The 913,640-nt window shown below is 63.5% G+C and carries 874 protein-coding genes, 5 tRNA genes, 1 other RNA gene, 18 pseudogenes and 3 riboswitches (2 of these 901 only partly in view); of the genes and pseudogenes, 346 read left to right on the top strand and 552 right to left on the bottom strand.

Annotated elements, in window-relative coordinates; all coding sequences use genetic code 11:
• On the bottom strand, nt 1-198 hold the beginning of the coding sequence (locus tag XI02_RS10200; RefSeq protein ID WP_018269934.1) for a hypothetical protein. Its footprint begins 1,464 nt before the window's first position; the window shows 198 of its 1,662 coding nt (coding positions 1-198); its start codon is at nt 196-198; its stop codon lies beyond the left edge, outside the window.
• A gap of 2,392 nt (nt 199-2,590) precedes the next feature.
• On the opposite strand from XI02_RS10200, the gene XI02_RS10195 reads away from it, so the two are divergent.
• The 3 genes from XI02_RS10195 (at nt 2,591) to XI02_RS10185 (ending at nt 5,480) form a co-directional block, all read left to right on the top strand.
• On the top strand, nt 2,591-3,679 hold the full coding sequence (locus tag XI02_RS10195; protein ID WP_026192311.1) for an IS5 family transposase: 1,089 nt from the start codon (nt 2,591-2,593) through the stop codon (nt 3,677-3,679).
• Nucleotides 3,679-4,023 (top strand): hypothetical protein, encoded by a 345-nt coding sequence (locus XI02_RS10190; RefSeq protein WP_016848197.1) that lies wholly within the window; start codon nt 3,679-3,681, stop codon nt 4,021-4,023. The genes XI02_RS10195 and XI02_RS10190 overlap by 1 nt, the downstream gene beginning before the upstream one ends.
• 314 nt (nt 4,024-4,337) lie before the next feature.
• Nucleotides 4,338-5,480 (top strand): cytochrome-c peroxidase, encoded by a 1,143-nt coding sequence (locus XI02_RS10185; protein ID WP_016848196.1) that lies wholly within the window; start codon nt 4,338-4,340, stop codon nt 5,478-5,480.
• 432 nt (nt 5,481-5,912) lie between these two features.
• Here the strand turns inward: XI02_RS10185 and XI02_RS10180 are convergent, their stop codons facing one another.
• The gene (locus XI02_RS10180) at nt 5,913-8,240 is read right to left on the bottom strand and encodes a S9 family peptidase (protein WP_129964837.1); all 2,328 of its coding nucleotides are present in this window, start codon (nt 8,238-8,240) and stop codon (nt 5,913-5,915) included.
• A 1,813-nt stretch (nt 8,241-10,053) separates the two neighbouring features.
• Here XI02_RS10180 and XI02_RS45205 point away from each other — a divergent pair.
• From XI02_RS45205 to XI02_RS10155, 5 genes are all read left to right on the top strand, one after another.
• Nucleotides 10,054-10,536, top strand: coding sequence for a hypothetical protein (locus XI02_RS45205; protein ID WP_225161258.1), 483 nt, complete (start codon nt 10,054-10,056; stop codon nt 10,534-10,536).
• Nucleotides 10,537-10,564: 28 nt separating this feature from the next.
• Nucleotides 10,565-11,761, top strand: a complete 1,197-nt coding sequence (modC, locus tag XI02_RS10170; protein ID WP_077230995.1) for a molybdenum ABC transporter ATP-binding protein — start codon at nt 10,565-10,567, stop codon at nt 11,759-11,761.
• A complete protein-coding gene (locus XI02_RS10165; RefSeq protein WP_016848191.1) occupies nt 11,745-12,422 on the top strand; it encodes a DUF2478 domain-containing protein in 678 nt (225 codons plus the stop codon). Before modC ends, XI02_RS10165 begins: the two co-directional genes overlap by 17 nt.
• 370 nt (nt 12,423-12,792) lie before the next feature.
• The gene (locus tag XI02_RS10160) at nt 12,793-13,347 is read left to right on the top strand and encodes a peroxiredoxin (RefSeq protein ID WP_026192308.1); all 555 of its coding nucleotides are present in this window, start codon (nt 12,793-12,795) and stop codon (nt 13,345-13,347) included.
• Between the two features lie 6 nt (nt 13,348-13,353).
• Nucleotides 13,354-13,902 (top strand): carboxymuconolactone decarboxylase family protein, encoded by a 549-nt coding sequence (locus XI02_RS10155; protein ID WP_016848189.1) that lies wholly within the window; start codon nt 13,354-13,356, stop codon nt 13,900-13,902.
• 233 nt (nt 13,903-14,135) lie between these two features.
• Here the strand turns inward: XI02_RS10155 and XI02_RS10150 are convergent, their stop codons facing one another.
• The 7 genes from XI02_RS10150 to nifH all read right to left on the bottom strand — a co-directional run bounded on the left by XI02_RS10150 (nt 14,136) and on the right by nifH (nt 21,719).
• Nucleotides 14,136-14,432, bottom strand: coding sequence for a ferredoxin family protein (locus tag XI02_RS10150; RefSeq protein WP_016848188.1), 297 nt, complete (start codon nt 14,430-14,432; stop codon nt 14,136-14,138).
• A gap of 39 nt (nt 14,433-14,471) precedes the next feature.
• A complete protein-coding gene (locus tag XI02_RS10145) occupies nt 14,472-15,779 on the bottom strand; it encodes an FAD-dependent oxidoreductase (RefSeq protein WP_016848187.1) in 1,308 nt (435 codons plus the stop codon).
• Between the two features lie 13 nt (nt 15,780-15,792).
• Nucleotides 15,793-16,899: an electron transfer flavoprotein subunit alpha/FixB family protein gene (locus XI02_RS10140; protein ID WP_016848186.1), complete on the bottom strand. Its 1,107-nt coding sequence runs from the start codon at nt 16,897-16,899 to the stop codon at nt 15,793-15,795.
• Between the two features lie 986 nt (nt 16,900-17,885).
• The gene (gene nifW, locus XI02_RS10135; RefSeq protein ID WP_016848185.1) at nt 17,886-18,227 is read right to left on the bottom strand and encodes a nitrogenase stabilizing/protective protein NifW; all 342 of its coding nucleotides are present in this window, start codon (nt 18,225-18,227) and stop codon (nt 17,886-17,888) included.
• Between the two features lie 191 nt (nt 18,228-18,418).
• Nucleotides 18,419-19,606, bottom strand: a complete 1,188-nt coding sequence (gene nifV, locus XI02_RS10130) for a homocitrate synthase (protein ID WP_016848184.1) — start codon at nt 19,604-19,606, stop codon at nt 18,419-18,421.
• Nucleotides 19,607-19,984: 378 nt separating this feature from the next.
• A complete protein-coding gene (locus XI02_RS10125; RefSeq protein ID WP_210291207.1) occupies nt 19,985-20,698 on the bottom strand; it encodes a nitrogen fixation protein NifQ in 714 nt (237 codons plus the stop codon).
• A 136-nt stretch (nt 20,699-20,834) separates the two neighbouring features.
• Nucleotides 20,835-21,719, bottom strand: a complete 885-nt coding sequence (gene nifH, locus XI02_RS10120; protein ID WP_026192307.1) for a nitrogenase iron protein — start codon at nt 21,717-21,719, stop codon at nt 20,835-20,837.
• A gap of 788 nt (nt 21,720-22,507) precedes the next feature.
• On the opposite strand from nifH, the gene XI02_RS10115 reads away from it, so the two are divergent.
• Both XI02_RS10115 and XI02_RS10110 read left to right on the top strand, forming a co-directional pair.
• On the top strand, nt 22,508-22,921 hold the full coding sequence (locus XI02_RS10115) for an ArsC/Spx/MgsR family protein (RefSeq protein ID WP_016848181.1): 414 nt from the start codon (nt 22,508-22,510) through the stop codon (nt 22,919-22,921).
• A 453-nt stretch (nt 22,922-23,374) separates the two neighbouring features.
• The gene (locus XI02_RS10110; protein ID WP_016848180.1) at nt 23,375-24,118 is read left to right on the top strand and encodes an OmpW family protein; all 744 of its coding nucleotides are present in this window, start codon (nt 23,375-23,377) and stop codon (nt 24,116-24,118) included.
• 549 nt (nt 24,119-24,667) lie between these two features.
• Here XI02_RS10110 and XI02_RS10105 read toward each other — a convergent pair.
• From XI02_RS10105 to XI02_RS10035, 15 genes are all read right to left on the bottom strand, one after another.
• Nucleotides 24,668-25,015, bottom strand: coding sequence for a ferredoxin (locus XI02_RS10105; RefSeq protein WP_035632565.1), 348 nt, complete (start codon nt 25,013-25,015; stop codon nt 24,668-24,670).
• Between the two features lie 961 nt (nt 25,016-25,976).
• Nucleotides 25,977-26,435, bottom strand: a complete 459-nt coding sequence (locus XI02_RS10100; protein ID WP_016848177.1) for a Rieske 2Fe-2S domain-containing protein — start codon at nt 26,433-26,435, stop codon at nt 25,977-25,979.
• Between the two features lie 475 nt (nt 26,436-26,910).
• The gene (locus XI02_RS10095) at nt 26,911-28,065 is read right to left on the bottom strand and encodes a DegT/DnrJ/EryC1/StrS aminotransferase family protein (RefSeq protein WP_016848175.1); all 1,155 of its coding nucleotides are present in this window, start codon (nt 28,063-28,065) and stop codon (nt 26,911-26,913) included.
• A 44-nt stretch (nt 28,066-28,109) separates the two neighbouring features.
• Nucleotides 28,110-28,379: a hypothetical protein gene (locus XI02_RS10090; RefSeq protein WP_016848174.1), complete on the bottom strand. Its 270-nt coding sequence runs from the start codon at nt 28,377-28,379 to the stop codon at nt 28,110-28,112.
• 35 nt (nt 28,380-28,414) lie between these two features.
• On the bottom strand, nt 28,415-28,774 hold the full coding sequence (locus XI02_RS10085; protein ID WP_016848173.1) for a DUF3024 domain-containing protein: 360 nt from the start codon (nt 28,772-28,774) through the stop codon (nt 28,415-28,417).
• Between the two features lie 15 nt (nt 28,775-28,789).
• The gene (locus tag XI02_RS10080) at nt 28,790-29,029 is read right to left on the bottom strand and encodes a nitrogen fixation protein NifZ (protein ID WP_016848172.1); all 240 of its coding nucleotides are present in this window, start codon (nt 29,027-29,029) and stop codon (nt 28,790-28,792) included.
• Nucleotides 29,026-29,346: a nitrogen fixation protein NifZ gene (locus XI02_RS10075; RefSeq protein WP_016848171.1), complete on the bottom strand. Its 321-nt coding sequence runs from the start codon at nt 29,344-29,346 to the stop codon at nt 29,026-29,028. Before XI02_RS10075 ends, XI02_RS10080 begins: the two co-directional genes overlap by 4 nt.
• Nucleotides 29,343-29,696 (bottom strand): hypothetical protein, encoded by a 354-nt coding sequence (locus XI02_RS10070; protein WP_028343130.1) that lies wholly within the window; start codon nt 29,694-29,696, stop codon nt 29,343-29,345. The genes XI02_RS10075 and XI02_RS10070 overlap by 4 nt, the downstream gene beginning before the upstream one ends.
• A 166-nt stretch (nt 29,697-29,862) precedes the next feature.
• A complete protein-coding gene (locus XI02_RS10065; protein WP_075968411.1) occupies nt 29,863-30,087 on the bottom strand; it encodes a 4Fe-4S binding protein in 225 nt (74 codons plus the stop codon).
• Nucleotides 30,088-30,095: 8 nt separating this feature from the next.
• Nucleotides 30,096-31,652 (bottom strand): nitrogenase cofactor biosynthesis protein NifB, encoded by a 1,557-nt coding sequence (gene nifB / locus XI02_RS10060; protein ID WP_016848169.1) that lies wholly within the window; start codon nt 31,650-31,652, stop codon nt 30,096-30,098.
• Nucleotides 31,653-31,992: 340 nt separating this feature from the next.
• Entirely contained in the window at nt 31,993-32,856 is an 864-nt protein-coding gene (locus XI02_RS10055) for an SIR2 family protein (RefSeq protein WP_016848168.1), read from the bottom strand.
• Complete coding sequence (gene nifT / locus XI02_RS10050; RefSeq protein ID WP_016848167.1) at nt 32,853-33,077, bottom strand: putative nitrogen fixation protein NifT; 225 nt, start codon at nt 33,075-33,077, stop codon at nt 32,853-32,855. Before nifT ends, XI02_RS10055 begins: the two co-directional genes overlap by 4 nt.
• Nucleotides 33,074-34,207: an aminotransferase class V-fold PLP-dependent enzyme gene (locus XI02_RS10045; RefSeq protein ID WP_240537188.1), complete on the bottom strand. Its 1,134-nt coding sequence runs from the start codon at nt 34,205-34,207 to the stop codon at nt 33,074-33,076. Before XI02_RS10045 ends, nifT begins: the two co-directional genes overlap by 4 nt.
• A gap of 78 nt (nt 34,208-34,285) precedes the next feature.
• Nucleotides 34,286-34,564: a hypothetical protein gene (locus XI02_RS10040; RefSeq protein WP_016848165.1), complete on the bottom strand. Its 279-nt coding sequence runs from the start codon at nt 34,562-34,564 to the stop codon at nt 34,286-34,288.
• 19 nt (nt 34,565-34,583) lie between these two features.
• Nucleotides 34,584-34,904 carry an iron-sulfur cluster assembly accessory protein gene (locus tag XI02_RS10035; RefSeq protein WP_028343127.1) on the bottom strand — a complete coding sequence of 107 codons (321 nt, stop codon included), beginning with the start codon at nt 34,902-34,904 and terminating at the stop codon, nt 34,584-34,586.
• A 276-nt stretch (nt 34,905-35,180) separates the two neighbouring features.
• On the opposite strand from XI02_RS10035, the gene XI02_RS10030 reads away from it, so the two are divergent.
• Nucleotides 35,181-35,771 carry a hypothetical protein gene (locus tag XI02_RS10030; RefSeq protein ID WP_016848163.1) on the top strand — a complete coding sequence of 197 codons (591 nt, stop codon included), beginning with the start codon at nt 35,181-35,183 and terminating at the stop codon, nt 35,769-35,771.
• 9 nt (nt 35,772-35,780) lie between these two features.
• Here XI02_RS10030 and XI02_RS10025 read toward each other — a convergent pair whose 3' ends face one another.
• The 39 genes and pseudogenes from XI02_RS10025 to XI02_RS45195 form a co-directional block, all read right to left on the bottom strand.
• The gene (locus XI02_RS10025; RefSeq protein WP_018269915.1) at nt 35,781-36,116 is read right to left on the bottom strand and encodes a Rieske 2Fe-2S domain-containing protein; all 336 of its coding nucleotides are present in this window, start codon (nt 36,114-36,116) and stop codon (nt 35,781-35,783) included.
• Nucleotides 36,117-36,825: 709 nt separating this feature from the next.
• Complete coding sequence (locus XI02_RS10020) at nt 36,826-37,677, bottom strand: hypothetical protein (RefSeq protein WP_016848161.1); 852 nt, start codon at nt 37,675-37,677, stop codon at nt 36,826-36,828.
• A 595-nt stretch (nt 37,678-38,272) separates the two neighbouring features.
• The gene (gene fdxB / locus XI02_RS10015) at nt 38,273-38,578 is read right to left on the bottom strand and encodes a ferredoxin III, nif-specific (RefSeq protein WP_016848160.1); all 306 of its coding nucleotides are present in this window, start codon (nt 38,576-38,578) and stop codon (nt 38,273-38,275) included.
• Nucleotides 38,579-38,591: 13 nt separating this feature from the next.
• Nucleotides 38,592-38,792 (bottom strand): CCE_0567 family metalloprotein, encoded by a 201-nt coding sequence (locus tag XI02_RS10010; RefSeq protein WP_016848159.1) that lies wholly within the window; start codon nt 38,790-38,792, stop codon nt 38,592-38,594.
• Nucleotides 38,793-38,800: 8 nt separating this feature from the next.
• A complete protein-coding gene (locus tag XI02_RS10005) occupies nt 38,801-39,271 on the bottom strand; it encodes a NifX-associated nitrogen fixation protein (protein WP_016848158.1) in 471 nt (156 codons plus the stop codon).
• Between the two features lie 6 nt (nt 39,272-39,277).
• Nucleotides 39,278-39,673: a nitrogen fixation protein NifX gene (gene nifX, locus XI02_RS10000; RefSeq protein ID WP_016848157.1), complete on the bottom strand. Its 396-nt coding sequence runs from the start codon at nt 39,671-39,673 to the stop codon at nt 39,278-39,280.
• Nucleotides 39,670-41,070, bottom strand: coding sequence for a nitrogenase iron-molybdenum cofactor biosynthesis protein NifN (gene nifN / locus XI02_RS09995; RefSeq protein ID WP_026192299.1), 1,401 nt, complete (start codon nt 41,068-41,070; stop codon nt 39,670-39,672). The genes nifX and nifN overlap by 4 nt, the downstream gene beginning before the upstream one ends.
• 9 nt (nt 41,071-41,079) lie before the next feature.
• Nucleotides 41,080-42,726: a nitrogenase iron-molybdenum cofactor biosynthesis protein NifE gene (gene nifE, locus XI02_RS09990; protein WP_016848155.1), complete on the bottom strand. Its 1,647-nt coding sequence runs from the start codon at nt 42,724-42,726 to the stop codon at nt 41,080-41,082.
• Between the two features lie 96 nt (nt 42,727-42,822).
• A complete protein-coding gene (gene nifK / locus XI02_RS09985; RefSeq protein WP_018269909.1) occupies nt 42,823-44,379 on the bottom strand; it encodes a nitrogenase molybdenum-iron protein subunit beta in 1,557 nt (518 codons plus the stop codon).
• Between the two features lie 87 nt (nt 44,380-44,466).
• Nucleotides 44,467-45,969: a nitrogenase molybdenum-iron protein alpha chain gene (gene nifD, locus XI02_RS09980; RefSeq protein ID WP_026192298.1), complete on the bottom strand. Its 1,503-nt coding sequence runs from the start codon at nt 45,967-45,969 to the stop codon at nt 44,467-44,469.
• Between the two features lie 476 nt (nt 45,970-46,445).
• The gene (locus XI02_RS09975; RefSeq protein ID WP_016848150.1) at nt 46,446-47,693 is read right to left on the bottom strand and encodes a cysteine desulfurase; all 1,248 of its coding nucleotides are present in this window, start codon (nt 47,691-47,693) and stop codon (nt 46,446-46,448) included.
• On the bottom strand, nt 47,690-49,009 hold the full coding sequence (gene sufD / locus XI02_RS09970; protein WP_016848149.1) for a Fe-S cluster assembly protein SufD: 1,320 nt from the start codon (nt 49,007-49,009) through the stop codon (nt 47,690-47,692). The genes XI02_RS09975 and sufD overlap by 4 nt, the downstream gene beginning before the upstream one ends.
• 19 nt (nt 49,010-49,028) lie before the next feature.
• A complete protein-coding gene (gene sufC / locus XI02_RS09965) occupies nt 49,029-49,781 on the bottom strand; it encodes a Fe-S cluster assembly ATPase SufC (RefSeq protein ID WP_028343124.1) in 753 nt (250 codons plus the stop codon).
• Between the two features lie 69 nt (nt 49,782-49,850).
• Entirely contained in the window at nt 49,851-51,347 is a 1,497-nt protein-coding gene (sufB, locus tag XI02_RS09960) for a Fe-S cluster assembly protein SufB (protein WP_194483392.1), read from the bottom strand.
• A gap of 187 nt (nt 51,348-51,534) precedes the next feature.
• Nucleotides 51,535-51,729 (bottom strand): 4Fe-4S binding protein, encoded by a 195-nt coding sequence (locus tag XI02_RS09955; RefSeq protein ID WP_075968854.1) that lies wholly within the window; start codon nt 51,727-51,729, stop codon nt 51,535-51,537.
• A 558-nt stretch (nt 51,730-52,287) separates the two neighbouring features.
• Nucleotides 52,288-53,400 carry an alanine dehydrogenase gene (gene ald / locus XI02_RS09950; protein ID WP_016846854.1) on the bottom strand — a complete coding sequence of 371 codons (1,113 nt, stop codon included), beginning with the start codon at nt 53,398-53,400 and terminating at the stop codon, nt 52,288-52,290.
• A gap of 205 nt (nt 53,401-53,605) precedes the next feature.
• Nucleotides 53,606-54,652, bottom strand: a complete 1,047-nt coding sequence (gene hypE, locus XI02_RS09945; RefSeq protein ID WP_016846853.1) for a hydrogenase expression/formation protein HypE — start codon at nt 54,650-54,652, stop codon at nt 53,606-53,608.
• The gene (hypD, locus tag XI02_RS09940) at nt 54,649-55,791 is read right to left on the bottom strand and encodes a hydrogenase formation protein HypD (RefSeq protein ID WP_016846852.1); all 1,143 of its coding nucleotides are present in this window, start codon (nt 55,789-55,791) and stop codon (nt 54,649-54,651) included. Before hypD ends, hypE begins: the two co-directional genes overlap by 4 nt.
• The gene (locus XI02_RS09935; protein ID WP_075968855.1) at nt 55,788-56,024 is read right to left on the bottom strand and encodes a HypC/HybG/HupF family hydrogenase formation chaperone; all 237 of its coding nucleotides are present in this window, start codon (nt 56,022-56,024) and stop codon (nt 55,788-55,790) included. Before XI02_RS09935 ends, hypD begins: the two co-directional genes overlap by 4 nt.
• Before the next feature lies 1 nt (nt 56,025).
• A complete protein-coding gene (gene hypF, locus XI02_RS09930) occupies nt 56,026-58,284 on the bottom strand; it encodes a carbamoyltransferase HypF (protein ID WP_016846850.1) in 2,259 nt (752 codons plus the stop codon).
• Entirely contained in the window at nt 58,281-59,240 is a 960-nt protein-coding gene (gene hypB / locus XI02_RS09925) for a hydrogenase nickel incorporation protein HypB (RefSeq protein WP_038376412.1), read from the bottom strand. The genes hypF and hypB overlap by 4 nt, the downstream gene beginning before the upstream one ends.
• Nucleotides 59,240-59,581: a hydrogenase maturation nickel metallochaperone HypA gene (gene hypA, locus XI02_RS09920; protein ID WP_016846846.1), complete on the bottom strand. Its 342-nt coding sequence runs from the start codon at nt 59,579-59,581 to the stop codon at nt 59,240-59,242. The genes hypB and hypA overlap by 1 nt, the downstream gene beginning before the upstream one ends.
• Complete coding sequence (locus XI02_RS09915; protein WP_016846845.1) at nt 59,574-60,665, bottom strand: nickel-dependent hydrogenase large subunit; 1,092 nt, start codon at nt 60,663-60,665, stop codon at nt 59,574-59,576. The genes hypA and XI02_RS09915 overlap by 8 nt, the downstream gene beginning before the upstream one ends.
• Nucleotides 60,662-61,000, bottom strand: coding sequence for a [NiFe]-hydrogenase assembly chaperone HybE (gene hybE, locus XI02_RS09910; RefSeq protein WP_016846844.1), 339 nt, complete (start codon nt 60,998-61,000; stop codon nt 60,662-60,664). The genes XI02_RS09915 and hybE overlap by 4 nt, the downstream gene beginning before the upstream one ends.
• Nucleotides 61,001-61,385: 385 nt before the next feature.
• Nucleotides 61,386-62,249: a hydrogenase expression/formation protein gene (locus tag XI02_RS09905; RefSeq protein ID WP_016846843.1), complete on the bottom strand. Its 864-nt coding sequence runs from the start codon at nt 62,247-62,249 to the stop codon at nt 61,386-61,388.
• Nucleotides 62,246-62,692: a hypothetical protein gene (locus XI02_RS09900; RefSeq protein WP_016846842.1), complete on the bottom strand. Its 447-nt coding sequence runs from the start codon at nt 62,690-62,692 to the stop codon at nt 62,246-62,248. The genes XI02_RS09905 and XI02_RS09900 overlap by 4 nt, the downstream gene beginning before the upstream one ends.
• Before the next feature lie 199 nt (nt 62,693-62,891).
• Entirely contained in the window at nt 62,892-63,182 is a 291-nt protein-coding gene (locus XI02_RS09895; protein WP_026192295.1) for a HypC/HybG/HupF family hydrogenase formation chaperone, read from the bottom strand.
• 16 nt (nt 63,183-63,198) lie between these two features.
• Nucleotides 63,199-63,780: a HyaD/HybD family hydrogenase maturation endopeptidase gene (locus XI02_RS09890; protein ID WP_016846840.1), complete on the bottom strand. Its 582-nt coding sequence runs from the start codon at nt 63,778-63,780 to the stop codon at nt 63,199-63,201.
• Nucleotides 63,781-63,791: 11 nt separating this feature from the next.
• Complete coding sequence (gene cybH / locus XI02_RS09885; RefSeq protein ID WP_016846839.1) at nt 63,792-64,511, bottom strand: Ni/Fe-hydrogenase, b-type cytochrome subunit; 720 nt, start codon at nt 64,509-64,511, stop codon at nt 63,792-63,794.
• A gap of 4 nt (nt 64,512-64,515) precedes the next feature.
• On the bottom strand, nt 64,516-66,306 hold the full coding sequence (locus XI02_RS09880; protein WP_028344288.1) for a nickel-dependent hydrogenase large subunit: 1,791 nt from the start codon (nt 66,304-66,306) through the stop codon (nt 64,516-64,518).
• Nucleotides 66,307-66,317: 11 nt separating this feature from the next.
• Complete coding sequence (locus XI02_RS09875; protein WP_028344289.1) at nt 66,318-67,418, bottom strand: hydrogenase small subunit; 1,101 nt, start codon at nt 67,416-67,418, stop codon at nt 66,318-66,320.
• A gap of 846 nt (nt 67,419-68,264) precedes the next feature.
• Nucleotides 68,265-69,527, bottom strand: coding sequence for a serine hydrolase (locus tag XI02_RS09870; protein WP_016846836.1), 1,263 nt, complete (start codon nt 69,525-69,527; stop codon nt 68,265-68,267).
• Between the two features lie 114 nt (nt 69,528-69,641).
• Nucleotides 69,642-70,328 (bottom strand): molybdenum ABC transporter permease, encoded by a 687-nt coding sequence (locus XI02_RS09865; RefSeq protein WP_016846835.1) that lies wholly within the window; start codon nt 70,326-70,328, stop codon nt 69,642-69,644.
• Nucleotides 70,329-70,974: 646 nt separating this feature from the next.
• Nucleotides 70,975-71,622 (bottom strand): annotated as a pseudogene (locus XI02_RS09860) (flavin reductase family protein); the annotation flags it as partial.
• Between the two features lie 3 nt (nt 71,623-71,625).
• A protein-coding gene (locus XI02_RS09855; RefSeq protein ID WP_370143840.1) for an IS630 family transposase occupies nt 71,626-72,565 on the bottom strand; the annotation gives its coding sequence in 2 pieces (ribosomal slippage) (nt 71,626-72,228 and nt 72,230-72,565; 939 coding nt in all).
• 79 nt (nt 72,566-72,644) lie between these two features.
• Nucleotides 72,645-73,001, bottom strand: a pseudogene (locus XI02_RS09850) (FAD-binding oxidoreductase); the annotation flags it as partial.
• Between the two features lie 11 nt (nt 73,002-73,012).
• Complete coding sequence (locus XI02_RS09845; protein ID WP_016839803.1) at nt 73,013-73,765, bottom strand: GntR family transcriptional regulator; 753 nt, start codon at nt 73,763-73,765, stop codon at nt 73,013-73,015.
• A gap of 3 nt (nt 73,766-73,768) precedes the next feature.
• Complete coding sequence (locus tag XI02_RS09840) at nt 73,769-74,818, bottom strand: aromatic ring-hydroxylating dioxygenase subunit alpha (protein ID WP_016839802.1); 1,050 nt, start codon at nt 74,816-74,818, stop codon at nt 73,769-73,771.
• 238 nt (nt 74,819-75,056) lie between these two features.
• Nucleotides 75,057-75,328 (bottom strand): annotated as a pseudogene (locus XI02_RS45195) (helix-turn-helix transcriptional regulator).
• Nucleotides 75,329-76,283: 955 nt separating this feature from the next.
• Between XI02_RS45195 and XI02_RS09835 the strand changes: the two are divergent.
• A complete protein-coding gene (locus tag XI02_RS09835) occupies nt 76,284-77,600 on the top strand; it encodes a dicarboxylate/amino acid:cation symporter (RefSeq protein WP_016839801.1) in 1,317 nt (438 codons plus the stop codon).
• Nucleotides 77,601-77,795: 195 nt separating this feature from the next.
• On the opposite strand, the gene XI02_RS09830 is transcribed toward XI02_RS09835, so the two are convergent.
• Nucleotides 77,796-78,041, bottom strand: a complete 246-nt coding sequence (locus XI02_RS09830; RefSeq protein ID WP_125459344.1) for a hypothetical protein — start codon at nt 78,039-78,041, stop codon at nt 77,796-77,798.
• A 346-nt stretch (nt 78,042-78,387) separates the two neighbouring features.
• Between XI02_RS09830 and XI02_RS09825 the strand changes: the two genes are divergently transcribed.
• Genes XI02_RS09825 through XI02_RS09815 form a run of 3 tightly spaced genes read left to right on the top strand, consistent with a single transcriptional unit; the run spans nt 78,388 to nt 82,215 of the window.
• Nucleotides 78,388-81,060 (top strand): PAS domain S-box protein, encoded by a 2,673-nt coding sequence (locus XI02_RS09825; protein WP_016839799.1) that lies wholly within the window; start codon nt 78,388-78,390, stop codon nt 81,058-81,060.
• On the top strand, nt 81,057-81,734 hold the full coding sequence (locus tag XI02_RS09820) for a response regulator transcription factor (RefSeq protein ID WP_018269894.1): 678 nt from the start codon (nt 81,057-81,059) through the stop codon (nt 81,732-81,734). Before XI02_RS09825 ends, XI02_RS09820 begins: the two co-directional genes overlap by 4 nt.
• 46 nt (nt 81,735-81,780) lie before the next feature.
• Complete coding sequence (locus XI02_RS09815; protein WP_050999497.1) at nt 81,781-82,215, top strand: response regulator transcription factor; 435 nt, start codon at nt 81,781-81,783, stop codon at nt 82,213-82,215.
• A 150-nt stretch (nt 82,216-82,365) separates the two neighbouring features.
• Here XI02_RS09815 and glmS read toward each other — a convergent pair whose 3' ends face one another.
• Nucleotides 82,366-84,192: a glutamine--fructose-6-phosphate transaminase (isomerizing) gene (gene glmS / locus XI02_RS09810; protein ID WP_028344267.1), complete on the bottom strand. Its 1,827-nt coding sequence runs from the start codon at nt 84,190-84,192 to the stop codon at nt 82,366-82,368.
• Between the two features lie 1,424 nt (nt 84,193-85,616).
• Here glmS and gmd point away from each other — a divergent pair.
• Together gmd and XI02_RS09800 are read left to right on the top strand one after the other, a co-directional pair.
• Nucleotides 85,617-86,702, top strand: a complete 1,086-nt coding sequence (gmd, locus tag XI02_RS09805) for a GDP-mannose 4,6-dehydratase (RefSeq protein ID WP_038380137.1) — start codon at nt 85,617-85,619, stop codon at nt 86,700-86,702.
• Nucleotides 86,683-87,726, top strand: coding sequence for a GDP-L-fucose synthase (locus XI02_RS09800; RefSeq protein WP_129964833.1), 1,044 nt, complete (start codon nt 86,683-86,685; stop codon nt 87,724-87,726). Before gmd ends, XI02_RS09800 begins: the two co-directional genes overlap by 20 nt.
• Before the next feature lie 250 nt (nt 87,727-87,976).
• On the opposite strand, the gene XI02_RS09795 is transcribed toward XI02_RS09800, so the two are convergent.
• The 3 genes from XI02_RS09795 to XI02_RS09785 form a co-directional block, all read right to left on the bottom strand.
• Nucleotides 87,977-89,116 (bottom strand): MFS transporter, encoded by a 1,140-nt coding sequence (locus tag XI02_RS09795; RefSeq protein WP_028343461.1) that lies wholly within the window; start codon nt 89,114-89,116, stop codon nt 87,977-87,979.
• A gap of 735 nt (nt 89,117-89,851) precedes the next feature.
• Nucleotides 89,852-90,742, bottom strand: a complete 891-nt coding sequence (locus XI02_RS09790) for a sulfite exporter TauE/SafE family protein (protein WP_016848000.1) — start codon at nt 90,740-90,742, stop codon at nt 89,852-89,854.
• Between the two features lie 787 nt (nt 90,743-91,529).
• Nucleotides 91,530-94,631 carry a multidrug efflux RND transporter permease subunit gene (locus XI02_RS09785; RefSeq protein WP_028343460.1) on the bottom strand — a complete coding sequence of 1,034 codons (3,102 nt, stop codon included), beginning with the start codon at nt 94,629-94,631 and terminating at the stop codon, nt 91,530-91,532.
• Nucleotides 94,632-95,388: 757 nt separating this feature from the next.
• On the opposite strand from XI02_RS09785, the gene XI02_RS09780 reads away from it, so the two are divergent.
• The 3 genes from XI02_RS09780 to XI02_RS09770 all read left to right on the top strand — a co-directional run bounded on the left by XI02_RS09780 (nt 95,389) and on the right by XI02_RS09770 (nt 98,498).
• Complete coding sequence (locus tag XI02_RS09780; RefSeq protein WP_016848002.1) at nt 95,389-95,610, top strand: hypothetical protein; 222 nt, start codon at nt 95,389-95,391, stop codon at nt 95,608-95,610.
• A gap of 924 nt (nt 95,611-96,534) precedes the next feature.
• Nucleotides 96,535-97,089 carry a hypothetical protein gene (locus XI02_RS09775; RefSeq protein ID WP_016848004.1) on the top strand — a complete coding sequence of 185 codons (555 nt, stop codon included), beginning with the start codon at nt 96,535-96,537 and terminating at the stop codon, nt 97,087-97,089.
• Between the two features lie 1,031 nt (nt 97,090-98,120).
• Nucleotides 98,121-98,498 (top strand): NUDIX hydrolase, encoded by a 378-nt coding sequence (locus tag XI02_RS09770; RefSeq protein WP_016848005.1) that lies wholly within the window; start codon nt 98,121-98,123, stop codon nt 98,496-98,498.
• 216 nt (nt 98,499-98,714) lie between these two features.
• Here XI02_RS09770 and istB read toward each other — a convergent pair whose 3' ends face one another.
• On the bottom strand, nt 98,715-99,524 hold the full coding sequence (gene istB, locus XI02_RS09765) for an IS21-like element ISBj11 family helper ATPase IstB (protein WP_016842034.1): 810 nt from the start codon (nt 99,522-99,524) through the stop codon (nt 98,715-98,717).
• The gene (gene istA / locus XI02_RS09760; RefSeq protein WP_080586188.1) at nt 99,521-101,071 is read right to left on the bottom strand and encodes an IS21-like element ISBj11 family transposase; all 1,551 of its coding nucleotides are present in this window, start codon (nt 101,069-101,071) and stop codon (nt 99,521-99,523) included. The genes istB and istA overlap by 4 nt, the downstream gene beginning before the upstream one ends.
• A gap of 726 nt (nt 101,072-101,797) precedes the next feature.
• Between istA and XI02_RS09755 the strand changes: the two genes are divergently transcribed.
• Nucleotides 101,798-102,076, top strand: a complete 279-nt coding sequence (locus tag XI02_RS09755) for a hypothetical protein (RefSeq protein WP_028343457.1) — start codon at nt 101,798-101,800, stop codon at nt 102,074-102,076.
• A gap of 26 nt (nt 102,077-102,102) precedes the next feature.
• Here XI02_RS09755 and XI02_RS09750 read toward each other — a convergent pair whose 3' ends face one another.
• Nucleotides 102,103-102,291: a DUF3606 domain-containing protein gene (locus XI02_RS09750; protein WP_016848274.1), complete on the bottom strand. Its 189-nt coding sequence runs from the start codon at nt 102,289-102,291 to the stop codon at nt 102,103-102,105.
• Nucleotides 102,292-102,396: 105 nt separating this feature from the next.
• Here XI02_RS09750 and ligD (XI02_RS09745) point away from each other — a divergent pair.
• Nucleotides 102,397-103,318: pseudogene (gene ligD, locus XI02_RS09745) on the top strand (non-homologous end-joining DNA ligase).
• Entirely contained in the window at nt 103,318-103,485 is a 168-nt protein-coding gene (locus tag XI02_RS09740; protein WP_016848276.1) for a hypothetical protein, read from the top strand. The pseudogene ligD (XI02_RS09745) and the gene XI02_RS09740 overlap by 1 nt, the downstream one beginning before the upstream one ends.
• Before the next feature lie 59 nt (nt 103,486-103,544).
• Here XI02_RS09740 and XI02_RS09735 read toward each other — a convergent pair whose 3' ends face one another.
• On the bottom strand, nt 103,545-104,162 hold the full coding sequence (locus XI02_RS09735; RefSeq protein WP_016848277.1) for a cell envelope integrity/translocation protein TolA: 618 nt from the start codon (nt 104,160-104,162) through the stop codon (nt 103,545-103,547).
• Between the two features lie 140 nt (nt 104,163-104,302).
• Between XI02_RS09735 and ligD (XI02_RS09730) the strand changes: the two genes are divergently transcribed.
• The gene (gene ligD / locus XI02_RS09730; protein ID WP_028343454.1) at nt 104,303-105,250 is read left to right on the top strand and encodes a non-homologous end-joining DNA ligase; all 948 of its coding nucleotides are present in this window, start codon (nt 104,303-104,305) and stop codon (nt 105,248-105,250) included.
• Between the two features lie 27 nt (nt 105,251-105,277).
• Here the strand turns inward: ligD (XI02_RS09730) and XI02_RS09725 are convergent, their stop codons facing one another.
• From XI02_RS09725 to XI02_RS09715, 4 genes and pseudogenes are all read right to left on the bottom strand, one after another.
• The gene (locus tag XI02_RS09725) at nt 105,278-106,102 is read right to left on the bottom strand and encodes a ribonuclease HII (protein WP_028343453.1); all 825 of its coding nucleotides are present in this window, start codon (nt 106,100-106,102) and stop codon (nt 105,278-105,280) included.
• A gap of 334 nt (nt 106,103-106,436) precedes the next feature.
• Nucleotides 106,437-106,854: pseudogene (locus XI02_RS45190) on the bottom strand (hypothetical protein).
• Nucleotides 106,855-106,867: 13 nt separating this feature from the next.
• Nucleotides 106,868-107,068, bottom strand: a complete 201-nt coding sequence (locus tag XI02_RS09720) for a hypothetical protein (protein ID WP_016839814.1) — start codon at nt 107,066-107,068, stop codon at nt 106,868-106,870.
• Between the two features lie 429 nt (nt 107,069-107,497).
• A complete protein-coding gene (locus tag XI02_RS09715; RefSeq protein ID WP_038380139.1) occupies nt 107,498-108,430 on the bottom strand; it encodes a Ku protein in 933 nt (310 codons plus the stop codon).
• Between the two features lie 144 nt (nt 108,431-108,574).
• Here XI02_RS09715 and XI02_RS09710 point away from each other — a divergent pair, with 144 nt between their 5' ends.
• Genes XI02_RS09710 through XI02_RS09700 form a run of 3 tightly spaced genes read left to right on the top strand, consistent with a single transcriptional unit; the run spans nt 108,575 to nt 110,192 of the window.
• Nucleotides 108,575-108,970, top strand: coding sequence for a hypothetical protein (locus XI02_RS09710; protein WP_016839811.1), 396 nt, complete (start codon nt 108,575-108,577; stop codon nt 108,968-108,970).
• A 46-nt stretch (nt 108,971-109,016) separates the two neighbouring features.
• On the top strand, nt 109,017-109,466 hold the full coding sequence (locus XI02_RS09705; protein WP_016839810.1) for a hypothetical protein: 450 nt from the start codon (nt 109,017-109,019) through the stop codon (nt 109,464-109,466).
• Between the two features lie 3 nt (nt 109,467-109,469).
• Nucleotides 109,470-110,192 (top strand): SOS response-associated peptidase, encoded by a 723-nt coding sequence (locus tag XI02_RS09700; protein WP_028343450.1) that lies wholly within the window; start codon nt 109,470-109,472, stop codon nt 110,190-110,192.
• A 510-nt stretch (nt 110,193-110,702) separates the two neighbouring features.
• Here the strand turns inward: XI02_RS09700 and XI02_RS09695 are convergent.
• Nucleotides 110,703-111,380, bottom strand: coding sequence for a DUF2971 domain-containing protein (locus tag XI02_RS09695; protein WP_244435986.1), 678 nt, complete (start codon nt 111,378-111,380; stop codon nt 110,703-110,705).
• 207 nt (nt 111,381-111,587) lie between these two features.
• Between XI02_RS09695 and XI02_RS09690 the strand changes: the two genes are divergently transcribed.
• Complete coding sequence (locus XI02_RS09690; RefSeq protein ID WP_028343449.1) at nt 111,588-112,934, top strand: IS5 family transposase; 1,347 nt, start codon at nt 111,588-111,590, stop codon at nt 112,932-112,934.
• Between the two features lie 7 nt (nt 112,935-112,941).
• On the opposite strand, the gene XI02_RS09685 is transcribed toward XI02_RS09690, so the two are convergent.
• Nucleotides 112,942-113,142 carry a hypothetical protein gene (locus tag XI02_RS09685; protein WP_179077353.1) on the bottom strand — a complete coding sequence of 67 codons (201 nt, stop codon included), beginning with the start codon at nt 113,140-113,142 and terminating at the stop codon, nt 112,942-112,944.
• A gap of 225 nt (nt 113,143-113,367) precedes the next feature.
• On the opposite strand from XI02_RS09685, the gene XI02_RS09680 reads away from it, so the two are divergent.
• From XI02_RS09680 to XI02_RS09665, 4 genes are all read left to right on the top strand, one after another.
• On the top strand, nt 113,368-114,189 hold the full coding sequence (locus XI02_RS09680; protein ID WP_125459157.1) for a hypothetical protein: 822 nt from the start codon (nt 113,368-113,370) through the stop codon (nt 114,187-114,189).
• A gap of 90 nt (nt 114,190-114,279) precedes the next feature.
• Nucleotides 114,280-114,531, top strand: coding sequence for a type II toxin-antitoxin system Phd/YefM family antitoxin (locus tag XI02_RS09675; protein ID WP_016844889.1), 252 nt, complete (start codon nt 114,280-114,282; stop codon nt 114,529-114,531).
• Entirely contained in the window at nt 114,528-114,944 is a 417-nt protein-coding gene (locus XI02_RS09670) for a hypothetical protein (RefSeq protein ID WP_016844888.1), read from the top strand. Before XI02_RS09675 ends, XI02_RS09670 begins: the two co-directional genes overlap by 4 nt.
• On the top strand, nt 114,945-118,355 hold the full coding sequence (locus XI02_RS09665) for a hypothetical protein (protein WP_028343447.1): 3,411 nt from the start codon (nt 114,945-114,947) through the stop codon (nt 118,353-118,355).
• An 82-nt stretch (nt 118,356-118,437) separates the two neighbouring features.
• Here XI02_RS09665 and XI02_RS46280 read toward each other — a convergent pair whose 3' ends face one another.
• From XI02_RS46280 to XI02_RS09655, 3 genes are read right to left on the bottom strand one after another with little or no spacing between them, the layout of a single operon-like run.
• Nucleotides 118,438-118,731, bottom strand: a complete 294-nt coding sequence (locus XI02_RS46280) for a thermonuclease family protein (RefSeq protein ID WP_311990334.1) — start codon at nt 118,729-118,731, stop codon at nt 118,438-118,440.
• Nucleotides 118,614-118,961 (bottom strand): hypothetical protein, encoded by a 348-nt coding sequence (locus XI02_RS09660; protein ID WP_311990552.1) that lies wholly within the window; start codon nt 118,959-118,961, stop codon nt 118,614-118,616. The genes XI02_RS46280 and XI02_RS09660 overlap by 118 nt, the downstream gene beginning before the upstream one ends.
• Nucleotides 118,962-118,977: 16 nt before the next feature.
• Nucleotides 118,978-119,451, bottom strand: a complete 474-nt coding sequence (locus XI02_RS09655) for a hypothetical protein (RefSeq protein WP_016844887.1) — start codon at nt 119,449-119,451, stop codon at nt 118,978-118,980.
• Between the two features lie 178 nt (nt 119,452-119,629).
• Here XI02_RS09655 and XI02_RS09650 point away from each other — a divergent pair, with 178 nt between their 5' ends.
• The 4 genes and pseudogenes from XI02_RS09650 to XI02_RS09635 all read left to right on the top strand — a co-directional run bounded on the left by XI02_RS09650 (nt 119,630) and on the right by XI02_RS09635 (nt 122,461).
• Complete coding sequence (locus XI02_RS09650; RefSeq protein ID WP_016844886.1) at nt 119,630-121,180, top strand: hypothetical protein; 1,551 nt, start codon at nt 119,630-119,632, stop codon at nt 121,178-121,180.
• Nucleotides 121,181-121,209: 29 nt separating this feature from the next.
• Nucleotides 121,210-121,872 (top strand): annotated as a pseudogene (locus XI02_RS09645) (SOS response-associated peptidase).
• 141 nt (nt 121,873-122,013) lie between these two features.
• Nucleotides 122,014-122,211 (top strand): annotated as a pseudogene (locus XI02_RS09640) (UvrD-helicase domain-containing protein); the annotation flags it as partial.
• A gap of 31 nt (nt 122,212-122,242) precedes the next feature.
• Nucleotides 122,243-122,461, top strand: a complete 219-nt coding sequence (locus XI02_RS09635) for a hypothetical protein (RefSeq protein ID WP_125459156.1) — start codon at nt 122,243-122,245, stop codon at nt 122,459-122,461.
• 66 nt (nt 122,462-122,527) lie between these two features.
• On the opposite strand, the gene XI02_RS09630 is transcribed toward XI02_RS09635, so the two are convergent.
• The 3 genes from XI02_RS09630 to XI02_RS09620 form a co-directional block, all read right to left on the bottom strand.
• The gene (locus tag XI02_RS09630) at nt 122,528-125,281 is read right to left on the bottom strand and encodes an NB-ARC domain-containing protein (protein ID WP_028343446.1); all 2,754 of its coding nucleotides are present in this window, start codon (nt 125,279-125,281) and stop codon (nt 122,528-122,530) included.
• A gap of 83 nt (nt 125,282-125,364) precedes the next feature.
• Nucleotides 125,365-126,198 carry a helix-turn-helix transcriptional regulator gene (locus XI02_RS09625; RefSeq protein ID WP_016844883.1) on the bottom strand — a complete coding sequence of 278 codons (834 nt, stop codon included), beginning with the start codon at nt 126,196-126,198 and terminating at the stop codon, nt 125,365-125,367.
• A 335-nt stretch (nt 126,199-126,533) separates the two neighbouring features.
• Nucleotides 126,534-127,658: a DUF3800 domain-containing protein gene (locus XI02_RS09620; RefSeq protein WP_028343445.1), complete on the bottom strand. Its 1,125-nt coding sequence runs from the start codon at nt 127,656-127,658 to the stop codon at nt 126,534-126,536.
• A 130-nt stretch (nt 127,659-127,788) separates the two neighbouring features.
• On the opposite strand from XI02_RS09620, the gene XI02_RS09615 reads away from it, so the two are divergent.
• From XI02_RS09615 to XI02_RS09585, 7 genes are all read left to right on the top strand, one after another.
• Nucleotides 127,789-128,556 (top strand): hypothetical protein, encoded by a 768-nt coding sequence (locus XI02_RS09615; protein WP_016844881.1) that lies wholly within the window; start codon nt 127,789-127,791, stop codon nt 128,554-128,556.
• Between the two features lie 238 nt (nt 128,557-128,794).
• The gene (locus tag XI02_RS09610; RefSeq protein ID WP_016844880.1) at nt 128,795-129,004 is read left to right on the top strand and encodes a hypothetical protein; all 210 of its coding nucleotides are present in this window, start codon (nt 128,795-128,797) and stop codon (nt 129,002-129,004) included.
• 9 nt (nt 129,005-129,013) lie between these two features.
• Entirely contained in the window at nt 129,014-129,262 is a 249-nt protein-coding gene (locus tag XI02_RS09605) for a hypothetical protein (RefSeq protein WP_016844879.1), read from the top strand.
• A 138-nt stretch (nt 129,263-129,400) separates the two neighbouring features.
• A complete protein-coding gene (locus XI02_RS09600) occupies nt 129,401-130,183 on the top strand; it encodes a phage Gp37/Gp68 family protein (protein WP_028343443.1) in 783 nt (260 codons plus the stop codon).
• A gap of 9 nt (nt 130,184-130,192) precedes the next feature.
• Complete coding sequence (locus tag XI02_RS09595; protein ID WP_028343442.1) at nt 130,193-131,449, top strand: three-Cys-motif partner protein TcmP; 1,257 nt, start codon at nt 130,193-130,195, stop codon at nt 131,447-131,449.
• Nucleotides 131,450-131,695: 246 nt separating this feature from the next.
• Entirely contained in the window at nt 131,696-131,941 is a 246-nt protein-coding gene (locus XI02_RS09590; RefSeq protein ID WP_125459155.1) for a hypothetical protein, read from the top strand.
• A 477-nt stretch (nt 131,942-132,418) separates the two neighbouring features.
• Nucleotides 132,419-133,174 carry a hypothetical protein gene (locus XI02_RS09585; protein WP_016844874.1) on the top strand — a complete coding sequence of 252 codons (756 nt, stop codon included), beginning with the start codon at nt 132,419-132,421 and terminating at the stop codon, nt 133,172-133,174.
• A gap of 256 nt (nt 133,175-133,430) precedes the next feature.
• On the opposite strand, the gene XI02_RS09575 is transcribed toward XI02_RS09585, so the two are convergent.
• Nucleotides 133,431-135,608 carry a P-loop NTPase fold protein gene (locus XI02_RS09575; protein WP_028343441.1) on the bottom strand — a complete coding sequence of 726 codons (2,178 nt, stop codon included), beginning with the start codon at nt 135,606-135,608 and terminating at the stop codon, nt 133,431-133,433.
• 209 nt (nt 135,609-135,817) lie between these two features.
• Nucleotides 135,818-135,892, bottom strand: a tRNA-Glu gene (locus XI02_RS09570).
• 586 nt (nt 135,893-136,478) lie between these two features.
• Here XI02_RS09570 and XI02_RS09565 point away from each other — a divergent pair.
• From XI02_RS09565 to XI02_RS09555, 3 genes are read left to right on the top strand one after another with little or no spacing between them, the layout of a single operon-like run.
• Nucleotides 136,479-136,931 carry a (2Fe-2S)-binding protein gene (locus tag XI02_RS09565; RefSeq protein ID WP_016844872.1) on the top strand — a complete coding sequence of 151 codons (453 nt, stop codon included), beginning with the start codon at nt 136,479-136,481 and terminating at the stop codon, nt 136,929-136,931.
• 1 nt (nt 136,932) lies between these two features.
• Nucleotides 136,933-139,260, top strand: coding sequence for a molybdopterin cofactor-binding domain-containing protein (locus XI02_RS09560; protein ID WP_172648476.1), 2,328 nt, complete (start codon nt 136,933-136,935; stop codon nt 139,258-139,260).
• Nucleotides 139,261-139,314: 54 nt separating this feature from the next.
• Nucleotides 139,315-139,587 (top strand): hypothetical protein, encoded by a 273-nt coding sequence (locus tag XI02_RS09555; RefSeq protein ID WP_016844870.1) that lies wholly within the window; start codon nt 139,315-139,317, stop codon nt 139,585-139,587.
• Nucleotides 139,588-139,718: 131 nt separating this feature from the next.
• On the opposite strand, the gene XI02_RS09550 is transcribed toward XI02_RS09555, so the two are convergent.
• The 3 genes from XI02_RS09550 to XI02_RS09540 all read right to left on the bottom strand — a co-directional run bounded on the left by XI02_RS09550 (nt 139,719) and on the right by XI02_RS09540 (nt 142,626).
• Nucleotides 139,719-141,449 carry a methanol/ethanol family PQQ-dependent dehydrogenase gene (locus XI02_RS09550; RefSeq protein WP_016844869.1) on the bottom strand — a complete coding sequence of 577 codons (1,731 nt, stop codon included), beginning with the start codon at nt 141,447-141,449 and terminating at the stop codon, nt 139,719-139,721.
• Between the two features lie 67 nt (nt 141,450-141,516).
• Nucleotides 141,517-142,164, bottom strand: coding sequence for a ubiquinol-cytochrome c reductase iron-sulfur subunit (locus XI02_RS09545; RefSeq protein ID WP_137482194.1), 648 nt, complete (start codon nt 142,162-142,164; stop codon nt 141,517-141,519).
• A 126-nt stretch (nt 142,165-142,290) separates the two neighbouring features.
• Entirely contained in the window at nt 142,291-142,626 is a 336-nt protein-coding gene (locus XI02_RS09540; protein ID WP_172648477.1) for a hypothetical protein, read from the bottom strand.
• A 21-nt stretch (nt 142,627-142,647) separates the two neighbouring features.
• Between XI02_RS09540 and XI02_RS09535 the strand changes: the two genes are divergently transcribed.
• Together XI02_RS09535 and rpoH (XI02_RS09530) are read left to right on the top strand one after the other, a co-directional pair.
• Nucleotides 142,648-143,667 carry an RluA family pseudouridine synthase gene (locus XI02_RS09535; protein ID WP_244980757.1) on the top strand — a complete coding sequence of 340 codons (1,020 nt, stop codon included), beginning with the start codon at nt 142,648-142,650 and terminating at the stop codon, nt 143,665-143,667.
• Between the two features lie 216 nt (nt 143,668-143,883).
• Nucleotides 143,884-144,780: an RNA polymerase sigma factor RpoH gene (rpoH, locus tag XI02_RS09530; protein WP_024581019.1), complete on the top strand. Its 897-nt coding sequence runs from the start codon at nt 143,884-143,886 to the stop codon at nt 144,778-144,780.
• 377 nt (nt 144,781-145,157) lie between these two features.
• Here the strand turns inward: rpoH (XI02_RS09530) and XI02_RS09525 are convergent, their stop codons facing one another.
• Nucleotides 145,158-146,834, bottom strand: coding sequence for an arylsulfatase (locus tag XI02_RS09525; RefSeq protein WP_370143918.1), 1,677 nt, complete (start codon nt 146,832-146,834; stop codon nt 145,158-145,160).
• Nucleotides 146,835-147,610: 776 nt separating this feature from the next.
• Between XI02_RS09525 and XI02_RS09520 the strand changes: the two genes are divergently transcribed.
• Nucleotides 147,611-148,018 (top strand): hypothetical protein, encoded by a 408-nt coding sequence (locus XI02_RS09520; RefSeq protein ID WP_026192274.1) that lies wholly within the window; start codon nt 147,611-147,613, stop codon nt 148,016-148,018.
• 366 nt (nt 148,019-148,384) lie between these two features.
• Here XI02_RS09520 and XI02_RS09515 read toward each other — a convergent pair whose 3' ends face one another.
• The 7 genes from XI02_RS09515 to XI02_RS09485 all read right to left on the bottom strand — a co-directional run bounded on the left by XI02_RS09515 (nt 148,385) and on the right by XI02_RS09485 (nt 156,050).
• Nucleotides 148,385-149,386: a transporter gene (locus XI02_RS09515; protein ID WP_172648478.1), complete on the bottom strand. Its 1,002-nt coding sequence runs from the start codon at nt 149,384-149,386 to the stop codon at nt 148,385-148,387.
• A 31-nt stretch (nt 149,387-149,417) separates the two neighbouring features.
• Nucleotides 149,418-150,752 carry an arylsulfatase gene (locus tag XI02_RS09510; RefSeq protein WP_197971332.1) on the bottom strand — a complete coding sequence of 445 codons (1,335 nt, stop codon included), beginning with the start codon at nt 150,750-150,752 and terminating at the stop codon, nt 149,418-149,420.
• 360 nt (nt 150,753-151,112) lie between these two features.
• A complete protein-coding gene (locus XI02_RS45185; protein ID WP_244980758.1) occupies nt 151,113-151,877 on the bottom strand; it encodes a L,D-transpeptidase in 765 nt (254 codons plus the stop codon).
• Nucleotides 151,878-152,355: 478 nt separating this feature from the next.
• Complete coding sequence (locus tag XI02_RS09500; protein WP_172648481.1) at nt 152,356-152,976, bottom strand: peptidoglycan recognition family protein; 621 nt, start codon at nt 152,974-152,976, stop codon at nt 152,356-152,358.
• A 40-nt stretch (nt 152,977-153,016) separates the two neighbouring features.
• Nucleotides 153,017-154,228 carry a GGDEF domain-containing protein gene (locus XI02_RS09495; RefSeq protein ID WP_172648482.1) on the bottom strand — a complete coding sequence of 404 codons (1,212 nt, stop codon included), beginning with the start codon at nt 154,226-154,228 and terminating at the stop codon, nt 153,017-153,019.
• Nucleotides 154,229-154,916: 688 nt separating this feature from the next.
• On the bottom strand, nt 154,917-155,528 hold the full coding sequence (locus XI02_RS09490; protein WP_172648483.1) for a LysE family translocator: 612 nt from the start codon (nt 155,526-155,528) through the stop codon (nt 154,917-154,919).
• A gap of 117 nt (nt 155,529-155,645) precedes the next feature.
• Nucleotides 155,646-156,050, bottom strand: a complete 405-nt coding sequence (locus XI02_RS09485) for a response regulator (protein WP_018269841.1) — start codon at nt 156,048-156,050, stop codon at nt 155,646-155,648.
• Between the two features lie 160 nt (nt 156,051-156,210).
• On the opposite strand from XI02_RS09485, the gene XI02_RS09480 reads away from it, so the two are divergent.
• The gene (locus XI02_RS09480; RefSeq protein ID WP_172648484.1) at nt 156,211-157,080 is read left to right on the top strand and encodes an SDR family oxidoreductase; all 870 of its coding nucleotides are present in this window, start codon (nt 156,211-156,213) and stop codon (nt 157,078-157,080) included.
• A 63-nt stretch (nt 157,081-157,143) separates the two neighbouring features.
• Here the strand turns inward: XI02_RS09480 and XI02_RS09475 are convergent, their stop codons facing one another.
• The 4 genes from XI02_RS09475 to XI02_RS09460 all read right to left on the bottom strand — a co-directional run bounded on the left by XI02_RS09475 (nt 157,144) and on the right by XI02_RS09460 (nt 160,765).
• Nucleotides 157,144-158,085 (bottom strand): IS110 family transposase, encoded by a 942-nt coding sequence (locus tag XI02_RS09475; RefSeq protein WP_018271587.1) that lies wholly within the window; start codon nt 158,083-158,085, stop codon nt 157,144-157,146.
• A 337-nt stretch (nt 158,086-158,422) separates the two neighbouring features.
• On the bottom strand, nt 158,423-159,271 hold the full coding sequence (locus tag XI02_RS09470; protein WP_069278912.1) for an FRG domain-containing protein: 849 nt from the start codon (nt 159,269-159,271) through the stop codon (nt 158,423-158,425).
• 116 nt (nt 159,272-159,387) lie between these two features.
• A complete protein-coding gene (locus tag XI02_RS09465) occupies nt 159,388-160,194 on the bottom strand; it encodes a lytic transglycosylase domain-containing protein (RefSeq protein WP_172648485.1) in 807 nt (268 codons plus the stop codon).
• 160 nt (nt 160,195-160,354) lie between these two features.
• Nucleotides 160,355-160,765, bottom strand: coding sequence for an ester cyclase (locus XI02_RS09460; RefSeq protein ID WP_172648486.1), 411 nt, complete (start codon nt 160,763-160,765; stop codon nt 160,355-160,357).
• 329 nt (nt 160,766-161,094) lie between these two features.
• Between XI02_RS09460 and XI02_RS45180 the strand changes: the two genes are divergently transcribed.
• The 3 genes from XI02_RS45180 to XI02_RS09450 all read left to right on the top strand — a co-directional run bounded on the left by XI02_RS45180 (nt 161,095) and on the right by XI02_RS09450 (nt 163,243).
• Nucleotides 161,095-162,009, top strand: a complete 915-nt coding sequence (locus tag XI02_RS45180; RefSeq protein WP_245163872.1) for a hypothetical protein — start codon at nt 161,095-161,097, stop codon at nt 162,007-162,009.
• Nucleotides 161,982-162,836, top strand: coding sequence for a CHAT domain-containing protein (locus XI02_RS09455; protein ID WP_246783625.1), 855 nt, complete (start codon nt 161,982-161,984; stop codon nt 162,834-162,836). The genes XI02_RS45180 and XI02_RS09455 overlap by 28 nt, the downstream gene beginning before the upstream one ends.
• 170 nt (nt 162,837-163,006) lie before the next feature.
• Nucleotides 163,007-163,243: a hypothetical protein gene (locus XI02_RS09450; RefSeq protein WP_026192271.1), complete on the top strand. Its 237-nt coding sequence runs from the start codon at nt 163,007-163,009 to the stop codon at nt 163,241-163,243.
• Between the two features lie 311 nt (nt 163,244-163,554).
• Here the strand turns inward: XI02_RS09450 and rpoD are convergent, their stop codons facing one another.
• Nucleotides 163,555-165,687 (bottom strand): RNA polymerase sigma factor RpoD, encoded by a 2,133-nt coding sequence (rpoD, locus tag XI02_RS09445; RefSeq protein WP_018269832.1) that lies wholly within the window; start codon nt 165,685-165,687, stop codon nt 163,555-163,557.
• Nucleotides 165,688-165,940: 253 nt separating this feature from the next.
• On the bottom strand, nt 165,941-167,974 hold the full coding sequence (gene dnaG, locus XI02_RS09440; RefSeq protein WP_081334877.1) for a DNA primase: 2,034 nt from the start codon (nt 167,972-167,974) through the stop codon (nt 165,941-165,943).
• Between the two features lie 210 nt (nt 167,975-168,184).
• Here dnaG and XI02_RS09435 point away from each other — a divergent pair, with 210 nt between their 5' ends.
• Complete coding sequence (locus XI02_RS09435) at nt 168,185-168,739, top strand: chlorite dismutase family protein (RefSeq protein ID WP_172648488.1); 555 nt, start codon at nt 168,185-168,187, stop codon at nt 168,737-168,739.
• A 5-nt stretch (nt 168,740-168,744) separates the two neighbouring features.
• Here XI02_RS09435 and XI02_RS09430 read toward each other — a convergent pair whose 3' ends face one another.
• The 3 genes from XI02_RS09430 to XI02_RS09420 form a co-directional block, all read right to left on the bottom strand.
• Entirely contained in the window at nt 168,745-169,143 is a 399-nt protein-coding gene (locus XI02_RS09430) for a gamma-glutamylcyclotransferase (protein WP_172648489.1), read from the bottom strand.
• A gap of 183 nt (nt 169,144-169,326) precedes the next feature.
• On the bottom strand, nt 169,327-170,139 hold the full coding sequence (locus XI02_RS09425; RefSeq protein WP_172648490.1) for a transglutaminase family protein: 813 nt from the start codon (nt 170,137-170,139) through the stop codon (nt 169,327-169,329).
• A gap of 2 nt (nt 170,140-170,141) precedes the next feature.
• Nucleotides 170,142-171,041 carry a transglutaminase family protein gene (locus tag XI02_RS09420; RefSeq protein WP_016839682.1) on the bottom strand — a complete coding sequence of 300 codons (900 nt, stop codon included), beginning with the start codon at nt 171,039-171,041 and terminating at the stop codon, nt 170,142-170,144.
• A gap of 104 nt (nt 171,042-171,145) precedes the next feature.
• Between XI02_RS09420 and XI02_RS09415 the strand changes: the two genes are divergently transcribed.
• Together XI02_RS09415 and XI02_RS09410 are read left to right on the top strand one after the other, a co-directional pair.
• Nucleotides 171,146-171,943: an N-formylglutamate amidohydrolase gene (locus XI02_RS09415; RefSeq protein WP_172648491.1), complete on the top strand. Its 798-nt coding sequence runs from the start codon at nt 171,146-171,148 to the stop codon at nt 171,941-171,943.
• A gap of 128 nt (nt 171,944-172,071) precedes the next feature.
• Nucleotides 172,072-173,811, top strand: coding sequence for an adenylate/guanylate cyclase domain-containing protein (locus XI02_RS09410; RefSeq protein WP_244980760.1), 1,740 nt, complete (start codon nt 172,072-172,074; stop codon nt 173,809-173,811).
• Between the two features lie 189 nt (nt 173,812-174,000).
• Here XI02_RS09410 and XI02_RS09405 read toward each other — a convergent pair whose 3' ends face one another.
• The 6 genes from XI02_RS09405 to XI02_RS09380 form a co-directional block, all read right to left on the bottom strand.
• Nucleotides 174,001-174,183 (bottom strand): hypothetical protein, encoded by a 183-nt coding sequence (locus tag XI02_RS09405; RefSeq protein ID WP_016839685.1) that lies wholly within the window; start codon nt 174,181-174,183, stop codon nt 174,001-174,003.
• Between the two features lie 7 nt (nt 174,184-174,190).
• Entirely contained in the window at nt 174,191-175,279 is a 1,089-nt protein-coding gene (locus tag XI02_RS09400) for a PepSY domain-containing protein (protein WP_244980761.1), read from the bottom strand.
• An 84-nt stretch (nt 175,280-175,363) separates the two neighbouring features.
• Nucleotides 175,364-177,628: a TonB-dependent siderophore receptor gene (locus XI02_RS09395; RefSeq protein ID WP_172649237.1), complete on the bottom strand. Its 2,265-nt coding sequence runs from the start codon at nt 177,626-177,628 to the stop codon at nt 175,364-175,366.
• Nucleotides 177,629-177,964: 336 nt separating this feature from the next.
• Nucleotides 177,965-179,170, bottom strand: coding sequence for an NAD(P)/FAD-dependent oxidoreductase (locus XI02_RS09390; protein ID WP_172648492.1), 1,206 nt, complete (start codon nt 179,168-179,170; stop codon nt 177,965-177,967).
• A 103-nt stretch (nt 179,171-179,273) separates the two neighbouring features.
• Nucleotides 179,274-179,606, bottom strand: a complete 333-nt coding sequence (locus XI02_RS09385) for a hypothetical protein (protein ID WP_172648493.1) — start codon at nt 179,604-179,606, stop codon at nt 179,274-179,276.
• 200 nt (nt 179,607-179,806) lie between these two features.
• The gene (locus XI02_RS09380) at nt 179,807-180,757 is read right to left on the bottom strand and encodes an AraC family transcriptional regulator (RefSeq protein ID WP_069278902.1); all 951 of its coding nucleotides are present in this window, start codon (nt 180,755-180,757) and stop codon (nt 179,807-179,809) included.
• A gap of 368 nt (nt 180,758-181,125) precedes the next feature.
• Between XI02_RS09380 and XI02_RS09375 the strand changes: the two genes are divergently transcribed.
• Nucleotides 181,126-182,058 (top strand): helix-turn-helix domain-containing protein, encoded by a 933-nt coding sequence (locus tag XI02_RS09375; protein ID WP_069278901.1) that lies wholly within the window; start codon nt 181,126-181,128, stop codon nt 182,056-182,058.
• A 12-nt stretch (nt 182,059-182,070) separates the two neighbouring features.
• On the opposite strand, the gene XI02_RS09370 is transcribed toward XI02_RS09375, so the two are convergent.
• Complete coding sequence (locus XI02_RS09370) at nt 182,071-182,250, bottom strand: hypothetical protein (RefSeq protein ID WP_016839693.1); 180 nt, start codon at nt 182,248-182,250, stop codon at nt 182,071-182,073.
• Between the two features lie 9 nt (nt 182,251-182,259).
• Nucleotides 182,260-182,493, bottom strand: coding sequence for a hypothetical protein (locus XI02_RS09365; protein ID WP_028333132.1), 234 nt, complete (start codon nt 182,491-182,493; stop codon nt 182,260-182,262).
• 194 nt (nt 182,494-182,687) lie between these two features.
• On the opposite strand from XI02_RS09365, the gene XI02_RS09360 reads away from it, so the two are divergent.
• Genes XI02_RS09360 through XI02_RS09350 form a run of 3 tightly spaced genes read left to right on the top strand, consistent with a single transcriptional unit; the run spans nt 182,688 to nt 186,954 of the window.
• Nucleotides 182,688-183,362, top strand: a complete 675-nt coding sequence (locus tag XI02_RS09360) for a TetR/AcrR family transcriptional regulator (protein ID WP_016839695.1) — start codon at nt 182,688-182,690, stop codon at nt 183,360-183,362.
• Nucleotides 183,359-186,040 (top strand): molybdopterin-dependent oxidoreductase, encoded by a 2,682-nt coding sequence (locus XI02_RS09355; RefSeq protein WP_172648494.1) that lies wholly within the window; start codon nt 183,359-183,361, stop codon nt 186,038-186,040. Before XI02_RS09360 ends, XI02_RS09355 begins: the two co-directional genes overlap by 4 nt.
• Nucleotides 186,037-186,954, top strand: coding sequence for a xanthine dehydrogenase family protein subunit M (locus XI02_RS09350; RefSeq protein WP_172648495.1), 918 nt, complete (start codon nt 186,037-186,039; stop codon nt 186,952-186,954). The genes XI02_RS09355 and XI02_RS09350 overlap by 4 nt, the downstream gene beginning before the upstream one ends.
• A 64-nt stretch (nt 186,955-187,018) precedes the next feature.
• Here XI02_RS09350 and XI02_RS09345 read toward each other — a convergent pair whose 3' ends face one another.
• The 5 genes and pseudogenes from XI02_RS09345 to XI02_RS09330 form a co-directional block, all read right to left on the bottom strand.
• A complete protein-coding gene (locus XI02_RS09345; RefSeq protein ID WP_244981179.1) occupies nt 187,019-188,254 on the bottom strand; it encodes a CadC-family transcriptional regulator in 1,236 nt (411 codons plus the stop codon).
• 141 nt (nt 188,255-188,395) lie between these two features.
• A pseudogene (locus tag XI02_RS45175) lies at nt 188,396-188,746 on the bottom strand (adenylate/guanylate cyclase domain-containing protein); the annotation flags it as partial.
• Between the two features lie 213 nt (nt 188,747-188,959).
• Nucleotides 188,960-189,577: a LysE family translocator gene (locus XI02_RS09340; RefSeq protein ID WP_018269825.1), complete on the bottom strand. Its 618-nt coding sequence runs from the start codon at nt 189,575-189,577 to the stop codon at nt 188,960-188,962.
• A gap of 220 nt (nt 189,578-189,797) precedes the next feature.
• Entirely contained in the window at nt 189,798-190,340 is a 543-nt protein-coding gene (locus XI02_RS09335) for a hypothetical protein (protein ID WP_172648496.1), read from the bottom strand.
• A 7-nt stretch (nt 190,341-190,347) separates the two neighbouring features.
• Nucleotides 190,348-191,787, bottom strand: a complete 1,440-nt coding sequence (locus tag XI02_RS09330; protein ID WP_259245505.1) for an LVIVD repeat-containing protein — start codon at nt 191,785-191,787, stop codon at nt 190,348-190,350.
• 120 nt (nt 191,788-191,907) lie between these two features.
• On the opposite strand from XI02_RS09330, the gene XI02_RS09325 reads away from it, so the two are divergent.
• The 4 genes from XI02_RS09325 to XI02_RS09310 are packed head-to-tail and all read left to right on the top strand — an operon-like array spanning nt 191,908 to nt 193,687.
• Nucleotides 191,908-192,222, top strand: a complete 315-nt coding sequence (locus tag XI02_RS09325; RefSeq protein WP_172648497.1) for a helix-turn-helix transcriptional regulator — start codon at nt 191,908-191,910, stop codon at nt 192,220-192,222.
• A complete protein-coding gene (locus XI02_RS09320; protein ID WP_172648498.1) occupies nt 192,215-192,679 on the top strand; it encodes an SRPBCC family protein in 465 nt (154 codons plus the stop codon). Before XI02_RS09325 ends, XI02_RS09320 begins: the two co-directional genes overlap by 8 nt.
• Complete coding sequence (locus tag XI02_RS09315) at nt 192,672-193,139, top strand: SRPBCC family protein (RefSeq protein WP_016843328.1); 468 nt, start codon at nt 192,672-192,674, stop codon at nt 193,137-193,139. The genes XI02_RS09320 and XI02_RS09315 overlap by 8 nt, the downstream gene beginning before the upstream one ends.
• 32 nt (nt 193,140-193,171) lie before the next feature.
• A complete protein-coding gene (locus XI02_RS09310) occupies nt 193,172-193,687 on the top strand; it encodes an SRPBCC family protein (RefSeq protein WP_172648499.1) in 516 nt (171 codons plus the stop codon).
• Nucleotides 193,688-193,850: 163 nt separating this feature from the next.
• Here the strand turns inward: XI02_RS09310 and XI02_RS09305 are convergent, their stop codons facing one another.
• The 5 genes from XI02_RS09305 to XI02_RS09285 form a co-directional block, all read right to left on the bottom strand.
• The gene (locus XI02_RS09305) at nt 193,851-195,461 is read right to left on the bottom strand and encodes an acyl-CoA synthetase (protein ID WP_016840700.1); all 1,611 of its coding nucleotides are present in this window, start codon (nt 195,459-195,461) and stop codon (nt 193,851-193,853) included.
• Nucleotides 195,462-195,612: 151 nt separating this feature from the next.
• Nucleotides 195,613-197,133, bottom strand: coding sequence for an FAD-dependent oxidoreductase (locus XI02_RS09300; RefSeq protein WP_172648500.1), 1,521 nt, complete (start codon nt 197,131-197,133; stop codon nt 195,613-195,615).
• A 27-nt stretch (nt 197,134-197,160) separates the two neighbouring features.
• A complete protein-coding gene (folE, locus tag XI02_RS09295; RefSeq protein WP_172648501.1) occupies nt 197,161-197,772 on the bottom strand; it encodes a GTP cyclohydrolase I FolE in 612 nt (203 codons plus the stop codon).
• A 119-nt stretch (nt 197,773-197,891) separates the two neighbouring features.
• Complete coding sequence (locus XI02_RS09290) at nt 197,892-198,347, bottom strand: GatB/YqeY domain-containing protein (RefSeq protein WP_018269821.1); 456 nt, start codon at nt 198,345-198,347, stop codon at nt 197,892-197,894.
• Between the two features lie 58 nt (nt 198,348-198,405).
• Nucleotides 198,406-199,107, bottom strand: a complete 702-nt coding sequence (locus XI02_RS09285) for an alpha/beta fold hydrolase (RefSeq protein ID WP_016840695.1) — start codon at nt 199,105-199,107, stop codon at nt 198,406-198,408.
• Nucleotides 199,108-199,267: 160 nt separating this feature from the next.
• On the opposite strand from XI02_RS09285, the gene carA reads away from it, so the two are divergent.
• From carA to XI02_RS09265, 4 genes are all read left to right on the top strand, one after another.
• The gene (carA, locus tag XI02_RS09280; RefSeq protein WP_018269820.1) at nt 199,268-200,461 is read left to right on the top strand and encodes a glutamine-hydrolyzing carbamoyl-phosphate synthase small subunit; all 1,194 of its coding nucleotides are present in this window, start codon (nt 199,268-199,270) and stop codon (nt 200,459-200,461) included.
• 146 nt (nt 200,462-200,607) lie between these two features.
• Complete coding sequence (locus tag XI02_RS09275) at nt 200,608-201,105, top strand: PaaI family thioesterase (protein ID WP_069278890.1); 498 nt, start codon at nt 200,608-200,610, stop codon at nt 201,103-201,105.
• 150 nt (nt 201,106-201,255) lie between these two features.
• Nucleotides 201,256-202,356 (top strand): mandelate racemase/muconate lactonizing enzyme family protein, encoded by a 1,101-nt coding sequence (locus tag XI02_RS09270; RefSeq protein WP_172648502.1) that lies wholly within the window; start codon nt 201,256-201,258, stop codon nt 202,354-202,356.
• A 71-nt stretch (nt 202,357-202,427) separates the two neighbouring features.
• Nucleotides 202,428-202,952 (top strand): hypothetical protein, encoded by a 525-nt coding sequence (locus XI02_RS09265; RefSeq protein ID WP_194483391.1) that lies wholly within the window; start codon nt 202,428-202,430, stop codon nt 202,950-202,952.
• Between the two features lie 10 nt (nt 202,953-202,962).
• On the opposite strand, the gene XI02_RS09260 is transcribed toward XI02_RS09265, so the two are convergent.
• The 5 genes from XI02_RS09260 to XI02_RS09240 form a co-directional block, all read right to left on the bottom strand.
• On the bottom strand, nt 202,963-203,355 hold the full coding sequence (locus XI02_RS09260) for a DUF6789 family protein (RefSeq protein ID WP_240537192.1): 393 nt from the start codon (nt 203,353-203,355) through the stop codon (nt 202,963-202,965).
• Between the two features lie 105 nt (nt 203,356-203,460).
• Nucleotides 203,461-203,850: a DUF302 domain-containing protein gene (locus XI02_RS09255; protein WP_172648504.1), complete on the bottom strand. Its 390-nt coding sequence runs from the start codon at nt 203,848-203,850 to the stop codon at nt 203,461-203,463.
• A gap of 55 nt (nt 203,851-203,905) precedes the next feature.
• Nucleotides 203,906-204,109: a DUF2892 domain-containing protein gene (locus XI02_RS09250; RefSeq protein ID WP_016840688.1), complete on the bottom strand. Its 204-nt coding sequence runs from the start codon at nt 204,107-204,109 to the stop codon at nt 203,906-203,908.
• A 25-nt stretch (nt 204,110-204,134) separates the two neighbouring features.
• Nucleotides 204,135-204,578 carry a co-chaperone YbbN gene (locus tag XI02_RS09245; RefSeq protein ID WP_026192266.1) on the bottom strand — a complete coding sequence of 148 codons (444 nt, stop codon included), beginning with the start codon at nt 204,576-204,578 and terminating at the stop codon, nt 204,135-204,137.
• Entirely contained in the window at nt 204,575-204,769 is a 195-nt protein-coding gene (locus XI02_RS09240) for a hypothetical protein (RefSeq protein ID WP_016840686.1), read from the bottom strand. Before XI02_RS09240 ends, XI02_RS09245 begins: the two co-directional genes overlap by 4 nt.
• A gap of 88 nt (nt 204,770-204,857) precedes the next feature.
• Here XI02_RS09240 and XI02_RS09235 point away from each other — a divergent pair, with 88 nt between their 5' ends.
• From XI02_RS09235 to XI02_RS09225, 3 genes are all read left to right on the top strand, one after another.
• Complete coding sequence (locus tag XI02_RS09235; RefSeq protein ID WP_016840685.1) at nt 204,858-205,178, top strand: helix-turn-helix transcriptional regulator; 321 nt, start codon at nt 204,858-204,860, stop codon at nt 205,176-205,178.
• A gap of 121 nt (nt 205,179-205,299) precedes the next feature.
• Complete coding sequence (locus XI02_RS09230; protein ID WP_069278887.1) at nt 205,300-206,289, top strand: efflux RND transporter periplasmic adaptor subunit; 990 nt, start codon at nt 205,300-205,302, stop codon at nt 206,287-206,289.
• Entirely contained in the window at nt 206,286-209,501 is a 3,216-nt protein-coding gene (locus tag XI02_RS09225; RefSeq protein ID WP_172648505.1) for an efflux RND transporter permease subunit, read from the top strand. Before XI02_RS09230 ends, XI02_RS09225 begins: the two co-directional genes overlap by 4 nt.
• A 73-nt stretch (nt 209,502-209,574) precedes the next feature.
• Here the strand turns inward: XI02_RS09225 and XI02_RS09220 are convergent, their stop codons facing one another.
• Nucleotides 209,575-210,102 carry a Dps family protein gene (locus XI02_RS09220; RefSeq protein ID WP_069278918.1) on the bottom strand — a complete coding sequence of 176 codons (528 nt, stop codon included), beginning with the start codon at nt 210,100-210,102 and terminating at the stop codon, nt 209,575-209,577.
• Between the two features lie 123 nt (nt 210,103-210,225).
• Here XI02_RS09220 and XI02_RS09215 point away from each other — a divergent pair, with 123 nt between their 5' ends.
• From XI02_RS09215 to XI02_RS09190, 6 genes are all read left to right on the top strand, one after another.
• Nucleotides 210,226-210,915, top strand: coding sequence for a class I SAM-dependent methyltransferase (locus XI02_RS09215; RefSeq protein WP_172648506.1), 690 nt, complete (start codon nt 210,226-210,228; stop codon nt 210,913-210,915).
• 77 nt (nt 210,916-210,992) lie between these two features.
• Nucleotides 210,993-211,068: transfer RNA gene (locus XI02_RS09210), tRNA-OTHER, on the top strand.
• Between the two features lie 323 nt (nt 211,069-211,391).
• Nucleotides 211,392-214,856, top strand: coding sequence for a carbamoyl-phosphate synthase large subunit (gene carB, locus XI02_RS09205; RefSeq protein ID WP_172648507.1), 3,465 nt, complete (start codon nt 211,392-211,394; stop codon nt 214,854-214,856).
• 197 nt (nt 214,857-215,053) lie between these two features.
• Nucleotides 215,054-215,527, top strand: a complete 474-nt coding sequence (gene greA / locus XI02_RS09200; RefSeq protein WP_018269816.1) for a transcription elongation factor GreA — start codon at nt 215,054-215,056, stop codon at nt 215,525-215,527.
• Between the two features lie 178 nt (nt 215,528-215,705).
• A complete protein-coding gene (locus tag XI02_RS09195; RefSeq protein WP_172648508.1) occupies nt 215,706-215,879 on the top strand; it encodes a hypothetical protein in 174 nt (57 codons plus the stop codon).
• Between the two features lie 2 nt (nt 215,880-215,881).
• Nucleotides 215,882-216,280: a DoxX family protein gene (locus tag XI02_RS09190; RefSeq protein ID WP_172648509.1), complete on the top strand. Its 399-nt coding sequence runs from the start codon at nt 215,882-215,884 to the stop codon at nt 216,278-216,280.
• A gap of 135 nt (nt 216,281-216,415) precedes the next feature.
• Here the strand turns inward: XI02_RS09190 and XI02_RS09185 are convergent, their stop codons facing one another.
• Nucleotides 216,416-216,895, bottom strand: a complete 480-nt coding sequence (locus XI02_RS09185; protein WP_029081984.1) for an Lrp/AsnC family transcriptional regulator — start codon at nt 216,893-216,895, stop codon at nt 216,416-216,418.
• 283 nt (nt 216,896-217,178) lie between these two features.
• Here XI02_RS09185 and trxB point away from each other — a divergent pair, with 283 nt between their 5' ends.
• The 3 genes from trxB (at nt 217,179) to dapA (ending at nt 220,511) form a co-directional block, all read left to right on the top strand.
• Nucleotides 217,179-218,144: a thioredoxin-disulfide reductase gene (gene trxB / locus XI02_RS09180; RefSeq protein WP_172648510.1), complete on the top strand. Its 966-nt coding sequence runs from the start codon at nt 217,179-217,181 to the stop codon at nt 218,142-218,144.
• 2 nt (nt 218,145-218,146) lie between these two features.
• The gene (locus XI02_RS09175) at nt 218,147-219,067 is read left to right on the top strand and encodes a LysR family transcriptional regulator (protein ID WP_026192264.1); all 921 of its coding nucleotides are present in this window, start codon (nt 218,147-218,149) and stop codon (nt 219,065-219,067) included.
• A 529-nt stretch (nt 219,068-219,596) separates the two neighbouring features.
• Nucleotides 219,597-220,511: a 4-hydroxy-tetrahydrodipicolinate synthase gene (dapA, locus tag XI02_RS09170; protein WP_069278882.1), complete on the top strand. Its 915-nt coding sequence runs from the start codon at nt 219,597-219,599 to the stop codon at nt 220,509-220,511.
• A gap of 223 nt (nt 220,512-220,734) precedes the next feature.
• Here the strand turns inward: dapA and XI02_RS09165 are convergent, their stop codons facing one another.
• Nucleotides 220,735-223,128, bottom strand: coding sequence for a heavy metal translocating P-type ATPase (locus XI02_RS09165; protein WP_172648511.1), 2,394 nt, complete (start codon nt 223,126-223,128; stop codon nt 220,735-220,737).
• 65 nt (nt 223,129-223,193) lie between these two features.
• Between XI02_RS09165 and XI02_RS09160 the strand changes: the two genes are divergently transcribed.
• Both XI02_RS09160 and XI02_RS09155 read left to right on the top strand, forming a co-directional pair.
• Nucleotides 223,194-223,469 (top strand): metal-sensitive transcriptional regulator, encoded by a 276-nt coding sequence (locus XI02_RS09160; protein ID WP_069278880.1) that lies wholly within the window; start codon nt 223,194-223,196, stop codon nt 223,467-223,469.
• A 335-nt stretch (nt 223,470-223,804) separates the two neighbouring features.
• A complete protein-coding gene (locus XI02_RS09155; protein WP_018271587.1) occupies nt 223,805-224,746 on the top strand; it encodes an IS110 family transposase in 942 nt (313 codons plus the stop codon).
• A 44-nt stretch (nt 224,747-224,790) separates the two neighbouring features.
• Here the strand turns inward: XI02_RS09155 and ychF are convergent, their stop codons facing one another.
• The 4 genes from ychF to XI02_RS09135 form a co-directional block, all read right to left on the bottom strand.
• A complete protein-coding gene (gene ychF, locus XI02_RS09150; RefSeq protein WP_018269814.1) occupies nt 224,791-225,888 on the bottom strand; it encodes a redox-regulated ATPase YchF in 1,098 nt (365 codons plus the stop codon).
• Nucleotides 225,889-226,010: 122 nt separating this feature from the next.
• A complete protein-coding gene (gene pth, locus XI02_RS09145) occupies nt 226,011-226,625 on the bottom strand; it encodes an aminoacyl-tRNA hydrolase (protein WP_172648512.1) in 615 nt (204 codons plus the stop codon).
• A gap of 55 nt (nt 226,626-226,680) precedes the next feature.
• A complete protein-coding gene (locus XI02_RS09140; RefSeq protein ID WP_172648513.1) occupies nt 226,681-227,403 on the bottom strand; it encodes a 50S ribosomal protein L25/general stress protein Ctc in 723 nt (240 codons plus the stop codon).
• 262 nt (nt 227,404-227,665) lie between these two features.
• Nucleotides 227,666-227,926: an accessory factor UbiK family protein gene (locus XI02_RS09135; protein WP_016844503.1), complete on the bottom strand. Its 261-nt coding sequence runs from the start codon at nt 227,924-227,926 to the stop codon at nt 227,666-227,668.
• A gap of 178 nt (nt 227,927-228,104) precedes the next feature.
• On the opposite strand from XI02_RS09135, the gene XI02_RS09130 reads away from it, so the two are divergent.
• The 7 genes from XI02_RS09130 (at nt 228,105) to XI02_RS09100 (ending at nt 234,533) form a co-directional block, all read left to right on the top strand.
• A complete protein-coding gene (locus XI02_RS09130; RefSeq protein WP_018269811.1) occupies nt 228,105-228,839 on the top strand; it encodes a dienelactone hydrolase family protein in 735 nt (244 codons plus the stop codon).
• Nucleotides 228,840-228,854: 15 nt separating this feature from the next.
• Nucleotides 228,855-229,697 (top strand): prolipoprotein diacylglyceryl transferase, encoded by an 843-nt coding sequence (lgt, locus tag XI02_RS09125; RefSeq protein WP_172648514.1) that lies wholly within the window; start codon nt 228,855-228,857, stop codon nt 229,695-229,697.
• 99 nt (nt 229,698-229,796) lie between these two features.
• On the top strand, nt 229,797-230,855 hold the full coding sequence (locus XI02_RS09120; RefSeq protein WP_172649241.1) for a class I SAM-dependent methyltransferase: 1,059 nt from the start codon (nt 229,797-229,799) through the stop codon (nt 230,853-230,855).
• Nucleotides 230,852-231,619, top strand: a complete 768-nt coding sequence (gene pgeF / locus XI02_RS09115) for a peptidoglycan editing factor PgeF (protein ID WP_172648515.1) — start codon at nt 230,852-230,854, stop codon at nt 231,617-231,619. Before XI02_RS09120 ends, pgeF begins: the two co-directional genes overlap by 4 nt.
• A 136-nt stretch (nt 231,620-231,755) precedes the next feature.
• Nucleotides 231,756-232,688, top strand: coding sequence for a MerR family transcriptional regulator (locus tag XI02_RS09110; RefSeq protein ID WP_016844497.1), 933 nt, complete (start codon nt 231,756-231,758; stop codon nt 232,686-232,688).
• Nucleotides 232,689-232,790: 102 nt separating this feature from the next.
• Complete coding sequence (locus XI02_RS09105; RefSeq protein WP_016844496.1) at nt 232,791-233,399, top strand: hypothetical protein; 609 nt, start codon at nt 232,791-232,793, stop codon at nt 233,397-233,399.
• Nucleotides 233,400-233,579: 180 nt separating this feature from the next.
• Nucleotides 233,580-234,533, top strand: a complete 954-nt coding sequence (locus XI02_RS09100; RefSeq protein ID WP_026192263.1) for a ribose-phosphate pyrophosphokinase — start codon at nt 233,580-233,582, stop codon at nt 234,531-234,533.
• A gap of 258 nt (nt 234,534-234,791) precedes the next feature.
• On the opposite strand, the gene XI02_RS09095 is transcribed toward XI02_RS09100, so the two are convergent.
• Both XI02_RS09095 and XI02_RS09090 read right to left on the bottom strand, forming a co-directional pair.
• Complete coding sequence (locus XI02_RS09095; protein WP_069278876.1) at nt 234,792-235,598, bottom strand: SDR family NAD(P)-dependent oxidoreductase; 807 nt, start codon at nt 235,596-235,598, stop codon at nt 234,792-234,794.
• Between the two features lie 103 nt (nt 235,599-235,701).
• Entirely contained in the window at nt 235,702-236,283 is a 582-nt protein-coding gene (locus XI02_RS09090; RefSeq protein ID WP_016844493.1) for a 6,7-dimethyl-8-ribityllumazine synthase, read from the bottom strand.
• A 78-nt stretch (nt 236,284-236,361) separates the two neighbouring features.
• Nucleotides 236,362-236,516, bottom strand: a riboswitch (FMN riboswitch).
• A 441-nt stretch (nt 236,517-236,957) separates the two neighbouring features.
• On the opposite strand from XI02_RS09090, the gene XI02_RS09085 reads away from it, so the two are divergent.
• Nucleotides 236,958-237,458: a YbjN domain-containing protein gene (locus XI02_RS09085; protein WP_016844492.1), complete on the top strand. Its 501-nt coding sequence runs from the start codon at nt 236,958-236,960 to the stop codon at nt 237,456-237,458.
• Between the two features lie 158 nt (nt 237,459-237,616).
• Nucleotides 237,617-238,447: a pyrroline-5-carboxylate reductase gene (gene proC / locus XI02_RS09080; protein ID WP_069278874.1), complete on the top strand. Its 831-nt coding sequence runs from the start codon at nt 237,617-237,619 to the stop codon at nt 238,445-238,447.
• Between the two features lie 95 nt (nt 238,448-238,542).
• Here the strand turns inward: proC and XI02_RS09075 are convergent, their stop codons facing one another.
• The 4 genes from XI02_RS09075 to XI02_RS09060 form a co-directional block, all read right to left on the bottom strand.
• A complete protein-coding gene (locus XI02_RS09075; RefSeq protein WP_172648517.1) occupies nt 238,543-238,953 on the bottom strand; it encodes a thioesterase family protein in 411 nt (136 codons plus the stop codon).
• Between the two features lie 175 nt (nt 238,954-239,128).
• Nucleotides 239,129-239,332 (bottom strand): tautomerase family protein, encoded by a 204-nt coding sequence (locus tag XI02_RS09070; protein ID WP_018269806.1) that lies wholly within the window; start codon nt 239,330-239,332, stop codon nt 239,129-239,131.
• A gap of 119 nt (nt 239,333-239,451) precedes the next feature.
• Nucleotides 239,452-240,849, bottom strand: a complete 1,398-nt coding sequence (hisS, locus tag XI02_RS09065) for a histidine--tRNA ligase (protein ID WP_370169432.1) — start codon at nt 240,847-240,849, stop codon at nt 239,452-239,454.
• A gap of 239 nt (nt 240,850-241,088) precedes the next feature.
• Nucleotides 241,089-242,168: a branched-chain amino acid aminotransferase gene (locus XI02_RS09060; RefSeq protein ID WP_018269805.1), complete on the bottom strand. Its 1,080-nt coding sequence runs from the start codon at nt 242,166-242,168 to the stop codon at nt 241,089-241,091.
• A 330-nt stretch (nt 242,169-242,498) separates the two neighbouring features.
• On the opposite strand from XI02_RS09060, the gene XI02_RS09055 reads away from it, so the two are divergent.
• The 3 genes from XI02_RS09055 (at nt 242,499) to XI02_RS09045 (ending at nt 245,267) form a co-directional block, all read left to right on the top strand.
• Complete coding sequence (locus XI02_RS09055; RefSeq protein ID WP_370143844.1) at nt 242,499-243,047, top strand: MarR family winged helix-turn-helix transcriptional regulator; 549 nt, start codon at nt 242,499-242,501, stop codon at nt 243,045-243,047.
• A 19-nt stretch (nt 243,048-243,066) separates the two neighbouring features.
• The gene (locus XI02_RS09050) at nt 243,067-243,771 is read left to right on the top strand and encodes a response regulator (protein WP_038377300.1); all 705 of its coding nucleotides are present in this window, start codon (nt 243,067-243,069) and stop codon (nt 243,769-243,771) included.
• A gap of 110 nt (nt 243,772-243,881) precedes the next feature.
• A complete protein-coding gene (locus tag XI02_RS09045; RefSeq protein WP_016844484.1) occupies nt 243,882-245,267 on the top strand; it encodes an ATP-binding protein in 1,386 nt (461 codons plus the stop codon).
• Nucleotide 245,268: 1 nt separating this feature from the next.
• On the opposite strand, the gene XI02_RS45170 is transcribed toward XI02_RS09045, so the two are convergent.
• The 4 genes from XI02_RS45170 to XI02_RS09030 form a co-directional block, all read right to left on the bottom strand.
• Nucleotides 245,269-245,445 (bottom strand): hypothetical protein, encoded by a 177-nt coding sequence (locus XI02_RS45170; protein WP_244980764.1) that lies wholly within the window; start codon nt 245,443-245,445, stop codon nt 245,269-245,271.
• A complete protein-coding gene (locus tag XI02_RS09040; protein ID WP_244980765.1) occupies nt 245,430-246,665 on the bottom strand; it encodes a TonB-dependent receptor plug domain-containing protein in 1,236 nt (411 codons plus the stop codon). The genes XI02_RS45170 and XI02_RS09040 overlap by 16 nt, the downstream gene beginning before the upstream one ends.
• Nucleotides 246,666-247,409: 744 nt before the next feature.
• Nucleotides 247,410-247,940 carry a DUF3617 family protein gene (locus XI02_RS09035; protein ID WP_018269802.1) on the bottom strand — a complete coding sequence of 177 codons (531 nt, stop codon included), beginning with the start codon at nt 247,938-247,940 and terminating at the stop codon, nt 247,410-247,412.
• Between the two features lie 43 nt (nt 247,941-247,983).
• Nucleotides 247,984-248,283 (bottom strand): hypothetical protein, encoded by a 300-nt coding sequence (locus tag XI02_RS09030; protein WP_172648519.1) that lies wholly within the window; start codon nt 248,281-248,283, stop codon nt 247,984-247,986.
• Nucleotides 248,284-248,449: 166 nt separating this feature from the next.
• Here XI02_RS09030 and XI02_RS09025 point away from each other — a divergent pair, with 166 nt between their 5' ends.
• From XI02_RS09025 to XI02_RS09010, 4 genes are all read left to right on the top strand, one after another.
• A complete protein-coding gene (locus tag XI02_RS09025; RefSeq protein WP_172648520.1) occupies nt 248,450-248,926 on the top strand; it encodes a hypothetical protein in 477 nt (158 codons plus the stop codon).
• 113 nt (nt 248,927-249,039) lie between these two features.
• Nucleotides 249,040-249,726: a ribonuclease T2 gene (locus XI02_RS09020; RefSeq protein ID WP_050994216.1), complete on the top strand. Its 687-nt coding sequence runs from the start codon at nt 249,040-249,042 to the stop codon at nt 249,724-249,726.
• A gap of 234 nt (nt 249,727-249,960) precedes the next feature.
• Nucleotides 249,961-250,821 (top strand): 23S rRNA (adenine(2030)-N(6))-methyltransferase RlmJ, encoded by an 861-nt coding sequence (locus XI02_RS09015; protein WP_172648521.1) that lies wholly within the window; start codon nt 249,961-249,963, stop codon nt 250,819-250,821.
• A gap of 261 nt (nt 250,822-251,082) precedes the next feature.
• Nucleotides 251,083-251,295, top strand: a complete 213-nt coding sequence (locus XI02_RS09010; RefSeq protein WP_016844477.1) for a cold-shock protein — start codon at nt 251,083-251,085, stop codon at nt 251,293-251,295.
• 271 nt (nt 251,296-251,566) lie between these two features.
• Here XI02_RS09010 and XI02_RS09005 read toward each other — a convergent pair whose 3' ends face one another.
• Nucleotides 251,567-252,190 (bottom strand): outer membrane protein, encoded by a 624-nt coding sequence (locus XI02_RS09005; RefSeq protein ID WP_016844476.1) that lies wholly within the window; start codon nt 252,188-252,190, stop codon nt 251,567-251,569.
• A gap of 266 nt (nt 252,191-252,456) precedes the next feature.
• On the opposite strand from XI02_RS09005, the gene uvrC reads away from it, so the two are divergent.
• The 7 genes from uvrC (at nt 252,457) to XI02_RS08970 (ending at nt 259,580) form a co-directional block, all read left to right on the top strand.
• Nucleotides 252,457-254,556 (top strand): excinuclease ABC subunit UvrC, encoded by a 2,100-nt coding sequence (gene uvrC / locus XI02_RS09000; protein ID WP_172648522.1) that lies wholly within the window; start codon nt 252,457-252,459, stop codon nt 254,554-254,556.
• 193 nt (nt 254,557-254,749) lie between these two features.
• The gene (gene pgsA / locus XI02_RS08995) at nt 254,750-255,364 is read left to right on the top strand and encodes a CDP-diacylglycerol--glycerol-3-phosphate 3-phosphatidyltransferase (protein WP_016844474.1); all 615 of its coding nucleotides are present in this window, start codon (nt 254,750-254,752) and stop codon (nt 255,362-255,364) included.
• A complete protein-coding gene (moaD, locus tag XI02_RS08990; RefSeq protein WP_069278866.1) occupies nt 255,361-255,612 on the top strand; it encodes a molybdopterin converting factor subunit 1 in 252 nt (83 codons plus the stop codon). Before pgsA ends, moaD begins: the two co-directional genes overlap by 4 nt.
• Before the next feature lie 68 nt (nt 255,613-255,680).
• The gene (locus XI02_RS08985) at nt 255,681-256,148 is read left to right on the top strand and encodes a molybdenum cofactor biosynthesis protein MoaE (RefSeq protein ID WP_016844472.1); all 468 of its coding nucleotides are present in this window, start codon (nt 255,681-255,683) and stop codon (nt 256,146-256,148) included.
• Nucleotides 256,148-257,131, top strand: a complete 984-nt coding sequence (prmB, locus tag XI02_RS08980; protein WP_172648523.1) for a 50S ribosomal protein L3 N(5)-glutamine methyltransferase — start codon at nt 256,148-256,150, stop codon at nt 257,129-257,131. The genes XI02_RS08985 and prmB overlap by 1 nt, the downstream gene beginning before the upstream one ends.
• 163 nt (nt 257,132-257,294) lie before the next feature.
• Nucleotides 257,295-258,710 carry an EAL domain-containing protein gene (locus XI02_RS08975; protein WP_172648524.1) on the top strand — a complete coding sequence of 472 codons (1,416 nt, stop codon included), beginning with the start codon at nt 257,295-257,297 and terminating at the stop codon, nt 258,708-258,710.
• A 15-nt stretch (nt 258,711-258,725) separates the two neighbouring features.
• Nucleotides 258,726-259,580 (top strand): TIGR01459 family HAD-type hydrolase, encoded by an 855-nt coding sequence (locus tag XI02_RS08970; RefSeq protein WP_172648525.1) that lies wholly within the window; start codon nt 258,726-258,728, stop codon nt 259,578-259,580.
• A 331-nt stretch (nt 259,581-259,911) separates the two neighbouring features.
• Here the strand turns inward: XI02_RS08970 and XI02_RS08965 are convergent, their stop codons facing one another.
• Complete coding sequence (locus XI02_RS08965; RefSeq protein ID WP_016844467.1) at nt 259,912-260,307, bottom strand: response regulator; 396 nt, start codon at nt 260,305-260,307, stop codon at nt 259,912-259,914.
• A gap of 212 nt (nt 260,308-260,519) precedes the next feature.
• Between XI02_RS08965 and XI02_RS08960 the strand changes: the two genes are divergently transcribed.
• The 8 genes from XI02_RS08960 to arfB all read left to right on the top strand — a co-directional run bounded on the left by XI02_RS08960 (nt 260,520) and on the right by arfB (nt 270,517).
• A complete protein-coding gene (locus XI02_RS08960) occupies nt 260,520-261,491 on the top strand; it encodes a bifunctional riboflavin kinase/FAD synthetase (protein WP_172648526.1) in 972 nt (323 codons plus the stop codon).
• Nucleotides 261,488-262,039: a sugar O-acetyltransferase gene (locus XI02_RS08955; protein WP_172648527.1), complete on the top strand. Its 552-nt coding sequence runs from the start codon at nt 261,488-261,490 to the stop codon at nt 262,037-262,039. The genes XI02_RS08960 and XI02_RS08955 overlap by 4 nt, the downstream gene beginning before the upstream one ends.
• 209 nt (nt 262,040-262,248) lie before the next feature.
• Nucleotides 262,249-265,263 carry an isoleucine--tRNA ligase gene (ileS, locus tag XI02_RS08950; protein WP_172648528.1) on the top strand — a complete coding sequence of 1,005 codons (3,015 nt, stop codon included), beginning with the start codon at nt 262,249-262,251 and terminating at the stop codon, nt 265,261-265,263.
• Nucleotides 265,264-265,410: 147 nt separating this feature from the next.
• Nucleotides 265,411-265,908, top strand: a complete 498-nt coding sequence (gene lspA / locus XI02_RS08945) for a signal peptidase II (protein ID WP_026192258.1) — start codon at nt 265,411-265,413, stop codon at nt 265,906-265,908.
• Nucleotides 265,909-266,009: 101 nt separating this feature from the next.
• Nucleotides 266,010-266,741 (top strand): hypothetical protein, encoded by a 732-nt coding sequence (locus XI02_RS08940; protein WP_172648529.1) that lies wholly within the window; start codon nt 266,010-266,012, stop codon nt 266,739-266,741.
• Nucleotides 266,742-266,892: 151 nt separating this feature from the next.
• Nucleotides 266,893-268,284: a pitrilysin family protein gene (locus tag XI02_RS08935; RefSeq protein WP_172648530.1), complete on the top strand. Its 1,392-nt coding sequence runs from the start codon at nt 266,893-266,895 to the stop codon at nt 268,282-268,284.
• Nucleotides 268,281-269,645, top strand: coding sequence for a pitrilysin family protein (locus tag XI02_RS08930; RefSeq protein ID WP_172648531.1), 1,365 nt, complete (start codon nt 268,281-268,283; stop codon nt 269,643-269,645). The genes XI02_RS08935 and XI02_RS08930 overlap by 4 nt, the downstream gene beginning before the upstream one ends.
• Before the next feature lie 452 nt (nt 269,646-270,097).
• Nucleotides 270,098-270,517: an alternative ribosome rescue aminoacyl-tRNA hydrolase ArfB gene (gene arfB, locus XI02_RS08925; RefSeq protein ID WP_172648532.1), complete on the top strand. Its 420-nt coding sequence runs from the start codon at nt 270,098-270,100 to the stop codon at nt 270,515-270,517.
• A gap of 180 nt (nt 270,518-270,697) precedes the next feature.
• Here arfB and XI02_RS08920 read toward each other — a convergent pair whose 3' ends face one another.
• Nucleotides 270,698-271,003, bottom strand: coding sequence for a hypothetical protein (locus XI02_RS08920; protein ID WP_038388017.1), 306 nt, complete (start codon nt 271,001-271,003; stop codon nt 270,698-270,700).
• 389 nt (nt 271,004-271,392) lie between these two features.
• On the opposite strand from XI02_RS08920, the gene XI02_RS08915 reads away from it, so the two are divergent.
• The 4 genes from XI02_RS08915 to XI02_RS08900 all read left to right on the top strand — a co-directional run bounded on the left by XI02_RS08915 (nt 271,393) and on the right by XI02_RS08900 (nt 274,356).
• Nucleotides 271,393-271,713 (top strand): cytochrome c family protein, encoded by a 321-nt coding sequence (locus XI02_RS08915; protein ID WP_244981161.1) that lies wholly within the window; start codon nt 271,393-271,395, stop codon nt 271,711-271,713.
• Nucleotides 271,714-272,109 (top strand): VOC family protein, encoded by a 396-nt coding sequence (locus tag XI02_RS08910; protein ID WP_069278856.1) that lies wholly within the window; start codon nt 271,714-271,716, stop codon nt 272,107-272,109. It begins immediately after the preceding gene.
• A 111-nt stretch (nt 272,110-272,220) separates the two neighbouring features.
• Nucleotides 272,221-272,769: a gluconate 2-dehydrogenase subunit 3 family protein gene (locus XI02_RS08905; protein ID WP_172648533.1), complete on the top strand. Its 549-nt coding sequence runs from the start codon at nt 272,221-272,223 to the stop codon at nt 272,767-272,769.
• Between the two features lie 18 nt (nt 272,770-272,787).
• On the top strand, nt 272,788-274,356 hold the full coding sequence (locus XI02_RS08900) for a GMC family oxidoreductase (RefSeq protein ID WP_172648534.1): 1,569 nt from the start codon (nt 272,788-272,790) through the stop codon (nt 274,354-274,356).
• A 102-nt stretch (nt 274,357-274,458) separates the two neighbouring features.
• Here the strand turns inward: XI02_RS08900 and XI02_RS08895 are convergent, their stop codons facing one another.
• Nucleotides 274,459-274,779, bottom strand: a complete 321-nt coding sequence (locus tag XI02_RS08895; RefSeq protein ID WP_069278853.1) for a ribbon-helix-helix domain-containing protein — start codon at nt 274,777-274,779, stop codon at nt 274,459-274,461.
• Nucleotides 274,780-275,011: 232 nt separating this feature from the next.
• Between XI02_RS08895 and mutL the strand changes: the two genes are divergently transcribed.
• Nucleotides 275,012-276,823, top strand: coding sequence for a DNA mismatch repair endonuclease MutL (mutL, locus tag XI02_RS08890; RefSeq protein ID WP_194483390.1), 1,812 nt, complete (start codon nt 275,012-275,014; stop codon nt 276,821-276,823).
• 151 nt (nt 276,824-276,974) lie between these two features.
• Here mutL and XI02_RS08885 read toward each other — a convergent pair.
• A pseudogene (locus tag XI02_RS08885) lies at nt 276,975-277,690 on the bottom strand (IS5 family transposase).
• Nucleotides 277,691-278,003: 313 nt separating this feature from the next.
• Between XI02_RS08885 and XI02_RS08880 the strand changes: the two are divergent.
• Nucleotides 278,004-279,293 carry an IS4 family transposase gene (locus XI02_RS08880; protein ID WP_018269112.1) on the top strand — a complete coding sequence of 430 codons (1,290 nt, stop codon included), beginning with the start codon at nt 278,004-278,006 and terminating at the stop codon, nt 279,291-279,293.
• Between the two features lie 21 nt (nt 279,294-279,314).
• Here XI02_RS08880 and rsmD read toward each other — a convergent pair whose 3' ends face one another.
• Both rsmD and XI02_RS08870 read right to left on the bottom strand, forming a co-directional pair.
• Entirely contained in the window at nt 279,315-279,878 is a 564-nt protein-coding gene (rsmD, locus tag XI02_RS08875; protein ID WP_172648536.1) for a 16S rRNA (guanine(966)-N(2))-methyltransferase RsmD, read from the bottom strand.
• Nucleotides 279,879-279,884: 6 nt separating this feature from the next.
• Entirely contained in the window at nt 279,885-281,915 is a 2,031-nt protein-coding gene (locus tag XI02_RS08870; protein WP_172648537.1) for a pseudouridine synthase, read from the bottom strand.
• A gap of 128 nt (nt 281,916-282,043) precedes the next feature.
• Here XI02_RS08870 and XI02_RS08865 point away from each other — a divergent pair, with 128 nt between their 5' ends.
• Nucleotides 282,044-282,502 (top strand): nucleoside deaminase, encoded by a 459-nt coding sequence (locus XI02_RS08865; protein WP_038376809.1) that lies wholly within the window; start codon nt 282,044-282,046, stop codon nt 282,500-282,502.
• A gap of 178 nt (nt 282,503-282,680) precedes the next feature.
• On the opposite strand, the gene XI02_RS08860 is transcribed toward XI02_RS08865, so the two are convergent.
• A complete protein-coding gene (locus XI02_RS08860; RefSeq protein WP_172648538.1) occupies nt 282,681-283,586 on the bottom strand; it encodes an alpha/beta fold hydrolase in 906 nt (301 codons plus the stop codon).
• A gap of 122 nt (nt 283,587-283,708) precedes the next feature.
• Between XI02_RS08860 and XI02_RS08855 the strand changes: the two genes are divergently transcribed.
• Nucleotides 283,709-284,941, top strand: a complete 1,233-nt coding sequence (locus XI02_RS08855) for an acyl-CoA dehydrogenase family protein (protein ID WP_172648539.1) — start codon at nt 283,709-283,711, stop codon at nt 284,939-284,941.
• Between the two features lie 138 nt (nt 284,942-285,079).
• Here XI02_RS08855 and XI02_RS08850 read toward each other — a convergent pair whose 3' ends face one another.
• Nucleotides 285,080-286,405, bottom strand: coding sequence for an adenylate/guanylate cyclase domain-containing protein (locus XI02_RS08850; protein ID WP_172648540.1), 1,326 nt, complete (start codon nt 286,403-286,405; stop codon nt 285,080-285,082).
• A 46-nt stretch (nt 286,406-286,451) separates the two neighbouring features.
• Entirely contained in the window at nt 286,452-287,729 is a 1,278-nt protein-coding gene (gene purD, locus XI02_RS08845; protein WP_172648541.1) for a phosphoribosylamine--glycine ligase, read from the bottom strand.
• A 165-nt stretch (nt 287,730-287,894) separates the two neighbouring features.
• Here purD and xseA point away from each other — a divergent pair, with 165 nt between their 5' ends.
• On the top strand, nt 287,895-289,517 hold the full coding sequence (gene xseA, locus XI02_RS08840) for an exodeoxyribonuclease VII large subunit (protein WP_172648542.1): 1,623 nt from the start codon (nt 287,895-287,897) through the stop codon (nt 289,515-289,517).
• 57 nt (nt 289,518-289,574) lie between these two features.
• Here the strand turns inward: xseA and XI02_RS08835 are convergent, their stop codons facing one another.
• Nucleotides 289,575-290,405 (bottom strand): dienelactone hydrolase family protein, encoded by an 831-nt coding sequence (locus XI02_RS08835; protein WP_172648543.1) that lies wholly within the window; start codon nt 290,403-290,405, stop codon nt 289,575-289,577.
• A 186-nt stretch (nt 290,406-290,591) separates the two neighbouring features.
• On the opposite strand from XI02_RS08835, the gene XI02_RS08830 reads away from it, so the two are divergent.
• Nucleotides 290,592-290,819, top strand: coding sequence for a DUF2093 domain-containing protein (locus XI02_RS08830; RefSeq protein ID WP_016848019.1), 228 nt, complete (start codon nt 290,592-290,594; stop codon nt 290,817-290,819).
• A gap of 14 nt (nt 290,820-290,833) precedes the next feature.
• On the opposite strand, the gene lpxK is transcribed toward XI02_RS08830, so the two are convergent.
• From lpxK to XI02_RS08800, 6 genes are all read right to left on the bottom strand, one after another.
• A complete protein-coding gene (gene lpxK / locus XI02_RS08825; RefSeq protein ID WP_172648544.1) occupies nt 290,834-291,856 on the bottom strand; it encodes a tetraacyldisaccharide 4'-kinase in 1,023 nt (340 codons plus the stop codon).
• Nucleotides 291,849-293,183 carry a 3-deoxy-D-manno-octulosonic acid transferase gene (locus XI02_RS08820; RefSeq protein WP_172648545.1) on the bottom strand — a complete coding sequence of 445 codons (1,335 nt, stop codon included), beginning with the start codon at nt 293,181-293,183 and terminating at the stop codon, nt 291,849-291,851. Before XI02_RS08820 ends, lpxK begins: the two co-directional genes overlap by 8 nt.
• A complete protein-coding gene (locus XI02_RS08815) occupies nt 293,146-293,859 on the bottom strand; it encodes a lysophospholipid acyltransferase family protein (RefSeq protein WP_016848022.1) in 714 nt (237 codons plus the stop codon). Before XI02_RS08815 ends, XI02_RS08820 begins: the two co-directional genes overlap by 38 nt.
• Nucleotides 293,856-294,104, bottom strand: coding sequence for a DUF4170 domain-containing protein (locus XI02_RS08810; RefSeq protein WP_016848023.1), 249 nt, complete (start codon nt 294,102-294,104; stop codon nt 293,856-293,858). Before XI02_RS08810 ends, XI02_RS08815 begins: the two co-directional genes overlap by 4 nt.
• Nucleotides 294,105-294,249: 145 nt before the next feature.
• Entirely contained in the window at nt 294,250-295,059 is an 810-nt protein-coding gene (locus tag XI02_RS08805) for a 3'(2'),5'-bisphosphate nucleotidase CysQ (RefSeq protein WP_172648546.1), read from the bottom strand.
• Entirely contained in the window at nt 295,046-296,434 is a 1,389-nt protein-coding gene (locus XI02_RS08800) for a TldD/PmbA family protein (RefSeq protein WP_069278240.1), read from the bottom strand. The genes XI02_RS08805 and XI02_RS08800 overlap by 14 nt, the downstream gene beginning before the upstream one ends.
• Nucleotides 296,435-296,708: 274 nt before the next feature.
• Between XI02_RS08800 and XI02_RS08795 the strand changes: the two genes are divergently transcribed.
• Entirely contained in the window at nt 296,709-297,233 is a 525-nt protein-coding gene (locus tag XI02_RS08795) for a DUF6101 family protein (protein WP_026192252.1), read from the top strand.
• A gap of 329 nt (nt 297,234-297,562) precedes the next feature.
• Here the strand turns inward: XI02_RS08795 and ubiA are convergent, their stop codons facing one another.
• Both ubiA and XI02_RS08785 read right to left on the bottom strand, forming a co-directional pair.
• The gene (gene ubiA / locus XI02_RS08790; RefSeq protein ID WP_172648547.1) at nt 297,563-298,495 is read right to left on the bottom strand and encodes a 4-hydroxybenzoate octaprenyltransferase; all 933 of its coding nucleotides are present in this window, start codon (nt 298,493-298,495) and stop codon (nt 297,563-297,565) included.
• Between the two features lie 10 nt (nt 298,496-298,505).
• A complete protein-coding gene (locus XI02_RS08785; protein WP_069278242.1) occupies nt 298,506-299,237 on the bottom strand; it encodes a hypothetical protein in 732 nt (243 codons plus the stop codon).
• A 456-nt stretch (nt 299,238-299,693) separates the two neighbouring features.
• Here XI02_RS08785 and XI02_RS08780 point away from each other — a divergent pair, with 456 nt between their 5' ends.
• The 6 genes from XI02_RS08780 to XI02_RS08755 all read left to right on the top strand — a co-directional run bounded on the left by XI02_RS08780 (nt 299,694) and on the right by XI02_RS08755 (nt 305,889).
• Nucleotides 299,694-300,494 (top strand): 16S rRNA (uracil(1498)-N(3))-methyltransferase, encoded by an 801-nt coding sequence (locus tag XI02_RS08780; RefSeq protein ID WP_172648548.1) that lies wholly within the window; start codon nt 299,694-299,696, stop codon nt 300,492-300,494.
• 197 nt (nt 300,495-300,691) lie between these two features.
• Nucleotides 300,692-301,861 (top strand): ATP phosphoribosyltransferase regulatory subunit, encoded by a 1,170-nt coding sequence (locus tag XI02_RS08775; protein ID WP_172648549.1) that lies wholly within the window; start codon nt 300,692-300,694, stop codon nt 301,859-301,861.
• A complete protein-coding gene (gene hisG, locus XI02_RS08770) occupies nt 301,858-302,835 on the top strand; it encodes an ATP phosphoribosyltransferase (protein ID WP_172648550.1) in 978 nt (325 codons plus the stop codon). The genes XI02_RS08775 and hisG overlap by 4 nt, the downstream gene beginning before the upstream one ends.
• A 141-nt stretch (nt 302,836-302,976) precedes the next feature.
• Nucleotides 302,977-304,023, top strand: a complete 1,047-nt coding sequence (locus XI02_RS08765; protein WP_069278244.1) for a glycosyltransferase family 2 protein — start codon at nt 302,977-302,979, stop codon at nt 304,021-304,023.
• A complete protein-coding gene (locus tag XI02_RS08760) occupies nt 304,020-304,862 on the top strand; it encodes a ChbG/HpnK family deacetylase (protein ID WP_172648551.1) in 843 nt (280 codons plus the stop codon). Before XI02_RS08765 ends, XI02_RS08760 begins: the two co-directional genes overlap by 4 nt.
• Nucleotides 304,863-305,043: 181 nt before the next feature.
• Nucleotides 305,044-305,889 carry a DUF2076 domain-containing protein gene (locus XI02_RS08755; protein ID WP_172648552.1) on the top strand — a complete coding sequence of 282 codons (846 nt, stop codon included), beginning with the start codon at nt 305,044-305,046 and terminating at the stop codon, nt 305,887-305,889.
• A 213-nt stretch (nt 305,890-306,102) separates the two neighbouring features.
• On the opposite strand, the gene XI02_RS08750 is transcribed toward XI02_RS08755, so the two are convergent.
• Complete coding sequence (locus XI02_RS08750) at nt 306,103-306,909, bottom strand: L,D-transpeptidase (protein WP_038388045.1); 807 nt, start codon at nt 306,907-306,909, stop codon at nt 306,103-306,105.
• A 309-nt stretch (nt 306,910-307,218) separates the two neighbouring features.
• On the opposite strand from XI02_RS08750, the gene XI02_RS08745 reads away from it, so the two are divergent.
• Nucleotides 307,219-307,995: a protein phosphatase CheZ gene (locus XI02_RS08745; RefSeq protein ID WP_172648553.1), complete on the top strand. Its 777-nt coding sequence runs from the start codon at nt 307,219-307,221 to the stop codon at nt 307,993-307,995.
• Between the two features lie 230 nt (nt 307,996-308,225).
• Nucleotides 308,226-308,504: a hypothetical protein gene (locus XI02_RS45165; RefSeq protein ID WP_370143919.1), complete on the top strand. Its 279-nt coding sequence runs from the start codon at nt 308,226-308,228 to the stop codon at nt 308,502-308,504.
• Nucleotides 308,505-308,760: 256 nt separating this feature from the next.
• Here the strand turns inward: XI02_RS45165 and XI02_RS08740 are convergent, their stop codons facing one another.
• The gene (locus XI02_RS08740; RefSeq protein WP_026192247.1) at nt 308,761-309,279 is read right to left on the bottom strand and encodes a hypothetical protein; all 519 of its coding nucleotides are present in this window, start codon (nt 309,277-309,279) and stop codon (nt 308,761-308,763) included.
• A gap of 317 nt (nt 309,280-309,596) precedes the next feature.
• On the opposite strand from XI02_RS08740, the gene XI02_RS08735 reads away from it, so the two are divergent.
• The 3 genes from XI02_RS08735 (at nt 309,597) to XI02_RS08725 (ending at nt 312,105) form a co-directional block, all read left to right on the top strand.
• Complete coding sequence (locus XI02_RS08735) at nt 309,597-309,893, top strand: co-chaperone GroES (RefSeq protein ID WP_172648554.1); 297 nt, start codon at nt 309,597-309,599, stop codon at nt 309,891-309,893.
• A 181-nt stretch (nt 309,894-310,074) separates the two neighbouring features.
• A complete protein-coding gene (gene groL, locus XI02_RS08730) occupies nt 310,075-311,721 on the top strand; it encodes a chaperonin GroEL (RefSeq protein WP_172648555.1) in 1,647 nt (548 codons plus the stop codon).
• A gap of 93 nt (nt 311,722-311,814) precedes the next feature.
• A complete protein-coding gene (locus XI02_RS08725) occupies nt 311,815-312,105 on the top strand; it encodes a hypothetical protein (RefSeq protein ID WP_016844940.1) in 291 nt (96 codons plus the stop codon).
• A 31-nt stretch (nt 312,106-312,136) separates the two neighbouring features.
• Here XI02_RS08725 and XI02_RS08720 read toward each other — a convergent pair whose 3' ends face one another.
• Complete coding sequence (locus XI02_RS08720; RefSeq protein WP_172648556.1) at nt 312,137-312,505, bottom strand: antibiotic biosynthesis monooxygenase; 369 nt, start codon at nt 312,503-312,505, stop codon at nt 312,137-312,139.
• 96 nt (nt 312,506-312,601) lie between these two features.
• On the opposite strand from XI02_RS08720, the gene XI02_RS08715 reads away from it, so the two are divergent.
• Together XI02_RS08715 and XI02_RS08710 are read left to right on the top strand one after the other, a co-directional pair.
• On the top strand, nt 312,602-313,078 hold the full coding sequence (locus tag XI02_RS08715) for a MarR family winged helix-turn-helix transcriptional regulator (RefSeq protein ID WP_172648557.1): 477 nt from the start codon (nt 312,602-312,604) through the stop codon (nt 313,076-313,078).
• Nucleotides 313,079-313,186: 108 nt separating this feature from the next.
• Complete coding sequence (locus XI02_RS08710) at nt 313,187-314,386, top strand: hypothetical protein (protein WP_172648558.1); 1,200 nt, start codon at nt 313,187-313,189, stop codon at nt 314,384-314,386.
• An 18-nt stretch (nt 314,387-314,404) separates the two neighbouring features.
• Here the strand turns inward: XI02_RS08710 and XI02_RS08705 are convergent, their stop codons facing one another.
• Nucleotides 314,405-314,602, bottom strand: a complete 198-nt coding sequence (locus XI02_RS08705; protein ID WP_172648559.1) for a hypothetical protein — start codon at nt 314,600-314,602, stop codon at nt 314,405-314,407.
• A gap of 248 nt (nt 314,603-314,850) precedes the next feature.
• Between XI02_RS08705 and XI02_RS08700 the strand changes: the two genes are divergently transcribed.
• Nucleotides 314,851-315,378: an ester cyclase gene (locus XI02_RS08700; protein WP_172648560.1), complete on the top strand. Its 528-nt coding sequence runs from the start codon at nt 314,851-314,853 to the stop codon at nt 315,376-315,378.
• 214 nt (nt 315,379-315,592) lie between these two features.
• On the opposite strand, the gene XI02_RS08695 is transcribed toward XI02_RS08700, so the two are convergent.
• Nucleotides 315,593-316,060: a PaaI family thioesterase gene (locus XI02_RS08695; protein WP_172648561.1), complete on the bottom strand. Its 468-nt coding sequence runs from the start codon at nt 316,058-316,060 to the stop codon at nt 315,593-315,595.
• Nucleotides 316,017-316,655, bottom strand: a complete 639-nt coding sequence (locus XI02_RS08690; RefSeq protein WP_245163874.1) for a bifunctional transcriptional activator/DNA repair enzyme AdaA — start codon at nt 316,653-316,655, stop codon at nt 316,017-316,019. Before XI02_RS08690 ends, XI02_RS08695 begins: the two co-directional genes overlap by 44 nt.
• Nucleotides 316,656-316,861: 206 nt before the next feature.
• Between XI02_RS08690 and XI02_RS08685 the strand changes: the two genes are divergently transcribed.
• On the top strand, nt 316,862-317,539 hold the full coding sequence (locus XI02_RS08685; protein ID WP_172648562.1) for a hypothetical protein: 678 nt from the start codon (nt 316,862-316,864) through the stop codon (nt 317,537-317,539).
• Nucleotides 317,540-317,603: 64 nt separating this feature from the next.
• On the opposite strand, the gene XI02_RS08680 is transcribed toward XI02_RS08685, so the two are convergent.
• Together XI02_RS08680 and XI02_RS08675 are read right to left on the bottom strand one after the other, a co-directional pair.
• Nucleotides 317,604-318,020: an META domain-containing protein gene (locus XI02_RS08680; protein WP_172648563.1), complete on the bottom strand. Its 417-nt coding sequence runs from the start codon at nt 318,018-318,020 to the stop codon at nt 317,604-317,606.
• A gap of 156 nt (nt 318,021-318,176) precedes the next feature.
• Nucleotides 318,177-319,847: an L-lactate permease gene (locus tag XI02_RS08675; protein WP_172648564.1), complete on the bottom strand. Its 1,671-nt coding sequence runs from the start codon at nt 319,845-319,847 to the stop codon at nt 318,177-318,179.
• A 311-nt stretch (nt 319,848-320,158) separates the two neighbouring features.
• Here XI02_RS08675 and XI02_RS08670 point away from each other — a divergent pair, with 311 nt between their 5' ends.
• Entirely contained in the window at nt 320,159-321,904 is a 1,746-nt protein-coding gene (locus XI02_RS08670; protein WP_172648565.1) for an ABC transporter ATP-binding protein/permease, read from the top strand.
• A 197-nt stretch (nt 321,905-322,101) separates the two neighbouring features.
• On the opposite strand, the gene XI02_RS08665 is transcribed toward XI02_RS08670, so the two are convergent.
• From XI02_RS08665 to XI02_RS08645, 5 genes are all read right to left on the bottom strand, one after another.
• On the bottom strand, nt 322,102-323,097 hold the full coding sequence (locus XI02_RS08665; protein ID WP_026192245.1) for a TorF family putative porin: 996 nt from the start codon (nt 323,095-323,097) through the stop codon (nt 322,102-322,104).
• Nucleotides 323,098-323,490: 393 nt separating this feature from the next.
• Entirely contained in the window at nt 323,491-323,898 is a 408-nt protein-coding gene (locus tag XI02_RS08660) for a histone (RefSeq protein WP_172648566.1), read from the bottom strand.
• 214 nt (nt 323,899-324,112) lie between these two features.
• Entirely contained in the window at nt 324,113-325,429 is a 1,317-nt protein-coding gene (gene glcF, locus XI02_RS08655) for a glycolate oxidase subunit GlcF (RefSeq protein WP_172648567.1), read from the bottom strand.
• Nucleotides 325,426-326,661: an FAD-binding protein gene (locus XI02_RS08650; RefSeq protein ID WP_018269767.1), complete on the bottom strand. Its 1,236-nt coding sequence runs from the start codon at nt 326,659-326,661 to the stop codon at nt 325,426-325,428. Before XI02_RS08650 ends, glcF begins: the two co-directional genes overlap by 4 nt.
• Nucleotides 326,662-326,693: 32 nt before the next feature.
• The gene (locus XI02_RS08645; RefSeq protein WP_370143845.1) at nt 326,694-327,410 is read right to left on the bottom strand and encodes an ArsR/SmtB family transcription factor; all 717 of its coding nucleotides are present in this window, start codon (nt 327,408-327,410) and stop codon (nt 326,694-326,696) included.
• Between the two features lie 164 nt (nt 327,411-327,574).
• On the opposite strand from XI02_RS08645, the gene XI02_RS08640 reads away from it, so the two are divergent.
• The gene (locus XI02_RS08640) at nt 327,575-328,060 is read left to right on the top strand and encodes a putative quinol monooxygenase (RefSeq protein ID WP_240537198.1); all 486 of its coding nucleotides are present in this window, start codon (nt 327,575-327,577) and stop codon (nt 328,058-328,060) included.
• A gap of 52 nt (nt 328,061-328,112) precedes the next feature.
• Here the strand turns inward: XI02_RS08640 and XI02_RS08635 are convergent, their stop codons facing one another.
• Nucleotides 328,113-329,255: an acyltransferase gene (locus XI02_RS08635; RefSeq protein WP_172648569.1), complete on the bottom strand. Its 1,143-nt coding sequence runs from the start codon at nt 329,253-329,255 to the stop codon at nt 328,113-328,115.
• A gap of 145 nt (nt 329,256-329,400) precedes the next feature.
• The gene (locus XI02_RS08630) at nt 329,401-330,573 is read right to left on the bottom strand and encodes an acyltransferase (RefSeq protein WP_244980768.1); all 1,173 of its coding nucleotides are present in this window, start codon (nt 330,571-330,573) and stop codon (nt 329,401-329,403) included.
• Between the two features lie 319 nt (nt 330,574-330,892).
• On the opposite strand from XI02_RS08630, the gene XI02_RS08625 reads away from it, so the two are divergent.
• Complete coding sequence (locus XI02_RS08625) at nt 330,893-331,306, top strand: hypothetical protein (RefSeq protein ID WP_172648571.1); 414 nt, start codon at nt 330,893-330,895, stop codon at nt 331,304-331,306.
• On the opposite strand, the gene XI02_RS08620 is transcribed toward XI02_RS08625, so the two are convergent.
• Nucleotides 331,303-332,796: an FAD-linked oxidase C-terminal domain-containing protein gene (locus tag XI02_RS08620; protein ID WP_069278258.1), complete on the bottom strand. Its 1,494-nt coding sequence runs from the start codon at nt 332,794-332,796 to the stop codon at nt 331,303-331,305. The two genes, XI02_RS08625 and XI02_RS08620, sit on opposite strands and share 4 nt — an antisense overlap.
• Nucleotides 332,797-333,031: 235 nt before the next feature.
• On the opposite strand from XI02_RS08620, the gene cycA reads away from it, so the two are divergent.
• A complete protein-coding gene (gene cycA, locus XI02_RS08615) occupies nt 333,032-333,424 on the top strand; it encodes a cytochrome c-550 CycA (protein WP_172648572.1) in 393 nt (130 codons plus the stop codon).
• 188 nt (nt 333,425-333,612) lie between these two features.
• On the opposite strand, the gene poxB is transcribed toward cycA, so the two are convergent.
• Together poxB and XI02_RS08605 are read right to left on the bottom strand one after the other, a co-directional pair.
• The gene (poxB, locus tag XI02_RS08610) at nt 333,613-335,349 is read right to left on the bottom strand and encodes a ubiquinone-dependent pyruvate dehydrogenase (RefSeq protein ID WP_172648573.1); all 1,737 of its coding nucleotides are present in this window, start codon (nt 335,347-335,349) and stop codon (nt 333,613-333,615) included.
• Nucleotides 335,350-335,459: 110 nt separating this feature from the next.
• The gene (locus XI02_RS08605) at nt 335,460-336,422 is read right to left on the bottom strand and encodes an alpha/beta fold hydrolase (RefSeq protein ID WP_194483389.1); all 963 of its coding nucleotides are present in this window, start codon (nt 336,420-336,422) and stop codon (nt 335,460-335,462) included.
• A gap of 362 nt (nt 336,423-336,784) precedes the next feature.
• On the opposite strand from XI02_RS08605, the gene XI02_RS08600 reads away from it, so the two are divergent.
• Nucleotides 336,785-336,961, top strand: coding sequence for a hypothetical protein (locus XI02_RS08600; RefSeq protein WP_018269760.1), 177 nt, complete (start codon nt 336,785-336,787; stop codon nt 336,959-336,961).
• Between the two features lie 98 nt (nt 336,962-337,059).
• Here the strand turns inward: XI02_RS08600 and XI02_RS08595 are convergent, their stop codons facing one another.
• On the bottom strand, nt 337,060-337,728 hold the full coding sequence (locus XI02_RS08595) for a tetratricopeptide repeat protein (RefSeq protein ID WP_016846147.1): 669 nt from the start codon (nt 337,726-337,728) through the stop codon (nt 337,060-337,062).
• A gap of 123 nt (nt 337,729-337,851) precedes the next feature.
• Nucleotides 337,852-337,977, bottom strand: coding sequence for a type B 50S ribosomal protein L36 (gene ykgO, locus XI02_RS08590; RefSeq protein WP_002718645.1), 126 nt, complete (start codon nt 337,975-337,977; stop codon nt 337,852-337,854).
• A gap of 456 nt (nt 337,978-338,433) precedes the next feature.
• Here ykgO and XI02_RS08585 point away from each other — a divergent pair, with 456 nt between their 5' ends.
• From XI02_RS08585 to XI02_RS08570, 4 genes are read left to right on the top strand one after another with little or no spacing between them, the layout of a single operon-like run.
• A complete protein-coding gene (locus tag XI02_RS08585) occupies nt 338,434-339,318 on the top strand; it encodes a 4-hydroxyphenyl-beta-ketoacyl-CoA hydrolase (RefSeq protein WP_018269758.1) in 885 nt (294 codons plus the stop codon).
• A gap of 36 nt (nt 339,319-339,354) precedes the next feature.
• Entirely contained in the window at nt 339,355-340,188 is an 834-nt protein-coding gene (locus XI02_RS08580) for a dienelactone hydrolase family protein (protein ID WP_172648575.1), read from the top strand.
• A complete protein-coding gene (locus XI02_RS08575; protein ID WP_172648576.1) occupies nt 340,185-340,928 on the top strand; it encodes a haloacid dehalogenase type II in 744 nt (247 codons plus the stop codon). The genes XI02_RS08580 and XI02_RS08575 overlap by 4 nt, the downstream gene beginning before the upstream one ends.
• 5 nt (nt 340,929-340,933) lie before the next feature.
• Nucleotides 340,934-341,407, top strand: coding sequence for a YbaK/EbsC family protein (locus XI02_RS08570; protein ID WP_016846151.1), 474 nt, complete (start codon nt 340,934-340,936; stop codon nt 341,405-341,407).
• Here the strand turns inward: XI02_RS08570 and XI02_RS08565 are convergent.
• The 4 genes from XI02_RS08565 to XI02_RS08550 all read right to left on the bottom strand — a co-directional run bounded on the left by XI02_RS08565 (nt 341,404) and on the right by XI02_RS08550 (nt 346,893).
• The gene (locus tag XI02_RS08565) at nt 341,404-341,784 is read right to left on the bottom strand and encodes a hypothetical protein (protein WP_172648577.1); all 381 of its coding nucleotides are present in this window, start codon (nt 341,782-341,784) and stop codon (nt 341,404-341,406) included. The genes XI02_RS08570 and XI02_RS08565 overlap by 4 nt on opposite strands.
• A gap of 144 nt (nt 341,785-341,928) precedes the next feature.
• A complete protein-coding gene (locus XI02_RS08560; protein ID WP_172648578.1) occupies nt 341,929-342,918 on the bottom strand; it encodes a tripartite tricarboxylate transporter substrate binding protein in 990 nt (329 codons plus the stop codon).
• 452 nt (nt 342,919-343,370) lie between these two features.
• Nucleotides 343,371-345,806, bottom strand: coding sequence for a hypothetical protein (locus XI02_RS08555; RefSeq protein WP_172648579.1), 2,436 nt, complete (start codon nt 345,804-345,806; stop codon nt 343,371-343,373).
• A 172-nt stretch (nt 345,807-345,978) separates the two neighbouring features.
• Entirely contained in the window at nt 345,979-346,893 is a 915-nt protein-coding gene (locus XI02_RS08550; RefSeq protein WP_016846155.1) for a LysR family transcriptional regulator, read from the bottom strand.
• A gap of 115 nt (nt 346,894-347,008) precedes the next feature.
• Here XI02_RS08550 and XI02_RS08545 point away from each other — a divergent pair, with 115 nt between their 5' ends.
• From XI02_RS08545 to XI02_RS08520, 6 genes are all read left to right on the top strand, one after another.
• Nucleotides 347,009-347,761, top strand: a complete 753-nt coding sequence (locus XI02_RS08545) for an SDR family NAD(P)-dependent oxidoreductase (RefSeq protein ID WP_172648580.1) — start codon at nt 347,009-347,011, stop codon at nt 347,759-347,761.
• Nucleotides 347,762-347,835: 74 nt separating this feature from the next.
• On the top strand, nt 347,836-348,534 hold the full coding sequence (locus XI02_RS08540; RefSeq protein WP_026192241.1) for a pirin family protein: 699 nt from the start codon (nt 347,836-347,838) through the stop codon (nt 348,532-348,534).
• A 143-nt stretch (nt 348,535-348,677) separates the two neighbouring features.
• Nucleotides 348,678-349,277, top strand: coding sequence for an NAD(P)H:quinone oxidoreductase (gene wrbA / locus XI02_RS08535; RefSeq protein ID WP_016846158.1), 600 nt, complete (start codon nt 348,678-348,680; stop codon nt 349,275-349,277).
• Between the two features lie 181 nt (nt 349,278-349,458).
• Nucleotides 349,459-350,406, top strand: coding sequence for a DUF5996 family protein (locus tag XI02_RS08530; protein ID WP_172648581.1), 948 nt, complete (start codon nt 349,459-349,461; stop codon nt 350,404-350,406).
• A 268-nt stretch (nt 350,407-350,674) separates the two neighbouring features.
• Nucleotides 350,675-351,781: a glycoside hydrolase family 5 protein gene (locus tag XI02_RS08525; protein ID WP_172648582.1), complete on the top strand. Its 1,107-nt coding sequence runs from the start codon at nt 350,675-350,677 to the stop codon at nt 351,779-351,781.
• Nucleotides 351,782-351,875: 94 nt separating this feature from the next.
• Nucleotides 351,876-353,393 carry a hypothetical protein gene (locus XI02_RS08520; RefSeq protein WP_244980769.1) on the top strand — a complete coding sequence of 506 codons (1,518 nt, stop codon included), beginning with the start codon at nt 351,876-351,878 and terminating at the stop codon, nt 353,391-353,393.
• A 48-nt stretch (nt 353,394-353,441) separates the two neighbouring features.
• On the opposite strand, the gene XI02_RS08515 is transcribed toward XI02_RS08520, so the two are convergent.
• Entirely contained in the window at nt 353,442-354,041 is a 600-nt protein-coding gene (locus XI02_RS08515; protein ID WP_016846162.1) for a DUF1080 domain-containing protein, read from the bottom strand.
• Between the two features lie 218 nt (nt 354,042-354,259).
• Here XI02_RS08515 and XI02_RS08510 point away from each other — a divergent pair, with 218 nt between their 5' ends.
• From XI02_RS08510 to XI02_RS08500, 3 genes are all read left to right on the top strand, one after another.
• Nucleotides 354,260-354,730: a cupin domain-containing protein gene (locus XI02_RS08510; protein ID WP_244980770.1), complete on the top strand. Its 471-nt coding sequence runs from the start codon at nt 354,260-354,262 to the stop codon at nt 354,728-354,730.
• Nucleotides 354,731-354,800: 70 nt separating this feature from the next.
• A complete protein-coding gene (locus XI02_RS08505) occupies nt 354,801-355,040 on the top strand; it encodes a DUF2171 domain-containing protein (RefSeq protein WP_069278269.1) in 240 nt (79 codons plus the stop codon).
• 56 nt (nt 355,041-355,096) lie between these two features.
• On the top strand, nt 355,097-355,438 hold the full coding sequence (locus XI02_RS08500; protein ID WP_016846165.1) for a hypothetical protein: 342 nt from the start codon (nt 355,097-355,099) through the stop codon (nt 355,436-355,438).
• Here the strand turns inward: XI02_RS08500 and XI02_RS08495 are convergent.
• Nucleotides 355,412-359,527 carry a GAF domain-containing protein gene (locus tag XI02_RS08495; protein WP_172648583.1) on the bottom strand — a complete coding sequence of 1,372 codons (4,116 nt, stop codon included), beginning with the start codon at nt 359,525-359,527 and terminating at the stop codon, nt 355,412-355,414. The two genes, XI02_RS08500 and XI02_RS08495, sit on opposite strands and share 27 nt — an antisense overlap.
• A gap of 402 nt (nt 359,528-359,929) precedes the next feature.
• On the opposite strand from XI02_RS08495, the gene XI02_RS08490 reads away from it, so the two are divergent.
• From XI02_RS08490 to XI02_RS08465, 6 genes are all read left to right on the top strand, one after another.
• Complete coding sequence (locus XI02_RS08490) at nt 359,930-360,982, top strand: Ldh family oxidoreductase (protein ID WP_172648584.1); 1,053 nt, start codon at nt 359,930-359,932, stop codon at nt 360,980-360,982.
• Between the two features lie 24 nt (nt 360,983-361,006).
• Entirely contained in the window at nt 361,007-362,371 is a 1,365-nt protein-coding gene (locus tag XI02_RS08485) for an LLM class flavin-dependent oxidoreductase (protein ID WP_026192240.1), read from the top strand.
• A 12-nt stretch (nt 362,372-362,383) separates the two neighbouring features.
• Nucleotides 362,384-363,169 carry a fumarylacetoacetate hydrolase family protein gene (locus XI02_RS08480; protein ID WP_018269753.1) on the top strand — a complete coding sequence of 262 codons (786 nt, stop codon included), beginning with the start codon at nt 362,384-362,386 and terminating at the stop codon, nt 363,167-363,169.
• A gap of 123 nt (nt 363,170-363,292) precedes the next feature.
• Nucleotides 363,293-364,056, top strand: a protein-coding gene (locus XI02_RS08475; protein WP_085967191.1) for an IS5 family transposase whose coding sequence is annotated in 2 segments (ribosomal slippage) — nt 363,293-363,628 and nt 363,631-364,056 — 762 coding nt in all. Because the reading frame shifts where the segments join, the coding sequence is not laid out codon by codon here.
• A 208-nt stretch (nt 364,057-364,264) separates the two neighbouring features.
• Complete coding sequence (locus XI02_RS08470) at nt 364,265-365,590, top strand: IS4 family transposase (RefSeq protein WP_244980771.1); 1,326 nt, start codon at nt 364,265-364,267, stop codon at nt 365,588-365,590.
• 382 nt (nt 365,591-365,972) lie between these two features.
• A complete protein-coding gene (locus XI02_RS08465; RefSeq protein ID WP_244980772.1) occupies nt 365,973-367,028 on the top strand; it encodes a serine hydrolase in 1,056 nt (351 codons plus the stop codon).
• A gap of 54 nt (nt 367,029-367,082) precedes the next feature.
• On the opposite strand, the gene XI02_RS08460 is transcribed toward XI02_RS08465, so the two are convergent.
• Entirely contained in the window at nt 367,083-368,003 is a 921-nt protein-coding gene (locus tag XI02_RS08460; protein WP_172648586.1) for a LysR family transcriptional regulator, read from the bottom strand.
• A gap of 185 nt (nt 368,004-368,188) precedes the next feature.
• On the opposite strand from XI02_RS08460, the gene XI02_RS08455 reads away from it, so the two are divergent.
• Both XI02_RS08455 and XI02_RS08450 read left to right on the top strand, forming a co-directional pair.
• Nucleotides 368,189-368,536, top strand: coding sequence for a hypothetical protein (locus XI02_RS08455; protein WP_244980773.1), 348 nt, complete (start codon nt 368,189-368,191; stop codon nt 368,534-368,536).
• Nucleotides 368,537-368,596: 60 nt separating this feature from the next.
• A complete protein-coding gene (locus tag XI02_RS08450) occupies nt 368,597-369,091 on the top strand; it encodes a hypothetical protein (RefSeq protein ID WP_172648587.1) in 495 nt (164 codons plus the stop codon).
• A gap of 76 nt (nt 369,092-369,167) precedes the next feature.
• On the opposite strand, the gene XI02_RS08445 is transcribed toward XI02_RS08450, so the two are convergent.
• Nucleotides 369,168-369,623, bottom strand: a complete 456-nt coding sequence (locus tag XI02_RS08445; protein WP_172648588.1) for an Lrp/AsnC family transcriptional regulator — start codon at nt 369,621-369,623, stop codon at nt 369,168-369,170.
• Nucleotides 369,624-369,780: 157 nt separating this feature from the next.
• Between XI02_RS08445 and XI02_RS08440 the strand changes: the two genes are divergently transcribed.
• On the top strand, nt 369,781-373,425 hold the full coding sequence (locus XI02_RS08440; RefSeq protein ID WP_172648589.1) for an indolepyruvate ferredoxin oxidoreductase family protein: 3,645 nt from the start codon (nt 369,781-369,783) through the stop codon (nt 373,423-373,425).
• Here XI02_RS08440 and mctP read toward each other — a convergent pair.
• The 4 genes from mctP to XI02_RS08420 form a co-directional block, all read right to left on the bottom strand.
• On the bottom strand, nt 373,396-374,886 hold the full coding sequence (mctP, locus tag XI02_RS08435; RefSeq protein WP_018269751.1) for a monocarboxylate uptake permease MctP: 1,491 nt from the start codon (nt 374,884-374,886) through the stop codon (nt 373,396-373,398). The genes XI02_RS08440 and mctP overlap by 30 nt on opposite strands.
• 10 nt (nt 374,887-374,896) lie before the next feature.
• Nucleotides 374,897-375,082, bottom strand: a complete 186-nt coding sequence (locus tag XI02_RS08430) for a DUF3311 domain-containing protein (protein ID WP_172648590.1) — start codon at nt 375,080-375,082, stop codon at nt 374,897-374,899.
• 141 nt (nt 375,083-375,223) lie between these two features.
• Nucleotides 375,224-376,195 carry a tripartite tricarboxylate transporter substrate binding protein gene (locus XI02_RS08425; RefSeq protein ID WP_172648591.1) on the bottom strand — a complete coding sequence of 324 codons (972 nt, stop codon included), beginning with the start codon at nt 376,193-376,195 and terminating at the stop codon, nt 375,224-375,226.
• A 228-nt stretch (nt 376,196-376,423) separates the two neighbouring features.
• On the bottom strand, nt 376,424-377,335 hold the full coding sequence (locus tag XI02_RS08420) for a LysR family transcriptional regulator (protein ID WP_172648592.1): 912 nt from the start codon (nt 377,333-377,335) through the stop codon (nt 376,424-376,426).
• Between the two features lie 143 nt (nt 377,336-377,478).
• Between XI02_RS08420 and XI02_RS08415 the strand changes: the two genes are divergently transcribed.
• The 3 genes from XI02_RS08415 (at nt 377,479) to XI02_RS08405 (ending at nt 381,060) form a co-directional block, all read left to right on the top strand.
• Nucleotides 377,479-378,627: an HlyD family secretion protein gene (locus XI02_RS08415; protein ID WP_172648593.1), complete on the top strand. Its 1,149-nt coding sequence runs from the start codon at nt 377,479-377,481 to the stop codon at nt 378,625-378,627.
• A gap of 330 nt (nt 378,628-378,957) precedes the next feature.
• The gene (locus tag XI02_RS08410; protein WP_069278277.1) at nt 378,958-380,574 is read left to right on the top strand and encodes an MDR family MFS transporter; all 1,617 of its coding nucleotides are present in this window, start codon (nt 378,958-378,960) and stop codon (nt 380,572-380,574) included.
• 27 nt (nt 380,575-380,601) lie between these two features.
• Nucleotides 380,602-381,060 (top strand): carboxymuconolactone decarboxylase family protein, encoded by a 459-nt coding sequence (locus XI02_RS08405; RefSeq protein ID WP_028332972.1) that lies wholly within the window; start codon nt 380,602-380,604, stop codon nt 381,058-381,060.
• 154 nt (nt 381,061-381,214) lie between these two features.
• Here XI02_RS08405 and XI02_RS08400 read toward each other — a convergent pair whose 3' ends face one another.
• The 7 genes from XI02_RS08400 to XI02_RS08370 form a co-directional block, all read right to left on the bottom strand.
• Nucleotides 381,215-382,075, bottom strand: coding sequence for a D-amino-acid transaminase (locus tag XI02_RS08400; protein ID WP_172648594.1), 861 nt, complete (start codon nt 382,073-382,075; stop codon nt 381,215-381,217).
• A gap of 170 nt (nt 382,076-382,245) precedes the next feature.
• Nucleotides 382,246-382,977 (bottom strand): amino acid ABC transporter ATP-binding protein, encoded by a 732-nt coding sequence (locus XI02_RS08395; protein WP_016845632.1) that lies wholly within the window; start codon nt 382,975-382,977, stop codon nt 382,246-382,248.
• A 69-nt stretch (nt 382,978-383,046) separates the two neighbouring features.
• On the bottom strand, nt 383,047-383,739 hold the full coding sequence (locus tag XI02_RS08390) for an amino acid ABC transporter permease (RefSeq protein WP_026192237.1): 693 nt from the start codon (nt 383,737-383,739) through the stop codon (nt 383,047-383,049).
• Nucleotides 383,740-383,741: 2 nt separating this feature from the next.
• On the bottom strand, nt 383,742-384,473 hold the full coding sequence (locus XI02_RS08385) for an amino acid ABC transporter permease (RefSeq protein WP_016845630.1): 732 nt from the start codon (nt 384,471-384,473) through the stop codon (nt 383,742-383,744).
• A 154-nt stretch (nt 384,474-384,627) separates the two neighbouring features.
• Nucleotides 384,628-385,545, bottom strand: coding sequence for an amino acid ABC transporter substrate-binding protein (locus XI02_RS08380; protein WP_172648595.1), 918 nt, complete (start codon nt 385,543-385,545; stop codon nt 384,628-384,630).
• A gap of 30 nt (nt 385,546-385,575) precedes the next feature.
• On the bottom strand, nt 385,576-386,439 hold the full coding sequence (locus XI02_RS08375; RefSeq protein WP_197971333.1) for an alpha/beta fold hydrolase: 864 nt from the start codon (nt 386,437-386,439) through the stop codon (nt 385,576-385,578).
• Nucleotides 386,436-386,852, bottom strand: coding sequence for a hypothetical protein (locus tag XI02_RS08370; protein ID WP_069278280.1), 417 nt, complete (start codon nt 386,850-386,852; stop codon nt 386,436-386,438). Before XI02_RS08370 ends, XI02_RS08375 begins: the two co-directional genes overlap by 4 nt.
• A 377-nt stretch (nt 386,853-387,229) precedes the next feature.
• Here XI02_RS08370 and XI02_RS08365 point away from each other — a divergent pair, with 377 nt between their 5' ends.
• The 3 genes from XI02_RS08365 (at nt 387,230) to XI02_RS08355 (ending at nt 390,344) form a co-directional block, all read left to right on the top strand.
• Nucleotides 387,230-388,195 carry a tripartite tricarboxylate transporter substrate binding protein gene (locus tag XI02_RS08365; RefSeq protein ID WP_172649248.1) on the top strand — a complete coding sequence of 322 codons (966 nt, stop codon included), beginning with the start codon at nt 387,230-387,232 and terminating at the stop codon, nt 388,193-388,195.
• A gap of 157 nt (nt 388,196-388,352) precedes the next feature.
• Nucleotides 388,353-388,838 (top strand): tripartite tricarboxylate transporter TctB family protein, encoded by a 486-nt coding sequence (locus XI02_RS08360; RefSeq protein ID WP_016845625.1) that lies wholly within the window; start codon nt 388,353-388,355, stop codon nt 388,836-388,838.
• 6 nt (nt 388,839-388,844) lie between these two features.
• On the top strand, nt 388,845-390,344 hold the full coding sequence (locus XI02_RS08355) for a tripartite tricarboxylate transporter permease (RefSeq protein WP_194483388.1): 1,500 nt from the start codon (nt 388,845-388,847) through the stop codon (nt 390,342-390,344).
• A 368-nt stretch (nt 390,345-390,712) separates the two neighbouring features.
• On the opposite strand, the gene XI02_RS08350 is transcribed toward XI02_RS08355, so the two are convergent.
• The 3 genes from XI02_RS08350 to XI02_RS08340 form a co-directional block, all read right to left on the bottom strand.
• The gene (locus XI02_RS08350; RefSeq protein WP_051447909.1) at nt 390,713-391,558 is read right to left on the bottom strand and encodes an IclR family transcriptional regulator; all 846 of its coding nucleotides are present in this window, start codon (nt 391,556-391,558) and stop codon (nt 390,713-390,715) included.
• 248 nt (nt 391,559-391,806) lie between these two features.
• Nucleotides 391,807-393,096: an MFS transporter gene (locus XI02_RS08345; RefSeq protein WP_172648596.1), complete on the bottom strand. Its 1,290-nt coding sequence runs from the start codon at nt 393,094-393,096 to the stop codon at nt 391,807-391,809.
• A 260-nt stretch (nt 393,097-393,356) separates the two neighbouring features.
• Nucleotides 393,357-394,736, bottom strand: a complete 1,380-nt coding sequence (locus XI02_RS08340; RefSeq protein ID WP_172648597.1) for a M20 family metallopeptidase — start codon at nt 394,734-394,736, stop codon at nt 393,357-393,359.
• Between the two features lie 238 nt (nt 394,737-394,974).
• Between XI02_RS08340 and XI02_RS08335 the strand changes: the two genes are divergently transcribed.
• A complete protein-coding gene (locus tag XI02_RS08335; RefSeq protein WP_172648598.1) occupies nt 394,975-396,339 on the top strand; it encodes an LLM class flavin-dependent oxidoreductase in 1,365 nt (454 codons plus the stop codon).
• Between the two features lie 197 nt (nt 396,340-396,536).
• On the opposite strand, the gene XI02_RS08330 is transcribed toward XI02_RS08335, so the two are convergent.
• The 3 genes from XI02_RS08330 to XI02_RS08320 form a co-directional block, all read right to left on the bottom strand.
• Nucleotides 396,537-398,201, bottom strand: coding sequence for a thiamine pyrophosphate-binding protein (locus tag XI02_RS08330; protein ID WP_172648599.1), 1,665 nt, complete (start codon nt 398,199-398,201; stop codon nt 396,537-396,539).
• 130 nt (nt 398,202-398,331) lie between these two features.
• Nucleotides 398,332-398,847, bottom strand: a complete 516-nt coding sequence (locus tag XI02_RS08325) for a GFA family protein (protein WP_069278284.1) — start codon at nt 398,845-398,847, stop codon at nt 398,332-398,334.
• A 62-nt stretch (nt 398,848-398,909) separates the two neighbouring features.
• Entirely contained in the window at nt 398,910-400,037 is a 1,128-nt protein-coding gene (locus XI02_RS08320) for an alkene reductase (protein WP_172648600.1), read from the bottom strand.
• 160 nt (nt 400,038-400,197) lie between these two features.
• Between XI02_RS08320 and XI02_RS08315 the strand changes: the two genes are divergently transcribed.
• Nucleotides 400,198-400,581: a winged helix-turn-helix domain-containing protein gene (locus XI02_RS08315; RefSeq protein ID WP_016846469.1), complete on the top strand. Its 384-nt coding sequence runs from the start codon at nt 400,198-400,200 to the stop codon at nt 400,579-400,581.
• A 475-nt stretch (nt 400,582-401,056) separates the two neighbouring features.
• Here the strand turns inward: XI02_RS08315 and XI02_RS08310 are convergent, their stop codons facing one another.
• Nucleotides 401,057-402,553 (bottom strand): aldehyde dehydrogenase family protein, encoded by a 1,497-nt coding sequence (locus tag XI02_RS08310; protein WP_172648601.1) that lies wholly within the window; start codon nt 402,551-402,553, stop codon nt 401,057-401,059.
• Nucleotides 402,554-402,745: 192 nt separating this feature from the next.
• Between XI02_RS08310 and XI02_RS08305 the strand changes: the two genes are divergently transcribed.
• Complete coding sequence (locus XI02_RS08305) at nt 402,746-403,597, top strand: SDR family oxidoreductase (RefSeq protein WP_172648602.1); 852 nt, start codon at nt 402,746-402,748, stop codon at nt 403,595-403,597.
• 271 nt (nt 403,598-403,868) lie between these two features.
• Here XI02_RS08305 and XI02_RS08300 read toward each other — a convergent pair whose 3' ends face one another.
• The 7 genes from XI02_RS08300 to XI02_RS08265 form a co-directional block, all read right to left on the bottom strand.
• Nucleotides 403,869-404,249, bottom strand: a complete 381-nt coding sequence (locus tag XI02_RS08300; protein ID WP_018269736.1) for a hypothetical protein — start codon at nt 404,247-404,249, stop codon at nt 403,869-403,871.
• Nucleotides 404,250-404,882: 633 nt separating this feature from the next.
• The gene (locus XI02_RS08290; RefSeq protein ID WP_038376311.1) at nt 404,883-405,089 is read right to left on the bottom strand and encodes a hypothetical protein; all 207 of its coding nucleotides are present in this window, start codon (nt 405,087-405,089) and stop codon (nt 404,883-404,885) included.
• Between the two features lie 82 nt (nt 405,090-405,171).
• Nucleotides 405,172-406,167: a hypothetical protein gene (locus XI02_RS08285; RefSeq protein WP_172648603.1), complete on the bottom strand. Its 996-nt coding sequence runs from the start codon at nt 406,165-406,167 to the stop codon at nt 405,172-405,174.
• A complete protein-coding gene (locus tag XI02_RS08280) occupies nt 406,164-407,285 on the bottom strand; it encodes a GNAT family N-acetyltransferase (protein ID WP_172648604.1) in 1,122 nt (373 codons plus the stop codon). The genes XI02_RS08285 and XI02_RS08280 overlap by 4 nt, the downstream gene beginning before the upstream one ends.
• Complete coding sequence (locus tag XI02_RS08275; protein WP_172648605.1) at nt 407,282-408,481, bottom strand: hypothetical protein; 1,200 nt, start codon at nt 408,479-408,481, stop codon at nt 407,282-407,284. Before XI02_RS08275 ends, XI02_RS08280 begins: the two co-directional genes overlap by 4 nt.
• Nucleotides 408,478-409,353, bottom strand: a complete 876-nt coding sequence (locus XI02_RS08270) for a ThiF family adenylyltransferase (RefSeq protein ID WP_016846459.1) — start codon at nt 409,351-409,353, stop codon at nt 408,478-408,480. Before XI02_RS08270 ends, XI02_RS08275 begins: the two co-directional genes overlap by 4 nt.
• Nucleotides 409,350-410,417 (bottom strand): hypothetical protein, encoded by a 1,068-nt coding sequence (locus XI02_RS08265; RefSeq protein WP_197971334.1) that lies wholly within the window; start codon nt 410,415-410,417, stop codon nt 409,350-409,352. Before XI02_RS08265 ends, XI02_RS08270 begins: the two co-directional genes overlap by 4 nt.
• A 574-nt stretch (nt 410,418-410,991) precedes the next feature.
• Here XI02_RS08265 and amrS point away from each other — a divergent pair.
• Complete coding sequence (gene amrS / locus XI02_RS08260; RefSeq protein WP_172648606.1) at nt 410,992-411,876, top strand: AmmeMemoRadiSam system radical SAM enzyme; 885 nt, start codon at nt 410,992-410,994, stop codon at nt 411,874-411,876.
• 650 nt (nt 411,877-412,526) lie between these two features.
• On the opposite strand, the gene XI02_RS08255 is transcribed toward amrS, so the two are convergent.
• The gene (locus XI02_RS08255) at nt 412,527-412,718 is read right to left on the bottom strand and encodes a hypothetical protein (RefSeq protein WP_075968915.1); all 192 of its coding nucleotides are present in this window, start codon (nt 412,716-412,718) and stop codon (nt 412,527-412,529) included.
• A 357-nt stretch (nt 412,719-413,075) separates the two neighbouring features.
• Here XI02_RS08255 and XI02_RS08250 point away from each other — a divergent pair, with 357 nt between their 5' ends.
• Nucleotides 413,076-413,474 (top strand): response regulator transcription factor, encoded by a 399-nt coding sequence (locus XI02_RS08250; RefSeq protein ID WP_172648607.1) that lies wholly within the window; start codon nt 413,076-413,078, stop codon nt 413,472-413,474.
• A gap of 267 nt (nt 413,475-413,741) precedes the next feature.
• Here XI02_RS08250 and XI02_RS08245 read toward each other — a convergent pair whose 3' ends face one another.
• Nucleotides 413,742-414,692: an oxygenase MpaB family protein gene (locus XI02_RS08245; protein ID WP_194483387.1), complete on the bottom strand. Its 951-nt coding sequence runs from the start codon at nt 414,690-414,692 to the stop codon at nt 413,742-413,744.
• Between the two features lie 335 nt (nt 414,693-415,027).
• On the opposite strand from XI02_RS08245, the gene XI02_RS08240 reads away from it, so the two are divergent.
• On the top strand, nt 415,028-416,626 hold the full coding sequence (locus tag XI02_RS08240; RefSeq protein WP_172648609.1) for an FAD-binding oxidoreductase: 1,599 nt from the start codon (nt 415,028-415,030) through the stop codon (nt 416,624-416,626).
• A 242-nt stretch (nt 416,627-416,868) separates the two neighbouring features.
• On the opposite strand, the gene XI02_RS08235 is transcribed toward XI02_RS08240, so the two are convergent.
• A complete protein-coding gene (locus XI02_RS08235) occupies nt 416,869-417,087 on the bottom strand; it encodes a hypothetical protein (RefSeq protein WP_172648610.1) in 219 nt (72 codons plus the stop codon).
• Between the two features lie 1,292 nt (nt 417,088-418,379).
• On the opposite strand from XI02_RS08235, the gene murJ reads away from it, so the two are divergent.
• Entirely contained in the window at nt 418,380-420,032 is a 1,653-nt protein-coding gene (gene murJ, locus XI02_RS08230; protein WP_244980774.1) for a murein biosynthesis integral membrane protein MurJ, read from the top strand.
• A 991-nt stretch (nt 420,033-421,023) separates the two neighbouring features.
• On the opposite strand, the gene XI02_RS08225 is transcribed toward murJ, so the two are convergent.
• Nucleotides 421,024-421,476, bottom strand: coding sequence for a host attachment family protein (locus XI02_RS08225; RefSeq protein WP_038379070.1), 453 nt, complete (start codon nt 421,474-421,476; stop codon nt 421,024-421,026).
• Between the two features lie 126 nt (nt 421,477-421,602).
• Here XI02_RS08225 and XI02_RS08220 point away from each other — a divergent pair, with 126 nt between their 5' ends.
• The 4 genes from XI02_RS08220 (at nt 421,603) to XI02_RS08205 (ending at nt 423,999) form a co-directional block, all read left to right on the top strand.
• A complete protein-coding gene (locus tag XI02_RS08220) occupies nt 421,603-422,289 on the top strand; it encodes a CBS domain-containing protein (RefSeq protein ID WP_172648611.1) in 687 nt (228 codons plus the stop codon).
• Between the two features lie 648 nt (nt 422,290-422,937).
• The gene (locus XI02_RS08215) at nt 422,938-423,267 is read left to right on the top strand and encodes a hypothetical protein (protein ID WP_157790899.1); all 330 of its coding nucleotides are present in this window, start codon (nt 422,938-422,940) and stop codon (nt 423,265-423,267) included.
• Between the two features lie 199 nt (nt 423,268-423,466).
• Nucleotides 423,467-423,622 (top strand): hypothetical protein, encoded by a 156-nt coding sequence (locus XI02_RS08210; RefSeq protein WP_016844689.1) that lies wholly within the window; start codon nt 423,467-423,469, stop codon nt 423,620-423,622.
• A gap of 59 nt (nt 423,623-423,681) precedes the next feature.
• Entirely contained in the window at nt 423,682-423,999 is a 318-nt protein-coding gene (locus tag XI02_RS08205; protein WP_194483386.1) for a hypothetical protein, read from the top strand.
• Nucleotides 424,000-424,250: 251 nt separating this feature from the next.
• Here the strand turns inward: XI02_RS08205 and XI02_RS08200 are convergent, their stop codons facing one another.
• The 5 genes and pseudogenes from XI02_RS08200 to XI02_RS08180 all read right to left on the bottom strand — a co-directional run bounded on the left by XI02_RS08200 (nt 424,251) and on the right by XI02_RS08180 (nt 431,025).
• Complete coding sequence (locus tag XI02_RS08200) at nt 424,251-425,372, bottom strand: ABC transporter permease (protein WP_016844691.1); 1,122 nt, start codon at nt 425,370-425,372, stop codon at nt 424,251-424,253.
• Nucleotides 425,373-428,112, bottom strand: a pseudogene (gene rbbA, locus XI02_RS08195) (ribosome-associated ATPase/putative transporter RbbA).
• Entirely contained in the window at nt 428,109-429,197 is a 1,089-nt protein-coding gene (locus tag XI02_RS08190; RefSeq protein WP_172648612.1) for an HlyD family secretion protein, read from the bottom strand. Before XI02_RS08190 ends, rbbA begins: the two are co-directional and overlap by 4 nt.
• 252 nt (nt 429,198-429,449) lie before the next feature.
• Nucleotides 429,450-429,602, bottom strand: coding sequence for a hypothetical protein (locus XI02_RS08185; RefSeq protein ID WP_172645844.1), 153 nt, complete (start codon nt 429,600-429,602; stop codon nt 429,450-429,452).
• A gap of 673 nt (nt 429,603-430,275) precedes the next feature.
• Complete coding sequence (locus tag XI02_RS08180; protein WP_172648613.1) at nt 430,276-431,025, bottom strand: CBS domain-containing protein; 750 nt, start codon at nt 431,023-431,025, stop codon at nt 430,276-430,278.
• 122 nt (nt 431,026-431,147) lie between these two features.
• On the opposite strand from XI02_RS08180, the gene XI02_RS45155 reads away from it, so the two are divergent.
• Nucleotides 431,148-431,546: a hypothetical protein gene (locus XI02_RS45155; RefSeq protein WP_244980775.1), complete on the top strand. Its 399-nt coding sequence runs from the start codon at nt 431,148-431,150 to the stop codon at nt 431,544-431,546.
• Between the two features lie 492 nt (nt 431,547-432,038).
• On the opposite strand, the gene XI02_RS46275 is transcribed toward XI02_RS45155, so the two are convergent.
• Nucleotides 432,039-432,473: a universal stress protein gene (locus tag XI02_RS46275; RefSeq protein ID WP_370143846.1), complete on the bottom strand. Its 435-nt coding sequence runs from the start codon at nt 432,471-432,473 to the stop codon at nt 432,039-432,041.
• 783 nt (nt 432,474-433,256) lie between these two features.
• Here XI02_RS46275 and XI02_RS08165 point away from each other — a divergent pair.
• The gene (locus XI02_RS08165; RefSeq protein WP_172648614.1) at nt 433,257-433,976 is read left to right on the top strand and encodes a CBS domain-containing protein; all 720 of its coding nucleotides are present in this window, start codon (nt 433,257-433,259) and stop codon (nt 433,974-433,976) included.
• 62 nt (nt 433,977-434,038) lie between these two features.
• Here XI02_RS08165 and XI02_RS08160 read toward each other — a convergent pair whose 3' ends face one another.
• Nucleotides 434,039-434,266 carry an MBL fold metallo-hydrolase RNA specificity domain-containing protein gene (locus tag XI02_RS08160; RefSeq protein ID WP_016841891.1) on the bottom strand — a complete coding sequence of 76 codons (228 nt, stop codon included), beginning with the start codon at nt 434,264-434,266 and terminating at the stop codon, nt 434,039-434,041.
• A gap of 389 nt (nt 434,267-434,655) precedes the next feature.
• Between XI02_RS08160 and XI02_RS08155 the strand changes: the two genes are divergently transcribed.
• The 3 genes from XI02_RS08155 to XI02_RS08145 all read left to right on the top strand — a co-directional run bounded on the left by XI02_RS08155 (nt 434,656) and on the right by XI02_RS08145 (nt 436,355).
• Nucleotides 434,656-435,492, top strand: coding sequence for a universal stress protein (locus tag XI02_RS08155; protein ID WP_172648615.1), 837 nt, complete (start codon nt 434,656-434,658; stop codon nt 435,490-435,492).
• Between the two features lie 313 nt (nt 435,493-435,805).
• Nucleotides 435,806-436,009: a hypothetical protein gene (locus tag XI02_RS08150; protein ID WP_125459145.1), complete on the top strand. Its 204-nt coding sequence runs from the start codon at nt 435,806-435,808 to the stop codon at nt 436,007-436,009.
• A gap of 97 nt (nt 436,010-436,106) precedes the next feature.
• Nucleotides 436,107-436,355 (top strand): ChaB family protein, encoded by a 249-nt coding sequence (locus XI02_RS08145; RefSeq protein WP_370144325.1) that lies wholly within the window; start codon nt 436,107-436,109, stop codon nt 436,353-436,355.
• Between the two features lie 183 nt (nt 436,356-436,538).
• Here XI02_RS08145 and XI02_RS46270 read toward each other — a convergent pair whose 3' ends face one another.
• From XI02_RS46270 to XI02_RS08110, 7 genes and pseudogenes are all read right to left on the bottom strand, one after another.
• Complete coding sequence (locus XI02_RS46270; protein WP_370143847.1) at nt 436,539-436,676, bottom strand: BON domain-containing protein; 138 nt, start codon at nt 436,674-436,676, stop codon at nt 436,539-436,541.
• Between the two features lie 21 nt (nt 436,677-436,697).
• The gene (locus XI02_RS08135; protein ID WP_026193113.1) at nt 436,698-437,345 is read right to left on the bottom strand and encodes a BON domain-containing protein; all 648 of its coding nucleotides are present in this window, start codon (nt 437,343-437,345) and stop codon (nt 436,698-436,700) included.
• A 237-nt stretch (nt 437,346-437,582) separates the two neighbouring features.
• Nucleotides 437,583-437,798, bottom strand: a pseudogene (locus XI02_RS08130) (host attachment protein); the annotation flags it as partial.
• A 171-nt stretch (nt 437,799-437,969) separates the two neighbouring features.
• Nucleotides 437,970-438,617, bottom strand: coding sequence for a S1C family serine protease (locus XI02_RS08125; protein WP_244980776.1), 648 nt, complete (start codon nt 438,615-438,617; stop codon nt 437,970-437,972).
• Nucleotides 438,618-438,761: 144 nt separating this feature from the next.
• Nucleotides 438,762-439,262 (bottom strand): hypothetical protein, encoded by a 501-nt coding sequence (locus tag XI02_RS08120; RefSeq protein ID WP_172648616.1) that lies wholly within the window; start codon nt 439,260-439,262, stop codon nt 438,762-438,764.
• A 177-nt stretch (nt 439,263-439,439) separates the two neighbouring features.
• Nucleotides 439,440-439,886, bottom strand: coding sequence for a cytochrome c (locus tag XI02_RS08115; protein ID WP_245163878.1), 447 nt, complete (start codon nt 439,884-439,886; stop codon nt 439,440-439,442).
• A gap of 273 nt (nt 439,887-440,159) precedes the next feature.
• A complete protein-coding gene (locus XI02_RS08110) occupies nt 440,160-440,324 on the bottom strand; it encodes a hypothetical protein (protein ID WP_018272953.1) in 165 nt (54 codons plus the stop codon).
• A 133-nt stretch (nt 440,325-440,457) separates the two neighbouring features.
• Between XI02_RS08110 and XI02_RS08105 the strand changes: the two genes are divergently transcribed.
• The 5 genes from XI02_RS08105 to groL (XI02_RS08090) all read left to right on the top strand — a co-directional run bounded on the left by XI02_RS08105 (nt 440,458) and on the right by groL (XI02_RS08090) (nt 443,686).
• Nucleotides 440,458-440,691, top strand: a complete 234-nt coding sequence (locus XI02_RS08105) for a hypothetical protein (RefSeq protein ID WP_172648618.1) — start codon at nt 440,458-440,460, stop codon at nt 440,689-440,691.
• A gap of 10 nt (nt 440,692-440,701) precedes the next feature.
• Nucleotides 440,702-440,893, top strand: coding sequence for a hypothetical protein (locus XI02_RS45145; protein WP_075968396.1), 192 nt, complete (start codon nt 440,702-440,704; stop codon nt 440,891-440,893).
• A 41-nt stretch (nt 440,894-440,934) separates the two neighbouring features.
• The gene (locus XI02_RS08100; RefSeq protein ID WP_016841881.1) at nt 440,935-441,288 is read left to right on the top strand and encodes a hypothetical protein; all 354 of its coding nucleotides are present in this window, start codon (nt 440,935-440,937) and stop codon (nt 441,286-441,288) included.
• Nucleotides 441,289-441,448: 160 nt separating this feature from the next.
• Complete coding sequence (locus XI02_RS08095) at nt 441,449-441,976, top strand: Hsp20/alpha crystallin family protein (protein ID WP_172648619.1); 528 nt, start codon at nt 441,449-441,451, stop codon at nt 441,974-441,976.
• An 87-nt stretch (nt 441,977-442,063) separates the two neighbouring features.
• Nucleotides 442,064-443,686 (top strand): chaperonin GroEL, encoded by a 1,623-nt coding sequence (gene groL / locus XI02_RS08090; protein WP_172648620.1) that lies wholly within the window; start codon nt 442,064-442,066, stop codon nt 443,684-443,686.
• 248 nt (nt 443,687-443,934) lie between these two features.
• Here groL (XI02_RS08090) and XI02_RS08085 read toward each other — a convergent pair whose 3' ends face one another.
• Nucleotides 443,935-444,696: a universal stress protein gene (locus XI02_RS08085; protein WP_244980777.1), complete on the bottom strand. Its 762-nt coding sequence runs from the start codon at nt 444,694-444,696 to the stop codon at nt 443,935-443,937.
• A 220-nt stretch (nt 444,697-444,916) separates the two neighbouring features.
• A complete protein-coding gene (locus XI02_RS08080) occupies nt 444,917-446,956 on the bottom strand; it encodes a protein-L-isoaspartate(D-aspartate) O-methyltransferase (RefSeq protein WP_172648622.1) in 2,040 nt (679 codons plus the stop codon).
• A 429-nt stretch (nt 446,957-447,385) separates the two neighbouring features.
• Here XI02_RS08080 and XI02_RS08075 point away from each other — a divergent pair, with 429 nt between their 5' ends.
• Nucleotides 447,386-447,544, top strand: coding sequence for a CBS domain-containing protein (locus tag XI02_RS08075; RefSeq protein WP_172649250.1), 159 nt, complete (start codon nt 447,386-447,388; stop codon nt 447,542-447,544).
• 161 nt (nt 447,545-447,705) lie between these two features.
• Here XI02_RS08075 and XI02_RS08070 read toward each other — a convergent pair whose 3' ends face one another.
• Nucleotides 447,706-448,299 carry a nitroreductase family protein gene (locus XI02_RS08070; protein WP_172648623.1) on the bottom strand — a complete coding sequence of 198 codons (594 nt, stop codon included), beginning with the start codon at nt 448,297-448,299 and terminating at the stop codon, nt 447,706-447,708.
• 174 nt (nt 448,300-448,473) lie between these two features.
• On the opposite strand from XI02_RS08070, the gene XI02_RS08065 reads away from it, so the two are divergent.
• The 4 genes from XI02_RS08065 to XI02_RS08050 all read left to right on the top strand — a co-directional run bounded on the left by XI02_RS08065 (nt 448,474) and on the right by XI02_RS08050 (nt 452,783).
• Complete coding sequence (locus XI02_RS08065) at nt 448,474-449,205, top strand: CBS domain-containing protein (RefSeq protein WP_069275613.1); 732 nt, start codon at nt 448,474-448,476, stop codon at nt 449,203-449,205.
• Nucleotides 449,206-449,446: 241 nt separating this feature from the next.
• Nucleotides 449,447-450,853 carry a GH1 family beta-glucosidase gene (locus XI02_RS08060; protein WP_069275331.1) on the top strand — a complete coding sequence of 469 codons (1,407 nt, stop codon included), beginning with the start codon at nt 449,447-449,449 and terminating at the stop codon, nt 450,851-450,853.
• A complete protein-coding gene (gene glk, locus XI02_RS08055) occupies nt 450,850-451,848 on the top strand; it encodes a glucokinase (protein ID WP_172648624.1) in 999 nt (332 codons plus the stop codon). Before XI02_RS08060 ends, glk begins: the two co-directional genes overlap by 4 nt.
• The gene (locus XI02_RS08050) at nt 451,845-452,783 is read left to right on the top strand and encodes a 1-phosphofructokinase family hexose kinase (RefSeq protein WP_172648625.1); all 939 of its coding nucleotides are present in this window, start codon (nt 451,845-451,847) and stop codon (nt 452,781-452,783) included. Before glk ends, XI02_RS08050 begins: the two co-directional genes overlap by 4 nt.
• Here XI02_RS08050 and XI02_RS08045 read toward each other — a convergent pair.
• On the bottom strand, nt 452,767-453,825 hold the full coding sequence (locus XI02_RS08045) for an SbmA/BacA-like family transporter (protein ID WP_069275329.1): 1,059 nt from the start codon (nt 453,823-453,825) through the stop codon (nt 452,767-452,769). The two genes, XI02_RS08050 and XI02_RS08045, sit on opposite strands and share 17 nt — an antisense overlap.
• Nucleotides 453,826-454,024: 199 nt before the next feature.
• On the opposite strand from XI02_RS08045, the gene ppsA reads away from it, so the two are divergent.
• Nucleotides 454,025-456,445: a phosphoenolpyruvate synthase gene (gene ppsA, locus XI02_RS08040; protein ID WP_172648626.1), complete on the top strand. Its 2,421-nt coding sequence runs from the start codon at nt 454,025-454,027 to the stop codon at nt 456,443-456,445.
• A gap of 75 nt (nt 456,446-456,520) precedes the next feature.
• Here ppsA and XI02_RS08035 read toward each other — a convergent pair whose 3' ends face one another.
• A complete protein-coding gene (locus XI02_RS08035; RefSeq protein ID WP_244980778.1) occupies nt 456,521-456,763 on the bottom strand; it encodes a hypothetical protein in 243 nt (80 codons plus the stop codon).
• A gap of 132 nt (nt 456,764-456,895) precedes the next feature.
• Between XI02_RS08035 and XI02_RS08030 the strand changes: the two genes are divergently transcribed.
• A complete protein-coding gene (locus XI02_RS08030; protein WP_244980779.1) occupies nt 456,896-457,324 on the top strand; it encodes a universal stress protein in 429 nt (142 codons plus the stop codon).
• Between the two features lie 83 nt (nt 457,325-457,407).
• Here the strand turns inward: XI02_RS08030 and XI02_RS08025 are convergent, their stop codons facing one another.
• Nucleotides 457,408-460,050 carry a cation-transporting P-type ATPase gene (locus XI02_RS08025; RefSeq protein WP_172649251.1) on the bottom strand — a complete coding sequence of 881 codons (2,643 nt, stop codon included), beginning with the start codon at nt 460,048-460,050 and terminating at the stop codon, nt 457,408-457,410.
• Nucleotides 460,051-460,197: 147 nt separating this feature from the next.
• Here XI02_RS08025 and XI02_RS08020 point away from each other — a divergent pair, with 147 nt between their 5' ends.
• A complete protein-coding gene (locus XI02_RS08020) occupies nt 460,198-460,809 on the top strand; it encodes a hypothetical protein (protein ID WP_244980780.1) in 612 nt (203 codons plus the stop codon).
• Here the strand turns inward: XI02_RS08020 and XI02_RS08015 are convergent.
• A complete protein-coding gene (locus XI02_RS08015; protein WP_172648629.1) occupies nt 460,806-463,097 on the bottom strand; it encodes a heavy metal translocating P-type ATPase in 2,292 nt (763 codons plus the stop codon). The two genes, XI02_RS08020 and XI02_RS08015, sit on opposite strands and share 4 nt — an antisense overlap.
• A 166-nt stretch (nt 463,098-463,263) precedes the next feature.
• Here XI02_RS08015 and XI02_RS08010 point away from each other — a divergent pair, with 166 nt between their 5' ends.
• Nucleotides 463,264-463,512: a hypothetical protein gene (locus XI02_RS08010; RefSeq protein WP_172648630.1), complete on the top strand. Its 249-nt coding sequence runs from the start codon at nt 463,264-463,266 to the stop codon at nt 463,510-463,512.
• A 51-nt stretch (nt 463,513-463,563) separates the two neighbouring features.
• Here the strand turns inward: XI02_RS08010 and XI02_RS46265 are convergent, their stop codons facing one another.
• From XI02_RS46265 to XI02_RS07985, 8 genes and pseudogenes are all read right to left on the bottom strand, one after another.
• Nucleotides 463,564-463,842 (bottom strand): hypothetical protein, encoded by a 279-nt coding sequence (locus tag XI02_RS46265; protein WP_311986132.1) that lies wholly within the window; start codon nt 463,840-463,842, stop codon nt 463,564-463,566.
• Nucleotides 463,829-464,287, bottom strand: coding sequence for an HlyD family secretion protein (locus XI02_RS46260; RefSeq protein ID WP_338150474.1), 459 nt, complete (start codon nt 464,285-464,287; stop codon nt 463,829-463,831). Before XI02_RS46260 ends, XI02_RS46265 begins: the two co-directional genes overlap by 14 nt.
• A gap of 334 nt (nt 464,288-464,621) precedes the next feature.
• Nucleotides 464,622-465,395, bottom strand: a complete 774-nt coding sequence (locus XI02_RS45140; protein ID WP_244980781.1) for an FtsX-like permease family protein — start codon at nt 465,393-465,395, stop codon at nt 464,622-464,624.
• A gap of 70 nt (nt 465,396-465,465) precedes the next feature.
• A complete protein-coding gene (locus XI02_RS45135) occupies nt 465,466-465,795 on the bottom strand; it encodes a hypothetical protein (RefSeq protein WP_245163879.1) in 330 nt (109 codons plus the stop codon).
• Between the two features lie 34 nt (nt 465,796-465,829).
• The gene (locus XI02_RS45130) at nt 465,830-466,261 is read right to left on the bottom strand and encodes a hypothetical protein (RefSeq protein WP_244980783.1); all 432 of its coding nucleotides are present in this window, start codon (nt 466,259-466,261) and stop codon (nt 465,830-465,832) included.
• Nucleotides 466,258-466,976, bottom strand: a pseudogene (locus tag XI02_RS07995) (ABC transporter ATP-binding protein). Before XI02_RS07995 ends, XI02_RS45130 begins: the two are co-directional and overlap by 4 nt.
• Before the next feature lie 53 nt (nt 466,977-467,029).
• A complete protein-coding gene (locus XI02_RS07990) occupies nt 467,030-467,866 on the bottom strand; it encodes a universal stress protein (protein WP_172648631.1) in 837 nt (278 codons plus the stop codon).
• Between the two features lie 37 nt (nt 467,867-467,903).
• Entirely contained in the window at nt 467,904-468,725 is an 822-nt protein-coding gene (locus XI02_RS07985; RefSeq protein ID WP_172648632.1) for a universal stress protein, read from the bottom strand.
• Between the two features lie 590 nt (nt 468,726-469,315).
• Between XI02_RS07985 and XI02_RS45125 the strand changes: the two genes are divergently transcribed.
• The gene (locus XI02_RS45125) at nt 469,316-469,915 is read left to right on the top strand and encodes an APC family permease (protein ID WP_244980784.1); all 600 of its coding nucleotides are present in this window, start codon (nt 469,316-469,318) and stop codon (nt 469,913-469,915) included.
• A gap of 44 nt (nt 469,916-469,959) precedes the next feature.
• Here the strand turns inward: XI02_RS45125 and XI02_RS07975 are convergent, their stop codons facing one another.
• Nucleotides 469,960-470,235, bottom strand: a complete 276-nt coding sequence (locus tag XI02_RS07975) for a YiaA/YiaB family inner membrane protein (protein WP_016846457.1) — start codon at nt 470,233-470,235, stop codon at nt 469,960-469,962.
• An 85-nt stretch (nt 470,236-470,320) separates the two neighbouring features.
• On the bottom strand, nt 470,321-471,016 hold the full coding sequence (locus XI02_RS07970; RefSeq protein ID WP_069275974.1) for a PspA/IM30 family protein: 696 nt from the start codon (nt 471,014-471,016) through the stop codon (nt 470,321-470,323).
• Nucleotides 471,017-471,128: 112 nt separating this feature from the next.
• Between XI02_RS07970 and XI02_RS07965 the strand changes: the two genes are divergently transcribed.
• Nucleotides 471,129-471,737: a TetR/AcrR family transcriptional regulator gene (locus XI02_RS07965; RefSeq protein WP_016846455.1), complete on the top strand. Its 609-nt coding sequence runs from the start codon at nt 471,129-471,131 to the stop codon at nt 471,735-471,737.
• A 22-nt stretch (nt 471,738-471,759) separates the two neighbouring features.
• Here XI02_RS07965 and XI02_RS07960 read toward each other — a convergent pair whose 3' ends face one another.
• Nucleotides 471,760-472,131: a cupin domain-containing protein gene (locus XI02_RS07960; protein ID WP_069275972.1), complete on the bottom strand. Its 372-nt coding sequence runs from the start codon at nt 472,129-472,131 to the stop codon at nt 471,760-471,762.
• A 293-nt stretch (nt 472,132-472,424) separates the two neighbouring features.
• Between XI02_RS07960 and XI02_RS07955 the strand changes: the two genes are divergently transcribed.
• From XI02_RS07955 to XI02_RS07945, 3 genes are all read left to right on the top strand, one after another.
• On the top strand, nt 472,425-472,709 hold the full coding sequence (locus XI02_RS07955) for a hypothetical protein (RefSeq protein WP_069275971.1): 285 nt from the start codon (nt 472,425-472,427) through the stop codon (nt 472,707-472,709).
• 153 nt (nt 472,710-472,862) lie between these two features.
• Nucleotides 472,863-473,285, top strand: a complete 423-nt coding sequence (locus XI02_RS07950) for a sulfite exporter TauE/SafE family protein (protein WP_172648633.1) — start codon at nt 472,863-472,865, stop codon at nt 473,283-473,285.
• A gap of 183 nt (nt 473,286-473,468) precedes the next feature.
• The gene (locus tag XI02_RS07945) at nt 473,469-475,469 is read left to right on the top strand and encodes a hypothetical protein (protein ID WP_245163880.1); all 2,001 of its coding nucleotides are present in this window, start codon (nt 473,469-473,471) and stop codon (nt 475,467-475,469) included.
• An 89-nt stretch (nt 475,470-475,558) separates the two neighbouring features.
• Here XI02_RS07945 and XI02_RS07940 read toward each other — a convergent pair whose 3' ends face one another.
• The gene (locus XI02_RS07940; RefSeq protein ID WP_172648634.1) at nt 475,559-476,536 is read right to left on the bottom strand and encodes a zinc-dependent alcohol dehydrogenase family protein; all 978 of its coding nucleotides are present in this window, start codon (nt 476,534-476,536) and stop codon (nt 475,559-475,561) included.
• Nucleotides 476,537-476,660: 124 nt separating this feature from the next.
• Between XI02_RS07940 and XI02_RS07935 the strand changes: the two genes are divergently transcribed.
• On the top strand, nt 476,661-477,236 hold the full coding sequence (locus XI02_RS07935) for a TetR/AcrR family transcriptional regulator (RefSeq protein ID WP_069275967.1): 576 nt from the start codon (nt 476,661-476,663) through the stop codon (nt 477,234-477,236).
• Between the two features lie 133 nt (nt 477,237-477,369).
• The gene (locus XI02_RS07930) at nt 477,370-477,726 is read left to right on the top strand and encodes a hypothetical protein (protein ID WP_172648635.1); all 357 of its coding nucleotides are present in this window, start codon (nt 477,370-477,372) and stop codon (nt 477,724-477,726) included.
• Nucleotides 477,727-478,177: 451 nt separating this feature from the next.
• Here the strand turns inward: XI02_RS07930 and XI02_RS07925 are convergent, their stop codons facing one another.
• The 5 genes from XI02_RS07925 to XI02_RS07905 all read right to left on the bottom strand — a co-directional run bounded on the left by XI02_RS07925 (nt 478,178) and on the right by XI02_RS07905 (nt 483,762).
• Nucleotides 478,178-480,253 (bottom strand): pyridoxamine 5'-phosphate oxidase family protein, encoded by a 2,076-nt coding sequence (locus XI02_RS07925; RefSeq protein ID WP_172648636.1) that lies wholly within the window; start codon nt 480,251-480,253, stop codon nt 478,178-478,180.
• A 60-nt stretch (nt 480,254-480,313) separates the two neighbouring features.
• Nucleotides 480,314-480,928 (bottom strand): glutathione S-transferase family protein, encoded by a 615-nt coding sequence (locus tag XI02_RS07920; RefSeq protein WP_172648637.1) that lies wholly within the window; start codon nt 480,926-480,928, stop codon nt 480,314-480,316.
• A gap of 226 nt (nt 480,929-481,154) precedes the next feature.
• Complete coding sequence (locus XI02_RS07915; RefSeq protein ID WP_172648638.1) at nt 481,155-481,568, bottom strand: Rieske (2Fe-2S) protein; 414 nt, start codon at nt 481,566-481,568, stop codon at nt 481,155-481,157.
• A 2-nt stretch (nt 481,569-481,570) separates the two neighbouring features.
• Nucleotides 481,571-482,683: an amidohydrolase family protein gene (locus XI02_RS07910; RefSeq protein WP_016845317.1), complete on the bottom strand. Its 1,113-nt coding sequence runs from the start codon at nt 482,681-482,683 to the stop codon at nt 481,571-481,573.
• A 14-nt stretch (nt 482,684-482,697) separates the two neighbouring features.
• On the bottom strand, nt 482,698-483,762 hold the full coding sequence (locus tag XI02_RS07905; protein ID WP_172649252.1) for an amidohydrolase family protein: 1,065 nt from the start codon (nt 483,760-483,762) through the stop codon (nt 482,698-482,700).
• A 247-nt stretch (nt 483,763-484,009) separates the two neighbouring features.
• On the opposite strand from XI02_RS07905, the gene XI02_RS07900 reads away from it, so the two are divergent.
• On the top strand, nt 484,010-484,501 hold the full coding sequence (locus XI02_RS07900) for a hypothetical protein (RefSeq protein WP_370143849.1): 492 nt from the start codon (nt 484,010-484,012) through the stop codon (nt 484,499-484,501).
• 6 nt (nt 484,502-484,507) lie between these two features.
• On the opposite strand, the gene XI02_RS07895 is transcribed toward XI02_RS07900, so the two are convergent.
• Nucleotides 484,508-485,221, bottom strand: coding sequence for a DJ-1/PfpI family protein (locus XI02_RS07895; protein ID WP_172648639.1), 714 nt, complete (start codon nt 485,219-485,221; stop codon nt 484,508-484,510).
• Between the two features lie 64 nt (nt 485,222-485,285).
• Between XI02_RS07895 and XI02_RS07890 the strand changes: the two genes are divergently transcribed.
• Complete coding sequence (locus XI02_RS07890) at nt 485,286-486,278, top strand: GlxA family transcriptional regulator (protein ID WP_172648640.1); 993 nt, start codon at nt 485,286-485,288, stop codon at nt 486,276-486,278.
• 54 nt (nt 486,279-486,332) lie between these two features.
• Here the strand turns inward: XI02_RS07890 and XI02_RS07885 are convergent, their stop codons facing one another.
• Both XI02_RS07885 and XI02_RS07880 read right to left on the bottom strand, forming a co-directional pair.
• On the bottom strand, nt 486,333-486,881 hold the full coding sequence (locus tag XI02_RS07885) for a carboxymuconolactone decarboxylase family protein (protein WP_172648641.1): 549 nt from the start codon (nt 486,879-486,881) through the stop codon (nt 486,333-486,335).
• Between the two features lie 187 nt (nt 486,882-487,068).
• A complete protein-coding gene (locus XI02_RS07880; RefSeq protein ID WP_194483385.1) occupies nt 487,069-487,986 on the bottom strand; it encodes a LysR family transcriptional regulator in 918 nt (305 codons plus the stop codon).
• A 116-nt stretch (nt 487,987-488,102) separates the two neighbouring features.
• Between XI02_RS07880 and XI02_RS07875 the strand changes: the two genes are divergently transcribed.
• From XI02_RS07875 to rnk, 3 genes are all read left to right on the top strand, one after another.
• Nucleotides 488,103-488,669 carry a chromate transporter gene (locus XI02_RS07875; RefSeq protein ID WP_016847017.1) on the top strand — a complete coding sequence of 189 codons (567 nt, stop codon included), beginning with the start codon at nt 488,103-488,105 and terminating at the stop codon, nt 488,667-488,669.
• The gene (locus XI02_RS07870) at nt 488,666-489,196 is read left to right on the top strand and encodes a chromate transporter (RefSeq protein ID WP_038384313.1); all 531 of its coding nucleotides are present in this window, start codon (nt 488,666-488,668) and stop codon (nt 489,194-489,196) included. The genes XI02_RS07875 and XI02_RS07870 overlap by 4 nt, the downstream gene beginning before the upstream one ends.
• 303 nt (nt 489,197-489,499) lie before the next feature.
• A complete protein-coding gene (rnk, locus tag XI02_RS07865) occupies nt 489,500-489,919 on the top strand; it encodes a nucleoside diphosphate kinase regulator (RefSeq protein WP_244980786.1) in 420 nt (139 codons plus the stop codon).
• 276 nt (nt 489,920-490,195) lie between these two features.
• Here the strand turns inward: rnk and XI02_RS07860 are convergent, their stop codons facing one another.
• Both XI02_RS07860 and XI02_RS07855 read right to left on the bottom strand, forming a co-directional pair.
• Nucleotides 490,196-490,390 carry a hypothetical protein gene (locus XI02_RS07860; protein WP_172648642.1) on the bottom strand — a complete coding sequence of 65 codons (195 nt, stop codon included), beginning with the start codon at nt 490,388-490,390 and terminating at the stop codon, nt 490,196-490,198.
• A gap of 141 nt (nt 490,391-490,531) precedes the next feature.
• On the bottom strand, nt 490,532-491,596 hold the full coding sequence (locus tag XI02_RS07855; RefSeq protein ID WP_016847022.1) for a ketopantoate reductase family protein: 1,065 nt from the start codon (nt 491,594-491,596) through the stop codon (nt 490,532-490,534).
• 246 nt (nt 491,597-491,842) lie between these two features.
• On the opposite strand from XI02_RS07855, the gene XI02_RS07850 reads away from it, so the two are divergent.
• The 6 genes from XI02_RS07850 (at nt 491,843) to XI02_RS07825 (ending at nt 498,554) form a co-directional block, all read left to right on the top strand.
• Nucleotides 491,843-493,069 carry a TetR/AcrR family transcriptional regulator gene (locus XI02_RS07850; RefSeq protein ID WP_172648643.1) on the top strand — a complete coding sequence of 409 codons (1,227 nt, stop codon included), beginning with the start codon at nt 491,843-491,845 and terminating at the stop codon, nt 493,067-493,069.
• Between the two features lie 406 nt (nt 493,070-493,475).
• Complete coding sequence (locus tag XI02_RS07845; RefSeq protein WP_050385200.1) at nt 493,476-494,714, top strand: branched-chain amino acid ABC transporter substrate-binding protein; 1,239 nt, start codon at nt 493,476-493,478, stop codon at nt 494,712-494,714.
• A gap of 162 nt (nt 494,715-494,876) precedes the next feature.
• Entirely contained in the window at nt 494,877-495,824 is a 948-nt protein-coding gene (locus XI02_RS07840; protein WP_016847025.1) for a branched-chain amino acid ABC transporter permease, read from the top strand.
• The gene (locus XI02_RS07835; RefSeq protein ID WP_172648644.1) at nt 495,821-497,113 is read left to right on the top strand and encodes a branched-chain amino acid ABC transporter permease; all 1,293 of its coding nucleotides are present in this window, start codon (nt 495,821-495,823) and stop codon (nt 497,111-497,113) included. The genes XI02_RS07840 and XI02_RS07835 overlap by 4 nt, the downstream gene beginning before the upstream one ends.
• On the top strand, nt 497,110-497,859 hold the full coding sequence (locus XI02_RS07830) for an ABC transporter ATP-binding protein (protein WP_016847027.1): 750 nt from the start codon (nt 497,110-497,112) through the stop codon (nt 497,857-497,859). Before XI02_RS07835 ends, XI02_RS07830 begins: the two co-directional genes overlap by 4 nt.
• Complete coding sequence (locus tag XI02_RS07825; protein WP_016847028.1) at nt 497,859-498,554, top strand: ABC transporter ATP-binding protein; 696 nt, start codon at nt 497,859-497,861, stop codon at nt 498,552-498,554. Before XI02_RS07830 ends, XI02_RS07825 begins: the two co-directional genes overlap by 1 nt.
• A gap of 292 nt (nt 498,555-498,846) precedes the next feature.
• Here the strand turns inward: XI02_RS07825 and XI02_RS07820 are convergent, their stop codons facing one another.
• Nucleotides 498,847-499,893: an AraC family transcriptional regulator gene (locus XI02_RS07820; protein WP_244980787.1), complete on the bottom strand. Its 1,047-nt coding sequence runs from the start codon at nt 499,891-499,893 to the stop codon at nt 498,847-498,849.
• A 304-nt stretch (nt 499,894-500,197) separates the two neighbouring features.
• Between XI02_RS07820 and XI02_RS07815 the strand changes: the two genes are divergently transcribed.
• On the top strand, nt 500,198-500,488 hold the full coding sequence (locus XI02_RS07815) for a hypothetical protein (RefSeq protein WP_194483384.1): 291 nt from the start codon (nt 500,198-500,200) through the stop codon (nt 500,486-500,488).
• Between the two features lie 18 nt (nt 500,489-500,506).
• On the opposite strand, the gene uca is transcribed toward XI02_RS07815, so the two are convergent.
• The 7 genes from uca to XI02_RS07780 form a co-directional block, all read right to left on the bottom strand.
• Nucleotides 500,507-504,049, bottom strand: a complete 3,543-nt coding sequence (gene uca / locus XI02_RS07810; RefSeq protein WP_172648645.1) for an urea carboxylase — start codon at nt 504,047-504,049, stop codon at nt 500,507-500,509.
• A gap of 3 nt (nt 504,050-504,052) precedes the next feature.
• On the bottom strand, nt 504,053-504,691 hold the full coding sequence (locus XI02_RS07805; RefSeq protein WP_172648646.1) for an urea amidolyase associated protein UAAP2: 639 nt from the start codon (nt 504,689-504,691) through the stop codon (nt 504,053-504,055).
• On the bottom strand, nt 504,688-505,533 hold the full coding sequence (locus tag XI02_RS07800) for an urea amidolyase associated protein UAAP1 (RefSeq protein WP_172648647.1): 846 nt from the start codon (nt 505,531-505,533) through the stop codon (nt 504,688-504,690). Before XI02_RS07800 ends, XI02_RS07805 begins: the two co-directional genes overlap by 4 nt.
• Entirely contained in the window at nt 505,530-506,363 is an 834-nt protein-coding gene (locus XI02_RS07795) for an ABC transporter ATP-binding protein (RefSeq protein ID WP_172648648.1), read from the bottom strand. The genes XI02_RS07800 and XI02_RS07795 overlap by 4 nt, the downstream gene beginning before the upstream one ends.
• Nucleotides 506,360-507,178: an ABC transporter permease gene (locus XI02_RS07790; protein ID WP_137476924.1), complete on the bottom strand. Its 819-nt coding sequence runs from the start codon at nt 507,176-507,178 to the stop codon at nt 506,360-506,362. The genes XI02_RS07795 and XI02_RS07790 overlap by 4 nt, the downstream gene beginning before the upstream one ends.
• A 32-nt stretch (nt 507,179-507,210) precedes the next feature.
• A complete protein-coding gene (locus XI02_RS07785; protein WP_172648649.1) occupies nt 507,211-508,284 on the bottom strand; it encodes a putative urea ABC transporter substrate-binding protein in 1,074 nt (357 codons plus the stop codon).
• Nucleotides 508,285-508,362: 78 nt separating this feature from the next.
• A riboswitch (guanidine-I (ykkC/yxkD leader) is annotated at nt 508,363-508,473 on the bottom strand.
• A 334-nt stretch (nt 508,474-508,807) separates the two neighbouring features.
• Nucleotides 508,808-510,592 carry a peptidoglycan-binding protein gene (locus tag XI02_RS07780; protein ID WP_244980788.1) on the bottom strand — a complete coding sequence of 595 codons (1,785 nt, stop codon included), beginning with the start codon at nt 510,590-510,592 and terminating at the stop codon, nt 508,808-508,810.
• 515 nt (nt 510,593-511,107) lie between these two features.
• On the opposite strand from XI02_RS07780, the gene XI02_RS07775 reads away from it, so the two are divergent.
• Complete coding sequence (locus XI02_RS07775; protein ID WP_026192223.1) at nt 511,108-511,551, top strand: hypothetical protein; 444 nt, start codon at nt 511,108-511,110, stop codon at nt 511,549-511,551.
• 47 nt (nt 511,552-511,598) lie between these two features.
• Here the strand turns inward: XI02_RS07775 and XI02_RS07770 are convergent, their stop codons facing one another.
• The 5 genes from XI02_RS07770 to XI02_RS07750 all read right to left on the bottom strand — a co-directional run bounded on the left by XI02_RS07770 (nt 511,599) and on the right by XI02_RS07750 (nt 520,332).
• Nucleotides 511,599-512,357, bottom strand: a complete 759-nt coding sequence (locus tag XI02_RS07770) for a hypothetical protein (RefSeq protein ID WP_172648650.1) — start codon at nt 512,355-512,357, stop codon at nt 511,599-511,601.
• 13 nt (nt 512,358-512,370) lie between these two features.
• Nucleotides 512,371-512,904, bottom strand: a complete 534-nt coding sequence (locus XI02_RS07765; protein WP_172648651.1) for an invasion associated locus B family protein — start codon at nt 512,902-512,904, stop codon at nt 512,371-512,373.
• A 38-nt stretch (nt 512,905-512,942) separates the two neighbouring features.
• Nucleotides 512,943-517,280, bottom strand: coding sequence for an S-layer family protein (locus XI02_RS07760; protein WP_172648652.1), 4,338 nt, complete (start codon nt 517,278-517,280; stop codon nt 512,943-512,945).
• Nucleotides 517,281-517,617: 337 nt separating this feature from the next.
• Nucleotides 517,618-518,505: an AraC family transcriptional regulator gene (locus XI02_RS07755; protein ID WP_244980789.1), complete on the bottom strand. Its 888-nt coding sequence runs from the start codon at nt 518,503-518,505 to the stop codon at nt 517,618-517,620.
• A gap of 912 nt (nt 518,506-519,417) precedes the next feature.
• Complete coding sequence (locus tag XI02_RS07750; protein WP_172648654.1) at nt 519,418-520,332, bottom strand: LysR substrate-binding domain-containing protein; 915 nt, start codon at nt 520,330-520,332, stop codon at nt 519,418-519,420.
• Between the two features lie 68 nt (nt 520,333-520,400).
• On the opposite strand from XI02_RS07750, the gene XI02_RS07745 reads away from it, so the two are divergent.
• Entirely contained in the window at nt 520,401-521,018 is a 618-nt protein-coding gene (locus tag XI02_RS07745; RefSeq protein ID WP_172648655.1) for a GNAT family N-acetyltransferase, read from the top strand.
• A 239-nt stretch (nt 521,019-521,257) separates the two neighbouring features.
• Here the strand turns inward: XI02_RS07745 and XI02_RS07740 are convergent.
• Together XI02_RS07740 and cpdR are read right to left on the bottom strand one after the other, a co-directional pair.
• Nucleotides 521,258-521,332 (bottom strand) — tRNA-Val (locus tag XI02_RS07740).
• Between the two features lie 78 nt (nt 521,333-521,410).
• Nucleotides 521,411-521,770 (bottom strand): cell cycle two-component system response regulator CpdR, encoded by a 360-nt coding sequence (gene cpdR, locus XI02_RS07735; RefSeq protein WP_016843340.1) that lies wholly within the window; start codon nt 521,768-521,770, stop codon nt 521,411-521,413.
• A 305-nt stretch (nt 521,771-522,075) separates the two neighbouring features.
• Here cpdR and XI02_RS07730 point away from each other — a divergent pair, with 305 nt between their 5' ends.
• From XI02_RS07730 to XI02_RS07720, 3 genes are all read left to right on the top strand, one after another.
• Nucleotides 522,076-522,963, top strand: coding sequence for an N-formylglutamate amidohydrolase (locus tag XI02_RS07730; protein ID WP_172648656.1), 888 nt, complete (start codon nt 522,076-522,078; stop codon nt 522,961-522,963).
• A 569-nt stretch (nt 522,964-523,532) separates the two neighbouring features.
• Complete coding sequence (hisN, locus tag XI02_RS07725) at nt 523,533-524,312, top strand: histidinol-phosphatase (protein WP_069275942.1); 780 nt, start codon at nt 523,533-523,535, stop codon at nt 524,310-524,312.
• A gap of 73 nt (nt 524,313-524,385) precedes the next feature.
• The gene (locus XI02_RS07720; protein ID WP_172648657.1) at nt 524,386-525,363 is read left to right on the top strand and encodes a tripartite tricarboxylate transporter substrate binding protein; all 978 of its coding nucleotides are present in this window, start codon (nt 524,386-524,388) and stop codon (nt 525,361-525,363) included.
• 8 nt (nt 525,364-525,371) lie between these two features.
• Here XI02_RS07720 and XI02_RS07715 read toward each other — a convergent pair whose 3' ends face one another.
• Nucleotides 525,372-526,265, bottom strand: coding sequence for a LysR family transcriptional regulator (locus XI02_RS07715; protein WP_018269712.1), 894 nt, complete (start codon nt 526,263-526,265; stop codon nt 525,372-525,374).
• A gap of 92 nt (nt 526,266-526,357) precedes the next feature.
• Here XI02_RS07715 and XI02_RS07710 point away from each other — a divergent pair, with 92 nt between their 5' ends.
• Nucleotides 526,358-527,110 carry a sulfite exporter TauE/SafE family protein gene (locus tag XI02_RS07710; protein WP_172648658.1) on the top strand — a complete coding sequence of 251 codons (753 nt, stop codon included), beginning with the start codon at nt 526,358-526,360 and terminating at the stop codon, nt 527,108-527,110.
• A 30-nt stretch (nt 527,111-527,140) separates the two neighbouring features.
• Here XI02_RS07710 and XI02_RS07705 read toward each other — a convergent pair whose 3' ends face one another.
• Complete coding sequence (locus XI02_RS07705; RefSeq protein ID WP_016844030.1) at nt 527,141-527,776, bottom strand: LysE family translocator; 636 nt, start codon at nt 527,774-527,776, stop codon at nt 527,141-527,143.
• Nucleotides 527,777-528,014: 238 nt separating this feature from the next.
• On the opposite strand from XI02_RS07705, the gene XI02_RS07700 reads away from it, so the two are divergent.
• The gene (locus XI02_RS07700; protein ID WP_018269711.1) at nt 528,015-529,814 is read left to right on the top strand and encodes an adenylate/guanylate cyclase domain-containing protein; all 1,800 of its coding nucleotides are present in this window, start codon (nt 528,015-528,017) and stop codon (nt 529,812-529,814) included.
• A 60-nt stretch (nt 529,815-529,874) separates the two neighbouring features.
• Nucleotides 529,875-530,534: a hypothetical protein gene (locus tag XI02_RS07695; RefSeq protein WP_016844029.1), complete on the top strand. Its 660-nt coding sequence runs from the start codon at nt 529,875-529,877 to the stop codon at nt 530,532-530,534.
• A gap of 63 nt (nt 530,535-530,597) precedes the next feature.
• On the opposite strand, the gene XI02_RS07690 is transcribed toward XI02_RS07695, so the two are convergent.
• A complete protein-coding gene (locus XI02_RS07690) occupies nt 530,598-531,545 on the bottom strand; it encodes an alpha/beta fold hydrolase (protein WP_016844028.1) in 948 nt (315 codons plus the stop codon).
• 221 nt (nt 531,546-531,766) lie between these two features.
• On the opposite strand from XI02_RS07690, the gene XI02_RS07685 reads away from it, so the two are divergent.
• Complete coding sequence (locus tag XI02_RS07685) at nt 531,767-532,243, top strand: Hsp20 family protein (RefSeq protein WP_172648659.1); 477 nt, start codon at nt 531,767-531,769, stop codon at nt 532,241-532,243.
• 131 nt (nt 532,244-532,374) lie between these two features.
• Here XI02_RS07685 and XI02_RS07680 read toward each other — a convergent pair whose 3' ends face one another.
• Nucleotides 532,375-533,181, bottom strand: a complete 807-nt coding sequence (locus XI02_RS07680; protein ID WP_069275939.1) for a hypothetical protein — start codon at nt 533,179-533,181, stop codon at nt 532,375-532,377.
• A 470-nt stretch (nt 533,182-533,651) separates the two neighbouring features.
• Here XI02_RS07680 and gltB point away from each other — a divergent pair, with 470 nt between their 5' ends.
• Together gltB and XI02_RS07670 are read left to right on the top strand one after the other, a co-directional pair.
• A complete protein-coding gene (gene gltB, locus XI02_RS07675) occupies nt 533,652-538,403 on the top strand; it encodes a glutamate synthase large subunit (protein ID WP_172648660.1) in 4,752 nt (1,583 codons plus the stop codon).
• Nucleotides 538,404-538,562: 159 nt separating this feature from the next.
• Nucleotides 538,563-540,020 carry a glutamate synthase subunit beta gene (locus XI02_RS07670; protein WP_069275937.1) on the top strand — a complete coding sequence of 486 codons (1,458 nt, stop codon included), beginning with the start codon at nt 538,563-538,565 and terminating at the stop codon, nt 540,018-540,020.
• A gap of 179 nt (nt 540,021-540,199) precedes the next feature.
• Here the strand turns inward: XI02_RS07670 and XI02_RS07665 are convergent, their stop codons facing one another.
• Entirely contained in the window at nt 540,200-541,885 is a 1,686-nt protein-coding gene (locus XI02_RS07665; RefSeq protein ID WP_244980791.1) for an outer membrane beta-barrel protein, read from the bottom strand.
• 260 nt (nt 541,886-542,145) lie between these two features.
• On the opposite strand from XI02_RS07665, the gene XI02_RS07660 reads away from it, so the two are divergent.
• On the top strand, nt 542,146-543,153 hold the full coding sequence (locus tag XI02_RS07660) for an SIS domain-containing protein (RefSeq protein WP_016841098.1): 1,008 nt from the start codon (nt 542,146-542,148) through the stop codon (nt 543,151-543,153).
• A gap of 77 nt (nt 543,154-543,230) precedes the next feature.
• Here the strand turns inward: XI02_RS07660 and XI02_RS07655 are convergent, their stop codons facing one another.
• A complete protein-coding gene (locus XI02_RS07655) occupies nt 543,231-543,770 on the bottom strand; it encodes a carboxymuconolactone decarboxylase family protein (protein WP_172648661.1) in 540 nt (179 codons plus the stop codon).
• Nucleotides 543,771-543,857: 87 nt separating this feature from the next.
• Here XI02_RS07655 and XI02_RS07650 point away from each other — a divergent pair, with 87 nt between their 5' ends.
• Nucleotides 543,858-544,193 (top strand): helix-turn-helix domain-containing protein, encoded by a 336-nt coding sequence (locus XI02_RS07650; protein ID WP_172648662.1) that lies wholly within the window; start codon nt 543,858-543,860, stop codon nt 544,191-544,193.
• Between the two features lie 185 nt (nt 544,194-544,378).
• Here XI02_RS07650 and XI02_RS07645 read toward each other — a convergent pair whose 3' ends face one another.
• From XI02_RS07645 to hemH, 3 genes are all read right to left on the bottom strand, one after another.
• Entirely contained in the window at nt 544,379-544,825 is a 447-nt protein-coding gene (locus tag XI02_RS07645; protein ID WP_172648663.1) for an NfeD family protein, read from the bottom strand.
• Between the two features lie 41 nt (nt 544,826-544,866).
• A complete protein-coding gene (locus tag XI02_RS07640; protein ID WP_018269705.1) occupies nt 544,867-545,871 on the bottom strand; it encodes an SPFH domain-containing protein in 1,005 nt (334 codons plus the stop codon).
• A 168-nt stretch (nt 545,872-546,039) separates the two neighbouring features.
• Entirely contained in the window at nt 546,040-547,077 is a 1,038-nt protein-coding gene (hemH, locus tag XI02_RS07635) for a ferrochelatase (protein WP_026192217.1), read from the bottom strand.
• Nucleotides 547,078-547,191: 114 nt separating this feature from the next.
• On the opposite strand from hemH, the gene XI02_RS07630 reads away from it, so the two are divergent.
• Nucleotides 547,192-547,590, top strand: a complete 399-nt coding sequence (locus tag XI02_RS07630) for an MAPEG family protein (RefSeq protein WP_016842609.1) — start codon at nt 547,192-547,194, stop codon at nt 547,588-547,590.
• Between the two features lie 168 nt (nt 547,591-547,758).
• Here the strand turns inward: XI02_RS07630 and XI02_RS07625 are convergent, their stop codons facing one another.
• Genes XI02_RS07625 through XI02_RS07615 form a run of 3 tightly spaced genes read right to left on the bottom strand, consistent with a single transcriptional unit; the run spans nt 547,759 to nt 551,617 of the window.
• Nucleotides 547,759-548,886 carry a nickel/cobalt transporter gene (locus XI02_RS07625; protein WP_172648664.1) on the bottom strand — a complete coding sequence of 376 codons (1,128 nt, stop codon included), beginning with the start codon at nt 548,884-548,886 and terminating at the stop codon, nt 547,759-547,761.
• Nucleotides 548,877-549,515: a DUF1007 family protein gene (locus XI02_RS07620; RefSeq protein ID WP_172649258.1), complete on the bottom strand. Its 639-nt coding sequence runs from the start codon at nt 549,513-549,515 to the stop codon at nt 548,877-548,879. Before XI02_RS07620 ends, XI02_RS07625 begins: the two co-directional genes overlap by 10 nt.
• Nucleotides 549,516-549,529: 14 nt before the next feature.
• Nucleotides 549,530-551,617, bottom strand: coding sequence for a M3 family metallopeptidase (locus XI02_RS07615; RefSeq protein WP_172648665.1), 2,088 nt, complete (start codon nt 551,615-551,617; stop codon nt 549,530-549,532).
• A gap of 130 nt (nt 551,618-551,747) precedes the next feature.
• On the opposite strand from XI02_RS07615, the gene XI02_RS07610 reads away from it, so the two are divergent.
• The 6 genes from XI02_RS07610 (at nt 551,748) to XI02_RS07585 (ending at nt 556,711) form a co-directional block, all read left to right on the top strand.
• Nucleotides 551,748-552,008, top strand: a complete 261-nt coding sequence (locus XI02_RS07610) for a hypothetical protein (protein WP_172648666.1) — start codon at nt 551,748-551,750, stop codon at nt 552,006-552,008.
• Between the two features lie 671 nt (nt 552,009-552,679).
• Nucleotides 552,680-553,822, top strand: a complete 1,143-nt coding sequence (locus XI02_RS07605) for a type III PLP-dependent enzyme (protein ID WP_172648667.1) — start codon at nt 552,680-552,682, stop codon at nt 553,820-553,822.
• Between the two features lie 128 nt (nt 553,823-553,950).
• Nucleotides 553,951-554,568, top strand: coding sequence for a GNAT family N-acetyltransferase (locus XI02_RS07600; RefSeq protein ID WP_194483383.1), 618 nt, complete (start codon nt 553,951-553,953; stop codon nt 554,566-554,568).
• An 11-nt stretch (nt 554,569-554,579) separates the two neighbouring features.
• Nucleotides 554,580-554,747, top strand: a complete 168-nt coding sequence (locus XI02_RS07595) for a hypothetical protein (RefSeq protein WP_172648668.1) — start codon at nt 554,580-554,582, stop codon at nt 554,745-554,747.
• Between the two features lie 91 nt (nt 554,748-554,838).
• Nucleotides 554,839-555,228, top strand: a complete 390-nt coding sequence (locus XI02_RS07590; RefSeq protein WP_069275929.1) for a RidA family protein — start codon at nt 554,839-554,841, stop codon at nt 555,226-555,228.
• A 40-nt stretch (nt 555,229-555,268) separates the two neighbouring features.
• Nucleotides 555,269-556,711 (top strand): homospermidine synthase, encoded by a 1,443-nt coding sequence (locus XI02_RS07585; protein ID WP_172649259.1) that lies wholly within the window; start codon nt 555,269-555,271, stop codon nt 556,709-556,711.
• A gap of 129 nt (nt 556,712-556,840) precedes the next feature.
• Here XI02_RS07585 and XI02_RS07580 read toward each other — a convergent pair whose 3' ends face one another.
• The 10 genes from XI02_RS07580 to XI02_RS07535 form a co-directional block, all read right to left on the bottom strand.
• A complete protein-coding gene (locus XI02_RS07580) occupies nt 556,841-557,581 on the bottom strand; it encodes an acetoacetate decarboxylase (RefSeq protein WP_016842596.1) in 741 nt (246 codons plus the stop codon).
• A 120-nt stretch (nt 557,582-557,701) separates the two neighbouring features.
• The gene (locus tag XI02_RS07575; protein WP_018269701.1) at nt 557,702-558,034 is read right to left on the bottom strand and encodes a hypothetical protein; all 333 of its coding nucleotides are present in this window, start codon (nt 558,032-558,034) and stop codon (nt 557,702-557,704) included.
• A gap of 81 nt (nt 558,035-558,115) precedes the next feature.
• Nucleotides 558,116-558,832 carry an MgtC/SapB family protein gene (locus XI02_RS07570; RefSeq protein ID WP_069275927.1) on the bottom strand — a complete coding sequence of 239 codons (717 nt, stop codon included), beginning with the start codon at nt 558,830-558,832 and terminating at the stop codon, nt 558,116-558,118.
• Between the two features lie 98 nt (nt 558,833-558,930).
• The gene (locus tag XI02_RS07565; RefSeq protein WP_069275926.1) at nt 558,931-559,950 is read right to left on the bottom strand and encodes a WD40 repeat domain-containing protein; all 1,020 of its coding nucleotides are present in this window, start codon (nt 559,948-559,950) and stop codon (nt 558,931-558,933) included.
• Entirely contained in the window at nt 559,950-561,005 is a 1,056-nt protein-coding gene (locus XI02_RS07560; RefSeq protein ID WP_069275925.1) for a GTP-binding protein, read from the bottom strand. The genes XI02_RS07565 and XI02_RS07560 overlap by 1 nt, the downstream gene beginning before the upstream one ends.
• A 56-nt stretch (nt 561,006-561,061) precedes the next feature.
• The gene (locus XI02_RS07555) at nt 561,062-561,934 is read right to left on the bottom strand and encodes a metal ABC transporter substrate-binding protein (RefSeq protein WP_016842590.1); all 873 of its coding nucleotides are present in this window, start codon (nt 561,932-561,934) and stop codon (nt 561,062-561,064) included.
• Between the two features lie 5 nt (nt 561,935-561,939).
• The gene (locus tag XI02_RS07550) at nt 561,940-562,809 is read right to left on the bottom strand and encodes a metal ABC transporter permease (protein ID WP_016842589.1); all 870 of its coding nucleotides are present in this window, start codon (nt 562,807-562,809) and stop codon (nt 561,940-561,942) included.
• Between the two features lie 5 nt (nt 562,810-562,814).
• Nucleotides 562,815-563,570, bottom strand: coding sequence for a metal ABC transporter ATP-binding protein (locus tag XI02_RS07545; protein ID WP_018269698.1), 756 nt, complete (start codon nt 563,568-563,570; stop codon nt 562,815-562,817).
• Nucleotides 563,571-563,575: 5 nt separating this feature from the next.
• Nucleotides 563,576-563,767 carry a hypothetical protein gene (locus tag XI02_RS07540; protein ID WP_172648669.1) on the bottom strand — a complete coding sequence of 64 codons (192 nt, stop codon included), beginning with the start codon at nt 563,765-563,767 and terminating at the stop codon, nt 563,576-563,578.
• Nucleotides 563,768-564,861: 1,094 nt separating this feature from the next.
• A complete protein-coding gene (locus XI02_RS07535; RefSeq protein ID WP_194483382.1) occupies nt 564,862-565,779 on the bottom strand; it encodes a LysR family transcriptional regulator in 918 nt (305 codons plus the stop codon).
• A 444-nt stretch (nt 565,780-566,223) separates the two neighbouring features.
• On the opposite strand from XI02_RS07535, the gene XI02_RS07530 reads away from it, so the two are divergent.
• Both XI02_RS07530 and XI02_RS07525 read left to right on the top strand, forming a co-directional pair.
• On the top strand, nt 566,224-567,537 hold the full coding sequence (locus XI02_RS07530; protein WP_018269696.1) for an MFS transporter: 1,314 nt from the start codon (nt 566,224-566,226) through the stop codon (nt 567,535-567,537).
• 18 nt (nt 567,538-567,555) lie between these two features.
• A complete protein-coding gene (locus XI02_RS07525) occupies nt 567,556-568,629 on the top strand; it encodes a tartrate dehydrogenase (protein WP_172648671.1) in 1,074 nt (357 codons plus the stop codon).
• Nucleotides 568,630-568,802: 173 nt separating this feature from the next.
• On the opposite strand, the gene XI02_RS07520 is transcribed toward XI02_RS07525, so the two are convergent.
• The 9 genes from XI02_RS07520 to XI02_RS07480 all read right to left on the bottom strand — a co-directional run bounded on the left by XI02_RS07520 (nt 568,803) and on the right by XI02_RS07480 (nt 575,476).
• Nucleotides 568,803-569,969 (bottom strand): integrase core domain-containing protein, encoded by a 1,167-nt coding sequence (locus XI02_RS07520; protein ID WP_244620959.1) that lies wholly within the window; start codon nt 569,967-569,969, stop codon nt 568,803-568,805.
• A gap of 182 nt (nt 569,970-570,151) precedes the next feature.
• Entirely contained in the window at nt 570,152-570,922 is a 771-nt protein-coding gene (locus XI02_RS07515; RefSeq protein ID WP_172648672.1) for a serine acetyltransferase, read from the bottom strand.
• Nucleotides 570,923-571,075: 153 nt separating this feature from the next.
• On the bottom strand, nt 571,076-571,567 hold the full coding sequence (locus XI02_RS07510; RefSeq protein WP_026192213.1) for a DUF2852 domain-containing protein: 492 nt from the start codon (nt 571,565-571,567) through the stop codon (nt 571,076-571,078).
• A 130-nt stretch (nt 571,568-571,697) separates the two neighbouring features.
• Nucleotides 571,698-572,411 (bottom strand): TetR/AcrR family transcriptional regulator, encoded by a 714-nt coding sequence (locus tag XI02_RS07505; protein WP_018269694.1) that lies wholly within the window; start codon nt 572,409-572,411, stop codon nt 571,698-571,700.
• A gap of 276 nt (nt 572,412-572,687) precedes the next feature.
• On the bottom strand, nt 572,688-573,053 hold the full coding sequence (locus XI02_RS07500; protein WP_172648673.1) for a YciI family protein: 366 nt from the start codon (nt 573,051-573,053) through the stop codon (nt 572,688-572,690).
• Between the two features lie 103 nt (nt 573,054-573,156).
• Nucleotides 573,157-573,582 carry a YciI family protein gene (locus tag XI02_RS07495; RefSeq protein ID WP_016842527.1) on the bottom strand — a complete coding sequence of 142 codons (426 nt, stop codon included), beginning with the start codon at nt 573,580-573,582 and terminating at the stop codon, nt 573,157-573,159.
• A gap of 155 nt (nt 573,583-573,737) precedes the next feature.
• Complete coding sequence (locus XI02_RS07490; RefSeq protein ID WP_016842528.1) at nt 573,738-574,154, bottom strand: YciI family protein; 417 nt, start codon at nt 574,152-574,154, stop codon at nt 573,738-573,740.
• Nucleotides 574,155-574,288: 134 nt separating this feature from the next.
• Nucleotides 574,289-574,660 (bottom strand): nuclear transport factor 2 family protein, encoded by a 372-nt coding sequence (locus XI02_RS07485; RefSeq protein WP_172648674.1) that lies wholly within the window; start codon nt 574,658-574,660, stop codon nt 574,289-574,291.
• 144 nt (nt 574,661-574,804) lie between these two features.
• Nucleotides 574,805-575,476 (bottom strand): glutathione S-transferase family protein, encoded by a 672-nt coding sequence (locus tag XI02_RS07480; RefSeq protein WP_172648675.1) that lies wholly within the window; start codon nt 575,474-575,476, stop codon nt 574,805-574,807.
• A gap of 174 nt (nt 575,477-575,650) precedes the next feature.
• On the opposite strand from XI02_RS07480, the gene XI02_RS07475 reads away from it, so the two are divergent.
• Nucleotides 575,651-576,439, top strand: a complete 789-nt coding sequence (locus tag XI02_RS07475; protein WP_172648676.1) for an SDR family NAD(P)-dependent oxidoreductase — start codon at nt 575,651-575,653, stop codon at nt 576,437-576,439.
• Between the two features lie 204 nt (nt 576,440-576,643).
• On the opposite strand, the gene XI02_RS07470 is transcribed toward XI02_RS07475, so the two are convergent.
• Together XI02_RS07470 and cobS are read right to left on the bottom strand one after the other, a co-directional pair.
• Complete coding sequence (locus tag XI02_RS07470) at nt 576,644-577,210, bottom strand: histidine phosphatase family protein (RefSeq protein WP_069275918.1); 567 nt, start codon at nt 577,208-577,210, stop codon at nt 576,644-576,646.
• Between the two features lie 57 nt (nt 577,211-577,267).
• A complete protein-coding gene (cobS, locus tag XI02_RS07465; RefSeq protein WP_172648677.1) occupies nt 577,268-578,020 on the bottom strand; it encodes an adenosylcobinamide-GDP ribazoletransferase in 753 nt (250 codons plus the stop codon).
• 178 nt (nt 578,021-578,198) lie between these two features.
• On the opposite strand from cobS, the gene cobT reads away from it, so the two are divergent.
• The 3 genes from cobT to XI02_RS07450 all read left to right on the top strand — a co-directional run bounded on the left by cobT (nt 578,199) and on the right by XI02_RS07450 (nt 580,216).
• Nucleotides 578,199-579,212, top strand: coding sequence for a nicotinate-nucleotide--dimethylbenzimidazole phosphoribosyltransferase (gene cobT / locus XI02_RS07460; protein WP_172648678.1), 1,014 nt, complete (start codon nt 578,199-578,201; stop codon nt 579,210-579,212).
• A gap of 176 nt (nt 579,213-579,388) precedes the next feature.
• Nucleotides 579,389-579,679, top strand: coding sequence for a hypothetical protein (locus XI02_RS07455; protein WP_172648679.1), 291 nt, complete (start codon nt 579,389-579,391; stop codon nt 579,677-579,679).
• Between the two features lie 114 nt (nt 579,680-579,793).
• The gene (locus XI02_RS07450) at nt 579,794-580,216 is read left to right on the top strand and encodes a hypothetical protein (protein WP_069275915.1); all 423 of its coding nucleotides are present in this window, start codon (nt 579,794-579,796) and stop codon (nt 580,214-580,216) included.
• A gap of 198 nt (nt 580,217-580,414) precedes the next feature.
• Here XI02_RS07450 and XI02_RS07445 read toward each other — a convergent pair whose 3' ends face one another.
• The 7 genes from XI02_RS07445 to XI02_RS07415 form a co-directional block, all read right to left on the bottom strand.
• Nucleotides 580,415-580,825 carry a VOC family protein gene (locus XI02_RS07445; RefSeq protein WP_016842537.1) on the bottom strand — a complete coding sequence of 137 codons (411 nt, stop codon included), beginning with the start codon at nt 580,823-580,825 and terminating at the stop codon, nt 580,415-580,417.
• Nucleotides 580,826-580,943: 118 nt separating this feature from the next.
• Complete coding sequence (locus XI02_RS07440) at nt 580,944-581,480, bottom strand: SRPBCC family protein (protein ID WP_026192212.1); 537 nt, start codon at nt 581,478-581,480, stop codon at nt 580,944-580,946.
• A 33-nt stretch (nt 581,481-581,513) separates the two neighbouring features.
• Complete coding sequence (locus XI02_RS07435) at nt 581,514-581,924, bottom strand: DoxX family protein (RefSeq protein ID WP_051002956.1); 411 nt, start codon at nt 581,922-581,924, stop codon at nt 581,514-581,516.
• Nucleotides 581,925-582,124: 200 nt separating this feature from the next.
• Nucleotides 582,125-583,642 (bottom strand): arylsulfatase, encoded by a 1,518-nt coding sequence (locus tag XI02_RS07430; RefSeq protein WP_172648680.1) that lies wholly within the window; start codon nt 583,640-583,642, stop codon nt 582,125-582,127.
• Nucleotides 583,643-583,839: 197 nt separating this feature from the next.
• Complete coding sequence (locus XI02_RS07425; RefSeq protein WP_069275913.1) at nt 583,840-585,120, bottom strand: RNA polymerase sigma factor; 1,281 nt, start codon at nt 585,118-585,120, stop codon at nt 583,840-583,842.
• Complete coding sequence (locus XI02_RS07420; RefSeq protein WP_028332829.1) at nt 585,117-585,485, bottom strand: YciI family protein; 369 nt, start codon at nt 585,483-585,485, stop codon at nt 585,117-585,119. Before XI02_RS07420 ends, XI02_RS07425 begins: the two co-directional genes overlap by 4 nt.
• Before the next feature lie 157 nt (nt 585,486-585,642).
• Nucleotides 585,643-585,960 (bottom strand): hypothetical protein, encoded by a 318-nt coding sequence (locus XI02_RS07415; protein WP_172648681.1) that lies wholly within the window; start codon nt 585,958-585,960, stop codon nt 585,643-585,645.
• Between the two features lie 87 nt (nt 585,961-586,047).
• On the opposite strand from XI02_RS07415, the gene XI02_RS07410 reads away from it, so the two are divergent.
• Both XI02_RS07410 and XI02_RS07405 read left to right on the top strand, forming a co-directional pair.
• A complete protein-coding gene (locus XI02_RS07410; protein ID WP_172648682.1) occupies nt 586,048-587,013 on the top strand; it encodes a glyoxylate/hydroxypyruvate reductase A in 966 nt (321 codons plus the stop codon).
• 114 nt (nt 587,014-587,127) lie between these two features.
• The gene (locus tag XI02_RS07405; RefSeq protein ID WP_172648683.1) at nt 587,128-587,271 is read left to right on the top strand and encodes a hypothetical protein; all 144 of its coding nucleotides are present in this window, start codon (nt 587,128-587,130) and stop codon (nt 587,269-587,271) included.
• A 5-nt stretch (nt 587,272-587,276) separates the two neighbouring features.
• Here XI02_RS07405 and XI02_RS07400 read toward each other — a convergent pair whose 3' ends face one another.
• Nucleotides 587,277-587,927 (bottom strand): dihydrofolate reductase family protein, encoded by a 651-nt coding sequence (locus XI02_RS07400; RefSeq protein ID WP_038380198.1) that lies wholly within the window; start codon nt 587,925-587,927, stop codon nt 587,277-587,279.
• Between the two features lie 90 nt (nt 587,928-588,017).
• Entirely contained in the window at nt 588,018-588,677 is a 660-nt protein-coding gene (locus tag XI02_RS07395) for a TetR/AcrR family transcriptional regulator (RefSeq protein WP_016842545.1), read from the bottom strand.
• Nucleotides 588,678-588,771: 94 nt separating this feature from the next.
• Between XI02_RS07395 and XI02_RS07390 the strand changes: the two genes are divergently transcribed.
• A complete protein-coding gene (locus XI02_RS07390) occupies nt 588,772-589,416 on the top strand; it encodes a glutathione binding-like protein (protein ID WP_018269688.1) in 645 nt (214 codons plus the stop codon).
• A gap of 46 nt (nt 589,417-589,462) precedes the next feature.
• On the opposite strand, the gene XI02_RS07385 is transcribed toward XI02_RS07390, so the two are convergent.
• The 7 genes from XI02_RS07385 to XI02_RS07355 form a co-directional block, all read right to left on the bottom strand.
• Nucleotides 589,463-589,930, bottom strand: a complete 468-nt coding sequence (locus XI02_RS07385) for a nuclear transport factor 2 family protein (protein ID WP_018269687.1) — start codon at nt 589,928-589,930, stop codon at nt 589,463-589,465.
• A 169-nt stretch (nt 589,931-590,099) separates the two neighbouring features.
• Complete coding sequence (gene ybgC, locus XI02_RS07380; protein WP_021076499.1) at nt 590,100-590,549, bottom strand: tol-pal system-associated acyl-CoA thioesterase; 450 nt, start codon at nt 590,547-590,549, stop codon at nt 590,100-590,102.
• 168 nt (nt 590,550-590,717) lie between these two features.
• Nucleotides 590,718-591,635, bottom strand: a complete 918-nt coding sequence (locus tag XI02_RS07375; RefSeq protein ID WP_026192209.1) for a metallophosphoesterase — start codon at nt 591,633-591,635, stop codon at nt 590,718-590,720.
• Nucleotides 591,636-591,873: 238 nt separating this feature from the next.
• A complete protein-coding gene (gene ruvB / locus XI02_RS07370) occupies nt 591,874-592,923 on the bottom strand; it encodes a Holliday junction branch migration DNA helicase RuvB (protein ID WP_016842550.1) in 1,050 nt (349 codons plus the stop codon).
• Between the two features lie 196 nt (nt 592,924-593,119).
• A complete protein-coding gene (gene ruvA / locus XI02_RS07365) occupies nt 593,120-593,737 on the bottom strand; it encodes a Holliday junction branch migration protein RuvA (protein WP_172648684.1) in 618 nt (205 codons plus the stop codon).
• Nucleotides 593,734-594,261 (bottom strand): crossover junction endodeoxyribonuclease RuvC, encoded by a 528-nt coding sequence (ruvC, locus tag XI02_RS07360; RefSeq protein WP_172648685.1) that lies wholly within the window; start codon nt 594,259-594,261, stop codon nt 593,734-593,736. Before ruvC ends, ruvA begins: the two co-directional genes overlap by 4 nt.
• A gap of 214 nt (nt 594,262-594,475) precedes the next feature.
• Nucleotides 594,476-595,222 carry a YebC/PmpR family DNA-binding transcriptional regulator gene (locus XI02_RS07355; protein ID WP_016842553.1) on the bottom strand — a complete coding sequence of 249 codons (747 nt, stop codon included), beginning with the start codon at nt 595,220-595,222 and terminating at the stop codon, nt 594,476-594,478.
• 212 nt (nt 595,223-595,434) lie between these two features.
• On the opposite strand from XI02_RS07355, the gene XI02_RS07350 reads away from it, so the two are divergent.
• Nucleotides 595,435-597,201 carry a methyl-accepting chemotaxis protein gene (locus tag XI02_RS07350; protein WP_172648686.1) on the top strand — a complete coding sequence of 589 codons (1,767 nt, stop codon included), beginning with the start codon at nt 595,435-595,437 and terminating at the stop codon, nt 597,199-597,201.
• 219 nt (nt 597,202-597,420) lie between these two features.
• A complete protein-coding gene (locus XI02_RS07345; protein ID WP_172648687.1) occupies nt 597,421-598,845 on the top strand; it encodes a methyl-accepting chemotaxis protein in 1,425 nt (474 codons plus the stop codon).
• Between the two features lie 201 nt (nt 598,846-599,046).
• Here XI02_RS07345 and XI02_RS07340 read toward each other — a convergent pair whose 3' ends face one another.
• The 6 genes from XI02_RS07340 to XI02_RS07315 form a co-directional block, all read right to left on the bottom strand.
• On the bottom strand, nt 599,047-600,432 hold the full coding sequence (locus XI02_RS07340; protein WP_194483259.1) for an ISNCY family transposase: 1,386 nt from the start codon (nt 600,430-600,432) through the stop codon (nt 599,047-599,049).
• Nucleotides 600,433-600,643: 211 nt separating this feature from the next.
• Nucleotides 600,644-601,468, bottom strand: a complete 825-nt coding sequence (locus tag XI02_RS07335; protein WP_018269683.1) for a TIGR00282 family metallophosphoesterase — start codon at nt 601,466-601,468, stop codon at nt 600,644-600,646.
• A 2-nt stretch (nt 601,469-601,470) separates the two neighbouring features.
• Entirely contained in the window at nt 601,471-602,049 is a 579-nt protein-coding gene (locus tag XI02_RS07330; RefSeq protein ID WP_172648688.1) for a 5-formyltetrahydrofolate cyclo-ligase, read from the bottom strand.
• 186 nt (nt 602,050-602,235) lie between these two features.
• A non-coding RNA gene (gene ssrS, locus XI02_RS07325) (6S RNA) lies at nt 602,236-602,396 on the bottom strand.
• Between the two features lie 201 nt (nt 602,397-602,597).
• Nucleotides 602,598-602,981, bottom strand: coding sequence for a cell division protein ZapA (locus tag XI02_RS07320; protein WP_018269682.1), 384 nt, complete (start codon nt 602,979-602,981; stop codon nt 602,598-602,600).
• A complete protein-coding gene (locus tag XI02_RS07315) occupies nt 602,978-603,298 on the bottom strand; it encodes a DUF4164 domain-containing protein (RefSeq protein WP_018269681.1) in 321 nt (106 codons plus the stop codon). The genes XI02_RS07320 and XI02_RS07315 overlap by 4 nt, the downstream gene beginning before the upstream one ends.
• A 330-nt stretch (nt 603,299-603,628) precedes the next feature.
• Here XI02_RS07315 and tkt point away from each other — a divergent pair, with 330 nt between their 5' ends.
• The 8 genes from tkt (at nt 603,629) to XI02_RS07275 (ending at nt 613,399) form a co-directional block, all read left to right on the top strand.
• Nucleotides 603,629-605,611, top strand: a complete 1,983-nt coding sequence (gene tkt / locus XI02_RS07310; protein ID WP_172648689.1) for a transketolase — start codon at nt 603,629-603,631, stop codon at nt 605,609-605,611.
• 161 nt (nt 605,612-605,772) lie between these two features.
• Complete coding sequence (gap, locus tag XI02_RS07305; protein WP_069275905.1) at nt 605,773-606,780, top strand: type I glyceraldehyde-3-phosphate dehydrogenase; 1,008 nt, start codon at nt 605,773-605,775, stop codon at nt 606,778-606,780.
• 143 nt (nt 606,781-606,923) lie between these two features.
• Nucleotides 606,924-608,120, top strand: coding sequence for a phosphoglycerate kinase (pgk, locus tag XI02_RS07300; RefSeq protein WP_172648690.1), 1,197 nt, complete (start codon nt 606,924-606,926; stop codon nt 608,118-608,120).
• A gap of 129 nt (nt 608,121-608,249) precedes the next feature.
• Nucleotides 608,250-609,317 (top strand): class II fructose-bisphosphate aldolase, encoded by a 1,068-nt coding sequence (fba, locus tag XI02_RS07295; RefSeq protein ID WP_026192208.1) that lies wholly within the window; start codon nt 608,250-608,252, stop codon nt 609,315-609,317.
• Nucleotides 609,318-609,566: 249 nt separating this feature from the next.
• Nucleotides 609,567-610,592, top strand: a complete 1,026-nt coding sequence (locus XI02_RS07290; RefSeq protein ID WP_016842566.1) for a class I fructose-bisphosphate aldolase — start codon at nt 609,567-609,569, stop codon at nt 610,590-610,592.
• Nucleotides 610,593-611,282, top strand: a complete 690-nt coding sequence (locus XI02_RS07285; protein WP_172648691.1) for a thiamine phosphate synthase — start codon at nt 610,593-610,595, stop codon at nt 611,280-611,282.
• Nucleotides 611,283-611,289: 7 nt separating this feature from the next.
• Complete coding sequence (locus XI02_RS07280; protein WP_172648692.1) at nt 611,290-612,375, top strand: tetratricopeptide repeat protein; 1,086 nt, start codon at nt 611,290-611,292, stop codon at nt 612,373-612,375.
• Between the two features lie 229 nt (nt 612,376-612,604).
• Nucleotides 612,605-613,399 carry an inositol monophosphatase family protein gene (locus tag XI02_RS07275; RefSeq protein WP_137476848.1) on the top strand — a complete coding sequence of 265 codons (795 nt, stop codon included), beginning with the start codon at nt 612,605-612,607 and terminating at the stop codon, nt 613,397-613,399.
• A 14-nt stretch (nt 613,400-613,413) separates the two neighbouring features.
• Here XI02_RS07275 and XI02_RS07270 read toward each other — a convergent pair whose 3' ends face one another.
• From XI02_RS07270 to XI02_RS07260, 3 genes are all read right to left on the bottom strand, one after another.
• Nucleotides 613,414-614,544: an AAA family ATPase gene (locus tag XI02_RS07270; protein ID WP_172648693.1), complete on the bottom strand. Its 1,131-nt coding sequence runs from the start codon at nt 614,542-614,544 to the stop codon at nt 613,414-613,416.
• Between the two features lie 116 nt (nt 614,545-614,660).
• On the bottom strand, nt 614,661-617,816 hold the full coding sequence (locus XI02_RS07265; protein ID WP_069275899.1) for a multidrug efflux RND transporter permease subunit: 3,156 nt from the start codon (nt 617,814-617,816) through the stop codon (nt 614,661-614,663).
• Between the two features lie 6 nt (nt 617,817-617,822).
• Entirely contained in the window at nt 617,823-619,028 is a 1,206-nt protein-coding gene (locus XI02_RS07260; protein ID WP_026192207.1) for an efflux RND transporter periplasmic adaptor subunit, read from the bottom strand.
• A gap of 540 nt (nt 619,029-619,568) precedes the next feature.
• Between XI02_RS07260 and XI02_RS07255 the strand changes: the two genes are divergently transcribed.
• From XI02_RS07255 to XI02_RS07245, 3 genes are all read left to right on the top strand, one after another.
• On the top strand, nt 619,569-620,555 hold the full coding sequence (locus tag XI02_RS07255; protein WP_026192206.1) for a hypothetical protein: 987 nt from the start codon (nt 619,569-619,571) through the stop codon (nt 620,553-620,555).
• 27 nt (nt 620,556-620,582) lie between these two features.
• The gene (locus tag XI02_RS07250) at nt 620,583-621,611 is read left to right on the top strand and encodes a peptidoglycan -binding protein (protein ID WP_172648694.1); all 1,029 of its coding nucleotides are present in this window, start codon (nt 620,583-620,585) and stop codon (nt 621,609-621,611) included.
• A gap of 384 nt (nt 621,612-621,995) precedes the next feature.
• Nucleotides 621,996-622,382 carry a hypothetical protein gene (locus tag XI02_RS07245; RefSeq protein WP_141713256.1) on the top strand — a complete coding sequence of 129 codons (387 nt, stop codon included), beginning with the start codon at nt 621,996-621,998 and terminating at the stop codon, nt 622,380-622,382.
• A 114-nt stretch (nt 622,383-622,496) separates the two neighbouring features.
• Here XI02_RS07245 and XI02_RS07240 read toward each other — a convergent pair whose 3' ends face one another.
• Nucleotides 622,497-622,817: a PilZ domain-containing protein gene (locus XI02_RS07240; protein WP_069275896.1), complete on the bottom strand. Its 321-nt coding sequence runs from the start codon at nt 622,815-622,817 to the stop codon at nt 622,497-622,499.
• A gap of 322 nt (nt 622,818-623,139) precedes the next feature.
• Between XI02_RS07240 and XI02_RS07235 the strand changes: the two genes are divergently transcribed.
• The 3 genes from XI02_RS07235 to XI02_RS07225 all read left to right on the top strand — a co-directional run bounded on the left by XI02_RS07235 (nt 623,140) and on the right by XI02_RS07225 (nt 626,877).
• On the top strand, nt 623,140-624,654 hold the full coding sequence (locus tag XI02_RS07235) for an AMP-binding protein (RefSeq protein WP_172648695.1): 1,515 nt from the start codon (nt 623,140-623,142) through the stop codon (nt 624,652-624,654).
• Between the two features lie 144 nt (nt 624,655-624,798).
• On the top strand, nt 624,799-625,770 hold the full coding sequence (locus XI02_RS07230; protein ID WP_172648696.1) for a S1C family serine protease: 972 nt from the start codon (nt 624,799-624,801) through the stop codon (nt 625,768-625,770).
• Nucleotides 625,771-625,794: 24 nt separating this feature from the next.
• Nucleotides 625,795-626,877, top strand: a complete 1,083-nt coding sequence (locus tag XI02_RS07225; RefSeq protein WP_172648697.1) for a phospholipase — start codon at nt 625,795-625,797, stop codon at nt 626,875-626,877.
• A 98-nt stretch (nt 626,878-626,975) separates the two neighbouring features.
• Here XI02_RS07225 and XI02_RS07220 read toward each other — a convergent pair.
• Both XI02_RS07220 and XI02_RS07215 read right to left on the bottom strand, forming a co-directional pair.
• Nucleotides 626,976-627,206: pseudogene (locus XI02_RS07220) on the bottom strand (SDR family NAD(P)-dependent oxidoreductase); the annotation flags it as partial.
• 56 nt (nt 627,207-627,262) lie between these two features.
• Nucleotides 627,263-628,003 carry an SDR family oxidoreductase gene (locus XI02_RS07215; protein WP_016841538.1) on the bottom strand — a complete coding sequence of 247 codons (741 nt, stop codon included), beginning with the start codon at nt 628,001-628,003 and terminating at the stop codon, nt 627,263-627,265.
• Nucleotides 628,004-628,124: 121 nt separating this feature from the next.
• On the opposite strand from XI02_RS07215, the gene XI02_RS07210 reads away from it, so the two are divergent.
• Both XI02_RS07210 and XI02_RS07205 read left to right on the top strand, forming a co-directional pair.
• Complete coding sequence (locus tag XI02_RS07210) at nt 628,125-629,012, top strand: LysR family transcriptional regulator (protein WP_069275890.1); 888 nt, start codon at nt 628,125-628,127, stop codon at nt 629,010-629,012.
• Between the two features lie 63 nt (nt 629,013-629,075).
• Nucleotides 629,076-629,282: a hypothetical protein gene (locus XI02_RS07205; RefSeq protein WP_016841536.1), complete on the top strand. Its 207-nt coding sequence runs from the start codon at nt 629,076-629,078 to the stop codon at nt 629,280-629,282.
• Nucleotides 629,283-629,359: 77 nt separating this feature from the next.
• On the opposite strand, the gene XI02_RS07200 is transcribed toward XI02_RS07205, so the two are convergent.
• The 4 genes from XI02_RS07200 to XI02_RS07185 all read right to left on the bottom strand — a co-directional run bounded on the left by XI02_RS07200 (nt 629,360) and on the right by XI02_RS07185 (nt 632,154).
• Entirely contained in the window at nt 629,360-630,037 is a 678-nt protein-coding gene (locus XI02_RS07200; protein WP_069275889.1) for a DsbA family protein, read from the bottom strand.
• A 36-nt stretch (nt 630,038-630,073) separates the two neighbouring features.
• Entirely contained in the window at nt 630,074-630,811 is a 738-nt protein-coding gene (locus XI02_RS07195) for a sulfite exporter TauE/SafE family protein (protein WP_016841534.1), read from the bottom strand.
• A 237-nt stretch (nt 630,812-631,048) separates the two neighbouring features.
• Nucleotides 631,049-631,771 carry an LrgB family protein gene (locus XI02_RS07190; protein WP_069275888.1) on the bottom strand — a complete coding sequence of 241 codons (723 nt, stop codon included), beginning with the start codon at nt 631,769-631,771 and terminating at the stop codon, nt 631,049-631,051.
• Nucleotides 631,768-632,154 (bottom strand): CidA/LrgA family protein, encoded by a 387-nt coding sequence (locus tag XI02_RS07185; RefSeq protein WP_172648699.1) that lies wholly within the window; start codon nt 632,152-632,154, stop codon nt 631,768-631,770. Before XI02_RS07185 ends, XI02_RS07190 begins: the two co-directional genes overlap by 4 nt.
• Nucleotides 632,155-632,510: 356 nt before the next feature.
• Between XI02_RS07185 and XI02_RS07180 the strand changes: the two genes are divergently transcribed.
• Nucleotides 632,511-633,800, top strand: coding sequence for an IS4 family transposase (locus XI02_RS07180; RefSeq protein WP_018269112.1), 1,290 nt, complete (start codon nt 632,511-632,513; stop codon nt 633,798-633,800).
• Nucleotides 633,801-633,983: 183 nt separating this feature from the next.
• Here the strand turns inward: XI02_RS07180 and XI02_RS07175 are convergent, their stop codons facing one another.
• Entirely contained in the window at nt 633,984-634,430 is a 447-nt protein-coding gene (locus XI02_RS07175) for a PaaI family thioesterase (RefSeq protein WP_172649260.1), read from the bottom strand.
• A 5-nt stretch (nt 634,431-634,435) separates the two neighbouring features.
• On the bottom strand, nt 634,436-634,870 hold the full coding sequence (locus XI02_RS07170) for a thioesterase family protein (RefSeq protein ID WP_069275887.1): 435 nt from the start codon (nt 634,868-634,870) through the stop codon (nt 634,436-634,438).
• 204 nt (nt 634,871-635,074) lie between these two features.
• On the opposite strand from XI02_RS07170, the gene XI02_RS07165 reads away from it, so the two are divergent.
• Nucleotides 635,075-635,632, top strand: a complete 558-nt coding sequence (locus XI02_RS07165) for a TetR/AcrR family transcriptional regulator (protein WP_069275886.1) — start codon at nt 635,075-635,077, stop codon at nt 635,630-635,632.
• Nucleotides 635,633-635,710: 78 nt separating this feature from the next.
• Here the strand turns inward: XI02_RS07165 and XI02_RS07160 are convergent, their stop codons facing one another.
• Nucleotides 635,711-636,196 (bottom strand): hypothetical protein, encoded by a 486-nt coding sequence (locus tag XI02_RS07160; RefSeq protein WP_018269666.1) that lies wholly within the window; start codon nt 636,194-636,196, stop codon nt 635,711-635,713.
• Nucleotides 636,197-636,418: 222 nt separating this feature from the next.
• Here XI02_RS07160 and XI02_RS07155 point away from each other — a divergent pair, with 222 nt between their 5' ends.
• Nucleotides 636,419-636,703, top strand: a complete 285-nt coding sequence (locus tag XI02_RS07155; RefSeq protein ID WP_172648700.1) for a PsiF family protein — start codon at nt 636,419-636,421, stop codon at nt 636,701-636,703.
• 456 nt (nt 636,704-637,159) lie between these two features.
• Complete coding sequence (locus XI02_RS07150; protein WP_016844891.1) at nt 637,160-638,245, top strand: AbrB family transcriptional regulator; 1,086 nt, start codon at nt 637,160-637,162, stop codon at nt 638,243-638,245.
• Nucleotides 638,246-638,423: 178 nt separating this feature from the next.
• Here XI02_RS07150 and XI02_RS07145 read toward each other — a convergent pair whose 3' ends face one another.
• Nucleotides 638,424-638,996 (bottom strand): disulfide bond formation protein B, encoded by a 573-nt coding sequence (locus tag XI02_RS07145; protein WP_244980794.1) that lies wholly within the window; start codon nt 638,994-638,996, stop codon nt 638,424-638,426.
• A 523-nt stretch (nt 638,997-639,519) separates the two neighbouring features.
• Between XI02_RS07145 and XI02_RS07140 the strand changes: the two genes are divergently transcribed.
• Nucleotides 639,520-639,604 (top strand) — tRNA-Leu (locus XI02_RS07140).
• A 210-nt stretch (nt 639,605-639,814) separates the two neighbouring features.
• Nucleotides 639,815-641,185 carry a site-specific integrase gene (locus XI02_RS07135; RefSeq protein WP_172648702.1) on the top strand — a complete coding sequence of 457 codons (1,371 nt, stop codon included), beginning with the start codon at nt 639,815-639,817 and terminating at the stop codon, nt 641,183-641,185.
• Nucleotides 641,186-641,213: 28 nt separating this feature from the next.
• Here the strand turns inward: XI02_RS07135 and XI02_RS46255 are convergent, their stop codons facing one another.
• From XI02_RS46255 to XI02_RS07080, 11 genes are all read right to left on the bottom strand, one after another.
• Complete coding sequence (locus XI02_RS46255; RefSeq protein ID WP_370143982.1) at nt 641,214-641,480, bottom strand: helix-turn-helix domain-containing protein; 267 nt, start codon at nt 641,478-641,480, stop codon at nt 641,214-641,216.
• A gap of 494 nt (nt 641,481-641,974) precedes the next feature.
• On the bottom strand, nt 641,975-643,303 hold the full coding sequence (locus XI02_RS07125) for an amidase family protein (protein WP_172648704.1): 1,329 nt from the start codon (nt 643,301-643,303) through the stop codon (nt 641,975-641,977).
• Between the two features lie 13 nt (nt 643,304-643,316).
• Entirely contained in the window at nt 643,317-644,000 is a 684-nt protein-coding gene (locus XI02_RS07120; protein WP_172648705.1) for a DUF2848 domain-containing protein, read from the bottom strand.
• Nucleotides 643,984-644,676: an ABC transporter ATP-binding protein gene (locus XI02_RS07115; protein ID WP_172648706.1), complete on the bottom strand. Its 693-nt coding sequence runs from the start codon at nt 644,674-644,676 to the stop codon at nt 643,984-643,986. The genes XI02_RS07120 and XI02_RS07115 overlap by 17 nt, the downstream gene beginning before the upstream one ends.
• The gene (locus XI02_RS07110) at nt 644,676-645,422 is read right to left on the bottom strand and encodes an ABC transporter ATP-binding protein (RefSeq protein WP_172648707.1); all 747 of its coding nucleotides are present in this window, start codon (nt 645,420-645,422) and stop codon (nt 644,676-644,678) included. Before XI02_RS07110 ends, XI02_RS07115 begins: the two co-directional genes overlap by 1 nt.
• Entirely contained in the window at nt 645,419-646,342 is a 924-nt protein-coding gene (locus XI02_RS07105; RefSeq protein ID WP_172649261.1) for a branched-chain amino acid ABC transporter permease, read from the bottom strand. The genes XI02_RS07110 and XI02_RS07105 overlap by 4 nt, the downstream gene beginning before the upstream one ends.
• Complete coding sequence (locus tag XI02_RS07100) at nt 646,342-647,241, bottom strand: branched-chain amino acid ABC transporter permease (RefSeq protein ID WP_172648708.1); 900 nt, start codon at nt 647,239-647,241, stop codon at nt 646,342-646,344. The genes XI02_RS07105 and XI02_RS07100 overlap by 1 nt, the downstream gene beginning before the upstream one ends.
• Nucleotides 647,242-647,287: 46 nt before the next feature.
• Nucleotides 647,288-648,724 (bottom strand): ABC transporter substrate-binding protein, encoded by a 1,437-nt coding sequence (locus tag XI02_RS07095; protein ID WP_244981163.1) that lies wholly within the window; start codon nt 648,722-648,724, stop codon nt 647,288-647,290.
• A 5-nt stretch (nt 648,725-648,729) separates the two neighbouring features.
• Complete coding sequence (locus XI02_RS07090; RefSeq protein ID WP_172648709.1) at nt 648,730-649,110, bottom strand: cupin; 381 nt, start codon at nt 649,108-649,110, stop codon at nt 648,730-648,732.
• Nucleotides 649,111-649,126: 16 nt separating this feature from the next.
• On the bottom strand, nt 649,127-650,596 hold the full coding sequence (locus tag XI02_RS07085) for a 4-hydroxyphenylacetate 3-hydroxylase family protein (protein WP_172648710.1): 1,470 nt from the start codon (nt 650,594-650,596) through the stop codon (nt 649,127-649,129).
• Between the two features lie 20 nt (nt 650,597-650,616).
• Complete coding sequence (locus XI02_RS07080) at nt 650,617-651,135, bottom strand: flavin reductase family protein (protein WP_172648711.1); 519 nt, start codon at nt 651,133-651,135, stop codon at nt 650,617-650,619.
• Nucleotides 651,136-651,289: 154 nt separating this feature from the next.
• Between XI02_RS07080 and XI02_RS07075 the strand changes: the two genes are divergently transcribed.
• Complete coding sequence (locus tag XI02_RS07075) at nt 651,290-651,898, top strand: MarR family winged helix-turn-helix transcriptional regulator (protein WP_172648712.1); 609 nt, start codon at nt 651,290-651,292, stop codon at nt 651,896-651,898.
• A gap of 574 nt (nt 651,899-652,472) precedes the next feature.
• Here XI02_RS07075 and XI02_RS07070 read toward each other — a convergent pair.
• The 7 genes and pseudogenes from XI02_RS07070 to XI02_RS45965 all read right to left on the bottom strand — a co-directional run.
• Nucleotides 652,473-652,799: pseudogene (locus tag XI02_RS07070) on the bottom strand (transposase); the annotation flags it as partial.
• Nucleotides 652,741-653,070: a C13 family peptidase gene (locus XI02_RS46250; RefSeq protein WP_371814153.1), complete on the bottom strand. Its 330-nt coding sequence runs from the start codon at nt 653,068-653,070 to the stop codon at nt 652,741-652,743. The pseudogene XI02_RS07070 and the gene XI02_RS46250, both read right to left, overlap by 59 nt.
• Nucleotides 653,071-653,540: 470 nt before the next feature.
• Nucleotides 653,541-654,308 carry a DeoR/GlpR family DNA-binding transcription regulator gene (locus XI02_RS07060; RefSeq protein WP_172648713.1) on the bottom strand — a complete coding sequence of 256 codons (768 nt, stop codon included), beginning with the start codon at nt 654,306-654,308 and terminating at the stop codon, nt 653,541-653,543.
• Nucleotides 654,309-654,459: 151 nt separating this feature from the next.
• Nucleotides 654,460-655,458, bottom strand: a complete 999-nt coding sequence (gene pdxA / locus XI02_RS07055) for a 4-hydroxythreonine-4-phosphate dehydrogenase PdxA (RefSeq protein WP_172648714.1) — start codon at nt 655,456-655,458, stop codon at nt 654,460-654,462.
• Nucleotides 655,455-656,762 carry a four-carbon acid sugar kinase family protein gene (locus XI02_RS07050; protein WP_194483380.1) on the bottom strand — a complete coding sequence of 436 codons (1,308 nt, stop codon included), beginning with the start codon at nt 656,760-656,762 and terminating at the stop codon, nt 655,455-655,457. Before XI02_RS07050 ends, pdxA begins: the two co-directional genes overlap by 4 nt.
• 26 nt (nt 656,763-656,788) lie before the next feature.
• A complete protein-coding gene (locus tag XI02_RS07045) occupies nt 656,789-657,667 on the bottom strand; it encodes a 2-keto-3-deoxygluconate permease (protein WP_244980797.1) in 879 nt (292 codons plus the stop codon).
• Nucleotides 657,668-657,678: 11 nt separating this feature from the next.
• Complete coding sequence (locus XI02_RS45965; RefSeq protein ID WP_244980798.1) at nt 657,679-657,828, bottom strand: 2-keto-3-deoxygluconate permease; 150 nt, start codon at nt 657,826-657,828, stop codon at nt 657,679-657,681.
• A 413-nt stretch (nt 657,829-658,241) separates the two neighbouring features.
• Between XI02_RS45965 and XI02_RS07040 the strand changes: the two genes are divergently transcribed.
• Nucleotides 658,242-658,394: a hypothetical protein gene (locus XI02_RS07040; protein ID WP_172648715.1), complete on the top strand. Its 153-nt coding sequence runs from the start codon at nt 658,242-658,244 to the stop codon at nt 658,392-658,394.
• A gap of 145 nt (nt 658,395-658,539) precedes the next feature.
• Here the strand turns inward: XI02_RS07040 and pcaG are convergent, their stop codons facing one another.
• From pcaG to XI02_RS07015, 5 genes are read right to left on the bottom strand one after another with little or no spacing between them, the layout of a single operon-like run.
• Nucleotides 658,540-659,142 carry a protocatechuate 3,4-dioxygenase subunit alpha gene (gene pcaG, locus XI02_RS07035; protein WP_172648716.1) on the bottom strand — a complete coding sequence of 201 codons (603 nt, stop codon included), beginning with the start codon at nt 659,140-659,142 and terminating at the stop codon, nt 658,540-658,542.
• A complete protein-coding gene (gene pcaH, locus XI02_RS07030; RefSeq protein WP_172648717.1) occupies nt 659,143-659,844 on the bottom strand; it encodes a protocatechuate 3,4-dioxygenase subunit beta in 702 nt (233 codons plus the stop codon).
• A gap of 41 nt (nt 659,845-659,885) precedes the next feature.
• Nucleotides 659,886-660,425 (bottom strand): DUF4863 family protein, encoded by a 540-nt coding sequence (locus XI02_RS07025; protein WP_172648718.1) that lies wholly within the window; start codon nt 660,423-660,425, stop codon nt 659,886-659,888.
• A gap of 14 nt (nt 660,426-660,439) precedes the next feature.
• Entirely contained in the window at nt 660,440-661,147 is a 708-nt protein-coding gene (locus XI02_RS07020; RefSeq protein WP_245163882.1) for a nitroreductase, read from the bottom strand.
• Nucleotides 661,144-662,370, bottom strand: a complete 1,227-nt coding sequence (locus tag XI02_RS07015; RefSeq protein ID WP_172648719.1) for an ABC transporter substrate-binding protein — start codon at nt 662,368-662,370, stop codon at nt 661,144-661,146. Before XI02_RS07015 ends, XI02_RS07020 begins: the two co-directional genes overlap by 4 nt.
• 218 nt (nt 662,371-662,588) lie before the next feature.
• On the opposite strand from XI02_RS07015, the gene XI02_RS07010 reads away from it, so the two are divergent.
• A complete protein-coding gene (locus tag XI02_RS07010; protein ID WP_172648720.1) occupies nt 662,589-663,566 on the top strand; it encodes a LysR family transcriptional regulator in 978 nt (325 codons plus the stop codon).
• Nucleotides 663,567-663,590: 24 nt separating this feature from the next.
• Here XI02_RS07010 and XI02_RS07005 read toward each other — a convergent pair whose 3' ends face one another.
• Nucleotides 663,591-664,790, bottom strand: a complete 1,200-nt coding sequence (locus XI02_RS07005) for an ABC transporter substrate-binding protein (protein ID WP_172648721.1) — start codon at nt 664,788-664,790, stop codon at nt 663,591-663,593.
• 211 nt (nt 664,791-665,001) lie between these two features.
• Between XI02_RS07005 and XI02_RS07000 the strand changes: the two genes are divergently transcribed.
• Nucleotides 665,002-665,595, top strand: a complete 594-nt coding sequence (locus XI02_RS07000; protein ID WP_172648722.1) for a MarR family winged helix-turn-helix transcriptional regulator — start codon at nt 665,002-665,004, stop codon at nt 665,593-665,595.
• Between the two features lie 17 nt (nt 665,596-665,612).
• On the opposite strand, the gene XI02_RS06995 is transcribed toward XI02_RS07000, so the two are convergent.
• The 3 genes from XI02_RS06995 to XI02_RS06985 all read right to left on the bottom strand — a co-directional run bounded on the left by XI02_RS06995 (nt 665,613) and on the right by XI02_RS06985 (nt 668,500).
• Complete coding sequence (locus XI02_RS06995) at nt 665,613-666,851, bottom strand: NAD(P)/FAD-dependent oxidoreductase (protein ID WP_172648723.1); 1,239 nt, start codon at nt 666,849-666,851, stop codon at nt 665,613-665,615.
• Nucleotides 666,848-667,204: a non-heme iron oxygenase ferredoxin subunit gene (locus XI02_RS06990; RefSeq protein ID WP_016841853.1), complete on the bottom strand. Its 357-nt coding sequence runs from the start codon at nt 667,202-667,204 to the stop codon at nt 666,848-666,850. Before XI02_RS06990 ends, XI02_RS06995 begins: the two co-directional genes overlap by 4 nt.
• Before the next feature lie 72 nt (nt 667,205-667,276).
• Nucleotides 667,277-668,500 carry a Rieske 2Fe-2S domain-containing protein gene (locus tag XI02_RS06985; protein ID WP_172648724.1) on the bottom strand — a complete coding sequence of 408 codons (1,224 nt, stop codon included), beginning with the start codon at nt 668,498-668,500 and terminating at the stop codon, nt 667,277-667,279.
• Nucleotides 668,501-668,602: 102 nt separating this feature from the next.
• On the opposite strand from XI02_RS06985, the gene XI02_RS06980 reads away from it, so the two are divergent.
• Nucleotides 668,603-669,478 carry an SDR family NAD(P)-dependent oxidoreductase gene (locus XI02_RS06980; RefSeq protein ID WP_172648725.1) on the top strand — a complete coding sequence of 292 codons (876 nt, stop codon included), beginning with the start codon at nt 668,603-668,605 and terminating at the stop codon, nt 669,476-669,478.
• Between the two features lie 132 nt (nt 669,479-669,610).
• On the opposite strand, the gene XI02_RS06975 is transcribed toward XI02_RS06980, so the two are convergent.
• From XI02_RS06975 to dnaK, 23 genes are all read right to left on the bottom strand, one after another.
• Complete coding sequence (locus XI02_RS06975) at nt 669,611-670,318, bottom strand: L,D-transpeptidase (RefSeq protein ID WP_172648726.1); 708 nt, start codon at nt 670,316-670,318, stop codon at nt 669,611-669,613.
• A 687-nt stretch (nt 670,319-671,005) separates the two neighbouring features.
• Nucleotides 671,006-671,959 carry a hypothetical protein gene (locus tag XI02_RS06970; RefSeq protein WP_172648727.1) on the bottom strand — a complete coding sequence of 318 codons (954 nt, stop codon included), beginning with the start codon at nt 671,957-671,959 and terminating at the stop codon, nt 671,006-671,008.
• Nucleotides 671,960-672,616: 657 nt separating this feature from the next.
• Nucleotides 672,617-674,623: a ParB/RepB/Spo0J family partition protein gene (locus XI02_RS06965; protein ID WP_172648728.1), complete on the bottom strand. Its 2,007-nt coding sequence runs from the start codon at nt 674,621-674,623 to the stop codon at nt 672,617-672,619.
• Between the two features lie 1,192 nt (nt 674,624-675,815).
• Nucleotides 675,816-676,634, bottom strand: coding sequence for a family 1 encapsulin nanocompartment shell protein (locus XI02_RS06960; RefSeq protein ID WP_172648729.1), 819 nt, complete (start codon nt 676,632-676,634; stop codon nt 675,816-675,818).
• Complete coding sequence (locus XI02_RS06955; RefSeq protein ID WP_172648730.1) at nt 676,631-677,707, bottom strand: Dyp-type peroxidase; 1,077 nt, start codon at nt 677,705-677,707, stop codon at nt 676,631-676,633. The genes XI02_RS06960 and XI02_RS06955 overlap by 4 nt, the downstream gene beginning before the upstream one ends.
• A gap of 223 nt (nt 677,708-677,930) precedes the next feature.
• Nucleotides 677,931-678,185 (bottom strand): hypothetical protein, encoded by a 255-nt coding sequence (locus tag XI02_RS06950; protein WP_244980799.1) that lies wholly within the window; start codon nt 678,183-678,185, stop codon nt 677,931-677,933.
• Between the two features lie 205 nt (nt 678,186-678,390).
• Nucleotides 678,391-678,645: a DUF2171 domain-containing protein gene (locus XI02_RS06945; RefSeq protein ID WP_244980800.1), complete on the bottom strand. Its 255-nt coding sequence runs from the start codon at nt 678,643-678,645 to the stop codon at nt 678,391-678,393.
• Nucleotides 678,646-678,734: 89 nt separating this feature from the next.
• Nucleotides 678,735-678,992, bottom strand: coding sequence for a DUF2171 domain-containing protein (locus XI02_RS06940; protein WP_172648731.1), 258 nt, complete (start codon nt 678,990-678,992; stop codon nt 678,735-678,737).
• A gap of 42 nt (nt 678,993-679,034) precedes the next feature.
• Nucleotides 679,035-681,641, bottom strand: a complete 2,607-nt coding sequence (clpB, locus tag XI02_RS06935) for an ATP-dependent chaperone ClpB (protein ID WP_172648732.1) — start codon at nt 681,639-681,641, stop codon at nt 679,035-679,037.
• 215 nt (nt 681,642-681,856) lie between these two features.
• Nucleotides 681,857-682,282: a thioesterase family protein gene (locus XI02_RS06930; RefSeq protein ID WP_172648733.1), complete on the bottom strand. Its 426-nt coding sequence runs from the start codon at nt 682,280-682,282 to the stop codon at nt 681,857-681,859.
• A 3-nt stretch (nt 682,283-682,285) separates the two neighbouring features.
• Nucleotides 682,286-682,882, bottom strand: coding sequence for a superoxide dismutase (locus XI02_RS06925; protein ID WP_172648734.1), 597 nt, complete (start codon nt 682,880-682,882; stop codon nt 682,286-682,288).
• Nucleotides 682,883-683,548: 666 nt separating this feature from the next.
• Nucleotides 683,549-683,740 carry a hypothetical protein gene (locus XI02_RS06920; RefSeq protein WP_172648735.1) on the bottom strand — a complete coding sequence of 64 codons (192 nt, stop codon included), beginning with the start codon at nt 683,738-683,740 and terminating at the stop codon, nt 683,549-683,551.
• Nucleotides 683,741-683,800: 60 nt separating this feature from the next.
• Nucleotides 683,801-684,193: a hypothetical protein gene (locus tag XI02_RS06915; protein ID WP_172648736.1), complete on the bottom strand. Its 393-nt coding sequence runs from the start codon at nt 684,191-684,193 to the stop codon at nt 683,801-683,803.
• Between the two features lie 74 nt (nt 684,194-684,267).
• Nucleotides 684,268-684,465, bottom strand: a complete 198-nt coding sequence (locus XI02_RS06910; protein ID WP_057016351.1) for a hypothetical protein — start codon at nt 684,463-684,465, stop codon at nt 684,268-684,270.
• 190 nt (nt 684,466-684,655) lie between these two features.
• Nucleotides 684,656-686,683 (bottom strand): cache domain-containing protein, encoded by a 2,028-nt coding sequence (locus tag XI02_RS06905; protein WP_172648737.1) that lies wholly within the window; start codon nt 686,681-686,683, stop codon nt 684,656-684,658.
• On the bottom strand, nt 686,662-688,050 hold the full coding sequence (locus XI02_RS06900; protein WP_172648738.1) for a sigma-54 dependent transcriptional regulator: 1,389 nt from the start codon (nt 688,048-688,050) through the stop codon (nt 686,662-686,664). The genes XI02_RS06905 and XI02_RS06900 overlap by 22 nt, the downstream gene beginning before the upstream one ends.
• Nucleotides 688,051-688,356: 306 nt before the next feature.
• Nucleotides 688,357-688,641, bottom strand: a complete 285-nt coding sequence (locus tag XI02_RS06895) for a hypothetical protein (RefSeq protein ID WP_194483379.1) — start codon at nt 688,639-688,641, stop codon at nt 688,357-688,359.
• A gap of 54 nt (nt 688,642-688,695) precedes the next feature.
• Nucleotides 688,696-688,983, bottom strand: coding sequence for a chaperone modulator CbpM (locus XI02_RS06890; RefSeq protein ID WP_172648739.1), 288 nt, complete (start codon nt 688,981-688,983; stop codon nt 688,696-688,698).
• On the bottom strand, nt 688,983-689,888 hold the full coding sequence (locus XI02_RS06885) for a DnaJ C-terminal domain-containing protein (RefSeq protein ID WP_172648740.1): 906 nt from the start codon (nt 689,886-689,888) through the stop codon (nt 688,983-688,985). Before XI02_RS06885 ends, XI02_RS06890 begins: the two co-directional genes overlap by 1 nt.
• Nucleotides 689,889-689,962: 74 nt before the next feature.
• Nucleotides 689,963-690,145 carry a hypothetical protein gene (locus XI02_RS45120; protein WP_076825127.1) on the bottom strand — a complete coding sequence of 61 codons (183 nt, stop codon included), beginning with the start codon at nt 690,143-690,145 and terminating at the stop codon, nt 689,963-689,965.
• A 78-nt stretch (nt 690,146-690,223) separates the two neighbouring features.
• Nucleotides 690,224-691,378 (bottom strand): YXWGXW repeat-containing protein, encoded by a 1,155-nt coding sequence (locus tag XI02_RS44835; RefSeq protein WP_197971335.1) that lies wholly within the window; start codon nt 691,376-691,378, stop codon nt 690,224-690,226.
• 156 nt (nt 691,379-691,534) lie between these two features.
• Nucleotides 691,535-692,023, bottom strand: a complete 489-nt coding sequence (locus XI02_RS06875; RefSeq protein WP_371814035.1) for a DUF992 domain-containing protein — start codon at nt 692,021-692,023, stop codon at nt 691,535-691,537.
• 173 nt (nt 692,024-692,196) lie between these two features.
• Nucleotides 692,197-694,095, bottom strand: coding sequence for a molecular chaperone DnaK (gene dnaK / locus XI02_RS06870; RefSeq protein WP_172648742.1), 1,899 nt, complete (start codon nt 694,093-694,095; stop codon nt 692,197-692,199).
• A gap of 390 nt (nt 694,096-694,485) precedes the next feature.
• Here dnaK and fdhD point away from each other — a divergent pair, with 390 nt between their 5' ends.
• Nucleotides 694,486-695,289 carry a formate dehydrogenase accessory sulfurtransferase FdhD gene (gene fdhD, locus XI02_RS06865; RefSeq protein ID WP_172648743.1) on the top strand — a complete coding sequence of 268 codons (804 nt, stop codon included), beginning with the start codon at nt 694,486-694,488 and terminating at the stop codon, nt 695,287-695,289.
• A gap of 60 nt (nt 695,290-695,349) precedes the next feature.
• Here fdhD and XI02_RS06860 read toward each other — a convergent pair whose 3' ends face one another.
• Nucleotides 695,350-696,279 carry a DUF5996 family protein gene (locus XI02_RS06860; RefSeq protein WP_172648744.1) on the bottom strand — a complete coding sequence of 310 codons (930 nt, stop codon included), beginning with the start codon at nt 696,277-696,279 and terminating at the stop codon, nt 695,350-695,352.
• A gap of 611 nt (nt 696,280-696,890) precedes the next feature.
• Here XI02_RS06860 and XI02_RS06855 point away from each other — a divergent pair.
• A complete protein-coding gene (locus tag XI02_RS06855) occupies nt 696,891-697,157 on the top strand; it encodes an Hsp20/alpha crystallin family protein (protein WP_172648745.1) in 267 nt (88 codons plus the stop codon).
• A gap of 69 nt (nt 697,158-697,226) precedes the next feature.
• Here the strand turns inward: XI02_RS06855 and grpE are convergent, their stop codons facing one another.
• The 11 genes from grpE to XI02_RS06800 form a co-directional block, all read right to left on the bottom strand.
• Entirely contained in the window at nt 697,227-697,877 is a 651-nt protein-coding gene (gene grpE, locus XI02_RS06850) for a nucleotide exchange factor GrpE (protein WP_244980801.1), read from the bottom strand.
• An 83-nt stretch (nt 697,878-697,960) separates the two neighbouring features.
• Complete coding sequence (locus XI02_RS06845; RefSeq protein WP_244980802.1) at nt 697,961-698,539, bottom strand: HdeD family acid-resistance protein; 579 nt, start codon at nt 698,537-698,539, stop codon at nt 697,961-697,963.
• 136 nt (nt 698,540-698,675) lie between these two features.
• Complete coding sequence (locus XI02_RS06840) at nt 698,676-699,989, bottom strand: mechanosensitive ion channel family protein (RefSeq protein ID WP_172648746.1); 1,314 nt, start codon at nt 699,987-699,989, stop codon at nt 698,676-698,678.
• Nucleotides 699,990-700,080: 91 nt separating this feature from the next.
• Nucleotides 700,081-700,155, bottom strand: a complete 75-nt coding sequence (locus XI02_RS06835) for a hypothetical protein (protein WP_244981165.1) — start codon at nt 700,153-700,155, stop codon at nt 700,081-700,083.
• A gap of 38 nt (nt 700,156-700,193) precedes the next feature.
• Nucleotides 700,194-701,198, bottom strand: coding sequence for a cytochrome d ubiquinol oxidase subunit II (cydB, locus tag XI02_RS06830; RefSeq protein ID WP_172648747.1), 1,005 nt, complete (start codon nt 701,196-701,198; stop codon nt 700,194-700,196).
• A gap of 4 nt (nt 701,199-701,202) precedes the next feature.
• The gene (locus tag XI02_RS06825) at nt 701,203-702,615 is read right to left on the bottom strand and encodes a cytochrome ubiquinol oxidase subunit I (protein WP_172648748.1); all 1,413 of its coding nucleotides are present in this window, start codon (nt 702,613-702,615) and stop codon (nt 701,203-701,205) included.
• A 58-nt stretch (nt 702,616-702,673) separates the two neighbouring features.
• Nucleotides 702,674-704,941, bottom strand: a complete 2,268-nt coding sequence (locus XI02_RS06820) for an FdhF/YdeP family oxidoreductase (protein ID WP_172648749.1) — start codon at nt 704,939-704,941, stop codon at nt 702,674-702,676.
• A gap of 523 nt (nt 704,942-705,464) precedes the next feature.
• Entirely contained in the window at nt 705,465-705,671 is a 207-nt protein-coding gene (locus XI02_RS06815) for a CsbD family protein (protein ID WP_172648750.1), read from the bottom strand.
• Nucleotides 705,672-706,416: 745 nt separating this feature from the next.
• Nucleotides 706,417-707,313, bottom strand: a complete 897-nt coding sequence (locus tag XI02_RS06810; RefSeq protein WP_172648751.1) for a bestrophin family protein — start codon at nt 707,311-707,313, stop codon at nt 706,417-706,419.
• A 276-nt stretch (nt 707,314-707,589) separates the two neighbouring features.
• Nucleotides 707,590-707,862, bottom strand: a complete 273-nt coding sequence (locus tag XI02_RS06805) for a DUF1488 family protein (protein ID WP_172648752.1) — start codon at nt 707,860-707,862, stop codon at nt 707,590-707,592.
• 278 nt (nt 707,863-708,140) lie between these two features.
• Nucleotides 708,141-708,602, bottom strand: a complete 462-nt coding sequence (locus XI02_RS06800; RefSeq protein WP_194483378.1) for a GNAT family N-acetyltransferase — start codon at nt 708,600-708,602, stop codon at nt 708,141-708,143.
• Between the two features lie 732 nt (nt 708,603-709,334).
• Between XI02_RS06800 and XI02_RS06795 the strand changes: the two genes are divergently transcribed.
• The gene (locus tag XI02_RS06795; RefSeq protein WP_244980804.1) at nt 709,335-710,192 is read left to right on the top strand and encodes a LysR family transcriptional regulator; all 858 of its coding nucleotides are present in this window, start codon (nt 709,335-709,337) and stop codon (nt 710,190-710,192) included.
• A gap of 21 nt (nt 710,193-710,213) precedes the next feature.
• Here the strand turns inward: XI02_RS06795 and XI02_RS06790 are convergent, their stop codons facing one another.
• The 12 genes from XI02_RS06790 to XI02_RS06735 all read right to left on the bottom strand — a co-directional run bounded on the left by XI02_RS06790 (nt 710,214) and on the right by XI02_RS06735 (nt 722,423).
• The gene (locus XI02_RS06790; RefSeq protein ID WP_172648755.1) at nt 710,214-710,990 is read right to left on the bottom strand and encodes a triacylglycerol lipase; all 777 of its coding nucleotides are present in this window, start codon (nt 710,988-710,990) and stop codon (nt 710,214-710,216) included.
• 68 nt (nt 710,991-711,058) lie between these two features.
• Nucleotides 711,059-711,856, bottom strand: a complete 798-nt coding sequence (locus XI02_RS06785) for an SDR family oxidoreductase (protein ID WP_172648756.1) — start codon at nt 711,854-711,856, stop codon at nt 711,059-711,061.
• Complete coding sequence (locus XI02_RS06780; protein WP_209944024.1) at nt 711,847-712,164, bottom strand: hypothetical protein; 318 nt, start codon at nt 712,162-712,164, stop codon at nt 711,847-711,849. Before XI02_RS06780 ends, XI02_RS06785 begins: the two co-directional genes overlap by 10 nt.
• Nucleotides 712,164-712,760, bottom strand: a complete 597-nt coding sequence (locus tag XI02_RS06775; RefSeq protein ID WP_172648758.1) for an adenylate kinase — start codon at nt 712,758-712,760, stop codon at nt 712,164-712,166. Before XI02_RS06775 ends, XI02_RS06780 begins: the two co-directional genes overlap by 1 nt.
• A gap of 94 nt (nt 712,761-712,854) precedes the next feature.
• Nucleotides 712,855-714,189, bottom strand: a complete 1,335-nt coding sequence (locus XI02_RS06770) for an MFS transporter (protein ID WP_194483377.1) — start codon at nt 714,187-714,189, stop codon at nt 712,855-712,857.
• 98 nt (nt 714,190-714,287) lie between these two features.
• Nucleotides 714,288-715,835, bottom strand: coding sequence for a wax ester/triacylglycerol synthase family O-acyltransferase (locus XI02_RS06765; RefSeq protein ID WP_172648759.1), 1,548 nt, complete (start codon nt 715,833-715,835; stop codon nt 714,288-714,290).
• Nucleotides 715,836-715,971: 136 nt separating this feature from the next.
• Nucleotides 715,972-717,681, bottom strand: coding sequence for a long-chain fatty acid--CoA ligase (locus tag XI02_RS06760; RefSeq protein WP_172648760.1), 1,710 nt, complete (start codon nt 717,679-717,681; stop codon nt 715,972-715,974).
• A 29-nt stretch (nt 717,682-717,710) separates the two neighbouring features.
• Nucleotides 717,711-718,478, bottom strand: coding sequence for an SDR family oxidoreductase (locus tag XI02_RS06755; protein WP_172648761.1), 768 nt, complete (start codon nt 718,476-718,478; stop codon nt 717,711-717,713).
• Nucleotides 718,479-718,516: 38 nt separating this feature from the next.
• Nucleotides 718,517-718,957 carry a phasin family protein gene (gene phaP / locus XI02_RS06750; protein ID WP_244980805.1) on the bottom strand — a complete coding sequence of 147 codons (441 nt, stop codon included), beginning with the start codon at nt 718,955-718,957 and terminating at the stop codon, nt 718,517-718,519.
• 60 nt (nt 718,958-719,017) lie between these two features.
• Nucleotides 719,018-719,827 carry a triacylglycerol lipase gene (locus XI02_RS06745; protein ID WP_172648762.1) on the bottom strand — a complete coding sequence of 270 codons (810 nt, stop codon included), beginning with the start codon at nt 719,825-719,827 and terminating at the stop codon, nt 719,018-719,020.
• Between the two features lie 182 nt (nt 719,828-720,009).
• Nucleotides 720,010-721,092 (bottom strand): AraC family transcriptional regulator, encoded by a 1,083-nt coding sequence (locus XI02_RS06740; RefSeq protein WP_244980806.1) that lies wholly within the window; start codon nt 721,090-721,092, stop codon nt 720,010-720,012.
• Nucleotides 721,093-721,400: 308 nt separating this feature from the next.
• Nucleotides 721,401-722,423: an AraC family transcriptional regulator gene (locus XI02_RS06735; protein ID WP_244980807.1), complete on the bottom strand. Its 1,023-nt coding sequence runs from the start codon at nt 722,421-722,423 to the stop codon at nt 721,401-721,403.
• A 305-nt stretch (nt 722,424-722,728) separates the two neighbouring features.
• On the opposite strand from XI02_RS06735, the gene XI02_RS06730 reads away from it, so the two are divergent.
• The 3 genes from XI02_RS06730 to XI02_RS06720 all read left to right on the top strand — a co-directional run bounded on the left by XI02_RS06730 (nt 722,729) and on the right by XI02_RS06720 (nt 725,802).
• Nucleotides 722,729-723,487: an acetoacetate decarboxylase gene (locus XI02_RS06730; protein WP_172648764.1), complete on the top strand. Its 759-nt coding sequence runs from the start codon at nt 722,729-722,731 to the stop codon at nt 723,485-723,487.
• A gap of 21 nt (nt 723,488-723,508) precedes the next feature.
• A complete protein-coding gene (locus XI02_RS06725) occupies nt 723,509-724,483 on the top strand; it encodes a 3-hydroxyacyl-CoA dehydrogenase NAD-binding domain-containing protein (RefSeq protein ID WP_172648765.1) in 975 nt (324 codons plus the stop codon).
• Between the two features lie 119 nt (nt 724,484-724,602).
• Nucleotides 724,603-725,802 carry a CaiB/BaiF CoA-transferase family protein gene (locus XI02_RS06720; protein ID WP_172648766.1) on the top strand — a complete coding sequence of 400 codons (1,200 nt, stop codon included), beginning with the start codon at nt 724,603-724,605 and terminating at the stop codon, nt 725,800-725,802.
• A gap of 338 nt (nt 725,803-726,140) precedes the next feature.
• Here the strand turns inward: XI02_RS06720 and XI02_RS06715 are convergent, their stop codons facing one another.
• From XI02_RS06715 to XI02_RS06695, 5 genes are all read right to left on the bottom strand, one after another.
• Entirely contained in the window at nt 726,141-727,214 is a 1,074-nt protein-coding gene (locus tag XI02_RS06715; RefSeq protein WP_172648767.1) for an AraC family transcriptional regulator, read from the bottom strand.
• Between the two features lie 164 nt (nt 727,215-727,378).
• Nucleotides 727,379-728,779: an L-serine ammonia-lyase gene (locus XI02_RS06710; protein WP_172649270.1), complete on the bottom strand. Its 1,401-nt coding sequence runs from the start codon at nt 728,777-728,779 to the stop codon at nt 727,379-727,381.
• The gene (locus tag XI02_RS06705; protein WP_338150473.1) at nt 728,776-729,903 is read right to left on the bottom strand and encodes a M20 aminoacylase family protein; all 1,128 of its coding nucleotides are present in this window, start codon (nt 729,901-729,903) and stop codon (nt 728,776-728,778) included. Before XI02_RS06705 ends, XI02_RS06710 begins: the two co-directional genes overlap by 4 nt.
• Before the next feature lie 65 nt (nt 729,904-729,968).
• Nucleotides 729,969-731,318 (bottom strand): DUF3100 domain-containing protein, encoded by a 1,350-nt coding sequence (locus XI02_RS06700; protein ID WP_172648769.1) that lies wholly within the window; start codon nt 731,316-731,318, stop codon nt 729,969-729,971.
• Between the two features lie 244 nt (nt 731,319-731,562).
• The gene (locus XI02_RS06695; protein WP_172648770.1) at nt 731,563-732,156 is read right to left on the bottom strand and encodes a GNAT family N-acetyltransferase; all 594 of its coding nucleotides are present in this window, start codon (nt 732,154-732,156) and stop codon (nt 731,563-731,565) included.
• Nucleotides 732,157-732,347: 191 nt separating this feature from the next.
• On the opposite strand from XI02_RS06695, the gene XI02_RS06690 reads away from it, so the two are divergent.
• Nucleotides 732,348-733,964, top strand: coding sequence for an AMP-binding protein (locus tag XI02_RS06690; protein ID WP_172648771.1), 1,617 nt, complete (start codon nt 732,348-732,350; stop codon nt 733,962-733,964).
• Nucleotides 733,965-734,090: 126 nt separating this feature from the next.
• Entirely contained in the window at nt 734,091-734,330 is a 240-nt protein-coding gene (locus XI02_RS06685) for a hypothetical protein (RefSeq protein WP_172648772.1), read from the top strand.
• Between the two features lie 1,397 nt (nt 734,331-735,727).
• Here the strand turns inward: XI02_RS06685 and XI02_RS45115 are convergent.
• Complete coding sequence (locus XI02_RS45115; RefSeq protein ID WP_244981166.1) at nt 735,728-735,973, bottom strand: AraC family transcriptional regulator; 246 nt, start codon at nt 735,971-735,973, stop codon at nt 735,728-735,730.
• Nucleotides 735,974-736,597: 624 nt separating this feature from the next.
• Between XI02_RS45115 and XI02_RS06675 the strand changes: the two genes are divergently transcribed.
• Nucleotides 736,598-737,599 carry a helix-turn-helix transcriptional regulator gene (locus tag XI02_RS06675; protein WP_244980808.1) on the top strand — a complete coding sequence of 334 codons (1,002 nt, stop codon included), beginning with the start codon at nt 736,598-736,600 and terminating at the stop codon, nt 737,597-737,599.
• A gap of 70 nt (nt 737,600-737,669) precedes the next feature.
• Here the strand turns inward: XI02_RS06675 and XI02_RS06670 are convergent, their stop codons facing one another.
• From XI02_RS06670 to XI02_RS46245, 17 genes and pseudogenes are all read right to left on the bottom strand, one after another.
• The gene (locus tag XI02_RS06670) at nt 737,670-738,101 is read right to left on the bottom strand and encodes a hypothetical protein (protein ID WP_172648774.1); all 432 of its coding nucleotides are present in this window, start codon (nt 738,099-738,101) and stop codon (nt 737,670-737,672) included.
• A 61-nt stretch (nt 738,102-738,162) separates the two neighbouring features.
• Nucleotides 738,163-739,272 (bottom strand): HlyD family secretion protein, encoded by a 1,110-nt coding sequence (locus tag XI02_RS06665; RefSeq protein ID WP_172648775.1) that lies wholly within the window; start codon nt 739,270-739,272, stop codon nt 738,163-738,165.
• Nucleotides 739,273-739,447: 175 nt separating this feature from the next.
• A pseudogene (locus XI02_RS06660) lies at nt 739,448-739,758 on the bottom strand (transporter); the annotation flags it as partial.
• A gap of 245 nt (nt 739,759-740,003) precedes the next feature.
• Nucleotides 740,004-741,426: pseudogene (locus XI02_RS06655) on the bottom strand (DUF1254 domain-containing protein).
• A 366-nt stretch (nt 741,427-741,792) separates the two neighbouring features.
• Nucleotides 741,793-742,449 (bottom strand): hypothetical protein, encoded by a 657-nt coding sequence (locus tag XI02_RS06650; RefSeq protein ID WP_244980809.1) that lies wholly within the window; start codon nt 742,447-742,449, stop codon nt 741,793-741,795.
• Between the two features lie 87 nt (nt 742,450-742,536).
• Nucleotides 742,537-743,283 (bottom strand): outer membrane protein, encoded by a 747-nt coding sequence (locus XI02_RS06645; RefSeq protein ID WP_172648777.1) that lies wholly within the window; start codon nt 743,281-743,283, stop codon nt 742,537-742,539.
• Nucleotides 743,284-743,411: 128 nt separating this feature from the next.
• Nucleotides 743,412-744,272, bottom strand: a complete 861-nt coding sequence (locus tag XI02_RS06640; protein WP_172648778.1) for an AraC family transcriptional regulator — start codon at nt 744,270-744,272, stop codon at nt 743,412-743,414.
• Between the two features lie 213 nt (nt 744,273-744,485).
• Nucleotides 744,486-744,794: an HdeA/HdeB family chaperone gene (locus tag XI02_RS06635; protein WP_244980810.1), complete on the bottom strand. Its 309-nt coding sequence runs from the start codon at nt 744,792-744,794 to the stop codon at nt 744,486-744,488.
• A 230-nt stretch (nt 744,795-745,024) separates the two neighbouring features.
• Nucleotides 745,025-745,744: an outer membrane protein gene (locus XI02_RS06630; protein ID WP_244980811.1), complete on the bottom strand. Its 720-nt coding sequence runs from the start codon at nt 745,742-745,744 to the stop codon at nt 745,025-745,027.
• A 295-nt stretch (nt 745,745-746,039) separates the two neighbouring features.
• The gene (locus tag XI02_RS06625) at nt 746,040-746,975 is read right to left on the bottom strand and encodes a hypothetical protein (RefSeq protein WP_244980812.1); all 936 of its coding nucleotides are present in this window, start codon (nt 746,973-746,975) and stop codon (nt 746,040-746,042) included.
• Between the two features lie 200 nt (nt 746,976-747,175).
• Nucleotides 747,176-747,478: a hypothetical protein gene (locus XI02_RS06620; RefSeq protein WP_194483376.1), complete on the bottom strand. Its 303-nt coding sequence runs from the start codon at nt 747,476-747,478 to the stop codon at nt 747,176-747,178.
• Between the two features lie 58 nt (nt 747,479-747,536).
• The gene (locus XI02_RS46145) at nt 747,537-748,022 is read right to left on the bottom strand and encodes a helix-turn-helix domain-containing protein (protein ID WP_172648780.1); all 486 of its coding nucleotides are present in this window, start codon (nt 748,020-748,022) and stop codon (nt 747,537-747,539) included.
• Nucleotides 748,023-748,519: 497 nt separating this feature from the next.
• Nucleotides 748,520-749,089 (bottom strand): DUF992 domain-containing protein, encoded by a 570-nt coding sequence (locus XI02_RS06610; protein ID WP_172648781.1) that lies wholly within the window; start codon nt 749,087-749,089, stop codon nt 748,520-748,522.
• A gap of 261 nt (nt 749,090-749,350) precedes the next feature.
• The gene (locus XI02_RS06605; protein WP_194483375.1) at nt 749,351-749,614 is read right to left on the bottom strand and encodes a DUF2798 domain-containing protein; all 264 of its coding nucleotides are present in this window, start codon (nt 749,612-749,614) and stop codon (nt 749,351-749,353) included.
• A 92-nt stretch (nt 749,615-749,706) separates the two neighbouring features.
• Entirely contained in the window at nt 749,707-750,924 is a 1,218-nt protein-coding gene (locus tag XI02_RS06600; protein ID WP_172648782.1) for an MFS transporter, read from the bottom strand.
• Between the two features lie 110 nt (nt 750,925-751,034).
• Entirely contained in the window at nt 751,035-751,526 is a 492-nt protein-coding gene (locus XI02_RS06595) for a cupin domain-containing protein (RefSeq protein ID WP_244980813.1), read from the bottom strand.
• Between the two features lie 126 nt (nt 751,527-751,652).
• Nucleotides 751,653-751,748: a hypothetical protein gene (locus tag XI02_RS46245; protein WP_371814152.1), complete on the bottom strand. Its 96-nt coding sequence runs from the start codon at nt 751,746-751,748 to the stop codon at nt 751,653-751,655.
• Between the two features lie 308 nt (nt 751,749-752,056).
• Here XI02_RS46245 and XI02_RS06590 point away from each other — a divergent pair, with 308 nt between their 5' ends.
• The gene (locus tag XI02_RS06590; RefSeq protein ID WP_172648783.1) at nt 752,057-752,764 is read left to right on the top strand and encodes a peroxiredoxin-like family protein; all 708 of its coding nucleotides are present in this window, start codon (nt 752,057-752,059) and stop codon (nt 752,762-752,764) included.
• Nucleotides 752,765-752,797: 33 nt separating this feature from the next.
• Here the strand turns inward: XI02_RS06590 and XI02_RS06585 are convergent, their stop codons facing one another.
• A complete protein-coding gene (locus XI02_RS06585; protein WP_172648784.1) occupies nt 752,798-753,697 on the bottom strand; it encodes a LysR family transcriptional regulator in 900 nt (299 codons plus the stop codon).
• 169 nt (nt 753,698-753,866) lie between these two features.
• Between XI02_RS06585 and XI02_RS06580 the strand changes: the two genes are divergently transcribed.
• Both XI02_RS06580 and XI02_RS06575 read left to right on the top strand, forming a co-directional pair.
• A complete protein-coding gene (locus XI02_RS06580) occupies nt 753,867-754,691 on the top strand; it encodes a 3-hydroxybutyrate dehydrogenase (RefSeq protein ID WP_172648785.1) in 825 nt (274 codons plus the stop codon).
• Between the two features lie 65 nt (nt 754,692-754,756).
• A complete protein-coding gene (locus tag XI02_RS06575; protein ID WP_172649277.1) occupies nt 754,757-755,911 on the top strand; it encodes a patatin-like phospholipase family protein in 1,155 nt (384 codons plus the stop codon).
• A 151-nt stretch (nt 755,912-756,062) separates the two neighbouring features.
• Here XI02_RS06575 and XI02_RS06570 read toward each other — a convergent pair whose 3' ends face one another.
• Nucleotides 756,063-758,189: an adenylate/guanylate cyclase domain-containing protein gene (locus tag XI02_RS06570; RefSeq protein ID WP_172648786.1), complete on the bottom strand. Its 2,127-nt coding sequence runs from the start codon at nt 758,187-758,189 to the stop codon at nt 756,063-756,065.
• A 332-nt stretch (nt 758,190-758,521) separates the two neighbouring features.
• Between XI02_RS06570 and XI02_RS06565 the strand changes: the two genes are divergently transcribed.
• From XI02_RS06565 to XI02_RS06545, 5 genes are all read left to right on the top strand, one after another.
• Complete coding sequence (locus tag XI02_RS06565) at nt 758,522-758,821, top strand: DUF2282 domain-containing protein (RefSeq protein WP_172648787.1); 300 nt, start codon at nt 758,522-758,524, stop codon at nt 758,819-758,821.
• Between the two features lie 50 nt (nt 758,822-758,871).
• On the top strand, nt 758,872-759,783 hold the full coding sequence (locus tag XI02_RS06560; protein ID WP_172648788.1) for a DUF692 domain-containing protein: 912 nt from the start codon (nt 758,872-758,874) through the stop codon (nt 759,781-759,783).
• A complete protein-coding gene (locus tag XI02_RS06555) occupies nt 759,770-760,555 on the top strand; it encodes a DNA-binding domain-containing protein (protein WP_172648789.1) in 786 nt (261 codons plus the stop codon). The genes XI02_RS06560 and XI02_RS06555 overlap by 14 nt, the downstream gene beginning before the upstream one ends.
• Nucleotides 760,555-761,061 carry a DoxX family protein gene (locus tag XI02_RS06550; RefSeq protein WP_172649278.1) on the top strand — a complete coding sequence of 169 codons (507 nt, stop codon included), beginning with the start codon at nt 760,555-760,557 and terminating at the stop codon, nt 761,059-761,061. The genes XI02_RS06555 and XI02_RS06550 overlap by 1 nt, the downstream gene beginning before the upstream one ends.
• A gap of 839 nt (nt 761,062-761,900) precedes the next feature.
• Nucleotides 761,901-761,990 (top strand) — tRNA-Arg (locus XI02_RS06545).
• 92 nt (nt 761,991-762,082) lie between these two features.
• Here the strand turns inward: XI02_RS06545 and XI02_RS06540 are convergent.
• From XI02_RS06540 to groES, 12 genes and pseudogenes are all read right to left on the bottom strand, one after another.
• Nucleotides 762,083-763,330: an arsenic transporter gene (locus tag XI02_RS06540; protein WP_371814033.1), complete on the bottom strand. Its 1,248-nt coding sequence runs from the start codon at nt 763,328-763,330 to the stop codon at nt 762,083-762,085.
• A gap of 351 nt (nt 763,331-763,681) precedes the next feature.
• Nucleotides 763,682-764,152 (bottom strand): annotated as a pseudogene (greA, locus tag XI02_RS06535) (transcription elongation factor GreA); the annotation flags it as partial.
• Nucleotides 764,153-764,183: 31 nt separating this feature from the next.
• Nucleotides 764,184-764,372, bottom strand: coding sequence for a hypothetical protein (locus tag XI02_RS06530; protein ID WP_172648790.1), 189 nt, complete (start codon nt 764,370-764,372; stop codon nt 764,184-764,186).
• A gap of 33 nt (nt 764,373-764,405) precedes the next feature.
• Complete coding sequence (locus XI02_RS06525) at nt 764,406-764,924, bottom strand: hypothetical protein (RefSeq protein WP_172648791.1); 519 nt, start codon at nt 764,922-764,924, stop codon at nt 764,406-764,408.
• Nucleotides 764,925-765,013: 89 nt separating this feature from the next.
• Nucleotides 765,014-765,511, bottom strand: coding sequence for an Hsp20/alpha crystallin family protein (locus tag XI02_RS06520; RefSeq protein WP_172648792.1), 498 nt, complete (start codon nt 765,509-765,511; stop codon nt 765,014-765,016).
• 76 nt (nt 765,512-765,587) lie between these two features.
• Entirely contained in the window at nt 765,588-766,037 is a 450-nt protein-coding gene (locus XI02_RS06515; RefSeq protein ID WP_172648793.1) for an Hsp20 family protein, read from the bottom strand.
• 399 nt (nt 766,038-766,436) lie between these two features.
• A complete protein-coding gene (locus XI02_RS06510) occupies nt 766,437-767,447 on the bottom strand; it encodes a PAS domain S-box protein (protein WP_244980815.1) in 1,011 nt (336 codons plus the stop codon).
• Between the two features lie 419 nt (nt 767,448-767,866).
• A complete protein-coding gene (locus tag XI02_RS06505; protein ID WP_172648795.1) occupies nt 767,867-768,265 on the bottom strand; it encodes an Hsp20/alpha crystallin family protein in 399 nt (132 codons plus the stop codon).
• An 11-nt stretch (nt 768,266-768,276) separates the two neighbouring features.
• A complete protein-coding gene (locus XI02_RS06500) occupies nt 768,277-768,702 on the bottom strand; it encodes an Hsp20/alpha crystallin family protein (protein ID WP_172648796.1) in 426 nt (141 codons plus the stop codon).
• Nucleotides 768,703-768,794: 92 nt separating this feature from the next.
• On the bottom strand, nt 768,795-769,127 hold the full coding sequence (locus XI02_RS06495) for a hypothetical protein (RefSeq protein WP_172648797.1): 333 nt from the start codon (nt 769,125-769,127) through the stop codon (nt 768,795-768,797).
• Nucleotides 769,128-769,334: 207 nt separating this feature from the next.
• Nucleotides 769,335-770,960, bottom strand: a complete 1,626-nt coding sequence (groL, locus tag XI02_RS06490; protein ID WP_172648798.1) for a chaperonin GroEL — start codon at nt 770,958-770,960, stop codon at nt 769,335-769,337.
• A gap of 45 nt (nt 770,961-771,005) precedes the next feature.
• Nucleotides 771,006-771,320 carry a co-chaperone GroES gene (groES, locus tag XI02_RS06485; protein WP_172648799.1) on the bottom strand — a complete coding sequence of 105 codons (315 nt, stop codon included), beginning with the start codon at nt 771,318-771,320 and terminating at the stop codon, nt 771,006-771,008.
• A 497-nt stretch (nt 771,321-771,817) separates the two neighbouring features.
• Here groES and XI02_RS06480 point away from each other — a divergent pair, with 497 nt between their 5' ends.
• Nucleotides 771,818-772,018: a hypothetical protein gene (locus XI02_RS06480; RefSeq protein ID WP_172648800.1), complete on the top strand. Its 201-nt coding sequence runs from the start codon at nt 771,818-771,820 to the stop codon at nt 772,016-772,018.
• A 651-nt stretch (nt 772,019-772,669) separates the two neighbouring features.
• Here XI02_RS06480 and XI02_RS06475 read toward each other — a convergent pair.
• The 3 genes from XI02_RS06475 to XI02_RS06465 form a co-directional block, all read right to left on the bottom strand.
• Nucleotides 772,670-772,888, bottom strand: a complete 219-nt coding sequence (locus tag XI02_RS06475; RefSeq protein ID WP_172648801.1) for a hypothetical protein — start codon at nt 772,886-772,888, stop codon at nt 772,670-772,672.
• 302 nt (nt 772,889-773,190) lie between these two features.
• The gene (locus XI02_RS06470) at nt 773,191-773,376 is read right to left on the bottom strand and encodes a hypothetical protein (RefSeq protein WP_172648802.1); all 186 of its coding nucleotides are present in this window, start codon (nt 773,374-773,376) and stop codon (nt 773,191-773,193) included.
• Nucleotides 773,377-773,385: 9 nt separating this feature from the next.
• A complete protein-coding gene (locus XI02_RS06465) occupies nt 773,386-773,595 on the bottom strand; it encodes a hypothetical protein (protein WP_172648803.1) in 210 nt (69 codons plus the stop codon).
• Between the two features lie 302 nt (nt 773,596-773,897).
• Between XI02_RS06465 and XI02_RS06460 the strand changes: the two genes are divergently transcribed.
• From XI02_RS06460 to XI02_RS06445, 4 genes are all read left to right on the top strand, one after another.
• Nucleotides 773,898-774,350, top strand: a complete 453-nt coding sequence (locus XI02_RS06460; RefSeq protein WP_172649283.1) for an Hsp20 family protein — start codon at nt 773,898-773,900, stop codon at nt 774,348-774,350.
• A 153-nt stretch (nt 774,351-774,503) separates the two neighbouring features.
• Nucleotides 774,504-775,460 (top strand): RNA polymerase sigma factor RpoH, encoded by a 957-nt coding sequence (gene rpoH, locus XI02_RS06455; RefSeq protein ID WP_172648804.1) that lies wholly within the window; start codon nt 774,504-774,506, stop codon nt 775,458-775,460.
• A 72-nt stretch (nt 775,461-775,532) separates the two neighbouring features.
• A complete protein-coding gene (gene groL / locus XI02_RS06450; protein ID WP_172648805.1) occupies nt 775,533-777,170 on the top strand; it encodes a chaperonin GroEL in 1,638 nt (545 codons plus the stop codon).
• A 502-nt stretch (nt 777,171-777,672) separates the two neighbouring features.
• A complete protein-coding gene (locus XI02_RS06445) occupies nt 777,673-777,966 on the top strand; it encodes a hypothetical protein (protein ID WP_244980816.1) in 294 nt (97 codons plus the stop codon).
• 215 nt (nt 777,967-778,181) lie between these two features.
• On the opposite strand, the pseudogene XI02_RS06440 reads toward XI02_RS06445, so the two are convergent.
• The 4 genes and pseudogenes from XI02_RS06440 to XI02_RS06425 form a co-directional block, all read right to left on the bottom strand.
• A pseudogene (locus XI02_RS06440) lies at nt 778,182-778,266 on the bottom strand.
• A 624-nt stretch (nt 778,267-778,890) separates the two neighbouring features.
• Nucleotides 778,891-779,232, bottom strand: coding sequence for a hypothetical protein (locus tag XI02_RS06435; RefSeq protein WP_172648806.1), 342 nt, complete (start codon nt 779,230-779,232; stop codon nt 778,891-778,893).
• A gap of 126 nt (nt 779,233-779,358) precedes the next feature.
• Nucleotides 779,359-780,714, bottom strand: a complete 1,356-nt coding sequence (locus XI02_RS06430) for a sensor histidine kinase (RefSeq protein WP_244980817.1) — start codon at nt 780,712-780,714, stop codon at nt 779,359-779,361.
• Between the two features lie 32 nt (nt 780,715-780,746).
• On the bottom strand, nt 780,747-781,412 hold the full coding sequence (locus XI02_RS06425; RefSeq protein ID WP_172648808.1) for a response regulator transcription factor: 666 nt from the start codon (nt 781,410-781,412) through the stop codon (nt 780,747-780,749).
• Between the two features lie 123 nt (nt 781,413-781,535).
• Between XI02_RS06425 and XI02_RS45100 the strand changes: the two genes are divergently transcribed.
• The 3 genes from XI02_RS45100 (at nt 781,536) to XI02_RS06410 (ending at nt 785,280) form a co-directional block, all read left to right on the top strand.
• Nucleotides 781,536-782,564 carry a hypothetical protein gene (locus XI02_RS45100; RefSeq protein ID WP_244980818.1) on the top strand — a complete coding sequence of 343 codons (1,029 nt, stop codon included), beginning with the start codon at nt 781,536-781,538 and terminating at the stop codon, nt 782,562-782,564.
• Nucleotides 782,565-782,752: 188 nt separating this feature from the next.
• The gene (locus tag XI02_RS06415) at nt 782,753-784,021 is read left to right on the top strand and encodes an MFS transporter (protein ID WP_172648811.1); all 1,269 of its coding nucleotides are present in this window, start codon (nt 782,753-782,755) and stop codon (nt 784,019-784,021) included.
• Nucleotides 784,021-785,280 (top strand): arsenic transporter, encoded by a 1,260-nt coding sequence (locus tag XI02_RS06410; protein ID WP_172648812.1) that lies wholly within the window; start codon nt 784,021-784,023, stop codon nt 785,278-785,280. Before XI02_RS06415 ends, XI02_RS06410 begins: the two co-directional genes overlap by 1 nt.
• Before the next feature lie 312 nt (nt 785,281-785,592).
• Here XI02_RS06410 and XI02_RS06405 read toward each other — a convergent pair whose 3' ends face one another.
• The 10 genes from XI02_RS06405 to XI02_RS06360 all read right to left on the bottom strand — a co-directional run bounded on the left by XI02_RS06405 (nt 785,593) and on the right by XI02_RS06360 (nt 798,090).
• Nucleotides 785,593-786,945 (bottom strand): alpha-amylase family protein, encoded by a 1,353-nt coding sequence (locus XI02_RS06405; protein ID WP_246783612.1) that lies wholly within the window; start codon nt 786,943-786,945, stop codon nt 785,593-785,595.
• Nucleotides 786,926-788,356 (bottom strand): MFS transporter, encoded by a 1,431-nt coding sequence (locus XI02_RS06400; RefSeq protein WP_172648813.1) that lies wholly within the window; start codon nt 788,354-788,356, stop codon nt 786,926-786,928. The genes XI02_RS06405 and XI02_RS06400 overlap by 20 nt, the downstream gene beginning before the upstream one ends.
• 266 nt (nt 788,357-788,622) lie before the next feature.
• The gene (locus tag XI02_RS06395) at nt 788,623-789,906 is read right to left on the bottom strand and encodes a 3-hydroxyacyl-CoA dehydrogenase (protein WP_172648814.1); all 1,284 of its coding nucleotides are present in this window, start codon (nt 789,904-789,906) and stop codon (nt 788,623-788,625) included.
• A complete protein-coding gene (locus XI02_RS06390; protein ID WP_172648815.1) occupies nt 789,903-791,120 on the bottom strand; it encodes an acetyl-CoA C-acyltransferase in 1,218 nt (405 codons plus the stop codon). The genes XI02_RS06395 and XI02_RS06390 overlap by 4 nt, the downstream gene beginning before the upstream one ends.
• Before the next feature lie 66 nt (nt 791,121-791,186).
• The gene (locus tag XI02_RS06385; RefSeq protein ID WP_172648816.1) at nt 791,187-792,365 is read right to left on the bottom strand and encodes an acyl-CoA dehydrogenase family protein; all 1,179 of its coding nucleotides are present in this window, start codon (nt 792,363-792,365) and stop codon (nt 791,187-791,189) included.
• Between the two features lie 11 nt (nt 792,366-792,376).
• Nucleotides 792,377-793,486 carry an acyl-CoA dehydrogenase family protein gene (locus XI02_RS06380; protein WP_172648817.1) on the bottom strand — a complete coding sequence of 370 codons (1,110 nt, stop codon included), beginning with the start codon at nt 793,484-793,486 and terminating at the stop codon, nt 792,377-792,379.
• Nucleotides 793,483-794,937, bottom strand: a complete 1,455-nt coding sequence (locus tag XI02_RS06375) for a CoA-binding protein (RefSeq protein WP_172648818.1) — start codon at nt 794,935-794,937, stop codon at nt 793,483-793,485. The genes XI02_RS06380 and XI02_RS06375 overlap by 4 nt, the downstream gene beginning before the upstream one ends.
• Nucleotides 794,938-794,968: 31 nt before the next feature.
• Nucleotides 794,969-796,132 carry an acyl-CoA dehydrogenase family protein gene (locus XI02_RS06370; RefSeq protein WP_172648819.1) on the bottom strand — a complete coding sequence of 388 codons (1,164 nt, stop codon included), beginning with the start codon at nt 796,130-796,132 and terminating at the stop codon, nt 794,969-794,971.
• Nucleotides 796,129-797,190 carry an acyl-CoA dehydrogenase family protein gene (locus XI02_RS06365; RefSeq protein WP_172648820.1) on the bottom strand — a complete coding sequence of 354 codons (1,062 nt, stop codon included), beginning with the start codon at nt 797,188-797,190 and terminating at the stop codon, nt 796,129-796,131. The genes XI02_RS06370 and XI02_RS06365 overlap by 4 nt, the downstream gene beginning before the upstream one ends.
• A gap of 141 nt (nt 797,191-797,331) precedes the next feature.
• Nucleotides 797,332-798,090: an IclR family transcriptional regulator gene (locus XI02_RS06360; RefSeq protein ID WP_172648821.1), complete on the bottom strand. Its 759-nt coding sequence runs from the start codon at nt 798,088-798,090 to the stop codon at nt 797,332-797,334.
• A gap of 889 nt (nt 798,091-798,979) precedes the next feature.
• Between XI02_RS06360 and XI02_RS06355 the strand changes: the two genes are divergently transcribed.
• Both XI02_RS06355 and XI02_RS06350 read left to right on the top strand, forming a co-directional pair.
• Entirely contained in the window at nt 798,980-799,231 is a 252-nt protein-coding gene (locus XI02_RS06355) for a hypothetical protein (protein WP_137476731.1), read from the top strand.
• A gap of 291 nt (nt 799,232-799,522) precedes the next feature.
• Nucleotides 799,523-799,672 (top strand): hypothetical protein, encoded by a 150-nt coding sequence (locus tag XI02_RS06350; protein ID WP_172648822.1) that lies wholly within the window; start codon nt 799,523-799,525, stop codon nt 799,670-799,672.
• Nucleotides 799,673-799,675: 3 nt separating this feature from the next.
• Here the strand turns inward: XI02_RS06350 and XI02_RS06345 are convergent, their stop codons facing one another.
• The 3 genes from XI02_RS06345 to XI02_RS06335 all read right to left on the bottom strand — a co-directional run bounded on the left by XI02_RS06345 (nt 799,676) and on the right by XI02_RS06335 (nt 803,622).
• On the bottom strand, nt 799,676-800,248 hold the full coding sequence (locus XI02_RS06345) for a TetR family transcriptional regulator (protein WP_244981168.1): 573 nt from the start codon (nt 800,246-800,248) through the stop codon (nt 799,676-799,678).
• Between the two features lie 102 nt (nt 800,249-800,350).
• On the bottom strand, nt 800,351-802,426 hold the full coding sequence (locus tag XI02_RS06340; RefSeq protein ID WP_172648824.1) for a tetratricopeptide repeat-containing protein: 2,076 nt from the start codon (nt 802,424-802,426) through the stop codon (nt 800,351-800,353).
• A gap of 56 nt (nt 802,427-802,482) precedes the next feature.
• The gene (locus XI02_RS06335; RefSeq protein WP_069275808.1) at nt 802,483-803,622 is read right to left on the bottom strand and encodes a patatin-like phospholipase family protein; all 1,140 of its coding nucleotides are present in this window, start codon (nt 803,620-803,622) and stop codon (nt 802,483-802,485) included.
• A gap of 549 nt (nt 803,623-804,171) precedes the next feature.
• Between XI02_RS06335 and XI02_RS06330 the strand changes: the two genes are divergently transcribed.
• Complete coding sequence (locus XI02_RS06330) at nt 804,172-805,431, top strand: hypothetical protein (protein ID WP_244980820.1); 1,260 nt, start codon at nt 804,172-804,174, stop codon at nt 805,429-805,431.
• A gap of 38 nt (nt 805,432-805,469) precedes the next feature.
• Here XI02_RS06330 and XI02_RS06325 read toward each other — a convergent pair whose 3' ends face one another.
• The 3 genes from XI02_RS06325 to XI02_RS06315 all read right to left on the bottom strand — a co-directional run bounded on the left by XI02_RS06325 (nt 805,470) and on the right by XI02_RS06315 (nt 807,677).
• Nucleotides 805,470-806,201 carry a hypothetical protein gene (locus XI02_RS06325; protein WP_172648825.1) on the bottom strand — a complete coding sequence of 244 codons (732 nt, stop codon included), beginning with the start codon at nt 806,199-806,201 and terminating at the stop codon, nt 805,470-805,472.
• A 108-nt stretch (nt 806,202-806,309) separates the two neighbouring features.
• Entirely contained in the window at nt 806,310-806,552 is a 243-nt protein-coding gene (locus tag XI02_RS06320) for a hypothetical protein (protein ID WP_016844906.1), read from the bottom strand.
• A 126-nt stretch (nt 806,553-806,678) separates the two neighbouring features.
• A complete protein-coding gene (locus tag XI02_RS06315) occupies nt 806,679-807,677 on the bottom strand; it encodes an NAD(P)H-dependent flavin oxidoreductase (RefSeq protein ID WP_370143852.1) in 999 nt (332 codons plus the stop codon).
• A gap of 66 nt (nt 807,678-807,743) precedes the next feature.
• On the opposite strand from XI02_RS06315, the gene XI02_RS06310 reads away from it, so the two are divergent.
• Entirely contained in the window at nt 807,744-809,306 is a 1,563-nt protein-coding gene (locus XI02_RS06310; protein ID WP_172648827.1) for an AMP-binding protein, read from the top strand.
• A gap of 151 nt (nt 809,307-809,457) precedes the next feature.
• Here the strand turns inward: XI02_RS06310 and XI02_RS06305 are convergent, their stop codons facing one another.
• From XI02_RS06305 to XI02_RS06275, 7 genes are all read right to left on the bottom strand, one after another.
• Nucleotides 809,458-811,581, bottom strand: coding sequence for an ATP-binding protein (locus tag XI02_RS06305; protein ID WP_172648828.1), 2,124 nt, complete (start codon nt 811,579-811,581; stop codon nt 809,458-809,460).
• 389 nt (nt 811,582-811,970) lie between these two features.
• Nucleotides 811,971-812,744 carry a thioesterase family protein gene (locus XI02_RS06300; protein WP_172648829.1) on the bottom strand — a complete coding sequence of 258 codons (774 nt, stop codon included), beginning with the start codon at nt 812,742-812,744 and terminating at the stop codon, nt 811,971-811,973.
• Entirely contained in the window at nt 812,744-813,715 is a 972-nt protein-coding gene (locus tag XI02_RS06295) for a nitronate monooxygenase family protein (protein WP_016844911.1), read from the bottom strand. Before XI02_RS06295 ends, XI02_RS06300 begins: the two co-directional genes overlap by 1 nt.
• A 180-nt stretch (nt 813,716-813,895) precedes the next feature.
• Entirely contained in the window at nt 813,896-814,489 is a 594-nt protein-coding gene (locus XI02_RS06290) for a hypothetical protein (RefSeq protein WP_069275805.1), read from the bottom strand.
• Between the two features lie 215 nt (nt 814,490-814,704).
• A complete protein-coding gene (locus tag XI02_RS06285; protein ID WP_172648830.1) occupies nt 814,705-815,286 on the bottom strand; it encodes a YqaA family protein in 582 nt (193 codons plus the stop codon).
• Nucleotides 815,287-815,349: 63 nt separating this feature from the next.
• Nucleotides 815,350-815,751: a phosphoribosyl-ATP diphosphatase gene (hisE, locus tag XI02_RS06280; RefSeq protein ID WP_018269659.1), complete on the bottom strand. Its 402-nt coding sequence runs from the start codon at nt 815,749-815,751 to the stop codon at nt 815,350-815,352.
• 118 nt (nt 815,752-815,869) lie between these two features.
• Nucleotides 815,870-816,304, bottom strand: a complete 435-nt coding sequence (locus XI02_RS06275) for a hypothetical protein (RefSeq protein ID WP_026192198.1) — start codon at nt 816,302-816,304, stop codon at nt 815,870-815,872.
• A 265-nt stretch (nt 816,305-816,569) separates the two neighbouring features.
• On the opposite strand from XI02_RS06275, the gene XI02_RS06270 reads away from it, so the two are divergent.
• From XI02_RS06270 to XI02_RS06245, 6 genes are all read left to right on the top strand, one after another.
• Nucleotides 816,570-817,622, top strand: coding sequence for an ABC transporter substrate-binding protein (locus XI02_RS06270; RefSeq protein ID WP_244981169.1), 1,053 nt, complete (start codon nt 816,570-816,572; stop codon nt 817,620-817,622).
• Between the two features lie 298 nt (nt 817,623-817,920).
• Nucleotides 817,921-819,699 (top strand): glucan ABC transporter ATP-binding protein/ permease, encoded by a 1,779-nt coding sequence (locus XI02_RS06265; RefSeq protein WP_018269656.1) that lies wholly within the window; start codon nt 817,921-817,923, stop codon nt 819,697-819,699.
• 203 nt (nt 819,700-819,902) lie between these two features.
• Complete coding sequence (locus XI02_RS06260) at nt 819,903-821,387, top strand: D-alanyl-D-alanine carboxypeptidase family protein (RefSeq protein ID WP_370143853.1); 1,485 nt, start codon at nt 819,903-819,905, stop codon at nt 821,385-821,387.
• A gap of 202 nt (nt 821,388-821,589) precedes the next feature.
• Entirely contained in the window at nt 821,590-823,272 is a 1,683-nt protein-coding gene (locus tag XI02_RS06255) for a long-chain fatty acid--CoA ligase (protein ID WP_018269654.1), read from the top strand.
• Between the two features lie 22 nt (nt 823,273-823,294).
• Nucleotides 823,295-823,852, top strand: coding sequence for a DUF924 family protein (locus XI02_RS06250; protein ID WP_018269653.1), 558 nt, complete (start codon nt 823,295-823,297; stop codon nt 823,850-823,852).
• Between the two features lie 108 nt (nt 823,853-823,960).
• Nucleotides 823,961-824,446 carry a peroxiredoxin gene (locus XI02_RS06245; RefSeq protein ID WP_018269652.1) on the top strand — a complete coding sequence of 162 codons (486 nt, stop codon included), beginning with the start codon at nt 823,961-823,963 and terminating at the stop codon, nt 824,444-824,446.
• 158 nt (nt 824,447-824,604) lie between these two features.
• Here the strand turns inward: XI02_RS06245 and rnhA are convergent, their stop codons facing one another.
• The 3 genes from rnhA to ispH are packed head-to-tail and all read right to left on the bottom strand — an operon-like array spanning nt 824,605 to nt 827,014.
• Nucleotides 824,605-825,057 (bottom strand): ribonuclease HI, encoded by a 453-nt coding sequence (gene rnhA / locus XI02_RS06240; protein ID WP_026192196.1) that lies wholly within the window; start codon nt 825,055-825,057, stop codon nt 824,605-824,607.
• The gene (locus XI02_RS06235) at nt 825,054-826,034 is read right to left on the bottom strand and encodes a homoserine kinase (RefSeq protein ID WP_018269650.1); all 981 of its coding nucleotides are present in this window, start codon (nt 826,032-826,034) and stop codon (nt 825,054-825,056) included. The genes rnhA and XI02_RS06235 overlap by 4 nt, the downstream gene beginning before the upstream one ends.
• Nucleotides 826,035-826,039: 5 nt before the next feature.
• Nucleotides 826,040-827,014, bottom strand: coding sequence for a 4-hydroxy-3-methylbut-2-enyl diphosphate reductase (ispH, locus tag XI02_RS06230; protein WP_026192195.1), 975 nt, complete (start codon nt 827,012-827,014; stop codon nt 826,040-826,042).
• 239 nt (nt 827,015-827,253) lie between these two features.
• On the opposite strand from ispH, the gene XI02_RS06225 reads away from it, so the two are divergent.
• The gene (locus XI02_RS06225; protein WP_018269648.1) at nt 827,254-827,952 is read left to right on the top strand and encodes a DUF1013 domain-containing protein; all 699 of its coding nucleotides are present in this window, start codon (nt 827,254-827,256) and stop codon (nt 827,950-827,952) included.
• A gap of 109 nt (nt 827,953-828,061) precedes the next feature.
• On the opposite strand, the gene XI02_RS06220 is transcribed toward XI02_RS06225, so the two are convergent.
• The 3 genes from XI02_RS06220 to XI02_RS06210 form a co-directional block, all read right to left on the bottom strand.
• On the bottom strand, nt 828,062-828,334 hold the full coding sequence (locus XI02_RS06220; protein WP_075969207.1) for a hypothetical protein: 273 nt from the start codon (nt 828,332-828,334) through the stop codon (nt 828,062-828,064).
• Nucleotides 828,335-828,658: 324 nt separating this feature from the next.
• Nucleotides 828,659-830,569, bottom strand: a complete 1,911-nt coding sequence (locus XI02_RS06215; RefSeq protein WP_172648832.1) for a propionyl-CoA synthetase — start codon at nt 830,567-830,569, stop codon at nt 828,659-828,661.
• A gap of 355 nt (nt 830,570-830,924) precedes the next feature.
• Nucleotides 830,925-831,695, bottom strand: coding sequence for a tetratricopeptide repeat protein (locus tag XI02_RS06210; RefSeq protein WP_172648833.1), 771 nt, complete (start codon nt 831,693-831,695; stop codon nt 830,925-830,927).
• 135 nt (nt 831,696-831,830) lie between these two features.
• On the opposite strand from XI02_RS06210, the gene XI02_RS06205 reads away from it, so the two are divergent.
• Nucleotides 831,831-833,375, top strand: a complete 1,545-nt coding sequence (locus XI02_RS06205; RefSeq protein WP_172648834.1) for a sodium:proton antiporter — start codon at nt 831,831-831,833, stop codon at nt 833,373-833,375.
• Between the two features lie 53 nt (nt 833,376-833,428).
• A complete protein-coding gene (locus XI02_RS06200) occupies nt 833,429-834,199 on the top strand; it encodes a hypothetical protein (protein WP_016846863.1) in 771 nt (256 codons plus the stop codon).
• 102 nt (nt 834,200-834,301) lie between these two features.
• Here XI02_RS06200 and XI02_RS06195 read toward each other — a convergent pair whose 3' ends face one another.
• The 4 genes from XI02_RS06195 to XI02_RS06180 form a co-directional block, all read right to left on the bottom strand.
• Nucleotides 834,302-835,108, bottom strand: a complete 807-nt coding sequence (locus tag XI02_RS06195) for an SDR family NAD(P)-dependent oxidoreductase (RefSeq protein WP_018269644.1) — start codon at nt 835,106-835,108, stop codon at nt 834,302-834,304.
• 109 nt (nt 835,109-835,217) lie between these two features.
• On the bottom strand, nt 835,218-835,631 hold the full coding sequence (locus XI02_RS06190) for a DUF1850 domain-containing protein (protein ID WP_172648835.1): 414 nt from the start codon (nt 835,629-835,631) through the stop codon (nt 835,218-835,220).
• Nucleotides 835,592-837,700: a TRAP transporter permease gene (locus XI02_RS06185; protein ID WP_172648836.1), complete on the bottom strand. Its 2,109-nt coding sequence runs from the start codon at nt 837,698-837,700 to the stop codon at nt 835,592-835,594. The genes XI02_RS06190 and XI02_RS06185 overlap by 40 nt, the downstream gene beginning before the upstream one ends.
• A gap of 175 nt (nt 837,701-837,875) precedes the next feature.
• Entirely contained in the window at nt 837,876-838,823 is a 948-nt protein-coding gene (locus XI02_RS06180) for a TAXI family TRAP transporter solute-binding subunit (protein WP_069275795.1), read from the bottom strand.
• A 697-nt stretch (nt 838,824-839,520) separates the two neighbouring features.
• Between XI02_RS06180 and XI02_RS06175 the strand changes: the two genes are divergently transcribed.
• Nucleotides 839,521-840,735: an EAL domain-containing protein gene (locus XI02_RS06175; protein ID WP_018269639.1), complete on the top strand. Its 1,215-nt coding sequence runs from the start codon at nt 839,521-839,523 to the stop codon at nt 840,733-840,735.
• 14 nt (nt 840,736-840,749) lie between these two features.
• Here XI02_RS06175 and XI02_RS06170 read toward each other — a convergent pair whose 3' ends face one another.
• Entirely contained in the window at nt 840,750-841,586 is an 837-nt protein-coding gene (locus tag XI02_RS06170) for a CoA ester lyase (RefSeq protein WP_244980821.1), read from the bottom strand.
• Nucleotides 841,587-841,649: 63 nt separating this feature from the next.
• Nucleotides 841,650-842,129 carry a hypothetical protein gene (locus XI02_RS06165; RefSeq protein ID WP_026192194.1) on the bottom strand — a complete coding sequence of 160 codons (480 nt, stop codon included), beginning with the start codon at nt 842,127-842,129 and terminating at the stop codon, nt 841,650-841,652.
• 205 nt (nt 842,130-842,334) lie between these two features.
• Between XI02_RS06165 and XI02_RS06160 the strand changes: the two genes are divergently transcribed.
• Nucleotides 842,335-842,634 (top strand): hypothetical protein, encoded by a 300-nt coding sequence (locus XI02_RS06160; protein WP_016845604.1) that lies wholly within the window; start codon nt 842,335-842,337, stop codon nt 842,632-842,634.
• A 110-nt stretch (nt 842,635-842,744) separates the two neighbouring features.
• Here XI02_RS06160 and XI02_RS06155 read toward each other — a convergent pair whose 3' ends face one another.
• Nucleotides 842,745-843,947, bottom strand: coding sequence for a hypothetical protein (locus XI02_RS06155; protein ID WP_172648837.1), 1,203 nt, complete (start codon nt 843,945-843,947; stop codon nt 842,745-842,747).
• 75 nt (nt 843,948-844,022) lie between these two features.
• On the opposite strand from XI02_RS06155, the gene XI02_RS06150 reads away from it, so the two are divergent.
• Nucleotides 844,023-844,301, top strand: coding sequence for a hypothetical protein (locus XI02_RS06150; RefSeq protein ID WP_172648838.1), 279 nt, complete (start codon nt 844,023-844,025; stop codon nt 844,299-844,301).
• Between the two features lie 11 nt (nt 844,302-844,312).
• Here the strand turns inward: XI02_RS06150 and XI02_RS06145 are convergent, their stop codons facing one another.
• Nucleotides 844,313-844,942, bottom strand: a complete 630-nt coding sequence (locus XI02_RS06145) for a CoA pyrophosphatase (protein WP_016845607.1) — start codon at nt 844,940-844,942, stop codon at nt 844,313-844,315.
• Between the two features lie 92 nt (nt 844,943-845,034).
• Between XI02_RS06145 and XI02_RS06140 the strand changes: the two genes are divergently transcribed.
• The 3 genes from XI02_RS06140 to XI02_RS06130 all read left to right on the top strand — a co-directional run bounded on the left by XI02_RS06140 (nt 845,035) and on the right by XI02_RS06130 (nt 847,066).
• Entirely contained in the window at nt 845,035-845,460 is a 426-nt protein-coding gene (locus tag XI02_RS06140) for a PaaI family thioesterase (protein WP_172648839.1), read from the top strand.
• Nucleotides 845,461-845,561: 101 nt separating this feature from the next.
• Nucleotides 845,562-846,572: an aldo/keto reductase gene (locus XI02_RS06135; protein WP_069275790.1), complete on the top strand. Its 1,011-nt coding sequence runs from the start codon at nt 845,562-845,564 to the stop codon at nt 846,570-846,572.
• Nucleotides 846,573-846,865: 293 nt separating this feature from the next.
• Nucleotides 846,866-847,066, top strand: coding sequence for a hypothetical protein (locus XI02_RS06130; protein WP_016845614.1), 201 nt, complete (start codon nt 846,866-846,868; stop codon nt 847,064-847,066).
• Nucleotides 847,067-847,166: 100 nt separating this feature from the next.
• On the opposite strand, the gene katG is transcribed toward XI02_RS06130, so the two are convergent.
• Nucleotides 847,167-849,332 carry a catalase/peroxidase HPI gene (gene katG / locus XI02_RS06125; RefSeq protein WP_172648840.1) on the bottom strand — a complete coding sequence of 722 codons (2,166 nt, stop codon included), beginning with the start codon at nt 849,330-849,332 and terminating at the stop codon, nt 847,167-847,169.
• Nucleotides 849,333-849,450: 118 nt separating this feature from the next.
• On the opposite strand from katG, the gene XI02_RS06120 reads away from it, so the two are divergent.
• Complete coding sequence (locus tag XI02_RS06120) at nt 849,451-850,407, top strand: hydrogen peroxide-inducible genes activator (protein ID WP_069275786.1); 957 nt, start codon at nt 849,451-849,453, stop codon at nt 850,405-850,407.
• A gap of 164 nt (nt 850,408-850,571) precedes the next feature.
• Here XI02_RS06120 and galU read toward each other — a convergent pair whose 3' ends face one another.
• Complete coding sequence (gene galU, locus XI02_RS06115; protein WP_172648841.1) at nt 850,572-851,447, bottom strand: UTP--glucose-1-phosphate uridylyltransferase GalU; 876 nt, start codon at nt 851,445-851,447, stop codon at nt 850,572-850,574.
• 223 nt (nt 851,448-851,670) lie between these two features.
• Here galU and XI02_RS06110 point away from each other — a divergent pair, with 223 nt between their 5' ends.
• Nucleotides 851,671-853,050: a lytic murein transglycosylase gene (locus tag XI02_RS06110; RefSeq protein WP_018269634.1), complete on the top strand. Its 1,380-nt coding sequence runs from the start codon at nt 851,671-851,673 to the stop codon at nt 853,048-853,050.
• Between the two features lie 339 nt (nt 853,051-853,389).
• Complete coding sequence (locus tag XI02_RS06105) at nt 853,390-855,105, top strand: SGNH family hydrolase (protein WP_194483374.1); 1,716 nt, start codon at nt 853,390-853,392, stop codon at nt 855,103-855,105.
• Between the two features lie 164 nt (nt 855,106-855,269).
• Here XI02_RS06105 and XI02_RS06100 read toward each other — a convergent pair whose 3' ends face one another.
• The gene (locus tag XI02_RS06100) at nt 855,270-855,659 is read right to left on the bottom strand and encodes a CsbD family protein (protein WP_016845195.1); all 390 of its coding nucleotides are present in this window, start codon (nt 855,657-855,659) and stop codon (nt 855,270-855,272) included.
• A 59-nt stretch (nt 855,660-855,718) separates the two neighbouring features.
• Nucleotides 855,719-856,453, bottom strand: coding sequence for an SDR family NAD(P)-dependent oxidoreductase (locus XI02_RS06095; RefSeq protein ID WP_194483373.1), 735 nt, complete (start codon nt 856,451-856,453; stop codon nt 855,719-855,721).
• A gap of 182 nt (nt 856,454-856,635) precedes the next feature.
• On the opposite strand from XI02_RS06095, the gene XI02_RS06090 reads away from it, so the two are divergent.
• Together XI02_RS06090 and XI02_RS06085 are read left to right on the top strand one after the other, a co-directional pair.
• Nucleotides 856,636-857,415, top strand: a complete 780-nt coding sequence (locus tag XI02_RS06090) for an SDR family NAD(P)-dependent oxidoreductase (protein ID WP_069280592.1) — start codon at nt 856,636-856,638, stop codon at nt 857,413-857,415.
• Between the two features lie 101 nt (nt 857,416-857,516).
• Nucleotides 857,517-858,404 (top strand): TauD/TfdA family dioxygenase, encoded by an 888-nt coding sequence (locus XI02_RS06085; RefSeq protein ID WP_172648843.1) that lies wholly within the window; start codon nt 857,517-857,519, stop codon nt 858,402-858,404.
• A gap of 191 nt (nt 858,405-858,595) precedes the next feature.
• On the opposite strand, the gene XI02_RS06080 is transcribed toward XI02_RS06085, so the two are convergent.
• Together XI02_RS06080 and XI02_RS45960 are read right to left on the bottom strand one after the other, a co-directional pair.
• Complete coding sequence (locus XI02_RS06080) at nt 858,596-859,255, bottom strand: YqgE/AlgH family protein (RefSeq protein ID WP_137476976.1); 660 nt, start codon at nt 859,253-859,255, stop codon at nt 858,596-858,598.
• Nucleotides 859,256-859,312: 57 nt separating this feature from the next.
• Entirely contained in the window at nt 859,313-859,435 is a 123-nt protein-coding gene (locus XI02_RS45960) for a hypothetical protein (RefSeq protein WP_256438840.1), read from the bottom strand.
• Between XI02_RS45960 and XI02_RS06075 the strand changes: the two genes are divergently transcribed.
• Nucleotides 859,392-860,231, top strand: coding sequence for a protein-disulfide reductase DsbD domain-containing protein (locus XI02_RS06075; protein WP_172648844.1), 840 nt, complete (start codon nt 859,392-859,394; stop codon nt 860,229-860,231). The two genes, XI02_RS45960 and XI02_RS06075, sit on opposite strands and share 44 nt — an antisense overlap.
• A 264-nt stretch (nt 860,232-860,495) precedes the next feature.
• The gene (locus tag XI02_RS06070; protein ID WP_370143854.1) at nt 860,496-861,887 is read left to right on the top strand and encodes a lipopolysaccharide biosynthesis protein; all 1,392 of its coding nucleotides are present in this window, start codon (nt 860,496-860,498) and stop codon (nt 861,885-861,887) included.
• Nucleotides 861,888-861,971: 84 nt separating this feature from the next.
• Here XI02_RS06070 and XI02_RS06065 read toward each other — a convergent pair whose 3' ends face one another.
• From XI02_RS06065 to cysG, 14 genes are all read right to left on the bottom strand, one after another.
• Nucleotides 861,972-863,153, bottom strand: coding sequence for a CynX/NimT family MFS transporter (locus XI02_RS06065; RefSeq protein WP_172648845.1), 1,182 nt, complete (start codon nt 863,151-863,153; stop codon nt 861,972-861,974).
• A gap of 24 nt (nt 863,154-863,177) precedes the next feature.
• Nucleotides 863,178-864,569, bottom strand: coding sequence for an FAD-binding oxidoreductase (locus XI02_RS06060; protein WP_172648846.1), 1,392 nt, complete (start codon nt 864,567-864,569; stop codon nt 863,178-863,180).
• 203 nt (nt 864,570-864,772) lie between these two features.
• Nucleotides 864,773-865,561: a 3-hydroxybutyrate dehydrogenase gene (locus XI02_RS06055; RefSeq protein WP_016845204.1), complete on the bottom strand. Its 789-nt coding sequence runs from the start codon at nt 865,559-865,561 to the stop codon at nt 864,773-864,775.
• 12 nt (nt 865,562-865,573) lie between these two features.
• The gene (locus XI02_RS06050) at nt 865,574-866,758 is read right to left on the bottom strand and encodes a DUF3734 domain-containing protein (RefSeq protein ID WP_016845205.1); all 1,185 of its coding nucleotides are present in this window, start codon (nt 866,756-866,758) and stop codon (nt 865,574-865,576) included.
• 163 nt (nt 866,759-866,921) lie between these two features.
• Nucleotides 866,922-867,419, bottom strand: coding sequence for a CAP domain-containing protein (locus tag XI02_RS06045; protein ID WP_016845206.1), 498 nt, complete (start codon nt 867,417-867,419; stop codon nt 866,922-866,924).
• Between the two features lie 255 nt (nt 867,420-867,674).
• The gene (locus tag XI02_RS06040) at nt 867,675-868,724 is read right to left on the bottom strand and encodes a sulfate/molybdate ABC transporter ATP-binding protein (RefSeq protein ID WP_172648847.1); all 1,050 of its coding nucleotides are present in this window, start codon (nt 868,722-868,724) and stop codon (nt 867,675-867,677) included.
• Nucleotides 868,714-869,676, bottom strand: coding sequence for a sulfate ABC transporter permease subunit CysW (cysW, locus tag XI02_RS06035; RefSeq protein WP_244980822.1), 963 nt, complete (start codon nt 869,674-869,676; stop codon nt 868,714-868,716). The genes XI02_RS06040 and cysW overlap by 11 nt, the downstream gene beginning before the upstream one ends.
• 10 nt (nt 869,677-869,686) lie before the next feature.
• Nucleotides 869,687-870,472, bottom strand: coding sequence for a sulfate ABC transporter permease subunit CysT (gene cysT / locus XI02_RS06030; RefSeq protein ID WP_038377548.1), 786 nt, complete (start codon nt 870,470-870,472; stop codon nt 869,687-869,689).
• A 71-nt stretch (nt 870,473-870,543) separates the two neighbouring features.
• Complete coding sequence (locus tag XI02_RS06025; RefSeq protein ID WP_172648848.1) at nt 870,544-871,533, bottom strand: sulfate ABC transporter substrate-binding protein; 990 nt, start codon at nt 871,531-871,533, stop codon at nt 870,544-870,546.
• Nucleotides 871,534-871,737: 204 nt separating this feature from the next.
• The gene (locus tag XI02_RS06020; protein WP_038386135.1) at nt 871,738-872,466 is read right to left on the bottom strand and encodes a phosphoadenylyl-sulfate reductase; all 729 of its coding nucleotides are present in this window, start codon (nt 872,464-872,466) and stop codon (nt 871,738-871,740) included.
• Nucleotides 872,463-872,978, bottom strand: a complete 516-nt coding sequence (locus XI02_RS06015; protein ID WP_016845212.1) for a DUF934 domain-containing protein — start codon at nt 872,976-872,978, stop codon at nt 872,463-872,465. Before XI02_RS06015 ends, XI02_RS06020 begins: the two co-directional genes overlap by 4 nt.
• Nucleotides 872,965-874,620: a nitrite/sulfite reductase gene (locus tag XI02_RS06010; protein ID WP_172648849.1), complete on the bottom strand. Its 1,656-nt coding sequence runs from the start codon at nt 874,618-874,620 to the stop codon at nt 872,965-872,967. Before XI02_RS06010 ends, XI02_RS06015 begins: the two co-directional genes overlap by 14 nt.
• Before the next feature lie 12 nt (nt 874,621-874,632).
• Nucleotides 874,633-874,950 carry a DUF2849 domain-containing protein gene (locus tag XI02_RS06005; protein WP_172648850.1) on the bottom strand — a complete coding sequence of 106 codons (318 nt, stop codon included), beginning with the start codon at nt 874,948-874,950 and terminating at the stop codon, nt 874,633-874,635.
• Nucleotides 874,947-876,398, bottom strand: a complete 1,452-nt coding sequence (gene cysG, locus XI02_RS06000; RefSeq protein ID WP_172648851.1) for a siroheme synthase CysG — start codon at nt 876,396-876,398, stop codon at nt 874,947-874,949. Before cysG ends, XI02_RS06005 begins: the two co-directional genes overlap by 4 nt.
• Nucleotides 876,399-876,645: 247 nt before the next feature.
• Between cysG and cysD the strand changes: the two genes are divergently transcribed.
• Together cysD and cysC are read left to right on the top strand one after the other, a co-directional pair.
• The gene (gene cysD / locus XI02_RS05995) at nt 876,646-877,440 is read left to right on the top strand and encodes a sulfate adenylyltransferase subunit CysD (protein WP_016845216.1); all 795 of its coding nucleotides are present in this window, start codon (nt 876,646-876,648) and stop codon (nt 877,438-877,440) included.
• A 63-nt stretch (nt 877,441-877,503) separates the two neighbouring features.
• Nucleotides 877,504-879,423, top strand: coding sequence for an adenylyl-sulfate kinase (cysC, locus tag XI02_RS05990; protein WP_172648852.1), 1,920 nt, complete (start codon nt 877,504-877,506; stop codon nt 879,421-879,423).
• Between the two features lie 131 nt (nt 879,424-879,554).
• Here the strand turns inward: cysC and XI02_RS05985 are convergent, their stop codons facing one another.
• Entirely contained in the window at nt 879,555-880,493 is a 939-nt protein-coding gene (locus XI02_RS05985; RefSeq protein WP_240537212.1) for an AraC family transcriptional regulator, read from the bottom strand.
• A gap of 151 nt (nt 880,494-880,644) precedes the next feature.
• Here XI02_RS05985 and XI02_RS05980 point away from each other — a divergent pair, with 151 nt between their 5' ends.
• Together XI02_RS05980 and XI02_RS05975 are read left to right on the top strand one after the other, a co-directional pair.
• On the top strand, nt 880,645-881,877 hold the full coding sequence (locus XI02_RS05980; protein WP_244980823.1) for an MFS transporter: 1,233 nt from the start codon (nt 880,645-880,647) through the stop codon (nt 881,875-881,877).
• Nucleotides 881,878-882,080: 203 nt separating this feature from the next.
• Nucleotides 882,081-884,243: a malate synthase G gene (locus tag XI02_RS05975; RefSeq protein WP_172648855.1), complete on the top strand. Its 2,163-nt coding sequence runs from the start codon at nt 882,081-882,083 to the stop codon at nt 884,241-884,243.
• Between the two features lie 538 nt (nt 884,244-884,781).
• Here the strand turns inward: XI02_RS05975 and XI02_RS05970 are convergent.
• The 3 genes from XI02_RS05970 to XI02_RS05960 form a co-directional block, all read right to left on the bottom strand.
• A complete protein-coding gene (locus XI02_RS05970) occupies nt 884,782-884,937 on the bottom strand; it encodes a Thivi_2564 family membrane protein (RefSeq protein WP_016842974.1) in 156 nt (51 codons plus the stop codon).
• 112 nt (nt 884,938-885,049) lie between these two features.
• Nucleotides 885,050-885,682, bottom strand: a complete 633-nt coding sequence (locus tag XI02_RS05965) for a DUF2865 domain-containing protein (RefSeq protein WP_172648856.1) — start codon at nt 885,680-885,682, stop codon at nt 885,050-885,052.
• A gap of 116 nt (nt 885,683-885,798) precedes the next feature.
• Nucleotides 885,799-886,632 (bottom strand): L,D-transpeptidase, encoded by an 834-nt coding sequence (locus XI02_RS05960; protein ID WP_172648857.1) that lies wholly within the window; start codon nt 886,630-886,632, stop codon nt 885,799-885,801.
• 55 nt (nt 886,633-886,687) lie between these two features.
• Here XI02_RS05960 and XI02_RS05955 point away from each other — a divergent pair, with 55 nt between their 5' ends.
• The 5 genes from XI02_RS05955 (at nt 886,688) to XI02_RS05940 (ending at nt 889,040) form a co-directional block, all read left to right on the top strand.
• The gene (locus XI02_RS05955; RefSeq protein WP_172648858.1) at nt 886,688-886,879 is read left to right on the top strand and encodes a hypothetical protein; all 192 of its coding nucleotides are present in this window, start codon (nt 886,688-886,690) and stop codon (nt 886,877-886,879) included.
• The gene (locus tag XI02_RS05950; RefSeq protein ID WP_016842978.1) at nt 886,860-887,972 is read left to right on the top strand and encodes an AI-2E family transporter; all 1,113 of its coding nucleotides are present in this window, start codon (nt 886,860-886,862) and stop codon (nt 887,970-887,972) included. The genes XI02_RS05955 and XI02_RS05950 overlap by 20 nt, the downstream gene beginning before the upstream one ends.
• Nucleotides 887,973-888,085: 113 nt before the next feature.
• Nucleotides 888,086-888,457 (top strand): YqjD family protein, encoded by a 372-nt coding sequence (locus tag XI02_RS05945; protein WP_016842979.1) that lies wholly within the window; start codon nt 888,086-888,088, stop codon nt 888,455-888,457.
• Nucleotides 888,458-888,487: 30 nt separating this feature from the next.
• Nucleotides 888,488-888,622, top strand: a complete 135-nt coding sequence (locus XI02_RS45955) for a hypothetical protein (RefSeq protein ID WP_256438829.1) — start codon at nt 888,488-888,490, stop codon at nt 888,620-888,622.
• Nucleotides 888,600-889,040: a hypothetical protein gene (locus tag XI02_RS05940; RefSeq protein ID WP_069279319.1), complete on the top strand. Its 441-nt coding sequence runs from the start codon at nt 888,600-888,602 to the stop codon at nt 889,038-889,040. Before XI02_RS45955 ends, XI02_RS05940 begins: the two co-directional genes overlap by 23 nt.
• A gap of 222 nt (nt 889,041-889,262) precedes the next feature.
• Here XI02_RS05940 and XI02_RS05935 read toward each other — a convergent pair whose 3' ends face one another.
• The 6 genes from XI02_RS05935 to XI02_RS05910 all read right to left on the bottom strand — a co-directional run bounded on the left by XI02_RS05935 (nt 889,263) and on the right by XI02_RS05910 (nt 892,608).
• Nucleotides 889,263-889,658: a hypothetical protein gene (locus tag XI02_RS05935; protein WP_172648859.1), complete on the bottom strand. Its 396-nt coding sequence runs from the start codon at nt 889,656-889,658 to the stop codon at nt 889,263-889,265.
• Between the two features lie 336 nt (nt 889,659-889,994).
• Complete coding sequence (locus XI02_RS05930) at nt 889,995-890,168, bottom strand: hypothetical protein (protein ID WP_016842982.1); 174 nt, start codon at nt 890,166-890,168, stop codon at nt 889,995-889,997.
• Nucleotides 890,169-890,302: 134 nt separating this feature from the next.
• Nucleotides 890,303-890,485 (bottom strand): hypothetical protein, encoded by a 183-nt coding sequence (locus tag XI02_RS05925; RefSeq protein ID WP_016842983.1) that lies wholly within the window; start codon nt 890,483-890,485, stop codon nt 890,303-890,305.
• An 83-nt stretch (nt 890,486-890,568) separates the two neighbouring features.
• Nucleotides 890,569-891,495, bottom strand: coding sequence for a DMT family transporter (locus XI02_RS05920; protein WP_069279321.1), 927 nt, complete (start codon nt 891,493-891,495; stop codon nt 890,569-890,571).
• A 43-nt stretch (nt 891,496-891,538) separates the two neighbouring features.
• Complete coding sequence (locus XI02_RS05915) at nt 891,539-892,219, bottom strand: transglutaminase family protein (protein ID WP_018269613.1); 681 nt, start codon at nt 892,217-892,219, stop codon at nt 891,539-891,541.
• Nucleotides 892,220-892,386: 167 nt separating this feature from the next.
• Complete coding sequence (locus XI02_RS05910; RefSeq protein WP_016844392.1) at nt 892,387-892,608, bottom strand: hypothetical protein; 222 nt, start codon at nt 892,606-892,608, stop codon at nt 892,387-892,389.
• A gap of 211 nt (nt 892,609-892,819) precedes the next feature.
• On the opposite strand from XI02_RS05910, the gene XI02_RS05905 reads away from it, so the two are divergent.
• Nucleotides 892,820-893,074: a hypothetical protein gene (locus XI02_RS05905; protein WP_016844393.1), complete on the top strand. Its 255-nt coding sequence runs from the start codon at nt 892,820-892,822 to the stop codon at nt 893,072-893,074.
• A gap of 84 nt (nt 893,075-893,158) precedes the next feature.
• Here XI02_RS05905 and crcB read toward each other — a convergent pair whose 3' ends face one another.
• The 4 genes from crcB to XI02_RS05885 all read right to left on the bottom strand — a co-directional run bounded on the left by crcB (nt 893,159) and on the right by XI02_RS05885 (nt 894,242).
• Nucleotides 893,159-893,545, bottom strand: a complete 387-nt coding sequence (gene crcB / locus XI02_RS05900; RefSeq protein ID WP_244980824.1) for a fluoride efflux transporter CrcB — start codon at nt 893,543-893,545, stop codon at nt 893,159-893,161.
• Nucleotides 893,542-893,715, bottom strand: a complete 174-nt coding sequence (locus tag XI02_RS05895; RefSeq protein WP_172645845.1) for a hypothetical protein — start codon at nt 893,713-893,715, stop codon at nt 893,542-893,544. The genes crcB and XI02_RS05895 overlap by 4 nt, the downstream gene beginning before the upstream one ends.
• A 68-nt stretch (nt 893,716-893,783) precedes the next feature.
• Nucleotides 893,784-893,844, bottom strand: a riboswitch (Fluoride riboswitch).
• A 61-nt stretch (nt 893,845-893,905) separates the two neighbouring features.
• Entirely contained in the window at nt 893,906-894,028 is a 123-nt protein-coding gene (locus tag XI02_RS45950) for a hypothetical protein (protein ID WP_256438828.1), read from the bottom strand.
• A gap of 37 nt (nt 894,029-894,065) precedes the next feature.
• On the bottom strand, nt 894,066-894,242 hold the full coding sequence (locus XI02_RS05885; protein ID WP_016844397.1) for a hypothetical protein: 177 nt from the start codon (nt 894,240-894,242) through the stop codon (nt 894,066-894,068).
• Nucleotides 894,243-894,421: 179 nt separating this feature from the next.
• Here XI02_RS05885 and XI02_RS05880 point away from each other — a divergent pair, with 179 nt between their 5' ends.
• Nucleotides 894,422-894,664, top strand: a complete 243-nt coding sequence (locus XI02_RS05880; RefSeq protein ID WP_028342259.1) for a hypothetical protein — start codon at nt 894,422-894,424, stop codon at nt 894,662-894,664.
• 26 nt (nt 894,665-894,690) lie between these two features.
• On the opposite strand, the gene XI02_RS05875 is transcribed toward XI02_RS05880, so the two are convergent.
• Nucleotides 894,691-895,017: a hypothetical protein gene (locus tag XI02_RS05875; protein ID WP_016844399.1), complete on the bottom strand. Its 327-nt coding sequence runs from the start codon at nt 895,015-895,017 to the stop codon at nt 894,691-894,693.
• 324 nt (nt 895,018-895,341) lie between these two features.
• Nucleotides 895,342-896,064, bottom strand: coding sequence for a TetR/AcrR family transcriptional regulator (locus tag XI02_RS05870; protein ID WP_244980825.1), 723 nt, complete (start codon nt 896,062-896,064; stop codon nt 895,342-895,344).
• A 112-nt stretch (nt 896,065-896,176) separates the two neighbouring features.
• Here XI02_RS05870 and XI02_RS05865 point away from each other — a divergent pair, with 112 nt between their 5' ends.
• The gene (locus XI02_RS05865) at nt 896,177-897,400 is read left to right on the top strand and encodes a cytochrome P450 (protein ID WP_172648862.1); all 1,224 of its coding nucleotides are present in this window, start codon (nt 896,177-896,179) and stop codon (nt 897,398-897,400) included.
• Between the two features lie 84 nt (nt 897,401-897,484).
• Here the strand turns inward: XI02_RS05865 and XI02_RS05860 are convergent, their stop codons facing one another.
• On the bottom strand, nt 897,485-898,297 hold the full coding sequence (locus tag XI02_RS05860) for a response regulator (RefSeq protein WP_016847263.1): 813 nt from the start codon (nt 898,295-898,297) through the stop codon (nt 897,485-897,487).
• Between the two features lie 271 nt (nt 898,298-898,568).
• Here XI02_RS05860 and XI02_RS05855 point away from each other — a divergent pair, with 271 nt between their 5' ends.
• Together XI02_RS05855 and XI02_RS05850 are read left to right on the top strand one after the other, a co-directional pair.
• Entirely contained in the window at nt 898,569-898,772 is a 204-nt protein-coding gene (locus XI02_RS05855) for a NepR family anti-sigma factor (protein ID WP_018269610.1), read from the top strand.
• Nucleotides 898,772-899,320 (top strand): sigma-70 family RNA polymerase sigma factor, encoded by a 549-nt coding sequence (locus XI02_RS05850; RefSeq protein ID WP_016847265.1) that lies wholly within the window; start codon nt 898,772-898,774, stop codon nt 899,318-899,320. The genes XI02_RS05855 and XI02_RS05850 overlap by 1 nt, the downstream gene beginning before the upstream one ends.
• A gap of 88 nt (nt 899,321-899,408) precedes the next feature.
• Here the strand turns inward: XI02_RS05850 and XI02_RS05845 are convergent, their stop codons facing one another.
• Nucleotides 899,409-902,318 carry an EAL domain-containing protein gene (locus XI02_RS05845; RefSeq protein WP_069279327.1) on the bottom strand — a complete coding sequence of 970 codons (2,910 nt, stop codon included), beginning with the start codon at nt 902,316-902,318 and terminating at the stop codon, nt 899,409-899,411.
• A 217-nt stretch (nt 902,319-902,535) separates the two neighbouring features.
• On the opposite strand from XI02_RS05845, the gene XI02_RS05840 reads away from it, so the two are divergent.
• On the top strand, nt 902,536-902,901 hold the full coding sequence (locus tag XI02_RS05840; RefSeq protein WP_016847268.1) for a methylamine utilization protein: 366 nt from the start codon (nt 902,536-902,538) through the stop codon (nt 902,899-902,901).
• A gap of 20 nt (nt 902,902-902,921) precedes the next feature.
• Here the strand turns inward: XI02_RS05840 and XI02_RS05835 are convergent, their stop codons facing one another.
• The 4 genes from XI02_RS05835 to ureG all read right to left on the bottom strand — a co-directional run bounded on the left by XI02_RS05835 (nt 902,922) and on the right by ureG (nt 908,349).
• A complete protein-coding gene (locus tag XI02_RS05835; protein ID WP_172648863.1) occupies nt 902,922-903,905 on the bottom strand; it encodes a hypothetical protein in 984 nt (327 codons plus the stop codon).
• A 502-nt stretch (nt 903,906-904,407) separates the two neighbouring features.
• Entirely contained in the window at nt 904,408-905,436 is a 1,029-nt protein-coding gene (locus XI02_RS05830) for a cytochrome-c peroxidase (protein ID WP_172648864.1), read from the bottom strand.
• A 179-nt stretch (nt 905,437-905,615) separates the two neighbouring features.
• On the bottom strand, nt 905,616-907,277 hold the full coding sequence (locus XI02_RS05825; protein WP_069279330.1) for an HWE histidine kinase domain-containing protein: 1,662 nt from the start codon (nt 907,275-907,277) through the stop codon (nt 905,616-905,618).
• 433 nt (nt 907,278-907,710) lie between these two features.
• On the bottom strand, nt 907,711-908,349 hold the full coding sequence (gene ureG, locus XI02_RS05820) for an urease accessory protein UreG (protein WP_016847273.1): 639 nt from the start codon (nt 908,347-908,349) through the stop codon (nt 907,711-907,713).
• Between the two features lie 192 nt (nt 908,350-908,541).
• Here ureG and XI02_RS05815 point away from each other — a divergent pair, with 192 nt between their 5' ends.
• On the top strand, nt 908,542-909,579 hold the full coding sequence (locus XI02_RS05815) for an IS110 family transposase (protein ID WP_018269073.1): 1,038 nt from the start codon (nt 908,542-908,544) through the stop codon (nt 909,577-909,579).
• Between the two features lie 293 nt (nt 909,580-909,872).
• Here the strand turns inward: XI02_RS05815 and XI02_RS05810 are convergent, their stop codons facing one another.
• The 6 genes in view from XI02_RS05810 to XI02_RS05785 are tightly spaced (at most 49 nt apart) and all read right to left on the bottom strand, a layout consistent with a single transcriptional unit that may run on beyond the window.
• A complete protein-coding gene (locus tag XI02_RS05810) occupies nt 909,873-910,610 on the bottom strand; it encodes an urease accessory protein UreF (protein ID WP_172649290.1) in 738 nt (245 codons plus the stop codon).
• Nucleotides 910,591-911,208 (bottom strand): urease accessory protein UreE, encoded by a 618-nt coding sequence (locus XI02_RS05805; protein WP_172648866.1) that lies wholly within the window; start codon nt 911,206-911,208, stop codon nt 910,591-910,593. The genes XI02_RS05810 and XI02_RS05805 overlap by 20 nt, the downstream gene beginning before the upstream one ends.
• 7 nt (nt 911,209-911,215) lie before the next feature.
• On the bottom strand, nt 911,216-911,599 hold the full coding sequence (locus XI02_RS05800; protein ID WP_244980826.1) for a putative quinol monooxygenase: 384 nt from the start codon (nt 911,597-911,599) through the stop codon (nt 911,216-911,218).
• Nucleotides 911,539-911,838 (bottom strand): putative quinol monooxygenase, encoded by a 300-nt coding sequence (locus tag XI02_RS05795; RefSeq protein ID WP_016847277.1) that lies wholly within the window; start codon nt 911,836-911,838, stop codon nt 911,539-911,541. The genes XI02_RS05800 and XI02_RS05795 overlap by 61 nt, the downstream gene beginning before the upstream one ends.
• 49 nt (nt 911,839-911,887) lie before the next feature.
• Nucleotides 911,888-913,603 carry an urease subunit alpha gene (ureC, locus tag XI02_RS05790; RefSeq protein ID WP_172648867.1) on the bottom strand — a complete coding sequence of 572 codons (1,716 nt, stop codon included), beginning with the start codon at nt 913,601-913,603 and terminating at the stop codon, nt 911,888-911,890.
• Nucleotide 913,604: 1 nt separating this feature from the next.
• Nucleotides 913,605-913,640: the end of an HD domain-containing protein gene (locus XI02_RS05785; protein ID WP_172648868.1), read on the bottom strand. Its footprint extends 519 nt past the window's final position; 36 of the gene's 555 nt are visible here — the last part of the coding sequence; the start codon falls outside the window, past its right edge — the gene reads right to left on this strand; it ends in the stop codon at nt 913,605-913,607.

Here is a 913,640-nt window from a genome sequence, read left to right as displayed (position 1 = left end):
TCTCCCGGCACGGATGCTTTCCTCGAAATTCGGCAGGAATCTAGACTGAAACTCAAGCGCAGCCTTTTGCAGAAAGACCGGATGGTCCGCCTTGCGCAGCTGCTTGTCGCGCGCAACCACCACAGTTGAGAATTCAACGATGTCGCGAGCACAATCGATCTCGCTTAGCGCCGTCGTCAGATTGGCTTGAGTAGACATGGGATCTTCCGAGCTTTCACCGCGGCGCCTTGTCCAGCCACAAGCTCAATGCGACTAGTCACCGCTTATGGCTGAATGTTTACCGCCTACGCAGTTGAAGCATCTCTTGCGAGGGCCGGCTGTTCACTCGGCGGGCCCTCACTGCACAGCGAGGAAACGTGATTAAAGCAGTTGTCAGAGACATCCTGCTGCGCGCATCACTCCATCACCTCATGACATATCACGGCTCCGGTTGTTGCAGCGCGATTGACAACGGCCAGCACAGCAGCCCCCTCCCCGCCGATGGACCCAAGGTCCTGCCCATGGCCCGCAAGCGACAATGTCGGCAATTAGGAAGCCATCCCTGTCCGATCATGCTGAACCATTCGACGCCCGTCCTGCCTGCGTTTGTCTTTGCGAGACTACAACCTGACGCAGCGTGGGGTTCAAGCTACTAAATTGGTATCGAAGCGTGGCGTTGCCCAGCCGACTATCGCAGCGGCTAGCAATGGGGCGTCCATTCAGTTCGACACGATTTCGAGTGACATTCACCCAGTGAGGTCCTGCGCTCGCTCCCGCGCTTCGTTCTATCGGGGCGCGCCCCGGATATCGCGGTAACGCTCGTTTTATCTATGGAAGAAAACATTGCCGCCATGCCCTTTCCGGGATGTTGGTGAGCGCGCGCACCTTACCCATAGACATGCTCGTTGGGAAACGCTTGTAATGGTGCGACGGCCAACGACACTGACCAGTCAAGGAAACCGCGAGAGTGCAATGACGCTGCACACGCCGCTGGGGGGCAACATCGATCGCCCCTGGAACGCAGGAATTCCTCAACCCGGACGATCGTAGCGCCGAAAACCCGCAGCAATCCGCAGCAAATTCCGGTCACGCCCCCAGCGTAAGGTGATATCGGTTGATAACAGTCTTGAATACATCGAACCGCTCGCCACATCCGCCAAGCAATGGCGACGAATCGCACAGGTACAACTCCGTCGGCATGAATGCCGACGGAGCGACTACGCAGTGCTGACGCGTACGCGTTGTACCTTCAATGCCCAAGTGGAACTGCATCTGTGATGACTTCGATTGATGATAGATTAAGTGAAATCAGATGGGTACGAAACGAGATCTGGCGCTGTCGTAGATTGCTTAAGACGGAACTGCCTCGCGAGGAGAGTGCTGCCGTTGAGAAGCGTCTGCTTGAGCAGCTTTCCGCCTTTGAACGGCTCTTGACGACCGCATTTCCTCTGGTCTTGAGCCCTTCAGTGAACTCAACCAAAAGCAGTCCCATCAGTTCAAGTGAATCCACTGAAACGCTCGTTGAGAACGCCGCAACGGCATCAACCGATTCCTTCCGGATCTCGATCGGCAGTTAATGCGAGCATTTTGGAGAAACACCCCCGCTCCGATGCCTCACTCTCGATGCAGGATCGGAACGTTGTTGACGCCTCGTTTTTTCGGCCCAACGTTTCTCTCCGCCGCGGTTGGCATCACGCGGCGACATTCGACACGCAAGCCTTTGAAATTGTCCCTAAGACAAAACATGGCCGCGTCCATATCGCTACGCCCCGTAAAACGGTCACAGAATCGCATCACGTCTGGTCTGCAAGACGTCAAGATCTCTTCCAATCTTCGTTCTCGCGCGCTAGCGTATCCCGTGACCCACGTGGCTGCGATCGCAACAAGGGCGGTGGCATGGCGAGGCGCGCGGTAAGCCCAACCCGTTCGTCGCTTTTGGCTCAACAGAACTCTCTTAAGCTGCATAACCTTCAGTATTGTTCTTTGCCTCGCAAGTATTGTCTGTTTAGGAAAGTAGGTCGCCCGCATCGACACGAGCGGCCGGCGTCATTTGCGGGACTTCCGACTCATCGTTGCATCGGGTGTCAGGCCTTGCTGCCACGATCAAAACGCAACGCAGGCTGGCTGCATTTGCAGCGGACGGAGCCCAATTTAGGTATTGTGTTTAAGCTTGTGACATTCGCGACGTAGTCCCCAACATGACATTTCTGCAAAGGCGGCAGATCCTGCTTGGCACTGCCTACAACCTGACGCTACGGTCGATTCAAGCACTTTGATCGTCGAACAAGTGTCAATACGCAGCAAAACAGCACATCCATATCTTGGCGGGAGCTCGCAAGGAGAGTTCCTCGGCAATTGCACGCTTCACTGGACGCAGCGTATACGAAGCCTTATCCAACGACGGCCGATAACTGCTCGGCCACGCTGGAACGCAACGCATAGTTGATGGATTCGCAAGGTCACACGATTTCGTCGCGTCAAATGACGCGACGAATTGCGTCGATGCTCCGCGTTTTTGCTCAGCGTCCGATCTAGCAGGCTGTTGAAAAAGGTACTCGCCGCCAACCGGCGAGCGTGATTCATTGGCTCCGACGAGATTCGGAGACGGGGCGTGCGCGGTGGCGATAATCGAACGGGCGAGTTGTTCAGCTACGTCGACCTGGAGGCACGGGTACGGCGTGATCATCCGCTGCGAGCGATCCGGAGGATTGTGAACGAGGCGCTGTCAGAGCTGGAGCGCGAGTTTGCCGCGCTCTATTCGCCGATTGGGAGGCCGTCGATCCCGCCGGAGAAGCTGCTGCGGGCGATGCTGTTGCAGGCGTTTTATTCGATCCGCTCGGAGCGGCTTCTGATGGAGCGGCTGGAATACGACCTGCTGTTCCGCTGGTTCGTCGGCATCGGCGTCGATGACGCAGCCTGGGACCATTCGGTGTTCTCGAAGAACCGCGACCGGCTGCTGGAAGGCGACATCGCGGCGAAGTTCCTGGCGGCGGTGCTGGCGCAGCCCAGGGTGAAGAAGCTGCTGTCGAGTGATCACTTCTCGGTCGATGGCACGCTGATCGAGGCCTGGGCCTCGATGAAGAGTGTCAAGCCGAAGGACGGCTCCGGCGAGCCGCCGGCGCAAGGCGGCCGCAATGCTGATGCGGACTTCCACGGCCAGAAACGCTCGAATGACACCCATGCTTCGACCACCGATCCAGACGCCAGGCTGTATCGCAAGGGCAAAGGCAAGGAGACGAAGCTGTGCTTCATCGGGCACGGGCTGATGGAGAACCGCCACGGTCTGCTGGTCGATGCCTGCCTGACGCAGGCCGATGGGCATGCCGAGCGGGTGGCCGCGCTGCACATGATCGAGCCTCGTGCTGACCGGCCGACAGCGATCACGCTTGGCGCCGACAAAGCCTACGACGTGGAAGACTTCGTCAACGAACTGCGCTCGATGAACGTGACGCCGCATGTGACACAGAACACCAGCGGCCGCCGCTCTACGATTGACGGGCGAACAACCCGGCACGGCGGCTATGCGGTCAGCCAGCGCATCCGCAAGCGGATCGAGGAGGCATTCGGCTGGATCAAGACGATCGCGGGGCAAGAGAAGACCCGCTTCCGTGGCCGTGATCGGGTCGCATGGGCCTTTACCTTCGCTGCCACCGCCTACAATCTGGTGCGGCTGCCCAAGCTGATCGCGGAGACCGGCTGATGGCCAAGGTGCCCGGTCTCGCCAAGGCCTTTGCAGGCCGCTGGCGCATCGTCGAGATGGACGTCTGGGATAGCGACTTCCTCGATCTTGTCGAGGAGGCGCATCTCACCTTCCAGGGCAAGTCCGATGGCGAAATCGCCTTTGGGGCTCTCAAGGGGTTCCTGGACGTGCGCTACGGCACCCGCGACGGATCGGCGTGCGCGGAGTTCTCATGGGAAGGGCACGATGAGAACGATCCGTCCTGCGGTCGCGGATGGGCTATGGTCGGCACTGCAGACAGGCTCGTCGGCCACTTCTACATCCACAACGGCGACGATTCAGCCTTCGTTTGCGAACGCGGCTGAGTTCTTCAACAGCCTGCTAGTTGTAAGCCTACGCGTCTAAAATCGCGCAACCGACAGCTTTATGGCTTGCCTATCGGTTGAGATAGTAGGCCGAAATATACTTCGTCAGCATGGCCATCGTCGCGTGTGGAACGCCGGTTGATCCCAAAGGTTCGAGCCGACTGCTGGCATTCCTGCAATTGTTCAAGACCAAATCAACGGCCCCCCTTGACCTCCATTGGCACGGCGGTTGCTACTACGCAGCAACAGCGGATCAGACTTGGATGAGTACCCCAATGGATGTCGCTCGTCTTTGATCGCTGGGAGTCATTTCGATGATAGGCAGGCTAGCTGCGACCCGCACCCTGCTCGCGACTTCCACGAATTACGACAAAGGCAGGCTTGGGATGAGGAAATCAGCGGCACGAACGCTTTACATCGCAGCCAAGCTGTGCGTTCTGGCCGCTGGGATTCTGGCATCGTCAACGGCAGGCGCCGATGATGATTTGATGAGTGCGGCGAGGCAGATTTTCAAGCCGATCCCCTCTATTGTTCCTGCGGTCAAGAACAACCCTATTACCCACGAAAAGGTTGCACTCGGCAAGATCCTGTTCTTCGATCCGAGGCTATCGGCGAGCGGGGTCATCAGCTGCAATACATGTCACAATCTTGGGACCGGCGGAGCAGATGCCGGCCCGAGGTCGCTTGGTCATCGCTGGCAGCTAGGTTCACGTCGAGCGCCAACGGTCTATAACGCGGTCTTCAATGTGGCACAGTTCTGGGACGGACGCGCGGCTGACCTCAAGGCACAAGCCGTAGGCCCTGTCCAGGCCAGTGCGGAAATGAATGCAACGCCTGCTCGCCTTCTTAATACGTTGAATTCAATGACTGATTATATTGTCATGTTCAGCAAGGCGTTCCCGAACGACGCGACGCCCATTACCTTTGACAATTTCGCCAAGGCCATCGAGGCATTCGAGGCGACCTTGATCACGCCCGCCGCTCCCTTCGATCAATACCTCGAGGGCGATGCGTATGCTCTCAGTACTCAGCAGAAAGCAGGATTAAAGCTGTTCATAGAAAAGGGATGCTCGTCATGCCACAATGGTATCAACGTCGGCGGCCAGGACTACTTCCCGTTCGGCGTGACGGAACGGCCAACCGCAAGCCTGCTGCCGAGGGACGACAAGGGCCGTTTCGCCGTCACCAAGGTCCCCAGCGACGAGTATGTTTTTCGCTCCGCGCCGTTGCGCAATGTCGCATTGCGTCCTCCCTACTTCCATTCGGGCCAAGTTTGGAGCCTCAAGCAAGCTGTTGGCGTGATGAGTGAAATACAACTCGGCGCGAAGCTCAACGATAGAGAAACAGACGACATCGTCGCGTTTCTAAATTCACTTACCGGGCAGTTGCCTAAGATCGATTATCCGATATTACCCGCGCGCACCGACACAACGCCAAAGCCCTCTATGGAACAATAGGGCAAATAGGCTGTCGGCTTACAGAGCCAGGCTCGTCAAACTTGCCAAGGGAGGAAGGTGCGGGCACCCAAGCTTCCCGCAGCGACGTCAAAGAGCACCGTGTCGAGCCGGAGCTCACAATCAAACGAATTCGGCGCTGAGTTCTTCCGGCTTGCCTGAGCGCCCCCGGCTTCTCGACTCTCATTTGGAGCGAGGACCGGGCGCGACGTCGCGGGGTTCGCAGCCGACCGCCGCGCGCAGCGTTCGCGCCCTGATTTGCGGCGAATTGATGAGGCCGTTGTAGGCATCAGCAGCTGCGTGCGCCGATCAGGATGGAGGTACGCATGACAGCATGTGCGAGAGACCTCGTAGTAGATCGCAACGAGCGTTTCTCAATTTCGAGAACGCGATCGTGGCGCCCCACGCATCGAGGCCTGGATCCTCGATGGATGGTCAGCCATCATGGCCTGATTTGCTCTTCGGCAGTTCAATCGAGCCCGTGTTCCAGTTTGGCGCTGTTTGCTCGAGAATGTTACGGACCAAGAACTCCAGGAGTTTGAGCTGGGCATAACTGCCCGGCGTTCCGTGGTCTGCGCCTGGCACATACAGCATGTCGAAGTATTTTCCCGCCTTGATAAGCCGATCGGCAAGCTGGAACGTGGCGGAAGGATCGACGTTGCGGTCCATTTCGCCGACTATGAGAAGCAATCTACCTTGCAGTTTGGCGGCATTGTCGATGGCGGAGGATTGCGAATATTCGATGCCGACGGGCCACCCCATCCACTGTTCGTTCCACCAGATCTTGTCCAGCCGGTTGTCGTAGCAGCCACTGTTCGCGACCGCGACCTTATAGAAATCGGGATGGAAAAGTAACGCGCTCACCGCGTTTTGCCCACCGGCGGAAGCGCCAAAAATGCCGACGTTGGATATATCATACCAGGAATACTTCGCACTCGCCGCCTTGTGCCATAGGATCCGGTCCGCAAAGCCAGCGTCCTTCAGATTTTTCCAGGCAACGTCGTGGAACGCGCGCGAGCGATGGTTGGTACCCATTCCATCAATCTGAACAACGATAAAGCCGAGTTGTGTGAGCGGCTCGATTGAAGCTGAGAAGGACTTGGGAACGAAGGAACCGGTGGGGCCTGCATAGATGTGCTCCACCACCGGATATCTCTTGCGCTGATCGAAATTGGTCGGCAAGTGAATAACGCCCCATATGTCCGTCTTGCCGTCGCGTCCCTTGGCGTTGAAGCTGAGCGGCGGCTGCCAGCCAGCGGCTATGAGCTCGGAGATCTCCGCGCTCTCAACCTGCATCAGTTCGGCATTATCACTGGCGCGATACAGCACCATGCGAGGCGGAACGCCGATGCGTGACCACAGGTCGACATAGTAGCGACCGCTAGGCGAGAACTCGATGTGATGATTGGCTGGCTCGGGCGTCAGCGGCGTGAGTCCTTTTCCATCAAAGCCAATGCGATAGGCATGGACGAAATAGGGATCCTCATCAGGGTTCATTCCGCTGGCGCCAAACCAAATCTCACGCTTCACTGGATCGACACAATACACCGCACGGACCACCCAATCTCCTTTGGTGATCTGGTTCTTGAGCTCGCCTGTTCGGCCGTCGAACAAATAGAGGTGCTCGTAACCATCGCGCTCCGAGGCCCAGATGATCTCCTTTCCATCATCGACGTCATAGCGAAACGTTTTTCCACTATTCAGCTGCTTCATCACCAGTGCCTGGTAGTCGACGAAGGTCTTGCTTGCCTCATCAATCAACGCGCGCGCTTTGCCCGTGGCGGCGTCGACCTCCACCAGGCGATAGAGCTGATGGCCACGCTGATTGTATTCGAAGGTAAAGCCCCGTCCGTCCTTCCACCATCGGATCGCCGAAAGACCGTAAGGATTCTGAAACGCGGCATTATCGATTGTGACCGCGCGTCGGCTGCTGACATCAAACAGCACGGGTTGGAGCAATGCCAAGGCATCACCGGGTTTTGGATACACCATGGTCAGATGTCTGGGTTGACGCTGGTGCGCCGGCGACGATTCGAGGTAATGGACTTCCCGTTGTTGGGCTGGACGGATTCGGTAGACGGCCAGGTGAGTTGAGGCTGGAGACCATCTTAGTGTCGAGAGAGCATAATAGTCACTCTCAGCTCCGTCCCAGGTCGACTGGATGTCCTGCAAACCGTCTTGGCTGCGCAGGAAGAGATTGTAGTTTCGAATATAGGCCAGCCATTTGCCATCAGGTGATGCGCTTGTCTTGTTTGGATCGTTCTCTGCCGGTGGCGTGTCGTCGTAGGGGCTCTGCTGATTGGCGCCCGAGTGCATTGCATTGCCGGTGCAGGCATAGCTTGCAAGCTCGCAGCTCCAATGCGTATGCTCGAGGTCGAAGCTCATCCTGCCACCCTTGTCGGTCAGCTCGAAATGGTCGAAGGGAAGATTCTCGGGCTGATAGTTCTTGTGGCTCGCTCTGTTCAGAGCAGCCGCGAGTCCGGCTTGATCAAAAGCGGGCTCCTTTACGCCTTTTTCGGCATCAACCAGGATAAACTGGTGCTTGCCATGGGTCGTCCGCCGATAGATGAACGCCTCGCGCTCGCCGAGCCAAAACGGCACGTCGGGGACATTGACGGTAAGCCGGCCATATCGGTCTGCGGTCGTCAGTGCACGCTCGTAATCCGACCGCGCGAGGGGCGCATTCACGACATCCTCCGCCGCGTGCGCCTGCGCTGCTTTGCAAGCCAACAGCGCAAGCATTAAGGCAACCAATCTGTACATTATGATTCGCGTCCCCTCTTAGTGCGCGGACCCCGATGCGAGGTCACTTCGCGATTGATGCGCGGCTCTTCGGTGCGGCTGGCCTTCTTGCTACTTTAGGCGACATGCCCCTTCGGCTCAGCCTCGGGTGGATTCGTACCTGACGAACATTCGGCTCGGCGGCTCGCCAGCAGCCGCAAGTGCCGCCAACAATCCTCACACAGCAACATGAGCAAACGCCGCGCGCCATTTTGCAACGAGCGCTGCAGCGCCGACATTGTCGCATTACTTCCGTGCTCCTTATGCTGAGCAGAATCTATGCCAACTGATGTATATCGCTGCGGCTTCCTCTGCGCACAAGTTTGCCGATTATGCCGAAACGAGGTGGGCGTTTGAGGCCAAACAAAACACGCATGCTGCGCGTGGTCACCTGTGGCGAATGACTCCAAGGAACGCCATTTTGTGGGGAGCTATTTGTCCCGCCTCGGCAACCACTCGAATAAGTAGCCCCTGGGACTTCGGGCAACACGGACCGCACCGGGCTATAGATCGACGCGGGGTCAATGCGACGAAAACTCACGCGATGAGCCGTGGAGACATTCGCGGCAATCCATCGCAGATCATCCTCGACACCTTGGCCGCCGGTCGCCAACGAAATGAACGCGCTGAGAGCTTCTGGCATGTGGTGATATCGTAGTATATATTGCAGGCTTTCGAGGCGAATTCTGACGAACTAACGCGCGCACTTGGAACAGCCCGAAGCAAATCGGGCGCTTATCGGCGTCAAGCGTGAGGACTTTTCTGAACGCCTCTAACCGTGCCGCTGCTCGCGCGGCCAGTCCGCCAGCGAGTACCGCATGTCAAAATGAATGTGCCGTACGACCTAACAACGCGACGCTCGCCGCTTCCTCCACAAGCGCCGGTGTGGCCGTAATTCATTAGATATCCGAGCGGCTCTGCCTCGCCAGATCGCGTGCTCCCATCTCAACGGCTATCGAGACCAGGCGGTAGGTGTCGCCGATCAGATGGATCATTTCACCTCCGCTGACACTTCGTTGACTATCGCGGCGGCCCGCCGCAATTGACGGGCTTCCAACGATCAACTCAGTGGCGGCATCAGTACAGATGACCCTAATGGGTGTCGTCGGGTCCGCCTCCAGGACTGCGATGTCGCACACTCGATACGGTGACTGCGGAGCGCGAATGCGAAGTCGGGCGATAGTCATGGCTTCTTTCGTTCTCCTATGCGTCCGCAGCAGGACGCGAGAGCGGTCCAGGCAGCGGGCGCACGCGATTGTTCGCAGGCGAAACCACCTGCGTGCTGGTGATGAGATCAGGAGATTATTCGTGAGTTCGCGCGTGAGGCGTCGTCCTGAGGGTCGCAAGGGAGATCGCGCTAGGGGGTGGACGAGAGCTAGATCGTGATGCTGATAAGCTCAGGGTAAGGCGGATTTTCGAATGTCCTCCAAGAGATCTTGCTAAATGGTCCAATGCAGCCGAAGAGCGCCCCTTTTGTCGACGCAGATCCGACGGACGACAGATTGTAGCGACGCCTCCAACATCGTTCTCGATGCAAGAGCCGACGGCATCATCTTCAGGTATCTATCTCATGCGTCCTGCGTGGCCGATTGGCGACGCAAACGTCCGAAACCGGACGAGACGATGAGGCCATTCCACACGCTGGGTGGGACATATAAGAGTTTCACATGAGCCAAGCGGGCCGTGCGCCATTTTTTCGAACCGGCACGCAGATTGCTGGGTGAGCAGCAAGGAGCTACCGCGACGAAAGCAGTCGTGGCGATCCATCTTCAGGGCCCCAATAAGGTTTATCCGGTTGATCCTATTCGATCTGGCTTTGATGCTGCTTGCGCCTGACGTTGCGGAAGCCATGAATGAGGGCACCGGCGCACACTTCATATTGGTCACCAAAGCTCTGGCGACTTTCAAGCCGATTGCTGGCCCCGAGGCGGCATCAAGCTCTGGCGGTAGCCGACACCTCTACAGCCAAACGACGCAAGCCTTGCCAGTTCAGCCAGCGGACAATCGGCGTCCAGCCAAGCCGCCTGAGGATTCCGCGGTATTGGATTCCCGCCTTGCGTGTGTGATTGGTATGCGCGCCCGGCAGCGTTCGATTGCCACGATCCTCAATGGCGCGGAGACGCTCAAGATGCCGGCTGTCGTAACACCGTCGATCTGCAATGCTGCCCCCGCGCCTTTTGGCTTCCTCGGGGCGGCGACGCCGCGCTGGAGCCAAGCAGAATGGATTGTCGGCGGCATGGTGATCATCGCCTTTGCGGCCATTCTCCTCGTGATTTGATGGAAAGATACAGCATAGGCGCGGGCAGGTGAGAGAAGCAAGGCCGGGTTATATCGAAGTCGCCTTCAACGGTGCTCCCGCAGGCATCCCGCTGGATGCGCAATTCATCGTACCGGCCAAAGGTGTCACGGCGATTTTCGGTCCTCCGGGGTGCGGCAAGACCACACTCGCGCGTTGCATCGCCGGCATCCAGCCTCTACCGAGTGGATTCTGCGGCGTTGATGGTGAAATTTGGCAGAACGAGACGACGTTTCGACCGCCTCATCTGCGCCCTGTCGCATATGTATTTCAGCGACCCATTCTTTTTTCTCATTTGTCTGTCAAGCGCACCCTTCTGTACAATGCATCGAAATCGAGGGTGACACTGATCGACTTTGAAGGTGTGGTCAAGTTGCTCGACTTAGCGTCACTGCTTGACTGTTCTCCGTCACATCTTTCTGGCGCCGAGCGACAGCGAGTTGCCCTAGGCAGCGCGCTACTAGCCCAACCGCGGCTACTTTTGCTGGATGACCCGCTCATTGTGCTCGACCGTCCCGCCAAGCGCGAGATTCTGCCATTTATCGAGCGCATGCGTGAAGAGCTCAGGTTGCCGATGATCTATGTCTGCCATGACATGGCTGACATCGAGCGCTTTGCCGATCATCTCGTCATGATGAAAGATGGCATCGTGACTGCGGCCGGACCGCTTCAAGTCGTTCAGAGTCATCCAGCGCTTGCCGCGCGTGGCGAAGCGGCGGTTTGCGTTGATACCGTGGTCGGCGGCTACGACGGGCGCTATGGACTCATCATCGTCCGCCTCAGAGGCGCGCGTCTGCTAATACCTGGGCCGCCGCTCAGACCTGGCGCGCAGCTACGGCTGCGCATTGCAGCCGCCGATGTCAGCATCGTGCGCGAGGCTCCACGCGCAAGCTCCTTCCTGAATGTCTTTCCGGCACGCATCAAAGCCTCCCTTCCGTTCGACGAATCGGAGATCACGTTGGTTCTATCGCTCGAAACTGGCCGTTCGGGCGTGCCGCTTTTGTCCCGCATCACACGCCGCTCCTATGATACGCTAGGGCTCAGCAACGGAATGGACGTATTCGCCGAGGTCGCGCGAGCCTTGCCGGTCTCAACCCCCGAGCGGTTGCTCATAACGCCTGCGATACCACTCGGAGATGCTCTACAGCGGCGCGCCGACACCCGAAACGAACAGAACTCGGATCACGGCCATGATCGACAATTTTGACAACGTCGATCCGACAGCTTTGGCGGCGATTCTCTACCAGCCAAAGGACGATGCCGATAGGCTGATTGCCGATTTCGTCCAGGATCTCGCGCGGCATGACGTACGCGTCGGCGGCATCGTCCAGCGACACTTTATAAATACAAACGGCACGCACGTTATGCTCGCCGTCGACGTTGCGACAGGGCGAGAGATCTCGATTTCCCAGCTACTCGGCAGCGGGGCAGCGTCCTGTACGCTCGATACAAACGGACTAGCTGAGGCCGCAGTTGTCGTTTCCCAAGCGCTTCGCGACAAAGTCGATCTCCTCGTGATCAGCAAATTCGCCAAACAAGAAGCGGTTGGCCGCGGCCTGCGAGCTGAATTTGTTGACGCGATCACTCGGGGTGTGCCGCTCCTGACAGCTGTTCCAAGAAATTCCCTTGTCGATTGGAGCGCTTTTACGGGTGATGTTGGCATGCTGCTCCCTTGCGATCGTCAAGCCGTAGAGGAATGGTGGCGCGACGTCGCCACGCGCCCGGCGCGACGCCGCGCTTTCAATCCCAGCTGGAGCTATTTGGGGACTATGATACCGGACAGCTTGATGACGGTTGCGAGAATAATGCCAAGATCGGCTCCGGAATCGCCGGTTGCGCTCCTTCACGGCTTACAAAAACAACCCTAGCTTCGCAGCCGTTTCACACCGTGAGATATCCGGATGCTGTGCCGCCAGCGCCGAGGTCCATTCTCGGTAGGCAAGTAGCCGTTTCGACCAGCGGTTCAATCGCTGGTCGAGGAATCTGGCTGCGACTTTTTAACTGCGGTACCCCACTCGTGATATACGCACGCGCTCACCGACGGTTCCAAGCGATCGAGCATCGCGTTTCCACGCGGCGCAATGGAGGCGGATGTGAGAGCCATCGGACCTCACGATCAGATGCCTGCGCCCGGGCCGCTGGTTAGCTTCGTTGCGACAATCCGATCTTGAGAACGGATGGCATATAGCTTGCTTCACCAGTGATGGCACAAACGCAAAGCAAACTTGTGAGGTCAGCATGCTCGGAATTGGAAGTCAGTTGCCGCCGTTCGAAATCACTGGCGTGAAGCCCGGCTTTCAGGCGCATGAAGAAGAAGGACACAGCGCGTTCGAGACGCTGACCGAAACGAGCTTCCCCGAAAAATGGAAGATCATCTTTTTCTATCCCAAAGATTTCACGTTCGTCTGTCCGACCGAGATCGCCGAGTTCGGCCGGCTATCCAAGGAATTCGCCGATCGCGATGCTGTCGTAATGGGTGGTTCGACTGACAATGAGTTCTGCAAGCTTGCCTGGCGGCGCTCGCATGCAGACCTGCACAATTTACCGATTTGGCAGTTTGCCGACACAAAAGGGACCTTAGTCGATGGCCTTGGCGTGCGTTCGCCCGAGGGCGTCGCCTATCGCTACACCTTTATCGTCGATCCCGAGAACACAATCCAACACATCTATGCGACCAATCTCAATGTCGGGCGTAGCCCCAAGGACACGCTCCGCGTTCTGGACGCGCTACAAACCGACGAACTTTGTCCCTGTAACCGCGAAGTCGGCGGCGAAACACTGAAGGTTGCGTGAGGCGGCATGTCGTCGATTGAGCAGTTGAATGAGACGATTCCCAATTTCGCCAAGGACGTCAGGCTTAACCTTGCGTCATTGCTGGCCGATGATACGCTGTCGCCGCAGCGACAATACGGCCTGCTGCTGGCGAGCGCCATTGCCACTCGCAATGCAGCCCTGATTACCGCGATTGAAGCGGCAGCCACCGCCGTGATGACGCCTGCGGCGATCGCCGCAGCGAAATCTGCAGCCTCTGTGATGGCGATGAACAACGTCTACTACCGATTCGTTCATCTCGTATCCAATCCGGAATACAAGACCATGCCGCCACGGCTGCGCATGAACGTGATCGGCAATCCCGGCGTGGATAAGTCCGATTTCGAGCTGTGGTCGCTAGCAGTCTCGGCCATAAACGGCTGCGGTGCCTGTGTCGACGCTCACGAGAAGACGCTGCGGGCTGAGGGCGTCAGTTCCGGAGTGATCCAGACTGCCGTGCGCTTTGCTGCGATTGTGCAATCAGTGGCGGTTGCGATCGAGGCCGCCGGCCCGGCTCCTTCCACGGCGATGGGCTGAATATCCTTTGCGCCGTCGAATCGACTCCGTTTGTGGCACCACTCAATGGTGCCACAACCAGTCCTTCGCCGGTCCAGAGCGGGTGTAATATCCTCAAGCTGTGCCTCGCCGGGCGTCCCCCACGGCTGCGCGCCTCGTTCGAATCCACCTGCAGTGCAGATGAGCCAGAATGCCCGCAAAGGCGGTGAAATCCCCCGTCTCATGGCGATCACATCGCGGCCCTTTGTTGCACTTCACCCAAACTTGAACAGCACGCCGTAACCGCCGCGCGGATAACTCCACTTGATGTCACCGGTGGGTTCGGCGATCACACGGCAGGTGCCGCACTCAATGCAGCCGTCGACGGTTATCTCAACTTGGCCGTTGTCGTTGAGTTCGTAGCATCGCGCGGGACAGGCGCTCAAAAGCGCAAGTAGCTGTGGCGACGGCGTCGTGTGCGCGCGCACCGTGACGTGAGGGCGACCGACGTCGACAAGATAGCGGTTGTAGTACAGCTTGTCTTCGACGCGTACTGTAGGCTCGACATTCATGCTTTGATCTTCCATTGCTGGACTTCACACTGTTGCCGGTCAGCGCCAGGCCCGGGTAAAACGACACGCATCGCCGAACAGACCTGTCCATGACCGCGCCTTGACGAAGGATTTCAAGGTCGCCTTCTCCTTCTCAACCTTCGGCGTGCCATCGACACGTACAAAGTTCTGCAGCGCCTTGGAAATAAGCTGCGGATAGGTAAGGAAGAAGTTTTGCGAATGGGTGTGCATCAGCATCGGCATATCCTTGTACTTCTTTAGATCTTTGATGACAAAGGACTCGTCGAGCATCTTCTTGTAGAGCGACAGATTTGTCGCGGTCATCGGCTCGCGGCGCGATTTTACCTGGGCGATCGCTTCGGCCGCGATGCGGCCTGAAGTCATCGCAAGATTGGAACCTTCGCGATGAATGGCATTGTTGAGCTGCGCCGCGTCCCCGACCACCACCCAGCCCTCGCCGTAGAGCTGCGGGATTGCCTTGTAGCCGCCTTCAGGAATGAGATGCGCCGCGTATTCCTTGACTTCGGAACCTGCGATGAGCGGCGCCACGGACGGATGCTGCTTGAAATGATCGAGCATGCCGTAGGGCGTCTGGGCGGTGCGCTGGAAATCAGCGACGAGACAGCCGATGCCGAGCGAAATGCACTCCTTGTTGGCATAGATGAAACCCATTCCGGTCATGCCGCGAGAAATGGTACCGGCCGCCTCGATCACAACGCCTTCGTCGCCCTTGAGATTGAAACGGGCCTCGATAGTCTCGCGAGGCAAAAAGTGCATTTCCTTCACCGCGAGTGCCACATTATCGGGTTTCGGCCGCGACCGCAGGCCCGCGCGCGTCCCGAGCAGGCCATTGACACCCTCGGCCAGCACGACGACGTCGGCGTGTATTTCGCCGTCGCGGCGATCAGTACGAACCCCGACGATCCTCTCGCGGTCGTCCCGTACGAGCTCGGTGACTGTCGTCTCGCACAGCACGGTCGCGCCGGCCTCCCGCACCTTCGAGGAGAACCATTTGTCAAACTGCGCGCGTATGATCGTGTATCTGTTCGGCCGCTCCTCGTTGAAGTCATCCGAGCGGTAGTGCATGCCAACATGCGAGCGATCGTCCATCATCCAGAACCGCTGTTCGACCAGATGGCGCTCGAGCGGCGCCTCCCCGCGAAACTCGGGGATCAGCTTTTCCATCATGTCGGCATAGAGAATTGCGCCCTGCACATTCTTCGATCCCGGATATTCGCCTCGCTCGAGCTGCAGCACCTTCATGCCGCGCTTGGCCATGGTCAACGCCGCTGCGTTTCCAGCCATACCGGCTCCGACCACGATCGCATCAAACCTCTCTTCGATCATCACGGCATCTCCTCTAGACCGCGAGCCGGGCGCGCGAATCCGGCAAAAGCCTGGCGCGAAATGCGGCCGTCAGCGACGGGAGCAACTGCATGGCGTCGCTGATGATCGCGACATGGGCGAAGTCGAAGATCGGCGCGTTTTTGTCGGTATTGATGGCGACGATCAGGTCCGCCCCCTCCACGCCGACCCTGTGCTGGATCGCGCCGGAAATGCCGGCCGCAATATAGAGCTTTGGCCGAATGGTCTTGCCGGTCTGGCCGATCTGCCGGTCAGACGTCACCCATCCCTTCTGCACCAGAGGACGCGAGCAGCCATACTCGGCGCCAAGCAGAGTTGCTAGCTCGCGCACCAGCCGAAAATTCTCGAGCGATCCCAGTCCTAGGCCGCCGGCGACGACAACATCGGCATAGGCTAGATTTGACGTTTCGGAATCCCGGTCGGGAATGAACGTCAGCACCTTCGTGACGATATCGTCTTCAACAAGGCCAAGCGGATGGATGATGATACGAGCGGCATCGCGTACGACGCGCTCCGGCATCGGCATGACGCGCGGGCGGACGGTTGCCATCTGTGGACGATAGTTCAAGGTATAAATCGTGCACAGCAGCGAGCCGCCAAAGGTCGGACGCGTCGCCGCAAGCGAACCGTCGGCGTCGACGTCGAGCGCAGTACAGTCGGCTGTGAGTCCCGTCGACAAGGTGGTCGCCACCGAACCTGCAAGATCGCGACCGAGTGTCGTCGCGCCTAACAACAGGATCTCAGGCTTGTAGGTGTTGACGAGTTCGGTTAGCGCTTTAGTGTATGATTCGTTGCGGTAATCCGACAATACATTGTCGCTCACGAGATAGGCCAGATCGGCGCCATAGCAAAATGACTCCAGCGCGGCGTTGCGCGTCGGCTGCCCCTCCGGACCGATAACGACCGCGGCGAGATTCACCTTCAGCCTGTCGGCAAGCCTGCGCCCCGCTCCCATGAGCTCCCAGGAAACCGGATGCACCTGGCCACGCTCCTGCTCGACAAAAACCCAGACATGCTTGTAGGCCTTGAAGTGCTCCGGAAGTTCCTTTTTGGCCGCCGCGCGGCCGGCCGCCGGCGCGGCCGTTTTGGTGACATTGCTCATGCTTTAAATTCCCCTCAAAATGCGCGCGCCCGCGCCACAGGATTGGTTTCTACTTCGGCTGGCTGGAGATCACTTTTGATCAGCAGATGGCTTGCTGCTCGTTGTTTCCGCTTGCTCGGCGCGGCCCGACCGCGCAACGAGAGGCGTCGCACGGGGTGAACGTACCTGGCTGGCCAAGTTCCGAGATGGCCCCAAGACAGGTTCATTGCGCGCTCTATTCGACAAGCGCCAGCAAGGCGGCCTGGCCACTGCGGTCACTCTAATTGACTCTCTCCATGGCTGATTACGCCGGTCCGCTTGCTGCGCAATAGCTGCACCTTGCTTTCGGCCTAGCGCTCCGCATCGGCCGTGACGACTCGGTCGATGCCACCGCACTTTCATGCGATGAGTGCTCGGCCGCCAGCGCCGCCGACTCGCAGGGGAGGTTTGGCTCTTTTCCTGGCGCATGTTGCTATCGGCTCTGAGGTAGCTGTGGATCTGCGCGCAAGTGGGCACCCGCCTGATTTGGACGATGATATGCATACGTTTCCGAGGTGTGGCGCTGACGGGCGAGTTACCCATTGCCTCCCATCGCGGGCTCGATGGCAGTTTCAATTGCGTCAAAAGCCATTTGGGGTGCCACTGCGCGAGCGTGAACCACGAGATGATGCCGCACAACTCGGCCGGCAGTAGACGTAGCGTGAAAGGTCTTCCTTCAAATCTCATCTCGAACGGCTACCATTTGTCTGCATCGATGACCGGATCGACCCGACAACAGCAAGTGTCGTACCAGTTGCAAAACTCGGGGAAGATTAGGCGAACGCAATGACTTAGGGGACACTTGGAAGGGCTGCTAATCCCCAGGACACGACCACTCCGAACATGGGTCGGGAATACGACAGCGCCGCGCGAGCCATGGCTGCGGAGAGTCGATCCGGAAGAAGACGAAGGTTGCACGAGGGATCATCACCACGCCACACTTGGTGACAAACCTTGAAAGCGCGAGATCACTTCAGCTCGCTCAATGGGACAAAGGCCATCGGCTTGTCATGGTCTGCAACAGCATCCTTCAAAACCTTGAACACCCGCTGGTCGATTGGCGACGATGCCACGAAGTCGGCATAGGCCTGTTCCAGCATCGCTTTGCAACGAGCTCTGATGTCCGGTTCTGCGGCACCAGCGAATTGCTCCTTGGCAAGATATTGTCCCATGCGCTTTAGGATGTGAAGGCGCGCGACATTGACGATTCCGGGGTCGTATTCGACGCCTAGCAGTGAAAAAAACTCTTCCGCGGACGAGGCTTTGTTGAGCCGATCCAGGATACCGGCTGATGGGTGCGAGTTACTCATCGAAAACTCCCTTTGAATTGGCACGTGGACGATCGGCGACAGCGCGGCACCGCCTGGTGATCCTGCTGCAGCCAACCTCGCGCGACCATGCTGAGGCAGGCCGTCGTGGCCGTCGATTAACGATGCCCGATACCGTCCTCGCGGCGCTTGGTTTTCGAATAGCCTGTCCAGATCTTGCTGGGTACGCCTCTTCAGGCCGGGTGGGGCGACAAGTATCCGCACACATCGCGCCAGATCGCTGCTACTGTTTCGCGCTCGACCGGCACCTTGTGCTTTATGGCATGCTTGCGGACTTGCGTCAGGATCTGTCTGGCTTGGTCGGCGCTGGCGACGAGCTGTAATTCATTGAGCAACGCGGTGATCGCCGACAGCCCGGAATGCTTACCGATCACAAAACTGTTGCGGCGCCCAAGCAGAACCGGATCAAGCGACTGGTAGGTACGTTGATCTTTTAAAAGGCCATCCACGTGAATGCCCGATTCATGCGTAAAAATATGCTCTCCGACGATGGCTTTGTTCAGAGGAATCGCACGTGCGGCTGCCGCTGCAACCACTGCGGCGACCTTCTCGAGTTCCGGAAGTATGATGCCGGTCTCGCGCCTGTAGAGCTGCTTGAGCGCGACCGCGACTTCCTCGAGCGGTGCATTTCCAGCCCGTTCGCCGAGGCCGATAACGGTTACCGAGGCGTGGCTCGCGCCGGCCTTGATGGCGGAGAGCGTGTTGGCGGTTGCGAGGCCGAGATCGTCGTGACCATGAAACTCAAGTTCGAGATCGGTGGTCGCCCGCAAATTTCCGACCAGAGCGGAGGTTGTGTCCGGGTCGAGCACACTGAGCGTATCGGCAATACGAAAGCGACGCGCTCCCGCCGATTTTGCCGCGGCTATCAGTCTGATGAGAAAGTCGATGTCGGCGCGGGAGGAGTCCTCGCCGCCGACGGCAACCTCAAGTCCCCGCTCACGTGCATAACCTACGACTCGCTTCACTTGTTCCAGCGCCAGGTCGCGACGACCGCCAAGCTTGGCCGCGATCTGGATATCGGAACTCGGGATCGACACATTGACCATGGACACCTTCGCTTCGATCGCCGCGTCGATGTCGGCTTCGCGCATCCGGCACCAGCCTATGGTGGTCAGCGGAAGCTCTGCTTCGACGATTGCGTGGATGGCGGTGATCTCCTCGTTGCCCATCGCGGGCGTTCCCGCCTCGATCTCCGTCACGCCGGCCCGCGCCAGCGCCTGCGCGATCGCCAGCTTTTCCTCTGTGGTGAACGCAACGCCAGGCGCCTGCTCGCCGTCGCGTAATGTCGTGTCGTTGAGCACGGTCGGCTTGGCGCTCGCCTGCTCGGGCCAAGCCGGCTTGGCGGTCTTGGTAGCGGCCATCACGAAAGGGCTCCTTATTGCTTTTGACCCACAGGCGCTTCAGCAACCCCCATGCCAGCCCGCCACGCTTTTTAACCCGTTGAAAACAATATGCTTACTTCAGCGGCTAGCTTGCCTTCGCTAATTGATTGTCGCAAACGCGACAGGCTTATGAAGCGGACGGCTCATCCTGCCTCTCGCAACACCGAGCTCGAATGTTAACGCGATTGCGACACGCCGGTAGGCACGAATGTCGCGGAGTATTTGTGGCCCGCCCGCCTTAGACCCATGGTCGCGCGCGCATCGAAACGGCGTTAGGCCGCGCCCTCCAGTTCCTGCTGAACTCGCCAAAGCGCGCGCGGGTTCTAGCTGACTTGAGCGATCGAGCCTTGCAACGGCTTAAATGGGCCAGTCGACGCCGATGACCGGGCGAGCCGTCTGCAACAGAACGTCACGCCGACGTTCTGCCATCCGGCTCTCGCCGCTTTCTTCGCCGAAGCAGAGATTGAAATCGCTACATTGCGTGCAAACGGGCGTTGTACACATGACGAGGCCTTCATCCTCGCACAGCGAGCGGTAGAAGAAGCGCTTCCAGCGCATATTGTTGTTATTGCGCGCGGCGAGCGGCGCGAAGTGGCGACTTAGCAGCCGAGAGAGTTCGCCACGATTGCGTAATCCGAGATCTTCCCACAAGTGGTTTGGCTCTATGGCGCGGCGTGCGATCATCGCGGCCAGCCAACCCCCGATACGTCCTTCCGTTGAGCGTTGCTTGAGCAAGAGATCGCGCACCATTGCGATTTCGTCGTTCTCATCGCACTTGAAAGCCAGGAGCTGCTCCGACACCTTGACCCCGATCGATGGAAAATGGTGGTCCAGCAGGGCCGCCAGCTCGTGGCCGGACAGGCCGGCCTTCTCGGGAAGCGGGCCACCATCCATCGAGGCGGCCGCCAGAATTGACGCCAGGACATGGCAATCGAAATTGCTGTCGGTCGTAATGTCGGCCTCTTCGGGAGGCACACCAGTGAGCGCTCGATAGGTCGCAATTCCTCTTTGCACCTCGCTGCCCGCGTCGGCGCAAACAGCTGCAAACGGATGGAAGTTCGCTTTGGGCATGAATCTTTTACAGCGTCACGTTTGCCCCGTCCCATTCTAGCTGGCCGGGTGATCGTCAGAATGCCGGTCTCCCCGGATGGGGGGTGAGGGAGACCGGCATCCGTCGCGCGCCTTCACAAGGCCGCGACCCGCGACCTTACGAGGCCGCGAGCTCGGCGGCGGTCTTGCCGACGATGGATTCGTCGACGGGCTTCATTATGCCATGCTCCATCAGCATGTCCTCGAGCTCGTCCATGGAGATCGGGGTCGGAATGATGCCCTTGCCGCCATTGTTGTGAACCTTGGTCGCAAGATTGCGATAGTGATCGGCCTGCTTCGACTCGGGCGCATACTCCAGCACCGTCATGCGGCGCAACTCGGCATGTTGCACCACATTGTCGCGCGGCACAAAGTAGATCAGCTGGGTGCCCAACTTCTTGGCCAGCGCCTCCGCCAGTTCCAGCTCTTTGTCGGTCTGCCGCTCGTTGCAGATCAGGCCGCCCAGCCGCACGCCGCCAGAGTTGGCGTATTTCAGGATGCCTTTGGAGATATTGTTTGCGGCATACATTGCCATCATTTCTCCGGACATGACGATATAGATCTCCTGCGCCTTGTTTTCCCGGATCGGCATCGCAAAGCCACCACAAACCACGTCACCGAGCACGTCGTAGGACACATAGTCAATGTCCTCATAAGCGCCGTTTTCCTCCAGGAAATTGATCGAGGTGATGACGCCGCGGCCGGCGCAGCCGACACCCGGCTCAGGACCGCCGGACTCCACGCAGCGGATGTCCTTGTAGCCGACCTTCATCACGTCCTCGAGTTCGAGGTCCTCCACGCTGCCGGCGCTCGCTGCAAGGCTCAAAATCGTGTCCTGCGCCTTGGCATGCAGGATCAGGCGGGTCGAGTCCGCCTTAGGATCGCATCCCACGATCAGGATTTTCTGACCCATCTCGGCCAGTGCCGCCAACGTATTCTGGGAAGTGGTCGACTTGCCGATGCCGCCTTTTCCGTAGAACGCGATTTGTCTCAGTGAAGACATGTTGTTCTCCATCAACCGATTTGCCAAAAGTTGCGCGCTTCCTACACGCGAGCTTGTTTCTCTCTCAGAAACGGGGCACACGGGTTCAAGGGAAGGAGCGCATCGCTCGCCTTACGCGTCGGCGTGCACTCAGCCCTCACTCAGTGTTGCTGCCGCTTAATAGCAACCGTCGTGCCAACACTGTCCGCGCTCATTAAGCTTCTGATTGCATTCTAAAAAGCCAACGAGCCGTTGAACAACCCCGGAGTGTTTTGCACCGGACAGGATCCGCTCGGCTGTCAGAAAACGAACACCGGCCAACCAATCAGGCTGGAAAACGGCAGCTTGGCATGACCAGATCCAATGCTCTCAAATGGAACGGGACTTGCTCCTCTTCTTGCAAGCCAGTGGTCGGCAATTTGGGCAGAGCGAGATGCAGTCGAGGTTGGCATCTCTAAGGCATGTGACCGGCGATGGGGTTCGTGGTCGATGATGCGAGGTAAATTGTGCGGCTCACCGACCAATTGATCCAACTGATCAGAACGACGCGCCTGAGCCTGAAGGCACTTACAAGGGTGCCTCGGATCGAAACTAGCTGCGGTTCTGCTCCGCGCTTCGTTTGCGAGACATGAAAGGCCAATTCTCGTTGATGAGTTAATCGTCCAACGAAGACATTAAGAAGGGGCGCAAGCACGGTACGGTGCTCAAGCCGCTTATGTGTGATCATTCGCACGAGCGTCAAATGCGCTCTCCGACATAGCGGAACCCGTCGCCGATCGTTCAGCTCAGCGAACCCACATAGGCAGACCATGGCGACAATCGTCTTTTATCAAAAACCCGGCTGCGTCACCAATGCACGTCAGATGCTGGCGCTGAAGGCCGCTGGCCATGACGTGATAGCCAAGGATATATTGAAGGAGCCGTGGGCTGCGGAGGAATTGCGACACTTCTTCGGCAGGACGCCGATTGCATCCTGGTTCAACCGAGCCGCGCCTCGTATCAGGTCAGGCGAAGTTAATCCTGACGCAATCGACGCAGCGAGCGCACTGACGTTAATGCTGGCAGATCCGCTCCTGATCAGACGTCCGCTGATCGACGTCGATGGTACAAGATGCGCCGGATTCGATCATGAAGCCGTGCTGTCGTTGCTTGGCCGGGACGCGCAAGGTGACCTTGAGGGATGCTCCCACGAACAACAGGGCACGCACTGCCCGCAGATGTGAGGATACGATCGATCATACGACTGCGCCGCCAACCAATGCGAACAACGATCCTGCCTTATCGCTTGGTCAGGATGGCCGACGGCATGTTCGGCGAGACGGCCGACGTGCGTGGCTCTTCGTAACCAGCGGCGCTCAGATTGCTCGGTTTGAATAAGACATGTCGTCGCCTGCGGTGTGGGAAACCACCGCAGTTCTATCGCGCACAAGATTCCTGCAGCCCGGATTTGATCAGAGCTTTGAGCCGAGACACGGTTATTGAATAGATTCGGCTCAGACGGAATGTTAAACTGAATAAACGATACGGACAGAACCACGGAGCTTCGTGGTCGTGATCCTTATGCAACGTGGCTGCATAATTGCGCTACGTGCGCCGCCATTTTGATCAGCATCAAATCAATCGCCGTCTCCCATGTGTGACAGAGGTCTCGCGCGACTCTTCGCGCGAACTTTGGAATGGAGAATTCGATGAGGATCAAAGCAATTCTGACGACGACATCGCTGCTCGCGCTCGCGAGCTCGTTGGCCAGCATGTCGGTTCAGGCCGCCGATCTGGCGCAGGCCCCTATCTACTACAAAGCCCCCCCAATCGAACCCTTCAATCCGTGGATGATCCGCCTGCGCGTTCTCGGCGTTTTACCGGATACCGCAGGCAGCTCCGTCAATGTCGCCGGGGCGTCGCCGCTATCCTCGCCAGCCTCCGGGCTATCGATCAGCGACCAAGCGGTACCGGAGCTCGATATCACCTATTTCTTCACAAGAAACGTTGCCGCCGAACTCATTCTCGGTGTGAGCCGCCATCACATCAGCGGCACAGGTAAGCTAAATGGACTAGATATCGGCAAGGCTTGGCTGTTGCCGCCAACGCTGACTCTGCAATATCACTTCACCGATTTCGGCCCGCTCAAGCCTTACATCGGCGCGGGCATCAACTACACCGTATTCTTCAACCAATCGGCTGCCAATACGTCGCTCGCCGGCCTTGCCGTGACGGATTTGCACATCGCCAACCAGTTCGGCGCCGCGGTCCAATTCGGCTTCGATTATATGCTTGACCGCCATTGGGGCCTCAACTTCGACGTGAAGAAGTTGTGGTTGCGGCCGGATTATTCGGCGACCGTGAACAATGCGATTGCCGTCACTGGTCGCGCCAATATCGACCCATGGCTCGTCAGCGGTGGCATCACCTACAAGTTCTGAGGCTGGAAACACGCTTCAGTGAACTTCCCGGACGCGCCGGGTCGCCGGACGCGTCTCTCCGTTATAATACAGTACAAACGCCAGCGAGATGATGCGTAAAGACGCGTCGTCTCGCCGGTGACCAGGAGCCACTCCCAGCATTGCTCGCGCTGTGCGTCACGGATGTGTCGGTAAGTGGTGGAAAACAATCAAATCGAGCCACTAGTGATAGGCTCCTGCTCGTGCTTCCCGGCATTAGCAGAAGCGGCCGCCTGCCTATCGGCGCCGAGAATTCAAGGCGGTCGCCCCCTGCGAGAGAACGACCGCACTTGCAAGGACATGAGCTCAGGGCTCTTCGGCCCCGATCATGAGTAGAATCCGATCAAGGCTTAGCTTGTAGCGCATGTTCTTGAAACCAACGCCATAGCGACAAGTAAGCAGTCCCGTGTTGGGCACGTACTGGAAGCGTTAGGGCACCCGATCATTGTCGAACGTTCCAAGATGCTAGCTACTGGGCGGATAGGCCTGCGATGTTCGATACAAAGGGCGAGCGGCGCTCAAGCGACGCCTTTAGCTTCGCCTCAGCACCATCACGAGGCGATCGACACGTTTGCCCTGCTTGAGATGAGAGTCTACGATTTCATCAACGTCCTCAGGCGTGGTGGCGCGATACCAGATTCCGTCTGGATAGACGACCATCAAAGGACCGGAGTTACAAAAGCCAAGGCAGCCCGTCACCGTGAAACCGACATCAGTGAGGTCTTGCGCTTCGATCGCCTTGCCCATCCGATCCCAGAGGGCCTGCGCCCCAGAAGCGCCGCAACTGCCGTGCGGATGATTCGGCGGACGCTGCGTGTTGCAGGCAAAGACGTGATGCCTATAAAGTTGAGGAAGCTCGAATTCGGTTTCTGCGTTCATGCGCCTATCCTGAAATCAACGGCCTCCATCATCTGAAAAGAGACAAGATCCGAGCGCATCCGCCCGAACAACCTGCTCCTCAGTCGAACGCCGCATCGACCAATTGATCCTACTAATTCCCACTCCAGCTTGCGAAAGCGGGCGACATGCCGATGATGATCGCTGACGATCAGCGATACTCGACATCTAGAATATCCTCCTTGATCAGCTTCAACCTCGCGGTGTCTCCCTCCGCATTACTTACGCAACCATCCAACTTTTCCAAGCAAGTTCCGCACCAGATGCGTAGCGATCATTTCTTCAGCGATCTCATTCGATGCTCCGGCGCGATTGACGATTATCCGGCGCGACTGACAATTATGCCGAGGTTGCAACATTGTCGCCCTCCCTTGTTCCATGCGTGACATATGGCACATCGCGTTTGATACGCTCCCGCTTCAGCATTTCGCGTTGCGCACCGTTCGCACGCACAATAGCCGGACCACGCCAACGCGCCCGTTCGTGCATTCGACCTTGGCGGCCGCCACCGGCTGACTATGGTGCGGCACTCGCTAAGGGCATCGCATGAGCGAAAGCTTGGCATTGCAATTGCTACGCCCGCTTCGGCGGTCGTCCAAGAATTGTGACACAGGATCGTCATTCCTCCAGACCAAACGGTCCTGTCAGTCTGGGTCCCCCCATTTCAACCAGCCCAGACGGTGCCCTCGGCGTAACCGCCGAGGGCATTTCCTTCTCAAAGACATCGTATCCAGCGGCGGCAATGGCCTGCTGGCTCGATTTGGTGCGCTAGCGCCAAAGCACCTCCTAGGTGCCGCGAAGGTCGCGGTCGCACGAGGTTCGGCTGTTCGCCTCTCAACGCCAAAGCATTGACGCGCGTCCGCGCCCAGCACTCGCTGGTACGATGGCATTATTCGGCGACAACGCCCCGGAGACGTGTTGAGCAACAGCCAAGTGACGCCTGCTAATCGGGATGGATCGTTATATCCATGGTTTCGTCGCTGTCCTCGAACGGCTCGGAAAACCGATCATCCTCAAGTAGCTTGATGCCACACAGGCAGACGTCACCTTCGATGACGGCGAGTGCGATCGGCTCAAGTGTTTGTCCAGTGCAGGGACCATCGATGCACAGCCCGGTGTCGATCTCAAATTTCGCACCGTGCCGTGCGCATCTGAGAAAGGAGCGATCGGAGGAGAAGAACTCGCCGGAGCCGATGTTGAGCCATAAGCTGTCATGCGGACAACGATTGACGTAGCCTAGATAGTCATCGTCAAAAGTGCGAACCACAACAATTGGAAACGGCCGGCTCTCGCCGCTGTCGTCTACCTGCGACAAGCTAAAGGCCTTGGCGCCACACCGCTCGATGGCATCGACCGGACAGACGGCGAACACCTCGATCTGATCACACATCGGGCCGATCATCCCTTTGCTTATCCAGGCCTCGCAGTTTCCTGCTTGAAAGCTTCGACTGCAGCCCGGGCCAGCCGAAAAACGCCGCGGCCACGAGCGAGCGGCCGATAGGTCGAGCCGGCACGGGTATTGAGGACATCAAACCATTGGTTCGGCGTGAGCTTCGCCGGGCGCTCGCTGATTTGGATCACTCTCCCGTTTGGAGCGAAGCGGACGTGAATGATGACCTGTTGAGAAGTCATGGCAACCCCTATTTGGCCGACTTTAAAGACCCGAGCCGAAACTGACGATCTCTGTTGCGACGTGCTCCGTTTCCGGCAGCTTGCGTGGCCTCCAGCCGCGGCTTGGAGACCGCGCCTCGCTACTTTCGAGCAGGTCTTCTTCGTGCCCACGGCCCCCCTCGGTCGCCCCGCTCATCTCGCGCGACGTTGCAAGTGGGATCATCGCATTCAATCGTGGTCCTTCGATGTGGTGGATGACGCGCATCTCAGTAGATCGCTGCCCCTGCGCCCACGTTGATCGAGGCATCCTTTACGGCTTCGACAATGAACTCGATCCTGTCGTTCGTGAGATGGGTGTGAAACGGCAGCGCCAGGGCGCGATCGGCGATCTTTTCGGCAACAAGGAAATCGCCACGTCGATAGCCGAGTTCGAAGTAGTGGCGTTGCAAGTGCAGCGGATGGCTATAAGCGACGGCTTCAATTTGGGCGACTCGCAGATCATCGACGATGGCATCGCGACCGGATCGCGTGAAGCGTGTTCCAAGATGGACGAGATAGAGCAACCAATTCACCTCGGTCACATGGGGACCAACGTAAGGCGGCTTGATGCCCTCAAATGATTGCATATGCGCGTTGTAGAGCTGCTCCACCAGCCGACGACGCTCCAGGATTTCATCGAGACGCTTGAGCTGCGCCAGACCCAAGGCTGCCGTGAGATCGCTCATGCCGGCTTGGTATGGTGCTGCGGCACCGACGATCACGGAGGAGCGTTCGTCCAGGCGGTGGGCGCGATAGCGACGCAAGCCAACCGCGATGTCGATATCGTCCGTTACCACCATTGCGCCTTCGCCACAACTTAGGGCCAAGGGCTGGGCAAAGTCGAAGACCGCCAGGTCGCCAAACCGGCCGACGAGTTCGCCCTTGTAGCGCGATCCGATTGCTTCGGTGGAATCCTCTAGAAGCGCCAGATGGTGGCGCTGCGCGATCGCCCGCAATTCCGACCACGGCGCGGGATGGCCGTTGGGATTGCCGGCGACAATCGCCCGCGTGTGGGCCGTGATGCGCTCTTCGGCTTTATCTGGGACCAATGTTCCCGACCAATAGTCGATGTCGGCAAATACCGCCCGCGCGCCTGCAAGACCGATCGCATGGACGGTCTCGCGGAGTGAATAGGGCGAAGCGATGACTTCCTGCCCTGGCCCGATGCCGACCGCCTTGAGCGCAAGCACGAGCCCAATGGTGCCGCTCGAGACCGCAACGGCATATTTGCGGCCAAGATAGGCTGCAAAAGCGTGCTCGAACGCCTCAGTGACCGACCCATTGGAGATCTGCGGCGAGCACAGAATCGTTTCCACGGCGGAGAGCTCGGCGAAGGTGATATCGGGATCGGACAATGGAATGAAGGACGTATTTGCCTCCATCCTGTCCGCACCATCAAGCCGATGCGCTGCCAGTTCAATCCCGCTCACCGCGCAACATTCCTTCTTGCCAACACGATGCCGGTCGCCCGCTTCGGATCGGCCGTAATCTGCACGCAGTGATCCGACCCGTCGAGCAAATGCAGATCGAAACGAGGGAACCGCCGGAACGGCTGATCCGTCACATCCGACGCATCGCAGCGAACGCATGCAAGCTGCGGAAAGCGGCGCCGCAGCTCGACAAGGGGGCCCATGTCCGCGCCGTCGACAGCAAGCAGCCCTTCGATTTCAATCAATTCCTCCGCAGTAAGCGCCATCGTGGCTCCTCTAGGACTCCCTAAGGTGGTCGTCGTCATTGCCAGAACAGGCGCTCCGGATCCGCGTTCAACTCATCGATTGCTGAAGTCAAGTGGTGGTAAAGGCTGTAAAATTCCCAGATCCCTTGCGCGTGGTTCTTGCAAAACAGCTTCCAGATCCCACTGACGGTGTCGTAAAGAATCAGCGCGACATCAATGAGACCACCATCCTGGTCGATATTGCGCGAGCAACAGGGACTCTCGATCAGATAACCACCCCTCACTGGCGTCACGTTCGGCGAGACATACAGATAGCGCTTGCGCGAGCTCAAGCCGCGCTCGATCCGCATGCGATCGAGCTCGTTTGGGTGAGGAACCAACCCGGTTTTTACCTTCCTCATCAGCGCGGCAGTCATCGCGAAAGCCCCCCTTCAGAGCACCGTGATTTCTTCTTCAAAACAGCCAATGAGCCGTTGCACACCAAAATCGACAGTATAGATCGGCACGTCGGCTTCGGTATGGATAGCGACTCTGACGATCTCGCCGGTTGCTCCGGCGCCGAGCACGATCCCGTCGGGTTCCGTATTGGGAAAAGAGCCATCGTTGATGAGGTCGACCGCCGCTTTAACGCGTTGGCCCCGCCGATATTTCGGAAAGCGGTCCTCAGTCATGACACAGCCTCTTCCGGCAATGGCAAATCATCGATCTCCTCGCACGCGTCCACCGACTCAAGCTCCTTGCGCTTCATGCCAACGCGGTAGCCACGTTCGAGAAACTCGACGCCGTAGATGTAGAATTGCTGCAGGAACGTTCCGATCGAAACGACGTAACCCACCTCTCCCTTTTTGACCAACACCTCGCCAATCTCTTTGCCGCGAAAGGTGCCATCATTACGGATGGTGCGATTGGCCCGTACCTTTTCGCTAAAGCTGAAGACAGGCGGCCCGCTGAGCTCGACGACGTCGCTATCGCGAACGATTTTATTCATGCAGCGCTCCTCATGGACACGCAGGGCCGCCGCCATACCAGCGCAAGCGAGGCCTGCATCGATTTGTCCTCATTCTCGAAGACATCCCGCGATTCACCAGCGGCAATGCCGCACGCCATTTCAAGGCGGAGATACCGGTCAGGACCGTGCTGCGGTGCAGTTCGCACCCTCGGCAACAGTCCCTGCATATTCTCGAATCGCACGGAGGCGTTCGGGTCGTTCGCCATGGCTAACGGCCACTCATCGCGGACAACCCATGCCAGAGAGTGGCGGCACTCGACCTCCGCATGACTCATCAATCGGTAGAACAGCTGCAGCGATGCGGCGCGCAACGGCGCGATCAACTTCATTGTGCTGGCCGGCCAGCATCGGCGCCATTCCTCGCACATCAAGCGAAGATCCGGGCCAGACGGCGAGGCTGCGATGGGGCTCGCTTCGCAGGAGCAGGCGCATGGGCTCATTCCTGGGCACGGTTCGCATCATCAAGCGGCGGCAATCCGTTCACTGGGCTCACCTTTAGGCTGGCGCCTGGTATCGCGCCAAGGATGTGTCAACAACGCAGGTATTGTCGACTGGACAGGCGGCGACGCATTGCGGCTCGTCGAAATAGCCAATGCATTCGGTACATTTTGCCGGTTCAATGACGAAGCTCCCCGCCTTCTCAGAGATTGCAACGTTCGGGCACAAGGGTTCGCAGGCTGAGCAGCTCGTACACTGCGAAGCAATGATCTTGAATGGCACATCCCCCCCTACGCCGCAGAGATCACGGCTTTCTGCCGAATCGACGCGTCGCCGCGCTTCACGTGCTGGATCTCACCGCTTTTCACCCGGTCGAGATAAGATCGGAACCAGGAGATCGCCGACTTCTCAAACAACTCATGCGCGTATTGATCAACCGGCTCGATTCCGGCCTTGATCAGGTTGCTTTTCGGGCTGCCGCCGATTTTGGCCACGAACACCGCGTGGCAGTCATTGATGCCGCGAATGATAGTCGAAAGCCTATCCTTCTCCCCATCACCGCCTTGGCAGTAGACGTCTACGCGGCGGTGGCCGACGAATTTAGTGCCGGATGTGGAAAGTTCGTAGACTTGGAATTCCCTCGCATGTCCAAAGTGCTCGTTGATCAGGCCGGAGCCTTTGGTTGCGACTGCCACCAGAAGCGAGATCTCGCTCGCCGCTCCGGCCAATTCCCCGAGCTCTTCTTTGCTGGCCGCGGCCTTGGCAGCACGCTCATCCTCTACCCGGTCTTGGTAAGCCTTGCGCATCTCGAGATCGTATTTGACGTCCATCTTCATGACTCGGTCGGTCGTAAACTCTGCGCTGCGATCTTCTCCGAGTAGACCCACAGCATCGGCACGGCACTGACGGCAGTGACGCATCATGTTCATCTCCCCTTCGCAAGCATTTTGCAGCGCCTTCAATTCCTGCGCTGTCGGCCCGCGTTGACCGTTGAGGCCAAACACCGTGCCGTACTCGGGTGCGGAGATCAGCGGCATGATATTGTGGAGGAAGGCGCCGCGCGACTTCACCGCCTTGTTCACTTCGACCAAGTGACCGTCGTTGATATGCGGGATCATCACAGAGTTGACCTTACACAGGATCCCCCGTTCGCTAAGCATCTCCAAGCCTAGCAGCTGGCGATCGGCAAGTACCCTTGCCGCGTCGAGGCCGGTGTAGCGCCTGTGGTTGAAGAAGATCCAAGGATAGATCTTGGCGCCGATTTCGGGGTCGATCATGTTGATGGTGATCGTGACATGGTCAACCTTGGACTTGGCGATGACGTCAACATAATCTGGCAGGCTCAGCCCATTGGTTGATAGACACAGCTTGATGTCCGGAGCCGCTTTGGCGACGAGTTCGAACGTCTTGAACGTCTTTTCTGGATTGGCCAGCGGATCGCCGGGACCGGCGATGCCAAGCACGGTCATCTGGGGAATAGTGGCCGCGACCGCAAGCGCTTTCTTTACCGCCTGCTCCGGCGTGAGCTTCTCGCTCACCACGCCCGGACGTGATTCGTTGGCGCAGTCGTATTTGCGGTTGCAGTAGTTGCACTGGATGTTGCAGGCTGGCGCTACTGCGACGTGCATGCGCGCGTAATGATGATGCGCCTCTTCGCTGTAGCAGGGATGGCTCTTCACTTTTTCCCAGATCTCGGTCGGCAGATCGCCTTGCCCTGCCCGCGAGCCGCAACTCGCCTGCCCGGAGTTGGACGAGGTGCGGCAGCCCTTATGCTCGGCGGCCTGCACCATCTTGCTGGCACCTACCGCAGCTTTGGCACATTTTCCGCGCCCGACGACCGCGTTCATTTTCCATGTCTCCCTGCAGGCAATCTTCGGCTTCTCAGGACCAGCCCCGAGAGCCTCAGCAAGAGCAGTAGCAACTCATATGCCATGGTAGAGTCGATGCGATTGTAGCCATACGCCAAACAGTTAGCTGGAACAGCAACGCAACCGAATGCAAGAACAGCAACCATGCGCGTGTTTGAAAGCCAACAAGCACGTCGTATTCCTGCCGCCGAGCTCCACGGCGGGTGCATTCATTCAAACGCCAAGCATGCGCGATCCCGGCTCCTTCCCCGTTGACCTTGATGCGATACGGCATCTGACAATAGGCCGATGCGAGCTGGCGGTCCGGCTTCGCAACGCGCTAATGGGTGAGCAGTATCTCGACTGCGCGAGGCAATCCAATCGCAAGCGGCGTCAGGCCCTGCTCGCGCAGAAAGCGGAGCTCATTGCGTGAGAGCGCATCCAGATCAACGATCGCATAGTGGGTTTTGGCTGTACGCTTGATGATTTGCCGGGCATAGCTACGCAACAGCTGGTCGTTGAACCGACAGCCGATGAAGAGAAAGCTCTGTCCGATCCGCCTTTCCTTGATGATGTCCGGAATCGGTGTCTGGATGTCGACTTCGGTCAGCACCTCGACATAGTCCGCGTCGGAGATCAGGAAGTTCTTTGCCGGCTGCACACCGCCATGCGGCTTGTACAGCACCGTCGCCCAGCCATCCGCCACGACACCGTCGACCTCTTGGCCAATCGAGTCATAAAAGCGATACCAGCGATTCTCGCCAATGCTGGCGCGGGTGATACCCTGCACTTCGCCCCATCCATCGCGCTTATCCAACGCCCCGCGCATCGCGCCATCATACCATGTATCGACTATGACGGGCAGCGACAGAGACGCAAGATGATCGTGCAAGGCGGTCGGCTCGACCGGCCGAGCAAAGGCCTGCGCCATCAATGCCGTCACGGTGGAGCGATGTTTGTTGATTTCGATGTGCTGCGCCGCGGCCCATGCATTGCTCTTGGCCCGTCGCGGCAACGCGACCTTGCTGGCGAAGAAAGCAGATAACGCCTCAGGCGTCGTCGGCACATCGGGTCTGGACAGTTCGGCAAGGCCAGGACCGATATAGGGAACAATGCTCGCGGCCCTCAGCCCGGCAGCAACGTCCGCGAGAATGGCCTTAGCATCGGTTGCGTTGACAAAATCGATTTGCACGGGCGCATTCACGGATCGTCACCGTTTTCACCTCGTTTCTTGGCGTTGATCGTCACCGGCAAGCGCGTATCGCTAGCCATCTGCGGTAAATCGAGCACCCAGCCATTGGCTATTTTGATCCAGCCGCCCCATAGCGTCTCGTGCTCGGATTCCACGATCGACTCTTCGAGATCCTTTTTCGGCACGTAGATCGACAGGCCCGAGTCCGGAGCGCGGCGAATCATGATCTTCACGAGCTCAACTCCCTCGACTGCCGCGCATAGCTGGGCAGACTGGCCGATCCCCGCAAATTGGCGCGCAGGCGAGCCACGATGTCGGATAGTACGCACACGACCTCATCGACCTCCGCAACAGAGGTTTCACGCGACAGAGAAAAGCGCACCGCGCCGCGCATACTCCGCTCCGGCACCCGCATGGCGCGCAGAACATGCGATGGCTCCATTGAGCCGGACTTGCAGGCTGCTCCCAGCGACACTGCAATGCCCGCACGATTGAGATGATGGACGATTGCTTCGCTTTCAAGATCATCGAACGCGATATTGGCCGTGTTGGTTAGCCGATTGCTAGCATCGCCGAGCACCGCGCACTCGCCGCTGCGCAAAATCCCCTGCTCCAGGCGGTCGCGCAACGCACCAATGCGAACACGCTCCGGCTCGAGCCGCTCCACCGCCAGCTCCGCAGCTTTTCCAAGACCAACGATGCCGGGGATATTCTCAGTACCGCCGCGGCGCCGACGTTCCTGCGATCCACCCCAGATCAGCGGCCGGAATTTTGTCCCTTTGCGCAGATAGAGCGCGCCAATCCCTTTTGGGCCATGCAGCTTGTGCGCCGAAAGCGACAGCATGTCGATCGCACTGTCCTTCAGGTCGACGCGTTCCTTACCGACGGCCTGGACCGCATCGGTGTGAAACAGCGCGCCTGCCTCACGGGTCAACCCGGCCAGAAACTCCACGGGAAAAATCGTACCGGTCTCGTTATTGGCCCACATGGTCGAGACGATCGCCGTGCGGGGCCCGAGCGCGCAGCGAAACGCCTCGATGTCGAGCCGGCCGCGGGAATCTACCGGTATGATATGTGTCTTGACGCCTTTCGGCGCCAATTGCTCGACCAGCGAAAGGATGGCGGAGTGCTCAACCGAGGTGGTAACGATCTCGTCACGGCCTTCCTGGCTCGCAAGCGCCGAGAGGATGGCAGCATTATTTGCCTCGGTCCCACCTGAGGTAAAAATGATCTCATGATCGTCGGCATTCCCCAACAGATCCTGCAAGCTACGGCGCGCCTGCTTCAGCGCGGTTGCGGCCTCGCCGCCAAAGGCGTGGCTGGATGAGGCATTGCCGAATCGCTCGGTGAAGTAAGGCAACATGGCTTGCACGACGGACGGATCAGTCCGCGTCGTCGCGTTGTTATCGAGATAAATCGGCACCTGATCCCCCACTCAATCTCACGCCTTGGCTGCTGCAGCAACCGGGATGAAACGGACGAATTCGCCGAGTCTCTCGACAAGCCGCGCCTGCATGCCTTCCAACGATCCGCTCAAAAGCTCGCAAAACGCGCTGCCACCAACGCTGACCACGTTCCTGCTGCCACCGATCCGGATCACTCGACTGCCGTCACCCCGTTGCAGAATGGGTCGGATCTCCTCGAGTACGGCGCGAATGCGCGGTTTTCGGCCGTTCACGGCGGCCTGCAATTGCCTGAGTTGCTCTGATTCGGCCAGCATGCTTGATGTCTCTTTCATATCAGCTGAACGATTTTCCGCAGGAGCAGCTCGAGGTGGCGTTCGGGTTGTGAAAGGTGAAGCCTGAGCTCTCCAGCGCCATCACGAAGTCGATGGTTGTTCCGACCAGATGTTGATGGCTCTTGTCGTCGACAAACACCTTCAGGTCACCGCACTCAATCACTTTGTCGTCGGGCTTCGGTTCCTCAACCAGACCCATCGTGTATTTGAACCCGTTGCAGCCGCCTGCCTCGACCATAATGCGCAGGCCGCCAGCTGGCTGTGTCGATGATGAAATCGCACTCTTGACCGCATTCACCGCGCTATCCGTCAGGTTGATCATGGCTTATCCTTCATCTGCTTAGGACTGCGTGCTCTTGGCAAGTCATGTGCCAGCGTGCAGACATTTGATGATGCTTGCCTTTTCGGGCCACGCCTGTTGACTTTGGTACTCGTGTCGAATTTCGGACAAGGCTGCTTCAGGCTGTCGGTGCCCATTTCACGCCTTTTCCTTCCCGGCTATGCCGCAGACCGCTGCACATGGGCGGCAAGCAATTTGCATTGCATCTCGCACCGACGCCGAAGCGTTGGTGAAACGCTTAGATCGAGGAACGTTCTAATGACTGCAATCGAGAACACCGCACTCGGCAGACTTGAGAAGGAGGGTCGCCTGCTCAATGCCGTATTCAAAGGCGGGACCATTAAGCCTGGGCGGTTCGGCTTTCGCGGTGACGTCGCACTGAAATTCCAAACCCAGGTCGCGGACGAGAAGCGGCCGCCGGACTATTCGATCGAACAAGTTTTGACCATCGCCCATGATGGAGAGCGAACCATTCCGGTGCTAGCCGGCTATCTGCATTCCTTCGCCTATCTTGCCGACGTTGCAGGCGTGCTGGACGGCGCGTTAAGCCCCGACGGCAGCTACTTCATGTTCTGCAACAACATAGATCTGCTGGCGAAATACCGAGTCAGGCTTGGCGATGCCACTTTCCACGTCCTTCCGTGCGACGAGTCCACAGTTTGGAAGGAGATGATGGACCTGGTCGGAATCAACAAGGACGACATCAAGAAGCTCGATTCAGGTGGCAAGCTGGATTACCTGCTCGATGCGGCAAAGAATCTGGATCTGTCCTGTGATGAGATCTCGTACGAAGATGGGCTGAAGAGGATGGAACCCGTGAAGAATCGAAACGAAAATCGGCCGGTCTGAGCGCTGGCTTCATTCATCAAAAGGCGTATCGTCTTCGACAAGACGCACGCCGACGACACAGATATCACCATCCAGAACTGTCAAGGCGATCGGCGTGAGCGCTCTGCCCTTGCACGGACCTTCGACGCACCGGCCAGTGCCAAGTTCGAAGGTCGATCCGTGTTTACCGCACATCAGCCGGACGCCGTATGGATCGAGGAACTCGTTCCGCTCCCAGTCCAAATTAACGCCGTTGTGCGGGCATCTATTGAGATAACCGAGCACCGTCTTGCCCCAGCGCACCACAACGATAGACCACGGCCGCTGATTGCCGTCGTGATCGACGATCATAAGACGGAATCCCATGGCCCGGCGGCTTGGAATGTCGCTAAGACCGCAAATCGCGTAAATGGCGTCTGACTGCGTTCATTGCTCGTCGATTACGACGACACGCTTCATATCACCTGTATCAACAATGCGACAACCGTAGGAGCGCGCCAGATTGGCTCCGCATTGTAGCACTCGAGACGTACAAGCTCGCCTGTACAACAACTCACTCGCGTTGGTGCATGATGAGACGAATCCCGCGCAAGCATTGATCTTCTAGCCTTTCGAAGGTTCCGCTTTCGTCCACAGTCAGGCGAGTCGCATCGCACTGCGGAATGGTGCGGCTGTCTACGGCATGTGACGAAGCACACCGTCTCTTTGTATTCTCGATCTTCGCATGTGCATAGATGTGCTCGCGTTTGCGGGCCCGCGCAGCTTGACTGATGAGAATGATGCATTTCAACCAAGACCGTCGAAAATGCAGGGACTGCTGAATGCTCCGCAGACGCCGCATTGACCGCCAGCTAACAACGCCGCACGCGTCGTTGCTGCAGTCGATCTAATAGCTGGCAGCGAGGCACGCCTTAAAGTCGGCGTGCCCGCTGTTGGCGGTAACCGCGGTCACCGCCAAAATCATCCTTGGGCGCACACCGGGAGCGTGCGCCTCATCAGGCCATAGCCTTCGCTGGCGCGCGCAATCCACGAAACGCCAGCCATTTCCTGCCGGCTCCCGCGACTTACAGCTGCTCTACTCTGTGTGCAGCCCCGCAAGGGCGCGCTCCAAGTAGTAGTATTCTGTCGAATCATCTTCGTCAGAAGAGTCAAACTGGCGAGGCGCTTGGGTCGCGCTATCACCATCCCCTGCCTTGGCGAGGTACTTTGTAGGCTTGCCTACTCGCTGCCACTCATCGTTCTCATTCTTGGTCCACACTTCCGGATGCTGGTGAGGATCAAGCACCCAGTGGTTTCGCCCCACGTGAACAAAACCCATTTCCGCCAGGCGGGGTTCCATCCCGCCTAAGGCTGGTTTTGACAAGATCAGCGGCTCAGCGCCGTTGCGCGCATCAATTCTCAGTTGATGTTCCAGCAGAATATCGCCCGCATTCTCGACCAGGGGATGTGTCACCCGAAGGTCTACCACAGACGTCAGATCGTTGCGGCCAAACTGGTTCCGGAAGGCGTCTCCTTTGATCCGAACCGGACCTCCCACTCTTAAGAGGCCGACCGTTTCGTCACCCAATTTATAGCTGAAAAATTTCGCTGGCCTGGACAGATCATCGTAGGTGTGGAGATAGCTTCCAGCGACCGTTGCTGCGCGCTCAGCTTTCTTGGATACGAAATCCGAGTACTCTTCCCGGCTACTTGCGATGCTCTGGATATCAGAACCCAGAAATCTCCACAGTCCGTCATTGAAGGAAGAGCGATCGATCTCGGAAATGGGCGGATTGGATTCCAGAGAGTATCGCGCCGGCGACGCCCCACTTGAACCGACGCCTGCAACCATTTCCGTAAAATGCGAGCTGTCCCCCGCCTCTCCCGCTTCATCAGCTTGGCTGGCGCCTGTGGACGGGCTCGATGAGCCAACGATTCTGCCATACATCAGATCGCTCTCCTATCGGCAAATTTCCACGCTGTTGAGCTCGTGCCGCGCAAGCTCTGCCGACTAGAATACACAGCCTAGCTTACCGCAAGCTGACCCAGATAGCGCAAAGCCTCTGTCCGCCTCGCACGCTACGACCAGGCGCTCCGCGCGCATTCGCCGCACGCGCAACTCATCGAATTGCATTCGGTGAGTGCACATTACGTCATATGACGATGGTCCATCCCTCAAGGACTGGCCACTCATCGCCACACGCGCGATCGCCTTTCATTAGAGCACTTGCAGGCTGGGGGTTTGATCAGATACTTGAACAAATGCACACGTCTATCGAGGACCGGCCCGCCCTTACGCTCTCGTTTTCCAGTTCTGTGCGTTTTAGTCGTGTGCTGCCGATATCGACCATTTCGTGACGCGCTGTTGCGCTGTCCCCGCCGTTCGGTGCAGCGGCATCGTCGGGCCGCGGCAGGTCGTCTAGACCATCGAGACTATCAGCGCAGGCCGGCCTGATCTTCACGCCCGTGTTGCACGCGACCAGCAATGGCTCTCGCCCGCTACATGCCGCACGCCTGCCGTAGGGACAGACCCGGCCTTCGGCTTACGCAGCTTCGGTTGCGGCTGATCCGTGGGTCTGACAACTGGCCGGGCAAACTCTGGCGCAGGCTCCGCAGCCGATGCAGGCGCCCTGATCATTCAAAACCATGATCTTCTTTTCAATTTCGTCGTCATCGTCATCGTCATTGTCGAGGTCGACAAGTTCGCCACTTTCGTTGATCCCCCTCAACGTCATGACATCTCGACCGCACACCTTGAAACACCGGCCACAGCCGATGCACTTGTTGGCATCTATCGAGATCAAGTAGTCCGGCGTCCAGTCGCGGCCATCACGCGTTGCAAATGACATGAATCGGCCTCCTCTAGTTAACTTCCAGCGCCTTCAAATCATGGCTCTTGCGTTCGAGTTCGGCATAGGCATCATGCGCCTTCTGCGCCACCACCATGATCGATGTCCAGTTGATGGGAAGTTCTTCCGAGAGGTCGTGCAGATCCATTTTGGCCTGGAGCGCTTTGGCCGAAAGTTTCTTTAGCTCCGCCTTCAGTAGTTCACGATCGCTCATGAATGCCCTCAATAGTTTGCCACGTCCGGAAATTTCCGAATCAAGTCGATTCCGCCCCTGACATATTTGTCACCCTCCTGCGCGAGCTTTGCGAGGTTATCGAAGCCGAAGCGATGCATATCGCGCAGCTGCCTGTTCACGGCGATCAGCCGCCCCCCGATCAGCACCATGCGGCCAAAACCTTCATGATGCATCTTCAGCATCGGCTGGATCATCACGCCGGTAGCCCTCTCGATCGAGAGTGCGACTGCATTGAAGAACAGCTCCAGCCGCCACAGCGTGTCGGGATCAGGATCGCCGACAATCGGCAGTGCCCGTCGCTTCTCCTTGTCCAAGATATAGGGTTCAAGCAGCTCGAAATCGCTCTTGGCCTCCCAGGCTTCGTAGGTATCCTGAGCGCGCCATATCTTGACCAGTTCCTTGAGGAACGGGGAATCGAGGGCGTCGCCCTGCTGCGCCATTTCTGTGGCCTCGGTCATCTCACCTCATTCGTCGAACTCGAATGTGCGCCGTTGGTCCTTCGCCAAGGCCTTGCGTAGCCACGGCGGCGGCGTGCCGTTCAATACGCGCTCGAGCTTTTCGAGCAGCGCTAGGATGTTTTCTGGCTTGTTCACCTTGATAGGATGGATGTTGTTGGCCACGACCCGCGCAGCACCGGCACCGCCGATGGCGGCAACGTACAGGATCGCGCAATCTTTGATCGCCTCGATCTTCGGCGCCAGCTTGTCGTCGTTGCCGTCTTCCTTGAGATCTCCTTCGAACTCAACCGCTTTGAGAAACACGTGCCCGTTTGGCGCGACATCGTAGATAGCGATATTCTTTGCCCACCCAAAATGGGCATCGACGCGTCTTAGGTCTTGCGTGGCGAATGCGACCTTCATGCAGTCGACCTCTCAGCTGCGCTGCGGTGGCCCGACGTTAGCGGCAGTGCCGCCAAAGGCCTCCATCTATCGGGCGTCGGCTGATGATTCTCCTCGCGGTCCGCGATCACAAGATTGGCGATATCAAAGATCAGAGCGCGCGTACCACGATAACCGACGGATAGCTGGTGCCCTGCACCAAGCCGATCGAACATCGGAAAACCGGCTCGATAGAACGGGATTTTCAGCCGAGCCGCCGCTTGCCTGCCATGCGAATGCGTGATCAGCAGGTCGCAATGCTTTGTTCTGGCTAGCTCTTCCAGATCCTCAAGATCGCCGATCAGCACCTCCTTGGTCTTGATCCGCTCGATCACCGCCGACTGCGTGGTCGTCACCGCCGCGCTCACCTGCGCGCCCATCTCGTGCAGCATACTGGACAGGTCGAACAGCAGGTCTGGCTCGGCCGCGATTGCAAGTTTGCGACCACCAATATGGAAGTGCGCGTCCAGCATTGCGTCAGTGAGCTGGCCGCGCTGGCGCCGATATTTCGATGGCACGGGGCGGCCGCTGATCTCGCTCAGAAAAGTCACGAATTCGTCGTTCGGACCGAGACCGCATAACCGTTCGAACAGGCGAAATGGCACGCCGGTCCTGGCCTGCATGACCTCTGCTGCTCGCCGCATCTGCCCGCCTATCGCGATAGTCCACCCTGCGCGGCCCATGCTCGCGATTTCGTCCACGCCGATGCCGCCGATGGTCGTTGGGGTAAAGTCATCAGGGATATGCCCGTCGAGCGACCCCGCCAGATCAGGCAGGAAGGACGGCCGCAACCCAAAATCCTCCAGGATGGCACGAAGTTCATCAAGATCACCCGGCGTGAGGTGGCATCCTGGAAGAACATTCACCCTCGATGGATCGCGCAGGCCATTGACGTTTGGCCCTTCCACCAGCAACTCCACAATGCTCGCCACGGCCTTCTCCCAGCCGTCCTGGAACGCCCCCTTGAAATCAGGCGTCGAGACATAAACCAGCGGTAATTTCGCAAGCTGCGGATGCTTGTCCCGGATCAGCTTGAGGTAGGCATCGACATCGTCTCCATTGGTCTCGGTGACACCGGTCGAGCAGATTCCGATGATCTTTGGCTTGGTACGATTGTAGATATTGAGTATCGCCTGCTCGAGATTCTCATAGCCGCCGAGCACGGTCGCGACCTCGCTCATCGCAGTGGTCTGCAGCGGTACAGCCTCCTTGAAATGCCGCACAAAGAGGGTGAGCCCGAAGGAGGTGCAACCTTGTGAGCCGTGCAAAAGCGGCATCGCCCCGCTTAGCCCCATGAACGCAAATGCGCCGCCGATCGGCTGGCTCATCTTCAACGGGTTAACCGCGCATGCTTTTGTCGGCAACGTCGCGATGGCCATGACACCTTCCTATTCGGCGGCCTGCAGCCCGGCGGGCGGCGCGGACGCCAGGACGTCCTCGATGCGTCGCTTGCAGCAGCCACCGACGGCATTGGTGTGATTTCTGACTGCCTCGACGCTCCTCAGGCCATGCGCGTAGATCGCATCTTCGATCGTGCCGAGATCGACCGTGTTACAGGAGCAGATCTTTCTCGCTCGCCGCGCCGCTTCGGCGAGCGCCGGATCGCGCGCGATCGCCGCCACCGGCGATTGCATCTGCAACATCGCGTTGGCCAAAGCCTCCCATGGCGCCGGTCGACGTAGCTGGTCCCACATCGGGTTAGAGAGCGACTTAGCGATCTCCTCCACCAGCTTGACCATTCCGACATAACCCATATAGGCGTGGCAACGCTCCTGGTTGACATCGAGCCAAGGCATCGCCGCCTTCAATGCAACGAACTGCGATTTGCCGCCCGAGAGCATGATGTCCGCCTTGGCGTTCTTCAGCATTCTGTACATTTCGCGCGGCGTCATATCCTCGATCATGTGGGCATCTTGCCCCATGAGCAGCTTGATGCGTTCCTTGTCCTCCCTCGTCGACTTCTTCACACTGGTTCCGACCATTTCAAGGCCGGCTTCCTGTAGCGCCGCAACGACCGACCATGACTTGACGCCGCCGGTAATCAATAAAGCCTTCTTGCCTTTGAATCGTGGCTTGTACGGCTCGATCGCAGCCCACGCTCTCGCCTCCTCGCGTGCGATCACCGCTTCGGTGCGCCCGAGCAGCTCTTGCGGCGCGCCACGTTCAACCAATAAGCGGGCAATCTGGCGCAGCGAATAGCTCGAATCCTGAATACCGTAGAATGACCCTTCGAAGAACGGGATCCCGTAGCGTTCCTCCATCTTGCGTGCGACGTTGACCATGGCCTTCGAGCACACCAGCATCGCTGCCCGTGCGCGATGGGATGAAGCGACTTCGCGATATTTGCCATCGCCCGAGATGCAAGACAGAATCCGGATGCCAAGCTCTTCGAACAACGGCTTTACCTGCCAGAGCTCTCCCGAGAGATTAAATTCTCCGATCAGGTTTACATCGTACGGCGTGGCGTAGTCCGGCTCCTGCGTTCCGATTACATAGTCGAGCAAGGCCTCGCCGGCGAGCTTGTTACCGAGGTTCTTGGAACCAACGAACCCCGGGGAATTGATCGGAATCACCGGCTTGCCGAACCTTTGAGACGCCGCCTTGCAGACCGCGTTGATATCGTCGCCGATCATGGCCGGGATGCAGGTCTGATAGACGAAGATTGCGGGCGGGTCGCGCTTGTCGATGATCTCTTTGATCGCTTTGCAGAGCCGCTTCTCGCCCCCAAATACGATATCGGTTTCGCTCATATCGGTTGTGAATGCCGTGCGCCACAGACTAGAGCCGGAGGACGCCGCGCCGCGATTGTCCCAAGAATTGCCTTCGCATGCGATCGGACCATGCACGAGGTGAGCGACGTCGGTAAAGGGCTGCAGCGCAATCTTGGCGCCGTCGAAGGCACACCCGCCCGCAGCGCCGCCCGGCTGCAGTTGCTTGGTGCAACCCTTCTTGCGCTCAGCCTCCGACTTATTGCCATTCTTGGCGCAGCCCGGCTCGCTGAAGATATCCTGGACCGTGGCCGCTAGCGAACTCATCAGCTTTTTCCTCTCTGCGAAAGCAACTCTCTGCCGACCATCTTGCACGCGCGCCATCGGCGAGTGTTCCGGCGATGGCACGCGCACTCTCCGCCATCAACGAATGATGTCGAAGCTATAGTCAGTCTTGCCAAGAACATTGGTCTTCTTGTCGATTTCGTCGAAGATCTTGTCGAGGATCTTCACCAGTACATTCAGGCCGCCCTGATAGCCCCACACGGGGGAGCGGTGATGGTGATGCCGATCAAAAATTGGAAACCCGATGCGGATTAGTGGCGTTCCCGTGTCCCGTTCCAGGTACTTGCCGTGTGTATTGCCAATCAGAAAGTCAACCGGCTCCGTGAACAAGAGCGAGCGCATGTGCCAGAGGTCCCGCCCCGGATAGGCTTGGCAGGCCTGACCAAATGGCGAGCTTGCAAACAGCGCCTGCATTTTTTCCTGCCACGCCTTGTTGCCATTGGTGGACAGCACATGGGTCGGTTCGGCGCCGAGTTCGAGCAGAAAGGCAGCCAACCCATAGCAGAGATCAGGATCGCCATAGATCGCGAACTTCTTGCCATGGATATGCGCGCTGGAGTCCGCGATGGCATCAACCAAGCGGCCACGCTCTCGCGCGAGCTCCTCCGGAATCTCCTTGCCGCTGATGCGTGATAACGCCACGAGAAAATCATCTGTTGCGGACACACCGACCGGGTAATTGAAAGACACGACGTCCTGGCCATGCTCGGACACGAACGGCAGCGTTTTTTCCGTACACCATTGCTGCATGGAGATTGTCGCCTTGGCGTGAATCGCGTTCGCCGCGTCTTCCAGCGTGGTGCCGCCGTCATACATCCGGAACTCGCCGTCGGTCGGGGTATCGAAGACTTCAGAGTTATCGGCGAGAATCGTATGTTCGATGCCCATCAATGCCAAGATTCGCTTGATCTCGCGAAGATTTCCAACGGTATTGCCATCAAAGCCGCCGATGATGTTGATTGCCTCATTTGGCTTGCGCTCCAGCTTCGGCGCCGTTCCGGCCTTGCCGTCCCAAAAATGCTCGAGAATGCCCTTGAGTGCGTTGTCGTAGCCCGTGACGTGGCTGCCGACGAACGCCGGCGTATGTGCGAACGGCACGTCGAACTCTGCCGGAACCGAGCCTTTTTCCTTCGACGTCTTGATGAAGGCGTTGAGGTCATCGCCGATTACCTCAGCCATGCAGGTCGTCGAGACCGCAATCATCTTGGGTTTGTACATGTTATAGCTGTTGGCGAGGCCGTCGATCATATTGTTCAGCCCCCCGAACACAGCGGCGTCTTCCGTCATCGACGAAGACACGCAGGAGCTCGGCTCCTTAAAGTGCCGCGACAGATGGCTGCGGTAATAGGCCACGCAGCCTTGCGAGCCATGGACGAAGGGCAGCGTGCCCTCAAAACCGACTGAGACGAAAACGGCGCCAAGCGGCTGGCAGGCTTTGGCCGGATTTACCGCAAGCGCCTCCCGCGCGAAATTCTTTTCGCGATATTCGGGGGTTTTCGTCCATTCCTTGATACGTTCGACCTCGGCAGGATCGCGGGGATTTTCGAACAACTTCTTGTCGGCCAGCATTTGTTGGTATTCTGGACCGCGGAACAGTTCGAGATGATCGAGCACATGTTCTGCACTCTGCGCCATGTTAGGATCCTTCACTATCGAAATTGATATCGCCCAACTCTCCGCAGAGAGCGGGATCGGTTGCTCTATTGTGAAACCAAGTGCTTGTTACTCTGCAGCCAAGAGCTTGGCTTTCGAGGCTTCCTTCCAAGGTGCCTTCATCTTCTTCCAGATCGGCGAGTTGACAGCCATGTCCATGTCGCGCGCAAAGATCGCAAAGCCGTCATAGCCGTGATATGGGCCCGAATAGTCCCAGGAATGCATCTGCCGGAACGGCACACCCATCTTTTGGAAAACGTACTTTTCCTTGATGCCCGAGCCGACCAGATCAGGCTGGAGCTTTTCCACGAAGCGCTCGAACTCATAGCCGTTGACATCGTCGTAGATGAGCGTGCTGTCCTTTACATAATGCTGTGCGGTGCGCTGATAGTCGTCGTTATGACCGAACTCGTATCCGGTTCCCACGACTTCCATGCCGAGGTCCTCGTAGGCGCCAATCACATGACGCGGACGAAGCCCGCCGACGTACAGCATCACCGTCTTGCCCTGCAGGCGCGGGCGATATTTTGCGATCACGGCGTTCACCAGCGGCTGGTACTTTTCGATCACCCGCTCGGCACCCTCCTTGATCTTGTCGTCGAAATAGCCGGCAATCTTGCGCAGCGATTCTGCGATCTTTGAAGGTCCGAAGAAGTTGTACTCGCACCAGGGGATACCGAACTTCTCCTCCATATGACGCGAGATGTAGTTCATCGAACGGTAGCAATGCAGAATGTTGAGCTTCGCCTTCGGCGTTGCTTCGAGCTCGGCGAGTGAACCGTCGCCGGACCACTGTGCAATCACCCGCAGGCCCATTTCCTCCAGCAGAATTCGCGATGACCAGGCGTCGCCGCCGATATTGTAGTCACCAATGATCGCAACATCGTAGGGCGTCGGCTCGAACTTTGGTTTGCCGTCGGGGTCGAGCTTGTCGAAAATCCAATCGCGCACCGCGTCGTTGGCGATGTGGTGGCCAAGCGACTGCGACACGCCGCGAAAGCCCTCACAGCGGACAGGCACGATGGTCTTGCCACCATATTCCTTGGATTTCGACCTTGACACGGCCTCGATGTCGTCCCCGATCAATCCGATCGGGCATTCCGATTGGATGGTGATGCCGTGGTTGAGCGGGAAAAGCTCCTGGATTTCGTCAAGGACTTTGACCAGCTTCTTGTCGCCACCGAATACGATGTCCTTCTCCTGGAAATCGGAGGTGAATTGCAGGGTTACAAAACTATCGATGCCCGTTGTGCCAACGTAATAGTTACGACGCGAGCCCCACGAATACTGGCCGCAGCCAACCGGGCCGTGGCTGATATGGACCATGTCCTTGATCGGCCCCCAGACCACCCCCTTGGATCCTGCATAGGCGCAGCCTCTGATTGTCATCACACCAGGTATGGATTTTATGTTGGACTTGACTCCGCAATCGGACTTCCCGGACTGGTGAACGTTGAGATGCTTGGCACGCCGCTTCGCGGTCTTCTCTGGATAGACCTTCAGCACCTCGTCGATCAGCTGTTTGTTACGAGCCCTGATTTCTGCAATGCTCTGGGTCGTGGCGAGACTCATGCTGATGTCCTTCAAGGGTTAGCGGTTGGAAGTGCTTCTTGCTGACCAAGACTTTTGCAACGAGCATGCCAGTCCGTCGGGAGCGCAAAAACCAGAACAAATAGACACAGTTAGCGCGGCCCGTCCGATGAGGCTGGTTGTTGTTGCGAACGCGACATCGCGCTTTGCGCGGAGACTTCTTCGTTGACCCTGTTCGAAATGGAACAAGTGCCGGCTATGCGCCAAGTTGCGCCGCGCAGTTCTCGAAGACGCGCAGTTGCCGCCGATTGCAAGATTTTGCGATCGCGCGCGGCGGGACGGCCGCTAACATGGACGAGTGGGTGGCTCGCGGCTCCGGCTTGCCAATACCATCTATGCTGCCGGGCACGACGGATGCTTACCTTCAGCGAAGACGATGATGGTCTTGTGCATGACGTCATCGCCCGCCGAGTTCGATGCAAGCTCCCTAGCCACTTAGACGTGGCCCACTCGCCGTCTCACGAGAACAGCTGCCGCGCCTTGATGAGCGCACCGACGAGCGTATCAATCTCTTCACGTGTGTTGTAGAGGCCGAAGGACGCACGGCATGTCGCCAGAACACCGAAGCGCTTGAGCAGCGGCATCGCGCAATGGGCCCCTGCCCGCACCGCCACACCTGCGCGGTCGATGACGGTGGCAATATCATGCGCATGCGCACCCTTCATATCAAAGGAGATGATCGGCCCCTTCTCGGCTGGTGTGCCGATCAAGCGCACGGAGTTGATGTCCGCCAGCTGCTGCTGAGCGTAAGCAAGCAGTGCGCTTTCGTGCTCGCGGATCTGCTTCTTGCCTATTGAATTGATGTAGTCCACAGCCGCCCCCAGACCGACCGCCTCGACGATCGGTGGCGTACCCGCCTCGAAGCGGTGCGGCGGATCACCATAGATGACGCCGGTACGTGAGACCTCACGGATCATTTCGCCCCCGCCATTGAAGGGTGGCATCAACGCCAGATGCTCAGATTTGCCGTAGAGCACGCCGATGCCGGTCGGACCATAGAGTTTGTGGCCCGTCATCACGTAGAAATCGCAATCGATGTCGCAGACGTCGGCGTTCAGATGGACGCATCCTTGCGAACCATCGATCAGCACGGGGATACCGCGAGCATGAGCGATCCTCACCACCTCCTTTACCGGTAAGACGGTCCCCAGAGCATTCGACATTTGTGTGATCGCAACCATCTTGGTGCGCCGGGTCAGGAGCTGCTCAAAGGCATCCAGCAGGAAGTTGCCGTCATCATCCACTGGTGCCCATTTGATCACCGCGCCGTGGCGCTCTCTGAGAAAATGCCACGGCACGATGTTGGAATGATGTTCCATCATCGAGAGAACGATCTCATCCCCCGGGGTGACGCGTTCACGGCCGAAGGTCTGGGCGACCAGATTGATTGCCTCGGTGGCGCTGCGGGTGAAGATGATCTCTTCGTTTAGACGGGCGTTCACAAATTGCGCCAGCTTGGCACGCGCGCCTTCATACGCCTCGGTCGCAGCGTTAGCGAGGTAGTGCAAACCGCGATGAACGTTGGCATATTCGCTTGAGTAGACCTGCATCATGCGGTCAAGTACCGCCTTCGGCTTCTGAGCCGAGGCGGCATTGTCGAGATAGACCAGCGGCCTGCCATAAACCGTCATGCTCAGCGCAGGAAAGTCCGCACGCAGACGGTTGACCTCGTACCTGCCATTGCTCATCGCGGGATGCACGCTCATCTCCGCGCCTGCATCCAGTGTTCAGTTTGCGCGGTCACAAAATCGCGCAGGCTCTCGGGGACGATTTCCTCAATCGCCTCGCCCAGGAATGCTCCAATCAGCAACGCCTGCGCGTCCTTTTCGGATAGACCGCGAGCACGCAGATAAAATACGAGTGCACCGTCCAGCGCACCTGACGTCGATCCGTGGCCGCAAGTCACGTCGTCGGCCAAGATTTCGAGTTCGGGCTTGTTGTCGGCCCGGGCCTCGTCGGACAGAAGCAGCGCCCGCGTCGTCAGCGTGGCGTCCGTCTTCTGCGCGCCAGGACGAACGACAATCCGGCCTTGGAGCACCGAACGGCCGCATTCGTCGATCACCGCACGGAACTTCTCCCGACTGGTGCAATGTGGCACGGCGTGATCGACGACCATTGTCGTGTCGACATGCTGCTTGTGCCTGATGAGATTGACGGCGTTCGCCGAGAGCTTGGATCCCTCGCCAGTCAGCGTGACGAATCCCTGGTAGCGACTGACGGAGCCGCTACAAGTCATGCTGAAGAAATCGAGCTTCGCTTTTGCGCCGACCGCGATGATGCTTGATGAGATATGCACGGCGTCAGCGGCGTCGGCCGCCAGTCGGATATGCGACAGGTTCGCCTCGTCACCAACCAGGGCAATTGTCGCATCGTTGGTCTGATAGCCGCTCGCGCCTTCAGCCGAGACGAAACTCTCCACTAAGGCCGCATGCGCGCCTTGGCCAAGTTGCAGATAGGAACGCGTGAAGTTGGACACCAACGATCCGGTCGTGACGTGAACGATCTGAATCGGACGCTTCACCGCTTCGCCGTCAGCGATCGTAATCACGAAGCCATCGGTCGCCATTGCCGCATTGAGCGAGATCACCGCATCAGTCGTCGTCGACAGCACCAGGCCGGCCATCGCACTGTCGGTCGTATCTTCCAGGACCTCTCGGAGCGACCGCACAGCGACCCCGTCTTCCAGACTGTCCACATCAGAAAGCTCCGGTACGAATACACCATCCACCAAGACGAGTTTGACCGCCCGATCGACTGCTGTTTGCTTAACCGACGCCGCTGCGCGCACCAGCGCAGCCGCATCGGGTCGCGGAGCGAGCGGCAGGACCGCGCCCATCAGCGCGCGCAGATCGGTGTATTTCCAGGCCTCGATGCGTTGCGGGAGGCCGGCACGCTCGTAGGCTTCGAACGCCCTCGCACGGATATGAGCGACGAGCCCGGAGCCAGGCAACCGTCCATGCGCCGCGGCAAAGACATTGTCCGTTGCGCGCCCGGCGGCGGTTTTGGTCACAACCTGCTTCATCGGGAAATCTCGTGCGCGGTCACGCCGCGTCTTCGAATTGTGCGTAGCCACAAGCCTCAAGCTCCAGCGCGAGTTCTTTTCCGCCGCTCTTTCTTATCTGCCCTTTCGACATCACGTGGATAACGTCCGGCACGATGTAGTCGAGAAGCCGCCGATAGTGGCTGATTACAATCATCGCGCGCTCCGACGAACGCAGAGCGTTGATGCCACCCGCGACAATCCGCAGCGCGTCAATGTCGAGACCGGAATCTATCTCGTCCAGGATGCACAGGCTCGGTTCGAGCAGCGCCATCTGCAGAATCTCGTTGCGTTTCTTCTCGCCGCCGGAAAATCCGACATTGAGGCCGCGCTTGAGCATGCCTTGCGGTATATTGAGCGAATTAGCAACCTCGCGAACGCGTTTTATAAAATCGGGGGTGGAGAATTCCGTTTGTGCTCGCGCCTTGCGCTGGGCGTTCAGCGCCGCGCGCAGGAAGTTCATGGTGGTCGCCCCGGGAATTTCCACCGGATATTGGAAGGCAAGAAATACGCCCCTAGTCGCGCGCTCGCTTGCCTCCATCGCGAGCAGGTCCTCACCGTTGAATAGGATTTGGCCAGCGCTAACTTGATAGCCGGGCTTGCCGGAGATAACGTGACTGAGTGTGGACTTTCCGGAGCCGTTCGGCCCCATGATTGCATGCACCTCACCCGCATTGACCGCAAGATCGAGGCCGCGAAGAATTTCGCAGCCCTCGATACCAACATGCAAATCTCGGACTTCGAGTAGCGCCATTTAACCTGCCCCTGAAATGCGTCATCCAGAACGCAAGCCGCAATCGCAAGGGCTCGCGGAAACGTTTAGTTACCCGACGGATCCCTCGAGCGAGATAGAGATCAACTTCTGCGCCTCCACCGCAAATTCCATCGGCAACTTTTGCAGCACGTCTTTCGCGAAACCGTTGACGACGAGGCCAGTGGCCTGTTGCTCGCTCAAGCCTCTCTGCACGCAGTAGAACAGCACGTCCTCGGAAATCTTCGACGTCGTCGCTTCATGCTCGAACGTCGCCGAGGAATTCTTGGCCTCGACATAGGGCACGGTGTGCGCGCCGCATTCGTCGCCGATCAGAAGCGAGTCGCAGGCGGTGTAGTTGCGCGCGCCGGTTGCCTTGCGATGGGCGCTGACCAGGCCGCGATAAGTGTTCTGCGACTTCCCGGCGGCGATGCCCTTGGAGATGATCCGGCTCGACGTGTTCTTGCCGAGGTGGATCATCTTGGTGCCGCTGTCGACCTGCTGGAAACCGTTCGAGATCGCGATCGAGTAGAACTCGCCGCTCGAATTGTCGCCGCGCAGGATGCAGCTCGGATATTTCCAGGTGATCGCCGAACCGGTCTCGACCTGGGTCCAGGAGATCTTCGAATTGCGACCACGGCAGTCGCCACGCTTGGTGACGAAATTGTAGATGCCGCCCTTGCCTTCCGAATTGCCCGGGTACCAGTTCTGCACCGTCGAATACTTGATCTCGGCATCGTCGAGCGTGACGAGCTCGACCACGGCGGCGTGCAGCTGGTTCTCGTCGCGCTGCGGCGCGGTGCAGCCCTCGAGATAGGAGACGTAGGAGCCCTTGTCGGCGATGATCAGCGTGCGCTCGAACTGGCCGGTGTTGCGCTCGTTGATGCGGAAATAGGTCGACAACTCCATCGGGCAGCGCACGCCCGGCGGCACGTAGACGAACGAGCCGTCGGAGAACACAGCCGAATTCAATGTCGCGAAGTAATTGTCCGAGGTCGGCACCACGGTGCCGAGATATTTCTGCACCAGCTCGGGATGCTCGCGGATCGCCTCCGAGATCGGCATGAAGATCACGCCGGCCGCCTTCAGCTCCTTCTGGAAGGTGGTCGCAACCGAGACCGAATCGAACACGGCGTCGACCGCGATCTTGCGGTTCGGCGTCTGCTCACCACCAGGCGGCGGCTCGACGCCCTCGAGGATCGCGACCTCGCGCAGGGGGATGCCGAGCTTCTCGTAGGTCTTGAGGATTTCCGGATCGATCTCGTCGATCGAGGACAGCGTCTTCTTCGGCTTCGGCGCCGCGTAGTAGTAGATGTCCTGGTAGTCGATCTTCGGATAGTCGACGCGCGCCCAGGTCGGCTCGGTCATGGTCAGCCAGCGGCGATACGCCTCCAGGCGCCATTCCAGCATCCAGGCCGGTTCATTCTTCTTTGCGGAGATGAAGCGGACGGTGTCTTCCGACAGCCCCTTCGGGGCCTTGTCGGACTCGATCAGCGTCTCAAACCCATATCGATACTGGTCGACGTCGATGCGCCGGACGCGCTCGACCGTCTCTTGTACAGCTACCATTGTCTACTCCGCTCCCACACGGAAAACTCTAGCCGACGACGATTGCCCAGCGCGACCCTCCAAGCTGATCGTGCAAGTCATGGCCAACGCGGGATCAGCGGGTGAGAGAATCAGGTCCCCAACCCAGAGAGCCGTCGCTAGAGTCTTCATCCTGCTTTGCGCCGGAGTTCCCCTCATCGGCGACCTCTTATGCCGGCACGCAGGTGTCGGGCACTGGGCAAACGACAGCGCATTGCGGCGCGTCAAAATGACCCTCACATTGAGTGCACTTGGCTGGATTGATCACATATATATCGTTCTTCAGGCTGATCGCCGCGTTGGGACATTCGAACTCACACGCGCCACAGACGGTGCACTGGGACGCGATTATCTTGTAGGCCATTACTGCGATTCCATAAGCAAAGTGCGGACCGCTTCTTGCTTTCAAGTCTTATGCCAAAGAGCTTGGGCTTGATTTGTCTCGGCTATTTTCCAAGGCATGTCGCCGCCTCAACGATTGTCGCAAATGCTACAATCGGCCTCACGGCAGCTTGATCGCGACGCATAGTTGGAGCGCAGGGTCGATCCGGCGGCGGTCGGCCGATCAGGCCACGTTCGTCAGCCCGGCTCGCCTCTCCACAGCACAGCCAAAAAACGTCGTGCCCGATCGCGCAGATAAAGGTCGCTTCGATGATCGCGGTCCTTCTGGGCGAGCCGCGGCAGGCAATGTTAATCCCCGCGGATTACCGGAAAATCTGCTTTCCCTGTAGAGGACGGAACTACTTCGGCTGGCATCACGGGGACGACCGAAAGCCAAGCGCGATCGTCTGATGCCCCCTCGGCTTCGGTCCGTACTCCGAAGAGACGCCAGCGGGGCTCGGCAGATCGAAATTGCCGAAAAAAAGCCACCCCGAAGGGTGGCCCAAGTCAGGGAGGAAACGCCCGTGTGGGCCTCTGGGAATCAGGCCGCAGCCTGTTCGATCGGAGAGAAGGGGAGCCCGAGACTCTCGGCAACCGCCTTGTAAGTCAGCCGGCCCCGATGGACATTGAGGCCCGCGCGCAGGTGCGGATTATCGAGCACGGCGGAAAAGCCCTTGTTGGCCAGAGCCAAACCAAACGGCAGCGTGGCGTTGTTCAGTGCCTGGCTCGAGGTTAGCGGCACAGCGCCGGGCATATTCGCGACGCAGTAGTGAATGATGCCATCCACTTCGTAAGTTGGATCAGCGTGAGTGGTTGGGTGCGATGTCTCAAAGCAGCCGCCTTGATCGATAGCGACATCGACGATGACCGCCCTTTTGCGCATTGAGCTCAGCATGCTCCGGCGGACCAGCTTCGGCGCGCTCGCTCCTGGAACGAGCACCGCACCAATGACCACATCGGCCGCAAATACCTCCTCCTCCAAGGATTCGATGGTGGAAAATCTGGTACGAACGCGCCCTTCGAATAGCTCGTCCAACTCGCGGAGCCGGGGTATCGAACGGTCGATGATGGTGACCTCCGCGCCCAAACCGACCGCCATGCGTGCGGCGTGCGTGCCGACGACGCCGCCTCCGATCACCACGATCCGAGCCGGCTGAACACCGGGCACTCCACCGATCAACAGCCCTCGTCCGCCTGCACTGCGCTTCAGCGCACTACCCGCAGCTTCGATCGCAAGCCTACCCGCGACCTCGCTCATCGGCGCCAGCAGTGGAAGACCACCATGGGCATCAGTTACGGTCTCATAAGCGATCGCGGTGCACCCAGATTTCAGGAGCCCCTTGGCCTGCTCCGGGTCCGGCGCCAGATGCAGGTAAGTGAAGAGGATCTGGCTCTCCCGCAGCTGGCTCCATTCGGACGGTTGAGGCTCCTTAACCTTTACGATCATCTCGCTCGATGCAAATACCTCGCCTGCGGAATCGAGAATCGTTGCGCCGGCGGCGCGATAATCGTCATCGGTTGCACCAATGCCGGCGCCGGCATTGGCCTCGATCATCACGCGGTGGCCCGCTGCCACATATTCGCGGACGGCTCCAGGGGTAAGGCCCACGCGATATTCGTGCGCCTTGATTTCCTTGGGGACTCCGACCTTCATTTGAAAACTCCCTGCCTAGAGGGGTTTTTTAATCGCAAGAGCGCAACGATATTGCGAGGCTGGCGCCTAAATGGCGCAGGAATTCAGCGATCTTGGACTAGCTACGCAGGATTTCAAACAAGCAGATGCGAAGCGTATTGAGACGAGCATGCTCGCTGAGCTAATCATCGTTCCCTCATGCTCCCCGCAAATGCGCGTGGCGTGTTCAACAGATCCGAGGCAATTGTTCGCCTGACAACCAATCGACAATTCTTCCGCCGCCAAAACTGGTCGCCACTTGCACAAATTTGTGATCGTCAGCTACGGCCTCGCCAATATCGGCTGCATCGCATCCGAGCGGATGCCCCTTCATGGCCGCAAGCACGGCATCAGCTACACCAGGCGCGACGATCGCAACGAGCTTGCCCTCATTAGCGACATGGATCGGATCAAGCCCAAGGAGTTCGCAGGTTGCCGCAACAGCGGGCTTTACCGGAATGGCCGCTTCCTGCAGACGGAACCCGAGGCCAGATTGATGCGCAATCTCGTTGAGGGTGGCGGCAAGACCGCCGCGCGTGGGGTCACGCATCACGTGGATGCCGCGCCCGCCAGCCGCCACCATGACGGCCACCAAGTCATGCAGCGATGCGGAATCCGAGACGATCTCAACTTGAAGAGCGGCGTTCTGGCGCGTTGACATGATCGCCACCCCATGATCGCCAAGGCTGCCCGACACCAGCACACGGTCCCCGATCCTTGCTTTGTCGGCGGACAGATCGAGCCCATCGGCCAGAACCCCGATCCCGGTCGTAGAGATGAACAACCCATCCGCCTTGCCGCGCTCGACGACCTTGGTATCCCCAGTGATGATGTAAACGCCGGCACCGCGCGCCGCCGCGCCCATCGACTGCGCAATCGTCCTTAGATCCGAAAACCGAAAACCCTCCTCGATGATGAAGCTAGCTGACAGATAGAGCGGACGCGCGCCGGCCATCACGACATCATTGATCGTGCCGTGCACAGCCAATGACCCGATATTGCCGCCAGGAAAAAACAGTGGCGAGACCACATAGCCGTCGGTCGTCATCACCATCCTGCCTGCCGCAACCTCAAACGCCGACTGATCATTGCAGCGGGCGAGCCATTCATTACCGAAGGCTTGGTGAAAAAGGCCGGAGATCAATTGTGCCATGGCGCGCCCCCCAGATCCGTGGGAAAGATCAACACGTCCGTTCTCGACGTCGAGCTTGCCATGATAATCCTTGACGCTCATGACAACCGCCTCACCTGATCATCGCGAACTCGGCCGTAGGTCCAATACGCAGCACAGGCGCCTTCCGAGGAAACCATGCAGGACCCAACGGGTGTTTCCGGCGTGCAGACGGTTCCAAACAGCTTGCAGTCAACCGGCCGCTTGGCGCCGCGCAGGATCGCGCAGCACTCGCATGCCGGATTGTCGGCGACACGCAGTTCGTGCATCGCAAAGCGCGCCTCGGCATCAAATCCGGCATAAGCCCGCTTCAGCTTCAGTCCGCTGTTGGGGACGAGCCCAAGCCCTCGCCACTCGAACTGTTCACGCAGTTCGAATACCTGCGAGACCTCGTCCTTGGCGCGACGATTGCCTTGGCGCGTCACCGCACGGCTGTATTGGTTCTCCACCTCGTAGCGGCCTTCGTTCACCTGCCGCACCAGCATCAGGATTGCCTGCATCACGTCGAGCGGTTCAAATCCCGCGATGACGATCGGCTTACCGAATTGTTCCACTAGGGGCTCGTAAGGCTGCGTACCGATGATCGTACTGACATGTGCAGGACCGACGAAGCCATCGATTGCGACCCCACCGATGTTGCGCATCTTCGGGTTCTCGAGAATGCTGTGCATCGCAGAGGGCGTAAGCACGTGGTTGCAGAACACGCTGAGGCCCCTCAGCCGCTTCTTTTCGGCAATCCGGACCATCACCGCCGTCGGGGGCGTCGTGGTCTCAAATCCGATGGCAAAGAAGACCACCTCCCTGGTTGGCACCTGTTCGGCGAGCCGGATAGCGTCGAGCGTCGAATAGACCATCCGAATGTCTGCGCCGAGCGCTTTGGCGCGCATCAGGGACTGCCCCTGCGACCCGGGCGCGCGCATCAGGTCGCCATACACGCACAGAGTGACCTCCGGACGCTCGGCGAGCCGGACCGCCATGTCGATCCGGCTCGCGGGCAGAACGCAGACTGGACAACCGGGCCCGTGGATCATGCGAACATTCGCAGGCAACAAATCCTCGAGGCCGTAGCGGGAGATCGCATGAGTGTGCCCGCCGCAGAATTCCATGAACCGGTAAGCCCGTCGCGGACCGGCTTCGGCGCCAATCGCCCGCGCGAGCCCCTGTGCGATGGTCTTGTCACGAAATTCATCGGCATATTTCATGATCGGGGTTCCCGCCCTGCACTGCCTAGTTCCTGCAGGAGCTCCAACGTGCGCTTGGCTTCTGTCGGGTCGATCTTGGATAGCGCGTAGCCGACATGGACAAGAACGTTGTCGCCGACATCGAGCTCCTCGACGAGAGCGATCGATATTTCCAAGCTAACCCCATCGATGGACACGATCGCCATATCGTCGGGAAGAATTTTCGAAATCTTTGCCGGGACCGAAAGACACATATCAGGTTGCTCCTTCCAGGGCTGACGACTGTTCGGCAGTCTGCAGAGCGGCAACCCAGGCCTGACCAAGGCTCAAACCACCATCGTTGGGCGGCAGTTTCCGTGGCACCAGCGGGTTGAGGCCTGCGCTGCAGCAACCGCGCTCAATTTCATCCGCCAGCACCGCGTTCAGAAAACAGCCGCCGCTTAGAACGATGGTATTGACGCCGGTTCTCCGCGCAGCGCGCCTGACCCAGTCGATGCAGGCGACGGCAAAGGTGCCATGAAACAGCCCGGCTCCGTCCGCGGTGTCGATGTTGTCTGCAATCAACCGCGAAAACAGCGGGCGAAGCGACAGCACGTCGCGGTCGATGGTCCAGCCCGCTTCGAGAATTGCAGTCCGCCGTACCAACGCCTCGAGCTTCATCGCGGCCTCGCCCTCATAACTCTGCAAACTTGCAACCCCCAGCAGCGCCGCCGCGGCATCGAATAACCGGCCCGCGCTGGTCGTCGTGGCTCCGCCCGCTTGATCGAGCAATGCTGACACACGCCCAGCCTGCCGCTGCGCAGCAAAGCGAGGCGCGATTTCATGACCCCGGCCGAGCGCCTGCAATACTGCGCTTGCCATACGCCACGGCTCGCGGGCTGCGCGATCGCCGCCAGGCATTTGCAGGGGCGCGAGATGCCCGATGCGTCGAAACCTCGTTCCTTCGCACAATAATAGCTCGCCACCCCAGTTACCGCCGTCGGAACCGAAGCCATGGCCGTCGAGCACCAAGGCAAGCGCAGGTCCGGCGTGCCCGTGCTCAGCGATGACAGCGGCAGCGTGGGCGTGGTGATGCTGGACGGCGACAAGCGCCCGGCCGCTTGCTTGCGCAAACCGGGTCGACGCCATATCGGGATGCATATCATGGGCAATGACGACAGGCTCCACATCAAGGGTCGATGTGAGGTGGTGGATCGTCTGCTCGAACACACAGATCCCTTCGGCCGTATCAAGATCGCCAATATGCTGGGAGACGAAGGCTTCGTTGCCCCGCGTGATGGTGACGGTTGACTTCAGGGCGCCGCCGACGGCGAGCACGACCGGCACAGACCTCGCAAGCCGGATCGGTTCGGGAACATAGCCACGTGCCCGGCGAACGAACTGAGGCCGGCTGGCCACCACCGACAGCACGGTGTCATCGGCGCGCGTCAGGATATCTCGATCATGGGTCACGACAAGGTCGGCAATCCCCTTGAGCCGCCGCAGCGCCTGCGCGTTGTCGATCACGAGCGGTTCGCCGCAAGAATTGGCGCTGGTTGCGACGATGACCGGGGCTGCCCCCGCAAGCCATGTTCCTGTCGAGTGAAGCGCATGAAAGATGAGGTGATGCAGTGGCGCTACCGGCAACATGACACCTACGCGCGATAAGCCAGGAGCCGTCGCGGGCGCCAAATCATTGCGCGAAGTTAAAAGCACGATGGGACGTGCTACGGATTCGAGCAGCGCAAGCTCTGCCGCGTTCGCTTCCGCGATTTCGTTGACACGCTCTATGGAACCGACCATGACCGCGAACGGCTTCTGGGGGCGCTGCTTTCTGCTGCGCAAACGCTGCACGGCGTCCTGGTTGCGCGCATCGCAAAGCAGCTGATACCCGCCGAGCCCCTTTATTGCCACGATTTGGCCGCCGGCAATCGCCGCAGCAATGGCGTTGACCCCATGGCTAAGCCGAGGACCGCATATCGGACACGCGATCGCCTCCGCGCGAAACCTGCGGCTCGCTGGATCGGCATATTCGGCCGCGCAGGCGGCACACAGCCTGAAAGCCTTCATGACCGTGTTGCGGCGATCATACGGAAGCTGTTCGGCGATCGTGTAGCGCGGGCCGCAATGGGAGCAGCTGACGAAGGGATAAAGGTAATGGCGATTTTCTGGATCGAATAGCTCGCCCAGGCATTGCCGGCAGGTCGCGGCATCGGCAACGATCCGAGTTGACAACCTGCCGCCTTCGCTCGTGTGAATCGAAAAATCTTGTGCCGCGAGCGCCCCGGTCCGCTGAACGCAGATGTGGTCGATACGTGCAAGTGGAGGCGGCTCGAGCGGCAAAGCAGCGACAAACTCGGACGCCCGGTTACCCTCGACTTCGATTGTGACGCCCTCGGGGCCATTGACGACGAATCCCGCCAATCCGTATCGCCTGGCAAGGCCATAGACGTAGGGGCGAAAGCCGACTCCTTGCACGGCCCCGCTCACGCGCACGCGCAGCCGTGTTCGGTCGCAGATGGCGGCGGCGCTCATCGCCTGGTGTCCTCCAAGGCGCGCCTTTGATGCGCTACCTGCTCATCGATCCAACCGTAGAGTGAGCCAAAACCCTCGCCGGTCCGCGCCGAGACCGTGAGCACTTCGATCTTGGGATTGACGCGTCTTGCGTATTCGACGGTCCTGCCCAAATCGAACTCAAGCAGCGATGCCAGATCAATCTTGTTGATCAGCATGAGCGAAGAAGCGGCAAACATATCCGGATATTTGAGCGGCTTGTCTTCGCCTTCGGTGGTCGACAACACCACGATCTTGCAGGCCTCGCCTAGATCGAAGGCAGCGGGACAGACCAGATTGCCGACGTTCTCGATGAAGAGAATACCGCGCGTGAGCGGCGGCAAGCGGCGATAGGCCTCACCAATCATGGCAGCATCGAGATGACAACACTTGCCGGTATTGACTTGAATAGCTGGCACGCCGGCCGAGCGAATGCGTTCGGCATCGTTCGAGGTCTGCTGATCGCCCTCGATGACCCCGATCGTCCAGCTGCGCTTGAGCTCGGACACGGCGCGGACCAACAGCGAGGTCTTGCCTGCACCAGGACTGGACATAAGATTAAATACGAGCAGTTCGTGGGCCATGAAGAGGGCGCGGTTTTCCGCCGCGATCCTGTTATTCTTGCCAAGGATGTCGCGCCCGACCTGAATGATATGCTCGCAGCTCTTACCCGCGACCTTCAATGCAGCCGGGTCGGCGCCGCGGCTCACAAACGCCTGCCCATCATGCGCCTGATGATGGCCAAGATGATGAGGGTGATCATGGCCATGGCCGGCATGGTGTGAATGCTGCAGGCCCTGGTCGCCATGCAGATGCACCTCATGGCGATCGCAATTGTCCTGCACATCGGGACGGCCGCGAACGCGACCTTGCGCATCATGCACTTCGGCGCGTTCAGTTGAAGACGCCTGTCCGCTGCAGCCGCATACGCTACACATCAATCGATCTCCAGCTCTTTCACTCGCATCTCCTCGCCTGCTGTTACCTGCAACTGATAGCTGCCGCAGCATGGACAGCACTCATCGCGCCGTGCAATCTCGATGCTCTTCGAACAGGTCATGCACCAGGCCACGCCGGGACATTCGATGATTCTAACAGCCGCGCCCTCGGCAATGGTCCGCGTTGCAACGACAGCAAAGCAGAACCTGATCGCTTCAGGCGCAACATGGCTCAACGCCCCGATCTCCAGACAGACGCTCCGCACCTGGGAAAACGATCGGCGATGCGCCTCCTCCTCGACGATTTCGACGATGCTTTGACAAAGCGCCATTTCATGCATCGTCAACTTTGCGAAACTTGAGTGTGAATCCGACGCAGGGATCAAGCGATTCAATCACCGCACGAACCGCTTTCTGATGTCGTCTCGTCGTCAGCCCCGCGCCCTGCAGATTCCGGACAAGTGGTCCGCGCCAATGGAAATTCCATTCCGTCGGCGCAAGACATTCGAAGCGGGATATCTGGCCCTGAGGATCAAGCTCGACCGCGTGATAGAGCCGGCCCCTGGCGCATTCGATCGCGGCCGCTCCTCGTCCAGGACCTAACCTGTAGCTTTCGATGATCCCAGGCTCGGCCGATTCGATATGAGCACCGGACTTGAGCCAATCGCATAGCTGCCGGATTTCTGCAATTCTGGCCTTCAGCCGCGCGACCGCACCCGACCGACCCAGCCAGAGCCGATCACGCGTCATTTGGCGCGCCCATGGACCCGTCTCGGGCGCATGCCCACCAAGATCGGGACAATGGCAAAATGTCGGGTCATCGCCGAGCAGCCGTTCAGTGATGTTGCGGTCGTCGGCAACGGACAGGAACGAGTGCGCGATCGAGATGGACCTCAGGTCGACTTCGTCAAGCGCTGCAATGCAAAGCGCGAACGGGCTACCGGGCCTCGGCGCGCCATCTTCATCCGGCATGCCGAGTGCCGCGAGCGAAGCCACAATCTGCGCTATAGCCTCACGCCGAATAGAGCCGCGTGCTGGCCGTGCGCCGCCCACAAGCATTGACAGTCCTCGTATGAGGGACCGGATCGCCGCCGCACTGACATTCGGCGTAGGAAACCCGACCAAGAGGCCCCGCAGCAATTCTGAGATGCGCTCGGCAACGACCAAGAGCATACGACGCTGTGTCGTCGCGAGGATGATCTTTTCGTCACGTGCCGCCTCGATCGCGGACAGCAATGCGGTTTGTTGCGCAGCGGCACATACTGGGAAGAGATGCGGCAGCGCCTTGAGCAACGCCGAGGCCGGTTTGCCGGCGAACAGCCGTGCCAGTGGCGGCCGGGCTCGCGGCAGGATCTCGACCGCGGCGATGACGTCGGCAGCAAGCGATATGGTGACATCGATTTTGTTGCGAGCGACGAGGCTCATGCGCACCGCTCCGTCATCATCTCGCGCAAGAAATGCCGGCGGTCGATCGGACAGAGACGTGGCGCTTCGGTATGATTTAGCGCTCGGCGGTTGGGCGGCCACATCGTGGCAAGGACCGCTGCTTCGGCGCGGGCGCCACCCATGTCGTTGCGTGAGATCGCCGAAAGCAGGGAGCAACAGGCAATCGAGCCCAATGATGCGATTTCGCTGCCACCAAGCTCAATGTTGCGGAATCGAACTCGCAAGCGCAGGTTCGATTTCGGTCCAGCATGCCGTTGGCGGTTGCTCTTGCGCAAGAAGGCGACCAACTTCATGGCCCAAGGCGCGCCCATCATGCTAACGGGCCCTGCCCTCTGCACGTGCGAAACCCCGATCGCTTGGACCCTGAACACGGATCGTTCAAGGTCGGTCGCGTGCGCACGGCTCGACCGGCGATATCGCAGTCGGCTGCTACGAGCATCTCCTCAGGTGCCGACACATCGGGGTTCTTGCTCCTGCGAAGGTCCTGTTCGCGCTCAAGCATCATTTTCAACCGACCCGAAGCCGGACATCGACGTGCGAAAGCCGAAGACGCTTTCAGTTTTTGGAACGCAACGCACTCGCGCAGAAGTCTGTGTCGCCATCGCTCTCTTGTCAGTTGTACACGATCCAGCCAATGCCACGTTGGACGCGGGCGCCATCCGTGAGAGCCAGCCGAATGCCAGATATTCTCCAAGTTCTTCACGTGACGTAAGCCTTCATGATTTCCTGCAGGCGTTCGGCGGAATCCTCGAAATCCTCGTCGGCAGCCAACGCAACAATCGGCACGCCGCCGATCTCAAGCGTATCCAGGATGATGTTGTCGATAGAATTGAAGAACTGCACCGACCACACATTCCGTATCGCAGTCGCCTGCACTCGGCATGCGCCGTAGCCGCGAAAGATGAGCTGGACCGGACCATTGCCCACGCTCTGCTGGAGAAACGCCAGGTCGATGTCGTTCATCGGCAAAAGCGTGAGATTGATGACATGCGTGCGCATGCCAGGCCGCCAGGCGCGGGCCCGCTCGCGTGTTTCGGCGAGCACCGGCAGCACGTTCATCGCCCCATCCGGCGCGGTGCCGATCGCCAGATCGGTCGACGCCAGGTCCGTTGCGGCGCGCTGCACGATCTGCGGGATCGCCCCGACTTCAACATATTCGTGTGCCGGATCCGTCCCGATGCGCACGCGCCAGATTCCCGCAAGTACGGACTCCTGGATTCCCGCCTGAGAGCCATCTGGCAGCGCAACGACGCCGGCGACCTCGCCTTCCCCAAGCACTTCGGCAATCAGGTTGCGCTCGAGATCACTGAGATTCGAAAGCCTGTACAGTTGCGTGCGTGCGCTACTCTTCTGGCCACGAGCGGCGGCAGCTGTGTTCGATAGCAGCGTGATGGCATTCGGACAGTTTTTTGCAAGCTCGTCGGCATCGCGCCAAGCGCGCCTGGCCAGCGTCGCCACAGCCGTTGGCTCGCTATGGACGATGTCGCGACTATCCGCATTCACGGGAAACCCGCCCACCGCCGCAGCGGCGGCTTCGTATCGAATACGCGCCGCCGTTTTCATGATGCGAAGTTCCGTGGGGCTCGCCGAGAGGCAATGCTATCGGCGGTGCAGTCGCCGCCGGCGTGTGGTCCGACGATCGGTGCCGAGATGCGGTCGACCTTGACCAAACGGATCTGGCTCTTGCCGACCCGGCGCAGTGTGCCGCGCTGATGGCACTCGATCTGCGTCGGCGGGCCACGCAGGCCGAGCCGCCCACCCAGCTCGCTACCGGCGCCGCGCGCGGTTGCGCCCCCTTGCATGGGCCGCCGGTGCGCCTTGATCTGTTCAGAAAGCGCGTTTGCGACGTGGTTGGCCCACAGCGAATTTACGGGACCCGCTGCCGACAGCAGCTCCACGCCCCAACTCCCGGGATCCTGCGCGGTCAGATGTGCACCGGCGTTCGCTCTCGCTACCTCGGACAGAGCGGGCCGCGCCAAATCATGCTGCGCCGGCTGGAATTTCATCAGACGCCTTTCCGATAATCTTTGGTTCTGCTCGGCGAGCTATTAGCAAGGCACATGCCAATCCATCGTCTCGCTGCAATCGCGTGCGCGCCCGGATCAGCAGGTGTAAGCGCTTGACATCTGCTGTGCATAGGTTGCCTACGATGCAGATTCGATTTGCGAGCAAGGCGCGGTAGCGCGATGTCTGTGCGCGGCGCCGCTACCGCAGGTGGTCGGGCAATTGCGGCTCACGACCGATCAAATCCGCAAAGAAGCGATCGCAGTCCTCGCCACTGAGGCCGGCCTCGAGCCCGTCGAGTGCTTCCGAGATCCGCCTTGCTTCGTCCTCCTCCAAGAGCCGCACCGCTGTGTCGATATGGACGAGGACCTTGGCGCCGACCGACGCGCCGGAGAGCAGCATGACTGAGACACGCCGCTGTTCATCGCCATACTCGCATAGCGCCGTGATGCCGTCGGTCTCAACAATCGTCATTGGTAAGCCAAGGCACATGAATAGCCGCGGGCCGCTAGATCGGCCGCTCCCTTTCATAATTGACATGGTCGATATTGTTCCCCAACAGCCGTTCTGATACAGGCAGCGGCGAAGCCCGCAGTTTCGCCGGCGAGCCCCACTGGGCCAGCAGTTTGCAAGCCAGTTCAATCGCGGGCGCGATCTGAAAGCGCACCGGTGCAGTCAGCGGACCGCCCCAACGCTCCAGGTCCAGCGGCTGACAGCCGATCAGAGCGAGCTCTCGCGGGCAGCGGTCAAGCAGGTCGGCTGCACTCAAGACCTCTTGAAAGCCGGTCTGATGCAGACTCAGCTTCTTGGCAGCGGTAAATTTCGGCACCTCGTCATTCCGCACAAGCATCAACTTCCCGGGCGAAAGTCCATAGTCGATGGCATCGAACACGATCAGGCAATCGGCCTGCTCAAGGAAGCTGACAAGGTAGAGCCCCTGCGTGCCACCATCGAGGATGGAGACGTTGTCATCGATGGTGTAGCGACGATGAAACTCCTCTACCACTCGCACGCCGAATCCCTCGTCGGCCCATAGGATATTGCCGATGCCGAGCACCAGGATCCTTTTCTTGCTCTCCGGAGTCAGCATCCGCTTCCCAGTCAATCGCGGAACTGACGCTGACCCGAAATCATCGAGGAGATGCTCCGCCCCGACATGATGTCTTCCCGGATCACCGCGTAGATGTGAACCAGCGCAAAGGTCACGACGATCCACAGCCCGAGATGATGCCACGTATGGACGTCCTGACTGTTAGGCCAGATTGCAAATACCCAGCCGAACAGCTTGTACTGCCAGCTGTCACGGCCCGCACCCTGTCCATAAAGTGCAAAGCCTGTGACGATCATGAACGTGATCGTCTGCGTGAACATAAAGAACATCGCAAGTTGAGCCAGCCGATTGTGCCCGACGCGCCTGTCGGGCTCAACTGCGAGAAACGCGTACCAGCGCATCTCATCGTACACTTCGCGCCAAATGCAGCTGCGCCAGAGCGGCACGCGAAATATTTGCATGGCATGCGGGTTTCCCATCAGGGCCCAGTAGATGCGCAGCAGGAAGCCGACGCCAAGCACATATCCCGCAGAGAAATGCGCAAAGCGGATATAGCCGAACAAGAAATTGCCGCTAGCCTCTCCCGGCGTCGCCGGTGTCCCGGTTCCAATGAGATAGCCGGTTACGCCCAGCACCAGAATGGCCGCCGCATTGACCCAATGCCACAGTCGCACCGGCGCTTCATAGACGTAAGCGGCGCCACCGCCGCCGCCGCTAACAGTTGGCGGCGCATCGACGGCGGTAGGGTTTTGCGGAGCCTTGTCGGCCATGTCCCTACCGAACATTGACTGAAGCCATTTCTTGGCCGTCAGGACTGATCACATGGGTTGAGCAGGCCAAGCACGGATCAAAGGAATGGATCGTACGCAAGATCTCCAGGGGCCGCTGCGGGTCCGCGATCGGGGTACCGATCAGCGAAGCTTCAAAGGCGCCAATATTGCCCTTGGAATCGCGAGGAGACCCGTTCCACGTGGTCGGCACGACACATTGGTAATTGTCGATCTTGGTGTCCTTGATCTTGATCCAGTGCCCGAGCGCGCCGCGCGGCGCCTCAGTGAAACCGTAGCCCTTGGCCTCGTTAGGCCAGCTTTCCGGCTTCCACTTGCTGACGTTGGCGGTCGCGCTATTGCCGGCCTTGATGTGGACGACCAGCTTGTCCTGAAAATAACGCATCTGATGTGCCGCCCACTGGCATTCGAGTGCCCGCGTCGCAGTACGGCCAAATGTCGAAAACAGCGCGCTCAGGGGAAGATTGAGCCCCTTGAGCAGTCTGTTGGTCGGCTCCTTGAATTCGGCTTTGCCTTGCGCATAACCGATGATGTATCGCGCCAATGGTCCGACCTCGACGGCGTGGCCGCGCCAGCGCGGCGCTTTGATCCAGGAATACTTGCCGCCTTCGTCGAGCTCCTTGATATCTGTTCTGCTGCCTTTGACCTTTGCCCCCAGCTCAAAGTTCGGCTCGGTGATGCCCTCCCAGGGATGCAGTCCGCTGAACTCGCTCGGGTATTTATACCATGAATGCGCGACGAATTCCTGGATCTGCTCGGGATCGCCATGGTCGATCGGCAAAATCTCCTCAAGATTGCCGCCAAGAATGACACCGCGCGGCAGCTTGAGACTTTTCGCGGAACAGTCGTTAGCGTTTTCAGGGATGTCGCCGTAGGACATCACGCTTTTGCTGGAAAGTCCGCCGCCATGCAGCCAGTCTTTATAGAACGAGCCGATCGCCGCAATGTCGGGCAGGTAGACCTGCTCGACAAACTCGATTGAACGGTCGATGACCGAGGACACCAGGTTAAGCCGCTCCATATTGATCGCACCGGCCGCACCAGTTCCATCGATATTGATCGCGCAGGCCACGCCGCCGACCAGCCAGTTCGGATGCGGGTTCTTGCCGCCATAGACTGCTTGGATCTTGACGATCTCCTTCTGGAAGTCGAGCGCCTCCAAATAATGCGCCACGGTGATCAAGTTCACCTCAGGTGGCAGCTTGTATGCCGGATGACCCCAATAGCCGTTCTTGAACGGACCGGGCTGCCCTGATCCGAAGAATTTGGTGAGCCTGATCTGCAGGTCCTTGAAATAACCAGGGGACGAAAGCGGCCAGGGCGAGATAGACTGCGCCAGCGCCGAAGTGGACTTGGGATCGGCCTTGAGCGCAGAGATGACGTCGACCCAATCCAGCGCGTGCAGATGATAAAAATGCACGAGATGATCATGCACAAGCAGGCAAAGCTGCATGATGTTGCGGATCGAGTTCGCATTTTCCGGAATGGTGATCCCTAGCGCGTTTTCAACGGCACGCACCGAGGTGAGCGCATGGGTGCCGGTGCAGACACCGCAAATCCGCTCGGTGAACGCCCAGGCGTCGCGCGGATCCCGCCCGCGCAGAATGACTTCGATTCCACGCCACATCGTCCCGCTCGAGACCGCATTGCGGACCACGTTGTCCGCATCGAGGTTGGCTTCGACGCGCAGGTGGCCCTCGATCCTGGTCAGCGGATCGATCACAATTCGCTTGCCGGAACGATCGAGGTTGAACCCATTCGGAGTCTGGACCACCACCGTCGCCCCCTTTAAGTCGGCTTATCTTTGCGAACTGCGCGATCCGGCTTGTGGGTCAATCGCTTCACGGCCGTGATCGCCGCATGTGCGGCGACGGTCAGCCCAACCGCGCCGGCAGCGGCCATGCCGATCTGATCGGCGTTCTTCTCGATGCCGAACTGCTGGATGGTCGTGAGCCGATCGTAAAACGAACCTTTGTCCCAAAAGCCGTCTTCGGAGCAGCCGAAGCAGCCGTGGCCTGATTGAATGGGGAATGAAACGCCGCCGTTCCAGCGAAGGGCAGAACAGGCATTGTAGGTGGTCGGCCCTTTGCATCCCATCTTGTACAGGCAGTAGCCCTTGCGGGCGCACTCATCGTCCCACGCCTCGACAAATTGGCCGGCGTCGAAATGCGAACGTCGATAGCACTTGTCGTGGATGCGCTCGGAATAAAACATCTTTGGGCGTCCTTGGCGATCGAGCTCAGGAAGCCTTCCGAACGTGGTGATGAAGGTCACTAGGCCGGTCATGACCTCTGCGATGGGGGGACACCCGGGAACCTTGACGATCGGCTTGTCGGTGATCACCTTATCGATCGGTACAGCGCCGGTCGGATTGGGCTTGGCCGCTTGCACGCAGCCCCAGGATGCGCAGGTCCCCCAGGCAATGACCGCCATGGATGATTCCGCCATCCACCTGAGCCTCTCGACGAACGGCTTGCCGCCGTCAATGCAGAACATGCCCCCCTCATTCAGCGGCGGGTTGCCTTCGACGGCAAGCACATATCTGCCTTTGTACCTGAGACGGGCTTCCTCGAGGATGGCTTCAGCCTGGTGACCTGCCGCGGCCATGATCATATCGTCGTAGTCGAGCGAAATCATCGACAACAGGACGTCTTTAATTAGCGGATGGGCCGAGCGGATAAAGCTTTCCGAGCAGCAGGTACACTCGAGCCCGTGCAGCCAGATGACGGGCATACGCGGTTTGGTCTCTAGGGCATTGGCAATCCTGCTTGCGGCGAGCGGGCCGAGTCCGAAGCTCGAGGCCGTCAAACTGCAAAACTTGTGGAAACTGCGACGCGTGATACCTTGGCGTCTGATCACGCTGTAGAAGGTTTCCGTTGCCCCACTCATGAACCCCTTCCAAGTTTCTCGTCGGCCCTGACGAATTGCTCACATTCAGCAGCAAAAAATGGGCCACCGCCCGGCAAACATCTGACGGTTACCAAGCCGCCACTCCGTGATTTGCAGTGGGATCGGCGAGCTAAGCGCAAGCTGCGCAACTGAGCGCGCTCACCGTGCCAATGGTGTCCGGTTTTGACCGTCGATGTCAGAACTCCAACAATGCAGCACAATGGCTCGTCCCTCGCGGCCAATGCGTTATACTCGCTCTTTAAGCACGGTCCCGACACCGGCCGACACGGCAATTGCCGCAGTTCACGCGGCACCGCACTGCTCACCGATTTCAATGGGACTTGTTCGCCATTCTCAGATGCAATGGAGGCCGCGATCGTCGCAACTGCGCAACGACACCAAAGTGGCAGTCACCAACAACCCGAACCGGCGACCAAGAACGGCGCGATAGCGAGCCCTCCGCGCCGCAGTACACCGCCTTCACCTTTCAGGGCGGATCGATCCAATCTGCCTTGGGTCAATGACGCGCGGTACCAAGCCCGCCGGGATTGCGGGCGCAAGGCTGGGCGCGTTTGAGAGCTTTCATCCAGAAACGTTCATCGTTCATCGCGCGAGCCAAGCGTTAGCGAGGCGATGGCTTGGCGCATCACGAAACCACACCTTTCTCCGGTGAGCTTCGCAGCGATGGCAGAGGCGATCTCGCCGTTTCCATGTACTGGGTCCGATTCGCGCAACGCGGATAGCAGACGACGGTGTGGTATTTTTAGTTTGACGTCGATCCGCAGCAGCAAACATCACTTGCTGATCATCCAATCTGTTCATCGCGCTTTGCCGGCGGCAAGCGAGCTAGCGAACTATGCCGGCATAGACGATATTCTGGACTTGCTCGCGGTAGTACTTGCGGATCTCTCCGGGCGCAGCCGTTCCAACCACCACGACCAGGCGCTCCTTTGGATCACAGAAAAATTGTGTTCCGTAAGCGCCGGTCCAGGTGAACTCACCTGGATTGCCTGGAACGGCCGAGAGACCCTCGCTTATGCGTACAGCCACTCCGAGCCCGAACCCAAAGCCGGCACGGTGCGGCTCCACATTAGCGACCTTGTTTTTGATCTCTGGCCCAAGGTGGTTGGAGATCATGTGATGCACCGTCCTGGGACCGAGAATGCGCTGGCCATCGAGTTCCCCGCCGTTTAGCAGCATTTGCCCAAAGCGAACATAATCACCAACTGTCGCGAATGCACAGGCTCCCCCGCAGTCAAACTTCGTCGGACTTTCGAGGAGCTCGATGCCCTGTGGCTTTCCCGTCAGTGGGTCGTCTTTAAATGGACGCGCGAGCCGCTCGCGTTGCGATCCCGACAAATGGAAAGTGGCATCCAGCATTCCGATCGGCTTCCACAGGTTGCTGGAAAGATACTCGCCTAGTGGCTGCTCGCTAACCTGTTCCACGACAGCGCCAAGCACGTCGGTCGAGAAGCCGTATTCGAATTCCGTTCCCGGTTGGTGCGCCAACGGCAGCTTGGTAATGCCTTCGATGAAAGCCTTCTTATCGCCCTTGACCGGTGGCGCTGCGAAATCCGGATAGAGACGCGCCACTTGGTCTGAGCTGTCCGGCGGCGCGCCATAGGTGAGACCTGATGTGTGGCGATAAAGGTCGTGGACGTAGATCGGGGAACTCTGCGCTTCGAATTTTAACGAACCGTCAGGCTGCGATACTCCCACTTTCATGTTTGCAAATTCGGGATAGTAATCCGTAAGTCTGGCCCTCAGAGGCAGGCGACCTTGTTCCATGAGGGTAAGCCCAGCAACCGCCACCATCGGTTTGGTCATAGACGCGAGCGCGAACATCGCATCGAGCCTCATCGAGGTTCCTTTTTCAGGATCGAGTTGCCCGTACGCCTTGTAGTGAATGAGCTTGCCGTCTCTGGCGATTGCAACCACTGCGCCCGGCACGCGCTTGGCTGCGATCTCGCTAGCAAAGAACTCGTCCAGTTTGGCAAGGCGCTGCTTGGAAACTCCGACGTCATCGGCCCTCGCCTCGGGCAAAGGCGCGGAGTGTGCTGAATTGAAGCTGATACCAGCGGCCGCCGCGGCTGCAACGAGCTTATTCATTGTGTCCTCGTTAAGAATGGACGGATCTGACTTGCAATACTGCTGCTCGGTTATGACCGGCCAGCTTGGCCAGTACGCCGAAGATGCTTCGATCCGGCTTAGTGCGCCTGCCCCTCACGTGCCTCTCCTGGCACATCGTTTGTCGATGAGAGTCAAAGTGAACATGACCGCAAAGGCGAACATTACCATACCGCCGGCAACCCAACCTGCCTCGCGCCAGCGCGATGCTTGGACGTAGTCAATGACATAAGCTGACAACACTTTGGTGCGCCCGGGAATGTTGCCTCCGATCATCATCACGACACCGAATGTGCCGATCGTATGAGCAAAGCCAACCAAACCAGCCTTGAGGAACTCCAGCCGTGCCAGCGGCAGGCCGACGGTAATGAAGGCGAACAACGCAGAAACGCGCTGACTCGCCACAACTTCCTGCGGGTGGTTACCCATCGCAACAAAGGCGCTACGGATAGGCTGCACCACCAAAGGGAGCGCCGAGAGGACCGATCCGACCACGATTCCCGCAAAGGTAAAGGCGAGCGTGTGCTCGCCCCAGAAAGAGGCGAGAAGCCCACCTGGTCCGTTCGGGCCGAGCAGGACGAGTACGCAGAAACCGAGCGCCGTGGGTGGCAGCACAAGCGGCAGCGCGACCATTGTCGCCACCGCCTCGCTCAAAACCGTTTTTGACCGTGCCAACCACCACGCGAGCGGCGCGCCAATCACCAGCAGGATCATTGTCGTCACGCTGGCGAGCTCGACCGTGAGCGCAACGGATTGCCAGATTTCTGGCGAAAGGGCATCCATGTGCGTCAGCCCACCGGCGAGAGCACGTCGCCATACCGGCGCAGCGATCGCGTCGTTTCTGCGAGCAAATGCAGAATCGCAAGGCTCATCGGAAACTCCTGTGACAGGGCAGCTTCGACCGGCCTGACGGCGGCCGCTTCTCAGCTCGCCATCCAGCAATCCCCGTGCCGCTTGCGAAATGTGGTGGGCTCTGTGTCCAGCGTGAGAAAAACGCGCATAACTGCCAGAGATACTGCGGGGTGAACCTAACGCGCTGTCAAGTTTCCGGCATCTTTGTTCTCAAGCAGACAGCGACGGCAGAATGAGACGGCAGAGCGGCCGCCCGAGATGCGCATCCGCAATGTCTCGATGCAAATCCTGACGTGGATGCTGCTTCGACATGTTGGTTGTTTGTTGGTGTCGCTCAAGGGCCGGCGTGTATAAGCGCAGAACTCCCGTCACAGCCCCATTGCGAGAATGGACGAGACCGGCTCTCGGAGTTCATTCCGTGCTCAACTTTCGCCTTGTCGAGGAGAAAGACGGGCCGCGGACCGCCATCCGGCAATCATGCGCCACTGTTCTGTGAACGTAACAAACCATAAGCATACGTTAGTTGCCGAGTTCTGAGGCAACGATCTGCTACCTAAAACAAGGAGTCGCAGTGAACCTATAGCGCGTCCGGTCGGTGCAGTATATCGACGGTGATCATGCCGCGGGCGCGAGAAACACATGCACAGATCTTTTCGTTCGCGTGCTTTTGCTGCTCGCTGAAGAAAACGTCGCGGTGGTCAAGCTCACCGTCGATTTTGACGAGATCGATGGCGCAGACGCCGCACTCGCCGCGCCGGCAATCCGAAATCACCTCGTAACCGGCCCCATTGAGCACGTCCAGCAACGAGCGATCGCGCGGAATCTCGATCTCAATGGCCTGATCTGCAAGGCGCACCCGAAACCCCTCGGTCGGCAGTGAGCCGCTCGAACCGAAGGTCTCGTAACGTAGGTCGGATAGTGCGCGTCCTGCACCAGTCCAGGCCCGGCGCGCGGCATCGAGCATCCGGATCGGACCGCACAAGAGGGTCAAGGCGTCGCGCGGCAGCGAAGCGAACAAGTCATCCAAATTGAGCCTGCGCCCTTCGTTGCCCGCATGGACAATAAGCCGCTTGTTCAGCAGGGGAGCGAGAACATCCAAATAGATGGCTTGCTCACGAGAAGTAACGGCATAATGCAGAGTGAAGTCGGCATCGCGGCGCGCCAACGCCAAAGCTGCCCCGATCAGTGGCGTAATGCCGATGCCGCCCGCGATTAAAGCGTGATGGCATTAAGTTCGATAGCCTGAATTTTTGAGGTAGTTGGCACATTCCTCGGAGGTGAAGGCGTCGAGCGCGTGGCCGATAGCGGCGCAGACTGCGTCGACGGTTCGCGCGGCGGCGTTGCGAAGCAGGTGTTTGAGCTTGGCAAAGACCTGTTCAATCGGGTTCAGATCGGGCGAGTATTTTGGCAGGAAGAAGAGCTTGGCGCCGACCGAGCGGATGAGCTGGCGAACTACCTTGCTCCTGTGGCTGCCGAGGTTGTCCAAGATGACGATATCGCCGGGTCGAAGGACGGGCAGCAGAACCTTCTCGACATAGGTGCGAAAGCTCACGCCATCGATCGGCCCTTCGATGAACCATGGCGCATCGATCCGGTCATGGCGCAAGGCCGCCAGGAAGGTCATGGTCTTCCAGCGGCCGTGAGGAACCTTGGCGTGAAGTCTGTGTCCGCGCGGCGCCCATCCCCGCAAGGGCGCCATATCGGTCCTGGTCCAGGTCTCGTCGATGAAGACCAGCCGCTCAGCTTCGACGCGATCTTGATACTTTGTCCACTGGGCTCGTCGCCTCGCGACCTCGGGTCGATCGCGTTCGCCAGCCGCCACGCTTTTTTTTGAAGCTGAGCTTCTCGGCATGGACGAAGTCCCACACCGAGTGGTAATCGACCTTCAGGCCGCGACGGGCGAGCTCGGCAACGAGACCACGTATGGTGAAATCGCCGTCCCTGATCCGCTGCGACAGCCAGACTGCGTGGTCTCCCGAAACCGCCTTCGGCTTGTGACCGCCCATCTGGCCAGGCTCAACGCTGCCGGTCTCATCGACACGCTGCATCCAGCCGATGGCAGTGCTGATCGCCACCCCAAACTGCTTGGCGGCCCGATTGCGGGACATCCCGCCCTCAATCGCGGCTACGACACGGTTACGGAGATCCAGGGAATAAGGCTTGCCCATCCATGCCGGCCTCCTATCCAGCCAGCATGGTGAATCAGAAACACACTGATTTGGGAATCCCAAATCGATTCAACCTAAACCCATCCCGCTTTAGGCAGTAGTGCCGGCGCGCCCAGTCAATCGGCAGCAAAGAGGCCGGCAATGTAATGGTCAGTCGGGCGCCCGGCGCGAGCGACCACATGTACTGCGAGCCGCCGCGGGAGTCCTCCGCGCGCCGCACGGCGATACGATAGCCGGTTCGCTCGGGTTCGCCGACCAAGGAATAGGATCGCGTATCCGGGCGCCCATCGATAGTGACGGCGATATTGATATGGCTGCCGACCGGATAAGCCGCGCCATCAAAGTTTTCCGGTTTGATCAGGAACTCGCGGATCGAAGGTGTCAGATCGCGCGTCGCGACGAGCGTTGCGGGTGTCCAGCTTTCAATGAACCGCATGGAGATTTCCTTTAATCGCCTGCCATCCTGATGAGCGCCAGTCCTGGCAGCAGGTCAGAATGCGTCTTGTTCCTGAGCACCAGGCGCAGATTGCGCGCCGCCACTCGGGCGTGCTCGCGCATGATTGCCTCGGCCCGTGCGCCTTCGCGATTTTCGATTGCATCGATCACGACGCGATGTTGATCTTGTGCAATCAAGAGTGTGTGGCGCGCATCCGGCAGTGTCGATTGAGTCATCACAAAGCCGCTGGGCGAGGCGAATGGGAGCGCCGACGCGCGATCGACCTGCCGGATCAAGGGAGGACTGCGCGACAATTCGGTCAATAGCGCGTGAAAACGCGCATTGAGCGCGACGTAGGAGGAAAATGCCTCGACGGAGATTGGATCCTGCCGCACCAAGCCGTCGATCTCGTCAAGACATCCTTTTAGAGGCTCAAGATCGCGCGACGGAACGCCGCGCTCGGCGGCAAAGCGCGCGGCCAGCCCCTCCACCGTACCACGCAGTTCGATTGAATCCAGGACATCTCGCTCGGAGAATGCCTTCACCATGAAACCGCCAGAAGGGATCGCTTCCAGAAGTCCTTCCTCCTCCAGCCGAACCAATGCCATTCGCACCGGGGTGCGCGATGCGCCGGTCGTCTCCACAGCCTGCAACTCGGAGATCCGCTCGCCTGGCCGCAAGTCACCCGAAAGGATCAGGTCGCGCAAGCTGAGCTGGGCGCGTACTGTTTGCGAGACTGAACGATCGCTGTCGCGCTCGACCATGCTCTACTCCGCGGCCTGCTGACCTTGCGAGGGATTCTCGGCCTCGATCATGCGATCTATCAAGCGGCGAGCCCACATCGCGCCAGCATCGATGTTGAGATTATAGAAGACCCGGTCTGGATTTTCGTCGATTGCGCGCTGCTGCGCCTCGAGAATGACCTCGTCCTCGCGGAAGATGCCAGAAACGCCTTGACGGAGTTCGGTGGTCAGGCGCTGCTCGTTCAGGCGATAATTGCGCACGAAGGCCCAGAAATAATGGCAGCTCGTTTCCGTTTCGGGCGTAATGGTGTTGAGGACAATACCATTGACGCCGGCCGATCGGTTGCCTTCCGGCGCGCCTGTTCCGGCGGGCGCCACTCCGACGTCGATATTGATGGTGCACGGCGCCTCGAAACGAATGATTTGCCAGCGGTCCACCGGACCAGGTTTTTGCAATTGCTTGGCCCAGAACGGCGGGGCGCTAATCCCCTTCATCCAGCGCGTTACGGTAGCGGTCTTCTCACCATGGGTGACGTCAAACGGCGCTTCCGCGATGGCGTTATTGCCGATGCTGGCACCGTGCACAAACGTTTCATGCGTCAGGTCCATGAGGTTGTCGACAACCAGACGATAATCGCATTTCAGGTGAATGGTGTCACCGTCACCGGCCCAAGCGGAATCATCGTTCCAGTGCATATCCGGCACCAAGCGCGGGTTGGCCAGCGCCGGATCACCCATCCACAGCCAGACGAAGCGATCGCGCTCGACCACAGGATAGGCACGCACACAGGCGGAGGGGTTGATCGTCTCTTGCGAGGGCATGAAGGTGCAGCGGCCCTGCGCGTTGAATTTCAGCCCATGATAGCCGCAGACAACGCTGTCGCCCTCAAGACGCCCTTTTGAGAGCGGCACCAATCGATGCCAACAGGCGTCCTCCAGTGCCGCCACCTCCCCGTTGGCGCGCCGATACATCACAACGTGCTTGCCGCAGATCGTGCGCGGCAACAGCGCCTGCTTCACCTCTGCATCCCAAGCGGCCGCGTACCAGACATTCGTCGGAAAGCAATGGCTCATGTGCCGATTCCTCGCTTAGGGACACCGACTGTATACATAAATTTGAAAGGGGCCAAAAAAGTGACGAATATGCGGGCTTACAATGGAATTTCTGTATACAGTAATGGTCCCAAGCGGCTCGGTCGGGCTCCGCTTCGGTGAAGATTTTTTGCGACGCACCAAAACTGCTAGCGGATGAATCCAAGCTCGCCATCGTGCACACCCGCTGCATCTAGTCCCTGCACTGTCGCAGCCTCGGCTATCGGCGAGATTCCTGGCCTGCGAAGGGACGCCGGATTGGGGCTTCTTGGCCGGCAGCACAGTTCCCTTGCCGGGATCAGACGTCGACGTCTTGGTGCCGAGATCGGCCCATGCTCTCAAATCATCCAGTGCGTAGATGACGCGACCGCCGATCTTTCGATACGCTGGCCCCGTGCCATACGTGCGGTGCTTTTCGAGCGTGCGGCCGGATAGGCTAAGATAACGCGCAGCCTCCGGCGTACGCAGGAACCGGGTGGATGGATCTGACATCAAATAGGGCATTTGAGAGCTCCAGGTGAGAGGCCGGCCGCGAACGGCGGCACTATCGCGCCATCATCATGGAGAAGCGCGCTCCCTGGAGGGATACCGAATATCGATGAAGCGACTTTCGGCACCCCAAGTAGAAAGCGCTATTCGTGGTGGCAAAGCTCACTCCTATCTAGCGCTCGTCCATTATCTAGCGACCGTCCAGCCTACGACCTTGGACAATCATGGACATGGCAAGCTGATCGGGCGACCTTCACAATGCGGATGATGCGCAGAAATTCTGCCGAACCATCGGTCTTACCGGACCATACTGGAGCACATTCACCGCCATCCGATTGTCGTAACTCGATTCGAGCTCGCCCGTATATCTGCAGCAAGAATAAGTTGGTCTCGTGCTGCCTGGCAAAGAGTTCAGAGCAGAATGATCGAGTCGAGAACCCCATCGTAACGCTATCGGCTCGGCGAGCGCCGATGCCGATACGACCTCACATCGACCGGCCCTCTAGATGTCGCACGCTTCCATCGCCTGGATGCCTACGATCCAAACAATCAATTTTACCAATGTAACGTACTGTTGCATCAAGTCGCGCACTTGAAGGGTACTGATCACTCTAGGATTTCTATGCCAAGAGGTGCCTCGGGACACTTGCCAGCAAAAGGCGGCATGACGCTGAGCAACGCCTTCTCGATCGACCTCACAAATGCCGTTCGAAGATTCAAAGACCCGTCAGAAGACAGGTGCTTATCCGATGGCGACTCGATCGACTGCAGGTTGGCTCTGGTGCGGATCTTGCTTGACGAAAAACGATAACGTAACTGAACGCCTGCCTTTGGAATGACGCGCCGGCTCCCGGAATCGTCTTCAATCGGACACGGCTAAAATGACAGCCTCGAATGATGCCGTCGCCTCTGAACGACGCAGCGGCTCGCATTCGAGTGTATTCGGGAAGGAAGCGTCATGACCACCATGGCAACTGCGGCGCCCGCGCGCGCGTCGCAGACTTGGTATAAAATTCTCTACGTTCAGGTGTTGATCGCGATCGTGATTGGCGCCATCGTCGGCTGGCTATGGCCGTCGGTCGCGACCAACGACTGGGTCAAGGCGCTTGGTGATGGCTTCATCAAGCTGATCAAGATGGTGATCGCACCGATCATCTTCTGCACCGTCGCATCCGGGATCGCACATATCCAGGATGCAAAGAAAGTCGGGCGCGTCGGCGTTAAAGCGCTGGTCTATTTCGAGATCGTATCGAGCTTTGCCTTGGTGTTGGGCCTTGTCATGGGCAATCTGGTCCAAATCGGCCATGGTCTTGCGGTCAAACCGGACGCTGCGGCGGTCGCCAACTATGTCAAGCAGGCGGAAGCCTCGAAGACCGTCGATTTTTTTCTCAATATCATTCCCGATACGGTGGTCGGCGCCCTCGCCCGCGGCGATGTTCTGCAAGTGCTCCTGTTCGCGATTCTGTTTGGCTTTTCGCTGATGGCGCTGGGCGAGCGTGGAGAACGACTGCGCGGCATGATTGACGACGTCGCGCACGCAGTGTTCGGCGTGATTGCCATCATCATGAAAGCCGCCCCGATCGGCGCGTTCGGCGCGATGGCCTTCACAATCGGCAAGTTCGGGCCGGCGGCGCTCGGTAATCTGATCGGACTGATCGTACTGTTCTATGCGACGGCCGCGATATTTGTGGTCGTCGTGCTCGGCCTGATCGCGCGGATCGTCGGCTTTTCGATCTTCAAGTTCATTATCTATATTAAGGACGAGCTTCTGATCGTGCTTGGCACCTCGTCCTCGGAAAGCGCGCTGCCGCAATTGATGGAGAAGCTCGAGCGGCTGGGCTGCTCAAAGCCCGTGGTCGGCCTCGTGGTGCCAACCGGCTACTCCTTCAACCTCGACGGCACCAACATTTATATGACGCTTGCGACATTGTTCATTGCCCAGGCACTCGGGGTCGATCTGACCTTTGGCCAGCAGCTCACGATCTTGCTCGTGGCAATGCTGACCTCGAAGGGAGCAAGCGGCGTCACCGGCGCAGGCTTCATTACACTCGCCGCGACATTGTCGGTGGTCAACCCGGCATTGGTGCCGGGCATGGCGATCGTATTTTCGATCGACAAGTTCATGAGCGAGGTGCGAGCCCTTACCAACATCACTGGCAATGGCATCGCCGCTGTGTTCGTGTCCTGGTGGGAAGGCGAGCTCGACGACGCGACCCTACATGCCCGGCTCGAGCAGCCCACCGCCGGTGCCGATACACGAAGCTCAAGGATATAGGCTCCAGGTCCTGTCCGTGATTTCAAGGCACGCTCGAACTGAGCGTAGCCAACTCCGAATTTTTCGCAGTTCAAATCGGCACAGCCGAATGAACTGCGAGCCGGAGTTCTTCTCGCGGAATCTGCGGGTCGTACCACGACTCGGTGTCGTGCCCCAAAGCGATCCAGATGACGGCGTAAGGTCGGCCGGGACAGACTATACGATTCCGACCGAACCTGGCCGGGCCTGACGGGCAAAGTTACTGGATCTATCCATGAAACGGCTTGGCGCGTGGCCAGCGAACTGGCCTCGTCCACCGATGCTGCGGCAGTGATGACTCGTGAACCAGATCGGCACCTTCACCAGGTCGAGATGGATCGCATTGAGCAAACTCACGGTGCTCCACTGCTTGTCGGCGCTCTTTAGATATTCAACGACGGGCGTCTCATTGTTCAGCGTCACGTCCTGGCAGACCCGCGGCTCGCAGCTACCCCGCCGCTGGACGTGCCTTGGCCGCATACAGTTGTGCTCGGCCGCGGCCTCCACAGCCGCGCGCGCCTGCCAAAGGGCTATCGCAGTGAAAGAAAACAGACATCTGAGCCTCGATTGTACGCACGTCGGCGCGCCATTTGGAAAGGTTTAGAACAACTATACCTACGTTTGTAATGCGCGTTTCTTCGGCACGTGCTGAGTTCAGCTGTAAGCAATTTACCCGGAACCGCTCTTGAGCGTGGAGCGGAAAGAATTGCCCCATTTTTGCCTAAAATGTTATAACTCTCCCGCCGGAGAAAGGCCGGACGGTCCAAGAATGTATAACCAGATCAATAACTTCAAACGTTCTGCCACGCAGTTTACTTTCGGCAGCATAACGCTGGCGGTGGTGACGCTAGCTTCCTTGTACCTTCAAACACATTTCGCTGCGACGGCGTTCGGCTATTTGCTGGTTATATTGCTGTTTTCATTGATCGGCAGCTTTATCGCCTCATCCGCGCTTTCGGTCTTAGCTATCGCTGCTTTGGCGTATTACTTTGCACCGCCGGCGTTTAGTCTGCGGATCGATGACCCTCAAGTTCTTCTGGTGGTTGTCGCATTCTTTACCGTCTCGATTGTCGGAACACACCTGATTGGAAAAATCCGCCAGGAAAGAGAGGCTGCGCATGAGACTGCGGCCGAACTCCGGCGCAGCACGGCCGATTTGAAGGACCGTGAAAAGCGGTGGCGCGCAATCTTTGAGCACAATCCGGCCATGTACGTCATGGTCGACGAAGCCGGTACCATCCTCAACGTCAATACGTTCGGCGCGACACACCTCGGCTATGCGCGCTCCGAACTCATCGGTCAATCCGTTCTGAGGCTCTTTCTGGAGGAGGATCGCGAGTTCGCACGCACATGCATTCGCAGATGCCTTGAAGATATCGGTCAATCGCAAACCTGGGACGCCCAAAAAGTCAGAAAAGACGGCGTGGTCCTGTGGGTGCGAGAAAATGCCAAAGCCATGCTTTGGGCCGATGACAAGCCGGTTGTCCTGATATCCTGCGAAGATATCACCGAAAAACGGCAGACGGAGCTTGCCCTACAGCGCAGCGAAGCCCATTTGGCTCAAGCGCAGGAGTTGAGCCACACAGGCAGCTTCGGCTGGAACTTCGCCACTGGCGAGGTTTTTTGGTCAAAAGAGCTTTTTCGAATTTTCCAGTTGGATCCGAAGACGATACCGAGCCCGCAACTCGTCGTCGAGCGCACGCACCCGGAAGATCGAGCTTCCGTCCAACAGACGATCGATCGAGCGATGCAAGACCCGCAGGAGTTCGAGCATGAATACCGATTGCTGCTACCGGACGGCTCGGTGAAGCACATCCGCGCGCGGGCGCGAGCGACGACAACCGCCTCTGGCGAAATCGAGTTTGTCGGGGCAGCGACGGATATCACAGTTACAAAGCAAGTAGAGCAGCAGCTACGCCGCAGCGAGGCCTATCTGGCCGAAGCCCAGCATCTCAGTCATACTGGCAGTTGGTCATGGGACGTCCACGGAGTCGATTTTGTGTATCGCTCCGCCGAAGTGAATCGTCTCTTCGGCTTCGACCCGCAAGAGACCGTGTCCATAGAGACTATTCGTTCGCGGATACATCCGGACGACCTGCCGCGGCTTCAGGACGTGCAGCGACTTGCGAGAGACGGCAAGCAAAACCGCTTCGAATATGATTTTCGAATTTTGCTCCCGGATGGCTCGATGAGGCACATACATTCTGTGGCCCATGTCGTGGTTGGCAGCGACGGCAATATCGGCGAGCTCATTGGGACACATATGGATGTCACTGAGCAATACGCGGCCAGAGAACGCCTGGAAAGCACACTTGCTGCGCTGCGCGAAAGCGAGCAGCGCTTTCGCGACTACGCTGAAACAGCTTCCGACTGGCTCTGGGAGACCGGGCCAGACCATAAAGTCACTCACTTATCGGAACATACCAGCGCTGCGGGAATCCTTGCCACAGGCCTCCTGGGTCTGCCGCGTTGGGACATTGCTTGCGACTTGGAAGACGAACCTGAGAAATGGCGGCAACATCGTGCAAGGCTAGAGGCACATCTGCCATTTCGTGATTTGGTCTATCGCACTGTCAACCGGATGGGATGTCCGATCTACGTCCGGACGAGCGGTAAGCCATTTTTTGACGTAAGCGGCAATTTTCTTGGCTACCGTGGCGTCAGCACCGACATCACCGCTATTATCCGCGCAGACCAGGCTGAACAAGAGCTGCGGAAGGCACAGGCGGAGCTCGCGCATGTGACGCGCGTGACGACGTTAGGAGAGCTGACCACCTCCATCGCCCACGAAATCAACCAGCCACTCGCCGCGATTATCAGCAACGCCGACGCGTGCCTAGGTTGGATGGGCCGCAAAACTCCTGATCTTTCCGCTGCGCGCTCATCCGTTGAATGGATAATCGAAGACGCAATCCGGGCAAGCGAGGTGATCCGTCGCGTTCGCGCGCTTGCGAAGAAGGGCGAGATCGAAATGCTTCCGCTCGACATCAATGACGTCGTTAAGGATGTCATTGCGCTGGTGAATCGTGAGCTGGTTAGCCACCAAGTGACACTGAAAACCGAGCTGACGGCAGCGCTGCCGGCGGTTCTGGGCGACCGGATTCAGCTGCAGCAGGTGATGATCAATCTGGTGATGAACGGGATCGAAGCTATGGACGCAGTTACGGACAGGACGCGCGAACTGGTGATCCAGTCATCTAGGGACGATATGGAACACGTGCGGCTTGCGGTGACTGATAATGGCGTCGGCATCTCGGAGAATGACGCCGATCGGGTGTTAGACCCCTTCTTCACGACAAAATCGAGCGGCCTTGGCATGGGCCTTTCGATCTGCCGCTCGATTGTGGAAGCTCACGGAGGGCGTCTTTCAATCGTCCACAGGCAGGGACCCGGAGCGAGCTTTCGGTTTGACCTGCCGTTGCACAAGGAGGTGGTGTCGTGAACGAACGCTCAAACTCCCAGCGCGAAGGCAGCAGAGCCGAGGCATCGGCAAATGCGATTGTCTTCATTGTCGAAGATGATGTCTCGATGCGTCGGTCGCTTACAAACCTTTTTCAATCCGTCGGCCTGGACGTCGTTGCATTCGGATCGGCCCGAGAAATGCTGCAGAGCAAACTTCCGGACGTCGTTAGCTGCCTGGTTCTTGATGTCCGGCTGCCCGGCTTGAGCGGCCTTGAGTTCCAGACTGAGCTAGCCAAGTCGAACATTCATATTCCCATCATCTTCATTACAGGCCATGGCGACATTCCCATGAGCGTCAGGGCCATGAAGGGTGGAGCGGTCGATTTTCTCACAAAACCGTTTCGCGATCAGGAACTACTGGACGCTGTGATCGCGGCGACCGAACGCGATCGCAAAAGACGGGCAGCCGAGCAGACCGTCGTGAATCTCAAGTCCCTATTTGAGACCCTCAGCCCGCGCGAGCAGGCGGTTATGAAACTAGTCGCTACCGGCTTGATGAACAAGCAGATAGCTGCCGAGCTGGGGCTCGCCGAGATTACGGTCAAGATCTATCGGGGACACGTGATGAAAAAGATGCGGGCCCGGTCGCTGGCGGATTTGATCAGGATGACTGAGACGCTGGGACTCCGTGCTAACCGTCCCGAACAAACCTAAGTATGATTTTACAATTTAACCGCGCAAGCCCACTTTTCGCCCAGGGATGGCTAATGCCTCGGCAGTCGCTAGTCCCGCGCCAGGAGGGCCTGTCTTGTCCACGCCTTTGATTTCTGTCGTTGATGACGACGCATCGGTCCGTGCGGCGACAGAGAACCTTTTGAAATCGCGTGGCTACGTCGTTCAAACGTTTGTGTCCGCCGAGGAGTTCTTGAGGTCGCCGCGGTTGAACGAAACCTCTTGTGTAATCACGGATGTGCAGATGCCGGTTATGAGCGGCTTGGACTTGCTCGCGGAAATGCGGACCCGTGGCTACGGTGTGCCATTCATTTTCATTACTGCCTTCCCCAACGACCGCGTGCGCGCCTCAGCCCTGAGCGCAGGAGCGGCTGGCTTTTTGGCCAAGCCCTTCGCCGGACATACGCTGATCGAGTATCTCGATGCCGCACTGGAGGAGAACGGCGGCGGCGGAGACACATGACGCGATCAGCCTGGCGCCGGACCGGAGCCATACCCAGATCGCAGTCTCCATAATCTCCGGCAGAACGCGGCGGCGAGCCAGACTATTATCTGTCATGTTCTTGTATCCGCAGAACTTCCGCGGGAGAGCACGTCGACGTTGCTGCGACGTCTATTCGACAGTGACCGATTTTGCAAGATTACGCGGCTGATCCACGTCCGTCCCCATAACCACGGCCGTATGATAGGCTAGCAGTTGCACCGCGATGGCATAAACCATGGGCGTAAAGCTTACAGCCATGTTTGGCAACACAATGGTCATGAGCGTATCCACCGTCGCGTCCGAAGCGCCCTTCGCATCGGTGATCAAAATAATGTTGCCGCCTCGAGCGGCGACTTCTTGCATGTTCGAGACCGTTTTCTCGAAGACGTCGTCGTAAGGCGCGATCACCACCACGGGCATAGTCTCATCGATTAATGCGATTGGTCCGTGCTTGAGCTCGCCGGCGGCATAACCTTCCGAGTGGATATAGGAGATTTCCTTCAACTTGAGCGCGCCTTCTAACGCCAGGGGCGCCGATGTGCCTCGGCCGAGATAGAGCACGTCGCTCGACTTTGCGATATCACGCGCGAGCTTCTCGATCTGTGGTTCGACCAACAGCGCCGCAGCAATCAGCCGCGGCACTTCGATAAGCTCGCGTACGAGCTTCGATTCATCGATCTCGGACAGCATGCCGCGCTCCTTGCCTGCTGCGACGGCAAGCGCCGCCATCACCGCCAGCTGGCAGACGAATGCCTTGGTGGAGGCGACGCCGATTTCTGGACCAGCCAGTGTCGGCAGCACGGATTCGCTCTCGCGTGCGATCGTTGACGTCGGGACGTTGACCACGGATATCGTGTGCAGGCCCTGGCTCTTGGCATAGCGCAACGCAGCCAGCGTGTCGGCGGTTTCCCCCGACTGCGAGATAACGATCGCGAGATCACCGTGGCGCAGAGGCGCCTCCCTGTAGCGGAACTCGGACGCAACATCGATTTCGACAGGCAGGCGCGCCAGCCGCTCGAACCAGTATTTGGCGATATAACCGGCATAACTTGCCGTGCCGCACGCCGTAATTGAGATGCGCTGAATGAAATTAAAGTCGAACGGTAGTGTGAGCGGCAGGGCTATGCGCTCGGCTGCCATATCGAGATAATGCGCCAATGTCTGCCCGACTGCTGTCGGCTGCTCGTGGATTTCCTTGGCCATGAAGTGGCGATAGTTCGCCTTGTCCACCAGGAGTGACGACACGCCAGACTTTGATGTTTCCCGATGCACGACAGCCCCGTCTTCGCCATAGATCATGCAGATCGTACGGGTAAGCACGGCCCAGTCGCCGTCTTCAAGATAGGTGATGGCATCAGTCAAGGGCGCGAGTGCGATCGCGTCCGATCCCAGATAAACTTCGCCGGTACCATGTCCGATCGCAAGGGGCGACCCCTTGCGCGCCCCGATCAAAAGATCCTCATGGCCTTTGAACAGGAATGCCAGAGCGAAAGCTCCGCGCAGTCGTGGCAGCGAGGCTTGTACCGCATCCCGCGGCGAGTAACCATTCTTGAGATACGATTCGACGAGATGCGCCACCACCTCGGTGTCGGTCTCTGAGCTGAAATGAGCTCCATTCCGCTCCAGTTCGGCCCGCAGTTCGCGGAAATTCTCAATGATCCCGTTATGAACGACCGCGACATTTTCCGTTGCGTGCGGGTGAGCATTGCTCTCGGTCGGTTTTCCATGCGTCGCCCAGCGAGTGTGACCAATACCGCTATGACCCGACGGCGGATAATCGCGCAGCCGCTCCTCAAGGTTTCTCAGCTTACCTTCAGCGCGCCGGCGCTCGATACGGAGACCTTCGAGCGTCGCGACGCCCGCGGAGTCATAGCCACGATATTCCAATCGTCTGAGCGAAGCGACCAATTGCCCAGCGACCGGACCACGTCCCAAGATGCCGACTATTCCACACATATCGATCAATGCAGCCCACGTTCAAGAAGCCAAATGTCCCCTAAAGGAGCATTTTCACGAATTTCGCGCGCCCGGTTGGGAATGGGTATCAAGTTCTGAATTTGATGCAGTTGCCTGTCACCGTCGCATTCACAGGCGTGAGTTCTATGTCTTTCAACCATCATCGCCTCGCCCAGCCACGCTCCGCCTCTGGTTGTCCGCTATCAAGTACAAACTGCGATGCGGCCGCGAATGGCGTGACTGCTTCGAGGTGGGCTCTATATGCAGGCGCGCTTGCGCGGCTTGGTGCGGCATCTAACCCCGGCACAAACAGATCCGTTGCTCGATGGCGACGATAACAACCGGCGTCGCAACAACCCCAATGCGAGGATATATCGCGCAGGGCGTCAGGCTTCATAGATTGAGGACATTTGAACCAGATCGACAGACCCGTTGTCTCACAGTAAAACGTCATGTCTTATTTGGCTCATCGTCGCTAATGAGCCATTCACGGCTCTTCAGCTCAAACTCCCGATGAACGCGCGGCGACGCGGCCGATCCGGTTAGCAGCTGGTGTGGGGGCACTGAGTCCCCGCACCTCACCGAGGGTATCCACGAGAGGCTTGCACCGGCCGCGCTCCATTGGACAGAAGGATGCAGCCTCACGGCACTCTCCACATGGCCGGGTGTCGGCGTGTTTACGCAGCCGCTCTAGGACGGCTTAAGACGCTCATCATACTCGGATGTAAGCTATACGATTGGCATCGAACACTCTATTGTACGGACGTAAGCTTTCGATATCGAAACGTTCGAAGAACTATACCGACGTTTGCTACTCTTCCTCATTTTGTCTTGCGTCTACCGTCCACTTCCTACGCGAGCTGCACTATTGGCAGAAGCGCAGAGGTAGATGCCCCTAGCGCCCAGATCGCGTGCTCTATTCGGAGGTGGGGCCGCTTTGTAGAATACGATATTGGTGTGCAGCTTCACTGTGTGCCGGCTTGCACGCCGTCATTCCCCATAAATGCGTCGACAACCGCACCTCAGCACATCGCTCTATTCGGCCGTGGCCGACCCACGCAAATGGATACAGCATGTACCTGGAGACGGATAAGGAACACAGACCGTCGGCATCCATCTCATAGGAAACATCGCTGGATCAGCGCGTCTAGCTGGGTCTGCGTGTACGGCGTTTCGTCCAGCTCGTTTGCGCGGGTGTCAAGTGGGTCGCGCGTGTTAGCTGACGTTCCTTTTTGACTCTGAATGGTACGGTCGAGAATAAATCAATGTATATAGTGCGCATTTCTATGTGAGGTGTATGACTAGAGTAACGATCGCTTTCCTTTTATTGCGGGTGGTGCGCGCTTGCGCATCTAGATCGTGAAAGGGCCCCGCAAATCGCGTTTCGAAAGGGCGCCCTCGTTCCGGCGGAACTAAGAGAAACAATGGCGGCTCAGGACTCAAAGCGGCGCGTTGCGCTGATCACCGGCGTGACCGGGCAGGACGGCGCGTATCTCGCCGAATATCTGCTCGGTCTCGGCTACACCGTGCACGGGATCAAGCGGCGGTCGTCCTCGTTCAACACCGCGCGCGTCGACCATCTCTACCAGGATCCGCATGCCGGCAACGTGCCGTTCCTGATGCACTATGGCGACATGACGGATTCGACCAATCTGATCCGCCTGGTGCAGCAGATCCGGCCGACCGAGATCTACAACCTCGCCGCCCAGAGCCACGTCCAGGTCAGTTTCGAGAGCCCGGAATACACCGCCAACGCCGACGCGATCGGCGTGCTGCGGCTCTTGGAGGCGATTCGCATCCTCGGCATGGAAAAGGAAACGCGGTTCTACCAGGCTTCGACCTCGGAGCTTTACGGGCTCGTGCAGGAGGTGCCGCAAAAGGAGACCACGCCGTTCTATCCGCGCTCGCCCTATGGCGTCGCCAAGCTCTACGGCTACTGGATCACGGTGAACTACCGTGAGGCCTATGGCATGTTCGCCAGCAACGGCATCCTGTTCAACCATGAGAGCCCGATCCGCGGCGAGACCTTCGTGACGCGCAAGATCACCCGCGCCGTTGCCCGAATCGAGGTCGGCCTCGAGAACAAGCTCTATCTCGGCAATCTCGACGCCAAGCGCGACTGGGGCCACGCCCGCGACTATGTCGAGGGCATGCACAGGATCCTGCAAGTCGACGAGCCCGGCGACTTCGTGCTCGCGACCGGCGAGACGCGGTCGGTCCGCGAGTTCGTCGAGCTGGCGTTTGCCGAGGTCGGCCGCAGCATCGAATGGCGCGGCAAGGGCGTCGAGGAGGTCGGTGTCGACAAGGCGTCCGGCAACACCCTGGTGCAGATCGATCCGACCTATTTCCGCCCGACCGAGGTCGATCTTCTGATCGGCGACGCCAGCAAGGCGCGCGCCAAGCTCGGCTGGACGCCGAAGACGCCGTTCGCGCAGCTGGTGAAGGAAATGGTCGCCAGCGATCTCGTCGAGGCCAGGCAGGACGCGGCCAATGGCAAGCACGGCGTTTGAGCTGAAGGGCAAGACGGTCTTCGTTGCCGGCCATCGCGGCATGGTCGGCTCGGCGCTGATGCGCCGGCTGGCGCGCGAGGAGGCCGATCTCCTGACGGTGTCGCGCAGCGAGGTCGATTTGCGCGACCAAGCCGCGGTCAACGCCTGGTTTGCCGCCAAGCGGCCGCAGGCCGTGTTCCTCGCTGCCGCCAAGGTCGGCGGCATCGTCGCCAACAACACGCTGCGGGCTGAATTTCTCTACGACAATCTGGCGATCTCGAGCAACGTGATCCAGGCGGCGCACGCCAATGGCTGCGAGAAGCTGATGTTCTTCGGCTCGTCCTGCATCTATCCGCGCCTGGCGCCGCAGCCGCTGCGCGAGGATTCGATGCTGACCGGCCCGCTGGAGCCGACCAACGAGCCCTATGCCATCGCCAAGATCGCCGGCATCAAGATGGCCGAGGCCTATCGCAGCCAGTACGGCGCCGATTTCATCAGCGTGATGCCGACCAATCTCTACGGCCCCGGCGACAATTATCACCCCGAATACAGCCACGTCGTCGCCGCGCTGATCCGCCGCTTCCACGAGGCCAAGGTTTCGGGCGCCGGCAACGTCGCGGTGTGGGGCACCGGCACGCCGCGCCGCGAATTCCTCTATGTCGACGATCTCGCCGACGCCTGCATCCATCTGATGAAGACCTATTCATCGCCCGAACTGGTCAATATCGGCACCGGCGAGGACATCACCATCGCCGAGTTCGCACTCATGGTCGCGGCCGCCGTCGGTTTTCGCGGTGAGATCAGCTTCGACACGTCGCGCCCGGACGGCACGCCGCGCAAGCTGCTCGACATCAGTCGTCTGGCCAGGCTCGGCTGGCATGCCCAGACCGCGCTGGAAGATGGCATTCAGCTAGCGTATCGGGCATATCTCGCCGACAGCAAATGGACGGCACTGCTTGTCCCCGACAAGTGGCGTAAGCAGGCCCATCCGAGGATCCGTACACGGGTATCACCTAGCTGGCCCCGTCGCTCGCGTAACGATTAACTTTGCCGCGCGTTGCCCAACGCTCTTCGTCAGCAGCGCTCGGTTGGACGTTCGATTCATCCAAGTGACACGCACATCCCAGCTACGGTTCAGCGAGCCAACTCGCAGGAACAGAGGAATGGTTGTGATCGAGAGTGCCGTTTTACTGCTATCAGGTTGAGATCTGATCGACTCTCAGCCTTGAACGCCGGCGCCGCAGCCGATCATTGGCTCGAAACGTGCCGGTGTCCTTTTCCTCTCGATCGGCGGCCTAGCGAGGTTCGGCCATAACCATCCGCGCCGACAGCGTGACGATGCACATGAGCGCGCCTAACATGCCGAACGCAAAAGGCAAGCCGGTCATGTGTGCGACGAGCCCGATGCTGGCGGGACCCATCAGTATACCGGCGTAGCCAGCTGTCGTGATGACCGCGATTGCAACGCCCACCGGCATCACCTTCTGTTTGCCGGCGCGGCGACACAGCACAGGTACAACATTTGAAATACCCAATCCAATAAGCAGGAACCCCGCCATGGCAATCACCGCAACCGGCGCGGCGACCACAGCCAGGAAGCCTATCATGATTGGTAGAGTTCCGAGCATCAATGTGGCACGGTCGCCGATTCGCTCCACTACGGCATCTCCGCCGAGACGTCCCGCAGTCATCGCGATGGCGAAGAGCATACAGCCAAGACCTCCATGCGCCTCAGCGAGAAGATCTTGCCCAACGAGAAGCAAAGCGCTCCAATCAAGCATTGCACCTTCGACAAGAAACGTAATAGCCGCGAGCGCAGCTATTAGCACCACACTGCGATGGGGCAAGACAAACACTGGCCCCTGCTGCCTTACACTCGTCGCGGTCAACCGCGGCCAGGCCGACACAATCGCGATCATCATAAACATCGAACAGACTAACGTTGAAAAAAGCGGACCAAGCTGAAGCGAAAGGAACAAAGTCACGGCAGCAGAGCCGGTGAATTCGCCGATGCTGTAATGGGCATGGAAGCCGGACATCAATGGACGGCCGGTGGCGCGCTCCAGTTCAATCGCATAGATGTTCATGGCTACATCGATCGCCCCCAGTGAAACGCCGAACGCAAACAGCGTGGCACCGAGCGCAAGAGGTGTTCCGGCGATAGCAAGCCACGGCAGGATAAGCGCGAGGCCGAGTCCACCGACGAAGATAATGGGCTTGCTGCCGTACCGCGCATTCGACACGCTGGTCAAAAGCATAGCGAGAACGGATCCCATTCCGAGACAGAGCAGCAGAAGACCGAGCATGCGGTCATCTACCGCGAGCCGCTCCTTGGCGAGCGGCACCAAAGGCGCCCACGCCGCGAGGCCAAATCCGGCAACAAAAAACGCAAGCCGCGTCCCAAGCAGGCCGGCTGCCCAATTGGCAGATGGTATCACAGGCACTCCTGAGAGAACGGGCTGGTGAGCGCGGCGCCCCTCATCCTGTGTGCGCCGCCTGCAAGCGGTCCGATGATGGCCTCACGTTGGCATTTTTCATCCCTGCAAATGCGATGCCATCGCAAAAGCTCGAGCCACTCCCGGAGTGGCAAGCGTCAACGCGGAATGATCGTCAAGCCCGGACACCGGTTTGGCCTATCTTTCTCGGATAGCTAGCCGTACGAAGGACACTAGTCTTTGCTTGTTCCGACGGTTAGAGGCGCAACAGCTCGAGTTGCCTTTGTCGCAAAGCGCACAAAGCCGACGGCACCCGGACCTTGCGTTTACTTCGAGAAGAACACCACAGCTCGCGTGAACACGGCCGTCAGCTCCCCGGCAGCATTTGCTGTCAATCTGGAAGCTCTCACAAAACGCAAAGGCGCTGCGCTACGCCTGAGCTCAATACAACGAACATTCATGGAGGACCGGAGCTGACCGCGGGGAACTTCTACGCTATACCGGGGCATCGGATCGCGGCAGATCATCCGAACGTGACGGAAAATCAGAGCTGCGATTCCAAATTCCCGGTGTCGGAGCGCTGGGTTGTGATGGAGCAATCAACCAAATCCTCCCTGCCATTTATGTTGGCGCCAGAAGGGCAGCATCGGCATCGCGTGCAGTCATCAATTACCTTTGCTATCTGGTTAGGTCCAGGAAGCGCGCGTTCGATAGCGAGCTGGTCGCCGGCATCCCTCAAGCGCTTATATCCGCGGAGCGCCGCGACTGTCGTTCTGACCAGGTCGGACTGTGCGTGGTAACGAATGAGTATAGCAAGCAAAAATCGATCAGTATTGTCGCCGTCATCACGCTGTAAGCCCAGCCGTTCTGCACGAGATCGAGCTCGATCAACACCCGTGACAGACCGAATCCCACGATCCAAGCATCAAAGCTCATGCAAATGCGTCGAAACATCTCCGGATCAAGCCGCCGAATGACGTAGGATCCCAGCGGGATGCCGAGCAAAACACTGGGTATAAAGGCATAAAGCAGGCTGCCGCTTTCGGAAATGAAAAGGCCGAGCTTGTAGTAGACAAAGGCAGTTGCGCTCGATTCCACTACGCGAACCAGGGCAAGACCGGCGCGAAATTCGTTTTTGACGAGGCCCTGGTTGTTAAACAGCATGGCCAAAGGCGGGCCGGAGATAGTCGTCACCGAATAGAGGATGCCCAGCATCGACCCGAATGGCAGACCGATCAGCCAGCTCGCTTCGATAGGGCGGCGCCAGCCCGCGGCTTGCAACAAGATCAGGGGCAAAATGATCGTGTACGTGGCGAATTTGATCCAGCCCGGCTGCAGTGAGGCCAACGCATAGCCCCCGAGCGCAATGCCTGGCAAGAGCCCAAGCAAGATGGGAAACACTCGTCTCCAAACCGCCGGCACACCCTTCAGATTGATGAAGAGGACGTAAACGTTGACGAAGACTTCGATGATAACAATGGCCGGGTTGAGAATGCGATTGGGGTAGAAAACCAGCGCAAGGGGTACAGTGAGCGACGAAAAACCGTAGCCAATGGCTCCATTTACAAAGGCCGCAAAACAAGTTGTTGCGGCCAAAAATAGCATAGCACCATCAAACTCAGGCATTTACTTAACCTTCCTAGTCCGGAGCGCGTCCGATCACACGTCAGCGAATCAGACGTGGACATTGGTCATCAGGATTGCGGCAGATTCCGCCCTCGCTTCGCAGCTCCGGCGACCTTCACATTGGTTTTTGGCCGTGGCCAAGCGCGCTAGTTTCTCTTATTATCGACTTCGGTTGTATGAAGCTGCGTTGTACTTCCCCTACCCGACCGCGATCACTCAGCTAATACGTGTCAGTCTATTTTTCGGCTTGTCGATCGCTGGTTTTCGTATCGAAGCCATGACTGCGGCGGTCGTAGATGCGAGGGGCTCCTGACGACCAGTTCCGAACGGTCCCCAGTGGACTTGAACTGTCGGCAACTAAACCCTAAGGTCGTTGCAACCCAGAGGTCGTCGTTTTCAACTAGCAATGCGAGGCGCTCAGACGGGAGTAAAGCAATTCGCTCCAGAGACGTTGGGATAATAGCAACATCACCTTTTCAGCGTTGACAAGTTCTTCGCCGGCCGCCTGACGCTCGCCAAGCTGGGCAGCATGTGGCGACGATCTCGTTACGCGAAAAGCATGAGGCCGTCCCAGGCTCTATCGCTGACCACACCGGCATCATGAAGCGGCCGCATTTTTGGCAGTGTGCAGCCCTTCTCCTCGGGCAAACGATGGGTCAAAACAGGCGCAGCAGTTGGACATCATCCTTGTACCCTCGTGAATTTCGAGTCGATAAAATCACCGCGGTCGGCGAACAACGCCCTATCCGGAGCAGCAATCGAGCGAACGCGGATTGATTAGTCGTTACTATTTGGCCAGCTGGACATCAGCAGCGCCGGTGAGTTCAACCTCTGTGCCGTTCTTCCCGTGACCGGCGCTCGCGTCGGCTCGGTGATCGGACGCGATTGCGACATAGACCGCCGGCAGCACGAAGAGAGTGAAGAGCGTGCCGATAGACATGCCAGCGACGAGCACCAGCCCGATCGAAAAGCGACTCGCGGCGCCAGCTCCCGTTGCGGTCAACAAGGGTATGAGGCCCGTGACCATCGCCGCCGTCGTCATCAAGATTGGACGCAACCGGACGCGCGCCGCCATCTCTATAGCCGAGCGACGGTCAAGTCGCTCCTTGAGCTGCAGTTCATTGGCGAACTCAACCATCAAGATGCCATGCTTGGAAATCAACCCGACCAGCGTTAGCAGTCCGACCTGGGTGTAGATGTTGATCGTCGCCCAGCCCAAAAATAGCGGTATCAGGGCGCCGACGATTGCCATCGGCACGCTGATCATAATAACGAGGGGATCGCGCAGACTTTCGAACTGCGCCGCAAGCACCAAGAATATGACGATAAGGGCAAACGCGAAGGTAATGGCCAGTTGGTTACCCTCGTGCACATATTGCCGGGCGTCGGCAAGGAAGTCGTGGCTGAAGCCTGCGGGCAGTTTCTTTGCCTGCGCTTCCAGGAAGTCCACGGCCTGACCGATCGTAACGCCGGGCATCGGCACGGCTTGAAAGGTCGCGCAGTTGAGCTGGTTGTAGTGCGTGAGTGCGTTCGGATCAGTCGCAGTCTCCACCGAGACTACGGTAGACAGCGGAAGCATCGAACCTTTCGCGGTCTTCACATAATAGTTTCCGATCGCTTCCGGGGCCAGGCGTTGCTCGCGGGGCACCTGCGGAATCACTTGGTACGAACGGCCTTGCAGATTGAAGTGATTGACGTAGTTTCCGCCAAGTAGGGTGGCGAGCGCATTACCAATATTCTGCATGGTGATGCCAAGATCGTTGGCCTTCGATCGATCGACCTTGATTCGTACCACGGGCTGATTGAACTCGAGGTCAGAATCGCTGACCATGAACAGACCGCTTTTGCGCGCGGCATCCTTCAGGTTCGACATCTGCTCATAGACGGATTGGAAACCTAGCGTCGAATTGATCACCATCTGCACTGGTAGCCCGTCCGTGCCTCCCGGAAGCGAAGGCAGGCTAAACGCAAATGCGTTAATACCTTCGATTTTGGACAGCTCGACCTGGACAAGGGACTTTAGCGCGATCGATGACCGCTTGCGCTCATCCCAAGGCTTGAGCAACATGCCGGCCATCCCTCCCCGCGAGCCGCTAGTGCCGTTGAGCACGAAGCTCAAATCGGTCTCGGGAAACTTCTGAAACGCCTTTTCGAGCTTGGCGCCGTAATAGTTGAGGTAGTCGATGTTGGCGTATTTCGGCGCTTTGGTTAGCGCGAATACAATCCCTTGATCTTCCTCCGGCGCGAGTTCCTTGGAAGTGTGCATATAGAGAAAACCGACGAGACCCAGCATGGTCAGGGCGAACAGCCCGGTAATCGGACGATAGTCGAGCGAGCGGTCGAGCTTGCGTCCGTACCAGCGTGTCGTGGCGCCAAACACGCGGTTCACAACTCTTGCAAACCGCCCCTCCTCAGCGCTCTTCAGGCAGACCGAGCACATCATCGGCGACAGCGTCAAAGCGATCACGCCCGACACGATCACCGCCCCCGCCAGCGTAAACGCGAACTCGCGGAACAGCGCGCCGGTGACGCCCCCGAGAAAACCGATGGGCGCGTATACGGCGGCCAACGTAATCGTCATGGAGACGACGGGGCCCACGATCTCGCGCGCGCCTCTCGCAGCAGCCTGGAGGGGCGGCGCACCTTCTTCCAGATGGCGATGAACGTTCTCCACCACGACGATCGCGTCGTCGACCACGAGACCGATCGCGAGTACCATCGCAAGGAGGGTAAGGAGATTGAATGAGAATCCCAGCGCCAGCATCATGCTGCAGACACCGATGAGCGACAACGGAATGGTAACGACGGGAATGATGACCGACCGCAGCGAGGCCAGGAATAGAAAGATGACCACCACCACTATCACGACGGCCTCAATGAGCGTCTTCTCCACTTCATCGATCGACGATTGAATGAATTTGGTGGAATCGTAGGCCACTTTCATCTTCAGTGCCGGCGGCAGGTTGCGTTCCATTTCTGGAAACAGCGCCCGAACACCTCGCACTATGTTTAGCGGATTGCCCTGCGGGCTCGCCTGGACACCGATGAAGACCGCGTGCTCGCCGTTCATGGAGACGCTGACGTCTGTGGTCTGCGCGGCAAGCTCGACTGCCGCAATGTCCTCCATGCGTACAAAGCCGCCGTCATTCGCTTTGACGACCATGCGCTTGAAGTCATCGACACTCCGCAGGTCGGTGTTTGTCGTGACGTCGGAGATAGTGAAATAGCCCTTGGTCTGACCGGACGCGGCCTGGAAGTTGTTGGCAGCGATTGCAGCCGAAACATCTGCCGGCGACACGCCGTGCCCCGCCATTTTCGCAGCATCGAGCCATAGCCGCATCGCAAAACTTTGGCTGCCCAGGATGTCAGCCGCCGCAACGCCGTCGACGGTCGACAAAACCGGTTGCACGACGCGCGAGAGATAGTCCGAGATCGCGCTGGCCGTCAGTTCCTCGCTGGAGAAGGCGATGTACATGACAGCGGTAGCCTGACCGCTTGACTTAGTGACGATCGGATCGTTCGATTCTTTCGGGATTAACGATTTGACTGAATTGACCTTAGACAGCACCTCGGTGAGTGCCTCGTTGGGATCGAAATTGAGCTTGATGTAGACTTGGATCGTCGACGCACCGAGCACAGATGAGGAAGTGACATAGTCGACGCCCTCTGCGGAAGCGACCGCCTGCTCCAGAGGAGTGGTGATGAACCCCTGGATCATGTCGGCGGAGGCGCCAGGATAGGAGGTCGTGATATTGACGACCGTGTTAGACAGTTTGGGATACTGCCGGATTGGCAGAACAGCGGCCGCGCGAAGGCCGATCAGCAAGATCAGTAGACTGACGACGATAGATAAAACCGGACGCTTGATGAAAAGCTCTGTAAATGTCATCTCGACTCGCATTCAAAGAGGGTGACGCAAACTCGCTAGCGAGTCGCGCGACAGCCATCGTTATTAAAGCGGCAACTGCGGCCAGGCCCCTGCTATAAGCGAAACTGAAGTGGCCGCTCTAAAGACTCGTATGTTCCCAAGCAGAGGCTCAGCCTTCCGCTTCTTCCATTCTCGCTGCTTATGATGAACGCCGACCCCGCTTGGCTGAGTGCGATCTCGAATAGGGAGCGCCTTCGCAAGATAAGACCCAAGTCCTTTTTGCGCGTAATCAGCCTGAGGTCCGCCTCAGGATGTGGAGGTGGGCTCACGTGCTTCCATTTACTCGTGCTCAAGTCTGAATGGAGCGCAAAACCGTCTAGGTGAATCGCGTCAGTTCAAGGCTTCGACCCGTTCGATCGAATGATTCAGCTTTGAAATCGAAAGTATGGACAACCTGGCAGATGCTCAACTCTACAAAGGTAAGCGGGTGATATCGCATGGGCTACAAAGCCTATACCAAGGTTTGTTCTCGGTCCGACTCAAACTTCCACAGTATTCCCCCAGGCGGGTCGGGCGACGGTCCCGTCTTGTACGCGGCCTCGTGCCACTCAAGCTTCTTCTTGGGCTTTCTCATCATCCTTAGGTCGGCTCGGAAGCGATCGACTGCGCCACTCGTTTTGCTCGAGGCGGGATGCAAATCTCATCTCGAAGGACCTAATCCGCCCACACGATCGGGTTGTAAAAGCCGACATGCACAGAATTGACTCAGAGAGTCCGCGTGCAGGCGATATGCTCACGCATCATTGAGAGCTTTGCGCTGGACGGCAATGAATGTGGCGACATTTATGTTGGCCAGCGTACGGGTGACGAGATGTTCTACGCCGGCAAGGTCGACCACGGCTTCGACAAGGCCTCGGCCACCGATCTCCACAAACTACTGACGCCGCTGATCCGCAAGACCCAGGCCCACACCAAACGCATCGAGCATGAGGCGATCTAGGTTGCGCCGAAGCTGTTCGTCGAAATCGAGTAATCTTGTCAACTGCCGAAGGTAAGGGGCGACATTCAGCTCTTTCATGGTGTCGGGGAGGATCCATCATTACCTCACCGCGCTGCAGCTTCTGCAATGATACCCGCTGGCTCCGGGAGGTGAATCCGGCTCAGCCATACAAAGACCACACGCCTGCATGCGCTTCGCACTGTCAGGATGCCGCGTCCGGTCTGTTGCAAACCCGACGATCACGGCTTTGTCCCGCCCTCGCCGCAAGAATTCAAGCCGGATCTGTATCGGCGCTAGGGCGCCTACTCATAATTCGCCGTGTTCGCTTTACCACTAAAACCAGTCATCGCCGGGCGACCAGGGCATGTCGGTGATGGGCGATGAGGCGACATCGCGAGCTATTTTTGATTTTGACGCGACGAACTTCTACGAATTTCTTTAAACATGCGTATTCAGATTGGTACGTTGCTTGCTTTGTTCAGGACCTCATCATCCACGATTATCTTCTGAGCGGACCTGCGTCGCTGCAAATGCAAAGTCAGCCCGGAGATCGCCGTGCGGCGAAACTATGGAACCGATGTAGACCGGGGTGTCGGTCTAAATAGCAGACTGCAGCGCAAAGGTGGCGATGCTGAACTGCCAGTCGAGGGGAGCCGTTGCAAAGGCCGTCGTGACTTCTGGTAAGTCCATCGTTGTACACGATAACGCCATTGACCCCGTCATTTCACGCGCACGACCTCATTAAACTTCACGTCTGATTCTGATCTAGAATGATGAGGTAGAACATGCAAAGGCGTGGCGCGGTGGTCGACCAGCCACTGAAATGAAATCAGGTCGTTCTTTAGTGCGTCAGAAGGGACCTGATTCGTTCTCACGATGAACCGTAGTTTGCTTCCGGAGCGTAGCTGAGGAGATTGGGGCGCAATGACGTGTATTGTTGGACTGGTTAATAAAGGCACTGTTTACATCGGTGGCGATAGCGCCGGTTTGGACTCGAACTACTCTCTCGTCGTCCGCAACGACAGGAAGGTATTCCGGAGCGGTGATTTCGTCATGGGCTTTACCAGCTCATTCCGGATGGGACAGCTTTTGGCGTTTGGCTTCCATCCTAACAGGCCGCGCGTGGGTGTCGATGTGATGACTTACATGGTCACCGACTTCATCGACGCCGTGAGAGCTCGAATGAAGTATGGCGGCTTTGCTAGGACGAGGGATTCTGCTGAATACGGCGGGACGTTCCTTGTCGGCTACGCCGCCCGGCTGTTCCATATCTCGGACGATTACCAGGTTGGAGAATCGGTCCATGGGTTCGATGCGTGCGGATGCGGTAATGCGATAGCGCTCGGCTCGCTGAGATCAACACGCGACTGGAATGACCCCAAAGCACGCCTCCTTGAAGCTTTGGGCGCCGCCGAGACGTTCAGCGCGGGTGTCCGCGGGCCGTTCTATTTAGAGCATACGGATTGCACAAATAATTGAACGATCCTTATCGTCCTCAGTCTATCCGACGACGTCATACGTGCCAGCCTGAACCTGTGTGCAGTTGAATTTGCTTGAGTGAAGGTGTTCCTGGGCAGTCATTCAGTTTAATTGCGGGTGATCTCCGCATTGTTGGACCGACCTGCATCTTAGCCAGAAAGTCCCTTGAGCATCGAAGTCCATGTGTTCGACTCAAAGTCGTGTCTTTGTCTCATCGTCCATGAGGGACAGTTACCGTCATCAGACCTTGTTCGGAGCAGGGCCCATTACGGCACCGGCTGGGGCTCGAAATGAGACGTTTTCACAAATCCGATATATGCCGTGATGACCACCATGAACAGCATCGCCGCGCGGCTGTGCGGTAAGCAGATCCGCGTAACCGCGGCGACCTTCGCTGTACCGGAGCCAAACCGGAAAACATAAGTGATAAGGAGAGCAGCCCGAACCAAGGCGACCTTACCTGGGTTTGCATATGGTTCCGTGTCCGTCTTTTATCGTTAATTCGCCGTAGCAAGCAATGTGATACTTGCGTCCCACAATAGGCATCTCGTCTGCTTGAGAGAATGAAGGCACGTTAATCGAGAGCTTCTTTACGAGAACTTCCTCGTATCCACCATCTCTCTCCAAGATCACGCGCCATTTCCACTCCCCGCCCGGGCTTTCGTCTGCCATTGTGTTGTAGCGGAGTCGGATCAAATTGCTCATCGAGAGTACCTGAAGACCATGTCCGATACGAGAGATAGAGAAAATCTATCGCCATCGCCGAATGAGAGGCGAGCGGCTTGCCCAACCGAGAACGCCTCGCCGATGCCAGCTTGCTCTTCCTTGAAGCAGTTCAAAACTTAACTGCTCAAAGATCTTTCTCCAAGACATACGAACGTTTGCGCGATAGATCGCTCAGGATCATGCAAGCTCGGCCCCACATCGTGATAGTTCCTTTTGTGAAGAGAAGGAACGCGGTCCGCGTCACTGCTCTTAGCGGCCCAAGCGGCCTAAACAGATCTCGGATTGTGAAACCGATTTGAGGGGTTATGGCGAAATCCTCAAAGCTTGTCGTTGCGAAGAACGGTCGTGCGCTTCTTGTCAGACGCCGTCGCGACGGGCTCTGGATGTTTCCGGGCGGCCGCAAGCGTGCCGGTGAGAGTGACAGGGCGTGCCTTCGTCGAGAGGTTGCGGAAGAACTTCCGAAAATCAAACTCGGACCGTTGAAGCTCTGGAAGGAAGTGAAGGGCACGAACCGCCGATCTGGGCGCAAGATGAGCGATGCTGTTTTCGTGGCTAAGAAAGCGTCCGGCCAATTGAAGATTGGTGACACAAAGGAGATCGACAAGGCGGTCTGGCGCAAGCCGCGACGGATCAGGCTAACGCCGACGTCCCGCTACATTCGGGACAAGCTGTTTCCCAAGTGAACAATAGCCGGTTACTTGCACGTTGATTTCCGCTCAAGGCAACAAACTTCGCCGCATCGCATATTGGCTCTTACCATCGGACGGTATAGCGCGACGATCTGGGTCGGAAGAGCGCGGCGATCAGGATGGCGAGTCAGTGTCGCGGCGCGATGATGATCGCCGCGATGATTGTCGCGCGCAAGAGTTTTGTTTGCTTTGATTGTCGCGGAGCGTCAATCAAGCGAGCGTTTTTTGTGTCGCGTGCTCCGGTGGCCGCCCTGGACCACGCTTTCGCTCGAGGGCAGTCCGCCTGCGATAGCTCTCGACGTTCATCTCGACGATGGTGGCGTGGTGAACAAGGCGATCGATCGCCGCGAGGGTCATAGCTGGGTCCGGAAAGACCTTGTTCCATTCTCCAAAGGGCTGATTGGCGGTGATCAGCAAAGAGCGTCGCTCGTAGCGTGCGCTGATGAGCTCGAACAGCACACTGGTCTCGGCCTGGTCCTTGGTGACATAGGCAAGATCGTCAAGGATAACGAGATCGAAGCGATCGAGGCGGTTGATGGCACCCTCGAGGTTGAGTTCGCGGCGCGCCACCTGGAGCTTCTGCACGAGATCGGTGGTGCGGGTGAAGAGGACGCGCCATCCGTTCTCGATGAGAGCCAAGCCGATTGCTGCTGCCAAGTGACTCTTGCCGCCACCGGGCGGACCAAACAGCAGCAGATTGGCGCCCTTGTTCAACCAGCCGTCGCCGGCGGCGAGCGCGGTCATTTGCGCCTTGGAGATCATCGGTACGGCTTCGAAGTCGAAGCTGTCAAAGGTCTTTCCGGTGGGCAGCCGCGCCTCGACGAGATGGCGCTCGATGCGGCGACGGCTGCGTTCAGCGATCTCGTGCTCTGCAATGGTGGCGAGGAAGCGCGCCGCCGGCCAGCCTTCCTTATCGGACTGCTCGGCAAATTGCGGCCACAGCACCTTGATGGCGGGCAGCCGCAGCTCGTTGAGCAACAGATTGAGGCGCGCGGTGTCGACTACGTTGGTTGTGCTCATGCGGCACCTCCGATCTCGGCAGTACCGATGAGGCATTCATAGGTGGCGAGCGGTGCGAGGCGCACCACGACGTTCGGCATCTGGGCGGGATCCGGGGCGAAGTGAGTACGTAGCCGGTTGAGGTCGGGCAGCCGGCCGTCGTTCAGGTCGGCCGTGAGCTGATCGGCGAGTTCGGCCTCGCAACCGCGCTCATGGGCGAGTGCGAGGAGATCGACCATGATCCGGCAGGCCTTCTTGTCCGGTAAGCGTTTGCGCAAGACGTCGAAGGCTCGGCGGTAAGCTTCCCGGGGGAACAGCTGGTCGCGGTAGACCAGGTTGAGGAGCGCCATCGGCTTGCGCCGCAAGGAATGGATCACGTGCCGATAATCGACGACCTGATCGTGCTTGCCATTGGGATGCGGCCGCCCGCGCGGCAAGGTGAGGAGATGCGTGCCGCCGACAAACACGTCGAGGTGATCGTCATACAGGCGCACCCGCAGCCGATGGCCGATCAAGCGCGACGGCACCGTGTAGAACACCTTGCGCAAGGTGAAGCCGCCGGACGATGTCACGTGGACGATCACCTCTTCATAGTCCGACGTGCGGCGGTCCGGCAGATCCTGAAGTGCGGTACGTTCGCTGTCGATCCGCTTGGCGTTGCGGGCATTGCGGCGGCTGACGATCTCATCGATGAAGCCACGATAGGCAGCGAGATCGTCGAAGTCGGCGGTGCCACGCAGCAACAGCGCGTCGCCGACCGCCCGCTTGAGATGGCCATGCGAACTCTCGATCGCCCCGTTCTCGTGGGCGATGCCACGATTGTTGCGGGAGGGGCGCATGCCGTAATGGGCACAGAGGTCTTCGTATCGCCGCGTCAGATCGTCTTTGGCGTCGCGGTCGAGATTGCAAAAGGCGGCCGACAGGCTGTCGGTGCGATGCTCCCGTGGCGCTCCACCGAGTGACCACAAGGCATTCTGCAGGCCTTCGGCCAGAGCGATGAAGCTCTCACCGCCGAGCACGACATGGGCGTGCTCAAACCCGGAATAGGCCAGCCGGAAGTGATAGAGACGATGGTCGAGCGGCACGCCCGCGATCGTGACACCCAATTCGCCCATGTCGGTGAAGTCGGACAGGCCGCGCTGACCGGGTTCGTGGGTCTGCCGGAAGATGACCTCCTGCTCCTCGCCGTGGATCGCCCGCCAGGCCCGGATCCGGCGCTCCAGCGTGCGACGGATGCCGGCGCCGAGCTCAGGATGGCGTCGGAGCAACTCCTCGAAGATCGTGACCGGCCGCACACCGGGGGCGGCCTTCAGCATCGGCACGATCTCTGTCTCAAATACGCGGGCCAAGGGATCTGGCCGGCGACGGCCGCGAGGAGCCTTCTTCTGCGACGGAAGGCGTCGATCCTGCTCGATCCGGTAAGCGGTCGAGGTGCTGAACGACGCCTTGGCGGCGGCCACGGGCGGGCTATCGGTCTGACGGTACTTCATGTAGAGCCTCATTTGGTGATCGGTAATGTGTCGGCCTGGCACGCGAGTGATTCCTCTTGGCGGAAGAACCACTTGCATAACCAGCCGGCCGCGATCACCAGTCGGCGCGGTCCGCTGTGGATCGCGCCGACGCCGGGCTCGTAACTCCGGTCGGGCTACGCCCTCCCTGCGTCACGAGCCCGGCGTAGCCCTCTCATCATGGTCGACGCTCCACTTCCATCCTGTTCGCCGCGCGGCAGGACGGGATTACCTTCTATCTCTTTGTGAACTTGATCTCGATGCGCGACGAGACTCGCTCTTAGAGCTCGGTCATAGGGCCGCAGGCCCGACCAGGCGTGCGCCAGGGCGCATCGCCTTAAAGAGAAATGGCACCCGCAGGAGCGTGAGCATAGCGACGCCGAAGGCGGCACGCGGGACCGAGTGCAGCGACGAGACCGGTTAAAAGGGCACCCGGGAACGGGGCAGTGATAGCGACGCCGGCATACTTCATGACGGCGGGCCCCTTTCCCGCGTGCCCCCGGCGAGGAGCACCGAAGCTCTGGCGCGAGGGATCGAAGCCGCACGGCCGAGACGCTGCGCGGCTCGGTTCACGAGAGCCCGGTGCGGCTCCGGCCGCACGCGCAGACACTGAAAGACCTGAGTGCACGTGATGCAGGCAACCCTGCGAGAACCGCCTGGCATTTTTCACAGTGGTCTCAGAACGGGGAAAACGTTGTCCCTCTGCTGACTGGGAATCCCAGCCTTGTGCTAGCAGCCGGAACAAACGAGCGGTTACAGGATTCGTCTTATTCGGAGTCTACTTCAATGCTGATGACCATTGAGCGAAGGCCGGCGATACGGACGCTGCGGGGATGGGCTATCGACGTGCTCCAGGAAGCGGGCGCCATCCGCGAGTGCGAGGAGCACGGTTGGATGCAGGACCGCGCCGATCCGCATGCACGAGAGCGCGCCTTCGATATCGCGCGTCTTCACCCGCCAGCAGACGTCTCCCCTCAGGCAGCGGAGGCCGCGGTTCGCGACGTGCTGGACTCGATTGGTGATACCTGCCCAGAATGCCCCTCTGACGAGGAGGACTGGCGCTAAGCTTCGACGCCAGCCCGTCTCCGACCTCAGCGGCCGAGCCGTTTCTCCACGCGCTTGCGCGCGTTGCCGACCTTTTTGACAGCCTTCTTCACCGCCGGCGCCGACTTTCGTGTCTTCTTCGCCTCGTACTGCACTTCGTAGTCCTGCCCGCCGGCCACCCGAGCCCGGTCCTGCTTTCGCCCGCGCGCCGTCTTCGACTTCTTTGCTGCCGCCATGGATACCTCCTGTTCGTGGCGTCGAGGCAACGCAACAAGGATTCCGCGGTTCCGGAACGATTCGAACTGTGCCAATTTGAATCGGCTGTAGCGTGGAGTTCTTCAGTGGCGTTTCAGCGTCAAAAACCGGCGAATATTGGCGTCAAGGCGCCTTTGCCCGGCTTCATCGAGCCGGCCCTGGCCACCTCGATCGAGAAGGTGCCATCCGGAGAGCGCTGGATTCACGAAATCAAGTTCGACGGCTACCGTGTTCAGGTCCATCTGGCCAACGAGACGGCGAAGATCTTCACCCGGCGCGGCCACGATTGGACGCATCGCTTCAAGAAGGTCGCTCACGATGCCTGGCGGATCAAGGCGAGCTCGGCGGTGGTGGACGGCGAGATCGTGGTACCGGCTGCCGACGGTACGACCGATTTCTCGGTCCTGCAGAACGAGCTCAAGGGTAAATCGAAGAGCATCGTGCTCGTCGCGTTCGATCTGCTCTACCTGAACGGCCGAGATATCCGGAAGCTACCGCTCCTTCAGCGCAAAGCCGAACTCAGGAAGATCCTAAGCGGCACCGACATCCAGTTCAGCGAAAGCTTCGAGATAGACGGCCGCGAGATGTTCGCGCACGCCTGCAAGCTCGGCCTCGAAGGCGTCGTCTCGAAGGTCCGGGGCAGCGGCCTATCCAACGGGACGCACGAATGATTGGGTCAAAAAGACCTGCGAACAGCGTGAGACGTTGACCATTGCCGGCTTCGCACTCGATGGGACGAAGTGGGACGGCATCTACGTTGGCCGGCGCAAGGGTGATGATCTGGTCTACGCTGGCAAGGTCGACCACGGCTTCGACAAGGTCTCGGCCGCCGATCTGCAGAGACGGCTTAGACCCCTCATCCGAAAGACCCAGCCTTACACCAAGCGCATCGGTCACAAGGGCATCTGGGTCGAACCCAAGCTTCTGGCCGAGATCGAGTATCGCGCGAAGTCGGCCGAGGGAAAGGTTCGCCACCCATTTTTCCGGGGCCTGCGGGAGGACCTGTGATGGATGCGTTCGATCGCTTCTGGCAGTGGGCGAACAAGCCCCCCGAAAGTCCGCTGACGATTCCGGCCGAGCTGCATCAAGCGGTCATGGAGCTCGCTCCCGAGGACCGAGCGGACCGCACCACGGTGAACCGAGCCGCAGCGCGCGCAACAGCCCCCGAACGATGATCGCTTGACGGCAACCCTTTGGCTTCCCTCGGTGCCGCCGAGCAAGAACTGCCAAGAAACTAACTCCGCGCACGCTGCAGCGCAGCTTCCAATCGCTCCCTCTCCTTATTCCAACGATCGTCTTCGGTTTGCGATCTCTTCGCGAGAGCCTCAACCTCGGCCTGGATGGCGGCAGCCCGCTTCGCGTGCTCCTGCTCCGCCTTGTCCAGCGCAGCCTGCGCCTTGTCGACCGCCTGCTGACGGCGCTCACGTTCTCTCTGCCTGGCGGCCTTCTCCCTCGCCCGTTCACTCTCCCGGCGCCTCTCCTCCCGTTCGTAGGCAAGCGCAGCCTTCCGCTCGGCCGTCTTGTCGACGGGACGTGAGGAAGGCTTCTTCACAATTTGGCCCCTCGATCTGTGCGGGGCGTTCGTCGATCTTCTGTCCCCGCCGAGATCGGAGGGCAGTTCGGCTTGCTCGCTGAAGGATCGGCTGGATCCGACCGGGCGCCTGAGAACGACGCCCGGCTTCTTCATGGCCGCAGCGATGACGTCCGGATCGTCGCTTTCCTTCGCCGCGCCCTGGTGGAAGAGATTGCTGTTGGCGCCCCAGGCTTCGAGGGCCGCTTTCATGGAAGGAGCGGCGATCGCCAGATCGAAGAAGCCCAGCGAAGTCTGAAAGGTCTTCAGTTTTCTCGCCATCGGTCTGATCCGCCCTCCTCAATCGAGCGTCAACGTCGCATGCCACGGAGCCTGCGGAACACGACGCGGCCCCGAAGCGTTCCCTAATCCTTGAAGGACGTCCACGCATTTCGCAACGTGCTCTTAAGGATTGGCCTCGAATGAGCCGGACGTCGACCCTGCCCAAGCGCCTGCAGCCGATGCTCGCTACGCTCACCGACGCGCCGTTCGACGATCCCGGCTGGGTTTTCGAGGACAAGTATGACGGCTTCCGGATGATCGCGAAAATCCGGCGAGGCAAGGTTGCGCTCTACAGCCGCAATGGCAAGATCATCAGCCGCAGCTATATCGAGGTCGCCAAAGCGCTGGAGGGCGTGAAGGGCGATGCCGTGATCGACGGGGAGCTCGTCGCGATCGGAAAGGACGGCGTCTCGCATTTCCAGTTGCTTCAAAACGCGCTGCGCCATGAGGCGAAGCTCCTGTATTGCGCCTTCGACCTCATGTTCGCAGACGGTGAGGACCTGCGTGCGCTGCCGCTCCTCGAGCGCAAGAAGCGGCTCAAGGCCATCCTTCCGCGCCACAAGCTCGTCGCGTTCAGCAACCACCGCAAAGGCAAGGGAACGAAGTTCTTCGCAGATGCGGAGCGGAGACATCTCGAAGGCATCATGGCCAAGCGCGCCGATAGCCCGTACGCGTCCGGACGCCGGACCGCCGACTGGCTGAAGGTGAAGACCGCGCAGCGACAAGAGGTCGTGATCGCCGGCTTCACGGCGCCGAGGCGAACCCGGCCTTTCTTCGGCGCCCTCGTCCTCGCGGTACGCGAAGGGGATGCATGGCGGTACATAGGCCACGTTGGCACCGGCTTCAGCCACCAAGTTCTCGAAGAGCTTCACGGCAGGCTCATGAAGCTCAAAACCGCCAAGTCACCGTTCCCTGCCAAGGTGAAGGATGAGCAGGTCACGACCTGGGTGCGTCCTGCGTTGGTCGCAGAAGTGAAGTTCGCGGAGTGGACCAGCAACGGCGAGCTGCGCCAGCCGGTCTATCTCGGGCTGCGGTCGGACAAAAACGCGAAGAACGTCGTACGCGAAAAGAAGCGGTCGCGAAAATAGCGCCGCCGAGACGAAGCGTAGACCTGTTCAGCCGGCGTCGCGCTCAGATGCCGAAGGCCATGGCGGCAAGGGCGGCAACCCGAGAGCCTTACGTACCGGTCCGAACGACCGCCGGTGAGCGGCGCATGCGCCGAGTCTGGCGAGCGCTTCATAATGAGCCGGCACCGGGTAGCCCTTGTGATCCGCGAAGCCGTAGCCGGGGTGTCGCAGGTCCAGCGCCCGCATGACGGCGTCGCGCTCGACTTTCGCGAGGATGGAGGCGGCCGCGATGCTGGCGGACCTGGCGTCGCCTTTGATGATGGCCTGCTGAGGAATATCGATTTCCTTCAACCGCTTCGCATCGATCAGCAAGTGCTGCGGCGTCAAGCCTAGCCCCCGGACCGCACGCTGCATGGCCTGGATGCCCGCCCAATAGATGTTGATCGCGTCGATCTCCTCGACCTCGACGAACGCCACAGACCAACACTCCGCCTTTTCCTTGATCTCCTTCGCGAGTTCTTCGCGAGCCGCGGCGTCGAGTTTTTTCGAGTCGTCGATTCCGACTATCCGCGTGCCCGGTTTCAGGATCACGGCGCCAGCGGAGACCGGCCCGGCGAGAGGGCTCATTCCGGCCTCATCCACGCCTGCCACGGCATGATGGCCTGTTTCCCACAGAGAGGTCTCGAAGCGGAGCATCTTGCGGAGGCGCTGCCCTTCCGACCTATTTTCGAAGCGGCGTTTGTCGATTGAAGCCAGAATGGCCCGCGCTCCGGCGCGGGTGTCGGCCCGCAAGATCTGCTCGACGCTGGCCTCGAGCGGTCTTTTCTCAACGACATAGCGCTGACGCAATACATCGAGTGAGTACTGGGACATTATGGCCTTCGTGAAGATTGACTGTTGGGGAGCATGTCAGTGAACTTTATGGCGATTGTCTGAAGTAGCTCGCCTCACCGACCGCGCAACGCCCTTTCAAAAGGAACCCGGCCAGCTCTTCCGCGCGGGTTCGGCCTCCATTTCCTCGCCATATTGTCGCTCGCCGGCTCGGTAGAAGGACCCGTGCTCAGTCGCCGTCCCGAGTAGATCGGGGCCGGCATGGCCGCAAACAAGGTAACGGCGGTACGCTTGGGGCTGGGGAGGCAAATCGACAGTCCGGGACTATCAAACCGCTGCTCCCATTTGGCGGATTTTTCTTCCCTCAGTCGTTACCTCAAGAGGCGTTTGCTCTTGCCCGTTCGCGCGCCTCGCGCCGACGTTGACGTCTTTCGCGCCGTCGCTTGGCACGATCCGGCGGGCTGCCGCAGCGGAGGAACAGGCGCCGGCGAGGTCGCACTCGTCTCCAAAACTGGGGGCGCCTCGGCCCTTTCCAAGGCCGTTGGCCGCGCTTCCATCAATTCGAGCAACGCCCGTCCTTTGGACGTGATCTTCCATCCTCCGCTTATCCGTTTGACCAATCCTTGTGAGAAGATGTCGAGATCGGGCACTCTCGCCGCGAGGGCGCCTGGTCCGGTCCGCCCAGTCGCGGCCACTCGTTGCCAGGATGGCCATATCCCTCTTGAGGTCCTCCATCACGGCAAAGCCGTCCGGATAAGCTACCAAATCTTCAGGACGGTGACTTGAAAGTTCACGCCCGCCCCGCGATCAGCGCCACATCGTCGGCGCGTGCGAGAGGGCGTCGCGACCAACCTGTTTGAGACCTTCGGGAGAAATCTCGCCTCTCGTCGCAGCCTCTAGGATTTTCGACGCGACGTGGGTACGTGCCCCGATCTCGCGGTGCGAGACGCTTTCACAGACTTCATCGAGAATCGCGCGCAAAAGCGCGGTGGTTGCCGTGTCGAACATAGCAGCCCCCCAAGGGAAAATCTAATCCTAGCGCGGTTTCGCCCGCTTGGGGATTCAAGCATGTTAAACTTTGCGGACGGTGCACTGCACCCATAGCTGCGTCTCGCCCCCAATGGATCGCCTCTCTCCCAAAACCAAACTGATTAGGCTGAAAGACTACGCTGCCCAAACACTCCCCCCAGGGCAAATCACGCAACTTGATAAACTTCCGCAGTGGCGCGGCCTGCAGCGCGCAAAGTGTCCCCTCTCATTGCGAATCGCGAGGTTGACGGCTCTATGCGCCGTTGGTTCGGCCTCGCGGCTGTCACCTATCTGCCGGTCAGCGCGATAGTCTCACGCGACCTCGTCGAGATGGGATTTACGGTCTGCCAGAGCCTGCGCGGATGACGAAGGAGTGACCGTCTGGCGTGACCGGTGCTTCACGATAGGCTAGGCCGACTTTCGCTGCGGCTTCGCGGCGGGCTTTTTCGCCGCACCCTCCTTGGCCGCTTTCTTGCCGGTGATCGGCATCAGCATTTCCCTCTGCGCAGCGGCCGCCTTGCGCGGCTTCTTGGCCGGCTTCTTCGGCGCCTCAGTCGGGGCCGTCGCCTCTCGTCCGATGCTCTTGCGCAACGCGTCCATCAGGTCCACGACGTTCTCACCTCGAGGACGCGCTTTCGCGGTGATGGGCTTGCCCGCGCGCTTCTGATTGATGAGATCGATGAGGGCGGTTTCGTACTGGTCTTCGAACTTGTTCGGCTCGAAGTGGCCCGCCTTCTGATTGACGATGTGCTTGGCGAGATCAAGCATGTCCTTGGTAACTTTGACATCCTGAATGCCATCGAAATACTCGTCCGCGGAACGGACTTCGTAGGGATAGCGCAGCAGCGTGCCCATCAGCCCCTTATCGAGCGGCTCGAGCGCGATGATATGTTCGCGATTGGTCAGCACCACACGGCCGATTGCGACCTTGTTCATCTCGCGGATGGTTTCCCGAATGACGGCGAACGCATCATGCCCGACTTTACCGTCGGGACGCAGGTAGTAAGGACGAATGAGATATCGCGGATCAATCTCGCTGCGGTCGACGAACTCGTCGATCTCGATCGTTCGCGTCGATTCCAACGCGACGTTCTCAAGCTCCTCCTTGGTCACCTCGATGAAGGTGTCAGTATCGACCTTGTAGCCCTTGACGATGTCTTCGTTGTCGACCTCCTCGCCGGTGTCGGCGTCGACCTTGGCGTACTTGATCCGATGGCCGGTCTTTCGGTTCAGCTGGTTGAAGGAGACTTTTTCGGATTCCGAGGTGGCCGGATAGAGCGCGACCGGACAGGTGACGAGGGAGAGACGCAAGAAGCCTTTCCAGTTGGCGCGGGGGGCCATCGCGGGAACTCCATTACTGATGCCGGATTCAAGACGAACCAACCGGCTTGGTTCCGACATCGCTGCCCGCTCGATAGGAGGATTTTTCTCAGCAGCTGCCCTGGTCGGACTCGACATTTGTTCTTGTTATGTTCTAATTCAGGCATGACCGACCGACCCGCGAGCTGGCGCATGCCGACCCCGAAGCAGATGGAAAAGCTGGCCGCCGAAGCCGCCCGTAGGCCGAGCCCTTCCACTGCGGCTCCAGAGGCGCCGCTTCCAGCCGAATACTGGGAATCGGTCCTCAGAGACCCTCGCGCCGGCACGACCGGGGCTCAAATGCGGCAGCGGTGTCTTTCCGAAATTCAGCGCCACGTGCTCCGCGTCTCCTGCCGCCGCTGCGAACGTACCTTAGAAATCCAGACGGCCGATGCTGTCCGATTGTATGGCCGCAACGCAGTTTGGAAGGACGTGGCGCAGCGATTGCTCGACAACACCTGCCAGCAGCGTACCGGCAGGCATGAAGAAGACGGGTGCTGGCCAGCGTTCGAGACGCCGTAGTCGCTCAGCATTTGCCGATCCGATCTCTTTGCGCCTGGATGTCCGGATGGCCCCGAAGTATCACCCTACGCCCCTGTCGGGCGGCGATCGCAAGGCTCTGGCGAAAGAGCTCGGCAAGGCACGCGCGATGGCTAACATCCTGGCTACCCAATCGGCAGAGATGCGGGCCAAAGGCGAGGCGATGATCCAGCAAGCCGATAGGCTGCTTTGCGAAAGCTGGAACGAGCGCATGTGGAGTGACGGCGAACCGATCGATCCGTCGCCGACCATCGATCAGGCCGTGAACGGTGGCTTCCCCTGGCTGGAGATCAGGTGCGCGCGCTGCAAGACGCCAAGCGACGTGGACCTCGCGGCGATGAAGCACCCGCCGACCACCTTCGTGCACGATCTCGCCAGCCGGCTGCGCTGCCGCAAATGCGCCAAGGCCGGCCGGCGTCCATCCGCGACTCTGTTACAGTTGACGTGGCAGCCGCGCCACCCTCGAACCGAACCCTGACCAATGTGCAATCTCTATTCCATCACGACCAACCAAGCGGCTATCAGCGCGCTGTTTCGTGTCGTGAACCGATACGTTGGCAACCTGGCGCCGATGCCGGGAGTTTTTCCAGACTACCAGGCACCGATCGTGCGCAATGGGGCGGAGGGCCGCGAACTCGCGACGGCGCGCTGGGGGATGCCGTCGTCGTCAAAGGCACTGATGGACGCCACCAAGAAGCGAGCCGAGAAGCTGCAAGCCAAGGGCAAGACGGTGGATTTCAAGGAATTGCTCAGAATGGAGCCGGACGGCGGCACGACCAACATCCGCAACGTGAAAAGCAAGCACTGGACGCGATGGCTCGGGACCGAAAGCCGCTGCGTGGTGCCCTTTAACTCCTTCAGCGAGTTCAACAAGGCCGAGGGCGGTGATATCTGGTTCGCGCTCGACGAGACCCGCCCACTCTCCTGCTTCGCCGGCATCTGGACCAATTGGACGTCCGTCAGGAAGGTCAAGGAAGGCGAGACGACCAACGACATCTTCGCGTTCCTGACGACGGAGCCGAACGCCGAAGTAGGCGCGATCCATCCGAAGGCGATGCCCGTGATCCTGACGACGCCGGACGAGGTCGAGACCTGGATGACGGCTCCTTTAGACGAGGCCCTGAAGCTACAGCGGCCGCTTCCGGACGGAAGCCTCCGGATCGTCGCCCGCGGCGTCAAGGAAGATCCGGCCGCACCGTCATGACGACCGCAGCACAATATCCAGGACGACCAGAACCGTGCGACTGAAAGATGCCGAGATCCGCGCGCCGTCCGTGGACATGATGACCATGAGCGCCCGGATTACCCCTGTGAGGGGCGGTGCTCCTTAGATTTCGACCGTGAGCATGCAGGAAGCACCGAAGAGGTGAAGACAGTTCGCAAGAGTGGGAGAATCAAAGAGGCACCCGCAGGAGGGTCAGCATAGCGCCGACGCGCAGCGGCGGGACCCGAGACCGAGTGCAGTCGCGAGACCGGTTAAGAAGGCACCCGACCCGAAGGGCAGTGATAGCGACGCCGGCATGCGATGACGGCGGGCCCGAGGGCGAGTGCCTCCGGCGAGCGACACATTGCGCTTGCCCTTATGCAGATGTTTGCGGCAACGATCGTCACCCGAAGGGCGGAGACGCTCTTGCGGTTCCGCTCGCAGGCGTGTGCCTGTGAGTAGAGCGTGACCGGCCGCGGGCCGGTGCCGCCCTGACGACCGTCACAGCGGCTACTTCTCTGCGACGGGAAAGGCGGCGGACTCGAATGCTTCGTCCGTGTCGCGAGACCGCCTCGGTAGAAAGGCCCTCATCTCTCCCTCGTCCAATGGGTACTTTTTCAGATTGAAGGTCCCGTGGAGCTCGGACATTTCATAGAAGCGCACGGATCGGCTCCGGCCATCCAAGGCGGCGATGACGGCATATTTCACTGCCTCGGTGCAACGCATCCCGAAGATGATCTCTTCGAGCTCGAGCGGGGAATTCTGCAGACCTCGCTCTCCGATCAAACGCCATTCCTGCTCGTACCGCCAACTCGCCGCTTTTCGCAACAAAACTGCCTCGTCGACCTGAAGACCAGCATCCTTGTCGCCATCGAGCATTGCCAGGACCTTGCTGGCGTCAACAAGCCGCTTGCCGCCGTACTTGACCTTATGGAGATCATGTTGCGCATTGGGCGGTACCGAATAGCCAATGCAAACACCCCGATGCTGGTCGCCATAGTGGCTCCACATCAGCGGGCAGGTCACGCGCTGAGCCAGAGATACAATGCCCTTGTCATATTGCAGCAGCAGTTCTTTTTCGAGCTGGCGACCAAGGAGATATTGATGAGGATCCGCCATCTCGTAACTTGGATCGCCGGCGTTATAGTTGACCTCTGAAATGACCTGATCAGCCTGCAACCGGCTCAACCGGCTGATGTGATCCAGGGTTTTCGGACCTTTGTATCTAGTCGGCTGTGAACAAGCCTGTAAGCGGTTGAGCAGGAGTCTGTTTTTGGGATTTGATGGCGTTTGAGATTGCAGGGATTTGAGGCTTGATGGCCGCAAACCCTGCAAATTCGTTTTGTGGATTCCTGTCCACTGTGAACCGTGCTTCTGTGGTGCACCGGAGGGACGATGCGGCCGAAGAAGCACAAGACGACAGGATCGAACGATCTGTTCCGGGCACGGCTGGACCAGATCATCAACATGAAGCACGAGCTGGTTCTGCTTGCCGGCAAGATCGACTGGGACTGGATCGACAGCGAGATCGCCCCGCTCTACAGCGAGAATGGCAGGCCGGGGATCGAGACCCGCTTCATGATCGGGCTGCTGTTGCTCAAGCACATTTACGGGCTGTCCGATGAGGGGGTGTGCGAGCGCTGGGTGCACGATCCGTACTTCCAGTTCTTCACCGGCGAAGAATTTTTCCAGCACGTTTTCCCGCACGAGCGCTCGGACCTGAGCCATTGGCGCAAGCGGCTCGGTGACAAGCTGGAGCGGTTGTTGGCCGAGAGCCTTCGGGTGGCGCACGAGACCGGTGCGTTACGCAGCCAGGACCTCAAGCGGGTCACGGTCGACACCACAGTGCAACCGAAGGCCATCAGCTTCCCGACCGATGCCAAACTGCTGCATGCAGCGATCCGGGGGCTGAACCGCCTGGCGAGGAAACACGGGGTCAGGCTGCGGCAATCCTATTGTCGCGTGGCCAAAAGCGCGGCGATGATGGCGGGCCGTTACGCTCATGCCAAACAGTTCAACCGGCATCAGCGGCAGCTGCGTATCCTGCGCAGCCGGCTGGGGAGGATCATCCGCGACATCCGCCGCAAGATCGAAGGCCAGGCGACGCTGGAGGAGGCGTTCGCCCTCCCGCTTGGCCGGGCCACGCAGATCCGCTCGCAGCAGCAGCGCCAGCGCGGCTTCAAGCTTTATTCTTTCCATGCCCCGGAGGTGGAGTGCATCGGCAAGGGCAAGGCCGCCGCGCCTTACGAGTTCGGCGTGAAGGCCTCCATCGTTACCAACAATCGCCGCGCCCCCGGTGGCCTGTTCGTGCTGCATGCCAGGTCGCTGCCCGACAACCCTTACGACGGTCACACGTTGCGGGACGTTATGGACCGCACCGAGACACTTACCGGCTGTGCGATCGAGCGGGCCTATGTCGACAAGGGCTACCGCGGCCACGACGCGCAAAATCCCCGTCGCGTCTTCATCTCCGGCCAGAAGCGCGGTGTCTTCGGCGCCATCAAGCGTGAGCTGCGCCGCCGCTCCGCCATTGAGCCCATCATCGGACACCTCAAAGCCGAAGGACACCTCGGCCGGTGCTACCTCAAGGGCCGCGCCGGCGATGCGGCAAACGTCGTCCTCTCCGCCGTCGGACACAACCTCCGTCGCATCCTCGCCTGGTTCAGAGAACTTTTGCGCCTATTGTTGGTCTCGCTCTGGCGCACGCTCAACTCTCCAGCTCAGCTCAATCCGGCTTCTTAACGGTCGACTATCTAATGGTTTTGGCGGCGGCTTTCATCTCCGCGCCGACGCGGCGCTCGACGAACTTGCGCAACGCACGTTCAAGGTCTGGGGTGGGAAGATCCGTGTTGAGCGAGGGCCGTGTATCGAGCGGATCGTTGAACGTGCTTGGATCGGCATAGAACAGATTATCGGCAATGATGATATCCAGCGTGAGATTGTTGAACACGCGGTATTTGAACAGCCGCCTCGGAATGCTTAGTTTCCTTGCCATTGCAGTTTGAGTCCGGAGGTTTGTGTTACGAATCGATGACGGGCGATATGGCTGGTTCTACACCGGCCCTTCCGACATGGTCGCCGAAATCGATATTCAAAGTCGGGGTGGACAGCTTATTGTGGCTCTCGCGGTAACGATGACGGTTCGATTGCGCAACGAATGGACGCGGGCGTTCTCATGACGAATTCGGATGAAGCGTTACCCTCGGACCCTCGCGAGAATGCTGTTGTCTGGGCACGGATCAGAAATTGGAGGTTCGCATTCCTGGCTTGCGGTGTCGCCGGCATAGGCCTGTCCTTGGCGCTAACTGCGGCCCTGACGGTGACGCGTAGCGCATACCTGACCGATGGCATTCAGATCTGGGACGCGACGTTAGGGCCGCTAAGCGGACACGGCGGGAGCCCCGAGAAAGCCTATAAGCTCACTGTCAATCATCCCGCGCAGCTGTATCTTGGCGACGATCTACCGATATCGGTTTCGCTCTCGGACGTAGCGAGCACCTATCAGCACGATCCAAACGCTCGGGTGCACATCGCGATTGATGGGCCCTCTTTAAAGATAGTCCCGGCCGACGGCATCGATTTGACGCTCAAGGACGGTAGTTCGACGACCTTCCTGGTGACTGCCTCGGCCGTAGGGAATAAGAGCGTAAGGATCGTCGATCAGTTCTGGATCACGGATGCGCCGACCGTGCGCGAAAAGCCGTTGCCATCCTCCAAGGCCGGCGAGCTATTTCCGAGAAAACCCGATGCCGAGGACGCGCGCATCATCAACCTCGTCGTCCTGGATCGGCCTGTGTTCATGGCTTTCAGCCGGAACGTGACGAGCGACTTACAGGTCATTGCCTCCATCATCGGAATTCCCGGCCTGCTTGTGTTCCTGCTGTCGGGCTGGCGAGAGCGGAGGAAAGCAGCCGCCGAAAAGCGAAAGGACGATGCTGCGCATCGAGTGATCAAAGCTCCGGCTGACTTGCAGAAGCCGCGCAAGATCGAGCGCTAGACGGCCGGTGCGGATCGACTATTCCGGTATTTAAGCACTTGCGTAAATTACAGCAATGTTGTATATTACAGCAATGTTGGAGATCGATGTGTGACCGAATATTCGACGAGTGATCTGTCCCGAAAATCGGGAGACATCATTGCTGAGGCGCTGCGCCGGCCCGTCACCATTACCCAGCGGAATAAGCCGCGCCTGGTGCTGCTCAGCATCGAAGACTATCGCAGGCTTAAGGCCAGAGCCGACACCAGGATGGCCGGCCGGCTTGAGACGATGCCGGACGAGCTGTTTGAGGACGTTAAGAATGCGGTCGATGCCTATGAGCGGGACGGTGACGATCCGTGAGCCAGCACGAGCTTCGCACCGGATGTGTCATCCGCTTTCCTTATCTGTGGGTACGTGAGGCCGAGCGAGGGGAGACCGAAGGTCGCAAGCACCGTCCGGTCGCTGTGGGTGTGCGGATTGCACGGCCCAAGGGCGAGGATATCCTGGTGCTGTTTCCAATCACCAGCCAGCCGCCCTCTTCCGATCGTTTTGCCGCCGAAATTCCAGAAATGGAAAAGCGACGCGCAGGGCTTGATGCCACGCTGCGGCTCTGGATCATTCTTGACGAGTACAATCAGGATATCATCGGCCAGTCGTTCTACCTTGAACCGGAGCCGCTGCTTGGCCATTTCAGCAAGGCTTTTTTTCTGCCCTTGATGAGGGAATTCATTTCCCGCCGCGCCAAGACGCGGGGCGTTAACCGACAGCGTTAGATGAACGAGCCCACCAAGAGAGGCGACCTCTCACCAGAGCAGCAAAATACGGCGACGCTGATGCGGCAAATGCTCGGCAAGAGTATTGCCGATCGCTACGTCGACTTTTGCCGCGTGGCTTCGGGCGCGATCCCGCTTCGCGTATCCGTTCCGGTAGCTGGCCATGCCATACGGGAGCTCGATTCAGTCCTGCGGCAGACGCTGGCAGGGCCAATAGGTGTCGCTCTTGAGGCGACGACCGAGGATAAAGCGCGACTCAAGGCGGCCAGGAAGCAACTGCGCGCGCTCGGCTTCAAGGATGACGCCGTCAACCGCGCCGTCGAAAAATTGCGGCCGCGCCGCAGCCATAAGGAGGAGATTCAGGCGATCGTGACGCGTCTCGGGCTTGGCGCTGACGGCGATATCGCCAGGGCATGGATCTCGATTGCTCAGGCCCATGGCGAGGCCCACCGCCGCGATTTTTATCGGTCTCTAGTCGTCGATGAAGAGTTTCGGCTCGAATGGCAGCAACCGTTCGACACGGTCGTCCGCGGGCTGATGATCGCGCTTCAAGGAAAGTATGCCGCCTTCATGCAACGCGTTGACCAGCTCGTCGCGATGGCGGATCGCGCGGCGGCGGTGAAGATTTTCGTCAAAGAAATACCTGGTGCGTTACCGCTGCTGTGGCATTTCTTCAATCAACTCCAGACCGCGGACTGGCTCCCTCATTTGGCGGCCGAGAATCTCTTGGTGGGGCCGACCTTGCCCGCCGACGACGACGCGGGTGATGGGCTGCTGCTGCGCCAGTGGCCTGCGGGCCGCTATCTAGTGCGCATGGCGGGCTCGGAGGACCCGGAGGTCCGCAGCCAGGTCGTTCAGGCGCTGCGTGGTGTCGGCACTTCACAGCACGTCGATGTGCAACAGCTGGGCATTGAAGTGTTGGCGGCACTCCCTGCCGATGATGCGGCGCCATTGGTCGACCTCGCCGAGACGTGGCTGACGCGCAATGCCCGGTTCGTTATGGCGCAAGCGCCACATGACCTGTTACGACGGCTGGCGCAAGCTGGCCACGGAGCTGCGGCGCTGCGCGTGGCGCGCGTGCTGTTTCAGGTCTTCGACAACGGCGGGCGCCTTGCCACGTTGTTCAGCCAGCACATGTACGAGCACTTCCTGCCGGACACGGTGAAGGCATTGGCTCCGGCGTGCGGCGTTGAAGCCGTTGGTCTGTTGTGCAGCCTTCTAGACCGAGCGGTGCGAATTAGCGGCAAGTTCAGCGAAGACCCGCCGTCTGACTACACCTACTACCTGTCGGGACAGATCTCCGAGCACGGCGTCAAGCATGACGTCATTGACGCCCTGGTCGGCGGAATTATCCAGGCGGCGAAGCTTGCGATCAAGACCGCCCCTTCGTGCACGCAGCAGGTCATGCTCGAAATCACCAGCCATCCCGCGAAGATATTCGTGCGGCTGGCGCTTCACGTGCTGTCGTTTTATCCCGGTCACGCGCCCGAACTGGCCGAAGGGTATCTCACCAAAACCGATTTGATCGAAGCAAGCTGGTGCAGCACGGAATATGCCGCGCTGGCACAAGCGTGGTTTCCTTCGCTGCCGCCGGCGATGCAGCAGCGTGTGCTGGCATGTGTGGACAGCGTTCCGGATAAGTACATCGGAGGATGGAAGCAGCGATTTGAGGCCCACAGCAAGAGGCCGGTCACGGCCAAAGACGAGCGGTTGTTTCGGCTTTCGGCGGTGCGTGACATTCTGTGGGGCTGGCGCTCGGTGCTGCCCGAGGACCGGCAAGCGCAAGTGACGGCGGCCGTCAAGGAGCTTGGCGATCCCGACGCGTGGCGGCGGGGATTTGACGAGCCGGAGGCGCCACCGCCCGAGGCTCCCGATTTTCAGGCAGCGCCCATCGATAAGATCATCGCCTTTCTGCAGGCATGGCGTCCGTCACCAGAAGAGAAGCGTCAGACCATGACCGCGCTGGCGCAGGGACTGCGGCTGGCTGCTGGCGAAAATCCGGAGCTGTATTCGGCAAACGCGCCGCGCTTTGCCGGGCTTCCATTGCTTTATGTTCGCAGAGTATTGGAAGGGTTAGAGAACGCATCCAATAACCGGAAGTCGTTGGACTGGGACGGCGCAGTGTCGCTGGTCGCAAGCGTCATTCAATCAACGGAGCACGTGCCAAGCGGCATTGAAGGCGACGATGCGGATACCTCGTGGTGCCTGAAAGCCGGAGCCGCTCTCCTCGCATCGGGATTGCGGCAGGGCGCGCGGGGCATCCCATTCAAGCATGCGGAGCTGGTCACACGGCTGGTATCCGCGTTTTATCGCCAGGCGCCGCGGCTGTCGGAGAGCACGTCATTCGAGGAGAGCTATCGGAGTTCGCCGTTTTTCGCAGCGCAAGGCACAGCGCGCGGCATGACGGTCGAGCTTGTCGTCCTCGTGCTGTTCTGGCTCAGCAAGGACGATAGCAGCCCGATCGGACAAGCGCCGCGAGCAGCGCTCGAAAGACTTCCGGCATTGCGAACGATCCTGGAAGCCGAATTGGCCGACGACACGCCGACTGGCCGCATTCCCCGCGCTGTGGTCGGACGCTATCTCAACTGGCTGTTCTTTTTTGACGAGGCCTGGTTCCGCCGACACATCACTGAAATATTGCCTGCGAGTGATTTGTCGCTGCGTGATGCGGGCTGGATCTCGCATCTCGCCAACGATAGCGGCCCTATTAAGGATCTGGCCGCGGATATGCGCGATTGTTACGTCGCCGAAATCAACCGCCTCAGCGCCGATGACGGCCCGGACGATCGCACCCATGTCGAAGAACGTTTAGCGCATTACCTCGTCGTTCTTTACATTTGGTCAGCGCTGCCAGACGAGGTGTTCCAATTGTTCTGGGACACTGCACCGGCCAGCGCACGAAAAAGCGCGATGTGGTTTCTCGGGACGCAGCTTGGACAGCCGCCGGATCAATTTCCCGAGCCATTCCGGGCGCGCGCGTATTCTTACTGGGACCGAAGGCTCGCGGCCGCCAAGGCGTCGTCGAACCCCGACTACTTTCGCGAGGAGATCGGGACGATCGGGCAGTTCTTCCTCAATGGCAAGATCGACGGCCCTTGGCTGATGAACCAGGTGTTGGCGATGGCGGCAATCGGGTTTGCGCCCTCGGAGCCCTATAGCGTGCTGCGGCATCTAGCGAAGCTCTCCGCGGAGCATCGGATACACGCCGTCGAGGTCCTCGCGGCTCTCGCCAAAAGCCCTCGCTTTGATCGATGGGTCTATATGACCCAGCAGGCGGAGGTTCGTCTCATCCTGGCAAACGGGATCGCGAGCGGCTCCGGCAGGGGGCGTTCGCTGGCTGCGGAGACGATCAGCTATATGGCGGCGTTGGGTGATGGCGGTTATCTGGACCTGCTCCCGAAACCGGAATGAGATCGCGTCATTCGCCCTCGCGATGACGTTCGATCGGCGGCTCGCAAGGTGCGGATAATTGAGTGCCGCCTCGTAGCAGGTTTCAGGGATGCGCGTTGGCGTCATCTGAGCAGGCGGATGGCCTTCCGTTGGCGCGAGTGCAGGCGCGATAGCGCCAGGGCTCGACGTAACTGCCCTTCCAGAGTCCGCGGCCGGCGCGCTCGGCGTCACGCTGGGCCGCGTCATATCGTCCCCCGGAGTATTGCGGCCAGTCCAATGCTAGACCGTTGCGCACGAGCCATTCGCCGAGATCAATGCCGCCGATCGAACACGTGGCAACAGTGCGTCCATATTGATCCAGGTTGAGAGGAACATAGTTGACCGGACGCCGGCCGATGTAGCTGTCGAGATCATTCGCCGCCTCCGCGCCGCAACGAATTGCAAGCTGTCCTCGCCGCGGCAGAGCTGACTGCTTTCCGGCGCATCGACGCCCCACAGCCGAATGCGCGTGCCGTAAATTTCCAGTGTGTCGCCATCGACGACGCTGGCCTGACCAACGAAATTGTCGGCCACGGCGCCGCCTGACAGCAAAACAAGCAGCAAGAGCAATCCGAGGCGTTCGATCATGAGGGGACACCAGCAGTCAGCGCAGATTTCGCGGATTGAACTTGGGCCAGTTTGTGAGCGGCTTGAGCGACGGTAGATTCTCGGGCAACTCGGGAAAATGAAACTCCGTTCCGCGCAGCCAGCGTCCCTCGAAGCGTGCCCAGAACAGGATGGCATCCATCTGCCAAGTAAACTCGTGGACTCTCCAGACGCCACCATTCTCGATGACTTCACCGGTTGCGTTGAAAGGCAGGCTGTTGAGCTTGCAAAGGGCGTCGATCTCGTCCCAGTGCTCCCGGATATAGCGATCCTCCAGCGCGACATGGTACGGCCGGTCGGCCCGCCAGCGCGGCCCGCCACCGCGCGGATAAAAGCCCTGGCGCGGCATCATGAATTCCGGGATGTGCGCGAACGCCCTGCCGACGCGGCGCGCTTCATCTGACGACAGCTTGCTGACACCGAAGCTGTACCGCTGCTTGTCGTCACCGCAATAGACCCAGCCGAGGGTCACGCCATTGGTTCCCTGACCACGTAGCACTCGGAATTTTCCCGGACCACAGTCCAGGGCGGCTTGAAACGGCGGGCTGCCTCCGTTAGAACAAAATAAGAACAACAAGCTGGTCGGGTCAATCTGGACCGAGGCCAGCCGCCAGAGGCAAGGTCCGAAATTCGCAAGGCAGGGCGCCAGTATGACATCCGATATTAGTGAACACTTTCAGGGCATTTGGCGTCGCGCGCTGAACGCGCCATCGCTCGCTGCCCTGACTCCTGAATTGATCGAGAGCTGGGCTCGGGAGCGCGGACTTAATGTAACCGGCGTCGAGGAACGCGAAGTCGGAGCTTTTGCCACGATCCCGGCAATCATACTGAGCGTCGGCGACGCAAAAGCATGTTTTCCGAAGAGTCCAACGGAGGACGACCCGAGTTGGTCGTCCCGGCGCGCGCTAGCGGACGCCGAGGCCGCGCTGTGGGAGAAGATGGAGTGGTTCTCGCCGCTGTGGGTTCCCAAGCGCGACGTCGCCAAAATTCTTGCCACGGCAAGACACAGTTCGCGGCAGCAAGCTCTGCAGTGGTTTCAGTATCACACCTCCACTTTGTACACGCTTTCGTTTCAGGCAATTTGCATCGCGCAAATTTTGCCCCAAGCCCGCAGTCTCAGTGAGTTATGTCCCCTGGCGCGGGAAGCGTACCTCGCCTTTTATAATGGCTATCGTGCGTCGAGCATTGCAGCACTCATACCCGCGATCGAAGGCAGCCTGAGCCGGATCGCGTCACCTTCAGAACAGGATGTTTCGATCCCGACGAAAGTTGACCGTGTGGTCGATCGCGCCATCGCAACGGCCGCAAAGCGTCACTTTGAGAAAATGTGGGTGCCAGCTGATTATCTCAGCAAAGACTATTTGTTTGGTCAGGACGAGCGCGTCTTTGCGTTTGAGACGTTCCGCCGCTGGCTGCACAATTCCTTCTTCAGGAAGACCGACGAGTATGACGGCGGCACATGGTTGAACCGCCACATGTTCGCGCACGGCACACATTCGCTTTGGCAACAATCATCCAATTTCGAGCGCCTGGTCGTTGTCTTGGCGACCTTGGCGCTGATCGAATCCTGGCATGACGATACGCACAATGTGTCGCTGATTTTCCCCGTGATGGATGAGGACAGCAAGCTGCTTTGGCAGCAAGCCTTGGCGCGCGGGTTTGGGCAGATGGGACTAAAGCGGCGCGAGCAGCGGCGTTTCCAAAAACATGGACGTCTGGTGCCGGTGATGCCCACGGATGACGGCGGTCTTTTGCGAAGAGCGCTTCTAGCGGATGACTGCATCAACGAACTGGTTCGACCGCTGCGCGATTCCGGCTGGAGTGTTGAAATTGGAGAGCCAGACGAAAAGGCGCTGTACGTAACTGTCGTAGCTACCGCCGGCGATGAGCGCATGACGATCGCACTTCTGTCCGGATGCGCGACCGATAACGCTTTGTACCGGAAGTTGGCAGAAACCTGTGCTGCGATCTTGTATCGTGGCGCGCCCTACAATCAGCAACAATTTGCCTACGGTATCAATGTTCATGTTGGGCCAGCGGCGGCGTGGCTGCCGCCCGTACCGCGCAACGGTAAGCGCCGCTTTCGATCGCATCCAATCTGGCGACGCTTGCAGCGGCTCAAGGGGCGGGTTGCGTTTGCCGCCAAGGCCATCAAATACGACATTCGGCGCCGACGGCAGCGTCCCGCACAACAACTTTAGACTAGGGAAGAACGCGAAGGCTCACCAGTTTGTGCAACCTCTACAGCATCACCACTAATCAAGCGGCGATCGCCGCTTTGTTCAGCCGCATGAATCGTTATGTCGGCAATCTGGCGCCGATGCCTGGCGTATTTTCGGATTTATCCAGCCCCGGTAATCCGGAATGCCGGCGATGCCGGAGAGATGGTGATGATGCGCTGGGGCATGCCACCCCCACCCAGGACGGGGGCCCACCTGTCACCAACATCCGCAATACGTCGTCACCGCATTGGCGCGGCTGGTTGAAGCCGGAGAACCGCTGCGTCGTGCCCGCAAACAGCTTTGCCGAGTATGCTCGCGAGCCGAGTCCCGAGACAAAGAAGAAAGACGTCGTGTGGTTTGCGCTGAGCAACGACCGCCCGCTTTTTTGTTTCGCCGGCATCTGGACTGAATTCAAGGGCGATCGCGGCACAAAGTCCAAACCAATCCCCGGTCCTCACCTGGTGTACGGATTCCTGACCACATCGCCGAATGCGGTGGTCGAGCCGATTCATCCGAAGGCGATGCCCGTGATACTGACCACGGAGGAGGAGCGCGAGGTCTGGATGCGCTCCTCCTGGGACGAGGCAAAGGCGCTGCAGCGCCCTCTGGCTGACGACGCGCTGAAGATCGTCATGCGCGGCGCCGACAAGGAGGACAAGGCGACGGTGTAGCCTCGGCTCGACGACCGTGTGCCGTCGCGCAGGGGACGAAGGCCGAATTTGCCATTCGCTCCAAAGGGCAGTGGCAGGATGGTCGACCGTGTTGCGGTTCCAGCGGAAATCATCGAGCGTTGAATTTCAGCGGGGAAACTGATTCATGCTCGCTTCGGCTGCAGCATCCAGCGTCGAGCTGTCGAACACGGCGTCCCGGATAGCATTCACGTCGGAGCACCGCTGTTCGTGACAGCAGGAGCGGGATCCGGCAAGACGAACACCCTCGCACACCGTTTGGCGCATCTGATTGTAAGTGGAGCGGATCCGCGCCGCATCCTGCCGATGACATTCTCGCGCGGCGTCAGGCGAACTGCAGATCACGCAGTACATGAAAAACCGGGACACGAACCTAGGCTACCTATTGGTGTTTGACGGCCGCACGATTTCCAACGGAAAGCGCGTCCTGTCAAAGCACGGCGGTCGCGAGACCATCCTCGAATTCGGCGTCGATGTGAGTCCAGAAGTAAAGCCGCCTGCGAAGGCCCGAAAGTTGAAACGAAAAGCAGGCACAGCGCGCCGCGCGGGCGTGAAATCCTCCAAACGCTGATCCAGTGAGGTCGAGCCTATTGACCGGGGGCTTCGGCTGCCGGATAGACCGGCTGGCTTCGGCAAATCATGCCGGCTTTGCACATTCAGCCGCAGCAAGACGCTGCATCAAGACGGCTTTGTACCGATCATTGGTGCAGCTTGCGGCCGCTTCGCGAAGGTCGTCAATCGCCCCTGAGTCACCGAGGTCCACGCGGATATCATATCGAAGTGCTTTGAATGTGCTCAAATACTGACTGGACGAATCGAGCTTCTGGAGCCCGGCGTCCACGGCCTGCAGCGCATCCTGAGCCTTTCCGGCTCCGAGTCTTGCCTTCGCGAGCCAATAGCTGCGCCAAGGCTCCTGCTTGGCCTCCAGCGGCAGCAGCACCGCTTCGGCATCGGCCCATTTTGACAGCTTGACGAGCACTTCGCCCATTTTGCGCAGTTGGAATGGTGAAGGCTTCTCGATCGCCTCGAAGAATCCAAGCGAGTCCTCCAGCATGATCTGACGCTCTTGCTGAGGGATATCTGTATCGCCACCGATTTCGAGCAGGATTTCTCCATAAGCGGAGCGGTCATAGTCCCGCGTCACGTCGGCCACAGAGCGGCGCGGCAGCGAGTTGAATACGCTTTTGAATCGCTGCGGCTCGTTCCATGCCCAGTAGCGGCCGATGACCGCAAATGCCTGATAGGCTTGATCCGCTCCTACCATCGCTGATGTCAGTATCCGCTCCTCGATCATGTCGCCATGGTCGGCGTAAATTAGCCTTTGGCGATCGGGCGGCACTGCGCCGGACAGCGACTCAATGCTGCCGAGCACGATCGAACTCGCAACCTCCTGCGGCTTCTGTTGCGCGGTCTTCAATATCTCCGACACGAGCTGCTGCGCACGATCCGCGTGCTTTCGCTCTCTCGCATACATGCGGACCAGTTGCAGACGCGCGGCCTGAAGCGGAACCGGTCCGGCCAATACGGCCTCGAACACCTTTATCGCTTCGGTGGTCTCGCCAACGAGTTTCAGCGCCTTGCCGCGGTGATGCTGAATTTCGGCCTGCGAACGATCCGTCAATCCGGTCAATGCGGCCAGTTCGTCGAAAATCGGCAGAGCGGAAAGCAAATTGGCTTTGGCGGTATCATACGACGACGGCCGCTCGTGGCGGTAACGAGCCTCGATAGCTTCAAGCGCGACGCTAATAGCGATAGGCTCGGGCGATTGCACGCCGCCCAGGCTTTTCGCATAGGCATGGATGTCGCCCATCAAGGCAGGGTCCACCTCGGCAGGGTCCCAGCCCATTAGCAGGCAATAAAGAAAAGCAGGACGGCGATCGCCCGCGCGAACGAGGCGTTCGAGTACGGCTTTCATTCCGTAGCAGACAGCCACAAGCTCCAAGTCGAGACTGTAGACCGAGCGGATATAGGCCTCGAATGCGTCGCCGAGCTCGCGTTGGCGCGCGTCAGTGAGCAGTTCCGGCGTCGAGCCAAGGCACGAATAGACGATGTCGTGTATCCGCACGCTGGCGCCAGCGTCGGGCGTCGTCAGGCAATAGGTTTGCAGCTTGCGCAGTCCAACGGGCTGGATGGCATGCCTGGCAAATCCGCGATCGCACGTCGGCTGTCCCGCCCAGGCAAATAGCGAAAGTTCGCGATTGAGCGCCGGCATCAACCGGCGAAGGATCCGATCGGCGATGCGCTCCTGGCGGTCGTCAACAAATTCCGCCACGGCCTGGCAGTCGGCAACCAGTTCCTGCCAGCTCGCGGTTCGATCTGAGACTGCGGCATTCATCAACCGCAAGGTCAGTGGATGACCGCCGATCGTCGACCATACCGCGTCGAATACCTCTGCGGGACAGCCGCCATCAATGCCACTGCCCAGCATTTCGCGCGCGTCTTCCGGTTCGAGCGGCGGGATCAAATAGGCATCGGCATCCGCCTGCCGCGTTGTAATGAGGACCTTCGAACCAGTTCCGCACATGCCGACGACGCGCGCCCGGTCGAACACGACCCGAGCATCGTCGAGAACGAGCAGGCATCGCATCGTTCGGAGCAAGGCGACGACGTTCCGGCTGACACCCGACCGCGCCACAGGTAGGCTTGCGAGTTGCTCCAAATGCCTGAGCTGGCTTGCGTCGCACCAAATGATCAGATCGTATTGCTGCCGTTGAGCCGCCGCGACCGCGGCTGCACATTGCGATTTACCGCTGCCACCCATCCCAGCGACCTTGACGCAAGACGAGGCGGCAAGCGCATCCGCGACAGCTTTCTCCACCGCGGGACGCGCCAGATAGCCGTTACCCGGATCGGGCACGAGGTTGCTGGCTTCGTATTCGTCGCGAATCTGCCCCAACGCGGGCAAATATTCGCCGAGCCGCTCGACGACAGCGTCGTTTCCCAGCAGCCGGTCGACGATCGTCTCTGCAATGCGCCTTCCATCATGAAGGTGAATGCTTACGCCATGTTTCGCCCTGTACTTGGCGGCCTCTTCGACCATTTCGCTGTATCGCTTTGGCCCCGCAGTCTCGGTGCATAAGAGGAAAACGTCCTTCGCGTTCGGATGCTTTTTGCGCGCATGCTCGAAATCGTTCCGCGCCTTGTCCATATCGCCATCGAAGTATTTCTTGTCGATCGTATATTCGGCAGCCACATGCCCCTGATCGGATACGGTATCGACCGTGTGTCCGACCGGATTGCCGAGCGCATTGAGCCCGCGATGGCCCAAGGGAACCCCCAAATAGAAGTCGACATAAGCGTTGCCGAACCGCTCGAAGCGCGGCCCCGGCGCGATGACCTCGATGTTTTCGATCAGCCGCTTGACGAATAGATTACGAAGCGTCTCGTTCATGTCAGCAACCCGACATTCGTTCCGTTTGCGTCAGCCACGCCATGCAACGCTCGAACTCCTCAAACCCGGCCATGCTCCCCCATTCAACCGAAGCGCTTTTTCCGCTCGATATTTACCTTCTGAAAGTTCTCTATGAGGCTCATGCCCTCCGCCAGAGCGGACTCGCCGATCTTGATCGCGGCTTCCAGCTCCGAGTAAGGCACGCGCTTTGCGACCGGCTCGTTCAACTGCAAGCCCTTCAGCAATTTGGCCGCCGCAGTCGGCACGAACACCGCGCCGTGCTTCTCGTCCGGAATCATCGGCGTGTGGCAGGCGATGTTCCTCCACTTGTATACGCGCTCGACCTTCTCGACATACATCCGCACCGGCTTTTGCCAGCGTGTTTGCGCGATAAACGTCGACCGCTCCTTCAGCATCTCGATCTTGCGCACCGTATCCAGCGTAGCGATCACGGCCTCGAGCATGGGCGACTCGACAAGATGGAGCAGTTGTATAAGTACGTGATTGAGCTGGCTGTCGATCGCGCTTGCGAGCAAGACCACTTCGCCGACGGTGCCATAGGCTGCGCGGAATCCCGCGGCCTGATATTCAGCGGACGCCGCCTTGTCATTACCGTCGTCAGTGCGCGCTTTCTGGAACACCGGGGCACCGGTCAGGCGGCCGACGCGAACCAGTTCAATCGCATCATCGCGAACGGATGACGGTGCCAGCATGGGCTCCTTTCGGTCCGCCGCGATCATGAGCGCGACTCGCTCAGCCGCCAGTCGATGAATAAACCGATACTCAGACTCTCCCGACTCGATGCTTTGATAAGCGCGCAGCGCCATGCCGAGGGCGTCGGCCATCTGTTGCTGCGTAAGCCTCATCTCCTTACGGAGGTTGGCAAGGTCTTCCTTCAAGAACGTATCTTGGCTCATTCGCCTCCGGCACCTACTAAAATCCAGCGCGGACCGGAGCGAGTTTGGACCTCGCCCCGGCCTGTTGCGATATCGCGCCGGCAATATCGACTTATGCATAAATTGCGCTACTGGTCAACTGATACGCTGTTTCCGCGTACTCCAGTCCACCGCAAGAATTACGATTGGCCGCGCACGTTCACCACTACAGCGGCACAACGGGCAACCATCGCATCAAGCCAGCCGCGAGATCGCGGACGCGCTTAGATGGTAGAGTCTGGCGCCTTCGCAGCTACTTCTCGACAGGTATGTTTTTCACGTTATCCCGACTGCTCGCCGCTGCGCGTTGACGGTTATCATGCGGCGTGGGCCCCGTCGTAGAAGCGCAGGAATAGGTCCAATTTGTCGAGATCGTGCAGGCTCGAGACATGATTCAGAAAGGCTATGTTGGCCACGTGCGAAGCAGAAATCAGATCGCGCAGCAGCTCGGCATTCTGCAAGCTGGTGCCGGCTAGACCGGCGCGATCCGCCGCAATCTCCTCCGCAGCCGTTTCCGTGAAATAGGTGTGCATCTTGCCTAGCACGCCCACGACGATATCGGAGAGCTGGATGCCGGGTTCGGCCTTGGAATCCGCGAAGCGATAGTGAGTGACCGGCTTGCCACCGCTGGTGAGCGGCGTGCGTTCAAAACGGTCGCGGATCGACTCCTCCATGTCGAGGACGTGTGCGGAATTTTTGAATATGGCAATCCTGCCCATGTAGAAGGTACTGAAGTCATCGATGAGCAGATGGGGCGGATAGCCTTCGATGAAATCAAGACTCTCCAGGCTCCGGCCGGCCTTGAGCACGTTCTTTAACATGCGTGCATTGACCGGTGACAGCACGTCAACGCTATGGTTCAGCAGATCGACGAGTTCATTCAGGAACGGCTTGCGATGTTCCGGGACCAGGTCGGGATAATTATAGCGATAGAACAGATTGATCGTTGCCGCGAGATAGCTTCTCAGGACCGCGGCCAGGTCGCTCTTCAGCAGCGCATGATATTGGATCAGCACAGGATCGCGGAGTTCGGACAAAATAGAATCGATGATATCGACGATCGACCAATAGAGCGGGTCGAGGTCATGATAGTGGATCATCAAACCGTTGTCGGCAATCCAGCGCAAAACCGTCGTCAGCTTGGCAGAGCGCAACACCGCAAGAAAGTCGCCCTTCGCAACGTGCTTAAGCTTGATTTCGGGCGCCGACTTTTGAACGCGCATGGCCGCACGCAAGGGCTCGATGTCGATGGCACGAGGCGCCCCTTCGTGCACGACACCGCCCAGAACGAAGACCTTCAGTTCGGCGACGTTCAAGCCTTGGACGCCGACATGCAGCTTGATGATATTGTTGGTCTCGTCGTGATAGAACGTATAGCTCTCATCGGCCTTAGTGAGCCCGTACAGCCGCATCTGGGAATTTCTGAACTCGTCGATATCCACCGCCAAACGCCTCCGAGCTTCGGCCAGTTTCAAATATAGCGAGCGACTCGGTCCCAAGCGAGAACGACAGCATCAGCCGATGCGCGCGCAATCGCCTTGCGAAAGTCAGCGCAGGCTGCGATCTTCAGCCATGGACATGAACAAACAAGACACTTGGCCTGACGAGCTGCTCGATCATCTCCGGCGGCATCAGGCCGTTTTTCGCGCCTGGGAGCTTCAAAAGATCGGTGCGCAAGGCGGCGAGTCGGTGTCCGGCCCCGACTATGATCGCGCGCTGGGCGAGCTGCGCAAGGTCCTCAACAACTACACCCTCCACGGCTATCATTGCACCCGGCTGATCCGACCAGAAATCGCACGGATACGATCGTCAGGCATGCAGTTGCCGAACGAGGCGATGCTTCACCAACGCATCGAGAGTTTGCGCGACGGCGGCCTGCTGGATGCCGCGAACGCGGCCGAGCTGATAGCCGACAATGAGGCCGCCGAGAAGAACCGGGCCGGCCGCATCTGGTTCTGCTTCTTCCCGCCGAACCTGGACAGCGAGACCGGGCTTTCGGATCTTCTGAGTTACTGGGGTGGCGAGTCTCTTTATAATTCGCACGATACGCATGCCGTTCGTGGCCCGCTCCTTGCCGGCATCGGCACGCCTTGCCTGGTTGAGGCCGAGGTGCCGATCTCAAGTCTCCGAGGGCCGTCATTTTTGGACATGAAAGTGGCGCGGCAATTCCTGATCTGGAACGGTTTGCAGACGAGTGAACCTGTTCTGCACACCGACTGCGCCATAGAGCCGCTGCCGGCGCGAAGTATTTTGCGCATTATCGAATTCCCGGGCTCGGATTTCACCGCCCTCACCGGCTGCGACGCCTGGCAAAAGCAATTGACGGTTGGCCGCGGCTGAAATTCAACGACGCAGCCGAGATCAAGGCCCTCACCCGTCGCATCGGCGCGCTTGACGCTGCGCGCAACACCGCGGCGGTCGAACAAGAGCGCCGAAACGTCGGACAAGGCCTTCGTCCGGATAACATAATACTCGGAATTTTCCCGGATCAGGCTCCAGGGCGGGGTGAAACGGCAGCTTGACTTCATGAGAACAAAATAAGAACATAGGGCCAGCCCGGTCAATCAGGGACGGCGCCATGTCCTCGGAATCTCAGCCGAACGCACAAGGCGCGGATGATCTCGAGGCTGCCGTCGACGAGGCGATCGACACATGCGGCAGCGATCTGCGCGCGACCATTCGCGCGCTCATCGTTGCGAACAGCTATTTGGAATCCGAGAACGAGGCATTGAACAAGGCGGTCTCGCACGCCTTCATCCGCGGGCGATTTCGCACATATTCCGGCTAGGAGCATACCATGACGCAAGTGACCTACTTCGTGGCATTGCCCTTCGTCGCTGCCGACGACGGCATCGTGGCCGGCGAGCCAACCGAATGCTTCAACTCGACGGCGGTCGTCATGCGCGCGGAAGCTTTGTCGCGCAAACCGGGACATGTCGGAGCTGTCGCCTTCAGCCGTACAGGTGATCCCGCCACCGGCGACTTCGGCGATGCAAAGATCATCAGGAAGTTCGGCGACGTACCGGACGATCTCAGCGCATTGTAGGCAGCGAGAGGTTCACACGAAGCGAGCTACTGATAAGAATTGCTTTGTTTTTTCGATCCTGCTGAAGGCATTATTGAGTTGGTGAGGACTTCTCTTTAGTTTGATATACTTCTCACTCTAGTAACTTCGAGTAGTCGCATGGCCGAGACGCATATTGAATGGACCGATGCAACGTGGAATCCCGTCGCGGGCTGCTCCATCGTCACGGCCGGTTGCACGAATTGCTATGCAATGCAGATGGCCAAGCGTCTCGAAGCCATGGGCGTCGAGAAGTACGAGGGTCTAACGCGGCGCAGCGGCAAGCGGACCGTCTGGAACGGCGTGGTCAGGGAGGATCGAGCGGCGCTCGACATACCTTACGGGTGGAAGAAGCCGAAGAAGATATTCGTCAACTCAATGAGCGATCTGTTCCACGAGCAGGTCACGGATCAGTTCATTTTGGATGTTTGGAAGGTTATGCGGGCGACCCCGCAGCACAACTATCAGATTCTCACCAAGCGCCCGCGGCGCATGGCTCAACTTGTCGCCGATCGGGTGGACACGATTCTCCCGAACGTCTGGCTTGGGACCAGTATTGAGAACGCGGAAGTGCGCGATCGTGCCGACGATCTTCGCGCCGTACCGGCCGCAATCCGCTTCATTTCATTCGAACCCCTGATCGGACCGGTCGGCCCGATTGATTTAAAGGACATCGATTGGGCCATCGTCGGCGGAGAAAGCGGCAGTGCGGCAAGGCCGATCAGGGAAGAGTGGATCGACGAAATCTATGCGCAGTGCGTGCGGCAACGAACGGCCTTCTTCTTCAAGCAGTGGGGAACATGGGGCAAAGACAACAAGCGCCGCTCAAAAAAGGCGAATGGACGCGAATATCGCGGTCAATTTTGGGATCAGATGCCAGAACACGCCATGGGCGCCGGCTAGTGGGGGAGAATGGTTGAAAAGCCTTATCAGTGGCCTGACGGTGCAAAGCTTGAAGAGCATTCAAAGCGCAAACACAAAATACTTAGAGAATATTTCTCTCGCTACCTGACCGTTCGCTGCCAACTGCCTCAACAGGAGAAATTCCGGCTGGCCATCGTCGAAGGATTCGCCGGCGCCGGAAAATATAGCTGCGGCGCCCCCGGCTCGCCGTTGATCTTCCTCGAGGAGCTGAAGGCCGCGGTGGAGCGGTTCAACATCTACAGATCCGCCAACGGTCTGAAACCCCTTGAAATCGAGTGCTTGCTCATTCTCAACGACGCCAGTCTGCAAGCGATCGAGATTCTGAAGACCCATGTCGCCCCGCTTCTTGCCGAAGTGAGGCAACATCATCCCAAGCTGCACATCAGCGTCGAATACAGAAGCGACGAATTCGAGACGGCTTATCCCGGCATCAAGCAGTCGCTGCAACAGGGCCGATTTCGCAACGTCGTATTCAATCTCGACCAATGCGGACACAGTCGCGTCAATCGCTCGACGCTGATTGACATCATGCGCTCCTATCCGTCGGCCGAAATCTTTTACACTTTTGCAATCGAGTCTCTGCTCGCGTTTTTGCGGGCAAAAGAGCCGACGGCACTGGCGTCGCAACTCGCCGCCATCGACCTGAGCGAAGCCGACTTAAAGAACCTCGAAGGCGGCATGAACAAGAAGACCTGGCTTGGCGTTGCCGAGAAGTTGGTCTTCGGCGCATTCTGGAGCTGTGCCCCCTTCGTCAGCCCGTTCTCGATCAACAACCCGGATGGCTGGCGATATTGGCTGATCCATTTCGCGAACTCGTACAGGGCACGGCAATGGTACAATGACATACTCCATGCAAATAGCAGCTTTCAGGCGCATTACGGACGGTCAGGCCTGGATATGCTTTCTTACGATCCCACTCACGACAGCGGTGCTCTCTACCTTTTCGATATGTCTGGACGAGCCTCCGCCAAAGATCAGCTCACGGCAGACATTCCGCGTCTTGTATCGGAATTCGGCGACGCGATAGAGGTCGGCACGTTTTATGAGAGCATCTACAACGCCACGCCTGCCCATACCGACGACATCCATTCGGCAATCATCGATAACCCGGACCTCGAAGTCATCACCGAGGCCGGCGGCGAGCGCCGAAAGGCGAATACGATCATCGCCAGCGATGTTATTCGTATCAAAACCCAGAGAAGCTTCTTTCCTATGTTCTCAATCCCGCCGAAGCCGCGCTCGTAGCGGCATCACCGGTGCGGCGGGACGTTCGTCGATCAAGCGCCAGTTCGTGGGCTAGATCTTTCTTACGACGCGCGCGCCGATTGCGGCCAACGGACACGACGAGATTGTGCTATAATTCATACCCCCTCTTGATTCGGAGGGGCATCGTTGCTCGGAGCCGCACTCATGCCAACACTCCAAGTACATCCGATCGTGCGTTCTTTGCCCACAATGAGCGGCGCTCTCTATGGCGTCCTGAGACAAGACATGAGCGCGCGTGGCCAGCGGCTTCCAATCGTTCTTTATGAAGGGATGATTTGGGACGGGCGGGCTCGCTATGCCGCCTGTCGGACGCTCGGGGTCAAGCCTTGGCTGGTGCCGCTGCGGCGCGAAGACCCGATGCCGCACTATGTCAAGGCCAACTACCAGCGGTGCGGTGAGCCCAACTCCGCGGAGCGCAACGCGGTTGTCGAAACCTTGATGCCCGCCGGCAGTCCTGAAGGGCGGGCCTAATTCAATGCCCGACGAAAGGCCTGGCTTCAGACGGCCCGAGCTGAATTCCGGGACTTCATACGCGAACGGCCGCAGCCATGTGTGATATGCGGATCCGGAAGTTACTCACGCGCATCATTCGTTTCCGCTCGCGCTTCAGTTCGAATGCGGCGTCGACGATGCCATCCATGATTATCAGTGGCTTTGTCCCAAACATCATAATCGCGTGCATGTTCTTTTAGGTGGCTACCTGCTCGAAACCCGCGATCTGTCGTTCCTTGACTGCATCCCCGACCGCGACGCCACGGAATGGGTTGCGATCGAGAACTCGGCCCGAAAAGGAATCGATCTTTGCTGCGAGGCGCTTGGACGGACACCTGGCGAAACCGTCCGGCGAAGATACGATCCGCCCTATGCGTGGTTCATGCTTCGAAACTACGCGGCGATGTTTCCGGCAGAGGACTGGAGACGATTGGCGGCGTAGACGGCGGGCGAACCATGAAACGATGCTTCCTGCACGGCCATGGCGCTTGCGAAGGCAAGATTTCCAGCGAGCACTATATCTCGCGCACCGTTCTTGACGCGATCGGCGGCGGCGGTGCCGTTCATGTTGGAGGACTTCTGTGGCAGCCGCCGGATACGTTTCAGAGCATCGGGATCAACGCGCTTGTCGCAAAGGTCTTGTGCGAAAAGCACAACGCCGGACTGAGCCAACTGGACAAGGCGGCCGGCAGATTGTTTCGCGCGATCGACGGCGTAGATAAGCGTCCGGAAGCCACACATCCTCTGACACAGGTCGACGGCAATCTGATCGAACGATGGTTTTTGAAGCTCTACTGCGGCCTCGCGGCCGCCAAAAGCAGCGACACGGCTATTCCGGACACATTGCTGCGTCTGTTGACTGGCGAGCGGTGGCCCGAAGGATGGGGACTGTACGTCCCCTTTCCGGCCGCCCCTCTGACGCTCGCAACGGAGTTCTACTATGAGGCGCTAAACGCCCCGACAGGCGAAATCAAGGGCATCAAGCTTCGCGTCGCGGGCGTCCACTTTAACCTTTTGCTGGGACGGCCCGACAATCCGACCGCGTGGGGATTGCATCGACCGCGCGGATTGATCTTCAACAACGGCTCCTACGAAAAGCGCATCGAACTCTTATGGCCTGTCGTGAACGACCGGGCTGTCATCTATACGCGGACAGGTCAGAGCAGCGACCGCCCGCCCCAGTGGAGCGGCTGGCGTGAGACCTGCGCATAGCGATCCACTGTTAGCGCCTTATTCAACGCGGCTGGAAATGTATTTGGCGTTGCGTCTTGCAGCTATGATGGCGCGACTGATATCGCCTTCGTAACGCCAGCCACGGCACTGTTCGAGATCGAAATTCCCGAACATATAACCGATGGCCTCAAACAGGGCCGACCGTAACTCTTTGAGAGCTGGCGGCACGGGGACAGATCGCAGTGGACCGTCGCCCCCGGAATAGAGAAGCATCTGAGCTTGCGCGACGATTGGCTTAGTCGCGCGGATTCTTGTCTCGACGGCGCCAGGCTTCAAGAAACTCGTGGATCGCTGCGCCGTCATCGTCCGTTGCGTTGCGCGCATCCAGCTCCTCAACGCGGGATCTGAAAGCCGCCAGATCAAGAACTTTATCGAGGGAATCGACACCCGCCCGCGTATGACGCTTGGCTACAATGTCACCAAGACCGGACATGCCCATACCCTGGCTCCACGAATAGGTCGTGAACGCCCGCGCGAAGGTGACGATTGCAGCATCATTTTTGAATTGCTCCGCGGTCCATGCTTTGACCTCTGCGCCGTCATCCTTTGCCAGGTCGCGCCAGTCGAATAGCAACCGCGCCAATCGCCTGGCCTTCAGCAATTCGCCGGATTGGCTTGCAGCCCGTATGCGGTTGAGCGTCAAGGCTTCCAGCGCAACGGCGTCTGCCTCCGTCGTGAGACAATTTGATTCAGGTTCGGGCGCCCTGCCGTTGACCGGATAGTAATCGCGATAGGCGGAGCTGGAAAAATCGGCGAGCCAAGCCAACCCGGCTTTAGAACAAGCCTCGACAAAAATGGCGGAACGCGTTGCTAGATCGAAGCGCTCCAAGGTCAACCGACGCAGCAGCCAGTGAATGCGGAGCACATTGTCGGCGACCGAAAAGGCCTTCGCCCGGTCTCCCGGAACATCGACTTCGTCCCCAAGCTCGAACACCGCCGTTAAAAGTGGACCGACATCCTTGTCGGCGACATCGCCAGCATGGATAGTCATTTCGTCCAGCAGGAGCTGGGCCTTCGTGGTCCCATCTTTGCGCGCGACGGACAAAGCCGCTCGAAGGGTAGCTTGCACGAAAGCAGCATCGGATGCCCTGGCGATGATACTTTTTATCTCCTCCCGAGGAAGAACGTCGTCTCCCACGGAGAAGCGGAAATAAGAACCGAAATGCTCCTTCGTGCATACGCGGCGCTCGCGCACCCATTCGCTGTCCGAACCCTCACCGTAGTGAAGGTTATTCCACACGCTTTCGAGACGCGGAAAAAGCCGCATCAGCACTCGTCGCAAGCGCGGGCGGTCGATCTCCTTTACCGAGCCGAGCAGCAGGCTATCGATCTCACTTGCTCTACCCCGTCCGTCTCCCGTGCCTCGCGGCGCCAAACCGCAGAGTTCGCCTTTGTTTGCGCGAATGACACGGTAGACTTCGCCCCGAAGAAGCCGCAGCGTTTCGAGGGCGACAAAGTCCGCAAGATCGACCTCGCTGCCGACGGCAGCCCAAGTGACGGCCAGCGCATTCATCAGACGAATGAGATCGCGCGGCGTGCGGATTTCCGGCGCGATGACTTCGTAGAACACATTCATAAAGCGCTTGAGCTGCTCCTCAGGGGGAGAGCCGCATAGGGTGCCAATCTGGCGCAGCAGTTCCTGATTGAGATCGGCGGCTTGAGGCAGCGGTAGATCAAAGCCCGCCTGAATGATCTTTTCGAGATAATGCGGCCCCTCTGAAGGAAACCGCTCCGAAACGATCCCCTCGGCAAGCTCGCGATCGAAGACAAGCAGGTAGATGACGTTTGGTAAACGGCCCACTGACTTCACGAGACGAAAGATCAGAAGAGCCTCGTCCGGTGACAGGCGGTCGATGTCGTCGATTACGATGAGGAAGCGCTTCTTCTGGGCCCCCAGCGCGGCAGTCAACTCGGCATGAAGTTTTTCAACCGTGTCCTCGGTATGAATCAGATCGGCGAGCCACGCAAGGCCCGCTTCGGCGGCCTTGCCGGCTCCCTTGTATCCCGCAAGATCAGCAGCAGCACCGACAAGGGCGCCGGTTCGCAGCAACTGAGCCCCGATCTTTGGCAGAGCTTTCTTGAAGCGGTCGCCGAGCGATGGGCCGAGGCCCGCGTAAAGCTCGCGAAAGAAAGCCAGCGCCAAGGCCTCCTCGCCACGAAACCACCAGCAGGCGAAGTTCACGATGGCGATTTCGTCCGCGGCAACGGCGTCTTTCAAATGATGCAGGATAAGATTTACGGCACTGCTTTTGCCCGATCCCCAAGGACCATTAAGCGCGATCACCGTGCCTTCCGGCGCTTTGATCTTGCGAATGGATGATGCAAGCGCCTGCGCAAAAGGATCGATACCGAACCTGTCTTCGGCGGGTTGCTTGATCGGCGCATCGTTAGGCGATGGATTGAATTCGGACATGTTCACCGCGAGCAACGAATAGTCGCAGCGCCAACTCTGGCTGGCGCTGACCGCGATCCGCTTTGTGCGTCACGTTGGTACCAACTATGGCAGAGAGCTAGGCGATCGCATCACTGAATTAGTGTGGCGGAGTTCGCCAACGTTCGTCGGCGCTTATTCAACGGATATTCGACGAGTTTTCGATGAAAGCTCTAAGGCATTGAAATGATTGGCGCTCCCTAGGGGAATCGAACCCCTGTTTCAGCCTTGAGAGGGCCGCGTCCTAACCGCTAGACGAAGGGAGCGTTGAGAGGCAAGGCAATAGCCTCGAAATCCGGCCGCCGCAAGATGCCTTGTGCATTGCGGCGGGGATTTTGTCGGCCATGCTTTACGAACGCCCCGGGGGGCATCCGGCGCCATACCGCTGGATTTCCGGGTTCATCGCCGCGCGATGCCCTCAGGTGTGCAATCGCGCACCGGGGAAGACGGTGCCGGGCGCAATGCCGCGCGTGCCTTGCCCGAGCGCGTCGCACCTGCACGCTACAGTGGCACCGCCCTCGCGATTGCATGATGGCCACCCTGAGATGTCATGCCGTCGTCGTGCACGGCCCTGCTTTCGCCAAATGGCAATGCAAAACACTTGGCTGTGAAGTCACCCGGCGTCCGTCTCTGCTAACATCGCAGCCCTTCACCATGCTGCGCCCCGCACGGCGCCGGACAAGCAAGAGGAGTGCTTGGAACAAAGCGCAAGCGCTTGACGGCCTTGGCGCACGGCAGATTTGGCTCACGAATATCTTGGCACAACAAACATCAGCGCGGTCGCAGGTGATGGAAGACGTTCCACACCTCGCGCCGCACAGGTCAATAGCTTAGGCAGAGCGAGGACAGACCATGATCAAACTAAAAATCAACGGCCAGGAACAGAATTGGGACGGCGACCCGGATCTTTCGCTGCTCTGGTATCTCCGTGACGAAGCAGGCCTCACGGGCACCAAGTTCGGCTGCGGCCAGGCGCTGTGCGGTGCCTGCACCGTGATCATTGACAAGGAGGCGGTCCGCGCCTGCATCACCTCGGTGTCCGACGTCGTCGGCCGCGAGGTCACCACCATCGAGGGGCTGCATCCGACCGGCGACCATCCGGTGCAGAAGGCCTGGCGCCAAGTCAACGTGCCGCAGTGCGGCTACTGCCAGGCCGGCCAGATCATGCAGGCCGCGGCGCTGCTGGACCAGAACCCGAAGCCCAGCCACGACCAGATCCGCGAAGCCATGGCGGGCAATATCTGCCGCTGCGGCTGCTACCAGCGGATCGAGAATGCCGTCCATCTCGCATCGACGGGGGTGTGACATGAATATCCGCACCAATATCCCAACAGATTCTGGCAAGCTTCGCGGCTTCGAGAAGCACGTGAAGGTCGAGAACGTTTCGCGCCGCAGCATCCTCAAGGGGCTCGGCATCGCCGGCTCTTTCGTGCTCGCCGCGCCCGTGATGACGCGCCAGGCGTTCGCCTATGAGACCGGCGCCGGCAAGATGCCGCACGGCGTCGTGGTCGATCCGCGCGTGTTCGTCGCGATCGCCCCCGACGGCATCGTCACCATCCTGGCGCACCGCTCCGAGATGGGCACCGGCGTGCGCACCAGCCTCCCCTTGATCGTCGCCGAGGAAATGGAGGCCGACTGGTCGCGCGTCCATGTCCAGCAGGCGCATGGCGACGAGGTCAAGTTCGGCAACCAGGACACCGACGGCTCGCGCAGCACGCGGCATTACCTGATTCCGATGCGCCAGATCGGCGCCTCGGCGCGCTCGATGCTGGAAGCCGCCGCCGCCAAGAAATGGGGCGTGCCGGTCACCGAGGTGAAGGCGCAGAACCACGAGGTGGTGCACAGCGCGAGCGGTCGCAAGGCAGGCTTCGGCGAGCTCGCGGCCGACGCCGCGAAGGAGTCGGTGCCGAGCGTCGAGGGCCTCAAGCTGAAGGACCCCAAGGACTTCCGCTATCTCGGCAAGGGCCAGGTCTCGATCGTCGACCTGCACGACATCACCACCGGCAAGGCGCCTTACGGCGCCGATGTCCGCCTGCCCGGCCTGAAATACGCCGTGATCGCCCGTCCGCCGGTCACCGGCGGCAAGCTCAAATCGTTCGACGACAGCGCGGCCAAGAAGGTGCCGGGCGTCGAGAAGGTGATGGAGGTCAAGGGCTGGCCCTGGCCGTCCAAGTTCCAGCCGCTCGGCGGCGTGGCCGTGATCGCGCGCAACACCGGGGCTGCGATCAAGGGCCGCGACGCGCTGAAGATCGTCTGGGACGACGGCGCCAACGCCAAATACGACTCCGTCACCTATCGTGCCTCGCTCGAGGAAGCCGCGCGCAAGCCCGGCCTCGTGGTGCGCAAGGAAGGCGATGCCGATGCGGCGCTGAAGAGCGCCGACAAGGTGATAACCGGCGAATACTATTTGCCGCATCTCGCCCATGTCAGCATGGAGCCGCCGGTCGCGGTCGCCGACGTCAAGGGCGACAAGGCCACGATCTGGGCGCCGGTGCAGAGCCCCGGCGGCACCCGCGAGGATGTCGCCAAGACGCTCGGCATCCCCGAGGACAATGTCACCGTCAACGTGACGCTGCTCGGCGGCGGCTTCGGCCGCAAGTCGAAATGCGACTTCGCGCTCGAGGCGGCATTGCTGTCGAAGGAGCTCGGCGCGCCGGTCAAGGTGCAGTGGACGCGTGAGGACGACGTCCATCACGACTTCCTGCACACGGTCTCGGTGGAACGGATCGAGGCCGGTCTAGACAAGAGCGGCAAGGTGATCGCGTGGCGGCACCGCAGCGTGGCGCCGACCATCGCCTCGACCTTCGCCGCCGGCGCCAATCACGAGGCGCCGTTCGAGCTCGGCATGGGCCTGATCGACAACCCGTTCGAGATCGCCAACCTGCAGTGCGAGAACCCGGAAGCGGCCGCGTTCACGCGGATCGGCTGGTTCCGCTCGGTCTCCAACATCCCGCGCGCCTTCGCGGTGCAATCCATGGTCGGGGAAATCGCGCATGCGACAGGCCGCGACCAGAAGGAGATGCTGCTGGAGCTGATCGGAAGCCCGCGGATCGTCAACCTGTCCTCGGTGAAGGATCCCTGGAACTACGGCGAGCCCTATGACAGCTACCCGATCGACACCGCGCGCTTACGCAAGGTGGTCGAGCTGGTCGCCGACAAGGGCGAGTGGGGCCGCAAGGTGCCGAAGGGCCACGGCCTCGGCATCGCGGTGCACCGCTCCTTCGTCAGCTACATCGCGACCATCGTCGAGGTGGCGGTCGACGACAAGGGCAAGTTCTCGGTGCCGCGGGTCGACACCGCGATCGATTGCGGCACCTATGTCAATCCGGAACGGATCCACTCGCAGATCGAAGGCGCTGCGATCATGGGGCTGAGTCTGGCCAAATACGGCGAGATCAGCTTCAAGGACGGCAAGGTGCAGCAGGGCAATTTCGACGACTTCCCGGTGATCCGGATGGACGAGTCGCCTGTGATCACCAACGTCCACATCGTGCCGCCCGGCGCCGACACCCCGCCGAGCGGCGTCGGCGAGCCCGGTGTGCCGCCGTTCGCGCCGGCTCTGATCAACGCGATCTTTGCCGCGACCGGAAAGCGCATCCGCGCCCTGCCGATCGGCAAGCAGCTGGAGACGTGAAGCTGGAACGTCAGGCGAGATAGGTCGTTCTCATCGGTCCACTGGAGCAGATCGATGAGAACCTCACCTCAAACATTCGGGACGCTCGCGGCAGCCCTGTCCGCGGGCGTCTTTCTTTTTGCGACGCAGGCTGCGCTCGCACAGTCGGACTCGCCGCCGAAAGCGACCGCAACGCGCCCGGCCAAGGTGCTGCCCGACCAGACGTCGGTTCCGAGCAGCGGCCCGCCGTCGACCACCGGCCAGACCACCGGGGAAGCGAGCCGCGATCCCACGATCAAGCAGATGAACGACGACGAGAAGCGGAAGGTCGATACCAAGGGCAAGTAACGCAAGCGCAGACCGGGAAGCGGCGGTCTCCCCATCCGCCGCTTCCCGATCGCATCGCCCCCTGTCGCTGAGTCCAACAAAGGCTTGGGAGCATGATCCGATTCAATCAGATCACGCTCCAGATCGCGCGCTTACTTCTTGTCGAGCGCGAACACCCAGATCACGCCGCCTTGCGGGACGTTGTTCTCGAAGCCCTTGACCTTGCCGGCCAGAGCGTCCTGGATGCGCTGCGCGTCGACGCCCCAGCCCGACTGGACCGCGATGTATTGCGTTCCGTCGACCTCATAGGACATCGGCATCGCCATGATGCCGGAGTTGGTCTTCTGCTCCCACAACAGCTCGCCGGTCTTGGCGTTGAAGATGCGGAACATCCGGTCATTGGTGCCGCCGGCGAGAACCAGGTCGCCCGCGGTCGCCGTCACCGATCCGAACAGCTGCGAGGTCTTGAAGTCGTGCTGCCAGACCTTCTTGCCGGTGGCCGGATCCCACGCCTGCAACTCGCCGAAATGATCGGCGTTCGGTGCCGGCGTCAGCCCGATGTCCTCCGGCTTGGTGCCGAGCCAGAGCTGGCCGGGCACCAGCGGCTGCTTCTCGCCCGTGAAGCCGCCGCAGAAGTTCTCGTTGGCGGGAACGTAGACGAGCTTGGTGCTCTGGCTGTACGCCGCCGACGGCCAATCCTTGCCGCCCCATAGCGACGGGCAGAACTCGACCCGCTTGCCGAGCACCGGCTTGTGCTCGGGATCGACGATCGGCCGGCCGGTCTCGGCCTCGATGCCCTTCCAGACATTGGTCTTCACGAACGGCCAGCCGGACACGTAGTTGATCTTGTCGGGCTTGTTCTCGAGTATCCAGAAGATCGCGTCGCGTCCCGGGTGGATCAGGCTCTTGAACGACCGTCCGTCACGCTGCAGGTCGACCAGCATCGGCGCGTCGACCTCGTCCCAGTCCCAGGAATCGTTCTGGTGATACTGGAAGTGCTTCTTGATCTTGCCCGTCTCGGGATCGAGACCGATCACCGAGCTGGTGTAGAGGTTGTCGCCGGCGTGTGCCGAGCCCGGCCAGGGCGCAGCGTTGCCGACGCCCCAGAGGATCGTCTTGTTGTCCTTGTCGTAGGTGCCGGTCATCCAGGCCGATCCACCGCCCGACTTCCAGTCGTCGCCGCTCCAGGTCTCGTGCCCGGGCTCGCCTTCGCCGGGGATGGTGAAGGTGCGCCAGAGCTCCTTGCCGCTCTCGGCATCGTAGGCGACGACATAGCCGCGCACGCCGAACTCGCCGCCGGAGCCGCCGACGATCACCTTGCCGTCGATCACCAGCGGCATCAGCGTCAGGTATTGACCCTTCTTGTAGTCCTGGACCTTGGTGTCCCAGACCACCTTGCCGGTCTTGGCGTCGAGCGCGACGACATGGTCGTCGGTGGTGGCGAAGTAGACCTTGTCCTGCCACAGGCCGACGCCGCGGCTGGTCGGATGCAGCTGGAACAGATCGTCGGGAAGCTGCCGCTTGTAGCGCCAATACTCCTCGCCGGTCTTGGCGTTGAGCGCGATCACCTGTCCCATCGGGGTCGCGGCGAACATCACGCCGTTGTTGACGATCGGCGGCGCCTCATGGCCCTCGATGACGCCGGTCGAGAAGGTCCAGACCGGCTTGAGGTCCTTGACGTTGGAGGTGTTGATCTGGTTGAGCGGACTATACCCCTGTCCGTCATAGGTCCGGCGATACAGCATCCAGTTGCCGGGTTCGGGATTTTCGAGACGCGCCGAGGTCACCGAACTGTAGTTTTCGATCGGCCCCGCGACGGCATAGGTCGAAATGAGGCACGTGAATGCGACACAACTCGACAGTAACCACTGCTTGCTTGTCATGAGATGCTACCTCCCTGCTCTGTTTTGATTTTTTCAATTTAGGTCATGCAGAAATCCCGATGTGGCCTCATCCTCCCTGCTGAGCACCCACCTTTCCGACGAATGGCGCTGCGACCGTGATCGCGCCGTCGGCAACCGTCAGCGGCAATGCCGCGAGGCGACGTGGCGCCGGCCCGAACACGACCTGCGCATTCTGCCGCGGATCGTATTCGGAGTTGTGACAGAGGCATTTCAGAACGTTCTTGTCGCCCTGCTCCTCCTTCAACCAGGCGGTGATCGGACATCCGGCATGCGTGCAGACGACCGAGTAGCAGACGATGCCGTCAGGGGCGCGGGCGCGCGTGGCATCGTCGAGCTCGTTCGGATCGAGCTTGACGAGCACGACCTCGTTCAGCCGCGAGCCCTTGCGGACGACCGAGGTGTTCGGGTCCTGCGGCCAGGCGCGAATGGGCGGGCCGCCCAAGGTCAGATCTTCCGACTTGATGACCTGGCCCGCCTTGTCGCCCTCGGCGCGCACGAGCCGATCGGCTTTTTGCGGCCGCTCATTGGCGCCGGGCTGTTCGTCATCGTCGGCGGCCGCAGGCTCGATCGCGGCGAGGCAGGCGCAGCTCGCGAGCGCGGTCAACACCGCGCGGCGCGTCGGGTCGGCGCACGACCCTGCCGCATCGGATTCACCGGACTGTTCGATGGAAGCGTTGGAGTTGGATCGCGACATGGCGCAAGCTGAACGTGCAACTCGGCCGAAAAGATGGCGACACACCTTCTCGATGCGCGAACGCATGCGCAAAAAATACGCTGCAGCTTTCGGTTGATCGACGGCGCGGCTTCGCGATTGCTGCGATCAGGGTTCGTTGACGAAGCTCAGCCTGCCGACAGGTTTCAGCGTCTTTGCATCAAATGTGCGAATCTCTGTTGCACCGCCCACATCAAGCGTGAGGATCAATCGCTCGCCGGCGACGCCGGTGGCGACGATGCGGGCGCCCTTCGGCAGCGCAGCAGTGACGTCGGAAACGGAAACGGGGCTTCCCTCGCTGCGATAAAGGCGGTAGCCGATGGCAATCAAGACGACGGCCACGGCCAGTGCCGAGGTCAGGCCCGCGATCAGCATCATGCGCCGCACCCGCGCGATCAGCGCGGCCTGGTCGGGGGTCGGTTCGGTCGCAGCGGTGTCGGTCATCACAAGGCTCTATCTTTGCAAGTGTCTTCGCAACAAGTCTCTTCGAATGGCGGTCGGAAGCTGGAGGTCGTCGTCGCCGGCGACGAGGGCTCGGCCCGGCTCGACCGCGTGCTCGCGCAGCGCAGTCCCGAGCTGTCGCGGTCCCGGCTGAAGGCGCTGATCCTCGCCGGTTCCGTGACCGTCAAGGACGCCGTCGTCCGCGACCCCGCTTATCATGTCGCCAAGGGCGATACGATCATAATCGACGTGCCGGAGGCCGCGCCCGCCGAGCCGCAGGGCGAGGACATCGCGCTCGATATCGTGTTCGAGGACGACGACATCATCGTCATCGACAAGCCGAGGGGCCTCGTCGTGCATCCCGCCGCCGGCCACGCCAGCGGCACGCTGGTCAACGCGCTGATCGCGCATTGCGGCGCGAGCCTGTCCGGCATCGGCGGGGTCAAGCGGCCGGGCATCGTGCACCGCCTCGACAAGGACACCACGGGGCTGATGGTGGTCGCCAAGAACGACCACGCCCACCAGTCGCTGACCGCGCAGTTCGCCGACCATGGCCGCACCGGCCCGATGGAGCGCGGCTACATGGCGTTCGTCTGGGGCGTGCCGAACCGGCCCCACGGCACGATCGACGCGCCGATCGACCGCCACCCGCACGCCCGCGAGAAGATGGCGGTGCGCCAGGGCGGCCGCGAGGCGATCACCCATTTCGAGGTGCTCGCGAGCTTTGCCGGCCGCGACGGCAAGCCGGTCGCATCGCTGCTGGCGTGCCGGCTCGAGACCGGGCGAACCCATCAGATCCGGGTGCACCTCGCCCATCTCGGCCATCCCCTGCTCGGCGACAGCGTTTACGGCGCCCACTTCAAGACCAAGGCCGGGCAACTCGGCGCGGAAGGTAAGGACGCACTCACCGCCCTCGGCCGGCAGGCCCTGCACGCCTATCTGCTGGCATTGGAGCACCCCCGGACCGGAGAACTTTTGCACTGGGAGGCGCCTTTGCCGGAGGATTTGCTTCTTCTGCAACGGGCGCTGGAAGCGGCGGTATGACGCACCCCTTCCGGAAAAGCCGCGTTATGACAACAGGTTATACCTGCCACACGGGGACGTGACGTCAGCAATCCTTCCCTATCACGGACAGTTTGGTGTATGTTGCACCTGCGCTGAATATCCAGCGCGGAACATCGCAGCATGGCCGGCTTTAACCCAGCGGCCACCTGCCGGGCCCGCCGCTATCGGGGGCCTGAACCACTGGAGGGCGCTCAAATGGCCCGTACAGCTACGTTGCCGGTCCTCAATGGAGAATCCGGCCTCTCTCGATACCTCGCCGAGATCCGCAAGTTCCCGATGCTGGAACCCCAGCAGGAGTACATGCTCGCCAAGCGTTGGCGCGAGCATGACGATCGCGACGCGGCGCATAAGCTCGTCACCAGCCATCTCAGGCTCGTGGCCAAGATCGCCATGGGCTATCGCGGCTACGGCTTGCCGATCTCCGAGGTCGTCTCGGAAGGCAATGTCGGCCTGATGCAGGCGGTGAAGCGATTCGAGCCCGAGAAGGGCTTCCGTCTCGCCACTTACGCCATGTGGTGGATCAAGGCGTCAATACAAGAGTACATTTTGCGTTCCTGGTCGCTCGTGAAGATGGGCACCACCGCGAACCAGAAGAAGCTCTTCTTCAACCTGCGCAAGGCGAAGAGCAAGATCTCCGCCCTGGAAGAGGGTGATCTCCACCCCGACCAGGTGAAGCTGATTGCCAAGCGCCTCGGCGTGACCGATCAGGACGTGATCGACATGAACCGCCGCCTCGGCGGTGACGCGTCGCTCAACGCCCCGATCCGCGACGACGGCGAAGCCGGCGAATGGCAGGATTGGCTGGTCGACAACTCGCCCAACGCCGAAGCCCTGATGGCCGAGAGCGAGGAGTTCGATCATCGCCGCCAGGCCCTGAACGGTGCGATCGGCGTGCTCAACCCGCGCGAACGCCGCATCTTCGAGGCGCGGCGTCTGGCGGACGAGCCGATGACGCTGGAAGACCTCGCCGCCGAGTTCGGCGTGTCGCGCGAGCGCGTGCGGCAGATCGAGGTCCGCGCGTTCGAGAAGGTGCAGTCGGCCGTCAAGGGCACGATTGCCCGGCAGGAAGCCGCGCTCGAAGCCGCGCACTGATCGCGCTGCGACGAACCAAGAGACACGAAAGCCGGCGGCAACGCCGGCTTTTTTGTTGTTTGCAAAGTGGGGCTCGGCACGCGCCTCGATCAGTCCGCCTGCCGACAAATGTCCGCATCAGCCTCGGGAGCGGACACGCGAGGCGCACTTGGTCATGTCGGTTTCGGGGCCACAAGCTGACATCGCTAGTTCTTTGGGCACGCTTCGGGAGCGCTCCATCTCACCTATTCGAATGCAAAGATAATCCGCTTCCAATCCTTCTTCGTTGAAAGCCTCATCTTGCGCTTCTCGTGGAGTTTCTGGATGCCCGGGGACAGGCGGCCGGCGCTTTCGCGCCGGCCGCCTCTGTTGTTCTCAATCGCGGCCAGATGTTGCCATTAGTCGCTGCGGCCGGCCGTCTTCATGTCCTTCACTCGCTGCATGACCTGCTCCAGGTTGTAGCTGGCCGGGTCCTGCAGCGGCGGGAATTTGATGAAGGTCTCTAGGTGCCTCAGCCACAGCTGCTGGCCGATCGGCAGCATGTTCCAATCATAGACGTAGGCAGTAGACGGAGAAGCAATAGCCCCGGCCATGCCGAACAACGTCTTCAGCTGTGTACCAACGGAGGTTTCGAAAGGATCGCGCTTGATGTTGACGACCTGGGTCCAGGAGTAGGGCTGCACACCGGCAATGAAGCCAGCTGGTGAGTCCGACACCATCGCGAAGTACATCTTCCAGTTCTTGTAGCGGACCGCCGACGGCTCCTTGCCGGAGTAATACAAGAAGTGGTCGCGGGCCGACTTGTCGGACTTGCCGCTCAGATAATCGATCTGATTAACACCGTCGAGGGTGGTCTTGACCATATTAGGATAGCCGGCCTCGACCTGTTGCTTCAGTGCGTCGCCCTTGGGCCCGCCGGCGATCTCGACGAGGGTCGGGAGCCAGTCGAGGGCGGAAAACATTTCGTTCTTGACCGTGCCGGGCTTGATGACGCCGGGCCAGCGAATCACCATCGGAGCGCGCATGCCGCCCTCCCAGGTGCTCAGCTTGCCGCCCTTGAACGGTGTGACGCCGCCGTCCGGGAAGGTGATGGTCTCGGCGCCGTTGTCGGTGGTGAAGACGACGATCGTGTTGTCGAGTTGGCCCATGTCTTCGAGCTTCTTCAGTACCACGCCGATGTTGTCATCCATCTGCTTCATGCCGGCTTCGTTGACGCCCCAATCCTTGCCGCCAGGCTCGCCCACCATGGTCAGATACTTGTCCGGCAGCACGGTCGTGATGTGCATGCGTGCCGGGTTGTACCAGACGAAGAACGGCTTGCTGGTCTTCTTCGGGTCGTTGCGATCGAGGAAGTCGACGACCTTGGCCGAGATTTCTTCGTCCACGGTCTTGGATCGCTCGAGAGTCAGCGGACCCTCATCCTTGCAGGTCATGTTCTTTGCGGTGCCGTCCGAGGACTTGCAGGCGAGCATCGGACGCGGCGGCGTCAGGCAAACCGTGGTCCTGGGATCTACAGCGCCGGGGACCTCAGCCACGCCGGGGATCGGCGTGTTCTTGCATGGCGGCGCAAGGGTCTGCTGGGTCGCGGTTTTGTTGAGGTCGGGGAAGCTCACCCCTTGCATGGCGTCGAGGTGATAGAGATAGCCCCAGTATTCCTGGAAGCCTTGCGCAGCCGGCAGCGACTCGGTGTGGTCGCCGAGATGGTTCTTGCCGAACTCGCCGGTGGTATAGCCGAGATCGAGCAGGAACTTGGCAAGCGTCGGCGTCCCCGTCCGCAGATAGGATGGGCTACCGGGAATTTCCGGCAAGACCATGCCGACGCGAACGGGCTGCATGCCGGTTAAGAAGGCCGTACGCCCGGCCGTGCAGCTCTGCTCAGCGTAGTAGTGCGTGAACATCGCGCCTTCGTTGCCGATGCGATCGATATTCGGCGTCTCCCCGACCATCAATCCGCGGTGGTAGATGCTCGGCTGCATCCAGCCGATGTCGTCACCCATGATGAAGAGAATGTTTGGCTTTTGCTGGTTTTGCGCCAACGCCGGTGTGCTGACCGGACCGGACAAGGCCATCAGCATCGTCGTGCTGAGCAACGAGGCGCAGGCCCCCTTGAGCCAGCCAGATGTCTTGCGGGGCGGCGTTCCAGTAGGGGGCGACGGCTCGTCGGGCAATACAGAACTCAACATGGCTACGCTCTCCTGTTTATGATGCGTTAGGAAACTCCTCGACTGATGCATCGAAGGTGTGCCGGCGCCTCCTTCGGATAATGCTTGTCCGATCCCATGCGGAACGTCCCGCCGGGTATGCAGATCATTTTTTCGATATATCTGACGGACCATCGCAAATGGCGATATCGCGCGTGCGCTTGAGCTTCGCTCGAATGCCGCGGTGCCGCATGGCCGCCCTGAAGTTGATACAGGTGACACTCACTCGATTAAGGCGATCTTGATCTAGATCAAACCGGGACTGCCTTCGGGGGCAGCATTCCGGGAAGCACTGGACGTATGCCGATAGATCCGCCTGCCGACGAATGTCCGCATCAGCCTCGGACGCGAACAAGCGAGGCAAACTTGGTTCATGTCGGCCAAGGGGCCAATTTCGGACATTCCTGACAGGCCGCAGTGTCTTCGTGCAACGCCACCTGTTCCCCGGATGCGTCAGGTGACGTAGAATGTCACGGCCCTTGAAACGGGACGTGCCGAAATCACCGTCCGGGCAAAACGAGCAGCACTGGTGCTATCGGCAGGCACGCTCTCTTAGAGGCCGTTCTTTTTTCGGTTTCGCACCACCGTTCACCACGAACTTTGCGCGCTGCATTTGCGGCGGCTCGTTCGGTAACGTCGGGAGAAAAGCGATGAGGAAGGTCGATCGAAGGTCCGCACTGGGAATCGCGTTGGCAGCGGTTTCGACTGCCATGATCAAGCCCGCCGAGGCTCAAGCCACGGGCTACAAGGATAGTGCACCTTGGCCAGGCGTCGTGTTGCGCGAATATGAAGGCGAGACACCATCCCTGATCCCAGGATTCAAGACGGTCTCGATGCGCGATGTCATTATGCAGCCGGGATCGAAGACCATGGGTCCCCCGATGATGAATGCCATGATCTGCCATATCACCGAAGGGGAGCTTCGGCTTGAGCAGGACGGAAAGACCTTTACGGGCAAGAAGAATTTTGTCTGGACCTGCAACAAGGAAACAAAAGAGCAGGCGTACAACGACGGGAATGTGGTCGCGATCATGCGGATCACGGACCTGAAGGCCTGAGGCTCTTTTTCTTCGCAAGAGATCGATTGCAGGAGCGGATGGCGCACGCGACGGCGCGCCATCCGCGTGCAGGACCGCTTCGGTCAGAAGGCGTAGCGCGCGCACCACAAGGTCGATGGGTATCGCTTCGCTCCACCCATCCTAAGCGGCTGGTTTTTGGCCTGATGCTTCGGCATGTACCTCGATCCAGGACGTATGCCCATCAATCCGCCTGCCGACGAATGTCCGCATCAGCCTCGGGAGCGGAGGCGCTCTTGCCACGTAGGCTGAGGGCCAAAAAGGCGACATCGCTCTGCGCCGCCGCGACATCCGTAGGTGGCCAGAAGCAGGCGTCTCGCCGTTGCGCGACCTGAACGTGACCGGTTCTCAATATCTCCGCATGACCGGTTTGGCGGATGTCGGCTCCGGCGCGGCAGGCGAGATCGCGAAGGTCAGCCAAGTGTTCCAGCCCACCGCGCGGTTCTGGGCGGCGAATTCCCAGTAGCCTTTCAGGTTCACGTATCCCTGCAGCTTGTCGCCCATCGGAAAGATGTAGCCGGCCTGCGGACCGACCCCGGCGACGCGGGAGCGGAAGCCGCCAAGCGACGCCGGCGCGCCGACGTCGTCGGCGACCTGCTGGAAGTAGTAGCCAACCAAGCCGAGCTGGAGCTTGCTGTCGAAGAAATGGGAGGCACCCCAATCGATGTGGAAGTCCGCCCCGTTTCGATACTGCGTGTCGGGGTTCTTGAAGTTGTAGGTGAGTCCGGCGACCCAGGAGAACTCGTTGCCGGACTTCGGGTCGAAGTAGGTGTAGCCGCCGCCGAAATCGACGGCGGCGTGACCAATGCCGAGATTAGCCAGGCGGGCAGGATCGTAGTCACCGATCGGGATGTCGCCCATGCCGTAGACCATCAGGTTGTTGGTCCCGAAATTCCACTTCAGGGTAGCGCTCGGGATCACGTCACCAAAGGAGGTGAGTTCCTGCGTGCGAGCGAGCGCGATGGTGTTGCCGAGCGGTCCGGTCAGCGACAACGCTGCAGAGGCCTCGTTGCGGCCGGCAGCGCCGAGGATGCTGATGGCGGCTTGGCCGCCGAGCACCGGGGTGGCGAATGTGTAGGTCGGCCCGAAGAAAGCGAGATCGCCGCGGCCGCTGATGCCGACGTCGGTACGTCCGCCACGGGGGAATGGGGCGTTGGCTGCTGCCGCCGCTTCGCCATGGTAGTAGATCGTCGCCCATGACCACCCCGGCGTTCCGGGCACGGCAGCCAGGCTGCCGAAATTGCCGGGAAGCCAGAAGCTGACGCCACCCTCATCGGCGAGGGTCGGCGTGAGGTTCGCCGATGCGGTCAGCGCGACAATCGCCAGACAAAGGGTCGATGTTCTTCGCATCGGTTTGACTCCATGCCGAGAGAGGTCCCGATTAAGTCCTCCGAACGGGGACATGATCCAGCGGCGCGCCGGACGGGATCAGCGGCTCGCGCCGGACGCTTTGCTCAAAATCCTTCAGGATCTGTCCGAAGTGTACTGCCGTCCAGGTGTGCATGTACGGCAGATCGATCGCCTTGCGCTCCTTGGGATCGACGGTCAGGTTGACGATGTGCGGGCTGGCCAGTTTCTGCGACGGCTCCAGGCTGGTCCGTTGCAGGTACATGACCATCTTGAAATTGCGCCACTTGACGCCGTAGAGCGTGCTTCCCATCCAGTATGGAAAACCGTCACGGGCCGAGCCGTCCTGCTTTCCTTCGAGGAATGCGCGCTGGTCGACGCCATCGATGACGCGGTCCGGCGGCGGCTCGGCCCCGGCCCACCGCAACAGCGTCGTGAACATGTCGGTGATGTGGACGACGTCGTTGCTCTGCCTGCCGGCCGGTACCCGACCGGGATAGCGCACCAGACAAGGCGTTCGCAGCGATCCTTCCATGCCGGTGAAGTAGGAGCCGTCGAAGAAGCCGGAATGCCCGCGCCACGGTTCGAGCTCCTCCGGGCCGTTATCGCCGGAGAATACCACGATGGTGTTGTCGTCAATCTTCAGTTCCTTCAGCGTGTCGAGGACTTCGCCGAAGTCGGAGTCGAGCTCGAGCAGGCAATCCGCCCAGTCGCCTTGGCCCGACTTGCCCTTGAACGAGGCTCGCGGGATCGTCGGCATGTGCATCAGCGAGTGGTTGAAGTACAGGAAGAACGGCTTGCCGGCCTGGACGCTGCGGCGCATGAAGCCCTTGGCGCGGTCGAGAAACTCGGCGTCGACGTCGCGCCGAACGTCGAGCGTGAGCTGCTTGACGTCCCGTGGCGTCTGGCCGCGCTGCGCTTCCATCATGCTGCTGACGCCGTCGCGCTTGGGGTCATACCAGGGATCATCGGGCCAGTAAGATTCGTCCCACGTGCGCGGGGGCCCGTACCATTCGTCGAAGCCGTGATCGGTGGGCCAGCGGCCGGCTGCTGCGCCGACGTGCCATTTGCCGAAGCAGGCAGTTGCGTAGCCCTTCGCGGACAAAACGTCTCCGATCGTTCGTTCCCAGGCGACCAGGCCACCATCGTCACCGGGAAGGGCAACGGTGTGGTTGCCCGAGCGGACGGCATACCGACCGGTCAATAGGGCAGATCGCGATGGGGTGCACTGCGCTTCGGGGGCGAAGTTGAGCAGCTTCATGCCCTCGCCGGCGAATGCATCGATGCGACGAGTATCCGCGCCGCGCAGGATGCCGCCGCCATAGCATCCGAGCTCGCCATAGCCGAGATTGTCGACCAGAAAGTACACAATATTTGGAGGGCCACTCGGCGCAGGTCCCATTTGAGCGCGAGCAGGATCATTTGATGTCGCCGCGATTGTGGACGCTGCCGCCAATGCGGTCGTCGCAAGTAAAACGTCGCGCCGATTCAGAGCGTGATGAGCGCTCGCTTTCGATTGACTGTCCACACGCACCCCCGAGTTTCAAGCCAAGAAGTTGCCGGAACGGAATACTGCACCCATTCTTGCTGCCGAGCCAGTAGCGAAGTGAGGGTATCAGAACTGTGGGATGGGTGGAGCGCAGCGATACCCATCATCCCACCGCGCAGGGACACCTTGTATTGCTTTGACGACCCGTACTTTGAAAAAGTGACCGTATCGTCCCAGCTATCATTTTTCGGCCAACAGAGGGGCAGCTTGTGCCGGAAGCACGATCACTTTCGCTCCGACTTTCACCCGCTCATAAAGGTCCGTGACGTCGTCATTGGTCAGCCGGATACAGCCGGACGAAACCCGCTTCCCGATCGTATCGGGCTTGTTGGTGCCGTGAATTCTGTATTCGGTTTCGCCCAGATACATCGCCCGGGCGCCGAGCGGATTGCCGGGACCGCCTGCCATGAACCGCGGCAGATAAGGCTGGCGCGTAAGCATCTCTGCAGGCGGACGCCAATCCGGCCACTCCGTCTTGCGGGCAACGACCTGTTCACCGGACCATGTGAAACCTTCGCGGCCGACACCGATGCCGTAGCGCATCGCTTGCCCGCCGTTCAGAACGAGATAGAGAAATGTGTTTCTGGTATCGATGACGACGGTGCCCGGCGGCTGGTGACTGACGTAGTCAACCACCTGCCGAACAAATCTTCCGGGAGCGTCAGCTGCTTTTGGTGTTTCGATCCGCGGTGCGGGGACCGGGATTGGAACCGGAGCTGGCGCTGGAGCCTGAACCGGCGCCGCGACGTGAATGGGAGTCGACGGCGTCGGACTAGATGGCGCTGGCACCTGGTGCGCGGCTTGCTTCCGTATCGGTTGAACGCTCGCCGGCCGCCACAGCAAGCCGTACCCCAATGCGGCAGCGGCCACGACGCCAACTACAACTCTTCCGGCGACCGGCAGGGTGAGCGTTTCGATCTTTCCGCGTTTGGCCCGCTTGCCCATACCTCTCCCCTGCTCGCTATGCCCGGAAGGGGTACCCGGCAAATTTTAACAAGCCTCGAAACGATTTCGCTCAGGCTGGAAATCGCCAAGCGTCGTTAACGCGAGCGCTTGTTCTGAAAAGGCTCAGCGAAAGCGGGGAATCCGGTACGCCGCAGCGTCAAGCCGGACGATGACACCGAGACGACGTACGCAATGACGGCGCGTGGTATCGTGCGAGAACCATCCTCATCGTCGTCCCTGCGAAAGCAGGGACCCATAACCACCGAAGTTCATTGTTGCGCAATGCTGGAATGACGAGTCCCGTTCACGGCAGATTGCTCGGAGTATGGGTCCCTGCTTTCGCAGGGACGACGCCGGGAGAAGCCGCGGCCTCTCGGCTCAAGCACTGGCGTCTCTACTGGATCGCCCGGTCGAAGCCGGGCGATGACAGCTGCTTGCTGGGCCGAGCGTCCTCGTCCAAGCATGATGAGTACCCGCCCTACTCGGCCCACTGCCGCGCCATGGTCGCGAGCGCGCAGCCTTCGCAGTAGCGGGCGTCCTTGAAGTCGATCCAGTTGTGCGCGTAGACGCGCTCCGGCGGAATGCCGTAACGCGCGCGCAGCAGCTTCACCAGCACCCGCCAGGCCGCGATCTGCGCGTCGGTCGGGCCGGTCGTGACGTCCGGGTAATTGCCGGCGAACTCGACGCCGATCGACGTGTCCTTGTTCACCAGGTGATAGGTCTTGCTGTTGTCGATGTATTTGTTGTCGTTGCGATCGGCGCCATCGGTGTGGGTCGGAACGAGGTTGTCGGCGACCGCCCAATAGACCGTGCCGTCGGTTTCGACCCAGACCATGACGCCGCGCCGGGTCGGGTTCTTGTGCTGCGCCTCGGCGCCGTATCGCGCCGAGCCCTGCGGCCCCTCGGTCTGGTGCACGATGATGTTGCGCCACGGATGCGATTTGGCGACGTCGCCCCAGGGCGTCAGCCAGACCATCTTCAAGCCGGGAATCTCGGGCGTGCCTTGCGATCGCGCGATGGCCGCGAGATCGGGCGTTTCGGCTGATACGGCGGAGGACAGCACCAGCGCAAGGAGCGCGGCGAGCAGGCGAGGCGTCATTGCGGAAGTCCCGGCGTCGTTCGGTCCCTCGTTAGCACGCTCAGGCGCGCTTGCGCAGGGTCGCCTCCAGCGGATCGGCCATCTCCGGCGCCTTCGGCTCGCAGGTCGCATAGCCGTTCTTGCCGCCCTTCTTGGCGTCGTAGAGCGCGTGGTCGGCGGCGGCGACCAGGCGATCGGGATGCAGGCCGATCTCGCGGGTCCATTGCGCGACGCCGATCGAGACCACGATCGGGATGTCCTTGCCGGTGCACTGCTCGGCGTCGGCGCGGCAGACCTCGAGCACGCGGCGCGCGATCATCGCGCCCTCGCGCAGCGTCGAGGACGGCAGCACGATGCAGAACTCGTCACCGCCGGTGCGGGCCAGCATGTCGCCAGGCCGCAGCCGCGTCTGCGCCATCAGCGTGAAATGCTGCAGGCAGGCGTCGCCGGCGGCGTGGCCATGGGTGTCGTTGATGCCCTTGAAGCCGTCGAGGTCGATCACCAGCAGCGCGAACGCCTCGCCGTTGCGGTCGGAGCGCGCGCATTCCTCGGTCAGCCGCTGCAGGAGATGGCGGCGGTTGCCGACGCCGGTGAGATCGTCGAGCAGCGCGAGGTCGGCGACCTCGTTGCGCAGCCGGTCGATCGCCATCAGCAGGAAGCCGAAATTGAGCGCCATCGACAGGAACACCATCAGCAGGATCACCAGCGACTGGCCCGCAGAGAAGCGGACGAAGGAGAACTCGCCGGGCTGCAGCAGCGCGCCGACAGCACGTAGCGCGTAGATGCCGATCAGCACGGAGGCGACGATGCCGGCGAGCCGGGCACCGGGGCTGACGCGGCCGTTCTCGGACGACAGCAACAGCTTCAGCGTCAGCGCGAACGGCGTGACCTGGGCAACGGTGTAGACCAGGATGCGCATCGGCATGCTGTCATAGGCGAAGATGAAGGTGCCGAGACCGGCGAAGGCCAGCGCCGTGGTCAGCAGGGTGGTGCGCCAGGTCGCGGGCTTGTCGTAGAACCGCTCGATGCCCATCGCGGCAAGGCCGGCGGCGAACACCATCAAGGTCCCCGCCGCAAGCAGCGGCAGCAGCGAGTCCGTCAGCATCACGCGAAGCATCGCGCAGCTGGCGCCGGCGGAGGCGACCAAGGCGGATGCGGTCCAGAACCGCGCCGCGCCGAAAGCAGGATAGCTGCGCGCGACATAGGCCCAGATCAGCCCGAGCGCGAGAAAATTGATAATGAATACCGTCCAAAGCGTCGGAACGCTCAACATCGCCCCTGTTCGAGACCCGTATCGGTCTCGCCTCTCCTGGAATGACCGTCCGCCCCCCCGGGCGTTTCCTCCAATGACAACCCCCGTTGTCTTGCGGACGAGCATGCCGCTGCGCCGCTTAACGGAGCGTCACCCGCAACGTGGCAATCCGTGCTGTGGTTTTGAATTGATGAAGATCTGCGCATCCGCCGTTTGCGCATCGTTAAGCATGACGGATGCGACGACGCCGCGACGCGCGACATGCCCGCGCTTTGCGAAAAACTGGCGAAAACACGTAACAGCTGTGGATAACACGATGACGGCGCCGTGACAGCACGCGGCAGCAGCCTCCGAATCTGCTGAGTTTGATATCGAGGATGTTGCGAGGCTGGCCCTCCGCCAAGCATGCCTCGGAGTCGCGTTCAATCCATGAAACCCTGAGAGGATACTATGGCTAAGAAAGCGAAGAAGGCGAAGAAGGCGAAGGCGAAAAAGGCCACCAAGAAGAAGGCCGCCAAGAAGTAACGAATTCCAGCCCGGGTAGCGGCGCTTGCCCTGCCCGGGCACCCGGACCAGGATAACCGGTCGCAGCGACGTCAACCTCGAATTCACCGGCCCTACATCGATCGGCCCCGACGGACGGGGCGCAAGGCAGCAGGCGCAACGCCTGCTTTTTTATTGCCTGCGTCAGGGCGTAGCGGCCGCGACGTCAGCGCTCCGCGAAGGCGAGCCTGGCGCCGAGCAGGGCAAAGCCCGCGGCAAAGCTCCGCCGCAGCCAGGCCATCACCTTCGGCCGGGTGATGACGCGGTCGCGCACCGAGGCGGCGAACAGCCCGTAAACCGCGAACACCGCGAAGGTCATCGCCATGAACACACAGCTGAGCTCGGCCATCCGCGCCAGCGGGTGCGGCTCGTCGACCGCGATGAACTGCGGCAGGAAAGCCAGGAAGAAGATCGACAGCTTTGGATTGAGGATGTTGATCAGGATGGCGGTCACGATCACCCGCCGGCGCGAGCCCGGCTTGATCGCGGTGTCGACGGCGAGCGCGCCGCGCTCGCGCAACGCCTGCCAGGCCATGTAGAGCAGATAGACGACGCCACCCCATTTCAGCGCCGCGAACGCCACGGCGCTGGTGTGCAGAATGGCGGCGAGCCCGAGCATCGCCGCGATCATCTGCGGCACGATCCCGAGCGTGCAGCCGAACGCCGCCGCGACGCTCGCCCGCGCCCCCCGGGTCAGCGCCACCGCCAGCGTATAGAGCACACCGGTGCCGGGCGAGGCCACCACGATCAGCGACGTCAGCAGAAAGGACCAGGTCACTTCAAATCCGTCACTTCAAGCCCTCGGCGGGCGGGACATCATCCGCCAATATCACGGCGACGGGGACGGCGGAAGCGGCTGCTGGACGGAGGCCCCGGCGCCCGCGCCGACACCCCGTTATGACGACCTGCGCCATCCGCGATGCGAAAGCTCCGACGCCTTCATCTCGGCGACCCGGATCACGTCGAGCGGCGCCCAGGGCTTGGCCCAGAACAAGGCGCCGTCGGGCAGGCGCTGCCGCAGCGGTTTGCCCGAGGTGACGATCACGTCGAGATCGGGTCTGTACTTCTTCGCGGCATAAGCGAGCTCGACGCCGGTCATGTGTCCGGCCAATTCGACGTCGGTCATCATCAGCACGACGTTGTCGCCGTTGCCCTGCAACACCAGTTCGGCGGCTTCGGCGCTCTCGCAGGCGATGACGTCGAACTCGCTTTCCTCCAGCAGCAGCCCGATCATCTCGCGCTGCATCGGATCGTCCTCAACCACCAGGGCCTTCGCACGATAGGGCTTTGACTGTCCCATGGGTGTGGCTCCCTCGGTTTGAATGCTTCGGTTCGAGCGCGTAACATAGATTAAATGCTCAAAATCACTGGATGGTTCAGTTCCAATTTGAGAAAAGCGTGGAAATGCCGTGTTCCTCGCTTGGCAACCACCACCCCCGTTGAGATGGAGCTCACCCGACATGACCGCGATCCCTGGATCCGCCGCCGCCGTGACCGGAGCCGCCAGCGGCATCGGCCGCGCGCTCGCGCATGAACTGGCGCTGCGCGGCTGCGATCTGGCGATCGCCGACCGCGACGAGGCCGGCCTGCAGGCCGCCGCCGCGGAGATCGCGAAAGCGAGCCCGCGCAAGGTCACCGTGCACCGCCTCGACGTCAGCGAGCCGGACCAGATCACGGCGTTCGCGGAGGCCGCCGTTACAGCGCATCCCTCGCTCAACATCGTCGTCAACAATGCCGGCGTCGCGCTGCTCGGCGAGTTCGGCGAGATCGATCAGGCGCAGATGGAGTGGCTGTTCAACATCAATTTCTGGGGTGTGGTGCACGGCACCCGCGCCTTCCTGCCGCAGCTTTCGCGGCAGCGCGAGGCGCATATCGTCAACATCTCCTCGATCTTCGGCATCATCGCCCCGCCCGGCCAGAGCGCCTATTGCGCGGCCAAGTTCGCGGTGCGCGGCTTCTCGGAAAGCCTGCGCCACGAGCTTGCGGTGGCGAACAGCCCGGTGCGCCTGTCCGTCGTGCATCCCGGCGGCGTCGCCACCAGCATCGCGCGCAACTCGCGCGCCGGCACCGGCGTCACCGACAATGCCCGCCGCGCCGAATCGATCGAGCGCTTCGACGCGCTGGCCAGGACCACGCCGACCGCGGCCGCGCAGCGCATCATCGCCGGCATCGAGAAGAACCAGCCGCGCATCCTGATCGGCAAGGACGCATACTTCATGGACCTGCTGCAACGCTTCCGTCCGGCGAGATACTGGAAGACGATGCAACGGATGATGGAGAAGACGGCGGCGCGGCGGATCGCGCGCGATGCCGCGAGGGCGAGCCAGTAGCTCAATGGCGCGGCGCAACCCGCGCACCTCGACCGGCGTCGTCTCGGCGAAAGCCGGCAACTGTTATGTTGGTTTGGTCTGCAGGTACGGCTTTCGGTCTCGCATCATGGCATTGAGGACCGTGAGCAGCTTCCTGGCGACGGCGATGAGGGCGAGTTTGGCTGGTTTTCCGGCCTGTCGCAGTCGTGCATAGAAGGCCTTGAACGGATCAGCTCTGCGAACTGCGTTGAGGGCCGCCATATAAAGGGCGTCACGAACGCGCTTTCGGCCGCCCGCAATCTTGCGCTTGCCGCGGAAGGTGCCGCTGTCGACGTTGAAGGGAGCAAGGCCAGCGAGCGCTGCGAGTTGTTTCGGTCCGACCCGCCCGAGTTCCGGCATCTGCGCGATGAGCTGCATGCAGGCCACGGGACCCACGCCGGGCAGCGAACGCATTAACTTCGCATCGTCCGCGATCTGCGCTTCGGCTTTAATCAATGCGCTGATGTCGGCCTCGATCTCGGCGATCTCGCTGTCGAGGACCTCGATGAGGCGGCCGATGCGTTCGGCCATGGCGCGATCGTCGGCCTCGCTGCGCCGGTTCTTCTCCTGGGCGCGCATGAGGACCAGCTGATCCCGCCGTTTTGCAAGCCTCGCCAAGGCGCCCCGTGCAGGATCGGCGACCTGCTCGGGGGCGGGCTGCATGGCCCGCGCAAAGGCCGCCAGCATCCGCGCATCGATCGGATCGGTCTTGGCGAGTAGGCCGCTGGCCCGTGCAAAGTCGCGGGCACGGGCCGGGTTGATCCGTGCGAACTGGATCCCGGCCTGACGCAGCGCCTCGCGAAGCGCGAGGTCATAGATACCCGTCGCCTCGAAGACCACCAGCGCATCGCATTGCCAACGCGCCACCTGCTGTGTGATGGCCTGTGTCGCGTTGGCAATGCGCCTCGGCACGCCGTCAGCCTCATCAAAGATATCGAGGTGTTTCTTGGAGATGTCGATTCCGACGTAACGAAGAGCTATGATCACGGTGCCTGTCCCTGTGATGCGAGGTCTGTTGGTGCAGCCTCGTGCAACTGTTCAGGTTGATAGATGGAACGGGCGGGAGACCGAGCCGGCTCACGGCGTCAAGCGCCAAGGACCCAACGGCTTCCCGCCCACCCTCATCCTGACACACTTCCAAGACACAGGGACCCATAACCACAGGATTGGGTTGTTGAGCGCGCCGGGACCAAAGCGTCGTGCAACACGGACATTTGTGGTTATGGGTCCCGGGTCAAGCCCGGGACGACACTGAGGATGCTGCGCGGCCCGCGGGTCATACATATGCCTGCGCGTTACACCTGCGCGTCATCGCGACACGCGATTAGCCGCCCAGCTGCCTCTTCACCCCGAGCGCCAGCCGGAACAGCGGATCGCTTTTCTCCGACGGATAGAGCGCGCTCTTCGCCACCTGCGGAAAATTGTCGTTCTTCCAGAACGTCGCCGGCGCGAACGAGAATTTTGCGACCAGGCGCCGGCCGAAATCCATCTCGTAGGGAAAATAGTTCTCCTTCTGCTCGGTGCCGGACATCTCCGGATACTCGCCGAGCAGATAGCCCTCCTGGATATGCGGGCGCACCGCCGACGGCGGGCAGACGCTGGCGAGCCGCACGATCTGCAGGCCGGCCTCGGCGCTCGCGGTGATCGCCCCGCTCAGATTCGGCACGCCGAGCACATAGAGGAAGGCGGTGCCGGTCTCCGCCAGCGAGGCAAAGGAGGCGGCGATCCGGATCGAATGGGTGACGTCGAGCAGCGGCGTGGTGCAGACCTCGTAATGCTGCAGGATCGACCAGCGCAGGATGCGATGCCGCTTCAACCGCTCCAGCCCGAGCAGCTTTTCCCTGGCGTATTCGGCGATCAGGATCCGCTCGGCGCGTTGCAGCGCATCGAACCGCCCGGCCAGCGTCGCTTGATCGGGATTGCCGCGGCCGCCGCGAAACAGCGTCGGCTTCAGCGACGAGTTGCGCTTGATGTTCCTGTAGTCGGCGCCCTGGCCGCGAAACAGCAGCACATGATCGCGGTTGAGGAATTGCAGCTCGGCGATCTTGGTGGCGAGCTCGAGATAAGAGCCGACGCGATGGCCCGGTCCCTCCCGCACCGCCGCGTTCTTCGCGACCTGGCATCCGCGGCGGTCGAAGAACGACCAGATCTTTTGGCTGCCGATGGTTTCCATGGGACGCCCCGCACTCTCAACTCGTCATTCCGGGGCAGCCCGCAGGGCTGAACCCGGAATCTCGAGATTCCGGGTTCTCGCTTTGCGAGCCCCGGAATGACCCGGCGGGATGTTCCTCACCGCCCCACAAGCTGATCGGCGAAATACCCGATGGTCTTGCGATAGATCACCGCCCTGTTCCACTCGCGCATCGCCTCGAAATTCGCGGTGCCCTCGCCATAGGGCGCGCCCATCTTGAAGCCGCTGGTGTGCAGGAGGTTCGCGGTCGAGGCCAGCACATCGGCCACCGAGTGGCGCAGATCGACATGGCCGTCGCCGTCGAAATCGACGCCGTACTTGATGTAGGACGACGGCAGGAACTGGGTCTGGCCGATCTCGCCAGCATAGGCGCCGATCATGTCATTCAGACGGAGATCGCCGCGCTGCACGATCTTGAGCGCGGCGAGCAGTTCGCCCTGGAACAGGTCGGTGCGGCGACAATCATGCGCCAGCGTCGCGAGCACGCGGAACACCGGCAGCTTGCCCATGTCGCCCTTGCCGAAATCCGTCTCGAGCCCCCAGATCGCGACCAGGATCTGGCGCGGCACGCCGTATTGCTGCTCGATCTTCGAGAGCAGCACGGCGTGCCGCTGCAGCATCGCGCGGCCGCCATTGATGCGCCCGGGCCCGACCCGGGTTGCGACATACTGCTCGAAGGTCTTGTTGAAGGTGTAGCGCTGCCGCCGGTCGAAGGCGAGCACCCCGCCATCCTGCTGCACGCCGCCGAGCGCCGCCGAGATCACGTCCTGCTGGACGCCGGCCGCCGCCGCCTCCTGCGAGAACGACTGGACGAAGGCCGGAAAACTGCCGCCGCAGCGCGCGGCATATGAGGGGGTGGCAAGCAGCAAGGCGCCGAACACAACCGCCAAACGACACCTGAGCATGCAAAAATCCCCCCGCTTCGAATGGCCGATCATGCCATGGAGCAAACGAGGCAGTCAAAGTGTCGGCACCACACTCCATCCTCGGCGGGCAGTTACGCCTTCATCAGCCGCGCGGCCAAATCTCCCTGCGTTGATCAACTGACGAAGGTGTAGCTGACGATCAATCCCTGAGCTGCCGCTCCAGGTCGACAAAATCGATCTCGGCCCAGCGCTCGGAAATCCTGCCGTCCTGAATCCGCCAGAACGTCATGCCGCGGAATTCGACGTGGCGGCCGGTTGGCTGAATGCCGCGCCACGGGCTGCGGTGCCGGCCGCGCCAGACGAAGCGGCCGGCGACGATGTCGCGCTCGGCCACCAGGCATTCCGCCACCGCCGACAGGTCGGCGAAGGTCTCGTGCATCGCGGCCGAATGCGCGATCACGTCCTCCGCGCTCAGCCGCTTGCCCGCCGCATGGTCGAAGAAGTCGGGCGCCAGCTGCGCGCGGATCGCCTCGGGATCGTGGCGGTTGGTCACGGCGTCGTAATGCGCGAGCACGAGCGCCTTGTTGGCGTCGATTGTGGCGTTGGACATCGGCGATCGGTTCTCGAAGGAAAGGTTGTAGAAAGAGAAGGATGCGCCTCATACGCGAATCGGACGGGGTGGCGCAAGTGACGATGGTCAGAAAAAGCTCGGCTTTCGGCCGTCGTTCGTTTGCGCGCCGATGCGAAAGACGGCTGCCGGGAAAGTGCGCCGCCGTGCGCGGCTCCGCCGCCAGCGATTCCCCCGCCTCGGCGCGAACGGCAGGCGGCCGGCCTGCAGGCGGTAACATCATCCGATGGCTTGGCTGTCGGTGGCGCCTGCAAGCGGCGGTCGGCGGCGGCGAGCGACGCACTACAGGCCAGCATTTGCGGACGCGACGCATGAACGCCGAAGCCGCCGGCCGCGACCAAGAAGCGCGGGCTGTGCAAGCCGCTTCCGCCACGCGGCCGGCCGCGCTGTCTTGTTCATGCAAAGCCAGCTTCGAGATCAAGCTCGGCATCGCGACCGCGCTGATCGCTGATGATCCGACCCGTGCGGTGCAGGCCTTCGCCGCGCTCGACCGCGAGATGTTCGACTGGATGAAGCGCGAGGTCGGCACATCGGGCGATCGCGCCGTCGCCGAAGCGATCCGCGCCCATGCCGATCATCTCTTGTTCGCGTTCGGCCGCTTCGCCACCGGCGCCGGCTCCGCCGTGGCGCAGCCGGCCTTTGCCGCCGCCGTGCTGCGCTGGAAGACGCTCGGCGGTGCCGACGCCACGGCGCTGCGCCAGCTCGAGACGGAGGTCGCCGGCAAGGACGAGGAGACCGCGACGCTGCTGCGCACCGCGCTCCGGCTCAACGGCGAGAAACAGGAGCTGTTCTCGTCGGGCAATGTCGACGACTGGGCGAGGTCGGTGTGGGGGCGGCAGGACGCCGCCGAGAAGGCGCTGCAGAAGCGGCTCGATGCAATCGGCGCGAAGCTGCCGCAAGACCCGATCCGCCCCTCGCAGCTGCTCGCGTCGCAGGAAGCCGTCGTCAACTATTTCATCACCCGGCAATGGAAGGCGGATCGCCAGGCGAAGGACCCGCTGGCGGCAACCGTGCTCTACGCCATCGTCGAGACCGCAACGCGCGAGCCGCACGTGGTCGATCTCGGCGATCCCGGCCGGATGGTCGACACCGGCGTGCGCACCGAGATCGCGCGGCTGCGCGCGACGCGGGCCACCATGCCTATCCCGACGCGCACGCGCCCGACGTCAAGGGCCGCTTCCAGAATCTTCGGGCGCGGCTGTTCGCGCCGCTGGAGCCGCTGCTGAAGGACAAGACCACGCTCTATGTCGTGCCCGACGGCTTCCTGTTTGCCGTGCCGTTCGCGCTGCTGCCCGGCAGTGGCGGCGGCCTGCTGGAGGACAGGTTCACGATCCGGATGCTGACCAGCCCCGATGCGCTGATCGCGATCCATGCGCGCGAGACGCTCGATCAGCGGGGTTCGATGCTGCTCGCCGGCGGCATCGAATATGGCGAGCCGGGGCCGATGCCGCTGCCCGCGACCCGGACCGAGATCGAGGCGATCGCAAAGCTCGCCCGCACCCGCGGCGCGCCGGTCGAGATGCTGACCGGGCGCGGCGTCAGCGAGGGCACGCTGCGCGCGGCGATCGGCAAGGCGCGCATCGCGCATCTGGCGACGCACGGCTTCTATCGCGACGGCACGGCATCCGGCCTCGACACGCTGTGGCAGAGCGGCATCGTGCTGTCGGACGCCGGCGACAGCCGATTTCCGCTGCGCGACGAGAACGACGGCTATCTCTATGCCTTCGAATTGATGGACTGGGACCTGTCCGGGCTCGATCTTCTGGTGCTGTCGGCCTGCGAGACCGGCCGCGGCGACGAGAGCTTCGTCAGCGGCCTGCGCGGCCTGCAGACCGCGCTCGGCATCGCCGGCGCGCGGCGCGCGCTGCTGACGCTGTGGCCGGTCGCCGACGAGGGTACCGCGAACTTCACCGTGCGGTTCTACGAGCACCTGGCGGAGGGCCTGACCTATTCCGATGCGCTGCGCCGGACCAGGCGCGATGCGCGCGACGGCAAGGTCGCGGGCGCGGCCGATGCGAGCGTGTGGGCGGCGTTCGTGCTGTTCGAGGGCTGAGGCGTATATGTCGTTGATGTGACCGAACGGGCGCCGCAAGCGCATGCCGGGCCGTACTGCCCGCGACATTGCGCAAGGGCCGCACGCAACCCCATCGCGCAGGGCAGACCGGCGCACGGGCGCGGGCGATTTGCTTTGACAGCGGCGCCCCGATCGAGGACAAGCCGCGCATGCCGAAAAAACCCGGGACCAATCCCAAAGGCGAATTCGCCTTCTTCAACGTCTTCTATGAAGACGGCTCGCAGCGCTCCAACCGCCGCGTGCCGTCGGAGCTCATTGGCGGGCTCGACGGCGACGAGCCGGTGCGTGCCTTCCTGCGCGAGCAGGACCGCGAGATCGCCGAAAAGGGCGGCCGCCCGCCGCTCGAGATCAAGTCCATCGAGCGCGTCGGCGCGAAGAAGAAGTAGCGGCGAGCGAAGCTCTCGCACCTCATCAACATCGGAGCAAGCGGCCCCCTCTCCCCGCCCCTCCCCCGCAAGGGGGGAGGGAGCGCTTCCGCCGGTGCCTCCCTCACTCGCGATCAATCCGCACCCTTCGCAAGACACGAAGCATCATGCGACGTAACATGAGCACGCTCTTCAGGCTCCCTCCCCCCTTGCGGGGGAGGGTGGGGAGAGGGGTGGCCGCGGGCACTGATGCCTGAAGTATGAAGCGGACGAGCCAAACAAAAACGGCGGGCCTCAGCCCGCCATTCTTGTTTCGATGAATACCGATCGATTTAGTTGTCGAGGAACGACCGCAGCTTCCGCGACCGCGACGGGTGCTTCAGCTTGCGCAGCGCCTTGGCTTCGATCTGGCGGATGCGCTCGCGGGTGACCGAGAACTGCTGGCCGACTTCTTCCAGCGTGTGGTCGGTGTTCATGCCGATGCCGAAGCGCATGCGCAGCACGCGCTCCTCGCGCGGGGTGAGCGAGGCCAGGACGCGCGTGGTGGTCTCGCGCAGGTTGGACTGGATCGCGGCGTCGATCGGCAGGATCGCGTTCTTGTCCTCGATGAAATCGCCGAGATGCGAATCCTCTTCATCGCCCACGGGCGTTTCGAGCGACAGCGGCTCCTTGGCGATCTTGAGGACCTTGCGCACCTTCTCGAGCGGCATGCCGAGCTTCTCGGCGAGCTCTTCCGGGGTCGGCTCGCGGCCGATCTCGTTCAGCATCTGGCGCGAGGTGCGGACGATCTTGTTGATCGTCTCGATCATGTGCACGGGGATGCGGATGGTGCGGGCCTGGTCGGCGATCGAGCGGGTGATCGCCTGCCGGATCCACCAGGTGGCGTAGGTCGAGAACTTGTAGCCGCGGCGATATTCGAACTTATCGACCGCCTTCATCAGGCCGATATTGCCTTCCTGGATCAGGTCGAGGAACTGCAGGCCGCGGTTGGTGTATTTCTTGGCGATCGAGATCACGAGACGGAGGTTGGCTTCCACCATCTCCTTCTTGGCCTGACGGGCCTCGCGCTCGCCCTTCTGCACGCCGTGCACGATCTTGCGGAATTCGCCGATCTCGAGCCCGGTGAGCGCCGCCAGCGACTGGATCTCGTGGCGCAGGTCCTTGATGCGGTCCTTCTCGTGATGGACGAAGTTCTTCCAGCCCTTGGCCGACAGCTTGGAGACGCGGTTGAGCCAGCGGGGGTCGAGCTCCGACCCCTGGTAGTTGCGCAGGAAGTCCTCGCGCGCAACGCCGTGGCTGTCGCCGAGGCGCAGCAGGCGGCCCTCGAACGAGACCAGCTTCTTGTTGATGTCGTAGAGCTGCTCGACCAGCGAATCGATGCGGGCCTGGTTGAGGCGCAGCGACTTCACCTCGACGATGATCTCGTCCTTCAGCTTCTTGTACTTGCGCTCCTGCGAGGGCGACAGCGACTCGCTCTGCAGCTGGTTGGCGATGTCCTGCTCCTGCAGGCGGCGCAGCTTCTTGTACTCGGATGCGATCTTGTCGAAGGTCTCGACCACCTTCGGCTTCAGCTCGGCCTCGATGGCGGCGAGCGACATCTGGTTCTCGAACTCGTCGTCGTCCATGTCGCCTTCGGCGGCGGCCTCGGCGGGATCCTTCTCCTCGGTGGCGGCTTCGCCACCGGCGGGCGCGGCGCGGAACGGGGTCGGCGATGGCGGCGCGGCCGGCGGCGCGACATGGGCCGGCGCGCTGCCTTGCGCATCGCCGCCATTGCCTTCAGCGGCGGCGCCCTCCGCGCCGTTGTTGCCGATCAGGTTCGGATTGATGCCGCCCTTCGATTCCGGTCCGGCATAGGTGGCTTCGAGATCGATGATGTCGCGGAGGAAGATCTTTCCTTCGTTGAGCTCATCGCGCCAGATGATGATGGCCTGGAAGGTCAGCGGGCTTTCGCAGAGGCCCGCGATCATCGCCTCGCGGCCGGCCTCGATGCGCTTGGCAATCGCGATTTCGCCCTCGCGCGACAGCAGCTCAACGGTGCCCATCTCGCGCAGATACATGCGCACGGGATCGTCGGTGCGCTCGCCGGGCTCCGACTTCTTGACCTCGGTGACGGCCTTCTGCGTGACCTCGACGAGCTCGTTGTCGGTCTCGTCGTCGCCGTCGTCCTTCTCGTCCTCGCCTTCGCTATCGTCGGCCTCGGTGACGTTGATGCCCATGTCAGACAGCATCGACATGATGTCTTCGATCTGTTCGGGCGAGGTCGTGTCGGAAGGCAGCACTTCGTTGAGCTGATCGAAGGTCACGAAGCCGCGCTTCTTGGCCTGCTTGATCATCTTCTTCACCGCGGCATCCGACAGGTCGAGCAACGGCGACGGCGCGTCAGCGGCATCCTTCTCAGGAGCATCCGCTGCCTTGTCGTCCTTTTCCTTGTCCTTAACCTGCAGCGTCTTTGCCTTGGTGGCCATTCACTAAGCTCCCGAAACGCGGTCATGCAAAATGGCGCCACGCACGCGCATCCGCACGAAATCTAGATTTACTCTCTCGACGCACAAAGGGCGGCGCAATATCTCGCCACCCCTGTCATCCGTCTCGACGGTTTCCAATCTGCAATAGCCGCGAGGCTATTAAGTTTCGCTTAACCCTGTTTTTGCAGCCAAACCATGGATTTGGCGAGTCTTTTTGCGGGTGCGGCCAGCGCCATCCGCAGCATTTTTGTTATCAGACATTACGCTGGAACCGGCCCGATAATTCGCCGAACCCTTCAATCAGGGCTTCGGTCCCGTCGGCTTCTGCCATCCGGGCCTGGATATCCTGCAACCATGCCAGATTGGCCTCGCTGGAGTCTTCAGCCAAAGCCGCTTCCGCATCTTTTCTTTCCCTAAGTAAGGCGTGGGTTTTCTGATGCAAGGCAACGAGTTGACGCCAGGTTGATAAAACATCCTCGCGCGCCGCGCCGATCTGCGCGCCCCACACCGCCTGAGTTGTGATCGCCCGCTCAACCCTTTGAAGAATCTGTGATAATCCGCCCGCTTCGAGGTCGGCCCGCATCTTCTCGGCCTGCTCCTCGGCGTCAGGGGAATGGTGATGGTCGTGGGCAAAGGCGGCGATGATGGCGGCCCTGAGCTTGTGGGCCTCGGGATGGGCGAGCTCCAGCGCCGCCACCTCCTCGAGATGGTCGTGCAGCAGCCAGGGGTGGTTGATCAGGGATTGCAGGATCAGGGCCTCGCGGCGGGAGATCGCGCTGCGCTGGCCGCGCATGATCGGGCTGTTGGCCAATTGGGGGCTGGCGGCCTGGTAGGGACCCCGTGAAATCCCGGGGGTGGCGCCGGCCTTGGCACCGAACCGGCCGCCTTGCAGGCCTCCTTGTCGGCCGTTCTGCGCAGGTCCCCGGGGGGCAAACTGGCGGGGTGATTCGCCGCTGCGGCCGCCGCCGAAATTGCCCCGTCCGTAGCCGCCGCGGCCATAACCGCCGCGGCCGCCCTCGGGCGCAAAATTGCGCTGCAGCCGCTCCTGCAGGTCCTGCCGGTAATAGCGGCGCACCACCTCGTCGCGGATGCCATTGGTGAGCTCGCCGATCCGCGCCTCCAGCGCGGCCCGGCGCTCGGGCGTAGCGAAATTGCCGCCCTCGATCTCGCGCGACCAGATCATGTCGGCGAGCGGACGCGCGGCCGAGATCACGTCCTCGATCGCGCCGCGGCCGCCGGAGCGGGCGAGATCGTCGGGGTCCTGCCCTTCCGGCAGCAGCGCAATCCGCAGGCTCTTGCCGGGCTTGAGCTGCGGCAAGGCGATGTCGGCCGCGCGGTACGCCGCCTTCTGTCCGGCGCGGTCGCCGTCAAAACAAAGGATCGGCTCGTCGACCATCTTCCAGAGCAGGCCGAGCTGGTTTTCGGTCAGCGCAGTGCCGAGCGGCGCGACGGCGCCGGGAAAGCCCGACGTGACCATGGCGATGACGTCGACATAGCCCTCGACGACGATCAGCTGCGCGCCGTCATGCGCGGCCTGCCGCGCGGTGAACAGATTGTATAGATTGTCGCCCTTGTGAAACAGCGTGGTTTCCGGCGAGTTCAGGTACTTTGCCGGAACGTCCTTCTCCAGCGCACGGCCGCCGAACGCGATGACGCGGCCGCGGGCATCCGTGATCGGAAACATCACGCGGTCGCGGAAGCGATCATACGGCACCGGGATATCTTCGCCGCCGATCAGAAGCCCCGCCTCCACCATGTCGTCGGTAGAGATGCCCTGCCCGCCGAGGTGCTCCTTCAGCGCGAAGCGATCCGGCGGCGCATAGCCCATCCGGAACTGGAGCTGGGTCGCCGGCGAGATGGCGCGGTCGGCAAGATAGCCGCGCGCCTTGGCGCCGCCCCGCGAAGCCAGCGTGTCGGCAAAGAACTTGGTCGCCAGTTCCATCACGTCGTGCAGCGTGCGACGGTGCTGCTCGTGCCGCGCGGCATCGGGCGTCACGGCCGGCAGCGGAACACCCGCCATCGCGGCGAGGCGTTCCACCGCCTCGGGGAAGGTCACGCCCTCGGTCTTCATCAGGAAGTCGAAGATGTTGCCATTCAGCCCGGACGAGAAGTCGAACCAGGCCTGCTTCTGGTCATTGACGAAGAAGGACGGCGTCTTCTCCTGCTGGAACGGCGACAGCCCCTTCCACTCCCGCCCGGCCTTCTTGAGCTTGACGCGCCTGCCCACGACTTCCGAGACCGGAAGCCGGGCGCGCAGCTCATCGAGGAATTCGGGCGTGAAACGCATCAGTCAGGATTTTGGGCTCGAGCGGCGAATCGCGGACAACCGGTTAGCCATATAGCGGCACGACCCGCCATGCCGAACAATGTGGGGCTTTTCCGGGCTATTCACAGGTCTGGCCCGTCACGGCTCCATCGAGCGGGCTACCCCCAAATCCACGGTGGAGAGCCCGTGCGGCAAGCTTGCCCCCTCCCCGCTTCCGGGATTGGATAGGCCATGTTCACGACATTCAGAGGCGGGCAGAGCGGCGGCTGGCAGGTCACCTCCATCACGCGGGTGAAGGGCGAAACGCTGCCGAAGGTCGCGGCGCTGTCGATCGTTGCGAGCGAGTCGATCGCGCTGCCGCTGCTGCCGTCGCAGAACGCATGGCGGCTCGCCGGCGTCGCCAGCCATCTGCGCTACACCGAGAAGGAGGAGCGCGAGAAGCTCTTGGCCGTGCAGGCCGGGCTCGGCCGCAGCGAGGCAAGCCACGCGGCGCTGATCCCGATCAGGAAATCCGCGGCGTGGTGGGAGCTCACCCAGGAGGAGCGCCGCCAGATCTTCGAGGACAAGTCGCACCACATCGAAGGCACCCTGAAATTCCTCCCCGCGATCGCCCGCCAGCTGTTTCATTCGCGCGACCTCGGCATGCCCTTCGACTTCCTGACCTGGTTCGAGTTCGCACCCGACCACGTCACCCTGTTCGACGAACTGGTCGGCATGCTGCGCGCGACCGAGGAATGGACCTTTGTCGAGCGCGAGGTCGATATCCGCGTCGAGCGGGAAATCTGACGCAGCTACTGCTCCAGGAACTTTCCTGACGCAATCCGCGGCCGCTCGGTGACCGGCCAGTTGTAGAGATAGGTCCACGCCTCGCGCACGCTGCCGTCGGCGAGCGTGACCTCGAGCAGCTCGCGGACATATTCGGTCGGCGGCGGAAAGCCTTCGCCGCAGGCTTCGTACATGTCGAATTCACGCAGCATGGCCTCGCGCTCACGCAGGCGGAACAGTTCGCCATGCACGATGTCGGCCGGATCGTCCGACACGACGAGGCCCGGATAATGTTTCACCAGATAGAGCCGGCCGCGGCACTGCGCCGGCCCGAGGAATTCGGCGTTGCCCGCGAGCAGCTTCGCCATCGGATGGTCGAAGCCGCGCATCAGCGTGCCGTAGACGAAGAGAAGGTCGGAGGTCATGACCCTCTATGTCATTGCGAGCGAAGCGAAGCAATCCATGGCACCGCAAAGATGGATTGCTCGCTGGCGATCTCCCGTCATCCTGAGGAGCGCGGAACGCGCGTCTCGAAGGATGCACAGCCCGGCTGGTGGCGGTCGCCCCTTCGAGACGCGCTTCGCGCTCCTCAGGGTGACGGCTCTACATCAAGCCGCCGCCACCTCATCGGTCACGACGACGAACTTCGTCAGCGTCATGCGGCCGAAGCTCGTGGTGAGGGCGACGTCGGCGGCGTCGCGGCCGGTTGCCATCAGGATGCGGCCGATCCGCGGCGCGTTATGCCGGGCGTCGAAAGTGTACCACTGGCCCGACAGATAGACCTCGAACCAGCCGGAGAAATCCATCGGCGCAGGATCCGGCGGCACGCCGATGTCGCCGAGATAGCCGGTGCAGTAACGCGCCGGAATGCCCATGCAGCGGCAGAAGGTGAGCGCCAGATGCGCGAAGTCGCGGCAGACGCCGGCGCGGCTTTCATAGACGTCGTGCGCCGACTTCATGTGATGGGCGTGCTGATAGCCGAACGTCACGTGGTTGTGCACGAAATCGGTGATCGCCTGCACCCGCGCCCAGCCCTGCGGTGTGCTGCCGAACAGCGACCAGGCGACATCGGTCAGCTTGTCGGTCTCGCAATAGCGGCTCGGCATCAGGTAGAGCAGCATGTCGTCGGGCAGCTGCTCGATCGGAATCTGTTGCGCCGCCGGGTTGACCACATCAGGCAATCCGGAATCGCGCACCAGCGCGCTGCCGCGGAAGGTGACGCCACCGCTGGGGGCAACGAGCCGCCCGCAGACATTGCCGAAGCCGTCGCGATAGAGGCCGATCGGCACGTCCGGTTCGGTCGAAAGGCGCTCGGTGCCGACGATGTCGGCGTAGCGCGACGGATGGATCGACAGCATGATCACCATCGGGGTCGGCTGCGCCGCCGTGTAGGTGATCTCGAAGCCGACCTTGATCTGCATCGTCAGGCCGTCTCCTGCTCCGCATTCTCGCCGACCGAGACCACCTTGATGTCGACATCCATGCCGAGAAAGGCGTCCGCCGCGCCGAGATAGACGCCGTGCAGCGGGATCGCCTGACGCGGGTCGCGCGCCACCGCGACGCGGATCAGATCGCGCGTGCCGACGATGCCGTTGGTCGGATCGAACTCGATCCAGCCCGCGCTCGGCAGATAGACCTGCACCCAGGCATGGGTCGAGCCGCCGCCGACATAGCCGTGCGCGCTGCCGGGCGGCATGGCGAGATAGCCGGAGACGAAGCGCGCGGCGATGCCGAGCCGGCGCAGCGCCTCGATCATGAACAGCGCATAGTCGCGGCAGGTGCCGGACTGCGTGCGCAGCGTATCGAGCGGATGCTGGGTGCCCTGCTCATAGCGCTTGCGATAGCTGAACGCCTCGCGGATGCCATGCGTCATGCCGCTCAGGATCTTGAACGTCGGCGTCGGCGCCTCGACATCGAGAAAGCGCCGCGCCCAGGCCGACAGCTCGCCGTTCGGGTCGCCATATTGCGGCGTGATGAACTGCTGCAGATCGGGGAATTCCTCGTCGTCGTAGAGGAACGGATAGAAATAGGCGGGATCGTCCGGCGTCAGCGCGAACGTATCGGCCGGATTGTGCTCCACCGTCGCGGTCGAGACAAAGGACAGCGTGTCGGCGCGCTCGTCGAAGGCGGCGATCGCCATGCTGTTGCCGAACACGTCGTGAATCCAGCGCAGCGACATCGGCTGTGGATCGATCACAAGTGCGCTGTCGAGCACGCGCAGATCATGGCCGTCACGGGGGCGCAGCATGATGCGATGTTCGCCGAACGCCACCGGGCGCGCGTAGCGATAAACGGTCTTGTGATGAATGGTCAGCAGCGGCATCTTCAAACAATCATCGTGATTTCGGACCGCATAATCTATAGAGAAAGCTGCCCGATTCCAGATCAGCATGCCGCCTGAATAGGCAAAGTTGAGGAAAAAAGCCCTTGAATTACGGAGGCGGTCCATCGTTCCTGCTCGCGAGCACCGACGCTTCACCGGTTCTTGAACACAATGCCGGCGGCCGCTCACCGTTCCTGTTCACCTGCGACCACTACGGCAGGCTGATTCCCTCTCCGCTCTGCGACCTCGGCCTGCCCGAGGATGAGCTGGTGCGGCACATCGCCTGGGACATCGGCATCGCCGGCGTCGCAAACCGGCTCTCGGAGCGGCTCGACGCGCACTTGATCGCACAGCGCTATTCGCGGCTCGTGATCGACTGCAACCGTCCGCCGCATGTCGCAAGCTCGATCCCGCTGATCAGCGAGGCCACCACGGTGCCGGGCAATGAAGGCCTGTCGCGCGAGGCCGCCGAGATGCGCCGCGCGCAGATCTTCGATCCCTATCACAAACGCATCGACGAGATCATCGACGCGCGTACGCGCCAGGGCCTGCCGACGGTGCTGGTGTCGCTGCACAGCTTCACGCCGGTCTACGCCGGCATCGCACGCCCCTGGCACATCGGCACGCTCTATCATCGCGACACGGTGCTGCCGCCGCTGCTGCTGAAACGTCTGCGCGCCGAGGGCGATCTCGTGGTCGGCGACAACGAGCCCTATGCGGTCAGCGACGAGACCGACTACACGATCCCGGTGCATGGCGAGACGCGCGGCCTGATGAACTCGGGCATCGAGATCCGCCAGGACCTGATCTCCGACCAGGCCGGCGAGACCGCATGGGCCGAACGGCTGGCGCGCATCCTCGGCGAGATCGACGCCACGCTGCGCGCGGAAGCGCTGATCTAGCGACTAACGGTCAGCCAGGGCGTGGCCTCTAGCCCGAAGCCAGCTCGACGTGCTTTAATTGGCTGGGTTGAACTTCCAAGTTAGGGTAGTCCGTGGCGCCCGAGCGAGTGGAAAGGCGACTGGCAGCAGTGCTGGCGGCAGATGTCGCCGGCTACAGTCGCCTGATGGGAACCGACGAGGAAGGCACGCTCGCGCGGCTCAAGGCGGCCAGAAAGAATCTCATTGATCCAACGATCGCCGCTCATCGCGGCCGCATCGTCAAAACTACCGGCGACGGCATGCTTGTCGAATTCGGCAGCGCCGTCGATGCCGTGCGCAGCTCCGTAGAGGTTCAGAGCAGGATGGCGGAGCTCAACGCATCCGCACCGCAGCAGCAGCGGATCGAATTTCGCATCGGCATTCACGTCGGCGACATCATCATCGACAACGACGACATCTTCGGCGACGGCGTCAACATCGCCGCGCGGCTGGAGAACATCGCGGACCCGGGCGGCATATGCCTGTCTGACGACGCCTACCGGCAGATCCGGAGCAAGGTCGATGCAGCCTTCGAAGATATGGGCCAACAGAATCTGAAAAACATCACGGAACCGATCCGCGCCTGGCGAATGAAGATTGGCGCCAGACCTTCGCCTGAGCGCCATCCAACTCCCGCCGAATCGCACCACGTGCGCCCGTTTTCGGGAAAGCCTTCCATCGCGGTGCTGCCGTTTCAGAACATGAGCGGCGACAACGAGCAGGAGTATTTCGCGGACGGGATCGCGGAAGACGTCCTTACGACCCTGTCAAAGATTCAGGAATTGATGGTGATCGCTCGCAATTCGAGCTTCGCGTTCAAGGGGCAGAACAGGGACATTCGCGAAATCGGGCAGATCCTGGGCGCTCGTTATCTGCTGGAGGGGAGCGTTCGAAAGATCGGCAATCGCATCAGGTTGACGGCGCAGTTGATTGATGGTCGAGACGGCGGCCATCTCTGGGCGGATCGCTTTGACGGAGACCTGGACGACGTGTTCGATCTCCAGGACCGAATTACGCAAGAGATCGTCGAAGCGCTTGAAGTGCAGTTGACGGTCGGCGAGCGCGCAAGGGTGTGGAGAAAACGCTCGGGCAGTCCGCTGGCTTATGAGTATGTCTTAAAGGGACGCGCCCTGTACGTTAATTTCGCAAGGCAAACCCACGCACAGGCCCGGAAGCTTTTTGAACAAGCGCTGGAGATCAATGCCTCGTTTATGCCGGCGCTCTACTTGTTGGGTCTTACCCTGACAGACCAGGCGCGCTTCGGTTGGATCAAGGAGGAAAACGAAGCGTATCAAGCCGCACTGGGCTGCGCTGATCGGGCTCTCGCCGCCGACCCGAGCTTCGGGGAAGCATACCTGGTGATCGGCTATGTTCGTACCTATCAACGTCGTCATGATGAGGCTGTGGCGGCAGGAGAAACGGCGATCAGCCTCGCTCCCAGCAGCTCCGACGCCCATCACATGGCGGGCATGTACCACGGCTACGCCGGCAATTTCCGAAAAGCCGTCCTCTACGAGGAACACGCCCAGCGGCTCAGTCCGATTGAGCGCAACGAATCCATGGTGGACGAAGCGCGCGCAAGATTTCATCTCGGAGATTTCGCGGCGGCGCACGATATAGCCGCCCGCGTGCTGAGGCAGCGGCCGCTCTGGCTGACCGCGCAGTCGACACTCATAGCGGCGCTCTGGAATCTCGGCCGGCAAGATGACGCGCGCATGATCTCAACCGACTTGCTGGCGGGCCACCCCAATTTCAGCCTGGCCCGCTGGGCCAGGCTGCTGCCGTATCGCCGACAAGGCGACCTGGACGCATTGGTCAACCCGCTACGCATGGCGGGGCTCCCGGAGTGAGGACCCGTCATCTTACAATGCCGTCGCGACGCCACACGCCAGGCACCTGCGCGGCCGCGACTGCTTGTTGATTGCCGGTTCGGCTTCTTGCGCATCTCCGCGGATGAGATACCGCAGGGATCGGCATATTCCGATCGGATCGGCTTTGCTGATTGCGCGACCGGTCGAGGCGCGATCAGGCGAACCCGATCAATTCGGCTGGCGCCGCCAGATGAACACCAGATAGAGCAGCACCGGCAGGCCGAGCCCGGCCCACGAGACCGCATCCCACCAGCCGTCGCCGACCAGCGCGCTGATCAATCCGACCGTGCTCACGATCGCGATGACGAGCGGGGCGGCAAAGATCTGGGTCAATGAACGATGCGAGACCATGCTGACGTCACGACGATAATGCGGGGTTGTCGATGGAGGCGGCGTTGGCGATCGCGCGTTCCTGGCTCACGCCGGCCTTGCGGCGGCGCATCCACAGATACACGCCGGTCACCAGGATGAAGATGGTCAGGATGTCGAGCAGCGCCCAGACGATCTTGAGCGGCATGCCGCCATAGTCGCCGAAATGCAGCGGCTGCGAGACGAACAAGGTCGTCACATACCAGGGCATGTCCCTCGTGTCGGTCAGCTTGCCGGTTTCCGCGTCGATCAGCGCTGGCTTCAGCAGCCGTGAGGTCAGCGGCGTATCGCCATGCAGGAACACGGCGTAGTGGCTCTTGCTGCTGAACAGGGTTCCCGGGAAGGCGACGAAGCTCGGCGTCATGCCGGGCACCGCATGGGTGGCCACTTCGACCGCCGCATTCAGCGAGGTCAGCTTCGACGGCACCGGCCGGTCCTTGTACTGCGCGGTCATTTCGGCGAGCTGGCCGAACTGCCACATCTTGAGCACGAGATCGGCCCAGGTGTTGATGACCCCGGTGAAGCCGACCACCAGCGTCCAGGCGACCAGCAGGATGCCCGCGAGATTATGGACGTCGAGCCAGCGCACGACGCGGGTCCGCCGCGCGCGATAGGCGCCGAAGCGCAGCTTCCGCATCGACGGCGCGTAGACGACGATTCCGGAGATGATCGCGACGCAGAACAGGATCCCCATCAATCCGAGAAACAGCTTGCCGGGCAGTCCTGCGAACATGTCGGTGTGCAGCTTCAGCATGATGTAGGTGAAGCGGCCGGTCACATCGGGCGCATCGAGATAGGCGCCGCTATGGGTGTCCATCCGGATCAGCAGATTGTTGGTCGGATCGGCATCGATGGTCGGACCGACGCTGACGAACATCGCGCTCGGATCGTCGCGATCCCAGATCAGGAAGTGAGGCACCTTTCCGGGCGCCTGCGCCAGCGCGTTGCCGAGCAGACGGTCCAGATTGGCCGGCGGCGTGCCCGGCGGCACGTCGGCCGGCTTGACCTGACTGTGCAGGAGATCGTCGATCTGCTCGTGGAAGATCAGCGGCAGACCGGTGACGCAGAGCAGCAGCATGAACAACGTGCAGATGAGGCTGGTCCATTTATGGATAGCGCCCCATCGCCGCAAGGATCTGGTCGTCGCAGTCAATTTCGTTACCTAGTTCCAGGTGTATTTCATCGTGCCCAGCACCGTGCGGCCATTGCCGAGGCCGCAATAGGGAAGCCCGGTCAGGCAGGATGCAACGTAGAAGTGGTCGGTCAGGTTGGTCACGTTGACCTGTGCCTTCCATCCCTTCAGGTCCGGCCGCAGATAGGCGAAGTCGTAGCTGACCGACGCATCGAGCAAGGCATAGGAGGGAATGACAAAGGTATTGAAGTTGTCGCCGTAGGTCTCGCCGACATAGCGCACGCCGAGGCCGAGCCCAAGGCCCGCAAGCGCGCCGTCATACCAGGTATACTTGCCCCAGACCGCGCCCTGATCCTGCGCCGTGTTCATCATGTACTTGCCGGCATAGCCGGCGATGCTCGTCGTCACCCGCGGATCGAGATGGGTATATCCCGCCGTGATCTCGAACTCGCGCGTCAGATTGCCCTTCAGCTCGAGCTCGAGGCCGCGGACGCGCACGGCATCGGTCTGCACGTTGAAGAGCGGGTTCAACGGATCGGCGGTCAGCACGTCCTGCTGACGGATATCGAACGCCGCCGCCGTCACCATGAAGTTCGAGCCATTCGGCTTGAACTTGACGCCGACTTCCGCGCCCTCGCCCGTCGTCGGCCTGAACGACCGGCCGGCGCTGTCGGCGCCGAGGTTCGGCGTGAACGAGGTCGCGTAGCTGGCATAGGGCGCCAGGCCGATATCGAACAGGTAGCTCAGGCCGATCCGCCCGGTTTGCGCCGAGTCATCGCGCGAATAATGGCCGGCCGGCGGATAGAACGCCATGCTGGTGAAGCCGGAGCTGACCCAGTCCTGGCGGCCGCTCATGGTCAGCGTCCAGCGATCGAGCTTGATCTGATCCTGCAGATAGGCGCCGAGCTGCGACTGCCTGTCGTCGCGCAGAATGAACGGCGCCAGCGAGCTGGCCGACGGAACGGCGGTGCCGTAGACCGGACTATAGGCATCGATCGGCGCAATCGGCGTCGTGCGATAGTCGGTATTCGCCCACAGATCGAAGTAGTCGACACCGGCCAGCACCTTGTGGACCAGCGGCCCGGTCGCGAAATCCGCCTGCAGCTGGTTGTCGAGCGCGACATTGGCGGCATTGGCCTTGACGTAGTTGTAGGTGCGCGCGACCAGACGATCCGTCACCATGCCTTCGGTTCGCACCGAAGCGAGGTCGTTGCTGACCTGGGTGTAACGGAGGTTTTGCCGGAACTGGAAGATGTTGTCGAAGCGATGCTCGAACGCGTAGCCGACCGCGAACTGCTCGAGATGATAGCCGTCGAGCCCGGGCTCGCCGAGGTAGCGACTGTAGGGAATATGTCCGTTGGGGTTGGGCAGGAAGGACACCTGTCCCGGGACGTATTGCTGGTAACCCTTGTTGTCGACCTTCTGGTACTGCGAGAGCACGGTGAAGCTGGTGTCGTAGGTCGGGCGCCAGGTAAAGCTCGGCGCGATGAACAGCTTGTTGTCCTGAACGAAGTCAGTCTGGCTGTTGCTGTCGCGGCCAAGGCCGATGATGCGGTAAAGAAACCGGCCGTCCTTGTCGGCGGGACCACCGATATCGAAGGCGCCTTGGAAGCGATCGAACGAGCCGAACGACCCCTCGATCTCGTAATGCGGCGTCTCGGTGGGCCGCTTGCTGACCAGGTTCAACAGGCCGCCCGGATCGGATTGTCCATAGAGGCCGGATGACGGCCCCTTCAGGACCTCGATGCGCTCGAGACCATAGGTCTCGATGCGCGGCACCGCGAAGGTCGTGGTGTCGGTCGGCAGCCGCAGCCCGTCGAGATAGCGCGGCGCGGTGAAGCCCCGCAGCTTGAACTCGTCGAAGAACGCGTTGGCGCCAAAACTTTCGATCGTCACGCCGGGCGTGTAACGCAGCGCTTCGGTGATGTTCTGCGCGCCCTGCGCCTGGATCTGATCCTGGGTGACGATCGAGATCGACTGCGGCGTCGTCAGCACCGGGGTGTCGGTCTTGGTCGCGGTGACGCTCTGGCTGGCGAGATAGCCGGTGACCGGCCCGTTGCCGCGCTCGCCGCCGCCACCCGCCCCCGATGATGGAACGCTCTGCGCTTGCGCGGGCGCCCGGTTCGCGATCGTTCGCGGCGTCGTGCGCGCAGGACGCGCCGCGCGTCGCGCCGGCTGCGTTCGCCGCGCCTGCTGTTGTTTCGGCGCCTCGACCGTCACCGGCGGCAGCGCCGATTGCGCAACGCTTTCACGCGGCATCACCACACTCAGCACGAACAAACCGCTGCCGGCCATGTACCCGGCCGCCAGCGCAGTGCGACGAAACATCCGACCCCCATCAACTCACATCGCCTTCATCCTCGCCGTCACTAACACGATGAAAGACGTACGCAGCCGATCGGTGATTAGAACACGTCCAGTGTTGGGCTTATCGCTGATGGTGTTGCGAGCTCGCAACGTGAACGCAGCGAAACTGCGTCAATGCGCCTCAGATTTTTCGAGCGCTTCTAAGGACGATTCTAAACTGCGTTTCGCTCCGCGATACTTCGAGTCAGTTCCGCGCACAGCGATCGAACGACGCCGTGCGCGGAAGCGATGATCGCAGTCGCGGTGCTTTCGCCGAGCTCAGCTTCAGACTTCGGTGACGTGCTCCGGGTCGGCGGATGCGAGCGCCGCGGCACGCTCGGCGCGCGGCGGATAGATCCAGACGGTGTTGATCTCCCGCTTGGTCTTCTTGGCGACGTCGCCGACCATCTCGACCTTGCGCTCCCAGCCGCGGGTGAACAACGCACCGGCTTCGCCGAGGTCGAGGCAGGTGACATAGGCCTTCTGGTGATACGGCTTGGTCGGGACACCAAGCAACTCGGCCGCGGCGTTGTTGCCGGCAAACGCGCCCATCCGCGTCGCGTGCTGGCACGACATCAGCGCGTAATTGCCGACATCGTCGCATGCGGCGCGCGCCGCATCGCCGGTGGCGAACACGCCCGCGACCGACGGCACGCGCAGATCGCGGTCGACCAGCAGCCGGCCGAAATTGTCGCGTTCCGCCGGGATCTGCGTGGTCAGCGGCGCGGCGCGAATGCCCGCTGCCCAGACCACGGTCGCAGCCTCGATATGCTCGCCGTTAGACAGCGTGACGCCGGACTTGCTGACCTCGGCGACGCCGGCGCCGAAGCGGCCCTCGACGCCGAGCTTGCGCATCGCGTCCTCGATGATCGGGCGCGGGCCCTCGCCCATGTCGGGCGCGATCGCGGCATTGCGATCGACGATGACCACGCGCGGCGTGGCGTCCTTGCCGAGGATCTCGCGCAGCCGCGCCGGCATCTCGGTCGCGGCCTCGATGCCGGTGAAGCCGCCGCCGGCAACGACCACGGTGTCGCGGGTCACCGAAGCCGGCTGTTTGGCGAGGCCATGGAGATGGCGGTCGAGCGCGATCGCGTCCGCAAGATTGTCGACGCTGAAGCCATGCTCGGCGAGGCCGGGCACGTTCGGACGGAACAGCCGGCTGCCGGTCGCCACCACAAGGCGATCGTAAGGCAGCGTCTTGCGCGCGTCCTTGGCGGTGACGATCTGCACGGTGCGGGCCTTGGTGTCGACGGCCTCGGCGCTGCCCTGCACATAGACGACGTCGATCGCGTTGAAGACGTCGAGCAGCGGCGCGGTCAGCGTTTCCGGCTTCGGCTCGTAGAGCCGCGGTCGCACCACCAGGGTCGGCTCCGGCGCGACCAGCGCGATCTCGAGCTCCTCGGGCGAGACGCCCTTGATGTCGCGCAGGCGGGCTGCGGAGAGCGCGGCGTACATGCCGGCAAAGCCGGCGCCAATGATGACAATTCGCATGGGTATCTCCTCTGGGTTGACAGTCTCTGATGTCCGCGCGTTGCCGCCGCGTGCGGCGAAGCCTGTCGCGACCGGCGACGCGAAGAGGTGAAAAGGCGAGCGCCTATTGCCGGGCGCAGTTCGACAGGAACGGCGTGCGCGCCCCGGGCATGCACGCTGCGCGGCAGGCTCTCGCGCCCGACAGCGATCCATGCTGAAGGCCGATCGGCAGCGCGGCCCCCGGGAGCCAGTCCCGGTAGCGCACCTGGGCGGCGTCGCTGATCATCACCGACGTCATGGCGTCGGCGCCCTGAACCGCCTGCGCCGGCGCATCGGCATCCTCGCCGGTTGCCGACGTGAAGCGGACGGTAAGCGTAAGTCCATACATCAGGGCAGTCGCGAGAACCCGGCGTCGCCGCGTGACCGCAAGGGAGCTACCGAAATCCTTCCAGGCCATCGCTTGTCTCCGTTGTTGGCATGGGCGCCGCGGTGATCTAGCGAATTGGCCGTATGAGTGCCCCAGAGCGATTGCCCGACCTGAAGAGCGATTGCGGCTAGAGCATTTTCGGTTCTGATTGAATCAGAACCGACGCTCTGGATTCTTGTTTTGACGCGTTTTCTTCACGCGAACCGGTGTCCACTTCGCTCGAAAACGCTCTACCTGAGGCGGCGTCGCCAATCGCTCGGGGTTTCGCCGGTCAGCTTCCTGAACGCGGCCGCGAACGCGGTCTGCGAACTGTAGCCGAGCGCCGCCGCGATCGAGACCACGGATGCGTCGGTGTCGCGCAGCATGTTCATGGCCTGCTCGAGCCGGTGCTGGCGCAGCCAGGCGTGCGGCGAGAGCCCGGTGCTTTCCTTGAAGGCCCGGCAGAAGTGAAAGCGCGACAGGCCGGCCTCCGCCGCCAGCGCCCCGAGCGAGACGTCCGCATCGCTGTCCGAGCGCAGCCGCTCGATGACGCGGCGCAGCGCCGTCGGCGCCAGACCGCCCACGGTCGCCTGAACCGTGGCAGGCACGCCGGCATGCGCCGACAGCAGGCGCGTGGCCAAGAGATCCGTCAGTTGCTGCCGGAACAGCGCATCCAGCGCGGCGCTGCCCTCGAGCGCATCAGCGGCGCTCAGCAGCAACCGCGACGTAATCGGATCGGGGTGCCCGGTGCGCTCCAGCAGATCGCCGGGAGCCGCGGTGTCGGCTTCGCCGGCGACGCGCGCCAGCGTCGCATGCGGAAGATAGAGCTGAACGACATGCAAGGACTGGTGAATATCCCAGCGCGAGGTCGAGCCGGCCGGAATGATCGTCACGACCCCGGACCGCGCCGTTCCGATCGAAGCCACCCTGCCGGTGCGCCGCTCCAGCCGCTGCGAGCCGGCGGGATAGCTCATGACGACATGGTCGACCATCGGCCTGACCACGTCGTGCAGGGCGTCATGCTTCCAATAGGCGATCGCGCCGCTCGACGGGTCGGCCGCCAAGCGAAGCGGCTGCGTCTTGAGCACGCGGGCCATCTCCTGGCCGGCCGGGCAGCGCGGACGGGCCGGCGCCTCGGCCTGCCGCGGATCAGATGCGGCGGACGAATCCCGCAAAGGATCGTGCAGGATCGGCTTACTCATCACCTGTGCTCGCGTTTGAAGGCTCATGCGCTCCCTCCTTGCGGGCCGGTCTGTGGGACCGGTGAGGCGCGGAACTGCCCGCCGGACCTAAGCGCCGTGCAGTTCGAATGTCTTTCCTGAAACGGCCATGCTTTGCCCAATTCTGCGCCAAGCGCAGCGCTGCGACATTTCTGTGTCGGGCACGGCCGATCGAACCAAGGCAATTGAAATCGCTCTGGAATCGCTTGGCCGCGATTGGCCGGCAGGTCGTTCATGATTGCGTGAGCGAACTGGACTGCGCCGCAGCCATCCCGGATAATGAGTGACGGCTTCGCAGGATGACTGACAGGTCCCTGCCCGGTTGCACATCAATGATGGACTCAACGCGCATGACACAGGCGGGCGCCTACGGGCAGCGGCTCGGGCAATTCCTCCGCCTGAAGGACACGCCGCCGGCGCTGATCACGCGCACGCTGCGCAGCGCCGAACTCGCGGTCACCGAAACCCGGGACGACAACCCGGTGCCCGGCCTGTCCGGATCGCTCACCGCCGAGGATGCCTTTCTCGTCAGCCTGAAGCTGCACGATTATCCGGACTGCGAATTGTGGGAGGGCGGCAAGTGCCTCATGAAGCGGGATATCCCGGCGGGCGCGACGTATCTCTACGATCTCAAGCGCGATCCGCGCTACGTGATCGACAAGCCGTTCCACTCGCTGTTCTTCTATCTGCCGCGCTCGGCGCTCACCGATTTCGCCGAACAGACCGGTTCGCCGCACATCGGCGAACTGGCCTGCGAAATCGGCAACGGTCACGACGACGGCGTCATTCGCCATGTCGGGGCGCTGCTGCGCGAGGGATTGCGCCGGCCGGAGGAGACCAACCAGCTGTTCATCGATCACATGATGCTGGCGTTGACCGCGCACGTCACCCGGACCTATGGCGGACTACAACACCCGACCAGACCGACCCGTGGCGGCCTCGCCGCCTGGCAGATCAACCGCGCCTGCGAAAAGCTCGAGTGCGACCTCAGCGGGAAGATTTCGCTGAAGCAGATCGCGGCCGAGCTCGATCTATCGGTCGGCCATTTTTCGCGCGCCTTCCGCATCTCCACCGGCCTGCCGCCGCACCAATGGCTGCTTCAGCAGCGCCTGAAGGTGGCCAAGCAGCTGATGGCGGCGCGCGACCTGTCGCTGTCCGAAATCGCGATTTCGGCCGGCTTCGCCAATCAAAGCCATTTCACGCGGGTGTTTTCCGCCGTGGTCGGCGTCAGCCCGGCGGCGTGGCGGCGCGAGATGCATCGCCCTGCGAAAAGCGAGAGCTGAACAGCGCCACGTTCAACCGGCCGCCGCGGCTTGCACGGCATGCTTGGCATGCCATTTGGGGCCCGGTCCGCGCATGTAGTGCAGCTCGGGCCGGTAGGGATCGCGAATTCGCGCGATCAGATTCTGCAAGCCTGTCGTGATCGCGTTCCAGCCGTCGCGCAGAGGGAGCAATGATGCGTGCGGTGACAGCATGGCACCCTCTCAGTGCGGCTTGCCGAGAACGGATGCGAAGGACAGAATCACGATCTCCTCGCCGGACTCGTCGCTGACATGCACGACCCAGTCGCGCCAGTCTTCCAGGCTGACCGTTGCGACCAGCGATCGCATCATGCACGTCGCCGCCTCGCAGGCCTCCGAGAGGCTGGTCACCGAGGTGCCGCGGCGATCCATCAGTACCCCGTGCGTGGTCGAGCAATGGAAGAAGACCTGGGTCATGTGCGTATCCTCGCAAGCTCCGGACGAGAAGGCTCGCCTTTGGAGCTCTACGTTTCTTGGACGCGACCATCCGGAAGGCGGTTCACACCGGCGCCGGCGGCGCGGCGGCCTCGCGAAATGGTGATCAAGCTCCAGCATCGCCTCCTCACCAAATCGCGATTTGACAGTTTTTCTATATTTGTCAAAATCGTCAAATGGGACCGAAAACCCGCATTCTCGATGCCACCATGCTGGTGTTCCGCCGGCACGGCTTTCGCCGCTCCTCGATCGAGCAGGTCGCCGAGGCGGCCGGCCTGACGCGGCAGGCGCTCTATCACCATTTCGAATCCAAGGAAGCGCTGTTCCGCGCCGTGATTGAGCGCGTGCATGAATCCGCGATCGCGGCCGAGGAGACCGCCGTTGCCGCGGCCGAGACCGCGGGCGACGATCTCGGCAACATCCTCGCCGCCGGCATGACCGCGCGGATGTCGACCATGATCGGCTCGCTGGACGGCTCGCCGCATCTCGAGGAATTGTATTCCGAGCACCTCGTGCACGCGCGCGACCTCTACCAGACCTACGCCGCGCGCTATGCGGAGCGCATGGTCGCGACGATCACGCGGGTCGTGCGCAAGCAACAGCTCGCGCTGCCGCAGGACCTGTCGCCGGCTGAATTCGCGCGGCTGGTCGAGATGGCGATGTACGCAGCGAAGTCGCAATATCCGGCAATGCAGCCGGCGGATGCGTTCCTGAAGGACATGGCGATCATGGTGCGGACGCTCTGCGCCGGCGCCACACCGAAATCCAATCCGAAATCGCAGAAACCGCCCGTCAAGAAGGCGGCAATCCCCAAAAGGCCGACACGCAGGACAAGCGGAGGACATCCATGAGCACGACGACCGTCAATGGCCGCGTCGAATCCCTGCCCGACGATCCCGATGCGCTCTTGATCGACATCGTGCGCGACCGGCTCGAGCTCACCGGCACCAAGCTCGTGTGCGGCGCCGGCGTTTGCGGCGCCTGCACCGTGCTGGTCGACGGCGCGCCGGTCGCAAGCTGCCTGATGCCGGCGCACGCCGCCGCCGGCAAATCGGTGACGACGGTGGAAGCCATCGGCGCGTCCGGGCTGCATCCGGTGCAGAAGGCATTCATGGCGCATGACGCCTTGCAATGCGGCTTTTGCACGCCCGGCTTCATCGTGGAAGCGACCGCGTTCTGCGACAATTGGCGCGCGACCAGGGGAACGGCGGTGCCGTCGCGCGAGGAGATCGGCGCGGCGCTGTCCGGCCATCTCTGCCGCTGCGGCGCCTATGACGGGATTTTTCGCGCGGTGGCGGATGCCTGCGCTGGCCGCTTCGACGGGGATCATGTCACGGCGCCCCGCATCGAGGCGCGCGACAAGGTGACGGGCGCGGCGAAATACACCGTCGATATCCATCATGACGGCCAGCTCGAAGGCCTGATCCTTCGCTCGCGCGAGGCGCATGCGCGCATCACCACGCTCGATCTCGCGCCGGCGCGCGCGCTCCCCGGCGTTGCTGCGGTGTCGCTGCTCGGCGACGACCGGATCGTGCGCTATGTCGGCGAGCCGATTGCGGCGGTCGCCGCAAAGGACCGCAAGAGCGCGCTTGCCGCGCTGGCCGCGATCAAGCTGACCAGCGAGCGCCTGCCCGCCGTGGTCGGGCTCGACGCCGGACGCAAGGACGACGCGCCGGTCGTGTTCGACAAGGCGAGCCGCAAGCGGGCCGGCAACGTCTCGGAAGCGGCCGGCGGGCCGGCGCCCTGGAAGCAGAATATCCGCGGGCCGACCGCGTTGTTCTCGACCCGCGCGAAAAAGGCCCGCAACTGGGTGGATGAGGCGCGGCAGGCCAACAGCAAGCTGCTCGTCGAAGCGACCTTCCGCACCGCCACGCAGCAGCATGCCTGTCTCGAGCCGCACGCCGCGGTGGCACGCTTCGACGGCGACCGGCTGACCCTGCATGCCTCGACCCAGCAGGTGTTTCACCTCAAGGAGCAGATCGCCAAGCGCTACAAGCTCGATCACGACAAGGTCCGCGTGATCGCCGACCACGTCGGCGGCGGCTTCGGATCGAAGGCGAGCCTCGGCACCGAGACGATCGCCGCGATCGAGCTCGCGCGCGCGGCGAAGGCGCCTGTGAGAGTTGCCTACGACCGCCAGGAAGAACTCTCCGTCGCCGGCTACCGGCCGGCTGCGGAGTTGAAGGTCGCGCTGCTGCCCTCCGACCAGGGCGGCCTGAAAGCGCTCTCCGTCACCGCGCACGCCGATACCGGGGCCGCGACCAACTCGACGATCGCGGGCTTGGCGCGGCTGATCTATCCGGCCGAGGCGAAGGATCTTTCGGATTTCGACGTCATCAGCAATCTGCCGCCCGGCGCTGCCTTCCGTGGCCCCGGCGGTCCGCCGATGGCATTCGCCGTGGAGCAGGCGATCGACGAGGCCGCGCTGCGGCTCAACGTCGATCCGATCGCCTTGCGCAAGAAGTGGGATCCCGATCCCAACCGTCAGCGACTCTACGATTGGGCATCCGGGCTCGAGATCTGGAGCAATCGCAAACCGGCGCAGGACGGACGCTATCGCCGCGGCATCGGGGTCGCGACGGGCTACTGGCTCTATCTCTGGCAACCCAAGGTGAAGGTCGAGGTCGCGGTCAAGGGCGGCCGCATCGTCGCCAGCACGGCGACGCAGGACATCGGCACCGGCACCCGCAGCGTGCTTGCCGACACGATCGCGCGCGAGTTCGATCTCGAACCCGGCGAGATCGATGTGCGGATCGGCGATTCCTCGCTGCCCGAAGGCCCCGGCTCCGGCGGCAGCCGCGTCACCGCCTCGGTGATGCCGCCGACGCTGCAGGCGGTGCGGAAGCTGAAGGCCGCGATGCTCGAACAGGCCACGCGAAAGCCGGCGCCCGGCTCGAACGCGCCCTGGCGCGAGCTGATCGCTCGCTCGCCCGACATCGCGGTGGTAGAGACGCGCGGCGAGGACGGCAAGAACACCGCGCCCGGCATCCGCTCGCCGCTGCGCGAAGTCGGTTTGATGGGCATGGTGTTCGGCTGGATGATGCGCCGCTTCTCGAACATCGCGGTCGGCGCCGGCGTGCCGAGCTCGGTGCAGGTGATCGAGGTGGAGGTCGACACCTGGCTCGGCCATGTCCGCGTACTCAACGTGCATACCGGCATCGCGGTCGGCAGGATCGCCTCCCCCGCGCTGGCGCGCAGCCAGGCCTGCGGCGCGGTGATCCAGGGCCTCGGCTACGCACTCTACGAGGCGCGCGAGCTTGATCCGACCAGCGGCGACGTCCTGACCGCGGGAATGGAGGATTACCGCATCCCCGGGATCGCCGACACGCCCGAGATCGATGTCCATTTCGACGAAGCCGGCTTCGACCATGTGCTCGGCAACAGCGTCGGCATCGGCGAGGCGTCGACGGTGCCGACTTCGGCCGCCGTCGCCAACGCGATCCACAACGCGATCGGCGTCCGCTTCACCGAGATTCCGATCCGGCCCGACCGCATCGTCGCCGCGCTGAAAGGGAGGAATGCCGCATGAGTGTCGCGACTGCTGACGTCATATCCGCGCCCGAATTCCGCGCCGCCGGCACCGACCTGTCGGAGCGCCGCCGCAGCGGCCTGTCGTGCGGCGCGATCATCGATCTCGGTCCCGACACGATCGGTGTGGTGTGGAATGCGGACGGCTCGGCCCGCATCGGGGCCCTGACCACGATCGCTGCGATCGCATCCGATCCGCGGCTCGCCGAGGCTTACCCCGGCATCGCCGCCGCCGCGCAGGGCCTCGCCACGCCGCAGATCCGGCACATGGCGACGCTCGGCGGCAACCTCGCGCAGCGCTCGCGCTGCTGGTATTTCCGCAATCCGCAGATCGCCTGCCTCAAGAAGGGCGGCGCCGACTGTCCGGCGCGATCCGGCAACCATCTCTATCACGTCACGTTCGATCTCGGCCCATGCGTCGCGCCGCATCCATCGACGATGGCGATGGCGCTGCTCGCCTATGATGCGAAGGTCGCCACCGACCGGCGCAGCGGCTTGTCGATCTCCGACCTGCTCGGCGACGGCAGCAACGGCGCGGCGGACAATCTGCTTGCGTCAGGTGAACGGATCGAGCGGATCGAGCTCCCCGTTCCGCTGGCCGGTGAGCGCGCGCTGTACAAGCGCGCCATCAGCCGGACGCATGCGGAATGGCCGCTGGTCGAGATCTGCGTGCGGGCGGTGATCTCCGGCGGCGCGTTCCAGCAGGTCCACATCGCCGCCGGCGGCATCGCCCCGGTCCCGCTGCGGCTTGCCGCATCCGCGGCGGCGCTGCAGGACAAGCAGATTAGCGCGGCGACCATCGCGCAGGCCGCCGAACTGGCGACCTCGGGAGCCAGGCCGCTGCCGATGACGGGATACAAGCTCGAGCTGCTGACGGGCCTCGTGCGCGACGTCATCGAGCGGATCGTGGCGTAGGATCAAGCGCCCATTCGCGGCCTCGAGGCAACGTCGCGTCAGGAATGCATAGATCCAGGAATTCCTACGCCGGAATGCCGGCTTCGCACAGCACGGCGACCATGCGGTCGCCCCATTCGGCGGTCCTGGTCGGAAAATTCTGCCGCGCGTAGGAAGCGCGGAGATCAGGCCGCAGCTTGAGCAGGCGGCCGGCGATAGCGCGCGCCTCGTCGAGACGCCCCGAGCCGACTTCATTCATGATCAATGCGCTGAGCGTGTGCGCATCTTCGCCGATCACCAGCGCCTTGGCGGCGGCCGCACGGCCCTGCTCATACTGACCGAGCATGAAATGCGCGAAGCTGATTCCATTCCACATCGACGCCCGCCCGGGATCGATCGGGCTGAGCTGCAGCCTACGCTCGAAACTTTCGATCGCGCGTGCCGGCTGGACGCACATGAGCGAAATCCAGCCGCGATATCCCCATGCCGCAGCATCGTTCGAATTGAGCGAGATCGCCTCTTCGATCATGGTCTCAGCGCGATCGTAGTCGTGGCCGAGATAGGCAAACATGTGAGCCGCGCGCGCCAGCACGAACGGATCGTCGCTCGCCAGCGCGCAGGCGAGTTCAGCGATCCGCAGCGCCTCTGCCAACTCCTCCGCGCCGGGGGGCGTGCCGCGCGTGGTCTGCTTCAGCAGTGACGAATAGGCCAGCATGATCTGAGCGGCCGCATAATTGGGATCAAGCGCGCAGGCCTTGTTGAACCACTCGCCGAGTTCGGTGGCGCCCCACTTGGAGCGGTCTGCATATGCCGCAATGCCTCTCAGGAAGAGATCGTAGCTGTCGAGACGATCGGTCGGCTTGCTTCGGGTTCGTTCGATCTCGCTCTGCTGGATTTTTGGCGCTATCACGCTGACAACATTTGCGGTGACCTGGTCCTGCAGGTCGAACACGTCCTTCAGCTCACCGTCGAACCTGTCCGCCCAGAGATGCGTACCGCTGCCGGCCTCGATCAGTTGCGCGGTGATCCGAACGCGGCCGCTCGACTTGCGCACCGAACCTTCGAGCACGTATCGCACACCGAGTTCGCGCCCGACCTGCTTGATGTCGACGGGCTTTCCCTTGTAGGTGAAGCTTGAATTGCGCGCGATTACGAACAGCGATCTGAAGCGCGATAGCGCCGTGATGATGTCCTCGACGACGCCGTCGGCAAAGTATTCCTGCTCCGGATCGCCGCTCATATTCTGGAACGGCAGCACCGCGATGGAAGCCTTCTCGGCAAGCGCTGGTGGGGAAGCCGGAACGGTGAAGGTATGGTTCACGACCGTAGTCGCGGCCGCTGCCGCTGGCGAGGCGCCGCCGATGAGAAGCCTCCAAGCACGAACTGGCTCCGCAATATTCTTCAGGAGTTGCGGCCCCAAGTCCTCGAAGGTCGCATCGACCTTGCCGCGAACTTGCCGTTGCGCGTCATCGGAGATGCAGACCCCGCCCGGTTCGGCAATCCCCTCCAGGCGCGCTGCGATGTTGACGCCATCGCCAAAGATATCGTTGTCATCAAAAATGATGTCGCCGATGTGGACTCCGATTCGGAATTCGAGCCGCTGCTCCGTTGGTACGGCAGCATTCTGATCGGCCATTCGACGCTGAACTTCTACGGCGCTGCGCACCGCATCGACGGCGCTGGCGAATTCAACGAGTATTCCGTCGCCGCTCGTTTTGACGACGCGGCCGCGATGCGCAGCCAGCGTCGGATCGAGCAGCATCCGCCTGACCGACTTCAGCCTGGCCAGGGTGCCTTCCTCGTCGATTCCCATCAGCCGGCTGTAGCCGGCGACATCCGCCGCCAGAACCGCTGCCAGACGCCGATCCACGGTAGTCAAGGCCTGCCCCCAGACGATGGGTTAGCGTTCGTCGCGGATCAAAGCATGGCCGACGGCCTCCGGGCTAGAGCAAACGTCTGCGAAGTTTGCCGACGCCGGGAATCGTGGCCTTGTCGGCGGCGATTTTGAGCCTATCGCCCGGCGGCTTCAGCGCGCCCGGGTCAGCGCCAGCCAGATGCCGCCGCCGATCATGAAGCCGCCTGAGATGCGCGACATCAGCCGGGTCCGCTCCCTGGAGAAGAACTTGCGGGCGCGGCCGGCCGCTAAGGCGTAGGCGGCGTCGGTCAGCACGGCGGTCGCCATGAAGGTGAGGCCGAGCAGCGCCACCTGCGGAACGTGCGGCTTGTCCATATCCATGAACTGCGGGATGAAGGCGCCGAAGAACACCAGCACCTTCGGGTTCGAAAGCAGCACCAGAAAGCCCTGCAGGAAGAAGCCGCCGCGCGGCGGCGGCGGCGTGTCGTCGGTGCTGACGCCCTCGACCGGCGAGCGGATCAGCTTGAAGCCGAGCCAGACCAGATAGGCGGCGCCGGCAAAGCGCACCCAGTCGAACCAGTAGCCCATCGTCGCCATCAGCGAGGTCAGCCCGACCGCGACCGTGCCGATCACGATCGCAAGTCCGACCTGCGCGCCCAGCACGTTGGTGAGCGCCGCGCGCGTGCCGTAGCGCAGCCCGTTGGCGATCACCATCGTGACGATCGGACCGGGCAGCAGCGCCAGCGCGATGCAGGCGGCGACGAAGGCGAAATAGGCTTGCAGGGACATGGGGAGCTCGTTTGTTTCTTATCGTCATTATGCACGAGAGTGGCAGACATGGAAGCGCGTCCGCTCCCTCGCCCCGCTCTTGCGGGGAGAGGGTTGGGGTGAGGGGCTCTGTCCGCCAGGCGGTGCGAGTCGTTAGACCTGTACCCCCTCACCCGGATCGCATCTAGCGATGCGATCCGACCTCTCCCCGCAAGCGGGGCGAGGTGAAGAGAGATCACGCTCAACGGCCTTCCATTGCCGCGATCATCCATGCGCTGACTTCGCGCCCCTCCAGAAATTTCAACGTCGCGCCTTGCACGCGCCCAACATCGCCCCTGCCCTGCGCCGCGACCGCCATCAGGTCGCAGCGATGCGACACCGCGATCCCGATCGCGATGCGCCTCCCCTTGGGCATCTCGAGATCATAGGCCCTGATCCGCCCCGGCATGTCGGCGACAGCAACGATATCGCCCGTGTTCAGCGGCACGAAGCGCGGGCTGATCATGTCGACATCGGCAACGCGGTCGACCTCGTCGTCATCGGCGACGCCGCTGTCGCAGTTGCAGAAGCCGAGTTTCGGCCGGAGATAAACCTCGACGTCGCCGCCGCACTCCGCCGAGCCGCAGCGGAAGGCGCGGCCGGCAGGCCAGCCGTCGCGCGGGAACGGCCAGGCGATTTCACGCCACGCAGCCGCGCCCGGCGGCGCCATCTCGTAGCCGGCAACGACGGAGAGCCCGCCGAGCACGAGGACCATCGCCGCGATGACCGGCCATGAGCGCATCATCGCGTACTCACGGCAGACCGGCAATGGCGCGCGCCGCGCCGGTCAGTTCGAGAATATGCAGTCCGGTGTTGGCGCGATCGACCGCATAGATGTAGCCGCGCTCGTCGGTCTCGACATTGTTGGTCTGGATCGCGACCTTGCAGCGGTCCTTGCCGTCGATGGTGACACAGCGCTTGTCGGTCACAGCCGTGATGGAGGGAATGAAGTACCCCACTTCCTTCGGATGATAGGGATCGCGGATGTCGAGCGCGCGGACGCCGGCGTTGAAGAAGGCGATGAAGGCCAGCTTCTTGTAGTAGACCGGCGCCATGCTCTCGTTCGACGAATGCGAGCCGAACCGGCCGCCGCGCTCGCAGAACGCGCCGGAGGCCTCGGGCACCGTGTAGCTCGAGATCAGCATCGGCCGCGCCTCGGTGGTGACGTCGGCGAACCACACCATCTGCCGCGCCTCGCCGCATTCGTTCTGGATCGCTTCGTCGACGATCATCACGATGTCCCTGGTCTTGCCGTCCTTGTCATGGGCGAATTCCGCGATCGGCATGGCGGGCATCGGAAACACCGTGTGCGCGCCGTTCATGGCGGACAGCGGCATCCGCGCGACCTCCGGGAATTTCAGATTGTCCGTCGTCGGCTGCTTCGGTCCGTTCAACAGCTTGTCGCGATCGACGATCTGCAAGAAGCCGCCCTTGTTGGTGCCGTAGCCGAAATAGACGCGGTTGCCCTGCGGCCCGGTCGAGATCGGCCCGTGCAGTTCGGTCGGCACCGCGCCGGTCGCGCCCGGCTCCTGACCGGGCAGGCCGAAGTCCCTGATCTTCACGGGATGCGCGGGATCGGAGAGATCATAGACCTGCGTCATGCGCCGCGTGCGCCAGTCCGGCGCGCCCGACACCAGGAAGGCGATGCCGGAGCCGCATTCCCAAAAACTCTTGTGCGTGTCCTTCAGGCCGCCGATCCGGGTGACGAGCGCCGGATTGGCGGGATCGGCGACGTTCCAGACCTCATGCGCCTCGCTGCCGAAGGTGCGCAGCATGTAGACCGCGTTGCGGTCGCCCTTCGGCAGATCCTTGCCGTCGCAGATCCGCACCATCTGGGCGCCGCCGGATTCATACCTGCCTTCCTGTCCGGGAATGTGCCGCAGATATTTCGGATGCGCGGGATCGGTGACGTCGACGATCGAGGTGCCGTTCGGCTCGGCCTTGCCGGTCATCGGGTTGACGGGATCGGGAATGTCGTCGGTGCCGCCGTGATGGCCGATATAGGCGATCCATTTGTCGCCCTGATGATGGATGGTCGGCTGATAGGCGCTGCGCGCCTGCAAATCGTTGGTTCCAACCAGCCTCATGTTGGAGGCTTCGGGCGGGTCGCCGATCTTCTGCTGGGCGCTCGCACCATTCGCGAGCAGGACAAGAACCAACGTGCAGCAAACTGCCGTAACACGACCGCCCATGCGCACCACCCAATGTTCCACACCAATCTGCGTTGGCTGCCGGTAAGGCTAGCACGGCGCTGCCGGCCTCCAAACACACGCTCTTGACATGCAACCATTTGGTTGCCTATTATCCAACCCATGGATGAAGTCTTCAAAGCCCTCGCGGATGCCTCACGGCGAACGCTGCTTGACCGGCTTCACGATCAGAACGGGCAGACGCTCGGTGAGCTCTGCGACGGTCTCGAGATGACGCGTCAGGCCGTCACCAAGCACCTTGTGATTCTCGAGGAGGCCAACCTCGTCACCACGATCAAGCACGGCCGCGAGAAGCTGCACTATCTCAACCCGGTTCCGATCCATCAGATCGGCGAGCGGTGGATCAGGAAGTTCGAGCGCGGGAAACTCGCCGCGCTGAGCGAGTTGAAAAGACAATTGGAGAAGCGTGATGAGTAAACCGGACTACGTCTACGTCACCTATATCGAGACCACGGCCGACAAGCTGTGGCACGCGCTGACGTCGAGCGAATTCACCGAACGGTTCTGGTTCGGCTATCGCGCCAGCTCCGACTGGAAGGTCGGCTCGCCTTACCATCTCGCCAAGGACGGCCGCCGCGCCGTGCAGGGCGAGGTGCTGATCGCCGATCCGCCGAACCGGCTCGCCTATAGCTGGGACGTGGTGAAGGAAGGCGTAGAGCGCGAGGGGGTCTCGCGCGTGACCTTCGACATCGAACCGCACGGCGGGGTCGTCAAGCTGATCGTGACGCACGACAACCTCGGTCCGAAGACGCTGCGCGACATCTCCGGCGGCTGGCCGATGGTGATTGCAAGCCTGAAGAGCTTCCTGGAAACGGGACACGAATTGCCGGCCGACCTGCTCACGAGCTCCGCCAGGGAGGCCTACCATGCCTAAGCCCGAGTTCGCCTACGTCACCTACATCGAGACCACGCCGGAGAAGCTGTGGGACGCACTGACCAGGAGCACGTTCACGCGGCAATACTGGTTCGACACCGAGCTGCAATCGGACTGGAAGGTCGGCTCGCCGCTCGCGCTGGTGATGGGCGGCAAGACCACCGACACCGGCGAGATCCTCGAGGCCGATAGGCCGCGGCGCCTCGCCTACACCTTCAAGCACGTGCTCGACGAGGACATGCGCAAGGAGCCGGCAACCAAGGTGGTCTTCACGCTCGAAGCCCATGGCAAGATCGTGAAGCTGACCGTGACCCATGAGGGCTTCGGCGCGGGCAGCAAGCTGCTCGACGGCATTTCCAAGGGCTGGCCGGCGATCCTGTCGGGGCTCAAGAGCCTGCTCGAGACTGGCAAGGCGGTCACCATCCCGCCGGCCGCGCTCGGGATCGACGGCTTCGAATGACAATGAAAATCTATCGACGGGTACGAACGGACATGAACATCGAGAAATTCAAACCGGCGATCGTCTATGCGATCTACATCGCCGCCGCGCCCGAGAAGGTGTGGCAGGCTTTGACGACTGCCGAACTCAGCCGGCAGTACTTCTCCGGCAACGCGGTCGAGGTCGATCTGCGGATCGGCGGCGCCTACATCGTGCGGACGCCGGACGGCGCGCTGCACATCTCCGGCGAGGTGATCGAGTGCGATCCCCTGAAGCGGCTGACCGTCACCTTCAACGTCAACTGGCCGCAGCTGGTCGAAAAGCTCGGGCCGACGCTCGTCACTTACGAGATCGAGCCGGCCGGCGACGGCGTGAAGCTGACGCTGCTGCAATCGCATGACCGTCCGATCAGCGACGACATCCTGTCGGGCGGCCGCACCGGCTGGCCGGCGATCCTCTCCAGCCTGAAGAGCCTCGTGGAGACCGGCAAGGCCATGGTGATCCCGATGCAGCCGCCAGCGCGCATGATGGCCGCGCTGAAGCAATTGGGCATTGTTATGCCGTCGTGAGGATGGCGATACAGCCACCCCATACTCCGCCATCGTTCCGGCGAAAGCCGGGACCTATTACCACCGCTCCAGGCGGTTGGAGTTCGCTGGGACCACAGCGTCGCAAAACACAAGCATTTGTGGTTGTGGGTCCCGGCTTTCGTCGGGACGACGGCGGAGAAAACTACCCCAGCGCCCTCAGCTCCCGCCGCAGCACCTTGCCCGTCGCCGTCATCGGCAGGCTGTCGGCGAACTGCACGAAGCGGGGATATTCGTGGGCGGCGAGCTGGACCTTGACGAACTCCTGGATCTCGCGCGCCAGGGCATCGCCCGGTGCGTAGCCCGGCCGCAGCACGATCCAGGCCTTGATCGATTCGGTGCGGATCGGATCGGGGATGCCGACCACCGCCGACATCGCAACCGCCGGATGCTTCATCAGCGTGTGCTCGATCTCGGACGGGCCGACGCGATAGCCGGCCGTGGTGATGACGTCGTCCTCGCGGCTGACGTACCAGAAATAGCCGTCCTCATCCTGCACGCCGAGATCGCCGGTCAGCAGGAATTCGCCGGCATATTTCTTCGCGGTCGCTTCCGGATTGCGCCAGTACTCGATCATGGTGCAGGGGCACGGCTGGCGCACGCCGATGATGCCGCGCTGGCCCCGCGGCAGCTCCTCGCCCTTCTCGTTGACAATGCGGACGTCAAAGCCGGGCGTGGCGCGGCCCATCGAGCCCGGACGGATCGGAAACAGGTTGGAATTGCTGCCGATCACGAGATTGCATTCGGTCTGGCCGAACACCTCATGGGCGTCGATGCCGAAGGTGTCGCGCACCCAGTCGAGCAATTCGCCGCCGAGCGACTCGCCGCCGGTGAAGATGCTGCGCAGCCTGACGCCGGAATTTTTCACATTGGCCTGCCGCATCAGCTTCAGCGCGGTCGGCGGCAGGAACACGTTGCGGATGCCGAGCTCGGCCATCATTTGCATCGCCGCCTGCGGCTCGAACTTGCGGGCGCGGTGCCCGACCATCGGAATGCCGTGGTACCAGAACGCGAACAGGCCGTTGATCAGGCCGCCGATCCAGGCCCAGTCGGCCGGCGTCCACATCAGGTCGCCGGGCCGTGGCAGGAAGTTGTGGCACATCTCGACATTGGGCAGATGGCCGAGCACGACACGATGCGCATGCAGCGCGCCCTTCGGATTGCCCGTGGTGCCCGACGTGTAGATGATCAGCGCGGGATCGTCGGCCGAGGTGTCGACGGTCGCGAACTCAGGCGACGCCGACTTAATCGCGCTCCAGAACGGCTTCGTCCCCGCCGGCGTCTTTTCGCCGACGATATAGACGCTCTTCAACTCGGGCAGGCGATCGCGGATTTTCGCGATCTTCTCCCAGCCTGCTTCATCGGTGATCACGGCCTTGGCCGCAGAATTCGATAACCGGAATTCGAGCGCGTCCTCGCCGAACAGCGCGAACAGCGGGATCGAGATCATCGCGGCGCGAAACGCCGCGAGATGCGCGACCGGCAGTTCGAGCGATTGCGACAGGAACACCGCGACACGGTCGCCGCGCACCAGCCCGTCGGCTGTCAGCACATTGGCGAAGCGGCGCGAGGCGTCCGCCACCTCGTCAAACGAGGTGCGCGTGGTGCCGCCATCCTCGTCGACATAGACCAGCGCGAGCCGCCCGGTACCGTCGGCATGGCGGTCGCAGCACGCGGTCGCCATGTTGAAGCGCGCGGGAACGTCCCAGCGGAAGTTGCGATAGAGCTCGTCGTAGGTTTTGGCTTCCTGAAGCATGGCGGCAGATTAGAGCCTTTTCCGTTCCGATGGAATCGGCACGGGCGCCAGATTCTCGTTTTGACGGGTTTTCTTCACGCCAACCGGTATCCGCTTCGCTCGAAACGCTCTGGAGCCGTCAGACCACAAACCCTCATTGAGGAGAAAGCCGTCAGGCGGCCGCCCGCTCCATTGCGACCTCGGCCTTGAGGCTATCGAGGTCGCGATAGATCGATGCGATCGCGAGTACGCGCCCGCCGCGCTTGTAGCGCAGCACGCAATCCCTGCCGGCAATGCTGCCATCCACGGCGATCTCGTCCCACTGCTCGGCATGGCCGACATAGTTGATCGGCACGTCGTAATGCTGGCTCCAGAAGAACGGCACCGCGTCGAACACCTCGCGCTGCCCAAGCATATTCCGCGCGGCGGTCTGGCCCTGGCGCTCCGCCACCACCCAATGCTCGACCCGGACGTTCTCGCCGCTGTGCGGATCGGGCCAGCGCGCGATATCGCCGGCCGCGTAGATACCGGGAGCGCTGGTCTCGAGATAGGCGTCGACTGTCACGCCGCGATCGATCGCGAGCCCGGCCGCTTCCGCCAGCGCCAGCCGCGGCTTCACGCCGACACCGACCACGACGAGATCGGCATCGAGCACGGGCCCACTCTTCAGGTGCGCGCGCTTGCCCTCGATCGCGGTCACCGTGTCACCGAGGTGGAAGACGACGCCATGCTCTTCGTGCAGCGCGCGGACGAAATCGCCCATCTCGGGCCCGAGCACGCGTTCCATCGGCCGCTGTTCCAGCCCGACCACGTGCACCTCGATCTGGCGCACGCGCAGCGAGGCCGCCACCTCGAGCCCGATGAAGCTTGCACCGATCACCACCGCGCGGCGCGCTCCGCTGGCCGCGGCGATGATCGCCCGGCAATCGTCGACGGTGCGCAACACATGAACGTGGGGCAGGTCCGCGCCCGGGATCGGCAGCCGCACCGGCTCCGCGCCGGTCGCCAGCAGCAGCCGGTCATACGGAATCGTTTCGCCGCCGGCGAGCATGACATTGCGGCGGCCGGTATCGATCGACTTGACCTCGGTCCTGAGTCTCAGATCGATCGTCGCGTCACGATAGAAATCGTCCGGCTTCAGCGGCAGCCAGTCTTCCGGCGCACTGCCGGCGAGGAAATCCTTCGACAGGTTCGGCCGATCCACCGGCGGCGTGGCCTCGCCGCTCAGCATGACGATGCTGCCGCGATAGTCCTGCCGCCGCAGCATCTCGGCGGCGGCAAACCCGGCCCCGCCGCCGCCGACAATCACGATGCTGCCGGGCGCATCGACCGGGCCCTTGACGCGGAATTTCGGTTGCGCGCGCTTCTCGCGCACGATGATGCGATCGCCCTCGCGCTCGACCTTCCAGACCGCGAGCGCGCTGAAGGCGGGCGCGGCGGTCGCTTCACCGGTGCGAATATCGAAACAGGCGTGATGCCAGGGGCAATGAACGGTCTCGCCCTCAAGAAGGCCTTCGGCGAGCGGGCCGTGGTAATGGCTGCAATGCGCGTCGATGGCGAAGATATCCGCGCCCGAACGCACCAGCAGCACGTCCTCGTCGCCGACATGGCCGAGCAGCATCGCGCCCGAGAAGTCGGAGAGTGCCACGCCCTGTGTCAGATCCGGACCGGAAGGAGCCTGCTGATCGGCCATATCGTTCCTCCATTGCCCTGTGACGCTCTAGACCGCTATCCCGAGGAATTCCTGGCGGGTTAGCGCATTGTCGCGAAAGCAACCCAGCATCCGGCTGGTCACGAGATCGGTGTCCGGCTTGTGCACGCCACGGGTCATCATGCAGTGATGCGACGCCTTGATGATGACGCCCACGCCCTGAGGCTTCAAGACGTCGTTGATGGTGTTGGCGACCTGCGCCGTCATCTTCTCCTGAATCTGCAAACGCCTGGCATAGATATCGACCACCCGTGCGAGCTTGCTGATGCCGACCACGCGTCCGTTCGGGATGTAGCACGCCTGACCGATGATCGGCGCCATATGATGCTCGCAATGGCTCTCGAAACGGATGCCCCGCAGGGCAATCATTTCGTCGTAGCCTTCGATCTCCTCGAAGGTCTTTTCCAAGATCTCCGCGGGACGCTGGTCGTACCCCGCAAAGAATTCCTCGAACGAACGCGTCACACGCGCCGGAGTTTCAAGCAGACCATCCCGCTCGGGATCGTCGCCGGTCCAGCGGATGATGGTGCGGACCGCGGCTTCGACCTCGGCCCGGGTCGGCTTGTCGGATTCGGTTTGAGCAGCTCTTGCACGATCCAGCGTATGCACAATCGGGTTCATCGGGGCCTTTCCTTTGCGGCGTCATCGCGAGGTCATGCCCGTCAGATGCTCCGTCAGCAGAAAGGTTCCCGCAATTCGGCCCGCGGCACTTTGCGCCGCAAGCCACCCGGCACGAACGGCTAGCCCGTCAGCGCCGCCTTGACGAGGCCGCTGGCCTTGCCGAAATCCATCTGGCCGGCGTATTTCGCCTTCAGTGCGCCGATCACCTTGCCCATGTCCTTGATGCCGGCGGCACCCGTCTCGGCGATGACGGCCGAGATCGCGGCCTTCACGTCGTCGTCGGACATCTGCTTCGGCAGATAGGCGGAGATCACCGCGATCTCCTCGCGCTCCTGGGCGGCGAGCTCGGCGCGGCCGCCTTTGTCGTAGAGCTCGACCGACTCCTGGCGCTGCTTGATCATCTTCTGCAGCAGGCCGAGCAGGTCGGCATCGGAGAGCGGCGGCTTGCCCTGCCCGCGCGCGTCGATGTCGGCGTTCTTGATGGTCGAATTGACCATGCGCAGCGTGGAGAGCTTGCGCTCGTCCTTCGCCTTCATCGCTTCCTTGACCGCAGTATTGATGTCGTCGCGCAGCATTTCGTTGTCCTTGAACCAGCAATCCTCTCATCTAGGCAGTTTGCACCGGCAGAACAACCTAGTTCCTCAGCCATTCGACCAGCGCAGCGGCGCAGGCCTGCGGCTGTTCCAGCTGCGGCAGGTGACCGCAATTGGCGAGCACCACGAGCCTGGCGCCGGGAATGCCGTTGGCCATCTCGTCCGACAGCGAATTCGGAACGGTGTTGTCGGTATCCGACGTGAGCACCAAGGTCGGGCACTTGATCCAGGCCATGCTCGGCCGCGAATCCGGCCGGCTGAGCACCGCGTTCTGCTGGCGGACGAAGGCCTCGGCGCCGACGTCCTCGCTCATGTCGTCGACGATCTGGCGCAGGTTTGCATCGCCCTGCCGCGACGGGTGCACGAAGCCCGGAAACAGCTCGTCGACCACGCTGCGATATTGGCCGCTTCTGGCACGCTCGATCATGCCACGGCGGCGTGCGGTCGCTTCCGGCGTGTCGGCCCGCGCCTGGGTGCTCATCAGCGCCAGCTTCGCAACGCGCTCCGGCGCCTGCCGCATGATCTCGAAGGCGATGTAGCCGCCCATCGAGTGCCCGGCGAGCGCAAAGCGCGGCGGCGCCTCGGCCAGGATCCGGCGGGCGATCGCCCCCATATTGTCGTCCCTGACATGGTTGGCGATCGTCACCGGCCCGCATCGCCACAGCGCCGGGATGACGGGGGCGAAAATCCGCGGCGAGCAGATGAGGCCCGGGACGAGCAGGATCGGCATCGTATTATCCATGCGGGAGCTCCGGACGGGTCATTTTCGGCAAGCAAACGGCCGCTTCAGGGAACTTTAGATTAAAAGGCCGTTCGGGCCTGTCAAATCGGTCGGTATTGCCGTGTGAATCCGTACCCTTTCGCTTTGACGCCGCAGGGTGCGGCGTCTATTTAAAGGGCTCATGACAACATCCGAAAACGCCCCCGCCTGGCCGGACCATAAACCGACCGCGCTCCTTGTGCTCGCCGATGGTACCGTGCTGGAAGGCTTCGGTCTCGGCGCGGAAGGCCACGCCGTCGGCGAGGTCTGCTTCAACACCGCGATGACCGGCTATGAGGAGATCCTCACCGATCCGTCCTATGCCGGCCAGATCATCACCTTCACCTTCCCGCATATCGGCAATGTCGGTACCAACGAGGAAGACATCGAGACGGTGAACATGGCCGCGACGCCCGGCGCGCGCGGCGTGATCCTGCGCTCGGCGATCACGGATCCCTCGAATTACCGCGCCAGCCGCCACCTCGACCAGTGGTTGAAGGCGCGCGGCATCATCGGCCTTTCCGGCATCGACACCCGCGCGCTGACCGCGCTGATCCGCTCCAAGGGCATGCCCAATGCGGTGATCGCGCACGCCAGAAACGGCGAGTTCGACCTGCACGGCCTGAAGGAAGAAGCCCGCGAATGGCCCGGCCTCGAGGGCATGGACCTGGTGCCGATGGTCACCTCCGGCCAGCGCTTCACCTGGGATGAGACGCCCTGGGTGTGGGGCAAGGGTTTCGGCCAGCAGACCGCGCCGGAATTCAACGTGGTCGCGATCGACTACGGCATCAAGCGCAACATCCTGCGCCTGCTCGCCGGCGTCGGCGCCAAGGTGACCGTGGTGCCGGCGACGACCGCGGCCGAGGACATCCTGGCGATGAAGCCGGACGGCGTGTTCCTGTCGAACGGCCCCGGCGATCCCGCCGCGACCGGCAAATATGCCGTGCCCGTCATCCAGAAGGTGATCGCTTCGGGGACGCCGACCTTCGGCATCTGCCTCGGCCACCAGATGCTTGGCCTTGCCGTCGGGGCCAAGACCATGAAGATGCATCAGGGCCATCACGGCGCCAATCATCCGGTCAAGGACGAGACCACCGGCAAGGTCGAGATCACCTCGATGAATCACGGCTTTGCGGTGGATCAGGCGACGCTGCCGAAAGGCGCGACCCAGACCCATATCTCGCTGTTCGACGGCTCCAATTGCGGCATCGCGCTCGAGGGCAAGCCGGTTTTCTCGGTGCAGTACCACCCGGAAGCCTCGCCCGGCCCGCGCGACTCGCACTATCTGTTCCAGCGCTTCGCCGACCTGATGCGGAAGAAGAAGCAGGCCGCGTAGACCGCGGCGTAGCGCAGCCCGTCACGGAATACCGCATGCCCGGATCACCTGATCCGGGCATGATCTTTTGTCACGCCTTGCATCAGCGAACGCTGCCAAGCTACTCGTCATATGACGACGATCATCACGCAGCAGGATTGCCCGACATGACCGCCCCCGCCACCCCGAAGCCCGTCTACGGCGTCTCCTCGATGGCGGTGATGGCGTCGATGCCGGGGCTCGACTTCGTGCGCGGCATCTTCGCCCGAACCCTGCCGGAGCCGCCGATCATGGAGAATGTCGAGCCGTTCGACTGCACCGCCGAGACCGGCCATGTGGTGATCCACAGCGTTCCGGGCCTGCGCCACTACAATCCGATCGGCTCGGTGCATGGCGGCTACGCCGCGATCCTGTTGGATTCCGCGATGGGACTTGCGGTGCAGACCACGCTGCCGCAGGGCTTTGGCTACACCACGCTGGAGTTCAAGATCTCCTTCGTCCGCGGCATGAGCCAGGACACCGGCAAAATCCGCACCGAGGGCCACGTGCTCAACGCCGGGCGCCGGGTTGCGACCGCGGAAGCACGCATCACCGACGACAAGGGCAAGCTGCTCGCGCATGCCACCACGACCTGCCTGGTGTTCGAGCTGCCCAAGACGACCTGAAGGCAATCGCGTCTTGGCGCTAGATCCTGGCGTCAGATCTTGGCGCATTGGAGCCATGACGAAGCGCGCTGGATCGCGGCCGGCGCTCTGTGATTGAGTTTCCCTGTCCGAGATCAGGCAAACATGATCCGGCCTGGAAAGGGAACGCCGATGATTTCAGCCCATTCAGACATGACCATCCGCGACATCCGCGTGACGATGCTGCGGCTGCCTTGGGCCGACGATCCCTGGCTGAAAGGCGCGGCGCTCGGCGCGACGCGCGACATTCTGATCTGCGACGTCGAAACGTCCGGCGGCGTCACCGGCATGGGCTATCTGTTCGTGTTCAAGCCGGCGACGAAGTCGATCGCGGCCTGTCTCGACGAGTGCATCATCCCGCGCGTCATCGGCAAGGACGCCACCGCGATCGAGGCGATCTGGCGCGATCTGTGGACGGCGACCATGACCTATGGCCGCGGCGGCATCGCCGCGATGGCGATGTCGGCGCTCGACATCGCGCTGTGGGACGCGGTGGGGAAACGCGCCGGCCTGCCGCTGCACCGGCTGTGGGGGCACTATCGCTCGGAAATCCCGATCTATGGTTCCGGCTGCTTCCGCGGCGCCGGCGGTGACGGGATGATCGAGAAGGCGCTGCATTTCGTGAAGCAGGGCTACAAGGCGATCAAGATGCAGGTCGCGCATGTTCACACGCCCGCGCAGGACCTCGACAATGTGCGCCGCATGCGCGAGGCGCTCGGGCCCGACATCGACATCATGATCGACGTCAACATGGGCTGGAGCGCCGATGTCGCCATCGAGATGGGACGCAAGTTCGAGAAGTACGATATCTACTGGCTCGAGGAGCCGGTGCCGGCCGATGACTTCGCCGGCTACCAGCGCATCGCGGCGGCGCTGGACATGCGTGTCGTCGGCGGCGAGACGCATTTCACGCGCTACGATCTGCGGCCGTTCTTTCTCAATCCCTGCCTGCCGATCCTGCAACCCGACCCGATGCGCGGCGGCATGACCGACCTGCGCAAGATCGCGGCGCTTGCGGACACGTTCGGCATCACCATCGCGCCGCATCTGTTTCCCGAACTCAATGTGCACCTGCTGGCTTCGATCCCGAACGGCATCTGGTGCGAGAACATGGCGCTGATCGACGATCTCTGGGTCGACCCGCCCGAGATCGCCAACGGCATGATCACCGCGCCGGAGCGGCCCGGGCACGGGCTCAAATTCAAGGAAGACGTGTTGAAGTTCAAAATCTAGCTGGAACGGTTTGCGGACCGACGGTTTGTTTGTCCTGAGACCACGGCACCTCGCGACGCTGGAGAGCCACCATGTCGGTCGTCCGTACCGATACCGAACCCCTGACCATCGTCTTCCAGGACGACGGCCTGGTGCCGAACAACCCGATGCCGTTCCTGGTCTACAAGGCCGCGGTCGACGTCAGCAAGAATCCTGAGGCCACCATCGAGCGGCTGTTCGGCATGAACGGCTGGGGCGCGATGTGGCGCAACGGCGTCTACGACTTCGCGCATTACCACGCCACCGTGCACGAGGTGCTGGGCGTCGCGCGCGGCCGCGCGCGCGTGCAGTTCGGCGGCGACCAGGGGCGGGCGCTGGAGATCGCGGCAGGCGACGTTGCGATCCTGCCGGCCGGCACCGGGCATCAATGCCTGTCGGCGAGCGACGAGTTCTGCGTCATCGGCGCCTATCCGCCGGGCCCGCCGATGGATCTGCAGCGGCCGACACCGGAGAACCACGCCAGGGCGCTGAAGACGATCCCGCTGGTCGCTATCCCCGCCAGCGATCCGGTGATGGGCACGGATGGGCCGCTGATGCGGCTGTGGAGGCGCACCTGACCCCCACGGATCAACGCAGGTCGCTCACATGCAACGCCGAATAGGCGGCGCCGAGGAACACGCTGTACGCAAGCACCATGACGAGCGAAAATCCCGCTGGAAGGCTGCCGAGGCCGAGCTGGGACGCAAACAGGCCACGGCCGAGCACCGGAAAGTAGAGCAGCCCCATGGCGATCCAGCCCAGAATGCCGAACACGAAGCCCTTGGCGATCCCGCTGTGGCCCGGCAATAAATGGTAGCTGACCCGAAACAATATCCCGAGAATCAGCGTGCCGTTGACAAAAGACATCGCCCACGGCACCGACGGATGAACCGCTCCACCGAGCCATTCGCTCAGGCCGTGCTGCAGGTCGCGGTAGGGATGGAAGGTCGGAAGCCAGCCCATCCACCGCTTGAGATACATCACACCGGAATGCGCGGCGTTGCCGCACAGTCCGGCAGCAAGCGACCTCCATATCTTGTCACCGACGGTGAGATACATCGCTGCTTGGCGATCCGCTGCGCCGTCTCAGGCGATCTCGGCGACAACCTGCCGGAGCAGGTCGCGAACCTTGCCGGCGACGGCGCCGAGCTTCTGGTTCTCGATCGCACTCATCGAAGCAACGGGATCGACCGCCGAAATCTCCACTCTGTCGCCTTCGTGCTGCTGCACCACCACATTGCAGGGCAGCATGGTGCCGATCTTGTCCTCCAGCATGAGCGCCTCGTAGGCGAGTTTCGGGTTGCACGCCCCGAGGATCAGATACGGGCGGAATTTAGCTCCGATCTTCTTGTTGAGGATGTCCTTGACGTCGATCTGCGTGAGCACACCGAAGCCGTGGCTCTTCAGCGCCGCCGTCGTGGCACTGACGGCCGCGTCGAACGGCATGTCGACCGTTTTCGAGAAATGATATGTCATAAGTCTCTCCGGAGTGGCGCAGGCGTTCGCGCTGCGAAGCCAATAACTGCAAGGGCTAGCTGAACGCGCATCCGCCGCGCAGTCCGAGCCTCTTGAACACCATCGCCGCAGGGCAGAATCCGGTAAACGATGCCTGGACCATGTTCAGCCCGGCAAAGGCCGTCAACAGGTACCAGTAGGCGTTGATGTAGGTGCCGAGCGCGAGGCCGAGCAAGACGACGCTCCCCGCGAAGGCAACAACGGCCTTGTCGATATTCATGGCAGACTCCTCACTTTAAGTGACATCAGGAATGGGTAAGGCCAGCCTCGGTCCAGGCAACGATGCTGCGCGCATCCATCACCCCGGAATGACGGGCGATCTCGCGCCCGCGACGCATCAACAACAGCGTCGGAATTCCGGTGATGTTGAGCCGGGACGACGTGGCGGCCGCACGATCGGAGTTGAGCTTGAGCGGCCGGACCCTCGGTTCGAGCTGTTGAGCCGCACGCTCGAACATCGGCGCCATGGCGCGACACGGTCCGCACCACGGAGCCCAGACATCGACCAGCAGAGGAACGTCGCTGTTCGCCAGCTGACGCGCGAATCCTTCCTCGTCGACCTCGATCGGATGGCCGGTGAACATCTGCTGATGGCAGGAACCGCAACGCGCGCCATCCGGGGCACGCCCGGGCGGCAGGCGGTTGGTCCGCCCGCAATGTCCACATACGATCTGACACGTCTCGCTCATGTTCCGGTACGGACTTCCCTGATCTTGGCGATGTTGAGCTTGTCGGGCATGAACCGCTCATAGAACGGCTCGCTCTCGCCGCGCGCATCTTGCGGAGAAAGCATTTTTCGAATGCGACCGAGCTGCGGCAACAGTTCGTAGGCCATCAGCGTGCCGCTCAGACCGGCCCCGATCACGACAACTTCCGCCATGCGCACCTCCGTTGGTTGAACGTCCGCCGGTGGTCCCGGCCGTTGATGATGATTGACTATATATTTTTAAATTCGTATATACGCAAGTATGAATATAAATATCGACATCATGCAAAGCGCGGCCGACCGGGCGAGCGATCTCCTGAAGGCCCTCTCCAACCGCCACAGGCTGCTGATCATCTGCCAGCTGGTCGACGGCGAGCGATCGGTCGGCGAGCTCGCCGAATTTCTCGATCTGCGGGACTCCACGGTCTCTCAGCATCTTGCCCTCCTTCGCAAGGATGGCCTGGTGTCCGCTCGCCGCGACGGGCAGTCGATCTTCTATTCGATCGCCAGCGATCCCGCGCGGAAAGTCCTGGAGGCACTCTATGAAGTCTACTGCGCTCCGAAGGACGTCAAACGAAAATAAATTTTATGATCCCTGCAACGGTCATCCGTTGAGCAAGATCAACACCGCCGCGCCGGCAGCGAAAGATAAGAGACGAACCGCGCGCGACGTCACGATTTTCAAAACGAGACGGATAAGCTCGATGCGACTTTCGATCCTGCCGGCGGCCCTCGCCGCCTTCGTTCTCTCCCTTGCGCCAGCCCGCGCAGAGATGCTTACGGTTGCGCAGCATCAGGTGGCCGACGAGAAGGCCGTCTTCGCAACGGTGGAGAGCATCAGCGTGGCTCCCGCCCGCGGACGCATCAGCGGCACGGTGGCCCAACTCAATGTCCGGGAGGGCGATCGCGTCGCGGCCGGCCAGGTCATCGCGACGGTCGGCGACGAAAAGCTCGTGTTGCAGATGAAGTCGCTCGACGCACAGATCGAGGCGCTGCAGGCGCAGGCCAACCAGGCGCAGATCGATTTCACGCGTATCGAGGGACTGGTCGAGCGCGGCACGTTGCCGCGCGTCAAGCTTGACGAGGCGCGGACCGCATTGAACGTTGCCGACAATGGCCTGCGGGCAAGGACGGCGGAGCGGGCCGTGATCAGCCAGCAGCTCAGCGAAGGTCGTGTGCTGGCCCCCTCCGACGGCCGCGTGTTGAAGAAGCTCGTGACCGTGGGTTCGGTCGTGCTGCCCGGCGATGCCATCGTCACTGTTGCGCAACAGCACTTCAAGCTGCGGCTGCGCGTGCCGGAACGGCACGCCCGGTTCCTGAAGCCGGGCGACAAGATCCGTGTCGATGCCGCAGAACTCGGCGAGGAAGCCCCGAGGACCGGCGTCATCGATCTCGTCTACCCGCAGATCGAGGAAGGCCGCGTGATTGCAGACGCCACCGTCGAAGGTCTCGGCGAATATTTCGTCGGCGACCGCCTGAGGGTGTGGATCTCCGCCGGCACGCGGCCGGCCTTTGTGATCCCGGCAAGCTATGTCAGGACCAGGTTCGGGATCGACTACATTCAGCTTCGTCAGGCCGACCGGACCGTCGAAATCCCGGTGCAGCGCGGCCGTAACGTACCGACGCCCGCCCTTCCGGACGGACTCGAAATCCTGTCAGGCCTGCGCGACGGCGATCAACTGGTGCAGCCATGAAGCTCGGGCTCTCCGGCCGGCTGACCAGGGTGACCCTGACGTCGCCGCTGACCTCATTATTCCTGCTTGCATCGCTCGCCGTCGGCCTGATCGCCGTCATGGTGATCCCGCGCGAGGAGGAATCGCAGATCAGCGTGCCGATGGTCGACATCCGCGTCAACGCGGACGGCCTGCGCGGGCCCGACGCGGTTGAACTCGTCAGCAAGCCGCTGGAGGCCATCGTCAAGGCCATCGACGGTGTCGAGCATGTCTACAGCCAGACCGAGGATGACCGCGTGATGGTCACCGCGCGATTTCTGGTCGGCACCAAGTTCGAGGACGCGATTCTCCGCGTGCACGAGAAGGTGCGTGCAAATCTCGACCATATCCCCGTCGGCATTCCCGAGCCGCTGATCGTCGGCCGGGGCATCAACGACGTGGCGGTGACGGTGCTGACGCTATCGCCGAAGCCGGAGGCGGCCGAGCGTTGGAGCGACAAGGATCTGTTCGAACTTGCCGACAAGCTGCGCTCCGAGCTCATCAAGGTCGACAATGTCGGACTGACCTATGTCTCCGGCGGCTCCGCACAGCAAATCCGCGTGGAGCCCGATCCGGAGAAGCTGTCGCTGTTCGGCGTCACGCTTCAGCAACTGGTCGCCAAGGTCAAGGAAGCCAATCGCTCGTTTGTCGCAGGCCAGGTCCGCGATGCCGGCCTCGTGCGCAACGTGGCCGCCGGACAGACGCTCACGGGGATTCCCGACATCGGATTACTCCTGATCGCGACCCGGGACGGCCGGCCGATCTACGTCAAGGATGTCGCGTCCGTGGCGATCGGTCCGAACACGGTCGAGCACCGCGTCTGGAACGACGCGCGCGATGCCGCCGGGCAATGGCGGCGCGCACCCGCGGTCAGCCTCGCACTCGCCAAGCGCGCCGGCGCCAATGCCGTGGTGGTGTCGGCCGACATCGCCCGCCGGCTCGACGAGCTGAAGGCGCACCTCGTGCCCGACGACATTCAGATCACGGTGACGCGGGACTACGGCGAGACCGCCAACGAAAAGGCCAACGAGCTGCTGTTCCACCTCGCCCTCGCCACCGTCTCGATCGTCGTGCTCATCGCGATCGCGATCGGCTGGCGCGAAGCCGTCGTGACTCTCGTCGTCATACCAACGACGATCCTGCTGACGTTGTTCGCAGCCAATTTGATGGGCTACACCATCAATCGCGTCAGCCTGTTCGCGCTGATCTTCTCGATCGGCATTCTGGTCGATGATGCGATCGTGATCGTCGAGAACATCGCCCGCCACTGGGCGATGCACGATGGGCGCTCGCGATTGCAGGCCACGGTCGAGGCGGTTGCCGAGGTCGGAAATCCCACCATCATCGCGACCCTCACCGTCGTCGCCGCCCTGTTGCCGATGCTGTTCGTGTCCGGCCTGATGGGGCCCTACATGGCGCCGATTCCGGCCAACGCGTCGGCGGCCATGCTGTTCTCGTTCTTCGTCGCGGTGGTGATCGCACCCTGGTTGATGCTGAAGCTCGCGCCCAGGGACGATGCGGCGGGCGAGCATGTCCTGCATCGCGAAGGCCCGCTCGGCCGCCTGTACCGGCGCTTCGCGACGCCGGTGGTTCGGAGCAAGCGTGCGGCCTGGATCTTCCTGCTCGGCGTCGGAGTAGCGACGCTGCTGTCGATGGCGCTGTTCGCGACCAAGTCGGTGACCGTCAAGCTGCTGCCCTTCGACAACAAGTCGGAGATCGCGGTGATGGTCGATCTGCCCGAGGGCGCAAGCCTGGAGGCCACGGAGCGGACGCTGTTCGCCGCGTCCGAGATTGCAAGGCAGTTGCCGGAAACGACCTCGTTGCAATCCTACGCCGGCACCGCGGCACCGTTCAATTTCAACGGTTTGGTGCGACATTATTATCTGCGCGAAAAGCCCGAGCTGGGTGAGCTTCAGGTCAACCTGACCGCGCGCGGCGATCGCAAGCGCGCGAGCCACGATATCGCGCTCGAACTGCGGCAGCGGCTCAAGGCGCTCGATGTCCCCAACGGCACCAGCGTCAAGGTGGTCGAAGTCCCGCCGGGGCCGCCGGTGCTGGCCACGCTGCTCGCCGAGATCTACGGTCCGGATGCCGCGACGCGCCGCGCAGTCACGGCCGAGTTGAAGAAGATCTTCGCCGATGTGCCATTCATCGTCGACATCGACGATTCGATCGGCGAGAAGCGGCCCCGGTTGCGGCTGTCGATCGACCAGGATCGGCTGGAATTCTTCGCCGTGGAGCAGCGCGACGTCTACGACACGATCCAGGCGCTGTTCGGCGGCATCTCGATCGGCTATTCGCACCGCGGCGAAGGCCGCAACCCGATCGAGATCGCGGTGCGGTTGCCCAAACGCGGTCTCGCCTGGGACGAGGCCCTGGCATCGACACCGGTGCCGGCCAACACGCTGCCTGGCAGCAAGACGGTCGTCGAGCTTGGACAGGTGGTGAAGGCGACGGTCGAACAGGGGACGCCGGTGATCTTCCGCAGGGATGGCCGTTTCGCCGACATGGTGATGGCCGAACTCGCCGGCCGCTTCGAGGCGCCGCTCTACGGCATGATGGAAGTGGCAAGCCGCGTCGCCGCCCATGATTGGGGTGACCTGCCGAAGCCCGCGATCAGCCTGCACGGGCAGCCGACGGACGAATCGCGCCCCACCTTGCTGTGGGATGGCGAATGGGAAATCACCTACGTGACTTTCCGCGACATGGGCGCCGCCTTCGGTGCGGCCATTCTCGGCATCTATGTGCTGGTCGTCGCGCAGTTCGGGAGCTTCCGGCTGCCGCTCGTCATCCTGACGCCGATCCCGCTCACGCTGATCGGCATCCTGATCGGGCATTGGCTGCTGGGCGCGCCGTTCACGGCGACGTCGATGATCGGCTTCATCGCGCTGGCAGGGATCATCGTGCGCAACTCGATCCTCCTCGTCGACTTCATTCGCCATAGCGGCGGCCATGGCGCGTCGCTGCGCGAGGTGGTGCTCGAGGCCGGTGCGGTTCGCTTCAAGCCGATCCTGCTCACGGCGCTTGCCGCCATGATCGGAGCCGCAACGATCCTGCTCGACCCCATCTTCCAGGGGCTCGCGATCTCGCTGCTGTTTGGCTTGGCATCATCGACCCTGCTCACGGTGCTCGTCATCCCGGCGATCTACATCGCGTTGCGCTCTTCAGCCGGAGCGCCCGCGAAAGCCGGTTAGGAGGCGCTGACGAGGGCCGCCACCGCCGACCGCAGCCTCGCAGGACACGGCAGGCGCCGCGGCAGCGACGCCGTTAGGCCGCGTTGCTGCCTTCCTGGCGGCTGGCCTCGAACAGGAACCAGGTGCGGCGCTCGGTTTCGTCGATGAAGGTTTCGAGCAGGCCTGCGGTGCCGGAGTCCTCCTGGTCGTCAGCCAGCTTGTGCGCCTTGCGCATCGCAGCCGCCATGTGCTTGTTGTCTTCCATTAATTCGCGCAGCATTTCGCGCGGCGGCACATAATCGTCGTCATTGTCCTTGATGGTCTGATGCTTGGCGATATCGCCGATCGACTTCAGCGTCGCGCCGCCAAGCTTGCGCACCCGCTCGGCGAGCTGGTCGGTGGTCGCGAAGATCGCCTCCGACTGCTCGTCCAGCAACAAATGGTAATCATGGAAATGCCGGCCGCTGACGTGCCAATGGAAATTCTTGGTCTTCAGGTAGAGCGCGAAGGCGTCAGCCAGAAGCGTGTTGAGCGAGGCCGAGATCGTGTCCACCGCAGCCTGCGGCAGGTCGCTCGGCGTGTCGAGATCGGGCGAGACCTTGTCAGTCTTGGCTTTGCTCACGTTGGACCTTCCTGTTAGGAACCCGTATTTCGGCGCATTGAACATTGGCCGCCGGACAGCTAACGCAACATCAGCCCACCCGTTCCTGAGGCCAGGAACCCGTTCTGCCGGATACCAAACGCGATGGATGAATGGATCGATTATTACGATTCCACGCATACGATCTATGCGAGCCGACTGCACCGTGACCTGCATTTCCAGATCATCGCGAACGACATCATCGGCTACATCGCTTCGCCGGATGCCGTGGTGCTCGATTATGCCTGCGGCGAGGCGCTGTCGGCGGCGAAGGTCGCCAATGCCTGCGCCCAGCTCTATCTGGCGGAGCCGGCGCCCGGCGTACGCGGCCGACTGGTCGCGCGCTTTGCGCCCGACACCCGCATCCGTGTCCGCTCGCTCGATGACCTGAAGCACATGGACGCGGACTCGATCGACCTCGTGGTGATGAACTCGGTGGCGCAGTACATGACGCCGCAGGAGCTCGATTCCGCGTTCGACGTGATCCACCGCCTGCTGAAGCCCTCGGGCCGGTTCGTGCTCGGCGATATCCTGCGGCCCGAAGTCGGCATGGCGAGGGACGTCGTGGCGCTGCTGCGCTTTGCGGCGACCCACGGCTTCCTGCGCGATGCGCTGGTCGGGCTGGCTTCAACCGCACTGTCCGACTACCGCCAGCTGCGCACCAGGATCGGACTGCAGCGCTATCGCGAGGACGAGATGATCACGAAGCTCGGCGCCGCGGGGTTCAGCGCCCGGCGCGCGCCGCGCAACATCGGGCACAATCCGTGGCGGATGACGTTCGTGGCGCACCACTGATCCTGGGTTGCGCCAGCTATTAACGTTACCCACCAGTAAACGTGGCGGCCGCTGAAATAATCAGCAATGATCCACTCGGCCCGGTGGCGGAAGCGTCGACGCGGCAGTGGTGCAACACTGTTTATCCTGGTTCAAATCCAGGCCGGGCCTCCAGCCTTCGCTGCTGACGCAGCTTCGGCTCGGCAAGCCTTCTCGTGGCGAAGACTGCCGCGGCGTAGCTCGCAGGGCGAAGCCGGGCCGGTAGCCCCCTCCCACATCCCGAGCACCCCACCCGGCCATACGCCGAATGCGGAATTTCCCCCAGAATCACGGTTGATTGGGCGCTTTTGGGGGTTTCGCGGGTGCGGAAACTGGTCTAAAGACCACCCGCGCGCGAAGGATCGCGCTTCCGGCGCTACAAGATGTAGCGCATGGCTCGAGGGACGCGCGGGAAGCGCGCCCTTTTTTTGTGCCCAAATTCCAGTCCGCGAGAGCTGATGCCCAAAAGAACCGACATCTCCACCATCCTGATCATCGGCGCCGGTCCCATCGTGATCGGCCAGGCCTGCGAGTTCGACTATTCCGGCACGCAGGCCTGCAAGACGCTCAAGGAAGAGGGCTATCGGATCGTCCTGGTCAATTCCAACCCGGCCACGATCATGACCGACCCGGAGCTGGCGGACGCGACCTATATCGAGCCGATCACGCCCGAAATCGTCGCAAAGATCATCGAAAAGGAACGCCACGTCGTGCCCGGCGGCTTCGCGCTGCTGCCGACCATGGGCGGCCAGACCGCGCTGAACTGCGCGCTGTCGCTGCGCAAGCAGGGCACGCTGGAGAAGTTCGACGTCGAGATGATCGGCGCCACCGCCGACGCCATCGACAAGGCGGAAGACCGCCAGTTGTTCCGCGACGCCATGGAGAAGATCGGGCTGCAGACGCCGAGGTCGCGGCTTGCCAATGCGTCGGCGCTGAAGAAGTCCGACCGCGACAAGTACCTCGCCGATCAGGCCAAGTTGTCCGGCCCTGAGCTCGAAGCCTTCGAACGGCAGTGGGAAGGCGGCGAGAACGAGCGGCGCAAGCGCTACCAGCAGCAGGCCCTCGCCGAAGCGCTGATGGCGCTGTCCGACATCGGCCTGCCCGCGATCATCCGCCCCTCCTTCACGCTCGGCGGCACCGGCGGCGGCATCGCCTACAACAAGGAAGAATATCTCGACATCATCGAGCGCGGCCTCGACGCCTCGCCGACCAACGAGGTGCTGATCGAGGAATCCGTTCTCGGCTGGAAAGAGTTCGAGATGGAGGTGGTGCGCGACAAGAAGGACAACTGCATCATCATCTGCTCGATCGAGAACGTCGATCCGATGGGCGTGCACACCGGCGATTCGATCACGGTGGCGCCGGCGCTGACGCTCACCGACAAGGAATACCAGATCATGCGCGACGCATCGATTGCGGTGCTGCGCGAGATCGGGGTCGAGACCGGCGGCTCCAACGTGCAGTTCGGCATCAATCCGGACGACGGCCGCATGGTCGTGATCGAGATGAATCCCCGCGTGTCGCGCTCGTCGGCGCTGGCCTCCAAGGCCACCGGCTTCCCGATCGCCAAGGTCGCTGCCAAGCTTGCGATCGGCTACACGCTCGACGAGATCGCCAACGACATCACCGGCGGCGCGACGCCGGCCTCGTTCGAGCCGACGATCGACTACGTCGTCACCAAGATCCCGCGCTTTGCGTTCGAGAAATTCCCCGGCGCCTCCTCCACGCTGACCACCTCGATGAAGTCGGTCGGCGAGGTGATGGCGATCGGCCGCACCTTCCAGGAGAGCCTGCAGAAGGCCCTGCGGGGGCTCGAGACCGGGCTGACCGGCCTCGACGAGATCGACATCGAGGGCCTCGGCCGCAGCGACGACAAGAACGCGATCCGCGCGGCGCTCGGCACGCCGACGCCGAACCGCCTGCTGCAGGTCGCGCAGGCGATGCGGCTCGGCTGGTCGAACGAGGATATCTTCAATTCCTGCAAGATCGATCCCTGGTTCCTCGCCGAGCTGCGCGCCATCGTCGAGATGGAAGGCAAGGTCCGCAGCAGCGGCCTGCCGACCAACGCGTTCGCGATGCGGATGCTGAAGGCGATGGGCTTCTCGGACGCGCGGCTCGCCGTGCTCACAGAGACCTCCGAGGCCGACGTCACCGGCAAGCGCCACGCGCTCGGGGTGCGCCCGGTGTTCAAGCGCATCGACACCTGCGCGGCGGAGTTCGCGTCGCCGACCGCCTACATGTATTCGACCTATGAGCGGCCGTTCGCCGGCGAACTCGCCGACGAAAGCGCGCCGTCGGACCGCAAGAAGGTGATCATCCTCGGCGGCGGCCCGAACCGCATCGGCCAGGGTATCGAATTCGACTATTGCTGCTGCCACGCCTGCTTCGCGCTCGAGGACGCCGGCTACGAGACCATCATGGTCAACTGCAACCCGGAAACGGTATCGACCGACTACGACACCGCCGACCGGCTGTATTTCGAGCCGCTCACCGCCGAAGACGTGCTGGAGATCATCGCGACCGAGCGCAAGAACGGCACGCTGCACGGCGTGATCGTGCAGTTCGGCGGCCAGACCCCGCTGAAGCTTGCCCGCGCGCTCGAAGCCGCCGAAGTGCCGATCCTCGGCACCTCGCCCGACGCGATCGACCTCGCCGAGGACCGCGACCGCTTCAAGCGCGTGCTCGACAAGCTGCGTCTCAAGCAGCCGAAGAACGGCATCGCCTATTCGGTCGAGCAGGCCCGCCTGGTCGCCGCCGATCTCGACCTGCCGCTGGTGGTGCGTCCGTCCTACGTGCTCGGCGGCCGCGCGATGCAGATCATCCGCGAGGAGAACCAGCTCAACGACTACCTGCTGGGAACGCTGCCTGAGCTGGTGCCCGCCGACATCAAGGCGCGCTACCCGAACGACAAGACCGGGCAGATCAACACCGTGCTCGGCAAGAACCCGCTGCTGTTCGACCGCTATCTGTCCGACGCCACCGAAGTCGATGTCGACTGCCTCTGCGACGGCAAGGACACCTTCATCGTCGGCATCATGGAGCACATCGAGGAAGCCGGCATCCATTCCGGCGACTCCGCCTGCTCGCTGCCGCCGCATTCGCTCGACGCCAAGACCATCGAGGAGCTGGAGCGGCAGACCCGCGAACTCGCGCTCGGGCTCGACGTGGTCGGCCTGATGAACGTGCAATACGCCATCAAGGACGGCGAGATCTACGTGCTCGAGGTCAACCCGCGCGCATCCCGCACCGTGCCGTTCGTCGCCAAGGTGATCGGCACGCCGGTCGCCAAGATCGCGGCGCGGATCATGGCCGGCGAGAAGCTCGCCGACTTCAAGCTGAAGAAGAAGAAGCTCGGCCATGTCGGCGTGAAGGAATCGGTGTTCCCGTTTGCGCGCTTCCCCGGCGTCGATACCGTGCTCGGACCGGAGATGCGTTCGACCGGCGAAGTGATGGGCATCGACCGCTCCTTCGAGGTCGCGTTCGCGAAGAGCCAGCTCGGCGGCGGCACGCGCGTGCCGCGACAGGGTACGGTGTTCGTCTCGGTGCGCGGCGACGACAAGATGCGCATCGCGGATGCGGTGCGGCTGTTGCACTCGCTTGGCTTCAAGGTGATGGCAACCTCGGGCACGCAGCGGTACCTCAGCGACAACGGCGTGCCGACTGAAAAGGTGAACAAGGTGCTCGAAGGCCGTCCGCACATCGTCGACGCCATCACCAATGGCGACGTCCAGCTGGTCTTCAATACCACCGAAGGTCCGCAGGCGCTGGCCGACAGCCGCTCGCTGCGGCGGGCTGCCCTCTTGCATAAAGTGCCATATTACACCACTCTTTCGGGCGCGGTGGCGGCCGCACGGGGAATCCGGGCCTATCGGGCCGGGGACCTTGAGGTCCGCACGCTTCAGAGTTACTTTTCCGAAAGCTGACCGCTACCTGGGCTGAAGGCCCGAAGCGGTCAATTAGCCGAATGGCTGGAACTCACCGCGCGATTGGATGTTGTCACGGCCCTTAGCGGGGCCGAAAATCACTGGGCTTCCGGGCGCGTTGGCGCCCTGATTCCTGCGTTAGCTGAACTGGATATTCGTGCACGGCCGCCGGGCGCGCGCGATGAAGGACGAAGATGATGGATAAGGTTCCGATGACCGCGGGCGGATACGCCGCGCTGACGGACGAGTTGAAGCATCGCCAATCGGTGGATCGTCCGCGCATCATCGAACACATCGCGGAAGCGCGCTCGCACGGCGACCTCTCGGAGAACGCCGAGTATCACGCCGCCAAGGAAGAGCAGTCGCACAACGAGGGCCGCATCGCCGAGCTCGAGGACAAGCTCGCGCGCGCCGACATCATCGACATTTCGAAACTGTCAGGCGACACCATCAAGTTCGGCGCGACCGTGACGCTGATCGATGAGGACACCGAGAAGAAGGCGGTGTGGCAGATCGTCGGCGAAGTCGAGGCCGACGCCAAGAAAGGCCGCATCTCCATCACCTCGCCGCTTGCGCGCGCGCTGATCGGCAAGAAGAAGGGGACCACCGTCGAGGTGATGGCGCCGGGCGGAGCCAAGGCCTACGAGATCACCAAGGTCGAGTGGCGGTAGTTACCTTCACGTGACTGGTGCAAAAAAGCCGCGTCCCGCACGCGGCTTTTTTTTGATGCCCCGCGTTTCTCCCCGGTCTGACAGCAATGTGAATGGAGAGCCGCTGCACGCCATGCCAGTGAGGCCGTGACATGTTTATGCAGCATAATCATGTCGGGAGAAGGAGTTCCGGCTGACGATGGCGTCGCAACACGCATCGCTGCGCGTCACCGTGCCGCTGCCGCGTTCTCTCGCAACTGCCATCGGGCGGGGAATGATTCCGGGCGCAAGACGTTTACATCACGCGCTGGTGGCGAACACCGTGCATTTCCGCTTGGTGCAAGGTTCCAGCGCGACTATCAGGGATAAATGACAATGGACCAGACACTTTCCAAGCTTCAGCCGCTGGCGCTCAGCCTCTTTCGATTCATCACAGGGCTGCTGCTGTTTCAGTACGGCGTTGCCAAGCTTCTCAAGTTTCCGCCGAATTCGCCGTTCGCGAAGGTCGAACTGATGTCGTTGTTCGGAGCTGCCGGCAGCCTTGAGTTGATCCTGGGCGGGCTGCTTATACTCGGCCTGTTTACGCGGCCGGTTGCATTCATTCTGTCAGGTGAAATGGCTTTCGCCTATTTCATCGAGCACTTTCCGCGGAATTTCTTTCCGGTCATCAACAACGGCACTGCGGCGATTCTGTTTTGCTTCGCCTGCCTCTATCTGGTCACGTCAGGCGGCGGTCCGATCAGCCTCGACGCGTTGATCAGAAAGAAGAGTTGAGTCCACGCTCGGTGGTTGTGAGCGGAGCAATCCATTTCCTGCGCAATGGCGTTGGATTGCTTCGCCGCTTCAGCACGAAGTTGCTTTGCAATTTCGTCGCGAGCTGTTCGCAATGACAACGATCCGCGGGGTGACTCAGCCCGCCGCCTTCAATCCCAGCGGCACCGCGGCCTCGTATTTCGAATTGTGCAGCACCAGCGACGTCCTGACGTTGCGCACATGCGGCGCGGCCGTCAGGTGGGTGACGAAATCCTGGAACGTCGCCATGTCGGGCGCGACGCATTTGAGGATGAAATCGACTTCACCCGACAGCATCCAGCATTCCCGCACCAGCGGCTCGGCGCGCACGAAATTCTCGAAGGCGCGGAGGTCGGCGTCGGCCTGGCTCGACAGATGCACCGAGGCGAACACCGTGACGTCGTAGCCGAGGCGGCGCGGATCGAGCAGGCCGCGGTATCCCTGGATGTAGCCTTCCTCCTCCAGCGCCCGGACCCTGCGCAGGCAGGGCGGCGGCGAGATACCGACGCGTTTGGCCAGTTCCACATTGGTGATTCGGCCATCGGCCTGGATCTCGGCGAGGATTTTGAGGTCGATCTCGTCAAGGTTCTTCGACACGCGACTACAGTTCCCTAGGGGTTTGGATGGCTTGGCAGGTCCGCCGGCAACTCTCATAGCGCAGCAAGCCGGCACTGCGCAATTTTATTGCGCGTGCAGCGCACGATTTCGCGAATGTGACCTTCAGTTCCGGGGAAAAATCGCTGCCATGGATTGCAAATCTTGCATAGCTTGCCAGATATCCTAGACTTGGATTTGACACTTTTAGCACCGCCGTGACCTGCCTCCGGGGTGCTTCCCACACAAGTCCCCGTCAAAGTCCCCAGAAGAGAGGGATCAGCTAATGCCCGCGCCTGTCCACGCCAAGGTCGTCATCATCGGGTCCGGCCCCGCCGGCTACACCGCAGCGATCTACGCGGCACGCGCTATGCTCGAGCCGGTGCTGATCCAGGGCATCCAGCCGGGCGGGCAACTCACCATCACCACCGACGTCGAGAACTATCCCGGCTTCGCCGATGTGATCCAGGGCCCCTGGCTGATGGAGCAGATGGAGAAGCAGGCGGCCCATGTCGGCACCAAGATCGTCACCGATCTCGTCAACAAGCTGGAACTCGGCCAGCGCCCGTTTCGCCTGACCTGCGATTCCGGCGACGTCTATCTCGCCGAGACCGTGATCCTCGCCACCGGTGCCCAGGCGCGCTGGCTCGGGCTGCCCTCGGAAGCAAAGTTCCAGGGCGGCGGCGTGTCGGCCTGCGCGACCTGCGACGGCTTTTTCTACCGCGGCAAGGACGTTGTTGTGGTCGGCGGCGGCAACACCGCCGTCGAGGAAGCGCTGTACCTGACCAATCACGCCTCCCAGGTCACCATCGTGCATCGCCGCGATCATTTTCGCGCCGAGCGCATCCTGCAGGAGCGGCTGTTCAAGAATCCCAAGATCAAGGTGGTGTGGGATTCGGCGATCGACGAGATCTCCGGATCGGAGAACCCGAACAAGGTCACCCATGTGCGGCTGAGGAACGTCAAGACCGGCGCGCTCACGAACCTCAAAACCGACGGCGTCTTCATCGCGATCGGCCATGCGCCGGCGACGGAGCTCGTCAAAGGCCAGATCAAGCTGAAACCGTCGGGCTATGTCGAGGTGGCGCCGAACTCCACCGCGACCTCGATGCCCGGCCTGTTCGCCGCGGGCGACGTGGCGGATGAAACCTTCCGGCAGGCGGTCACCGCCGCCGGCCTCGGCTGCATGGCTGCGCTCGAGGCGGAACGCTTCCTGGCTCTTCGCGCGAGCGATCGCGCAGCGGCGGAATAATCATGGCACGATCTCGCGACGGATTTACGGATATGGATTGGGACAAGCTGAAGGTCTTTCACGCAGCGGCGGAGGCAGGCAGCTTCACACATGCCGGCGAACAGCTTGGCCTGTCGCAATCGGCGGTCTCCCGCCAGGTCAGCGCGCTGGAGCAGGAGCTCTCGGTGTCGCTGTTTCACCGCCACGCCCGCGGCCTGATCCTTACCGAACAGGGCGACCTCCTGTTCCGCACCGCGCATGACGTGTTCATGCAGCTGCAGGCGGCCCGCGCAAAGCTCACCGACAGCCGCGAGCGGCCGAGCGGCGACCTCAAGATCACGACGCCGCCGGCGCTCGGCATCAACTGGCTGATCCCGCGGCTCGACGAGTTCACCGCGCTCTATCCCGACATCCGGATCTCGCTGATCGTCACTGACGAGGATCTCGACCTCTCGATGCGCGAGGCCGACGTCGCGATCCGCACCCGCAAGCCGACCCAGCCGGACCTGATCCAGCGCAAGCTGTTCTCGATCGGCTTCCATGCCTATTGCTCGCCGGAATACATCAAGCGCTTCGGCACGCCGCGCACGCTCGATGATCTCGACTCGCATCGCATTATCATGCTCGGCGACTCGCAGGTGCCGGCACATCTGCAGAACCGCAGCTGGCTGATCGATGCCGGCCGCAACGGCTCCGGTCCGCGCGAGCCCTACTTCAAGGTCAACAACATCCTTGGCCTCGTGCGCGCCTGCCAGCAGGGCCTCGGCATCGCCGCGCTGCCGGACTATCTGGTCGAACAGAACAACCTCGTGCAGCTGTTCGGCGAGTCCGACTCGATCGCGCTCGACACCTACTTCGTCTATCCGGAAGAGCTGAAGACGGTGGCCCGAGTGCAAGTGTTTCGCGACTTCGTGGTCAGCAAAGCGCAGCGCTGGCCGTCCTGATTAAGCCCGCCTTATAGGACTGGTTTATAGGGCTATCGGTGCTGCCCCCGGTCTCCGCATGACTGACATGCGACCTGGATAGTTGCTGCATGGCACAGATGGGGATCATAGTGCTTGCACGCTGAGCGTTCGCGTCGCGCATATGTCCCCCTCCTCCAGTGGCGCGGAAGTTCAGTAATCCCTCTTGGAAGGTGATTGTGTCGGCCTCACGTGGCCAATACCTTAAGCCGGGCTCACTCGAGCCCGGCTTTTTTTCATCGCTGTGCCTCTTCACCTCCGTGTCGTGCGCAAAACGCGCCGCACGCGCCGATCAGCATGCGCATTGACAACAACCTCGCAGCGCAGCATCATTGTCCTATGATCACGACTTCGTGCGCCGTTCTGTCGTCGAAAAAAGCTCCCCTCCCGGGGACACGAGATCGCGCGCGATAAGATCACCTTCGCATTCAACCGATCCCGAAACCCCGCCGCCTGGACGGGGTTTTTTGTTGGTCCCGTCTCCGGCCTTGCCTTCTTGAGGAGATGGAACATGACCGATCTACACCAGCAATTGCAGGGCCTCTGGCTGCCCCTGATCACGCCATTCCGTAACGGCGAGCTCGACGTCACGTCGCTGCGGCGTCTCGTACGGCACTACGCCAATGGCCCCGTCGACGGGTTCATTCTCGGCGCAACCTCCGGCGAGGGCATGGCGCTCAGCATGGACGAGCTGGAGGGGCTGGTGAGCGTCGTGCTCGACGAGCTCAGTGCCAGCTCCCGCCATTTGCCGGTCTGTCTGGGGCTCTCCGGCGCCTCGACCGCCCGGATGAAGGAAGCGCTGGACGACACGGCCGACTGGCCGATCAACGGCTATTTGATCGCCAGCCCCTATTATATCAGGCCCTCGCAGCGCGGGCTCGTGCAGCACTTCAACGCGCTCGCCGATCACGCGTCGTGGCCGATCGTGCTTTACAACATTCCCTATCGCACGGCGGTGAGCCTGACCAACGAAACGCTGCTGGCGCTCGCGGACCATCCGAACATCGTCGGCATGAAGGATTGCTGCGCCGACCGCGCGCAGTCGATCGACTTCCTCAACCGCCGGCCGGCCGGCTTCCGCGTGCTGACCGGCGAGGATGCACAGACCTTCGATGCGCTCTCGGACGGCGCCGACGGCGCGATCCTGCTGTCCGCACATCTGGAAACAAACACCTTCGCTGCGATCCGCGCGCTGCTGCAGCAGGGCCAGCGCGACGCGGCGCTGGCCGCCTGGCAGAGCGTCGTCGGCCTGACGCGGCTATTGTTCGCCGAACCGAGCCCTGCGCCGGCCAAGCACTGGCTGTGGCGGCAGGGGTTGATCGACAGCCCCGAGGTGCGGCTGCCGATGGTCGCGGTGAGCGAAGATCTCGCAACCTGGCTCGACGCCGAGATGGAACGCCGCGCGCAGTTGCTGCTGCCGGCGTGAATGCCCCGGCCATACTCTGCTCCCTCGCCCCGGTCTTGCGGGGAGAGGGTTGGGGTGAGGGGCTGCTTCCGCGCAAACGGCGAGAGATAGACTCGTGGAGAGTCCCCCTCACCCGGATCGCATCTTGGATGGGACATAGCCGAAGCTCTGCTTCGGCGTCCTTAGCCACGGCCGCCGGAGGCGGCCTATGCCTCTCCCCGCAAGCGGGGCGAGGTAAGAAAGCTCAATCCAGCTTCACCCGCGAGAGCCTGAGCGCATTACCGATCACGCTGACCGAGGACAGCGCCATCGCGGCGGCGCCGACCATCGGCGACAGCAGGATGCCGAACAGCGGATACAGCACGCCGGCCGCGATCGGCACGCCGGCGGCATTGTAGACGAACGCGAACGCCAGGTTCTGGCGGATGTTGCGCATGGTCGCGACCGACAGCCGCCGCGCGCGCACGAGGCCCATCAGGTCGCCGGTCAGAAGCGTGATGCCGGCGCTCTCGATCGCGACGTCGGTGCCGCCGCCCATCGCGATGCCGACATCGGCAGCGGCGAGCGCCGGCGCGTCATTGACGCCGTCGCCTGCCATTGCGACGGTGCGCCCCTCGCCGCGCAGCCGCTGCACGACCTCGCTCTTGCGCTCCGGCAGAACGCCGGCCTCGACCTCGTCGATGCCGAGCGTCTTTGCCACCGCCCGCGCGGTGGTCTCATTGTCGCCGGTCAACATCACGATGCGCAGGCCCTCGGCACGCAGCGCCTGCAGCGCGCTCGTCGCGGACGGCTTGACCGGATCGGCAATCGCGATCACCCCGGCGATGCGGCCATCGACCGCGACATAGATCGCCGTCGCGCCGTCCCGCCGCGCGGCCTCGGCCGCCTCGTCGAGCGCTGCCGTCGCGATCTTCAGTTCGGCCATCAGCACCGCGTTGCCGAGCGCAACCTGCCTGCCTTCGACCGTGCCGGTCGCGCCCTTGCCGGAGGGCGAGGCAAAATTGCTGACGACGGCGGATGCAAGCTTGCGCTCCCTGGCAGCGGCGATGATCGCGTGCGCCAGCGGATGCTCGCTGCCCTGCTCGACACTGGCGGCAATGCGCAGCAGATCGCTCTCGTCGAACCCTGCGGCGGCAATGACGCGCACGACCTTCGGCTTGCCCTCGGTGAGCGTGCCGGTCTTGTCGATGACGAGCGTATCGATCGCCTCCAACCGCTCCAGCGCCTGCGCGTCGCGGATCAGGATGCCGGAATGCGCGCCACGGCCGACACCGACCATGATCGACATCGGCGTCGCCAATCCCAGCGCGCACGGGCAGGCGATGATCAGCACCGTGACGGCGGCGACCAGCGCGAAGGTCAGGCGCGGCTCGGGGCCGAACACCGTCCAGGCGATGAAGGCGAGCACGGCGGCGGCGATCACCGCCGGCACGAACCAGCCGGCGACACGATCGGCCAGCCGCTGGATCGGCGCGCGTGAGCGCTGCGCCTTCGCCACCATGTCGACGATCCGCGACAGCATGGTGTCGCGGCCGATCTTCTCGGCGCGCATCACGAGGCCGCCGCTCTGGTTGACCGTGCCGCCGATCACCCTCTCGCCTTCGGCCTTCGCGACCGGCATCGACTCGCCTGTGACCATGGACTCGTCAATGACCGCACTGCCCTCGACGACGACGCCGTCGACCGGAACCTTCTCGCCCGGCCGCACGCGCAGGCGGTCGCCGACCTTGATCGCGTCGATGTCGATGTCCTCGTCGCCATGTTCGGTGACACGCCGCGCGGTCTTGGGCGCGAGGCCGAGCAGCGCGCGAATCGCGCCCGAGGTCTGCGCGCGGGCGCGCAATTCCAGCACCTGGCCGAGCAGCACCAGCACCGTGATCACGGCCGCCGCCTCGAAATACACCGCGACCGCGCCGTGCATGTCGCGGAACGCGGGCGGGAACAGCTGCGGCGCCAGCGTCGCGACCACGCTGTAGACATAGGCGACGCCGGTGCCCATCGCGATCAGCGTGAACATGTTGAGATTGCGGGTGACCAGCGACTGCCAGCCGCGCACGAAGAACGGCGCACCGGCCCACAGCACGACCGGCGTCGCCAGCACGAGTGAGATCCAGTTCGACCAGCCCTGTGGCACCAGATGCATCAGCCCGAGATGGCTGCCCATCTCGAGCACGAACACCGGCAAGGTCAGCGCGAGGCCGATCCAGAATCGCCGCGTCATGTCGATCAGTTCAGGATCCGGTCCGTCGTCGAGCGAGACCTGCTCGGGCTCCAGCGCCATGCCGCAGATCGGGCAGCTGCCGGGGCCGACCTGACGCACCTCGGGATGCATCGGGCAGGTGTAGATGGTGCCCGCGGGCGCCGGCGGTTCGGGTTCACGCGGCTTGAGGAATTTCTCCGGCTCGGCCTCGAAGCGCTCGCGGCAGCGGCCGCTGCAGAACAGGTACTCCTCGCCCTTGTAGCTGAAGCGATGCTTGGCGGTCGTCGGGTTGACCTTCATGCCGCAGACCGGATCGATCGCGAACGCCGCCTCGGCCGGCGTCGTGTCGTGATCATGCTTGCCGCCGCAGCAGGAATGCGCGGCCGCGCCGTTGTGGTGATGATTCGCGTGCGAATGGTCGTGCTTTGCGTGTGCCACGAAACTCTTCCCGGCCGCTAACCCGGCCTCTTGATTTGTATACCCTAGGGGGGTATATGAGGCCTATGAGAGACGAGGTCAAGACATCCTGCTTAAAACGGCTCAAACGGATCGAAGGTCAGATCCGCGGGTTGGCTGCCATGGTCGAGGACGACCGCTATTGCATCGACGTGGTGACGCAGATCGCGGCCGCGCGCGCGGCACTGCGCCGCGTCGAGGAAGAGGTCCTGCGCGATCATGTGGCGCATTGCGTCGAGCATGCGATCTCGTCCGGCGACAAGGCCGACCAGCGGCGCAAGATCGTCGAGCTGATGGACGTGATCGGCCGCGCGGATCGGTGAGGTGTAGCCTTGCTATTGGGCGCTTGACATCGCCGCCTCCGACGGAGCCGAGAGCGGCGACCCATATTCGGTGTCGTCCCGGCGAAGGCCGGGACCCATCACCACAGGGAGTGGTTGTTTGTGCGAGCTGGGGCCCCGGCGTGCTTCATAACCGCAGCCGGTGGTTATGGGTCCCTGTGTCTTGGAAGTGTGTCAGGATGAGGGTGGGCGGGAAGCCGTTGGGTCCTTGGCGCTCGACGCCGTGAGCCGGCTCGGTCTCCCGCCCGTTCCATCTATCAACCTGAACAGTTGCACGAGGCTGCACCAACAGACCTCGCATCACAGGGACAGGCACCGTGATCATAGCTCTTCGTTACGTCGGAATCGACATCTCCAAGAAACACCTCGATATCTTTGATGAGGCTGACGGCGTGCCGAGGCGCATTGCCAACGCGACACAGGCCATCACACAGCAGGTGGCGCGTTGGCAATGCGATGCGCTGGTGGTCTTCGAGGCGACGGGTATCTATGACCTCGCGCTTCGCGAGGCGCTGCGTCAGGCCGGGATCCAGTTCGCACGGATCAACCCGGCCCGTGCCCGCGACTTTGCACGGGCCAGCGGCCTACTCGCCAAGACCGATCCGATCGATGCGCGGATGCTGGCGGCCTTTGCGCGGGCCATGCAGCCCGCCCCCGAGCAGGTCGCCGATCCTGCACGGGGCGCCTTGGCGAGGCTTGCAAAACGGCGGGATCAGCTGGTCCTCATGCGCGCCCAGGAGAAGAACCGGCGCAGCGAGGCCGACGATCGCGCCATGGCCGAACGCATCGGCCGCCTCATCGAGGTCCTCGACAGCGAGATCGCCGAGATCGAGGCCGACATCAGCGCATTGATTAAAGCCGAAGCGCAGATCGCGGACGATGCGAAGTTAATGCGTTCGCTGCCCGGCGTGGGTCCCGTGGCCTGCATGCAGCTCATCGCGCAGATGCCGGAACTCGGGCGGGTCGGACCGAAACAACTCGCAGCGCTCGCTGGCCTTGCTCCCTTCAACGTCGACAGCGGCACCTTCCGCGGCAAGCGCAAGATTGCGGGCGGCCGAAAGCGCGTTCGTGACGCCCTCTATATGGCGGCCCTCAACGCAGTTCGCAGAGCTGATCCGTTCAAGGCCTTCTATGCACGACTGCGACAGGCCGGAAAACCAGCCAAGCTCGCCCTCATCGCCGTCGCCAGGAAGCTGCTCACGGTCCTCAATGCCATGATGCGAGACCGAAAGCCGTACCTGCAGACCAAACCAACATAACAGTTGCCGGCCTTCGCCGGGACGACGTTGGGGAGAGATCGCGCTCAGGTATTGAATCTGAAATGCATGACGTCGCCGTCGGCGACGACATACTCCTTGCCTTCAAGCCGCAGCTTGCCGGCATCGCGCGCGCCGGCTTCGCCGTTGCCGGCGATGTAATCGGCATAGGCGATGGTCTCGGCGCGGATGAAGCCCTTCTCGAAATCGGTATGGATCACGCCGGCGGCGGCGGGCGCCTTGGTGCCGCGGTCGATGGTCCAGGCGCGCGCTTCCTTCGGGCCGACGGTGAAATAGGTGATGAGATCGAGCAGCCGGTAGCCGGCGCGGATCAGCCGATCGAGCCCGGCCTCTTCGAGACCCAGCGTCTCCAGGAAGTCGGTGCGCTCTTCACGCGACAGCGTCGCGATTTCGGATTCGATCTTGGCCGAGATCACGACCGCGACCGCGCCCTCCTCCTTGGCGCGCTCGAACACCGCCTTGGAGAAGTTGTTGCCGTCCTTGGCCGAGCCTTCCTCGACGTTGCAGACATAGAGCACGGGCTTCGAGGTCAGGAGCCCGAGCATGCGGAACGCCCGCTCCTCCTCCGGCTTGCGCTCCAGCGCGCGCGCCGGCTTGCCGTCGCGCAGCAGCACCAAGGCGCGGTTGACGAGCTCGAGCTGCTCCTTGGCTTCCTTGTCGTTGCCCTTGGCCTTCTTCGAGAGGTTGTCGACGCGCTTCTCCAGGCTGTCGAGGTCGGACAGCATCAGCTCGGTCTCGATGGTCTCGATGTCGGCGAGCGGCGCGATCTTGCCTTCGACATGGGTGATGTCGGAATCCTCGAAGCAGCGCACCACATGGGCGATGGCGTCGACCTCGCGGATGTTGGCGAGGAACTGGTTGCCGAGACCTTCGCCCTGCGACGCGCCGCGGACGAGGCCCGCGATGTCGACGAAGGTCAGCCGGGTCGGAATGATCTGCGCCGACTTCGCGACCGCCGCAAGCTTCTCCAGCCGCGGATCGGGCACCGCGACCTCGCCGACATTCGGCTCGATGGTGCAGAACGGATAGTTCGCCGCCTGGGCGGCCGCCGTCTCGGTCAGCGCATTGAACAGCGTCGACTTGCCGACGTTAGGCAGCCCGACGATCCCGCATTTGAATCCCATGTCTTCCTCAACATTCTCTGATCCGGCATGGCCGGGCTCGTCCCGGCCATCCACATCTTACCGTGCACGCGGCAAGTAAGACGTGGATGCCCGGCACAAGGCCGGGCATGACGACAAGGGAATCAAGACGGCTTCTCGCCGCCGTCCTCACCCTTGTCGAAAAACCCCTTGGCCTGCATCGTCAGATGCACCTTGTTGGCGAACGACGCGTCGTACCCGGTCGCCAGCAGGCCGGCATTGTCGGCGACGGCCTGGCACAAGGCCTCCACCCACGCCCGGTCACTCTTGGCGAAGTCCGACAGCACGTGGCTGTGCACGAGCTCCTTGACGCCGGGATGACCGATCCCGAGCCGCACCCGCCGATACTCGTTGCCAATATGCGCGGAGATCGAGCGCAGCCCGTTATGGCCGGCGATCCCGCCGCCGATCTTGACCCGCACCTTGGCGGGCGGCAGTTCGAGCTCGTCCTGGAACACGGTGATGTCGGAGGGCGCGAGCTTGAAGAAGTTCGCCGCTTCCTGCACCGCGCGCCCGGACTCGTTCATGTAGGTGGTCGGCTTCAGCAGCACGACCTTCTCACGATCGACGACGCCCTCGGAGGTCTCGCCCTGAAAGCGACGGCGCCATGGTGCGAAACCATGACGCCGTGCAATCTCATCGACCGCCAGGAAACCGATATTGTGCCGGTTGCTGGCGTATTTCGCGCCGGGATTACCGAGACCGACAAAAAGGCGCATGGCGCGGCATCCCGCGTCGGCGCGCCATCAGACGATCGCGCGCCGACCTGATCGATTACTTCTTCTTGTCGCCACCGGCGGGAGCCTTGGCACCCGCGGCCGGAGCCGCAGCACCCGCAGCCGGAGCCGCTGCAGCGGCCGGAGCTGCAGCACCCGCGGCCGGAGCAGCGCCACCGGCAGCAGCCGCAGCCGCGGCCTTCTGCTCTTCGGCGTAGCCGGACGGCGGCACGATGGTGACCAGCGTCGCGTCCTCGCGGGTCAGCGACTTCACGCCCTTGGGCAGCTTGACGTCGGAGAGATGCAGCGAGTAGCTGATCTCCAGCGCGCCGACGTCGGCCTCGATGTATTGCGGAATGTTGTCGACCGAGCACTCGAGATCGAGCGCGTGGGTGACGATGTTCACGGTGCCGCCACGCTTGACGCCCGGCGAACTTTCACCGTTCACGATGTGAAGCGGCACGCTGACGCGGATGGTCGCGCCTTCGCCGAGCCGCATGAAGTCGACATGGAGCGGGAAGTCCTTCACCGGATCGAGGTGGTAGTCGCGCGGAATCACGCGATGCTTCTTGCCCTCGATATCGATGTCGAACAGCGTGGTCAGGAACCGGCCCGCCAGGATGCGCTGGCGCAGTTCACGATCGTCGACCGAGATGGTCACCGGGGGCTGGTTGTCTCCGTAGATCACTCCGGGAACTCTCCCGGCGCGACGCTCTGCCCGGGCGGCCCCCTTGCCGCTCTTCGGACGCGCGGTCGCCTTCAATTCCTTGACGGTCGCCATAGCGTTAAGTCCTTGTATTTAAAAAGTTAAAGGCCGCAGCGCGGCCCATGCTCAGGTCCACAGCAAGCCTCCAGGGGTGCGGGGGCCGCGGACGTGGCGGGCTTTTAGCCCCAAAGGGCCGAAATGACAAGGAAATGAAGGGATTTTTCTTGATGCCCCAAGACGGGGCGTAGCCCGGATGGAGCGAAGCGCAATCCGGGGCCGGCCCCGCGGAGGCAGTGGTCCCGGATTTCGCTTTGCTCCATCCGGGCTACATGCCGTTTCAGCCGGCCGAACCGCCGAGCTTGGCCTCCAGCGCGGCGACCCTCGCCTTCAGCGCCTCGTTCTCCTCGCGCGCCAGGCGGGCCATGTCCTTGACCGCGTCGAACTCCTCGCGCTTGACCACGTCGAGGTCGCGCAGGATCCGTTCCGCCTGGTTGCGCATGACCGTGTCGACCTCGCGCTTGACGCCCTGGGCGGCGCCCGCGGCATCGTTCATCAGACGGCCGATCTCATCGAAAAACCGGTTGCTGGTCTGGGTCATCTCGCAAAACTCTCCGCGTTCACTGGCCTCGCGCCCAAGACAATGGCGATCTCAGCCATCCGGTTCAAGTCCGGCGCGAATGGCAGGCCTCCCGAGGCTTGCCTTGTCATGCTCCGGTTTCCTTGCAATCGTATGAACTCACAACAGAAATCGCACACATAACGCGAGCAGAAACGCCATGATCGAAGAGACCGTCGAGATCCCGACCAAGGACGGCAAGACCACCACCTTCATCACCCATCCCGAGCGCGGCGGCCCTTTCCCTGTCGTCATCTTCTACATGGACGCGCCGGCGATCCGCGAGGAGCTGCGCGACATGGCGCGCCGGCTCGGCACGTCGGGCTATTATGTGATGCTGCCCAATATGTATTACCGCGCCGGCGTGATGGAGCTCGGCCCGATCAATCCCGATCCGGAATCGCCCGAGCGCAAGCGCATGTTCGAGCTGATGCACTCGCTCAACATTCCGCTGGTCATGGAAGACACCAAAGGCCTGCTCGCCTATGCCGAGACGCAGAAGGCCGCGAACACCAGCATCATCGGCACTGTCGGCTATTGCATGAGCGGCCGCTATGCGGTGAACGCGGCGACGCATTTCGGCGATCGCGTCAAGGCCGCCGCCTCGGTCTACGGCACCCATCTGGCGACCGACCAGCCCGACAGTCCGCATCTTGCCGCGCAAAAGACCAAGGCCGAACTCTATTTCGCCTGCGCCGAGACCGATATCTACGCGCCACAGGAAATCATCGAGCAGGTGAAGGCCGGCATGAAGGGATCGAACAACGAGGTGGAGATCTATCCCGGCACGCATCACGGCTTTGCGTTCCCCAAGCGTCCGGTCTATGACCGCGACGCCGCCGAACGTCACTGGGAGCGGCTGCTGGCGCTTTACCGCCGCAACCTCGTGAGCTGAGTCTCAAGACGCACGATGCCGTTCCTGCTGATCGACTTTCCGGTGTTCAATCCCGTCGCGCTCTCGCTCGGCCCGATCGTGATCCGCTGGTATGCGCTGGCCTACATCGTCGGCATCGTGCTGGGCTGGATCTACGCCCGCTCACTGATCAAGAAGGAACGGCTGTGGGGCGGCCCGGCGCCGATCACGCTGCCGCAGCTCGACGATTTCATCCTCTGGGTCACCATCGGCATCATCGTCGGCGGCCGCACCGGCTATGTGCTGTTCTACAATTTGCCCTTCTTCATCGCGCATCCGGCCGAAATCCTGGAATTGTGGAAGGGCGGCATGTCGTTCCACGGCGGCTTCCTCGGTTGCGTCGCAGCGGTGATGCTGTTTGCCCGCCGCAATAACATCCCGATCCTGTCGCTCGGCGATATCACCACCGCAGTCGCGCCGATCGGGTTGTTCCTCGGCCGGCTCGCCAATTTCATCAACAGCGAATTGTGGGGCCGTCACGCCGATCCGAGCCTGCCCTGGGCCATGATCTTCCCCAATGGCGGGCCACTGCCGCGGCATCCGAGCCAGCTCTACGAGGCCGGGCTTGAAGGCATCGTGCTGTTTGCGGCGCTGGCCGTCATGATCCGGATGGGCGCGCTCAAGCGTCCCGGCCTGATCCTCGGCAGCTTCATTGCGATCTACGGCGTTGCCCGAATCATCGGCGAGCACTTCAGGGAGCCCGACCCGCAGCTCGGCTTCCTGTGGGGCGGGTTAACCATGGGCATGCTGCTGTCGGTGCCAATGATCATCGTGGGCGTTATCATCATCACGGCCGCCGTCCGCCGCAGGGCGAACGGTCCGGCGCCGAGTTCAACCTGAACAAGTTCAATCCAAAGCAAGTGCAATCCAAGGAAGGCCGTGAGCGACCCCTCCCCGCTGCTGGATGAGATCAGGAAGCTGATCAAGCTGTCCGGGCCGATGCCGGTCTGGCGCTACATGGAATTGTGTCTGATGCATCCGCGGTACGGCTACTATTTGTCGCGCGATCCGCTCGGCCGCGAGGGCGACTTCACCACGTCGCCCGAGGTCAGCCAGATGTTCGGCGAACTGCTCGGGCTGTGGAGCGCCTCGATCTGGCGCGCGATCGGCTCGCCGGAGACGCTCCGCCTGATCGAGCTCGGCCCCGGCCGCGGCACCATGATGGCCGACGCGCTGCGTGCGCTGCGCGTGCTGCCGCCGCTGTACCAGTCGCTCACCATCCACCTCGTCGAGGTCAATCCGGTGCTGCGCGAGAAGCAGTACGCGACGCTGGCGGGCGTGCGCAACATCACCTGGCACGACAACATCGACGACGTGCCGGAGGGACCGGCGGTGATCCTCGCCAACGAATATTTCGACGTGCTGCCGATCCACCAGATGGTCCGCCGCGAGACCGGCTGGCACGAGCGGACGGTCGGGATGGATGCCAATGGCAACCTGTATTTCGCGCCCGCGCCCGAGCCGACACCGCATTTCGAGGTGCTGCTGCCGCCGCTGGTGCGCGCCGCCCCGCTCGGCGCGGTGTTCGAATGGCGGCCCGACAACGAGATCATGAAGCTGGCGACGCGGCTGCGCGACCAGGACGGCGCCGCGCTGATCATCGATTACGGCCATCTGCGCAGCGACGCCGGCGACACCTTCCAGGCGATCGCGCGCCACAGCTTCGCCGACCCGCTGAAGAACCCGGGACAGGCCGACGTGACCGCGCATGTCGATTTCCAGGCCCTGGGGCGGGCCGCCGAGGATGTCGGCGCGCGCGTCCACGGACCGGCGACGCAGGGCGACTTCCTCAAGCGCCTCGGCGTCGAGGCCCGTGCGGCCGGGCTGATGGCGAAAGCAAGCCCCGAAGTCTCCGCCGACATTGCCGGCGCGCTGAAGCGGCTGACCGATTCCGGGCGCGGCGGGATGGGCTCGATGTTCAAGGTCATGGCCATCTCCGACCCGCGCCTCACCTCGATCGCCGGATTGAGCGATCAGCCTGACGAGACCGAACAATGACATTGGGATCACCGCTGCTGTCGGCCATTCCGGGCCTGCGCCATGCCTTCTTCTCGCGCGAGGGCGGCGTATCGGAGGGCATCTATGCCGCGCTGAATGGCGGCCTCGGCTCGCGCGACGATCCGGCCAAGGTCGCGGAGAACCGGCGGCGGATGGCGGAGCAACTCGGCGTGCCGCTCGATCACCTCGTCAGCGTGCATCAGGTTCACTCGCCTGACGTCGTGGCCGTGACCGGTCCATGGAATGGCGCCGCGCGCCCGAAGGCGGACGCGCTCGTCACCCGCACCGAGGGCCTTGCGATTTCGGTCACGACGGCGGACTGCGGCCCGATCCTGTTCGTCGATCCCAATGCGCGGGTGATCGGCGCGGCGCATGCCGGCTGGAAGGGCGCGCTGACCGGCGTGCTGGAATCGACCATCGACGCGATGGAGAAGCTCGGCGCCGAGCGCGGCGGCATCGTCGCCTCCATCGGCCCGCTGATCCGCAAGGAGTCCTACGAGGTCGGCAACGAATTCGTCGAACGCTTCATCGAGGCCGATGCGGAGAACGGCATGTTCTTCATGCCCGCCGAACGCGACGGACACGCGATGTTCGATCTTGCCGGCTTCATCCGCATGCGGCTGGAAAATGCCGGCGTGCTGATGATCGACGATCTCGGCATCGACACCTATTCCGACGAGCGCTGCTTCAGCTACCGCCGCTCCGTGCACCGCAAGGAAGCCGATTACGGCCGGCTCGTTCACGCCATCGCGCTGGAAAGCTGACGCCGGGCATCCAGGGCGTTTTTCCGCGAAGTGGATACCGGTTCGCGGTGAGGAGAACGCGTCAGAATAAAATCGGGCGATTTTTGTGCGACAAGCGTCTTGACTCTCCACCTGCTGGAGACCGGACAAGCGGCACATGACCCAACGCACCTACAGCATCGGCGAGGCGGCGCGGCTCAGCGGAATTTCCGTCCGCAAGCTCCGCTTCTACTCGGACCAGGGGTTGCTGCCGCCGGCCGGCCGCACCGCGAGCGGCTATCGCGTCTTCACCGACGGCGAACTGGTACGCCTCGACCTGATCCGCTGCCTGCGCGATGCGGGGCTCGGTCTCGACGCCATCCGTGAGGTCCTGACCAAGCAGCTCTCGCTGGTCGAGGCGCTGCGGCTTCGCCTCGAGACGCTCGAAGCGGAGATCGCGGCCCAGCGCCGCGTCGCCTCGGCCCTGCGGGCTGCGTTGCGTTCACCGCAACTCACCGAAGCAGACTTGAGGAGATTTTTGACCATGACGCAGCTATCCCGCACCGAGCGCCGCAACGTCGTCGAACGCTTTTTCGAGAAAGTGTCCGACGGCGTCAACATCGACCGGAAATGGATCCGGCAGATGATCGAGACCAGCGTGCCCGAATTGCCCGACGAGCCGACGCCCGAGCAGTGCGATGCCTGGATCGAGCTTTCGGAGATGCTCAGCGACCCTTCCCTCGTCGCCAACATCCGCGCCAACGCGGAGGACGTCTGGAATCACCACGTGCTGGATCTCGCCGCCTGGCAAGCGGCCAACGAAATCGTGCTGGCGAGAGCCAGGGAGATTATCGCGCGCGACCTCGGCCCGACGTCGGAGGCCGGCCAGGCGCTGGCGCGCGACTGGCTGGAAACATCGGCGCGATTGCTGAAGCGAAAACCTGATCTGGAATTCCGCAACTGGATTCGCGGCAAATATGCGCTGCACGACGCCCGGGCCGCGCGCTATTGGGAGCTCGTCGCCATCATGCGCGGGCAATCGCCGGACGCGAGCCCGAACCGCGAATGGGCCTGGATCACCGCAGCCATGCGGCACCATCTCTCTGACTGAGCAGGGAAATCCGAAACCTCGTGGCGCGCCGCCCGGATCGGTTAAGTGCTGTGGCCGCCCTGCCCTAGACGTTAAGCCGTTTTAACGATATCGCAGGACGCAATGAGGGAAGCGTCGAACCGCCAGTTTCAAACTGGGACAGCCGCGCGTGCCGCGATCGCAGGCACGTGGCTCGCGATCGCGTGCGCGCTTGGCGGCTGCGCGGCCGGCGGCAACGTGGCCGACTCCTACGCCATGGCCACGCCGGCAAGCAGCGGCGCGACCGTTGCGTTCGAATCGATCGACGGCCCGCCGCCCCAGGTGTTCGACCGCATGGTGGGCGTGCTCGACAGCGAGTCCAAGCTGCGCAGCCTGTCGATCGTGTCGCGCCAGGGCGCTGCCGCCTATCGCGTGCGCAGCTATTTGTCGGCGCAGGTGGTGCGCGGCCGCACCATGATCTCGTGGGTGTGGGACGTCTACGACAGCAACCAGCAACGCGCGCTGCGGCTCTCCGGCGAGGAGCCCGCCGGCAAGGCCGGCCGCGACGCCTGGGCCGCCGCCGACGACCTGGTGCTGCGCAAGATCGCCCAGGCAGGCTTCAGCGGCCTCTCCAGCATGCTCAATGGCGGCCCGGCGGACAGCCCGGCACCGGACCTGCGCGGTCCCACGGTGGCAAGCGCCCCGGCCCCTGCCGCGCCCGAGACCGTGGCGCTCGGCTATTCCGCCGACTAAAACCCCGTTATCTCCCGGGGAAATGCGTTTTTTGCCCAGGAAAACGGCGGCCAAAGCCGGCTAATGGGTTGCCATCGGAGGCGCCTGCCTGATATTCCCTCGCGCACCGAAAACCCGCCGGTTCTGTAAGGACTTGAGATGCTGAACGTCGTATCCAGCAAGGCGCGGGGGGAAGCATCGATGTCGGCAAAGAACGGATCAATCAAACTCGTCGCCGGCAACTCCAATCCTGCGCTGGCGCAGGACATCGCCAAGGGACTCGGCATCGAACTGACCAAGGCCGTGGTCCGGCGCTTCGCCGACATGGAGATCTTCGTCGAGATCCAGGAGAACATCCGCGGCTCGGACATGTTCATCCTGCAGTCGACGTCGTATCCGGCCAACGACAATCTGATGGAACTGCTGATCATCACCGACGCGCTGCGCCGTGCCTCGGCGCGCCGCATCACCGCGGTGGTGCCCTATTTCGGCTATGCCCGCCAGGACCGGAAATCCGGTTCGCGCACGCCGATCTCGGCCAAGCTCGTCGCCAACCTGATCTCGCGCGCCGGCGTCGACCGCGTCATGACGCTCGACCTGCACGCCGGCCAGATCCAGGGCTTCTTCGACATCCCGACCGACAATCTCTTCGCGGCGCCCCTGATGGTGCGCGACATCCGAGAGAAGTTCGACCTCGCCAAGGTGATGGTGGTGTCGCCCGACGTCGGCGGCGTGGCGCGTGCACGCGGGCTCGCCAAGCGCATCAACACCCCGCTCGCCATCGTCGACAAGCGCCGCGAGCGCCCGGGTGAGTCCGAGGTGATGAACGTGATCGGCGACGTCGCCGGCTACAATTGCATCCTGGTCGACGACATCGTCGATTCCGGCGGCACGCTGGTGAATGCGGCCGAGGCGCTCATCGCGCACGGCGCCAAGGAGGTCTCGGCCTACATCACCCACGGCGTGCTGTCCGGCGGCGCCGCCGCGCGCATCGCCTCGTCGCGGCTGAAGGAACTGGTCATCACCGACTCGATCCTGCCGACCGAGGCCGTCAACAAGGCGCCGAACATCCGCCAGATCTCGATCGCCGGCCTGATCGCCGAAGCGATCGGCCGCACCGCGGCGGAAGAGTCGGTCTCCAGCCTGTTCGATTAAATCGATATTTGCCGTCGTCCCTGCGCAAGCGGGGATCCATAACCACAGGCCGTTGTTGTTGCGAAGGCTGTGGCTCCAGCGTTGTAAATCAATTCGCATTGGTGGTTGGGTCCCGGCTCAAGGCCGGGACGACACCGAGTTTGCGGCAGCCACCCGCTGGAGCTTTTCCCGTTCCGATGGAATCGGAACGGGGCTCTAGATTTTTGTTTTGACGCGTTTTCTTCACGCGAACCGGTATCCACTTCGCTCGAAAACGCTCTAGAACCCCGGCCGCGGCACGTGGCTCATCAGGGTCCGCGCGTAGCCGCCATCGACGATGATTTCCTCGCCATTGACGTACGACGAGCGATCGCTTGCCAGGAACAGGGTCGCGTCCGCCATGTCCTGCGGTGCGCCGATCCGGCGCATCGGCACCACGGCGGTGCGCCGCTCGGTGACGCCAGGTGTGTCGTAGAAGGCCTGGCTCATCGGCGTCACGACAAGGCCGGGGCTCACCACATTGCTGCGGATGCCATGCGGCCCCCATTCCGCGGCGAGTTGCTGCGAGAGCATCACGACGCCAGCCTTGCTGACGCTGTAGGCGCCGCTCTGCCCTTGCGCATTGCTGGCGGCGATCGACGCGACGTGGATAAGGCTGCCGCGTCCGGCCTTGCGCATCTGGCGGCCGAACGCCTGTGCGCAGATGAAATAGCCGGTGAGATTGACCGCCAGCACCGCATTCCATTCCGCGAGCGCGAGCGTATCGAGCCCGCCCGGGCGCAGCACCGCCGCGGTGTTGACGAGAATGTCGCATGAACCAAGCGTGCGCGCGACGGCATCGGCGGCTGCCGCGACATTGTCCTCGCTGGTCGTATCGCAGCTCGCGACGAGATGACCGTCGCCGAACTCGCGAAGCGTTGCCTTGGTCTCCGCAAGGGAGCGCTCGTCGTGATCGAGCGCGGCGACCCTGGCGCCGGCCCGCGCGAAACTGACGGCGGTGGCGCGGCCGATGCCGCCGCCTCCACCGGTGACGACGGCCACGCGGCCCGACAGGCCGAGCCAGTCGGAGGAATGTTGTTCGGTCATGGGCGCCTCCCGCGCGTTTTAGTTTTATGCCGCAAGCATAACCGAACGCGCCGCAGGCGAGAGCGATCCCGGCACGCATGCCGGAATCGCTTTTCCGCCGATGCTAACCAGGGATTCCCGCCGCGACCTGGCCGCGCAGACGTTCGAGGCTGAGCAGCGTGTTGGCACAGGCTTCCGCGACCTCAATCCCCTTGATCACGAAGTGCTTGCGGAAGAACTCGTAATGCACCTCGGTCTCGTGGAATTGCTGCGGCGTCAGCACCGCCGAGAACACCGGCACCTCGGTGCGCAACTGCACATCCATCAGCGCCTTGATCACGGTATCGGCGACGAATTCGTGGCGGTAGATGCCGCCATCGACGACCAGCCCGGCCGCGACGATCGCGGTGTAGCGGCGCGTCTTTGCCAGCAGCTGTGCGTGCAGCGGGATCTCGAACGAGCCCGGCACCTCGAACACGTCGACATTGGTGATGTGACGCGCCTCGATCTCCTTCAGGAACGAGATGCGGCACTCTTCCACCACCTCGCGATGCCAGGACGACTGCACGAAGGCAACGCGCTGCGGCTTTGCGAAGTGCGGATGCTGCGGCGCCGGCGGATTTGCCGGCGTATCGGGAGCGTTTTCTGCCTGGGGGGTTTGGACTTGAGAAGCTTGAACGTCTTGGTCTTGCAACATCTGATTCATGGCTTTCCTCTTTCAGGACCAGAATCAGGGCACACGGACAACGACACGAGCCCACGCGAAAATCGCGTTGGCTGCCGCAACCGTTCTCTTTCATCCGGACTGTAACCGTCGGCTTCGGAATTGCACCGAATCTGCTGACCCTTCCCCCGGCTTCGCGAAAGGAAGGCGCTCGCGGGCTTGGGCTCATCACCCTTACCGCCGGTGGGGATTTTCACCCCGCCCTGAGAACTCGGCACGCCCGGGATGGACGTGCCTGAGACGAAATATGACCAAAGCGCGACAGCCGGGCAAGGCCTTTGGCATGGGGAAACGGCATGTCCCCATGAGCGCGTTGCGGCTCTGCGAGGTTGATGTGAGGGCCCGACGATTGATTCACAGGCGCGGCGAAGCGCCGGCAAATGGTTAACAAAGCGTTACGCGAACGCCTAGATTCCGATTTGTTCTCAAAATCACAGATGTGGCGGAGATCAGCTGTGGACGATGCGCGCTTTGGCTGTGGACGGACTCGGCGTGCGGTTGCGCGGATTCCGCAAATCACATCACTTCATCGGCGTCAGGTCCAGGGGCATCCGGAAGCCCGCATCAGGAACTGCACTCGGCCACGACGCAGTATGTCGCAAGTGCCGGCTTCCGTGTGCGTATCAAGCGATCATAAGAACAAGGTCCGAGACGGCATGTCCCTCCTCGAAAGCATTATCGATTCCCGGAACAACCCGCTTGCGGTGGTCGAGGATATCGCCACCGACAACAACTGGGCGTTCGAGCGTTCCGGCGAAGACGAGGTGACGATCGTCTCCAAGGGAGACTGGATCGATTATCAGCTCTCGTTCACCTGGATGGGCGAGATCGAGGCGCTGCATCTCGCCTGCGCCTTCGACATGAAGATGCCGCAGGCGCGCCGCGCCGAGGTGCAGCGGCTGGTCGCCGCGATCAACGAACAATTGTGGGTCGGCCATTTCGACCTGTGGACCCACACCGGCATGGTGATGCACCGTCAGGCGCTGGTGCTGCCGGGCGGCCTCACCGCCTCCACCGCGCAGTGCGAGGCCATGGTGGTCAACGCGATCCACGCCTGCGAGCGCTACTATCCGGCGTTCCAGTTCGTGGTGTGGGCCGGCAAGTCGACCGCCGAGGCGATGGCCGCGGCGATGTTCGACACCGAGGGCGAGGCGTAAGCGCGTCCTCATGCTCGGTGTCGTCCCGGCGAAAGCCGGGACCCATACTCCGAGACCTCGGGGCTCACGCAAACTGCTTGTGGCTCCCGCTTCGCTTCACTAGAACCACCTGTGGTTATGGGTCCCGGCCTTCGCCGGGACGACAAGCGGTGACACCCGTGAACACATCCAGCAGCGCACTGAAAAATTCGACCGGCACCATCGCGCTTGCGGGCGCGGGCAAGATGGGCGGCGCCATGCTGACCGGCTGGCTCGCGCAGGGTCTCGCGCCCGCGCGTGTCGCGGTGATCGACCCGCATCTCTCACCGGAGATTTCCGCGCTTGCCGCAAAGGGCGTGCGGCTCAATCCGCAAGCGAAGGATCTCGGCACGGTCGACACCCTTGTCGTCGCGGTGAAACCGCAATCGTTCCGCGACGCCGGCGCCGCGCTGAAATCCTTCGTCGGCCCCTCGACGCTCGTCGTCTCGATCATGGCCGGCACGACCATGTCAGCGCTGGAAGAGGTTGTCGGCGGCGCCGTGGTGCGCGCGATGCCGAACACGCCGGCGGCGATCGGCCGCGGCATCACGGTTGCGGTACCGTCGAAGCGCGTCACCGCCGCGCAGCGCGCGATGACCGATGCGCTGCTGAAAGCGACCGGGCTCGTCGAATGGGTCGACGATGAGAGCCTGATGGACGCGGTGACCGCGGTCTCGGGCTCGGGCCCGGCCTATGTGTTCCTGCTCGCCGAGGAGCTGGCGCGTGCCGGCGTTGCGGCCGGCCTGCCCGAGCAGCTCGCGACCACGCTGGCGCGCGCGACCGTCGCCGGCTCCGGCGAATTGCTGCATCGCTCGGATCTGCCATCCGCGACCCTGCGGCAGAACGTCACCTCGCCCGGCGGCACCACCGCTGCGGCGCTCGAGGTGCTGATGGCGAATGACGGCATGCAGCCGCTGATGACCCGCGCCATTGCCGCGGCAACGCGTCGCTCGAAGGAATTGGCGAAGTAACACACTGACATGCCCGTCACCCCCGCGCAAAGGCTTTGCCTTTGCGCCGGGATGACGTTCGAACAAGTGGATTGACGCGCGACAACACAGGCCGCCTACTGCGCTTGGCCCGATGTCCCGGCAAGCCGCTTGTTAAAACTCTCGACATTGATCAGACCGCGAGCGTGGCGGCCTTCGCCGAGCTTGCGCGGGCCCTCAAAAGCCTCGACCTCGAAGCGGATCACCCGGCGCTCGACCGCGACCACCTTCGCGGTGGTCCGCACGGTGGCGCCGACCAGGGCAGCGGCGAGATGACGGATATCGACCTCGGTCCCGACCGTGACCCAGCCGGGACGCAGCGCGGCGCGGATGGCGTCGCCCGACGCCATCTCCATTTCGAGGATCATCATCGGCGTCGCGTAAACCATCGGCATGCCGGGCACGAAATGCCCGACGGTGCGCTCCGGCGGCACCACGAGCATGCGCTCGGCGCTCATACCGATCCTGATGAAGTCGCGTGCGTCCATGTGGCCTCAAAACAGATGTCGTCCCGGGCAAGCGAAGCGCGACCCGGGACCCATAACCACGAATATCAATTGGTCGAAGGCTGTGGCTACGGCCTTTGCCAATCACCGGCATCGGTGGTTGTGGGTCCCTGCTCCCGTGCGCAATTGCGCACTCGGCAGGGACGACAGAGGTGAATTACTTCTTCGCCGCAGCCGCGCGCTCGACGAACGACTTGCCGCCCTTCATCTTGTGATGCAGCGGCGCTTCGTTGATCTGGATCACGACCGCGTCGGCATCGACGCCGAGATTCTTCACCAGCGCCTGGGTGATGTCGCGCATCATGCCGAGCTTCTGCTCGTCGGTGCGGCCGGCGGCCATGCTCACGGTGATCTCAGGCATTGTTGCTCTCCCTCTTGTTATCGCCATGGCCGGGCTCGTCCCGGCCATTCACGTCGCCGCGCATCAAACAAGAGGTGGATGCCCGGCACAAGGCCGGGCATGACGTCACAAGCGAATGGCTATCCCCACGCCACGTCATGCCGTGCCAGGACCTCGCGGACCCTGGCGACCAGATCGGCCTCCGCGCAGGAGAACTGCGCCGGACGCGTTTCGCGCCATTCCTGGTTGGAGGCGATCGCGGCGGCGGCCTTGGCGCCCTCGATCAGATCCTTGATCTGCACCTCGCCGCGCGCCTTCTCGTCCGAGCCCTGGATGATCACGCAGGGCGAGTTGCGGCGATCGGCATATTTGAGCTGATTGCCCATGTTCTTCGGATTGCCGAGATAGAGCTCGGCGCGGATGCCGGCCTGGCGCAGCTGCGCGACCATCTTCTGGTAGTCGGCGACGCGGTCGCGGTCGAACACGGTGACGACGACGGGGCCGAACTCCGCCTGCGTATCGAGCTGGCCGAGCATCGTCAGCGCGGCCTGCAGGCGCGATACGCCGATCGAGAAGCCGGTCGCCGGCACCGGCTCGCCGCGGAAGCGCGAGACCAAGCCGTCATAGCGGCCGCCGCCGCCGACCGAGCCGAACCGCACCGGGCGGCCCTTCTCGTCCTTGGTGTCAAGCAGCAGCTCAACCTCGTAGACGGGGCCGGTGTAATATTCGAGGCCGCGAACAACGGTGGGATCGATGCGGATGCGACCTTCGTAACCAGATGTAGTTACAAGATTTGAGATCGCTTCTAGTTCAGAGATCCCCTCGCCACCTATCGCCGTGTCCGACAGCTTCCTAAGATTGGCAATAACCTCAGCATTCGTGCCCTCCTGTGGACACGTTGAGTTGAGAACGCGCTCAGCTGCGTCCGCCGTCAAACCCGCGCCTTTAGTGAAGTCACCGCTCTCGTCTTTGCGCCCCTCTCCAAGCAGGGCGCGGACACCTTCGGGTCCCAATCGATCAAATTTGTCGATCGCCCGCAGCACAATCAGCTTCCGGCTGAAATCGTCACGCAGTCCGATGCTCTCGAGCACGCCGTCGAGCACCTTGCGGTTGTTCACCTTCATGACATAGGAGCCGCGCGGAATGCCGAGCGCTTCCATCGTGTCGGCTGCCATCATGCAGATCTCGGCGTCGGCCGCCGGCGTCGCCGATCCGACCGTGTCGGCGTCGAACTGCATGAACTGGCGGAAGCGACCGGGACCGGGCTTCTCGTTGCGGAAGACGTGGCCGAACCGATAGGACCGATAAGGCTTCGGCAACGCGTCGAAGTTTTCCGCGACATAGCGCGCCAGCGGCGCGGTCAGGTCGTAGCGCAGCGAGATCCACTGCTCGTCATCGTCCTGGAACGAGAACACGCCCTCGTTGGGCCGGTCCTGGTCGGGCAGGAACTTGCCGAGCGCGTCGGTGTATTCCATCGCCGGCGTCTCCACCGGCTCGAAGCCGTAGAGCTCGTAGACGGCGCGGATCTTCTCGACCATCGCCCGCGTGGCATTAATCGCGGCCGGGCCACGATCTTCCAGCCCGCGCGGCAGGCGCGCCTTCAGCTTCTGAGGTTTTTTGGGTTTCTCGGCCATGAGCGGCCGTTTACCAGCCGGCGCGCAAGGCGGCAACCGGTGCCGCTACGCTGTCATTCCGGGGCGCGTCGAACGACGCGAACCCGGAATCTCGAGATTCCGGGTTCGATGCTGCGCCTCGCCCCGAAATGACGTTGCGTCCGTCACTGGACGTTCCTGATCCAATTATGCGGGTCGTTGGTGCGACCGTACTGGATGTCGACCAGCTTCTTGCGCAGGCCCATGGCGACCGGGCCGGCCACGCCACCGCTGATCTGGAAATCGCCGCTCGCCGAGCACACCTTGCCGATCGGCGAGATGACGGCCGCGGTGCCGCAGGCGAACGCCTCTTTCAGCTTGCCGCTGGCGGCGTCAGCGCGCCATTGCTGGATCGTATAGGGCTCCTCGCGCACACGCGTGCCGGCATCCTTGGCAAGCGCGATGATCGAGTCGCGGGTGATGCCGGGCAGGATGGTGCCGAGCGGCGGCGTCAGCAGCGAGCCGTCGTCGAACGCGAAGAACACGTTCATGCCGCCGAGCTCCTCGATGTAGCGGCGCTCGACCGCATCGAGGAACACGACCTGGTCGCAGCCCCGTTCGATCGCCTCGGCCTGCGCGCGCAGGCTGGCGGCGTAATTGCCGCCGCACTTGACGGCGCCGGTGCCGCCGATGGCGGCGCGCGTGTAATTCTCCGACACCCAGATCGACACCGGCGCCGGGCCGCCCTTGAAATAGGAGCCGACCGGCGAGGCGATGACCGAGAAGATGTATTCGGCCGACGGCTTCACGCCGAGGAAGATCTCGCTCGCGATCATGAAGGGCCGCAGATAGAGACTGCCCTCGCCGCCCGGAATCCAGGCGCGATCGATCCGCACCAGCTGCTCGACCGCATCGATGAACAGATCCTCGGGCAACGGCGCCATCGCCATGCGCTCGGCCGAATCATGGAAGCGGCGGGCATTGGCGTCGGGGCGAAACAGGTTCACGCCGCCATCGTCGCGCTTGTAGGCCTTGAGGCCTTCGAAAATTTCCTGGGCGTAGTGCAGCACCGCACCGGCCGGATCGAGCGGAAAACTCGCGCGGGCCTCGACGCGGGCGCTGTGCCAGCCCTTGCCCTGGCTGTAGCGGACGATCGCCATGTGATCGGTAAAGACCCGGCCGAAGCCGGGGTCCACGAGCTTCGCCGCACGATCCTTATCGGACGTCGGATTCGGCGAAGGCTGGATGTCAAATTTCAAAGTCATTTTTCTTGCTTTCCGCTGTCGGAACCGGCGCGATACCCGGCGCCGGCCTGTTTCCCCCGGAGCCATCAGGCTCGGCTGGCCCGAACTTCACCACCGCCGGCCGCGCCGCCGGCTTCCATCGCCAACATGCCGTTTAGACATGCTTTTGCGGAATGCTGAAGTCCAGTATGTTTGCCGAAATGCCGCTCGACAATCGCACGGTAGTCCAATTTGCGGCCCAAACCGCCTCACAGGCTCGTTCAGGCCGCCTTAAACGCTGTCGAGGACAAAACGACCTAATGTTTCGTCATGACAGGCAGTTTTGTAACATTGAACCCAAGATACGTCAATATGGCTGACATAAATTTCTCAGGCATGGCTGCCAAGCCCGATTCGCAGGGAGACGACAACGCTCCGGCGGCGGGGGCGCGCGACCTGCGCTGGGACATCATCGAGCTGTTGTTCTTCGCCTACCGCGACTTCGTCGGCGATGCCGACCAGGAGCTGGAGGCGTTCGGCTTCGGCCGCGCCCACCACCGCGTCATCCACTTCGTCACCCGCTATCCAGGGCTGAAGGTCGCCGACCTGCTCGACGTCCTGCGCATCACCAAGCAGTCGCTCGGGCGCGTGCTCAAGCAGCTCTTGGACGAGGGCTACATCGTGCAGAAGACCGGCAACAACGACCGCCGGCAGCGCCTGCTCTACGCCACCCCGAAGGGCGAGGCGCTGGTCGCCAAGCTCGCCGGGCTGCAGACCGACCGCATCAACCGCGCGGTCGCCGGCATCGATCCGGCCGGCGTCGAGACGGTTCGCCAATTCCTCCGCGCGATGATCGACCGCGACGATCCCGACAAGGTGCTCGAAGCGATCTTCGGCGGCGGCAGAAAAACGAGGGAGTGAAGCGGTGCAGGCTGCAACCATGATGCGCGCGCCGGTCGAGCCGGCCGACGACGCGCCGCATCTTCTCCTGGTCGACGACGACCGCCGCATTCGCGACCTGCTGTCGCGCTTTCTTTCCGGCGAGGGCTATCGCGTCACGACGGCGATGAGCGCCACCGACGCGCGCGCCAAGCTGCTCGGGCTGCATTTCGACCTGCTGATCCTCGACGTGATGATGCCCGGCGAGAACGGCTTCGACCTCGCCCGCTTCATCCGCAGCTCCTCGACGGTGCCGATCATCATGCTGACCGCCCGTCACGAGGCGGAAGCCCGCATCGAGGGCCTGCAGATCGGCGCCGACGATTATGTCGCCAAGCCGTTCGAGCCGCGCGAGCTGGTGCTCCGGATCGGCAATATCCTCAAGCGCACCGCGCCGCCGCAGGTCGCAGTCGTCGAGCAGATCGCGTTCGGCCCCTACATTTTCCATATCGAGCGCAGCGAACTGCGTCAGGGCGAGGAGATCATCCATCTTACCGATCGCGAGCGCGAGATGCTGCGTATCCTCGCCAGCGCGCCCGGCGAGACCGTGCCGCGCGCCGAGCTGACCTCTGGCGGCACCGTCAACGAACGCGCGGTCGACGTGCAGATCAACCGCCTGCGCCGCAAGATCGAGCACGATCCCGCCAATCCGCTGTTCCTGCAGGCGGTGCGCGGCATCGGCTATCGCCTGGTGGCCTCGCCCTGAAGCGCGATGAGACCGGGATGAATCGTCATCGCGCTTCAGATCCTCATTTGAGCATGATCTTGCCGGAAAACCGCTGCGCGCTTTTCCGGATCATGCTGTAGAGCATCCGCATGAGCACGCTCGACTCCGGCCTGACCCTAATCAAGAACGCCTCGCAGCGCGTCTCGAAGGCGAACGGCTGGATGGGCAATGCGTTCAAGAGCTGGATGCCGACCGGCCTCTATGCCCGCGCGCTGCTGATCATGATCGTGCCGATGGTGATCCTGCAGACCGTGGTGGCGTTCGTGTTCATGGAGCGGCACTGGAACACGGTGACGCGGCGCCTGTCGGCCGCGGTGGTGTCCGATATCGCCGCGCTGATCGACGTCTACAAAAGCTACCCGCAGGACAAGGACCGCGCGCAGCTTCGCCGCATCGCCCAGAAACTGCAGCTGGTGGTCGACTTCCTGCCCGCCGGCGACATGCCGCCGCCGGGGCCGAAGCCGTTCTTCTCGCTGCTCGACCAGACGCTTTCGGTGCAGCTCGGCCGCCAGATCAGCCGTCCGTTCTGGATCGACACCGTGGGCAAATCCAATTTGGTCGAGATCCGGGTGCAGCTCGACGATTCGGTGATGCGGATCTTCGCCCAGCGCAGCGCGGCCTACGCCTCCAATTCGGAGATCTTCATCTTCTGGATGCTCGGCACCTCGACGATCCTCCTGATCGTCGCCGTGCTGTTCCTGCGCAACCAGATCAAGCCGATCCTGCGGCTCGCCGACGCCGCCGAAAGTTTCGGCAAGGGCCGCGAGGCGCCGAACTTCCGGCCGCGCGGTGCCCGCGAGGTGCGGCGCGCGGCGCAGGCCTTCATCGAGATGAAGGCGCGCGTCGAACGTTCGATCGAGCAGCGCACTGCAATGCTCGCCGGCGTGTCGCACGATCTGCGCACCATCCTGACCCGGTTCAAGCTCGAGCTTGCCCTGATCGGCGAAGGCCCCGAGATCGACGCGATGCGCAAGGACGTCGACGAGATGTCGATGATGCTGGAGGATTATCTCGCCTTCGCGCGCGGCGATTCCGGCGAGGTCGCGCAGCCGACCGACATGGCGTTGGCGCTGGAGGAATTGCGCAGCGACGCCGAACGCCACGGCCACACCGCAACCGTCGCGTTCCACGGCCTGCCCGTCGTCACGGTGAAGCCGGCCTCGTTCAAGCGCTGTCTCGCCAACCTCGTCTCCAATGCGGCGCGCCACGCCAACACGATCTCGATCACCGGCCATCGCGACCATCGCTACCTCAACGTCACGGTCGACGACGACGGACCGGGCATCCCCGCCGACATGCGCGAGGAAGTGTTCAAGCCGTTCCTGCGGCTCGACGACGCCCGCAACCAGGACGAAGGCGGCACCGGGCTCGGACTTGCGATCGCCCGCGACATCGCCCGCTCGCATGGCGGCGACATCATGCTCAGCGAAAGCCCGATGGGCGGTCTGCGCGCCGTCGTGCGGGTGCCGGTGTAACCTACCAGCGGTAGGACAAGGTGCCGATGACCTGCCGCCGTTCGCCGGCATAACAGTAGCCGGACTGGCAGGTCTGGTAGTGCGTGTCGAACAGATTGGTCGCGTTGACGCGCATGGTGGCGCCGAGGAAGCGCCGGTCCAGCTTGCCGAGATCGTAGTCGATCACCGCATCGAACAACGTCGTCGCCGCGTTCTGGAACGTCTGTCCAGGATCCGCCAGGCCGACCGCGACGCGAGATTGGTGCTGCCGTCGATGGAATCGATCTGGGTGTATTTCGCGTCGACGTCCACCTGATAGAAGCGGAAGTTCTGCCGCACCGTCCACACATCGTCGACATTATGCTCGAACGCGTAGCCGATGCGGTATTGCTTCTGATCCATCGCGCTGAACGCCGGATCATTCGAATAGATGTTGGTCAATTGTCCGTCAGGCGTGCGGAAGTCGCCGATGCTCGCGGCGGTTCGGCTCTTTTGATATTCGCTCAGGATGGTGAAGGACGTGTCAGCGTCCGGCCGCCAGGTCAAGGCAGGCGCGATATAGGCGCGATCGTCGTCGTTGCCCGGGTACCAGGTCTTTGCGTCGCGCAGCAGACCGGTCAGCCGGTAGTACAGCTGATCGCTGCCGGGCACCGGACCACCAACATCGAAACTGCCCTGGTAACGGTCGTAGGTGCCGCCCTGCAGCTGCACCTCACCGAATGCCGTCAACGGCGGCCGCTTGGTCGTGACATCCACGATGCCTCCCGGAGAGCCGAGGCCATAGAGGCCCGAGGCGGGACCACGGAGGATCGACACGCTGTCGAGACCGTAAGGTTCGATCTTGGGAATGGCGAAGTTGCCGCCGCCCTGACGCAGGCCGTCGCGATAGATCCCCGTATAGGTCGCATCGAAGCCGCGGATGTAGAAACTGTCGAACCTTGGATCATAGCCGAACGCCGTGGTCGTCACGCCGGGCGTGTAGCTGACGGCGTCCTTGAGCGTCTGAACGTTGCGATCCCGGAGCTCCTTTTGCGTAACGACCGAAAGCGACTGCGGCGTTTCGATCAGCGCTGTGCTGGTCTTGGTACCGGCAGTGCTGGCGGTCGCGACGTAACCCGTCGTCGTACCGATCGCGCCACCTGCGCCTTGCGACCGCGGAGCCTGGCTCCGGGCGGGCGCAGTCGCATTGCGGCGCCGGTTCGCCGCGGCCGCGCGCGATGCCCTGGTGTTCTGGCTCGAAACGACGGCACCGCGCTTCTTTGCGGCGCCAGGCTCATCCACCGTCACTGCGGGAAGCTCGCTGACATTGTTCTGCGGAGGACTTGCCTGCGCCTGAGCGCAGGCGACGTCCGTGCCCATTGGCACAAGCACGACCGAACCGAGCAGCGCTGCATTGATCGCAGCCGTTGATCCGAGCAAGCCGCGCTTGCTCCGCAACGAAGCCATTCCCACCGAACAAATCCCCACGCGCCCAGACTGATCTTGATCGAGCCGCGCGTTTGTCACCAAGCGGGCAGCGATTGGGGCGGACTACTATCGGCGGGATGAACGAAATTCCACACGTGCAAAATAGAATCCATTGAAACGCACACGATGCGAAACACTGGAACGATTCAAGTTGCGCAACGCTGGAACGGTTCAAAACGACATGTTGGTGCGTCAGGCTTTCGACACCACGAATGCGATGCGCGTTATCTCTCGCAGAGAGTTTCGAACACGACGCAGGCGGCGATCATTCAATGATGTTGCATCCCGTCGACGTCATCGCGCGCCAAGGAGCGCACGAACGCGGTGAACCGTCATCCCCGGGCAAAGGCTATCGCATTTCGTGGCGGTGTGCTCGTGGCCATCCTTCGAGACGCCCGCCTTCGGCGGGCTCCTCAGGATGAGGTCTTGTTCTGCGGCACAATAGTAGACCCTCATGGTGAGGAGCGCCGCTTGCGGCGCGTCTCGAACCACGAGGCCAAGCACTTGCGCGGTCGCCAAGGGGCATATGCGATGGCCCTGGGGGTGACGGGAGGGATCGGATGGATTGCACATCGCCTCAGCGCAAGATTGCTTCGCAATTTTGTCGCGAGTTACTCGAAGTGGTGGTGCAAGCGGCGCAGCCTCTCGGCATGAGAGGCGATGCGTTCGCGCGGCAGCGGCGGAATGCGCAGCGCGCTACTTCTGCTTGGGCAGGAGGCCCTTCAGCTTTTCCATGTCCTTGACGTTCATCTTCATGCCGCCGGGCATGATGATGTCACCGGCCTTCTGGTCGCTCTTGCAGGCGCCGAGCCATTTCGCCTCGATGGTCATCGTGGTGTCACGCGAGCCGGCCGCGCCGCCCTCGGCATGCGAGGTGCTCTTCACCGTGTAGGCGGAATTGAAATCACCGACGATCTCGGCATGGCTCTGCATCGTCATGCCGGCGACGCTGCAGACGCTGTCGCTGACATAGCCGGTCGCGGTCTTCTGGATATCCTGCTTGGAGCAGACTTCCTTGGCCATCGGCGAGGCCGCCGCGCTCATCTCCTTGTCGGTGGTCTCGTCGGTGCAGTGCTGCATGGTGATTTCCGGCATCGGCCCGCCGGTGCGCACCATCTTCATCTCCCACAGACCGGCCTTGCGGATCGGCAGGTCGACCGCGCTTGCGGCGCCAGCGGACAGGACAAGGCACACAGCCGAACCAAGCAAGGCAAGCTGTCGGGTCATGCGGTCGGCTCCCGGCTGAACGATCGAAAGATCTGGTGCGCGCTCAGTAGAGCGTGCGCAGCGGCCTCTGGGCTGCGCCATAGGGCACCCAGCGACAGGCGAAAGAGATGTAGCCGCCCGGATAGTTCTGCATCGCAAGGAACTTGACCACCTTGCCGTAGGAGGCGCAGTGATCGACGGCAAGCTGCCGGGCGTCGGCCTGGGTCGCCAGCGTATAGGCGATGATACCGCCGGTATCATTGCCCTTGAACGGCGGCACCGGCTGCATCCAGTCGGCCCGCGCCGGCACAACGACCAGCATCCCGCAAACGGCAACCAGGCACGCGGCCAATTTCCTTCGCATCGCAGACTCCATTTCGCTTCGAGCCAACATAGAGTGCGCCGGCGACCGTGAAAAGAACGAGCCGGGTCCCCAAAGTGGACTTCTCCGCAGGTGTTGCCGCCCTGCACTTGACCTTGCCGGGGCTTCGCGGCACCGTCCGCGGCATCGGATAATCGGGTGGATTCCCATGCGCAACCTGTTCAACTCCCGGAATAAACTCGGCCGCAAGCTCGGCCTCGGCGCCGCACTCGCGGTCGGCCTGCTGGCTTTCGGGGGTACGGCCGAGGCGGCCAATCCGCTCGAAATGAACTTCTGGCTGTCCGGCCCGCGCTATGACGGCAATGTGGCCCCGTGCGAGAAGGCACTGACGGTCATCAGCACGCAATTCCAGGAGAAGGAAGCCACCTTCTGGAATTCGCCGCTCGTGATCACCGGCTTCAACGGGATTCACGAAACCGCCTTCCGTCCCTGGCAGTCCGACAATATTCCGCGCCGCTATTGCACCGGCGAGGCGATGCTGAGCGATGGCAAGGTGCGCAAGGTGCACTATTCGATCATCGAGGACGGCGGCTTTGCCAGCATCAATCAGGGCGTCGAATGGTGCGTCGCGGGGCTCGACCGCAACTGGGCCTATAACCCGTCCTGCAAGGCCGCCCGGCCCTGATCTCCGACCAGACTGCCAAAGCAGGAGCCGCCGCCATTTGGACGGCGGCTTTTTGTTCTTGAAATGTTCTCACGACCTGCTAGGCTCTGGGCGGTCAGTGAGGGGAGCGTTTGATGCCTCGGTTGGACACAATTTCCCGATTCTTGATTTCGGTTGGCATTATTCTGTGCAGTGCGGTTGGGGCCTCGGCCCAGGATCGCCGCCAGAATGCGCCCGGTGAGTTCGATTTCTATGTGCTGTCGCTGTCGTGGTCGCCCTCGTTCTGCGAGGCGGCGAGCGAGCGCGGCAACAACGGCCGCGGCACGCAGGCGCAGTGCGGCGGACGGCCCTACTCCTTCGTGGTGCACGGCCTATGGCCGCAATATGAGCGGGGCTTCCCGGAATATTGCCAGCGGCCCTCGCCGCGACTCGCCCGCAGCATTATGAGCTCGATGCTCGACCTGATGCCGGCGCCCGGGCTGATCTACAACGAGTGGGACAAGCACGGCACCTGCTCCGGTCTCGGCGAGCGCGCCTATTTCGAAGCCATCCGCAAGGCCCGCGCCACGGTCAAGATTCCGGAGGAATTCCTGCAATTGTCGGAGCCGAAGACGGTCGCGCCCGACGAGCTGGAGACAGCGTTCATCAAGGTCAATCCGGGCCTCAGCAACTCCGCGATCTCGGTGACCTGCGACAGCAAGCGGCTCAGCGAGGTGCGGATCTGCCTCAGCAAGGATCTGCAATTCCACTCCTGTGAGGAAATCGATCGCCGCGCCTGCCGCCGCGATCAGGTGCTGATGCCGCCGGTTCGCGGCGGCTGAAACTCCCTGCGTCGTGGCCGGCAGGCCCGTGCCGCGCGTCGTCGCGCAGAACGTCCCGGCCACCTGCGCCATCGCGAAACAAGCAGATAAGGCGCAGACGCCCGGGAGCCGGCTACGCCAAGGCTTCGCCGAGCTCGGATGTTGACCCCGCCGAAGCTTCAGCGAAGGCCGGGACAAGCCCGGGTATGACGAGTACAACATGCGCACCCCTTGGGAGCGCAGCACGATCATCACATGAACTACCGTCACGCCTTTCATGCCGGCAGCTTTGCCGACGTCATCAAGCACATCGTGCTGGTGCGCATGCTCACCTATCTGCAGGACAAGCCGGCGCCATTCCGCGTCATCGACACCCACGCCGGCGCCGGCCTTTATGATTTGACGTCGAGCGAAGCGCAGCGCGGCGGCGAATGGCTCACCGGCATCGCGCGGCTGATGCAGGCGCGGCTCTCCGACAAGGCATTGCCGCTGATCGCGCCCTATCTCGACATCGTCAGAGCCTTCAATCCGAAAGGCGAGCTGAAGGCCTATCCTGGTTCGCCGCTGATCGCGCGGGCGCTGCTGCGTCCGCAAGACCGCCTCACCGCCTGCGAGATCGAACCGACGGCGCGCAAACAACTGATCGACGCCTTGCGACGCGACGCGCAAGCGCGCGTCGTCGATCTCGACGGCTGGATGGCGCTGCCAGCATTCGTGCCGCCGAACGAGCGGCGCGGCCTGGTGCTGATCGATCCACCGTTCGAAGCAAAGGACGAGTTCGAGCGGCTGGCCAGTGCTTTCACGGAAGCATTCGCGAAGTGGCCGACCGGCACGTATCTTTTGTGGTACCCCGTAAAAACCCGGAGAGCCACCGATGAGCTAGCGCGCAGCGTGGCCGCTGCAACGGCAGCGAGTCGGCCCGCCGGCAAATGCCTGCGTCTGGAATTCAGTGTGGCACCGCAAGAAGCAGGCGCAGGCCTCGTTTCCACAGGGCTTTTGCTGGTGAATCCGCCGTGGACGCTGGCGAATGAGTTGAAGATCATCCTGCCCGAACTCGAGAAGCCGCTCGGTCAAGGCGGTGCAGGGCGCTTCAGACTCGAGACGCCTAAACCTTGATCGACAGCTCCTACTGAAAAGTTCAATTTTGAGCATAGGCAATTTGCGCGGAACCGTATTATGCTCATCCTGTTACGACTGGCTTTACGTTCCGCTTCCGCGAATGGTTGCGGCGGAGTGACAAGGCCGAAATAAAATCCAGGCAGACCGGCGGCGTGACGCCGGCCTGTTCAGGTGGCCAAGCTTCCGACAAGCGAATGTCGGTCAACCGCTACGCGGCGTGCGCGTAGCGGTGGAGCAATACGGGGGAGGAGTTTCCCGATGGCCATGACTGGGACAGTCAAGTTCTTCAACGGAGAGCGTGGCTACGGCTTCATCAAGCCGGATGATGGCGGCCGCGATGTGTTCGTTCACATCACTGCTGTCGAGCGTGCAGGATTGAAGGACCTGACTGAAGGACAACGCATTACGTTCGAGGTTGAGCCCGACAAGAAGGGCAAGGGCCCGAAGGCGGTCAACCTGGTGGTCTCATGAGCGCTCGCGCTGCGCGGCTCGTGATGAACGCCGAATGAGGCGTTGCGTGTGAGTTGACCGCCGAGCGCGCGGCTGGCGTGCTCTGGATGATCACCTGAATGATGCGGACGCGACTGGCGGTGCCGCATATCCCACACGTGCGGCCCACCGATTGGATTCGCGGACGCCGTGGCGTGCATGCCGCCATGCGCGACGTTGAGATCATCAACACAAAGAAAAACCCGGCCGCGCAAGGCGCGGCCGGGAGTTGATGGTCGACGTTTTCTTGTTCTCAAAAGTGATAGTTGATGCCGGCGCGAACCAGGCTGAAGCTGTAGCCGTTCGACACGCCACCGGTGATCGTGAAGTTGCTGTTGGCAAGGTCGACGTAGAGATACTCGATCTTGGCGCTCCAGTGCGGGGCAAAGCCCATTTCGGCGCCGGCACCGACGGTGAAGCCCGCATTGGTGTGGCTCTCCGTGATGCCGAACGTCTCGCCGCGCAGTTCGCCGAAGGCGAGACCGCCGGTCGCGTAGAACAGCACATTGTTGACCGCATAGCCGGCGCGGCCGCGCACCGTACCGAACCACGGGTTGGAGAACTTCCACGGCGCGAACCGGTCGTCGGCCGTGGTGCCCTGGATATCGGCCTCGATACCGAACACCCAGGGGGAGCCGTTCTGGAAGTTGTAGCCGGCCTGCACACCGCCGACGAAACCGGACGGCTTGGTCGGGTTGTTCTCGACCGAGCCCCAGCCATAGCCGACATTGCCGCCAAGATAGGGGCCGGCCCAGCTATAGGCATTGAGCGGCTGATAGACGGTATAGGGCGATCCGTAGTTGAGGTCGGCCGAGGCCGCCGAGGTCGTCCAGCCTGCAACGATCAGTGCCAGCGCACGCGCGACAAACCGGGTCATTGGTACTCTCCACCACGCAACAGCCGCAGCCCGCCGGCCAGGGCCGGCGTGGTTACGGAATTCCACTTTTTTCGCTAAGGTTTATCGAGAGTTTTAAGTTAAAGGGCTGTTAAGCCCGGTTACCGGCCCGCTCATCAGTCTTAACAAGGTGTTACGCACCCCGTCCCGGCGTCCCCGCGGGGCCGGTAACCTCCTGCAATCGAGGTGCTTTTTGTTGGTGCCGTCAGCGCTGGCGACCGGTCGCCCAAGCACTTAGTTTACGGCCCATGGTTCACGATTCTCCCGAGCGTCCGACGCCGGCCCCCAAGGCCGACTCCAAGGCTGCCCCCAAGCCACGGCGCGGTTCAAAGTCCGACCTGCCGCAGGACGATCTGGCGCTCGATACCAGCGACGTCGATCCCGAAACCTCCGCCGCCGAGGAGGAGGACGAGGCACGCCTGCCCGAGGCTTCGGAGGACGCCGCCGAGGCGGTCGCCGAGGGCACGCTCTCGATCGGGCATGCCGCGATCGAGAACGCGGTCCGCCTCGCCCCGACCTCGCCCGGCGTCTACCGCATGCTCAACGCCGCCAACGACGTGCTCTATGTCGGCAAGGCGAAGAACGTCAAAAAGCGGCTGTCGTCCTATGCGCGGGCCAACGCGCCGCTGCCGGCGCGCATCCTGCGCATGATCGCGGCGACCACGCAGGTCGAGATCGTCTCGACCATGACCGAGACCGAGGCGCTGCTGCTCGAAGCCAATCTGATCAAGCAGCTCCGTCCGCGCTTCAATGTGCAGCTGCGCGACGACAAGTCGTTTCCCTATATTCTGATCACCGGCGACCATTGGGCGCCGCAGATCCTCAAGCATCGCGGCACGCAGTCACGGCCCGGGCGCTATTTCGGCCCGTTCGCCAACGCCGGCGCGGTCAACCGCACCATCACGGCGCTGCAGCGCGCGTTCCTGATCCGCTCCTGCACCGACGGCTTCTTCGAAAGCCGCAGCCGGCCCTGCCTGCTCTATCAGATCAAGCGCTGCGCCGGCCCCTGCACGCGCGAGATCGACTTCCCCGGCTACAGCGAACTGGTGCGCGAGGCGACCGAATTCCTCTCCGGCCGCAGCCACGCCGTGAAGGAGCTGCTCGCGGCCGAGATGGAGAAGGCCTCCGGCGAGCTCGAGTTCGAAACCGCGGCGCTGTACCGCGACCGTCTCGCGGCGCTGTCGGCGATCCAGTCGCAGCAGGGCATCAATCCGCGCACGGTCGAAGAGGCCGATGTGTTCGCGATCCACCAGGAGGGCGGCTATTCCTGCGTCGAGGTGTTCTTCTTCCGCACCGGCCAGAACTGGGGCAACCGCGCCTATTTCCCCAAGGCCGAGAAGAGCTTCACGCCCGAGGAGGTGCTGTCCTCGTTCCTCGCGCAATTCTACGACGACAAGCCGCCGCCGAAGCTGATCCTGCTGTCGCACGAGATCGAGGAAAGCGCGTTGCTCGCCGACGCGCTGTCGGTCAAGGCCGGATCCAAGGTCGAGGTCTCCGTGCCGAAGCGCGGCGAGAAGAAGGAGCTGATCGGCCACGCGCTCACCAACGCGCGCGAGGCGCTCGGCCGCAAGCTGGCCGATACCGCGACGCAAAGCCGGCTGCTGGAGGGCATGGTCTCGACGCTCGGCCTGCCGCACACACCGAAGCGGATCGAGGTCTACGACAACAGCCATATCCAGGGCACCAATGCGGTCGGCGCGATGATCGTGGCGGGACCCGACGGGTTCATGAAGAACCAGTACCGCAAGTTCAACATCAAGTCCGAAGGGCTGACGCCCGGCGACGATTACGGAATGATGCGCGAGGTGCTGGAACGCCGCTTCAAGCGATTGCTGAAACCGCCGGAGGGCGAGGCCGCTGCCAGGACGAAAGCGGATGACGATTCATTCCCGCAATGGCCCGACCTCGTCATCATCGACGGCGGCCGCGGCCAGCTCAACGCGGTCCGGGAGATTTTCCAGAATCTCGGGCTGACCGAGGTCTCGCTGATGGCGGTGGCCAAGGGTCCGGAGCGCGATGCCGGGCGCGAAACCCTGTTCATGCCCGACCGCGAGGCCATCAAGCTGGAGCCGCGGGACCCGGTGCTCTATTTCATCCAGCGGCTGCGCGACGAGGCCCACCGCTTCGTGATCGGCTCGCACCGCAAGCTGCGCAAGAAGGACATCCGCGAGGCCGGCCTGCAGGAGATCCCGGGCATCGGCCCGTCCCGCAAGCGTGCCTTGCTGCACCACTTCGGAACGCTCAAGGAGATCGAGCGGGCCTCGATCGCCGACCTCGGCAAGGTTCCCGGCGTCAGCGCCGAGAGCGCCCGCAAGATTTTCGAGTTTTTCCACGCCCAGCCGGGTTAAACCAAAGCCGAGTCATCAGGGCGTCGCCTGCGACGGGGCATCTAGGGCATGATGCGGAAAAGTGTGAGGCAGTTATCCGAAAAGATCATGCTTAAACAACGAGCTAAGGCGCTATGACGATCCAGCGCAATCTGGTCGCGCTTGACGCGTCCGCACGGTTGACCTTCTCGCTTCAGCGGTATTGGTAGAACGGATGAACATCGCCACGACCCGGGGACAGACCAAGACCATGTCCCTCCCGAATATCCTGACCTACGCCCGGATCGCCGCGATCCCGGTGGTGATCGGCTGCGTCTACTGGCAATCGATCCTGGACGGCCCGTTGTGGCTGCGCTGGGTGGCGCTGGCCGTGTTCATTGCGGCGGGAATCACCGACTATCTCGACGGCTATTATGCCCGGATGTGGGACCAGCAGTCCGCCTTCGGCCGGATGCTCGATCCGATCGCCGACAAGCTGCTGGTCGCCTCCAGCCTTCTGATGCTGGCCGCCGACAATTCGATCCATGGCTGGACGCTGTGGGCGGCGATCGTGATCCTGTGCCGCGAGATCCTGGTCTCGGGCCTGCGCGAATATCTCGCAGGGCTTCGGGTCAGCGTTCCCGTCACCAAGCTGGCGAAATGGAAGACGACGATCCAGCTGGTGGCGATCGGATTCCTGATCGCCGGCGAGGCGGGTGAGCAGGTCTTCCCGGCCACCACCCTGATCGGCATCGTGCTGCTGTGGATGTCGGCGATCTTCACGATCTACACCGGCTGGGATTATTTCCGTGCCGGCATCCATCACCTCATCAAGGAGGATGAGGGATGAAGCTGAAATATTTCGCCTGGGTGCGTGAACGCGTCGGCAAGGCTGAAGAGATCGTCGAGCCGCCGGCCGACGTGCGCACCGTCGGCGACCTGATCGGCTGGCTTGCCGCGCGCGACGATGCCTACGCCTACGCATTCGAGAAGCCGACGGTGATCCGCGCCGCGATCGACCACGCCCATGTCAAATCGGACGCAGCGATCTCCGGCGCCCGCGAGATCGCGTTCTTTCCGCCGATGACCGGCGGCTAAGATAGCGTTTTCGAGCGAAGCGGATACCCGGTTCGCGTGAAGAAAACGCGTCAAACAAAGAAGTAATCATGACCGTCGCAGCGACCATCCGTATCCAGCAAGCCGACTTCGACGTCGCGCAGGAGATCGCCGCCCTGAGCAAGGGCCGCACCGATGTCGGCGCGGTCGTCAGCTTCAGCGGCATCTGCCGGGGCAGCGAACAGGGCGAGCCGATCGCCGCGCTGACGCTCGAACATTATCCTGAAATGGCGGAAGCAGAGATTGGACGCCACGCCGAAGAGGCGCTGTCGCGCTGGCCGTTGCAGGGCCTCACCATCATCCATCGCTTCGGCCGCATCGCGCCGGGCGAGAACATCGTGCTGGTCGTGACCGCCTCGGCGCACCGGCAGGCCGCGTTCGAGGCCGCCGAGTTCCTGATGGACTATCTGAAGACCAACGCACCGTTCTGGAAGCGCGAGGAAAGCGCGCGCGGCACGAGCTGGATCGAGGCGCAGGACCACGACGACGCGGCCGCCGCGCGCTGGACCAAATCCTGATGGCCAAGCACAGCAAAGTGCCGGCTAGGCGCGGCTCCACCGTGCCGAGAGCGCCCAGGAAAGCGGCTGAGAAGGCGCCGAAAGTCGGCGCCGGCGAGCTGCACACCCTGTTCGATTTCCTGCGCTATGCCGTGAGCCGCTTCAACGCAGCCAAGCTCGTGTTCGCGCACGGCACCACCGATCCGGTGGCCGAGGCCGCGTTCCTGATCTGCGAGACGCTGCACCTGCATCCCGACCAGTTCGAGAACTTTGCGGCCGCACGCGTCACCGTGGCCGAAGGCAAGCAGATCCTCGACCTGATCGAGCGCCGGATCGCGACACGGAAGCCGGCCGCCTATCTCGTCAACAAGGTCTATATGCGGGGCCTGCCGTTCTATGTCGACGAGCGCACCATCGTTCCGCGCTCCTTCATCGGCGAATTGCTGGATTCGCATTTCGGCGGCGACGAGGACGGCAGCTCGCTGATCGGCGATCCCGAAGAGGTCGAACGCGTGCTCGATCTCTGCACCGGCTCCGGCTGCCTTGCGATTTTGGCGGCGCGGCATTTTCCCAACGCCGCGGTCGACGCCGTCGATATTTCAAAGGACGCGCTCGAGGTCGCCGCGCGCAACGTCGCCGACCACGGCCTCGACGATCGCCTGACGCTCCATCGCGGCGACCTGTTCAAGCCGCTCGGCGACAGCAGATACGATCTCATCATCTCGAACCCGCCCTATGTCGACGCCGAAGGCATGGCGGGGCTGCCGCGCGAGTGCCGCGCCGAGCCGAAGATCGCCTTCGACGGCGGCGCTGACGGGCTCGACATCGTCCGTCGCCTGCTCGATGAGGCGAAGCAACATCTGACCCCGCAGGGCGGGCTGCTCTGCGAGATCGGCCGCGGCCGCGACAATCTGGAGGCCGCCTATCCGAACCTGCCGCTGCTCTGGCTCGACACCGAGGACTCCGAGGGCGAGGTGTTCTGGATCGCTGCCGCGGACCTCTGACCGGCGTGGCGCCGCCGGCTCCGGCGATTTACGGAGCCCGATCCGGCGAAACGAAAATCGTGTGCAGTTCCAGCCGGTTCCGAAGATCGCTGGCCCGTCGAATCAACAATGGTGCTAAGGTCGCGGTCCGGGGACGTTCGGACAGAGGGCGCGGGCGCGCGACATGATTCGCATTTCGACGATCTTCATCGCCATCTGCATGGTGCTGCTCGCAGCGTCGCTCGGCTTCGTGCTGTATTCGGTGGCGGGCATCAGCGGATCGGAATCGGCGATCGTGGCGCTCACCGCCCTCACCTGCCTGATCCTCTACAACGCGGTCTCGATGCGGCTGCGCGACCGCAGCGATGTCGGCGGCCAGATCGCGGATCTGTCGCGCGGCACCGCCGACCTTGCCCGCCAGGTCGCCGAATTCGGCCGCCGGCTGGCCGCGGTCGAAGGCCGCGTCGCCTCGGCCAACTCCACCGGCGCCGACCGGATGCAGGGCATGGCCGGCGAGATCAGCGAACTCGGCGGACTGGTGCGGCAGCTTGCGGCATCCGTCGCCCATCATGAGGACCTGCTGGCGGCGGCTCCGGCGGTGCAGCCGGTCGCCTCCCCGCGCGACGACGTGCTGCAACGGGTCGCGCCGACGCCGACCGTCGTCGTGGTTGCGCCTCCGCCGACACCTGCGGCTCCGCCGGAGGTCTCGCGCAGCCAGACCCAGCTGATCGGCGCGATCAAGCAGGCCATCGACGAGAACCGCCTCGACATCTACCTGCAGCCGATGGTGACGCTGCCACAGCGCAAGGTGCGCTACTACGAGGCGGTGACGCGGCTGCGCGACGAGCGCGACCAGGTGCTGGCCGCCGAGGATTTCATCGAGGCGGCCGAGGCCGGCGGCCTGATCGGCCGCATCGATCACATGGTGATGCTTCGCTGCGTCCAGGTGCTGCGCCGCCTGATGATCCGCAGCAAGGATGTCGGCGTGTTCTGCAACGTCTCGGCGGCGACGCTCGCCAGCCCGGCGCATTTCACCCAGTGTCTCGACTTCCTCGAGGCCAACCGCGCGCTGGCGCCGTCCTTTGTGCTCGAGTTCAAGCAGGCGACCTTCCGCAATCTCGGCCCGGCCGAAAGCGAGAATCTCGCGGCGCTGGCACAGCGCGGCTACCGGTTCTCGATCGACCATGTCAGCGACCTTCGCCTCGAGCCACGCGAGCTCGCCGATCGCGGCGTCCGCTTCATCAAGGTGCCGGCGGCGCTGCTGCTCGACGCCAAGCAGATCGCGACCACCGATATCCATCCTTCCGATCTGTCCGACCTGCTCGGCCGCTACGGCATCGACCTGATCGCCGAACGGATCGAGGGCGAACGCTCGGTGGTCGACCTGCTCGACTACGATGTCCGGTTCGGCCAGGGGTTCCTGTTCGCGCCGCCGCGGCCGTTGCGGCCGGAGGGGGCATCTGCTACCGCCGAGGCTCCGCAGACCAACCCCCAGGATCTTAATGGCGCCAGCACTTCAGCCCCAGTCTCCAGCCCCGCAGCTCCGCCGCGCGCAACCGGCAGCGCCGCGCTGGCGCGCCGCGCCCTCGGTCCAAATTAGCCGGCAATTTGCATCATGACCTCACTGCGTTTCGTGGAGCAGCTGCGCGACCTCGTCGGCGGCGTCGACGTCGTGCTGTCGGACATCTGGGGCGTCGTGCACAACGGGCTCGAGTCCTTTCCCGAGGCCTGCGAGGCACTGCACACGTTCCGCCAGCAAGGCGGCACGGTCATCCTGATCACCAACGCGCCGCGGCCGGCCGATTCCGTGCAGCGACAGCTGCGCAAGCTCGGCGTCGCCGACGAGACCTATGATGCGATCGTCTCTTCGGGCGACCTGACGCGCCACTTCGTGGCCGATCATCCCGGCCAGAAGATCTTCTGGATCGGCCCGGAGCGCGACAGCTCGATCCACCGCGGCCTCGATGCCACCTTGGTGCCGCTGGAGCAGGCCGACTACATCATCTGCACCGGCCTGTTCGACGACGAGACCGAGTCGGCCGAAGATTATCGCGACACGCTGCTGAAGGCGCTCGAGCGCAAGCTTACGCTGGTCTGCGCCAATCCCGATATCGTGGTCGAGCGCGGCGACCGGCTGATCTATTGCGCCGGCGCGGTCGCCGAACTCTATCGCGAGCTCGGCGGCGAGGTGATCTTCTACGGCAAGCCGCACCGGCCGATCTATGAGCGCGCCATGGCGCTGGCGACCGAGCGCCGCGGGCGTCCGACCGAGCTCAGCCGCGTGCTCGCGATCGGCGATTCCGTGCGCACCGATCTCACCGGCGCCCACGGCTTCGGCATCGATCTCCTGTTCGTCACCCGCGGCATCCATTCCGAACAGTTCGAGGGCATCGAGCAGCTCGATGCGGCCTCGATCAAGGAATTGTTCGGCCATCCGCCACGCGCGCTGATGCGCGAGCTGAAGTGGTAGCGGCGCTTCACGGACAAAATATCGAAAACAACCCCATGCACAGTAGCCCGCGGCAGCCGACGTCTACCCGTCAACTTGACACGTCGGGCAACTCAGGGATATATTTCTAATATTCCGAAATGGCGCGAGCACCATCCAGTGTCATCACCCGCGCATGCGGGTGATCCAGTATTCCAGAGGCGGTCGTGCTTGAGCCGAGGGGCCGCGGCGTACTGGATCGCCCGGTTGAACCGGGCGATGACAGGTGAGGATGAGGACGCAGCTAGCCAGCGCGAGGACGCGCTTCTGCCCGGGCATGACGTGAATTTCAGTTGGCGCGATGGGCGGGCGGTTACGCCGTCGCCATGTCCGGGAAGACCGCCTCGATCTTGGTCTTCAGCGTGGCCGCGTTGAACGGCTTGACGATGTAGTTGTTCACGCCGGCCTTCTTGGCCGCGATCACGTTCTCGGTCTTGGATTCCGCCGTGATCATGATGAAGGGCGTGGTCGCGAGGTTGGGATCGGCGCGGACTTCCTTGAGCAGGTCGTAGCCGGTCATCGGCTCCATGTTCCAGTCGGAAATCACCAGGCCGTACTTCTTGCCGCGCATCTTGTTCAGCGCTGCGGAGCCGTCGGAGGCATCGTCGATATTCTCGAATCCAAGCTGCTTGAGAAGATTCCGGATGATGCGGATCATGGTGCTGTAATCATCAACCACCAGAACCGGCATGGACAAATCAACCGCCATCTTTCCCCCCCAAAACACAAACGCAACTTGGCTTCTGCACGAACGCAGCTTTCCGCCAACGACTAACAGCAGCCGTTAAACAGCGCGTTAACCGGCTGAATCCGGATTGTTACGGATTTGACGCGATTTTCGCTACCTTGACTTCCACACCGCCGCCGCGTCACGGTCCGGCCCGCACCAATCATGCTTAAGAATCCTTGAAGAATACACTCATGAGCACCGGCTTTACCGTTATCCGCGACAATACCCCCGCAAGCGCCATTCCGAAAGGCGCCGTGGTCGCGATGGGCAATTTCGATGGCGTCCATCTCGGTCACCGCGCCGTGATCGGAGCGGCGCTTGCGATGGGCAGAGCACACGGCGTGCCCGCGCTCGCCGTGACCTTCGAGCCGCATCCGCGCAGCTTCTTCAGCCCCAACACCCCGCAATTCCGTCTCACGGACGAGACCAACAAGCTGCGGCTGCTCGCGGCCACCGGGCTCGCCGGTGCCGTCGTGATGACCTTCGACAAGGCGCGCGCCGGCACCTCGGCACAGGATTTCATTCACCACGACCTGATCGGCCGGCTCGGCATCAGCGGGATCGCGGTCGGTTACGACTTCCATTTCGGCAAGGGCCGGGTCGGCTCGCCGAGCCTCCTGGTCAGCGAAGCGCCGCGGCTCGGCATCGAGGTCGATGTGCAGGCCCATGTCGACATCGAGGAACGCCCGGTTTCCTCCAGCGCCATCCGCATGGCGCTCGCCGAGGGTGAGATCGCGGATGCGACCACGATGCTGGGCGGACCGTGGTTCGTCACCGGCAAGGTGATCCACGGCGAGAAGCGCGGCCGCGACCTCGGCTACCCCACCGCCAATATCCGCCTCGACAAGCATTGCGGCCTGAAGCACGGCATCTACGCGGTGCGCGTCGGCAACGGCTCGCAACGGTTCGACGGTATCGCAAGCTACGGGCGCCGGCCGACCTTCGACAACGGCGCGCCGCTGCTCGAGGTGTTCCTGTTCGACTTCAAGGGCGATCTGTACGACGCGGTCCTTGATGTCGCATTCATCGGTTTCATTCGCGAAGAGCTGAAATTCGACACCATCGAGGCGTTGATACGCCAGATGGATGACGACAGCGCTAAGGCGCGCGCGCTACTGGCCGCGGCGCCCGACGCGTTCCCGCAGCTCGGAGTGATTGGTTGAACAGGACTGAAAAGCAAAAAATGCTGGCGGGCGAGCTGTATCGCCCCGATGCAGAGCTCGCCGCCGACCATACCGCGGCGGAACACTGGATGGCGCGCTACAACGCTTCGGGCGCATCGTCCGCGGCCGAGTTGCATGCGCTGCTCGGCGAGCGCTTCCGCAAGGTCGGCAGGGATGCCGTGATCCGCCCTCCGTTCTTCTGCGACTACGGCAGCAATATCAGCCTCGGCGACGGCGTGTTCCTCAACTTCAATTGCGTGATCCTCGACGTCGTCGAGGTCGTGATCGGCGATCGGACCCAGATCGGACCCGCGGTGCAGATCTATACCGCCGACCACCCGCGCGATGCCGAAACCCGCCGCGCCGGGCTGGAATTCGGCCGCCCGATCCGGATCGGCAGCGACGTCTGGATCGGCGGGGGTGCCATCATCCTGCCCGGCGTCACGATCGGCGACGGCGCCCTGGTCGGGGCCGGCAGCGTGGTCACACGGAACGTCGCCCCCGGCGCGATCGTGGCAGGAAATCCGGCCCGGGCACGGCCGGCCTGAGCCGCGCCATGCGCGGGCCGCGGGCCACCGGGGGCTTTGCGATTTCCCCGTCCGGCTGCTATGGAAACCCCATGTTTTCGCGGCGCATCATACGGATTAGCTGCCCGGCTTCCGCCTGAGCCTGAAGGCTCGGCGCAAGACCGGGACTTCGCCGTTTCACCCGCGATTGATCGCGTATCCGCGCCCGCACCTGCCAAATCAGAGCTTTCATGTCCGACAAGCCGCAAAAGACCGACGCCCAAAAGACTGACGTTAGGGACTATTCCAAGACCCTTTACCTGCCGCAGACGGAATTCCCGATGCGCGCTGGCCTGCCCCAGCGCGAGCCGGAAATCCTGAAATACTGGAACGAGATCGGCCTCTACGACAAGCTCCGCCAGGCAGCCGAGGGCCGTGCCAAATTCGTGCTGCATGACGGCCCGCCCTACGCCAACGGCAACATCCATATCGGGCACGCGCTGAACAAAATCCTCAAGGACGTCGTGACCAAGAGCCAGCAGATGCTCGGCTTCGACTCCAACTACGTGCCGGGCTGGGACTGTCACGGCCTGCCGATCGAATGGAAGATCGAGGAGGAAAACTACCGCTCCAAGGGCAAGCAGAAGCCGGACTTCCGCGACTCCGCCGCGATGGTTGCGTTCCGCAGGGAATGCCGTGCCTATGCGACGCACTGGATCAACGTGCAGCGCGAGGAGTTCAAGCGGCTCGGCATCATCGGCGACTGGGATCATCCCTACCAGACAATGAGCTATCCGGCCGAAGCCCAGATCGCCCGCGAGCTGATGAAGTTCGCGGCCAACGGCACGCTCTATCGCGGCTCGAAGCCGGTGATGTGGAGCGTGGTCGAGAAGACCGCGCTGGCCGAAGCCGAAGTCGAATACGAGGACCACACCTCCGACATGGTGTGGGTGAAATTCCCGGTCACCTCGCCGGCGCATGGCGCGCTGGCCAATGCCTCGGTCGTGATCTGGACCACCACGCCGTGGACGCTGCCCGGCAACCGCGCCATCTCGTTCTCGCCGAAGATCGCCTATGGCCTCTACAAGGTGACGGATGCGCCGGCGGACAATTGGGCGAAGACCGGCGATCTCCTGATCCTGGCCGACGCGCTTGCCGACGAGGTGTTCAAGCAGGCCCGAGTCACGTCCTATGAGAAGGTCCGCGATATTCCCGGCGACACGCTGGACGCCGTGGAATGCGCGCATCCGTTGAAGGGCTTTGGCGGCGGCTACGAATTCATCGTGCCGCTGCTCGAAGGCGAGCATGTCACCGACGACACCGGCACCGGCTTCGTGCACACCGCGCCGAGCCACGGCCGCGAGGACTTCGACGTCTGGACGGCCAACACCCGCGAGCTCGACGCACGCGGCATCCCGACGACGATCCCCTATACGGTCGACGAGAACGGCGCCTACACGGCGCAGGCGCCGGGCTTCACCGGCAAACGCGTGCTCAACGACAAGGGCGAGAAGGGCGACGCCAACGAGGCCGTGATCAAGGCGCTGATCGAGGCCGGCAAGCTGCTCGCGCGCGGCCGCCTCAAGCACCAGTATCCGCACTCCTGGCGCTCCAAGAAGCCGGTGATCTTCCGCAACACGCCGCAATGGTTCATCGCGATGGACAAGCCCATCGCCGAGAACGGCCATGCGAAGAAGGGCGACACGCTGCGCGCCCGCGCGCTGCACGCGATCTCGGTCACGCAATGGGTGCCGCCGGCCGGCGAGAACCGCATCAACGGCATGATCGCCAACCGTCCCGACTGGGTGATCTCGCGGCAGCGCGCCTGGGGCGTGCCGATCGCCGTGTTCGTGCGCGAGAACAACGACGGCTCGGCCGAGATCCTGCAGGACGAGGTCGTCAACCAGCGCATCACCGAGGCGTTCATGGAGGAAGGCGCCGACGCCTGGTACATGGACGGCGCCCGCGAGCGTTTCCTCGGGTCACGCGCGTCCGAGAACTGGAAGAAGGTCGACGACATCTGCGACGTCTGGTTCGATTCCGGCTCCACGCACGCCTTCGTGCTGGAAGACCGCCAGAACTTCCCGCAGCTCGGCAACATCGTCCGCAAGGTCGATGGCGGCAACGACACCGTGATGTATCTCGAAGGCAGCGACCAGCATCGCGGCTGGTTCCACTCGTCGCTGCTGGAAAGCGCCGGCACGCGCGGACGCGCGCCGTATGACATCGTGCTGACCCACGGCTTCACGCTCGACGAGAACGGCCGCAAGATGTCGAAGTCGCTCGGCAACACGGTCGAGCCGCAGAAGGTGATCAAGGATTCCGGCGCGGATATCCTGCGCCTTTGGGTGTGCGCCACCGACTATGCCGACGACCAGCGCATCGGCCCGGAGATCCTCAAGAACACTATCGAGACCTATCGCAAGCTGCGCAACTCGATCCGCTGGATGCTCGGCACGCTGCATCATTTCAAGCCGAGCGAGAAAGTCGCCTTTGCCGAGATGCCCGAGCTCGAGCGGCTGATGCTGCACGAGCTCGCCGGCCACGCCGAGACCATCCGCAAGGCCTATGCCGACTTCGACTACAAGACCGTGGTCGCAAGCCTCGCGGCGTTCATGAACTCCGAGCTGTCGGCGTTCTACTTCGACATCCGCAAGGACACGCTGTATTGCGATCCGCCGTCCTCGGTGGCGCGCAAGGCGGCGCTGACCACGATCGATCTGCTCTGCGACGCGATACTGAAATGGCTGGCGCCGATCCTCAGCTTCACCACCGACGAGGCCTGGCGGATGTATCGGCCGAACGCCGAGCCTTCGGTGCATCTCACGTTGTTCCCCGAAGGTCTCGAGCAGTTCCGCGACGACGCGCTTGCCGCGAAGTGGGAGACGATCCGCAACGTTCGCCGCGTCGTCACCGGTGCGCTCGAACTCGAACGCGCCGCCAAGCGCATCGGCTCCTCGCTCGAGGCATCGCCGGTGATCTACGTCGCCGACCGGCAGATGCTGGCCACATTGTTCGACATCGATCTCGCCGAGGTCTGCATCACCTCGAACTACGAGGTGCGCGAGGGCGAGGCGCCGGCGAACGCCTTTCGCCTGGATACCGTGCCTGGCGTTGCGGTCGTGGTCGAGAAGGCGGTCGGCACCAAATGCGCCCGTTCGTGGAAGATCCTGCCGACAGTGGGCGAGGACGGCGAATATCCCGACGTCTCGCCGCGCGATGCGCAAGCGCTGCGCGAATGGAAGGCGCTGGGGGGCATCTCCTAATTGTCCGTCGTCCCGGCGAAAGCCGGGACCCATAACCACTGCTGTCTCGAATGGACGAAGGTTGATGACCCCGAGTCATTCAAACAATACCCGGCACGGCGTATGGGTCCCGGCCTTCGCCGGGACGACGCCATTGGCGGCAAGCCGATGACCCCTCCCCTCCGCACCGGCGTGATCACGGCGATCATCACCCTGATCGCCGACCAGGCCTCCAAGCTCTGGCTGCTCCACGTCCTCGACATCGCGCACCACGCCCCGGTGACCGTGACGCCGTTCTTCGACCTGGTGCTCGCCTGGAATCCCGGGATCAGTTTCGGCTGGTTCCAGAGCGAGACCCCGGCGGCCCAGATCCTGCTGATGGTGATCAAGGCCGCGGCCGTGATCGCGCTGGCGATCTGGATGGCGCGGTCGCGGACCTGGCTCGCGACGGTGTCGCTCGGCCTGATCATCGGCGGTGCCATCGGGAACGGCATCGACCGCTTCGCCTACGGCGCGGTGGTCGATTTTGCCCTGCTTCATGCCGAGATCGGGGGAAAAACCTTCAATTGGTACATCTTCAACCTTGCCGATGTAGCCATCGTTGCTGGCGTGGCAGCCCTATTGTATGATTCTGTGGTGGGGACCCCCGCCGTAAAAGCGCCCTGATCCCGGCCGATACGAGCCGGTCAGCGGTCGACACCTGTGTCAAGCGGAACTGTGCCTAAGCCAGTGATCGCTTTGGCGAATTTTGAGATGGGAATGGCGCGATGCGCAACACCAAAGCCCGCGGTTACCTGATCGAGACGTCCCGGCTGCCGCTGATGCGCGGCCTGCGCCTGGCATTCGTCGCAGCCGGGATCGGCCTTGTCATGACGGCCGGCCCAGTGCGCGCCGGCGACGATGAGGATGACGGCGACGACGGCCTGACCTTCGAAGAGCGGATCGTCGACAATCTGATGACCGGGCTCGGCGCCAAGAGCGCGGCCAGCAAGGGCATCGACTACCGCGAGCGCTCGCCGCTGGTGGTGCCGCCGAAGCTGGATTTGCCCCCGCCGGCATCGACCGCCCAGGTCAACGCGCCGAACTGGCCGAAGGACCCCGATATCGCCGCGCGCAAGGCTGCGATCGCGGCGCGCAAGAAGGAAGTCAAGAAGGAGCCGTGGCAGTCGGCGGTGGCGTTGACGCCGGCCGAGATCGAGGCCGGCCGCAAGCAGCAGACGGCCACCGATGGCCGCAAGGAGCCGCTGGAGCCCGGCGTGAGCACCAATCCATCGCTGATGCCGAGCCAGCTCGGTTACACCGGCGGCCTGCTCGGCATGTTCAAGGGAAACAGCAGCGAGTCCAAGCCGTTCAAGGGCGAGCCGACGCGCGATTCCCTGACCGAGCCGCCTCCGGGCTACCAGACGCCGTCCGCTGGCTATGCCTACGGCACCGGCCCGCAGGCGCCGATGGCGAAGGAAGGCCAGTACGACGTCATGACCGGAAAACCGGTGCAGTGACGCTTGGCCTCCGCGGGCGAAGGCTGACATGAGCAAAGCTTAATGCGGGGCGGCGGGTGTCTCTCCGCTTCGTGACCATGGGCACGGCAACGACCGTGTACGATGGCTTGCTTTCGCGCCCCGGCTGTGTGTCCGGGCTTTCATAAGGACCATGATGCGCTCTCGCCGATCGATCGCCCTGTTCGCTGCCGCATTTGTTTCCACCATCCCGCTGCCGGGTGCCAGCCTCCGCGCCCAGACCACCGTCACCTCGGAACGCCCCGCCAGTTTCACGCTCGATAACGGCCTGCAGGTCGTGGTGATCCCCGACCACCGCACGCCGGTGGTCACGCAGATGATCTGGTACAAGGTCGGCTCGGCCGACGAGACGCCCGGCAAATCGGGCCTCGCGCATTTCCTCGAGCATCTGATGTTCAAGGGCACCGCCAAGCATCCGGCGGGCGAGTTCTCGCAGACCGTGCTGCGCGTCGGCGGCAATGAGAACGCATTCACCTCGGTCGACTACACCGGCTACTTCCAGCGCGTGCCGCGCGAGCAGCTGCCGACCATGATGGAGTTCGAGGCCGACCGCATGACCGGCCTGATCCTCAAGGACGAGAACGTGCTGCCCGAGCGCGATGTCGTCCTCGAGGAGTTCAACATGCGGGTTGCCAACAACCCGGATGCAAGGCTGGCCGAGCAGATCATGGCCGCGCTCTATCTCAACCATCCCTATGGCCGGCCGGTGATCGGCTGGCACCAGGAGATCGAGAAGCTCGACCGCGAGGATGCGCTCGCCTTCTACCGTCGCTTCTACGCGCCGAACAACGCGATCCTGGTCATCGCCGGCGACGTCGACGTCAAGGATGTCCGCCCGCTGGTCGAGAAGAATTTCGGCCCGATCCCGGCGCAGCATGCGATCCCCGAGAAGCGGGTCCGGCCGCAGGAGCCGACGCCTGCCGCGCCGCGCACCGTGACGCTGTCGGATCCGCGCGTCGAACAGCCGAGCCTGCGCCGCTATTACCTGGTGCCGTCGGCGACGACGGCGGCGGCGGGCGAGAGCCAGGCGCTCGATGTGCTCGCACAGTTGATGGGCGGCGGCGCCAACTCCTATCTCTATCGCTCGCTGGTGATCGACAAGGGCCTCGCGATCTCGGCCGGTGCCGGCTACCAGGGCACCTCGCTCGATCCGTCGCAATTCTCGATCTCGGTGACGCCGAAACCCGGCGTCGAGTTCGCGCAGATCGAGGACGCGATCGACAAGGTGATCGCCGACCTCGCGCAGAACCCGGCGCGCGCCGAGGATCTCGAACGGGTCAAGACCCAGCTCATCGCGGAGGCGATCTACGCCCAGGACAACCAGGCGACACTGGCACGCTGGTATGGCGGCGCGCTGACCACCGGGCTCAGCATCGAGGATATCCGCAGCTGGCCGGATCGCATTCGCGCCGTCACCGCCGAGCAGGTGCGCACTGCCGCCGCCAGCTGGCTCGACAAGAAGCGGTCGGTGACCGGCTATCTGATCAAGGATACTGCGCCGAAACGCGAGGAGAAGCGCTCGTGATCTATTCCCTCACCCGCCGTGCGGCGCTGATCGGCGGCGCCTGCGCCGCGCTGCTGACGCTGACGTCGGCGCCCTCGCAGGCCGCGGCCAAGATCCAGCGGCTGGTATCGCCCGGCGGCATCGAGGCGTGGTTCGTGCAGGACGCGACCGTGCCGCTGATCGCAATGGAATATTCCTTCGGCGGCGGCGCCAGCCAGGATCCGCCCGGCAAGCCCGGCGTCGGCAATCTGGTCGCCGACCTGCTCGACGAGGGCTCCGGCGATCTCGATTCCAAGACCTATCATGAGCGGCTCGAGCGCCGCGCCATCGAGCTCGGCTTCCAGTCGAACCGCGATCAATTCCGCGGCTCACTGCGCATGCTCAAGGACAACAAGGACGAAGCCTACGACCTGTTGCGGATGGCGCTGACCTCGCCGCACTTCGAGCCGAAGGACGTCGAACGCATACGCGCCCAGGTGATCGCCAATCTGCGCCGCGAATCGACCAATCCGTCCTCGCTCGCCGGCCGCAAATTCCTCGAGCTCGCATTCGGCGATCATCCCTATGCCAGAACGGCCACCGGCACGCTCGACAGCGTGCCGACCATCCAGATCCCGGATCTCAAAGACTACACCCGCCGCATCATCGCCAAGGATACGCTGCGCGTTGCCGTGGTCGGTGACGTCGATCCCGACACGCTCGGCAAGCTGCTGGACAAGACCTTTGGCGACCTGCCGGCGAAGGCCGAATTGACGCCCGTCCCCGACGTCGTGGCGACCAGGCCGCCGCAGCGCGCCTTCGTCCCGCTCGACGTGCCGCAGACCGTCGTCACCTTCGGCGGCCCCGGCATCGCCAGGCACGATCCCGACTTCATGGCGGCCTATGTGGTGAACCACATTCTCGGCGGCGGCGGACTGTCGTCGCGGCTCTACAAGGAAGTGCGCGAGAAGCGCGGGCTGGCCTACTCGATCTATGAAGCGCTGGTCTGGATGGATCACTCCGCGCTGTTCATCGGCAACACCGGCACCCGCGCCGACCGCGCCGGCGAGACCGTCGATGCGATCGAAGCGGAAGTCCGCCGCATCGCCGAGGAAGGTCCGACGCAGCAGGAGCTCGACGAGGCGAAGTCCTACCTGAAGGGCTCGCAGATGCTGGCGCTCGACACCTCCTCCAAGCTCGCGCAGGCGATGCTGCAATACCAGCTCGACAAGCTGCCGATCGATTACATCGAGAAGCGCAACGCCATCGTCGACGCGGTGACGCTCGACGATGCCAAGCGGGTCGCCAAGCGGCTCTGGGGCAACGGCCTGCTCACCGCAATCGTCGGCCGCGCCCCGCAAGCCGCGGCGCAGCCGGTGTCGGCGCCGCCGAAGGCCAACTGACGCGTTTCGGCGGGCGTCCGCCGCTTGACACGCACCACCGCTGCGGCCACCCCTCTCCCCACCCTCCCCCGCAAGGCAGGGCAATCGCATGTGGCGTTTGAGGTAATCGGAGTTCCCACAAACTCGTCATGCCCGGGCTTGTCCCGGCCATGACGGCGCGGAAGAATCGGTTCATTCCATATGCGATTGCCCTGCCCCGCAAGGGGGGAGGGAGCCGGAGAGGCGTGCTCACCTCACAGCGAGTCACCGCAAACACTACCGCTCATTCTCGGGCCGTCAGGGACGTATAGGCGGTAGGGCTCCCTCCCCCCTTGCGGGGGAGGGTGGGGAGAGGGGTAAGCCACGCGCGGCGCTCTCAGACGTACCCAACGCTGCATCTACGCAGCTGAAGCACGCCCGGCGCAAACCCGCTATCCTGCAGCCGGCCGATTCTTCCCTCCACGGGTGATGTCATGCTGCGGGTGTCCCGCGACCTTACGATCGACGAGAACGACATTGAGATCGTCTTTGTCCGCGCCTCCGGTCCGGGCGGGCAGAATGTCAACAAGGTCTCGACCGCAGCGCAGCTTCGCTTCGATACCAACAAGATTGCGTTGCCGGCGGACGCCGCGCAGCGGCTGGCGCGGCTCGCCGGCAGCCGCATGACCAAGGACGGCGTGATCGTGATCCACGCTTTCCGCTTTCGCACCCAGGAACGCAATCGCGCTGATGCGATCGAGCGGCTGCTCGAGATGTTGAAGGAGGCGATGGTGCGGCCGACCCCGCGGCGGCCGACCAAGCCGACGCTCGGCTCCAAGCAGCGCCGGCTCGAGGGCAAGAAGCGCCGCAGCGACATCAAGGCGGGACGCGGCGCGCGCCGTTTCGACGACTAGGGAACGTCGACGTTTAGGGAACGCCGGACGCAGCGCACGCGGCGCTGCATCCGGGATCCGGTCAGCGTAACCAGACGCGTTTTCGCGCGAAGCGGATGCCGGTTCGCGCGAAGGAACGCGTCAGAACAAGAAGCTTGAGCTTCGGTTCTGACTGATCAGAACCGCGAAGGCTCTCGTACTTCAGTACTTCTTGGTTGCAGGCGCCATCTCGGAACCGCCCGACTTCGGTGCCGTGCGTCCGCTGCCGACCGTTCCCTTGCTGCCCGACTTGGCGGTGGCACCACTCTTCTGCGTCGGCGCGCCTGGTTGCGCCGCCATTTCCTCATCGCCGCTGCCGGACATGCCGCCGCCCTGCTGCATGGTACCTCTGCCCTGTGCACCGCCGCGAAGCTGGGTATCCGGTGCAGTCGTCCCCTGTGCCAGGACCGGGCCGGCCATCGCGGCCGAGATGGCAAGGGCGAGCACGCTGGTTTTTGCAAACGTCATCCATTTCTCCTGGGATTTTAATTGACGATGGAGGAGCGGCGCAGGCATGCGCCGTTTGCAGCGCCGACCCTGAACCCCATCGCGCGAGACTGCATTTTCCGCAAACGGCGCACGCGAGATGCAAGCTGCGTCGTGTGGTGATCGTGCAGGGATTTCGCGGTCATTTTGCGAAATTGTCGTCCGCATATGCGGCAACCACCGGTTCCGCGCCAGATCATCGCCCAGCTTTGTTCTGCTGTGAAACAGCCCGCTACTACCAACGGCGGATTTCAGCCTCCTACAGTCACGGCACAGAGGCGGTGGTGTAGATGACAAAGCTGCGCGCAAGGTGGACGTTGGGGCTGGGATTTTGCAGCGCAATGCTTGCAGTGCAAATGGCCGCCGCGCAGATGCCCTTGCCCGCCGCCAAGCCGCCCGATGGGGCGACGCTGTTCAAGCAGCAATGCGCGACCTGCCACACCACCAACATGTCGGATGCCGTCCGGCAGGGACCGTCGCTCTACAGGATCGTCGGCCGCCACGCCGGCAAGGCCGACGGATTCAAATATTCCGCGGGCTTCAGCAAGGCCGATTTCGTCTGGGACGACGCCAGGCTCGATGCCTGGCTGAGCAATCCGCAGGAGGTGATCCCGGGCGCCGTGATGGCCTACCGGCAGGCCAAGCCGGAAACCCGCGCCATGATCATCGCCTATCTGAAGGAGCTGAACTGAATGGCGAAACCCGTGCATTCGATGATCCGCGTGCTCGACGAAGCAAAGGCGCTCGACTTCTACCGGCGCGCATTCGGCCTCGAGATCGCCGACAATCTGAGATTTCCCGATTTCGCGCTGATCTATCTGCGCCATCCCTCCTCGCCCTTCGAGGTCGAGCTCACGGTCAATTTCGATCGCAAGGAGCCCTACACGCTCGGCGACGGCTACGGCCATCTCGCCGTCATCGTCGATGACGTCGATGCCGAGCACGCGCGCTTCGAAAAGGAGAAACTGTCGCCCGGGCCGCTGCGCGACTTCAAGCATGACGGCAAGACGCTGGCGCGCTTCTTCTTCGTCTCCGATCCCGACGGCTACAAGATCGAGGTGATCCAGCGCGGCGGGCGCTTCGGCTAGAGCATGATCCGGAAAAGTGGAGGCCGGTTTTCCGACAGGATCATGCTCAAGCAAAAAGAGCATGCTCAGACAACAAGGCAATTGCACAAATAAAAATTGACGGAGGAACCCATGAGAGAAATCGATCGACGCAGCAAATATGACCGGCGTGTCTTTCTCAAAGGCGCGGCCGTTACCGCACCCGCAGTCGCGATTGCGACCTCGACGGGGCTCGGCATCACCGATGCATGGGCTGAAGGCGCCACGACGCTGACGCCGGCCACGATGAAGACGCTGCTGAAGATGGCGCGCGACATCTATCCGCACGATTTCCTCGGCGACAGCTACTACATCGCAGCGGTCAAGCCGTGGGATGAGAAGGCCGCGAAGGATCCCGCGGTCAAGTCGCTGATCAATGACGGCGTCACGAGGCTCGATCAGGCGGCCAACGACCGCCACAAGATGCCTTATGTCCAGGTCGCCTGGGAAAACGACCGCGTCGCGCTGCTGCAACAGATCGAGCAAAGCGCGTTCTTCCAGAAGATCCGCGGCGACCTCATCGTCTCCATCTACAACAACAAGGAGGCGTGGCCGCGGTTCGGCTATGAGGGCTCCTCCGCCGAGCATGGCGGCTACATCAAGCGCGGCTTTGCCGATATCGACTGGCTGCCGAAGGTCTGAACGGGTCGGGAGGAAACAATGGCAAAATTCGATCTGAATGACAGCGGCGTTGTGGTGATCGTCGGCTCCGGTGCCGGCGGCGGAACGCTCGGCAATGAACTGGCGCAGAAGGGCGTCAAGGTCGTGATCCTGGAAGCCGGCCCGCGCATCGAGAACCAGGACTTCATCAACGATGAATGGGACAGTTTTACCCAGCTGGCCTGGTCCGACGCGCGCTCGACCTCGGGCAGCTGGCGCGTCCATCAGGACTTTCCGGGCCTGCCGGCCTGGATCGTGAAGGCGGTCGGCGGCTCGACCACGCACTGGGCCGGCGCCTCGCTGCGCTTCGACGAGCACGAGTTCAAGATCAAATCGGCCTATGGCGGCATTCCCGGCGCCAACCTGATCGACTGGCCGATCACGCTCGCCGAGATGGAGCCGTGGTACGCCAAGGCCGAGGACAAGATGGGCGTCACCCGCACCAACGGCATCCCCGGACTGCCCGGCAACAACAATTTCAAGGTGATGGAAGCCGGCGCGAAGAAACTCGGCTACAAGGAAGTGCACACCGGGCGGATGGCGATCAACAGCGAGCCGCGCGACGGCCGCGGCTCCTGCCAGCAGATCGGCTTCTGCTTCCAGGGCTGCAAGTCGGGCGCCAAATGGTCGACGCTCTACACCGAGATCCCGAAGGGCGAAGCCACCGGTAATCTCGAAGTGCGCCCCGGCAGCATGGTGATCAAGATCGAGCACGACCAGTCCGGCAAGGTCACCGGCGTGGTCTATGCCGATGCGACCGGCGCGATGCAGCGCCAGAAGGCCCGCGTCGTCGCGGTCGCCGGCAACTCGATCGAGAGCCCGCGACTGCTGCTCAACAGCGCCTCCAGCATGTTCCCGGACGGGCTCGCCAATTCATCCGGCCAGGTCGGCCGCAACTACATGCGGCACATGACCGGCAGCGTGTATGCGAGCTTCGAGAAATCGGTGCACATGTATCGCGGCACCACGATGGCCGGCATCATCCGCGACGAGGCCAAGAACGATCCGAAGCGCGGCTTCGTCGGCGGCTACGAGATGGAGACGCTGTCGCTCGGCCTGCCGTTCATGGCCGCGTTCCTCAATCCCGGCGCCTGGGGCCGCAGCTTCACCAGCGCGATCGAGGGCTATCCGCGGATGGCCGGCATGTGGCTGGTCGGCGAAGACATGCCGCAGGAGACCAACCGCATCACGCTGGATCCGAAGATCAAGGACAAGTTCGGCATGCCGGTCGCCAGCGTGCATTTCGACGATCATCCGAACGACGTCGCGATGCGCGATCACGCCTACAAGCAGGGCTCCGCGGTCTATGAGGCGGTCGGCGCCACCGTCACCTATCCGACGCCGCCCTATCCCTCGACCCACAACATGGGCACCAACCGGATGAGCGAGAAGCCGCGCGACGGCGTGGTCAACAAGTTCGGCCAGACCCACGACATCAAGAACCTGTTCGTCTCCGACGGCAGCCAGTTCACGAGCGGTGCTGCCTGCAACCCGACGCTGACGATCGTGTCGCTGGCGATCCGCCAAGCCGACCACATCGCCGGCGCGATGCAGCGCAAGGAGATTTAGCGAGGAGATCCAGCAAGAAAATACAATTCCCCTCTCACTGAAGCGGCCTTGCCCAACTGGACAAGGCCGCTTTTCTCTTTGCGCGATGGATTGCGGCTGACGCTATTCCGCCGCGTCCATGATCGCCGCCGGCGCGCGATAGTCGGGAACGACCGCCGGCGCATTCGCCTTGGCGCGGTAGATCAGGCAGGAGCAGCGCAGCAGCGACGCGAAATTGTTCACCTCGCCGTGATGATCGAGCACCTCGTTGTGCAGGGTGGTGAGGAACTTGGCCAGCGTCATGCCTTCCTTGGCCGCGATCTCCTCCAGCGTATCCCAGAACGACATTTCCAGCCGGATCGAGGTGCAATGGCCGTCGATCCGCAACGATCGGGTCTGCGATTCATAGTCGCGTTGCGGCTGATGCGCGAAAAGATGGCACATGGCGTTCCTCCGGCGAGAACTTATAATTTTTCTAAACGATATACCTGTGCGCGCGGCCCCACAATCGGGACGTAGGGCGTAACGCGCCGGCCGCCGAAGCCAAGCGTCTTCAAGGCGATAGGCCGGACTCATCCCCAACCCGCATCCGGTCGCCATATCGGTCCCATGCATTTGCCGGCGCGGCGACTTATAGTAACGGCCAGTCTCGAATCGCTCTCCGAACGTCCAATCCATGCCCGTCCGCCAGCTTCCCGAACAGCTCGTCAACCGCATCGCCGCCGGCGAAGTGGTGGAACGCCCCGCGAGCGTGGTCAAGGAACTGGTCGAGAACGCGATCGACGCCGGCGCCAGCCGCATCGACGTTTTCACCGATGGCGGCGGGCGGCGCCGGATCGGCATCACCGACGATGGCGGCGGCATGACCCGCGCGGACCTCGCGCTTGCGGTCGACCGTCACGCCACCTCCAAGCTCGACGACGAAGACCTGCTCCGCATCCGCACGCTCGGCTTCCGCGGCGAGGCGCTGCCCTCGATCGGCGCGGTCGCAAAGCTCGGCATCACCACGCGCCATGCCAGCGAGCCGCATGCCTGGTCGCTGTCGGTCGAAGGCGGCGAGAAGTCCGAGGTCATGCCGGCCGCGCTCGGCCAGGGCACCCGCGTCGAGGTCAACGACCTCTTCTACGCCACGCCGGCGCGGCTGAAATTCCTCAAGACCGACCGTACCGAGGCGGAGGCGATCCGCGAGGTGGTGCGGCGGCTCGGCATGGCGCGCCCGGACATCGCCTTCACGCTGGCCGGCGAAGAGCGCGCGCCGGTCACCTGGGCCGCGGCGCTGCCCGGCGCCGCCGGCCGGCTGACCCGGCTCGGCGATATCCTGGGTGCGGATTTTCGCGCCAGTGCGATCGAGGTGCGTGCCGAGCGCGAGGGCGTCGTGGTCGAGGGCTTTGCCGCCGCGCCGTCGCTGACCCGCGCCAATGCGCTCGGGCAATATCTGTTCGTCAACGGCCGCCCGGTGCGCGACAAGCTGATCCTCGGCGCGGTGCGCGCGGCCTATTCGGACTACCTGCCGCGCGACCGCCATCCTGTCGTGGCGCTGTTCGTGACCTGCGACCCGCAAGAAGTCGATGCCAATGTGCATCCGGCCAAGACCGAGGTGCGTTTCCGCAATGCCGGCCTGGTGCGCGCGCTGATCGTGCACGCCTTGAAGGAAGGCCTTGCGCGCGAAGGCAGGCGCACCGCGGCCAACACCGCCGATGGCACGGCGCTCTCGGCCTTTCGGCCGGCCTTCACGCCGCCGCGACCGGGCAATTGGGACTGGCGCGGCTCGCCGTCCTATCCGACTGGTCCGATGCGCGCGTTCGACGGCGCGGCGGCGCCCGCCTTCGCGGAGCCGGGACAGGCCGCCTTCGACGTCGGCGCGCCGACCGCCGATGTGCGCTTCGAGGCCGCGCCCGACCTGCTCGACCGGCCGCTCGGCGCCGCGCGCACCCAGATCCACGAGACCTACATCGTCTCGCAGACCCGCGACGGCCTCATCGTGGTCGACCAGCACGCGGCCCATGAGCGCATCGTCTATGAGAAGCTGAAGGCCTCGCTGGCGAAGAACGGCGTGCAGCGGCAGATCCTCTTGATCCCAGAGATCGTCGAGCTCGATGAGGCGACCGTCGAGAAGCTGCTCGACCGCGCCGAGGAGCTGGCGTCGTTCGGGCTTGCGATCGAATCCTTCGGTCCCGGCGCGGTCGCGGTGCGCGAGACGCCCTCGCTGCTCGGCAAGGCCAACGCAGCCGGGCTGTTGCGCGACCTCGCCGAGCACATGGCCGAGTGGGACGAGGCGCTGCCGCTGGAGCGCCGGCTGATGCACGTCGCCGCCACCATGGCCTGCCACGGCTCGGTCCGCGCCGGCCGCCGCCTCAAGCCGGAAGAGATGAACGCGCTGCTCCGCGAGATGGAAGACACGCCGAACTCCGGCCAGTGCAATCACGGCCGCCCGACCTATGTCGAATTGAAGCTGAGCGATATCGAGAAGCTGTTCGGGCGGAGGTAGTCTCTATCGCCGTCGTCCCGGGCAAGCGAAGCGCGACCCGGGACCCATAACCACGAATGCATCCGTTGACAACGGCTGGGGCTCCAGCGCGCTTCCACAATGCACATTCGTGGTTGTGGGTCCCTGCTTTCGCACTAGGTGGTGTGGACACTTACCGCAGCCAGAGAATGATGGCTGCGAGGGTGACGACCGCCCGATAATTTCGAGCGGTCTTTTCGAAGCGGGTTGCGACACGGCGGAATTGCTTGAGCTTTGAGAAGCAGCATTCCACGAGATGGCGCTGGGCATAGAGATGCTTGTCGAGCGGATATTTGAGCGCGCGTGACGGGTTGTTGGGGATGACGGCAAGCGCGCCTTTGGCAGCGATGGCTTGGCGCAAGTGATCGGCGTCATAGGCCGTATCGCCCATGACGACCTCGGCAGGCAATCCCTCGATCAACGCGGCGGCTTGCGGTGCATCGCCCTTCTGGCCTGCGGTGAGGGTGAACCGCACGGGGCATCCCAACCCCCGAACGGCCAGATGGATCTTCGTGCTCAGACCACCGCGCGAGCGGCCGAGCGCCTGATCTTCAGACCCCCTTTTTTGGCCCCGGCAGCGTGCTGGTGGGCGCGGACGATGGTGGAATCGACGATCAGATATTCGAAGTCCGGATCATCAGACATCGCCTCAAAAATCCGCCACCAGACGCCTTTGGCACTCCATCGACTGAAGCGCCGGAACACGCTGTTCCAATCTCCGAACGCTTCCGGAAGATCACGCCAGGGAGAGCCCGTACGCACGATCCACAGCACCCCTTCCACGAACATCCGATTGTCGCGGCCGGTCGAACCCTTCTGGTCCGGCCGGCCTATGATCAACGGCGCCATCCGCTCCCACGCCGCGTCGTTCAAAACCAAACGATCCATCACGCCCAAGACTGCCTCCCCAAAAGCAGTCTTGAATCTGATTTGGTCCTAAAAGGGAATCCTTAGAGTCCACACCACCTAGAGCATGCACGTATTTGGTGCGGCGGATTGACTCGGGATGGAGACAGGGGATTCCAGAATCGGCGATCCGTGTGATTTCTATTGCGACGCTCCAGGTTGGACGGGGGTGTCGGGTGTTGTTACGAATTGACTGGACGTTAGGACGGTTCGGGGATCGTCGTCTCGATAAAGGGGGGCGGCGCTCGTCGAACGCATGGTTGCGGGCAAGACGGTCTGCCTGCGGCGGCTTTCCAGGGGTGATCGTGCGCTGGAGGTGCGGTTCAACCGCTTTCTCGGCCACGACAAGGTGACGGCGGAGCGGATCATCGAAAGCTGGGGCGACAGCACGGTTGCCGCGGTAGAGGGCCGCCATGTGCTGGCGATCCAGGACACCAGCGAGATCCACTTCAACACCACGCCGCAACGCCGGCGCGGGCTCGGCGAAATCGGCAAGGGCAATAACCACGGCGTGCTGCTGCATCCGCTGCTGGCCGTGGATGCCGACGATGGCAGCTGTCTTGGACTTTTGAGTGGGCAGGTATGGACGCGCCAGGGGCGTCGCACCACGACGCATGACGCACGTGACTTGTCTGACAAGGAATCGCAACGCTGGATATCCACCGCCATTGCGGCCAAGCCGCTGCTCACCGCTGCCGGAACGGTGACGGTCCTCGGTGATCGCGAGAGCGATATCTTTGCCCTTTATGCCAGCTCGGCCGAGCAGCACTTCCATGTCATCGCGCGCAGCATGCATGATCGCAAGCTTGCCGACCGCACCGGCCTGTATGAGGCCACCGACGCCATGCCTGTGGTGGATCGGAGGGCGATCCAACTGCCTGCGCGCGCGGCGCGACCGGCACGTCAGGCCCATCTCGAACTCCGCTTTGGCGCAATCGAGCTTGCCCGCCCGCAGAGCAAGTTCCTGCGCCATTTGCCGAAAAGCTTGCCGCTGGCGGTGGTCGACGTGTGCGAGATCAATGCCGGGCCCGGCGCAGAGCCGCTGCACTGGCGTCTGATCACCTCTCACGAGATCGCCACCGTCGACGACGCCTGGCGTATCGTCGAATGGTACAAGCAGCGCTGGATCATCGAGCAGTTCTTCCGCGTCCTGAAGACGCAAGGCCTCAAGCTCGAAGACAGCCAGATCGGAACCGCCGATCGTCTCCTCAAACTGGTCGCTATCGCCGCCAAGGCAGCCGTCATCACCATCCAGCTTCTGCAAGCGCGCGATGGCGGTCAGCAGCCCATTCGCGTTGCCTTCAACGACAACGAGATCAACGCGCTTGCCGCCCTCAACCGGCAACTCGAGGCCAGGAGCAAGCGACTGAAAAACCCACATCCGCCCGACAGCCTCACCTGGGCAGCCTGGATCATCGGCCGCCTTGGCGGTTGGGACGGCTACCCGTCGTCTAAACCTCCAGGCCCCATCACCTTCAAAAATGGCCTCGAATACTTCCTGGCCGTCGCAGCAGGATGGAGCCTCAGAGATATGTGCATGCCCTAGTGCTTTCGCAGGGACGACACATTAGATTGCGGTGACAGCTCGCAAGAACACGAACTCGGTGTCGTCATAGGCCCGCCGCTCGAGCTCCTCGAAGCCCTCGGGCGCCGCGAACGCCGCGGCCTTTGCCTCTTCCACCACGAGCAGCGCGCCCGGCACGAGCCAGCCGCCGTCGCGCAGCGAGGCGAGCGCCTTCTCAGCGAGCCCCTTGCCATAGGGCGGATCGAGAAATACCAGCGAGAACGGCTCGACCGGATGCGCCGGTCCAAGATCGGTGGCATCGCGCCGATAGACCTTGGTCGTTCCGCCGAGGCCGAGCGACTCGACATTGTTGCGCAGCAGCGCCCGCGCCTCGGCGCCATTGTCGACGAACAGCGTGAACCTGGCGCCGCGCGAGACCGCCTCGATGCCAAGTGCACCGGTGCCGGCAAACAGGTCGAGCACGCGCGCGTCCTCAATCGGATTGTCGTAGGCGTGGATCAGAATGTTGAACACGGACTCGCGCAGCCGGTCCGCGGTCGGACGAATCTCGCGGCCCGCAGGCGAAGCGAGATTGCGGCCCTTCAGCCTGCCCCCGACGACGCGCATTGACCGTTACTCGTCGCGCGGCTTGAGGTCGCGCTTGCCGTGATAGCCGCGCTTGGGACGGCGCGGCGGGCCGTAGCCGCTGGCCTCATCCTCATTGCGGGCACGCGCTTCCTCGCTGCCGGTGCGCTGCACCAGCACGCGGCGGCCCTTGCGATCGTTGATGGTTTCGCGCTTGCTGGGCTTCGGCTTCCTGGCGGGCGCATCGTCGCCGTCGGCTGCGTCACGCTGCTCCGGCCGCGTGAAGTCGGCACCCGCGATCTTGGCGATCTTCTCGCCGAGCTGCTCGCGCAGCACCCGCGTCTTGACCTCCTCGACCTTGCCCTCCTCGAGCTCGCCGAGCTGGAACGGGCCGTAGGAAATCCGGATCAGCCGGTTCACCTCGAGCCCGAGATGCGCCATCACGTTGCGCACCTCGCGGTTCTTGCCCTCGCGGATCGCGAACACCACCCACACGTTGGAGCTCTGGTCGCGTTCCAGCGTCGCATCGATCGGCCCGTATTTGACGCCGTCGACCTCGACGCCACCCTTGAGCTGGTCGAGCTGGCCCTGCGTCACCTCGCCATGCGCGCGCACGCGGTAACGGCGCAGCCATCCGGTGTCCGGATGCTCCAGTGTCCGCGCCAGGCCGCCGTCGTTGGTCAGCAGCAACAGGCCTTCGGTGTTGAAATCCAGCCGGCCGATCGAGATCAGCCGCGGCAAGCCCTCGGGCAGATTGTCGAACACGGTCGGCCGCCCCTCGGGATCGGCATGCGTCGTCATCAGCCCGCGCGGCTTGTGATACATGAACAGCCGGGTCCGCTCGCGCGGCGGCAACGGCTTGCCGTCGACCGCCACCACATCGCTGTCGGTGATATCGAGCGCCGGCGAGTTGATCACGCGTCCGTTGACCGTGACCCGGCCCTGGGTGACGATCTCCTCCGCATCGCGGCGCGAGGCAAGACCGGCGCGCGCCAATACCTTCGCAATGCGCTCGCCGGATTTCTTCGGCTTCGGCTCGGGACGTTCGCGGCGGTCGTCGGAGGCGCGTTCGCGATAGGCACCGCGACCGCCGAAGGCCGGGCGCTTCGCAAAGATTCTGCTGTCGTCCTCGTTGTCGCGGCGCGGCCGGTCGGAGAAGCGACCCTCGCTGCGCGGGTGCTCCTGCCAGTCGGTGCGGCCTTCGGGCCGCTCGCGCCGGCGATTGTCGCGGCGATCGCCGGCGTCTTCGTCGCGACTCCAGCGCGGCCGACCGAACTTCGGACGATCACCCTGCTCACGATCGTCGCGGGACCTGGAAAATCGCGGACGGTCGCCGCCACTGCGATCGTCGCGCGACTTGTAGTCCTCGCGGGGCGTGCGATCCCGTTTTTGCCAGGGCTTCTCGTCGCTGCGGTCGCGGCCCTCGAAGTCGCGGTCGCGCTTGAAGCGCGGCCGATCGCCGAAATCGCGGCGCGGCGCATCGCCGTCCTCGCGGCGGCGGAACGGGCGGCCTTCGCCCTTGTCGCGGAACGAGGACTTGTCGCGATCGCCGCGCGAAAACTTGCGGTCGTCGAATTTGCGCTCGGCGCGCTCGCCGCGCGGCGCAAAGGTCCGCTTCTCCCCGTCACGCTCGCCACGCGGCGTGTAGGGACGCTTTTCGCGATCGCCATAGGACCGCTTCTCGCCGAACTTGCGGTCGGATGACCGGCCTTCCGAACGCGCGCCACCGCGCTGCGGACGATCGCCCGCATCAAAGTCCCGGCGCTCGCCGCGCGGTTTGAACGGGCGCTTTCCGCCCCCCTCGCCGCCGCGGTCGTCGCGCTTGAAGTGCGGCCGGTCGCCGTAATCGCGGCGCGGCGCATCGCCGTCCTCGCGGCGGCGGAACGAGCGGCCCTCGCCCTTGTCGCCGAACGAGCGCTTGTCGCGATCACCCTTGCCGCGATCGGGCTTGCCGCCGAAGCTGCGCTTGCCGAACGGCTTGTCCGATCCGCGGGAGCCACTGGGCCGCCCCTTCCCGGGCGCCCCCCGGTCCCGCCGGCCGCGCGGGGAATCGTTGTTTTTGTCGCTGTCGCGGGGCATGAATGTTCTCGCCTGGAGGTTCAATTGGGGCGCAGGGCAACCGGCGATACGCGCGCCATCTGGGCGCGACTGGCGCAAAACCGGCATCCACTTCTGCTGAAGGCGACGCTACTAGCAGGTTTCTTCCGATGATACGAGGCATGTCTGCCCCTTCTTTCATGGATTTGGCGCTAAAAACCGCGGAAAATGCCGGAAAAGCCGGCGAGGTTCCGATCGGATGCGTGATCGTGCGGGGCTACGAGGTGATCGCCACCGCCGGCAACCGCACCCTGACCGACCGCGATCCGACGGCCCATGCGGAAATCCTCGCGATCCGGCAAGCCGCCGAGGCCATCGGCACCGAGCGGCTGGTCGATTGCGACCTCTACGTGACGCTGGAGCCCTGCACCATGTGCGCCGGCGCAATCTCCTTTGCCCGCGTCCGCCGGCTCTATTACGGCGCCGCCGACCCCAAGGGCGGCGCGGTCGAGTCAGGCGTGAGGTTCTTCGCGCAGCCGACCTGCCACCACGTGCCGGAAGTCTATGGCGCGGTCGGCGAGAGCGAGTCCGCGCGCCTGCTGCGCGAGTTCTTCAGGGAGCGACGGTGACGATCGCGTAGCCCGGATGAAGCCAACGGGTCGCGCGTTCCGCGCTCCTCAGGGCGACGGGGATGCAGCGTAATCTCTCCCCTCGTCGTCCCGGCGAAAGCCGGGACGACATCGAGTGTATTGCGTCATCGAGAGTCATACATTCACGGTCTCTTCGGATGACGGGTCGCGCGCCGCATCACCCCGCCAGGAAAAACTCCCGCAGCAGCTTCGCGGTCGCGTCCGGAGCTTCCTCGGGCAGGAAGTGCCCCGACGCCACCGGCGCGCCGCTGACATTGGTGGCCCAGGTCTTCCAGGTGTCGAGCGGTGTCGTTGCCGCGCTGGCAACGCCGGCATCGCCCCACAATGCGAGCATCGGGACCGTGATCTTCCTGCCGGCGTCGACATCGGCCTTGTCGATCTCGTAGTCGGCATAGGCGCCGGCGCGATAGTCCTCGCACATCGCATGGATGCGCGCGGGATCGCGGAATGGCGCAAGGTAGTGCGCGAGCGCGCGCGGATCGATCGCCTCCAGCGTCTTGCTCCTGGTCTGGCTCGCCATCTTCTCCTTGAGGAAGAATTCGCCATTGTTGGAGATCAGCGTCTCCGGCAGCGGATAGGGCTGCGCCAGGAACGCCCAGTGGTAGATCTTCAGCGCCGACAGGCGATTGAGCTTCTGCCAGTAATCATAGGTCGGCGCGATATCGAGCACCGCAAGCTTCGAGAGCCGGCCGGGATGATCGAGCGCGAGGCGGTACGACACCCGGCCGCCGCGGTCGTGACCGGCGAGCGCGAAATGCACATGCCCAAGCTGCTCCATCATTTCGACCATGGTCTTCGCCCAGGCCCGCTTGGTGTAGGGGGTATGGTCCTTGTCGCTGTCGGGCATATCGGACCAGCCATAGCCCGGCAGGTCGGCGATGATCAGCGTGAATGCATCGTCGAGCCTCGGCGCGACCGTGTGCCACATCACGTGCGTCGAGGAGAAGCCGTGCAGCAGCAGCAAGGGCGGGCCCTTGCCGCCGACGCGGGCGAAGATGCGGCCCTGCGAGGTGTTGATCCATTCGGACGCATAGCCGGGAAAAAGATCAGCGAGATCGGGCATCGGTAGCTCCTTCCCTGTCGCGGCCGCGCTGCTTCAAACTTTGTTCGGCGTTGCCGCTGGCTTTGGCGAGGTTTATGCCATCCTCAAGTCCTGCCAACAACAACATGAAACGAGGAAGTGCCATGTCGATCGACTTCGAAATCCCCGCCGAGGCCAAGGCGATCCGCGAGAAGGTTCGCAAATTCGTGCACGACGAGTGCATTCCGGCGGAAAAGGAACTCGACACCAAGCCGCTCGCCGAGGTGCTGGGACCGCTGCGGAAGAAGGCCCGCGCGCAGGGTCTGTGGTGCCCGTTCGTGCCCAAGGAGTATGGCGGTATGGGGCTCGGCCCGCTCGCCAACGCGCTGGTGCAGATGGAGCTCGGCGAAAGCATGCTCGGCGCGCTCTCGATGAACACGCAGGGACCGGACGACGCCTCGATGATGACGATCCTGGTGCACGGCACCGAGTACCAGAAGGAAAAATTCCTCAAGCCCCTGCTGAACGGCGACAAACGCATCTGCTTCTCGATGACGGAAAAGGCCGCCGGCGCCGACGCCACCGGCATGCAGACCACGGCGGTGAAGGACGGCAACGAGAACTACATCCTCAACGGCGAGAAATGGTTCTCCTCGTCGGCGAGCGTCGCCGATCTCGCGCTGGTCATGGCGAAGACCGATCCGAACGCGCCGCGCCACAAGCAGTATTCGACCTTCATCGTCGAGCTGCCCAACCCCGGCTACCGCATCAAGCGCAACGTCGCCAACATGGCGATCGAGGGACCGCATGACGACGTGATCCATGGCGGCCACTCCGAGATCGAGATCAAGGATCTGAAGGTGCCCGCCGACAATCTGCTCGGCGGCGAAGGCAACGGCTTCAACATGGGGCAGCATCGCCTCGCCTATGGCCGGCTGCGCCACGGCATGCACAACGTTGCCAAGGCGCAGCGCGCGCTCGACATGGCGGCAGCCCATGTCACCAAGCGTTCGACCTTCGGCCAGCTGCTGGCCGACCGCCAGGCGGTGCAGTTCATGCTCGCCGACTGCGCGAGCGAGCTCTATATCGGCCGGCTGATGCTGCTGCACATCGCCTACAAGGCCGAGAAGGGCCTCGACATCCGCCAGGAAAACTCGATCGCCAAGATCTTCCACGCCCATATGGTGCACAAGGTGATCGACACCGCGATCCAGCTCCACGGCGCGCTCGGCTTCAGCCAGGATACGCCGCTGGCGAAATGGTACACCCAGGTGCGCTCGCAGCGGCTGGTCGACGGCCCCGACGAGGTGCACAAGTGGAAGATCGGCAAGAACGTCATCAAGGCGTTCCGCGAGCACGGCACCACGGCGTCAGCGGCGGGCGGGGATCTGCTGTAACCGGCGGCAGCGCGCAGCGCCCACAACTCGGTCATTGCCGGGCTTGACCCGGCAATCCATCGCGCAAAGAGATTCTCTCGAAGGTGATGGATGCGCGGGTCAAGCCCGCGCATGACGAGCGGAGATCAGCGGCCGAACCTAGCCGCTCGCCGCAAACAGCTCCCAAGTCCCGGGCAGTCCCTTCAGCTCGAACGCGCCGCGCTCGGCGAATTTCAACCCGGCGCCCGCGACCAGATCGGTCACCACGCGTGACACCAGCACCTCGTTCGAGCCGCATTGCGACATCACGCGCGCCGCGGCGTGTACCGCTATGCCGCCGATATCCGCCCCCCTCACCTCGATCTCGCCGGTGTGCAGGCCTGCTCGCACCGGCAGGCCGATCTGCCGCGCGGCCGAGCCGAACGCCAGCGCACAGCGCACGGCGCGGCCGGGACCGTCGAAGGTCGCCAGAATGCCGTCGCCAGTGCTCTTCACCAGATGGCCGCGATGGCGGCCGACCATCTGCTGCGCGAGTTGATCGTGATCGTCGAGCAGACGTCGCCAACGATGGTCACCCATCGCCGCGGCACTGCGAGTGGAATCCACGATGTCAGTGAACAGCACGGTCGCAAGCACACGGTCGAGCTCGGCATCACCACCATCGCGATGGCCGGTGACGAATTCCTCGACATCGCCGAGCATCGCCTCGGTCTCGCCGACCCAATAGTAGTGATCGCAGCCCGGATATTCCACGTATTTCGCGCCGGGGATCGAGCCCGCGACGGCACGGCCGAGCGCCACGGGAACGCGGGCATCGCCGGTCCGATGCAGGACCAGCGTCGGAGTCTGGAGCATCGGCAGGATCGTCGTGACGTCGATCGCGCGATTGAGAACCAGCAGCGTCCGCAACGCTCCCGGACTGCTCGACAGCCGCTCGAATTTCGCGATCTGCGCGATCACTTCTGCATTCGCTGCCTGGCTCGGCGCGACAGTCTTGACCGTGTCGCCAGAACCCCAGTTCTGCACGATCTCGTCGCAGCGCAGCTGCCACAAATCGTCCGGCAGGCGATCCTTCGAGCGGGCAAAACTGCCAAGCAGAACGAGATGCGAAACGCGGTCCGGGTAGGTCGCTGCAAACAGCACACTCATCGGACAGCCCTCGGAGAAGCCGAACAACACTGCCTTCGTGGAGCCGATGGCGTCCATGATGGCCCGGACGTCGTCCATGCGCTGCTCGAGCGAGGGCGCGCCGGTCATCCGATCCGACAATCCCTGTCCGCGTTTGTCGAAGGTCACGACCCGGGCGAAGCGCGACAGGCGGCGCAGCACGGCGGTGTAGCCGGGCATCTCATGCATGAACTCGATATGCGAGAACAAGCCGGGGACAAGGATGATGTCGACAGGACCGTCGCCCATCACCTGATAGGCGATGCTCGCGTCGGCGCTTTGCGCGTAGTGCGTCTCGGGCAGTCTGAAATCGGTCATTCGAAGGCCCCCGGGCGCGCCATTGTCGCCGCTGCGGCCGGATCGATCAACCCTTCTCCGCCTCCACCGCCTGCCAGGCGATGTCGCGGCGGCAGAATCCGTCCGGCCATTTGATCCGTTCGACAGCCTGATAGGCGCGGTCGCGCGCCTCGGTGACCGTCTTGCCCATCGCGCAGACGTTCAGCACCCGCCCGCCATTGGCGAGGATTGCGCCATCCTTGGCCACCGTGCCGGCGTGGAAGATCTCGACGCCCTCGACCTTGGCGGCGTCATCGAGGCCATCGATCCGCGCGCCCTTGATGTAGTCGCCGGGATAGCCCTTCGCCGCCATCACCACCGTCAGCGCCGGGTCCGGATACCAGCGCAGATCGAAGTTCTTCAGTTGCCCGTCGATGGAAGCGAGCAGCGCCGGCACGATGTCCGACATCATCCGCAGCATCAGCACCTGGCACTCGGGATCGCCGAAGCGGACATTGTATTCGAACAGTTTTGGGCCCTGCGCGGTCAGCATCACGCCGGCATAGAGCACGCCCTTGAACGGCGTGCCGCGGCTCTTCATCCCGGCAACCGTCGGCAGGATGATCCGCGCCATGATCTGGTCGTGCACCTCGCCCGTCACGAACGGCGTCGGCGAATAGGCGCCCATGCCGCCGGTGTTCGGCCCCTTGTCGTGATCGAACACCCGCTTGTGGTCCTGCGCCGAGGCCAGCGGGATCGCGGTCTCGCCGTCGCACAGCGCGAAGAAGCTGATCTCGCGGCCCGAGAGGAATTCCTCGATCACGACCTCGGCGCCGGCCGAGCCGAACGCGCCCTCGAACATCATCGCGATCGCGGCCTCGGCCTCGGGCAGCGTCTGTGCCACCACGACGCCCTTGCCGGCGGCAAGCCCGTCGGCCTTGACCACGATCGGCGCGCCCTGGGCGCGGACATAGGCCACCGCGTCCTTCGCGTTGTCGAAGCGGCGATAGGCGCCGGTCGGAATGTCGAACTCGCTGCAGAGGTCCTTGGTGAAACCCTTGGAGCCCTCGAGCTGGGCGGCCTGCCGGCTCGGCCCGAACGCCTTGATGCCTTCAGCGGCGAGGTCGTCGACGATCCCGGCGGCGAGCGGCGTCTCCGGTCCGACCACCACCAGATCGACCGCATGGCCCCGGCAGAATTCGATCACCGCAGCATGGTCGGCGACATCGAGCGCGACGCATTCGGCTTCGCGCGCGATCCCGGCATTGCCCGGCGCGCACCAGAGTTTCGTCACCAGCGGGGATGCGGCGATCTTCCACGCCAGCGCATGTTCGCGGCCACCGGAACCGAGCAGGAGGATGTTCATCTGTGTCGCCGATCAGAGGGGTTGTAACGCCATTTCGTCCGGTTTAGCACGCTCCCGAACCGCAGCAACACGCGGTTCGATCAGATGTGGATATGTGATTCGACGCCTGAAACGCGGCGCCCGGACCTTGCACACGGGGTCGAAAACCCCGATTCTATAGATCAGATGACCGCTGCTCCGAATCTCGTCAACGCGCCTGAATTCACCGTCTCGGAACTCTCCTCCGCCCTGAAGCGGACGGTGGAGGACCGCTTCGGCCATGTCCGTGTCCGCGGCGAGATTTCCGGTTTTCGCGGCCCGCATTCCTCCGGCCACTGCTATTTCGCGCTGAAGGACGAGAGCGCCAAGATCGAGGCCGTGATCTGGAAGTTCGCCCATGCCCGGATGCGCTTCAAGCCGCAGGAAGGGCTCGAGGTCATCGCCACCGGCAAGCTGACCACCTACCCGAACTCCTCGAAGTACCAGATCGTCATCGATTCGCTGGAGCCGGCCGGCGTCGGCGCGCTGATGGCGCTGATGGAGGAGCGCAAGAAGAAGCTCGCCGCCGAAGGCCTGTTCGACGAGGCCCGCAAGCAGCTTTTGCCCTGGCTGCCCGAGGTGATCGGCGTCGTCACCTCGCCCACCGGCGCCGTGATCCGCGACATCCTGCAACGGCTGGAGGACCGCTTCCCCCGCCGCGTCCTGGTCTGGCCGGTCAAGGTGCAGGGCGACGGCTCGGCCGAACAGGTCGCGGCCGCGATCCGCGGCTTCAACGCGCTGCCGGAGGGCGGCCGGATTCCACGGCCTGATCTGCTCATCGTCGCGCGCGGCGGCGGCTCGCTGGAGGACCTCTGGTCGTTCAACGAGGAGATCGTGGTCCGCGCCGCGGCCGAGAGCCATATCCCGCTGATCTCGGCGGTCGGCCACGAGACCGACATCACGCTGATCGACTTCGTCGCCGACAAGCGCGCGCCGACGCCGACCGCCGCCGCCGAAATGGCGGTGCCGGTGCGCAGCGAGCTGTTCGTCGAGGTCCAGGCGCTCGCCCGCCGCACCATGGTGTGCTGGCAGCGTGCCCAGGAGGCCCGCCGCACCGAGCTGCGCGCCGCGGCGCGGGCGCTGCCGGCGGCGCACGAACTGCTGGCGATCCCGCGGCAGCGGCTCGATCATCTCGCAGCAGGCTTGCCGCGCGGGCTGAAGGCCAACACGCACGCGCATTTCCGCCGCTTTGCCGCCAGCAGTTCGCGCCTCACCATCGGCGTGCTGCGCGGCCAGATCGCGCATGCGCGGCAGCGGCTCACCGCATCCGGCGAGCGCATCACGCTGTCGGCGCGCGCGCTGCTGCATCGCCGCCGCGAGCGCTTCAGCGGGCTCGAGATCCGGCTCAAGGCCTCGAAGCTTGCCAATGCCAAGGCCCAGCGCAACGCCATCGCCCGCGATATCGAGCGCACCCACCGCCTCGCCGAGCGCGCCCGGCGCGCGCTGGTGACGACGATGCAACGGCTCGAGGCACGTGTCGCCCATAGCGGACAACTGCTGTCGGCGCTGTCCTATCGCGGCGTGCTGGCGCGCGGCTTTGCGCTGGTGCGCGATGCGCACGGCCACGCCCTGCACTCCGCGGCAGCGGTCGGCCCGAACGCCGGCCTGTCGATCGAGTTCGCCGATGGCCGCGTCGCCGCCACCGCGAATGCCGATCAGCCCCCGGCAACGGTAGCGCCCGACAGCCAGCCGAAGCCTCAGCCCCGTGAGGCGAAACCGGCGGCGCCGAAGCGCGTCACCAAGCCGGTCGATCAGGGCAGCTTGTTCTGATTTTCTCTGGAGCATGATCTCTCCGGAAAACCGCTGCGCACTTTTCCGGATCATGCTCTAGCGCGACAGCCACTCCGCGACTTGCTTCTGCGCATCCTTGCGCGCGCCGGTATCGGTGCCGATGTGACCGCGCTCGGCGATCTCGGCATCGGAGGTCGCGACCGCGTGCAGCGGCAGGTTGGGTCGGTCGAAGTCGTGGTAGGCCTCGGGATACACCACGATCCGCGCCAGCGCGCTGCGGCCGCGGGCGCCGTCGACCATCTGGTGGCAGGCCGATGACGATGTCACGTCGTCGCGCGCGCCGATCAGGACCAGCGTCGGCACCCGCGCGCTCCAGCCGAGGCCGAACGAGGCGCGGCAATCCGGATAGAACGCGACCGCCGAGCGAAAATCCGGCTCGACGCTGCGCGACCACAACTGCGGCCGCACCGCCCACAGCAGGGCGGCGGCGCCGTTGCCCCAGCCGATCAGGCTGATGCGGCGCTTCGCCACCCATTTCTGCTGCACCAGCCACTGCCGCGCCGCGTTGATGTCGGCGACCCGCGCGCGGCGGGTCTGGACCTGATGCTCCCTGATGCGGCACTGCGGACCGAGCTCGCGCGAGCCGTAGCTGTCCGGCAGCAGCACCGCATGGCCGGTCGTCAGCAATTGCTCGGCCCAGTCGCGATAGCGCGGCAGGACCGGCTCGGAACGGCCGGCGAGACCGCCGCAGCCATGCAGCGCGATCACGGTCGGGAACGGACCGTCGCCATCGGGCCGGTAGAGCTGCGCGTGCAGCGTGACGTTGCCTTCGGGGATCTCGACCTGATGCGGGGCCGGGAGTGGCGCCGCGGCCGCGGCCGGTGCGGCAAGCATGGCGAGGAGCACGAAAACTGGCTTGAGGCGCATCCAATCCGGCCGGCTCGTTATGGCGTCGCAAACACAGCGGACCACGGCCGCAAGGCTACCATGCGCCTCCGCCGCCAAATCATCACAAGTCGGTGGTTTAACGGGCGGACATGACACCCTATCTGTGATAGACGGTTTCATCGACATCCAGATGGCCTCGTTGGAGGCAAGGCGGAGAGCTCAATCGTGCTGAACAAGTTCGGTCCCTCGGGCCATGGCGAAGCGCAGGTGCAATATCTCGACGGCGATTTCCGCGTGATCTCGCCCGGCACCTTTGTGCGCTGTGCCATCACCGACGTCCGGATTCCGCTCGACGAGCTGAAGTATTGGAGCGTCGATCTGCAGGAAGCCTACGCCACCCCGACCGCCGTGCTGCAGCGCCACCATCCCGGCGTCCTCAAGCCGCAGGCCTAGGCTCAAGGCCGGGTTCATTTGGAGAGCCTCCTGTCCCGCGCCCTGAACAGCTGATCGGCCACCAGGCGCCGCAGCGCGTCGCCATCATCGAATTGCAGCGTTACCGCGAACGGCACGATCGCCTGTGCCCAGGCCGGCATCCCGTCCGGACCACGCAACCGCGCGAGATCCTTTTCCGTCGTCACCGGCGTCAGGGCGTCGCCACGCGCGTCGGCAACGAGCGCTTCGATCTCCTCCTTCGTGAAGGCATGATGATCGGCGAAAGCCTTGCTGCGCACGACGTCGACGCCGCTTGCGCGCAACGTGTTGAAGAAGCGCGCGGGATCGCCGATGCCGGCAAAGGCGAGCGCACGCGTTCCGCTCAGCGCCGCCAGCGAAGCCTGGTCCGGCTTCAGATGCGCCGACAGCACCGGCTTGCCGCGGGACGCCAGATCGGCCGCGATGCTTTGCGCCGCGCTCCCCTCGCCGACCACGATCAGCGCGTCGGTCCGTTCCAGCTGCGGCACCAGCGGCGCGCGCAACGGTCCGGCCGGAATCACGCGGCCATTGCCAATGCCGCGCGTGCCGTCGATCACGATCAGGCAGGTGTTCTTGAGCACGCTCGGATTCTGGAAGCCGTCGTCCATCAGGATCACGCTGGCGTCCTGCGCACGCGCCAGCGCCAGGCCTGCGGCGCGGTCGCGCGACACCACGACTGGCAAGCTCGCCGCCATCATCAGCGGCTCGTCGCCGACATCGGCCGCCGTGTGGCTGCCCCGATCGACCTTGACCGGGCCGCCGAGCCTGCCGCCATAGCCGCGGCTCAGCACCACCGGCCGCTCGTCGATTTCGCGCAGCAATTTTGCCAGCGCCAGCACCGTCGGCGTCTTGCCGGCGCCGCCGACATGGTAATTGCCGACGCAGATCACGGGAATGCCGGCATCGACGCCGGATTGCCGCATCCGCCGTGCGGCGACCGCGCCGTAAAGCGCGGCAAGCGGTTGGAGCAGTTGCGATGTCCAAGACGACGGCCGGTGCCAGAAGGCCGGCTCACGCATTGGCGGCTCCCATCTCGAGCCGCAACTGCAACAGATAGGGCTCGAGAGCGGTCACCGTGCGCTCCAGCGCACCACCGAGCTGTTCGACGACGCGCTCGGAGGCCGCCAGCGACGTGTCGCGGGCCGCGGAATCGGCAAGGAACTGGCCGAGCTGCTTGACTAGCGCTTCCCGATCATCGGCGCGGCGCGCGCCGCCGGCGCGATCGAGCGCCTCATAGACATCGGTGAAGTTGAACACGTGCGGGCCGTGCACGATCGCCGCGCCAAGCTTGATCGCCTCGATCGGATTCTGGCCACCATGCGCGACCAGCGAGCCGCCCATGAACACGATCGGCGCGAGGCGATAGAACAGGCCGAGCTCGCCCATCGTATCGGCGACATAGATATCCGTCGTCGCGACCGGCAGGTCCTCATGCGAGCGCAGGCCGGGGCGCAGGCCGGCCTCCGTCACCAGCCGCGCCACCGCCTCGCCGCGCGCGGCATGCCGCGGCACGATCACTGTCAGCAGGCCGGGGAAGAATCCGGCGAGCGACTTGTGCGCCTCGATCAGGATCTCCTCCTCGCCGGGATGGGTCGACGCGGCAACCACGATGGTGCGGCCGCGCGTCACCGACATCAGCCGCTCCAGCTTGGCCGGATCGGCCGGCGGCGCCGCGACGTCGAGCTTGAGGTTGCCGGTGACGACGACGTTGTGGCTGCCGAGCGCGGCAAAGCGTTCGGCGTCGGTGTTCGACTGCGCGAGGCAGATGTCGAACCGGCCGAGCAGCGCGCCGATGGTGTTGGAGAGCCGGCGCCAGCGCGGGAACGAGCGCTGCGACATCCGTCCGTTGATCAGCACCATCGGCAGCCGCCGCGCGGCGCTCGACAGGATCAGGTTCGGCCACAAATCGGATTCGATGAACAGCGCCAGCGACGGATGCCAGTGATCAAGGAAACGCGTCACATAACGCGGCGAGTCATACGGCACGTATTGATGGATCACGTCGGGCGGGAAGCGCTTGGCGACGATCGCGGCCGAGGTCACCGTGCCCGAGGTGAGCAGGATGCGCAGATTGAGCGCGCGTAGCCGCTCGATCAGCCCGGCCGCCGCCAGCACCTCGCCGACGCTGGCGCCGTGAATCCACACCAGCGGGCCCTGCGGCCTGGTATCGGCGCTCACGCCGCGCCGTTCGCCGACGCGTTCGGGATCTTCCTTGCCGAGCTTGAGCCGCCGCTTGATCAGGGCAGGCGCGAGCGGCACCATCGCGGACGACAGCTTGCGATACACACGCAACGTCATCGGTAGCGAGCTAGCCAAGCGCTGCCTCCGGCCGCCCGACCGCTGCATAGGCACGTCGGGTCGCTTCGTTGAGAAGTTCCTCCACGTGCTGCCGAAGCTTTTCCATCGTCGCGGCGTCGGCGTCGGGCGGCACATAGACCGGCTCAATACCTACCACTGCGCCGCGCCCGAATGGCAAATTGATGGTGGTCGAATCCCAGTTTTTCAACCGGATGAATCGGCTGGTGACCATCGCAAAGGGGACGATCGGCCGGCCGGTCTCCCGCGCCAGCATGATGGCCCCGAGGCCCGCCACCCGCGCCCGCTTCGGCACGTCGGCGGTGGTCGCCATGTTGCAGCCGTCTTCCAGCGCCCGAACCATCTCCAGGAAGGCGCCGACGCCGCCCTTGCGATGGAACGCGCCGGAATGATCGCCGGAACCTCTGATGGTGCCGATGCCGAGCCGCTCCACCGCGAGGGCGTTGAATTCACCGTCGCGGTGGCGGGAGATCAGCACCTTGGCGCGGTAGCTCTCCTTGGTCTTGATGAACGGCGTCATGAAGTGCTGGCCGTGCCAGAACACGAAGATCGCCGGCATCAGGGGCTCGACGATCCCGTACACGTCATGCGGCTGGTAGCTGAAGCGGTTGGTGTACCACACCAGCCGCAGATACTCGGCCGCAAGCACACCCAGCGCGCGCTGCACGAAGCCGCTGCGCAGCAGATCGCGAAAAAGTCGTTTCAATGGGAGTGCTTTGTGTCCTGCTCAGGATCGAGCAACCGGTGGAGATGAACGACGAAATAGCGCATCTGGGCGTTGTCCACGGTCTGCTGCGCCTTCGCCTTCCAGGCTGCATAGGCGGTCGCATAGTTCGGGTAGACGCCGACGATCTCGACTTCGTCCAGGTTCTTGAAGGTGTTGTGCTCGAGATCGGTCAACTCGCCGCCGATCACGAGATGAAGCAGCTGGGGCTGGGCATTGTCTGACATGATGGTAGTTTTCCTAACGAGATGCCCGGCAAACAAATGAAGTCGTGGTCGTCACAGGTCTGGTCGTCACAAGGCTGGTCGTCACAAGGCTGTCGCAGCAGCTCTGGTCGTCACAATCGGAAACGCGGCGCGGATCGGCGGGGCCTCACGGCAAAGGACGGCTGCGGAAATGCTCGACAATGCGTACATGACGTTCGCGTCCTGCTGCCACCAGCACCCCATGCGTCACCTCCCGGCGATTGTACTCAATCGCGTCCCCCGAGAGCGCAGTCATCTTACCACCCGCTTCCTGCACGATCAAATTCGCGGCGGCAAGATCCCAGTCGCGGCTTTGCCCGCCGGCAAAGGCCGCGTCAAGTCGACCTTGTGCTACACGGCACAGGCGCAGCGCCAGCGATCCGATCCGCGGATAGAGCGTGATCTCGTCCGGCGTCGGGCTGAGCCGCTGCACCAGCGGCTTCGGTCCCGCCATCCGCGGAAAATTGAAATCGGTGCCTGCGGTTGCATGCACCGCGCCGTCGTTCAGGGTGGCGCCCTGTCCGCGGGCGGCGAAGAAGAATTCCTCGCTGATCGGCGCATACACCGCCGCGAGCACCGGAGATGCATTTTCAACCAGCGCCACACTGACGCACCAGTCCTCGCGGCCGGCGAGATAGGCGCGGGTGCCGTCGATCGGATCGACGATCCAGGTGAAGCGCTTGCCGAGCCGGGAGTCGTTGTCGGCGCTCTCTTCCGACAGCCAGCCGTAGCCGGGCGTTGCCGAACGCAGCTGCTGCTCCAGCAGGTCGTTGACGGCGATGTCGGCCTCGGAGACCGGCGAGGAGGCGCCCTTGATCCAGTTCTTCAATTCGGTGCGGAACAGCGACGATGCGAGCCGGCCCGCTTCCTGCACCGATCTGGTCAGCAAGGCGGCATCGCGCGCCTTGGTCCAGTCGTCCGTATCAGCGTCCGCCAAGCGTCAGGCCCTCGATGCGCAGCGTCGGCGAGTTGACGCCGTAGCGGAATTCCAGGTCGTTGGCGGCGACCAGCGACTTGAACATCGGCAGCAGATGGCCGGCGATGGTCACTTCGCTGACCGGATAGGTGATCTCGCCGTTCTCGATCCAGAAGCCGGACGCGCCGCGGCTGTAATCGCCGGTCACGCCGTTGACGCCGGAACCGATCAGGTCGGTGACATAGAAGCCCTGCTTGATGTCGGAGATCAGCTCCCTCGGCGTCACCGCACCCGGCTCGAGATGCAGATTATACGTTCCGGGCGAGGGCGAGGACGATACGCCGCGATGCGCATGCCCGGTCGTCACGAGGCCGAGCTCGCGCGCGGTCGCCGAATCCAGCACCCAGGTGGTGAGCACGCCCGCATCGATCAGCGCGGTCTTCTTCACCCTGACGCCCTCGGCATCGAAGGTCTGCGAGCGCAGCCCACGCACGCGCAACGGATCGTCGATGATGCGGATGTCTTTGGAGAACAGCTGCTCGCCGAGCTTGTCCTTCAGGAAGCTGGTCTTGCGCGCGATCGAGGCGCCGTTGATGGCGCCGACCAGATGGCCGACGATCGAGCCGGCCACCCTGGGATCGAACACCACCGGCACCTTGCAGGTCTCGACCTTGCGCGGATTGGCCCGCGCCACCGCGCGCTCTCCGGCCTTGCGACCAACGGCAGCAGGTGAATCGAGATCGGAGGCATGCGGCGCGCTGGTGAAATCGTAGTCGCGCTCCATGCCGGTGCCCTCACCGGAAATCGCCGTCGTCGAGATGCCGTGGCTGGAGCGCAGATAAGAACCGTGGAAGCCGGTCGACGTCACCAGCACCATGCCGCCGATCCCGGTCGAGGCCGACGCGCCGCCGGACTTGGTGACACCCTTGACCGCGAGCGCCGCAGTCTCCGCTTCGATCGCGCGCTGCTCCAGTTCGGCCGTGCTCGGAACCTTGCGATCGAGCAGATCGAGATCGGGGAAATCGTGTGCGTGGAGCGCCGGATCGGCCAGACCGACATATTTGTCGTCCGGCGCCACGCGCGCCATCGCGACCGCGCGCTCGGCAAGCTTGGCGACCCCGTCGCCGCTGACGTCATTGGTCGACACCACCGCCTGGCGCTGGCCGACGAATACCCGCAGGCCGACGTCATCGCCTTCGGAGCGTTCGGTTTCCTCGACGCGGCCGTCGCGCACCTCGACGCCCTGCGAGACGCCGCGCACCGCAATGGCATCGGCCGCATCGGCGCCCGCGCGCTTGGCGGCATCGACCAGGCGCTGCGCGAGGTCGCTCAGGCCCGATTGGTCGAACAGATCGGAGGTATCGCCGTGTCGCGATGCAGATGGTGAAGAGTTCACGAACGAATTCCTGCGGATTGAGGGGGGCCCGGAACGAGGTCGACAGATCCACCAGATGTGCCGGTTTCACAGGGATTTCAAGCACTTTGCGCCGGCAGGCAACAAAGATTTGAGTGATCGGGGCAAGGCTTCGTCAATCATGCGAGCCAACCTCTTGTCAATCATGGCGCGAGGTGAGGAGGGGTTAACCAGGCTTTTTAAGGGGGAACGGACATCGCTCGGCTAGGCTCTCACCCATCGACCGGGAACATAATCCCGGCGGGGAGACAAGGCTTTGAGGCGTCAAACACCAACAAGCGGAATCAATTCCGCCGGGTCGAGCCGCGCATTGCGGCTCGACCCTCTTTCCCTTCCGCTCAGCTTCCACGCGCAGGATGCGCGCGCGGATGGCGGCATGCGGCAGGTCGAGCTTCATCGCGAACACGTCGTGCTGCGCCGTGCTGTTCTCGGCATGCGGATGGCGGTCAATGTTCGCGTCAGCGACTTTCTCGGCGTCGCGGTGCGCGGGATCGACGACGCGCAGATGCTGGTGCTGGTTCACCGCGATCCCGCGCTCAGCATTCCGCTCGGCTCCAGTTCGGATGCCGAGGAGATCAGCTCCGCCTGGCAGATGTGGAGCGACATCTTCCGTCTCCCGCAACTGACCGAGCCGGCACCGCGGACGCCCTCCCCGCGCCGCCGTCGCCGCAACGCGATCCGCGCGCGGCGGCCGAAATTCCTGGTCCGCCGCCGCGCCGGCTTCCGGCTGCACGGCACCAGCGTACATCGCGGCGAACGCGAGATCATCGCGCGGGATTGAGCTTGCCACACTCAGCATTCCCTCCATCGCCGTCGTCCTGGCGAAAGCCAGGACCCATAACCACCGCATTCGGTGATGAACGGGATCGCGGCCCCAGCGTCGCGCAACAATTGTGATTTGGGGTAATGGGTCCTGGCTTTCGCCAGGACGACGATGAGGATGGGACGCAATTCAACATGTCAAACAGCGCGGTGTCATCATCCGCGCATGCGTGATTTGCCGCACCTCTCGCCGTCATTTCGGGCTGCGCAGGATAGGTAGAGCGAAGCGAAACCCATCAACTCTTGTCCTGCGGGCGAGAATGATGCTCCGCCCATCCTGCGAAGTCATCACGCCGCGCGCAGCACCGCGTCGACGACCAGGCTCGCGAACAGGATGAAGCCGGCGTCGCGGTTGGACTTGAAGATGCGCAGGCAGAGCGCGCCATCGCTGATGTCGAGCCGCCGGACCTGCCAGGCGAGATGCAGCGCGAACGCCGCTAGCCCGATCCAGGCCGGCCAGCGCGCCCCCGCGAGCGCGAACGCCACGCCGATCAGGAGCACGGCGAGACCATAGAAGATCACGAGCGCACGATGGGTGCGTGCACCGAACAGGCGCGCGGTGGATTTGACGCCGATCAGCGCATCATCCTCGGCGTCCTGATGGGCGTAGATGGTATCGTAGGCGATCACCCAGGCGATCGATCCGGCGTAGAGCGCAATCGCGGTCAGATCGATGCGCGCGAGCGTCACCGCAAATCCCATCAGCGCGCCGTAGGAGAAAGCGAGGCCGAGCACGACCTGCGGCCACCAGGTGATCCGCTTCATGAACGGGTAGATCGCGACGATCAGAAGCGAGGCGATGCCGGTCATGACAGCGAAACGGTTGAACTGCAGCAGCACGAGCAACCCGATCAGCGCCTGCAGGAGCATGAAGACCGCCGCCTGCGTCACCGTGACCTGCCCGGCGGGGATCGGCCGCGACCGCGTGCGTTCGACCTTGGCGTCGAGATCGCGATCGGTGATGTCGTTCCAGGTGCAGCCGGCGCCGCGCATCACGAAGGCGCCGATAAAGAACAGCAGGACCACGAGCGGCAGCGAGCGCACATCATGCGCGACGCCGGCAGCAAGCGCCGCCGACCACCAGCACGGCATCAACAGCAGCCAGGAGCCGATCGGCCGGTCGTAGCGCGCAAGCCGCAGATAGGGCCGCGTCCAGACCGGCGCATGGGTATCCACCCAGTTGCCTGTGGAGTCGGCAACGCGGGTGGAGACATCGCTCATGGGTGATCCATCAACGGGTGAGGACGTTGCCGTTCAGCGTATCGAAGGTGCTGCCGCCCTTCTTGGTCGGCGTCGCTTCCGGCAGCGAGGCGGACGAGCCGAGCACGTCGCTCAACGTCGGCCCCGCAGGCCCACGCGGCTGCGCCGCCGCCTGCTCCGCGACATTGCAGACTTTCTTCAGCAGCGCTTCGGTATTCTTGTGTCCGGCCTTGAGCTGGTCGGCGATCTGCGGCGGAATTCCGCACTTCTGCGCGTTGGTGTCGACATATTTGATCATCTTGATCTCGGCCTGGCTGTAATTGCCGATCAGCTTGCAGGCCTCCTGGGGGCTGGCGTGGCGATCGCTCGCCGCCTTGATCGCCTTGCCGCGCTTCTCCGCATCCTCACGCAGCGGCGTGAAATTCTTCATGCAGGCGTCGGCGGCACCACCACCCGCACCCGGCGGGGGCGGCGACGACAGCCCGCCACCGGCAATGGGGGCCGCGCCACTGCTCGGAAATGCCGACGGCGTGGCACCGACCCTGGCCGCCGGCGCGCCGTTGACCGGCGGGAATGCGGAATCCGAGGCGGTTCCGGCCTGGCTTGGACGCATACCATTGACCGGCGGAAACGCGGGGTCGGACGCGGTGCCGGCCTTACCGGCCTGATTGGGCAACGGGGCCGGAAAGGCGCTCTGCGCGGCGGCTTGCCCCACGGACAGGGCGGTCGCGGCAACGGTCAGCACGATCAGTCGGCGGATCATCGAGGGTGTTTCTCCGGCAAAAGGTCCAGGCAACCCCAGCGCAACAAAAACGAAGCAACGAATTTTGGGGGCGTTTTACGATTCCTGCGAGGCCTTAACAACCCGTCGATTTGGGCGACAGCGCGGCGTAGGGCCACACCGGCCACATTAAATTGTTCCCCGATTCTAAGCCTTTAGGCTACGAACGGCGGTAAAACCGGACCATCAAATTTGCCTGAACGCGATTTTCGGCAAGGCCTCGGTTTGGATTAACGGCCCGATGCCGCGCACGGGCGACTAAAAAGCCAAAGGGGCTGCGTGCAAGCGGCCCCTTGGACTGAAGAAATGACTTGGTGACAGAAGCAATATATCGACGCTTCCTTATCTACCCGGCCGGCGAGTTCCTGACGAGCCCGCGGGACTACGGTGTCGCATGGCTTGGTAAACTTGCGACACCGCAATGAAGCCGCCTCGGATATGCCTGAACACGATTTCCGCAGCCCCCGCCTGTTTGTCGATGCTCCGCTTGATGCCGGCGCAACCGTTCCGCTCGCACGCGACCAGAGCAACTATCTCGGCAACGTGCTGCGGCTTAACGCCGGCGACAGCGTGCTGGTGTTCAACGGCCGCGACGGCGAATGGCGCGCCGAGATTTCCGGCCGCAAGCGGGCCGACATGCTGACGGTATCAGCGCAGACCCGCGCGCAGGACCGCCTGCCCGATGTCGCTTGCGTGTTCGCGCCGCTGAAGCATGCGCGGCTCGATTACATGGTGCAGAAAGCCGTCGAGATGGGCGCCGCACGGCTCGTGCCGGTGCTGACACGCTTCACCCAGGTGTCGCGGGTCAATAGCGAGCGGATGCGCGCCAATGTGGTCGAGGCCGCCGAGCAATGCGGCATCATCTCGCTCGCCGAGGTCGCCGATCCCCTCCCCCTCGAACGCTTCCTGGCGGGGCGCGATCCGGCGCGGCTGCTGGTGTTCTGCGACGAGGCCGCCGAGGTCGCCAATCCGATCCAGGCGCTGCAAACCGCACAGGCTGCGAACGCCGGGATCGATGTCCTGATCGGCCCGGAAGGCGGCTTCGCCGAGGAGGAGCGGACGCTGCTGCTGCGCCAGCCCGCCATCCTCCGCCTCGCGCTCGGCCCGCGCATCCTGCGCGCCGACACCGCCGCCGTCGCGGCGCTGGCGCTGGTGCAGGCCGCACTGGGGGATTGGGGAGATAGTGATGGACGCACCGGCGGAAGGGTTCCCTCCCCCCTTGCGGGGGAGGGAGCCTGAGAGGCGTGCTCGCATCACGCGCGATTTCGGCGTACCCGGCCCCTAGCCAAGCCGTCGCAAAATCGTTAACGAACCCAATCATTAAGCCACTTGGCCGATCCCTGTCGAAAGCATGGGCCGACCGTGCTAAGGGCTCCACAAACACCACCCATGGAACCCGCTCTGGAACGCGATTTCGGAGCGAATTGGACGTCGAGATGACCGAAGCTGCCGCACCACGATCCGCCGCCGGATCCGCCGTCTGGGCGGATGCGCTGCTGGCCTCGTTCGCGCAGGCCGGCTATCAGAGGTCCGAGCCCGCGATCCTGCAGCCGGCCGAGCCGTTCCTCGATCTCTCCGGCGAGGACATCCGCAAGAGCCTTTACCTGACGACCGACCCGGGCGGCGAGGAGCTCTGCCTGCGCCCGGACCTCACGATCCCGGTGGCGCGCGATTACCTCGCCTCGCCGCGCGCCGGCCAGCCGGCCGGCTTCAGCTATCTCGGTCCGGTGTTCCGCTATCGCGGCGGTGCGCCGAGCCAGTTCCTGCAGGCCGGCATCGAATCGTTCGGGCGGCAGGACCGTGCCGCGGCCGATGCCGAGATGCTGGCGCTGGCGCTGGAGGCGACCACCGCGTTCGGGTTGAAGGACGTCGAGATCCGCACCGGCGACGTCGCGCTGTTCAACGCGCTGATCGATGCGCTCGACCTCTATCCGGTGTGGCGGCGCCGGCTGATCAAGGACTTCAACCGCAAGGTCTCGCTGACCGACGACATCGAGCAGCTGACGCTCAAGACCGCGCCGGGCCGCAACGAATATGAGGGCGTGCTCGCTGCGCTGGCCGGCTCCGACCGCAAGGCGGCGCTGGCGCTGGTCACCGATCTGATGTCGATCGCCGGCACCACCAATGTCGGCGGCCGCACGGTGGCGGAGATCGCCGACCGTTTCCTTGAGCAATCGACGCTGAAGGGCGGCGCGCTGCCGCGTGACGCGGTCGCGACCATCAAGCGCTTCCTGGCGATCGCAGGCGATCCCGACGACGCGGTCGCGCAATTGCGCGCGCTGGCTGGCGACGCCAAGCTCAACCTTGCCGCGGCGATCGACCAGCTCGAGAGCCGGATCGGCTTCATGGCCGCGCGCGGCATCGACATCCGAAAGACCCGGTTCTCCACCGCGTTCGGCCGCGGCCTCGACTACTACACCGGCTTCGAGTTCGAGCTGCACGCCAAGGGCAACGGCGCCGAGCCGCTGGTCGCCGGCGGCCGCTACGACGGGCTGATGACGCAGCTCGGCTCGGCGAGCCCGATCCCCGCGGTTGGCTTCTCGGTCTGGATCGAGGCGATGACCCGGCATGGCCAGGCCACCTCCTCCTTCGGAGGCGCCCAATGAGCACGCCCTTCGTCGTCGCCGTTCCCTCCAAGGGGCGGCTGCAGGAAAACGCCGAAAGCTTCTTCGCCCGCGCCGGGCTGACCTTGTCGAAGGCCGGCGGCGCCCGCGACTATCGCGGCACCATCGCCGGCGTCGACAATGTCGAGATCGCCTATCTCTCGGCGAGCGAGATCGCGGCCAATCTGGCGCGCGGCTCGGTGCATCTCGGCGTCACCGGCGAGGACCTGGTGCGCGAGAGCATTCCCGATGCCGACAAGCGCGTGCTGATGATCGAAGGCCTCGGCTTCGGCTATGCCAATGTCGTGGTCGCGGTGCCGCAGGCCTGGATCGACGTCCGCACCATGGCCGATCTCGACGACGTCGCAAGCGGCTTCCGCGAGCAGCACAATCACCGCATGCGGGTGGCGACCAAATACATCAATCTGACGCGCGGCTTCTTTGCCAGGCACGGCGTCGGCGACTACCGCATCGTCGAAAGCGCCGGCGCCACCGAGGGCGCGCCCGCCGCCGGCACCGCCGAACTGATCGTCGACATCACGACGACCGGGGCGACGCTCACCGCCAACGGGCTCAAGGTGCTCGACGACGGCGTGATGCTGCGCAGCCAGGCCAACCTCGTTGCGTCGCGGGATGCCGACTGGTCGACCGGCGCCCGCGAGACCGCGCGCGTGATCCTCGACCACATCGCGGCGCGCGCCCGCGCCAGCAAGTATCGCGAGGTCCGCACCCGTTTCGCCGGCTGCAACGATACGCTGCTCTCGGAGGCGCATAACCGCTTCGGCGTGGTCGCCCCGTTCGGCGGCCCGACCTCGTCGGGCATGCTTACGCTGCACTGCCCACCGGGCAAGCTCTACGCGCTCGGCAGCTTCCTGCGCGAGCACGGCGCCGAAACCGTGTCGGTGGTGTCGCTGGACTATGTGTTCGATCGCGAGAACCCGCTGTTCGCCAGGCTCGAGGCGTTCCTGCGACAATGAGGCGGCCTCGCCGTTCATGTTGGCGACAGCTGCCCTGCGGTACCATATTGTGTTCAAGGGATCTCTCGTTTTGACGCGTTTTCCTTGCGCGAGGCGGAAGGCCGCTTCGCTCGAAAACGCTCTAGTTCTGGAACCTGACCGATGATGCTGGGCTCTGACGTTTCCAGCCTGACCACGACCGCCAAGACCGCCGCCGGGCAGGGTCTGTCGATCGTCGTGCCCGTCTACAACGAGGCGGCCGGGCTTGCGGCGCTGCATGAGCGGCTGGTCAGCCTCGCCAGGACGCTGCGCGCCCGCTACGGCCTCGCCTGCGAAGTGATCTATGTCGATGACGGCAGCGCGGACAACACGCTGATGATCGCGCGCGGCCTGCCCGCCGACGGGCTCGACCTGCAGGTGGTGTCGCTGTCGCGCAATTTCGGCAAGGAGGCGGCGCTGATGGCCGGCCTCGACCACGCCCGCCGCGGCGCGGTGCTGTTCATGGACGGCGACGGCCAGCATCCGCCGACGCTCGTGGAGCAACTGGTCGCACACTGGATCGATGACGGCTACGACGTGGTCTACACGGCGAAGGCGCATCGCGACAATGAATCGGCCGCGCGGCGGCTGGCCGTGCGCGGCTTCTACGCGCTGATCAACTGGGGCGCCCGGCAGCAGATCCCGGAGGATGCCGGCGACTTCCGCCTGCTGTCGCCGCGCGCGGCCGCGGCCCTGCGGCAATTGCCGGAGCGCAACCGCTTCTTCAAGGGCCTCGCCAGCTGGATCGGCTTCCGGCAGATCCGCGTCGACTACGAGCCGGCGCCGCGCGCGCACGGCGTCACCACCTTCAATGCCGGCCGGCTGATCGGCCTGTCGATCGAGGGCCTGACCTCGTTCTCGGTGGCGCCGCTGCGCTTTGCCAGCCTGCTCGGCGCGCTGCTCGCCGGCGCGGCGTTCCTGTTCGGCCTCTCGATTCTCTGGGAAGTGCTGACGACCGGCAAGCAGGTTCCCGGCTATCCGTCGCTGATGATCGGCATGATGACGATCGGCGGCGTGCAGCTGATCATGATCGGCATCGTCGGCGAATATATCGGCAAGATCCTCTCCGAGCTGAAGGCGCGGCCGATCTACTTCGTCGCCGAGCACACCGAGAAGCACGCCGACGGCGGCGCGGCGCAAAACGCCTCCGAGCGGACCGCCGCGGAATGAACACCGATACGCCGCGCCGGATCTGGCTGTGTGCTGACGACTATGGCTTGAGCGACGGCGTCAACCGCGCGATCCGCGATCTGATCGAGCGCGGCCGCCTCAATGCGACGTCCGTGATGACGGTGACGCCGGCGATCGGCCGCGATGCGGCCGGCGCGCTCACGGCGTCGGTGGCGAACAGCCCGCGCTGCGCGATCGGGCTGCATGTGACGCTGACCGCGCCGTTCCGGCCGCTGACGATGCATTTCCGCCCGCTCGACGGCGACATGTTCCTGCCCTTCCCGCGGCTGCTGCGCGCCGGGCTGATGCACCGGCTCGATGCCGAACTGGTCCATGCCGAGGTGCTGGCGCAGCTCGACGCCTTCCATGATCTGTTTGGCCGCGCACCCGACTTCGTCGACGGTCATCAGCACGCGCAGCTGTTCCCGCAGGTGCGCGACGGCTTCCTGCGCGCCGTGAAGGAGCGCGCGCCCGATGCCTGGGTGCGGCAGTGCGGACGCGAAGGCCCGCTGGCGCGCCAGCTGGCTGCGCCGAAGGCGCTGGTGCTGAACGTGCTCAGCACGCAATTCCGGATCAAGGCACAGCGAGCGGGCCTGCGGTTCAATCCGGCCTTCGCCGGCGCCTATGATTTTACACGCGGCAATGATTTCGCGGCGCTGATGCAGGGCTTCCTCGACGGCCTGCCGGAGGACGGGCTCGTGATGTGCCATCCCGGTTTCGTCGACGAAACGCTGAAGAGCCTCGATCCGCTGACGACGCAGCGCGAGACCGAGCATGCCTATCTGGCAGGCGACGATTTCCCCGCGCTGCTGGCCCTGAATAAAGTTACACTGGCCTGAACCGGTCCCCACCCCGCATCAAGTGCGGGGCAGGCTTCGCTCGAAAACGCTTTAAGGTTCACGAAAAACCGCCGGTCGTATTGTCGCATACATAAATTTAATTCTGGCCCCCACTCCTTGCGCCACAAACCCAGTCCTACATCCCGGACGCGCCGATTCGATCGACGCGATGGAGAACGCCATGACACCGCAAGAACGCCAACTGATCGACGATCTCTTCGACCGGCTCGCCAAGCTGGAGAATGCCCCGCGCGACGGCGAGGCCATGTCCGCGATCATGCAGGGCCTGCGCAGCGCGCCGAATGCGGTCTACGCGCTGGTGCAGACCGCGCTGGTGCAGGACGAGGCGCTGAAGCGCGCCCATGACCGGATCCAGGAACTCGAGGCCGCGGTCGGCCAGCAGCCGGGAGCCCAGCAGCAGGGCGGCGGTTTCCTCGATTCGATGCGCGACGCGATCTTCGGCGGACAGGGCCAGCAGCATGGCTCGGTGCCGCCAGTGCGGGCGCCCGACATGGGCGGCCGCGATCCGGGCGGCCGCCCGGTCTGGAACTCGGGCCAGGCGATGCAGCAGGCCGGCGGCGGCTATGGCCAGCCGGCGCAACCCTATGGCCAGGGCTATGGCGGCCCGCGACCGCCGGCGTTCGGCGGCGCGCCGGGTGGCGGTGGCGGCTCGTTCCTCGGGACTGCTGCTGCGGCGGCGGCCGGCGTGGTCGGCGGCGGACTGTTGCTCTCCAGCATCCGCGGCATGATGGGTGGCGGCAGCCACCAGTCGCTGGCCGATTCCGGCAGCCTCGGCGGCGGGTCGCGCTCCGATTCGCGTCCTTGGGGCGGCGACCAGTCGTCGAGCGACTTGGCGCGTGACGCCGGGATCAACGATGTCGGCTCCAACCGCGACAGCGGCTCGCGCGCCGGCGCGTTCGACCAGGCGCAGGCCGACCGGGACAGTGACGATGATCAAGACGCCGACGACTTCGACAATGACGACGACGGCTTCGATGGTGGCGGCGACGACAGCAACTACGCGTAAGCGTATGCGTTTCGCCTGAACACGAACGGCCGCTCCATCGAGCGGCCGTTTTGATTCCGTCGTCCCGGCTTTCGCCGGGACCCATCACCACAACCGTGCAAGATTTGACACGGCTGGGGCTACAGCTTCTGTCAGTAACAACCGCCTGTGGTTATGGATCCCGGCTTTCGCCGGGACGACCCCATCTTTGGGGCACCTTCTTCAAAAACACGCTCACATCACCACGACCTTGGCCCCGACATTGACGCGGCCGTAGAGGTCGATGACGTCCTCGTTGCGCATCCGGATGCAGCCGGACGAGACGTTGGTGCCGATCGTCCAGGGCTCGTTGGAGCCGTGGATGCGGTAGAGCGAGGAGCCGAGATACATCGCGCGAGCGCCGAGCGGATTTTCCGGGCCGCCTTCCATGTGCCGCGGCAGGTCGGGACGGCGCGCCAGCATTTCCGGCGGCGGCGTCCAGGCCGGCCACTCCTTCTTGGCGGAGATCGTCTTCACGCCGGCCCAGGTGAAGCCGGGCCGGCCGACGCCGATGCCGTAGCGCAGCGCACGGCCGTCGCCCTGCACCAGATAGAGAAACTTGTTCGGCGTATCGACGACGATGGTGCCGGCGCCTTCCTTGCCGCTATAGTCGACCAGCTGCTTTTCGTATCTCGGATCGAACGGACGCTGCGCCGGATCGCCCGCGGCCTCCTCCTGCTGCCGGAGCATCTGCTGCTGCGGATCCATCGGCGGCAGCTGACGGTTGCCGTAATAGCCGGGCTGCTGCTGATACATCGGCTGCGGCGAATAACCCTGCGACGACGGCGCGTCGCCGAACAGGAATTCGATGAAGCCGCCGCCCATGTTGGAGCGCTGCGGCTGCACATAGGCGGTGCGCATCGGCGGCTGCGGAGCGCCCTGATTGGCATAGATGACGGCGGGCCCGGCGGGCGCTGCCGCGTCGATCGCCATGGCGTGATGGGGAACGGCAATAAGAGAAGACGCGCCGGCGAGCAGCGCAAGCGTGGTTTTCCTGAACATCGACGTACTCTGTACTGGTTTCGTCGCGACGTGATGCGCGAGGGCGCCGACTTTGCGCCATTGCACGTGGTCAATAAGCAATGAAAACCGCATCGGTTTGGTAAATGGATCAGCCGTTCCGATTCACCACGTCGGCAATGCAGGGCGGTTTTCCCTGACAGCGTTTATTTTGCGTGAACGGCGCGGCGACATGGTTAATCGCCGGTATCGCACGCTTGCGCGCTATCCGCGCAAACAGTTCCGGCGTGAACCTGACGTTAAATCCGCTCTGTCTAGAACGGACTTCAGTGAAGGGGCGGGAATGAAATCATGTCAGTGAAGCGCAAGCGTTTTCGTGTCGAGCAGGCGATGGGCGAGGTTGTGATGCCGGAGCCGGAGGTTTCCGGCGGCGCCGATCTCGGTCCGATGCATCGCGAGATCATGGCCGAGCTTCGCTCGATCCGCGCGCAGATGGCCGCAGCACCGGCACAGCGCACCGGCGACAGCGTCGATGCCGCGGTCGCCCGCGAAGTCGCCGAGACCCATGCGCTGCTCGAGACCTACCGCGCGCAGGTCGAACAGTGCGAGAAGCTCAAGGTCGAGCTCGACCTGATCCACGACGCGATCAGCCGCACCAAGCGCGAGATCGCCGTGCTGCACGGCAAGAGCTTCAACGGCGAGGAGATGGCCAAGGTCAATGGCGAGCTCGGCGCCGTGGTCGGCGGCACCGAACAGGCCACCCAGCAGATCCTCGAGGCGGTGGAGGCGATCGACCAGGCCGCGACCGCGCTGGCGAACAACGTCACGCCCGACCAGCAGAAGCGGCTCAGCGAAGATATTCAGGAGCGCGTGGTCTCGATCTTCGAGGCCTGCAACTTCCAGGACCTCACCGGCCAGCGCATCAGCAAGGTGATGCAGACCATGAAGTTCATCGAACAGCACATCAACGAGATGATGAACATCTGGGGCGGCGTCGACGCTATCAAGTCGCACGTCCCGGCGATCGTCGACACCCGCGAGGGCGATGCCCGCCTGCTCAACGGCCCGAAGCTCGACGGCGACGCCGGCCATGCCTCGCAGGACGACATCGACGCGATGTTCAACTGAGGTTTTTGGAATTGAGACGTCGGCCTTCGGGCCGGCGTTCTTGTTTGAGCATATGCACTCCGTAGGAGTCACCAGACATGGCGCCGCCCTCGTGCGGTGCCATTGCGCCCACTTCTCGCACAGACGTACAGCCGCGCGCGGGCGTTGATCTACGTCAACGCGATCCGTCCCTTGCCGCTCATATGTTGGACCCCGCCCGAAGCGGCGCACCATCTTTTGTCTCGCCCGCGATGAGGAGGATCACCATGCATCGGACGAACATTGTTTCGATCAAGTCCGTGACGGCTGCGGGAATTGCGACCAGCCTCATGTTGGGGTTTGCAGCTGTCGCTCTCACGCCAGCGCCGGCCAAGGCCGTGGTTTACTGCACGTATGTCGGTTACCCGCAGGGTTGCGTGGCGAGGGCGGGCGTCGTGCTCAGGCCTCGTCCGGTGGCGCGGGCCGCGGTCCGTCATAACGCGGGCGGCAATTTGAATGGCGGCGTCAATCGGGTTGGCGTGCGGCGGTAAGACAGTTGTTTGCGGGTCACCATTTTTAAACGGGAGACGACCTCGCGGCCGCCGTCTTGTCGTGGGTCGATGCTTCGCATCCGCTATGGCGCGCCGGATGAATGGGCGTCGCCGCACACGCGGATCGCGAGAGGATCACTCGCGAAGAGAGACCCCTCACCCGGATTGCATCTGGCGATGCAATCCGACTCTCCCGCAGGGGGAGAGGTTGCCGACTGTGCGGCGCTATGTCGGCAGATCGCTCGAAGTCCCGCCGTTACGCCCTCGGGGCGCAGCGGACGTAGACCATGTTGCCGTAGCGGACCCCGGCGTCCTTGTCGACGAAGCGGGTGATCATGACGCGGCCGTCGAACGAGACGATCTCGCGGTCTTGCTCGCCGGGCGTCGGTCCTGGCGGGCCGATATAGTTCTTGCCGCTCGGGGAACCTTTCAGCCGCAGTTCCTGCGGGGTGGCCTGGTCGGCCAGATGCATGATGACGCCGCCGTTCTGGCCGGCGCCGATCACGTAAGGCTGCTTGCACTGGCCGCGCGCGGCGGCCTCGGTGCGGGCACGGTCGGCGGGATTCTGGAACGAGGCGAGACCCCAGCGGCCGACGATCTCATCGGCGCGAATGCTTGCGGGCATTTCGGGGGCTACGCCCGGCTCGGCCGGCGCCGGCTCAGGGTTCGACGACAACGACGGCAGGCTCATGCTGCCACACGCCCCCAAGAGTGTCGTCAGCGCCGAAACAGCCGCGAACCGTGCGACCAATCGCGCGTTGAATGACCTGATCATATGCATCCCCCGACTATGTCCCGGCTGCACCCGTCCTGCAGCCAAGCGTAAAACTTAAGGCGGAGCAATGACGTCTGACAAAATTACGTCATCGCTACGATTTGGTTTCTGGTCCACCATCCTATATTGGCCTCACCAAGGCCTTAACCCGTTTGCTTGACAGAAACTGCGCCAAGCCATATTTCCCGGCCCACAATTAGCACTCTCGCACCACGATTGCTAAGAGCGCCGGGCGTCCTGCCCAGCGCCGACCGGCCGGCATCCGACGCCGGTCCCGATGAACCGGACCTGAAACCGAGCCTCCAAGAGGGAACGTCATGGCTAAATCCACCTTCCGCCCCCTGCACGACCGCGTCGTGGTCAAGCGTATCGATGCCGAGGAGAAGTCCAAGGGCGGCATCATCATTCCGGACTCGGCCAAGGAGAAGCCGTCCCAGGGCGAGATCATCGCCGTCGGACCGGGGGGCCGCGACGAGGCCGGCAAGCTGATCCCGATCGACCTCAAGGTCGGCGACCGCGTGCTGTTCGGCAAATGGTCGGGCACCGAGGTCAAGCTCGACAACCAGGAACTCCTGATCATGAAGGAGTCCGACATCATGGGCGTGCTGGCGTAACGCCTTGGACTCCGAGGGCCGCCGCGCCCTCTGCTGTCATGCCCGGGCAGAAGCGCGTCTTCGCGCTAGATGACCCGGGCATCCATCAATCTTCTGAAGCGATGGATTGCCGGGTCAAACACGGCAATGACGAGAAAAACGAGCGACAAGCAATCCACAGACATTCCAGGAGTTCAAATCAATGGCTGCCAAGGACGTAAAATTCGCCGGAGAGGCCCGCGACCGCATGCTGCGCGGTGTCGACGTGCTCGCCAACGCCGTGAAGGTGACGCTCGGCCCGAAGGGCCGCAACGTCGTCATCGAGAAGAGCTTCGGCGCTCCCCGCATCACCAAGGACGGCGTCACCGTCGCCAAGGAGATCGAGCTCGACGACAAGTTCGAGAACATGGGCGCGCAGATGCTGCGCGAGGTCGCTTCCAAGACCAACGACACCGCCGGTGACGGCACCACCACCGCGACCGTGCTGGCGCAGGCCATCGTCCGCGAGGGCGCCAAGTCGGTCGCCGCCGGCATGAACCCGATGGACCTCAAGCGCGGCATCGACACCGCGGTCGCGGCCGTGATCAAGGACATCGAGAAGCGCGCCAAGCCGGTCGCCTCCTCGTCCGAAGTCGCCCAGGTCGGCACCATCTCGGCCAATGGCGATGCCGCGATCGGCAAGATGATCGCGCAGGCGATGCAGAAGGTCGGCAACGAGGGCGTGATCACCGTCGAGGAGAACAAGTCGCTCGAGACCGAGGTCGATATCGTCGAGGGCATGAAGTTCGACCGTGGCTACCTCAGCCCCTACTTCATCACCAACGCCGAGAAGATGACCGCCGAGCTCGAGGATGCCTACATCCTGCTGCACGAGAAGAAGCTGTCCGGCCTGCAGTCCATGCTGCCGGTGCTGGAAGCCGTGGTGCAGTCGGGCCGTCCGCTCTTGATCCTCGCCGAGGACGTCGAGGGCGAGGCGCTGGCGACCTTGGTCGTCAACCGCCTGCGCGGCGGGCTCAAGGTCGCCGCCGTCAAGGCGCCGGGCTTCGGCGATCGCCGCAAGGCGATGCTGGAGGACATCGCGATCCTGACCGGCGGTCAGCTGATCTCCGACGACCTCGGCATGAAGCTCGAGAGCGTCACGATCAACATGCTCGGCCGCGCCGGCAAGATCGTGATCGACAAGGAGAACACCACGATCGTGAAGGGCGCCGGCAAGAAGAAGGACATCGACGCCCGCGTTGGCCAGATCAAGGCGCAGATCGAGGAGACCACCTCGGACTACGACCGTGAGAAGCTGCAGGAGCGCCTTGCCAAGCTCGCCGGCGGCGTTGCCGTCATCAAGGTCGGCGGCGCGACCGAGGTCGAGGTCAAGGAGAAGAAGGACCGTGTCGAGGACGCGCTGAACGCGACCCGCGCCGCGGTGCAGGAAGGTATCGTCCCGGGCGGCGGCGTCGCACTGCTGCGCGCCAAGAAGGCGGTCGGCCGGCTCACCAACCCGAATGCCGACGTCCAGGCCGGCATCAACATCGTGCTCAAGGCGCTCGAAGCTCCGGTCCGCCAGATCTCCGAGAATGCCGGTGTCGAGGGCTCGATCGTGGTCGGCAAGATCCTCGAGAACAAGTCGGAGACCTTCGGCTTCGACGCGCAGACCGAGGACTATGTCGACATGGTCGACAAGGGCATCATCGACCCCGCCAAGGTGGTGCGCACCGCCTTGCAGGACGCCTCGTCGGTAGCCGGCCTCTTGGTGACCACCGAGGCGATGGTCGCCGAAGTGCCGAAGGATGCGGCGCCGGCGATGCCGGGCGGTGGCAGCATGGGTGGAATGGGCGGCATGGGCGGCTTCTAAGCCCCTCCGCACATTCGCGTCGAGATCGAAGGCCGCCTCCGGGCGGCCTTCCTTTTTGCAGTTTGATTACGTTCGAGATGTAGCGATCATCCCATGTCCCGCGACGCCAAATCGTTGACGTCGACGCTCGCGCTGTTCTACGCGATCGGCGCGTTGCTCGCGGTCGGCGCCTATGCCCTGGACAGTATCGACGATCTTGCGATCGTTCTGACGTTCTGGCTCAGGCAAACGCTGACGTTCGTCGTCCTCGCCGCGGGCTATGGGCTCTATTACGTCATTTCCGGTTCTGCCGGCCATCGTCCAAAAGCGCCGCTGCGATTTCTGGACATATCGTTTCTGGCCGCTGCTGCCACACTCGGGGTTGGCATGCTGGTGCACAGCTGACCGATCCTTGACGCGACGGCCTGACAGTCCGTTACGCGACGCACACGCCCGGGATAGCCACCTTCTGGAACAGGTGCGGCGAGGCCACCGCCGAGGCCGGATAGGCCGAAAGCTTGGCCCTGAACTCAGGGTTCATGAACGCGGCGCGGAAGGCCGCAGTCGAGTCCCACACTGCGTAGTTCAGATAGGCCGGGCTCTCGCCGATCGCGCGGTGCAGCTGGGTCGAGATGAAACCCGGCTGCCGCTTCATGATGGCGGCGTCGTCCTGCCAGGCCTTGAGAAACGCGTCCTCGTCGGCCGCATCGAGCGTGAAGAGGTTGACGAGCACGACGTTCGTGGCATCGACCGCGAGCTGGCGGTCGATCGGGAAAGCGGGGTCCAGGGGGCGCATCTGCGGCATGGTTGGCTCCGTTCTACATGGTGTTATGATGTCATTCCGTTATAATGGATACATATATATTGACATCATAATGTCAATACGTTCATATGGTGACACATGCCGAATGCAAAACGAACGCCGGCGGGCGAAGCGCTGAGCACCCTGATTCCCGACCTGTTCAGGCTCAACAGCCTGCTGTTCACATCAGGCGACCGGCTGGTGGCCGGGCTCGGGCTGACCAGCGCACGCTGGCAGATCCTCGGCGCCATCGTCGCCGCCGAGCGCCCGCAACCGGTCGCGTGGCTGGCGCGCGACCTCGGCGCTGCCAGACAGAACGTGCAGCGGATCGTCAACGACCTCGAGCGGGACGGACTGGTGGCCTTCGAGACCAACCCGCATCACCGCCGCGCCCAGCTCGTCGTGCTGACCGCCAAGGGGCGGCAAAGCTTCGACGCGGCGATGCGCCTGCAGCTGCCCTGGGTGAACGGCCTCGCCGACGGGCTCTCGATGAAGGACCTCGAAACCGTGGGCCGCGTCGTGACGGTGCTGCGCGGCCGGCTGGAGAGCGGCGAGGAACCTGACGAACGCACATGACCGCGATCGCGGCGCGAGGCCGCCGTTAGGCGGCCTTCTTTTTTGGCCAATGACATGGAGGTTTGCTAGTTACGACGGAACCGATTCTGCCCTTCGAGGACTTATCGTATGCGCGCGCTCCCGCTCCTGCTGCTCGGTCTTGCCGTCACATCGGCGCCTGCTCTCGCCCAGATGAAGCTGCAATCGAAAGCGGCGCCAGCCAGTGGCCCCGAGACGCGCTATTTCACCTCGATCGACGGCCTGATGGACGGCAATGCCGACGTCGTCCTGAAGGAAACCCGCCAGGGCAAGACCGTGACCGCGGCCGTGCTCGACGTCTGCTATCCCGCCGACAAGAGCTCCGACCGCAAGGACCGCTTCGTCGCCAACCTGACCGTCAGCGGCCAGACGCTTTCCGGCACCGCCCAGAGCGTCGCCGACAAGCAGCCGGTCACCGTCAAGCTGAACCGCAAGCAGACCGGCGACGGTTTTGAGTTTCGCGGCCAGATCACGATCGGCCAGACCGTGACCGAGGTCGCCTCGACGGACAATTCCGATCTCAGCGAGAAGGAATTCCAGGACAACCAGGCCACCGAGGACGGCATCACGCCGCAGCCGAAGGATTTCACCGACGTTTCGCCGGAATCGATCGGTGTGCGGGTGAAGCTCGATGCGGCGGCGGATTTCCTCAAGAGCCTGAAGGGCGAGGCCGTCGAGGTCGGCACCTCCAGCCTCGCGGTGACCTGCGATGCAATGCGCTCCGGCGAGCAGACCATCAACCTCACCGTCGATCCCGAGCACGCCGGCGCGCTGCTCGCCAAGGCAAAATCGGCGCCCGGCGTGACCGCGGCCGGCTGGACCAGCGGCGTCGTCGAGATGGACCGCACCATCCGTTTTGCTGCCGCCGACTGGCGCGACGGCGACAAGCTCAACCGTGACAAGCTGGCAACCGCGATCGCGGGCGTGCTGGCGAAGACGCTCGCCGCAAAGCCGGCCTCGGCGACGTGGAACGCGAACACCGGCAAGCTCAAGCTGGTGCTGAAGCGGCCCAGCACGGTTTACCCGGTACTCGGCCTCACCCAGAATTACGAGGTCACTGCCCTGGTCTCGCCCGACAAGCCTGGAAGCTCTGACCGGCTGATGCTGTGGGTCTCGAGCCCCACCGTCTCGACATCGGACGACAGCGCCGGCCCCAGGCTCAATCTGTCCGATGATTCCAGCAGCGACGAGGAAGGCAGCGAGACCAGGGACGACAACGGCGCGATCGACGCGCTGCTCAAGGAACTCAAAGGCCAGCGCTGGGACGCCGACAAGTCGGTGTGGCGGTAAGGCCGCCGCTCTTCTGATTCAGGCCGCCAGCGTCTTCAGCGGCACGACGTTGTCGTGCACCGTCTTCGGGGTGGCGTCCGTTCCGGACTGAAGCATCCCGTCGCTTCTGACGAACAATTCAGACCGAGGCTCGACCGCAGCGCGATCGAGCAGCGCCCGCAGTTCGGGACGAAGTCCGTCGCCGCGCAGCGCGGCGATCGCATCGAAGTTGCGCATGATGTTCTCCCGTGTGATCGCGAAGACGGTCTCGCGTTCGCGTTCCGCGAACCACCCGCTTCCCGATTCCGCGACGACAATCGAGAAGCGGTGCTAAGCGCCATATCGACACAGCGGAATCTCGCTCGCACGCCGACCGAGCGCCCGATCCGAAATCGGGTGGCACGACACACGCCTCCAAATGTTCACTGCGCGCATCGACAGAACGCCGGAAGCGATACCGGCAACGCGCAAATGGAGACGAAGAGATGTCAGAGGAAAACAAGAACGTCGTCGGCCGCTGGTTCAAGGAGTTCTGGGGCAACCCCTGGAATCCGCGCATCATCAACGAGCTCGCCACGGCAGACATTGTCGTGCACTACCCGATGCACGAGCCGAAGCGCGGCCGCGCCGCGGTCATGAAGTTCATGACTGAGTTTCGCGAAGCGTTTCCGGACCTCAATTTCTGGGGCGTTGGCGATCTCATCGCGGAGGGCGATCTCGTGGTCGGCCGCTGGGAAGGCGGCGGCACGCACACCGGACCTGCCTTCAGCGACTTCCGGCTCGGCTCGCTGCCGGCGGCCTCCGGCCGCAAGATGACGTTCGCCGGCACCACCGTGCTGCGCGTGCAGGACGGACGGATCGCCGAGGAGCTCGGACAGGAAGATGCGATCACCGCCATGCTTCAGCTCGGCCTCATCCGCCTGCCCGAACACAACAGCGCCGCGTCGCGGCCCGGCGGCGAACTGCCTGCCGGCTGGAACAACATGCCGGGGTATCCGGAGGGGCCGCGCTGAGTACGGCCGGAGTGCATGGCTCCATCGACGATCGCATGCATTATGTATGAAGACCTGAACGCGCTTGATGCGCGCGTTCAGGTAACGCAATCGATCGGTGCGGTGAACTTGAAGGTCTCCAAGCCGTAAGCTTGCTGGAGGCATTCCAATGTGACTGCGCCGGCATCGGATCTCCCGATGCAGTGCCGGCGCGGTATCGCCGCCGCAATTTGCGTCAAGAAGGGAAGATCAGGCACGTCGTCGTGCCGTGGGCGAGCAGCCGGCCGTGCTCGTCGGTGACCCTGCCTTCGGCGGTGCCGATGCGGCGGCCGCAATTGAGCACCTGGCCCTCGGCCCTGATCGGCCCGGTGTCGGGCGTGATCGGACGCACCAGCGAGATCTTGAACTCGAGCGTGGTCTGGCTGGTGCCGGCATCCAGCGTCGACTGCACCGCAAGCCCCATGCAGCTGTCGAGCAGCGTCGCGGTGAGGCCGCCATGCACGGTGCCCGCCGGATTGAGATGCGCGTCGGTCGGCACCAGCGTGACGACGACGCGGCCGCGCTCGGCCTCGGTGACGTCATAGCCGAGTGTCCGCGCGATGGTGTTGAGCGGCAATGCGCCGCTGGCGAGGCCCTGCACGAATGCGAGGCCGCTCATTTTAAGTTTCTGTTCCGCACTGACGGTGCCGTAGCTCTTGGCCATTGCCGATCTCCATCGGGGTTCGTTGCATCGTGACGGCTGGCCGCTTGCGCCGCAACGACGCGGCAGAGCGGCCGTAGAGTTTTGCGAATGCGGCATTCATGCGCCGCGCGCTGGAGAAGCCGGCGCGCTGCGCCACCAACGCAAGCAGCAGCTCGCTGCCGTCGATCAGGCGCTTGGCGCGCTGCACGCGCAGCGACAGCGCGACCTGGAGCGGCGAGGCATCGAGATGCTCGGCGAACAGACGCGACAGATGCCGCGCGCCGACGCCGAGTCGCCCCGCCAGCGCCTCGACATTGCCGCGGTCGAGCGCGCCCGCCTCGATCAGCGCCAGGGCGCGCTCGACGGTGGTCCTGGTGCCCTTCCATGCCGGGCAGAACGGCGCCGCTTCGGGACGGCAGCGCAGGCAGGGCCGGAAGCCGGCGCGCTCGGCCGACGCGGCACTGCCATAGAACCGCACGTTGCGGGCGAGCGGCGTGCGCGCCCGGCAGACCGGGCGGCAATACACGCCGGTGGTCTTGACCGCCACGAACACGATGCCGTCCCACGCCGGGTCGCGGCGCTGAAAGGCAGCATATTGTGCGGCGAAATCGAGCATGCGACCGCTATAGCCTCGCCCGCACGCCGCGACGACCCGCTTTGCGGAGACGACGTCCGGAAACGACCGCTGCAGGCGGAAGAAACCCGTGCATCTACGGGGGCTGCGACCAAAAGACTTCGTGCTGCCGCAGTTCGGTCACCGAAAATTAAGGCTCGATTTAGTTTCGAGGATCATGCTTCGCGCCATCGAACACAGGTCACGCCATGCAAGACCGCGAGCCGATCAGCGCTGCGAGCATCTGGCCGACAGATGTGCCGGAAGGGCATTCGCCGGCACAGACGGCGGACCTCTGGGATGTCACCGGCGAGAACCACGACGCCGCCCTGCTGCTGCGGGAGCCGTTTGCCGACCGCATCGGCACCGCGCTGCTGGCGGCGACGGCACTGGCCGCAAGCTTCGTGCTGGGATGGACCGGCGGAGCCAACTGGCACGACCTCGCAGCTCCCGCCCCGGTGCCGGTGGCCCAGAAGGAAACGCCGGCCCCGCACATTGCGGAGGTGGCGCCGAGCCGAAAGAACGAGGGCCCGCGCCGGGCCGCGTCCAACGCCGACCCCGTCGTCACCGGCAGCATTCCGAGGACCGCGCCGGCAAGCCCGCGTCCGCTCGCCTTGGGCGCCGCGCCGACGACCTTGAATGCACAGGCCGCCGCATTGGGACCGAAGCAGCCGCAGGCGGCGGCGCAGGAGACGCGGCCGAGCACCATCCCCGGATGGTCGGTGGTCGAAGTCCGCGACGGCACCGCCGTGCTCGAGGGGCCCGAGGGCGTCAAGATGGCCGCGCGCGGCGACGTCGTCCCCGGCCTTGGACGGGTCGATTCCATCGTGCGCTGGGGCAACCGCTGGATCGTCGCCACCGCAAGCGGACTGATCGCAACGCCCTGAGCGTCTTGTCTTGACGCGCTTCCTTGACGCGAACCGGCGTCCACTTCGCTCGAAAACGCTTTGGTCAGTTGCTGTTGATCACGAAACGCAGCGACTTGCTGCCGGTGAAGGTCACCTCGTCACCGTGCCGCCGCCAGCTCGTCATGTCGCCGAGCGCGGCCAGCAGATCCTTGTCCGCCTGCGCCCGCTCCGGCGTGCAGGTGCGATTCTCCATCGCGCCGGGAACGAAGACGATGGTGTTGCCGGCCACCGAAAACTGGCCCTTGCCGCCGTCGCACCACAGCTCGAGGATCACCTCGCCATTGTCGCCGACCTCGATCGAGGGAATCCGCTTGGAGCCCGGCATGCGCGCGGCATCGAGCGTCATCACGAAGCCGAACGGGAACTCCTCCTGGGCCCGCGCCGGACCCGCGTCGAGAGCCGCGGCAACCAGCGCCAACGCAGCGATGCCGCCGTTCAAACCTCGCCTCATCGAAATCATGCCAATCCTCGAAATGCGACGCGTAACTGCGGGCCCCTTCTATGGGAGCAGAACGCGATTGGCCAGATTGGCAACGCCGGAAAATGTGCTTGAAAAGCAAATCCCCGCGAGCTGTCCGCTCGCGGGGATTCCTGGTTCGCCAGACGCGTCGTGGCGCTATTTCAGCACCAGCATCGTGAACGGATAGACATAGGCCTGCAGGGTCACGAACAGACCGACCAGACACGCCAGCACGATCGAGTGCAGGAACACATAGCGCAGGATCGAGCCCTCGTGGCCGTACCAGTTGGTCGCGGTCGAGGCGACCACGATCGATTGCGCGTCGATCATCTTGCCCATCACGCCGCCCGAGGAGTTCGCCGCCGCCATCAGGATCGGCGACAGGCCGAGCTGCTCGGAGGTGATCTTCTGCAGATTGCCGAACAGCACGTTCGATGCGGTATCCGATCCGGTCAGCGCCACGCCCAGCCAGCCGAGCAAGGTGCCGAAGAAGGGATAGAGCACGCCGGTCGCCGCGAAGGCGAGGCCGAGCGTGGCGTCGACGCCGGACAGCCGGGTCAGCGTGCCGATCGCCAGCATCGCCGAGATCGTGATCAGCGAGATCGCGCAGAGGCGGATGGTGCGGCCATACTCGGCGATCAGCTTGAGCGGCGAGAAGCCCATCAACAGACCCGAGATGATCGCGGCGATCAGCATGCCGGTGCCGGTGAACGACAGATAGGTGAAGCCGAACACGGCGCCTTCCGGCGTCGGCTTGGCGGCAACCGGCGGCACCTTGAAGATCAGCTTGTCGAGTTCGGGGACTGGATAGTTCCAGACGAAGTTGGCGTTCGCCCAGGCCTTGAAGGCACCGTTGCCCCAGATCAGCATCAGGATGCAGACGATGATCCACGGCAGCAGCGCACTCCACATTTCGCCCTGGGTCAGCGGCGTCTTGTCGAGCGGCGGTGCGGCGGCCATCGTCGCCGCCGATTCATCGCGGCCGCGCAGCGCCGGCGACAGCCAGAGCTGCCGCGGCTGCCAGACCTTCAGGAACAGGATCAGCGCGCCCATCGAGATCAGCGAGGCGCCGATGTCGACGATCCAGGGGTTGATGTAGTTCGAGATCACGAATTGCGGGACCGCAAACGACACGCCGGTGACCAGGATCGCCGGCCACACCTCCTTCATGCCGCGCCAGCCGGCAAACGCCCACACCACCCAGAACGGCACGATCAGCGAGAACAGCGGCAGCTGCCGGCCGACCATCGCGCCGAGGATGTAGGGGTCGAGCCCGGTAACCGAGGCGAGGCCCTGGATCGGCGTGCCGAGCGCGCCGTAGGCAACGGGTGCCGTGTTGGCGATCAGCGACAGGCCGGACGCGGCGAGCGGCGAGAAGCCGAGCCCGATCAGCACCGCGCCGGTGATCGCGACCGGCGTGCCGAACCCGGACGCGCCCTCGAAGAAGGCGCCGAACGAGAACGCGATCAACAGCAGCTGCAACCGCCGGTCCTCGGTGACGCCGCCGACCGCGCGCTTGAGCAGCTCGAACTTCCCGCACCTCACCGTGACCTGGTAGAGGAAGATGACGTTGAGCACGATCCAGCCGATCGGGAAGAACCCGGTGATCACGCCGAGCAGGGTGGCGCGGATCGACATGTTGGCCGGCATGGTGAAGACGAAGATCGTGATCAGGTTGGTCACGATCACGGCGATGATGGCGGCAATGTGCGCCTTCACCTTGCCGCTGGCGATCAGGACCAGCAGCGTGACCACGGGAATGGCGGCCGCGACCGTCGACAGCGCCGCATTGCCCAGCGGGTTGTAGATTTGATTCCAGGTGTTCATCTCGGGATCCTTCCCACATTTTTATGCAGCGCGCCGGCCTGCATGCGGGGCAGGCGCGACTGGTGCGATTGCGGGAGTCCGTCGGAAAAGCTGCAGCCCCGGCTCGCGAATGAACGATCGGTAAGGATCGCTCACATCCTCGCGAAAAATCGAAGGTCCCCCGCCCCTCGCCGTTGTCGTCATGCTAGGGTTGACTCGATCGCCGGGACAAGCCAACGCTTGCATGCCAGACCTACGACTTTAGTCGAGGTGCACTGCGATTGTCCCGATTCTTCAGGCCGTTGCGGCCGCTTCCCCGGAGACGATAATCTGTGAACAACATTCGCTCGACGCTCGCGACGGTGTGGCGGATCGCCTCGCCTTATTTCAACTCCGAGGACAAATGGGCGGGCCGCGGGCTGCTTGCGGCGGTCATCGCGATCGAACTGGCGATCGTCGGCATCAACGTCCTGCTCACGCAGTGGAACAACCGCTTCTACAACGCGCTGCAGGAACGCAATTGGGACTCCTTCGTCAGCGAGATCATCTATTTCTCCGTCCTGGTCGCCTTCTTCATCCTGCTGGCGGTCTACCAGCTCTACCTCAATCAATGGCTGCAGATCCGCTGGCGGCAATGGATGACGACGCACTATCTGGGGGACTGGCTCCGCCAGGCCAATCACTACCGGATGCAGCTCCAGGGCGACGCTGCCGACAACCCCGACCAGCGCATGACCGACGACGTCAAACTGTTCGTCGATCGCACGCTCACGCTCGGCCTCGGCCTGTTGAGCTCGGTCGTCACGCTGGCGTCCTTTCTCACACTGCTGTGGGGCCTTTCCAATGAGGCGCCGCTGCATCTGTTCGGTACGGAATATTCAATTCCCGGCTACCTTGTCTGGTGCGCGCTGATCTACTCCGCGCTCGGCACCGTGCTGACCCATCTGATCGGCTGGCCGCTGGTCGGCATCGATTTCAAGCAGCAGCAATATGAAGCCGATTTCCGCTTCAACCTGGTGCGCGTGCGGGAGAACTCCGAGCAGATCGCGCTGCTGCAGGGCGAACAGGCCGAGCGCGAACGCCTGCGCGTTCGCTTCGGACGCGTGGTGGAGAACTGGATCGCCCTGATGAACCGGACCAAGAAGATCACCGCGTTCACGGCGAGCTATAATCAGGCCTCGGTGATCTTCCCCTATGTGCTGGTGGCGCCGGCCTACTTTGCGCAAAAGATCCAGCTCGGCGGCATGATGCAGACCGCATCGGCGTTTTCGAACGTCCAGGGCGCGTTCTCGTACTTCGTCACCATCTATCGTCAACTGGCCGAATGGCAGGCCGTGGTGAACCGGCTCGACGGATTCGAGGCAGGGATCGCGGCGGCGTCAAACCTCACCAAGCGCGACGACCGAATTCAGGTCACCGCGACGACGGGCGACGGCGCCGTCAGCCTGCAGGATCTGGTGCTGCGGCTGCCCGACGGAACGCCGCTGCTGAACGCGGACCGGTTCGGCTTCCGCAAGGGCGAGGGCACGCTGATGACCGGCCCCTCCGGCGCCGGCAAGTCGACGCTGTTCCGCGCAATCGCCGGCATCTGGCCGTTCGGCGATGGCGCGGTCGAGATCCCGGCCAATTCCAGCCTGATGATGCTGCCACAACGCCCCTATCTGCCGATCGGCTCGCTGCATGACGCCGTCGTCTATCCCGGCGAGGCCGCGCAATTCGATGCCGGACGGGTCCGCGACGTCCTCACCGCCGTCGGACTGCCGCAGCTTGCGGCGCGGCTCGAGGAACACGCGCACTGGAACCGGATGCTGTCGCTCGGCGAGCAGCAGCGGCTCGGCATCGCGCGGGCGCTGCTGCATGCGCCGCAATTCCTGTTCCTGGACGAGGCGACGGCCTCGCTCGATGAGCCGGCGGAAGCCGCGCTCTACAGGCTGATCGCCGAAAGGCTGCCCGGCACCACGGTGGTTTCGATCGGCCACCGCTCGACGCTCGACGCCTTCCATCAGCGCAATGTCACGCTGGTCCGCGACGGTGACCGCTTCACCCTGCGCGACGCGGTCAAGGTCGCCGCGTCGTAGGCGCGCGAATTTGGATTGAAGCGGTCCGGCCGTGCGCTCGGTTCACCTCTCCCCCGTCGGGGAGAGGTGAACTCCGGCGGCTCGAGCTAAGTTCATTCATGCCTTAGCGGCTCGACGGCGACGCGGCCACCGCAGGCCGCGCAAAACAAAAGGGGCGGCAGATTGCTCTGCCGCCCCTCGATCCCCGGAAGGAGAGATTACTTCAGGTTGGACATCGCGGTCAGGTCGACCGAGAGCTTGGCGATACCGGCCGCGCCGCACCAGTTGGAGCCCGTGCCGCCCGGATTGATCGGGGTCACGTTGGTATTGCCGCCCGCGGTAAAGTCGCTGGTGAAGGCGCTGCAATCACCCTTCGACATGTCGGTGTCGGAGTAGCGCAGATCGAGCGTGAACACCTTGTAGGTGAAGCCGATGCCGATGTTCCAGGTGTTGTAGTCGGCATACTTGATTCCGTTCGGGAAGGCCGGAACGCCGTAGAAGCTGTCCGAGGTGCCGAGCCACTGCCGACCGAACTCACCCGACACGTACATGCCGACGCCGCTGGAACCGAACACGGTGCTGGGCGCGGTGTACTTGCCGATGATCGAGGAGTAGTTGCCCCAGGCGCCGGTGTTGAGGAAATTCGGCGAGTAGTACTCGTTGATGGTGAACGCCCAGTTGTCGTTGATGGTCCAGGTCGCCTTGCCGTAGACTTCGAAGAACGAGACGTCCTTCTTCATCACGTTGAAATTGGTCAGAGTGTTCGCCTGGCATTCTGCGCTCAGCGGATTGCCCGCGAAGTCGGCCACGGCACCGCCGCCGTAATAGCAGGTTCCACCCGGATACAGGTAACCCCAGACACCGATGTCGAAGGCAAACGCGCCGAAGGTCGGGCGGATACCGCCGTAGACGTCCACTTCAGCCGCGGCGCGGTTGGCGAAGGAGATGCTTTCGGTCGACGTACCGACGTAGAGCTGCAGGTCCTTGCTGACGTTGTAGCGCGGCTCGAAATAGGCGGTGACCGACGGATTGTGGTTGGACTGGGTGACGCCGCGGAAGATGTAATCGCTCATGATGCCAGCACCAAAGGCGATGTCCCACGGGTCGAACGGAGCCGGCGGCGGCGCCTTGACGGCCTTCACCGCCATGTCAGCTGCCATTGCCGAGCTCGAAATCATTGCTAGCGCCGTTGCTAACAAAGCCAGTTTCTTCATGACGATCCCCATCTACCTGTCCAGACAGCCCGGCTCCGGTGGCCCCCAGGGCGCGCGATAACGGACTGCAACTAAATCGCGTGTGGCCAATCTGAGGCTCGTGCACGGTACCGTGAAGCCAAAAAGACATGCATGTGCCGCCTTTTTAGGCGTTCTAGCCATCTTGCCGCATGTTGACTTGCGGGTGTTGCATTTGCACCACAAAACTGCTGCTCCCGCAGCGGTTGAACGGGTCATCCGGACGGGGAAACGGCAACAATCGGCCCGGCGCGAGAGCATCGGGGCGAATCGCCGTGCCCGCAAAAACACGGATCGTCACCGTACCTACGGAAGAAGCCGCAGCGTGGCGCGCTGCGGCTTCGGTCAGTTGAACCTCGGCAATGCGGCGGCGGCTTAGTGGTGCTCGCCGCCGTCGGCCGACCCGGCAATCCAGCCCGGCGCCGGTTCGTGGCTCGGTGTGGCCCAGCTCGGAGCCGGCTGCGGCTCGGGCTCGGGCGCCGGGGATGCCGCGACCGGGGCGGCCGGCTTCGGCGCGGCAGCCTTCTTCGGAGCAGCGGCCTTCTTCGGCGCAGCCTTCTTGGCAGCTTTCTTTGCCGTTTTCTTTGCAGCTTTCTTTGCAGCTTTCTTTGCAGCTTTCTTGGCCGACTTCTTCGCCGATTTCTTTGCAGTCTTCCTGGCGGATTTCTTCGCAGCCTTCTTGGCCGACTTCTTCGCGGACCTCTTCTTCGCCGCTACCACCTTCTTGGCCTTCTTGGCCTTTTTGGCCTTCTTGCTTTTCTTCGCCTTCTTCGACTTCGCCATCGTGGTCCTCCTGTTGCCGCTATCTGAGTCCACCGGGCGTATTGAAGTGATCGCTTGCCGGACGTTGGCTGCACCTCGAGGAGAGGCACTCTCCACTTCGCTTGTCGGGCATGATGGCCGCGCGATCGCTTCGCGTCTGTGGCAAGGAAGCGCCGGTCCTTCACGTTGCGTCAGGGCAAGGCTGAGGTCCGGATCATGCTCGAGTGGCAGTCGATCAATTCAATCCTGGCCGGGGACCTCCTGTCGCCCAATCGAGAAGCTCAATCGTGTGCACCACAGGAACTGACGTACCGCCGGCAATCTGAACCATGCAGCCAATATTGCCCGCAGCGATCATGTCCGGTTTGACAAGCGCAATATTGGCGACCTTGCGATCGCGCAATCTGCTCGCAATGTCGGGCTGGAGAATGTTGTAGGTCCCCGCCGAACCGCAACACAAATGGCTCTCGGGCACATCTTTCACCACGAATCCATTCTTGGAAAGCAATTCTTTCGGAAGTTGAGTGATTTTCTGTCCATGCTGCAACGAACAAGCGGAGTGATAGGCGACGGTGATGTCGCCTTTCTGCGTTGAAGGCGCGAGCTCGAGAGCCGAGAGATACTCGGTGATATCCTTTGCCAGCGCCGAGATTCGCTTGGCCGGCTCCGCGAATGTTTTGTCCTCGCGCAGCAGGTAGCCGTAGTCCTTGACAACTGTCCCACAGCCCGAAGTCGTCACCAGGATGGCGTCGAGCCCGTTCTGGTCCGCTTCCCTTTGCCACACTGTGATGTTGGCCCGCGCGCGCGCCAGCGCGTCGCCGTCCTGTCCCATGTGATGGGTCAACGCGCCGCAGCATTGCTCGTCCTTGACCAGCACCACCTCGACGCCGTGCCGGGTCAGGACATTGATCGCGGCCTGATTGATGCGTGGCGCCAGCACCTGCTGGGCGCAGCCCTGCAGCAGCGCGACCCGGCCGCGCCGCCGGCCGATCGGCGCAAACACGGTTCCGGCAGCCGGACCCGGCTGCGGCAGGCCGCGTGGCGCGAGCGCCAGCATCGCCTTGATCCGCCGCAGCAGACCCGGGCTCGACGCACCGACCGATGGCGTCGGCAGCAATGCGGCGAACGGACGGACGAGCCCGGCCAGGATCATGCTGATCCGGAACAGGCCCGGCCGCGGCAGCACGAGGGCGAGCACCGACCGCAGCAGCCGCTCGGTCAGCGGTCTCTGGTAATCCCGCTCGATCCGGACCCGGGCCTGGTCGACGAGGTGCATGTAGTTCACGCCCGACGGACAGGTGGTCATGCAGGCGAGGCACGACAGGCAGCGGTCGATATGCTTGACCACGTCGGCCGTCGGCGGCTTGTCCTTCTCCAGCATCTCCTTGATCAGGTAGATGCGCCCGCGCGGGCTATCGAGCTCGTCGCCGAGCAGCACATAGGTCGGACAGGTCGCGGTGCAGAAGCCGCAATGCACGCAGGCGCGCAGGATCTTGTCGGCTTCCTTGATGTCGGGATCGGCGAGCTGCGCCAGGGAAAACTCGGTCTTCATGCAGCCCCGCCTCGCATCATCCGGCCGCGGTTGAGGACGGACCTCGGATCGAAGCTCGCCCGGACCCGTTCACCGAGCGCGGCAAGCCCGGCCGCCTGCGGCTGGAACACATCGACCGCCCGGCGCACATCCTCGGTGGCGCGGATCAGAGTGGCGTGTCCGCCGATCGCCTCGACCTGGCCGCGGACCAGCATGGCCTGGGCGTCGGCGCCCGGCGGCACCGCGGCCCAGATCAGCCCGCCGCCCCAGTCGTAGACCACGTCGCCGCCGGTGGCGCGCGACAACGCCTGGCCCAGCGCGCCGCCAGAGGCCGGCGGGCAAACGATGCGCCACACCGGCCAGGCCCCGAGCGCGCCGTTCGCCGCAAACGGCACCACGTCGCGCAGCGCGCTCCAGATTGCGGCCGACGCATCGTCGGCGAGGCTGTCGACCACTCCAAAAGACGAGAGCGTCTGGCTCAGCGAGGCCGCCCGATGTGCCGCCGACGCCGAAATCCCCTCGAGCCGCACCAGCGTGACCGGCTGGCCGGAGGCGAGGCCAGCGAGCGCACCGCCCGCGGACCGCAACGCCGAACCCGGCAGATGCGCCGCGCCGGAGACGTCGAAAGGCGAGCCCAGCGCCGCCGTCATCGCCTTGTTGGCGGTGATGTCGTCGAGCCCGCGCAGCACCAGCGTCCGCTCGGCTTCCGGCTTCGGCATCACCTTAAGCGTCACCTCGGTCATGACCGCGAGCGTGCCCCAGGAGCCGGTCAGCAGCTTGCAGAGGTCGTAGCCGGTGACGTTCTTCACCACCCGCCCGCCGGTCTTGAAGCTGTCGCCGAACCCCGACACCGCGTGCGCCCCGAGCAGATGATCCCTGATACCACCGGCCTTGATGCGGCGGGGACCGGCCAGTCCGGCGCCGATCATGCCGCCGATCGTGCCGGCGCCCGCGGTGCCGAGCAGCACCGAAATGTCCATCGGCTCGAAGGCGAATTGCTGGTTCTTGGCATCGATCAGGGATTGCACGTCGGCGAGCGGCGCGCCGACCTGCACGGTGATGATCAGTTCGTTCGGCTCATAGGAGGTGACCGCATTCAGCGCCGAGACGTCGAGCAGCGCATTGGTCGGCATCGGATGGCCGATGGCGCGCTTCGAGCCATGTCCAATGACCTCAAGCGGCTGCTCGCTGGCAACCGCCGCGCGCACCACTTCCTCGACGTCTTTTGCGTCTCTGACCTTGAGCGTATCCACGGACTAGCCGGTAACCAAATTCGGCTCCGAAATCAAATGCGCGCGCCGAACAAATTTCTGAATGCGAGGAGTCCGGCGTCGGTGATTTCGACGGAGCGGCCCTGCGGCCGGCGCCGGATCCAGTCCCGTTGCAACGCAAGGTCGGCAACCGCAGCCCCTGCCCGCCCGGCCAGATGCGGACGCCGCTCGCTCCAGTCGAGACAGGGCCGGCACAAGATCCGCCGCCCCCGCGCCGGCGCATGCAGGTCGATGCCGAAATCGCCGAGAAATGCTCGGCCGGAAGCAGTCAGCTCGCCGGCCTCCTGGTCCAGATTGAGGTGGCCGCGGTCCCGCATCGCATCGGTGACGGCGACGCCGAGCTCGCCGGCAAGGTGGTCGTAGCAGGTCCGGGCCCGGCGCATCTCGGGATCGATGCGCGGCGGTGGCCGGGACGGATGCGGATCGATCGCGGCAACCGTCATCATGCCCTCGAGCATCTGCGCAACCAGCGGCGTGGCCAGCCGGTAGAAGCGGCGCGGACCACGCCGCTCGACCTTGAGCAGCGCGCGCTCGACCAGCCGCGAAAGGTGCCAGCTCGCGGTCTGGGGCGTCACGCCCGCGACCAGCGCCAGCTCGCTCGCAGTCTGCGGGCGCCCGTCCATCAGCCGCGACAGGATGCTGGCGCGGCCGGGATCGGCGATCAGCCCGGCGAGTTCGGCAAGCTCTGGTGCGATGGTCTGCATGGCCGGCTCCGCATCGATCGAAGTCATCTGTTTGTCGCACGTCATGCCGCCGCAACGCTTCGATCATGATCGAAATGTTCACGACATCGACAATTCGACCATCACCGAACCGGGTTCGCCGAACGATCGACTATCTCTCGCGTTGCGGTTCGGCCGGCAGGACGGTTGGCGCGAATCATCTGGAGGCGATCATGAAACGTTCGGAAGTCTCGACCACGACGATGATGCTCACCCGGCGATCGGCCGTCGGCTGGTTCGCAGCGATCATGGCGATCGCCGGCGTATCGCCCTGGGCCGGATCGCAAGCTCGATCGGAGCACAGCAACGGAGGACTGCCAATGAAGCACTATGCGATGAGCACGAGAACCATCAGCGATGCAATCAACACCGCTGGCCTTCTGGTTGTGGCGCAATGGGAAGCCAAGGAGGGACAGGCCGACAAGGTCGCGGAAATCCTCGACGGCTTCCTGCCCGAGGCGCAGAAGGACCCCGGCACCAAGCTGTTCCTGATCGGCCGCGGCAAGGACAATCCGGCGCAATTCCTGTTCTACGAATTGTTCCAGGACGAAGCGGCGTTCAAGGCGCATGCGGAGAGCGCCTACTTCAAGACCTACATCGCGGAGCAGGCGCTGCCGCTACTGGCCAAGCGCGAACGGACGCAATACGCGCTGCTGTAGGTGACGGCGCCACGGGAGGGCTTGCGATGCAGGCCCTCCCCCCAGTGCAATATCAAACCGACGCACGGCTGCCGAGCGCCGGTCCCAACTCGATCCGCTCGGGCGATTTGCGCCGGAAGGCTGCGATCGAAATCCGGGAGAGCACCGCCGCCTCGATCTGTTCGACCTGCGTCCTGAACCGAAGCGCATGCTTCTCGACGAGATGCCAGGACACGAATGCGACGCCGAAGGCGATCGGCAGGCTGATCAGGATGTTCAGATACCAATGCTGAACCGGGGGGCCCAACGTCGCAACGCACTGCTGGACGACGACTCCGTAGAGATACATCCCGTACGAGTAGTCGCCGGATGACACGATCCAGCTTCGTCGCGGGTTCATCAGCCCCAGATAGCACGCGACATACGTGGCGGGTCCAACAATAAACGCATCGGTGTATCCAGTGGCCATCCCGGCCGCGCAAAGCGTCAGCGCGAGCAGGAACGCGGTGCGGTTGAACGGCACCTTGTCGCGCCAGAGAAAGAAGCCGACACCTGCAAGGAAGCAGAACACCAGCAACGGCGGACGAAGGTGAAGATATTGTAGGTCCGAATGGTAGATATCGTGGCAGGCGAAACCGATCTGGGCGAACACCAGAAACGCTAGGTACAGCACCCTGCTGAAGCAGATCGTGGTCACGGCGAGCAGCGCCAGGATCACGTAGCACCACAGCTCATATGGGACCGTCCAAAGCTGCGCATTCACCGCAAAAGGTACCGGATTGTGCAGAAACACGCCCGGAAGCTCATAGTGGATGTCGCCGACGATGTTGTGAAAATAGGCATAGAATTTCGGGTCCGCGAAATACTGCGCGAGGGGAAGCGCAGTGAAGATCGGGCCGATGATGATGGCCGAGAGTGTCGTCTCGACCGTAAGCGCGGGCACAATGCGAAGCACGCGCAGGCCGAGAAATGAAATCAGGCTCTTGCACCTCAGCAAACTCGCCGTCACCAGAAACCCGCTCAAGGCGAAGAAGAGCGCAAGGACCATCGCGCACCCGATGCGGATATGGCCCAAGATCTCCATCGCCCGGTCGAGCCCAAAGACGACGTTCGCACTGTGCAGGCAGATGATGGTGGCGGCCAGCGCGATCCGCAGATAGTCGAAGCCTGTGGGCCGATAGCGAGAAAGAGCCAACTGATCGGCCAGGCTGAACATAGGTTGCATTGCGATTTCGAGACAACTACGTCATCGGAAACTATCCAGCAACAAACTAACAAGATATAAACGCAAGACGTGCATGTGCGAACGGACGCAATCTAGGCGACGCGCCACCGGATTCGCTGCAAGCAATGGTTAGGGGTTACCGGCCGGAAAGGACAATCGGTCGAACTGGATTGATCGGCCCCGGCTGGACGACAGCCTCTCGTTCGGCCGGTTCGGGCGATTTGCGCCAGAAGCCGACGATCGAGATCCGCGACAACACCGCGGCCTCGAGGCTCTCGACCTGGGCTCGGAGCCGGAGCGCGCGTTTCTCGACAAGATGCCAGGACGCGACAGCGACGCCGAAGGCGAGCGGCAGGCTGATCAGGAGGTTCAGATACCAATGCTGGACCGGCGGGCCGAAGGCGGCGACGCATTGCTGGATGACGAAGCCGTAGAGATAGAGCCCGTAGGAGTAATCGCCTGACGAGACGATCCAGCTCCGCGGCGGGTTCATCAGGCCGAGATAGCACGCGACATAGGCGGCGGGCACGGGAGCCAGCGCGTCGCCGCGCCCGGTCGCCATGCCGGCGGCGCACAGCACCAGCGCCAGCAGGCACACGGTGCGGTTGAACGGCACCTTGTCGCGCCAGAGGTAGAAGCCGACGCCGGCAAGGAAGCAGAACACCAGAAGGTGCGGGCGAAGCTGGATCGGCACCTCGTCCCAGCGGTAGATGTCGTAGCCGATGAGCCCGATCTGGGCGATCACCATGACCCCCAGGAACGCCACCCGGTTGAAGCAAATCGTGAGCACGGCGAGCAACGCCAGGATGACGTAGCACCACAGCTCGTACGGCACGGTCCAGAGCTGGGCGTTCACCAGGTCCGGCAGCGGATTGTGCAGGAATACGCCCGGCAGCTCGTAATGGATGTCGCCGACGATATTGAGGAAATAGGCGTGGAATTTCGGATCGGCGACATATTGCGCCAACGGCAGCTCGGTGAAGACCGAGCCGATGATGATTGCCGACAGCGTGGTTTCGACCGCGAGCGCCGGCCCGATCCGCAGCACGCGCAGGCCGAGGAAGGAAATCAGGCTCTTGCACCGGAGCAGGCTTGCGGTCACCAGGAAGCCGCTCAGGGCAAAGAACAGCGCAAGGATCATCGCGACGCCGATGCGCAGCGTGCTCTGGATTTCCAGCGCGCGGCCGAGCCCGAGCGTCACGTTCGTGCTGTGCAGGCCAATGATCGACGCCGCCAGCGCGATCCGCATGTAATCGAAGCCCGCGGGCCGATTGCGCGAAAGCGCCAGCTGATCGGCCAGGCTGGGCATCGATGTGCTCCCGAAGACATGCATCTGCGGAAAATACCGAGCAACAGTCTAAGGCCGTGTAAATGGGTCCGCGCTGTAATTGCAGCGACGCGCGACGGCGGCCACCGCGCAAGGATCGGTTAAGGTTATCAGCTGGCTAGGGCGATCCGTCGAATTGTATCGACCGGCCCTCGCGCGTTGGTGGCCCTGGGCGCACGCTCACGCATGTTGGCCTCGGGGCCAACAGCTGACGTGGCTCCTGATGCCCTGGAAGCAGACTTGTCATCGTCATTCGGCAACCGTGGATTTGATCGCGGCTCCGCCAGGAGAAACCACCACGATGCACATCAAACCGATAGCCATCGCGCTGCTCGCGATGATCGCGCCAGGACAGGCGCGCGCCGCCATGCTCAGCGACGCCGAGGCGACGTTCCTCGACCAGCTCGCAACCGCAGCCGCGGTGCTCGAACAACGATGCACCGGCTATGAGGCCAATGGTGCCGGCGGCGTTCAAACGGGCGCCAGACTTCTCGGCAGCCCCGACGCCGCGATGGCCATGATCAATGCGTTCGACGCGGCCATCAAGGCTCACGACGGCGACGACTACGATCCGCGCAAATTCCGCCCCGAGGTGTCCGAAGCGGCCGGCAAGACCTTCAAGCGCGTCCGGGCGGCGTTGATCAGAGACCCGGAAGCGGCGTGCGCCGCCTATGGCGATAGCGGCGCGGCGTCGGGGCTGCTCAGACGGTACTAGAACCGCGGGATATCCGGGAAGGCCAGCTTGCCGGCGTGGACATGGACGCGACCGAGCTCCGCGCAGCGGTGCAGGGTCGGAAACACCTTGCCGGGGTTGAGCAGGCCCTCGGCATCGAAGGCGCATTTCAGCCGCTGCTGCTGGTTGAGGTCGATCTCGGTGAACATGTCCGGCATCAGGTCGCGCTTCTCGATGCCGACCCCATGCTCGCCGGTGAGCACGCCGCCGAGCTCGACGCAGCAGCGCAGGATGTCGGCGCCGAACGCCTCCGCCTTCTCGATCTCGCCCGGCTTGTTGGCATCGTAGAGGATCAAGGGGTGCAGATTGCCGTCGCCGGCGTGGAACACGTTGGCGACGCCGAGGCCGTATTTCTCGGAGAGCTCGCGGATCCGCGCCAGGGCCTTCGGCAAGGCGCCGCGCGGGATGGTGCCGTCCATGCAGAGATAGTCCGGCGAGATGCGCCCGACCGCGGGGAACGCCGCCTTCCGGCCGGCCCAGAACAGATTGCGCTCGGCCTCCGAGGTCGAGATCTGGCAGGAGGTCGAGCCGCAGCCTTGCGCGATCGCCTCGACCCGCTTGATCAGCTCGTCGACCTCGACCTGAGGGCCGTCGAGCTCGATGATCAAAAGCGCCTCGACGTCCAGCGGATAACCGGCATGGACGAACGCCTCCGCGGCGTGGATCGCGGGCTTGTCCATCATCTCCATGCCGCCGGGGATGATGCCGGCGCCGATGATCCGGGCGACGCATTCGCCGGCCGCCTCGACTTCGGCGAAGCCGACCATCAGCGCACGTGCCGTCTCCGGCTTCTGCAGGATGCGCACGGTGATCTCGGTGATGACGCCGAGCAGCCCCTCCGAGCCGGTGATGATTCCCATCAAGTCATAGCCGGCATTCTCGGCCGACTTGCCGCCGATGCGCAGGATCTCGCCACTCATCAGCACGATCTCGCAGCCGAGCACGTTGTTGGTGGTCATGCCGTATTTCAGGCAGTGCACGCCGCCGGAATTTTCCGCGACATTGCCGCCGATCGAGCAGGCGATCTGCGACGACGGATCGGGCGCGTAGTAGAAGCCGGCATGGGCGACCGCCTGGCTGATCGCGAGATTGGTGACGCCGGGCTCGGTGACAACGACGCGGTTGTCGAAGTCGATCTCGCGAATCCGCTTGAACTTGCCTAGTCCGAGCAGCACGCCGTCGGCAAGCGGCAGCGCGCCGCCGGACAGCGAGGTGCCGGAGCCGCGCGGCACCACCTTGATGCCCTGGCCCTGGCAATATTTGAGGACCTTCGACACCTGCTCGGTGGTATCGGGCAGCACCACGACCATCGGCGGCTGCCGATAGGCGGTCAGGCCGTCGGATTCATAGGCCAGCATCTCGGCGGCACTGTCGATCACGCCCTCGCCCGGGACGATTGCGCGCAAGGCGGCCACGATTTCGGCGCGGCGAGCGAGGATGGCCTGGTCGGCCGCCGGCATCATGATGGACATCGTTGTTCCCTCGGCTGGGCTTTTGCCCTTCGCCGATTTGTTACGACAAATCAATCACGTCTGCACCTGTTTCAGTGGACCGGCCGAAGGTCGGATTGCCCCACCCCGCAATGGCGAGTTCTCTCTCGGACAAGCGGGCGGCCTCGAAACCTGTCAAGGTTTCGTGGCTTGTCCTGTCCAAGCCGGACATGCCACAAACGATCACTACCTCCCGGGACGAAACGAAGAGAACCCCATGAACCTAAAGACCTTGAGCGCGCTGGCGGTCGTCACATCGCTGGCTTCTGCATCCTCCGCGCTGGCGCAGGATGCCGCCGCCGGCAAGACCTCGTTCAATAAATGCCTCGCCTGCCACGCAATCGGCGAAGGCGCCAAGAACAAGGTCGGCCCCGAGCTCAACGGCCTCGACGGCCGCCATTCCGGCTCCGCGCCGGACTACAATTATTCCGATGCCAACAAGAATTCCGGCATCACCTGGAACAGGGAAACCTTCCTCGAATACATCAAGGATCCGAAGGCCAAGATCCCCGGCACCAAGATGGCATTCGCCGGCATCAAGAACGAGAACGAGGCCAACAACCTCTGGGCCTACGTCTCGTCGTTCGACAAGGACGGCAAGCAGAAGTAATCGGCGGTATCGGTCGCCGTCCGCCCGGCACCAATGCCAGGGCGGACGTCAGAAGGGGATGGCTTTTCTTCGAAACGCCATCCCCTTCTGGCTCTCTGATTTGAGCATGATCTCCGCGCAAAGCGTCCCGCGTTTGTCGCGAGGGAAAATCGCCACGCACTTTTCCGCATCATGCTCGGCCGCCGCGATCAGCGCGGCAACAGATTGGTCTTGGCGAGATCGACCACCTCGTCGCCGCGGCCGCTCATCACCGCGCGCAGCACCCACAGGCTGAATCCCTTGACCTGCTCCAGCGTGATGGTTGGCGGCATCGACAGCTCCTGCGTCGCGGTCACGACGTCGAGCACCGCCGGGCCGTCATGCGCGAGCACGTCGCGGATCGCGCCCTCGAGCTCGCCGGGATCCTCCACCCTGACGCCGTGAATGCCCATGGCGCGGGCCATCGCCGCGAAATCCGGATTCTTCAGATCGACCCCGGTCTCGATGAAGCCGGCGGCCTTCATCTCCAGCGCGACGAAGCCGAGCACGCTGTTGTTGAAGATCACGACCTTCACCGGCAGCCTGGCCTGGGTCAGCGTGATCAAATCGCCCATCAGCATGGCAAAGCCGCCGTCGCCGGACATCGACACCACCTGCCGGCCGGGCTGCGCCGCCTGCGCCCCGATCGCATGCGCCATCGCATTGGCCATCGAGCCATGGACCCAGGAGCCGACCAGCCGGCGGCGGCCGTTCATTTTCAGATAACGCGCGGCCCAGATCGTCGGCGTGCCGACGTCGGCGGTGAATACCGCATCCTCGCTGGCCTGCTCGCTGAGCAGCCGCGCCAGATATTGCGGATGGATCGGCTTTTGGCCCGGCTTGCCGCGGGCGAGATCGTCGAGCCCGGCGCGGGCGTCCTTGTAATGCGCGAGGCTGGCATCGAGATGTTTGCGGTCGGTCTTCACATGGAGCTTCGGCAACAGCGCGGCGATGGTCTCGCCGACGTCGCCGACGATGCCGAGATCGAGCTTGCAGCGGCGGCCGAGATTTTCGGGGCGGATATCGACCTGCGCGATGTTGATACCGGTCGGGAAGAACTGCTTGTAGGGAAAATCGGTGCCCAGCATCAGCAGCACGTCGCAGCCGTGCATCGCGGCATAGCCGGAGGAGAAGCCGATGAAGCCGGTCATGCCGACGTCGTAGGGGTTGTCGTATTCGACATATTCCTTGCCGCCGAGCGCGTGCACGATCGGGCTCTTCAGCGTCTCGGCAAGCTTGATCAAGCCGTCATGCGCGCCGGCGCAGCCGCGGCCGCAGAACAGCGTGACGCGCCGCGCGCCATTGAGCAGCGCCGCCAGCGCATTCAACTCAGGTTCGGCCGGACGCACCACCGGCGCCGGCGGCAGCAGGCCGGCATTCGGTGCGATGTCGCGCTTCGGCGCCGTCCGCATCGCAACGTCGCCGGGCAGCACCAACACGGCAACGCCGCGCTTGCCGACCGCGGCGCGGATCGCGTTCTCCAGCATGTAGGGCAGTTGCGCCGGATCCGACACCAGTTCGCAATAATGGCTGCATTCGCGAAACAGGTCCTGCGGATGGGTTTCCTGGAAATAGCCGCCGCCGATCTCGGCCGACGGGATCTGCGCCGCCAGCGCCAGCACCGGCGTGCGGCTGCGATGCGCGTCGAACAGGCCGTTGATGAGGTGGAGATTGCCCGGGCCGCAGGAGCCCGCGCACACCGCGAGCGCGCCCGTGATCTGGGATTCGGCGGCGGCGGCGAACGCGGCCACCTCCTCGTGACGCACATGCAGCCAATCGATCGTGCCGCGCTTGCGCAGCGCCTCGGTCAGGCCGTTGAGGCTGTCGCCGACGACGCCGTAGATGCGCTTGACGCCGGCCTGGGCAAGGGTTTCAGCGATGAGGTCGGCAATGTTGTCGATCCGCATGAGACGTGTCCTTTGCTGCAATCCGAAACCGGTGAACCGCATGATGTTCGGCGCCACACGGCGGCGCAAGCCTTGCCGGATCACATTCGCGCGGCGCAAAGGCGCGGCAGCTATTGCGCCGTCACCACGTCCCGCACCATCAGGCCGGCCATCGTCTCGATCTCGGACGCCACGAGATCGGGCGCGACGTACTGCACCATGTGGCCGACGCCCGGCAGCACGATCAGTTTCGCGCTCGGCACTGACGCGGCGAGCGGCCGCGCATGGATGCCGGTCGAGACCGTCTTGTCGACGTCGCCCGAAATGATCGACAGCGGCGCCCTGATCTCGGCATAGCGCGGGGCCTGTTCGACGACGGCGGCCTTCAGCGTGACGAGGTCGCGCGCATTGGCGATGAACTCATGTGGACGCAGCAGCAGCAATGACTCGCTGTCGCGGACGAAGTCAGCCGGTATCGGCTGCGGCGCGAACACGCCGCGCGCAGCCGAACTGGCAACGAGGAGACCGAGCGGCAGCGTGATCGTGTGCGCAAGCGGCGGCCCGATCAGTGGTGTCGAGATCACGTCATTGTAGCGTCCGGCGCCGCCGCGCCACGGATAGGCGACGGGGGCGAGCAGCACGAGGCCGGCGACGCGGTCCGGATCATCCAGCGCAATGCGCAAGGCGAGCGCGCCGGCCCAGGAATGCGCCACCACGATCGCCCGCTCGACGCCGAGGCTGGTCAACGCCTCCACGATCACCCGGCCCTGGATCGCGGGCGTCGAATCCGCGACGCGCGCGCGCGGGCTCCAGCCGTGGCCCGGCCGGTCGATCAGGATCACCCGGCGCGCTTTGGCAATGCGATCGCCGAGCGGCTGCATCGCGCGCAGATTGGAGCTTGCACCATGCAGCATCACGACCGGCGGCCCGACCGCGTCGCGCGGGCCGAGTTCGACCACATGCAGCCGCGCCCCGGCCACATCGATCATTCGCCCCTGCGGCGGGAAGGCACGCTGGATCAGCAGGGCGCCGAGCTGTGTCGCCAGGGCCAGCGCCAGCCCGGCGGCCGCCAGCGCAATGATCGCAGTCAACATCGAGGGGATCCGAAAGGTCTTAGGCACCTGATTGGGCACCTGACAATTACGACGTAGCCGAAATCAGGTTTCGCGCGGATGTGCCCCTTGTCCGGGCATGCTCTTGTTCGAAAAGCCAATTGTCGATTTTCCGGCTCGCGCCCCGGCGCGGAGGAGTTGTCCACAATGCGCCCAGCCTGTGGATAGCGGGTTCATACCTGCGTCATTAGTAATTTCATAGATTGGCGGTGGCAATTTCGCCATCAGACGCGAGGCTTCATCGAAACCGGGACGCTACTGGAACGCTTCCTGGCTTGTACACAGTATCCACAGGAACCCGCGTCCGCATGACGAGTTCAACGGGAAGTAATCGGAGGAGTACCATGATTTCCGACCCTAGCGATGCGGCCATCGATCAGATCGTGGCGAGCTGCAATGGCGACCTGCGCGGCGCCTTGAAGGCACTGTTGCTGGTGAATGAACACCTGGAGGCGGAGCTTCAGCAATTCTATGCTGCCGTAGCCCAGGACACCGCGTCCCGCGGCAAGTTCTTGCACTAACCTCTCGCCCCGGGACCGTATCGCGAGCAGGCATCAGGCTCGCGAGCAACGTGCTCATTCGCGGCCACAGCCCCACGATCGCCATCAATCGCACGCAATCAGATATCGCGGCCTTCGACCTTTTCGGTCAGCTGCTTGACGATCTGCGGCACCTTCTCGAGGTAGGGATCGACAGCCAGCGCCTTGCGGAAGGCGTCGAGCGCACGCTTGTCGTCGCCCATGTCCTGCATGATCATGCCGACGCCCGCCAGCGCGCCGAAATGGCGGGGTTCGCGGGTCAGCACCTGCTGCAGGTCTCCCAGCGAACGAACGTAGTCGTTCTTCAAATAGTAGATCGTCGCACGCCGGTTCCAGGCCTCGACATAGTCGGGGCGGAGCTTGATCACCGCGTCCAGCAGCTTCAGCGCGACATCGACATTCTGGGCGTCGATCGCCGCCTTGGCGCGCACCATCAACAGCGCCGCGGTATCGCTCGGGGTTTGCAGCCACAGCGCCCAGATCCGCGCCTCGACATGGCGGGCACTGTCCTCGTCGGGCGCGGCCTTCAGCGCGCCGAACAGGAAATCCAGCCCGCGGCTGCGGTCGGCCGGCACCTTCGGCAGCTTGGTCGGCGCTTCAGGTAGTTTTTTCTGGGCCTTGGGCGGCGGGACCACCCGCGGATCGTCCTGCGCGACGGCTGCAACAGGCATGGCCAGAAGCGCGGCGATCAGGATCGCCAGCCGGCGGTTGGCGGGCCCCAGGAACTTGAATCCGAGCTTTAATCCCATGGCCGAAGTCTAGACGCACAACGCCGCACTGCAAAGCAGCGCGGCGTCAAAGACCTGTGAAGGAAGGATCGGAATCGGCCGGCGATCCGGGCGGGATCAGCCTTGTCGATCAGCGTTAGCGGATCAGCCCTGGCGCGCCTTGAAGCGGCGCTGGACCTTGTTGATCACGTAGACGCGGCCCTTGCGACGAACCAGACGGTTGTTGCGATGGCGGCCGCGCAGCGACTTGAGCGAGTTACGGACCTTCATGGGACAATCCTGTTACTTCGAAAGGCCCGTGTTGGAGGCCGTACCTGATCAATGCCAATATTTGGCAAAATGGGATTTATCCCGACAAGCGGCCTGCCGCCCGGGACGGCCGCGTTCTAAGCCATCGGACCGTTAAATGTCAACCGAGACGGGCCGATTTTCGGGCCTGGCCTGGCCTGGAACCCGCTTGGGGCATCGTGCCACGCCCTTGAGATCGCTTCGGAAACGGCGACAGCCGCAATTATCCGGGCCATCGAGGCGACCCGCCGTCTCCCTTTGACGACGGCGTCACGACCGCCGAATCGCGTTTTCGTCCTCCTCGCGCCCGCCCCGACCGGACCTCGCGCCGGATTGATCGGTGCGCGGCCATAGTTCTTCAACTCCTCGGCACTTGCGAAAATCGTTATATCATATAATTATTTTCCATCACCAATGACACGCCGCCGGGGAAGCGCAATGCCCAAGCTCAAACTGCCCGACATCGAAAAGGTCACCGCGATCGACATCCACACCCATGCCGAGGAGCCGTGCGGCATGCATGGCGACGACGGCTATGACGACTTCCAGGCGCAGATGGCCGACTATTTCAAGTCGCCGCACAAGCATCCGCCGACCGTGCCGGAGACCGCGGCCTATTACCGCGCCAAGAACATCGCCGCGGTGATCTTCCCGGTCGACGCCGAGCGCGAGACCGGCTTCCGCCGCTACAACAATTACGAAATGCTCGAGGTCGCCTCCGACCATCTCGACGTGCTGATCCCGTTCGTCTCGATCGATCCGCACAAGGGCAAGCTCGGCGTACGCGAGGCACGCAAGCTGATCGAGGAATACGGCGTCCGCGGCTTCAAATTCCATCCGACCATGCAGGGCTTCTACGCCAACGACCGCATGGCCTATCCGCTCTATGAAGCCATCAATGACGGCGGCGCGATCGCGCTGTTCCACACCGGCCAGACCGGCGTCGGCTCAGGCATGCCGGGCGGCATGGGGATGCGGCTGAAATATTCCAACCCGATGTACATGGACGACGTCGCGGCCGATTTCCCCGACCTCAAGATCATCCTCGCGCATCCGTCCTTCCCGTGGCAGGAAGAGGCGCTGTCGGTCGCGACCCACAAGCCGAACGTCTATATCGACCTCTCCGGCTGGTCGCCGAAATACTTCCCGCCGATCCTGGTGCGCTACATCAACTCGATCCTGCAGGACAAGATGCTGTTCGGCTCCGACTGGCCGGTGATCACGCCGGACCGCTGGCTCGCCGATTTCGCCAAGCTCGACATCCGCGAGGAGATCCGGCCGAAGGTCATGAAGGCCAACGCGCGGAAGATTTTGGGGATCTAAGGGAGTATTGTCGGCGGCAAGCTTCGGAGGTGGTTCATGACGAACTTCGCCGGACTTGCCGCATCCCTTCTGATCGGAAGCGCGGAGCTTGCCTGCGCAGCCGGCGCCGAGCCACCGCCCGCCTTCGTCGAATTCGAGAGCCCGCTTGCAAGTGCGCAGCCGCTGCAGGGCTATCTGCGATTGCCGGACGGACCGGGCCCTTCGCCCGCCGTGGTGCTGCTGCACGGCTGCGGCGGCTTTTTCAAGCAACTCGACGAGCGCTGGGGCAAGCGGCTGGCGGCCTGGGGCTACGTCACCCTCACGGTCGACCGGTTCGGCCCACGGGGCATCACCAGCACCTGCGCGAGCGGGCCGCCGGCTGCGACCGTCCACGACGCCTATCGTGCGCTGAGTTTCCTCGCGCGGCAATCGGCGGTTGATCCTGCCCGCGTCGCGGTGATCGGGTTCTCGCAAGGCGCGTGGCTTGCCCTGTTCTCGGTCGAGCGCGGCGCGATCGAGCGTAACGCCAAGGAGAAATTCCGTGCGGCCGTCGCGTTCTATCCGCCCTGCCTCAGCATCAAGGGCGACATGACGGTGCCGACGCTGATCATGGTCGGCGAGCTCGACGACTGGACCCCGGCCAAGGAGTGCCGGAATCTGGCCGAAGGCCGCGATGACTACGGCATCTCACGGCAGAAAGAGCTGGGGTATCCGATCGAACTCATCGTCTATCCGGGCGCCTATCATGATTTCGACGTACCGTCATTCCGCGCGCCCCAGAAGCTGCTCGGTCATCACCTCGAATTCAACGAGGTGGCCAGGGATCAATCCATCGACGCACTCAGGAAATTCCTGTATGCGACAATCGGCGGGCAAGAGAGATCACAATGACCATCAAGGCAATCGTCTTCGACGCCTACGGCACGCTCTACGACGTCCAGTCGGTGGCCGACGTCACCGAGGATGCGTTCCCCGGCTACGGCGACATCATCACGCAGGTCTGGCGCATCAAGCAGCTCGAATATAGCTGGCTGCGCTCGCTGATGCGGCGCTACCAGGATTTCGCCGTCGTAACGCGCGACTCCCTCGCCTACACGCTGCGCTGCCTCGGCCTGCAATATGACGCGGCGACCTTCGCCCGCATCATCGACAAATATCAGCATCTGGCGCTGTATCCGGATGCGGTCGCCGCGCTCGAGGCGATGAAGGACAAGAAGCTTGCGATCCTCTCCAACGGCAGCCCCGACATGCTGAACGCGCTGGTGCGCAACTCAGGACTCGACCGCGTGCTCGATGCGACCATCAGCGTCGATGCCCACAAGGTGTTCAAGCCGGCGCCCGAGGCCTACACGCTGATCGAGGAAGTGCTGAAAGTACCGCCGGCGGAGGTGCTGTTCATTTCCTCCAATCCGTGGGACGCCTGCGGTGCCAAGTCGTTCGGCCTCAACGTCGCATGGATCGAGCGGGTGACGCCGGAAGCGATGGCGCTGGCCTGCGTCGAAAGCGAGACGGTCGCCCCATTGACGATGTTCAAGGCGCTGCGTACCCAGATGGACGAGCTCGGCGTCGTGCCCGATCACCGGATCCACGGTCTCTCCGAACTTCCTGCCCTGGTGTCTGCAAGGTCCTGAACAGCATGAGCCTCGAGTCCGTCCGCGCCTTCTTCGCCGAGAAGGCGCCCGAAATCTCCGTGATCGAATCCACCACGAGCTCCGCGACCGTCGTGCTGGCGGCGGAAGCCTATGGCGTCGAGCCGGCGCGGATCGCCAAGACGTTGAGCCTGCGGGTCGGCGACCGCGTCGTGCTGATCGTTGCCGCCGGGACGTCGCGGATGGACAACAAGAAGGTCAAGGCGGCGTTCGGCGGCAAGCCGAAGATGCTCGGCCTCGACGAGGTCGCCGACATCACCGGTCACGAGGTCGGCGGCGTCTGTCCGTTCGGGCTGAAGACGCCGCTTCCGGTCTATTGCGACGTATCGCTGAAGGCATTCGATGTCGTGGTGCCGGCCGCGGGCTCGACCCACAGCGCGGTCCGCATCACGCCCGACAGGATGGCGGAGCTGACCGCGGCCGAATGGGTCGACGTCTGCGAAGTCAGACCTGAGAACTAATCCTCATCGTCGAACGGCGGCCGCGATGGCGCCGGCTGCACCGGCTGCGGTGCACGCGGCCGCTGCTGCATCTGCGGCTGCTGCGGCGCACGACCCTGCATTTGCGGCTGTTGGGCCCGGCCTTGTGTCTGTTGCTGTTGCGCGTTCGATTCGAACACGGCACGACAATTGTTGGAAAGTTGCGGCGTGTTCTGCCGCAGGCAAGCCACGATGCGCTGCACGTCGGGCACCTGGTCGCTGCAGAGCCGCCACACGTCCGGTGTGCACGCCATCTGCTGTTCCCAGGTTCCCCGATACTCCTCGGCGACCGCGGCCGTTGCCGTGGCAGCTCCGCCGATCGCTATGGCAAGGCTCAGGACGATCCGCTGCGATCGCATGTCGGGCTCCCGTTGTTCCAGATACTGGCCCGCGCGCGCAGGTTCCCGCGCCGCGATTTGCTCCAAAGCTGCCCAATGAATGCGGCCAAGGATCGTTCGCGCGGACAACTAAAAGTGAAGAGGGTCTGCCCGCTGGGGAGATCCCTATTCGACCTTGCCGATCTTTTTCACCGCCGCGATCAACCGCGCGCTGTCGTCTGCAACAAATTTTGAGAACGCCGGCGCGTCCATATAGGCGACCGGACTGCCCGCGGTTTCGAAGGTCTTGATCACCTCTGGCGCCTTCACGGCATCGGCCATCGCCGCGCGCAGCCGGTCCATGATCGGCACCGGAAGCGCTGACTGCGCGAACAATCCCGCCCAGATGTAGAACTCGACGTCCTTGTAACCGAGCTCCTTAAAGGTCGGCAGATCGGGGAAGCTCGCGATCCGCTCGGCGCCCCAATTGGCGAGCACGCGCATCTTGCCGTCCTCGACCTGCTGCTTGAGCGTGCCCGGCGCCGACGCCAATGCCTGCACCGTGCCGGAAAGCAGCGCGGTGAGCGCCGGGCCTGCACCGCGGAACGGCACGTGCAGCAGCTTTATTCCCGCGCTTGCCGCGAACATCTCCATCGCGACATGCAGCGTGCCGTACGGACCGGACGAGCCGTAAGGGATCTGTCCCGGGCGCTTCTTCGCGTCGTCGACGAATTCCTGCAGCGACTTCCACGGCGCCGAGGCCGGCACCGCCAGCAGCGTCGGGTCGGCGAGCACGCGCGCGATCGGCGCGAACTGCGACACCTCATAAGCCACCGGACGATCGAACAGCCGGTCGGCCTCCGGCAGCACCGCGAGCGAGGACAGCGTCATCAGCAGCGTGTAGCCGTCGGGCTCGGCGCGCGCGGCCTGTGCATTGCCGATCGATCCACCTGCTCCGCCGGCGCGATTGTCGACGATCACGGGTTTGCCGAGGATGCGCTCCAGCGCGAGCGCCACCGGCCGCGCCGCAAGGTCGGCCTGGCCGCCGGCCGGAAACGGCACGATCATCGTGATGTTGCGGTTGGGATAGGCGCCTTGCGCAAACGCGGAGTTGGCGAGCGCAGTCTGCGCAAGCGGCAATGCGGCGGCGGCGCGCAGGAGTTCGCGGCGGTTCATCGAAAGTTTCTCCCGAGTCATCTTTTTTGGCGATCGCAGCCGATCGCGACGCCGCGGTCAGAGCCGCGGCTTGCTCGCATCGTGCAGGAGCGGGAGGCGCATCTCAAGCGTCCCGCTGCCGCATCCGGTGCGGACTGACCGATGGGGAAGATCGAGCCGGGCGGGTCGGGCCGAGTACATGCTGAGATTCGATCGAATAACGACGGCGCTGTGCTCCCTCTCCCCGTTCTTACGGGGAGAGGGTTGGGGTGAGGGGCTGCCTCCGCGTAAATGGCGACAGTTGGACTTGTGGCGGCTCCCTCTCACCCGGAACGCATCTAACGATGCGTCGTAGCCGAAGCTCCGCTTCGGCGTTCTTGAGAACGGCCGCCAAAGGCGGCCTATACCTCTCCCCGCACGGGGGGCGAGGTAAAACTGAGTCCGCTGCGCGATGCGATGTAAGTCGCCTTGCTCTAACGCTGGCGCGCCGCCTTGCGGGTCTTTCCGACCGACCGCTTGCCGGCCGCGCCGCGCTTGGTCGCGGTCTTCCTGCTGGCGGCCGCGCGTCGGACTGGAGCTGCTGCGGCCGGCCGCTTGCGCGCCACCGCCTTCTTCGGCGCCTTCCTGGCCGTTTCCCTCGCAGCTTTCTTAGCGGTCTTCTTCGCTGCTTGCGGACGCGCGCGTCGCGCCGTCGTCACGCTGCGGCGCCGCGTGCTGCGGCCTCCGATCGGAACGAGGTGGTCGTCGGCATCCAGTGTGAGCTGCTGCAGCGGAAACGCCGGCAGGAAGCTCGGGTCGTTGTAGAGCTCGCTCAAACTGTCCTGATCGAACTTGCCGCCCTGCCCGCGGTCCTCGCCCGCACCGGCGCGCCAGGCCGCTTCCCAGACCCGGGCCAGGGTCTTGGCACCGTCCTGCATGCAGGCCGCGGTGGCGTCCTTCAGCTTCGACCACAGCGCCTCGACCTGGCCGCTGCCCATATGCGAATTGAACAGGTTGACGATGGTCATCGGCGGCAGCCGCTTCACGGTCCGCTGCATCAGCGCGACCACGGCAACCGCGGCGTCGCGGCCGGTCGGCGTGCCGCCAGGGACGATCTCGGCAACGTCGCTGGTCCGGGCGTCAGGGATCATCTTGATGAGATCCTTGCCGTGGCGGCCGATCATCGTGGTCTCGTACACGCTGTGCACCTTGGCGTGCGCCTTGTCGTTCGGATCGAGGCCATGGTGGAATTGAGAGATGTGCAGCGGCTGGCAGGCATCGCCGATGTAATGCGCGACAATGCCCGCGGCGCAGACAAATTCCAGCTTCTTGTTGGCGGCGGCGTACTCGACCATCTCGTCGAAAATCTGCCAGACCCGGAACGGCAGCGCGCCGCGCCGGTCCTCGCCGATCCCCTCGTAATAGTCGTTCCAGACCTTCGGATCGACGTTGCGCGTCGACTCCGCGCAAAGGTCGAGCAGCGTCTTGCCGTCCCTGCCCGGCTTGTCCATGTCGGCGAAATGGTTGCTTTCGTCGGTGTGCCGGGTGAAGCGCCAGACCAGGTCGGCGACATCGGCCAGCGGCGAGAACGTGCCTCGCTGATGCGGCTTGAGGTCGGCGAGCAGCTTGTCGTCGAGGCCGATATTGTCGGAATTGGCGTCCATCATGGTGGCGAGCTTGGGCAGCTTCGCATCGATCAGACCGGTCGCGTAGGCGCCGATCTTGACGTGGCCCCATTCGCCCCAATACTCGGTGTGGCCGGCGTTCCAGTCGCCGATCAACTCGACATCGAGCTCGCGGCACAGCGTCGCCATGCAGATGCCGAGCGCAACCTGCATCGGGACCTTGCCGCTCGATCCGAACAGTTCCTGGCCGCCCCATTCGAGCGCCAGGGGACTGAGGATCCGCGCGCCGCTGGCGTTCTTCCTGGCGTCCGGATCGTCAACGAACCAGACCGTGCCGGAGTCGCCCGGATAATTGTTGAGCGGCGTGTCGCCGTTGCGCGGGCCGATCACGAAATCGCTGACATATTCCATGCCGCCGACGGTCTTGTAGCGATAGAACAGGCCGAGGATCTTGCCCTTCATCAATCCGCTGGTCGCACCGAACGCGATCAGCGGCTGGTTGATGATGTCGAGACGGAAGGTGCCGACATTGAGATCGACGACGTCGCCGACCTGGCCAACGCCGTAAACCTGTGCGGTCCAGCCCTTGACGTCATCGACGCGGATCAGGCCGGCATCGAGATTGGCGACGACGCGCGGGCCGGGCCAGCCGGGATAGACCTCGCTGAAGGCGCGCTTGCCGAGTTGCAGCGCATCGCTGACGCCGAGGCGGCGGTCGGTGTTCTTGAAGCCGGCGAAGATTTCGCGGCCGGCGGCGCCGACCACGTGACGGTTGGAGAGCGCGAACACGGTCTCGCCATTGGTGACGAGACAGCCGATCGAGCCACGGTGGATCTTGCCCTGGATCATGGTCTGCGCCGGAAAGCCGCCGCCGACCAGATCGCTCTTGAACACCGGCGGATCGATGGTGCCGGGGCTGCCCTCGTTCGGATCGACCTTGACGACGCAGGTGGGCACGACGCGACCGTCGGGCAGATAGAGGAACGGAGGCACCAGCTGGTCCTGCTTCTCGGGATGGTTCTTCAGCTCGGAGCGCTTCATCCAGTCGCGGACAAAGACGAGGATGCAGGGCCACGACCAGTCCTTGACCGACGAATTGAACAGCGTGCGCGGACCGAGCGCCTGCGGCTTGGAGTGCGCCTTTCTTTCCGTCGCGTTGCGATCGTTGTCCCGGATCAGATAGCGCCCGATCGCCGTGGCGTAGACCGATTGCAGATGGGCCAGGTGCACGTGATAGGCCTCGCGGGCATCGAGCAGGTCCTTCACCGACAATGACGTGAAATCATGCTTGGTCAGATCAATCATCTGGTTCCTCCGAAAATGCGCTTTGCGGCAACACCGGTTCAGGACGCAGAAATAGACGATCGCGGCAGCCCACGATCATGGGTTAGTTCACATAAGTTATACAATTTAAAAGGGATGACACGAATGTGGCGGCGCGGGCCGGATGTGCCTCCGCCGGTCCGCGTGCGGATTTCTATTTCCGCTGCGCGCGCCCTTTGGCGAAATGCTTGGCCAGGAAATCCGCCAGCACCTCGACGCGCGCGGGACGCGGTCCGCCCGGCGGGGTGACGAGATGCACGGCGCCTTCGGGTTGCTTCCAGCCTTTCAGGATCACCTCGACCTCGCCGCGCGCGATCGCATCGCCGACGATGAAGTCGGGCAGATCGGCGATGCCGAGTCCCGCGAGCAGCGCGGGCATCACCGCCTCGCCGTTGTTGACCCGGAGCTGGCCGGCGGGACGCACGCTCGCCTGCTCGCCCGACGCATTGGTGTAGTGCCAGACGCCCTGGGTCGAGAGATAGGCGTAGCCGAAGCATTTGTGCTCGGCGAGATGCATCGGATGGGTCGGCCGGCCGTGGCGCTTCAGATAGGACGGCGCGGCCACCGTGTAGCGCGGCATGCCGCACAGCCGCCGCGCGATCAGCGAGGAATCCGGCAGCCGCGCGATGCGCAGGCCGGCATCAAAGCCCTCGCCGATCAGATCGACCGTCGCGTCGCTCAAATGCAGGTCGATCGAAACCTCCGGATAGGCCTCCATGAATTCCGGCAGCAGCGGCGCCACCGTCTTGATGCCGAAGCTCATCGGCACCGCGAGCCGCACCAGGCCACGCGGCGTGGTCGATTGCGCCAACGCCTCGTTCTCGGCGGCCTCGCCATCGGCGAGCAGCCGCGCGGCGCGCTCCGACAATTTCTGGCCGGCATCGGTCAGCGCCAGCCGCCGCGAGGTGCGGTTGAACAGCCGGGCGCCGAGTCGCTCCTCCAGCCGGCTGACCGCCTTGGACACCGTCGCCTTGGACAGCGAGAGCTCGGTCGCGGCGGCCGCAAATGACCGTAATTCCACGACTTTTGCGAAGATCGCGAGCGCCTCGAAGTCCGGCAGTTTCGACATGGGCCGCTGTCCTGATTGCTCAAAATGGAAACAATGAGTTTCAATAGTTTCTATTTCTATACCACAGCCGGAGGCATATCCAAGTGCCAACAAATTCAACCGATGGAGAAATCCAATGACCAAGAAGCTCTCAGGCAAGGTTGCCCTCGTCACCGGCGGTTCGCGCGGCATCGGCGCGGCCAGCGCCCGTGCACTCGCCGCGGAAGGTGCGAGCGTCGCGATCAGCTACGTTGCCTCTCCCGAGAAGGCCGAGGCCGTCGTCGCCGAGTTGAAGGGCAAGGGCGTCAACGCCCGCGCCTACAAGGCCGACCAGGCCTCGTCATCGGATGTCGATCAGCTGGTGAAGACCGTCGCCAAGGATTTTGGCCGGCTCGACATCCTGGTCAACAACGCCGGTGTCGCATCGGGCGGCGCGGTCGACGATCCCAAGGCCGACACCGCGACGCTCGCCCGCCAGGAGGCGATCAACATCGACGGCGTGATCACCGCAATCCGCGCCGCCTCCAGGCTGATGGGTGAAGGCGGCCGCATCGTCACCGTCGGCTCCATGCTGGCGGACCGCGCCTCGTTCCCGGGCCTTGCCGACTACGTCGCCACCAAGGCGGCCGTCGTCGGATACACTAAGGGCGCGGCGCGCGACCTCGGACCGCGCGGCATCACGGTGAACGTGGTGCAGCCCGGCTCGATCGACACCGACATGAACCCGAAGGACGGCGGCGAGTTTGCCGAGACGCAACGCCTGCAGCACGCGCTGCAGCGCTTCGGCCGCCCCGAGGAGGTCGCCGCAGGCGTCGTGTTCCTGGCAAGCCCGGAAGCCTCGTTCGTGACCGGCACCGTCCTCAACGTCGACGGCGGCTTCGGCGCCTGATCGCAAATTTTCTGGAGACGCCGGGCGCAGAGCGCCCGGCCCGCTCCTCAACATCGACATCAAGGGGAATGACCATGATCGAACTCAGACCATTCGCAAAGCTTGGCGGCGCCGACCACGGCTGGCTGAAGGCCAAGCACCACTTCTCGTTCGCGAGCTACTACGATCCCGACAATGTCAGCCACGGCGCACTGCGTGTGTGGAATGACGATGAGATCGCGCCCAATTCCGGCTTTCCGGCGCATCCGCACGCCAACATGGAGATCATCACCTATGTTCGCGAAGGCGCGATCACGCACCAGGATTCGCTCGGCAACAAGGGACGCACCGAAGCCGGCGACGTCCAGGTGATGAGCGCCGGCAGCGGCATCCGTCACTCCGAGTACAATCTGGAGCCGGCGAAGACCAAGATCTTCCAGATCTGGATCGAGCCGACGACGACGGGCGGCCACCCGACCTGGGGCTCGAAACCGTTCCCGAAGGCGGACCGCTCCGGCAAACTCGTCACCATCGCCTCGGGTATCGAGGGCGACGACGACGCGCTGCCGATCCGCGCCAATGCGCGGGTGCTCGCCACCACGCTGAAGGCCGGCGAGAGCGCGGAATATTCCGCCGACAAGGCCCGTCACCTCTATCTGGTGCCGGCGGCCGGCAGCATCGAGGTCAACGGCGTGCGCGTCAATGCGCGCGACGGCGCCGCGATCCGCGATGAAGCCAAGCTGAAGATCACCGCGCTCGAAGATGCCGAGCTCGTGCTGGTCGACGCGGCGTAACCCAACCCCCACGCGTCATGCCCGGGCTTGACCCGGGCATCCATCCCCTTCGGAAGAGTCTCTGAGAACGATGGATTGCCGGGTCAAGCCCGGCAATGACAACCCCTAACCCAACTTCTCTCCCCCACCCAAAGGAGGCCATCATGGCCAAGGTTCTCGTTCTCTATTACTCCGCCTACGGTCACATCGAAGCCATGGCGAATGCCGTCGCGGAAGGCGCGCGCGAAGCCGGCGTCACTGTCGACATCAAGCGCGTGCCCGAGCTGGTGCCGGCCGAAGTCGCCAAGGCCTCGCACTACAAGCTCGACCAGGCCGCGCCGGTCGCCAAGATCGACGATCTCGCCAACTACGATGCGATCATCGTCGGCACCGGCACCCGCTTCGGCCGCATGGCCTCGCAGATGGCCAACTTCCTCGACCAGGCCGGCGGCCTCTGGGCCAAGGGCGCGCTCAACGGCAAGGTCGGCGGCGCCTTCACCTCGAGCGCGACCCAGCATGGCGGCCAGGAGACCACCCTGTTCTCGATCATCACCAACCTCCTGCATTTCGGCATGACGGTGGTCGGTCTGAACTATGGCTTTGCCGGACAGATGAGGCTCGACGAGGTCACCGGCGGCGCGCCCTACGGCGCAACCACGATCACCGGCGGCGACGGCAGCCGCCAGCCGAGCGAGAACGAACTCGCCGGCGCCCGCTATCAGGGCCGTGCGATCGCGGAGACCGCGAAGAAGCTGCGCGGCTGAGCCGCACGGTGAAGCCGGCTGGGTTTCACACCCGGCCGGACTCTTGCGCGACAGGGCGGCACTCTCCCTGACGGATTGCCGGCCTGTCCGCTGTTTTTGGAAGCACCGGTTCCCGAAATCATCGGGACCATTTTCGTGGTATGCCGCAAGGCAGCTTGTCGGCGCAGCCCAGAGGTTTGTCATGACCAACACACAGAAGACCCGCTGGCCGGAACTGCCGACCGCGGCGTGGCGCGACAGCTGCGCCACGCTCCAGCTCTTCACCCAGATCGCCGGCAAGATCCGGCTGGCGAAGTCGCCCTGGCTCAATCACTCCTGGCACGTCACGCTCTATGTCACGGCGCGCGGGCTGACCACCTCGCCGATCCCCGACGGCGATCGCACGTTCCAGATCGACTTCGATTTCATCGATCACATGCTCCGCATCTCGACCAGCGACGGCACCGAACGGCAATTCGCGCTGGCCGGTCAATCGGTCGCGAGCTTCTACGCGGCGGTCATGACCAATCTGAAGGACCTCGGCATCGACGTCGCCATTGACGAGATCCCGAACGAAGTCGCCGATCCGATCCGGTTTTCGCAGGATACGCAGCATGCGTCGTACGACGCCGATGCCGTGCGCCGGTTTCACCAGATCCTTGTGAACTGCGACCGCGTGTTCAAGCAATTCCGGACCGGCTTTCTCGGCAAGGCGAGCCCGGTGCATTTCTTCTGGGGCAGCTTCGATCTCGCGGTGACGCGGTTTTCCGGCAGGACCGCGCCGCGGCATCCCGGCGGCGTCCCCCATTTGCCCGACGAGGTGGCGCACGAGGCCTATTCGCACGAGGTCAGCAGCGCCGGCTTCTGGCCGGGCGGCGGCGCGATCGATTATCCCGCGTTCTATTCCTACGCCTATCCGGAGCCCGCGGGCTATCGCAGCACGCCAGTGCGGCCCGACGCCGCCTTCTTCAGCGAGGCGCTCGGCGAATTCATCCTGCCTTACGATGCCGTGCGGACGGCTGCCGACCCCGACAAGGCGTTGCTCGAATTCCTGCAATCGAGCTATGAGGCGGCGGCCATCAATGCGAACTGGGACCGTGCTGCGCTGGAATGCGCACCGGGCCAGCCGGGCGTGGTCCGAGGGATCTAGTTCAGCCGCGCCGAGAGTTTCGGACAGTGACGCAGCGCCAGCACGGCGCGGTCGCGACCAAGCGCTTCGTTTGCGCTTCTCGTGGACAGTCGACGAAGGCGGATAAGTTAAATTTTCGTGTTACGTCTTTACCGCATCGTTGCTTGGCCGAGCTATCTTTCGGACGACGCCCCGCGACCCCGGCCGGCTCGAACACAACAGGCAGTATATTCGTGAGCGCCCCGCAACCCGTCACGATCCCGCGACAACCATCGCACGCCGATCGGTCATGACGCGGCCATCGATGCTTGCCCTCGCGGTCAGCGCGTCCATTCTGCTGTCGATCGCCGCGCGGGCCTGCCCCGCCTTGATCGAAGGCGTGCCGGCCGACCGGCTCAAGGCGCTGTCACGCGGCGTCAATGCCGACGGCTGGATCACCGATCCCCGGTCGGCGCCGCCCCGCGGCCTGCTGCTCGAGCTGCGCAAGGCCGGCATGACCCACATCCGGCTGCCGGTGCCCGCCGACTTCGTCATGCCGCGCTTCGCTGCGAAAGCGGAGATCGACAGCCGCCTGCGCACCGTCGATGCGGCGCTCAAGACCCTGCTCGGCTTCGGTTATGCGGTGTCGATCGACCTGCATTCCGGCGAGCGCTTCAACGCGCTGCACAAGGACGATCCCACCAGTGCGATGACCGAACTGAGGCGCGCCTGGACCGAGCTCGCAACGGTCATGCAGCGCTATCCGTCCGACCGTGTGTTTGCGGAACTGTTGAACGAGCCGGATGTCGAGGCCGCGCAATGGCAGGGCGAAGTCCGGGAGCTGGCCGGCTTCATTCGCGGCCTGCTGCCGCAAACCACGCTGGTCACCGGGCCGGTCAACTGGCAGCGCGCGGATTCGCTGCCGGGCTTCACGCCGCTCGACGATCCGAACGTCGTCTATGCCATCCATTTCTACGATCCGATGGTGTTTACCCATCAGGCCCATTGGGATCCGAATGAGCCGCTGCACGACGTCACCGGATTGCCCTTTCCGGTCCGCGCCGACGATCCCGGGGTTCAACAGCTTCGGGAGCAGCTCACCGCGCTGGACAAGCGCAAGGCACTGGCAATGGTGGACCGCGCCATTCCCGACCGCGGCATCGACAAATGGCTCGAGCCTGCCACCGCCTGGCAACGGCAATATTCGCGGCCGATCATCATCAATGAATTCGGTGTGCTCAAGGCCGGAGCGCCGCGCGACAGCCGGCTGCGCTGGCTCGCCGGCGTGACGGCCTACGCCCGGCAACAGTGCTGGGGCTGGACCCATTGGGAGCTGTCGCAGGGCTTCGGCCTCGCCGACCCGGTCACCGGCAAGGCCGACCGCGATGCGCTGCGGGCCCTGCTCGGCACCCGCTGACCCATCTGGTTAACCGGTTCTTACACAATGCGCGGCTAGATCGACGATGCTGGTGTGGCACGCCCACACGTCCGGTCACGTTAGGTCAGAGCCTGTGCGAGCAGAGATAGCCCCGCGGCCGCTGTTGGCCGGCGACCTGATTCCTGCACTCGGCATCGCCGTGGCATCGATCGCATTCGCACCGATCATGCAGGCGGCCAACGCCGGGCTCGCGATCGTCGTCGAAGGCCTGATCGGCTGCGCCATCGTGCTTGCGGTGCCGGCCTACGCGCCGTCGATCGCCATCTTCATCATCTTCTTCCAGAATCTCTTCGTCTCGATTCTGTCGTCCTACATGACGACCGAGCAGGAGATGGATTTCGTCAAGGGCTACAATTTCCTGGTCTGCGCGGTGATGTGGCTGGTCACGCTGGCGCTCTATGCGCTGCACGAGCGGAAACATTCCGCCGAGATCGACCGGATCATGAAATGGGGGTTGATCACCCTCGCAACCGTGACCGCGTATTTCCTGCTCGGCGCCACGCAGGATTCGCACGCGGCCCTGGTCTATCTGCGCAACATCGCGCTGCCGCTGTTTCTGTTTCAGCTATCGCTGCTGACGGCCGCAACCTTCGAGATCCGCATCACGCCCTTCCTGGTGACCGTTGCCGCGCTGCTGATCGTCTGCGGATATGTCGAATTGCTGTTTCGCGATTTCTGGCTCTCCATCACCAACGGCTACACGTTCTGGCATTTCGACGAGCTGAAGGCGACCCGTTCCGGATCCTGGGAGGCCGAGATGCGCGCAACCGGCAGGGTGCCGGTGGATCTGATCGACCGCTTCCGTTTCAGCTTTCTCAACAGCCCGTTGTTCGAGGACCTCGGCCTCTCGTCGTTGCTGCGTATCTTCGGGCCGAATATGAGCCCGATCAGCTTCGGTTACGGGATCGCCTTCTCCGTCCTGTTCCTGTTCGCGGTCGGATATCGCTGGCTGGCGCTGGCCGCAATCCCGCTGCTGATTTGCTGTAGCGTGAAAGGCGCGCTCATCCTGGTCATCTTCGTCGCCCTGGCCTGGACGGCAACCTGGCTGCTCGGCGCCACCATCACCCTTGCCGTGGCGCTGGTCGGGCTCGTGCTGTACGCCATTGCCGCGATCTATATCGGACTCCAGATCGGCGACTTCCACGTGATCGGCTTCATGGGCGGCTGGGATGGATTCCGGCAGAACCCGATCGGCCGCGGACTTGGCGTCGGCGGCAACCTCTCCGAAGGCTACTTCTCGATCGACTGGAACGCCGCGCAGGCGGCCGGCACGATGGACGGCGCGGTGGAGAGCGCCGTCGGGGTGTTGCTCTACCAGATGGGGATCGGCTCGCTGGTGCCGCTCGGCTACTTCCTGGCGATGGCGCTGAAGGCCTGGCGCCTCTACGCCTCGTCGGGAATTCTCATGCAAGGGCTCGCCGCCTTCGGCACGATGGTCGTGCTGGTGAACGGCATCTTCCAGGAAGAGGCGCTGTTTGCGCCGCCGGCACTTGGGCTGTTGCTGTGCCTGACCGGGCTCGTGATCGGCCATCATCTGCGCACGCAAGGCGACGATCGGAAGGTCTCTACCACCGACAGTGCTCCTCGATGAAGAGGGGCCCGATCGCATTGCGACCGAGGCCCCGCTCAACCGACGCCGTCAGAGCGGCTTGATCTGCACCTTGCGGAACTTGACCACGCCCGAACCATACTGAAGCGCGATGTAGCCGTTGGCGTGCTTGGAGTCCTGGGCGTCGACGGTCTTCTGGCCGTTCAGCGTCACGACGAAATGCGGCCCCTGCGCCGTGATCTCGTAGACGTTCCACTTGCCGGCCGCCTTCGGCATCGGATCGACCTTGCCGACGTCGACAATCGCGCCGGTGCCGTAGGTCGGGTCCGGCCGCTTGTCGAAGATGTTGACCTCGTAGCAGACCTTGGAGTCGATCACCTTGTTGCCTTCGCAGCGGATGAAGATGCCGCTGTTGGCATCCTCGTCAGTCCAGAACTCGGCCCGGATCTGGAAATCCTTGTATTGGTTTTTGCTGACGAGATAGGAGAGATCCTTGCCGTCGAGCTTGTCGGCGACCAGCGCGCCGTCCTTCATCGCCCAATTGGCCTTGCCGACCTCGTCCCAGTCACCCTTCTTGGAGCTGTCGAGCAGCGTCACCCAGCCGTCGTCCCCCGAGGCGGTGGTGGAAAATTGCAGCGCGGCCGCACCGATCACAAGTCCCGCCGCCAGTATCGACAGATGCTTCTTCAAGGTTGTCCTCCCGTCTTTTGGTTGGCGCGCAACCTATCATCGTCTGCGGCGGCGTAAATGCTTTTTCATATTGCAACTGCGTTGTGTCACGGATCGCTGTCGCAATCCCGAGATCAGACATGCACGGACGCGTCTTGCCCGGCGGAAGCGAGGGCGACTAGCTTGCGCGGCATACGGGCGCGGCAGTCGCCCGGGAAATCCGATCTGGGAGCATACCGATGACGGCGTCGAACCGATCATGGCGATACCTGATGATGCCGCTGGCCTTCGCCGGCATGCTGAGCGTCAGCTCCGCGGCCGAGCTCAATCCGGCCGCCGTCACCTACAAGCTGCCGGATCAGATTCCCTGGAGCCCGGTCGATGCGCGCGGTGCGCAGAACGCGGTCGTGGTCGGCGATCCCTCGAAGCCCGACTTCTACATGGTCTACACCAAATGGACCAAGGGCAATCACTTCAGCCGTCCGCACTTCCATCCCAACGACCGCTACATCGTGGTACTCAAGGGCACCTGGTGGGTCGGCTCGGGTCCGAAATTCGATCCCGATCACGGCACCGTGGCGATGCCGGCCGGCAGCTTCGTCACCCATTTTGGCAAAGAGGTGCACTGGGACGGCGCCAAGGACGAGGACGCCGTGCTGCTGATCATGGGCGAAGGCCCGGCCACCGCGACCGAGGTCGAGCAGAAGTAGCCGGAACCGGCTAGCAACCTTTGCATCCACGCGGCGTTTCATCCTCATCAGCATGACCAGGAGATGACGCATGGCGAACACTGCCGACATTCGGGAACATATGGATGTGATTTCGTCGGACAAGAAGACGGTCGGCAAGGTCGACCACATGGAAGGCACCGACAAGATCAAGCTGACCAAGCAAAGCTCACCTGACGGTCAGCACCATCACTTCATTCCGCTGTCCTGGGTCGACCATGTCGACCAGCACGTCCACCTCAACAAATCGGGCTCCGACGTGACGGCGCATTGGCAGCACGGCCGCCAATAGCCGCGTTGCGCGAGGTGGGAGCGATGCTATCATCCCGGCCCAAGGAAAGGCCTTCGATGCATCCCGCCGCCAAGCTGCAATTTGCCCGCATCGTCGACGAGTTCGCGCGCTGGCGCGCCATTCCTGAACCGGAACGGCCGCCCGCGCCGGCCTGGTGGTGGGGGCCGGCATTCGAGATGCGAGATGCCGCCGAACCGCTGCCGGCCGCCTGGAGCCGTCGGCTGCGGCTGCCTGACGGTGCGCGCTTTGCGGAGGCTGCCCTTGTGTTGCGCCAGACTTTGGCCGGCCAGGACATCCTGCCGTGGCCCTATGATTTCTCGCGCAAGGTCGCATCGACCGATTCCGACGTTCGCGACCTGCCCGTGCAGCCGTCAGACGACAGCGCGTTTCCGCCCTAGATCCGACCCGGCCTCGCCGGCCGCCTCGCCATCCAGCGACGGCTGCAGCGGCGGCGAGGCCTCTGCCTGCGACGGCTTCAACAATTCGGCGAGATCGCGCGGCGGCAGCGGCCGGCTGAACAGGAAGCCCTGCATCTCGTCGCAGGCATGGGCGCGCAGGAACTCCTGCTGCTCGGAGGTCTCGACACCCTCGGCGACGATGGTCATGCCGAGCGCCTTGCCCATGCTGATAATCGCCTGCGCGATCGCGACGTCCTCGGAATCATTGGGCAGGTCGCGCACGAAGGAGCGATCGATCTTGATGGTGTCGATCGGGAACTGCTTCATCAGCGACATCGACGAATAGCCGGTGCCGAAATCGTCGATCGCGAGCCGAATGCCGCGATTCTGGATCGCGTCGAGCACGCGCACCGCGCGCGTCACGTTGCGCATCACCATGCTCTCGGTGACCTCGAGCTGGAGCAGCGCCGGCGACATGCCGCTCTTCTCCAGCGCCGCGTCGATGTCGTCGAGCAGATTCGGATCGCCGAACTGCCGCGGAGAAAGGTTGACCGCCATCGTCACGGCCCTGAGGCCGCGGCGCTGCCACGCCATGTTCTGCGCGCAGGCTTCCTTCAGCACCCAGCGGCCGATCGGCACGATCAGGCCGATCTCCTCGGCGAGCGGAATGAACTGCCCCGGCGATACCTTGCCGAGCTCCGGATGGGTCCAGCGCAGCAGCGCCTCGACGCCGCTGATCGCTCCACTCGCCATGTCGACCTTGGGCTGATAGTCGAGCGAGAACTGGTTGCGCTCCAGCGCGCGGCGCAATGCGCTCTCCATCGTCAGGCGCTCGATCGACTGCGCCCTGATCTCGTTGGAGAAGAAGCGGAAGCCGTTCTTGCCGTCTTCCTTGGCGAGATACATCGCCATGTCGGCATTCTTGGTCAGCGTCTGCACGTCCGAGCCGTCGGCCGGATACATCGCGATGCCGACCGAGGCCGTGGTGTGGCACTCATGTCCGCTGATCGTCAACGGCTGGCTGAGCGAGATCAGCAGATCGCCGGCGATGCGCTCGACGTCGTCCCGTTCGGTGGTCTCCTCGAGGATGACCACGAACTCGTCGCCGCCGAGCCGCGCCACCACGTCGCTCGCGCGCAACGATCCTTGCAGCCGCCCGGCGATCGCTACCAGCAGCATGTCGCCGGCGTCGTGGCCGAGCGAGTCGTTGATCACCTTGAAACGGTCGAGATCGATGAACAGCACCGCGAGCTGCCGGCGATGGCGATCCGCCGCCGAGATCGCGTGATGCAGCATCTCGTTGAACGTCTCGCGGTTGGGCAGATTGGTCAGGCTGTCGTGTGAGGCAAGGTATTCGATGCGCTCGTCGGCCTTGTGCTTCTCATCGGCGCGATCGAAGCTCTCGAGCGCGAACGCCAGATTGTCGGCGAGGCGCTGCAGCAGCTCGGCGAACTCCGGCGTGAAGGTGTCCTTGTCGAGCGCGACGAAGATCATGACCCCGACCACCCGCCCGCTGACAACAAGCGGAAACGAGGCGCTGGACTGCGTTCCATCGAGCCGGGCGCGCTCATGGAAGGCGGCGGTCTCGGCATCGGCAAAATAGTCGTTGATGATGCACGCCTTGCCGGAGCGGAACGCCCGGCCGCAGGCGCCGCGGCCCTCGGGGTGCGCCTCGCTGGTCGAGAGCGTCACCTGGCGCGCGCCCTCGGCCGCCGGCCCCGCAATCGCGACGATCCGCAGATAGTCGCTTCCGCTCTGCGCCAGCGCGATCGTGGTCGAGGTGAACTTGCCGCCGGTCGCCGCCGCCGCGCAGACCAGTCGATACAATTCGGCGCGGGACTTCGCCCGCATGATCGCCTCATTGGTTGCGCTCAGCGCCGCGAACATCCGCGACAGCCGCTCCTTCTGCTCGTCGTCCCGCGCCTTCTCGTCGGCACGGTCGAAATTGGCCAGCGCAAACGACACGTTCTCGGCAAGCCGCTGCAACAGCGCCATCATCTCCGGGCTGAAGGTGCCGAACTCGCTTGAGAGGAACACCAGCGCGCCGATCGCCTCGCCATTCTTGAGCAGCGGCAGGGCTGCGCCTGATTTGCTGCCGCTGTCGCGCACGGCCGGATAAACGTGCGATTCGGGGCCGAAGTCGCTGAGATAGTCGTTGCTGATGCAGGGCCGACGCGTGCGGATCGCAACGCCGGTCAGCGTCTGCCCCTCCGGACGCGTCGCGTCGGCCGACAGCTGAACTTCGCGGGCCCGCACCCGGTCGGGGCCCGAGGCGGCCACATTGTCTAGGAAGACCTCGCCGGGGCGCACCAGCCTGATCGTGGCCGAGACGAACTGGCCGCCGACCGCCGCGGCATCGCAGACCAGATCGAACAGCTCGCCGCGGGATTTCGCCCGCATGATCGCCTCGTTGGTCGCGCTCAGCGCCGCGAACATCCGCCGCAGCCGCTCCTTCTGCTCCTCGGTCCGCGCCTTCTCGTCGGCACGGTCGAAGCTGCCGAGCGCATAGGAGACGTTGTCGGCGAGCCGCTGCAGCAGCTCGGCGAATTCGGCCGAGAAGGTGTTGCGCTTGGCGGAGATGAACAGCATCACGCCGACCGGCTCGTCGTCGACGATCAGCGGAAATGCCGCGCCCGATCGCGCATCCTCGCGGTCGATGACGTCGCGGAACGGATTGCTGGCGACGTCGCCCAGAAAATCGTTGTTGATGCAGGCGCGCCGCGAGCGGAACGCCCGGCCACAGACGCCGCGCCCTTCGGGGCGTGCCTCGCTGCGCGAGACGTTGAGGCGGCGCGCATTTGCTGCGGTAGGCCCCGCGACCGCCATCATCTCCAGGAAATCGTCGCCGGGCTTGGCGATCAGGATGCTGGTGGAGTTGAACCCGCCGCCATGCGCCGCCGCCGCGCAGACCAGCTCGAACATCTCGAGCCGCGACCGCGCGCGCATGATCGCCTCGTTGGTCGCGCTCAGCGCCGCGAACATCCGCGACAGCCGCTCGCGCTCGGCATCGGCCCTGGCCTTCTCGGTGGCACGGCCGAAATTGTCGAGCGCGACCGAGACATTCTCGGCGATCCCCGCGAGCAGCGCGATGATCTCCTCGTCACGCGCCCAGGAATTGCTGGTGAAGAAGATTAGGACGCCGACGCTTTTGCCGAACCGGGTCAGCGGCAGCGCGACGCAGGCCATCAGGCCGCTGCCGCCGACCGGCATATGCGACGGGCTCATCGATATCGGGATATCGTGCTCGACGCAGGGCCGCTGGGTCCGGAACGCCTCGCCGCAAATCCCTTTGCCGTAGACGTTGTCCGGATCGGTCGAGAAGCGCGTCTGCGTGATCAGGTCGAGCGCCTCGCCGGTGCCGGCGACAGGCTCGAACCAGTGCGTGTCGGGTTCGGCCAGCAGCACCACCGTGGCGAAGGACTTTCCGCTGAACACCGCGGCATCGCAGACCCGCTGATAGAGATCGTGCTCGGTCTTGGCGCGAAGGATCGCCTCGTTGGTTGCGCTGATGGCACCGAACATGCGGTTGAGCCGGCGCATCGCCCGCTCGCCGCTCTTGCGCGAGGCTTCGTGGTCGAAATTATCGAGCGCGAAGGACACGTTCGCGGCCATGCGCTCCAGCAGCGAAACGGCCTCGTCGCTGAGCGAATTGATCTCGCGCTGCGTCACCATGAAGACGCCGACGCTGCGCCGGTTGCAAACCAGCGGCACCGCGGCGGCCGCCCCGACGCCGGCCGCTGCCGCGCCGCTGCGCCAAGCTGCCGAAACAGCGTCGTTGACATAGTCGTTGCGGACGCAGGCCTTCTGGTCGCGGAACGCGCGGCCGGCCACGCCTTCTCCCTCCGGGGTGTTGGCGATCGCGGAAATGGTGATGCTGCGTAGTCGCGCGACATCGTCGCCGTAGCCAGCCGCGAACTTCAGGAGACCGGTATCCGGCTCCAGCAAAAACACGGTCGCGGCCAGGAAGCTCCCGCTCGAGAACGCGGCTTCACAGACCTTACCGTACAATTCTTCTGGTGATTTCGCGTACAGGATCGCTTCGTTGGTGGCACTCAACGCCGCGAATGTACGCCCGATGCTCGACTGCACGATCCTTGAAGGCCCCGGGGCCAACCCCTTCAATCTGGCGGGGAACATTGCCCGCGAGAGGCCTAAGTGGTGGTTAGCGTATCCGGCAAGTTGCACGACAAAGTAAACGGCTGACGAACGCCGGCGGCGGTTTTCCGGGATATTACGGACACCGATGTGCCAGCCTGAGGCGGAGGGCGGCGAGGCGCGGATGGACGTCCTGCTCGCGCCGCCGGAGCAGCTAAATTCCGCAACGCGACCGCGCCCGTTCCACTCCGTGAAATAGCGGCGGCGAGCACCCTGCTGGCGGTATGGCCGCCCGGATTTTCTGCCCTTGCTCGCCCCTCGGCGCTTTGAGAGCATGACGTCGACAACAGCAAGCACGACCCGCGCATCACGCGGGCAGATCGCGAGGAAAATCCCATGCCGATCGTCCAGGCCGACCGTCTCACGCGCATCGGCGCGGCGCTCCTCAAGGGCGCCGGCGCATCGGAGGAGGAAGCGAGCGCCGTCGCCTCCGGCTGCGTCAACGCCAACCTCGCCGGCCACGACTCCCACGGCGTGATCGCGATCCCGACCTATATCGACCGCATCAAGGCCGGCCACATCGTGCCCGGCGCGAAATGGACCATCGTGCAGGAGACGCCGACCACGACCGTAATCGACGGTCATTGGGGCTTCGGCTTCCACGTCAACGCCAAGGCGATGGAGATGACCATCAACAAGGCGAAGACCGCCAATGTCGCGGCCTGCACCGTGTTCCGGCAGAGCCATGTCGGACGGCTCGCGCATTACCCGATGATGGCGATGCGCGAAGGCATGATCGGGATTGCGGCTGCCGATTCCGGCCGTTCGCCGAAACATGTCGCACCGTTCGGCGGCCGCGAAGCGCGGCTCGGCACCAACCCGCTTTCGATCGCGGTGCCGTCCGACCTCGAGGCGCCGTTCTACCTCGATATGGCGACCTCGGCGGTCGCCGCCGGCAAGATCCAGCTCGCGGTGGCGCGCGGCGAGAGCATCCCGAAGGGATGGATCATCGATGCCGAAGGGCGCGACACCACTGACCCGAAGGACTACCGCAAGGGCGGTGCGCTGCTGCCGCTCGGCGGCAGCGAAGGCTACAAGGGCTCGGGCCTTGCCGCGATGGTCGAGGTGCTGTGCGGCCTGTTGACCGGGCTCGGCTTCGGCGTCGAGCCGACCGGCCGGCACAACGACGGCTGCTTCATGGCGGTGTTCAACGTCGCCGCATTCCGTCCGCTCAAGGACTTCAGGAAGGAAGTCGCCGACTTCGCCCGCTATTTGAAATCGACGCCGCCGTCGGAAGGGAGCCGCGGCGTGTTCTATCCGGGCGAGATCGAATATCTGCGCGAGCAGCAGCGGCGCAAGGACGGCATCGAGATCGAGGATGCGACCTGGGACAAGCTCAAGGCGCTCGCCGCCGATTACAAGCTCACCGACCAGCTCGACCTTCGCTGATAGTTCCGGACACAGGAGAACGACATGACACGGCAAATGGCGCTGGTTGGCTTTTTGCAGGCGCAGAACTGCACCAACCTGCCGGGCTCCTGGCGCCACCCGGAGTCGCGCGACGATTCGATGTCGGCGGATTACTATCAGGAGATCGCGCGCATCCTGGAGCGCGGCAAGTTCCACATGGCGTTCTTCGACGATCGTCTCGCAATGCCCGATCGCTACGGTAACGATCACGCCCACACCGTCGAATACGGCATCCGCTGCGTGAAGATGGACCCGATCGTGGTGCTGACCACGATGGGCATGGTCACCACCAAGCTCGGCCTCGCCTCGACTGCCTCCACCACCTATTTCGAGCCGTTCGACGTCGCCCGCCGCTTCGCCACGCTCGACCTGATGACGGGTGGCCGCGCCGCCTGGAACGTGGTGACCTCGGTCAATGACGGCGAAGCGCTCAACATGGGCCGCGAGCAGCATCTCGAGCACGATCACCGCTATGACCGCGCCGACGAGTTCATGGAGGTGGTGCTCGGCCACTGGGATGCCTGGGAAGACGGCTCGCTGCTGATCGACAAGAAGAGCGGCCGCTTCGCCGATCCGAGCAAGGTGAAGCGGCTCGACCACAAGGGCGCGTTCTTCACCTCGCGCGGCCCGTTCACGGTGCCGCGCTCGCCGCAGGGCCACCCCGTCGTGATCCAGGCCGGCGCCTCCGGCCGCGGCCAGCGCTTTGCCGGGCGCTGGGGCGAAGTGATCTTCACCGCGGCGCGCAACCTCGCCAATGCCAAGCAGGGCTATGACGCGATCCGGGGCGAAGCCGCCAAGGCCGGGCGCGATCCCGACCAGATGTTCCTCTGCAATCTGATCACGCCGGTCACCGGCGCGACCAAGGCCGAGGCCGAGGACCGGATGGCGGTGATCCAGAAGCTGCCGCTCGAGATCGACGCGCTGTCGCTGCTCGCCGAAGGCCTCAACTTCGATTTCGGCGCCAAACCGATCGACGAGCCGCTGACATCAGAGGAGCTGCAGGGCATGCAAGGCATGCTCGGCATCCGTGACGGCGTGCTGCGCACCTCCGGCAAGAGCAATCCCTCGACCCGCGACTTCATCACCTTCTCCGGCCGCGGCCAGGTGCAGGACGCGCTGGTCGGCGGCCCGAAGGAGATCGCCGACCGGCTGGAGGAGATGTTTGTCAATCGCGGCTGCGACGGCTTCGTCGTCGCGGCGAGCTACGTGCCGGGCTCCTATGCCGACTTCGTCGACCACGTGGTACCCGAGCTGCAGAAGCGCGGGCTGTTCCACAAGGACTACGCCGGCACGACGCTGCGCGAAAATCTCGGGCTCAAGCGCCCCGCCGCGGGCGCCTGGAAGACCGGCGCGCAGGCCGCGGAATAGAGGGACATCATCATGCGCTGGCTGAAATTCACTGCCGCGGGCGATACTTCCTGGGGCCTCGTCGAGGGCGACACCGTCACCACCGTCAATGGCGATCCGTTCGGCGAATGGAACAAGACGTCGAAGACGCATGCGTTGAAGGACGTCAAGATCGAGCTGCCGCTGATCCCGCGCACCTTCTACTGCGTCGGGCTGAATTATTTGAAGCACCTCAAGGAAGCCGCCGACAAGGCCGGCACCGTGCCGAACGTGCCTGACCGTCCCGAGATCGGCTACCGCGCGCAGAACGCGCTGATCGCCCATGACGAGAACGTCGTGATTCCGGCTGGTGCCACCGAGAAGATCCATTACGAGGGCGAGCTCGTCGTCGTGATCGGCAAGAAAGCCAGGCATCTGACCGAGGCCAACGCGATGGACTGCGTGTTCGGCTACACCATCGGCAACGACGTCTCCGAGCGCAGCTGGCAGAAGGCCGATCGCGGGCTGTGGCGCGCCAAGAACGCCGACACCTTCAAGCCGATGGGCCCTTGGATCGAGACCGATGTCGACCTCGACCGCATGGAGACCGCGATCCGCGTCAACGGCAAGGAGACCGGCCGCTTCCGCACCAACGAGATGATCTTCGGCATCGTGCCGTTCCTCGTCGAGCTCTCGAAATACTTCACGCTGTCGCCCGGCGATGTGATCTGGATGGGCACCGACGGCGCCTCGCCGGACCTGAAGGACGGCGACGTGGTCGAGATCGACATCACGGGGATCGGGATATTGCGGAACCGGTTCGTGAAGGAGAAGGTGTGAGGTTGCGCCTACGCGCGCGCTTCATTCTCAATGTCGTCCCTGCGAAAGCACTAGGTGGTGTGGACTCTAAGGATTCCCTTTTAGGACCAAATCAGATTCAAGACTGCTTTTGGGGAGGCAGTCTTGGGCGTGATGGATCGTTTGGTTTTGAACGACGCGGCGTGGGAGCGGATGGCGCCGTTGATCATAGGCCGGCCGGACCAGAAGGGTTCGACCGGCCGCGACAATCGGATGTTCGTGGAAGGGGTGCTGTGGATCGTGCGTACGGGCTCTCCCTGGCGTGATCTTCCGGAAGCGTTCGGAGATTGGAACAGCGTGTTCCGGCGCTTCAGTCGATGGAGTGCCAAAGGCGTCTGGTGGCGGATTTTTGAGGCGATGTCTGATGATCCGGACTTCGAATATCTGATCGTCGATTCCACCATCGTCCGCGCCCACCAGCACGCTGCCGGGGCCAAAAAAGGGGGTCTGAAGATCAGGCGCTCGGCCGCTCGCGCGGTGGTCTGAGCACGAAGATCCATCTGGCCGTTCGGGGGTTGGGATGCCCCGTGCGGTTCACCCTCACCGCAGGCCAGAAGGGCGATGCACCGCAAGCCGCCGCGTTGATCGAGGGATTGCCTGCCGAGGTCGTCATGGGCGATACGGCCTATGACGCCGATCACTTGCGCCAAGCCATCGCTGCCAAAGGCGCGCTTGCCGTCATCCCCAACAACCCGTCACGCGCGCTCAAATATCCGCTCGACAAGCATCTCTATGCCCAGCGCCATCTCGTGGAATGCTGCTTCTCAAAGCTCAAGCAATTCCGCCGTGTCGCAACCCGCTTCGAAAAGACCGCTCGAAATTATCGGGCGGTCGTCACCCTCGCAGCCATCATTCTCTGGCTGCGGTAAGTGTCCACACCACCTAGAGCATGCACGTATTTGGTGCGGCGGATTGGCTCGGGATGGAGACAGGGGATTCCAGAATCGGCGATCCGTGTGATTTCTATTGCGACGCTCCAGGTTGGACGGGGGTGTCGGGTGTTGTTACGAATTGACTGGACGTTAGGACGGTTCGGGGATCGTCGTCTCGATAAAGGGGGCGGCGCTCGTCGAACGCATGGTTGCGGGCAAGACGGTCTGCCTGCGGCGGCTTTCCAGGGGTGATCGTGCGCTGGAGGTGCGGTTCAACCGCTTTCTCGGCCACGACAAGGTGACGGCGGAGCGGATCATCGAAAGCTGGGGCGACAGCACGGTTGCCGCGGTAGAGGGCCGCCATGTGCTGGCGATCCAGGACACCAGCGAGATCCACTTCAACACCACGCCGCAACGCCGGCGCGGGCTCGGCGAAATCGGCAAGGGCAATAACCACGGCGTGCTGCTGCATCCGCTGCTGGCCGTGGATGCCGACGATGGCAGCTGTCTTGGACTTTTGAGTGGGCAGGTATGGACGCGCCAGGGGCGTCGCACCACGACGCATGACGCACGTGACTTGTCTGACAAGGAATCGCAACGCTGGATATCCACCGCCATTGCGGCCAAGCCGCTGCTCACCGCTGCCGGAACGGTGACGGTCCTCGGTGATCGCGAGAGCGATATCTTTGCCCTTTATGCCAGCTCGGCCGAGCAGCACTTCCATGTCATCGCGCGCAGCATGCATGATCGCAAGCTTGCCGACCGCACCGGCCTGTATGAGGCCACCGACGCCATGCCTGTGGTGGATCGGAGGGCGATCCAACTGCCTGCGCGCGCGGCGCGACCGGCACGTCAGGCCCATCTCGAACTCCGCTTTGGCGCAATCGAGCTTGCCCGCCCGCAGAGCAAGTTCCTGCGCCATTTGCCGAAAAGCTTGCCGCTGGCGGTGGTCGACGTGTGCGAGATCAATGCCGGGCCCGGCGCAGAGCCGCTGCACTGGCGTCTGATCACCTCTCACGAGATCGCCACCGTCGACGACGCCTGGCGTATCGTCGAATGGTACAAGCAGCGCTGGATCATCGAGCAGTTCTTCCGCGTCCTGAAGACGCAAGGCCTCAAGCTCGAAGACAGCCAGATCGGAACCGCCGATCGTCTCCTCAAACTGGTCACTATCGCCGCCAAGGCAGCCGTCATCACCATCCAGCTTCTGCAAGCGCGCGATGGCGGTCAGCAGCCCATTCGCGTTGCCTTCAACGACAACGAGATCAACGCGCTTGCCGCCCTCAACCGGCAACTCGAGGCCAGGAGCAAGCGACTGAAAAACCCACATCCGCCCGACAGCCTCACCTGGGCAGCCTGGATCATCGGCCGCCTTGGCGGTTGGGACGGCTACCCGTCGTCTAAACCTCCAGGCCCATCACCTTCAAAAATGGCCTCGAATACTTCCTGGCCGTCGCAGCAGGATGGAGCCTCAGAGATATGTGCATGCCCTAGTGCGAAAGCAGGGACCCATAATCACCGCCGTGCGTGATGGAATTCGCCGGGGCTGCAGCGTCGCACAACAACTGTACCCGGTGGTTATGGGTCCCGGCCCCCGTGCGCAATTGCGCACTAGGCCGGGACGACAGCGAGTGTGTTGCACGGCCTGCGAGTCACATATCCGCATTCTCGCGACATTGCCCATCGGGCCATCGTGACGTAATCACACAACCGCTTTCGTAACGTGACGGAAGCAAGAGAACCGCAATACCGTGCGGGCCGCTCCCTCCAACACAGACAAGTCAGCCATGCCACTTTCACGCCGAACGTTGCTCCAGGGCACCCTGCTATCGGCCGCAGGGATCGTCTGCGGGCCGTCGACCGCCCTTGCCGAGCCGCCCGCGGAGCTTCCGACATCGGAGCAACGCAAGCAAATGGCTGACCTGGCCGCCGGCTTCATGAAGGACTACGACGTTCCGGGTCTTTCCGTCGCGATCGCAATCAAGGGAAAGCCCGCTTATGTCGAGGCGTTCGGCGTTGCGGATCGGGAGACCGGCGAAGCACTGACCCCGCAACACCGATTCCGGATCGCGAGCATATCGAAGCCGGTGACCTCGACCGGGATCTTCACCTTGATCGAGGCCGGCAGATTGCGGCTCGGCGACTATGTGTTCGGCGCAAGCTCCATTCTGGGCAAGGACTATCCGACGACACCCACGCTGCAAAGCCTGATGCCGTCAGGCGCGTCTCGCTCCCATGTCGAGCAGATCACGATCGAGCATCTCTTGACCCACACCACCGGGACCTGGGGAAACCAGTCTCGCGATCCGATGTTCATGAACCAGAACCTGAAGCATCGCGAACTGATCAGCTGGACGCTGGAGCATATGCCGCTCACCAGTCCGCCGGGCGAAGCCTATGCCTATTCGAACTTCGGCTATTGCATCCTCGGCCGCGTGATCGAGAAGCTGAGCGGCCAGAGCTACGAGCAATACATCAAGGACGCCGTCCTGAAGCGATGCGGCATCACCGGCATGCAGATTGCCGGCAATACGCTGAGCGAGCGCGCAAGCAACGAAGTGAAGTACTACAGCCAGACCGGCGATCCGTACCGGATGAACGTTGCCCGGATGGATTCGCACGGCGGCTGGATTGCGACGCCGGGCGATTTGACGACGCTGTTCGTCCATATCGACGGCTTCAAGGACACTGAGCAGTTGCTGACCGACGACAGCCTGCGCGTCATGAGCACCCCCAGCGCCATCAACCCCCGCTACGCCAAGGGCCTGTTCGTCACCGCGAACAACAATTGGTGGCACAACGGCCTGCTGGACGGAACGACGACGATCTCGGTGCGAACCAGCGGCGATTTCTGCTGGTCGGCGTTCACCAACACCAGATCGCGGGAAGGCATGACCCGCGCCCTCGACCTGCTGGTCTGGCACATGGTCAAGACGGTGCCTGACTGGCATCCTCAGAAGCGCGCCTAGACCCTCCCGTCATTCCGAGATGACCTGAACGGGCAATGCAAATCCGGGCTCCCCTCACCGCGCCGCCACCGACCTGCTCTTCACATGATCGATGAACGCCCGCAGCTTCGGCATGATCTGGCGGTGGCCGGGATAGTAGAGAAACACGCCCGGCGTCGTCGACGCGAATGCATCCAGCACACGGACGAGCTTCTTCTCCTTCACGGCGCCTGATACCAGCGGTGCGGGCACTTGCGCGAGGCCCACACCTTCGACCGCGGCGCCGACCAGCGTCGGGAAATCATGGCCGATGAAGGATCCCGACACGGCAAGCTCGATCGAACGGCCATTGTCGTTCAGCGACCATGGCGCGAGCCCGCCGTTCGATCGCCGGAGCCGCAGGCACGCGTGTTCGCGCAAATCGTCCGGGCGTTTCGGCCGGCCGCGGCGCGCGAGGTAGTCCGGGCTGCCGACGATGGCGAACGGGAACGGTTTGGTCAGGCGAACCGCGACCATGTCCGGGTTGATGAACTGGCCCATGCGGATGCCGGCATCGAAGCCGCCGGCGGCGAGGTCGACCAGTTCCTCGCTGGCGGCGAGTTCGACCTCGATCTCGGGATAGGCCTTGCAGAACGAGGCGATCAGCGGCTCCAGCAGGATCGGCACCACCGAGCGCGGCACGGTGAGACGCAGCAGCCCCGCCGGCTTCTGCCCGAGCTCGCGCGCCGCCCCGCTCGCCGCGACCAGCTCCTCGAATGCCGGTCTTGCGCGCGCCAGGAATCGTTCGCCGGCGTCGGTCAGCCCGACGCTGCGGGTGGTGCGGATGAACAACACGGCGCCGAGGCGCGCCTCGAGCGCACGCACCGCCTGGCTGATCGCCGACGGCGTGACGCCGAGCTCGGCCGCCGCGCGGCGAAAGCTGCGGTGCTGGGCGACGGCCAGGAATGCCTCGACGCCGTCGAGCGCGCCCTGCCGGACTGTGAAGCTCTGCTTCATGGCCTGTGAACATTATCGCGAATAGTCGCTCGCGGAAAGCCGCCTTACATCGGAGCCAGAAGCAGCGCGACGCCGCGCTGACCCACGCGATCACGACATCCGTCGTGAACGGAGACATGCGACCGATGCAAGCAATCCGTCACACAATCCTGGCCCTCACCCTCACTTTGACAGGCACCACTTCCATGACCGCTCCTTCCCCTGCTCAAGCACAAGCCCAAGTCGCCTCCACCGTCACCACCGGCGTGATGGTCATCCTCACCGCGAAACCCGGCGTCACCCGCGATCAGGTGATGGCCGTGATGCCGGACGAAATCCGGCAGACCGTGCAGCTCTATCTCAACGGCAAGATCCGCGAATGGTATTCGCGGTCCGACGGGCGCGGCGTGGTCCTGCTGCTCGATGCCAAGGATGCCGCCGAGGCGCACGCGATCATGGAGGGTCTGCCGTTGTCCAAGCTCGATCTGATGGATCATGAGTACATCGGGGTCGGCCCGCTGCTGCCGCTCCGCCTGCTGGTCGCCAGGCCCTGAGCGTCAAGATCCTGAACGCAAGCCAACCGCACCGATCGACAACCACAAGGGAATGCGCCGATGCCACCGGGCTTCAATCTACCATTCGTCCTCAGCGTCGCCGGCGCGTTCCTGACAAGTGCTGTCGTGGCCGTCACCTACGTCTGGCCGGCGCTCCGCGCGATGCCACGTGACAACGCGCTCAGACTGCTCGCAGCGTTCCATGCGTTCAGGTTTCTGGGCATGAACTTCATGGTCACCGGGTTCGTGTCGCCGCAGTTGAGCGCGGATTTCGCCAGCGAGGTCGGATGGGGCGATCTCACCGCCGCCGGTCTCGCGCTCGTTGCCATGGCCGCGCTGTCCTGGCGCTGGTCGATCGCGATTCCGATCGTCTGGTTCTTCAACGTCTGGGGCACGCTGGATCTGCTCAACGCCTATTACAACGGCGTGAAGATCGGCGACCCCGGCCTGTTCGGCGCCGGCATCTACATTCCGGCGCTCTACGTGCCGCTGCTGCTGGTCAGCCATGTCATGGTGTTCATGCTGCTGACGCGAGCGAAGTCGGTGGAGGCGTAGCTGCTGCATCAAACATCGTCGTCGCGGCGAAGGCCGGGACGACAGCGCATATATGGCGCGGCCATCGCGATACATCTCAAAACGGCAACGCCACGCCGGTCTTGATCTCCTTCAGGATCACGTTGGTGCGGACGTGACGGATGCCGGGAATGCGGAACATGAACTCGTCGAGGAATTTGTTGTAGGCGTCCATGTCGCGCACCACGACGCGCAGATGATAATCGGCGTCGCCGGTGGTCGCGAAGCATTCCAGCACCTCGCGGCGCTTCATCACCCGCGCGACGAACTCGTCGACGAACTTCACGTCGTGCCGCTCCAGCGAGACGTGCAGGATCGCCGAGGTCGCAAAGCCGGCGCGCTCGCGCGCGACCAGCGCCGAATAGCCCGAGATGACGCCGGCCTCTTCCAGCGCACGGACCCGGCGCCAGCAGGCGGAGGTCGACATCCCGACGGTTTCCGCAAGCTGCTGGTTGGTGGCGCGGCCATCCTTCTGCAGTTCGGCGAGGATTTTCTGGTCCTGCTCTTCGACCATAGCGAGGCCTCCGATTTGGTAGATTCTACCAAATAACTGTCTTCGTAGCAATCTTCTGCCGATCTTGGCTCGCCAAATGAACAGATAGGCAAGACCTACCACGCCCACAGGCTTAGCCTTGTCGGATCAGACATCGCGATTCCCGGAGGGGTCAGTCATGGGCCAGATGCCGTTGCTCGACGCCTACCAGCTGTCCGAGCGCTACAGCCGCGAACATGGCCGCGTCTTCCTCACCGGCACGCAGGCGATCGTCCGCATCGCGCTCGACCAGGCGCGGCGCGACCGCGCCGCCGGGCTCAACACCGCGGGCTTCATCTCCGGCTATCGCGGCTCGCCGCTCGGCGGCGTCGATCTCGAACTGTGGAAGATCGGCGAGCAGCTCAAGGACAGCCGCATCGAATTCCTGCCCGCGGTCAACGAGGACCTCGCCGCGACCGCGGTGCTCGGCTCGCAGCAGGTCGAGACGCAGAGGGATCGCGAGGTCGATGGCGTGTTCGCCCTGTGGTACGGCAAGGGCCCCGGCGTCGATCGCTCCGGCGATGCGCTGAAGCACGGCAATGCCTATGGTTCCTCGCCGCATGGCGGCGTGCTGGTCGTCGCCGGCGACGATCATGGCTGCGTGTCGTCGTCGATGCCGCACCAGTCCGACGTCGCCTTCATGAGCTGGTTCATGCCGACCTTGCATCCGGCCGATGTCGGCGAATATCTCGCCTTCGGTGAATATGGCTACGCGCTGAGCCGCTTCTCCGGCATGTGGGTCGGCTTCAAGGCGATCTCGGAAATCGTGGAATCCGGCGCCTCGGTCGAGCTGCGGCCGCCGCGCCGTTTCGTGCAGCCGGATTTCGTGCCGCCGCCCGGCGGCTTGCATTATCGCTGGCCGGACCTGCCGGGCCCGCAGATCGAGGAACGGCTGGAGGCGAAGAAGCACGCGGTCTATGCATTCGCGAAAGCCAATCCGATCGACCGCCACATCTACGATATCAAGGATGCGAGCTACGGCATCGTCACCACGGGCAAGGCGCATCTGGATTTGATGGAGGCGCTGCGGCTGGTCGGGCTCGACGAGGCGGCCTGCCGCCGCTTCGGCATCGACATCTACAAGGTCGGCATGGTGTGGCCGCTGGCGCTGCACGATGCGATGGAGTTCGTGAAAGGCAAGCGCGAGATCCTCGTAGTCGAGGAGAAGCGCGGCATCATCGAGAGCCAGTTCAAGGAGTATTTCTACGACTATCCCGGCGCCAAGCCGGAGCGGATGGTCGGCAAGCATGACGAGAGCGGCGCGCGGCTGATCTCCTGGACCGGCGAATTGTCGCCGCGGATGCTGGCCGACGTGCTGGCGCGCCGGCTCGACCCGATGTTTCCGGAGCTGCAGCTCGCCCGTCGCGTCGCCGCGCTGGTGCCCGAGAGCGACCGCGTGATCGCGGTGCCGGGCGCGACGCGCACGCCGTATTTCTGCTCGGGCTGCCCGCACAACACCTCGACGAAAGTGCCCGAGGGCTCCAAGGCGCTGGCCGGCATCGGCTGCCATTTCATGGCGAGTTGGATGGACCGCGAGACCTCGTCGCTGATCCAGATGGGCGGCGAAGGCGTCAACTGGGCGGCGTCGTCGAAATTCACCGGCAACAGCCACGTGTTCCAGAATCTCGGCGAAGGCACCTATTATCACTCCGGCTCGATGGCGATCCGGCAGGCGATCGCCGCGAAAGCCAACATCACCTACAAGATCCTGTTCAACGACGCGGTGGCGATGACGGGCGGCCAGCCGGTCGACGGCCCGGTCAGCGTGCAGGCGATCGCGCACTCTGTCCGCGCCGAGGGCGTCGCGCGGATCGCGCTGGTGTCGGATGATCCCGCGCATTTCTCGCCGGCGGATCTGCCCGCCGGCGTCACCATCCATCCGCGCGAGGAGATGGACGCCGTGCAGCGCGAGCTGCGCGCGGTTTCCGGCGTCACCGTGCTGATCTATCAGCAGACCTGCGCCACCGAGAAGCGGCGGCGGCGCAAGCGCGGCACGATCGAGGATCCCGCGCGCTTCGCCTTCATCAACGACCTCGTCTGCGAAGGCTGCCGCGACTGCTCGGTGGAATCCAACTGCCTCAGCGTCGAGCCGAAGGAGACGCCGTTCGGCCGCAAGCGCCGGATCAATCTCTCGACCTGCAACAAGGATTTTTCCTGCCTCAACGGCTTCTGCCCGAGTTTTGTGACGATCGAAGGCGGCAAGCGGCGGGCGAAGACGGCAAGCGCGATCGATCCGCTCGCGCGAGCGGCGGCGCTGCCGGTGCCGGAGCTCGCGGGGCTCCAGCGTCCCTACGATCTCCTTGTCACCGGCGTCGGCGGCACCGGCGTCATCACCGTCGGCGCGCTGATCGCGATGGCCGCGCATCTCGAGGGCCGCGGCGTCTCGGTGCTCGACTTCACCGGCTTTGCGCAGAAGTTCGGCCCCGTGCTGAGCTATCTGCGGCTGGCGGCTGCGCCCGATGCCCTGCATCAGGTGCGGATCGACCAGGGCGCGGCCGACGCGCTGATCGGTTGCGACCTCGTGGTGAGCTCGTCGGCAAAGGCGTCCGGCACCTATCGCAAGGGGATGCGCGCTGCGGTCAATATCGCCGAGATGCCGACCGGCGACGTGGTGCGATTTCGCGATGCCGATCTCGCCTCGCCGGTTCGCTTGCGCGCCATCGAGCGGGTGATCGGGTCGGGCAACCTCACCATGATCGACGCCAACGCGCTGGCCGAGCGGCTGCTCGGCGACAGCGTCTTTGCCAACATCATGATGCTCGGCTTTGCCTGGCAGCAGGGCCTGGTGCCGGTCTCGCTGGAGGCGCTGACCCGCGCGATCGAATTGAACGGCGTCGCGATCGAGCGCAACAGGCAGGCGTTGGCGTGGGGCCGGCTCGCCTTCGCCGATCCGGAGTTTTTGCCGAAGGCCGACGGTGGTGCGGCCGATGTGCCGGAGACGATCGAGCAGATGATTGCGCGCCGCGCCGATTTCCTCACCGGCTATCAGGACGCGGCTTACGCCGCGCGCTATCGGGCGACAATCGACCGCGTGCGGCGCGCAGAATCGGCGCTGGGCAGCAGCCGCGAACAAGGTGCGCCCCCTCTCCCGCTTGCGGGGGAGGGTCGGGGTGGGGGTTTCTCCACGAGTCACATCGCCGAGAGAGCCCCCACCCGTAGCGCATCTGTCGATGCGCTACGGCCTCCCCCGCAAGCGGGAGAGGCGGACCGAGTTCGCGGCGAGGCCAAACTCCCTCTCACCGACGCCGTGGCTCGGTCGCTGTTCAAGCTGATGGCCTACAAGGACGAATATGAGGTGGCGCGGCTGCATATGCAGTCGGGCTTCCTCGACGTGCTCAGCCAGGAGTTCGATGGCGACTTCACGGTGCAATATCACCTTGCGCCGCCGTTCCTCCCGGCGCGACGCGACGCACGGGGATGGCCGAAGAAGCGTGCGTTCGGCCAATGGATCCAGACGCCGCTGCGCTTGCTCGCGCGCCTCAAGGGGCTGCGCGGTACGGCGTTCGACGTGTTCGGTTACAGCGCAGAGCGCCGCGCCGAGCGCGAGCTGATCCCCTGGTATGAGGCGCTGATCGAGACCATGCTTGGCAAGCTCGACAAGACACGGCTGCCCGATCTCGTCGCGCTGGCGAAGGCGCCGATGGAGATCCGCGGCTATGGGCCGGTAAAGGACGCCGCGATCGAAAAGACCAGGGCGGAGGTCGCGCGGCTGACCGCGCGACTTGCCTCCGCCCCGTCAGAGCAAGGCGACGGCTCAGGCCGCCGCGCGGCGCTTGGCGGGTGATATCAGGCCGACCACGACGGTCGCGAGCACCGCCACGACGATGTTGAGCAGCAGCGCGCCGAGCCCGACATAGAAGCTGTAGCTGGAATCGCCGAGCGAGATGCTGGCGAGCGGCTTCAGCCCGTTGCTCCACGCCGTATACGTGCCCCAGCCGATGCCGACCGCCCAGCCGAGCAGCAGGCCTTCAGCGCGGAACCAGACGGTGAACAGCCCGAACACCAGTGCCGGCAGCGTCTGCACGATCCAGAGGCCGCCGAGCAATTGCAGGTCGAGCGCATATTGCGTCGGCAGGAACAGGATGAAGGCGAGCGCGCCGACCTTGACCACCAGCGAGGTGATCTTCGCCACCGACGCCTCGCCCGCATGCGAGATGTCCGGATTGACATAGGACTTCCAGACATTGCGCGTGAACAGATTGGCGGCGCCGATGCTCATCACCGCCGCCGGCACCAAGGCGCCGATCGCGATCGCGGAGAACGCAAAGCCCGCGAACCACTCCGGGAACAGCGTCTTGAACAGCATCGGCACCACGTCGTTCGGCGACGTCACCTTGATGTTGGCGGCATAGGCCATGTAGCCGAGCAGCGCGATCAGGCCGAGCAAGAGCGTATAGGCCGGCAGCAGGACCGCGTTCTTGCGGATGGTATCCGCCGACTTCGAGGCGAAGATGCCGGTCAGTGTGTGCGGATACATGAAGGCCGCGAGCGCCGAGCCCAGCGCCAGCGTCGCATAGGGCAGATATTGCGAAGGCTTCAGCGTCAGGCCGGTGGCGCCACCCTTTGCCGTGAAGGCGTCATTGGCCGCCGCGAACACCGCGCCGTAGCCGCCGAGCTTTGCCGGCACCACGACCACGGCGGTCAGCACCACGATGTAGATCATGATGTCCTTGACGAAGGCGATCAGCGCCGGCGCCCGCAGGCCGGAGCTATAGGTATAGAGCGCGAGGATGACGAAGGCGGCGATGATCGGCAGCTCGCCTGACAGCCCCATCGCCTTGATCACGACCTCCATGCCGATCAGCTGCAGCGCGATGTAGGGCATGGTCGCGACCAGGCCGGTCAGCGCCACCGCGAGCTCGAGCGCGCGCGAGCCATAGGCGCCGTGGACGACATCGGCGGCGGTGACGTAGCCATTGGCATGCGCCTTCTTCCACAGCACCGGCATGACCGCGAACACGAAGGGATAGACGATGATGGTGTAGGGCAGCGCGAAGAAGCCATAGGCGCCGACCGCATAGACCAGCGCCGGCACCGCGATCACGGTGTAGGCGGTGTAGAAATCGCCGCCGACCAGGAACCAGGTGATCCAGGTGCCGAACTGGCGGCCGCCGAGGCCCCATTCATCGAGATGCTCGCTGACCGGGCCGGATTTCCAGCGCGCCGCGAAGAAGCCCATCACGGTGACGAGCGCGAAGAAGAAGATGAAGACGCAGAGCGCCACCCAGGCAATATGATCGGTCATGGCTGTCCCCTCACCGCGTCTCGTCGGCATCAGGCCGGCGGCTGCGATAGACCAGCCAGATCAGGAGCGAGGAGATCGGCACCCAGGCGAGCTGGTACCAGTAGAAGAAGGGAAAGCCGAACAGGGAGGGCTCGACGAAATTATAGAACGGCACCCACAGCAAGCCGATGAACGGCAGCAGCAACAACATCCACATGGCCTACTCTTTGACGCAAGACACAAGGCGGGAGGTTCCGCTGATCATTGGCAGCGATCCAGGAACCGGTTCGTTGCGTCTAGAATCACGGTTACGGCAATGCGACGCAAAAAGATGTGATCGTCACCTGGCGCATGCCGCCTATTCGGCCTTGATGCCGGCGTCCTTTATCACCTTGCGCCAGCGCGCCTCCTCGCCGGCAAAGTAGCGGTCGAGCTCGGCCGGCGGTGAGGCCACCATCACGAGGCCCTCATTGACGCTGAGCCTCTTGAAGGCCTCCGCCTGCACCGCCTTGGCCGCCGATCTGTTGAGGCGATCGATGATGTCCGGCGGCGTGTTGGCCGGCGCGTAGAGGCCGTACCAGGATTCGGCGACATAGCCGGATGCGCCGGCTTCCGACACCGTCGGCAATTGCGGGAACGCGGCCGAGCGCTCAGCCGATGTCACCCCGATCGCGCGCAGCTGCCCGGCCTCGACCAGCGAGGCGCAGCTTGCCACCGTGGTGAACATCACCTGGATCTGGCCGCCCATCAGGTCGGTGATGGCGGGCGCCGCGCCCTTGTAGGGAACGGTGGTGAGATTGACACCGGCCATGTGCTTGAACAGTTCGCCGGCGAGATGCGCCGAGGTGCCGGTGCCATAGGTGCCGTAGGACAGCTTTTCCGGATCGGCCTTCGCGGCCGCGATCAGATCGGCAATCGACTTGATCGGCGAAGCCGGATTGACCACGACGACGTTGAACGAGCGCGCCACCAGCGCCACGGGCGCAAAATCCTTGTGCGCGTCATAGGGCAGCTTGCTGTAAAGGCTCGGATTGACCGCGTTGGCGAAGGTCGCCATCAGCAGCGTGTAGCCGTCGGGCGGACTCGTCGCGACACTCTGTGTTCCGATGATGGTGCCCGCCCCCGGCTTGTTCTCGATGATGACGGTGACGCCGAGATCCTTCTGCATCTCCTGCGCCAGCGTCCGCGCCACGACATCGGTGCCGCCGCCCGGCGCGAACGGCACCACGATCTTGACGATGTGATCGGGATAGGAGGCGCGCGCCGGCACGTGCAGCAGGACATTTGCTGCGAGCGCGAACAGGAGTGATGCGAGAAGACGAAGCGGCATGGCAGGCCCCGGCAGCAGGCGGTGTCGTCTTCATACACGCGAACGCCATGCAAGGGATGCCGGGCCGCCATGACGCGCAGAAGATGCGCTGTGCTATTAGTCCCCGTCATCCTGAGGAGCGCGTAGCGCGTCTCGAAGGATGCACGGCCCGTTCTCTGGCCGATTCATCCTTCGAGGCTCGCTCCGCTCGCACCTCAGGATGACGGACTTGAAGTATCGCGCACCACCTCACGAATACGGATTGATCAGCTTCTGCTGCTCGGTGGCGTGACGGACCAGGAGGTCGATGAAGGTACGGACCTTCGCCGACAGATGATGGCGGTGCGGATAGACCGCGTTCATGGTGAGCTCGACCGGCCGGTATTCGGGCAGCAGGCGGACCAGTTGTCCCGACTCCAGCTCGTCGCGGACCAGGAAGCCGGCCGCGAGGAAGACGCCGACGCCGGCCAGCGCCGCGAGCTTCAGGGTCTCGCCGCTGTTGGAAATCAGATTTCCGGAGACGCGCACCGCGGCCGGCGTTCCCTTGCGGTCGGCGAAGCGCCACTCGTCGCCATAGGGATAGTTGGCGTGACGCATGCAGTTGCGCGCGGAGAGGTCGGCCAGCAGCGTTGGCTTGCCGTGCTGCTCGATATAGCCGTGCGAGCAGCACAGCACGTGGCGCCAGGTCGCGATGGTGCGCACGATCAGGCTGGAGTCCGGCGGCGGCACCATGCGCACGGCGAGATCGTAATTCTCGTCGATCAGATCGGCATTGCGCTCGCCGATCGTGAGATCGACCTTGACCTCGGGATAGCTCGCCAGAAATTCGGCGACCGCGGGCGACAGGAACTGGACGAGATGGGTGTTGGTGAAGATGCGCAGCGTGCCGCGCGGCACCGATTGCTGGGCGCCCGCGATGTCGTCGGCCTGCTCGATGTCGGCGAGGATCTGGACGCAGCGATCGTAATAGGCCTGGCCGACCTCGGTGAGGCTGACCTTGCGCGTGGTGCGGTTGAGCAGCCGGGCGCCGAGCCGGTCCTCCAGCGACTGCACGTGGTTGCTCACCATGGTGGTGGACATGTTGAGCTTGCGGCCGGCGGCGGAGAAGCCGCCGGAATCCACGACCCGGACGAAGGCGGTCAGGCTGGTCAGGCGATCCATTCGGTAAGGTCCGGATTATCAGCGCTGGCTTGATAATGCTTCCAGTTTTGTCGGGATTATCACAGCGGGGAGGACATTGCATCTAAGGGGCCATACTGGGCGCCCTTTCTGGAAGGACGCAAATGTTCGACCCGGAGGATGTCATGTCGACCACCACTTATGTCCCTGAAGAATCGGCCAAAATCGGTCTCCGCCCGTCGCGGAAAACGGTCAAGCAGGTGGCGCTCGGGCTCGCCGCAATCATCGGCGCCGCCGTGGCAGCCGACTTTGGCTACGACTACGTCACCACCGGCCGCTACCTCGAAACCACCGACGACGCCTATGTGAAGGCGGACTCCACGATCGTCGCCCCGAAGGTCTCGGGCTACATCGCCCGCGTGCTGGTCACCGACAACCAGCCGGTGAAGGCCGGCCAGCTGCTGGCCGAGATCGACGACCGCGATTACCGCACCGCGCTCGGCCAGGCCAAGGCCGATGTCGACGCCGCCACAGCCTCGGTGCGCAACCTCGATGCCCAGATCGAACTGCAGCAGCCGATCATCGACCAGAGCACGGCCGACGTCACCGCCGCCGAGGCCAACCTGAAATTCGCCCAGGAAGAGCAGACCCGCTACGACGGGCTGATGAAGTCCGGCTCCGGCACCATTCAGCGCGCGCAACAGACCGATGCGGCGCTGCGCGCCAACACCGCGCAATTGCAGCACGCGAAGTCGGCGCTGTCGGCGGCGCAACGCAAGGTCGACGTGCTGACCACGCAGCGCGCCCAGGCCGCAGCGCAGGTGGACCACGCTCGCGCAGTCGAGCAGCAGGCCGAGCTCAACCTGTCCTACGCGCGGATCACCGCGCCGGTCGACGGCACGGTCGGCGCCCGCACGCTGCGCGTCGGGCAATATGTGCAGGCCGGCACCCAGCTGATGGCGGTGGTGCCGCTGGACGCGGTCTATGTGGTCGCCAATTTCAAGGAGACGCAGCTGACCCATGTGCGCAACGGCCAGCCGGTCGAGCTCACCGTCGACAGTTTTCGCGGCACCACACTGAAGGGCCATGTCGACAGCCTGTCGCCGGCCAGCGGCCTCGAATTCGCGCTGCTGCCGCCCGACAACGCCACCGGCAATTTCACCAAGATCGTGCAGCGCGTGCCGGTGAAGATCGTGCTCGACGACCACAGCCTCACCGGCCTGCTGCGCCCGGGCATGTCGGCGATCCCGACCGTCAACACCAAGGCAACGGTGCTGGCCGAGCGCGAAGAGAAGCGGCGGCTGGCGTCGGCAACGCGGCCGCACGGCGGGTAGAGACAACGGTCAACGATAAGAGTGCGAACTTTCTTCGCCTCTCCCGCCTGCGGGGGAGGCCGACGTGCGCGTAGCGCGCGGCGAGTGGGGGCTCTCTCCACGACACGACTCGCGGAGAGAGCCCCCACCCCACCCTCCCCCGCTAGCGGGAGAGGGAGCCTGACAGGCGTGCCCACCTCACGAACTGACGGCTGGCAGACGAAGTATCTGCGTCGCGCGTCGTAACAGCGCCCGATTATCAATCACTGCCGGACAATCCTTCCGCTCTTTCCCGGATTATCGAAACCGGGCGCCTAATACATCTTGCATGGGCCAGCAAGGACGACCTCGATGACCGCACTTCAGCCCACAGCCGACGCAGCGAACGCCGCCGCGCTCCCCGCCCCCGCAGCGCCGTCGGCGCCGGCTATCCCCACGAAAACCTGGATCGCGGTGATCGGGGCGACGCTCGGCGCGTTCATGGCGGTGCTCAACATCCAGATCGTCAACGCCTCGCTCGCCGATGTGCAGGGCGCGATCGGCGCAGGGATCGACGACGGCGGCTGGATCTCGACCTCCTATCTGATCGCCGAGATCGTGGTGATCCCGCTCTCCGGCTGGCTCGCACAGGTGTTCTCGGTGCGCATCTATCTGCTCACCAACGCCGCCCTGTTCCTGGTGTTCTCGGCGGCGTGCGCGCTGGCGCAGGACCTGCCGCAGATGATTGCGCTGCGCGCCGTGCAAGGCTTCACCGGCGGCGTGCTGATCCCGATGGCGTTCACGCTGATCATCACGCTGCTGCCGAAGGCCAAGCAGCCGATCGGACTGGCGCTGTTCGCGCTGTCGGCGACGTTCGCGCCGGCGATCGGCCCGACCATCGGCGGCTATCTCACCGAGAACTGGGGCTGGCAGTACATCTTCTATGTCAACCTGGTGCCGGGCGCGGTGATGATCGCGATGCTGTACGTCTCGCTCGATCCGAGCCCGATGAAGCTGTCGCTGATCCGCCACGGCGACTGGCTCGGCATCATCACCATGGCGATCGGCCTCGCCGCGCTGCAGACCGTGCTGGAGGAAGGCAACAAGGACGACTGGTTCGGCTCGCCCTTCGTCGTCCGCCTGTCGGTGATCGCTGCCGTCGCGCTGGTCGCCTTCCTGATCGTCGAATTCACCGTCGAGAAGCCGCTGCTCAATCTGCGCCTGCTCGCCCGCCGCAATTTCGGCTTCGGCATGCTGGCCAACTTCCTGCTCGGCATCGCGCTTTACGGCTCGGTGTTCATCCTGCCGCAGTACCTGTCGCGCATCCAGGGCTACAACGCCGAGCAGATCGGCATGGTGCTGGCATGGACCGGGCTGCCGCAGCTGGTGCTGATCCCGCTGGTGCCGCGGCTGATGCAGCGCTTCGATCCGCGCATCATCATCAGCGTCGGCTTCGCGCTGTTCGCCGGCTCCAACTTCATGAACATCTTCATGACCAACGACTATGCCACCGACCAGCTGTTCTGGCCCAACATCGTCCGTGCGATCGGCCAGGCGCTGGTGATGGCGCCGCTGTCGGCGGTTGCGACCGCGGGCATCGAGCTGGAGAACGCGGGCTCGGCCTCCGCGCTGTTCAACATGATGCGCAACCTCGGCGGCGCCGTCGGCATCGCCGTGCTGCAGACGCTGCTGACCAAGCGCGAGCAATATCATTCCAACGTGCTGATGCAGTCGGTCTCGCTGCTGGAACAGGCCACGCGCAACCGGATTGAGCAGCTGACGCAGTATTTCATGAACCACGGAGTCGCCGACCAGGCCGCGGCCGCCCACCGCGCAATCGCGGCGATCGGCAAGGTCGTGCAGAAGCAGGCCTACATCCTCGCCTTCAGTGATACCTTCTATCTGCTCGGCGTCGCGCTGATCATCGCACTCGCGGCGACACTGTTCCTGAAGAAGCCGGGCCAGCTCGCTGGCGGCGGTGCGCACTAACCCAAACCACGACCACGGAGAACGACCATGAAGCCTCGCATGAATTTCTACCAGGCCGCACCCGAGACCATCAAAGCGCTGGTCGCGGTGGAGAACCAGATCGCTGCGAGCGGCCTCGAGCAATCGCTGATCGAGCTGGTCAAGACCCGCGCCTCGCAGATCAACGGCTGCGCCTACTGCATCAACATGCACACCGAGGACGCCCGCAAGCATGGCGAGACCGAGCAGCGGCTTTATCTGCTCAACGCCTGGCGCGAATCCCCGCTCTACAGCGAGCGTGAGCGCGCGGCGCTGGCCTGGACCGAAGCGTTGACGCTGGTTGCGGAGACGCACGCACCGGACGCCGACTATGAAGCCGTGCGCGCCCAGTTCTCCGACAGCGAGCTCGTCAACCTGACCACGCTGATCGGCGCGATCAACGCCTGGAACCGGATCGCGATCGGCTTCCGTGCCGTGCATCCGGTGAAGGCGAAGGCGGCGGCGTGAGGACCATACTCTCCGCCATCTATTCCGCTGTCATGCCCCGCTTCATGCGGGGCATCCAGTACGCCGCGACGCCTCGACTCAAGCACCGCAGTCTCTGGAATACTGGATCGCCCGGTCGCGCCGGGCGATGACAGCGTAAAGTGCGGCAACGGTCCTAAACCGCCGTCGCGCGGGCGAACTCGATGTAGATCTCGCGCAGGCGGTCGGTGATCGGGCCGACCTTGCCGCCTCCGACCTTCTTGCCGTCGATCGCGACCACGCCCTGCACGAACACGGAAGCGCTGGTGATGAAGGCTTCCTTGGCCGCGAGCGCTTCCTCAACCGTGAAGGTGCGCTCCTCGATGCGCAGCTGGCGCTCCTCGGCGAGCTTGACCACGGCCTTGCGGGTGCAGCCGGGCAGGATCTCGTTGCCGTTCTGCCGGGTCACGATGACATCGTCGTGGGTGACGATGAAGGACGAGGACGAGCCGCCCTCGGTGACCTTGCCGTCCTCGATCATCCAGGCTTCGCCGGCGCCGGCCGCGGCGGCCGCCTGCTTGGCCAGCACCTGCGCGAGCAGCGCCACGCTCTTGATGTCGCGCCGTTCCCAGCGGATGTCGGGCACCGTGATGACGTTGATGCCGGTCTTGGCCGAGGGCGCGTTGATGATGTCCTTTTCCGAGGTGAACATCACGAGGGTCGGCTTGACGTCGGCCTTCGGGAAGGCGAAGTCGCGGCCCTTGTCGGCGCCGCGGGTGACCTCGAGATAGACCATGCCGTTGACGAGGTCGTTGCGCGCAACCAGCTCCTTCTGGATCTCCTCGATCCGCTCCAGCGTCTCCGGCAGCGCGAGCTGGATCTCGCCGACCGAACGCTTGAGCCGCGCCAGATGCGAGGCGTTGTCGATCAGCTTGCCCTCGAGCACCGCCGCCACCTCGTAGATGCCGTCGGCGAACAGGAATCCGCGGTCGAACACCGAGACCTTGGCCTCCGAATGCGGCACGAACGAGCCGTTGACGTAAGCGATCTTTTCCACGCGAGTTCTCCTGCGGACGAAGGGGGGTTCAGGCCTTCGTATACGCAAATTGTTGACGGGGGAAAACCCTCCCGACGGCGCCCGTGAACTGCGTAAATCCACTACCGTCACCCCCGCGCAAAGGCTCCGCCTTTGTGCGGGGATGACGGGTTTGGCAGATGCGCAGCCCCTCAATGCTGCAGGATCTTCGACAAGAACTTCTGCGCGCGGTCGCTGCGGGGCGTGCCGAAGAAGTCGGCCTTCTTGGCGTCCTCGACGATCTCGCCGCGGTCCATGAAGATGACGCGATCGGCGACCTTGTTGGCAAAACCCATTTCGTGGGTCACGACCATCATGGTCATGCCCTCGCGGGCGAGGTCGACCATCACATCGAGCACCTCGCTGATCATTTCCGGGTCGAGCGCCGAGGTCGGCTCGTCGAACAGCATCGCGATCGGATCCATCGCCAGCGCCCGCGCGATCGCGACGCGCTGCTGCTGGCCGCCGGACAACTCCGCCGGAAACTTCTTGGCATGATCCTTCAGCCCGACGCGCTCCAAAAGCTTCATGCCCTTGGCGGTGGCGTCCTCAGCCTTGCGGCCGAGCACCTTCTCCTGCGCGAGGCGGAGATTGTCGATGATCCGTAAGTGCGGAAACAGCTCGAAGTGCTGGAACACCATGCCGACGCGCGAGCGCAGCTTCGGCAAATCGGTCTTGGGATCGTTGACCTTTACGCCGTCGAGCGTGATGTCGCCGCCCTGGATCGGTTCCAGCGCGTTGACGCATTTGATCAGGGTCGACTTGCCCGAGCCGGACGGGCCGCAGACCACCACCACCTCGCCCTTGGCGACGCTGGTGGTGCAGTCCTTCAGCACCTGGAAGGACGGCCCGTACCATTTATTGACGTGGTTGATCTCGATCATGATGGCTCAGCTTTTTTGTTTAGGCATGACCTTGTCGGAAAACCGGCTCCCACTTTTCCGGGTCATGCCTCAGCGAACGATGGCGATCCGCGCCTGCAGGCGGCGAACGCCGTAGGACGCGACACAGGAAATGACGAAGTAGACCAGCGCGGCGAACAGGTACATTTCGACCAGGCGGCCGTCGCGCTGCGCAACCTTGCTGGCGGCGCCGAGGAAATCCGGGATCGACAGCACATAGACCAGCGAGGTGTCCTGGAACAGCACGATGGTCTGCGTCAGCAGCACCGGCAGCATGTTGCGGAACGCCTGCGGCAGCACGACGTAGCGCATCGACTGCGCGTAGGTCAGGCCGAGCGCGCTGGCCGCGGCCGGCTGGCCCTTCGAGATCGACTGGATGCCGGCGCGCATGATCTCGGAGAAATACGCAGCCTCGAACGCGATGAAGGTGATCAGCGACGAGGCGAAGGCGCCGACCGTGATCGGCCGCGACGCGCCGGTCAGCCACTGCCCGATATACGGCACCAGGAAGTAGAACCAGAAGATCACCAGCACCAGCGGCAGCGAGCGGATGAAGTCGACATAGAAGCCCGCGATGCGCCCGAGCACCTTGTAGCTCGACAGCCGCATCAGGGCGATCAGCGTGCCGAACACCAGGCCGCCGAACGCGGCGAGCGCGGTCAAGGTCAGCGTGAAGCGCATGCCCTCCAGGAACAGGTAGGGCAGCGAGCGGCGGATGACGTCGAAATCGAAACTGCCGATCATCGTCATTTGCCCGTGATGTAGCCGGGGATCGCGACATAGCGCTCGAGGAAGCGCATCGCGGTCACCACGACGAAATTGAGGAGCAGGTAGAGCACGGTCGCCGCCGTGAACGCCTCGAACACCTGGAACGAGAACTCCTGCATCGAGCGCGCCTGGCCGGTCAGTTCGATCAGGCCGATGGTGATGGCGACCGCGCTGTTCTTGATGGTGTTGAGGAATTCGGAGGTCAGCGGCGGCAGGATGATGCGGAATGCCATCGGCAGCAGCACGTAGCGATAGGTCTGCACCGTGGTGAGGCCGAGCGCGGTCGAGGCCTGCTTCTGCCCGCGCGGCAGCGAGGTGATGCCGGCCTGCAATTGCACGGCGACGCGCGCCGACATGAAGAAGCCGACGCCGATCGCGGCGGTCCAGAACGGCGCGTTCGGCAACTGCTTCAGCCATAGCCCGGCCGACCGCGGCAACAGTTCGGGCAGCACGAAGAACCACAGGAACAGCTGCACCAAGAGCGGCATGTTGCGGAAGAACTCGACCCAGCAGAAGCCGATCCACGAGGCGGTCCGCGACGGCAGCGTGCGCAGCACGCCGATCACCGAGCCGGACACCAGCGCGATGATCCAGGCCAGCACCGACACCTTGATGGTGACCACCAGCCCCGCCAGCAACAGGTCGAGATAGGTGCCGGTCCCCATCGGGTTCGGCTCAAGGAAGATGTGCCAGTTCCAATTGTAGTTCACAGGTCCCCCACGCGGCCGCGCCGGTCACGGCATTACGCCGGCATCGCGCGCGGCGTCCATGCAAATGTCCGGCCATTCTCCTCCAAAAATGGCCGGACATGCAAACTTTCAGGACCCGCCGCCGCGAGGCGGCAGGTCATACGCAGCAACGCGATCAGTTGACCAGATACGCATCCGGATCCGGTGAATCCGACGGCTTGGCAAGCTGCTTCTTCATCTCCGGCCCGAGCGGCACGTTGAGGTTCAGGCCCTTCGGCGGGATCTTCTGGGTGAACCACTTGTCGTAGATCTTCTGGCCCTCGCCGCTGGTGTAGAGCGCGGCGGTTGCGGCGTCGACGACCTTCTTGAACGGCGCGTCGTCCTTGCGCAGCATGATGCCGTAGGGCTCGGGCTTGGAGAACGCGTCCTTGGAGATCACGTAGTCATCCGGCGACTTCGAGCCGGCGACGAGGCTCGCGAGCAGGATATCGTCCATCACGAAGGCGACCGCGCGGTCGGTCTCGACCATCAGGAAGGCCTCGGCGTGATCCTTGGCCGGGATGATGTTGACGCTCAGCCCGCGCGCGAGGTTGGCCTCGGTGAGCTGCTTGATGTTGGTAGTGCCGGCGGTCGAGACCACCGTCTTGCCCTTCAGATCGTCGATCGAATTGATCTTGCTCGCCTTCTTGGTGACGTAGCGGCTGGCGGTCAGGAAGTGGCTGTTGGTGAAGGAGACCTGCTTCTGGCGCTCGGCATTGTTGGTGGTCGAGCCGCATTCGAGGTCGACGGTGCCGTTGGCCATCAGCGGGATACGCGTCGCCGAGGTCACCGGGTTGAGCTTGACCTCGAGCTTGTCGAGCTTCAGCTCCTTCTTCACGGCATCGACGATCTTGTAGCAGATGTCCATGGCATAGCCGACCGGCTTCTGGTTGTCGTCGAGATAGGAGAACGGGATCGAGGAATCGCGGTAGCCGAGCGTGATCGCCCCGGTGTCCTTGATGTTCTTCAGCGTGCCGGTCAGCTCCTGGGCTTGCGCCTGGCTCGCGCCGAGCGCGGCGGCGAGCGCGAAGCCGATGAGATACTTGCGTGTCATACGTCTACTCCTTGCGTGGAAACGGTCGATTTACTGTGTGAGAATATCGGCGAGGACGGGTGCGATGTAGCGGCGAAACTGTTCCGGATTCTCGCTCATCGGAAAATGACCGAGCTTCTCCATGATCGTGACGCTGGCGCCCCCTATTGCCGCTGCGGTCCGCCTCGTGTCCTCGGGCGTGCAGGAGAAATCATACTCGCCCGTGAGGAGATAGAGCTTGCATACTTTAGTCTCGATTGACGCGACCCGGCCGCGCAGGTCGCCGTCGACACGGTAGAAATACAGATCGCCCTTGAACACGCCGGGGCCGCCCTGCTTGTAGGCCCACAGCGTTTCCATCCGCGCAGGCTCAGGGCTTTGCGGCGCGATCAGCCCGGACACCAGCGCGGCGCAGACTTCGCCGCCGTGAACGTCCGGCCGGTTCAGCCAGTTGGTGTCATACCACGGCGCCTGGAAATCGGCAGCCTCGAGCCCGATCAGCGCGCGGAACTCGGCGGCATATTCGATCGCAAGGTTAAGCACGATGCGGCCGCCGATCGAGCAGCCCATCACGACAGGCTTCTCCAGCCGCAGCGCACGGCAGAAAGCGCGGATGGTCTCGGTGTAGCGCGCAGTGGTGAGTTGGTATTCATCGCCGGTCCAGCTCATCGGCGGATTCGACTTGCCATGCCAGGGCATATCGAAGGCAATGATGCGGAAATTTTCGGCAAATTGCGCGTCCGCGAGCAGATGGCGCCACTGCCGCGCATCTGATCCCGCGGTGTGCAGGCACACCAGCGGAATGCCCTTGCCGTTTTCCTCGAAGTAGATGCGGTGCAGCTCGCCGCCGATCTCGACATGAACGTAGCGGCCGACCATCGGCTCGATATGGCCGTTCATGATCGCGCCGCTCATGACACGGCCGCCGCGAAATGCTGCCGCGGCAGCGCCAAGAGGTCCTTGAAGTATTGCAGATGCGCCATGAAGGGATGCAGGTCGCCTTCCAGCACCGCCTCGCCGCGCTTGGTCAGCGCCAGCAGATCGTGCCAGCCGGGCTTCGGCTCGGCCTGCCAATAGGCGGACCAGGCCTGCGGCGTCGCGCGATAGGAAAAACGCCAGGAGCGCATCAGGACCGGCGACGGCGCGAGCTCGACGATGCGCCCGGCGCGGATCGCGGCATGAAACGGCCGCGCCATCGGGCCGATCAGGCAGTCGCAATCGAGCAGCCGCCCGCGCGCAACCAGCCGAGGGGCCTCGTCGAGCAATGCGGGAAGGCCGGCAAACGCCCTCGTCACAGCGTCGTCGGTGGCGTCAGGCGATGGCGTCATCTGTCGGGCGGCGTTCCTGCAGCGGGCGGCGCCATGATGACGGCAAGCGCGCAATCCCGCAAGGCGCCGATGCCCTTGGGTTCCCTTCATTATTCGCTTGACCAAACCCGGCTTGCCGGTCAGGCGCGCACACCCCGCGCCCTCCCCGCTCGCTGCCTGAAACTGCAAACCGTCAGACCAAATGCCGATTGAATTCCGCCGCTCGGCAGGTCGCGGCAGACCAATTGTCGCAGCCGGCGCTTCGAGCGCAATTCGCGCTTCCGTTGCCCGCCCCGTTCTGTCCAATGCGCCTCGGTCCCGGAATGACAGGGACGATCATTGCCAACACCGAACAAGACGCGGCCGCGATCGAACGCGGCCACAAGGGAGAGATCGAGATGTCGCACCGCAATCGCCTGATGGTCCTGCTCGCCGCCGCCGGCATGCTGGTGTCAACAGCGGCGCAGGCGCAGGATTATCCGACCAAGCCGATCACGCTGATCGTGCCATGGCCGGCGGGCGGCTCGACCGATATCTCGATGCGCGCGATCGCCGAGAGCGCCTCGAAGGTGCTGGGCCAGCCGATCGCGGTCGACAACAAGGCGGGCGGCGGCGGCACCGTGGGTCCCGCGACGATGGCCGCCGGCGCCAAGCCCGACGGCTACACCATCGCCCAGATCCCGATCACCGTGTTCCGCCTGCCCCTGATGCAGGAGGTGTCCTGGGATCCGGCGAAGGATTTCTCCTACATCATTCACCTCACCGGCTACACCTTCGGCGTCACCACCAACGCTGAGTCGCAGTTCAAGACCTGGCAGGACGTGGTCGATTTCGCCAAGAAGAACCCGGGCAAGGTGACCTATGCGACGCCCGGCACCGGCACCTCGCTGCATATCGGCATGGAGCAGATCGCCCTGATGGCCGGGATCAAGCTGACCCAGGTGCCGTTCAAGGGCGGCGCCGAGACCAATGCCGCCGTGCTCGGCCAGCACACCATGCTGCAGGCGGATTCCACCGGCTGGCGGCCGCTGGTCGATGCCGGCAAGCTCCGCCTGTTGATGGTGTGGACCGGCGCGCGCTCGCCGAACTATCCCGACGCGCCGACGCTGAAGGAGCTCGGCTACCCCATGGTCTATGACTCGCCGTTCGGCATCGCCGGCCCCAAGGGCATGGACCCCAAGATCGTCGCCAAGCTGCACGACGCCTTCAAGAAGGCGATCGAGGACCCGGCGGTGATCGCGACCCTCGCCAAATACGACATGGTGCCGAACTACAAGAATACCGAGGACTACAAGAAGTTCGTGGGCGAGGTCACCGAATCCGAGCGTAAGGTGATCGACACGCTCGGGCTGGCGAAGAAGTGAGGAAATAAGGACTGGCCGCGAAGCCTCCGCCCGTCATTGCGAGGAGCGAAGCGACGAAGCAGTCGATCCTTCCGCACATGCGGTGAAATGGATTGCTTCGCTCGCAATGACGGGGACAGGTCGATCCCCATTTTGCGACTTGACGAGAGCATTTCCCATGACAGACCAAACCAACGTCAAATTCCGCCTCAACAACTCCGAGCTCTGGGGCGGGCTGATCGGGCTCGGGCTCGGCGCCTTCGTGATCTGGTCGGGCCTCAAGCTGAAGCTCGGCACCATCAACGATCCCGGCTCCGGCTACGTGCTGTTCTATACCGGCATCCTGATGTGCGTGTTCGCGGCCTCGATCATGATCGCGGCGGTGACCGAGGGCGGTCCGACCTTCGCCTCGCGCTGGGAGAATGCGCGCTGGGGCAAGCCGGTGCTGGTCATCGTCTGCCTCACGGCGTTCGCCTTTGCGCTGGAGCCGCTCGGCTTCCTGCTGTCGGCGATCCCGCTGATGCTGTTGCTGCTCCGCGTGATCGATCCGGTGCGCTGGTCGCTGGCGATCCCGCTGTCCATCCTTGCCCCGCTCGGGATGTGGTGGGTGCTGAAGCACCTGCTCGCGATCCAGCTGCCGAGCGGCATCTTCGAGATCGGTTGAGCGCCCATGGATACTCTCGTCAACGTCGCCCACGGCCTCGGCGTCGCGCTGCTGCCGATCAACCTGCTCTACTGCTTCATCGGCGTGTTCATCGGCACGCTGGTCGGCGTGCTGCCCGGCATCGGCCCGATCTCGGCGATGTCGCTGCTGCTGCCGGTGACGCTGTCCGGTACGCCGGAATCCGGCATCATCATGATGGCCGGCATCTATTACGGCTCGATGTATGGCGGCTCGACCACCTCGATCCTGGTCAACATCCCCGGCGAAGCGGCTTCCGTCGTCACCTGCATCGACGGCCACCAGATGGCCAAGCAGGGCCGCGCCGGCCCGGCGCTCGGCATCTCCGCGTTCGGCTCGTTCATCGCCGGCACCTTCGCGCTGATCGCCCTGATGCTGGTGGCGCCCTCGCTCGCCAGCGTCGCGATCGCGTTCGGGCCGGCCGAATATTTCAGCCTGATGGTGCTCGGCCTCGTGGTGCTGACCTTCCTCACCCAGGGCTCGATGGCCAAGGCGCTGTTGATGGCCTGCATCGGCGTCGTGCTCGGCCTGGTCGGGCTCGACAGCATCACGGCGCAGCCGCGGCTGACCTTTGGCCGCCTCGAGCTGATCGACGGCATCGGCCTGGTGCCGGTTGTGATGGGCCTGTTCGGCGTCGCCGAGGTGCTGCTCAACACCGAGCAGGCGATCAAGCGCGACATCATCAAGACCAGGATCAACCAATTGCTGCCGAGCAAGGAGGACTGGAAGGCCAGCGCCGGGCCGGTGGCGCGCGGCACGGTGCTCGGCTTCTTCCTCGGCATCCTGCCCGGCGGCGGCGCCGTGGTGGCGTCGTTCGCCTCCTACGCACTGGAGAAGCGGCTCTCGAAGCATCCGGAGCGCTTCGGCCACGGCGCGATCGAGGGCGTCGCGGGGCCGGAATCGGCCAATAATTCCGCGGCCGGCGGCGCCTTCATTCCGCTGATGACGCTCGGCATCCCGCCGAACGTCGTGATGGCGCTGCTGCTCGGCGCCTTCGTGATCCACGGCCTGCAGCCGGGACCGCTGATGATCTCGCAGAACCCGACGCTGTTCTGGGGCATCGTCGCCAGCATGTATATCGGCAACCTGATGCTGCTAGTGCTCAACCTGCCGATGATCGGCATGTGGGTGCAGCTGCTGCGGCTGCCCTACAACGTGCTGATCATCCTGTTCACGATCATCGGCGTCTACTGCTCCAGCAACAACGTGTTCGACGTCCACGTGATGATCGCGTTCGGCGTGATCGGCTATTTCATGCGCAAGCTCGGCTACGAGCCGGCGCCGCTGGTGCTGGCCTTCGTGCTCGGGCCGATGCTGGAGAACAATCTGCGCAAGTCGCTGATCCTCTCGCAGGGCGATCTCATGACCTTCGTGGAGCGGCCGATCTCGGCGATCTGCCTCGCCTTCGCGCTGGTGCTGCTGGTCGGCCCGCTGCTGCCCTCGCTGCGCAAGAAGCGCGAGCTGGTGGCGCTGGATGAGGGGGCGTAGCGCGCGACGAGAGCGAGTTGAGTCGCATCAAGTCGGTGGTGCGCCCCCTCTCCCGCTTGCGGGCAGGGGAATCGCATATGAGCTCGGTCGCTCCACAAACTCGTCATGCCCGGGCTTGTCCCGGGCATCCACGTCTTTGTTTCCAGGCGAAGAAAGACGTGGATGGCCGGGACAAGCCCGGCCATGACGGTGCGGACAAATCCATTTCCTCCCATATGCGATAGCCCTGCGCTTGCGGGGGAGGGTTGGGGTGGGGGTATCTCCACGAGTCACATCGCGGAAAGAGCCCCACCCGGATTGCATCTTCGATGCAATCCGGGTGGGGGCAAAGCGGGAGAGGTGAAGCCAGTCCGCGGAAACAACCCACCTCAACCCATCTTCGCCGCCCGTCCGTTCTTCGGCGCCTGGGCCAGCGCGCGGGCCAGCACCTGGGCTTCCTTCTTCAGCATGTCGGCGAGTTCGCCTTCGCGGCGGCGGATGCGGTCGGACGCGGCGCCGATCGAGAGCGCGGCCACCACCTCGCCGGCATCGTCGCGGACCGGCACGCCGACGCCGCCCATGCCGGGAAACGCGGCGTCGATCAGCACGGTGTGGCCGGCCTTGCGCGCCATGGCGATCCGCTCGCGCAGGAACTTTGGCGTGATGCGCGGCGATTTCGCCAGCCGCGGTACGATCACCTCGATCACAGCCTCGATCTCGGCATCCGGCAGCCAGACCAGCAGCGCCAGCGCGCCGGCGCCGACGCCGAGCGGACGGCGGCTGCCGATCTGCAGATAGTTCGGTTGCAGCGGATGGTTGCCGACCGAGCGCGCCAGATAAAGCGCCTCGACGCCGGAGCGCACCGACAGCAGCGCCGTATCGGCCGAGCGCTCCGACAGCCGGAGCAGGCTCGGCTGCGCCAGCTCGGCGATGTCGACCGACCGGCGCGCGCCGACCGCCATCACCCGCGCCTCCTGCCCGAGTTCATAGGTCTTGGCGCCGGCGACGCGGCTGACGAAGCCTTCCTCGATCAGCGAGTTGAGGATGCGCAGCGCAGTCGCCTTGTTCAGCGAGGTGGTGTCGGCGATGTCGGTGAGCCGCAGCGGCGAGCGCTGCGCCAGCACGCGCAGGATGGCGCAGACCTTCTGGATCGCGTTGAACTTGTCGGGTTGGCCCGGCTCCGGCGGTGGCCTCTTGCGGCTGGTCCGTGCGGTCGCAGTCGTTGAGGCGTTCATGCCCTGGCCTTCCTTGCCGTCAATTCCAAATCCTGAACCGGGCACGACGAAGAGACGCGCCCGGCGGACATCATCCTAGGACGGATGACGCGCGCCGGACACCGTATACTTTCGTCAGATGAAACTTTGATTTCGACTATCTACGCTGCTGTGCAACAATAAGGATATTTGAATTTCGCATCACGAAATCTGATGCCGCTTGCGCATGATCTCTCGAAAAACCGCTTCGCACTTTTTCGGATCATGCGCTACGCCAGCCGCAGCCTGCGGATCGTGAACAGTGCACAGAGACTGAGGATGCAGACCGCGGTGAGATAGTAACCCGGCGCGAGTTCGCCGATCGCCGCGAAGCCGCCCAGCCAGGTCATGATCGCCGGCCCCATGCCGCCGAACAATGTGACACCGATATTGTAGCTGAGGCCGAGCCCGGTCGCACGCGTCGCCGCCGGAAACAGTTCCGACATCAGCGCGGCGAGCGGCCCGTAATACAGCGACTTGAGGACGCCGAGCCAGAGCACGCCGATCAGGATGATCGCAGGCGTCGGCTTGCCGGTGAGCAGGAGGAAGGCCGGGAAGATCGACACCAGCAGCAGCAGCGCGAACACGATCATGTGGGTGGTGCGTCCGATCCTGTCGGAGACCATGCCTGCGATCGGCGCCAGCAACGCAACCGCGGTCTGCGCGGCGAACGAGGCGATGAAGCCGACCGATGGCGCGAGGTTGAGCGTCTTCACCACATAGGTCGGCATGTAGACGATCAGATAGTTGACCGCGGTCGACACCGCGAGCGCGCCGATCGCAAGCGTCGTGGCGAACTTCTGCCGCGCGAACACTTCCCTGACCGGCGATTCTTGCTTCGCGGCCGGCGGCGGGGTCGCATCGTCGACATGGTTGCGGATGTAGATGCCGACCGGGCCGATCAAGACGCCGAACAGAAACGGCAGCCGCCAGCCCCAGGACTGCAAATCCTCCGGGCTCATCAGCGAGGTCAGGAGCGCACCGAAGCCCGCGCCGAGCAGGCCGCTGACACCTTGGCTCGCGAACTGCCAGCTCGCCACGAAGCCGCGCCGCTCCGGCATGTGCTCGACCAGGAACGCGGTCGAGGAGCCGAACTCGCCGCCGGCGGAAAAGCCCTGCACCAGCCGCGCCAGCAGCACCGCGATCGGCGCCAGGATGCCGATGGTCTGATAGGTCGGCATCAGCGCCAGCACCAGCGTGCCGAACGTCATCAGCACGATCGACAGCATCAGCGAGGCCTTGCGGCCGTGCCGGTCGGCATAGGCACCGAGCACGACGCCGCCGATCGGGCGGATCAGAAACGACAGGCCGAAGCTGCCGAAGGTCAGGAGCAGCGAGGTGGTCGGATCATTGGCCGGGAAGAACGCCTTGGAGAGATACACCGCGAAATAGGCATAGACCGAGATGTCGTACCATTCGAGCGCATTGCCGACCGAGGTCGCGACGATCAAGCGGGTGATGTTTTTCTTGGTCGTAACGTCGGCTTCGGAGTTAATCGGCGTCGATGTCGATAGTGTCATCAAATTTCCTTGGCCGTGTCGGCACTCTTTCAACGCGTTGCACCCGGGCTTATACGTTCGAAGAACGGCGTTGCGTCTGCTCGCCTAAGCCCGGCCATTCACATCCTCCCCGTCATCCTGAGGAGCGGCGTCAGCCGCGTCTCGAAGGATCGACGGCCACCGGCGGGGCCGTGCATCCTTCGAGGCTCTCTCCGCTCGCACCTCCAGCGACAAAGGCGAAGCCTTTGCGCGGGGATGACGGGGAAAAAGCGCGCCCGTCCTTAACGCTTTGCCTCGCCGAGGTCCCAGAACAGGCCGGCCATGATGGTCAGCGCCTCCTCGGTCACCGGCAGCAGGATGTGCTCGTCGGGGGCGTGCTGCGAGCAGCCCGGATAGGAATGCGGCACCCAGATGGTCGGCAGGCCGAGGCCTTCGGAGAACACGTCGTTCGGCAGCGAGCCGCCGAAGTTCGGCAGCACTGCCGGCGCCTTGCCGGTGGTGGCGCGGATCGAATTCGCCGCCCAGTCGATCCACGGGCTGTTCATGTCGGTGCGCGAGGCGGCAAAGCGCTGCGTGCCCGAGACCTCGACCATCGGGAAACCGTTGTTGTGCAGATAATCCCGCACCGCGTCGATCACCTCGAGATGCCTGGTGCCGACGACGAAGCGGAGCTGCAGCACCGCATTGGCCTTGCCGGGAATCGCGTTGGCGGGCTTTTCGATATTGCCCGACGACATCGCCAGCACTTCGAGCGTGTTCCAGGCATAGAGCCGCTCCGCCGCGGTCAGGCCCTCCTCGCCCCAGTCTTCCGCCAGCGCCGGTTCGTCCGCGGTCGGCTTGACCTCGACGTCGGCGAGCGCGGCGCGGACGCGGTTCGAGATCGGCGGGGGTTTCAGGATCTCGAGCTTCATGCGGCCCTTGCCGTCGACCAGGCTCGCGATCGCGCTCGCCAGGATCGTGGCTGGATTGGCGAGCACGCCGCCCCAATTGCCGGAATGATTGCCGCCCTCGCGCAGATTGACGTCGAGATGGATGCGGTTGCCGCCGCGGCAGCCGAGGAAGATGGTCGGCCGCTCCGCCGACAGCCGCGGCCCGTCGGAGGCAATGAACAGGTCGGCCTTCAGCTCCTCGCGATGCGCCTCGCAGACCTCGCGCAGATCGGGTGAGCCGATCTCCTCGCCGGTCTCGATGACGAACTTGGCGTTGAAGCCGAGCTTGCCGCCGCGCGCCTGCTTCACCGCGCGCAGTGCGGCCATGTTGATCGAATGCTGGCCCTTGTTGTCGGCGGTGCCGCGGCCATAGACGCGCTCGCCCTTGACCGTGATCTGCCAGGGATTGAGCCCGTCGCGCCATTCGCCGACCATGCCGTCGACGACGTCGCCATGGCCGTAGGTCAGCACGGTCGGCCGCGAAGCATCTTCCTGGTAGTCGGCAATCAGATAGGGCCCGCGGCCGGTCGGCGACTCGATCAGGTGGGTCTTGAAATCGAGCTCGGCGAAGGCCGGTTGCAGATTCTCCACCAGATAGGCGCGCAGCGCATCGGCCTTGTCGGCATTCAGGCTCTCGGTCTGGTAGCCGACCCTGCGGTCCAGCTCCTTCAGGAACTCTCCCGATTGAAAATGCTCTCGCACCTTTGCGATTGCGTCGGCCCGTGTCGCCATGATTGTTCCTTCGTCCGGTCGCGTCTTGGCATGATCGCACCGGAACGCCGCGCTTTGCGTCCGGATCATGCTTCTGGAGGGGCGCAACCTATCGGGATCGGCTCGCGACCGGAAGGGCGTGAAATGCGAATGGGCCTTGCCAAAACGTGGGAAGTCGCAACAAGTTGATGCGGGACGCCCGGCATCGACCGGGCAGCAATCGAAGCGGCGCGCAAGGTTTCGACCAGGGTTTTCGACAATGACAAAACAAATCCGGCTCAACGCCTTTGCCATGAACTGCGTGGCGCATCAGTCGCCGGGGCTGTGGACCCATCCGCGCGACCGCACCAAGGACTACAACAAGCTGTCCTACTGGATCGATCTGGCGAAGACGCTCGAGCGCGGCCGGTTCGACGGGTTGTTCCTCGCCGACGTGCTCGGCGTCTACGACGTCTATGCCGGCAATCCGGATGCGGCGCTGCGCAACGCGGCGCAGACCCCGGCCAACGAACCGTTGATGCTGATCCCGGCGATGGCCGCGGTGACCGAAAATCTCGGCTTCGGCGTCACCAGCAATCTGTCCTTCGAGCCGCCCTACCCGTTCGCGCGACGGATGTCGACGCTCGACCATCTGACCGGCGGCCGGGTCGGCTGGAACGTGGTGACCGGCTATCTCGATAGTGCCGCGCGCGGCGCCGGCAAGGACAAGCAGACCGCGCATGACGACCGCTACGAGCTCGCCGACGAATATATGGAGCTGGTCTACAAGCTCTGGGAAGGCAGCTGGGAGGACGACGCCGCGATCCGCGACGTCGCGCGCGGCATCTTCACCGATCCGAGCAAGGTGCATCCGGTGCACCACGACGGCAACAACTACCGGCTCAACGCGATCCACCTGTCGGAGCCGTCGCCGCAGCGCACGCCGGTGCTCTACCAGGCGGGCACCTCGCCGCGCGGCCGGCAGTTCGCCGCCGAGCACGCCGAATGCGTGTTCATGTCGGGACCGTCGGCGAAGGTGATCGGCCCGCGCGTGTCGGCGATCCGCGAGCTCGCCGCCGCGAAGGGCCGCAACCCGGCCGAGATCCTGATGTTCTCGATGATGTGCGTCGTGGTGGCGCCGACCGAGGCGGAGGCGAAAGCGAAGTACGCCGAGTATCGCAGCCATATCAGCCATGAAGGCGCGCTGGCGCTGATGTCGGGCTGGACCGGCGTCGACTTCTCGACCTATTCGCTCGACCAGGAGGTGCGGCACGTGCAGAACGACGCCGGCCGCTCCGCGATGGACAACGTCACCCGCGCCGATCCCGACCGGGTCTGGACCGTGCGCGAGGTCGCCGAGCATGTCGGCATCGGCGGCGCCGGCCCCGTGGTGGTCGGCTCGCCGGAGCAGGTCGCCGACAAGATCGAGCAATGGTTCGAGGACACCGACGTCGACGGCCTCAATGTCGCGTTTGCGATCTCGCCCGGCGATTTCGAGGACATCGCCGACATGCTGGTGCCGGAGCTCGTCAAGCGCGGCCGCTACAAGCGGGAGTATGCGAAGGGCACCTTGCGCGAGAAGCTGTTCGGCGCAGGGCGCGCGAGGCTGGACACGACGCATCCGGCGAGCCGGTACCGGGTGTAGAAGACGACGACATAGCCACACCCGTCTGCCCATCCCGTCATCCTGAGGAGCGCGCTCTTGCGCGCGTCTCGAAGGATCGACGGCCAGCAGCCGGGCCGTGCACCCTTCGAGACGCGGAGCCTGTCATCGGGCCACGCTTCGCGCGGACCCGTTGGCGCTCCTCAAGGTGACGGTGACGGATTGGGCGCGTGGCTTCGTCAATTCACCGAATTGCTCACCACCACCTCGACCAGCTTCGCGCCCGGGCGGCTGAACGCCGACTTCATCGCGCCCTTGAGCTCCTGCGGGTCGGTGATCCTGATCGCCTCCAGCCCGAGCGAGCGTGCGAGGGCGGTGAAATCGACCGGCGGGTCGATGAAGTCCATGCCGACATAATGATCGTCGCCATGGAAGGCGAGCAGGCGCTGCTTGATGATGCGGTAGCCGCCATTGTTGACGATGACGAAAGTCAGCGGCAGCTTGTGATTGGCCGCGGTCCACAGCGACTGGATCGAGTACATCGACGAGCCGTCGCCGGAATAGCACACCACCGGCCGCCGCGGATTGGCGAGGCTGACGCCGACCGCGGCAGGCAGGCCCCAACCGATGCCGCCGGAGGCCAGCGCGTGGTAGCCGTAGCGGTCGCGATGCGGCCGCAAGCCGATGATCTGGCGCGACGAGGTCAGGCCCTCGTCGACCAGGATCGCATTATCGGGCATCGCCTCCACGACCTGCAACGCGAGCCAGTCCGGATCGATCGGCGAGGTCTGGCTCGCCTTCGAGATCTGCTCGACCAGCGCCTTCCGCTTCGCCGCCCAGTTTTTTGTCGACAGCGCCGCGAGCCCCTGCCTGGCGCGCGTCTCCAGCGCGCCGCCGCCGGCCTCCTTCAACGCCGGGACCAGCGCGCGCAGCGTTTCCTTGACGTCCGCCTTCAGCGCGATCTCGGCGCCGTAGTTCCTGGCGAGGTCGCTGTCGACCAGGCCGACCTGCACGATCGAGAGCCCATCCGGCAGCGGATCGACCTCGCTATAGACCGACATCCGCAGCGGATCGCCGCCGAGCGCGATCAACAGATCATGCGGCGCCAGCACATCGCGCGCGACCTTCTGCAGCCGCGCGATCGCGCCCATGAAGCTCGGGCTTTCGGACAGGAAGTGCGAACCATAGGGCGTCGGCGATTGCCAGGCCGGACAGCCCAGCGTCTCGGCGAGATCGGCCGCCTCGCGCAGCGCATCGCTTTTCACGATCTCGTCGCCGACGACGATCACCGGTCGCTCCGCTTTGAGGATGCGCGCGGCCAGCGCCTTGAGCGACTCCTCGGACGGCCGGACGCGGGTGTCGATCCGGGTGGAGCGGCCGAGCTCGATGCCGGCCTCGGAATTGAGGATGTCGCCGGGCAGCGAGATGAACACCGGCCCGGTCGGCGGCGTGGTCGCGATCTTGGCGGCGCGGCGCACGATGCGCGGGAGGTCTTCGAGCCGCGTCACCTCGACCGCCCATTTCACCAGCGGCGTCGCCATCTGCACCAGCGGGCCATAGAGCACCGGTTCGGTCAGGCCATGGCCCTGTTCCTGCTGCCCGGCGGTGAGGATCAGCGGCGTGCCGGTGAAGCTTGCGTTGTAGAGCGAACCCATCGCATTGCCGAGTCCCGGCGCGACATGGACGTTGCAGGCGACGAGCTTGCCGGAGGCGCGGCTGAAGCCGTCGGCCATCGCGACCACCAGGCTCTCCTGCATCGCCATCACATAGGTGAGATCGGGATGATCCTTCAGCGCGTGCATGATCGGCAATTCGGTGGTGCCGGGATTGCCGAACAGATGGGTGACGCCCTCATCCTTCAGCAGCGCCAGAAATGCCGAGCGGCCGGTAATGCGATTCTTCATGTTCCCTCCAGGCCTGTCGGCGCGTTGACCGACGGGGATCGAGGCAGATGACCAAACTTGCGCAGCTGGAGCAATCGAGCGAGCGGTCATGGCCGCATTCCGCAGGCGCGCGCCTGAGGCGAAACACTCGCTAGAACATCCCCTCGCGCTCGCTGCGCTTCTTCTTTTTCGAGCGCTGCCAGACCACGCCGGGATAGCCTTTCAGCGGCACCAGCGGCTCGCCGGCATAGGCCCATTCCTGCAGTTCCTCGATCGCGATGTGATAGAGCGGTTGCCGGCCGGTGCGTCCCGAGAACAGCGCGCGCGGGATGTTGACCATGTGCGGCGAGCGCGCGCGTTCGTAGATGATGGGCGTGCCGCAATTGGCGCAGAAGCTGCGCGCGGTCTTGCTTTTCGCGTCCTCGTAACGCGACAGCTCGCTGTCGCCCTGCGTGATGCGGAAGCGCTTCTTCCAGCTGCCGACATAGGTCGCATAAACCGCACCATGGGCGCGGCGGCTGGCGGCGGTGTGATCATGCCAGGCCCAGCGCGCCGGCACGTCGATCTCGAACCTCACCTTGCCGCACAGGCATTGGCCGGCCGCGGGCTTCGCCAGCGCCACGGGCTTTGGTTTTTTGGTCGGCTCGAACTCGTCGTCCGGAAACATCGCGGTCTCCCATCAAGGCATTGTAGCCCGGACGAGCGAAGCGATATCCGGGCTACGAAGAGTTACGCCTGCGCCAATTCGTCGTGCACCGGATAATCCGTGTAGCCCTTCTCCTCGCCGGCATAGAAGGTGGCGCGGTTGTACTTGGTCAAGGGATAGCCGCGCTGCAGCCGGCGCGGCAGGTCCGGGTTGGAGATGAAGTAGCGGCCGAACGCGATCGCATCGGCATGACCTTCGGCGACCGCGCTCTGTGCGGTGTCGCCGACGAAATTGCCGGCGGTGATCAGCACGCCGCTCCACATCGGACGGTACAGCACCATCGCGGACGGCACGTTCTGCCAGTCGACCTCGGCGCGGCCGGTGCCCGAAGCGCGCGGCTCGATGAAATGCAGATAGGCGAGCCCGAGCTTGTCCAGCGCCGTGATGGCGTGGCTGTAGAGCGGCATCGGGTCGGCCTCGCCGCTGCCATTGGCGATGCCGTAGGGCGAGAGCCGCACACCGACGCGGCTCGCGCCCCAGACCTCGGTCACCGCCTGCGTCACCTCCATCAGGAAGCGGACGCGGTTCTCGATCGAGCCGCCATACCGGTCGGTGCGCAGGTTGCTGCGCGACTGCAGGAACTGCTCGATCAGATAGCCATTGGCGCCGTGGATCTCGACGCCGTCGAAGCCGGCGGCGAGCGCGTTCTTCGCGCCTTGCCGGTAGGCCTCGACCATCAGGGCGACCTCACGGGTCTCGAGCGCGCGCGGCGTCTCGTAGTCGACCACCTTGCCGTCCGCCGTCATGCACTTGAACTCGGACGGGATCGCGACCGCCGACGGCGCCACCGGCAGCGCGCCACCCGGCTGGAACGAGGAATGCGAGACGCGGCCGACGTGCCAGAGCTGCAGGAAGATCAAGCCGCCCTTGGCGTGCACGGCATCCACCACCTCGCGCCAGCCCGCGATCTGGGCCTCGCTATAGATGCCGGGAACACCGGGATTGCCGAAGCCGGTCTCGACCACCGGCGAGGCCTCCGCGATCAGCAGGCCGCCCGGCGTCGCGCGCTGCGCATAATATTCCGCGTTCATCGGCCGCGGCGCGAGGCTCGGCCGCGACGCCCGCATCCGCGTCAGCGGCGCCATCACGACGCGATGTTCGAGCTGGTAAGGACCGATCTTGAGCGGAGAGAACAGCGACGGAGGATTCATGCCTGCCCCAAATATTCTTACGTGGTTTCCGTTGTAGTGTGGGCAAGATCGGCCCAGAAAACCGGTTACCACTTTTTCGGATCATGCCCGTTATCTAACGGGTTCATCTTGTTCATGAAAGCGGGTAGTGGCAATCTGTTGCCACGAGAACAGGTCTCCCATGTCGAAATCGAGCGCCTCATCGCTCCCCTCCCTCAGCGTCCGCATCGACCTCGATGCCGAGGACCGGATCGGGCCGGGCAAGATCCTGCTGCTGGAGCGGATCAAGGAATGCGGCTCGATCTCCGCCGCCGGCCGCGCCATGGACATGAGCTACAAGCGCGCCTGGGACCTGGTCGACGAGATCAACCGCATTTGCCGGCAGGCGGCGGTGGAACGGCAGACCGGCGGCAAGAACGGCGGCGGCGCGGTGCTGACCCCGTTCGGCCTCTCCTTGGTGGCACGCTACCGCAAGATCGAGCGCGACGCGGCAAGCGCCGTGCGCAAGGATCTCGAGGCGCTGCGCAGCGACATCGGCAAGCCGAAGAAGGCCGCGGGGCGGTAAACGCAGGAACCGGCGGCTGTCGCAGGGGCGCTTACGAAAATATCGAAAACAACCCCATGCAAAGGAGCCGGCGGCGGCCGGCGTTCGACAAGGCAACTTGACTGGTCGGGCAAATCAGGGATATTCTTCTAATATTCCGAAATCGTGTGGGCGTTTGGGGTGAAGGGCTTCCCTTCTGCGAGCACGCCGAGCGTTGAGACCTGTACCCCTCACCCGGATTGCATCACCGATGCAATCCGACCTCTCCCCGCAGGCGGCAGGGCTATCGCATATGGAATGAACCGATTCTTCCGCGCCGTCATGGCCGGGCTTGTCCCGGCCATCCACGTCTTTTCTTCGCGTGGAAACGAAGACGTGGATGCCCGGGACAAGCCCGGGCATGACGAGTTTATGGGAACTCCGATTACCTCAAACGGCCATATGCGATTGCCCTGCCGCAAGCGGGGAGAGGTGAAGAGAAACGGCGGGACCAGCCCTAGCCGGTCTTGATCCAGACCGCCTTGACGTTGAGATATTCCTCGACGTGCTGCTTGCCGGACTCGCGGCCGTAGCCGCTCATCTTGTAGCCGCCGAACGGCACTGCGGGATCCATCGCCTGGTAGCAATTGACCCAGACCGAGCCGGCGCGCAGCGCCTTGGCGACCTGGTGCGCCTTGCTGACATTGGTGGTCCAGACACCGGAGCCGAGGCCGAAGGTGGTGGCGTTGGCGCGCTTGATCAGCTCGTCCGGATCCTTGAACGAGATCGCCGAGATCACCGGGCCGAAAATTTCCTCCTGCGCGATGCGCATGTTGTCCTGCACGTTGGCGAACACGGTCGGCTGCACGAAGTAACCCTTCGACAGCGCGCCCTCGGTGAGACGGCCGCCGCCGGCAAGCGCCTTGGCGCCCTCCTTCTGGCCGATGTCGAGATAGCCCGACACCCGGTCCATTTGCTGCTGCGACACCAGGGGACCGATCTGGGTGTTGGGATCGAGGCCGTTGCCGACCTGCAGCTTCCTGCCGAACTCGGCGACGCGGCCGACGAATTCGTCATAGACCTTCTGCTCGACGAACAGCCGCGTGCCGGCGCTGCAGATCTGGCCCGAATTGGCGAACACCGCCATCGCAGCTCCCGGCACCGCAGCGTCGAGATCGGCGTCGGCGAACACGATGTCCGGCGACTTGCCGCCGAGCTCGAGCGAGACGCGCTTGAGGTTGCCGGCCGAGGCACGGATGATCGACTGGCCGGTGATGTGCGAGCCGGTGAAGGCGACCTTGTCGACACCCGGATGCGAGGCGAGCGCGGCGCCCGCGGTCTCGCCATGGCCCGGCACGACGTTGACGACGCCGGGCGGAATGCCGGCCTCCATGCAGAGCTCGCCGATGCGCAGCGAGGTCAGCGGCGATTCCTCGGCCGGCTTCAGCACGACGGTGCAGCCGGTCGCGATCGCCGGGCCGATCTTCCAGATCGAGGCGGTCAGCGGCCCGTTCCAGGGGATGATGGCGCCGACCACGCCGATCGGCTCCTTCAGCGTGTAGGAGAAGATCTCGCCGGGCAGCGAGTTCTCGATGGTCTCGCCGTGGATCGCGGTCGCCTGGCCGGCATAGTAGCGCAGCATGCCGAGCGCGCGCAGGCGGTTGCCGCGGGTCCGGCTGATCGGCGCGCCCATGTCGAGCGTGTCGAGCTGGGACAGTTCCTCGAAATTGGCTTCGACGAGCTCGGCGAGCTTGAGCAGCATGTTCTGCCGCTCGAACGGCTTCACCTTGCTCCAGGGCCCTTCGAACGCGCGGCGCGCCGCCGCGACCGCCCGGTTGATGTCCTCGGCATCGCCCTCGGCGACCGACGCGAGCAACTCACCGGTGGCGGGATTATGCGTCTCGAATTTCTTGCCGGAGGCGGCGTCGACCCATTTGCCGTCGATCAGCATCTTCTTGTAGGAGCCATCGGCATAAGGATGGCGCGTGATCGGAATAGCCTGCGAAACAGCCATGTTTGCACTCCCTGTAAAATGTCGGCTGAGGTCTTTTGGAAGCGTTATATCGGCAATTCTACAGCGCAGGCGCGAAACCGTAAAGCCGCGCGACCGTTGAAGAGGGTGTCGCGCATGAAAACCTCCCATGCGCCCGCGTGCATGGTACGATAGCAACTAACCCTCAGCCACATATGTGTCCGGAGACCACCGATGCCCCACCCCGTGATATCAGCCAATCATGTTGCCGTGATCACTGGCGGCGCCTCCGGAATCGGGCTTGCCGCCGCATTGCGGTTCGCGCAGGCCGGCATGAAGGTCTGCATCGCAGACCTCGGCGATGACCGGCTGAAGGATGCTGCGACAAAACTGTCATCTGCGGCGCCGGGCGGCGCGGCTGATATCATGACGGCGGCTGTCGACGTCAGCCGCGCCGACGAGGTGGCAAGCCTCGTAGCCGCGGTTACGAAAAAGTTCGGCGGCACCGACATCCTGATGAACAATGCCGGCATCCAGCCCGGCAGTGCGATGTTCGGACCCGCGGACAATTGGCAGCGCATCCTCGGCGTCAATCTGTGGGGCGTGATCAACGGCACCCAGGCGTTCGCGCCTGGCATGATCAAACGCGGCCGGCCGGGGCTGATCATCAACACCGGCTCCAAGCAGGGCATCACCACGCCGCCGGGCGATCCCGCCTACAACGTCTCCAAGGCCGGCGTGAAGGCATTCACCGAGGCGCTGCAGCACGAGCTGCGCAACACCGACGGCTGCAAGATCACGGCGCATCTCTTGATTCCGGGCTTCGTCTTCACCGGGCTGACCGCCCGCGGCCGCACCGAGAAGCCGGCCGGTGCCTGGACGGCGGAGCAGACCGTCGACTTCATGATCGAACGCCTCGATGCCGGCGATTTCTACATCCTCTGCCCCGACAACGACGTGCCGCGCGTGCTCGACGAACGCCGCATCCTGTGGGCCGCCGGCGACATCGTCGAGAACCGCCCGCCGCTGTCGCGCTGGCATCCGGATTACGGCGATGCATTCGCGGCGTTCGTGAAGGGGAAGTGATTTCGTAGGGCGGGCTAACCCACTCTGCGGACTTTCTCCATTCGTGCTGTCATCGCCCGGCTTGACCGGGCGATCCAGTATTCCAGAGACTTCAGTGCTTGAACCGAGGGGCCGCGGCGTACTGGATGCCCCGCATGAAGCGGGGCATGACAGCGGAATATATGGCGGACAGTGCGTAGGATGGGTTGGCGCAGCGAAAACCACCCACTCTGCTCACAACCGAGAGAATTGTCGGTTACGCCTTCGGCTAATCCACCCTACGCATCCCTCGCTAATTCGCGCGCATCTGCACCCTTGTCACCGGCTGCGCCACCAGCGCCTCGCCGAGCTCGCTCTGCTGGGCGCGCGGGATCGAGAAGCAGACGCTGAAGCCGTCCGACGTCTTGAGCGTCATCATGCCCTGGGCCGGATCGGTCGACTGCTCGATCACCCAGGAATCCAGCGGATAGGCGTAGCGCAAGGTCTGGTCGCCGAAGCGGGTCTGCAGCGCCTTGCTGATCAGCCCGGGCAAGGTCATGACCAGCGCGCCGACCTGGTTGATCGACAGGCGGATGGTTGCGGGCTCGCCCTTGCCGTCCACGAAGCCCAGCGAAATGGCGCAGCCGTCGGACGCGACTTCGCAGGTGGTGAGCTCCTGGGTTTCGATCTGCATGCCGGCACTCCGGATCATCGTTATATTACATTCAATATATCGCAAAGACGACCAGCGTCCAGCCCCTGATGATCGAGCGCGCGCTGGATGCAGATATTCCCGTCGTGAACGCGGTGTCGCGCGCGAGCTTGCCGACTGGATCACATTCGCCGGAGGCATGAGCGTGAAGCTCACCAGCGACCGCCGCGCGCTGGATGCCTGGTGGCGCAACGTCTCGCTGCGGACCACGGCCCGCATCGCGCCGGATCACACGACGGTCTGTGAAGTGTTCAAGTAGGCCGCTTCGTAGCAACCATCACCGTCATCCTGAGGAGCGGCGTCAGCCGCGTCTCGAAGGATCGACGGCCACCGGCTTTGTCCACGAGCATGTTGAGGCATCGGGGCCGTACATCCTTCGAGACGCGGCCAAAAGGCCGCTCCTCAGGATGACGGTATGAGAATTGTAGCGAGCGGCCTCAGCACGCCGTCGTCCTGGCGAAAGCCAGGACCCATAACCACCGAATTCGATTGCGCGTGCGATAGCGGCCCCAGCGTCGCACAACAACAAGCGGTTGGGATAATGGGTCCTGGCTTTCGCCAGGACGACGCTGAATACATTCACATTCTCTCAGGATGACGGGAGGGCGGCCCCGCTCACAGCGTCTCCTGCTTGTGGTCGCAGTTCTTGCAGGTGAACTTGACGCGGGACTGGCCCTTTTCCGCCTGCACCCGGTTCGGCGCACCGCATTTGCCGCAAACGGCCTCGATCCGGGTCATGCCTTGCTTGATGACGAGGTTCCGCTTTTCCATGGTCTCGCGGATGAGGCGTTCGGCCTCCTCGCGCAGCGATTGCTTCGACATCATCTCCACCGGTCGTTGGTTAGCGGGCGGCGTCATAGCACGACCGCGTGAAGTTTTGACAGCGGGGATTGCAGCTTAATTTTCAGACAATGAGCCGGTCAACCGGCAACCGGAAATGCCGCGGTTTCAACGGTTTTGATGGCCGGCCGATGCGGAACACGTTGACGAGGCGCAGATCGGCGCCAATGTTGCCGAGCTTTCGCAGCCGGTCGTTGAAATCAGGGTGATCGGCCAGCGCCGAAATCGGGCACGCCGCGAAACCGGCGCGATCGATCTCCAGCCATGCGCGGTAGAAATGCCGTCCGGTCGTGAGTGGATCCTCACCGATAGGGCGGCAGAACAGCACGATCGCCGATGCCGACGCGGTCTTGGCGCCATCGGCAAGCAACGACGCGGCGAGGCCGAGACGATCGAGCGGCTTGAACAGGGTGCCGAGCACGTAGCGCGCGGCGGCGGCCTCGACCGCATTCATGGCGAGCGCATCACGGTTGAGCCCATCGAGCAGATAGTGCGGATGGCCGGGCGACAGCCGCATCCATGCGAGCAGCTCAGCCCGGTAGTCGTCGCCGCGAACAAAAGAGAATTCGGCCCGGTCGGCCCAGCCGGCGATATCGGCAATCGCCCGGCGATCGGCAAGGCAGATCACATCGTCGCGCGCGGCAGCCAGCTGACCCAGCGCTGCCGCATCGTCAGCCGACGCCGCGAACTTGCCGCGCCACGACATGCGGCGTGCCACGAGGTCCGCCAGCGGATCGGGCTCGGCTCCTTGCCTGATCGCAAACGAGCAGAGCACGGAGAGTTGCGGCGACAGCGGCTGCTCGATCGTGGTCATGCCCGTGATTGCGAAGCCACGGCGGTTGAGCGCGAGGCTCATGCCCTCCAGCGCCGCGCCGTGCGACACCCGAACGTCGTGCCCCGCGGGGTCGGCGACCGGCGCGCGCACGCCGGTCGCGTCGACCAGCGCCAGCCGCCCATCGCCGAGCAGGCGCCAGCGGGTCGGCTGGATGTTGTGGACGCTCGGCGCCAGCCGCGCCTCCGCGACCAGCTCGCGCAGCAAATCCGGCGTCAGCTCGCTCATGCCGCGGCCAGCCGCTTGCTGAACAGATGCAGCCGGTGCAGCGGCGTTGCGTCGACCTTCTCGACCTGGCGCAGCGAGGGGCCGTTGATATCGGCGATCCAGGTGCCGCCCAGCGTGCGGTAGCCGGCCTCCTGCAACGCCAGCGCGGTGCGGTAGAGCATCGCGCCGTTGAGGCCGCGATTGTGCAGGTCGCGGCAGACCGACTGATAGATCAGCACGGCGCGCCTGTTCATGATGCGGTGCTGCACGAATTTGAACGGCGCTGTCAGCCCGACCCGGCCGCCGATCGCCTTGATCAGCGGATTGAGGTCGGGGATCGCGATGATCGCGCCGGCGGGCCGGCCGCGGTGATAGACCACGGTCGAAATCCGCTTGTCGATGATCCACATCATGTCGCCGGCCTGGAACAGATATTCGGCGGCGGTCGGCGGGACGAACATCGGATTGTCGGCAAAGCCGTCATTGAGGATCAGCCGCGCGTCCTCCAGCCGCACCTTGAAGGCGGAGCGCTTGATCGGCTGCCAGACGAAATCCGGGTCAGCGAGCACCGCGCGCTGCTTGTCGCCGAGCAATTGCTCCGGCTTGCCGCCGTCGAGCGCGATCTCGAACGTCGTCATCGGGAAGGTCGCGGCATAGCCGGCGCGTTCGAGATGCTGTGCGATGTGCGGCGGCGACCACATCATGTCGGTGAACGGCGCATGGTCGAACCCGTCGGTCATCACGCCGATCTGCTGCATCGCCGTCAGATTGAAATTGCCGGCGACGCGGCTCATGCCGCGCGCCGACAGCCATTGCTCGGCGGCGCGCAGCAGCGCATCGGCCACCTCGACGTCGTCGATGCAATCGAAGAAGCCGAATGCACCATGGCGGGTGCCGTGCTTGCGGTTGGACGCGTCGTGGATCGAGGCGGCGATGCGGCCGACCGGTCGCCCATCGCGATGCGCTGAAAATAGCGCATAGCGGCCGTGGCCTTCGGTGACGAACGGGTTCTTCGCCGGATCGAACATCCGGTCGAAATCGCTCCACAGCGGCGGCACGTAGAGGCTGTCGGACCCATAGGCATTGAGCGCGGCGTCGAATGCCGCCCGGCGGTCGCCCTCGCGGATCTCTGATGTCATTTGGCCTCCGGGGTCAACGCCAAGAGCCGGCGTACCAGCGCCAGCGCGGTTTCAGTGGCGGGATCGGCCGCGGTGACGGGCACCGCGAGCACGATCAGGTCGAGCGGATCATGTCCGAGCACGATGACATGGGAGGCGTTGTTGGCCGAGATCAGCGAGACCATGCGCTCGGCCGCGGGATCGGTCGGCGCCAGTCCCCATGGCGCATCGGACCGCCGCAGCACGCGCCGCGTCGACAGGAAGTCGTGCAGCAGCGGCGGATCGTAGAGCGCGAGCTCGTTCTCGCGGAAGCGCCGCGCGCTTTCGAAGATCGGATGCCGCGCCAGCTCGGCGATCAACTGCTGGCGGGTCTGCGCCGGCGATGCCGCGACCGAATTGAGTACGCCCGGCTCCTGCGATTCGAACAGCGCCCGCAGCGCGTCCGTCATCAATCCGATGGTCAGCACGCCGGCGATCGCAACCGCGACGAAACGGACCATCTGGGCGGCGTCGACGTCGGGCGCCATGAAGGCGGCGGCGAGGCCGAGCAGGCCCGACGAGATCAACCGCAGCGCCATCATCGCAAGGCCGTGCCGGCGGGTCTCGGCGCCGCCGCCGGCGATCAGCATCACGGTCACGGTGAGCAGCGCGCCCAGCGCGCCAAGCCGAACGGGGATATCGGGAAACAGCGTCCGGAAATCGGTCAGGATGAACGGGATCACGACCAGCGCGCCGACCGCCATGCGGCCGATGCTGCGGTTCTCCGCAGCCATCAGCGCGGCGCGATCCCGCGTCGCCAGCAGCAGCGCGCAAGTGGCGAAGCCCAGGAGCTGGAACAGCGCCAGCGCGATCGCGTAAGGCATCGCCAGCCGTTGCAGCCCGAACAGGCCGCCGAGGCCGAGCAGGATGGCGCCCGCGAGCGCCGCCATCTTGACCGCGCGCGGCGCGTGGCGTCGCAAAATGCCTTCGGTGACGATCAGGGCGCCGAGCGGGACCAGCGAGGCCGGGATCACCGAGAGGCGGTCGAGCAGGCGGCTTCCGGTCCACCAGGCAAGACCGCGGTCGAGAAACAGGATCGCGATCACGCCGAGCGCGAGCAGCAGGCGGCGCGTCAGCGGGCTCCTCGGATCGCGCCGGTAGAACGTCATCATCGCCACGGCAAGCCCGATGGCGCCGCACAGATTGACGATCGAATCGGCGATCACCCCGGAGGTCATTTGCCGCCCGTCAGTTCGTCGATCGCCCGCCGCACCAGCGGACGCATCAGGGCGGCGACGAGCGCATTGCGCGGCTTCTCGATCGCGGGCCGATGCGGGTTGAGAAACCAGCCGCGGCAATCGGTGCCGGAGGTGCGGCCGAGGATCAGCGCGACCGCCTCATAGGCCATCAGCATGCCGGTCGAGATCACCATCGGCGCAAACGACATCCGGCTGCGGCGGCCGGCGGCGACTTCGCCGGCGATGGCGAGGTCGACATAGTTGCGCGAGGAGGAGTGCAGCATCACGTGCTCGATCTCGGCGCGCATGGCGGCGCGGCGGTCGTCCTCGGTGATATCGGTCCAGGCCTTGCCGAGCGTGGGAAAGCCGAGGCGCTGCTCGGGCCGCGGATCGTGCGGGCGCACCACGATCACCGAGGGCAGCGGCGACATGTAGGCGTCGATCACGGTTGCATCGGCGCGCTTCGCGGTCCGGTACAGATGAACGCCGGCGGCGATATCGTCCATGCCGTTGACGATGACCGGGCACTGTGCGGCGATCCCGGCCAGCGCGCTGGTCCAGTTCTCGCCAAGCACCTCGATCTCGATGGTCGGATTGATGCGCCTTGCGGCTTCGGCGGCAACCGCCGCCTTCTCGCGCCCGACCTCGTCGGCGAAGGCGAACACCTGGCGATTGAGGTTGGAAACCTCGAAGCGGTCGATGTCGGCGATCACGAATTTGCCGACGCCGGCGCGCGCCAGCGCCATGAAGGCCGCGCCGCCCATGCCGCCGACGCCGCAGACGAACACCCGCGCCTGACGCAGCAGCTGCTGCTCGTGCTCGTCGATGAAGCCGATATTGCGGCCGGTGAAGGAGTAGTAGTCGAAATTCATCGCGCGGCCCCGCTATCCTGCTTGCGCGGACGCAGCGTGCCGAAGGCGCGGCTGTCGTCCATCCAGTAGACCACCGGCAGCACCAGCCGCTGCAGCGCCAGCATCGCGGATGCCGCGAGCAGCGACGGCAGCGAGCCCGAGGGCACCTCGCTCATGATGTAACGGCGCGCGCCGGCAAGATCGATGCGGCCGATCTGCAGCACGTCGTCGCCGCGCGTGTAGTCCAGCTCGCGCGCGCAAAACTCGTTGTAGACGGCATTGCGGTGCTTCGGTGCGATCTCGAAGGTCTTCTTCAGCGCGTCCGAGCCGCCGGTATAGGCGTTGGTGATGACCGAGCGCGCCTCGTCGAACCCGGCCTCCTCGCCGACACCGAACACCGCGCGATGCCTTGCCATGATGCCGCGCGCCAACTGGAGATGCGCAAAGCTCTGTCGTGCGCCCGGCAGCGGCGAAGGGAATACGTCCGAGAAGGTGTCGCTGACCATGCCGACCACCGCCGGCACCTGGGTGACGTTGGAGATCCATTTCGGCCGCAGCCCGTCGCGGGCGAACAGCACCAGCGCGGTCAGGCCGTAGAGCACCCAGGACAGCCCCTGCCCGCGCACGTCGGGATCGACCATGACGAGGCCGAGATGGGTGACCTCGGCCGGCTCGCCGTCGAGCGGCACGTCCATCACCGACAGCGCATTGAAGGCGATCGGCCGCCCGGTGTCTTCTTCCGAGATCAGCGTGACGACGGCGCGCGACAGCCGCTCGGGTTCGCCGGAGAAGATGCCATAGGTCAGGCTCTCCTCGGGCAAAGTCTTGGCGGCGACGATGCGCAGCTGCTCGACCAGTGCGTCGAGCTCGTCCCTCGGCAGCGACAGGCCCGGGGATTCGACGATGCGGGTGCGCTGGCCGGCCTGGGTGCGCAAGCTGAGATCGATGGTCGGCTGCGACAGCGCCTTCAGCCAGAAGCCGCCATGGCTGCGCAGGCCGTCAAAGGCGGCGCGCGCCTTGCCGAGGTGCTTGCCAAGGTTCTTGCTGCCGCGCGAAGCCGGCGTGGGATTGTCCGTGGACGCCATTCTCTGTCCCTCGGGCGCGATCTCTGCACCCGCCCCTGTTAAGGAGCCATGAGCGCAACCTGACGCTGTTGGCCGCAGGGTAAACAAGGCCTTCCGGAAACGAAACAAAATCGTTGGCGGAAAGTACGTCTCTTGCGACGCTGTCGATGTTTGCCTTCGTCAACCTGTCTCTGCTTCGAATTCGATCACGACATGTCCAACCCGATGCTGCAATCGTGCGCGTGCCGCTATGGATACCGTCACTCGGTCTCGTGACGTGCGTGCTGATGATGGGCGCCGCGCTTTTCACGCCATATGGGCGTTCGGCCGGAACTGGTCAGAGCCTCGTCCAAGGCCGAGCAGGATCGGGTGATGGGCCTCGTTCGGGCCGTGCAGCCCCTGTCGCTGCGATTCCCCGAAATCAATGTCAATAGCGCCGCCGATCTGCGCCGTTTGTTCGGCTTACCATCTCCGCCCATCAGGCATAAAATGATGCGACGTCCGCGAGCGTTCGTGCCCGGCCAGACATCGTGGCTGCTCGGATGCCCGTTGGCGAAGACCTGAGGTTTGCTCAGCGATCCACAGGACGAATTCTGTGACCGAACCCGAGCCTTTGGTAGGTGTTCCTCGCCGCTACTGGCACCGGCTCGAAGACGGGCGTATCCAATGCGATGTCTGTCCACGCTGTTGCAGACTCATGGAAGGCCAGCGTGGCCTGTGCTTCGTGCGTGGCCGGCGGGATGACCGCATCGTGCTCACGACCTACGGCCGCTCCTCCGGCTTCTATGTCGATCCAATCGAGAAGAAGCCGCTGAACCATTATCTGCCCGGAACTCCCGCATTGTCCTTCGGCACCGCCGGGTGCAACCTGACCTGCAAATTCTGCCAGAACTGGGATATCTCCAAAGCGCGAGAGCTCGACCGGCTCCAGGACGCAGCCTCGCCGGAAGATATTGTCGCGACCGCGATTGCCACCGGCTCGCGCTCTATCGCCTACACCTATAACGACCCGGTCATCTTCCTCGAATATGCCGTGGACGTTGCAAAGGTGGCGCGCCGTCGCGGGATCAAGAACGTGGCGGTCACGGCGGGCTACATTAACGCGGCGGCGCGGGAGGAACTCTACACCTTCATGGACGCCGCCAACGTTGACCTCAAGGCGTTCACCGAGACGTTCTGCAAACGGCTGTGCACCGGCCAACCTGGCGCCGTCCTGGATACGCTCGCGGATCTGAAGCACAACACGAGGGTCTGGTTCGAAATCACAACGCTGCTGATCCCGGGTCACAACGACAACTCAGAGGAGGTAAAGAAGCTGAGCGAGTGGGTGATGACAAGGCTAGGACCCGACGTGCCCTTACATCTCACCGCCTTCCACCCTGACTACAAGATGCTAGAACTGCCCCGTACGCCGGCCGTCACACTGACGAGCAGCGGCACGTCCCGATCCGGATCGGCAAACTGGAACGCTCTTGAGTGAGGATGATGGCCGGCGCCGAAGCGCCTCACTGCTGCCTGTTGCAGCAGGAGTCTGACTAGGAGGTCACGATGAAGATTGACAGCACCATATTTGGCGCGATTACGATCGACGGAAGGACGTATCAGCACGACGTCGTCGTTCGCCTTTCCGGGGAAGTTGTGAAGCGGAAAAAAAGCTATCAAAGAAGCTGTATGGTACCTCGCACGTGCTTTCAAAAGATGAGGCAAAATTTCTCTTCGAGAAAGGGTGCGACCAGGTCGTCATCGGCTCGGGTCAGATGGGCAACGTACACCTATCACCGGAAGCTGAAGCTTATTTCGAAAGAAAGGGCCGCGAGGTCGTGTTGAAGCCGACACCCGAGGCAATCCCAGGGAATCGCATATGTGCGCATGCAAGTATTTGCCAAATCGAAGGAAAGGGATTCTGAAGGCAGCTCCTGATCTGAAGGGAGCGGCCGATGCAACGATTTGACGAGTGCTTTGAGGATTTGCCGGACCCGCGGGCCGACAACGCGCTACATGACCTGACCGAGATCTTGTTCATCGTAAAGCGGACAGCGGGCGGCTTGTTGGCGAAGAGGCGCTTCAAGGGGGCGGCCTTCGGGTCGCCTACGACATTGCTATCGATGGCACTGGTGGCTGCGCGCAATGCTACCGCTGATGTCCCAGTCCAATTCCCAGCTGTGATGCTTTGACGCGCAGCGCACCGATTGTCCGCTTAGTCGCCTTCGCAACTCTTCCGATCGGCGTGCGTGCCTTTGAATGCGCCTTGAGTTCCTTGATGTCGTTCTTAGTCCACTCGCGCCGCTTCACGGCTTTCTTGGTTGCTTTCTTCACAATCATTGCTCCTTTCAAGAGGAGCGGCTTGTAACACAGCTTTTCCGTGGTGACGACTGTCGAAAAAATGAAACGATCACAGGAACTCTCGTAGCTGTGCTAACTCAACGGCATGCTCATGTGATAAGCGGCTCCCACCAAGGCCCCGAAGGCCGCCAAGAAGCCGGCATCCAAGCCACACCGCAAGTCCGCGTAGCCGGGCAGTGCGCGCAAATGGCCCAACGTGGGCCCCGGATACCCGAAGGACCAGTTCCTCGCCAACGGGCTCGTTAGGCCCCTTGTTTAGCAGCTGGGTTCGATTGCGTCGCCGCTATTTTGATCTAACGCAAACTTGCGGGGGCTTCAAAATGCCAACCTACACCAATGTTGGTATCAGCGAGTCTGGCGTCCGGGTGGATTGCCGTAGTCGACGACGACGTATCACTCCGGGAAGCAATAAGCAGCCTCCTGCGCGCACACTCTCTGCACGCCAGGACCTTTGGCTCTGCGGAGGCATTCCTTCCGGCACTGGTGACCGGGATGCCAAGCTGTGTCATTTTTGACATGCATATGCCGGGTAGGACCGGCCTTGAGCTGCTTCAGCATTTGAGAGCTAACGGTTTTCAAATTCCCGCAATCATCATTACGGCAGGCGCTAATCCGAGATTACGCGAACATTGCGAGGCGGCGGGCGCCAGCGCTTTTCTGACGAAGCCGCTTGATACCGACTTGCTGCTTTCTGCTATCGAACAGGCCACCAGCAGCGCACGAGAGTCAATCTAACCAGTTTTCGTCACGCCGCGCGGTCTCCACATCGAGCAGCGAACATGCGGCATTTACACTGGCACCGGCTCCTTGGAGCTGAGTGTGATCCTATTCTCTCCGGAGATTTTCAAGTCGAACTCTGGGTCTGAAACCGCGACACCGTCCGAGCAGGACGCAATCACTCGCACATTCCGCTCGTCATCGTGCAACGATTTGACAGTGCATTTTTGAGATGCGCCGGTTATTTGCTTTCCCTGGACGATGAAACCGCTGTCCGGGACAGCTTCACCTGTTCCAGCGGTCATCCAACTGGGGGCGTCCTATCCAGGCTCTGTTCAGGCACCGGGTTGTCCAGCCCAGCTGCGTCGTTCCCTGCAGTCGCGCTTGAGCCTCCTGGTAGGGGCCGACGTAGCGAAGCTGGGTCGGTATTTTGGGATAGATGCGTCGTATCCGCGCAACGGCACGCTCTGCGGCCTTCCTGTCGCGTTCGTCAAAGGCCAATCCGAAGCCGGTGCGCAATCGGTCCGGCAGCAGCTCGGCACTCAGGGTTTGATACCAGCGCGGCGACCGCAGCCATGGTCGTCCACCTGCGAAGATCTGTCGGGCCACCTCGCGCGCGGCCGTGCTGACGGACAATGTATCCGATTGCATCATCTCCGCGGTGTAGGCCGCGAATGAATCCCAATCCGCCGGCAAGTCGCTCGACGTCAGCCCGAACAATGCCCCAAACAGCCGGCTTTCGGCCCAATAGCGCTCGCGCTCTTCGACCGAGAACGGAGGCAGGATCAGGTCGTGGACGGCCAGAGCGGTGTCGACGAGGGTCGCGTGAACCCAGCGCAACGCTGCGGCCTCGTTGGCGCGGTAGAGCGAGCCGCTCTCGAACGGACCGATTGCATCGGGCAGGCGGCCGACGATCATGGTATGGCGGCGGTGCAGGTGCCGGGCAGCGGTAACGGCCGCATCGAGCGAGCCGAACACCATCGTAAACACCACGCCAAAGGTTCGATGGAAGCGACCGATCGGATCCGCGAAGGTCCGCGAGTGCTCGGCCACGGCGGCGGCGACCCAGGGATGCGCCAGCTGAAGCAGCAAGGCACGACCGGCGCCCAAAAAGGTGATGGCTTCCCGGTCGATCCGCCAGGTCATCGAGCTTGGACCAAAGATGCCCTCGACCGGTCCGGCGGCATGAGCCCGGACGAAATCAAGAGCGAGCTCGAGGTCGCTTTCAGAGACCAAATGCGCACCTTCCGAACCAGACGGGAGGATTCCGCTGTCTGTGCAGTCTATCGCAATTCAGCAAGCTAAAGCTCTCTCAACGTGTCGCATGATGTCCACCCGCGCGGAATACGGCGGCCTGACATTTGGTCGTACCCCATGCGGGTAGGACTGAGCCGGGTGCAGCGGCTGCTGCGGCGCCGTTTGCTGAAGGAACTGTCCCGCCGCCGCTGTCTTTCATACTCCCGCTCGAAAGCGTATTGTTTCGATCGAACGAGCTCACTCTGCAGCGCTGTCGTTCAGAGCATCTTGTTCTTCGATTCAGAAAACTCTCGAAACGAACGCGGGGAACGCTCATGACCGGCGCTAGGCTGAAACATTACGGCTGGGGACGGGAGGGCGAAGGCATGAGCGCGGAAGAGCGGGCGTTTGTCCTCGGCCGCTACCATGCCAAGTTTGGCGCCGGCGAATTCGAGACGGTCACCGTTCCCGGCCTTGAAGAGCTGTCCTTGCGGGAGCCGCGCGTGGTGCCGCCAGCTTCGCTCACGCCGTTCTGCACGACCGAACGCTACGACCGCGCCGCGCACACTTACGGCAAGTCCTATCCGGATTATGTCAGGGCCATGCTCGGCGATTACGATTGCGCGCCCGATGTCGTGGCCTATCCACGCAACGAGTCGGAGATATCGGCGGTCATGGACTGGGCGGGGTCCGTCGGCGCTTCGCTGACGCCGTTCGGGGGCGGATCGAGCGTGTGCGGCGGCGTCGAGCCGCAGGCCGATGGCATCAAGCACAAGGCGGCCGTCACGCTCGACCTGCGCAATCTCTCCAGGGTCGTCGAGGTCGATCCGGTCTCGCGCGCCGCATTGATCGACGCCGGCACCTATGGTCCATCGCTGGAAAACCAGCTCAAGCCGCACCGCCTCACGCTGCGGCATTTTCCGCAGAGTTTTGAATATTCGACCCTGGGCGGCTGGATCGCGACGCGTTCGGGCGGCCACTTCGCCAGTCTCTACACCCATATCGACGATTTCGTCGAAAGCCTGCGCGTCGTGACGCCGGTTGGCGTCGTGGAGACGCGCCGGCTTCCCGGTTCGGGTGCGGGGCCGAGCCCCGACCGCATGTTCATCGGCTCGGAAGGAATCTTGGGCGTGATCTCGCGCGCATGGATGCGATTGCAGCCGCGTCCAAAATTCCGCGCCGGCGCATCGGTTCGCTTTCCCACTTTCTTCGATGCCGCGCGCGCGGTGCGTGCGGTCGCGCAAGCCGGCCTCTATCCCTCCAATTGCCGCATCCTGGACCCGCAGGAGGCGTTCAACACCGGCGCGTCCGACGGCAGCTCCGCCATCATGGTGCTGGCATTCGAATCGGGCGATCATCCCCTCGACGCCTGGTTCAAGCGTGCGCTCGAATGCTGCGCCGACCACCGCGGGACACCGGAGCCTGCCGAGGCCGGCGACGCGCATCTCGAAGGCGCGGCAGGCATCTGGCGCAACGCGTTCATTCGCATGCCCTATGCGCGCGAATTCTTGACGCCCGTTGCTGTCATCAACGATACGTTCGAGACCGCCATCACCTGGGATCGGTTCGAAAGCTTTCACGATCAGGTCAAGGCGGCAACCGAACGCGCAATTCTGCAAGCGACCGGGGTGAAGGGTGAAGTCACCTGTCGCTTCACCCACGTCTACCCGGACGGGCCGGCGCCCTACTTCTCCTTCCACGCGCGCGGTCGTCACGGTGCGCTGCTCGCGCAGTGGAAGGCCATCAAGGACGCGGCGAGCGACGCGCTGATCGCGGCGGGCGGCACCATCACGCACCACCATGCCGTCGGCCGAGATCACCGACCCTGGTATGACCGACAGCGGCCACAGCTTTTTGCCGCCGCGTTGCGGGCCGCCAAGCGCGAACTGGATCCCCGCGGCATGCTCAACCCGGGCGTCCTGATCGATCCTTAGGCGCATGCCGTTGACGCACGCGTAGTGATCCCAAGTTCAAGGTGGAGACCTATGACGAGAGAATTGGAAGGCAATTTTGATCGCCATGTCAGGCGTGGATATTTTCGCCGAAACGTGGCCAGGGAAGTCACGCGATCAATTCCTTCAGTCAAAGTGATTTGCAGAACGCGAACGAAAAACGCTGCGCTGTTTGCCCTTGGCTTGTTGGTCGCTGGTGTTTGGTTACAAGACAGCGCCAGCTGTCAGACGTCGCTGGCCCCGCCGCTTTCGCTTGCTCCGCCGCCGCCATTGAGTGAACAGGGGGCGGCACCTCCGGCCGCCACCAACAGCGTTTGGCCGCCGATGGCGGCACCCAGCGTGTCGCCGCGGGCGGCTGCCAAAAGTTCCACGCCATCATCAAAGAGCAGTCTTGGGTCGTCACCGGCGACGGATGACGTTCCGCCGCCGGCGGAGACCGCCAAGGGTTCGGTATCACCCCGAGCCGCTAAAGATGTGCCACCACGGGCGACCGCCGCGGGCGCTCCACCATCTGCCACTGTCAAGGACACGCAGTCGGCGCCCGACAACGTTTCGCCAGCACCGGTGATCGACAGGCTGCCGCCGCCGGCCAAGCCGGCCACCGATTACGATGGCTTTAGCGTCGGCATCGTCGACGACAATGACGCGTCAAGCCGGACGACGCGACCTGTCAGGTCGCGCCCGGCGAAGCCGTCCAAGCTCGGTCAAGAAGCGGATCGTGTCTCTGGGCAGCGATCGGGTGATCCCGCGGAAGATGACAAACTGAAGGGCAAGCTTACGATTTGCCGTGGCTGCAAGTAGCAGGTCGCCGCTCCGGTTGCGTTCGTCAATTGGCTCACCGGACAGACGTCGCGTTCGGGGGCTCACGCCGCGATTTTCGCAGAGGCCGACCTGACGCTGGTCATCTGCCGCCTTGGCCGCGCCAGCAACTATTCGTTGGGCTTCGATGATTGTCGATGATGCCTGCGTGCGTGGCCCAGGCGTAGATGTGTCTGGTTTGCGCCAAGAGCTGCCCCTTACGCGCATTTTGACCCTTTGCGGACCCAAAGGGGTCCTCGCGCCGCCGTGAAACAGGCGCTCTTGCGCGCGGCCTTGAAGCGGCTAACCGGGCCTCAACACATTTCTGGGACGGCGGCGATTCTCCTCGCCAAATGGGACGCGGCCCTGCCTGAATCACCAGTTGTGCCGCTCTAATTGTTCTTGAGCTTGCCTAGCCACGTCCACGGCGGAGCGGCGGGGGGCTGCTGGCACAAAACGCCGCCGGATGCTCCTGTTGTCGAACTGGATCGTCATGCCGTTAGGTGTATGGACCGCACTGATGTTGAAGGCATCGATCCAGATGCGATTTGCCCGATAGAACCAGTCCGACTCGGCGCGGAAGGCCCCCCGCCCTCCGTCAAGAGATTGAGCTCGGGTCCATTCTGCGTGACATAAGCCAGCTTGCCGCCGCGACACATTTGAACGCACTGATAGGTTCCGGTCAGGTCAACAGATTGTGCGGATGCACTGGTAGCCGCCAGCGCGACGCCAATTCCGAGGATCAGCGATAACCGGCTTCATGAACACTTCCCATCGTTCTCAATGAGACTCCAACGAGAGCTGGCAGTCCTTTCTAACTGCGCGGTTGGGCACCCATTGATCTCCATCAACTCCATTTGCCGGCCGATGGGCGAAGGCATACCAAAGGGCCCGTAATTTGGGGGCCGGTTTCGATCCATTCCGCTGGGCGACGGCTTTGACCGAACTAAAAAGAAACAGCCAAACGCGTATGATTGGCATCGCTTCCGTCATCTGGGCGGCCTCCATCTTCCTAAGTCGCGTGATGGGGCTCGTGCGCGAACAGATCGTTGGCCGGACCTTGGGTGCCAGCCGCCAGGCCGATCTCTACTTCGCGAGCTTTACGTTACCGGACTTCCTGAACTACCTGCTTGCTGCTGGCGCGCTGTCAATCGTGTTCATTCCGATCTTTCTGTCGCACCTGCAGCGAGGTGATGAAAGACGGGCCTGGATTTCGTTCAGTGTCATCGCGAATTTTATCTTGCTGGTTGGTACGGTCGGCATCGCGGTTCTTATGGCGCTTGGGCGGCCATTGGCCGAACTGGTTGCCCCAGGCATCACCGATCCGACGGACATCGACGCACTTGTCCGTCTAACGCGCATCATCCTGCCGGCCCAATTCTTTCATGTGGTGGGTGGACTGCTATCGGCAGCGCTGCAGGCCCAAAATCTCCATGCACTTCCGGCTCTGGCGCCGCTGGTCTACTCCGCAGGTATCATCATCGGTGGACTGATCGGTGCTTACTATCCCCAGCTGGGTGCCGAAGGCTTTGCTTGGGGCGTGCTGGTCGGGTCCATCGCGGGTCCCTTCGCCTTGCCACTTTACGGTTGCATCAAGAGCAATATGCGCTGGCTGCCGTTGATTTCGTTCAACGATCCAGACCTGAGACGCTATCTCTGGCTGTCGCTCCCGATCATGATCGGCTTTTCGATTGTGATCGTGGACGAGTGGATCGTGAAGAACCAGGCTTCCTATCTCGCGCCAGGGACGCTCGCCTACCTGCAATATGGCCGGACCTTGATGAAAGTCCCGATCGGGATGTTCGGGATGGCGGTCGGCGTCGCTTCCTATCCGACCATTAGCGAACTGGTCACGGCGGGGGCCATCGTCAAGGCTTACGCTCTGTTATGCCGAGCCGTGCGGCTGACGCTACTCCTCACATTTGCGGCGCAAGTGTGCCTGACCATCGCAGGCTTCGAGGCGGTCTACCTGATCTGGGGCCTTTCCGCTCACCGTTTCAGCCTCTCCGATGCGCAGGAAACCGCCACCGTACTGACCTTCCTCTGCCTTGGCCTCAGCGGCTGGGCAGCGCAGACGCTCATCAGCCGCGGCTTCTATGCACTGGGCAGCACATGGCTGCCGACACTTATCGGCACGGTGATCGCTGCTGCCATGACGCCCGTCTACGTTGCGTTACGCCTGCGAGGTGGCGCTATGGGCCTGGCCGTCGCGAGCTCGGCAGCTATCATTATCTATGTGATGGTGCTTGGCTGGCTACAACGCCGCCGCTTCGAGCGCGAGGCAATTGCGAGAGGCACAACGCTTGAGGGATCGCAGGGAATGCTGCGGGTCGCGCTGCGCCTTGCGATGTCCGCGGTCGTAGCGACGGGCCTCGGCCTCCTCGCCCGTATTCAACTATTGCAATGGCTGCCGGATGCAAATGCAATGACGGTGATCGGTCGTGCCACGCTGCTTTGTATGCTCGGGATCGGGCTATATTGGGGGATGGCCCATTTGTTTCGCGTAGGCGAGATCGCTGAGATTCAAGCCGTCTTGTTACGCAAGATACGCCCAGCACAGGCCCCAGATACGCCGCACCAGGATTCATAAACGAAACCACCCCAGCCCCGGTACAGACTATGACCCTGACGAACGTGATGTTCGCGGCTGTTGTCTTCACTGGCATCGGCACGATCTGGCCGGATACATACGACGTCAGAGCATGACAGGAAATGTAAGGGGCCATGACGCCCTATCCTGCGTCGTTACCGATCTCGTCGCAGGTACTGACGTGAAATTTCGCTGAGCGCGGGTCATATGAGTTGAGGGGACTCTCCCGGAAATGGGAGGCCGGTTACATCCACCGCGTTCTGCCACAGGGCGACGATCCTCGCCCGACTGCGGCATAACCGAGCGAAGCGTGTGGTGTCGGCCGGGACTTTGCAAACGAGCGCAGGACCAACACAAAACACTCTCGCGCAGGGGGAAGCGTGGCTTATCTTCGTTCGACGACTGCAACCCGGAACCACACCACCTTCTATCCGGTTGCTCCATCAAATCGCGATTTAGCTTTGGCTGGCTACTAGCTAATGTGACGTCAGCAGGCGGATCGCAGCTTGCTGCAGCAAACCGCGCGTCATGCCGCCGAACATCCATTCCCCAGCCGGCTATGTCCGTAACCTCCGGTGACTACAACCCCGATATGGGCCGCATTCACGCGGGGTTCAAACTCGAGTTCATCCATTACATCCTGACGCAACTTCAATGCACTCATGACTACCTTCGATCCGCCTTCAAACACTCAAATGAAGCGCCCGAGACCAAGGATTTCGTCGCGCTGGTTCAACCGGCACCCCTCTATTCATCAAACAAGGGACGTTCGGCCTTCCCAGGTGCGCCTCGTTCAACCGGTTCATTGCCGTCAAGAGGCAGGTCGCGCTCCACATCCGTCTGATCCTGATCGATCAGGCTTGGCGCCTCGTCTACTTCGTCGCTCGGCGCGTGCCGCTCCTTCCGGGGGCCTGAGGCTCCATGGCTCCGTGTTGCTGACTTGAGCATTTTTCATCCTTACGGCGGCGGCGAACAAAAGCTGGCGCCGGAATTAAGCCGGAACTTCCAACAGATGTTTCTCGATTTCCCAGACTGGCAGCTTGGTGAGATCCTTCGGAATCTCGGCCACGACGTGACGATAGACGTCGGCGTGCAGGGCCATCCTCAGTTCGGCCAACGTTCGCGGCGGAGCAACAATGACGAACATCTTCGCGCTTCCACTGCGAAGGAGCTGCTCCGCCGCGGCCGCAACCTGCTTCGTGAAACGATGTTCTTCGATATCGTGCCAGTTCGGCGACTCGACGGCACTCCGCTGCCCTGAATGCGGTCCCTTGCTCAGCCGTCCCGGTCGGTCGGTCCCTTGCATGCGCGTTGCAGGGTTCTGATGCTCGAATACAGCCTCGGCCTTGAGGTTGAGGGATTGCGCGTCACCTTCGTTACGGAGGAAGAGGGCCTTGCGCCCGTCGCCGACAAACACGACGGCATCATGTGGAACTTTCGTCATCGAACTCCCCCATCATGCGGTAGACAATATTAGTGCAGCGACGATGCTGAAGAATTGATCCGGGTCAATCACGGAAGAGGTAGATTCTGCGAAATGCTCTCTCGAAGACTGACCGGGAGTTTGATCATGCAAGCACGCGACGTGATGGTTTCGCCGGTCATTACGGTGAGAGCAAGCGCAACCGTCCGGCATGTCGCCTCCATACTGCTCAAGCACCGTATCAGCGCCGTTCCGGTCGTGGATGACGGCGGCAAGGTGATAGGAGTGGTCACGGAAAGCGACCTGCTCCATCGGACTGAGGCGGGGACCGAGCGTCCCTATTCCTGGTGGCTGGGGCTCCTGACCGGAGACGCACAAATGGCGTCCGACTACGTGAGGTCGCACGCGGTCAAGGTAAATGACGTTATGACTCGGGAGGTCGTGACCACCGGTCCAGAGACGCCCCTGCACGAGATCGCGATGCTACTCGAAAAGCGTGGAATCAAGCGCATTCCGATCGTTGACAGAAACGACCAGCTTGTCGGCATTGTCAGCCGGGCCAACCTGCTCCAGGCCGTGGCGACTGCCCGTCCCAAGCTCGAAATCGCACTCTCAGATTCCGCGATCCGGCAGAAATTTCTTGCCGAGATTCGGCAGCAGCCGTGGGCCCACACATTCAACCTGAATGTGACCGTGCAAAACGGCGTCGTCGATCTCTGGGGTTATGCTCCGTCCGCCGACGAGCGCGCGGCGGTTCGGGTCGCCGCGGAGGCAATTCCCGGCGTTGTCCTAGTCAACGATCACCTTCTAGAAACACCGATGCTGGTGTACTGAGAAGAACCCCGCCTAACTTGACCTGAGGTAATTGATCGATAAGCGGATCTTCGAAGGATTTGAAATTGTCAATGGCACCTCGGTGCCTACCAGTGCACGGGCCTGCAAGATTCCCCCCGCACTATGACGGGTACATCACCTCCACAGGAAGACCTAAAGGCGTCGGTCGAGTTTCCAGTTTTCACCTTTCGACGCCGCGTACACTTCTGATCGATTTGATCTCACGCAAGCTCCGCTCATTCCGTCTGCCTTCGTAGCTCTCATTCCTCCGGTCGCCAAAGCTGTCGACGCCGTTCCGCACTTCAACGTAGCCTCGACTTGCAAAGTCGAGATGATCGGCGGTTCGGGCGCTGGCGAGACACTCGATTCGTGCATGAGCGACGAACTCCGGGCGCGAGGCGAATTGACCGGGCAGTGAGCAGTGTATTCGAGGGCAGAGATGACCGCGTGCATCCACGAGACGAGCATGGACGGCACGCCCAGCTATATTGAGCTGGAGATCTGCCTGAAGATGTCGGCCAGCGTCAAAGCCTATCGCGAAAATCGACGGGTACATGCGCACGTGAAGGGGCGGCGCTTGGGAACGGCAACTACGGAAGCGCCTAAGCCCGAGACTGTACGACTAGTGAAGGGCGGCGGGAATACCGCTTGGCTATTGTCGGCTGTGGGTCAAAAGCACTGTCCCGGCAGGCCCGGCCGATGTCCGGTCTACCGTTGACAGCGGACCCAGCCACACCTGTGCAGGACGGCCGCATCCGCTACGCCCGCGAGCGCTCGCCCGGTATCTGGCCTTGGACGATCACCGTGACGATCCCCGGCGCATCGTTCGGCTCGGCCGCGACGCTCGACGACGCCAAGACGCAGTTCAAGGCGGCGCGGCAGGCGTTCAAGGACAAGCATGGGCCGGAGAGGTTGGCGAAGGTCCTACGAGGAAATGAACCACGCGAACCGGGCGGAGCGGTATCGGCGGTGAGCTAGTGCGGATGCATCTACCCTACGTACTTTCCCCGAACGTAGTCGACCGGAATAGCGCGCCCGGCGAAAACCGGGCAGAAGGGAAACGCTAGAATAAAGCGCAGATGGACCGGTATGGACGCGATGCCATAAGCGGTCGTCCGGACTCCGACAACGCGCTCCTACTACGCCTCCGGACGCCTAAGGAACGAGGAGCACCCAAATGATCGTCAACATTCAGAAGCTCAATGGCCTGTGGCACCTCATCGTCGGGTCGTGCAGAATCCAAACTCCGTTCCTGGAGACTCAGCAGCGAGAGCGGGTCGTCGCGTACGCCCGGAGAGTCTACCCCGGCGCCAAGATTTTCGAACGCGACTGATTCTAGCCGCTGTTCGCCTTCGCCGGCCTCCGGACTACGGCTTTCTGACCACCAACGCGGTGGTGAAGCCAATCCCGCTGATCCGGCGATGGCTGGCTAGAAGGCTGCGTTGGCATGTGCACCTGCCCCCGACCAGTTCGTCATGGTTCGATCAAGTCGAGCGCTTCTTCGCGCTCCTCACCGATAAGAAGATCAGGCGCGGCGTCTATCGCAGCGTCGTCGCCCTCAGGGCGGACATCACTTCGTTCATCGACCGACACAACGCCGATGCCAAGCCGTTCCGATGGACCAAATCCGCCGATGACATCCTTGCTTCCATCGAGTGCTTCTGCCGGATGTCGTCCAGCTCAGCAATGCCGTCTTCGACGGAGCGGTAGAGCCGCTTCAGACGATCTTCTGCGTCGCTCAGCTCTTTCTGCAGCGCCAGCAGCCGGTGGTCGGCGTACTCGCTCTTCGCAGCTTGGCGTTCGATCAGCGACTTCAGGAGTGCTCAGCGCATCGACCGAGCTTTCGGCGTCAGCACGCAACGACCAAGACGAGATTCTTGCCGTCTGCATTTTGCGCAGACGATGCCTAACATCGTCACACGCGCCCCTAGTCACTGGCCATCTCCGGCGTTGCGCGGCCGTCAGGCAGAGCTGAGCGAGGCCCGGAAGCGGATCAGCGACAGCATCAGGAATAGCGAGGCGATCGCGGCGACCGCGACAAATTGCGGCCAGACCACGTCCAGGCCGGCACCGCGGTACAGGATAGCCTGCGCGAACAAAACGAAATGGGTCGAGGGCGAAGCCTGCATGGCGATAGCGAGCCAGTGCGGCATGCTTTCGAGCGGCGTTGCGTTGCCGGACAGGATATTCATGGGAACGGCAACCAGCATATAGAGCAGGCCGAGCTGCGGCATGGAGCGGACAACGGTGCCAAGAAACAGCCCGATGGCTGTAGCGAAGAACAGGTAAAGCGTGGTGCCGAACATGAAAAGCGGGATCGAGCCGGCGATCGGAACCTGTAGAAGCGTGCGCACCACGAGGTGGAGCGACAGACCGACCGCCACAGCGATCACGAAGCCGTTGGCCCAGATCTTGGATATCGCAATCTCGAGCGGGCTGAGCGGCATGACCATCAGATGATCCATCGTGCCGTGCTCCCGCTCCCGGACGAGGGCGGCGCCGGCGAGAATGATCGCGAGCATGGTGACGCTCGAGATAATGCCCATCACGCCGGTGAACCAGGAGGTCGCCACGTTAGGGTTGAACGCGATTCTGACGGCGAGATTTACCGGCGACAATGGCACATGCTCCGCATGCGACACGAAGCGGGCGATTTCCGTATTGATGATCTGTTCGGCGTAACCCGAACCCAGTCCGGCCTGGACCATGGCGGTCGCGTCGACGTTAATCTGCAGGCGCGGTTGCCGGCCGGCCAGCAGGTCCTGCTGGAAGTCCGGCGGAATATCCATGACGAAGGTGTATTTGCCGGCGTTCATCAATCGCTCAACGTCAGCCTCTCGAATCGCCACCGGTGGCTTGAAATAGGGCATGAGAAACGCATGGGTGATGCGCCGCGACAGCTCCGAATGGTCCTCGTCGACGACGGCGATCGAGGCGTGATAGAGCTCCTGGGAGTTGCTCTGCGCCTGGCTGATCACCGCGAGCGAGAAAGAGTAGATGACGAAGCCGAGCAGCACCCAGTCGGAGAAGAAGCTGCGCAACTCCTTGGTGCCGAGCCAGAAGATGTTCGAGAGTAAACGCATCTATCGCTCCTGCTCGCGAAGCAAGAGCATGCTGATGATCGTCAGCACAGGGATGAACAGGGTGAGCAGCAGGATACTCGATCCGAGATCGGCGAATCCCAGGCCTTTGGTGAAGGTGCCGACGCTGATCGGGCGATAGTAGCTCATCGGGAAACCGAGGCCGATGATCTGCGCCGTGCCCGACAGCGAGGAGACCGGGGTCATCATTCCTGAAAACTGCTGGGCCGGCAGGATCGTGAGGATGGCGGTGCCGAACAGCGCGGCAATCTGGGACTTGCAGAACGTCGAGATCAGCATGCCGTAGCCGGTCGTGGTGAAGACGTAGATGACGGTGCCGACCAGGAGCGCGGGAAAGCTGCCCTTCAGCGGCACGTCAAAAAGAAAGATCGCCATGACGAACATGACGAGGAAATTGACCAGCGCCACTGCCACATAGGGAAGCTGCTTGCCGACCAGGAACTCGAAGCGAGTCACCGGCGTGACATAGAGGTTTGTAATCGAGCCGAGTTCCTTCTCGCGCACGACCGCGAGCGCCATCAGGATGGCAGGAAACAGCGCCAGCATCATGGCCAGCGTCGAGGGCACCATCGCGAAGACGCTGTCGAAATCCTGATTGTACTTGAAACGAATCTCGATATCCGCAGGAAGCGGCAAGGTCGGCTGCGTCGTCTTTACGGAGGGATCGCTCAGATAGAGCTGGTGCATGCCTTCGAGGTAGCCGCGGATGGTCTGCGCGCGGAACGGCATCGCGCCATCGATCCATGCGGAGACCCAGACCGGGCGTCCTCGCTTGAGGTCCACGCCGAAGTTCGGTGGAATTTCGATGCTGGCGTTGATGTCGCCGTTCTTCAGGCGGCGATCGATGTCCGCATAGTCGGCAATTGGCGGCTTCTCCACGAAGTACGGCGAGCCGCGCAGCTCCTCCAGGTACGCGCGGCTTTCGGGAGTCTGGTCCCGGTCGAGCGCGGCGAAGGTGAGATTGTTGACGTCGGTGGAGATGCCGAAGCCGAAGACGATCATCAGCATGGCGGTACCGAACAGAGCGAACACCAGGCGGATTCGATCTCGCGACAACTCCAGACCCTCACGCAGCGTGTAGGCGAGGAGCCTCTGAATGCTGAAGACGGCACGGCCGCGCCGCGCAGCCTCCTGCTGCAAGTCCGGTCCCGCGGCCCGCGCCTGGGTGATCGTGAGCGCCGGCACCGCGCCCGGCCGTTCCTGCTCGAGGAAGCTGATGAAGGCGTCTTCGAGGTCGGTGGCGCCCTTCGCCTGGATCAGTCCGGCCGGGGTGTCGGTTGCAAGCACGCGTCCTTCGTGCATGAGGGACAGCCGGTCGCAGCGTGCCGCCTCATTCATGAAGTGCGTCGAAACGAAGATGGTGATGCCCTGATTGCGCGACAGGTCGATCAGGAGCTCCCAGAACTGGTCACGCGCGACGGGATCGACGCCGGATGTCGGCTCGTCCAGGATCAGGAGCTCGGGCCTGTGTACCACCGCGACTGCAAGGGACAGCCGCTGCCGGATGCCGAGCGGAAGCGCCGAGGCCAGATCGTCAATATAGTCGGCGAGGTCGCACTTCTCGACGAGCTCGGCGATGCGCGCGTTAACGGACGCGCGGTGCAAGTGGAACAGGCGCGCATGCAGCAGCAAGTTCTGGCCGACAGTGAGTTCGCCGTAGAGGGAGAATGATTGCGACATGTAGCCGACGCGGCGGCGGGCCTGGATGTTGCCGGCCTCCAGCGCCCTACCGAAGATCAGCGCCTCACCCTCCGAAGGCGGCAGTAGCCCGGTTAGCATCTTCATGGTAGTGGTCTTGCCGCATCCGTTCGAGCCGACAAAACCGAAGATCTCGCCGCGGCGGATGGTGAAGTTCACGCGGTTGACGGCGGTGAAATCGCCGAAGCGGCAAGTCAGGTCGCGGGCGACGATCACGGGCTCGGCATCGGAATCGAGCGGTAGATCGACGATCTCCGCAGCTCTGCGCTGACGCTGCGGGAGCAAGGCTACGAACGCGTCCTCGATCGATTGCGCCGAGGTCCTTGCCTTCAGATCGGAGGGCGTGCCCGCGGCGAGGATACGGCCGTTGTTCATGCCGATCAGCCAATCGAAGCGTTCGGCCTCCTCCATTGTAGGCCGTTGCGACGATCACGCTCATTCCCACCCTGCGCCCGCGCAGCCGGTCGATGAGATCCCAGAACTGCCGGCGCGACAGGGGATCGACGCCGGTGGTGGGCTCGTCCAGGATCAGCAGATCGGGATCGTGAATGAGAGAGCAGCAGAGTCCGAGCTTTTGCCGCATGCCGCCCGACAGGTTCCTGGCCGACCGGTCGGCGAAGGACGCAAGTCCCGTGCTCTCCAGGAGCTCCCCAACCCGCCATTCGCCCTCCTCGCGAGACTGGCCGAACAACCGGGCAAAGAATTGGATATTCTCCTTCACGCTCAGGTCGGGATAGAGATTCTTGCCAAGCCCCTGCGGCATGTAGGCGATCCGCGGACATATCGACGCGCGGGCGGCGGCATTGGAAATGTCGGCACCGAGAACGAAGACCTCGCCCTCCTGGATCTTCCGCGCGCCCGCGAGGATCGCGAGCAGCGAGGACTTGCCCACGCCGTCGGGTCCGATCAGTCCGACGAGTTGCCCCGCTGGCAAGGTGACGGATACGTCATCGAGCGCGGTTGCGGAGCCGTAGAGGTGACAAAGTCCCCGGACGATGACGACCGCCTCATCATCACTCGTCATGGAGAACCCTCAAGGTTCTTCGGCCAGGCGAGCTTCGCATCCCAGCGGACGTAGGCCATGCCGGGCAAACCGCTTCTGACTGACTCGGCATGCTTGAGCAGGCGCTCCTCGTCGATGCGGGTGCGGATGCGGAACATCAGCTTGTCACGCTCCGTCTGGGTTTCAACGGTCTTTGGCGTGAACTGCGCATGGATTGCGACAAAGGAGACTTTGGCCGGGATCGGATGATCTGGATAGGCATCAAGCACGATGCGCGCATCCGCGCCGACTTTGACCTTGCCGGCCTCCAGCGTCGGCAGATAGATGTCCATGTAGACGTAGGACAGATCGAGCATGGTGAAAACCTTGCCGCCACCGGGAAGGACCTCCCCGATATTGGCCAGCCGGTACTGGATCCGCCCGGCCTTTGGCGCAACCAGCGTGTTGTCGGCAATCTGCACCCTGTAGAAGCCCGCGTCATGCTGGGCCGCCTCCCGCGCATGCTGGGCGACCAGGACCCTGGCTTGTGCCGCGTTGAGGCCGGCGATCGCCGCGTCGAGTGACTGTTTGCGCTGGTCCGCGATCTCCTGGGTGGTCCAACCGTTCTTCAGCAGCGAATTGGTGCGCCCCATCTCCTGTTCGGCGAGCGTCTTCGTCGTCTGCTGCTGCGCGAGGTTGGCCTGCGCTTCCTCGACGGCGCGCAGCGCCTGTCTGGTCTGGGCTTCCGCCTTGGAGAGCGATTGCTCGATATCTCGGGTGTCCATCCGCGCCAGCACCTGGCCCGGCGCAACGATGTCGCCGATGTCGACCAGCAATTCGGAAACCCGGCCGGCAAATTTGGTCGCGATGTCGATCTCGTCCGCTTCGATGCGACCGTTGCCAAGGCTGATGCCGACCGGAAGAGGCGGGTGAGCCTTCTTCCAGACATAGTAGCCGGTACCGACGACGCCGCCCAGAACAACGAGAAGCGCGGCGGCGATCTGCCGGCCGCGCCGCTTGAGCGCTGCCCGCCGTGCCAGTAGCGGATGATGTGGCTCTGACGGCACGAGCGAGGCGGACTGGTTCAGTATCGACGGCTCTTCCCGAAGCTCGTTTGGGGCTTGCATGATCACAGCCTCGAATTGCGGACATTTTGCTATTCTCGCATCGCCGCATCGAGTGCGTTTGACCTGCCTCAAAGGGTTGTGCGCTTGCATCCCGCTGATCCCATTCCGCGCGAAAGTGGCTCGCGCCTAGCCAATCGGCGCGGCGCTGACGCTCCATCGCCGACGCCTTGCATGCTTGCCCGTCCCGGATGATCTTGTCGAACTCGGCACCATGCAGCGTGCCCTTGATGCGAAAGAAGATGGACAGGACAATCACTGCACGAAGAACGTTTCAATTGCCGCTTCGCTGGAGCAGATCAGCACGACATCGCCGTAAGGCATCAACAAATCACAGGCCACAACATCGCAATGCGGAGCCATGCGCCCGTCGCGATATTCTCGGCCAACGCTTGACCGAACAAGCATCTTCAGCCTCTCGACCGGCATAGTGGATCAGGAAGCCGCATCAGCACCCACCCCACTCCCTCTCCTTGAGATGGGACTGCAGCAGGATGGCGTACTCGCCGTCTTCGTACAGCAATACGAATGGAGCCGAGCCGCCCCGCACTACCTCAACATCATCGGGTCAAGGGGCACATTGGCCGGCGCACGTGCATATCGAGCGGAGATCGGCATCCACGGTGATGACCGACCGGCTTGGCGTGTTGCTACCGCCTTTTCCCACATCGGCCAAATCTACGATATCTCATTGAATCGTCCGCCGGGGCAAGACACCGCCTTGTCGGCACGGTTGCCGACCTACAATCGAAATACTTACACGCGCGCTACGAAGTAATGTCGCGGATCCAAATCTCGGTCATACAGGGACGCGGCAACTTGGTCGATTGCTCGAAATACGGCCACCTTGGCCTCGTGCTGCGTGGGGGCGGTGTCGGATTGGCCGGACTTGGTACTGGTGTGGATGGTCCATCGCCATCCCTTCGGATAGATCGACTGAATGATTGAGTATTCAATTCCTTTGTACGATCCAACGCTCATGATGTCTCACCATCGGCTGGACTCGCGGCGAATGCTACGACATCCGCGCTGACCACCGCGGTCACGATCAACGGAATAAGCAAGATTGCGCGGCGCACGATCATCCTGCAGTCTCCTTCGCTGCGTTTGCGGCGGCCGTTCGCTCATCCTCTGCGGATTGGATATAGAAGCCGGAATAGGTATCGACGTAACACAGGTGGTCATGCACCTCCCTGACACCGGTTGTGTTTTCAGCGGCAACGATAGCCGCCAGCCTCGCCCGCTCGTCCATAATAATCCCGCGGAGATGTACCACACCGTTGCGGACCGAGACCTGCAGACCCAGCGGACACCAGCTTGCGCCGTCGAGTGCCCGAACGATACGGTCGTGGATGTGTTTATCATCCGCCGTGGGATCCGGAACCTCGTGGGCAACAGACGCAACCGCCCGCAGCAGGTCAGCGCGCGTAACGATGCCGACAAGATGACCGTCGCGCATCACCGGCAACCGCTTGATGCCTCTCTTTTCCATGACTTCGACCAGATCGGGCAGAGGCGCCTCTTCCGTGACGGTGATGGGATCACGCGACATGATCTCTCCCACCTTCCGCCCGCGCTCGTGGACAAAGTCAGCAGCTGCGTGGCCCGAGCCGAGAAGGAACTGAAGCCAGCGGGCACGGCGGCGTTGCGTGCCGATCTCGCTTCGCCGTAAGAAGTCGGTCTCCGACAGGATGCCTACCAGTCTTCCAGTCGCATCGACCACCGGCAGGCCGCTAATGTGATGATCCATCATCAGCTTGACTGCGTCGAGAATGGGTGTCTCGGTTCCGACAGTGATGACGTGTCTCGCCATGATTTGATGGGCGCGCATTGCCGCTCTCCGTTCAACGCTTGGGCCAATCTCCCACAAGCGCGACTCATTCGTTTTGATCTCCCGCAAGCCTGACGGGAATCAAAGCGCCACGACCGATGATCGGAGATGTTGCTTCGTAAATGCCAAGCGCAGCCAGGTTGATCGCCGGAACCGGTGCGGCCCAAAGCTATCGAGTTGACGCATATCAACGCGCAGGTAGCGCCTATATGCGACTTGAGGCGAACCGGCACTGGTTCGAGCAGATTCAGGTCGAATCGAACGAAGCCTGGGAGCTGTTCCGCATGTTCAATTCCACCGCCTCCGTGGCCGAGAAGGTCACGGCTCTGCAGGACTGGGCCAAGGGCGTTACCGCGCGTAGCGCGAATGACGCGACGTACGCGATCGAGACCGCGCGTTCGCCGGGTACGATCGAGCTGAACCTGTTTGCACGAAAGATCATTGATGTCGACGAGAGCGGCCTAACGTGCCGGCACGCGACGCTCCAGAGCGCCCAAAGAACGGCGTCAGCGAAACGATAGGCCTGTCTTCGCCGCACAAACGGCTCATGCCGAGCGGCCGCTCGCTTTCGCTGGAGGCCGCGGTCCGGCGATCGTCACCGCCCTGCTCTGCTTCGTCGTCAGCGCCAAATTCCTCGGGAGAAGTCTGGTCACTGAACCTGCGGATCTGATCGATATCGCTTGCGTTGCGATCCGTGGCCCGGTCCTCGGGTTCTTGGGCAATTGGCTAGCATGAGTCCGGCAATCTTCATCGCACGCCTCCCTTGGCGGCAGCAGCCTTGTTGATTCCAAACAACCGCTCGTAGTCGCAATCGGAGATTCTGCAAACCGCGCCTGCGGCAAGACGATTGAGGCGCGACCGCAACCCAAGCAGAGTGAAGCCTGCGTCCATCTACGTTACCAACCATCCTTCATACGCGCGCCCGTCGGCAACCGCGCCAAACGGCAATGGCGACCGCAAGACCGAGATCCTCAGGAGCCACCGTCACCGCGACCGTGGGAGACACAGCCGATCTAATGCGACATCAGCAGGCAGATTGGGGCCTGCTGCAGCAAGCCCCGCGTCATGCCGCCGAACATCCATTCACCGAGCCGGCTATGTCCATAGCCTCCGGTGACGATGAGGTCGGCGCCTTCGCTCTTTGCCAGTCTGACAAGGTACGTACCCTGCGTCCGGCTCGGCCGTGTGGACGCGAACGTCGGTGGATCGCGGCGTCCTGCTCGTCCGACGTGCAGATTTCGGCGACTGTCACTTTCCCTCATGACGACAGCGCCGGTCCCTTCCAGCAGTTCGTCAACCGCCTCGCCGCCGGGCGCGCGATGAATGCCGACCGCCGCCAGTTGCATTCCCTTCGGGCCGTCCCACTCGCTGGCATTGATCGCCGTCACGACCGCACCCTTCAGCAAGCCATCTACGCCGAAGCAGGAATAGAGGAAGCTGGCGAGCACGTGTCCCGCCCGATCGCCCAGCGGCTCCTGCGCTGTCGTACCGATGACGCTGCAGTCCTTTTGCACACGCCCCTCGGTCTTCGATATTGGAACGGTCTAGGAGAAGGGCGGCTCCGCCGACGGGGATACAATGGCAAACGCCCCCCTTCATCCAACGCAGCCAGCAACACGATCTGGCCTCTCTCAAGGACGTGCGTGTTCGGCCTGCAAGGACCAGAGCTTTGTAACGCAGTGATCGCTCGTGACATTTGCGCCAGATCAAACCGCGCGCACTTTGCCGCTTGCGTCAGAAACTGGAGGAGAAGCAGGTTCCATGAAAGCGACTTTGGTGGGAAACATCTGCTTCGGGAACGTCGATGGCCGGACAAATCTCCTAGTCGCTTGTCGCTCTGTTGATCCAGAGCAAGGACTTCCGCCGCGATGACATTCATTTTTGGACTACCGTGCAAATCGGAGCCGCCGGAATGACGAGCGAAACAGCAAAGGCCATCTTGATGATTCTCTTGTTCGTATCGCTTTCGACTGCCATCCACCTGTCGGGGCGCAGCGCAACGAAGCGGTTGCGAGCATTCGCGCTGCAGACGCTACGCCGCAAACATCGTCGATAGGACCGTCCCTCGCGCGCCGGTGTATCGATAACAGCTAACGATATCGGTTGGCCTTGAATCTTCCTGACGACCGGATTCAGATCGCGGCGAGCAACATTGCGGCCTGTTGCGCCAAGTCAAAGCGAGGAGCATTAGGCCTGTCATTTTTGAATCGACAGACCCATTGGAGGCATTCATGCGCGCCCACCAGATCATGACCAAGAATGTCGTCACCGTTACGCCTCGGACCTCGATCGAGGAGGCCGCCAACATCATGCTTCGGAACCACATCAGCGGCCTGCCGGTCGTCGTCGACGGCAAGTTGACGGGAATCGTCTCGGAAAGCGACCTCTTGCGCCGCGGCGAGATCGGAACCGGGCGCAAGCGTTCGGCCGTTCTTCGCTTCCTGCTTGGACCCGGGCACGCAGCCGCGGACTTCGTCCACGAGCGCGGTCGAAAGATCGAGGACGTGATGACACCGGATCCGGTCACGGTCGAGGAGCAAACGCCGCTCGAGGAGCTGGTGCACTTGATGGAGAAAAGAAACATCAAGCGCCTGCCCGTGATGCGCGGCAAGGACGTTGTCGGCATCGTGACCCGGTCAAACCTGCTCCAGGCCGTGGCCAGTCTGGCACATGAGATCCCGGACCCGACCGCGGACGACGATCACATCCGCGATCGCATCCTCCAGCAGATCGACGCCGTGAGCTGGCGTCCCATCGGGTTCGAGGTGACCGTCCGCAACGGCGTTGTCCATCTGCATGGCATCGTCACCAGCGACCATGCGCGTGAGGCAACCATCGTGGCCGCGGAGAACGCTGTCGGCGTCAGGAAGGTGCACGATCACCTCTGCTTCGTGGATACGTATACCGGATTCTACGTCGAATCTCCCGAGCACATGAAGGCTGCGGGCTGAAACGACAGACAGCTCAAAATGACCGTTTGGCCCGGATTGTCCCGTTCGGCTGCGCAGCCCGTCTATAGATCAAACACGTCGCCCGGACGCGGCAGCTCGACCCGCTGTCCTTCCAGATGCGCAGCGGGCGCCAGCATTGCGGGCTCTTCGCCATGGACGAGAAACGTTGCCTCGCATCCCTCGATCGTGCGTCGCCATGCGAGCAGCTCCTGCTGGTCCACATGAGCTGAAAATCCGTTGATGGTGTAAATCGTGCTGCGAACCGCAATGTCTTCGCCGAACAGGCGCACGATGGCGAGTCCTGCCGCCGGTGCACATCCCGGATCCGGCCATGATGACGGCACCGCCGGTTATCCTGTTGATGGCAACCGAATCGGCGCTCTCGCGGACGACGCAGGTTTGCTGGATGCAATGGATCCCGCCCCTCACGAAACATCGAAGCGGCCTCGGAGCTGACACATTCGGAATGCCGCTTGAATATCTCGGTTGCCGAGATCGCCATCGGCGAGTCCGGGAAGTTCTGCATGGCCGGCGGCAACCTGCGAAAATCGCGACCCTTGTCGACTCCGCCTTTGAGTTAGCGGCGCCCGCGCCCTGACATGGATCAATACGCGACTGCCCGGCTGCTGGTTAAGAGTTCAAGATAGATAGTCGTCACACACGCTGGAAGGAGCACCTTATGTTCCGGAATATGCTGGTTCTGATCCCGTCTGAACGGCCGGTCCGACCCGTCGTGGATGGCTCCATTTCCCTTGCCGACGCTTGCAGCGCACACATTGCCGCGTTGGCAATAGGCTATGAGCCGGCCAACATCCCGATCGCGGCAGTCGTATCTCCTGCGACCCCGACCATTTTTGAGGAAGAGCGGCTTCGTGCCATGGAGCGCGCAGAGACCGCGATCAACGTGTTTGAAAACGAGGTCGGGAAGACGGGTCTCGCCTACACGTGCCGTACCATGAGCGCAATTCCCGCGGAGGCCGTCGCGTTCGCATCCGCCGCCGCACGACTCCACGATCTGACCATCGTATCCCAGCCCGATTTCGAACGGTCTACGTTCGATAACGATCTCTCGACGGAAATCCTGTTTCAGTCGGGTGGCCCCGTGCTGTTCATGCCCCACACGTTCCGGGGGCCGCTCTCGCCACGACGCATCGGTATCTGTTGGGATGGGAGCCGCCTCGCCAGCCGCGCGTTGCGGGATGCAATGCCGTTGCTCAAGAATGCAGAAGCCATCACCATTGCGACTATTGATGACTCGGAAACTATACCCGATGAGGCTAGTCCGGAGCGGCTGGTCCAGCACCTGGCACGGGCGCCCCTGTCAGCGAAAATCGTGAAGGTTTGCGCACAGCATTCAGAAATTCAACCGGCCCTTCTCTCGGTCGCGGCGGACCAGAGACTGGATCTTCTGGTGATGGGCGGCTACGGCCATTCACGCTTCCAGGAAAGGTTTCTCGGAGGGGTCACGCGCGAGATGCTGCAAAGCATGCCGCTCCCGACGCTCATGTCGCATTGATCGGCGCGGTGAATTCAAGAAGCGGCCTTGCGAGGCGACTTCACCAGGCGCGGTTTCACATCCAGGTACACGCAGACAGCGCTGGCCGGGTTCCAGCAACGTGTGAACGGCATCGAGCCATGGCGCGCCCGGTTTGATCGTCGCGAACGGCAGGCCAGGCTGAATTGGATCAACAGACCCTGCAACTTTTGTAGTCTTCGTTGCTGCAAGGCAGTTTGGCGAGCTGTCAGCTCCTCCGCAAGAGCCCTTAGGGAACGATCCCAAATTTTCAGGCGCGGGATCCCAAGGCAAGCTTTATGTGAAGGAGCTGGCCATGAATCATACTTTCCACGCGGCAGACCGCACGACCCATAGGAAGATCGTCGTGCTCGCGGCAGTTGCTGGCATCGCAGTGACGATTGGCGGGTTACATGGTCGTAGCGTCTCCGGCATCAACAGCTTGCGTCCCAAAACCACAGTCCATCTTTCTCTCGCACCCGACGATCTCAATCCCGTTGCCGTTGCCGATTTGAGGTAGCGTCGACCTTTAAACGCATAGAGCCGATCCGCTATGGGTCTTCCAAAGCTCCCAACTGCCCCTAATCGCTCGTGCATCCGGGGCATTTTTTCCGGACATGCGCGGGACGTGGGGCGAGGTGCCAGCAGAGCTGTATATGCCTTACCAGTCGAACAACGACCTTCCGCTTCCGATACGCAGTCACCTGCCGCCGCACGCCCAAGATATCTATCGTGAAGCCTTCAATCATAGCTACGCAGCTCACCGCGGTGATCCGAGGCAAGAGGAGATCGGTCACAGGACTGCATGGGCGGCGGTCAAGCGATCTTATGTCAAGCAAGGCGATCGTTGGATTGCACGGTCATAACCTGGCCTTGACGAGCTAGTTCGTACTGCCCGACGGTGTCCTCGCCCGTGCCGCCATTCGTGCCGGTCGATGCGCCGTGTAAGAAACGCGACGAAGATAATCATTTGCCCGTCGCGTCCAGTCGGATCGAGGTCAAACTCGACTGATTCTTTGAAGCTCGACGCTCTCCGTCCGCGCCAGCGGTCAGCGAACGACGATCAGATCGTCGACCGACATCACGCCCGGAACAGACCAGGCCGCATGCTCGGCGGCGCTCCGGTCGCGCCAACTGTCCACCTCTCCTTGCCGATCGTGGTCGCAGGAAGGCCAGCCCCCGGCCATCCTGCCACCAACCACAGGAGTTCAGCCAACCGTTAGCCTGTCCTCAACCGAGTGAACGCCAGGTGCGGACCAGGCGGCGTTTTCGATCGCACGCCGTTCCTGCCAGTTGCCAACCATGCCCTCGAGAACAATGCAGTCGTTGTCTCGAACGGAGACCCGGACCGCCCTTGCCTGCGTCTCGGCGCGCCGCTTCAACGCGCCCTCGATCTTGGCCTTGACGTTCTCAGCCTTGATGCGCGGCGCGACCTGGATATTGTTGCTGATGCCGCGAATGCCGGAAAGCTTTCCCACGTCATGCTCCGCCGCCCGCTTCTGGAAATACCAGTCGACGTTTCCCGACAGCGTGACCCAGCCGTCACGAACCAGAACGGTGACGCCCGCCGGCACGACCGTGTCCCAGGCGAGGATGTCGAGCGCCCGTTTTGCAATTTCATCGTCGGCGGTCTTCTTGTCGCTCGGCGCGCGAACGTCGATTTCGTCCGCGATCGCCTTGACGCCCTTGACCCGCCGCGCCGCCGAGATCGCCGAGAGCTTCTCAAGATACGTCTTGACGTAGCCGCTGAGCGTGACGACGCCGCCTTCCGCCATCACACCAATATGGGCAGCGTCCACGCTCGGCTCGAACTCCAGCTCGTCCAGTACATCCTGACGCAATTGCAGTGCCGTCATGGCGGCCTCCATTGTTTGATCGGAAGCCACAATGAACCGCCGACCGCCTAACATTGCTTTGCGCTCGATCAACTGCAGGACTGGATTCGACCGAACGATCGATGGACGTCTCAGCCCGTTCATTCGCTTGGCAATCGGTTCGCTCGCTTCCGTCGAGCAGCCAGCGGCGCCAGCCCACCAAGACGCGTCACGAGGACGTCAAGCCTCCGCGCATTACAGCCTTGGCTTCGCGGCGCACTATCGCATGGGAGACGCAAGCGCTTCCACGACGTGCTTTTCGAGTTCCCGGACAGCAAGCTTCGTCAGATCCTTGGGAATCTCTGCAATGATATGGCGCTTGACGTCGGGATGCAGCGTCGCCCGAAGTTCGGCCGGCGTGCGCGGCGGAGCGACGATGACAAGCGCCGTCGCCTTTCCACTCCGGACGATCTCCTCCGCGGCCCGCGCAACCCGCTTTGTAAACCGATACTCCTCGAGTTCGTGCCAGTTCGTCGGCTCGACGGCCCCCTCTGACCGGAGGCGATCCCCTTTACGAAGTGTCCCGCACGATCACTGAGCAGCTACCATTCAGCCTGCTAGTCAGATCGGTCGTACCATAAAGCGATCCGCGATCCCGCGGAACGCCTAATTCATTCTGACGTAGAGGCGATCGATGGCATCCGAGGGAATCGCGAGGCCAAAGGCTCGCCCGGATTCGGTTTCATCGGCGCCGGCGGCAACAATGCCGATCACTTCGCCCCGCAGATTGAACAGCGCTCCGCCTGAACTGCCGCGGTCCAGCAAGGCGTCGGTCTGAATGAGATCCTGGCAGGGGATTCCAGGCCGCGAACGATGCAGAGCGCTGACGATGCCGAAGCTGACGCTCGGAGCGGATCCCGAGGAGCCACCGACGGCAAGGACGAAATCGCCGGGCTCGGCGTCGATCGACCGACCGATGCGGGCTGCGGTCAGGCCGGACGCCGAAATCCTCAGCATCGCCAGGCCATACCGCTCGTCGGCCACCACGAACTTGGCGTCAAGCTGACGCCCATCCGGCAATCGGACCGCAAGTGTCTCGGCGCCGCGAATCAGATGATTGCTTGTTACGATCAATCCGGACTCCGCCTTGATGATGACGCCTGCACCATACACCTCTTTCGCCGTGAGAGACGGTCCGCCGGGAGACGCAGGCCCGGAGGCCATCGAGCGGGAAGCCGGCGCCGTTTCCGTAGTGGCCTTTATGCCGACGACACTTTGGACGACCTTGCCCACCAGGGGCGCAAGCGATTGCACGTCCCGGATTTCCCCTGCTTGCACCGGCCCAAGCCAGACTAGGAGCATCCACGTCATAAGGGCGATGAATGACGATCGGCGGCCGGACCACGTCCACACCAATTTGCGGCAGGGTCTTCTCGGGTCCATTGGCGCCCGCCCCGCCTATTCGGCTGCGGCGATCGGCAGCACGCCAGGCCGTTCCGCCGCAATAATTGCCTTCCACAATGCAACAATACTGTTCTGGGTGGTTGGCAGAGTCGAGCAATGCCCCGCGGCGTCAAAATCGCAGAGCCGCGCTGCCGGATCGTCACACATTTCCGCAAACGCCCGATTGATGTGGTCGAGACATTCCAGGAGCTTGGTGATGCTCTCCAAACCGGCACGACGCTGAAGGTCGAGGAGTCGGAAAGTCACGACTGGCGGCGATCCGTAGGAGATCTCGGGATGGGCGAGCCCGAAGAACACTTCGACAGCCGATGGCACCTGCCTAATTCGACTAAGAAGGTTCGCCGCCTGAGTTTCCGTGCAGGCGACCAAGCGCGGCAATTGCGTACCCGCTGCCGATCCCGGACCGAGAGCCGCCGATATCTGCTGCTCAAGCCAGAGACGAACGGGAGCCGGGGCACTCTGAATCTGCTTGGCATCGAGCACTATGCTGGTCATCGTTGATCCTCCGCTACTCTATATTACTAGCGAGTCTGCTCGCAGCGGCCTTGATGAGGATCAATGTTAGGGGCAGTTCGCCTTCATGCGCGCAGGCTGCGCCCATTCATTGCGGCAGATCACGTCGCTGCGGCCGAGCGCGGCGGCCGCACGGTCGTCCCGATGCCTTCGCGACCGCTACTTCTGCTGAATGCGGTTCAGGTAATCGATAACGGCGAGGATGCGTGTGCGCACGACGACTTCGCGCATATCCCGCGAAGGATCGAGCGCATCGTAGGGAGGATCGACGGTGTGAGGCAAGCTCTTGACTGGGTTGAACCGTTCTCCCCAAGCGGGCATTTCATGAGTGCCATGCGCGGAAATTGCCTTCCGTCCGTCGATAGTTTCGTAGACGGCGCTTATGGGAAAGACCCCGTTGTTGTTCTTCGTCAAGGTCGTCAAATCGGTAGGCGGCACATTCAGCTGCGCGCTGACGGGTCCTTTGCCCTTTCCATCCGCACCATGGCAGCTGGCGCACGAAGCTTGAAATTCCGCCTTGCCGACATCAGCATCCTCGGCATGAACGGCCGCAGCGACAATAGCGGTCAGACCGCCAATCAGAAACGACTTAAGGCAACCGGTCATCATATCGCGCCCTGGCCTTTGGATAAATTTGTCTAGCGGCGGTGGGCTCATCTCAATTTGACGTACATCAATGGCTCGTAAACCCACAGACAGAGATCAACCAAGCATTTGGTTCCTGAGCTTTCATGCAGCACAATCTCGGTAGTCGGCCCGAAACTCCTCGACAATCGGTTTAGTACCAGGTTGTCATCCAGAGAGAGTGTCAGTCAACCCCCGCCCGAAGCGCTGGCTACCGCCTTTGTGCCGGATCAGCTTATCTGCCCTTCAGCACAATCAGGGCCGCTGACGAACTGCGCTGCCAATCCAGGCCGCAAAGATGATCAGCATCGCAATGCCGGCTGTACTGAGCGCAATCTGAAGCACGACGCCGCCCGCGAGCCGTACCAACAGCATGTGGCATCCAAGCGAGGTCAGCACCTTCGCGCTTTGCGCGACCACTTTCCCGCTAGCTGGACGAAGGTGCTGCCCGCGCCTGTTGATCCTCCGTGAATGCCCTTAGGTGACCGACCGGAATTTTCGACTAATCGGGCCGAGACTAATCTTAAACAAATATCCAGCTCGGGAGAAGTCCATGACCGAGGTCTACTTCCACTATTCCAATGCCAAGGGATCGCTAGTCGATGGGCGCGCGGCCGCCCTCATGGATCTGGCGGATGCACGCGCATATGCGGAACTCATGGTGCGCTCGATCATCATGCGTCCCGGCCCCGAAGACTGGCGCAGCTGGGTGCTGCACGTCAGCGACGATCTCGGCGACGAAATACTAACCCTGCCCTTTGCTTCCGTGCTGGGCAAACTGCATTAAGGAGCGTGCCATGACCTACCACCTAACGCCACCGCTTCGTCCGAGCCTCAACGCTTTCAAGGCGAAGTGGCGCAAACTGATCGCAGACGTCCTGATCGCAGACGTCCGTCACCCCTATCGTCCGGAGCTTCACTATATGAGGGGCCCTGGCCCGAAATGGCGCGCCAAGCACCAATCGTCCCCCCAGAGCTGCCCGTCTTGATGCCGGCGACATCACCGCGATTGACGGCCCTTGGTCTAGATATGGTTCGATCTGCCGTCGGATCGTTTGGGATCTGGCCTGATCTCTTTGGCCTCCTCGTCGGCCAAAAGCCTGCGGATAATGGACCGCCTATCCTCGTTGGTCTCTTCTTCGAGGAGTTTTCGGTAACGACGGACGTTGTGAATGAAGCGGTGCGAGACATGGGAGCCCGGGAGCCTGAAATCGCGCCGCATTGCCAATTCGGCGGAGGTTGGGACGTCCTTTCTTCATATGCCGGGCGCTTCGTCTTCCGGGAAATTTTCGCTTCGACCGCCCTGATCATGGCAACCCTTCTGACCATTCCGGAAGCCGGTGTTCTCTTCCAGATCGCGACTCCGCCGTGCTCGTGCTTGTGATCGTCACCGGACCTGCTGCTGGCGGCTGGTCCGAATTCTGGAAGAAGCTCGAAAAGCTTCGCGTTGCGGCCGTCAACGGCGCGGAAGAAGTTTGAGGGACATCAAGGAAGCCGGAGTTGATCAGGCCTAGCCTTTGTTCAAAACTACAAGGGAGATTGTCATGGCAGAAGCAGCTATCAAGTTGCCCATCAAGACCGAGTCGACGTCGGCTGCTCAGCCGGCTAAGAACTGGCAACCGTTCGAAACACTGCGCAATCAGATCGACCGGCTGTTCCATGATTTCCAGTCCGGCTTCCTGCAGGCGCCGTCCTACCGTTCACTGTTGGACATGGAGCCGTTCTGGCGCCGCGACTTCGGCTTTAGCGTCACGCCGGCGATCGATATCGTCGAAAAGGAAAAGGCGTTCGAAATCACCGCCGAACTTCCGGGCCTGGATGCCAAGAATATCGACCTCCAGCTCTCCGACGACGTGCTGACGATCAAGGGCGAGAAGCAGGACGTGAAGGAAGAGAAGGCCAAGGATCGCTACGTCTCCGAGCGTCGCTATGGTTCTTTTCGTCGGTCGCTGCAGATCCCCGGCAGCGTCGATGCCGACAAGATCGAAGCGACCTTCAGGAACGGCATACTGACTGTTTCGCTGCCAAAGTCGCCCGAGGTGCAGAAGCAGAAAAGCATCCCGGTGAAGTAAGCGCGTCGCCATCCCGCCGGCCTGCACCGGACGGTGGGACACGTCGCATCATCCCACGACTCCAATTTATTTGGCTGGAGAGTGCCAGTGGCGCACAAGCAAATCCTGTTTCACTCTGCCGCTCGCGAGAAGGTCTTGCGGGGCGCAACGTTGCTCGCCGACGCAATTCGCGTAACGCTCGGCCCCAAATCGAAATCGGTCCTGATCCAAAAAGGCTGGGGTGCACCGATCGTTTGCAACGACGGGGTGACCATTGCCAAGGAATTTGACCTGAAGGATCCGGAGGAGAATCTCGGGGCTCAGGTGCTCCGCCAGGCCGCCGAGAAGACCGGCGAGGTGGTTGGCGACGGCACCAGCACAGCCACAATCCTTGCCCATGCAATCCTGGCCGACGGCGTGCGCAACGTCGTGGCGGGCGCCAGCGCCATCGATATCAAGCGCGGCCTGGATCGCGGCGCCCGTGCAGCGATCCAGGCGCTCCGCACGATGTCCAAGCCGGTGAAAACCAAAGCGGAAAAGGCGCAGGTCGCGACCATTTCGGCTCACAACGACCCTACCGTCGGCGCACTGGTCGCGGACGCGATCGAAAAGGTCGGAGGCGAAGGCGTGATTTCGGTCGAGGAGTCGAAAACGACGGAAACCATACTTGATGTCGTCGAAGGCATGAAGTTCGACCGCGGATTCCTGTCACCCTACTTCGTCACCGACGCCGAGCGCATGGAAGCCGTCCTTGAGGACTCACTTGTGCTGATTTGCGATCACAAGGTCGCAGCTCTGAACGATCTCGTTCCGGTTCTGGAACAGGTCGCGAAATCCGGACGAGCGTTGCTGCTCATAGCCGAAGATATCGAAGGCGAGGCGCTTGCGACCTTGATCGTCAATCGGCTTCGAGGTGTCCTGAAGGCATGCGCCGTCAAAGCGCCGGGTTTCGGCGACCGGCGCAAGGCGATGCTCGAGGATATCGCAATCCTGACCGGTGCTCAGGTGATTTCCGAAGAGCTAGGACTGAAACTTGAGAAGGTCACGCTGCAAGAGCTTGGACGGGCGGCGCGCATCATCTCCGACAAGGAAAGTACGACCTTGATTGGCAGCGGCGGCGACCGGGGGCGGATCGATGGACGCCTCCAGCAGATCCGGCGCGAAATCGAGAAAACGACCAGCGATTATGATCGCGAGAAGTTGGAGGAGCGGCTCGCCAAGCTATCCGGTGGCGTCGCCGTTATCCGCGTCGGCGCTCCGACTGAGGCGGAGATGAAAGCAAGGAAGGAAGCGCTCGACGACGCCATCAGTTCCACCAAGGCCGCGGTGGCCGAAGGCATCGTTCCGGGCGGCGGGCTGGCATTGCTCAGATGTGTTGACGCGGTTGTCCGCGAGGAAGCCGCCGCCGAAGGCGACGAAAAGACCGGTATTGCAATCCTGAAGCGGGCGCTCGAAGCACCGGCGCGACAGATTGCGGAAAACTCCGCGGTCGACGGCGGCGTGGTCGTGGCGCGCATGGAGGCAAGCCAAGGCAGTTTTGGCTTTGATGCCGCTCGCAAGCAATATGTCGATCTCGTCGAGGCCGGCATCGTGGACCCGACCAAGGTCGTCCGCACCGCATTGGAAAATGCCGTTTCGGTCGCGAGCGTGCTGCTCCTGACCGAGGCGACAATGACCGAAATCCCGGAGGCAAAGCGAGAAAGGACGGTCGAACCGGAGATGGCAATGTGAGCGGCGACCCGGAGAGTCAATTGATCCATCTCAAATACAAGACCCTCGAAGATTGCTTTAATTGTTTTGACCGGATGGTTCCCCCCACCCAATCATCCGATCCATGAGTGGATGCTCCTGTCCCCCCACAGGAGCATCATTTTTTGTCAACCTCGAACCAGACCGGCCGTTTGATACGAGAGAGGGAGCGGCCTCAACGAATCGGCGACGCTTTACCAAATATCGCATCGATCGCTCGTTTCGGCGTCTCAGTGGGACATCAGGCAGCAGATTGGGCTCGAGGTCAGCAGATCGCGGGTCATGCCGCCAAAGACCCACTCGTTGAGCCGATTGTGGCCGTAGGCTCCCGCCACCAGCAGATCTCCCCCTTCATCCTCGGCAAGCCCGATGATCTGGTCCGCTCCCGATCCGTGCGCCCGTATCTCGACCCGGGCTTCAGCCTTGATCCCGTGCCGTGCCAGATAGCTGGCGACGTCATTCACGGCGTGTCGTGCCGCATCCATTCGATCATTTTCGCAAACTTCGATCACGGTCGTGCGACCCGCTTCCCGCAGGAACGGCAGCGCGTCCTGAACGGCGCGCCTGGCCTCTCGCGTATCCTTCCAGGCAACGAAAACGTGCTCGGCGGTAAGCGACCTCGCGGCCGCCGGCACCACGAGCAGCGGCCGGCCTGTACCGAGAATGGCGGCGCCGGGGTCCAGCGTCCGGTATATATCGTCCGATTTGCCCTTTTGAATCACGATCAGATCGGCGCATCGCGCTCCATCGATCACCGCCTTGGTTGGAAATTCGATGGCTGACCGCCATTCGACTTCGCGACCACTCCCGGCAGCGGAGCGAAACTTGTTGCCGGCCGATTCGAGCTTTGCCTTCATTTTGGCGATGTCGAACTCCGTCGCATTGTCGACGACGACGACACCTTCGGCAACAAACGGCGGCAAGACCGCCAGTGCCGACAATCCGATCAGGCGAGCGAAGAACTTGTCCGCGACCGCCGCAGCAACGGCCACCAGATTCGTCGAGACGTGATCCGCATTGACGTAGACCAGCAGCGATGCATACGACATGCTCTCTCCAATGGCAATAACAACAGTAAGTTTGAGCGCCGGTTGGCGCGCCGCCCGCGACTCCTTCGCCAGACGTTTTCAATTTCATGAAGCGGATGTTTGGTGAGATCCTTGTCTATCTCGGCAACGATGCATGCCTTGATTAGCTTCAAGACCCTTTGTGCTACACGCCGAAGGGATAAGTATCGGGAAGTCCCTTGATCTCAGCAGTCTCCAACGGTGTCACTGCACAGCTGTCGTCGAACCAGACATATTCGTCGAACTGTTGCGGGAGAACGGCTCGGAAGTAGTGACTCCCAAGCTCCGTATCAGGCCGATAGATCACGCCGACCGCTCGCTCGAGCCGCTCCTTGCCGAGGCCGCCCGACCCGCAAAGATCGCCACGTTCGCGCAGAGCCAGCATGAAGCGCGGCAAGCCGGTCGCGTGACACAGTCTTTCATAGCTTTCTGGATGCGACGGCCGCACCGCCTTGATCTCCATCGGCCCATCCCATTCGGATGCGGCAGCGACCGTCCCGCTGTGCGTGCCAAAGCCAACCATATAGGCACCGTCGCCGAACTCGCTTCGGCAGAGTTGACCGAGGTTGTATTCGCCTCGCGCCGCCATCTCGGTCGCGCCGGCGTTGCCAACATGGGAATTATGCGCCCAGACCACCGCCTTGCTGTCCGGCCCATGATAGGCAAGCAGGTTCTTCAAGGTCTCGAACATGTGATTGTCGCGCAGATTCCACGACGCCCGCGAACCGTAATACATGATGCGATAATAACGCTCCGCGCTCGCCACCAGCCGCGCGTTCTGTTCGGCATCGAGGAAACGATCGCCGTCGTGCTCGGCGTAGGTTCGGCGCCTTTCCAAGAGATCGGTAAGCGCGCGCACGACGTGCGACTCGCATGTCGGGTATGATCCGGTCAGTGCAGCATGCCCGTAGGTCGCCGGATCACGCTGCCACGGCGTCAGGCACCCGTAGCGCTCGCGAGCTACTCTTGCCGATTTCGGGTCGACCTGATCGAGATAATTCAGAACACAGCGGATCGAGTCATATAAACTGTAGAGATCGAGACCGTGACATGCGGCGCGCTTGTTGCGTTCGACTCCGCCGTTGTGCTTTCGTAGCCAGCTGACGAAATCGCGCATCTCAGCATTGCGCCACATCCAGGTCGGAAAGCGCGCGAACGCCGTCCATTCGGAAGGCGGATACTGGAAATGCCGCACGTAATGATCGACGCGTGCCGCGTCTGGCCAGTCGGCCTCGATCGCGACAAAGCGAAAGCCCTTTTTGACGATGAGATCGCGTGTAATGCGCGCTCGCATTCCATAGAATTCGGAAGTGCCGTGGGTCGCCTCGCCGAGCAACACGACACGAGCCGGACCAATTCTTTCCATGAGAGGGTCGAGATCGGCAGCTTCGATCGAGGCAAACGGTTCAGCCGCGTCCGCAAGATTTCGCACCAGCATCTCTCGTTGCGAGGAGATCGGGCGCGGTGCGCGGCCTGGCATGCGGCTGTCGTTCTTGACGGTCGGCCAGCCCTCTTCGCCGATCAACGGGACGAAGCGGACGTCGGCGATATCCTCGCTACGGTATTCATTGGCCGACACTCGGGTTACCCGGACCAGTTCCTGGCTGCGCTGATCCGAACCGACGGGAATCACAAGCCGGCCACCGATCTTGAGTTGCTCCTTGAGGGACTCCGGAATCTGCGGGCCGCCGGCGGCGACGATGATGGCATCGTAGGGAGCATGGTCCGGCCATCCACGTGTGCCGTCGCCATGCAGCACATGAACATTGTCATATCCGAGGTCCGCCAACGTCCTGGCGGCCGTTTCGGCGAGCGGACCAAGCCGTTCGACCGTGTATACGTTAGCCGCGATTTCAGACAGCACCGCGGCGGCATAACCCGAACCGGCACCGATCTCGAGGACCTTCTCACCGCCCTTGAGCATCAAGGCTTCGACCATGAACGCAACGATATAGGGTTGGGAAATGGTCTGGTCGCCGGCGATAGGCAGGGGCGCATCCTCGTAGGCGAACTCATGAAGGTTCTTCGGCAGAAACAATTCGCGCGGCACCTTGCGCATTGCTTCAAGGACGAATTCGTCGCGGACGCCGCGCGCGGCGATATCCCGCTCGACCATCGCCTTGCGGAGCGATGGAAACGAGGTCTCATCGCCGGAACGGGCGGGGGTCGATGTCAAGACTCCCATACCGACACCTCCAACTTCGCTCCCTGTTCAAGAACGCCGGGCCATTGGCAATGGTGCCGCCGGCCGTTGCGGCTGCGATCGGTTCCGCCGACCAAGATCCTCCATCCAGCAGGTACCCGGATGAAGCTATTCACGTAGCCGGCGGACATATTGATCGACATCAATAGGTCAAACCGGAAGCCACATCCCGGCCGACCATCGCAGTGTCACACGTTGCCGGTCGGAGTTCGCCTCAGCTTAGTCACGACCCGGTAGCCCACGCTTGAGACGGATCAATTTCGCTTTTTGGCGTTCTCTGCGGAATGCCGGTCCATTGATCCAAACAGGAGTACTGCTCATGCTAGCCCGCGACGTGATGGTATCCCCCGTGATTCCCGTAACCAAGAGCGCGACCGACCGGGATGTCGCGAGAATGATGCTTGAAAGCGCATCAGCGCCGTTCCAGTCGTCGACAATGCCGACAAGGTCATCGGCATCGTGACTGAAAGCGATCTGCTTCACCGCGTCGAAGCAGGGACCGAACGGCGCGACACGTGTGCCCATCATCGCAGGATTGAAGCCGGCGAGTCCGGCGGGATCCGGAATTGATCCGCCGCAAACGCGTTTCGCGGGAGACTCTCGACTGCAGCAGATCACGCCGCATACGGAGCATTTCCCACCCGCAACGCGACGAAGCAATATGCGCGTGCAGGAACGGCCGCAACCGGACGCCCGGCCAGCCGTCTCGTATCAGTTCATCACCCGAGCAGCTACGGCCCCCATCTGAGGACAACCGGCGGCTTGCGAGATCCGCTGGACGAAATTTCTCTCGGGAATCCGACGATGATCGGCGCAACGGCTGCACCGCCTTCCGGAATTCCCAACTCCGCCTTGACGTCTGGCATGTTCAGAATGCCGACTGCAAACCCGATGCAGCAGGTCCCCAGCCCCTCCGCGGTGGCCGCAAGCATGAGATTCTCGGCGGCCAGCCAACAATCCGCCTCAACGAACGGCCCCTTGGCTTTGCAGCAGACGACGATAAGTGAGCCGGCGTCGTAGAAGATGTTGAAATCCGGATTGGACAGCATGGCAAGTGCCTGCGGTTCGGCGCTCTGCAGGTGAGATATGGCCTGCTGTTGGTCGAGCAGCAAGGTCTTGGCGCGATCCGAATATCGTCGCAAGCGTACCTTGTCCTGGATCACCACAAACGCCCATGGCTCGGCATGAAGTGCCGTCGGTGCCTGCACCGCTGCATCCAGCAAGTGTTTGATCGTGGCTCGCTCAAGCTTCTCGGGCGTGTAGCTTCTGACGGCGCGCCGCTTATAGATGGCCGTCACGGTGTCCAGTTTGGAATAGGTCAGCATGACCTTTCTCCTTCTTCTGAACTCTCCAATCAACATCTCCGCGAGCTTTGTGCCTTGACCCAGCTCAATTGCTCGTCCGCGGCCGCCCGCCAGGACGCGAACAGGTTGACTCAGATCAAGCACCTGCGGCGCCACAGTGCTAATCGGATATATGATCAGCTACTGGAGGCTCCCATGCGAGCTCATGAGATCATGGCCCGGAACGTCCTTACGATTGCTCCGGAAGCGGATTTGGCCGAGGCTGGAAGCCTCATGCTACGTCATGATATCAGCGGTCTCCCGGTCGTCGACCGGCAAGGCGCGCTGGTGGGCATCCTGTCCGAAAGCGACTTTCTACGAAGGAGCGAAATCGGCACGCAGCGAAGACGTCCTCGTTGGCTCGAATGGGTTCTCGGGCCAGGCGAGGCGGCCGAAAGCTACGTTCGCGAGCGCGGCCGCACGGTATCGGAGATCATGACCGCGTCTCCGATCACGGTGAACGAGCAGACGACGTTGGCGGAGATCGTCGACATCATGGAGCGGAACCGCATCAAGCGCGTCCCAGTCGTGCAAGAGGGCAAGCTGACTGGACTTGTGTCGCGTTCGAACCTCATGCAGGCCGCTGCCAGCCTGGCTGGCAGAATGCCTGCCCCGACCACTGATGACGAACATATCCGCATGCGGATCGTCGACGAGATCGAGAACAAGGACTGGTGCCCGTCGGGCCTCAACGTGATCGTCAAGGATGGCATCGTTCATCTCAGCGGCATGATTGCCGAAGAACGTTGTCGCAAGGCCGCAATCGTCGCGGCGGAGAATGTCGAAGGCGTCGTGAAGGTCCACGATCACCTGCGGTGGTTCGATCGGATCTACGGGCTCGCCTCTGAGCGTTCTCCCGAGGATGAGGAGTGGGCCAAGCTGGATTGACGCAGATGCGCATCCCGCACCGCTCCAATGTCTCACGCTCCGGATGTCCATCGCTGAGCGTTCAGCCATTGCTTGCGGCGCACGCGGAAACGAGGGACGTCCAGTCGTCCCGTCCTTATGCTGTTCAACCGGTAGTTTCCGCCAAGAGGCAGGTCGTGCTCTCTCCACCCGTTGATTTTCATCAAAGGGCCGATCGATAGCCTACGCCATTATTTTAAAATAGCGCACTTGAGGGCTGGAAATGACCAAGGAGGCCTTGCAAAGTGAGGCGCGGCTGTTGGCAGCACCGAAATCCAGTTTCGTCTGGGGTGTTTCGACGTCGAGTTTTCAGATCGAAGGCGCGGCGCACATTGACGGCCGCGGCGACAGCATCTGGGATGTCTATTGCCGGAAGCCCGGCACGGTCAAGAACGGCGACACTGGCGAAACGGCTTGCGATCACTATCATCGCTACGGTGAGGACGTTGCGCTTATGCGCGATCTCCGTATCGACGCCTACCGCTTTTCCATTTCATGGTCGCGGCTCTTGCCCAGAGGCCGCGGTGCGGTCAACGAGCACGGGCTGGCATTCTACGACAGACTGATCGACGCTCTGCTCGCAGCAGGAATCGAACCCTGGATATGCCTCTATCACTGGGATCTGCCGCAGGCTCTCCATGAACTCGGTGGCTGGCAGAATCGGGATATCGCCGGATGGTTTGCCGACTACGCGGCGCTCGTCGCACGGCGTTATGGCGATCGCGTCAAGCGATTTGCCACTTTCAATGAACCATGCGTCTTCACGCTGTTCGGATATGGTCTCGGCTGGAACGCGCCGGGGATCGCCGACGCCGACGCCCTGCACAAAGCCATCCATCACGTCAATCTAAGCCATGGCGCCGCTATTGGCGCGTTGCGGACGATGGTGCCTCAAGCCTCGGTCGGCGCCATTCACAATCGGCAGCCCTGCTTTCCAGCCGGGACAAGTCCCAATGACGCGGCTGCGGCAGTAAGATTCGCCGGCTATTGGAACGACGCCTTTCCGTATCCACAGCATTTCGCATGTTATCCTGCTGCGCTGGCAGAGGCCGTTGAGCCGTTCCAGAAGCCCGGCGACATGGCGCTGATCGCACAACCCGTCGACTGGTTCGGGCTAAACCATTACTCGCCGCACTACATCAAGGCGGACCACAATGTTATCGGCGCGACCTTTGGTGCGCCACCGCCAAATGTGCCGAGAACCACAATCGGATGGCCGATTGTGCCTGACGCTTTCCGTGACACCCTGCTCGATGTTCATCGTCGCTTCTCCTTACCCATCTACATCCTCGAGAATGGAACCGCGACAGACGACACGCTCGACGGTGCCGGCCACATCGAAGATGCCGGGCGAATTGCCTATCTGCGGGCCTATATCGATGCCATGCAAGAAGCCATCGCGGCGGGCGTGGATGTCCGCGGCTATTTCGTGTGGTCATTGCTAGACAATTTCGAATGGACCTCCGGGTATTCTCAACGTTTTGGACTCACTTATGTCGACTTCGCCACGCAACGGCGCATTCCTAAGGCCTCGGCGCGATGGTACGCCAACCTCATCGCAGCCAATCGGAGACGCTTGGTTCAGCCAATATCCGGCAATTGTACCGAGGCAGCGATGGCAACGCGATGAAGAACGGTCGACCATTAGATGAGCCGGTCCTTCTCGCCGACATTGGCGGGACCAACGCCCGCTTCGCACTTTCGGGAGGAGGCAGAATCGGTCCGATAGAACACTATAGAGTCGGCGATTTCTCTACCGCTATTGAAGCAATCGCAGCTTTCCTGTTACATCATGTGGGCTGCGCGCCCCAAGCGGCGGTCCTCGGGGTTGCGGGACCTGTAGAGAATGACCGCTGCGTCGTCACCAACAGCGGATGGGTGATCGACGGACGTGATTTTCAAGATAGGTTTGGGTTCAGGACAGTTCATCTTCTCAACGATTTCGAAGCTCTCGCGTGGTCGCTGCCGGCGCTTCAGGCGTCCGATCTCCGGGCGATGGGAACGCAAAGGGCAGCGGCCGCAGCGCCCATGCTGGTGATCGGGCCGGGCACCGGATTTGGTGCCGCCTGCTTCTTTCCGAGCGCGGCTATGGTGGCGGTCACCGAAGCCGGTCATGCGACGTTGCCGGCAACTTCCGAGAGAGAGGAGCAGATCATCGGTCAATTGCGCCAGCGCTTCGGGCATGTTTCCGTGGAACGCGTTCTGTCAGGATCCGGTCTTGTCAATCTCTATCAGGCGCTCGCTGCCATCGATGGCGTGGCAGTGCCGGACCGAGATCCCGCAGCGATCACTCAAGCGGCGCTAGAGAAGCATTGCCGGATCAGCGTTGCCGCGCTCGATACGTTCTGCGCCATGCTCGGCGCGGTCGCCGGAGATCTTGCGCTGACGCTCTGCGCCCGTGGCGGCGTCTACATCTCGGGCGGCATCGTGCCGCGCTTTGCCGACCGCTTCGTCGCATCCAGGTTCAGAATGCAGTTCGAATGCAAGGGTCGCTACGAATCCTATCTGCGCAGAATTCCGACAAGTCTCATTCTTGATCCTGACAGAAGCTTCATCGGACTCAAGGCGTTTTGCGAACGGAGCGCGGCAGCCTCAGGCACATCTTCGATCCACGACAGGCCATGACGGACGTTGTGACGATTACGCTCAATCCGGCGGTCGATCTGTCGACAACTGTCGAGAAGATCGTTCCAGTCTACAAGCTGCGGGGCAGGTCGCAACAGCGCGATCCGGGGGGCGGCGGAATCAATGTGGCGCGCGTCGTCAAACGCCTCGGCGGGCGTGTCCGCGCTGTCTACCCTGTGGGCGGCGCGACGGGGGATATGCTCCGCAGACTGCTCGACAAGGAGGGCGTGCCAAGCTGCACTTTCTCCATCGCGGAAGAGACACGCGAGGATTTCTTTGTCGTCGAAATCAGCACTGGTCAGCCGTTCCGCTTCATTCTGCCCGGACCGACCCTCACTGAGGCCGAATGGCAGCAATTTCTGGCGTTTCTTTCCAGGATTGAACCGTTTCCCCGATTTGTAGTCGCGAGCGGAAGCCTGCCCGGAGGCGTTCCGGACGATTTCTATGCCAGGTTGACGAGAATCGCGAAACTGCGCGGCGCCAGGATGGTCGTTGATGCATCGGGCTCGGCGCTTGCCGCTGCCGTCGTTGAAGGGGTCGATTTGATCAAACCGAATTTGCAGGAAATGCGAGAGCTCGCCGGCTGCGAGCCACATGACGCCAAGGAATGGCAAGCCGCGGCAAAAGCTCTCGTCCACGATGGCAAAGTTACCACCGTTGCGCTGACCATGGGCCATCTCGGCGCCGTGCTGGTCACGCGCGACCAGGTGTTGCGGGCAGAGCCGCTTGCGATCACTCCGATCAGCGCAGTTGGCGCCGGCGATAGTTTTCTCGGAGCGTTGCTCTGGCAATTTGCGTCGGGAGCCGGTCTGGAAGACTCCTTTCGGTACGCCGTTGCCGCAGGCGCCGCCGCTTTGATCAATCGCGGCACCGGCCTCTGTATGCCCGAAGACGTCAAACGTCTTGCCCAACAGGTCGTCATCGAAGCGGCGTGATGGACCCCCCAAGGATCGGCGTTTCCTCGCGAGCTGTCGGCACGATTCCCCGATCGAGTTCGTCCAACGCAAGCAGCAGACGACCTACCCTTTCGAGCGAAGAGACCCAATCTGCCAGCCGTCCGTAGTTGTCCACGAGCCAGTTGAATGAACTCTGTACGAGTGTGAATGCTGCAGCGGCCTGCGTGAGCTCGCCGAGTGTCATCGTCCCCGCCAGGAATTTTGGCGAGCACAAGACGAGCCCGACGACTGGCGCGAGCAACGTGTTTCCCTGCGAGACCAGCGTGTTGCGAACGAGCTGCCAACACAAGCGCCGCCAACGAGCGAGCACATTCCGCAACGCTTGCTGGAGCCCTCGCCTGGCCTCCGCCTCCTGCAGCTTGGGCATCACGCCTTCGCCGATATCCCGCAGCAAGTGGGCCGCTGTAATCAACTCTGCTTCAGCCTGGTTCTTGATCTGAATGACGCTCGTGAGCGGCGAGCCTACCAAAACCATTGCGATCGTCACGATGCCCGAATAGACCGCAACACTCCCCACCAGATAGCCGGGTATCCAGAACTGATAGCCGGATACTGAGAAGCTTGCCTCGCCGCCGACGCTCCACAATACCTGAACAAAGATGACAGCGGTCAGCAATGATGAAACAATTCCGAGCGCAAAATCGATTGGTGCGTCCGTTGCGATCCTCACATCCTCGGAAATGCGGTATTCGGGGATGATCTTCTGATCTCCTTGCACCCGTGCGAGCCCGGCATACCGGTCGTTTTCGATCCAGTAATCGATCAGATTGTTGGTCAGCCATTCGCGCCATTTGCGCTGCACCGTCATGCGACCCCAGACCGACATCGCTGCGAGCGCAATGCTCGCGCCGCACAAAGGAATGAGCAAGATCGCCTGGGCATGCAAACGCAGCGGGTCCCGGCTCTCCAGCGCATTGAAGAAATCGCGATTCCAGTAGTTCAGGCGAAACTGAACATAGAGCTGCAGGGCGACCACGCCGACCAGCGAAGCGCAAACCAGCCAAATGCGCCACGCCGACAAGTCCCGCCAGAGACCTGACGCGCTTCCCCAAAATCGGCGCCACTCCCGTTGCCGATTATCTTCGTGCTCTTCGGACATGGGTTTGACAACTAACGGCCTTTCGTCGCCGAATGCTTGATCTTGCGCAAAGGCTCCGGTTGGCGGTCGGTCAATATATTTCAATGGATTGCATTTGCTGCAGCGCACGGAGAAGGCACCCATGAACGCTTCCGGCTACACGCGGTGGTTCAAGGATATCGGCCTTGAGGATGTCCCCTTGGTGGGAGGCAAGACCGCCTCGCTGGGCGAGCTCTACTCGGCGCTTGCGCGGCAGGGGGTCAAAGTACCGAACGGCTTTGCCCTGACAGCGTCGGCTTATCGCGACGCGCTGGCGCAGGCAGGTGCCTGGGACAAACTCCGCAAGCTGCTCGACGGTCTGGACAAGCGGAACATCGCGGAACTCGCCAAGCGCGCCCGCGCGGCACGGGCCATCGTCTATGCTGCAACGGATCAGGAGGCTCTGCGCCGCGAGGTCGGGAACGCCTATCGAAAACTCGAAGAAGAATATGGCGCCAATGTCGCAGTCGCCGTGCGCAGTTCAGCGACTGCGGAAGACCTGCCTACTGCGAGCTTCGCGGGACAGCACGAGAGCTTCCTCAACGTTCGCTCTCCGGATGACCTCATGCTCGCCTGCCGCCGATGCTTTGCCTCGCTGTTCACGGATCGCGCGATTTCCTACCGCATCGACAATGGCTTCGATCACTTCAAGGTCGCGCTGTCCGTTGCGGTCATGAAGATGGTCCGCTCCGACCTTGCGGCGAGTGGCGTGATTTTCACGCTCGACACCGAATCGGGGCATCGCGATGTGCTCTTGGTGACCGGCGCCTTTGGCCTCGGCGAAAACATCGTCCAGGGGACCGTGGATCCGGACGAATTCTACGTGCACAAGCCGACTTTCAACCATGGTTTCCGGGCTGTCCTGTCGCGCAGAATCGGAACGAAGCAAATCCGGATGGTCTATGCCAAAGGACGTTCAACTACCCGAAACGTGACGACATCGAAGGCGGCTCGCGAGCAGTTCTGCATAGATGACAAGGACGTGCTGGAGCTCGCGCGGTGTGCCATTGTGGTGGAGAAACACTACTCCGAAAGAGCTGGCGCGCCGACCCCCATGGATGTGGAATGGGCGAAAGACGGGAATACGGGCGGGCTCTACATCATTCAAGCGCGCCCGGAGACGGTGGCATCCCGCCGCGGACCTGAAGCGCTTGAAAGTTATGTCCTTCAATCAACGGGCAAGGTCGTTGCAGCCGGCCGCGCCGTCGGCGAGAAGATTGCCGCCGGAAGGATTCGGCTGATCAGGACCGAGCGCGATCTTCGCGCTTTCAAACCCGGCGAGGTGCTGGTTGCCTCCGCGACCAGTCCCGATTGGGAACCGGTGATGAAGACCGCCGCCGCCATCGTTACCGACCATGGCGGCAGAACCTGTCATGCCGCCATTATCGCCCGCGAGCTTGGAGTGCCGGCGGTTGTCGGCACCGAAAACGTCACCCGGCTCGTGAAAAATGGCATGACTGTCACGGTGTCATGCGCGGATGGCGACATCGGCCATGTCTATGACGGCACATTGCCGTTTTCGGTCGAGCGGATCACGACAGACGAACTGGAAAGGCCAATTACCAAGATCATGGTCAACCTCGGTAATCCGGAAATCGCCTTCAAGACGGCAATGGCGCCGAACGACGGCGTCGGGCTGGCGCGGATGGAGTTCATCATCAACCAGCACATCGGAATCCATCCGATGGCGCTTGCGCAGCCCGCCAAAGTCAGATCCGCGAGCGACCGTCGCTCGATCGAGCGTCTCACCGGGCGCTATCGGAAGCCATCCGACTTCTTCGTGGAGCGCCTGTCGGAAGGTGTCGGCATCATCGCTGCAGCGTTCTATCCCCGCCCTGTCATCATCAGGCTCTCCGATTTCAAGACGAATGAATATGCCAATCTCTTGGGGGGCGCGGACTTCGAACCAAAGGAAGAAAATCCGATGATCGGGTTCCGCGGCGCTGCACGCTATGCGCACCCGGCCTATGCCGAAGGTTTCGCTTTGGAATGCGCCGCGCTGCGCCGCGTGCGTAGCGCAATGGGTCTGACTAATCTCAAGATCATGATTCCGTTTTGCAGGCGCATCGAGGAGGCCCGCAACGTCCTCGACGCGATGGCCGGCAACGGTCTTACCCGCGGCGACGGCGGCCTCGAAATATTCATGATGTGCGAAATTCCGAACAATGTCATTTTGATCGATCAGTTTGCCAAATTGTTCGATGGATTTTCGATCGGGTCCAATGATCTGACCCAGCTCACGCTTGGTGTCGACAGGGATTCCGATATCGTCGCGTTTGATTTTGACGAGCGCGATCCGGGAATGCTGCAGATGCTCAGAATGGCGGTGACGGGAGCGAAGCGCAACCGGCGCCATGTCGGCATTTGTGGTGAAGCGCCGGCAAACTATCCGGAAATCGCGAAGTTCCTGACCGAACTCGGTATCGATTCGATCAGCGTGAACCCGTCAAGCGTGATGCGTACGATGAGGGTCGTCCATGAGGCCGAACGAACTGTAGCCAAACCGACCGTGCTCGCAAGCTAGGCGCTTCTTCTCGCACCCCGTGTGAGATTTCGGCGCGAACTTCGTCGTCCTCCAAGCCGTCCCGAAATGGATGGCTCATCCTTGGGAAGACACGCCTCGGTAGGTATTCGCTGACTGCGGACCGTGCTCTTCCGGCTTATTCGACAAGCGCTCTTCATCGTGCGCATGCAACAGCTTCAGTGCTTCGCGAGCTTCGTCATCCTCCAATGCATCTCGAAATCGGCGCTCCTCCCGCTGCTCGAGAACAAGCGCCTCGCGGTTGGTCTTCGCCGACTGCGAACCGTTTTCTCCTCGCTCTTTCCGCATCTCGTTAGCCAATTGACCATCCTCCAAAATGATATGTATCAAGAATCGAGACCACATCGCCGATGTGTTTGAGCAAAATCAATATCCTTCTGATTTTAGAAACTAGCTTTCGAGTGAGTCCAAGTGGCGGCAAGAGGCAACCTCGTGACATCCATCATGGTGGCTACGGACGGATCCGCCGGAGCAAGCCGCGCTGTTGAAGCCGCGGCAGAAATTGCCAAAGCCTTGGCATGCAACCTGCTGATCGTGACTGTTGCGGATCGTCTCCTGGGAGAAGAAGTGCGACAACTGCCACACTCCAGTGTCAGCACCGGCGACGTGCTGGCAGCCCTCACGGCCCAAACGCTGAGCGCCGCGGAAGCCCGCGCGCGTCAGTTGGGCGTGCAGCAGGTCGAAGCCCGGACAAGCTGGGGTGATGTTACCCAGTCCCTGCTCGATATCGCCGCAAGCGGATCAATCAAAATGATCGTAGTGGGACGCAGAGGTCGCGGTCACTTGGCGGGCTTGTTACTTGGGAGCGTCTCTCACAAGCTCGTCAGCCTCGCCCCCTGTGCCGTCGTCGTTGTCCCCTAACCAGGTTTGACGTCGCTCTTGGAATGTTTCGTGTCGCCTATGCTACGGATGACAAGATCGAGCGGGTGCCACCTAGCGGCCGGCTATGCCATCCATGCTCTGACGACAGCGCTGATTGCCTGCGTAACGATCATCGGTACGAAGCTAAAGAGAAGTACGACTGACCACATGTCAGCGGTAGGGGGAACAAGGTGTAAAAGATGCGCCGCCCGGGGAAGGTAGGGCGGCACGGCGAGCAGCGTTGCGCAAAGCAAAAGCGCGCTCCAAAGCCAGCCATTTCGAGTGATACCGTTTACGATGAGCGGAGATTGCGGATCGCGCATGTTGAACGTGTGCCAAAGCTGCGCGAACGCGAGAGTGAGAAACGTGACAGTCACTGTTGCTTGCGCGTCGAGACCCAGCCAAGACGACGCAGCCAGCGCCCCGAACGTGCCGGCGGTCAACGCACCGCCATGTAGAATTATCGTGATCCATTGCCAACGGCCCAAAATGGGCTCTCTCGGATCGCGCGGCGGATGCTTGAGGATACCGGCCTCACCGTCGCCCATTGCTAATGCGAAGGCCGGAAACACGTCCGTCACGAGATTAAGATACAGAATTTGCAGCGGCAGCAGCGGTAAAGGGAGCGCCGACAACACGGCCAACCCAACCACCATCACCTCGCTCAGATTGCAGGACAAGAGGTAAGCGACGAAACGGCGGATGTTGGCGAAGATGATGCGACCTTCGCGTATCGCCCCAATGATGGTCGGAAACGCATCGTCAAGCAGGATCATGGCGGCCGCTTCGCGCGCAACGTCGGTGCCCCGCAGTCCCATCGCCACTCCGATATCGGCCTGCCGCAGGGCGGGTGCGTCGTTGACCCCGTCCCCCGTCATGGCGACGATCTCGCCTGCGGCCTGATAGGCCCTGACCAGGGCAAGCTTCTCATCGGGATTTACTCTTGCGAAAATTCCGACGTCGCGGAGCGCAGGCTGCCCGGACTCGATCACCTGCGCGATGTTCTTGCCCTCCACAACATTCGCAATGTTCTGCTCGAGGCCGACGGCCCGACCGATACTTCGCGCCGTCACCGAGTGGTCGCCGGTGACCATGACGACGCGAATTCCCGCTTGGCGGCAGTCCTGGATCGCCTGCGATACGTCGGCACGTGCAGGGTCCTCCAGACCGATGAGGCCGACCAGTACCAACCCCTCGTATGGCGCGACATCGGCCAGCCCGCCCGTTTTCATCGCGCAGGCGAGTACCCGCAGGCCGTGATGGCCGAATTGATCGGCTCGGCTTAGCCACTCCGCTCGCATGGCGTCATCGAGGGCGACCTCGCCATGCGCGACGGTTACGCGGTTCGCCGCCGCCAAGACTGCTTCCGGCGCTCCCTTCACCGCGACCAGCATGCCGTCCCTATGTTCATGAACCGTCGCCATCATCTTGGTGGACGGGTCAAATGCGTGCTTGCGAATGATGCGGTAGCTGCGCAGCAACACCGTCCGCCTCAAGCCCGCGTGAAGCCCGGCACGCAAGAGTGCGACCTCCATTGGGTCGCCGCTGCCGCTTTCGTCGGCCCGGTCGAGATTGGCATCGTTGCAGAGGACTGCAATGCGCAGCAATCCGACGGCCCTTCGGTCGCCGGCGAGCCGTGAATACTCACCGCTCTTTGGCGCTTCCGTCTCAAGTTCGATCTCACCGGAGGCAGCGCAGAGCCGCCGCACCGTCATCCGGTTTTGGGTCAGAGTGCCGGTCTTGTCGGTGAGGATGACAGTGGTAGCCCCAAGCGTCTCGACCGCGGAAAGGCGCTCGATCAACGCATTCTGCCGCGCCATGCGCCACATACCGCGGGCAAGTGCAAGCGTTGCGACGATCGGGAGCCCCTCGGGAATCGCCGCCACGGCAAGCGCGATAGCCGCCTCGACCATCAGGAGAGGATCTTTACCGCCCATGAAGCCGATGGCGCCAATTACGACAGCGACAGCGATGGTCGCCCAGACTAGCTGCGCCGACAGACGCCCGAGCTTTCGTTCCAGAGGCGAACTGCCTGGGTCGGCTTCGAGGACGAGCTGCGTCACTCGGCCAAGCTCCGTGCCGAGGCCGGTTGCCACTACGACGCCAACGCCGGTACCGCGCGTGACGGCGGTACCCTTGAACGCCATCGACGCGCGATCACCGAGACGGCTGTCTGCGCTGACCGGGCGCGTCTGCTTGTCGACGGCGACCGATTCGCCGGTCAGCGTCGATTCGTCTGTGGAGAGACGGGAAGTCTCGATGAGGCGCAGGTCGGCCGACACGGCGTCGCCAGCATCCAAAACGACGACATCGCCCGGAACGAGTTCCTCGGCCGGCATGACGCGAACACGCCCCTCGCGTCGGACGCGCACAGTACGCGCGCCAAGCGCACGCAAAGCCTCAATGGATCGCGCCGCCTTAAACTCGGTCACGAAACCGATCAGCGCATTGATGGCAAGGACCGCAATGATGGCGCTGCCTTCCTCCAATTCGCCGAAATAGAACGCCAGCCCCGCCGCGCAACTCAGGAGATAGACGACCGAACTCTCGAACTGGTGCAATAGCAGGCGCACCACGCTGGTGGCGCGCCGAACGGTGATCGTGTTCGGCCCGTAGCGCTTTCGCCGCGCGTCGACCTCGGCAACGGAAAGTCCCTCAACACTGGACACGCTCAACTGCCGAAGCAGCTCAGCGACGGACAGAGCATGCGGGCTTTCCGGCAGCATAGCCTGTTCAGCGGTTGCCTGCTTTTCGATGGCCGGCCCCTCTTTTGCGCCCGAAAACAAGCACCTAAGATAGGCGATCCTCGATAGCCGGTATTGACCTGAAGCAAGCGACGGTTACGGAAACTCCGGAGCATTGAAAGCTGATGATTGCCCAAGCATCCGAAGAGGTCATCGAGCTTCGGGTCGACAATCGCCCAGCTGTTTCACACGCTTGACCCTTTCCCGTTTCGCGAGCGTGACCTAGACAGAGAGGCGGAAGAATACATTGTCGGCTGGGCGCGGGAACTTTCAGGCCGGCAAGCGATCCGGATTCGAGTTCATCATCCCAATACTGATGTGCAAGCAAAGGAGGCATTGGAGCTCCGCGAAGCCTTTGGCCACTATTTTGCAGATCGAGCGAACGCAATCCAAAGAGATATCAACGAGCTGTTCAGGGTGGGCCGCTGGTCGCTGGTCATCGGACTCGCCATTCTGATCACCTGTCTGCTCGTGGCGCAGTTTGTCGTGGGCGCGCTGTTCGCCAACCCCTTGCGGCGGCTTTTGGAGGAGAGTCTCTTGATCCTGGGCTGGGTAGCGAACTGGCGTCCGTTGGAGATCTTTCTGTATGACTGGTGGCCGCTTGTTCGCCGGCGTGATCTGTACCGACGGCTTTCCAGGGCCGTTATCGAAACTCGGCCACGTCTTGCCGTTCAGAGCGAAGCCGGTGGAGCAGTCCGTCAAGACGCTTCAACGGAAGGTACGCGCGGATCGTACAGCTAAGCCGGTCCTGCCACGGCTTCGTAGATGTCCTCCTCCTGGGCTGTATGCATGCGAACAAGCGTTTCGATGGCCTCGATTACCCGCTGAGCATCCCGGATGAGATAGCGGTCGACCTTCTCTGACGGCAGGTCCTCGACGATCCGAGCGAGCAGCCGGGCAAGGTGCAGGATCTCCCGATGGGCACGGCTCATGGCGGAGAGGCCATGGCGCTCGCCGAGCACCTCCGCAAGCTTCGGATAGACGCTGTCCTCATCCGCGCGCTCATGCCTAACTACACTGCTCTGAACGATGCACTGAGCATCCCCAATCAACCCTGCGGCGGAATCGGGCGTCGCATCGTCCAACGCATCGACGATCTTGCGCAAGCGGTCGAGATCCCGGACGAGGACCTGATGATCGTGATGCAATGCCAACCCCTGCTCCACGGTGATACGTGCCCCGCCGCTGGCAAGGGCCGGAGTGAGCGCCCGCAGTGCGTTCAGGATGACTGCAACGTCGATTACCTCCTGGACGATGGCCGCAGGCACGGGATCAAGCCAACCAACGGTAGCAGCTACCATTGCCACCAATGACAACCCCATGCCGACAACTATGCTTTGCAAGGCGATACGTCGTGCCCGCTGCGCGATAATAATCGCTTCGCCAACGCGATCGAGCCGGTCGGCCAAAATCACCACATCGGCCGCCTCGGACGACGCGGTCGCACCGCGCGCGCCGAGCGCGACCCCGATATCGGCCACGGCCAGTGCTGGGGCGTCATTGATGCCATCGCCGACCATGATGGTTGGGCGCAGCCGCTGTTCGGTGCGGACCGCCTCGACCTTATCCGAAGGAACGCGGTCGGCCAGCACGGCGTCGAGGTCGAGCGCTGCACCAATGGCCTGCGCCGCCGCGGCGCGATCGCCCGTAACCATCACCATTCGCGCGATGCCCGCATCGCGCAGCAGCCGGATAGCTCGCGGCGTATCAGCCCGCAACTCGTCGGCCAGCAGCAGCGCGCCGATCGGACGCCCGTCCACGGCGACGAAGACGATCAGCGCCGAGCGCCATGAGGCGCGCCGGATCGCCCGCAGCTCCCAGGGCGACAATTCGGGATGCGAGCGAAGCAGCTCTCGCGAGCCCGCAGTGACTTGGCGCCCGTCGACCTGGCCGCTCAAGCCGGTGCCCATGGTCTCCTTGACCTGTTCGGGCGCTTTCAGCTTGAGGCCGCGATCGAGGGCCGCTGCCACGACGGTCTTGGCAAGCACGTGATGCGAGGCCTGCTCGAGCGATGCCCCAAGCCTGAGGACCTCGTCCGGGTCCTCCCCGGGAGCGACCTCGACCGAAAGCAACCGTGCCCCTCCGACAGTCAGGGTGCCGGTCTTGTCAAACAGCACCGTGTGCGCGCGAGCCAACGCCTCCAGCGCCCGTCCACCCTTGGCGAGGATGCCGCGCCGGGCCGCTCGCGCCACCCCGGCGATAAAGGCGACCGGTGCGGCCAGGATCAAGGGACAAGGCGTCGCCGCCACCAGCACGGCAAGGCTGCGCGTCAGATCACCGGAAATCCGCCATGCCAGGAAGGCAACGACGAGTGTCACCGGTAGAAGGATCAGCGCAAAACGATCGGCCATCCGCACAAAGGGAGCCTTCGCCGTTTGCGCCGCTGTCACCATGCGCACGATGCCGGCGTAGGTGCTCTCGCCGGCCGGCGCGGTCACGGTCAACTCGAAAGTCTCTCCCGCATTCAGCGAACCGGAAAGAACCGCGCTGCCGCGTGTCTTCTCGACCGGGATCGGCTCGCCGGTAACTGCGGACTCATCGATGGTAGCCAAGGCCGAGCCAACGATACCGTCGACCGGCACGATCTCGCCGGCCCTTACCAGCAGCTCTTCGCCGACCGAGACTGCGTCAACCGGAACCTCCTCGATCCCCTCGCTGCATTTGCGGTGTGCTTGCCGCGGTGCCCGATCGACCAGGGAGCGCAGGTCACGCTCCGCCCGTGCGATCGCGATGTCCTCCAGCATGTTACCGCCGGAATACATCAGCGCGACCACGGCCCCGGCGAGCGGCTGGCCAAGCGCCAACGCAGCGCTCATCGACAGCAGCGCAATCGCGTCCACTCCCAAGCGGCCGCTCAGCAGGTCTCTAACGATCGAGATCGCCAGTGCTGCGATCACCGGCGCCGTGCCGAGTTCCCATGCAAGATCAGCCAGATCAGGCCGGCTCGCGGCCCGGGCAAGAATGCCCCCGGCCAATCCCGCAATTGCAATCGCAACCAGAGCCCATCGCAGCACTCGTTCAAACGACATGGCTTCGTTCCACAGCTACACGGACGTCACTCTCTCCCGAAACCAGCTTCGTCGCTTGAGCAGAATCAACCGCCGAGACGAGGAATGCCGCTATCCAGGGACCGTCCAGCCATGACCTGGATCAACGTCTGTCCAATCGTTGGGCCGATACTTGGAGGAGGCTATCATGCGCATTCTAGCTCAAGTTCTTGCGGTGATTTTGCTGCTGTCGTCTGGCGTGGCAAGCTTCGCCGGCGAGATAGCAAAGCCCGGACGTTCCTCGCCAGCTCTGACGAATGGCGAAGGTCAGCCAAAGGTGACGAAGCAAAAGAATACTCATCGGCTACAGGGGATGATGGACCAGAGGGACTGGGATCACCGCAAAGCAGGCCGCGACTGGCGGATGCGGGGCGATAACGAGAATCTGGGCCAGTAAGGGACCGCCACCTCAGATTCACCCGGACAACGCCCCGAATGAGCGCTCTCTTCAACGTGATCGTTGTGCGACGCGTATCCCTGGTACAACTCGGTCGCTAGGATAGACAATCACCTCTTCCCCTGGATTAAGGCCGGAAGCAACGGCCGCAAATCGGCCGGAACGGCGTAGGAGTTCAATCTGGCGTAACTGGGCGCGCCCGTCCTTCGCGACATAAACATTCCAGCCCTCACCGCGACGAAACAGCGCCCCAGAGGGGATGATCGTCGCATCGTCGCGTGCAAAGACGGTGATCTGAACATCCACCTGATAGGCATCACCCAGTCGCACCCACTGCTCCGGTGGCGACATGATGTCGACGAGAACATTGACCCTTTTGCTCCTCAACGCCGGGCGTTGAGATCTTGGTAAAGGCTGCCGGCTCGACCCGGCGTACCTGGCCCTTCATCTTTTCCTCCCCGCCCCAATGATCGATGGCGACCTCGGCTCCGGAGCGGATCTCCACGGCATCGGTGCTCAAGACGTCGACCACGACTTCCAGATCCCTGGCGTCGCCGATGTCCAGGAGTGGAGCGCCTGGCTGGACGATTGTCTCACTTTCCTGCGCGACCTTGAGCACCACGCCGGCGACCGGCGATGCGACGTTCCAGCTTTCCACCTGCCCGCCGCTGTCACCGCCGTATCGCGCCAACAGTGCGCGCTGCTGGCTGATCTCGTGCTCGGCGGCGTGATCCTGAAACTCCGCCGCACGCCGATCCCGGTCGGCAAGGCGCATCGCAAGTTCTGCACGCTCGAGGGCCTGCGCTGTTGCGGCCCCTTGCTGGGCCAAGGTTCGCGTCCGCGCCAAATCAGTGTTGGCCTGTTCGCTCTGGGCCCGCGCACGCTCGACCACCGCCTTGGCGCGCTCCAGGTTGGCTTCGGCCGTTCCCAGCATTTCCTCGACTTCGCGGCGCGTCCGAGGGTCCATCAGCGGTGACGGTGACGGGGTAATCGTCGCGACAGCATCGTCGACCTGGACCTGGTCGCCAACCTTGAAGCGAATTCGGCTCAGCCGACCGGCGAGCGGCGCGGCGACCACGTATCGATCGCGCACGCGGGTCTTGCCGTCCTCATCGACGGTGGCGATGAACCGTCCCTTCGTCACCGCAACGGTCTCGACCGCCACCGGCGCCGGGACCAACAGCCAAGCCGTCACCGCAGCGGCAGCCAGAACACCGGCGGCGATCGCGATATGGCGGCCCGTGATGCGCATGCTCATTCCCTGGTCTTGAGAGCTCGCGCGCCAGATCGCGAATGATCGAACGATCCATGGGGTGTGGAAACGTCACCGTCGTGTTGCCGCGCTCCACCAGGCTGAATTGCAGGTCGATCATCTCGTTGATGGCATCGCGCCAAGAGATTCCCAGCACCATCATCGGGATGGCAAAGGCCACTCCGGTCACGGTCAGCAGGGAACGAAATGGACGTCCGGCGGTATTCCGCAGGATCATCAACCGGCGAGATCTGGTCGCAGTGCGTGGCAAAAGCGCTTCGATCCAGGAGCGGCGGAAGCCAAGGGGAGCAGCCGGCCGCATCGCGACCGACGGCGCAAGGCGGACCACCTGCCGCAATGCGGTCAAGACGCCGAGAGAAGCCGCGGTCAGGCTGATCGCAATGCCCAGCGCTGCCGACCAAGGGGTGAGCCCGAACGGCAGCTCTGGCAGACGAAAGAATCCTCGATAGCTTGAGGTCATCGCTTTTCCAAAGCCCCAACCGGCTGCAATCCCTAGCACCGATCCGACCGGCACGATAACGAGGATCAGCTTCAGATAGTGCAGGATCAAAGCGGCATTTGGAAAGCCCAGCGGCTTCAGCGCGGCAATCTGCTCGCGCTGAGCGGTCACTAGCCTGCCGAGGGCGCTGTTGAGCAGGAACGCCGCAACGCCGAAAAAATGAACGGGATGGTGATCGACATCACCTTTTGCTGGTCAGCTCATCTTCGAGAAATCGGTTGGACGGCTGATCCCGCCGCTCGACGGCGCCGACCGAGCCGTACGGCTCGAGCAGGCGATCCAGCTCGTCGATCACCGGTTTCGGGTCGGTGCCCGGCGCCAGAGAAATGACGGCATCATTGAAGGCCGCCTTCATGTCGAAAGCAGCCTCCGCCGCGCTGCGGTCGACCCAGAGAATGGCATAGAGCGGGTCGTCCGGAATGGGCAGGCCCGGCTTGACTGCGTAGACATATTCCGGCGAGAGCGCGACACCGGAAACGTGGAAGGCTTCCACCTTCCCGTTGAGCAGCACGCGGATGGCATCACCAGGACTGACCCGGTTTGCTTCAGCAAAAGCTTCGTTGACGGCGGCGCCTTTTGCAGAACCGGGCTCGGGAGCCGCACCGCCTCGCAGATGCAATCGAGCGAGCGTTTCGTCGCCCGGCACGGTTCAGCGACACCATCCGGGCCGAGACCGGCTGCGGAGAGGCAGGCCAGTCCACAATGACCTCGCGAACGATGCGCGGCTCCACTGTGGCGGCGCCGGGAATTGCGTTGAGCCGCGGAACGATCGACAGCGGCGCGCGCTTCAGGGTCACGAACACTTGCGGGAATCGCGCAGTCGCGTAGAAGCGCTCCACGGCCGAGCTAAGCGAATCGTACGTCGAGACTGAGCCGACGAACACGGCAACCCCGGCGGCCACCAGCAAGGCGATGGTGATCACCTGGCCCCGCAGGGCGCCGATATCGCGCAGCAGTTTTCGATCGAGCAGGCTCACCAGTGCACCTCGTCCGCCGAGAGCCGGCGCGCATTCCGCTCCTCGCCGACGATCCGCCCACCACCGAGGCGCAACACGCGGTCTGCCATGCCCGCGATCGCGGCATTATGCGTGATGATAATCGTTGCGGTGCCGAGACGCTCATTGGCTCGCGCGATCGCCGCCAGTACGACCTTTCCCGTCTCGTAGTCTAGCGCCCCGGTCGGCTCGTCGCACAAGAGCACGTCCGGCGACTTGACGATGGCACGGGCGACGGCGACGCGCTGCTGCTCGCCACCCGACAGTTGCGAGGGAAAGTAACCGATCCGGTTTTCGAGCCCGACGAGCGCGAGCACCCCGAGCGGCTTGTCTGCAAGCTCGTTCACCAGTACGACGTTCTCCAGCACGGTAAGGCTGGGGATCAGATTGTAGGACTGAAAGACAAAGCCGACGTGTTCGCGCCGATAGCGGGTCAATTCGGCATCCGTCGCGCCGACAGGTTATGGTCGCGCCAGTGGGCCTCGCCCGAAGTCGGGCCGCCCAGGATATTCAGCAGGGTCGACTTGTCCGACCCGGACGGCCCGAGCAGCACCACAAACTCGCCTTCGAAAATGTCGAGATCGACGTCGCGAAGGCCATGTACGTCGATCTCTCCCATGCGATAGGTCTTCGAAAGACCCCGGGCGTGGAACACCGGGACTGTTCTCTGATCCTCTCTGAGCGGGTTGACGTCCATGGGCGTACGGGCGGAGTAAGTGGCGCTTGCGGTCGGCCTTGGTCGTCCGTTGTTCAGTGGGACAACAGCACGGGAATCGGCGGCTTCGTCAGGATGCTTCTTGTCGCGCCTCCCAATATGAACTCACGGAAGCGCGAATGGCCATAGGCGCCCATGACGAGGAGATCTGCTCTGCGGGACTCGATCTGCGCTGCGAGAACGTCGCCGATGGCCCGTCCGGCGGCATCCACCTCCTCGACGATCACATCCATTCCATGCCGCGACAGGTTCTTAGCGAGTTCGGATGCCGATCGCTTGCTTGGAATCGCTTTCTCGTTCGTCACCGTCAGAATGCGCACTTCGCGCGCCTTCTCCAGGATCGGGATAGCATCGGAGACCGCGCGTGCAGCGGCGCGGCTGAAGTCCCATGCGACGAGCACCCTGTTCAGTTCGAAGGTCCTGGACGGCGGAGCTTCCGGGACCACCAGAGTCGGCCGGCCCGCCCCGAAGATGATGGCCTCCGCATACCATTGGTCGTAAGATATCGGTACCGGCACGATAGTGAGATCGCGCAGCCGCGCATATTCCACCAAAAGGTCCGGCACTTCGGATGTCAGGCAACGCTCGAGAACGGTCTCGTGCAGCACGCCGGCTTTCTGAGCGGTCAATTCAAAGGTCGCCAGCAGGTCCCGCGCATTTCTTCTGCTCTTCTGCACCTCACTGGTCACGATTGACCCGAGATTGCCAGCGCCACCCAGGAAGCTACCGGGAACCTGCACATGAGCTTCACATGAGATCGCCGCGACGTGGGCTGCGAGAGTTGAGGCCAGCGACACAGCGCGATCAATCACTGAAACCGGCGTTGGATCGGGATAGCTGGTCAGGGTGAGCAAGACGTCTCTGATGGCCATCGGAGTCTCCGAGGTGCAGTACAACTAACTTGATATCCTAGTGCGACATCATTACGCAGACCGGCGACTCGTGCAGCAGACCGCGAGTCACGCCGCCGAACATCCACTCGCCGAGCCGGCTGTGGCCATAGCTTCCAGTTACAATCAGATGAGCGCCCTCATCCTTCGCCAGGCGAACGAGCTGATGTACATCGGGTTCGGCCATGTGCACACGCACGTCGACCTGGCATTTTACGGCATGGGCCTGCAGATATTTGGCGACATCGCGGACGCGGTGGCGCGCTGTGTCCTGTTCATCGGATGTGCTGATTTCGACGACCGTGACCTGCGTAGCCCTCGAGAGGAACGGCAGGGCGTTCCGCACGGCGATCGTTGCTTCGCGGGTGTCTTTCCATCCTACCAGGACGCGGTCGGCGTTCAGCGTCGCAACATGGTCGGGCACCAGTAGCGTCGGCCTTCCCATCCGCATCATCGCCTCGGCCGGATCGATGAAATGGAATTGATCCATTTTTCGTGCGTGCGCCTGATCACCACCAAGTCGGCCGATCGCGCCTTCATTGGTCAGGAATGCAGTGGGATAGTCTACGCTACAACGCCACTCGACCCGTCCCTCTGGTAGCCCGGCCACGCTGCGAAACCATTGCTCCTTGTCGGCGCGGGCGGACTTCATCCGCTTCAGGTCATCCGCAGTCGTTTCCCGAATGATGACGCCCTCCGCCACAAAAGGAGGCTCGACCGCGAAAGCGGAAACGCCGACCAGGGATGCCCCGAACTTGTCTGCGACTTCCCACGTAATGCGAACCTGACCTTCTGCCTGCTGCTCAGGGTCAACATAGACCATCACGGTCGCGATTATCATCGGCATTGCTCCGCCCGTTGATACGTTCGCCTTTTTGGCACCTCTTGCGTGCGTCCGATTGACCCAAATCAAGAGGCTGTGCGTGGGGCTCGCCGATATACAGATTCAAAGAATTCCGCTGCTCGTAATGACGACAAATGGAAGCAGTGACGCAGGATCACATTGTGCCACCGGCAGGTTTGCGACGGCGACTGGGGCTGCCACTTCTCGTCCTGACCGGAGTCACTGTAGGGGCAGGGATCTACGTCCTGATCGGCGCGGTCGCGGGCCACGCAGGAATGTACTCCTCATGGGCCTTCGCATTAGCGGCCGCTGTCATGGCTTTCACCGCCGCCTCGTATGCTGAGCTCGCTACCCACTATCCCGTTAGCGCGGGGGAAGCCGCCTACGTCCGTGCCGCATTCAACTCCCGATTTCTATCCCGGGCCGTCGGCTCATTGAGGCTTGCCATCGGCATCATCTCGGCTGCCGCGGTGACCCTTGGGGGAGCCGGCTACAGCGCCATTGATTGTCGTGGCCATCGTCGCGGCCTCGGGCATGGTCGCGGCCTGGGGCATTCTCGAATCGGTGGCGCTCGCTGAATTACTGACTTGATCGAGCCGGGCGGACTGGTCTGGATCGTCGTGTCCGCGGCTCATTCCGGGGTCTCGTTCAGCCCTGCGCTATTTACACCACCCCCGCTCGACGCCGGCGTTCTCTCTGGGATCACCTTTGCCAGCCTGCTCGCGTTCTTCGCTTTTTTCGGCTTCGAGGACCTTGCCAACGTGGTGGAGGAGGCCAAGAGCCCGCAACGGAATATCCCGTGGGCTATGGCGCTCACACTATTGATCACGATCGTACTCTACGTCCTGATCGCAGCAATTTCCGTCAGCGCCGTTCCGCCGAGCATCCTTGCGACGTCGACGGCGCCACTGAGCCTCGTGTTCAGCACAGTGGCAGGCGTAAGTCCGACGACTTTCAGCGTCATCGCGATCGTGTCCACGCTCAACACCATTCTTGCGCAGATGACCATGACCGCGCGCGTCGTCTATGGCATGGCACAGCAGGGAGACTTGCCTGGTATAGCGGGACGCGTCCATTCGCGAACCGGGACACCGCTGATTGCGACGGGGCTAGTCATGCTCGCCGTCGCGGCTCTCGCGCTGACGTTCCCGCTCGAAGTTGGTCCGGACGACGAAAGCGGCGGGTGAAAAGCACCCGCCGCTTGGTCCTGGCTCCGGCTCGCGCGTCCCTCTCACGCCGCCTTGGAGACCTCCATCAGCAGGCGCTCGGCCTTGGCGTCCTCGATGCGGTTCACGAACTTGCTGCTCTCGTAATTGTCGCGCACCGTCTTGGTCAGCGTGACGCAGGTCTGGACCAGCATCACGATGCCCATCGTGAGATAGCCCTTCATCCAGAGATCGATCGGCAGGAAGAACACGCCGACGGCGACGAGGAAGGCGGAAGCCGCGAAGGACGCGTAGGTGAAGGTAACCCAGCTGCCGCTGTGGGGTTGGATGGTCTGGTTCATGGTAATCTCCTTGATGATATTTGGTTTGAAGTTGGCTTGGTTTCAGGCTTGAGGTTTCAGGCTTGGGATTTTCGGGCTTGGGATTTCAGGCTGCTGGCGGGCGCTTGGCTTTCAGCCGCGCCAGCACGTCGTCGGCGGTCGATTTCATGCGCGGGCCAAAGCCCTGCTCGGCGAGCTTCTCGGCGGTAGCCAGCGGTCCCGCGGCGGCGTCGATCTCGATCAACGCCTCGTCGGCGGCCTGGATCTCCATCTGCCGCTCGCGCAGCCGCTTCAGCGTCGCCTCCGCTTCCGGCAGCGTCGACTCGTAGGGGCGGGCTGCCTCGATGCCGCTCCGGCGCAGCGAACGCACCGCTTCCGATGCACGGGCGAGGCGCCGGCCGCGATCGAGCTCGGCGATGCGCGCCTCGGCGTTGCCGACATGGCGCTTCAGCCGGGTGATCTCGGAGGCGAACAGCGCGCGTGCGGTCATCGCGGCATCGCGCTCGGCTTCGAGATTGGCGATCGCCTGCGCGGCTTCGCGGGCGAGATCTTCCCGGCCGCCCTCGAGTGCCGCCGACGCGCGTACCTCGAGATCGGCGATCCGGGCGTTGGTGGCGTCGAGCCGGCGGCCTTCCTGCTGGTCGCCGGCGATCGCCAGCGCCAGGGTCCGCTTCGAGCGGTCGACGGCGGCGGCGGCATCGCGCATCTGCTGGTCGAGGATGACCAGCGCTGTCCGGTCTTGCAGTTCCTCCTCCGCTGCTGCCACGCTGCCGCGGAAAAGCGTCAAAACAGTTTTGAACATTTGGTCACTCCCTGTTATGAGCATCGCTCATGAATCTCTTGTACCACATAATGAGCGACGCTCAAGAATTATTTGAGCATCGCTCAGGGTGATGGTTAACGAAGGATCAAAGATGTCCAAGGCATTGGAACGACGAGCAAAACTGCGGGAAGCGCTGATCGAGGCGGCGGAACGGGCGATTGCGGCAAAGGGTCTCGGCGGCCTGAAAACCCGCGAACTGGCCCAGGAAATCGGGGTCGCCAATGGCGGCGTCTATAATCTGGTCGAGGATGTCGACGAGCTGATCCTGCGCGTCGGCTCGCGCACGCTGGCGCGGCTCGATGCGTCGCTGTCGCTGGCCGAGATCGGCGGGGCTGCGGCGCCGCGCGAGATGCTGGTGCGGATCGCGGTCGCCTATTGCGACTTCGCCGCCGACAATCTCGAACTGTGGCGCGCGCTGTTCGAGCATCGCATGCAGCCCGGCAAGCCGGTGCCGGAATGGGCGATCACCGAGCAGATGGAATTGTTCCGCCACATCTACAAGCCGCTCGCCGCGCTGTTTCCGCAGCGTTCGCCGGCGCAGCTCGGCGTCACCGCGCGCAGCCTGTTCTCCGCGGTGCATGGCATGGTCGCGCTCGGGCTCGAGCACAAGCTGATCGCGGTGCCGATCGGCGCATTGCGCAGCGAGATCGCAACGTTGACGCGCGCGATGGTCGACGGGCTGACGGCCAGGAAGGAATAGGATTTCCGGTTGCGCCTTCGCCTCACGGCTCCATCGTGTAGGCGCGCCCGGGCTCGAGCGCGTAGATGGTCAGGAAGCGCAGCGGCCGGTCCGGATCGCAATTGCGAAACAGCGTGTGCGGAACGCCGGGTCGATCCTGCAAGGTCTCGCCTGCCCGATACTGGCGCGGCGCCTCGTCGCCATACGCGGACTCGGCAACGCCTTCGACGATGAAGACCACGCCGCCAACGGGGTGCCGGTGCAGCGGAGCCACCCCGCCGGGCGGATAGGTCACCTCGGCAACGACAAGCTCGCGATCATCGCCGGGCAAAGCGAGACGCTCGAGAGTCTTGCGGGTGACGCCGGCAAATCCGGCTTGTTGAGCTTTTGCCTGACCGTCGCTGCTTTCAGCCATTGGAACCTCTTGTCTGCCACGCGAGCCGTCGTGCCGACGACTATGGGCGCCTCGCCGAGGCAACAAGATGTCCGATCGCCGATCCAACGCCCCGCCGTGCACATGAGCCGAAGTCCTTGCCACCCCTGCCCCGACGTTGCAGGATTCCTGCGCCGAGAACCTTCAGCAGTGGGCCTTGCATGAAAACGAGTATCGTCACGACACGGTTGTCGAGGGCAGCCGCTTTGGCGTTCATCCTTGCGGCATCAAGTGTCGTGCCAGCGTCTTCGGCGCAGCCCGTGCCGGAATGCTCGATGTCGGTGACGTTGGCGGATTGGGGCGAGAATTCGACCGGCGATATCGACGTCGCGTCAGGCCAAAGCTGCCAGATCCCGATCGGTATCCGCGGCACGGTGACGGACTCGTCGATCTCGCAAAAGCCGGCCTACGGCAAGCTGAAGAAGATCAACGCATCGACCTTCGAGTACAGGGCGAAGGCCAAGTACAAGGGCAGCGACACGTTTGCCATCAAGGCAACTGGCCAGGGGCCGAAGGCATCCGGCACCTCGGTCATCACCGTGCACGCGACGATCAAGTAGTCATCGATTTCGAGACATTGCAGCTGGCTTGTCGCGCGGACCGCGACCATTTCGTGGTCACGATCGCGCCGCCTATCGTATCGACGGAACGTTTTTTGCCTTTGGGTCGTCCTGACGTTCTGTTAGCCTCGCCGCGCTTGGGAAAGAACGGCAATGCTGACGTTGATGTTCGCCGGCATCTCGCTGCTCTATGCTACGGTTGGTCAGGCTGGCGGGACAGCATTTCTTGCTCTCATGGCGTTCGCCTCGTTCCCTTCGAACGAGATGCGTCCGACGGCGCTGCTACTCAATATCATCGCGGGCGCCTATTCGACCTGGCGCTTTCATCGCGGGGGCCTGATTGATTGGTCCAAGCTAAGGCTGCTCCTCATTACGTCGCTCCCGACCGCTCTTGTTGGCGGTTTCATCGTTCTTGACGAACGTCTGTATAACGTCGCGACCGGAGTGATTCTTCTCGCTGCTGCGGCTACCGCTTATCCCTCGCTGCGGTTTCAAAGGCGGCACGAGGCACGCGAGGCCGTTCGCAACCGGACACCTATGACATTTTGCCGCACGCGACCTGACCGATGGGTGTGACACCCATCATAGATGCTGCATTCAAATTCTGCGATCCTGAATTTGATATTAACGATTTCTTTAGCGCTGATCTCAGCCGGACGACACTATCTCAGCCTGGCCCGCCTCACGGGCCAAAATTAATTGCCTTGCACCTTGGAAATTAGCCGGTCTCGACCGGCGCACCCCACGAGGACGCAAACCATGGCCAATTCCGCACCGGTCGTCACGATTGGTAACCACAGCCTGTTGTACAATCAGTGGCAAAAGATGCAGCCATGGCTCACCTATGCCGACTCCGACGGCAATCCCGCGCAGAAATTTCAGTTCTGGGACGGCGGCTCAGCTGCGAACAGCGCCTATTTCTGGACTTCCACCAACGACCATTGGGCCGCCAACACGACGATCGAAGTTGCGGCGTCTGACCTCTCCGACGTGTGGGTGCGTGCCGGTGCGGTCGGCGGCACCGAGACACTGTGGGTACGCGCCTTCGACGGGACCGATTGGGGCAACTGGACGTCTTTCACGCTCACGACGATTCCAAACACTGTGCCGGTCGTCACGGTCCCCGACGTGCAGCTGCACACCAATACATGGACGCAAGCCAAGAATTGGCTGACCTACTCCGATGCCAACGGGGATGCAGCCACCAAATACCAGTTCTGGGACAGCGGCACCTCCGCAACAAGCGCCTATTTCTGGACTTCCACCAATGACCATTGGGCTGCCAACACGACGATCGAAGTGGCGGCCGCCGACCTGGCCGATGTCTGGATCAAGGGCGGCTCGACAACCGGTGCCGAGACGTTCTGGGTCAGAGCGTTCGACGGAACGGACTGGAGCAACTGGGACAGCTTCACGCTGACGTCGGTCAATACTCCACCCGTCGTGACTGCCGGTGATCATTCCATACATATCGATCAATGGGTCACCGTCGACAACTGGTTGACCAAGACCGATGCCAATGGCGACGCGATCACGAAGTACCAGTTCTGGGATAGCGGCACCGCCGCCACCAGCGCCTATTTCTGGACACCCGACAATTCCCACTGGGCTGCCAACACGACGATCGACGTTTCGGCTGCCGACCTCGCCAATGTCTGGATCCATGGCGGCTCGACAACCGGTTCCGAGACGATGTGGGTGAGGGGATTCGACGGAACGGAGTGGAGCAATTGGGACACATTCACCGTGACGTCGACGCCGAACACGGTGCCGGTCGCGACCATCAACGACCAGTCGCTCCACGTCAATCAATGGGTCAAACCGCAGGGCTGGCTCACTGCCACCGATGCCGAAGGTGACACGATCACCAAGTATCAGTTCTGGGATGCCGGCGCGGGCGCGACCAGCGCCTATTTCTGGACACCCGACAATTCCCACTGGGCTGCCAACACGACGATCGACGTTTCAGCATCCGATCTGGCCAATGTGTGGATCAAGGGCGGCTCGACAACCGGTTCCGAGACGATGTGGGTAAGGGCATTCGACGGCACCGCCTGGAGCAATTGGGACAGCTTTACCCTGACGTCGACGAATACGGCTCCTACCGCGACGATCAACGATCATACACTGAACGCCGCGCAATGGGCGCAGCTCGTCAACTGGACGACGGCATCCGACGCCGACGGCGATGCGATCACCCAATACCAGTTGTGGGACGGTGGCGGGGCTGCGACCAGCGCCTATTTCTGGACGCCCGACAATTCACACTGGGCGTCCAGCACGGTCATCGACGTCTCGGCGTCGGATCTCGCCAATGTATGGGTGCGAGGTGGCACCACGGCCGGTACCGATTCCATGTTTGTGCGCGCGTTCGACGGAACGAGCTGGAGTACCTGGGACAGCTTTACCGTGACCAGTCTGGCAAACCACGCCCCCGATGCCTCGATCAGCAACCAGACCTTGCACGTCAACGAGTGGAGCCAGGTCGGCAACCTGGTGTCCTATGCCGACGCTGACGCAAATCCCGCGGCCGCCTATCAGTTTTGGGATGGCGGCGGCAACGCCGACAGCGGCTATTTCTGGACCTCTGCCAATTCCCATTGGCCAGCCAGCACCGTGATCGACGTCAATGCCGCCGACCTCGATGATGTCTGGATGCGTGGCGGCGCCACCACCGGCACTGAAACGATGTATGTGCGCGCGCACGATGGCATTGACTGGAGTGCGTGGCACGCGTTCACGCTCTCGACCATCGTCTAGCTGCCCCGGCGTGACGTCGTGCGGATATGCGCCGACGAAAACGGGCATCGCGGTGCCGCGTCGCGCCGGCGAATGCCGCGGGGTACGACCTAGTTCGGCGTGAAGATCACCTTGCCCTTGAATGCCGCCGCCTGCGCGATCGCCTGCGAAAAATCCTCCAGGCGATAGGCCCCGACCACCGGCGCGCTGATCGCGCCCGATGCGACCATCGGCACCAGATGGTCGTACATTCCGGCCAATGCCTGATCGGTCGCGGTCTTGCCCCAATGGCCGAGCCAGAAGCCGCGCACCGACACTTCGTTGAAGATCACGCTCAAGGCCGAGCCGGAGAACGGCTGTCCGCTCATCGCGCTGTAGATGACGAGCACTCCTTTTGGCGCGAGGCAGTTCATCAGGTTCAAGGCGGATGAGCCGCCGACCATGTCGAGCGCCAGCTGGATCGGCGCCCGACCCGTTTCCCTGCCGACGCGCTTGGCGAGATCCGGCCCGTCGAGCAGCACGACATCGCCGCCGATCGCCTTGACCTCATCCACGACCTCCTCGCGCCGGACGATGTTGACGGTCTTGAGTCCGAGCGACTTGGCGATGGCGATCACCGCGCGGGCCGTCGCCGAGTTGGCGCCGTTCTGGATCACCCAGCCGCCGCGCGGGACTTTCACGAAATCGGTCAGCAGCAGATAGGCGGTGGCCGGATTGACCCCGATCATGGACAGTTGCTGGACATCGGCATTGTCGGGTAGCGCGCGCTGCCATGACGCTGTGAATTTGACCCGCTCGGTCCAGGTCGGGACTGTGAACGGAATCAGCGTGCGGTCGCCCTCCTTCAGGTTCCTCACCTGCGCTCCTCTGGCTACGACCCTTCCGACGCCCTCGATCCCGAGCGTGGCCGGCGGCGACGGCAGATAGCCATAGCGCCCGGCGATGATCATGAAATCCGAATTGTTGATCGGCGCGGCCTCCACCGCGACCACGACCTCGTCGGGGCCGGGGCTGCCCACGTCCGGCATCTCGTTGAGCTTGACCACCTCCGCAGCACGTCCAAACGCAACGACCTGAACAGCCTTCATGGCACCTCTCCGGATTTTATTCTGTACTCAATAGTGTTGAATGAGTCGAACGTCAACGGGCCAGAAGGCCTTCAAAGTGTGCTGAGGGCTTCACATCCAACGCGGGAGTACATAAAAGACGGATATGGCAAGGCCGCGCAGCTTCGATCCGGACGATGTCCTGGAAATCGCCCGCCAGATGTTCTGGCAGAAGGGCTTTCAGGCGACTTCGCTCGACGACATCACGGCGGCGAGCGGCGTCGCGAAACCCAGCCTCTATGCGGCCTTCGGCGACAAGAACGCTTTGTTCCTGAAGGTGCTGGACCGCTATCACGACGGCATCCTCGGCTGGGCCGAGCGCGTGCTGGCGCAGCCGGGGCCCGCGCGGGACGTCATCAGGCAGTGGCTCACCGGCTTCATTCCCTATTGCTCGGGCGAGAAGGGACAGCGCGGCTGCCTGTCGATCAATTCCGCGACCGACGGTTCGCTTGACCAGGTCGAGCTCCGCAAGAGCATCGAGCGCTACAACCGGCGGCTTGAAGAGCTGCTGCGCACGCGGCTGCGCACCGATCGCGCCCAGTTCAGCAAAGGCTTTGACCCTGACGTCACCGCCCACACCATCATGGTGGTGCATGCCGGCCTGCTGGCGCTCGCGCACCAGAGGCCGGATTCGAAGCAGGTGAAGGCCGTGATCGACCAGGTGATGAGCCTGCTCGCCTGAGCTTGTCAGCTCCCGGCCTTCCGCTGCGCTCGCACGAATGTGATGATATGTCGTTCATCATCTGATTGATGTCCTGATCTCGATGACCATCTCCGGACTGGCTGTGATGGGCTTTCCGGATTTTGGGGATCAGATGAACAAACGGTTTTGGCATGCGGCGCTCGTTGCAGTCACAGCCCTGCTGGCGAAGCCGGCGATCGGCCCGGCGCAGGCCCATGATCACCAGCAACCCGAATTGAACGCCTGGTATGAGAGCCTGCGCAGCGTCAAGGGCCCCTGCTGCGACGGCAGCGACGCGAAGCGTGTCGATGATGCCGATTGGGACACCAGGGACGGCCACTATCGTGTGCGCCTCGAGGGTGAGTGGGTCGACGTTCCCGACGAGGCCGTCGTCGCCGGACCGAACCGCGCCGGCCGCACCATGGTCTGGCCGTACTACCTCGACGGGCACCCGAGGCCGCGCCGCTTCATGCCGGGCAGCATGGGCTGAAGCGGGATGAAGTTAGTTCGATCAATCTCACGACGCGCTGACTACACCTCCCCTCTCCCGCTTGTGGGGTCGAGACGAGCGAAGCTCGCTCTTAGGTCACATCGCATCGAAGATGCGATGTGGGTGGGAGCTCTCTCCGCAGCGCGACTCGCGGAGAGAGCCCCCACCCAGCCCTCCCCCGCAAGCGTAGGGCAATCGCATATGGCCGTTTGAGGTAATCGGAGTTCTCACAAACTCGTCATGCCCGGGCTTGTCCCGGGCATCCACGTCTTCGTTTCCACGCGAAGAAAAGACGTGGATGGCCGGGACAAGCCCGGCCATGACGGCGCGGAAGAATCGGTTCATCCCATATGCGATTGCCCTGCCCGCAAGCGCACCACCTTGCGATTGCCATTCAATCTAATCTCATCATGCCTTGGGCGACCAAGCTGCGCAGTCCGAGAACGGCTGATCAGAGATCCAGCTGGATCCGATCCTCGCCGTCGGCCTCCTGCTTCGCCGGCACCGCGCAGCAGATCAGCACCTCGTCATCGGCCACCTCGGCGGCGGGCCGCTTCACATAGGTCACGGCGCCAGCCAGCAATCGGGTTCGGCAGGTTCCGCAATTGCCTTCCCGGCAGCTGAAGGCGGGGCTGAGGCCGCGCGCTTCGGCCAATTCGAGCAGCGTCCCCGCCTCCGGCGTCCAGCGCGCCTCCTTCAGCGATGCGGTGAAGGCGACCGGGATCGGGGTCGTCGCCGGCGGCCGGCGCGGCGGCGCTGCGGTGACGAGGTCGGGCTTCCGGACCAGCGATGAAGGACCGAATGCTTCGGCGTGAATCCTGCCGTCGGCAATGTTGTAGCCGCGCAGGGCGTCATAGAGCAATTGGGTGAACTGCGGCGGTCCGCACAGATAGAAGTCGTAGTCATTGAACGGCAGGACGCGCGACAACAACGCCATGTCGATCCGTCCCGCGGCGTCGTAGTCTGTGCCCTGCTCGGCGCCGTCGACATCGCCGAGGACGCGGATGATCCGCACGGCGCCACCGGCGGCATCCACCAGCTGCTGCAATTCGTCGCCGAACGCGCGGTCCTGTTTCGCATGCGCGGCCTGAAACAGGAATGTCGGCCGGATGCCGCGGGTGCGCAACCCTTCATAGACCACGTGGCGCAGCATCGCGAGCAGCGGCGTGATGCCGACACCGCCGGCGAGCAGCACCGCGGGCCGCTTCTCGCGCGCATCGATCGTGAAGCCGCCGGCCGGTGCGCGCGCTTCGACGATGTCGCCGACATGGATGGTGTCGTGCAGATGTTGCGATACGACACCGTCGCGCTTCACGCTGATGCGGTACATGCCGTCCGACGGCGCGACCGACAGCGTGTAGGTGCGGATCACTGGCTTGTCGATGCCGGGCAGCGAGAGACGGATCGGCAAATGCTGTCCCGCCTGGTGCGGAAGCAGCCCCGCGCCGTCGTCCGGCTGCAAATGAAACGACCGGATCGATCGGCTCTCGTCGACGATCCTGGCGACCTTGAACGGCCGCCACTGCGTCGCGCGCCCGGCCGCGCGGATCCGCTCGGCGGTCTGTGTCCAGTCACCGGTCATCAGCGAATTCGGCGACCAGCCTTCGGCCCGGAACGCCCAGCGCAGCGGCAGCGCGCCGCGTCTGCGCACCACACGGCGGGCACGGAAACTCCAGAGCCGCTCGGCGCCCTGAAACGCCGCGATCTCCGGCGAGTCCAGCATCACCTCGGCATCGCCGCTCAGCTGCAGCAGGTCGCCGGTCTCGAAATCCACAAACACCAGCCCGGCCTTGCCGTTGACGAGGATGTTGCCGAGCGTGTTGAAGAACAGATTGCCGGCGAAATCGGGGATCGTCAGCGTGCCGTCGTCGGCAACGCGGACGAAGCCCGCCCTGCCGCCGCGATGCGAGACGTCGACCTGGCGACGGTCCTCACGCTCGGCATAGGACGCCACGAAGAACGTGTCGGCCGCCTTGATCGTGTCGCGCGCGGCCTGATCGAGCGTCGTGCTCGCCTCGATCTCTCCCGCAAAAGGTTCATCCGGCTCGCGCGCGAAGGCGAAATCGCGGAGCTGGATATACTGCGCGCAATTGCCAAAGCTCTGATCGAGCTCGAAGCTGAGTGCCTTGCCTGATGCTGCACACAGCAGCCCGTTCGCCCGGTTGCGGCGCCGCGTGTGCAATTCGATCCCCAAGAGTCCGATCGCATCGCCCGCGCGCATCCCTTCGCTGACGGGATCGCTGCGGTCGGGCCGCGCATCGATCTCGAGGCTGCGCGGCGTCGGCGAGGAGATGAAGCCGGGTTTGCCGGCCAGCAGCGAGGCCCAGGCGTCACCGCTTTGGTCGACGCTGCCGACGACGATGAAGGGAATCTGCGCGAAGAAATCGCGATGCTGGTCGGGCATGAAGTCGCGCACCGCGCGCTGGCCGACGGCCTCCATCTTCTCGACGACGCCGACCTGCTGCTGGATCGCCTTTTCGCCGGCGTGCCAGGTCGCGAGCTTGCTCTTGGTTCGTCTGTCGCTCATCGTATCGCCCTCCCCTTCGGGGTTGGACGGGCGCGCCTGACGGCACGCCCGGTCAGCAGGTCACGCAGCCGCCAGACCGACGCGAGTCCTGGCGAAGGCCACGAAGCCCGGCAGCGCCTCGATCCGGCGCAGCCACGCGGTGACGCGCGCATAGGCGGAGAGATCGACATTGCCTTCGGGCGCGCTCGACAGATAGCTGTAGAGCGCGACGTCTGCGATCGTCGGCGCCACGCCGACCAGCCAGTCGCGACCGGCGAGATGGGCTTCGAGCCGCTTCAGCAGAACATGCGCACGCGCGATCACGTCGTCCGGATTGTGCTTGGCGCCGAACACGGTGATGAGGCGTGCCGCAGCGGGCCCGAACGCGAGATCGCCGGCAGCAACCGACAGCCAGCGCTGGACCGCGGCAGCGCCCTTTGCATCCTGCGGCAGCCAGTCGGTGCGGCCGAGCTTGGTCGCGAGATAGACCAGGATCGCGTTGGAGTCGGAAATGATGGTGCCGTCATCGTCCAGCACCGGTACCTGGCCGAACGGGTTGAGCGCGAGAAATTCCGGCCGCTTCTGCGCGGCGGACTTGAGATCGACGTCGACCAGCTCGTGCGGAATTCCGAGCAGGGACAAAAACAGGCGCGCGCGATGCGCGTGGCCGGAGAGAGCGAAGTGGTAGAGCTTCATGTGCCGTTCCTGATGTGGTGGACGGGTCCATTCCCGACCGCCAGCTCAAGGTGGCCCATTGCAGCGGTTATTATAATTGCCGTCGATGGCACTTCATTATTGCGTATGATGCAATAAATACGTCATGGCCGGGCTTGTCCTGGCCATCCACGTCTTTTCTGCAGCAAAGCAAGACGTGGATGCCCGGCACGAGGCCGGGCATGACGACGAAATTCGGGGCAGCCCCTCAGATCTCGACGATCACGTAATTGTCCTCGATGTGCACCGGGAACGTCTCGGCGACATACGGCCCCTTCTGCAACTCGGCGCCGCTCTCGACCGCGATAGGATAGGAGCGGATCCTGAACCGCTTGGGATCGAACCAGGACTGCCCGTTGCGGATGTCGAATTCCCAGCCGTGCCATGGACAGCGCAGCATCTCGCCGACGCGGTCGCGCTGATAGATGCCGGGCTCCGGCGAGGTCAGGCGCGCGACGCAGGCCGCCTTCTCCAGCGGCGCGCCTTCGTGCGGGCAGCGATTGAGCAGCGCGAAGAACTCGCCATTGACGTGGAACACGACGATGTCGCGGCCCTCGAGGCCGAACACCTTGTTGCCGCCGGCCGGAATCTCACTGGTGCGCGCGACGATGTGACGGGCCATGATCAGAACTTGTAAACCGCGCGGGCATTGCTGTTGAAGATCTTGCGACGCTCGGCGTCCGTCAGCGGTGTCTTGAAGGCGTAGCGCGCGTCGTCATAGTCCCAGTGCGGATAGTCCGACGAGAACAACAGCCGGTCGATGCCGACCCATTCGATCAGCTGGCGCAGGTGCCTGGCTTCATCAGGCTCGTCGATCGGCTGGGTCGTGAACCAGAAATGCTGCTTCACATATTCGCTCGGCCTGCGCTTCAAATGCGGCACCTCGCTGCGGAAGCGCTCAAAGTGCTGATCCATCCGCCACATCGTCGCGGGGATCCAGCCGAAGCCACCCTCGATGAACACGATCTTCAGTTTCGGGAAGCGCTCGGGAACACCCTCCAGCACCAGGCTGGTGAGATTCGAGGCCACCGTGTGCGCGTTGGACTGATGCTCCTCGCAATAATAGGACGGCCAACCGCCGCCGGTCGGCGCATGCCCGCCATAGCCGCCGACATGGATGCCGAGCGGCAGATCGAGCTCTTGCGCGCGTTCATAGATCGGCCAGTAGCGGCGGCGGCCGAGCGGCTCGTTGGCACGCGGCGAGACGTTGATCTGGATGTATTCGCCTGATTTGGCGCAGCGCTCGATCTCGGCGAGGCCGAGGTCGGAGCCGTCCTGCCCGACCAGGATCGAGGCCTTCAGGCGCGGATCGCGATGCGCCCAGAACGCCAGTTGCCAGTCGTTGATGGCGCGCTGGATCGCGGCGCCGAATTCCAGATTCTGCTGCGAGAAGATGAAGAGGTCGAGCACCTGCAGGATGCCGAACTCGACGTCGAACGGATCGAGATGCTGCTTGCGCATGAAATCGAGATCGGAGCCCGGCACGCCGCCGGTCGGCGGCCAGGCATCGCGCCGCGCGATCAGCGGCGAGGAACGCGGATACGGCGTGGTGCCGATATAGGGCGTGCGCAGATGGCTGCCATATTCCTTCAGATGCTGCTGCCAGCGTTTTGGCAGGAACTCGTTGAGGTCGCTGTGCGCGTGAATGCTCGGATGGATGTCGCAATCGATGATTCTGAGCCGCGACGCCGCGGTCTTCTCCTGGTCGAGCATCGGGCGGTCGATGACGTCACTCATGCGATCCTCCTCAGTCAGGCGTCGAGCTTCAGACGCGGGAACGTTTCAATCGGATTGTCCTCGCACATCCGCTTGACGATGCTGTCAGGCAGATATCGCGGAACCGGATCGTCGCCGTCGAACTGCCAGTGCGGATAGTCTGATGCGAACAGGAACATCTTGTCGGAGCCGATCTGGTCGATGATGTCGGCGACGCCGGTTGCATCCAGCGGCGCGTCGAACGGCTGCATGGTGACGCGGAAATGGTCGCGGATGATCGCGGCCGGCTCGCGCTCTACCCACGGCACCTCGACGCGCACGCCGCGCCAGGTCTTGTTGGCGCGCCACATGAAGGCCGGTAGCCAGCTGACGCCCGACTCCATCAGCACGACGGTCAATCCGGGATACTTCCCGAACACGCCCTCATAGATCAGACTCAACGTCTGTGCCTGGAATGCCTGCGCCTCGGCGAGATAATATTCATAGCGGTAGGACGGCCAGCCGATCGAGCTCGGCGCGCCCCGGTAGGCACTGCCGGCGTGGATCGCGACCGGCAGCTTGTATTTCTCGGCGGCCTGATAGATCGGCCAGTAATGCCGCCGGCCGAGCAGCGTCTCGCCCTGCGAGGGCACCAGCACCGAGACGAAGCGATTGTCGCCGGCCCTGCGCTCGATCTCCTCGACCGCGAGATCCGGCGCCTGGATCGGCACTACGATCGAGGCGCGCAGCCGTTTGTCCCTGGCAAGCCACTCGGCCGCGATCCAGTCGTTGATCGCCTTGCAGAAGTCCGCTGCCATGTAGGAATCGAACACCGCCTGCGCGCCATAGACGACATTGCAGATCGCGTGGCTGGCGCCGAGCTGGTCGAATGCGCCGCGCTGCACCATGGCAAGATCGCTGCCGGGCTTGCTGCCGTCCGCCGGCCGCCAGTCGGCGCGGCCGGACAGCGGCATCGACGGCGGATAGGAATTGAGGTCGAGCCCGTCGATGGCGCGGCTGACGACCTGTTCCTTCCAGTGATCGCTCAGATAGGGCAGCAGCGTGGTGCGCGTTCCCCCCACCGCGGGATGGATGTCGCAGTCGATGCGCGTGGCCGCCATGGCGTTCCCCGGATTGATCTTCTTGTCGTCGTTGTTGGCGGCATCGCTGCCACGGACCGGACTGTGACGCCGATGACGCGATCGTGCAAGCGGGTCCACGCGGGGCCGCCCTGCCCTGTGCGCATCCGCGTCTCACGCGAAGTTGCGGGATCGCGTGTGAATGGCGTCACCTGTTCAGGCCGCGAGACGTGCTAGCGATTCCGCGCCGCGGAAAGCGCAGATACAAGCGCAGATACAGGAGACGGGAATGAGACTTGGAATGAGGCCTGGCCGATTGACGATCCTCGCATGTTCATTGTCGCTGGCCGCGTCGGCCGCATGGGCTGGGCCTGCGACCACCTCCGGTTCGGTCGCGCTGGCGCTCGCCGGCGTGGTGGCGCCCTACGCGCCGTTGCCGGCCAAGGAGAAGAAGGCGGTCGCCGCGTTCTTCAATGGCGACAGCAATGTCCCCGTCACCAGGAAGATCACCGTCACCGCCGACAAGGTCGTCTGCCGCGCCAGCAATGTCGACATCACCTCGCGCTCCTGCGCGCTGACCTTCGGCGGCAACACCCGTACCGTGACGGGACGCGAGGCCAACGCGATCTTCGCCACCGAAGCGCTGGCCGGCGTGCCGCCCGACGGCGCCGCCGGTACGATCTACGAGGCGCTGTCGAAACTATCCTGCACGCTCGATCCGAAAGTGATCAAGGACAAGGCCGGCGGCGGCGCCGACTGCAGCTTCGAGCCGGGAAACTAGCCCTGCTCAGACTCCCTGCACGACGACGCCCAGCCTCGCCGCCACGCGACGCGCGGTCTCCTCCCGCTGCGCCGTGATCGCGCGCACGGCTTGCCGGGCCTGTTGAAGGATCGCGGGCGGCGCCGTCTCCGGCGTGCCGCTGTCGAACAGCGGCTCCGGTGCATAGGCCATATAGAGCTGGATCGATCGCGCGGCATCGTCGCCGCGCAACTCGGCGGCCAGCCGCAACGCTCCGTCGATGCCTGAGGTCACGCCGGCGGCAAAGATGTAGCTGCCGTCGATCACCACGCGCTCATTCACGGGAACAGCGCCGAAGAACGGCAACAGATGCAGCGAGGCCCAATGCGTCGTCGCCCTGCGTCCCTTCAACAGGCCGGCTGCTCCGCACAGCAGGGCACCGGTACAGACCGAGAAGATGCGGCATCCGCCCGCCGCCTGCCGGCTGATCCAGCCGAGCACCTCCGCGTCCTCCATCAGGGCTTCCTGACCGAACCCGCCGGGCACATGCAACACATCGAGCGGCGGCGCATCGGCCAGCGTCGCGTCCGGTGTCAGCCGCAATCCCTTGATGTCGCGGACCGGCTCGGCGGTCTTGCCGTAGATGCGGCAGGTCGAATTCGGAATCCGCGACAGCACCTCGAACGGCCCGGTCAAATCGATTTGATCGACGCCTTCGAACAGCAGCGAACCGATCCGCAGATGAACATCGTGAGCAATCATCGAACTTTCCTCGAACTTTCCTTGCACTATGGACAAAGCGAATCTAGCGCGGCAGGTTTCGGCGATGACGCCAACCAGCCCACGTTTTTCGCCAAACCGCCGCTCAATCGAAGTGCTGGCCTATCCGGCGGTGCAGCTGCTCGACGTCACCGGACCGTTGCAGGTGTTCGCGTCCGCCAATGCGCTGGCGACCAAGGCTGGCAACGCCGAGCCATATGACGTCCGCGTCGTTGCAAAGGATGGCCCGAACGTCGAGTCATCCGCCGGCGTCGGGCTCGCGGTGCATCCGCTGCCCGCGATCGACACCGCGGTCGACACGCTGGTGATTCCGGGCGGCGACGGCGTCAACGCCGCGGCGGCCGATGCCGTCCTGGTGGACTGGGTGCGCGAACGCGCCGGACAGGCGCGCCGCACCGCATCGGTCTGCACCGGCGCGTTCCTGCTCGCCGCATCGGGCGTGCTCGATGGCCGACGTGCCGCGACCCATTGGGGATTTTGCGCAGAGCTCGCCGAGCGCTTTCCCGATGTCCACGTCGAGCCCGATCCGATCTTCGTGCGCGACGGTTCGTTCTGGACGTCGGCCGGCGTCACCTCCGGCATCGATCTGGCGCTGGCGCTGGTGGAGGAGGATCTCGGCCGCACCGCGGCGCTTGCCGTCGCCCGCTATCTCGTGGTGTTTTTCAAGCGGCCGGGCGGACAGGCGCAATTCAGCGAAATCCTGTCACTGCAGGCAACCGACGACAGGTTCAGCGTGCTGCACGACTGGATCAGCAACCATCTGGCCGGCGACCTCTCGCTGTCGACGCTGGCGAAACAGGCCGGCATGAGCGAGCGCAGCTTCAGCCGCCATTACGCTGAAGCGACCGGCTTGACGCCGGCGCGCGCGATCGAGCGGCTCCGCGTCGAGGGCGCGCGGCATCTGCTCTCGGAAACGCGCCTGCCGATCAAACGCATCTCACAGCGCTGCGGCTTCGGGTCCGAGGAGACGATGCGCCGCAGCTTCCTGCGCCTGCTATCGACCACGCCGCAGGACTACCGCGCCAGATTTGCGGGCTAGAATGCGCTTCGATCCGCAGCCAGCGTGCAGTAAAAACCCTGGAGCGCGATCGCCTCAACCGTTCCAGGCATATTCCTGCAACGCCGCCTCAAGCGGTGGATTGGTGACGCTGCCGGTGTAGTTGGTGATGGTCGACGCCGCCACGATGGTGATCACCTCGAGCACGAGGTCCTTGTAGAACCCGGCCGCCAGGAATCGTTCGATCTCCTCATCGTCGAGCCGCCCGCGCTTCTCGATCAGCGACCGCGCCAGCGTCGAGAGCGCGCCGAGCGTCTTGTCGGCGGGCGAGCGGCCGGCACGTATCGCATCGACATCGGCCGGATCGAGGCCGGCCTGCAAGCCGAGCGCGGAATGCAGCGCGACCGCCCAGGCGCAGCGATTGGTCACCGCGTCGGTGAGCAGCACGGTCTGGATCTGCTGCTCGGTGAAGCTGCCGCCGTGAACCTTGTCGAAGATGCCGATGAAGCTCTGGATCAGCACGGGCGACGTCGCCATCGTCGCCGCAAGGTTCGGGATCATGCCAAAGCGCGCCTCGACCTCGCGCAGGACAGGCTTCGAGGCTTCGGGGGCAGACTCGAGCGTATGGACAGGAAAACGCGCCATCGGGGAATGCCTTTCGTGGTGTTGATTGAACCCGAAGCCTCCAGACGCAGCTGTTGCGGTCCACGCGCGGGCAACCGGATTCGATGGAGGCTGTCTAGCCGCGCCCGAACGCGCGCGTTCGCCAAACTCCCCACATTCCGCGCCATCGGCGGCAGCGGCGACATTCTGCTACGTCGCGCAGGCTCCACTAACCGCCGGCGCGGTCCTTCACCCGCCGCGTCACGATCCCGAGCAGGCGGCCGAGCGTGCCGCCGGCGGGGCCCTTCTTGCGCGCCAGCGCGAGCGGCGCAACGAGGCCCGTGGCGCGGTCAAGGCGAAGATACGACACGCCGGCGGTCTCGAGCCGCGCCATCGATTCCGGCACGATCGAAATGCCGAGCCCCGCCGCGACGAGGCTCAGCGTCGACACCATCCGCGTCGCCTCCTGCGCCACCTTCGGGCTGAAGCCCCCGGCGCGGCAGGCGGCGATGATGCTGTCATAGAGGCCGGGCCCGGTCGGACGGCGGTAGAGGATCAGCGGCTCGTCGGCGAGCGAGGCCAGCGAAATCCGCCGGCGGGTGTCCTTGCGGGCGCGCGGATGATGGTCCGGCAGTGCGACCACCATCTCCTCGTCGAGCAGATGCGTGATCGTGAGGTTCTCCAGCCGCTCGCTTGGCGCACGCACGAATGCGGCATCGAGCCGATCGGCCTCGACGGCTGCGATCAGTTCACCGGTCGAGGCCTCCTCGAGCGACAGCGTGATCGCCGGCGCGCGCTCGCGCATTTCGCGCATCACCCCGGTGACGAAGGGATGGAAGGCGGCCGAAGAGGTGAAGCCGATGGCCAGCTGGCCTTCCTGGCCGCGGCTCGCGCGGCGCGCGGCCTCGACGGCGAGGTCGGCGTCGCGCAGGATCGCGCGCGCCTTGCCGACGAAGGCACGGCCGGCGGCGGTCAGCTCGACCCCGCGCGGCTGCCGGCGAAACAATGGCGCGCCGATCGCGGTTTCCAGCGCGCGGATCTGCTGGCTCAGCGGCGGCTGCTGGATGCCGAGTCGCGCGGCGGCGCGAGTGATATGGCCTTCCTCGGCGACCGCGACGGCATAGCGGAGATGGCGCAGTTCGATCATGGGCAGGCAGTCCATATGCAATGGATATGCAAATTCCCGCATCCATATATTGGATATTTGGCATGCGGCCAACTAGAGTCGGCTCAAAGAACAATCGAACCGGAGCCGCCCCGCCAATGGACGCCATCCCCGCCGCGCAAACCACCAAGCATGTCGCACCTGATGTCGGCGAGTTGTTCACGGGCTTCTTCATCCTCGGACTGACCGGCTTCGGCGGCGTGCTGCCGCTGGCGCGCCACATGATGGTGGAGAAGCGCGGCTGGCTCACCGGCGCGGAGTTCACCGACCTGCTCGGGCTGTGCCAGTTCCTGCCCGGCGGCAACATCATCAACATGTCGGTCGCGGTCGGGCTGAAGTTTCGCGGCATTCCCGGCGCATTCGCGGCGATCCTCGGCCTGATCGCGGTGCCGACCGCGGTCGTGATCGGCCTAGGTGTGATCTATGGCCGCTTCGCCGACGACCCGGTCGTCCGCCATCTGTTCGGCGGTCTCGCCGCCGCGGCAGCCGGGCTGCTGATTTCCACCGCGATCAAGATCGCCTGGCCGCTGCGGCGCGATGTGCTCGGCCTGTTCATCGGCGCGCTCTGCGTGCTGGCGATCGCCGTGTTCCGCTTGCCGCTGCTGCCGACCCTGCTGACGCTGGCGCCGCTCAGCATTGTCCTCAGGTCGCGGCAGGCGTCATGAGCGCAACCCTCGTCACGCTCGCGCTGATCTTCGCCGAGCTCTCGCTGCTCGCCTTTGGCGGCGGCAACACCATCCTGCCGGAGATGCAGCGTCAGGTGGTCGACGTCCATCACTGGATGACGGCGCAGGAATTCGGCGCGCTGTTCGCGCTGGCGCAGGCAGCACCCGGGCCGAACATGATGGTGGTGCCGCTGGTCGGCTGGCATGTCGCGGGCTTCTCCGGCGTGCTGGTGACGTCGCTCGCCAAGTTTGGGCCGTCGTCGCTGGTGACGGGCTTCGCGCTGCGGCTCTGGGAACGCTTCAAGGACCGGCCCTGGCGCCGCACCGTGCAGGCCGGGCTGGTTCCGGTCACCGCCGGGCTCGTCACCGCCAGCGCCATCGTCATCACCCACGCATCGGCCTCGAGCTGGGGCACGATCCTGATCGCGGCAATGGTCGCGATCGCTACCACCACGACCCGCATCCATCCGCTTGTCGCGCTCGCCGCCGGCGCGGTGCTCGGCCTGTCCGGCATTGGACAGCCCTGACGCCCGCGCCGTTTACGGCGATGGCGCATCGTTCCACGCGGCCGAGTGCGCGCTTTCGCCGCAATGGATGCGACGTCGCCAGCGGCTATGTTGATGGTGCCATGATCGACACGCTCCGCATCGACACCCGTATCGCGCGCCGCGAATTGCGCGCCGGACGTTTGCACGCAGGCAATTAGCCGGCCGGCGATCGCACGCCGTCCGGATTCCTCGACGCCATCAAATCATTTCAGTCCGTCGCGTCGCGAGATATCCGCGCGCCGGCGCTCGTGCGCCTCCGATCAACCACAAAGATCAACCGACATGACCCGAACCATTCAGAGCAGCTTTACCGCCCCGGCATTGCCGCCGATCGTGATCACCGCGAGCGAGGCGCATCGCCTCAGCGCGCTGGCCGATTCCAGCATGGCGGTGTTTCCCCGCGTCGCCCAGTTCCTTGCACGCGAGACGGACCGCGCCCAGCTGGTCGCCGACGATGCCGATCTGCATGACGTGGTCCGCATGGGCTCGCTTGTCCGCTACCGCGACGACGAAACCGGCGACGTCAGGGAGGTCGTGCTCGTCTACCCGCACGAAGCCGACATCGCGCTGCGACGCATCTCGGTGCTGACGCCGGTCGGTGCCGCGCTGATCGGATTGTCGGTCGGCCAGACGATCGATTTTCAGACGCCGAGCCAGCAGACGCGTTCGGTGACAGTTTTGGCCGTGACGCATCAGGGCTAGCGGTCGCTTCGCGTTGGTGACTAACTTCTCGTAAGGGAGCCACTGGCGGAAGGGCTCCCTCCCCCCTTGCGGGGGAGGGCTGGGGAGAGGGGTGCCACACGGCACGCTCTCTCCATTCAGTAGAGCACACACGACACGTAGCCGAGATTGCGCGCTGAATTCATTTCGATCATCTCGCCCGGAGCCACCCCTCTCCCCACCCTCTCCCGCAAGGGGAGAGGGTGCCTGACCGGCGTGCTCACCTCACATGCGCTATCGGAGTGCTGAGCGTGTAGCTCACGCCGCCTGATGACACTGTCCCATCTCGATCCCGTGCCGGCGCCCGCGCGCGATGCCTTCGGCGATCGCCTTCACGACGATCTCGGCATCTTCAGGAGAGAGATGGTCGAGCGGCTGCCAGGCGCGCAGGATGTCACGTGCGCGATCGAGGTCGCCGTAGATTGCAAGGAGAGGAAGCGATTTGCTCGGCATGTCCGTTGCTCCCAACCGCAGCCGGGCGAGTCTATCTCATCTGGACAGGTCGAGCCATGCGTCCGGCCACCGCGATTGCGCGCATTGCAGATCGCCGGTGCATGGCGAGGGCGTTCCTGCCCCCGCCATCAACGCCTTCGGTCACTCCGCGCCGGAGCCGCCCTGCACGATCTTCTCGTTCAGCTTCTGATCGACGGTCTCGACCGTGCGGTCGATCTCGGTGCTCGGCGTGCCGAGCTGGTGCGAAATCAGCTTCACCAGCAGGTCGACGCGCTCGATGAACGGCGCGCCGGCGGCAACCGCGCGGGCCGCCGATGACGGCTTGAGCAGGCTTTCGGCGGCCTTGGCGTATTTCGCGAACGGCACCTGGTCCGCGGGATCGGCGCCGAGCTTGCGCGCGATGGCGTCGACATGATCATAGATCGCCTGCGAGCGCTTGAGGTCGCCATGCACGGCGTCGCGGATCGACTGCGGCTCCGTCGGCGTGATGCAGCGATAATTGCCGGTCAGCAGCATCGACCACTTGGCCAGCGGTACGAACAGCGAATCGAACACCTTCAGCTTCACCGGAACGTCCTGGCCGTCGAGCGTCACGGCGTCGATGTCGGCTTCGAGCTCGCGCAGCACCTTGTTGTGCTTGTCGTCGGCGAAGGCGGAGGCCTTGAAGTTGGTCGGCAAGCCGACATGCAGCACATTGGCCTTCTCCTCCGGGGGACGGAAGGCCTGCGGATCGGGCGAGCACAGCGTGACGAGGCCCGGCTCGAAGCGCTCCCACACCTGCGCGTTGGTGTAGGCCTCCTCGAGGTCCATGCCGGCGAGCGCGGGAATCCGTTTCAGATACGGCAGCGGCGGCATGTTCATGATCGACAGGCAGGGCAACTTCGCCGCCGCGATCTTGATCATCAGCACGCGAACCGTGTGGTTGGTGTATTGCGGCTCCTGCATCGCAAGGCCGACCATGTCGTAGCGCGAGACGTCGACATCGGCGGGCGTGACGGCGTCGAGCTTGCCCGGCAGATCGCGCGAGAAGATCGAGCGGTGCTCCTTCTCGTCGCGCAGCTTGATCCGCACCTCGGTGCCTTCGCGGTTGATCAGGTCGGCGGTGTTCTTCCGGCACACCAGGGAGACGTTGTGACCCGCCATCAGCAGCTTGGTCCCCAGCAGGGAGCCGTAGGAAGCTCCCAAAATCAGAATGTTGCGCGCCATGCTCTCTCCAATAGCCCTCCTCACGAAAGGCTTGCTCTCCAAAATCCTGTCCGAAGCTGCTGCCGAACCGATGCCCGGTCGATATTGGCCGTCCCGCACCCACGGGCCGACGGTCGCCAAATCACCAGACGATCAGGACTGTCTGGTGTATGGTATGCCACCGTCTATCGCAGATCGACAAGCGGCTGCCAAGGGGATTATCTCGCGTGCGGATTTTCGTTCCGCGATCAGGAAGGGCCTTCGAGCTTGCAAGTCGCCGCCGACCCGACGGATCGGGCTGAAGAAATCCTCGTCTCAGCTTCCCGGCTGTTTGCCCGCCACTCCTATGCCAACGTGACGATGGAGCAGGTCGCAGCATCGGTGCAGGCCGTGCCGGGCGCGCTGTACCACTATTTCCGCGACAAGGAAGATCTCATCTTCCACTGCTATCTGCGCGGCCTTGCGATCTACCGCCACGAAATCGAGGCGGCCGCCGAGCCCGGCATCGACGGGCTCGAGATCGTCAGACGCTTCGTGCGCGGCAGGCTGAGGCCCGAAGGCCAGCGCATGATCCTGTTCAGCGATATCGATGCGCTGGCCGCGCCCTACAGCAGCGAGGTCCATGCCAGGCGCTGGCAGAACGCCGCGCTGCTCGCGGACATCCTCGATCGGGGCGTGGCGGACGGCTCGATCGCCTGCGACGAGCCACAGCTCACGGCGGTGGCGCTGATCTCCATCCTGGACTGGGTTCCGTTCTGGCTGTCCGAACGCGACTACTACACGCGGCAACAGGCGATCGATGCCATCGACGACATCATCACGCATGGCGTCTATCGACGCGAGATCGCGCTTCCCAAAATGCCCGAGGCGCTCAGCCTCGCCCCGTTCCTCGAGGCTCGCGCAGCGTTGAACAAGCGGGCCGCCAAATTCGACCGGATGCTGTCGATTGCCTCGGACAGCTTCAACCGACGCGGCGCCTCGGGCACGTCGCTCGAGAGCATCGCCGTGGATGCGGGCATGACCCGCGCCGGCATCTACTATCATTTCAGTGAAAAGGAGAGCCTGCTGCTGGCCTGCCTGCGACGCGGGCTCGCCGGCGAGGTCAGCATTCGCGAGCATCTGCAAGAGCACAGCCTTGGGGCATTCGATCATATCGTGCAGCGAATCCGCCTGCTGTTGATGCTGCACGACACGCCCTGCGGCCCAAAGGCGACCTACCACAACATCAACTATCTCAACGACGCCGACCGGAAAGCCTATGTCGGAGACGTGCTGGCGACGATCCGGCAAGACCAGAACAGCTATCAGCGCTGGATCGAGGAGGGCCGTTTCCGCCGCATCGATACCTATTTCGCAGAGCGCATTCTCACCGGAATGGGCCACTGGTATCCGATCTGGTTCAAGACCAGGCGTGACTGGTCTCCAGCCGAGATCGCCGATCATTTCGCGCGGCTCTTCCTCGCGGGCCTCAAGCCGCGCCGACATCCGGGCTAGATCCGCCACGGTAGCGATCCAGCTTTCTCCTTCCCGTGAAAGGGGGAAGGTCGGGATGGGGGTCAGCCGCAGGCTATGATGTATGCGGAGAGAGCCGATCCCCACCCGCTTCGCTCTGACGAGCGAAGCGACCTCCCCTTTTCAAGGGGAGATTTTGAGGCAGGCCCGTTACGACGTCAGTTCCAAAGGTGAACCGGCGCGAGGGCGACTGCAGCTTCATCCAAAAGTTTACCTGCAATTCAAAACAGCGCCCGATTCCGGCGATATATGGCCTATAACATCATGATACCTTCTGCTAAAACTTGACGCAGTATTCAAAGCGAAAGTTGCGAAGGTTCGGCGATTGGGGTTATGAGACGGCCTCGATCGCTAAAGATCAAGAAACACGAGCAAGGGAGAACGCAGGATGCATAGGCTGATCGTTGCCGCCGCGGCAGCGCTGACGGTGTTGGGAGGCGCGGCGTCCGCGCAGGAATCCATCAAGATCGGCTATATCGATCCGCTCTCCGGCGGCGGCGCCAGCGTTGGCGAAGGCGGCCTGAAGACGTTTCAGTATCTCGCCGACGAGTTGAACGCCAAGGGCGGCATCCTCGGCCACAAGGTCGAGATCGTCCCGCTCGACAACAAGACCAATCCGCAGGAAAGCCTGGTGCAGGCGCAGAAGGCGGTCGACGCCGGCGTCCACTACATCACCCAGGGCAACGGCTCGTCGGTCGGCGCGGCGCTGGAAGATTTCGTCACCAAGCACAATTCGCGCAACCCCGGCAAGGAAGTGCTCTACTTCAACTACGCCGCGGTCGATCCGGCGATGACCAACGAGAAGTGCAGCTACTGGCATTTCCGCTGGGATGCGAACTCGGACATCAAGATGGAAGCGCTGACCAACTACATGAAGGGCCAGCCGTCCATCAAGAAGGTCTATCTGATCAACATGGACTATTCGTTCGGCCAGTCGGTGCGATCAACGGCGCGCAAGATGCTGGGCGAAAAGCGGCCGGATATCCAGGTCGTCGGCGACGAACTGCACCCGATGCTCAAGGTCACCGACTTCTCGCCCTACATCGCCAAGATCAAGGCGTCCGGCGCCGACACTGTCGTGACCGGCAACTGGGGCCAGGACTTCGCGCTGCTGCTGAAGGCGGCGGCTGACGCCGGCCTCAAGGTCAACTGGTACACCTACTATGCCGGCGGCGCCGGCGGACCGACCGCGATCAAGCAGGCCGGCCTCGAGGGCCAGGTGTTCCAGATCAGCGAAGGCGTCCCGAACTCCGGCAACAAGGCGGCGATGGATTTCGAGAAGGACTTCCGCGCCAAGACCGGCATTTCCGTGTGGTATCCGCGCGCGGTCAACGAGATGCGGATGTTCAAGGCGGCCGCCGAGAAGGCCAATTCGATCGATCCGGTGAAGGTCGCGGCCGCGCTCGAAGGCATGAAGTTCGAAGTGTTCGACGGCGGCGAGGGCTTCATCCGCAAGGACGACCACCAGTTCTTCCAGCCGATCTACATCTCCTCGTTCGGCTCGCTGGCCGACAAGACCAAGGAGCCGTTCGACGAGGAAAACACCGGCTGGGGCTGGCGCATCGTGTCCAAGATCGACACCGCGCAGACGATGCTTCCGACCACCTGCAACATGAAGCGGCCCTGATCGGCCACTTCGGTCATTCCGGGGCCGCTCGCGCTGGCGAGCGAACCCGGAATTTCGAGATTCCGGGTTCGATGCTTCGCATCGCCCGGAATGACGGGTAAGTTCCTTTCGTTCGACAGGTCTTTGATCACGTGAACCGTTCCAGTCTCAAGCGAGTGCGCCGTGGCTGAGCTGATCGTCATCTCGACGCTCAACGGCGTCCTGTTCGGCATGCTGCTGTTCCTGTTGTCCAGCGGGCTCACCGTCATCTTCAGCATGATGGGCGTGCTGAACTTCGCGCATGCCAGCTTCTACATGCTCGGCGCGTTTTTCGGCTTTCAGCTCACCCGCTGGATCGGATTCTGGCCTGCCCTGGTGCTGGCGCCGCTGCTGGTCGGCGCGGTCGGCATGGCGGTCGAGCGCTACGGCCTGCGCAACACCCACAAGCACGGCCATGTCGCCGAACTGCTGCTGACCTTCGGACTGGCGTTCGCGATCGAAGAGATCGTCTCGATGATCTGGGGCAAGAGCCCGGTCGACTACCGCGTCCCGGCGGCGCTCGACTTCCCCGCCTTCACCGTGTTCTCCACCAACTACCCGGCCTACAAGATCTTCATGCTGGTGATCTCGGTCGTGATCTTCATCGCACTGCTGGTCACCTTGAAGAAGACGCGCGTCGGCCTGATCGTGCAGGCCGCGCTGACCCATCCGAGCATGGTCGGCCATCTCGGCCACAATGTCGGACGCGTGTTCATGCTGGTGTTCGGCGTCGGCAGCGCGCTCGCGGGCCTCGCCGGCGTCATCGCCGGTCCCTCGCTGGTGACGCAATCCGACATGGCCGCGCTGCTCGGTCCGATCCTGTTCGTCGTCATCGTGTTCGGCGGGCTCGGCTCGCTGCCCGGCGCCTTCATCGCATCGCTCCTGATCGGCCTGATCCAGACCTTTGCAGTCGCGCTGAACGGGTCGCTCGCCAGCGTATTCGGCCCGCTCGATCCGAGCCTCGGTCCCTCGCCGCTCACCGACATCTGGAACGTCACGATCGCGCAGATCGCGCCGATCCTGCCTTACGTGCTGCTGGTGCTGGTCCTGATCTTCCGCCCCATGGGCCTGTTGGGGACGCGCGAGTCATGACCAACGCTTCCACGCCCTCCATCGCTGCGGCCAAGCAGGAGCCCGGCAGCGCCCTGAGCTTCTATGCCGTCTGGCTGCTCGCAGCCATAGCGCTCGTCGTGCTGCCGCTGGTGTTCGGCGCCGGCGGCTCGCTGACCTCGTTCTGCCTGATCGGCATCGCGATCATCTTTGCGCTGTCCTACAACATCCTGCTCGGCCAGACCGGGCTGCTGTCGTTCGGACACGCCGTGCAGTACGGCCTTGGCGGCTTCCTCGCCGTGCACGTCATGAATGCGGTCGCCAGCCACAACTGGCCGATCCCGCTGCCGGTGATCCCGCTGGTCGGCGGCATCGGCGGCATGGCGTTCGCCCTCCTCGTCGGCTGGGTGATGACCAAGCGCGCCGGCACCGTGTTCGCGATGATCTCGCTCGGCATCGGCGAACTGGTCGCCTCGTCGTCGCTGATCCTGCGCAGCGTGTTCGGCGGCGAGTCCGGCATCACCACCGACCGCACCTCGCTGATGCCGATGTTCGGCTGGACCTTCGGGCCGCAGATCCAGGTCTATTATCTGATCGCGTTCTGGGTGATGGTGTCGGCGATCGCGATGTATGCACTGACCCGCACGCCGCTCGGGCGGATCTGCAACGCGGTGCGCGACAATCCGGAGCGCGTCGAGTTCATCGGCTACGATCCGCATGTGGTGCGCTATCTCGCCTACATGTTCGCCGGCTTCTTTGCCGGCATCGCCGGCGGGCTGACCGCGATCAACTTCGAGATCGCCAACTCGGCCTATCTCGGCGCAACGCAATCGGGGCTCGTGCTGTTCTCCGCGTTCATCGGCGGCACCGCCTATTTCTTCGGTCCGATCCTCGGCGCCATCCTGGTGACCTATCTGCAGCTCGGGCTGACCAGCGTCACCTCGGTCTGGCAGCTCTATTTCGGCATCATCTTCATCGGCATCGTGATGTTCGCGCCCGGCGGCATCGCCGGCATCCTGATGAAGCACCGTCCGCTGATCCGCGCCGGGACCCTCAGCACCGTGATCCCGTCCTATCTGGTCGCGGCGATCCCGACGCTGGCGCTGGCGCTCGGCGTCATCCTGACCATCGAGACCGTTGCGCGCTTCTCGGGCGGCGAGCCGATCAATCTGCTCGGCATCCCGTTCGTCGCGACGGCGCCGACGACCTGGGCGACCGCGGCGGTTCTGCTCGTCGGCGGCTTCCTGGTCGCACGCATCACCTGGCGGCGCGTCGCGGAAGCCTGGGACCGCGCCGCGACGGTGGCCCGTGACCGGGGGTATCTCGCATGACCGCTGCCATTCAAGTCAACGCCGTCGAGAAGAGCTTTGGCAATGTCCAGATCATCCGCGATCTCAATCTCAGCGTCGCCAAGGGCGAGCGTCACGCCATCATCGGCCCCAACGGCGCCGGCAAGTCGACGACGTTCAACCTGATCTCTGGCCACATCAAGCCGACCTCGGGCGAGATCCGCCTCAACGGCGAGGTGACCTCGGGCTTGCGGCCCTTCGAGATCAACCGGCGCGGGCTGTCGCGCTCGTTCCAGGTCACCAACGTGTTCGCCCGCATGACGGTGTGGGAGAACGTCCGCTGCGCCGTGCTGTGGGCGACCGGCCACCGCTACGCGTTCTGGAAGAACGTCGACAATCTGCCCGAGGTGAAGCAGCGCACCGCGCAGATCCTCGACGACATCCATCTCAGCCACCGCCGCGACGTGCCGGCGGGCCTTCTGACCTATGCCGAGCAGCGCGAGCTCGAGATCGGCATCACGATCGCCGGCGGCGCCAGCGTCATCATGCTGGACGAACCGACCGCGGGCATGAGCCACGCCGAGACCGAGCGCGCCGTCGCCTTGATCCGCCGCCTCACCGAGGGGCGCACGCTCGTCATCGTCGAGCACGACATGAGCGTGGTGTTCGGCCTCGCCGACCGCATCTCGGTGCTGGTCTACGGCCACATCATCGCCTCCGGCACGCCGGAGGAGATCCGCGGCAACCCGAAGGTCAAGGAAGCCTATCTCGGCGAGGAGATCGACTGATGCTCGAGGTCAGGAATCTTCACGCCTATTACGGCAAGAGCCACATCCTGCAGGGCGTCGATCTCGACATCGCGGCCGGCGAGGTGGTCAGCCTGCTCGGCCGCAACGGCGTCGGCCGCTCCACCACGGTCAAGGCGATCATGGGCGAGGTGCCGCCGCAGGGCACCATCCGCTTCAAGGGCCAGGACATCGCCGGCCTGCCGAGCCACAAGATCGCCCGCCTGGGGCTCGGCTATGTGCCCGAGCATCGCGACATCTTCCCGGGGCTGACGGTTCGCCAGAACCTGATCCTCGGCATCAAGGACCCGCGCCGCCCCGGCAAGTGGCGGCTGCAGGAGATGCTCGACATGTTCCCGAACCTCGCCGCGCGCGCCGACACGCCGGCGGGCGTGCTGTCGGGCGGCGAGAAGCAGATGCTGACCACCTGCCGCACGCTGCTCGGCGACCCCGAATTGATGATGATCGACGAGCCGACCGAAGGCCTGGCGCCGCTGATCGTGCAGCAGGTCGGCGAATTGATCGCACGGATCGCCAAGGCCGGCGTCGCCATCCTCTTGGTCGAGCAGAAGCTGTCGATCGCGATGAAGATCTCGAACCGGGTCTACATCATGGGCCACGGCCGCGTCGTGTTCGAAGGCACCCCCGACCAGCTCAAGTCGAATGCCGCCGTCCGCGAGGAATGGCTCGAGGTTTGAGGCGGGACACCGGCGGATCGACAAAGCAATCGAACGTCGGCCTAGCAGCGCCATCGGTCAGTTCGCGAACACGACCCAGACCAGCACGACCAAGAGACTGTGGAAGCAGATTATCGAAGCCAGGAATAGCCAGTCGTCTCTGGTCATGAGGCCGAAAACCGCGGCCGAAGCGCGGCGACAGCGACACGCGAGTTGGGAGAAGAGTCTCGACCGCATGGGACTGCCCTAGCGGAGTGCGCTCCGCCAGGTCTTGCTAGTCTGTGCCAGCTACTTGAGAGCTCGTGTCAGCCCATCACCGATCGCCATTCGAACTGCGATAGGCCCTTGGCGTTAGGCCGGTCCAACGGACGAACGCATGTGTGAAGGAAGAGACCTCGCTGTAGCCCAATAGCCACGCGATTTTGGAAATCGGCAGCTCCTCGTCTTCGAGGTAATGGCGGGCAAGGGCAATTCGAAACGCCTTGAGAACGTCTGAAAAGTCCGCCCCCTCCGACGACAACGCTCGAGCGAGCGTCCTGCGGCTCATGCCAAGACGACGCGCGACCGCCTCGGCATTGGCTTTGCCGTGCGGAAGCAGCTGGGCGATATGGCCTTCGACGCGAGAGCGCACGCTGCTTCGTCTCGATGCCCGGTTACGAAGCGCTTCGTCGGCATATTGGAGCAACATCCTGTTGAGATGCAGATCAGCACCCACGACAGGCAATGCGCCGATCCGGGACGGAAACAAGAGCTCGTCCCTGTCCGCTGCAAATTCGATCTCGCATCCGAGAAGGGATCGCACATCCAACGGCGTTTCTCGTCTGGCGTGCTTCAACTTGATTTGCTTCGGGACCAGCCTGCCGTCAGTCAGTGCGCGGCAAATACGGATCAGCGTAACCAGCCAGAATTCCGCATGGTGACGATCCGACGACCGATCGATGTTGACATATTCGAACCCGATGGCGAAGCAGCGATCCAGCGAGCTCCGCAACCGCACACCCTCGTTGTTAATCGCGCAGTAGCGTCCGCCGATTCGCAAGGCGTCAACGAGATGCTCCGATGAAGCCATGACGTAGTACAGAAGCCCGATCTCGCCCAGCTCGAAGCCTTGAGCCAGATGGAGTCCGAAGCAGTCGTCCTGCAATTCCCTTGCGGCGAGTTCGAGCAGCCTGACCTGCGCTCGCGCATCGATGCGGAGCTTGCGGTCCTCGACGTCGTCGATTGCCAGGCCCGCAGCTGACACGATCGGGGCCGGATCAACCTGCGCCTCGCGCAGCCGGGCACATGTGAGACGCGCGATTCCCCCGGCAGAGCTCGGTATTGACGGCAAGGCGCTTGCAAGGCGTATGGCGGTTTTCATTCGGCACCGAACTGTGTTCGTGGCGCAGCGTCGGGAGCTTCCGGGATCGGATTTTGACCTATGTCAAATGAGCCCATCCGGTCTGACACCATCTCGCAATTTAATGACCCGGGATCGCAAGACGCAACGGACGCAAATCGTCTAGCCGATTGCTTCGCGGCCACTCCATTGCTGCCTTGAAACGACGGCAGTCGGCTTCCAATTGGGCCCGCGCGGGGGCGAACTCGTCATGGGCTTGGTCAAGCATGCAAATTCGCTGGGACAGGCGATTGGCGCCGAAGCGAACGGCCATATGAGCTAGGTCGTGGTTGAAGAAACACGTGCCCAGCATAGCGGCATTCATCGTTCAGTTCATTACACGATCATTGAAGGCGAGGCTGCGGGCACCTGGCGTTACTCGTTTTCCGTCCGCGATCGCAACTTCTCGGGAACGGTTCAGGCGGTCCTGGGATTGCTCGCGGCACGCCGCGTAAGGATGAAGATCGATCGGGTGTTAAGGCAAAACGCGTCAATTGATGATCAACGCTCGCAGCGGCCGGAGAAGGAGGTCGAGACGGCCCCTCCGCTCGACCCACCGGCCGATCCCAAGGACTAGTGCGGCTGTGTAGCCGCTCTAGCCCGGCCGGAGCAACGCCACGACATCGCCCGCGCGCAGTGTCTGGCCGGGCTTCACAGGCACCGACGCGATGCGGCCCGCGGCGGGCGCGTGCACCGAAATCTCCATCTTCATGGATTCGATGATGGCCAGCACGTCGCCGGCCGCGACCTTGGCGCCCTCCTCGACCAGGACTTTCCAGATGTTGCCGGGCACTTCGGAGAAGGCGCCGATCTGGCCGTCGGGAATTCCCGTCGCCGTGACACCCGCATCGATCGACTCCACCGGCGTCTCGTCGAGCTTCATCTCGCGCCAGCGCTGGCGCTCGGCGTCGAACGCGGACTGCTGCGTCGCCTTGAACGCGGCGATCGACGGCCGCGCCTCGGCCAGCGACTTGGCGTAGTCGGCGTAGGAGAATTCGCCCTCTTCGATCCGGATGTCGTATTGCCCGTGCGGGAACGCGGCGCGCGCGTCGAGCAGTTCATCGGCGTCGACCGGGAAGAAGCGGATCTTGTCGAAGAACCGCAGCAACCAGGGATGATTGGGCTCGAACACCCGCGTGGTGCGCCAGGTGTTCCAGACCTGGATGGTGCGGCCGAACAGCTGGTAGCCGCCCGGCCCCTCCATGCCGTAGATGCACATATAGGCGCCGCCGATCCCGACCGCGTTCTCCGGCGTCCAGGTCCGCGCCGGATTGTACTTCGTGGTCACCAGCCGATGCCGCGGGTCGAGCGGCGTCGCCACTGGCGCGCCGAGATAGACGTCGCCGAGGCCGAGTACGAAATAGTCCGCGTCGAACACGATGCGGCGGACATCATCCTCGCTCGCAAGCCCGTTGATGCGCCGGATGAACTCGACATTCGATGGACACCATGGCGCGTCCGCGCGCACCAGCTCCTGATATTTGCGCATCGCGAGCTCGGCCTGCGGATCGCGCCACGACAGCGGCAGATGCACGGTGCGGCTCGGCACCCGCATGGCGTCAACCGGCGGCAATTCGCGCTCGATCCGGCGCAGCACGTCGAGCAATTTTCCGCGCGACAACGCGGTGCCGTCATAATGGATCTGCAGCGAGCGGATGCCGGGCGTCAGATCAATCAGGCTGGCGAGCTTCGCCTCTTCCAGCGCCTGCGCCAGCACGTGCACGCGCAGCCGCAGCGCGATGTCGAGCTCCATCGGGCCGTATTCGACCAGCAGATTGTCGTCGCCGGCGCGCCGGTACACCACCGGGATCGGGCCGTCATCGTTACGTCCGACAACTGCCGAGCCGAGCTCGGGCGCGCGCAGCACCGTGGGGCCGGCCACCGGATCGTCGCGTTTCACCGGCACGAAGCGGACGGTATCGCCGGGCCGGAGCTGACCGACCTTCCAGAGCTCGTCGCGGGCGACAACGGCCGGACAGACGAAGCCGCCGAGGCTCGGTCCGTCGGGGCCGAGGATGATCGGCATGTCGCCGGTGAAGTCGATCGAGCCGACCGCGTAGGCGTTGTCGTGGATGTTCGACGGATGCAGCCCGGCCTCGCCGCCATCGGCGCGGGCCCAGCGCGGCTTCGGCCCGATCAGCCGCACGCCGGTGCGCGCGCTGTTGAAATGCACCTCATAGCTTGCCGCGAACAGCGTTTCGATATCCTCGTCGAGGAAGAAGTCCGGCGCGCCGTGCGGGCCGTAGACCACGCCGATCTGCCACGCCGATGTGAGCTGCGGCCGCTCGTCCTCCGTGGCGCGCCGCGGCGCCGCAAGGCCCGATGGCTCGGCGCCGATATGCAAGACGTCGCCGGCCTTCAGCGAACCCGTCGCATGGCCGCCGAAGGCGCCGAGCGCAAATACGGCCCGCGACCCAAGAATTTCGGGCACGTCGATGCCGCCGCGCACGGCGAGATAGCTGCGCTGACCGGGACCCTTGATGCTGCCGATCGCGAGCGTCTGGCCGGCGCGCACGGCGAGCGGTTCGTCATACGCGACATCCGTGCCGTCGAGCGATGACCTCATCCGCGCGCCCGAGAGCGCGACGATCGCATCGGCGTTGAAGCGCAAGGTCGGTCCGTTGACCGTCAGTTCCAGTGCGGTCGTTACTTCCGGATTGCCGACCACGCGATTGGCGAGGCGAAACGACCGTTCGTCCATCGGGCCGCTCGGCGGCACGCCGACATGCCAGAGATGCAGCCGGCCGGGCAATTCCTGCACCCCGCTCTGCGCCCCCGGCGCGACCACCTCGATGGTGCGCGGGCGATAGGCGAACGCGCCGAGCACACTCGTTGCCACCTGGCCGCCGCGGAACACGTCGGATGCTGCAATCGCGCGCAGATAGTCCAGATTGGTCTCGATGCCGGCTACGACCGTATCGTCCAGCGCCTGTGAAAGCCGCGCGATCGCGGCCTCGCGCGTCTCGGCTGAGACGATGATCTTGGCCAGCATCGGATCGTAGAACGGCGACACCTCGGTACCGGTCTCGATCCAGCCGTCGATCCGCGCATCCGGCGAAAAGCTGACCTGCGTCAGGCGGCCCGCGCTCGGGCGAAAGCCGGTGCCCGGATTCTCGGCATAGAGCCGGACCTCGATCGCAGCTCCCTTTGGCGCGAGCGCGCCCGCCTGGCCGAGCACGTCGTCACCGGCCGCCTGCCGGATCATCCATTCGACGAGGTCGACGCCGGTGACCTGCTCGGTGACGGGATGCTCGACCTGCAGACGGGTGTTGACCTCGAGGAAATAGAAATCGTCGCGCTCGACGTCGTAGATGAACTCGACCGTGCCGGCGGACTCGTACGAGACCGCCTTGCCCAGCGAGACCGCGGCCGCGTGCAGTCGCCGGCGGATGTCGGCGGACAGCCCCGGCGCGGGCGTCTCCTCAAAGACCTTCTGGTTGCGCCGCTGCAGCGAGCAATCGCGTTCGCCGAGCGCGACCACGTCGCCCTTGCCATTGCCGAAGATCTGCACCTCGATATGGCGGGCACGGGCGACGAACCGCTCGAGATAGACCCGGGCGTCGCCAAAGCTTGCCCGCGCGGTGCGCTGCACCGATTCGAAGCGCTCGCGCAGCGTCGCCATGTCGTGGCACAGCTGCATGCCGATGCCGCCGCCGCCCGCCGTGCTCTTCAGCATCACCGGAAAGCCGATCGCTTCCGCCTGTTGCACCGCCTCGTCGATGGTCTCGAGCAGGCCTGAGCCCGGCAGCAGCGGCACGCCGCTGCGCTCGGCGATCTCACGCGCGCGGTGCTTGAGGCCGAAAGCGTCGAGATGCTCAGGCCGCGGCCCGATGAATTTGATGCCGTGCCCGGCGAGCCGCTCGGCGAAGCGGCGGTTCTCCGACAGGAAGCCGTAGCCGGGATGCACCGCCTGCGCGCCGGTGGCAAGGCACGCCGCCATGATCGCATCGACATTGAGATAGCTCTCCGCGGCGGGCGCAGGACCGATCCGCACCGCCTCGTCGGCGTCGAGCACCGGCCGGGTGAAGCGGTCGGCGTCGGAATAAACCGCGACCGAGCCAATGCCCATGCGGCGCAATGTTCTGCCGATCCGCCCGGCGATCTCGCCGCGGTTGGCAATCAGGACCTTGCTGAACATGCCTCACGCCTCCGGCTCGAAGATCGTGACCTGAACCGGCGTCGGGAAGAACCCGTTGCAGGGATTGTTGATCTGCGGGCAGTTCGAGATCAGGCACAGCACGTCCATCTCGGCCACCAGCTCGATGGCGTCGCCCGGCTTGGAGACGCCGTCGACCACGGTGAAATTGCCGGCGGGATCGATCGGCACGTTCATGAAGAAGTTGAGATTCGGCACGATGTCGCGCTTCGACATGCCGTATTTCGCGGCTTCGATCACGAAATTCTCGCGGCAGGCGTGCTGGTAGCGGGTCTGGTGCCCGAACCGCACGGTGTTGCTCTCGCAGGAGCACGCGCCCGCCGAGGTGTCGTGCAGGCCGCAACTGTCCGCTGTCACGCGCAGCATCACGCGGCCTTCGTTGGACATGATCCTGGTGCCGAGCCCGACATAGGCCGAGCCTTGCGCGCGCAGCGTGTCCTGGCCGCTGTAGCGCTCGCCGAAATCACCGGCGCAATAGAACAGCGTGTCGACCGCCTGCTGGCCATGGCTATCGGTGATCCGCAGCGTCTGCCCCTTGCGGATGATCGCCGACCACGGCTTGCGCGCGGGAATTTCGACATCGAGAACGATGCGGCCGCCGGTGCGAACAGATTGAACGGTCATCGCACGGCTCCTTCCAGGGTTTCGCCGAGATACAGCGCATTGTTCTGATAGGCGCGGACCGCTTCCGCGGTCGCGGTCCGGCACAGATCGTCGGCCGCGGGCGCGGCCGCGCGATAGCGCACGATCTCCACGCCCGCCTGCGGATAGGCTTTGGCGGGATCGAGCGGATGCGGGCAGTTCGACAGCGCGATCAGAAGCTCCATCTCCGCGCGCAGATCGACGAAATCGTCCTGCTGCCGCCGCTGCTCCGACCAGATGAACTTGCCGTCGGCGTCGGTCGCGACCGGCGCGAAGAAGCTGACACAGGGATGGACGTCGCGGCGATCAAGGCCAAGCTTGGCCGCGGCGAGAATGAAATTGTCGCGTGTGTTGCGGAAATTGCCGTCGCCGTATTTGGCCAGGTTGGTCGCCGCGGTCGAGCCGCCGACCACGGCATCATGCGCGGCGCTGCTGTCCTCGGTGATGCCGAGCAGCGCGCGCCCCATGTCGGACAGCAGCACCCGTCCCTTCTGCAGCCGCGCCGCCCACTGCACCTTGATGGTGTCGGCGTGGTTGAGCCGCTCGGTGGTGTCGGCGCTGTTCCAGGCGAGCAGGCTGACGGTCGACGCCCCCGACGTGTTGACGATGCGCAGGGTGTCGCCGCGATTCAGCCGCGTGGTCCAGTACCAGCCGGACGGGATCGTTTCACGGTGAATGACCGCGTCGTCATCGATCGGCGCGGCGTCGCGCGCAGTCGGCGCCGGCAGTGCTCGCGGCGCGTGCTCCTGTCCCGCCGCCTTCAACTCGTTATACCGCCGGGTATGCGCCGCGATCTCGGCCTTCTGTTCCTCTGAGAGGATCATGGTTGCTCCTTCAAGACGAGAGCGCCGGGCCGTCCCGGCTGATGCTCCTTGCCTGACCGGGTCGTCCCGGTCGGAGCTGGTTGAGTGATGGACCGCGGCTCCGCGCTGCGGCGCGGAAAGATCTCGAGGTCGCGCGACACGGTGGCGCCGTAGCGGTCGCGCTCCTCGGGCCGGTTGCGCTGCCGCTCCAGCGCGATCACGCGCGTCGCGAGTCCGAAGGCCTCGCTGAGGTCATGCGTCACCATCACGACGGTGAGATGGGTCTCGTTCCAGAGCCGCTTCATCAGAAGGTGAATGTCGGCACGAATACCCGGATCGAGCGCGCCGAACGGCTCGTCGAGCAGCAGGATCTTCGGGCCGCGCATGATCGCCTGCGCCAGCGCGAGCCGCTGCTGCATGCCGCCCGACAAAGCGGACGGATATTTGCCCTCCTGGCCGGCGAGCCCGACCTCGGCGAGCAGCTTCATCGCTTCCTCGGCGGCGGCGCGCCGCGCGGCACCGAACAGCCGGCCGGTGACTTTGGCGTCGCGCAGTTCGCGGCCGAGCATGACGTTCTGCAGCACTGTGAGATGCGGAAAAACCGAGTAGCGCTGGAACACCACGCCGCGGTCGGCGTCCGGCTCGCCGGGCAACGGCTTGCCGTCGACCTGGATCTGCCCGCGGGTCGGCTGCTCCTCGCCGAGCAGCATGCGCAGCAGCGTGGTCTTGCCGCAGCCGGACGGGCCGACCAGCGCAATGAAGGCGCGCGGCTCGACCTCCATCGTGATGCGCTCGACCACGATGTGGTCGCCATATTCCTTCCACACGTCGTCGAAACGGATCGCGCTCATTCCGCCCTCACCGAGGCAAACCAGGGAAACAGTTTCCGCTGCATGACACGCAGGCCGACATCGATCAGGAAGGCCAGCAGCGTAATCCAGGCGACGTAGGGGATGATGACGTCCATCGCGAGATAGCGCCGGACCAGGAAGATCCGGTAGCCGAGCCCGGAATCGGAGGCGATCGCCTCGGCCGCGATCAGGAACAGCCACGCCGGCCCGAGCTGCAGGCGCAGCACGTCGATCAGCCGCGGCAGGGTTTGCGGCATCGCGACCCGCAGCGCGATCTGCCAGGTCGAGGCGCCGAGCGTCTGCGCCTTGACGATCTGCTCGCGCGGCAGCTCCTGCACCTTCATGGCGAGATCGCGGATCATGCAGGGCAGCGTGCCGATCACGATCAGCGCGATCTTGGAATTCTCCCCAAGCCCCATCACGATGAACAGGATCGGCAACAGCGCCAGCGGCGGCACCATCGACGTGACGGACACGAACGGCCCGAGCAGCGCGTTGGCGCCCGGCAACAGCCCGATCACGATGCCGAGCACCAGCGCCGCCACCGTCGAGATCGCCAGCGCCGAGCCCAGCCGCCCGAGGCTGGCGACGGTGTCGGAGGCCATCAGATAGCTGCCGGTGCGCGGATCGACCTCAAAGGCCATCTGCTTGACGGCCTGCACCATGCTCGGCAGCGCCGGCAGCAGCTTGTCGTTGGGGTTCTGCGCGAGCCGCGCGCTGGAGCCGGCGAAGTAGGCGATTGCGACCAACAGGAACGGCAGCGCGAGCAGATAGAACCGCGTCTGCCGTCCCGGCCGTATGTTCACAAGTCGCATGGTCGGCTCCTGCCTGATGCGGCACTACATGGTCACAGCTTGCCCTTGGCGGCTTCGTCCATGTAGGTCGGGTCGAAGCGCAGCTTGACGTTCGCGTTGTCGCCCAGCACCGACTTGTCGGCGAGCTCGATGCCGACGGCGTCGGCCGACTTCGCCCCCTTGCCGAGCAGGTCCTTCTCGAACAAGAACTTGCGCACGCGATCCATGGTCACGCCGACGGTCTGGCTGCGCGTGAAGGCTTCGGCGTCGGTCGCCTTGTCGAACAGTTTTGTGGTCGAGAGCTGGCTGTCGAAGCCGGCGAGGTCGGTGCCGGAGGCCTTGGCCATCGCCTCCTTGGCGGCCTTCGCCGCGGCATCGTTCGCCGTCATCTTGGAGAGCGTCTCGTACCAGATGCCGACCAGCGCCTTGGCGAAATCCGGATTGTCCTTGGCGACTGCGGTGTTCACCACCATCAGGTCCATGATCTCGCCGGGGATCTGCGAGGAATCGAACACCTTCTTCGCGTCGGGCGAGCCGAGGATTTCGGTTACGATCGGATTCCAGGTCACCACCGCGCTGACGTCAGGCGTCTTGTAGGCGGCCGCGATATCGGCGTCGGAGGTGTTGATGACCTTGACGTCCTTCTCGCTCATCTTGCTGGTCTCGAGCGCGCGCGCCAGCAGATAATGCGACACCGAGAACTCGACCAGGTTGACCGTCTGCCCCTTGATCGCAGCGAGATCGGCCTTGTTCTTCAGGATCACCGCGTCGTTGCCGTTGGAGAAATCGCCCATCACGACCGCTGTGGTGTCGACGCCGCCGGCGGCCGGAATCGACAACGCGTCCATGTTGGTGATGGTGACGGCGTCATAGCCGCCGGCGGTGTACTGGTTGATCGATTCGACGTAATCGTTGAACTGCTTGACCTCGATCGCGATGCCGTATTTGTCGGCCCATTTCTTGACGATGCCGGTGTCGGCCGCATAACCCCACGGCATCCACCCGACATAGATCGACCAGGCGACCTTGAAGCTTTTCTTCGGCGCGGCGTCGGCCGCAGGCGCAGCCGCAAGCACGACCGCGCAGCCGATGACAACAGAGCGAAGGAAGAAAACGAATTTGTTCATTGCCGATCCCTCTTGCGAAATTTCACAAAAAGGGACTGGCGAAAAGACCATCGCTCCGCCAATCCCTTGGCTGACGAGGTCTCCCGGGCTTTTATCCCGCCGTGCACCTGCGGGGATGTCTCCCCCGCAAGCGGCTGCTCTCGGACCAGCACCTTGCTTGGCAAGGTCGGAACCCTAGCGGCCAACTCAACGCCATTGATGCACGAGGCGTGCCAGCTGACCGGCAATTGAATCTCATGAGATTTTTCGGCGCGCATCGCGGCGCCGCGACGGTGCCTTGCTTAAAGATTGCGCAGGCCTGCTCAGAATTGGCTCTGTCCTTTCGCCACCGGCGTCAGCAGGATCGCACGATTGTTGGTGTCGAGGGGAGTTCGATGCGCAAGCTTCTGAGCGTTCTGTGCGCCGGCCTCTGGCGCGGACTGCACGGCCGGTTCGGCCTAGTGCCGAAGTCTGACGTGAAAGGCTGATCGCAAGATCGCAGAAAAAGAGCCCCGCTCTGCAGCGGGGCCCCTGTCCACGGATTCTATTTCCGATCGGAATTTTGCGCCGGCGTCTGCGGGCTCTGGCCTGAGCCTGACGACGGCGGATTGTTGTTCTGGTTGGGCTGGCTGGACTGCGTGTCCCGGCCGGCATCTGGCTGGTTGCCGCTGCCCTGACCGACGGTCGACTGGTTCTGCGGTGCAGCCTGGCCCGTCGTATTCTGCTGCGGAGCCTGCTGCTGAGCGGACGGCTGATTTCCGCTCTGGCCGGTTGTCGACTGGTTCTGCGGCGAGTTCGCCTGACCCGTGGTCTGCCCGGTCGTATTCTGCTGGGCAGGCTGCTGAGCGCCGGTCTGGCCGGTCGACTGGTTCTGCGGCGCGTTGGTCTGACCGGTCGTCTGTCCAGTCGTGTTCTGCTGGGTGCGGCTCTGGCCGACCGTCGACGACGCGCCCGCGCCCTGACCGATCCGATCCGACAGGCCGAGTGCGGTCACCGTGCGCGTGTCGACGCTGCCGCTCGTGGTGATGCCCTCTTGACGCTGGAAAGTGATCAGCGCCTCGCGAGTCCGCGATCCCCATACGCCGTCGGCCTCGCCGACCAGCAGGCCGCGGTCGATCAGCACCTGCTGCACCTCGCGGATCTGCTGCGGGTTCAGGTCCATCATCGCGACGCTACCGCCGCCACCGCCGCCGCCGCGATGGCTGAAGCGCGTCCGCGGTCCGACCGGGACCACGTCGACGACACGGCGCTCGCGATCGAGGAACACGACTTCATCCTCGACGACGAAGAAGCTGTCGTCACGATAATACGGGAACGCATCGATCAGCGCCGGGAAGGCGGCGACCGACACCGCGTTGAACCTCCGCGGCACCACCACGCCCGGATTGACCGCGAAGTTGATCGTGCTGACATTGACGCGCGGGGCGTTACGCGCCGACAGCACCGAGCGCTGGATCGTACTCTGCTGCTGCGCGGTCACGGTGCGCCCAGCCTCGGTCTGGACCGTGGCGTTCGACGGGGCCTGGGTCTGAGCGGACGTCCCGGCTTGTCCCTGCGCCTGACCGGTGGTCTGTCCGGCGTTCGTCCGGTTTTGCGTCGTGCCGGACTGCGGAGCGGCCGCGCCCGTGGTCTGGCCGGCTCGCGTATTCGGGGCTGCCGTCGTGCTCGGGCCGGTGGTCGTGTTCGCGCCCTTTGCCTGGCCCGTGGTCGTGCTCTGGCCGGTCGTCGTGTCCGCCTTGCCTTGAGTCTTGCCTTGAGCCTTGTCCTGAGCCGTCCCTTGGCCGGTCGTGGTGCCCTGGCTACGGTTCGCGCTGTTGGCGCGATTCTCCTGCTGCTGGCTTTGCCGCGTCGTGGCGCTGCCGCGTTCGCGTGATTCGGATCGGCCCATCTGCTCGCGCTGGTTTCGGCTCTGGCCGACGGTCTGCTCCTGCCTGCTCTGGCTGCGCTGACCCTGCTCGGCGCGGCCGCTCTCGCGGGCTTGGCCGGTGGTCTGGCCGCGCTCGGCCGCACCGCGGCCCATCTGACCTTCGGCCCGACCGCTCTCTCGTGCGCCACCTTGGCCGCGACCGACCGTCACGCCTTCGCTTCGCGACGCCCCGGGACTGCCATGCATTGCGCCGCCGGAGCTGCCGGCCGACGAGCCTGCGGAACGGCCGTGTTCGCCACCGCCACCGCCTGCGCCGACGCTTCCGCCGCCACCTACGCTGCCACCACCCATGCCGCCCCCGCCGCCGCCCTCGCGCATGCCCTGCGCCGATGCGAGACTGACGCCGGCCAACAGCACGGCCGTCGTCAGCAGAAATTTGCTCTTCATGATCTTGCTCTGCATTACCAATTCCTCCTGGAGCTTGGCGGCTACCCGGATTGCGAAGCCGACGCCAATGGCCGGCACGCTCCGCACTGCGGCCGCGTTCCAACAAAACCGGCGAGGATGCGGCACAGCCGTACGCGCTTCTCACCGGTGAACTGTGAGAAAACAGCGGCGCCACCCGCACCGTTCCTAGATGCCGGCCCGACACGACATTTCGCACCAAGGGAACTGCCGCGCGATCATCCTTCAGGAACCGATGGCCGCGCTTTTCCGTTTTGAAATGAAGCGTGGGTTCGCCGTCACGTCGATGTTCAGCGAGCTCGCGCGGATCATCATCCGCTGCGACCGGCGGAGGATCGGAACAGGTTCCGTTCGGCCTTGAACATTTGCTTCGCCGTCAACGGCAGCACCACTGTGCCCACTCGCCGCCAGGCTTGTTGCAGGCCCGGGTTCGTTGCAGGCGCGCCGCCATTCGCAACCAATGCCCCCCTGCTCCGTTGACCGGCTGGGCAATCATCATCGAGGAGGATCCCATGAGGACGACAGGCCTTGTTCTTGCAACCGTCGGTGCGCTTGGGGTGAGCGCCATCGCAGCCCCGGCGCCCGCCGAAGCACGGTGGGGACACGGCGGGTGGGGGTGGGGTCCCGCGCTCGCAGGCGGATTGATTGCCGGCGCAGTCGTCGGCGGCCTCGCCTCGTCAGCCTACGGCTATCCGGGCTATGCCTATGGTTACGGCTACCCCGGCTACGGCTACGGTTATGGCTATTCGCCCGCCTATTACGGCTACGGCGGCTATGCCTATGACGACGGCTATTACGCTGCGCCGTACCGTTGGGGCGGCGGCTACACCACGACATATTATAGCGGATACCGGCCGGCCTATTACGGCTACCGCTATCGTCACGTGGTGCGCCCGGCATACGCCTATTATCGCGGCGGCTACCCGCGCTGGCATCATCGCTGGCGTCATTGGTGAGATCGGCCAGACCGACGCCGCGCAGCCAGCCGGGTTGAGCGGCAGCGTTACCCGGCGACCCGCAGCGCGGTCACCGCGACGCAGGCGTTGCCTAACGGAATCAGCACCACCTGCGCGCCGTTCGGCAGCGCCATCGTCGCGAGCTCACCGAGCGCGCCGGTCTGTCCGTTGAGCTTCGCGAGCTCGGCGGCAACCGTCGAGCAATTCTCCGTCCGCGGCGTCACCCGCACCAGATTGCCTTCGCAGGACGATCCAACCGGCGCGGCAAACACGATGCCGGCGGCCTGCTGATTGGCGGCGGGGGTGGCTTGGCTGGGCTGGTTAGGTGCGAGCGCGACGAGCGACTGCACCGAATGCGAATTGCCGGCCTTGGCGTCCCACTGCGACTGCGCGGTGTAGTTGGAGTTCATCGCGAGGCCGCGGCCGAGCGTCCCGAACAGATTGGCGCAGGTCACGATGTTGCCCTGCCGCGCGTGCTCGTCGAACACCGTCGGCTGCTGGCCCGCCTGCTGCGGCAGAACGGATGCCGCGGCCGACGGCGGCGGCGTTTCCTGCGGACGCTGCTTGTGCGGCTGCGGCTTCGCGGCGGCGGCGGGCTTTTTGGCCGGCGCGGGCGTCGCCGGCTGCAGCGGCATCGGCTGCGACTGCGCCGGCTGCATCTGCTGGGCATAGCCCACGACGCCGGCTGCACTGAGCGCCGCCACGACGACCGCCGTGAAAATCAGGATGGGGGTCTTCAGTCGCATCGGCGTATTCATCCTCTCGTCCCGCACCTCGATGCGGCGCTCCGGATTCCGGATCGGCATGCAGCTTGTCGTCTCATTTCAGTTTCGCCAGCACGCCGGACAGTCCGTCCAGCGGCGCCTCCAGCACGATCGGCCCTTGCGGCAGCTGATAGGACACGCGGCACGGCGTCGCCGCGCGGATGTGCCGCCTCAGCACGTTGCCGATCGCGACCGTGGCGAAGCAGAAACTGGCATCGCAGCGATCGGTCTGCGCGACGATGCGGTCCGGACTGTCGCCCATCGCGAGCTCGATCTGCGCGCCGACCCCGGCGGCTGCAGGAATCCGCATCGCCATCAGCGGTTTGCCGTCGGCGGTCGCGATCAGCGACCAGTTGAAGGCGACCGCGCCCTGCGCGTTGACGATCGATTGCGTGACGTTGCAGACGCGGCGCTTCGATTTGAGACTCTCGTCGCAGATCAGGGTCCAGTTCTTGAACGGCTGGATCATCCGCCTGAACTCGCCGAGCGTCTCGCCCTCCGGTACCGCGACGTCCGACGGCTTCACGGCATAGCCGGTAGGCGGCGCGCCCTGCGCGGCGGCGCCCGCCGCCGCCCCGAGCCAGATCATCAAAGCCAGACACGCCGGCCGCCTCGTCGACGCCGGCGTCAATTAAGCGTCAGGCTCACGCCGGCGCTGACGCCCCAGTCGCCACCCGCGGTGGTCGCCGCGGCGTTGCTTCGCAGCCGGCCGTTCTCGCTGGTGTAGCCGATGCCGAAGGCGAGCGCGCCCTGGCTGCGCCAGAGGCCGCCGCCCGCCGACGCGCTGACCTTGCCGGGACGGTCGTCATAGCGCAGCGATGCCGCGGCCATGCCGATCGCCGCGGCACGCCAGGCGTCCTGCCGCACCTCGCCGATCCGGCCGTTGAGCTGCTCGAACGCGCTGTTGAGCTGGTTGACGTTGACCGCATCGGTGCCGGCAACGCCGGCCGCGACGTTGCTGATCGTCACCGGCGCGCCGTTGCCGCTGTTCAGCGTCAGCTTGTTGGTGGTGTTGCCGGAGCCGTCGGTGTCGTAGCGGATCGAGCTCGAGGCGAGCGCCTGGAGCTGGCTGACATTGACCGCGTCGGTCGCAGCCGAGCCGGCGGCGACGTTGGTGACGCGGCGTTCGGCGCCGGACGAGCCGACCGACACTTCGCCGGTCGCAACGCCCGCGACGGTCTTGCCGACGACCGGCGTATAGGCCGCGTCGCTCAGATTGGCCGTGGTGGTGGCGTTGGCGCCGAGTGCCAGCGAGTTGGCCGCCGTCGCCTTGGCGCCGGCGCCGATCGCGACCGAATTGTCGGCCGATGCGGCCGAGCCGTTGCCCATCGAGATCGCATTGGCGCCGCTCGCGACCGACTGCGGTCCGATCGCAACGCTCTCCGCGCCGGTCGCGATGGAATCCGCCGCGGTCGAATTGGCGTGGAAATACTTCACGCCGCCACCACCGGTCGAGATGTTGCTCACCGTGGTGTAGAGAGCGGCAAGCGAGGTGTTGGTGGCCCAGAGCTGCGAGCCGTTGATCGCGTCGGTCGAGGTCTGGGTGATCTGGCCCGCGGCCACGTTGGTGATGGTGCGCTCCGCACCGGCGCTGCCGACACTGACGGTCGAGGTCGGCGTCGTGCCGGCGAAGTTGTAGGTGGTGCCGCCGATCGAGGTGCTCGAAGTCGCGACCACAGTGGAGGTGGTCGAATTGGCCCCGAGCGCGACGTCGCCGGCCTGCGCCGTCGCCTTGGCGTTCGGACCGAGCGCGACGCTGGTCGGGTTGGTGGTCTGGGATCCGGCGCCGATCGACACCGACTGGACGCCGCTCGCCTGTGCGCTGGTTCCGAACGCGATCGAATCGGCAAAGTTGGACACCGAATTCTGGCCGATCGCGATGCCGCCGGGCGCGGTCTGCGCCACGGTTGCGCCGAAGCCCATGCCGATGCCGTTGTCGCCATTGACCACGGTCGCAGGGCCAACCGCGACCGAATTGTTGCCGACCGCGAGCGAGTCGGCGAGCGTCGAGTTGGCGTGGAAGTATTTCGTCGTCGTGGTCGCGAACGATGTCAGCGCGCCGGTCAGCTGGCGCACGGTGACGGCGTCGCTTTCCTGGGTGCCGTCGGCGACGTTGGTGATCTGCCGATAGCTCGTCGCATTGCCGACCGACACCGCGCCGAGCAGCGCGAGATCGGTGGTGTTGTAGGGGATGATAGTGCCGCCGATCGTGCCGGAAGCCGGCGCGAGCGCGCGGTTGGAAATCGACCCCGAGCCGAGCGCAACGCCATCCGCCACCGAGGCCTGGGTGTTGAAGCCGAGCGCCGTGGCATTCGCCGCCGTCGCCGACGCGGCAACGCCCGCCGCCATCGAGTTGACGCCAGTCGCGCCGTTGTTGTTGTAGTTGGCCTGCTGGGTGCCGCCGTCGTTGACGCCATAATAATGCGTCAGGCCGTTGCTGACGACGGTCGACAGGCTGTCGATCGCCGAGGTCGCGGCAAACAGCTGCGAGCCGTTGATCGCATCGGTCGAGCCGTTGCTGACCCGCCCCGCCGCGACATTGGTGATGGTGCGCTCATTGCCGACCGAGCCGACGCTGACCGTCGAGGTCGGGGTGGTGCCGGCGAAGCTGTAGGTATTGCCGCCGATGACGATGCTCGCGGTTTGAACCGCCGTGCCGGTCTGGCTGCCCGAGCCGAGCGCGATGTCGTTGGCGTTGGCGGCATTGGCGCCGTTGCCGATCGACACCGAGCCGCTGCCGGTCGCGGTCGACACCGGTCCGATCGCAACCGAATCGGTGCCCACCGCGGAGGAATCCGCCAGCGTCGAATTGGCGTGGAAATATTTGATGCCGCCGCCGGTGTTGATGTTGTTGACGGTGGTGGCGAGGCCGTCGACCGCCTGGTTGGTGGCCCAGAGCTGCGAGCCGTTGATCGCATCCGTCGAAGAGTTGCTGATCCGGCCCGCCGCGACATTGGTGATGGTGCGCTCGGCGCCGAGCGCACCGACGCTGACGGTCGAGGTCGCCGTCGTCCCCGCGAAGCTGTAGGTGGTGCCGTTGATCACCGTGTTCGGCGTGTTGACGGCGGCAGCGGTGACGCTGCCGGAGCCGAGCGCGACATCGCCGGAGCTTGCCGCCGCCGTGGCGCCGTTGCCCAGTGCGATATTGCCGGCAAGGCCGGCGGCCCCTGCAGTGGAGCCATTGCCGAGCGCCACGGAGCCCTGCCCGATCGCCTTGTTGTTGTTGCCGATCGCGACTGCGCCGTTGGCCTGGTTGGCGGCGGTGGCGGTGGCCGTGCCGTCACTATTGGCAATGTTGTTCGCGCCGCCGGTGAAGGCGCCGGTGCCGCTGGCATAGCTGGGATCGCCGATCGCCACGGCGCCGTTGCCGTAAGCGACGTTGCCGGCACCGATGGCGACAGCCTTGCCGCCGGTTGCGGTCGCGCTGGTACCGATGGCGACCGCGTCGGCGGAGTCCGCTTGCGCGCTTGTGCCCACCGCGATGGCGTTGGAGCCGCCCGCAAAGGAATTATTCCCCAGCGCGGTCGCGCCCCCCGACCCTCCGTTCAGCCCGCCGTCGGTTATGGCGTTAAAGCCCAGGGCGACGTCGTTCGTCGCAGTTGCGAATGCGCTCGCGCCGACGGCGGTTGCGCTGGTGGCCTGTGCCTTGGAGCCGATGCCGAGTGCGGTGCTAGCGATTCCGCGTGCGCTGGCACTGACGCCGGCAGCGAGAGAGTTGTCTCCTGCCGCGCTCGCTCCAGACCCGAATGAGGAGGCGTTTTGGCCGCTGGCAACGGCCGTGTTGCCAACCGCAGTGCTGGCGGCGGCGCTTGCACTTGAGGCGGTGCCGATCGCCAGCGAGCTTGTACCAGCGGCACTGGCCCCAACGCCGGTCGCGATCGAATTCACGCCACCGGAGTTCGCATTGTTGCCGAGCGCGACGCCGCCCGTCGCCGCAGTGGCGACGACCGCGCCCGATCCGATCGCGACCGAGCCCCCGGTACTCAGCGCCTGTGCCTGGTTGCCCAAAGCCACGGCGAAGGCTCCGGCCGCGTTGCTGGAGCTGCCTCCGGCGAATGAGTTGATCCCCGACGCGACCGCCTGCTTGCCAAGCGCAGTCGAGCTGTCTCCCGAGGCAACGGATGCCCAGCCTCCGGCCCATGCATAGTTAGCGCTGGCCAAGGAGCTGACGCCGACCGCGGTGGCGTTGCCTCCGGTGGCATTGGCGAAGGTACCCAAGGCACTGGTGCCGGCGCCGGTGGCGACGGCTTGAACGCCGAGCGCGACCGAATTGACGCCGCTCGAGACCGTGCCCTGGCCCAGCGCCATCGCGCCGCCGGTGCCCGTGGCCTTCGCGTTCAGGCCAAGGGCCACCGAGTATTGTGCTGACGCAACGGAGGAACGTCCGACCGCAATCGCGTCGACCTGGGATGCCGTTACGTCCGTGCCGATGCCGATGGCACTCGTAGCGAGCGCGCCGGTTCCGGCAGCCGTGCGCGAGCCGAGATAGAGAGAGTTTAGCTGTGAAGCGATCGACTGAAATCCGATCGCGATGGCGTTCTGGGCGCCTGCGCTCGTGCTGGTGCCCTGGGCAACGGCATCCAAGCCGGCCGCATTTGCTCCGCTTCCGATCGCGATGGCGCGCAGGCCGCTGGCCGACGAATTGGTGTCGATCGCGACGGAATCGGTGCCGGTTGCACTTCCACCGCCAAGGGCCACACTTCCGGCACTCGCAGCCGAGGCGGTTATCAGCGCGACTGCCAACGCACCAAGCGTCGTCGCGACGGTTGACCCGCCAACTCCCAAAGCCCCAAGTCCCAACCGATCGCGCTTCACGCCGAGCGCCCGATGCGCCAACCGCAGCACCGCCATCAGCCGCCGCCGCAGCGAACGGCTGTCCGTATCGCCCGTTGCGACCCAGCTCCGGACGAAGCCGGTGCGGCCCTGATGCTTCAGCGATCTTGTTGAGTTGTGTGCGACAGCCATGGTGCGCCCCTTTCGCGACATCTTGAAAAGACGCCGGAGGCGACGCGCCATGGACCGGGCCGACGCGCGGGCCCGCCGGCCGCACGCGCAAAAAAATAACGATGATCGTACACACGATCATCGTCCCGTCCTGGCCAACGATGTGTCGAATTCAACGAGCGCGATCTTGCCACCCAGCGCTCGCCCGACTGCCCCATCAATGTGCCCCGAGTCGTCATAAACGAAAATGATAGACACATATTTGACAACGTCACTCAGCAGGCCGTCCAAATAACGCGCAGATCGTCTCACAAGTTGAATGATTTGCTCGATTCACCGTGAGTTGTTTGCGCTCATCTCAACCGGTAGTTGATCGACGGCGCATGCGTTCGCGCATCTCGCGCGGGCTGACGCCGAATTCGCGGCGGAAGGCGCGGGTGAAATCGGACGCCAGCTTGAAGCCGTGGCGATAGGCGATCTCCTGCACCTGCCTGCCGGTGGACGAGACAAGTTCTGCATGTGCCGCGCGCAGCCGCTTGCGCAGGATGTAGCCGGCAACGCCGCCGACGCTCTCGAATGCACGGTAGAGGGCAGAACGCGAGATCCGCAATTGCTGCGCGATGCGGTCCGGCGTCAGGTCGAAGTCGGCGAGATGCGACTCTATATAAAGACGCGCACGCTCGAACAGCACCGACTCGATCGCGCCGCGCGCCTGCTCCAGCCGATCCGAGGAGAGCTGGATGCACGCGGCGATCATCTGCGCGGTCGCCCGCCCCGCCTGCCTCAACTCCTCCGAGGACATGAGGGTGATGCGCGTTTCGAGCCGGTCGAGGTAATCGGCCAGCAATTCGATCAGATTGCCTTCGAGTAGAATATTGCAGACACCGTCGAGCTGATCGGCCACATCAGCGAACGACTGGCGCGGCAAGCCCAGCACCAGGCCGTCATAGTCCGTGATGCTGCCGCGGAAATCCTGGTCGAGCGAGATCAGGAACATGGCGCCCGGCCCGGCGTGAATCCGCCGCTCTGCGGTCTCGAAGCGAGCTTCTCCGGAGCGCACCCGGTACAGCCACCAGATATCGACGGGCGTGCCATGCGACGGCTTGATGACACGGGCGAATGATTGCGCGGCGAATCGCCCCGACGTGAAGACGACATCGGCCATGTTGCAGGTCAGGTACTCCACCAGGAACCCGCGCGCAGGGCCATGACCTTCCGGTGGCGCAACGTCGACCAGCGAAGCCATCCGCGTTTTCCAGACCTCGAACTGCTCCGAGGGCGGATAGTATCGTGTCGAGAACAGCCGCGGCGGCGCGGCGGTTACATCCCTGATGTTTCGCGGCTCGCGCGGCAAGGGAACGTGTTCCAGGAGCTGCGCTGCGTGTGCCGGCGTCTTGTCGTCTGGTTGCATGTACTTTCGTGCCCCGTTGGCGCGAACGACGAACGTTGGCTCAACGGAAGCGCATTCCCAAGGTTGCGTCGCCGGCCGCTCACAGACAGGCGAATTTCGGGGAGGCTAAAGAGGCATTTCGGGATGCGGACACCGACGGCTTACGCCGGCCGCTCCCGATAGGGTTGACGCAGGTTCCTCTGGCAGTCGTGCTCGCACATGGCGTTCATCATTGTCGCGTCATTGCCGTGTCCGGCTCGGATGCTCCGTCACGAGCAGGCTCGACTGATCTAGAGAACAATCTGCGCGAGAACCAGAGGGGCGGCAACGCGCGGCGTGCAGAAATCCAAAATTGCGTTCATGCGATGCGATCGGGCAACGCATCATCGCGGAGTCTTCAGAAAATTTTCTCGATCTCCGCGGCTGGACGAAACGCATGTCGCTGCAACGGCGCGACCTAAGCACGGTAGATGACATATCGAGAATCCCGCGCATGATCGCATTGCGAACGCTCTTGCCCAATCATGCGGCAATCCACTGCGTGCGACGTGAATGCAATCCGTACGAATCGAACACGCGCGCGAGGCGTACATGCGCGCGCACGCTGCGCCATTCACATGTGAGCGTCGAGATGACGAAAGTCACAAGTGCCCGTCGAATTTTTCGGCGAGCACAGCGCGCTGAGCAAAGCGATGCGTCCCAGGCGGCTCGCGCCGTCCCGCGAGATCATGCCGAGCGCAACGCGAGAGAAAACCGTTCCGCTGTTGCTCAAGCCTGCACGCGTGCGGACTTCCTGTAATCAGCGGTTTCGGCGCGCAGCAGATCGCAGAATTGAAGTGCAAGGCGGCTTCGCGGCCGCTGCGAAGGAAGCAGCAACATGGTGGCGATCTCCAGCCGTGGCACGAACGGCTTGAGTACGATTCTGGAGCTTGCAAAGTCCCGGGCCACGATCGGGTCGACGATCGAAAAACCCAGTCCCTGTGCAACCAAGGCACAACGCTGCATGCTGTACTGGATCTCCGCGACCGTCTTGATCTCGACCTTGGCCTCATCGAGGATGCGTTCAAAACGGGATCGATGCGGTGCGCTCGGGGAAGCTGCGATCATGGGCTCTCCTCGCAGATCTTGCGCCGCGATCGATCGCTTCGAGCGCAACCGGTGCTGGCGGGGCAGGACGCAGACCGCCTCCGTTGTCATGAGGAGCTCGTCGTCGACCGCGGCAAACCCCGCCTGCGGCCGCGCCAGTCCGACGTCGCATTGTCCCGACGCCACCAGACTCCAGACCCGCTCGGGGCTGTGGACAGCCACGGATACGACGATGTCGGGATTCTTCCGCAGGAAGCTGCTGACGATCCGCGGCATCAACGAATAGGTGAACGCCGGAAGACATGCGATCCTGAGCGTCCCGCTGCCGCGCTCGCGAATGCCCCGCGCGGCGCGCGCCAGATACTCGAGGCCGGCCTGGTTTCTCTCGACCTCGCGCAGGAATATCTCGCCTTCCGGCGTCAGCGTGACGCCGCCTCGCCCGCGTTCGAACAACGCAAAACCGATCTCGCGCTCGAGACGTGCGATCGCGCGGCTGATGAAAGGCTGCCCCACCCGAAGGCTCAAGGCGGCCTTGGTGATTCCGTTGTGGCGCACGACCTCTCGAAACAGGTCGACATGTCTTGGATTGAGCGGCATGACCAATTTGCATATGAACTGGCGTTCCGGTCATTTGACGGCATGCCCATCGGGTGCGTCAATAGGGCATGCACCCGTCGAGCAACCATGCAAGCTTCGCCACCGACCTTATCCTGTTGACCAGGATCACCGGCCCGGAGTCTTCGCGCGCACGGCAGCTTCGCGAGGCGGCCATGTTGCGGCGGCTCGATCGTGGCACATCTGACCGGCCGAATACCGCATGCCTGGCGGCGGCACGGGACCAGGTCGACACCGCGGCCGCGTTCGCAATCGAGGCCGCGGGATCGGGAGACCTTCTCGGCGTTTCAGGGTTCGGCGCGATCGACCGGCACGAGAAGCGGGCTACGTTCGCCCCCATCTGGACCATCGGACGACTGAACGAGGCCGTGCTCGTCAGTCACGTTGCACATCTCATGACGCGGTATGCGTTCGAGGTGCTCGAGGTCGAGCGGGCCGAGTTGCATCTGGACTGGCGCCTGAGACGCATGCTTGATCTCTACGTCGACCTCGGCTTCCGCTGCGAAGGAAGGCTTCGCGCATATTTCGCAGCCGATGAAGATCCGTCCGCCGATGCTGCGGTCCTGAGCATGGTTCGCTCCGAATGGCCCTCCGTTGTGCGTCGACAGCGCGCGGTTCTCGCCGGCGAAACCTGGCGCTACCGGCTTCCGTCCGACCGCCCTCCATAGCGGCGGCAAAGCTCGGACAGAACGATGTCACGCGAATGCCGGCGTATGACTCGACGGTCAAGGCACCCACTCAGTGTCGTCGCGGGTGATGACATCGAGAGCTGTTTGGCAGGTTGAACGGAAACCACGAATTCGTCGTTGTGAAGCGTGGCTTGCCGAGCCGTAGCTCGCGGCCGCAGGCCCGCCTCCGCCCGTTGGGCTTCGGCGCGGCATCCTTCTCTCGCTGCGCGAGCGAAGGATGGTGGGTGCGACAGGGATCGAACCTGTGACCCCTACCATGTCAAGGTAGTGCTCTCCCGCTGAGCTACGCACCCAAAGCGAATTTGGATCGGGTCCCTATAACGGACAGCGGCGGGGCAGGCAAGGATACAAAGTGAAGGTTTTTTGGCGAATCAGGCCGCCAGCAACTTGTTCACTTCGCTAACCAATTCCCTGAGGTGCACGGGCTTGGCCAGCACCTTGGCGTTTTTCGGCGCCTCCGAATCGGAATTGAGGGCCACCGCGGCGAAGCCGGTGATGAACATGATCTTGATATCGGGATCGAGTTCCGAGGCCCGGCGCGCCAGCTCGATGCCGTCCATCTCGGGCATCACGATGTCGGTGAGCAGCATTTCGAACGGCTCCTCGCGCAGCCGCTGGTAGGCCGACATGCCGTTGTCGTGCGGCGAGACCTTGAAACCCGCGTTTTCGAGCGCCTTGACCAGGAAGCGGCGCATATCGGTGTCGTCTTCGGCGAGAAGTATTTTCGGCATGGCAGGAATCGTCGAATCCGGCTTGAGGAGCAGTCCGAACAGTTAGCCCGACAGACGGTAAATTTCGGGTGAAATTTGCGTCAAGCCAGCGGCAAATGCGCGCCACCCATTTGTGGACTGAACCGGACATCGAATCAACCAGGTGCCGCTTCCACTGCTTTTAAGACGCGTTCCAGCTGAAACCACGCTCTTTTCACTTGGCAGAATGATCGCGATTACCGACAATGTGTGCCCATAAATCTCCGCTTTTCCGGCACACTCAGTTGTTGCGGGGCGAGGCGGACGCAAGGGACGGCGCCAAGGGAATGACCGAATTTGCTGGCGAGTTGTCGCCCCCGTTCGAGATCGTTGAGCCGCAGGCCTGGCGCGCGCCGATCATCTTCAATTCCCCGCATTCGGGCTCGATCTATCCGGCCGAATTCCTCGAGGCGTCGCGAATCGATGTGGTGTCGCTGCGCCGCTCCGAAGATTCCTTCATGGACGAGCTGATCGCGGGCCTCAGCGATCGCGGCTTTCCGATCGTACGGGTCAATTTCCCGCGCTCCTATGTCGACGTGAACCGAGAGCCCTACGAGCTCGACCCGCGGATGTTCACCGGGCGGCTGCCGAGCTTCGCCAATACGCGCTCGATGCGGGTGGCCGGCGGCCTCGGCACCATCCCGCGCGTGGTCGGCGACGGCCAGGAGATCTATCGCGAGCGGCTCGACGTGGACGAGGCACTGCGCCGGATCGAGGTGCTCTACAAGCCCTATCACCGCGCGCTGCGCCGGCTGATCAACAAGGCGCACCAGGCGTTCGGCGCGGTGATCGTGGTCGACTGCCACTCGATGCCTTCGGTCGGCGTGTCGCGCGACGAGCCGCGCCGGCCCGACGTCGTGATCGGCGACCGCTACGGCACGAGCTGCGCGCCGCTGTTGCCCGACCTCGTCGAGGAGATCATGAGCTCGCTCGGCTATTCGATCGGCCGCAACAAGCCCTATGCCGGCGGCTTCATCACCGAGCATTACGGCAACCCGGCGAGCGGCCTGCACACCGTGCAGATCGAGCTCAACCGCGCGGTCTATATGGATGAGCGGCGCCGCGAGCGCGGGCCGCGCTTCGCGCAGATGGCCGCCGACTTCGCCACCCTGGCGGATGCGCTGGCGAAAATCCCGTTCGGCGATCTCGGCCCGTTCCAGGCGGCCGCGGAGTAAACAATCCTTCGTCGGGCACTGCGATCCCGACGAAGTCATGAACCACGAATTCACACCGGCGGCGCGACAAGCGCCGAACTGGATTCTCGGTTCACTTGCGGAAACGACGGCCCAAGAAAAAAGGGCCGCTTGAATGAACAAGCGGCCCAAGTCTAGGGAGGAAACGCCCAAGGAGGGCAGCGATAGCGCGAGGCGCTACCGCACCGCAACAATATGCGACCGCGCTGCACAAAACGCAAGAACTTTCGAAACATTTCTTGGGTAATGTTGGAAAGTCTGGCGAAACTGCAACAGGCCGACAGGAGCGGCTTTCCGTATGTAGGATCAATATCTTACAAGGGAAGCCCCGAGCGGTCGGCGCTCCGCGCATAGCTTGTATACCAGAATTCGCAACTTCGTGATCGAGGCCGAGACCCGGGGCGCTTTCGAATCCGAAGCCAAATCGAAAGTCCGGAACCGCGTCATCGGGCTGGATAACACTCCGTTAATCGTGCGCGCCGCGCCGGATTGAGCTAGGCAAGAACGCATTCGATTTCTACCGCGTCGTTTGCGCAGTTCAGGGACATGCCGTGACGGTCATCGACTTTACCGCTTTCATCGGCCGCCTCGCGACCGCATCCGGCGAAACCATCCTGCCCTTCTTCCGCACCTCGCTCTCGGTCGACAACAAGAGTTCGAACGATTTCGATCCGGTCACCGAAGCCGACCGGGCGGCGGAAGCCGTGATGCGGCGGCTGATCAAGTCGAACTTCCCCCAGCACGGCATCGTCGGCGAGGAGTTCGGCAATGAGCGCGAGGACGCCGACTATGTCTGGGTGCTCGATCCGATCGACGGCACGAAATCCTTCATCGCCGGCTTTCCGATCTGGGGCACGCTGATCGCGCTGCTGCACAAAGGTACGCCGGTATTCGGCATGATGCACCAGCCCTATATCGGCGAGCGCTTCTCCGGCGACAACGGCTCGGCGCACTACTCCGGCCCGTCGGGCGAACGGCGGCTCTCGGTGCGGCGCTGTGCGGCGCTGAAGGAGGCGACCGTCTTCACCACGAGCCCGCTGCTGATGAATCCGGATGACCGCGCCCGCTTCGGCCGCATCGAGAACGCGGCGCGCCTGTCGCGCTATGGCGGCGACTGCTACTCCTATTGCATGCTCGCCGCCGGCCATCTCGACCTCGTGGTCGAGACCGAGCTGAAGCCTTACGACATTGCCGGCCTGATCCCGATCGTCACCGGCGCCGGCGGCGTCGTCACCACCTGGGACGGCAAGCCGGCGCAAAGCGGCGGCCGGATCATCGCGGCCGGCGACCCGCGCGTGCACGAAGCGGCGATGAAGCTGCTGAACGCCTGAGTTCCTGGCCTGATTCTTGAGTTGCCGGGCGTCTGATCTGCGCCCATCCTGACCGCAACCAGAAAAGTCAGGGATGGGCGACATGACGATGTGCGGCAGGCTGCTGGCAGCCCTTCTCCTGCTTCTCGCGCCCGTCACGGCTTTCGCCCAGGATTTCCCGACCAAGCCGCTCCGGCTGATCGTGCCGTTCCCGCCCGGCGGGCCGAACGACATCATCGCACGGGTGATGGGGCAGAAGATCTCGGAGCTCGCAAGGCAACCCGTCATCGTCGACAACCGCGCCGGCCAGGGCGGCGTGCTCGGCACCGACGCAGTCGCGAAGGCGGCGCCCGACGGCTACACGGTGGCGATCGCGAGCGCGGGCGCGCTGGCGATCAGCCCCAGCATGGAGAAGGTCGCCTACGACACGCTGCAGGACCTCGCGCCGGTGACGCTGGTCGCGACGGTGCCGGAGATGCTGGTGGTCGCCGCCAACGTGCCGGCGAAGAACATGAACGAACTGGTCGCACTCGCCAAAGCGCAACCGGGCAAGCTCAACTTCGCCTCCTCCGGCCCCGGCAGCCTGCCGCATCTCGCCTGCGAATTGTTCAAGCTGACGGCGAAGGTCGACATCGTGCACGTGCCCTATCGCGGTGCCGCGCCGGCGGTGAACGACCTGTTGGGCCAGCAGGTGCAGATGACCTTCCTCGACCTGCCGGTGATCCTGCCGCAGATCAAGGCGGGCGCGCTGCGGCCGATCGCGCTCGGCGGGCGCGAACGCGCGCCGACCGCGCCCGATGTGCCGACCACGGCGGAAACCGGCATGCCCGACCTGATCATCGAGAACTGGTACGGCATGGTCGCGCCGGCCGGAACCCCGCCGGCGATCGTCGCCAGGCTGAACCAGCTCACCACCGCGGCGATGGCCGATCCGATGGTCAAGCAAAAGCTCGCCGAGCAAGGCCTGACGCTCGCCGGCGACACACCGGAGCATTTCCGCGACTTCATCGCCGCCGACATCAGGAAGTGGGCGAAGGTGATCCAGGACGCCGGCGTGGTGACGACGAAATGAGCCTGCCGTCAGCGCTGCGCTTCGGCGCGCAGATAGTCCACGAGCTGCTTGGCCGCCCGCGGCAGCGCCTTGAAGCTGCGCGCGCAGATCGTCAGCCGGCGGTTGGCCCAGGCGTCGCGGATCCTTATCGTCGTGATCGGCATCGACGCCGCGCAGCGCCGCGCCGCGGTCTCCGGGATCACGGCGATGCCGACATCGGCGGCGACCATCTGGCAGATCGCGTCGAAGCCGCGCAGGCGGGCGCGGAAGCGCAGCCGCGCACCGAGCTTTGCGGCGTGCCGCGAGATATGAACCTGCAGCGCCGACGTTGCCGTGAGCCCGACGAAATCGCGGCCGACCACTTCCTGGAAGTCGATCTGGCGGCGGCCGCCGAGATCGCTGCGCCGCGACGCCACCAGCATCAGGCGGTCCTCGCTGAACAGAAAGCGCTCGACGCTGTCGGGCAGCGCGTGTTCCGCGGCGAAGCCGAGATCGGCGGCGCCGCTGGCGATCGCGGTCGCGATATCGGTGCTCTCGCGCTCCTCGACGTCGACGCTGATATCGGGATGCTCGTGCAGGAAGGCCGCGAGCGCGCGCGGCAGATGCTCCGACAGGCCCGAGGTGTTGGCGAGCAGCAGCACGTTGGCGCGCACGCCGCTGGCATAGGCGGCGAGATCGCTTTGCAGCGCCTCGACATTGTGGATCACGATGCGGGCGTGGCCGAGCAGGCTCTCGCCCGCCGCCGTCAGTTCGACGCCGCGGCGGCCGCGCTTGAGCAGTGCGACGCCGAGCGCCTCCTCTAGGCCCTTGATCCGCTCGCTGGCCGAAGCCAGCGCAAGGTTCGCGCGCGCCGCGCCCTGGGTGATGCTGCGCGCATCGGAAACCGCGATGAACAATTGCAAATCGGTCAGGTCGAACCGCATGACGTTTCCCGCCCCATACCTTCGGGTCGTCCGAAGGCTAACTCCGTAACCTCCAGATTGTGCCGTTCGCATCGATCGGTCAATGTGCCGCCATGGTCGACCATCTCCTGATCTTCATCGCCTTCGCCTTCCTGCTCGCCGGCTTCGTCAAGGGCACGCTCGGCCTCGGCCTGCCGACAGTCGCGATGGGGCTGCTCGCAACCACGATGGCGCCGGGCCAGGCGATCGCGATCGTGATCGTGCCGGCGATCGTCACCAATATCTGGCAGACCTTCGTCGGCCCCTATCTGCGCGACATCATCAAGCGGCTGTGGCCGCTGATGCTCGGCACCGTGGCCGGGATCTGGATCAATGCCGGGCTGCTGACCGGGCCTTACGCGGCCTACGGCACCGTGGTGCTGGGCGTGCTGCTGGTGATCTACGCAATCGTCGGCCTGAGCCGGTTCAGCTTCAAGGTCGCGCGGCGCGACGAGAAATGGATCGGCGGCATCGTCGGCGTCATCACCGGGCTGATCTCGGCGGCGACCGGCGTTCAGGTCATCCCCTCGATGCCGTTCATGCAGGCGATCGGAATGGAGAAGGACGAACTGGTGCAGGCGCTCGGCGTGTTCTTCACCACCGCGACCGTCGCGCTCGCCTTCAACCTCACGGCCTCGGGCCTGCTGACGGCGACCACCGCGCTGCCGGGCGCGGTCGCGATGGCGGCGTCGTTCACCGGCATGTTCATCGGCCAGGCGGTGCGCACACGGATGCAGCCGGAGGTGTTCCGCCGCTGGTTCCTGATCTCGATGATCCTGCTCGGCATCTATCTCGCCGGCAGCGCGCTGCTCAAGATCCACGGCTAGAGCGGCACAGCCAGAGCGCCAAGGCGCAAGCTAGCGCGCCTCCAGCGTCGCGACGCGGACGCCGAGATAGATGAACAGCGCGCCGAGCGAGCGGTTGATCCAGGCGATCACGCCGGCCGATTGCCTGATGCGGCCGGCAGCCCGCGCCGCGAAGGCCGCAAGACCAAGGCACCAGAGCGTGCCGCCGGTGATGAAGATCAGCCCGAGCACCAGGAAGGCGAGCGTCTTGTGCGGCGAATCGGCCGCCACGAATTGCGGCAGGAACGCCAGGAAGAACAGCGCCACCTTGGGGTTGAGGATATTGGTCAGCGCCCCCTGCCAGAACACGCGCGAGATCGAGGTCTCGCCGCCCTGCCCGGTGATGTCGGCGACCGGCCTGGCGCGCGCCAGCAGCATCTGCAGGCCGGTCAGCACCAGATAGGCCGCGCCGACCAGTTTGACGGCCAGGAACGCGGCCGACGAGGCCATCAGCAGCGCCGACAGCCCGATCGCCGCACCCAGCACATGGACCAGGCAACCACAGCTGATTCCGATCGCCGCAGCGGCGCCGCCGCGCCATCCGAGCTGAATCGTGCGCCCGATGATATAGGCGGTATCCGGCCCCGGTGTGACGTTGAGCAGCAGCCCGGACAGGACGAACAGCCAAAGCTCGTGAATTCCCAGCATGTCAGTGAGATTAACCTATGCAAGTAACCGCCCGGAAAGGATGATCTGCCAGCCGGCGCCATCCCGGCGACACACGAATTCAGTAGAGAAACGACTGTACCATCCGTTGGTCGCGTGCCAATTCCTGCTACTATGCATTATAGGTGCCTGCAAACCGGGCTTCCGCCGGACCCGGCCTGTCTTGTAAGTATCGGATTCGGTCACCTCGGCTAAGTGGCCATTCCAGGGCACAGGAGACATGGAAAGACGGCTCGCTGCCATTCTTTGCGCTGACATCGCCGGCTATTCCCGCATGATGGGGGCCGACGAGGCGGGGACGCATGCCTCGTTCAAGGCGCACCGCAGCGCGATCTACCCGATCATCCTCAACCACGGCGGCCGAATCGTCAAAAACACCGGCGACGGCTTCCTGCTGGAATTTCCGAGCATCATCGGCGCGATCGAGGCCGCCGTCGCGATGCAGACCCTGATGGCCGAGCGCAACGAACATCTGCCGGCCGACCGCGCCATGCACTTCCGGATGGGCGTCCACATGGGCGACGTCATGGCCGACGAGGACGAGGTGTTCGGCGACGACGTCAACATCGCCGTCCGTCTCGAGACGGTCGCAACGCCCGGCGGCATCGCGGTGTCGGACAAGGCCCGCACGGAAGCGGGACGGCGGCTTGCCGTCACCCTCGTCGACGCCGGCCCGCACCGCTTCAAGAACATCGCCGAGCCGGTCAATGTCTGGACCTGGGCGCCGGCCGGATCCGATGCCCAGGAGCAGGTTCCGGAAGACGGCCCGCATCTGCCGGGGCAATACCGGACCGCGATCGTCGGCGTGCTGCCGTTCGACAATCTGAGCGGCGGCGCCGACGAATATTTCTCGGACGGCTTGACCGAGGACCTGATCCACGCGCTGTCGCTGCAATCCTTCTATCGCGTGCTGAGCCGCAACTCGACCTTCGCCTACAAGGGCAAGAACGTCTCGACGCGGCTGATCGCGCGCGAGATCGACGCAACCTATCTGATCCAGGGTTCGGTACGGCGCGCCGGCAACAAGATCCGCGTCTCCGCCGAACTGATCGCGCCCGAGAAGGGCGAGCAGCTGTGGACCGGCCGCTACGACCGCGACATGGGCGACCTGTTCGCGATGCAGGACGAGATCACCGCGAATCTCTCCGCCGCCGTCGCCCAGGAGATCTACCGCGCCGAGGCCTCGGCGCCGGCGCGCTCGCCGAACGCCGAACTGACGGCGTGGGATCGCTTCCTGAAGGGGCTGTCGCACTACTACCACCAGACCAAGGACGATTGCGAAACCGCGATCGCGCTGTTCAAGGAGGCGATCGAGCTCGACCCTGCGCTGTCGATCGCGCGCGCCTATCTGGCGCTGATCCAGATCCAGAGCATCCAGTTCGGCTGGATTCCGAGCACGCGCGAATTGTGGGCCTCGTCGGTCAGCCTGGCCGAGAGCAGCGTGCGACTCGACCCGCGCTCCTCGTTCGCGTTTTCGCTGCTGGCCTATCTGCACGCGATGCAGGGCCATTACGAAGCCGCGATGGACGCCATCAAGCGGGCGATCGAGCTCAACCCCTACGACATGGGCGCGCGCGGCGTGCTGGGAATCTGCCACATGGTGATCGGCGATCATCGCAAGGCGGTCGATCTGTTCTCGACGGCGGTCCAGCGCGGCAACAGCGACCCGCGCTACCAATGGGCGGCGCTGAACGCCTTCAGCCATTATCTGCTCGGGCAATATGACGCGTCGTTGTCGTGGTCGCGCGAGGGGCTGTACCTGAACCCGAACCATCTGCAGTGCCTTGCGGTGCGCACCGCAGCGCTCGCCCAGCTCGGCCGCGCCGACGAGGCGGCGCAGGCGGCCGAGGCCCTGCTCGCCAACCATCCCGAGCTGACGGTCGAGCGTCACTTGCGCAATTTCCACTGGAAGAACCCGGCCGACATCGCGCATTACCGCGACGGCCTCTTGAAAGCCGGCCTGCCGTTCGGCAAACTCGCTCTGGTTGCGTCCACATCGAAATTCGCCGTCGACTCCTGAGCGAATTCATCCACCGGTAATGGATGCTTTTTAGGCTGACGCTTTTCAGGATGTGGTTTGATGTCCGATACGGCTGCACGCGCGGCGCCCGCCCCGCAGATTTCTCCTGACAATCCCTGCCCGTTCCTGCGGGCGCTCGTCGCCGGCAACTATGTCGGCGGCCATATCGTGCCGCTGCCTGAACTGACCGGCACCATCGGGCGCGCAACCGGCAAGACCGGGTTCGAGGGGCTCACCGCGCGAGCGAAGATCTTCATGGTGGCGCAGATCGCCAACGGCCTCGGTCCTTTCAGCCAGCTGCGCAGCCTGTTCCAGGGCGCCATTCTCGACGCGTTGCGCAACGGCCCGCTCGACAAGCACGGCGCCGGCTCGCGCATCCTCGACCAGCACGCGGTGGTCCATGAGGACGAGATTGCGCGGCTCGCGACCTTCGGCAAGGATTACAAGGCCCCCGACGGCAGCGTCGAACGCGGGCTGTCGGCCGCCGAGATCAAGACCTTCATGGCGGCGAATTTCCAGCGCGCCAGGGACGAGCATCCGCAGTCCTACGGCATCCTGCACTGCTACTATCCGCTCCTGATGCTCGGCGAGTGGCCGGTGCTGCTCGACATCATGGGCAAGGGCGAAGGCAAGGACCGCTATCTCAGCGTCGCCGAGGTCAGGACGCTGTTCGTGGACAAGCGCTTTCCGGACCGCATCGTCGCGCTGCTACAGCGCTAGATTTTTGCTTGATGCGTTTTCTTCACGCGAACCGGGATCCACTTCGCGCGAAAACGCCATGCCTCACTTGAACAGCGGCGTGCCCGGCACGAACGCATCGAACGCCGCCCAGAACTGGCCGCGGTAGCGGTCCTGCTCCTGCAGGATCTCGTGCTTGGAGCCGGCGATCACGAGATGCGAGCCGGCGCGCAAGTGATAGGCGAACTCCTCGATCGCGGCCGTCGACACCACCTCGTCATTGCTCGCCGCCAGCATCAGGATCGGCTGGCGGATTTCGGACGGATACGACATGCCGCGGAAGGTGCGCATCGCGGTGAACGCGGTGTCGGCCCAGGCGATCGTCGGCGCCGCGATGCCGAGCGTCGGATCTTCCTCCAGGATCGCCGCGTTGCGGGCGTGGCGCACCGGATCGCTGGTCACGGGATTGCCGATGAACGGCGCGAGGCCGACCAGTTCGTCGCTGCCGCCGGGAACGTAGCGGCCGCCCTGCCCGGCCAGCCGCATGATCCGAAGCAGCGCGCTCGGGAAGAACGACACGCGGCGGCGCGGCAGGTCGATCATCGGCGCCGACAGCACCATGCGGTCGAACCAGCGCTTGCCGGCATGCGCGAGGCGCAGCATCACCGCGCCGCCCATCGAATGCGCCAGCGCGAAATAAGGCGGCGGGCAATCCGGCAGCACCACCTGCTGCACGAAGGTCTCGACATCGACCTCGTAGTCGGCGAAGTCGCGCACATAGCCCTTGCGGGGATCGCGCAGCCGCCGCGACGAGTGGCCCTGCCCGCGCCAGTCGATCATCGCCACCGCAAAGCCGCGGTCGCGCAGATCGCGCACGGTCTCGAAATATTTTTCGATCATCTCGCCGCGCCCGCCGAACACGCAGACCGTGCCCTTGCGGCCGGGCGGCGGCGCCCAGCGCGCAAAGCGCAGCTCGGCCCCGTCTGGTGTCTTGATGGTGCCACTGACAACGTCGTCCGGAACCGGGTTGGCGGGAATCGAGACGAGCGTCATGAAGGGGACCGGAGTGGTGAGACAGGGTGGAGATCAAGGACGCCGGCGCCAAAAAATGCGACGCGGTTTCCGCCTCTTGAACGCGACGTGACCCCTCCCATATCACCTCCGTGCAGGCCGCTACCAGTGCTTCGGAACCGAAACATCAGGCTGCACACATCTAAGCCCGGCCCGATGGCGGGCGGGTAACTGAAACAGTCGCTCAATGGAGGACTATTCCTATGCGTAGCTACGACCTCACTCCGTTCTATCGTTCCACCGTCGGCTTCGACCGCCTCTTCAACCTGCTCGATCAGGTGACCTCGGACGGCAGCCCCGGCTACCCCCCCTACAACATCGAGCGCACCGGCGAGAATGCTTACCGGATCAGCGTTGCGGTCTCCGGCTTCTCGCAGGCCGAGCTTTCGATCGTCGCGAAGGAGAACACGCTGACGATCAAGGGCGAGAAAACCGCCAACGAGAACTCCGGCAACGGCTCCGAAGTGCTCTATCGCGGCATCGCCTCCCGCGCCTTCGAGCGCATCTTCCAGCTTGCCGACTTCGTGCAGGTGAAGAACGCTTCGCTCGAGAACGGTCTGCTCCACGTCGATCTCGTCCGCGAGATTCCCGAGGCCAAGAAGCCCCGCAGCATTCCGATCGGCGGCGGCGAGAAGGCCCCGCAGGTCGTTGACGGCTCGGCCGGCAAGGTCGCCGCCTAAGCAACAAACCCCGCGTCAGCAGATATTGGCTGATTGCGAAAACGCCCCGGGAAACCGGGGCGTTTTTTGTGCGCGTGGTCTTGGTAGCCCGGATGGAGCGAAGCGCAATCCGGGCTACACAGCGATGCGGGTCACTCCAATCCCTGCACCTTGGGCATTGCCTGGGTCGGCAGGATCGCGGGCGCAGGCGCCGGCGGCGGAGCGCCCTGACCGACGGTCGGAGCCTCGGCTTGCTGGACGACTTGCGGCGCAGCCTGGGCCTCGGCCGGCTTCGGGGCAGCTGCGGCCTGCTCGGCCGGCGTGGGTGCGGCTGCCTGGGCGGGCTCCGGGGTGGCCGGCTGCGGCGCGGCGGCCTGAGCCGCCGGAGCGGGAGCCTGCGCCGCCGGAGCCTGGGCGGCCGGGGCCGGAGCCTGGGCCTTGGCCGAGAGCGGGCTGCGTTTGGGCACCGGCACGCGGCTGGCGACATGCGGGATCGGGAGTGGCGGGCGCGGCACCCGGGCCTGGATCGGCCGCGGCATCGGTCCGACCGGACCGTCGGTCGCGCTCATTTCCTCTTCATAATTGTCGCCGAGTCGGGAGGCCGGCGTGAAGCGGATGATGTGGCCGTCGCGGGCATCGATCACCAGCCGGCCGTCGTCGCCGCCCTGGTCGATCACCGAGATCGTGTAGACGAACCCGCGCTGCCGGGGCGCGCCAAGCGGTAGATAGCCGTTCTCGCGGAGCACGGTATAGACCTCGACCGGCGGCAACAGGCTCGGGACCCGGCCAAAGCGCGGCGGCGGAGGAACCTCGGGCATGGCGGCATAGGGCCCGTCCATGTCGGATACCCTGACCAGAAGCGGGCTGCCGATCCGGGCGGACGTCGCCAGCTGGGCCTCGGCCGAGGCTGCGCTGAGCGCGAGGGCGGCGGCAGCAACCGAACCTGTGAACAACTTCATCGCCGTAACTCCTGTCTGCCCCGCCCTGGAGCGTTTCCGCTCTCTTGCCGGCTTGCCCGGGGCAAAACTTCAGTTTCAAATTCGGCAGTCCTTGGTCGCTCCTTGGGCCAGATCACGGCGTGTTTGCTTCGAATCGGGGGCGCCACATGCCCGCCGAGCCGTTCGATCCGAGCATGCGGGCGAGGACTTCCTCGCGCTTGTGTGATAGACAAAAATTTGGCAAGGTCTAAGTTAGGACAGTAAAGCTGTCTCAATTTCGAGGCCATCCCGGCATAGGGATTGCAACGAGACCTCGGCGCCCCGAGCTCCGAGAATGCTGCAGGCAGGGCCGTCCCTTAGGGGACGTTGAAACGCCCGTCGTCTGAATTTAGGAAAATGCGGCTCGCGGCGGACGAGCGGTGGCCCGGTGGGTGCCGCAACGTCCAAGGTGCGCCAAATATGGTGGGGCCCTTACGAAAGGGAGAGGACACATGAGCGGGTCGGAATTCGAGCGCGAAAACATCGTGGCAGGAACGCTGTCGGCGACCGCGGACTCGAAAGCCGCCGAGCCCGCGCGTGAGTTGCACACGCCCGAACTGCATACTTGGCGCCCGCAAGCCGAAGGCCTGTTTGATCCGAGCCTGGAAAAGGATTCCTGCGGCGTCGGCTTCATCGCCAACATCAAGGGCCAGAAGTCGCACCAGATCGTCTCCGACGCGCTGAACATCCTGTGCAACCTCGAGCATCGCGGCGCCGTCGGCGCCGACCCGCGCGCCGGTGACGGCGCCGGCATCCTGGTGCAGATTCCGCACGCCTTCTTCGCGCGCAAGACCGCGGAGCTCGGCTTCAAGCTGCCGCAGCCCGGCGAATACGCCATCGGCGCGCTGTTCATGCCGCGCGATGCCGCGTGGCGGAACGTGATCAAGAGCATCATCGCCGACGAGATCAAGAACGAGGGCTTCAAGCTGCTCGGCTGGCGCGATGTGCCCAGTGATAATTCCTCGCTCGGCGTCACCGTGAAGCCGACCGAGCCCTACCACATGCAGGTCTTCATCGGCCGCAACGGTGCGGCCAAGACCGAGGACGATTTCGAGCGCCACCTCTACATCCTGCGCAAGTCGATCTCGCAGGCGATCTATCAGCGCCGCGACCGCGGCATGGCGGGCTATTATCCGTGCTCGCTGTCGTGCCGCACCGTGATCTACAAGGGCATGTTCCTCGCCGACCAGCTCGGCAAGTACTATCCCGACCTGCACGAGGCCGACTTCGACAGCGCGCTGGCGCTGGTGCATCAACGCTTCTCGACCAACACCTTCCCGACCTGGTCGCTGGCGCATCCCTACCGGATGATCGCCCATAACGGCGAGATCAACACGCTGCGCGGCAACGTCAACTGGATGGCGGCGCGGCAGGCTTCCGTGCATTCGGAGCTCTACGGCAAGGACATCAGCCGCCTCTGGCCGATCTCCTATGAAGGCCAGAGCGACACCGCCTGCTTCGACAACGCGCTCGAATTCCTGGTGCAGGGCGGTTACTCGCTGCCCCACGCCGTGATGATGATGATTCCGGAAGCGTGGGCCGGCAATCCCCTGATGGATGAGCAGCGCCGCGCCTTCTATGAATATCATGCCGCACTGATGGAGCCGTGGGACGGCCCGGCCGCGATCGCCTTCACCGACGGCCGCAAGATCGGCGCCACGCTCGATCGCAACGGCCTGCGCCCGGCGCGCTACCTCGTCACCAAGGACGACCGCATCGTGATGGCGTCCGAAATGGGCGTGCTGAAGATTCCGGAGGACCAGATCGTCACCAAGTGGCGGCTGCAGCCCGGCAAGATGCTGCTCGTCGACCTCGAGCAGGGCCGCCTGATTCCCGACGACGAGATCAAGGCCGACCTCGCCAAGAGCCATCCTTACAGCGACTGGCTGCATCGCACCCAGATCCAGCTCGAGGAGCTGCCGGATGCGCCCGCCAAGGGCGTGCGCTCCAACCTGCCGCTGCTCGATCGCCAGCAGGCGTTCGGCTACAGCCAGGAAGACATCGCGATCCTGATGACGCCGATGGCCGCCACCGGCGAGGAAGCCGCGGGCTCGATGGGCAACGACACGCCGATCTCGGCGCTGTCGGACAAGCCGAAGCAGCTGTTCACCTACTTCAAGCAGAACTTCGCGCAGGTGACGAACCCGCCGATCGATCCGATCCGCGAGGAAATCGTCATGAGCCTCGTCTCGATCATCGGGCCGCGGCCGAACCTGTTCGACCTGCAGGGCGTCGCCTCGACCAAGCGCCTCGAGGTGCGGCAGCCGATCCTGACCGACGCGGATCTGGAAAAGATCCGCTCGATCTCCGACGTCGCCGAGACCCACTTCAAGTCGCGCACGCTCGACACCACCTTCCACGCCGGCTTCGGCGCGGCGGGCATGGAGCAGGTGCTCGACGAGCTCTGCGCGCGCGCCGAGGGCGCGGTGCGCGAGGGCATCAACATCATCATCCTGTCGGACCGCATGACCGGCACCGACCGGATTCCGATTCCGTCGCTGCTGGCCTGCGCCGCCGTGCATCATCACCTGATCCGCACCGGCCTGCGCACCTCGGTCGGTCTCGTCGTAGAATCCGGTGAGCCGCGCGAGGTGCATCACTTCGCCTGCCTCGCCGGCTACGGCGCCGAAGCGATCAACCCCTATCTCGCGTTCGAAACCATCCTCGCGATGAAGGACCGGCTGCCCGGCGCGCTCGACGACTACGAGATCGTCAAGCGCTACATCAAGTCGATCGGCAAGGGCCTGCTCAAGGTGATGTCCAAGATGGGCATCTCGACCTACCAGTCCTATTGCGGCGCGCAGATCTTCGACGCGGTCGGCCTGAAGGCGGACTTCGTCGCCAAGTATTTTGCCGGCACCCACACAAGGATCGAGGGCGTCGGTCTCGGCGAGATCGCCGAGGAGACGGTGCGGCGCCACACCGACGCGTTCGGTGACGGCCAGATCTACAAGAGCGCGCTCGACGTCGGCGGCGAATATGCCTACCGCACCCGCGGCGAGGACCATGCCTGGACCGCGGAATCGGTCTCGACGCTGCAGCATGCCGTGCGCGGCAATTCGCAGGAGCGCTACCGGGCGTTCGCCAAGATCCTCAACGAGCAGTCCGAGCGTCTCTTGACGCTGCGCGGCCTGTTCCGGATCAAAAGCGCCGAGGACGACAAGCGCAAGCCGGTCAAGCTCGAGGACGTCGAGCCGGCCAAGGACATCGTCAAGCGGTTCTCGACCGGCGCGATGTCGTTCGGATCGATCTCGCGCGAGGCGCACACCACGCTCGCGATCGCGATGAACCGGATCGGCGGCAAGTCGAACACCGGCGAAGGCGGCGAGGAGTCCGACCGCTTCAAGCCGCTGCCCAACGGCGACAGCATGCGCTCGGCGATCAAGCAGGTCGCCTCGGGCCGGTTCGGCGTGACGACGGAATACCTCGTCAACTCCGACATGATGCAGATCAAGATGGCGCAGGGCGCCAAGCCCGGCGAAGGCGGCCAGTTGCCCGGCCACAAGGTCGACGCAACGATCGCCCGCGTCCGGCATTCGACGCCCGGCGTCGGCCTGATCTCGCCGCCGCCGCACCACGACATCTACTCAATCGAAGACCTCGCCCAGCTGATCTACGACCTCAAGAACGTCAATCCGGACGGCCAGGTCTCGGTGAAGCTGGTGTCCGAAGTCGGCGTCGGCACGGTTGCCGCCGGCGTCGCCAAGGCGCGCGCCGACCATGTCACCATCGCGGGCTTCGAGGGCGGCACCGGTGCCTCGCCGCTGACCTCGATCAAGCATGCCGGCTCGCCGTGGGAGATCGGTCTTGCCGAGACCCATCAGACGCTGGTGCGCCAGCAGCTGCGCAGCCGCATCGCGGTCCAGGTCGACGGCGGCTTCCGCACCGGCCGTGACGTTGTGATCGGCGCGCTGCTCGGGGCCGACGAGTTCGGCTTCGCCACCGCCCCGCTGATCGCGGCGGGCTGCATCATGATGCGCAAGTGCCACCTCAACACCTGCCCGGTCGGCGTCGCGACCCAGGACCCGGTGCTGCGCAAGCGCTTCACCGGCCAGCCCGAGCACGTCATCAACTACTTCTTCTTCGTCGCCGAGGAAGTCCGCGAGATCATGGCGCAGCTCGGCTTCAAGACGTTCGACGAGATGGTCGGCCAGGTCCAGATGCTGGACCAGACCGCGCTGGTCTCGCACTGGAAGGCCAAGGGCCTCGATTTCTCCAGGCTGTTCGTGCGGCAGAAGGAGGAGAAGGGCCAGACGATCTATCACTCGGAGAGCCAGAACCACCATCTGGAAGCCGTGCTCGACCGCCGGCTGATCGGGAAGGCGCAGGCCGCGCTCGATCGCGGCGCCCCGGTCAAGATCGAGGAAGAGATCAACAACACCGACCGTTCCGCCGGCGCGATGCTGTCGGGCGCGGTGGCCAAGATCTACGGCCATGCCGGCCTTCCGCTCGACACCATCCATGTCGGCCTGAAGGGCACGGCGGGACAGGCGTTCGGCGCCTGGCTCGCCAAGGGCGTCACCTTCGAGCTCGAGGGTGAAGGCAACGACTATGTCGGCAAGGGCCTCTCGGGCGGCTGCATCATCGTCAAGCCGCCGAAGATCTCCGGCATCGTGCCGGAAGAGTCGATCATCGTCGGCAACACCGTGATGTACGGTGCGATCGCGGGCGAGTGCTACTTCCGCGGCATCGCCGGCGAGCGCTTCGCGGTGCGCAACTCGGGCGCAGTCGCGGTCGTCGAAGGCGCCGGCGATCATTGCTGCGAATACATGACCGGCGGCATCGTCGTGGTGCTCGGCAAGACCGGACGCAACTTCGCGGCCGGCATGTCCGGCGGCATCGCCTATGTGTTGGACGAGGCCGGCGACTTCGACAAGCTCTGCAACCTTTCGATGGTCGAGCTCGAGCCCGTGCTGTCGGAGGAGATGATCAACGCCGACACCTATCACCACTCCGGCGATCTCGAGGCGCATGGCCGGGTCGACGTGTTCCAGAACCTGCTCGACTCGGATGTGGAGCGGCTGCACGTCCTGATCACGCGTCACGCCAAGCTGACGGGTTCGAAGAAGGCGGCGGAGATCCTCGCCGACTGGAAGAGCTGGCTGCCGAAATTCCGCAAGGTGATGCCGGTGGAGTATCGCCGCGCGCTGAAGGAAATGAAGGCGAACGCCGACGCCGAGCCGAAGATCGCGATCGGCGCGTAAGCCTGAAAGACCCTCATGGTGAGGAGGCGCGCAGCGCCGTCTCGAACCATGAGGCCGCCACACGGGCCTCCATCCTTCGAGACGCGGCGCACGCGCCGCTCCTCAGGATGAGGGTCAAACAGAACAGACGAACACATGATGCAGGGGCATCGGGTTTCAATGGGCAAGATCACAGGTTTTCTCGAGATCGAGCGGCATGACCGCAAGTACGAGCCGGTCGCCGATCGACTCAAGAACTTCAAGGAATTCGTCATTCCGCTGAGCGAGAAGGACACGCGCGACCAGGCTGCGCGCTGCATGAACTGCGGCATCCCCTATTGCCACGGCACCGGCTCGACCGCGCCGGGCACACCGGGCTGCCCGGTCAACAACCAGATCCCCGATTTCAACGACCTCGTCTATCAGGGCAACTGGGAAGAAGCCTCGCGCAACCTGCACTCGACCAACAATTTCCCCGAATTCACCGGCCGCATCTGCCCGGCGCCGTGCGAGGCGTCCTGCACGCTCAACATCGACGACAACCCGGTCACCATCAAGACCATCGAATGCGCGATCGTCGACCGCGCCTGGGACAATGGCTGGGTGAAGCCGGAGATCGCAGCCGTTAAGACCGGCAAGAAGGTCGCCGTGATCGGCTCGGGTCCCGCCGGCATGGCCGCCGCGCAGCAGCTCGCGCGCGCCGGCCACGAGGTGCATGTCTACGAGAAGTTCGCCAAGGCCGGCGGCCTGCTGCGCTACGGCATTCCCGACTTCAAGATGGAGAAGGGCGTCATCGACCGCCGCGTGGCGCAGATGGAAGCCGAAGGCGTCACCTTCCACTACGGTAAGGCCGTGGGTGGCTCGACGCCCGGTGCGATCGATCCGCAGGAGCTCGCCAAGCAATATGACGCGGTGGCGCTGACCGGCGGCGCGGAAGCCCCGCGCGACCTGCCGATCCCCGGCCGCGAGCTTTCCGGCATCCACTTCGCGATGGACTTCCTGCCGCAGCAGAACCGCCGCGTCTCCGGCGAGCCGCTGAACGGCGCCGCCGACATCCTCGCCGACGGCAAGCATGTCGTCGTGATCGGCGGTGGCGACACCGGCTCGGACTGCATCGGCACCTCGTTCCGGCAAGGCGCAAAGTCGGTGACCCAGCTCGAGATCATGCCGGCGCCGCCCGAGCACGAGAACAAGGGCGTGACCTGGCCGAACTGGCCGCTGAAGATGCGGACCTCGTCGAGCCAGGCCGAAGGCGCGGTGCGCGAATTCGCCGTGCTGACGACGAAGTTCGAAGGCGTCGACGGCAAGGTGACGAAGCTGCATTGCGTCAAGGTCGACGACAAGTTCAAGCCGCTGCCCGGCACCGAGTTCACGCTCGACGCCGAGCTCGTGCTGCTGGCGATGGGCTTCGTCCATCCGGTGCACGAGGGCCTGCTCAAGACGCTGGGCGTCGAGCTCGACCAGCGCGGCAACGTCCGCGCCTCCCTGCAGGACTACCAGACCTCGCGCGCGAAGATCTTCTCCGCCGGCGACATGCGCCGCGGCCAGTCGCTCGTGGTCTGGGCAATCCGCGAAGGCCGCCAGTGCGCGCGCTCGATCGACACCTTCCTGATGGGCAAGACGGACCTGCCGGGGTAATCGCCCCGGCGGTTTCACCGAACTGCATCTCACAAACTCTGCCGTCATCGCCCGCGAAAGCGGGCGATCCAGTATTCCAGAGACGTCAAGGCTTGAAGGGATAGGCCGCGGCGTACTGGGTGCCCCGCGTTCGCGGAGCACGACACCTCATTTGAGATGCGACTTAGGCATCCTCACCGCTAATTCTGCACTCGCACGCCCAGCATCACCACGGTCGATGCCGAGCTCTGTCCCGGCTGGTTGGAATCCAGCCAGTCGCGGCGCACGGTGCCCTTGATCCAGAGGCTGCGGGTCATCTTGTAGATCAGGTCGCCTGACACCGAGTAGATCGTGTCGTTGCGGTTGTCGCCCTGGTAGTCGAGCGTGCCGTAGGTGAACTTGCCGATGCCGGTCAGCCAGCGGCGGAAGTCGTGGTCGACCTCGACGGTGTAGGTGCGCGACAGCACGCCCGAGGTGCCGGGCAGCGTGGTCTCGCCGAGCTGGGTATCGGAATAGAATTTGGCCGTGGTCAGCGGCGTCGCATTCCAGGTCAGCGAGGCGGTGGTCAGCAGGCCCTCGAGTGGGCTAAGCCGCGGGTCGACATAGTCGCGCCTGGCATAGCCGATCGAGATTTCGCCGAACAGAATCCGCGTGAATTCGAACGACGTACCGGCCTTGACGTAACCGCCCGACGAATTGCGCGCGTAACCGTTGCGGTCGAGATAGAGATCATGGAAGCGGCTGTCGCCCTCCACTTCCACGAACGGCTTCACGGCCGGATTGAGCTCATAGCTGACGCGGCCGACACCGCCATACTGCGTGAAATTGCGGTCGTCGTTCGACGACGAGGTGCCGTCGGTCAGCTTCGACCATTGGTAATCGGTGCGGTCGACTGTGCCGCCGAGCGAGACCTGCATGCGGTTGAAATTCTGGTCGATGCCGAAGGTGCCGCCGACCGTGGTGTAGATCGGATATCTGGCGAGGCCGGCCTGCACGTTCGGGCTGCCGGGATTGTCGGTCGAGACCAGCAGGCGGGCCTGCCCCAGGAGATGCGTGTCCCTGGAGACATCGAGACGGCCGTCGATATGGCCGGTGAAATTCGGACGGTCGATATCGAGCGGCGCCGACAACGGCGTACCGTCGGCGTTCGGCGTCAGCCCGGAGCCATAGCCGGTGAAGGAGCCGCGCAAATCGGCGACGACGGCGTGACGCTCCCAGTCGGAGACCGCGAGGAATTCCGGCGCGACCATGTAGAACGCCCTGCCCTGCGGCGAGTAGAGCCGGCCCGGATTGGTGTCGTAGCCGGCCATCGCCTCGACCGCGGTCTTGACCATGAACGAGCCGGCGTAGTCGCCGACCGCGCCGAACGGATCGTCGTCGATCTTCAGCCGCTTGCGCGGCGGCTGGCCGACGATGGTGCCGGCCATCGCCGGCGGCAGCGGCGTCTTGTTGGCGGTCTCCGAGGGCGGGATCGACAGCCGCAGCTGCCCCGTGGCGTTCAATGGCACCGGCGTCGTCGGCGGCGAGCCGGGTCCCGCCGGCGGCTTCGGTTTGGCCTGGCCCGGGTAATATTTCGGCTTCTGGCGCTTGCGGTTGAGCGAGTCATAGCCCGACGTCGAGGCGCCGTTCGCCGCGGGGAGCCCGTAGGTCGGGACCTGCCCGATCCGCGTCGTCGTTGATGTCGATGAAGACGACGACGAACGGCGATCGCGATCGGCGTCGGGCAGCTTCAGGCCGCTGAGCGGATCCATGGCGTCGGCCGTGGTCCGGCGCAGCGGCGAATCCTGCGTGATCACCTGGCTCTGGCGATTAGGGCTGAACAGATCGGGCGTCACGGTCTGGGCCGCGGCGAACCCGGTGGTCACGGTCAGCGCCAGGACGGCCACGGCAGGGCATGGCAAAACCGCGCGGACGAGGCGTCCGCGCCGGTCTTGGCCGCTTGCTGGCCGCCGCAACACGATGGAAAAACTCCAACGAATTCACATACTTGTCGGACGCACTCCGCCGGGCGGCAGAAAACGTCGTTAATGGAGTTAAAACAATTATGGTTAATGAGCCGTTGAGGATCGGCCGCCGCGCGTCGCATCGCGGAATCGAACGTGCTAAGGGAGACGCCCGGGTGCAAAACCCTCCCTTGGAATCCTAAATGGCCAAACCGAAACCGCTGATGACCAAATCATCCGGCCCCGATGACGGCGCCGTTCAATCGGCGCTCCGCACCCTCGATGCCGAAGCAAGCGGCGTCGCAGCCCTCTCCGCGGCACTGAAGTCCGACCTCGGCGCGCCGTTCGCGGCCGCGTCCGAGCTGATCGGCAACGCCAAGGGACGGCTGATCGTCACCGGGCTCGGCAAGTCCGGCCATATCGGGCGCAAGATCGCCGCGACCTTTGCCTCGACCGGCACGCCGGCGTTCTTCGTGCACGCCGCCGAAGCGAGCCATGGCGATCTCGGCATGATCACGATCGATGACGTGATCCTGGCGCTGTCATGGTCCGGCGAGCAGCCGGAGATGCGCAACCTGATCGCCTATGCCGCCCGCTTCGGCATTCCGCTGATCGCGATGACGGCCGACAAGGATTCGACGCTGAGCAAGGCCGCCGACGTGCAGCTGACGCTGCCGAAGGCCCGCGAGGCCTGCCCGCACAATCTGGCGCCGACCACGTCCTCGCTGATGATGCTGGCGCTCGGCGATGCGCTGGCGATCGCGCTGCTTGAGGGCCGCGGCTTCACCTCGACCGATTTCAGCGTGCTGCATCCGGGCGGCAAGCTCGGCGCGCTCCTGAAATATGCCCGCGACCTGATGCATGGCGGCGACGCGCTGCCGCTGAAGCCGCTCGGCACCAAGATGTCGGACGCGCTGGTCGAGATGACCTCCAAGGGTTTTGGCTGCGTCGGCATCGTCGATCGCCACGGCCATCTCGTCGGCATCGTCACCGACGGCGATCTGCGCCGGCAGATGCGTCCCGACCTTTTGACGCGGTCGGTCGACGAGGTCATGACCAGGACGCCGAAGACGATCAGCCGCGACACGCTGGCCGGCGAAGTGTTGGAATTGCTCAACGCCTCGAAGATCACGACGCTGATCGTGACCGACGCCAAGAAGCCGGTCGGCATCATCCATCTGCACGATCTGCTGCGGGCGGGTGTAGCGTAGGGCCTTTGGTCATTCCCCGATGCGCGATGGCGCATCTGAGGGCGCGCCTGTTGGCGCGAACCCGGGGATGACGATGATTACCTCGGAAACCGCGCCGCGGTTTCCTCCAGCGGCAGGGCCAGCGCGTTGGCGAGGTAGGAGACCGTGCGGTAGAAGCCGCACAACAGGATGATCTCCAGGATCTGGTCCTCATCGTAATGCGCCGACAGCGCCGCGAATTCCGCGTCATCCAGCGTCGCGCGGACATGCAGCGCGTCGACTGCCGCGATCATTGACTGTTCGGCCTGCGACCAGCAGCCGGCATCGGCCGGACCGCGCACGGTGGCGTCAACCTGCTGCTCCGTCAGTTCGGCGGCCGCGCCGAACGCCGTGACGTGCACGCCCCATTCATATTCGCAGGCGTTGAGTGCGCAGGTGCGGTCGATCACGATCTCCCGCGCCCTTAGCGACAGCGGCCCGCGGTCCAATAGGCTGCCGCCGCGAAACTTCTCCCAGGCGCGCGGATGGCCGGCCATCACGCGGAACAGCATCAGCGGCGGCTTGCCGCGCATGATGCGATCGAAATGCTGTTGAACGTCCGCCGGATAGGGCGGATCGAGCGGCGCGAGGCGTGACATGGCCTGATCCCGTTGCTACATTTAATGTAGTACCACGCTACAATATATGTAGCGACTCGCAAGAGGGATTCGAAGGGAATTCGCGACATGCCGAAGCAGGGCCCAGTCACAAGACCCAGCGTCCGCGGCTCGCGGACCGGCCGCCCGATCATGGCGCTGCTCGATCTCTTGGGACGGCGCTGGACCTTGCGCATCATCTGGGAGCTGCGCGAGGGCGCGCTGACCTCGCGCGCGCTGCGCACTGCCTGCGACGAGGCCTCGCCAACGATCCTGCAGACGCGATTGACCGAGCTGCGCGAGGCCGGCTTCGTCGAACTATCGGAGGACGGCTACGGCCTCACCGCGCTCGGCCGCGAACTGTTCCAGACCTTCACGCCGCTCCATCGTTTCGCCGAGCGCTGGAGCAAGCGGGGCGGCAGCTAGACCTCGGCGGCCGTCAGTGTGTAGCCCGCATGAGCGGAGCGACATGCGGGACCGGTTTCCCCGGGTATCGCGGAGCCTGTCATCGGGCGCGCATTCGCGCGACCCGTTGGCTCACCCGGGCTACGGATTACTCGTCCGAAGCAGCATTCGCTCGGGCCAAGTCGTCGTCGATGGCTCAGGTCAAACTAAGCGATCGCCACCGTCAGGCTGGCGCCGTCGGCGCGGACCACCTTCACCCGGCTGCCGGCCGGCGCATCGGGGCCGGCGACGCGCCAGACCGTGTCGTCGATCCGCACCGTGCCCGATCCGTCGATGATCGGCTTCTCCAGCGTGAATTCGCGGCCGACCAGGGCTTCGTTGCGGCGGTTGAGGAACGGGTTGGTCTTGCTCGCCGCCGTCGCGCCCTTGGCAAAATGCCGCCATGCCGGCACCGCCAACGCGGCGAACACTGCGAACATCAGGAGCTGGATCTGCCAGGACGGCGTGAAAGCGAACGACAGCAGGCCCACAAGGAGCGCTGCGAGCCCGAGCCAGAACAGGAAGACCCCGGGCGCCGCGAGCTCCAGCGCCATCAGGATGAAGCCGAAGATCAGCCAGTTCCAGGTACCCAATGTCGAAAACATCTCGGCCATGACGTGACCTCTACCATTGCGGGCGCGACGCCGTCACGCCCTCACCGCTGCGGCGGCACCGGCGGCGGCGCAGTCGGGCCGGCCGGCGGGACCGAGCCGCCACGCCGCGCCGCGGCCGTAGCGGACGCAGCACTCTCGCCAAAGGTGGCGCGGGCGATCTCGCCGATGCCGGCCAGCGAGCCCAGCACGCTGGAGGTCTCGATCGGCAGCATCAAGACCTTCTGGTTCGGCGATTCCGCGAGCTGGCCGAACGCCTTGATGTACTTGTCGGCGATGAAATAGTTCAGCGCGGCGACGTCGCCCTTGGCGATCGATTCCGAAACCATCTGGGTCGCCTTGGCCTCGGCCTCGGCGAGCCGCTCGCGCGCCTCGGCGTCGCGGAAGGCGGCTTCGCGGCGGCCCTCGGCCTGCAGGATCTGCCCCTGCTTGGCGCCCTCGGCGCGCAGGATTTCGGATTGCCGCTGGCCCTCGGCCTGCAAAATATCGGCGCGCTTGACGCGCTCGGCCTTCATCTGCCGGCCCATCGCCTCGACGAGGTCGGCCGGCGGCACGATGTCCTTGATCTCGATGCGGTTGACCTTGACGCCCCAGGGCGACACCGCGGCGTCGACCACGCGCAGCAGCCGCTCGTTGATCTCGTCGCGATGCGACAGCACCTGGTCGAGATCCATCGAGCCCATCACCGAGCGGATATTGGTCATGGTCAGGACGGTGATCGCCTGGTTGAGATTGGCGACCTCGTAGCTCGCCTTCGCGGCATCGAACACCTGGTAGAACGCGACGCCGTCCACCGTCACGGTGGCGTTGTCCTTGGTGATCACCTCCTGCTCGGGGATGTTGATCACCTGCTCCATCATGTTGATCTTGCGCCCGATGCGATCGAAGTAGGGCACGATCAGATTGAGGCCGGGCGACAGCGTGCGGGTGTATTTGCCGAACCGCTCGATGGTCCAGTCAAACCCCTGCGGAACGGTCTTGATCCCGGCGAACAGCGTAACGATGACGAGAAGAACAAACGCGATCGCGAAAACGTCGAAGCCAGTCATAAAGTCCTCCAGGGCCGGCGAGACCGTCGCCAGTCACGGTCGTGCATTGGTCGGCAGGACCGCTCCGCCGGTTCAGCCGGCTGTTGTTCTCCCTAGCACATAGGAAGCTGCCGTCCGACTACCAGATGGAAATGAATAGCCGTGTCCGGTGTCACTGATCGTTAACAATCAGATCCAGCCCTGAAGCTCGCGCAGCACGAGCTGGCGAATCACGTCCATGCCGCCGTCGCTGTCGTTGAGGCAGGGGATCGCCGCGAACTGCTCGCCGCCATTGTGCCGGAAGATCTCGGCATTCTCCTGCGCGATCTCCTCCAGCGTCTCCAGGCAATCGGCGGAGAAGCCGGGCGTCACCACGGCAATGCGCCGCACGCCGTCCTTGGCCAGCTTCTCGACCGTCTTGTCGGTATAGGGCTGCAGCCACTCGGCCTTGCCGAAGCGCGACTGGAAGGTGAGGATCAGCCCGTTGGCATCGAGCCCGAGCCGCTTGCGCAGCGCATTGGTCGTGGCGATGCATTGCACCTGATACGGATCGCCCTTGTCGACATATTCCTTCGGCATGCCGTGGAACGAGGCGACGATGATCTCGGGCTGGAATGGCAAGGTCGCAAGATGCGCATTGATCGAGACCGCGAGCGCCTCGATGTAGTCGGGATCGTCGTAGTACGGCGGCGTCACCCGCAGGATCGGCTGCGCGCGCATGCCGGCCAGCACGCGAAACGCCTCGTCGCAGACCGTCGCCGACGTCGCGGCGGAATATTGCGGATAGAGCGGCACCACCAGGAGCCGGCCGCAGCCCTGCGCCGCCAGCGCCTCGATGCGCTCCTTGATCGAAGGGTTGCCGTAGCGCATCGCCCAGTCGACCACGACGTGGTCGTGATCGGCGATCGCCTCCGCCAGCTTGTCGGCCTGCGAGCGCGTGATCGTCTTCAGCGGCGACTCGTTCTGCTCGGTGTTCCAGATCTTCAGATAGTCGCGCGCCTTGCGGGCCGGACGGACGCGCAGGATGATGCCGTTGAGGATCAGCTTCCAGAGCAGGCCCTGGTCCTCGATCACCCGCGGATCGGACAGGAATTCCTTGAGATAGACCCGCACGCCGGCGGCATCCGCCGTATCGGGCGTGCCGAGATTGACCAGCAGCACGCCGACGCGTTCCGGCTTCAGCGCCGCGGCAGGCTTCGCGCTCTCGAAGGGGATCACCGTGCTCATGATGGCCTTGCGCTAGATATCCTTCGCTTGGGAGCTTTGGGCTTCGCGCGTTGCTCCAACCTTGTCAAGCCGAGTGCGAGTTGGCTACGTTCCCGTGCGAAATAAGGGGGAACCATGACGATCGCCGAATGGTGCGTCTTCGGGACGCTGATGCTCTCGCTGCTGACGATCGTATCGGTGAAGTGGACCGGCTTCCGCAGCTTCGACAATGCCAGGCCGCGCGATCCCGACTTCTACGACGATCCGATCCGCTCGCGGGCGCTCGGCGCGCACCAGAACGGCATCGAGGCCTTCCCGTTCTTCGCCTTCGCCGTGCTGCTCGCCGAATTCCGCGTCGGCCCGCTGCGGCTGATCGACGAGCTCGCGGTGCTGTTCCTGATCGTGCGGATCGCCTACGTCTTCACTTATATCGGCAACCGCCCGACGCTGCGCTCGATCCTCTGGAGCATCGGCTTCGCGATCAACATCGCAATCTTCCTGCTGCCGGCGATCAGGGGCTATCTGACGAGCTGAGCCGCGCAGCCTTGTTATCCGTCATCCTTGTTATCCGTCATCCTGAGGAGCCTGCGCTTGCGGGCGTCTCGAAGGATCGACGGCCCGGCTGGTGGCCGTCGACCCTTCGAGACGCGCTACGCGCTCCTCAGGGTGACGGATAACGGGACAGCGCCGGACTTAGGGACTTCAAAGGCACGTCGCCCGCTCGGCCGCGACGTAGCCGAACAGCAGCCCGAGCCCGAACAGCAGCACGAGGCCCGCGGCGGCGAATTCCAGGCCGCGCATGATGACCATGCCGCCGCCGTCGCGCGCCGCGCTCAGCCGCTCCGCGACGCCGCGCGCCGACACCGCGACGAGCGCGATCGCCGCCACCGTGATGGCGGTGCCGAGCCCCATCACGAAGGTCGCGGCGATGCCGGCCCAGAACAGGCCCTGCGCCAGCGCGAACACCAGCACCAGGATCGCGCCCGAGCATGGCCGGATCCCGACCGTGAGGATCGCACCTAAGCCGCGCCGCCAGCCGCCAGGACCGGCGAGCTCGGCCGGCGTCGGGCCGTGCGAATGGCCGCAATGCTCGTCATGGACGTGTTGCGCGTCATGACCGTGCTCGTGGCCATGGTCATGATGATGCCCGTGATCGTCATGCGCGTGACGATGATGGTGATCATGGCCGTGGTCGTGGTGATCGTGATCATGATGGTCGTGATCGTGCTGATGCGCGCCGGCCATCGCCAGCGCCGGGCGCGGCATCTGCAGCGCGCGGAAGAAGCCGCCGCCCTTGACCCAGACCAGCCGGGCGCCGAACGCCGCGATCAGCGCGTAGCTTGCGATCTCGATCGCCTTCTCCGCCCCGCACATGGTCTTCGCCGTCGCGTTGAGCAGCCAGGCGCAGACGCCCACGATGAGAACCGCGACCACCGACTGCATCAGCGCCGAGGCGAACGACAGCACGATGCCGCGCCGCGCGGTCTCTCGGTTGGCGACCATGTAGGATGAGATCACCGCCTTGCCGTGGCCGGGGCCGGCGGCATGGAAAATCCCGTAGGCAAAGGAGATCACGAGCAGCGTCCAGACCGCCGAACCGTCGGATTTCGCGGCGCGGATGGTCTGGGAAATCTCGCGGTAAAACTCCGACTGTTTGGCCAACAGCCAGCCGACCAGCCCGCCCTGCGGCTCTGCCGCACGCGGCGCACCGAACGGATTTTGCGCCAGCAGTGCATGAACGGCGCCGTCGAGCAGCGCAAATGCCGCCAGCACGGCAGCGGACACGGCGAGGCCGCGCGTCATGCGCGAGACGATCGGCGTCATGGGCATTCCACCGAGACCTTGTTGGCGAACATCATGCCGAAATTGCCGTTGCCGCCGTCGAGAAAGTTCTGCTCGCCGAGCTTCTGCGCTGCGGCGGTGCCGTCACTGTTCGGCCGTTCGAACTGCATCTTGCAGTCCGCCGCGGCGCCGACCAGCTTGACCGGCTCCTTCTCGGCATACTGGAAGTCGATGAAATAGGTCGGATCGAACACTTCGAGCGAGAGCTGCCTCGCCTTGAACGGCGTCTTCAGCGGCAAAGTGAAGTGCAGCGTCAGCGCCGAATCCTTGTATTCGAGGAAGTAGTCGACCGGCTCGGTGAACTTCTGCTTCTTGCCGTCGCCCTTGGCGAAGGTGAAGTAGGCGTATTCCTTCAGCGACTCGACGTTGGTCTGCGCCAGCGGCGCCAGCTCCTCGCGGCTGTAGGCGCCCTTCACCTTGGTCTCGATGCCCTGCAGCGCATAGGTCGAGAACATGTCGTCAAAGGTCCAGGCGTGGCGGACGGCGGTGATGGTGCCGTCGGGTGCGTAGATCAGTTCGCTCTTGGCGACGATCCAGACATGCGGATGGGCCTCGGCGGCCGCCGTACCGAGCACGACGGACACCGCAAGCACGAGCCATGCGATCAGGCGCTTCAACGACGGCCGCACCTTCAGGCCGCCTCAGGCGTCTCGAGCAGGCCGCGACGGCGCAAAAGCGCGTCCGGCTCGGGCTCGCGGCCGCGGAAGGCGACATAGGCCTCCTCCGGATCGCGCGAGCCGCCCGACGAATAGATGTCGTCATGCAGCCGCTTGGCGGTCGCCGGATCGAAGATGTCGCCGGCCTCCTCGAAGGCGCCGAAGGCATCGGCGTCCATCACCTCCGACCACATGTAGCTGTAGTAGCCGGAGGCATAGTGGTCGCCGGAGAAGATATGGCCGAACTGGGTCGGCCGGTGCCGCAGCGAGATTTCGGCGGGCATGCCGATCTTCTCCAGCTCCTTCTGTTCGAAGGCGCGGACGTCCCAGCTCGCCGCCGCCGGCTGGGTGTGGAATTCGAGGTCGACCAGCGCCGAGGAGACGAACTCCACGGTGGCAAAGCCCTGGTTGAACTTGCGCGCGGCGAGGAAGCGCTTGAGCAGATCGTCCGGCAGCGCCTCCCCGGTCTGGTAGTGGCGGGCGAAGCGCTGCAGCACCTCGGGCCGCTCCTGCCAGTGCTCATAGAGCTGCGAAGGCAGCTCGACGAAGTCGGTGAACACGCTGGTTCCGGACAGCGACGGATAGGTCACGTTGGACAGCATGCCGTGCAAGCCATGGCCGAACTCGTGGAACAGGGTCCGCGCATCGTCGGGCGACAGCAGCGACGGCGCGCCGTCGGCGCCCTTGGCGAAGTTGCAGACATTGATGACCAGCGGCGCGACGTCGCCGTCGAGCTTTTGCTGGTCGCGCAGCGAGGTCATCCAGGCGCCGGAGCGCTTCGAGGGCCGCGCGAAGTAGTCGCCGTAGAACAGCGCCTTGTGCTGGCCGTCGCGGCCCTTGACCTCCCAGACCCGGACATCTGGATGCCAGACCGGGACGTCCTTGCGTTCCTCGAAGGTGACGCCGAACAGGCGGGTGGCGCAGTCGAACGCGGCCTCGATCATGTGGTCGAGCACCAGATAGGGCTTGATTGCGGAATCGTCGAAATTGGCCCGGCGCTGGCGCAGCTTCTCGGCGTAGTAGCGCCAGTCCCAGGACGCCAAAGTGAAATTGCCGCCCTCCTCCGCGATCAGCGCCTGCAGCGCGTCGCGGTCGGCGAGCGCCCGGGCCCGCGCCGGCTTCCAGACCCGCTCCAGCAGGCCGCGCACGGCCTCCGGCGTCTTCGCCATGGAATCCTCGAGGCGGTAGGCGGCGTAGGTCGGGAAGCCCAGGATCTTGGCGGTCTCCTCGCGGAGTCTCAGGATCTCCACGATGGTCGCGTTGTTGTCGTTGGCGTTGCCATTGTCGCCGCGCGCCGTGAAGGCCTTGTAGACCTTCTCGCGCAGATCGCGCCGCGACGAGCTCTGCAGGAACGGTTCGACCGAGGAGCGCGACAGCGTCACGATCGCCTTGCCGGGCATGCCGCGTTCTTCCGCCGTAGCCTTGGCAGCCGCCACAAATGTGTCGGAGAGGCCGGCGCGGTCGCCCTCGCCGAGCTCCATGAACCACTCCTGCTCGTCGCCGAGCAGATGGTGGCTGAACGAGGTGCCGAGATGGGCGAGGCGCTCGTTGATCTCGGCCATGCGGGCCTTTGCCGCATCGTCGAGCCCGGCGCCGGAGCGGCGGAAGCGGGTGTAGGTGCGCTCCAGCAGCCGCATCTGCTCGCCGGTCAGGCCGAGGGAGGCGCGCTTCTCATGCAGCATGGCGATGCGGCCAAACAGCACAGCGTTCATCATGATCGGATTCCAGTGCCGCGCCATCCGGGGCGACACCTCCTTGTCGATCTCCAGGATCGCCGGGCTCGAATGCGCCGAGACCAGGTCGTAGAACACCGCCGCGACCTTCGACAGCAGCTTGCCGGAGCGCTCCAGCGCGGTGATGGTGTTGTCGAAGTCGGGCAGCGCCGGATCGTGGGTGATCGCAGCCACTTCCGCAGAATGATCTGCGAAAGCCTGCTCGAAAGCGGGGAGGAAATGCTCCGGCTTGATCTCGGCGAAGGGCGGCGTCTCGAGCGGCGTCCGCCATGCCTTCAGGAGGGGGTTGGCAAGGGCCTGAGCCTTGGCGTCTGCGCTGGTTCCTGACATCGAATGTCCCGTTTTTCGCCTTGAAAATGCTGCCCAACCTATATCACGCGATACGGCATTTTTGGGCCTTTTGCGCTTGATAGATGGGCACTTTTCGGAGAGATTGCGCCCCCTGAACAGGACCTATTCCATGACCATGCAGCCCTCCACCTCAGCCAACCGCACCATCGCCTGGCCGAGCGTCATCACCGTGATCTCGGCGGCGATCCTGATCGGCGCGGAAGTGTTCGGCGCGGCGTTCGCCGGCGGTTGGGCGCTCGCGATCCTGCTCGGGCTCGACGATGTCGCCGCGCACATCCTGCAGGCGGTGCTGTTCGGCATCGGCGTCTTGATCATGATCGCCTTCATCCGCGCAGCTCAACGCGTCGAGCCGTTCACGCGTCGCGCGTGAGCTTGAGCGATTCAAGAAAGCACTGCGGCACAGGGCTAAAACGCACACACGCTTCGTTAGTCATTCTTAACAGCCGTTCATCTTCAGCGCCTCCGACGCGTGCTGCGCGCGACATCGCAAGCACGCGTTAGGGAAATTTGTCGCTATCGCAAAAAAATTCTTGCGCCGCGAAGTCAAAAGACTTATTTCCTGCCTTGCCCAATTTCGCACGTGCCTGTGGTCGTGTGTCAGTCGGTAGGTATCCGGACAAGAGGCCGGACAGCCGCCAAGGGGTGGAAGAACCGAGGGTCGCTTACGTCCATCAGGACACGAGGCGGCCAGCCTCTCTCTCCAGGGATGCCGTTGAAGGTCTCACCACTCTTTGCAACCGTGACTGGCAGCCGGAGGCGAACCGGCGCACCCCGCTCTCAACGGGGGACGCGACTTAAAGCAACGACGGATCGGGCTTTTTTGGTCTCTACCGGCGGTCCAACGCCGGCCCGGGCTACTGAAAAGGCTTGTCCTTCATTGCCAGGTGATCGGGCGGGAAACTCTCCCAACCAATCCACGGCAGCACAGTCTGGTTTGAGTCTCTTGGCCTCAACGCGCCTCCATCGCGCGATGTGGCCGAAGCGCTCTTACCCGACGTCACGTTGATGCGGATCCCGTCGCTGGGACCGTTGGAGAGTGCCATGACTGAACGCATCCAGGAATTCCTGCGCCATCGCCGCCAGGATGGACTCGACACCGAGCCGTGCCTCGTCGTCGACCTCGAAGTCGTGCGCGACAACTACCAGACCTTCGCCAAGGCGCTGCCGGACAGCCGCGTGTTCTACGCGGTGAAGGCCAATCCTGCGCCCGAAGTGCTGTCGCTGCTGGCCTCGCTCGGCTCCTGCTTCGACACCGCGACCGTCGCGGAGATCGAGATGGCGCTGGCCGCCGGTGCGACGCCGGACCGCATCTCCTATGGCAACACGATCAAGAAGGAGCGCGACATCGCGCGTGCCTTCGCGCTCGGCATTCGCCTGTTCGCGGTCGACTGCGCCGCCGAGGTCGAGAAGGTCGCCCGCGCCGCCCCCGGCGCCAAGGTGTTCTGCCGCATCCTCTATGACTGCGCCGGCGCCGAGTGGCCGCTGTCGCGCAAGTTCGGCTGCGACCCGGAGATGGCGGTCGAGGTGCTCGACCTCGCCAAGCGCCTGGGTCTGGAGCCGTGCGGCATCTCGTTCCATGTCGGTTCGCAGCAACGCAAGGTGAAGGCGTGGGACCGCGCGCTCGCGATGGCGTCGACGGTGTTCCGTGACTGCGCCGAGCGCGGGATCAACCTGACCATGGTCAACATGGGCGGCGGCTTCCCGACCAAGTACCTCAAGGACGTTCCGCCGGTCGTGCAATATGGCCGGTCGATCTTCCGCGCGCTGCGCAAGCATTTCGGCAACCAGATCCCGGAGACGATCATCGAGCCGGGCCGCGGCATGGTCGGCAATGCCGGAATCATCGAGACCGAAGTCGTTCTGATCTCGAAGAAGAGCGACGAGGACGAGGTGCGCTGGGTCTATCTCGACATCGGCAAGTTCGGCGGTCTCGCCGAGACGATGGACGAGTCGATCCGGTACGCCATCCGCACCCCGCATGACGGGGCCGACATGACGCCGTGCGTGCTCGCGGGCCCGACCTGCGACAGCGCCGACGTGCTGTACGAGAAGCTGCCGTATCCGCTCCCGGTGACGCTCGAGATCGGCGACAAGCTGCTGATCGAAGGCACCGGCGCCTATACGTCGACCTACTCGTCGGTGGCGTTCAACGGCATTCCGCCGCTGAAGACCTACCACATCTGACCTGCCTCCCGATCGAGGCCCGACAAACCGGGAGCCGGCCGCGCCGGCTCCTTCCCGATCATTTTGGTTTTCTGAACGACGCTTGCCGCGGCGTACGACATGCCGTTGCAAGCGGGGACTGACGTGCCATGACTGCAAGACGGAACACCCCCGTTGCCCTCATCCGAGATGCCGCCCCGTTCGCGATCCGTGCGGAGCGTGGCTCGGACGTCGTCGCACGCGAAGCGCTGCTGGATGCCTGCTTTGGCCCGAATCGCCAAACGCGCACCTGCCAGCGCCTGCGCGACGGACGCGCGCCCGCCGAAGGCCTGAGCCTTGCGGCCGTGCGCCAGGACGGCCGGCTGGTTGGAACCGTGCGGTTGTGGCACGTCAGCGCGGGGGGCCGCAGCGCGCTGATGCTGGGGCCGCTGGCAGTCGACGACGACTGCCGTGGCCTCGGCGTCGGCGCCGCGCTGATGCAGCGTGCGCTGGCGGTCGCCAAGGCGCGCGGCCACGGCGCCCTGATCCTGCTTGGCGATGCGCCCTACTACGCCCGCTTCGGCTTCACCGCCGCCAAGACCGGCGAGCTGTCTTTGCCTGGCACGTTCGAGCGCGAGCGGCTGCTCGGCCTCGAGCTTGTCGCAGGCGCGCTGGACGGCGCCTGGGGCATGATCACGCCGACCGGCGCGCCGCTGCCCGAGGCCAAGGCATCGCGGACGCGATCCCGGAACCGGAAGGCACCGCTCGCCGTGCCGCACGCGGCATAAGGCGGGCCGTCATGTCGGAGCACATTCCCATCACCGATGGCGCGCGCCCGCGTTGGCGCGGCCTCGTCACCACGGTCATGCTGATCCTGATCTCGGTGATGATAGTCAGGGATATCCTGGTCCGGCGCTGGACCGGCACGCCGCCATCGCCGCCCGACACCACGCTGCAGTCCCGCTAACGCCGGCCGCGCCAGGCCTGAACCAAGGGGTTGCGCGGGCGGCAAAAATGCCCGTAAACCCCGCGCAAAGCCATTTTCAGTCGAGGTCCAGATGTCTCGCCGCCTGATTTCCACCGGCTCGCCCTTTGAGAAGACCGCCGGCTACAGCCGTGCCGTGATCGACGGCGACTTCGCCTTCGTCGCGGGAACCACCGGCTATGACTACGCCACGATGACCATGCCGTCAGATGTCACGAGCCAGTCACGGAACTGCTTCAAGACCATCGAGGCCGCCCTCAAGGAGGGAGGCTTTGCGATGGCCGACATCGTCCGCGCGACCTACTACCTCACCGACGCCCGTGACGTGGATGCCCATTTCACGGTCTGCGGCGAGGTCCTCGGCGACATCCGCCCGGCCGCAACGATGCTGATCGTCGCGGGGCTCTACAAGCCCGAGATGAAGGTCGAGATCGAAGTCACCGCGAAGCGTCGCAACCCCTGATCCACTCTATCCGCCGCTAGGCACTCTCCTGGAGAAAATGATGAGCCCCGCCTCGCAGATCTACGCGAAGATCACAGGTCCCATTGTCATGATCGGCTTCGGCTCGATCGGCAAAGGCACGCTGCCTTTGATCGAGCGGCATCTCGATTACGACAAGTCACGCGTCACCGTGATCGACCCCAAGGACGAGGGCCGCAAGGCGCATTGCGAGAAGCACAACGTCAAATTCATCCAGAAGGCCGTGACCAGGGACAATTATCGCGACCTGCTGAGCCCGCTGCTCACTGAAGGCGGTGGCCAGGGCTTTTGCGTCAATCTGTCGGTCGATACCGGCTCGACCGACATCATGGAGCTCTGCAACGAACTCGGCGCTCTCTATATCGACACCGTCAACGAGCCCTGGCTCGGCTTTTATTTCGATTCGTCGAAGGGGCCGGAAGCGCGCTCCAACTACGCGCTTCGCGAAGTGACGCTGGCGGCCAAGAAGGCGCGCCCCGCGGGCTCGACGACGGCCGTCTCCTGCTGTGGCGCCAATCCCGGCATGGTCTCGTTCTTCGTCAAGCAGGCGCTGCTCAATGTCGCCGCGGATCTGAAGCTCAATGCCCCGAAGCCGAAGACCAAGGCCGAATGGGCGGACTTGATGCGACAGGCCGGCGTGAAGGGCATCCACATCGCCGAACGCGACACCCAGCGCTCCAAGTCGCCGAAAGAGCCTGACGTCTTCGTCAACACCTGGTCGGTGGAAGGCTTCCTGTCGGAAGGCGTGCAGCCGTCCGAACTCGGTTGGGGCACCCATGAGAAATGGATGCCCGAGAATGCGCATACCCACAAAGCCGGCTGCGGTGCAGCCATCTATCTGATGCAGCCCGGCGCCAACACGCGCGTGCGCACCTGGTGCCCGACCCGCGGCGCGCAGTATGGCTTTCTCGTCACCCACAACGAGTCGATCTCGATCGCCGATTACTTCACGGTGCGTGACGCATCGGGCACGGCGATCTATCGGCCGACCTGCCACTATGCCTATCACCCGGCCGACGACGCCGTGCTGTCGCTGCATGAAATGTTCGGCCGCGCAGCGAAGATGCAGGAGAAGCACCACATCCTCGATGAGAACGAAATCGTCGACGGCATTGACGAGCTCGGCGTTCTGCTGTTCGGCCATGACAACAATGCCTACTGGTACGGCTCGCAGCTCTCCATCGAGGAGACCCGCAAGCTCGCGCCCTATCAGAACGCCACCGGCCTGCAGGTGACGTCCGCCGTGCTCGGCGGCATGGTGTGGGCGCTGGAAAACCCGAACGAAGGCATCGTCGAGGCCGACGAGATGGACTTCGATCGTCTGCTGGAAATCCAGCTGCCGTATCTCGGCCCGGTGAAGGGCTTCTACACCGACTGGACCCCGCTGACGGATCGTCCGGGACTGTTTCCGGAAGATATCGACACCAGCGATCCCTGGCAGTTCAAGAATATTCTGGTGCGCTGACCCGAAGGGTCATCCCGGGATGCGCGCTTCGGCGCGCAGACCCGGGATCTCGAGATAGTTGCGGGAGATTCTCCGGTGCGCGAGTGCGCACCGTCGTTCATCGCCACCACGATCTCCGGAATGACTTCGTCATCTCGCCATGTAGTCGAACGCGACCGAGCCGAGGCCGAGCGTCAGGTCCGCCTTGAAATGCAGCGCCGAGACCACCTCGCGCACCGGCAGGCGGGCGACGTCGCACAGCGCGTGCGGAAACAGCCCGAGCGCCGCGGGACCGGTCCAGGCCTCCTTCAGCGTGATATCTTCCAGATGAAACCGCACCAGCTCGCAGATCCGCGGGCTGCCGTCGACATGCGGGATAATTTTCAGAATGAAGTTCGGCGCTGTCATCGATTTCAGCACGGTGTCGAGGTCGACCTTGCGGTGCTTGTAGCCCATGGTGGCGGAAGCGCAGAGCACCGAGCCGTAATGCAGCGAGCCGACCAGCACGTCGCTCTCGACCTCGATCCTGGGCTTTGCCAGCTTCTTCGGAAATCCCCACAGCTCGCGGCCGCCAGCGATCGGCCCCTCGTCGTCGAGATACATCGCCTGGGTGTAGGCCCCCTCCTCGCCCCTGAAGCGAACCGGGATCACCTGCCCGGTCTCGGTGTAGTCGCCGAAGCCGGTCGAGTCCGGCATGCGGATGAACTCGTACTTCACCACCGGCTCGGCGACCTCGAGCGGCTCCGGCACCACGGCGGCGAGCGCTTCCGGGTCGGTCTTGTAGGTGATGATGAAATATTCGCGGTCGAAGAACCGGTAGGGCCCCGGCGGAAACGACGGGTTGGTGAGCGGCATCGAATAGGCGGTGCGCCGGACGTCCTCGATCTTCATGGCAGGCCCCATCTGTCGTTGGCGAGACGACAGATTATGGAGGGCGCCGGCGGCGGAGGCGAGACCGTATAATCGGCAGCATCCGTCAAATCCGCGTCACAATGCGAGCCTGCGGCGCGCTTACTTTTTCTCGATCGGCGGCGCGGTCTTCTCCGCGGGCGCGGGCGGCAGTACCGGCTTGGCGCCGGACTTCTGTGCTTCATCGTCGGGACGCGCGGGCTGCGGCGCCGGCGTGGTCGGCCGGTCGCCGCCCGGCTTCGATTCGGCCGGCGGCGCGGTTTTCTGCGGCTCGGGCGTCGGCGTCGGTTGCAGCGGCTGGGTCGCCTGCGCGATCTCCTGCGGTGGGGCGGCATTGATCGCGTGCAGCGAAAGCACCGCGATCGCAACGCCCGCCGCCACCAACGTCGAGGCGATCAGCATGTCGATTCGCAACCTGGTCCGATCCGCAGCCATCTCGTTCACCTGCGCCTTGTCCGCGAGGTCAACGATCCTGCCACGGCATGGTTCCGAAGCGGCGCCTGCGGGAACCTCGGCTCAATCCGTGGTGCTGACCTCCCAGGTCGCGTGCCGCACGCCGGGTTGATGCTGCAGGTCGACCACCACCGCGTTCAATTCGTTGGGCTCGACCGCGGTCGAGACCAGTGTCGCCACGATCTCGAGAAAGTCGTCGCCGGCCTCGACCACGTCGACATCGGCGACCGGATAGTTCGCTGCTTCCAGCTTCTCGACCAGGCGGTCGCGCATGTCGGGCAATGCCTCGGGAGTCACCGCGAGCTTGAAATAGTAGGTCGCCTCCGAGGCCTTCTCGTTCAGCGGGATGCGGTTGATGGCGTTGACCAGCGGACGCAGCAGCGTGTTGCCGGCGATCACGAACACGGTCAGCGCCGCCGCCTGCGCCACGAGGTCAGCACCGGCGCAGGAGCCGACCGCGGCCGAGGCCCACAGCGTGGCCGCGGTGTTGAGGCCGCGCACGTCCATGCCCTGCTTCATGATGACGCCGGCGCCGAGGAAGCCGATCCCCGACACCACATAGGCGATCACCCGCACCGCGCCGTCGGAGCCGGCCAGATGCATCGCGAGGTCGACGAAGGCGGCGGCGCCGACCGCGACCAGTACATTGGTGCGCAGCCCCGCGGTGCGCTGCCGGTACTGCCGCTCGGCGCCGATCAGGGTGCCGAGCACAAAGGCCGTGGTCAGGCTGACCAGCGTGTCGATGAAGTCGGCGAGCTGGAACGTGGTGAGAAATCGCATGACGCTGCGGCCCCGGCGCGAGCTTCGTCTTTTGACGCGTCTTCTTCACGCGAACCGGTACCCACTTCGCTCGAAAACGCTTCGTCTGCCGCGATCTCTTACATTTCCACGATGCCCGCGTCACCATCTTCCGTGCCGAAGGCGAGCAGCGTGCCCTTGGCATTCCATCCGAGCGCCGACACCGCCGTGCCGGCGTTCCGGCGCACCAGGATCTCGGCGCCGTCCTCTAGGCGGACCATCAGCACGGTGCCGTCGGCATAGCCGACCGCCATGATGTCGTTCTTCGGATGGCAGGCGACCACCGCGACCCGCGCCGGCATCGGCGCCAGCATCGCCGGCTCCTTGCCCATCGGGCCGTCCTTGCTGGTGAACGGCCAGACGATCACGGTATCGGCGCCCGAGGTTGCGAGCCCCTTGCCGCCGACGCTCCATGACATCGAGCGGACGCGGCCGGGATAGCCGCTCATCCGCATGTGCCTGTTGTCGGCGAGCCGCCAGCCATGCATCGCCGGCTCGTGCATCGCGGTGACGAGGAATTTGTTGTCCGGGCTGAACATGACGGCGAGATGCGAGCCGGCCCATTCCAGAAACTCCGGATTGGCCGCCATGTTGGGAAACCACAACGTCACGCCATTGTAATGCGCGATCGCAAGCCGCAGGCCCTTCGGCGCAAAGGCAAGTCCGCCGACGGTCGACGGCACCTCGAAGGTTTTCTCTTCGCCCTTGGGATTGCGCACAAAGGCGGTCTTGCCCGCCGACCATGCCACGGTGCCGTCGCTGTGCAGCGCGACATTGTCGATCCAGCGCCGCTTGGCGTCGGTCGCAATGACAGAGGTCTCGCCCTTGGCATCGATCGCGATCAGCTTGCCGTCGTCACCGCCGGTGACGAGCCGCTTGCCGTCGGAGGCGGCGCACAGGATGGCACCGAAATGCGTCTCCGTCCGAGTGATCTCGCCGTCGGCGGTCGCGATCGCAACACCCTCCTCGGCGCCGACGAAGAACGCGCGGTCGCCGAGGAAATGCACGGACCCCACCGCCGCGCCGAGCGGCAGCGGCTTGACGCGGTCGGTGATCGAAACGATGGAAGAAGGGGCCTCGCCCGGATCGAACTCTTTCATCACGTGGTGATGCACTGCTCGAAGCCGTCGCGGATCGCCTGCTCGGGCAGTTCGCGACCGATGAACACGACGCGGCTCTCGCGCTTCTCGCCGTCCTTCCATTTCCGCTGATGGTCGCCCTCCAGCATCATGTGGACGCCCTGGAACACATAGCGGTCGTCATCGCCGGTGAAGGCGAGGATGCCCTTCGAGCGCAGGATCTTCTGGCCCTCGGTGGCGACGAGCTGCTGCAGCCAGGGCATGAACTTGGTCGGGTCGAGCGGCTTCTCCGAACGCAGCGACAGCGACTGCATGTCCTCGTCGTGATAATGCTTCAACCCGCCATGGCCATTGTCGTGATCATGGTGGTGATGATCATGGTCATGGTGATGATGATCGTGATCATGGTCGTGATCGTCGCCGGCCTCGAGGAAATCGGGCTCGATCTCCAGGATGCGGTCGAGATCGAACGCGCCGCGCTCCAGCACATCGGTCAGCCCGACCTGGCAACGCTCGGTGCGGTGCAGCTTGGCATAGGGATTGATGCCGCGGATGCGGGCTTCGACCTCGGCGAGCTCGGGCTTGGAGACCAGGTCGGTCTTGTTCAGCACGATGACGTCGGCGAACGCGATCTGGTTCTTGGCTTCCGGCGCGTCCTTGAGGCGGTCGCTCAGCCATTTGGCGTCGGCGACGGTCACGACCGCGTCGAGCCGGGCGTTCTTCTGCACGTCCTCGTCGACGAAGAAGGTCTGCGCGACCGGCGCCGGATCGGCAAGGCCGGTGGTCTCGACGATGATGGCGTCGAACTTGCCCTTGCGCTTCATCAGGCCGTCCATGATGCGGACGAGGTCGCCGCGCACCGTGCAGCAGACGCAGCCATTGTTCATCTCGAACACTTCCTCATCGGCGCCGATGATGAGGTCGTTGTCGATGCCGATCTCGCCGAATTCGTTGACGATGACGGCGTATTTCTTGCCGTGGTTTTCCGACAGGATGCGGTTCAACAGCGTGGTCTTGCCGGCGCCGAGATAGCCTGTCAGCACGGTCACAGGAATTTTTTGCGAAGCTTCAGCCATAACAACTCCGAAGGAACTTGGATCACGGCACTCAGCCCGGCAGGGAGGCCCCTGCCCTACTCGGCGAGCGCGCTGGTCAGGGCCTTTATATTGTGCCTGACCATATCAATGTAAGTGGGTGCATCGCCCTTTTCGGCCGTCAAACCGTCCGAATACAGGGTGCCGCCGACCCGGGCGCCGGTCTCGGCCGCGATCCGCTCGATCAGGCGGGGATCGCTGATATTTTCGAGAAAAACTGCCGGAATTTTCGCAAGCTTGATCTGGGCGATGATTGCGGCGATATCGCGCGCGCTGGGCTCGGAATCGGTGGACACGCTGAGCGGCGAGAAGAACGTGACCCCGTAGGCATCGGCGAAATAGCCGAAGGCGCCATGGGTCGAGATCACCTTGCGCCGCGCCTCCGGCACTTTCGCCACCGCCTCGTGCACCTCGCGGTCGAGCGCCTCGAGCTTGGCAAGATAGGCGTCGGCATTGGCCTTGAAGATGGCTGCCTGGTCGGGGGCCGCGGCGATCAAACCGTCGCGAATATTGACGACATAGATCTTCGCATTGGCCACGGATTGCCAGGCATGCGGATCGTCATGGCCGCCCATTTTCCGTGGCATGATCCCCTTGGTCGCCACCGCGACCAACGCCTTGCTGCCCGAAGCCTGCAGCAGCCGCGGCATCCAGCCTTCGAAGCCGAGGCCGTTGATGACCACGAGCTTGGCGTCGGCGACCTTCCTGGCATCAGCCGGCGTCGGCGCGTAGACATGGGCATCGCCGTCGGGCCCGACCAGCGCCGTCACGTCGACATTATTACCGCCGACGTTGCGCACCATGTCGGCGAGGATCGAGAAGCTCGCGACGACGTTGATGCGCTCCGCGGCGCGCGCCGGTCCGCTCGCCAGCAGCAGCGCCAGACCAATCAAGCCGAACAATCGCCGCATCGTACTCACGCCTCGAGATGGCGGCCGGGAAACAGCTGCCGCACCAGGCCGCTGACATTGCCGAACAGCAGCGACACAATATAGAGCCCCGCCGCGACCAGGATGATCGCGGGACCGGAGGGAATCCGGGTCTGGTACGACAGCACCAGCCCGGCATAGCCCGACAGCATCGCGCTCGCCACCGCGATGCAGATCATGGTGGTGATGTCGCGCGACCAGAACCGCGCGATGCCCGCGGGCAGGATCATCAGCCCGACGCCGAGCAGCGTGCCGAGCGCATGGAAGCCGTTGACGAGGTTGACCACGACGAGCGCGAGGAAGGCGAGATGCGCCGGCGCGCCGGCCCGGCTCACGGTGCGCAGAAAGACCGGATCGACGCATTCGATCACCAGCGGGCGATAGATCACCGCGAGCACCAGGAGCGTGAGGGTGGCGTTGAACGCGATCACCAGCAGCGTCTGGTCGTCCATCGCCAGGATGTTGCCGAACAGCACATGCAGCAGGTCGATATTGGTGCCCTTGATCGAAACAATCGTGACGCCGAGCGCGAGCGAGACGAGATAGAAGGTCGCGAGCGAGGCGTCCTCCTTCAGCTCGGTGGTGCGGGCGACGAGGCCGGCGAGCAGCGCCACGGCAAAGCCGGCGATCAGGCCGCCGGTCGTCATCGCGAACAGGTTGAGCCCGGACAGCAGGAAGCCGATCGCCGCTCCCGGCAGGATCGCATGCGCCATGGCGTCGCCGACCAGGCTCATCCGCCGCAGCATCAGGAACACGCCGATCGGCGCACCGCCGAGCGACAGTGCGATCACGGCCGCCAGCGCGCGGCGCATGAACTCGAATTCGGTGAAGGGCGTGACCAGCGCGTCGGATAGCATCGGCGTCAGGCGGCCCGCGAGCGTGGATCGGAGGCGCAGGCCGCGGCGCTGTCGTCGAACGCCTCGCACATCCGCATCGCGACCATCAGATTGTCGGCCGTCAGCGCCTCGGCGGTCGGTCCCCATTTCACCGGGCCGCGTGCCAGCAGCAGCGTCTCCGGGAAATTGTTGCGCACCATGTCGAGGTCGTGCAGCGCCGCCAGCACGGTGCGCCCCTCGCCGTTCCAGCGCTTCACCAGCGCCAGCAAATCGGCTGATGTCTTGGCATCGATGGCGTTGAACGGTTCGTCGAGCACGATCAGGCGGGCGTCCTGCAACAGCACGCGCGCGAACAGCATGCGCTGGGTCTGGCCACCGGACAGCGTGCCGATCGGGCGGTTCTCGAAACCGTTGAGGCCGACCGCAGCGAGCGCCGCCAAAATCTTCTTGCGCGCGGCCCCGCCGATGCCGCCGAAGAAGCCGGTCGAGCGCCACAGCCCGGTGCCGACGAAGTCGAACACCGAGATCGGGAAGCTGCGGTCGATGTCGGCAGACTGCGGCAGATAGGCGATGTCGCGATGATCCAGCCCGTCGAGATCGATCACACCGGACAGCGGCTTGAGCACGCCGGCGATGCCACGCAGCAGGGTCGACTTGCCGGCTCCGTTCGGGCCGATCACGGCGAGCAGCGCACCCGCCTCGACGGCGCCATTGAGATGATGCACCGCCGGGTGGCGGTCATAGCCGAGCGTCACGTCGCGGAAGGTAACAAGGGCAGCCACCGGTCTCACCTCATCGCCAGCCAGACGACCGCCCACAGGCCGGCGCTGACCGCGAGCGCCGCGAGCAGACGGGCCGGCACGGGCATGCGCAGGATCGACCAGTGCGCGGCCTGCGCCGGATGCGCGTGCGGGCCGTGGCCGTGCCCGTGGGGGGCGTGGCCGTGATGGTGGAGGTCGTGGGTGTGCGTATGCGCCATGGAATGACTGTTATATTATAACATAACGCGAGTCTACAAACGAGGAACTCATGGCCGATCCGCAAAATCGGAGGATTTGAGCTGCGGCGGCCGAGTGACGCCCCGGTCGACAGCTTGGCCCGGAAAACCCGCCTCGACGGGAACCGTTGGCTACCTGCGCCGGAGCGAAGGCACACCTGCGCGTCTCAGATTCAGTGTCGTCCCGGCCTTCGCCGGGACGACACTGAGTGTGTGGTGGCGCGTGCAGGACAAACTTCTGCGTTCTCGCGACACGATTTGCCCGAGCCTTGCTTTTCAATCCGCCCTCTCTTGAACAGAGGGCGCAGGGAAAGCCGGGTGCCGATCGGGCCCCGTGCGGGGACTTGACGCGTTTTGCCGAGTTGCCCGACCGGGCAAATCACCGATCGGCGCGTGAAGAAAACACCGGCGGAAGGCCTTCGGCGACGGAGAGGCAGCCCTTATGCGACCAGCACATAGATCAGCATCGCAGCGGTGATCGCCATCCAGACGAGCGAGAGACGGAAATACAGCAGGTCCCAATTCATGGGACAAACGTACACACCCGCGCTGACGCCGACCTTTCACCAGGTTAAGGCATCGCGGATTTATTAACTAAGCACGCCAGCGGAATGGATTGGTGGTTGGCTCGCCGAAAGACACCGCTTCGGCCCTCAATTTAGGAACATGGCAATCGCCATGAGGATGACCGGGCTTAGCCCCATCAGCACGACAAACACGCTGTAAAGTAGGTTGCCCATAACGCCGCCCTACGTTGGAAGGGAAGGCTATGCCGGGAGGAACTCATCAAGCCAGTGCAGTTTGTGCCAGCGGTTCGAGCTTTTGGAATTAGCCAGTTATCTCAGGTACCTGGCTGGACACCCCCGTAACACTACGGGACGACACAGCTCAGGCAGAGAAAAGGGCGACGAGCGCCACCACCGCCAAAGCGGTAGCGACGCACCCTGCGATCATGACCCAGTCCTGACGCTTCGCCATGCCTGACAGGCTCGTCCTGGCGGCGCAGGTCATATTGACCTAGGTCAACCGGCAAAAATCATTCATCTGCCGTCGAGGCATCACGCAACAAAGCGCTCTCACGCCTCGCGCGCGTAACTCTTCAACCGTGCCTGGAGCACCGCGATCACCTGGTCGCGGACCGGATCGCGGGAGCCTTTCAGCCAGGCGGCGGCGAGCGGCAGGCGGCCGGCGCTGCTGCCGCGCTTCAGGCGGAGCGGCACAAAGCGGACGCCGGGGATCGCCATCCGCGCGGTCCAGCGCGGCACGATGGCAACGCCGAGCCTTGCCGCGACCATGTTGACGATGGTCTGCTTCTCGTCGGCGATCTCCTGGATACGCGGCGTCAGCCCGGCCTCGTCGAACAGTTTTGTCGTCAGATCGTGGCTGTGCGGCCGCGAGCGGCGCTCCGGCACGATCAAGGGCTGATCCGCGATGTCGGGCAGCACGATCTGCGTTCGCCGCGCCAGCGCGTGCTTGTGCGACAGCGCCACCACGGCGGTCTCATGCAATAGCGGGACAAACTCGATGCGGCGGTCGGGCCGCTCCGGCGGGCGTACGAACGCAAGGTCGAGCGCGCCCGACAAGAGCTTCGGCAGCAGCCGGATGGTCTTCTCCTCGAGCAGTTGCACCGCGACGTCCGGATAGGCGGCGCGAACGTCGCGCAGCAGCGGCGGCAGCAGACCGGCCGCGGCGCTGTCGATCGCGCCGATCCGGAACCGCCGCGCCTGTGGCTTGCGCAGGCGGCGGCGAAAGCCGTTCTCGATCGCCTCGGCGCGGCCGAGCAGCGCGCGGCCCTCGCGCAGCAGCACAGCGCCGTCCTCGGTCAACGACACCGCGCGCGTGGTGCGCGCGAACAGCCGCACCCCGAGATCCTCTTCCAGCAGCTTGATGTGGCGGCCCAGCGCCGACGGCATCATCTGCAGGCGCTGCGCCGCGCGGCCGAAATGCAGTTCCTCGGCAGCCGCGACGAAGCAGCGAAGCTGGTGCAGTTCCAAGACGTCGCTTCCTTATGCCCCGCGTTCGTCATGGCCGGGCTCGTCCCGGCCATCCACGTCTTTTCTTTGCCGCCAAGACGTGGATGCCCGGCACAAGGCCGGGCATGACGTCAAGTGAGGCCGGATCCGATTATATCATTTTTTTGTATAAACCGGCGCGGGTTGAAGCGAAAGGGCGCGAGCTTCTAGGCTTTCCATTGGTGATGAATTCAGGTTGAGCTTCGGCCGCGAAGAAACTGCGCCCCCTCTCCCGCTTGCGGGGGAGGGCTGGGGTGGGGGCTCTCTCCACGAATCGTAGCGTGGAGAGAGCCCCCACCCGCATCGCATCAAAGATGCGATGCGACCTCCCCCGCAAGCGGGAGAGGTGGAACGGAGACTACAGGCGCCACCTCAACCCCACATTCATCACGACGAAAAAGAACACGAACCCCGGGGAAGAAGCCCATGGAAAGCGAGCTTGGCACGCGCGTATTGCGCAAGATCTCACTGCGCATCGTGCCGTTCATCATGCTGCTTTACTTCGTGGCCTTCATCGACCGCGTCAATATCGGCTTCGCGTCGCTGACCATGAACAAGGACATCGGCCTGTCGCCGACCGTCTATGGCTTCGGCGCCGGTATCTTCTTCTGGGGCTACTTCCTGTTCGAAGTGCCCTCCAACATCATCCTGCACAAGATCGGCGCGCGGATCTGGATCGCGCGGGTGATGATCACCTGGGGCCTGGTCTCGGCGGCGATGGCGCTGGTGCAGGGCGCGACCAGCTTCTACGTGCTGCGCTTCCTGCTCGGCGCTGCGGAGGCCGGCTTCTTCCCCGGCATCATCCTCTATCTCTCCTACTGGTTCCCGGCGCGGCAGCGCGCCGCCGTCACCGCGCTGTTCATGGCGGCGGCGCCGCTGTCGACCGTGCTCGGCTCGCCGGTGTCGGGCGCGCTGCTGGAGATGGACGGAATGCTCGGCTTCAAGGGCTGGCAATGGCTGTTCGTGCTGGAGGCGGTGCCCGCCGTGCTGCTCGGCTTCGTCGTGCTGGGCTTCCTGACCGACCGTCCGGAGCAGGCCCGATGGCTGGCCGACGATGAGCGCGCCTGGCTGGTCAAGACCATGAAGGCCGAGACCGACGGCAAGGCCACGACCGCCAGCCACAGCATCTGGCGCGGCCTCGCCGACCCGCGGGTGCTGGCGCTGGCGCTGGTCTATTTCGGCACCTCGGCCGGGCTCTACACACTTGGGGTGTGGGCGCCGCAGATCATCAAGCAGTTCGGCCTGTCGTCGATCCAGGTTGGCTTCCTCAACGCGGTACCGGCGACCATCGCCGTGATCGCGATGGTGCTGTGGGCGCGGCATTCCGACCGCACCGGCGAGCGCACCTGGCACGTGGTGCTGGCCTGCCTGATGGCCGCGGCGGGACTTGCGCTTGCCGGGCTGTGGACCGGCCTTGCCGCCGTGATCGCGGCACTGACGCTGGTCAATATCGGCATCTCCTCGTCGAAGCCGCCGCTATGGAGCATGCCGACCATGTTCCTGTCCGGCTCGGCCGCGGCGGCCGGCATCGCCACCATCAACTCGATCGGCAATCTCGGCGGCTTTGTCGGGCCTGCCATGATCGGCTGGATCAGGGAACGCACCGGCAGTTTCGACGGCGGTCTTTATTTCGTCGCCGGCCTCCTGGTGCTCTCGGCCGTGCTCACGCTGCTGCTGTCGCGCGCGCAGAGCGCGCCCGCGCAAACCGAACCGCAACCCAATCCCGTGCGAACTCACTAACTGATCCGGAGACAACCCATGCGTACCCATTCCATCGCTGCCATTCCCGCCGACGGCATCGGCCCCGAAGTGATCTCCGCGGGCGTCCGTGTGCTGGAGGCACTCGCAAAACGCAGCGGCGACATCAGCTTCAATGTCAAAACCTTCGACTGGGGCTCGAACTATTACAAGAAGCACGGCGTGATGATGCCGGCCGACGGGCTCGCGGAGCTGAAGAACTTCGACGCGATCTATTTCGGCGCGGTCGGCGCGCCCGATGTGCCCGACCACATCACGCTGTGGGGCCTTCGGCTGCCGATCTGCCAGGGCTTTGACCAGTACGCCAATGTGCGGCCGACAAAGATCCTGCCCGGCGTCGCCTCGCCGCTGCGCAATGTCGGCGTCGGCGATCTCGACTGGGTGATCGTGCGCGAGAATTCCGAAGGCGAATATGCCGGCATGGGCGGCCGCGCGCACAAGGGCCTGCCGGAAGAGGTCGGCACCGAAGTCGCCGTCTTCACCCGTGTCGGCGTGACGCGGATTATGCGCTATGCGTTCCAGCTGGCGCAGTCGCGGCCGCGCAAATTGCTCACCGTGGTGACCAAGTCGAACGCACAGCGCCACGGCATGGTGATGTGGGACGAGATCGCCGCCGAGGTGGCGAAGGACTTCCCCGACGTCACCTGGGACAAGATGCTGGTCGACGCCATGACGGTGCGGATGACGCTCAATCCGAAGAGCCTCGACACCATCGTCGCGACCAATCTGCACGCCGATATTCTATCCGACCTCGCCGGCGCGCTGGCCGGCAGCCTCGGCGTCGCGCCGACCGGCAACATCGACCCGCAGCGCCGCTACCCCTCGATGTTCGAGCCGATCCACGGCTCGGCCTTCGACATCACCGGCAAGGGCATCGCCAACCCGGTCGCAACCTTCTGGACCGGTGCGCAGATGCTGGAGCATCTCGGCGAGAAGGACGCCGCGGCGCGCCTGATGGCCGCGGTCGAGAAGGTGTGTGCGGCCGGCGTGCTGACGCCCGACGTCGGCGGCAAAGCGACCACCAGGGAAGTGACCGACGCGGTGATCGACGCGATCCATGGATCGAATGTGTGAGGGTGCGGTCGCGTTAGCTATCCGCGAACTCCGCCCGCCTCTCCCGCTTGCGGGGGAGGCCGGATCGCATCGCAGATGCGATCCGGGTGGGGGCTATCTCCACAACACGACTCGCGTGTTCAACCGGCATGATTCCCGACATTTTGGACCGGCATGATCCCCGACAGTTTGGGTTAAGCGGTCTGTTCACCCGGTTCGCGCAGCCCCTCACGCGGCGGAGCGAACCGGGTGAACAGACCGCGGCGGTCGATGAGACCGACGTCGAGGTCGCAGAAGCGGACGACGTGGTCACCGGTATCGAGTTCGGCGATGCCGACAAGTTCGTTCACCAGCGCCTGACCGATAAAGACGAACTTGCCTTTCCATTTGATCTCTCCGTTGCCGCGAACACGGCGGGCCTGGTGATTGGCGTCATACCAGGGGTCTTGCTCGCGATCCGGCATGGTGCGTTGAGATGCTCGATAGGCGTCTTCCGGCGGCCGTTGGCCCAGCGCTTCGTGAGGACGTTCCCTATTGTAATGCTCTCGGAAGGCGTCAAAGCGGGCCTGTTGCTCCGACGCATTATCTGCCGGTGGGCTCGATGTTTGCGCCTTCAAGGTGCGATGCATGCGCTCATGGCGACCGTTCTCCTGCGGCGAGGCCGGACGGATGAAGCGCGGCGTAATGCCGAGCTTCAGCCACCAGACCGACAATGTGGTGAGACCGCCGGCGCCGCGCGAGCCGAACGGCGAACCATTGTCGCAGCGGATTGCCCGCGGCAGGCCATGCTCGCGGAAAGCTCTTTCGAAGCGGGGGCGGACGCCCTCGGTCGTCGGTGCGACGATCTGCAGTTCGATCAGGAAGCGGCTGTGGCTGTCGGCCACCGTCAGGGGATCGACCCGGCACTGGTCGCGGGTGCGAAACCAGCCCTTGAAGTCCACGCTCCACTCGTCGTTCGGCTCCTGCACCGGCGTGCAGGGACGCCGCTGGTCGAGCGGACGGCGACGGCGCTTCACCGGCGAGATCAGCCCCGCGCGCTTGAGAATGCTCCCAATCGTCGACGCCGCCGGCCAATCGATCTCCGGCGCCTGGCGGTCGAGCAAGGCGAGCAGCTTGCGCGGTCCCAGATAGGGAAAGCGCTGCCGAGCCGCGATCACCTTCTCTGCAATCGCTGCATCGGTCGTTTGTCGGCATTGCTGCGGCGCGTGCGAACGGTCCCTGAACCACTCCGGATCGCCGCTCTGCTTCCGCTGGCGCCATGCGTAAAACGTGTCGCGGCAGATACCGTGACGGCGGCACAACTCCGACACGTTCCAGTTCCCGCTCTCGTACTCCATAAACATCCGGATACGCTCTTCCATCCGACTGGTCTCTCTGAACGGCATCGTCGGGCCCTCCCGCCGATGCTTCTAGAAACCTGTCGGCAATCATGCCGGTCTAAACTGTCGGGTATCTATCCGGTCTGTACCGCGGAGAGAGCCCCCACCCCACCCTCCCCCGCAAGCGGGAGAGGGAGCCCGACCAGGGGGCTCACTTCACAACCTCACGAGAGCGTTGACGCCCCCGCCTCCCCGCAATTCGTCAGCCGCGCCGGCACGCCGACGGCGGTGCAGCCGGCGGGCACATCCGTCGTGACAAGCGCGCCGGCGCCGATCCTGGCGAAATCGCCGATCGAGAGATGTCCGATCACCGTTGCTCCGGCGCTGAGCAGCACGCCGTGGCCGATTGTCGGCGCGCGGCGCGGATCATCCTGATGCCGCGCGATGGTGACGTTCTGCAGAATCGTGACCTCGTCGCCGACCGAGGCGAGCGCGCCGATGATGATGCCGGTGCCGTGATCGAGGAAAACAGCGGTTCCGATCCGGGCCGACGGGTGAATGCTGATCTGCAACTGGTCCGCCGTCGCGCTTTGCATCATGAGCGCAAGGTCGGGGCGGTCCTCGCGCCACAGCCAGTTCGACACCCGCCAGGCTTCCAGCGCGACGAAGCCCTTGAAGTTGAGCAGCGGCGGCAGGAAGCCCGTGATCGCCGGATCGCGGCGCACGATGGCTGTGAGATCAGTGGCCGCGGCATCGACCAGCACCGGCTCGGCCGCATAGGCTTCGCGGGCCGCGCGCATGAACTGCGCACGATCCTCTTCCGCGCGGCTGATATGCCGGCCGATCAGGAAGGCGAGCGCGCCGCCGAGGTCGCCCTGATCGAGGATGAAGGCGGCCGACGCCTCGAGGAAGGGATCAGCCGCGATCGCGGCTGCCGCTTCGCGCCGGATCGCAAGCCAGAGATCGCCAGCTGTCACAGTCGTTGATCCCGCCATGGTCTTCACCTCATCGTCCGGATCTCAAACGATAGTGTGGGCGTGGCCATCCCAAAATGCAAACCGCCCGCTTGCTCATCGCAAACGGGCGGCTCAGGGCCATCAGGTTCTATGGGGGCACATCGCCTGAAGGCTAGCTGTTGCCTCGCCTCGTCAGCCCTGCGGCGGCTGGTCGGTCGGCGGGGTCGGACGGGTCTTGTGCTGCGCCATGAAGGCGTCGAACTCTTCCTTGTCCTTGGCGTGACGCAGGCGATCGAGGAAGTTCTTGAACTCGACCTGCTCCTCCTCGAGACGGCGCAGCGTGTCCTGGCGGTATTCGTCGAAGGCCCGGTTGCCGCTGGAGGGCGGACCGAAGCCGCCGAACGGGAAGCCGCGGCGCTCCATGCGGCTCTTCATCCGCTCCATCTTGTCCTGCATCCGCTCCATCTTGTTCTGCCAGCGATCCATGTCGTTGTGACTCCAACAGGCCATCTTTCTGCTCCCGAGTGTGAAAAAGAGAAGGGCGAGGCCGATCGGCCACCAGATCATGAAGCCGAGGATGATCCCGGCGATCTTCAGGGGATGCCACGGCGTCGCGTAGAAGTAGGGACGGTAGGGCTCTTCGACGGGGCCGCGCCAGCGATTGACATCAGCGGTGTAGGCCATTTCCTTCTCCATCACGGCATCACGCCGTTGTGAATGTAAATAACATTTACATAGGTAGCCGATCCCTTGGGAAAGTCAAGCAGCGCGGATGACGCACCCTTCGGATTATTTTTGGCTCTGCCGTTGAACCTTATTTCGGCTTGCCCCAAGGACCAGCTCTGTCACCGGCCGGCTTTTCGTCGGCTGCCGCGGTTCCAGACCTGCGATCGGTCGGGAAGCCAAGGCCGCGCAGATAGATCAGCACTTCGGCCTCGAGCAGGTCCTCCGGCGACATCGGCAGCTTGCGCCGCGCGGCATCGCCGCGGCCGAACAGCGAGGCGACACCGTGCGACATCGCCCAGATGTGCAGCGCCATCATCATCGCCGGCGGACGCGGCATGCCGGGCGGCGCCAGTGCCGCGAGCCGCTCGGCAGCGGCGCGGATGATCGCAAAGGCGCGCTCGCTCGCGGCCATCAGGGTCGGATTGGAATCGACCGGCAGGCCGGATTCGAACATCGCCGAATAGAACGCGGGCTCCTCGCGGGCGAAGGCGAGATAGGCCTTGCCGACCCGCTCGAACGCCGTGACGGTATCGGGACGGCCGTCGTCCCAGGCTTGCGTCAGCAGCGATTCGAACTGCTCGAAGCCGCGCTGCGCAATGCTGGCGATCAGCTCGTCACGGTCGCGGAAGTGGCGGTACGGCGCGGCGGGGCTGACGCCGGCCATCCGCGCGGCATCGGCGAAGGTGAAGCCGGCCGGCCCCTTCTTCGAGATCAGGTCGAGGGCGGCCTGCAGCAACGCCTCTTTGAGATTGCCGTGATGATAGCCGCGCTCGGCGCGGCCTTGGTCCTTGCGCCAGCTCATGTGAACGGCTTTTACATGAGCCGGTGGTAAAGGTCACTAGCGGGGCGGCGGCGCGTCAATCAAGATTAACGGGTGACGCGGCCTCGCTGCACGCGCTTGACGGCAGTAGCCCGGCTCAAGCATGGATCGATCTTCTCCTTCCCCCTGATAAGGGGGAAGGTCGGGATGGGGGTCAGCCGCAGTCGACGCTGTATGCGGGGAGAGCAGATCCTCACCCGCTTTGCCCTGGCGAGCAAAGCGACCTCCCCTTTTCAAGGGGAGGTGAATTCTCCTGCCTTAGCGCCCCGGGATCGGCAGCACCGGCATGATCTCCACGGCTTCGCCCGGGAAGATCGAAAAATGCGGATGGTTCTCGAACAGCTTGGCCGCCGCTTCATGCGAGGGCGCGCGCACCACGGTGAAACCGGTCATCAGATTGGCGATGTCGGTGACGCCGCCCTGCCCGACCTTCTTGGTCTTGCCGAGCGGTCCGCCCATCTCGACGATCACGTCATGGTGCTTCTCGACCCAAGCGCCCCAGGCCGCCATGCCCTGCTGCTCCTTGGCGCGCCGTTCGGCCTCGGGCAGCCCGTTCCAGGCGGCCATGCGCGAGCCGCTGCTGCCGCCACCGAGATAGACGGCGAGGAAGGTATTGGTGCTCATCTTGCGTCTCCATTGTGGTCGTTGCTGGTTTGACGATCGTTTGCTGGCGCGATGACGCCATGCGGCGGCATCGCTACGTGTTGCAAGGCCGGATCATGCGGTGTCAGCGCAGCGCCTTGCCCCAGCCGCCCTGCGGATGCTCGAAGGTGGCGGCCGCCTGCTGCACCTCTTCGGAAAAATCGGCCATCTCCTGCACCTGGCGGATCTCGATCATCTCGTTCGCGGTGGCCGGGCACTTCCTGGCCCATTCGATTGCCTCGGCGCGCGAGGCGACCTCGATCATCCAGAAGCCGCCGATCACTTCCTTGGCCTCGGTGAACGGGCCGTCGATCACGACCGGCACGCCGGTGTCGAACTTGACGCGCGCGCCCGTAGCCGGCGGATGCAGGCCTTCCAGCGTGATCAGCACGCCGGCGTCCTTCAGCGCCTGATTGTACCGCATCATCGCGGCGACCCGTTCGGGGTCGAGCTCGAGCTTGGCCGGCGCGGACTCGTAGCCGAGCGGGATCATCAGCATCATGAAACGCATTGGTCGGATTTCCTTGCTTGTTGAATCACTCGCAATCCTCACCCTCGTCATGCCGGGAAGCCCCACACGGCGCCGGCCCGGAATCCATGACTTGCGACGGTGATCATGTATTGCGGGCGCATCGCCGGCGCGATATCGCGGAATGACGTCGGGTGTCATTTCCTGCCCACCTGCGCGCGCAGGCGCTCTCCCCGCTCGCGCAGCTCGGGCGTCAGCGCCTCGCCGAAATCCTCCGCGGCAAACACCTGGCGGATCTCGATCTCGGAGCCGCCGTCGAACGGCGCGCGCTTCATCCAGTCGATCGCTTCATCGAGCGACTTGGTCTCGATCAGCCAGAAGCCGCAGACGAGATCGCCGGTCAGGCTGAACGGGCCGCGCGACACGGTGCTCTGCCCGCCGGCATATTTGACCCGGGCGCCCTTGCTGGTCGGGTGCAGGCCCTCGCCGGCCTGCATCACGCCGGCCTTGACCATCTCCTCGTTGAACTTGCCCATCGCGGCGAGCAGTTCGGTGCTCGGCGTCACGCCGGCCTCGGTATCCCTGCTCGCCTTCACGATCACCATGAACTTCATCGTCCTGCTCCGTTGTCTTGCTCAGCTGCCTTGCCGGTATCTCCGGTGCTCGTCTCAAGGACGACGCGGGGCTTGCCACGCCGACAGGCCAGGCGAAATTATTTCGGAGGTCATTGGATCGCGCGCCACAGCCCTCAGCGCTCCTGCCTGACGAGCTCACCGTCCTGGTGCGACGGGCCGAAATAAACGTCGATGCGCGACACCTTGTCGCCGTCGAACACGAAGAACTCGGTGTTGCGAAAGCTCTTGCCGTCGCGCGCGACGCAGCGATAGGTGACGAAGGCCTCGAGGCCGTCGACCATGATGCGCTCGATCTCGTGGCGGCCGATCCAGCCGGAGTCGCGCCAGCACTCCGCGAAATAGGTCGGCTTGTCGATGTTCTCGCCATAGGGCGTCGAGAAGCGGAAATCCTCCGCGAACGCCGCCTCGACGCTCGCGCGGTCATTGGCGAGATAGGCGGCGAAGAGGGAGCGGATGATCTCCGCCCCGTGGCCAGTTGCAGTCATGTCGTCTCCCACACGTATCGCCCGGGCCTCCGGAGCGACCAGCGCTCCGGGAACCCGGGCCTCAAGGAGATGACGAACGGGACGGCGCAAAAGCGACATCACGCCACAATTTATTTTTGGAACCGGATCGGAAGCCGGCTTGCTTCAGGTTTCCTGCGGGAACATGCCGAAATAGGGCTCGGCCTCCCTCAGGACGCGCGCGAAGGACGGTCGCGCCATCAGCCGCTCGAGATAGGCGGCCAGATGCCGATGGCCATCTCCGAACGGCTCGACCTTGTTGCCGTAGAACATCGTCGGCGCGGCCGCGCAATCGGCCAACGAGAAATGCTCGCCCATCATCCAGCCGCCATGCGCGCGTTGCTGATTCAGGATCAGTTGCTGATCCAGGATCGCATAGGAGGTGCGGAGCTGCGCCCGCGCCTCGGCGACGCCATGCGGATCCTTGCTGTCCGCGGGCCGCAGCCGGTCGCCGACGACCTTCTGCATCGGCAGGTGGACATAGAGATCGAGGAAGCGATCGCGCAGCCGGGTCTGCAGCGCGAGGTCCGGATTCTCGGGGATCAGCCTGACGGCACCGGGATAATGCCGGTCGAGATATTCGATGACGATGCTCGATTCCGGCACCGTCTCGCCCCGCGTCTCGTCGCGGAGCACGGGAAAGCGGCCGATCGGCGACAGCGCGAGCAACGCCGCGCGCTCGGCGGAATCGCCGAGATTGACCATGTTCGCGGCGAACGGTGCGCCGTTCTCGTAAAGCGCGACCAGCGCCTTCCAGCAGAACGAGGACAGCGGATGGTAAAGCAGGGTAAGCGACATCAGAACTCCATCATGGAACCAGTGCCCCGAGGACGAACCGGAGACGGCCCTCCCGACATCTCGCATGATGATTATTTTGCTGCAACGCGAGTCGGTTGACACGCCTGGGCAAAGATCGCAGACGAACTGGCTCGTCTGCCAGCCAGGCCGAATGCCCGAACCATGGACCGCACAATGACATCGTCTCCCCCGAAAGTCGCACTCGTGACCGGCGCCGCGCGCGGCATCGGGCTTGCCGCGGCGAAACGCTTTCTCGCCGACGGTTGGCGCGTCGCGCTGCTCGATATCGAGGGCGAATTGTTGCGCGCGGTGGTCGCGGCGCTGAAGCAGCCCGACGACACGCTGGCACTCACCTGCGACGTATCGGACGCCGCTGGTGTGGCGGCCGCGATCTCTGCGATCACGGACCGGTTCGGCCGGCTCGACGCGCTGGTCAACAATGCCGGCATTGCCGTGTTCACGCCGGTGCTGGAGACCTCGGACGCCGACTGGAGCCGGATCATGGCGGTCAACCTCACCGGCCCGTTCCTGTGCACCAAGGCGGCCGCGCCTGTGATGCGCGAGCATGGCGGCGGTGCAATCGTCAACATCACCTCGATCTCGGCGGTGCGTGCCTCGACGCTGCGCTCGGCCTACGGCACCAGCAAGGCCGGGCTTGCGCATCTGACCAAGCAGCTCGCGGTCGAGCTCGCCTCGCTCGGCATCCGCGTCAACGGCGTCGCGCCCGGCCCGGTCGACACCGCGATGGCCAAGGCCGTTCACACGCCGGAGATCCGCGCCGACTATCACGACGCCATCCCGCTCAACCGCTATGGGCTGGAGGAGGAGTTGGCGGAAGCGATCTTCTTCCTGTGCTCGGATCGCGCCAGCTACATCACCGGACAGATTCTCGCCGTCGACGGCGGCTTCGACGCCGCCGGCATCGGCCTGCCGACCCTGCGCGGCGCGCGGCGGAATGGGTAACGGTTGATCGGATGAACTAATGTCACCACCGCGACGGGACTGCGCTCCCTCGCCCCGTTCTTACGGGGAGAGGGTTGGGGTGAGGGGCCCTCTCCCCGCGCTCAGTACCAGTTAGTCTCGCGGAGACTCCCCCTCAACGCATCTGTCGATGCGCTCCGACCTCTCCCCGCAGGCGGGGCGAGGTAAAGTAGAGTCACCGCGCTATCAGCGCCCGTTCACCGCGACGACGCGCCAGGCATTCGGCAGCCGGTCGATCCGCGTCAGCGACAGCGGATCGATGACGAAGCGCAGCGCGAGCTCCGGCGCAAGCTCGAGGGCGATGGCAAGGATCGCGCGGATGGTGCCGGAATGCACCACCAGCACGACGTCGCCGGCCGGCAGACGCGCGAGCCCTGCCCGCGCCCGCGCGATCTGATCGGCAAAGCTTTCGCCGCCCGGCGGCCGGTTGTTGCCCGGCGATTGCCAGAATGCGCGATAGGCTGCGCCGAGCTCGGCTTCGATCTCGCTGTGACGCCGGCCGGTCCAATCGCCAAAATCCTGCTCGCGAAAGGCGTCGTCCTCCGCTGCCGTCAGGCCGAGCTTTGCTGCGGTCTCGCGGGTGCGTCGCGCCGGACTGCAGACCGCGCGAGCGTGAGCCGGCAGCCTCACCTGCAACGACGCGAATGCCGCGGCGTCGCTGAGGTCGGCGGGCGCATCCGGCGCGTGGATCACGCCGCGCGGACCGTCTACCGGCGCATGACGGATTAGCCAGAGACGCGTTTCGCGATCCATGTTCCGCTCACGCTTTCATTTTCACCCGAACCGGTATCCACTTCGCTCGAAAACGCTCTAACCCAACCGCGCCGCGAGCAGCACCAGGATCGCGGTCTCCGCGACCTGTTCGACGCCGCCCAGCACGTCGCCGGTCTGGCCGCCGATCTGCCGCTTTGCCACGAGCGCCATGATCAGTGCGCTCGCACCGGCCGCGAGCGCCGCCAGCAGCGCGCTGCCGAACGGCAAGGCGAGGACTGCGATCAGCAGCGCCAGGCCGGCCGCGACCGCCGCGATCGCACCATCGGGCTTTCCGGCATTGGCGGCGAGCCCATCCTTGCGCGCGTAGGGCAGGCTGATCGCGATCCATGGCAGCACGCCGCGGCCCAGCGCGTGCGCAGATATCAGGCTCTGCACCACAAGGCCATTTGGAATTGTCGCGAGAGCCGCAAGCTTGGCGGCAAAGCTCACCACCAGCGCCAGCGCGCCGTAGGTGCCGAGCCGGCTGTCGCGCATGATCTCGAGCTTGGCCGCGACATCGCGGCCGCCACCGAACCCGTCGGCGACATCGGCGAGCCCGTCCTCATGCAGCGCGCCGGTGAGCAGCGCGCTGCCGCCGAGCGCGAGCGCGGCGGCGGCGAGATCCGGCACACCGATCGCCCGCAGCAGCAGGCAAAACAGGCCGATCGCCGCCCCGATGGCGGCCCCGACCAGGGGAAACAGCCGCTGCGCCCGGGCAAACCTCTCCGTCCGCGCGCCGTCCGGATGCGGCATCGGCAGGCGGGTCAGGAAGGCGGTCGCGGTCCGGAGATCGTCGAGCCATTGATTCATGGTGAAGGCCTGGAAATTGGGCTAAAGCGCGACGGGATCGGGCTCGATCTCATCGCGCTTTGGCTTCCTGTTAGGGCATGATCTCCGCGCAAATGCTACGCATTTGTCGCGAGGGAAAACCGCTTCACACTTTTCCGGATCATGCACTAGCTTGCGGCCCGCTCGACGAGGGAATCGCATGCAGTTCAGTACTCTAGACGACATCCGCGGCTTTTGTCGCGACCTGCCGCAGGGCGACGAGGCCAGTGCCGCGGCCGCCACGCAGCGGCAGCAGAACCTGACCAAGCCGCCGGGAAGCCTCGGCCGCCTGGAGGAGGTTGCGATCTGGCTGGCGCGCTGGCAGCGGCGTGAGATGCCCCGGCTTGATCACGTCACGGTCGCCGTATTCGCCGGCAATCACGGCATCGCCGAGCGCGGCGTTTCAGCCTATCCCTCCGAGGTCACCGCGCAGATGGTGGCGAACTTCGCCGCCGGCGGCGCTGCGATCAACCAGATCGCCAAGCTTGCCGGTGCGGAGCTGCGTGTCGAGCCGCTCGAGCTGGCGCGCCCGACCCGCGATTTCACGACCGGGCCGGCGATGGACGCCGCCGATTTCCTCGTCGCGCTCGATACCGGCTGGCGCACGGTGCCCGAGCAATGCGATTTGCTCGTGGTCGGCGAGATGGGCATCGCCAACACCACGGTCGCCGCGACGCTGTGCGCGGCCTTGATGGGCGGGCGCGGCGTACGCTGGGCCGGCCGCGGCACCGGTGTCGACGATGCCGGGCTGATACGCAAGCGCACCACGATCGATGCGGCGCTCAAGCTGCATCGCGGCGTGATCGACGATCCGCTCGTCACCGCGATGTCGCTCGGCGGACGCGAGCTCGCGGCGATCGCGGGCGCTGTGCTGGCGGCGCGCGCACGCTGCATTCCGGTGCTGCTCGACGGCTTCGTGGCGACCGCCGCGGTGCTGCCGCTGGCGCGGCTTCAACCCGACAGCCTCGCGCATTGCCGCGCCGGGCATGTGTCGGCCGAGCTCGGCCACCGCGAATTGCTGCGCGAGCTCGAACTCGCCCCCTTGCTCGATCTTAACATGCGGCTCGGCGAAGGCTCCGGCGCGGGGGTCGCGATCCTTTTGTTGCGCGCGGCGCTCGCCTGTCATGGCGGCATGGCGACCTTTGCCGAGGCCGGCGTCTCCGGCGCGGACTGAGGTTCTCGGGAGAGCCGGAGGGTTCCCTCAAAAAGCCAGTGCATAGCGTCGGCGGGGGCTGCAATCTTCGCGTGCGCAGCATGACCTCTGCGCGCTGGAGGCCTAACCTTCGCGGCGGTGGGACGCCGGCCGGCGTCCCAGCCGTGCTGAACCAGATACCGGGGAGAAATCACCTCATGTCAGGCGTTCTCATCAATCTGATCATTCAAGTCATCAGCGGAGCCGTCGGCGGCAATGTCGCGGCGGGAGCGGCCAAGAACATCGATCTCGGCACGCTCGGTAACGCCATCGCAGGCGCCATCGGCGGCGGCGCGGGCGGACAGCTTCTGGGCATGCTGATTCCGCTGCTCGCCAATTCCGGCGCGACGCCTGACATCGGCAGCATCATCGGCCAGGTCGCCGGCGGCGGCGTTGCCGGCGCCGTGCTCACTGCGATCGTGGGGGCGCTCAAGAACCGCGCGGCTTGAGCCACCTGCCGTCGCGACCGGGACATCGGTCTTGACGATGCCCCATTCCGGCGCGAGCCTTGCGGCTTCCGATGCGGCGGCACCTCGATCGCATCGACGGCAGGGATTGCGCGCATGAAAATACTTGTCGCGGCGGCAGCTCTCTGCGCAACGGTCAGCTGCGCGCAAGCCGATGTTCGTATCCTCGCCAGCCCCGGCGGGCAGGTCGGCCCGTTCATCGAACTGTTCGACAAGGTGCGCGAATCGGGCGAGCGCGTCGTGATCGACGGGCCCTGCCTGTCGGCCTGCACGTTGGTGCTGTCGATGGTGCCGGGCGACCGCATCTGCGTGACGCGGCGCGCCGTGCTCGGCTTCCACGCCGCGCGCTCAATCGACCGGCGCGGCCGCACCTATGCAGAGCCGGAAGCGTCCGTGGCGGTGCTGCAAGCCTATCCGGCACCGGTGCGCGGCTGGATCGTCCGCCGCGGCGGCCTGACCTCGCGCCTGCTATTGCTGCGCGGCCGCGAGCTCGCGGCGATCTATCCGCGGTGCAGGTAGCGGCGCGGATTGCGTCTTTCTTGACCCGCCGACGCTACCGGACCGTCATCCTGAGGTGCGAGCCCTCGCGAGCCTCGAAGGATGAACGGCCCCGCCGGTGGCCGTCGATCCTTCGAGGGCCGCTGAAGAAGCGGCCACCTCCAGCGACAACGGCGGAGCCGTTGCGCGGGGATGACGGTCCAATCAGGCTGCTCGGGGTTACATCCCCTGCGGACAGTTCACCATCCAGGGGATGCCGAACTGATCGACGCACATGCCGAAGCCGTTGGAGAAGAAGGTCTTGCCGAACGGCATCGTCACCGTGCCGCCTTCGGACAGCGCCTTGAAGCGGCGTTCGGCCTCCGCGGGATCCTCGACCTGCAACGCGACGTGAAAACCCTGCGGCTTCTGGAAGTGGCCGGGCGGCGCGTCGGAGGCCATGATGATCTCGCCGTCGATCGTGAGGCGGGCGTGCATGATCTTGTCTTTCCAGCCGGGCGGCGTCTGCATCTCCGCACTGCCCTCGCCGTAGGGGAAGGTTTCCTCGATCCGGGCGCCCAAGACCTTCTGGTAGAAGTTCAGCGCGGCGCCGCAATTGCCGTCGTAGGAGAGATAGGGGTTGACCTGCATCGCATGCTCCCTTGGGTCATTCGAGCCTCGTCCCGGTGGTATCGGACCGAGGGCTCTGGATTGTTATCTTGACACGTTTTATCGACGCGAACCGATAACCACTTTGCGCGAAAACGCGCTACTTTTCAGTCAGCTTCTTCAGATTGGCGAGACCGACCTCGAAATCCCTGCCGATCATGCGATCCAGGTTCATGAACACCTGCATCACCTTCGACATGAAGACGGCCGGACCATACATGGTCCATGTGACGCTGGTCGCATCTCCCTGCGGCAGCATTGTGAACTCGGCGGTGTTGTGGCCTTCGAATGGCTTGATGAAGTCGAGCTTGATGACGACCTTCGACGGCGCGGAGGATTGCAGGATCTCCATGCGGCCGGCGCCGACATTCTTGTTGCCGTCCCAGGCGTAGACCGCACCCTGCCCGCGCCCGGCGCCGCCATAGATCCGCTTCATGGCCGGATCCCGGTTCTCGTAGGGCGACCAGACCGTCCACTGATGGAAATCGTCGATCAATGGAAAGATCCGCTCGGCCGGCGCGTTGATGCTGATCGCACGCGTGACGCGGAGCGTGCCCGGCTTGGTCGCCGCGAGGACGAGGATGACGGCGATCGCGACGACGAGGACAATCGCGATGACGGCAATGGTCTCCAACATGACGGTCTCCACAAGAATGGATTGAACAATATCTCACCGGCGAAATGGAAGCATTGCGCGCAGATTGCCGTCGCGCAGATAGAGCCCGCCCCACAGCATCAGGCCGAGATAGAGCCCGAACAGCGTGTGGGTGAACAGCGGGCTGCCGATCCGCACATGCGATGCGATCGCGCCGCCGAGATAGCCGGTGAGCAGGATCGCGCCGAGGATCGAGGTCGGCGGCACCGAGTAGAGCAGCGTGCAGACGATGGTGATGATGCCGAGGCTGCGCGCCAGCGCATCGCTCGCGCCAAAACCCATCCTGTCCATGGTCTCGGTGACAACAGACAGCGGCACCAGCTTGATCGCACCGTCGAACAGCAGGAACAGGACGACCACGCCGCTCATGACGCGGCCGGTGATGCGGGCGGGCTTTGAGACTTCGGTGTCGACGATCGTCGGCATGACAGGCTCCGTAGCGCTTGGTGATGCTCTGTCATCAAGACGAACGGCGGAATGCGGGGCCGACAACCCCGATGAAGATTTTTAGATGTCGTCGCAATGCATGATCGAAGCTCCCGGTGCGGGAGCTTGAATCACGGGCATCCGGCCAGATTCAATGTGGTTTGCCCCTTCAACGAGGGCAGCCCCGCAGCCCCTCGCCCTCAGTCACCTTGCGTGAAGAAGGCTTCCTCGCTGGGCAGCGAAGGCGGCCCGTGAGCCGCCCCTTTGACCGCCGCGAACGCGTCGGCAAGAAACAGAGACTTGGCGCTCTCCCTGGCGAGCTGTTCGATGCGGGACTGCAGCTCCCTGACCTTCTGAGGGTTGCTTTCGGCCAGATTGGTTTTTTCCGACGGGTCTTGCGGGATATTGTACAGCTCGGTCGCCGAAGGAAGCGGCGTCCGCCAGATCAGCTTCCAGTCACCGACGCGTACACCGCCGCGGAATGGCTCGACGTTGTAGACCACCTCCTGCCTCGGTGAGGGGGCGCCTTTGCTGACGGTGGCCCAGACGTCCAGCCCATCGAGCGGCTTTCCCTTGCCTGGCTTGGCGAGGTTGGCGCCGGCGAGGCCGGCGAGCGTCGGGAACATGTCAACGACGTGCATCATCTCCCGCACCTCGCCGGCACTGATCTGCCCCGGCCAGTTCGCGAACGCGGCGACGCGTGTCCCTCCTTCGTACAGCATGCCTTTTCCGCCGCGGTACGGACCGTTGTCAGCTGGCAGCTTCAGCTTCGACACGTCCGCATCCCCGGCAAGGAGCGCGGTCTGGTTGCCGCCGTTGTCGCTCATGAAAACGATCAAGGTGTTCTCGCGCATCTTCTTCCGTTCGAGCGCGGAGACCAGCTTGCCGATCTCGTCGTCCATGCACGTGATCATGGCGGCGTAGGTGCGCCTCGTCGGATCTTCGATGTGCCGGTACCTGTCGATATATTCTTTGGGAGCCTGGTAAGGCGAGTGCGGAGCAGTAAAGGCGAGATACAGAAACAGCGGTGTCTTTGGATCGTGGGCGTCGATCTGCGCGACGGCATCCGCACCCCACAATTGAGTGACGTAGCCCGGCTCGTTCACCGGCTTGTCGTTGCGATACCAGTCGCGCACATTTGCCGATGAATGGGTGAAGTAATCGACCTCGCCCACCATCGATCCATAGTGGTAATCAAACCCGCGTTGACGCGGCCAGAACTTGCGGTCGGCGTGCCCAAGATGCCACTTGCCGACCATAGCGGTCCTGTAGCCTGCTTCCTTGAGCGCCTGCGGCAGCAGCCATTCATCGGTCGGCAAGCCGTATTTGGCGGGCGTCGGAATGACCAGGGTTTGCAGGCCGTAGCGGCACGGATAACGGCCGGTCATCAAGGCTGCGCGGGTTGGGGTGCACATCGGCTGGACGTAGAATTGCTCGAGCCGGGCCCCGTCCTGCGCAAGCTTGTCGATATTTGGGGTCTTGATGTCGGAGCCGTGAAATCCGACGTCCTTCCATCCGAGATCGTCTGCGACGATGTAAACGATGTGCGGGCGCGGCGCGGTCGATTGCGCGGCAGCAGACGTGGGTCTCACGGACGCAATTGAAGCCAATGACAGCATGGCCAGGACCGAGCTGCCGTTCAACAGCAGATCGCGGCGATTCATTTGGCGATTGCCTTGTGCTAAATGCACCGATTCATCGAGCGGGCGATCAATCATTTCATTCTCCGGACAATGGTTTTGTGTGCAATTCACGCAGGCTACTGCGGAGGTGCGCCGCAGGGAAGCAGGCAATGGCGACAGCCGGCGTTGTTTCGACGCCGGGCGGCAATCGGGACTTCAGGGGGAAGCATCGCTTTCGGGGGAAGCGCTTCGGGCTCAGGGCCGCGCGTGACGGCCGCGCGACAGCCGGACGACTATTTCCCCGCCTTCGCGTTGCGCGGCTGGCTGTCGCGCATCAGCCGGTCGATGTGCATGCGGATGTGGGCGGCTTCGGCGGTGGTGTTGGCGAGCGCGATGGCGCGGTCGAAGGCGATGCGGGCCTCCTCGTTGCGGCCGAGTTGCATCAGGAAGGCGCCGCGCACGCCGAAATAATGAAAGTAGTTGGCAAGCCGCGGCGCCAAGGGCTCGATCATCTCGAGCGCGGCTTGCGCCCCCTTCACCTTGGAGACCGCAACGGCGCGGTTGAGCGTGATCACCGGCGACGGCTGCATGACCTCGAGCGCGCCGTACAGCAGATCGATCTGGGTCCAGTCGGTATCCTCGGGCTTTTCCGCACGGGCGTGCAGCGCTGCGATCGCCGCCTGCACCTGATACGGCCCGCTGCGGCGGTGGCGCATCGCCTTGTCGATCAGCGCGAGGCCCTCGGCGATCTGCTTCTGATTCCACAGGCTGCGGTCCTGGTCGTCGAGCAGGATCACCTGGCCGTCCGCATCGAAGCGCGCCTCGGCGCGGGCATGTTGCAGCAACAATAGTGCCGTCAGCCCCATGATCTCGGGCTCGCTCTGGAACAGCCGCAGCAGCAGGCGGGCGAGCCTGATCGCCTCCTCGCACAGCGGCGCGCGGATTTCGGCGGTGTCGCCGCTCGCCGAATAGCCCTCGTTGAAGATCAAGTAGATCATCGCCGCGACCGAGGCGAGCCGCTCGCTGCGCTCGACCGCGCCCGGCGTCTCGAACGGCACGTTGGCATCGGCGACGCGCGCCTTGGCCCGCGTGATGCGCTGCTCCATCGCCGCTTCCGAGACCAGAAAGGCGCGCGCGATCTGCTTCACCGTGAGACCTGAGACGATGCGCAGCGCGAGCGCGATCTGCTGCGTCGCCGGCAGATCCTTGTGACAGCAGATGAAGAGCAGCCGCAGGATATCGTCGCGGTAGTGCGAGCCGTCGAGCCGCTCGGCGATCTCGTCCTCGGCGTCGTCGAGGTCGGAGATCGCCTGGTCGTCGTCGGGCAGCGGCTGCTGCTTCTTGTTGCGGCGAACCTCGTCGATCGCAACGTTGCGGCCGACCATGATCAGCCACGCCGCGGGATCGCGCGGCGGGCCGTTCTGCGGCCAGCTCTTCAGCGCGCGCAGGCAGGCGTTCTGGAACGCCTCCTCGGCGGTGTCGAGATTGCGAAAGTAGCGCAGCAAGGCGCCGACCGCCTGGGGACGCGCGGACGTCAACGCAGCATCGATCCAGGCGGTGTCGGTCACGCTCACGCCTTGGTACCCCCCTGATTGAAGTAGCCGACCGGGCGGATCTCATAGGTGCCGCCGGGATTGGCCTCGCCGAGGTCGCGCGCGATGTCGAGCACCTCGTCGAGGTTCTTGCCCTCGACCAGATAGAAGCCGAGCAGCTGTTCCTTGGTTTCGGCGAACGGGCCGTCCAGCACCAGCGGCGGATTTTCCTTGCGCAGCGTGGTCGCCGCGGTGGTCGGCAACAGCCGCGCCACCGGGCCGAGCTTGCCCTGCTTGGCGAGCTTGTCCTGCACGACGGACAGTTTCTGCATGACGGAGGCGTCGTGTTCCTTGCTCCAGGAGCCGACCATGTCTTCGTCATGATAGCAGAGGATGGCGTACAGCATCGAAAAGGCATCTCCGTTCATTGCAAGAACGAACGATTATGCCCGCTGCCGACAGGGGGCGCGAAAGAAATTTAGGTTCCGGATGCGGGCGATGGATTTTGATCGAGGCTCCATGGCGAGCTTCGACGGACGGGATGTTTGCCGCGGCGACGGCGCGTCAGGCCGTCGCCGCGACGATGAACGTGCGGTTACCATAGACGCCGTAGCGGGCGGCGATCGGGCGCGCCTTGGCTTCATCGCTCTCGTGGCGGCGGACGCGGCTCCTCGTCGCTGGGCGGGACGCCTGCTGCCGCGGAGACTCCACGCGTTGCGCCTGGGCCTGCGATTGGGCCGGCCGGGCCTCGTCCTGCGCTGGAGCAACGGCCGGTTGCGCCTGCGCCGACGCATCAGCGTTTGCGAGCACGAGGCCACGGCTTTGATCGGCGTGGGCCGTGGCGACGGCGGCGAGGATGAAGGCCGACACCAGTTTGCGCATGGAAGTTCGCCCCTGTTGATGGCAGGAGATGAGAGCGGGTCGGACCCGCTCTGTGACATACATCACATTTACGTTGGAGGTATCGGGATGGGTAAGGGCGCACTGGCGCTGCTGATCAATGGCGGCTCGGAAAACTGGTCGTCGGCGCGCTGGGAGGCGCGGTTCGACGCGGTCTGCCCGGACCGCCGCGTGGTGCTGCTGCCGGACGGCGCGCTCGATCCCGCCGAGGTGCATTACGCCGCGGTGTGGAAGCCGAAGCCGGGCGAGCTCGCGGCGTTCAAGAACCTGCGCGTCATCTTCAATCTCGGCGCCGGGGTCGACGCGCTGATGGCCGATCGCTCGCTGCCGGACGTGCCGCTGGTGCGGGTCGCGGTCTCCGATCTCACCGACCGCATGACCGAATATGTCGTGCTGCATGTGCTGATGCATCACCGCCAGGAGCTCTATTTGCGCGAGTCGCAGCGGGTGAAGCGCTGGGCGCCGGACTATCAGTGGGCCGCGAGCGCGATCACCGTCGGCGTCATGGGGCTCGGCACGCTCGGCGCCGCCTCGGCGCAGGCACTGCGCGCGCTCGGCTTTCGCGTCGTCGGCTGGAGCCGCAGCGAGAAGCGGATCGACGGCATCGCCTGCTACCACGGCGCGGACGGGCTCGACGCATTCCTGCGCGAGACCAACATCCTGGTCTGCCTGCTGCCACTGACGCCGGACACAAGGCATGTGCTGAACCGCGACGCGTTCGCGAAGCTGAACCGCGAGAGCCCGCTCGGCGCGCCCGTCATCATCAATGCCGGCCGCGGCGGCTTGCAGAACGAGGCCGACATCCTGCGCGCGCTCGATGACGGCACGCTGGGCGCCGCCTCGCTCGACGTCTTCGAGACCGAGCCGCTGCCCGAGGCGAGTCCGTTCTGGAGCCACCCGAAGGTGGTGCTGACGCCGCACAACGCCGCCGACACCGACGCCGACGAGATCTCGAAATATGTCGCGCAGCAGATCGCGCGTTTCGAGGCCGGCGGCGCGCTGGAGAACCTCGTCGATCGCAAGCGGGGGTATTAGCACCGCCGTCACCCCACACAGGGTCGTCCCGGCGAAAGCCGGGACCCATACTCCGCGGCCCCTCATTGGGGCGTGCGGGGAAACCATCCTGCACAACAACGAAGTCCTGTGGTTATGGGTCGCGGCTTTCGCCGGGACGACAAGTGGAGAGGCCGCTTCTCAGCCCATCCCGGCAACGAGTTCGGCGAGCCGGTCGTAGGCGCGCTCGACGTCCTTCTCGATGCCGGAATTAAGGTGACGCTGCCGACGCAGGCGTGAGCTGTCTAGGATTTGCGCGCGAAGGTGACGTGGGTCGCGTGCGGGCTCGCGACATGCGCGACGACGGCATAGCCGAGGGCAGGCAGATCAAGACCTGCGAACAAACTCTCGCCGGCGCCGAGCACGACCGGCGGCAACACCAGTTGCAGCTCGTCGAGCAGCCGCGCCTGCAAAAATTGCCGCACCACCGAGACCCCGCCGCCGACGCGGATATCCTTGTCGCCGGCAACGGCGCGCGCCCGCGCGAGCGCCGCGAGCATGCCGTCGGTCACGAAGTGGAACGTGGTGCCGCCCTCCATCTCGATGTCGGGCCGCGCGTGATGGGTCAGCACGAACACCGGCGTGTGGTACGGCGGGTTGTTGCCCCACCAGCCTTTCCAGGCATGATCCGGCCACGGCCCGCGGATCGGGCCGAACATGTTGCGCCCCATGATCCAGGCCCCGATCCCCTCCATCGACTTGCGGGCGATCTCGTCGTCGAGGCCGGTGGTGCCGCCGTCCTGGCCAATCATCGCGCGAAAGGTTCGCGTCTCGAAGAACCAGGCCGCGGGCAGCGCCAGGCCGCCGACGCCGAACGGATGTTCGAGGCTCTGATTCAGCGCCGCGCCGAATCCGTCGATCGAGACCGTGAATACTGAAGTCCTGACTTTTCCCATGATATTCCGCTTGCGTGAGTGGGGAGACCTTACGGAAGACGGGCGGGAAAGCCAGCGGCCGACATTTGCCCGGCAGGAAAATTTGCGCGGCTATTTCGCCCCGCACAGCACGTCGATGGCGCCCTTCACGATCGCCTCGAGCTCCTTGCGCGGCACGCGGGCGCGGGCGCGGATCGCGATGGTGTGGATGGTGGCGGAGGCCAGATGCGCCAGCGACGCCGGATCGGTCCCCTCAGGCAGTTCCCCGCGCTCCTTGGCATGGCGGAAGCAGATGCCGAACGCCTTGTCGAGCTCGGTCAGGCCCTCGACCACCATGGTGCGGATGTCCGGATCCGACACCGCCTCGGATGCAGCCGTCATCACGGTGAAGCAACCGCGCGGGCCGGACTCGCCGGAGAGATAGATGTCGAGCGCGATCCGATAGATGCGCTCGAGCCGCTCGCGCAGCGGCGCGTCGGCGCGGAAGATGTCGACCATCGCGGCGCGCGCGTCGTCGCGATAGCGCTGGTAGCTCTTGATGTAGAGCTCGCGCTTGTCGCCGAACGCGCCATAGAGGCTCGGCCGGTTCATGCCGGTCGCGGCGCTCAGATCGTCGAGCGAGGTCGCGGCGAAGCCGTCGCGCCGGAACAGATCGAGCGCCTTGCCGAGCGCGACATCGGGCTCATAGGCGCGCGGCCGCCCGCGGCGTTTCGGCGCGACCGGCGCCGCGATTTTGGCAGCAGACGGCGGCTTCCTAGTTTTTTGTACCATTTCGAATTTAATTCCTTGACGCCGCTAATATTATCCAAGACAGTACAAAAATCAACAACGGCCGGACACCCGCGCCAGACACCGGAGGCAACCCATGGACCTTTATTTCTCGCCCCTCGCCTGCTCGATGGCGACCCGCGTCGCGCTCTATGAAGCCGGCCAGCCGGCCAATTATCTCGAGGTCGACCCGAAGACCAAGGCGGTGCGCAACGACGGCTCCGACTTCAACAAGGTCAACCCGCTCGGCCTGGTGCCGACGCTGCGCACCGACGACGGCATCGTGCTGACCGAGAACGCCGCGATCCTGCAATATGTCGCCGACCAGTTTCCGCGGGCCGGCATCGGCACCGTATCGAACGCCGAGCGTTCAAAGCTGCATCAGTGGCTGTGTTTCATCGGCACCGAACTGCACAAGGGCCTGTTCCTGCCGCTGCTCGACAAGAAGGCACCGCCGGAAGCCAAGACCTATGCGCTGGAGAAATACGTCTCGCGGCTCGACTATCTCGAGGACCACCTGAAGGGCCGCGACTACCTGCTCGACCATTTCAGCGTCGCCGACGCCTATCTCGTCACGGTGATCAACTGGACCATGGCGACGCCGCCGATCGAGCTCGCGAAATGGCCGGCGCTGAAGGCCTATTACGAGCGCCTGCGCACCCGGCCCTCGGTTGCAAAGGCGCTCGCGGAGGAGTTCGAGCTCTACAAGGCCGAGATCGCGCGGCACAAGGCGGCGGCGTAAGGCGGTCTCTCACCATGCGTCGTCCCGGCGAAGGCCGGGACGACAACTAGAACGGACTATCCCCCAGGCCCGGCACGTCGGCCGGGCGCGGGCCCGGGGCGGGCCAATGGAAGCGGCGGTCCTTCTCTGCGATCGCGATGTCGTTGATCGAGGCCTCGCGGCGGCGCATCAGGCCGTGCTCGTCGAACTCCCACTGTTCGTTGCCGTAGGAGCGAAACCAGTTGCCGGCGGCGTCGTGCCATTCGTACTGGAAGCGGACCGCGATGCGGTTCTCGTCGAACGCCCAGAGATCCTTGATCAGGCGATACTCCTGCTCCTTTTCCCATTTGCGGGTCAGGAAGGCCACGATCGCCTCGCGGCCCTGAAAAACCTCCGAGCGGTTGCGCCAGCGGCTGTCCTCGGTATAGGCGCCGGCAACCCGAACGGGGTCGCGCGAATTCCAGGCGTCCTCCGCCATGCGCGCTTTCTGCGCGGCGGTCTCGCGGGTGAAGGGTGGCAGCGGCGGGCGTGACATCGGCGATCCCTCGCGGTTGAAGCATGATCCGGAAAAGTGTGAAGCGGTTTTCCGAAAAGATCATGCTCGAAATGGAAGACAAACGCGATCAATCTGATCGCACTTTGTCACGCGCAAATCTATCGCCGCGCCGCGCAGAGTCGATGGGGCGTTTCCTATCGCCCCATAACTAAGCCAGATCGGCCTTCATCAGGGCACGGATGGACTTCGGAATCGGCTGTGCCCTGCCCTGACTGACGAAGGCAACGCGCACCTGCGCCTTCACAAGCACGTCATCGCCGCGCCTGACCTCCTGTGCGAGCATGATGGAGGCGCCCTTCACCGCGATCGGCCAGGTCACGACGTCGAGCATGTCGTCCATCCGCGCCGGTTTGAGGAAGTCGAGCGTCATCGAGCGCACCACAAAGGCGAAGCCGCCGGTCTCCTCCTGCGCCTCCTCGAACAGCGCGTTCTGTTCGGCGCCCATCAATCGGAGATGATTGGTGCGCCCGCGCTCCATGAAGCGCAGGTAATTGGCGTGGTAAACGATGCCGGAAAAATCGGTGTCTTCGTAATAGACGCGGACCTGCATATGGTGTCGGCCATCGCGGATCGCGCCGTCGATATGGGGTAGAGTCAATTGCGGCCCCTCGATTGCGCTGGAGCGCGATGCATTCAGGTTGAAGCGTCATCGCGCTCCAGGCTGTCGTTTGTGCATGATCTCTTCGGAAAACCGCTTCGCACTTTTCCGGATCATGCTCTGGAACACCAATCGTGTTGCGCAAATCGCGCGATCACGCAAGCGCGATCAGGACACCATTGGCCCCTTTGCGCCAAGCGTGACCTGCACGATCTCGGGCGGCACGCCAAGGCGGATCGGCATGATGCTGCAGCCGAGGCCGCCGGAGACGACGACGTCGCATTTCAGCTTGATATGGCCATAGGCGAGCCGCATGCCGTGCTTCACCGGCACCGCCGGCGACCAGCCGAGCAGCCGCACCTGTCCGCCATGGGTGTGGCCGGACAGCTGCAACGCGACGCGCGAGGGGACCCGGAGCGCGACGTCGGGCTCATGCGCGAGCAGGATCACCGGCGCGTCGTCGGTGACCTTGGCAAGCGTCGCGTTGAGATCGTCGACGCCGATCCGCGTGACCTGGCGATAGGGCCGCGCCGCCATGAAGGCGAGCTGGTCGCCGAGACCGGCGAGCCAGAACGGACGGCCGTCCTTGGCGAGCCGCACCGCGTCGTTCTCGTAGACCGGAATCCCCGCCCCCTCCAGCGCGCGGCGCGCGAGCGGGATGCCGCGCCCCAAGCGCTGTACCGCCTTGTCTTCCCAGTAGTCGTGGTTGCCGAGCACGGCGTGCACGCCGAGCGGAGCCTTCAGGCCCTTCAGCACCGCGGCCCAGTCGGAGGCCGGAATGAAGCGGGTGACGTGGCGCAGCCCGGCGACATAGTCGCCGAGCAGCACGATGATGTCGGGGTTCAGGGCGTTCGTCCGCTCGACGAGCTCAGCGATGCGATCGAGCGACATCCAGGGATCGCAGGCGTGGATGTCGGCGAGTGCGGCGATCTTCAGCGGAAAGTCCGTCGGCCATTGCCGCGGCGACAGGTCGTAGCGCGTGAGCGCGAGGCGGACGACCGGCTCGCTCAAGCCATAGGCCGCGGTCGAAGCGGTGGCGGCGGTCAACCCGCCGAACCCGCGCAGAAAATGACGACGTGAAATCATGGGTGCGTGATCGGTGATGCCTGGCGCTTGTCGAAAACACTCTGGGCTATCATAGGCCCCTTGATTGGAGCGAAATTGGGCCGCGTTTGTGCAGACGGCCTGCAGAGATGTCGCAATGGTTAGTAGGCAAGGTTACCGGCAAGCGCGACGCGCTGCATCAACACGTCATTCACGTCTTTGGGAGCGGAGGGCTTTCGCTCGAGCATGAAAACCGCTTCGCGCTCTTCCGGATCATGCGTCAGTCCTCGTCGCCGTTGCCGCCGAACAGGCCGAACTGCGAGGGGTCGCGGTTTGGCTCGGCGAGGCCGAGATGGCGGAAGGCATGCGAGGTCAGGAGCCGGCCACGCGGGGTGCGCTGCAGATAGCCGCACTGGATCAGATAGGGCTCGATGATGTCCTCGATCGCATCGCGCGGCTCCGACAGCGCCGCTGCCATGGTCTCGACGCCGACCGGCCCGCCGCCGTAGTTCAAGGCGATCGTGGTGAGATAGCGCCGGTCCATCGCATCGAGCCCGGCGCTGTCGACCTCGAGCGCGCTCAGCGCCCGGTCGGCGATGCCGCGGTCGACGGAATCGGCGTCCGCCGCGGAGGCAAAGTCGCGCACCCGGCGCAGCAGGCGGCCGGCGATGCGCGGCGTGCCGCGGGCGCGGCGCGCGATCTCGTTGGCGCCATCCGGGCTCATGCCGATATTGAGCACGCGGGCGCCGCGGGTGACGATCTTCTCGAGCTCTTCCTCGGTGTAGAAGTTGAGCCGGATCGGAATGCCGAAGCGGTCGCGCAACGGATTGGTGAGCAGGCCTGCGCGCGTCGTCGCGCCGACCAGCGTGAACTTCGACAGCTCGATCTTGACCGAGCGCGCCGCCGGACCTTCGCCGATGATCAGGTCGAGCTGGAAATCCTCCATCGCGGGATAGAGCACTTCCTCGACCGCCGGGCTGAGGCGATGGATCTCGTCGATGAACAGCACATCGCGCTCTTCGAGATTGGTCAGCAGCGCCGCGAGATCGCCGGCCTTGGCGATGACAGGGCCGGAGGTGGCACGAAAGCCGACGCCGAGCTCGCGCGCGACGATCTGCGCCAGTGTGGTCTTGCCGAGGCCGGGGGGACCGACGAACAGCACGTGATCGAGCGCCTCGCCGCGCTTCTTCGCGGCCTCGATGAAGATCGAGAGATTCTTGCGCGCCTGGGCCTGGCCGACGAACTCCGTCAGCGACTGCGGCCGCAGCGCGGTGTCGCCGACATCATCGGAGCGGCGTTCAGGCGAGACCATGCGCGAGGGCGTGTTCATGATGCGAGACTAACACGAGATGATTGTTCTCCCTCTCCCCGCTCTTGCGGGGAGAGGGTTGGGGTGAGGGGCTCCCTCCGCGAGCGCGATGTGCGTCGACACCCGTACCCCCTCACCCGGATCGCATCTGCGATGCGATCCGACCTCTCCCCGCAAGCGGGGCGAGGTGAAGAAAAGAGGCGCTCCAATGCACAACTCACTTCGACAATTCCCTCAGGCCCAGCCGGATCAGCTGCGCAGTCTCGGCCTTCTCACCGGCGCTGCGCGAGGCGGCGGCGATGGCGGCGGCGGCCTGCGGCTGGCCGTAGCCGAGATTGACCAGCGCCGAGATGGCGTCGGTGACCGGGCGCGGCGCGCGGTTGTTGTCTATCGCGCCCGAAAGGTGCACCACCGCGGGATCGACATCGGCAAAGCCCGGCGCCTTGTCCTTCAATTCGCTGACGATGCGCTCGGCGACCTTCGGCCCGACCCCCGGCGTGCGCGCCACCGCCGCCTTGTCGCGCAGCGCGATGGCGTTGGCGAGATCGGTCGGCGGCAGCGTGCCGAGCACCGCGAGCGCGACCTTGGCGCCGACCCCCTGCACGGTCTGCAGCAGGCGAAACCATTCGCGCTCATGATCCGAGCGGAAGCCGAACAGTTTGATCTGATCCTCGCGGACATAGGTCTCGATCGAGAGCACGGCGGCGCCGCCCGGCGACGGCAGCGCCTGCAACGTGCGACCAGCGCAATGCACCTGGTAACCGACGCCGCCGACGTCGAGGATCACGTAATCCTCGCCATAGGAATCGATCAGGCCCTTCAGCTTGCCGATCATAGGTTCGCGACCCTGAGCCGCAGCGCCGTGCTCTGGCGGTGATGCGCGTGGGTGATCGCGACCGCGAGCGCGTCCGCGGCGTCGGCGGACGGCGGCTCGGCTTTCGGCAGCAGGATCTTCAGCATCACCTGGATCTGGTTCTTCTCGGCATGGCCGGCGCCGACCACGGTCTTCTTGACCTGGTTCGGCGCGTATTCGGCGACCGAGATACCGAACATTGCGGGCGCCAGCATGGCGACGCCGCGCGCCTGGCCGAGCTTCAGGGTGGCCACGCCGTCCTTGTTGACGAAGGTCTGCTCGACCGCCGCCTCCGCAGGCTTGTAGTCGCCGAGCACAGCGGCGAGCCCCTCATGGATCGCGAGCAGCCGGCTCGCCAGCGGCAGATTGTCCGGCGGCTCGACCGAACCGCAGGCGACGTAGACCAGACGGTTGCCTTCAGTCTCGATCACGCCCCAGCCGGTGCGGCGGAGACCCGGATCGATACCGATGATACGGACGGGAGAGCGAATCGGCTGGGATGTCATGGGCTAGTGATACCGCCTGCGCCGGGAGAACGAAACACAAACAGAGCCTCATCCCCTGCCGCGGTCGTTGTACTGGGCCCACTCGTCATCCCCGCCTAGTGCGCAATTGCGCACGGGAGCGGGGATCCAGTACGCCGCGGCTTCTCGGATCGAATGCAGGTCTCCGGAATACTGGGTCGCCCGGTCCAGCCGGACACGACGGCAGTGCAAGCGACTAGCCGCCCATCTTCGCGATCAGAGCGTCGGACACCTCGAAATTGGCGAACACGTTCTGCACGTCGTCGTGCTCGTTGAGCAGGTCCATCAGCTTCAGCAGCTTTTCGCCGGTCTCGTCGTCGACCGCGACGGTGTTCTGCGGCTTCCAGGTCAGCGCCGCCTTGCGCGGCTCGCCGAACTTCGCTTCCAGCGCTTTGGCCACTTCGCGGAAGGTGTCCTGCGAGGCGTAGACCTCGTGGCCGCCTTCGCTGGAGACCACGTCGTCGGCGCCGGCCTCGATCGCGGCGTCCAGCATCGCGTCGTCGGAGGCGACCTTGGCGTCGTATTCGATGATGCCGGTGCGGTCGAACATGAAGGCGACCGAGCCGGTTTCGCCGAGATTGCCGCCGGATTTGGTGAAGAAGGAGCGGATGTCGGAGGCGGCGCGGTTGCGGTTGTCGGTCAGCGCCTCGACGATCACGGCGACGCCGCCGGGGCCATAGCCCTCGTAGCGGATCTCGTCGTAGTTCTCGCCCTCATTGCCCGCCGCCTTCTTGATGGCGCGGTCGATATTGTCCTTGGGCATGTTCTCGGCGCGGGCCGCGACCACGGCGGCGCGCAGCCGCGGATTCATCGCCGGGTCCGGGGTGCCGAGCTTGGCCGCCACGGTGATTTCGCGGGCCAGCTTGCCGAAAAGCTTCGACTTCTGGGCATCCTGCCGGCCCTTGCGGTGCATGATGTTCTTGAATTGGGAATGGCCGGCCATGCGACGTCTCTTCGGAGCTTAGGGTCTGAACAGGGATGGAAAACGCGGCCTTATAGGCCCCTCACGGTCAAAATCAAAGGATCGGCGAGGCCCTCCGGCGGAGGAATACTACCGCAAGCCGGAATATGAGGCACTTGTTAACCATGACTTCATGCCCGGGTGCGAGGATCGCCCGTCCCGCCGCAACTTTCCAGAGCCCCCAAAGAGCCCACATGGCGTTCGGTCTGTTTCGAAAGCAAGTGCCGGAGCCGGCTGCGCCGGCCGTCGCGCCGCAGGTTCCAACCGCGGCCGCCGCCCCTGACGTCTCGACCGAGACTGATTCGGCCAAGGATTCGTCCAAGGAGATCCTGGAATTGCTGGAACTCGAGCTCGGCGCGATGATCCGCCAGCTCGAACGCGCCGCGAGCTCGGTTGCCGACGGCGCCGAGGCGACGGCAGCCAAGCTCGCGACCATCCGCGCCCGCACCGACGCGCTGACCGGCCGCAGCAGCGATGCGCAGGGCACCGCGACGACGTTCTCGCAAGCCGCCGACCGCTTCACCCACTCCGCCGAGGGCATCGGGGCGCAGGTGCGCAGCGCGAGCCAGCTCGCCGACGACGCCGCGGCCGCGGCGCGCGAGGCAACCGCCAATGTCGATCGCCTGCGCGAGTCTTCAGCCGCGATCGGCAACGTCGTCAATCTGATCGCGCAGATCGCGCGGCAGACCACGCTGCTCGCGCTCAACTCGACGATCGAGGCGGCGCGCGCCGGAGCCGCCGGCAAGGGCTTTGCGGTGGTCGCAACCGAGGTCAAGGCGCTGGCGGTGCAGACCCAGAGCGCGACCGAGGAGATCACGCGGAAGATCGAGGCGTTGCAGAAGGACGCCACCGGATCGGCGGACGCGGTGCACCGCATCTCGCAGGCGATCGAAAAGATCCGCCCGGTGTTCGAGAACGTCAACGGCGCGGTCGCCGAGCAGAACGAAATCACCGGCGAGATGGGCCAGAACGCCGCCTCCGCATCGCACTTCATCGTCTCGGTCGGCACCAGCGCCGGCGAGATCGATTCGGCAACGCGCGAAGCCGCCGCGCATGGCGACAATGTCGCCAAGGCCGGCAAGGCGGTGACCGCCTTCGCCCAGAAGCTGAAAGCGCGTTGCGCGGTGCTGCTGCGCCAGGACGAGGGCGGCGATCCGCGCAAGAACGAGCGCCTGCCCTGCAGCCTCAAGATCGAGATCACGACCGCGCGCGGCATCGTCACGGCGCCGGTCTACGAGATCGCGATGGACGGCATCCTGATCGGCGGACCCGATGCCGAGAAGCTGCCGGCGCAGGAGACCCTGAACGCGACATTGCAGGAGATCGGCGCGTGCCGGATCCGGATCGGCGAGCGCTCCAAGGCGGGCAGCCAGGCCCGCTTCGAGGCGGCAACCGCCGAGCTGCGCGAAAAAATCGAAGACCGGATGTGGGCGATCCACGAGGAGAACGCCGAGCTCGTCACCCGCGCGATCGAAGCCGGCAGCGCGCTGAGCAAGATCTTCGAGAACGGGCTGGCGAGCGGCGCGATCGCGATCGCCGACATGTTCGACACCGACTATGTCGAGATCGCAGGCACCAACCCGGTGCAGTACCGCACCAAAATGCTGGACTGGGCGGAGCGTACGCTGCCGGCGTTCCAGGAGGCGTTCCTCGCCAGGGACAAGCGAATGGCGTTCTGCGTGATGATCGACCAGAACGGCTATCTGCCGGTCCACAACAAGCTCTACTCGCAGCCGCAGCGGCCGGGCGACGTGGCATACAACACCGCCAACAGCCGCAACCGCCGCATCTTCGACGACGCCGCGGGTCTCGCCGCCGGCCGCAACCAGCGCGCCTATCTGATCCAGACCTATGCGCGCGACATGGGAGGCGGCAACACGGTGATGATGCGCGAGATCGACGTACCGGTCCGCGTGCGCGGCCGGCATTGGGGCGGGTTCCGCACCGCCTACAAGCTTTGAACGCTTCGTAGCCCGGATGGAATCCGGGACCAATGTGCCCGCGGACGAGAACCCCGGATCGCGCTTCGCTTCGTCCGGGCTACGCGACGACAGCGCTGCGCTGCACCCGGGCTGCGCAGTGCACGCTCAGGCAAGACTGCCAGCGCGAATCACGCTTTGGTTTTGAAATGGGAATGCATTGGCAGGCCAGCGGGCCGCTGTGACAGAGGAAGTGCTGATATGTCGGCCGCGCAGCTTGCAGTTCTGGATACGTCATCGGACCGCACGCTGGCCGAGCGGCTGGTGGACCAGCTCGCCGACCGCATCGGCGGCCTCGGGGTGGAACTCGCCGACATCGCCGGCAACGTCCAGGAGGTCGCGAGCCGCGTCAGCAGCCAGTCCGAGCGCTTCCATCATTTGCAGACGACGGCCGAGACCATGGTCGCCGCCAATCACGACATCGCCAACGCATCGCAGGCGGTGCAAACGACCGCATCCGCCGCGGTCGGCCAGATCGCGGAGTCCCGCCATGTGGTCGAGACGGCGGTCAGCCATATTGCCGAGCTCGTCGCAGCGGTCGGACGGATCGAGGCGCGGCTCGCCGCGGTCGGCTCCGCGCTGAGCCAGGTCGCCAAGGTCTCCGGTTCGATCGAGGCGATCGCCAAGCAGACCAATCTATTGGCGCTCAACGCCACCATCGAGGCGGCGCGCGCCGGCAACGCCGGCCGCGGCTTTGCCGTGGTCGCGAGCGAGGTCAAGAACCTTGCGGAAGCGACCCGCCAGGCGACGCATCAGATTTCCGACACCGTGCGCGATCTCGACGGCCAGATCGGCAGCCTGATCGGCGAGAGCAGCGATGCCTCGTTGCGCGCCAAGAGCGCCGGCGAAGGCGCCCAGCAGATTTCGGGCATCATCATGCGCGTGCAGGAAGGCTTCTCATCCGTCGGCGCCGAGATCGGCAGCGTGGCGCGCGCCGCGACCTCCAATCTCGGCCATTGCGACAGCGTGATCGCCGAGCTGAACGAGCTGGCCAAGGGCGTCGATCTCTCCTCGCGCGACCTCAAGCACGCCGACAGCCGGGTCGCGAAACTGCTCGAGCTCTCCGAGAGCCTGATCGTGACCATCGCCGACAGCGGCGTCGAGACCAGTGACACGCCGCTGATCCGCATCGTGATCGACACCGCAAGGCAGATCTCGGAGCTGTTCGAGACCGCCGTCGCGCGCGGCGAGATCACGCTCGCGCAATTGATGGACGAGAATTATCGCGAGATCGCCGGCACCAATCCGAAGCAGTATCTGACCGACTACGTCGCCTTTACCGACCGGGTGCTGCCCGCGATCCAGGATCCGATCCAGAAGAGCGACCCGCGCATCGTGTTCTGCGTCGCCTGGGCGCGCAGCGGCTATCTGCCGACCCACAATCCGAACTACCGGCAGCCGCAGGGGCCGGACCCGGTCTGGAACAACGCCAATTGCCGCAACCGCCGCCTGTTCAACGACCGCGCGGTGAGCAAGGTCGCGGCCAACACGAAGCCGTTCCTGCTGCAGACCTATCGCCGCGACATGGGCGGCGGCAATTTCGTGCTGATGAAGGACCTGTCGTCGCCGATCGTGGTGAACGGCCGCCACTGGGGCGCATTCCGGATGGGTTTTCGGCAGAGCTAGGCCAGCCCCTTGGCCGGGACGGGGGATGCAATACCAAAATATGGAAAACAACCCCATGCAAAGTAAGCCGGCGACTGTCGGCCCTCGACACTGCACTGTCCGTAGCGGGTGAAGATGTCGTGTTTTTGTAGCTCGTGATCTGTCGCCTTCGTTTCAGATTTGCAGGGGAGCCGGAAGGCGGGGACGGCTTTCCCTGATTGATCATGCCACGGCTGTTGCGGCGGTTTTAGCCCTGCGGGTGTGTTTCTTTGTTCGACTTGAAGCCCGTTTCTCCGCCCCGACCCGCGCGATCTTGCCGGCGGCGCGCGCAGGAGCGGTCAAGGACGCGCGCTTGCGCGCCCGCAAGGGCTTGTCCTTGACGGCTCCGAGCACGCTGCCAGGCTGGGGCGCGTCGGGGCTGATCTGCTGTCCGTTGGCGCTAAACATTGCCAACCGATGCGGTCCGAGGAACACGCTGACGGTGCCATCGGGATACTCATGTACCCGCACCACAGCCTTGACGAAGTGAGGCCTGAGCCGGCTCTGCGGCAGCTGCAGCCGCCGACCGTTCCATACAACGGTATTATCGTTGGCGACGGTTCGCTCCTCGATCACGCACAGCGCCTCGCGCCAGGCCTCATGCCGGTCGGCCACGAATGCCGTGCCTTCCTGTTCGGGCTTGATCGCAAACGCGGCGTTGTGCCCGGCGATGTAATGCGCCTTCAGCCACGCGTTGGCAGCTTCGAGCGTCGTGATCCCGGCCAGCCGCAGCTCCTTCGGCAGCCGATCCTGCAACGTGCCGAACAGCCGCTCGGAGCGCCCGCGCGCCTGCGGCGAATAGGCTGCGATATGCTCGATCCCAAGATGCGACAAAGCCCGTCCCACCTGGGTTTGTTGCGTCTTCGAGACCTTCTCGCCAGCTTTTGGGGTAAGGAAATAATGGCTGCCGCGGTCGGTGTAGAGCGCGCAGAACAGGCCATGCTCGCCAATCACTTCGCGCAAGGCCTGGAAGGTCGAGGCCGTTCCTTCTTCCTCGACCAGGACCATCGAGTAGACCTCGCTGGTCGCATCGTCCATCGTGACGATCAGGTCCCTCGCGGGAAGACCTTCGATCCAGACGTGGCGCGATCCGTCCTGGTGCAGCAGCATGCCCCGAAGCGGCCGGCGTGGGCGCTTCTTGCGGTGCGCCGAACGCTTCGGCGCCTTCCGCACCAACCCCGCCGCGTGCAAGGCTAGCTTGGTCACCGTATAGCCCAGCATATAGCCATGCCGCTTTTGCAGCTGCTCGTGGAAATGCTTCACCGTGAAGTCCGCGTACTTGTCCCGGAACAGCCCCAGCATCCGCTCAAGTTCTTCCTGCGGCGCTCGCCGTGGCGAGCGCCGACCCATCCGCCGGTCGACAAGCCCGTCATCGCCCTCTGCCTCGTAGCGTTCTGCCCAACGTTGAAATGTCCGCACGCTGATCCCCAGAACCTCTGCAGCCGCCTCCTGCGTCAGCTCCTTGGCCTCCGTCCGCTCCAACAAACTTGAAAACCGCATCCGTCGTACTCCCTCGTGAATGGATGCCGTGCCCATCGTGCCCCCTTTGTTCCGGGGCACCGAAAACACGACACTTCACGAGCTACAAACAGGCGACAGATCACGAGCTACTGACAGGCCCTCGACACTGCACTTGACACGTCGGGCAACTCAGAAGTACTCTTCTATTATTCCGAAATGACTTGTCGCCCGGATGAAGCGAAGCGCAATCCGGGAATCTCGCAAAGCTCAAAGACAGACCCGGATTACGCTTCGCTGCATCCGGGCTACGGTAACTTCACTAAGTCCAGAATCCCGGCACCGCAGGCTCGAGCCGCCCGCCGGCGCGCACCGGCGCGACCTTCACCGCGAGCCCGGTGGCATCGTCGGTCTCGACCGCGACGCCGCTCAGCGTGGCCACACCGCCCGCCGGCTCGAAACGGCCGGAGGGAATGCCGGTGAGGAAGCGCTGCAGCGGCTCCTCCTTCTGCATGCCGATCACCGAGTCATAGTCGCCGGTCATGCCGGCATCGCTCATGTAGGCGGTGCCGCCGGGCAGCACCTGATGATCTGATGTCGGCACATGGGTATGCGTACCGACCACGAGGCTGACGCGGCCGTCGCAGAAGAAGCCGACGCCCTGCTTCTCGCTGGTCGCCTCGGCATGGAAATCGAGCACGATGGCGTCACAGCCTTCGCGCAGCGGGCAGGCCTCGAGCTCGCGCTCGATGGCGCTGAACGGATCGTTCGAGGACGGCTCCATGAAGACGCGGCCGATCGCGTTGATGACCAGCGCGCGCTTGCCGCTCTTGGTATCGACCAGCGTGGCGCCGCGGCCGGGCGAATGGCGCGGGAAATTCAGCGGGCGGATCAGGCGCGGCGCGCGCTCGATGAAGACCAGCGCCTCCTTCTGATTCCAGGCGTGGTTGCCGAGCGTGATCGCATCGGCGCCGGCGTCGAGCAGCTCCTGATAGATCGCCTCGGTGATGCCGAAGCCGCCGGCGGAATTCTCGCCATTGACGACCACGAGATCGAGCGACCAGTCCCTGATCATGCCGGGAAGGTGGTCGGCGATGGCGGTGCGGCCGGTCCTGCCGACGACGTCACCAACAAAGAGAATTCGCAAGGCTAGCTACTCCGGAAATCGAACGTCTTGCGCTCCGTTAGCACAAAATCGAGCGGGACGTCGTGCGACAGCGCCGGAATCGCCTTGGTTTCCTGTGCTGCAAAGGCAAGTCCGACCCCGATCACATGCTTGGCTTTGCGCAGATGCGCGAAGGTATAGTCGTAATAGCCGGCGCCATAGCCGATGCGGTGACCGAGCTTGTCGAATGCCGCGAGCGGCACCAGCATCACGTCCGGATGCACCTCGGCGGCGGCCGGCGACGGCTCGGGAATGCCGAGCGGACCGAGCATCAGCCGGTCCTTCGGCGACCAGCTGCGGAAGATCAGCGACTGGCCGCGCGCGTTGATGCAGGGCAGCGCGAGCCGTGCGCCCTTGTCGGCAAGCTTCTTCATCAACGGCGCCGGATCGAGCTCGCTGCGGATCGGCGCATAGCCCGAGACGATCATGCCCTGCGCGATCTCGAACGGCGCGCCGCGCTTGGCGAGCGCTTCGGCAGCGGTCGCGCGCTGCTCGTCGCTCAGCGCATCGCGCTTGGCGAGAGCAAGTGCCCGAAGCTCGGCCTTCGATGGAGATGCGTGCATGATCCATCTTCCGCTGTCGTCGTCCGCGACAACGGACGATCCATCATTCCAGAGACGCTAGCTTTCGTTAAGGCCAGAGCTTTCGTAAGACCGCCGCGGCGCGCTGGACGCCCCGTATCGCGGGGCACAACGCTGCCAGACAATTCAACCGCCGCAGCGCGACGACAAGGCAACAGCAAAAATCAGTGCGAAGCCGCAGAGGCCGTTGGAGCGCTCGATCCCGGAGTTCCCTACGAAAGTAGGTGGGCACCATATGTCCGGGTCCACGGACCCGGCCAGGGACAGTTCCCTAAAGGATCGATAAGGCCCCGGGGATATATGGCTCCTGACGCACGACGCAGCTTCGCGGGGCTAATCTAGCCATCGTTGCCGCAATCCGCCAGCGGTAAGGAAGACGCAGCCTTGGCTCCTGGAAGAAACTGTCATGGCCGGGCTTGTCCCGGCCATCCACGGCTTTCTTTTCAACGAGACAAATACGTGGATGCCCGGGCCAAGCCCGGGCATGACGAATGTGTGGAAACACCGAGACCAACAGGGACGAACGAAGATCACCCGATCGCGATGCCGCCGCCGATGGTACGGTTGAGCACCTGCGTGGTGCGCTCGATCCGCTCGGCGGCGGCGTTGAGCGCGTTGGAGACCGCGGTCTGGGTCGCGCGGGCGCGGTCGATCGCGGCAACGCGCGCATTGCGCAGCTGCTCGAGCTCTTCCTCGAGGCTGCGGATGCGTGCGCTGGCGTCGACCAGTTCGTCGCAGGCGGTGAGCGCCGCCATCACCGTCAGCCGCGCATCGCCGATCTCGCCGAACTTGCCGCGCAGCGATTCGACGCGCTGCTGGAGATTTTCCGCGAGCTTCAGCAGCCGCACCTCCTGGCCCTCCTCGCAGGCCATCCGGTATTGCCGGCCGTTGATGGTGACGTTGATGTGGCTCATCTGCTGTCTCCGCCGTCGAGCACGGCGCGAATGCTGCCGATTGCCGCGTCGAGTTTTTCCGCAATCTCGCGATTGGCGCGCTCGAGCTTGCGCGTCTTCACCAGCGATCCGTCGAGCTCGTCGGCAAGCCGCGAGCGATCGGCGCCGAGCGCCTGGATCCGGCTCGCCAATTCGTTCTCGTCGCGGTCGGCCTCGCGGCGCCGCTCCACCGAGCTCTCCAGCGCATCAAGCGCTGCCATCAGCCGCTTTGTCGCAGCATCGATATCGGCAAGCGGTGCCTCGGTATTGCCAGACCCGTTGGCGAGACGATCACTCATGACACGCGGCGTGGACCTTTCGGTTGGCTTGGTAGCCTGCTGCAGACAAGCCTGCCGCACGGCAAAACTGGCGGTTCGGCAAGCGTTTACGGGACGAAATTTACGTGGCAAGCGAGCCCAGCGCAACGGCGGCGCAGAACTATGCACCGTTGAATGAAATAGGGCGATTTCGGGCAACTTTTCCCCGTTTTGAGGGGTTTCATCGCCTTGGACTTGCGGAATTGAGGTGCTAATCCACCCCCAACCCGTAAGGCCATCCACGCGCGTATCGCGGCTGCCCGCCTCGATCCGTCCAGCAATCAGCTCCTCATTTTAGGCGGACTCTTCATCATGACGCAGGTCGATCACACCCGTATGGCCAATGCGATCCGTGGCCTTGCCATGGACGCCGTCGAGAAGGCGAATTCCGGCCATCCCGGCCTGCCGATGGGCGCCGCCGACATCGCGACCGTCCTGTTCACAAAATTCCTGAAATTCGATGCGGCCGACACGGCGTGGCCCGATCGCGACCGCTTCGTGCTCTCGGCCGGCCATGGCTCGATGCTGCTCTATTCGTTGTTGTACCTCACCGGCAACAAGGACATGACGCTCGACCAGCTCAAGCATTTCCGCCAGCTCGGATCGCTGACGCCGGGCCACCCCGAGAACTTCCACACCAAGGGCATCGAGACCACCACCGGTCCGCTCGGCCAGGGCATTGCGACCGCGGTCGGCATGGCGGTCGCCGAGAAGATGCTGGCCGCCGAGTTCGGCAAGAAGATCGTCAACCACCACACCTATGTGCTCGCCTCCGACGGCGACCTGATGGAGGGCATCTCGCAGGAAGCGATCGCGCTCGCCGGTGTCTGGCGGCTCAACAAGATGATCGTGCTGTACGACGACAATGGCATCTCGATCGACGGCCCGACTTCGATCTCCGATTCCGTCGACCAGGTGAAGCGCTTCAAGTCCGCAGGCTGGGCCGCCGAATTGATCGACGGCCACGATCCGCAGGCGATTGCCGCTGCGATCACCCGCGCGCAGAAATCCAACAAGCCCTCGATGATCGCCTGCAAGACCACGATCGGGTACGGCGCGCCGCACAAGGCCGGCACCGCCAAGGCGCATGGCGAGGCGCTCGGCGCCGACGAGCTCAAGGCGGCCAAGGAGAAGCTCGGCATCTCGCTCGAGCCGTTCTCGGTGCCCGACGATGTGCTGAACGCCTGGCGCGAGGCAGGCGCCCGCGGCGCCGCCGAGCACAAGGCGTGGGACGAGCAGTTCGCGCAGCTCGGCAGCCGCAAGCGCGCCGAGTTCGAACGCCGCATTCGCCACGAGCGGCCGCAGTCGCTCGCCAAGGGGCTGCGCGCCTTCAAGAAGGGGCTGCTGGAAAATCCGCTCAATGTCGCGACCCGCAAATCGTCGGAAGCCGCGATCGAGGTGATTGCGGCTGCGATGCCGATGGAGTTCGTCGCCGGCTCCGCCGACCTCACCGGCTCCAACAACAACAAGGCGAAGTCGGCGACGGCGTTCGGCGCCAAGACGCCGAAGGGCCGCTTCATCCATTACGGCGTCCGCGAGCACGGCATGGCGGCGTGCCTCAACGGCATCTTCCTGCATGGCGGCTTCGCGCCGAACGGCGCGACCTTCCTGGTGTTCACCGACTACGCGCGCGGCGCGATGCGGCTGTCGGCGCTGATGGGTACCGGCGTGGTCTATGTCATGACGCACGACTCGATCGGCCTCGGCGAGGACGGCCCGACGCACCAGCCGGTCGAGCATCTGTCCGCGCTGCGCGCGATGCCCAACATGCGCGTGTTCCGCCCCTGCGACGCGGTCGAGACCGCCGAGTGCTGGGAACTGGCGCTCAACCGCGTCGACGGACCGACGGTGCTGGCGCTGACCCGCCAGAACCTGCCGCAGCTCCGCACCACGGCGCCGAACGACAATCCGTGCAGCCACGGCGCCTATGAGCTGGTCGCGGCGCAGGGTGACGCAAAAGTGTCATTGTTCGCGTCGGGTTCCGAGGTCCAGATCGCGGTCGACGCGCAGAAGCAGCTCGCCGGACGCGGCATCGCGACGCGGGTGGTCTCGGTCCCATCGCTGGAATTGCTGCTGGCACAGCCCGCCGAGCGGCAAAATGCCATTATCGGCAACGCTCCGGTCAAGATCGCGATCGAGGCCGCGGTGCGCTGGGGCTGGGATGCCGTGATCGGCCATGACGGCGAATTCATCGGCATGCACGGATTTGGCGCCAGCGCCCCGGCGAAGGACCTTTTCCGGCATTTCGGCATTACTGCTGAAGCCGTCGTTAACGCTGCCACGAAGCGCGTCTGACGCTGGCCTGACACCCGCGGGCCAAGGTTGAGCTTGTCGCAAAAAAGGATTACCTAAGCTCCATCTTTTCCGTATGCGCCCGGCCGAACCGGGCGTTCCGCCGTAAAAACCTCGTGGGAGCCCCTCCCGCGGGGCTGACAACAGCATTAGAGGAGACGAGCATGGCAATCCGCGTCGCGATCAACGGGTTTGGACGTATCGGCCGCAACATTCTGCGCGCCATCGCCGAGTCCGGCCGCAAGGACATCGAGGTGGTCGGCATCAACGACCTCGGCCCGGTCGAGACCAACGCGCACCTGCTGCGCTTCGATTCCGTGCATGGCCGCTTCCCCGGCACCGTCACCGTCGACGGCGATACGATCAGCCTCGGCGACAACAAGATCAAGGTTTCGGCCGAGCGCGATCCCTCGAAGCTGCCGTGGAAGGCGCTCGGCGTCGACGTCGCGCTGGAATGCACCGGCATCTTCACCGCGAAGGACAAGGCCTCGGCGCATCTCGCCGCTGGCGCCAAGCGCGTGCTGGTCTCGGCGCCCGCCGATGGCGCTGATGCCACCATCGTCTACGGCGTCAACCACGACACGCTGACCAAGGATCACCTGGTGATCTCGAACGGCTCCTGCACCACCAACTGCCTCGCGCCGGTCGCCAAGGTCCTGAACGACACCGTCGGCATCGAGACCGGCTTCATGACCACGATCCACGCCTATACCGGCGACCAGCCGACGCTCGACACCCTGCACAAGGATCTCTATCGCGGCCGCGCCGCGGCGATGTCGATGATCCCGACCTCGACCGGTGCCGCGAAGGCGATCGGCCTCGTGCTGCCCGAGCTGAAGGGCAAGCTCGACGGCGTCTCGGTCCGCGTTCCGACCCCGAACGTTTCCGTGATCGACCTCAAGATCGTCGCCAAGCGCGCAACCGACGCCAAGGAGATCAACGAGGCGATGAAGCGCGCGTCCGAGCAGCAGCTCAAGGGCATCCTCGGCTACACCAACGCGCCGAACGTCTCGATCGACTTCAACCACGATCCGCACTCGTCGACCTTCCACATGGACCAGACCAAGGTGCAGAACGGCAACTTCGTGCGCGTGATGTCCTGGTACGACAATGAGTGGGGCTTCTCGAACCGTATGGCGGACACCGCCGTCGCGATCGGCAAGCTGGTTTAAGTTCGACTGTTCGAGATGCCCGGCCCAGCGCCGGGCATCTGCGTGTTTGCCCCCCGCGTTCGCGACCTCAACGGCCGCGACATCGGCAAGCGAAAGCGACGCCGTCCGTCGGACGGTGGTGTCCGGCCGCACAGGAAACGCTCATGACAAAATCGTTCCGCACCCTCGACGACGTCAACGTGAAGGGCAAGCGCGTGCTGCTGCGCGTCGACCTCAACGTCCCCATGGAAGGCGGCCGCGTCACCGATGCCACACGGCTCGAGCGCGTTGCCCCCACCGTCACCGAAATTTCCGACAAGGGCGGCAAGGTGATCCTGCTCGCCCATTTCGGCCGCCCCAAGGGACGCGACCCCAAGGAATCGCTGAAGCCGGTCGCTGACGCGCTGTCGAAGGTGATCAAGCGCCCGGTGGCCTTCGCCGAGGATTGCATCGGCGATGCCGCAGCCAAGGCGGTGGCCGCCCTCAAGGACGGCGACATCCTCTGCCTGGAAAACACACGTTTCCATAAGGAGGAAGAGAAGAACGACGCCGGCTTCGTTACGGAGCTCGCCAAGCTCGGCGACATCTGGGTCAACGACGCCTTCTCCGCCGCGCATCGCGCCCACGCCTCGACCGAAGGCCTCGGCCACAAGCTTCCGGCCTATGCCGGCCGCACCATGCAGGCCGAGCTCGACGCGCTCGGCAAGGCGCTGGAAGCGCCGACCAAGCCGGTGATCGCGATCATCGGCGGCGCCAAGGTCTCGACCAAGATCGACCTCTTGGAAAACCTCGTGAACAAGGTCGACGCGCTGGTGATCGGCGGCGGCATGGCCAACACCTTCCTGCACGCGCAGGGCGTCGCCGTCGGCAAGTCGCTCGCCGAAAAGGATCTCGCCCCGACCGCGCTGCGGATCATGGAGAAGGCCAACGCCGCCAACTGCGCCATCATCCTCCCCGTCGACGCCGTCGTCGCCAACCAGTTTGCCGCCAACGCGCCGTCGCATGCCTATGGCCTCGATGCGATCCCGGCCGACGGCATGATCCTCGACGTCGGTCCGCAATCGATCGCGCGCATCCATGCCGCAATCGACGACGCGGCGACGCTGGTCTGGAACGGCCCGCTCGGCGCCTTCGAGCTGACGCCGTTCGACCGCGGCACCGTGGTGTCGGCCAAGCATGCCGCCGAACGCACCAAGGCCAGGAAGCTGATCTCGGTCGCCGGCGGCGGCGACACCGTCGCGGCGCTGAACCAGGCGGGCGTCGGCGGTGATTTTTCCTACGTCTCGACCGCGGGCGGCGCGTTTCTTGAATGGATGGAAGGCAAGCCGCTGCCGGGCGTCGAAGTTCTGAAAAACCGTTGATCCAGAGCATGATCCGGAAAAGTGAAGCGGTTTTCCGAAAAGATCATGCTCAAACAAAGAGCAAAAGCGCGATGAAAATGAGCTCATCGCGCTTCAAATCCGCGAACTTGCACCACAGGGAGAAATGGAATGGCTCGCATAACGTTGCGGCAACTGCTCGACCACGCGGCCGAGCATGATTACGGCGTACCCGCCTTCAACATCAACAACATGGAACAGGCGCTGTCGATCATGGCGGCCGCCTCCGAAGTCGATGCGCCCGTCATCATCCAGGCCTCGCGCGGCGCGCGGTCCTACGCCAACGACGTCATGCTCAAGCACATGATGGACGCGGTCACCGAGATCTACCCGCAGATCCCGGTCTGCGTGCATCTCGACCACGGCAACGAGCCCGCCACCTGCATGACCGCGATCCAGGCCGGCTTCACCTCGGTCATGATGGACGGCTCGCTGAAGGCCGACGGCAAGACCCCCGGCGACTGGGACTACAATGTCGGCGTCACCAGGACCGTGACCGGCATGGCGCATCTCGGCGGCATCTCGGTGGAAGGCGAGCTCGGCGTGCTCGGCTCGCTCGAGACCGGCATGGGCGACAAGGAAGACGGCCATGGCGCCGAGGGCAAGCTGTCGCACGACCAGCTGCTGACCAATCCGGACGAGGCCGTGAAGTTCGTCCAGGAGACCAAGGTCGACGCGCTGGCGATCGCGATGGGCACCTCGCACGGCGCCTACAAGTTCACCCGCAAGCCCGACGGCGACATCCTCGCCATGAACGTGATCGAGGAAATCCATCGCAAGCTGCCGAATACGCATCTGGTCATGCACGGCTCCTCTTCGGTGCCGCAGGAGCTGCAGGAGATCATCAACGCCAATGGCGGCAAGATGAAGCCGACCTGGGGCGTGCCGGTCGCCGAGATCCAGCGCGGCATCAAGAACGGCGTGCGCAAGATCAACATCGACACCGACAACCGGATGGCGATGACCGGCCAGATCCGCAAGGTGCTGAAGGACAATCCGGAAGAGTTCGATCCGCGCAAGTACCTGAAGCCCGCGATGGAGGCGATGACCAAGCTGTGCAAGCAGCGCCTGCAGGAGTTCAACACCGCGGGCCAGGCCAGCAAGATCAAGAAGGTGCTGACCACGGCGGAAATGGCCAAGCGCTACGCCGCGGGCCAGCTCGACCCCAAGGTCGCCTGAGCGCTCTTCACTCGCCGCGGACTGCGATCACCTCTCCCCGTCGGGGAGAGGTTGGATCGCGCCAGCGATCCGGGTGAGGGGTTCAGGTCCCTCGATAGAGCGTACCCCCTCACCCGCGCCTTCGGCGCGACCTCTCCCAATGGGAGAGGTGGAACGTCCAAACACCGGCCGCGACGAACGTTTTCTAGGCATTTGCCCGAGAACCGCCTATTTTGGTTTGCAAAGGCAATGGCTCTGGAGGACGCCCCGATGAACCTCTCCGACCTCAACAAAATCGCGCTTGCCATGGTCACCCCGGGCAAGGGCATCCTCGCCGCCGACGAATCCTCCGGCACGATCAAGAAGCGCTTCGACGCCATCAAGGTCGATTCGACCGAGGACAATCGCCGCGACTATCGCGAGATGCTGTTCCGCTCGCAGGAGGCGATGAGCAAGTACATCTCCGGCGTCATCCTTTACGACGAGACGATCTGGCAGAATGCCAAGGACGGCACGCCGCTGGTCAAGCTGATCGAGCAGGCCGGCGCGATCCCCGGCATCAAGGTCGACGAAGGCACGCAACCTTTGCCGAACTGCCCGGGCGAACTCGTCACCGTCGGCCTCGACAAGCTCGCCGAGCGGCTGAAGAAATATTACGAGCGCGGTGCGCGCTTTGCGAAGTGGCGCGCGGTGATCGATATCGGGCCGCGAATCCCGACCCAGACCGCGGTCCGCGTCAACGCGCATGCGCTGGCGCGCTACGCCGCGTTGTGCCAGGCCGCGCAGATCGTGCCGATCGTCGAACCGGAAGTGCTGATGGACGGCGATCACGACATCGACCGCTGCTACGAGGTGACGCAGCGCGTGCTGAACCGAACCTTCCAGGAATTGCGGGTGCAGCGCGTCGCGCTGGAAGGCATGATCCTGAAGCCGAACATGGCGATCTCGGGCAAGAAATGCCCGAAGCAGGCGCCGGTGCAGGAAGTCGCCGAGAAGACCATCCGCCTGCTCAGGAGCTGCGTGCCGGCCGCGGTGCCCGGCATCGCCTTCCTCTCCGGCGGGCAGAGCGACGAGGAAGCCACCGCGCATCTCGACGCCATGAACAAGATCGGCAATTTGCCCTGGCGGCTGACCTTCTCCTATGGCCGCGCGCTGCAGGCGGCGCCGCAGAAGGCGTGGTCCGGCAAGCCCGACAACGTCCCCGCCGGCCAGCGCGCCTTCTCGCATCGCGCCCGGATGAACGGACTCGCGAGCACCGGCAATTGGGAAGCCGGCCTCGAGAAACAGGCGGCATAGTTGGCGACCAAGCCCGTTCCGCCGCGGCCGGCGCCGCGCCTCTATCTGGCAACGCCGCCGGTCGATGAGCCCGCGCGGCTTGTGGCCGAGCTCACCGAGCTGCTTGGCGCGGCCGATGTCGCCGCCGTGCTGGTGCGGCTGCGCGAGAGCGATCCACGCAGCATGATCTCCACCATCAAGGCGCTGGCGCCTGCGATCCAGAACGCCGGCGCGGCGCTGCTGATCGACGGCCATCCCGATATCGTGGCGCGCGCCGGCGCCGACGGCGCGCATCTGACCGGCATCGCCGCGATGGAAGAGGCGGTGCCGTCGCTGAAACCCGACCGCATTATCGGCGTCGGCGGGCTCGCGACCCGCCACGATTCCATGGCCGCGGGCGAAGCCGGTGCCGACTATGTGCTGTTCGGCGAGCCCGACGCCAACGGACAGCGGCCCTCGCGCGAGGCCATCGCCGAGCGGCTGGAATGGTGGGACGAATTGTTTGAGCCGCCCTGCGTCGGCTTTGCCACCTCGCGCGAGGAAGCCGAGGCGTTCGCGGCGGCCGGCGCGGATTTCGTGCTGGTCGGAGACTTCATCTGGTCCGATCCGCGCGGCGCCAAGGCGGCGCTTGTCGAGATCGGCGACGCGATTGCGCGGGCGCATGCCGGCACATTCGGCAAGGCCAAGGCCGACGGAAAGGCCGAGGGATGACGCCGGAATGAAATGCCTGCGTCCGATAGGTATTGCGCTCGGCTGTACGATGCTGGCGAGCGGCGCGATGGCGCAGCTCTCGATCACGCCGCCGGCCCAGACGCCGCCGCCCGCGAAGAAGGAGGCTCCGAAGCCGAAGGTGCATTCGCCGGTCGCGAAGAAGCCGACGCCCAAGCCCGCCGCCTCCGCGACGCCGAAGCCTGCCGCATCCCCGACGCCCTCGCCGACCCCGACCCAGGCCGTCGACGATCCCAATGTCGACCTCGTCTACGGCGCCTATCAGCGCGGCATGTACAAGACCGCGTTCGACCTCGCGACCGCGCGCGCGCAGAACAGCAACGATGCCAAGGCCATGACGATGCTGGGCGAGCTCTATGCCAACGGGCTCGGCGTCAAGCGCGACTACGTCAAGGCCGACGAGTGGTACAAGCGCGCCTCCGATGCCGGCGACCGCGAGGCGATGTTCGCGCTCGCCATGATGAAGATCGCGGGCCGCGGCGGCGCGGTCGACAAGGATGCCGCGGTCAAGCTGCTGGCGTCGTCGGCCAAGCTCGGCGAGCCGAAGGCGGCCTATAATCTCGCGCTGCTCTATCTCGACGGCCAGACCCTGCCGCAGGACCTCCGCCGCTCCGCCGAGCTGTTGCGCATGGCCGCCGACGCCGGCAGCCCCGAGGCACAATACGCGCTCGCGACCTTCTACAAGGAGGGCACCGGCGTGCCGAAGGACCTCGAGAAGGCGGCGCGGCTGCTGCAGGCCGCCTCGCTGGCCGACAATGTCGATGCCGAGGTCGAATATGCCATCGCCCTCTACAACGGCTCGGGCACGCCGCGGAACGTGCCGGCGGCGGTGGCGCTGCTGCGCAAGGCGGCCCGGCAGAACAGCGCGATCGCGCAAAACCGCCTCGCCCATGTGCTGGCGACCGGCGCCGGCGCCCCGGCGGACAAGGTCGAGGCGCTGAAATGGCACATGGTCGCCAAGACCGCCGGCAAGGGCGACCCCGATCTCGACGATATCCTCGCCGATATGAGCCCGGAAGACCGCGCCAAGGGCGAGGCAGCCGCGCGAAAATGGATCGGAAACAACGTCAAATGACGCCTTGACGGCGCCACTTCCAGAGGGCACCCAGTCCGAAACCCAGGGCGCCACAGGCCGTTTCCCGTCATCCTGAGGTGCGAGCGGAGCGAGCCTCGAAGGATGCACGGCCCCGGACTGGGCTGTCGATCCTTCGAGACGCGCGTTCCGCGCTCCTCAGGATGACGGGCAGGGTCTTGCCCACGCTGCCCGATCGATTTCCAACGCTCGAAAGCCACCAGCTTCCATCATGCTCTATTCCGCTCTCATCAATGTCATGGTCAAGGCCGCGCGCCGCGCCGGCCGCAGCCTCAAGCGCGACCTCGGCGAGATCGAACATCTCCAGGTGTCGCTGAAGGGGCCGGCGAACTTCGTCTCGCTTGCCGACAAGCGCGCCGAGGAGATGCTCTACACCGACCTCGAGAAGGCTCGGCCCGGCTACGGGTTCCTCGGCGAGGAAGGCGGCAAGCGCGAAGGCAGCGACAAGAGCCACACCTGGATCGTCGATCCCTTGGACGGCACCACCAACTTCCTGCACGGCATCCCGCAATTCGCGATCTCGATCGGCCTCAAGCGCGAGGACACCGTGATCGCCGGCGTGATCTACAATCCCGCCAATGACGAGCTCTATATCGCCGAGCGCGGCAAGGGCGCGTTCCTCAACGACCAGCGGCTGCGCGTCGCCGGCCGCCGCCAGCTCAACGAATGCGTGGTGGCCTGCGGCCTGCCGCATATCGGCCGCGGCAATCACCAGCTGGCGCTGCAGGAGATGGCCGCGCTGCAGAGCAAGGTCGCGGGCTTCCGCCGCTTCGGCGCCGCCTCGCTCGACCTCGCCTTCGTCGCCGCCGGCCGCCTCGACGGCTATTGGGAGCGCAATCTGCAGGCCTGGGATGTCGCGGCCGGCCTGCTGATGGTCCGCGAGGCCGGCGGCACCGTCTCCGGCATCCAGGGCAATGACGATCCGCTGCAGACCGGCCATGTCGTCTGCGGCAACGAGTTCGTGCACGGCGAGCTGATCAGGATCCTGAAGCCGCTCGGGCAGTAGGGCGGCGGCGCGATCTAATCGTCGTCGTCCTCGTCGTCTTCCCCGTCACGAAATTCACCGCCGAGGGACAGGCCCTCGATGGTCGTGGCGCCCTTTGCCTTGATCACCCGGCGCAGCGGGACCGAGCTCTCGCTTCGCAGCGCCTCCATCAGATGTTCCGAATGGGTGACGATCCAGATGTCGGCGCGGCGCGACGCCTTGGCGATCAGCCTCGCCAATGGCGCCAGCAGCGATGGATGCAGGCTGGTCTCGGGCTCGTTCAGCGCGATGAACGGCGGCAGCCGATAGCCCATGAATACGGCGAGCAGGCAGATATATTTCAGCGTGCCGTCGGATAGCTCATGCGCCTTGAACGGACGCGGCACGTCAGCCTGTTGCAGCTCGAATTCGCACCGTCCGTTTTCCGCCCATGCCCGCAGTTCGGCACCCGGGAATGCGTCCTCGATCGCATCCTGCAGATCGCCGGCATCCTGCCTGATCGTGAACAGGGTTGCCAACACGGCAGCCAGATCGTGGCCATCGGCGCTCAGCGAAGGTGTCGTGATCGCGAGACACGGCTTTCGTATCGGCGACGCCGGATCGGTCCGGAAGTCGTGATAGAATCGCCAACTCAGCATTGCATTTCGGATCAGGTCGATCTCGGGACTTCCCTTACCATCCGAAAATCCGGCCAGCGCGGTTTCCGACGGCAGCACCGCTTCCTTGTGCTGGCTCCAGGTGCCGTTCTCATCGCGGACACTGACGAGTGAGTTGGTGCGCTCCATCATCAATATTGTTTTCTTGCCGTGGGTCGCCTCGATCGTTTCGGATTTGATCATCGGCTCACCGGGAAATGCCGCCACGACCGGGCTCGGGAATCCGAGCTCGATGGAATATCTGACGTGGTCGAATCTCACAGCCAACCGCAGACGCGCATCGTCTCCGCGTCTGCGATTGCCGGACCAGAAGACGGAATACAATCCACCCTCGTCGGCGATCGTGCGCGTGATCCGGCCGGTCGCTGCGTCGCGCAACAGCGACAGGGACTTGTAGAGATTGGATTTGCCGACACCGTTCTCGCCGACGAAGACGGACAGCGGCTGGATGGGCATGAAGAGCCGCCGGATCGAGCGATAATTCGAGATCGCAATATCGCTCGGCCGCATCGCATGCCCTCAATCCCCGGGTTGCCCAAACGCTTCCCGTTCAATCCAGAGCTGCAATCTGGATTGGTCGGCTTGCGAAAGCAAGCCGCTGATCTGACCAGCGTCGGTGCCTGATATCAGTGACCGATCCTCGCCGGCGCGGGCGGGCCATATACCTCACCCTGCCCCGGCGCCGTCTCGCGATCGCCGGCCAGCACGCGCTGCACGCTGACGAAGAACACCGGCACCAGGAGCAGCGCGAGGATCACCACCGCGATCATGCCGCCCATCACCGACGTGCCGAGCGCCTGCTGGCTGGCGCCGCCGGCGCCGGTCGCGATCGCCATCGGGAGCACGCCGCAGACGAAGGCCAGACCGGTCATCAGGATCGGGCGGAATCTGAGGCTGCAGGCCTCGATGGTCGCCTCGACCAGCGGCTTGCCCTGCGCGCGCAGATCCTTGGCGAACTCGATGATCAGGATCGCGTCCTTGGCGGCAAGGCCGATGATCGTGATCAGGCCGACGGTGAAATAGACGTCGTTGGAGAGCCCGCGCATCGTCGCCGCCACCACGGCGCCGAGAATGCCGAGCGGAATGGTGAGCAGCACCGCGAGCGGAATGGTCCAGCTCTCATAGAGCGCGGCCAGCAAGAGGAACACCACCAGCACCGACAGCGCAAGCAGGAACGGCGCCTGCGAGCCCGACAGCTTCTCCTGCAGCGACTGGCCGGTCCATTCATAGCCGAAGCCGCGCGGCAGCTTGTCGGCGAGCCGCTCCATTTCGGCGATCGCATCGCCCGAGGTGAAGCCGGGCCGCGCCTCGCCGGAGATGCGCACCGCCGGATAGTAGTTGAAGCCCGCGATCTGCGTCGGCCCCTTCGTCCACTCGATGGTGGCGAAGGCCGAGAACGGCACCAGCTGGCCGCGGCTGTTCTTGACGTTGTAGTTGAGGATGTCGTCCGCGTTCATGCGGCTGGTCTTGTCGGCCTGCACGATGACGCGCTGCATGCGCCCGCGGTTCGGGAAGTCGTTGATGTAGTTCGAGCCGAGATTGGTCGAGATCGTGTTGTTGATGTCCTCGAAGGTGACGCCGAACGCGCCCGCCTTCTCGCGGTCGATCATCAGATTGACCTGCGGCGCCGGCGGCAGGCCTTCGACATAGACCTTCTGTAGAATCGGGCTGGCATTGGCCTCCGCGATCAGGCGATCGGACGCGGCGATCAGCGCCGAATAACCCTTCTGGCCGCGGTCCTGCAGGCGGAACGAGAAGCCCGAGGAGTTGCCGAGATTGTCGATCGGCGGCGGCTGCAACGCCGAGATCCTGGCGTCGCGGATCGACGACAAATCGCGGTTGATGTCGGCGACGATGGCGGCGGCGGAATCCTTCGGGCCGCGCTCCGACCAGTCCTTCAGCGTGATGAAGGCCTGCGCGGTGTTCATGCCCTGGCCGAGGAAGCTGAAGCCGGTGAGGAACGTGACATTCTCGATGCCGGCGCGGTCCTTGAGGTACTTCTCGACCTGCTCGACCGCAGCTTCGGTCCGGGCATAGGACGACTCCGACGGCGTCTGCACGTCGGTCGTGATGAAGCCCTGGTCGTCGACCGGCAGGAAGCCGCCGGGCAGGCGCACGAAGCCGTAGGCGACGCCGAGGAACAGCACGAGGTAGATCAGCATCAGGCGGCCGGTTCGCTTCAGCGAACCCTGCACGGTGCGGGTATAGCCGGCGCGGCTGGTGTCGAGCACGCGGTTGAACCAGCCGAACACGCCCTTGCTGGCATGGCCGTGGCCCTTCTTGACCGGCTTGAGCAAGGTCGCGCACAGCGCCGGCGTCAGCGACAGCGCGAGCAGCGCCGAGAACGCGATCGCCGCCACCATGGTGACCGAGAACTGCCGGTAGATGATGCCGACCGAGCCGGGGAAGAACGCCATCGGCACGAACACCGCCATCAGCACCAGCGTGATGCCGATGATGGCGCCGGTGATCTGCGACATCGCCTTCTTGGTGGCTTCCTTCGGCGGCAGGCCTTCCTCCGCCATGATGCGTTCGACGTTCTCGACCACGACGATGGCGTCGTCGACGAGGATGCCGACCGCCAGCACCATGCCGAACATGGTCAGCATGTTGATCGAAAAGCCGGCGATCATCAGCGTGGCGCAGGCGCCCAATAGCGCCACCGGAACCACGATGGTCGGGATGATGGTGTAGCGGATGTTCTGCAGAAACAGGAACATCACGACGAACACCAGCACCACGGCCTCGACCAGCGTCGTCAGGACCTTCTTGATCGAAGCCTCGACCACCGGCGTGATGTTGTAGGGGATTTCGTAGGAGATATTGGCCGGGAAGAAGCGCGACAGCTCCTTCATCTTGGCTTCGACCGCGCTCGCGGTCGCCAGCGCATTGCCCTTCGGCGACAGCAGCACCGAGAGGCCGGCGGTCGGCTTGCCGTCCAGGCGCGTGTTGAACTGGTAGCTGAGGCCGCCAACCTCGATCCGCGCGACGTCGCGCAGGCGGACCGTCGAACCGTCATTGTTGGCGCGCAGGATGATGGCGCCGAACTCGTCGGGCGAGGACAGCTGGCCCTTCACCAGCACCTGCGCGGAAATCTTCTGGGTATCGGTGCTCGGCTCGGCGCCGATGCTGCCGGACGCGACCTGGGCGTTCTGCGCCGTGATCGCCTTGTTGACGTCGTCGGCGGACAGGCCGTAGCCGACCAGCTTGGCCGGATCGATCCAGATCCGCAAGGACCGCTCGGTCGAGTACAGCGTGGCGCGGCCGACGCCGGGGATGCGTCGCACCTCGCCCAGCACGTTGCGGATCATGAAGTCGCCGAGGCCGACCTCGTCGAGGCTGCCGTCGGTCGAGTTCAGCGTGATGATCTGCAGCACGGCGGACGAGGCTTCCTCGACCAGGATGCCCTGCTGGATCACGGCGCGCGGCAGCCGCGCCTCGACGCGCTTGAGGCGGTTCTGCACCTCGACCGAGGCCTGGCTGGTGTCGGTGCCCGGCTTGAAGTTGGCGATGATCTCGACCTGGCCGAGCGAGTCGGAGGTCGATTCGAAGTTCAGGATGTTGGCGGCGCCGTTGAGCTCCTCCTCGATCAGCCGCGTCACGCTGTTGTAGAGGTTCTCCGGCGACGCGCCGGGATAGCTGGTCGAGATCGAGATCGAGGGCGGCGCGATGATCGGATACTGCGCGACCGCGAGCAGCGGAATCGAGATCGCGCCGATCAGACAGATGAACAGCGCGACGACCCAGGCGAAGATCGGCCTGTCGATGAAGAAGCTAGGCATGTCGGATCACCGCACGGCGTGCGCGGTCTGGTGCGGATCCGTCGGTGCTGCAGCTGCGTCGACCTCGCGCCAGGCTTGCGGCCGGACCTTGTCGCCGGCGGCGAATTTCTGGAACCCCTCGACGACGACCTTGTCGCCGGCCTTCAGGCCGTCGGTCACGAACCAGGAACCACCCTGCAGCGAGCCGGTGCGCACCGGCTGCACCGCGACGTGATTGTCGGCCTTGACGACGAACACCTCGCTGCCACCACCGCCATTGCGCTGGATCGCCTGCTGCGGCACGGCAATCGCATCGCTGTCGATGCCCTGCTCGATCAGCACGCGCACATACATGCCCGGCAGCAGGATGCGATGCGGGTTCGGGAACTCGCCGCGCAGGGTCACCTGCCCGGTATAGGCGTCGACCTTGGCGTCGGAGAACAGCAGCTTGCCCGGCAGCGGGTAGATCGAGCCGTCGTCGAGCACGAGGCGCACCTTCATCGCGTCGGGTGCGATGCGATCGAGGTCGCCGCTCTCGAAGGCGCGGCGGAGCTGGTTCATCTCGGTCACCGACTGCTGGAAGTCGGCGTAGATCGGATCGAGCTGCTGGATGGTCGCAAGGCTCGCGGCGTCGTTCTGCACCACGAGCGCGCCCTCGCTGACCAGCGCCGCACCGATGGTGCCGTCGATCGGCGCGCGGATCGTGGCGTAATCCAGATTGAGCTTGGCGCGCGCGACTTCGGCCTCGCGGCCCTGCACGTCGGCTTCGGCCTGCTTCAGCGTCGCGATCGCCTTTTCGTTCTCGGCTTCCGGCGCCGCGCGCTGGCTGGTCAAGGTGGCGATACGGCGGGCCTGCAGCGCGGCCTGCTCGAGCACGGCCTTGGCGCGCGCCAGCGCCGCCTCGGTCGACTGCAATTCGACTTCGAACGGGCGCGGATCGATCTGGTACAGGGGATCGCCGACCTTCACCTCGCTGCCCTGATGGAACATGCGGTTGACGACGATGCCCGAGACGCGCGGGCGAACCTCGGAAACACGGGTCGGCGCGATGCGGCCCGGCAGCTCGCGCAGCATCGCGCGCGCCTGCGGTTTCACGGTGACGACACTGACGTCCGGCTCGGGTGCTTGCACGGCGGCGGTTGCGGTGTTCGGCTCGTCGCAGCTAGCAAGCAGTGGCGCCGTCACGGCCAGCATCAGAGCAATGCATGCCGATTGCGCGCGAAGTCCAGACATTGAGATAATCGCCCCTGAAAGGTTTGAACAAACGAACGGCGGTGTCACGACGACACCGCTCGTGTTGCTGCGATGAAAATAAAATCTGCTTGCTGCGACGCAATGCGTTTTTCGGCGGCTCAATGTCACAGAACGCTATCACCCTGATTTTGCGGCATCTTTTATCTTGTCACCGCATTGTGAGCGGGTTCCATCGCAGGCTGTGGGAATGCATTAAGGTCTGCGTGAGCGGGAACCCCGCCATTTTGCCTGCGCGGAATGCCGCACCTCGCAACACCGAGACGATCGGACCGAATCACCGCGGGCCGCGCGCCTCATCCGAGGGTGCGTGCAAACCGAGCTCATCTCGCGATCTGCGGGTGGGACGCGCAGCTCGGTGGATGGCGATGCGCCGACCGGTCGGAAAGCCGTGCAAAGCGGCAACGGCCCGCGAGATTCCAACCCAACGTGCTGTTTGCTGCCCCTGGAATCGGCTTTCCTCACTCTGCCGCTGTGCCATATTGCTTGCAGATGCGGCCTTCGCGAACGGATGACCCGGCAATGCCCCCTTCCCGCTCCGACATGGAGATCGAATTGAGCAAGCTGTCCTCGCCCCGGATCTTCCTGGTGCGGATGCTGGTGTTCCTGGTGCTCTGCGGCCTGGTCGGGGTCGTGCTGTACAAGCAGATCGTCACCGCCTTCTTTGCCAATCCGGGGCTGAACGCCCTGATCGGGGCAGTGCTGCTGATCGGCATCATCCTGGCGTTCCGCCAGGTGATCCGGCTCTATCCCGAGGTCGCCTGGGTCAACAATTTCCGCATCGCCGACCCCGGCCTTGCGATCGAGCGCCGCCCGACGCTGCTTGCCCCGATGGCCGCGATCCTCGGCGGCGAACGCTCGGGGCGAATGTCGATCTCGCAGCAGACCATGCGGCATCTGCTCGATTCGATCGCAACCCGCCTCGACGAAGCCCGCGACATCTCGCGCTACATGACCGGCCTGTTGGTGTTCCTCGGCCTGCTCGGCACCTTCTGGGGCCTGATCGAGACGGTCGGTTCGGTCGGTAAGGTGATCGACGGGCTCAAGGTCGGCGGCGACGCCGGCGCGCTGTTCGATACGCTGAAGGAGGGCCTCGCCGCGCCGCTCGGCGGCATGGGCATCTCGTTCTCGTCCTCGCTGTTCGGCCTTGCCGGCTCGCTGATCCTCGGCTTCCTCGACCTGCAGTCGAGCCAGGCCCAGAACCGCTTCTACACCGACCTCGAGGACTGGCTCGCCGGCACCGTGCGCGGCATTTCCGGCGATGAAGCCGGCGTTTCCGGTAACATGCAGGGCGCGATCGACCGGCTCCGCACCGCGCTCGAGGAAGGCGGCGGCGGCCGTAGCACCACGGCCGCGATGGCCAATCTTGCCGAGGCGATCCAGGGGCTGGTTGCACATATGCGCACCGAGCAGCAGATGATCCGGGAATGGGCCGACGGCCAGGGCGAGCAGAACCGCGAGATCAAGCGGCTGCTCGAACGCCTCGCCCGCCAGCCCGAGAAGAGCTAGCCGGGGAGCAAGCCCAAGGAGACACCCATGGCCCTCGCCCGCTCGCGCCGCAGCGAATCCGGCTTCAACTACTGGCCCGGCTTTGTCGACGCATTGTCGACCCTGGTGCTGTCGATCGTGTTCCTGCTGTCGGTGTTCCTCGTCGTGCAGTTCTTCCTGTCGCAGGAGGTCACCGGCAAGGACAAGGCGCTGGAACAGCTCACCGCGAAGATCGCCCAGCTCAACGACCTGTTGTCGCTGGAGAAGCTCTCCAAGCTGACGCTCGACGACCAGGTGGCGCAGCTGCGCGCCGGCCTGGCCTCCGCGGAAGGCGAGCGCGACCGCATGAAGGGGCTCTATGAGGGGCTCGCGAGTTCCGGCAGCGACGCGCAGGGCCGCGCCAACGAGCTCAACAAGGCGCTGGAGTCCGAGAAGGCCGTATCGTCGCGCGCACTGGCGCAGATCGAGCTGCTGAACCAGCAGATCAGCGCGCTGCGCCGCCAGCTCGCTGCGCTCGAAGAGGCGCTCGACGCCTCCGAGAAACGCGACAAGGAATCGCAGAACCGCATCGCCGATCTCGGCCAGCGTCTCAATGTCGCGCTGGCGCAGCGGGTGCAGGAACTATCGAAATACCGCTCGGAATTCTTCGGCCGGCTGCGTGCGATCCTCGGCAACCGCCCCGATATCCGCGTCGTCGGCGACCGCTTCGTGTTCCAGTCCGAAGTGTTCTTCGACACCGGCCAGGCGACGCTGCTGCCCGAGGGCAAGACCGAGCTCGAAACGGTCGCGAGCGCGCTGATCGATCTCGACAAGCAGATCCCACCCGAGATCGCCTGGGTGCTGCGCGTCGACGGCCACACCGACGTGCGGCCGATCAACAGCCCGCTGTTCAAGTCGAACTGGGAACTGTCCTCGGCGCGCGCGATCTCGGTGGTGCAGTACCTGGTCTCGCTCGGCGTGCCGGCGCAGCGCCTGGTCGCCGCCGGCTTCGCCGAATTCCAGCCGCTCGACGCCGCGCAGACCGAAGAGGCCTACAAGCGCAACCGCCGCATCGAGCTGAAGCTGACGGAACGCTAGGACGACGGCGCCCGGCCAACCAGTCGTCATTGCCGGGCTCGACTGTGTTTGCGTGAACCCGTGGGACGGGCACACGGCACTATCCGTTCGTCGTCCTGGCGAAAGCCAGGACTCATAGCCACCGCACTTGATCCTGGACGGGATCGTGGCCCCAGCATCGCGCAACAATTGGGATTTGGGATAATGGGTCCTGGCTTTCGCCAGGACGACATTGAGTGTGTGGCGCGGTCCGTGAGTCACACATCCGCATTCTCGCGACATGAATGTCCAAACTTCATGTCGAAGGATCTGCAACGACCGGCGAGGCGTCGCCGCGATCGGTCGAGACCTTCCATTACACGGATATGTGCTTCCTCGCTGGCGAGGCGTCCGGGAACGCATCAAATGCGGCTGACGTTATGCTGGTATCGCAATCTCGCGGGCTTGGCGGATATCTCGTCTCCGTCGCGGCTGTGCCCATCGCTCCAGCCTCACCGCGCCATCTCGGACCTGCGCATGTTCAAGACCAAATTCGCCATCGTCGTCGCCGCCGGCCTCATCCTCGCACCGGTCCAACTTCTCGCGCAAAACACCGGCGGCACCCCGCTGCCGCCCAGGCCGGGCGACCGCGCCGCGCCGTCGAACGGCGTCGGCGGCACAGCGCTCCCGACCCAGTCCGGCCAGCGCGTCGCACCGTCTTCCGGCACCGGCGGCGGCAGCGCCGCACCGGCGCTTCCGGGAGGCCCGACCGGCACCACCACCGGCAATGCCGACAACCCGCAGCGGCGATGACGCGAGCCACGCTAGCGCGGGACGTCCTCGCGTGAGCCATTGAACGCGCGGCCGATGCGATCGGCGATGGTCTGCGCCGAACGTCCATTCGAACATTGATTGATGAACGCTGCGCTAGACCGCGCCGGCCGGCTCCGCGGCCGGTTCAACCGGCTCGACTTCGGCCGTCACGAATTTGAGCCCGTAGGTCTTGCCGCGACGCCAGACCACCTCGCAAGGGTAGCGCTTGGCGTGATCGGCGAGCAGCGTCAGCGCGAGGCGGTCATTCACCTCGAACTCGACCTCGGTGGTGATCTTGGCGCCGCCTGGCGAGATGTCGACCACGGCGCATTGGCTCTCGGTCGCGCCGTCGTCGACCGTGATCCAGGCCGCACGATTGTTGAGCTGGCGCCGCGGCTCGCGGCTGACCTTGATCCGTGCTCCATTGCTCGCCATCGTCGCCGTCCTTGAAGCCATTGGTCATTGAAAGACATTGCACACCGCGCACGTCGATCGACGCGCCCGGCACAGAACCGCAGCGGTCACAATGCCGGCCCCCCGTAAAGTCCGGCTTAGCGCGATCGCTTGAACTTTACCGGAATCTTGACCCGGCTTTTAGCGAACGGGGATTCTGCAATTCCATCAGCGGGATACCGGCCACATGCGCAGCCGCCGGCTTGACACGGGGACTGCACTCTTGGTGAAGTGGCGGCCGTGGTCTTGACCACATCCCTGCAACAAGAGCGCTTCAAGCCGCCTTTTCCGACGGAAACGACCCATGCTGATCCCCCTCGCCGACGTGCCGCGCTGGTATGCCGAACGCAAGCCCGCGGATACGATCGCCATCAGTCATGGCGCGGATGCGTTGACCTGGCTCGAGCTCGAGCGCCGCGCCAATGCACGGGCGCGCGCCTTCGCCGCCAAGGGCGTCAAGCCCGGCGACTTCGTCGCGATCGGGCTGCCCAACAGCAACGCGTTCTTCGAGACGACCTTCGCGGTGTGGAAATGCGGCGCGACGCCGACCTCGCTGTCATGGCGGCTGCCGCGCGGCGAGGCCGCCGCGGTGCTCGAGATTCTGAAACCGTCGCTGGTGGTCGGCGGCGAGGGCGACTGGAATGCGCCGAATTCGCTGCCGGTGAATTTCGTGCCGGATGGATTCTCCGAGGAGCCGCTCGATGCGCCGGTCGCGCGCTATTGGAAGGCGATGACGAGCGGCGGCTCGACGGGACGGCCGAAGGTGATCCTCGATCACAACCCCGCGGTGATCGAGACCACGGCCGAGGCGACGCTTGGCATTGCGCGCGACACCTCGCTGCTCAATCCCGGGCCGCTCTATCACAATGCGCCGTTCATCCTCTCGCACTTTGCGCTGTTCGGGGGCGGAAGGGTCACCGGCATGGTGAAGTTCGACGCCGAGGAGACGCTGCGGCTGATCGAGCGCGAGCGCGTGCAGTGGGTGAATTTCGTGCCGACCATGATGCACCGGATCTGGGCGCTGCCCGAGGAGGTGCGCAACCGCTACGACGTCTCCAGCCTGAAGATCGTGTTTCACATGGCGGCTCCGATGCCGCCCTGGCTGAAGGAGAAGTGGATCGAATGGCTCGGTCCCGAGCGGATCTGGGAGCTCTATGGCGGCACCGAACGGCAGGGCGCCTGCGTGATCTCGGGCGTCGAATGGATGGCGCACAAGGGCTCGGTCGGCAAGATCGGCGAGACGGCAAAGCTGCGCATCATCGGCGAGGACGGCAACGACGTCGCGCCCGGCGAGACCGGCGAAATCTATTTCCTGCCCAACGACGGCGCCGGCTCGACCTATCACTATCTCGGCGCAACGCCGAAGCGGCGGCCGGATGGCTGGGAGTCGCTCGGCGATATCGGCCGGCTCGACGAAGAGGGTTATCTCTATCTCGGCGACCGGCTCGCCGACATGGTGCTGCGCGGCGGCGCCAACATCTATCCGGCCGAGGTCGAGGCCGCTGTCAGCGAGCATCCCGAGGTGCGCTCCTGCGTCGTGGTCGGACTGCCCGATCCGGAATTCGGCCAACGCGTGCACGCAATCCTCGAGCTCGCCGACAGCGCCGATGCACAAGCGATCGCCGACGGCATGGGCGATTTCCTGAAGGACCGGCTCAGCCGCTATAAGCATCCGGAAAGTTTCGAGCGCGTCGGCACCGCGCCGCGCGACGATTCCGGAAAGGTTCGCCGCACCATGCTGCGCGACGAGCGCGCCGCGTGGATCAAGGACAACCGCGCCTTCCGCATCATGCCGGCGCGTGCGGTAAAAACCGAATAGGTTCAATCATCTTGCGAGGAGCAGGTCTGCACGCCACATGAGCTGTGCAGGCGGCCCTGCAAGGTATATCATTCCATCTTCCCTGCCGGCAGAACCTCGGTCTACCTTGAGGTTCCAGCGCCCTGCACGCCAGGAGATCCCTTGATGCCTTCCGCGACCGAATGGAAAGTGCCCGCGGCCTTTCAGCCTCGCCCCGAAGATTACCGTTACGATCTCGATCGCGCGCTGATGAGTGTGGTCGGGTTGCATTCGATCATTCCGCCGGATGCTTTCAGCGCCGAGACGCTCGGCACCGAGCGCGCCGGCAATGGTGTCCTGATCGACGACGGGCTGGTGCTGACGATCGGCTATCTGATCACCGAAGCCGCCACGGTGTGGCTGCATCTCGGCGACGGCCGCGCGGTCGAGGGCCACGCGCTCGGCTTCGATTTCGAATCCGGCTTCGGCCTGGTGCAGGCGCTCGGCCGGCTCGATCTCGAGCCGCTGCGGATCGGCTCGTCTGCGGCGACCCAGGTCGGCGACAATGTGGTGCTCGGCGGCGCCGGCGGCCGCACGCGCTCGGTCGCAAGCCAGATCGCGGCGAAGCAGGAATTCGCCGGCTACTGGGAGTATCTGCTCGACGAGGCGATCTTCACCTCTCCGTCGCATCCGAACTGGGGCGGCACCGGGCTGATCAACAATGCCGGCGAGCTGATCGGCATCGGCTCGCTGCAGCTCGAACGCGAGCGCTCGGGCCACGCCGAGCACGTCAATATGATCGTGCCGATCGATCTGCTCAATCCGGTGCTGGACGATTTGCGCAAGTACGGCCGGGTCGACAAGCCGGCACGGCCGTGGCTCGGCATGTACACGACCGAGATCGACAATCGCCTCGTGGTGGTCGGCGTCGCCAGCAAGGGACCCGCGGCGCGCGCCGAACTGAAGACCGGCGACGTGATCCTCGCGGTCGACGGCGACAAGGTGACGAGCCAGACCGGCTTCTACCGCAAGCTCTGGTCGCTCGGCGCGGCCGGCGTCGACGTGCCGCTGACCATCTATCACGAGGGCGTCACCTTCGACGTCACGCTGACCTCGATCGACCGCATGAAGCTGTTGAAGGCGCCGCGGCTGCACTAATACAAAACAGAAGAGGCAGCAGCGATGAGCGAGGCCGTGGTTGACGACATCGTGGCCGTGCTGCCGCCGCTGCTGCAGACGCTGGAGTCGCTGTCCTTTGTCGCGCGCAACCTCAATCCGCCGGACTTCGATCGGGTGATGCAGATCGCCGGCGAGCCGGAGGAGGCGCTGCAGGCGGTGCGGCCGCGGCTTGCCGCATGGCCGGAGAAATTCGCACATATCAAGACCGCGCTGGAAGCTGCGATCGAACCGGCGCTGTCCGGCTATGCGGGCCTGCGCGCGGTGCAGAACGGCGAAGGCGACCTGGTCAGCGTGTTCCGCGCGCTGCGCTATCTGCCGCGGGCGCAAGAGGCGCTCTATCCCTTGACCGAGCTGCCGCCGGTCAGCGGTTTCTTCATCGCGCCCGATCTGCGCGAGAACACCGAGCTGCAGGCGAAGCTCGCGGCCAAGCCCAACGCCGACACCGGCATCTTCCATGAGCGCAACGAGCCGGGCAGCCGCGGCGGCTTCTCGATGTACGTGCCGGAATACTACACGCCCGATCGCGCCTGGCCGCTGGTGATGGCGCTGCATGGCGGCAGCGGCAACGGCCGCGGCTTCCTGTGGAGCTGGCTGCGCGATGCGCGCAGCCGCGGCGCCATCCTGGTGGCGCCGACCGCGACCGGCCAGACCTGGGCACTGATGGGCGAGGACACCGACACGCCGAATCTGAGCCGCATCCTCGACCAGGTGCGGGCGCGCTGGACGATCGACGAGACGCGCCTGCTGCTGACCGGCATGAGCGACGGCGGCACCTTCAGCTATGTGAGCGGACTCGACGGCGCCTCGCGCTTCACGCATCTGGCGCCGGTTGCGGCGACCTTCCATCCGCTGATGGCGGAGATGGCCGACGCGGAGCGGCTGCGCGGCTTGCCGATCTTCATCACCCATGGCCGGCTCGACTGGATGTTTCCGGTGCAGACCGCGCGGCAGACCCAAGGCCTGCTAGCGGCCGCCGGCGCCAAGGTGATTTACCGGGAGATCGACGATCTCAGCCACACCTACCCGCGCGAGATCAATGCGGAGATCATGCAGTGGCTGAATGGAGCAGTTACTGGCGACACCTGAGGAAATCTCTTCCGTCACCCTGAGGAGCGCGAAGCGCGTCTCGAAGGGTCGACGGCCCGGCTGCGGCCGCGCGGCTGCATCGGGGCCGAGACGCGCTTCTGCGCAATCGCCGCATCGACCGACGCCTGCGATCCCACATCGAGCTCGAGCGAGCGCAGGTCGACCTTGTTGTCGCGCGCGAACTCCTCGATATCGGCGACCGCGGCGGCGTTGCGGCCGGTGGTGTGACGCATCGAGGCGTAGACGGTGTGGCCGGCCCTGGCGAGCGCGTTGGCGTTGAGGCGGCCGAAGCCGCTCGAAGCGCCGGTGATGACGATGACCTGTTTCATGACAAATATCCCTGTGAAGTCGGTTGAATGCGCGTTGGGTTGGAGATGTGCGGGCGTCAGACCAGGCCGCCATTGGCGCGCAAGGTCTGGCCGTTGATCCAGGAGCCGTCGGGACCGGCGAGGAACGACACGACAGAGGCGATGTCGTCGGGCGTGCCGAGCCGCTCCAGCGGGACCATCTTGGCGAAGCGGTCGATCAGCTCGTCCGACTTGCCGTGCAGGAACAGATCGGTCGCGGTCGGCCCGGGCGCGACCGCATTCACCGTGATGCCGCGGCCCCGCAATTCCTTGGACAGGATCGCGGTCAACGACTCGATCGCGGCCTTGGTCGCGACATAGATGCCGTAGGTCTCGAGCCTCGTGCCGACGACGCTGGTCGAAAAGTTGACGATGCGTCCGCCGTTGCGCAGCCGGCGCGCCGCTTCGCGCATGGTGTTGAAGCTGCCCTTCAGATTGACCGCGACCTGCTGGTCGAACGCGGCATCGTCGCTGTCGGCGATCTTGCCGAGCTTCATGATGCCGGCATTGTTGACCAGCACGTCGACGCCGCCGAAGGCGGCTTCCGCCGCGTCGAACATGCCGCGCACCGCGCTGGCATCGCTGACATCGGCCTTCGCGGTCAGTGCCCGGCCGCCGGCGGCCTCGATCCTGTCGGCCACCGCCTGCGCGGACTTGGCGTCGCCGGAGTAGTTGATGACGACGGTGAAGCCGTCCCTGGCAAGGCGTTCGGCGACCGCCGCGCCGATCCCGCGCGAGGCGCCCGTCACCAGGGCCACCTTGTTGGTTTGGTTGGTCATTTTCAGTCTCCCATCAGGGTTGGGCGGCCGCGCCGCGTTCGATGGCAGGACACTATGCCTTGGCGTATGCCGGATAATCATGCATCTTCTGGCATCACTATTCGTTACATCCGGATAATAGATGGACCGTTTCGACGCGATGCGCGTGTTCACCCGGGTGGTCGAGCGGCGCAGCTTTTCGCTGGCCGCCGAGGATCTGGGGCTGCCGCGCTCGACGGTGACGGACGCGGTGAAGGGGCTGGAGGCGCGGCTCGGCGTGCGGCTGCTCGAGCGCACCACGCGCACGGTGCGCGCGACGCTCGACGGCGAGGCGCACTACCGCCGCTGCCTGTCGCTGATCGCGGACCTCGAGGACGCCGAGGGCGCGTTCGGCGGCGCGCGGCCGAAGGGACTGCTGCGGCTCGAGGTGCAGGGCACGCTGGCGCGGCACTTCCTGCTGCCGAACCTGCCGGGCTTCCTCGCCGAATATCCCGACATCGAGATCAACATGAGCGAGAGCGACCGCTGGGTCGATCTGATCCGCGAAGGCGTCGACTGCGTGCTGCGCTTCGGCAAGCTGCCCGACAGCGACATGATCGCGCGGCAGGTCACGATGCTGGAGCGGTTGACCTGCGCGACGCCGGATTATCTTGCGCGCTTCGGCACGCCGGTCGACCCGTTCGCACTCGACGGCCATCGGATGATCGGCATTCGCTCGCTGACGACCGGACGCCTGCGGCCGATGGAGTTCGTGATCGACGGCGTGCTGAAACAGTTTCCGCTGCCGGCGCCGATGTCGGTGACCGGCCCCGAAAGTTATCTGGCGAGCGCCAAACTCGGTCTCGGCCTCGTGCAGGTGCCGCGCTTCCACGCCGAAACCGATCTTGCCAACGGAACGCTGGTCCCGGTGCTGCAGCAATGTCCGCCGCCATCGGTGCCGGTCAACCTGCTCTATCCGCGCGACCGCCAGCTGTCGCCGCGCGTGCGCGTGTTCATCGATTACGTGATGCGGGCGTTCGCGCGAAGCTGATCGATCGCCGGAACCACAGCGAGCCCCACAACGTTATGCTTCCGACACTGGAGGGATTAGGCGATGCGGACCTTTTTCGGCATGATTTTGGGCGCGCTGCTGCTGATATGCGGCGTCTATGTCTACGATTCCATGCGGACATCGAGCGTTGCCAATGGCGAGGTGGCGCAGGACACGCGCACCATCGTCAATTGGGACGTCGCGGCGCATGACTGGAACCTGCTGAAGACGCGCACCCGCGAGCAGTGGGACAAGATCGCGGCGAAGTAACGATTGTTTTCAAGCCGACACAAAAGCAGATGGCCTCTCCAGCGCCGGAGAGGCCATTTTCGTCGCAGGAGGCGCGATCAATTCTGCTCGGTCTTGCGGCCCATATTGGCCTTGCGGGCGTCGGCGATCACCTGCTCGAACTGATCCATGCTGAGCACGCCCGGCACGCGGTACTTGCCGACGATGAATGACGGCGTGCCGTTGAAGCCGAATGCCAGCGCCTGCTCGTTGTTGCGCGAAAGGATCGCGTCGATCGCCTTGGCGTTGGCGTCGTGATCCTTCTTCAGCCGGTCCATGTCGAGGCCGGCGCCCGAGAGCAATTCGGCGATGCGCGGCTCGGTGATGCGCGAATTGACCGAGATCATCGCCTCATGCGCGACGTCGAACTTGTTCTGGTACTTCGCCGCCAGCGCCATCCGCGCCGCGACCTTGGAGACCGGCCCGAGGATCGGCCAATCCTTCAGCACGAGGCGGACCTTGCCGTCGTCCTGCACCACCTGGCGCAGCTCCGGCGCGAGCTTGCGGCAATACGGGCAGTTGTAGTCGAACCATTCGACGATGGTGATGTCGCCCTTGGGGTTGCCGATCACCGGAATGTCCGGATCGCGCAGCACCTGCTCCTCGGTCAGGACATTGTCGTCCTCGGCGCGCGCGGCGCCCGCGGCCATGAGCGCGATGCCGGCACCGATCAGGCCGAGCGCGCCGCGGCGGGTGGCACCGGCGTTGATCAGGGGCGATTTCGTCAGTTGGGTCATGGCTGGCTTTCGCAAGGGCTCCTCGCCCTCCTACGTTCAGGACACATCGATGTTACGCAGCAGCATATAGATCGCGACCACGATAATCACTGTCGCAAACACGATATTCAGCGCGCCGCGCCGTTCCGACAGGTGGCGGGCGCTGCGTGTGCCGAGCAGGCCGCCCGCGATGCCGCCGGCGACGAATAGCCCCGCCAGGCCCCACGACACCAGCCCGGACCACGCATAGCTCAGGGCCGTGGTCATGCCGAAGGCGGTGACGGCCACCAGCGAGGAACTGACCGCGTTCATGATCGGCATCCCGGTCGCCAGCATCAGGGCCGGCACGATCAGGAAGCCGCCGCCGATGCCGAAGAAGCCGGACATGGTTCCGGTGGCAAGCCCGAGGCCGATGATCGCGGGCATGTTGGACATCGAGATCTTGACGTCGGTCAGCCCGACCCGCGCACGGCTCTTCAGCATCAGGCCCGCGATCACCAGCATCACCAGCGAGAACAGCGCGAGCAGCTTCTGCCCCTCCAGCATCTTGCCGAGGATCGAGCCGCCGAATGCGCCCAGCATGCCTGACAGCGCGAACACCAGCGCGCAGGACCAGATCACGGTGCCGCCACGGGCGTGGTTGGAGAGATTGACCGCGGCGTTGGCGGCGACCGCGATCGCCGAGGTGCCGATCGCGACATGCGGCTCCGGCACGCCGACCACATAGACCATCAGCGGCACGGCAAGGATCGAGCCGCCGCCGCCGACCAGGCCCAGCGAAAAACCGACCAGCATGCCCGATGCCAGCCCAAGCACGCTTTGAGTTGCGGAGAACACCAAGGGGAACAGACTCGCGTTTGAGGCGGCGACCCTAGAAGGATTTGCTGCTCAACGCCATACCAATAGCACAAAACTGCCCTGCAGCCGGACTCTCTATGTCAGCATGATCTCCGCGCAAACGCGTTGCGTTTGTCGCGAGGGAAAACCGGTTCCCACTTTGCGCTAACGCGGCCCTCCGGGTCCGGATCATGCTCAGCGCAGCAGATAAGTCACAGCCAGCGGCACCAGCAGCGAGGTGACCAGCGCATTCAGGCTCATCGCGATCCCGGCAAACACGCCGGCGACCTCATCGACCTGGAAGGCGCGCGCGGTGCCGATGCCATGGGCGGCGATGCCCGCCGCAAAGCCGCGGGCGCGAAAGTCGGTGATGCCGGTGAAGTTCATCAGGGGCGTGACGATGATCGCTCCCATGATGCCGGTGAGGATCACCGACACCGCGGTCAGCGAGGGATCGGCATGCAGGGATTCGCTGATGCCCATCGCAACGCCGGCCGTGACCGATTTCGGCGCCAGCGACAGGATGACGTCGCGCGGCAGCCCGAACGCCTGCGCCAGCAGCACCACCGAGACGATCGCCGTCAGCGAGCCGATCGCGAGCGCAACCAGCATCGGCAGGATCGCCGCCGCGACCCGCCTGCGGTTCTCGTAGAGCGGCACCGCGAGCGCCACCGTCGCCGGCCCGAGCAGGAAGTGCACGAACTGCGCGCCGGCAAAATAGGTGGTGTAGGTGGTCCCGGTCAGCAGCAGGAACACGCCGATGATCCATACCGAATGCAGCACGGGATTGGCGAGCGGGTGCCGCCTTGTCTTCAGCGACACCGCGTCGGCCACCGCATAGGTCAACAGCGTCACCGTCAGCCAGAGCAGCGGCGACTGCGAGAGGTAGACCCAGAGCGAGAACGGATTGTCGCTCACGGCCGCTCCTCCTCGCGCGAAAGCAGGCTGCTCGCCGCAACGAAGGTCGCAACCGTCGCCAGCAGGGTGACGATGACCGACACCGCGAGGATCACCAGGACGGCGATGCCGTGCTCGGCGAGCAGATCGAGCTTCTGCACCACGCCGACGCCGGCCGGGATGAACAGCAGCGAGAGATTGGCGAGCACGCCGCGACTCGCGCTCTCGACGCCGTCATCGCCGAGCGGCCCGCGCGCCAGCGCCGGAAAGCGGTCGCGCGCCAACAGCAGCAACAGCAGCAGCACGAGGCCGACCACCGGGCCCGGCACCGGTACCGCCAGCGCGCGCACGGCGACCTCGCCGACCAGCTGGCAGAGCAGGATCAGGCTGAGGCTGGCGATCATGGCAGGAAGCTCACGCGACACATCCGCCTATCAGGTCGGTGTGGCGATGGCTTGTCAATGCGCCGGTCTTGGATGCGTGCGCAGATCTTGGGCGCCGCTGCTTTCAAATCCGTCACACCTTCTCAGACCATCATCCCCGCTTGTCGTCCCTGCGAAAGCACTAGAGCATGCACGTATTTGGTGCGGCGGATTGACTCGGGATGGAGACAGGGGATTCCAGAATCGGCGATCCGTGTGATTTCTATTGCGACGCTCCAGGTTGGACGGGGGTGTCGGGTGTTGTTACGAATTGACTGGACGTTAGGACGGTTCGGGGATCGTCGTCTCGATAAAGGGGGGCGGCGCTCGTCGAACGCATGGTTGCGGGCAAGACGGTCTGCCTGCGGCGGCTTTCCAGGGGTGATCGTGCGCTGGAGGTGCGGTTCAACCGCTTTCTCGGCCACGACAAGGTGACGGCGGAGCGGATCATCGAAAGCTGGGGCGACAGCACGGTTGCCGCGGTAGAGGGCCGCCATGTGCTGGCGATCCAGGACACCAGCGAGATCCACTTCAACACCACGCCGCAACGCCGGCGCGGGCTCGGCGAAATCGGCAAGGGCAATAACCACGGCGTGCTGCTGCATCCGCTGCTGGCCGTGGATGCCGACGATGGCAGCTGTCTTGGACTTTTGAGTGGGCAGGTATGGACGCGCCAGGGGCGTCGCACCACGACGCATGACGCACGTGACTTGTCTGACAAGGAATCGCAACGCTGGATATCCACCGCCATTGCGGCCAAGCCGCTGCTCACCGCTGCCGGAACGGTGACGGTCCTCGGTGATCGCGAGAGCGATATCTTTGCCCTTTATGCCAGCTCGGCCGAGCAGCACTTCCATGTCATCGCGCGCAGCATGCATGATCGCAAGCTTGCCGACCGCACCGGCCTGTATGAGGCCACCGACGCCATGCCTGTGGTGGATCGGAGGGCGATCCAACTGCCTGCGCGCGCGGCGCGACCGGCACGTCAGGCCCATCTCGAACTCCGCTTTGGCGCAATCGAGCTTGCCCGCCCGCAGAGCAAGTTCCTGCGCCATTTGCCGAAAAGCTTGCCGCTGGCGGTGGTCGACGTGTGCGAGATCAATGCCGGGCCCGGCGCAGAGCCGCTGCACTGGCGTCTGATCACCTCTCACGAGATCGCCACCGTCGACGACGCCTGGCGTATCGTCGAATGGTACAAGCAGCGCTGGATCATCGAGCAGTTCTTCCGCGTCCTGAAGACGCAAGGCCTCAAGCTCGAAGACAGCCAGATCGGAACCGCCGATCGTCTCCTCAAACTGGTCGCTATCGCCGCCAAGGCAGCCGTCATCACCATCCAGCTTCTGCAAGCGCGCGATGGCGGTCAGCAGCCCATTCGCGTTGCCTTCAACGACAACGAGATCAACGCGCTTGCCGCCCTCAACCGGCAACTCGAGGCCAGGAGCAAGCGACTGAAAAACCCACATCCGCCCGACAGCCTCACCTGGGCAGCCTGGATCATCGGCCGCCTTGGCGGTTGGGACGGCTACCCGTCGTCTAAACCTCCAGGCCCCATCACCTTCAAAAATGGCCTCGAATACTTCCTGGCCGTCGCAGCAGGATGGAGCCTCAGAGATATGTGCATGCCCTAGTGCGAAAGCAGGGACCCATAACCACCGCATTCGGTGATGACCGGGATCGCGGCCCCAGCAAGCGCAACAATTGAGATTCGGGGTAATGGGTCCTGGCCTTCGCCAGGACGACACTGGGTGTGTGGCGCGACCTGCATTCACAATCGTCGTCCCTGCGAAAGCAACGCGCGCAGAGTTAGGCTTCTACCCTTCCCGCCGCTGCAGCGCCATCAGCGTGCCGCTCATGGTCGCGACCAGCGTCTCGACGCCGTCCTGGATCGCATAGGCTCGGCCGTCGCAGACCGTCAGCGTGCGGCCGGGCTTGACCACGACGCCGCGGAACACGAACCGCTCGCCGCGGGCCGGCGCCAAGAGGTTGGTCTTGAACTCCACCGTGAGGATGTCGGAGCCTTCGGGCATCAGCGTGAAGGCGGCGATGCCGCAGGCATTGTCGAGGCCCGCGGTGATGATCCCGGCATGCACGAAGCCGTTCTGCTGGCAGAATTCCGGTGCATAGGGCATCGCGAGATCGACTTCACCGGGCTCCATGCGCGCGATCGAGATACCAAGCGTCTGCATCGCGCGCTGGCGCGCGAACGTATCAGTCGCGACCGCGTGATAATCGGGATTCTTCGGCTCGAAGCGGGGCATCGCGGTCACGCACTCACGGGTTCTGACGGGACGAGATGCGGCATCGCGGCGTAGCGGATCGCCGGCGCAAACGGCGCCGCCTTGCGCGCGGCGCGATCGATATGCACGGCCGCGATCTCGCAGGTCGCGGCAATTTCGCCGGTCTCCGCATTGCGCATCTCGTGCAGGATGCGGATCGACTTGTCGCGGAACTCGACCAGCCGGCTCTTGACCTCGACGAGGTCGCCGGCGAGCAGTTCGCGCTTGTAGGAGATGTTCTGCTGCACGGCGGCCATGCCGCGGCCGGACTCGCGCAGATGGCTCGGCGTCAGGCCGAGCCGCGCGAACATGTTCCAGCTCGCCTCATCGAACTTGCCGACATACCACATGACGTTCATGTGGCCGATGTGGTCGCAGTGCCAGGGATAGACCGTGCCGCGATAGGTCGCCTCGCCTTCCATCCTGCCGCTCCTCGATTGCTGATACGGTAGCGTATCAAGATCGAGGCAGGCTAGCAATACGGTACCGTATCAAAGCATGATCCGGAAAAGTGCGAAGCGGTTTTCCCTCGCGACAAACGCAACGCGTTTGCGCGGAGATCATGCTCAAACAAGCGACTAGTGCGCGATAACGATCCGATCGCGCACCAGGTACGCGGAGATCACATGACTGAAAGCAAGGGCGACGTCTGGGTCGCGGCGGGCTTTGCCGAACTCGCGCATAGCGGGGTCGACGGCGTACGGGTCGAGGTGCTGGCGAAGAATCTCGGCGTCACCAAGGGCGGCTTCTACCGCCGCTTCAGGGATCGCGCCGCGCTGCTCGAGGCCATGCTGACGCGCTGGCGCGACGGCCGCATCGCATCGATCGAGAAGCAGACCGCGCTCGACGGCGCCAGCGCGCGCGAGCGGCTGAAGGCGATCATCACGCTGTATTCGGAGCGCATGAACACCGAGGCGATGGCGGTCGAGCTCGCGATCCGGCAATGGGCGCGCACCGATGAGGCCGCTGCCGCCGCCGCCGCGAGCGTCGATGCCGCGCGGCTGAAGAATGTCGCCCAGCTCTATCGCGCCACCGGGCTGCCGACTGAAGAGGCCGATGCGCAGGCCTTCCTGTTCTACTGCTTCATCTTCGGCCAGAGCCTGCTGTTCCTCGAGCGCGGCCCGCGCAAGCGCGCGCAATTGCTGGCGCAGTCGGCGGACAAGCTGCTGGCGGAAAAGCAGTAAAGGGCAGCAGCCAATAGAGCCGGTGCAAACGGAAAGCGGCCGGCTAACGCCGGCCGCTCGCCGAACCCGGAGGCCGACTCAGGCGCCCTTCAGGCGCTTGTTGCATTCGCTGTAATAGCCGCCGCCCTTCTGGATCCACTTCAGGCCGCCATTGCCGCCGGTGGCCTTGTTGGCATTGTACTGGTCGACGCAGGTGTGCATGCGTCCCTTGCCTTCGGACTCCTTGGCGTATTTGGGATCGATGGCGTTCGGAAACACGGCGGGTCCTGACGGCGCCGCCGGTGCCGCGGCGGGCGCCTGCTTGGCTTCCTTCGGCGCGGCCGGAGCGGGCGCGGCGGCTGCCGGCGGCGGAGCGGCGGGCGCTGCGGCCGGGGTCGCGTCGGCGCCGCACTGCGCCTTGCGGAAATCATTCCACTTCTGGCCGCCGAGGGTGCCGGCCGACTTGGCCGCCTGGTACTTGGCGCTGCATTCCTGCGCGGTCAGGGCCTGCGCCGGCGCGCTCGCCGCAAAGGCTGCAAAGCCCGACACCGCAATCACGCACAACAATCTGGTCTGAATGGTCATCCCTGGTCTCCCGTCATCCCTGGTTTCCCCTTGGTTTCCCTTGGTTGGTTTCCCTTGGGGGGCATTGGCGTAAGACCATTATCCTAGCGCAACCCCGACTTGCGACAACGCACCAGCGCGCCTGCGCGTTAAAATATTGTGGCGGCGGGACCGCTGCATGTTCATCCACGGTTCAGCATCGTCGCGCGACGTTTCGGCCCTCTTTCCCTCACGAGGTGCCCCATGAAGACGATTTCCACGCTCGCGTCCGCAACCGCCCTTGCCTCCCTGCTGCTGATGGGCGGCGCTTTCGCGCAAACGGCCGCGCCCGCCGCCAAGGACGCCGCTCCGAAGGCCGAGACCAAGGCGCCGGCCGAGAAGAAGCCGCGCACCGCCGAATCGCTGGAATGCTCGAAGGAAGCCGACGCCAAGGGCCTGCACGGCAAGGAGCGCAAGAAATTCCGCTCCGAGTGCAAGAAGGAGAAGTCGGGCGGCGGCGCCGCCGCTGCGCCCGCGGCGACGAAGTAATACGCACGCTCTGGCCACCCTCCCCTGGAGGGCAGGGCAATCGCATATGGCAGCGAAAAGCTTGGCGGCGCTATTTCCACATCGTCATGGCCGGGCTTGTCCCGGCCATCCACGTCTTTTCCGCGCGGAAACCAAGACGTGGATGCCCGGCACAAGGCCGGGCATGACGAGTCGGTGGAGGGATCGAGCGCACATGCGATAGCCCTGCCCTGGAGGGGGAGGGTCGGCAAGCATCGCGCGAAGCAAGATGCTTGGCGGGGTGGGGTGACGCTCTCGCGCATCGGGTGCTGCCCGTGCTGAGAGATCACCCCACCCCGCCTCGCATTCGCTTCGCTTCATGCGAAGCGACCCTCCCCCTCCAGGGGAGGGTGAAGCAGGATTCGTCGCGTTTTCCGGCGCAATGCTGCAATCGCGAGATGCATTTGTCGCGTTCACGCGAATTTGCCATAAGGCGGCGTGACCCTGATCCGCGCTTCGATGGCAACGGCCATTCCCGACCGCAGCAAAGTCCTGAACGGGCTCGAGACCCTCGTCATCGGCACCGTCGGCGGCTTGCTGTTTCTGTGGGCAGAATTGCCGGGCGGCCTGATCTCGGGAGCGATGGTCGCGGTCGCGATCGCCGCATTGGCCGGACGGCCGCTCGCGGTGCCGGCGGTGCTGACGCAGTCGGTGCTGCTGCTGCTCGGCATCTCTCTGGGATCGCTGATGTCGCAGCAATTGCTGCAGCACATGAGCTCCTATCCGCTCACCATCGGCCTGCTGGCACTGGCGACGTTCTGCTCGACCTTCGGCTCGAGCCTCTATCTGCAACGCATCCATGGCTGGGACCAGACCTCGGCCTTCCTCGCCGGCAGCCCCGGCGCGCTGTCGCAGATCACGATCCTGGCCGCGGAAAAGGGCGCCGACGTCGCGGCGATCGCCGTGGTGCAGACCATGCGCGTCATCATCCTGACCGCGGCGCTGCCGCTGGTGCTGGCGCTGACCGGGGTGACGCATGCCGCACCACCGCCATTGCCGACCTCGGTCGCCTCGCCGTTCGGCCTCGTCGCGCTGGTCGCCCTATCGATCGGCGTCTCGCTGCTGCTGCGCTGGATCAAATTCCCCGCCAGCTGGATGTTCGGCGCGATGCTCGCCTCCAGCCTGCTGCACGGCTCCGGGCTGGTCGATGGCGGCCTGCCGCCCTGGCTGCGCAATGTCGCGCTGGTCGGCATCGGCGCCATCATCGGCACCCGCTTCGCGCGGATGAAAACCTCGACCCTGCTCAGTCATGTCAATGCCGGGCTCGGCTCGTTTGCGATTGCCATCCTGATCTCGGCCGTGTTCGTCGCGGTGATCGGCTTCACCACCCATGTGCGGCTCGCCGACGTCGTGGTCGCCTTTGCCCCCGGCGCGATGGACGCGATGCTGGCGCTGGCGTTGACGCTGCACATCGACCCGATCTTCGTCGGCGCGCATCATCTGTCGCGCTTCCTGTTCGTCACCATCTCGACGCCGGGCATCATCCATCTGTTCGGCCGGCCGCAGGACGACGTCGACGATTAACTCGACGGCGAATCTGTTGATCCCGTCATCCTGAGGAGCGCGAAGCGCGTCTCGAAGGATCAACGGCCCCGCTGGTGGCCGTGCATGCTTCGAGACGGCCGCAAGGCGGCCTCCTCCGGCGACAAAGGCGAAGCCTTTGCGCGGGCATGACGGATCACGGGAAGCGTGCCTTTCGACCTCAGGCTCTCACGGCCTTCGCCACGCCCCAACCGGCGATCGCGGCCATCACGAGCGAGATCAGCACGTTGTAGCCGGCCAGCGAAATGCCGAGGAAGCGCCACTGCACCTCGTCGCAGCGGACCACCTTGACCTTGTCGAGCTGGTCCAACAGCGAGCCGGCCTTGCCGAAATCCACCATCGGGCCGGTGCAATCGGTCGGTCCCGGCCAGAACCCCCATTCGACACCGGCGTGATAGCTGCCGAGCCCGGCATTGGCGAGCGCGGCGAGGCCGAGGATCACGAGGCCCGCGAGCAGCACCGGACGCGGCGCGCCGCGGGCGGCCGCGAGCGCCACCAGGGCGCCGAGCGGCACCGCAAGGTAATAGGCATAGCGCTGCTCGAGGCAGAGCGGACAGGGCATGATCTCCAGCACGAGCTGGAAGAACCAGGCGCCGGCCAGGGTCGCCGCCGCGATCACCGCAATCGCCAGCGCCGAGGTCAGCGCCGGATTGCCGGCGGCGGAAGCATGCGACGGATGGGCAGTGGCAATCGTCACGTCGGTCCTCCTGCGGGCATCGTTCGGGAGGGTCATGGGCCCTGCTCCAAGATCGTCGATTGCGGTCGTATCGCGTGAAAATACCGCTGTCGAGGCGCGGGACAATCACTTCCGCGCGGGTTGACCGTGACGGCCGCCGTCCGCCGCGGTCAGATCGCGTTCAGTCGATGATGCGTGGGAACGCGCAGGCCCCACTGGGTCATCGCCGCCTGCAACTCATCGGAAAAGAGAAGACTCGGATTGAGCAGCCTGCGTTCATGTGCGTCATCGAGATCGACGAACCGGACAATACCGTTACGCTCGCGCCTCCGCCTAGAAGTAGGTTGCCGCAGCCGTGGCTAGGCTTGGGGACGGTGGCAGCGGAGGCCGCCGCCGGGCAAACTCTTCCGTGACCGCCATGCGGACGGGCGACGGCGTTGCGTCGTCCCTGGGATCACCCCGGAAATTCCGCTGCCGGGGCGCGGGACATCCCGTCCGCGCGGGTTGACCGTGACGGGCCGCCCGCTATAGTCCGCCGCGCTTCGCGACCCCGGCCTTCCCGGTCGGGACCATTGCGAATGCCCCTGTGGCGGAACTGGTAGACGCGCTCGACTCAAAATCGAGTTCCGCAAGGAGTGCTGGTTCGATTCCGGCCAGGGGCACCAACCACGTTGTTCGCCTCCGTTCCTAAGTGTTCGCAGCCGTCCGCGTAGCGCTTCAAACCCTTGAAAAATAGGCACTTCTGCATAGCTCGGTGTTCGTCACCGTTTGTTCTCATCCGATGCCAGCCGCTCGATTTGTTGGTATTTCTGTTGGTATCGAGAGAACAGATGTTCACGGCGACTTCCGTTGTTCCTAACTAAGGAATTGAGCAGATGGCCCGCAAGAACGACGGCGTGGACGCAAATCCAAAGCAGATCAGGACCGACGTCGACTGCCGCGTTGCCCGACCGAAATTCGGCGGAGGCGCGTGGAGTCCGACCAAGATTTCCGACGTGACCGGCGGCGGCCTCTATCTCTTCGTCACGCCGGACGCGAGCAGGCCCGGCAGCGCCGCTTCCAAGCTCTGGCGGATGGGCTACCGCTTCCACGGCCGCCAGAAAACCTACTCCATCGGCCCTTACGGCAATGGCCGCGACGGCACGTTCTCTCTTGCCGACGCGCGGCGCGAGCGCGACAAGGCCAAGGACCAACTCAAAGAAGGCAAAGACCCGAGCACCGAGAAGCAGCTCGACAAGCACAGGCAGGCGGCGGCCCGGCCTTTCGAGCAATGGGCCGACGAGTGGCTCGCGAAGAAAAAGGTGGAGAAAGTCAAACGCGGCAGGATTGTAGCGGTGCGCGACCCCAAGACCATCGAGGTGCTCGAGCTGCGCGTCGGCTATGTCAAAAATCGCTTCGGCAAGCTGTGCAGGCAGGACATCAAGCGTCCGGACGTGCTCGCGTTCATGCGTTCATACGAAGCTGACGGGAAGCTTGAAACCCGCGACCGCGTGCGGAGCATTGGTGAGCAAATCTGCAATTATGCCGATGTCGAAGGCGACGGCTACAACCCATTCCGCAACCTGAATGGGCAGATGATTGCCAACATATCAACGCCACGTCCCGGCGTCACCGAACCACGTGACGTGACGCGCGTCTTCAAGCTCATCAGCGCACCGTGGACAAGAGCGAGATTTGGTGACGTTGTTGGCCTTGCTTTACGCTTCGATGCGCTGACCATTCCCCGCCCCGGCATGGTCAATGAAATGGAATGGAGCGAGGTCGATTGGGATACAAAACGCTGGACTGTTCCAGCCGCCAAGATGAAGACCGGCTGGGACCATGTCGTGCCTTTGTCACGGCAGGCACTCGCAATCCTGCGGAGCGTTCAGAAGTTGACCGGCCATCGCCGATATGCATTTTCCTGCTCGAAGGATGCGCCGCTATCAAACAACACGCTCAACAAGCGCTTGCGGCTGCTTGGCATTGACACCAAGACGGACCATTGTGCCCACGGGTTCAGAACCACTTTCTCGACTCTGTCTCACCACGAAGAGATCAAGGACGCCAAGGCATGGGACGGCGACGTCGTGGAGCTGCAACTCGCGCATCTCGATAACTCCACTGTGGAAGGTCTCTACAAGAAGCACGGACCACTTGCGCTGATCGGCTCGCGCTCGAAGCTGATGCAGCATTGGGCTGATCGAATCGACCAATGGCTCGATCCCAAGAAGGTGGTGCCGATCAAGGAAGGAGCTCAGCGTTGACTCAATTGTGCGGCTGATTGAGGTTTGGTCAGGCCGAAATAGTTCGGTCTACAAGTTCGAGAAGCGATCGTACTATCACCAAGCGCCGCCGCCCGATGGTAGTCGTGATAAGCTGGCCTGATCCTATCAGCTCATAAAGCTTTGTGCGTCCCAAGCCCGTTACCGCGCAAGCTTCGTCCACCGTGCAGCTGAGTCGCTCGCGAAATGGAACCACATTCCCGTCGCGATCATTCGCAGGCGAAAACGAACTTCCAGTCGGTCTTCGTCCGTCCTCCTCAGGTGGCCCATCCGTCATAGTCTCTCCTAGTTGCAGCGTCTGGAGACTGATCGGATGATACAAAACGCAACGACGAAGACACATCAACAGCTCTTAATATTCGCGAACTGATCTTCGGCAATTTCAATCGAGTTAGGCCATATGCACATCAAGCTCCGGCAAGCTTTGGCGCACGTGGTGAAGCTATTCAATAAGGCGTGAACAGTACGCGCTCCATTAGCTGCCCGCCTATTCTCGAGTTTGGGAGCGCGGGAGCGAGTGACAGGATCGATGCGCGAGAATATTTCCAGGTCGCGTCAGCGCAACCGCTCATAACGGTCTGGTTGCAGGTTCGAGTCCTGCCGGGCCCACCAGCGACCATCAGCAGCGGGTAATCGGATCTCCTTTTGTCCTCGGAGAGACTGCCGCACCGGAAACGTCTCGCCGTCATCCCCATCTACAGTTTCACAGGCGGCCTCACCAACAGCCTCTCCAGGCAATCGTAGATTTGGCGGCCCTTTCGCGCGAAAAGGCTAGGCAGCATGCAAACGTGCCCGCAGCAGCGATTCGACACTGGACGCGATCTCAAGCAAGTGCCGGTCGGCGTTCCTGCGGCCAATCAGCATCAGACCCGCGGGAAGACCATCGAGCGGCAATGGCAGCGAAATCGACGGGCAGTCGAGCATGTTGGCGACGCGCGGATTGCGCAGCACGAGGCCATTGCACTCATGGAACGCCGCATCCTCCTCAACGGAAGAGATCAACGGCGCACGGATTGGCGTGGTCGGCAGGACGAAAGCCTCATTGTTGCCGAAGCATTGCTCAAAGGAACGGATTGCAGCCTGCCGGGTCCGCACCATGCGGACATAGTCCGTGGCGAGGATGCCGGCCCCGGCTTCGATGCGGACGCGTGTTCGGGAATCAACCCCGTCGAGCGCCCGGAGCCCTAGACTGCGCAGCGTCGCACCGACCTCGATGGACGGGAACGTGCCCATCGTGTCTATTTCTGCGACATCATCGAGTGCACTCTCGATCGATCCGTCCTCGATCTGCAATCCACCCTTTCGGAGCTGCTCCATGGCATCCTCGAACGCGCCGAGCACATCTGGCTCGCAACCATGAAACAGCCGCCCGCGGGCAACGATAAGGCGGAACGCGCCGGGAGGGGCCGGGCGCAGCCGCGATGGCGCGCCTTCACCTGAAAGCACCTGATCAGCCCCAAAGCAATCTGCAACATTCGCGGCGATCGGGCCGATCGTATCGAGGCTCGAGGATAGCGAGAATGCGCCGGCGGTCGGCACGAAACCGCTGGTCGGCTTGAAGCCGACCGCGCCCGACAACGCCGCCGGGATTCGGAGCGAACCGCCGGTATCGCTGCCAATGGCGATGTCGGCCATGTCATCGATTACCGAGACCACCGCGCCTGATGACGAGCCTCCCGGCACGCGCTCGCGGTCTCGCGGATTGCCTGGCGTTCCATCATGTGGGTTCGTGCCGAGCGCGGAGAAGGCAAACTCCGTCATCTGTGTCTTGCCGATGACGATGGCACCCGCAGCCCGCAGCCGTTTCACGACTTCAGCATCCTCAACGGCCGGCCGCAGACGGCGCAACACGGCCGACCCAGAGCTCGTGACCGTGCCGGCAACGTCGAACAACGCCTTCACCGAAACGATTCGGCCATCGAGCGGCCCGCGAGAGCGACCCGTAGCTGCGCGCCGGTCGGCAGCCTCAGCCTCCCAGCGGGCGCTCTCCTCGAACACAGCCGTGAAGACGTTCTTTGCTTCCGGTGAATGGATCCGCGCAAGTGCCGCTTCGAGCCGAGTAACGGCGGAAGGATGCGAACGATCCGGTGTTGCTATCATGACAACACCCGGATCAGGACACGACAGGCAGGACTCTGACGTCGTAACTATGGGTCAAGGACCGGTTAAGGACCGGATCCGTCAGCTCCATTTCGAAGCGTGTCCCGGGCCGAATGCCGCCGATCGCGCCGGGCGTGCCGCAAAACATCAGCGTACCGGCCGACAACATGTCTGTCCCAGTGTAGCGACGAATGAGATCGCGCGGCGTCCTGAGCGAGGAGACCGGGCTATCCTGGTAGAGAGCCCGTTTGCCGTCGATCGTCGCCCACGAGCGAAGGACTAATTCATCCCAATGCCCCTCGATATCGGCATAAGACCAGAGCTGGGAGCCGACCGGCTTGCCGCACAGCTGCTTCGAAAGTGCGATGCCTGAAGCCTCCGCATTGCGGTCGGTATGATCGGATCCGATCCCAACCCAGAGCCCGTCAGCCATGGCGACAATGACGGGCTCAACTTCTCCGGAACTGTCCGGCCCGAGCACGACGAGGCGGCTGTCCTGGGTCAAGGTTTGGGCTGCGACGCGGTAGTAGAGCGGTGTCGTCGAGGGGCGCGGAATGCCGAGCGCAGCGAGCTCCTCGATATGGTGCTCGATCGCCGCCGCGTCCCTGCCCGCCCAGCCGGCGATGACAAGGGACCCGATCTCGACAGCAATACGGTCGGTCCGGTCATTGGCGAGGCGTTCAAATTGCAGCAACATGGAATTCCCTATCCTTGCTCGATGTGGTCAGGATTTCGCCGCGCTCGATCTGCAGCGTCCTGTCCGCGATCCGGTCGAGCAGCGCGGGCGACGATTCGGTGATCAGCATGGCAAGCTCGGGCCGATGCTTGCGCAATTCGCCGAGCGTCCTCGCATAGTCGAGCGCGAGGGCCGGCGCCAGCCCCTGGAAGGGCTCGTCGAGCAGTAGGACCTTACGTGCCACCGTCAGCGCGCGCCCCAGCGCGACCATCTTCCCCTGCCCTCCGGAAACGCCGCCGGCGGGCCTGGAGCGCATCACGTGCAATTCGGGCAGTAACTGGTAAATCTCGTCGAGCCTGCGCGCGATCTCGGCACGGTCGAGCTTCAGCGCCAACGCCGGGAGACGGATATTCTCCTCCACGCTCAGCTCCGGAATGAGGCGCCGGTCCTCCGGCGCATAGCCGATCCCGGCGCGGGCGCGGGTGTGGGCAGGCCTGCTGCCGAGATCATCGGCATCCAGGCGGACGGAGCCCTCGTCGAGCGCGATGAGACCCATGATCGCGCGCAGCGTCGTGGTCTTGCCGGCGCCGTTGCGGCCGATCAACACCGTCGTCTTGCGCGCGATGATCTCGCAACTGACCGCGCGCAGCACGCGGACGCTCTCGATCGAGACGCTGACCTTGTCGAGCCTCAGCATCAGGCCACCCCTACGACGCGTTGGCGCACTTGCGCGTTACTGAACACCTCGTCGGGCCGTCCCTCAGCCATGATGTTGCCGGCGTTCCAGACCAGGACGCGGCTCGCGTAGCGCGCGACCACGTCCATGTCGTGCTCCACAAACAGCGCCGTGATGCGGCGCTGACGCAGCGCGCCCATGAGCGCCTCCATAAGCGGGAAGCGTTCGAGGGCGCTCACGCCACTGGTCGGCTCATCCAGCAGCAGCAGCCGCGGCTTCAGCGCCAACGCAACCGCAATGTCCAGCAGCTTGCGATGCCCCTCAGGAAGCGTGCTGCTGGTCCGGTTGGCGTCGCCTGCAAGCCCGACCAGGTCGAGCAAGGCTCTCGCCTCGTCTCGCCGCCTCGCTGTTTCGAGCGGCTGAACCGCGCTCCAGAGACCATCAGTTGCCGCGAGCGCCAACATCATGTTCTCGATGACGCGCTGTGCGGAGAAGAGCTGCGGAATCTGGAATGCGCGGGCAACGCCCCGGCGTGCGATGGCACGCGGCGACAGATGGGTGATGTCGTGGCCGTCGAGCAGAACGCTGCCGGATTTCGGTCGGATATAGCCCGTGCAGATATTCAGCAGCGTCGTCTTGCCAGATCCGTTCGGACCGATAATCGCGAGGAACTCGCCGTCCTCAATCGCGATGCTGACGTCGTCGGCGGCCTTGACCCCGTTGAATGAGACGCGAAGGCCCTTGGCCTCCAGGATGGGACGCGTCATAGGCTCGCCGCCTCCTTGCGCGCGAACAGTCCGTAGACCCCTTGCGGCATGAACATGATCACGATGATCAGCGTCACGCCGACGATTAAGTTCCAGGTATCAGTCACGGTCACTGCTGCACTGTGCAGCAACTCCAGGAACAAGGCCCCGATGAACGCGCCCGGAACGCCACCAATGCCGCCGAGCACGGCGATCAGCACGAGATGACCCGATGCGGTCCAGAACGCGAAATCCGGGACCACGCGACCGATCGCAAGGCCGGCTATGGCGCCGCCAAGACCGGCGAGCGCCGCCGAGACGACATAGGCGATCAGCAGAACCGCCCAGACCGGAATGCCCAGATATTCGAGCCTGATCTCGTTGGTATGGACCGCCGAGAGCGCATGACCTAGCGGGCTGTTCAGGTAGCGCTCCACGGCAAGGCCAACGAGCACCATCAGCCCGAGGCTGAAATAGAACAGCACGCTCTTGAAGGCCGGTTCGCCGAGCACGACGCCAAATACAGCCGGGACCGGCACAGGCATGCCGTCGGTCCCGCCGGTGACGCCGTACAGTTTTGCGCACAGCGCATAAAACACCATGGAGACCGCAAGATTCAACATCGCGAAGAAGATCGCGCGATAGCGGACGAGAAACGATCCGGCGATGGCGCCCACGAGCGCACCGCCCAGCACCGACAGAATCAGCAGCAGCCCAAGATCGTTGACGCCGGCGCGCGCCAGGAACGCAACCGCATAGGCGCTCGCGGCAAAGAACATCGCATGGCCGATCGAGATCAGCCCGGCGCGGAGCAGCACGGCGACGCCGAGGGCCGCAAACCCCTTGGCGATCGCTAGAGTCAGGACGAACTGAAGCCAGGGCGCGGCCACGGGCAACAGCGCGAGGACGAGGACAGCCGCGGCGGCAGTGATCGTTCGCATCATATCCTCCGCGCCGCCACCGACCCGAACAGCCCGTAGGGACGGATCAGAAGAACGACAAGCATCGCCGCATAGGGTGCGACGGCATCCAGCGACGGCGCCAGATATATCGCGAGCACGCGCGCCAGGCCGACGATCAGCGAGGCCAAGGCCGCCCCCTCGATTTGCCCAAGACCTCCGATCGCAGCCACGGCAAAGGCAAGCACCATCGTATCCGCTCCGAGCCCCGGGGCGATGCCTGACGTCGGCGTCGCCAGCGCGCCGCCCAATGCTGCCAGGAACACGCCGAGTGAGAACGCCAGAATGAAGATACGGTTGGTGTCGATGCCAATCGCCTGCGCCATCTCGCGATCAGTAACCACGGCCGTGATCAGGCGTCCAAGCCGGGTGTGGTTGATCAGAAGCCGCAGGCCGATGACGACGAGGAACGCCATCCCGATCAGGAGGATCTGGTAGTTGAGATAGACAACGCCACCGATAGAGGTGGTCCCGAGCAATCGCATCGGCGCGTCTTCGTAGAAAGACTGCACGCCAAAGATCACGCGCTGGAGATCTTCCAAGATGAGGAACAGCCCGAACGTGATCAGGATCTGCACGGCCTCCGACTTGCCATAGGTCCAGCGGACGAGGCCTCGTTCGATCAACGGACCGAATATCGCCGCGACGCACACGGCACTGAACAGGAGCGCCGGGAACGACCAATACGGGTTGAGCTGCCGGCTGGCGATGAACAGGCAGATCGAGGCCGCGACATAGCCGCCGATCGAATAGAGACTGCCATGGGCAACATTGAGGACTCGCAGCACGCTGAAGACGAGCGTCAGGCCGACCGCCGCGAAGAAGATCAAGGCGGCGCTCGCCAGACTGTCCAGCAGCAAGGGGATGACTGCATTCAACATCGGCCTATGCCTTCCGTCATTGAAATCAGGTGAACCTCATCCCGGCCTATTTGTAGCTTCCAGGCTTCGGCAGGTCTTTGGCGAACTCGGGCTTCAGCGTCGCAATCCACGCGAGCGGATCTTGACCGGCCTGCGGCATCAGGCTCTCGCCCTTGTAGCGGACCATGTCGCCAATGACGGGAAACTGCTGCGCCGACATCCTTACGGTCACACCGACGATCTGGTCGACTAGGCCGTCATTGTCGGCCCGCGTCTGCGCGGTGCCGGTCAGAGTCTCGACCTTGCTGCCCTTCATGGCGTCGGCGAGCTCGGCACGAGTCGGCCATTTGCTGCCGTTCTTCTGCATCGCGGCGTCGTAGGCGGCTTTCACATAGATGAGCGCGTTGGCCATCTTGATCGACGGGAACGCCGGATACTCGCCGAAGCGCGCCTTATAGGCCTCAGCAAACTTCACGGTCTCCGGCTTGGCCTTGGCGTCCGGTGACATCCACCAGCCATCGCCGAGAACTCCGACGATCACTCCGTCGGGCAAAGGCACGCGCTGCAGCACTGTCTCGCCCAGCGCGAGGATCACCTGGCTGCTCGTGAAGATTCCACGCGGCGCAGCCTGGCGAACGAAGTTCTCGAGATCGGCCCCCCACAGATTTGAGAAGACGACGTCCGGGCGGGCGGTAGCGAGGCGAGAAATCTCGGTCTGGTAATTTGGTGAGCCGAGCTTCGGATAGAGCTCAGCGACGATCTCGACATCAGGCTTCAGGGCTTTCAGCGCCGCGATGAAGATCTTCGCCGCGTCATGACCAAACGCATAGTCCGGGTTGATGATCGCTACCGTCTTCACATCGGGTTTGCGGTCCAGCAGGTAGATCGCGTAAGCGACGAATTCGGGTACGGTGTTTCCGTTGGGCCGGAACACATATTTGCTCTTGCCGTCGATCAGCAGCTGATGGGTATCGCAGTTCCAGCCCACGGTCGGAACCTCAAGCTGCTCCGCGAGCGGCGCCAGCGCCAGACAATTGGCGCTCGACAAGGCGGCGACCATGACCTGGTTCTTTGCGTCCCCGGTGAGCCGGCGGTATTCCGCGATCACGCCTTGTGCGCCCTGCGCCTCGTCGACATAGGTCGCGCTGAGCGGCACGCCTCCGATGCCGCCCTTTGCATTGATCTCGTCGATCATGAGGTCAGCTGCGTTCTTGCCCGGCATGCCGTAGGCTGCGGCAGGACCGGATGTGAACGTGAAGATGCCCAGCCCCAACGCGGCTGGCTTCTCCTGCGCAGCGGCCGGCGTCGCGGCTACCACACCGAGCGCGAGCGCGCCGGCAAGTCCATCCACCATCCATCGAGCTTTGCCCTGCGGCACGCCGCAGTCCAGCCTGAAGAGCCATTCAACTGACGACAGGCAACGCGCAACTACAATGGAAATACCTCTGGACCCCATAATGTCTCTTCCCCCTGGGCTGGTCGAATGATGTTGTGCGGCAGCCATCCGGATCACACCGGATCGAAATAGTGCATCTCCAGAAGCAGGCAGCCGTTCACGGACTTGAACGGACCATGCGGCGCATGCGGCGGCCGGCAGGCGTATGTGTTCGGCGGGAAGCTCTTGCCGCCCTCGCCGTTCGCATCATTGCCGACGATCAGATCGCCCGAGACCAGATAGACCTCTTCCCAATATTCGTGGGAGAACGGTGCCGTCGTGTAGACGCCGGGCGCGAAGCGGAGCAGTCGCGTCCGCGTCCCGCGCCGGTTCTCCTCGTCCAGTCCACCCGCGATGATCTTCTGCTGGATGCCGGCCGGATAACCCGCCGGCACTTCCCAGCCAGTGGCCATATCGAGCGTATGGAATTCGTCGTGCTTCTTGTTGACAGACATGAATTGTCTCCCTGAATCATGCGGCTTTGCTGGCGGTCGAAACGCCGTTGAGGTCGTAGGAATCGAGCATGGTTTGAACGAGCCGGTCGGCGCCCGCCCAGTCGTATGTGCGATAGGAGTGCCCCTTGGTGACGAAGGTCGCGCCGGCGTAGAACATCTCGTATTGCTGGTGGCGCGAGCCGAACTCGGAGCCGACGGCGTCCCAGGCGAGCTTGTAGAATTTTACGCGGTCATGCGAGTTGGCCCTCGGCGACTGCTGGGTCCTGCCGATGAGGGCCGTGATCTCGGGGTTGTCGAAGTCCGCAACCGACGAAGGCAGCATGATCATGCCGCCACCCGCGAGCTCCCGAAGCGTGTTGATGATGTGTGCGTAAAGCTGCTGGGTCAGCACCTGCGCGGAGTAGAGCGTGTGCCGATCCGGGATGAAATAGGGACCGACCTGCGCGCCCTTGGCCTCCATTGCCGCCACCAGCGCATCGACCATGCCGGTCTCGGCCGCGAGCTGGCCGAGCATTTCGCGCACCTGCGGAAACTGCGTGACGCCGTTCATGTCGGCGGTGCGATGCGCAAGGCCGGTCAGGAATTTGAGCTTCACGCTCAAGCGCACCATCGCCTGGTAGTTCTGATAGACGTGGCAAGGCGTGGCGTGGAACTGCTTCTGGCACATCTCGACGTTGCCTTCGATGAAGACGCGGTCCCACGGCACCTTCACGTCGTCGAAATAGAGGACCGAGTCGTTCTCGTCGAAGCGGCTCGACAAGGGATTGTCGAATACCGCGCCGGCAGCATCCTCATAGGATTTGCGCGACAGCATCTTCAGGCCCTTCGTGTTCATCGGGATCGCGAAGGACATCGCGTAACGCTCTTCGCCCGGACGCATCGGCTGGATGGTGGTGACGAAGACCTCGTCGGCCACCACGCCGCCGGTGGCGAGCATCTTGGCGCCACGGATCGTGATCCCTTCGGCGTCGCGGTCGACGACTCCAGCCGTGAGGAATGGATCGGCCTGTTCGGCTGCGCCCTTCGAACGATCGGCCTGCGGATTGATGATGACGTAGGTGAGATAGAGGTCCTTGTCGCGGGCGTAGCGGTAGTAGCTCTCGAGCGCGCCGGCGCGGGCCGGATCATACGCCTTGAAGACGTCGAGCCCCATGTAGAGCCCGGAAATGCAGGATGCCACGTGGTCCGGCGCGCGCCCCATGAAACCGGCATGCAGCGAGGCCCACGCCTCGAGCGCCTTGCGCCGCGTCACAAGCTCGGCATAGGAGGTCGGAAGCTGCCAGATGCGGTTGGCGCGGCTCGCGCCTGTATCGAACGTCATCAGCTCCGCATTCTCCGGCGCGTTCGCGAAGTCGAGCAAGCTGGCCATGGAGCTGGCGAGATTGCGGAAGGCATGGTGCGACGTGACATCGCCGACCGAGGCGCCGTTGATGTAGATGGTCCGGCCGTCCTTGAGGCCCGACAGATATTCCTTTGCGCTACGCATCGCAGGTCTCCGGTTTAGAGCTAGTAGTGAATGGGAAGCGGCCAAGTCGGCTCGCGCTGGGTTTCATCGACGAGATCGCGGTATCGACCGCGGAAGAAGATCAGGGGAGCGGCACCCTCGGCGCGGCTCGCGTGCCTGATGACACGGACTACGAAGATGACGTGGTCGCCGCCCTCGTAGACCGCGTAGGGCACGCATTCGAAATGAGCCATCGCGCCCGAGATCAGCGGCGCCTCGGCATGGCCGAGCGACGTCCTCACCTGGTCCCATTTGTTGGAGAGAGCGCGCGCGAACTGGTTGGAGATGTTCTCCTGGTCGCGCGCCAGGATGTTCACGGCAAATCCCTGGGCTTCGAGCATCGCGGACAGGCTGCGGGCCTTGCGGTCGACACTGAAGAGAACGAGCGGCGGATCGAGCGAGACGGAGTTGAACGAGCTCATGGTCATGCCGATGAGCTCTTCCCCCTTGCCGCGCGCGGTCACCACCGCAACGCCGGTGGCGAATTCGCCAAGGGCACGCCTGAATGCACGGTCCTCCATGGAACACCCGCCTCGTTGCCTGGCATCTGATTTATAATTCTCGAGTAGCTTTCTGACAAAGCTATGTATGAATGTCAAGCCCACTTGCTGGGCGCACGCATGCGTGCTTCTTAGGCAAGCCGCAATGCCATGATTTGGTGAGGAGATTGACCGCGTGACCGATGCGCTTTTGACGGCGTCGAAACCCGAGCTGCTCGACAAGGAAGGAGACCGCACGCTTCGCGGCGTGCTCTACGACTATTTCGCGTTCGGACGCAGCCTGGAAGCATGCCGGGAAATATTCGCAGGCTTCGTCGACCTGTCGCCGACCCAGTATCTGATCCTGATCGCGATCAAGAATTCGACGGCAGAAGAACCGATGGGCGTGAATCAGGTCGCCGAACGGCTGTATCTGAGCGGCGCCTTCGTCACCAACGAGATCAACAAACTGGTGTCCGACGGCTTGCTCGAAAAGACGCCCCATCCCGAGGACGGACGTCGGGTGCAACTTGCTCTCACCCAGCGCGGAATGAGCCTGTTGATCCGCCTTGCCGCCTTGCAGCGACCGGTCAACGACGCGTTGTTTGGAATGCTGACGCGTGAGGAGTTCAAAATGCTGGCCCAGCTGCTGTCCAGGCTCGCGTCAAACGCTGATAGCGCGTTGAAGTTGGCCGTACATGTGCAGGCTACGCTCAAGTTTCAGGAGGAGGATCGGCGGGCCTCCGCAGCGAGTCCGCCGGATTCCCGCAAGAAGCGGCGCGTAACGCGGCGCAACAGTCGATAACGCCAACCGGAGGGTGCCGCCTTGCCTCATCCCACGGCTCAGTTCGAAGGCGGAAGATACGGAAACAGAGGCTGAAAGCTCAAACTAGCCGCACCAGTTTCGCACCGGAAACAAACTGATCGAAGCCCAACGGACGCGATCGAACTCAAACGAAAACGCAGTAAAATCAACCAATCCGTCCGCTATTCTCCCGCTCATAACGGTCTGGTTGCAGGTTCGAGTCCTGCCGGGCCCACCAATGAGATCAATACCTTACTTCGTTCTCGTTGCCCGCGGCGCGACGACCGCACCAGAAACCGCACCAGATACGTGCTGTTTTCGTTCACACGAAAATTCGCGACGGCGTCAGGCAAGCTCACCTGCTGATGAGTGGACGCGACAGTGCCATCCCACGATCCTCGCCTTCGGCCGACGGAGAGGCACCGACAGAAGCAGTCTCTCCCTTTGGCGGTGAAGTCGGCCATCTCCGGCAAAGCGGAAGCAGCCATAACGCCAATCAAGTCCGCTAAGCGTCTCGGTCGTGCAAAAATGGCCTAAGGGATGTCGGTCCTGACTACCAGGAGCCGGGTTTGTCTCAGGCCGCGATCGCAGCGATCGACGGCTTGATGCCGACAATGTTCATGACCCGCGTCAGGTTGTAGGCCAGAACCGAGAGCGCCATCTCGGCGGCTACTTTCGGAAGCGTTTCGGTCAGGAAGTGCGTCGCCCCCATACGGGCCTTCATCGTGCCGAAGGGGTGTTCGACCGTCTCCCGGCGCTGGCGCATGGCTTGTGGGTTTGCGTCAAGCCGCTGCTGCACAGCCTCAACTAGATGCTCATGCTCCCACCGTGTAATCCGCCGCTCAGGCCCGGTCGTGCATTGCGATTTGAGCGAACAATTTTGACAGGCGGTGGTCCAGTAGACGGCACCCACAGGCGCCGGCGAACGATGAATGGTCGGCATCGGCCGCGGTGATGACCAACGTATCGGGGTTCGCGAGACGAGGGATAAAGACCCCGGAATAACAGGCAGAGATGACCACCACCTTGTATCGCATGCCAGTCCGCGCCAGCATGGCGGCGAGATGGGACGGCGTGAGCGTTTGCGTAAGCCGCCCGGCTTTGATTGCAAGCCCGTCGGGGGAGCCGTGCGAGGTGAGAATCAAGAACAGAACATCATTCTCGGCGTCCATCCCATTGGCCACCGCCTGCAAGGACTTAGCCAGGCCTTCAATCTTTGCACCTCCGCCTTTCTTCGAATTGAGTTGCGCGTTGACTGGGCCGCTCCCGAAACGACCCGCTACGACCTGTGCTGCGCCGGTCGCCTCGCTTCTAAACACGCCCTGATCGCCGAAAAGGCCGAACGACACCACGCTCACCTTGCGAGCGTCCTCAACGGCGTGCACCGGCGAAGCCAACGGCGCGACGGTCAAAACAAAAGCGACGAGCGGCGCGCCAAGTCGGCTGATCCGAGAGCCGATCCAAGTGCCGTTCCAAGAACCAGTCCAAGGCTTGCACGCCATGGCGAACCTCGTTTGGTGATCGCCACCTAGCATATGGCGATTCAAGTTGACGGCATTGCGCCCCAGTTCAGCGATTCCTTACCGCAACCCCGCCTCGGTCGATATTTTTCTCCGATCACGCGAAAAATTGCGATGCCGGCTCAGCGAACGCCGGCAACGATCACGCGCGCTCCCGCGTCGGCGAGAAGCTTGCACTGCTCCTCAGGTGCGCCGACATCAGTCACCAGAGTCCAGCGCTGCGGCAGCGGCGCCCAGGCCATCTGTTCGGCGCGGCCGAGCTTGCTGGCGTCGGCGAGAACGATAACTTCCTTCGACTGCTGCATCATCAGCGACTTCAGTGCGACCTGTTCGAGATCCGCTTCGCACAGGCCACGGCCATTCACCACGCCGTCGGCGCTCATGACGGCGCGGTCCGCGGTCATGCGCCGCAGCGCCTCATTGGCGAGCGGCCCCATGGTGCTCATGCTGGTGGTGCGCAGCGCGCCGCCCAGCACCACAAGCTCTAGGGTCGGAGCCTTGGCGAGGAAGGGCAGCAGCGCAAGATTGTTGGTGATGATGCGCAGCCGCCGCTGCTGCAGCAGTCGGCCGAAGGCTGCGACCGTCGAGCCGGCATCGAGAATCAGCGTGTCGCCATCCTCGATCAGATCGATCGCCGCGCGCGCGATCGCCTGCTTCTGTTTGCCCTGAACCGCGAGGCGCTGCTCGAGCGTCGTCTCGTTCACGTGGGCGGTGAGAATGGCGCCGCCATAGGTGCGGCGCACGGCATTGTTCTTGGAAAGATGCTGCAGGTCGCGCCGCACGGTGGAAGCGGAGACGTCGAAGCGCCGCGCGAGATCGTCGACATCGATCTCTCCCGCGTTCAGTGCTTCCAACAGACGAGCGTGACGCTCCTTGCTGCGCATCGACATCGAACCTCAGCCCCCGGATTCATTGCCGTCAGCCGAGCTCGACCGTATCGGCTTCGCGGCACGGCCGATGGATACCACGATGCATCGGCCGCGCAATGTCAGCGCTTAACGCGCATCTCGCTCCTTATCCTGAGGAGCCCGCGCAGCCCCCTCAAGCCGTCCTCTTCGGCGCGAGATCGACCGCCTGCCGCAGCGCTTCGATCAGGCTGCGCTCGTCGGCGATGCCCTTGCCCGCGATGTCGAAGGCGGTCCCGTGATCGACCGAGGTGCGGATCACCGGCAGACCAACAGTGATGTTCACACCGGCTTCCAGCCCCAGCACCTTGATGGGTCCATGGCCCTGATCGTGATACATCGCGACCACCATGTCGTAGTCGCCGCGGCCGGCCAGGAAGAACAGCGTGTCGGCAGGCAGGGGGCCGTGCACGTCCCAGCCCTTGCGCTGACAGGCTTCCACGGCCGGCGCGATCTTCGCGGCTTCCTCGCCGCGACCGAACAACCCGTTCTCGCCGGCATGCGGATTGATGGCACAGACGCCGATCTTCGGATTGGCGACGCCGGCGCGCACCAGCACGTCATGTCCGCGTGCGATGACACGCTCGACGAGGCCGGGCTCGATCTTCTCGATCGCATCGAGCAGGCCGATATGCGTGGTCACGTGAATGACGCGGAGTTTCGGCGACACCAGCATCATCGATACTTCCGGCGTGCCGGTCAGATGCGCCAGGAGCTCGGTATGGCCGGGATATTTGTGGCCGGCCGCATGCAGCGCTTCCTTGGAAAGCGGCGCGGTGCAGATGCCTTGCGCGAGCCCTGCCTGCACCACCTGCACGGCTTTCTCGATGTAGCGATATGCCGCCTCACCTGCCGTCGCCGACACCCTGCCGAACGGCAGATCGTCCGGCACCAGCTTCAGGTCAATGCACTGCACGGCCTTCGACGCAAAATTTGCCTGCTTCGCGTCGCTCAACGCATCGACCTCAAGCGGCACGCCGACGATCTGACCGGCCTTGCGCAGACGGTTGGAGTCGCCGATCACCAGCGCATTGCAGATCGCCTGCACCTGCGGCTGCGCCAGCGCCTTCATGATCACCTCGGGCCCGATACCGGCCGGATCTCCCATGGTGATCGCAATGGTCGGACGAGTCATATGAAACTTCCTCTGGTTCGGACGGCGCGAAGCCGCTCGCTGATGCGGATGAGGCTGTTCTCGTCACCGAACGCGCCCGCTTTGGTGGCGATCGGAACAGACAATCGGCCAAGAGTAAGGCCGAGCGACACGCCCGGCTCGATTTCGTCGGCAAGACGGATGCCGTTGACGCCGAAGCGCGACAGCATCGCCGCGGCGGTTTCGCCGCCGGTCGCAGCGAAGGCGCCGATCGCGGGTGCGACGGCCTCAAGAGCGTCGGCGAGCCCCTTGGCGAGCCGCGGGCCGAGCGACATGTCGGGGTGATCATCCATCATGATCTCAACCAGTGTATCGCCGCCGCCGGCAAGTCGTTTCATCACGTCCGCGGCGAGCGCCGCCCGGCCGGCACCATCGTTGAGCAGCGTCTCCGGCGCGACCGGGAAATGCGCCACGGTGCCGGTCGCCTCCAGCGCGCGCGCGGCGACGCGAGATGCGCCGGCGAGCGAGCCCACCACGATCAGGGTGCCGGATGCGCTCGTCGGGATGCGCAGCGGCTCGACGGCATGGCTGACTTCGAGGCCGGCCAGCGCGTGCGCGAGGCCGGCGCTACCGATGAAGAAGGTTGCGGGCGATGCATGCAGGCTCGCCTCCGCGATCAAACGCAGATCGTGTTCAGTCTCGGCGTCGCAGGCCGCGACCACGTCGCCCTCCCAGGCGAGCCTCGCGAACGTGGCTTTGAGATCGCCACCGCGCACGGCAGCGAGCTTGACCTTCTCTCCGCGAACGCCCGCGGTCGCGAGAACGTCGACAAGATCGGCATTCGGGTAGGTGTGGTCGCGGTGCCAGACCTCGGCCTCCTCGAGGCGGCGGCCTCTGACCAGGATACGCCCGTCGATGGTGGTGCGGCCGGTGGCCGGAAAGGCCGGCGCGAACACGCCAAAGGCCGGACCTGGCCGTGACTTGAGATGCGCAAGCGCGGCGGCAGTCTCCGCTGCAGGTTGCCCCCGCAGCGTCGAGTCAATCTTCTTGAAAAGAATACGTCCGCCTTCGCACAGGCGCGCCAGCACATCGGCATGGCGGGCTGCAGCAGCCCCGGCCGAAAGGCCGCGACTCGCGGCATCGTAGGCCAGGACGGGCAGCTGGTAACCCGACGCGTCGGTCACCTCACCCCACGTCACCGCAGCCGCACGCCCCATTCTGCCGAAGGCGATCGCACAGTCCGCGGCACCGGTGAGATCGTCAGCGACGATCAGCCAGCTTTGGCTTGACGCGCTTTCTTGACGCGAACCGGTATCCACTTCGCTCGAAAGCGCTTTAGGGGCCATCTTCAGCGACCTTCAGTGACTTTGCCTCAGTGACTTGCCTCAGTGACAACCGAGCGCGCCGCGGGGGTCATCTTGCCGGCAGAAGCCGCGTTGTTCTCTTCTGCAGGCTCCTCGACGTCGCGACCAACAACGCGGGCTGTCCAGGCGGTGACGATCGGCACGAGGATTGCGGTAACCACGACGCACGCCGCGACGAGGATAGTCGCAGGCCGCGCCGCGTCCGCATAGGCTGGATTCGCCGCGGCGACAATCGCCGGGACGGCCGCCGCATTACCGGCCGTCGAGGCCGCCGCAACACCCGCGACACCATTCCCGCCGGTGATGCGATCGGCGAAGAACAGCGGGATGCCGGTCACAATGACCACGGCCACTCCCATGCCGAGGCCAAGCAGGCCGGCCTGCCAGACCTTCGACAGATCGAGGCCGGCGCCGAGCGCGAAGGCGAAGAACGGGATCATCACAGGCACCGCGCGGCTCAGGAAGTCGCGCATCTCCCTGTCGAGATTGCCGATGATCATACCCACCACCAGAGGCAGGATAGCGCCCACGAGGGTCTGCCATGGAAATGCCGAGAGGCCGGCGACGCCCAGAGTGATCATAGTGAGGAAAGGACCGCTCTCCAGCGACATGATGGTATAGGCGCCGACGTCACGCGGACGTCCATATTGGCCCATCAACGCCATATAGAGACCGCCATTGGTGTCGTTCATGGCGGCGACGATCGCGAGCGTCGAGACACCCGCGAACATGCCAGCTGCGACCGGCGTCTCCCCCAAAATGCGGCCGAAGAGCACGCCGAGGGCAACGGCCACGCCAACCTTCACGATCAGCAGGGTGCCGCCCTTCTTCACAATGTAGGGGGTGGCGCGGAAGTCGATGCTCGCGCCCATGCAAACGTAGAACACGGCGAGAATTGTCAGCGCGCCAGAGAACAGTGCGCCGGTGAAGGAGCAAAAAACTTCGGGGTATCGGGAAAGAAGGTGGCAATAAGCGCCCCGACCAACAGAGGGACCACCATCATCCCGCCCGGCACGCTCTCGATCGCCCGCTTAATTGGAACCTGCATTTCTGTTGTCCTCCCGCACACCGCGCACTTCCGATCATTTTGCGCGTTTTTGCTATAAAAACGAGCAAACGCCGGCCGTATATGCTCATATCACGCAGTACTCAAGACATATTGCATATTTTGCGCAAAATTGATCATTCGCTCCGTCAGATTGATTTTGCTTGTGGGAGAATGCCAGGGAATTGGGTCATGAGAGGTTGGGCACGGTGCTCATCGCACAGATGCTCGAAACGCTTGCTTGGGGCAACATCCACCGAAGCCGCGACTGTCGCATGCTTCGGCCGCAAGGGTGCCGGCCGGGCCCTCGCCTGCAGGCGGGACACCGCCTCGGCCAGCGGAACGTCGGCCTGTAAGTCGTCGCGCTCGCGCAGGCTTACCCGGACGTCCCGTCCCTCATCTCACACCCGCCGACGATGGCCATCACCGGCACCGCCATTTCACGCGCCACCGCGACGCGCCGCGAAAGGGTCGGCGCGGTCATAGGCAACGGCTCGGATCCCGGCATCCTCGAACGCCGCCAGCACCTGTGCGCCGTATCCGGCTTGGTCTTTCGAGATCGTCGCTGATGCGGTCGGAGATCGTTCGCGATCTTCGGCTGATAGGTGCAACGTCTATCCGCGAATTGTCGTTAAAAGGACCTGCGCTTTCGTGGCCGTGAACGACAAGCGTGAGAGCCAACGCGGTGATCTCGCGCCCCACGAACCACTGCTGCTAGACGTCGAAGAACACCGTCTCGTTGTCGCCCTGCAGATGCACGTCGAACGTGTAAACCTTGCCCGCACTGGCCTTGCGCTTGGCGATCAAGGTGGCGCGGCGATCGGACGGCACCAGTGCCAGCACGGAATCGCCGGCGTTGCCGGCTTCGTCGTCGAAATAGATCCTTGTGTAGAGATGCAGCAGCATGCCGCGGGCGAACACCGCGAGCACGATGTGCGGCGCCTGCGGCTTGCCGTCGGCATCCGGCACCACACCCGGCTTGATAGTGTCGAAGGCATAACCCCCGCTCTTGTCGGTGCCGACGCGGCCGAAACCCTTGAAGGACGAATTCGGCAGCGCGCGCTTGTCCTGCGGATCGGAGAAGCGGCCCTGGCTGTCAGCCTGCCAGATCTCCAGCATGCAGTCCGGGATCACGACGCCGTCGCCGTCATAGACCGTCCCCTCGACGCGGATGCGCTCGCCCGAGACGTCAGGCGTCAGCAGGTTGTTGCTGAAGGCGTCGTTCCACGCATATTCGCCGTTCGGCGTCAGGCCATACTTGAAGTAGGGGCCGACGGTCTGCGAGGGGGTGATTCCATCAGGACGCTGGTTTGCCACTTACCTGGTCTCCATCGGCGTGGCGTTGCGCCCGCGCAGCACGATATCGAAGCGGTAGCACAGCGCCCGTTCCGGCTTGGTGTTTTCGAGATCGAAGGACGAGATCATCCGCGCCCGCGCCTTCTCGTCGGTCACCGAGTTGAAGATCGGATCGAACGGGAACAAGGGATCGCCGGGGAAGTACATCTGCGTGACGAGACGCGAGATGAAGGAATGGCCGAACACCGAGAAATGGATATGCGCGGGCCGCCACGCATTGTGGTGATTGCCCCAGGGATAGGCGCCGGGCTTGATGGTCGTGAACTTATAGTAGCCTTGGGCATCGGTCTGGGCCCGACCGGCGCCGGTGAAGTTCGGATCGAGCGGCGCCGGATGCTGGTCAACGACATGGATGTAGCGGCCGCAGGCATTGGCCTGCCACAGCTCGACCAGCGTGTTCGGCACGCCGCGGCCGTCCTCGTCGCGCACATGACCGTGCACGATGATGCGCTCGCCGAGCGGCTCGCCCTTGGCCTGGATGGTGAGATCGTTGTCGTGCGCACGCACGGTCTCGTGACCATAGACCGGCCCGGTCAGCTCGGAGAGCGTGTGCCGCATCGGGATCAGCGGCTTGATCGGCGCGCGCTTGATCGCGCTTCGATACGCCGGAGACAGACGCGCGGGATGGACGCGGTTCGAAGCGACCGGGTAGATCAACGTCATGGGCTTGCTCCAGTTCGACGCTGGTCCGCATTTGCCCGGCGTCAGGCCGGCGCCTTGAAGTCATACGAAATGCGCCCGGCCGGCAGATAGAACAGGGCGATGACAGCTCCGCCCCTCACTTCGGGATAATGCCGGCTGCCGGGATCGGGCGCGGTCCAGCCCGGCCCCTGCCAGCCCTGTAGCCCCTTCAACTCGGCGCCCTTCTCGAGGGGAACGACGAGGTTGAGCTCGCCATAGGGATGGCCGTGATACTGCCCGCGCAACACGTCATGATCGTCCTCGTCCTTGAAGCGGCGCGGATCGGCGCTGTTCATGTAAACGGCCGTGATGCTGAACTGAAAGGTTTCGGGGACCGGCTCAAGGATGCGGCTGCGCCGATAGTTCGGGCCTTCCACCTCCTGGTTCGCGGCCCAGCCCTCCTCGACTCCCATTTTGATGAGACGCGCGAGATCCTGATAGAGCGCGCTGTCCTCGCCATAGGTCTCGTTGAGCCATCGCTCCATCGCCGCGCTCGGCGTCATGTCCTTGACCTCGCGCAGAAACGGAATGCTGCGTTCGATCAGCTGTTCACGGCTTCCCATGATTCTCTCCTGGTCTAATTTTCGAAACCCTTGAAGGAGGCAAAGGCTTCCAGATCGGCGCGCGGCATCAGCCGCGCTCTCGCCTGCTGCTTGGGGTGGCCCATCGAGATCCCGCAGGCCACCATCTGCTCCGCGGGGATCGACAAAGCCGGACGCAAGATCCGGTGGTACTTGGCGAAAGTTTCCTGCGGACACGATTGCAGCCCGCGTCCCACCGCTGCCAGCATTACGTTCTGGATGAACATGCCGAGATCGAGCCAGCTTCCCAAGGCGAGGCGCCGATCGATGGTGACGATCAATCCAACCGGCGCGCCGAAGAACGAATAGTTCTTCGCGGTCTGCCGGCTCCTCGCCGCAGCATCGCTTTGAGCGATCCCGAGCGAGGAGTAGAACAATCGCCCGAACTCCTGACGACGGCCGAGATATGGCTCGGGGAAAGCGGTGGCGTAGTATTGATATTCGGAGACGTGCTCGCTCGGCTCGTTCTCATACGCATGCAGGAGCGCAGCGGACACCTCGGTTTTGGCGGCGCCGGCGAGCACGTAGATGTGCCAGGGCTGAATGTTCGCGCCGCTCGGCGCGAACCGCGCCACGCGCAGGATCTGCTCGATGGTCGATCGGGAGACCGGACTGCCGGAGAACTCGCGGCACGACAGCCGGCCGGCGATCACCTCGTCGATCGGATTGCGCGCGGCTCCGCACGCCATATCACGGTCAATCATGACTTCTTCACGAGCGAGCATCCGCCCTCCTCCATCGGTCTGAAGGCCTCTTCGCCCGGGATCATGGCCAGCAGCTGGTAGTAGTCGAACTGGTACTTCGACTCCTCCGGCGACTTGACGCGGAACAAATACATGTCGCGGACCAGCCGGCCATCGGGACGGATCCTACCGTTGCGGGTCATGAAATCGTTGACCGGCAATTCGCGCATCTTGGCCGCGACCGTCGGCCCATCAAGCGTGCCGGCGGCTTCAACTGCCTTGAGATAGTGCATGACCGCACCATAGGTGCCGGCATGGATCATGGTGGGCACCTTCTTCGTCTTCTCGATGAAGCGCTTCGACCACGCACGCGTCTCGTCGTTGAGGTCCCAGTAGAAGGCGGAGCTCAGCATCAAGCCTTGCGCGCTCTGCAGCCCGAGGCTGTGAATGTCGGCGATGAAGACGATCAGGCCGGCAAGCTTTTGCCCGCGCGTCACGCCGAACTCGCCGGCTTGCTTCACGGCGTTGATGAAGTCGCCGCCGGCGCCGGCGAGCGCGATCACGTCGGCCCTGGAGGCCTGCGCCTGCAGGAGGAAAGACGAGAAATCGGGTGTGTTGATCGGGTGCTTGACCGCGCCGACCACCTTGCCGCCGGTGGCGTCGATCACCTTGCGGCTGTCGGCCTCGAGCTGCGCACCGAGCGAGTAGTCGGCCGACAGGAAGAACCAGGACTTGGCGCCGAGACGCGAAATCGCCCGCGTCGTCCCTTGCGACAGCGCGTAGGTATCGTAGGTCCAGTGGATACCGGTCGGCGAGCATTCGTCACCGGTCAGCCGGGACGTCGCGGCGCCGGTGGCAAGAAACAGCTTCTTCTTGTCGCGTGTGATGCCCTGCACCGCCAGCGCGACCGCGGAATTCGGTACGTCGAGGATCGCCTCGACGTTCTCATTCTCCAGCCATCGCCTAGTGATCGCCGAACCGATATCGGCCTTGTTCTGATGATCCCCCGCGACGATCTCGATCGGCCGCCCGAGCACCCTGCCCTTGAAATCGTCGACCGCCATCTGCACCGCGACGACCGAGCCCTGGCCGCCATTGTCGGCGTAGAGCGAGGACATGTCGGTCAGCACGCCGAGCCTTACCGGCACGTTCTGAGCACTCGCCGACGTCGCCGTCGCGAGAGTCAGCGCCAGTCCGAACAACGTTCCCGCGACACTCAGAGCTGATCTTACCCAGGCCTTCATCGTTGTTCTCCTCCCAACCCGGCGGCGGCAATGTTGGCCAGAACGCCACGGTACGGAAGTGAAAGTCTCGCAGGATGATCCTGAACCGCCTTCAGATCGCTGACGGCGGCGACGCGCGCTCGGGCAATCCGTTGCATCCGCCGGGCGTCTGGCCTTAACTGCGCGCGATCGCAAGAATCTGCCGAGGCGCGCGATCCGCTGCAGACGGGGCTCTCATCGTGTCCGTTTCCTTCAACACATTGGACCTGAATCTGCTCAAGGTGTTCGACGCCGTGATGGAAGAGCGCAGCGTACTGCGAGCCAGCCAAAAGGTCGCGCTGAGCCAGTCCGCCGTCAGCCACTCGCTGGCGCGGCTGCGCGAAATGCTGGACGACGAGCTGTTCGTGCGCACGGCGACCGGCATGCAGCCGACGGCCCGCGCATTGACGATGGCCCCGCAGGTTCGCCAGGCGCTGCGATCGCTGGAGGCCGCGGTCGAACTGCCAACCTTTGCTCCGGCGGTCTCGACCAAGCCATTCACGCTGGCCGCCAACGACTTTACGACGATGGTACTGGCGCCGCCGCTCCTGAAGATCCTGAGCCGGGAAGCTCCGGCGATCGACCTCACCATCAAGCCGGTGACCCGGATTGATCTTGCCGAGCAAATCGACCTCGGCCGCATCGACGTCGCGATCGGCGTGTTCTCGTCTCCGCCGAGCCGCTTCCGTACGGCGCTGCTGTTCGAATATGACGATGTGCTGATCGTCGGCAAAAAGCGCAAGCTTGGCCGGCTCGACAAGGCAAAGCTCGCGACCTTGCCGCTGGTCGTCGTGTCCTTTGGCGGCGAGCAAGAGGGCGCGATCGGCGGCTTCATCTCCGAGCGCGGGCTCGCCAGGCGCTCGGAAATGTACGACCGCCCCGCGCTCGAACGGGCGCTGTCCGACAGCGACAAGCCGCCGCGGATCGCGGTCTCGCTGCCGCATTTCCTCGCGCTGCCGGCACTGCTGGTCGATTCCGAACTTGCGGCCATCGTTCCGCGGCCGCTGGCGCGTGCGCTCGAGCAGGCGCATGCGATCGCGACCTATGAACTGCCCTACACCACGACGCCCGTGGAGGTTCGGCTGCTCTGGCACGAACGCGTCGAGCACGAACCTTCGCACGAATGGCTTCACGAGGTGCTCCGGCGCGCCACCGAACAACTCAGGCGCGGCCGCTAGCGGCCGGCCACGGTCCAACTGCGATCATCGGCCCGCATCTCCTTGCGCGGCCATGGCCCCTGACATCGGCACCCAGCGCTCGCCGTCGAACCGCTGCGGCCGCAGCGAGGTGATCAGGCGATAATCGTCCGGGCTGCTGTTGACGGTGATGCCCGGGATCAGGCCCGGAAGCGCAAGGTTCTTCAGCGCGGTGGCCTGCTTCATGAGGTTCTGCCGGGACAGATCGTCGCCGCAGGCCTCGATCACCCTGGTCATGAGGACCGCGACGTTCCATCCGGTGAAGTTGAGCTGATCCTCGGTATCGCCCTCGGGATAGTACTTCTTCATGAAGGCCAGCCACTCCAGATAGGCGGGATCGTTGGCCCATTCGGGATCGCCGACCGACTTGGTCGGCGTCGCCGAGATCGCGCCCTTGGCGTTCTCGAGCCCGGCCGGCTTGAGGATCGTCGGCACGAAGTTGCTGCCGATCGGCAGGAATTGCTGCGCATGCCAGCCGAGCTCGCCGGCCTTGCGGATCGCCTGCGAGGTGAACTTGCCGGTCGATGCGTTGAGAAAGACGTTGGCGTTGGTGCTGGCGAGCGCAACGACCTGCGAATCGACCGTCGGCGACGTGACCTCGTAGGGTGACGCTGCGACGATCTCGGCCTTGGGATCGAGCCGCGCCAGCTCGGCCTTGAAGCTGCGGAGATATTCGCGGCCGTAGTCGTCGTTCTGGTACAGCACGGCGACGCGCGCACCGGGCGTGTGCTCGGCCACCAGCCGCGCGTAGATCGCAGCCTCGGTGCTGAACAGCGTCATCCCCGAGATCGTGTAGGGGCTAGTCTTCGGATCGGCAAAGCGCTCGCTGGCCGCGAACACGAACAGCTGAGGGATCTTCTTGGCGTTGAGATATTTCTGCACCGCGGCGTTCTGCGCCGTTCCCATGCTGCCGAAGATCGCGACCGCCTCGTCATTCTCGATCAGTCTGCGCGTCTGCTCCACCGCCTTCGGAGGGCTGTAGCCATCGTCGAGCGAGATCAGCTTGACCTTGTGGCCATTGATGCCGCCGCGATCGTTGATCATCTGAAAATAGCGGGTCTGCACCTTGCCGACGGCGCTCAGGGCCGACGACGGCCCGCTATAAGGCATGGTCTGGCCAAGGATCAATTCGGTCTCGGCAGCGCCGGCCGAGCCGCAGGCCGCGACCAAGGCCGCGAATATGACGAGAGCGCGAAGTCCGCGCATACGCTCCTCCCCTGTTTCTTACCCGAAATATTCTTCCTAGGAAGATAATTGTCAACCTCGACGAAAGGTGGCAAACGGCCGCTCCGCGGAGCGATGCGCTTGTGTGAAGCGATCGCAGGAACTTGCGGGGCGACACGCCAATTCGACGGTGTTAGATTGCGGATGCATGGTGCCGGCGCCCTTGGCGCGGGACGAAGGGGACTGGAAGGAAATGAAGAAAAGCAGCGTGTCACGCCGCGCCGAACCTGCGATCAAGCAGCCGCCCACGTCCGACAGCACCCTTTACGACGACATCGAGGCCGCCTGGCTCGCGCAGCGCCCCGACCTCGACCTCGCCGCCGCCTGCACCTTGTTGCGGCTGGAGCGCGTCAACCAGCTGCACGAAATGCGCCTGCAGGACATAGCGAAGGCCGTCGGCCTGCAAACCGGCGAGCTCTACGTCCTGCTGGCGCTCCGGCGCTCGGGCAAGCCGTACGAGTTGCGCCCGACCGACCTGTTCCGCGCCCTCCTCGTCACGTCGGGTGCCATGACCAAGCGCGTGGCCCGGCTCCAGGAAGGCGGCTTCGTCCTGCGCGTCTCGGCCAGCGACGACGGCCGTTCGGAGCTGGTCCGCCTCACCGCCAAGGGGCTTGCGACCGCCGACCGCGGCATTGCCGAGGTGGCGCGGGTCGTCGAGGGCGTGACCGAGGCGAGCGGACTGACCAAGGCGGAACTCGCCATGCTCGATCGCTGCCTGCGCAAGCTGCTCGCGGTCAGAGCCGTGAAAGCACCGAAGAAATCCGGGCGGCTTGCGACGACGGATTAGCTCTGCCGCCGGCGACATCATGCGACAGCCTTGTTGCCGGCCTTCAGCAGCGATTTGAGATCGCATGAGCTGTCTGCCGCCTGCTCCGGCGTCGGCGAAATGCCCGCAGCGATCAGGCGCCGCGTCACCATCTGGTCGGTGGGATTGTTGATGCTGTCGACTGCGACGAGCTTGCCCTGCCGGTAGTTGAAGGCAGAGAACCTGCCGGCTTCGATCGCGCCGCGGATCACGCTCCGGTCGCTGCGCGCCGAGTGCCCGACGATCTGAAGCTTGAGATCGTGTTGATCCGACCAGAACCGTGGCACGCTGTCATAGGGCTCATGGCTTTCCGCGATCGCAAGTCCGACTGCCCGTCCCTGGTCCTGCGCGTGCTGAACCGACTCCAGCCTGATCCACCCCCGCGCAAACCGGCTGTAGTGATTGGCGCAATCGCCGGCGGCATAGATACCCGGGCATGCCGTCCGGCCGTGCTCATCCACCACAATGCCATTGGTGCAATCGAGCCCCGCGCCAATGGCGAGCTCATCATTGGCGATGCCGCCAATGCCGACCACGACGAGGTCGGCGCCGAGACGCACGCCTTCGTTCAGCTCGATCGCCGCAACCCGTCCGCCATCGCCGATCATTGCCGAAACGGCCGTACCGAACTTCACCGCGACGCCCGCTCGAACGTGACGATCGAGCAGGACGCGCGACACCACCGGAGAGACCGCCCGCTCGAGCAGCCGCGACGCGGCCTCGATCACCGTCACCTTCTTGCCGAGCCTCGCCGCAGAGGACGCCACCTCGAGCCCGATGAAGCCGCCGCCGACGATCACGATCTCGCGGGCGTGGCCGAGCCGCGCCTTGAGGTCGGCGGCGTCGGCGATCGACCTGAGATAACAGACCCCGTCGAGTTCGGCGCCGCGGACCGCGATCCTGCGCGCGCGCGAGCCGGTGGCGATGACGAGGCGCTCGAAGTCGAGCACCGCGCCGCCGGCCAACACGACCCGGCCGGCACTGCGATCGATCCCGACAACGCGGTTGCCAAGACACAGCTCGATCCTGTTGTCGGAGAAAATAGCCTCGTCGTGCATCAAGAGAGCCTGCGCGCTGATCTCGTCGAGCAGAAAATCCTTTGACAGCGGCGGCCGCTGATATGGCGGCGCTCTCTCTTCGGCGATCACGGTCACCGGCTCGGCATAGCCGGCTGCACGCGCGGTGAGGGCGGCCTGAATGCCGGCATAGGAGGCGCCGATGACGACAAGGCCGCTCACAGCTCGACGTCCGCACCGCCATCACCGGCAGTTTTCAGAGCAGCGCCGCCGTCGAGTTGCACATAGACCTCGCCGTCGCGGATCTCGACCTTGAACGCCTCGATATCCCTGTAAGCGCTCGACCGGCATTTGCCGTCGCGGACATCGAACATCGCGCCGTGCAGCGGGCATTCGATCACATGCCCTTCGAGGAACCCTGTCGACAACAGCGCGAACGCGTGCGAGCAGACGTCGTCGGTGGCGAAGACATCGTCGTCGACCTTGTAAAGCGCAATGCGACGCTCGCCTACCCAGAAGCCCAGCGGCTCCCCTTCCGACAGTTTCGCGGCGGCGCATAGATGGTGCCAGGTCATGAGGTGAATCTCCTGCGCTGAAGCTGGGACGGGACGCGGGCACGCTGCCCGCGTCCTGCGCGTACGATCCGATCAGCGGGGAATCTGCCGCCAATCCTCGGCAGCGGAGGCGAGCCGGCCGCCGACCGCGCGGATGTCCTTGTAGGACATGGACTCGCTCTGGCCGCTTTTCGGCGCCTTGCCGTTCATGAAGCCGCGCACCTCGTCGAGCAGCTGGCGGCGCACCCTGACAATCGCCTGGTCCGCCGAGCAGAGATATTCCAGCGAACGGTCGACGATCGGACCCATGCTGACCATGACAACGAAATCCTCGATGACGATCTCATGGAAGCCGGTGCTGTTGCCGGCATCCATGATCTGGCGGTTCTGCCCCCAATTGTTGCTTTGATCGCCCGGCAGGCCGCCGGCCATCGGCCACTGGTTGGCGCGCTGCACCTTGCGCCAGGAATCCACCGGCTTCTGGGGATTGTAGAAGATGTACCACTGGATCAGGTTCTCGTCGTCGATCGGCACCGCGATGATCGCGGTGCGATCCTGCTGCGGTCCGGAGAAGATCGGCGCGATCAGGCCATAGTAGGGCATCACGAACTCGGTGACGCGGGCAAGGCATGATCCGTCCGGTGCGGTGCGCAGCGCCGCGGCCCGGAAGCCATAGGACTTCTTATCGAATTCGTAAGCGACTTTGGTGTTGACGCGGGTCGCGCCGAAGTCGCTCGACGAGGTCGCGGTCCAGCTCTGGTGCAACAGCGCGACATGCGAGGAATCGATGGTGGCCTCTACGCCTTGCAGCCAGTTCGCATTGAGCTCGATGCCGGCCGCGTAAACCTGATCCGGCGGCAGATCCATCCACTCGAAGTCGGGCGCGGGCGGCGCCGCGCCCTCACCGAGCCAGACCCAGATCAGCCCGGCGCCTTCGCGCACCGGATAGGCTTTCGCTTTCACGGTCTTGGCGAATTCCTTTGGATTGTTCGGCTCGTTGGGAACGTCGAGCACCTCGCCCTGTACATTGATCTTCCAGCCGTGAAACAGGCAGGTCAACGAGCAGTCGTCGATCCGCGCCAGCGCCAGCGACGCGCCGCGGTGCGGACAGGCCTCGTCGAGGAAGCCGACCGAGCCGTCCTTGCCCCTGAACGCCACGAAGTTGCGGCCGAACAGCTTGACCCGAACCGGCGCCTCTCCCTTGCGGACGCGCACCGAGAGAACGGCCGGCAGCCAATAATGCTGCCGCAGCATCCGTCCCATCGGCGCATCGCCCGTGACGCGGCACAGCAATTCGTTCTCTTCCCTCGTGACCATCGCGAAACCTCCCTGGTTGACGCTTTCGACGTTCCGGCTTACTATCTTCCTAGGAAGATTGTTGTCAAGTTATCTTCCAAAGAAGCCATGTTGGGAGAGATCATGACCAAGGGACGCCTCAAGGATCGCATCGCGCTGGTGACGGGAGGGAGCCGCGGGGTCGGCAAGGGCGTAGCGATCGGCCTCGCGGAGGCCGGTGCGACGGTGATCGTGACGGCGCGCACCCGCAACAGCGGCGGATCGGAATGGCCGGGTTCGCTCGACGAGACCATCGCCGCGATCGACGAGGCCGGCGGCCGCGGCATCGGCCTGCTATGCGATCACTCCGACGACGACTCGGTGCAAGAAGTCTTCGACCTGATCCGGCGCGACCACGGCCGGCTCGACGTGCTCGTCAACAATGTGTTCGCGGCGCCGAATGTGATGCCGGTGAATGTCCCGTTCTGGCAGGTCCCGGCCTCGCTATGGGATACCATGCATCGCGTCGGCCTGCGCTCGCATTTCGTCGCCAGCCAGTTGGCGGTGCCGCTGATGCTGCCGCAGAAGCGCGGCCTGATCGTCAACACATCGTCCGGGGGCGGCATTCGGTACACGTTCAACGTTCCGTTCGGCGTGCAGAAATCGGGCGTCGACCGGATGGCGCGCGACATGGCTCATGAGCTGCAGCCGTTTGGCATCGCCGCCGTCTCGATCTGGCCCGGCTACATCAAGAGCGAGAAGCTTGCGGTGCAGCCCGACCGCGTGCCGCTGGCGCTCGCCAAACTGATCGCCGAACGCGGCGAGACGCCGGTGTTCGCCGGGCGCGCGGTGGCTGCACTCGCCGGCGATCCTGACGTGATGGCCAAGAGCGGTCAGATCCTGCTCGCCTCGGAGTTGGCGGCCGAATACGGCTTCACCGATATCGACGGCAAGGTCCCGCCCCCGCCGAGCCGCGATGCTGCGCCGCTCTCCGTGTTCAAGCCAAGCGCCATGACCTGAGATCCGCAGAGAGACACAACGCAAATGCGCATTGCCATCGCAACTTCGGGCCTATTCGCGGAACGCAACTGGCACCTTCTGTCGCTCGCCGTCATCACCGGCTTCGCCTGGACCGGCGGCCGACGCGGTCGCCTATGCCGGCAGCACGATCACCTTCGTATTGACGGGCGTTCGCGCATAGAGGTCGATCATGTCCTGGCTGAGGAGGCCGGTACAGCCGCTCGTAATGCCGTTCCCAATCGTTTCGGGGGCGCTGGTGCTATAGATCGTGTAAAGCGTGTACACCCCATTTTGATAGAGATAGAGCACGCGGGCACCAAGTGGATTGTCGAGACCTCCCGGCATGCCGCGAGCATATTTGCCCGCCTCCGGCTGGCGCGCGATCATCTCCTTAGGTGGCGTCCAGGTAGGCCATTCGGCTTTGCGCCCGACATAAGCCTCGCCGCTCCACCGGAATCCATCGCGGCCGACATTGGCGCCATAGCGGGTCGCGTTTCCCTCGCCTTCGATGCGGTAAACATAGTATTTGCTGGGATCGACGATAATCGTACCGGGCGCCTCATTGCTGTCATAGCGCACTGTCTTGCGAAAATATTTCGGATCGACCTTACTAACATCGACCGCAGGGATCGGGAATTTCTCGTTCGGCACGGGCCCGTAGACTTTTTCCGCCTCGGCCAGGCTCATGTAGTCGGATGCGCAACCGGCCAGGCCCAGTGCAGCGAGACCAGCAGCGGAGCCGAACAGAAACGCCCGGCGGTTGAGAGGCCGCGACCGAAGCGCGGGCAGAGCCCCCTCACCCACCGCACCGGCGTCGGCAATTCCACGATCCATGATCATGATTTCGGATTTTCCATTGTCCCGTTGTACGGCCGGACCAGAGTTTGGCATACGGGATAGGGAGGGAGGAGAAAAAGTTCTTCGTCATTCGAGGTTGAACCTTCTTGACCAACAGATGGCCCTTTGGCTGTCGCCTGGGAGCAGGCAGCTGCGGCCATTTCTATCCATGTCGTGGCCGGCGCCTTCGAAGCCAAACGTGAGTTTATGGTGCGCTCGGAGGGCGGGCCTATTTTGCGTGATTTCAAAGAGTTACGGCGCAAGCAACGAGTTTGGGTGCATTTCCCGCGCAATACGCGCGTTTTGGCTCAGGTTAGCCCCACCGCCCATAACGTCTGGTTGCTGGCGTGTCCTGCCGGCCCACCAATGAGATCAATGTCTAAATGGGTTCTCATCGCCCCTACTGTGACCGCCACACCAGAAACCGCACCAGATACGTGCTCTCTTCGTTCATGCGCAAGTTCGCGGGGGCATCGGGCGAACTTGCATTGCGACAATAGGCGGAAGATCCACCGCTTTCCCGCCGACGGAGAACGGAGTCGCGGGCGGCAGGCGCTTCCGCGCGACCTGGTCAAACGTAGCCTGCCGCTTCCGAGACGGCGCACAGAGCGAACCCCGCCTCCCGCGCCGCACTGGCGCCTCTACGAGGCCTGCGCTTGGCCGGAATACCGGAGGGGTGATTCGCGCAAACTATTGGTCCCCCTTGGCTGGCGGCCCCCATTCGATGCCCAATGTCCGTTCCCAGAAGGCTCTCAACGGCTGGATGTTGCCCCGCTCGTCGAAAACAGCGTTGATCTTATCAAGTCTGAAGTGACGCTCGGCATCATCGTCGTACGAAAAGCAGTGTAATACCGGCACGAGGCTGCGATCGACATGGGCAGAGATGAGTTTGACCAATCGTGGTCGCGGCTGCTTGCCTCCCTCGTACTCGATATAGAACGGTGCCGTCTCGCCCAGCTTGTCGAAGTTCGGAATGGAGTTTTGCGCCCGGCTCAGCGCGTTGCCATCGACAGGTCGCTTCGGGTCGCTCGTTTCGTTCGGGAGCGGCTTGCCGAACGCTAAAAGCTCCGCGGCGGCCCGCTCACGCGTCGGAGAATCGGCCCATTGGCGCAACAGTTGCCACTTCTGCGGGCCAACCGAGTCGATCAACGTCTGCAATGGTTCGGGGTAGACCGCACCGAGCTTGACCTTGCCGAGATCAGTGACCAGGACGACCGAACCCGGCAGGGCAGCCATCGGGTTTCGAGACCCCACCTCTCCAAGTCCAGCTCGATACGCGCGCTCCATCTGCTCATCAACGAGCTCGTCGCGAGAGTCTGGTACGTCGATATTACGCAGCTGCTCCAACGCCGCCAGGAAGCGCGCCCAGCTCCCTAGCGCCGCAGATAATTTTGCGGCCGTGGCCGGTCCTACCCCTTCAATCGGAAGAGCGGTGATCAGATCCTGGAGCCGCCAGCCGCCATGGCGTGTGCATGCTGCGGTACACCACGCGCGCCGGAAGAATTGAACCGGATCGTCGATCACCTCGCCACTTCGAGCATCGGCAGTGCCGGCCGGAAGCGCGGAGGCCTTACGCTGCAGTTTTCGTCTGCCCGCCGAGACCGTGAGTCTGTAATCCTCGCCCGCCGGTTCGTAATCAAGCACGTCGACACTCGTCCCATCGGGCAGCAACAGTCGTAGCGGTAACTTAAGGCCCAGAGCGCCAGCGGAGGACGGCGACAAGCCCGCTTTTTTGTCTTATCGCGAGGAATGCCGCAGCTTGGCGGCAGGGGAAAAAAGCAGGCGTGAGCTGTTGCGGGAAGGCGATCGAGGCTCTTGCCGTCCCCCGGGCTTGATCAGCCCAATCGTGACTGCGTTTGACGCGAGCTCATGACGGAACTGGCGGAGATGACCGTGGCAACCGCCGCCTGCGCAGCACCAGAAAACGGTTGGACCGGTCGAGAATAGGCCGATGTCCGCGCATCAATCGCAGGGACGACGCAGCCAAACAACGCAAGCGAACCCGGCCACATGTTCGCACAGGGAAACGATCGCGCCGCCGGAATTGTCTGCCCCAATGCGCGCTGCATGCGCGCGGTCAAGGCCAAGATCCGAGCTTCCCGGCCCCGATCTACGCCTCGCTGATGAAGGTTGAAAGAGGTGCGGCAAAGCCACCCTAGCTGCAGCAATCGGCGCGGATCGGACGGATCGTGCCCCCGTGGGAAATCGCCACTTTGCATCTTGGAATCGGCCGCGCACCGTCAGGGCGCGGCCGAAATTTCTGACTCCGCCGGGGCCGCCCATGCGGCCCCGGCGCTAACTTTACTCCGCAGCTTGCGAATGCGGTTCGCGGTCCTGCGCCTCGCTTTGGAGACCCGCTTGCCCCTGCGACGCGGCCGTCCGCAGCAGCGACGGCAGCCAGTCAGTTGCCGCCAACAGCTGCTCGGCGGCTTGCGCCATGTCGGCCTTCTTCATCGCCGACATGCGCTCGGCAGCCTCCTCACTGAGGCCTTCGCGGACCGCCGCCCGGATGTTCGCCTTGGTGACACGGCCAAGATAACTGCGCACCGTCGGCCGCCAGTAGGAGGTCATGTCGAGTGCCACGGCCTCGGCCAAACGGCGGGCCGCCGCCAGCGCCCGCGGCCTCCGGTCAAACGGCAATTTGACCGCATTGACCGTCAGGGAGACGCAATGCGCGAACAGCGCCATGCGGCTGTCGTGGTCGAGCTCGGCCACGAATTCCCACAGTTCGGCGACGTCTTTAGGCATCTGCCGTGCCCAATTGGCATGGCGATCCGACCACGCCTTGCCGGCTGGTGTGTCTTCGATCCCGTCCGCATGCGCGGCCAGATCGGTCTTCACCGGCTGGATGCCGGCCACATGCGCGGCCGCGCCGACATAGAAGATTTGGGCCGCAAGTGCATGGGTGATCGCCACGATGGCGACGTCAGGCTGCTCACTCAAGTTGAGACGCAACCCCAAGGTTCGGTGCGCGGTGAGGTCGCGAACGAGAGCGTCGGACAGCTTCTGGTCCCCGTCCTCCTCGTCGCTCGCGCCCTCGTCGTCCTCGCCATCCGGAGCGGCTTCCTCGCCTTCCCGGTCCCCCTCGTCCCCCGCCTCGGCATCGCCTTCCAGCCCGGTTGCGGCCTCGGGCTTCTCGTCCTCCGGACGGATGAAACCCCGCTCGACCCGCACCGTACCGTCGTGATTGAGGACCACGAAAGCGCCGCCGCGCGCGACGTCGTCGGGATCGTAGACCTGCCGTTTTGCCTCCAGCCGCTCGATATCGGCCTCCAGTTCACCGAACCGCGCGTCCACATCATCAGGCAGTTCCTCGGCCGTCTGATGCTGCTCGGTCAGCCGGTCGAACTCGGTCTGAACCGCCTGAAGGGCGGCTTGATCCTCGGCCGAAAGCTCGACCGGATGCGGGTAGACCCGGCGCAGGCCGCGGGCATGCGGGAAGTCGAGATGGGCTTCCGTCCAGCGCCATCCTTCGGCCGCCCGCAAGCTATCCGCCTCGCGGCCGAGCCTTGCCGTCACCAGCAAATCGAGCAGCGCGACATCTTCCAGATAGCCGCCGCGATCTTCGGTGAAGAGGTCGCGCAGGATGGTTCCGCCCGCCTCCGCGTAGGCCTCGAGCCCGACAAAGCGCGCGCGGCGATCGGTGGCGGCGACATGGGTTTCGGTGAGGAGGCGACGGATAGTACAGGCATCCGGGTCGAAGGGCAGGCGCTCATGGACGGCTTCCTGCCGGGCATGATCATCCGTGATGGCAAAGGCCATCAGTTGCTCAAGGACGAGCCCGCCATCGCGGTAGACCTGCATCAATTTGGGCGACACCGCTCCCAATCGGAGGCGTTGCCGCACCACATGCGCGCTCACGCCGAAGCGGGCCGCGATCTCTTCCGCACCTAACCCGCGCTCTTCCGCCTGCTTCCGGAACGCCTCGAACTGATCAGCGGGATGCATGTTCTCCCGGGTGACGTTCTCGTCCAGGCTGATTTCGTGGGGATCGTTCGCGGTATCGACGATGCAGCGGATCGGCTCGCTCTTCCTGATCTCCTTCCGCTTGACCCGCAGCAGCTGGGCCAGCCGCCTGCCCTCGCCGATGGTCACACAAAAAATCCCCGTGGCTGCCCCCTCGCCATCGACCTCCGGCTCGACGACCAGATTCTGCAGCATGCCTTTGGCCGCGATACTCGCCGCCAGCGCCTCGATCGCCGCATCACTGTGCGGCGTCTTGCGGGCATTCTTGGGCGACTTCTTGAGCTTGCCGAGCGGAATGAGAACCTCCGTTCCATCAGGTATTCCAATTGACTTGGCCGACATGATCGATCTCCTTTTTGACTTCATGGGTGCATGGCGCACTCCGCGCCTGCGCCCCTGCCCGTCGGCGAGACCGGGGGTAGCAAGCGCCAGGGCGACTCGAGCGGAGGGGTATCGCCCGCCCGATGAGGGCCGCTTCGCGAGAAGCGGGTCTGCACAAGCGCGTCTCAATTCGTCCAAGGTCGGCAAATGAGCGAAGCGCGGAAGACCGGGGAGACCGCTCGGGGCGGCGCCGGCATAGCCGGCGCGCTACCCTGGCGCGCGCGAGGGGCGGAGCCCCGTAGCTCTCGACGATGAGAACGCTGAGCAACCCGGAAGAAGTGAAATCAAGCCAAGAGCGACAAGATCAAAGAGGCAGCCGCCGACAGGGCAGTGATAGCGACGCGGGCATGCAATGCCCGCGGGCACCGAGGCGACTGCAGTCGCGAGACCGGTTAACAAGGCACCCGAACGCGGGACAGCGATAGCGACGCCGGCATGCAATGACGGCGGGGCCCGCGGGCGAGTGCCTCCGGCGAGCGACACATTATATCCATCTCTACTTGCGCGAAGGATCGACGCCGAACGGCCGAGACGCCGCGCGGCTCGGTTCTCGAGAGCCTGATGCGGCATTGCCGCACGCGCCATGCAATGACAACGTCCGGATCTCGTCGCCAGCTCTTGTCAGCGGTGACGACCATAGCGCCAACGCCAGGCTGGGCCCTATCCAGGCTGTTGCCGGCGACCGGAACTCCTCAGCAGCGGGAATTGCGATAACGCGAAGATGATCGACTAGACCAAACCATCATCGGCAATACAGAGCTGACGCAAACGTCCCGGTCAGGGCGCAGGATGCCGAAACCTTGCCTGACCTGGGGTTGAAGGCGTGACCGATCGCTGCGGTCAATGGTGACCGACAAGCACGCAGTCATGCCGCAACTTTCGTGGACTCGTCACAATACTCTCTATGTTTTGCGAGCCGTCCGCCTTCACCACTCCCGCGTCGCGATGGGCTGTATCACGCGACGCCAACGCTCTGAGTCATGCTCTCCCATCCACGCTCGAACACGCCCCGCATCGTCATCTTCTGGAGTCACAAAAAGGATGTTGCGGAGGTAGACCTCTGAAATGTCCGGAATGGTTCCCCGCGGAGAGCAATGGAAGGAAGCAGATCGTCGCGTACGATGTCGGCTTCAACGGCATCTCGCAGGGCACATCATTTCAACATCCGCTTCTCGGCTGCGGCGAGCACCACCGAAGCCTCAGTGGTCAGTACCCGGAAGGTGAAAGTCTCCTGGAAATAGAGATCGACCGTTGTGTCGGTGTGGTTGAGGTAGCCGATCGAGAGGTCCTGGCCGATATCCAGTTCGAAATCACCTCCTCGCGTCGTCAGGACAAAGGCGCCGCTGATGGCCGGCGCCCAGACAACGCCGCCGTCGACGATCCGTTCGAGGTGGTGAAAAACGGGGTATCCTTCATCGCTTCCGCCGCTGGCGGCCGTGTACGCCTCCGCTCCAAGGACGAGGGCATATGGCCCATTGCAGCCGGCAAGTCTGAGTTCACTGACCGCTTGCGCGACGGCACCTGGATAGGCTTTCGCATTTGTCGGAAGAATGAGTCCTGCATTGCTGCTGGTCTGGCGGATGCCCTCGATCCCTGCGGCTGCATATCCATCGAAAATCGCACGGTCTTCAGCAAATGCGATTCTGCGGGCGGCATCCTTGACCGGCGTCCAGTCGGCGTCCAGGGCGCCACGCTCAACGTCATCGATCTGCTGGCGCGAGAGCTGGAATGGAACGCGCAGTTCGACGAGTGCCCCCTCCTCGCGCTGTTGCGCCGTCATGCCCTCGCCTGGAGCCGGAAGTTGTTTGACATGGCCAGTGCCTACCGCCGAGAAGCCACTGCCCTTGGCTTCGGGGACATCGACCACGCGCCGGCCGGCAAGGTGTCGCTTCAGGGTACGGGAAGCTTCTTCCTCGATTTGAGCCCAGGCCGCGTCGGATATGGGCGCGAGTTGGCGGTGAAGATTATTCATGGTTCGCCTTCTTGTTTTAAAGAGCCAATTCCAAGCGAGCCGTCGTTGACGGGCGGACGTTTGCGAGCGGTATCTGGCGAGCTTGTGCCACGCTGCTCACCGTCGACCGGAGCTTCCCCGCTGGATGCCGTGGCGCCATCGTCTTCAGGCGAAACGTCGTCAAGAAATGTCGCCGACGGCACGAAGAACAGCGTCCCCGTAACGGCGCGGCTGACATCCAGCAGCCGGTCGTAGTTGCCGGGCGGCCGACCGACAAACATGTTCTCGAGCATCTGCTCGATCCGGTGGGGCGAGCGCGCGTAGCCTATGAAATAGGTACCAAATTCACCCTTGCCGATCTCACCGAAAGGCATGTTGTCGCGCACGATCTCAAGCTGCTCGCCGTCTTCGACGACCGTCGTCAGAACATTATGTGCGTAGGGCGCCTTGGCCGCATCGTCCTGCTCGATGTCCGACAGTTTGTGACGACCGATGATATTTTCCTGCTCCGAGGTTGATATCGCATTCCAGCGCTGCAGATCGTGCAGATACTTCTGGGTGATGACGTAGCTTCCGCCGACGAATGCAGGGTCCTCCTGTCCGATGGTCGTCGCGTCAACCGCGTCCTGATCGGACGGGTTCTCGGTTCCATCGACAAATCCAAGCAAATCGCGATCGTCAAAGTATTTGAACCCATGAACCTCGTCGATCGTCGTCACGGCTTTGCCCAGCCGGGACATGATCTGTGAGGCAAGCTCGAAGCATAGGTCCATGCGGACAGACCGGATATGAAAAAGGATGTCGCCCGGCGTGGAGACTGCGTGATGCACCCCATGGATTTCCCTGAAGGGATGAAGATCCTTGGGCCGCGGATCACCGAACAGTCGGTCCCAGGCATCGGAGCCGATAGCCATCACGCATGATAGCCGCGCTTCCGGATCGCGAAATCCGACGGCTCGCAGGAGTGCCGACAGAAGGGCACATAGACGGCGCACCCCATTCTCGCCGTCCTTTCCGGGATTGATCCGGACGACGAGAAATATCGCGGCACGCGTCAGTCTTGCGACGACGGGTTGTGGGACGACAGCTGACACAATCACTCCTTGGCGGCCTGCTCGGCGCACTTGATGCTCCGGGCTGGCCCGTCCGGCTGAACACGGCCCGCGCGTTCGGCGCGGCCCGCGGTCGTTGCCATCGACGAGCTTCTCGAACGAGGCGTCGTGCGGAAATCAGCGGCAGTAGGATCGGGATAACGAACACACAAGGCCGCTGCCATCCCTTGAGATGTTCACTCCGACCAATCAGGCCGGGAGCCGGTCAATCCATATCCCGAAAGGCATGGCCATCGGCCTTGACACCTTCGATCACCCTCGGCGGCAAAAGGTCCTGAGCGGAAGTGCCGTCAAAAACCCAATCGCCCTTATCCGCGAGGTCCGGGAGCTGCGCGCCCTTGCGGACATAGATCCCGATCGCCGGCTTCTTCACATTGATGTAGAGATCGTATTCTTCCATCGGGTCGATGCTTCCTTGTTTCTCTGGCGGGCCATTCATCGGCCATGGAGCAACCGCCATGCCAGTTTGGGCGCATCGGGATATCAAGAGCTTATGCCAACCTGACGTACCCGATCTGACAAACTGTCCCATCCGGCAAGGACAAATTGTCCAAGCTACGGGCGCAACGGGCTCGCGCAGCGTCGAGCCCGTTGTCGCCTCTGTGAAATCGAAACGCCTTGCCCCAGACAACAGCGGCCGCAGCGGTCCCGCTGCACTATCCCGGCTATCCAAGATCGACAGGACGTCCTGACGGCTCTTCTTCCAGTGTCACCGCAATGTCTGCGTTGGCGGACAAGCGCACCTTGTTGCCCTCGACGCCGGCGACGAATCCCAGCTCGATATAGTGCTGGTGACCTTTGTGCTGCCCGAAACTGTCGCTCTTCTTGAGCCTGATACGATCACCTTCGACCTGATCGACCGTGCCGACATGCACACCGTCAGCGCCGATTACTTCCATACCGCCGTTGATCTTGTTCATGGCCGTACCTTTCTCCTTGGAATCCATTGCAGCACGTCACAAAAGCCATGATCCACATCGACTGCGTGACCGCGGACCACTCGCACCAATCACTTGACCGGGCGGCCCGACTTTTCTTCCTCAAAGAGTTCGACGATATCGGCGTCAGAGCAGAGCCGCACCTTGTGATCCGTGACGCTGTCGACGAAATCCATGCCGATATAATGGTGATGTCGTCTGTGCCGGCCGCCGCCAGTTTCGCTTTTCTTCAGCCTGATGCGGTCGCCCTCGATGCTATCGACGACACCGATCTGCACGCTGTCGAACCCGACGACCTCCATGCCTTCCTTGATCTGATGCTTCTTCATGAATTGAACCTGCTCGTTCCATGTCTTTCCGAAACCTAACGCTCAGATCGCTTCGTCCTCATCCGGAGGCTTCACTGTCTTCCCGTTGAACGTCAGACCGTCTTTCCCCGAGGAGATCTGAACGGTCGAGCCGTCGCGGACGTCGCCCGCGAGCAGCATTTCGGCCAAGGGATCCTGTACATATCGCTGGATGACCCGCTTTAATGGCCTGGCGCCGTAGGCCGGATCCCAGCCCTTCTCGGCCAGCCAGGCCTGGGCCTTGGCGTCGAGCGATAGCGCAATTTTGCGATCGTCGAGGAGTTTGCGGAGACGCGCAAACTGAATGTCGACGATTCGGCCCATGTCGTTCTTCTGCAGCCGCTGGAACAGGATGATCGCGTCAACGCGGTTGAGGAATTCCGGCCGGAAATGTGCGCGGACCATCTCCATGACCTTGTCGCGAACGGCACTCGTCTTCTCGCCTTCCCCCTGATTGACGAGGTATTCCGCCCCGAGGTTTGAGGTCATGATGATAAGCGTGTTGCGGAAATCCACTGTCCGCCCTTGGCCGTCGGTCAGGCGTCCGTCGTCCAGCACCTGCAGCAGCACGTTGAACACATCCGGATGCGCCTTCTCGATCTCGTCGAACAAGACGACCTGATAGGGTCGTCGCCGTACGGCTTCCGTGAGCACGCCACCCTCGTCATAACCGACATAGCCCGGAGGCGCACCGATGAGCCGTGCGACCGAGTGCTTCTCCATGAACTCCGACATGTCGATGCGAAGGATGGCGTGCTCATCGTCGAACAGGAATTCCGCAAGGGCCTTGGCCAGTTCCGTCTTGCCGACGCCAGTCGGGCCAAGGAACATGAACGAGCCCATCGGCCGGTTCGGGTCCTGCAATCCCGCGCGGGCCCGTCGCACGGCCGTTGACACGGCACGAACCGCTTGTGTCTGTCCGACAACGCGTTTGGCGATCATTTCCTCCATCTGGAGGAGTTTCTCCCGCTCGCCCTCGAGCATCTTGTCGACGGGAACGCCGGTCCAGCGCGAAACTACCTGGGCGATATTGTCGGCCGTGACCGTCTCGCTGATCGAACTGCTCTCGCTGGCCTCGACGGCAGCCAGTTTTTTCTCCAGTTCGGGAATCGTGCTGTAAGACAGCTCGCCTGCCCGCTGGTATTCACCTTTTCGCTGCGCGTTCGCCAGTTCCGTACGAAGCTGCTCGAGTTGCGCTTTCATCTTCTGGGCGTCCGAGAGCTTGCTCTTTTCGGCTTGCCATTTCGTCGTCATGTCGGCGGAGCGCTTCTCGAGATCGACCAGATCCCCGTCGAGCGTCTTCAGACGGCTCTTCGACCCGGCATCGCTTTCCTTCTTGAGTGCCTCCTGCTCGATCCTGAGACGCACGATTTCGCGGTCGAGCGAATCCAGTTCCTCCGGCTTGGAGTCGACCTGCATCTTGAGCCGTGCGGCAGCTTCGTCGACGAGATCGATGGCCTTGTCGGGAAGGAAGCGGTCGGTGATGTAGCGGTTGGATAACGTTGCGGCGGCGACCAGCGCGGCGTCCGAAATCCGCACGCCATGATGCTGCTCGTACTTGTCCTTGAGGCCGCGCAGGATCGAGATCGTGTCCTCCACCGTGGGCTGCGACACGAAGACCGGCTGGAAGCGGCGAGCAAGTGCGGCATCTTTCTCGACATGCTTGCGGTATTCGTCGAGCGTAGTCGCACCCACACAGTGCAACTCGCCGCGAGCCAGCGCGGGTTTGAGGAGATTGGAAGCATCCATCGCGCCATCGGTCTTGGCCGCACCAATAAGTGTATGCATCTCATCGATGAAGAGGATGATTCCGCCGTCCGCCGACGTCACCTCGGAAAGCACCGCCTTCAGTCGTTCCTCGAACTCGCCGCGATACTTGGCACCGGCAATCAGCGCGCCCATGTCGAGCGCGAGCAGCTTTTTGTCTTGCAGACTCTCGGGAACATCGCCGTTGACGATCCGCAGAGCGAGGCCTTCGACGATGGCGGTCTTGCCGACGCCCGGTTCGCCGATCAGGACCGGATTGTTCTTGGTCCGGCGTGAGAGAACCTGGATTGTACGACGGATCTCCTCGTCGCGACCGATCACCGGGTCGAGTTTGCCTTCGCGCGCAGCCTGCGTCAGATCGCGGGCGTACTTCTTCAGTGCGTCATATGCATTCTCGGCTGACGCGCTGTCTGCGGTGCGGCCCTTCCGGAGCAAATCGATCGCGGTGCCAAGAACCTGGGCATTGACGCCGCCTTGCGCCAGGATCTTCGCCGCTTCGCTGCTCTTGTCCGTGGACAAGGCCTGCAGCAGGCGTTCGACGGTGACGAAACTGTCGCCCGCCTTTTCCGCTAGCTCCTCCGCAGCGGTGAACAGGCGCGCGGTGTCGGGCGCCATATAAACTTGTCCCGCACCCGAACCGGACACCTTCGGCAGTTTTGCCAAAGCCGCTTCCGTCGCGTGCAGGATCGCCCGCGAGTTTCCACCCGCCCGATCAATCAGACCGGCGGCCAAGCCTTCGTTGTCGTCGAGCAACACCTTGAGCACATGGAGAGGCGTGAACTGTTGGTTACCCTCCCGTGTTGCCAGAGACTGCGCCGACTGGATAAAGCCCCTCGCGCGGTCGGTATATTTTTCGGAATTCATGGAGCCCCTTTCAAACGCGCGGTCTGTCGTCAATGGTCAGGAACGGAATTACGATCCGGCAGGCGTCGGCGCAGCGTGTTGCGCGCCTGGAAGCTTCTGCCTGATCCCTTCGGCTTTGCCCTCGATGGGATGGACGATGAGGTCGAACATGGCTATTGCCCCTGGTTGATGATCAATTTCGGCTCTAGACGACTGCAGTATGAAGCGCCCCGGTCTCAGCGCGGCGTGGCGCGGGTGGCCGCGGATCGCGCGACCTTTTCGTCAAGGCGTTTTCGCAGTTTGGCGAGCTCAACGACCATCCGCTCGTGAGTCCCCTTGCCAATTTCCTCGATTTCATCGGAGGCGCGGACGGAAAATGCGATCCGGCGGCCGTCGACCGCTGTGACTTCGGCCATGGCGGTAACCGTCTGTCCAACCACAGTCGCAGCAAGATGCTGCACGTTGACCATGGTGCCGACCACGCTCTCGCCCGGCTCGAGATAATCACGAACGGCATTGAGGGCAGCATCCTCCATCGCCATGATCATGACCGGTGTCGCCAACACCGGCGGCAGGATGCTGTCCTTGAACCGGCTGGCCAGATGTTCGGGCTTCACGACGAGCGTGAAGCGTCCGGTTGTGCCAGTCGATATGCGCTTCATCGGTCACGCTGCCCTCTTGAAGAGATCCTCGACATACTCCCAGTTCACGAGGTGCTCGAGAAACGCCCGAATGTAATCGGCCCTTCGATTGCGGTAATCGATATAGTAGGAGTGTTCCCAAACGTCACAGCCCAGTATGGGCTTTGCACCATAGACGAGCGGATTCTCGCCGTTGGGCGTTCTCATAACAATTGTCTTGCCGTTCTGCACTGCAAGCCAACACCAGCCAGAGCCAAACTGCCCGACGCCGGCGGCGACGAACTCCTCTTTCATCTTCTCGATCGAACCGAAGTCCGCCTTGATTTGCCGTTCCAGGATTCCCGGCGGCGCGCTTCCGGCGTGCGGCTTCATCCATTTCCAGAAGTAGGTATGGTTCAGGTCCTGGCTCGCATTGTTGAATACAGGAACGTTGCTTCCAAAGGAGCCGATGACGACGTCCTCCAGGCTCATTCCCTCCCATTCGGTGCCTTTGATAAGGGCATTGAGCGCATTGACATACGCGGCGTGGTGCTTGTCGTGGTGATATTCCAGCGTTTCCCTGGACATGTAGGGAGCGAGCGCGTCATGCGCGTAGGGCAGATCAGGAAGCGTGAAGGACATGGACATCTCCTCTGGAGAGAACATTCGCGACGGCGCACCGCCTGGTGCTTGCGACAAACGCGCGTCGCCGTGGATCTCGTGGTTCAGATGTCACCGGCTGTTTTCTCTTCGACCTCGGTTCTTCCGAGCAGAATGCAGTCATGCAACGGATGAAACGCCATGGGGTCCTCTCTCGGGGGTTAACGGCGGTGCCAAAGTGCGATCCTTGCCGATATCGGGCCGGAGGCCGGCAGTACGTGACGGATAGTCGTTGCCGCTGCGGCCCCCAATCCTGAGCAACTCATGTGCCACATCGGAAGCTCTACGATATCAATCAGTTGCGTCGTAGGAGGGAAGTGCTATCGGACAACTTGTCGAAAGCAAAACGGACAAAATGTCCTGCGTGTCGCTTTGGGGCACTACTCACCAAACTGAGGGTGAAAGATTGCCTGTCAAAACTACCGTCCGATATGGATCGAAATCGATGAGGGCGATCGGCGATAACCCTCGAGAACGTCTGGCCTTCCAAGAACCGGCACGCTCAGATGAGGCTGCGTCGATCATTCACCTACGTCAGCCATGGCCGGCTATTTCGCTAGATTGGGTAAGGGACGCAAAGTCCCGGTATGAGCTCTTTAAGCGAGCTCTGGAAGTGTTTCGGAACAACACATCGAGACGACGGCGCGACTAGTCGGCCTCATCGAGTGGCGGCCGGGCTGCACGAAATCCGTGCGCGTCCGCAAAACGTAGCGCCTCGACGATCATCGTCTTCACGACCTTGGGCTCATCATCGTGATTGAGCTCGTACTCCAACAGCATTGAGGCAAACGCCTCCTCGTCAACCTTTTCCAGCGCATCAGCCAGTTCAATCAGCGTCATCACGCATCTCCTCGTTCGCGTTCTCGCCCTGCCGCTGGTACAGCGGGGCGCCCAGCTCGCCTAGTTCCCCTGACCATACATGATCGCGAGGGCGGTAAGGGCAAGCAGGATGTACTCGCCATTGTAGTCGGCGTCATCGTCGGTCGAGAGATCGAATTGCTTCCACACGCCGTCCAGCTTTCCAGCGTCATGCTCAGCAACGACTTTGACGGCGACCTCGCGGATGGCATCGAACTGCGAAAAGTCGAAGTGCAGCCCCTGATCGTCCATGAACAGCCCGTGGCTTTGCAAAAAGGCCGCCATCGGCATCGTCGTCTCACTGATATAAAAGAGCAGGTCGTCCGCTTCCAACGGCCGATCCTGTGCCTGCGGCATGAGACCGACCTGATTGATGAGCAGATGCGCTTTGACCTGCATATCCTTCGATAGCTGCTGGTTGGACACAACGGTCATTTCTGGAGCTCCTCGCTCTTCACACCCGGCTGGGAGGTGTCACCAACGGCCGGAAAACATCGGCCTGCCTGGCATCATTTGATGCGGCGTCCCTGGAAGTAGCCCTCGTTGGTGGTGTTCTCGCGGATGTTTGCTGTATCACCCTGTTCCGCGTAGTTGTCTTCGCGCTTCTTCGACGACGTATCTTTCTTGACTTCGGGGTCACCGCCGGTGCCCTTCGGGCTGCGGTTGGCCGGCGGAACAGGGGGCATCTTCCCATGATGACGTGGCATCGCTGCGTCTCCTTGACCTCAGACTCATTGTTGCACGCGGTTGAAAGCTCCTGCCGCCCTTGGCGATTCCAGCAACAGCCATGCCAAGCGAGGCTTCACGCGATATCAATCGCTTGATGACCGCGGCCAGGGGCCGATGGACAATTTGTCTTTGCAGCGGGACGAAATGTCACCGGCTCTTCGGTCGCCATCAGTCCTCCGCAGGGAGCCAGACCGTAAATGTCGTACCCTTGCCGGGTTCGCTCTCAACAGAAATCTTGCCACCCTGGCGGGTTACAAGCATCTGGCTGATGGACAGCCCCAAGCCGGTTCCCTCCCGCCTCTTGGTGGTGAAGAATGGATCGAAGATCCGCTGCATCACGTCCGGCGTCATACCGCCGCCGGTGTCCGTCACATCGATCATGACGCCACGGCGCCTGCCCTCATCCCGATCAAAGGTTCGAATCGTCAAACGCCCGCCTCCGGACGTCGCGTGAATTGCGTTGACGAGGAGATTGACCAGCACCTGCTGCAATTCAGTGCGATTCATTGAGACCAGGCGTGAGGCGTGATATTCCGTTTCGACGCTGATCGTTGTCTTGTTCAGCAGATGCTGGACGAGTGGCAACGTGTCGGTGACGACGACGGCTGGATCATATTGATCGGTAAAGCCGGCATACTCCTGCGGCTTGGCGAATTGCAGAAGCCTCGTCACAATTTCACTGACGCGATGCATCTGCTCGTCGATGAGCCGAAACTCCGTTTTTGCTTCGTCGGCCTTCGCGCCCATCATATCCCTGATGATCTCCAGGTTGCCCTGCATCACCGCGATGGGATTGTTGATCTCATGGGCTACACCAGCGGTGATTTCGCCAATTGCAGCGAGCTTTTCGGACATGATCAACTGCCTGGTTGTTGCTTCGAGCTGCTGGTTCGCATGCAGGAGCTTGTTTGTGCGCTCCTCGACGCGCTGGTTGAGCTCCTGGTTCCATTGCCGCAGCTGGGCGTCGCGCTCGTGGATCTGATCGAGCAGTCGATCCAGATGAACCGCAACCTGCTCGATCTCGTCGCGCCCATCGACGGGTCCCGTTCGTGCGCCTAGTTCGCCGCTTTCCACTTTCGAAATCGTCGTCGTCATCCGCTCAAGAGGCCGGAAGATACTTGCCGCCCACGTCAAGAATAGCGGAACAGTCAGTGCAACCGCGACGACAAATGCCAGCGCGATTTCCAGAACCGTACCGCGCTTCGCTGCGGTGAACGGTTGCCGAAGATAGCCGGCGTAGAGCATTCCGACGCGACGATTATAGCTGTCACGGATCGGCTCATAGGCAGAGATGTACCAGTCGTTGACGACGAATGCGCCATCGAGCCAGGTCTGGCCACGATCGAGAACCGCATCTCGAACTTCCGCAGAGACGCGCGTGCCAATTGCACGCTCCCCCTCGAACATCCTCACATTGGTACTGATACGCACATCATCGAGGAAGAGCGTCACGGTCCCGCGACTGCCTTCCGGCAAACCCGCCCCGAAGTAGATCAGATCATTGATCGTGTCGACAAAGGCGAGGTTCTGATTGAGCAGCATTCCACCGACCAACGCGGCCTTTCGTCCGTTTGGCAGCGAAACCGGCGTCGCCGATTGCAATACCAGCCCCCGGCTCTCCTGCGTCCGCGTGGTCGGCGCGCTTCCGGGTGTCGCGACGATGTCGATCTGAGCGCGCTTCGCAAGATCGGCGGAGATCGCCGCGAGCTCCATGGATTGAAACACATCAATCGCGGTTCGTGCCCGTCCCTCAAGCGCCGAGCTGATGACGGGCCAATTCCATCGTGGCGCGGCCGCCATCTGATATTCACTCGCGATCACCGCGCCATCGTCAGCGATAATGTAGAGAAAATCGAAGCCGCGAGCCTGCGCGATGTCCTTGAGATAATCGCTCAGGGCACCACGCTCATAGCCCGGGGTTTGCACAATCGACTGAAAGAGCGCGGAATTCACCGACGATACCAGATAGTCCTCCGTGTTCTCGAAAATTCGTCCGAGATATTGCCTGGCGATCGTCAGGTCGTCATGGACCTTGGACGTCAATACCGCGTCGAACCTCACGTTCCAGCGATAAATGCTGATCGCAAGAAGCAACGGAAGAATGACGAGCATCGGCAAGAGTGCCATCGCCAGCAGGCGATACCGCACGGAGGCCCTGGGAGAAAAACTAGTTATCAGAGTTGCCAACTTGCGCATTTGCGATCGATCGTTTTGCGCGAGATGCCGAGACGGCGTGCCGCTTCCTCGCGGTCGCCTCTCGACTCGCGAAGCACAAAAAGGATATGTCGCCGCTCCACATCGGCGAGTGTGACATCGCTGGTCGATCTTTCGGCTCGTGACTTGAGATAGTCCTCCCGGAATTCACCGAGGATCACCGTCCGCTCAATCAGATTGCGCAGCTCCCGTATGTTGCCTGGCCAATCGTACTGCAAAAGGAAGGTACGCATTCCGGCGTCGATTGGAACGCGCGGCATGCCGAGCTGCTCGGAAATCTCCCGCATAAAGATCTCGGCGAGCTCGAGCACATCCTGATCGCGCTCCCGAAGGGACGGAAGATCGATCTGCATGACGTTGATACGAAAATAGAGATCCGCACGAAAAGTGCCGGCTGCAACCCGCTTCTGCAGATCGGCGTTGGTCGCGAAGACATACCGGGCGTCGATCGGCACCTCTCGCTCCGAGCCGACGGGACGCACCCGACGATCCTCAAGCACACGCAACAGCTTGCTTTGCAGATGGTAGGGGAGCTCGCCAATCTCGTCCAGAAAAAGAGTGCCGCCTTGCGCGAACATAAAAAGACCCTCTCGGGTCTTCCCTGCGCCAGTGAAAGCCCCCCTCACATGGCCGAAGAGTTCGCTTTCGATCATTTCTGAAGGGATCGCGCCGCAGTTGACCGGCACGAACAGCTTGTCCGCTCGGTTGGACAGCGAATGGAGCGATCGAGCGGCAACCTCCTTGCCTGTTCCGGACTCGCCAGTAAACAGAACCGGCGTCGGCAACGGCGCCACCCGGGCGATAGTCTCCCGTGCCTTTTGAATTGCTGCAGATGCCCCGAGGAGCTTGTTTCGCAGATACAGCTGCTGCGAGGACGACTTCAGCTCATGGCGCAGTACGAAATTCTCCCGCTGCAGTCTCGCCCGGTCAAGGCAACGCGCAACCGCATTCAGCAATTGATTGGATCGAAATGGCTTGATCACAAAATCGATGACGCCGATGCGCAGTGCGCCAATTGCTGTATCCAGATCAGCATAGGCGGTCATAAGGATGACATCGGTGAAGAACCCGATCGCTCGCTGCTCCGCAAGCCAGTCCAGGCCACTCTTTCCAGGCATGACATTGTCAAGGATGACGACGTCGAAATGCTGCCCATCGAGTTTCCGCGACGCATCCCTGGCGTCCGCGGACTCCTCGATCAGCCTGCAGCGAGGTCGCAGGAGCTTGACGAGGAAATTGCGTATGCCGGGTTCATCGTCAACGACAAGAACCGAGGCTTGCGCAAGCCAAGGTCCGAATTCCGGGTCGACCACCGGTTCGGCAACGTCACGCGGGGTTTCCTCAGACATTCATATCTCTCCCGACACCGCTCTTGACGACCACCATCTCAACGCAGGACGATGGCCTTCTCCAGCGCAATGAAAAAGCGAAGGCAAAACAGTATGCCTACCACAGGCCACGCCAGGCCATAAGCCATTCCGCTCCTCGGCTGGATCGCGAACATCGCAGGAGCCCAAGCCAGCGCTTGAAGCCGTTGTCGGCGACCGTCAATTCGCCGATAGAGAAAACGCCCTGACGTTGGCATAGTGTTCCCACCCATCTCTGGGGTTGTTCTCCAAGGCGACGGCGCGCTCGCGTTAACGCTCACGCGCGGGCTACTTTTCTTCGGTCGGTGTCGAGATGAACGAGGACTTCCCGAAGTGCGGATCGATCGACGCTTTCTTGTCGTCACCAAGGAAGACGGGCGCCAGATCCTCATCGACCATGATCTTCGCTGCCTGCGGCGTTTGCGGGTCCCCGTCAACGTCAAGGCGCGTCGCCGCCTCAAGGAGCAAGGCCCACACGTCATCGGACGACAAGACGTTCTTCACGAGGAGCGTGCGGACCAGGGCCTCAAGCACCAAGCCAACAATCGGTCCGTTGCCGAGCGTGCGTTCCATCGAATAGCTGCTCCCTAATGCCTGTCCCCCGATCGACCGTGGTCACCCGTTCTGTCAAACCGTTCGTGAATCGTCGTCAAGTGCGGTGCGCATCAGCGTGAAAGCCTGTCGAACACCATGCAGCTGATCGATGAGATGGAGGATGACGTGGATCCCCTCATCATTGACACCTAGATCGCTCTTGAGATCGCGGATCAGGTGCGCGCGGGCGACGTCCGCGTCAGAGAATTGCGCGCCTGAAGCCGCCTCGGTTGGAATCAGCCATCGTTGCTCCAGCCAGAACTCGAGTGTCTGCACCCGCAGTCCCGACGAGATCAGAAATTCCTGTTTGTTGAGGGTCATCACAAGGTGCCTTCGCGCGGATCGAACTCTCTCCCCTTGGCCCAGTTCTCGACGAACGCTTCCAATTCCGGATCCGGCGATTTCGGCAGGACGATCGTCAGCTTCACCAATTCGTCTCCGGCACTTCCCCCTCGGCGCGGGGCGCCCTTTCCTCTGAGGCGCAGTGTCGTGCCTGTGTTCGATCCCTTCGGCACCGCCATCGTAACATCACCGGTCGGCGTCGGCACCCGGATTTGACCGCCCAGAACCGCCTCGGTCAACGAGATCGGCACTTCGAGCAGAATGTTGTCGCCGTCCCGCATGAAGCGCCGATCCGGCATGACCTCGACTTCGATGAGGGCATCGCCTGGTCCGCCTTTGCCGGCACCGGGAGCTCCCTTGCCCTTCAAGCGCAAAACCTGCCCATCTACCAGGCCCGGGGGAATTTTCACTTCCAGCGTCCCGCCATCCGGCAGTGTGATTCGCTTGGTTGCACCGCTGATCGATTCGACGAACTCGATAGGCAGGCGATAATGGAGATCTTCACCGCGCCGGTTTGCGCGTGCGCGCTGCCCGCGCCTTAGCAGCTCGGCAAGCGCATCGTCCGAATCCATGAAGTCGGCAAAGCCGGCCCCGCTCGTGTAAGCATGCGGGTCTCCAGCATCGGCGTAGTCGCGATAGAAGTGATGCTGCGGCCGCTCAGCTCCCGTCGCGTCGATCTCACCATTATCGAAGCGCTTGCGCTTGTCGGCATCGCTAAGCAGGTCATAGGCGCCGGCCGCCTCTTTGAACTTTTCCTCCGCAGCCTTGTCGCCGGGGTTGAGGTCAGGATGCAGCTTCTTCGCAAGCTTGCGATAGGCCTTTTGTATCTCGGCAGCCGAAGCTGAGGAGGACACTCCCAACACATCGTACGGGTTCTTAGCCAATTGCCGCTCCCGACTTGAAGATGGCAGAGATCGGCCTTTCCCGTAGCGGGGAACGGCCGCGAGCCGGGTCCCGATTATTCAACATGACCGGGATCCACGTATTTGGGGTAATTCTTCAGTTGCTGAGGCGTCATTCGTGCGGGATCCGGTGCTCCAGGAACACCGCGCGGACCTAGCTGCGCCCGCACGATGTCGTCTTCCGTTAAACGCGGCTTGCCGTCGTCGAGTTGTCCATTGCCTCCGAGACTCGTTGTCATCGCCTTCCAGCCTCTGCACGCCTTTCTTCAACGATGTTCCAGGCACCGCTTGCCTGACAAGAATCGTCCGCGTCACGCCTAGCGTTGCTCGGGACGCCGCTCCTCGGGTCTTTCACCGGAACGCTGCTGCTCCGGGGGCCCGCGGCGCGGAGTAGCTCCCATTTCCTCCCTCTGCGGTTCTGTTCTCGCAGCGGGCGCGGCAGGTCTGGCTTCGATTTCCGGCCGCGCCGCCGGACGAGCCATGGGTTCGGGGCGAGGCTCCGGCGTCGGTGTGGACTCTGGCCGTGCTTCCGGCACGCGGATGTCCTCACGCTTTCGTTCTTCCGGAGGAAGAGGTCCTGGGGCCGCCTCGGGCCGCGGCGTTCGTTCACGTTCAAGTTCGCGAGGTGCGGCTTTTCCGGCTTCATCCGCTGGCGACTTTCGCGCCGGCGCGGGCCCCTCCGCTGGACGTCGAGCGTCTTCGAGCCGCTGCCGCGAGGGGTCCTGGGGACGCGCGCCCTTCAGCTCTTCGGGTCGATGTTTTTCCGTATTCGACGGCATGACCTCGGCGGGCGCGCGTGGTCGAACAATGTCCCGCCCGTTCAGGATCGATGGGCGTGGCGTAGCCATCACGGGCGGTGCGCCAGCGTTTGCTCTGTTAAACAGACGGGTGTCGTGGCTCGCGACCTCGACGTGTTTGCGTTGCAACGGCGTGGGTGCGAAATGTTGTTCCTTGGCGACGGCTCTGTCCGCAGCGGTCGGACGAGCCTCGACGCCGCCTCGTCCGCCATTGAAGCTGACGTTGTTCACCGTCTCATTGACGACGACGGTTTTCTGATAGACGTTTCTAATCGTCACACTCCGCACGTTGTTGACCGTGCTGTTGTAGAAGAATTGGCCGCGATCCCAGCGACCGCCTTCGTAGCCAATGCCCGAATAGCCGAAGCCATAGTTGACGCCGCCATAAAAGCCGACGCGCTCACCCCAATAGCCCGGGTGGAAAATGTAGGCTCCCGCAACCCCCCCCCAGTAGCCCGGGGTCCATAACAGGCCCGGTCGCGGTGGTTGCACCCAGGTTCCCGGCACCCAATAGTAGTCACCGGCATCCTCATCCCACGACCAATATCCCGGAGACCAGAGATAGCCCGGCGCAGGCACAGGGGGCTGTTCGTATCGAGGCAACGGCGGCGGCGGCGTTTCCACCGCCGTGACTTGAGAGCAGGCTGCTTCCTGGGACAACGCGGCCGCCGGCATTACGCATGCGCTTCCAAGCAGCAATACGGCGAGAACTACGGGAGATGTCGTCGTCAACAGTCGCTTCAACATATGAGAACCTTCGCGAGAAAGCGTTGCTATTCGCGTGATGCACGACACCGTTCGCGGCGGCGAACGGTGTCAATTTCGGTACCCCTAGCGACCCGGCTGCAGCGTCATGCTCTCCAATCCTGCTGCGACGATCAGGCCGGTTTCCGCCTGCACGCTCAGGGGTTGCAGCGCGATGCTGTTGTTCGAACCGCCCAGCAGCACATTGCCGCCCACACCGACGATTGCCGCAGCCATCGCGTCGACGCCGACATAAGTCCCGGCGATATCGCCGCGGCCAGGCTGGGCAACGGGCGCGAACACCGACCAGGCAAGCGCCGTGCTCTCGGTAATACCGATGTCGAGGCCGACCTTCTGAATCGTCGCGATGTAATAATCTTCCGGCAGTCCGTTGATCCGCAAGACACACGCCAGATTGGTGACGGCGCCTACGATAAAGCCGATGCTCGGGCCGCCCTTGCACTCAAGCACGCCGACTTGCACCTTTTGCACGGGCTGCTGGGCTTGCGCGGTTGATATCAAGGCGGCCAGCATTGCTCCTGCAAAGCCAGTGAGGACCGTCGACCGTCGTCGCATAAGAAAGCTCCTACAAGATGAAGGCGGAATGCCTTCAAGACGTCTGCTGAAGTTTGAGAAAAAAGACGCAACCGGGATTGCATTCCAGCACTTGAGAGCTGGCGTTTCGTCCCGACAGCGGCATAAAGCGCGATTGCTCGCCGCGGGCTCGCGCCCGCGCTTGCAGAATCGTGCTATTTCGAATTCTTCTTGTCGTCGTCGATTTCCGTAAATTCGGCGTCGACGACATTGTCGCCGCCTGAACTCGGTGCAGAACCAGGAGCCGCGTGCGAGGAACTCTGCATGGCTTCCGCAAGCTTCATCGAGTGCTGCTGCAAGGCATTCACTTTCGTGTTGATCGTCGTGGCATCGTCGCCCTTCAACGCTTCGCGCAAATCGGACATGGCACTCTCGACTGCGCTGCGATCTGATGCCGCGAGTTTTGAGCCATGCTCGGCAACCGTTTTCTCCGTTGCATGCAGCAGCGCCTCGGCGGCGTTCTTCGCCTCGACTGCTTCCTTTCTCTTCTTATCCTCCGCAGCATGCGCCTCGGCATCCTTGACCATCTTTTCGATGTCGCTCTCGGACAGGCCGCCGGATGCCTGAATCTGAATGTTCTGTTCCTTGCCGGTGCCCTTGTCCTTGGCCGAAACGTTGACGATGCCGTTGGCATCGATATCGAACGTCACCTCGATCTGCGGCACGCCGCGCGGTGCCGGAGCAATGCCGACGAGATCGAACTGGCCAAGGAACTTGTTGTCGGAGGCCATCTCGCGCTCGCCCTGGAAGACGCGGATCGTCACCGCGCTCTGGTTGTCCTCGGCGGTGGAGAAGACCTGGCTCTTCTTCGCCGGAACCGTCGTATTCCGCTCGATCAGCCGGGTGAACACGCCCCCCAGCGTCTCGAGGCCGAGTGAAAGCGGCGTCACGTCGAGCAGCAGCACGTCCTTGACGTCGCCCTGCAGGACGCCGGCCTGGATTGCCGCGCCGACGGCGACGACCTCGTCGGGATTGACGCCCTTGTGCGGCTCCTTGCCGAAGATCTTCTGCACGACTTCCTGGATCTTCGGCATGCGGGTCTGGCCGCCGACGAGCACGACTTCGTCAATGTCTTTGGCCGTGAGCCCGGCGTCCTTCAGGGCGTTGAGGCACGGCTCGATCGTCCGCTGAACGAGGTCCTCGACCAGGGACTCGAATTTGGCACGCGTGATCTTGACCTGAAGATGCTTTGGGCCGGAGGCGTCCGCCGTGATGAACGGCAGGTTGACCTCCGTCTGGGTGACCGTGGAAAGCTCGATCTTCGCCTTTTCGGCCGCTTCCTTGAGGCGCTGAAGGGCGAGCTTGTCGTTGCGCAGATCAATGCCTTGTTGCTTCTGGAACTCGTCGGCGAGGTAGTTGACCAGCCGCATGTCGAAGTCTTCGCCACCCAGGAATGTGTCGCCGTTGGTCGCCTTCACCTCAAACACTCCATCGCCGATATCGAGAACGGAGATATCGAAGGTGCCGCCGCCGAGATCGTAGACGGCGATCTTGGCCTGCTTCTTCTTGTCGAGACCGTAGGCAAGTGCCGCCGCGGTGGGTTCGTTGATAATGCGCAGAACCTCGAGACCGGCGATCTTGCCGGCGTCCTTGGTAGCTTGGCGCTGCGCATCGTTGAAATAGGCGGGAACAGTGATGACGGCCTGCGTGATCTTCTCACCGAGATTGGCCTCGGCTGTTTCCTTCATCTTCTGCAGGATAAAAGCCGATATCTGGGAGGGCGAATACGGCTTGCCCTCAGCCTCGACCCAGGCGTCGCCATTGGACGCCTTGATGATCTTGTAGGGGACGAGCGTCTTGTCCTTCTCGACCGTCGGATCATCGTAGCGGCGGCCGATCAGGCGCTTCACGGCAAAAATGGTGTTGGTCGGGTTGGTCACCGCCTGCCGCCGGGCCGGCTGCCCGACCAGACGTTCGCCATCGGACGTGAACGCCACGACGGAAGGTGTGGTGCGCGCCCCCTCCGCGTTCTCGATGATGCGCGTGTTCTTGCCGTCCATGACCGCGACGCAAGAATTGGTCGTTCCGAGGTCGATTCCGATCACCTTTGCCACGTCGCGCTCCTCTACTTTTTAGTTGATCGACAATGTGCGGTTTGCGTCCCTGCGCCACTACCATTGAGCAACAGATGTGCCACATCACAGCTCGCGTGATTTCAACGACTTACGCCGCGAGATCACGACACGTCGGACATTTTGTCCGGAGCGCCTCGGACAAAGTGTCTATTGGCTTAGGCACGCGTGACGGGCCTCGGTCTGTCCTGCTGCAACCGACGCTATGGAAAGATTGTCGATTATCGCTGGACAGGTTGTTCGTCGATCCACCGAAGCCACGTCGTAAGCTACTGACGTCGTTCAGTCGGCCGGGTGGCACGCATGTTGCGACGGGACTTCCGATAACGTTCACCCGAACGGTCCAGATCGTCGGCTAGCGCGAGCAATGACATGACCAACCAAACCCTGAGCATTTCGGTACGACGCCTTGCGTTCAACGATCGCAATGACGGCGATCTCGTTCGTGCTGTTCCCGTTGAAACGCCCGTCGCAATCGAGGTCTGTGGGATAGGCTATGCCGTGATGATGGCAACGCCGTCCGACCTTCGCGACTACGCGGCGGGATTCGCGTTGGCCGAGGGCCTTGTCAAGCATGTCCAGGACCTCAGCGACATCATCGTCCACGAGACGGAAGGCGGCTGGATCATCCGGCTCACCTTGCCTGCACAAGGCACGGCAATCGCACTGGAGCGCGCTCGCAGGCGCGTTTCGGAGAGCAGCTGCGGGCTGTGCGGATTGGAAAATATCCAGCAGGTGCTGCGCCCGTTGCCGCCGATACGTGGGCGCATCACCACGAGCCGGGAAGCCATCGCTGATGCGCTAAACGCCCTGCAACACCATCAGACGCTCGGCCGATCCACCGGCGGAACACATGCGGCGGCATTCTGCCGCCCCGACGGTTCAATCCTGTGCGTTCGGGAGGACGTCGGTCGACATAATGCGCTCGACAAACTGATCGGCGCGCTGGCGCTGTCCGACATCCCGGCGTCCGGTGGTTTTCTGCTGCTCTCTGCCAGATGCAGCTATGAACTTGTTGAGAAGGCCGTTCGCGCGGGCTGTCCGATGCTCGTCACCATTTCAGCGCCGACGAGCCTTGCGGTCGAACGCGCAGAGCAGGCGGGACTCACGCTCGTCGCACTGGCTCGTCCGGACTCCGCCCTGATCGTTTGCGACGTGCACCGAAACATCTCGTAAGGAAGCCTGTGCACCTCCATGGACAATGCATCTGCCGTCGTGCATGCATCCATCGGAGATCTACTCCGGACGACCGCTGCCCAGCAGGGCGGAATCCCAGCCCGCCGCGGTCGCACCGGCATTGTAGGTCGATTCCAGGAAGGCAAGCAGATCACCGTCAGGATCGCCGGACTGGCGCAGGTCGTCGTAATCGAGGAGAAACTCGCCCAGGCCGGCGTCCCATCGCGCAGCGCTTGGCCCGATCTTCGCACTCTCGATACTTTGTGGCTGCGGATAGGTGAAGGAGTAGAATGCGGGTCTGGGACACGAGGGATCACCCGGCCACCACCCCATCTCTATCAACTCCGCATTCATTGCATTGCGCCGGACAAAACCGGCGTTCGGCGCCGGTGAAGCAGGTTTGCCGTTATAGAACGGCAGACGAATGTCGAACGTCCCCCACATCAGACCGATGGGTTGCGTCTTGCCCGTGAACCTTCCCTGAAAGACCTGCATGACGCGTTGCGTACTGAGAAGAATGCGCCACCAGGCGTTGACCATGTCGCGGTCGTATGGGCGTTGTTGCCTATCCTCGTCGAACGGGATCGGGTTGGACACTTCCTGCGGCAGGAGCGTGATGGCAGCATCTATTCCCGCATGACGTAGCCGGTCGAGGAATGTGTCGACCAGCGCTGCGACCGATGTCGGGCCCAGCGGCAGTTGTCCCGATCCGCCCGAACTCGTGAACCACTGCAACTCGTGCGAGACGAAGTCGGCGCGGACCTCGTAGACGCCGCCAGCGCAAGGGATCGGACCTGTGGTCGGGCCTCTCGCGCCGAGCCACAGCGGAACCCCAGCCCATTGCGCCTGGAAAGGTCCGGCCAGCTTGAGCTTGCCAACCGCCTGCAACACCATGTGGAGAAGATGTCGCGTCTGCTCGAAGGCCTGGCAGGACAGAGCCGGCCAAAGATCGCCAGAAGGAGCATTGGAAGATGACTTGCCGGTATTCATGGCATGTCCTCGCACAGTGTTTGGCGGGGAGAATTCGCGCCTTGGCTTCAAGACAAGATCTGATCATGGCGGGCTCGATCAACCGTTCAACGCTTGGAAAGCCGAAAGCCATCATTCGCCTATTGCAAGCCACGCCAAGGCTTGACGACCCCCGCTTCGAGAGCTTTTCGACGAACTGAAACCGCTGTGTATAGCTGCGCAATCCTGATCACGTTCGATCGATCAAATACCATTTCTTGGTCTAGATCCTGAACTGCACGCTCGAAGCGCTTCTGTCGCCACGCCTCAACGCGACGCAATCGCTGCACAAGAGGTCGGACGTCAGCGATCTCAGACGCGGCCTGTTCGACGTTGCTCGACACTCGACACCTCCCCAGCCTGCATGATCAATGCTAGCGCCATTTTTGGAGACGTCCAGAGCGTACAAGTGGCGATCGCGCCAGACTTGCATCAGACAACTTGTCCGATCGACTTTGACAAAGTGTCTGCGGGCTCACTGATCAACACCTTAAGCCGTTGATATGACTTGCCGCGCGGATGGCACGCGTATTGCTGCCGGTTGATCCGGTCGATGGGCTATGCCGTCGCATGTACGACCAGGATGGTTCACGATGCTGAATGTTGACGTGAACGAGACAGATGACGAACTACAAATCGTTGCAGAGCTGCATAGTCTAACGGCAAACGACATAGACGTGTCCGTTGAGCGTGGTGTACTCACCATCATCGCTGAGCGGCAGGTGAACGACGGCCGTGGTGCCGAACGGACAATCAGAGTCTTGAGCTCGATGCTATTACCCAGTTCGGTCGATGCTCATAAGATAAACGCGTATTTCGACGACGGCGTGATGACCGTGACGTTTCCCAAGCACAGGTAGTCGATCCGAGCCGACACTGCTAAAGCCATCGAGGCCATCGCGCGGCACGCCCGGAGGCGAGCGGGCATTTCAGCTCGCGACGCCGACTTTCGCGGACCTCAACGAACGCGATCCGATCGCGTAACCGGGCTGCACGACCGTCGTGACGGTGCCGCTTGGCACTGACGGATCCTTGACCTGGAACATGGCCTCGTGAAAGTGAGGATCAAACCGGCTTCCGGCCGGATCGAGCCTCTTGACGCCGTGCGCTTCCAGCGATCGCAACAGCTCCTTTTCGGTAAGCTCCACACCCTCGACAAACGTCTTGAAGGGGCCGGCATTGTCGCGCAGCTCCGCAGGAAGACTGGACATCGCACGTTCCAGATTGTCCGCGACATTGACCATATCGCCCGCGAACTTGGTTACGGCGTATTGCCGCATGTCGTTCAACTCACGCTCGGAGCGCCGGCGTACATTTTCGGCATCCGCGAGCGCCCGAAGCAGCCGGTCTTTGAGATCGACATTCTCCGCCACGAGCCGCGCAATGGCCTCATGCACGTCTTCTGCGGCGCTTGGCGGGGTGTCCGCAGCATCTGGCGATCCGGAGGTTGTTTCCCTTGCAGAGCCCTCAGGCATCACCTTCTCTACACCTTGCTTCGCCTGATGAGTCCCTCCTTGAGGGCGGTGTGAGTGAATCTGTCTGCTGTGATGAGGATCGTTGGGCGGGCCGTTATTGGTCATGGCAGCTCTCTTATCTCGCCGTTGATATGACGTTTGAAGGTCGGCCGGACAAGCGGCGTTCTTCGCTCGCCCGAGCCGGCCGTCTACCGCGTACCGCGGAGCTGCAGGCCCAGACCAAGCAGCGTGCAGCCCTGGAAAACCAGGTCGATCGACAACAACAGGCCAAGCAGCCAGAGACTGTTGAGTGGCCAACCTAACAGAAACGCCAATCCTGCGATCGCGGTGAGCAGTCCAGAGGCAAATAGCCAGCCCCAGCCGCGATCTCTCTTTGCTCTAAAGCTGAGCAACAGGCGCATGACGCCGGACGCGATCGTGCAAACGGCCAATATGAGAGTCAAAACAAGTGAAGCGATTGCTGGATCCAGAACGATTGTCGTACCGGCCGCAGCATAGAAAAAGCCTCCCAGGCCCCAAAGAAAGAACCCGCGCCAGTTTTTGACCCTAAACGCATGGACGATCTGAAAGGCGCCCGCGATGATCATCAAGACGCCGATGTAGAAGATCGTTGCGATGGTCGCCAACAGCAGATTGCTGAGAGCTCCGAAGCCCAGCGCAATAAAGAGAATGCCCAGGGCGACGAACCAACCCCACTTCCCTCGCGCTTCGGTCATCAATCCCGTGAACGCCCGCCTCGGTTCCGGCATTCCAATTGTTTGCGCCATGACGAATTGCCCAGAGATTGAGTTGTTGGTGACTCGCTGCACATGGGCCGTGCCCCGCGATGCAGACGACGACATTCTTGCAACTGACGACAACGCAATCGACGTGCCAGACCGCAATCGACGTGATTTCAATCAGTTATGGCAATCGATGTCGCTGAAAGGTCATTTTGTCCGGAATCGTTGGGACAAAATGACCGAAGCGCCGAAAGGCTAATTCGCCGGCACGAGCGTCCACGAAGCAAGAATGTTGCTGGGATTCATGCCACGCCGCCTTTCGGAACGGCTTGCCCACCACCCCCGTCCCGCTCGTCGGATCACTGTTCGACGCCGTATTGTGAGGAAAAAGCTCCATCCCTGTCGGGACGGCCTCCACGTAGAGCGACTGACTTGGAAAGGCGAAATCAGATCCCGCCTTTTTCACGATCGCTTTGATGGCATACGCCAGCTCCTCCTTGATCTTCAGCCAGTCACCCCAGACCGTGGTGCGGGTGAAGCAATAGACTATGAGATCGATCGACAATTCATTGAACTTGTCGACACGTACGAACGCGACGGCTTCAGGAGGATGAACGAAATCTTGACTGCCGAGGATGTACGCCTCGATTGCATCACGGACATCGCGGAGCTGGCCGATCGTCGTGCTGTAATCGAGGCCGATGATCCAGGAAATGCGGCGAAACCTCATCTGCGAGAAGTTGGTGACGGCATTGTCCGCCAAATACGAATTCGGAACGAATACGGGTGCTTGATCGAACCGGCGGACTTTCGTTGTCCGCAGACCAATGGTTTCCACCGTTCCCTCGGCGAGGATCCAATCGCCGTTTCGAAAGCGCTGCTCGCCAATGATGAAGATCCCGGAGATCAGATTCTTGAACAGATTCTGGGCGCCCAGCGCCACCGCGACGCCGACGAGGCCGAAGCTCGCCAGTACAGGCCCGACGTGAATGCCCCAGACCTCCAGGACGGCGGTCGCGCCGAGCGCAACGATGATGGCGCGCCCGACCCTGACCGTCCAGCCGATCATGGCCTGACTGAAGATCGGCGTCCGGCCATCCAGAACCGCGCATAGGGGCCCGATCACCTCGAACAGCGCCCAGAAGATTGTGAATGCGGTCAACGAACGATCAATCTGGAGGAGCCCATCCTTGAGCCTCTGATTGGTCAGCACGCATTCGCCGATAATAAATACGGCCAGGACGATCGGAATAAACTGAATCGGCGGAGCAAGTGCCTCGACGATCGTGCGGTTGAGGCCGACCTTGCTCGACGACCACGAGTGGATACGGGAGACGATAAAGCGGCTGAAAAGCCGCCGGATCAGCACTGCGATCGCGAGAATGACGATCGAAACGATGAAGTGTCCAACGGTTAGGTCCAAGACGCTTCGCTGCCAGAACGAAAGCACGATTGTCCAGAGCGCGGTCAGTTCGCTATTCGGAGCATGTGTCATGCAGGAACGTGGAGACTGCGGTGCTTTCCGCCGGAACCTGCGGCTCCGCGACAAACGAGGTGGTCAAATGACCGGGCTGACCGGAACTGAATTAACGTAACCACATTCTGATCACGCCCGAGACCAAGCCGACCGCCACAACGCTTGCGATCCAGATCGCGGCCATCCACACGAGCCGTTGCCATAGCGGAATCCGCGCCTGCATCAGTGATACCCTGCGGTGCCGGCCTTGCCGCGAAACACCCAGTACGCCCAGCCTGTGTATGCGAGGATGAGCGGAATAATCACGCAGGCGCCCACCAGCATGAACAACTGGCTTTCGACCGGTGCCGCGGCATCCCAGATCGTAATCGCGCGTGGAACAGCGTAAGGATAGATGCTGATTCCGAGCCCGATGAAGCTCAGCAGGAAGAGTGCCAGCGCCATGAGGAACGGCAACCGCTCGAACTCTCGCTTCAGACTCCAGAAGAAGGTTACCGCGCAGATCAGCACCAACAGCGGCACCTGGGCCGTCAACAAGACGCCGGGCATTGCGAACCACCGCCGCCAGTAGTCATAATCGAGAAACGGCGTCACCGCGCTGACGGCCCCCAGCGCCAGAAGCGTACCGGCGCCGAGCCAGAAGGCGGCACGGCGCGCGTGACGTTGGCTCGTCCCCTCCGTCTTCCAGATCAGCCACGTTGCGCCGAGCAGCGCATAGCCGATCACAACCGCGACGCCGGTCAGGATGCTGAATTGGCTTAGCCAGTCGAGCCAGCCGCCGGCATAGGCATCATTGACAACGTGGATACCCTGCAGAATTGCCCCGAGAGTAACACCTTGCGCAAAGGCGGCCACCAGGGAGCCCAACCAGAACGCAATGTCCCATAATGGCCGATGCCCTGGATCGCGCCAGCGGAACTCAAAGGCGACGCCGCGGAAGACGAGCCCAAGCAGCATGGCGATCATCAACGGATAGGTGGCCGGAAGGATGATCGCATAGGCGAGCGGAAACGCCGCCAGCAGACCGCCGCCGCCCATCACCAGCCACGTCTCGTTGCCATCCCAGACCGGCGCGATCGAATTCATGGCCTGGTCGCGCTCGTCGCCGACCGCAAAGCTCGGGAACAGAATTCCGATGCCAAGGTCGAACCCGTCCATGACGACGTAGGCCATCACCGCAAATCCGATAATCGCAGCCCAGAAAATCGTAAGGTCGATGCTGGACATGGCCTCACTCCGCCGCAGTCAGAGGCACGCCGACACTGCCCGCCGGCGTAATGCCTGCGGCGCGCTGCGGCACCTTGGGCGGCTCCTTCTCACCCGGCGCGGGCGGCTTCGCCATCAGGCGCAGGAGATAATAGGTGCCGGCGCCGAACGCTGCGAAATACACCAGCACGAAAGCGACAAGGGAGGCCGCCACAGCCGGCGCAGCCAGCGGCGAATGTGATTCCGCCGTTCGTAACAGTCCATAGACCGTGAAAGGTTGCCGACCGACCTCCGTCGTCACCCATCCAGCGATCACAGCGACAAAGCCGGCCGGTCCGAGAACGACGCACGCGCGATGCAACCAGGCCCAGTCGTAGAGCATTCCCCGGAAGCGCGCGAGCAGGCTCCAGATACCGACAGCGAGCATCGCAAATCCAAGGCCGACCATGATCCGGAACGACCAGAACACAATCGGTACCGGCGGCCATTGATCCCGCGGAAAGTCGCTGAGTCCCGGTAAAGGTGCATCCGGATCGTGTTTGAGGATCAGTGACCCCAGGCGAGGCACTTCGAGCTTATGATGGACCTGCGCTGTCTCGTTGCTGGGGAAGCCGAAGAGAATAAGCGACGCGCCATCGGGGCTGGGTTCGTAGTGCCCTTCCATAGCAAGAACCTTGGCGGGCTGGTGTTCCAGCGTGTTGAGGCCATGGGCATCACCCGCGACAATTTGGATCGGAGTCACGATCGCGGCCATCCACATCGCCATCGAAAACATCTTGCGCGCGCCGGCATTGCTGCGGTCCCACAGCAGATGCCAGGCGCCCACACCGCCAACCACGAACGCCGTCGTCAGATAGGCCGCGATCACGGTGTGAACGAGGCGATACGGAAAACTCGAGGTGAAGATGATCGGCATCCACGATCCGGCGGGCACAAACTGGTCCTTCGCATTTATCGCGAAACCCGCCGGCGTCTGCATCCAGCTGTTCACGGCAATGATCCAGGTCGCCGAGATCAGTGTGCCAAGCGCGACCATGCACGTTGCGAAGAAATGAAGGCCGTTCCCGACCTTACTCATGCCGAACAGCATGACGCCGAGAAAGCCGGCTTCCAGAAAGAAGGCCGTCATCACCTCATACGCCATCAGCGGCCCGATGATCGGCCCTGCTCTCGTGGAGAATACCGACCAATTCGTACCGAACTGATATGAGAGCACCACCCCCGAGACGACGCCCATGCCGAACACAACGGCGAAGATCTTGAGCCAGTAGCGGAACAAGTTGGCATAGACGCCTTGCCCCGTCCTCAGCCACAACGCCTCGAGCACCATCAGATAGCTCGCAAGCCCGATCGAGAAAGATGGAAATATGAAATGGAACGAGACGGTGAACGCAAACTGCGCGCGCGCCAGAATCACCGCATCGAGATTGTCCAGCAATGTCCCCTCCTCGCCTCAGGATGTGCGTCCCGGCACTTCGTCTCCGACATCCGGCCGATCAAGCGGCAACGACCCGTACCGGAATGGACTTGGCTGCGGGCGTCCCGCTGATCTTGTCATAGTAGTCGAGAGGCAGCAGCGGATTGAGCTCGGGGTAATATCCCGCAACCGATCCGCGCGGCATCGGATAGTCCAACACCCTCAGTCCGCTCACGCGCCGCTGTATGCCATCATCGCTGATCGTCTCGAGCGCAATGCTCGAGCCGTCCTCGAGCCCTCGCGCCGCGCGATCCTCAGCGTTCATGAACAGAACCATTCGGTCATTGTAGACACCGCGATAGCGGTCGTTGTTGCTGTAGATCGTCGTATTGAACTGATCGTGCGAGCGAATGGTCGCCAGTCGCAGCATGTCGGGATCCGAAACGGATGCGTTGACTTCCAGCCCCGGCAGAAGCAGAAAGTTCGCCTTGCCATTCGGCGTCGGCCACACCAGTTCGCGCGGCGGCACGTCGAGGTGAAAACCTCTCGGGCTTTCGATGCGCTCGGAGAAGTCGCTGTAGATCTCCGGATAGACCTCCGCGATCTTGTCGCGGATCAAGCCGTAATCCTCGCTATACCTCTTCCAGTCGACCTTGCTGTTCGGCAACGTCGCCTGCGCGATCCGGCAGACAATCTCCACCTCAGGCAGGAGGTGCGGGCTCGCCGGCTGCAACACTCCGCGAGACGCGGTGACGTTCGACATCGAGTCCTCGATTGTCACGAACTGATCACCGGCTGCCGTTCGGATAATCTCCGAGCGCGCGATAACGGGCAGCATCAAGGCGTCACGACCATGAACCAAATGTCCGCGATTCAGCTTGGTGGTGACGGCGACCGTCAGCGCGAGCTTTCGCATCGCCGCGTACGAGCGTTCGGTATCGGGCACCGCGCGAACGAAATTGCCGCCGAGGCCGATGAAGACCTTCGCCGTGCCCGCCTGCATGGCCGCGACGGACTCGATCGTGTGATGACCATGTTCGCGGGGCGGCTCGAACCCAAAGACATCGCGAACACGATCGAGATAGTCCTGGCTCGGCTGTTCGTCGATGCCGACGGTGCGATCTCCCTGCACATTGGAATGACCGCGAATGGGCGAAATTCCGGCGCCCGGTTTGCCGAAATTGCCCTTGAGCAGGAGCAGATTGACCAGCTGCTGCACCAGCCGCGACCCCTCCTGATGCTGCGTGATCCCCATCCCGTAGCAAATGATCGTCGCGCGCGCGCGAATGTAGATTTCGGCGCATCGCCGGATCTGCGATTCCTCAAGCCCGGAGGCCCTCTCCAATTCCGGCCATGTCTGCGCCATCGCGTCGTCCCGGACCGCATCGAGGCCGACGGTATGCTCGCGGATAAACTTCCAGTCGACGATCTTCTCGCCGGATTCCTCGCGTTCGAAAATGACCTTCATGACCCCCTTGAGGAAGGCGAGGTCACCGCCGATGCGGACATGAACGAACTCGCTGGCAATCTTGGTCGAACCGAACGTTGCCATCTGAATGACATCCTGCGGATCGGCGAAGCGCACCAACGCGCGTTCGGGCATCGGATTGACGGCCACGATCGGAACCCCGCGCTTGCTCGCTTCGACCAGATTGCTCATCATCCGCGGCGAATTCGTTCCGGTGTTCTGCCCGATGACGAAAATCGCTTCAGCGTGCTCGAAATCATCGAGGATAACGGTGCCCTTCCCGACACCGATCGAGGGCGGCAAGCCCCGGCTGGTCGGCTCGTGGCACATGTTCGAGCAGTCGGGGAAATTGTTGGTTCCGAACTCCCGGACAAATATCGAGTAGAGAAACGCCGCTTCGTTGGGTGTGCGGCCGGATGTATAGAATTCGGCCTGGTGCGGACTTTCAAGAGCCCGCAAATGCTTGCCGATCAGGGCGAACGCGTCGTCCCAGCTGCAAGGCACGTAGCGATCCGACGATGAATCATAGCGCATCGGCTCCGTCAAACGTCCTTGCATCTCGAGCCAGTAGTCCGACCGCTCCATGAGTTCGGACACGGTGTGCCGTTCAAAGAGCTCTCGTGTGACTCGAAACTTCGTTGCCTCAAACGCCAACGCCTTGGCGCCGTTCTCGCAGAAATCCAGCGTTTTCTTGCATTCCGCGTCGGGAAACGCGCAACTCGAGCACTTGAATCCGCCGGGCTGGTTCATCGATAGAAGCGCGCGCGATCCCTTCGTCACCACACTCTGCTCGAGAAGAATCTTTGCAGTCGCTGCGGCGGCGCCCCAACCGCCGGCGGGATGATGATACGTCTTGAAGCGCGGCTTACCGTCCAACATAAATCAACTCCGCAATTGCCAGATCTTCAGTAGGGTCTTCAGCTGAGTGACCTGAATAAGATCACCCGCAGCACGCTGGGCCGCGCTTCCGGCTCGCTTTATCGATCCTGATCGAGGTTGGCGACGATCACCGTGTCGATCAGGCCTTCGTGGTGCCGGATGAAGTCGTCTCGCGTCATGCCGGAAGCACGCCACGCATCCTGAAGGCCCGCGTCTCTGAAGCCACTCGTTTCGCGTTTGATGATCGATCTTGTGACGTCGCGCGTCCTGCGATCCGTGTGACGCCTTGTCGTGGTCCTTCGACATTGTATCTCCTCATGTATCCTGTCGTAGCTTGGCACACTCGCCGAGGCGCAGATCTCCGCAGTCCAAGAGAGTCTTGAAGCCGCACTCCGCCGATCAGCGCTGCGCAGCGACCTGTTGTGATGGCGTTCAGCGTCCAATTGCGCGCGAGCTCTACGAACAATCGGCATCGATACTGCTTCGCAGCAGCCGTGGATCCGCCGGGGTCAATCAATCGGGATCAATCCCAATTTGCTTCCTTGGCCCACTTGTCGACCTCTTTGCGGACCTGGTTTTTGTCAATGCCGTAGAGATCTTGCAGCTTGCCCTCCAACCGCTCTCTGTCACCGTTGATGACATCAATGTCGTTGTCGGTCAGCTTCCCCCATGTTGCCTTGAGCGCACCCTTTGCAGCCTTCCAGTTTCCTTCGATGCGATCCCAGTTCATTTTCATCTCCTTCTTTTGCCCAACCGTGAAACGTGCATCGAGGAAAGGTTAGCAACAGGCGTGCCAGTCTGAGCGCATCGTCATATCAATGAGTTAGGCGGTCTTGGCTACCGGCAATGGACAATTTGTCACGACAGATTTGGCCAAGTTGTCCGCCGAGAACTGCCGCGCCGGCGCGGCGCCGATGCCAACCAGCTTGAACGCGTTACTATTGGGCGTGGGATGGGTTCAGCGCCGACAGACATTTGCCTGACGCAATGAACGACGTGAGCCACGTGATGACAAATGACTTCAACGCCGCTTTCGTGTAACCTCACGTGAGTTGAAACTCGTTGATTGTTCGCGCCAATGAGGAAATCGAGATGAAGCGCGCCTTGAGAGATCGGCGACCAATCCATCATTCTCCCATTTTCTGGATCGGTATCGCTTTATGTCTGGCAGCCATAGCCATCTACGTCTGGTCCAATGATCTTTCCTGGCGACCCGCCGCCACGCCACACTGAATCGTTGGAGTGATTAGAGCGCACTTCGCCCTTTCCGGCGGGAGCGTTACTTTCGGCACCTTCCGTGCCGTTGAGCATTGAATGACATTCGGTACGCCAGCGCGGAGTAAGCGCGGCCCCGGCCACCCTTAGACTACCCGGGGCTGGGGTCGCGCCCTCCACGCGAGGCATGTCGCGTCCGTCTGCGCGACAAGCCCTGACGCCACCGCGCCGTCAGCATGCGCTATGCCACTTGTTCAGCATTACATCAGCACATTCTGAACAGGCTCCATGGGAGCGGGCAAATCGCGCTCACCGAGCAGAGCGAGCATCTCGCGCTCGAGAGCTCGTCTCATTGCGTCAAGCGGGAGCGCATTCGGCTCCAACCCGAAGGGTGCCTCAAGCTGATGGCCAAGCGCGTCGAGACCGAAGAAGGTGTAGGCGACGAGCAGGACGGGCAGCAGCGTCCACCAATCGAGCGATCCGGCAAGCGCGAACGGCAACGTCACGCAGAAGATCAGCGCGGTTCGATGCAGCAGCAGCGAATAGGCGAATGGCACCGGGGTGGACGCGATGCGCTCGCAACCGCCCTGGACGTCGGAAAGCGCGGTGAGTTGCCGTTCCAGAACGGCGTAGTGGATCGGCTCGATCCGATCTCGCTTCATCAGCATTAAACAATGCAGCCCGATCTGGTTGAGCACGGCATTGGTGGGGTTGGGACCGCCTGAAGCAGCGTCGATCTCACTCCACGGTTTGATTGCCGCCACTTCGTCTTCACCCCGAAGGCGTGCCGTTAGCCCGCAGCAAAAGCCGCACAGGCCGCGGAGCAGGACGCGCCGGTCGTCGTCTTCGAGGGTGGAGATCTGGCGCGCGAACGAGCGGCTGGCGATGATCAGCTTGCCCCAGAGTTCGCGTCCCTCCCACCAGCGGGCGTAACATGTGCTGTTTCGGAAGCTCATGAAGACCGACAGCGCTATGCCGATCAGCGTGAACGGAACCGCACTGATGCGCGCGAAGATGCCCGGATGCTCCATGGCAGCAAAAATCGCCAACACACTGATCAGAGCAATTGCGACCAGATGCGGCGCGATCCGCGGCAAGATCGATCCATTGACGGCAAACGCAACGTCCCAGAAGCCGGGCTTGGAGCGCACGATCATTGCAGCCTCCCCGACATCCGGGGCTGCTTCTCATGCCCGGACTGCAAAGCTGCGCTAGTCCGAGTTTCGCTGCCGCAGGCAGGCCGGAGCAGATACTTTGACCATCGGACAATTGGATTGGCTCGGGAAATGCCCGAGAGCACGCCGAGTGTCCACCAACCGGACCTGGTCGCTGTGGACATCGATGCTTTGTATCCGGGAGGACGTCCCTGTGACGGAGCAGGGAACGCGGCCGCTGTGTCGAGTTGCAGCATCATTTATAAAGCTGAGTTTGGCTCAGAAATCCACGTCAAACCGATCGAGCAAAACCACGCGGGTGACGCTGGACTGACGGTTTTCAAACTTGTCGCTGGCGGCGCGTTCGATTCGCGCTCGACGCATAAGGAAGAATTCCTCCGCGCTTGGAATGGGATGAAACCGAACGCGCATCACGTTGAGAGCTCTGCGCGCGATCATGCACGTGACCTCGGAACTATCCTTGTACATCACGAAAAAGATTCCATGACGGTGAACCTCATACTGACCATCGGGATCTCGCGCGAGCGCCATTTGACAGTCCTCAAACGATGGCCGCTCCCGGATCAACCCGGACCGAGCGGCCATACGATCATTGACCCGATTACTCCCAGAGCAAGGAGCACGCCAAATCCCAAGACGACGCAAATTCAATGAATTAGAGCGCGATGGCCGCCTTTAAGGCAGACATTTTGTCCCTTGCGGCGGACAAGTTGGGACCAGGGGCCTCTCCGAGGCACCTACCGTCGGCGGATTGTCGATGCCTCGAGGAGGGTGGCGCGACTGCCGAACCCAAAGCCCGTGAGGTCGCTTCATAGATCTCGAACCATGAGAGTTGCATCGACGCCCCTCCAATTGGTGCGATCGGCGGTCGACCATCCGAGCCGCGCATAGAAGCCGGTTGCCTCTGACGTATAGAGGTTTAGCCGCGAAAATCCGCGCTGCCGCGCTTGATCCTCAATCGCCCGCACCAAGATGGTGCCCACTCCTTCATTGCGATGTTCGGGGACAACGAACAGACCTGTGAGCCATGGTGCGACATCGTGATTCGGCTCGAACTCGGACTCAACCAAAAGGCAGGCGCCTATCGGCGCACCATCTGCTTTCGCGACGAGCAGCACGCCAAGGCTCCGATCGGCAGCAAATTGTTGCAATGATCTTAGCTCTTCCTCGAAGGAAGTACGAAGCATTGAAAATGAACTGACGCGCCAACGCGCGCAGATAGCCACTTCGATCGCTCCTGGCTCTGCGGTAAGTATTCGAATATCTGTCATCGCAAAACAATCAACTTCGCGACGCGATCGAAAGCGTTCCGAGCAATAGATGGACCATTTCCGGTGTGCAACAATGCCGGCGATCCAGAAGGAGCATCGAACGACAGCGGACAATCTGTCTGTGTTGTTATGGACAACTTTTCTATCACCTTTGCGTGGAGCACCCTGCTCGCCGCACTCAGTGAGTCAAGGCACGATTGCGCGACATGAGATGTTCCGCCAGATTGGAGCAAGCGGCTGATCTGCCGACGAAGTCCGGACAGATACTGCGCCAAGCGACACATTGCTTATGCAACGGACTTGAAGAGACGATCCTGGTTCGACGAGGGAGGGGCGGCCGCCGGTCACGTCGGAAATCTTGGCAGGACTTCACGCGACACGTTCGAATCTTCGAGTTTTCGCTGTTCCGAAGGCTGGAAGCGTCTGGGAAAAGATCCAGACGATCCTGTCTCGACGCCATGCCAAACCGCCAAGGCTCAACGGTCCGCCACGGCAGGATCGCCTTGAAGTTCGCCGAAACCTGCGGGCGCGAGCGAGCCGGCCAATCCCGGATCGCGAATACGATTTCCGACGCTGATCCGTTGTCGCGCGCCCACATTCACGCACTTGCATAGATGGCCATGCCATTGAATATTCGTTGCTCTGTTTGCAACGATCAGGACCATGCCGATGAATGCGAAGCTGGAGCCGCGCCGACTGCACTATTTCATGGAAGTGCTCAATAGCGGCTCCGTGCGCGGCGCCGCCGGCGCGCTCGGCATGGACGCCTCTGCGGTCAGCCGGGCGCTAGGCCTGCTCGAGAAGGAATGTGGCGCGCGCCTGCTCGAACGACGGGGCCGCGGCGTCGCGCCGACCGACGCCGGCCAACTGCTGGCCGCCTACCTGCAGCGCCAGCAGGGCGAACGACAGGCGCTGCTTGCGCAGATAGACAGCATTCGCAAAGTCGAGTCGGGTCATATCGATCTCGTGACGGGCGAAGGTTATGTCGACTGGCTGGCCAAGAACAGCCTGTGCCGCTTCATGCAAAGCCACCCGAAGATCACGATCAGCCTCGACATCGGCAGTACCGACGAGATCGTCCAGCAAATCGTGGGAGAACGCGCGCATATCGGCGTCCTGTTCAATCCGCCTCGCGACGATCGGCTGCGCTCGCATCATTCGCAGCCGCACCCGATCAAGGCTATCGTACCGCGCGGGCACCCGCTGACCCAGCTGGGCCGGCCGCTCAGGCTCGCCGACCTCGCGCCCTACCCCGGCGCCGCGATGCATCCGAATTTCGGCCTGCGCCAGCATGTCCAGGCCGCCGAGATCAGCGAAGGCGTCCGCCTCAATTTCGCGTTCACCACCGCCTCGTTCGATGCGCTCGCCCATTACGTGACCGCCGGACTTGGCTATGCGCTGGCATCGCGCCTTGCGATGACGGAGGCCGATGCCGCCAAGGTGGTGGCGCTGCCGATGAAGAATGCGCTGCTGCATCGGGGCCGCACCCACGTGGTCTCCCGTCAGGGACGCACGCTGCCGCCCGCCGCGATGCAGCTGCTGCGGATGATGGTCACCGAGATGCGATCACCGGGAAGCGGGGCGCGGTAGACTGAGGCGGCCCTTACGACCTCAATCGCGGCGAAGCGTTGCTGGAAACCATATCGCGACTTGCGCAGGCGGACGAAACGGCTTCCAGCTGCCCGCCGGCTGTGCGAGGCGATCGGCAATCACCCACAGCGCAGGCGCGTGAAAGCCAAGCCCTAAATGCGTCGTGTTCACTTCGACGTTCTCGCGCTCTCCGCCCTCCTGCTCCAGGCAGGCGCGCCACGCCACCACGCCATCGGTGCGGGTATAGATCGATGTCGACGGCACAGGAATCGGTTGCGCGAGGCGGCTGATCCGTTCGGCGGTGGGCGGCTGGTATTTCTGGCCGGTCAGAAGCCGCCAGATCGCGCGGACATTGCTCGCCCCCGGCGCCGCGAAAGGACTGCCGAGCGTGATGACCATCCGCACCGCCGCGGGGATTTGTCGGGCAACCTCGCGCGCAATGATGCCGCCACGGCTCCAGCCGACCAAGCTGACCTTCGAGCCGCCCTGCTTTTCGAGTTCGAGGACTCGCGCCACCACGGCGGCGAGGTCAGCATCCGGCGCGCGCACATTGCGGCCGCGGCCCCATCCATGAACCTGATAGCCGAGGAACTCGAGGAACGAGCGGATGGCCAAGGTCGACCGGTCATCGGCGCCCAACCCGGGCAAAACCATCACCGGATGGCGCTGCCCCCGCGGAGCGGTCGCCAGAAGCGGCGCCGCCACGGCAAGCAGCGCCGGGATGTCGAGAAAGCCGCGCCCTTCCGCGGCAAGCAGCGCGAGCGAGGGTGGTTCGACGGTCTGCTCGTCACGTCCCATGAGTAGCGTCCGTTGTTGATGGTCAAGAATGGCCCGTGCAGCCGTGCATTGCCGGCGAGCACGAGACGTCAGTTCGGCGGTGCGGCCTTTCCGAACACACCGCCGATGGCCCGCAGCAGCCAACTCGGCTGATACTTGATCCATTGGACCGCCAGCTCGTTGGCAAGCCCTGCGACATGCACCGGCTTGCCTGCCATGCAGGCGCGGTAGCCCTCCTGTGCGACGGTCTTCGCATCCATGATCATCATGCTCGGCATGTTGCCGAGATTGGTGCCCTGGACCATTCCGGTGTCCGTCACGCCGGGACACAACGTCGTCAGCGTGATCTTGCTGCCGCTCAACTCCTGCGACAACGCCTCGCCGAACGACAGCACATAGGCCTTTGACGCGGCATAGACCGCAAGATTCGGCACCGGCATGAATGCCGCGACCGACGCAACGTTCAGGATCCGTCCACTGTTGCGCTCGAGCATCGGCGCGAGGAACAGACGGGTCAATGCCGTCATGGCCACGACATTGACCTGCAGCAGCCGCAACTGATCGTCGAGGCCGATTGTGCCGACGCGTCCTTCGAGCAAGAGACCGGCATTGTTCACCAGCAGGTCGACCCGCATGCCGGCTTCCATCAGTGAATCGAACACCGCCTGGGGCGCCGCAGGCTCGCTCAGATCGGCGGCCACGATGGTCACCTTGGTGCCACGACTGGACTTGAGCTCGCGCGCGAGCTCCTGCAGCTTATCGCGGCTGCGCGCCAGCAGCACGAGGCTGAAGCGATTGGCCGCAAGCACGCGCGCGAGCTCGAGCCCAATGCCACCCGATGCTCCGGTCACCAGCGCGCATTGACCTTCATTTCCGCTCACCGACATGAGGCGCCTCCCTTCGCTGCCAGAACGGTTCTGCGCAATCCACGGACGGCGCGTGCGACAAGCCGCCGCCGCGCCAGGCGACGTTCGTCGCGCCGCGCCAGCTCGGCAGGTGCACCGGCGCAGTTCCGGTCGGCAGCATATCTGCGCGAGAACCGTTCGATCGCCCGCAACAACAGCTGAGCCTGCTCGAACTGGTCGGCCGTCTCCTTCACTTCGCCAAGCGACTTGCGCAACGGCTCAAGTACCTCGATCCGGTCGGGATAGCCGGACAGTCGGGATCTCGGATCGCGACTTGGCGTGGCCGGCATCATATCACCGACCGATCTTGGCCGATCGCCTTGACGACGTCGAAGGCGACGGCATCGACCGGCTGCAGCCCGTCGACGGTTCGAAGGATGTTCCGCGATCGATAGTAGTCAACCAGCGGCGCGGTTTGCTCGTTATAGGCGTCGATCCGCAGCTTGAGCGTTTCGTGATTGTCGTCGGCGCGCACCGCGCCACCTTGCGCTCTCGCCTCGCGGGCCCGCGTCTCGATCCGGTCCAGCAACACCGTCTCGTCGGCCTTGAGCTCGACGACATGGTCGATCGCAAGACCCTCGGTATCGAGCAGATCGTCGAGGCCAACCGCCTGTGCCATCGTCCGCGGGAAGCCGTCGAGTACAAAGCCATGCTTGGCATCGGCTTGCGAGATGCGTTCGATCATCGCGGCGATCACGAGCTGATCGGGAACGAGCCCACCCCTCACCATGGTATCCTTGACTTTCCGTCCGATATTGGTGTCCGCGTCAACCGCAGCACGCAGCATGTCGCCGGTCGAAAGGTGCGGTATGTCGTACTCCTCGACCAGGCGCTTCGCCTGCGTTCCCTTGCCCGCGCCAGGCGGCCCCAGCAGAACGATCCTCATCGCATGTGTCCCAATATTCGCTCGATCACCGGCAGCATTCCCGCGGAGCGTCGAGCGACCCGGCTCCGTGCGGGCCGGGCCGCTCGTTTCGTCCTCACGCCATCGCCAGGCGCGCACTGGGCGCAGGCCGCATCGACAGCAGCAACAGCAATCCCGACAGCACGTAGAGCGCCATCACGAAGTACATGCTGTAGATGTTGTCGCCGGTGCTCCGCACGATCAGGCCGTTGATCGAGGGGCTGATGGCCGGGCCTAGGTTTCCAAGGCTGCTGATCAGCGCAAGCCCGCCGGCGGCGGCACCGGTGGAGAGGTATTCACTGGTCAGCGCGAAGAACAGCGGCGTCGCCGACGCAATACCGATCACCGCAAAGGACAGCGCAAGGATTGATCCGACGAGGTTGCCCTGCAGCATCGTCGTGACGAACAGGCCGAACGCGGCGATCGCGACGCAGGCGGCATAGTGCCAGCGGCGCTCGTGCCACTTGTCGGAGTGACGGCCGATCAGGATCATGCCGATGACGCCGGCGGCATTCGGGATCGCGGCATAAACGCCGACAAGGAACAAATCCTTGACGCCCCAGCTCTGGATCAGGGTCGGCATCCAGAACACCATCGTGTAGGTCGCGCCGAGCAGCAGCAGATAGACGAACGACAACACATAGACCTTGGGGTCCTTGAGCATCTGCCCGAACGTTCCCGAGGGCTCCCTCTCGATGTCCTTCTCATCGTGCTGGAAGGTGTCCTCGAGCAGGGCCTTCTCGTCCTTCGAGAGCCACGCGGCCTGCGCGGGCTTGTCCTCGAGCAGGACGTAAACCAGGATGCCGAGTATCAGCGCCGGCAGCCCCTGGACGAGGAACAGCCACTGCCAGCCATGAAGGCCGCCGGCACCGTCGAAATACTTCAGGATCGAGCCGCACAAGGGACCGGCGATCACGGACACGATCGTTGTCGCCGACATGAAGGTGGCGATCACCTGCCCGCGCCGCGCCGACGGATACCAATAGGTGAAGTACAGGATTACGCCAGGAAAGAAGCCGGCCTCGAACACGCCGAGCAAGAACCGGACGACATAGAACTGGAACGGTGTCGACACGAACATCATGGCGGATGCCGCGAGCCCCCACAGCACCATGATGCGCAGCAAGGTCTTGCGCGCGCCGATCCTCTCCAGCAGCAGGTTGCTCGGCACCTCGAACAGAAAATATCCGACGAAGAAGATGCCTGCGCCGAGACCGTAGACCGCGTCGTCGAACGGCAGCGTCTGCTTCATCTGCAGCTGCGCGTAGCCGATATTGATGCGATCGAGATAGGCGATCATGTAGGCGATCAGCAGAAGCGGGATCAGGCGCCAATCGATCTTCGAGAACAGGGATTTATGCGCCGGACTTTCCAGTACCGACAGGGATCCCTTTGCGGCAGGTGGGTGCATCCTGGTTTCCTCCAAATGTTCTTTTGATTCCGGCGCCGGGCGGGAGACCGCGGTGGCGTCCCGGCTCCGGCGATGTGAAGCGTTGAAGGTCTCGGCGCCTAGCTGGCCCGGCTCGCCTTGTCGTTTGCGGCGGCCGGCGGCACCTCGTCGGTCTGGATGACCGTCACCGACGCCGCGGTCGCGGATGGCGCCTTCGCTTGAGCCGCAGGTTGCAGCTCGACGATCTCGGCCTCGACCGACGGCAGAGCCTCGATCTCGCGCAGGGCGGCGCGCAGGTGCTCGATCATCTCGTAGGACTCGTCCTGCGAGAGCACGCGCCGGCATGCGGTCAGACCGAACTCAAGCAGTCCCGCATAGCTGTGCACCGTGATGTTCAGCGCGCTGCCGTGATAGGGGATCGAGACCGGGAAATAGTGCATCATCCGTGCGCCGGCCATGTAGAGGTGCTGCCCCGGTCCCGGCACATTGGAGATCAGCACGTTGCCCGCTGCCGGCATGCGGCTGGCGAGGTTGGAGCGGCCAAGCAGCGAGGCGAGCCCGGTCATCAACCACGGCGAACCGGTGATCGGCACATCGACGCCGAGCACCGGCTTGAGCTCGCGCACGACCGCCTTGGCCGCCTCGGATGACGCGTGGATCGCCTTGAACCGGGTCGGCAGGTCATCGATATCGGTCGCCAGGTCGACGCGTACCGCCGAGACCTGGTTGTTCATCGCCTTGTCGCCTTCGGCACGCAGGCTGACCGGCACCATCGCGATCAAGGCTTCCTTGGGCAGCAGGCCCCGCTCGGCGAGGAAGCGTTGCAGCGCGATGCTGCACATCGCCATGACGATGGTGTTGACGGTGCCGCCGACACGTTTGCCCAGGACCTTGATGTCGGCGAGCGGCAGCGACATCGTGCTGTAGGAGCGCTGGTTGGTGATGGAATCGTTGAACACCGTCTTCGGAGCCAGTCCAAGGCTGAGCGAGCGCTCCCCCTTCTGCGAGCGCTGGCTGGCCATCACGGTGGCGGCGGTGCCGAGCGCCTTGGCCGCCGTCGGCAGCAGCTCCGCGAGCTTGCGGTATTGCTGGGCCGCATTGTTGGCCGCCGCCTGCAACAGCTCGGTCACGCCGAGCTGGTATTGCGCGGTGGCGCGCTTGCGCCGTGGCGGCGGCACCTCGCGCATCTTGGGCGAGACATCATAGAGCACCTTGGCGAGCTCCACACCGGCCTTGCCGTCGACCCCGCTGTGATGCGCCTTGGTGTAGAACGCGACCTGGCCGTTCTCGAGGCCATCGACGACATACATCTCCCACAGCGGACGGCTGCGATCGAGCAGCGAGGCATGCAGCCGCGCGACCAGTTGCTCGAGCTGCGCCATGCTGCCTGGCCGCCGCAAGGTGACGGTCCGCACGTGATAATCGAGCTCGATATCATCGTCCTCGATCCAGACCGGTTCGGCGAGCTGGAACGGCATCTGCGCCAGTTTGCGGTTCAGCAATGCCGAGAGATGGAGACGCTTGCCGAGCATTTCCTTGACATCCTCGTAGTAGTCGCCCTGATAGCCCTCGGGGAGATCGAAGATCATCAGACTGCCGACATGCATCGGCGTCTCCGGCGTTTCGAGATGCAGGAACGATGCATCCATGCTGCTGAGTTGATCCATTCTTCCCTCCCTTGACGTTGTGACGGCGATCGCCGTCTTGATGACCGCGTGCCGATATCTGGCTCGTCGCGGTCATTGCATTGCAGCCAGGCGCGACACCCGTCCGCCGCTGCCGATCCGGTTCGCGCAGGCGATCTCAGGCCTGCGCCCGGGCCGCGCGCTCCTCCTCGTCGTACAGCTCCTTCTTCGATAGCTTTCCGACTGCGGTCTTCGGCAGTTCGGCGCGGATTTCGAGCGCCTGCACCATCTCGTGCTTGCCGAGCTTGTCCTTCAGGAACGCCTGCAGCTCTTCCAGCTTGAACGGCTTGGCATCCGCCTTCAGCTTGATGAAGGCCTTCGGCGACTGGCCGCGATACTCGTCGCGGATGCCGATCACGGCGACCTCCTCGACCGCCGGATATTTGTAGATCGCCTCTTCGAGCACGCGCGGATACACGTTGTAGCCGCTGCACAGCAGCATGTCCTTGGTGCGGTCCACGATGAAGATGAAGCCGTCCTCGTCCATGTAGCCGACGTCGCCCGTGCGCATGTAGCCGTCTGCGGTAGTCACCTCGGCCGTCGCGTCCGGTTTGTTCCAGTAGCCCTTCATCACGTTCGGGCCCTTGATGCAGATCTCGCCGCGTTCGCCGAGCGGCACATAGCTGCTGCTGTCGTCGACATTGAGGAACTTGATGACGATTCCGGGCATCGGCATGCCGCAGGAGCCGGCCTTGCGCATGGCGCCGTGCTGCGCCGGCGTGTAGGTGCCGCTCGGCGAGGTCTCGGTCATGCCCCAGCCTTCGCTCAAATTGCAGCCGGTGATCGAGGCGAATTGCTGCGCCACCTCGAGCGGCAACGGCGCGCCGCCGGATCCGCAATATTTCAGCGCGCGCAAGCTATGCTTCGGCGTCTCCGGATGGTTGATCAGCGCGGTGAACATGGTTGGCACCCCGCAGAAGACGCTGACCGACTTGGTCGAGATTTCCTCCAGCGCGGCCTTCGGATCGAAGCGGACATGCTGGATGATTTCCGCGCCCATCAGGACGCCGAACAGCACATTCACAGAAAGCGCATAGATGTGGAACGGCGGCAACACGGCCAGGAAGCGCTCCTGCCCGTCAACCAGCACCGGCGGCGAGCCGGCCGTCGTCGCCCGGTACTGCTGGCACGCGCTGGTCAGATTGGCGTGGGTGAGCATCGCCCCCTTCGGCAGCCCCGTCGTCCCGCCGGTGTATTGCAGCACGGCGATGGTCTCGCGCGGATTATCGATCGGATAGGCCTGGTAGACACCATCATTGTGCGTCAGCTGAACGAAGCTGATGTGATGATCGTCCCAGGCGACGTCGCTCAGCTGCTTGGCCGCCTTCATCTGGTTGACGACGGTGTCGGGGTCGGCCGTGATCTCGCCGAGCGAGCCGACCACCAGCTTCTTCAATCTGGTCTTGCCCAGCATCGCCGCCATCTGCGGATAGAGCGAAACCATGTCGAGCGTGATCAGGATATCGGTCTTGCTGTCCTCGATCTTGTGTTCGAGCACCTTGGCAGCGTCCAGCGGCGAATAGTTCACCGCCGTGCCGCCTGCCTTGAGGATGCCGAAAAACGAGATTATGTAGTGCGGCGTGTTGGGCAGATAGAGGCCGATATGGACGCCCGGCTTGACGCCGAGGAGCTGCAGGCCCTTGGCCACACGATCGGTGAGCCGCCCGAGCTCGGCATAGGTGATCCGCTTGCCCATGAAATCGATCGCGGGACGATCCGGCCATTTGGCAACGGCGTCGCCCAATATCTTCTGCACTGGTCCGGGAGCTATCTCGACGTCCCAACGCACGCCGTCGGGATAGGATCGGATCCAGGGCATATCGTTCATGAGATCTCTCCCTTCTATGGTCTTGCGGATCAGACGGCGGTCACGCCGCCATCGACCGCAATGGTCTGGCCGGTGATGAATGCACAGGCATCGGAGGCGAGCAGCGCGGCGACGCCCTTGAGGTCCTCGGGGCCACCCTCGCGATTCATCGGCGCCATATGCGCGGTCGCGCTCTGGTCGAGCTCTGCGGTCATCTTGGTCGGGAAATAACCCGGCGCGATCGCGTTGACGTTGATGCCGAGCGGCGCCCATTCATTGGCAAGCGTGCGGGTCAGGTTGACGACCGCGCCCTTGCTCGCGTTGTAGGCCAGCGTCGGGGTGCCTTCCGGATAGCAGCCGGTGAGGCCCTGGATCGAGGCGATGTTGATCACCTTTCCGCTCCGCCGCGGCACCATGCAGCGCCGGCCGACCTCCTGGGTGGCGACGAAGATCGCGGTCACATTCAGGTTGATCACCTTGTTCCAGCCGTCGAGCGTATGCTCGATCGTGGCGGCGCCCCAGGACGTACCGGCATTGTTGACGAGGATGTCGATCGGGCCCAGCGCGGCCACGACCTGCTCGATCATCGGCGGGATTGTCTCCAGCCTGCCCATATCGCACACCACCGGAAGCGCCTCGATGCCAAGCCCCTTGAGGTGAGCAGCCGCGGCATCAAGCTCATCCCGCTTTCGCGCGGTGATCGCGACCTTGGCGCCGAGTTCGCCCAGCACCTCGGCGATCTGAAGACCGAGACCTCGCGATCCGCCCGTGACGAGCGCAACGCGCCCCGTCAAGTCCTGCAACTTGGCCAGACTCATGGCTTTCCCCCGATGGTTTACGCCTCATACGCGCAGCGCTATTTCGGCTGCAACAGCTTCTGAAGGTTCGCGAAGTTCTCCTGCATGCGGTCCTGCATGACCTTCCAGGCGTTGTTGCGCGCCTGCGCTTCCAGCTGCGACAGCTCGCGGAAATCCGCGACCGCCTTCTCGACCTGCTGCCTGGCAGTCTCCGTCTGCTTCGTCATAGCTTCACCGCTTGCGAAGCCCTGCATCGCCGCCTGCCACTGCGCGAGCGTCTCTTGCAGGATCTCGTTGCGCCGGCTGACCAGCGCCTGGACGCCTTCGTAGGCCTGTCTGTTGGCCTCGACCAACGCCTCCATGTCCTTGCGCTGCCACTCGACCAGGGCAGCAATATCGAACCCCGGCAGCGTGAACTTTTCGGCCATTTTCTTCAGGTCCCCGAGCCACGGCATCGCTCCCGTGCCGGCTGTGTCGGATTGCCTGTCATCGGTCCCCATCGACGTCCTCCTTGCGGTACTTGGCTGGCGGCGGCGAAACGCCGTCCCGTGGACTGCGCGTCAGGCGGCCGCCCAGCGCGGCCGGAACAGGGCGGTGCTGTCATCGGCTCGATCCGGATCCGGGTACACCATGCCGCGAAGACCGCTGCGGTCGAATGGCGACCATTCATCCTCCCCGAGCGCGAGGCGGTCCGCGATCGCATAGAGCACGGCCGGATTGTGCCCGAGCCCGCAATGACTGCCTTCGACCTCGATGTTCTGTGTCCGCTCGGCATGCTGCTCGCGGCACCCCCACCACGAGACGATCCCATCGGTGCGTGAGTAGATCGCCGTGCTCGGTACCGGCGGCGGCAACTTCATGATGTCCCTGTCGGGCCAGTCGTCGACCTGGCGCTCGCTCAGGATCTCGTAGAGACGCCAGGCATTGCTTGCCTTCGGCTCATTGGCGAACGGGCTGCCGAGCGTGATCACCTGGCGGACCAGATCGGGCGCGCGCCGTGCAATCTCGCGCGCAAACACACCGCCGAGGCTCCAGCCGATCAGGCTGACCTTGCGACCGTATCGCTCGGCGAGCTCGGCCAGCCTTGCGTCCATGGCAGCCTCGACGCCGGGACGCGGTCCGCGATTGGGTCCGAGCTTCCAGCCGTGGACCGCATAGCCTTGCGCCTTCAGGTAGGCGCGCAACGGTCGCGTCGAGATATCGCTGGCGGAGAGCCCCGGCAAGACGAGGACCGGATGTCCGTCCCCGCGCGGCGCGCGGCGAAGCAACGGATAGCTTGCGAAAAATGCCTGCAGCTCCCAGATCCCGCGCACCTCGAGCGCGAGCAGCAATTGCGACGGCGGCGCAGAGCGGTCGACGACCGTATTCATGTCAGAATGTCCCCTCCCGGATCACGCGGCGTGTCCCGCGCGACCCGACATTTTATGATTACTGCCCGGCGCCGCGAGCGGCGCCATGCAGACACCGATCGCGCAACCGCGCATCTTCTTGATCTCAAAACGCTATCGAGCAGGTCAGACCCGTAAAAGGTGCAATTGGCCCGCTTGACCGGTTAGTTTGGGACATCCGCCAATGAATTTTGCGCGCCTGCTGCGATGCCTGGCGCCCGGCCGTCGCGGAAGTCCGACGGGCTTTTGCCGGTCCAGCGAACAAAGGCGTGGCGAAAGTTCGCCGCGTCGCTGTAGTCAAGCCGCGCGGCGATCTCGTCATTGGTCATTTGCGTGTTGCGCAGATAACCGACCGCGAGCTGCATGCGGACCTCGGAGACGATCTGCCGGTAGGTTTTCCGCTGCAGCTGCAGCCTGCGGCGGAAGGTCCGTGGATGGATTGCAAGCTCCGCCGCCATCGCTTCGATACTCGGGAAGCGGCCGGGATGCTCGACGAGCCGTCGCCGGATGCCCGCAGCAAGACCGTCGTCCCGCGCGACAGGATCGAGAAGCTGATCATAGATTCGGCCGGCCATCGCTCTGGTCATCTCGTCGGGGCAGACCGCCGGACGGTCGATCCAGGCCGTGTCGAATTCCAGCGCGTTCCTGCGCTGGCCGAACTCGACCGGACACTGGAAGATGCGGTCGTAGGTCCCGGCGTGCGGCGGCGACGCATAGGCGGCGCTCAGCTTCGAGAAGCGGAACGAGTTGCCATAAACGTCGCGGCTCAGCGTCTGATAGGTCGCAAAGGCGAACTCGAGCGCGAACCGATAGACGTCATCGGCCGGATCGCGCGAAAGCAACGGCTCGAGCAGGCAGCTCACCGTATCGCCCTTGCGGGTGAAGTCGATGTCGGCGACCGTTCCGAGGATCCGACCATAATTGGCTGCAAAGTCGATGACTCCGGCCCGCGTCGGGCTGCTCAGCATGGCATAGCCGTACATGCCGTAAGCCATGACATGCATTCGCCCTCCGGCGCGAAACGCGATCGCCGGATTCCGTGACAGCCGCATCGCATTGCGAAATACCGTCTCGACCTGCCGGTAGGAGACACGTACCGACGAATCCCTGAGGTCGGCACGCCTCAAATTGGTCGCGCCGAGCGCGCGCGACGCTGAGATCCCCTCCTCGGCCAGGACGTGCACCACCGCCGCGATCCGTTGCGGCGAATAGAGACACTGCAGGAGATTTGGTGACGGGTAATACACGAGCGTCCTCGTCCGCCTTCCGCGCCTGCTTCGGGTCCCGCAATCCGGTGCCCGCAAGCTGAAGCGAGGCTAGTCAGCCGGACCGGGCAGCGGAAGGTTCGATTGGTCGCGTTTGCAGGTGAGTTCCGGACAAGACCGGCCAAAAGAAAGACCGCCGAGGGAGGGCGGTCCAGGTTGGGAGAACGCGATCGCGAGCGCAACCACGATGCCGAGCTTACGCGCGCTTCGGTCGCACAAAAGGTTCGATTGAACCAATTTGGCGGTGAACTCCGGACAGAGCCGGCGAAGCTCCCTTCGATATATCGGGGTCAAAGACCCTCCTCGCCGCGAAATTCAGATGGATTCCTGCCGGTCCAGCGCGAGAAGGCGTGGCGGAAGTTGGCCGCATCGCTGTAGCCGAGGCGGCTTGCGATCTCCTCATTGGTCATGCGCGTCTTGCGCAGATACTCGATCGCGAGCCGCATGCGCACCTCGGAAAGCAGGCTGCGATATGAGGTTCCCTCCGCCTCGAGCCTGCGCCGCAGCGCGCGGGGATAGATATCGAGCTGTTCGGCGATCGCCTCGATGCTTGGATAACGGCCCGGCTGCTCGATCAGTATCCGGCGGATATCGGCGGCAACGCCACCGGCGCGGTTCACCTCGCCGAGAATCTCCTCGCACATCTCCCGCGCCATGGCGTGGGTTCGCGGATTCGCCAGCGCCCGTGGGCCGTCACTGCGTATGTATTCGTATCCACAATGATGCTGATTGAACAAAACCGGGCACCCGAAGAGATCACGATACGCCGCGGCGGACGGCGGCGGCGTATAGTCGAGCAGCACGCGCGAGAAGCCGAAGCCCTGCCCCGAGCGGTCGCGAATCGTCGTCAGATGCGCGGCCAGTGCGAACTCGACCGCGAAGCGATGCACACTCTCGGTCGGATTCGGCCAGTGCATCGGCTGGAACGTCGCCACAACCGTCTCGCGATCGTATGAGAGGTCGAAATCGCAGAACGGCCCCACCACGCGGATATAACGCGCAGCGAAGTCGCGCGCCTCCGCGTGCGTTGCACTGCTCAGCAGCGCGTACCCGTACATGCCATAGGCGGTGACATGCATTCGCGCTCCCGAGCGCAGCGCGATGGCCGGGTCGCCTGCCAGCCGCAGCGCGTTGCGGATCACCGTGTCAAGCTGCCGATACGATATACGGGTCGTATGGGATTCGAGCTGGCCGATGACGAGCCCGGTGCCCTCCAGAACCTCAGATGGATCAATGCCCTGCTCACGAAGCTCGGCCGCGATGGCTGCGATCGAATGCGGCGGGAATATTCGCTGCGCGAAGCCGGGGAGCATTCGACTCGGCGATTGGCGTAGGTGCGACTCTTGCCTAGTCATTGCAACCGCATGTTCCTGGCATTCCGCGCATTCCTGCTCCACGATTGAGGATCGGTCGAACGTAAGCCCCCGTACGCACGCAATAATCGCGTATCCGCGCACGGCGCGCGCCGCAACCCGCGTCCGGAAGTCACCCGGTCGGCGGTCCAATCGCACCTTTCTCCGTTTGCCGAGATCGCTAGGCTCGCGATGCCTTGCTCGACAACCGGCACGCAGCCGGAGGCCCGTACGGACCACGGCAAGCACTAACAAGGGAGGAGCGGATGCGACGGGAAGACGTTCTCAAGCAGCTGACGACACCGATCGGTGCCCCGGCATTTCCCCGCGGACCGTTCCGCTTCAACAACCGCGAATACCTCAACATCCTGTATCGCACCGACATCGAGGCGTTGCGCGCAGTCGTTCCCGAGCCGCTGGAGATTGATGATCCGCTGGTTCGCTGGGAGATCATGCGGATGCCCGACACCTCCGGTCTCGGCGACTACACCGAATGCGGCCAGGCCGTCCAGGTGTGCTATGGCGACGAGAAGGGCGAGTACCTTCACGCGATGTACCTCGACAACCTGCCGGCGCTGGCATCGGGGCGCGAGATCAGCGGCTATCCCAAGGTGATCGGCAAGCCGAAGCTCTATGTCGATTCCGACACCCTGGTCGGCACCATGGACTACGGCACCTTGCGCGTGGCCACCGCGACGATGGGTTACAAGCACCGCGCGCTGGACCTCGAAAAGGCAAAGGCCGAGATCTGCGTACCGACCTTCATGCTGAAGATCCTGTGGACCTATGACAGTCCGAAGCCGGCGGGCGAGCCGCGCATCTGCGAACTGCTGCGCTCCGAGATCACCGACATCACCGTCAAGGGCGCCTGGACCGGCCCGGCCCGGCTGGAGCTGTTCGCCCACGCATTGGCCCCGATGGCCGATTTTCCGGTGCGCGAGATCGTCGCGTGCAGCCACATCATGACCGACTTGACGCTGTCCCGCGCCAAGCGCTGCCACAACTATCTCGATCAGCCACGATAAGCGGGCACGTCGGAGGAAGCCATGCCATCATCCGCAGATCGCGCCGCGGCGCTCAACCGCTATCGCAATGTGTGCGTCATCGGAGCCGGTGTCATCGGCTCCTCCTGGGCGGCGCTGTTTCTCGCACACGGGCTCAATGTCGTGATCAACGATCCGCAGCCCGGCATCGAGGCCACGGTCAAGGACGCCCTGATCAAGATCGGGCCGACATTGCTGAAGCTCGGCCTGCCGCATGAGGGATTGGAGCGCAACCTGCGCTTCGAGCCGGACCTCGCGCGCGCCGTCGCCGGCGCCGACCTGGTGCAGGAGAACGGGCCGGAGAAGCCCGAGTGGAAGCAGCAGCTCTGGGCACGAATCGAGGCAACGGTGCCGAAACATGCATTGCTGCTGTCGTCGAGCTCGGCGCGGCCAGCCACCGAACAGGCGAAAGAGATGAAGGATGCAAGCCGGCTGCTGATCGGCCATCCCTTCAACCCGCCGCATCTGATCCCGCTCGTCGAAATCGTTCCCGGCGAGCGCACCGATCCAGAGGCCACCGCCGACGCCGTGGCGTTCTACGAGGCGCTCGGCAAGGTGCCGCGCGTGCTCAAGAAGGAAATCCAGGGCTTCGTCGCCAACCGGCTGCAGCGCGCGATCATGCGCGAGGCCTGCTATCTCGTGCAGGAAGGCGTCGTCACGGTCGACGAGCTGGACGACGTCGTCACCAGCTCGATCGGGTTGCGCTGGGCGGTGAACGGGCCGTTCAGCTCGTTCCACATGGGTGGTGGACCGAACGGGCTGGAATCGTTCTTCCAGCACCTCGGCAAGAACATGGCCGCGTCGTTCAAAGTGATTCCGCAGGTCGATCTCGACGAGGCGCTGCAGCGCAAGATCATCGACCAGGCCGCGGCATCTTTCGGCAAGACGCCGATCCCGCGGATGGAGCGCGAACGCGACGACACGCAGGTGGCGCTGCTGCACGTGCTGGCGGCACGCAACGGCAGGAACGGGACATGACCGGCTCACCCGCAGGCCTGCGCGCATTCGCAGACAGAGGCGACCGCCACGTTTCGGAATAGGCCAATCTGGCCGACGGACAACAGCTGATCCCGGGCATCAAGCGGAGACGGACTCATATGAGCATCTTCGAAGGTTTGAAGGTCATCGACTGCGGCAGCTTCATCGCCGCGCCAACCGCCGCGACGCTGCTTGGCGACTTCGGCGCCGACGTGATCAAGATCGAACCGCCCGGCGCAGGCGACGCGTTCCGTCAGGTGCCGAAGCTGCCGGGCATGCCGAGATCCGACCAGCCCTATGGCTGGCTGCTCGACAATCGCAACAAGCGCGGCCTTGCGCTCGACCTGTCGAAGCCCGAGGGCCAGGCGGTGCTGCATCGCCTCGCCTCCACAGCCGACGTCTTCATCACCAACTATCCGCTCGCGGTCCGCAGGAAGCTCGCGATCAGCTACGAGCGGCTTGCCGCGGCGAATGACCGGCTGATCTACGCCTCCTTCACCGGCTATGGCGAGACCGGCGACGAGGCGGGCAAGCCCGGCTTCGATGTCACGGCCTACTGGGCGCGCTCAGGACTGATGGACATGGTACGGAGCGACGCCAGCACGCCGCCGGCGCGGGCGCTGGCCGGCATGGGCGATCACCCGTCGGGCGTTTCGCTGTTCGCGGCCGTCGCCGTGGCGCTGTATCAGCGCGAGCGCACGGGACGCGGCACCCAGGTCGGCTCCTCGCTGCTCGCCAACGGCGTGTGGTCGAACGGCATCATGGCGCAGGCGGCGTTGTGCGGGGCGACGTTCACGCCGCGGCCGCCGCGCGAGAATCTGTTCAATGCGCTCGGCTGCTACTACCGCTGCCGCGACGGCCGCTGGCTGCTGCTCGCGATCGTCAACGAGCAGCGCGACTTTCCGACCGTGGCGAAATGCCTCGGCCTCGACGACCTGCTCACTGATCCGCGCTTTGCCAAGCAGGCCGATCGCTTCGCCCGTTCCTCCGAATTGATCGCCCTGTTCGACGCGGCATTCGCGACGCGTGACCGGGACGAATGGCGTGCAAGCCTCGATGAAGCAGGCATCGTCTTCGAATGCGTTGCCGAGATGGGCGACCTGTCCGCCGACCGGCAAATGCTGTCGGCCGGCGTGCTGGTGCCGTTCGAGAACGACGACATGCTGACCATCGACAGTCCGTTCTTTGTCGACGGTGCAACCAAGGTGAAGCCGCGCAAGGCGCCCGCGGTAGGTGAGCACAGCACGCAGATCCTGCGCGAGGCCGGCTACGATGACGCGGCCATCGCCGGGATGCGCAAAAGCAAGGTCCTGGCGTGATGCGCTGACCGCAAGGCGGCGCCCTGCCGCCTTCACCCCACGCACGAGAAAAGGCCGCGCCCTCGAATGAGAGGCGCGGCCAGTCTCGAGGCGCCCGAACCGGGGGGCACCACAGCAGCGGCGCGGCGCAGCTGAGGTTCGGAGGACGCTCCCGAGCAGAAGCGATCAGCGCCCGACACGCTTCCAACTCCCTGACGAGCCATCGCATTTGCCGTCGATGGCCAATCTATGCATGGATTTCGTCCGCGAGGAGGTTCGACGAGGCCGGTTCGGAGGTGACTTATGGACAGCGTGGAGTAACGAGCGGTCACATACAGCGCGCGCCGCCTGCACGGCGTTCACACCGGCGAAGAGACCCGGAAATCGGACGGGCTCTTGCCGGTCCAGCGGATGAAGGCATGCCGGAAGTTGGCGGCGTCGCTATAGCCCAGCCGGCTCGCGATCTCCTCGTTGGTCATCGCGGTCTTGCGCAGATATTCCATCGCTAGCCGCGTCCGCACCTCGGCGAGCAGCTCACGATACGATGTATCTTCCGCTTCGAGCCTCCGCCGCAGGGCACGCGGATGCATCGACAGCCGCTCAGCGATCGCTTCGATGTTCGGATACCTGCCGGGCTGCTCGATCAGGACCCGCCGGACATCGGCAGCGATGCCGCCTGCATGATTGACCTCGGACAGCACCTGCTCGCACATCTCGCGCGCCATTCCGTGGGTGCGGGAATCCGCCAGCGCCACCGGACCGTCGGCCTGAGACAGCTGATACCTGTACTCGTTTCCGCGCTGGCGAAACAGGACCGGGCAGTCGAACAACATCTGGTAGGCACCGGCATGCGCCGGTTCACCATAGGCAAGGGAAATCTGCGAAAAGCAGAACGACTCGCCCGCCAGGTCCTTCATCGTCGTCAAATGCGACGAGAGGGCGAACTCGGCTGCGAAGCGATGCACGTCTTGCGTCGGATTCGGCCAATGCAACGGCTCGAACGCACAGACGACCGCCGCGCCGTCATACGAGTATTTCGCATCGCACAGCGGGCCAACGACCCGAAGGTATCGATTGGCGAAGGCGCGCGCATCGTCATAGGTCGCGCTGCTCAGCAAAGCATATCCGTACATTCCGTGCGCGGTCACGCGCATGCGCTGTCCGGCGCGGAGGGCAACCGTCGGTTCGTTCGACAGCCGCAATGCATTGCGAACCACGATGTCGATCTGCCGGTACGAGATACGCGTCGTATGAGCTTCGAGCTGATCCTCGGTCAAGCCGGTGCCCGCCAGCGCCACGGACGATCGAACCTGTTGCCTGCCGAGCTCGGCGATGATGGCAGCAATCAACTGCGCCGAATATACATGCTGGTCGAAATCCGGCGGCAATTGGCATTCCGGCACGGCGTCTCGCAGGCGCCTTCCAGCGCTCATGGTCGTCTACCTCCTTGGACCTAAAGTCTTGCTCAAATCGAAATCATTCGCAATGCCGGCAGCAACTGGCCGGCTTCCCCTATCCCCAACCTTGGGACGGCGCGCGGATCGTATCCAATCACGCCGAGTTCGTTATCGAGGTATTTCGCCGGCACTGCCGTGCTTCAGCATTCCACGACGTTCACCGCGAGCCCGCCCAGCGAGGTCTCCTTGTATTTGGACTTCATGTCCTCGCCGGTCTGCAGCATCGTCTTGATGACGGCATCAAGCGATACATAGTGCTTGCCGTCACCACGCAGCGCCATTCGGGCGGCGTTGATGGCCTTGACGGCGCCCATCGCATTGCGCTCGATGCAAGGGATCTGCACCAGGCCCCCGACGGGATCGCAAGTGAGACCAAGATTGTGCTCCATCCCGATCTCGGCAGCGTTCTCGACCTGGGACGGCGCACCACCGAGCACGGCCGTCAGGCCGCCTGCGGCCATCGAGCAAGCAACGCCGACCTCGCCCTGACAGCCAACTTCCGCGCCGGAGATCGAGGCATTCGCCTTGTAGAGCATGCCGATCGCAGCCGCGGTGAGCAGGAACGTCACGACGCCGTCGTCGGTCGCGCCCGGACAGAACTTGACGTAGTAGTGCAGTACGGCCGGGATCACGCCGGCGGCGCCGTTGGTCGGCGCGGTCACGATCCGTCCGCGCGCTGCATTCTCCTCATTTACCGCCATCGCGAAGGCGTTGACCCAGTCCATCGCCGCCAGCGGATCGACGCTGTCAGTATCGCTGTTGCGGGCCGACAGTTCGCGGTAGAGAGCCGGAGCACGACGGCGAATGCCCAGCGGCCCGGGCAACGGCTCGGCCGCGCCGGCATTGTCGATTCCGAAGCCGCGGTCGACGCACTGCTTCATCGTCTCCCAGATCTTCAGGAGGCCGGCGCGGACGTCCGCGTCGGTGCGATGTACGCACTCGTTGGCGAGCACCATGTCGGCGATCGAGCGGCCGCTCGACTGCGCACGTGCAACCAGCTCGGCGCCAGTGCCGAACGGATACGGCCAGACCGGGAGCTCGGCGCCTGCGCCGCCAGCCGCGTCGCCAAGGCCACGCTCGATCACGAATCCGCCGCCGATCGAGAAGTAGTAGCGTTCCGCCAGCAGACTGCCGTCGGCCGCGAACGCCACAAGCCGGATTCCATTCGGATGTTCCGGTAATGCGCTGTCGGGATTGAACACGATATCGTGCCCGCGCCGAAACGGGACCGGATGAACGTTGAGCAGCCGCAGCTCGCCGGAGCGCCGGATGTGCGCAAGCTGGGGCGCCACCTGGGCCGGATCAACCGTATCGGGCTTTTCGCCGAGCAGGCCGAGGATCACGCCGAGATCGGTCGCATGCCCTCGCCCGGTCGTGCCCAGCGAGCCATAGAGATCGGCGCGGACCCGTACCGTTCTGGAAAGCAGGCCATCGCGCTCGAGCGCGCGGACGAATTGGCCGGCCGCGCGCATCGGCCCCACCGTGTGCGAACTCGAGGGGCCGATGCCGATCTTGAATATGTCGAAGACCGAAAGCATCAGGCAGCAGGCAGTTGTTGCTTGACGAGCTCGACCCAATACGCGGCGCCCAGCGGCAGGATGGCGTCATTGAAATCATAGTAGGGATTGTGCAACGGCGGATCATTGGCGGTCTCGCCCGCGCCGATGCAGATGTAAGCGCCCGGGCACTCCTGCAGCATGAACGCAAAGTCCTCCGATCCCATCGCCGGCTTGATGTCGGTTTGCACCTGTTCGACGCCGACGAGGTTTGCGGCGGCCGACGCCGCGGCATTCGTTTCGGCGGGCGTGTTGATCACTCCCGGATAACCTCGCATGTAGCTCAGATCGATCTTTCCGCCATGAGTTTGCGCCACGCCGGCGCAGACCTGCTTCATGGCGCCCTCGACCTTATCCTGTATCTCGGCGTCCAGCGTTCTGACCGTGCCGCGCAGTGTAACGGTTTCGGGCACCACGTTCCAGGTGTCGCCTCCGTGGATCTGGGTTACGCTCACGACAGCGGCGTCCATTGCGCCGATGCGGCGGCTCACGATGCCTTGTAGCGCGGAGACGAGATCGGCCGACACCAGGATCGGGTCGATGCCCTTCTCCGGCGTCGCGGCATGACAACCGCTCCCGGTCACGACGATCTCGAACGTATCGAGGAAGGCCGTCGCAATGCCGGTCCGGATCGCGAATTTTCCTCGCGGGATATTCGGAATGTTGTGCATCCCGTAGACCGCGTCGGCGGGAAACATCTTGAACAACCCCTCCTCAACCATCCTCTTGCCGCCGCCTTCATTCTCCTCGGCGGGCTGGAACACGAAGTGAACAGTGCCGCGGAACGGCCGGCGGCGGGCGAGCTGTACGGCGGCGCCAAGCAGCATTGTGGTGTGGCCGTCGTGGCCACAGCCGTGCATTTTGCCGGCCCGGGTTGATTTGTGGGCGCGGTCCCCCAGTTCCTGTAGATCAAGCGCGTCCATGTCGGCGCGCAGGGCGATCGTCGGGCCTTCGCCATTCTTCAGCGTTCCGACCACGCCGGTGCCGCCGAGGCCGCGATGGACCGGAATCTGCATCTCCATCAGCGCATCGGCCACGAGCTGGGCGGTGCGGTGCTCCTGGAACGCGGTTTCCGGATTGGCATGGATGTCATGGCGCCAATCCAGCATGCGGGCACAGATATCGTCGGCGATTCCAAACTTCTCTGACATGCGTTGGTCCATCTGTTCGTAGGTTAGCGATGGAAGAATTCGGCGATCAATGTCGCACCGAGAAACGTGCCCGCGGCAGCCGTCAGCGAGACCACCACGATACGCCAGCTCAGCTTCCTGAAGATCGGAAGATCCTTGGCGACCGAGAAGCCGGCGAGCGTCAGCACAGGGGTCGTGAAAGCCAGGAAGTTCAGCTTGTCGACCGAGCCGATCATCGCGTTGGAGAACGGCAGCAGGCCGGGAATGCCGAGCACAGTCGTGACCACGACCAGGACAAGGATGTGCGGCACTTTCGGCAACAGACGGGCAACGACGTCGACCAGCAGCACGACCGCGAGCACGACCAGGAGACCCGCCCCCGTGTCCAGCAGCGGAACCTTGTAGGTGAGCGAATTGCCGATCAGGACGCCGCCGGCGACGGTGATCCAGGCCAGCAGCGAGTCGGAGAAGCCGAACGTGCCGTGCTTTGTCTCGTTGGCGTCGGCGATCGAGGGCCCGAGGTCTTCCGACGTGAAGTTCGAGAGCCGACCGAGCACGGGCTCCAGCCTGTCATACAGCCAGGAGCACACCGGTAGCGAGAAGAACAGGGCGAAATAGAAGCCGAGCACTGCGGTCATCAGGTTCGCCGCCGAGGCGATCGCAATCAGCTCCTTCGCCATCTCGGGCGGATTGTGGCCGTTGATGGTGCCGATCGCGGCCGCCATCATGCTGCCCGAGCCGACGCCCGCGCCCATCGCGAGCGACCGCGGATCGAAGATGTGCAGGCTGGCGACAAAGCCGGCCAACAGCGCGATGAACAGTGCGCCGAGCACGGTGCCGGTGATGTACTCGGCCAGCACGCCGCGCCCCTCGGCGGAGTTCATGCCGTATTTCTCGCCGATGATCACCATGTTGCCTTCACGGCCGATCGAGAACGTCGCGCCGACCGCTTCGCGCTTGACGCCGAGCAGGAGCGCAATCGGCAGGCCGAGGACGAGCGTGCCGAAGGTGTGCCCGAGCTCCTGGAAGATCAACGCCCAGCCTGCCTTCTGCACCTCCGGCAGCGCGCCGCCGACCGTGAATGCCATCTTGATCACGAACAACAGCAGGCCCGCGTTGAGCAGTTGTCCCGCATAGGTCTGCAGGCTCGGCCCGATCCGCGCGGCGGTAGGTACATAACGCGCTGAGAGGCCCCATGCGGCCGCAATCAGCAGCGCCCACACCATCGGTTGAAGCAGCACCTTGCCCGGTCCGATTTGGAACTGGACGATCCCAACCGTCTCAGCGACGGCAACGATCATCAGAACGGCAACGAACAGCGTGAGCTTGCCGGTGCTTGCGGGATTGACCGCCGGGGCGGCCAGGTCTGCGGAAGGCGAAGAGGTCGATGTCATGATGCTGGACACCTCCGGAAAATGATTGCGAGGCAATGCGGTGAACGGTGAACCAACCTGCCCGCGCAGCATCCGGGAGAAAGCACCTTGCATCAATGATCGTATCATCCTATTTCCGTTGCATTTTTTGCAACATTGGCAGAACGCAGATCCGACCGGCGAAAGCCGGCATGACCGCGACCGTTGCCGTCATGGATGCAAACGGTGCGAGGACGGCGAAGCGATTCCTCGGCCAGTCCTCGTGCTACTCGATCGCACCGGGCGCCCCGCCCGGTTCGAGCTTCTGCACGTCCGCCACATTGACGCCAAGCACGACGATGTCGTGCGTCTTGCCCTGAAGGTCTTTCACCTGATCGCGCAACAGCGCCTCGGCTCGGAAGCCGAGTGCCTCGAAGATCGTGATCGCGCGGGTCTGGTCCGACGTCATCTGCACGGTCAGGCGTTCCAGGCGCATCGACAACGCGAGGTCAAAGGCCTCATTGGAAAGTGCCCGTCCGATGCCGGTGCCGCGTACATGCGAGGCGATCACGGTCCTGATCTCGCCGACATGGGCCGACCACGACATGGGGTCCCGCACGATTGTGCCGCACCCCACCACGATGTCGTCCTTGACCACCAGCAGGCTGACGATCGAGCCGCGCTCGATCTCCTTGATCCATGCCGACAGCACCTTCGGCTCACGGATATTCCGCGGCAGGAAAAGCATGTCGTGCACGGCAAGCGCGTTGGCAAATTTCCCGACGGCAGCCTCGTCGGCAGCCCCCATCAACCGAAACTCGACGTCCCCGCTCTCGAATTTGACGCGACGCGGATAGGATCGCATCTTGATGGTCCTCATGCAGATCACTCGCTCAATCGAAATCCAGACTTCGCCGCAACCAATTTGCGGGCTCTGCGGCGTTTCTTCCAGCAGTCCTGCACGCGAGAGCCAGATCAAAGAAAGCTGGGCGCACCGATCTCCGAATATAACCCCTGAGACGGCCTGTTTGCACCTTTCCGAACGACGATGAGCACAAGAGCCTGATGCCAATGACCAATACAAACGCTTCCAGGGACATCGACGAACGCCCGCTTCACGAGATGCTCCGCAGCCATGCCCGCGAGCGGCCGGAAAGGCCGGCCTGCATCTGGTATGGTCGTGCCATCACGTTCCTCGAACTCGATCGCGCGAGTGACGCATTCGCGGCGCGCCTGCAGCAGCTCGGCGTCGCCAAGGGCGAGCCGGTCGCACTGTTCATGAACAACTGTCCGCAATACCTGAAGGCGCAATACGGCATCCAGAAGATCGGCGCCATTGCCTCGCCCTGCGGGGCGCTGAACAAGGAGCACGAGCTCGCCTACCAGCTCGACGATCTCGGCGCGCGCGTGATCGTCGCGGCCGAACCGCTCTTGCCGATCGTGGCTCAGGTCCGTGACAAGACCAGGCTCGAGCATGTCTTCGTGGTCCGCTACCCGGACCTGCTGCCCGAGCGGCCGCCGATCGGCGTTCCCGACGAGCTGTTCGCATCCGGCTCCAGGCCGGCCGGTACGGCCGGCGAGATCGAGGACTTCCTCGCCGTCACCGCAAGCGGCGCGTCGCCCCGCGATGTCGCGATCGACATGAACGATACGGCGCTGATGATCTACACGTCGGGCAGCACGGGTCGGCCCAAGGGAGCGATGCTGTCCTATCGCAACGTCATCTTCAAGACGGCCGCGACCGTGACCTGCAACGGGATCGGCGCCGAGGACGTGCTGCTCTCGATCGCGCCGCTTTATCACATCGCCGGCATGGTGATGGGCGTCAATGCACCGGTCTATGCCGGCGCGACGTCCGTGCTGCTGTACCGGTTCGATCCGCTCGTAACGGCCCAGGCGATCGACCGCTATCAGGTGAGCTGGTGGTACAGCGTCGCGCCGATGAACGTCGCGGTCACGCAGCTCCCGAACATTTCCGACTTCAGGCTGAAAAGCCTCCGCGTCAATCCCGTGACTAGTTTCGGCATCGACTGGACCGAAGCGCTTGCGGGGCAATGGCAGGCCGTCGCGTCGAACTGCGAGAGCTTCGAGGCGGCGTACGGGCTGACCGAGACCCACACGGTCGACACTTTCATGCCGCGCAACGCAATCCGCTGGGGCACGCATGGCAGGCCGGTGCCCGGCAACGAGATCCGGATCGTCGATCCCGACTCCGGCACGGACATGCCGGCCGGCGTCCCCGGCGAAATCGTGATCCACGGCCCGGGCGTATTCAAGGGTTACCGCAATCGTCCCGACGCGACCGCGGAAGCGCTGCGCAATGGCTGGCTACACACCGGCGACATGGGCCGCCTCGATGCCGACGGCTATCTGACCTTCATGGGGCGCTTCAAGGAGATGATCAAGGTCTCCGGCTACAGCGTCTTCCCGGAAGAGGTCGAGTCGATCCTGAACAAGCACCCCGACGTGGCGGCGTCGGCCGTGATCGGCGTGCCCGACACAACCAAGGGCGAAGTGGTCAAGGCCTTCATCGTCCTGGCGCCGCGCGCCGAGCTGGACACCGCCCAGCTCGCGGCATGGGCGCGCCAGAACATGGCGCCTTACAAGGTGCCGCGCGATGTCAGCTTCGTGACCGAGTTGCCGCGCTCACCGGCCGGCAAGCTGTTGCGGCGGCTGCTCAAGGACTGACGCAAAGCTGCCCGACCGGCCGATGGCGCGCGCTGGAAATCCCGATCAGCTCATGTCCTAAAATCACTCCCAACCTGGTCCGACGGCACCTTTTCGGGACTCGATACCCATGTTTGGCATGCCCCTTTGACCCGACGATTCATCGGCAAAGACCAAATTGCAGCCTGCGACATGTTCAGTCACGACGACGAAAGCTCGAGCATCAAGTACCGGCGACGTATGAAACGGATGATCGAAGCGCTCAGCAGAGAACTGACGCTGCAAGGCATTATCGGTCAGGGGACGACCACGGATCTGCGGGTGGACATTATCAGCCTGGCCAAAACCGCACTCATGGTGTGTGACTTCGATAAGGTCGCGGACTGACGCGTCTCTTGCACAGAATGAAAGACTTTCGTGCGCCGAGCGACCTTGCCGGCCGCCAAAGAACCGGCACACAGACCCTCGGCAGATAGGCACTTCGAAGACTGAAAGCTGTCATCTTGTTGGCATTGCTGTTGGTATCCGCAGCAATCGGCGGCTAAAACTATCGCAAATTCAATTCGTTATGCCATTCGGCGATTGCCGGCTAGGGGCACCAAGCTAGAAACACCAGCAGTAACAATAGCTTGAATCCTTGGTTCGATTCCCGATTTTCTCGCGGCGATTGAAGACACAAGTAAAAATTCGCGGCAGCCATCCGTTTTGTTGGTATCGGCGGAACAGACGTTGACGACGAATTCCGCTATTCCGAACGATGGATTTGAGCAGATGGCTCGCGAGAATTATGGCGCGAGCGCCAACCCGAACACGTCGATTGCCAGATCTCCTGTGATGGGGCTAAGAGCCTGATCTGGCTGTTGCGGATCTTGCATGCGAATTTTCCGGCGACCCTCGGCTCTTACCGACGATGAGATGGAATCTTTCTTTCCGGACCGCGACGGAAGATGGAGGCGGCAAAACCAAAGCCGCCCGCTTAAAGCGCGGCGCAAAGGGTTGATCTCAATCAGAACTGGGCCTCGTCGAACAAAACTGGTTCTGCCCTGTCTGCCGGCGCGTCGCACGGCAACCAGACAGATCGTACCGCCTAGCCTTCGATCGTGTCACCAACGGAGATTTTCGCCATCGTCCACTACCTCGAGATATGCCCCCGAGATCGGTATGGCCGAAGTGCCGCATGATCGCCTTGGGCAGGTTCATGTCTCGCTGCGCGGTGTTCGGGTTGACTTTGACAGCGAGTGAGCGTTGCCCTCCGAAGGCAAAGGTCACACGTTCGAATCGTGACGGGTGCGCCAGTTTCTCCTCACGCGGATACCAATTCTAGACGGGGCGCGGGTCGATGACGCCTCGACAATCAACCTATCCCATGTGCCAGGCACGCCACCGCGATCGCCTCGACAATGCGCTGGTCGAGACGGGCGGCGCCCAGATAGGTCTGTGCAGGCACCGATTGGACGATCTCAGGGCTCGCCGACGCCGCTACGACAGCCGTGTGGCGGATGGTCCTGGCTCCCGCTATTTGTCGCGAACGGATGGAGCTGATTCTGCGGTCGGCCGCTCGTGCTCGGCGACGTGATTGCATGACGCGGTGCCTACCGTGCTCGCCACCTTGCACCGCTGAATTTTTGCTTCGGCCGGCCCAGATAGCTCACCATAGCGACCCAGCGCTCCAGTTGAACGTCAAAAACAAAATGGCTCCTTGCGGAGCCCGGAAATCTCGCCAAACGTTTCGCTCCGATTCAAATCGCGCGTCTTGCCATTTCACGCCAATCTCGTGGAATGTTTCAGCTATCGATCGCGCAAAGCCGTCTGCGATGGGGCACTTGCTGCTGTTTATCGGCAAGTTGCTGCCGCCTGTAGACAACGGGCTGAACTTTCATCAAACGCGCGAAAGTGCGGCTGAAACTGCTCGCACTGGAATAGCCGAGGAATTTTGCGACGTCGGACAGGGGCTTGCTCGAGTCTGCGAGCAGCTGACAAGCCATATTCAAGCGAACCTCCGCAAGCATTGCGCGATAGCTTGTGCCCATACGGCCGAGATGACGCTGCAACGTCCGCGTGCTGATCTTGCAAACGCGAGCTGTGCCATTTATGGTTGCGTCACCCTGTCGCAGCGACGCGACAATGGCCGCGCGGACCGCCTCGGACGAAGGCAAACGGACGGCTCTCATCTGTCGGTGTAAGGCACGAAGTCTATGCTCCGTCTAGAGAATACCAGATGCTTCGGCGCCATGGGTATCCGGGCCTCCTGTCTGGCCGACGGTCCGGGAAAACCAGGGCGTCTTTCGATCACCCAGCGGCCCTCGTTCGACCATTGTCGAACGCACGTAATACTGCGAGGGTACGGACAGAGAATTCATCGATACCCAGCACGAAGGGCTCAGCTTTCCTCCATTCAGATCCCAGTCTTGATCCAGTATGCCTATACAGCGAATTGTTGGCCGTCTGGCCATAAGCCGCCAAAAAAGCCGGCAAGTCCGGCATCGAAGGAGCGGCTCTGCTGATCGACGCAGCAGATCGCTGGGGTGCAGAGAACGGTGCATGCCGGGAGCGGGGCAGCGAACTCTTCCATTTTCGCCGGCAACGCCAACGCCCGGCCCGAGCGAAATTCCCGCCGACAGGCAGCATCCATTTTACGATCGAGAGGCGGCCTGGTGGCAAATATTCATTTGACGCGCTGCCAATTCATCATTCCCTTCGCTGATATCCTTAGCGAAATCGGCGCGTCGACGGGTTCGCTTCTGGCAAAATTTCATCTTCCGACATCATTGGAAGAAAAGGCCAATCACTATGTTCCGATTCTGCGAGCAATCGATTTCGCGGAAATCGCCCGGAGATCACAAGGCATTCCGGATTTCGGATTCCTCGCTTCCCAACGTTTGCACTATTGTCACCTGAGCGAGAAAACCCGGACTCTGATCGGCCATGCCCCAACGTTGTTGGTCGCGCTGCAACAGGCTTGCAAATGGGCATCGATCGAGGACTCGAACTTGAAGAACTGGATCGAGCGCCACGACGATCATGTGAGGTTTTGCAGCAGTCTCACTGGAACAAAAGGACTCCTGCACCTCGAGCATTCACAGTGGCTTCAGAACATTTTCCCTATATATATCGTCCAGCAGTTCGCCGGACCGGATTGGGCTCCTGCAACAATCGCCTTTGAAGCCCGCTATACGCCGAGCCCTGCGTGTCATTCATTCTGGCCAAACACGCGCTTCCTGTCCGGACAGGACGCATCATGGATCGACGTGCCGATCTCGCTTCTCAGCCTTCCCAATCGCGCAAAGGAGAAAGCGCTCTCCTTGCAGGACGATCAGGCTGGCCCATCAGGTCATGATATCATTGCAACGCTCAAGTTGATGTTGCCGTCCTACCTGGACCAAGGACTTCCGGCTCTCGCTGAGGTCGCGGAGATGGCTGGCGCGAGCGCGAGGAGCTTACAACGCAAACTCGCGTACGCCGGCATGACATACTCGGATCTGCTCGACATCATCCGGTTCGAGAATGCAAGCAAGCTCTTGCGTGACACGGATTCCAAGATCATCGAAATCGCATTCTCCTCCGGCTACACTGATCCAGCGCACTTTACTCGCGCCTTCCGCCGAATTAGCGGTGTTACGCCGCGGGAGTTTCGTGCGCAATCGCGGCCGGAATAAGCGTCACGTGGTACGGCGCGTGTGCCACGAACGCGCAGGACCGTCATCCTCGAAAGCACATCAGGCAAACCTAAAAGTCCGGACCAAACACGTCATCGTTGAACTGGGCTGCGGCGTCATCGTTTTCCATGCTGTCGATCAGGTTTTGCTCTGGATTCGTAAAGCCGCCTGCCAAGAGCGCAGTTTCCGGCAATGCACCAGAACTGGCGCGATATTTGTCCATTGCGGCCACGCTGCCGACATACGCACAGGTGCATCCGGAGGGATCCGCGTAGACGTAGTAGGGACGTCCGCGCTTGTGCCGTAGCTGAAACTGATTGGGCGGGAATGACATCAGCCGATTCAACATCTCCGGCGTGGTAGCAGCGATGGGGCCGAAGCCCGATGACATCAACAATTGACCAGTTGATTGCTGAGCGTAACCGCGAGCACCCGAGTACAACTGAACAAGAAGGGTGAACGAAACGAGGGTTGCAGTAGCGCCTGCAGATCGAAGAGCCATTCTTTCTCCGGAGATACCTGGATGGGCTACCAATTGGAGCCGAAAGTGAAACGGAAGGCGTCTACAAATATGCCGTATACGAGCCGATCCAGACCAGGATCGACATCAGCAGGCCGATGACGCCGGCGTTGTCTGCGAACACAGTGGCGGTGCCCGGCATTCCGAGCCGGAGTTGGCTACGGTCGATGGTCTTCGGGATCGAAATAGCAGCCGGATAAACCTTCGCGCCCCCGATCGAGCCGACCCGCGCCAGCGTAGCTGAGACCGCGATCTGGCCCTGCCCCACGCCTTGGGGAATAGCCATGACCGTCGCTTCGTGGATGTGGCCGGGGTCGTCGTCGAAGACGAGCTTGACCTGCGCGCCGGGCTTGATGGTTCTAAATCCGTTCGGCGCGAACATGCCGGTGATGACGACATCGTCTGCGACGATGAACGACATCACCGATCGCGCCGGCATGGCACGGTCGCCGACGGACAGCGCCATGATGGTGACGACGCCATCGCCCACCGCACGGATCGTCGTCTGCTCGAGCTCCCATTTGGCATGGTCGAGCTGGGCCAGGATCTGCGCCACGCTCGTGTTGACACCGCCGATTTCCGATTCCATCGCCAATTGTGCGCTCAGCTGGGTGGCCTTGGCCGCTTGGAGCTGGAATTCGACCGTGTCGTACTGCGCCTGGACGTCTTGCAATTTAAACACAGCCTGCGCGTCCTCGCTGACGAGCTTTCGGTAGTCGGCGAGCCGCTGGGTGTGAAAGGCGAGCTGCTTGGTCAGCCCGTCGACATTCGCCGTCGCCTGCTCGTAACTGGCCTTCAGCTGCTTGACCTGCTGGCGCGCCTGGGCGAGCGATGCCTCGAGCTGGTTGACCTTGTACCGGAACGGCGCCGGATCGATGCGAAACAGCACCGCGCCGGCCGTCACCGGTTCGTTCGGCTTGACCGGAATTTCGATCACCTCGCCGGCAACGTTGGGCGCGACCTCCATGACGCGGGAAATCACGACAAAGCTTCCCGACGGAGTCAGATAGTTGAACATCGCAAGGAACACGGAAAGGATGAACGCGCCGAGCAGCACCGTGACGGCGCCCGAACCCCACCCCCATTTCACGAGCTTGAACTTTGTGAAGAGCAGCCAAACCAGGACGATGTAAAGGGTCAGGATGATCAGCATGACTCATATCTCCGGAGACCGCCGAACTCCAGGCGACGACGGTCGCGGCCAGCCGACCAGCATGACCGACTAGACCTTCCAACGAGCGCGGCCGGAACGCTATGCAGTTTCGGCAACGCCAGGCGCGAGCCTTGTTCTGCCGCTGTCAACCAAGGGCACTTGGTGGGAGTGATTCTTATTTCGCCACGAGGTGACGGGTCGGCGTGACCGTGCTTGCCGGAGGCGCCTGCGAAATCGAAAACGTTATCCCTGCATGCCTCCGACCGGAAATAGATAACCGATCTGAGGACCGACACCGAGAACGCGCGACTCGAAAGACCCTAGAATAGGAAGTTGTCCGGAATCAGCGGTGATCTGCTGATAGGCATATCCAACAAGACCCACAAAAAGCTGCTTTGAGCGAAATTGCGATACGCCCCAGTCGAAATCAAAATCAATTCCGCTCCGATACTGCGTGTCCGGATTCTTGAAATTGTAGGTGAACCCTTGCAGGCACTGCATCCGATGCTCCCCAACCCGCAGCGCGTCTCACCAACAACCCTAGATTAAGGCAGCTCCGGCACCGGTCTATGCAAAATCGGCAAGTCGCGACGCGCTCGGTATTTCTTTGACAGAAGCAGTGTCGCTGGCGCCAGCAGGGATCGGCGCCTCGACCAGCGATCGGAATTACGACCTCAAATTCTCCTGAAACTTCCAGAGCTCGAGGTCGCCATTGCTTTCACCCCAAGGCGCTATGCCTTCTTGAAGCCGGGCGGCTTCCACGTCCCCTCGCCAGCCGGCAGAATCGATGGCGGGGTGGTTTTCGGCCAATACAGCCGCATCGCCACATAGATCGGACCGTCCGGCGCCGGCAGCCAGTTTGCCTCCTTGTCCGCTCCTGGAGACTTGTTCTGGACGTAGATCGTCAGCGAACCGTCGGAGCCGCGCTTCATGTGCGGCAGCATCGGCGAGTTGATCAGGTAGCGATTGATCGGGTTCTTCACCAACAGCTGCGTCTTGCCGTCATACATCGTGACCGACCAGAACGCATTGACCGGCGGCAGTTGCTCTGCAGGGAACGTAAGCATGTAGTTCGACTTCGAGCAGTCGAGCTCTTTGCCATCGGCGTCCACTTTGCCCAGAGGGTACATTGCCTCCACCGCGTCGTTGCCATAGATGCCCGCCTTCGCTGCTGCCGCGCGCAGGAGCCAATCGCCATGAAAGAATGCGGCATCGCCGAACGACGCGCCGACGCGCCAGCCGTTGATATCCTTGCCGAGGGTTGCTACGGCCTCGGTGACCTTGCGCTCGCCTTCCTTCATGCCGAGCAGGATCTCGGCTTTGTCCTCCAGCGACAGGCTGCGGAAGGGGCCCCACACCGATCCGCGCCAGTTGCTCGCGGATCCAGCGATCCTCTGGCAGCGCCGGCGCGAACTGAAGCGCGAAATCCAGGTATTCGAAGAACTCGGTACGGACGAGATCCTTCTCGAATTTGGGGAATGAAAGCGCCGGTGCGGGCGCGGGCGGGGGTTGGTTCAGGAAGCTGGAGAGCGGCTGTGCCTTGTAGCCGGCCTGAACCTTTTTGACGGCCTCGATATCGGCCGGGTCGAACAGCTGCGTCCGGAAAAGTGCCAGGCAGAAATCAGTGGTCGACCGGAACACCTTCTTGATGCCCGCCGGCGTCACGCCGGTCCATCGCGGGCCGACGACCATATAGCTTCCGGCATCACTGCCGGTGGCGCGGGTGCCGACATAACCAAAATTATACGTATTAAGGTCGTTCAGCTGCAGCGCATAGTAGCGCTTGGGATCGATCGCCGGCACGGAAAAGACAATGGGCTCGGCCCGCAGGTCCAGCCATGCGAACGAATACGGCGTGTCGCTGTTGGGCGTGATGACGGCGGTATCTTCATATGTGAAGACGCGCGCCTCGTTGAAGAGCGTATTGAACGGCGCCTTGTACTGGCCCGACGACTTGTCGACCGCGTACTGATTCATGACGCCATAGGCCATCACCATCGGCAGGCCATAGATGAAGCCAGCCTCTGCAATGTCCTTGGCCTTGAAGAAGCCCGGACGTTCGGACCACTGGGCCCAGGCCTGGCTCGATTTGACACCGGCAGCGGCGACGCTCGCCAGCGCGGCAGATCTCAGTAAATCGCGCTTCGTCAGCATGTACGGGCTCTGGATCGATCGCTTTTGCATCAAAATACTCCGTTTCCGTGGTGGACGGGGCTGACACGCCAAGCGTCCTTACGTCCGCTTGCCAACCTAGCGAAAACGCGGCCGTCCGCTATGCAGATTCGGCAATCTGCAGCCGCGCTGCCGAAGCAGCTGCCTCCAGCCGCATCCGGCTTGTGATCTGCCGAGCCTTTCAACTCGGGCGGCGGCCTCTGCACGAAATTGCATAGCCCCCTGATTGCGCGCGCTAGCGGTCCTCAATCCGGGCGCTTCGCCACCACCGCCGACAGAATCGTCCAGCGTCGGGCGTGGCGGCTGGCCTCGGCGCAAGAACGCCAGGCCGCACTCCGCGCAGTCCCGCTAGTAGCATGGCGGATAGGGATAGTATCCGCAAGCCGGCGGCCGATAGTAATACGGGTGGTAGACGTAAGCGGCCGCAGCGCCAGCCGCCGCGGCGGCTCCAGCGTAATACGCTCCTCGGTAGGCGGTGCGTCGCGCAACGCCCGCGAATGAAAGCGGCGTAAACGGAAGGCCGATGATGTCGATAAAGACAGAGGCAGGCCCTTCGGCGCCCTTGATGTCACCCTCGAGAATATCGACATCGAAGGCAAGGTTGTCGCCTTCGAGCTTGGGATTCTTCAGCGTGACAACGACATCGCGCACAGTGTTGCCGTCCTTCTGGAATACGGACACTGTGGCGTTGGGCGGATTCTTTGCGAAATTGTCGCTTCCGGTTCCCCAGTCTTCCACGATATGGCTGGTCAGATCGTGACCAGCCGAGCGAACCGGCCGATCCGCAAATATGATCGCATTTGGCGCGACGCCGGTGAGGACCAGCTTGCCGGGCTCCACGTTCGCTCCCCTGGAGTTGAAGACGATCAGCGATGGAACGACCTGGGGTTTGGTGGCCCCGATCATCTTCAGCTGCGCGTGGGGCGCCGCGTCTTGCGCCAAGGCCATGTTTGTGACCGTCAAAGCACCGAGAAAAGCAATCGCGCGCATCGTATTCGACAGCATGATCAACTCCGAAATCATGGACTACCTAGGCCCAGGCAAGAAGGAAACGAATGGAGGCCGGCCGAATTGGCCGACCTCCTTTCTTCATTAGTAACCGAACTTGTAGTTAAGGCGGAGCGCGAGAAGGCTCGCGTCCGTTTTGGTGTTGGTGGTGATCGACGTGATGCGCCCAAGCGATGGCGTCGGCAACGTGTTGCTCTCGTTCACCCGCCACAGATAGTCGTACTCGATGCCGGCCGTCCAATTCGGAGAGAAGCCGTACTCAAAGCCGACACCCACGACGCCACCCCAGCGGGTCCGGTTCGCAAAGGCGAGGCCCGTGCCGGTTACGTTGTCGATGATGGCAAAGTCCTGGCTACCAACCGCGCCGCCACCCTTGACGTAGAACAAGGCCTCGTTGGCCGCGTAGCCTAGTTGAGCCGTGAAGAGGCCCAGGCCTGAAAGGGTCGACTTGTAGGTTCGGGTCGGATCTTGCGCACTAATGCGCGTGTTGCGGATGTTGGCCCAATCACCCTGCGCTTCCAGACCGTACACCAATTGTCCGGCCTGCCAGCGATAGCCAAGCTGACCGCCGATGATGCCGCCGCCTTTGCTATTGCAGCCTTCCGCGAATATGCGGCCAATTCCATTGATTGCGGTGAGATCGATGCACTGGTTGCTCCAGCCATATCCGCCGTTCATGCCCAGATAGAAGCCGGACCAGTTGTACATCATCGGCGCCGCGATCGGCGCCGCCTTGTACGTCGGCCGCGGTGGAAGGTCGGCGGCCTTTGCAATACCCGTCAACGAAACGGACATTACCGCCACTGCGGTAAGTAAGTTGATTTTCTTCATCGCCTGCGAGCCTCGTCGAATGTGGAAACACATGAGTCACTTGCCATCGACCTTGTCCCAGTCGGTATGCAGAAACTGTCACTGCCGACCAATTCTTCGCGGTGTTGCACCAAAACCCCACTCCGAGGTTACGGCGCGTTGCCGGACATCAAGGCGCGAGACCGGCGATATGTCTCGGATGGCAGTTCGCCGAACAGCGACCGGTAGTGGCCAGCAAATCTGCCGAACTCGGTGACGCCATGGGCCGATAGGATATCGACGACTCTGACCGATGCACCGTTGTCGCGACTGATCTCATGATAAACCAGGTTCAACTGCCGCAGCCTCAGATAGTGCTTTGGCGAGAAGCCGAGATAGCGCTCGAAGGCGCGCAGCAAGGTGCGGTATTCCACCTTGGTCGCTTTCACGATGTCCTTGATATGGACGATGCTTTCCGACCTTGTCCCAACGAACTCGAGCGCTTCCAGAACGATTCGCTCGTACGAGAGGGTGTACTTGTTGGGTAGGAAGGTTTCGCTCAGGCTCCTGTCCCGGATGCAAGCCAGTTGATCCATCAGGGCGTGCTCTGCCTGCCGGGCCATCATAGGCTGGTCGGTGGGATCGGAGATGGAACGCAGAGCCTGCCTCGACACCTCGATCAGACTCGATTTGATCGGCTCTGGCAACCGGACGAGATGCTTGGCGGTCTTCGGCGAAGCTTGAGTCGTGGCTACAGGGAGCATCTTCCTCGAGATACTCTCCTCCTTCGGCAGCGACCACGCCACCCATTCGACATGACCGGAGCGAACAAAGGTGAAGTGACAGTTCGGAGGGAAAATGACCAGGTCAGATGCCTGGCATGGCGCACCATCGAGCACGACGCGATCGTCGAAGTTGGACGACTGGATGATCAACGTCGTAAAATTCGGATCAGTGACGCCATGCGCAATCCCGGGGCCGCCGTCGGCGCCGAATTGAAGGATCGTGCGATTCAATGCGAGAGACTTCACTCCCCAATCGTGAGAGGACGGAGCGGATTTCAGAAATGTCACCCTCGCGCCTCTAACGGCGTCGGTGTATTGCCCGAAATCATTCAATTTTCAAAAAATCCCGCCCGTCTAAGCGGCACTTCAAGCGAAAAATAGAACAAGCTATGCCGCTTTTGAAAAGACCGCGCACAGCGGATCGGTCGGTAGCGGGCGACCGATCCGCTCTCAGACAATCTACTTCATCTGGATGCCCATCATCTCCCGCTCCGCTTTGAACACGACGGCAATGGCATCGATGATGCGTTTTTCGGGATTTGCCTTGCAGTAGACGATGACTTCGTGCTCCACGAGCTTGCCCTTGCGCAGGTCGAGGAAATGCTTCTTGGCAAGGCCGTTGTACCAGCCGCTGTACCAGGCCGTCAGCGCATCGGCGTCCTCCTGGTAGGTCCCGGCGAGCTGCGCGCAGGTCAGCTTCTGGACATCGATGAAGCCATTCGCGTCGACATAGGCCGACAGCGGAGTCTGGGCCCTGGCAGAAACCATTGTGGCAACCAGCAAAGCTACGGAAAGCAGCAGTTTCGAACGCATTGGGTATCCCATTTGAAATGATTTGGATGAGGGGAGATTACTGACGACTTTCAGAGGCGGACGACCGGCATCCGGCTGAAAGCATCGGCTCGGATGCACGATCAGGAGCAAGACAGTCCTATCGGACGGTCGAGGCGGCGCATCGTCCGTCGAACAGGACCGAATATGTGATCGATGTCCCTTGTTCAGAACCGGTAGTTGATGCCGCCACGCACGACATTCAATTCATCCGTGCTGACTCCGGTGCCGACCACTTTGGTGCAGAGATACTCGGCCTTCACGGACCAGTTCGGTGTGAAGCCGTATTCCACGCCGAGACCCGCTGAGATGCCCGGACGCCACGACGAGCCCGAACAATCCGGCAGGACGCCGAGTGTGCCGCAGGGTACGCCAGCGACGGTCGATGCGCTGGCGGTCGACTTGACGAAAGCTCCGCCGCCGGTGGCATAGATCAGCACGTTGTTCATGGCGATACCGACCCGCGCCCTCACCGTCGCCAGCGCGCTAATGCTCGACGACGTATTCAGCGTGACGCCCTGCCCGATGCCGAGAATGCTCGGCGTTACGACGGACGAGCCCTTGATGTTGGCCCAGTCCAGATCACCTTCCAGGCCGATCACGACATATCCCTGCTGAATCTGCGCACCAAGCGTGCCGCCGATCATGCCGCCACTGATGTCAAAACCGGTTCGATCGAACCTGTTGGCGAACAGCACCATCGGGTCCTGGTTGCCCCAACCGTACCCGGCGTTGCCGCCGATATAGAATCCCGTCCAGTTGTAGACGGCGGCAACGGGAGCCTGCGCCTTGTAGGCGGGCGACGCCGGCAAATCCGCGGCGGCCGCGTAGCCGCCCATCATCAGCGAAGTCGCGATCGCAATTCCAAACCTTCCAATCTTATTCATTGCCGCACCTGATTGATTGAAGAAAATCGTGCAGCGGTGATCGCATCGAATGCGCGCAACCCACTATGCAGAATCTGACGCGCGCGTTCTGTTTTCCCGACTGTGGCCAAGTTGCCGCAGCGGAAGCATCGGCGCGCAGTCGGTGTTGACCACAGGACCTTTGCAAAAGGTCTTCGGTGTCAGGCGAGCAGGTTGACGAATATGCAAATTCTGACAATTCGGTGATGCCGAGCGGCGACCGGCCGCTCCTGGCCCGGTTCAACCTTGCCGAAACACCGTCGTGGTGACCGGAAGCCTAATTGCGTGCAAAATAGAGCGGCGTCCTGAGCGTGATCTGGTAGGCAGGCTTTGGCACCCACATGATCTGCGCGGTTACGCCAAACAGGCGGTTGTCGTTATCGTCCATCCGGTCAAGGTCTAGTCGCAGGATCGGCTGGGTGAAGGAGGGGACCGACGCGCGGCCCAACAACTGAGCGCCGCCGAAGACCTGCACACCCGCGCGGCCCGTAAACTTCCAATTGTTCGGCCATTGGTAGTAGCCGCCGACATAGCCCATGACATCGGGATGGATCGTCGCGAGCGGACTGCCGATGACTACCCGTGTGTCCTGCACGCCCGCGAGTAACCCGCGAGTCTCGTCCTGGTCAAACGCATAGTCGAATTCGAAAATGTTTGTAAATGTCGTGGTAGCAAACGGTCCGTTCGGAATCGCCTGGGTAATGGTCGATTGCCAGCTCAAGGTCGGAATCGAGCCGCCGTTCTGATTGTAGAGGTCGGCCTGAAATCCAAGATTCCAGCTTGTGATCGCCACTGACGACCAGCCGGTCATCGGAGTGCTGGTCGAGCTGGCTGACACGCCGGCATAGAGCGAGACGTTATCGCTCACGTCGATCGTCATGGGAAGATCGACCACGGCGCTCTGGGCGGCCGGCAGCGTCGCACCGCCCGCAATTGCCGCCAGGCTGCCGGCATTCGAGATGGCGCCGGATTGCAACGCCGCGAGAAATGACGAATTGCCGAAGCCGATCGCGAGCGCACCGGCGGGCACCCTCCCGTAGGTGGCTCTCACGTCGAGGTAGACGTTCGGCGCGCTCGATAACCCCGTCGATGAATTACTGTCATCGTCGCCAGCACGGGCAACTCCGCTGGAGAGGCAGATCAAGCCGGCCAGCACCACTGCTGGTGCGTCATTGCGCGCGTTCAGTGCTCCAACTTTCGCCGGAACCTGCAAGACGCCTTCCTCAAACGAGATCGTTATGGGCGATGTCTGACCGCAGTGATGCGCCAGGCACTAGTCAACTCGCGCACTATCCGCCGTCCAGCAAACCCAGCACATTCGGGGAGAAGATCGTCGAAACGATATCGACAATGCGCCGGAACCGTCTATGCAAAATCTGCCAATGCACAGGGACACTACATCGCGGCAGGCTCCTACGGCAGATCCGGCGCCTTGGTGTCCTCGAATGTGGCCGGGCCGACCGATGGCGGCTCGGACGCTTCCGCAAGCCAATGCTGAATGACGGCCGAAGGTATCGCCCGTCGCGGTGTGCAGGGGTTGATGGTGCCCGCGGTCACGATGTATCCCTGCTCGAACTTCCGGCGAGCAAACCGCTGGGCGTCGAGCTCGGTCGGAAAGGTCTCACTCTGTCTCGGCTGTCGTTGCGCAGATGTCTTGCGAATCCTTTTCGGCACCTCGAACGAAACATACCAGACCTTCGTCAGATCAATCGACACGGCGTCCTTCCGATTGGTTTTCCCTGTGGGCTCGCCTCATCTCAGCCAACCGCTCCCGCTAAGCGCTTTCGACATCAAGATCTTGAGCGGCGCCCATCACGCTCGCTCCGAAAGCCCTCGACAATGGATTCTGGCAGTCGATCCCAGCGTTGCGCAGTCCAGCTATGCCATCGTGCGACATCTCGCCGTCCCGGCCCGCCGCTCGAAGCGTCTGCGAAGGGCTCTCGCCGAACAGCTTGCGATATTCGACCGAAAACCGTCCAAGCTCGAAAAAACCGAAGCAGATCGCAATTTCCGTCACCTTTGCTGTCTCGCCGTCCACCGCAAGAAGCGCCTGCCTTGCCTGATTCAGTCGGAGCACACGAATTCGGCGGCACGGCGATTGGCCGTAAACGCTCCTGAACGCCTTTCGTAGAGTACGCTGGCTCACCGAGAGCCGGTGGCATATCGCGGGAATGCGAGGCATTTCTTCGGCATTCCCCGCAGCGATAGCCTCGGCCCGCGCGACAAGAACGCGATATCGATCGCTGGCACCGCCAATCATTCGTCGATGCCTTTCGATTGCATCAAATAGGCCGCTGACGTGAGGAGGCTATGGCAACGCGGCCCGTTTGCTTGGTCTCCTGACGAACCACCTCGCGCGGGCGTGCAGATCAGATCGGCAGCGGCAATGGCAATAGGCGCAGCGCAGTGCATAATGATTGACCTCAACGTCTGGCTTTACCTCTGCATCTCGCGTCTTTCAGCGCGAAGCGTCTTGCCATTTCGCGCCAATCATTGACACACGGCGCCATTTCTTCCGGGCCGCCTTGTCGCCGAAAAACACAGCTCGATACTGGTAAAATGCTAGGGCGGCGCTCGTTTGCGGGACGACGCGGGGCCGCTCCCTGCGTCGAGGCCTTGCGCTTTCGCGCCTACCGCGACCAATCAGTGCAAGCCGCCCATGCGCTGACTTTTGCTGGCCCTAAGTTGAATTCAGGAGGGAGCTCCGACCGCGACGCTCCTGTCGAAATCTGGTCTCCCCACAGCGACGGCGGCGCGTCAATAGATCGGACGCAGTTGGAGCCCGGAAAGGCCGAGGGTCACATTGACGGCTATCGAGCCCTCTACCGAAACGGGCTGCAACGCAAATGACCGCCCTGAGCCACCGACAAGAACATTGACGCCGGCGCCCAGGCCGAGGCCGATGTCGCCTGACGCCCCGACATATTCGCCGGCGAGAGCTCCGGGCGGAGGGCCTGCCGTCGGGGCAAGGACCGCCCAGGCGAGTGCGCCTCCGGCCGAGACGCCGATATCGATTCCGACGGTATTGAGGGCGCCTTCATAGAGTTGTATCGGCAATGGCGGGTTTTGAGTAAAGCGACATGACATCGATTGATGGCCGAATATGACAAACCCGACGCTGGGGTCGAGCTTGCAAGCCAGCATGCCGATCTGAGTCCACGATGCCTGTTGGGCGCCTGCGGAGGACACAGAGCCGCACCAGGCACTGAGGGCGCAGAGGACAGCCAAAATTCGTGCACGCATTTCGCTTCCCCGATCATCTCGCAGAAACTCGTTGATCGCGGTCGGCGCTTGGTCCCAGCCGCGTTCCGTTTCGTAGAGGAGCATGTACAAAGCGGACGAGGCTATGCAAAATCGGCAAGCCGAACCCGCCGTCAGGCCTTTTTGTCGCGTTGATCGGGCGACGTTACTGCTCGACACCGGGAGCGCGCTGGCCCAGAGTGCTACGCACGGAAACCCGAAGACGATCGGCACGCCTTCCGCTGCACAAGCCCAAATCGTGCCATCGCTCATCGTTCTCAATTCGCGGGGCGCAACGTTGGTAGCGCTCGTGAGTCCAGGTGGCGGAGCTTCGTTAGGTGACGGCCCTCAAGAAACGCACCCTCCTGAGTTCTCGTTTGCCCGCTCCTCTCGCGTGAGGACAAAGGCAAGCGATCTAATTGCTGGCGCGGCCAGAACGACGATCGGCAACATTGTCGCCCAGGCAATCAGCCAAGATGACAGCCAATTGTGCAAGAAGTTGCCAAGCACGAGAGGTGGAAAACCAGCGATTCCAGCCGCGACGAAGCAGGTCAATCCGGACTGAATGACCGCAAAAACGAAATGGCTGTAGCGACGCGGAATGCCGAGCATTGGAGCGCCTTTGGCAAGACTGAAGCAAAGGTCATGCCGACCTCGAACCGACGCTAGGCAGGCAGGGCTTTATTTCGCAAGGAAGCCTCGTCTTATCGACCAGACACCGGGATCCTGAGGCTCGCGGTCAAAATGCACCCTATTGCCAACGCCACACCCACGCCTGCGACACAAGCTACCCATCCGAAATGATCGAACAATTGACCAAGCACGGCGCTGCCGACTAGGCCACCGAAGAAATAGCAGGCAAGGTAGGTGCCGCTGGCAACCCCGCGGTTTGTCTGCGCCGCTTGCCCGACGAAGCCGGTGGCGCAGGCTTGCGCAAAGAAGGTGCCGACCCCGACCAGCACCATCCCCGCGAGCACGTCCGCAAGGTGCGATGAGAGCATCAGTGGCAGGCCTAGCGCAGCGATTGCGAGACCGCCCCAAAGGGACAATCGCATGCCGAAGAGTGTCACAGCCTTGCCGGCCAGCAGCGTCGTGACGATCGAGGGCAGGAATACGAAATAGACAAAACCCACCCCCATCATGCCGAGCGACAGCGGGGCACGGACCAGGATGAAGTTGACGTAGGTAAAGGTGCCGATGAAAGCGAATAGGATGCAGAAGCCAAGGCCGAAGGCCGCGCGCAGGGCCGGATCGCGCCAATGCCCTATCATTGCCGAAAGTGGCGATTGTGCTGGGCCGATAGAGTGCATGGGCTGGACCCGCTTGATCGTGAAGTAGACCAGCAGCGCGCCTGCGAGATTGAGCAAGGCAAAGAAATAAAAATTCGTCGCCAGGCCCAGATTGTCGGACACAGACGCCGAGATGAGACGCCCGATCAAATTGCTTGCGACGTTCCCGGTGATATAGGCGGCGAAGGCGCCGCCAGCATCCATTGCGCTGCACTGTTCGCCCAGATAGGCAAGGGTGAGCGTAAAGGCTGAAGCCATGCAGAGGCCCTGCATGATGCGAAGAAGGGTGAAGACGGTAAGGTTCGGCGCGACGGCGAGCAAGCTCGTCGGAATCGCGAGCAGGAGCAGGCTGGCCAGAATGCCCGTCCTGCGATCAATGTGCGGGCTGAAGGATCCTACCACCAGTCCGGCGACTGCCATACCGATCGTGCTGGCATTGACGGCGAAGCCCATCGCACCAGGCGTTACGCCGTAGTGCCGTGTCAGAGCTGGTAGAATTGCCTGAGTTGCGAACAGGTCGACGACGGTCAGAAATGCGGTGAGGCCGATCACCAGAGACCGCAGCGCCACGTCCGGCAAATGACCGTGCTCTTGCGTTGGTTTTGCTGTAACTTCCATCGGCATATCAGTCATCGCCGCAGCTCCTGTGATCGAGGGGGGGATGTGACGCCCAGGCGTGCGGGGCCGACACGTGGCTCCCGGGTCGTCACATCCGGTAACGAGGCGTGGGGCTGGAGCACTCGTTACATGTTGTGGTCAGTCGGATCCTTGCGAACGTCGCCGACATAGAGAATGACGGTCTCCTTGCCGAGGTTCTTCCACCAATGCGAGGTGCCGTAGACCTCCGGTCGCAAGTCACCTGCCTTGTGCACGATCGGATCGATGCAGTTGCTGGCGTATTCGACGACCTCGCCCTGCTGGACAAAGATCAGCGCCGGCCGATCGTCATGGCTGTGCCAGGGCACAATGCCACCGGGCTCGATGGTCAGCTTGCGGAAGCGCAGTTCGCGGCCCTCGATATGCGCGGGTTGCTTGCCGAGATCGATGGAGCCAAGCGTCACGTCGGTAACACCGACCGGCTTGTAGTCCACCATCGAGCGGGCGTTGGCTTTCATCCTGTCGGCGGGACATTCGCCGGCGACGGCCGCAGATGCTGTCGCGAGGGAAATGGCAATGGCGCTCGCGACGCCGAGAGCTTGCCAGATCTTGCGCGAGGTTGCGATGTCATTGAACATGTCGTTATCTCCTTGCTTGATGTCGCGGCCCCGAAAGGCTGGCCGGCATGTCAAGAGCATCACGCAAGGCTTTTGCTTCGGGAAATGCCGGTTGGCTGTTGAACCGATAGCGGCGGGCTATGCGCCTCAAGCGTGGCCGAGCATGTGCTTGATGTCGGAAGCGAAGGTCGGACAGACAGGAATGTGGTCACGAAGCTCGCTCGCGCGGATGCCGAGATTCATTGCAAGACCGAAGATGTTTACAAGCTCATCACCGGCACGGCCCACGAGGTGAGCATCAGGAAGAGAAAGGTAGCGAATTTGCCAATTTGCAGTACGTTATAGCGGGACGTAGAAAATTACTGTCGGGTGACGGCTGTCCGCGACAGAATCGCCGCTCGGGCGTCCAACATGAAATGCGGGCGTGCTCTGATATCGATAGCCCACTGCTATCGTACTTTGTGCAATGCTCCTGGCAGAGACAAGGCGCCTCTTTTGGGCGGTCCGTGCAGGAAATTGCCATCTGAAGGCCAAACATGAGGGAGCAAGGGATGACATCGCTTTCCCCAGCCGACGCCGAGCGGCTCAAGCTCGCATTTCAGCGCTGCCGGGAGATGGAAGGCACTCTCAACGAGCAGCTCCAAGCCTATGCGGCAGCCGGCCGGGAAATCTTTCCGGCATATGGCGAAGCCGTCGATCGACTCGTTATCCGGGTCAACGAGAATGGCGGCGGGGAAAACGCGCCGCGTCCCGGCGAGCCGATGCCCCCCTTCATACTACCGGACGAACGCGGTCGGCTAGTTAGTCTGCCGTCTCTGCTCGAGCGGGGTCCGGTGGCCGTGATGTTTTTCCGCGGCCATTGGTGCCCTTATTGCCGACTCAATGTCAGGGCTGCGATCAAGGCCTATGACCGCATCACGGCTCTGGGCGCGGACGTCGTCGCCATCATGCCAGAAGCACAGGAATATGCGGCAGAATTCAAGTCCGAAGCCGGAGCACCATTTCCAGTGCTGACCGATCTCGACAATGGCTATGCGCTGTCCCTCAACCTGGCGATCTGGCTTGGCGCAGAGATTGAGCGGCTTCTCTCTTATCTCGACATGCCGAGCTTTCACGGCAACGACGGCTGGGTGTTGCCAATTCCTGCGGCCTTTGTGATCGGACGCGATGGCATGGTCAAAACGCGCTTTGTCGACCCCGACTTCCGGCGCCGCATGGCGATCGAGGATCTACTCGCAGCGCTGAAGGATGCGCGGTAGCTTCATCAAGGCGACCCGCGTGCATTGGTACTGTCACGCCGCTCTGCACCTCTCCAGAAACAGCCGCCAATCCGTGCCGCGCAGCATGCGCATCACGGCAGATGCGACCGCGGTTCGCTCGCGGCCGGCGACGCCGTAGAGATTGACCGTGCGTCGGGCATCGAGCCCCTCGACCGAGGTACGTTTGAGCGTCTGCGGTATCCGCGAGGTGTCAGGGAGCACGGCGATGCCGATACCCGCCTCAAGCAGCTCAACGAGATCGCGCTCGCTCAAGATTTCGTGACAATGATCGATGTCTACGCCGTGCTCCCGCAAGGCGGTGTTCAAACGCGAGACATGCTCGCAGTACCCGCGCGACAGAAGCTGTTCGGAACGCAGATCATCGAGGTCGATGCGGTCGTGACCCGCAAGCCGGTGGTCGGCATTGACGACGAGCTGAAAGTCCTCGGTAAACAGCGGCCAGGTGTCGAGCCGCTCCCAATTCGGGTCGAGCTCGGCCGCAATTCCAAGCTCGGCCTCGCCATTCTTCAGCATGTCTCCGACTTCGCGGCTGTTACCACGGAGAAAACGGAATTCCAGCCGATTGAACTGGCGCTTGATCTGATCGAGGAAGGGGATCAGCAGCGACAGATCGATCGAGTGGGTGAGCGCGATTCTCAGCGCGCCGATCTCGCCGCTTTTGAATGACGAGGCGAGCGATCGCGCGCCAACGGCGGCCTCGTAGCATTGCTTCAGCAAGGGGTGCATACGCTGACCAAGCTCGGTCAATCCGGCCGGACGCTCGCGGCGGAACAGGTCGCCGCCAAGCTCTGCCTCGAGCTGCTTGATGGCCCGCGTCAGCGATGGCTGGGTGACATTGCACTCATCCGCAGCACGCGTGAAATTGAGCGTCCGAGCGACCGCGAGGAAATACCGAACCTGATGCATTTCCATGATCGAACTTCCCCTGATCCGGCTTCCAGTCTAGCCGATTGAGGGCCACGTCGGCCATAGCCCGCACCTATGGTTTTGGAAGCCAAAGGGCATTTCCGTGAGTCCGTTTTGCGATGCAGATTTTGGCGACCGTCGGATACCGCCGACGATCCAAGCGGGAACTTAGAAGATGAATATCCAGATCAAGTCGCATGGCGACGTTGACGCAAAACTACTCGATGGCAGGGTCGCCCTGGTGACCGGCTCAACCAGCGGGATCGGGCTTGGCATAGCCCGCGCGCTTGCCGCGGCGGGCGCGAACGTGATGCTGAATGGCTTCGGAGCCCCGGCCGAAATCGCCAGGACGAAGGATGCGATAGAAGCCGATCATGGCGTCAGGGCCGGCTACTCGGCGGCCGATATGACCTCGCCTGATGCGATCGCCGAGATGGTCGCGGCGACGCTGGCTGACCTTGGCCGGCTCGACATTCTCGTCAACAATGCCGGCATTCAGCACGTCGCACCGCTCGACCAGTTTCCGGTCGCGAAATGGGATCAGATCCTAGCGGTCGACCTTTCGTCCGCGTTCCACACCACGCGGCTGGCACTGCCGGCGATGCGCAAACAAAGATTCGGTCGCATCATCAATGTAGCTTCTGCGCACGGGCTGGTCGCCTCGCCTTTCAAGGTGGCCTATGTCGCCGCCAAACACGGCATTGTCGGCCTGACAAAGGTGGCGGCGCTCGAAACTGCCGAGGACGGGATTACGTGCAACGCGATCTGCCCCGGCTATGTCTATACCCCGCTGGTCGAAGCTCAGATCGATGGACAGGCCACGGCGCATGGGATTTCCCGGGATCAGGTGATCCGCGACGTGCTGCTGGCCCAGCAACCGAATAAGCGCTTCGCCACCGTTGAGGAAATCGGCGCGCTGACCGTGTTCCTCGCCAGTGACGCGGCCGCCTCCATCACCGGAACCGCACTGCCGGTCGATGGCGGTTGGACCGCACATTGAGACGACGCTCGTAACAGAACCGAGTGCGCTTACGAATACTGGATAGGCTCGAATGGGAGCAGGACATGCACGAGAGAACTTCGTCTCGGAATGTTAAATCGCTGGCCAAGAATCTTCCAGGCCAGGTAGTTCTGGTGTTGCAGGGCGGCGGCGCCTTGGGCTCGTACCAAGCAGGTGTCTATCAAGCCTTGCACGAAGCAGGCATCGAGCCCGACTGGATCATCGGCACATCGATCGGCGCTATCAATGCCAGCCTCATCGCCGGCAATCCGGTCGAGGACCGGCTGCCGAGGCTGAAGGAGTTCTGGAAGCGGATGGAGCAAAATCCCGTCTGGAATATCCGCACGGTCTTTCCCGGCTTCAACGAGCGGCTGTCCTACTGGGCGACCATTACTCACGGAATTCCGGGCTTTTTCCGTCCAAATGCCCTTGCGCATGCGGGTGATAGCTATCCGCTGGGTGCCGAACGAGCCGGCTACTACTCGACCGCGCCACTCGAGCAAACCTTGGGCGAACTCGTCGATGTCAACCTGCTCAATAGCTGTTCGCCGCGGCTGACGGTCGGGGCCGCCCATGTGCGGACCAGCCAGATGCGCTATTTCGATAGCCGCGATGGCGAGCTCACCATCAGGCATATTATGGCCTCCGGCGCCTTGCCGCCGGCGTTTCCCGCCGTCCGCATCGACGGCGAACTCTATTGGGACGGCGGTATTCTGTCCAACACGCCGACTGAAGTCGTGTTCGATGACAATCCCCGCAAGAACTCGCTGATCTTCGCCGTCCATCTGTGGAATCCGGCGGGTCTCGAGCCGACCACGATGGCGGAGGTGCTGAATCGGCATAAGGATGTCCAGTATTCCAGCCGCATCATGAGCCACATCGGGCGCCAGCAGCAGGCGCATCGGCTGCGCCACATCATCAACGAGCTGGCCAAAAGATTGCCCGACAGCGAGCGCAACACTCCGGAGGTGCGCGATCTGGTCGGTTACGGCTGCCAGACACGCATGCACGTCGTCCGTCTGCTTGCGCCGCAGCTGGATCGCGAAACCCACACCAAGGACATCGATTTCAGCCCGCGCGGCATCATGCAGCGGTGGGACGCTGGCTACACGCACACAAGAGCAGCCCTTGAACACGCGCCGTGGGTCGGCGAGTTTGATCCGCTGTCGGGCGTGATCCTGCATGAGCAGATGGAGCTGATGCCCGTGGCGGCAGAGTAAGAGGCCAGAGGCAGGATCCTCCGCAGACAGGTTTTTGACGGACAGAGGGACGTCACCTAGCCATGACGCCCTGATTGCCACGTGGACGAGCGCGCCGGTACCGGACCAGGTGCATCTCCATTCGTTCTATCTGCTGGACGTCGGAGGGCGGCTATTTCGATTGGAGCGCGACGATGGGCGACCACCCGTCGTCGACGCCCGACTTCTCGAGGAGCCTGCACCGATCAAGCATCAGTTCAGTTGGGTGGTCATGAGGACGCTGGCGCAAGACAACCTCGAAGCAGCCAATCGCGCCCCGGAAATCGCGCATGCGATAACTCTGCAAACCCTCTTCGTAGTCGGCGATCCAAGCCGAGCCAGAGTCCCCTTTCGTCTCCTGTTCCGTCTCCCGCGCTGAATCGATCAATTCATATACCGCGAGGCCCTCGGTCTTGCCGTAGACGGCTATCCGATCGATCTCGCGTGTGATCATGGCCCCTTCGACGAGGCGCTTGGTCTCGGCACCGATCAGAATTTGCGTCTCATAGTGCTTGTTGGCGCCCTCCAGGCGGCTTGCCACGTTCACGGCGTCGCCAATCACGGTGTAGTTCAACCGCAATTCCGAGCCGACATTGCCAACCAGCATGCGGCCGGAATTGATGCCGATCCGGATCTGCAGGGGATGGCCCTGGTCGTCCCTGACGCCAGCGGCCTCGATGGCCTGGCGGCAGGCGAGCGCTGCACGACAACAGAGCATGGCATGTTCGGCCTGCGCGGTCGGCGCGCCCCAGAACGCCATCACGGCGTCGCCGATGAATTTGTCGATGGTTCCGCGGTGGGCGACGATGACTTCAGAGGCGACGTCGAGATACCGCGATAGCAGCGGCACAACGCGATCGCCCATGCGCTCGGAAAGTCCGGTGAATCCTGCCACGTCGATGAACATCACCGTCAGCTCCTGGATCGAGCCGCCGGGCTTTGCCTCAACGCCCTGGCGCAGGAGCGACCGGACCAGATCGGCCGGGATGAATTTGCGGAACGCGGACAAGCCCTGCGCCATCTCGGCGATCGCGCCCGAAAGGCTCGAAATCTCGGCGAGCCGCGACGGGTGGCGGCGTACCTGCTCCAGCGCAAAACTTTCCACATGTCGGATTTCGCCGACCACACGGGCAAGCGGTGCGGCAATCACCGACCGCGCCAGCATTGCAGAGAACAGAGCGGCGAGCACCGCACCGATGGCAAGACCGATGATGAGCCGCCGCAACGCGGTTTCGACCGGACCAAGAAACTCAGCCTCAGGGATCACGGTCGCCAGGGACCAGCCGGTAAATGGCAAGGGCGTCAGCGCGACCTCATAGGCTGCGCCATCGAGGGTAAGCCGCCGCCGCCAGGCTTCCTTGCGACCGTCGTCGCCGGCCAGTGTCAATGCCATGCGCGCCAGCGGCAGCAGATCGATTCGGCTGTGCGCGGGATGCAGCTCGTCGGCGTCCTTGTCGGGAGCCGCGATCAATTCGTCGCCGGCACCGAGGATGAAGGCCGTTCCGGTGCGGCCGACCTCGAGCTGGGCCAGGAAACGGGAGAGCCTTGTGTACTCGATGATGATCGCAAGGACGCCCTGACGCTCCTGATAGACATCGATCGGCCCCGCAAAGGCGATCGATGGGCGCGGGCCGATCGGATGGTCGACGACCCCGAACCACTGCGGGCCCTTGGCCTCCATGCCGGTCTTGAACCAGTCTTGGTCGGTCACGCGAAAGTCTGTGGGTTCGAAACGGCGGGTTTCAAATTCGATGTCGCCGGGGATGACCTGATATTCGTCCATGCGGCGCTGGCCGACATGGTCGGTCTTCGAGATCTCCATCATCTCGAGATGACCGTCACCGAGCTTGTGTGCGGCGAAGAAGGAACCGTCAGGCCAGCCGAAGGCGACCCAGGAGATCGTCGCTTGCGACTGCAATTGTGATAGGAACACGAACTCGCGCTTGTCGGCCTCGCGGGTATCAAGCACGTTCTGCAGGAACAGCGTGCGCACGGCAGTGTGGGCGGCGCGTGCTTCATTGACAATCGCAGACACCTCCTTGCGAACGGCAGCGACGATCTGCTCGTTGATCGTCGAGGCGAGCTGCCGGCTGATCGATTCCGCCGTGCGCCACCAGAGCAGGCTCGAGGCTGCGGCGGTGAGCAGGATCGCGGTAAGGACTAGCGCCGAAACGGCAAGACGAATGCTGATCGTCAGCGTCCTCGCCGAAGACGGTGACCGCAATCGTTCGAGGACGCTTGGGCGTTCAATGGCGTTCATGTTGGCCTTCGCCGGCGGTCGGTAGGCTTGATGGCGATACGCTTGCGTCCGGCAGATTGTTACGTCTCGGAATCATGACAGGCGGAGCGTCGCCATCGCCAATGCTCAACCGGCCCGGTTTCCATAGCGACAAGGCATTGGAAGCCCCGGCCGATGTCAGCGTATTTGAGCGGCACGCAGACGGCGCAAGAGCCATTTGCGTGACACCTGCAGCGATGTCACGGATTCGTGAGCTGCCAACACCGTAATGGCGGCAGCGAACGGAACGAACCAGTCGATGCGCCCCCCCGACGCCTCAGGGGGCGACGCACAATAACGATGTGGAGAGATCAATGAAGAACGTCATCAGCTCGCTTGTCCTTGCCGGCGCCGTTTCGACCGCGCTTGTGACCCTTGCCACCGCCGCTCCCCTCACCAAGGCCGAGGCGGATGCAGCTACCGCAGCGCACAAGGAGAAGTGCTTCGGCGTCGCGTTGAAGGGTCAGAACGACTGCGCGGCCGGCCCAGGCACGACGTGCCAGGGCACCTCGACAACCGACTTCCAGGGCAATGCGTGGAAGTTCGTGCAGGGTGGTACCTGCACCAGCATCCAGCTTCCGAACGGCAAGACCGGATCGCTCAAGCCGGTCTAGGCGAGCCGGACGGCAAGCACTCACGATCATAGGGAGAGCGGAGAGCGAACATGAGTGCGGCGATCTCGTCCCGGTTGCTCGCAGCCGAGCCTCCCCGCTTTCCCGCGCTTGCCATGCGGGGCCTCGCTGGAACCAGCTTCAAGCACGAGCACCTCGCTGCGATCCTTGACGAAGGGCCGCAGCGCGGCTTCTTCGAAGTTCATGCAGAGAACTACATGGGCGCGGGCGGGCCGCCGCATCGCGCGCTGGAAGCCGTGCGCCGCGACCATCCGGTATCATTGCATGGCGTGTGCATGTCGATCGGTGGTGAACGCCCGCTCGACAAGGCGCATCTGAAGCGCTTCCGCGATCTCGTCGAGCGCTACGAGCCCGCGCTGGTATCGGAGCATCTCGCCTGGTCGACGCACGACACGACCTATTTCAACGACCTGTTGCCACTGCCCTATACCGAGGCGACGCTCGCACGGGTCTGCGATCATATCGATCAGGTGCAAGACGCCATCTGGCGGCCGCTGCTGCTGGAAAATCCGTCGACCTACGTCGAATTCACCGAATCGACGATGAGCGAGACCGAGTTCATTCGCCGCGTCGCGGAGCGCACCGGGTGCGGACTGCTGCTCGACATCAACAATGTGTTCGTCTCGGCAATCAATCACGGCTTCTCCGCGCTCGACTATATCTCCGACTTTCCATTGTCGCGCGTCGGCGAGCTCCATCTCGCCGGTCATGCCGAGCAGCGCGACGATGAAGGCGACCTGCTCCTGATCGACAGCCATGACGGGCCGGTCACGGATGCCGTGTGGAAGCTGTACGAGATCGTCATCACGCGCTGCGGCCCTGTCCCGACGCTGGTCGAATGGGACAGCAAAACTCCGGATTGGCCGGTGCTGAAGGCCGAAGCGGCCGCGGCGCAGGCCATCCTCGACCGCCACCAGCGGGAGATGCGTTATGCTGCCGCTTGAGAAGGAAATGTCATCCTATGCGGCGCGCTTCGCGGCCGCGCTGATCGACCCCGCGCGCAAGGCGCCCTCGCTCGTCACCGGGCCGAACGGAAAGGCGGCGGTCCGGCGTTACAATGTCTATCGCAACAACGTCACGGTCAGCCTGATCGATGCGCTTGCCGCGGTCTATCCTGCGGTCCAGCGCATCACGGGCGTCGAGTTCTTCCGTGCCATGGCGCGCTTCCATGTCCGAGCCTCGCCGCCAACATCGCCACTCCTGTTCGACTATGGCCGCGACTTTCCGGCATTCATCGAAACCTACGAATATGCGCGCGCCATGCCCTGGCTTGCGGATGTGGCACGGATCGAGCGGGCCTGGCTCGACGCGTATCATGCCGCCGATGCCGCGCCACTGTCACGGGATGCGCTCGCTTTGGTTCCGCCGGAGCGGCTGGCGGATGTGGTCTTCACCGCGCATCCCGCGGCAGGAATCGTCCGCTCGCCTTTCGCGGCAGTGACGATCTTCGCCGCCAATCGCGGCGAGGAGGCTTCGGGTCAAATCGATGCAAGCACGCCGGAAGATGCCTTGGTCACCCGGCCCGAGATGGACGTCGTCGTGCGTCATCTCCCTGAGGGCGGCGCCGTGTTTCTGATAGACCTGATGTCTGGTCGAACGCTCGGCGTCGCCGCTGCGTCGGCACTGCAGTCATCGGCTTCCTTCGACATCGCCGCGAATATCGCCGGCATGATCGAGGCGGGCGCCTTCATATCAATCGATTTTGGAGAAGCATGATGGTCATCGATCAGCATTATGGCGCGGGTGAGCGCTTTCGCCTGGGCCACCTCGCGGACAAGGTCGAACACCTGATCCAGACAGCGGCCCTGCCGTCGTTGGTTCAATTCGTGATGCGTGTGGCGCTGGCGGTACCGTTCTGGAAATCCGGCATCCTGAAATGGACCGGCTTCCTCAACCTCAGTGACACCGCAGTGACGCTATTCACCGACGAGTTCATGCTGCACCTGCCGGGCGGCCCCTATCACTATCCGGCACCCGCGGCGATGGCATTCCTGTCCGGATGCGGCGAGATCACCTTTCCGGTGCTACTGGTGTTCGGCCTCGGCACCCGCTTTGCTGCACTCGGGCTGTTGTTCATGACCATGATCGTCGAGCTCACCGTACCTGACGGCTGGCCGATCCACCTCACTTGGGCGGCGATGGCGCTCGGGATCATGGCTTGGGGACCGGGACGCATCTCGGCAGATCATTTGATACGCGCGTTCCTTCGACGGGAGAGCTGAGCACATCAAGCTTCTGCCACGAGATGAGTTGGACGATGCGAGGCCTGATACGTGACGCGTCGACGGCATATGCGTCCAGATGACGCCTGACCGGTCTAGAGATTTGGCTTGATGGACTTGTGCTCTGGCTCAAGGCTATCAAGCGCTCAAAAACGTCGCGCGACCGAAGCAGCATAGGGCGTGCCAGCCGCCGGCCAATATGTTTTTGCCAGCCAATGCTGCGCGTCAGCTTGTTGGTAGTTCTGTTGGCATCGACAGCAATCAGAGGCGAAAATTGCTTCAAATTCAATTGCTTATGGTATCGACCGGTTGTCGGCCAGGGCAATTGCGGAGTCCGGAACGGCATAGGCGTGCGTGCCATCTACTGGAAGCCTGCTGGTTAATTTAGTCGGCAAGTACTGGCTTCATCCTGCTGGTATTTGTGCTGGTATCGACAGCAATCGACGATAAAAGTGGGTTCAAATTCAAATGGTTATGGCTCTAGGCAATTATCGGCCAGGGGCACCACGGAAAATATTATAATAATAACAATAACTTAAGCCGCTGGTTCGATTCCGGATTTCTCGGGACAATTGTTTCGATGCATTGAAAATACAAGCAAAAGCCGACTACAGCCGTCCGCTGTGCTGGTATTTTTGCTGGTATCGCCAAGCCAAAGGCGCCCCGGCGAATTTCGATATTCCGAACGAGGGCATTGAGCGCCGGCACGCCCCATTCACGACTTTTCACGTGACGTTCGGACGTCAACCTCAATGACCAACTGGCCATAGACGAACATGAACGCGTTCACGATTGCTTCGATGCTGATCAGGCTTTCTTCCCAACTGGCTGCGTTGGGAAGCGCTGTTGGTCAGTGCTGGATAGCGCGGTTGTTGGCGTTTGCCCTCCGAAGGCAAAGGTCACACGTTCGAATCGTGTCGGGTGCGCCAGTTTCTCTTCATTTTACAGCGCGATATGCTCGCGCGACCCGAAAGCACAAGTTCTTTCTCATCCGAGCGAGTAAGCAGTCTGGATAAAGTCGTCACCAGATCGCGACTGCGAGCGCCGCGAGTAACGCAGGTGGCGTCACCAGCAAACCAATTTTCAGGAAGCGCCAGGCGGAGACGTCGATCTTTTCCCGCCGCAGCACCACCAGCCACAGGATTGTTGCGAGGGACCCCGTCACCGAGAGATTGGGCCCGAGATCGACGCCGATCAGTATTGCGCTGAGGACCGGCGGGGGGAGGTGGTCGTTGGCCGCGACCGAGCTTGCCACCAAGCCAACGGGAAGGTTGTTGGCGATGTTGTCGGCTACCGCGGCCGCGATTCCAGCGCCCCAGGCGGATTGGGTTGGCGATCTTTCGATCTCCGCTTGAAGGAGCGCGCTGAGTTGGTCGATCGCGCCGGTTTTCATCAGCGCTTCCACCATCACAAATAACCCCGCGACCAATGGTAAGACGCTCCACGAAATGCCTCTTATCACCGGCCACGGCGACTGGCGGCTGAGAACGAGCACAGCCGCAGCCGTCACAACGCCGCAAATAAACGTCGGCAACCCCAATGGCACGTCGAGCGCCGATGCCGTCAGCAGGACGACGCCGATCGCGGCGATACCGACCGCGGTGAGCCTGCCGCCACGGCCGAGCTTAGGATGGGGCACGCGGCTCTCGATGATCCCTTCGGCGAGCGCGCGGCGCTGCGTCAGGCGAAGCACAACAAAGGTCACGACAATCGCGGCAAGCGATGGCAGCGCGAACTGGCGCAGCCATTCGAACAGATGAGGCATGCGCTCGCCGAACACCACGAGATTGGCGGGATTGGAGATCGGCAGCACAAAACTCGCGGCATTGGCGATGAAGGCGCAGGCGAACAGATAGGGCAACGGCTTTGCTCCCGCGGCGCGGGTCGCGGCGTAGACGGCTGGCGTCAATACGATAGCAGTGGCATCATTGGAGAGCAGCGCGGTAACAAGAATGCCGACGGCATAGATCAGAAGAAACAGCCGCTGTGGCGAACCGCGCGCATGCTCGACGGCCATTGCGGCGAGATAGTCGAACAGGCCTTCGCTCCGCGCAAGCTCAGCGGCAAGCATCATGCCGATCAGGAAGAGATAGACATCAAGACCCTTGGCGACACCGTGCAGCGCTTCGCTTGCAGTCAGGAAGTTGCAAATAACCAGCGCGACGGCACCCGCGACTGCCCAGGTCGCTTCAGGCAGTCGAAATGGCCTGATGATGACGCCAGCCGTTGCCGGGACAATGATACCCCAGGTCAGGAGCGATTCGTGCATGGGCACCATTCTGCCGTCTCCAAAAGAACGCTCAAAATCATCCCGCAGCGATACCCGAGGCCGCCGGCTCGGTATGCTTCAGCCGGCTTGTATTCGTACCGGAATGTCCGCGAGTCTCGGGCAGTGCGAACCAGCAGACTCCAAAGCCGATCCCCGCGATCGCGCCGAGCGTAAGAAAGGCTGCGTTATAGCCTGCCTTCACAACGACAAGGCCTGCGAGCGTACCTTTCGGGGCGATCGCATCATTGCTGAATGTTTTGATTAGCGCCCATTGGCACGCATGCTGGGGCTGAGGCCAGCCCGCGACGAATCTGAGCCTAAGACCTGTTTTCGCTTCTTCTTGTCCTCAAACCACTCCACGTACCGAACTTTGTAGGCCTTGGTGCCGCCTGGCGCCTCGACCAGCACGGTTGCTCCCTTGGTCTTGCCGATCAATGCCCTGCCAATGGGTGACGTTACAGAAATCCTTCCTTTACTCGCATCGGCTTCCGGCTCGCCGACGATCTGCCAAGTTCGTTTCTCCCCGGTATCTTCGTCGATCAGCGTCACGGTGGCGCCAAATTTAATCGTGTCGCCGGAGAGCTTGGATACGTCGACGATTTCGGCCAGCGCTAGCTTGTCTTCCAACTCGGCGATCCTGGCCTCATTGACGTTCTGCTCCACTTGCGCAGCCTGATATTCCGAGTTCTCAACCAGGTTGGCATCGTCGGCGATCGCCTGCTGAATTCGCTGAATCAGACGAGGTCGTTCGATTCTGATGCGGCCCTTCAGTTCATCTTCAAGGGCGGCGTGACCTGCAGCCGTCATAGGAAACCTTGTCATCGCATCACCAATCTGCCCCACCGAGTCTGCTTCAGAGTTTCATGGCCAAAGGGAATGCAGATGCCAACAGCCCTTCAAAGGTTGACAGCCGTTCACGAAGGCGTTTCTCCACAATCTCTCGCTCAGCTTCGGCGAGCTCAGTTTGGAGCAGCCTGCGATAGCGCCAGATTTCGTTACGAACGGATCTGATCTCACTGATGCTGTCATCAATGGTAGCCATCAACGAACCGATCCCACTGACCCTCAAGACCTGTCAGCTCCGCAGTTCTTCAGCGAGCCGTCGCTCTATGAAGGTGCGTTCAACATCGGTCAATTGCGTGTTCAGGAGCTTTCGGTATCGTCGCACGTTTGCGTCGCGCGTCCATCGCGAATGATTTGCTGTGCGCGGCGCTGGCATTGGCCGATGCCGCCTCGTCGCTGCATGCCTTTCGAACACACGCTGCGGTTCGACGGACGCCGTGCAATCAAGCGTGCTGAGACGAGGCAGCCGCATGGCCAATCCCCCACGTGGCGGCGGATCGTCCTCGTCGTCAAGCTGCTTCAGCGCCGCCAGGATGTCGTCCAGATGCAGCCGGTGCGGGATTCCGGGGACTTCGCGAAGCGCGGGGCGCGACTCGACGACATACATATCCGATGCCCAGGACGACAAGATGACTCGCTTCTCGTCGGTCGACAGCTTGACGTCGTTCAAGACATCGTCAGGTGAATTGTAATGAGATACCGGGTGGAAAAAGGGGCCAACGTTGTTGGCGGTACGATTGGCCTGGCTCATGTTGTGTCTCCTATTGCTCCTTTCGTCGAGAGACGGGTTGATATGAGAGGATCTCGAAGGCGGCCGCATCGTGCCGCCGCCTTCAGTTCTCAGTTGGTGTTGATCGCGATACGCTTGACGTTGCGGTTTGACTGCTCAGACTTCGGAAGTGTTACCGTGAGCACGCCGTTCTTGAAGTCCGCTTGCGCCTTGTCTTCTTCGACGCCCTCCAGCGAAATCTGGCGTTCGAAAGATCCGTAGTAACGTTCGCTAACGAATTTAGATTCGTCGCTGCGGTCAGCCTTCTTCTCGCCGCGGATCGAAAGAACGCCGTTAGCAATCTCGACTTGGACGTCCTTTTCGCTGAGACCCGGAAGTTCGGCGGAAACCGTCACCGCCTTGTCAGTTTCACTGAGTTCGAGCCGAGGCCAGGTGAATTGGCCCTCCATCAATGGATTCCCAAGACGACCTAGCGAGCCGAACCCGCGAAAGGCGTCGTCGAAAAGCCGGTTCATCTCGCGATGAAGCGTGAGAAATGGATCGAAAGGCTCCCGAGGGGTTGAGAGCTGCTGACCTTTCGTCCACGGAACAAGATCACGAATAGCCATGATATCCTCCTTGACATGATGCTGATCGGCGCGCGGACGATTGCTGTCCGCGCGGCGAGACCGCGCGAAAGGCGGGCTAGGCTGCCTTCTGCGTGATTTGCCCGGCTGGGGCGCCACCGCCGATGGCGATGCGCCGGGGCTTCATGGCCTCGGGGATTTCCCGGACGAGCTCAATCCGGAGCAGGCCGTCGTCGAACGTGGCAGTCTTCACCTGGACGTAGTCAGCAAGGCTGAATTGCCGCTTGAAGGGCCGAGCCGAAATGCCCTGGTAGAGGTATTCGTGCTGGTCCTTGCCGCCCTTGCGGCCTTCCACGGTGAGCACGTTCTGGTCGGCCGTCACCGCGATCTCATCGGGGCCGAATCCGGCGAGCGCAAGCGAGATCTGGTAGCGATCTTCGCCAAGCCGTTCGATGTTATAGGGCGGGTAATTGTCCTCGGTCCTGTGCTGAGTTTCGTCGAGGAGATCGAAAAGGCGGTCGAAGCCGATGGTCGAACGCCACAGGGGAGCGAAATCGTGAGTCCTCATAGCCAAGTCCTCCTGAGAGCAAGATGGATACGAAGGAGCGCAAGACACCAGCGTCTGGCGCCCTGTTCAGTTCACCGGACCCAAAGCTGGCGCCCGGCACCGCTGCAAGCGGCAAAAAACGACTTAGAAGAAGGGCGATCAATTTCAAGGGCGTCTCGAAAATTTTTGCGGCGATTTTCCTTCGGTTAATTTTGCGTTGCAGCTTGCGCAGCGAGACCTTCCAGCCAAGTTTCGGCCTCGCTGACCAAGCGCATCAGCCGGCGCCGTTCTTCGGTCGAGGGGCTGGGATCGTCGCGCAGTTTTTTGCAATGCAGAATGACCCGCCGCTCGTTCGCGATCAGGAAACTGTGTGGAGCAGCGCAATGTCGCGAGGGCAGCGAAGCCAAGCTCGATTGGATTTTACGTCGGAACGGCGATTTCGCAAACCAGCCCTTCCGCGCGCCAGTCAAAGAGCACCTTGCCGCCAAGTGGCCTGATGGTTCCTTCGATGAGGCGACTACCGAAGCCCTTGCGTTCGGGCGCATTTACTTTCGGACCGCCCAATTCGGTCCAGCGGAGTATTACCTGTCCATCCTCGGTGCGCGACCACGTCAATGCAATCCGGCCTTTCGCGTTCGATAGCGCTCCATACTTGGCAGCGTTGGTTGCCAATTCATGCAGAACCACAGCAATCGCCTGCGCAGCGGTGGGTTCTAATACGGTTTGCAGACCGTCCATCAGAATCCGCTTGTCGTGACCCTCCTGGAGATAAGGGGCAAGCTCCTGCTTGGCGATCGCCGAGACTTCCGCTCCTATCCACCGCGCTTCAACGAACAGCGAGTGAACATTTGCCATCGCTTGGATGCGCCCGCTGATCACTTCCTTGAGGCGCTCGCAGGTGTCGGACTGAGAAAGATTGATAATTGCCTGTACGTTCGCGAGGATGTTCTTGCTTCGGTGCTCCGCCTCGCGCGCCAGAATGCTAATCTGCTCCTGAGCTCGCTTGTGCTCGGTAATATCTCTTGCAATCTTTGATGCGCCAATGATGTTGCCGTGGGCATCCTTGACAGGAGAAATGGTCAGCGAAACGACGATTGAGCTACCATCTTTACGTCGCCGAACGGTCTCAAAATGGTCGATACGCTCACCTCGTCGGATGCGGGTTAAAATCTCGCGTTCTTCGCTTTGTCGGTCCTCCGGGATCACAAGTGTAATGGGTTGGCCGATCGCCTCGGCGGCCGAATAGCCGAAGATACGCTCAGCCGCCCTGTTCCAGCTTGTAATAATGCCGTCCAGATTTTTGCTAACGATCACATCGTCGCTATTCTCAACTATGGAGGCCAGCAGATTGGCCAAGCGCTCGGCACGTTCCAGGGCCGGCTCGCTGACGAGAGGTTCGCGTTGAAGCCCCGACTGTTCTTTAGGCGCCAATGGGATCCCCGAACTCGGATGTGCACTGCAGTAGGTGCGCCAATCATAGCACCGAACGCAAAGGCAAGAAGTCTCCATTGGCACGGTTTGAGCGGAAATTGTCGGTGCCTTTGTCCAACTCGCATCCATCCGGCTATGGCTGGCTGCGCGTTTCGAGTCCGCGCCCTTAGGTCGTCCGACCGGGCCGACCACCTCGATGGGGAGGATGATCTTGTTACGGGTTTCAATGGCCAACATGAGCGAGAAAGCTTTCCAGCGCAACGCGGACTGCACTTTGGCGTCATCTAACCCGCTCGGCCAACGTTCGTCAGTGAAAACCGGTCTCGTCCGTGTTCTATCCCAGGCTGTAACCCCATGGCGTGGCACCATTCTCGGCGCCAACGCCGAGGTCATCGAGTCGAAATTCCGAAGTACCCGCGCTAACTCACTTGAATTTTGCGCGGCTTGGCCTGCTCGGCTTTGGGCAGCACAATCGTGACCACGCCATCTTTCATTTGGGCGCTGATCTTGCTCTGGTCGACCTTGTTGGAAATCTGAAAGCTGCGCGCGTAGTGACCCACGTTGTATTCGGTGTAGACGGGCTGCATCCCTTCATACTTCGAGAAATCAATCCGACCTTCAATAGTGACGACGTCATCCTCGACGCTCGCCTCGATGCTATTGCGATCGACGCCCGGCATCTCCAGCACGACCGTCAGCGCCTCGGGAGTCTCGAATATGTCCGTCACTGGCACGAATGCCCGTCCAGGCGTCGTGCCTTCGGTTTTCTTCTCGACCTCGCGCTTCTGCTGAACCTGTAGTTCCTGAGACTCTGCCATGGTAGCCTCCCTTAGCTTACCTTGATGGAACGCGGCTTATCGGCCTCTGCCCGCGGTATGAACAGCGCGAGGATGCCATCGCGATATTCGGCCTTGATTCGATCAGGTTCGATCCGAATCGGCACCGATAACGTCCGGTCGAACACGCCACTGATACGCTCGCGGCGATGGACGCTTGCCTGCTCTCCATAGGCGATCGTCTTTTTGCCTCGGATGCGAATGGTATTTTCCTTCGCTTCGATCTCCAGATCGTTTTTGTCGACACCTGGCAGTTCGACGACAGCAACAAGGTCGCCATCCTTCTGGAACATATTGATTGGCGGGAAACTGCCGATCGCAGCCGTTCCACGTCCCATCCAGTCGCTTGCGACGCGTGCGTCGAGTGCGCGCTGCAGAGCCAGCAGCGCTTCAAATGGGTCACTAAAGCCAGCGAACATTTGTTCCTCCATTGACGGCCTTAAAGGGATAGCTGTTCGACCGAAGCAACGCGGACCGCGAGTCGCTGTCCGCATTGCTGATGAAGCAGCAATCAACTTAATGTCGACGAGGTCAGATCCTGAGGCGATTTCAGGACACCCCAAGGTGTGATGCTCGGGAACATGAGCGTATCGATCCTCAGCGTCGGCGCCGATGCCTTCCAGTTCATCCAAGGCATCGAATCGAGATATCGGATTGGTGGCAAACGCAGCATGTCGCCAGCTCTCGCTCTATCCCGGTCCGGCGAACTCTCCGTTCCCCAAGCTGCCAGCGACGGCAGCATCAAGGCCGATGCAAGCAATGCCGTCATCAGACGTTGCATGATGCGACTGTCGGCTTGATCTTTCTCCGCACGAGCGGAGCCAATGGTTTGATCTTTGATCATCTCATCCTCCTATCGTTGGAAAACTTACCCATGCGATGGTTGCAAAGCCTTGGGGTCAGCACGAGCCAATTCAGGCAGCCCCACTCTTGCGCAACAGAGCTTCGATCTGGGTGCTATTTTGGATCCTCGTCCCTCGTTGTGTTGGCGATCTCCTTGCTTAGAGATGGACCTTGCGCCCGGCCGTCGGACGGCCGGGCGCAAGTCTTGTCAGAAGTCCATCGGCGGCGCGGCGGCCGCGTGAGCCTCGGATTTCTTTGGCTTGTCGGCGACCAACGCTTCCGTGGTGATCAATAGAGCGGCGATCGAGGCTGCGTCCTGCAACGCCGTACGGACAACCTTTGCGGGGTCAATCACCCCGGCCTTGACCAGATCCTGATATTCACCGGTCGCAGCATTGAAGCCCCAGTTGTAGCTGGCGTTCTCAAGCAGCTTGCCGACCACTAGCGAGCCGTCCTCGCCGGCGTTCTGGACAATCTGGCGCGCCGGTACCTGGATCGCCCGGCGCACGATGTCGACGCCGGCCTTCTGGTCCGCGTTCGCCGTCCTGACGCCATCGAGCGCCTTGAGCGCGCGGAGCAGCGCGACGCCACCGCCGGGGAGGATGCCTTCCTCGACTGCAGCGCGCGTGGCATGGAGCGCGTCGTCAACGCGGTCCTTCTTCTCCTTGACCTCGACCTCGGTGGCGCCGCCGACGCGGATCACCGCAACGCCGCCAGCGAGTTTCGCGAGCCGCTCCTGCAGCTTCTCGCGGTCATAGTCCGAGGTGGTTTCTTCGATCTGCCCCTTGATCTGGGCGACGCGGGCTCCGATGTCCTTCTTGGCACCAGCCCCGTCGACAATAGTGGTGTTCTCCTTGTCGATGACCACTTTCTTGGCGCGCCCGAGCATGTTGAGCGTGACATTCTCGAGCTTGATCCCGAGATCCTCGGAGATCGCGGTACCACCGGTAAGTGTGGCGATGTCTTCGAGCATGGCCTTGCGGCGATCGCCGAAGCCCGGCGCCTTCACCGCAGCGATCTTCAGGCCACCGCGCAGCTTGTTGACGACAAGCGTTGCCAGTGCTTCGCCCTCGACGTCCTCGGCGACGATCAAGAGCGGCTTGCCGGTTTGCACGACAGCCTCCAGCAGAGGAAGCATGGTTTGCAGCCCGGACAGTTTCTTCTCGTGGATCAGGATATAGGGGTCTTCGAGCTCGACCTTCATCTTTTCGGCGTTGGTGACGAAATAGGGCGATACATAGCCGCGGTCGAACTGCATGCCTTCGACCACTTCGAGCTCGGTATTGAGGCTTTTGGCCTCCTCGACCGTAATGACGCCCTCGTTGCCAACCTTCTGCATTGCATCGGCAAGGAAACGGCCGATCTCCGTGTCGCCATTGGCCGAGATCGTCCCGATCTGCGCGATCTCGTCATTGGACGTGACCTTCTTGGCATGCGCCTTCAAGTCGCTAACAATTGCCTCCACTGCGAGATCGATACCGCGCTTGAGGTCCATCGGATTCATGCCGGCGGCAACCGATTTCGTGCCTTCCTTGACGATGGCCTGCGCCAGCACGGTGGCCGTCGTGGTACCGTCGCCGGCCAGATCGTTGGTCTTGGACGCCACCTCGCGCACCATCTGGGCGCCCATGTTTTCGAACTTGTCTTCCAGCTCGATTTCCTTGGCGACGGTGACGCCGTCCTTGGTGATGCGTGGTGCGCCGAACGACTTTTCGATCACCACGTTGCGTCCCTTGGGACCGAGCGTGACCTTCACCGCATTCGCCAGTGTATCCACTCCCCGCAGCATGCGCTCGCGGGCCTCGGTCGAAAACTTCACGTCCTTGGCAGCCATGTTCCAAATCTCCTTTCCTTTATGACTGTCAGTTTTTCAGCGGGGTCAGGCGGCCTTCTTCAACTTGCCGCTGTGTTCGACGATGCCCAGGAGATCGCTCTCCTTCATAATCAGGAGATCCTGGCCATCGATTTTCACCTCGGTGCCCGACCATTTGCCGAACAAGACCCGGTCGCCGGTCTTCACATCGAGCGGGACCAATTGACCTTGCTCATTCCGCGCGCCCGGACCAGCAGCGATGATCTCGCCTTCCTGCGGCTTCTCCTTTGCGGTATCGGGAATGATGATGCCGCCGGCAGTCTTCTCCTCGGCATCGATGCGGCGCACGAGCACACGGTCGTGCAACGGACGGAAATGCATGCACATCCTCCTTAACAGTCTAGCGATGTCATTTAACCGGGGCCGCTAACCAGCCCCCGGCGGAAAAACGACCTAGGAACCGAAAAAATCCAATTCAAGAGGGGCGGCTAAAATTTTTGGCACTTCCAACAAAGGACTGCCAATGCGCTCTTGAACAGCTTGCCGCGGCGACCCAACCGGACGCACGACAATCCTTGTAAAATATTGTTATTAAATGAGAACTTTCGCTTGTCTTGGTTGGCGGTCCGAATCGGTGCGGGGCGATCTCTGCCGCCCATATGGTCCCGGATCACGCTAGTCCCGGGAGTGTCGTTGCTGGTAGCGCCTCGCGCATTGCCGCTGCAAGCGACTATGACCTGGCCGGCATCAGGACCTACGCGTCGTTGGTGGTGATCGAAATTGGCGCCTGGTGACTTGGAAACAGATCGCGGGTCACTAAGTGCTAGAACCGAAAGTGCGAACCCTACGGTTAGGACCCGTAAGCACGAGGTGGTGTCATGAAAATTCGCCGCCGTTTTAAGCAAACCGTCACCCTCGAAGGACGGCTCGCCGACGAAGCCAAACGCATTAGAGACGAAGCAAACAAGCTTCCTCCAGGGCCGGAGCAGGCAGAGCTTCTACGAAAGGCTCGCGAAAGCGAAATGGCAGCCGAAGTAGCTGGTTGGATCACATCTCGCGGACTACAGCCGCCGAAGTGAGACGGCTTCCTTTGACGGCTTCAGATCATCCGATCTCCGACAGCCTTACATGCCAGGCGCGCTACCCTCCGCAATCCGCGTGAATTCCTAAAGTACTGGCTCAACGCGGCAAGCAAGCCTTTACTTCGGTAAGACAAGCATCCAATTGCGCCTTTATCTCACGCACCTGCTCCTCCAACGCTGCGAACGAGGCTTCACGGGCCGTGAGCACAGTCCTACCGTCCTGGTCAAGAGAGCCAGCTGCAATTCCAAGATAAGCTCTCGGCGGCAGCTTACCTTGGCCACACTCAATGACAGTCTCTATACGGATTGCCATGGTCAAACCTCGCCGGAGCGCAGCAGTTGGCCCTTACCTCTCTCATCTTCTGCTGCTAACGAGCTTCGAATGCGAAAGTCGTCTTAAAGAAACGGCGCCGCAAATTCGAACCGCGAAGTCATTGGTCCTTGACGGCAAGCGATCTAGAGCAGCGTGGGCAATCTTCAAGAGCGGGTGCCCGAGCGAAGGCTCCAGAATATCTTCGATCGGCGTCATACAGCGAGCCTGAACTGTCGGCCAGGTTTGAAACCATTGCTTCGGGCGAGGTTCACAGAGTGTCACCCTGCATCAAAGGCCCGAGGGTGAACTCGGGACCCCTCAATACCAAAATTCGCCTACTCTTCAATGGTAACCTGCGACTCGGTTGCGAGACCAGCAAGAGATTCCGCAAGAGTGTGGCGCAGAGCTTCATCTGAAGCATCGGTCGCTTTCCAGATCGTGATGTGCGGCACCTCGCTACGACCACTCCAGACAAGACTGTACTTGCGGATTAGTCCACTTGCCTTCACGCAATCAAGGGCCTCCGTCAACGCATCATGAACCTTCGTAGTCATCACAACCTCATCGTGAGATGAGACGATGTTGCTCCCCGTCATTCAAGTCCAGTCCGTACCATGGCTCGCGCCACCTCAAGCTCGCTAATCGCCTGGCGCAGCGCTGCTCGTGCCGCAGCCTTGTCGCCATTCGTGCAAGCTGCGCAGAGGTCTTCGAGATGGCGGGCCGCCGCCTTAGCGTGTGCGATAAGGTCTGCGGCACCCGCAAAGGCTGGGCGGCGCTTTTTGTCAATCATTAAACCTTCTCCCATCTTTCTCTCGAGCGCGTGTCTCCAGGAGACGAGTGTGGCGACCGCAGAGGGCTATGCCGCGCGTTGTACCTGGGGCGATCGCCCTTCGAGAAACTTCCGCAAAGCTTCCTCTTCTTCCTCCATACGCCCCTGGAAACGTTCCCGCTCAGCGCGGGAAGGAGCGGAATCGCGCAGGCGCCGATAGTGATCGATGATTTTCTCGTGCCCGCGGATAATGAAAGCTTCGAGCCCAGACATGGCGCGCCTCTACGCTGCTGCGTCCGCCGATTGCCCAAGCGCCGGCAGACTGAAGGGAAATGTCGCTTTGACAAGAGCTTCGGCTTCGGCCTGTTCTTCCTCCAGCCGCTTTGCAATGAAGGCCCGCTCCAGGTCCGAGGCTTGCGTCGCGAGCAACCGCTGGTAGCGGTGAATGTTGTTGCGGTACGCCCGCAGGCGGGCAAGGTTCTCATCGATCATCGTCGTCTCCTGACGGTCGTCATGCTTTCCTTGTGCAAGAGGAAAAGCCCCCTGGCGCCGAAAATTTAGGCGTGGGCGGCCCACCGTCAAGACTCCGCGCGGCCACTCAACGGCCGGTTAGCCACGCCGTTGCGGGAAGCAAAAATTTTTCCCCGCCCTCTTGAACTTTTTCCAGGCTTGAGGATTCTTTTGGTCACGCAGAGATGCGTGCCGGGGCGCCAAATGGGCTCCGGACTGAAGGCGGGCACCGGCAGGTGTCCGGTGCCGGCTCGTACCCAACTTGCTCTCAGGAGGATTTGGCTATGAGGTATGATTGGACTCCCCTCTGGAGGTCGACCATCGGCTTCGACCGCCTTTTGGACGTTCTCGACGAGGTCCAGCGGACTGCCGACGAGAGCTATCCCCCCTACAACATCGAGCGTCTCGACGAGAACCGCTTCCGAATTTCGGTGGCTCTGGCCGGATTCACGCAGGACGAGATCGCGCTCACCGTCGAGCAAAATGTCCTGACGCTCGAAGGCCGCAAGGCTGAGAAAGAAGCGAAGAACTTCCTGCATCGCGGCATTTCGGCACGTTCCTTCCGGCGCCTATTCACGCTGGCCGACCATGTCGAGGTCGAGAGTGCTCGCTTCGAGCAAGGCCTCCTTATCATCGACCTTCTGCGCGAAATTCCGGAAGCGATGAAGCCGCGGCGCATCCCGATCGGCGAAGTCAACAAAGGCAATGTCAGGCGGATCGAGGCGAAGGCCGCCTGATCGATCTTTCACTCGGGCGCAGTCCACCCGTGCGGATCACCGCGCGGTTACTCGATCTCGTCCTTAGATTTCTCGCGAGCAAAGTGGCCGCCAAGACGGCGGCGACTTCCTCGCGATGACACGCATGCAGCCAGCAAGAAAGGAGCGAACATCATGGTGAGCACGGCAGCACTTCCCTCGGTCTCCTCGGATGGAGGGCTCTCCCGATACCTGACGGAGATTCGAAAATTTCCGTTCTTAGAAGCGTCCGAGGAGGCCAGCTACGCCAGGCGCTGGCGAGATCATGGCGATCGCGAGGCCGCTTATCACCTGGTGACGAGTCATCTCTGGCTGGCGGCAAAGATTGCGATGAAATATCGCCGCTACGGTCTGCCGATTGCTGATCTCGTTTCGGAAGCAAATCTCGGATTGATGCAGGCCGTTAAGCGCTTTGAACCTGAGAGGGGCTTTCGTCTGGCCACCTATGCGATGTGGTGGATCAGGGCATCTGTCCAGGAATACATTTTGAGGTCCTGGTCACTCGTCAAGTTGGGCACCACGGCTGCCCAAAAGAAACTGTTCTTCAATCTCAGAAAGCTCAAGAACAGGTTGTCCGCTTTTGAGGATGGCGATCTGCATCCGGACCAGGTGAGTTACATCTCGGAACACTTACAGGTAAGTCCGTCGGAGGTGATCGAGATGAATGGGCGACTGCGTGGTGACGCCTCCCTCAATATCTCGATATGCGACGATGATACTTCCCAGGAATGGCAGGATCGTTTGGCTGATCCTTCGCCCGATTCTGAAACCCTACTGGCGGACGCCGATGACTACGAACGACGGCGGGCTGCTCTGTCGGAGGCACTCAAGGTGCTGTCGGCGCGTGAACGCGCGATTTTGGAGGCGCGGATGCTAACCGACGAGCCAAAGACGCTGGATGACTTGGCGCGAGAGCACCGCGTTTCGCGCGAGCGAATTCGACAGATCGAGCAGCGCGCCTTCGAGCGCCTGAAGGTCGCAGTACATACCAAGGTCGGCAATTCCTTGCCGCCCCCCGCTCGGAAGCGGGACGAAAGGGATGCAAAGCCTAGCTCTGCTAGCCAAAGAGCTCTTGAAAATTCCTGCGGTTGACCTAGGTCGTCCAGCGGCTGGGCTCTCTGGCTATCACGGCAAGGGAATTAACATCCTTCGGGAGAAACGATCATGAGCGCGAAGGAGGTTCAATTTTCAACGGGTGCACGGGAGAAGATGCTTCGGGGTGTCGACGTACTCGCCAATGCCGTCAAGGTGACGCTCGGGCCGAAGGGCCGTAACGTCGTGCTCGAAAAGAGCTTTGGCGCCCCGCGGATCACAAAGGACGGGGTGACCGTCGCCAAAGAGATCGAGCTTGAAGACAAGTTCGAGAACATGGGCGCACAGATGGTGCGGGAGGTTGCTTCGAAGACCTCCGACCAGGCAGGCGATGGGACCACGACTGCGACCGTGCTCGCGCACGCAATCGTGCGGGAAGGCACCAAGGCTGTTGCGGCCGGCATGAATCCTATGGATCTCAAGCGCGGTATCGATGTTGCTGTCGAAGCGGTCGTCAGCGAACTGAAGAAAAATTCGAGAAAGCTCGCTTCAAACGAGGAGATCGCGCAAATTGCTACCATTTCTGCCAATGGCGACAGGGAGATTGGACGCTTCTTGGCGGATGCAATGAAGAAGGTCGGCAACGAAGGCATCATTACGGTCGAGGAAGCCAAATCGCTCGAGACCGAACTGGAGGTCGTGGAGGGCATGCAGTTCGACCGCGGTTACATCTCACCCTATTTCGTTACCAACACCGAGAAGATGCGGGTCGAGTTCGACGAACCCTACATCCTACTCCACGAAAAAAAGATCTCGAGCCTGCAGACTCTGCTTCCTTTGCTCGAAGCGGTGGCACAAAGTGGAAAGCCCCTGCTGATCATCGCGGAGGATGTGGAAGGCGAAGCTCTGGCGACACTCGTCGTGAACAGGCTACGCGCCGGGCTGAAGGTCGCCGCCGTCAAGGCGCCGGGGTTTGGTGATCGTCGCAAAGCCATGTTGCAGGACATCGCTATCCTCAGCGGCGGGAACTTTATCAGCGAAGATCTTGGCACCAAACTCGAAAACGTCACGCTGAACATGCTTGGACGTGCCAAGAAGGTGATGATCGACAAGGATGACACAACGATCGTCAGCGGCGCCAGCAAAAAACCCGAAATCGAGGCGCGTGTCCGGCAGATCAAAACGGAGATTGAGGAAACCACCTCGGACTATGACCGCGAGAAATTGCAGGAGCGGCTAGCAAAGCTAGCCGGCGGAGTTGCCGTGATCCGAGTGGGCGGCTCGACCGAAATCGAAGTCAAGGAGCGTAAGGATCGGGTCGACGATGCCATGCACGCGACGCGTGCCGCAGTCGAGGAAGGTATACTCCCAGGCGGTGGGATAGCGCTGCTGCGAGCTTCAGCCGTGCTGGCAAAACTCAAGCCGGCAAACGACGACCAGCGCCACGGGCTGGAGACCGTCAGGCGGGCTCTTAGTTGGCCGGCACGACAGATAGCAGAGAATGCCGGCGAAGATGGATCACTCATTGTTGGAAAGATACTTGAAAACAAGGAGTACGCCTGGGGCTTCGATGCCCAGAGGGGGGAGTACGGCAATCTCTTCGCGAAAGGCATCATCGATCCGACCAAGGTCGTGAGGTCCGCTCTACAGGATGCAGCTTCGATCGCGGCGCTGTTGATCACAACAGAAGCGATGGTTGCTGAGGCGCCGAAAAAGAAGAACGGAACTGGCCAGGGCGTCCCTGCTGGAGCGGGCGAAATGGATCTTTGATCCTGACACAGACCCATCCGCTAGCGAGGAATTTCGTCGTCTGACCGCGAGAGGAATGAGCATGCTTACGGAAATGGTCATGGCAACGCTTTTCGGCAACGTTTTTGGCGCGGTGGCGGCCCTTCCGTTCATTGCCGCGCAAAATTTACTCTCGCGGTCTTTGCAAACCGAACCGCGCGATGCGATGGGCGGGGCCGGCCCCTCCAGGAAAATAACGTATTGTCACCGTCTAAGGCGGCGAACCGACGACAATCCTCGCAACCTCGTCGAATGCGCGAGAGACAACGCACGGCCCGTCCTTCCACGCGGTCGAGGAAACCAAATAGCGGCAGCCTATCGCGGAGCGAACCTTTGAGCGACACACTATGATAGCGTGGCGCAAGCAGCGCGAGCCTGCTCTCTACCGGATTTTGATGTGCGCTCGAGATCCATTGGAGGCTGACTGGGGTTACCGCGAAGGCGCCAAGTTGCTATCCGCAGTGCCGTTCCCGATGGCTTGCAATTGACAGCAGAACTGAACAGTCGCTTTGCCGTTGTGCCGGCATCGGGCATCGTCAAGTCGCAAACCATGCCGACCGACTATCCTTACCAGGTGGACATAGCGAGCGAGGAAGAGCGGAGTTACCTGGAGTCCTTGATCCGGGAGGACTACGAGCGATGCCATCCCGGTGAGACACTGGAGGATCTCAAGCGCCGGGCATCGTTTTCGAAGGAGGACAAAGGACTGCTGCGGGACTGGATGGCCGTGGCAGCGGCCCGCGCCGCGACTGATCAGGCCAAGGCACGCCACGACTGATGCATAGCCGAATTGTCGATCGGCACGTACTCGGGTTTTGTGTTTTCCTTCGAGCGAAGGCGATTTCCGGACTTCGGGCTGGTGACATGCGGCACGAATCTCCGCTCGCCCCGGGGAAAGGTGGCAGCGGGGGAGCGACTCGCCCCCCAACCCGAACAAAGTATCCGGCAGACAAATCGCACGAAATCGTAGTTTGGCGTGCAAAATCGTGCAAATGGCGGAGAGAGTGGGAGTCAAACCCACGATTTTCGATCATTCCGCGTCGAACAGCTGAGACTAACCCTCGCGACCCATCCCTCCAGGGTTTCGCCAGAGCCAGGTTCGATTCCGGTCGGAGAATTGTCGAGTCCGGAACGGCATCAGGCGTGCCAGTTGCCGGAAGCCTGCTGTTTTATTTTTGTCGGCGAATACCGCGCGTCATCCTGCTGGTATTTGTGCTGGTATCGGCAGCAATCGGCGACAAAAGTGGTTTCAAATTCAAATGGTTATGGCCCTAGGCAATTATCGGCCAGGGGCACCAAGCTGGAAACACCAGCAGTAACAATAGCTTGAATCCTTGGTTCGATTCCCGATTTCTCGCGGCGATTGAAGACACCCGTAAAAATTCGCGGCAGCCGTCCGTTGTGTTGGTATCGGCGGAGCAGACGTTCACGACGAATTCCGTTATTCCGAACGATGGATTTGAGCAGATGGCTCGCGAGAATTATGGCGCGAGCGCCAACCCGAACACGTCGATTGCCAGAGCTCCTGTGATGGGGCCAAGAGCCTGATCTGGCTGTTGCGGATCTTGCATGCGAATTTTCCGGCGCATGATCTACGCTTCCCGAGCGGCCCGTGAACGAAAAACAAGTTTCGTCGGCGTATCCTGCATGAGGGCGTATCCGGAGCAATCCATATTCGTTATCAGGTCTTCTCGTCCCGAAATCAGATGCCGAACCGCAGCGAACTTTCCAACCAGCCCACGAAGTACCTTCCAAAGCCTTTGGCAACGTCAACTCCACCCTCGACGTTTGTGAACGCGCCATCAAAGTCGCTCGCTGATGCGGTACGCGACCATTCCAAACGACCATCCAGGCACGGTTGGCGCGGCAGCGAAGCTCCCGAATGCCCGGCAGCCCCTTTGCAGGAAGCACCGATCGGCTGGCGATCGTGGCAATGAATAGGCATCCTCTTTGCGGACAGAACTCCGATTCTTGCCTTGAAATTAAAAGCGCGGTCCGATACGCGAGCCAAATCGGAAATGCTGTATTGATCTAATGCCGACAAGTCGGCATGTCGCGGAGCGCGCCGACACCGCTCGAAAGTGGGTAGAGCGCTTGCGGTGCCGCCTATATCCCACTCGGTTCGTCGTGCGCCTTCGCGAGAGCGTCGGGCTCGGCGCCACATTATCGATCAATCCGCGCCCGCGGACGGCAGGCGTATCGCTACGCGAAGTCCTCCAAGTGGAGACCGGCCCAAAGTCAGGGATCCGGCGTAAAGCTCGGCGAGCTCGCGCGTGATCGACAGGCCAAAACCGAATCCGGGAGAGCTTTCGTCGAGCCGTTGGCCGGCCTGCACCGCCTGCGACATCTGCTCCGGCGAAAGCCCCGGTCCATCGTCCTCGACGACGAGGACGACACTTCGCGTCTCCTCGCGAGATTCGACGATAACCTTGCTGCGGCACCAGGAAAAGGCGTTCTCCAGCACGTTTCCCAGCATCTCGTCGACGTCCTGCTGTTCGCAGGCCACCGCGAGGCCAGCTGGTATGTGATTGACGAAATCGATCCCCTTGTCAGCATTCGTCTTGCCGAGGACGAGGCCGAGATCTGCGACCCGTGGCGCGATCGCCGTCCTGGTCCGGACCGGACCGCCGAGCGCTGCCGATCGCGCGCGGCCCAGATGATGCCGGATGCGCCGGTCCATCAGCACGACGAGACCATGAAGATCTTCTGAGCCCGACGGTTGCTTCTGCAGCGCAATCGCCAGTGTCGCAAGCGGCGTTTTCAGTCCGTGCGCCAGGTTCGAGACGTGTTTGCGCGCCCGCTCGAGGTTGGCGGCATTCTGCACCAGCAGTGCATTCAGTTCGGTGGCCAATGGCTGCACCTCGTCCGGCTGAGCGTCTGGCACGTTATCGCGAAGTCCCGATCTCACATCGGCGACGGCCTGGCGCAATCGTTCGAGCGGACGCAACCCCAGGCGAACCTGGATCAGCATCGCTGAGATCAATGCGATGCCGAGCACCGCGAGCGACAAGGCCAACGTGCGCATCGCTTCCCACAACGGCCCACGCACCGCGTCTCTCGGAGCGGAGGCCACGATCGTGACAGGGGCGCCGGACACCGACACGTTGAGGATGCGGAAGTGAAGCATCCGATCGTATGGCCCCTTGCCGTCGGCAGGCAACGGGCGTTCTCGTGGCGGCGGATCCTCGCCGATCGGGGAAGGCGGCGGCGGGGGCGGCAGGGGTCTGTTGCTGATGTCGGGAGGAGCCAGCTCCGCCCCATCGAGCGACCGCGACCGCAAGACGTTCTTTGGTCCGGAAATCTGCCAGTACCAGCCGTGCCGGCGCCGGTCGAACGGCGGGCCGTCGGCAGATCCCGCCAGACGCATGTTGCCGCCGCCATCGGCTTCAAGCATGGACGCGAGGAAGAGGATCTGCGCGTCGAGCCTCTGATCGATCTGGCCTTGCACGAAACGATGCAGCACGAAGGATATCAGGATCGCGGCGACGATCAGGGCCGCGCTGATGAACACACCGGCCCCGATCATGAGGCGCCGGCCGAGCGATGCGTGTTGGCTTATCATCGGGATCCCGACTTGAGCTTGTAGCCGCGCCCCCTTTCGGTCTCGATCAGCGCCTTGCCGACCTTGCGCCGGAGCCGCGCGACAATCACTTCGATCGAATTCGAATCCGTCCCGACGTCGCCCTCATAGACTTTTTCCGACAACAGGCCGCGCTCGACCACGGTATCCTTGCGGAGGATCAGGCATTCGAGAACACGCCATTCCAGCGCGGTCAGCTTCAAGGGGAGTCCATCGAGCTCGAACACGCCGGTCTGGGTTTCGAAGCTCAGAGGTCCGCAGGAGATTCGCGGCGTACCGTGCCCGGAAGCGCGGCGGACCAGCGCGCGAAGGCGCATGACCAGTTCCTCTATCCGGAACGGCTTGGTGAGATAGTCATCGGCTCCCGCCTTGAAGCCGTCCACCTTGTCGGTCCAGCCGTCACGGGCGGTCAGGATCAGCACCGGCAGGTGCCGGCCCTGCTTTCGCCAACCGCGCAGCACCTCGACGCCGGGCACTTTGGGCAGCCCGAGATCAAGCACCGCGGCATCGTAGGATTCGGCTTCACCGAGATGTTTTCCGTCCTCGCCGTTGGCAGCGATGTCGACCGCGAAATTCTCCTCGCGCAGGGCACGAGCGATCTCGTGCGCGAGCAGGCGATCGTCTTCGACCAGAAGGATTTTCATTCGGTTCACACCTCGGACCGGAACTAGGCGCCCAAGCTTAACTCAACCTGAACGGAACGGTTCAGGCTGGATTGGGGACGGTTCCCTAGGCTCCAGGCTCGCAAGTATGAAAGGAGCGTCAAAATGACCGAAAGCGATGCACAAAGGGATATGAGCTCGTCATTGCCTGGGCGCCGGCAGGTCCGCCATCGTGGCCTGTTGGCCGGAGCCGCACTTGCCGTGCTTGTCGTTGGTGCGGCGGCCGGTGCTGGAGGCGTTCGCGTTGCCCAGAATTGGCAGCCGCGGAGCGTCATGCTGCTGCAACCGACCGCGATCGAGAGGTTGCAGCCCGGCGGTCCGTCCGCCGTGCGCGGCAACGTCGCTGAGATCTTCGGCCACATGTTCGTCGTCGAGGACGGTAGCGGCCGCGCACTGGTCGATCTCGGACCGCGTGGGGATGACGGCGACGTCGTCACCAAGGGGGAGACCGTTACGATCCAGGGCATGTTCGATCAGGGGGATCGTCCGCGCTCAGATCGTCTCGCATGCCGACGGCCGTACCGAGGCCTTCGGTCCTCCGCCGCCTCCCCCTCGCGGCGCACCACCTCCGCCGCCCGGCGCGCCCCCGCCCCTGCGGACGGATGCACCGCCGCCGCCGCCGCCGCCACCCCCGCGGCCCTAAGCGCATTGAGCAAATCACGAATGGATCGAAATCAGGAGACCAGGATGTCCGAAGACCGGCTCAAAATGTCCGGCAAGATCGTGCACGTGTTTGCGCACCGCTTCGTGGTGCAGACCTTGAATGGCGCGGTGCTTGCCGATCTCACGCCGTACGGCGCCGGTCGCGTCAAGCTGCGCATCGGCGCCGACGTCGTACTGGAGGGCGAACAGAAGCCCTCCGAACTCAAGGTGACGCGCTTCTCGTGCGATGGCGCCAGCGTGACGATCGAGCACAAGAAGCCCGATCACCATCATCACGAGCCCGCCGACCCTGCCACGGCGATCGAGGCCGCGCGCGCCGCCGGGTTCGAACCAATGGGTGCGCCCCGTCGCAAGCCCAAGCATTTCGAACTCGACGGCCGGCGAAATGGCGAGACCTACGAACTGCACGTGGAACTGGGCGGACGGATCCGCAAAGCCAAGCTCGTCAGCGGCGGACAGGAAGCTACCTGAACGCTCTGGGCTGCGACCGATGCGGGCCGGAGCCGTAGTCGGCCGGCTCGGGTCCATTGAAGACCGGGCCGAGCGGCAGATTGTTTCAATCAAGCATTGGGAAACAACGTGTCGAATCCAATTGACGAGACTCGTTTGCCGCTCGCGCAGGCCAGCATCTCATTTTGCGTTTCTGAGGAGGAGCACCGATGACCGCACGCAACGCCGGTCGAGAGCGCACGCTTCGCCCGCTGCTCGCGCTGAACTTCTTCATGGCGGACATGCGGGCCGGCATCGGTCCGTTCCTGGGCGTATTTCTCCTCGCTCACGGCTGGCAGAGCGGCTGGATCGGGACGGTGATGACGGCGGGCGGCGTCGCCGGGACGTTGATGACGACGCCGGCCGGGGCGATGATCGACGCCACCCGCAGCAAGAAGCTGTTCGTGATCATCCCCGGCATCTGCACCGTGATCGCCTCCGGCATCGTGCTGCTGTCGCAGGAGTTCTGGCTGGTGGCGGCATCCCAGGTCGCGACCGCGGTCGCGGGCGCCGCGATCGGTCCGGCCGTCGCGGGCATCACGCTCGGCATCGTGCGCCAGGTCGGATTCAACCAGCAGAACGGCCGCAACCAGGCCTTCAACCACGCCGGCAACATGGTCGGTGCGGGCCTTTCCGGATTCGTCGGTTGGATGTACGGCTTCACGGCGGTGTTCTGGCTTGCCGCGCTGTTCGGCATCCTCTCCATCGTCTCCGTGCTGATGATCTCGAGTGCATCGATCGACGACGACGCGGCCCGCGGGTTGGAACGCGAGGGCAAAGACCGCAGGCCGACGACCGGGTTGCAGGTGCTGGTCGAGTCGAAGCCGTTGCTGATCCTTGCCGCGGCGCTGTTGTTCTTCCACCTCGGCAATGCGGCGATGCTTCCGCTGTACGGCCTGGCTGTCGTAGCCGACAAGCAGGCCGACCCCGCGAGCTTTGTCGCCATGACCATCGTCATCGCCCAGGGCACCATGATCCTGACTTCGCTGATTGCGATGCGGATGGCCGAAAAGGAGGGCTACTGGCTGGTCCTGGTGGTGTCGTTCATGGCCTTGCCGATCCGGGGCATTATCGCGGCGTGGCTCTCGAACAGATGGGGCGTTTATCCGGTGCAGGTTCTCGATGGCGTCGGTGCGGGGTTGCAGAGCGTTGCGGTGCCGGGACTCGTTGCGCGGATCCTCGACGGTACAGGACGGATCAACGTCGGTCAGGGCTCCGTCATGACGGTGCAGGGTATCGGCGCGTCACTCAGCCCTGCGATCGGTGGCTGGATCGCGCAGGAGTTCGGATATGGGACGATGTTCCTCATCCTCGGCGGCTTCGCCGCGGTCTCGGTCGCGCTGTGGAGCGCCTTCGCTCCATTGTTGAAGCCCGCTTGTGCGACGACGCCCGGACGCGTATCGGATGGAGTGGCCTCAACCGTCGCGGGTGTCGCCTGATGCTCGCTAACAACGCCGCAACCTGGGGAATCACCGGTCTTGCGACCCTGGCCGTCGTTGCGCGTCCGTGGAATCTGCCAGAATATATTTGGGCGGTGACCGGCGCCGTGTTGCTGATCGCCTTCAACCTGTTGCCATGGCAGGACGCCGTCGCAGCCGCAGCGAAGGGCTCCGACGTCTATTTCTTTCTGATCGGCATGATGCTGCTGGCCGAAGTCGCTCGGAAAGAGGGCCTGTTCGACTGGCTCGCCGAACACGCAGTCAGGCATTCGCGCAATTCGGCGTCCCGGCTGTTCTCGATCGTCTACGCGGTCGGGACGCTGGTCACGATCTTCCTGTCGAACGACGCCACCGCGGTGGTGCTGACACCCGCGGTCTACGCTGCGACCCGCACCGCCAAGGTCGAGCCGCTGCCGTATTTGTTCGGCTGCGCGTTCATCGCCAATGCCGCGAGCTTCGTGCTGCCGATCTCGAATCCGGCAAACCTCGTGTTGTTCGGCGCGCGGATGCCGACGCTGCTGGAGTGGCTGCACTACTTCCTGCTGCCATCGATCGCGGCGATCGCCGCGACCTTCATCATGCTCCGGATCAGTCTGCGGCGCAGCCTGTTGGGTGGCGTCGATGAACGCGACGGAGAGCCCGCGGTCCTGACCAGGAACGCCGCGATCGTTGCCGCCGGCATCGGCGCGACGGCCGTCGTCCTCCTCTCCGCGTCCGCTATCGGCCTTGATCTCGGAGTCCCGACATTCGCCTGCGGTGGAGTGGTGAGCGCGATCGTTCTCCTGCTCGGCCGCAAATCACCGCTCTCGGTCGCGCGGGACGTCTCCTGGTCGGTCCTGCCTCTCGTCGCCGGGCTGTTCATCCTGGTCGAAGGGCTCAATCGGACCGGAGTCCTGCCGGAACTCGCCGAGCAGCTCAAGAGAACCGCCGTATTGTCGCCGCACGGGACGTCGTGGGGCGCCGGCATCATCACGGCGATCTTCTCGAACCTCGTCAACAATCTGCCGATGGGCCTGATCGCGGCGACCACGACGCAAGCTGCACAAGCCTCTCATCACATCACCGGCGCCGTTCTGATCGGCGTCGATCTCGGACCCAACCTTTCGGTGACCGGCTCGCTGGCGACGATCCTGTGGCTGATTGCGCTGCGGCGCGAGGGAGAGCACGTAGATGCGCTTCGCTTTCTGCGGCTCGGCATTCTGGTCATGCCGCCGGCATTGGTGCTTTCGCTGTTGGCACTCTCGCTGATTGCAGCATGAGCGACACGTCTGCACCACGAACGGCCGATCACCGTGCCCGACGATACCAGCTTAATCGCGATACCCGCAAAACGGGGGGACCAAGTGTTCACGCCAAATTTCGCTATTCCCGAACGATGGAAATGAGCGGATGCCCCGCAAGAACGATGACGCGAGCGCCAATTCCAAGTGGATCAGGACCGGCGTCGACTGTCGCACCGCCCGACCGAAATTCGACAATGGCGCGTGAAGCCCGGCCAGGATTTCCTACGTTCTGCCGTGAACGTCGCACCAACCGACGTCGGTATTGGTAATCATCAATGCAGACTGCCGCTAGCCCAGGACAGCCCACCCATGCGGCAGCAGCGTGAGCTCAGTCCTTGCTCCTGCCCTGCGCACCGCAGCTGATCCTGCGAGCCTCTCGACGCCGGAGTCGATCGTGCGTACGACCGCTGCGTCGGCCAGGTTCAGAGCAACCCATAGCCGATTGCCTTCATCGAATGCTTCGAAGACGAGGTCGGAATTGCGAAGCTCGATCACACGGGACTTCGCCCGAAGCAGCCATGGATGTCTCCGCCGTAATCCGATCAGCTCCTGATGTAGCCGGTAGACCGGCCAGCCGAATGGCGCCAGCTCAGCTGGCGCCGCCGGAAAGGCCGGACGAATCGCGTCGTCGCCTCCGGCACGGCGCTCCTTGATCCCGCGGAACGCCTGCTCGTCACCGGCGTAGATCGAGGGCGTGCCGCCACAGGTCATGAGGATGACCAGCGCGTGCGGGAGATGCCGTTCGTCCAGAAGCTGGCTCGCGATCCGCGTGACGTCGTGATTGCCGATGAATGTCTGCGGCACGAACCGGTCGATCAAGGCATTGTGCCGCGCGAGCGCCCATGCGAGCTCATGGAAATTGCGATCGTTCAGGGCGCTCCAGATCGCCTTCCAAAGCTCGTATTGCGTGACGGCATCGACACCGGTTTCGTCGACGAAGCCGGCATAATCGCCGTGGATCACCTCGCCGAAGATGTAGGCGTCCGTATGCTGCGCGCGAACCGCAGGCAGGACACGCTGCCAGAATTGCCGCGGGACAGCGTAGGCCGCGTCGAGGCGCCAACCATCGGCACCGCGATCAAGCCAATGATTCATTACGCGGATAACATAGTCGACGACCACCGGCTCGTCATGGTTCAGCGCTACAAGATGGTGGTGACCTTCGAAGGTCGCGCAATCAGGCTCGCTTCCGTCCGGCGGACAGGTCAAGCGAAACCAGGCGGCATCCGGCAATTGCGGACCGCCGGCGACGGCGCGACGGAAGCGCAGCGATTCGCGGCCGACGTGGTTGAACACGCCATCCAGGAGAATGCGCAGACCGCGGTAATGGGCTGCTGCGATTAATGCATCGAAGTCCGCGTCGTCCCCAAGCCGCCTGTCGATCAGGAGGTGATCGGTGGTGTCGTATCCATGGGTCGATGAGGCAAAGATCGGCCCCAGCAGGATGCCGGATGCGCCGAGCTCCACGACGTAATCCAGCCACCGGACAAGATGGTCCAGGCGATGCACAACGCCCGCACACGCGCCGGCCTCCCGTTCGGCGCCGACGAAGCCGAGCGGATACACATGCCACCAGACGGCGTGCTTGGCCCAATCGCTCACCCGACCATCCCCGCCACGCTCACGCCTCCAGCCGGTCACCACCCTTGACGAACAGCATACCGATCGCGCCGAGGGTCAACAGCACGGCGATCGGCACGAGACCGACGGCCTGGGACTGAAAGCGCGCTGTCAGGATGCCAACCATCATCGGGGCGATCCAGACCGTCGTGCTGGCGGTCAGGCCGAACAGCCCGAAATAGGCGCCGACGCGCATCGGCGGCACGATCTGGATGATCATGGCGCGCCCCGACGCGATCGAGGCCACCGCGAATGCCGTCATCGATCCCGACAGCAGCATGAAGGCGACCTCGGGCAGCGTACGAAAAACCGGGCCGCTCCACAGCGGCGGCGCGGCCGGATCATGCGGCCAGAAGAAGATCATCCGGTCCGGCGTCGTGCCGAGGACCATGACCAGCAGAACGACCGTCATCGATATCTGAACGATGATGGCGCGGCGCGTGCCGAGGCGCACGTTCAGGCTTGCCGCGAGCAAGCCGCCGAGAGCCGCGAAGGCGATCTTGACGACGGCAAAACTCAGCAGTTTGAAACCGTGCCATCCCATAACGCCCGAGGCGTAGATGCCCTCGAAGATGATGAGGGTGTGAAAGCCATCAGCATAGAAGGTCCGTGCGACCAGGAATTTCAGCAGGTTCGGCTGCTGTCGCAGACCGGCGATCAGGGCGAACACGTCCCTTGAACCGAGGCGCACAGCCCTCAGGAATGTCTCGCCGGATGCCGGCGCGTCGATGGTGAAGCGCAGCAGCATGAACAGACCGGCACAGGCCAGCGCCGCGATCAGCGGCCCGATCAAGCGTTCCATCTCGTGGCTTGCCTGCGAGAAGCCGAACAGCGGCTGATCGGGGATGCCGAACCAATGCAACTGCCCGGGGAGCGCAAATCCCCACAGCAGGAACATCATGATGGAAACGGACACGAGATTTGCGACGCCCAGGCTGATGCCCGAGTAGCGGCCAACCCGGGACATCCCGACCGCCGGTCCCAGCATCGCGTTGTGCAGGATCTCCGAATAGACGAACAGCAGATTGAGCGCCATCACGATCACCAGCACGGCGGCGACCGACAGTCCGCTGCGGTCCGGCTTCGCCCACCACAGGCTTACCAGCAACGGCAGCGAAATCAGGATGCAGGCCGTGATCCACGGCTTTCGCGGGCCCATCCGGTCGAGCGAGGCGCCGAGAAACGGCACGGTCACGGCTCCGACCAAACCTGCAACAAAGCCGTATCGCGCAAACAGCGTCTGCCCGAGCACGGGATCGCCGATCATGACTTTGCTGACATAGGGCGCAAAGATGTAGATCTTGAGCAGAACCAGATACGGGATCCGCGTCGCCTCGTAGCCGACCCAGGACCACGCGCTGATCGTCAGGGCACGCGAGCCAGGGCGTACGGTCGCGACGGGTCGCGATACGGCGATAACATCTTCAGACATCCGGAGCGTTTCCCTTGTGGCGTGGCTGCTGCGTCGCGCGCAGCTGTTACGATGGGCTCTTTGCAATCGGGCGCCACGAAGCGGGCGACCAACACCGGCCATTGCAGCGATCCTATCGTCACCGATCGCGATCCGCCTCATCCGCGCGGGACGCACGCGCACTTCCATGGATATGGAAACTGCGGCCGGCGCAGAAAGCGAAAGCCGGCAACGACGCTCGCACCGAATTCGACGCCGGGCTCCCCTGCGACGAAATGCGCCGCCGGTCAGTCGGCATGTCCAGCCGATGCGGCGCTGCGTGCGAGCCGCGGCGACGGTGCGGCATCCGAACCGAACTTGTCGGCATGGAACTGAAGACGCGCGGCGATGCGGCCGATCCCGACGCGTCCCGCCCAGAACATCGGGCCTCCCGTGCGTGCAGGCCAACCGTAGCCATTGAGCCAGACCACATCGATGTCAGACGCGCGCTGCGCGATACCCTCATCGAGGATCCTCATCCCCTCGTCGATCATCGGATAGAGCAGCCGCTCCAGAATCTCATCGTCCGCGACCTGGCGCGAACGATAGCCGCGACTGCTTGCAAACTCGGCAATGAGTGCCTCGACTTCCGGCGACGGCGTTGCGATACGCTCGGCGTCGTAGTCGTAGTAGCCCTTCGACGTCTTCTGTCCGCGGCGGTCTCGTTCACACAACAGATCGCGAATGCTTTCGCCCTTCGAGGTCTCGCGCCGCCAGCCGAGATCGAGGCCTGCCAGATCGCTCATCTGGAACGGTCCCATCGGAAACCCGAATTCGGTCAGCACGCGGTCGACGTCCCACGGCCTTGCCCCTTCGAGAATCAGCCTTTGCGCTTGCGCCTGTCGCCGGCCCAGCATGCGGTTGCCGATGAACCCCGGGCAGACGCCGGAAACGACGGCGATCTTGCCGATACGGCCGGCAAGGTCCATCGCAGTCGCAAGCTGCGACGGTCCGGTCTTCGCCCCGCGCACGATCTCCAGCAACCGCATGACGTTGGCCGGCGAGAAAAAGTGCAGGCCGATCACCGCCTCGGGCCGGCGCGTCTCCAGGGCAATCGCGTCGATGTCGAGCCGGCTGGTGTTCGACGCTAGGATGGCGCCCGGCCTGGCGATTGCATCGAGCTTGCGAAACACATCCTTCTTGACCGCCATATTCTCGAACACGGCCTCAATGATGAGATCGCTGTCGGCGAGCTCGTCGATGACAAGGCTCGGCGTCAGCAATGCCAGTGCGCGCTCGACGTCTTCCGCGGCGAGGCGGCCGCGGCTGGCCGCGCGCTGGTAGTTTCGGCGGATCGTGGCGATGCCCCGCTCCAGCGCGGCCTGGTCACGCTCGACGATCGTCACGGGAATCCCGATCGACAGAAAGTTCATGGCGATGCCGCCGCCCATCGTGCCGGCGCCGAGGATACCGACGCGTTTGATCGGGATCCGCGGCGTATCGGCACTCACACCATCGATCCGTGCCGCGTCGCGCTCGGCGGTGAGGATGTGCTGCTGCACCTCCGACAGATCGGCCTCACGTTTGCTCATGCAGTCCCTCCAGGAAAGATCTCGAACAGGCCGGCGGCACCGATGCCGCCTGCGCAGCACATCGTCACCACGCCATAGCGGGCCTTGCGGCGCCTCCCCTCGTGCAGCAGATGCCCGACGCAGCGCGCCCCCGTCATGCCATAAGGGTGACCGATCGCGATCGCACCGCCCGAGACGTTGAGCCGCTCGTCAGGAATGCCGAGCCGGTCGCGGCAATACAGCAGCTGCGACGCGAACGCCTCGTTCAGCTCCCAGAGATCGATATCGTCGATTCGCAGTCCGTTGCGCTCCAGCAGCTTGGGTACCGCGAAGACCGGGCCGATGCCCATCTCCTCCGGCGCACAGCCGGCAACCGCCATGCCGCGATAGGCTCCGAGCGGCTCGAGGCCGCGCCGCTCCGCTTCCGCAGCTTCCATCAGCAGCACCGCCGCGGCGCCGTCAGACAATTGCGAGGCGTTTCCGGCGGTGACAAATCGCCCCTGCTTGACAAAGCGCCCGCCGGCGAACACGGGCTTGAGCTTCGCGAGATCCTCAAGGGTGGTCTGTGGACGATTGCCCTCGTCCCGCGTCAGCGTAACCTCCCTGACGGAGGTTTCGCCGCCGGCGTGATCCGTGACCGTCATCTCGCTCTTGAACGGCACGATTTCCCGATCGAAGCGGCCTTCGGCCTGCGCTATCGCGGTCCGCTGCTGCGACCGCAGGGCATACTCGTCCTGCGCCTCGCGGCTGATGCCGTAACGCTCCGCGACGAGCTCAGCGGTCTCGATCATCGAGCTCGTGAGGCCCGTCGCATGGCGGAGGATCCAATCGTCCCACGCCCGGTAGCGATTGACCTTGTCGTTCTGCACCAGGCTGATCGATTCCAGGCCGCCTCCGATCGCGACCGGCGCACCGTCATTGATGATGTATTTCGCGGCGGTCGCGATTGCCATCAGACCGGACGAGCATTTGCGATCGATCGACATTGCGGCGACACTGTCAGGAAATCCGGCGCGCAGCGCGGCGTGACGGGCGACGTTGTTGCCGGAGGTTCCCTGCTGCTGGGCGGCGCCCATCACCACGTCGTCGACCTCGGCTGGATCGAGCCCGGCGCGCTGAACGACCGCGCGAATGACGTGGCCGCCCAGCGTCGGCGCCGTCGTATTGTTGAACGCGCCTCGATAGGCCTTGCCGATCGGCGTCCGCGCCGTCGAAACGATCACAGCTTCACGCATCAAACTCCTCCTGTCCGGAAATTTCCGTCGATCGAGCGCGCCAGGCTTTGGCCTTTCGTGCTGCGCTCAACTGAGCTCGGCCGACGAATAACCGAGGATGGCACGCGCGATGACGAGCCGTTGAATCTGGCCGGTGCCCTCATAGATGTCGGTGATGCGGCCATCGCGCAGGAATTGCTCGACCGGATGATCATGGCTGAGGCTTATAGCCCCCAACAGCTCCATCGCGCGTTGCGGACCGCTGCGGCAGAGTTCGCCGCCCTTGGCCTTTGCGATTGATGCCTCGAGGTTGTTGGGTTCGCCGCGTGCGGCGAGCCAGGCTGCGCGCAGCACCGTCAGCGTCGCGGCCTCGATGTCGGCCTCGAGCTCCAGCAGCGTCTGCTCCGTCGATCTCCGATCGTGTGGCCCCTTGTCCCAGTCGACCGCGATCCCTTCCGCGGCCAGATGATCCCGCGCATAGCGGAAAGCGCCGAGCGCCTTTCCGATCCCGCCAGCGGCGACGGTCGGACGGGTGATGTTGAACGTCCTGAGGACGCCCTTGTAGGAGGCGGAGCCCTCGTCCGCGCCTTGCGGCACGTGCTCGTCGCCACCGATCAGATGGTCGCGCGGAATGCGACAATCACGAAACGCGTAGGCCGCGGTATCGCTGCTGCGAATTCCGAGCTTCTTCTCCTTGCGAACCAGCTCGAACCCGGGCGTGCCCTTCAGCACCAGAAACGACTTGATGCCGCCGCGACCGGCGGCCTTGTTGACGGTTGCCCAGACGATCGTGCCGTGGCACCGCACGCCGTTGGTGACGAAGATCTTGTCACCATTCAGCACCCACTCGTCGCCGTCGAGCACGGCGGTCGTCTGGATCGCCTTGGTATCGGATCCGGCGCCGGGCTCGGTGATCGACATCGCCAGCATCAGATGCCCCCACCGCTTCTGCTGGGCGGGCGTGCCGGCCGCACCCAGCGCCGCATTCCCCAGCGCCGATGGCGCCTGGCGCAACGGCACGCCGTTGTGCGCTTCGCGCTCGATCTTGATCAGCATCTGCATGATCACGGATGGCGTGTCGTCGCCCGGACGGCGCCGCATCCGCTCAAGCAGCGAGGGGAACGCCGCGGCCTCGGCAAACGCCTTGGGCAGGATTTCATCCTCGTGCGTGTCGTAGTGGCGCGCGTATTTCTCGCTCGCCTTTGCCTCTTCGGCTACTCCCGAAAGAATTTCCCGATCGCTGTCCGAAAGCGTGAAGTCCACCATGCTCTGCTCCTTCATGCCGCCGCGAGCGCGCCGTGGATGGTCAGCATCCGCGCGTTACGCAGCCACATCTCGAGCGGAAGATCGCGGATATAGCCGTGGCCGCCGAATATCTGCAGCCCGTCGTCGGCGATCTTGATCGCGCGGCGGTTGACGTAGTTCTGCGCAAGGACCGCCATTTTTGAAACATCGACTCCCCGGTCGAACGCGGCAGCGGCCTTCCAGACCAGCCAGCGCATGGCGTCGCACTCGATATGCATGTCGGCGAGCATGAAGGCGATCGACTGCTTCTTCGCGATCGGCTCGCCGAATGCAACGCGTTCCCTGGCGTACGGAATCGCGAAATCGGTGACCGCGCGCGCCAGCCCCACGGCGAGCGCCGCACCACCGATACGCAGGCTGGCCAGCAGGGGGCGGATATCCGCGCCACCGCCCTCGCCGAGGATCGCGTCAGCCGGAAGCAACACGCCGGCCAGTTCGACCCGGGCAAAGCGCATCGGCGTGAGCCCGATGGTGCCGCTCTCGCGGGCAATCGTGACGCCCTCGGCACGCGGAGCGACGATGAAGGCCCTGATCCCGTCGATGCCCGGCGCGTCGGATGCCCGCGCGAGCACCAGCATGTCCTCGGCTTCCTCGCCGAGAGGGACCAGCCGCTTGACGCCGGTGACCCGCCAGCCGTCCCGATCGCGTTCGGCCCGGGTGACGATCCGCGACGGATCGAATGCAAACGAATCCTCGTGCAGTGCGAGCGTGGCCACGCGGCGGAGGCTCCCGCAGAATTTTGGCAGGTCACGTTTCTTCTGTGCGTCCGACCCGAGGTCGATCAGCGGGTTGACGAACAGCGACGACGCAACGGCGGTGCCGCCGAGCCCGGTGCATCCGGTGCCCATCGCTTCCAGCATCAACGCGCCGGTCAGCGCCGAGCGCGGCGCGCCGCTGCCACCATAGGCCTCCGGAATCGCGAGAGAAACCAGCCCCAGGGACCACGCTTCGTCGAGCACATCGGCCGACGCGACACACGCTTCGTCGGCTTGCCGTGCCCGCGGCGCCAGCTCGTTCTTCGCGAACGCGACGAGCATGTCGCGGATCTGGCTTTGCTCGTCTGTGATAGCAAAGCTGATCATGATGCGATGGCTCCGCGGTCGAATGCACGCGCATGGTCGTGGCGGATTGGGCTCAGTGCTCGCATCGCGACGACGACGTCCCGGGTCCGCTCGAACACTGCAAACCCCGCAGCCGAGAGCGCTTCGCGTGCGAAGGACGACAGCAAGGTGTAGCTGTAGATCAGGACCGGCTTCGACCGGCGCGCGCGGAGCGCGCTGAGCGCCTCCACGTCGAGCGAGACGCTGCGTTCGTTCGACAGGGACAGAGCCAGCACGACGGAATCGACTTCCTCGCCGTCAAGCAGCAGCTCGAGCGACTGAAGTACGCCACCAGTGAAGATGCCTTGCGCGGTGACGTCGACGGGGTTCGCGGCGGAGCCATAGGAGGGGAACGTCGGCCGAAGCCGTGCCTGCAGCTTCTGATCCAATAGGGGAACGTTGAACCCTGCTTCCGTCAGGCACTCGCTCAGCACGGTTCCAGCGCCCCCCGCCGTCGTGACAATGCCGACGCGACGCCCGGCGGCAACCGGATTGGTCAAGCATCCGAGCGCTGCCGCAACCGCATCGTCGGGATCGGTGACCGCGATCACGCCGGCGGCGGCGAACATCGCGTCAAAATCCGCAGCCACACCGGTATCGCTTGCAGTGTGCGCGATAGCCGCACGGCGGCCAGCGTCGGACCGGCCGATCTTGATCACGATCACCGGCTTGCCCACCGCACGCGCCTTATCCGCCGCGACGGCGAAGCGCTCGAAGTCGCGGACCTCCTCAAGGTACGCAACGATGGCGGCGCAGCCAGAATCGCCGGCAAAATGCGCAATGAAGTCGACCGCGGTAAGGTCGCACTCATTGCCCGTCGTGACGACATGGCCGATCTCGAGGCCGGCGGCGCGTCCGCGACTGAGCAGCGAGAAGCCGAGGCCCCCGCTCTGCGCCACGATCGCCACGCGGCCTGCAGCCGCGTCTTGTGCCGGGCCGCGATGCAAGGGCTCCGCCGCCGAGCTGAACGTCGCCGCGATGCGACCGCGGACGTTGTAGAATCCCTCGCAGTTCGGACCGCAGATGCGGATCCCGGTGCGTCGCGCGATGTCCGACAGCCGCAACTGCCGTTCGGCCTTCGCCGCGCTTTCTTCGGCAAAGCCCGAGGAAATGACGATCGCCCAGCGAACCCCGGCTGCGGCGCATTGTTCGACGACGTCGCAGACCAGCTCCGCCGGGAGCGCAATGATGGCGAGGTCGATCGGGAACTCGACCGCGGCAATCGCGGGGTAGCAGGCCAAGCCGTTGACCTCGCGGTAACTCGGATTGATCGGTGCAATCGGCCCGGTGAAGCCGGCGCGGCGCAGCATCAGCAGCAACAGGCCGCGGATCGAGCGCTGTTCGGCGGGAGCGGCGCCGATGACGGCGATCGAGCGCGGTGCAAGAAAGGCGGCAATCGACGCCGCGTCCAATGGGCGGAGGATTTTGTTCAAGGGACCATCCATGCAAATGTTTCGGATCGCGTCAGCGCGGCAGTGCGACGAGGTTCCTCGCCATGATGATGCGCTGGATCTGTCCGGTGCCCTCGACGATGTTCAGCGCCTTCGCGTCGCGAAACAGCTTCTCGACGAGGTGATGACCGGCACCTGCCTCAAGCCCGACGATCTCCATGCCTGCACTGGCGAGATCCTGGGCGGTCTCCGCGGCAAACACCTTGGCCATCGAGGCGTCCACGACGTTGGGAATTCTGTTGTCGGCTTTCCAGGCCGCTCGCAGCGTCATGAGCCAGGCCGCGCGCAGTTGCCGGTACATCATCTCCAGCCGATCGCGCACCCGTGTCGACCGGAACGCGCCTGACTGCTTGGCGAAATTCAAGGCCTCGTCATAGGCGGAGCGCGCCAGGCCGACGGCACTCGCCGCAACGCCAACGCGCGTCGTGTTGAGCGTCCCCATCGTCGCGCCGTAGGCGCTCGATTTCGAGGAGAGGTCAGGTCGCTCGCCGCCCAGGATGTTGTCGTGCGGCACCTCGCAGTCCTCGAGGATGAACGAGACCGACTCATAGGCGCGGAGCCCCATCTTCTTCTCGATCTTGATTCCGGTCATGCCGCGGTTGCCGCGCTCGACAAAGAATGATCGTTGGCCGGCCCGGCCCTTGTCGGGATCGAGATTGGCCTGCACCAGCACCCAGTCGGCACGCGCGGCATTGCCGATGAAGCATTTGGCACCATTGAGCAGATAGCCGCGGTCGGTCCGCGTCGCGCGGGTGCGGAACGCTGCCGTGTCCGAGCCTCCGCTCGGCTCCGTCAGCGCGAAGCTGCCCCAGCGCGGGATGCCAGTGCCGCGGAACGGCCCAAGGAAGCGCTCGCGCTGCTCTGGCGTTCCGGCGGCCGTCACGATCGGCGCCGGCAGTCCCGGCCCTGGCGCGGCGACACCCATGCCGCGATCCCAGTAGGCATTCTCCTCATTGATCGCTGCCATTCGGACGGCGGGACCTTCAGGCACCGCGCCGTCTTCGATCGGCGCGGGATGCGTCTTTCGGAAGGCGACATACCCAGCGAAATACCGATGATTGGGCGGCAACGGCGCGCCGTTACGATCGGCCTCCAATCCGGCCGGCCGGACCTCGCGCTGCCCCCACTCCCGGACTTGTTCGATATACGCATTGAGCGCGGCGCTGAAATTGTTCACGCGGCGATCCTCTCCGAGATTGTGGCCGCAAGCGCCGCGCCAGCCTGCTCGCGCGCGGCATCGTATCCACCCGCCAGCAGGCCGAGCGCACGACAGTCCCGCATCGCTTTCTCGACAGGGAAATCACGCATGAAGCCGTGGCCGCCGAGGATCTGAACGCCATTCGGGCCGACGAAGCGGCTGGCCTCGATGGCATCGACGAAGACCGCCGCCGCCGCACCGAAGGCGCGACCTTCACCAGCGTCGATCGCGAGAGCCGCGTCTTCGATCAGAAGTCCCAGCCGCTCGACGGCGACGTACATATCGACGATCAGGAATGCGAGCGCCTGATGATGGGCAATCGGCTTGCCGAACGCGACACGGTCGAGCGCATAGCTGCGCGAAAACCCCGCCGCATCGGACAGGACGCCCCAGATCAACGACGCGTAGTAGACCCTGATTCTGGCCAGCGCCTGCGCCGCACACACCGGATCGTGCCAGGTGAAGGTCGGCGTGCCCTCGAACCGAACGCTGCTTGCGCCTGCGGCGTGCAGGGCCGCGCCATGGACGGGCTCGAATGCAAAGCCTTCCTTCAACACCCATGCGCCCTGTGGACCAAGACCGACAAGCACGTCCGCCCCGGCCGCAGGCGTCCAGGCCACCTGGCCGGCGACGCACGCACCCGCAACATCCCCGGCGCCAGGATCCATCACCAGGGCGAAGCGAACATCCGACTGCGCGAGGTCGGGCGCGAGCGACTTCAGAATCTCGACGCCGCCGAAGGCCTCGATCACGTAGATCGCCGGCGCGAACCGGTCCAGCGCAAGCGCGGCGCCGGCGTCGGCTTCAGCGAGCAAACGGTTGATCCTCGCACGAGCGAGCAGACCGAGCCCGGCACCGCCGGCGTCGTCGGCGATATCCAGCGCCGCGAAGCCCAGCGCGGCGAAGCGCTCTTGCACACTTTCGCTGACCGCACGAGCCGCCTCGAACTCGCGAAGACGGGGCCGCAGTTCGTCAGCCGCGAAGCGCCCGATCGTCTCGGCGATGATCTCGTCGCCTTCTCCTTGCGCAAAGTCCACGCCGCCTGTCCTCCCGAGCGATTGCGCCGGGCGATGTGCAAACCGGCTCGTCATTCGCCGGCAAGTTAGATCGGGGAGGATGCGGCTCGCAATGCGCTACATGGATATGTCGGTCACTTCCATATCCATGGAAGTGCGAGATCAGGCTTTTGCGTTCTTCGGCAAGAACCGACGGATCGCCCCGAGCAGTGCCGCGACGTTCTGATCGAGATGCCGCTCGAGGCGGTACACCGGCCCGCCGAGCGCGATGACGAAGCTGCGGGTGAACGGCGCTTGCGGCAGCGGCATTGCAATCACGCCGATGCCCTCACTGTAGAGGCCGCGGGAGAAGAAGTAGCCCTGCTTGCGGATGCGCGCGACGTTCGTCATCACGTCCTTCAGCGCCACGCGGTGGCTGCGCACGGGCTCCGCATGATTGCTGCGGTAGACAAGCGTGTCGATCTCCTCGTCCGACTTGCTGCTGAGCAAGGTCAGACCGACGCCGCAGCGCGCCAGCGGGCGCAGCGACCCCGGCTCGGCCGAATAGGCCAGTGCCTGGTTCGAGCGCAGCACATGCACATATTGCGCGCTGATGTCGCTCTGGGTTCCCACGATCACCGTTTCGCGGGTGCGCTCGCGCAACTCCTCCATCAGCGGCAGCATCCTGATCTCGCCGAACAACTGCTCCGACACCCATCGCCCCAATACCGCGATCCGCATGGTCGGCAGATAGGTCTGCGTCTTGCGGTCGTACTCCAGATAGCCCAGCGTCACGAGACTCTTCAGCATCGCCGCGCCGCTTGAGACGGGGTAGCGGAGTTCATCGCAGATCGTCTTGAGGCCGAGCGGGCGACGCGCGCTATCAAAGAATTCCATGATCTCGAACACGCGCCGTGCCGACTTGATTGCGGCATCCGCCATCGGAACTCTCCAGGCATGGTTTCTGCGTATGTGGAAAGACGTTCCATATACGCATTCACAAACCGGCGCCACTCCGTTGACGCCTCGGCACGGCCGCCACACGCGATCGCGGTAACAAATGCAAGTCGAGAGTTTGGTAGAGGAGCGATCGGACAAATCCGGGAGAGCCGTGTCGGCAGGGGATACAGGCCGGACGCCGGTTCACGAGGTTTGCCGAAGGCATGTGTCGAGCCGGCTGGCGCGAGTAGTGGAGAAGAAAGAGTATTGTAGTGAAAAGCTTGCGAGGGCTGCGCGTTAGGGTCAGCGCACCTTCAATGCAACGGCCACTCCCGGAGAGCCCAGCTCCGGTCGAGCTTCGCGCCACGTCGAACGGCGTCCGGAATCATCGATCGGTCCAGGCCCACGGACGGCAAACGGATCGCTACTTACAACCACCACACCTCACTGATTCAAGATCGGCAGCCGATCCTAGGCTGGCCGGCTCGGCAGCGCGTCGTTATCCGACAGCACATCCGCGGTAATCAAATTACCGGCCATCGCGCGGACCACGCCTGACGTCTTCGGCAATGGCGCGGCCGCCGGACGGGACGTACCGGCCATATTTTGGCCATAGCGCATTTCTTAAACGCACGCGCGGGCCATGCCCCGCCTTCGTTTTGCGTCGCCTGACCGATGCGGTCGCTTCGCAAGCCAATCGCAGATCACCGCTGCGCTTTCCCCACAACATGGATGGTCTGCCAACAGCAAGAAGGACTTTGTAATGCGTAAACTTCTAGCCGCTGTGGCGGTTCTCTTGGCGTTCGCTTCAACTGCCGAAGCCCGCGGCCGTCACCATCATCATCGGCACTCTGCACATTCCGGTCGCCCCGCTGCGTGGTGCGGGTGGTTCATGCGCACCCAGGTCGGCAGCGATCCCGGTCCGCAATTCAATCTGGCCCGATCCTGGGCGCGCTACGGCACCAATGCCGGCGGCCCTTCGGTCGGCGCGATCGTGGTTTGGCGTCACCACGTCGGCAAGATCGTGGGTCACGAAAACGGCCAGTGGATCGTGCAGAGCGGCAACGACGGGCATGCCGTGCGCACGCGGCCGCGCTCGCTGGCTGGCGCCATCGCATTTCGAAATGCTTATGCTTCGTTCTAAAGCGCGATGAGATGGGGTCGAATCGTCATCGCGCTTTAGCTTCTTGTTTGAGCATGATCTCCGCGCAAACGCTGCGCGTTTGTCGCGAGGGAAACCGCTGCGCACTTTTCCGGATCATGCTTGGGGAACCTCGACGCTTCCGTTGACATGCGAGCTTGCGATGCCCGGCGGTATACGAACCGTTCATGATCGCGGCTTACGCTGAAGCGGGGTTTCGCCCTGAAGCCCTCAGACGGGCGCCGTCATCTGTGTTGACCAGGTGGCGGCGCCTTTTTTCAGGAGCGAATTGGCTTGCCCCAGAAGTCGAAAAAAGTCGCGACGACCTCCCAGACGGTTTCTTACTGGTCGGCCGCTTACGTGAGTTTCCGCAATGGCGTGACGGTTTTCGCCGTGACCGGCGGCGTGCTCGGGTTTCTGCTGGTCGCCAAGCACTATCTGTGAACCTCAGCGCTTTCCGAGACTCTTCAGATATGCGCCGAACATGTCGGCCATGGCGTCGGCGTAGGTCGCGATCTCGGCGGGCGCTCGCGGGCTCTCCGAAGAATCCTTGCCCACCGTGCTCAGCGTCGTTGTGATCAGATCGCCCACCGTCGCACGTACCGCGTCTGACGTCTTCGGCAATGCCTCGCGCATGAAGGCCTCGACGATGCGCTCGCCGGATGCCCGCGCTTCGGGCGCATCGCGGCAGAGCGGCGCGGCGTCGCTGAGTGCGACGCGCACCGCGGCCTCCTCGCATTCGGAGCGGATGAAGGCGTGCACCAACGAGCGCAGCCGGTCCAACGGCGGCCGCGTGGCGTCTTCAAGAATGTCACGCAGCAGGCGGGTGGTCTGCCGCCACTCGTCGCTCTGCAACCGGAACAGGATCGAGGCCTTGTTCGGGAAATACTGGTACAGCGAACCGACGCTGACGCCGGCCTTCTCGGCCACCCGCGCCGTGGTGAAGCGCTGCGCGCCCTCCTTCGTCAAAACCTGAACAGCATGACGTCTGGACCGGAATGCAGCCGTGATGGCCGCGATCTAACTACGATACGCCTGGCCGCGGCTGAAGGAGAACTTTCGTCTGATGGCCGAGTTTGCGTAGCTCGGCAACCCCCATGGATGGCGGAGACGGATCGCGCCTCAGGGACGACCGACGTGGAGCAACCGCCGGGCGTCGAGCTCCACGATCTTGAAGCCCTTGCTCGCCGCCACGCCGATCAGATGGGCCGTGCCTCCGGCGCCGTCGGGGTCGACGTCGCGGTTGTTGAGGGCAATGAGCGTGAGACTGTGCGCGCCTTCGGCAAGGGCGTTAAACAGCATCCATAGATTGTTGCGCTTCCAGATGTCGTAATCCTTCTTTTCGCGCAGCCAGCGCGGTAATTCGCTGGAATCGGCGAGGATACGCGGCGGGATGCTCTGGCAGAGCTGCTGATAACGCGTCACCCATTCCAGCCCGCCGCGATTGACCGATTCCTCCTGGAATTGTGCCTCCGGCAGGGCCAGGAAAAGCCGCGTCGGGACATTGAGCGTCTCGCAGACCTCGTGGAACAGGATATCGCCGCCGCAGGCGCCGCCTGCGATGCCGACCGCGACGCCGCCAGCCTCGCCGAGTTCGTTCTTCACCGCCTCCATGATCAACCGGCGCGCCTCCGCGACGGCCTCGGGCGTGGCAGGAAAGCGCGCTTCATTGCCGGGGCGACCAGGTGCGTCCAGCATGTGACCGGTGAACAGGATGACGCGCGCCGGCGTCGGCGGCGCTCCGTCCATCTGCGGCCCCATCTCGCGTAGCGCGGCGTCGGCGTTCGCCGACAGCACCGCCAGATCGCGACAGATCAGGACATTGCGCCGGACCGAATCCACTTCCAGCGGCCGCGCGTTGGCAAGCGCCTTCCGATACGCGGCCCCGACCTGGGCCGGCCGGTCGGACGTCAGGAACAGTAGATCGGCGCGGCTGACATCCCTCCAGGTGTTGGGCTGCTCGCCGTCCCGAACCACCTTGTCGTCATTGCCGAGCGCAAGTTGCAGCGTGGCGGCGATGCGGCCGGCGCGGCGCTCGCTCGCCTTGAGATCGGCCAATGCCGCCTCGGTGTCGTCGAAGCTCTCGGCCCAGACATCCGGGAGCGCCTTGGCGAGGGTGATCTGGATCGTCAGCATCGCGAGCGCGTTGACCGCCGGATAGAAGCTGTCGAGATCCTCGGCGAAGCCGTCGAGATAGTGCTGAATGGAGTCCGCAAGCCTCGGCGAACGCAGCGCGGCGGTCCGCCGCGCGTCCGTCGCGGCGGCGGACCAGTCGTCGATCCATCGTGTCTTGGCATTGCTTCCGAGCAGGGAATGGCCTTCCGCGCGATTGAATCGCCGCTCCGCCGCTTCCGCGGGCGTCTCGACGTGATCGGTCGGCGGCATGGTGCGGTCGAGGACGCGCTGGATCGCCTGCTCGGAACGGGTCAGGTAGTCGAGCTTTGCGCCGGGACCGACAGCCGATCCCGCCAGCTTCTGGTAGACCGTCCCGAGACGGTAATTGGCCTGAAGATCGACCGGATCGAGCTCGCGAAGTCCCTCAAAGGTTTCTTTCGCGCCGCCAAACGCCTTGATCTGGAACTGCGCATCGCCGACAACCCGCAGCCCGCCGCTGCCCCATTCGAGGCCGCGCACTTCCTCCGCGAAGAGGCGCAGGTCGCCGGCACGCGCCGCCCGTCGTGCGACCGCGACGTCCTCCTGGAAATCAAATGGCACGACCATCAGGGCCGCGCGATCGTGCGGCACCAGGCGAGGCAACAATTGGAAGACCGGGCTATCCTTGATGGTGGAGGACAGCGTAGCCCTTAACGCCGCAGCAAAGCCCGGCAGCGCGGCGGCGGGATTCGCGGCATCATACGAGCCATAGCGATCGGTTTGCAGGTCGAAGGGATATTTGTCCTTCGTTCCCTCGGCCCGGATCAGCAGGGTGTGCTGATCCCGCAAGCCGTGGCGAATGCCAAGCTCGTAGAACACATTGGCGTTGTAGATCGAGACGTCGGCGATCACGAGATCCGAAAGCACCAGCAGCCGAAACATGTCTTCACGGATGTTGCCCTGCCGCGTGATCTCGCCGGTCGTGCGTCCCTCGATGCCTGCCTTCTGCAGCGCAGGAGCGATCAGCTCCCGTTCCACCCGATCAAAGTCGATGCCATCCTTCGTACCGAACGGTCGCACGATAAAGGCGCGCGTGGCTGCCATGACTCATGTCCCCTGATGAGCGAAGCGTTGACGTGATGAGAAACCCTGTCCGCTCATCACATGAGATCGAAGTCCGGCGGGAAGTGTTCCGACTTGACCTGCCGGGCCGCCGCCAGCTCCCCGATCCTGGCGAGCTCGTCCATGTTGTTCGGATCGTCCATCGCGGCGATCTTTGCGAGCGCCTCCGGCGTCCGCTCGATCGCGACGGTATCCTTCAACCAGGCAGATTCCAGCAACACGTTATAGCGCGCATAGGTCGCCAGTTGCGGTCCGCTCCGGCCATCGGTCGCCATGTCCTCTACCGCACGGTTGATCGTCCATGGCGTCAGGCAGTTGGTCAGCCATTGCAGCATGGCGTGATTGTGCTGCCCGCAATCGTCCATCAGCGACTGCAGCGACCGCAGGCCCTGCTCGGCCGCAGGCATGTGGACGATCTCGTCGGTCGTGTAGGTCGACTTGAACACGCCGGTGCCGGCCGAGATCAGCAGCAGATCGTCCTTGCCGGTTCGCCACTGGAAGCCGTGGCCCTGGAGCGCCGCGAGCATCAGCATTTGCAGCGCCGGATCGTTGAACGGGCTGACCCCGCCGTCGACGAAAGCGCCGCTGACGGTGCTGCCGTCGCGCGCCGAGATCGTGATCTTCTGGGGACTGAAATAGGTCGGCGCCGCCGTGCTGGCGCGAACCACCTCGGTCAGCCGCAACCCGCCGTCCTGACGGGCATATCGGCTGTCCGGATGGTTGTGCAGCGGCCACGGGCTGCCGGTATCGAGCCGCTTGGTCATGATCATCAGGCCGGTGCGGATGCGATCGCTGCCGAGCGAGGTGTCGGCGCCGAGCTGCGCGTCGAGTGCGCGCTGCAAGGCATCCGACTTGAATTTCGGCGCCAGCAGCCCGCGCCGCCAGAACGAGCCCTGGAAGATATCGGTGCCGATGCCGCGATAGAGCTGCTTCAACGCGTCGGCCGTCATTCCGCACGCCAGTCCGGCAGCGATGATCGATCCGGTCGAGGTGCCGCCGATCAGATCGAAATAATCGCAAAGCAGGAGATCGCTGTTGTCGAACCGCTTGCGCAACATCGCCTCGATGGCGCTGACATATTCGAGCGTCAGGATGCCGCGGATGCCGCCGCCGTCGAGCGCCAGTATCCGCTTCGGCCCGAGTGCACGATCGAGATGCTGCTGCTTGGTCTTCGGCATAACTGCCCCCCGCGGAACGATGACTTTCGCTGATTTCGAGACGGCCGATCAATCCCGGCCGAGGCCTCAATTGGCCGCGCGTCAAGCGCGAACGGCACCATCTTCAAAATGAACCGACGCGCCGGGGTCGGCACATCGGCTTGCTGACAATTCATTCGTTCAATGCCGGAGCACGCTCGCGCGCCGGTTCCGGCAAGCATCTTGCACGTCATACACCCTTAGGTATAGTGAGATATTTCACTGGCGAGCGGATTTTCTTTTTCGCGCCTGGCGATTGCAAGCTGCAAAGACGCGCTATCATTCACGCCGCGGCGAGAGATGCAGCTGCGCAATTCGGCCGACCCGGCCAACCGTCGCATAAAGTTCATGCAGATCGGGTTTTGCCATGCCAAACGATTTCTCGGTCTTTATCAGCCATCGCGCCGAAGACAGATTTCTCGCGCGCCTGCTTAAGGCGCGGCTCGAATATCTCGCAGCCTGGACGGCCAGCGTCCGGTGGAATGCTTCGTCTGCGAGGAAATTCCCGGCGGCTCGGAATGGCGGCAATGGATGATCGACAACACGGCGAAGGCCGATTGCCTGATCTTCATCCACACCAATGCCGAGCACAATTGGACCTGGTGCGCATCCGAGATTGCCCAGTTCGACGGTTACAAGCGCGCGCTGAAGCTCATCTCCAAGGTGCTGTGGTTCTCGGTCGATTCTTCGCCTTCGTTTCCAATGCTGGCGGAGAACGAGTTCTACGGAATCGGCGAAGACGACGTCCGGCGATTCCTCGAAGACCTGTTCGTGAAGCCGACCTTCGGTCCCGCGCCGCTGCGGCCGCGACTGAACGCCAACTACGCGCCCAAGTTCAATGAGGCGGCGAAAGACATCCACGCGCAGTTCCTGCAGATCACCCGCCCGGAAGAGCTGTTCCGCTTGCGGCTTCGCATCGTGTTCAGCGACGAATTGTCGTTCCGGCAAAAGGCCGAAACGCTCAGGCCATTGCCCCCCGCCGATCGCGCGCGCGGCTTCCTGAAGGATGCCGTGCTGGAGGCGGATGCCGGCACCACCACGCTGTTGTCCGGTCCCGATACGGCGGAGCTCGACTGGGAGGATCTGCTCCGCGCGCAAAACCGCTACGACAGCGGGGCTTGGCTCGACGAGCTGACGAGCTATGTCGCGAACTCGTTCGCCGACGTGGATATCGCCAGCCGGCGCAGCCGCGAGCAGGTCCTCAGTCCGATCTTCCGCGATCTGAAGCTGTATCAACCGGTCATCGCCCGGCTCGAATATCTCGACAGCACGCCGTTCTCGATCGTCATCATCTTCGTGCCGATGCCGCCATTCAGCGAGGATCCTCGCCTGATGGTCGCGCAGAACATGCCGAAGGACATCGTCTTCCTGTCGATCCTGCTGCGGCTGGCGCGGCGCTTCCGGTGGTCGTTTCTCGAGCCGCTATACAACGCCGTCGAGGGCCTGGACGATGACTTCAGCGCCAAGCGATGGGACGATCTGCTTGAGCGCTATCACGAATGCCTGGAAAACCTCGATTCGATCCTGCGACAGGGCAATATGCGCGAGCTCGAAACCGTCGGCGACATCAAGTCGGCGATCAACATCTCCGACGATGCGCTGCTGAAGGAGATGTTCAAGGATTGGGGGACGTTCCAGACCCGGCTGGCGCATGCGATCGAGAAGAAGTCGCCAGGCGACGTCAGGCAGACGCTCGAGCCCTGGCTGAAGCGCAACAAGGACTTCATGAAACAGCTGCTCGTCGAAACCCAGGGCAAGGTGGACAAGCTGCGGCCGCTGGAGGCCCGCTAGAGCATAAGGACGCAGAACGGGCTCGGCCGGCCCTGCGCTCAGATCATCGCAGCGACACGTTCCAGGCCGATCAGGCGCGCCAGCGAACGGACCTCGTTCTTCTGATCCTCGCGGAGCTGGAACAGCAGCGGCATCGCCGCCGACTTCAGTTGCTGGACCTCCTCGGAGTCCGGATCGATCGGTATGTTGCCCACGGCGGAATCGCCCTGGCGCTTGGCGTGGATCTTGCGGGCGACGGCGCGGAGTGCGGTCTCGACCGCCGGCCAGTAATATTCCTGCGACGACGACAGCTTCAGCCGGTCCTTGATGCCGGCGATCTGGGCGTCGCTGAGCAGCGCGTAGCTCTTCTGCGGCGCCGGCTTGGCCGCAGCCTTGGGCTTCGGCGGCGCGGGGGCGACCGGCGCGGGTGCGGGCTCGGCGATCTTCGGCTGAGCCGCATCGACCGGGTCGGTGATCTTCGGCAGGCCGATATCGGCGGGCTCGACGGAGGCATAGGCCTGGCGCACGGTGTCGGTGGCGCCCGGAATCGCGGCTTGCGCCCGCAACAGGAGCGGAGACGGATTGGCGGGAGGCTCGATCGGCTGGGGCGCCTCAAACGAGGCCGCGGCAAACGTCGTGACGGCGAGCTTGTCCTGCTTGCTGGCACGGTTGGCGACCGGGCCAATGTCGGCCTCCGCCGCCGGCAGGCTGTCACGGCCCAAAATGGCTGTTATCGCGGCGCCGGCGAGGAGGAAACATGTCAGCGCGGCGAGGGTGATGGCTCTGGTCAAAAACTACTCCATTGCCGGCCGGTGTCACAAGAAACTGCGCGTGAAATGCGGCGGTACCGTGCCGTGACGACGCCAAATGGGTGAAATTGTCCCGAAACGGCCGGAAAATCAGGCCGCGGCATCAAGCTCATAGGCCTCCTGGATGTCGGCCACGATCTCGTGCGCCGTCCAGAGGGCGCCGGGCTGGACGGCGTGCATGCTGACCGTCCAGTTGGTGCGGCGGGTCCGCGGCGTGCTGACGATGTCGAATTCGACCTGACGGCACAGCGGATGCCGCTGCAGGGCGTAGAACACCCGGGTCCGGAGCTCGTCGAGCGTTGCCGGGGTCTTGGAGAGCGCCTCAAGGGCCATGTCGCATTCCCACAAACTGCCGGGCGGCCAGCCGTGGCGGCCCGTGGCGCTATTGTTGGGACTGGCATGGTTAATGCCGCGTTAAGCGGGCGGGCGGGATTTGACCTGCTGCTGTTTCGCGGCGGATCAGGCGAGCCGCACCCGTCCGCTCGCCGCCTCATACTCCGCGATCGTCTGGGCCACGAGCTCATCGACGCCGAGCACCCCGGTGACCCCGGAGGTGGAGTGACCGCCGCTCCAGATATCGCGCCAGCGCTTCGGCCGGCTTTCGCGGGCGCCGATGTCGATGTCCTTGCCGATGTCGATCGCGCCGCGTGCCGGCAGGTCGTCGGGATCGAGACCGGCGGCCTCGATCGAGGGCCGCAGCATGTTGGTCTGCAGGCCGGTAAACGCCGTCGTCAGCAGGATGTCGTCGGCGGTGGAGTCGACCAGCATCTGCTTGTACCTGCCGTCCGCCATGCTCTCGCGCGTCGCGATGAACTTGGTGCCCATATAGGCGAGGTCGCAGCCGAGCGCCTCGGCGGCGCGGAGCGCGTGGCCGTCGCTGATGCCGCCGGCAAGCACGATCGGGCCGTCGAAGAAGCCGCGCACCGCGCGGACGAACACGAACGGATTGAGCCAGCCGGTCTGCCCGCCGGCACCCGCGGTGAGCAGCACGAGCCCGTCGGCGCCGACTGCTGCCGCGCGCTCGGCATGGCGGATCGAGGCGACGTCGGCGAAAACAAGCGCGCCGGCATCGTGCAGAGGGCCAAGCACCGGCGCGGGCGAGCCGACCGAGGTGATCACAAGCTCCGGCTTATGCCGCAGCAGCACGGCGAGATCCTGGGCCAGCCGCGTGTTGGAGCGATGCACGATCAGGTTCGGGCAGATCGGCGCGGCTGCTTGGCCCGTTGCATCGGCATGCGCCTGCAGGCGGCGCGCGATGTCGCCGAGCCAGGTATCGAGCTGTTCCGTCTCACGGCAATTCACCGTCGGAAACGAACCGATCACGCCGTTGCGGCAGGCGGCTACCACCAGCTCGACACCGGAGACCAAGAACATTGGTGCTGCAATCAGCGGCAGCCGCAGGCGATCGCGAAAACGCGCGAGAGGATCGGCGGACAAGTTGTTTCTTCCCATCATCATTGTGTTAGCGTTGCCGCCAACATTGGCACGACAAAAGCCAAAGACAAAGGCGGGAGGGACAACGAGATGAGCAATCCGCTCTATGCATTTCCGGCGGTGTGCGAACAGACCTTGCGGGCGCTGGCGCGCTATCCGTCGCGCACCGCCTTCGCATGGCCGGGCGGCTCGCTCAGCTATCAGGGCGCGACCGACCTGATCGGACGAATGCAGGGCGTGTTCATGCGGCTCGGCTTTGCGCCAGGCACCCGCGTCGCGCTGCTCACCGCCAACCGCGCCGACAGCTGGTGCGCCGGCGTCGCCGCGCAATTGTCGCGGCTCGCGATCACCTGGCTGCATCCGCTGGGCTCGCTCGACGACCAGCTGTTCCAGATCGAGGATTCCGAAGCGCAGATGCTGATCGTCGACGGCATCACGTTTCGCGATCGCGGCGGCGAGCTCGCGGCGAAGGCACAGGGCCTCAAGACCGTGTTCACGCTCGGCCCGGCGGATTACGGCGCCGACCTGTTGCAGGTGGCCGAGGATGCCGGCAGCGCGAGCGCGAAGAGCTTCGCCCGCGAGGACGACATCTCGACCTTGAACTACACCGGCGGCACGACCGGCAAATCCAAGGGCGCGCTGCGTTATCACCGCGAATATGGCGGCTTCGCCGCCGCCGTCCTCGCCGATTTCGAGATCCCGGAGACGCCGCGCTACCTCACGGTGGCGCCGATCAGCCATGTCGCCGGCACCAAGGTGCTGCCGACGCTGATGCGCGGCGGCACCGTGCACATGCTGAAAGGGTTCGATCCGGAGGCCGTGTTCACGACCATCGCGCGCGAGAAGATCAACTTCACGCTGTTCGTGCCGACCATGATCTATGTGATGCTGGATCATCCCGCGCTCGACAAGACCGACCTCTCCTCGCTTGAGCTCCTGCTCTACGGCGCATCGGCGATGTCGCCGAGCCGGCTGGTCGAAGGCATCGAACGGATCGGCCCGGTGTTCTCGCAGCTTTATGGCCAGACCGAATGCTATCCGGTCTCGGTGCTGCGCAAGGCCGATCATGACCCGAAGACGCCGGACCTGTTCCTGTCCTGCGGCTTCCCGATCGCCGCCTGCCAGGTGAAGATCCTCGATCAGGACGACCAGGAGGTCGCGACCGGTGAGCCCGGCGAGATCTGCGTGCGCGCCACGCATGTGATGGCCGAATACTGGAAGCGGCCGGACATCACGGCGGAGACGCTGAGGAGCGGCTGGCTACACACCGGCGACATCGCGCGCATGGACGAGCGCGGCTACATGTTCATCCTCGACCGCAAGAAGGACATGATCGTCTCCGGCGGCTTCAACATTTTTCCGCGCGAAGTCGAAGATGTCTTGTCGCAACATGCCGACGTCGCGATGGTCGCCGTGGTCGGCGTGCCCGACGACAAATGGGGTGAGGCCGTCACCGCCGTCGTGGTCGCGCGCGAGGGCACGACGCCCGACGCCGACGAGCTGATCGGACTGGTGAAGGCGAAGAAGGGCTCGGCACACGCGCCGAAGCAGATCCAGTTCGTCAAGGAGCTGCCGATGACCGGCGTCGGCAAGGTCGACAAGAAGGTGCTGAAGGCGCGCTTCTGGACCGGCCGCGACCGCATGGTGGGATGAGATGCTCGCACGACGATTGCTGGTCCCGTCATCCTGAGGTGCGCGCTCTCGCGCGCCTCGAAGGATGCACGACCCCGATGTGTCAGCGCGCGCTATCTCCACTTGCGGCACCAGTGGGCCGGCGCCCTTCGAGGCTCGCTCCGCTCGCACCTCAGGGTGACGGGGACAGCGCGGAAGGTGTGGCGGGACTGTCGGTGCCAGCCGCCTCCGGCCGCTGCCCCCCCTGCCCGAGCAACCGATCGAGCCGGTCGCGCAGCTGATCCTGGTGATAGGGCTTGGCCAGCCGCGGCAGGTCGACCTGGGTGCCGTCGGGCAGTTCGGCATAGCCGGTGGCGAGCAGCACCAGGAGCTGCGGCCGCACCTTGCGCGAAGCCGCGGCGAGTTCGATGCCGGTCATGCCGGGCATCACGTGATCGGTCATCATCAGGTCGATCTCCTGGTCGCTCCTGAGGATTTCGAGCGCCTGCGGTCCGGAATTTACGCCGATCACGCGGTGACCGAGGTCCTCCAGCATTTCCATGGTGGACATCGCGATCAACGGATCATCGTCCACCAGCAGGATCACCGCCGAGCGCTTGACCGTCTGCGCCGCAGGCGCCGGGCTCTCGACTTCCGGCACCGCCGTTGCAACCGGCAGCACCAGCGCAGCCGTGGTGCCCTTGCCGACCGCGCTCGACAGCTGCAGCTCGCCGCCGAGCTGCACGGCGAGCCCATGCACCATCGACAGGCCGAGCCCGGTGCCCTTGCCCACCGGCTTCGACGAGAAAAACGGCTCGATCGCGCGCTTCAGCACGTCCGGCGACATCCCGGTGCCGCTGTCGATCACCGAGAGCTTCAAATAGTCGCCAGGCTGCAGCGTCGGATCATTCTTCGCCTGCCAGGCCGCGAGGCGGATCTCGATCAGGCCGCCATCCGGCATCGCGTCGCGTGCATTGATCGCAAGGTTGAGAACCGCAAGCTCGAGCTGGTTGCTATCGACGCAGGCCAGCGGCAGCCCCTCGGGAATGTCGAGCCGCAGCATGATGCGCGGTCCGAGCGAGCGCTCGAGCAGATTGCTCATATCGCGCACCAGCGCGCCGAGATCGACCGGCACCGCGCGCAGATCCTGCTGCCGCGCGAATGCCAGCAGCCGCTGCGTCAACGACGCGCCGCGCTCGGCGCCCTGCAATGCGCCGTCGACCAGGCGACGCAGGCGCGGATCCTCCGGCATGCGCTTGCGCAGCAGATCGAGATTGCCCATCACCGCCATCAGCAGATTGTTGAAGTCGTGCGCGACGCCGCCGGTGAGCTGGCCGATCGCCTCCATCTTCTGCGCATGGCGGAGCTGTTCCTGGGCCCGCTCGCGCGCGGCGACCTCCTTCATCAGGTCGGCGGTGCGCTGCTCGACCCGCTGCTCCAGCGTCGCGGTGAGTTCGGCAAGCGCGGTGCGCTCGGCGGCGAGCTGCGCCAGCAGCGCCTCGCGCTCGATCTCCGCGGTCTTGCGCGCGGTGATGTCGGAGCAGACCCCGACCAGCGAGCGGATGCTGCCGTCCACCCGGCGCACCGCGCGGGCGCGCACATCGACCCAGTGCTGGGTGCCGTCGGGCCAGATGTTGCGGTATTCGATCCGGTAGTCGGCGCCGCTGCGCAGCGTCTGCTCGACGATTTCGTTGCGGCGGGCGCGGTCGTCGGGATGCACCGCATCGAGCAGATCCTGATAGGTGAAGCGATCGCCGGGCCCGCGGCCGAAGAACGCCTTGCAGGTCGGCGACGCCTCGAGCTCGAAATCCGGCAGATGAAGCTCGAGCGCGCCGAGATGACCGGCATTAAGCGCAGTCTGCAGCAGACCTTCGCTCTCGGTCAGATCCTCGAGGATCTGACGGGTCTGGTATTGGCGGCGGCGGCCGCGCACCGTCGCGGCGACCAGGCTTACCAGCGTGGTCGGATGGAACGGCCGCTCGATGAAGGTGACATTGCCGAGCGCCCGTCCGAGCCGCGCGGCTTCGGGATTGCGCTCGGGTCCCCCCTTCTCGCTGATCAGCACGATGGGAAAATCCGACCATGACGGCTGCTCGTTCAGCCAGTGCGTCAGGCCGGCGAGGTCGGCGGCCTTGATCACCTCGTCGGCAATGATGGCAAGGCCTGCCCCGTTTGCGATCTGACGTTCGAGCTCGGCGAGGTCAGCGCAGATGTTGGCGTAATAGCCGGCTTCCTTGATCAGGTGGGCAGTCTTGACGGCGTCCCGCTCGCTCGCGGCGAGGATGACCGCGCGTTCCGAGGACGGACCAGGCTTCATCGCGTCTGTCCCTGCGGCGGCCGGGCGTCGACACCGGCCGGCACATCACACAACCGCCGGACGGCCATGGCCACAATGCCGGCGGCGGGATCAATACGCATCATGGGACCCCCTAACGGGAGCGAAACTCGCACGTGCCGCCAACCGTTCCCGGGAGGCGGAGTTATTTTGCCGCAGGGGCAGTCGCGGCGCTCCTGCACCGCGAATCGGTGAAACAACCCCATGCACAGTAGACGTGACGGGACTTCGTCTTCCCCCTGAAAGGGAGAAGGTCGGGATGGGGGTCAGCCTAGGTGATGCTGCAAGTCGAGAGAGCTGATCCCAGCCGCTTTGCTCTGGCGGGCAAAGACCCCCCTTTTTCAGGGGAGATCGAAGAAACATAGCCCGAGCTAGCGCCGCTCGATGACCAGGCTCTGGACCGCCTGGCCGAAATAGCCGCGCTGATCGGCGAGCCGCGACATTGCAAGCCCGGCGCCGTCGGGCCCGATCCAGGACTGGCCGTCGAGCAGGATCCAGTCGCCGACCGGCTCGCGCGCGAGACTCACCGAGAGATCGGCGTTGATGAAGGTCCATTGGCTGAAATCGAGCGCCGGCGAGGTGCCGTTGGAGAAGTCCGAGGCAACCACTGCCCGCATCGCCTGCGAGACGGCGGCGCCCGCAATCAACGGGCGGTCAACGCGGAACCAGATCGCACCAGGTCCCATCACGCCGAAGCGGCCGCGCGCGGCCCGCATCGAGATGCATTTCACGAACGGACTGTTCGCAAGGTTGCCTGGCTCGATCATACTTTCGTCGGGGCCCGGCAGATCGACGGCAAGCGCTGTGATGTCCGGCGGCAATTCGGCCGTCTGTTGCTTGATCTTGAGCACGCTGGCCGAAACGACCACGACACCGTCGGCGAGCAACCTGACGCCGCAGAGCTGGATCTTGCGGCCGTCGCGCAGGATCTCACTCTGCACGGTCAGCGGCGCCACCGGCACCGGGCGCATCAGGTCGATGGTGACGCGCGCGATCCGCATCGGCACCGGCGTCGGAATGGCCTCGGCCGCCCACACCACCAGCGCCGCCGGCGCGGAACCATGCTGCATTCGCGGGTCCCAAGGACCCGCGGCATCGGGACTGGTGACGACGCGGTCGCCGTCGACGCGAAAGATCGGCTCCATCAGGCAAGCGCCGGATCGACCGCGTCTTCATACTCTTTTCTGAACCGGGCGATCAGCTCGGCTGCAGGCACCACCTTGGAGATGCTGCCGACGCCCTGGCCCGAGCCCCAGATCTCCTTCCAGGCCTTCGGCTTGGCGCGCTCGCCGGATGCATCGGTGCCGAAGCTCATCTTCGAGGGATCGGAGGTCGGCAGGTTTTCCGGGTCCATGCCGGCTGCGACGATCGACGGCTTCAGATAATTGCCGTGCACGCCGGTGAACAGGTTGGAGTAGACGATGTCCTCGGCGGACGAATTGGTGATCATGCTCTTGTAGCCCTCGACCGCGTTCGCCTCCTTGGTCGCGATGAAGGCCGAGCCGATATAGGCGAAGTCGGCACCGATGATGCGGGCCGCGCGGATGGCGCGGCCGTTGGAGATGGTGCCCGACAGCGCGATCGGCCCATCGAACCATTGTCGCGTCTCCGCCACGAACGGAAACGGCGACAGCGTGCCGGCATGACCGCCGGCGCCGGCCGCGACCAGGATCAGGCCGTCGGCGCCTTTCTCGATCGCCTTGTGCGCGAACTTCTGGTTGATCACGTCGTGGAAGACGATGCCGCCCCAGCCATGGACCGCCTGGTTGAGCTCCTCGCGCGCGCCGAGCGAGGAGATGATCATCGGCACCTTGTGCTTCTCGCAAAGCGCCATGTCGTGATCGAGCCGGTTGTTCGACTTGTGCACGATCTGGTTCACCGCGAACGGCGCCGACGGCCGCTCCGGATGCGCCTTGTCATAGGCGGCGAGCTCTTCCTTGATCCGGTACAGCCATTCGTCGAGCAGCTCCGGCGGCCGCGCGTTCAACGCCGGAAACGAGCCGACCACGCCGGCCTTGCACTGCGCGATAACGAGGTCGGGCACGGAGATGATGAACAGCGGCGCCCCGATCACGGGAAGAGACAGGCGGCCCTTGAACAGAGCAGGCATGGACATTGGAAGCGGATCCTCGAGCGTTGGTCGTTGGTTGGTCTCGAATGCTGATCGTCATACCAACAAGGCAATCTTTCCAGTGTCAAGGATTGCGTTTTGGCGCTGCAAAAGGATGACAAATCCTCATCCTGAAACCGTGTTTTCGCAGGTGCCTGGCATCCCAGACGCAAAGCCTGGCCGCCGCTATTGGCAGACGGCCCGTGTCACGAAATTTTCCGTCCTGCAGTCGTTCGGGCCGCGCTTGTGGCCCGGCAGATAGACCAGCGGCGAGCATTTCTCGGAGGCGTCGGTATCGATGCCCTTGCCTTCCCGAAACCCCTTGCTCTGGCACAGCCGGTCGGCGCCGATCTTGCAGTCCGGCGCACCGTTCGAGGCCACCACGCAGGCCGCGCGTCCGGTCACCACCGTCGAGGGGCGCGCGATGTTCGACAGGTCGTTGATGGTCTCGCCGGGGCTCTTCAGCGGCGGCAGCGCCGATTTCGACTTCTCGAACAGCTTTCCGATTTCGTTGATCAGCCCGGGATTCTCGCGCTCGACCGGCGCCGGCGGCAGCTCGATCTGCTGCTGCTGAGGCGGGATCGGCTGCTGCGCCGGCGACTGCACGCCAAGCGCCGGCGGTGCTGTCTGGGCCCAGCTGCGGTCGAGGGTCGTCAGTGTCATCGACAGCGCAAGACCCGACAGCACAAGACCCGCCAGCACAATGCGCGCCTTTGCACGCGTAAGCCTGACGAGCGTGAGCCCGGCAGGATCGAGCAGGTCCGCGATTCCATCAGCCATCGCGGCGAGCGTAACCCGAAGCCGCTCGCAGACAAAGCTGCAAGCGGTCCGTCGCTAGTGTCCCGAATCCGAAGTTCGCATCATTTGCCGCACCTTCGGAGCGAACTTCGGATTCGATAAGGACACTAGCAAACTTATGATTCTAGTGTGCTTTATGAATGCGAAGTTCGTGAAAGTGGCTGCCGCGAAATCGCACGAACTTCGCATTCAGCACACTAGATCAGCTTGAACGCGACAACAAAGCCCAGCACCAGCACGATCGCGCCGATCGCGACCCACAGGCCGAGCCGCCTTTCGAGCTCAGCGCGGATGAAATCGCCATAGCGGTTGAGCAGCACCGCGACGAAGAAGAAGCGGCCGCCGCGTGCGACGATCGAGCACAGGATGAACAGCCAGATGTTGTAACCGGCAAAGCCCGAGGTGATCGTCACGAGCTTGTAGGGGATCGGCGTCAGTCCCTTCAGCAGGATGATCACGGCGCCCCATTCGGCGTAGGAGGCGCGGAACGCGTCGACCTTGTCGGAGAGGCCGTAGAGATGGATCAGCCACTGCCCGAGCGAGTCGTAGAGCAGTGCGCCGATCGCATAGCCGAGCACGCCGCCGGCAACTGACGCCGCCGTGCAGACCGCCGCGAACCACCACGCCCGCTTCGGCCGCGCCAGCGACATCGGCAGCAGCATGATGTCGGGAGGGATCGGGAAGAAGGAGCTCTCAGCGAAGGCGACGGCCGCGAGAATCCACAGCGCATAGGGCTTGTCGGCCGCGTCGACGCACCAATCGTAAGTCCGTTTCAACATGGGCGCGATGAACCATCATGGAGCGGATTTGTCCATGCCGGGATTGGGCCGAATTTGGTTGATTTACGGCTGCCGTTTGCGCAGCCGGCTCTCCAGCGCGACAATTCGGCGCCGAGCCACCGGGACCGGCGCCGTTTTGGGCAGCTTGACCGGCGACTTCGGCAGCTTCTCGGCGATCCCGAGCAGCCGTTCGCGCCGCTCCATCTCGCGCCAGACATCCTCCGGCTTCACGCCGGCCGACGCCCAGAGAACGGCAAGATTGTAGAACAGGTCGGCGCTTTCGCGGATGACGGCGTCCGACTTGCCGCTGACGGCGTCGATCACGACTTCGATCGCTTCCTCGGCGAGCTTCTTGGCCATCTTGGCCGGCCCGCGCTGGAACAGCCGTGCCGTGCGCGACGTAGCCGGATCAAGATCCTTGGCCGCGATCACCGCCTGGTAAAGCCGCTCGATCGAATCACTCATGCTTCGAGCCTAGTCGAAACGCGTCGCCAGCGTGTTAACGGCGACGACGAAAAAATCCACCGGCGCGCGGCCGGTGGATTGGATGCTTTGTGACAATTCTGAGAACCGCCGAGGGCGGTCAGTACGGCTGATACGGCAGTTGCGACCGCCGCCCGTAATAGCCCCGGTAACCATAGTACGGTCCGCCGCCGTAATAGACCGGGCCGCCACCATAGTAGACGGGACCACCGTAGTAGCCCGGGCCGCCATAGTAGCCGTAGGAGTCGTAGTAGTCGCGGCGGCTCTGGGCTGCGGCGATCGCAAGACCCGTACCGACGATCCCGGCGAACGCAGCCGCAGCCGCTGCGCCACCACCGCCATAGTAGCGACGGCGGGCACTGATGTCGGTCGCGCCGCTCGTGCCTTGTGACGTCGTCACAGCGGTCGCCTTGCCTGCCGAAGCAGAGCCTGCGAACGCCATCGTCGGCTCGACGGCCGTCAACGCCACCGCGGCAACCGTTGCCAATGTGGCTGCGCGGCCAATGGACGAAAAAACACCTTTTCGCGCAAACATTGCAGTCATCCTTTGTGGAAGCCGGCCCGACGGGCCTTGGTTAGCTAACCCACTGCCTCCAGATTAGGTTCCCCAAACCGAATGCAAGCTGAACGACCTGAGGTGAAAACATGGCAAGCCGAAGCCTGGCAGTCATCGACCGTTCACCTTGCCTGGGGCAAAATGCCTGCAATTAACGCTTGAAATTGACGCTTGCTCTGGCGCATTCGATGTCATGAAGCAGGCGCGCCGGCGCGGCACTTTGTCTCGCCTCCCGGATGTCATGATGCAGGTAAGTCGGACCACCGTTCTCCGCTGGATACTGGCCGGCATGATCGGCCTCGCGGGGGGCGTGTGGCCGGCGTTGACGCCGCTGCGCGCCAGCGACCTGCCGCCGCTCACCATCCAGTTCACGCTCGACCGTCCGCTTGATGCCGCCGCAGCGCCATTCGTGATGGCGTCGACCGGCGGCCTGTTCAGCGCCGAGGGCCTTGCGGTCGGCACCAACGTCGCGACCAGTTCGGCGGATGCCATCGCGCGCGTCGCCGACGGCTCGAGCGATTTCGCCCTCGTCGACATCAACTCGCTGATCCGCTTTCGCGACAAGCCTGGTGCTGCGCCCGTCAAGGCGGTGTTCGTGCTGTTCAACCAGGCGCCCTATGCGATCATCGCGCGCAGGAGCCGCGGCATCAGGACGCTGACCGACATGCAGGGCAAGAGCCTCGGCGTCGCCGAGGGCGACCTCTCGATCCAACTATGGCCCGCGGTCGCGAAGCAGAACGGCATCAAGCTGTCGAGCGTCAAGCAAAGCACGATCAGCGCCGCGGTGCGCGAGCCGATGCTCTCCGCCGGCCAGATCGATGCCGTCACCGGCTTCTCCTATCTCTCGGCGATCAATTTGCGTGATCGCGGCGTGCCCGCCGACGATCTCGCGGTGCTGCGCTTCGCCGACTATGGCTGCGAGGCCTACGGCTTTGCCGTGATCGTCAGCCCGCGCCTTGCCGCCGCGAAGCCGGATGCGGTGAAGGGATTCGTGCGCGCGGCGATCGGCGGCACCAACCTCGCGGTCAAGGATCCGGCCCGCGCCGCCGGCGAGGTCGCGAGCCGGATGGATGGCGGCTCGCGCGATCTGGAGCTGGAGCGGCTGAACGCCATCATCCGCGACAACATCCTGACCAGCGAGGTGAAGCGCGACGGCATCGGCGGCATCGAGGCGGAGCGCTTCGAGCGCTCGGTCGACCAGCTCGCGGAGGACTTCAAATTCCAGAAGCGGCCGCACGCCGCCGACATCTTCGACGAGGCTTTCCTGCCGCCGATCGACGCCCGGCTGGTGAACTGAGAGCATGCGAATGCACGGCTGACGAGCGGCACCAAATGTTCAGCGTCGTCCTGGCGAAAGCCAGGACCCATTACCCCAGCCGTTTATTGTTGCGCGACGCTGGGGCCACTATCCCGCTCTCAATCAAATTCGGTGGCTATGGGTCCTGGCTTTCGCCAGGACGACGGCGTGGGGAGCCGCTCGCCACAATCACCGTCACCCTGAGGATGACGCGCTCACCCGCTGGCCCTGCATCGCGAACCCTGATTAAATTGCATCCCGCCTGATCGGGCGCCCACCGCTTGCGAGTCCCGCCGGCATGTCCATGCTTCGCCTCTATACCCGCGTCCTCGAACTGCTCGGCAAGGAGGCGCGGCTCGGCTGGATCCTGGCCATCGCCAACGTGCTGCTCGCCGGCGCGCAATTCGCCGAGCCGGTGCTGTTCGGCAAGATCGTCGACGTGCTGTCGGGCCGGCCGGTCACCGGACTGTTCGCGACGTCCTCGGCATGGCCGCTGCTCGTCGCCTGGGCGGCGTTCGGCCTGTTCACGATCGGCTGCAGCGCGATCGTGGCGCTGCAGGCCGACCGGCTGGCGCACCGCCAGCGCCAGGCGGTGCTGACCGATTATTTCGAGCACATCCTGCAGCTGCCGCTGACCTTCCATTCCGGCACCCATTCCGGGCGGCTGATGAAGGTGATGCTGAACGGCACCGACGCGCTGTGGCGGCTCTGGCTCGGCTTCTTCCGCGAGCATTTCGCCGCGATCATGTCGCTGATCGTGCTGTTGCCGCTTTCGCTCTACATCAACTGGCGGCTGGCGCTCCTGCTGTTCGGGCTCTGCGTCGTGTTCACCGTGCTGACCACGCTGGTGGTGCGCAAGACCTACGGCATGCAGAGCGAGGTCGAGGCCTATTACAGCGACCTCTCGGCGCGCGCCTCGGACGCGCTCGGCAATGTCGCGCTGGTGCAGAGCTTCGTGCGGATCGATTCCGAGGTGCAGGGCCTGCGCTACGTCGCCGACAAGCTGCTCGCGGTGCAGATGCCGGTGCTGTCATGGTGGGCGCTGGTCACCGTGATCACGCGCGCCTCGACCACGATCACGGTGCTCGCGATCTTCACCGTCGGCATCGCGCTGCATAACCAGAACCTCACCACGGTCGGCGAGATCGTGATGTTCGTCTCGTTCGCCACCATGCTGATCCAGAAGCTCGAGCAGGTGGTGAGCTTCATCAACAACGTGTTCATGGAAGCGCCGCGCCTGCAGGAGTTCTTCGACGTGCTCGATGCGGTGCCGGCGGTGCGCGACCGGCCCGGCGCGGTCGATCCCGGACGGTTGTCCGGCCTCGTCGAGTTCGACGACGTCTCGTTCTCCTATGACGGCAAGCGGCCGGCGATCGAGGATCTCAGCTTCACCGCCCTACCGGGCCAGACCATCGCGCTGGTCGGCTCGACCGGCGCCGGCAAATCCACCGCGATCGCACTGCTGCATCGCGCGTTCGATCCGCAATCGGGCATCATCAGGATCGACGGTATGGACATACGCGCGCTGAAGCTGACGGCGCTGCGGCGAAACATCGGCGTGGTGTTCCAGGAGGCGCTGCTGTTCAACCGCTCGCTCGCCGACAATCTGCGCGTCGGCAAGCCCGACGCGACCGATGAGGAGCTGCGTACCGCGGCGGCGCGCGCCCAGGCGCTGGATTTCATCGAGCGCAGCGAAAAGAAGTTCGATACCCATGCCGGCGAGCGCGGCCGCATGCTGTCCGGCGGCGAACGCCAGCGGCTGTCGATCGCGCGTGCGCTGCTGAAGGATCCGCCGATCCTGATCCTCGACGAGGCCACCAGCGCCCTCGACGCCGTTACCGAGGCCAAGGTGAATGCCGCTCTCGATGAAGTGATGAAGGGCCGCACCACCTTCGTGATCGCGCACCGCCTCTCCACCATCCGCCACGCCACCCGCATCCTGCTGTTCGACCAGGGGCGGGTGATCGAAAGCGGAACTTTCGATGAACTGGTGGCGAAAGGCGGGCGTTTTGCCGAGCTGGCGCGGGCCCAGTTCATGGTCCAGGAACAGGCGCGCGCCGGCATCGAGACACCATAATTCCCGCCTTTCCAATTGAGGCGGCTGCCGAAATTCAGCCGATTTCGTCCACGATATAATTCCCCGGCCTCTGTTCTCTGCTGGCAAGCCGGTATAGGGTTTGCATCGCCGCAATGCGGCGCCGGACACGCTTGAAACCCGTACGTCACAATCGCAAGACCTCCTTTTTTCAAGGCGGGTCTCAAAGGACCGGAACCGGATTCGTGCACCTTCCTCGCCCGTCATTGAAATGGATTCTGGCCGTCGCGATGCTCGCCGTCGCCGCGCCGCAAATGGCGCAAGCCGAGGCGCTGCTGGTTGTCGAGGCCGATTCCGGAAAGGTGCTGCAGGCCGACAATGCGACGATGCCGTGGTACCCGGCTTCGCTCAGCAAGATGATGACGGCCTATGTGACGCTGAAGGCGGTCAAGGACGGCCGCGTCTCGCTCGACACGCTGCTCACGGTGTCGCCGACCGCAGCTTCGCAGTCGCCCTCGAAGATGGGCTTCCGGCCCGGCACCCAGGTCACCGTCGACAACGCGCTGAAGATGATGCTGGTGAAGTCGGCCAACGACATGGCCGTGGTGCTGGCCGAGGGCATCGGCGGTTCGATCGACGGCTTTGCCGGGATGATGAACCAGACCGCGCAAAAGCTCGGCATGACGCAAACCAGCTACGTCAATCCGAACGGCCTGCCCGCCGACGGCCAGATCACCTCGGCGCGCGACATGGCGATCCTCGCCCGCGCCATCATCCGCGACCTGCCGGAATATGAGTATTTCGTCCACATCCCGTCGATCCGCTTCGGCCGCCGCATCACCCAGAACTTCAACAAGCTGATCGGCCGCTATCCCGGCGCCGATGGCTTCAAGACCGGCTTCATCTGCGCCTCCGGCTACAATCTCGTGGCGTCGGCGACGCGCGACGGCAAGCGGCTGATCGCCGTGGTGCTCGGCGCCTCGTCAGGCCGCATGCGCGCGATCCGCGCCGCGCAGCTTCTGGATCGTGGCTTTGCCAATAACGGGCTGGCGTGGCTGCGGCCCTCGCTCGGCACCGTCGACAATCTGGTGCCGATCGATTCCACGCCGCCGAACCTGCGCGAGGAGATGTGCGGCCCCAAGCACAAGCGGCCCGCCAGCGACGAGGACGCAGATGACACCATTGCCAGCGCCGGAAGCTCCAGCACCAATGGCGACGGCGGCGTCAGCTTCTTCGCCTCGGGCCTGCAGGCCGCGATGCCGGCCAAGCCGGCCGACATGCTGGCGCAGCCGGCCGCAGCCTCCGAACCGGTCGTGGTTTATACGGGGCCGACCAAGACCGGGGCTGCGCTGATCGCCGCGGTCGAGGCCGACACCGAGAAGATGCAGCCGGTCAAGCGGGCCAAGGGCAAGCACAGCCGCGTCGCGGGCAAGAAGCCCGATGCGGCCGATGACGCGAAGGCCGACACCAAGAGCGCCTCCAAGTCGGACAGCAAGTCGGACAGCAAGCCGGCGGCGGCCAAGCCCGCGCGTCACGCCAATGCCAAGCCGGATGCCGCAGCTGCGAAGACGGCCGCGGCGGACAAGCCCGCCGCCGCAAAGCCTGCCGGCAAGCCGGCGGCGGCAAAGCCGGCTGCCAAGCCCAAGACTTCGGCTGACAAGCCCAAGACTGCGGCCGACAAACCCAAGGCTGCCGACAAGCCGAAAGCCGACGCCAAGCCTGCCGGCTAGCAGAACGCCCGCCCGTCATTTCCGACCGTCCTTTCCGACCGTCATTTCCGACCGTCATTTCCTCCAATGCGTCGATAACGCGCAGCGGCTTGCCATCGGCCGCGGCATCGCTCAATACTGCCTGAAATAACGCGGCCAAAGGTCGGAAAACCCGGAAGCAATCCGGGGCATCAGCCAAATTTGAGAGAGGGGATTGACCATCATGGAGCGCATCTGGCTCAAGCATTATCCGGCCGGCGTGCCCGCGGATATCGACGTCACGCAATATTCGTCGCTGGTCGAATTGCTGGAAGAGAGCTTCAAGAAATTCGCCGATCGCAAGGCGTTCATCTGCATGGACAAGGCGATCACCTATCGCGAGCTCGACGAGATGTCGACGGCGCTCGGCGGCTACCTGCAGAGCAAGGGCCTGCAGAAGGGCGCGCGGGTCGCGCTGATGATGCCGAACGTGCTGCAATATCCGATCGCGACCGCCGCCGTGCTGCGCGCCGGCTATGCCGTGGTCAACGTCAACCCGCTCTACACGCCGCGCGAGCTCGAGCACCAGCTCAAGGATTCGGGCGCGGAGGCGATCATCGTGCTGGAGAACTTTGCCACCACCGTGCAGAAGGTACTTCCCAATACCGCGGTCAAGCACGTGATCGTCGGCAGCATGGGCGACCTGCTCGGCCTCAAGGGCGTGATCGTCAATCTGGTGGTGCGCCGGGTGAAGAAGATGGTGCCGGCCTGGTCGATCCCGGGCGCCGTCGGCTTCAACGAGGCGCTGTCAGCCGGCCGCGCCGGCAAGCTCAACAAACCGACGCTGACGCTCGATGACGTCGCCTTCCTGCAATATACCGGCGGCACCACCGGCGTCTCCAAGGGCGCGACCCTGCTCCACCGCAACATCCTGGCCAACGTGCTGCAGAACGACGCCTGGCTGCAGCCGGCGCTGGCGAAGCCGCCGATCGTCGAACAGATGGTCATCGTCTGCGCGCTGCCGCTCTATCACGTCTTCGCGCTCACCGCCTGCTATCTGCTGGGCATGCGGGCCGGCGGCACCAATCTGCTGATTCCGAATCCGCGCGACATGGCGGGCTTCGTCAAGGAGCTGTCGAAGTACCAGGTCAGCTTCTTCCCGGCGGTCAACACCCTCTACAACGGCCTGCTGAACACGCCCGGTTTCGACAAGCTCGACTTCTCCAAGCTGAAGATCGCCAACGGCGGCGGCATGGCGACGCAAAGGTCGGTCGCCGAGAAATGGTTGAAGGTCACGGGCATCTCGTTGTCGGAAGGCTATGGCCTGTCGGAGACGTCGCCGACCCTGACGTGCAATCCTGCGACGATCGAGGAGTTCTCCGGGACGATCGGACTTCCCGTCCCGTCGACCTGGCTCTCGATCCGCGACGACGACGGCAATGAGTTGCCGCTCGGCGAAGCCGGCGAGATCTGCGCCAAGGGTCCGCAGGTGATGGCGGGCTACTGGAACAGGCCTGACGAAACCGCGCGCGTGATGACCGCGGACGGTTACTTCCGCACCGGCGACATCGGCGTGATGGACGAGAAGGGCTACACCAAGATCGTCGACCGCAAGAAGGACATGATCCTGGTCTCCGGCTTCAACGTCTATCCGAACGAGATCGAGGAAGTGATCGCAAGCCATCCGGGCGTGCTCGAATGCGCCGTGATCGGCGTGCCCGATGCGAAGTCCGGCGAAGCGGTGAAGGCCTTCGTGGTCAAGAAGGACCCGAACGTCACCGCCGAGGACATCATCAAGTTCAGTGCCACCCAGCTCACCGCCTACAAGGTGCCGAAGCAGATCGAGTTCAGGACCGACCTGCCGAAGACCAATGTCGGCAAGATCCTGCGCCGCCAATTGCGCGACGAGAAGAAGGCTGCGGCTTAAGGCGTGAGTGGACTGACCTTCGATGTCTGACGCAAGCCTCGCGACGCCGGCCGACGTGCTTGGCTTCTGGCGGAATGCCGGCCGCGACCGCTGGTACAAGCACGACGACGCCTTCGATGCCGAGATCCGCAGCCGCTTCCTCGCCACCTGGCAGAAGGCGGCTGCCGGCGAATTGTCGTCGTGGGAGGCCAGCGACGACGGCGCGCTGGCGCTGACCATCGTGCTCGACCAGTTTCCGCGAAACCTGTTTCGAGGCGACGCCAGGACCTTTTCAAGCGATGCGCTGGCGCGTGACGTGGCAAGGCGCGCCATCGACCGCGGCGTCGATGCGCGGACCGGCCCCGCGCTGCGCGAATTCCTCTATCTGCCTTTCGAGCATTCGGAGGACCTCGCCGACCAGCAGCGCTGCGTGACGATGTTCCGGCAATATGACTGCCATCCCGACAACCTGAAATATGCCGAGGACCACGCCGACATCATCCGCCGGTTCGGCCGCTTCCCGCACCGGAATCGCGTGCTGGGCCGGCAGACCACGGCCGAGGAGCAGGCCTTTCTCGACACCGGCGGGTTTTCCGGCTGATGACGGAACGGTGACGATGGTCGGGCATTGCCGTTCTTCGGCGAGCCCGTATTGTGCCGTGCTGTAGCCGGGTCTAAGACAGTTCCGCTTCACCGAGGGAGAACAACGATGACGATCAATGTTGGCGACAAGCTGCCGGAAGCCAAGTTTCGCGTGATGACCGCCGAGGGTCCGCAGGTCAAAACCACCGACGATATTTTCAAGGGCAAGAAGGTCGCCCTGTTCGCCGTGCCCGGCGCCTACACCGGCACCTGCCACAAGATGCATCTTCCGAGCATCTTCCTCAACGCCTATGCCATGAAGAACAAGGGCGTCGACACCATCGCGATCGTTTCGGTCAACGACGCCTTCGTGATGAACGCGTGGAAGCGCGACACCGACCAGCGCGACGAAGCCGTCTTCCTCGCCGACGGCAATGCCGACTTCGCCAAGGCGATCGGCATGGAGCTCGACGCCTCCGGCAACGGCCTCGGCATCCGCTCCAAGCGCTACTCGATGCTGGTCGAGGACGGCGTGGTGAAGAAGCTCAACCTCGAGCCCGCCCCGGGCAAGGTCGAGGTCTCCGGCGGCGACACGCTGCTCGGGCAGCTGTAAGCCGACGCCCCACGCACACTGTCATCGCCCGGCTTGACCGGGCGATCCAGTACGCCGCGGCCTCTCGTTTCAATCGCCACTGCCTCTGGAATACTGGATCGCCCGCTTTCGCGGGCGATGACAGTTATGGGCTTGGCGATAGCAGAAAGCGGCGCGCCCTAACTCTTCAACCTCGCCATCGCCACGCCCTCGCGCGCCAGCTCGTCGGCGCGTTCGTTCTCGGCGTGGCCGGCGTGGCCCTTGATCCAGTGCCAGCGCACCTCATGCGGCTTCAGCGCGGCATCGAGGCGCTGCCACAGCTCGACATTCTTGACCGGCTTCTTGTCGGCCGTGCGCCAGCCGTTGCGCTTCCAGCCGTGGATCCAGCCGGTGATGCCCTGGCGGACATACTGGCTGTCGGTGGTGAGATCGACCACACAGGGCTTCTTCAGGGCTTCCAGCGCCGAGATCGCCGCCATCAGCTCCATGCGGTTGTTGGTGGTGTGCGGCTCGCCGCCCTTCAATTCCTTCTCGGCCTCGCCGAATCTGAGGATCGCGCCCCAGCCGCCCGGCCCCGGATTTCCGGAGCAGGCACCATCGGTGAAGACAATCACATGCGGCTTGTCGCTCACGCCGCGCACCCGGCCGGCGTGATGCCGTAATCGCGCAGGCTCGCGACATTCTGCTGGAAGCGCAGCTTGCGGACATATTCCAGCGGGTCCTTCGGCTGCACCAGCGCGCCTTCGGGCACGTTGAGGAAATCGACCAGCCGCGTCAGCAGGAAGCGCATCGCGGCACCGCGCGCGAGCAACGGCAGCGCAGCCTCTTCCGCCGCCGACAGCGGACGCTCGCGGCCATAGGCGTTGAGCAATGCGCGCGCCTTGGTGACGTTGAAGGCATGATCCGGCTCGAAGCACCAGGCGTTGAGGCAGATCGCGACGTCGTAGGCCAGGATGTCGTTGCAGGCGAACGGGAAGTCGATCAGGCCCGAGAGCTTGTCGCCCAGAAAAAAGACGTTGTCGGGAAACAGGTCGGCATGGATGACGCCGACCGGCAGATCCGCCGGCCACGAGGCTTCGAGATGATCGAGCTCACGCGCGATGAAGTCGTGCAATCCGGCCTGCACGCTGTCGGCCCGCGCGGCGGCGAGATCGAACAGCGGCCGCCAGCCGGCGACCGACAGCGGGTTGTTGCGGACCAGCGGGAAATCGCGGCCGGCGACGTGCATTTTGGCCAGCGCCCCGCCGACGCCGGCGCAATGCGCCACGTTCGGCCGCCGCGGCCACACGCCCTCGAGGAAGTTGATGATCGCCGCGGGCCGGCCGGCGAGCCGGCTGGTGACCTCGCCCTTGCGATTGCGCGCCGGCTGCGGGCACGACACGCCGCGCTCGGCGAGATGCGCCATCAGCGACAGGAAATACGGCAGGTCGTCCTCCGCCACGCGCTTCTCATAGAGCGTGAGGATGTAGGCGCCCTGGCTGGTGTGCAGCAGGAAGTTCGAATTCTCGACGCCCTCGGCGATGCCCTTGTAGGAGAGCAGTTCGCCGATGTCGTAGCTTTTGAGGAATTCCGCGAGGTCTTCGGCGGCAACGTCGGTGTAGACCGCCATATGGTCTATTCCGCCGCGGCAGCGTCGGGCCGCAGCGAACGCGGCAGCGGGAAGAACTCGTTCTCTTCCGCGGCCGAGACCGTCTCCACGTGCAGTTCGTAGCGCTCGGCAAACGCGCCCATGATCTCCTCGACGATCACCTCCGGCGCCGAGGCGCCCGCGGTGATGCCGAGGCTCCTGATGCCATCGAAGCGCTGCCAGTCGATGTCGCTGGCGCGCTGGGCGAGCACGGCGATCGGGCAGCCCTCGCGCTCGGCGACCTCGCGCAGGCGCTGCGAGTTCGACGAGTTCGGCGCGCCGACCACGATCAGGGCATCGACCACCGGCGCCACCTTCTTCACCGCGAGCTGGCGGTTGGTGGTCGCGTAGCAGATGTCTTCCTTGTGCGGACCGTTGACGTTCGGGAAGCGCTGCTTGAGCAGCGCCACGATCTCCGCGGTGTCGTCGATCGACAGCGTGGTCTGGGTCACGAAGGCGAGGTTGTCGGGGTCCTTGGGGACGAAGGTCTTGGCATCCTCGGCGGTCTCGATCAGGGTCACGGCGCCGGCCGGCAGCTGGCCCAAGGTGCCGACCACCTCAGGGTGATGGGAATGCCCGATCAGCAGGATCTCGCGGCCGCGCTTGAAATGGATCGCCGCCTCGCGGTGGACCTTGGTCACCAGCGGGCAGGTCGCGTCCAGCGAGAAGAAATTGCGGGATTTGGCCTCGGCGGGAACCGATTTCGGAACGCCGTGGGCGGAAAACACCACCGGCGCGTTGGTATCGTCGGGGATTTCGGCCAATTCCTCGACGAAAATGGCGCCTTTGGTCTTCAGGCTGTCGACCACATACTTGTTATGGACGATTTCGTGCCGGACATAGACCGGCGCGCCATAAATGGTGAGGGCACGTTCGACCGTGTCGATGGCGCGGACCACCCCGGCACAAAAGCCGCGGGGGGAACAAAGCACGATTCTAAGGTCGGGTTTTTTCGCTGACATGGGCTGTCTTGAGGCTGTCTTGGGGCAATCTCGGGACCGAATCACCCCTCGCCGGCGGGCGGGGAACGGCCAGTTACGGTAAGGACTTGGGACTGCTTTCGGGCGCTGTCAAGGCGATTTTGCTCGCCCATTGCGCCATTCCCCCCGGAGGGCTTATATAGGCCCTATAATTCCCGTCATCGCCGATGACTACCAGCTTCGCCTCGACAGAGGTGGGCGAAGCACAAAGGAGATTTGCCATGAGCAACGCACCGCTGATGCCGAAGGCGACTGCCGTGTGGTTGGTCGACAATACCGCCCTGACCTTCGATCAGGTGGCCGATTTTACCAAAATGCACCCCTTAGAGGTCCGCGCCATCGCCGACGGCGACGCCGCCCAGGGCATCAAGGGCATGGACCCGATTTCCAACGGCCAGCTGACCCGCGAGGAGATCGAGCGCGGCGAGCGCGACCAGAACTACCGCCTCAAGCTGCAGGAGAGCAAGGTGGTGCTGCCCTCCGCCGCCAAGAAGAAGGGCCCGCGCTACACCCCGGTGTCGCGCCGCCATGAGCGGCCGAGCGCGATCCTCTGGCTGGTGCGCAACCATCCCGAGCTGAAGGACGCCCAGATCATGCGTCTGGTCGGCACCACCAAGACCACGATCGCCAGCGTGCGCGACCGCACCCACTGGAACGCCTCGACCCTGACCCCGATGGACCCGGTGACGCTCGGCCTATGCTCGCAGATCGAGCTCGATTTCGAGGTGCAGCGCGCCGCCAAGGAGAAGCCGACCACCACCGTCTACGGCGGCGCCACGCTGCTGCCGGCCTCCGAGACCACGCGCAAGGACGAGCTGGACGACCAGCCGATCGAGCGCCACGACGATCTCAACGTCGACGCCGTGTTCGCCAAGCTGAAGACGATCGGCGGCAAGAAGCCCGACGACGAGGAAGAGTAAGCGCCGATCGCGCAACGCGAGAAGCAGAACACGAAACGCGGCAGGGCAACCTGCCGCGTTTTTGCTTGGAAGCGCACGCAATGGGCGTGACGGCGACCGTCGGCGCGGCTCAATGCCGGTCGGGATTGTTCATCATGTATTCGCCGAGATCGCGCTGCCGCCGATCGGTGCGGGCTTCGGCGTTCTGGCGCTGCACGTCGCGGTTCTTGCGGCAGGCGACGTAATCAGGCGAGCCGACCGCAACCTTGCCGCCAGCCTGGCAATACTGGTCGTCGTCACCCATGCTCTCCGCGATCGGCGATCGGCCGCGCTCGAGACAGCCTGCAAGCAGCGGCAGGGCGAGCAGCAAGGCGAGTGGCGCGCGTGCGGAAATGGATCGCATCCGGGTGTCCGTATCTCGTGGCATATGACAGGGAAGGCCGGGATGACCCGGCAATCCATCAAAATCAAGGCCGTTTTGCTTCCGATGGGTTTCGAGGGTACGCGGCCGGATTGCGCGATGGTGCCCTCATCGTCCATCGCGCCCGGGGCCACCCCTCTCCCCAGCCCTCCCCCGCAAGGGGGGAGGGAGCCTGACCCGCGTGCTCACCTGACGTTAGGGAGCCCACCGGCGGAAGGGTTCCCTCCCCCCTTGCGGGGGAGGGTTAGGGAGAGGGGTGCCACACGACGTGCTGTCTCAACAGCGAGCCAGCAACACGACGTCGAGCTACGCCTTCCCCTTCAGCGCCTCGCCGATTTCGTCGAGCACCTTCGGGTCCTCGATCGTCGCCGGCATGGTCCAGGGCTCGCCGTCGGCGATCTTCTTGATGGTGCCGCGCAGGATCTTGCCGGAACGGGTCTTCGGCAGCCGCGCCACCGTGATCGCGATCTTGAACGCGGCGACCGGCCCGAGCTTGTCGCGCACCAGCGCCACGACGTCCTTCTCGACCTCGGCGGGTGCTTTGGTCACGCCGGCCTTCAGCACCAGGAAACCGCAGGGCACCTCGCCCTTGATTGCGTCCTTGACGCCGAGCACGGCGCATTCGGCGACATCGGGATGCGAGGCGAGGATCTCCTCCATGCCGCCGGTGGACAGCCGGTGGCCGGCGACATTGATGATGTCGTCGGTGCGGCCCATCACCCAGACATAGCCGTCCTCGTCCTTGTAGCCGGCATCCGAGGTCTTGTAGTAGCCGGGGAATTCCGAGAGATAGGCGTCTTTGAAGCGGTCGTCCTGCTGCCACAGCGTCGGCAGGCAGCCCGGCGGCATCGGCAGCTTGATCACGATCGAGCCCATCGTGCCGGCCCCGACCGGCTTTGCCGCCTCGTCGACGATGTCGACCTGATAGCCCGGCATCGGCACCGTGGGCGAGCCGTGCTTGACCGGCAGCTGGCCGAGCCCGACCGGATTGCCCGCGATGCACCAGCCGGTCTCGGTCTGCCACCAATGGTCGATGACCGGCACCTTCAGCTGCTGCTCGGCCCACTCCACCGTCGGCGGATCGGCGCGCTCGCCGGCGAGGAACAGGGTGCGGAAGCTCGAGAGATCGTAATTCCGGATGAACTTGCCCTCGGGGTCTTCCTTCTTGATCGCGCGGAACGCGGTCGGCGCCGTGAAGAAGGCGACCGCCTTGTGCTCTGAGATCACGCGCCAGAACGCGCCGGCATCCGGCGTGCCGACCGGCTTGCCCTCATACATGATGGTGGTCGCGCCGTGGATCAGCGGACCGTAGACGATGTAGGAATGGCCGACCACCCAGCCGATGTCCGAGCCGCACCACCAGATCTCGCCGGGCTTCACGCCGTAGAGATTGTGCATCGACCATTTCAGCGCGACGAGATGACCGCCATTGTCGCGCACCACGCCCTTCGGGATTCCGGTCGTGCCCGACGTGTAGAGGATGTAGAGCGGATCGGTGGCGGCTACCGGCACGCAGGGCGCGGCCTTGCCGGCGTCGAACGCGGCCTGGCGCAGCGTCGCCCAATCATGATCGCGGCCCGCGGTGAGCTCGCAAGCCTGCTGCGGCCGCTGCAGGATGATGCAGGTCTCGGGCTGGCTGCCGGCGAGGCGGATCGCCTCGTCGAGCAGCGGCTTGTATTGCACGATGCGCCCGGGCTCGATGCCGCAGCTCGCCGAGAAGATCAGCTTCGGCTTGGCGTCGTCGATGCGGGTCGCAAGCTCCTTGGCCGCGAAGCCGCCGAACACCACGCTGTGCACCGCACCGATCCGCGCACAGGCGAGCATCGCGACGACGGCCTCCGGCACCATCGGCATATAGAGGATGACGCGATCGCCCTTGGTGACGCCGAAATCCTGCATCACCGCGGCCAGCGTCTGCACCTCCGCCAACAATTCGGAATAGGTGAATTTGGTGGTCGTGTTGGTGAGCGGCGAATCGTGGATCAGCGCGACCTGGCTGGCGCGGCCGCCTGCGACATGGCGATCCAGCGCATTGTAGCAGGTGTTGACCACGGCGCCGGCGAACCAGCGCCCATAGGCGCCCACCGAGGGATCGAGGATCTTCCTGGCCGGCTCGATCCAGTCGATCTCGCGCGCCGCTTCCGCCCAAAAGCCCTCGGGGTCCCGAAGCGAGCGGGCATACACCTCATGATACCGGCTCTTGCCTTGTATATTCATAGCGTCTCTCCCGGCTCATCTCTCGCGTCATGGCCGGGCCTGTCCCGGCCATCCACGTCTTTGGGGCGACAAAGCAAGACGTGGATGCCCGGCACAAGGCCGGGCATGACGAACCTGAAATGGCTAGCTCTAGTTAACGGCCATTGTCACGGGCCCGACCGATAATTCAAGCCGTAAACTGACCGACGTTAGCACTAGTGTCCCGAATCCGAAGTTCGCATCATTTGCCGCACCTTCGGAGCGAACTTCGGATTCGATAAGGACACTAGCAAACTTGTGATTCTAGTGTGCTTTATGAATGCGAAGTTCGTGAAAGTGGTTGCCACGAAATCGCGCAAACTTCGCATTCAGCACACTAGTAGCCGTCGACCCCGTTGATCCACTGCAGCCGCTCGCGCATCGCCTTTTGCAGGTCGTAGCCCGGCTTGCCGAACTCGGCATTGCGGCGGGCGATGAACTGATCCTGCTCGCGCTGCAGCTCGCGCGCCTGGCCCGGGGTCTGCGCTTCGCGCACCGCGCGGAAGGTCGACGCGCCGATCTCGCGATCGAGATCGGCAAGCGTGGGATTGGCGCAGATCGCCTTCTCCACCGGCCGGCGCGCCTTGCGGCAATCGAAGCTCGGCTTGCCGGCGACCGCCATCATGGCGCCGATCCGCTCCAGCTCCAGCGACAGCGATTTGTAATTGGACTTGGCGGCGGCGTGATTGGGAGCGAGCTTGACGGCGGCGCCGAAATCCATGATCGCCTTCGGCCGGTCGCCCTTGCGGCGCCACAGCTCACCGCGCGCATTATGCGCATCGGCAAGCGATGGATCGAGCTTGAGCACGGTGTCGTAGTCCGCGATCGCGCGATCGATCATCTGCTTGCGGTCATAGGCGGCCGCCCGCGCCATCAGCGCCTTGACGCGATCGGGCCGCGCCGCCTTCTCATTGTCGATCAGCGCGCCGCAGACGTCGATGATCTTGTCGTTATCGGCCGCCGCTGCCGCCGCGATGCAGGGGCCGGCATTGGCCTGCACATCCTCGCCCGGCTCGCTGCCGGTGGCGCGCGCAACGCCCGACGTCAGCCCGCCCGACAGGCCGACGCAGATCAGCATCACGGCCAGATTTGCGCGTTTGTGTCGCATCCCGGTCGCCGACAAGACATCCCTCTCTTGCGCCCGAACCACCGGCCCCTGATGCCCGGCGGTGCGCCATTTGCCGCAAAACCACACGCTGGATTATACGTCAATTGCGACGATCGGCTGCATCGGGGGTTCGGCTTGCTCACATTCGAATGGATCATCGGCCTGTTGCTCGCAGCGGTGGCGCTGTCGGCGCTGGCGCGGCGGATCAAGGTGCCCTACCCGACCTTCCTGGCGCTCGGCGGCGTGCTGCTGACGCTGCTGCCGTGGGCCCCGACCTGGGCGCTGGAACCCAAACTGGCGCTGGCGCTGTTCGTCGCGCCGGTGCTGCTCGATGCCGCGTTCGACACCTCGCTGCGCGATCTCCGCAACAACTGGCTGCCGGTCTCGACGCTGGTGGTGGTCGCGGTCGGCGTCACCACGGCGGCGGTCGCCGTGGTCGCGCATTGGCTGCGCCCGGACATGCCGTGGGCGGTTGCGATCGCGCTCGGCGCCATCGTGGCGCCGCCGGATGCGGCCGCGGCCACCGCGATCCTGCGCCAGGTCAACCTGCCCTACCGGATCCAGAAGATCCTCGAAGGCGAAAGCCTGCTCAACGATGCCAGCGCGCTGCTGATCTATCGCGTCGCGGTCGGCCTCGTCGCCGCCGAGCATATGAAGATCCGCGAGTTCGTGCCGTCCATCACGATCGCGCTGGTCGGCAGCCTCGCCGCCGGCTTCCTGTTCGCGCAGGTCTGGATGATGATCACGCGTCGCATCACCGAGGCGCCGAGCGCGATCATCACGCAGTTCGGCGGCACCTTCATGGTGTGGATCATCGCCGAGCATCTCGGACTGTCCGGCATTCTCACCATCATCGCCTATGCGATCACCATCTCGCGCACCGCGCCGGCCCGCACATCGGCGCGGCTGCGCGTGTCGTCCTACGCGGTGTGGGAAACCGTCGTGTTCGTGCTCAACGTGCTCGCCTTCATGCTGATCGGCCTGCAGTTGCGCCCGATCTGGTCCGGCCTCGACGACGAGGTGCGGTGGAAGTATTGCAGCTTTGCCGCCGCGATCCTCGCCGTCGTGATCCTCGCCCGCATCCTCTGGGTGATGCCTTACGGCGCGCTGCTGCGCACGCTGAAGGCGCGCAACCTGCTGCCCGCCCATGTGGTGGACGCCGTGCCGACCTTGAAGCGCGGCTTCATCGTGTCCTGGTGCGGCATGCGCGGCATCGTCACGCTGGCGGCGGCGTTTGCGCTGCCGGAATGGTTTCCGTATCGCGATCTGATCCTGCTGACGGCGTTTGCCGTGGTGCTCGGTTCGCTCGTGATCCAGGGGCTGACGCTGCGGCCGTTGATCCTGGCGTTGAATTTCGCCGACGACGATCCGGTCGGACGCGAGGCGGCCCATGCCCGCGGCGTGGTGTTTCGCGCCGCGCTCGACGAGATCGACGCCGACCCGTCGGAAGAGGCCGAGATCCTCCGGCTCGAATATCGCGCCGTGCTGCTGCGCGCCGAGAATGATCCCGATGGCGGCCTGACCTCGCGCGAGCTGCCGTCGGATCCGCTGCGCCGCCGCGCTATCTCCGCGGCGCGTCAGGCCTTGCTCAATCTGCGCCGCACCGAGGCGATCGGCGACGATGCATTCCATCTGGTCGAGGAAGAACTCGACCGAGCCGAACTCAGCGTGGAGGCATAGCGCCGGGCCGCAATATCCTTTGAACCATCACAGGGTTTGTCAGACCTAACATCATGACAATCCTCATTGATCGCAATTCCCCGCGCGCCTCGGCGAAAGTCGAGGCGAAGTTCTTCTATTTCTATATGGCGCTGTCCTGCATGGCGGTCGCCTTTCTCGGCTTTGCCCCGACCTATTGGATGCCGATGGCGAGAGGCTCGCTGTCTTCGCCTCCCGTGGTGCACCTGCATGGGCTGCTGTTCTTCGCCTGGACGCTCTATTTCGTGTTCCAGAGCTGGCTCGCCGCCTCGGGGCGGATTGCACGGCATCGCAGCGTCGGATTGATCGGCATCTCGCTGGCGACCGCGATGACCATGATGGGCATCGTGGCCTCGATCAGCGTCATGAAGCGTTCGGCTGCGATCGGACAGGCCAATGAGGGCCTTGCGTTTGCGATCGTTCCGCTCAGCGGCATCCTGTTCTTCGCTGTCGTGTTCGCGCTCGCGATCATCTGCCTGCGCGACCGCGAAACCCACAAGCGGCTGATGCTGCTGGCGTCGATCTCGATCCTCGATGCAGCGGTCGCGCGCTGGTTCCTGACCTTCCTTGCGCCGCCGGGACCGCCCGGCCCACCGCCGGTCCCGGTCACGATCGCACCGGCGCTCGTCGCCTATCTGCTCCTGGTCGTCGCGATCGTGTTCGACTGGCGCACCCGCGGCCGCCCCCACCCGGTCTACGTCTATGGCGGGCTGGCACTGGTCGCGGTGAAGCTGTTGAACTGGCCGATCAGCACCTCGGCGGCGTGGCATTCCGTTGCCGGCGGCATCCTGGCGCTGGCGCAATAGCGCATGACCCGGAAGAGTGGGAACCGGTTTTCCGAAGAGACCATGCTCGATCAAGAATGTGGGATCATGATGCGGTCCCATCCGATCGCATCATGATCGCCTTCACGCCCCCGACTTGGAGGTGATGCCGCCGTCGACCACGAGCTCGATGCCGGTGACGTACTTCGATTCATCCGACGCCAGGAACAGCGCGGCATTGGCGACGTCCCAGGCGTCGCCCATATGCCCCATCGGCACCTGCGCGTCGCGCGCGCGCCACATCGCCTCGACATCGCCCTTGGCGTAGCTCTGCGCCAGCCCGGCCGAGTGCGCGACCATCGGCGTCTTCATCAGTCCGGGCAGGATCGCGTTGACGCGGACATGCTTCGAGGCGAACTCGACCGCGGTCGACCGTGTCATCTGGTTCATCGCGGCTTTGCTCGCGTTGTAGCTGACATAGGAAATGCCGACATGGCGGATCGAGGCGATCGAGGAGATGTTGATGATCGAGCCGCCGCCCTGCTTGATCATGACGGGAATGACGTGCTTCATCGACAGATAGGCGCTCTTGAGGTTGACCGCGAAGACGCGGTCCCATTCGGCTTCCCCTACTTCCACCACGCTGCCGACCTCGGCGATGCCGACATTGTTGTCGAGCACGTCGATGCGGCCATAGGCCTTCAGGCAGGCCGCGACCATCGCCTCGACCTCGCCGGCGCGCGAGACATCGGCGGTGAATGCGACCGCCTTGCCGCCCTCGCCGGTGATGATGCCGACGGTCTCCTCCGCCGCGGCGCCATTGCGATCGACGCAGAATACGCTGGCGCCCTCGCGCGCGAAGGTGACGGCGGTCGCCTTGCCATTGCCCCAGCCGGGCCCGATCGAGCCCGCGCCGACCACCATCGCAACCTTGCCCTTGAGCCGATCCATCGCCTGTTCTCCCTTGTTGTTCTTGCTGCCGGACCGTAGCCCGGATGAGCGAAGCGATGTCCGGGGCGCTATCCCCGCATATCGCTGCGCTCATGCGGGCTACGGATCCCTACGGATTCCCGCAAACACTCATCGTCGTGACATTAGCACCGATCGGATGGCCGAAAATCTCCGATAGCGTCCGGCAGCGTCCCTCCTGGCACAGGCGCCATTCACCCGCGGCGCCGGAATTGCCGAGCACGACCTCCGGCCGTGGCACCGGCGGCGGCGACCATTGAAACCAGCCATCGACAAGGCGCGCCTCCGGCGGCGGCTCCATGCCGGCGCCCGTGCCCTTGACGCGCGCCCGTTGCAGCGTGAGCCCGGCCGGCGTGACCAGCCAGTCCTCCTGCCAGGCGCTCTTCTCGATCGAATGCGTCCAGGCGAGCGTGAAGGCCGCGATCGACAGCGCCTTCACGACCCCCGCGGAAGCGAGGCAGAGGCTCAAGCCGCCGCCACCGCATTGCGCGGACGCTGCCGCCATTGCCACAGCACGACAGCAGCGGCGAGCGTGAAGCCCGCCGTATCCGAGAACGGGAAATCGCCGAGCAGGCAGAGCGCGGCGCCGAAGGCGACCAGTATCTCGATGAAGGTCAACCGAGTGAACAGGAAGCCGATCGCGACGATGCCGAACAATCCGATCGCCACCAGCGCCTTGAAGGCCGCCAGCGCCACCGCGCCGTAGAAGCCGAGCTGCGCCTGCATCGGATCCCCGGCCTGCAGCATCAGCGCCGGCGAATAGACGAAGATGAACGGAATGACGTAGCCGGCCAGCGCGATCCGCATCGCCTCCCAGCCGATCTTGTCCGGATTCTCCTTGGCGATCGGCGCCGCCGCCAGGGCGGCGAGCGCGACCGGCGGCGAGAGGTCGGCCATGATGCCGTAGTAGAACGCAAACATGTGGCTTGCGATCAGCGGCACGCCGAGCTTGGCGAGCGCCGGCGCGGCCAGCGCCGCGGTGATGATGTAGGTCGGGATCGTCGGGATGCCGGTGCCGAGCAGGATCGACAGCAGCATGGTCATGATCAGCGCCAGGAACAGGCTCTTGGCGCCGAGTCCGATGATCCAGCTGCCGAAGATGGTGCCGACGCCGGTCTGCGTCATCATGCCGATGATGGTGCCGACGATGGCGCAGGCCATGCCGACGGTCAGCGCCGACTTGGCGCTGTCGGCGAGCGAGTCGCGGCAGGCTTTCAGCGTGGCGCGGCCGCCGCGGGTGATCGCCGCGATCACGATCAGCCCGGCGACGACGCCGGCGACCGGAACGATCTCGATGCCGTGGCGCGAGACCGCGGCGACCACCAGCGCGAGGCCGATCCAGAAGATGTAGCGCAAGACGGTGTTGGAGAAGCCGAGCGTGATGCTGGCGCCGAGGATCAGCGCGACCGTGAGCGCAAGTCCCATGCTGCCGGCATAGAGCGGCGTGAAGCCCTCGAACAGCATGTAGACCAGCGCCGCGAGCGGCAGCACGAGATACCAGCGTGCCACCAGCGCCTTCCAGGCGCTCGGGATCTCCGCGCGCTTCATGCCGACGAGGCCATGCTTGCCGGCTTCCAGATGCACCATCCAGAACGCCGAGGCGAAGTAGAGGACCGCCGGGATCACCGCGGCCTTGACGATCTCCGAATAGGGCACGCCGAGCGTCTCGGCCATGATGAAGGCGACCGCGCCCATCACGGGCGGCATGATCTGGCCGCCCATCGAAGCGGTGGCCTCGACGCCCGCGGCGAAGGCGCGGCGATAGCCGAACTTGATCATCAAGGGAATCGTGAACTGGCCGACGGTAACGACGTTGGCGACGCCCGAGCCCGAGATCGTGCCCATCATGCCCGAAGCGAACACCGCGACCTTGGCGGGCCCGCCGCGGGTGCGGCCGAACAGGCCGAGCGAGACGTCGGTGAACAGCTGGATCATGCCGGCGCGTTCCAGGAACGAGCCGAACAGGATGAACAGGAAGATGTAGGTCGCCGAGACGTAGATCGGCACGCCGTAGAAGCCTTCGGTGCCGAACGAGAGATGGGTGACGATCTGGTCGAAGTCATAGCCGCGGTGATTGAACGGCGACGGCAGATATTGGCCGAAGAACCAGTAGAGCAGACAGGCGCCGCACATCAGCGGCAGCGCCGCCCCCATCAGCCGCCGCGTGCCCTCGAAGATCAGGACCGCGAGCAGCGTGCCGACCGCGAGATCCATGTTGGTCGGATCGCCGTCGCGGGCGATCAGGTCGGCATAGAAGATCCACTGATAGAGCCCGCAGAGGAAGCCGGCGGCGCCGACGATCCAGCTCACCGCGCGGCCGAAATCGGTCTTGGCGGTGAAATTGCCGATCAGGCCGAAGGTCAGGAGGATCAGGAAGCCGACATGGACGCCGCGCACCACCTGGCTCGGCAGGTAGTTGAAGGCCGCGACATAGAGCTGGAACACCGCAAAGGCGAGACCGATGGCATAGGCCAGATGCCCCCAAGCGCCCGGGCCGAAGCCTTCCGGAAAGCCATGCTCGAAATTGTCGAATTCAACCTTGATGGGCTGCTCGCCCTCAGCCTGCTGCTGCATCGAATTAAGTCCCCCGCCGTGCCACGGCGCTTATAGCGCCCCGTCGCACGTCATGCGCGGGCTCGACCCGCGCATCCATCGAAAAATCACCGTCTCTAGGAAGATGGATGGCCGGGTCATCCCCGATCGGGTCGGGGACGGGCGCCCGGCCACAACATCCTCGAAGCAACCGGCCCTACTTGATCAGGCCCTTCTCCTTGTAATAGCGGATCGCGCCGGGATGCAGCGGCACCGGGCTGCCGGTCGCGGCGGCCTCGAGCTTGATCTCCTTGCCCGCGGCGTGGGCGTTGGCGAGTTCCGGCAGCGATTCGTAGACCAGCCTGGTCATCTGATAGGCGAGATCGTCCGACACCGCGCTCGAGGTCACGAGGTAGTTCACGACCGCGGCGGTCGGCACGTCCTTGTCCTGGCCGGTGTAGGTGTTGGCCGGGATGATCACGGAGACGAAGGGCGGACCGATCTTGTCGACGGTCTCCTTCGGCACGGCGACGACGGTGATCTCGCTCGAGGTCGAGAGGTCCTTCAGCGAGGCGACGCCGAGGCCGGCGGACTGCAGCGTGGCGTTGAGCTGGCGGTTCTTCATCAGATCCACCGATTCGGCGAACGGCAGGTACTCGACCTTGCCGAGATCCTTGTAGCTCATGCCGGCGGCCGCGAGGATCGCGCGCGAGTTGAGCTCGGTGCCGGATTTCGGCGCGCCGACCGACAGGCTCTTGCCCTTGAGATCGGCGAGCGTCTTGATGCCGCTCTCGGCGGTCGCGACGATCTGGATGTAGTTCGGATAGATCGCGCCGATGGTGCGCAGCTTGTCGAGCTTGTTCTTGAAGCCGGCCTCGGCGTCGCCTTCCCAGGCCGCCTTCAGCGAATCGCCGAGCGTGAAGGCGATCTCGCCGCGGCCCTGCTGCAGCAGCACCAGGTTCTCGACCGAGGCCTTGGTCGCCTGCACCTGGGTTTTCACGCCGGGGATCTTGTCGCCGTAGATCTTCCCCATCGCGACGCCGAGCGGATAGTAGACGCCGGAGGTGCCGCCGGTGAGCACGTTAATGAACTGCTCGGCCTGTGCGACAGGCGCGGACAAAACGCTGGCTGCCACGATCGCAGCAGCCATCAACTTGGAATTCATGAGTATTATTCTCCCCTTAAGCCGGCCGGAAATTGGCCGGACACCCCCGCCGGGTCAACCCATCCAAATGACGCATGCGCGGCGGAAATCCCTGATAGCAACACCACTTTACCTGCGCGGGAACCTGCACGGGCGGGTTGAGATGCGCAACGAACCCGCGAAGATCGGCTTGCAGCCCCAGATGGCGGCCTGAGCACGGCTGTCGCCGGATTCATTGTCGTCCACGCCGGTTACAACGCCGCATTTCTGTTCCTTGCAGCCGTCGCTTGCGCCGGGCTGATCGGCTACTGCGCGTTGATGCCGGAGACGTTGCGAGCGCCAACGCAAGACGGGTGATCTGATTCGCCATCGGCGCTCTTGGGAGCACGCTGCATGGCGCGATCTGATGTCCGACAATGACGCAGTTCCGCGTCTGCATCGACGCGACAACACAGTCATTAACGCCGTCTCTCGATGACACACGCGCACAGTGCTTCTGCCGATGTGCAAAGTCGGACGCGATCGCGCTTATGAATGTCAGATGACGCATTTGTTGCACGTGTAACAGCGGTGAGACGTCGCGATTCCAGCGTCATTTGAATCGAATTGAATCCTTTAAGGTTAGCGGGGCAATCAATGTATGAACCAGAAATTTCCATGATTGCCGCCGCTCTAGGATGTACGAGTCAAGCCGGGGTAACTACGGACAAGGCGGGGCATGAATCACATCAGTCACATCGAACGCACGCGAGCCGGCTGGTTCGGACATCGCAAGCTGACCCCACGCGCATGCATTGCGGACAGCAAAAAACACCTTCGGACCTTCCTCGCCGAGGCGCTGGAAGACCTCGGCTTCATCACCAGTGAATGCAGCCAGGCTTTGGAGCTCGACACCGTTCTGGACGCGGAACGGCCCGATCTTTTGGTGCTCGGCGTGTCCGTGGACGGCATCGAAGTCAGTAAAATTCTCGAGACTTTGGTGAGAAAGGACTATGGCGGCAAGGTCCTCGTCATCGGGCAGCCGGACTCGATCATCGTCAAGGCGGTCCGGCAAATCGGCGATGAGTACGGCATCGCCATGCTGCCGGCGCTGTCGACGCCGTTCAGCGCCGGAACCCTTCGCGACAGTCTTGCGTCATTGATGCCGCTTGAACCCGCGCCGAGCCCGGCGGTGGACGTGCCCGAAGCGCTGAAGGCCGGCTGGCTCGAGCTGTGGTATCAGCAGAAAATTCATCTCCGGACGCTGGTGCCGAGCGGCGCCGAGGCGCTGATCCGGATGCGCCATCCGGCCTGGGGCGTCGTGCCGCCGGCCTACTTCATCCCGGACGAGAGCGATCCGCATTTTCATGCGCTGTCCGAGTTCGTGATCGAGCGTGCAATCGACGACTGGCGCTATCTCGTCGAGCAGATCGGGCCGGTCAATCTCTCGATCAACCTGCCGATCTCCTTCCTCGCCGACGATCGTGCCGTACGCGAGCTCTGTTACCGGATGCCGGATCATGCGGCCTTCGCGGGCCTCTTGATCGAGATCGACAGCACCGAGGTGGTCGATAATCTGGATCTGGCGATCGATGTCGCCCGCCGCGTTCGGCTGCACAATATCGGCATCTCGATCGACAATGTCGGCGCGAACTGGCCGTCTTTGCTGGGACTGCCGAACTTTCCGTTCGTCCAGCTCAAGGTGGACCATCAATTCGTCACCGGCTGCGCGGATCAGCGCCTGAAGCAGACGGTATGCCGGCGTGTCGTGGAGCTGGCCCACGACAATAGCGCGCAGGTCGTGGCCCAGGGGGTCGAGACGCGCGCGGACTTTCTCGCCGCGCACGAAATGGATTTCGATCAGGTCCAGGGCTACCTGTTCGGCAAGCCGATGGGCGTCAAGAAGTTCGCCCGCTCACGCATGCACTTCTCGGAGAAAGAGCCGGCCTCCTGAGGCATGGCCTCTGGTCAGGCACGAACGTCGCGATCGATCGCGCGCAGCGCTTCGCCGCGCGCGATCAGGCGTTTCGCATTGGAATAGGTCGGGACCTCCAGCAACGAGCCGTCAAGTTCGACGCGCCCAAAGCCCTGCGTCCGCGCCGCTTTGAACGCCGCGACGATCCTGCGCGCCTGGCGCAACTCCTCCTCGCCCGGCGTCAGGACGCCGTTGACGATCGGGGCATGCGCGGGATCGACCAGGCTCTTTGCGGTGTAGCCCAGCCGTCGCGCCCAGATCGTGTCGCGTTCGACGCCTTCGGCGTCGCTCCAGGTGTAGGGACAATCGACTGCGACGACGCCGGCGGCGCGACATTCGACGATGAAGCGCTGCCGCGCGTAAGCCAGCTCCAGGCCATCGCTGCCGCGCTCGGCACCACGATCGGCGGCGAGGTCTTCGGAGGCCATCAGGCAACCGATGATGCGCCGGCTTGCCATGGCGATCGCACCGGTCTGCACCAGACCGCGCGCGAACTCGATATTCGGCAGCAGCGACGTCGATCCCTCGGCGATACCGTAGTCGCGCTCGAACCGCGTCACCGCCTCGTCAAGCCTGACGACATGGTGCGGCTCGGCGACCTTCGGCAGCGCGACGATATCCGGACGTCCGCGCATCACGGCGGCGAGATCGTCCATACCGTCCTGGTCGAGCGGATTGACGCGGACCGCGACCACCACGCCCCGGCCGCGCCAGGCTGCGTAGAGCTCGGCGGCCAGGGCCCGCGCCTTCGGGCGCAGCGGCGGCGGGGTAAAATCCTCGAGCTCGTGGATCAGCACGTCGGCGCCGCTGGCGGCCGCCTGCTGCAGCACGTCCTCGTTGGCGCCTTCGAGAAACAGCCAGGAGCGGCACAGCGCAGCCTGTGCATCACGCCGTCACTGGAACGTCATGTCGAGGCATTTCGAGATGTCGGAGCCGAGGCCGGACGAGATGGTGATGCAGCCGCGGATCTTCTGGGTGTTGACGTCGCTCGCCCAGATCGCATAGCCGCCCGGACCGAAGAACGAGTTGGTGTTCGGCGGCTCGGTCTCGGTGGCGTCGAACGTGTAGTTGCCGTCGGTCTCGAAGATGCGCGGCTTCTTGGTGCAGCCGCCGTCGGCCTGCACGTTGATGACCTCCTTGTTGTCCCGCGTCAGCGCCAGCGAGACCTGGCAGCGGAAGTATTCCGAGGTCTTGGCGTTGAACAGATAGGCGTAGGACTTGCAGGTCGCGGTGTTGAGCTTGCCGGCGGACAGGCCGCGGCTGCAGGCGATCCGCTGGTTGTTGGAGAGCTTGAACTCGTCCGCCTGCGCAACTGACGCCAGCGTCATGAACGACAGAGCGACACCGATTCCGATCTTCATGACGTGGTTCATCCCGATCATCCCCAGGTAGTGTTTCCGGCAATCAAAGCGTTTGTAAACGGTAACGCGAAAATAGTCGCCAAGCTTGATGCGGGAAATCACAAAGTCGCCGGTCCGCGCGAGCGGTCGCGCCGATTGTCGTATTGACGCGCGAACATCGTTCGTGATTTGTTCAAGAACGTGGGGACGACGCCGTTTTCTCGGCCGGAGGTGGATCATGACGCATTTTCTGACCAAGACTTTTATTGCGACTGCGGCGTTTGCCGCGCTGACGACCTGCGCATTCGCACAGGAGGCTGCGCCCTGGGAGCTGAAGCCGGACATGGGCTACGCCTATGACAAGGACGGCAAGACCTGGTCCTACAAGATGGGCACCAACAACGCCGGCACGCTGCTGAAGGGCGCCAAGAAGGTGCCGAAGGGGACGCTGTTCTTCATCGGCCAGAACGGCCAGCTCTACATGCGCTCCGGGCCCTATCTCGAGGGCGACGGCAAGTTCAAGTTCGGCTCGAATTAGAGCGTTTTCGAGCGAAGTGGACGCCGGTTCGCGTGAAGAAAACGCGTGGAAGGTCTGGAGCTTCGGTTCTGATTCGATCAGAACCGGAGCTCTAGCGGTTTTCGGCAGCATCAGAACGCCGCGGCCAATTCCTTCGCGCCCGGCTTGTTGCTGTTGAAGTCCATCCGCTCATTGGTGACGGCAAGCAGCCTGGCCACCGTGTTGTGGCGGATGGCGACCGGATTGCGCTCGTAGCCGGAGCGCTGGAAGAAATTCGACGTCGGCACCTGCTCGCGCATCGCCTGCGGCATGGTCACCATGTCGAGCCCGGTGCCGTCGCCGGTCAGGTTCATCATCTCGAGCTCGGCCGCGGTCAGCGGCCGGCTGTAGCCCTTGTTGCGGGCGAAGATCACCGAGGTCAGCAGCTTGTGGGTCTGCAGCATCGGGCCGACATCGATGTCGAGCACCATGGCATGACACGCCCAGCCCTGCGGCGTATCGGCGAGGCGTTGATGCGCCGACCAGTCGTCGGGCACGGTGCGCGTGAACGCGACCATCTTCTTCAGCACCGCGAGCTTGTGCTCCATCGCCTTGCGCGCGGGCCCCTGCGTTCTCGCAACCCGCTCGGTCAGATCCCGCACGAATTCATGGCCCTGCTCGGCCAATAGCTCGACGGTGTTGGTGGTGAGCAGCTGGTTGTAGCCCATCGCGGTGGAGATGGCGCGCTTGCCGCCGTGCTCGATGCCCGCCTGCACGTCGTAAGTGCCGGTGCCACCGGTCTCGAATGAATAGACCCGCACCGCCTGCTCCGGCGTCAGCCCCGCGGCGCGCGCGTAGCGGGCATAGGCGCGCTTGAACTCGACCTCGCTGGCCGGCCGCTGCGGCGTGAACTGGAATTGCTCGGCCGCTGCCCTGACCAGGTCCGAGGCCACCGGAAGCGTCTTGGGCGGACGCGGCGGCTTGCCTTCCTCCTCTTCCGGAGCCGGATTGACCGGCCGCTTCGGACCCTCATAGACCGGCGGCTGCTGCAGCACGTAATCGTCCAGCGAGGTCTGCACGCGGTCGCGCCGCTTGGCGTTGCGGCCGCGCCTCTTCTCGGCGATCGCGTTCCAGTAGGCGCTCGCGTCCTGCTCGAAGGCGGCGCGCGCCTCCTGATATTCCTGCAGCTTGCGGCGATACTCCATGATCGCCTGCGGCGATGCCTGCGCCATCGCATTGGCGACGGAAGGCGGCAACGCGCCGGCCTCGCCGGCAAGGACGGACGGCGCGCTGGCGGCGAGCGCGAGCGCGAGCGCGACAAATCCAAGGCACAGGCGAATCAACTGCGGGCGCATGGCCTCGTTGTAGCAAGCACGGCTGCGAAGTCAGCCCGGAATTGTCCGGATCGCAGCGGCCGGATGCCGCGATCAATGCAGAATATTCGCCACAATGCGGTGTTTTCCGAACGCAGCAGTGGAGAGACTGCCATGAGGATGACCGTCTGGCTGGTTGCCGCCTGCGCGTTGACGCTCGCCGCACCGGCGCGCGCCGAGCGTCCCGACTGCGGAACGTTTCCGGATACGCGTTCACGATTCACCTGTTACGAGAATGTGTCGCGGGCGCCTCAGGAACCCGAGGCCGCGGTGCATTCGCCTGGTGCGCAGGAGAAATCAATGAAGATGAACGCCCGCAAGCGGCGTCACAAATAGCGTCATCGTCGCTACTTCCATGCGAATACCGGCTGCTCCAGTTCGGCGACGCGGGTGCTGCGACCGGCCAGTACCTCGCGGAATTGATAGATCAGCGCAGCAGTCGGCGCATGGATCTGCTGGCCACCGAGGCGGAAGCGGATCACGCGCCGCGAGCTTTCCGGAATCGTGGCGAAGCTGAACGCGTCCTCCAGCTCGATCGCATCGAGGCCGATGCGGTGGACGGAGGCGACCTCGTCGGGGTTCGGCGTGATCGCCGCATGCGCGCCGGCCCAGACCACGACCGGCGTGATCAGATAGCCGGACCGCGTCGGATAATCGTCGAGCATGCCGAGCACGTCGCGCTCCGACAGTGCGAGCCCGAGCTCCTCATGCAATTCGCGCAGCGCGGCCTCGGCCTGCGTCTCGCCGGCATCGCAGCGCCCGCCCGGCAGCGCCCATTGCGCGCTGTGGGCACGCAGGCGCGCGCTGCGGCGGGTCAGCAGGAACGCCGTGCCGCTGCCGTCGTCGCCTTCGGTCAGCGCGATCGCAACCGCCGCGCGCTTCAGCGTCGGCGCGGCATCCGCCGGCGCCAAACGCGCGAATGCGGCACAGAGCTCTGCGATATTCCGCCGGGTGGCATCGTCAAATGTGCGGGCCATTGACCTTGACTACACCACAACAGCGTTTGATGAAATGACTGCTACCACATGCCTCCTGCGATCAATCATCAGCAAGCAACGGACCCCACCTCATGACGGCCAAGGCCGCGGACAAACTCAAATCCGACGGCTGGAAGATCGCCGAAACCACGGGATTCCTGACGCTGATCGGCCCGCTGTGGGAACGGTTGAAGGACGGCGCGCTTGAACTCGCGCTGATCACCGAGGACAAGCACCACAATCGCCGCGGCCTCGTGCAGGGCGGCGTGATCATGACCTTTGCCGATCGCGCCTGCGGCATGGCCGCACGCTTCGCCTCAGGCAAGCCGACGCTTGCGACGGTGCAGCTCGACACCCATTTCGTCGAGGCCGGCAAGATCGGCGAGATCCTGACGACGCGGCCGCGCGTGGTACGCTCGACCCGCAGCCTGATCTTCATCACGGCCGAGGTGACCGTCGACAAGCGCTGTATCGCGATGGCCAACGGCGTGTTCAAAATCCTGAAGAACGAGAGTTGATCCTGTCATTCCGGGGCATCGCGCAGCGATGAACCCGGAATCTCGAGATTCCGGGTTCGATGCTGGCGCATCGCCCCGGAATGACCCCGGAGGAACGATCGATGCAATATCGCCAGCTTGGCCGCAGCGGCCTGAAGGTTTCGCCGATCTGCCTCGGCACCATGATGTTCGGCGGACCGACCGACGAGGCGACCTCGGCGCGGATCGTGGCGAAGGCGCGCGAGGCCGGCATCAACTTCATCGACAGCGCGGATGCCTATAATGGCGGCAAGTCCGAGGAGGTCGTCGGACGCGCGATCTCGAACAGAAGGTCGAACTGGGTGCTCGCGACCAAGCTCGCCAACCCGATCGGCGACGACCCCAATCATGGCGGACTGTCGCGTCGCTGGGTGTTCCAGGCCGCCGACGAGAGCCTGAAGCGGCTCGGCACCGACTACATCGACGTCTACTATCTGCACAAGGAAGATCACGCGACGCCGCTCGACGAGACGGTGCGCGCGATGGGCGACCTGATCCGCGCCGGCAAGGTGCGCTATTTCGGCGTCTCCAACTACCGCGCCTGGCGGGTCGCCGAGATCTGCAACATCTGCGACCGGCTCGGCATCGACCGTCCGGTCGCGAGCCAGCCCTATTACAATGCGATGAACCGGATGCCCGAAGTCGAGCATTTCCCGGCCTGCGCCTATTACGGGCTCGGCATCGTGCCCTATAGTCCGCTGGCGCGCGGCGTCTTGACCGGCAAATACGCGCCCGATGCGGCGCCGCCCGCGGACACGCGTGCGGGGCGCAACGACAAGCGCATGATGCAGACCGAGTGGCGGCCGGAATCGCTGCAGCTCGCGCAGGAGATCAAGCGCCACGCCGAGAGCCGCGGCATCACCGCCGGGCAGTTCGCGGTGTCCTGGGTGCTGAACTCGTCGTTCGTCAGCGCGGTCATCGCGGGCCCGCGCACCGAAGCGCAATGGGACGACTACATCCGCGCGCTCGACTACCGCTTCACCGCCGAGGACGAAGCCCTGATCGACCGCCTCGTCGTTACCGGCCATCCCTCGACGCCGGGCTTCAACGACCCCGCCTATCCGATCGAGGGGCGCCGGGCGCGGAGCGAATAGATCCACCAGCGGCGACGAAGTTAGGCTGCATCGCGTCAACAGCAGACTCACTGCACCTCTCCCGCTTGCGGGGGAGGTCGCATCGCATTTCATGCGATGCGGGTGGGGGCTCTTTCCGCGATGCGACTCGTGGAGAGAGCCCCCACCCCAACCCTCCCCCGCAAGCGGGAGAGGGAGCACAGTTCCGATGCGGTTCTCGGCAGCGCCGAAGTTACGTTTCGTAGCTTCCGAATTGCGCGGAGCCCGACTCGGCTGCAGCATCAGGACATGGAAATGCTGATGCTGGTGCTGCAATGACGGCAGCCAATGTACTGGACTGGATCGTGGCCCTCCTCGTCTGCTGGGCGAGCCTGACCGCAATCTTCGAACCTCGGCGCGGTGCCTCGCAGTGCGACGTGTCCACCGCAACAAGCAGCGCGCCGCAAGTCTCACTGGCGACCCTGACGCAAGCGGAGATTGAGGAGATGATCCGCGACATGAAGCTGCATGATTGAACGGGATCGGCAAACCACGAAAATCCTTCCTCGTCGTCCCCCAAATGAAACAGGGCGGCGCCGAAGCGCCGCCCTGCCCTGATTGCCGTTTGCTCGCCGCTTACTTCGCGAGGTCGAAGCGGTCGGCGTTCATCACTTTGGCCCAGGCCGCGACGAAGTCGTTCACGAACTGCTCCTTGGCATCGGACGAGCCGTAGACCTCGGCGAACGCGCGCAGCTGCGAGTGCGAGCCGAAGATCAGGTCGACGCGGGTGCCGGTCCACTTCACCGCCTTGGTCTTGCGGTCGCGGCCCTCATAGACGCCCTGACCGGCATCGCTCCACACCGTGCCCATGTCGAGCAGGTTGAGGAAGAAGTCGTTGGTGAGCGTCCCCGGCTTGCTGGTGAACACGCCGTGCTTCGACTTCTTGGCATTGGCGCCGAGCACGCGCAGGCCGCCGACGAGGACCGTCAATTCCGGCCCGGTCAGCCGCAGGAGCTGTGCACGGTCGACCAACGCTTCCTCGGGCTGCAGGAACTGATGCTTGCCGCCGATATAGTTGCGGAAGCCGTCAGCCCGCGGCTCGAGCGGAGCGAAGGATTCGACGTCGGTCTGGTCCTGCGTCGCATCGGTGCGGCCCGGCGTGAAGGGGACCTTCACATTGGTGCCGCCGTCCTTGGCCGCCTTCTCGATCGCAGCCGCGCCGCCGAGCACGATCAGATCGGCCAGCGAGACCTTCTTGCCGAACGCCTTCTGGATGGCTTCGAGCTTGCTCAGCACAGTCTTGAGCTGCGCCGGCTCGTTGACATCCCAGTCCTTCTGCGGCGCAAGGCGGATGCGTGCACCATTGGCACCGCCGCGCTTGTCGGAGCCGCGGAACGTGGAGGCCGAGGCCCAGGCGGTCGACACCAGTTCGGACACCGACAGACCCGAGGCGAGGATCTTCGCCTTGAGCGCCTCGATATCCTTGTCGTCGATCACGGCGTGATCGAGCGCCGGAACCGGATCCTGCCAGATCAGCGTCTCCTTCGGCACCAGCGGGCCGAGGTAGCGCTGGATCGGACCCATGTCGCGATGCGTGAGCTTGAACCAGGCGCGGGCGAAGGCGTCCGCGAACTGATCCGGATGCTCGTAGAACCGGCGCGAGATCTTCTCATAGGCCGGGTCGTAGCGCAGCGACAGGTCGGTGGTCAGCATCGTCGGGACATGCTTCTTCGACGGATCGAACGCGTCCGGAATGACGGCGTCCGCGCCCTTTGCCTTCCACTGCTTCGCACCCGCCGGGCTCTTCGTCAGCTCCCATTCGTACTTGAACAGGTTCTCGAAGAAGTGGTTGCTCCACTTGGTCGGGGTCTGGGTCCAGGTGACCTCGGGACCGCCGGTGATCGCGTCAGCGCCGACGCCGGTGCCGAACTTGCTCTTCCAGCCGAGACCCTGTTCCTCGATCGCGCCACCTTCCGGCTCCGGCCCGATCAGCGACGGATCGCCGGCACCGTGGGTCTTGCCGAAGGTGTGGCCACCGGCGATCAGCGCAACCGTCTCCTCGTCGTTCATCGCCATGCGGAAGAACGTCTCGCGGATGTCCTTCGCGGCGGCGACCGGGTCCGGATTGCCGTTCGGGCCTTCCGGGTTGACGTAGATCAGGCCCATCTGCACCGCGCCGAGCGGCTCGGAGAGCTGGCGCTCGCCGCTGTAGCGCTCGTCACCGAGCCAGGTGCCTTCCGGACCCCAGTACAGCTCTTCCGGTTCCCACACGTCGGCGCGGCCACCCGCAAAACCGAACGTCTTGAAGCCCATCGATTCCAGCGCGACGTTGCCGGCGAGGATCATCAGGTCGGCCCACGAGATCTTGCGGCCGTACTTCTGCTTGATCGGCCACAGCAGCCGGCGCGCCTTGTCGAGGTTGGCGTTGTCCGGCCAGCTGTTGAGCGGGGCGAAACGCTGCTGACCGGCACCGGCGCCGCCGCGGCCGTCGGTGATGCGATACGTGCCCGCCGAGTGCCAGGCCATGCGGATCATCAGGCCGCCGTAATGGCCGAAGTCGGCCGGCCACCACTCCTGCGACGTCGTCATCAGGGCCGTGAGGTCCTTGATCACGGCGTTGAGATCGAGGCTCTTGAATTCCTTGGCGTAGTCGAAGCCCTTGCCCATCGGGTCGGACAGGCTGGAGTTCTGATGCAGCACCTGAACGTCGAGCGTCTCCGGCCACCAGTCACGATTCGAGTGCCCGCGAGGCCCGCCTGTGAATGGGCATTTGCCCGCGCCTTCGTCGGTTTTTGCGTCCATGTTTCTTCTCCGAGGTGATGGATTCTGGAATGCGCTGGAGCTCTTCCAAGAATGATTCTACGCAACCCAATCCATCAGAGGAAATTGACTTTAGTGATCGCTTCGATAAGATTATCTGATGATAAATGTCACACTCCGGCAACTCAGGTATTTTGATGCTCTGGCCCACCACCGCCATTTCGGGCGCGCCGCGGATGCCTGCGCGGTGTCGCAGCCGGCGCTGTCGATGCAGATCCGCGAAATGGAACAGGCGGTCGGCGGCGTGCTGATCGAACGCAATGCGCGGCAGGTGACGCTGACGACCTTCGGCGAGGACCTGCTGCGCCGCGTGCGCGACATCCTGCGCTCGGTCGACGAGCTCGGCGACTTCGCGCGCGCCTCGCGCGACAAGCTTGCCGGCCGGCTGCGGGTCGGCATGATCCCGACTGTCGCGCCATATCTGCTGCCGAAGGTGATCGAGAACCTGGCGCGGCTGCATCCCGAGCTCGACATCCATGTCCGCGAGACGCTGACGCCGAAGCTGATCAAGGAGGTCGCCGAGGGCCGGCTCGACACCGCGATCGTGGCGCTGCCGGTATCGGAACCGTCGCTGACCGAGGTCGCGCTGTTCTCGGAAAACTTCCTGCTGGTGCGGCCGGGCGAGGATGCCAAGACGCCGGTGCCGAGCGCCGAGATGCTGCGCGAGATGCGGCTCTTGCTGCTCGAGGAGGGCCACTGCTTCCGCGACCAGGCGCTGTCGTTCTGCAACATGCAGTCCTCGCCGCCGCGCGAGGTGCTGGACGCGAGCTCGCTGTCGACGCTGGTGCAGATGGTCGGCGCCGGCATCGGCGTCACGCTGATCCCCGAGATGGCGGTAACGGTCGAGACGCGCTCGGCGCCGGTCACGGTCTCGCGCTTCAAGCACCCGCAGCCGTCGCGCACCATCGGCATGGTCTGGCGCAAGACCTCTCCGCTCGCCGCGCAGCTCCAGCAGATCTCCGAAGTCGTCAGCCTCGCCGCCCGCGCCCTGCGCGCGCCGAAGCAGGACGGCGCCAGGGAGCCGGCGAAGCGTACGGGGCGAAGGAAGGTGGCGTGATTGCCGAGACGCTGCGGCGAAGATGTAGTTCTCGTTTGACGCACACGTCTCGCCATCCCACAACCGTCGTCCTGGCGAAAGCCAGGACGACATCGAATATGTTGCGCGGTCTGTGAATCATACGCCCGCATTCTCGCGGCGAATGACGAGATGAGGCGGCGCCCCTATTTCTCCAGATACTTCTTCATCTCGGCGATCAGGCCGTCGCGCAGTTCGGGGCGTTTGAGGCCGAAGGCGATGTTGGCGCGGAGGAAGCCGGGCTTCGAGCCGCAATCGTGACGCTCGCCCTCGAACTCCACGCCGTAGAACTTCTGCGTCTTGGCAAGACCGATCATCGCATCGGTGAGCTGAATCTCGCCGCCGGCGCCGCGCTCCTGCGTGGCCAGGATGTTGAAGATCTCCGGCTGCAGGATGTAACGGCCGGTGATCGACAGGTTGGACGGCGCGGTGCCCTGCGGCGGCTTCTCGACCATGCGGTCGACCTCGAAGATGTTGCCGGTGCGTTTGCCGACGCTGCAGATGCCGTATTGATGGGTGAGCTCGTCGGGCACCGCCTCGACCGCGATCAGGTTCGACTTATCACCAAGCCTGCTCGCGGCGTCGATCATCTGCTTGAGGCAGCCCGGCGTGTTCAGCACCAATTCGTCCGGCAGCACCACCGCGAACGGCTCGTTGCCGACGATATCGCGCGCGCACCACACCGCGTGGCCGAGCCCGAGCGGCGCCTGCTGACGAGTGAAGCTCATCGCGCCGGCCTCGGGCTGATTCTGCGCCAGGATATCCTGCTCGGTCTTCTTGCCGCGCTGCGCCAGCGTGGTGTCGAGCTCGAACACGCGGTCGAAGTGATCCTCGATGACACCCTTGTTGCGGCCGGTGACGAACACGAAATGCTCAATGCCGGCTTCCCGGGCCTCGTCGACCACGTACTGGATCAGGGGCTTGTCGACGATCGTCAGCATCTCCTTCGGCATCGCCTTGGTGGCGGGCAGCACGCGGGTACCGAGACCGGCGACGGGGAATACGGCTTTGCGGATCTTCATGGGATTATCGGAAGCCTTGAAATGGGTGGGACGGCGGCACGAAATGAATCATACCTTTGGTACCCCGTTTTGCAGCCGCCAACAAAGGCGGATGTGTGGTGCGGCTTAATTCCGCCGTTCCCGTCAGCCAATGCGGGCCGCAACAAAATCTCGCCCTTGTTAAGTTATTGGAAACCGTGCCGGGGCCTTCTGGAACAGCACGATTTTGACAGGCACACGACAAATGCGCGCGATGGGAACATCAAGGATCAAGCTTTTCAGCGCGAGCCTGATCGCGCTGGGCCTGCTGCTGCCCGGCAGCACGCAAGCCCAGTCGGCGGGCAACGGCCTGACCAACCTGATCGACAGCATCTTTTCCGGACCGAATGCGACGCCGCCGCAGGCCGCAACCGGACAGGATGGCGCAGCGCCGCCGTGGAGCGGTGAAGACGGCGCCTCCGGCCATCCGCTGATGACGGCTGCGGCGATCCGCCAGGCCGCGTCGGACTTCCCGAACTGCGTCGCAGCGATGTGGCCAGATGCCGCACGGCGCAACATCAGCCAAGAGAATTTCGAGCGCTTCACCGCCGGCCTCACGCCCGATCTGCGCATCATGGACCTGATGGATTCGCAGCCGGAGTTCACCAAGGCGATCTGGGATTATCTCGACATCCTCGTCAGCGACACCAGGCTCGCCAAGGGCCGCGAGATCCTTGCGAAATACAAGCCGCAGTTCGATGCCACCGAGAAGGCCTATGGCGTCGACCGCTACATCATCGCGGCGATCTGGGGCATCGAGTCGAACTACTCGACCCAGATGGGCGATCGCAACGTGGTGCAGTCGACCGCGACGCTCGCCTGCATCGGCCGCCGTCAGGCCTATTTCAAGGACGAGTTCCTGTCGGCGCTGGAAATCCTCAACCGCGGCGACCTCAGGCCCGAGCAGATGCGCGGCTCCTGGGCCGGCGCGTTCGGCCCGACCCAGTTCATGCCGACCGCGTTCAAGCGCTATGCGGTCGACGGCGATGGCGACGGCCGCCGCGACGTCGTCGACAATCCGAGCGACCTGATCGCCTCGACCGCCAACAATCTGAAGAAGGACGGTTGGCAGACCGGCGCGAGCTGGGGCTACGAGGTCGTGCTGCCGCAAGGCCTCAATTACATGCTAGCCGATCGCGCCAAAGCGATGCCGCTGTCGCAATGGGAGCATCTCGGCCTCAAGCGGCCGAACGGCCAGCCGTTCCCGCGACCGTCCGACAAGGCCTATCTGCTGGCGCCGGCCGGTGCCGAGGGGCCGGGCTTCCTGATGCTGCAGAACTTCCGGGTGATCATGAAGTACAACCCGGCGGAAGCCTATGCGCTCGCCATCGGCCATTTCGCCGACCGCCTGCGCGGCGGCCAGCCCTTCGCGCAGCCCTGGCCGCGCCAGGAACGGGTGCTGTCGCGCGCCGAACGGCTGGAACTGCAGCAGCTGCTCGCCCAGCGCGGCTTCTACAAGGGTACGCCCGACGGCCAGTTCGGCGGCCAGACCCGCGAGGCGCTGCGCGGCTTCCAGGTGTCGATCGGGGCGCCGGCCGACGGCTTTGCCACCGCCGAGGTGCTGGAGCGGCTGCGGGCGCGGTAGGGCTCGGTGGGCCTCGCTTCACCTCTCCCGCTTGCGGGGGAGGTCGGATTGCATCGGAGATGCAATCCGGGTGGGGGCTCTGTCCACTTGAAGACCCTCTCGACATTCGACTTGCGGAAACACCCCCACCCCAGCCCTCCCCCGCAAGCGGGAGAGGGGGCACGGTTCCGTCGGGGGCGACATCCGCCGCTCCCCCCGAAAGTAACCGTGAAATCCGATAGTTGCCGGCTGCCTTGACGGCAGCCGAAGGCACCCGATTTATGGTGGAAAAGCTGCCCGCTTGCGGCCCGATTCCGCTAGTATGCTCACGTACTTCCAGATCATTTGCGACCGAACGCGATGCGAGAGCCAAAGTCCTTTCTGCGCATATTCACCGAAGCCGGCCCGCTGGTCGCGCTGACGGTGGCGCTTGCGCTGTTGATCGGCATCGCCCAGCCCGCCTCGGCGCAGTTCTTCGGCTTCCCCGGCTTCGGCGGCGGACCGCCGCAACCGCAGCGCCGCGCTCCGCCGCAGCATGGCGGTGGCGGCTGGTTCGGCGGCGATTTCTTCGCACCGTTCCAGCAGCAGCCCCAATCATCGCAGCCGCAGCGGCCACGCGAGGATTTCTCGCGCGCCCCGGCACCGGCCAAGCGCGAGGCCGCCGCCGAGCGCAACGTGCTGGTCATCGGCGACGCCATGGCCGACTGGCTCGGCTACGGCCTGGAAGATGCCTATTCCGACCAGCCCGACATGGGCGTGATCCGCAAGCACAAGACGGTCTCCGGTCTGATCCGCTATCAGCCCAAGGGCGATCCGGCGGATTGGGCCGCGGCTGCGAAGGGCATTCTCGCCACCGAGAACCCCGACGCCATCGTCGTGATGCTCGGCCTCAACGATCGCACCGCGATCCGCGAATCCGTCGTGGAGAAGAGGGTCGACAAGAAGGACGAGAAAAAGGACGCGCGCGGCAAGCCGGAGGCCAAGCCCGGCGACAAGCCCGATGCCGCCGCCAAGAATGACGGCAAGGCTGACGCCAAGCCCGCCGATCCCGAGCCGCCGGCCGACGACGCCGACAACGATCAGCAGGCCGCGCCGGAAAAGACCGCGCGCTCGCCCAACGGCCTCTATGAATTTCGCGACGACCGCTGGGTCGAGCTCTACGGCAAGAAGATCGAAGAGCTGATCAACGTGCTGAAGAGCAAGGGCGTGCCGGTGCTGTGGGTCGGCCTGCCCGCGATCCGCGGCCAGAAGGGCACGTCGGACATGCTGTTCCTCGACGCGCTCTATCGCGACGGCGCCGGCAAGGCCGGCATCACCTATGTCGACGTCTGGGACGGCTTTGTCGACGAGGCCGGCCGCTTCATGCAGAAGGGTCCGGACTTCGAAGGCCAGCCCCGCAAGCTGCGTACCGATGACGGCGTGTTCTTCACCAAGGCCGGCGCGCGCAAGCTCGCGCATTATGTCGAGCGCGAGGTGACGCGCCTGCTCGCGGTGCGCTCCGGGCCGATCGCGCTGCCCAGCGAACCGGCGACACCGGATACCAGCGCCGAGCCCGGCAAGCCCGCGCCGCGGCCGCTGGCCGGCCCGGTGCTGCCGCTGGTCGCCTCCACGGTCGGCACCGATCAATTGCTCGGCGGACCGGGCTCGCGGCCCGCCGCCGTCGATGCGCTCGCCGCGCGCACGCTGGTGAAGGGCGAGGCGCTGGCGCCACCCGCCGGCCGCGCCGACGATTTTGCCTGGCCGCGCCGCGAGATCGGCCGCGAGCAGGCCAAGGGCGATGTGCCGGTTGCGGCGGCGACGCCAGCCGCGCCGGCGGGCGGACCGGCCAATCCGCCGCCCTCGACCACGGCGATCGCGCCCGATGGCTCGATCATCACCGCGCCGAAGCCGCCAAGGCGTGTGTTCCGTCCGGCGCAGACCCAGGCCCAGCCACAACAGCAGCCGCAGACGCAGCCCTGGCTGCGCGATCTGTTCGGGTTCGGCGCGCCGCAGCAGCGCCCGCTGGTCGCTCCGCCGCCGCGCCCGCCGCGCGGTGTCGGACAGCGGGCCGCAGTGCCTGGGAGTCCGTGGCAGTAGGCCGCGCGCACGCGCGACAAGCTAGCTGATGGCTGGAAATTTGCGGGAACCTTGCACGGCGGGTCAGGCGAAGCCGTAACCCGCCGATGTCTTGCGCGGCGTCTTGCACGGCGAGATGGCGGATTACGCCGTCGCGAACCCGCCCTGTGATTTCATCGTATGGCTCAACCGTAATAGCGCCAGCGCGACGGCGGCGGGCGGCGCGGCTGGCGCGTCATCAGGAGCGCCAGCGCAAAGCCGATGCCGCCGGCGATCAGCAGCGATCCCAGCGGGTTCTCCTGCACCGCATGCGCCATTGCCTTTTGTCCGCTGCGAACCGTCTCGCCGCGATGCTCATAGGCGTCCTTGAGGGTATCCTTGGCGTAGTTCACCGCGGTGTCGGCGGCGTCGCGCGCGGCGTCCTTGGCCTGGCCGTAGAGATCCTGCACCGAGCCTGCGGCTTCGCGCGCACGGCCCGAGGCCTGGGTCTGCGCATCGCCGGTCGCATCGCCGACTGCGCCCTCGGCCTTGCCCGCGAACTCTTTCGCCGTTCCGAAAATCCGATCCTTGTCCATCGTCACGCTCCCTGATCTGTCCGGGAGCTAACCGGGAAACGGCGCGCAGGTTCCTGTGGTTACAGGATCAGCCCGCCGTCGACGACGATGGTCTGGCCGACGATGTAGGAGGCAAGCGGCGAGGCCAGGAACAGCGCGGCGCCGGCCATGTCGGCGGGCGTGCCGAGACGCTTCAGCGGAATGCGCTCCAGCGCGCCTTCGAGACGTTTCGGATTTGCCGTCGTCGCCTTGGTCATCTTGGTGTCGACGAGGCCGGGCGCGATGCCGTTGACGCGGATGCCGTTCTCCGCCCAGGCCTCGCCGAGCGTGCGCGTCAGCCCGACGGCGCCGGTCTTCGAGGCGTTGTAGGCCGGATTGCCCATGGTGGAATGATAGGCCGCGGTCGAGCTCACGATGATCAGCGAGCCCTTAGCTGCGCTCAGCATCGCCTGGAATTTGGTCGCGCAGGCCATCAGGCTCATCAGGTTGACCTCGAGCACCTTGCGAAAACCCTCCATCTCGAATTCCCCGCGGCGGTAAATCACCGCGCCCTGCGCCAGCACCAGCACGTCGAGCCGGTCGAACGACGGGTTGAAGGCCTCGATCGCCTGCGGGTTGCTGACATCGAGCTGCGCGTAGGCGAGGCCCTCGAGATGCGAGCCTTCCTCGGTGGAATAGTCGCTCGCCTGCGCGCGGGTGCCGCAGATCGCGACGCGCGCGCCCTTGGCGCGGAACGCCTGCGCGATGCCGTTGCCGATGCCGCTAGAGCCTCCGACCACCAATATTTGCTTGCCGCCGAAATCGAGCTCGTTCATCGCGCGTTCCTCTCCCGTGCTGTTGTCTTGATTGAGCATGATCCTTTTCGGAAAGCCAACCGGGAAACTTGCGTTAACGCGCTGCGCGCATGCCCGATATCGGGTCGGTGGTTTGACGTATCTTGCGATCGGTGCCAGCGTTGCCGTCTCTCACAACGCAGAAAATCAACGGGGGGTCCGTGATGTCCGAATACAAGCAGCTCAGCCGTTCGGTGAAGGGCCTCACCGTTCTCGTCACCGGCGCCGCCAGCGGCATGGGCCGCGCCACCGCGCGGGTGTTTGCCGATGAAGGCGCCAATGTCGCGGTCACCGACCTGACCGAAGAAGGCACGCAGGCGGTGGCGAAGGAGATTTCGGCAAGCGGCGGCTCGGCGAAGGCCTGGACGCTCGACGTCAGCGATCGCGACGCCATCACCAAAGTCGTCAACGACGTCGCCGCGCATTTCGGCGGGCTCGACATCATCGTCAACAATGCCGGCATCTCGGTGCGGGTGCCGATCGACGATCCCGCTTACGAGGACGCCTGGGCCAGGGGCATCGCGGTGATGCTGACGGCGCATCCGCGCATCATCCGCGCGGCACTGCCATACCTGCGCAAGTCGCGCTCGCCGCGCATCGTCAACATCGCCTCGACCGAGGCGCTCGGCGCGACCGCGCTGCACAGTCCCTACTCCGCGGCGAAAGGCGGCGTCACCAGCCTGACGCGCTCGCTCGCGGTGGAACTGGGACGCGAAGGCATCACCGTGAACTGCATCTGCCCGGGTCCGATCCGCACCGCGATCACCGACCGCATCTCCGAAGAGCACAAGACGCTCTACGCCAAGCGCCGCACCGCGCTCGCCCGCTACGGCGATCCGGAAGAGGTCGCGCACATGACGCTGAGCCTGTGTCTGCCCGCCGCGTCGTTCCTGACCGGCGCCGTGATTCCGGTCGACGGCGGGTTGATGGCGCGGAATGCCTGATCCGCGCGCGGCCGCGAAGCGTTGACAGCGCGCGCGCGGTGAGTAGCCTTCCCGTCAAACGAAGCGGGACAACCGCCCGCGACAGACGGGGAGATACGCCAATGACGGTCCTGATCCGGCAGCTTCACAAGCATTTCGTCGGCGAGGTCTCCGGCGTCGATCTGCGCAAGCCGCTGACGAAGCAGGAAGCCATCGACATCGAGGCCGGCATGGACAAATACGCCGTGCTCGTGTTCCACGGCCAGGACATCTCCGACGAACAGCAAATGGCATTCGCGCTGAATTTCGGCGAGCGCGAAGATGCGCGCGGCGGCACCGTGACGAAGAAGGAGGACTACCGCCTCGCCTCCGGGCTGAACGACGTCGGCAATCTCGGCAAGGACGGCAAGCCGCTGCCGAAGGAGCACCGCACCCACCTGTTCAACCTCGGCAACTGCCTGTGGCACTCCGACAGCTCGTTCCGGCCGATCCCGGCGAAATTCTCGCTGCTGTCGGCGCGCGTGGTCAACCCGAAGGGCGGCAACACCGAATTCGCCGACATGCGCGCCGCCTATGACGCGCTCGACGACGAGACCAAGGCCGAGATCGAGGACATGATCTGCGAGCACTCGCTGATGTATTCACGCGGCTCGCTCGGCTTCCTCGACTACACCGATGAAGAGAAGCAGATGTTCAGGCCGGTGCTGCAGCGCCTGGTGCGGACGCATCCGGTGCACGGCCGCAGGTCGCTGTATCTGTCGTCGCACGCCGGCGCCATCAGGGGCATGAGCATGCCGGAGGCGCGGCTGCTGCTGCGCGACCTCACCGAGCACGCGACGCAGCCCGAGTTCGTCTATGTGCACAAATGGACGGTGCATGACCTCGTGATGTGGGACAACCGCCAGACCGTGCACCGCGTCCGCCGCTACGACCAGTCGCAGCCCCGCGACATGCGCCGCGCCACGGTCGCGGGCACCCAGCCGACGGTCGCGCAGGAAGCGGCGGAGTAAGCAGAACTACTACTGGTGTCGTCCCGGGCAAGCGCCAGCGCGACCCGGGACCCATAACCACAGGGCGCTGTTATTGCACGACGCTGTGGCCCCAGCACGGCGGCGCAACTGCATGCGGTGGTTATGGGTCCCGGCTTTCGCCGGGACGACACTGAGAATGTGTTGGGATCGTCGACGACCTCAGCGACAGCCTACGCGTGGCCCGCGTCGTTCGACAGCATGCCGGCCTCGATGCCGATCTTGCGCAAGGCGCGCGCGTATTTCTCGTCGACGTCGGTACCGAAGATCAATTCCGGATCGGCGTCGCAATGCAGCCAGCCATTATGCTGGATCTCGTTCTCGAGCTGGCCCGGCGCCCAGCCGGCATAGCCGAGCGCGAGGATCGCGTGCTTGGGCCCGGCGCCCTTGGCGATCGCCTTGAGAATATCGACGGTCGCGGTGAGCGAGATGCCGTCGTCGATGTTCAGTGTCGCATCCTGAATGTAGAAGTCGCTGGAATGCAGCACGAAGCCGCGGCCGGTGTCGACCGGGCCGCCCTTCATCACCTTCATCATCTCGGCATTCTCGGGCAGCTGGATCTGGTCCGACTTCTCGATGATGTCGAGCTGCACCAGCAGCCCCGGGAAATCGATGCTGCCGGCGGGACGGTTGACGATGATGCCCATCGCGCCCTCGGAGGAATGCGCGCACATGTAGATCACGGAGCGTTCGAAGCGCGGGTCGTCCATGACAGGCATCGCGATCAGCATCTGGCCGTCGAGATAGCCGCCTTCGGCGGCATGGGCACCGACGGCCGGGCTTCTGCCGGCGGCGGTCTTGCGAGTCTTGCCTGGTTTGCCTTCAGGGCGCATCCGCAAAGGCCTTTCCTGCTGATTTGGCATCCTGATATCGGGTGGCGGTTCTGTCAATCAACCATCGACCGCCGTGCGGCGATGCATCACAAGCAATTCAATGGTTTGCACCGAAAGTTGCAGGTAAAGACGTCTCATGATCGTCATAGTTCCCTTGCGGGCCGCATTTGGCGTTGCCATCCTGTTTTCCGTCGCATGTATGGCAACGGAGGTGCGCGCCGACGACGCCTCGCCGTGGCAACAGGACGCGCATTCGGCGGTGCGGCTGCTCGCCGGATCGCGCAGCGGCGCGGTGCTGCTTGGCGGCATTGCGTTCCAGTTGCAGGACGGCTGGAAGACCTATTGGCGGACGCCTGGCGATTCCGGCGTGCCGCCCCGGTTCGATTTCTCCAGGTCGGATAACGTCGAGGCGGTTACCGTGATGTGGCCGGCGCCGCGGCAATTCGACGACGGCGCCGGCGGCACCTCGCTCGGCTACAAGCACCAGGTGGTGCTGCCGCTGCGCATCGTGGCGAAGAATCCCGACAAGCCGCTGGTGCTGCGCGCCGACATCAACTACGCGGTGTGCGAGAAGCTGTGCGTCCCGGTGGAGGCGAAGGCCGAGCTGGCGTTCGCGAGCGTCGCATCGACCGAGGACGCCGCGCTGTCGGAAGCGCTCAACGCGGTGCCGAAGCCCGCCAATATCGGCGACCCCATCCCGTTTTCGATCCGCGACGTCAAGCGCGACGGCAAGAACAACGTGTTGGTCGATGTCAGCGCGCCCGAGAGCCGCGACCTCAGCCTGTTCGTCGAGGGGCCGACGCCCGACTGGGCGCTGCCGGTGCCCAAGCCCGTCGAACACGCGCCGCCGGGCGTGAAGCGCTTCTCTTTCGAGCTCGACGGCCTGCCGCCCGGCGCCAAGGCCGACGGCGCCGCGCTGAAGCTGACGCTGGTTGGCGGCGACAAAAGCTACGAATTCAATATCAATTTGAACTAGCTGTCGGGCGGCGCTTCAGCGTATCCCGTCGTCGTCCCGGCCGAGTGCGCCATTGCGCACGGGGGCCGGGACCCATACTCCGCGGCGGCAGTTTGAGACGCGCTGGGTATCAGGCTGTGCGCACCAACTGTTCCCTGTGGTTATGGATCCCGGCTTTCGCCGGGATGACGCAAGATGGGAACACGCCTCGCCGAACCCAATCTTAACGTTTCGTTGATAGATCGGGGCCATTGCCGCCGTGCGGCGCTTTAGGAATTTTCCGCCTTGGCTGTGATGGAGACACAATCCGCAACCTCAGCGCCATTGGGCCGGGTCGCACGCCTGCGTGACCTCGCCGCGCGCGCTCTCGGCGGCACCAAGGAGGCGTCGGTCACCAAGCGCCTCGCCGGCATGATCTTCGCCATTCGCGTCATCAGCGCCGCCATCGCCTATCTCGCGCAGATCCTGCTGGCGCGCTGGATGAGCGGCTCGGACTACGGCATCTATGTCTATGTCTGGACCTGGGTGCTGCTGCTCGGCAGCACAATGGATTTCGGCATCGCGCCCTCCGCGCAGAAGATCATTCCGGAATACCGCGCGCGTGGCGACCTCGCGGCACTGCGCGGCTTCCTCTCCGGCGGCCGCTGGGTGGTGCTGGCGACGTCCAGCATGGTCGCGCTGCTGCTCGCCGGCGTGATCCACCTCGCCTCGCCCTGGATCGATCCCAACGCAATCGTGCCGCTCTACATCGGCTGCCTGACCTTGCCGCCCTTCGTCGTCGCCAACACCCAGGACGGCATCTCCCGCGCACATGACTGGATGCAGCTCGGCCTGATGCCGCAGTTCATCGTGCGGCAGGGGCTGATCATCGCGCTGACCGCCGGCGCGCTGGCGCTCGGCCTCAATCTCGGCGCCACCGCGGCGATGATCGCGAGCGCCGCCGCGGTGTACATCGCGGCGATCGGCCAGATGGTCGTGCTCAACCGCCGCCTCACCGCCCATCTCGGGGTGGGCGAGAAGAGCTACGACGTCAAGGGCTGGTTCGCGATCTCCCTGCCGATCATGCTGGTCGAGAGCTTCTATCTCCTGCTCGGCTACACCGACGTGCTGATGCTGCAGCAGTTCCGCTCGCCCGAGGAGGTCGGCATCTATTTCGCCGTGGTGAAGACGCTGGCGCTGGTGTCGTTCGTGCACTACGCGATGGCGGCGACGACGGCGCACCGCTTCGCCGAATACAACGCGATCGGCGACAAGGACCGCCTGTCGGCCTATGTCGCACACGCCATCAGCTGGACGTTCTGGCCCTCGCTGCTCGCGACCGTCGCCCTGCTGGCGTTCGGCAAGCCGCTGCTGTGGCTGTTCGGCCCGAAATTCGTCGACGGCTACAGCATCATGTTCGTCGCCGCGATCGGGCTTGTGGTGCGCTCGGCGATCGGGCCGGTCGAGCGGCTGTTGAACATGCTCGGCCACCAGAGCATCTGCGCCACGGCCTATGCGGTGTCGTTCCTGATGAATGTCGGGCTCTGCATCGCCGTCGTCCCCCGCTACGGCGGCATGGGCGCCGCCGCCTCGACCTCGCTGTCGCTGACCTTCGAGACGATCCTCTTGTTCTATGTGGTGCGCTCACGCCTCGGGCTGCACGTGCTGGCGTTCGGCAGGCGGCGGCCGGCGTCATAGCATTCCGCCGGGCGCGGCATAATGCGATGGCATGCCCGCCGCCGGACTGGAAAACCTGCCTGACCGCGTTCAGCCTTGCGCCTGTCAGGCGCGCCTGATGTCCGCCTGCTGCCAATCGTGGCCGGCAACCATGCGGCGGAAGAACCACAGCACGGCCGGGCAAGCCAGGAGCACGGCGGCGCCGAAGTCGAGCGCCGCGCTGGCGGAGCCGACCGAGGTCGAGAGCCTTCCTCCGATCGCAGGTCCGGCCAGCATGCCGGCGTAGAAGACGGTGTAGAATATTCCCATTCCGATCGGCCGCGTCTTCTGCTCGAGCACACGCGCAGGCAGGCTCATGATTGGACCGGCAGGCAGGCCGCAGAGGATTCCAAGAGCAATGACGACGGGAAGCACCGTGCCGCTGCGCGACAGGAGCAGTGTTAGGAGCGCGAAGGCGATGCAGCCCGTGACCAGGATCACCTCGCCGCGCCTCGTCCGATCGGCGAGGAAGCCGCCCAACGGCACCGAAAGGGCGGCGAGCCAGAGCACGATACTGATGGTTGATCCGGCTGCGGCGCCCGACCAGCCCTGCTCGACAAGCATCGACGGACCGAAACTGAAGATCATCGCAAAACCGATGTTGTAGAGACACCAGATCAGGCCGGCGGCAATCACGGCGCAGATCGTGTCGGCGGTCAGGCTGCTGCGCTCGCCTTCAACCGCGACCGCCGCATCCGGCGCGCGATAAACCAGAGCAATGAGGCCAAGACCGATCAGGATCACCCCGACGACGGCAAGATTGACGGCATGGAGTCCGAGCGTGGCTCCGATTGCCGGCAACAGCATGAGAGCGGCTGCGATGCCGGCCGGCCATGAGTTGATGAAAATGGCCATCGCGGTGGCGATTTCCCGACCGGCAAACCAGTCCGCGACCATCTTGGTCATCAGAACGTTCAGGAGGACGCCGCCGATGCCGGCAGTCAGTCGGCCCGCGATCTGCGCGCTCCACGACGTTGACGTGGTCATCAGCAGTTCGCCCGCCAGCATCATCAGGAGACCGGCAAGGACCACCACCTTGTCGCCATAGCGGCGGCCGATCGCGCCGCCAGGCAAGGCAAGCAAGGCGCCCGGCGCAAAGTAGAGCCCGATCAGGACGCCGATATCGGCCAGGCTCGCGCCCAGACCCTGGCTGAGCTGCGGCGCGATGGCCGCGACGCTCTGAAACTGAAAGGCGATGGTGGCACGAGCGACGAACAGAGCGGCAAGAATGGTCCAGCGGCTTCGCATTTGGATTTTCTCCGATGCCCTGAACTATGTCGTCGGCTTGATATTCTGGTTCAGGCGGAAGAAATTCGTCGGATCGTATTTGTTCTTGAGCGCGACAAGACGTGCGTAATTTTCGCCATAGGCGTCGCGCACCCGGTCTTCGCCCTCGTCCCCCAGATTGTTGGCATAGACGCCGCCGGTCGAATAGGGCCTGACGGCACTCCACAGCTCGCGCGCCCAACGCATGTTCGCCTCGTCACCGGCCGGATCGTCCCAGATCGCGACCGGAAAGCAGTCGAACGCCGCATCGCGGTTTGCGTAAGGCGAGTTCGATACCGGAACCCGTGCAATTGCGCCGCCGACATGCTGGAGGACCAGCAAGGACGAGGTGTTGGGGGCTCTCGCATAGGCGTCGAGCAGCGCGTCGATCGCGCCCGCACCGATCTCGCGCAGGAACTGCGCCTTCCAGTAATAGCGACGTCCCCGCGGAAACAGGGCATCGCCACCCGACTGAATCTCGAGATAGGGGACGGTTGCGAGGCGCGTCTCGACGGGCGAGCCGAACTTGACGATCGGCGAAAGCGCGCGCTCGCCGTCATGATGCGAGCCGACGTAGCAACCGGAGATGTTGAAGAACCGGTCGCCCGACGGCAGCGTCACAAGCGCCGCATCGACGTTGACCTCATCGGCAGCGTTTCGCGCGAATTCATCGTAGAACTGCATGGCCTCGCGCGCCCGATCGTAAGGATAAAGCGTCGACGCGACGGGCAACGACGTGCCGATCGGATGCAACCGGTATTCGAACGCAGTCACGATGCCGAAATTGCCGCCGCCGCCTCTCAAGCCCCACAGCAGGTCGGGGTGTTCGGTCGCGCTGGCCCTTAGGACCTGTCCCTCGGCTGTCACCACTTCGGCGGCAATCAGATTGTCGCAGGTCAACCCGTATTTTCGCCCGAGCTTGCCGAAGCCGCCGCCAAGCGTGAGCCCGGCGATGCCGGTGTCGCTGTTGACGCCCATGGTGGTCGCCAGACCGTGCGCCTGCGTGGCACGATCGAATTCGCCGAGATCGAGGCCGGCCTCCGCGCGCGCGGTGCGTCGGACCGGATCGACGTCGATGCGCTTCATCCGCGACAGGTCGATGACGATGCCGCCGTCACAGACCGAGAGGCCGGCGACGTTGTGGCCTCCGCTGCGAACGGCCACCGGGAACGTGCGGGACCGCGCGAACGTCACCGCCTCGACCACGTCCCGGGTATCCGCGCAGTAGGCGATGATGGCCGGCCGCCTGTCGACGGCGCCGTTCCAGACCCTGCGCGCCTCGTCGTAACCGGCGCTCCCGGCGAGGACCACCTGACCCTTGAGCCGTAGCTGGGAGGCGGGCCGAAGCTCGGAATGCGATTTGCCCATCACCTCGTCATCTGGCTGCCGCTGCTCCATCCGATTTGCTCCTCGCTACGAATGCCCATGCCATCATCTCATGGCGTGCCAAATCGTCCTGAATCCGATCGGAAAAAGTTGCGAAATCTCGCCGAAAAAGGGATGGCTCCAGGCGCTGGCGACGATCGCAGCCTCAAAACAAAAGCCGGCCCTGATCCAATCAGGGCCGGCTTGTTCTGAGGCCGCCAAATCGCGCCGGAAAATTACTCCGCGGTCCAGCCGCCGTCGATCGAGTAGTTGGAGCCGGTGATCTGCGCAGCATCGTCGCTGCACAGGAACAGCGCAAGCGCTGCGACCTGATCGGAGGTGACGAACTCCTTGGTCGGCTGGGCGGCGAGCAGCACGTCCTTGATGACCTGCTCCTTGGTCATGTTGCGCGCCTTCATGGTCTCAGGGATCTGGTGCTCGACCAGCGGGGTCCAGACATAGCCCGGGCTGATGCAGTTGCAGGTGATCTTGTGCTGCGCGAGCTCCAGCGCCACCGTCTTGGTGAGACCGGCAATGCCGTGCTTGGCCGAGACATAGGCCGACTTGAAGGGCGAAGCGACCAGCGAGTGTGCGGAAGCCGTGTTGATGATGCGACCCCAGCCGCGCTTCTTCATGCCGGGCACCGCGGCGCGGATGCCGTAGAACGCCGACGACAGGTTGATCGCGATGATCGCTTCCCACTTCTCCGGCGGGAATTCCTCGATCGGCGACACGAACTGTATGCCGGCATTGTTGACGAGGATGTCGACCGAGCCGAAGGTCTTTTCGCCGAGCGCGATCATGTCGGCGATCTCGGCCGGCTTGGTCATGTCGGCCGGCGAATGCACGGCCTTGACCTTGAAGTCGGTCTCGATGCCGGAACGCTCCTTCTCGATGTCGGCCGGCACGCCCATGCCGTTGAGCACGATATTGGCGCCGGCGCCGGCGAAGGCGCGCGCATAAGCCAATCCGATGCCGCTGGTCGAGCCGGTCACCACGGCGGTCTTGCCTGTCAACGTACCCATTGTTCTTCGCTCCTATCTGCTTGCAGGGGGCTTCGATTCAGGGGGTGTGGGTTCATCCCCCGTGAGGTCGTAAGTCACCATGGTCTCCCCGGACTGCGGCCGTTCTAGCCATTCTTTGTGACGCATCGACAAATGCACGTCGCGGACGCCCGCGCCCCAGTGCTCGACCATCGCAACGTGGGAGAAGTCGTAGTCCTTCGAGGAGCTCTCGTAATTCTTGCTCTTGTAGATCAGGTGAACCACCGTGACGGTGTTCTCCTTGGACGCCTTGCGCAGCAGTTCGACCGACGGATCGTTCTTCAGGTAATCGGGCAGCTTGCCGATCAGGTCGCGCACCGCCATGCGGGCGTTGTGGATCTGCCTGTTCTTGTCGGTGTTCATCCGCGTCCGGCTGGAATAGCGGATGTCCTTCTCGCGCTCGGCGGCCTCCAGCAGCGTCTCCGGCAACGGCCCGCGCGCGCTGAACAGATCGACCTGGAAGATCAGGAGATCGCGGCTGATCTCCTCGTCGAGCACGAAGTCGAGCGGAGTGTTGGAGGCGATGCCGCCGTCCCAGTAATGCTCGCCCTCGATGACGACGGCGGGAAAGCCCGGCGGCAGCGCGCCCGAGGCCATGATGTGCTCGGGGCCTATCTTCTTGCCGAGCTTCCTGAACTCGTAATTGTCGAAATAGCGGAAATTGCCCGAGGTGACGCTGACCGCGCCGACCGACAGGCGCGTCTTCAGATCGTTGATGCGGTCGAAATCGACCAGGCGCTCCAGCGTCTTCTTCAGCGGCGCGGTGTCGTAATAGCTCAGCGATTGCGAGCTGCCGGGCGGCCACAGCGGTGCCGGCGGAATCCGCGGCGTGAAGAAGCCAGGCACGCCGAAGGTCGCGATGATGGCGGCGCTGGTCTCGTTGAACAGCGAGCGGGCGCGCTCATGGTTGGAGACCGGATTCCACGGCACCGGCGCCGACACTATCTCCCAGAATTCCTTCAGCCGCGGCACGCGCTTGGCCGGCTCGTTGCCGGCGATGATCGCGGCGTTGATGGCGCCGATCGAGATGCCGGCGATCCATTCCGGCTCGAAGCCTGCGTGACAGAGTGCCTGAAAGGCGCCGGCCTGATAGGAGCCGAGCGCGCCGCCGCCCTGAAGAACCAGCACGCGCTGCGCTTGCGCGGGCGTCGAGGCCGGCGCGGAATCCGAAGTATCCATTCGTAACCGTTGGGTCAGGAAATGACTTGAGCCGCACCGTGGCGGCTGTTCGCCGCGGCGTCAATCAACGAGATGCGGGGCTCTTTGTTTGAGCATGATCTTCCCGGAAAACCGCCTCACACTTTTCCGGATCATGCTCCAGATCACGCGGAATTTATCGAGATCAGGTTGCCGCCAAAATGAGCGTCCAGAACACCTTGTACTTGGTGTTGGGAGCATAGACCGCCGCGATGCCCATTTTTGTGACACCGCCCTTCAGCATGTTGGCCTTGTGCGGCGGTGAATCGCGCCAGCCCGAAAAGGCTTCGGCAAGCGTGTGATAGCCGGCCGAGATGTTCTCGACCGCCACCGTCGCTGGATACCCCCCGGCCTGCAGCCGCTTGCCGAGCGGGGCCTTCACGTCGTGGTCCATCTTGTTGCGGGCGGCCATCGCCTGCGATTGCTGCTCGGCGAGCTTGGTCAGGTCCGGATCCACCACCACGGTGCCAAGACCATTGTTCTGGCGGTACTGCGAGAACATGATCGCGGCGGCCTGGCTGTCCAGCACCGCGCCGGGCTGTGCCATGTTGAGATACATGGCCGGTTCTTCCGGGAGTTTGGTGTCGGCGGCGCAGCCGGCAAGCACCAGAAGCCCGAACAGGGCGACCGTCGTCCGTTTCACTTTTGAGAACCCCCAAGGTTGGCCCGCCGTTGTTGCATACCAACCGTGGCTGAATGGTGAACAGGGGCTAACTTTTGGCCATCAAAGGCCACCGACCCTCCGGGCCCCGTAGCCCGGATGAAGCGAAGCGCAATCCGGGACAGCCCATCCGCGGAACGAAGCCCCGGATTTCGCGGAGCCTGTCACCGGGCGCGCGTTCGCGCGACCCGTTGGCTTCATCCGGGCTACGGGCACTTCACGCGGGGGCTACGGCCCCTACTCCTGGGCGGCAAAGATCCGGTAGCGCCGGGGCTGTAGGGAGACGATTTCGCCGGCCTGGAGCTCGCGATCGCGGGGGGCGTCGATCTCGATCACGGTCTTGCCCTCGCTCCCCGACAGGGCCACCTCGGCGCGCTGGATCGGACCGAACGAACGGACATGCCGGATGGCGCCTTCCAGGGCGCCGGTTCCAGCCGGGCCGACCGCCATGTCGTGGCGGCGGACGAACAGTTTTGCCGCGCCCGACGCCGCGCCCAAAGCCGGAATGTTCAGGGGACGGCCGTCCAGCCGCACCGCATCGCCGGCGACGTCGACCGGCAGCACGATGGATTCGCCGATGAAGCCATGCACGAAGGCGGTCGCCGGATTGTCATAGACCTCGCCGGGCGAGCCGATCTGCTCGATCTTGCCCTTGTCCATCACCACGACGCGGTTGGCGACTTCGAGCGCTTCTTCCTGGTCATGGGTGACGAAGATCGAGGTGACGTGGATCTCGTTGTGCAGCGAGCGCAGCCATTGCCTGAGCTCCTTGCGCACCTTGGCATCGAGCGCGCCGAACGGCTCGTCGAGCAACAGGATCCGCGGCTCGATCGCGAGCGCGCGCGCCAGCGCGATGCGCTGGCGCTGGCCGCCGGACAATTGGCTGGGATAGCGGCTGGCCAGCCAATCGAGCTGCACCAGGTCGAGCAATTCCTTGACGCGGGCGCGGATCGTCGCCTCGTCCTTGCGGATCGCGCGCGGCTGCACGCGCAGGCCGAAGGCGACGTTCTCGAACACCGTCATGTGGCGGAACAGCGCGTAGTGCTGGAACACGAAGCCGACCTGGCGCTCGCTGGCGCCGCGCGAGAGCGCATTCTCGCCGTCGATCGCGACCTCGCCCGAGTCAGGCCAGTCCAGGCCTGCGATGATGCGCAGCAGCGTCGTCTTGCCGGAACCGGACGGGCCGAGCAGGGCCAGCAACTCGCCGTCGGCGACCTTGAGATCGACATTGTCGAGCGCGGCAAAGCTGCCGAACGTCTTTACGATATTCCTGACTTCAATCGCCATCGGGCACCTCTGCCTCGTCGAGCCGCCGCTCGAGAACGGTCTTCGCCACCAGGGTGATCAGCGCCAGCATCGCGAGCAGCGACGCGATCGCGAACGAGGCGACGAACTGGTATTCGTTGTAGAGAATTTCGACCAAGAGCGGCATCGTGTTGGTCTCGCCGCGGATGTGGCCGGAGACGACCGACACCGCGCCGAACTCGCCCATCGCGCGCGCGTTGCAGAGCAGGACGCCGTACAGCAGGCCCCATTTGATGTTGGGCAGCGTGACGCGGAAGAAGGTCTGCAGGCCGGAGGCGCCGAGCGAGATCGCCGCCTCCTCTTCCTGGGTGCCCTGCTCCTGCATCAGCGGGATCAGCGCGCGCGCCACGAAGGGGAAAGTGACGAAGATCGTCGCCAGCGCGATGCCGGGCACCGCGAACAGGATGTGGACGTTATGCGCCTGCAGCCACGGCCCGAAATAGCCCTGCGCGCCGAACAGCAGCACGAAGACCAGGCCCGAAATCACCGGCGAGACCGAGAACGGCAGGTCGATCAGCGTGATCAGGAAGGTCTTGCCGGTGAACTCGAACTTCGAGATCGCCCAGGCCGCGATCACCCCGAACACGAGGTTGAGCGTGACCGAGATCGCGGCGATCAACAGCGTCAGCTTGATGGCGGCGAGCGCCTCGGGCTCCGCCAGCGCCGCGAGATACGCGCCGATCCCCTTCGAGAAGGCCGACGCAAACACCACGACCAGCGGCAGCACGACGAAGATGCTGAGGAAGGCGATCGCCAGCGCGATGATGATGAAGCGGACCGGGCCGGGCTCGGTGCGCAAATTGCGCTGCGCCGTCCCCGGCTCCGCGCGCGCGATCCCGAGCCGCGGCGCCGGCGCCGCCACGCTGACATCGGTCGCGGGTGCGTAGGTCCGCAGTTGCGTGGTCGAGGTCACCAATCCCGTCTGCATCGACATCTTTAAGACCTCAATGCACGGGGATGCGGGCTTGCGCCCAGCGCTGCAGCCGGTTGATCAGGAAGATGATCAGGAACGAGGCCACCAGCATCACGACCGCGATCGCGGTGGCATCGGCATAGCGGAATTCGGACAGCCGGATCACGATCAACAGCGGCGCGATCTCGGAGACATTGGGCAGATTGCCCGCGATGAAGATCACCGAGCCGTATTCACCGATGGCGCGGGCAAAGGCCAGCGCGAAGCCGGTAAGCAGCGCCGGGATCAAACTCGGCAGGATGACGCGAAACACGGTGTGCCAGCGATTGGCGCCCAGGCTCGCCGCCGCCTCCTCGATCTCGGGATCGAGATCGATCAGCACCGGCTGCACCGTGCGCACCACGAACGGAATGCCGATGAAGATCATCGCGATGAAGATGCCGATCGGCGTGAACGCGACCTTGATGCCGAGTTCGGCGAGCGGCGCGCCGAGCCAGCCCTTCTGGGCGAACAGCTGCGTCAGCGCAACGCCGGCGACCGCCGTCGGCAAGGCAAAGGGAATATCGACGATGGCGTCGAACAGCCGCCGGCCCGGAAAACGGTAGCGCACCAGCGCCCAGACGATGACGGTGCCCATCACCAGGTTGACGCAGGCGGCCGCAAACGAAAGCCCAAACGAAATCTTCAGGGCGTTCAAGGTGCGGCGGCTGGTGATGATGCCCCAGAACTGGTCGAGGCTGAGCTCGAACGTCTTGAGGAACAGCGCGGCCAGCGGAATCAGGATGATGACGGAGAGCCATGTCAGGGTCAGTCCCATGGTGAGACCGAACCCCGGCAGGGTACTGCGCCGTGCAACCGCTGTGCTCACATATCCCCCTGATAATCCGATCAGTTCTTGTAGATCTGATCGAAGATGCCGCCCTCGGCGAAGTGCTCCTTCTGCGCCTTGGTCCAACCACCGAAAACGTCGTCGATGGTGAAAAGTTCAACCTTGGCGAAGGATTTTTCGTACTCCTTGGCGATCTCGGGATCGCGCGGCCGGTAGGAGTTGCGCGCGGCGATCTCCTGGCCTTCCTTGGTATACCAGTGCTTCAGATAGGCCTCGGCGACGGCGCGGGTGCCCTTCTTGTCGGCGACCTTGTCGACGACGGCGACCGGCGGCTCGGCGAGGATCGACTGCGCCGGGGCTACGATCTCGAACTTGTCCGCGCCGAATTCGCGAAGCGCCAGAAAAGCTTCGTTCTCCCATGCCAGCAGCACGTCGCCGACGCCGCGCTCGACGAAGGTGACCGTCGAGCCGCGCGCACCGGTGTCGAGCACCGGCACGTTCTGATAGAGATCGGCGACGAACTTCTTCGCCTTGTCCGCGGAGCCGAACTTCTTCTGCGCGTAGCCCCAGGCGGCGAGATAATTCCAGCGCGCGCCGCCCGAAGTCTTCGGGTTCGGCGTGATGACGCTGACGCCGGGCTTGATCAAATCGTCCCAATCCTTGATGCCCTTGGGATTGCCCTTGCGCACCAGGAACACGATGGTCGAGGTGTAGGGCGAGGCGTTGAGCGGCAGCCGCTTCTGCCAGTCGGCGGCGATCAGGCCCTTGCCCGCGATCGCATCGATGTCATAGGCGAGCGCCAGCGTGACGACATCGGCCTGCAATCCGTCGATCACCGAGCGCGCCTGCGAGCCCGAGCCGCCATGCGACTGCTTGATCTCGACGCTCTTGCCGGTTTCCTTCTGGTAGGCCGCGGCGAACGCCTTGTTGAAATCGATATAGAGCTCGCGCGTCGGATCGTACGACACGTTCAGCAGCGAATAGTCGGCCGCAAAAGCCGAGCTCGCCCACAACAGTCCCGCGACCAGCGGCAGGATACGACGGATCATTTCTGTCTCCATTCAACCTGAGAAATGTCAGGGAACACGCAAGACATAACTCACGGCGAAGTGGTCTTAAGTCAACGAAACCGGTTTTCTTTGTTTTCGGCGGCGCAGCGCGCTTGTGCTACGAAGTCGCCGCACTGCGAAGGCTTTGTCGCGTCGCCAAATCGCGATGAACCGTCATCGCGATCGAGCGCCCTGCACCATGCCCTATGACATCTTCATCGTATGGATGCCGCATTCCGTCTTGGCCCGACCGCGCCAGCGGCCGTCGCGCGCATCCTCGCCGGCAGCGGACCGGCTGCTGCAAGGCATACACCCGACCGACTGATATCCCGATGCGACAAGTGGATGCGGCGGCAGCTTGCCGAGCGTGTAGATCGCCTCGATCTCCTCGCGCGAGACGTTGGCGAACGGATTGAATTTCAGCCTGACGCCGTCATCCTCGACAACCGGGATGTCAGCGCGGGCACCGCCCTGGAAACGCTTGCGGCCGTTGATCCAGCCGGCGAACGGCTTCAGCGCACGCGCCAGCGGCTCGACCTTGCGGATGCGGCAGCAGGCGTCGGGATCGGTGAACCACAGCTCGCGGTCCGGATCCTGGCGCGACAGCGCTTCCTCATCGGGCTTGATCGAGCGCACGTCGGTGAGGCCGAGCGTTTTGATCAGCGTGTCGCGATAAGCCAGCGTCTCCTCGAACAGCCAGCCGGTATCGAGAAACACGACCGGGATCGCCGGATCGACATCCGCCATCACCTTGAGCAGCGCGGCGGATTCAGTACCGAACGACGACACCAGCGCCACCTTCTCGCGGCCGAGCGTCTTGACCGCGGCCGCGATCACCTCGGCGGGCGAGGCCGTGCGCAGCGCGCGATCGAGCGCATCGGCCGCGGGCAATGCGGCCGGCGCCACTGCGAGCTCTGGTGCAAGCGTGCTCACTGGCCGGCGCTCTCCGAGTGGCGCAGCTGCATGCGGCGGTTGAGTGCGGTGACGCGGCCGTCGCCGGTCGGCTGGTAGAACACCGAATAGCGCTTCATGGTCGCGGCGAACGCGTCGGCGTCGGCATCCTTCTTCACCTCGAAGGCGTCGAAGCCGGCGCGCGTCATGAACACGAACTGGTCGCGCAGGATCTGGCCGGTGGCGCGCAGCTCGCCGTCATAGCCGTAACGCTCGCGCAGCAGACGCGCCTGGCTGTAGGCACGGCCGTCACGGAAGGTCGGAAACACCAGCGCGACCGAGGCCAGCCGATCGAGATGCGGCACGAGATCGTCGAGATTGCGGTTGTTCGGCCAGATCACCCCTAGCTTGCCGGGACGGCGCAGCAGCGCCTCCGGATCGGCGAGAAAGCGCTCGGCGCTCACCAAAACCGCGCCGTCGCCCGGCAGCTCGGCGCCGTCGGCGACATGCACGAACAGATCGGTGGTGATTCTTCCCTGCTTAACGAGTGGCATAGACCCGCTCCCTGATAGGCTCGACGCCCAGACGCTTCACCGTATCGACGAACAATTCCTCGGGACGGTCGCGCAGCGCGAGATAGGCTTCGACAATGTCTTCGATCACATCGGCGACTTCCGCATAGGGAACGGCCGGGCCGATCAGCGTGCCCAACTGCGCGTTCTCGTCGGCGCGGCCGCCGACCGTGATCTGGTAGAATTCCTCGCCGTTCTTCTCGACGCCGAGAATGCCGATGTGGCCGACATGGTGATGGCCGCAGGCATTGATGCAGCCGGAGATGTTGATGTGCAGCCGCCCGATCAGGTCGGCGGTGTCGTGGTTGGCGAAACGGCGCGTCAGCTCCTGCGCGATCGGGATCGAGCGCGCATTGGCCAGCGAGCAGTAATCCAGCCCGGGGCAAGCGATGATGTCGGTGACGAGGTTGACGTTCGGCGTCGCGAGGCCGAGGCGATCGAGCGCCTTGAACAGCTGCGGCAGGTCGCGCTTGGCGACGTGCGGCAGCGCGAGGTTCTGCTCGTGGCCGACGCGGATCTCGCCGAACGAATACTTGTCGGCGAGGTCGGCGACCGCGTCCATCTGCTCCGCGGTGGCGTCGCCCGGCGGGCCACCGACCGGCTTCAGCGATAGCGTCACGATCGAATAGCCCTGCACCTTGTGCGGCGCGACCGAGTTCTTGCGCCAGCGCTCGAACAGCGGATCATGCGCGGCCTGCTTCAACTCGTCCGGCATGTGCGGCAGCTTCTCGTAAGGCGGATAGGAGAAGCGCGAGCGGACCTCCTCGATGGCGGCATGATCGAGCGTCAGCCCGACATCGCCCATCGCCTTCCACTCCTCCTCGACTTCCTTGGCGAACTTCTCGATGCCGAGCTCGTGCACCAGGATCTTGATGCGCGCCTTGTAGATGTTGTCGCGGCGACCGTACTGGTTGTAGACGCGCAGGATCGCCTCGACATAGCTCAGGATGTCGCGGCCGTGCACGAACGGCTTGATGGTCTTGGCGATGAACGGCGTGCGGCCGAGGCCGCCGCCGACCAGCACCTCGAAACCGGTCTCGCCGTCGGCGTTCTTGTGCAGCCGCAACCCGATGTCGTGGATCTTGATCGCGGCGCGGTCGTGCTCGGAGGCGGTGATCGCGATCTTGAACTTGCGCGGCAGGAACGAGAATTCCGGATGCAGCGTGGTGTGCTGGCGCAGGATCTCCGACCAGATACGCGGATCCTCGATCTCGCCGGGCGCGACGCCGGCCCACTGGTCCGAGGTGACGTTGCGCATGTTGTTGCCGGAGGTCTGCATCGCATGGATGCCGACTTCCGCAAGATCGGCCAGCGCGTCGGGCAGCTCGGCGAGCTTGATCCAGTTGAACTGGATGTTCTGCCGCGTGGTGAAGTGGCCGTAGCCGCGATCGTAGCGGCGCGCCACATGGGCGAGCCGGCGCAGCTGCTTCGACGACAGCGTGCCGTAGGGGATCGCGACGCGGAACATGTAGGCGTGCAGCTGCAGGTACACGCCGTTCTGCAAGCGCAGGATCTTGAATTCGTCCTCGGTGAGCTCGCCGGAAAGGCGGCGTTTCACCTGGTCGCGGAATTCCGAAACACGCTCGTTGATCAGCGTGCGGTCGAGTTCGTCATATGCATACATGATGGATGAGCCTTACGCCGGCACCTGAAGATCGATCGTGACGCCCTTGGCGCGGATGTGTTCGCGGAGATTGCCCGGCTTGAGCTTGCCGCCGTCCTTGAGCTCGACCGGCGCGATGTAGGGGCCGACCGCGCCGACGTCGTCGGCGGTGGCTTCGGCCAAAAGCGCGCGCGCGTCGTCGGAGGTGCTGACGACAGCGGAATCGGACAGTTCGGTGGACCACCCTTGCTTGGCGGTTCGGTACACCACGGCACCATCCCCGGTGCGGTTGGCGGTCACCACCGAGGGGCCCGTGATCCTGATTTTCTTCTGTTCAAGCGGAGAGGTCATTCGGCAGCTTTCAGCAGTTCGGAGAACATCTGGTTGGAGAAGAGTTGGGTGACGTTGGACCGGCTCCACGGCGCGGAATGCGCGACCACGTCGCCGATGATGAGAATGGCGGGACCGCCATCGACCTGTTTGACGAGTTCGGGCAGCCGCGCCAGCGTGCCGACCGCGGCCTTGGCATCCGGCCGCGTCACGCGCGCGAACACGCCGACCGGCGTCTCCGGCGAGCGGCCCGCGGCAAGCATGCCTTCGCGGATCGAGGGCGCCGCGGTCATGCCCATATAGACGACGACGGTCATCTTCTTGTCTGTCAGCACCGACCAGTCGACGACCTCGGCATCGCGCGCCTTGTGCGCGGTGAGGAAGGTGATGCGCAGCGCCTCGTGCCTGAAGGTCAGCGGCACCTCGAATTGCGCGGCCGCGCCCAGACCGGCGGAGACGCCCGGAATGATGGAGTAAGCGACGCCGGCGTCGCGCAGCGCCTCGATTTCCTCGCCGCCGCGGCCAAAGATAAAGGAATCGCCGCCCTTCAGCCGCACCGCGCGCTGGCCCGACTGCGCAGCCTCGATCATCAATGCGTTGATGGCGTCCTGGCCGATGCCGGGCTTGCCGACACGGCGGCCGACCGGGATCCGCGTGGCATCGCGCCGGATGCGGTCGAGAATTTCAGACGACACCAATTCGTCATAGAACACGACGTCGGCATCCTGCAGCGCGCGCAACGCCTTCACCGTGAGCAGATCCGGATCGCCGGGACCGGCGCCGACCAGCGTCACGTGACCAATGGCTTTGCCTTCCGCGCTCGCGCCGGCGAATGCGGCGGGATCGGTGATCGCGTTCAGCGCCTGCTCGGCCTCGTCCTTGCGGCCGGCCAGCACCAGTGCGCCGATCGGGCCGTCGACGATGCGCTCCCAGAAGCGGCGGCGCAGCGGAAACTCTTCGATGCGGGCGTGGATCGATTTGCGGACGCCGCCGATGAAGCCAGCGAGATCGCCGATCCGCGCCGGCAGCACCGCCTCGATCTTCTCGCGGATGCGGCGCGCCACCACCGGCGACGTGCCGCCGGTGCCGACCGCGACCACGACATCGCCGCGATCGACGATCGCCGGCATGATGAAGGTGGAGTGTACGAGATCGTCCATCACGTTGACCGGCAGGCCGATCGCCTTGGCGCGCACCGACATCGCAACACCGATCTCGCCAGCGCCGGCGCAGAGGACGGCGATGACATCGGAGAGATCGGCGGCGAACGGATCGCCTTCGGCGCGCTCGATCCGCGCGGCGTCCTCCGCCGTGAGACCGGCAATGTCATGATCGCCGTCGGTTGCGTACCAGCGCACGGCGGCGCCGGCGGCCGCAAGCAGCCGCAGCTTGGCGCGCGCGAGGTCGCCCGCTCCAACGAGCAGCACCTTGCCGCTTTGCAGATCCAGAAACACCGGCAGATATCGCATCAGACACTCGCTTCCCCAATTTGGGGGTTGACTGAAATTATTTTCTATTTATCTCTCGATCAAGCCCAGCAAAGAGAAAATTATTTCTTCTCTATTGCAGCGCAACTTTAGAATTTTCAACTCCACAGGCCAAGGCCAAGAGATGCATCTTCTCGACAACGAATCCGTCGCCGCCAGGACGCGGTCCGCAGCCCTTAGCAATGCATCTTCCGTGCCGGGGATTCCTGCCAATCAGGCCCCTCCGTCGATGGATCATCTCGACGAGCTGGAGGCACAGAGCATCTACATCCTGCGCGAGGCGTTCGCCCGGCTGAAGAAGCTCGCGTTGCTGTGGTCGCTCGGCAAGGATTCCAACGTGATGATCTGGCTGGCGCGCAAGGCGTTCTTCGGCCGCGTCCCGTTCCCGGCATTGCACGTCGACACCGGCAAGAAATTTCCGGAGATGTACGCGTTCCGCGACCGCTTCGGAAAGGAATGGGATCTCGACCTGCGCGTCGAACCCTGCCCGCCGATCGACAGCGTCGACCCGACCCTGCCGCCGGCCGCGCGTTCCGCCGCGCGCAAGACCGAGGGGCTGAAGCTCGCGCTCAACAAATTCGGCTTTGACGGATTGATCGCCGGCATCCGCCGCGACGAAGAGGCGACGCGCGCCAAGGAGCGCGTGTTCTCGCCGCGCGGCCTCGAGGGCGAATGGGACGTGCGCGACCAGCCGCCGGAGTTCTGGGACCAGTTCAACGCCTCGCCGCCGCAGGGCGCGCATTTGCGCATCCATCCGATCCTGCATTGGACCGAGGCCGACATCTGGGCCTACACCAAGCGCGAAGGCATTCCGATCATCCCGCTCTATCTCGCCAAGGATGGCAAGCGCTACCGCTCGCTGGGTGATGCCGACATCACCTTCCCGGTCGCCTCCACCGCCGCCAACATCGACGAGATCCTCACCGAGCTCGACGGCACCAAGGTCCCGGAGCGCGCCGGCCGCGCGCTCGACCACGAGACCGAGGATGCGTTCGAGCGGCTGCGCGTCGCCGGCTATCTCTGATCGACACTCGAAGCAACACCTGACTCCAAGCAACTTGGCTTCCCACTTCGTGCGAGCGTTCCGATGAACATGATCCTTCCCACCGCCTCGATCTCGGCAACGCCCAACGGCACGACGCGGCCGCAGGTGCGCATCGTCATCGTCGGCCACGTCGATCACGGCAAGTCGACGCTGGTCGGGCGCCTGCTGCATGAGACCGGCAGCCTGCCGGACGGCAAGCTGGAAATGCTGAAGGCGGTGAGCGCGCGGCGCGGCATGCCGTTCGAGTGGTCGTTCCTGCTCGATGCGCTGCAGACCGAGCGCGACCAGGGCATCACCATCGACACCACCCAGATCCGCTTCCGCACCCGTTCGCGCGACGTCGTGCTGATCGACGCGCCCGGTCACGCGGAGTTCTTGCGCAACATGATCACCGGCGCCTCGCAGGCCGACGGCGCGGTGCTGATCATCGATGCGCTCGAAGGCGTGCGCGACCAGACCAGGCGGCACGGCTATCTCTTGCATCTGCTCGGCGTGAAGCAGGTCGCGGTCGTGGTCAACAAGATGGACCGCGTCGAGTTCAGCGCCGACCGCTTCAAGGAGATCAGCGACGAGATTTCCGCGCATCTGATCGGCCTCGGCGTGACGCCCACGGCGGTGATCCCGATCTCGGCGCGCGACGGCGACGGCGTCGCCGAGCGCACGGCTCGGATCGACTGGTACCAGGGACCGACCGTGGTCGAGGCGCTCGATGCGCTCGAGCCGGCACGCCCGCTGGCCGAGCTGCCGCTGCGGCTGCCGGTGCAGGCGATCTACAAGTTCGACGACCGCCGCATCGTGGCGGGCCGCATCGAGTCCGGCAGCCTGAAGGCCGGCGACGAGATCGTGATCATGCCGACCGGCAAGATCGCGCAGATCAAGACCGTCGAGAGCTGGCCGGTGACGCCGGTCACCGCCCCGCAGGGCGCCGGGCGCTCGGTCGGCATCACGCTCGACCGCGAGCTGTTCCTCGAGCGCGGCGACATCATCGGACATTCCGGGCAGAGCCCGCGCGACACCCGCCGCATCCGCGCCCGGATCTTCTGGCTGCACGACAAGCCGCTGACCAAGGGCGAGCAGATCCTGATCCGGCTCGGCACCAAGGAAAGCCGCGCCACCGTGGTCGCGATCGAGAAGGCGGTCGATCCCGGCGCGCTGTCCAACGAAGAGAACACCGCGATCGCGCGCAACCATGTCGGCGAGATCGACATCTCGCTGGCGCAGCCGGTTGCAACCGATCCCTACACCGACAATCCGCGCACCGGCCGCCTCGTGATCGAGGTCAACGGCCGTATCGCCGGCGGCGGCCTCGTGCTGTCGGTCGACGCCGGCCGGCCCGCGGTGCCGGTCGATATCGTGCCGGTGGAGTCCGCGCTGCGGCCGGACGAGCGCTCGGCGCGCTACCACCACAACGGCGCGGTGATCTGGCTGACCGGCCTGCCCGGCTCGGGCAAGTCGACCCTGGCGCGGGCGCTGGAGCGACGCCTGTTCGGCAATGGCGGCTCGCCGATCCTGCTCGATGGCGACACGCTGCGTGCCGGGCTGAACGGCGATCTCGGCTTCTCGCCGCAGGACCGCGCTGAAAACATCCGCCGCCTCGCCGAAGTCGCGACCCATCTGGCACGCAACGGCCATATCGCCATCGTCGCCGCGGTGTCGCCATCGACCGCCGACCGTGCGGCAGCCCGCCGTATCGCCGACAGCGCTTTCCGCGAGATCTATGTCGCGACGCCGGCCGAGGTCTGCGAGACCCGCGACCCCAAGGGCCATTACGCCAAGGCCCGCTCCGGCGGATTGCCGTCTTTCACCGGCATCACCAATGACTACCAGCCGCCGACCGGCAATGAACTGACCATCGACACCTCGAACCGCTCGGTCAGCGATGCCACCGACGAGATCGAGCGGATGCTGGCCACGACCGGCATCCTGTTCGACGAACTGACCGATCTCGCGGCGAATATCTGACCTTGGCCGACTGTCGTCGCCCGGCTCGACCGGGCGATCTCCAGCATTCCAGAGACAGCAATTATCGAGCCGATAGGCCGCGGCGTACTGGATGCCCCGCTTGAAGCGGGGCATGACGGCGGTGTTGAGGCCTATTCCGCCGCGCGGCTTTCGGCCCCGTGCCGTATCATCCCCGGCGATTGCCCGGTGACACGCTTGAACGCGCGGCTGAACGCCGCCTGTGACGCATAGCCAAGCCGCTGCGCGATCACATCGATCGGCTGGCGTTCATGCTTGATCCACTGTGTCGCGAGGCGCATGCGCAGCTCGGCAAGATAGCGCAGCGGCGATTGCCCGGTCATGGCCTGGAAGCGCTCGGCGAACAGCGAACGCGAGCACCCCGCCTCCGCTGCCAATTCAGCAACAGTCCAGTTGCGGCCTGGCGCGCGATGCAGCGCGCCGATCGCGCGGCCGAGACGCGGGTCACGCAAGGCCTCGAACCAGCCCATGGCGTTGTCGCCGCCGCATTCGACCCAGCCACGCACGATCGACGCGGCGAGCACATCGGCGAGCCGCGCCATCACGCCGACGGAGCCGGCCCGCGGCGTGCAGGTCTCCCGCTCCATGGCTTTGAGCATCGGTTCGATTTCCGGCTGGCGCGCAAGCAGCGTGTCGGCCCGCATCACCTCCGGCATCAGCGCGATCAGCGGGCGCATGCCGCCAAGATCGAAATTCATGCAGGCGCTGAAGACCAGGACCGACTCGTCCTGCGGGCATCCTTCAGGGCAGGCCGATGTCACATCGACATTGCCGCACAGCGTCTCGGTCCTGAAACGCTCGACGTCGCAGCTCGGCTCATCCGGGGCCGAGACAAGATCATGCGCGCCGCCACGCGGCAGGAAAATCGCGTCACCGCAGCCAAGGGGAAGCAGCGTCGCGTCGGCGTAGCGCAGAAGTGCCGTGCCATGTGCAACGAAGTGGAATTGCGCGCGTCCGTACGGCGTTTCGAACCGAAACCCGAAGGGCGCCCGCGTCTCGACCCGACGGTAGTGGACGCCCTCAAGCCGCATGCCGAGCAGCAACTCGCTCACCAGATCGACGGCGGCGTCGGTCGTGTCGGCGGCGGACGATTTGGACGAACGATCAAACATTGGAGTGTTTATGGCATAGATCGTCCAAAACCTCCAGCCTATGTCTGCGGCAGTGCAACATAGATGGAAGTTTCGGCCAATGGATCAAGAAGTGGACCCTGCCCTGGCGCACGCCGATGCCGTTGCGCTGATGCCGGGCGACGCGCTCAAGGTTGGTGACAAGCCGGCCTCACCGGAAAGGCCCGCCTGGGGCGCCGTCGCGGCGATGATGCTGGGCGTCACCGCACTTCTGACGGCGGAGTTCCTGCCGTCCGGTCTGTTGACGCCGATGGCGCGCGATCTCGGTGTGAGTCCGGGCCTCGCCGGTCAGGCGGTGACCGCAACCTCGCTGGCCGGGCTGGTCGGAGCATTGTCCACGCCGACATTGACGCGCAGGTTCAATCGGAAGCCGGTGCTGCTCAGCTTTTCGATTCTCCTGGTGATCTCCAATCTGCTGGTGGCGCTGGCGCCGAGCATCACGTTCCTGCTGGCCGCGCGGATCGTGCTTGGCCTTGCCATTGGCGGGTTTTGGGCGATGGCGGCAGCGACGACGATCAGGCTGGTGCCGCCGTCCCTGGTTGCCCGGGCCTTGTCGATCGTGATGAGCGGCATTCCCGCCGCGATGATCATTGCCGTTCCGCTCGGCAGCTATCTCGGCGAGGTGGCGAGCTGGCGCTCCGTGTTCCTGCTCGCGACGGCATTGGGCGCAGCGGTATTCGTCATCCAGGCACTCGCTCTGCCGCGTTTGGCCCCGAGGGGAGAAGCCGGGCTCGACACCCTGATCGACATCCTGACACGGCCGGGGATCGGCGCCGGCATCTTGGCGGCAACGTTGGTCTTCACCGGACACTTCGGCTATTTCGGCTACATCCGTCCATTCCTCGAGAGCGTGACCGGGCTGGGCGCTGCCGGAGTTGCGGCGACCTTGCTTGCCTTCGGCGTCGCCAACTACCTCGGCTCGTTCGCGAGCGGGCTGATGGCCGAGCGCAAACTCAAGCTCACGCTGATCGCGATGCCGCTGGCGATCAGCGTGATCGGTCTGTTGCTCTCGGTCCTTGGCAAGGACGTCATTCCGGCCCTGGTGCTGGTCGCACTCTGGGGATTTGCCTTTAGCGGCGTACCGGTCGCGACCACGACCTGGATCACCCGCATGGTGCCCGACGAGACCGAGAGCGGGACCGGACTGACCGTGGCCTCGATCTTCCTCGGCATCACCATCGGCGCGGCCGGCGGCGGGCTGGTGCTTGATCTGATGGGCGCAGCCGCTGTGTTCGTAGCGGGCGCAATTCCCCTGGTGCTCGCTGCATTGCTGATCGCCACCAAGGTACGCACCAGAGCGCCCTGACGGGTCTTTCCGAGAGCGGCCACTGGCGTTTGGAGAATTCAGGGTGGCCCGCATGACGGCGCAGCGTGGGACTGGAAAGGGGGCCTTCTCAGAGCCGTGGCTTTAGGGCTAAAAGGGCCGTGAACGCGGCCCTTTGGCGCGTTTTTTGCTGATTTCTCTCGAAAACAGCCGCTAAACGCCCCATTTCTTTGAGAAAGCCCATCATGACTCGTGTCGATGCCCATGGATTGAAGATCGCCCCTGTCCTGTTCGATTTCATCGCCAAGGAGGCGACGCCGAAAACCGGGATCGCCCCGGATGCGTTCTGGGCCGGACTTGCCGCCATCATCCAGAAGCTCGGACCGAAGAACCGCGAGCTGCTCGCGGTCCGCGACGCGCTGCAGGCCAGGATCGACGACTGGCATCGCGCCAACAAGGGCAAGGCGTTCGACATCAACGCCTACACCGCGTTCCTCAAGGACATCGGCTACCTGCTGCCCGAGCCCGCGACCCACAAGGTCGAGACATCAAATGTCGACGAGGAAATCGGCAAGATCTGCGGCCCGCAGCTGGTGGTGCCGCTCACCAACGCCCGCTACGCGCTGAATGCCGCCAACGCGCGCTGGGGTTCGCTGTACGACGCGTTCTACGGCACCGATGCGATCCCGCACGATCCGAGCGAGGCTGGCCGTGGTTACAACAAGGCCCGCGGCGACAAGGTGATCGCCAAGGCGAAGGCGTTCCTCGACGCCGCCGTGCCGCTTGCGACCGGAAGCCACACCGACGTCACCTCCTACGCCGTGATCGCGGGCCAGCTCTCGGTCAAGCTGAAGAGCGGCAACTCGACCGCGCTGAAGAACGCCGCCCAGTTCGCCGGCTATCAGGGCGACGCCGCCCAGCCTTCCGTGATCCTGCTCGTCAACAACGGCATGCATGTCGAGGTCAAGATCGACCGCAACAACGTGATCGGCAAGGACGACCCGGCCGGCGTCGCCGACATGATCCTGGAATCGGCGGTCTCCACCATTCTCGACATGGAAGACTCGGTCGCCGCCGTCGACGCCGAGGACAAGGTGCTGGTCTATCGCAACACGCTCGGCCTGATGAACGGCACGCTGTCGGCCGATTTCGAGAAGGGCGGCAAGACGCTGACCCGCTCGCTCAATGCCGACCGCGTCTACAAGAAGCCCGACGGCAGCGAGCTGAAGCTGCACGGCCGCAGCCTGCTCTTGATGCGCAACGTCGGCCACCACATGTTCACCGACGCCGTGCTCGACGCCAAGGGTGAGGAAATCCCGGAAGGCATCCTGGACGCCGCGGTCGCCGGCCTGCTCGCGATCCACGACCTCAAGGGCAATTCCAAGGTCAAGAACAGCCGCACCGGCTCGGCCTATATCGTCAAGCCGAAGATGCACGGCCCCGACGAGGTGACGCTGACCTGCGACCTGTTCGCCGAGGTCGAGAAGATGCTCGGCTTGCCGGAGAACACGCTGAAGGTCGGCATCATGGACGAGGAGCGCCGCACCACGGTCAACCTCAAGGCCTGCATCCAGCGCGCCTCCAAGCGCATCATGTTCATCAACACCGGCTTCCTCGACCGCACCGGCGACGAGATCCACACCTCGATGGAAGCGGGTCCGATGATCCGCAAGAACGACATGAAGGCGCAGCCGTGGATCAAGGCCTATGAGGATTGGAATGTCGACAACGGCCTGATCGACGGCCTGCCCGGCCATGCCCAGATCGGCAAGGGCATGTGGGCCGCACCCGACAAGATGGCCGACATGCTGGCGCAAAAGATCGGCCATCCGCAGGCCGGTGCCACCACCGCCTGGGTGCCGTCGCCGACCGCGGCCACGCTGCATGCGCTGCACTATCACCAGGTCAATGTGATCGCCCGGCAGCAGGAGCTCGCCAAGGGCGGCCCGCGCGCAAAGCTTTCCGACATCCTCACCATTCCGGTGTCGCAGTCGAACTGGGCGCCCGACGACGTGAAGCAGGAGATCGACAACAACTGCCAGGGCATCCTCGGCTACGTCGTGCGCTGGATCGACCAGGGCGTCGGCTGCTCCAAGGTACCCGACATCCACGATGTCGGCCTGATGGAGGACCGCGCCACGCTCCGCATCTCGAGCCAGCACCTCGCGAACTGGCTGCACCAGGGCGTCATCACCCGGGACCAAGTGATGGAATCGCTGAAGCGCATGGCCGTCGTCGTCGACAAGCAGAACGCCGGCGATGCGCTCTACAAGCCGATGGCGCCTTCATTTGACGGCGTTGCCTTCAAGGCGGCCTGCGACCTCGTGTTCGAAGGCCGCACCCAGCCGAACGGCTACACCGAATACATCCTCACCGCGCGCCGCCGCGAGGCCAAGGCCGCCGGCTGATCCGCGAGGTCGCGACGACAAGCAAAAGCCCCGGCGACGAGCCGGGGCTTTTTTGTTGGAGCCCGCGAGCCCGCCGTCGCAGGGGCGTACCACCAAAATATCGAAAACAACCCCATGCAAAGGTGCCGGCGGCTGCCAAGCGGACGCGGCAACTTGACATCCGCGGTATTATTCTACTATTTCGAAATTGTGCAGCCTTGTAGCTATCCTTCAAGACGGCCAGCCGTTGGCGGGCTCCTCGGATGACGGGGTGATTGCTCAGCTTGCTCGGCGTCATCACCCGCGCATGCGGGTGATCCAGTATTCCAGAGGCCGCAGTGCTTGAGCCGAGAGGCCGCGGCGTACTGGGTCGCCCGGTCCATGTGCGCAATTGCGCACAGGCCGGGCGATGACAACGGTGTATCGGTGTATCTACGTCATTGCGAGGAGCGAAGCGACGAAGCAATCCATTGCTCCGCTCGCGCGGTGAGATGGATCGCTTCGCGCAGCCTGTCAGCGGGCGCGCGTTAGCGCGACCCGATGGCTCGCAATGACGAAGCTAAAACACCGCCAGATACTTCAGCAGCGAGACGATGCCGATGATGATGACCACGGCGCGCGCGATCTGCTTGGCGCGGCCGTCGAGCGGCAGCATGTTGATGAGGTAAAGAACGAGAATAACGACAAGGAAGGTGACGAGTACGCCGACGAGCATGCGGGGCCCCCTGATGGCATCGGTGAATGTGCTGTTCGCCCGTTGCTAACGTGCAGGAGGCAGGCCGGTTCCGCGCCAGGAACCGTAAGCGGCCGCCCACGCGTGATCGACGCTACTCGCGCGCCAGCACCGCCGGCCGGCCATATTTGGCGCGGATGCGATCCGGCGCCGGCGTGAAGTTGAGTTGCGCGCCGCGCCGGTCCGGACGGCTCACCGACATCAGCCCGTCCTTGCCGGCGACGATGTCGCCCTTGCGCAAGGTTGGGTCGTCTTCAATCTTGATCGCCGCCAAGCCGACCGAGTCCTTGCCGTTGCAGGTGCAGCCCGAGACCAGCTCGTCGCGATAGCGGAACGCGTTCGGCAGCTCGGAATAGGGCTTGCCGTCTTCCGTCGCGGCGTTGTCGATATTGCCGCCATAGACCACTTCGGTCGCGCTCGCCGGGCAGAAGCTGTTGCAGCTTTCCGCCTTGCTCTGGTTGCCGGTCGCCGCAAGCGGGAAATAGCGGCCGTCGCAGGTGCGCACGCAATAGGCCTGGCCGACGTCATAGCGCGGACGGCGCTCGATCCGCGGCGCCATCGGCGCCGGGCCGTCGTCGAACGGCATCCGGATCACCGGCGGGCGGCCATGCATGAAGCCGCCGAACAGTTGCGAGAAGAAATCCTGAGCTTGCGCTGCAGGCGCAAGGGACAGGCCGAGCAATGCCGCCGTCCCGAACGCCCAGCGCCTTACGTGCCGTTTCACCATCACCGACCTCGGTACGATCCCTGGAGCGCCGTGCCGATTGAATCGGAACGCGGCTCTAGAGTCTTGTTCTGACGCGTTTTCTTCACGCGAACCGGTCCGCTTCACTCGAAAACGCTCTAGTACAACGAGGAAGCCGTCGGGATGTTCATCGCCTGACGCCCGGAAGGCAGCGTCATCGCCGCGGGGCGCGGCCGCGCCGCGGCCGGGCGTACCGAGATCTGCGTCGTGGTCGTCGGGCCGATCTCGCGCGCAGCGAGGTGCGGCGCGTTCTTCGGCAGCACCACGACCCTGGTGCCGACATCGACCCGGCTGAACAGGTCGGAAACGTCTTCATTGGTCAGGCGGATGCAGCCGGACGAGACGAACTTGCCGATCGTCGAGGGATCGTTGGTGCCGTGGATGCGATATTCGCTGGACCCGAGATACATCGCGCGCGCACCGAGCGGGTTGCCCGGGCCGCCGGCCATGAAGCGCGGCAGATAGGGTTGGCGCTTGATCATCTCGGCCGGCGGATGCCAGTCCGGCCATTCGGCCTTGCGGCTGATCGTCTGTGTGCCGGCCCAGGTGAAGCCTTCGCGGCCGACGCCGACGCCGTAGCGGATCGCCCGGCCGCCGCCGAGCACGTAGTAGAGTGCGGTGTTGCCGGTATCGATGATGATGGTGCCGGGCGCCTCAGTCGTGTTGAGGGCGACGGTGGTCCGGCGCAGCCGCTCCGGCAGCGCGCCGTCCTCGCCGGCCCCACTCGAAGGGTCGTTCATCGCCTCGTCGGCGGGAAATGCACCCGGCTGTGTCGATGCGTAGCCGAGCGCGGAAGAGCGGACCTGGGCGCTGGCCGACGTGCTGACGACAAGCGGCGTCACCAACAAGACGCTGCCGATGGCAAGAGTGCGGGCAAGAGTGCGCGCGGCGCGCGACGCAAGCCGGCGGCTGAAAACAGACTGCTGTGTCATGTGCTGCCCCTGGACGGGATGCGCATCGTGGTGATGCGATGCCGGGCCAACGCGCATGGCCGCGAGTCAGTTCCGCCGCGAATCGTCGCGAGGCCGCGATTGTCAACCCGTCACGCTTCACGAAGCCGCGATGGAACCTTCCAAGGAGCGGCCCGTTGTCATCGCGCAATTCGGCGCGCGGGGCGACCACGCGACGGGTTTGTTCGTCCTCACGCGGGAGGAGTTCGGTGCGCGCCTTTGCGAGTGAAGACCTGCTTGGCAATGCGCCCGAAGGCACGCCCGTCCCCGACAGCAAGATCGAACTGCCGCCGGTTGTCAGCCGCGCCGAGGCCGTCGCCTTCGCATTGATCGCCCTGCTGGTCATTGTCGTTGTGGCGGTGCTCTATTTCGCACGCGCCTTCTTCCTGCCGATCACCATGGCTTTCATCGTCGGCACCATGTTGTCGCCGGCGGCGAGCATGCTCGAACGCTATCGGATCCCGCGCGCGCTCGGCGCGGTCGCCATCGTGATCGCGGTCGGCGCCGCCGTCAGCTTCATGGTCGGGCTGATCGCCTCGCCGGTGATGGAGTGGAGCTCGCGGCTGCCCGAGCTCGGCGCGATCCTGAGGGAGAAGCTGCATGTGTTCGACCGGCCGCTCGCGCTGTGGCAGGAATTGCAGACCATGGTCGGCGGCTCCGATACGCTGGCCACGCTCCAGCTGCCGAAATTCGAGTGGGTGCAGCCGACGCTGGAATTCCTGTCGCCGACCTTCGCCGAATTCCTGCTGTTCATCGCGACCCTGATCCTGTTCATCGCAAGCTGGAAGGATCTGCGCCGCGCACTGGTGATGGCCTTCAGCGAACGCACGGCGCGGCTGCGTACGCTGCGCATCCTCAACGAGGTCGAGACCCATCTCGGCAATTATCTGTTGATGGTGACCATGATCAATGTCGGCGTCGGCATCGTCACCGGCGCGATCTGCGCGGCAACGGGCATGCCAAATCCGGCCGGGCTCGGTGCGCTCGCCGCGACGCTGAACTTCGTTCCGATCATCGGGCCGGTCGCGATGTTCGTCGTGCTGGTCGCGGTCGGCATCATCTCCGCTCCGACCATCGGCGCCGGCCTGATCGCGCCGGCATGCTTCGCCGTCGTGACCTTCCTGGAAGGACATTTCGTGACGCCGACGATCGTCGGCCGCAGGCTGTCGCTGAACGCACTCGCGGTCTTTCTGGCGCTGGCGTTCTGGACCTGGCTGTGGGGTCCGATGGGCGCCTTCCTGTCGTCGCCGCTCTTGATCGTGGCGCTGATCGTCAAGGAGCATTTGATGCCGGTCAATTCGCCGCAGCTGCCGGAAGATTAACAAGGCGTTATCGAGCGAAGCCGACACCGGTTGAGAGCCCGGTTTCACGGCTGGAACCATGCACCGCGCGGCGCGTTTTTGTGGCAGCACGCAAGTTCTCCGGGAGCTTTTCGATGTCGAGCACGGACAGCGCATTTGGGATCAAGAACATGACGGACAAAGCGACCTACGAACGCCTTGAAAAGGATGTCACCGCCGTGAAAAACGATATCGCCGCCCTCACCGAACAGATCACCGACGCGCTGAACTCGTTTGCCAACAACGCGGGCAAGCAGGCCCGCCGCCGCTACAAGGATGCGCGCGCCAGTGCGGAAGATACGCTCGACGACATGTCGGAGCGCGGCAGCGCGATGATGGGCGCGGCGCAGGATGCCGCATCCTCGATCGAGGAATCGCTGGAAGATATGATCACGCAGCGGCCGCTGGCGACGGTCGGCCTTGCGCTCGGTCTCGGCTTCCTGATCGGCGTCACCTGGCGCCGCTAGGCAAATTGCGGTCTCCGGGGGATGAGGCCCATGGTGGCGATCATGCGAAAACCACCGTTCTGGATGCGATGGCGGCGCTGGCGCGCCGCCGCCGCGTTTGTCGATGCGCTCTTCAAGGCAAGAATCAAGGCAGGGCTGGTCGATGCTTCAGCGGCTGATCAATGACGTCAAGGATGCCACCGGCAACGCGCTGCGGCTGACGTCGCTGGCCGCGGCCGCCGCGATCGCGCTGTTCATCACCATCGCCTTTCTGTGCGCGGCCGCTTTCGTCTACGTGCTGCAGCATTACGGGCCGGTGGAAGCGTGCCTCGCCGGCGCCGCGCTGTTTCTTGTCGTCACGTTGATCGCCGCCAGCGTCTACATCGTGCGCAAGCGCGAGATGCGCCGCCGCGCCGAGAAGGCGGCAAAGGCCGCCGCGGCCAACGTGCTTACCGATCCTGTTGTGGTGGCCACCGGCCTGCAGATCGTCCGGGCCATCGGTGTGAAGCGGCTGATCCCGATCCTGGCCGTCGGCGGCCTCGCGCTCGGCCTGATGGTCGGCCGCAGCGCCGCCAGCGTCAGCGAGCCGGAGGAGGAGGAATAGCCTGCGTTGCCCGGCATGGTGCAAACCGCAACCAACGATGTCATCGCCCGGCTTGCCGCCTTCGCTAAAGCTTCGGCGCGCCAATGATCGTGGCCTCGTCGAAGCCTTGGCGTAGACGGGACCGGGCGATCCAGTATTCCAGAGACGATTGTGATTGAGCCGATGGGCCGCGGCGTACTGGATCGCCCGGTCAAGCCGCGCGATGACAGCGTGCAAGGGGCTTCAGGTCACGCAACGGCCGGGCTGCAGCAGCTTGGCCACTTCGGTCAGCACGCTGACCACGGGCTCGCAGGCTACCTTGCGGGTGTCGCCGGGCCGGGCACGAGCCGGCGCTGCTGCGGGGCGATGGCGTGCCTCTTCCCTGGCCACGGGGACGCGGACCAGCACCGACGTATCGGGAAGCCGCTCGACCTTCAGCGCAACAGTCCGGCTCGGCAGGCCGGTGACTTGAGCCGTGGCACGGTCGGTCTTGGCGGCGCGATTGACGGCGCTCTCCGGCGCCAGCGCGGTGGTGACCTGCTGGCCGCCGATGAGATCGTGGCCAGATGCCAGCTGGACGGCGCCAAGCGTCAGCCCAGCCGCCAGCGCAGCGAAAATTCCCATCTGAATCTTTGACATGGTGATGTCCCTCGCCCCATGGAAATTCGCTCGACGATCCCTTGGCGATCCCGGACACAACGCGAACGAAACCCGCGGGGTTCTCGCGTCCGGCCATCACTTAACCGTGTACGAAAATATTTTCACTTGCCCGGAACGACTCAGGGGGTCTGCGAGTCTTTGGAAGAGCCGGTTATTCCCCCTGCCCCATTGACCGGCGACGTAGGGCGCGACCGTGGTGATGCCGGTCGCGCCCTGCTCTTTTTCCGGGATGCCGCGAACATATGTCAGCCGGCCTGTCGCTCACCGGTCGCAATCGAAAACCTGAAACCAAAGGGCCGGTCCTGACCGTCCGCGTCAGGCATTGTCGTTCGATGGCATGTCCTGGGATCGAACAACCGTCACTTCACGGCATGACGGGCAACGGCCGACGTGAAACTTGATTCCGGTTGTCTGGTCGTCGACGAGCATCAATTCGCTCAAGGGCTCACCGCATTTGCAGGTGATCGTTTTCTGATCGGCAAAATACATCTGACGTCCTCCATAAACCTGGAGATTTCTCGTCTTCGGGGCGAGCTCGTTTGCGCCGTGCTCGCCCCTCGCTTCCGCTCCTTCTCGTTCGGTCAGATCCGGGCCATCCGGATGATTGGTGTGGCTCCTGGCGCTTATTTCGAAGCGGATTGCGCCTTCCGTGACTCCGCGGCTTCGCGCGCCTGCCGCTCAGCCTTGAGGCGCTGGAAGTTGTCGTAGAACGCCTTCTCGTTGGCGCGATGCTCCTTCATCGCCTGCGATGCGTCTTGCTGACGCTGCGCATCACGGTCCTTGCGCTGCTGGGGAGTAAGATTCATACGACCTCCGACTAAGTTCTTGAATCAACGCTGGATTCAACGCACGAGGCCGGAAAAGGTTGCACCTTGGGAAGGAACCGGGTCTATTTGCGCAGGCTCGCCCAGACGCCGCCGAGGATCAAAAGACCGCCGACCAGATGGATCAGCTTCGGCGGCTCGCCGAGGATGATCCAGGACAGCAGCGCGCTCGCGATCGGTGCGACGTAGAGCACCAGCGAGCTCCGCACCGAGCCGAATCTCGCGCCGAGCCAGGCGAAGCCCGCATAGGCGATCAGGCCGGGCACGAGGCCGGCGAAGACATAGGCCTCGAACGCCCGGGTGTTGAACACCTCCGCCGGCGTGGCCCACATCTCATGCAGCGCCGGCGGCAGCGAGCACAGCGCGCCGGCCGCCGAGAACAGGCTGACCCGCGCCAGCAGCGAGGCGCGCGGCGCGACGCGCGACTGCAGCAGCGTATAGCCGGACCAGCCGAGCATCGCGCACACCACCAGGAGATCGCCCCAGGCCGCGCTCGATTGCGTCAGCGTTTCCAGATGACCGCCCGAGACGATCAGGAGCGCGCCGCCGAGCGCCAGTGCCGTGCCGAGCCATTGCAGCGGACCGATATGCTCGATGCCGAGCGCCGCCGAGATCAGCAGCACCATGATCGGCGACAGCGCGAAGATCAGCGCGATGTGGATCGCCGTGGTCGTGATGCCGGCGATGTAGACCGGGCCGCCGCACAGGAACATGCCGAGGAAGCCGGCGGCGAGGATCGGCCAGAGGTTCTGCGCCAGCGGGATCTTGCCGTCGCGGATCGCTGCGATCGCAAACGGCGCGAGGCCGATGGCGATGATGCTCCAGCGGAAGAAGGCCAGCGAAAACGGCGGCACCGAGCCGGCAAGCCCGCGCGCCAGAACTTGATTGGAGGCCTGCCCGACCGCGACCAGGATGAATCCGGTGAGCGCGACCGCGTCCTCCCAGCCTTTGGCGGGGCGGCTGACCTGCGCTTTCGGCGGCTCCGCATCCATGACACCGCCCCCTCCGCCGGCGCGCGATCGGCTCACACGTCCGCTACTGCTCGGCCGCCTCGCGCTCCATGTCGCGGCCGGCGAGATCCTCGCCCTGCATGTTGGCGTATTCGCGCGCCATCTCGCGCATCAGGAATTTGGCGGGGACGTCGTGATAGCTGCCGTGGTCGTTGACATACTGCATGTAGGCGCGCCCTTCGCCGTCGAAGGGATGCAGCAGCGCGTCGGCGTGGCCGTCGAAATCGAGCGGCCTGACGCCGAGCTTGGCGCACAGCGTGTCGTTGAAGGTCGGGGTCGCCTTGCGCCAGGCGCCGTCGACGAACACTTCGGTGAAGCCGTGCCAGGTGAACAGGTCCGAGCCCATGCTCTGGCGCAGCTTCTCGGTGGTGAGATGGTTGCGCACATCGGCGAAGCCGACACGCGCCGGGATGCCGTGGACCCGGCAGGCCGCGGCATAGAGCGCCGCCTTGCCGACGCAGTAGCCGTTGCCGGCGGCGAGCACACTGGAGGCCCGGTAGCTCTCGGGCGAGCGCATGCTGACATAGGGGTTGTAGCGGATGCCGTCCCGCACTGCGGTGTAGAGCCGACGCGCCTTGTCGCGCGCGCTGGCGTCAGACGGAACGGCGGCGCGGGCGAACGCCTCGACGGCGGGATGGTCGCTGTCGACATATTCGCCAGGGTCGGTGTAGAGGCGGCTGATCGTATCGGGGAGATGCTCGGTCATGGCGTAAGCTTAGCAAGCCATCTGCGCAGTTCAATGCAGCAGGTGCGGCGCTCACGCAGCCCTGCCCCGCCGAAGCCCCGCTCCGAATAAATCGAAACGGGGCTCCGGATTTTGGTTTTGACGCGTCTTCTTCACGCGAACCGGCGCCCACTTCGCTCGAAAATGCTCTAGTTCTCGAAGTGTTCGTCCAACCGCGGTGACGGGTAGCTGCGCCGCTTCGCCTTGAAATATTGGCGTGCGAAATGGATGCCGATCCCGATCAGGAACGGCGGCGCGAGCGCGGCGGCGATCATCAGCGCGGTGATCGACTTCGGCGTCACGATGTCCAGCACCATCGACGCCAGCAGCCACAGCGTGGCAGCAATCACCGCGACGTCGACGTGCTTCATTCCCCGGTCTTTCCCTTGGTCCCTGGCTACCATCCGGGTTCCATCCTACCGGCTGGCCCCGGACGCGCCAAGGATTCCGGGCTGCAGACGGCACCTCCGGCCCTTCACTTTTTTGGAACGGCGCTTGTTTGGAACGGCGCCTGCGCGGGCCACGTTGGTCCAGATCAAACCTTGCAGATCAGACCTTGATCAACCGAGCTCGGAGGCCGCGATGGGCAACTCCAGTGACATCCACAGCGGCGTCGACCGTCCCGCCAGCCGGAACGGCGTGAACGATCCCGTCGGCGGGGTCGATGTGAAGCGAACCTTCGACGACAACCAGACGCCGCACGAACGCGCGCAATGGGCCGCCGATGTGCGTGCCGACCCCTCGCCGAAGCGCGGCGAGCCGTTCCTGCCCGAGGCGCTCCGGCGGCGCCCGACGTCGCCGATCAATCCGCGCACCGGCCGCCATCCGACCGATTAGCGTCTGGCGAGACGACCCGTCATCCCCGCGCAAAGGCTTCGCCTTTGCGCGGGGATGACGGAAAGGGGAGCGCGGCGTTGACCATTACGCAGCAAACGCCCGCACCAGCAGCAGGCCGCCGAACAGCGCGAGAATCGAGAGCGCGACGGAGGCTGCGATATAGGCGCCGGCCGACCATAGCTCGCCGCGCTGCATCAGCACGATCGCATCGAGCGAGAAGGTCGAGAACGTGGTGAAGCCGCCGCAAATGCCGACGGTGAGGAACACCCGCGTCACCTGGCTGGCATTCCAGCTCAGCGCGAACGCCTCCGCAAAGACGCCGATCAGGAACGAACCCACGATATTGATCACCAGCGTGCCCCAGGGAAATTCCGTGCCGACCAGGCGCCCCGCGCCGATCGCCATCAGATAGCGCGCGACCGATCCCAGCGAACCGCCGATCGCGACCGCCGCCAACAACTGAACGTTCAATGCTCCACCTTTCCGGCTCGCCATTCGACGAAGCCCGCCAGCAACCCAAGCACGAAGGTCGCGGCGACCAGCTCGCCCGGCGCGTCGACCAGCAGGGCGACGACACCGACGAGCCAGATCGACCCGACCAGCGACAATGCGATTGAGAGTGAACCTGGAAGACCCGTCATGCGCTGTCCCTTCTCATTCGCGGGACACGGCGGGTCGGCGGTGGCGCATGCTCCTACCGACGCTGTCGCGCCCGGTAGGAGTCATCAGCCTCGCGGCGGTTATCGGGGGACTCCATCCCCATCGACGTGGTGATGGTAGGCGAGCGGAGCGGCAGGAGCAAGTGGCGGCTCCACCGTGTCGCTTCTCGGCTTAGCCGGTCGTCGACAGCATCGCGTTCAGTTCGACGGCTGTCTGGAGCTGCTCGATGCGCGCGACAATCTGCTCGCGCTCAGCTCCGCGCGGCAACTGAGCGAGCCGGCTTTCAAGTCGCACGCGATGTTCCTCGAGGCGCTGCTCGAATGTGTGGGGTTCAGATCGCTTCCGCTTTTGAATCGTCCTCTGCATTATCGACCTTTGGCGGTTGAAGACCGGGGCTGTTGGCCCAGCGGTCCAGTTGCTCGATGACTTGCGCGTGGCTCGGGCGCCGCGGCTTCGGGGCCTCCGGCTCCTCGGACAGCTTGCGGGGAAGCTTGACTTGGTTGGCCATGGCATCTCTCCACCGACATAACGAGATGGGCCGCCGGATCGTTCCTTTGTTTTTTACCTAAGCTATTGATTTAACTTCATAATTATACTCAATCGGCGTCTTTGTCTCAATCGGTGGAACCCAACGCGAGTTTGACGGTTTAGCAAATTACTCAACAAGCTAAGTCTGGGTGTTTTGCGATGAATGAGCTTCGCGCTGAACGGCTTCAGGTCATGCTGTCGCCAGAGGAGTTGGCAGCCCTCGACGATTTCCGGTTCAAGCACCGCATGCCGACCCGCGCTGCGGCGGTCCGCGAGCTGCTCAAGCTCGGTCTGGCCGGCGTTGGCACCGATGGGGCGGCAGGGGTGAAATCGAGCGATTACGGGGTGTTTGACCGGGGGCCCGATGGGCACACCCAGAGCGATGCGCCGCAAGAGGATTGACGGCGCGTTGGCGCAGACGTGGCGGTTCAGCCCGCGGCGAACAGGTCCACAATCGCCTTCAGGATGCACACCACGAGGGCCGACGTGAACATCGCCGTGCCGAGATCTGCGAGATAAAGCAGTTGTGCCCTCTGCTCCGCATCAAGCCGCGCGATCGCTTTGCGCATGGCCAAGCTCCCTTTTCGGGAGAACGCGATGCGCCGATGTCCGTTCCCTGCTTTGCGTCGGGCCCGCTGCAGCGCCAGCGTCACGCCGCCGAGCGTCAGCGCCATGGCGCCGATCTCGCGTAGCCCCAGCGGCTCACCAAGAATGATCGCGGCCGACACCACGCCGATGACCGGCACCAGCAGCATGCCCGTTGACGCCGATGTCGGCGGGCCAGCGCCAGCGTGGCCAGGATCACCGCCGCGCAGGTGCCGGCAAGTCCGCGGGCGAACAGGGGCGGCCATTGCTGCAGCAACAGCTTCATCAGCGGCCAGTTCAGGGTCCAGCCGAGGGCCGTCACCACCAGGCAGAGAAAGCCCACCGTTCTATCGCGCTGCGTCGTATCCATGGGCGGCGCTTAGCAGGCGAAGGCGCGGGATTCCACATCGCTTCGCGGATGAAGGGCGCATCGCGTATGCAGGGACGCGTGGCACGCGCGAGTAACCGGGCGTCGACCTTCGGACACCCTTCCGTCAGGCGAAGGTGCCGATCGTGACCCGCGGCCAGCCGTCGCTTTTCCGCGCGGCGGCAAGCCTCGCCGTCCAGGCATCGATCAGGCTTGCGATGAGCAGGCGGCCGGTGCCGCGCATGTCGGGCAGTTTCATGGTCGGGGTGCCGAGCGTCAGCGCGACCACTCCGTGGGTTGCCGCCAGCAGCGCGGTCGCGAGCCGCTGCGGCAGGCCGGGCGCCGGCTCGGCGCCATGTGCCGCCAGAAACTCCCGCACCGAGACCACGAACAAGTCGTAGCTGCGGCGCGCGATCTCGGTCTCGCCGAAATAGACGCCATCGGGAAAACGGCGGTCCTCGATCGTACCGGACATCGAGAACAGCGAGCGGAAGTGATCGGGATTGTCGGCCCAGTAATCGAGATAGGTTTCCATCACGCGCCGCAGCCGCAGATCGCTGTCGGCCGTCTCCGCGCGGACCCGCTCGAGGCGTTCGGCGACCGCCTCGAGATTCTGCTGCTTCACCGCGAGCAGCAGCAGCAGCTTGGTCGGGTAATATTTGAGGACGGTGCCCTTCGAGTAGCCGATCGCGTCGGCGATCTTCTGGATCGATACGGTCTCCAGCGTGCCGGCGGCGAACTCCTTGCGCGCGGTCTCGAGGATCAGCGCCTTCAGCGCCTCCTTGTCGGCCTCCTGGCGCGCCCTGCGCTGAAAGCGCCGTGCGCCTTTGGCTCGCTCCACGATCGACATCCCCATCCGCCTCGCGCCTCCATGCCGCGCCCCCGCCCCAATGGCAACCCCGCCCTTGCAATATGCAAGTTAATTGACTATGGTCAATTATCTAAGGAGACGGGAGGATCCGATGAGCATCCATGTGAGTCCCCTTGCGAGCTCCCTTGCAGGCGAAATTGTCCGCAGCGATTTCGATCCGTTCAGCCCGGCGACGCGGGCCGATCCCTACGGCACCTATGCGGAGCTGCGTGCCGCGGCGCCGGTCATCCGCCTGACCAGATATGACATCTGGGCGGTGCCGCGCTTTGCCGAGGTCAAGACGATCTTCGGAGACCATGTCAATTTCAGCAACGCCGGCGGCGCGGGGCTCGCGAACCACTTCAAGGAAAAGCCGTGGCGGCCGCCGAGCATCGTGCTGGAAGCCGATCCGCCGCTGCACACCCGAACCCGTGCGGTGCTGGCGCGGATCCTCTCGCCCGGCGCGATGCGGCGGCTTGCCGATGACTTCAAGGCGATGGCGACGCGGCTGGTCGACGGGCTGGTCGAGCGCGGATCGTTTGACGCCATCAAGGACATCGCCGAGGTGTTTCCGGTCAGCGTGTTTCCCGACGCGCTCGGCATCGACCAGGAGGGCCGCGAGAACTTCCTGACCTATGGCGCGATGGTGTTTGCCGGCTTCGGGCCTGAGAACGATTATTTTCGCGATTTGATGAAAGAGGCGCCGCGCGTGCTGCCCTGGGTCGCGGCGCGCTGCCAGCGCGAGGCGCTGCGCCCGGGCAGTTTTGGCGCGCAGGTCTATGAGGCGGCCGACGCCGGGGAGATCAGCGCGGAGGAAGCGCCATTGCTGGTGCGTTCGCTGCTCTCGGCCGGGCTCGACACCACGATCAGCGCGATCGGCATGGCGCTGTACACGCTTGCGCGCCATCCCGAGCAATGGTCGCTGCTTGCAGCCGATCCGTCGTTGTCGCGCGCGGCATTCGACGAGACCCTGCGCTTCGATTCACCGGCGCCGTTCGTGTTCCGCACCACGCCGCATGACACCGAGATCGCAGGCGTCAGGATCGGCAAGCATGAGAAGGTGCTGCTGCTGCTCGCCTCCGCCAACCGCGACGAGACGCGCTGGGAGCATGCCGACCAATTCGACGTCAGACGGCGGCTCTCCGGACACATGGGCTTCGGCGTCGGCATCCACGGCTGTGTCGGGCAGATGGTGGCGCGGCTGGAAGCCGAGGCCGTGATCACCGCGCTTGCCAGCCGCGTCAAGCAGCTCGAAATTGCAGGCCCCACCGCCTTCCGCGACAGCTCGGGCCTGCGGGCGCTCAGCACAATGCCGGTCCGCGTGACGCCGAAGTAACGTCGCTAGCGAAGGCCTGCTCAAAAAAAGGCCGGCGTACCTTCGGCACGCCGGTCTGGATTTTGCCGCTTGCGTAAATTCAGCTCATGCCGATGCCGCGCGCGGCGTGCGGTTGCGCGAGTTGCGCTGGAAGAACAGCGCCTGGCTCGCCACCGCCGACACCATCGCCGGCTGGAACGGCTTTGAGATCAGGAACGCCGGCTCCGGCCGCTCGCCGGTCAGGAAGCGCTCGGGATAGGCGGTGATGAACACCACCGGCACCTCGAAGGTCCGCAGCAACTCGTTGACGGCATCGAGGCCCGACGAGCCGTCGGCGAGCTGGATGTCGGCGAGGATCAGGCCGGGCTTCTTGTTCTTGGCGAGCGCCACCGCGTCGGAATGCGTGCGCGCAACGCCGATGACGTTGTGGCCGAGATTCTTCACCAGGCTCTCGAGGTCCATGGCGATGAAGGTCTCGTCCTCGATGATCAGGACGTCGGTGGCGATCTCGGCCGCCATCTCGCGGCCGGCGGCATCGGTCAGCTTGCGCGTCTCGGCGATATCGGTGCCGAGAATGTAGCCGACCTCCTCCTCCGAAAAGCCCTCCAGCGACAGCAGCAGGAAGGCCTGGCGCGGCAGCGGCGTGATGTTGGACAGCCGCCGCTCCGGCGGCAGCGACAGCGTCGCCACGTCGGCATTGTCGTTGTTGTTCACCGACACCGAATTCCAGATCTGGGTGAACAGCCGAAACAGGCCGGCGCGCGGCCCGTGGGTCTGGTCCAGCAACGATCCATCCTGCAACAGGGCCTCGAGCATGGCCCCGACATAGGCGTCCCCCGACGCCTGATTTCCGGTCAGTGCGCGAGCGTAACGGCGCAACAGCGGAAGGTGTTCGGCAACGATCTGCGATCGGGACATTCCCACTCCATCCTTGTTCGTGAGGCCTGGCGGCCTGAAACCCGTTCTCTGGGGGGCGACAGAATCCAATTCTGGAACGACCCCGGTTCCCCTGCATGCCCGACTACGCGCGAAAGCCGAAAAAGTTCCGTGAAATAGTTCCAGCATTCCGGAACTTTCTGCGCAACTTTGCATTAGCTCCAGATCGACGAGGCAACGCGGCCAGCCTCTTTTTTCGAGGAAACAACTTGGAAATCAGAGACTTAACTCCCGGGGAAGCGTGGATCACATCATGAAGGAAGTAAAGAAGCAGGGCGGTCTCAACGCCGAGATTCAATCGAGAATCGGCCACCAGCTTCGCGCCATGTACGATGACGTGGTGCGACAGGGCGTACCCGACCGCTTTGCGGAGCTGATCCGCAAACTCGACGGGCCGGAGGCAGCGGCGGCGGCCGTCGCCGGGGGCGATACCGACAAGAACAATGGAGGGGACTAATGCCTCTCACGAATGAACTTCGCGACGATATCCTTGCGTCGGTCCCGAGCCTGCGCGCGTTCGCGATCTCGCTGTCCGGTAATGGTGACCGCGCCGACGATCTGGTGCAGGAGACCCTGCTGCGCGCGATCGCCAATATCGACTCGTTTCAGCCCGGCTCGAACCTCCCCGCGTGGCTGTTCACCATCCTGCGCAACCTGTTTCGCTCCGACTACCGGAAGCGGCGGCGCGAGGTGGAGGATGCCGAGGGCAATTATGCCAAGACGCTGAAGAGCCAGCCTTCGCAGGCGGCGCATCTGGAGTTCGAGGAATTCCGCGCCGCGCTCGAAAAGCTGCCGCAGGACCAGCGCGAGGCGCTGATTTTGGTCGGCGCGTCCGGCTTCTCCTACGAGGATGCCGCGGCGATCTGCGGCTGCGCGGTCGGCACCATCAAGAGCCGCGTCAACCGCGCGCGATCGAAGCTCTCCGCGCTGCTCTATGTCGACAGCGCCGAGGATTTCGGTCCCGACAACACCGTGCGCGCCGTGATCGGCGGCAATGGCGGCTGAGCGCGACCACGACGATAAACAGGAAAGGCGGCCCGCGGGCCGCCTTTTTTATGTTGGCCTGCAAGGGCCGGTGACGCTCAGCGCGCCGTCAGCTGGCCAGCGCCGTCTTGACGGAGGCCGGCTTGAAGCCGTTTCTCAATTCGAGGATCTTGGCTGCGATTTCGGTCACCGGGACCGGATGACTGAGCAGGAAGCCCTGCGCCTCGTTGCAGCCTTCGGCCCGCATATGATCCAGCTGCTCGACGGTCTCGATGCCCTCCGCGATCGTGGTCATGCCGAGGCTTCTGCCGAGGCTGATGACGGCGCGAACGATCGACTTCGATCCATGCGTCGCGGTCGCGTCGCGCACGAAGGATTTGTCGATCTTGAGCTTGTCGAACGGAAAGCTGCGCAGATAGCTCAGCGACGAATAGCCGGTGCCGAAATCGTCCAGCGCGATGCGCAGCCCCTGCGCCTTCAGCTTGTGCAGCGTTGCAAGCGTCTCGTTGCTGTTCGCGAGGAACACGGACTCGGTGATTTCGAGCTCCAGCCGGCGCGGCGACAATTTTGACGCCGCGAGCGCGTTGACAACGACGTCGATGAAGTCAGCATCGCGAAACTGGACCGCGGAGACGTTGACCGCGAGTTTCATCTCGCCAGGCCAGGTCGTCGCCTGTTCGCAGGCGCGATTGAGCACCCATTCTCCCAGCGGGCCGATCAGGCCGATCTCTTCCGCGATCGGGATGAACTGGTCCGGCGACACCATCCCGCGCTTGGGGTGATGCCATCGCAGCAGCGCCTCGAAGCCGCAGATGCGGTCGAGATGGAGATCGTAGAGCGGCTGGTAGTACAATGAGAATTCGTCCTTGGCCATCGCCTCGCGAAGGTCGAGCTCGAGCGCCCGGCGTCGCTGCAGGCTGGCGTCCATCGCAGGCTCGAAGAAACGCCAGGTGCCGCGGCCTTCCATCTTGGCGCGGTACAAAGCGACGTCGGCGTTCTTCAGCAGCTTCTCGCCGGTGGTGCCGTCGCCCGGCGACATCGAGATGCCGACGCTGCATCCGACGACGACGCGATGCCCGTTCAGCTCGTAGGGCGCACCCACGCATTCCACGACGCGGCGCGCGAGGCGTTCGGCCTCGTCTCCGCCCTGGACGCCACACTGGATGACCGCGAACTCGTCGCCGCCCAAACGCGCGACGGTGTCGACCTCACGGACGCAGGCGTTGAGCCGGTCCGCGACCGCACACAGCAGTTCGTCACCGACCGGATGCCCGAGCGTGTCGTTGACCTGCTTGAAATTATCGAGATCGAGGCAGAACACCGCGAAGCCGAGTCCGCGGCCGACCTGCGCAACCGCCAGCTCGATCCGTTCGGCCAGCAACGTCCGGTTCGGCAGCTTGGTCAGCGCATCGTGCCGGGCCATGAACGCGATCTGCGATTCCGCCCGTTGCTGTTCGGTGACGTCCTCGCAGGTGACGAGCCAGCCACCATCGGACGTCGGCCGTTGCGCGATCGCAATAATCCGTCCATCGCTGAGATGCTGCAAATAGTTGCCGTCGTGCTGGGCCATCGAACGCTCGCGCTCCGCCAGCAGGTCGGCGACGGTCCGCTCGCCATGATTGCCGGCGGCGATGCTGAGGTCGAGCACCTCCTCCATGGTCATTCCGGGAATGACAAGCTCCGGCGATATATCGAAGATCTCGCAGAACCGGCGGTTGGCGACCTGCAGCCGCGCCTCGCTGTTGTAGAGGCACAGCCCTTGCGACATGTGCGTGAGCGCCGCGTCGAGCCGCAGATTGGTTTCATGCAGCTCGGCCTTCTGCTGCTTCAGCGCGGAGATGTCGCTGTAGACGAGGACGACGCCGCCCTCCTGCGTCTCGCTGCGGCTGACACGCAGCCAGCGTCCATCCGAAAGCTGCGCCTCGCTCGCAAAGCCGTCGATGTCACCATCGGCCGGCGCCAGCCTGGCGGCATCGAGCGGATTCGACTGCAGAAGCTGCGGCGAGAGACGGATGAGTTCACTCGCGCGCGAGTTGGCCAGCGCGACCTGGCCATCCGCGTCGAGCAGCACGACGCCCTCACGCGACGTTTCAAGCGCATCGGAAAGCCGTGCTTGCGCCGAGCGGCGTTGCGATACCTCTTGATTGACCATCCGCCGGATGTTGTCGCGCATCGTTTCCATGGCGGTCAGAAGCGTGCCAAGCTCGTCGGTACCGCCCTTCGGGATGGTCGCGTCGAGGTCGCCGCCGGCGATGCTTCGCGCGGCCCGCGATGCGATCGCGACCGGTCCGATGATGCGGCGCGCCAGCAGCCAGGAAAACAGGGCCGACAGAAACAGCGCGACGGTCAGCCCGGCCACGTTGAGCTGCAGGTCCCGCTTGATCGTCGAGAGCGCCTTTTGCCGGAACAGAAAGCCGTCGCCGGCCGTATAGTTGACCAGCAGCTCGACCTGCTGGCTGACGATCTTGGAGTAGCGATCGACATCGCCGACCGTCGCACCCGGTTCGCGCGGATCGGCCGCCGCGCTTCCCTCTGTGGACGATCCGATCGCGCGTCGGTGCAGCGCCATCCAGGCGTCGGCGGCTTCCTGAACCTTTGCGGCGGCTTGCGCGGCGCGCGAGGATTGCGACCGATCGGCGGCAATCGCCAGGTCTTCCGAGAGCGTCTTCGCGAGCTTTTCAATCTGGCCATCGAGATTGGCGCGGATCTCCGGATCCGTGGTCAGCAGGCGCTGCGACGAGGCGACCCGCATCGTGGCGAAATCCGCACCGGCCGCGCGTGCATAGTTGATCGACATCAGGGATTCGTCGAACGTCTTGGCCACCAGATCGCCGGCATGGCGGATGCCGAGGATGGAGTATCCGCCGAGGGCGACCGCAACGGCGCTCATCGCAAGGCAAAAAATCAGAATCTGGCTGCGGATCGAACCCTTGGTCAGGGCAAGACGCGAAAGGCAGCCGGCCGCGAACCGAAAGGCCGCACCGCTCTTTACCTTGAGGTTGCCAAATAGGCTGTCCATGCCCGCGTTTCGCCGTAGTGCTCGATACTCAAGCTACGCAGAAACGCGCAGCACTGCGGAAAATAACTGTCTGCTCAAAATTGCCTTAGTAGTGACTGGAACTCATGCTGAAATCGTTAAGATCAGCTGGCGATAATCACCCTTACAGGTAATCCCGGAGCCACACTTGCAGCCCGGGATAGCCGATATTTGGTGTTCGAGCTTCAGCGGGGGTCTCATGCAGTCAGGCTTGTTGCGCGCCTTGCGCCAAAGCCAGTTCGGCCGCGTGCCATTTGCGGCGGCGATCGTTACTGGAGCGCTTGCGGGAGCCGCTTTGGGCGCAGCCCCTTATGTCATTTCGCAGAAGGATCGTGAATTCAAACCCGCGCAGATCTCGATCAAGCGGGGCGAGGTTTTACGATTCGTTAACGATGACGGTGAACTGCTGCATCACGCTTATTTGAGCACCGAGACGTTCAGTTTCGACTCGGGCGACCAGCAGCCGGGCAGCAAGTTCGACGTCACCTTCTCAGTGCCCGGCGACTACACGGTGCTGTGCGGCATTCATCCGAAGATGAAGCTCGCCGTCCACGTCGCCAAATAGCCGCCCCAGGCGGCGGCGATCTACAGGACCGAGGTCTTGAAGAGCGCGGCGTGGCCGAAATAGTAGACGAACAAGGTCACCGACAGCGCGGCCCCGAGCGCGACCGGGGCAAGCCACGGCGCACGACGGTCGCGCGGCAACACCTTGTTGTCGGCGACAATCGCAAGCAGGACGGCGATGATCGCCGAATGGCCGATCGTGTCGATCTTGCCGAATTCGAAGCACGCGCTGATGAACATCCCCGTCAGCACGGTAGCGGCGCAGCGCCGGATCAGCGGCGTCCAGATCAAGGCGAAGGCGAGCGTGAATTCCACCATGCCGGCGGCGCGCATGTAGAACTCGTTGTCGAAGCCCAGCGTCATCGCGGAATGCTCGATCAGCAGCGGGAAGCTCCACTCCGGATAGGCCCATTTTTCGACCGAGGCCCACATCAACGTCACCGCGGCGGCGTAGCGCATCACGTCGATCGGCCGGATTCCGAACAGATCCTTGTTCAGCCCGACGAGCGCAAGATAGGCGGCAACACCGAGAAAGATCGGGTAATCGGCGAGGTGAAAGACACCATAGTCGCGCACGCCGATCCCGAACAGGACCACCATCCCCGCCGCCGACAGCGGCAGCGTGCGTCGTGACAGCATCCCGGCAGCGATCGCAAGCTGCAGCGCGCCGACGTACGGCGACGTCGTCTTCAACTCGGGCGTCAGCAGGATGCCGCCCACGGCCCAGATCGAGATGAAGAAGAACGCGCAGACGGCGCGCATCATCAATTCGGTGCGCAGCCGCAGTCCCTCGGTGATGCGGTCCATCACCCGGATCGTGGCATCACCCAGCGAGGTGGGCTCGATCAGGCAACCCGCAAACAGCCAGAAGACCGCGACACCGAGCAGCAGCTCGAAGTCCAGGCAAAGGACATTCTCGAGTCCGCGGGGCTGACCGGCGACATCGTAAGCACAAAACCATTTGACATGTGCCTCGGCACTGCGCGCGGCGACGAAACAAAACAAAACCGCTGCAAGGCACGTGGCGAAAAAGGAGCGCACCGCCGAGACGGTATCTCGCGCCCATCCACTAAACATTGAACCAACCGCCCACACACTTAAGGACTTGTTTAACTTATATCAAATTTTACGCTTTGCGCCTGCCGGGACACCCCATGGTTGCATTGTGGTTAATCAGGGCTGGCGAGCCCCCGGCCTGTCCCTTAGTGCAGTATTTACAGCCGGTTCCCTCAAATTTTAGCTAATTCCGGCACGGGAGCTCAATTCAACTGTCGTAGTGAAATCCGGGCAAATCGGATCGGGAGGCCGGTAAAGTGTTCGGAGCGTTGAGCGTCGTAAGTATCGGGGTGGGGTCGGCCCTCGCCTACATGACAAGATCGTCCGCTGCGCGCACAGCGACACTCGAGACCTGCGCGGGCGCATTCGTGATCGTCGGGCTCGGCCTCCTGGGCGCGGCGCTGCCGCACCTGTCCTGAACGAACCTCGTCTGAACCGCGTTGGGCCGAGGTCAGCGCGGCAGTTTGGGGACTCCTGCCACCGGCGGGGCCGTTGCGGTCAGGGTTTGCAGGAAGGCGATGAGATCGTTCTTCTCGCCTGCCGTCAGGGACAGCGGCTTGATGTCGGGCGATCGGCTCGGCCGATCGATCCCGCCCTTGTTGTAGAGCTCGATGACATCTTCCAGCGTCGCCACCGATCCGTCGTGCATATAGGGCGCGCGGCGTGCGACGTCGCGCAATGTCGGCGTCTTGAACGCATATTTCAGCTTCGCCGAGGTCGGAAAGAAACGGCCGCGCCCGATGTCATGGCCCTTGGCGGTACCGATATCCTGGAAGGATCCGTCGGAAAACGACGGGCCGCTGTGGCAAGCCGAGCAACGCGCCTTGCCGTTGAAAAGCTCAAAGCCGTGCTGGGCTGGCTTGCTGATGGCGGTATCGTCGCCCTTGATCCAACGGTCGAACGGAGCCTCGCCTGCAATGATGGAGCGCTCGAAGGTCGCCAATGACGCCTCGATCCTCGGCCGCGTGATCGCGCCGTCTCCGAACGCGTGGGCGAAGGCATCGACATAGCCGGGGATCGCCGACAGTCGCGCGATCAATTCCGGCTCGGTCATGTTCAGGTTCGCCGGACTGAGGATCGGCCCGAACGCAACGGATTCCAGATCCTTGAACTTGCCGTCCCATCCCAACGGCTCGAAGAAGGCCACATCGATCAATGTCGGCGAGCGGATCGGCAGGCCCTTGGGATCCTCACCGATGGCGCGCGGAAGGCCGTCGGCCCATGAAAGGGATGGCCTGTGGCAGCTCGCGCAGGAGTGCGTCTTTGACCTCGACAGCAGCGGATCGAAGAACAGCAGCTGCCCAAGGGTGGATTTCGCCTCCGAATAGGGATTGCTGCTCGGGAACGGAACGACGTCCGGCCGCCGATAGCTGGCACGGATTGTCGCAGGGTCGCCCGGCGCCGTCGCCGGGGTCAAGGCAAGCGACAGCCCTACCGGCAAAACTGCCGCGAGCAAGGTCAGGCTGACCCAAAGCCTCATCGGGGTCCTCAGACGGTATCCTGCTCGGTATATGCCCAAGCAAGTTCAACGAAGTTTTAACAAACGGTTGCGGTCTGTTACGGATGCCGGGCATTGGTCACGATGACGCGGGGGTCTGCGCGCGCGCCTGATTTCGATCAATCCGCGCGGCGTCATGATCACACAACCTGAGGCAGCCGCTACTTCTTCACCGGGCGCAGCGGCGCGGAGAACTGTTCGGTGCGGTCGCGCTCGGTCATGTCGACGACGGTGTCCATCGGCGCGGTCAGCTCATAGACATAGGAGACGTCGGTGAAGTAGCGCTTCGCGGTACCGCCGAGCGCCTCGGGCGCGACACGGTCGAGCAGGATCAGGCCGAAGTCACTGTCGACCCGCCGCGTCGCCTGGCTGGTGTTGAACTCCTCCCAGCGGAAATGGAAGACCACGTCCGCATCCTCGCCGACGACCTCCCAATTGGCGACGATGTGCGGGTGCTTGCCGACCAGGGACAGCCCTTCGTCGGAATGCGAGGCGAGCTCGAAGAACAGCAGCGACAGCGATTGCGCGGCGCGGGCGCTGACCGTGATGTCGGGACCGTTCACCGCGATCCGGTCGGCATGCGGGATCGAGCGCGATTCGAACAGGCCCTTCAGCTTGACGCCCTGCCACTGGCTCTCGCTGAGCAGCGTGACGACGTTCGACATCGCGTGGATGCGCCCGATCAGGAGCTCGCGCGCGACGTCGATATCGGCGCCGTGCCGCAGCGTGCGGGTCACGATCGACTGGATCACCGCGAGGATGTTCTTGACGCGATGGTTGAGCTCGTCGATCACGGCGGTCAACCGGCGCTCGAAGCCGATGCGGACCTCGATCTCGCGGCTGAGGCGCAAATTGTTGTAGGCGACATAGCCGAACAGGCCGCAGACGATGCCGGTCAGCGCGAGGCCGATCGCCGCGACGATGGTCGCGGTCTGCTGCGCACGCACCGTGGCGTTGCTCTTGGCGTAATAGTCGAGCGACCAGTCACGGCCGCCGAACGTCACCGTGCGCACCATCGACGGCACCGGGCCGTCCTGGCGCACCGCGCGCGAGGTGACGATGCCCTGCTCGTTGGCGGTGAACTCGTCATTCGAGTCGCGCGGGTCCTTCAGCGCCACCGCGAACAGCGAGCTGTCGTCGTTGGTCAGCATCAGCGACGACAACTCATAGGAGAAGGTGATGAAGCCGGCCGGCTCGGATGCGCCCTCCTGGAACACCGGCGCGGCGAGCACGACCCCGACCGGGCCGTTCTGCCGCAACAACGGCACCGGGTCGGAGGCCACCGGCTTGGCGTTGGCCATCGCCCGCGCCAGCATCGGGCCCACCACCGAGTGGCGGTCGAAGGCGCGGCCCGGAATGCTCAGGGTCTCCGGATTGCGCGGCTCGACGTCCATCAGCACGTTGATCGGCTTGTCGAGCGCCTTGAGGTCGAGCGCCTGGTCGTCGAAATCCCGGATGGTCGGATTGGTGAAGCCGTTGGCTTTCAGCTCGGCCTCCGCCGCGGCGAGCTCGTCCGGCTTGAGCCGCGCGATCCAGGCGGCGACGACGAAATCGGTCTTGAAGGCGTAGATCGCCGAGCGCAGCGGCTGCAGCATGTTGGCCTTCACCATCGACGGCGCCCGGAACAGCCCCGAGGCCACCCGCGCCAGCAGCTCGCGCTCGGTCAGGCGGTCCTGCACCAGGCTGGCATGGACGTCGATCGCCCGCGCCAGCGCGATGCCGTCGATCGCGAGCTCCTGATCGTGCACCCGATAGGCGGCAAGACCGGAGAGCAGAACTCCGATCAGTGCAATCAAGGCAACGATGAAGCCCAGTCGAACCACACGCTTACTCGGCAATCAGGGGGTGGCGAAAGGGGACGGAAGGCATCTGGCTTCTGCGAGGGCGGCGACAAATCAGGACGCGATGAAAGCCCGCCGCAAAGTAATATGGAATAGTGATCATCGGTCCGCAACAGGAGCCGGTCGGCAACATTAACGACGACGCCACCCGGCGGTCTTTGGCGGCGCCAACGGTTGCTAATCGTCAAAGTTGGAAATTGTTCCGGCTATTGCGCAGCTTTTTTGCGGCGGCCGTGATCGGCCAAAGGCTCACCCCGTCATCCTCGCGCAAAGGCTTCGCCTTTGTCGCTGGAGGTGCGAGCCGAGCGAGTCTCGAAGGATGCACGGCCACCAGCGGGGCCGTTCATCCTTCGAGACGCGCTGCGCGCTCCTCAGGATGGCGGGATAAGGAATCGCACCGCCACAATGATTAACGTCAGCCCGCCTTGACCTTGCCCTGCGACCGAAGGCCGCCCTTGGTCTCGATGAAGCTGATGATGCGATCGAGGCCGTCGCTCTTCTTCAGGTTGGTCATCACGAAGGGCCGCTCGCCGCGCATCCGCCTGGCGTCGGTGTCCATCTTCTCGAGCGACGCACCGACATGGGGTGCAAGATCGATCTTGTTGATCACCAGGAGGTCGGATCGCGTGATGCCGGGACCGCCCTTGGAGGGGATCTTGTCGCCGGCGGCAACGTCGATGACGTAGATCGTCAGATCGGCCAATTCCGGCGAGAAGGTCGCCGCCAGATTGTCGCCGCCGGATTCGATCAGCACCAGATCGAGGTTGGGGAATTTCGCCCGCATGTCGGCGACCGCCGCGAGATTCATCGAAGCGTCCTCGCGGATCGCGGTGTGCGGACAGCCGCCGGTCTCGACACCGGCGATGCGGTCCGGCGTCAGCGAGCCGGAGCGCACCAGAAACTCGGCATCCCATTTGGTGTAGATGTCGTTGGTGATCGCGGCGATGTCGTAGCGCTCGCGCATCGACTTGCAGAGCAGGTCCATCAGCGCGGTCTTGCCGGAGCCGACCGGACCGCCGACGCCGACGCGAAGTGGGCCGTGGGAAGTGGGCATATCAGGTGCTCTCTCCGTTATCGTCGTCCCGGCGCAGGCCGGGACCCATTACCACCGAATTGAATTGTTGCGCGAAGCTGAGGCCGCAGACTTGCATAACCACAGAGGCCGGTGGTTGATGGTGTGGACGGCCCCCTACGGCATCAGTGTGCCAGAATGAGGTTGTCTAGATCTCATACATGGGAGCCGTCCGTGAACCAGATTATCCGCATTGGGATTGATACGTCGAAGTATATTTTTGTGCTGCATGGGGTTGATGCGGCGGAGCAGGTGGTGCTGCGCAAGAAGCTGTCGCGCAAACAGGTGCTGGAGTTCTTCGCCAAATTGCCGCCGACCGTGATCGGGATGGAGGCCTGCGGGGCTTCGCAACATTGGGCGCGGGAGCTTTCCAAGCTCGGTCACGAAGTGAAGCTGATGGCACCGCAATTGGTTAAACCCTACGTGATGCGGAACAAGAATGACGGGCGGGATGCAGAAGGTCTGTGTGAAGCGATGAGCCGGCGGAGCATGCGCTTCGTGCCGGTGAAGACGGCCGAGCAGCAGGCTGCGCTGATGCTGATGGGCGTCCGCGACGGATTGATCGTCCGGCGCACCCAGCTGACCAATACGATCCGCGGCCATGCGGCGGAGTATGGCCTGATCGCACCCAAAGGACTGGACGCGATCGAGCCACTGCTGGCGCGGATTGCGCAGGACGAGACGCTTCCCGCCCTGGCGCGCGAGCTGTTTGTGGTGCTGGGCCGGGAGCGCGCCAGGCTCGAGGGTGAGTTGAAGGCGGTTGAGGCCAAGCTGATGGCCTGGCACCGCGGCGATGCCACGGGCCGGCGCCTGGCTGAGATCCCCTCGGTCGGTCCGATCGTTGCAACCGCGCTGGTGATGAAGACACCTGATCCGCACGCGTTCCGTTCTGGTCGTCATTTTGCGGCCTGGCTGGGATTGACACCCAAGGACCACTCTACCGCCGGCAGGACCAGGCTTGGCAAGATCACGCGGGCGGGCGATGAGGACCTGCGCCGTCTGCTGGTCATCGGGGCCACAGCGGTGATCCAGCAGGCCAGGCGCGGACGCGGTCATCACTCGCGCTGGCTGCTGGCCCTGATCCAGCGCAAGCCGCCGAAGCTTGCGGCCGTGGCGCTTGCCAACAAAGTAGCCCGTATCGCCTGGAAGTTGATGGCGACGGGCGAGAGTTACGAGGCGGCACGGATCAAGCCCATGACAGCCGCCGCCTAATCGATTGGCCGGCCGGCGGGCTCGCTCGCCGGTCGACCCGGAGCTGCAGGAGCAGATGGAGCGATCGATCGAGCAACGATGCGAGACAATCCGTGGGACCCATCGGCCGTCAACAGGTCGCCTGGTTGTTTGGAACTCGCATCGCGCAACCCATCTTGGCCAGCGATCGACCCGATCGCACTCAACAGGCCGGACATATGGATGCAAGCGATCCGATCTCACCAAAAAGCTCTTGTGCCACGGGGGCCGTCCACATATGGGTCCCGGCCTGCGCCGGGACGACGGTGAGACCATCATGACCGGAACAGCCTCGTGTACTGCGTCTCGTGACGCAGGCTTGCGAGATCGGCGCGAAAGGTCGCGCTGCCGAGATCGTCCAGCGAGGCGGCGTCGGCCCGCGCCGCGGTCGCGGCAACGACCGGCTCGAGATCGGCCAGCACGCGCTGGCTGTCGGTCTGCCCGAGCGGGATCAGCCGGCTGCCCGCGGAAATCCAGTTCGAGAGCACGGCATGCAGGAAGGCGTGCAGCGCCGGCGCAAGCCGAATGCCGTGCGCGGCGCTGACGAGGCCGACTGCGACCGGGTAGACGATCGGTCCGTCGCAAGCCGCGATCATCGCGTCGAGGCCGGGTGAATTCCAGGCGGCCCGGGCAATCTCGATGAAGGCGCGCCCCTGCGTCGTGGTCTCGAGCTGCCGCTCGCGCGACGGCACGAAGGCCGCTGCAAGCTCGGCGATCTCCTTCAGCCCGGCATGATTGGGCTGCAAAGCCGCGCGGAAACTCTGCGCGAGAAACACGGCGTCGCAAAATCCGCTGCCATCGGAAAGCATCGCGGCGAGCCAATCGCGCAGCGACGCGGCATCGGTGATGTCGCCGGCCTCGACCGCCCATTCGATGCCGCTGGAATAGGCGAACGCTCCCACCGGAAAGGACGGCGACAGCCACGTCATCAGCCGGTACAGCGCGGCCGCCTCGTCCTCCGCCATCCCGCCGCGTAGCGCGGCGGGATCAGGCTCATTTGTGGTCATGAGCATGAGAGTGGTCGTGGTGATGATGGGCATGCTCGCAATGCTCATCATGATGATGGTGGTGGTCATGGTCAGGCCCATGATCATGGCCATGGTGGTGACCGTGATCATGCGCATGGCTGTGGGCATGATCGTGCCCGGTGTGACCATGCGCGTGCTCGTCGGCATGCGCATGCTCGGCATAGGCGCCGCCCTCGGGATCGAACGGCGCCTCGATCTCGATGACACGGGCCCCTAACCCCTTCACCATCGCCTCGATCACATGATCCCTGCGGATGCGCAACCCCTTCGGCATGATCTGCGTCGGCAGATGACGGTTGCCGAGATGCCAGGCGACCCGGATCAGATGATGCGGATCGCTGCCGCGGATTTCCGCGAGCGGCTCGGGAGCTGCGACCACCTCGACGAGGCGACTGTCCTCCAGTACCAGCGCATCGCCGCCGCGCAGCGCGACGGCGTTTTCGAGATCGAGCAGGAATTCGAGCCCGCGCGTCCCTGACATCACCATCCGCCGTCGGTGCCGGTCGTCGAAATCGAGCACGACGGTGTCGGCTGGCGCTTCCTTCCAGCGATGCTGTCCCAGGACTTTGGTGGCGCGGATCATCGATGCCTCAGAGCTTCTCGACCTTGGCGTCGCTGATGATCTCGATCACCGTCGGCCCGGTCTTCATGTTAGCGGAATATTCGCGCCATACCTTCATGTGCGGCGCCCTGGCATGGGCGTTGAGATCCTCGCGGCTCTCCCAGCGCTCGACCACCACATAGAGGTTGGGATCGTTGACGCTGACATTGCCGTCATAGGAGATGCAGCCCTTCTCCTTGCGGGTCTCGACCGTGCAGGCCTTGTGCCCCTTGATGAAGTCGTCCTGTTCTCCGGCTTCATCGGCGTGGTGGCGATGACATAGATCATGCTGTTGCTCCCGTTCTTCTTGTTTTAGCGGACGTCGACCTTCTCGGGCGTGATCACCTCGATCTTCGGCGGCGCGGCCATGCATTTCACCGCGACCCGGCCGAACGTCTTCATGTGCTCGGCGGTGCGATGCGGCACCAGGGCGTCGGCGTTCTCCCACTGCTCGACGAACACCATCTTGCTGTGGTCGGTGACGCTCTCATGCAGATCGTAGGCGATGTTGCCGGGCTCCTTGCGGGTTTCCTTGATGCAGGCCGTCGCCGCAGCGATGAATTCGGCGCGGGTCTCGGGCTTGATAGTCAGCGTAGCAACGACGTAAATCACGGAAATTCCTCCCGGTTTTCTCTTTTGGCTTAGGATACCGGGAGCGGTTTTAGAACATAAAATAGCGTTGTGCCATGGGCAGAACCTCGGCCGGCGCGCAGGTCAGCAGCTCGCCGTCTGCGCGTACCTCATAGGTCTCGGGATCGACCTCGATCTCGGGCGTCGCGTCGTTGTGGATCATGCTCTTCTTGGAGATCTTGCCGCGGGTGTTCTGCACCGCGTAGAGCTTTTTGCTGATGCCGAGCTTGCGGGCGAGACCGCCGCTCGCCGCGGCCTTCGAGGTGAACACCACCGAGGACGCGGTGAGCGACTTGCCGAAGGCGGCGAACATCGGCTGGTAATGCACCGGCTGCGGCGTCGGGATCGAGGCGTTGGGATCGCCCATCGGCGCCGCAACGATCGAGCCGCCCTTGATGACGCAGTCCGGCTTGACGCCGAAGAACGCCGGCGACCACAGCACGAGGTCGGCGAGCTTGCCTTTCTCGACCGAGCCGATCAGCTTCGACACGCCGTGCGCGATCGCGGGGTTGATGGTGTATTTGGCGATGTAGCGCTTGACGCGGAAATTGTCATTGTCGTTGCCCTTGTCCTGCAGCAGCGTGCCGCGCTGCTTCTTCATCTTGTCGGCGGTCTGCCAGGTGCGGATGATGACCTCCCCGAGCCGCCCCATCGCCTGCGAGTCCGACGAGATCATCGAGAGCGCGCCGAGATCGTGCAGGATATCCTCGGCGGCGATGGTCTCCTTGCGGATCCGGCTTTCGGCGAAGGCGAGGTCTTCGGCGATCGACGGATCGAGGTGATGGCACACCATGAGCATATCCAGATGCTCGTCGATGGTGTTGCGGGTGAACGGCCTTGTCGGATTGGTCGAGGACGGCAGCACATTCTTGAGGCCGGCAACCTTGATAATGTCGGGCGCGTGGCCGCCGCCGGCACCCTCGGTGTGGAAGGCATGGATGGTGCGGCCCTTGAAAGCCTTGATCGTATCCTCCACGAAGCCGGACTCGTTCAGCGTGTCCGAGTGCAGCATCACCTGGACGTCGTAATCGTCGGCCACCGAGAGACAGGTATCGATCGCGGACGGCGTGGTGCCCCAATCCTCGTGCAGCTTCAGTGCGCAGGCGCCAGCCTTGATCATCTCGACCAGCGCCGCCGGGCGCGAGGCATTGCCCTTGCCCGAGATGCCGAGATTGACCGGGAAGGCGTCGAACGACTGGATCATCCGCGCCATGTGCCACGGACCGGGCGTGCAGGTGGTGGCGAAGGTGCCGTGCGACGGGCCGGTGCCGCCCCCTAACATCGAGGTGACGCCACTCATCAGCGCGTGCTCGATCTGCTGCGGGCAGATGAAATGGATGTGGCTGTCGAAACCGCCCGCGGTGAGGATCTTGCCCTCGCCGGCGATCACGTCGGTGCCGGGGCCGATGATGATGGTGACGTTGGGCTGGATGTCGGGATTGCCGGCCTTGCCGATCGCCGCGATCATGCCCTCCTTGATCGCGACGTCGGCCTTCACGATGCCCCAGTGATCGACGATCAGCGCGTTGGTGATCACGGTATCGGCCGCGCCTTGCGCGTTGGTCACCTGCGACTGCCCCATGCCATCGCGGATCACCTTGCCGCCGCCGAACTTCACCTCCTCGCCATAGGTGGTGAGATCCTTCTCGACCTCGATGATCAGGTCGGTGTCGGCGAGCCGCACCCTGTCGCCGGTGGTCGGCCCGAACATGTCGGCATAGACGGAACGTTTGATCTTCACGGACATGTCAGCCCCCAGTTTCAGCCAGCGCGGCCCTGGCGCG

The sequence above is a fragment of the Bradyrhizobium sp. CCBAU 21365 genome, from assembly GCF_015291305.1.
In the GTDB taxonomy this organism is placed as follows: Bacteria; Pseudomonadota; Alphaproteobacteria; order Rhizobiales; family Xanthobacteraceae; genus Bradyrhizobium; species Bradyrhizobium elkanii.
Note: the sequence above shows the minus strand (reverse complement) of the source record. Positions and strands in the feature narration are given on the sequence as shown.

Coding starts and splice junctions, on each gene's coding strand:
- nifD (WP_026192298.1), bottom strand. CDS start 45,969: ATGAGTCTCGCCACGACCCAGAGCATTGCAGAAATCAGGGCTCGTAAC.
- XI02_RS07260 (WP_026192207.1), bottom strand. CDS start 619,028: ATGTCTGGACTTCGCGCGCAATCGGCATGCATTGCTCTGATGCTGGCC.
- XI02_RS09905 (WP_016846843.1), bottom strand. CDS start 62,249: ATGAAAACGGCGGCGCGTATTCGATACGAAGCCGCCGCTGCGGCGGTG.
- XI02_RS06245 (WP_018269652.1), top strand. CDS start 823,961: ATGACGATCAATGTTGGCGACAAGCTGCCGGAAGCCAAGTTTCGCGTG.
- XI02_RS07965 (WP_016846455.1), top strand. CDS start 471,129: ATGTCCAAGGCATTGGAACGACGAGCAAAACTGCGGGAAGCGCTGATC.
- XI02_RS07775 (WP_026192223.1), top strand. CDS start 511,108: ATGAGGACGACAGGCCTTGTTCTTGCAACCGTCGGTGCGCTTGGGGTG.
- XI02_RS07770 (WP_172648650.1), bottom strand. CDS start 512,357: ATGCCGATCCGGAATCCGGAGCGCCGCATCGAGGTGCGGGACGAGAGG.
- XI02_RS09310 (WP_172648499.1), top strand. CDS start 193,172: ATGAACATCGAGAAATTCAAACCGGCGATCGTCTATGCGATCTACATC.
- XI02_RS09020 (WP_050994216.1), top strand. CDS start 249,040: ATGCCTCGGTTGGACACAATTTCCCGATTCTTGATTTCGGTTGGCATT.
- XI02_RS09575 (WP_028343441.1), bottom strand. CDS start 135,608: ATGTCCGAATTCAATCCATCGCCTAACGATGCGCCGATCAAGCAACCC.
- istA (WP_080586188.1), bottom strand. CDS start 101,071: ATGCAAGTGGTTCTTCCGCCAAGAGGAATCACTCGCGTGCCAGGCCGA.
- groL (WP_172648805.1), top strand. CDS start 775,533: ATGAGCGCGAAGGAGGTTCAATTTTCAACGGGTGCACGGGAGAAGATG.
- XI02_RS08970 (WP_172648525.1), top strand. CDS start 258,726: ATGACCTCACTGCGTTTCGTGGAGCAGCTGCGCGACCTCGTCGGCGGC.
- XI02_RS07695 (WP_016844029.1), top strand. CDS start 529,875: ATGTCCGATACGGCTGCACGCGCGGCGCCCGCCCCGCAGATTTCTCCT.
- XI02_RS06290 (WP_069275805.1), bottom strand. CDS start 814,489: ATGGCTGATGGAATCGCGGACCTGCTCGATCCTGCCGGGCTCACGCTC.
- XI02_RS09105 (WP_016844496.1), top strand. CDS start 232,791: ATGAGGGAAGCGTCGAACCGCCAGTTTCAAACTGGGACAGCCGCGCGT.
- XI02_RS09500 (WP_172648481.1), bottom strand. CDS start 152,976: ATGACGCCTCGCCTGCTCGCCGCGCTCCTTGCGCTGGTGCTGTCCTCC.
- XI02_RS08465 (WP_244980772.1), top strand. CDS start 365,973: ATGGCTGACCTGGCCGCCGGCTTCATGAAGGACTACGACGTTCCGGGT.
- XI02_RS05870 (WP_244980825.1), bottom strand. CDS start 896,064: ATGTCGATCGTGGAGCGAGCCAAAGGCGCACGGCGCTTTCAGCGCAGG.
- XI02_RS08545 (WP_172648580.1), top strand. CDS start 347,009: ATGACCAAGAAGCTCTCAGGCAAGGTTGCCCTCGTCACCGGCGGTTCG.
- XI02_RS08585 (WP_018269758.1), top strand. CDS start 338,434: ATGCCCAAGCTCAAACTGCCCGACATCGAAAAGGTCACCGCGATCGAC.
- XI02_RS07650 (WP_172648662.1), top strand. CDS start 543,858: ATGCCGAAGCAGGGCCCAGTCACAAGACCCAGCGTCCGCGGCTCGCGG.
- XI02_RS07145 (WP_244980794.1), bottom strand. CDS start 638,996: ATGACCCTCCCGAACGATGCCCGCAGGAGGACCGACGTGACGATTGCC.
- XI02_RS08700 (WP_172648560.1), top strand. CDS start 314,851: ATGTCAGAGGAAAACAAGAACGTCGTCGGCCGCTGGTTCAAGGAGTTC.
- XI02_RS08540 (WP_026192241.1), top strand. CDS start 347,836: ATGATCGAACTCAGACCATTCGCAAAGCTTGGCGGCGCCGACCACGGC.
- XI02_RS07845 (WP_050385200.1), top strand. CDS start 493,476: ATGCATAGGCTGATCGTTGCCGCCGCGGCAGCGCTGACGGTGTTGGGA.
- XI02_RS07900 (WP_370143849.1), top strand. CDS start 484,010: ATGAGACTTGGAATGAGGCCTGGCCGATTGACGATCCTCGCATGTTCA.
- XI02_RS09425 (WP_172648490.1), bottom strand. CDS start 170,139: ATGCAGATCAAGGTCGGCTTCGAGATCACCTACACGGCGGCGCAGCCG.
- XI02_RS07470 (WP_069275918.1), bottom strand. CDS start 577,210: ATGGATCGCGAAACGCGTCTCTGGCTAATCCGTCATGCGCCGGTAGAC.
- XI02_RS08680 (WP_172648563.1), bottom strand. CDS start 318,020: ATGATTTCGATGAGGCGAGGTTTGAACGGCGGCATCGCTGCGTTGGCG.
- XI02_RS08690 (WP_245163874.1), bottom strand. CDS start 316,655: ATGCTCGATTTCGCCGCACAATATGCTGCCTTTCAGCGCCGCGACCCG.
- XI02_RS06165 (WP_026192194.1), bottom strand. CDS start 842,129: ATGAACCACGTCATGAAGATCGGAATCGGTGTCGCTCTGTCGTTCATG.
- XI02_RS06080 (WP_137476976.1), bottom strand. CDS start 859,255: ATGCGCCCTGAAGGCAAACCAGGCAAGACTCGCAAGACCGCCGCCGGC.
- XI02_RS07125 (WP_172648704.1), bottom strand. CDS start 643,303: ATGATAGCAACACCGGATCGTTCGCATCCTTCCGCCGTTACTCGGCTC.
- XI02_RS08240 (WP_172648609.1), top strand. CDS start 415,028: ATGACCGGCGCTAGGCTGAAACATTACGGCTGGGGACGGGAGGGCGAA.
- XI02_RS07825 (WP_016847028.1), top strand. CDS start 497,859: ATGCTCGAGGTCAGGAATCTTCACGCCTATTACGGCAAGAGCCACATC.
- XI02_RS09095 (WP_069278876.1), bottom strand. CDS start 235,598: ATGACCGAACAACATTCCTCCGACTGGCTCGGCCTGTCGGGCCGCGTG.
- galU (WP_172648841.1), bottom strand. CDS start 851,447: ATGAAGATCCGCAAAGCCGTATTCCCCGTCGCCGGTCTCGGTACCCGC.
- XI02_RS08905 (WP_172648533.1), top strand. CDS start 272,221: ATGAGAGAAATCGATCGACGCAGCAAATATGACCGGCGTGTCTTTCTC.
- XI02_RS09335 (WP_172648496.1), bottom strand. CDS start 190,340: ATGATGCGCTCATGGCCGGTCATCGCGGCGATGGTCCTCGTGCTCGGC.
- XI02_RS08285 (WP_172648603.1), bottom strand. CDS start 406,167: ATGAGCGAGCTGACGCCGGATTTGCTGCGCGAGCTGGTCGCGGAGGCG.
- XI02_RS07935 (WP_069275967.1), top strand. CDS start 476,661: ATGGCAAGGCCGCGCAGCTTCGATCCGGACGATGTCCTGGAAATCGCC.
- XI02_RS06800 (WP_194483378.1), bottom strand. CDS start 708,602: ATGACAGATATTCGAATACTTACCGCAGAGCCAGGAGCGATCGAAGTG.
- XI02_RS06100 (WP_016845195.1), bottom strand. CDS start 855,659: ATGGACAAGGATCGGATTTTCGGAACGGCGAAAGAGTTCGCGGGCAAG.
- XI02_RS09545 (WP_137482194.1), bottom strand. CDS start 142,164: ATGTCGCGATCCAACTCCAACGCTTCCATCGAACAGTCCGGTGAATCC.
- uca (WP_172648645.1), bottom strand. CDS start 504,049: ATGTTCAGCAAGGTCCTGATTGCCAACCGCGGCGAGATCGCCGGGCGG.
- XI02_RS06645 (WP_172648777.1), bottom strand. CDS start 743,283: ATGAAGAAAATCAACTTACTTACCGCAGTGGCGGTAATGTCCGTTTCG.
- XI02_RS46145 (WP_172648780.1), bottom strand. CDS start 748,022: ATGATTGGCGGTGCCAGCGATCGATATCGCGTTCTTGTCGCGCGGGCC.
- fdxB (WP_016848160.1), bottom strand. CDS start 38,578: ATGTCATTTGCAACGCGTGATGGCCGCGACTGGACGCCGGACTACTTG.
- XI02_RS08460 (WP_172648586.1), bottom strand. CDS start 368,003: ATGAAGCAGAGCTTCACAGTCCGGCAGGGCGCGCTCGACGGCGTCGAG.
- lpxK (WP_172648544.1), bottom strand. CDS start 291,856: ATGCGTGAGCCGGCCTTCTGGCACCGGCCGTCGTCTTGGACATCGCAA.
- ileS (WP_172648528.1), top strand. CDS start 262,249: ATGTCCGACAAGCCGCAAAAGACCGACGCCCAAAAGACTGACGTTAGG.
- XI02_RS08575 (WP_172648576.1), top strand. CDS start 340,185: ATGACCATCAAGGCAATCGTCTTCGACGCCTACGGCACGCTCTACGAC.
- XI02_RS09680 (WP_125459157.1), top strand. CDS start 113,368: ATGACGAATTCGGATGAAGCGTTACCCTCGGACCCTCGCGAGAATGCT.
- XI02_RS07410 (WP_172648682.1), top strand. CDS start 586,048: ATGGGTAAGGGCGCACTGGCGCTGCTGATCAATGGCGGCTCGGAAAAC.
- XI02_RS46260 (WP_338150474.1), bottom strand. CDS start 464,287: ATGCGCCTTGCCGACCGGGATCGGCGTGCGGCGGAGTTTCAGGATCAC.
- XI02_RS07050 (WP_194483380.1), bottom strand. CDS start 656,762: ATGGCCCCTAAAGCGCTTTCGAGCGAAGTGGATACCGGTTCGCGTCAA.
- XI02_RS09605 (WP_016844879.1), top strand. CDS start 129,014: ATGACGCAAGTGACCTACTTCGTGGCATTGCCCTTCGTCGCTGCCGAC.
- XI02_RS06095 (WP_194483373.1), bottom strand. CDS start 856,453: ATGAACGAGCTCGATTTCGGCGGCAAGCAAATATTGGTGGTCGGAGGC.
- ligD (WP_028343454.1), top strand. CDS start 104,303: ATGAGCCGGACGTCGACCCTGCCCAAGCGCCTGCAGCCGATGCTCGCT.
- XI02_RS07585 (WP_172649259.1), top strand. CDS start 555,269: ATGAGCCCCGCCTCGCAGATCTACGCGAAGATCACAGGTCCCATTGTC.
- XI02_RS07785 (WP_172648649.1), bottom strand. CDS start 508,284: ATGAACAAATTCGTTTTCTTCCTTCGCTCTGTTGTCATCGGCTGCGCG.
- XI02_RS06575 (WP_172649277.1), top strand. CDS start 754,757: ATGCACGAGAGAACTTCGTCTCGGAATGTTAAATCGCTGGCCAAGAAT.
- XI02_RS06505 (WP_172648795.1), bottom strand. CDS start 768,265: ATGGCAGAGTCTCAGGAACTACAGGTTCAGCAGAAGCGCGAGGTCGAG.
- hemH (WP_026192217.1), bottom strand. CDS start 547,077: ATGAGCACGGTGATCCCCTTCGAGAGCGCGAAGCCTGCCGCGGCGCTG.
- glk (WP_172648624.1), top strand. CDS start 450,850: ATGAAGAACGGTCGACCATTAGATGAGCCGGTCCTTCTCGCCGACATT.
- XI02_RS07280 (WP_172648692.1), top strand. CDS start 611,290: ATGAAATGCCTGCGTCCGATAGGTATTGCGCTCGGCTGTACGATGCTG.
- pgsA (WP_016844474.1), top strand. CDS start 254,750: ATGAACATCGCCACGACCCGGGGACAGACCAAGACCATGTCCCTCCCG.
- XI02_RS09305 (WP_016840700.1), bottom strand. CDS start 195,461: ATGCTTCAGGAAGCCAAAACCTACGACGAGCTCTATCGCAACTTCCGC.
- XI02_RS06950 (WP_244980799.1), bottom strand. CDS start 678,185: ATGGCGGTTGCTCCATGGCCGATGAATGGCCCGCCAGAGAAACAAGGA.
- XI02_RS06730 (WP_172648764.1), top strand. CDS start 722,729: ATGCGACGGGAAGACGTTCTCAAGCAGCTGACGACACCGATCGGTGCC.
- XI02_RS07015 (WP_172648719.1), bottom strand. CDS start 662,370: ATGAAGGCCTGGGTAAGATCAGCTCTGAGTGTCGCGGGAACGTTGTTC.
- XI02_RS09890 (WP_016846840.1), bottom strand. CDS start 63,780: ATGCTGACTCCGGAGAGCAAGAAAAGGATCCTGGTGCTCGGCATCGGC.
- XI02_RS07630 (WP_016842609.1), top strand. CDS start 547,192: ATGACGATCGCCGAATGGTGCGTCTTCGGGACGCTGATGCTCTCGCTG.
- XI02_RS07580 (WP_016842596.1), bottom strand. CDS start 557,581: ATGAAGATCGAGGACGTCCGGCGCACCGCCTATTCGATGCCGCTCACC.
- XI02_RS06695 (WP_172648770.1), bottom strand. CDS start 732,156: ATGAGGACCATCAAGATGCGATCCTATCCGCGTCGCGTCAAATTCGAG.
- XI02_RS06380 (WP_172648817.1), bottom strand. CDS start 793,486: ATGATCAGCTTTGCTATCACAGACGAGCAAAGCCAGATCCGCGACATG.
- XI02_RS08155 (WP_172648615.1), top strand. CDS start 434,656: ATGTTCCGGAATATGCTGGTTCTGATCCCGTCTGAACGGCCGGTCCGA.
- XI02_RS08220 (WP_172648611.1), top strand. CDS start 421,603: ATGCAAGCACGCGACGTGATGGTTTCGCCGGTCATTACGGTGAGAGCA.
- XI02_RS06055 (WP_016845204.1), bottom strand. CDS start 865,561: ATGGGTACGTTGACAGGCAAGACCGCCGTGGTGACCGGCTCGACCAGC.
- XI02_RS08015 (WP_172648629.1), bottom strand. CDS start 463,097: ATGTCGTTTGAACGAGTGCTGCGATGGGCTCTGGTTGCGATTGCAATT.
- XI02_RS06810 (WP_172648751.1), bottom strand. CDS start 707,313: ATGATCGTGCGCTCCAAGCCCGGCTTCTGGGACGTTGCGTTTGCCGTC.
- XI02_RS07180 (WP_018269112.1), top strand. CDS start 632,511: ATGGTTGCGGGCAAGACGGTCTGCCTGCGGCGGCTTTCCAGGGGTGAT.
- XI02_RS08865 (WP_038376809.1), top strand. CDS start 282,044: ATGATACGAGGCATGTCTGCCCCTTCTTTCATGGATTTGGCGCTAAAA.
- XI02_RS08580 (WP_172648575.1), top strand. CDS start 339,355: ATGACGAACTTCGCCGGACTTGCCGCATCCCTTCTGATCGGAAGCGCG.
- XI02_RS06050 (WP_016845205.1), bottom strand. CDS start 866,758: ATGGATACTTCGGATTCCGCGCCGGCCTCGACGCCCGCGCAAGCGCAG.
- XI02_RS08330 (WP_172648599.1), bottom strand. CDS start 398,201: ATGAAGAATCGCATTACCGGCCGCTCGGCATTTCTGGCGCTGCTGAAG.
- XI02_RS08375 (WP_197971333.1), bottom strand. CDS start 386,439: ATGAGCGGCGCGATCATGAACGGCCATATCGAGCCGATGGTCGGCCGC.
- XI02_RS07025 (WP_172648718.1), bottom strand. CDS start 660,425: ATGGGAAGCCGTGAACAGCTGATCGAACGCAGCATTCCGTTTCTGCGC.
- XI02_RS09520 (WP_026192274.1), top strand. CDS start 147,611: ATGAGGAAGGTCGATCGAAGGTCCGCACTGGGAATCGCGTTGGCAGCG.
- XI02_RS08880 (WP_018269112.1), top strand. CDS start 278,004: ATGGTTGCGGGCAAGACGGTCTGCCTGCGGCGGCTTTCCAGGGGTGAT.
- XI02_RS07120 (WP_172648705.1), bottom strand. CDS start 644,000: ATGTTGCTGCAATTTGAACGCCTCGCCAATGACCGGACCGACCGTATT.
- groES (WP_172648799.1), bottom strand. CDS start 771,320: ATGCATTTCCGTCCGTTGCACGACCGTGTGCTCGTGCGCCGCATCGAT.
- XI02_RS07105 (WP_172649261.1), bottom strand. CDS start 646,342: ATGCGAACGATCACTGCCGCCGCGGCTGTCCTCGTCCTCGCGCTGTTG.
- XI02_RS08555 (WP_172648579.1), bottom strand. CDS start 345,806: ATGATTGATCTGACCAAGCATGATTTCACGTCATTGTCGGTGAAGGAC.
- XI02_RS08280 (WP_172648604.1), bottom strand. CDS start 407,285: ATGACATCAGAGATCCGCGAGGGCGACCGCCGGGCGGCATTCGACGCC.
- XI02_RS08425 (WP_172648591.1), bottom strand. CDS start 376,195: ATGCCGCTTCGTCTTCTCGCATCACTCCTGTTCGCGCTCGCAGCAAAT.
- XI02_RS09660 (WP_311990552.1), bottom strand. CDS start 118,961: ATGATCGAACGCCTCGGATTGCTCTTGCTGCTTGTTTTGCTGTCAGGC.
- XI02_RS08860 (WP_172648538.1), bottom strand. CDS start 283,586: ATGCCCGATCTCGCTGATCTTTTTCCCGGCTATGCGTCCGAATGGATC.
- xseA (WP_172648542.1), top strand. CDS start 287,895: ATGACCGCTGCTCCGAATCTCGTCAACGCGCCTGAATTCACCGTCTCG.
- XI02_RS06650 (WP_244980809.1), bottom strand. CDS start 742,449: ATGCTGTCGAATACGATGCGCGCGATTGCTTTTCTCGGTGCTTTGACG.
- XI02_RS08735 (WP_172648554.1), top strand. CDS start 309,597: ATGGCTAAATCCACCTTCCGCCCCCTGCACGACCGCGTCGTGGTCAAG.
- XI02_RS08630 (WP_244980768.1), bottom strand. CDS start 330,573: ATGCCCAGCCTGGCCGATCAGCTGGCGCTTTCGCGCAATCGGCCCGCG.
- XI02_RS08420 (WP_172648592.1), bottom strand. CDS start 377,335: ATGGATCGCCTGACCAGCCTGACCGCCTTCGTCCGGGTCGTGGATTCC.
- XI02_RS06390 (WP_172648815.1), bottom strand. CDS start 791,120: ATGCGTGAAGCTGTGATCGTTTCGACGGCGCGGACGCCGATCGGCAAG.
- XI02_RS05920 (WP_069279321.1), bottom strand. CDS start 891,495: ATGGATGCGGAGCCGCCGAAAGCGCAGGTCAGCCGCCCCGCCAAAGGC.
- XI02_RS08010 (WP_172648630.1), top strand. CDS start 463,264: ATGCGCATTCTAGCTCAAGTTCTTGCGGTGATTTTGCTGCTGTCGTCT.
- XI02_RS07195 (WP_016841534.1), bottom strand. CDS start 630,811: ATGCTGGTCGGTTTTTCGCTGGGCCTGGTCGGCGGCGGCGGCTCGATC.
- XI02_RS09600 (WP_028343443.1), top strand. CDS start 129,401: ATGGCCGAGACGCATATTGAATGGACCGATGCAACGTGGAATCCCGTC.
- XI02_RS06300 (WP_172648829.1), bottom strand. CDS start 812,744: ATGGAGCCGATCTTTCGCGTCGACGGCGACCGCGTCGTCACCAGTCCC.
- XI02_RS09315 (WP_016843328.1), top strand. CDS start 192,672: ATGCCTAAGCCCGAGTTCGCCTACGTCACCTACATCGAGACCACGCCG.
- XI02_RS06110 (WP_018269634.1), top strand. CDS start 851,671: ATGCGCGCGATGGGAACATCAAGGATCAAGCTTTTCAGCGCGAGCCTG.
- XI02_RS07475 (WP_172648676.1), top strand. CDS start 575,651: ATGACATCGTCTCCCCCGAAAGTCGCACTCGTGACCGGCGCCGCGCGC.
- XI02_RS08510 (WP_244980770.1), top strand. CDS start 354,260: ATGACGGCGTCGAACCGATCATGGCGATACCTGATGATGCCGCTGGCC.
- XI02_RS46270 (WP_370143847.1), bottom strand. CDS start 436,676: ATGGCCGGGGGCTGGCCTTCCTGCGACCACGATCGGCAAGGAGAGGTG.
- XI02_RS09650 (WP_016844886.1), top strand. CDS start 119,630: ATGACATCCGATATTAGTGAACACTTTCAGGGCATTTGGCGTCGCGCG.
- XI02_RS06265 (WP_018269656.1), top strand. CDS start 817,921: ATGTCCATGCTTCGCCTCTATACCCGCGTCCTCGAACTGCTCGGCAAG.
- XI02_RS09120 (WP_172649241.1), top strand. CDS start 229,797: ATGCCGGTCTGGCGCTACATGGAATTGTGTCTGATGCATCCGCGGTAC.
- XI02_RS05850 (WP_016847265.1), top strand. CDS start 898,772: ATGCCTCTCACGAATGAACTTCGCGACGATATCCTTGCGTCGGTCCCG.
- XI02_RS09710 (WP_016839811.1), top strand. CDS start 108,575: ATGACCGACCGACCCGCGAGCTGGCGCATGCCGACCCCGAAGCAGATG.
- XI02_RS09975 (WP_016848150.1), bottom strand. CDS start 47,693: ATGAGCGTGCATCCCGCGATGAGCAATGGCAGGTACGAGGTCAACCGT.
- fdhD (WP_172648743.1), top strand. CDS start 694,486: ATGACCAACCAAACCCTGAGCATTTCGGTACGACGCCTTGCGTTCAAC.
- XI02_RS08135 (WP_026193113.1), bottom strand. CDS start 437,345: ATGACGGCACTGCAATTGCGTCAGGATGTACTGGACGAGCTGGAGTTC.
- XI02_RS09275 (WP_069278890.1), top strand. CDS start 200,608: ATGACCGCCCCCGCCACCCCGAAGCCCGTCTACGGCGTCTCCTCGATG.
- cydB (WP_172648747.1), bottom strand. CDS start 701,198: ATGTCCAGCATCGACCTTACGATTTTCTGGGCTGCGATTATCGGATTT.
- XI02_RS09515 (WP_172648478.1), bottom strand. CDS start 149,386: ATGCGAAGAACATCGACCCTTTGTCTGGCGATTGTCGCGCTGACCGCA.
- XI02_RS09395 (WP_172649237.1), bottom strand. CDS start 177,628: ATGGCCGGCAGCGGTTTGTTCGTGCTGAGTGTGGTGATGCCGCGTGAA.
- XI02_RS07970 (WP_069275974.1), bottom strand. CDS start 471,016: ATGTTCAAAACTGTTTTGACGCTTTTCCGCGGCAGCGTGGCAGCAGCG.
- XI02_RS08100 (WP_016841881.1), top strand. CDS start 440,935: ATGGTTCGATCTGCCGTCGGATCGTTTGGGATCTGGCCTGATCTCTTT.
- XI02_RS10085 (WP_016848173.1), bottom strand. CDS start 28,774: ATGACTGCCGCGCTGATGAGGAAGGTAAAAACCGGGTTGGTTCCTCAC.
- XI02_RS08600 (WP_018269760.1), top strand. CDS start 336,785: ATGATTTCCGACCCTAGCGATGCGGCCATCGATCAGATCGTGGCGAGC.
- XI02_RS06705 (WP_338150473.1), bottom strand. CDS start 729,903: ATGCTGGATTGGCGCCATGACATCCATGCCAATCCGGAAACCGCGTTC.
- XI02_RS09325 (WP_172648497.1), top strand. CDS start 191,908: ATGGATGAAGTCTTCAAAGCCCTCGCGGATGCCTCACGGCGAACGCTG.
- XI02_RS07430 (WP_172648680.1), bottom strand. CDS start 583,642: ATGATTGATCGCCCGCTCGATGAATCGGTGCATTTAGCACAAGGCAAT.
- XI02_RS08985 (WP_016844472.1), top strand. CDS start 255,681: ATGACCGTCGCAGCGACCATCCGTATCCAGCAAGCCGACTTCGACGTC.
- XI02_RS06060 (WP_172648846.1), bottom strand. CDS start 864,569: ATGGAGCAGCGGCAGCCAGATGACGAGGTGATGGGCAAATCGCATTCC.
- XI02_RS10005 (WP_016848158.1), bottom strand. CDS start 39,271: ATGACCGAGGCCACAGAAATGGCGCAGCAGGGCGACGCCCTCGATTCC.
- XI02_RS09750 (WP_016848274.1), bottom strand. CDS start 102,291: ATGGCGGCAGCAAAGAAGTCGAAGACGGCGCGCGGGCGAAAGCAGGAC.
- XI02_RS09785 (WP_028343460.1), bottom strand. CDS start 94,631: ATGACATTTACAGAGCTTTTCATCAAGCGTCCGGTTTTATCTATCGTC.
- XI02_RS07415 (WP_172648681.1), bottom strand. CDS start 585,960: ATGCGCAAACTGGTGTCGGCCTTCATCCTCGCCGCCGTCGCCACGGCC.
- XI02_RS06725 (WP_172648765.1), top strand. CDS start 723,509: ATGCCATCATCCGCAGATCGCGCCGCGGCGCTCAACCGCTATCGCAAT.
- XI02_RS07355 (WP_016842553.1), bottom strand. CDS start 595,222: ATGGCCGGCCATTCCCAATTCAAGAACATCATGCACCGCAAGGGCCGG.
- XI02_RS07950 (WP_172648633.1), top strand. CDS start 472,863: ATGCTGACGTTGATGTTCGCCGGCATCTCGCTGCTCTATGCTACGGTT.
- XI02_RS08645 (WP_370143845.1), bottom strand. CDS start 327,410: ATGACTTCGATCGATGCGGAGCCGGCCATGCAGACCATCGCACCAGAG.
- sufC (WP_028343124.1), bottom strand. CDS start 49,781: ATGGCGCTACTCGAAGTCCGAGATTTGCATGTTGGTATCGAGGGCTGC.
- XI02_RS07240 (WP_069275896.1), bottom strand. CDS start 622,817: ATGGCGAGCAATGGAGCACGGATCAAGGTCAGCCGCGAGCCGCGGCGC.
- XI02_RS05915 (WP_018269613.1), bottom strand. CDS start 892,219: ATGACCGAGCATCTCCCCGATACGATCAGCCGCCTCTACACCGACCCT.
- XI02_RS06175 (WP_018269639.1), top strand. CDS start 839,521: ATGAATCACATCAGTCACATCGAACGCACGCGAGCCGGCTGGTTCGGA.
- XI02_RS06145 (WP_016845607.1), bottom strand. CDS start 844,942: ATGGCCCGCACATTTGACGATGCCACCCGGCGGAATATCGCAGAGCTC.
- XI02_RS06255 (WP_018269654.1), top strand. CDS start 821,590: ATGGAGCGCATCTGGCTCAAGCATTATCCGGCCGGCGTGCCCGCGGAT.
- XI02_RS07800 (WP_172648647.1), bottom strand. CDS start 505,533: ATGATCCTCTCAGAGGAACAGAAGGCCGAGATCGCGGCGCATACCCGG.
- XI02_RS06470 (WP_172648802.1), bottom strand. CDS start 773,376: ATGTCTGGGCTCGAAGCTTTCATTATCCGCGGGCACGAGAAAATCATC.
- ruvA (WP_172648684.1), bottom strand. CDS start 593,737: ATGATCGGCAAGCTGAAGGGCCTGATCGATTCCTATGGCGAGGATTAC.
- XI02_RS08760 (WP_172648551.1), top strand. CDS start 304,020: ATGAACACCGATACGCCGCGCCGGATCTGGCTGTGTGCTGACGACTAT.
- XI02_RS06550 (WP_172649278.1), top strand. CDS start 760,555: ATGGTCATCGATCAGCATTATGGCGCGGGTGAGCGCTTTCGCCTGGGC.
- XI02_RS09375 (WP_069278901.1), top strand. CDS start 181,126: ATGACACAGGCGGGCGCCTACGGGCAGCGGCTCGGGCAATTCCTCCGC.
- XI02_RS09610 (WP_016844880.1), top strand. CDS start 128,795: ATGTCCTCGGAATCTCAGCCGAACGCACAAGGCGCGGATGATCTCGAG.
- XI02_RS05910 (WP_016844392.1), bottom strand. CDS start 892,608: ATGAAGCACGTCGACGTCGCGGTGATTGCTGCCACGCTGTGGCTGCTG.
- XI02_RS07400 (WP_038380198.1), bottom strand. CDS start 587,927: ATGGGAAAAGTCAGGACTTCAGTATTCACGGTCTCGATCGACGGATTC.
- XI02_RS09495 (WP_172648482.1), bottom strand. CDS start 154,228: ATGTTGAGCGTTCCGACGCTTTGGACGGTATTCATTATCAATTTTCTC.
- XI02_RS08765 (WP_069278244.1), top strand. CDS start 302,977: ATGATGCTGGGCTCTGACGTTTCCAGCCTGACCACGACCGCCAAGACC.
- XI02_RS10075 (WP_016848171.1), bottom strand. CDS start 29,346: ATGAATAAAATCGTTCGCGATAGCGACGTCGTCGAGCTCAGCGGGCCG.
- XI02_RS08595 (WP_016846147.1), bottom strand. CDS start 337,728: ATGGGATTAAAGCTCGGATTCAAGTTCCTGGGGCCCGCCAACCGCCGG.
- XI02_RS09075 (WP_172648517.1), bottom strand. CDS start 238,953: ATGGACGCACGCGACTTCATCAGGATCGGTATGAGCGCCGAGCGCATG.
- XI02_RS45960 (WP_256438840.1), bottom strand. CDS start 859,435: ATGGCAACGCCAAATGCGGCCCGCAAGGGAACTATGACGATCATGAGA.
- XI02_RS06570 (WP_172648786.1), bottom strand. CDS start 758,189: ATGAACGCCATTGAACGCCCAAGCGTCCTCGAACGATTGCGGTCACCG.
- XI02_RS05940 (WP_069279319.1), top strand. CDS start 888,600: ATGCTTCAGCGGCTGATCAATGACGTCAAGGATGCCACCGGCAACGCG.
- XI02_RS07170 (WP_069275887.1), bottom strand. CDS start 634,870: ATGGAAGGCGAGGCGACCTATCGCGGCACGGTCTATCCCTGGCACTGC.
- XI02_RS09030 (WP_172648519.1), bottom strand. CDS start 248,283: ATGCGAAGGAAATTGGCCGCGTGCCTGGTTGCCGTTTGCGGGATGCTG.
- XI02_RS09130 (WP_018269811.1), top strand. CDS start 228,105: ATGATCGAAGAGACCGTCGAGATCCCGACCAAGGACGGCAAGACCACC.
- XI02_RS09435 (WP_172648488.1), top strand. CDS start 168,185: ATGTTCACGACATTCAGAGGCGGGCAGAGCGGCGGCTGGCAGGTCACC.
- XI02_RS06250 (WP_018269653.1), top strand. CDS start 823,295: ATGTCTGACGCAAGCCTCGCGACGCCGGCCGACGTGCTTGGCTTCTGG.
- XI02_RS09875 (WP_028344289.1), bottom strand. CDS start 67,418: ATGAGTGGGGCAACGGAAACCTTCTACAGCGTGATCAGACGCCAAGGT.
- XI02_RS06840 (WP_172648746.1), bottom strand. CDS start 699,989: ATGACACATGCTCCGAATAGCGAACTGACCGCGCTCTGGACAATCGTG.
- gap (WP_069275905.1), top strand. CDS start 605,773: ATGGCAATCCGCGTCGCGATCAACGGGTTTGGACGTATCGGCCGCAAC.
- hypF (WP_016846850.1), bottom strand. CDS start 58,284: ATGAGCGCCGCCGCCATCTGCGACCGAACACGGCTGCGCGTGCGCGTG.
- XI02_RS09485 (WP_018269841.1), bottom strand. CDS start 156,050: ATGGGACAGTCAAAGCCCTATCGTGCGAAGGCCCTGGTGGTTGAGGAC.
- XI02_RS08915 (WP_244981161.1), top strand. CDS start 271,393: ATGCCCTTGCCCGCCGCCAAGCCGCCCGATGGGGCGACGCTGTTCAAG.
- XI02_RS09595 (WP_028343442.1), top strand. CDS start 130,193: ATGGTTGAAAAGCCTTATCAGTGGCCTGACGGTGCAAAGCTTGAAGAG.
- XI02_RS08855 (WP_172648539.1), top strand. CDS start 283,709: ATGTCGATCGACTTCGAAATCCCCGCCGAGGCCAAGGCGATCCGCGAG.
- XI02_RS05975 (WP_172648855.1), top strand. CDS start 882,081: ATGACTCGTGTCGATGCCCATGGATTGAAGATCGCCCCTGTCCTGTTC.
- XI02_RS08530 (WP_172648581.1), top strand. CDS start 349,459: ATGACCAACACACAGAAGACCCGCTGGCCGGAACTGCCGACCGCGGCG.
- XI02_RS07920 (WP_172648637.1), bottom strand. CDS start 480,928: ATGAAGCTCTACCACTTCGCTCTCTCCGGCCACGCGCATCGCGCGCGC.
- XI02_RS06985 (WP_172648724.1), bottom strand. CDS start 668,500: ATGGTCACGAGGGAAGAGAACGAATTGCTGTGCCGCGTCACGGGCGAT.
- XI02_RS06500 (WP_172648796.1), bottom strand. CDS start 768,702: ATGTTCGCTGGCTTTAGTGACCCATTTGAAGCGCTGCTGGCTCTGCAG.
- XI02_RS06565 (WP_172648787.1), top strand. CDS start 758,522: ATGAAGAACGTCATCAGCTCGCTTGTCCTTGCCGGCGCCGTTTCGACC.
- XI02_RS09775 (WP_016848004.1), top strand. CDS start 96,535: ATGACGTGTATTGTTGGACTGGTTAATAAAGGCACTGTTTACATCGGT.
- XI02_RS06475 (WP_172648801.1), bottom strand. CDS start 772,888: ATGACTACGAAGGTTCATGATGCGTTGACGGAGGCCCTTGATTGCGTG.
- ispH (WP_026192195.1), bottom strand. CDS start 827,014: ATGTCAGCGAAAAAACCCGACCTTAGAATCGTGCTTTGTTCCCCCCGC.
- XI02_RS45120 (WP_076825127.1), bottom strand. CDS start 690,145: ATGACAACGAGTCTCGGAGGCAATGGACAACTCGACGACGGCAAGCCG.
- glcF (WP_172648567.1), bottom strand. CDS start 325,429: ATGAAGACCGAGTTTTCCCTGGCGCAGCTCGCCGATCCCGACATCAAG.
- nifH (WP_026192307.1), bottom strand. CDS start 21,719: ATGTCTTCACTGAGACAAATCGCGTTCTACGGAAAAGGCGGCATCGGC.
- XI02_RS09715 (WP_038380139.1), bottom strand. CDS start 108,430: ATGGCCCCCCGCGCCAACTGGAAAGGCTTCTTGCGTCTCTCCCTCGTC.
- XI02_RS06085 (WP_172648843.1), top strand. CDS start 857,517: ATGACGGTCCTGATCCGGCAGCTTCACAAGCATTTCGTCGGCGAGGTC.
- XI02_RS06940 (WP_172648731.1), bottom strand. CDS start 678,992: ATGAAGAAGCATCAGATCAAGGAAGGCATGGAGGTCGTCGGGTTCGAC.
- XI02_RS07605 (WP_172648667.1), top strand. CDS start 552,680: ATGACTGAACGCATCCAGGAATTCCTGCGCCATCGCCGCCAGGATGGA.
- XI02_RS08485 (WP_026192240.1), top strand. CDS start 361,007: ATGACACGGCAAATGGCGCTGGTTGGCTTTTTGCAGGCGCAGAACTGC.
- XI02_RS10090 (WP_016848174.1), bottom strand. CDS start 28,379: ATGGCGCTTACTGCGGAGGAATTGATTGAAATCGAAGGGCTGCTTGCT.
- XI02_RS08290 (WP_038376311.1), bottom strand. CDS start 405,089: ATGTCGAAGCAATCGCTGCGCGAGGAGGCCGAACGCCTCATCCGCGAG.
- XI02_RS44835 (WP_197971335.1), bottom strand. CDS start 691,378: ATGCCGGCGGCCGCGTTGTCCCAGGAAGCAGCCTGCTCTCAAGTCACG.
- hisE (WP_018269659.1), bottom strand. CDS start 815,751: ATGAGTGATTCGATCGAGCGGCTTTACCAGGCGGTGATCGCGGCCAAG.
- XI02_RS08395 (WP_016845632.1), bottom strand. CDS start 382,977: ATGATCGAGATCAACCACGTCAATAAATGGTACGGGCCGTCCTTCCAG.
- sufB (WP_194483392.1), bottom strand. CDS start 51,347: ATGGTAGCTGTACAAGAGACGGTCGAGCGCGTCCGGCGCATCGACGTC.
- XI02_RS08165 (WP_172648614.1), top strand. CDS start 433,257: ATGCGCGCCCACCAGATCATGACCAAGAATGTCGTCACCGTTACGCCT.
- XI02_RS08060 (WP_069275331.1), top strand. CDS start 449,447: ATGACCAAGGAGGCCTTGCAAAGTGAGGCGCGGCTGTTGGCAGCACCG.
- cycA (WP_172648572.1), top strand. CDS start 333,032: ATGAACCTAAAGACCTTGAGCGCGCTGGCGGTCGTCACATCGCTGGCT.
- XI02_RS07915 (WP_172648638.1), bottom strand. CDS start 481,568: ATGGCCCGTCACATCGTCGCGCGCACCAGTGAGATTCCGGCCGGCGGC.
- ppsA (WP_172648626.1), top strand. CDS start 454,025: ATGAACGCTTCCGGCTACACGCGGTGGTTCAAGGATATCGGCCTTGAG.
- XI02_RS07525 (WP_172648671.1), top strand. CDS start 567,556: ATGCGTACCCATTCCATCGCTGCCATTCCCGCCGACGGCATCGGCCCC.
- XI02_RS06120 (WP_069275786.1), top strand. CDS start 849,451: ATGATAAATGTCACACTCCGGCAACTCAGGTATTTTGATGCTCTGGCC.
- XI02_RS06415 (WP_172648811.1), top strand. CDS start 782,753: ATGACCGCACGCAACGCCGGTCGAGAGCGCACGCTTCGCCCGCTGCTC.
- XI02_RS07175 (WP_172649260.1), bottom strand. CDS start 634,430: ATGCCCCGCTTCGAGCCGAAGAATCCCGATTATCACGCGGTCGCGACT.
- clpB (WP_172648732.1), bottom strand. CDS start 681,641: ATGAATTCCGAAAAATATACCGACCGCGCGAGGGGCTTTATCCAGTCG.
- XI02_RS05875 (WP_016844399.1), bottom strand. CDS start 895,017: ATGCTGCTGGTGCCGGTCATCGGCGTGGTGTCGGCCGCGATCATTCTT.
- XI02_RS05810 (WP_172649290.1), bottom strand. CDS start 910,610: ATGCTCATGACCACAAATGAGCCTGATCCCGCCGCGCTACGCGGCGGG.
- XI02_RS45115 (WP_244981166.1), bottom strand. CDS start 735,973: ATGGGCACAAGCTATCGCGCAATGCTTGCGGAGGTTCGCTTGAATATG.
- XI02_RS08755 (WP_172648552.1), top strand. CDS start 305,044: ATGACACCGCAAGAACGCCAACTGATCGACGATCTCTTCGACCGGCTC.
- mctP (WP_018269751.1), bottom strand. CDS start 374,886: ATGACCGATCATATTGCCTGGGTGGCGCTCTGCGTCTTCATCTTCTTC.
- XI02_RS08050 (WP_172648625.1), top strand. CDS start 451,845: ATGACGGACGTTGTGACGATTACGCTCAATCCGGCGGTCGATCTGTCG.
- XI02_RS06295 (WP_016844911.1), bottom strand. CDS start 813,715: ATGTCCATGCCTGCTCTGTTCAAGGGCCGCCTGTCTCTTCCCGTGATC.
- XI02_RS09090 (WP_016844493.1), bottom strand. CDS start 236,283: ATGAATCAGATGTTGCAAGACCAAGACGTTCAAGCTTCTCAAGTCCAA.
- XI02_RS07645 (WP_172648663.1), bottom strand. CDS start 544,825: ATGGCCGAGATGTTTTCGACATTGGGTACCTGGAACTGGCTGATCTTC.
- cpdR (WP_016843340.1), bottom strand. CDS start 521,770: ATGCCGAAAATACTTCTCGCCGAAGACGACACCGATATGCGCCGCTTC.
- XI02_RS08365 (WP_172649248.1), top strand. CDS start 387,230: ATGTCGCACCGCAATCGCCTGATGGTCCTGCTCGCCGCCGCCGGCATG.
- XI02_RS08785 (WP_069278242.1), bottom strand. CDS start 299,237: ATGATCCGCCGACTGATCGTGCTGACCGTTGCCGCGACCGCCCTGTCC.
- XI02_RS06195 (WP_018269644.1), bottom strand. CDS start 835,108: ATGGATCGGCTCAAGGGCAAGGTTGCGATGGTGGTCGGCGCGGGCTCG.
- XI02_RS08780 (WP_172648548.1), top strand. CDS start 299,694: ATGCCTGAACACGATTTCCGCAGCCCCCGCCTGTTTGTCGATGCTCCG.
- XI02_RS08355 (WP_194483388.1), top strand. CDS start 388,845: ATGGATACTCTCGTCAACGTCGCCCACGGCCTCGGCGTCGCGCTGCTG.
- XI02_RS09590 (WP_125459155.1), top strand. CDS start 131,696: ATGAGCGCGCGTGGCCAGCGGCTTCCAATCGTTCTTTATGAAGGGATG.
- XI02_RS09705 (WP_016839810.1), top strand. CDS start 109,017: ATGGCCCCGAAGTATCACCCTACGCCCCTGTCGGGCGGCGATCGCAAG.
- XI02_RS09525 (WP_370143918.1), bottom strand. CDS start 146,834: ATGCTGATGGCCTTGTCCGGTCCGGTCAGCACACCGGCGTTGGCGCAA.
- cobS (WP_172648677.1), bottom strand. CDS start 578,020: ATGAATCAATGGCTCGACGATCTCCGGACCGCGACCGCCTTCCTGACC.
- XI02_RS05955 (WP_172648858.1), top strand. CDS start 886,688: ATGGCCGCGAGTCAGTTCCGCCGCGAATCGTCGCGAGGCCGCGATTGT.
- XI02_RS06010 (WP_172648849.1), bottom strand. CDS start 874,620: ATGTATGCATATGACGAACTCGACCGCACGCTGATCAACGAGCGTGTT.
- XI02_RS06895 (WP_194483379.1), bottom strand. CDS start 688,641: ATGGAACGCACGCTCGGCAACGGACCGATTGTTGGCTTGGTGCTTGAG.
- XI02_RS09195 (WP_172648508.1), top strand. CDS start 215,706: ATGGCGTCGCAACACGCATCGCTGCGCGTCACCGTGCCGCTGCCGCGT.
- XI02_RS07760 (WP_172648652.1), bottom strand. CDS start 517,280: ATGGCTGTCGCACACAACTCAACAAGATCGCTGAAGCATCAGGGCCGC.
- XI02_RS06805 (WP_172648752.1), bottom strand. CDS start 707,862: ATGGCGCTCGCGCGAGATCCCGATGGTCAGTATGAGGTTCACCGTCAT.
- XI02_RS05930 (WP_016842982.1), bottom strand. CDS start 890,168: ATGTATTTTGCCGATCAGAAAACGATCACCTGCAAATGCGGTGAGCCC.
- XI02_RS07945 (WP_245163880.1), top strand. CDS start 473,469: ATGGCCAATTCCGCACCGGTCGTCACGATTGGTAACCACAGCCTGTTG.
- XI02_RS06580 (WP_172648785.1), top strand. CDS start 753,867: ATGAATATCCAGATCAAGTCGCATGGCGACGTTGACGCAAAACTACTC.
- cysT (WP_038377548.1), bottom strand. CDS start 870,472: ATGGGACTGACCCTGACATGGCTCTCCGTCATCATCCTGATTCCGCTG.
- XI02_RS06980 (WP_172648725.1), top strand. CDS start 668,603: ATGACCAAGGGACGCCTCAAGGATCGCATCGCGCTGGTGACGGGAGGG.
- XI02_RS08935 (WP_172648530.1), top strand. CDS start 266,893: ATGATGCGCTCTCGCCGATCGATCGCCCTGTTCGCTGCCGCATTTGTT.
- XI02_RS08380 (WP_172648595.1), bottom strand. CDS start 385,545: ATGACACGCAAGTATCTCATCGGCTTCGCGCTCGCCGCCGCGCTCGGC.
- fba (WP_026192208.1), top strand. CDS start 608,250: ATGGCTCGCATAACGTTGCGGCAACTGCTCGACCACGCGGCCGAGCAT.
- XI02_RS10045 (WP_240537188.1), bottom strand. CDS start 34,207: ATGTTGCCTTACTTCACCGAGCGATTCGGCAATGCCTCATCCAGCCAC.
- pth (WP_172648512.1), bottom strand. CDS start 226,625: ATGCGCCTTTTTGTCGGTCTCGGTAATCCCGGCGCGAAATACGCCAGC.
- XI02_RS06075 (WP_172648844.1), top strand. CDS start 859,392: ATGATCGTCATAGTTCCCTTGCGGGCCGCATTTGGCGTTGCCATCCTG.
- XI02_RS08335 (WP_172648598.1), top strand. CDS start 394,975: ATGACAAAACAAATCCGGCTCAACGCCTTTGCCATGAACTGCGTGGCG.
- XI02_RS07730 (WP_172648656.1), top strand. CDS start 522,076: ATGACCGAATTTGCTGGCGAGTTGTCGCCCCCGTTCGAGATCGTTGAG.
- grpE (WP_244980801.1), bottom strand. CDS start 697,877: ATGACCAATAACGGCCCGCCCAACGATCCTCATCACAGCAGACAGATT.
- XI02_RS06090 (WP_069280592.1), top strand. CDS start 856,636: ATGTCCGAATACAAGCAGCTCAGCCGTTCGGTGAAGGGCCTCACCGTT.
- XI02_RS09770 (WP_016848005.1), top strand. CDS start 98,121: ATGGCGAAATCCTCAAAGCTTGTCGTTGCGAAGAACGGTCGTGCGCTT.
- XI02_RS09190 (WP_172648509.1), top strand. CDS start 215,882: ATGGACCAGACACTTTCCAAGCTTCAGCCGCTGGCGCTCAGCCTCTTT.
- XI02_RS08150 (WP_125459145.1), top strand. CDS start 435,806: ATGAATCATACTTTCCACGCGGCAGACCGCACGACCCATAGGAAGATC.
- XI02_RS07485 (WP_172648674.1), bottom strand. CDS start 574,660: ATGACTGCAACTGGCCACGGGGCGGAGATCATCCGCTCCCTCTTCGCC.
- XI02_RS08350 (WP_051447909.1), bottom strand. CDS start 391,558: ATGAACGCCTCAACGACTGCGACCGCACGGACCAGCCGCAAGAGGCCA.
- XI02_RS08300 (WP_018269736.1), bottom strand. CDS start 404,249: ATGCAGATCGAAACCCAGGAGCTCACCACCTGCGAAGTCGCGTCCGAC.
- XI02_RS06285 (WP_172648830.1), bottom strand. CDS start 815,286: ATGTTGAAACGGACTTACGATTGGTGCGTCGACGCGGCCGACAAGCCC.
- XI02_RS08115 (WP_245163878.1), bottom strand. CDS start 439,886: ATGACCGGTTGCCTTAAGTCGTTTCTGATTGGCGGTCTGACCGCTATT.
- XI02_RS08410 (WP_069278277.1), top strand. CDS start 378,958: ATGACCGCACTTCAGCCCACAGCCGACGCAGCGAACGCCGCCGCGCTC.
- XI02_RS06690 (WP_172648771.1), top strand. CDS start 732,348: ATGACCAATACAAACGCTTCCAGGGACATCGACGAACGCCCGCTTCAC.
- XI02_RS07505 (WP_018269694.1), bottom strand. CDS start 572,411: ATGAGCTGGCGCAAGGACCAAGGCCGCGCCGAGCGCGGCTATCATCAC.
- XI02_RS09480 (WP_172648484.1), top strand. CDS start 156,211: ATGACCGCGATCCCTGGATCCGCCGCCGCCGTGACCGGAGCCGCCAGC.
- XI02_RS08065 (WP_069275613.1), top strand. CDS start 448,474: ATGCGAGCTCATGAGATCATGGCCCGGAACGTCCTTACGATTGCTCCG.
- sufD (WP_016848149.1), bottom strand. CDS start 49,009: ATGAAGCAGGTTGTGACCAAAACCGCCGCCGGGCGCGCAACGGACAAT.
- XI02_RS08810 (WP_016848023.1), bottom strand. CDS start 294,104: ATGTCAGACAATGCCCAGCCCCAGCTGCTTCATCTCGTGATCGGCGGC.
- XI02_RS06335 (WP_069275808.1), bottom strand. CDS start 803,622: ATGCCGAAGACCAAGCAGCAGCATCTCGATCGTGCACTCGGGCCGAAG.
- XI02_RS08440 (WP_172648589.1), top strand. CDS start 369,781: ATGGGCCAGATGCCGTTGCTCGACGCCTACCAGCTGTCCGAGCGCTAC.
- XI02_RS06270 (WP_244981169.1), top strand. CDS start 816,570: ATGCAGGTAAGTCGGACCACCGTTCTCCGCTGGATACTGGCCGGCATG.
- XI02_RS09665 (WP_028343447.1), top strand. CDS start 114,945: ATGAACGAGCCCACCAAGAGAGGCGACCTCTCACCAGAGCAGCAAAAT.
- XI02_RS09240 (WP_016840686.1), bottom strand. CDS start 204,769: ATGGCGGAAGTTGTCGTGATCGGGGCCGGTCTGAGCGGCACGCTGATG.
- mutL (WP_194483390.1), top strand. CDS start 275,012: ATGCCCGTCCGCCAGCTTCCCGAACAGCTCGTCAACCGCATCGCCGCC.
- XI02_RS09100 (WP_026192263.1), top strand. CDS start 233,580: ATGTCGGCAAAGAACGGATCAATCAAACTCGTCGCCGGCAACTCCAAT.
- XI02_RS10185 (WP_016848196.1), top strand. CDS start 4,338: ATGATAGGCAGGCTAGCTGCGACCCGCACCCTGCTCGCGACTTCCACG.
- XI02_RS09735 (WP_016848277.1), bottom strand. CDS start 104,162: ATGGCGAGAAAACTGAAGACCTTTCAGACTTCGCTGGGCTTCTTCGAT.
- XI02_RS10040 (WP_016848165.1), bottom strand. CDS start 34,564: ATGCTGGCCGAATCAGAGCAACTCAGGCAATTGCAGGCCGCCGTGAAC.
- XI02_RS09140 (WP_172648513.1), bottom strand. CDS start 227,403: ATGGCGACCGTCAAGGAATTGAAGGCGACCGCGCGTCCGAAGAGCGGC.
- XI02_RS07615 (WP_172648665.1), bottom strand. CDS start 551,617: ATGTCAGGAACCAGCGCAGACGCCAAGGCTCAGGCCCTTGCCAACCCC.
- XI02_RS08505 (WP_069278269.1), top strand. CDS start 354,801: ATGGCGAACACTGCCGACATTCGGGAACATATGGATGTGATTTCGTCG.
- XI02_RS09055 (WP_370143844.1), top strand. CDS start 242,499: ATGGCTGACATAAATTTCTCAGGCATGGCTGCCAAGCCCGATTCGCAG.
- dapA (WP_069278882.1), top strand. CDS start 219,597: ATGACCGATCTACACCAGCAATTGCAGGGCCTCTGGCTGCCCCTGATC.
- lgt (WP_172648514.1), top strand. CDS start 228,855: ATGCCGTTCCTGCTGATCGACTTTCCGGTGTTCAATCCCGTCGCGCTC.
- XI02_RS07135 (WP_172648702.1), top strand. CDS start 639,815: ATGGCCCGCAAGAACGACGGCGTGGACGCAAATCCAAAGCAGATCAGG.
- XI02_RS10190 (WP_016848197.1), top strand. CDS start 3,679: ATGGCCAAGGTGCCCGGTCTCGCCAAGGCCTTTGCAGGCCGCTGGCGC.
- XI02_RS07215 (WP_016841538.1), bottom strand. CDS start 628,003: ATGACCAACCAAACCAACAAGGTGGCCCTGGTGACGGGCGCCTCGCGC.
- XI02_RS07480 (WP_172648675.1), bottom strand. CDS start 575,476: ATGTCGCTTACCCTGCTTTACCATCCGCTGTCCTCGTTCTGCTGGAAG.
- XI02_RS07040 (WP_172648715.1), top strand. CDS start 658,242: ATGGCCATCACCGGCACCGCCATTTCACGCGCCACCGCGACGCGCCGC.
- groL (WP_172648555.1), top strand. CDS start 310,075: ATGGCTGCCAAGGACGTAAAATTCGCCGGAGAGGCCCGCGACCGCATG.
- XI02_RS08720 (WP_172648556.1), bottom strand. CDS start 312,505: ATGCCGCAGATGCGCCCCCTGGACCCCGCTTTCCCGATCGACCGCCAG.
- XI02_RS08660 (WP_172648566.1), bottom strand. CDS start 323,898: ATGGCGAAGTCGAAGAAGGCGAAGAAAAGCAAGAAGGCCAAAAAGGCC.
- hypA (WP_016846846.1), bottom strand. CDS start 59,581: ATGCATGAAATGGCGCTTTGTCAAAGCATCGTCGAAATCGTCGAGGAG.
- XI02_RS07500 (WP_172648673.1), bottom strand. CDS start 573,053: ATGAGCACCAATACCTTCCTCGCCGTCTATCTCGGTGGCGGCAGCAGC.
- XI02_RS05970 (WP_016842974.1), bottom strand. CDS start 884,937: ATGCTCGTCGGCGTACTCGTCACCTTCCTTGTCGTTATTCTCGTTCTT.
- XI02_RS07080 (WP_172648711.1), bottom strand. CDS start 651,135: ATGGAGGACCGTGCATTCAGGCGTGCCCTTGGCGAATTCGCCACCGGC.
- cysD (WP_016845216.1), top strand. CDS start 876,646: ATGGATCATCTCGACGAGCTGGAGGCACAGAGCATCTACATCCTGCGC.
- XI02_RS08480 (WP_018269753.1), top strand. CDS start 362,384: ATGCGCTGGCTGAAATTCACTGCCGCGGGCGATACTTCCTGGGGCCTC.
- XI02_RS08620 (WP_069278258.1), bottom strand. CDS start 332,796: ATGTCCATCATGATGCCGGCGGCCGACCAGGCCATCCTCGCTCGCCGC.
- XI02_RS07440 (WP_026192212.1), bottom strand. CDS start 581,480: ATGTTGGAGACCATTGCCGTCATCGCGATTGTCCTCGTCGTCGCGATC.
- XI02_RS07315 (WP_018269681.1), bottom strand. CDS start 603,298: ATGAGTGATCGTCTCGCCAACGGGTCTGGCAATACCGAGGCACCGCTT.
- hybE (WP_016846844.1), bottom strand. CDS start 61,000: ATGATGGGCGCGCCTTGGGCCATGAAGTTGGTCGCCTTCTTGCGCAAG.
- XI02_RS06315 (WP_370143852.1), bottom strand. CDS start 807,677: ATGATGATGGGAAGAAACAACTTGTCCGCCGATCCTCTCGCGCGTTTT.
- XI02_RS06890 (WP_172648739.1), bottom strand. CDS start 688,983: ATGACCCTCAACAAACAGGAATTTCTGATCTCGTCGGGACTGCGGGTG.
- XI02_RS07160 (WP_018269666.1), bottom strand. CDS start 636,196: ATGACCATTCAGACCAGATTGTTGTGCGTGATTGCGGTGTCGGGCTTT.
- XI02_RS45180 (WP_245163872.1), top strand. CDS start 161,095: ATGAACGCCGAAGCCGCCGGCCGCGACCAAGAAGCGCGGGCTGTGCAA.
- XI02_RS09790 (WP_016848000.1), bottom strand. CDS start 90,742: ATGCCTGAGTTTGATGGTGCTATGCTATTTTTGGCCGCAACAACTTGT.
- XI02_RS05925 (WP_016842983.1), bottom strand. CDS start 890,485: ATGAATCTTACTCCCCAGCAGCGCAAGGACCGTGATGCGCAGCGTCAG.
- XI02_RS06515 (WP_172648793.1), bottom strand. CDS start 766,037: ATGAGGACTCACGATTTCGCTCCCCTGTGGCGTTCGACCATCGGCTTC.
- XI02_RS06015 (WP_016845212.1), bottom strand. CDS start 872,978: ATGCCACTCGTTAAGCAGGGAAGAATCACCACCGATCTGTTCGTGCAT.
- hisG (WP_172648550.1), top strand. CDS start 301,858: ATGAGCACGCCCTTCGTCGTCGCCGTTCCCTCCAAGGGGCGGCTGCAG.
- XI02_RS06735 (WP_244980807.1), bottom strand. CDS start 722,423: ATGCTCCCCGGCTTCGCGCAGCGAATATTCCCGCCGCATTCGATCGCA.
- XI02_RS09625 (WP_016844883.1), bottom strand. CDS start 126,198: ATGAGCCAAGATACGTTCTTGAAGGAAGACCTTGCCAACCTCCGTAAG.
- XI02_RS06185 (WP_172648836.1), bottom strand. CDS start 837,700: ATGCAGCAGCAGGCTGAGGGCGAGCAGCCCATCAAGGTTGAATTCGAC.
- XI02_RS06330 (WP_244980820.1), top strand. CDS start 804,172: ATGATCGACAACACGGCGAAGGCCGATTGCCTGATCTTCATCCACACC.
- XI02_RS07530 (WP_018269696.1), top strand. CDS start 566,224: ATGGAAAGCGAGCTTGGCACGCGCGTATTGCGCAAGATCTCACTGCGC.
- XI02_RS07450 (WP_069275915.1), top strand. CDS start 579,794: ATGAAAATACTTGTCGCGGCGGCAGCTCTCTGCGCAACGGTCAGCTGC.
- XI02_RS10095 (WP_016848175.1), bottom strand. CDS start 28,065: ATGGAGGCAAATACGTCCTTCATTCCATTGTCCGATCCCGATATCACC.
- XI02_RS06425 (WP_172648808.1), bottom strand. CDS start 781,412: ATGAAAATCCTTCTGGTCGAAGACGATCGCCTGCTCGCGCACGAGATC.
- XI02_RS06560 (WP_172648788.1), top strand. CDS start 758,872: ATGAGTGCGGCGATCTCGTCCCGGTTGCTCGCAGCCGAGCCTCCCCGC.
- XI02_RS08835 (WP_172648543.1), bottom strand. CDS start 290,405: ATGCGCCTCAAGCCAGTTTTCGTGCTCCTCGCCATGCTTGCCGCACCG.
- XI02_RS06410 (WP_172648812.1), top strand. CDS start 784,021: ATGCTCGCTAACAACGCCGCAACCTGGGGAATCACCGGTCTTGCGACC.
- XI02_RS09245 (WP_026192266.1), bottom strand. CDS start 204,578: ATGAGCGAGACGTGTCAGATCGTATGTGGACATTGCGGGCGGACCAAC.
- XI02_RS08430 (WP_172648590.1), bottom strand. CDS start 375,082: ATGTGGATGTTGTTGCTGCTGCCGTTCATCGGCTTGCTGTGGGTGCCG.
- XI02_RS06610 (WP_172648781.1), bottom strand. CDS start 749,089: ATGCTCCTCTACGAAACGGAACGCGGCTGGGACCAAGCGCCGACCGCG.
- glmS (WP_028344267.1), bottom strand. CDS start 84,192: ATGTGTGGAATAGTCGGCATCTTGGGACGTGGTCCGGTCGCTGGGCAA.
- XI02_RS10155 (WP_016848189.1), top strand. CDS start 13,354: ATGTCGTCGATTGAGCAGTTGAATGAGACGATTCCCAATTTCGCCAAG.
- XI02_RS07255 (WP_026192206.1), top strand. CDS start 619,569: ATGCCCCCTTCCCGCTCCGACATGGAGATCGAATTGAGCAAGCTGTCC.
- XI02_RS07185 (WP_172648699.1), bottom strand. CDS start 632,154: ATGATCGCCAGCCTCAGCCTGATCCTGCTCTGCCAGCTGGTCGGCGAG.
- XI02_RS08900 (WP_172648534.1), top strand. CDS start 272,788: ATGGCAAAATTCGATCTGAATGACAGCGGCGTTGTGGTGATCGTCGGC.
- XI02_RS08920 (WP_038388017.1), bottom strand. CDS start 271,003: ATGACGTTTGCAAAAACCAGCGTGCTCGCCCTTGCCATCTCGGCCGCG.
- XI02_RS09365 (WP_028333132.1), bottom strand. CDS start 182,493: ATGACCCAGGTCTTCTTCCATTGCTCGACCACGCACGGGGTACTGATG.
- XI02_RS07755 (WP_244980789.1), bottom strand. CDS start 518,505: ATGGCTTCGCTGGTCGACGTTGCGCCACCGGAAGGTCATGGCCCTGCG.
- katG (WP_172648840.1), bottom strand. CDS start 849,332: ATGGACGCAAAAACCGACGAAGGCGCGGGCAAATGCCCATTCACAGGC.
- XI02_RS06530 (WP_172648790.1), bottom strand. CDS start 764,372: ATGGCTACCATTGATGACAGCATCAGTGAGATCAGATCCGTTCGTAAC.
- XI02_RS08940 (WP_172648529.1), top strand. CDS start 266,010: ATGCGCAACACCAAAGCCCGCGGTTACCTGATCGAGACGTCCCGGCTG.
- XI02_RS09400 (WP_244980761.1), bottom strand. CDS start 175,279: ATGCTGCTGCTCTGCGTCACCGGTCTGCCGCTGATCTTCCACGAGCAG.
- phaP (WP_244980805.1), bottom strand. CDS start 718,957: ATGGGGACCGATGACAGGCAATCCGACACAGCCGGCACGGGAGCGATG.
- XI02_RS08325 (WP_069278284.1), bottom strand. CDS start 398,847: ATGTTTCCGGACGACGAGTTCGAGCCGACCAAAAAACCAAAGCCCGTG.
- XI02_RS08490 (WP_172648584.1), top strand. CDS start 359,930: ATGCCGATCGTCCAGGCCGACCGTCTCACGCGCATCGGCGCGGCGCTC.
- XI02_RS09725 (WP_028343453.1), bottom strand. CDS start 106,102: ATGTCCCAGTACTCACTCGATGTATTGCGTCAGCGCTATGTCGTTGAG.
- rpoD (WP_018269832.1), bottom strand. CDS start 165,687: ATGGCCACCAAGGCAAAGACGCTGCAGGTTAAGGACAAGGAAAAGGAC.
- XI02_RS09235 (WP_016840685.1), top strand. CDS start 204,858: ATGAATATAAATATCGACATCATGCAAAGCGCGGCCGACCGGGCGAGC.
- XI02_RS08445 (WP_172648588.1), bottom strand. CDS start 369,623: ATGGTCGAAGAGCAGGACCAGAAAATCCTCGCCGAACTGCAGAAGGAT.
- XI02_RS09260 (WP_240537192.1), bottom strand. CDS start 203,355: ATGTATCTCAAGCGGTGGATGGGCTGGCTTCCGACCTTCCATCCCTAC.
- XI02_RS10025 (WP_018269915.1), bottom strand. CDS start 36,116: ATGGGATTCCGTCTTATGATCGTCGATCACGACGGCAATCAGCGGCCG.
- XI02_RS10100 (WP_016848177.1), bottom strand. CDS start 26,435: ATGATCGGCCCGATGTGTGATCAGATCGAGGTGTTCGCCGTCTGTCCG.
- cobT (WP_172648678.1), top strand. CDS start 578,199: ATGCAGTTCAGTACTCTAGACGACATCCGCGGCTTTTGTCGCGACCTG.
- XI02_RS07555 (WP_016842590.1), bottom strand. CDS start 561,934: ATGCGGCGATTGTTCGGCTTGATTGGTCTGGCGCTGCTGCTGGCGAGC.
- XI02_RS09355 (WP_172648494.1), top strand. CDS start 183,359: ATGAGCACGACGACCGTCAATGGCCGCGTCGAATCCCTGCCCGACGAT.
- XI02_RS07685 (WP_172648659.1), top strand. CDS start 531,767: ATGCGTAGCTACGACCTCACTCCGTTCTATCGTTCCACCGTCGGCTTC.
- XI02_RS09740 (WP_016848276.1), top strand. CDS start 103,318: ATGGATGCGTTCGATCGCTTCTGGCAGTGGGCGAACAAGCCCCCCGAA.
- XI02_RS06860 (WP_172648744.1), bottom strand. CDS start 696,279: ATGAATACCGGCAAGTCATCTTCCAATGCTCCTTCTGGCGATCTTTGG.
- XI02_RS07515 (WP_172648672.1), bottom strand. CDS start 570,922: ATGGCGGGATCAACGACTGTGACAGCTGGCGATCTCTGGCTTGCGATC.
- XI02_RS07955 (WP_069275971.1), top strand. CDS start 472,425: ATGTCGGTGACGTTGGCGGATTGGGGCGAGAATTCGACCGGCGATATC.
- XI02_RS06215 (WP_172648832.1), bottom strand. CDS start 830,569: ATGAATATACAAGGCAAGAGCCGGTATCATGAGGTGTATGCCCGCTCG.
- XI02_RS07905 (WP_172649252.1), bottom strand. CDS start 483,762: ATGGCGGCCACGCGCATCGACTGCGACATCCATCCCGCGGTGGGGGGA.
- XI02_RS06210 (WP_172648833.1), bottom strand. CDS start 831,695: ATGCGACACAAACGCGCAAATCTGGCCGTGATGCTGATCTGCGTCGGC.
- XI02_RS10140 (WP_016848186.1), bottom strand. CDS start 16,899: ATGAGCAATGTCACCAAAACGGCCGCGCCGGCGGCCGGCCGCGCGGCG.
- XI02_RS05885 (WP_016844397.1), bottom strand. CDS start 894,242: ATGGCCAACCAAGTCAAGCTTCCCCGCAAGCTGTCCGAGGAGCCGGAG.
- XI02_RS07750 (WP_172648654.1), bottom strand. CDS start 520,332: ATGCCGCTCAATCCAAGACATGTCGACCTGTTTCGAGAGGTCGTGCGC.
- XI02_RS07375 (WP_026192209.1), bottom strand. CDS start 591,635: ATGATTTCACGTCGTCATTTTCTGCGCGGGTTCGGCGGGTTGACCGCC.
- XI02_RS08965 (WP_016844467.1), bottom strand. CDS start 260,307: ATGGCGGTTGATTTGTCCATGCCGGTTCTGGTGGTTGATGATTACAGC.
- XI02_RS09010 (WP_016844477.1), top strand. CDS start 251,083: ATGGCCATGACTGGGACAGTCAAGTTCTTCAACGGAGAGCGTGGCTAC.
- gltB (WP_172648660.1), top strand. CDS start 533,652: ATGAGCGGGTCGGAATTCGAGCGCGAAAACATCGTGGCAGGAACGCTG.
- XI02_RS09270 (WP_172648502.1), top strand. CDS start 201,256: ATGATTTCAGCCCATTCAGACATGACCATCCGCGACATCCGCGTGACG.
- XI02_RS07625 (WP_172648664.1), bottom strand. CDS start 548,886: ATGCCCATGACGCCGATCGTCTCGCGCATGACGCGCGGCCTCGCCGTG.
- XI02_RS08105 (WP_172648618.1), top strand. CDS start 440,458: ATGACCGAGGTCTACTTCCACTATTCCAATGCCAAGGGATCGCTAGTC.
- XI02_RS08565 (WP_172648577.1), bottom strand. CDS start 341,784: ATGCGATCGCAGCGGATCGTCCTGAGCCTTGCCATAGCGATCGGCGGA.
- XI02_RS07830 (WP_016847027.1), top strand. CDS start 497,110: ATGACCGCTGCCATTCAAGTCAACGCCGTCGAGAAGAGCTTTGGCAAT.
- nifN (WP_026192299.1), bottom strand. CDS start 41,070: ATGGCCATCGCGACGTTGCCGACAAAAGCATGCGCGGTTAACCCGTTG.
- hypD (WP_016846852.1), bottom strand. CDS start 55,791: ATGAAATATGCCGATGAATTTCGTGACAAGACCATCGCACAGGGGCTC.
- ychF (WP_018269814.1), bottom strand. CDS start 225,888: ATGGGATTCAAATGCGGGATCGTCGGGCTGCCTAACGTCGGCAAGTCG.
- XI02_RS06720 (WP_172648766.1), top strand. CDS start 724,603: ATGAGCATCTTCGAAGGTTTGAAGGTCATCGACTGCGGCAGCTTCATC.
- XI02_RS07320 (WP_018269682.1), bottom strand. CDS start 602,981: ATGAGCCACATCAACGTCACCATCAACGGCCGGCAATACCGGATGGCC.
- XI02_RS08360 (WP_016845625.1), top strand. CDS start 388,353: ATGACAGACCAAACCAACGTCAAATTCCGCCTCAACAACTCCGAGCTC.
- XI02_RS06180 (WP_069275795.1), bottom strand. CDS start 838,823: ATGAATTCCAAGTTGATGGCTGCTGCGATCGTGGCAGCCAGCGTTTTG.
- XI02_RS09225 (WP_172648505.1), top strand. CDS start 206,286: ATGAAGCTCGGGCTCTCCGGCCGGCTGACCAGGGTGACCCTGACGTCG.
- XI02_RS07960 (WP_069275972.1), bottom strand. CDS start 472,131: ATGGCTGAAAGCAGCGACGGTCAGGCAAAAGCTCAACAAGCCGGATTT.
- XI02_RS07550 (WP_016842589.1), bottom strand. CDS start 562,809: ATGCTATCCGACGCGCTGGTCACGCCCTTCACCGAATTCGAGTTCATG.
- XI02_RS06220 (WP_075969207.1), bottom strand. CDS start 828,334: ATGCGATCCATTTCCGCACGCGCGCCACTCGCCTTGCTGCTCGCCCTG.
- XI02_RS09175 (WP_026192264.1), top strand. CDS start 218,147: ATGGCACGATCTCGCGACGGATTTACGGATATGGATTGGGACAAGCTG.
- XI02_RS09815 (WP_050999497.1), top strand. CDS start 81,781: ATGGCTAATGCCTCGGCAGTCGCTAGTCCCGCGCCAGGAGGGCCTGTC.
- XI02_RS06855 (WP_172648745.1), top strand. CDS start 696,891: ATGCTGAATGTTGACGTGAACGAGACAGATGACGAACTACAAATCGTT.
- XI02_RS06140 (WP_172648839.1), top strand. CDS start 845,035: ATGACGGCCAAGGCCGCGGACAAACTCAAATCCGACGGCTGGAAGATC.
- XI02_RS08255 (WP_075968915.1), bottom strand. CDS start 412,718: ATGATTGTGAAGAAAGCAACCAAGAAAGCCGTGAAGCGGCGCGAGTGG.
- XI02_RS09265 (WP_194483391.1), top strand. CDS start 202,428: ATGTCGGTCGTCCGTACCGATACCGAACCCCTGACCATCGTCTTCCAG.
- XI02_RS07235 (WP_172648695.1), top strand. CDS start 623,140: ATGCTGATCCCCCTCGCCGACGTGCCGCGCTGGTATGCCGAACGCAAG.
- XI02_RS06555 (WP_172648789.1), top strand. CDS start 759,770: ATGCTGCCGCTTGAGAAGGAAATGTCATCCTATGCGGCGCGCTTCGCG.
- XI02_RS05905 (WP_016844393.1), top strand. CDS start 892,820: ATGGGCAACTCCAGTGACATCCACAGCGGCGTCGACCGTCCCGCCAGC.
- XI02_RS07790 (WP_137476924.1), bottom strand. CDS start 507,178: ATGCGACTTGTGAACATACGGCCGGGACGGCAGACGCGGTTCTATCTG.
- XI02_RS07985 (WP_172648632.1), bottom strand. CDS start 468,725: ATGATAATCGCGACCGTGATGGTCTATGTTGACCCTGAGCAGCAGGCA.
- moaD (WP_069278866.1), top strand. CDS start 255,361: ATGAAGCTGAAATATTTCGCCTGGGTGCGTGAACGCGTCGGCAAGGCT.
- XI02_RS08305 (WP_172648602.1), top strand. CDS start 402,746: ATGCCCCACCCCGTGATATCAGCCAATCATGTTGCCGTGATCACTGGC.
- XI02_RS06785 (WP_172648756.1), bottom strand. CDS start 711,856: ATGTCGGTGAGCGGAAATGAAGGTCAATGCGCGCTGGTGACCGGAGCA.
- XI02_RS09110 (WP_016844497.1), top strand. CDS start 231,756: ATGACCCAACGCACCTACAGCATCGGCGAGGCGGCGCGGCTCAGCGGA.
- XI02_RS45955 (WP_256438829.1), top strand. CDS start 888,488: ATGGTGGCGATCATGCGAAAACCACCGTTCTGGATGCGATGGCGGCGC.
- XI02_RS08315 (WP_016846469.1), top strand. CDS start 400,198: ATGTCGAAATCGAGCGCCTCATCGCTCCCCTCCCTCAGCGTCCGCATC.
- XI02_RS10125 (WP_210291207.1), bottom strand. CDS start 20,698: ATGCCCAAAGCGAACTTCCATCCGTTTGCAGCTGTTTGCGCCGACGCG.
- XI02_RS08500 (WP_016846165.1), top strand. CDS start 355,097: ATGCATCCCGCCGCCAAGCTGCAATTTGCCCGCATCGTCGACGAGTTC.
- pdxA (WP_172648714.1), bottom strand. CDS start 655,458: ATGACTCGTCCGACCATTGCGATCACCATGGGAGATCCGGCCGGTATC.
- ubiA (WP_172648547.1), bottom strand. CDS start 298,495: ATGAGCGATGTCTCCACCCGCGTTGCCGACTCCACAGGCAACTGGGTG.
- XI02_RS07870 (WP_038384313.1), top strand. CDS start 488,666: ATGAGCGCAACCCTCGTCACGCTCGCGCTGATCTTCGCCGAGCTCTCG.
- XI02_RS05945 (WP_016842979.1), top strand. CDS start 888,086: ATGTCGAGCACGGACAGCGCATTTGGGATCAAGAACATGACGGACAAA.
- istB (WP_016842034.1), bottom strand. CDS start 99,524: ATGAGCACAACCAACGTAGTCGACACCGCGCGCCTCAATCTGTTGCTC.
- XI02_RS07570 (WP_069275927.1), bottom strand. CDS start 558,832: ATGCGATTTCTCACCACGTTCCAGCTCGCCGACTTCATCGACACGCTG.
- XI02_RS06155 (WP_172648837.1), bottom strand. CDS start 843,947: ATGCGCCCGCAGTTGATTCGCCTGTGCCTTGGATTTGTCGCGCTCGCG.
- XI02_RS07405 (WP_172648683.1), top strand. CDS start 587,128: ATGGGTCGCGGCTTTCGCCGGGACGACAAGTGGAGAGGCCGCTTCTCA.
- XI02_RS06990 (WP_016841853.1), bottom strand. CDS start 667,204: ATGACCTGGCACCATCTATGCGCCGCCGCGAAACTGTCGGAAGGGGAG.
- XI02_RS08960 (WP_172648526.1), top strand. CDS start 260,520: ATGAGCACCGGCTTTACCGTTATCCGCGACAATACCCCCGCAAGCGCC.
- XI02_RS09700 (WP_028343450.1), top strand. CDS start 109,470: ATGTGCAATCTCTATTCCATCACGACCAACCAAGCGGCTATCAGCGCG.
- XI02_RS07670 (WP_069275937.1), top strand. CDS start 538,563: ATGGGCAAGATCACAGGTTTTCTCGAGATCGAGCGGCATGACCGCAAG.
- XI02_RS07890 (WP_172648640.1), top strand. CDS start 485,286: ATGACGCCAACCAGCCCACGTTTTTCGCCAAACCGCCGCTCAATCGAA.
- XI02_RS08095 (WP_172648619.1), top strand. CDS start 441,449: ATGGCAGAAGCAGCTATCAAGTTGCCCATCAAGACCGAGTCGACGTCG.
- XI02_RS05855 (WP_018269610.1), top strand. CDS start 898,569: ATGAAGGAAGTAAAGAAGCAGGGCGGTCTCAACGCCGAGATTCAATCG.
- XI02_RS06305 (WP_172648828.1), bottom strand. CDS start 811,581: ATGAAGCCTGGTCCGTCCTCGGAACGCGCGGTCATCCTCGCCGCGAGC.
- XI02_RS09340 (WP_018269825.1), bottom strand. CDS start 189,577: ATGTCCCTGCAAGCCTATTTCGCCTTCGTCGCCGCCTGCATCGCGCTG.
- XI02_RS08025 (WP_172649251.1), bottom strand. CDS start 460,050: ATGCTGCCGGAAAGCCCGCATGCTCTGTCCGTCGCTGAGCTGCTTCGG.
- XI02_RS08640 (WP_240537198.1), top strand. CDS start 327,575: ATGAAACGTTCGGAAGTCTCGACCACGACGATGATGCTCACCCGGCGA.
- XI02_RS06200 (WP_016846863.1), top strand. CDS start 833,429: ATGACAATCCTCATTGATCGCAATTCCCCGCGCGCCTCGGCGAAAGTC.
- ureC (WP_172648867.1), bottom strand. CDS start 913,603: ATGTCCGTGAAGATCAAACGTTCCGTCTATGCCGACATGTTCGGGCCG.
- XI02_RS06875 (WP_371814035.1), bottom strand. CDS start 692,023: ATGCGACGACGGTCGACGGTCCTCACTGGCTTTGCAGGAGCAATGCTG.
- XI02_RS06930 (WP_172648733.1), bottom strand. CDS start 682,282: ATGAAGCGCATATCGACTGGCACAACCGGACGCTTCACGCTCGTCGTG.
- cysG (WP_172648851.1), bottom strand. CDS start 876,398: ATGCGATATCTGCCGGTGTTTCTGGATCTGCAAAGCGGCAAGGTGCTG.
- XI02_RS07835 (WP_172648644.1), top strand. CDS start 495,821: ATGACCAACGCTTCCACGCCCTCCATCGCTGCGGCCAAGCAGGAGCCC.
- ureG (WP_016847273.1), bottom strand. CDS start 908,349: ATGCCCACTTCCCACGGCCCACTTCGCGTCGGCGTCGGCGGTCCGGTC.
- XI02_RS06395 (WP_172648814.1), bottom strand. CDS start 789,906: ATGAGCAAACGTGAGGCCGATCTGTCGGAGGTGCAGCAGCACATCCTC.
- XI02_RS09230 (WP_069278887.1), top strand. CDS start 205,300: ATGCGACTTTCGATCCTGCCGGCGGCCCTCGCCGCCTTCGTTCTCTCC.
- XI02_RS09465 (WP_172648485.1), bottom strand. CDS start 160,194: ATGCTCAGGTGTCGTTTGGCGGTTGTGTTCGGCGCCTTGCTGCTTGCC.
- XI02_RS09060 (WP_018269805.1), bottom strand. CDS start 242,168: ATGACTTTGAAATTTGACATCCAGCCTTCGCCGAATCCGACGTCCGAT.
- XI02_RS06520 (WP_172648792.1), bottom strand. CDS start 765,511: ATGGCTATTCGTGATCTTGTTCCGTGGACGAAAGGTCAGCAGCTCTCA.
- XI02_RS09565 (WP_016844872.1), top strand. CDS start 136,479: ATGATCAAACTAAAAATCAACGGCCAGGAACAGAATTGGGACGGCGAC.
- nifK (WP_018269909.1), bottom strand. CDS start 44,379: ATGGCGCAGAGTGCAGAACATGTGCTCGATCATCTCGAACTGTTCCGC.
- XI02_RS09540 (WP_172648477.1), bottom strand. CDS start 142,626: ATGACCGACACCGCTGCGACCGAACCGACCCCCGACCAGGCCGCGCTG.
- XI02_RS07610 (WP_172648666.1), top strand. CDS start 551,748: ATGACCATGCAGCCCTCCACCTCAGCCAACCGCACCATCGCCTGGCCG.
- XI02_RS07510 (WP_026192213.1), bottom strand. CDS start 571,567: ATGGCCTACACCGCTGATGTCAATCGCTGGCGCGGCCCCGTCGAAGAG.
- XI02_RS08455 (WP_244980773.1), top strand. CDS start 368,189: ATGACCGCTCCTTCCCCTGCTCAAGCACAAGCCCAAGTCGCCTCCACC.
- XI02_RS09300 (WP_172648500.1), bottom strand. CDS start 197,133: ATGGCCGATCAGCAGGCTCCTTCCGGTCCGGATCTGACACAGGGCGTG.
- XI02_RS06815 (WP_172648750.1), bottom strand. CDS start 705,671: ATGAACTGGGATCGCATCGAAGGAAACTGGAAGGCTGCAAAGGGTGCG.
- XI02_RS07095 (WP_244981163.1), bottom strand. CDS start 648,724: ATGGCTGCCGCACAACATCATTCGACCAGCCCAGGGGGAAGAGACATT.
- poxB (WP_172648573.1), bottom strand. CDS start 335,349: ATGCGGATCGACAACATTGCCGACCTCATCGCTGAAACCCTTGCCCAG.
- XI02_RS08750 (WP_038388045.1), bottom strand. CDS start 306,909: ATGTTCAGGAAAACCACGCTTGCGCTGCTCGCCGGCGCGTCTTCTCTT.
- XI02_RS06150 (WP_172648838.1), top strand. CDS start 844,023: ATGCAGAATATTCGCCACAATGCGGTGTTTTCCGAACGCAGCAGTGGA.
- XI02_RS08320 (WP_172648600.1), bottom strand. CDS start 400,037: ATGAATCCTCCGTCGCTGTTCTCTCCGCTCAAGATCGGTCCTTACCAG.
- XI02_RS07925 (WP_172648636.1), bottom strand. CDS start 480,253: ATGAGCGACAGACGAACCAAGAGCAAGCTCGCGACCTGGCACGCCGGC.
- XI02_RS10105 (WP_035632565.1), bottom strand. CDS start 25,015: ATGAACGCAGAAACCGAATTCGAGCTTCCTCAACTTTATAGGCATCAC.
- XI02_RS07090 (WP_172648709.1), bottom strand. CDS start 649,110: ATGTCTGTCAACAAGAAGCACGACGAATTCCATACGCTCGATATGGCC.
- XI02_RS06065 (WP_172648845.1), bottom strand. CDS start 863,153: ATGCGAAGCCGCTGGACCATTCTTGCCGCTCTGTTCGTCGCTCGTGCC.
- XI02_RS08625 (WP_172648571.1), top strand. CDS start 330,893: ATGCACATCAAACCGATAGCCATCGCGCTGCTCGCGATGATCGCGCCA.
- XI02_RS07700 (WP_018269711.1), top strand. CDS start 528,015: ATGGAAAGACGGCTCGCTGCCATTCTTTGCGCTGACATCGCCGGCTAT.
- XI02_RS07940 (WP_172648634.1), bottom strand. CDS start 476,536: ATGAAGGCTGTTCAGGTCGTTGCGTTTGGACGTGCTGCGGAGGTGGTC.
- XI02_RS09630 (WP_028343446.1), bottom strand. CDS start 125,281: ATGAACGAGACGCTTCGTAATCTATTCGTCAAGCGGCTGATCGAAAAC.
- XI02_RS06665 (WP_172648775.1), bottom strand. CDS start 739,272: ATGCTGATCATCCTGACCCTTTACATCGTCCTGGTTTGGCTGCTCTTC.
- XI02_RS07445 (WP_016842537.1), bottom strand. CDS start 580,825: ATGCAGGTCAACCCCTATCTCTCCTACGACGGCAATTGCGGCGCCGCG.
- XI02_RS45965 (WP_244980798.1), bottom strand. CDS start 657,828: ATGCAGGTTCCAATTAAGCGGGCGATCGAGAGCGTGCCGGGCGGGATG.
- XI02_RS06960 (WP_172648729.1), bottom strand. CDS start 676,634: ATGAATAATCTTCACCGCCAACTCGCGCCCATATCCGACGCGGCCTGG.
- XI02_RS09615 (WP_016844881.1), top strand. CDS start 127,789: ATGGACATGAACAAACAAGACACTTGGCCTGACGAGCTGCTCGATCAT.
- XI02_RS05860 (WP_016847263.1), bottom strand. CDS start 898,297: ATGTCCCGATCGCAGATCGTTGCCGAACACCTTCCGCTGTTGCGCCGT.
- XI02_RS08370 (WP_069278280.1), bottom strand. CDS start 386,852: ATGACGCCATCGCCTGACGCCACCGACGACGCTGTGACGAGGGCGTTT.
- XI02_RS07435 (WP_051002956.1), bottom strand. CDS start 581,924: ATGCCGACGATCGTCGACACCGAAGTCTCAAAGCCCGCCCGCATCACC.
- XI02_RS07110 (WP_172648707.1), bottom strand. CDS start 645,422: ATGACGCGTCCCATCCTGGAGGCCAAGGGCCTTCGCGTCTCATTCAAC.
- XI02_RS07780 (WP_244980788.1), bottom strand. CDS start 510,592: ATGCAGAGCAAGATCATGAAGAGCAAATTTCTGCTGACGACGGCCGTG.
- XI02_RS09250 (WP_016840688.1), bottom strand. CDS start 204,109: ATGAATATCGACAAGGCCGTTGTTGCCTTCGCGGGGAGCGTCGTCTTG.
- XI02_RS07880 (WP_194483385.1), bottom strand. CDS start 487,986: ATGATCGAACTGCGCCATCTCCGCTATGCCGTCGCGGTCGCCGAGGAA.
- ykgO (WP_002718645.1), bottom strand. CDS start 337,977: ATGAAGGTCCGTAACTCGCTCAAGTCGCTGCGCGGCCGCCATCGCAAC.
- nifW (WP_016848185.1), bottom strand. CDS start 18,227: ATGAGTAACTCGCACCCATCAGCCGGTATCCTGGATCGGCTCAACAAA.
- XI02_RS06945 (WP_244980800.1), bottom strand. CDS start 678,645: ATGAACAAGATCAACGGCGGTATGGAAGTAATCGGCGCTGACGGTGTG.
- XI02_RS09900 (WP_016846842.1), bottom strand. CDS start 62,692: ATGAAATTCCAGCCGGCGCAGCATGATTTGGCGCGGCCCGCTCTGTCC.
- XI02_RS08525 (WP_172648582.1), top strand. CDS start 350,675: ATGACGCGGCCATCGATGCTTGCCCTCGCGGTCAGCGCGTCCATTCTG.
- XI02_RS09955 (WP_075968854.1), bottom strand. CDS start 51,729: ATGGCCTACAAGATAATCGCGTCCCAGTGCACCGTCTGTGGCGCGTGT.
- XI02_RS08570 (WP_016846151.1), top strand. CDS start 340,934: ATGAGCCTCGAGTCCGTCCGCGCCTTCTTCGCCGAGAAGGCGCCCGAA.
- XI02_RS07875 (WP_016847017.1), top strand. CDS start 488,103: ATGGACGCCATCCCCGCCGCGCAAACCACCAAGCATGTCGCACCTGAT.
- XI02_RS07085 (WP_172648710.1), bottom strand. CDS start 650,596: ATGCGTAGCGCAAAGGAATATCTGTCGGGCCTCAAGGACGGCCGGACC.
- ald (WP_016846854.1), bottom strand. CDS start 53,400: ATGAAGGTCGGAGTCCCCAAGGAAATCAAGGCGCACGAATATCGCGTG.
- XI02_RS06920 (WP_172648735.1), bottom strand. CDS start 683,740: ATGACGCTGATTGAACTGGCTGATGCGCTGGAAAAGGTTGACGAGGAG.
- XI02_RS08145 (WP_370144325.1), top strand. CDS start 436,107: ATGCGCGGGACGTGGGGCGAGGTGCCAGCAGAGCTGTATATGCCTTAC.
- XI02_RS06130 (WP_016845614.1), top strand. CDS start 846,866: ATGACGGCAGCCAATGTACTGGACTGGATCGTGGCCCTCCTCGTCTGC.
- XI02_RS06225 (WP_018269648.1), top strand. CDS start 827,254: ATGAGCAACGCACCGCTGATGCCGAAGGCGACTGCCGTGTGGTTGGTC.
- XI02_RS45165 (WP_370143919.1), top strand. CDS start 308,226: ATGAGGAGGATCACCATGCATCGGACGAACATTGTTTCGATCAAGTCC.
- XI02_RS05935 (WP_172648859.1), bottom strand. CDS start 889,658: ATGTCAAAGATTCAGATGGGAATTTTCGCTGCGCTGGCGGCTGGGCTG.
- XI02_RS09015 (WP_172648521.1), top strand. CDS start 249,961: ATGAACTACCGTCACGCCTTTCATGCCGGCAGCTTTGCCGACGTCATC.
- XI02_RS07895 (WP_172648639.1), bottom strand. CDS start 485,221: ATGATTGCTCACGATGTTCATCTGCGGATCGGTTCGCTGCTGTTCGAA.
- pcaH (WP_172648717.1), bottom strand. CDS start 659,844: ATGACGTTGATCTACCCGGTCGCTTCGAACCGCGTCCATCCCGCGCGT.
- XI02_RS08820 (WP_172648545.1), bottom strand. CDS start 293,183: ATGCAGCGGTCGGGCGGCCGGAGGCAGCGCTTGGCTAGCTCGCTACCG.
- XI02_RS07745 (WP_172648655.1), top strand. CDS start 520,401: ATGCACCCGTCGAGCAACCATGCAAGCTTCGCCACCGACCTTATCCTG.
- XI02_RS07455 (WP_172648679.1), top strand. CDS start 579,389: ATGTCAGGCGTTCTCATCAATCTGATCATTCAAGTCATCAGCGGAGCC.
- XI02_RS10160 (WP_026192308.1), top strand. CDS start 12,793: ATGCTCGGAATTGGAAGTCAGTTGCCGCCGTTCGAAATCACTGGCGTG.
- XI02_RS08725 (WP_016844940.1), top strand. CDS start 311,815: ATGTCCCGCGACGCCAAATCGTTGACGTCGACGCTCGCGCTGTTCTAC.
- XI02_RS07715 (WP_018269712.1), bottom strand. CDS start 526,265: ATGCGGTTCGACCTGACCGATTTGCAATTGTTCATCGCGGTTTCCGAT.
- XI02_RS08745 (WP_172648553.1), top strand. CDS start 307,219: ATGTCAGTGAAGCGCAAGCGTTTTCGTGTCGAGCAGGCGATGGGCGAG.
- XI02_RS09005 (WP_016844476.1), bottom strand. CDS start 252,190: ATGACCCGGTTTGTCGCGCGTGCGCTGGCACTGATCGTTGCAGGCTGG.
- XI02_RS06430 (WP_244980817.1), bottom strand. CDS start 780,714: ATGATCGGGGCCGGTGTGTTCATCAGCGCGGCCCTGATCGTCGCCGCG.
- XI02_RS45155 (WP_244980775.1), top strand. CDS start 431,148: ATGCCAAGCGCAGCCAGGTTGATCGCCGGAACCGGTGCGGCCCAAAGC.
- lspA (WP_026192258.1), top strand. CDS start 265,411: ATGACCCCTCCCCTCCGCACCGGCGTGATCACGGCGATCATCACCCTG.
- XI02_RS06905 (WP_172648737.1), bottom strand. CDS start 686,683: ATGCGCAAGTTGGCAACTCTGATAACTAGTTTTTCTCCCAGGGCCTCC.
- XI02_RS45100 (WP_244980818.1), top strand. CDS start 781,536: ATGACCGAAAGCGATGCACAAAGGGATATGAGCTCGTCATTGCCTGGG.
- XI02_RS08450 (WP_172648587.1), top strand. CDS start 368,597: ATGCCACCGGGCTTCAATCTACCATTCGTCCTCAGCGTCGCCGGCGCG.
- XI02_RS07205 (WP_016841536.1), top strand. CDS start 629,076: ATGCGGACCTTTTTCGGCATGATTTTGGGCGCGCTGCTGCTGATATGC.
- XI02_RS07805 (WP_172648646.1), bottom strand. CDS start 504,691: ATGACCGTTCAATCTGTTCGCACCGGCGGCCGCATCGTTCTCGATGTC.
- folE (WP_172648501.1), bottom strand. CDS start 197,772: ATGAACCCGATTGTGCATACGCTGGATCGTGCAAGAGCTGCTCAAACC.
- XI02_RS09915 (WP_016846845.1), bottom strand. CDS start 60,665: ATGAGCCTCGTCGCTCGCAACAAAATCGATGTCACCATATCGCTTGCT.
- XI02_RS07165 (WP_069275886.1), top strand. CDS start 635,075: ATGACTGAAAGCAAGGGCGACGTCTGGGTCGCGGCGGGCTTTGCCGAA.
- XI02_RS07975 (WP_016846457.1), bottom strand. CDS start 470,235: ATGAACCAGACCATCCAACCCCACAGCGGCAGCTGGGTTACCTTCACC.
- XI02_RS06790 (WP_172648755.1), bottom strand. CDS start 710,990: ATGGGACGTGACGAGCAGACCGTCGAACCACCCTCGCTCGCGCTGCTT.
- XI02_RS07660 (WP_016841098.1), top strand. CDS start 542,146: ATGGCCAAACCGAAACCGCTGATGACCAAATCATCCGGCCCCGATGAC.
- XI02_RS10115 (WP_016848181.1), top strand. CDS start 22,508: ATGGCGACAATCGTCTTTTATCAAAAACCCGGCTGCGTCACCAATGCA.
- XI02_RS05880 (WP_028342259.1), top strand. CDS start 894,422: ATGAATGAGCTTCGCGCTGAACGGCTTCAGGTCATGCTGTCGCCAGAG.
- XI02_RS06670 (WP_172648774.1), bottom strand. CDS start 738,101: ATGGCTCTTCGATCTGCAGGCGCTACTGCAACCCTCGTTTCGTTCACC.
- XI02_RS08715 (WP_172648557.1), top strand. CDS start 312,602: ATGCCGAATGCAAAACGAACGCCGGCGGGCGAAGCGCTGAGCACCCTG.
- XI02_RS09720 (WP_016839814.1), bottom strand. CDS start 107,068: ATGTTCGACACGGCAACCACCGCGCTTTTGCGCGCGATTCTCGATGAA.
- XI02_RS07115 (WP_172648706.1), bottom strand. CDS start 644,676: ATGCTGAGGCTCGACAAGGTCAGCGTCTCGATCGAGAGCGTCCGCGTG.
- pgk (WP_172648690.1), top strand. CDS start 606,924: ATGACAAAATCGTTCCGCACCCTCGACGACGTCAACGTGAAGGGCAAG.
- XI02_RS06540 (WP_371814033.1), bottom strand. CDS start 763,330: ATGCACGAATCGCTCCTGACCTGGGGTATCATTGTCCCGGCAACGGCT.
- XI02_RS07575 (WP_018269701.1), bottom strand. CDS start 558,034: ATGGCTGCGGATCGGACCAGGTTGCGAATCGACATGCTGATCGCCTCG.
- hypE (WP_016846853.1), bottom strand. CDS start 54,652: ATGAGCGTCAAGGATTATCATGGCAAGCTCGACGTCGAGAACGGACGT.
- XI02_RS08070 (WP_172648623.1), bottom strand. CDS start 448,299: ATGCTGACCTATTCCAAACTGGACACCGTGACGGCCATCTATAAGCGG.
- XI02_RS06780 (WP_209944024.1), bottom strand. CDS start 712,164: ATGCCGGCCACGCCAAGTCGCGATCCGAGATCCCGACTGTCCGGCTAT.
- tkt (WP_172648689.1), top strand. CDS start 603,629: ATGACGCAGGTCGATCACACCCGTATGGCCAATGCGATCCGTGGCCTT.
- XI02_RS06320 (WP_016844906.1), bottom strand. CDS start 806,552: ATGGCCCTTGAGGCGCTCTCCAAGACCCCGGCAACGCTCGACGAGCTC.
- XI02_RS06900 (WP_172648738.1), bottom strand. CDS start 688,050: ATGTCTGAGGAAACCCCGCGTGACGTTGCCGAACCGGTGGTCGACCCG.
- XI02_RS05830 (WP_172648864.1), bottom strand. CDS start 905,436: ATGAGGCTTTGGGTCAGCCTGACCTTGCTCGCGGCAGTTTTGCCGGTA.
- XI02_RS06925 (WP_172648734.1), bottom strand. CDS start 682,882: ATGTCCTTCACGCTTCCTGATCTGCCCTACGCGCATGACGCGCTCGCT.
- XI02_RS07005 (WP_172648721.1), bottom strand. CDS start 664,790: ATGCGCGGACTTCGCGCTCTCGTCATATTCGCGGCCTTGGTCGCGGCC.
- XI02_RS05965 (WP_172648856.1), bottom strand. CDS start 885,682: ATGGTGAAACGGCACGTAAGGCGCTGGGCGTTCGGGACGGCGGCATTG.
- XI02_RS08275 (WP_172648605.1), bottom strand. CDS start 408,481: ATGACCTCCGGGGTGATCGCCGATTCGATCGTCAATCTGTGCGGCGCC.
- XI02_RS10145 (WP_016848187.1), bottom strand. CDS start 15,779: ATGATCGAAGAGAGGTTTGATGCGATCGTGGTCGGAGCCGGTATGGCT.
- XI02_RS08120 (WP_172648616.1), bottom strand. CDS start 439,262: ATGACCAGCATAGTGCTCGATGCCAAGCAGATTCAGAGTGCCCCGGCT.
- nifE (WP_016848155.1), bottom strand. CDS start 42,726: ATGAGTTCGCTAGCGGCCACGGTCCAGGATATCTTCAGCGAGCCGGGC.
- XI02_RS09845 (WP_016839803.1), bottom strand. CDS start 73,765: ATGGTCGAGCGCGACAGCGATCGTTCAGTCTCGCAAACAGTACGCGCC.
- XI02_RS09390 (WP_172648492.1), bottom strand. CDS start 179,170: ATGCGAATTGTCATCATTGGCGCCGGCTTTGCCGGCATGTACGCCGCG.
- XI02_RS08685 (WP_172648562.1), top strand. CDS start 316,862: ATGCAAGACCGCGAGCCGATCAGCGCTGCGAGCATCTGGCCGACAGAT.
- XI02_RS08705 (WP_172648559.1), bottom strand. CDS start 314,602: ATGCGCAACTTCGATGCGATCGCCGCGCTGCGCGGCGACGGACTTCGT.
- XI02_RS09870 (WP_016846836.1), bottom strand. CDS start 69,527: ATGAATAAGCTCGTTGCAGCCGCGGCGGCCGCTGGTATCAGCTTCAAT.
- XI02_RS06915 (WP_172648736.1), bottom strand. CDS start 684,193: ATGACCGTTGTGTCCAACCAGCAGCTATCGAAGGATATGCAGGTCAAA.
- XI02_RS07275 (WP_137476848.1), top strand. CDS start 612,605: ATGCTCTATTCCGCTCTCATCAATGTCATGGTCAAGGCCGCGCGCCGC.
- XI02_RS09895 (WP_026192295.1), bottom strand. CDS start 63,182: ATGTGCCTTGGCTTACCAATGACGATTGTTGAGACCGACGGCATCACG.
- rpoH (WP_024581019.1), top strand. CDS start 143,884: ATGGCCCGTACAGCTACGTTGCCGGTCCTCAATGGAGAATCCGGCCTC.
- XI02_RS09135 (WP_016844503.1), bottom strand. CDS start 227,926: ATGACCCAGACCAGCAACCGGTTTTTCGATGAGATCGGCCGTCTGATG.
- XI02_RS07290 (WP_016842566.1), top strand. CDS start 609,567: ATGAACCTCTCCGACCTCAACAAAATCGCGCTTGCCATGGTCACCCCG.
- cysC (WP_172648852.1), top strand. CDS start 877,504: ATGAACATGATCCTTCCCACCGCCTCGATCTCGGCAACGCCCAACGGC.
- XI02_RS06310 (WP_172648827.1), top strand. CDS start 807,744: ATGAGCAATCCGCTCTATGCATTTCCGGCGGTGTGCGAACAGACCTTG.
- XI02_RS06975 (WP_172648726.1), bottom strand. CDS start 670,318: ATGATCATGGATCGTGGAATTGCCGACGCCGGTGCGGTGGGTGAGGGG.
- XI02_RS06460 (WP_172649283.1), top strand. CDS start 773,898: ATGAGGTATGATTGGACTCCCCTCTGGAGGTCGACCATCGGCTTCGAC.
- rsmD (WP_172648536.1), bottom strand. CDS start 279,878: ATGCGCGTCGTCGGGGGCAGGCTGAAGGGCCGCAATCTCGCTTCGCCT.
- XI02_RS08470 (WP_244980771.1), top strand. CDS start 364,265: ATGGTTGCGGGCAAGACGGTCTGCCTGCGGCGGCTTTCCAGGGGTGAT.
- XI02_RS07565 (WP_069275926.1), bottom strand. CDS start 559,950: ATGAAAGAGTTCGATCCGGGCGAGGCCCCTTCTTCCATCGTTTCGATC.
- XI02_RS07910 (WP_016845317.1), bottom strand. CDS start 482,683: ATGAGTGACGTCATCGACCGCCCGATGCTCGACCAGGAGAAGACCGCG.
- XI02_RS09320 (WP_172648498.1), top strand. CDS start 192,215: ATGAGTAAACCGGACTACGTCTACGTCACCTATATCGAGACCACGGCC.
- XI02_RS06700 (WP_172648769.1), bottom strand. CDS start 731,318: ATGACATCGACCTCTTCGCCTTCCGCAGACCTGGCCGCCCCGGCGGTC.
- XI02_RS08850 (WP_172648540.1), bottom strand. CDS start 286,405: ATGACCGATTTCAGACTGCCCGAGACGCACTACGCGCAAAGCGCCGAC.
- rnk (WP_244980786.1), top strand. CDS start 489,500: ATGACCCGAACCATTCAGAGCAGCTTTACCGCCCCGGCATTGCCGCCG.
- XI02_RS06105 (WP_194483374.1), top strand. CDS start 853,390: ATGCGAGAGCCAAAGTCCTTTCTGCGCATATTCACCGAAGCCGGCCCG.
- gmd (WP_038380137.1), top strand. CDS start 85,617: ATGGCGGCTCAGGACTCAAAGCGGCGCGTTGCGCTGATCACCGGCGTG.
- XI02_RS10110 (WP_016848180.1), top strand. CDS start 23,375: ATGGAGAATTCGATGAGGATCAAAGCAATTCTGACGACGACATCGCTG.
- XI02_RS09800 (WP_129964833.1), top strand. CDS start 86,683: ATGGCAAGCACGGCGTTTGAGCTGAAGGGCAAGACGGTCTTCGTTGCC.
- XI02_RS09350 (WP_172648495.1), top strand. CDS start 186,037: ATGAGTGTCGCGACTGCTGACGTCATATCCGCGCCCGAATTCCGCGCC.
- XI02_RS09555 (WP_016844870.1), top strand. CDS start 139,315: ATGAGAACCTCACCTCAAACATTCGGGACGCTCGCGGCAGCCCTGTCC.
- XI02_RS06965 (WP_172648728.1), bottom strand. CDS start 674,623: ATGTCGGCCAAGTCAATTGGAATACCTGATGGAACGGAGGTTCTCATT.
- XI02_RS08210 (WP_016844689.1), top strand. CDS start 423,467: ATGATCGTCAACATTCAGAAGCTCAATGGCCTGTGGCACCTCATCGTC.
- XI02_RS07000 (WP_172648722.1), top strand. CDS start 665,002: ATGAAGAAAAGCAGCGTGTCACGCCGCGCCGAACCTGCGATCAAGCAG.
- XI02_RS08975 (WP_172648524.1), top strand. CDS start 257,295: ATGATTCGCATTTCGACGATCTTCATCGCCATCTGCATGGTGCTGCTC.
- rpoH (WP_172648804.1), top strand. CDS start 774,504: ATGGTGAGCACGGCAGCACTTCCCTCGGTCTCCTCGGATGGAGGGCTC.
- XI02_RS07680 (WP_069275939.1), bottom strand. CDS start 533,181: ATGAAGTTGTTCACAGGTTCGGTTGCTGCCGCCGCCCTCGCGCTCAGC.
- XI02_RS06160 (WP_016845604.1), top strand. CDS start 842,335: ATGACGCATTTTCTGACCAAGACTTTTATTGCGACTGCGGCGTTTGCC.
- XI02_RS06820 (WP_172648749.1), bottom strand. CDS start 704,941: ATGTTGGACGGTAAGCCGCGCTTCAAGACGTATCATCATCCCGCCGGC.
- XI02_RS08665 (WP_026192245.1), bottom strand. CDS start 323,097: ATGAAGAAACTGGCTTTGTTAGCAACGGCGCTAGCAATGATTTCGAGC.
- trxB (WP_172648510.1), top strand. CDS start 217,179: ATGCCCGCGCCTGTCCACGCCAAGGTCGTCATCATCGGGTCCGGCCCC.
- XI02_RS08415 (WP_172648593.1), top strand. CDS start 377,479: ATGTCGACCACCACTTATGTCCCTGAAGAATCGGCCAAAATCGGTCTC.
- XI02_RS10035 (WP_028343127.1), bottom strand. CDS start 34,904: ATGATCAACCTGACGGATAGCGCGGTGAATGCGGTCAAGAGTGCGATT.
- XI02_RS07860 (WP_172648642.1), bottom strand. CDS start 490,390: ATGCCGAGCAAATCGCTTCCTCTCCTTGCAATCTACGGCGACCTCGAT.
- XI02_RS06595 (WP_244980813.1), bottom strand. CDS start 751,526: ATGTTCAATGACATCGCAACCTCGCGCAAGATCTGGCAAGCTCTCGGC.
- XI02_RS09835 (WP_016839801.1), top strand. CDS start 76,284: ATGACCACCATGGCAACTGCGGCGCCCGCGCGCGCGTCGCAGACTTGG.
- XI02_RS46255 (WP_370143982.1), bottom strand. CDS start 641,480: ATGACGGATGGGCCACCTGAGGAGGACGGACGAAGACCGACTGGAAGT.
- XI02_RS08310 (WP_172648601.1), bottom strand. CDS start 402,553: ATGGCTGTTTCGCAGGCTATTCCGATCACGCGCCATCCTTATGCCGAT.
- XI02_RS06465 (WP_172648803.1), bottom strand. CDS start 773,595: ATGATCGATGAGAACCTTGCCCGCCTGCGGGCGTACCGCAACAACATT.
- XI02_RS09840 (WP_016839802.1), bottom strand. CDS start 74,818: ATGAGCCATTGCTTTCCGACGAATGTCTGGTACGCGGCCGCTTGGGAT.
- XI02_RS07270 (WP_172648693.1), bottom strand. CDS start 614,544: ATGCGGCCGAGCGATATTGCGATCTCGAATTATCGCTCGATCCGGCGG.
- XI02_RS06760 (WP_172648760.1), bottom strand. CDS start 717,681: ATGAACGATATGCCCTGGATCCGATCCTATCCCGACGGCGTGCGTTGG.
- XI02_RS08080 (WP_172648622.1), bottom strand. CDS start 446,956: ATGGGAGTCTTGACATCGACCCCCGCCCGTTCCGGCGATGAGACCTCG.
- XI02_RS09160 (WP_069278880.1), top strand. CDS start 223,194: ATGAGAGACGAGGTCAAGACATCCTGCTTAAAACGGCTCAAACGGATC.
- XI02_RS09825 (WP_016839799.1), top strand. CDS start 78,388: ATGTATAACCAGATCAATAACTTCAAACGTTCTGCCACGCAGTTTACT.
- XI02_RS08200 (WP_016844691.1), bottom strand. CDS start 425,372: ATGCGTTTACTCTCGAACATCTTCTGGCTCGGCACCAAGGAGTTGCGC.
- XI02_RS07600 (WP_194483383.1), top strand. CDS start 553,951: ATGACTGCAAGACGGAACACCCCCGTTGCCCTCATCCGAGATGCCGCC.
- XI02_RS08185 (WP_172645844.1), bottom strand. CDS start 429,602: ATGCTTGTTCGGTCAAGCGTTGGCCGAGAATATCGCGACGGGCGCATG.
- XI02_RS10070 (WP_028343130.1), bottom strand. CDS start 29,696: ATGAAGTTGATCGCGCCGTTGCGCGCCGCATCGCTGCAGCTGTTCTAC.
- hypB (WP_038376412.1), bottom strand. CDS start 59,240: ATGTGTAGCGTATGCGGCTGCAGCGGACAGGCGTCTTCAACTGAACGC.
- XI02_RS10165 (WP_016848191.1), top strand. CDS start 11,745: ATGATCGACAATTTTGACAACGTCGATCCGACAGCTTTGGCGGCGATT.
- XI02_RS08605 (WP_194483389.1), bottom strand. CDS start 336,422: ATGTTGACTGCGATCATTGCGCTGGCGGCCGCCGGGCTGGCGCTGGCC.
- XI02_RS06745 (WP_172648762.1), bottom strand. CDS start 719,827: ATGAATACGGTCGTCGACCGCTCTGCGCCGCCGTCGCAATTGCTGCTC.
- purD (WP_172648541.1), bottom strand. CDS start 287,729: ATGAACATCCTCCTGCTCGGTTCCGGTGGCCGCGAACATGCGCTGGCG.
- XI02_RS06355 (WP_137476731.1), top strand. CDS start 798,980: ATGCGCACCCAGGTCGGCAGCGATCCCGGTCCGCAATTCAATCTGGCC.
- XI02_RS09635 (WP_125459156.1), top strand. CDS start 122,243: ATGAAAAACCGGGACACGAACCTAGGCTACCTATTGGTGTTTGACGGC.
- XI02_RS07060 (WP_172648713.1), bottom strand. CDS start 654,308: ATGTCGATGCGCAGCAAGGAGCGTCACGCTCGTCTGTTGGAAGCACTG.
- XI02_RS09360 (WP_016839695.1), top strand. CDS start 182,688: ATGGGACCGAAAACCCGCATTCTCGATGCCACCATGCTGGTGTTCCGC.
- XI02_RS05805 (WP_172648866.1), bottom strand. CDS start 911,208: ATGATCCGCGCCACCAAAGTCCTGGGACAGCATCGCTGGAAGGAAGCG.
- XI02_RS06360 (WP_172648821.1), bottom strand. CDS start 798,090: ATGGCGGATGCCGCAATCAAGTCGGCACGGCGCGTGTTCGAGATCATG.
- XI02_RS05800 (WP_244980826.1), bottom strand. CDS start 911,599: ATGCATGGCCGCGCCGCCGAAGATCGAGGTGATCACGCCCGAGAAGGT.
- XI02_RS09255 (WP_172648504.1), bottom strand. CDS start 203,850: ATGACATATCATTTCTCGAAAACGGTCGACATGCCGTTCGACGCGGCC.
- XI02_RS09285 (WP_016840695.1), bottom strand. CDS start 199,107: ATGGATAATACGATGCCGATCCTGCTCGTCCCGGGCCTCATCTGCTCG.
- XI02_RS07520 (WP_244620959.1), bottom strand. CDS start 569,969: ATGGAAGAGCGTATCCGGATGTTTATGGAGTACGAGAGCGGGAACTGG.
- XI02_RS07560 (WP_069275925.1), bottom strand. CDS start 561,005: ATGGCTGAAGCTTCGCAAAAAATTCCTGTGACCGTGCTGACAGGCTAT.
- XI02_RS09430 (WP_172648489.1), bottom strand. CDS start 169,143: ATGACCTCCGACCTTCTCTTCGTCTACGGCACGCTGATGCGCGGCTTC.
- ruvB (WP_016842550.1), bottom strand. CDS start 592,923: ATGAACACGCCCTCGCGCATGGTCTCGCCTGAACGCCGCTCCGATGAT.
- uvrC (WP_172648522.1), top strand. CDS start 252,457: ATGGTTCACGATTCTCCCGAGCGTCCGACGCCGGCCCCCAAGGCCGAC.
- XI02_RS08270 (WP_016846459.1), bottom strand. CDS start 409,353: ATGAATTTCGACTACTACTCCTTCACCGGCCGCAATATCGGCTTCATC.
- XI02_RS06765 (WP_172648759.1), bottom strand. CDS start 715,835: ATGGATCAACTCAGCAGCATGGATGCATCGTTCCTGCATCTCGAAACG.
- XI02_RS07350 (WP_172648686.1), top strand. CDS start 595,435: ATGGCGTTCGGTCTGTTTCGAAAGCAAGTGCCGGAGCCGGCTGCGCCG.
- XI02_RS07795 (WP_172648648.1), bottom strand. CDS start 506,363: ATGAGCGCGATCCGTTTCGACGACGTGTGGAAGGAATATGGCGACCAC.
- XI02_RS07245 (WP_141713256.1), top strand. CDS start 621,996: ATGCGGCTGACGTTATGCTGGTATCGCAATCTCGCGGGCTTGGCGGAT.
- XI02_RS07590 (WP_069275929.1), top strand. CDS start 554,839: ATGTCTCGCCGCCTGATTTCCACCGGCTCGCCCTTTGAGAAGACCGCC.
- XI02_RS09690 (WP_028343449.1), top strand. CDS start 111,588: ATGCGGCCGAAGAAGCACAAGACGACAGGATCGAACGATCTGTTCCGG.
- XI02_RS07495 (WP_016842527.1), bottom strand. CDS start 573,582: ATGCGTTTCATGATGCTGATGATCCCGCTCGGCTACGAGTCCGCGCCG.
- XI02_RS06235 (WP_018269650.1), bottom strand. CDS start 826,034: ATGGCGGTCTACACCGACGTTGCCGCCGAAGACCTCGCGGAATTCCTC.
- XI02_RS06605 (WP_194483375.1), bottom strand. CDS start 749,614: ATGCTCGGCATTCCGCGTCGCTACAGCCATTTCGTTTTTGCGGTCATT.
- XI02_RS09035 (WP_018269802.1), bottom strand. CDS start 247,940: ATGACCCGACAGCTTGCCTTGCTTGGTTCGGCTGTGTGCCTTGTCCTG.
- XI02_RS07225 (WP_172648697.1), top strand. CDS start 625,795: ATGAGCGAGGCCGTGGTTGACGACATCGTGGCCGTGCTGCCGCCGCTG.
- XI02_RS08225 (WP_038379070.1), bottom strand. CDS start 421,476: ATGACGAAAGTTCCACATGATGCCGTCGTGTTTGTCGGCGACGGGCGC.
- XI02_RS06275 (WP_026192198.1), bottom strand. CDS start 816,304: ATGTTTGCGCGAAAAGGTGTTTTTTCGTCCATTGGCCGCGCAGCCACA.
- XI02_RS06005 (WP_172648850.1), bottom strand. CDS start 874,950: ATGACCTCTCCGCTTGAACAGAAGAAAATCAGGATCACGGGCCCCTCG.
- XI02_RS05840 (WP_016847268.1), top strand. CDS start 902,536: ATGCAGTCAGGCTTGTTGCGCGCCTTGCGCCAAAGCCAGTTCGGCCGC.
- XI02_RS08250 (WP_172648607.1), top strand. CDS start 413,076: ATGTTGGTATCAGCGAGTCTGGCGTCCGGGTGGATTGCCGTAGTCGAC.
- XI02_RS06600 (WP_172648782.1), bottom strand. CDS start 750,924: ATGACTGATATGCCGATGGAAGTTACAGCAAAACCAACGCAAGAGCAC.
- XI02_RS09470 (WP_069278912.1), bottom strand. CDS start 159,271: ATGGAAACCATCGGCAGCCAAAAGATCTGGTCGTTCTTCGACCGCCGC.
- XI02_RS07020 (WP_245163882.1), bottom strand. CDS start 661,147: ATGATTGACCGTGATATGGCGTGCGGAGCCGCGCGCAATCCGATCGAC.
- XI02_RS07330 (WP_172648688.1), bottom strand. CDS start 602,049: ATGCACGCATCTCCATCGAAGGCCGAGCTTCGGGCACTTGCTCTCGCC.
- XI02_RS07655 (WP_172648661.1), bottom strand. CDS start 543,770: ATGTCACGCCTCGCGCCGCTCGATCCGCCCTATCCGGCGGACGTTCAA.
- carA (WP_018269820.1), top strand. CDS start 199,268: ATGACAACATCCGAAAACGCCCCCGCCTGGCCGGACCATAAACCGACC.
- XI02_RS06715 (WP_172648767.1), bottom strand. CDS start 727,214: ATGAGCGCTGGAAGGCGCCTGCGAGACGCCGTGCCGGAATGCCAATTG.
- cysW (WP_244980822.1), bottom strand. CDS start 869,676: ATGTCGATGCAGACGGGATTGGTGACCTCGACCACGCAACTGCGGACC.
- XI02_RS07210 (WP_069275890.1), top strand. CDS start 628,125: ATGGACCGTTTCGACGCGATGCGCGTGTTCACCCGGGTGGTCGAGCGG.
- XI02_RS08560 (WP_172648578.1), bottom strand. CDS start 342,918: ATGAACCGCCGCGAACTCCTGCGCGCCGCCGCCGCATTGCCGCTTGCG.
- XI02_RS07230 (WP_172648696.1), top strand. CDS start 624,799: ATGCCTTCCGCGACCGAATGGAAAGTGCCCGCGGCCTTTCAGCCTCGC.
- hisS (WP_370169432.1), bottom strand. CDS start 240,849: ATGGTCGAGAAGATCCGCGCCGTCTACGAGCTCTACGGCTTCGAGCCG.
- XI02_RS07765 (WP_172648651.1), bottom strand. CDS start 512,904: ATGATCTGGCTCGGGGCGGCGGCGGGCGCCGCCGCGCAGGGCGCGCCG.
- XI02_RS06775 (WP_172648758.1), bottom strand. CDS start 712,760: ATGAGGATCGTTCTGCTGGGGCCGCCTGGCGCGGGCAAGGGAACGCAG.
- XI02_RS06845 (WP_244980802.1), bottom strand. CDS start 698,539: ATGGCGCAAACAATTGGAATGCCGGAACCGAGGCGGGCGTTCACGGGA.
- XI02_RS06025 (WP_172648848.1), bottom strand. CDS start 871,533: ATGATCCGTCGTATCCTGCCGCTGGTCGCGGGACTGTTGTGGGCGAGC.
- XI02_RS10080 (WP_016848172.1), bottom strand. CDS start 29,029: ATGACTGAGGACCGCTTTCCGAAATATCGGCGGGGCCAACGCGTTAAA.
- XI02_RS09935 (WP_075968855.1), bottom strand. CDS start 56,024: ATGTGTCTTTCGGTCCCGGCAAAGATTTCGAAAATTCTTCCCGACGAT.
- XI02_RS07345 (WP_172648687.1), top strand. CDS start 597,421: ATGTCGGCCGCGCAGCTTGCAGTTCTGGATACGTCATCGGACCGCACG.
- XI02_RS06385 (WP_172648816.1), bottom strand. CDS start 792,365: ATGGTGGACTTCACGCTTTCGGACAGCGATCGGGAAATTCTTTCGGGA.
- XI02_RS08635 (WP_172648569.1), bottom strand. CDS start 329,255: ATGTTCAGCCTGGCCGATCAGTTGGCTCTTTCTCGCTATCGGCCCACA.
- XI02_RS09385 (WP_172648493.1), bottom strand. CDS start 179,606: ATGGCCTGGAAGGATTTCGGTAGCTCCCTTGCGGTCACGCGGCGACGC.
- arfB (WP_172648532.1), top strand. CDS start 270,098: ATGCTGCGGGTGTCCCGCGACCTTACGATCGACGAGAACGACATTGAG.
- XI02_RS09450 (WP_026192271.1), top strand. CDS start 163,007: ATGCCGAAAAAACCCGGGACCAATCCCAAAGGCGAATTCGCCTTCTTC.
- XI02_RS07690 (WP_016844028.1), bottom strand. CDS start 531,545: ATGACGCTCGTCTCGATTCCCGCCAACCCGGTTCCGGACGACGTTGTC.
- dnaG (WP_081334877.1), bottom strand. CDS start 167,974: ATGCGTTTCACGCCCGAATTCCTCGATGAGCTGCGCGCCCGGCTTCCG.
- XI02_RS06590 (WP_172648783.1), top strand. CDS start 752,057: ATGACATCGCTTTCCCCAGCCGACGCCGAGCGGCTCAAGCTCGCATTT.
- XI02_RS08265 (WP_197971334.1), bottom strand. CDS start 410,417: ATGGCGTCCACGGACAATCCCACGCCGGCTTCGCGCGGCAGCAAGAAC.
- XI02_RS46250 (WP_371814153.1), bottom strand. CDS start 653,070: ATGGACGCCGAGAATGATGTTCTGTTCTTGATTCTCACCTCGCACGGC.
- XI02_RS07705 (WP_016844030.1), bottom strand. CDS start 527,776: ATGCTGGGAATTCACGAGCTTTGGCTGTTCGTCCTGTCCGGGCTGCTG.
- greA (WP_018269816.1), top strand. CDS start 215,054: ATGGATAAGGTTCCGATGACCGCGGGCGGATACGCCGCGCTGACGGAC.
- XI02_RS07420 (WP_028332829.1), bottom strand. CDS start 585,485: ATGCTGTACGCCATCCTCTGCTATCATGACGAAGACATGGTCGGCTCC.
- XI02_RS10030 (WP_016848163.1), top strand. CDS start 35,181: ATGACTGCAATCGAGAACACCGCACTCGGCAGACTTGAGAAGGAGGGT.
- wrbA (WP_016846158.1), top strand. CDS start 348,678: ATGGCCAAGGTTCTCGTTCTCTATTACTCCGCCTACGGTCACATCGAA.
- XI02_RS07200 (WP_069275889.1), bottom strand. CDS start 630,037: ATGACCCAACTGACGAAATCGCCCCTGATCAACGCCGGTGCCACCCGC.
- XI02_RS07265 (WP_069275899.1), bottom strand. CDS start 617,816: ATGCCTAGCTTCTTCATCGACAGGCCGATCTTCGCCTGGGTCGTCGCG.
- XI02_RS06190 (WP_172648835.1), bottom strand. CDS start 835,631: ATGGCGGCAGCGTCCGCGCAATGCGGTGGCGGCGGCTTGAGCCTCTGC.
- XI02_RS09050 (WP_038377300.1), top strand. CDS start 243,067: ATGATGCGCGCGCCGGTCGAGCCGGCCGACGACGCGCCGCATCTTCTC.
- XI02_RS09550 (WP_016844869.1), bottom strand. CDS start 141,449: ATGACAAGCAAGCAGTGGTTACTGTCGAGTTGTGTCGCATTCACGTGC.
- XI02_RS07885 (WP_172648641.1), bottom strand. CDS start 486,881: ATGGCGCGTTTTCCTGTCCATACGCTCGAGTCTGCCCCCGAAGCCTCG.
- prmB (WP_172648523.1), top strand. CDS start 256,148: ATGGCCAAGCACAGCAAAGTGCCGGCTAGGCGCGGCTCCACCGTGCCG.
- XI02_RS08775 (WP_172648549.1), top strand. CDS start 300,692: ATGACCGAAGCTGCCGCACCACGATCCGCCGCCGGATCCGCCGTCTGG.
- XI02_RS07990 (WP_172648631.1), bottom strand. CDS start 467,866: ATGGCCATCAGAGACGTCTTGCTCACCCTGACCAGCTATCCCGATCCA.
- XI02_RS08695 (WP_172648561.1), bottom strand. CDS start 316,060: ATGGCCAAGAGCTACGGCACCGTCAGTGCGGAACAGAAACTTAAAATG.
- XI02_RS06770 (WP_194483377.1), bottom strand. CDS start 714,189: ATGCACCCACCTGCCGCAAAGGGATCCCTGTCGGTACTGGAAAGTCCG.
- XI02_RS09405 (WP_016839685.1), bottom strand. CDS start 174,183: ATGGTCTCGCATCGTTCATTGACCCAGATCTTTGCCGCCCCGCTCGTC.
- XI02_RS10150 (WP_016848188.1), bottom strand. CDS start 14,432: ATGAATGTCGAGCCTACAGTACGCGTCGAAGACAAGCTGTACTACAAC.
- XI02_RS45185 (WP_244980758.1), bottom strand. CDS start 151,877: ATGGGCAAGCGGGCCAAACGCGGAAAGATCGAAACGCTCACCCTGCCG.
- XI02_RS07710 (WP_172648658.1), top strand. CDS start 526,358: ATGGTCGACCATCTCCTGATCTTCATCGCCTTCGCCTTCCTGCTCGCC.
- XI02_RS07390 (WP_018269688.1), top strand. CDS start 588,772: ATGGACCTTTATTTCTCGCCCCTCGCCTGCTCGATGGCGACCCGCGTC.
- XI02_RS07155 (WP_172648700.1), top strand. CDS start 636,419: ATGAAGACGATTTCCACGCTCGCGTCCGCAACCGCCCTTGCCTCCCTG.
- XI02_RS05865 (WP_172648862.1), top strand. CDS start 896,177: ATGAGCATCCATGTGAGTCCCCTTGCGAGCTCCCTTGCAGGCGAAATT.
- XI02_RS07250 (WP_172648694.1), top strand. CDS start 620,583: ATGGCCCTCGCCCGCTCGCGCCGCAGCGAATCCGGCTTCAACTACTGG.
- XI02_RS45145 (WP_075968396.1), top strand. CDS start 440,702: ATGACCTACCACCTAACGCCACCGCTTCGTCCGAGCCTCAACGCTTTC.
- cybH (WP_016846839.1), bottom strand. CDS start 64,511: ATGGCCGACAAGGCTCCGCAAAACCCTACCGCCGTCGATGCGCCGCCA.
- XI02_RS06585 (WP_172648784.1), bottom strand. CDS start 753,697: ATGGAAATGCATCAGGTTCGGTATTTCCTCGCGGTCGCTCGGACGCTC.
- XI02_RS07395 (WP_016842545.1), bottom strand. CDS start 588,677: ATGGTACAAAAAACTAGGAAGCCGCCGTCTGCTGCCAAAATCGCGGCG.
- XI02_RS06635 (WP_244980810.1), bottom strand. CDS start 744,794: ATGGTTTCTGCCAGGGCCCAGACTCCGCTGTCGGCCTATGTCGACGCG.
- XI02_RS08870 (WP_172648537.1), bottom strand. CDS start 281,915: ATGCCCCGCGACAGCGACAAAAACAACGATTCCCCGCGCGGCCGGCGG.
- XI02_RS09045 (WP_016844484.1), top strand. CDS start 243,882: ATGAGCACGCTCGACTCCGGCCTGACCCTAATCAAGAACGCCTCGCAG.
- XI02_RS09330 (WP_259245505.1), bottom strand. CDS start 191,787: ATGGGCGGTCGTGTTACGGCAGTTTGCTGCACGTTGGTTCTTGTCCTG.
- XI02_RS09755 (WP_028343457.1), top strand. CDS start 101,798: ATGCTGATGACCATTGAGCGAAGGCCGGCGATACGGACGCTGCGGGGA.
- XI02_RS08740 (WP_026192247.1), bottom strand. CDS start 309,279: ATGATCAGGTCATTCAACGCGCGATTGGTCGCACGGTTCGCGGCTGTT.
- XI02_RS09290 (WP_018269821.1), bottom strand. CDS start 198,347: ATGCTGCGCGACGACATCAATACTGCGGTCAAGGAAGCGATGAAGGCG.
- XI02_RS09070 (WP_018269806.1), bottom strand. CDS start 239,332: ATGCCTGAGATCACCGTGAGCATGGCCGCCGGCCGCACCGACGAGCAG.
- XI02_RS08340 (WP_172648597.1), bottom strand. CDS start 394,736: ATGGCGACACGGGCCGACGCAATCGCAAAGGTGCGAGAGCATTTTCAA.
- XI02_RS08895 (WP_069278853.1), bottom strand. CDS start 274,779: ATGTGCCATCTTTTCGCGCATCAGCCGCAACGCGACTATGAATCGCAG.
- groL (WP_172648798.1), bottom strand. CDS start 770,960: ATGGCTGCCAAGGACGTGAAGTTTTCGACCGAGGCCCGCGAGCGCATG.
- nifB (WP_016848169.1), bottom strand. CDS start 31,652: ATGAACGCGGTCGTCGGGCGCGGAAAATGTGCCAAAGCTGCGGTAGGT.
- XI02_RS06525 (WP_172648791.1), bottom strand. CDS start 764,924: ATGAGCCAGGCCAATCGTACCGCCAACAACGTTGGCCCCTTTTTCCAC.
- XI02_RS09025 (WP_172648520.1), top strand. CDS start 248,450: ATGCGCAACCTGTTCAACTCCCGGAATAAACTCGGCCGCAAGCTCGGC.
- XI02_RS10020 (WP_016848161.1), bottom strand. CDS start 37,677: ATGTATGGCAGAATCGTTGGCTCATCGAGCCCGTCCACAGGCGCCAGC.
- XI02_RS07855 (WP_016847022.1), bottom strand. CDS start 491,596: ATGGCGCGCAACATTCTGATTTTGGGAGCTTCCTACGGCTCCCTGCTG.
- XI02_RS08180 (WP_172648613.1), bottom strand. CDS start 431,025: ATGCGCGCCCATCAAATCATGGCGAGACACGTCATCACTGTCGGAACC.
- XI02_RS07100 (WP_172648708.1), bottom strand. CDS start 647,241: ATGTTGAATGCAGTCATCCCCTTGCTGCTGGACAGTCTGGCGAGCGCC.
- XI02_RS10180 (WP_129964837.1), bottom strand. CDS start 8,240: ATGTACAGATTGGTTGCCTTAATGCTTGCGCTGTTGGCTTGCAAAGCA.
- XI02_RS10010 (WP_016848159.1), bottom strand. CDS start 38,792: ATGAGCGATCGTGAACTACTGAAGGCGGAGCTAAAGAAACTTTCGGCC.
- XI02_RS06630 (WP_244980811.1), bottom strand. CDS start 745,744: ATGAATAAGATTGGAAGGTTTGGAATTGCGATCGCGACTTCGCTGATG.
- XI02_RS08190 (WP_172648612.1), bottom strand. CDS start 429,197: ATGCAAGCCCCAAACGAGCTTCGGGAAGAGCCGTCGATACTGAACCAG.
- XI02_RS08405 (WP_028332972.1), top strand. CDS start 380,602: ATGAAGCCTCGCATGAATTTCTACCAGGCCGCACCCGAGACCATCAAA.
- XI02_RS06480 (WP_172648800.1), top strand. CDS start 771,818: ATGAAAATTCGCCGCCGTTTTAAGCAAACCGTCACCCTCGAAGGACGG.
- nifX (WP_016848157.1), bottom strand. CDS start 39,673: ATGAAGGTCGCATTCGCCACGCAAGACCTAAGACGCGTCGATGCCCAT.
- XI02_RS09585 (WP_016844874.1), top strand. CDS start 132,419: ATGAAACGATGCTTCCTGCACGGCCATGGCGCTTGCGAAGGCAAGATT.
- pgeF (WP_172648515.1), top strand. CDS start 230,852: ATGACATTGGGATCACCGCTGCTGTCGGCCATTCCGGGCCTGCGCCAT.
- XI02_RS05960 (WP_172648857.1), bottom strand. CDS start 886,632: ATGACACAGCAGTCTGTTTTCAGCCGCCGGCTTGCGTCGCGCGCCGCG.
- XI02_RS07720 (WP_172648657.1), top strand. CDS start 524,386: ATGGGCGACATGACGATGTGCGGCAGGCTGCTGGCAGCCCTTCTCCTG.
- XI02_RS07490 (WP_016842528.1), bottom strand. CDS start 574,154: ATGAAGTTCATGGTGATCGTGAAGGCGAGCAGGGATACCGAGGCCGGC.
- XI02_RS06040 (WP_172648847.1), bottom strand. CDS start 868,724: ATGGCGATTGAAGTCAGGAATATCGTAAAGACGTTCGGCAGCTTTGCC.
- nifV (WP_016848184.1), bottom strand. CDS start 19,606: ATGGCCGCTACCAAGACCGCCAAGCCGGCTTGGCCCGAGCAGGCGAGC.
- XI02_RS05845 (WP_069279327.1), bottom strand. CDS start 902,318: ATGGACAGCCTATTTGGCAACCTCAAGGTAAAGAGCGGTGCGGCCTTT.
- XI02_RS07930 (WP_172648635.1), top strand. CDS start 477,370: ATGAACAAACGGTTTTGGCATGCGGCGCTCGTTGCAGTCACAGCCCTG.
- XI02_RS09085 (WP_016844492.1), top strand. CDS start 236,958: ATGTCCCTCCTCGAAAGCATTATCGATTCCCGGAACAACCCGCTTGCG.
- XI02_RS06910 (WP_057016351.1), bottom strand. CDS start 684,465: ATGCCACGTCATCATGGGAAGATGCCCCCTGTTCCGCCGGCCAACCGC.
- XI02_RS07595 (WP_172648668.1), top strand. CDS start 554,580: ATGTCGGAGCACATTCCCATCACCGATGGCGCGCGCCCGCGTTGGCGC.
- XI02_RS07540 (WP_172648669.1), bottom strand. CDS start 563,767: ATGGCGCATACGCACACCCACGACCTCCACCATCACGGCCACGCCCCC.
- XI02_RS06755 (WP_172648761.1), bottom strand. CDS start 718,478: ATGAGTCTGGCCAAGTTGCAGGACTTGACGGGGCGCGTTGCGCTCGTC.
- XI02_RS09560 (WP_172648476.1), top strand. CDS start 136,933: ATGAATATCCGCACCAATATCCCAACAGATTCTGGCAAGCTTCGCGGC.
- XI02_RS09865 (WP_016846835.1), bottom strand. CDS start 70,328: ATGGATGCCCTTTCGCCAGAAATCTGGCAATCCGTTGCGCTCACGGTC.
- XI02_RS08710 (WP_172648558.1), top strand. CDS start 313,187: ATGCGCGCGCTCCCGCTCCTGCTGCTCGGTCTTGCCGTCACATCGGCG.
- XI02_RS08345 (WP_172648596.1), bottom strand. CDS start 393,096: ATGACACTATCGACATCGACGCCGATTAACTCCGAAGCCGACGTTACG.
- carB (WP_172648507.1), top strand. CDS start 211,392: ATGCCCAAAAGAACCGACATCTCCACCATCCTGATCATCGGCGCCGGT.
- XI02_RS08910 (WP_069278856.1), top strand. CDS start 271,714: ATGGCGAAACCCGTGCATTCGATGATCCGCGTGCTCGACGAAGCAAAG.
- XI02_RS09460 (WP_172648486.1), bottom strand. CDS start 160,765: ATGTCCAACGCCACAATCGACGCCAACAAGGCGCTCGTGCTCGCGCAT.
- XI02_RS06400 (WP_172648813.1), bottom strand. CDS start 788,356: ATGTCTGAAGATGTTATCGCCGTATCGCGACCCGTCGCGACCGTACGC.
- XI02_RS08390 (WP_026192237.1), bottom strand. CDS start 383,739: ATGATCGGCAGTTTCGATTTCGACGTCATCCGCCGCTCGCTGCCCTAC.
- XI02_RS06340 (WP_172648824.1), bottom strand. CDS start 802,426: ATGGCAGCCACGCGCGCCTTTATCGTGCGACCGTTCGGTACGAAGGAT.
- XI02_RS46245 (WP_371814152.1), bottom strand. CDS start 751,748: ATGAATCTCGGCATCCGCGCGAGCGAGCTTCGTGACCACATTCCTGTC.
- XI02_RS08550 (WP_016846155.1), bottom strand. CDS start 346,893: ATGTCGAAACTGCCGGACTTCGAGGCGCTCGCGATCTTCGCAAAAGTC.
- XI02_RS06495 (WP_172648797.1), bottom strand. CDS start 769,127: ATGATCAAAGATCAAACCATTGGCTCCGCTCGTGCGGAGAAAGATCAA.
- XI02_RS07385 (WP_018269687.1), bottom strand. CDS start 589,930: ATGTCACGCCCGCCGCTGCCACCCTTCACCCGCGAGACCGCCGCGCAG.
- XI02_RS06135 (WP_069275790.1), top strand. CDS start 845,562: ATGCAATATCGCCAGCTTGGCCGCAGCGGCCTGAAGGTTTCGCCGATC.
- XI02_RS07640 (WP_018269705.1), bottom strand. CDS start 545,871: ATGACTGGCTTCGACGTTTTCGCGATCGCGTTTGTTCTTCTCGTCATC.
- XI02_RS05895 (WP_172645845.1), bottom strand. CDS start 893,715: ATGACGGGTCTTCCAGGTTCACTCTCAATCGCATTGTCGCTGGTCGGG.
- XI02_RS07820 (WP_244980787.1), bottom strand. CDS start 499,893: ATGAAAACCGCCATACGCCTTGCAAGCGCCTTGCCGTCAATACCGAGC.
- XI02_RS09370 (WP_016839693.1), bottom strand. CDS start 182,250: ATGCTGTCACCGCACGCATCATTGCTCCCTCTGCGCGACGGCTGGAAC.
- ruvC (WP_172648685.1), bottom strand. CDS start 594,261: ATGACATCCCAGCCGATTCGCTCTCCCGTCCGTATCATCGGTATCGAT.
- XI02_RS09420 (WP_016839682.1), bottom strand. CDS start 171,041: ATGCCGCTGCTGACCATTCATCACAAGACCGTTTATCGCTACGCGCGC.
- XI02_RS08675 (WP_172648564.1), bottom strand. CDS start 319,847: ATGAACACCTGGAATCAAATCTACAACCCGCTGGGCAATGCGGCGCTG.
- XI02_RS09380 (WP_069278902.1), bottom strand. CDS start 180,757: ATGAGTAAGCCGATCCTGCACGATCCTTTGCGGGATTCGTCCGCCGCA.
- XI02_RS09215 (WP_172648506.1), top strand. CDS start 210,226: ATGGATGAATGGATCGATTATTACGATTCCACGCATACGATCTATGCG.